The sequence below is a fragment of the Colwellia sp. MT41 genome (assembly GCF_001444365.1).
Lineage (GTDB): Bacteria > Pseudomonadota > Gammaproteobacteria > Enterobacterales > Alteromonadaceae > Colwellia > Colwellia marinimaniae.
In genome coordinates, this window is record NZ_CP013145.1 from 2,941,242 (window position 1) to 3,863,987 (window position 922,746).

Sequence of the window (922,746 nt, forward strand, 5' to 3'; positions counted from 1 at the left end):
AAAATTCAACCAGCTAAGCGCATTGCGATTTACTTAACCAATGATGGTGAGTTGGGGACGTCAATTTTTATTGACTGGTGTTGGCAACAACAAAAAGAGCTTTACCTACCGGTTATACACCCTTTTAACCCTGGGCATTTACTTTTTTTACGTTACCAACAAGATACCGAGCTAGTTACCAATGCCTTTGGCATTTTAGAGCCTAGATTAGATGTCACTAAGGTTTGCCCGTTAGCCGAGCTTGATATCATATGTACACCGCTAGTGGCTTTTGATGATACTGGCGCCAGGTTAGGTATGGGTGGTGGTTTTTATGACCGAAGTTTAGCCCACTGGCAACAAACTAAACTATACCCACTTGGGCTTGCCCATGATTGTCAGCGAGTAGCAAATATCCCGGTAGAGAGTTGGGATATTCCCTTACCCGAAATAATCACGCCAAGTAAAAGCTATTGTTTTGTTTAGCTATCCAAGCATCATCAATTAGCTAACAAATAAAGCCTAGCGTTAACAAGAAACGTTAAATGACGGGCCATTTCAATTCAGTAAAAAGCTGTTGCCATTGCTGATCAAACGGCGCTGATATGGTTAATCTTTTATCGCTAACCGGATGATTGAACGTTAATGACTGTGCGTGCAGCATTAAGCGTTTAAAGCCGAAGTGTGCAATAAAAAACGGATTCTGCTTGTTATCGCCATAGTTGATATCACCTATAATAGGATGGCGTAAATGCGCTAGATGACGACGAATTTGATGACGCCTACCAGTAACTGGCTGTACTTCAACTAGAGAATAACGCACGCTATCGAATTTCCCAACCTTGATTGGCAAGCTCACTTGCTGCTTTACTTGATAGTAGCTTTGTGCCGATTGTGCGGGCTTATCACGACTCACATTTTTATCGCCTAATTTATCCAGTTTTTCTTTCAATGGGTGATCAATGAAACCAGTTGGCACCGCCAAGTGACCACGTACTAGCGCATAATAGGTTTTCACCATGCCACTGGCTTCGATGTTATCTTGCGGAGCGAATTTCGGCGCAAGCTCGGCATCAAGTTCAGAATCAAGTTTAGGCCTATGCTCAGCTTGGCTACTTTTATTGGCAAAAGCTTGATTGAGCAGAGTGGCTACCTCTTTCGTTAAGGCAAACAACAGCACGCCTGACGTTGGTCTATCTAAACGATGGACAGGATAGACATATTGCCCGATTTGATCCCGTACTAATTGCAAAGCAAAATAGATTTCATCTTTATCCATAAAGCTACGATGGACAAATAAACCTGCAGGTTTATCAACTGCCACCATAAACTCATCTTGATATAAAATAGTAAGCACTGGTTTGACTAATGGCACCGTTTTTTCTTCAGCTAAATCCATAGCTGAGCCCGTAGCTAAGGTCTTAGCTAAAATACGCCCGTCAATATCACTCACAGTAATCACCTTGCCCGGTCAATGCTTGGTCTATTTTATTGATAACAGCAAGTAAAGCTTGCGCCGATAACTGTTTAAAAGATTCTTCTGCCATTGGCCTTAACGCTATTTTACTCGGTAGCGCTTGTTGTTGATTTATCAGCTGAGTTATTCGAGGAATAAAAACAAACTGTAACCATTGCTCAAAAGCTAAGCTATCACAGCAAAAAGGTGCACTACTCGCCAGCTCGGCCGCACTGGGTTGCTGTGTTTGCCAAAGTTTAAGTAATTTAAGTTCAGTGGTTAGCGCTGCCAGCAACGCTCTGGTGTGTTCAAGGTGTTTTTTCATCATCAGGGATCAATTATTTAAGGCCGATTAATGCCGGCCGATAGTTTTACTATGTTAATAGCGTCATTATCCTTATAATAAGGTGCTATAACAAGCAGCAATATTTTGAATTTATGACTGACACAGTACCAGCAGCTAACATAACTACCCTATCAGAATTACTTAAACTTTCTGGCTCACAATATCGCCTTTATGATATTGGTCGACTAGTCACTAAATTATCCAAAGAACACTTTGAAAAGATGGAGTTAAACCAATTACCCTATCCTAGCCCCGTTCAGGGTCATGCTTGCCTGGCGATTGCTTTTTGGCAAAAAAAATCGTCTCAACCGTATTTATGGCTATTGAAGTTACCTCTTGATGAGCGTGGCTTATTAAACCAAGGGGCAATAAATCACTTTATCGCTATTGTTGTTGAAGCCCTAGGTGCTGATTTAACTCAAAAAACCTCTAAGAAGCAAGAAGAAATACTCAAGTCTAATCCATACCTTTATACTCCGCCTCAATATAAATTAGCCAGTATAAACAGTAAAATCAAAGTTGATTTACAGCAACAGCCCAGTGAATTTTTTGCACCGTTTAAGCACTACCTTAGCCAAGAAAATTTACCAGATAACTGGCAGCACATTGGTGTACAAGGCATTACCGACTTTATTGCCAGAATAAAGCAAGATAACCACAGCGAACTGCTAGTCAAAGCATTGCCTCATTTACCCTCTGAAGTACTGTCCCCGGTTTGCAGTGCCTTAGAAAATGAACAATACCCACTGGTTTTAATAGATGCCCTGGTCGCCTTAGTGGAAAAGGCCTTAATAAAGCCAGCAGAGACAGCAAAAGCGGCACCTTTATTACGAGCACTGGCAGCCAATAGTCACCACATCCATGTGAAAGCAGTTGTCGCCAAGATTTTGACTGCTCAGCCAGTAAATAGTGAATTATTAATTACCCTATCAAGCCGTTGCTGGCCAGCTTTAGCGGATGAGAAAACGCTAATGTGTTATTTTGAACACCTAGTTAATCTTAATGATCTAGCCCTGTTTTCCAGTACTTTTAAAGATTTAGTGGCGATTCCGACCATGAAAGCCATTGTTTTTCATTGCCTTCGCAGTGAACATCGCTCTGAGGCACTCGCACAAGCCATTGGACAATTATTTAACCAAGCTTAGGTATTATCGTTTATGGAAAACATTTATTATTTGCTATTCTTCTGTTTATTTTGCTGGTACTTCGTCTATTTAAGACAAGTGTCGGAGGCTGCTCAACGTTATGTAAATAATTACTGCAAAGAAACGGGTCTGCAGTTTATTTCCTTGGCGAGACGCTCAAGTCGACCCAAGTTTACCAAGCAGCATGGCCTCTGTATTTATAGCACTTTTGATTTTGACTTTAGTGGTGATGGCGAGTCAAATAACCACGGTTATCTAACGCTTTATGGTTTAAAGCTAGAGCAAATAAAATTACCCGCTTACCGAGTAAATTAGTACTGACCTTTATTAATAAACACATTACACTGGCTTTTTTGTCAGACTAGCCGTTAAGTTACTGTTCGCTTAAATAATAAGTTAATACCTAACCTAGCGCTAATTTAATCTATCTGTTGGAGATTTTTGTGCCATTTTTACAAGCCGTTTTTTGTTTAAAAGGATTTGACGACCGTAGTCGATTTTTTACCAGCTCAATATTGTCTCTGTTGGGTTTTATCTTTTTTTCAGCCATTTTTTCCAGCTTTTTACTGGTAAGTTTTACACTTTTATTAATCTTAACCGCTGTGCTCACCTGTAGCACCAAACGACGATTACACGATGCCACGCTTAACAAGAATTGGCAATTAGTGCCCGGCGGTTTACTTTTACTTACGGGTGTACTGAGCTTAATAATTGAAAATAGTAGCAGCTACTATTTATTAATTTTACCGGCCTTGAGCTGCGCACTGCTGCTCACTTACCCCAGTACAAATAAAAAAGTTAAGCATGATTATATCTTGGGCTATTACGGCCCAGTAGATCTAACTAGCTACCAACAAGGGCCCGTTGGCATAACAACGCTTCATCAGCGTATTGAACCAACCTTAGCTGCTGACTCCGTCAGTGAGCAGGTTTATCTTAGTGACACGGTCGCGGCGGAGCAAAGCAATACACCAAATTACCAGCCTAATGATGAAACGAGCAGTAAACAAGCGGATCTTGGGGAGCTTATTCGGCTAAAAATGCTCAGTAACCGTAAATTACAACTTGGGGTAATTGCCAGCGTAGCACTGATTTTTATCGCGGTATTTGTTAGTAGTGTTTTAAACTCAATCAACCAGCAACATTTAACTAGCCGTAATACTGCCTTGAATGAAGCCAAAGAAATCACTAAAAACACCTCTGATAATATTATTATCACTAAAAAACATTTATTGGCAATGCCGGATAATTTCAATTTATACTTATCCGAGTACCAAGGCATTATTATTCACTGGCAAGCCGATCAAGTCCCCGATGGTGAACTCTGGTCACTACTATCTGCACAAGGTGATAAAAGCTGTCAGAGCATTAAGTTTAATAAAGGTGCACCTTTACGTCCTTTAACGGTTTTAGTTGAAAACGGTAGTGAATACTTTGCTAGCTTCTCCCCGCTCGATAGTCGGGAATTAGTACAAGCTCTGGCTTTTCGCGGTAAGTTTTCATTATGTGGTTATAGTTTCTCCCTTAAAGGTAGCCAAGCTACCCTGGGTAAACACCTGCAGTACGCGCCTTTCCTAGATAAAGATGCATAGTTTGACCTGAGCAAGCGTAAACGATTAGCTTATCACTAATCCGATCATTAACTTTGTCACGGTTGGTTTTAAGGGACTTGCTACATTAGGCATCAAGGCATCAAGGCATCAAGGCAATAAATAATAGCCGCTATATTTTTTAGTTATTTGTACCAGTCGGTTATTATTTGTTTTATTTTTACCATATCCAAATGTGTTTGACAGGCTTTACTTACCCGTTCAATAGCTTGCTCTTCCAGTTCCGCTACACTCGGCGCTTTGCTGACCTCATAACCAAGCCACAGCATAAAGAGCTGTAGTGCCGCAGGTTGATCAAATAGACCGTGTAAATAACAACCAGCGACTTGCCCATCGTCACTTAATAAGCCTTGATCCTCACCTTGCATATCAAGTAAATAGTGACACGGTTTTGCGCCATCATTAATCAAGGTGCTTTCACCGGCATGAATTTCATAGCCACTAATTTCAACCCTTTGCTGAGCAAGTTGTAATATCGCGGAAACATTAAGCAAGGTTTTTTCCCGCTTTAATACTGTCTTCATGGCAAAATAGCCTAGTCCTTTACTACTCCCCGCTTGCCCTTCTAATCCTTCTGGGTCAACAATCAATTCACCCAACATTTGATAACCACCACAAATACCTATCACTTTACCGCCATAACGCAAATGTTTGGCGACATCATCATGCCAACCACGTTGACGTAAAAAAGTGAGATCACTACGGACATTTTTACTACCAGGTAAAATAATCAACTCGCACGGAGGAATCGCGATTTTTTCAGGACTGTTATCACCTGCAACGCCTTTAGCAAACAGGAACTGGCAATCTATATCTTTATGATGGCGTAAGGCATCAAAATCAGTATGATTACTCATGTGAGGATAAACTAATACTACAATGCGCACTTTGGCTGTAGACGATTCTCCTGTTTCTGACGTTTGCTGGGTCACTAAGGCATCTTCTGAAGAAATATCTAAACCATGCAAAAAAGGTAACACCCCTAACACAGGTTTATTGGTTTTTTTCTCTAACCAGGTCAAGCCAGACTCAAGTAACTTAATATCACCTCGAAAGCGATTAATGACAAAACCAACCACTCGGTCTTGCTCTGATTGTGACAATAACATCAAGGTACCGACCAATTGGGCAAAAACACCACCTTTATCAATATCAGCAATGATCAAAACGGGGCAATCGACTGCTTCAGCAAAACCCATATTAGCAATATCACCCTCGCGTAAGTTTATTTCTGCTGGACTGCCCGCACCTTCAACCACGACTAAGTCATATTTTTCTATTAAACACTGATGTGAACTAAGCACAGCGTGCATAGCCGTTTTTTTATAATCTTGGTACTCACTCGCTTCCATATTCGACGAACCACCATGAGTAAGCACCTTACCGTGCACAATAACTTGCACACCGGTGTCACTATTAGGTTTTAATAAAATAGGGTTAAAGTCGACCTCTAAAGGTAAACGCGCAGCTTTGGCTTGCAGTGCTTGGGCTCGACCAATTTCGCCACCACAAGGGGTAACAGCACTATTAAGCGACATATTCTGCGGTTTAAAAGGTGCTACCTTTATGTGTAAATCAGCAAACAAACGACAAAGGCCGGCCACCAAGGTAGTTTTCCCCGCGTCAGAAGTAGTCCCTTGGACCATCAAGGTTTTACCTTGAGCTGATTTAGCGAACGTAAAGGGAGTATCGCTAGTATGAGTGTTACCTTGCTTAGCTGGCATATTAAAAGTCCTCAAGCAGCGGCATGGCAATAGTCGTCACTTGTTGATGTAGTAGTTGCTCTGCTTGTGGATATAAGTGCTGAGCTTGGTTTTTATCTTGATAAGGCTGGCTTATACAAATCCGCGAGAGACTGCCATGGCCTATCTGTAATTTTTGGTACCAGCTTGCTTGTTGCCAATCTAGCTGTAATATATGCGCCAGTATCATGCGAATAACGCCGCCATGGACGATAACTAACACACGTCTCACTGCTGGCGTTTTTTTTGCTAATGGCCCTTGCGGCTTAGCATGAAAATTTTCGGCTTGCTCAGTGGCAATAGCCACTTGTTGCGTTAACACGTTTTGCCAAGCCTTCATCACTCTAGAGTGAAAGTCAGCTAAGGCCTCAGCCTGAGGTAATATTACCTCAGCCGGAGCCTGAAAAAACGCTTCAAGTTGTGACCAATGCGCTTTAGCTTTTACCTGCTTAAAATATTGCTCTTGGTTACTTATGTTATGATCTTGCCCGCCACAAGAAAGGACTTCATCCCCAGGTACTTTTTCCAAGCCTACTTCTTTAACCGCTATTGAGTTCACCGGCACTTCGCTCAAGAGGACAGAGTCGAGGGGCTTAGCGTCAAAAGGTATATCATCAAAAGGTACACCATCAAAGCAGCCAAAATTCATCTCTTGTAAACCTACTGATATCGCTAACGGTAATTGGCATAGCTGTGAAAATTCTGTAGCTAAAAGCTGGCAGCGCCTTAAAGGCGAACAAATAATACTCTGGTAGGCATGGGCGGTTTTTTGTTGGCCAACTAAATATTTAAGTAAACGGCTATTATCACTAGCAACAGGAGCGACATCAGTACAGCCATATAAAGCTGGCTGGCCTACAACTTTAACATGCCTTATTAAGTCAATTACCAGCAAAACTAGCAATCATCTTCATGGCGGTCCTTTTAACAACTAGTATTTTAATAGTCATCTTGGCACTCATGACTGTTTTTTATATTTAGCGGAATACCGGCGGTTACCAAGGTAACTTTATCGGCAAGGCCAGCAACCTTTTGGTTTAACCAACCACAATAATCAACATATAATCGCGTCGATTCACCCATAGGCACAACACCTAAGCCAATTTCATTACTGACAATAATAAGTTCTGTCTTTACTGAGCTTAAAGACGCCATTAACTTATCTATCTCAGTTTGTAAATGCTTACTCTGCTGGACATTACTTGCCTCATGTACCGCATAAAGTTGGTTGTTCAACCACAACGTTAAGCAATCCAATAAATAGACATTGTTGTTATCAAGATCAGTCAACATTTGCGCTAGCGCTAATGGGCATTCCATTAATTGCCAGCTATCACCTCTATCACTTTGGTGTTGCTTTATTCTCTTGCCCATTTCAACATCAATGGCGGTTGCCGTAGCAATATAAACCGCGGATTTATTTAGCTTGCTTGCCAACGTTTGCACTTGTTGCTCGGCATATTTCGACTTGCCCGAGCGAGCACCGCCTAACACAAAATGAATCACCCCATAACTCCCGTTAAAGTATCGTTATGGAGAAAGGCAACTAGGGTTAAATATATAAGCAACTCAGCAATTTGCTGTGCGGCACCTAAACAATCGCCGGTAAAACCACCTATTTTAGCCATAAGCCACTGTTTGAAAAACCAACGAAAAAACAATAACACCAATAACAAAGAAAAAACCACTTCACTGGCATAAAAAATTAGCGGGGCTAGACCTATCAAGAGCAGCAGAGTTAATTCTGCCCATGACTGTGCTTGCGCTAAGGGTTTACTCTTACTTTGCTCATCATTACTGACATAGGGCAGGCTAGAAATCAGACTGCCCGCAACCGCTCTAGACAAGCTTGCCGCTAAAACAATCGCTAAAAGTAAGTGGTTACTATCCTGTTGAGCTAGCTCTACTAACAAAGTGAATTTAAATAGCAAAGCCATCACTAAAGTGACAGCACCATAGGTACCAATACGACTATCTTTCATTATACTTAATCGTTTTTCTCTGGCGAATGCGCCACCTATGCCATCAGCCATATCGGCTAAACCGTCCTCATGAAAAGCGCCGGTTAATAGCAAACTTATCACCATAATTAACAAAATAGCGACATTGACCGGTAAAAAGTGACTCAAACCGACATACGTTAAGCCGAGCAACAAACCTGTGACTAACCCCACTAAAGAGAAGTATCGGTTAGCTTTATTCAGTAAGGCCTCTGAATAAATCATGGTTTTAGGCACAGGTAAACGAGTAAAAAAGCTTAGCGCCAAGTAAAATAAATTCAGTTGAGCTTTTACGTTCTCGAGCAGATTTTCTATTAGCTGGCCTTTTATCGGCTTAATCACACGGTCACACCCGCACTTTCGAAGCTGGCCATATGATTATAAAAGCTTGCTGCAGCTTTAATCAGAGGATAAGCAAGTGCGGCACCTGTGCCCTCCCCCAAACGCAAACCTAGATTTAATAAGGCTTGACCACCTTGCTTAGTTAACGTTTGTGCCGCCAGTAGTTCACTCAGTAATAGCTGATGGGCTTTTTCTTCGGAAACATGGGCAAAGATAAGGTAATTTGCTACATTTTTATCTAAGCGCAGAGCAACAAGTGCGGCCACGCTAACAATGAAGCCATCAATGACAACGGGGATGGTGTTAGCGGCGGCTGTTAATATCGCCGCCACCATTTGCACAATTTCAAAACCGCCGAGTTGTGATAGTAACTCAGTGATTTCAGCTTGATTTAACGTTTCAGCGGCACTGTCTGCTAGGTTTACTCGTTGTAAAGCATGTTCAATCAAGGTGGTTTTTTTAGCTAATTGTTCATCAGTGATACCGGTACCGCGACCAACACACTGCTCGACACTAAAACAAGTGAGCGCTGACATTAAGGCCGCAGCAGAGCTAGTATTAGCAATGCCCATTTCACCGAGTAATAACAACTCGACACCTTGTGCTACTTGCGCATTAACAAGCTTTTCTGCCTGTTCAAAGCCTTGTTCTACCTGAGTAATAGACATAGCTGGGCCGACTGAAAAATTATTTGTTCCTGCGCCAAGACGTTGCTCAATAAGTTTAACGCCTGCGCTGTTATCGTCAACTTGCGCTATGTCATTAGGGTTAATGGCTTGTAATATGCCGCAATCAATCACCCTAAGCGCAAGCTCATTACTTTGACAAAAACAATTTATTGCTGCCCCTCCCTGTAAAAAATTGAGTAGCATTTGTTGTGTCACTTCACTGGGGGCAATACTTAATTTTTCTTCATTGATGCCGTGATCGCCCGCAAAGACTAACATGGTCGGCATTTTAATGCTGATGTGGCCATTACCTTTATCAGCTGAGCTACAGCTATCAAAATCGGCATGGTTTTTTCGTCTTTGCTCACTAATTAAAGCGAGTTGCACAGCCAAGGGTTCAAGTGCACCTAAGGCACCTAGCGGTTTCGTTTTTTCGTCAATTTTAGTTTGTATAACGGCTAATGTTGCTTTACTTAACGGTGAGATTGGCATCATGAGGTTTAGTCTAAGGGGGGTAAAAAAGAAATACAATGACCTTATTTTAAGCTATTTAACTTATTAAAAACATAACTCTTTTCACTATGATAGCAGGATTAATTTACAGCAATGTTTTAAATTATTATTGCTTGCTCCGCTAAAGTCTTCACTAGGAAAAAGTGCTAAAACTCTGTACCATCCTTTAGTAAGAAATATTCACCTTAAAATTCCACCTCAGGCTGATATGATTTTATGAAAACAATTACAAAATGTACCCTTATCCTTGCCAGCATATTGTTGACCAGTTGCGTTAATCAAAATACCAAGATTGCCGCTAATATCATGCCCACTACCAATCCATGTAGTAAACTCGAACAACTTAAAAATGCCTATTATAATGACTTTAAGCAAATTAAAGAGATTAAAGTGGCCGGCAGAGTCAGTAATATATGGAAAGCTAAATATCAGCTTTTTGGTGAAAACTGCCAAGTATTTTCCTGGGGGGGCAAGCAACATACCTACTCTTGTCGCTTAGTGGCGCCTGATGAAGAAACCGCTCAAAACTATTACCGCAGTGCCAAAAGAATCACCCAGGAATGTTTAGGTGATGAGTGGCAAATAGAAGAAAGTAACAGACGGCACGATGATGGTATGAAAGCAAGTTTTACCAATCATGGCGCGAAACAGAGTGAACAGGTAACTTTTTCAACACACTTAGTGCCAACACCGGGTTTATTTTCCACAACTTGGACGCTGTACTATTATGTAGGAAATAGTACCGAGCCAAGCAAGAAAAAAGATTAAGTTAGGTATATACCCGTAACCATTCAAGATGCATGTTTCAGAGTGCTTGAGCAATTTCAATTCAAGGCGCTGTGATGAAATAATGGTTGTTCAGGAGAATATGCTCCTGCATTCTCTAATAAGCTACATCCATGTCGCGTCATTATGAGTTACAGCAACGATGAAGTGATGTTGCTCAAACGCTTCTTCGATGGGTTTAAAATGACTTTATACCGCGTTAAATAATTAAACCATAGAATGACTATGCTTCCATTATTTCCCTTGCCTAAAGCCCTTTTAATTCCCACTGAAATCGAGCACTTTGAATGGTAACGGGTATATATTTAAAGTTTATACAAGTTAACCGGGTTATTTCATTTATTAAAAAAGCTGATATTTACTTTTGCAACTAAGTAAATATCAGCTTTCAGTTTATAATCGGTAATGCAATAGCGATTACTCCCTATCTGACTAGTTATCTGTCGGCTCAAAACCATCAAGCGTTACGCCAGATAAACCACCGGTGCCACCTTGCTCATTATTACGTAATTTGATCATTAACCGTAAATCATTCGGTGAATCAGCATGATGTATGGCATCCGCATACGTAATCATCCCCTGTTGATAATGGCTAAATAGCGCCTGATCGAACGTTTTCATACCCAACTCATTGGACTTTTCCATAACTTCTTTAATACTACCAATGTCACCTTTTTTGATAAGTTCACTTACATAAGGAGAGTTCAGTAAGACCTCAATGACGGCAACTCGGCTATGACCATCTTTAGTCGGTACTAGTTGTTGCGCAATAATAGCACGCAGGTTTAAGGCCAAATCAAATAATAGTTTACCGTGTTGATCCGCAGGTACTAGATGCATAATCCGATCAATGGCTTGGTTGGCGTTGTTAGCATGTAAGGTAGCGATACATAAGTGCCCGGTCTCAGCAAAACTAAGCGCATGCTCCATCACCTCTTGGTTACGAATTTCACCAATTAAGATAACATCGGGCGCCTGTCGTAATGAACTTTGCAGTGCGGCATCAAATGACACGGTATCTAAGCCAACTTCGCGTTGAGTGATCATACTTTTACCATGTTCGTGGACAAATTCCACCGGATCTTCAATGGTTAAAATATGGCCACAAGAGTTACGGTTACGATAACCGATAAGTGATGCCATCGAGGTTGATTTACCCGTACCCGTACCACCAACAAATAACACTAAGCCACGTTTAGACATAATGACGTCTTTCAATATCGGCGGTAGACCTAAGTCATCAACATCGGGGATTACGGTAACTATTCGACGAATAACCATACCAGCCATATCCCGCTGCCAAAAAGCTGAGACCCGAAAACGACCAATATCATCAATTTCTATGGCAAAGTTACATTCTTTTTCGGTATGAAATTGCTGCTGCTGCTTTTCATTCATGGCAGCATGAACGAGTTCTAAAGACTCTTCAGCAGTTAAAACCACATCATCTATCGGTTGTAATTCACCATTTATTTTTGCACTCACTGGCATTTTGGCGGTAACAAACATATCAGAAGCGTCTTGTTTTACCATTCTTTCTAAAAATTGATGCAGTTTCATTTAATAACCTCTATTTCTTTTACTCACATACACTCATATACCCGTTACCATTAAGATACCGGTTGCACGTGCACTTTGATTGGTAACGGGTATAACAACCTTATAAACCAATGAATTGATTTTTATCAACCGCTTTTTCCATGGCGGCTTGTTTAGTAATGATGCCGCGATTGACTAGGCCTTGTAGACATTGATCCATGGTTTGCATACCGTGTTGCATACCCGTTTGGATAGCAGAATACATTTGCGCTATTTTATCCTCGCGAATAAGGTTACGAATAGCGGGTACACCAATCATAATTTCATGGGCGGCAACACGACCACCACCCACCTTTTTAATCAAGGTTTGTGAAATAACCGCACGCAGTGACTCAGACAGCATAGAGCGCACCATAGCTTTTTCTTCTCCGGGAAAAACATCAATAATACGGTCAATGGTTTTCGGTGCTGAAGTGGTATGCAGTGTACCAAAGACCAGATGACCCGTTTCTGCTGCTGTCATGGCTAAACGAATAGTTTCTAAATCACGCATTTCACCAACAAGAATTACATCGGGGTCTTCACGTAAGGCTGAGCGCAATGCCGCTGAAAAGCTTAAAGTATCACGATGTACTTCCCTTTGGTTTATTAGGCATTTTTTATTCTCATGAACAAATTCAATAGGATCTTCTATGGTGAGAATATGATCATGTTTAGTACTGTTGATATAATCAACCATGGCCGCTAAGGTGGTTGACTTACCTGAGCCGGTAGGTCCAGTAACCAACACTAAGCCGCGTGGGGTATCGGAAATTTCACGAAATATTTCCGGACAACCTAAGTCATCAAGGGAGAGGATTTTACTAGGAATGGTACGAAAAACAGCGGCTGGACCGCGATGTTGATGGAAGGCATTAACCCTAAAACGCGCTAAACTGGGCACCTCAAAAGAGAAATCGACTTCTAACTTTTCTTCATATTCTTTACGCTGACGATCATTCATAATGTCATACACTAAGGCATTGACATCTTTAGCATCAAAAGCTGGGATATTGAGTTTACGTATATCGCCATCCACTCGAATACTCGGCGGTGTCCCCGTTGATAAATGTAAATCTGATGCATTATGCTGTACGCTAAATGCAAGTAGTTCGGTAATATCCATAAAAGCCTCTATTGATAGGGTGATACAAAATAATATTTTTATCTTTTATCGGTAATAATTTAATAGGTTATACTAACCAGAAAATACGTTAAGTTAAAACAGTTCACATTAAGTTCACATGATAAACATAAAAGATAATCTTGATAAAATTAAAGCGCAAATCCAGCAAGCTTGCCAGCAAAGTGGTCGATTAATTCCTTATACTGAACAAGTAAAGCAGTCACTGCCAGTATCACTACTGGCAGTCAGTAAAACTAAGCCTGCGGCACTTATTGAACAGGCATATTTAGCAGGACAACATGATTTTGGTGAAAATTACCTACAAGAAGCCGTAGAAAAAATAACGCAGCTAGCACATCTACCTGAGTTAAATTGGCACTTTATTGGTCCTATTCAAGCCAATAAAACCAAACAAATTGCCCGTTATTTTTCTTGGGTCCATAGTGTCGATAGAGAAAAAATTGCCCGGCGCCTAAATCAACATATTCAAGATGATAATTGTCACAATACTCCGCTAAACATTTGTTTACAAGTGAATATTAGCAATGAAGAGTCTAAGTCAGGCGTTGCTATTGATGACATTTTATCCCTCGCTGACATTGTTAACAACTGTGATAAACTCACCTTACGTGGCTTAATGGCCGTGCCTGAAAAAAACGCCGGTAACGATTGCTATGAAAAAATGCAGCAACTATTTATACAATTACAAAAACACTACCCCAGTGTCGATACCCTGTCTTTAGGCATGTCTAATGATTTGCCCCAAGCGGTGGCCCACGGTTCAACCATGGTGAGAATTGGTAGCGCCATTTTTGGTGCACGGACATATAAAAATTAACCTTAGGATTATCTTTATGAACAAAATTGCCTTTATCGGTGCCGGTAACATGGCGCGCGCGATTATTATTGGCTTAGTCAACTCAGGTGTTGCACCACAAAACATCATGGTGGCTAATCCATCAGCAAGCAAGAGACTAAATCTGGCGCAAGAGTTCGGCGTTTTACAAATGGAGGATAATAACAAGGCCAGTGAGTTTGCCGAAGTAGTAGTGCTTTGTGTTAAACCACACCTTATCACTGAGGTTTGTCGGCAAATAAGTCAGGCTATCAGTATTTCAGGAAAGCTTTTTATCTCGGTAGCCGCGGGGACAACGGTTGCACAGATCCAAGTAGCCTTATCAAAAAACAGCAAGGATAACCTGCCCCCTGTGGTTCGCGTTATGCCAAATACCCCGTGCCAATTGGGCTTAGGTATGAGTGGTTTATTTGCCTCAAATGAAGTTAGCGTTGAACATAAGGCGATTGCCGAGCAGCTTATGACGGCAGTGGGTAAAATCATTTGGCTGGCCACAGAGGATAAGATTAATGATATTATCGCCGTTGCTGGCTCTGCTCCAGCCTATTTTTTCTTGTTTATGGAAGCCATGGAGAAACAAGCGCAACATTTAGGCTTTTCAAGTCAAGAGAGCCGCATGTTAGTACAACAAACCGCTCTTGGCGCCGCACAAATGGTCGCCCATAGTGACGAGGCTATCAGTACCTTGCGTGCTAATGTCACCTCAAAAGGTGGGACAACACATGCGGCAATAGAGCAATTTAAACAGGATGGTATGGAAGAAATGGTAAAAAATGCCATGGCTGCTGCCATTGCCCGTGCTGAAGAAATGGCTAAATAGTTCATTTCAATGACCACAACTTTAATTAGAAAACTTATAATTACTTAGAGGAAAACCAATGGAAGCAATTATTTATTTGCTGAGATTCGCCTTCGACGCCTTGTTAATGATTTTGATCATGCGTGTCTGGCTGCAATGGGTTAAAGCAGACTTTTATAACCCCTTAAGCCAATTTATTGTCAAAGTAAGTAACCCATTAGTGGTACCACTGCGCCGAATTATTCCCGGGTTAGGTGGTTTTGACCTAGCAACTATATTGGTGGCATATATTGTCGCAACATTGAAATTTGTCACCCTTGCGGCTTTATCCGGTGAAAGTTTAGGTGTGTTAGCCTTTTACATTGGCTTATTAGTGTTATTAAAACAAGCAGGATTTTTGCTGTTTATTTTAATGATCATCATGGCTATCATGAGTTGGGTAGTCAAAGGTTATAATGCCACGTCAATGGTTCTTAGCCAATTAACGGACCCTTTTTTACGACCACTTCGCAAAATAATTCCTAATTTGGGTGGTTTAGATTTATCTATGTTGGTCGCATTTTTGGCGATGAATGTCATCAATATATTATTGGCCAATTCACTGCCTTATTGGGGCGCGCTATAAAACAGTTAAACTCATCTTTATCAACTTAATTTACTTCGGAACTGTGCTATACCCGCTCTACTTCAAGATGCATGTTCAGGAGCACAGAGCAATTTCACTTTTAGGCGCACCAATGAAGTCATGGCATTCCCTTACAAATTGGTGCAACAAAGAAGGGATGTTGCTCGGTGTTCCCCTTCGGGTGGGTTTTAACAGGCTTTATGCCGCGTTATTCATGATAATAAGGGAACAACAACCATTATTTAAAATGAATGCCTTACCTAAAGTCTGTTAAATTCCCACTGAATCTTGCACCTTGAAGTTGAACGGGTATATAATTAAGTACAAGTAACAGCACAGTTTCGAGTCCCCTACACTTTTTTGGAGATCCACATGAAAACTTCAATCATAAAACTACTTATCGCACTTAGCCTTAGCTTGTTTGTGATGACCAGTGTTAGCGCTGAAAACATGAAAAAACTAGGCTCAATGAATGTACATTACATGGCTATTGGGTCAACATTTTTCACCCCTGAAATAGCTAAAGCCTATGGTATTACGCGCAGCAGATACAATGGTTTAATCAATATATCGGTATTAGACAATAGTAAAAAAGGCACGCCTGCTAAAGCCGTTAGTATTACCGGTAAAGCTAAAAATAACCTTGGGCAATTTAAAGATCTAGATTTTGTCGAGGTCAAAGAAGGTAATGCTATTTATTACCTAGCCCAAGTTCGCTATCGCAATGAAGAAACCCTTCATTTTGATATTATGATTAATGATGGCAAAGAAAAGCAGCAGTTGAAATTTTCACAAAAATTCTATGTTGATTAAACGAAAACACCCTAACAGGTTATTAAAAAAGAGCTTTATATAGCTCTTTTTTTTACGCTTAATTTTAGCGAAATATAGCAAGTCTATTACTGTTTAAGGTAGAATAGCGCTCATAAAATATCATTAATAAAACGAGTAAACAGGTAACCATCATGTCCAAAATTGTATTAGCCACAGGAAATCTGGGCAAAGTTAAAGAGTTAGCCCACTTATTGACTGAGCAAGGCATTGATATAGTACCGCAAAGTGAATTTGATGTTGCTGAAGTGGCCGAAACAGGCACGACTTTTGTCGAAAATGCCATCATTAAAGCCCGTCATGCGGCAAAAATCACCGGCTTACCTGCGATTGCTGATGATTCTGGTTTGGAAGTTGATGCCTTAAATGGCGCGCCTGGGGTTTATTCAGCTCGCTACGCTGCAGATATCACCCAAGGGCAAGTTACTGATGATGATAATACCAATAAATTACTGGCGGCTTTAGCCAATACTCCTGACGAGCAAAGAACAGCTCGCTTTCATTGTGTTTTGGTTTATATGAAACATGAAAATGATCCAACACCACTTATTTGTCATGGTGTCTGGCAAGGCACTATTACTAGAAGCAAGCAAGGTGAACAAGGCTTTGGTTATGATCCTGTCTTTTGGCAAAGTGACTTGCAAATGACTTCCGCGCAATTACCACGAGCAGTAAAAAACACGCGCAGTCATCGTGGTCAAGCATTAGCAAAGTTGGTTACACAACTGGCTAAGGCGAGAGCATAAAGTGAGCATGAGTACCGTTATAATGTTAGAAAATCAACCCTTGTCACTCTACATTCATATTCCATGGTGTGTGGAAAAGTGCCCTTATTGTGACTTTAATTCCCATGCGGTTAAAAGTAGCATTCCCGAGCAGGATTATGTCGAGGCCTTAATTGCCGATTTAGATGCCGACATTAAGCGGTTTGACCTAACCGAGCGCTCTTTACACTCTATATTTATTGGTGGCGGTACACCAAGTTTATTTTCAGCCGCATCGATTAAAAGCTTGCTAACACAGGTTCTTAGTCGCTTTGACCATAAAGCCGAGATAGAAATCACCCTAGAAGCCAACCCTGGTACTGTTGAGGCCGATAAATTTATTGGCTTTTTTAACGCTGGTGTATCTCGACTTTCTATTGGTGTACAAAGCTTTGCTTCAGATAAGTTAATAAAACTCGGCCGTATCCATGATAGCGATCAAGCCAAAACAGCAGCAAAACTTGCCACAGATAGCGGCGTCAGCAGTTTTAATTTAGATCTAATGCATGGTTTACCTGACCAGTCTTTAGCCAATGCTTTAGACGATTTAAAAATTGCCATTAGCCTGAATCCTCATCATATTTCTTGGTATCAATTAACTATTGAACCTAATACTATTTTCCACTCTAAGCCACCGAAATTACCCGTGGATGATGTTTTGTGGGAAATCCAAGATATGGGCGTAGAACTGCTCAAAGAAGCGGGTTATCACCAGTATGAGATTTCAGCTTACGCTAAAACAGGTTACCAATGTCAGCATAATATAAATTACTGGCAATACGGCGACTACCTTGGCATTGGTTGTGGCGCTCATGGCAAAATTTCCGATAGCCGAACACAAAAAATAATGCGTACGGTCAAAGTAAAGCACCCTAAAGGCTACTTAGATCACAATCGTGATTTCTTAGATCAATTATCAGAAGTAGAAGACAGTGACCGCCCGTTTGAGTTTATGATGAATCAGTTAAGGCTTTTCCGTACTTTTAGTGTTGCGCATTTTCAAACAAGCACAGGCCTGGCCATCAGTTCGGTACTACCGCAACTAAAAGAAGCTCAACAAAAAAAACTTATGGCTTATGAAGTCATAGACAATGAAGAATATTGGCGAGTCACTAACCATGGACAAAGATATTTAAATGATTTGTTGGAGATTTTCTTATGACGCTAGCACCATCATCAAGCGCTCAGTTAAATCAAGCTGAGCAGCAACGCCAGCTTGATTTAACCTTTATGCAAAGGGCCTTTGAGCTAGCACAGCAAGCGGAGCAACACGATGAAATACCAGTTGGTGCCGTGGTAGTGTATCAAGGCAAGATTATAGCAGAAGGCTTTAATCAATCTATTATGCTTAACGATCCGTCTAGCCATGCAGAAATGAATGCCATTAGACAAGCGGGGACGTTTCTCAATAATTATCGACTGCTAGACTGTACTTTATATGTAACCCTTGAGCCCTGCCCTATGTGTGCCGGTTTATTAGTACATAGCCGAATAAAGCGCTTAGTCTATGCTTGCAGTGACCTTAAGACAGGAGCCGCAGGTAGTGCTTTTAACCTAGTCAATAACCCGCAACTAAATCACCAGTTGGAATTAAGCACAGAGATAATGCAAGAGCAGTGTAGCCAATTGCTATCTGCTTTTTTTAAACGACGCAGAAAAGAAAAAAAACAAGCCAAACAAGCTACTGATAAAGCCTCTCTTTAACGATAAATATAGTCGATAAGCTGTCAGATAGAATGAGCCGAAAATTGAGCACAAAAATTGATGGCGAATATTGATGGCGAATATTGAACCCTGTGCTAACTTATAAGTATTCCTCTTAACGCTGTACTTAGCTCATGGATAGGCTCCTATGTCGGCTTATTTTACTAATAATTCAAATGTCCCCCCTGGTCAACAATTAACGGATCCTAACGCTAGCCCGATATTTTTTGATCGTAATAAAAAAGCATTTTTAGTGCTAGTGCTGGTGTTGTGTTTGTTACCTAGCTTACTCAATGTACTTGGCATCGATTTCTCTTCAAATATCACGGCACTCAATTTCAAGCAAACTATCGAAGCTAATCATTTGTTTTATGCCCTTGCCGGAGCACTTCACCACACGTTATTAGAATGGTCCGCTGTAGTTTTAGCTTTACTTACTTTTATTTTGGCACTGGTGCATTATCGAATTCATCGGGATGTTGCCATCCCGATAATGGGTATGGCTATTTTTTGTGCTGGCTCAGTCGATGCTTTTCATACCTTGGCAGCCACCCGTATTATTTCAGCACAAGCAGAAAACACCGATTTCATTCCTTTTACTTGGGCTTTATCACGGATATTTAATGCTTGTATCATGATAACCGGCACCTTGATATCTTTTATGCTTTACGCCAGAGAGCACCAAGCTGACAAGGCTATCGAACATAGCAGTGAATATGCAAAAAATAAGCGTAAATCAGATTATCGGACCATATTCATTATTGGCCTTTGTTTTATTACACTGGCTTATGTCTTGGTTCATGTTGCCGCTAATAGTACAAGCTTACCGCAAACCATGTTTAAACAGGCTCTGATCACTCGCCCTTATGATGTCTTACCTTTAGGTCTATTTATCTTTGCCGGTAGCTTATTTATCAACCTATATCGGCAATTTCCCACCATAGCCAAATATGGTTTATTGCTCAGTGTCATCCCCGAAGTGACCACACAAATTCATATGGCCTTTGGTTCAACGGCATTGTTTGATAACCACTTTAATATTGCCCATGGTTTGAAAATACTGGCTTACGGTTGTGCATTTTTAGGCTTACTCTTTGATCTAAAAACTAGCTCAATAAGTCAATTGAGCACGGGCACAGGAGAAAAATTTCCGCCAATAAGTCCACTGACAAATAAAAATGATGATGCTCTCTTGCAAAGTGAACTATTAGACGTTGGCCACGCTCGGCATTCTATTAGCATGCAAATACCTATTGCCGCTTTTGTTTTGGTATTAAGTGTTGCTACTTTGGTGAGCTTTTTATTTTATTTTGAAACTGAACGCTTGTTAATTCAACAAACAAGCAATGAAGTGGCGATTGAAAGTAAACTTGTTGAACCTATGATCAAACAACTTTACCGCCAAGCCAATACTGACATCTTATTTTTGAGTCGTATGCCAGGTGTACTAGGGATGCTTAACTCTTTTAACGACATTGATGAGCACAACTATCGATTATGGAAAAGCCGAATGGAGCAAACATTCAGTGAGTTTCTTATTAATAAAGAATTTTATTATCAGATCCGCTATATAGGCATAGCCAATAACGGCCAAGAATTAGTTAACGTGCGCAATGATAGCCAGAGTATCGTTATACCCAGCTCTCGTCTACAACAAAAGTCTGCTCGTCCCTATTTTAAAGCCACTATAGATAAAGATCCCGGCCAAGTATATTTCTCAAAAATAGAACTTGCTAAAAATTACGGTGAAGTTGAAAAACCTCATAATCCGGTTTTACGAGTAGCGACACCAATATACCATCCAACCACAGGTGATATCTTTGGCCTTATCGTTATTAATATAAATTTCGGTAACTTTATCGCCCAACTTAAAAACAGAGAATTGAGTCAATTATCTTTTTATTTAACCAATGAAGAGGGGGATTTTGTTTCCCACCCAGATAATAGTAAAACCTTTGGCTTCAATCTAGGACATCGATATTTAATACAAGATGAATTTCCTCAGTTAAAATCGGTTATTAGTGAACAATTAACAGAATATAACATAGCGGCAGTCACTATTGATGAGCACAACTATCTTGGTCATTACCAACAAGTCAATTTAAATCGCTTTGATAACATTCATCAACTTAACTTATTGCTATTAAAAGACAGCACTGATATGGAGCAAACGCTGGCGGCCTTTAGAATGCGGAGCTTATTACTTGGTAGTGCCTTGGCCTTAGTCGCATTAGCCATAGCAACCATTGCGGCTAGGCGTATTGCCACGCCATTGCAGCAAATAACAGACAGCATAGAAAATTATGATAAATATAATACCTTAAGCGCCCTACCCACCAAGAGTAATACCGAAATTGGCGTACTGGCTCGCAGCTTTAGCAACCTATTTACCCAAATGCAATTTGCCCTGCGAGAGCAAGAGCACTCGGCACTACTGGCAAAACAAAGCTCTGAACAAATACAAGCCATTTTCTCAAGTGCCGCAGAGGGTTTCATCACCATCAATGAGCAAGGCAGTATTATTGCTTTTAACCAAGCAGCGCAAGAAATGTTTGGCTATAGCGAGGCTGAGGCGCTTGAGCAAAATGTTCGTACTTTAATGCCAATGCAGCAAAGTACCAAACACGATGGCTACCTTAATCAATATAAAGCCACGGGCATAGCCCATATAATGGGTATAGGCAGAAAGTTACGTGCCCAGAAAAAGTCAGGGGAAATATTTCCCATTCACTTATCAATATCTAAAGTCACCAGTGAACAAGGCATAGTTTTTACCGGTATTATCAGAGACATTTCAAAAGAAGAACTACTCGAATTAGAACAAGAACAACATCAACACGCTTTAATGGCAGTAAACGAAAGGATAAGCCTAGCAACTGACGCGGCTGGCATAGGCATTTGGCAATACGATATAGCAAATGACAAGCTTTCTTGGGATAAATGGATGCATAAAATATATGCAACAGTGCCACAAGAATTTTCAGGGAATTTAGCGCATTGGCAAAAGTCGGTTCATCCTGAAGATATTACCTCTGCTAATCAAGCGGTATTAGAAGCCATTGCCCAGAAGACTAAATTAGATGATGAGTTTAGGATAATTACCCCAAGCGGTACGATAAAACACATTAAAGCAATGGCTTTAATCAAACTCGATAGTCAGGGCGAAGCGGTACAAATGATAGGTGTTAACTTTGATATTACCGAACGTAAGGTTGTTGAGCAAGAACACATTGCCGCCAAAGAATTAGCAGAAGATACGGCTCGTCATAAAGCCGAATTTCTTGCCAGTATGAGCCATGAAATTCGTACCCCGATGAATGGCATTATCGGCATGCTTGGTTTACTACAGAGAAATGAATTAAGCGAAGAACAGAGGCATAGAGTAGATCTGGCTAATTCAAGTGCAGAATCGCTACTGACTTTGATTAACGATATTCTTGACTTTTCTAAAGTAGAGGCAGGTAAGCTTGATTTAGAAGTGATAGATTTTGACTTAAGAAATCTTTTTGGTGAGTTTAGTGAGTCACTGGCGTTAAAAAGCCAAGAAAAAAATATTGAGATCATTCTAGATAATAGAGGCATTCAACAAAGTCATGTGAAAGGTGATCCTGGCCGCCTTAGACAAATACTTAACAACCTAACAGACAATGCTATTAAATTTACCAACCAAGGTGAAATAGTCATTACGGCAAAATTAACCGAAGCACAAGCAATGAATAGTGGCGAAGAAAATCAACTAACCTTGCATTGTAGTATTAGTGATACCGGCATAGGAATTCCATCCGATCAGATAGCTAAATTATTCCAATCCTTTACTCAAGTTGATGCCTCAACCACGAGGAAATACGGTGGTACTGGCTTAGGGCTCGCCATTTGTAAACAGCTATGTCAATTAATGCAAGGGGATATAAAGGTATCCAGCACGGTAGGACAGGGCTCTAACTTTTCATTTACGGTAAGTTTAGCTAAAAGTAAACAAGCTAGGATTGTGCTACCTGATGTTGATATAAATAATGTACCTATGTTAATCGTTGATGATAATGCAACGAACCGATTGGTACTAAAGGCTCAGTTAGAGCATTGGGGAGCAATAGTTTATGAAGCTGATGGTGGTTTATCCGCGTTGGCTTTACTTGAAAACAATGCCATTAACCAAGAACAAAGCAATATAAAAATGGCTTTCTTGGATATGTATATGCCACAGATGGATGGGGCAACATTGGCTAAAAAGGTAAAAGAGCTGCCAAATTTAGCTGAGCTAAAGCTGGTGATGATGACATCGATGGCAAGCCGTGGTGATGCAAGCTATTTTAGAGGGCTTGGCTTTTCTGCTTACTTCCCAAAACCAGCCATTACTGAGGATTTATTTAAAACCTTAAGTTTGTGTTTATCACAGAGCACAACATCATCAGCACAATTACCTCTTATTACTCATCACTATTTAAATGAACTAGGCTCTGCTGAGGACGTTAATAACAATAATGACTTAAGCCAGTGTCGATTATTATTGGTCGAAGACAATCGCATAAACCAAGAAGTAGCACGTCATATTTTAGCTGAATTTGGCATAGTGCCGGACATTGCGGTTAATGGCTTAGAGGCATTAACGTTACTAAACGCAACCAAAGGTCAATCAACAAAGGGACAAACAACTCCAGATGAAGCGCCATACGATATTATTTTAATGGACTGCCAAATGCCTGAAATGGATGGTTATCAAGCTACCGCAGCCATTCGTCAAGGAGAGGCAGGAGAAAAAAATAAGGCTATAACAATTATTGCTATGACCGCCAATGCCATGAAAGGAGATAGGGAAAAGTGCCTTGCCGCAGGTATGACTGATTATCTAAGCAAACCTATTGAGCCAGTAAAGCTGAAAGAAAAACTTAGACAGTACCTTAATTTAGTAATTAAAACTGAAACGATTAGCCCTGCAATCCCAGGTAAACTTGCGCAAGAGCTAGTAACTAAAACCGCCGATAAAACAGCGGCTACCAATAGTGATATTCATTTTGCTGAAGAACAAGACCAAGAACAACTGATGGTATGGCACAGAGGTAACTTTAGTAAACGCTTAAATAACAATGAAGAATTTCAATACAAGCTCATAGCGCTGTTTATTGAAGAAACGCCAAAACAATTTAACGCCTTAGCACAAAGTATTCACCAGCAAGATAACAAACTACAACATGAAATTAGTCATAAAATTCAAGGAATGTCGGCAAATTTAAGTGCTGAATCTTTACTCAAACACACCAAGAATTTCAATCAATATGTAAAAACGTCTAGCCCGGATAATACTCAAATAGATGAACTATTCCAAGCGATGCAATTAGCTTATCAAGCACTTGAACAAGAACTAAAACGAGTATTAAATGAGAAACTCATTGAGAGCTGAGACTAAGAAGAAAAATAATGCCTTTAGCTAACTAACGCCGGTTAGTTTGTGTAATTTTAGCGTTATTAAATCTGCTTAAATTTGATATGCCAAGCACATTAAGGTATTAATAGGGGCGTAACGACAGCAAACAATAATACTAAAAAATAGCTAAAGGTTATCACTACACATGATTAAACGTATTCTGCCCATTTATCATACGGGTTGGTTTTATCTGCTTCTATTATTCTGGGGTGTTAGTTTTTGGTATGTATCCATTGGCGGTCTAAACCAGGTAAACCAATTAAATATCAATGCCCTCGTTCAGCTAACATCTACACCAACATTACCCAAAAATAAGCCAACGTCTGAGGCAACTGAAATTTTAACCTTGTATTCCTCCTTCGACGAACACGAGATAGACTCAATATCGACAATATTGTCATCGCACCCTCAAAGTCAAATCACCTTACTGGGGACACCCTCAAGAAAATTTATGACAAGGCTGGAAAGCTATTTAACTACCAGTCCGAGAAAAAATAAAATTGTCATCGCTGCCGACAATAGTTGGTCAAAACAAAAACTAAATACGCCATCATCAACACTCTATACCAGCACGTTGGCTTGGTTTCGTTACTCTGCCCATAACCTAAAACAAACCAGCTCAGAACACTTTATTTACAGTCCATTTTTAATCAATAAACGACAAAGCTTCCCGATATTATGGCAACAGCAAGAGGAAGTCTACTTAAGTTTAGTGGGTGAAATTCTACGGCAATTAAGTGTAAATACCGAGCTTAGCCTGAATCAAAGTTGGCAGCTTAGTTTAACTAACACAGACAACGAGCAAGTGACTAAAAAATTGTTCTTAGGATTTTTTGGGGAGATTTTTACCTCAGGGGCAGCTTACTCTATTCAGCAAACAGCTCAAGATAAACAAGGAAATAAGGGCATAGCCGCTCAGGAACTTACTAGCGTTAAGACATTTGTTGCTCAGGGAATCAGTAAAGCGGTTAGTGCTGTGCCTACACCGCTATATAAAGTTATAATCATCACTGACCATAAGCAATTCCAGCACAAAATGGTGCTGGGGGTACTTAAAGAATTACTGCAACAGGATTATTTATCTCAAAAGTTAAGCACTATTTTATTGTGCTGGGCTTTGTTCGTAATCGCTTTAAGTTTAGCTTGGTTCATACGTTGTATGCCCATGAAGCAACAACTACTAAGTATAGTGAGCTACTGCTTAGTGTTATTTATCATACAATTTTTCATGTTCAAGCAACATCAGTGGCTTGAGGTGTTGCCCGTGGTATTTTTTCTGGCGGGCTCATGGCTATTACTTTTCGCTTATCAAAAAGAGTGCCAGTTGTTTTTATCGGCCCTAAAGGGACAAACAGCGCAGTTAAATAGTACCGCACGTGCCACAGCAATAGTCGACAAAGGGCAATCATTGAGCAATCAACAAGCAAAAATAGCAACAACGGGAAACATGCAAGTGCCTTTGTCAGTGGACACTACCCCTATGCTCGAAGAAGAATTGCAACAAACCTTAGTGATACTTGATAAGCCAAGAAAAACTAGCACTAAACATCACTTAACGGTTGCGAGTTTCGGCCGCTATCAAGTGGAAGGTATATTAGGCAAAGGTGCCATGGGCATTGTTTACCAAGGTGTTGACCCTAAAATAAACCGTCACGTGGCCATTAAAACCCTGCAATTAAGTGATGATATCGACTCAGCTGGGTTTATTGAAGCTAAGGAAAGATTTTTTAGGGAAGCGCAAACGGCTGGTGGCCTAAGTCATGCAAATATAGTCACTATTTATGACGTTGGTGAAGAACAAAACCTCGGCTATATCGCCATGGATTTACTTACCGGCGCGCCATTATCACTTTTTACTCAGCCAGGGCAAACACTACCAACGCCATTGGTTTATCAGCTATTAATACAAATAGCCGATGCCTTAGACTATGCCCATAAGCAAAACGTGGTTCATAGAGATATCAAGCCAGCCAACATTATTTATGATGATGACTTGCTCAAAGTTACGGTAACAGACTTTGGCATAGCCTACGTCAGTGATAACAGTAAAACCCGTACGGGTATCATTATGGGCAGCCCTTATTACATGTCACCCGAGCAAATACTCGGCTTAAAAGTAGATGGACGTAGTGATATTTTTAGTTTAGGGGTAACATTTTACCAACTACTTTGTGGCTATTTACCTTTTGAGGGAGAGTCCATCGCTACCGTTGCCTATCAAATTACCAAAGCAAAAGCCATTGCTGTTAATCAACGAAATACTGCTCTACCGACAAGTGCTCTACGTATATGTAGTAAAGCCATGCATAAAGATATAACTAAGCGTTATCAAACAATGGCTGAATTTAAGTTAGCCTTGGCAAATGCGCTGAAAAGAGACTTTAAGATCAGCGCTAACTAATAAAGTAACCTATGAACTGCGCCACTAAATAGCCACTTTTCATCATAAGATAAAGGAAGTAACCGTTAACTCCTATGAATTATCACATTAAGTCCCTATGTCATCAGGGCGCGATACGAGACAATAATGAAGATGCGATAAGTTATGGCATCAATGAAGAGTTAGGCATTATTTGGATGCTAGTCGCAGACGGCATGGGTGGCCATAATGCTGGCGAAGTTGCTAGCGCTATGTTAGTTGACCATATCAAGAAAGCCTGGGATAAAATTTCCGTTAGTCCATACCCCCATTGGGATAGCTGGATTACCAAGCAGCTTAATGGCGCAAACATGGCTATTTTACAGCAAGCAAAAAACCAGCAAACACAACAAGGCATGGGCACTACTGGCGTATTGATGGTAATAGACCAGTATAACTGCCATATTGGCTGGGTTGGCGACTCGCGCGCTTACTCTTTTAAAAGTGAGCAATTACAACAAGAGACTGTCGACCACACCATGGTGCAAGAATTAGTCAATAAAGGCGTAATAAGCGCGGCAACAGCAAAAAAATCCAATACAAAAAATATGCTTTCACAAGCGATTGGTGTGCGAGAAAAAATAACCATTGATACAGTAACCATAGTAATAAGTAATGGCGATACCATAATGTTATCAACCGACGGCTTACATGATTATTTAACTGAACAAGAAATCAGTCACTATTTATCTCAATTTTCTGTTAATAAAAATGTCTGTCATGACATGATAAAGCAAGCAATAGCCAAAAACAGTCGAGATAACCTGACGGTAGGTTTAATCAATTTACCCCATAAACCAGCATAGTTATAACTAAAGAATAATAACAAAATTAGGAGTTTATATGGCTTATTTAGCCTTAAGTGTTGAAGATGTAATTATTAATAAATGGCAGTTAGTCGAGGGGGTTTTACTCATAGGTCGAGCAAGTAGTAATGACATTCAAATTAATGACGCCGCTGTTAGTTCAACACATGCACGATTAATTACCGAGCCAGACCCCTATATTGATGGCCAACTGATTACTTATATTGAAGATCTTGCCAGTACTAATGGTACCGAATTAAATGGTAACAAGATCTCTCGTGAAAAATTAAATCATGATGACATGGTCACCATAGGTTTCAACCAATTTCAGTTAATTGATAAACAATCAAATACCCTCGATGAAACCGCCATTATTATTAGCTAGTACAAAAATCAGACAGTTATCACATACGCTTAGGATTAAAACCACGCCAATTGATTGATAAGCAATAAAACTCATGTAATGAAACTCGATGAAACCGCCATTATTATTAGCTAGTACAAAAATCAGACAGTTATCACATACGCTTAGGATTAAAACCACGCCAATTGATTGATAAGCAATAAAACTCATGTAATGAAACTCGATAAAACCGCCATTATTATTAGCTAGTACAAAGATCAGACAGTTATCACATACGCTTAGAATTTAAACCACGCCAATTGATTGATAAGCAATAAAACTCATGTAATGAAACTCGATAAAACCGCCATTATTATTAGCTAGTACAAAGATCAGACAGTTATCACATACGCTTAGGATTAAAACCATGCCAATTGATTGATAAGCAATAAAACTCATGTAATGAAACTCGATGAAACCGCCATTATTATTAGCTAGTACAAAGATCAAACAGTTATCACATACGCTTAGGATTAAAACCACGCCAATTGATTGATAAGCAATAAAACTCATGTAATGAAACTCGATAAAACCGCCATTATTATTAGCTAGTACAAAGATCAGACAGTTATCACATACGCTTAGAATTTAAACCATGCCAATTGATTGATAAGCAATAAAACTCATGTAATGAAACTCGATAAAACCGCCATTATTATTAGCTAGTACAAAGATCAGACAGTTATCACATACGCTAGGATTAAAACCACGCCAATTGATTGATAAGCAATAAAACTCATGTAATGAAACTCGATGAAACCGCCATTATTATTGGCGAGTTAAGGGAGATCACTTGCTAAGCAAATTTTTGCCTTGCGATTCAATGAATTCATTCATTACTAGGTTAAAATAAGACTGTCGGCGCGAGGTCATATTATCATGCTGGCGACTTAGCTGTTTTCTTCGTTGATTACTTTTAAATGGTCTTTTCACTTTATCATTCTCAATAAGAGCAGCGTTACAATTGTCTCTACTATAGCCTACTAAAATGTCACTTTTATGACAGTATAATCACAAGGATGTCATGTCTTTAGCAAGCGAATACTTGCCACTTTTACATAAATGATGGCGACAAGAAAGCTCTTTTTTATTAAGGCATGCGGCAATAAGGCATTTGCATCCAGGTGACGAGTAGAGCTAAGAAGAAAGTGATTAGTTCACCGCTCTCTGCTGTTGAAGATGATTATAGTGCAGGCTTTAGCTAAGGTAGCGAAGTTGCAGCAGTGACTTTTATTGTAGCGTCTCTTTTTCGGCTTCTTTAACCTTAGTGGCTAACGGTATTGGCAAAGCTTCACCGTCAGCAAGCGGGTTTTCTCCTGATAAGTATTCTTCTTGCTGTTGCTCTAAAGCTAAAGCTTGCTCCTTAGCTTTATTATCTAACCAGCTTAAGGTGTCATAATAGCGACGAATATTGTCAACGTAATGCACTGGCTCTTCACCACGCGCATAACCATGTTTAGTATTTTTGTAATATTTTTTCTGCTGTAATAATGGTAAACGAGTTTTCACCTCTACCCAGCGATCTGGATCGCCACCTTGGCGCTGGGTAATAATTCTAGCATCGTTTAAATGACCAAAACCAATATTATAAGAAGCAAGTGCAAACCAAATACGATCTGGACTCGGTATTCTATCAGGCATCATAGCTATCATACGCTTAAAGTATTTTGCCCCACCCCGAATACTTTGTTCGGTATCTAAACGACTTTTTATACCCATTTGTTTCGCGGTTGCTAACGTCAACATCATCATGCCGCGAACCCCAGTATATGAACGTGCGGTTGGATTCCAGTGTGATTCTTGGTAACTAATGGCCGCCAATAAACGCCAATCAAGCTCTTGCGCATACTTCTCAAATAGCCGTTGATATTTAGGTAACGTACTTGCTACCGCTTTAATAAAGGTTCGAGTTTCAACATAGTTAAACTGTTCAATATGGCCATAATACTTGTCATCTAGCGCCAGTAAAGTACCGTCGTGATGCACCTTACCAAAAAACTCAACCAAGCTTGCTAAAATATCATCATGACTATTCTCACTGACCATCCAAGCTAAAGGCTCTGGTTGTTTAATACTAAAGCCAATACTTATCTCAGGGTAATAACTGCGGTTAATGGCTAAATTATTACTGTCAATAACGGTATAATCTATTTCACCACTGAGTACTTTCGCCAGTAACTCTTCGCTATCAAAATCTATGGTCTCTTGCCAAGTGAGCTCACTGTGTGTTTTTTTTAACTTTTCCAAGTTTTCCACATAGCTTGACCCAGTCGTAACCATCAACTTACCCGTTAAGTCGGCCACTTCTCTCGGTCTTACATTACCTTGCTTGAACACTAACTTCTGGCTGATGGTTTCATAACTTGGCGCAAATCGAAAACGTTGCCGGCGTTTTTCAGTTATCGATAGACTTGCAGCCAACAAATCAACTTCACCGGTATTTAACTTAATAAAAAGCTCATCCAAGCTATAACTTGGAATGATGCGCAATTCAACATTAAGCGATTGTGCATACTTTTTTGCTAATTCATATTCAAAACCGGCAAAACCATTGGCCGTGGTGTAATAGTTTGTCGGACCAAAAAAAGTGCCGACATTAATATAACCTCGGTTCAAAATACGCGATAAACTGGCACTGTCATTTTTTTTATCACAGGCACTTAAGAAGCTAGTGGCAAAAATAACCAAGAGTAAAGAGGCAAACTTAGTTACTAACTTACTCTCTAACCGAGTAATGAGCTTAGCTTTTATTGAAACAGTTAAATATTTAGTCATAAGCTCAATTGTGTCGTGTATTGTGCTATTAGCCAAGTACTTTTTACTTGACACTAGTGTTAAGTTTTTACTTGACTTTTTCCATTAACAAAAGCGTTAATTTCAACTATAATACGCGCGAAATTTTCGGTTTGCTTTCACTGTATAAATTTAACAAGTGAAAGCCGATCAAAGCCCTACATAAAACTTGGTGACTTACCTTATGACGATGCCTAAGACGACGTTAATTAAAAACCTTCGTGGCGCTCCAGCACTTTCTGAGTTCAGAGTTAAAAAACTGTTAGCTCAATGTGAACAGTTACAACTGCCTGTAAATGATATTTATGCTGAATTTGCCCATTTCGCCCAACTTAATCAAGAATTAAGTGCCAGTGAAGAGAATGTTTTACAGCAATTACTTAACTACGGCCCAAAAATTGAGGAACATCAACCAACAGGCTTATTTTTATTAGTGACACCTCGTCCAGGCACTATTTCTCCTTGGTCATCAAAATCTACCGACATAGCTCACAACTGTGGCTTGAATAAAGTTGTTCGCTTAGAACGCGGCATTGCTTATTACGTCTCATTAAAAAATGATGTGCCATTAAGTACAGAGCAAGAAGTGCAATTAAACGCTTTACTGCACGACCGCATGATGGAAAGTGTTTTTAATGATTTCGCCGAGGCAAGCACGTTATTTTCGAGCAGTGAACCGGGTGAATTAACCGTCATTGATATTGAAAACGGCGGTAAAAATGCATTAGTTCAAGCGAATATAGAGTTAGGCTTGGCCTTAGCCCCTGATGAAGTGAATTACTTATTTGAAAATTTCACTAAGTTAGGCCGTAACCCACACGACATTGAGCTTTATATGTTTGCTCAAGCAAACTCTGAGCATTGTCGTCATAAAATTTTTAACGCTGACTGGACCATAGACGGCGTTAAACAAGAAAAATCCTTATTTAAAATGATCCGTAATACCCATGAGATCAACCCTGATTATGTACTGAGTGCTTATAAAGATAATGCCGCGGTAATGGTCGGTAATAAAGGCGGTCGTTTCTTCCCTAACCCTGAAACAAATATTTATGCTTACCACCATGAAGATATTCAGATATTAATGAAAGTTGAAACGCATAACCACCCTACGGCAATTTCACCCTACCCTGGTGCTGCTACAGGCTCAGGCGGTGAAATTCGCGATGAGGGCGCAACGGGTATTGGCTCAAAGCCAAAAGCGGGTTTAGTGGGTTTCTCGGTATCTAACTTGCGTATTCCTGACTTTGTACAACCGTGGGAAACTGATTTTGGCAAGCCAAGTCGCATTGTTACTGCTTTCGACATCATGATGGAAGGCCCATTAGGTGGCGCGGCATTTAATAATGAATTTGGTCGCCCAGCTATTTTAGGATATTTTCGTACTTATGAAGAAGAAGTTAACTCCTTTAATGGTTTAGAAGTACGTGGTTACCACAAGCCAATTATGCTTGCCGGTGGTTTAGGTAATATTCGTGATGAACATGTACAAAAACGTGAAATAATTGTTGGCGCTAACTTAATCGCTTTAGGTGGCCCAGCAATGAACATTGGTTTAGGCGGTGGTGCTGCTTCATCAATGGCTTCAGGTCAGTCAGCTGAGAGTTTAGACTTTGCTTCAGTACAAAGAGAAAATCCAGAAATGGAACGTCGCTGCCAAGAAGTTATCGATAAGTGTTGGCAATTAGGTGAAGAAAATCCTATCGCCTTTATTCATGATGTTGGTGCTGGTGGCTTATCAAATGCTTTCCCTGAGCTTGTCTCTGATGGCGGTCGTGGTGGTGTTTTTGAACTTCGTAACGTACCAAACGATGAACGTAGCATGGCACCGCACGAAATCTGGTGTAACGAATCTCAAGAACGTTATGTTATTGCCGTATCAGACAAGAACTTAGCGGTTTTTGAACAAATATGTCAACGTGAACGTGCGCCATATGCTGTGGTTGGTCGCGCCACTGAAGCATTGCAATTAACCGTTACTGATGCACATTTTAGCGATAACGAAAAACTTAATACCCCGATTGATTTACCGCTTGAGCTATTATTAGGTAAAACACCTAAAATATTTAAAGACGTAAAAACGGCAACCGCTGCTGGTGATTCATTAGAGTTAAGCAATGTCACCTTAACGGATGCTGCGAACCGTATTTTAAGTTTACCAACGGTTGCTGAAAAAACCTTCCTCATAACCATTGGCGATCGCAGCGTAACCGGCATGGTTAACCGCGATCAAATGGTTGGACCTTGGCAAGTACCGGTAGCCGATTGTGGTGTTACCGCTTCTGCCCTTGATTCATACCATGGTGAAGCCATGGCTCTTGGTGAGCGTACACCTGTTGCCTTATTAAACTTTGGCGCTTCTGCTCGTTTAGCCGTCGCTGAGTCTTTAACCAACATTGCTGGTACTGATATTGGCGATTTAAACCGTATCAAACTTTCTGCTAACTGGATGTCACCTGCGGGTCACCCTGGTGAAGATGCCGGTCTATATGAAGCAGTTAAAGCCATTGGTGAAGAACTTTGTCCAGCCCTTGGTTTAACCATTCCGGTCGGTAAAGACTCAATGTCGATGCGTACCCAGTGGACTGAAGAAAAAACAGATGAAAAGGGTCAAACTTCTCATGTAGAAAAATCTGTCACTTCACCTATGTCATTAATCATCACCGCTTTTGGTGTAGTTGAAGATATTCGTAAAACAGTAACGCCTGAACTTCGCAGCGACAAAGGTGAGACACGTTTAGTCGCTATCGACTTATCTAAAGGTAAAAAACGCCTTGGTGGTTCATGTTTAGCGCAAGTTTACAAACAGCTAGGTAATGAAACCCCTGATGTTGATAGCCCAGCAGTATTAAAAGGTTTCTTTAATGCCATGCAAGCCCTGGTACGTGCTGAACTGCTAGTTGCTTACCATGATATTTCCGATGGTGGTTTATTCACTACTGTTACTGAAATGGCGTTTGCTGGTCATACTGGTGTTGATATTGATATCAGTAAGTTATCAAACGGCGCAAGTGATGATTTAGCGACCTTGTTTAATGAAGAACTTGGCGCAGTTATGCAAATACGGATAAGTGATGTTGAAGCTATTGACGTAATTTTAGCTGAACATGGCATTCTCGATTATTGTACTGACATTGGTCATTTGAACAACGAAGATACTATTCGCTTTAGCCGTGATGGGGAAGTCGTCCTAGAAAACTCTCGTACTTATTACCGCACTGTTTGGGCACAAACGACTTATAGAATGCAGTCACTGCGTGATAACCCTGAATGTGCACAACAAGAGCATGATGTTAAATTTGATACTGAAGATCCAGGTTTAAACACTGAGCTTACTTTTGATATCAACGAAGACATAGTTGCTGATTTAATTATCAAAGATGCACAAAGCAGTACTGATGGTATAGCCAATCCACGTATTGCAATTTTACGTGAGCAAGGTGTTAACTCTCATGTAGAAATGGCGGCGGCTTTTGATAGAGCTGGTTTTGTTGCCGTTGATGTACATATGTCGGATATCTTATCAGGTCGTACTGATTTAGCGGATTTTAACGGCTTAGTTGCTTGTGGTGGTTTCTCTTACGGTGATGTTTTAGGCGCTGGTGAAGGTTGGGCAAAATCAATCTTATTTAACGCAGATGCACGCACTATGTTTAAAACATTCTTTGAACGTAAAGATACTTTCACCTTAGGTGTGTGTAACGGCTGTCAAATGTTGTCAAACTTAAAAGACATCATCCCAGGCTCTGAGCACTGGCCTCACTTTGTACAAAACAAATCAGAGCGTTTTGAAGCACGCTTCTCATTAGTTGAAATTCAAGAGAGTCCGTCAGTATTATTTAAAGGCATGGCAGGTTCACGTATGCCAATCGCTGTGTCGCACGGTGAAGGTTATGCTGAATTTAGCTCTGATACTGCTATTGATGCTGCCAACAACTCAGGCACAGTATCAATGCGTTTCGTTAATAACTACGGTGACGTTACTGAAACATACCCTGCCAACCCGAACGGCTCAGTTGATGGTATCACAGCGTTAACGACTACTGATGGTCGTGTCACCATCATGATGCCACATCCTGAACGGGTATTTAGAACAGTAGCTAACTCATGGCATCCAGATAGCTGGGGTGAAGATTCACCTTGGGTGCGCATGTTCCGTAACGCTCGTGCCTTTATTGGCTAACCTTTTTGCTATTAAAGCTAATTTAATTGTCAAAAGTACTCACTGACATGCGTCAGCTCCGTGCTTTTTCCGCTAACTTAGCTTAACTAGCTTCAAGGACTCTGATTAATTTTAAGCAGACTTAAATGCAAGAAACTAAAAACCGACAATTCCCCATAAAGGATTTGTCGGTTTTTTAATGCCTGCTATCCTAAGCGCCAAAGTTACTGACCTTTGTCAGCTCCGTGCTTTCTTCGTGAACTTGACTCAATCAGCTTCAAGGTACTCTAATTAAATTTGAACAACACTTAATTAGAGAAACTAAAAACCGACAATCCCCTAAAAGGAATAGTCAGTTTTTTATTGCATAATTCAATAACTTAAACGAGAATAGCACCAATTAAAGTAACCACTCAATAATAAACACTCGCTTTTTTGAGCGATTGTATCTGTGCGGAAATGGAATTATGCATTACTTAGTTAAATTATATTTGTTAACGGCTTTATTCGCTTTTTCTACTATATCTCAAGCAAGCCAAGATGAGGCTACTTTCTCTATTGGTGCGTTCAATGAACCTGAAGGAGATCGTGCTGGTGCCGAAATATCGGTATCTGCAAAAGGAGATATGTTTGGCGGCAGACTAAGTGGCACTTTGTATTTTGGTGGTAATAACGTTAAAACAGCTGAAACAACGAGTTACTTTTCTGCTGATGGTCATTTTTACCCGAAAGGTAATACAACTACAACCGAGTATGAAAGTAATGAGCTTTACCTTGGTTTTTCAGGGTTTGCCTTTGTACATTTAGATCAATTAATAAATCCATATCTCGGTGTAGGTTTTTTTATTGGAAAAACACAACACTGTAGCAGTCACGAAGAGGAATTTGAGAGCTGTACAGATGATCCAGTACTTGCTGTTTATCCTGAATTTGGCATTGAATTTAACATTCAAAGTATCCAAATAACACCTTATATTCGACGTTATTTTGACACCAGTGACTCACACAAGTCTGGCAATGTTTACGGCATTAACCTGGGCATAAGATTTTAGACTTTACTTAATGTTATCCCTCTAGCAGACAAATCAACATTTGCTGCACATACATTGATTGAAGTTAATTTTTATCAGGTAATTGCCATCAATAAACTAGACAAAATCTAATGAGATATCGGTGCAGCCTTTTACACAGCGTACGCCTGTTGGTCCAGCTTGCTCAGGGGTATGGAGTTTTAACGGTTGTTTACAGACTTTACATAATACGGTTTTACCTAACATCACCTGTTTAAGCAGTTTCTTTTGTTCAAAAAAGGATGATTGGCTTGCTTTTTGTAAGGCGGAAAATTGTTTTATATCTATGTTCATATACGTCCTAAACTCGCTTTATTTGTAGAGAATAATACCATTTTATAGCGAGTAATAGCCCAGTTAGTCAAAATTACCACAAAATAAACGCTATCAAACTGTCCCTTTAACGGCGTGGCACTTGAGAAAAACAGCGGCTGATAGTGGCTGATTTTTACTTTTCTTGGCAAGCCGTTAAAGAAAATTTTTGCTTGTTTGCTAGTAATAACCGACCGAAGTTGAGCACAACTCTTGACCAGAAAATAGTACTGAGCAGTCGATTTACCCTCACTTATTAGCTCATCAGGCTTTTATTGCATCTGCCAAACGTTATTGCCGCTTTACTCTTCTGGACAACATGTTAGCTCACGACTCAACTTCATAGTCATTTTCTGCAATATTTGCCGATTATTATTATCAATGCGCTATTTTAGCTTTGCACCGACCATAAACCTAGTAAAATAACGGCAAAGCCCTAACGACTTCTTGCCAATATGCCTATAGATAATAGCTGTTCAGAAAATCAGGACGACACCACCACTAGAAACCAACATAAGTTTGAGTGGCATATCAAAGTCGATGGGCACGTTAATGGCACTGCCATTTCAATATTAGAAAGTTATCGTGATGGCCAAAGTAATTCACCACAAACGTCGTTATCAACAGCAGCGTTAAAGCAGGCCATTAGTAAAGGCGCCTTATGGTTAACGCCGGCAAAAAATAAAAAACAAACACAAAGATTACGCCGAGTAAAAAAACAATTACTCCCTGATGATGAACTGCATTTTTATTACAATAGTACAGTGCTGTCAACACCGGTTCCACCAGCAATACTCATTGAAGATTTAGTTGATTACAGCGTCTGGTATAAACCCTACGGTATGTTATCGCAGGGTTCTAAATGGAGTGATCATTGCACCATTGCCCGCTTTGCTCAGCAAAACTTGCCTAACGAGCGCCCAGCTTTTATTGTCCATCGATTAGATAGAGCGGCGACTGGCTTGATATTAATAGCACACAGTAAAAAAGCGGCACGGGCGCTGTCAGCAATGTTTGAGCAACACCAGTTAGAGAAAAATTATCATATTATTGTTCATGGTGATCACAGTAAAAGACCACAACCAGAAGTTATTACCGCTGACATTGATGGCAAGAGTGCCCGCAGTACCTTTACTTGCTTGGCCTATGATAGCTATGCCGATCGCTCATTAATAAAAGTCAAAATAGACAGTGGTAGAAAGCATCAAATCAGACTACATGCGGCAAGTATTGGCCTGCCTGTGGTCGGTGATAGATTACATGGCATAGCCGATGAAAGTGAGCCATGTGATTTACAGCTATGTGCGGTTAGCTTACGCTTCTCTTGCCCGCTCACCCCTAAGATAACATCAGTAAGTGCTGGAACAGCCACAAAAAAAGAGCGATATTTTGAGTTGCCAGAAACATTAAAGCCTCAGTTATCACCGAGGCTTTAATGTTATATCGCTATCAATTAGCCAGATAAAGTAGCTAGGCTAATTGGTTATAGCGAAAATACTCTAGCTAAAATAATATTGCTAGCATAGTGCCGCTAAATACAATAATTAAAGTCAGCATCTTCAAGTAGAGATAAGCTATTACCAACCAACTCTTTACTGGCAATCGCAGTTAAAATCTTTAAACCTTGCTGACGTTGTTCTAGTGTCAGTGCTTGATAAGGTAAACGAATGTTTTTAGGCACCGCATCTGTCATCATTAACGCAGTATTAATGGCAATAGGGTTAGGCTCACAAAATAGCCAGGCCATTAAATCGGCTACTTGTTCATTAAGTTGTGTGGTTTGTGTTAAATTTTCTTTATCCATTAACTGGCGCATAATGCCGGGGATAATATTTGAAGTAACTGAAATCACGCCATGTGAGCCATATTCATGACGGCCAGCATAACTTTCATCATCATTACCGGACCAACAAGCAATACCTTGTTTTTCATAATAGGCAATGCGTTCGTTACCGGCACATTCTTTCACACCAATAAAGTTTTTATGCGAGGCTAAAGGCTCAATGAATTCTGGGGTTAAGTCTTGTCCCGTTCTACCTGGAACGTTATAAATAAAAGCAGGACCTATATCGAGTACTATTTTTAAGTGCTCAATTACCCCTTTAAGCGAAGTACGACCATAGTATGGGTTTATCTGTAGTGCGGCATCCATACCTATAGCAAAACCATATTCGGTGGCTTTTATTGCTTCACGGGTATTATTACTACCGGTATTACCCACAATAATTAATTTATCGCCAAAATTATGCACACAATGAGCAATTAGCATTAAGTGCTCTTCCCAGCTAAGTAAGTGCCCTTCCCCGGTAGTACCACCGACCACAATACCATCAACACCGGCCGCGATTTGCTGCTGTATTAAGAAATCGTAACTTTTTAAACAAACTTCCCCTTTTTCAGTGTAGGGCGTTTTTATTGCGGTAATTAAACTTGCTGCTTTTAATCGCTTCATTAACTATCTCTAATTTTTTATTTGATTCTAATTAAGGTAAATCAGTAAATTCTTACCATTAGTCTAACAATGACCGGTGTTATCAACAACCCGTGTCATGATATATTCTTCATTGGTTAATCTATGTTGATAATGAAATTTTTTATGATCCAAGGATAACACCTTATACACTTGATAATTATCATCATTATTTAAATCTGCGGCATAGATTTTATCATTAATCAGTTCGTTTTTTGTTACGGTAAAGTGAATATCAGCCACTAAGCCCCAATCACCAAGCTCGGTAACTTGCTCAATAATTACGCCATTAACATCCAGCGTAATAAAGGTAAATTCAAAACTGCCATCACTACTAAGCTCAGCATACTCAACGGTTTCATGGCCTTGCTCATCAATATCACTTCGATACCAGCGACCAAAGAGTAACGCTCTTGCATAGGTTTTTTTACTCACTAGGTATTGCCCTTAAATTTTGCTATGTGGAATTATAATTTTAAATTATTAGTTATACCAATCCGTATAAGAAAGTGATCGCTTAGCTAGATTTTAAAGACTTAGCAGCAAGCTATTGATGAAGATAATGGTTATTCAGCAGAATAGCTCCGGCATTCTCTAATAAGCTAGCTCCATGTCGCTTCCTTGTCAAAATCAATAACGCTGTTTATAAGCGGTTAACACTGCCTTTCGGGATCGTATGCTCACCATGATAACGGTACAATTTTTTTTAATATAGACAAACTATTATTTTTAGTTGTTAAAGCAAAAGCGCTGTCAATACTGCCAGGCAAAGTATCAGTGCTAATATTGGCCACTACTTTAATGATACGTCATTACCAACGGTTGATTGTCACTGTGCCATTAGGGTTATGTAAGCTAAATACTTTGCCTTGTTACCGAGAAGGACGAGGGTAATTTCAGCCCTGATTTTTACTGACCATGACAACTAGGCTGACAAGACAAATTAAGCACGGTGAAAAGCACTAAGCTCTTTAGCCAGTTTTAAATTACATCACTCATTGCTTATGCCCTATATTTTATATTTTTTAACTTCATAAAAAAATTATGATGTAACTTTAGAGAAAAAGGTTTAAATTTATCGACAAATAAATACCTTAAGGATAGATGAACCATGTCAGCCCCGAATGTACAGTTATTATTAACCGGTAATGAGTTGATGACCGGAGATATTGTTGACAGTAACTCCGCCATGATGGCACAAATACTAAAAGAACTTGGACTTAAAGTTAACCGTAAGGTAACCGTTGCTGATGATTTGGCACTACTGGTCAGTGAAATCACCTACATGGCAAGCACTAGTGACCTATTAATAATTAATGGCGGTTTAGGGCCAACGGTGGATGATTTAACGGCGCAAGCTTTAGCGCTTGCTCTAGGGGTAGAGTTAAGTCAACACCCACAAGCGCTGAGTCATTTAACCCACTGGTGCCTGCAACGCGGGACAGAATTAAATGCCCCTAACCTCAAACAAGCCATATTACCTAAAGGCTGCCAAATAATAGCCAACAGCCGTGGCAGTGCCGTTGGTTTTTACGTGCGTTATAAAGATTGTGACATTTACTGTACCCCCGGAGTTCCCCATGAGCTAAAAGCCATGTTAATAGAGCAAATAGTGCCGCTTATCGCTAAAAAAATACCGAGTGATTTAATCACTGAGGTCACTCGTTTGCAGGTTTTTGGTCTAGGTGAGTCAAGTTTGCAAAAAGCAATTGATGAGCAACTGCCCAATTGGCCGACAGAAATAGAACTGGGCTTTCGTGCGGGTATGCCCTTACTTGAAATAAAGCTAACTACAAATACCAAGCAAGGTTTGGCATTAAAATCACTCTGGCAAAAGAAATTAGTCAAGGTGCTTGGCGACCATTTAATCGCTGAGGTGCAAGGCAAGCCAAAATCACTGGCGGAACACCTGCTGAATCAATTACAACAGCACAATATAAAAGTCACCACGGCCGAGTCATGTACTGGCGGTCTCATTGCCAGTACATTAACCGAGATCAGTGGCTCATCGAGCAGCTTTGAGGCCGGCTTTGTCACGTATAGCAACGAAATGAAAACAGCTATGTTAGATGTTCCCGCAAGTGTTTTAGCGCAAGAAGGTGCGGTAAGTGAGGCTGTGGTGATCGCCATGGCGCAAGGTGCATTATTAAAATCTAAGGCGGATATTGCCATCGCGGTATCCGGAATTGCCGGACCCAATGGCGGCAGTAAAGATAAACCTGTGGGTACCGTTTGGTTTGCTTGGGGTCGCCTGGGAGATATCAAAACTCAATGTTTACAATTACCTTATAAAAGACGTCAATTTCAACAATTTGTCGCGGCAATAGGGCTAGACTTACTCCGTAGATACCAACAAAATTTAACGACTATACCAAACTATATTGCCGAAAGAGCTTTTCCTCCTCAGTAAAGGGCAATAATGATAGACAAAACCCTAACAAGATATAAACTAGAATCAATATAACCCAGCGGATAAGTCATCGCTTAATCATTGCTTAGTGTATTAAAAATTTATATATTAAGACAAAGTATAAAAAGAAATAACACATGAATATCAGGAGCCTATTGTGATAGAGAAAAATTTTATAACCAGTGGCCGAAATACCATTATTCACAAGATAAAGAAGTTCGACTTACTTATTATGAATGGTGAGAAGTTGGTTGTCATTGTTAGCCATCGTGGCATTGGTATTTATAAGGGTGAAGTACCTGCGAAACGATCTATTGCTAAAAAAGCGTATCAAGACATTATTAATATTGCATCTACCGAAATTTTTGGTGAAGAGAAAACACTCTTATTCATCCAAGCGCTTGATGGTGTAGAGTATAAAATTGACTATTCTAAAGAAGGTACCACTAGCTTTATTAAAATTCATCAAAGCCATTATATATAGGTTAAGTATATCTCAAGCCAGCTTGCGAGCAGAGAAAACATAATAATTATAAAATAACAACAGCATCTATCCGTTATTTGGCTCAGCAGTACTTAACGGTTAGAGGAGCCCAGTAATGACCAAAGCCAGTTTAATTTGCAATGATAAAAATAATATCGATTTAGTGTTAGAGCCGATTAAAGGGGGAGACACTATTTCCACCTTAACTATCAATGAGCTAATAGAGGCATCAGAGTATAAAAAGCTTCGCATCAACAATGGTAATGTCAAAAATGCTGTTGCTGAGTTACATGATGTGCTCAAACCATTGCAAGATAAAAATACTGGTAGAACCATACGCTATCAAGTGCTTGAGCGCGTTGACGCGAAAATCAATATAACCATAGAAGCGGATGAAATGGGTGCTAGTGCAGAAATCACCAGCGCTCAAGGCGGTAAACACCTAACGGCAAAAGCCATATTAACTGCGGCACAAGCCGCTGGGGTAAAAAAAGGTTTTAGTAAAGAGCATTTAATCCAACTGGCACAACTTGCCGCCAAAGAAGCGCCTAACAATCAAGTTGAGTTGCAAATTGCCACAGGAAAAATAGCAATTAATGGTAAAGATGCCATTATAAAACCCTTGGTTGAAAGTGCACAAACACGCATTCTCAAACCTAAAAAACGCGAAGATGGTAGCGTAGACATGCGAGACCTTGGCGATATTATCTGTGTAAATGTTGGTGATCCTCTGGCCAAAAAAGTCCCCTTAACCAAGGGTGTGCAAGGTTACACGGTAACGGACACGCCTTTAGCCGCAGAGCCAGGTAATGATATCGAACTCGTTGCTGGGCAAGGTACCAATATAAGTTCACAAAATACTAACATTTTAGTTTCAGAGAAAGTTGGTCTGCCTAAACTCATTAACAACGGCATGGAAGTTGATGAGGTATATAAGATTAAAAATGTCACCGTGTCTACCGGTAATATTAATTTTACTGGTAGTGTTATTATTGATGGCGATGTTACCGAAGGCATGAAAGTTACCGCTTCTGGCGATATTACCGTGGGTGGTTTTGTTGAGTCGGCAACCCTAGAAGCCGGTGGCGATATTACCATTACTGGTGGTATTATTGGCCGAAAACATGATACTGACAAAACCCAGATTAGCAATATGACTATGAGTGTAAATATTCATGCTAAAGGCAGTGTTTATGCCAAGTATGGTCAATATGCACAAATCACTTGTGCTCAAGACGTACGTATTGAAAACCAGTTACTACACAGTATTTTAGATATTAATGGTCGCTTATGGGTAGGTAAAGATGGTAAAGCTGATGGTAAACTCATCGGTGGCTATACCAAAGTAGGCTCTTCAGTTAATGCCGGCATGATTGGTGCTACTGCGGGTAGTAATACCGTAGTTAATTTTGAACATAAAATCCTAAAATTTAAAAATGATATTCGTCAAATAGATGAGTTACTCAAAATAGAGTCGGATAAAACCAATGAATTAAAAGCGGCGATAAATAAATTAAAGAAACTACCTAAAGATAAAGCAAAACCCGAGTTAATAGCCAAAATAGTGCCAACCTACCAATATCATGCCAATAAAACGGGTGAAATACTCAATGAAAAAAGCAGCCTTGAAGACAACCTACAAGAGTACATGGCGAGTGTTTATCTTGAAGCCACAGAAAAGCTTTATCATGGCGTTGAGCTAATTGTCGGTGATTTTAATGAGAAAACACGCCGAGAATATGGTCCAAGTAAAATGATTTATCATGAGAGAAAGATACTTATTGACCCTATAGTGAATACCTAACAGTGATGGTAAACACCTCAACGCTAAAATATTGTACTCTGCTCTTTTTCACCTTACCCTTAAGCCAGCAAGCCTATGCTCAGCAATGCTCCATTCATCTTAATTATGGGGTTATTATTGCCCCTAAACATATCCGCATCGTCGATCAAGGTATTACCCAAGTACAAATTAACAATAGCGAGCAACTTTTTATTAAAGGTAGGGAAATTTCCTTATCTATAGAGCAGCAACAACTGTTAAGAAGCTTCAGTAGCGGGATCCGCCAACAAGTCCCAGAAATAATCGCTATGGCGATTGAAGGAGTAGATATTGCGTTAAAAGCAATCAATAAAATGATTGCTGGCTTAACGGGGGAAAACAGCGCTGCACAACAAAAAGTACAAGCCAAATTTGATGAGATAAAATGGCGGATACGTGCACGTTTTAATCAAAGTGCCAATAACTATTATATAGCGCCACAAGACTTAAATGATTTTGATGAAATGTTAACCGGTGAATTTGAACAAGAGATAGAAGCGATGATTTCAATCTCTATCGGTTCAATATTAGCCGCTGTTGGTCAGTCGGTATTAGTTGACCGTAATAGCAGCGAATACGGTAGCGAAACACGAATAACCACCTTTGATAAGCGATTAACAAGCCTTAGCGCAGGCTTGGATCTCGGTGTGACTATACGTGCTCAAGCACTTGATAAAAAAGTGGCTATTTTTTGTCAAAAACTGAGTCAATTAGATGAAATTGAAACTCAGCTTCACCAGGCCATACCCGCATTAAAAGCATATAACCTTATCGAAATATCTACTAAGCTAAACTCTTGATAGTGGGCGGCTTATATTTACGTAAAATCAACGAGTTATATTCAAGAGAAATCCAACAAGTAAGTAAAATTATTATATTGCCCGCCCCTCAAAAAAGAAGAAAAAAGCCCAAGACACTCCTTAGAGTATATTGGGCCTTGCAACACTAAAATAACCTAATAGCTGTATATAATAGCAATTTAACTCTGTTGCTGAGTCGCAACAAACTTAATAGCTATGGTATTACATATTCGGGTAGTTTGGCCCACCAGTGCCTTCCGGCGTTACCCAAGTAATATTCTGACTGGGGTCTTTAATATCACACGTTTTACAGTGAATACAATTTTGCGCATTAATAATAAACTTATCACCTTGCTCAGTTTTTTCAACTTCATAGACTCCGGCAGGACAATATAGCTGTGCGGGTTCATTATATTTCAATAAATTAACACTAATAGGAATGTCAGCATCTTTGAGTTTTAAATGACAAGGCTGTTCTTCTTCATGATTGGTATTAGATAAAAATACCGAAGACAGTTTATCAAAACTTAATTTATTATCTGGTTTTGCATACTTAATCACTGGAACATCAGCCGCAAGCTTCAGTTGGGCATGATCTAGGCTATCATCTTTAAAATTAAACGGTAATTTACCGGAGAAAAAATTCTGATCTAAAGTGTTATAAGCGCCACCTAATAAAGTACCAAACTTGTGCATCGCCGGACCAAAATTACGGGTACTGTATAGTTCTTCATATAACCAAGAGTCTTTATAGAGTTGGCTGAAGTGCGTTAAATCCTGCTTACCTTCTTCGGCAATACCTTCATCATTAATCAATACTTGGGCAATGGCTTCAGCCGCTAACATGCCTGATTTCATTGCGGTATGATTACCTTTAATTTTAGCAAAATTAATGGTACCGGCGTCACAGCCCACCAATAACCCACCCGGCATGGTCATTTTAGGTAATGAATTAAAACCACCTTTCGCCATAGCTCGGGCACCATAGGAAACTCGTTTACCACCTTCAAGGTATTGACTAATTTTAGGGTGATGTTTATAACGCTGAAACTCATCAAAAGGGCTTAGATGTGGGTTGCTGTAATTTAAATCAACAATTAAACCAACAAACACCTGATTATTTTCTGCATGATAAAGGTAACCACCACCGGTAGTTCCTTTATCTAACGGCCAACCAGCAGTGTGTACCACTAGACCTTCTTGATGTTTTTCTGGCGCTATGTCCCAAATTTCTTTAAAACCTAAGCCGTAATGTTGCGGCGAGCTTTTTTCATCAAGATTAAATTTTTCAATTAACTCTTTACCTAGGTGACCACGACAACCCTCAGCAAAAACCGTGTACTTAGCACGTAACTCCATACCTGGCATAAAGGAGTCTTTTTCTTTGCCCTCGGCATCTAACCCCATATCACCGGTGATAACACCACCAACACTACCGTCATCATTATATATGATACTTTGCGCAGGGAAACCGGGGAAAATTTCAACACCTAATTGCTCTGCTTGCTCAGCTAACCAGCGACAAACATTACCCATGCTAACAATATAGTTGCCGTCATTATGCATAGTTTTGGGTACGGAAAAGTTAGGTAATTTGATACCTGATTTTTCACTCGTTAATAGGTAAATATCATCAGCAGTTACTTTGGTAGTTAATGGTGCATTTCTTTGTTGCCAATCAGGAAATAATTCATTTAAAGATCTGGGTTCAAAAACAGCGCCGGAAAGAATATGCGCGCCCACTTCTGAGCCTTTTTCAACTACACAAACCATTAACTCTTGCTGCTTATCTTGTGCTATTTGCATTAAGCGACAAGCAGTTGATAAACCGGCAGGGCCAGCACCAACAATGACTACGTCAAATTCCATCGATTCGCGTTCCATAAGATCTCCCAGTATTATTATATTTAGACTGTTAAGTTTTCAGTAAAATTCAAACATGTGTTTGATATTCAAACAGGTGTTTGATAGTATCTTATAACAGATGCCCAAGCAAGGCACTGTTACAAGCACTTATCTAGATTGTATCTTAGTTTAAAAGTTTTCACCAAGATTACGTTGACGTTGACGTAAACCAGGGGTATCTTTTAACTATTATTGTAAATTAACAAACCTTTTCAGAGGCTGCGATGAAAGTATTAGTTCCGATAAAACGTGTTATTGACTATAACGTCAAAGTTCGAGTAAAACCCGATCATTCCAATGTAGATCTTGCCAATACAAAAATGGCGATCAACCCTTTTTGTGAAATTGCCATTGAAGAAGCGGTACGTTTAAAAGAAGCGGGTATCGCAACAGAGGTAATTGCAATTTCTATCGGTGATAAGTCTTGCCAAGAACAATTGCGTACTGCATTAGCCTTAGGTGCCGATCGCGCTATTCAAATTGAAACAGATGAAAACCTAGATGCATTGAACATTGCTAAATTATTGCAAAAAGTGGTTGAAGAAGAGCAACCGCAACTTGTTATTTTAGGTAAACAGTCCATTGATAGTGACAATAATCAAACTGGCCAGATGCTAGCGGCACTTACAGGCATGCCACAAGGTACCTTCGCCTCAGAAGTGAAGTTTATTGACGATAAAGTCAATGTTACCCGTGAAGTTGATGGCGGTTTACAAACTGTTGCGCTTAGCTTGCCCGCTATTGTAACCACAGATTTACGCTTAAACGAACCTCGCTACGCTACATTACCTAATATTATGAAAGCTAAGCGTAAGCCATTAGTAGTAAGACCAGCGGCAGATTTTGGCATTGATTTAAGCCCACGTACTAAATTATTAAAAGTTACGCCGCCAGCAGAGCGCAAAGCTGGTGTTATGGTAAAAAGTATTGATGAATTAATTGATAAATTAAGAAATGAAGCCAAGGTGATCTCATGAGTATTTTAGTAATTGTTGAACACGACAACAGCTCGTTAAAAGCTGAGACCCTAAAAACAGTAGGCGCAGCGCAAAAAATTGGTGGTGATATAACACTACTGGTGGCAGGTTTTAATTGTCAAGATGTTGTTGATGCGGCAGCAAAAGTCAATGGTGTCAACAAAGTAATAGTCTGTGACAATGCCGTTTATGAGCATCACCTTGCTGAAAATCTTAGTTTATTAGTCACTGAATTAGCCAGCGATTATGAACACATTCTGGCAACAGCGCTTACTACCGGCAAAAACTTTATGCCTAGAGTTGCCGCGTTATTAGATGTTGCGCAAATTTCTGATATTATTGACGTTGAAAGTAGTGATACTTTTATTCGCCCTATTTATGCCGGCAACGCTATTGCCACAGTACAAAGTTTAGATAACAAAAAGGTTATCACTGTACGTACTACTGGCTTTGATGCGGTAGCAACCGATGGCAATGCTGAAGTGGTTAAATTAGATACGGTTACTGATGCCGGTATTTCAAGCCATGTAAGTGACGAACTCACTGTCTCTGAGCGACCTGATCTAGGTGCGGCAAGAGTGGTAATTTCTGGTGGTCGCGGCATGCAAAATGGCGATAACTTTAAATTACTTGACGGTATTGCCGACAAACTTGGCGCAGCAATTGGCGCATCACGCGCAGCTGTTGATGCTGGCTTTGTGCCAAACGACATGCAAGTAGGTCAAACAGGTAAAATTGTTGCTCCTGACTTATACATTGCCGTCGGTATCAGTGGTGCTATCCAGCATTTAGCTGGTATGAAAGACTCAAAAGTCATTGTCGCTATCAATAAAGATCCCGAAGCGCCAATCTTCCAAGTTGCAGATTACGGTATTGTTGCTGACTTATTTGATGCTTTACCTGAGTTAGAAAGCAAGCTTTAAAATATTCAGGCAATAATATACCCGTTACCATTCAAGATGCATGTTTCAAAGTGCTTGAGCAATTTCAATTCAAGGCGCTGTGATGAAATAATGGTTGTTCAGGAGAATGTGCTCAGGATAATTGCTCCTGTATTATCCGTATAAGGTACTTCCTGTACCGTCTGCATTCTCTAATAAGCACCATCCATGTAGCGTCATTATGAGTGACGGGTATCTATCACTAACAAGCGGTTTTCAGCTTGTTAGTGATATAATAAAACCACAGTGACTATGAACGTTGCTGTGGTTTTATTTTATCTAAAATTTGATTAACCAGTTTAGCTAAGAGTATTGAGTGATATATGAAAAATAGTTTGTCTAGTTTAAGTGATTTAGCCGCTGCTTTTGGTAAAGCCCCCATTGAGCCTAATAAATCGACACCAGCCAGTGATGACTCACTAGTCTATTCAACTGACACCGGCCGCATTAACAAAAAAAAAGAAAAAACTGTTACGCCAAGTGATGGTTTTGCACGTGTTAGACGCGAAACCAAAGGCCGAAAAGGCAAAGGGGTTGTGGTCATCAGCGGCCTAGGTCTAGACAACAAGGCACTAAAAGAATTAGCAAAAAAACTTAAAAAGACCTGCGGCAGTGGTGGCTCAGTCGTTGGAGAAACCATTGAGGTTCAAGGCGATAAGCGCGAGGTAATACAGCAGGTGCTAGAAAAGGCGGGTTTTAACGTTAAGTTTACCGGCGGTTAATGCTCCACGCTAGCTAGGCTTTATTATTACCGAGTTAAATTTCATAAGCTTTTCTGCCTGCTAAGGCATGAGCTAGAGTATTACCATCAACATATTCTAATTCCCCGCCCACAGGAACGCCGTGGGCAATTCTAGAAATATTAACTTGATATTGCTGGGCAAGCTCAGCAATATAGTGCGCGGTTGCCTCCCCTTCGACCGTAGGGTTAGTTGCTAAGATAACCTCACTAAACTGACCACTAGCAAATTGCTTAATTAATATATCAAAACCTAAGTCATCTGGCCCTATGCCATCAATAGGGGATAAATGCCCCATCAAGACAAAATATTTACCAAAAAACTCACCGGTTTGCTCTATAGCAATAACATCACCCGGTGTCTCAACAATACAAAGCTTAGTCGCTAACTGTCGTTTAGGGTTTTGACAAATTTCACAGAGTGGTTCTTCGGTAAAGTTACGACACTGTTGGCAATGGCCAATATCGGTCATCGCCTTTGCTAAGGTTTTGGCGAGTTTACTACCGCCACGTCGGTTACGTTCAAGTAACTGAAATGCCATGCGTTGTGCTGACTTAGCGCCAACCCCAGGTAAACATTTTAGTGAATCAATTAACTCTTGCACAAGTGGACTAAATTTCATAGGTAACTGCTTTTATTTTAAATTTTAATGACTGGCTGATAAACAAAATAGCCTTATGAAAAAAAGTAATAGTCAATGTCGGCTCTTTTTCAAAACATAAGGCTAATTTTAATAAAACTAATGGCTAAATAGTAGTGGCTTACCGAAAATAATTGCACATAGTTTAATTACCGGCTGCAGAAGAGAGTCGCTGCTGTCTTAGAGCAGAGGGTAATTCAGTAAACATCATTTTAAAGTGTCGATAAAGTAACTGTGATCAGAAAAACCTGACTGATAGGCAACTTGGGCAATGGGTAGTTTCGTTTCCACCAATAACCGCCTAATAAAGAAATACTCATTGATAATAACAAATGACCAAAACAAGTAAACGCCGATTTTGTTGCATTACAATCCGATTTTATATTAACCGTTCCCCCTTGATATCGATATACTAAATTTAATCGACAACTCACCAACTAACGGTTTAAACTTCTAGTTAGTTAAAAACTCTTGAGTCACAAGATGAATAAAGTCCACCCAGGAAAAATTAGATTAGGTATGGTTGGCGGCACCAAGTGAATTGTTGTTGAGCAAGAGGAATATCCTAATGGTTTGAGTTCTCTTACTGCAGTAGTTTTATCTAAAAAAGGCTTAGAGCAGTATATTAAGCAACTTTAGTAAAAGAATAATTTCCTTTGATAAGTGGTTAGCGTTTGCTTTGTTAAGTGAGTTTGTATAGATTAATTATTGAAATATATAATAATAATGACAGAAGACGGACGTAGTATGAGTACTGTTCTTTTTAACACCCTTGATTTAGCATTGCTTTTTACCATCTATCAATGTATTTTATTTGCCTTTTTTTTAGTACTGATCAAAAAAGGTAAAAAACAAAGTAACGTATTGTTAGCGTTATTTTTATTGTCCTATGCGGCAATACCACTAGATACCCTAATTAATTTTGGCGAAGGATTTCGTCAATTTGCCATTAGTTTTTCAGCGAATGTTTTTTATGTTTTTGGCTTAGCTTATTGGTTAGAAGCCGTATTGTTACTCTTCTATGTCCGCTCACTTATATACAAAAATTTCAGCTTTAAAAAAACCGACTTACTCTATCTATTGCCATTTTTTCTTTACCTTATTTATGAAAGCAATGCCTGGTATATGCTTGATAGCGATACAAAAATAGCCATTCTTAATGGCTACCATATTGAAGCAGAGCCTTTTTATACTCGCTTCATCAATTTATTTAGAGAATGTTTTCGAACTTTTTGTGGCATATTATGTTTGCTCGAATTACGTAATTATCAGAAAAAAATCAAGGATAACTTTGCTGATATCGAAGGTGTCGATCTTACTTGGCTTAAAGTGCTAACTATTGGTTTTCTCATCATTAAAGTACAAGCGGTATTTATTACCTTGGGCTACATGACCTCGATTGACCTGCACTTTAGCATTAACTACCCTGTACTTGGCCAGCTATCTAATTTTATGGTTATGTTTTTAATTAGCTTTTTAATATTTTTTAGTTTAGGGGTATCAAACCTTTTTCATGGTATGGACAACTCAACCTCCCTGCCTTTAGAAAAAGAATCGATAGACCCTGAGCAAATAAATGCCTTAACGCTTTACATGAATGAACATAAACCTTATTTGAATCACTTGTTAACGTTAGACAACCTTGCTACACAAACTTTTATGCCCTCAAGGCAGTTATCGCAGGTAATTAATCGACATTTTAAAAAGAACTTCTTTGAGTTCATTAATGGCTACCGTATTGATGAAGCTCAAATGCTACTGACAAGAAAAGAAAATGAAAAAATCACCATGCTAGCCGTAATGGCTCAAGCCGGCTTTAACAGTAAAGCTACTTTTAACACCTTTTTTAAGAAGATTGTTGGTATGACACCAACGCAATATAGAAAAGAACAGCAAAAAACATAAATGAAAACACTACTCTTTAATAGTCACGATATCGTCTTATTAGTAGCTTGCTATATCTGTTTTTTATTTGCAGCGATGACCTTATTAGGTCGCAGTAAAGCAGATTCAACACCTCGTTTCTTAGGCTTTTTTTTATTATCACAAGCAGGGATTTCCGCCTATGTACTGGCCTTGTATGGCGAAGATTTTCATCTTTGGTCGGTAGCTCATATGCCTTGGGTATTTTCAACCTTAGAGTTGGCTCTTTGGTTAGAAGGGCCACTTTTATTATTGTATACACGTTCGGCGCTATACCAACAGCTCAGTTTTAAAAAGGTTGACCTGGTTTTATTACTGCCCTTATTAATCTATCTAGTGACGCTAGTCCTTGTTAAAGTTCAATTTACCACAGCTCAGGGCGTCGATTTTCTACTTTTTCTGAGAGCTGAGCATATTCAGTATTATGAACACTTGCGCAATGTCGTTCGGGCTGGTTTTGGCGTTTGGGCTTTATTTACCATACGGCACTACCAAAATCAGCTCTCAACAGCTTATTCTAATACAGAGTCAGTCAATTATACTTGGCTTAAACTGTTAGTAGTCGGTTTTATTGTCTTAAGATTGTGGTCTGAAAGTTACCTGATCATTTATACCTTAGTTACGGCAATTTTTGACGCATCAACGGTTACTTTAATCAATTTCAATTTAATGGGAATTATAGAGAATTATGGACAGTTATTACTGGTATCTACTTTACTGTTCTTTGCTTTATCAGACCCTCGCAATATTCTCCGGGTAAGCAAAGAAACGCTAGATGGTATTACTAATAAAGACATTACTAAAACAGACAAGCCTAATACTTACTCACCTGAGCAAGTTACCCGTGTCGGTAATCATATGGAAAAACAGCGCCCTTACTTAAACAATCAGCTTAAAATTGACGATTTAGCACGGCAAGTATCACTGTCACCCAAATTACTCTCCAATTTAATCAATCGAGAATTTAAAGTTAATTTTTTTGAATACGTTAACCGTTATCGTTTAAAAGAAGTAAGTGCTTACCTCACCGACCCCAATATGGCTAATCAATCCATTATTGACCTTGCCTTTCTTGCTGGCTATAACAGCAAAAGCAGTTTTAATCGATTATTTAAATTAGATACCGGCAAAACTCCTTCACAGTTTCGCAAGGAAAAATTACCCGCAACCCCCTAGACAAGGGCTATTTTTGCTAAGAAAACCCCCTCAGCAAGATTCATTACCGGCAAGGACTTGCTCTATTTTCAGAAATAAATAGTCTGCTGTAGTCGTAGTATTTGTATATCCATAACAATAATGCTTGAACACTTCAAAAAAAAATTTTCAAAAAAAATAAATACAAATTACCGTAAAACCAACAACCTACAATATTAAAACAACAAAAACCCTTTTATAAAATGGTTCAACTTAAGAAAACACCTAACTTGGTACGCTGATAGGCTTGTTTTTAGCGATAGTCCATTCGAGCAAAGCGTCAAATTATTTATTACAGACCAGCAAATAAAAATAAATATAACAACATAAGTATTAACAAGCGGTGGAGAACACCATGAATATAGATATTATGCAACAATATATTGCTAAAAAATCACAAACGACCACGATGAGAGAAACTTTACTTACCTTACTGGCCGGCAGTGTCGCTATTAGCATGCTGGTATACCAACAGTGAACCCGGCAGTGATGTTTCTTGGAGTTTAGTCAAAAGTTGTCAGTAATAAGTTGTCACTAATACTCAGGTAACAAGTATGTTTTTACCATGGGAGTTACCTAATAAGAGTAACTCCCATGGTTACAATTAGTAACTAAATCTATATTTTTCATAACATTAAAAAGTACATCATTCGTTAACATAAAGTTGAACGTACGTTTATTGTATTTTTCATAAGTTGAGACGACTTCTTAATAAAAATATTTTACCTTATTTGTGTTGATGAATCCTTTCGGTTTTTCTCTTATACCAGTTCCATAAATTAGGTGAACTATTTTATACGTAGAAAAAATCGCCAAATACAAGGCATTTACTTTAATAACTAGTTGTTCTAATTATTAAATAAATAACGAAGTAGTTGGTGGTTTTAGCAAGTAGAAATGATCACATAGTTAGTGGGATTGGTGTTATATCGTAATGTTCCCATCACCAACGCAGGTTTAAACAACAAGCAGGTTTTTTTGCTTTGCGCTAAGTTTTTTTGACACTCACGCCCCTGCTCTTAAGCATATTGTTATTGAATTAATACAACAAAAAATAATAATCAAATTTAAAACATTTACAGGTAAGTACAATCATGGCGAATATACTATCTAATTTTACTCTTTTTAAAGCCGGTGCGAAATCAATACATATTGCCACCTTACTTTGCAGCGCATTAATATTGACCTCATGTGGTGGTTCATCATCAACAGAGGCCGAAACAGAGCCCACTGACTCTAATCTCCCGCCGGCAGAGTTACCAATAGCGGAGCCGCTATTAATAGAAGCTGAAGATTATGTGCGTTTTTTAGATACGACTCAGGGTAACGAAGGTAATGCTTTTCGCAATGACAATGTCGATATTGAAGAGTTGAGCAGTGGTGAAGGTTTTATTGTTAGTTATACCGAGACAGGTGAATGGCTAGAATATGATTTCACCTTAACGGCTGGTAGTTATATATTGTCGATAAAAGTTGCTTCAGCGCTTGGTGGTGGGGCTTACTCTTTATTTCTTGATGATGAGCTAGTAGCGACCGATAGTGTCGCTGAAACTGGGGGTTGGCAAGTTTTTGAAAACCATGATGTTGCCCTACTTACTGTTACAGAAGGTGCTCATATTTTACGCCTTGAAATCATTTCAGGGCCTTTCAATATAGATAGTATTCACTTTAAAGTGGATGATGGTAGCTTTGTACCTCCCGTAGTTGTACCCGAAGAGGCGCCATTGCAGCTGCCTGATGTTAAGGTGGTGATAGACCCCAACCCAATCAGTCCACTAACGGCAGTGAGTGAAATGGGCATTGGCATTAATTTGGGCAATACTTTAGACGCACCAACAGAAGGCTCTTGGGCACCGGCAGCAGAAGAGCAATTCATTATTGATTTTAAAGAGGCGGGATTCAAACATGTGAGGATCCCAGTTACTTGGCATGAACGTACCGATAGCTCAGCGCCATATCAAGTAGATGCTGCTGAAATGGATAGAGTGGAAACCATAGTTGATTGGGCGCTACAGCAAGAGCTTTATGTTATTTTAAATGCCCATCATGATAACTGGCTCAAAGATAACTATGCTAGTCAGAGTAATCGCAATCGTTTTGACTCGATTTGGTTGCAAATCGTTGAGCGATTCAAATATAAATCAGCAAAATTACTGTTTGAAATTCTCAATGAACCTGTTGGCTTAACCATTGATAATGTCGATGAAATAAATGTACGAGTGCTCGATATTATTCGCCGAGCGAATCCGACCCGTTTAGTGGTGTTTTCTGGCAATGGTTTTACCCCAATTGATGCTTTGTTAGCCGCGGCAATACCCGATAAAAATGATGATTATTTAATTGCTAATTTCCATGCTTACGACCCCTGGCCGTTTGCTGGTCAGTGTCTTAGGGATTGGGGTACAGATGCAGATATCGCTGCATTAGGTGATATCTATCAAAAAGCCCATAACTGGTCAGTCGAACATGATATCCCAGTAACCGTCAATGAATTTGGTGTTGCCCACTTTGACTTTACTGCCCCTGAGAATATCTGTAATGAAGATGACCGTTTAAAATATATTGCAGCGCATGTGAATTTCGCCACAGCGCATGGTATAGCGGCAACTTTTTGGGATGATGCCGGTTCGTTTAGCACTTATGACCGTGCTGAGTATAGCTGGGGGCCAGAAAAAGATATTCTTGTCGCGCCGAACTTACCCTAAAATTTTAGACTAACTGCACAGTTAATAACCCAGTAACTCAGCATATTGATAAAGAAAAAATAAATTATCTCATTGCAGTTAGGCACTTTCTCAAAAAATGAAAGCTCAGCCATATTTAAACAAGTACTGAAATATATGCTACTTGCTCAGACAAAAATGTAACTAAAACGACCTTTATTTAAAAACAATCCTTAGAAATTGGGAATATGAATTTTATGAGTTTTAAACGTACTTTTACCACAGCTATCAGCCCGCTAATTTATCTAACGCTAGCTTGCACCCTGTTTAGTGCAGCGCTTAGTGCCCTACCGGCACCAACTGAACTAGGTCAGTTCTATGTGAAGAAGCAGTATTCAGGACAAGCAATACCAAGTTTTTCCCAAAACAAACATAGGCTACCTAAACCTATCTTCGACGCTAAACCTGAGTATATCGACTTTTACTATCGTGCTTGGCAAATAGGCTTTGAGCACTTTAAAAAACCGCAGGCAAGCAGCCCTTTTGTTTCAAACTTTATTGATGAAGCTTTTAACGACAATATATTTTTATGGGACATGAGTTTTTCAACCATGTGGGGCAATTACGCTCACCACATTTTCCCTAGCATTGACGGCTTAGACAATTTTTATCGTCTGCAAATGAGCGATGGTGAAATAGTACGAGAAGTCGGCGAAAAAGATGGTCATTTAGGTGTTATTGGCTGGTCTGAGCCTGGCACCGCCGGGAATTTAAACCACCCTATTCTACCTTGGGCTGAGCTAGAGTCATATAAAATCACCAACAACAAAAAACGACTCGCCGAGGTTTACCTGCCATTAGTAAAGTATCGTGAAAGTTTTAGCAAAATTTATCACCCAGCTTCTGGTTTATACCTTACCGATAAAGCGGCCATGGATGACTCGCCACGCAATAAAGAAATGTTAGCGGGTATCGATGTCGCCGCCGAAATGGTTATTTTTGATCGTTGGTTGGCGGAAATGGCCACTGAGCTAGGCAAGGATAGTGAAGCCAAACACTATCTTGCTCGCGCTGATGATTATGCAACGTTTATTAATGACAAACTTTGGCATGAAGAAAGCGGTTTCTATTATGATTGGGGCAAAGATAACAAATTGATGACCATGCGCACTATTGCCGCATTTTGGACCCTGTTAGCTAAAATCCCTAATGATAAGCAATTGGCTCGGTTAATCGAACACCTTAATGATCCTAAGTCATTTAATACCAAGCATAGAGTGCCGACCCACCCCGCTGATGAAGTAGGCTTTAATGGCGACTATTGGGCCGGTGCTGTTTGGGTGCCAACAAATACCATGGTGATACAAGGGCTGGAAGTAAATAATGAGTTCGCATTAGCACGAGAAATAGCGATGAATCACCTTGATAGCACCACCCAGGTTTTTGTTGAAACGAATACTGCGTGGGAAAACTATACCCCACTTGAAATTAAGCAAGGCCGTAAAGCAAAAGCTGATTTTATCGGTTGGTCAGGTTTAGCCCCGATTAATTATTTGATTAAACATGCCATTGGACTGCGCATCAATGCACCAAAGAATGAAATTACTTGGCGTATTAATGAGCTTGGTCGCCATGGCATACAAGGTTTGCGCTTTAATGGGCAAGGAGAAGCCATGAATTCAGTTGATTTAATAGCAAAAAAACGAAAAGAGTTAAGCGATGATATTCATATCAACATCCAATGTCGACAAGCCTTTACCCTGAATATTATTAGCCCGTTTGCTCAGCAAAGTTATCAAATAAATTGCCAAAACAAAACAGAAATAGTCTTTATAAATAATAAGTAAATTTATTTTGTTATATTTTATAAGTAGTTAGTTGATGAATAATTTAATAGACAAACAAATGAAAGCGCTTACAATAAAAAGTGAACTAACAAATACATGTTGAGGTAGTATTATGCACAAACATAGAATAAGTTTCGCCGATATTAACATTATTAGCGCTAGCATTGCCGAAGTTATTGTCGATGAATGCATTGAAGTATCTTTAGAAATGGTTGAAGAACATGATAACTTTATGGCCTCTATTTTTAAGGGAAGTTATGGTGTTTTACTCAATAAAATTAATACCTACTCTTATAGCCCAGAAGCACAATACATCATGGGGTCTGCCGAAAATATAGTGGCTATTGCGGCGGTGAATTATAATGAGCAAGGCCAGCAATCTAGCAAAGCGATTACCGATAAACGCGTCATTGATCAATTAAATGTCCGCACTTTTTCAGGTTTGGATTTAGGCTGGCAGCAGGCAATAACCTGGCTAGATCAAGAATTAAAAAGCAATATCACCCCAGCCTATTCGCCATAGCAGAATAAGAGTAAGTTATGCCGATAAGTAGCGGGGCAGATAATAGTTATTTATTGGCTGCCCTATATTCAAGGTAATCTTTTGAATAATGTTATTTTTAAGTTCAAATTTTAGGGGGAGTTACTGAACTGAGTCATTTAGGTATCGCAAGCTAGCAATAATGCTTAGATGATCTGAAGGATAAGCAGCTATTTTTTTTGCCCTACCGGTAAGACCTTGGACAAAAAGGCAATCAATACCGGCACTTTTAACTAAGGTCAGCTTAGCTTTTGACTGCACTAATATTACTTCTCTACTATCGCATTGACTATTAAAGTCACCCAATAATATTTTCGGGTATTGAGCAATTTTATTTAGCTGGGCCGCTGTTTCTTTAGCATTGGCTATGCGAGTCGCAATACTTTCATGGTCCCAATGAACATTAACGATAAAATAACGCTTATCCGCTTTTGCTATCACCGCATACTCACCTGTTCTGGTGGCATTAGGGCCATCGGTTAAATCAAAACGGCCAGACTCGATAAAGCGATTACCCTGACAAAGATTAATAAAAATTTGAAATTGACGCTGCCAACACTCTCCAAGTGATGTCTTCAGAGTCATAGCACGCTGATAGTTAGTCGGCAGTTTATTATTAATATCGTTTTCTTTAAGCTGCCAATCGTCGACACCTTCTTGGATAGCAAGAACATCAACCTGATTAGCCGTAATTAACTGCGCGTAATCATCACTATGTGCTGGCATGGTTTTCCAACCATAAATGTTAAGTGACATCACAGTGATAGTCTCAGGTACTGTGGCGGCAGGCACTTCAGTGTTCAAACTAGATGCAGCGACAAGGCTAAGTAAGATTATTTTTACTTTCAAAGAAACTACCACCCTATTGAATGTCAGCTTAGTGCTTAAGCTCATAAGATAAGAACCACTGATAAAGATCGTCGCCGGAATAAACTCGAGTCCAAGCATCATGACCTTTATCTTCATGCACAGTAAAACGCACGTTGTTATGGCCAAGTTTTTCTAAGGTATCGAGTCCCGCATAAAAATACTGAATATTCACCGCACTATCTCTACCGCCGGCAAATTGCCAAACCGGTAACTTATGCTTTGCTATTGGCGCCATTAAACTCGGATGGCCCCAACCAACTACCGGGGCGATAGCAGCGAACCTTTCAGGGTATTTACTGGCCAGATACCAGGTGCCAAAGCCGCCATAACTAAGTCCTGATAAATAGGTTTTATCTACATTGACTCGGTACTTTGCTTGTACGCTATCAAGCATGGCAATTAAATCAGTCTCAAGTTTTTCCCAGCCTTGTGGCAATAACGGCGCAACCTCACCCATATCAGTTAGTGAAGATGTTCTTTGCATAGCAGTTTGGGTTTGAAAAGCCGCGCTGCGCTTAGGTACACCATTAGCTAATCTTTTTGGAATGTTTTCTTTAGAGCGGTTATCAATATAGGTAATGCCTTTTTTATCAAAACCAAACATAGGCAGCTGCGGTGAAATTATAATAAAAGGCAAATCTTTTTTCTGTACCCAAGCCTCATATAAAGGCCCTTGCATCAAGACAAAATCGAGTTCATCTTGGCCATTGCCGCGCTCACCATTACCATGTAAAAACAGCATTACCGGCCATTTTTTCTCTGGTTTGGAGTGATAACCTCGGGGTAAATAAACAAAATATTCGCGCTGACTGTTATCAACACTAGATTGGTAGTCTTCTCGCAGTAACTCGGCTGTTGAGATGAGCGCTGTTTCAGCCTGTGTGGCTAGGCTTTTACCGGTATTATTCGAACAGGAAAATACCAATAAAGTAGCGGCGATTAAGGAAAGTTTTATTTTTTTCATGACACTCTGACTTTAAAAATAATACATATTAGGTGATGTTAAATGTTATAGGTTAAGCGTTAAACTAAGTTAGCCTTTCTTTTCGGGAATCAGCCAAACATTATTAACAACATCAACTTTACCCTGCATTTGTTCAACCACCACTTGATCAATCACCTTTATCGCTCGTTGAGCCATCATGCTAAAGGTATCTTCGCCAACTTGGTTGGGGGTGTGATCTGGAAAGTTTCTTCGCGTACGGTGAATCCAATAACTTTCTGACAAGTTATCTTGACCAAACGCTTGCTCGACACCTTTTTTACCAAGCATAAAACCTAATAAACCGCCCCAAGTCGCGGTCGGGTTATCTGAATCCCAGCCAGCCAATGTGCCTATTTGAATAGTTCGAACAATGTCACCTTGTCCGTAGAACAAACTCACTAAACTGGCGGCAAAGTTAATACCCGCTTCAAAAGGGTCATGATAAATATAACCATCGGCATTGTTAACCTGATAACGCTGATAAACTTCATCACGAGTTTTTTCCCAGTCATTTTTATCTGTATTTTGCTGATATGAGCTTTTAATAAAATCATACATTTTAGCTGGATATGAATCTTTAGGAAGAACTTTACTTGCTTGCCCAGCCAACCACCAAGTTTGCTCTTGCATGGTTAAACTTTTATCCACAGACGAAGCTAGAGAATGCATAGTGATATAAAATTGGGCGATCCACTGAGCATCATATTTTGCTGATACCCTAATGGGTAAATGTGATAATTTTAACGCAATATCGGCTCTTACTGGCGCTAACAAACCAAATATTTCCGTGGTCAGCTGAGCATCAATCATCATGTACTTAGCATTATTTTCCGGCTCACTGGTTGCTGGCGGCAACATGCCTTGCGCCATTAGTATTCGCGCTTGTTCATTAGCTTGCCAGAGGAAGTTCTCTTTTACCGCTTTAGAGTCGGTAAATTTTTTAAACAGTGGTGCATCCTCTTCAGAGTAGGTGTGTACTAACCAACCAGTTCGGACTTGCTCAGTGGTTAACAAACTTGTTTGATGAAACTCATGTAAATACTGATACATGTATTCAATATCGGTATCATCATCTGCGCCCCAAGGTTGGCCCTTTTCAACAAAGAAAAAGTCAATGGTATCACTATGAGGTACCCCTTCCCCCCAGATGGCAGGTAAATCCTTGCTACCCCAATCTTCATCGGTATAAAAAGGCATGGTGGCTGGTGTGCCTACTTTATCCATTTCCGTCACTAATCCGGTCCAATTAGCGATACTTTGCCCTAACCAAAAACCATGTAACTTATCTTGATAAGCGGCTCGTGAAATAGCGATGTAGTCGATATTTTTAAGCAGAGCTGAATCATTGACACTATCTGTCGGGACGTTTTCTGTACACGCAGATAAACAAATCATCACGACGAAGTATAAAAATAGCTTTGCTAATTTCATCGACTATCTCCAGTTAACATAAATAGATGTTTAAATTTTTTCGGGCTAAGCATCGAATAAATTTAAAATATGGAACAATATTGAACAATATATATGAGGTGGTAAACGTAAAGATACTCAGCACTGTATTTCAAAATAATGCCTTGTACATGAGTATCTTTCAACATCGACGAAGCGCTAACAACTGTTAGCTAGATGTCATGTGATACCAATTCCCTTAAATTTATTCCCACCTCAGAGCTATGTCAGAGAAGTTATAATAAATAAAATTTGTGCAGGTATAGTCACTCTATATCTAACAAATTGGTGAAATTATTATTTTTCTGACCAGCTCCCAAGGGCGAGTTTAAAAGGCTTACATTCGTCGTTATTGATTTTGACAAGGGAATAACCATTATCTGCAATCAATGCCTTGCACCTAAGCCTTTTAACTCTCGCTGATTGAGAAATAACTTAATGGACTTGGTATTACTGTTGGTAATTAAAGCTTGCCTTAAGTTTGATTTGATCAAGGGAAGTGCCAAGTAAGACTTCAAAATCACCCGCCTCAGCCAACCAATCATTAGTGTTTATATCCCAAAAAGATAAATCACGTTTATTCAGCGATATACTGATTTGTTTACTTTCACCTGGCGCTAAGAATACCTTGGTAAAACCTTTCAATTCTTTTGCTGGTCTATCAACACTGGATTCAACGTCATGTAGATATAATTGCACCACCTCGGCGCCAGCGACCTTGCCGGTATTTTTAAGCATTGCTGTCACGGTAATACCTTCATCCGCAGTAATACTTGCTGCCGATAAGGCAATATCCGTTAAGGCAAATTTGGTATATGAAAGGCCATGACCAAAAACGAAGGTAGGTTTTATTTTTTGTTGTTCAAACCAACGATAGCCAATAAACACACCTTCGGTGTATAGACTTTCTTTGGCGTTATAATCGTTTAAGGCAATGGGCGCGGTATCTTCAAGGCGAGCCGGCAGGGTAATTGGCATTTTACCACTGGGGTTAACAGCTCCGGTTAGAATATCGGCAAAAGCATGACCTGCTTCCATCCCGCCATACCAACCCCACACAATCGCGTTAGCTTGCTCTGCCCAAGGCATTTCAACGGCTGAGCCAGCAACAAGGAAGACCACGGTTTTTTCATTGGCGGCAATCAAGTTACTAATAATTTCATCTTGTGAGTTAGGTAGTTTCATATCAGGTCTATCGATTGACTCCCGGTCATCTCCATGGCTCAAACCGCCAAAATAGATAACGACATCGGCTTGTTTAGCGGCAGCAATATACTCAGCTTCACTGGCAAATAATTCGCCCGGCGCATTCCAACCTAAAGTGAAGTGTTCACTGCCATCATATTCAATTTCAAAGCTATAAGATTTACCCGCGATTAACTCAATAGCATGAGTTAAGGCAATAACCTTACTGGTATTCATTGCATTTGATAATTCAGCGCTACTCAGTTGATAATCAATAACTGTTTCATCGTTTATTTTTAATTTAAAATTACCCAAGGTTTCCACGTTCAATTGATGTAAACCAGTCATTAAAGGTTTAATTTTTGCAGCCATAGTGATGTACTGAGTATTGGTAATATTGCTAGCGTTAGCTGGCGCTATGGCTTTAAACTTTGAATCAACTATCCAAGATTGTTCGGTTAAGTTTAACCGTGCTTTTTCAGCAAAATATGAGATATTCCATGCTGGTGTACCGGTCCAATGACGACTCTCAACATAATCACTGGCAATAGCCGCTAAGTCACTGCTGCGCGCTCTCATCACAGTAATATTTACCTGTTCGCCAAAGTGTGCTTTTAAGCCTGCTAACGGAGTGACTTCATATAAAGATTTTACTTCTGATGAGCCGCCACCCGTGCCATGTTTTTTATCGGCATTCGGGCCAAGTACCAGTATGTTTTTCAGTTCTTTTATCTCTAAGGGTAATACCGCTTTAGCGCCAATAAGGTCATTTTTCAATAACACCACACCTTCGGTGGCAATTTTACGGGCGGCAGCTTGATGTGCTTTAGTATTTCTAGCACCCGGTAAGCGATTTTCATCGTACATACCTATGGTATGTTGCACTCTTAAAATGCGCCTAGCTTTTTCATCGGCAACAGCTTCGGGGATTTTTCCCGCTTGGATCATCTCTAGAAAAGGTTTTGCCAAAAAGTAATCTTGGTAATCGGCAACGTCGGTGCCCATTTCTAAATCTAAGCCATTAACAGCGGCATCATAGGTATTAATATCAACATGCCAATCGGTCAGTAAAACGCCTTGATAACCCCACTCACCTTTTAATATATCCATGATCAAGTGTTTGCTTTGATTAGCATTAGTACCATAGTATTGGTTATATGAGCCCATCATGCCAAGCACTCCTGCTTCTTTAACCGCCGCTTCAAAGGCGGGTAAATATACTTCTCTTAAGGTGCGTTCATCCGGTTTGGCATTAACACCGGTGCGGTTTAGCTCTTGGGTGTTTAAGGCATAATGTTTAACCGTTGCGGCAACATCATTGGCTTGAATGGCTTTGATTTGCGGTACCACTAACGTGGCCGCTAAAATAGGATCTTCACCCATGTATTCAAAGTTTCTGCCGTATAAAGGTAAGCGCGCTAAGTTAACCCCAGGGCCTAAAATAAAATCTTTTTTCCTATGGCGGGCTTCAGCACCTAACACTTGCCCATGTAGGCGAGCCATCTCAACATCCCAACTAGCCGCAACTGAGGTAAGGTGAGGTAAATAAGTGGCATAATCATCGGTCCAACCCGCCGATGCCCAAGTATGGCGTTCTATTTGATGACGGACACCGTGAGGACCATCAGATAACCACATTTCAGGAATGCCGACACGCTCAATGGCATTGATATGAAATTTACCACTAGCATGGGCCAAAGAAACTTTTTCTGGCAAGGTCATTTTTGCCAATAAAGTTTCAACATCTTGCTCAACTGTCGCTAGGCGATCTTCCGCATGTGCCACATCTTGCTTAACTACTGTGTTGCCAGCTTTATTAGCGCCTTTATTGCCGATAGTGACTTCATTGCCATCTACACAGCCACTAAGCGCTGTGCTTAGCGTAAGTAGCGCAGAAACAAGCATGGTGCTTTTTAGTCTACCTTTGATAAATAGTGCTTTCATTAACTAACCTTTTTCAACGTCTTTATTTAGGATGAACAATAAATGTAAGCGCTTACATTTATTGTTCTAACATAATATCTACCGATATATTTAGCAAGTAAATATTGCTCTTAATAATAATTTTTACTCAGCTAACTACTTAGCTATGCCTTGCAGTACTTAGCAATATAGTCTTTTTGCATTGGCATTGTCGCTACTGATTTTTGAATGACTGAATGTATATGTTTTAACCTGCGTTCTATCTCATCTTCAGGTAGTGCATCAACTAACGGATGATAACCACTAGGCCTTAGCCCTTGGCCATGCATAACAGCTAACCAAGATGTCTCATTAAAGAGTTCATTGTCTTGACGATAAATACGACCATTAGCTTGGTATAAAGCCATCTTAGCTTGTAATCGTTCTGAAACTTGCAACTTCTGACAATCACGCCAAAACTCTGAATCATCACGGTCGGTGGCTTTATAATGTAAAACGATAAAATCACGGATATATTCAAGCTCAGTTTTCGACTGTGCATTAAAGGTATCAATATCTATTTGGTTAAAACCTTGATGAGGAAATAAAGCCATTAACTTGGCAATCGACGATTGAATAAGGTGTAAACCAGTAGATTCTAGTGGCTCAACAAAGCCCGCGGAAAGGCCAATAGCAATACAGTTTTTATGCCAAGCTTTTTTACGTACCCCCGTTGTCCAGCGCAAGAAATTTGGCTCGCCGATGGGTTCACCTTCCATTTGCGCGGTTAATATTTTAACGGCTGCTTCGTCACTAACAAACTTACTTGGATAGACATAACCGTTACCTACCCTGTGTTGCAGAGGAATTCGCCAAATCCAGCCAGCTTTTTGTGCCTTGGCTTGAGTAAATGGATACAAGACCTCCGTTTCTTTAGCCAAACAGGGTATAGCCACGGCTCGATTACAGGGCAAGACATCACTCCAGTCATCAAAGCCGGTTTTCAGTGCGCCTTCAATTAACAAGGCTTTGAAACCACTACAATCAATAAATAAATCTGCTGTTACCCGCTCACCATCCTCCAACAGTAAGCTGTCAATAAAGCCATCACTGTCTCGAAGTGAAACATCGACGACCTTAGCTTCAGTGCGATTTACGCCACGCTCAATAGCATAATCACGCAAATAATCTGCATATAAGGTGGCATCAAAATGAAAAGCGTAATTAATTTTAGATAACGGAGAATTACCCATATTTTGCGGACGGATAAATTTTCCTTGTCGTGCCGCGACTGCCGCTAATGAATATTCTTCAAGGTCAGGGCTTTTACCTTGTTGATGCATTTTTAACCAATAATGATGGAACTGAATGGCATCCATATTAGTGCCATGCTCGCCAAAGGGATGCATATAAGCACCGCCATTTTTGGTCCAATCAATAAATTCGATACCTAACTTAAAAGTAGCACTAGTTTTTTTAACAAAATCATTTTCGTCTATGCCGAGAATTTTATTAAACAGTGATATTTGCGGAATGGTGGCTTCACCCACGGAAACACTACCTATTTGATCAGATTCAATTAAGCGTATAGCACAGTAATTTTTACCTAATATTTTAGCTAAGGTTGCTGCGGTCATCCAACCAGCGGTGCCACCACCAACAATAACTATGTTGTTAATTTTATTTTGCTGCTTTGCTTGTTCTTGCTGCATAGCTGCCTCCCAGAAAAAATAGAGCGATGAGCCGACCCTACTACTTCGTAGAAAAGTAGCGCCGGCGAAGGGATGATAAGTGTCGATGTTAACAATCCCCCAAATAAGCGTGGCGATTCAATACGGTCATATACATTGAAGCGCCATTTTACACTTTCTAAGCAAGGTGCTAGAAAGTAGCTTTTACCACTAGGCTATAACGACGGTCATTGGTAAACCAAGAACGGGTCACCTTGTCACCTTGCTGATTTACTTGCATCTCAGTTTCAGTAATATTGTTGTTCAAATTAGTACCTTGCATACCAATTTTCCAATTATCACTTACATCCCAAAAGATTGAAGCATCTAGCTGGCCATTAGCTGTATTATAAATAGGCAGCTTGGTGATAACATCACGGGTAGTTAACAAGTAATCTGAACGCCAGTTGTAAGCAATACGTGCTGAGATACCAAACTTCTCATACAACAAGGCTGCATTAGCATTTTGCTCTGAAAGTCCTTGCAGTGGTAAATCAGTAAAGGCGATATCACCCGCCTCATCTGAATCACTACTTGAGTTATTCAAACCTGAATTAGGTGAACCATCCTCATTGATGTGGGTATAGTTTAATTGCACACCTAGACCTGAGAAGGCACCGGGTAGCGCATCAAAAAATTGTTGGTAAGACACTTCAAAACCCGCGATAGTACCTTTACCACCATTGGTTGCGCCGGCCACTTCTACTTCTTGAGTGACACCATTGTTAGTGTAATCATTATAGGTAAAGCCGTTAACAAAGTAGTTGCTTATATCTTTATAAAACAAGGTAGAGGTTAATGAACCAGCTTCTGCAAAATACCATTCCAATGACAAATCATAGTTGTAAGATTCCATTGGTTTTAATAAAGGGTTACCTGAGCTTGCGGTATAACGTTCATACTCTGCATAAATTGGCACAGGCTCATCTCCTTCCGGCACGTTAGGATCAAAGGTTACCCTCTGATCTGCTCCGCCAATGCTGACATAATTTCGAAGATTTCCTAATGAAGGCAAGGCGATGGCTTCAGAGAAAGCAAAACGCACCAATAACTCATCAGTAAGGTTTAATTTAAAGTTAACACTCGGCAGTACTTTAGTATATTGACCTATCGATTGGGTCACTATAGAAGCATTATTACCAAAAGCGGCCTGTTCAGCATTTAAGACGTTAGCTATATCTTTGTCATTCTTTGGCACATCATCGGGATAACTAATGAAACCGTCGGTGGTATTATCCAGTCTCACGTATCTTAAACCGATATTAGCACTGTAATCCATGCCTGAAAAATCGCCTTCAAAATTTAGCTTGGCATAAAAAGCAGTACTTTCTTCTTGGGTGACATTAATTTCGTTACCGACAAAGTGTCCCGTTGCATCGTCGCGGTCGGCTAAAGGATTCCAACCCCAAGCAACGGCTTTAGCACCAGCTAAGGCGTCATTTAATCCTGAGTAGTTTTGTACCATGGACAGCGAGGGGAATAAGAAAGTATTACCACCTTCGGTATTTAATACACCGCCACGAGCGAAGTTATCAAAACTTACTTCATCATAAGGCACATCAGTATCTGCATACCAAATATTGTGATCAGCCCACGCTTCAGACAATACCCCCCAGTTATACGTTGATTGTCTGGTAGTTTGTTGACGATTTGAGTAACGAGCACCTAGTTCAATCGACTTAACAATGCTGTTATCAAAGGTATATTCAATATCCAAACGAGTGGCAAATTCTTCGCCTTCATTATCCGAAATATGGTCCATAGCGCTACGCCAAAAGTTAGTGCTTGGATCAGTAAATGGTGTACCTGGCGTATGATCGGCTTGTCCATCGTAAGCAGGATGTAGCAGGCTAATCTTTGGTAAGCCGCTGCCACGCAAGTCCATGCCAACTACGGCACGAGTTGCGCCCATGACAGAAACATCTTCAATGGCCATGGTTGCGTAAATATATTGCACATCAAAGTTAATGGCCAGTGAATCGTTTGGCGTGAACTTAGCATTAAAGCTGTAATCATTTACAATTGATTCTTCATTACGTACCCGGGTTACCATAGTATGTTGCATACCGTAGCGTTGTGGTGAACCATCGCCACGCCAGCCAGCTTCAGAGGTAATGATACCGTTTTCAAAAGTACCATTATCATCAAAATCAAAGCTAGTACCATCAACAGGTTTCAGGTTTACTTTCGAATCACCATCGTCCATTTCTATCGCGTTTTCATTCCATGCTAGAGTAGCTTGCGAACGAATGAATTCACCGGTTAATACGATAGTTTTAGCGGTGTTTTCCCATTGCAATGACGTGGCAAAACCATCTCGTTCTTTATCATCTTGTTTCTTACTTAAGCGAGCTGATTGAGGAACGTACTTACTGTTATCCCACTCTTGCTGTTCATATTTACCTGCTTGTACGCCGTTTGACTCGACTTTTATTTCTGAATGAGAGAAGTTAGCCAAAAAGCCAAAACGCCCTACATCTGTGGCCCATATATCACTATAAAGGACAGAAAAAGTTGGCGCGGTCTCTTCACGTAAATCGGTATAAGTGACATCAGCGGAGAAAGAAAATACCCGACCATCAGCATCAAACGCCTTACGGGTATTAAGGTTTACCGTACCCGCTATACCGCCTTCAATCATGTCAGCGGTTTGGTTTTTAAATACTTCCACCGAGCCCATTAATTCAGGTGATATATCTTGAAAACCTAAACCTCGACCCGAATCAGCAGAAAAAGCATCTCTGCCATTAAATTCACTGCGTACATGTGTTAAACCACGCACAACAACACCACCGCCTTCAACACCAAAGTGATCGGGATCATCTGCGGCGGCAAAGCGTTCAATAGCAACCCCCGGCATACGAGAAATAGCTTCTAATACACTTCTGTCTGGCATAGAGCCCATATCAGCAGCAGAAATAGCATCCATTACCGTATCCGCATTCATTTTCATGTTTTGTGCTGAAATTAAATTACCGCGTTGGCCTTTAACCTCGATGACTTCAATGGCTTCTTCTTTGGCTTTTTTATTTGTTTCGTCTGCGGCATTAGCTGAAACCGAACTTAGTCCAATAATTGCCAAGGCGATTAAAGAATACTTAAAGGCATTATGCTTAGTTACATTTTCCTGTTGTTTTTGCTGATAGAGTGTTTTTTTCATTTAAATTTCCCCTGATATGGTTCATACCAAATGCTCAAATTGTTATTGTTTTCAAGTATGAATCTTATTATTAGTGATTGGCTTTTTAGCCAGTTGGCACAGTAGCAATCACCATCAGGGCATTCGTCTTATCTTAGAAAAAATCTCTACATTGAACGTTCAACTTTATGTATTCAGATATTTATACTTGTAAATACATCTACTTGATTGTTATTTAACAACTTTAATTCTTGCTTGTTTTTTACCCAGCTCACTAAAACAAGCATATTTAACTGAATTGTATCGACTAGGCTAGTTAATCAAGGTCAATTTCTGGAAAACATCGGCGTTGATATAGCCTAAATTCTTATTACCATTTACCGCTTGAATATCAACCGAGCCAATAAAATGTTCGCGCTCTTTACTGCCATCGTTATCACAATAGGCCAACATAAAGCCGAGCTCTTTCCCCAGGGATAATTTTACTGGCTGCGGCTTTTTCTTTTGCGTGTTTGTTTGCATCGGCATTTGCATTTGCATAGTAAAACTATCGTCATAAACTCGCACGGCTAGCTCCCAGATAACTTTATGTGGTGATTTTTCGCTGCGACGCCATTTACTGGTTATATGATCGTTTAACAAGACAAAATTATCCGAGCCGTCGGCATTTTTTTCGCCGATATCCACCACCTGATTATCAAGAGCAATATGATAAGCAAAAGCATTAAAATTAAACTGGTGATTACCACCTGAGCCATCTTCATCAATAAAGACTTCTAAACAATCATCATGCCAATAGAGATGGCGAGGATCGGCATGTTGATCAAATAAAATATCATCAGTAATTTCTACCAATAAATATAATTGCTCTTCATCCCACATTATTTTAAAGCGGCCACTAAAATCTGCAGCACTCGGTTGTGTACCAAAAATGAGTTTATCTATTGGCTGCCATTTAGCTAACTGCCAACTGACTTCATCGGCAATACCATCAATATTCATTTTTCCTACTGCTTTTACCGCTTCCAGCGCAGATACATGAATAGAGCAAAGCATTAATAAAGTGCTGATAAATTTAATATAATTACGCATTGTTAATTTTCCTGGTAATGAGCTGAGCAAGTTTATTTATTTCATCGGCCACTAATAAAAATGGTCGGTCACTATTGACTGAGCTAATATCTTGCTCTCTGAGCAAGGGTGACTCCATGGCGGCAAATTGGCTAGCAAGTAATGCCGGTGAAAAAAAGTGATTTTCTCGTTGAGAAATCCGCTTGGCAATGACAGCCTGATCGCCGATAAGATAGAAAAAATGACAATAAAAAGGCAGTGTTCTAAATAAGTCCCTGTGGGCCGATTTCAAGCCGGAATAGGCCAAAGCCACGGATTTACCCTGCTGATGAAGACAATTTAACTTTGCTATGATAGTCGTGAGCCAAGGTATCCTCATCTCATCGGTTAATGGTTTATTGTCTGCCATATGCTTTTTAGCTTGTTCGCTATGAAAGTCATCGGCATCGATAAAAGTGAGGGCAAGTTCCTCAGCCATTTTCTTAGCTAGGGTAGATTTTCCGGAGCCACTCACCCCCATCACAATAAATAACCGTAACCGTGATGGCTGCGTTAGCTTAATCATGTGACTGCCCCCCGTTGGCATGACTAGCTGCACGGGTGCCCTCAGCTGTCATTGCTACCTTAACTTGTAATTGATAATGCTGTCCCGCCTGCAAGTTTGTCAGGATATTACCGGTTATTTTTTGTTCATTGAGTAAAATTGTCACTGCGGTTACCTCACTGCTTTGCTCGATAGTGAAATTGAGTATTGCCCGCCTAAATAATCGCTGACCAGATAAATGTTTTAGCGTTGTCGGCAGTTTTGGCATTATCTGTAAACCTCGAGCGCAGCCTTTTAAGCCGCACAGCTCTTCGACTAAACAACGATATAACCACGAGGTTGTGCCGGTATTAAATAAATGACTCGAGCGGCCCGCTTGTTTGGGCAGCTGATGATAAGCACCACGATAATAGTTAGGTACATAGATAGGTAATTGCCCAGTTCTTTGGGCATTTTCAAGTGATGGCAACATTTTACTGAGCAAGTCAAAAGCTAAGTTATTTTGTCCTGCTTGATAAAGCGCATAAATATAAAATATTGCCGCGTGATTATAAACAGAGCCATTTTCCGACACCCCAGGATGTTTTTGCGTGATACGGCCAATATCTTCCACCATAGCGGTATAACTTGGCGCCAGCATCATCACCCCTTGTGGCGTGGTCAATTGTTTAGTGATGGCCGCTATCATGTCAACTTGCTGATCTTGGTTTGCCGCACCACTGAGCATGGCCCAACTTTGTGGGTTAAGGAATATCTTGCCCTCTTTGTCCTCATTTGTACCAAAAACACGACCATCATCGGTAATACCGCGGGCAAACCATTGTCCATGCCATAAGTGTTTATTTACCGCACTATTGATGGCTTGGGCAGCAAAACGATATTCATCATACTTTTGTTGGCTAATGCTAATGTCATATTCGACACAAAGATCACACCAGGTTGTTAGTGCATAGGCTGTAGCTAAAGATAGCCAGGCAGAAACGCCCTTACCTTGATAACCGACCATATTCATTGGATCGCACCAATCACCTTGCTCAATAAAGCTCAAGCCGCGATGATCGGTAGCATTTATAAGGTAATCCAAGGCTAATTCTATATGGCTGGCAAACGATTGCTCTTCGGTTGAATCGGCAAAAGCGATCATTTCACTGAGTAAACTGACATCAGCGCTTTCATTTAAGTAGACCGATAAACAGATAGGCAACCACACACCATGATCTGCATGAGGTACTTGATTAATATATTTAAGCTGTGCGTCTTGATGCAGCAAAACCCCCTCTGGCATAGCTCCGCTAATGGCTTGTTGAGAAACAGCTAAAATATAAGCTTTACGTGTCTGCTGGGCATGAATAAAAGCCATGCCCATATTATCTTGAATATAGTTTCGAGTTTGTGGGTCGGTGCTCAAACGATTAACATCGCCGTGGTAAAACATTTGTCTTGGTAACCAATGATTGAAAAAATCATCAAAGCCTTTATTTCCGGTACCATTATCACTGTTAATGGTTAAACACGCTTTGCTTTGTGCTATGTAGTCTCGATAGGACTTTTCCGTTTGACTTCGTTGTTGATGACCCAAATATTTTTCTTTAATTATCGCGATTTCAGCTTCATCTTTGGCTGGACCAAACAGAAATTGATAGCTTTTACCTTCACTGGCTAATAACTGTTGCTTAAATTGCATGACCGCAACAGGGGTTTCGTAACGTGCTTCAACATTCTCTAACAACTCAGCCTGCAGGGCACTTGGTTGATGCAAACCGCCTTCGCCTTCAAAGACCTTTTGATTAGCATGCCAAGCCGTCGGGCGAGTATCACTAAGAAAGAAGGTTTTGTCTTTAAAGTGCTTGTTTTTAAAATAATCGGTCACTTTTTGATAGGGCGTTACCGAATCAGCGACAATAGCATTTAAGGTCTCGTTATAGCTTGCTGACTGATTCATCCACGACATATAACCAATAGTGAAATACGGATAGATGCTAATATTTTTCGTCTTTTCCGTTAGGTTTAGTACCGAAAAAAACCAACACTCCACTAAGTCATCTTTAGTCAAATTAACCTTGATGCTGATCTGCAAACCAAAGTGTTCAATTGACCAAGTAATGTCACTATGGCCGAGTTCAAAAGAAAATTTATCGAGTTCCACCCGCATGGGTTCATAGGGCAGTGAAATGATTTCACCACTGTCTTCATCTTTGAGGTAGAAAAATCGTCCGGGATGATGAGTAAAATAGCTATGTTCCGGTTGAATAAAGCTTTTAGCTTCCATATTTGGCGCGTAAGAATACTTAGCTGGCTCGGGCTGCATAAACTGTGAATTAACATAACCACGACAATTGACTTGCATCACCATGGAACTGTTCCATAAAAAACCGCTCGCATTAGGTAATTTCGTCGGACTGGTTAGCTTTATTTTATTATCACCAGCAACCGCGTTATCTATAGAGATCAAAGGCAACTTAGGTCTAGGTAACTTAGGCATTAACGGCTCCTGTTTTATCCTCAGCAGTATTAGGATTTTCTTGCTTTACTAATTCTTGCTGCGCTAACGCTTCCCGTGCTATTTTTTCCTGTATAAGTAATTCACCTTGCAACTTTTTCAGCTGTTGATCATCTAAGGGGTAAAAATAAATTACCGGCACAGCAATGGCGGCAAAAATAGCCGGCAGCAAGCTCATCAGTAAGACTATGCCTTCTTGTGACGAGCCGGTTTGCACCTGATTGGCAATATAACCTAATGAAGACAGCGTCCAACCAATCATAGCGCCCGCAAGGGCACCACCAAGTTTTTGTGCAAAGGCAGCAGCGGAAAATATCATCGCCGTGGCCCGACGCCCAGTACGCCATTGCGAGAAATCCGCGGTATCGGCATACATGGAAAAAACTAACGGTGATTTTGGCCCCAGTGCTAAACCAATCATAATTTGTAAAATAAACATCAAGGTAATGTTATCACTCGGCACAAAATAGAAAATAACTGACAGTAGCGCGACAATAGTCATCAGTATCATGAGCAAGCGACGTTTATCAATAAACTTGGTTAATAGTGGCGTCGACGCTGCGCCAATGGCTAAAGCAATCATGTAAGCCATAGCAAAGCTGCCAATTAAATCGGGACGTTCAACATAATATTTAAAATAGAAAGTGCCGCTACTGCCTCTTAATGAGATAGTCATCATGATGATAAGTGCTAAGACAAAAAGAATCTTCCAAGGGGAATTCTGCGTCAAATCTTTTAAATCTTGTAATACCGGTGTTTTTTGCTGTGCGGGTGGCGATATACGCTCAGTGGTTGATAAAAAAGTAATAACAAAAAGTACCCCAGCAACTAAACCATAAGTAAGCATAGTAAGCTGCCAACCAAGTGCTTCATCACCCTGCCCTAAGTAATTTACCAACTCAGGTGTCATATAAGCGACCAAACTACCACCAGAAAAAGCGCCAATAAAACGGAAGCTGGTTAAAGTGGTTCTTTGCTGACTATCACCGGTAACTACACCCAGTAAGGCGCCATAAGGTACATTTATAAAGGTGTATGCCAACATCATAAAGATGTAAGTGCCATAAGCCCAAATTAATTTATTACTATCACTGGTATCAGGCACGGTAAAAGTAAGTACCCCTGCGGCAATCATGGGGATAATACCCCAGAGTAAATAGGGCCTGAATTTACCAAAGCGGGTATTTGTTCTATCCGCGATGGCACCCATTAGCGGATCAGAGCAGGCATCAATAAGCCGAGTCACCAACATCATAGTGCCGACAGCAGCGGCTGATAAGCCAAAAACATCGGTATAAAAAATAAAAAGGAAGACATCAAAGACCCGCCAATAAAAGTTTGAAGCGACATCGCCACAGGCGTAACCCACCTTTTCACCTAAGTTAAGCTGATGCTGTTTTATATTTTTTATCATTATGAGGCTCGCTGTTATTACCAAAAGTTACCTTTGTGCATCAAAGCCACAAAACCCTAGTTACAATTTTTTGTCATCTCACGCCAGCAAATGTAAGCGCTTACAAATATACTGGCATTTGTATTATTTTCAAGCTGTAATTTATATAATAAAAACAACAAACAATCTAATAAGCTGTTTAATATAGTATTTACCTTAAAAATTATAATTAAGCGCTGTATATAAACTGTGCTTTTAGTGTATAAACTTTAATTTAAATTGAAATACTTATTGACCTCTTTTTATTATTAACTTACCTTTATGTAAGCGCTTACATTGTTACTTTATTTTGCAACTTGTCAAAACGATCTGATGTGTTATATTTTTTTGTACAATCTTGTAAGCGCTTACACTAAAATGATAATTATAAAATGGTCCACTAAGACTGAGGATGTAACATGATTCAGAAAACATTCACCAGAACAAGAATTGCAACAAGCTTGTCATTGATACTTGGGGCAACTGCGTTGCCGGCAATATCAGCAGAAGAAGTATCAGCAAATGCTGCCGCACATAGCGACGTCGAAGTTATCGAAGTAACGGGCATGCGTTCAAGTATCAAAGAATCTACGCGTTTGAAGCGTGATGCTATCGGTGTGGTTGATGCCATCTCTGCTGAAGATATTGGTAAGTTTCCTGATACTAACTTAGCTGAATCGCTACAGCGTATTACCGGTGTTTCAATTGACCGTTCAAATGGTGAAGGTAGCCGAGTAACAGTTCGTGGCTTTGGTCCTCAGTACAACATGGTCACCTTAAATGGTCGCCTTATGGCTTCATCTACTTTACCTGACGGTGGTGGCGCTTCGGATAACAGAGCTTTTGATTTCCAAAATCTTGCTTCTGATGCGGTTAAATCGGTAGAAATATACAAAACAGCCAATGCTGCTGCTGCAAGTGGTGGTATTGGTGCAACCATTAACATTACTACGGCTAAACCACTTGATAACCCAGGTTTTATTGCTAGCATAGGTGGTAAAGCCATGATGGACACCTCAGTAAGAGATGGTGTTCGTGATTACAGTGACCAAGTAACACCTGAACTCTCTGGTTTATTAAGCTGGACTGATGAAGATGAAATGTTTGGTGCTTCTTTCACCGGTAGCTTTTCTCAACGTGATAGTAGTTCTACCCAGGCCGTTGTTGCTCAATGGCGTAACGGTGTATATGACGGAACAGTTCCTGATATGGTGCCAGATTCTTCCCCTGGCGCTCCTACGCAATTAAATAATGCCCCGGGTATTGGTGAAAATTATGCACTTCCTTCGGATCTTGGTTACCGTTTATGGGACAGACAACGTGAACGTACTAACGCACAACTAACCTTGCAATATCGCCCTATAGAGTCTATTACCGCGACTTTTGATTATACCTACTCTAAATTAGAACAAGAGCAACAAGGTACTGAATTATCAATTTGGATGTCTGATTATAAAAGTGATATCACTTTTACTGATGGTTTAAACCCTTCACCTTTAGTTTACCGTGAAGATAAAAGAGAACAAGCACCTCGTGATATTGCCGTAAAGCAAAAGTATCGTAATTCAATCACCGAAGATGCAGCTATTGGCTTGAACTTAGTGTGGGAAGTTAATGATGATTTAACCTTAGCGTTTGATTATAACGATTCCTCTTCTGAGTCATCGCCGATGTCAAGCTATGGTAATGATGTCACTGTCGGTATTGGTTCTAACATTTTAGCACAACAAGGTGCTACTTATGGCGCCTCAGGTTTCCCGGCAATCCACGTTGGTTTTAACGATTGTGACCCTCGCATTGGTTTAAACTGTAATAATGTATTTGACGTCAGCGATGTTGGTACCTCTATTTACCAAAAATCACATGCTTACAATACCAATGATATTACTCAAATTCGTATCGACGGTACTTGGGAATTTGAAGACGGTCAAATAGATTTTGGTATTGAATCAAGAGAAATGGATAACCACTCAGTGCAATCAAGTACTAACCAATCTATGGGTGATTGGGGGGTAAATAATCCTGGTGAAATTCCTGAATCGATGTTAGATGCTATCGATTTTAACGACTCTTTAGACGACTATAAAACCACGGGTTGGACGCAAGCTTTCCGTGGCGACGCTATTGCATTAGCTAATTGGGCAGCGCCTATTTATGGCTTAGATTTAGCACGTGACACCGCCCTTGCAACTGACCGTCGCATTCAAGAAGATGTTACCGCGGCTTACGTAAAAGTCTCTTACGCCGGTTACATCTCTGATCTGCCTTATAACATCTCTGTAGGTGTTCGTTATGAAGATACTAAATCTACTTCAACGGCTAATATTGCTGCACCAACCGCGGTACGCTGGGTAAGTAATAATGACTTTACCGTAGATCAAGGTGCTTTTGTCGATGCTCAACTGCGTAGTGAGTCAAACTCTTATAGTCACTTTTTACCTAATATCGATTTTGATATTGACTTAACAGAGAACCTCAAAGCCCGTGTTTCATTCGGTCAAACAATTGCTCGTCCTACCTATGGTCAATTAAGTAATGCGGTAAGTATTAACGGCGGCCCTGGTGCACCAACAGTGCTTAATGAACTAAATGGCTCGGCAACTCAAGGTAGAGCATCACTGGTACCTTTAGAATCAACTAACATTGATATTTCAATAGAATGGTATTTTGACGATACCAGTTATGTCTCTGCGGGTTACTTCAGAAAAGACGTTGATAAATTTATCGGTAATGCACCAATTGTCGGTGATTATTATGGTTTAAGAGATCCAAGTGCCGGCCCAAGAGCTTTACAAGCGATTGAGGATTTAAATGCCGCTGGTATTAACGTTAACGAAACAACCTTGTTCTCACAAGTTGCGGCGACTCAGTTAGGTGAAACAATTTATGCTGACGGTCATACCGATAACTACTATGAAAAAGAAGTCGATGTTTTTGCTAACAGCGACGATCCATTAATGAGCTTTTTATCACAATCACCAACGAACAACAAAAGTGCAGTAATTGATGGTATGGAATTCGCGGTGCAGCATTTCTTTGGCGATAGTGGCTTTGGTTTTCAAGCAAACTATACCATTGTTAATGGTGATATCGGTTTTGATTTAGCCTCTACAGCTACCCAGTTTGCTTTACTTGGTTTAAGTGACACGGCTAACTTAGTATTGTTATATGAAATGGATAATTTCTCAGCACGTATTGCTTATAACTGGCGTGACGAATTCTTAAACAATGCGGCAATTTATTCAAATGAGCCGGAGTTTACTGAAGAGTACTCACAACTTGATTTCAGTATTGGCTATCAAGTGACTGAGCAGTTTTCAATGTCATTTGCAGGTATTAACATTACTGGTGAAGACCCGCGTAAACATGGTCGTACAGCCAACCAGTTAACTTTTGCTGAAGAATGGCATGCACGTTATGAGTTAGGTCTTCGTTACACTTTCTAAGTTATACGAATATAAGCTCTTAGCTAATAATTAAGAGTCACCTAATAAGTAAATATAAATAAGCCGCTGAGCCTTAGAATTCAGCGGTTTATTATTTTTACCTTTAATAAAAACACTCGGCACTTGTTAGAGCAGATAATAAATAATACATAGATAAAACATAAATAATTTTTTATAAAGCGATCTTTTTCTACAGGCCATTTTATAAAGTATTAAAGTTAAGTACAGTAAATCATTACCTTAAATTGTTAAAAACATGAATATCTAGCAGTAAAAAAATGTTAAGCAAGCAAGTTAAACAAGCATTCATCTATAGGACTTTTTCATGGCTAATCACGACATTCTCGATAATAAAAATCACAAAGACATTAAAGTTATTACTCATTTTAACGACAAATTTTCAGCAAAGATTAACAGTGCTTTAATATTCCCTAACGAATTTAAAGCAGCACAGCGTGACTACCCTATTCTATTTATTAAAAACCCTGAAACAGGTCAGTTTCAAAGTGTAGTATTACTGGGCTTAGTCGCTGGAGAGAACCTCTATATTAATAACGGTTGGCAAGCCAGCTATATCCCGGCGATGATTAATAAAGGCCCATTTATTATTGGTTTTGAAGAAAAAGAAGAAAATGGCGAAAAGGTTAAGCAGCCGATAGTTGCCATTGATATGGACAATCCAAGAGTGAACAAAGAAAGTGGCGAGGCACTATTTTTAGACGATGGTCAGGCTAGCCCTTATCTTGTGCAAGTAAACCAATCGTTAAAAACACTGCATGATGGTTCACAGCTAAGCCAACAAATGTTTGCAGCATTTTTAAAAAATGATTTAATTGAAGCTGTTGCTTTAAATATTGAGTTAAACAATGGTGAAAAAATTTCTCTGCAAGGCAATTATACCCTTAATGAAGAAAAGCTAGCTAAGCTCAGTGGTGACGCTTTGAATGAGCTGCACAGCTCGGGTTTATTAAGACTAGCCTATTTTATTACCGCTTCTTTGGGTAATATTCAACGATTAGTAGACTTAAAAAACAAGCAATAGTTTACCCGCTAACATCAGCAAAAAATTTTGAGGCTTAAATGAATAATCATAAAATTACTAAAATAGTTATTGCTGGTGGCGGAACTGCCGGTTGGATGGCAGCAGCTTCCTTGTCAAAGTTGTTAGGTAAATCCTTTGATATCACCTTAGTGGAGTCAGATGAAATTGGCACTGTCGGTGTTGGTGAAGCAGCAATTCCAACACTAACCGCATTTCATCGTTTACTGGGCATCAATGAACAAGCCTTTATGAAAGCAACCCATGCCACGTTCAAATTAGGTATAAGCTTTGAAAACTGGAAAAAGGGTGATGATGAATACATGCACGGTTTTGGCCGTGTCGGCAAAGAATGTTGGGCGGGCGAATTTCAGCACTTTTGGTTACACGGCAAGCAAAACAACATTGACTTCGGTTTTGAACATTATTCCCCAGAAATTCAAGCCGCTAAAGCTGAGAAATTCGCCCTTGCAAAAGGCGGTTTAAATTACTCCTATCATTTAGATGCCAGCCTTTATGCAAAATTTTTACGTACCTTTGCCGAGGCACATGGTGTTAAACGCATAGAAGGTAAAATTATCGACGTCGCCAAAGATAGCAAAACGGGTGACATTAAATCGCTGCAACTTGCCAACGGCAATGTTATTGAAGGTCAGTTATTTATTGATTGTACTGGCTTTGTTGGCTTACTTATCGAAAAAGCATTACATACAGGTTATGAAGATTGGTCACACTGGTTACCCTGTGACAGTGCTGTAGCCGTACAAACGAAATCAGTATCAGCCCCGTTACCTTATACCCGTTCTATCGCCCGTGAAAGTGGCTGGCAATGGCGTATTCCATTACAGCATAGAGTGGGTAATGGCTTAGTGTTTTGCAGTAAATATTTGGCTGATGATGATGCCAAAACCTTGTTGATGAATAACATTGAAGGTGAGCCGATTAAGCAACCAAGAGTGATTAAGTTTAAGACGGGTCGCCGCAGAAAAGGCTGGAATAAAAACTGTGTTGCCTTAGGTTTATCGAGTGGTTTCTTAGAGCCGTTGGAATCAACCAGTATTCATTTGATCATGTCAGGTATATTACGATTAATCCGACTATTTCCTTTCGAGGGTATAAGCCCGTCCGCTGTTAACGAATATAACCAACAACTGACCACTGAACTTGAGCATATCAGAGACTTTATTATTTTACATTACCATGCTACTGAGCGAGCTGACACACCGTTTTGGCAGTACTGTAAAAATATGGAAATACCTGACTCGCTTAAACAAAGACTAGCTTTATTCAAAGAAACTGGACGTATATTCACCGCTGAAGGCGAATTATTCCGTGTTGATTCATGGGCACAAGTCATGTTGGGACAAGGTGTCTATCCTGAGCAGTACCATCAAATTGCCGCTATTATGAAACCACATGAACTCGATAAATTCTTAAGCGATATAAGACAGACAATTGATAAAGCGGTCGCAAACCTTCCTTCCCATCAAAGCTTTTTAGAGCAGTATTGCCGTTCAAGCCGCTAATCTAATCGGCTCAATTAACGTGCTAGTAAGTAACGAATAAGTTTTAGTCTGACATTGCTCATCTGCACATAAAAACAATATCGTGCACGTACTTATCCCAGTAACTACGTGCATAAAAACAACTAAATCTTCTGCAGACCATACTGTTTAATTTTATCAATTAATTCTCTATTACTGGGTAACGCCGATAGGTACTTTTTAGTAAGCTGAACATTTTCACTAAAAAATTGATGCGCCATTTCTTCATTGACAAACTTGCGTGACACTTCATTTTCTTGGGTTTCAAAGCCCATACCATAGAGCACATATTGCCAACTTGACGAAGGAAAAACCTCTTCAACATGGTGAAAGTCTTGTGGTCCTGGCGGTTGATGTTTCCATAAGGTTAATAACTCTTGTAGACTTTCAGGGATGGTTTCAGCATTACAATTATCTCGCCAATAAGCAGAGTCGGTTCTTTTGGTTAAAATATAGTGCAGCTTCAAAAACTCTATAATACGCTGCCAACGATAGAGGAATTGTTTATTATAACGTTTGGCGACTATGTCCATGGTTTCGCGTGTGGCGGGCATTTCGCGACTTATTTTAGCCGCAGCTAGCTCAACTAAGACTAAAGCTGAAGCTTCAAGTGGCTCTAAAAATCCAGAGGCCATACCGATAGCGACACAGTTTTTATGCCAAAATTTTTCTCTATGTCCGGGATTAAAGCTTATTTTTCTTACCTTAAGTTTATCTGTTTCAGCTTTGCCAATGGAAGATTCAATATAAGCGCGTAACTCACTTTCAGCATCTTTATCATTAGTATGCTCGCTTGAATAAACATAACCTACCCCTCGTCTTGAAGGTAAACCTATATCCCAAATCCAGCCTGAGCTTTGCGCTGTTGATATAGTATGGGAAGCAATAGCACTATTTTCGTCAGGATAAGGCACTTGTACGGCCAAGGCGGTATCATTAAATAAGATGTGCTTTTTGCTAATAAACGGCACATTAAAATGCTTGCCTAATAATATTGAAGAAAAACCTGAGCAATCAATAAATAAATCGCCTGCGATATCACCGTGCTCTTTTGTTGCAACTGAGGCAATATCACCATTGTCAGCTGAGTTTATTGCAGTTACATGGTCGACAACATGCTTAACGCCTAGTTTTTCAATACAGTGTTTTTGCAAGAGCTGAGCTAATTTAACCGCATTAAGATGATAAGCATAATTAGCTATACCAGCATATTCAGGTGTTGAAATGAGTTTAGGAGCACGGCCTTGTTCACAGAGATGTCCTTGATAACTGACGGCATCAGCAAATGAAATTTCGCCTCGATGTTTCTGCCAGGGAAATACCAGGTCTGTTTTGGTATAACCCTGCGGTAATACTAACGGGTGATAATAATAGTCGTCTTCAGCGCCGGTAACCCACTTGGAAAATTTAGCTCCTTGTTTAAATGAGGCTTCACATTCTCTAAATAATTCAGTTTCAGATATGCCGATTTTATCTAAGGTTTCTCGCATGGTTGGCCAAGTTCCCTCTCCCACACCAACAGTATTCACCTCAGGCGACTCTATTAAAGTCACTTGCAAACCCGATGCAGACTTTGAATTATGCTCTGCGGCAATGACACCTGCGGTTAACCAACCGGCAGTGCCTCCACCTACGATAACAATATTTTTAATGACTTTACTCATAGCTCCCCCGATTAAGATACTGGTCAGTTGTGGCTACTCTAGGTCGCCTGTTTTGCACTATCCGATATTATTTTCACAACTAAAAATGTAATGTGAACACACCTTACGTTTTAACCACGCAGGAGCAAATACCTTAGCCATTGCAGCCCCATTATTTAATGGTCGACAACGTAAATTATAACGCCAATGTAAGCGCTTTCATTTAAAACTAATTATTTTAATTAAGCAAGGCATTTATCGATTAAGGATTGCGTAGTTAGCAGAGAAAATTAGTAGCTTACTTGCTTTACTTATATTGATAGCTTGTCTAAAACATGAGCCTGAAATGAGCCTCAGCAATTTTCATGATTGTTTAACATTTTTATCATTTGCCAATTTCGCTGAAGGTGACAAATATCAGTGGCCAAATAATGCCTTTGCTTCGTTGCCAAACACCTGATGCCGTATAGGGGAATTTCAAGTTAGAGCAGATAAATTTTGCAGCCGGTATTAATTTAAAAATTTCTTAGAAACTTTTATTTAGTTTATTGATAAACAAGATTTTTAGCTGCTTTCTACTAAAGTTAGGCTTACTAACTCCCCCCTTTAGGTTTAGCCATGGCTGCACCCTCATTTTTTGATAACAATGACTTTATGCCGCACGGTATGTGTTATTTATGGCAAGCCGATATTCTATGGACTTCGGTTATTTCGGATGTATTAACCGGTCTGGCTTACTTTTCCATTACCGCCGCGGTTATCATTTTTGTTAAGAAGCGACAAGACTTACCTTACCCCTGGTTCTTTTTATTAGCTGGCTCAGTTATTTTTCTTGCCTGTGGTACATCCCATCTGATCAGTGCCATGGTTATATGGGAGCCAATCTATGGTATTTCAGCCATCGTTAAGGCAATAACGGCAGTAACTTCGGTGGCTACCGGTATTGTTATATGGTTTATTTTACCTTTTTTTATTCGCTTGCCGAGCCCATCAATGTTAGAGAAAAAGAACCAAGCATTGCAAGACTCGCTGAACAAGTTAAACCTTGCGCAATTATCATTGATTGAATCTAAGAAAATGGCTTCATTAGGAGGGTTAGTTGCTGGCGTCGCCCATGAAATTAATACCCCTTTAGGTATATCAATAACCGCTGTATCACACTTAATAGACACCACAGATGAACTTGCCAATCACTTTATACTGAAACAGATATCCAGTAAAGAATTTAGCCGTTACATAGAACAAACAAAGCTTAGTACTAATTTAATTAAAATTAATTTACAGCGTTCAGCTGATTTGATTAATAATTTCAAGTTAGTTGCGGTTGATCAGTCCGACAAAAACCTTCGTTTATTTCAAGTGAAAAAATATACAAATAAAATACTGAGTAGTCTTCACCCAGTATTAAAAAAGAAACACTGCACCTTGACCTTAAAATGTGCTGACGATATAACGCTTTGGGGAGACCCTGGAGTTTTAACCCAAATCATTACCAATTTGGTGATGAACTCGGTAATTCATGCCTTTGAAAATACCAACAAAAGGAATATTACTATCGAAATCACCGCAACAGAGCCGTTTCTGCTATTAACTTATACTGACTCGGGCTGTGGCATAAATGAGCAAGTTAAACAGAAAATATTTGAACCATTTTTTACCACTAGGCGTGCTAAAGGCAGTAGTGGCTTAGGCATGCATATTGTTTTCAACCTGGTAACTCAGTCATTAAAAGGAACTATTGATTGTGTTAGCCACTTAAGCCAAGGTACTCAGTTTATTTTGAAGTTTCCTTTTGATACCAGAGACAGTTCGACCTGAGCAAGGTAAAGCCTTAGCAACAAGGAAAGAAAATCGCGATACTGCCAACGACTATAACAAGGGTAAACTAACCTCTATTATTGCTGACAGCACAGCTCAATGTGACTTTTAACCGCAGGAATATTGATGACGATTAAGTATTACTGAACAAGCCAGATTGGCGTAAGGTGGCTGTTGATTAATTTATTCGCTCATCAAGCGGTCTTAACTGTCTATCAGTTTGATGAGCGAATATGAAAGCGATTTGACTAATAAAAAATCAGCTGAACAGCAAAAAAGCATATTCAGCTGACTTACTTCCTACGGCGACTTAATGATTACTGACAAGAAATATTAGCTTGCTCTAGGTTATTAGGTCTAATATAGACATCAGTAAAATCAATGCTAAATTGCGCTATTGTATGCAATGAAAATGGACTAAAAATATTACTCATATCAGCGCCATTTTTTTCAAAACATTGTAAATCAATATTGAGGGTGTGCCATTGGTTAAGCTTTAACGATGACAATTCCTTGCTTATATTGACCTGGCCCTGGCATTGCTCACCACAACTCATAGATAAATAAACCTGCGGCATTACTAAATTTAGCTGCTCAGTCAAACGCACGGTTAACTCTAGGGTCGAATTAGCCTTACTATAGGGTGTTAGATCAGTGGCAGAGCTACTGGTAAAAGCAATCAAGCCCTTTTCAGAGCCATTAAATAGCACTCTTCTGGCATCTTCTTGCACATTTCTATCAATAGTGTGTAAATAAAGCGCTTTATTTTCAATAATGCTGCTGGTCATAGCATTAGTAGCATGACTATCAGAAATCATCATTTTCCATGGCGATTTCACCGAGCTTTCAAAAAGGGTAATACTTGGTAAGCTTGTCGTAGTTTTGTCAGTACTAACGTCTAAATCATCGGCTAATACATTCGGTTCACCATAACTCAAACCAAAACCATAAGGCAATAATGGCTGATAATTGTCATCAAAACGATTTACCCTAGTTTGATTAGCTGTTGCTGGCCAAGAATAAGACAGTTTACCGGTAAAATCATGGTTAATGTCACCGTTGGCTTTGCTGAACAGCACATCGGCTACAGCAACACCTTCTGAGCCGGGTAACCATATCGCGACAAATGCATCAGAGGCATTAAGCTCAGCATTAACCCACAGAGGACGACCACTAATAAATAAAGACACAACTTTTATACCATCGGCTTTAAGACGTTTTAACAAAGCAAGGTCTTGTTTAACTCCTTGTTGATATTCTAAATTTTCTATATCACCTACGCCTTCGGCATAAGGTTCTTCGCCAAAAACAACAATTGCGACATCAGGCTTAGTGTTATAGTGACCATCAACATTGAGTTCAACACTACCGCCTTGAGTATTAACCTGCTGCTTAATGCCCTGATAAATAGAGCTGCCACCGGGGAAGTCATCATTAAAGTTATTAGTACCTTGCCAAGTAATAGTCCAACCACCTGATTGCTTACCAATATTATCGGCACCATCACCGGCAACCAGAATCCGTTGATTGGCTGACAAGGGTAATAAATTATCCTTGTTTTTCAATAGCACTAACGACTCTCTTACCGCTTGCCGGGCAACTTCTCTGTGCTCAATAGCGCCAATTAAATGTATTTTCCCTGATAAAGCTCTATTTACTGGGCTTGGTTTATCAAAGAGCCCTGCTCTAAATTTAACCCGTAAAATTCGACTGACCGCATCATCAATACGAGTTTGTGCAATTTCACCACTTTTAACTTGCTTGATAGTATTTTCATAAAGTGGCCGCCAAGCATCCGTTGGCACCATAAAAATATCTAGGCCGGCATTTACCGCTTGTGGACAGCTTTCGTTTGAACAACCTTTAACTTGCCCATGACCATTCCAGTCACCAACAACAAAACCATCAAAGCCCATTTTCCCTTTCAATACATCCGTTATTAGGTATTTATTGCCATGAATCTTGCTACCGTGCCAGCTATTGAAAGATGCCATAACTGATTGAGCGCCAGCCGATAAACCGCCAACGTAACCTTGACCATGAATATCGAGTAACGCCTGCTCTGCTGAAAGGTTGTTGCCTTGATCGTCGCCGCCATCGGTACCACCGTCACCGATAAAGTGTTTTATGGTACTAATAACACGATTGTCACCAAGGAAGTCTTTGTCCGCAGCACCCTGCAAACCTTTTACTATGGCAGCAGAGTATGCTCTAACAATCTCTGGATCTTCAGAGTAACCTTCATAGGTTCTGCCCCAACGATCATCGCGCACGACGGCAACCGTAGGTGCAAAAACCCAATCAATACCCGTGACCCTCACTTCTATTGCGGTGATTGCAGCGATTTTTTCAATCAAATCAGGGTTATTAGCTGCCCCTAAGCCGATGTTATGAGGAAACAAGGTAGCACCAATAACATTATTATGTCCGTGCACCGCATCTGTGCCCCACATTGTTGGGATGCTATTACCGTCTAAACTATCATCGATTGATGCTTGGTACATGGCTTCAGCTAAATTGACCCAATCACTTGGTGTAGCATGTTTATCATTATTAGGAAAAGCACCACCACCATTTAAATATGAACCAAAGCCATATTTACGCATATCTTCAACCGTGATATCTCGTATTTCTGGTTGGATCATTTGCGCAATTTTTTGCTCAAGTGTCATTGTCGCGAGTAAGGATGCTACTTTTCTTTCAATATCAGCATTCGTTTTAACGGCTATATCAAGTTTTGGCCAAATACTAATATTGGCTGACGTTTTTGCTAGCGATGAAGACGCAGCGCTTTGCTCAGGCTTTATCTCCGCTACTGATTCTTGCTTATTGCCATTACAGCCAACAAGTAGTGAAGAAATAGCCAAGCATAGTATGCTGGTTTTAAGCTTATTACTATTTAACGCTTGGCTTCTTAACCTTTTACTTTTTAGCTTATTATCAATAAATTTTTCATTTGTCATAGTGTTACTTCTTATTCATATTAATTGCTAGAACGTGGTGATAAGCCACTCTTATTTGGCAATGTCTTTTACTTTACTGCCGGATAGACCGTAATAGGCGATAAAGAAATAGCAAAATATAGGTAAGAGAAACGCCGGTTGTACACCAACACTGTCAGCAAGTAGCCCTTGAGCAAGAGGAATAATGGCTCCGCCAACAATCGCTAAGCATAAAATACCTGAAGCTTGACTGGTATGTTTACCTAAGCCTTGGATGGCTAAACTGAAAATTGTTGGGAATATAATTGAATTACATAAACCAACCAGTAAAATTGCCACCATGGCAAGTGTACCCGATGAGAAAACAGCCACTAAAATCAGTATAACGGCCAGTGTTGCGTTAAAGCATAACGCTTTGCCTGCAGCTATTTTTTGCATAACGGCTGCACCGATAAAACGCCCCACCATGGCACCGCCCCAATAATAGGCGATATATTTTGCCGCTTGCGATTCTTCTAGACCAGCAATATTAGGGTCAGCAAAGAAGCTGACTAAAAAGCTACCAATGGATACTTCAGCACCAACATAAACGAAGATGCCAACAGCGCCGAGTACCAAATGACGATATTGCCACGCACTACCACTCTCTTCATCTTGGCTTTTTTCTTCTTCCTCAACGGGTGACACGTTAGGTAGCTTTATCCAAGCAAAAATTGCGGCCAGCAGTAACAACATAGCGGCAAGAAAAACATAAGGCATTTGTACTGCTTCTGCAGACCCTTGTGCAGATAGTGCATCCGCTGCTTCATTTAAAATCAACAAGGCGCCAAAAAATGGCGCTATGGTAGTACCTAAGGCATTAAAAGCTTGAGTCATGGTTAAACGAGATGAAGCCGTTTTAGCCTCACCCAGCATGCTTACATAAGGATTAGCTGATACTTGCAACAAGGTAATGCCACTGGCAAGTATAAATAGTGCCATTAAGAAAACAGGGTAGCTGTGCATAGAGGCTGCGGGGTAAAAACATAAGCAACCAATGGCAGCAATAATTAGCCCTAAAACAATGCCCTTCTGGTAGCCAAGCTTTTTAACTATTGCGCCGGCGGGCAGTGAAACAAGAAAATAAGCACCAAAGAAACAAAACTGAACTAACATGGCCTGACTATAAGATAAATCAAAAACACCTTTTAAATGCGGAATTAAAATATCATTTAAACAGGTAATAAATCCCCACATAAAAAATAATGACGTTAATGACGTTAGTGCAAAAGAAAAGTTATTGTTTTGCGGCACATCACTCACCTGATTGAAAGTACCTGAATTTGAATGCATTGACATATTTCCCTCATTTTAATTTATTTTGTTTTATTACTTAATTTATTATCAAACAACTAGGCGCAAATAAAATCATAAACTTATTACTTTCAATGACATATCGGCGTTAAAATTGAAATATCATGAAAGTGGTTGACCTAAGTCTTATAAAGCTCTAATCTAAATGTAAGCGCTTACATGGACATTAAAGAACATCTAGTTACTTTTTTCAACCTTTTTTATAACCGCTGACATAAAAATAAATTTAGATAATCGCCAAACTAATTTGGCTTAAATAAATAGGTATATAGTTAATGACTGTCAAACTTACTTTACCCGCTCAATCTGAAATGCTTTCAAAAGATTTCATTTATGGTGTCGCAACGGCTTCGTTTCAAATAGAAGGCGGAGCAAATAATCGTCTACCCTGTATTTGGGACACATTTTGTGATACCCCCGGTAAAGTCGTTGATGGCTCAAATGGCGATATTGCCTGTGATCATTACAACCTTTGGCAACAAGATGTGGAATTAATTGCCTCTTTAGGCGTTGATGCCTATCGTTTATCTATTTCTTGGCCGCGGGTAATCAACGAATCTGGTGAACTAAACCCAGCCGGGGTCGATTATTACCTTAATATTTTAGATAGCTTAAAATCTAAAAATATTAAAGCCTTTGTCACACTTTATCATTGGGATCTACCTCAATACCTTGAAGATGAAGGTGGCTGGTTAAATAGAGCAACCGCTTATAAATTTAGAGATTATGCCGATAAAATTAGTCTAGCATTTGGCGATAGGGTTTATTCGTATGCTACGCTGAACGAACCTTTTTGTAGTGCCTTTTTAGGTTATGAAGCTGGCGTCCATGCACCCGGCATTGTTGGTAAAGAATTTGGTAAGAAAGCCGCTCATCATCTTTTACTTGCCCATGGTTTAGCTATGCAAGTACTGGTAAAAAACAGCCCAAACAGCCAAAATGGTATAGTGTTAAACTTTACCCCTGGTTACCCTGAATCGACATCGCTAGCCGATGTAAAAGCAACAGCCTTTGCTGATGATTATTTTAACCAGTGGTATATCAAGCCAATATTTGACGGTGAGTATCCTGAAATTATGGCGCAACTACCCACGGCTCATCAACCTGAAATACATGAGGGTGATATGGCAATCATAGCCCACCCTACTGACTTTTTAGGGGTCAATTTCTATACTCGTGCGATTTACCGTGCCGATGCAGATGAACACTTCTTGCAAATAGATCCTCCAGAGCCTCATACCGATATAGGTTGGGAGATTTATCCACAAGCTTTTACTGAGTTATTGGTTTCACTCAATGACAAGTACTCATTGCCGCCCATCTACATCACGGAAAACGGTGCAGCAATGGCTGATAGACTGGTCGACGGTGTGGTAAATGATATAGACAGGATTGATTATTATCAAAGTCACCTTAATGCAGTGCATGACGCTATTGAGCAAGGTGTACAAGTAAGTGGCTATTTTGCCTGGAGTTTAATGGACAATTTTGAATGGGCGGAAGGTTATTTAAAACGCTTCGGCATTGTTTATGTCGATTACGACACACAAGTAAGAACCATTAAAGCCAGCGGACTTGCCTATAAAGCCCTAATAAGTAATAGATAAAAAATAGATAATCCGTTTTTTTGCCTGAATGATGTGAAGCTAAATGATAGGAAAACAAATGACTAAAATCCCCTTTTATGAAAAAGTAGGCTACGCCACGGGCGATGCTGCTGCTAATTTAGTTTGGCGCGGCGCTTTAGCTTACTTAGCCGTGTTTTATACTGACACTTTTGGTTTAACCGCAGCCGCCGCCGCCATGCTGTTTTTAGTGGTGCGTTTGTCTGATGGTGTTACCGATATAATTATGGGCATGATTGCCGATCGCACTAATACCCGCTGGGGTAAGTTTCGCCCGTGGATTTTATGGTCGACACCCTTTTTAGCCTTATTTATGGTGTTATGTTTCACCACCCCTGATTTATCTGATAGCAATAAACTCATCTACGCTTATATTACCTATATAGGTTTAACGCTTGCCTACACGGTAAATAACGTGCCCTATTCCGCTTTAATGGGCGTAATGACGGCAAGTGACACCGAACGCACTAGTTTATCTGGCTTTCGTTTTGCTGGCGCTTTTGCTGGTGGTTTACTGGTGATGGGCTTTTTACCTGACTTGGTGGCCTACTTTGGCGACGGCAACGATGCCTTAGGTTATCAATATAGTATGTATTTGTTTGCTGGTATTTTAATTGCCCTTATGGTGATAACGTTTGCCACCACCAAAGAACGGGTAACAACAGTCGTTGATCAATCAAGCAACTTAAAAGCCGAGCTATTTGATTTAAGTAAAAACTTACCTTTTATCATTTTACCGTTATTAGCTATGAGCTTATTTTTCTATTACCGCAATATATATAGCGGTATATTCTTTGTCATCATCATGACTTCTATATGGCTATTGATTAGGCGTTTAATCAACAATACACCGAAAGATATGAGTGGTAGTCAACGTGATATGGTTGACCTACTGACCAATAAACCTTGGTTGATACTATTAGGCATGGGCTTTTTAACCATGATGTATAACGGCATTAAATACGGTACCATTGCCTATTATTTCAAATACCAAGTAGGCGATGACCTCATGGTTGGTAAGTACTTCATCGCACTATTACTGGTGTCGATATTAGGCGCCTTATGTACTAATTTTTTAGCTAAAATGTTAGGAAAACGCAAGTTGTTTATTGTCTCACTTATGATTAGTGGGGTCTTAACCGCCGCTTTCTATTGGGTACCTCAGGGGAATATCACTGCTATTTTCATCTTAGGTTGTAGTGCTGAATTTTTTGCCGCCATAATGCCAACCTTATTTTTTACCATGTTGGGTGATTCTGCAGATTATTCTGAATGGAAAAATGGTCGCCGAGCTACTGGCTTGATCTATTCTGCTGGCACCTTTGTCCAAAAAACCGGTGGCGGTTTTGCTGGCGCTCTGGTCTTGGTGGTGCTGGCTAGCTATGGCTATGATGGTATGGACAAAGCGACTATCGAAGCATCCTTGCCTGGCATGCAATTACTGATGAGTTGGATACCCGCTGCTTTTGCTTTTGCTGGTGCTGCTTTGATGGTTTTTTACCCCTTAACCTGTAAGCAAAATCAGCAAATTGGTGATGAACTAAGGCAACGTAGAGCCGATTTAGTCGCCACTTAGTAATTTTCAACAGCGCCACTAAAACATAAAGTTCGCTGTTTAAAACGACAACAAAAGAAAACAAAGTTTTGTAGCCATGATTAGTGTTAGAGAAAAATAGCTTATGGTTTAGGTGATACCGCCAGTAATATTATTTTCCAAACGGTAATGATGTTTTTATTACTGTTTTATACTGATGTCATGGGTTTATCACCTGCTGCAGTTGGCACCATGTTTTTATTGGTCCGACTTATCGATGCGGTAACTGACCCACTGATGGGTAATATTGCCGATAATACTAAAACTAGGTGGGGCAAGTTTTACGATTCACCCTAGCCATTTATTACGTGAAGTGTTTTCTTGGTCGTGAAGACTTAATTACTTCCTTTTTAACCTTAGGGGCTATTGCCAGTATGATAGGTTGCGCCGTTGCTCAACCGCTGGCAAAACGAGTCTGTAAAATTAAAGCCTATATTGCCTTACAAATAATATCAGCAACCAGATGTTGAACAAACCGAAGCGACTAAACAGGGTATACTATTATCCTTTACCGTTTTACTGGCGTTAGGCTCATTTGCTGTTGCTTGGGTAATGCGAAAATACACCTTAACAGAACAGCAAGTAGTTAAAATACAAGCACAATTAAAGACTGCTACTAGTTAACATATTGGCAAACATGTTAGAATTAAACCGTTAAAATTCAAAGTATTTACCACTAAAATTGCCAACTTAGGAATATCATGGCCACTATATACGAAGTTTCAAAACTTGCTGGCGTTTCTTTAGCAACGGTTTCTCGTGTGATAAATAAAAACCCACGAGTCAGCGATAAAACACGTCAGAAAGTTTTGGACGCAATGGCTGAACTCGGTTATCGCCCTAATTCTATTGCCCAGTCACTCGCATCAAATATAAGCAATAGTGTCGGCATCTTAGTTTCAGAGTTACATGGCCCCTTCTTTGGTCAAATGATGGCTGGCATAGAATCTGAATTAAGAGCCGCCGGCAAACACGTTATTATTACTACGGGACACAGTGAGGAAGATAAAGAAAAAGACGGTATTGAGTTTTTGATTAGCCGAAATTGTGATGCCATTATCTTACACGTTGAGGCGGTCAGTGATGCTTACCTAATTGATTTATGCAAAGGAAAAATGCCTGTTTATTTTATGAGTCGATTAGTTGAAGGTTTAAATGACCACTGTATTAGCTTAGATAATGAATTAGGTGGCTACCTTGCCACCCAGTCAGTAATAGCGCAAGGACACTCAACTATTGCCTATATCGCTGGACCGCAATTTAAAGCCGATGCAAAAGACAGATTAGCGGGTCATAAACGAGCATTAGCAGAAAGTAATATCCCTTTTAGTGACACGCTATATTTTGAAGGCGACTTTAAAGAGACCGGTGGCAGTGACGGTTTAAAGCATTTTCTTGATAGTAAACAGGAGTTTAGTGCATTGATTTGTGCCAATGATGAGATGGCTTCAGGGGCAATTACTTATGCCAGAGAGCGAGGGTTTTCCTTACCTAAAGATCTATCGATAATAGGCTTTGATAATATCATTTTTGCACGACATACCTACCCGAAACTGACTACCATAGATAATCCAGTAAACTTAATGGGCACCATGGCAGCAAAGTTAGTGTTAAAAAATATTTATAAACAAAAGAATATGTCAATTACCCACTCTTTTGAACCAACACTTATTACTAGAGATTCCCTTATTTGCAAAAGCTAGTGCAGTTACTAGCGACACTGAAAAAATAAACACCTTTGAACGAGAAGCAAGACAAAAGATGATGAATTCACAAGATAGGCAAGTAATAAATCTAGTTGCTGATATTGGCGGTACAAATATCAGGTTAGCAATTACTGATCAGAATAATAATCTCAACGAAATTGAAACATATCAGTGTCAGCAGTTTCCCCACTTAAGTACGGTAATTTATCAATACTTGACCGAAAAAAAACTACTTAACACTCGTGTAAATGCTTGTTTAGCCATAGCCTGCCCAGTTGATAGCGATGCTATCGCCATGACCAACTTGCCCTGGCAGTTTTCACAAAAACAGCTAAAAACAGAGCTTAAGTTAAATAGCTTAACGCTAATAAATGATTACACCGCAATCGCTATGGCCATTCCTTTATTGAATGATAAGCAAAAGATAAAAATTGGCGGCGGAGAAGCAGTGAAGAACCAACCAATAGCTGTCTGTGGTCCGGGAACAGGGCTGGGGGTTGCTAATTTAGTGAACATTAATAATCACTGGCACTGTTTAGGTGGCGAAGGAGGTCATATCGACTTTGCCCCTGTCGATGAACTTGATGTTAAAATATTTGCACAATTAAAAACGACAAAAAATCGCATTTCTTATGAACAGCTACTCTCTGGTTACGGCTTAGAGCAAATATATCACGCATTAACGGTTATTATGGCTGATGACAAAGCCCCTGCAGCGACTAAACTAACGGCTAAAGATATTAGTGCACAAGCATTAAATGGCAACTGCCCGATAAGCACACAGGCTTTATCACAGTTTTGTAAAATTTTAGGCAGCTTTGCCGGTAACCTAGCCTTAACCACAGGCTCGATTGGTGGCGTATATATTGCGGGTGGTATAGTGCCGAGGTTTGTCGATTATTTAAAAAATAGTGAGTTTAGAGCAAGGTTTGAAACTAAAGGTCGTATGTCGTATTTAAACAAACAAACGCCGACTTACATCATCACCGAAAGCCAACCAGGTTTACTCGGTGCTGCCGCTTATCTTAACCAGGTTTGCCCATAATTTACCGAAAATAGCAGGCAAAAAAAAGCTCAAGAATCTCTTGAGCTTTTATTATTCAAAATACACCTGCTTTAAAAACGCCAGTTTGAAAATAATCTGGCTTCGAAAGCAGCCTAAAACGGCATTTTCATACCTGGTGGTAATTGCATCCCGCCAGTAAGTGCGCCCATCTTATCTTTATTTTGCTCTTCAACACGACGTACCGCATCATTTACCGCTGCAGCAAGTAAGTCTTCAATCATGTCTTTATCATCGTCCATTAAACTGTCATCAAGCTCAACACGACGAACACTGTGACTACCGGTCATAGTTACTTTAACCATGCCAGCACCTGCTTCACCAACAACTTCCATTTTTGCCAGCTCTTCTTGCGCTTTAGCCATTTTGGCCTGCATTTGTTGGGCTTGTTTCATTAAGTTGCCCATTCCGCCTTTCATCATGATATTTTCTCCGATATTACTAGGTTGACTATTTTTACATTGATTGTCTTATTTTACCTGAAAGACAGCAAGTTTTGAATGTAAATGAAGTGATTAAATACTCTGGGGTAAAGTCTATTTCAGCGCAGAGTTTGAGTTAACGTGGCGCAATGCTCTCTTCATTCAAGCTAGCCTGAAAAGTATCTTGCAAGGCAATCACCACAGCATCTTCTTTTAATAGAGCTTTAACATAATCAAGTCGTTTGTCGTTAATTTGCACTTGAATTTGATAAGGGTCGGCCACCGTCTCTTCAACGATATTTAGTGTTACGGTAACTTGACGAGATAAAAACTGACAAATATAGCTTTGCAATTGTTGCTGAGCAACATCGGTTTTTAAATGCCTGGTTGCCTGATTTAATAGTAAGATCAAGTTATCATCAGTAGAGTCTTCACTGATGGTAGCATGTATCGCTAATTGCCGAATACGGGCGGTGAGCTGCATAGAGTCAATCATATGCGCCCATTTATCGACTTGGTTTGCTTTAGTTATGGTCGCAGGATTAATGTTATCTTGATGAAACGGAGCTTCCGGCTCTGGCACTATAACAGCACTTGCCGTTGCTGCCACTTGTGACTCAACAGGTGCTGCTATAGCGCTACCTTTACTACTATCTAGGTTACTAGATTGACGCAGAGCTGCGTCACTTGGCTTTTTTGCATGCTTCTCCAGCTCTTTCTTGCGACTGCGTAACATATTTCGTGTTGCCAGCACTGAGGCTACTGGGCTATCAATACTAAGCTGGCCGTCTTGTTGATTAACAAGAGGAGTTGGCTTTTGTTGCTCGTTACTCTTGACTATTGATGTTGTTGGCTCAGCAATAGCGGCTATTTCATCTGGAATAACAGCTGCTTCGCTTGGAATACTAGCAGCTTGCTCTGGAATACCGACTGCTTCGCTTGGCATACCAGCAGCTTGATCTGGAATACCTACTGCTTCGCTTGGCATACCAGCAGCTTGCTCTGGAATACCTACTGCTTCGCTTGGCATACCAGCAGCTTGGTGTGACATTGCCCTGTCGCTATTGCTAAAATCGTCGGCTTGTTGCTCAATGGCGAGCATTTGTTCATTCAATTCATTTTGTTGAATGTTATCCTGAGTAATAAAAGGCTCAATAACTTCCGGGTTAACCATAGGCTCGGATTGAGTATCGACCACTGCAGTTTCCGTGGTAGTGGCAACTACTGGCTTTTGGTCTAAAGCAGCAGTACTTGGCGGTATTTGAGCGGTTTTTGCTAATGCAACATCATTAAAGTTAACCTCGTTGGGGCTAGCTTCATTGGCATAGACATTAGTAGCGACAATTGCTTCACTGCTAAGCGGTGGTTTTTGCATTGGTTTAAAAGCAATTAAACGCAATAAGGTCATATCAAAAGCAGCTTGCTCATCAAAAGCATAGGGTAAATCTTTGCGACCATTGAGGCTTATTTGGTAATACAGTTGCACATCTTCAGCAGACATAGCTTGACTAAACTTTTTCAATAAAGTTAATAAGTCAGCGGGTAAATCGAAATGCTGATCAACTATTTGCAGCAATGCTATTTGATGAAATAGTTGAATTAATTCGGCAAATAAGCGGCTATAGCTTGGCGCATAAGAAGCAATTTCTTGTGATAACGCCATTAACGCTTGGCTGTCTTGTTTTAGTAAAGCGACGACCAGCTGATAAACCCAGTTTTGATCGATACCACCGAGCATCTGTTGAATATTAGCTAAGCTAATATTTCCTTGCCCTTGAGCAATAGCTTGGTCCGTTAAACTCAATGAATCGCGCATGCTGCCACGAGCGGCTTTAGCGAGTAAAGTTAGGCAGCCTTGCTCATAAGTTACTTGCTCTTTAGATAAGATCTCAGCCAGTTTTTCTTCAATTTGTTTAACGGTTAAGGCTTTTAAATGAAACTGCAAACAACGTGATAACACGGTAACAGGCAGTTTTTGTGGATCAGTAGTTGCTAAAATAAATTTAACATGCTCCGGCGGCTCTTCTAAGGTTTTTAACAAGGCATTAAAACTATGACGTGATAGCATATGTACTTCATCTATCAAGTAAACCTTAAAGCGTCCTCGGCTTGGAGCATATTGCACATTATCAAGAATTTCTCGAGTATCATCTACTTTAGTTTTAGACGCGGCATCAATTTCTAACAGGTCAACAAAGCGACCTTGATCTATATCGATACAGGCATCACATTCGCCACAAGGCTTAGCTGTAATGCCAATTTCACAATTAAGACTTTTAGCAAAAATTCGGGCAATTGTGGTTTTACCGACACCTCGAGTGCCGGTAAAAAGATAGGCATGATGCAAGCGCTGTTGAGATAAAGCATTGGCAAGCACATTGACCACATGCTCTTGCCCTATCAATTCTTGAAAGTTTTTAGGTCGCCATTTTCTCGCTAAAACTTGATAACTCATATTAAATTACTTTTTGATGCGGTGACAAATTATTCACCTTGATACTGAATAAGCGAATAAGGGGTAATGTTAAGCTCTGCAAGGCGTTTTTCGCCACCTAAATCGGGTAAAGAAATGACAAAGCCTGCGTCTTGTACTTTCGCACCTAAGCGTCGGATCAATTTAGTTGTTGCCTCTATGGTACCACCTGTGGCTAATAAATCATCAATGATCAGCACCTTGTCTGCAGAATTTAATGCATCTTGGTGAATCTCTAAGACATCTTCACCATACTCTAATTTATAAGCCTGTGCATAGGTATCACGAGGTAATTTTCCCGGTTTTCTTACGGGTATAAAGCCTATTTCTAAAGCTAAGGCTAAAGGTGCACCAAAGAGGAATCCTCGAGCTTCAGTACCAACCACCTTGGTAAAGCCTTTATTTTTATAGGCCTCAGCTAAGAGTGAAATTGTTAATGAAAAAGCTTGTGCATCTTCTAATATACTGGTGACATCGCGAAACATGATGCCTTTAACGGGGTAATCTGGCACAGTATGTATCGCATTAAGCAACTGCTGCTGTTGGGATTTATTCATGATAGCAAAGCAGAAAGCCTTAGATTGGCTCTCTGTAATAGTAATAAATAGATAAGCAAATCATAAAGCAATTCTGCTAATTTTTACAGTGATAAAACGCTAGCTTAAGCAATATTATGAATTAACTTGCAAGGCTTCGCATTCAAAGCTCGAATCAGTGAGTTCAGATAACACCGCAAGGAATTTATCCTTATTAATTGGCTTATCAATAGTTTTATCAAAGAGTGAGTATTCTGGCAAGTTTTTAAGACTATCAATACCCTGAGTAGTCATAAAAATAATTTTTGTCTCAGCAAACTCAGGGATTTTCTTTAGATTTTTTGTGAGCTGTAAACCATTCATCAACGGCATTAAATGGTCGATAACAAAAAGTTGGTAGTTACCTTGTTGCGCTTTCCCTAGTGCATCTAAGCCATTAACAGCTTTATCAACAATATGCCCCTGTGAAATGAGCAAGTCTATTAGCATATCTTGAACCGCTTTTTTATCATCAACAACTAATATATTCATATACAATTTTTAGACAGTAAGAGCTAATTTGGCGCGGATCTTACCCTATAATTATTGCAGTATATAGGGTTATCTTAGATAAATTATGATACAACATGTATTCAAATGTAACGTCAACTTAGCACTAATGTATAATTTCTTGCCAAGTTGTTATTTACTTGGCCAGTTTTAGACGCTGGCGTTTAGGGCTAGTTGTACTATTAGGGTTAACATAGACACTACTTGCATTTGGTCTAGCTCCTTCTACCCATGGCGATGAGGGTGGTGTTTTGTTTTGTTTTTTCTTAGCATAATTGCCTTTATCATTTCTTGCTTTGGTTTGACTATCAGTAGGGCTAGCAATTTTTTTACTTCTTTCAACATGATATTTTTTATCAATAGCCTGTAACAGGTTTCGTAAAACTTGATCTTTACATTCTCGATAATGTTTATGATCCACTTTACGGGAAAATGCACTTAACTCAGGCTTGCTAAGGCGAAAGTCTACTTCACTGAGTAGAGAAATTATTTGCTCGGCTTGTAAATTAAGTGCAATTTTAAGTTTTGTTAAAATAATATTATTAGATAGACGCTTTTCGGGTATGGCCTGAGCACCTGGCTTTTTACCACGTTTTTCATTGATAAAACCATTTAAAAACACCGCTAACTTGGTATCAAATAGAGCAACAAAGTCGCTATCATCGTCTTTTTTCAGCCATTGACTTACTTGTTCACGATTAACTTCCTCACCGGCAGAGGCAAAGATCGCTACCATTTGTTTATCATTAAAGTTAAAGGTATAACGCAAGCGGCGCAAAATATCATTATTGTTCACGGTGAAATCCAGTACATAAGCATAAGAAGGCTATTATACACACTAAGGCTAATAGCAAACTATATGTTAGTGAAATACTTCTCGGCTAAAGTGTAGTTGTTTACCAGACGTCATTAATGTTTTAAAGTCTTGCTGATTAACACAAAGTAGCGTTTCATGATCCCCAGCTTCTAGGTAAACTTTTGCTAGTTGAGTTAACTCTTGTTCACAAACCATACTCAGATGATAAGCGTCAGCTGCAGGCGGCACTGCACCCTGATTACAATCAGCGAAAACTTGATAGACTTCGTGCTCCTTCATTAATTGATAACTACCATGTAAATTTTCATTCAGTACTGACAGATTAATTTTATCAGCCGCGGGTAATATCGCCATTAATTTTTTGTCTTCGTGGTTTTTTAACAACACAGCCTTGGCTATTTGTTTTAATGATATGTTTGCCGTGATGGCAGTGCCTATAGAGCTATTACTGTGAAAGTGGTCAACTTCTTGGTAGGGAATACTTTTTTTATTCAAGTAACGGGTAAGTCTGGTTGAAATATTCATATAAACCTCGATACATTAAGTGCACTTATTACAGTATAGCCATATATGCACCAACTTACTTACTAAGAATATTATGGTGAACCGGCGGGCCTAACAACGACAAAAAACGGCTACTAACCCGTTTTATTGCTTAACTGAACATAAGTTAGTGTTTAACCACCACACTTTTTATTTTTGTCTTTCATTTTCCCTTCACCACATTTACCTTCACCGCACTTGCCTTTTTTAGCCGCGTTCATTTTACCTTCGCCGCATTTACCCTTGCTATGGTCTTTCATTTTACCTTCTCCGCATTTACCCTTACTGTGGTCTTTCATTTTACCTTCGCCACATTTAGCCTTGCTGTGGTCTTTCATTTTACCTTCGCCACATTTACCCTTGCTATGGCCTTTCATCTTACCTTCACCACATTTACCCTCAGCGTGATCTGCAGCAATGGTTACTAATTCATTTGCGGCAAAAGGGTTTGTCTCTGCTTTTGCTACATTACTAGCAAAAAGGCTAAAGGTAAGTAAGCCAAGTACCGCTGCTAGTGATGATGTCTTAACTATATTCATAATTTTTTTCCTTTAATTTAGACTTGTATTTAGGTGTTCTCATATTATTGAGATTTATTTATATGACTTTTTACATAGACCTGTGTGGCTAATTAAATATTTCAATTTTTTATTGTTATTATCTCAAAAATCAATCATAAAAAAACCAGCCGTATCAATAAAAGATATGCTGGTTTTTAGTCGCACTATGTAACTTAACGCTAAGCGTTTAAATTAAATGCTAACCTTTTTTCTCTTAGCTGTTTCAACAATAAAGTTTTTCCAACCCTTGGCATTTCTACGTGCACCTGGGTGTTTCATCGCTTTTAGAATAGCTGCATATGCTTGCTTGTACTTCTCAAGATAAAAATACGATTGAGCAATATTGTTATGAATTTGGCCTTGATTAGAAACACCTAATTCAAGAGCTTTATTCAAAGCAACAATAGCTTTAGCAAACTGCTCATCTTGTTTTAACAACATACCTTGTTTACGATAATGTTTAGCCTTATTGGTCATTTTGGCTAATTCACCATAATAACTTGCTGCTTTATCGATATGTTGTGCAGAATGCCAGGCATTAGCTAAAGTAGCGATATTATTATCGTCACGTTTAACTTGACCCAAAGCAATATGTTTTTCTAACAACAGAGCAGCCTTATAAGGCGCTTCAGATTGTGAGTATAAACTTGCTAGTGTCTTTATCTGAGCTTCTTTATTCAAGTGACCAAGTTTATAAGCTAAGTCTAGTGTTTGTACAGCTTTATCATAATCCTCGATGAGTAAATAAAACATTGGTAATTGTGTCCACCACTGTTTATTTTCCGGAAAAAGTTGTATTACTGTCTCTAAAACCTTAACAGCTTCATTATACTTTTTACGCTCATAATAAGACGTAATTTTTAAGATATACGGGTTTTGATTAGGCTTATCAGCAAAAATAGCTATGGCTTTATCAGCTGGTTCAATCACTTTATCTAATTGCTTTAATGAGTAATAGGCATTAGCAATTTTGATATAGGTTTGACCATCTTCTTCTCCAGTGAAGTCCATCCAAGCATAATAACTCTTCAACGCACCTTTATAGTCTTTGGTTTGCATTTGCATGTCACCCAATAACGTTAAAGACAAGCTATGATCTAATGCATTAAGCAGATCAGGTTCTATAGCTAATTTAAGATAGTCAATGGTTTTTTGCTCATTATCACCTAACGTAGCGTACATAACCGCAATCATACGGGCTACATAAGCTTTGTCATAAGATTTTGAAGCACTTATATCTAATAAAATAACTAGAGCATCTTTGATATTATCTTCACTATAAGCTTCAAAAGCTTTTTGTACTTTCTTACCAACACGTGGGCCAACAAGATGTGACTTGCGCTTCTTTTTCTCTGTTTTTTCCGCACCAGCAGCTTCTGCATAATTTACAAAGGGAGCTTGCGCAACAAGTAGTGAAGCAACAATAACAAGAGAAGTCGATAATTTTTTAAGTTTTAAGTTTTTAAACACTAATTTATTAAACATAACTATTATCCTCCCATTTTGAAGTCAAGTTGAACCGTTAAGCCTGGACGACGTTGAGGTTTACCATCAACAATCTTTGGCTTGTACTTCCATTTTCTCAGTGCACGTTTGGCTTCTTTATCAAAGACACGTTTAGGTTTAGATTCTAATATCTTCACATCTTCAACACCACCTATTGCGTTGATAGTAAAGGAAAGAATAACGTAACCTTCTTTGCCATCTCGAGCAGCTTGAATCGGGTACTTTGGTTCAATACGTACTATTGGTGTAGCATCACCATCACGCCCCATTCCAGCTCCAGGAGCAGACAAGCCCGTTGACGCACTTGGCATCTGTACACTCGGCATATTGAAGTTTAAACCATCAGTATTATTGTTGGTTTCAGGCTCCGGAGTTTGCTGCTTCGGTGGCGTTTTAGGCGGCGGTGGCGGCGGTGGCGGTACACGACGACGCTGTTGTGCGGCCGACTTTGGCGGCGTAGTATTTACTTCTACGATAATAGTCTCTAGCTGGTCGTCCTTGGTTCTATCTCCTGTAGAAACAAGGAATGCCATAAAAGAAAATAAGGTAAAAGTAACCGCTGCACCTAGTAGTATCGATCCTAAAAAGCGAACCATATTACTACCCCTTCGTAGCCGCGATAGAAATTCGGTCTATGCCAGCGTCTTTAATTGCATCCATTACAGTAACAACAACACCATGTTTGGCATTTTTGTCAGCTTGAATGATAACAACATCGGTCGGTTGCTCAGCAAGTAATTTTTCAATTCTTGCGCCAACACGTTCAATGTCCACTCGACCTTTATCTAACCAAATTTCACCATTTTCTTTGATTGCAATAAAGATGTTGGCATTTTTTTGCTTGGTTTGATTCGCCGCTTTAGGTTTATTTACTTCAATACCAGCTTCTTTAACAAAAGATGTGGTTACAATAAAGAAGATCAGCATGATAAATACGATGTCTAACATCGGTGTCATATCAATCATTGCTTCTTCGTCCTCACGGATTTTTCTACGTGACATGATTAGTTCTCTCTAGTGATGAGGTAAACTGTCAACCAGTTTAGCCTTTGCTAGTTTAAGTTTAGCGTCTAGTCTTGTACTAAAAAACACACCTGATAACGCTGCTACCATACCCGCCATTGTCGGAATAGTTGCTTGCGATATACCAGCGGCCATTAGTCTCGGATTACCTGTACCTTGCTCTGCCATGACTTCAAATACGCCAATCATACCGGTTACTGTTCCCAGTAAGCCAATAAGAGGACACATAGCCACTAAGGTTTTAATGGTAATCATATTTTTTTCGAGTAATTCTGCTGCTTCGGAGATCCAAGTTTCTCTAATTCGATGTGCATACCAAGACGTAGTGTCTGTACGAGCTTCCCAATTAGAGATAATACTTTCTCTAAGTTTTGGGTACTCTGATGTTAAGAACCAAAAGCGCTCAATCATCAGTATCCACATTAATAAGAGTGCGAAGGCAACAGCGTAAAGTACGTTACCGCCAGTCGCAATAAAACCCCTGACAGATTCCCAAAGCTCTATCAGGAATAACATTATTTAGACCCCTTCTCAGCAATCGCTGCAATTAACCCGGCGCTTTGCTCGTCTAGTTTTTGTAATACTGACTTACTCTTACCGGCAACAACTGAGTGGATTAAGATAAGTGGTAATGCACAAATCAAACCTAATGCTGTAGTAACAAGCGCCAGAGAGATATCACCCGCCATAATTTTCGGATCACCAGTACCAAATAAGGTAATGGTTTGGAAAGTCATGATCATACCGATTACTGTACCTAATAGACCCATAAGCGGGGCAATAGCAGCAAACATTTTGATCAAGTTAACACCACGGTCAACTTTTGGCGTTTCCCGAAGGATGGCTTCATCAAGTTTTAATTCTAATGTTTCAGCATCTACATTTTGATTATCATAGAAAACTTTAAGCAAACGACCTAAAGGGTTGTTTTCATTAGGTTTATCAAGATTTTTCTCTTGTGTTTTAATGCGAGAAGTCATACCACCTAAAACGATTAAACGCTCAGCAGCAATAAGAAGACCGACAATAAATAATACTGTGATAGCGTAACCAACTTCTTTACCTTCATGGAAGAATTCTTGAACAGTTTTCTTACGTGTTTCTAAAGCTAAGATAGCACCTCGTGAAGGATCAACATATACAGGGGCATAACCAGAAGTAATAGTGAAGAAATCAGCTGCTGTTTCGGCAATGAAACTTGCTGGTTGCTTAGGTAAAGGTTGAACTTGACCAACTTCATCGTTATAAGTTAAAAAACCTGTTTCAGAAATTAAGTTAAAGGCACCAATACGGATGATTGTTTCCGTAGATTTAGTACCATCAAGTTTAGTTACTTCCACACTGAAACGAGAAACCTTACCAGATTCAGTCATTTCGGTTTGTAAAGCAAACCATAATTCTTCTAAATCGCTTAAACTTGGGATTTCTTTAGAGTTAGCGATACGGCTAAGTGCAGCACCACGATTAGGAAATTCAGCACTAACAATAGAAGTACTGATTTGACCATAAGCATTGGCAGCCGCAGCACGACTTACACCAAACATTTCACCTAAAGTGCCAGTTGCATTGTCTAATTCAACTTCTTTTTGGCCTAAGGTTATTTCATTTGCCGCATAGGATTTCATTAAACGTTTGTTACGCGCTTCCTGACTCGCCAACTCATTTTTTGCTTTATTTAATAAGGCTTGCTTATCACTACGAGCAGATAAAAATTCAGCTTCACGTTTTTTATCAAGTTTTGCTTCAGATACACGATCAGCTTTTACTTGCTTTAACAAGTCATCTAACGAGTTAGCTTGTGTAGTTGTGACCATGCCTACCGTCATAATCGCTGCAAGGGATAAGAAATTTATAACTTTTTTCATTATTTTGCTCCTGCTGCAAATACTGGTAATTTAGTTAGATCCATTGGCAATTGTTTTTTCGCCATACGAATTGCATCAGTAATAGGTTTTAAATATTCATCACCTAACTCTTCCCATGCGCGACTTTTATTATTCCATAACCAAGATTGTTTAGCATCAAGAGACTGTGCAACAAGAGCAATACGACCCATATGGACAAAATCAGTAGTTAAAGTACGACTACCTAAATCAAGTTCGCCTTGATACGCAGCAAAAATAGTACCGTAACCGGATTCAATTTCATAAGCTTCAAGGACTAGACGAAACTGCTCAGAAACTGTTACATTTGAATCTTCCATTACGTCACGTAAATTAGCAACACGCTCTTTACGAAGTACAAGATTCATCGGTACATCTAATTCAATGAATTTTTCAAGCGAGTCAATCATCTTGTACATTAATGGTACAACACCTTGCTTGATTTTATCGATACTATCAATTTGTCTTTGCAAAGAAACAAGAGTGTTTTTTTGATCGTCAACCATACGTTGTACATGGTCGTTATAACCACCTAATACGTCAGCAGAATCAACAGTATTACGGTATTCCCCAAGAAGCTCTTGCGTTTGCTCGTAAATATTATTGACTTTAGCTTGTGACTTTGCAGATTGCTTGAAGATTTTCGCTTCAGCATATTGAAGGTCTGTTAGTGCATCAGCAGCAGCGATGTTGCTACCAGCTAGTGCTAGTGCGCCAACCATCGCTGTGGCGATGAGGCTTTTCTTACTTACTTTGGACATAGTTCCCAACCATTGCTATTTTAATCTTAATAACAAAATATTTGTTATCACGAATATAAAAGTCTGTCGTTTTTAAAATGTAACTTTTTATGAATACAACCAAGCAATAATCCCAAATGACAGCAAGGCTGTCAAGCTGAGACTTTAAAACTCGCGGTATTATATTTTAGTGTTAACCACTTGATTAACACTAAACTGTATCGTTTTGCTAACAAAATTACTCAGCTTAGCTTAATAAGCTGAGGGACAAAAATTTTGCAGATGTATGTTTTACTAACATCTTCGTAGTAAGTCAAATTTATTAACGTAATTTAGGGAGAAAACCTGGCGGTGATCCCGGGTGGGATCGCGCATTTCAGATAAATAACACGGCATAATAAATATATTGTAACTACTCAGCCTAAATAAAAGTTATTTATTGATCTTGAAGGATCTAGTTGCTTGATCCTTTTAAGGCTTTATCATAGCTCAATGATTGATAATGTGCTCCAAGCAAAGAATATCAAAGACGCCCAATTGTTGATTAATCAACAAATGGGAAGTTGTCCGTGTTCAGGCTAAAACAATTGAGTCACTCACTCAAAAAGTGACCTCATTTACCCAGCAAGTTGACTCACTGACCGCTGAAGTTAAAAGCATCAAAAGGCAGCTAGCAAAAAACAGTAAAAACAGTAGTAAGCCACGATCAAGTGATGGTTACTCAAAACCTGCCCCTAAAAACCTACGTAAAAAATCAGCTAAAACGTCTGGAGGACAACAAAGTCAAAAAGGACATACGTTGAGAATGGTCACTGAGCCTGATTTTATTGAACACTATGATGTCGAGATTTGTACACACTGTTGCGCTGATTGATCACATACCGAAACGCTTGAGGTAGAGCGCCGCCAAGCCTTTGATTTACCCACCATAGAACTACAAGTGACGGAGCACCAAGCACAAATCAAACAATGATCAGCATGTGGGTCGCAGAAATAAAGCGTACTTCCCCGATAACATTAAAAAAGGGGTACAATACGGCACTAACGTTCAAGCTATCCTGACGTACTTTAATCAATACCAACTATTGCCATATCAACGAACTCAAGAAATGTTCCAAGATTTTTTTAATATCAAGCTGAGCCAAGGCACGATAAAAAATGTACTGTGTCGCGGTGCTAATGGCTTAAACAAATTTACCGAACAACTCAAAGAAAGCTTATTGGCTAGCCCGTTAACCACTTTGATGAAACAGGCTTACGCGTTGATAAAAATCTCCATTGGTTGCATGTTGCCTCTAATGAGGAATTAACGTATTACTTTATCCATGAAAATCGTGGGAAAGATGCGATGGATGACATGGGTATTCTCACTCATTATCTTGGATATGCTGTACACGATCACTGTAAAAGTTACTACCACTATCATTGTGAGCATGTCTTATGTAATGCCCATCATTTACGTGAATTAACGTTTGTAAAAGAGCAATACAAACAAACAAACGTGGGCAAAAAAATGAAAAAGTGCTTGTTAGGTAACCTGAAAACTGGATAAGGATTGAACTAACTGCCCACCTTGCGATCAGAACTTTCGACCAAAAACGATTTGAAAGCAACAAAGGTGGGCAGATGAATAACTTAATAGATATATTTTTTGATGTCGATGATTTTTGTCATAAATTTATCCCTATATGGGAGGCCAATTTAATCGCTAACGGGACAAAAAACGAAGACGCAAATCAAAGATGACCTTGAGTTAATGTATGACTATCGTTATGGCTTTTAATCAATCAACCATAGATATTTCAATAACTTATATATTAGTTTAGTTCAGAAGTATTGGCAACATGATTTCTCAAACCTGTTAAGTTACACGCGTTTTTCACACAAAATGTCGTCCTTAATTGTACCTATGTGTGCTTACTTTCAAATGGTAAAAGGAAAGCCCACAGGCATTGTATTTGTCGACTCTACAAGCCTAAAAGTTTGCCACAATATCCGTATTCCATGCAATAAGGTCTTTGATGGTGTTGCCAAACGCGGGAAGAGAACAATGGGCTGGTTTTACGGTTTCAAGCATGAGGGATCCCCTCGAATACTTTATTTATCCAAGTTCATGATATTAATTGTGAGTGTAGATATTTGTGAGCTTCATGGCATCTGTGAAATGTTATTTTTGGCAAAGTAATTTGATCACACTTTGCCATGAAGGTCGATCCCCCTAGCAATATATTTTTAATTAAATTTAGAGGGGATTCGTCAGGTTTCAAGCTACATTTATTGATTAACCATGTAGGGGAAATTATTTCTCTGAACATAACACCAGGTAATACAAACGATAGAACGCCTATTCCAGAGTTATGTAAAAACCTCTACGGGAAGCTTTATGCGGACAAAGGATATATCGGTAAAAAGCTTAATGAGAAGTTAGCGGCACATGATGTTGATTTAGTCACTACTGTTCGTAAAAATATGAAAGCTAAGGCAATGTCTGTATTTGATAGGGCAATGTTATCAAAGAGATACATTATTGAAACGATAAATGATCAACTTAAAAACATTTCACAAATAGAATATAGTCGACATCGTAGTGAGGCAGGTTTTATGTTGAATGTCATTTCAGGCATAGTGGCTTATTGCTTTTTAAAAAAAGCCACGTATTAAGTTATCACCGAGTGAATTTGGATTAATGTCGATCTAAAAAAGAGTCTTCTTAAGCAGATCTCAGGTTAGGTATTAAAAATGCTGTTGATGAAGCTATTTGTGGCGGATAAAAAAGCCTAACCCCACAACAAATATTGGGATTTGAGCATTATTATGATGGAATTTTATTTGAAGCCAAACAAGAAATTCCTATTTTAACTAAGCCAGAGCAGAAAAAGCGTGGGTGAGTCAAAAAACATAAAAGTCACAACTTGCTTAATCGATTAATTGAATATAAAAGTCAAATGCTCGTATTTATGGCTAATTTTATGCTGTCATTTGATAATAACTTGGCAGAGCGAGACATAAGAATGGCCAAATTAAAGCAAAAAACATCAGGCTGTTACTGATCGGAAGGTGGTGGTGATACTTTTAGCTCAATAAGAAGTTATTTGTCTACGGTGAAAAAGCAAGGCATCAATATACTCGATGCACTGATTGATCTATTTAACGGTAAGCCATTTATCCAGCCTTGAATTAAAACAAGCTATCAACCGATAGCCCTGAGTAGTTACAATAGGGCAAGCATTATACTGGGGGAGGTTTGGTGCACTCAATACGCGAGCATAGTTAAGTCAACAGATAAAAGTATATCGATTTAAGAAATTAAAAACAAAGGGTACTTTCTACCCTTTGTTTTTAATAATTATATTTTAACTATTATTTACTTTAAATGTTTTGCTAAAAATTTTTCCATCTTGGTGTAAAGCTCTATTTTATTTTCTTCTTTACTAAATCCATGACCTTCATTTTCTTTCATGATCCATTCATCATCGCTTAAGGTAATACCACGTTCTTCAAGTGCATCTCTTAAATCTGTTGCATGCTGCTTAACAACACGTGGGTCTTTGGCACCTTGAATAATCATTAAAGGTGCTTTGATTTTATCAACATGAGCCAATGGCGACATACGTTTCATCAAGATTTCATCATCAGGATCTCCTATTTGGATTTTTAACAATTCTTTACCCTGTTCCCAATGTTTAGGCATAGAGCTAAATAACAAAGCAACATCGGTAACACCCACATAATTTATGCCACACTTATATAAATCAGGTGTAAAAGTTAAACCTGCCATTGCGGCATAACCACCATAACTTGCCCCATAAATGCATATTTTATCAGGATTAGCAACACCTTCTTTAATTAAGTAATTAATAGCATCAGTGAGATCATTTTGCATTTCTGCGCCCCACTTTCCGCCATATCCAGCCTGTTCAAACGCTCTACCATAACCACCGGAGCCACGAAAGTTAACCTGTACAGTGGCATAGCCTCGACTTGCAAAGAATTGATTTTCTGGGTTAAACCCCCATACATCTCTTACACCAAATGGTCCTCCATGAGGATTAATAATAATGGGAAGATTTTTTCCATTCGAGTCTTTTGGAATTGTGATATAGCCATTAATAACTAAACCATCACGACTTGTAAACTTAATAGGTGTCATTTCTGACATGTCATCAACATTTAACCAACTCATTCTTGATAATAGGTGTCGAACTTTACCTGCCTTTCTATCATACAGATAATAGTTCCCAGGATCTTGATCATCATATACGAATAGCACGTTCATATTTTCATCTTTCGATTGACTAGAGATACTAACGCGTTTACCTGGAAAAGCTGACTTTAAGCTATTCATCATAGATTCAGTTTTTTTATCAAAATAAAATGTTTCAGGATAATCCTTTATATAACTGACACCTAAAAGTTTCTGCTGATGACGAGAGATTATTAAATTACTAACATCGACATCAGCATCAGCAAAGATCAACTCACCCAATTTGTTATTTTTAGGATCATACTTGTAAATTGCGGCTTTATCTCTGCCAATATTTGAAGTTACATACATAGTTTTGTTATTAAAATCATAAATTAGCGGAACAATTCCTTCATCTAATGGACTAAATTGTCTTGTTACTGTGAATTTTTCTGCATCTTGATCCTTGTAAAGTAGCTGTCCTTTTAGACCATTTAATGTGCTAGCACCACGTACTTTACCATCATTATCTAAAATCCAGTATTGTACATCCCCTGGGTTTTTAGCTATTAACTTCATCTTCGGGTTTTTCTTACGCTTTTTATTCCAACGACTATGAATATTTAACTTGTATAAATCTGGTGCTTTAATTCTCCTACCATTATATTGAACTATTATATGATCAGGATCATTGGGTAGAGTGTGTACCACAGTGGCAGTTCGAATACCTGAAGCTCCAGACTTTGATCCTACTAATAAATCTACCCTCGGCTTTTTCTTAGATATATTAACTTTATATAAACTAAATGCTTCAGAGCCATCACTTTGGATTGTGAAAATAATATCGTCATTGTTTGCCCAAAAAAAACCAGCAATGTCCTGCTCTTTCAAACCGGTTACAACTCGAATATTTTTTAAACCATCAGTTTCCATTACGGCTATGTTTTTTCGTTTGCCGACGGGTGAAATTACCGCTAATTTACTTCCGTCAGGTGAAAGCTGTAGTGAAGTGAATTTGGGGTTTTTAAAAAAATCTTCAACTTTTAACTCTGATGCACTTCCCCAAGCAACATCGGTGAAAGTTACAAACAAGATCAAAGTGACCAATTTTTTCCATACTTTCATTTATTTTCTCCTACTAAAACAATAATCCACACACTTGTTAATAGACAGCTAACCATTACATCAGTGATGTTTGGGCTTAACAGTCATTATGAACAAGATTATATAGGCATAAAAAAACCTGTTAAACAAATTTAACAGGTTTTTAACATGATAACTAGATAACTAGATAACTAGATAACTGAATATTAGAAAGATTGCTCAATTCTAAAGTAAACAGTACGACCAGTTAGGTCATATAAAGACCAACTTGCATCACGGTAGTCACGGAATCCATCGTAAAAAGAAGGTGCTTCTTCGTCTGTTAAGTTATTGATACCAAGAGTTAAACGCGTTCTAGTTGGTGCTGTATAAGCAAACTGGATGTTGTGTTTAATATAAGTAGGGATATCAGCTAAGTAATCTACGCCCCACTCTTCGTTACCTGAATCTTGAGCAGCAATATAGAAAGTAGTCCAAGTAGCAGTAAAGTCTTCATAAGAATAACCAATAGTTAAGTCACTTTTTAAATCTGGGAAATCTTGTAAACCAGCTGAATCAAATGGCTTTGAGTCTGCTTCTGCTTTCTCTTCAAATGACATTACATATGATGCATTCCAAGTAGCTGCGAAGTCACCAAATGAAGTTTCATGCATATAACGAAGTGCAAAATCTAAACCGTCTGTAGACAATGAAGACTTGTTGATATAAGTCGTTTTCATGTCTTCAATTTTGCCAACGTTGGTAGGACCACGGTTAATATTAGAAGAGTATTGGCCTAAACCGCCATTTTCTTGCTCGATACGCAAAATTTCAGTGTTAGAAACACTATCAATCTTATTATTGTAATTAATTGCGTAATAAGTAACTTCTACAGATAAGTTATCAAGTACATCCCAAACACCACCAATAGTAAAAGAATCACCTGTTTCTTCGGTTAAGTTTTCATTACCACCAAACCAAGTTGCAACTTGCTCACCTGCATTACTACAGTAACCTGATTCATCTTGACCTGGGTTAGCATCACACCAAGCTGTATCACGAACAGTAGGGAAACTTAAAGCATCTGATTGGAACATTTCACCCATATTAGGTGCTCTGAATGATTGTCCCCATGATGAACGTAATAATAAGTCTTCCATTGGTCTCCAAGTCAAACCGATTTTTGGAACAACCTTATCAAAAGTTGACTTTGAAATTCCACGACCAACGTCACCTTCTTGTTCATATTTCTCGTAACGACCCGCTAGGCTTATGTCAAAATTCATTGGCAAAGCCATTTGAAGTTCTATGTACGCAGCAGTACGGTTACGAGTTGCGTTAACATCATCGCCACCAGAGCCACCAGAAACAAAACCGTTTGCAGATTCAGGATCACTCTTTTGAGAAAAATCTATTTTTTCGTACTCAACACCAACAACACCAGCTAGTATATAATCACCTTCATCGATGAATGTCGTAGCAATTAAACCATCAACTTGCTGACTTGCATAACGGCCTTGGTAAGTTCCTGTATGGTTAGCTTGCTGGTACATATCTTTCATGTCAGCATCCCAAGCATCAAAACTTTTGCCAGCATTATTGAATATATCGTAGTTACCAGAATCAAGCTGTGCTTGAAAAGCAACATCGTTAACTAAGTTCTGACCAAAACTGTTAGTAATTGACAGGCTGTTTTGATAATTCACTTCCCAATCAATACCTAAACCAATATCAGCAGCACCTTCAAAACCAAATACTACGTCAGAAGTAACAACTTCAGTTTTAGTATCGCGAGCGCCGATAGGTGCAGCACGCGTATACAGACGTACTTCTGTGCCCGCAGCACCTGTAGGGTACATTGGGTTATCAGCTTGCATGTAGATAGGACCAGTAGATACCGGAGTAGCTGCATAACGCGAATCCGTTTCGTTGATACTTGCCATTGCACGACCAACAAAATTGATATCATCTGTCAATTCATAATTGAACTGAGTGAAGATTGAATTTTTTTCCTTATCAGGGTAGAACTTTGTTACCGCGCCGTAATTATATTTACAACGACCGTTATTCGCGCCATCGGTGAAATCCATAACATTAGGAGCATCAGCACAAAGTGCAGAGTTCGAATAGTAATCGCCTGTACCGTCCACTTTATAGTTGACTACAGGGCTGTATGTACTGTAACCACTGTATACATCTTTGTCATATACTGGCCATAAATCACGATCCCAAACTGCATCAGCTTCAGAATGTTCATAGGTAAAAATGATATTACCTTTATCAGAAGTAAAACCTGTTGTTAGAGTAAATGATTGACTTTCGCCACCGTCAATTTTAGGAGATGAAAATTCATATTTAGCATGAACACCGTCGAAATCTTTCTTAGTGATGATGTTGATTACCCCGGCAACAGCCGCAGAACCATATACGGCAGAAGCACCGTCACGTAAAATCTCAATACGCTCAACAATTGACATTGGAATAAGAGAAGTATCAGCTGAAGAGCCTGATGAAGAACTGGTACCTGGCATACGACGGCCGTCTAATAATACTAAAGTGGCATCAGAACCTAAACCTCGTAAGTTAATACCTGAAGATGCTGCAGCACCTGCACCATAACCTGAAACACCTGTCCAAGAACCAAATGCGTTAGCTGACAAGTTATTTAAAACGTCAGCAACTGTAGGGGAGCCTGAAAGGCTAATATCAGCAGCAGTAATTATAGTTACTGGTGAGCTATTCTCAAGGTCAACTTGCTTGATACGTGAACCGGTTACTTCAATTTTCTCTATTTCCTCTGCGCCTTCATCAGCTGCTGCGGCGAAAGTTGGAGCTGAAATTGCTGCGGCAGCGCCGGCACCAAACATCATCGCTAAACGGATGGCTTTAGCTACTTTACTGTTATTATACATGTTTACTCCCTGGATCACCTAGGTGATTGGTTGTTTATTTGTTTGTTTTTATTTTAAAAAGACTCAAGGCTATGCTGCCTCGTTTATCTTTTATCAAGTCGTATGACCTGATCTGTCGGTTAAGATAGTAAACGGGAATTACCGGAACCGTCAACACCAATTGCAACCAAATGGTAATATTTTTAACAAATCGATACAAGTGGACACATTTTGACTAACTTATACTACTGCGGTAAGCAATGGCCAATAAATCACTAACCACTTGTTTTTAATCATTAAAAAACGTACAGCTCAGTATATTTAAGCCAATTAATTAATTTTAAAAAATAATATAATAAAACAACCAATCAATATTTACACTTTAATAACAAGACGATATTTCCCTTTACTAACAGTACCTTAGAAATTAACTTTCTAGTAACTTACTTTAGTTATTTAATTTAACCTTCCAATAAACATAAATACAAAACCAGAATTATCAACAACTTAAAAGAATAAAAACTCATACCGTACATTTATAATTACAAAAATGGTTTTTTAACATATGAAAGATTCAAAGCTAATGCTACATTTACCTATTTACTTAAGCGCTAGATACTATTTTAGCTTTACTATAATCTAGGCTATAATTGCGCCCCACATACGCTCCACATGACTTAACAGCTCGTTATATGAATAAAAATAGACATGAAATTGCTATTCAGCGCCTAACAACTCTACTTGAGCATTTATCTGTACAGGCAAAGCAAACTGACCTATTAAACACTAAACATAAATCCCATTACCTTATTGAAAATAACAATCTATTTTCTCAACACCTATTTAGTACCGAGAGTGATAAATTTTCGCCCTACACTAAAGAAGTAACAAAACGCTTAAATGAATTCTCTCGGCTGTACCGTTCAAGCACCAACAATGTCAATAAAGCAGAAATTGCTTTATCATCGTTACTAAAAATTGAACAACAGATTGCTGCTTTAATGAAAGCGATAGAGGCTAACCAAGTAATGCATCAAGCGGCCCAAGTTAGCGTCGACGCGAGAAAAAAAGTCCGGATAAAAGCCACTAAAGCTAGCCAATATGATAACTATAATAAAATGGCAAAAGAAGTTTTACTCTCAAGTCATCAACTGCATCAGCAACTTAGTGAACATCATGAATTCGAAAGAAGGTTAATGGCGATGGTTACTGAACGGGAGCAGCAACGTATTCAAAGTAAAGCCAGTAATAGCAACAAGCTTTCACAGGAAGTACTTGCTTTACACCAACGTTTAGGACGATGTCGGAAGGCTATTTCAGCCATTGAACGTAATATTGAACTTGCCCAAAAGAAAAACCTTAGATAACAATAAGCGCTCAGCCTGATATATTCGCATTTTGTTTTAACTAAGGTTACTCTTTGTCTAAGCTCTATTGAACCGTACTATTTTCTTCACAACATAAAAGGGGTTTTATGAAGATTTCAGAGGACATTCATAACTATTATGAAAAATTAGTTTTGCAACATTTTTTCAAAGCAAAATTTGATGATAAATATGATGAAGATTTTATTGCAGACTTAACCTGTGTAGTATTAAACCAGTTGCCTACTCGTTATATCCGTCATGAGGTTGATATGGCTTTTTATTTACCACCATCAGAGCGTTTCGATATGGAAAATAAAGTCAAAGAAGCTATCGCTAAGGCACTTGCTTTTATGCATGTGAGTAGAAAAGAATAATAATATAAAGAGGTTGGGTGGCGACCCAACCAGCCACACCTCGGCACATGAGTCGTCTGCTGCGGTTGCTTCCTTCCGGACCTGGCCGAGTTCACAGAGTATCATTGCGAGGGGACCGAAAGGGTCACCATAGATGCTTTAAAACAAATAACGTCTTAAGGCGGCGCAAATTATCGCTAAAGCTAAGTAAATTTGCAAGCATTAGTTGCTAAAAACCGACTGTTTGCTTATTTTTCCACCTCAGCAACAAAATTAGCGACTCTTAAAACCTTATTTAGCCAGTTTTTCATTCACTTCTAATAATACCGATTTAATAATTAATAAATTTTCTTTACCTATACGTAGCAACAGTTTGTCACTATCATCAAGCGCTTCCAGTTGTGGATCGTGATACTTATACATAACACTGGTACGTGTTACATTCATTGTTGATTTAGGTAACTCCATATCTAGCACTCGATTTATTGCGTCTTGCAGGGTATAAGTAAAATCGTCTTCATAGCCAAGTTCACTATAGGCTTCATTAATTAACGGCTTAAGGTCAACATACCATTGCACTAAGGTTGTGCTATCAATTGAACGTAATAGGTCGACATAGATGTCAAAGCGCTTACTAGTAGCACTGTCCCACTGCCAAACGTTCTTCTCGCCATCTATATTACTTGATTGCTCATCAACAGCGAATTTTACTTTAGGCGGAATAAAGGGACTATATTCATAAGCCAGTAGTCCCTGAGCAAAATTATCGGTAAAAACCACAAAACGGCGAATTATATCTTCAGTAATTAACAGTGATAATAACTCATTGCGCCAAGTTAATTCTGGTAACCTTCCTTGAAGCCAAGCATCACTTTCATCTAATGGCGGTAATGGCAGCGCGATAACCTGTTCGATATCAGGCGCTTTAACAGTTACTACTAGCTCTTCGATAACATCTGCTACCACATCAGGTGATAATTCAATACTGTCATTAATTACTTCCTCGCTGTGCTTTGTCGCAGAGATCTTTTCACCCTGCGCTATTGTTAACAATTCACTTGAGTCCACAGGGCGTTGTTCACTTGTCCCTGTTGAAAATTGCCATAAAGCGACAGCGACTAAAACAATAGTCACGATAAATATAATCAATGGGCCGGTATTTTTTTTACTTTCGCCCCGCTCATTTAACTGTTTTGCTGCTACGTTTTCCATGGCTATCCAAATTATTTTGAGTTAATGCTAAGTAAACATTATTGCAACGCTTTTTGCCTTGTTATGCAACCACCCTATGCAGTTATTTTACTTTTTATCTGTGTTTTTTTGTTATAAAGTGTCAATCACTTAACAATAGCCCATTGTTCTATGCAGGGGTATTTTTCACAGTTAAACTTACTTACTGGGCATCGGCCTGGTTTTCCGGTAGCGCTTTGATAAAGGCAGGCAGCTTATTACAGTTTTCAACCACTTGCTTAATTAATGGATAAGCGCTCATATCAACTTTAAATCGATAGGCATTATACACTTGCGCGACTAAACAAATATCAGCAACACTGATAGTGTCAGCAAAGCAATACTGCCCTGCACTAATAGTTAATTGCTTTTCTATGGCTTTAAACCCTATGCTCATCCAATGTTCAAGCCATAGCTGTTTCGCCTCTGCACTAATGTTTAGTGAGTTAGCTAAGTATTGTTGTACTCGTAAGTTATTAAGGGGATGCACCTCACAGGCTATATCTAAAGCTAAGGCCTGAACTTTTGCTTTAGCTTTGGCGTCGCTTGGGTATAAAGCATGTTTTGGCTTACTTTGATCCAGATAATCAATAATGGCTAACGATTGGTTTAACGAGAAATCGCCATCAACTAAGGTTGGCACTAAATGGTTAGGGTTGAGTTCACTATACTCGCGGCCATGTTGTTCACCGCCATTTTTAACTAGATGTATAGAGATGGATTCAAAGGGTATATCTTTTAAATGTAGAGCAATTCGTACACGGTACGCGGCCGTAGAACGCCAGTAGCCATAAAGTTTCATCGTATTCCTTATATTGAGTTATTAGTCTTAAAAAAAATGCTAATTACCTGACTGAGTTAACGTCTCTAGTTAGCTCAAGTACTGATAATTAGCATTTACTTATACTTAGTCAAAGCGGTTTGTCGCTTAAATTAACTACTGTGCTTTATATTCAACGACTTTTTGGTCAATGGCACCAAAAATACTGCTACCTTCATTATCAAACATCTCAATGCGTACGGTATCACCAAAACTCATAAAGGGTGTCACAGCTTTGCCATCGGCAATAATCTCTAACATACGAATTTCAGCTAAACAGCTTGATCCTGCTGAACGGTCGTAGTTTGAAATAGTACCAGAGCCTATAACACAACCGGCTGATAATGGCCGTGTTTTGGCTGCATGAGCAACAATGGTTGGAAAATCAAAGGTCATGTCTACACCACAGTTTGGCTGACCAAATAGCTCTTTGTTTAAATGGGTTGTTAACGGTAGGTGTAATTTTTTACCATCCCATGCATCACCTAATTCATCAGGTGTTACCGCAACCGGAGAAAAAGAACTTGACGGTTTAGCTTGGAAAAAGCCAAAACCTTTCGCTAATTCACCAGGAATTAAATTACGTAAAGAGACATCATTAACCAACATAAGTAACTTAATATGCTTGGCTGCTTGCTCTGGTGTTGCGCCCATAGGAACATCATCAGTGATCACAGCGACTTCCGATTCAAAATCAATACCAAACTCTTCACTGGCAACGGCAATATCATCACGTGGACCAATAAAAGCATCTGAGCCACCTTGATACATTAATGGATCGGTCCAAAATGTTTCCGGCATTTCAGCATTACGCGCTTTACGCACTAACTCAACATGGTTTACGTAGGCACTAGCATCAGCCCACTGATATGCACGAGGCAATGGTGATTCACATTGAGCTTGTTCAAAAACTAAGGTATCAGTGATTTCATTGTTATTTAGCGATTGGTAAATCTCAGCTAATTTTGGTGAAATTTCACTCCAGTTATCAATAGCAGCTTGTAAAGTTGTGGCAATATCACTGACCACGACAGCTTTATCAAGTGCGCGACTAACAACAACGAGTTGACCGTCGCGTGTATTATTTTTAAGTGTTGCTAATTTCATTGTTAAACCTTTTAATTATATTAAATTATAACTGTAATATTTATCGATACATTTAAAGTATAAAAGTATGGTACGAATTTTTCACCTGACAACCAAGCTATAGCGCCAGCTTATTCACTAACCGTACGGCATAATTTCTTTACGGTTATTATTACACTGCTATGACACTTATTTTACGCCAAGTAAGTGTCTCGACACGGGGTTATATTTTAACTGTTTTTTTATTAATATCGTATTCGCGTAATTTATTAGCGATTGCGGTATGGCTAAGACCAAGTTTCTTAGCAAGTTGTCTGGTGCTTGGGTAAGCTGGGTATAGCTTACGTAACAGATCGGCTTCAAACTTTTTCACTGCCGCATCTAATGTACCCTCAAACTCTTGCTCTAAATAGCCATGTTCACGGGTATAAGCCGGTAATGCTAAGTGACTTATTTCGATTTCATCGCCCTCAAGCAGTGAAGCGGCACGAGTAAGTACGTTTTCTAATTGACGGATATTACCGGGCCATGGGTAATGTTCAATAAAGTCACGACAATCATCGCTAACTTTAAGATGGCTGCGACCAATTTGATGAGCAGCTTTACCGATAAAAAACTCTACCAAGGGTAAAATATCGCTACGGCGCTCTCTAAGGGCTGGTAATGTTAAACCAAAAACATTGAGTCGATAATAAAGATCTTCTCTAAAGTCCCCGATTGAAACAAGGTTTAATAAATCTTTATTGGTCGAGCTAATGATACGCACATTGACAGTAACTTCTTGCTCTGAATCGACACGCCTAAAACTACCGTTTTGTATTACCCGTAATAGCTTACTCTGTAGTTTAGCTGACATTTCACCAATTTCATCAAGAAAAACAGTACCGCCATCAGCCATTTCAAAAATGCCACGTTTACTTGATTCTTGACCTTTCTCACCCACACCAAATAATTCAGACTCAGCAACATCATCAGGTAAAGCGGCACAATTTAAGGTCAGAAAAGCATGCTCAGCACGTTTACTGGCACCATGACAAGCCCGAGCAAGTAACTCTTTACCGGTACCGGTTTCACCCATAATTAAAATAGAGGCGTCGAGTGACGACATGCGCTTAGCTTCACGAATAACTTTTCGCATAGCACTTGACGTTGCCTGAATACCTGAAAAAGTATTTTCTTTAGGCTGTTTAAAGGCATTCATTTGTTGGCCAAGGCGCGCTTCAGATTTTAAAATTAACACGGCCCCGGCCAGTACACGGCTGTCATTTTCACCCGCAACATGAATTGGCATGATGTCAGCAACATAATCATCGCCTAGAAATTTTAACCGTCTAGTTTGCGCAAGTACCTCCTTAGCATCTAACCAGCGATTAAAATTAAAACCTTTCAACCACAAGCTAATATGTTGACCAACAAGGGAATCTTCATCTTCACCGATAATGCTTGAGACTATGGTGTTAACAATACGAACATTGCCTTTTCTATCGATTGAAATAAAGGGGTCAGGGAAGGTTTTAATTAAGGTGGCAAGTTCATTTCTTTCACGCTCAGATGGCATGTAAGGTGCTGTTTTTACATCACCTACGCCCTCAATCAAGCGTAATTGTGGCATAAAAGTTTGTAAGTCGGAAAAATCTAAATCAGGAATATTAATAAAAATACGCCCAGGCTGCATCAATTCAATACCACGTACATTAATGCCGTGTTCAACAAAGATACCTAATACTTTTTGTCCCATGCCAACACGGTCATGACAAGTAATTTCCAAACGCATTTCACAAGCCCTTAATCTAGAATTTAACAAAAGGGCTATTGTAAACTAATTTTTACGTTAATAAAGCACAACATTTACCAAGTTGTATTTTGATAAATGTCAGTACTTAAATTTGCTCTATATTTCACTTAAATAATAATTTAAACGAGTTACTTAAGTGCGTTACTTAAGTGAGTTATTAACCCAATTCATCGGTTTTAGCTGCGCAGATAAAATCATTTTTATGCAGCCCACCAATAGAGTGTGTCCACCATGTAACAGTAACCTTACCCCATTCAAGTAAAATAGATGGATGATGGAACTCACTTTCTGCCAACTCTGACACTTTATTGGCAAAGGCCCAGGCCAACTTATAGTTTTTAAATTTATATTCACGCTCAAGCATCATGACATTATCACGTACTTGTGGCACCCAATCTGGAATTAAGGCAATCAGCTCTTTCAGCTCTTCATCACTTACTTTCGGTGCATCGACGTGACAAGCTTCACAGGCTTGACTCGCTAATATATCACTGGATTGTGCAGTCATTATGTATCCTTAGTTATTTTTATATTTATTTGCTAAATTATTTTCGCTTAATTATTTTCGCTTAATTTAACCTTGCGGCATCATTAACTGGCTTGTTTTGTCGGAAATTTAGCCTCGTGCAGACCTAACATTTGCGCTTTAGCAACCAATTCCATAATGTCATCAACTTCTAGCTTTCGAATATCATCTAAGTCAGATACTTTAGTTAGCAGGTAGTATATGGGTTGCATAATATCGATGCGATAAGGCGTTCTTAAAACATCTAACACATCAAAAGGTTTACGTTCCACCTCAGCACTATGCATAGCGTATTCCGTTTCCCCTGGTGAGGACAATACACCACCACCGTATATACGTAGGCCATTTGGCGTATCGAGCAAACCAAATTCAATAGTAAACCAGTATAGGCGAGCTAAAAACACCCGTTGCTCTTTGCTGGCATTTAAGCCCATCTTGCCAAACGCTTCGGTGTAGTTGGCAAAAGAAGCGTTAGTTAACAGAGGACAATGACCAAATATTTCATGAAAAATATCTGGTTCTTGTAAATAGTCCATTTCTTCACGGCTACGAATAAAGGTAGCAACGGGGAATTTCTTTTCAGAAAGTAATTTAAAAAACTCGCCGAAACCGATTAAGGCCGGTACCGGGTAACATTGCCACCCTGTCGTTGCTTTTAAGACCTTGCTTACTTCATCAAGTTGCGGGATACGATCGGTTGGCAAGTTTAATTTTACTAAACCCTCATGATATTCATCACAAGCTTTATCTTTAATGCATGCTAATTGACGAGCAAACAACTCCTGCCAAATGGAATTTTCTTCTGCTGACCATTGTATAAAGCCCTGTTCATCAGGAACTTTAGAAATATACTTTGTGCCTTTTGCCATAGTGGTAACCTTTCTTCTTAAGCGACTTTTGTTATAATTTTTAAATGTAATAATTTTTATTGTTACTGCATTCATCTTAAGACATCAGGGTAGATAAAATAAAGCAACACAAAACGGTCAAAAAAACAACAAACGCACTTGCTGTACACGAAAGGTTACAGCAGTAATTACAACCAGGGGGTTCACTGGCTATTACGGCTTACTAGGACTTACTAACGCTTTAATTTGCTGGGTTATTTTTTTACGAACATGGCTTAATTTAAGTTTTTCTTCAAAAGGAATTGGCCGACAAAGCTCCATCGTTTTAGCACCTAGCCTAGCGGTTAACATACCAGCACCTAGCCCTTGGGCGAATCGAGCCGATAGTTTACCCATTAACTCGGCGCCCAGCATGTCACTACCAAGGTCTGCCACTAATTCACTAACACCAGCATAAGCCATATTAACAAACACTTGTTTTATTAACTTTATTCGACTCCAGTAGCCCAGCTTCAAGCCATACAGTCCTGCTATTTTATTTATCATGCGTAAATTGCGCGATAACATAATTAACATATCTATAAGCGCTACCGGGCTTAAGGCAATTAAAACCACTGCTTCACTAGAGAATTTTGCTACTTCATTTAACGCTTTTTCATCAACTTTCGCTAATACCACCCGCGAGTAGAGCTGAACTAACTCACTAGAACTATGGTCTGCCGCCAAAGCATCATGCCAAACCTGCTGTTCTTCGGCACAATCAAACACCAAATCACAAGGTAGGTTTTCGCTAATGTTGTGACAAAAGTCTTTACCACGTTGATTCGACGATTCAGTATGCTGATCAGCATCTATTAATAACAGTTCCTTAGCTTGCTGTTGCATTTCCTGACGTTTTTTGAACTGCTTAAGGCCAATAAATTCATGCCACAACACCTTAGCAGCCGCCAAGGTCAATGAGACTAACAACAAGGCATAAAGGCTAGTAGTTATCGGTGAGTTTTCAAAGCCTGCAATAAAGAAATCAACCGCTTCAATGGCAAGTAAGGTGATAAATAAAGCAGATATTATCCGCCATAGCCATGAATATTGACCAGCTGGCACGTTAGTAACACCTTGGTGTAGCTGTTCGCCATCAAGCTCTGCTGGTGTTAATTCACCTAGGCGATCTTCATCCGGGCTTAGCGGTAAATAGTCATCATTAGTAAACAGAAGCTGTTCGGTTACCTTAGCACGAGTGTCTTTACCTTGATTATCACTGTGTTCAGCTAAAGTGTCACTCTCGCTAAAAAGTATTTGCTGAGCTAATTTTTCTTTGTTTATGTTGTCTTTATTAGTCATATCATTTTATCGGCAAGTAAGAACTGTAATACTTGATCCATGCGAATGTGTGGTAAACATTGATGTTTAGTGAGATCTGATAAGGGAGCAAAGGCGATAAAATTAAAAGTGTTCGATCGCCAATAATTTTCTTGCGGCAGCTGATTGGGTACCGCCCCTGGAAACACCGTTATTTTTTGGCCAAACACTTCAGTTGCCCCTTTGCCCTCACGCTGAGCTAAACGTTGACCTTGAATAACAGGAATATCTGCCCCTTTATATTTACTGACCCCTGAAGTTGTCGCTTTAACAGCAGCAATGGCTAAGGTTTTAATTTGTACGGCTTCGTAGCTTATATGGTGTTTGTTTTGGTGAATCAATTGGTTTAACAATGCCACCATAGGTGCGTGTTGTTCTGGGGTAACATGGTCGGCTTTAGTCGCGCAAAACAATAGTTTGTCAATTTTAGGGGAAAACAATCGAGAAAATAGCCCTGACTTACCATAACTATAACTTTGTAGGATCATCGACATGGCAAGTTCTAAATCGGCAAAACTTTCTCTCCCTTTATTCAAGGGCGTTAAACAATCCGCCAATACTATTTGTCGATCAAAACGCAGAAAATGTTCACGATAGAATTTCCGGACTACTTGTTCTTTATACTCAAGATAGCGTGAACGTAACATACCAACAAAGCTATCATCCGGCGCATTTTGATAAGCATTGCCATCAATGCTTGCTAATGCGGGGAAGGGGAAAAACTCTAAAATTGGCGCCCCTGCTAACTCACCTGGTAATATAAATCGTCCAGGCTGTATTACAGATAAACCTAGGTCATAACGAAAAGTATATAAAAGCGCGGTATACTCTTGCGCTAGCTCCCCTAAGAGTTCCTCACTAGCACTAGCTAATGGGTCAATTAGTGCCAATTTAGCCAAAAAACTCTTACTGAGCTCAGCCCGTGGCGCACGGGTCATTAAATCATACGTTTGCTGTGACCACTGTTGATACGTTTGTTTGAGCATGGGTAAGTCAAGCAGCCACTCACCGGGGTAATCGGTAATATCTAAGGTTAATGTGGCCATATCTGTGGCGTATTTAAGTATTGAACTTTTCGGCTGATAACGAATAGACAAACGTAATTCACTAATACCATGTGTTGGCTCTGGCCAGTTGGGTTGCTCTGCTGTTAACGCAGAAATTGCTGCATCATAATCAAAGCGCGGCACATGAAAGTGTTTTTGCGGTACACGTTTAGCGGCGATAAAAGTGCCATTGTGCACGGGATCAAAAAAACTAAGTTTTGTACCATTACCTTCATTGATTAGTTGATTTACCAAGGAAGTAATAAATGCTGTTTTACCGCTACGGCTTAACCCGGTAACCGCTAAAGTAACATGTTGATCGAATGTGCGACTCAGTAATTCATTAGCCTTACCTTTTAGATTGTTTTTTAACTTATCTAGACCACGTTTTTTGATGAACAATTTACTTATTAATGCCATAACGAATTGATAACTTATCTATTAATATCTTATTTAAGAAGTCATTTGATAATAAGGTCTTTTAAATAAAATCACACCTTATTGATTATTTTTCACCAGAAAAGTTAAGCTATCACGGTTAATACGGGCACAACATTACTGGACTAATAGAAAAGCTGCCAACTGACAGCATTCCTCCTGTGCTTAGAGCTTATTTATCTCCCTTGAAACAGTAAACTCCGCTGAGGTAACATATTGTTCCATCAATTGTACTTTCTTTTCCAAAGCGCGAAACTTACGGCGAATATCATATAGTGCTTGCTTGGGCGGCTCCCCCGCTTGCCAAATCCTCGCTTTTACTTTTATTGATTCATTGCTAAAATCAGCCTCGTGCCGCCCTTGCTGATGCCTTTTACCATAGCGGCTTTCACTTGGCTCATGGCTTCCTCTTACGATTTTCCCTGGGGCTTTATCCAAAATAAACCAACCAGCAATATAAATTAAGATAAGAAATGGCAAGCCAAAAAGCACACCAGATACCACTAATATTCTTACCAACCAAGTTTCCCAACCGAAATAATCTGCTAGGCCAGCACAAACCCCTGCTATTTTTCCCCGCTCGGCGTTACGATATAACTCTCCTCTTTTTCGACTCATAATTTGGTTCTCCAGTTGGGGGTCTCCGCGTCTAAAATCGCTTCGAGTGTTTGTATCCTATCAGCCATGGTATCGGCAACTTCTGACAATTCTGATAATTGAATATACTCTTCTTGGCTTAGACCTTGGCTTACTTGCTTTTTACTGCGGTAATGCAACACCAACCATATTGGCGCAACAATAATCATAAATATAATGACAGGTGCCATGATAATCTCTTCCACAATACGTCTCCTTTATCCTATGCTAGCGATAGCTTTATTTAGGCTTTATTCATATTTTAGTTATTATTTTTTATTGTTTTTCATCTTAGCTTTTAACTGAGCTAATTCATCATCAACCTTTTCATCGGTCTCAAGCTCGGCAATCTCATCTGCTAATGATTTACCGCCTAAATCATATGATTCAACTTCGGCTTCGATATCATCAATTTTACGTTCATAATCATCAAAACGGTTTAAGGCATCATGTACCCGAGTGCTGTGGATATTTTCTTTTACTTTTAAACGAGAATTTGCTGACTTTTCACGAATAACAATGGCTTTTTGCCGCGTCTTGGCATCCGTTAGCTTATCTTGTAATTGGCTAATTTCATCTTGCAACTTACAAATATGCTCATCAAGGTGGCTTAACTCAGCTAATAAAGCTTGTGCGCTTTCACTGCTTTTTTTCTTTGCCATTAAGGCAGCACGAGCCAAGTCTTCACGATCTTTACTTAACGCCAGTACGGCTTTTCCTTGCCATTGTTCCGCGTCTTTTTCAAGGCGGGTTACTTGCCGAGTTAATGCTTTTTTCTCTGCTAATATTTTTGCCGAGCTAGAGCGCACTTCTACTAAGGTATCTTCCATTTCTTGAATGATCAAGCGGACCATTTTGGCTGGATCTTCGGCCTTATCTAATAAATTATTTATATTAGAGTTAATAATATCTGTGAATCTTGAAAAAATACCCATAACATCTTCCTCAACTTGTGGCTAAATCATGCCAAACTTTATTTACATTTGCGTGAACTAAGTATTTACTTAGAGCTAAATAACTATTTTAATATATTCATTTTTTAAGCCAACTTTAATAATAATAATAACACACTGTTTTTAATCACATTATTATTTATTTAAAAAAGACTTTCAACCGACTAAGTAATAAAATACACTATTTGTTAGTGAAATAAACCAACATTTGAGTCTACTATGGCGCGTTTTAACCAACAAGATAATCTTCTTGGCCAATCAAATAATTTTTTAGAAGTACTAGAGCAAATATCTCAAATTGCTCCTTTGAGTAAACCCGTACTGATAATTGGTGAACGAGGCACAGGTAAAGAGCTGGTTGCGGCTCGTTTGCACTATCTATCTAAACGCTGGCAACAAAATTATATAAAACTTAATTGTGCGGCTTTAAATGAGAATTTACTTGAAACAGAATTGTTTGGTTATGATAGTGGTGCTTTTACCGGTGCAAATAAGCGTCATGAAGGACGATTTGAACGTGCGGATAAAGGCACACTATTCTTAGATGAAATTGCTAATACCTCTGGCCTCATTCAAGAAAAGCTATTACGTGTTGTTGAATACGGTGAATTTGAGCGTGTTGGTGGCTCAAGAACCATTACTACCGATGTACGTTTAGTGGCGGCAACCAATGAAGATTTACCTACGTTAGCTGCATCGGGACAATTTAGAGCAGATTTACTAGATAGATTAGCGTTTGATGTTATCACGCTACCACCGTTAAGAGAGCGCTTAGACGATATCATGATGCTGGCAGAGCACTTCGCCATCAACATGGCCCGTGAACTTGAATTTGAATTATTTAGCGGTTTTACCGAAAAAGCTAAACGTAGCCTGCTTGAATATCCTTGGCCTGGTAATATTCGTGAGTTAAAAAATGTGGTTGAGCGTAGCGTTTATCGTGGTAATAATCCACATTTGCCCGTCCATGAATTAATCATAGACCCTTTCGACTCTCCTTATAGACCAAAGCATAGCAATCAAACCAATGACAGAATTAAAGCTCGTAGCGGTAGCATTAACACGGTAACTGAGAGTATGACCCGCGAGGATATTGAACTAACCGCAACGACTAAGCCATCGAGTGCTAAGCTGCCCACTAAGACAGTGACGCAAGAGTTTCCCCAGTCCTTAAAATCATTATCACAAGATTATGAAATTGAGTTAATACAATCGGCGTTAGCCCATTGTCAATTTAATCAAAAGAAAACCGCGGAAGCACTGGAATTAACGTATCATCAATTAAGAGGTTACCTAAAAAAATATAACTTGCTTGATGGCAGTATTAACGATGAGCTTTAAGCCAACACTCCCTTTACTTATTACTGCTTTTGTTAGTCTGCTCGCTGGATGTAACGAGGGTAATAAATTATCGTTAAGTGAGCGCAGTATTATCTATTGCTCTGAGGGCTCGCCAGAAACGTTTAACCCTCAGCTTAGTACCTCAGGAACAACCACTGACGCCACCTCTAAACAGCTTTATAACAGCCTTATTGTTTATGAAGGGAACAATAACACCTTGGGCCCTTCCCTGGCTAAGTCCTGGCATGTTACTCGTGACGGTAAAAAAATCACCTTCTATTTACGTCAAGATGTACACTTTCATCAAACGAGCTACTTTACCCCGACAAGATTTCTTAATGCCGATGATGTTTTATTTAGCTTTAATCGAATTGTAGATAAAAACCATGCTTATCATCAAGTATCTGGTGGCCAGTACCCTTTTTTCCAAAGTGCTAAATTTGCCGAGTTAATTGAAAAAATCGAGAAAATTAACGATTACACCATTCGCTTTATTTTAAAACGTAATGACAGCTCCTTTTTAGCTAATTTAGCCACCGATTATGCGGTAATATTATCGGCTGAGTACGGTGAAAAACTACTCAATAAAGGTACACCGCATAAAATAGATATACTGCCCATTGGTACCGGACCGTTTAAATTCAAAGATTATCGGGTTGGTTCATTAATTCGATTTTACCGTCATGATTCATATTGGCAAGGACCAGCAAAAATCGAGCAACTTGTTTTTGATATCACCCTGAGTAAAACCAGTCGCTTAACTAAACTGTTAGCGAAAGAATGTGATGTCAGTAGTTACCCTATAGCCCATGCAAAAATTGCAGAAAGAACTGACTTGATATTGGAGTCGATTACCTCGTTAAATGTAGGTTACTTTGGTTTTAATACTAAAAAAGAGCCATTTAATAATAAATTAGTGCGCCAAGCTATCAGCTTAGCTATTAACAAGCAGGCGATCATTAATACCGTTTACCACTCTCAAGCAGCCCGAGCTAAATCAATACTACCTGAAACATCATGGGCTTATGACAGTGAAACCCCTGAATTGGGTTATGATCCGGTACGGGCAAAGTCTTTATTAGCCATAGCAGGTTATGCACAAGGTTTTACTATGGACCTATGGGCAATGCCAGTGCAAAGAGCTTATAATCCAAATGCCTTAACCATGGCCAAGCTTATCCAAGCTGATTTAAAGAAAATTGGCGTAAAGGTGAAAATTGTCAGTTATGAATGGAGCACCTTCTTGCGTCGCTTATCCTTAGGTGAGCACCAAAGCTTTTTATTAGGCTGGAATGCCGATACGCCAGAACCCGATAATTTTTTCACGCCAATGCTAAGTTGCTCGGCCAGCGAAACGGGTAATAATCGGACCTTTTGGTGTAATAAAGAATTTGACCAACTACTGCAAGAAGCCCTTAAAACAACCAACATGAAGCAAAGAAAGCGTTACTATGCTCAGGCTATGGCAATAATTAATGAAGAAATGCCTTTATTACCCATTGCTCACTCAAAGCGCTATCAAGCTCGTGGTGCCGATGTGGTAGGTGATATATTGTCAAACTTTGGTGGTATCAGTTTTTATCAAGCGGCTAAAATAAATACCAATAACAAAACTGATGACATGGTTAACAAGGTGAGTAACTAAGATGCTTATTTTTACCTTACGACGCATCAGCTTATTTATTTTTACTATGCTGGTGCTAACTTTATTATCATTTAGCTTAAGTTTTTTATTTCCGGGTGATACCGTTATTAATCATTCCGGTCAAATTAATGCTACGGCAAGCGAATTAGCACAACTTAATCAAGCTTACCAAATGGATAAGAGCATTGTTAATCAATATGGTGCTTATTTAACTCATATCCTTAATGGTGATCTTGGTCAATCTATGGCCAGCCAATCGCCCATTAGCAACGAGATTATAGAATTACTGCCGGCAACCATAGAGCTCAGCTTAGTGGCTTTACTTATTGCTATGACAGTCGGTATTCCTTTAGGTTTTATTGCCGCGATCAAACACAATAAAACCAGTGACCATGTGATATTATCTTTAGCTATGCTTGGTTATTCCATTCCTGTTTTTTGGTTAGGTTTACTGGCTATACTTGTTTTTTCCATCGGCCTGGGCTGGTTGCCTTCGGCAGGAAAAATCAGCTTACTGTTTGAAATAGAGTTTATTACCGGCATCCAGTTTATTGATATTTTATTAAGTGATAGCCCCTATAAATGGCAAGCTTTTAGTAATGCCAGTGCCCATATCATTCTCCCCGCATGTGTCATAGCCCTAGCACCCGCGACTATTTTTATTCGTTTGTCGCGTGCCGCGATGATCGAAGTGTTAGCCACCAGTTATATCAGAGCGGCTCGTGCTAAAGGATTAAGCTTTCAACAAATAATCTTTCGCCACGCCATACGTAATGCACTGATCAAAATAATACGACATGTGGGTTTGCAATTTGCCAATTTAGTCACTATCGCTATGGTAACTGAGGTTATTTTTAGTTGGCCTGGCATTGGTCGATGGCTAATAGAAAGTATATATCAGCGAGATTACACCGCAATTCAAGGCGGTTTATTAGTGCTGTCATGCTTTATATTTATTATCCATATTTTAACAGACTTTATCTATGCGGCGCTCAATCCATTAGCCCGAGGTAATAAACATGGCTCGTGAAAAAATATACCTTGAAGAAGTTTTTCCTTCGCCCTTTATGCAGTTGTGGGGGATTTTTCGTAAAACTCCCGTCGCTATGGTTGGCTTCTGTTGTTTTATTTTCCTAATTTTATTAGCTATTTTTGCACCAATTATCTCACCCTACTCGCCAGTGGACGGCAATTTAGATATGATTTTATTACCACCTGCTTGGCATGTAGATGGTAATGTAAGTTATTTGTTAGGTACCGATGAGCTTGGCAGAGATATGTTATCTCGGCTCATGTATGGCACTTCACTTACCTTTGGTTTAAGTTTTATTGTGGTGATTTTTTCTTTAGTTATCGGCGTGGTCATTGGTTCACTCTCAGCGTTAACTAAAGGCATTAAGTCCAGTTTTTTAAATCACTTTCTCGATGTAATACTCTCTATCCCATCGCTATTACTCGCCATTATTATTGTCGCTATTTTAGGTCCGGGTATCAGTAACACTGTCTGGGCAATTGCTATAGTCTTTATCCCACAATTTATCCACATAACCCGCTATGCTGTAAAAGAAGAATTTAGAAAAGATTATGTCCTAGCATCGCGCCTTGATGGTGCTAGTAATTTCCGTATTTTGTACTACTCAGTATTCCCAAATATTGTTGAGCGCTTAATGAGCCAAGCGACACTGGCTCAATCAGCGGCAATATTAGATATCGCCACACTAGGCTTTTTAGGGCTAGGGGCACAAATTCCCTTGCCCGAATGGGGCGCTATTTTAGCCAATGGCCTTGAGCGCTTTTATATAGCGCCATGGACGGTTTACTTACCTGGTCTAGCGATATTATTCGCCGTAGTTGCCACTAACTTAGTGGGTGAAGGCATTCGCCACGCCCTCAAGTTGCGTAAGGAAAACTAATGTTATTGCCACAAATAGCAAACAAAGTAAAAGTAAAAAAACATATGATTTTACTTTTTTTAACCTTCATCACTCAGCCTAAAGCTGCGCATAAGTAGAGCTTATGAATTTACTCGACATTAGAAATTTATCCATTGAGTTAGATACCCCCAATGGCCGTATATTGGCAGTAGATAGAGTAAGTTTATCCATAAAAGAAGGCGAAATACGCGGTTTAGTCGGTGAGTCAGGCTCAGGAAAATCACTATTAGCGCAAGCCATTATCGGGGTTTTAGAAGATAAGTGGCATGTCCATGCCGACCGTTTCCATTGGCGTGGCATCGACTTATTACGGCTATCAATAGATGAACGTAGAACATTATTATGTCGTGATATCGCCATGATATTTCAAGAGCCCATGAGCTGCTTAGACCCCACCACTTTGATCGGGGCACAATTAAGTGAAGCAATTGATACTTCACAATTATCTGGTTATTTTTGGCAACGTAATAAACAACGCAAAAAAGAGGTGATAAAATTACTTCATAAAGTGGGTATTAAGAACCATAGTCAATGTATTAGTAGTTACCCTCATCAGCTCACCGAGGCAATTTGTCAACGCGTTATGATAGCAATCGCCTTGGCAGGCCGACCAATGTTATTGATTGCCGATGAGCCAACAGCGGCTATGGAAAGTACCAATCAAGGGCAAATATTTCGATTATTAGCAAACCTAAATCAATTAAAAAACATGTCTATTTTATTGATCAGCCATGATTTAGAAAACATTACCCACTGGACTAACACCATCACGGTAATGTATAGCGGTCAGTTTGTTGAAGCGGGTACCACAGAACAAATATTTAATAAACCTATGCACCCTTATACCCGTGCTCTAGTTGATAGTAGTACCAAAGCAAATCTGCAATTACCCGCTAAGTCGCGATTAATGACCTTACCCGGTAGTATTCCAATTTTACAACATTTACCTATAGGTTGTCGGCTAGGCCCTCGATGCCCAAGAGCTCAGCAAACCTGTGTTTCAGCGCCAAAAGTGAGTAATTTCCATGGTCACAAAGTAAGTTGTCACTTCCCGATACTCCGTGAAACAGTAAAAAAAGAGCCGCTAAAAGACAAACCAGTAAAAGGGACAAACTAAGATGAGTGTTTTATTAGAGGTAAAGGAAATATCGAAATCGTATAAACTAAAAGGCTACTGGTATCATAAACGTGAGTTTAATGCCTTAGCACCGGTATCGTTTACCATTAAAGCAAAAAAGACCCTAGCAATTGTTGGAGAAAACGGCTCGGGTAAGTCGACCTTAGCGAAGATATTGGTAGGGGCGGAAACACCAACTAGGGGTAAAATATACCTCAATGGCCAGTTACTACAAAGCCAAAGTTTTAAACAACGGTGCCAACAAATCAGGATGATATTTCAGGACTCTGGCACCACTTTAAACCCCAGTTTAACTATCCAACAACTACTCGACGAGCCCTTGACATTAAATACCGATTTAGAGGAAAAACAGCGGCGTCAGCTTATTCGAATGACCTTACAAAAAGTTGGCCTACTTGGCGATCATATGAACTTTTATCCTCATATGTTTTCAGGCGGGCAAAAACAGCGAATATCCCTCGCTCGAGCAATTATATTACAGCCACAAGTTATCATTCTAGATGAAGCCTTAGCGGCGTTAGACCCATCACTGCGCTCGCAAATGATTAACTTATTACTCGATTTACAGGAACAGATGGGCTTAGCCTATATTTTAATTTCTCACAATTTGGGTATTGTTCGGCATTTCAGTGATGATGTATTGGTAATGTCTCATGGCGAGGTAGTTGAGTCAGGAAAAACCCTTGAGGTAATGCGTAATCCCCAGCATAAAGTAACGCAAAAACTGATGATGAGCCAAAATTTCAAACTAAAGTAAACATAGACAATTCGCTTAACTTAGTCACCCCATTAACTACGCCACTTCAATTCGCCAATAGATTAAACAGATTAATTTCACTTACTAAATAAAGCATAATAAAAAGCCAATAGCAGAATACTGCTATTGGCTTTTTAGTCAGCGTTTGTCACCTTCGGTAACTAACGGTGTTAACTGTTAATAAACTGACATCTGCTCGCTAAGTTGTTTACGAGTAATGGTAGCATCCACTTTTAACGAGTTAACAAAGCTTTGATAAGCAGACTGTGCTAACTGAGACGTTTGTTGTTGTGCTAAATTCGGATTGGCCGCAGATTCACTGACATCAACACCAGTAACTTCAATTATGGCTAGATCACCATTACTTAAGGCTACCGTTGATGCTGAAACAACACCATTGACTGGGTGCGGTAAGACAAACGCAGCACGACTGATACTTTGATCAATTACCGGGCTATAACGAGCAACTTTATCTTTACTAACAAAGCTAGTATTAAGTGCGGTTAATCGAGTAGAAATATCAGTACCCGCCTTAAAGTCGGCCAATAAAGCATCAACGGTTTGTTGAGCTTGCTCAGTTGCTTTTTGATTAACTAAAATATCTTTAATTTGCGCGGCAACTTCCGTTAAAGGCTTAATATTCGCAGCTTGGTAGGTATTGAGGCGTAATACCAAGACAAGATCATCGTTAACTTCAATAAGGTCAGAGTTCATATTGTCCTGTAAAACCATCTCTGAAAAAGCGGCTTCAATAACTTTTGCTTGATCAAAAGGAACACTATTACCACGACTTAATAACCAAGGAGATGTTTGTATGGCAACATTTACCTCGGCAGCAGCATCTTCTAGGCTATCAGGAAACTCAAAACTAATGCGCGCCATTTCTTGCTGTAAAGTAAAGAATGTATCTTGTGCTTGCTCGTTGCTTAACTTAAGTCTTAATTCAGCTTGTACCTCAGAAAAGTCTTGCACGGCTTCGGCTTTATAGTCAGTTAACAGCAATATATGATAACCAAAACTAGTAGTAACCAGTGGACTCATATCACCAACATTAACTAATGCTAATGCAGCTTGGTCGAAAGTTTCTTCCATCACACCGGGATCTAACCATTCTAAATCACCACCGTTTTCACCACTATAGCTATCATGAGAAACTTCTTTCGCTAGCTCGGCAAAATCTTCACCTTGCTCAAGACGACTTAATACCGCTTGAGCTTGAGTTTTAGCAGCATCATCGTCAACATTGCCATCGGTGAATTCAATCAGAATATGAGAAATACGGCGCTGCTCTACTTCAGTAAAGCTAGCTAAATTCTCTTGGTAATACTTAGTTAACGCTTCATCAGTAACCTTAATGTCTTTTGCAATATCAGCCACATTTAGGCTGATATAGTCAACTTTAACCTGTTCTTTATTTTCAAAGCGAGCTTGATTGGCTAGATAGTAATTATTTACTTCTTCATCCGTTAATTGGATTGTCGCTTTAAACTGTTGTGCAGAAATGGTAGCAAAGCGGATATCACGCGTTTGGTTTTGTAACGCCAATTGCAATTTTTCTTGGTAAGGTAAATTAAACTCTGTGTTAACTAATGCTTGGCTTAATTGACGACGAGTCATTTCAACTCTTAAATAATCACGAAAATTAGAGGATTGAAAGAAACCAGCTTGGTTAATGATAGCTAGATAACGATTATTATCAAACACGCCGTCAATTTGAAATTCAGGCATATTTCGAATAGTTTCTTTTAAACGCAAATCAGAAACACGAATAGCCAAGGCTTCGCTGTTTTGATCTATAAGCTTTTCGTTAATGAGGCTATCTAAAACGCCTTGACGAAAATTAGCCATATAATTTTCATCATTTGATAAGGTATCAAACATGCCACCAAATTGTTGTTCCATGCGACTACGCTGTGCTTGATAAGCTTTATTAAATGCTTGCAAGCTAATGGGTTCACCATTCACGGTAGCAACTGAGGTATCAACTGAACTGCTGTAACTGCCAACACCTGCCACAGCGAAGGTTAGGATAATCAAACCAAGAATAATTTTGGCAGTCAATCCCTGCGATTTTTCACGAATATCTTCTAACATTTTTGTCTCTTTTTTTATGCTTAAAAAAACTAGGCTTAGGTATATTTATAACAAATAGATTAATTGATATAAATTAAAGTTGCTCGCGATTTTAGCAGATGAATAACATATCTTGAAGCACAAAATCAACTAAATGCACATTAATTATGATATTTTTATTTTCATGCAAGGTATAAAGTAAAAAACCACCTGAAAGGTGGTTTATGATACGCGGTATAACTTAGTCTAAATAGGTGACTAGTTACATGCGTCTTTTAATGCTTTACCCGCTTTGAAAGATGGGATTTTTGCAGCAGCGATTTGGATAGTAGCACCCGTTTGAGGGTTGCGACCAGTACGTGCAGCACGGTCACGTACAGAGAAAGTACCAAAACCAACAAGAGCAACTTGCTCGCCGTCTTTTAACTCATCAGTTACAGCGCCAATAAATGAATCTAATGCACGACCCGCAGCAGCTTTTGATATGTCTGCACCAGCAGCAATTTTCTCGATTAGTTGAGATTTATTCACAGTGTATACCCCTTCAATTGTTATTATACAACGCTATGCTTTTTATTAATGCAGTCCATTGAAATATGATTTCAATGGACTCCTTGAAGCGTTGAGTGTAGAAAATATTTTGCTTTCTAGTTCCCGTCAATTCATCTATATAACATAGAGAATAAGGGGTCTAGCGATATAAGCGTAGATAACTTACCATAGTTTGAGCGTTTGCAAAGCGAAAATTGCTATTTTTGGCAATTATTTTAACTTTTCCAGCCTTTTTCGATATAAAGCATCAAAAAAGACCAAGCTTTGAACAAATTACTTTTCAACCTTCCATTGTTCTACTGGGTGTTCAAGCGCTATGGCAAGTACCTCATCTATCCATTTCACTGGGTGAATAGACAATTCGGCTTTAACATTTTCCGGAATTTCTTCTAAATCACGTACGTTTTCATGGGGTATAATGACCGTTTTTATACCACCACGATGAGCTGCAAGTAACTTCTCTTTTAAACCACCAATGGCAAGAACTTCACCACGAAGGGTGATTTCACCGGTCATGGCTACGTCTGCTCTTACTGGATTTCCGGTAAGGCTTGACACTAATGCCGTACACATACCGACACCGGCACTTGGACCATCTTTTGGTGTTGCCCCTTCAGGAACATGAACATGGATATCACGTTTTTCGTGAAAATCTTCATTGATACGCAATTTTTTAGTACGACTTCGCACCACTGTCATAGCGGCTTGAATAGACTCCTGCATAACCTTGCCCAAGGAACCGGTATAAGTCAACTTACCCTTACCGGGTACTGAGGCAGTTTCTATGGTCAGTAGCTCGCCACCAACTTGAGTCCAAGCTAAGCCGGTTACTAGGCCAACACGGTTCTTATCATCGGCTTTACCGTAGTCAAAGCGTTGCACACCTAAAAACTTATTAAGATTTTCTTGATTGATGGTGACTTTAGTTAACTTTTTATCAAGTAAAATTGCTTTGACCACTTTACGACATAATTTAGATATTTCACGCTCTAAATTACGTACCCCTGCTTCACGGGTGTAATAGCGGATAATGCCAATAATAGCACTGTCATCAATGTCGATTTCGTTAGCTTTCAAGCCATTTCGCTCAATTTGCTTATTGAGTAAATGATTTTTAGCAATATTGAGTTTTTCATCTTCGGTATAGCCGGACAAGCGAATAACTTCCATACGGTCTAACAATGCTGCAGGAATATTCATACTATTTGATGTCGCAACAAACATGACCTCAGATAAATCATAATCAACTTCTAAATAGTGATCATTAAACGTGGTGTTTTGTTCTGGGTCTAACACTTCAAGTAAAGCAGAGGCAGGATCTCCACGCATATCAGAAGACATTTTATCGATTTCATCCAATAAGAAAAGCGGATTTTTAACGCCTACTTTTGATATTTTCTGGATTAACTTACCTGGCAGCGAGCCAATATAAGTACGGCGATGACCACGAATTTCAGCTTCATCACGAATGCCACCTAATGCCATGCGCACATATTTTCGGCCAGTGGCTTTAGCAATGGATTGACCTAGCGATGTTTTACCAACACCAGGAGGTCCAACTAAGCATAGAATAGGTCCTTTTAACTGGTTTACACGTTGTTGTACGGCTAAGTACTCTAAAATATGCTCTTTAACCTTATCTAAACCAAAATGGTCTTTATCAAGTACTTCTTGGGCAACAGTAAGATTACGCTTTAATTTACTGCGTTTTTTCCAAGGTACATTGATCATACAGTCAATATAACTCCTTACCACCGTTGCTTCTGCCGACATAGGCGACATCATTTTCAGCTTTTGCAGCTCAGCTAAGGTTTTCTCTTTCGCTTCACTCGGCATTTTCGCCTCTTCTATACCCTTAGCCATTTGTTCAAGCTCATCAGGAGTATCTTCGCCCTCATTTAACTCTTTTTGAATGGCTTTCATTTGCTCATTCAAGTAATAATCACGCTGACTTTTTTCCATTTGCTTTTTAACACGGGTACGAATTTTCTTTTCAATTTGCAGTAAGTCGATCTCTCCTTCCATCAATGCCATCAAATGCTCTAATCGAACATTAACATCAATAATTTCTAAAATCTTTTGCTTATCAGCCAGCTTAAGAGGCATATGAGCGGCCATAGTATCGGCAAGTTGTTCAGGGTCATCTATACCTGATACCGAAGTGAGTACTTCCGGCGGGATTTTTTTATTAAGCTTTACATAACCTTCAAATTGAGAAATTGCTGAGCGGATCAAGACTTCAATATCATCACCAAGATCTGTATTTGGCTTAATATATTCAATTTCTGCGCTAAAATACTCATCTGTTTCAATAAATTTCTTTATTGTTGCGCGCTGGGAACCTTCTACCAGAACTTTTACCGTACCGTCGGGCAACTTTAACATTTGTAAAATGGTCGCTACTGTCCCTGTGGTGTATACATCTTCTGCTTTAGGGTCATCTATGGCGGCATCTTTTTGGGCAACAAGAAATACTTGTTTATCCTGTTCCATGGCTAAATCTAAACAACGGATGGATTTTTCACGACCGACAAAAAGGGGGATAACCATTTGCGGGTAAACAACAACATCTCTTAAGGCTAAAACGGGGATCTCAACGACACCAGATAATTCTTTACTCATTGGTTACTCTTCTTGGGAATTGTTTTAATTAATATAAAAATAAAGCTATAGAAACTATATGGGGCTAGGCTGTTAACTTTCAACAAAAGATAAAAAATAAAGAGCCAAACATACTATTTTTAAGCGATGAGATCAAAAAATCCTCAACAAGTAAGTAATTATAAAAGGTAATAATTATATACTCGTTGAGGATAATATATTTTCTGTATAACGGTATATACCCGTTACCATTCAAAGTGCTCGATTTCAGTGGGAATTAAAATGGTTTTAGGCAAGGGAAATAATTGAAGCATAGTCATTCTATGGTTTCATTATTTAACGCGGTATAAAGCCAGTTAAAACCCATCGAAGAAGCGTTTGAGCAACATCACTTCATCGTTGCTGTAACTCATAATGGAACAACCATTATTTCATCACACCGCCTTGAATTGAAATTGCTCAAGCACTCTGAAACATGCATCTTGAATGGTAACGGGTATAACAGTGCTAAAAATTATTTAGCCGCTACTTTCTCTTTCTTATTGCCATAAATAACAATAGGCTGACTTTCACCATTGATGCACTTTTCATCAACCACAATTTTACTGACATTATCCATTGATGGTAATTCATACATGGTATCGAGTAAAACTGCTTCAACAATTGAACGTAAACCACGAGCACCTGTCTTCCGCTTCATTGCCTTACGCGCCACAGCATGCAGAGCATCTTCCCTGAACTCTAACTCAACATCCTCCATCTCAAATAAAGCACAAAACTGCTTAGTTAGGGCATTTTTAGGCTCTTTAAGAATTTGAATAAGTGCGTCTTCATCCAGTTCACGTAATGTAGCTACCACAGGTAGACGGCCAATAAACTCAGGAATTAAACCGTATTTAACTAAATCTTCCGGCTCAACTTCAGCTAAGCGATCCGTTAAAGATTTTTGCTGATCTTTACCACGAACATCTGCGCCAAAGCCAATACCTGTACCAGTATGACAACGTTGTTCAATAACTTTATCTAAACCAGAAAAGGCACCACCACAAATAAAGAGGATCTTGGAGGTATCCACTTGTAAAAACTCTTGCTGCGGGTGTTTACGCCCACCTTGCGGTGGTACCGAGGCAATAGTTCCTTCAATAAGTTTTAATAAGGCTTGCTGTACACCTTCACCTGAAACATCACGGGTTATAGACGGGTTATCTGATTTACGTGAAATCTTATCAATTTCATCAATGTAAACAATACCACGCTGTGCTTTTTCCACATCGTAATCACACTTTTGCAATAACTTTTGGATAATATTTTCAACATCTTCACCAACATAACCGGCTTCGGTTAATGTGGTTGCATCTGCGATAGTAAATGGCACATCCAGTAATCGAGCCAAGGTTTGTGCTAATAACGTTTTACCACTACCCGTTGGTCCAATAAGTAAAATGTTACTTTTACCCAGTTCAACACCATTATGATTATCACCTTTACGCAGACGTTTATAGTGATTATAAACGGCTACCGCTAATACTTTTTTCGCGTGGTCTTGACCAATAACATAGTCATCAAGCTTTTCACGGATTTCGATAGGAGAAGGTAACGCCTCCTTACTTTCTTTTGGCGAAATTTCAGAAATTTCTTCGCGAATAATGTCATTACACAGTTCTACACATTCATCACAAACAAAGACTGATGGACCAGCAATTAATTTACGTACTTCATGTTGGCTTTTGCCACAAAATGAACAGTAAAGTAATTTACCACTATCACCACCACTTTTAATATCGGTCATGCCCTACCTCTAAACTTATAATACCAATAAATCCATTTATTTCTCGTTCTACACTGCTAAGTATACACCGAAATCTTATTTATCGTCACGTTGTTCTAATATAGAGTCTACTAATCCATATTCAACCGCATCTTCTGCACTTAAAAAATTATCTCTGTCTGTATCTTTAGAAACTTGTTCTAACGTCTGGCCAGTATGTTCAGCCATTAATCGGTTAAGTTTATCTTTTATGTATAAAATTTCTTTAGCATGAATTTCAATATCTGATGCTTGTCCTTGGAAACCACCTAAAGGTTGATGAATCATCACCCGGGCGTTTGGCAAACAGTATCGTTTGCCTTTCTCACCACCGGATAATAGAAAAGCGCCCATACTTGCCGCTTGACCAATACAGACAGTGCTGACATTCGACTTGATAAATTTCATCGTGTCATAAATTGCCAGACCTGCAGTGACTGAACCACCGGGTGAATTTATATAAAGAAAAATATCTTTATCTGGGCTTTCAGACTCCAAGTATAATAACTGCGCAATAATCAGGTTAGCCATATGATCTTCAACTGGGCCACAAAGGAAGATTACCCGCTCTTTTAGCAGCCTTGAGTATATATCATATGAACGTTCACCTTTAGGGGTTTGCTCAACAACCATAGGCACTAATGTGCTTTCGATACCTGTAGTACTGCTTTGTGATGAAACCTGAAATGAACTTTGTGATGTAATTTGAGAATTAAACAAGAGTATACCTTCCCTTAATGAATATAATGGCCCGTATGTTGCCATACAAGCCATTAAATTTAAGCGATTGCTGAGTCTATTGTCAATGCAAAACTGCGATAAACTTCAGCTTTAGTTAATATTATTTAGCTTCTGGGTTCATTATCTCTTTGAAGCTTGATTTTTTATCAGCAACGTCAGCTTTTTCAACTAAAAGCTCAACGGCTTGCTCTTCTAAAGCAACGTTTTGCATCTGCTGCATCAGTTCTTTATTTTTAGCATAGTACTCAACAACTTCTTTAGGGTCTTCGTAAGCTGAAGCCGCAGAAGTAATTAGTTCATTTACTTTAGTTTCATCAACTTTAAGTTCATTAACCTTAATTACTTCACCTAAAAGCAAACCGATTTTAACACGACGTTCTGCTTGTTCTGTGAACATTTCTGTTGGAAGTTGTGGCAGATTTTTAGGGTCCATTTTTCCTTGGAAACGTTGCATCGCTTGTTGACGTAAAACATCAACTTCTTGAGTAACAAGTGCTGCTGGTAAATCAACGTCATGTCCAGCTAATAAACCATCAAGAACTTGTGTTTTAACTTTAGCTTTAACTGCTTGTGTTAATTCACGTGTCATGTTTTTTCTTACTTCAACACGTAAAGCTTCAACACCACCTTCTTCAATACCGAATAGTTTTGCAAATACTTCATCGATTTCTGGCAGTTCTGGCGTTTCAATTTTATGAACAACAATATCAAACTCTGCATCTTTACCTTTAAGCTTTTCTGCATGATAATCTTCAGGGAAAGTTACCTTGATAGTTTTTTCGTCACCGGTTTTCATGCCCGTAACTTCTTTTTCAAAACCAGGGATCATACGACCAGCACCAAGTTCTAATTCAAAACCTTCAGCTTTACCACCGTCAAAGTCTTCACCGTCGACACGACCAGAAAAATCAAGTGTTAACTTATCGCCTTCTTTACTCTCACCTTTGTGCTCTTTCCATGTTTGGTGTTGCTTTTGCAGCGTAACAAACATTTCATCTAAATCAGCATCAGTCACTTCCACTTGTGGACGCTCAATAGCGATTTTATCTAAATCTTTTAATTCAACTTCAGGATACACTTCAAAAGTTGCTTCAAACTCTAATGCTTTGCCATCTTCATTGCTTTTAGCAACAAATGAAGGACGACCCGCTGGATTGATTTTTTCTGCAACAATAGCATCGACAAAATTACGCTGCATGATTTCACCAGCAACTTCTTGACGTACTGATTTACCGAAGCGTTTTTGAATAACTGACGCTGGCACTTTACCTGGACGGAAACCGTTAATACGCTGTGTTTTACTCATTTGACGAAGACGATTTTTAACTTCTACATCTACTTTTTCGGCCGGAACAGAAATAGTCAGACGACGTTCCAAACCTTGGGTAGTTTCAACTGAAACTTGCATTTAAATACCTCAAAAACTTAGCGTATAACGCTTTTTTACGCACCAATTAATAGTCAACATCTTTGGTATTCATTACCAAATTTGTGACAAAATGATGCCCTGTTACAAAAATATGACGCCAAATTATAGCTAGAGCAAAAAAAAGTTGCAAGGTGTAAGTTTTAACCATTGAATATTTCTCCCCCATTCAACGCTATTCGCTAACAATTTGACAAATCATCACCTCCCGCTAAGCATGATTTTTTCAGCTAAAAACAAGCTATATAGCTGTTATACTTCAAGATGCATGTTCCGCAGCACAGTGCAAAGTCACTTTTAGGCGCAGCAATGAAGTCATGACATTCCCTTACATAATTGCAGCAACAACGAAGTGATATTGCTCTACATTCGCCTTTGGTGGGCTTTAACAGGCTTTATACCGCGTTATTCAGGGTAATAAGTGCTGCATGGCTGCAGCTTAATAGCGAATGCAGACGGTACAGGAAGCACCTTATTAGATAATGCAGGAGCAATTATCCTGAGCGTATTATCCTGAACAACCATTATTTTCCAAGAAGGCCTTAACTAACGTTTTTAATTGCCACTCAATCTTACCCCTTGACGTTGTACGGCTATATACTTTGATAGATAAACTAAATACCACGCGGGGCTCATATTGAAAACTTTAGACCATAAAAATTTATTTAGATTCAACACTAATACCAATTCCAATAAGTTTCTTCACATTCAGCGAGGTTTAAAAGGTTTAGAGGCAAGGCATTGATTGAAGAGAATGGTTATTCCCTTCTCAACATCAATAACGCTGCTTGTAAGCCTTTTAAATTCGCCCTTCGGGAGCTTTCCCGCGACTCGATAACTGCACATAGTTTATTTCATATAGAATAACTATATGCAAAAAAATTCTGTTTGTTCTCAAATCACTGGCAAGCTCTGAGTGGGAACTAACTTAATGGATTTGGTATAAGCTAACACGGAAAGTAAATTAGCATGAGAAATGTAGAGCAACGCCGCCTTGGCGTATTTTAACCAGCACAAGCGAGTAATAATTGCATGAAATTGCTATATAAATAACCCGAGTAGAGGTTAGGTAGGCGGAGTTTATCTCAATACTTGTATCTCTAGCCGTCAGGTTACTGATATCTACGTTAAATTAACCTGCAATAGGCTCGCTATTGTCACGAAAATTCGCCTTGACTAAAATAACCACAAGTAAAAGCAATTAGAAAAACTTAAGTATTATAATTCAAGATCTTAACTAGCTATTAAACAGAGTACAGCTTAAGTATTAAATGAAGTGTGGTGTAGCAGTTCAGTTTGTGAGAGAAAGTGGTCGGTGATGCAAGATTCGAACTTGCGACCCCTTGGACCCAAACCAAGTGCGCTACCAAGCTGCGCTAATCACCGATATATGCAGTCAATATTCCAATAGCAGAGTAATTAAGATTTTAACTCTAGCCCTGATGAAATATTATCATGAGTATTAAATAGAGACTGTATTTACATTGCAGAAAGAGAAAGTGGTCGGTGATGCAAGATTCGAACTTGCGACCCCTTGGACCCAAACCAAGTGCGCTACCAAGCTGCGCTAATCACCGACATATTCTCTCAATATTTTATTAGTAGACACTAATAAAGTAAAGATGGGGTGGCTAAAGGGACTTGAACCCTCGACAACCGGAATCACAATCCGGGGCTCTACCAACTGAGCTATAGCCACCATAACAATTTTCATACTTATACTTTATAGTATAAGTATGGTGCGCCCTGCAGGATTCGAACCTGCGACCCACGCCTTAGAAGGGCGTTGCTCTATCCAGCTGAGCTAAGGGCGCAATTCCCTACATAGGCATATCACTTCAACTAAAAGTTAAAAGTGGTCGGTGATGCAAGATTCGAACTTGCGACCCCTTGGACCCAAACCAAGTGCGCTACCAAGCTGCGCTAATCACCGATTTATGCTGTTTCAACAAGCAGTAAACTGTCTCGTTTCAACGGGTGCGGATATTACCGAGTTGCTTACGTTCAGTCAAACCTTTTTTATAAAAAAATAGCCGTTCGCTCACTTTTGATACAAGTCGCTGAATTGTTCAGCTAGACAGCTTACGTTTGCGCTTTATTTAAACAGCGAAAGTCTTGGCATTATTTTACCGCTATCGAACGACACCTTTAGCCTAATAGCCATGATAGATAAAAATACCTGTTTCAGCATATCCGAGCGATTCATGTTCAAGGCGCCTGTTTTTATTCAGGGTTGTCCATTAAAAAGAGAGGCAACGATGAACATGGTTTGCTCAGATATCCCCACCGGGCTGCTTTACAAACGCTTTAAGCTACGTTATTGATTTAGATAATAACAATAACTATTCTCTTCAATCAAGGCCTTACCTAAAGGCGTTTCTAATTCCAGCTGAATCCTGCATATTGAAGTAACATCGGTATATTATATAAAGTAAACCTACAATAGAGGTGTACTTTATGGCAAAATAACCTCGTTTTATCACTTAAATCTAGGGTCAACACCAGAGTTATGACAGCATCATTAATCGATGGCAAAGCAATTGCCAAACAACTTAGAGATTCAGTTAAAGAGAAAGTTACCCAGCGCATTAACAACGGTCAAAGAGTGCCTGGTTTAGCCGTTATATTAGTAGGTTGTGATCCCGCTTCACAAGTCTATGTCGGCAGTAAGCGCAAAGCGTGTGATGAAGTAGGCTTTATTTCCCGCTCTTATGACTTACCAAACACTACCTCTGAGCAAGAGCTCATAGCCTTGGTAACTGAATTAAATAATGATGATGCTATCGATGGTATTTTGGTACAACTGCCTTTACCTAAAGGTTTAAATGCCGACTTAATTATCGAGCATATTAATCCACGTAAAGATGTTGACGGTTTTCATCCCTCTAATGTCGGTAAGTTAGTATTAAGACAACCCGGTCTAAGACCCTGCACACCAAAAGGCATCATCAAGCTCATTGAATCAACGGGGGTCGAAACTAAAGGTTTAGACGCACTTGTTATTGGCGCTTCAAACATTGTCGGTCGACCTATGGGTTTAGAACTGTTATTAGCCAAGTGCACGGTAACAACAACGCATCGTTTTACTAGAGATTTAGAAGGTAAAGTGCGTAATGCAGACCTTATTGTCGTCGCCGTTGGCAAACCTGGTTTTATTCCGGGTGAATGGATTAAAGAAGGCGCAATAGTGATAGATGTTGGTATTAACCGTTTAGCTAACGGTAAGTTGGTTGGTGATGTAGACTTTGATACGGCTAAAGATAGAGCCTCATTTATCACCCCTGTACCCGGTGGTGTCGGTCCGATGACAGTGGCGAGCTTAATTGAAAACACCCTAATAGCTTGTGAGCAAGCAAGTCATTAACAACACGCGCTAAAACCCACTAATAAAACGTACTTATTTACGCTTTAACTTACGCGTAAAAATCAACAAAGGGTGAATACTTTATAGTATTCACCCTTTTTTATTGTTTAATGTTTAATGTTTCGTGCTTAGTACTTTATTTAACCACGCTAAAGTACTTTAAGCTTTACGCCATGTGGTTTTACCGGCGCTATCTTCTAAGACAACATTCATGGCATTGAGTTTGTCGCGTGCATCATCAGCAAGGGGCCAATCTTTATCAGTGCGTGCTTGATTACGTTGCATAATAAGCGCTTCAATTATCGCCACTTCATCATTATCGTTATCACCTTGCAAGAAAGCAGCAGGATCAAGCTGTAATAAGCCAACAATATCACCAAGAGCAACTAATGTTGACGCCAACTCGCTGGCTAAAGCATCATTATTGGCCGCTTTAGCCACATTTAATTCTTTTGATAGTTCAAAAAATACCGCTAATGCTTGTGGCGTATTAAAATCATCATCCATGACTTGGCAAAATTTCTTCACAAACGTTGCCTCTCTATCCAAGACAAAATCTTTATCAATATTTACATCACGTAGTGAAGTGTAAATTCGCTCTACCGAAGCCCTAGCTTGCTTTAGGTTATCAATCGAATAGTTTAACTGACTACGATAATGACCGGTTGTTAAGAAAAAGCGTACTGTTTCGGCATCATATTGTGTTAACACGTCGCGTATGGTGAAAAAATTCCCTAATGATTTAGACATTTTCTCTTGATCGACTTGCACCATACCTGTGTGCATCCAGTAATTGACATAAGCCGTGTCTAGGGCGCAACAGCTTTGTGCAATTTCATTTTCATGATGAGGAAAGGTTAAGTCAGAGCCACCGCCATGAATATCAAAGTGATGACCTAGCTCTTTGGCACTCATGGCTGAACATTCTATATGCCAACCAGGACGTCCATCGCCCCAAGGAGATGACCAACTTGGCTCGCCCGGTTTAGCCGATTTCCAGAGGACAAAATCAAGTGGATTATGTTTGTTTTTATCCACTTCGACACGGGAGCCAGCTTGTAATTGTTCCAGATCTTGCCCACTCAGTTTACCGTAGTCCGCATAACTAGCCACCGCAAACAAGACATCGCCCTGCCCAGTAACTTTAAAATTATCACCAGCAACATAAGCATGTTTTTTAGCCACTAAGGTTTCAATCATAGTAATGATTTCATCCATATGTGTGGTTACTCTCGGCTCCAAATCAGGTCGAAGCATATTAAGTGCATCAAAATCTTGATGCATTGCCGCAATGGTACGCTCAGTTAAGGCCTCAGTTGTTTCATTATTATCTTTGGCACGATTAATTATCTTGTCTTCAACATCCGTAATGTTACGGACATAATTCACTTCATAACCGGAAAAACGTAGATAACGAGCAATATTATCAAAGCTAATATAGGTGCGACCATGGCCTATATGGCATAAGTCATAAACTGTGCAACCACAAACATATAAGCCGACTTTACCTGCATTGATTGGTGTAAAGATTTCTTTTTTACGACTTAAAGTGTTGTATATCTGCAACATAAGGTTTTATGACTCCGACTGAGTAGTTTTATTTGATTAGGCGGTAGATTGTACCTGAACAAATCTAAAGGATCATCAAGACTAATGCACTTTATAGTAAGTTAGCGTACAATTGTGGCAATTAATTTATTAAAACTTAACAAGAGATAATTATGATCATACTAAAAACCAACCTTGGCGATATTAAAATTGAATTAGACTTCGATAACGCACCTATTTCCGCAAAAAACTTTCAGCAATATGTTGAAGAAGGTCACTATGATGGCACAATATTTCATCGGGTAATTAAAGGTTTTATGGCACAAGGCGGTGGTTTCATTCCTGGTTTAGAAGAAAAAGAATCTCGCGCCAATATTAAAAATGAAGCAAACAACGGTGTCAGCAATAAACGCGGTACTTTAGCAATGGCGCGTACTCAAGAGCCACATTCTGCTTCATCACAATTCTTTATCAATTTATCAGATAATAACTTCCTTGATTTCACTGCTGAAAACACCCAAGGCTGGGGATACTGTGTTTTTGCTGAAGTTGTTGAAGGTATGGACATAGTTGATAAGATGACGTTAGTAGAAACGGGTAATGTACAAGGCCACGGCGATGTGCCAAAAGATGACATATTAATCGAATCGGCCATTGTTGAGTAGCCTTAGCATTAAAATGACCGAAACTAATAAACCAGCAATAAGTTATTTTATTGCTGATTTACATTTAAGTGAAAACAGGCCGGATATAACCGCCTGTTTTTTACGTTTTTTAAAAAATGATGCTATTAATGCTGAAAAGCTTTATATCCTAGGCGACTTGTTTGAAGCTTGGGTTGGCGATGATGATGATAGCCCTTACCTTAAAACTATCGCTGCTGCGCTCACTACGCTCAGCCAATGTGGTACCAAGGTTTATTATATTCACGGTAATAGGGATTTTCTTATCGGTAAGCGTTACGCTAAACAAGCAAGCATGCAGCTGCTACCTGAAATCGATACTATCGATCTTTATGGTCAACCTGTGGTCATCATGCATGGTGATACCTTATGCACACGTGACATTGATTACCAAAAATTTCGTAAAAAATCCCGTTCTTGGTGGTGGCAAACCATTGTTAAAAGTCTGCCATTATTTATTCGAAAAAATATGGCGGCTAATTATAGAAAAAAAAGCGCTGCCGCTACGGCGGTGAAATCACAAGAGATAATGGATGTCACCGGTAGCGAGGTGATTGCCTGCCTAGAACATTACCAAAGCCAGTTATTAATTCATGGTCATACACATAGACCTGCAGTACATGAAATTATCGCCAATGGCGAAAGCGCGCAACGTATTGTCTTAGGTGATTGGTACGAACAGGGGGCTTGGCTAAAAGTAACACCTAACTCTATTGAATTACTCAATCAAGCATTAACGTGGTAAATACTAGCCCCTGCCCATATCGCATCGTTTAAATTATTATCACGACAATAACGGACAATACACCTTAACTTATTATTCTATCGATTAGCATTAAAGCGGTAACAATTGCTTAAACCGGCATGCCAGAATGAAACTTAAAGTCTTCATCAGGCGATAAAATAAGCTCAGCTTCAACGTTGGCAAAGTATGCTACTCGCTCACTAATATCCTGCCCTGCTACTTGTTTAGCCAATGTTAAATAATCTTGGTAGTGACGGGCTTCTGAGCGTAACAGCGAAACATAAAACTTATTTAAGTCATCATCTAAATGTGGCGCTAACTTAGCGAAACGCTCACACGAACGTGCTTCAATAAAGGCACCAATAATTAATTTATCAACCAAGGCATCGGGCTCAAAAGTTTTTACATGTTTGAGCATACCTTTGGCATATCGACCAGCAGTGATACCATCAAAAGGAATATCTCGCTTAACCATAATCTCTAGGACTTGGTAAAAGTGGTGCAATTCCTCTTTAATTAACAGCAGCATTTTATCAATAAGATCTTGGCTATACGGCGAATCATTTTTAGGCAGGATAGCTTTAGAGAGGTTGTTTTTATTAGCAAGAGACGCTAAGTCACCCTTTTTTCTATATAAAAAGTCTTCATAGGGTTCAAACCATGCTAATAACACCTTGTGACTGGCTTTATCAATGGCATATTTTCGAAGAAGAAACATCGCAGTTTGTCCGGCTTTAAGCTCACAAGCTAGATGGTCGCGTAAAATTATCGGTAAATTTTCGGCTTTCTTCGCTTCATCTACCCATTTTTCAGGTGTTTCGCATGATAAAAAGCTTAATATGGGTATTAATAGTTGTTCTACTTCGGTCATCTGTTTATCTCTGCTCTATATAACTAGGGAGTTCGTTTGAATAAATTTGATTTATTACGCTATTTTAAAAGCCTATTTCTTGAGATACTAGCAAAATCTGTTTTTACCTTACATAGAGCAACTTTATGCCTTCTATTATAAAAAAAACGCTTAGCAAAAAAAATGCCACTGAAAAACTGGTGAAAAAGCATGATAAATTGGTGCATAGTGAAAACATGAAAGTGAACTCTCATGTGCAGCGAGAGTGTGATGATTGGATAATCAATACTCTGATGTTAGATACTATTGATGTGCCGTTCAAATACAAACGAAAAAAGCGTTACAAAAATTTGCAGGGACAAAGAGTCAATTTAACTTATTACCCTGAAAGTGAGAACATTGCTGGCTTCAATATTGAGGTCATGTCGGTTGTGCGTATCAAAATTAGTTAGTAATCAACTGGCAGTCTTTTTCTTTATCGCATAAAAGTATTAAAAGCTCTTTTGATAGAGTTTTATTGTTTATTTTTCCACCAACACTTGACGAATCATCTTATATATTTCATAAATAAAGAAGTAATAATAAGAGTACTGATGGCTTAATTATTTATTGTTGTTTTTTAGACTAAAAAGTACTTTCCGAATATTTACGTGCGAGAGGAATGATTATGATACTAAACCACATATGGGGATTATACACTCACCCTAAAAAAGAATGGCATGTTATCGAAAAACGCCACGAAAGTTTAAATTATAGTTTAATGCATATTTTAACCATAGCGCTAATCCCAGCAATATGTTGTTATTATGCTACGGCTTACATTGGCTGGACCATAGGTGTAGGTGACCCTATTAAAATAAGCGTAGAAAGTGCTAAAATTATGGCGGTGAGCATGTATTTCGCTTTGATTTCTGGCGTGTTCGCCTTAGCTTATTTGATTCAGTGGATGGCTAAAACTTTTGACTCTAAACCTGATTATGTGCAGGCACTTGAACTTGCTGCCTATACCTCGACCCCCTTATTTATGGTAGGTATTACCGCTTTATTCCCGGTACTGTGGTTTGTCACCCTAGCAGGCATTGCCGCCGTAGTTTATTCAATCTATTTGTTATATGCAGGTGTACCTATTATGATGAATATCCCCGAAGAAAAAGGCTTTATCTATTCAAGCTCTGTAGTAACGTGTGGCTTGGTGTTGTTAGTCGCCTTAATGGGACTTACCGCAACGATGTGGACTATGGGATTTGGGCCAGAATTTGTGCCTTAACTAACCTAGATAATTTTCAACTAGAGACTATTAAACTAGAAACATGAATCTAGACAAACTGTAAATAAAAAAGCCTTATCTCTACTATAGAAATAAGGCTTCTTTTTTAGCAATTTTGATTGCAGAGTTTAAATTTTACCCGGTTAGCAGTAATATAAACTACTCCGCCCCTTCATTATGCATATCAATTATTGAATCAGCGTTTTTATCTGAGGTTTCTTTGCTGCTATTATTACGTAACGCATCTAGCTTCTCTAAGTAAGCTTGGTCAATATCATTGGTCACATAATTACCATCAAAGACTGAAGTGTCAAACGATTTAATTTCTGGGTTGCCTGAGCCTACCGCGCTAATTAAATCTTCAAGAGATTGATAAATTAGTTTATCGGCACCAATTAAATTACAAATATCATCTAATTCACGACCATGAGCAATTAATTCATTAGCACTTGGCATATCGATACCATAGACATTTGGGAACCTAACTTCAGGCGCAGCAGAAGCGAAGTAGACCTTATTTGCACCTGCAGCTCGCGCCATAGCAATAATTTGTTCCGAGGTAGTTCCTCGTACAATAGAATCGTCTACCAGTAAAACATTTTTGCCTTTAAACTCTGTGGTAATAGCGTTAAGTTTTTGACGAACAGATTTTTTGCGTTGCTCTTGACCTGGCATAATAAAGGTACGGCCAATATAACGGTTTTTAACAAAACCTTGACGGTAAGGTAAGCCAAGATGATGAGCTATTTGTAGGGCTATATCGCAAGAAGTTTCAGGAATAGGAATAACAACATCTATATCAAGATCCTGCCATTCTTCAGAAATTTTCTGGCCTAGCTTAGTGCCCATCTCTACACGAGAGGCATAAACAGACATTTTATCCATGGTGGAATCAGGACGGGCAAAATAAACAAATTCAAAAATACAGGGACTATAAACCGGGTTTTCTGCGCATTGCTGGCTATGAATTTGACCATTTTCAGAAAAGAATATAACTTCACCAGGGGCTATATCACGGACAAAATCAAAAGAACAGGCATCAAGAGCAACGGATTCAGAAGCGACCATATACTCAACCCCTCCTTGAGTTTCTCGCTTGCCAAAAACTAAAGGGCGGATACCGTTAGGGTCACGAAAGGCAATCATACCGTAGCCAACAATCAAGGCGACAGTTGCATAAGCGCCACGAACACGTTTATGAAGATTAGTTACTGCCGTAAAGATATCATCTGGGGTAAGGACAATATTATCACCTTGCTGTAATTCGTGCGCTAAGATGTTTAGTAAAACCTCAGAGTCTGAAGTAGTATTAACGTGTCGACGGGCTTCCTTAAATAACCATGTTCTTAATTCATCAGCATTCGTTAAGTTACCATTATGTGCTAATGATAAGCCAAACGGTGAGTTTGTATAAAAAGGTTGTGCTTCTGAAGAGCTAGAAGTACCAGCGGTAGGATAGCGAACATGGCCAATGCCAATATCACCTTGTAAACGGAGCATATGGCGGGTATGAAAAACATCTTTCACCAAGCCATTTCCTTTACGCAATCTGAAGGTATTATTATGAATGGTTACAATACCTGCAGCATCTTGACCACGATGCTGAAGTACAGTTAATGCGTCATATATAAACTGACCAACAGGGGTTTTACCGACTATACCAACAATACCACACATAAAATTCTCTCCACAAAAAAATATTTACAATACTTATTTAGCTAAAGCACTATGCTCAGGATAGTGTGAACCATCGTATAAATATTGAATTATAGGATATTGAAATAATATCTTATAAATGACAGTATACGGAGTTACTCCGCATGAACTTAGCCGTTACTAACAACAACTAACTTAAAAAACTTGATGACTGTTTAAGGTACTCAAAAAACCATTCAACCACCAAAGTAAACTCTGGGATTAAATCGGAGCTTTGCCACCACTGTGTTTTTGCCGCACCGGTAAAAGCATCGACAAAAAACAACATGGCACTGATAATGAGTACCCCACGAAGGGCGCCAAAAACCAGGCCTAATATACGGTCTGTGCCAGAAAGGCCTGTTTTGCTAACCAATTGCCCAATAAGATAATTCACCAGAGCGCCAAGCACTAAGGTAGTAATGAAAAGAATGGCAACGGCTGCGGCATTACGCAAGAATTGATCAGAGATATTGGTTAACAGATTAGCAAGGTTGGCATAGAAAGTACTGGCAACGAAAAATGCACTGATCCAAATCACTAAAGATACCGCTTCTTTGACAAAGCCTCGTACCAAACTAACCAGTGTTGATATACCTATAACGGCCAAAATGGCGTAATCTATCCAAACCATAACTTGAGTGTCTCGTTGAGTTTCTCTAAATTAGAGGCGCGCATTCTACCAGAACTAGCTAAATAATGCCTAACATTTTATAAAATCCAGCTAGTTAATCGGTTCAAAATACGCCACTTTCCCTTGGATACCCGTCAATTTCTTCAGCGCCGGTAGCTTTTTAACCATGGCTGACTTTATTAACTCTGGCCCGATAATGACTTTAGTTAATATGCCCTGCTTGGTTTTGATTGGTTTAGTAAAAGCAATATAACCAGTAGACTTTAACTTTGTTAATAACTGGGCCACATTACTTTTATCTTTAAAACTACCTAAATGAATCACCCAAGCTTCTTGAGGAACCGCTTTTTCAGGTAAGGTTTTACTTAGCTGCTTTGGTGTTTTTACTGGCGCTTTAGCGAGCGATTTAGTAACGGCCACTTTATCTTTTACCTTTTCCGCAGTTTTCGGCGACTGCCCAAGGGTATAATCAGTTATAACCTCATCGATAGCTTGCTCATTAGAAATTGATATAGCTTTTTGTCGTACCAAGTTCTCTGCAGGAAAGGGTTTATTGGTTAGTTTCCCAGAAAAAACTTCCGCTTGAGGGATAGCTTCAAAGTCAGCTTGGTGTGACTGTTTCTCGCCATCAAGTACATCAGGTAGGAAAATAATAACCACGGCGGCAACAATAATAGTACCGACAAGGCGATTTTGAAACGGTGTAGACAAGAGACACTCCTAATTAATACCACTTAAGTGATTCGGAAAACTTACCGATCAAAATGAATACCGCCACATTAATACGGTAAAACTAACACGGCCAAACTAACACGGCCAAACTAACAAATAGTCAGTTGGGCTCTGATTTGAGCAACAGTAAAGAATGAGCCAAATACAAGAATTAAGTCAGACGAGCTCGCCTGCTTGTTCGCCATTTTAAATGCCTCATCGACATTGTCAAAACAATTAGTGGCATTAGTGAACATCGCCAAGTTATTTTGCATAGTTTCTTTGCTGGCAGCCCTTGGTACACTTAACGCTCCAGCATACCAATAATCAACAACATCTTTTAGTGATTGCAAACAGCCACTGATGTCTTTATCACCGAGCATAGCAACGACAGCATAAATATTTTCATAGTTAGCTTGTTCTTTTAACTGCTTAAGGTAATCCGCTAAGTATCGAGTTGCTTGGGGATTATGGCCAACGTCGAGAATTACATCGCAATGATTTTTTTGTGGTATTAATTCTGTTCGCCCGGCGACTTTAGTTATCGAAATAATTTGGTTCACAAAGTCAGCGCTAAGAGGTATTTCAAGTTTTTCTAACACCATTAACGCGGTCGCCACGTTATCTCGTGGGATAAAGGGTGTTTTTAGCGCGGTTAACAACGTTTGCTTTGATTGCCATTGCCAAGAAGCTTTTTCACCGGTAACAACAAAATCTTGCTCACGTAAAAATAACCTTTCACCATCAATAGCGTGTAACGCATGAGCATGAGCTAGTACCGATTTAGGTACATTGCTATCACCAATGACTATGTCTTGCTCTTGTCGCATAATGCCGGCTTTTTCAAAGCCAATACTTTCTCGGTCATTACCTAGGAAAGCTTGATGGTCAAGATCTATGGTGGTGATCACCGCAATATCGGCATCAATGATATTCGTTGCATCCAAACGGCCACCTAGGCCAACTTCAAGTATGATATAGCTCGGCTTAACACCCATTAACACCAACAGTGCAGCTAATGTTGTATATTCATAGTAACTGAGGGATATTTCGCCACGAGCAGCTTCAATTTGTTCAAAAGCAGCCATTAATGGCTTATCTTCAATATCTTGCTTATTAATCCGCAGGCGCTCATTAAAGCGCTGCAGATGCGGAGATGAATAAACGGCAACGCTTTGCTTTACACCTGCTATTTTGGCGTTAAGTAAGGCATTCTCCATAAAAGCACAGGTGGTGCCTTTACCATTTGTGCCGGCAACCGTAATAACCTTGGCAAAACTTAAGTCAATCGCTAAACGCTGGGCAACTTTGCCAACTCGAGCTAAACCAAGATCTATCTCAGTGCTATGTAGATTTTCTAAATAATAAAGCCACTGATCGAGATGAGTGAAATCTTGATAGTGGCTTGAATTTGATTTTAACATTTATGTCATCAATAAATAATTTAAGTGAAATAAGCAATAACGACTATTGGCTTATTCTGCTTTCGAAACTACGCTATCTTGGCCCATAAACTTAGCTAACATTCTCGCTATTGTTGTTTTCATTTCACGACGATCAACAATCATATCAATAGCGCCTCTTTCTAATAAAAACTCACTGCGCTGGAATCCTTCAGGTAACTTCTCTCTAACGGTTTGCTCAATAACACGTGGGCCAGCGAAACCTATTAGCGCTTTAGGCTCAGCCAGGTTGATGTCACCTAACATAGCCAAACTTGCCGATACTCCGCCCATAGTTGGGTCAGTTAATACTGACACGTAAGGCAGACCTTGCTCACTCATTTTAGCTAAAGCGGCACTGGTTTTTGCCATTTGCATTAAAGATATTAGCGCTTCTTGCATGCGGGCACCGCCACTGGCTGAGAAACAGATAAAGGGTACATTATGCTCTAAACAGTATTCAACACCCTTAACAAAACGAGCACCAACTACAGAAGCCATTGACCCGCCTAAAAAGGCAAATTCAAAAGCGGCAACAACAACTGGCATACCATATAGTTCACCACTCATGACCACCATAGCATCTTTCTCACCGGTGTTTTTTCGAGCGGCAGTTAAACGATCTTTATATCGCTTAGTGTCTTTAAACTTTAAGATATCTTGTGCTTCAAACTCCGCACCTAATTCAATGCGATTGTTCTGGTCAAGAAAGCTATCAATACGTTTACGCGCATTGATTCGCATATGGTGATCACATTTAGGACATACTGATATTTGACGCTCTAATTCAGCTTTATAAAGCACGGCATTACATGAAGAACACTTACTCCATACACCCTCAGGAATATTACTTTTTTGTGTCGTTTTTGCTTTCGGGAGAATTTTTTCTATCCAGCTCATAATTTTATTTTTGCCTGTTGCAACGAAATATCTGTCGGTTTATTGATGGAAATAACCCACCAAACTCTGGTTTGAATTTATACTAATTTTAACCACATATTAGAGCATACTATACCCTATAGAATATAGAAAAAACTGGTCTGTTCAGTGAAAACCATGATTTTACCACCTTTTTTTTCTTATAAAAATAGTGGCCCTAAACGACTTTTAGGCAAGTTAAAACTTTCGGGGTAATCAACATCAACAAAATATAACCCTTCCGGTGGGGCCGTAACGCCAGCAACACAGCGATTTTTAGCCAATAGTACCTCTTTTATCCAAAAGGTTGTTTCTTGTGATTGACCCACACGCATTAAACTACCAACAATATTTCTTACCATATGATGCAAAAAAGCATTCGCCTTGATATCAATAACAAGGTAATCACCCTGTCGAGTCACCCGACAATGTTTTATCGTACGAACCGCAGAGTGAGATTGGCAATGTACGGTTCGAAAAGAGGTAAAATCATGTTGCCCAAGAAGATGATCAGCGCCTTGCTGCATAAGTTTTTCATCTAAGGCGTAGTGACAATGGCTGATGCCGTGGCTTAATATAGCTGAACGTAGCGGTTTATTATAGATGATATAACGGTAATTTCTCGCGGTGGCACTAAAACGCGCATGAAATTCGTTATCAACTTGCTTCACCCATGAAATAGCGATATCAGCAGGTAAGTGAGTATTAACGCCCAAAGTCCAAGCGATATCTTTACGTTGTTTAGAGGTATCAAAATGGATTACTTGATTAGTGGCATTAACGCCGGTATCAGTACGCCCTGCACAAACAACCTCTATAGCTTCATCGGCAATTTTTGATAAGGCTTTCTCTACTTTTTCTTGTACAGTGATAGCGTTAATTTGCCGTTGCCAGCCACAATAATTTTTACCATCATACTCAATACCTAACGCATAACGCATGCAAACCTACCTTGTTTAGTGAGGCGATTATTTTCGCTGCGCATTATCCTTTATTTTATCCCGTTATACTATTTTATATTAGCGCCTTACAATGTATCTAATAGTGTTTGTGCTGCCACTTGCTGAGTTTTGTTACCTTTTTTAATGACTTCCTGCAAGATTACTTCAGCGTTTTCTTCATCACTCATCTCTATATACATTTTTGCCAAATCTAACTTACTTGACATTGAGCCATCTTTATCAACATCAATACCACTATTATTGTCGGAAAATCGACCTAAAACACCTTCAATATTAGTCTTTTCGTAAGGCTCAGAGGCATCTGTATTGGCTAAACTTTCAGAGAGCAGTTCATCAACAGAGACGTAGTCCTCTGTTGCCTCAGCTTCTTTGATGCTTTCAATGCTTTTGCCAAGACTGTCATCAATTAAATCATCATCAATATCATTAAGGGTTAGTTCAACCACATCAACCGCTGTTGAGGCAGTGGCAGACTCTTCTTCAATATTTGCTAACAATTCATCAAAATCAACATTATCTAACTCGGTAATTATGTCTAAATCAGCCGTTTGTTCTGGGTGTGCTTCTTCGTCTGCATCAGTAGTCTCGGCCAATAAGTCAGCTAAGACCTCTTCGTCAGAAAAGTCAGGAGCAAGATCAATAGCATTTAAAGGACTTATTTCTGTTGGTTGCCCTGATTGCTCAGCCGTTTTATCTAGCCCCTCTTCGACTAACAATTGACTTAATGCCGACTCAGTGAATGATTCATCACTTTGTCCATTAGCTGTTTCATTGCTCATATAGTCCGTTAAGCTATCGCCAATATCTTCTTGAGTGCCTTGTTGCTCATTTTGCCCAACTTCATTTTCGCTTTGTGTATCAGCAATAAGGGCATCAATATCTAACTCATCATCTACGGCAGCACTTTCACTACTCGCTACTGTTTCATCAGTTAATTCAGCGTCATTTTTCTTGGCCAGAATATCGCTAAAATCTGCGGTAAGAAATGGCGTGACATATTCAGCGGTAAATTCAGCAATTTTAGCTTCATTTTCTGCGATTTCCTTTTGGATTTGTAACTCTTCAGCACTCAAGCCACTATCGTTTTCCTTAGTGCCCTGTTCGTCCATTGCCATAGCCGATGTTTCGTCTGGCACTGCTGTTTTTGCCGATATTGAGGGCGTTGGCGCATGATCGGACATTGAGGCAATCAAAGCATCAATGTCATCTGGGTCGGTAAGTTCAGCTGACTGGTCAGCGACGTCTTCACTTACCGAATCATCAACAGCATCACTTCCCTGAGCAGAAACCGAGGCAAGTAGCGCATCGATATCATCTGGATCAGTGACATCTACGGCTACTTTTTCTTCGGTTATTTTTTCTGCTGCTTTTTCAATAGGGGCTTCTTTAGCGGCTGCTTCGACCGGCTGATCAGCAACTGAGTTACTTGCCGCATCACTTCCCTGGGCAGAAACCGAGGCAAGTAGCGCATCGATATCATCTGGATCAGTGACATCTACGGCTACTTTTTCTTCGGTTATTTTTTCTGCTGCTTTTTCAATAGGAGCTTCTTTAGCGGCTGCTTCGACCGTCTGATCAGCAACTGACTCACTTGCCGCATCACTTCCCTGAGCAGCAACAGAGGCAAGTAGCGCATCGATATCATCTGGATCAGTGACATCTGCTGCTACTTTTTCTTCGGTTATTTTTTCTGCTGCTTTTTCAATAGGGGCTTCTTTAGCGGCTGCTTCGACCGGCTTATCAGCAACTGACTCACTTGCCGCATCACTTCCCTGAGCAGCAACAGAGGCAAGTAGCGCATCGATATCATCTGGATCAGTGACATCTGCTGCTACTTTTTCTTCGGTTATTTTTTCTGCTGCTTTTTCAATAGGAGCTTCTTTAGCGGCTGCTGCGACCGGCTTATCAGCAACTGAGTCACTTGCCGCATCACTTCCCTGAGCAGAAACAGAGGCAAGTAGCGCATCGATATCATCTGGATCAGTGACATCTGCGGCTACTTTTTCTTCGGTTATTTTTTCTGCTGTTTTTTCAATAGGGGCTTCTTTAGCGGCTGCTTCGACCCGCTTATCAGCAACTGAGTCACTTGCCGCATCACTTCCCTGAGCAGAAACAGAGGCAAGTAGCGCATCGATATCATCTGGATCAGTGACATCCGCTGCTACTTTTTCTTCGGTTATTTTTTCTGCTGTTTTTTCAATAGGGGCTTCTTTAGCGGCTGCTTCGACCGGCTGTTCAGCAACTGAGTCACTTGCCGCATCACTTCCCTGAGCAGAAACAGAGGCAAGTAGCGCATCGATATCATCTGGATCAGTGACATCCGCTGCTACTTTTTCTTCGGTTATTTTTTCTGCTGTTTTTTCAATAGGGGCTTCTTTGGCGGCTGCTGTGACTTGTTGTTTCGCTGGCTCTTCATCATCAAGTTTGTCAATACCACCCAGCAAATCATCTAAGTCATCTTGGTTTAATTCACCACCAGCAAGCTCTTCTGCTTGGTCATTTTTTTCTTCAACTTCCTGTTCATTTACTTCATCGAGTGCAGCTTCGGCTTTTTCTTTGGCAGGCTCTTCAACAGCTGGTACCTCATCGTCTAAACCACCAAGCAAATCATCTAAGTCATCTTGGTTTAATTCACCACCAGCAAGCTCATCGGCTTCTTCATTGGTTTTATCATCGGCTGAAGGCTTTTCCGAGGCCGGCGATTCATCATCTAATCCTGCTAACAAGGAGTCTAAATCATCTTGAGCCAACGTCCCGCCCTCAAGAATATCATCGTCGCTACCATCATCGAGTAGTATATCTTCAAGATCGTCGAGATCATCTAAACTATCGTCTTCATCTAAATGAATGGCATCACTATCGTTGTCAATTAAATCAATGGATAGTTCATCATCCAATGACAAGTCATCACTCAAATCAAGCTCATCATCCAAGTTCAACTCATCGTCTAATGACAATTCATTATCAAGTGATAGTTCCTCTTCAACGACAGTTTCTTTTTTAGCTTTAGGGCTAGGTGTTTTCTTTTTGCTATCTAACTCACTGAAAAAAGCTTCATCCGATGCTTGTTGCCTACGCTTAAACAAAAAGCCTAATAAGGCGAGAATTAAAAGAGCAGGCATGGTACCCATGACAATTTTAAACCATAAACTTGAGGTTATATCTTGCTCTGCCAGCGCGGCCTGTTGCTGTTCTAATAATAACTGCTGTTCTCTAGCTTCCGCCTTTGCTAGTAAGGCTTGCTGCAATTTGATCATGTCGTCCATTTGCAACTTAATTTCTTTACCTTTAGCTACCTCATTTTGCATGACGTCAAGCGTGTCATTAAAAGAGTTGAGTCGCAGACGTAAAGCTTCATTTTCTCTTAAAATTGCTTGCAGGCCATCAATAGAATCTGAGATATCATTTTGAATGTTCTCTAAACGTTTTTGTTGCTGACCATCAATTTTTTGTAATTGCTCTTTAATTTCAGTTTTTACCGTCTCTAAATCTTTTTTATTAATGGTCGGCTCTTGCGCTACTATTTTGTTAGTCGCTTTAGGTTGAATTTTTAGCCAAGCTTTACTATCACGCGCTGACTTCTTTTTGGCACTCTCGGTATTAATTGCCATCATGTTATTAAACGATGGGATTTTTAAATATTGCCCCTCAATTAAATGGTTGATATTACTATCAACAAACGCTTGTGGGTTTTTTTGGTATAGCGCCTGCATTACTTGGTAAACACTCAAGCGAGTATCAGGCTTAATTCTAGTGGCAATATTCCACAAAGTATCTTTAGAGGTGATGGGACCATATCGGTCATAAGGAAAAACATCACTACTTTTAGGTCCACGCATGCGAATGCCGCGCTCTTCTTCTGCACTAATAACGGGGAAATGAGCCGTAAGTATGCCAATAATAATCGCCTGCCATAGGCACAGGCGTAATAATTTTTGCATCAGGATTCCTAATTAAGCTAATTTAACTATTTTATCTTATGGGCACTATTATATTTTGCGCCAAAAAAACACCGCATTACTTCACCTTTTACCTAGTAAAGCTTATCTAACAGATAAAATGCAATCTTTATTCCAAAAAAGCATTAACTAACAAGATAATAGCAAATTCACTCAATAAGTCTTCTGTTTTTGTAACTGTCCGGTAAACAAAGTTCCAAAAAATATGGCTTGGTTAATACTTAGTTACAGGCTTTAACGATGACAGCATTGCCCTGAGCAATACTTTTATCTAAAGGGATTAGCTGGCTTAAGCGAAAAAACTCGTCGTTCATTAATGGCTATAATGAACGACGAGTTTTATTGATTGAGTGTACTTAACTTTTGTTAACTTAATTTATCGTAGTTATACCCGTCACCATTCAAAGTGCTCGATTTCAGTGGGAATTAAAAGGGCTTTAAGCAAGGGAAATCATTGAAGCATAGTCATTCTATGGTTTCATTATTTAACGCGGTATAAAGTCATTTTAAACCCATCGAAGAAGCGTTTGAGCAACATCACTTCATCGTTGCTGTAACTCATAATGACGCGACATGGATGTAGCTTATTAGAGAATGCAGGAGCATATTCTCCTGAACAACCATTATTTCATCACAGCGCCTTGCATTGAAATTGCTCAAGCACTCTGAAACATGCATCTTGAATGGTAACGGGTATAACAACCTTAAGTCACTAGCTTAAATAATCTTTTACCAATAACTCAGCAATTTGTACACTATTCGTTGCCGCCCCTTTGCGGACATTATCGGCAACAACCCACATATTTATGCCGCAATTGTGGCTGATATCTTCACGAATACGACCAACATAAGTTCCATCTTTACCACTAGCATCACTAATTTGGGTTGGAAAATCTTCATCATTACGACAAAGAACGACACCGGGAGCTTTCTCTAACAAGTCTTTAACTTCTTCTGCGGAAATAGGAGAATTAGTTTCAATGTGCAGGGCTTCGCCATGACCAAAAAATACCGGAACACGCACTGCGGTAGGATTAACTAAAACGTTTTCATCACCGAGTATTTTCTTAGTTTCCCAAACCATCTTCATTTCTTCTTTGGTGTAACCATTTTCTAAGAAGACATCAATTTGTGGAATAACATTAAAAGCGATTTGGCGAGAAAAGTTTTTACTTTTCACTGGCTTGCCACTTAATAAATCAGCGGTTTGTTTCGCTAATTCATCCATAGACTCTTTACCACCACCAGATACCGATTGATAGGTACAAACATTTATCCGGCTAATACCAACGGCATCATAAATAGGCTTTAACGCCACCATCATTTGAATGGTTGAACAATTAGGATTAGCAATGATATTGCGATTACGGTAATCCACTAAGGCTTCTGGATTAACTTCAGGCACAATAAGAGGAATATCTGCATCGTAACGGAACTCAGAGGTATTATCGATAACAATACAACCGGCTTCACCCGCTATAGGCGCAAATTTAGCAGAAGTAGCGCCGCCCGCTGAGAAGAAGCCAATTTGTGCTAGGCTCCAATCAAAATGTTCAGCGTCAAGCACTTCAATACTTTCACCTTTGAACTCAATGATCTCACCCGCAGAGCGAGCACTTGCTAATGGGTAGAGTTTATTAATGGGGAAATCTCTTTCTTCCAAGATTTCCATAATTGTTTTGCCAACTAATCCTGTTGCGCCAAGTATACATACATCAAATTTCTGTGCCATGATTCTCTCTCTAGTTGGACGTTTTACTAAAACCTAAGCGATGTGGCACATCACTATCGGTATTGGGTGACAAGGTTACAGTAACCGCGGAAAACTCCCTGCGAACGGGGTAGTTTTTCCGTAAACTATCGAAACCTTGAGTGAATAATTGTTGACGAAATATTGCATCGTCTCGCCTGACATCGTAAACCATTTTAACTAACTGGTTTAGTAGTATTTGGCTAAAATCTTCATTTATTTCAATTGCTGGAATACTTGCTGGCGGTAAAAAATTGGCTAATTGATATTTTGGCTCAATTTTAAGCTGTTGACATAATGCCTGATAGAGCATTTCGCTGCCACGAGCTTTTCCTTCTAAGCTATAACCAGCAATGTGTGCCGTGGCTATTTCAGTATAAGGAATTAAGGCCTCAAGGACGTCTGGCTCTCCTTGCCATACATCGAGCACAATTTTCAGCCCATGACCAGCCTGTTTAAGCGCTAGTAAGGCATGGTTATCAATCACATCCCCACGACAAGCACTAATTAATATTTGCTCATCGCGCAACTGAGCAAGATTTTCTTCATTTAATAATTGAAATGTTGGGTGTGCGCCACCAACAATTTTAGGCACATGTAAAGAGATGACATCACAAGCTAATACTTCCGCAAGTGATACATATTTTCTTTTATCTGTACGGTCAATACGCTTACCTTGCCCTTGCTGTTGACGCTGATTTTCTGCCTGTTTTTCTGCTAGCAAGGGGTCACATATTTTATGTTCAATACCCAAGGCCAGTAGCTTCTCACTTAAACGGCTGCCGGTATTGCCGCCACCAACGATACCAACGGTTAATGACGATAAATCAAGTAGATAACGTTCAGCTAACACCACTAAGGCACTTAATACATATTCAGCCACCGAAATAGCATTACAGCCTGGCGCTGAATGGAAGGGTATGTTGCGTTTTGCTAGATAATGCTGATCAATATGATCTGTGCCTATGGTGGCGCTACCAACAAAAGAGAGTTTATCGTTAAGGTGAAGTAACTGCTCATTAACTTGGGTAATCGAACGCACGAGTAGGACATCAGCATCGGCAACTTGCTCTGCAGTTAATGTTCGTCCAGAAAAAGGGATTAATTCCCCCAGCTCGTCGCCATTATGACCCCTATTAAGGTGACAGAGTTCACTAAAAAACTCTTGGGCAAAGGGCATATTTTCATCAAAAAATATTTTCATGGCTTGAACTAACTGGCTAATGGCATTAATGTGCACAATTATACGCTAATTTAGCTATTAAGCGCTAGGTAAGCCAAGAATATTCATCTAGATAAAGCTAGATTAAGCTATTGTACAAATAAAAAACCACATCAAGCAGGCGCTTAACATGGTTTATTTTAAATTACGTAGCAAGTGAGCAGCTTTACTACTGCAATATAAAGCTATTTATATTTTTTCATCACCAAGGTGGCATTAGTTCCACCGAAACCGAAGCTGTTAGACATAATGAGATTTAGTTCAACATCTCGCTTTTCAGTCACTATATCTAAGCCATGAGCTTTTTCATCTAAATTATCAATATTGATTGATGGTGCGACAAAGCTATGCTCCATCATTAAAATTGAGTAAATAGCTTCGTGAACACCAGCAGCACCAAGAGCATGACCTGTCATTGCTTTAGTTGCACTAATTGCCGGTGAATCATCACCAAATAATTCTTGAATAGCGCCTAATTCTTTAACATCGCCAACAGGCGTTGAAGTGCCATGAGTATTTAAGTAATCAATTTTACCTTCCACACCTTGCATTGCTTGTTTCATACAACGCACTGCGCCTTCACCACTAGGTGCGACCATGTCATAGCCATCAGAAGTTGCACCATAACCAACAAGTTCAGCATAAATATGTGCGCCACGGGCAAGAGCATGTTCAAGTTCTTCAACAACAACCATACCGCCGCCACCAGAAATAACAAAACCGTCACGGTCAGCATCATAGGTACGAGATGCTAATTCAGGTGTGTCATTACGACCTGCTGATAATGCGCCCATTCCATCAAACATCATCGCTAGTGACCAATGAACTTCTTCACCACCACCTGCAAAAACAATATCTTGTTTGCCTAATTGGATTAATTCCATCGCGTTACCAATACAGTGAGCACTGGTTGCACAAGCAGAGCTAATTGAGTAGTTAACACCTTTAATTTTAAAGGGAGTGGCTAAACAAGCTGAAACAGTACTGCCCATAGTTTTAGGCACGGCATAAGGACCAACGCGACGAATACCACGGGTACGCAGGGTATCTGTTGAGGCAACAATATTCTCTGATGATGCACCACCTGAACCGGCAACAATACCCGTACGTACATTGGAGATTTGTTCTTCGGTTAATTTGGCATCTTTAATCGCTTGTTCCATAGCTATATAAGCATAACCTGCCGCATCACCCATAAAACGTACCGCTTTACGGTCGATATGTTCTTTAATCACCAGATCAGGTTTTCCCCAAACATTACTTTTCAAGCCTTGCTCAGCAAAACTATCCGAGTAAGTGATACCTGACTTACCAGCTTTTAATGAGGCCAATACTTCATCAGCATTATTACCAATACTTGAGACAATACCTAAGCCTGTTATTACGACACGTTTCATTTAACTAACCATCTATAATTATAAAATTTTGCGCTATTATACTCGTAATAGCCGTCGAACTGGTATTACTAGTTGCTCATGGCAACATAAACCAGCGTACACTTGTACACTATAATATAATATCCATTCTAATATATCTATGACATTTTAACTATCTGTTATTACTTTCTGATTAGAATCAATATGTCAGGTAAAATAGATAAGGTACTCTAAGCTAAATATGTACTACTTTTATCACTTAAGCAAAAGAATTTTTCATGAAAAAACCAGATAAAACATATAAAAGCAGTAAATTATCCTATCAAGAAGATGCTACTCCCTATTGCCAGCGTTTTGATGCCTTTTATTTTGATAGTGAGTCAGCTTATCGGCAATGTGATTCGATTTTCATTCAAAAAAATCAAATAAAACGTCGTTTACAAACGGCTAAGCAAACTTTTACTGTAGCTGAAATAGGCTTTGCTACTGGCTTAAATTTTTTATTAACCTTACAGGCGTACCAAAAAGCGCAACTACATTCATCGAGCCCACTTGCTCCTTTGCATTTTATTAGTGTTGAGCAGTATCCACGCTCAAAAGAGCAATTTATCCAGGCTTTAGCTAAATTTCCGCAACTAGAGGAACTAGCGTTAGCACTCACTAATAGTTACCCGGATTGTGCTGTTGAACAATTCCAGCAAGATTTTCAGGCAAGTTTTTTAAATGGCCAAGTGCGTTTAACCCTGATATTTGATGAGGCAGCCGAAGCTTTATCTTCACTAAAATGTGGCCAACAAGGCTTAGTCGATGCTTGGTATTTAGCTGAATTTTCTGCAAAAACAAATCCTGACCTGTACAGCAAAGCCCTAGTCAGCCAAATTGGCCGACTGGCAAAAGAGCAAGCAACACTTACCACTATGCCCCTAGCGGACTTTTCACCAAAACAGTTGCACGAAATCGGCTTTCGCTTTGAAAATCAAGCTGGTGCAGGTGAAAATAGAGCCATGTTTTACGCTGTCAGGCAAAGTAACCCCTTAACAAATAAAGGTTATCAATTAAGACCACGTATTACCAAGCCTCAACATGTCAGTATTATCGGCGGCGGCATCGCTTCAGCCTGTGCGGCTTATGCACTAACTAAACAAGGCATAAGAGTTACCTTGTATTGTAAAGATAGCGCTCTGGCCCAAGGCGCCTCTAGTAATGCTATTGCCGCTTTATACCCTTTACTGCACCAACAAGCCGATGATATCAGTTCTTTTTATCAGCAAGCCTTCTGGCGTGCTAAAGCGCTATACCATGAAATTACTGAGCAAGGTTTTTCCTTCCCCCATCAGTGGTGTGGTTTATTGGAAGTCTCTTATAAAGAAGCCTTAACTAAAAGACAACAAGCATTTGAACAGCTAAATACTTGGCCTAAAAAGCTTATCCATGGCGTCAATGCCAAGCAGGCCAGCAAGCTTGCCAATATAGACCTACCTTATGGCGGTCTGTTTATGCCAAGTGCTGGTTGGCTGTCACCGCAGCACTTAGTTAAACAAATTTTTAATGCAGCGAAAGCAAGTAACCTTTTAGATATAGTGACCGATACCCATATCACCAAAATACGACAAGTTGCTAGCACTACTGCAGATGTGAGCACTAAAGGGGAAAGTAACAGCTCATGGTGCTTATCGAGTAAGCAAGGGGAATTTAACGCCAGTGTTTTGGTAATATGCGGAGGCGCTGATGCCATTGAAATTGAACAACTACAGGCGCTACCGCTGACCGCTACTCGTGGTCAAGTCACGAATATGGCAAGTAATAGTAAGATAAAGAAACTATCGACCGTTATTTGTCATAAAGGTTATTTAACGCCCGAAAATAACGGTATCCACTGCATAGGCGCAACGTTTCAGAAAAATGATACCAATATCAACACCAATAAAGCTGACGATAGTTATAATCTAACGATGTTAGCTAAGTGTTTACCCGAGTTATCCGCGACCATTAATTGGCAAGAGCAAGATATTGCATCAAGTAAGGCAAGGTTACGCTGTATGTCGCAAGACCACCTGCCCCTCGTTGGCGCAGTACCCAATATCAGCGAACATATAAAAGCTTACCCTCATTTAGCCAAGGATAAGAATTGGAAATATAGCCAACCTGCACCCTGTATAGATAACCTTTATGTATTACTTGGTTTAGGTGCCCGCGGTTTATGCTCAGCGCCTTTAGCGGCCGATATTTTAACAGCAGAGTTATGTAATACCCCCTACCCTATGGATAACAGCAAGTTATTTAACTTAAGCCCGAACCGCTTTATCATCAGGGACATTATTAAAAGAAAAGTCTAGCCGTAAAGTTCGTGTAAACTGTAGGTAATCTCCATCGAATTTTTTGCTCACTATGTTCAAAAACATCAAAATAACAACCAGTATTAACAAGGCATTACAACAGTTGGTACTCGTAATTATGCTGGGATTATTTTGCCATTATTCTTTGGCAAGTGAAAACAGCATTACTGAAAGTAGCATTGCAGCTAACATTGGCGAAAGTAACACTGAAAAAAACACTGCCAATAAAATACGGGTTTTATTTGTTAACCCATCCATTGAAAACGACCCTTTTTGGCATAAAATAGAGCTGATAACCAAACAAGCCGCTACTGAGCTAAATATCGACTTAGCAATTATTTATGGTTATGGCACGCGTTTTTTTCAACTAGAAGAATTAACAAAGTACTTTGAGCAGAACCCCGCCCCAGATTACATTGTCTTATTAAACTATCCTGGCCATGGAAAATTAACGATGGATTTTCTCCTGCAACAACAAGTGAAAGTGATAACCTTAGAGCAAACCATAGCTAAAGAAGAAAAGAGCCTTATTGGTACTCCTGGCAGTAAATATAAAAATTGGCTTGGTGAAATATATTTCAATAATAGCAATGCTGGTTACATGCTAGCGAAAGAATTGATAAATATGGTGAAAGCAGACAATAAAAAACCTATTGTAGCCGGAATTAGTGGTCACTATGGTTCAGAATCCACCTTGAGAAATAGCGGATTGCAAGCCGCTGTTAATGAAAGTGGTGCTCAATTAACGCAAATTGTTCACGCTGGCTGGTCTGCTGAAGACGCTTATAAAAAAACACATAAATTGTTACAGCGCTACCCTAACATCAACATCATTTGGTGTGCCTCTGATCATATGGCCTTAGCTGTTGTTGACGCTATTGAAGACCTTGGTAAGGTAGTAGGGAGTGATATTTTAGTAGGTGGCTTTGATTGGACGCCAAAAGCAATAGCAAGTATAAATAATAATAAGTTGACGGCAAGTGTTGGTGGCCATTTCATGATGGGAGCGATGGCAATAATGGCTATTTATAATGAAGAGCAAGGCATAAGTCATAACATTTTTGTCAATGAACACTACAATAGCTTTGAACTCGCTCTTATTAGCCAAAGAAATATTAATCAATACATTCACTTATTACAAAGCGAAACACTGCCCCAAGTGAGTTTTAAAGGGCTAGCACAACTTTATAGCACTAGAGCGGGTAAATCATCGATCAACTTGTTAGAAATGCTAAAAAAAACATCTCTAAAAAGAGTAACATCAATCACTAACCCCTCATTCTAAATATAAAAAGTACCTAAAGCTTGGACTAAAGTGGAAACCGCTGTTGAACCTTCAGCCAAAAATTAGTCACTATAGCGTGATCTTGTGGCGATAGCTCAGTTTTAGCTTGAGTAATTTTTTCATTTACCTCTTCAATCAGAGCGCTCGAAATAGCTTGGCTCTCATCGCCAAATTTGGTCGCGACTAAAGAAAGCAGTCCGCGCAAGTAACCGCCCGCAAATAAGGTATCACTATCAGTATCATCTAGATCGAATAAACCATCTAAATACTGATAAAAATCAGCAACACTAGTTAGCAGGTTACTTGCAATGTTTGAATTATTTGAATTGTTTGACATGTAAATCACTTTAAAAATGTTAAGTTATGAGTTTGGATTACTAAGTATATTTTACTGAGGACTAGCAAGTGGATACAGCACTTGATCTTTATAGCCTGTGGTTATCTGCATAAAACCCGATAGCTGTTGATCTAGTTCGCTATCGCCGGTATCGCTAATCAATGGTCTATTAGCCAAGGCCGCTAGTTTAGTTTTGGTGGCGATAATAATAATATTATCACGGCCCCCAGGCTGCGCTAAAATAAAACGAATAATACGAGGGCTTAATTGCTGGTTACCGCGACCAAATATATGCCCCTGGCCGCCAATTAAGGTAATGACCAGCTTGCTGATACCTTGAAAATTAGTGATAGCTTGATAGAGTTCAGTTTCAGTGACATCGGCGGCAGTAAGTGACTGCTCACTGACAATATCGACACCAAGTAAGGTGTTATCAAGACTCAACTCACTCATTAAGAAAGCAGTCGTTGAGCCAGAGCCGATGATAAATTGTCGGTTTTCATAATCAGCCATTTCTTCGATAACAGTGGCGGCAATATCTTGCAGCACAAATTCATCACTTTCTTTACCGCCGGATTTAACCGCTTGGACATAACGAAGTTCACAGGGAATTTTCATCTCACTATAGCGCTTGGCTTTGACTATACCTTGTCTAAATAAATTTTCGTCTATATCCATAACATCACCTGTCGTTAAGGTAACTAATTCTTTGGTGACCATTAATTCAATAACGCGACCGGCAGCTTTAGGGGTAATGGCATAAACACCCGAATGAATTTTGCAACCTGCCGGAATGCCTAACACCGGCACTTGCTGATAATCATCATCGTTGGTGACCACATTGGCTATATCTCGGGCGGTGCCATCACCACCAGCAAATAAAATAATATCTACGCCATGGGCGAGTAAAGCTTGTGCGGCTAACTGACTATCATCGCTTTGTGTGTGTTTATGTTTTGCTTGATAAAGTACTTCTACGTTAAAACCTAGCTCACGGGCACAGTGTTCCCCCATTTGCTCATTAGCGGTGTAGATGACAATTTCATCTTGATAAGGTAATAATATTTCCAGAGCCAATTTTGCTCTGGCATTCGCTTGCGGTTTTGCGCCAAGTGCTAACGCATGCATCGCCATACCATCACTGCCCTTAAGGGCAACACTACCACCTATACCAGCAATGGGATTAATGATAAAGCCAAGTTTAAATGTTGTCATTTTTTCTCTGTTCAATGCTACAGCGCAAAGTGCGCTCGAGTTAATGGTAATGGCGTTTGATAAAAATCAGCCAGCGCTGCGATATATAATTGTGCATCGAGGGGGAACCCTGAGCTTAAATACCTTGCCACTTGCTGATAAACAGCCAGTTTAAAGGCAATACGGTCAGTATTGCCCGTGCCAGATAAGTTATCTACCGAGACATCAAATTTTTTCCCAACGGCAACACAAAACGCCCACTCTATTGCCTGTGGTTTTATTTCTACTTGTTCAAATTTAAGCTGCTGCGCTTGATCACGCCCATCAGGGATATACCAATAACCAAAATCTTCTAATAAACGCCTTTTTTCCCCCGCATGGCACCAATGAGCAATCTCATGAAAAGCGCTAGCATAATAGCCGTGGGCAAAGATTATCTGATGGTAAGCACAGTTTTCATCAGCAGGTGCATACAAAGGTTCATCAGCACCTTTGATTAAGCGAGTATTATATTGATGAAAAAAAACTTGCTCGAATAGAGCGATGAGATCTTGGTAATTGTGCTGCAGCATGACGACGTTTATTTACTGAAATTATTACCGGCTATTGTAACGAAAAATGACGATGATACCATCGCCATTTTTAATTATTTACGCAAGTGAACACCGCTATTTATAATTTTTTCACCGCGCTCTTAATAACAAAGTAACCGATAATACCGGAAATAAGTGAGCCGATGACAATACCTAATCTATCTTGGAAAATTGGCGAGTTAGCGCTTTGCTCGAAGGCCAATGAACCGATGAATAAGCTCATGGTAAAACCAACACCACAGAGTAGCGAGACACCGTACAATAATTTCCAGTTAACATTGGTTGGTAATTTGGCAAAACCTAATTTAATGGCAATAAAACAAAAACCAAAGACACCAACTTGCTTACCAACCACTAAACCTAAAATAATACCCAGTGGTACCGGTGAAGTAATTTGCTCTAGGCCAACACCTGCAAAACTGATACCCGCATTGGCAAAAGCAAAAATAGGCAAGACCACAAAAGCAATGGTGGTATGTAAGTTTTCCTCTAACGATTTAAGGGGTGACGGTTCATCACCCTTACCTTTCATCGGAATAAAAAAGGCTAACGCAACACCGGCTAAAGTTGCATGCACGCCCGATTTTAACACGGCGATCCACAAAATCACGCCAATAAAGATATAAGGCGAGGTACTGGTAATGTTATAACGATTCAGGGTAAATAAAATCGTTAACATCGCGGCTGCTATCACTAAAGACAACATAGATAATTGCTCAGTATAAAACAGGGCAATGATCACAATCGCACCTAAATCATCAAAAATAGCCAACGAGGTTAAAAACACTTTTAACTGTAACGGTACTTTGGAGCCAATAATCGCTAAAATACCTAGGGCAAAAGCTATATCCGTAGCGGTTGGAATAGCCCAACCATTTATCGCATTCGGGTTATCATAGTTCAATGCCACATAACATAATGCGGGTATTGCCATACCACCTAACGCGCCAACGGCAGGTAAAGTAATTTGTCCTGGCTGTGATAAATCCCCTTCTAAGAATTCACGTTTTAATTCCAAGCCGATAAGAAAGAAAAACAACGCCATTAAACCATCATTAATCCACAGTAATAAAGGTTTAGCAATTTCAAGTTTTCCTACGGAAACAACAACGGGTACATCAAGTAATAAAGCATACCAATGAGCCCATGGAGAGTTGGCTAAGATCATGGCAAAAACTGCAGCGAACATTAATATAATGCCGCTGGCAGATTCTTTTTTCAGAAATGTATCAATGGTAGAAATTGGCATAGTTGTCCTTTTTTTGCTTATGCTATTGAGGAGGAAAAGATATCCATAGTATTATGTCATAATATGTCACAATGGCAGGTACTGGCAAACATTATCATTGTGAAAGTTTGTAACAATTTTATCACGTTATAACAGCAGAATATCGGCTTAAATATAAAAATAATTCGGATACTTTCACTTTTAACGTCAAAAATTCAAATTACTACTATATTACACTAGTCTCACTACCACCATTAAGTGTAATATTTAACTAAAGTAGCGCTATTAAATTTACAGGTGACTAATGAAAAAGCTTGATAGCATCGATTTACAAGTATTAACCATACTTTATGATGATGCAGATATTACCAATAAAGAACTTGCAGCCCAAATAGGTATTGCGCCCTCAACGTGTTTAGAGCGAGTAAAGCGCTTAAAACAAAGTGGCGTTATAAAGGGGGCATTTATCGATGTTAACTTAAAAACTATTGGCGGTAATATAGAGGCCATTGCCGCTATTCGTTTGCAACCCTATTCAGAAGAAATTGTTAATAGCCTACGCGATGATTTATTAATGTACCCTGAAATATTAAATTTATACCATATGGGTGGTAGCTATGACTACTACATTCATATGTCGGTAAAAGATAGTGAGCATTTACGTCAATTTGTTTTCAAAAATATTACTTCTCGCGAAGAAGTAACAACGGTAGAAACATCACTGGTTTTTGAGCATAGCCGCAGTGGCATATTACCGAATTTTGACGAGTAACAATTGCCTATTATACCATTTTCATTAAGTTTGTGATCTTGTTGTGTGTAGGGAAAATAAATCAGGGCAAGGCGCTCGATTGACCAATAGCGGGTTATTGGGATTGAGAGCAACGCCGCCTTGGAGTATTTTAACCAGCACAAGTGGGCAATAATTTAACATGCCTATGTAGTTTACTCAGGAACTCTTTGTAAACGTCATCTTCGAAGTCTCTGATCGAAGATCCATTGCTCTTTATGCACTGGATCCCCGATTAAAACACCACGGGGATGACGATCCTGAGCCAAGTGCATAGGCAATAATTTAATGACATTGGTATTAAATGTAAATAAAAGTTAAGCCATAAAAAATCCCGCGCTATTATTTAATAACGCGGGATTTATATTATCAATGAGCGAATAGGTTAGTTTTTGAGGTCATCAAAAAAGCGTTTCACACCATCAAAAAATCCAGTTTCTTTTGGGCTATGTTTTTTACTACTATTCGCCATTTTCTCTTCTAATTGACGTAATAGATCCACTTGATCGCCGGATAAGTTAACGGGTGTTTCAAGTACCACTTTACACATTAAATCACCGGTAGAAGTGCTACGTACCGACTTAACACCTTTACCACGTAAGCGGAACATTTTACCTGTTTGTGTTTCTTTAGGTATCTTCAGCTTAACCTTACCACCTAATGTTGGTACTTCAATATCACCACCTAAGGCTGCGGTAACAAAACTAATCGGGACTTCACAATATAAGTGATTTTCATCACGAACAAATATTTCGTGATCACGGACATTAACTTGCACATATAAGTCGCCCGCAGGTGCACCATGTTCACCGGCTTCGCCTTCACCAGATAAACGAATTCTATCACCGGTATCAACACCCGGTGGAATTTTAACGGATAAAGTTTTAGTTTTCTCAACACGACCTTGACCGCGACATGAGGTACATTTTTCGCTAATAACTTTGCCCTTACCACTACAGGTAGGACACGTTTGCTGTACGGCAAATAAGCCCTGACGCATCTGTACTTGGCCGTGACCATGACAAGTGCTACAAGTTCTAGCAGAAGTGCCCCTTTTAGCACCAGAGCCATCACACGGCTCACAACTGACAAAGGTAGGTACTTTAATTTCTAAGCTTTTACCCTTAACCGCCGCTTCAAGGGTTAAATCTACATTATAACGTAAGTCTGAGCCACGTTGTTGGCGCTGACGTCCACGACCGCCGCCACCAAAAATATCACCAAAAACATCACCAAAATCTTGGGCAAAACCACCGCCGCCGCCACCACCACCGCGACCACCTTGCTCAAAAGCCGCATGGCCATATTGATCATAAGCAGCACGTTTTTGATCATCATTGAGGATCTCATAGGCCTCTTTAACTTCTTTAAAGGTTTCTTCTTTAACCTTATCACCTTGAGTCCTGTCTGGGTGATACTTCATGGCTAATTTTTTATAGGCTTTTTTGACTTCTTTCTCAGTGGCGCTTTGGCTAACCCCTAAGGTTTCATAATAATCACGTTTTGACATAAATCTGTTTCTTTACTTCAAGTTGATTGAGGCTAATTTTCTTCATTTTTCGGAATTTATCGATAAAAAAATCAAGAAAATCAGCACCAAATAAAAATTACTTTTTTCTCTACTAACACACAAAAAGCGCCGAAAAATATCGACGCTTTCATAAGACGTTATAAAGCAAAGTTAAATAAGCTTTAAGCTAGTTAGTTTCAGTACAAGGCGGAAGCACGGAGCTTGGTTTACCAAGTGAGTACTGACAACGTCGTAATGGAGCTAACTAGCGACAAGCTTTTTAACTGACTTACTTGTCGTCCTTAACCTCTTCAAATTCAGCGTCTACAACGTCGTCTGCAGGTGCAGCAGCATCCGTTGCTTGCTCAGCACCTTCAGGAGCAGCTTGTGCTTGTTGCTTAGCTTGAGTAATTTCCATTAATTTAGCTGATGCTTCCATTAACGCTTGAGTTTTGCTATCAATCGCTTCTTTGTCATCACCTTTAACCACGTCTTCAAGCTCAGTCAATGCTGTTTCAATTTTCTCTTTGTCTTCACTTGGTAACTCATCACCTGCTTCTTCAATTTGCTTGCGTGTAGAGTGAATCATGCCATCAGCTTGGTTACGTACTTGTACTAATTCTTCAAATTTAGCATCAACATCCGCGTTAGCTTCAGCATCACGCACCATTTGATCTACTTCTTCATCCGATAAACCAGAAGAGGCTTTAATAACAATTTTTTGCTCTTTACCCGTATTTTTATCTTTTGCCGTTACATGCAAAATACCATCGGCATCAATATCGAAAGTTACTTCGATTTGCGGTTGACCACGTGGTGCAGCTGGAATACCTTCAAGGTTAAATTGACCTAAAGACTTGTTCGCTGAGGCTTGCTTACGCTCACCTTGACACACATGTACCGTTACCGCTGATTGATTATCATCAGCCGTTGAGAACGTTTGTGATTGCTTAGTAGGAATAGTAGTGTTTTTATCAATAACATTGGACATTACTCCACCGGCGGTTTCAATACCTAATGATAATGGCGTAACATCTAAAAGTAATACATCGGTAACTTCACCAGAAAGAACACCCGCTTGAATCGCAGCACCACACGCTACTGCTTCATCTGGGTTAACGTCTTTACGTGGCTCTTTACCAAAGAAATCTGTAACCGCTTTTTGCACCATAGGCATGCGTGATTGACCACCCACTAAGATAACATCATCGATGTCATCTACGGTTAAGTCGGCATCTTTAAGAGCTATTCTTAATGGCTCTAAGGTTGCTTTTACCATGTCTTCAACTAACGACTCTAATTTAGCGCGCGTTACTTTGATGTTCATGTGCTTAGGACCTGAGGCATCAGCAGTGATGTAAGGTAAGTTAACATCCGTTTGTTGTGCTGAAGAAAGCTCACATTTCGCTTTTTCTGCCGCTTCTTTCAAACGTTGCATCGCTAATGGATCAGACGTTAAGTCCATGCCTTGATCTTTCTTGAATTCAGCAACAAGATAGTTGATTAAACGGTTATCGAAATCTTCACCACCTAAGTGAGTATCACCATTGGTCGCTAATACTTCAAAGGTGTGCTCGCCGTCCATTTCATCAATTTCAATAATTGAAATATCGAAAGTACCGCCACCTAAGTCGTATACGGCAATAACCTTATCGCCTTCTTGTTTGTCCATGCCATAAGCAAGAGCAGCGGCTGTCGGCTCGTTGATAATACGTTTAACATCAAGACCGGCGATACGACCCGCATCTTTAGTTGCTTGACGTTGTGAATCATTAAAATAAGCAGGAACGGTAATAACCGCTTCAGTGACTGTTTCACCAAGAAAATCTTCTGCCGTTTTTTTCATTTTCTTTAATACTTCAGCAGATACTTGTGGTGGCGCAATTTTGTTGCCTTTTACTTCAACCCAAGCATCACCGTTGTCAGCTTTAACAATGCCAAATGGCATGATTTTAATATCACGTTGAGTTTCTTCGTCTTCAAAACGACGACCAATTAAACGCTTGATAGCATATAAAGTATTTTCAGGGTTAGTCACTGATTGACGTTTAGCAGGTTGACCTACTAAAATTTCACCTTCAGCTGTATAACCAATGATTGAAGGGGTGGTACGATCGCCTTCAGAATTTTCAATAACACGTACACTGTCGCCGTCTAAAACTGCAACACATGAGTTAGTTGTTCCTAGGTCAATACCGATTATTTTGCCCATCTTGGGAGCTCCTATTCATTAGTCTTTATCTAAAAAAGATAAAGTAATATTAATTAAATTGTTTGTTGAATAGTAAGTGGGGTCAGCAAAATGTTTTTCAACTATTCCTAATAAATAAAACAATAAATATTATTTTTTCTTTATATAACAACATAAAAAAACCAGACATTTGTCTGGCTTTTTTAACTACAATCTACCTTATTCGACTAACGCAGTAGCATTCAACTTCAAGCTGTATGGCTCAATTAAAAGGTAAATGCACGGAGCTGACGTTAGTCAGTGAGTACACTTGCTATATAAATTGAGTTTTACAGCAACAAGAAGAACCCGCTACTAAGCAGTAGTGTCTACGCTAGGTGCTGCTTTAGAGACCATCACCATAGCAGGACGGATTAAACGACCATTTAACTCATAGCCCTTTTGCATTACGGCAATAACTGTGTTTGGTGCTACATCCGGCGCTTCTTGCATAGACATAGCTTGATGAAGTTCCGGGTTAAAAGGTTGGTCTTGTGGATCAACGGCAATAACGCCAAATTTTTCTAGTGACGAAATTAAACCTTGCAGGGTTAATTCAACACCTTCGATAATATCTTTGTTACTTTCATCTTCTCTATCGATACTTTGTAAAGCACGTTCTAAATTATCAACGCTTGCTAACATCTCACCAGCAAATTTTTCTAAGGCGAATTTACGCGCTTTCTCAACATCTTGAGCAGCACGGCGGCGAATATTATCCACTTCTGCTTTCGCACGAATAACCGAATCTTTTTGATCAGCAACGGTAGATTCTGCTGTAGCGACCGCCAACTCTAGCTCGTTAATTTTCTCTTGCTCTTCACTGAGCACTTCATGAGCATGTTCATGTTGCTCTTCTACCTGCTCTTCGGCTTCTTTTACAATGTCATCTGCTAATTGCTCAGCGCTAATATCTTGCTCAGGGCTGCTTACTTGCTCATCGTTAGTTGGTGTTGACTTTGTTGTCATGGAAAAACCTCAATTTTATAACTATTGGTGACATTATGGGGGCTGTAAAAAAGGATTCAAGCGTGATTTAAGACATTTTATAAAAAAGTGAACTTTACAAGTGGATAAAATCCAGCGAAACTGCTCCTATACCTAGCAAACTAAGTAAATTATCGTTATGGCTCAACTCTATACAACTATTGGCCTTATTGGCAAACCAAATCATGATGGCGCAAGTGCCACAATAAAAACTTTGCATGACTATTTATTAGCGAATAACTATCAAGTGCTTGTTGAGCATTCGGTGGCACAATCACTCGATATAAAAAACATGACAACGGGTAAACTGACTGACATTGGCGAGCAAGCTGATCTGGCAATTGTTATCGGTGGTGATGGTTATATGCTTGGCGCAGCACGGGTACTGGCTTGTTATGACATTGGTGTTATTGGCGTGAACCGCGGTAATTTAGGCTTTCTAACCGATCTTTCACCGAATGAACTTATCGAACCTTTAGCACAAATATTAGCGGGTAAGTCTCGCAGTGAACAACGCTTTATCATTGAAGCTGAAGTGTATCGCCATGGAAAACTGAAAAGCTCTAATAGTGCCGTTAATGAAGCGGTACTTCATGCCGGGAAAGTTGCTAGCATGATCGAATTTGAAGTCTATATTGATGACGTTTTTATGTTTAGTCAGCGCTCTGACGGCCTCATTGTTTCAACACCTACCGGCTCAACCGCTTATTCTATGTCTGCTGGTGGACCGATTTTAACGCCTAATTTAAATGCACTGTCACTGGTGCCTATGTTTCCTCATACCCTAACAAGTCGCCCTATTGTTGTCGATGGTAATAGTGAAATCAAATTGATACTTGCCAATGATAACCATGAAAATTTACAAGTAAGTTGCGATGGCCATGTCATTTTATCGGTAATGCCCGGCGATGAAGTTATTATTAAAAAGAGTGAATGCAGTATTCGTTTAATTCACCCCCTTGATCACAACTATTTTAACGTTTTACGAAATAAATTAAGCTGGGGTAATAAGCTATATTAATCAGCATCATGCACTGGTAGAAAAGAATAACCTTATCAAAAAACAAGCAAACAGTTACAAATAAGCTTGAATAAAAACCAATAACTGTATAAATTAACAGGTACTGGTTTTTTATTCATGCTTATTAAGGTTAACTATGCTGCTGCAACTTAACATTCAAAATTTTGCCATTGTCCGTTCATTAGAAATTGATTGGCAAGCGGGTATGACGACAATTACCGGTGAAACGGGTGCGGGTAAATCAATTGCCATTGGTGCGCTGGGTTTATGTCTAGGCGACAGAGCAACAACAAATATTGTTAGGCCAAATTGCAAAAAAGCTGATTTAGCGGCAACGTTTGATATAAAGAAAAATAAAATGGCAAAAGCCTGGTTAAAAGTGCATGAGCTGGTGTCAGAACATGACAGTGAGTGCATACTTCGTCGTGTTATATCGGCTGAAGGGCGGTCAAGGTCTTATATTAATGGTAGCCAAGTACCGTTAGTTCAGTTAAAAGAGATTGGGCAACTATTAATTAATATCCATGGTCAACACGATCATCAACTCATTGTTAAAGCTAGCCAACAGTGCCGCTTACTCGATAATTATGCTAATCATCCAACACTACTTAGTGAAGTAAAACATTATTCACAGCAATGGCATAAACTCAATAAAGAATTAGAATCACTGCAACAAAGTAAACAGCAGCGGGAAGCTGAGCAGCAACTCATTCAATATCAAGTGACTGAACTCGATGAGTTCTCTTTACAGCCCGATGAGTTTACAACCTTAGAGCAAGACTATAAAAGACACAGTAATGCCCAAGACTTACTTGATACAACCCTAAGCTCATTACAACTGCTCTCTGAAAATGATAATTTTAATATTTTGGACGCGTTAAGAGAATGCAGTGAAAACATCAACTCAATAGCGCGGGTTGATAAGCAATTAAACGATGTCGCCACGATACTAAGCAATACCCTCATTCAATTAGATGAAGCAAATAACGATTTAACACACTATTACCAACAATTAGAATTAGATCCGCAAAGTTACGCCATCATCGAGGAACGATACTCCACGGCTTTGCAATTAGCCAAGAAACATCAACTTTCACCAGAAAATTTAGTTACTTTTCATAGCGAATTAAAACAACAACTGGCATCAATATCTGGTGATGAGACGCGAATTAATACTATTATTGAAGAGTTAGAACAGACTAAGCAGCATTATTATGACAGCGCAGAGGTATTATCAAGTTCAAGAATAAAATCAGCTAAAAGTCTCAGTAAGCGCATCAGCAAAAGCATGCAAGAATTGAATATGCCCCATGGACAATTCTATATTGCTATCGAAAGCAATAAGCAAGCTGGCAGTGGTAAAGAAGTCATCAATAGCAATGGCGCTGATATTATCAGTTTTAAAGTCAGTATTAACCCAGGTCAAGTACTTGAGGCTATGCACAAAGTTGCTTCAGGGGGAGAATTGTCACGTATCAGCCTAGCCATGCAGGTGATTTTAGCCGATAAAGTTATTACCCCAACACTCATATTTGATGAAGTAGATGTTGGTATTAGCGGGCCGACCGCCGCTATGGTCGGTAAAAAACTACAACAACTCTCTAAAAACACCCAAGTAATTTGTGTTACCCACTTGCCACAGGTTGCCTGTAAAGGCCACCAACAACTTTTTGTTAGTAAAATAACCGATGGTGAGTTGACAGAAACTCGGGTAAGTGAACTAAGTAAAGAAAATCGGGTCAAAGAAATTGCCCGTTTGTTAGCGGGTGATAAAATATCTCAGCACAGTTTAGCAAATGCGCAAGAGCTATTAGCAGGCTAATAGCTCTTGCATACTATCGACATAGCAACCATTGAACCCTACTAACAACTATTTTCTAGTAACCAGCAAGAAATCTAGCTAGTGTTTTTTTAACGGATGTAATAAATAGCTTTGCATCCATGCTGGGCTTGGGTATTATCCCTGCTCACACTTTTAGCCTGTTTTTTTTGAGCTACTTAAAGGTAAATAAATTTTATGTATTTTCGTGTTGCCATTATTATCACAGCCCTCACGTTATCTTCCTGCTCTAGTTGGGTATATCGCTATGATGTTCCACAAGGAAATTACCTTGAACAAAAGAGTATTGATAAATTACAAGTCGATATGACTAAGGAACAAGTTAGATTTATTCTAGGTAGCCCAGTTGTCGTTGACGCGTTCGATAATGATACCTGGAGCTATATCTACAAGTTAAAGTCGGGCCGTGGTAAAAAATTCGATGTCAGAAAACAGTTTATCATTAAATTTTCCGACGACAAGTTAGTTTCTGCCTCTGGAGATTTTAAACTTTCTGATAAGTTTAATACCCCGTTCAATGCTCCTGCTGAAGAAGAATCAGACACTAATAACAAGTTCAGTGCTAAACAAGGTGACGTTGTCACTGAGGGTAAGCAAGATGAAGATAAGCTGGGTGAAAACAAAGCAGCAATTAAAAATTAATAGCACTTTAGTTAACTGGCTTTAACTTGATGGTTGAACCCATTTTCTTAATTTTTTCTTTATTTAGCTTATTTAGCAATGAATAAAGCTTATAAAAAAACGGCCTTTATGCCGTTTTTTATTGCCTTAAGCTATGCCTGAACATAGCCAGAAATTGAGTCACTAGGTCTTTGCCTTAACTCGTAGTGGGTTAACCCGACCACCGGTTGTTTTATCTGCTCGACCTTCTCGCTTGGCTTTTTCTGCCCGACGTTTCCTTACGTCTTTAGGGTCAGCAAGAAGGGGACGATACACTTCAATTCTATCGAGATCATTGATAAAATCTGCTAGTTTTACCGCCCTATTCCACACCCCTACTTTATTAACCTTTAAATCTATTTCAGGGAATAAATCAATTATTCCTGACTCGATAATGGCTTGTTCTACTGTAGTTCCCTTGGCAAGTACTAAAGTTAATATTTTTTGCTTGTGCGGAACACCATAAACAACTTCAATGCTGACTTTATCCACGACTATTGCGTCATTAATATGTTTTAACGCCGTACTATCAACGGTCATAATTAACCATTAACTCCGTATATTTCTTTGGCTCGTTGCGTAAACACTTGTACCAAGCTGTTACTAAAATGGCTAAAAACTTTACCAAAGGCTAATGAAACGAGTTTATTTGAAAACTCATATTCTAACTCTAAGCTTATTTTGCAAGCGTCATCAGACAAGGGCGTTAGTAACCAATAGCCTTCAAGACTTTTAAAGGGTCCATCAACCAGAGATAGCTTTATTTTTTCATTAGAGATCATAGTATTTTTAGTAGTGAACCATTTACTTAAACCGCCCTTGGAGACAAGTAAGGCTGCAGTTACCGTGTTATCATCTTGAGAAATAATTTTACTGTCATTACAATCCGGTAAAAAAGTAGGGTAAGCGACAATATCATTTATTAACTGATACATTTGTTCAACACTGTGCATAACTAACGCACTACGACTTATGGTTGGCATTCTCTCTTCACCTTTTTCACCTATTGCTCACAAAATAATGGCACCATCATAACAAAACACAGCTAAAACCGCATTAATCTAGTCATTTTTCTAAAAAACACTAATTTGCCATGTAAAAAAGCCTTTATGTCGGTATAATCACCGCGCTTGCTGCTTGTTATGGCAACGAAAAATGGAACAAAAAATGGCTAAAAAGAAATCTAAAAATAAATCCAATAGCAATACCATCGCTTTGAATAAAAAGGCTAGGCACAACTATAGCCTAACCGATAAGTTTGAAGCGGGTATGAGTTTGCAAGGTTGGGAAGTTAAAAGCATAAGAAGTGGTAAAGTTAACATTTCTGATTGTTACGTCCATATAAAAAATCGAGAAGCCTATTTACTAGGTGCAGAAATAATGCCCCTTAATGCGGCCTCTAGTCATGTTGTATGTGATCCGAACCGCGATAGAAAATTATTACTTAATCAACGAGAACTAGATAAACTTATTGGTGCTGTTGAACGTGACGGTTATTCTTTGATTGCCACCGCCATGTATTGGAAGCAATGTTGGGTAAAACTAGAGTTCTATTTAGGTAAAGGTAAGAAAGATCACGATAAACGTGCTGATATTAAAGACCGAGAGTGGGCTGTTGATAAAGGTCGTTTAATGAAAAACAAAAACTTGGATCGTTAACTTGTTCGACAAGTGGTTAAAAAATACCACGTTGTCTATTTAAGTTAAGCGCTGTATACTGTGTTTATAGGCATTTCGAGCCTAGACTTAGAAAAGAAATAGAAAACTGTAAACCTTTGGGGCGGATCTAGGATTCGACAAGATTCACGAAACCCAAGGTGCATGTCCAGGGGCGGTTGGCCTGGTAAAAAGCCGTAAAACTATAATTGCTAACGACGAAACGTTCGCACTAGCCGCTTAGGCTAGCCATCACCTCGAAATCTCACCTATTGGTTAGAGGATTGATGGTCACCCCAAATAGGTTAGCGAGGGAAGTTTGCTTGAGACTGAACCGCGAAATAGTATCGAGCTCACCATGACGAAGCCTGTCGCTTGGCGTCCAATTGGTTAAATAAATGAGCGACTAAACATGTAGTACCGAGGATGTAGGCTTTTTGGACGGGGGTTCGATTCCCCCCCGCTCCACCAAATAAAGACCTTTTTAATCCATTAGTTATACCTAGTAACTTTTAGATTTGGCCATAGACAAGTCATTGTTTATGATAAGAAAAACCGCTTAATTGCGGTTTTTTTATGTCTGTCATTTATTCTACGCTACATCAGTATCTTTTTGGCTCTGTTGTAGAACACTGTTGTCACCCATAGGCAGCGATTAATATTTCCTGTTTATTAAGCTTTGCATTACTTTCCCTAAACCAAGCAAGGTAATTCGATAAATACTTTGTGGCTACTCCTTTCATTTTCCCGTTAACCCAACCCTTAAAGTGGGCTATTGCACCGTTCACGGTCTGGATATGGTAAACCTTATCTATGACTCTCTCCTTACCATTTATTAGTCGCTTATGGTCACAATTTTTTTGCTTGGCTATCGTCACATATGACCATGAGCCATCACTGCATAATACCGAGTTCTCAGTAATGTTAGGAGCTAAATTAGCGGCTATTTCTGCCGTTGTATCAGCCGATAATATCGGATTAATCATATGGTTACTGCGATCAATAGATAAAAGTACTGTGACCTGTCCTTCTCTAGTTCTTTTATCAATATTACCACCCCGTTTTCTGGGTTTAGTTTGCTTTGTTAATGTGTTCGAGCCTTTTTCTGAGTAGGCAAGGAAAAACTCATCAACTTCAATAATGCCAGATAATTTATCGTGATTTTTTCCTGATTGAGCACTCAAAAAACGGTGACGCCATAGAAAGGCTGTTCTAAGGTTAATATGACAAATATTAGCGGCTTCTCTTAAGGTTAATTTCAGCACCATACAACGTGCATATTCTTCCCATAAATAACTTTTACGTAGTTTCGCCAGTGGTGTACTCGTCTTATTATTAAAGGTTTTTAAGCAACCTTTACAACGATACCTTTGTATTGAACCAGACTTCCCCCATTTTTTTAAATGGATAGAATGGCAGTGTGGGCATTGAGATAGCGCATCGAAAAGTGGCTGAATTAACTCATCCGTACTAATTTCAGTGTCTAATGCTTGAATTGACTGGTGAACTACCTCTCTTTGCGCCGGTGTCATAGAGAAAAGTGCTTTCGTGATTAGATTAAGCTTACTTACAAATGATTTAGTCTTCATTGCTAGTACCTTCAATCAGTTAAGTCTTATTTATAAGTATAGACAACAATTAGCTACAACAGAGCCATCTTTTTATGAGTACCCATTTAGTACCTCCTAATTATGACAATAGCAAAGGAGTTGCGAAAAATGAAAAAAATACTTATTCTATTTTTATTCTCATACCAAGTTTCATCTCAAGAAAACAAATTAAATGAAGCATATTATGTAAATTCACATTGCACTGGAAAAATTGAATTTGTCTTACCGGTTAACACCAGACACCCACTCAAAATAATTAATACATAAGTTCAATAAATCATCGCTTCTTATTTACATTGGGCCGAATTTCACTTTGATTTTTATGGTGTCGAAGAGGGTATGCAAACAAATGCACAAAAACAGAGTTTTCATCCAATTTAAGGCACGACTAGCCTTAAGTGAGTAATTGATCCCGATGAGTTATATGGATTATTAAGCAAGCAACTTTTGGCAAATTGACACCGTAGCGCGTTTCTTTAAGGGTTAACACCAGACACCCACTCAAAATAATTAATACATAAGATCAATAAATCATCGTTTCTGATTTACATTGGGCCGAATTTTACTTTGATTATTATGATGACGAATAGAATATTAATAACAATGCACAAAAACAGAGAATTCATCAAATTAAAGGCACAACTAGCCTTAAGTGAGTAATTTATCCCGATGAGTTATATGGATTATTAAGCAAGTAACTTTTGGCAAATTGACATCGTTGCTCGTTTTTTTAAGTGCTGATGTTCACAAAAATCCGTGAGCGCTTGCGCTCTACCCACTGCGCCATGAAAACATTGTCTAAACTGGGTGGTTAATACTAACCAGTTTTCGTGACTTATGCCTAAGCGGGTTAATATTTCAGGTTGGGCTTTGTCTATATAACCGCGTTTATCGGCTCGAATACAACGGCCAGTTAAATCAACCAATTGTATATAGTCACTTAATTCAAACGGTAAACCTGTTGGCATGTTCTTTCTTGGGTTACCGATAAAGGGCAGTAGTTGTTGGGCTTGTTGCCCTTTAATCGCCGCTTTTATCCGTCGTTGAATACTGGTGTAGTTTGATGTTTCGGGGGTTTTAGCACTCTTAGCTCTAATTGGGTTTAAATCAACATAAGCCATGCAGGCTATTAACGCTGCTTCATCAAGCAAGGCTTGAGATTTAAAACGTCCTTCCCAAAACCTGCCGGTACACCCATCTTCAAAATTGGCTTGTTTAGCGATAGTTTCATTTAAAATACGCATAAACCAACTGATATCCATCAAGCGCTGACGATAAACCTTGGCAGTTTCGTTTACAACCTGTTGTAGCGTGTCAATAAGTGGCTCACCGCGTAAATATTGCTGGGTTAGCAATGTCCCTTTAAATAACTGATGCCAACGGCTAATCACTTCATGCATTGACCATGACTTCGCTTGTTGCTCATCAATAAATAATACCAAATGGGTATGATTACTCATGACCGCATAAGCACAGACATCAATCGCAAACACCTCACTTAATACCTGTAGTTTATCGGCGACCCAACCACGTCTATGCTCATAACTTTGCCCGGTGTGCTTATCTTCACCACACAGATATGCCCGCCGAACACAACGAGATACACAATGATAATAAGGCGTGTCAACTAAGCTTATTTGTTGTTTTCTTGCCGTGGCCATAATAACTCTCAATGGAGATTTATTGATTATTATTTAAGCATAGTAGAGTCACTCATTATTTCCATTTGAGTGGGTGTCTGCCATATTTTGTTTCCATTTGAGTGGGTGTCTGCTATATTTTATCTGCTATATTTTGAGTGGGTGTCTGCTATATTTTCACTTGAACGTGTCGCAATGGCGACGACAAATTATTTAACGTTACCTCTGCCCCAATTATTACAGAGGAAAAGCGACAACCCAATCAGAGCTCTCATCACCTTGTTTATCAAATTTATATTTAACCGAAGAAAAACCACAGACTTTTACAAGACCATTAAAGTCAAACGGTTGTTTTGCTCCTGCTTTTGATTCCATGAATGCAGCATCGCTTGGTATAATAATTTTCTCATGTTCGGCTGAGATTACAAATGCGGCTTCAGCCAATATGAGATCATTATTATGACGTTTGATAACCTCAGCATTCCCTAAACTGTTTCCATCTAAATCTCTAAACTCAAACTCTTCTGGATGATTAATTTCAATAACCTCACCGTCATTAATTTGATAGGTAATTAACATGTTTACCATTGTTTATTCTCCCAATTTAATTTATTTGTTGGTGACTTAGAGGCTTTGCTCGACCATAACCTAGTAAGCCAATCTGATGACATATTACGTTAAAATAACAAACTATTATTGATATGAACACACCTAAAGTCAGATACTGCTGTTAATAAAGAGTTAGTCATCAAAGTCCGAGAAGCTGATGTTAGAATAACTATTAACAGTGAGTGTCCTAGTTAATTTCAGACTTAGGCATAATAACCACTAAACTTAACCAAGGTAAATTAAGCTTAGTTTATTGATTTAAATAGACAACAGTTATTATGGCTGGCCTAATAAGTTACTTTTTATTAGCCAGTTCATTAAAATCCTACTTCGATGAGTTCTGCATTAAAGGCGGCTACATCGCAATCTTCACTAACACTACAGTGTTTAGTATAAAATTCTATTGCCAAATCATAGCCTTTTAATGCTGCTATTTTTGACCACTCTAATGCTTGGTCTATTTTATTGCTGTCAAGATACAAACGAGCTAAATTAAGTTGGCCTTGAACATAACCTTTATTGGCCGATTCCAAGAAAAATCTCTCGGCGTCTTCTAAATTTGCTTGAATATCAGTACGTAACATAAAAGATAAACCGATTCTATTTTCACGATAACCTTCTACCTTCCTATTAACACCGAGGTTTGGTGTCAGTACTATGGTGCCAAACAACTTTGAGTTTTTCGGACGTAGCACCAACAATACCGTCTCGTTTTGATAAAGGTTAATAAGTTTCTCGCGGGTAAATACATGATGCTTTTTATTGAAATACTTGTCATTTAAGACCTTGGCACCTCGAATGTCACTTGCTAAAGAGGACTCGTTTTCAAAAAGAAAGCGTGAAAACACCAAAGAAACTGTGTTAGGAGTAAGGCTGACCACCTTGCCCAAGACATACTTTTTATTGGGTATTATTTTATCGTTAATACTCGTTTGATTAATATAATAAAAATCATTAATTTTAGGGCTTTCAATATATTCTTTACTGAGAAAACTGGCCTGATATTTATCATACTGCCAATAAGACAACGCCAGTAAAACCATAATAATGCCAGAATACATGGGGATCAAGGCATATGATTTGAATAGTTTTTTCCTAAGTGTTTTATAAGCAGACGATGAAAGTGAGTCGACATCAAAAGAGCTATCACACTGGTTACAGACGATATTGATGGATTTTTTAACTGGGAAAAAGGGTATACTTTCTATATAAAAATACGCATAAGTCAGTTTTCCAATAACTTTATGCTGCTTAGAACTACAAGACTGGCATGTTAAGTGATCAATAGTGATCTTTTTAAATTCAATTTGTTTATATTCCATTGGAGTAACCTTGTAATTTACCAACTAATAGTATTGATTAGCTAGGTTTTATCTATATAAATTGATTGTATCATCAGAGACAGAGCCAGATGTAAAAAACCACGCACGAAGTGGTGAATTGAACCTTTGTTAGAACAGCCTAATTATAAAATTAAAGTGCAGGTATTATTAGCAAAGATTGAAGCCGTTAAACACAAATTTTAACACCAGACATATATGGATGCTATATCCTCTTCCTGCTATAATCTGGTGTCTGCTATATCCTCTTTCTGCTATATTCTCTATTACGTAAGTAAAATCTAATACTGAGCTATGAAATAATTGAGGGGATTTGCTAGAAGCTATTTCCTATTCAAGAAGATCACACTCATATAGATGCCACAGCTCAAACAATGATAACTGCATTTAAACCTAATTAAGGTTTAATTTTTAGAACGGAATAAAGATGACAACTGAAAAACCGAAAAACAAGCCATTCGTGGAAATAATATTTAATGTAGCCTTACCTTCTTGGGTTCTAATGAAGTTTTCCAGTCCTGAGTATTTCGGTGTAGTAGCAGGATTAATCATAGCCTTAGCATTCCCTCTTGGGTATGCCGTTTATGATTACCTTCGAACTAAAAAAATGAACCTAATATCTATATTTGGTTTTTTAAGTACCCTATTAACCGGTGGGATTGCGTTGTTTGAGTTAAGTGTCCATTGGCTCGCAATAAAAGAAGCCTCTATACCGGCGTTAATCGCGGTGTTTGTCCTGTTCTCTGGTGTGTATGGTAAACCTTTAATCGCAAAATTATTATTGAATAAATCGATGTTTAAGGTCGAACTGATATATGAAAAACTTCATGAATTAGGGCAGACCGAGGCATTTAAAGCTAAAATAGGCTTTGCTAATAAGTTATTGGCATTAACGTTTATCTTTTCAGCCGTAATGAATTATCTATTAGCAACCTGGCTTGTAACGAGTCCAGCAGGTACCGTCTCTTTTAATGAAGAACTTGGTCATATGACCTTAATGAGTTATCCAATCATTGCAATACCATCAATGATAATGCTTGGTGGCCTTATGTTTTATGTTACAAAGGTAATAAATAATTTAACTGGTTATAAATTTACTGATTTATTGGTAGAACAATAAATCAGTGGCAGTAAAAAATCACAAGGTAAATGTAAAACCCAAAATACTGCCTTTTTTATTGCGGAAATATCTGCCAAAACAAGTAATAGCAGCTAATGTTGGGGGGAATGGACTCTGTTCAACTCAAAAGCTGCTTTTCATTCAACAGCAGACCCATTGGAAAATCATGATAAAAGAGCATTAGATATATCATTGCAAGTGCCAGATGCCTTTAATTATAAAACCTATTATGTTGTACTGACTAAACATGCGCTACTCCGTTTAATAATACGCGGTCAGGCGTCCATCGTTAACCCGCATGAATTATACAATTACCTTGAAAAATAACGAAAGAGCTTATTTTTACCTCATTATTTTTAGCAAGTAATACAGCAGGAACAGGTAAGGCTGAAGATGTGAATAGGCTGCGAACAAGGTAATTTTTCAATATGATTCTGCTATAAAATATTTCCCTGAGTGCTTGCTTCAAGATCATAGTTTCCTCACGTATTGTGAATGAAAATCGACAACTAGAGCACTACCAAAAAGCTAAGCTATCAGTTAATATTCGCTCCCCAGATTAATTACCCCCAGTTGACTAAGGAAAACAATTAGAAAAATGCTGTATTTATTTGTTATTTTTGTTGGAGCGTTTTTATTATTTCAACTTCAACCATTAATTGCCAAATTGATTTTACCTTTGTTTGGCGGTGGGGCGGCAATATGGACTGCCTGCTTGTTGTTTTTTCAAGGCTTTTTATTATTAGGCTATTTATATTCACATTATCTGACCAAACTGAATAAGTTAAAGACCCAAGTGATAGTACACGTAACTTTATTGATGATGAGTTTGCTGTTTTTACCACTGGCATTGAATTTCAATTTTAAGCAATATTTATCAACAATAATGGGTGACTCGCCATTATTTGAAATTGTTTTTATTTTAATACTTTCAATAGGCTTGCCCTATTTTTTATTATCATCAACCGGGCCCTTAGTGCAAAGGTGGTTGACCTATAAAGATAGTGCCAAGCTACCTTATAAGCTTTATTCCTTATCCAATACAGCCTCTTTATTAGCGTTGTTGAGTTACCCTTTTATTTTTGAGCCACAATTTACCCTGAGCAATCAAATACTCATTTGGTCAATTGGTTATACCATTTTTGTTTTAGGGTTTGTCAGTTTAGCGTTAGTCATGTTTAAACAAACACACTTAGCGACAAATATGTTAGCCGCTAATATTAAAACCGACGTTAAAAAATGTAGTAAAACGGTGATTGCCTTATGGTTGATGTTATCCGCCACTGGGGTGGTGTTATTAGTATCAACGACTAATGCCATGACACAAAATATCCCGCCAATGCCTTTTTTATGGATATTACCTCTGTGTATTTATTTGCTTACTTTTATTATTAGCTTTCATAGTCCTCGTTGGTATGTACGCTGGTATTGGTTTGTTTTATTTGTAATTAGCTCTTTTACTGCTATTTTTATGTTTTTTATTGGCTCTCAATTCGACATTATTTCTCAAGTCGTTATTTATTGCGTGATATTATTTTCTGCTTGCATGCTTTGTCACGGGGAGTTAGCAAGACTTAAACCATCGATAGAGCACTTAACCTTATTTTATTTAAACATGTCTTTAGGTGGTTTTTTAGGTAGTGCTTTTGTTGCTTTTGTCGCTCAAAATTTATTCACTCAGTTTTTAGAGTTTCCTTTGGCTATTTTAGCGGTTTATTTGTTGTTTTATTTTTGCTGCCAAGTTAACAATCACCTTGAGGAACATACTTCTGCCCAAGACGTTAATCGCCATAAAGTTCTCTTTCGTGACCAATTATTAGCCCGGGTAAGCCTAGTATCAGCGTTGCTTTTATTTGTATTTTTTAGCTACCTTAATAATTTGTTTGCCGAAAGTAATATCGATAGTAGTCGGAATTTTTATGGTATTTTAAGTGTGAAAGATGTAAAAATTAATAATATTCTAGAGCGTAGGTTAATTGATGGCAGTACCTCTCATGGCACTCAATATTTAGTTACTAACCTTAATAATAAGGAGGTTAGTTATGATGTTACGCCAAGAAGCTATTACCGTAAAAATACTGGCGTGGCTATTGCGTTAGAACAAATAAGGGCAACCTTGCCATTAAAGGTCGGTATTATTGGTCTTGGTGCGGGAACTCTGGCCGCTTATGGTCAATCTGGTGATGAATATAGGTTTTATGAATTAAATCCTGATGTACTGTTAATGGCAAATAAACATTTTAGCTATTTGTCGAAATCAAAAGCTAAGGTTGAAATAATACTAGGCGATGGTAGGGTTTCATTGGCGAATGAAGAAAATAACAATTTTGATGTTTTAGTGGTTGATGCTTTTTCTGGTGATTCAATACCGACCCATTTACTGACGGTAGAAGCCTTAGTTATTTATTTTCAGCAATTAAAATTTGACGGTGTTTTAGCTATTCATATATCCAATAGTCATTTAGATTTAACTCGGCTGACTATTGGACTTGCCGACGCATTTAATAAACAAGCGTTATACTTTAAAACAACAAGAGATAAAAATAATAATGAGGCTGAGTGGGTATTATTAACGAATAATGCTGCATTCATCAATAATGCTATTGTCAGGCATTACGCTAGTAACTGGCCTCACAGTACCAAAAAGCCATTAGTTTGGACGGATGATTATAGTAATTTATTGTCGGTGCTAAAATAATTACCTCAGCACATTAACATAAGGTAATTATGAAAAAAAACAAATAAAAAGCAGCTATTACTTAGCTGCTTTTTATTGCGCGTAACCCTGCTGGTTAACTTTTTAATGTTTGCCTCTTAGGGGCAAACTTTAACACCAACAATCTCACTAGCAGTAACACCAGAATCAAGGCAAAAGATTGTGATAACCAATTGGGCAACACTTCATGGTGTTCCCCTAACATAGGTGCCACTTCAATGTCGAAATGCTCCACTAACATATCGGTTAAAAAACCAAAAGCAATAGCAACACCAATAACGCCAGTTAAATAAGAGGCTACCGCCCGCTTACCCAGCTCACTTGCTACCACGCCAAGGGTAGCGATATTTGTCGCGGGCCCTGCGAGCATAAAGACCAACACTGCTCCAGGTGAAACACCCGACAATAATAAACCGGCGGCAATAGGTGTTGATGCGGTAGCACAGACATACATAGGGATAGAAATTAAAATCACTACAATCATGGCTAATAGACCGCTACCCCATTGGCTAAAAAAGCTTAGCGGTATATAAGTTTGCACCAGAGCGGCGAATGCCAAACCAATTATTAACCATTTTGCCGTGTCATTTAACAGCTTAGTACAACTAAAGGCTAGGGCTTGCTTTAACTTGTTAAAAACAGACCATTGAGCAGAATCATGCTCGTCCCCTTTGGTACTGCAACAAGTGTCTGCCGATGCTTTGCTTACCTCTTGTTGAGGCTCTTGTTGAAGCGCAAGCTGCGACTCTGGTGGTAATGCTGCATCTGTTGCTAACTTAGCCTCAGATGCACAGCATGAGGTTTTAGTTGCCGCTGTTGGTTTAGCGCAGCAACTTGTTTGCTCACTAGTCTCAGCTACTATAACGTCAGGCTTTGCTTCTTTATCCGCACAACAAGAGCTATCATTATTTTCAGCTTTAGTTTCTGTTTTATTATTATTTTTATTATTAGTTTTAGTTTCATGCTGAACTAACTCATCTTTGCTATCACGACCAACCAGAACCCCTGCGACAATTGCACTTGTTATCGCAGCAATAGGCCTGATAATGGCCATAAATGGGCCAAGTAACACATAAGATACCGAGATCGAGTCTATGCCTGTTTCTGGAGTAGAAACGAGAAATGCCGTGGTGGCACTTTTAGAAGCGCCCGCTCGCCTCAGTGCTAAAGCAGCGGGAATAACGCCACATGAACACAGTGGCATAGGTGCGCCAATCAGCGCGGCTTTTATCGTGGTAAGCAGACCATCACTGCCTAGGTGTTTAATGAGGAAATCCTTTGGTAGATAAACATTAATTAAGCCCGCGATCAATAAACCTAACATTAACCAAGGGGCCGAAAGTACAAACAACTGCCAAAAATTACTTACTAATAATTGCATCGACATTCTCCAGTGCAGATAAAATTGAACAGTGGGTTGCTTCTTCTTCGCCACCACAACAAGCCGCAACTAATAATTCCAGTGAGCCTTTAAAACATGCCAGCTCGGCTATTTTATTATTTACTTGGCTAAGTTTTTGCTCGGTAAATGATTTGACTTCAGCACAACTATGACTGGCTTTATCAATTTTAATAGAGAGTAAGCCACTGATTTCTTTTAAACTAAAACCAACAGCTTTAGCTCGGATGATAAACTGCATAATCCTCAGTGCTCCCTCATTATATAAACGGTAACCATTATCGGCACGACTGGTCGCGGCTAACAATTTATGTTTTTCATAATACCTTAAGGTATCTGTCGATACCGATAATTTTTGCGCCAGTTCACCTATCCTATACATAATCTATCCCGTATTTAATTCTGTAAAAGTCCAGCCTTAATGAATATCTTACATCATAAAGCTTGGAGTTAACTCCAATGTCAAACAACTATTTAACTATTTTATCCTTTTATCATTTTTTAGCCGTTAAAATTTCCCCCCGCCTTTACCGGAAAAACTGCCTGCACTTTTTCAGCTAGTGACTTTTTAACCACATAAACCCAGAAAGTAACCACTTGCGTAATACTCTGCCACCAAGATCAGCGGTAAAGTAATTTAATCGTTTGTGCTCTGCCCTGCGCAAAAAACAAAGGCTATTTTTATGCTTATTTTATAAGGCACACGTTAGTTCCTGTACTTTTGTCACATTTTTAATGTTGCTAGCGGTACACTATTTTCCATAGTCAGGTTATAATTAACGCTTATTATTTTTTCAACAAAGGTTTCCTCGGCAATGGAAAAACATTTTATTACCGCACAAGAATTATTAGAAGATTCGTTTCGTGTAGCCGCCAAAGTATTTGAAGATGGCTTTCGTCCACAATTTATCGTCGGCATATGGCGTGGTGGTGCACCTATTGGTATCGCTGTGCAAGAATATTTCGACTTTAAAGGTGTGGAAACTGATCATATTGCCGTTCGTACTTCGTCTTATTATGGGATCAATAAACAAAATAAAGAAATTAAAGTGCACGGCCTGCATTACATTATAGAAAATGCCAACGCCAGCGATGATTTACTCATTGTTGATGATGTCTTTGATTCCGGTCGAAGCATAGATGCACTTATCAAGCAGCTGCAGAAAAATATGCGCAATAATATGCCACAAGATGTTCGTGTTGCTTGTCCTTGGTATAAACCGCAAAATTCAAAAGTAGATTTTGCTCCTGATTACTTTGTTCATACCTCTGATGAATGGTTAGTGTTCCCCCATGAATTATCTGGTTTAACCCCTGATGAAATCATCGCGGGTAAAAAAGATCTCGTCAATATTCACGATTTATTAATCTAGCGTTTGTTTAGTTAAGCGTTAAATCGCTATGAAAAGCATGTCATCAAGACATGCTTTTTTTTTGCCTTAGCTATATTAAAGCCAGTTTTAATCGCTTAGCTTGATAAAGCTCATGGTTTTAGCCAGCGAGGATATATGCTGTTCTTTTTAAAAGCTCCCCCCGGCAATACTCCATTACTAGGTTACATTTATCAGCTAATAAAAATTAAATAACAAGTTAATAATTATTTGATAGTAACTTAAATAAACCTTTAATTTTCATGTCAATGTCTTTATTACTTGCTAGGAATAACCCGTACAAAATAGAGCAAATTAATCATTGATCTATATCAATATAAGTTTAAACTTTCAGAAATTACTGAAACTTCAGAACGAACTTATGATACTGGCGTCAAAAATAGAATCTTTTGTTATGCATTGTGGCGAAATGGGCAGCCGATGGGGCTTTAATCGCACTGTCGGTCAAATGTATGGCTTATTAATTATTTATCAAGAGCCGTTAAGTGCTATACAAATCTCTGAGGCACTTAATATCTCTCGTGGCAATGTCAGCATGGGTATTAAGGAGCTGCAATCCTGGCGTTTAGTACAGGTTCAACATAAACCTAAAGACAGAAAAGAGTATTACTCACCTGCAGGCTCTATTTGGGAAATGGCAATTCGGGTCTTTGAAGAGCGCCGTAAACGCGAAATAGACCCAACCCTGTCACTATTGCGCGATAACTTATTAACTGAGCCGACTAATCAACAAGAAGAGTATGCACAAAAGCAGATGCATGAAATTCATGACTTACTCGAAACCGTCACCCATTGGGCCAGTGAACTGCAACGCCTGAGCCCAGAGCAGCTTAATACGCTAATGAAACTAGGCGCTGGGGTAAGTAAAATTATCAACCTTAAAGATAAATTAATTAACAACGGTAAAGTGTGATCTTAACCGTTTTTTATGTGTTTTTTAACTTTCTATAATAAATTACTAACGTTATCAATTTACCCTGCAGCTTATTACCTGCAGGGTAAATGATAAACTAACGGAGTCCATCGTGCTTGAAACGTTAATGCTGTCACGCATTCAGTTTGCCGCCAATATAAGTTTTCATATTCTTTTTCCAGCAATCACCATAGCGTTAAGTTGGTTTTTATTTTTTTTCAAATTACGCTTTGATCAAACCGGCGATCCTGTTTGGATGCGCGCCTATCGATTTTGGGTAAAAATATTTGCTCTCACCTTTGCCATTGGTGTAGTTACTGGCATTACCATGTCATTTCAGTTTGGTACTAACTGGCCCAAGTTTATGGAAACCGTTGGTAATATTGCCGGCCCCTTATTGGGCTACGAAGTATTAACCGCATTTTTTCTCGAAGCGGGTTTTCTCGGTGTTATGTTATTTGGCATAAAAAGAGTTTCCGCTAGAGTACATACTTTATCTACCTTCATTGTTGCCATAGGTACTACCCTGTCCGCCTTTTGGATTATAGCCCTTAACTCTTGGATGCATACCCCCCAAGGCCATGAAATGCGTGATGGTGTTGCTTTTCCAGTAGATTGGTTTGCCATTATTTTTAACCCGTCATTTCCCTATCGTTTAACCCATATGCTTATTGCCTCAGGCTTAACCGCCGCCTTTTTAATCGCGGGTATCAGTGCTTATCGATTACTTAAGGGTGATGATAAAAAAGCCCCAAAACTGACACTAAAAATAGCCTTAACTGTGGCAATGTTTTTAACACCACTACAAATATTTATGGGTGATCTGCATGGTTTAAATACCCTTGAGCATCAGCCACAAAAAATTGCCGCTATGGAAGGAATTTGGCAGACCCAAAAAGGCGCGCCGCTAATACTGTTCGCTATACCTGATGAAGAGCAAAAAAAGAACCACTTTGAAATAGCCATACCAAAACTGGCCAGTTTAATTTTAACTCATGATCTTGAAGGTGAAATAAAGGGTTTAAACGAATTTGAAGGTAATCACCCACCCGTAGCACCCGTATTTTTTGCTTTTCGTATTATGATTAGCATTGGCATGTTAATGCTAATCATCTCTTGGTTTAGCCGAATACAGCTCATGCGTAATAATGTTTTGCCGCGATGGCTGTTAAAAGTATTGGTTGCCATGAGTTTCTCTGGCTGGGTAGCAACATTAGCTGGCTGGTATGTTACTGAAATAGGACGACAACCTTGGTTAGTTACCGGAATTTTAACGGTTAAAGATGCCGCAACTACTATAGCACCTGGCAATGTCGCTTTATCTCTCGTCTTGTATCTCACTTTATATGTGGTGTTAATGACCGCGTATTTACACACACTATTTACCATGGCAAATCGTGCAGTTGAAATTGAAGAAATCACTGATGATGAGAAAGTTAAACCTGTGGTTCACACAGCAATAGCTCACTCAACAAACCAGTCACCGAATACCAAGGAGAATGATAATGTTTGAAGCTAATTCACTGGCAGTCATATTTGTTTCGCTAATGGGCTTGTCGATATTGTTGTACGCCATATTAGATGGCTTTGATTTAGGTGTTGGTATATTGCTACCACTTTCACAAAAAGATGATAGCGATACCATGATCGCCTCTATTGGCCCTTTTTGGGATGCCAATGAAACCTGGCTGGTCTTGGCTATTGGCTTGTTGTTAATTGCTTTTCCATCAGCCCATAGCCACATTTTTAAAGAGCTCTATTTACCCACGGCGGTATTATTAATTAGCTTGATACTACGCGGTGTCGCTTTTGATTTCAGAGCCAAAGCAGCATTTAGCCATAAACCAACCTGGGACAAGGTCTTTAAAGTAGGTTCATTACTCGCAGCCTTGAGCCAAGGTTATATGCTGGGCATGTATGTTATGAGCTTTGAAGACTCTCTAGCAGCTTATGCCTTTAGCTTACTCAGTGCATTAGGTGTTGCAGCTGCCTATGCCTATATTGGTGCATGTTGGCTGATCATGAAAACAGAAGGCGCCTTACAAGTACAAGCGGTAGCTTGGGCTAAAAAGACCGGGGTTATTTGCTTTATCGGCGTAGTGGCTGTTTCAGCGATAAACCCCTTAATTAACCCTGATGTTTTTGCTAAATGGTTTGCTTGGCCGACCACCTTATATATATTGCCTTTACCGGTATTGTGTTTTGCCTTATTTGTTTACAGCTTATTACAGTTGAAAACATTACCTGCTGAAATGGATAAAGGCTGTTGGCGACCTTTTGTTGCTGCTGTTGTTATATTTGCTTTATGCTTTTTTGGTTTTGCCTTTAGCTTCTTCCCCTATATAGTGCCGGGTAAATTAACCATTTGGGAAACCGCAGCAGCGCCTGAATCGTTAAGCTTTTTATTATGGGGAGTGATCATAGTAGTACCCGTGATCTTCAGCTATACCGTCTTCTCATACTGGGTGTTCTGGGGCAAAGTACGAGAGTTGAGATACTATTAACAACGATGTTCTTTAATGACTTATCTAATGAGGTAGGTAGCTAATTAAGTAGCTAGTGAGATGACGAATAGTTAGCTACTTGGCTGCTTAATTAACTCTCAAATTGGTAAAAAAAAGCCCATTTAGTCATACTAAATGGGCTTTAATTTAGACTGTTTTGTCTAACAACTTGGCTTAGTTTATCGCCAGTAACTCAATATCAAAAATTAATAATGCTCCAGGGCCTATTTTTCCTGCCGGTTTGTTACCGTAGCCTAAACTTGACGGAATATAAAAACGCGTTTTCTCGCCGACAACCATCAACTGCACACCTTCAGTCCAGCCTTTAATTACTTGATTTAAACCAAAACTAATTGACTGGCCTCGATCGACTGAACTATCAAAGACACTGCCATCAAGTAAAGTTCCATGGTAATGCACTTTAACTTTCGACGATGCACTTGGGTGCTCTGTACCACTACCTTGAGTTAGCACTTTATATTGTAAACCAGAAGCGGTTGTAATTACCCCAGCCTCACTTTTATTAGCCGCTAAAAACTCACTGCCTAATTTTATATTAATTTCGGCCGCTGCTTTATTGCTACTTTGTCGCATAATGAAGAAGACAAATAGTCCAATAACAATAGCGAGTAATATAAATTTACCCATTCAATAACACCCTTAAAGATTTGCTTACTTGAAAAAAGGCATATTACTTAATTCCTTACTAACTTGCCAGCGCAAAGCTATTAAGCCTTCATCAATAGCTTATTTTTCCTGTTATTGATTAAGACCGAGCCTTGATTAAAATAAATACATGAATGCCAACTATTTCACTTTAAATTAACACTGAATTTTAGGGATATCTCGCCAGCAGGTAGTGTATTGTGGGCTCAAAAAATTCCGTTTCATCTGCCAGTTATCACTTTGCCCTTGCGCCGCAACTTTTAAGGTACCTTGACCATAACGCTTATTTATTTTATCAAGGCATGCCATCAAAGCTGGGTTTGTTTGCGCGGGTAAAAATAAATCCGCTTGTTGAAAAGCACGACTTTGTAATTCAATCGCACCGACACCGCAGCGATAAAAACGCACACCGGGCACAAATATATCACTCAGCGCACTCGTTATTGCGGTAGCTATGTCGCAATTATTATCTGTTGCTTGGCTAAAGCGGTAGCTAATGGCCTGCTTATAATAGTTTTCATCATGAGGTGAGCTCGAAGCAAAGATTATCAGCTTCTTAACTAAGCTACCTTGTTGTCGCAATTTTTTAGCCACAATAGCGCCATGACTGGTTAAGGCGGCTTGCAATGCATGAATATCCATAATGCGTTGACCAAAACTTCTCGTTGAAAAGATCTCTTGCTTAGCTGGCTTAACCTCATCCCAAGATAAGCAGGTAATGCCATTGAGTTCATGCACGGTTCGCTCAATCATAACGCTAAACTCTTTACGCATAGCTTTAGGGTTTTGCTGCGCTAACTGGTAGGCATTATTAATGCCCCGGGCTGTTAATTTTTTTGCAATGCGTCGGCCCACGCCCCATACCTCATTAACAGCCATGCGGGTGAGCACGGCCTTAGCACTACTTGGGCTATCAATAACCGCGACGCCGTTAAAGCCGGTTAATTTTTTTGCAGCATGATTAGCCGCTTTAGCTAAGGTAGTAGTAGAGCCAAAACCAACACCAACAGGTAAGCGTGTTTCCTTCCATATAGCGCGCCTTATCTCATGGCCATAGGCATGCCAATCACTAATAATATTTTGATAATTATTAAAAACTAAAAATGATTCATCAATAGAATAAATATGTTGCTTATCGCAATAACGAGCAATAACCGCCATCATTTTATCACTCAAATCAGCATAGAGTTCGTAATTTGAAGAGCGAACCACCACATCATGCTTGTCTAATAACCACTTCACTTGAAAGTAAGGCTTAAACTTTGGAATACCTAACCTTCTCGCAATAGGGCAAACCGCACAAATACAGCCATCGTTATTGGTTAGTACCACCACAGGTCTATTACGAATACTGGGATCAAAGACTTTCTCAGCACTGGCGTAAAATGAGACCGCATCAACTAGTGCAAACATGCAAGTAAATCGGGAACTGGATGGTGCAGACGAATAGACTGAGTAACGACGCCTTCTAGCTGGAAGGTGTCTTCGGGTTTAATATTTACCGGAGCAAATTGCTGAGAAGCAGACAATAACCGTGCTTGTGGCTTATCCAAAATTTTACAGACAAAACAACCATTATAGTTTGCCACAATGACATCACCATTTTTGGCGGTAAGCGACCTATCAACAATAAGTATATCACCATCAAAAATACCTATGCCTTGCATAGAATGACCTATGGCTTGACCAATAAAAGTCGCATTGGGATGGCGAATAATAAGTTGATCTAAGCTTAGACCTAACTCTTTATATTCGGCAGCGGGCGATTCAAAGCCAGAAATACCAGCTTCAATATAGATGGGAATAACTTTCATAACAGACAACTTTTCATAGTATCAAAACAAGTACTGTATATTTAAACAGTATATTATCTTATCACCATTTTAGAAAGTCTTGTTATGAATTAAATCCTCACTCACTAATTTATGCCAGATAAAAAGCCATAAGTAGCGAATATTCATTACGCTATTTATGGCGGCAAACATTCACAGTAACTTAACTAAGTCTAGCTAGATAAAGCTAAACTTAGTTGCCTTAAAATTTAGCCAACGAAACTAGAACTGATACAGCTCTGCTTTGGCTAATAGCTTTTTAGCGGTCAGCTTACTGTTGGCACAAGCGTTAATGTCTTTTTTATTAAAGACTAATATTTGATCTTTGTAGCCACGACCCTGCTAACTGCAGTTTTAATTTATCGAGTGCGCTATATAATTGTGACTTGGCGGTATTGGTTGAGATGCCAAGTTGCTGACTAATATCTTCGAAAGTACACTGCTGGAAAAACTTTAACTCCACTACCAGTTTTTGCTTGACCGGTAAATGCTGTATCGCTTGTAATAGCGTGCTACTTTGCTGTTGTAAAAATAAGTCTTTTTCTAGGCATAACGATTGTTCATCTTCTTGCTCTGGCACATCATCAAGTGATTGCATCGGCCGTTTACGTCGATAAAACTCAAGACAACGATAATGAGCAATCTTAAACAGCCAACTCTTAAAGGGACATTCACCTCGAAACTTGGATAAATTTCGAAATAATGCCATAAAGATATCTTGCATTAAATCCATGGTATCAGCCGGATTATTCACCATACGTAAAGCGTAGTTTTAGAGAGGTTTCTCATAACGTTTTACCAGTGTTAGCCAAGCTTATTTTTTTCCTTTTAGCGCTGCGCTATGAGCGTTTCATCGCTTTTTTCAAACACAAAGGCTCCTATTATTAGTCTATTACTTAAAAAAAATCACTTAAAAAATTTGTTACGCTATCGCTACATAAGCGTCATTATTACTGGTATGCAACTATAAAGTAGCGCGGGTAAGCAAAATAGTTTGGAAAAAGTTTATTTATTTTAGCGGTAATTAATCTTTAGCTATTACGTTTACAGTAATTGTTTTGATTAAGTGGGCAGGCAGAACAAACGTCCCCTAAATACAGGGCTACAACTACGCACATAAAAAAAGCCCTTAACCGTTATCCACAGTGGAGGGCTTTGAATAAACAGATAAATTTAAGCCTGTTAGCGCTAATAAGTATTGCCAAAGAAAGCTAAAACGTCATCACCACACGGCCAGTAATCTCACCATTAATCATATCGTCAAAAATCTCATTGATATCTTCTAGTTTTTTCTCAATGGTAATGGCTTTAACTTTACCTCTCGCGGCAAAGTCTAAACACTCAACTAAATCTTTCCGGGTACCAACAATAGAGCCGATAACACTCACGCCATTTAATACCGTATCAAAAATAGGCAGCGGCATATCTTCTGCTAGTAGGCCGACTAACACACATTTACCCCCTCGGCGAATGACTTTATAGCTCTGCTCAAAGGCACTTTTGCTAACGGCGGTACAGATACTGGCGTGCACACCACCGGTTTCCTCAAGTACACGCGCAACAACATCATCACTTTTAAAGTCTAAACAAAGGCTGGCCCCCAGTTCTTTAGCAAGTTTCAATTTATCAGTGCCGGTATCAACGGCAATAACATTTAAGCCCATGGCAACGGCATACTGAACCGCTAAATGCCCTAAACCACCGATACCAAAAATAGCGACCCACTCACCCGGTTTTGCGGTGGATACTTTCAGTGCTTTATAGGTAGTAACGCCGGCACAAAACAAGGGGCTGCTGCAACATAATCAATACCATCAGGAATTTTTACCACATAATCACCATGGGCTTTGCAATATTCGGCATAACTACCATCAACCGAATAACCGCAGTTTTGCTGTGATAAACATAAATTTTCATTACCGGTTAAACAGTAGTCACAATAGCCACAAGCACTATAAAGCCAGGGGATGCCAACACGGTCACCAAGTTTGAAATGTTTAACTTGCTCACCAATTTCAACAATCTCACCAACGCCTTCATGACCCGGAATAAGTGGCATTTTAGGTTTAACCGGCCAGTCACCCCGGCAGGCGTGCAAGTCGGTATGACAGACACCACAAGCATGAATTTTAACCAAAACCTCTTGACTAGCAATGCTTGGTTTATCTCGCTGTTGAATTTCAAGACGACCTTTAAATTGATGAATAACGGCTGCTTTCATAATAAAACTCCTTCACATTATTGTTACTGCAATAGTTGTTGCTGAAATAGAGAACGCCGAAATGATTATCGACGAATGACAAACAGCTCATTGTATAACTAGGGCGTGAGAAAGAGACGATACAGATCAAGCAATAAGCATAAAAATCATACTAACGACTAGGTGACTATCTTCGAATAAGAAGAAGCTAAGCTAAAGTACATAAAAATTTAATAAAAACATTAACAAAGCATAAGAAATATGGTTAAAATAGCGACCTTAATGCTATGTCTCCATAGTTTAACTGGATAAAACTGCGGCCTCCTAAGCTGCTGCTCTGGGTTCGAGTCCCGGTGGAGACGCCATTAGCACTATTTAAGACGTTCAACACCATTCAAAAACCTACCAAATCCCATTAAAAACAAGGCTCTTAGCTATCAATAGCGATTAATAAGAGTTTGTAACACTCAAGTTTTATAGTAACATCTGAAGTAACATCGCTTACCCCTTACTTTCTGAGTGTTACTATGGCTAAAAAAGTTACCCCACTTACCAACACACAAGTAAAACAAGCTAAGCCTAAAGAGAAGGAATATAACTTATCTGATGGTGATGGCTTAATGTTGCGTATAAAGCCCACTGGCTCTAAGTTGTGGCTATTTAACTACTATCGCCCTTTCATCAAAAAAAGAGCCAATATTAGCTTTGGTACTTACCCTGAAACAACACTGGCAGAGGCTAGAGAAAAACGAGCTGAAGCTAGAAAGTTATTAGCCAGTGATATTGATCCCAAAGAACATAGAGACGCTAAAGAAATAACACAAAAAAAAATACTGTCTCACACTTTTGAAAGCGTAGCGGCTAACTGGTATGAATTAAAAGCTAAGAAAGTGACACCCGACACAGGCGGTAGGATATGGAATTCAATAGAAAATCACTTATTACATGATTTAGGTAAATATCCTATTTCTAGGATAACCGCACCACAAGTAATAGAAGTGCTAAAACCTATTGCCATCAAAGGCAGCTTGGAGCTTGTTAGAAGATTATGCCAACGCATGAATGAGATTATGAATCATGCGGTAAATGTTGGCCTTATTCACGCTAACCCATTAATAGGAATAAAGGCGGCATTTGATACGCCAACCGGTAAACACATGCCTACCTTGAAGCCTGAAGAACTACCCGAGTTAATGAAAGCATTAAGTTACGCCAGCATAAAAATAGTAACGCGCTGTTTAATTGAATGGCAGTTACATACCATGACAAGACCTAGTGAAGCAGCAACAGCCAAATGGTCAGAGATAGATTTAGATAATAAAATATGGATTATTCCTGCTGAAAAGATGAAGATGAAACGAGAGCATGTTATTCCCCTTACTGATCAAACGTTGTTTTTATTAGAAAGGCTAAAACCAATAAGTGGCCATAGAGAATACATATTCCCAGCAAATAACGACCCTAAAAAACATACTAACACCGAAACAGCAAACATGGCGTTAAAGCGTATGGGCTTTAAAAACAGGCTCGTTTCTCATGGTTTAAGAGCGTTAGCCAGTACCACATTAAACGAACAAGGCTTCGATGCTGACGTTATTGAATCCGCACTGGCACACGTTGATAAAAACGAAGTGAGGCGTGCTTATAACCGCGCTGAATATTTAGAGCGCAGACGTAAGTTAATGTATTGGTGGTCTGAGCATATTGAACAGGCTCAAACAGGTAAAGTTAATAAATCACAAAATTTAAAGGTTGTAGGGATACATGAGTAAATTATTTAAATTAAAAAAATAGCTTTCTTTAAAGGATGCTTCAATCCGGCTTTCTAATTCATTTGGTGAAGAGGTTTTAATTAATGACATTCTACAGTTAGCCCTTAATGATGAAATCGAGTTATGCTGGTTGTTAAATCACCAACTAGTTTGCGAAGCAAAATACTATTTAATGTTAATGCTAAGTAAGTCTGATTCAATAGAGTTTCAAAAGACAAATAAAACGCCCGAAGAATATGCTCACATTCCAAATGAAATTTCAGATGATATTGTTTTTAAAATCATGCCGGACATAGGTTTGTTATCTCTCAAGGAAACCAAATTAACGAATGGTATTACAACTATAGGCAAGCCATTTATAACAGACGGTGCTTATAGAATAGATTTAAATACAGGCGCAATGAAGGGGCATATTTCAGACTGGCTTACAGGTAAAGATTCAGAATTTGTTGCTATGGATGGAATGATATTAAGAGATAATGATAATAAGCTTTACCAACCAGTAGATTTATTACCTTTATCTAAGGAAGAACGAGAGGAGACTGGTAAATATTCAATATATGACGGTTTCTCTTACCCAACAGACAATACCCCTAACATATCTGAATTGGTTGTACTAAGAGAAGATATAGAAAAGTTTGAGTATAGCTGTATTGAGAATGATATTGAAAAGTCACAAGTCCCAATAGATTTAGACGACCGAATACTTAAGACTAAAACGATGTCATTATTATTTGAGAGCATCCAAAAAGCTGTTAGTAATTACCCTATTTGGAAAGATAAATTCGATAGAGAGACAATACAAATGAGTGATATTGATACATGGCTTCATGCTTCAATTACCTCTACAAAACGAGATGCTGAAATAGTTAAAAAAATATTAATTGAAATTTTCAATATAAAAAAAACAGTAGGGTAATATGCTAGAGGCTGAGTATATATAACAGAATGAAAGTTGAGAATAGCCAACTAATGAACTTTAAACTGGTAGGGATACATGAGTAAATTATACAAATTGAAAAAATGGCTGACCTTACAAGAAGCTATAAATCATATTTCAATAGCTTTAGATGAGCCGGTTACAGAAGCAGATATTTATAGGTTTGCTTTAGATAAACATTTAACTTTATCTGTAAACTTTGTAAATGGAACTTGTGCGTATTTAGGTCAAAGAGACACTTCAGATAAAGGGCTTGGGGCTTATTTAGATAAATTTTCTCCGGAAGAAATCAATCTACTAAATGATTTTTGGCTACCTTCACTGGATCATACCCAAGTTAGGTCTATTCGAGGTGTTTGGGATTTAACTTTACTTGGCTCTGAAGCAATCGATCTTGAATTCAATTACCAAAAACTCACATCAGGCGTAGAGGTTAGATCATGGACGCGTAAAGTGCCACTTTACAGGCACAACACCACCACACCCCGTTGATATCATATCAATGTCACCTGAGCAGATAGCTCTTTATATAAAGACAAAAGCCGCTAAGAAGTAATTCAAAGCAGCTTTCGATAAATTCGCTAGTGGCTGTAGTTTTGCCGACCTCACCACTAGCTTATTCATAAGAGAGTATCCCACAATGACACATTTAAAAAAATGCTCATTGCTAGAAACTTTATTTTCTAGGGGTGATCACATTGATATTATCAAAGGTAACTTAGTTATAACGCCAGCAAGTAAACAGCCAGTACCTAAAAAATGGCTTGCTGAAAACTCAACTCGTTTGTTGATAGAAATAGCCGCTTTGCTTGATGTTAATGTTTATATCTACGATAACTATTCAACGGGATATTATGGCAAACATAAAAGCCCAGGAATGACACTACAGTTAATTAATATATCAACAGGTGAGGATTGCTACTTAACCTTTAATGTTGACCTAAAAAGAAGCCGTACAACTAACAATGGGATAAAAGGTAGTTGCTTACCTAAAGGACAATTCCGTATTAGCAAAAAATATAAATTCTACCAATTTTGGCTTTCAACGGGTTTGAGTTTACCCCCAAGATTATCTAGCTTTCATGATTACATGGGGAACTTAAAGCAGTGTTTTTTCATACCTACTTTTGCTCATGGCGCTAAAGTAGAAGATAAAATCATACCTTTGCTTAACCTTTTCCATGGTGAGGTATGGGCTAGGTTTTCACAGCTTAATCCAAACAACAACCGAACAAGTGACATACAACAGCCAGACAAAACACATCAACAAACTACCGATGAATGGCTAAGTGAGTGGGAGCAAGCATGAAAAATGGAATTACCATTCCCACTTGTAAATGGAAAATAATATTCGAAGTATTCTTGGAAATCATATTTAAAATAATGAGGGTTTATATTTAATACCTATTATTTAATTTGCTTGGTGAGTTTTTATTGGGCGATAAATACCAACCTGAAACTGTTTACAGTTTATTGTTACTGCCAACGTTGTACGTTTTAAAAGGCGCACATATTATAATTTCACCCTATTTTGTCGTTGTTAAAATATCCGACAATGAGGTTCAATCTAGAACAGGAATTTTTACCTATAGACTAGATAAGCTTCAGCTTAAAACAGTAGAGAATATTGAAATAGTAAGTACCTTGTTAGGTAAGGAATTTAACTACAGCACAATATATTTATATGCTCATGGTTCATGGTTTGAATTGCTTTATGTAGTTCACCTTGAAGAGATAAAAGCGCAAATAGAAAGTAATTTAGAAAACGTAAGAGGTAAGTGAATTTTCCACATATATTAGCTTGCTATAAATGGCGGTAACTTTCTTCAGGCAATAAAAAAGCACCAATCAATGGTGCTTAATGTTTTACTCATTACTTGAATGTTAGAGTATGAAACAGACTAGATTACTGTTTTTTGAATCTACGTGCTGCTAAACCCATAATACCTAAGGCGAAGATGGCAAGGGTTGTTGGTTCAGGTACTGAGTTAGTACTTAACACACCAGCTTGAGATGAAATAGATACCCTGTAATTACCCACGCTAATTTCATTAGTATTGCTTTCATTAATTCCATCTCTAGCACCAGCTTCATTTAGGTGATAATCACCAATTGCAAAAACATATGTTCCAACATTAAGATTGACAGACATAAAACTATCGTAGTCTTCAGTTGAACCATCGTTTCCAAGTTCACCGTCATCATTTGAGTCAACTAGCGAACCATTAATATCGTTAGAAAATAAATAAATATAACTATCTAAATGATCGTTATTTGTTCCATTATCAAAAAAATCATCATAGTCCCCTTCGTAAGCTAATACATCAAAAGTGAACAGGCCGCTACTTGTAACATTTAATATCCAATGGTCTACTTCTGCGCCTGAGTCGATACGTCCATCAAGAGTAATCAAACCTGCATTAGCAAAACCACTAACAGATAAAACTAATCCAGCAACAGCCGCTTTTATCATTTTTATATTCATCGTATTTTCCTTTGTAATACATTCCTTGAAATAGAAAGGCATTTTAGTTAATGCTTTTCAGCTTAAAGCAAAAATCATACCACTTATAATAAATTACTATTTTTCATCACTTTACCGGTAAATTAACAATGGTAAATTAAAAAGTGTAAAGTTAGTAGACACTTATCCAATCATAAGTTGTTATCTACCTTGGCTTAACAAACATCATCACTATCGCGTTCACGGCCTATCAAGTATAGCCCCGCGCATTAACAACAACCTATCAATGACATTGAATATTTATAAAGGCAGTTAAACCAGCAGTAATACTGTATAGGAAAAGCATAAACATAGAACAGCTCGCCCCATAAGAACCTAAGAAAAGTAGTACGTTAACCCTGTTTTTCGCACAAGATAAACATGATACAATGTAAACATATCCTTACAATAAAGACTTTAATATGACAGCAACTAACAAAACACCTACCAGTAAATACATGGCTGGCGATATCAGGCATTTAATCAACAAAGCCATTCAAGATGAATTAACCAACTTACCAAACACATTAGCTGAAATTAAAGACCCGGTTCAAAGGTTAAACTTCTTAACTAACCTGAACTCTGGATAAGCAGCACTTGCTCAATATTCCCCTTTATCCGATTCTCAGCGTTAACACGTCGATAAATAACCCGTTATTCATAAACGTGTTGCCTTGATAATCGAATAAATTGAAACATTGATAGTGTATATTACTACTTAATCTTGTATATTTTGTTCTTAACAACCGTAAGTCGTTGTTTTTACTTATACATCAAGCACTCATTATCCAGAGTTCAGGTTAACTAAACTTATGCCTTTTGTTTGTGCTCCAATTAAACAAGTTGGTGTTATGACAGCACGTAGGGAAATAGGCGAAGACAATATATCTTAACTTTAGTTTTCAGGGTAAATGACAATGCCTAAAGGTCATCATTACGGCAGAACACAAACAAGGGCTTACACTGGTGAGTATCACCGCATACATGCCAATATATTCAAGTCTTTACTCACTACACCATTAGGTAGTTACTCAATCGACTCTGAATACCTGAGTGCTAATCACCGTAAGCTAGTCTTAAAAGAAAATAAAAATGGTGTTCGTTATGTAACATTCACAATAAACGATAAGCCCCATAAAATAGGCTATGTCTGAGTAAATTGTTGCAAAGGTACCATACTTAATTTATGTGTGAATAACTTCCAAGGTGACACTCATGAATGAACAACAATTTACTCATTTTTTACAGCAGCTTACATTGTTATCGCCGAGTCAGCGACAACGACTTCATCAGAGACTAGGACAGACTGAATTATCGGCAGAAGAAGTTTTATCAGTTCAGGCAACGTTGCAACGATGTCCTCACTGTCAGTCAACGTTATTAAAACCATGGGGTTCAAGCCATGGACTGCCCCGTTATCGGTGTGCAACCTGTCAAAAAACATGTAATCCATTAACTAAAACGCCACTGGCTAGATTACGCCAACGCGATAAGTGGCTAACCTATGCTCAAACATTAATTGATGGGTTGAGTATTAGAAAAGCAGCCAAATTATGCGGTGTTGATAAGAACACAGCATTTCTTTGGCGTCACCGGTTTCTAGAAATCGCTAACACGCATCAAGCGTTGCATGAAGAAGGGATTGTTGAAGCTGATGAAACCTTTTTTCTTGAGTCGTTTAAAGGTCAACGCAACTTACCGCGGCCACCAAGAAAGCGTGGAGGAGTGGGTAAAACAAGAGGAACCAGCGATGATCAAATTCCTGTGCTAGTCGTCAGGGATAGACATAAATCTACCGCGACAGTGATCTTAGCAAAAGTTGATGCCCAGCATGTGGCTGCGGTTTTAACCCCTCTTGTTGATAAAGATGCGGTACTTTGCACTGATGGTGCAGCAGTATATTCCGCATTTTGTAAAACTAAAGGGATCAAACATGAGGTGATCCTTACTAAAGGCCCGAGAACGCGAGGCGCATTTCATATTCAAAACGTCAATGCATTTGATAGCAGGCTTAAAGGGTGGATGAAACGGTTTCACGGTGTTGCAACCAAGTATTTGGGGAATTACTTAGGATGGAGAAGAATGCTAGAACGTTATTCTCATATAAGCCCAGAGATTTGCTTATTTGAAGCTGTTGGACGAATGCCACAATAGCTACTTCAGACATAGCCATAAAATAGCCTTAAAGCTCGATAATCGAAGCGCCAGCAACAAACTATACATAACTTGCCCATACTGCCAAAAACAACGCCAGCACCTTTACGCTATCAAACATGCCTATGCTTGCCGCCAATGTATCGGCTTACATTACGCTAGCCAAAGTGAAAGACCACAAGACAGACTAATTAGGCGTATTAGAAAACTAAGAAAAGAGTTGTGGGGCTTTGATTGGCCTGACGTAAATAACATGTTTGAAAACATTCATTACTGGCCTAAACCAAAAGGGATGCGCTGGAAAACCTTTTACATGAAGCGAGATAAAATAACCGAGTTAGAAAAGAAATACTGGCCGTTTGTAGATTCTCAAATAGAAAAGTTAAGTTATTTACTTTAAAAGGTCACTCGCTGAAAAACTAATGAGTGACTTTTTACCTTGGTTACACCAGAGGTAACACTACGCAAAACAAGAAACAACAAAACTCTTATTTAACAAATAGATAATATCAATCAACGGTTTCCGGTGGAGACGCCATTACTAGTAATCCCCCCCCCCATGAACACTTTATTTTTCTCTAAAATGCACCTTCAAAATCATTGAGTTCTGAAAATGAAAAAGCCCCAGCACTGTACTTAAACCAGTGGTGGAGCTTCAATTTTCCATAGCAAGTAAATAACCAGCGACTTAGCTACTCATCTGCTTGCGTTATTTCTACATCCATGTCATCTGCGACTGAGTTACCACTCAGCATTGCACTAACAGCCATGATTAATACTGCAAATATCACGGTTGTTAATTTAAACCCTCGCGAGGATGAATTATTCATTGTTTTACCTATATCACTGCCTGCTTGATTTATTATTAATTTGTACTATTTATGAGCAGGTGCAAAGACATTAAACGATTACTTTTTTATTTTCAAGCGTTTTCTTTAGTTAAATAAACAATTAAAAAAAACAACTTAATCAATTATATCAAATGTTAAGCCTTGCTGAGCTTCTTGTTGCTCAATAGATGAGATAATCACTCTAATTGAAGCGCTTAACACGCCAGCACCCGAGCTTAACGTCGCTAATTTGGTATCACCTCGTAATAAATGGCTATATTTAATGGCCATAGCCATTGCCGTACTGTTAACTGATAGCTCGTCATAGTTTTGTTGAGTGAGATCTTGCTCGTTTGCCTTGCTCACTGCCTCATTTTGAGAAGATATAATAAAAAACAAACTAGCGTCTGCACGTTTGTGTTTATGCAGCTTAATAGATAAACGTAAGGCGTCAGCCCCTAGTAGCTTATGAGCACTTTCAATCAGTGCCTGTAATAATTTTTGAATGTAGAGTTCATCGCTATTGATATAATGCGGCACGCTGTCATCAATAAGGAAAGAAATTGGCTTACCTTCATAAGTATTACTTGCTTTAAATACCGCTTCAGTGCGCTGTAAAAAGCCATGAAAATCAAAACAGTCTTCTTTGGCAATGATCTTACCTGACTCGATATCAGATAAATCCATCATGGTATCTAACAAGAGAGCAATATTGCTGCCTGCATGGCTTATACCTGTCACCTGTTTGTTATTTATGCCTTTTTTCTTTAATTGCTCAACAAATACCTTCATGGCTAGCAATGGCAAACGTAACTCTTTATTTAAATTCTGTAAAAAATTACTTTTAGCTAAGCTTTTTTGCTCGGAACTTTCTTTCGCTAAAATAAGCGCTCTGGTTTTAATATCGACTTGCTGACCTAGTTCACTTGAGTAGGCAGCCATCATCAATACCAACATTTGAAATAGTAAAGCGCCAAGCGTACCACCAATAAGCACAGCCCATGCTTGCCAAGTCTTCACTTGACTAAACCAAGGTTGCTTTTCGGCGATATTAATTTGCCAGAGTCGAGAAAAGACCTCCATGTTAATGGTTTCCATATATCTATTCGCGCTAGGTAACGCCTGACCAAAGAGAGTAAAGGGCTGGTGACTTGAGACATCTTGAATAAAAAAGCTAACGTCTTGGTCTTGTTGTTTCGCTAGCTGCTGAAAAAAGCGATCAAATTGTACGACTGCCACAACAAAGCCTATTAACTTATCTGCTTTGATTATCGACAGCTTATTTTGCCCTGATGGCTTAGTCGCGTAGTTATCCTCTGGTGGTAAAAAAACAGCCTTACTAAACAACATGCCTGGCTTAGCCATGTCGTCTTGTACCAAGGACATTGGTGCGCTGGCAATCACCTGTTTACTATCAACAACCTGCTGCATAGACAATACCTGCTGGGGGGTGCTATAAACATCTAGGCCAAAAGCAGCCTGATTACCGTATTGTGGGTATATATAATACAAAGGAGCATATTGGCTACGAGGTTTAGCAAGTACAACTTTGCCATTGGCAAGACGCTCTCTAATGTGAAAGTCTTGCTGCAAGGTTACTGAACTTTGTTGCTCAAACCATTGTCGATGGCTAAAAGGTACAATTGGTGCCCACTCTAACGCCCTAATACTAGAACCTTGCTTAAAAATACTTTCACTAAACACAGTAAACTCAGTTAATGAAACATAATCACTGGCTTTAAAAAATGCCGAAAGGCTATTGATTTGGTTTACTACGCCAGCAACTTCTGCTTCTATCAAGCGCTCGATTGCCACTTTTGATTGCTTAAATAGCGCTTGTCGATAACTTTGTTGTTCATACTGAGAGGTTTTAAACAATATCAAAATAGCCAAAGCACCTAAAACAGAAGTAAAACCGACAAAAATTCGTTTAGTTAACTTGAGCTGTTCTGCATTTTTAGCCAGTAATAATAAAGGTATAAAAAATACCGCCACCAACATGCTAGCGGACCAGGTATTAATAAAGGTATAGAAAAAGGTGCCTTGTATAACTTGGTTATCTAGCATGGCAATAACTAAAACCGAGCTAGCTGAGACTATGCTGGCAATAGGGCCAATACGAAGCAGAAAAAAGAATAAGTGCTTTCTGGATAGTAACCATTTTTTATAATGAATAAAGCGAAAAACAAGCTGTTTAGTCCAGAAAGCCTGCAAAACAATAGCAAGTACGGCAATACTCATCACCGCTAAATTGGCATCAAAGTAAAAAAAATACTTCAGACTAAAAGCCAATATTGGTGTTACCAATAAGATGGCAACAATGGGCGTGAGACCCCAGATAATCAGTAAGCCACTGACAACTGCCGCGGCAGGACCAACAAAGTTTACCAGGGATTGTGGATTGATAAGCCATATCGCACCAAAACAACTAGCAAGGTACAAAAGGGCCGAAATAAAAAATCGCGGTAAGTGAAGTTGCATCATAGAGTATTATTCAAGAGTGGCAGAGTAATTCCGTTAATATTTTGTAAATAATGACACAAGTTTTACCCGATACTAGCATTATATTATCGCAATAATTTATCGCGAGACAAAATAATAGTTAAAATTCCATAATTTAATTTGCGCTACGTGCTTTGGTGAGCGAAAATACGCAGAATTTTTATTCTTTCAAGACTATAAGATCTGGAGCTATTATGTCATCACGTCAAGAGCTAGCAAATGCTATCCGTGTATTAAGTATGGATGCCGTACAAAAAGCAAAATCAGGGCACCCTGGAGCCCCAATGGGCATGGCAGATATTGCCGAAGTATTATGGCGTGACTTTTTAAAGCACAATCCTGCCGATCCTAACTGGGTTGACCGTGATCGCTTTATTTTATCAAATGGCCATGGCTCTATGCTTATTTATTCTTTATTACATTTATCGGGTTACGATTTATCTATTGATGATTTAAAAAACTTCCGTCAATTGCACTCAAAAACCCCTGGTCACCCAGAATACGGTTATACCCCTGGTGTTGAAACAACCACAGGTCCATTAGGTGCAGGTATTGCCAATGCTGTGGGTATGGCTATTGCTGAAAAAACCTTAGCCGCGCAATTTAACCGCGAAGATCACGCCATTGTTGACCATTTCACCTATTGCTTCTTGGGCGATGGTTGTTTAATGGAAGGTCTATCACATGAGTCATGTTCACTTGCCGGCACCTTAGGTTTAGGTAAGTTAATCGTTTTTTGGGATGACAACGGTATTTCAATTGATGGTAAAGTTGAAGGTTGGTTTACCGACGATACTCCAGCCCGGTTTGAGTCTTACGGTTGGCATGTTGTTTCTGTTGATGGTCACGACCCGCAAGCAATTGCACACGCCATTGAAGCAGCGAAACTAGTCACTGATAAACCAAGTATGATTTGTTGTAAAACAATCATTGGTTTTGGCTCGCCAAATAAATCAGGTACTCATGAGTGTCATGGTGCGCCTTTAGGTGATGACGAAATTGTTGCAACACGTGAATTCTTAAATTGGCCACACCCAGCTTTTGAAATTCCAACAGACATTTACGCTCAGTGGGATAGCAAAGAAAAAGGTCAACTCAGTCAAGTGAGCTGGAATGAAAAATTTGCTGCATATAAAGTAGCACACCCGGCACTGGCCAGCGAATATGAGCGTCGTGTTATTAAAGGTGAATTACCGAGCGATTTTGAAGAAAAAGCCAATGCTTTTATTCAACAATGTCATGAAAGCGGTGAAAACATTGCAACCCGTAAAGCGTCACAAAATGCCATTGAAGCCTTTGCGAGTATATTACCTGAAATGTTAGGTGGCTCAGCTGATTTAGCCGGCTCTAACTTAACCTTATGGTCTGGTTCTAAAGGTATCAAGACTGACCCTGCTGGTAACTATATTTACTACGGCGTGCGTGAATTTGGCATGAGTAGTATTATGAATGGTATCTCTCTGCACGGCGGTTTTATCAATTACGGTGCTACTTTCATGATGTTTATGGAATACGCGCGTAATGCCATACGTATGTCGGCATTGATGGGTATTCAAAATATCTTTGTTTATACCCATGATTCTATTGGTCAAGGTGAAGATGGTCCAACACATCAACCTATTGAACAATTAACTAACTTAAGAACCACGCCAAACTTAACAACATGGCGCCCATGTGATGCCACTGAAGCTGCTGTTGCTTGGAAAGCTGCGGTGCAAAGCCAAAAAGCACCAACGGCATTGATATTTTCACGCCAAGGTCTACCGGCTATGAGTCGTACTCAAGAGCAAGTAAGTGCCATTGAAAAAGGTGCTTATATACTGGTTGATTGTGCTGGTACACCTGATGTTATATTAATGTCTACCGGCTCTGAAGTTTCGCTGGCCGTAGATGCCGCAAAAGTATTAACCGAGCAAGGTAAACTTGTACGTGTCGTTTCTATGCCATCCACGAATGTTTTTGATAAGCAAAGCTCTGACTATAAAGAAGCTATCTTACCTATTAGCGTAACCAAACGTGTTGCCATTGAAGCGGCACATGTTGATTTTTGGGCTAAATATGTCGGTCTAAATGGCGCAGTTGTTGGCATGACCACCTTTGGTGAGTCAGCTCCAGGTAAGGTATTACTTGAGCACTTTGGCTTCACGGTCGACAATGTTGTTAAGACAGTAAACCAGTTATAACTCAGTAGATAACGCTTACCACAAACGCTCTATCGCACTTGTGGTAAGCTCTGGTACAATTACCGCTTAGATTATCAATTTGCTTATCGCTTAAAATCATCACTTAGAATTATCACTTAGAAATGCAGTAAAATTATGACAATAAGAATTGCCATTAATGGCTTTGGCCGTATCGGTCGCAGCGTAGTTAGAGCGCTATATGAAAATGGCAAAACAGAGTTATTTACCCTAGTGTCAATTAATGAATTAGCTCCTTCTTCTGGCATAGCCCACCTGTTGAAATACGATAGTACCCATGGTCGCTTTCCTTTCAAGGTCAGCCAAAACGATGATCAATTGATTATCGATGGCGATGAAGTAATCTTAACTCATATCGATAGCTTGAATAGTCTACCTTGGCAACAACAAGATATTGATATTGTTTTTGATTGTACCGGTAAATATGGCAGCCAAGCCGACGGTTTAAGTCATATTAACCGCGGCGCGAAGAAAGTATTATTCTCTCACCCAGGTAGCGCAGACGTTGATGCAACCATTATCTATGGTATTAATCATAAAACCTTAAGTTCAGATGATCGTATTGTCTCCAATGGCTCTTGTACTACTAACTGCATAGTGCCAGTGATTAAGGTGATTGATGAAGCTTTTGGCGTAGAAAGTGGCACCATCACCACCATTCATTCATCAATGCATGATCAGCAAGTCATTGATGCTTACCATAAAGATTTACGTCGTTCGCGTGCGGCCAGTCAATCCATTATTCCCGTAGATACTAAATTGGCTGCGGGTATTGAGCGAATATTACCAAAATTTAAGGGCCGCTTTGAAGCCATCGCCGTACGGGTCCCTACACTCAATGTTACCGCCATGGACTTAAGTATCACGGTCAATGCCGATGTCAGCATTGACGACATCAACCAAGCAATAGTGTCAGCTAGCCAGGAGCAAGATTTATCTGGCATTTTAACCTATACCGAAGAGCCTTTGGTGTCGATCGATTTTAACCATGACCCACACTCTTGTATCGTTGATGGTAACCAAACGCGGGTTAGCCACAAACGTCTAGTTAAAATGCTTATCTGGTGTGACAACGAATGGGGCTTTGCTAATCGCATGTTAGATACTGCCATGGCAATGCACCTAGCGCGAAATTAACAAAAAAGAAAAGCACCTTGTAAAATAACTATTTATCAAGGCATTGCACATAATTTACCGACAATAAAAATAGGAGACAACAATGACTATTATCAAAATGGCTGAGCTAACACTAACGAACAAGCGCGTGTTGATTCGTGAAGATTTAAATGTACCTATTGCCGATGGAAAAATCACTTCGGATGCCCGTTTACGTGCGGCCTTACCTACCTTAAAACTTGCTTTAGAAGCTGGCGCAAAAGTAATGGTTATGTCTCACTTAGGTCGCCCTACAGAAGGCGAGCCTGAAGAGAAATTTTCACTTAAGCCTATAACTGAATACCTAAGTGCTGCATTAAACTACCCGGTTCGACTAGTCACCGACTATTTAGACGGTGTTGAGGTGGCAACGGGTGAATTGGTTGTTTTTGAAAATGTCCGTTTTAATATTGGCGAAAAGAAAAATGACGATGCTCTAGCAAAAAAATTAGCTGCCTTATGTGACATTTTTGTCATGGATGCTTTTGGTACAGCTCATCGAGCACAAGCAAGTACCCATGGCATAGCAAAATTTGCTGAAACAGCCTGTGCTGGTCCATTACTTTCTGGTGAACTAGAAGCATTAGGTAAAGCGTTAGACAACCCAGCTAGACCATTTATTGCAATTGTTGGTGGCTCTAAAGTGTCCACTAAATTGACTGTACTTGACTCTTTAGCGGGCATTGTTGATCAGCTTATCGTCGGTGGTGGCATCGCCAATACCTTTATTGCAGCAGAAGGGCACAATGTCGGCAAATCATTATTTGAAGCCGATTTAGTAGAAGAAGCGACTCGTTTAACTAAACAAGCGAAAGCCAATAAGGGTGATATTCCAATTCCAACGGATGTGGTTGTCGCCACTGAATTTTCAGCATCAGCGTCAGCAACATTAAAAAATGTTAAGGATGTCAATGCTGACGAAATGATTTTTGACATTGGCCCAGATTCGATAAAAGCATTAACTGATATCATAGCTAAAGCTGGCACCATTGTTTGGAACGGACCTGTTGGCGTATTTGAATTTGATCAGTTTTCTCAAGGCACCAAGATGATTGCACAAGCCATTGCCGATAGTTCAGCCTTCTCCATTGCAGGGGGTGGTGATACCTTAGCGGCAGTAGATAAATATGGTATAGCCGATAAAATATCTTATATTTCTACCGGTGGTGGTGCTTTCTTAGAGTTCTTAGAAGGTAAAAAACTTCCCGCCGTTGAAATTTTAGAGCAGCGCGCAAAATCACAACATGGCTAGTGCTTAATTTTCAAGCCATAATTTAACGATTGTTTAGAGTAAAAATAACGAGTAGCTTATATTCTCTAAGCTGCTCGTTTTTTATGCGCAGATACGAGCAAGCCGCTAAATAAAAAGTAAAAAAAACATAAATAGAAAGCAAAACGAAATCAAATCAAAATTAAAACGAAATAAGAACGAAACAAAACGAAACTTAGTGTTACACTAGTGTAGTAAACTTACTATCCAAAACTTAAAAATGGTCTACAACAACCTATAGCACAAACTAATCTGGTAATATTCGCACAAAATACAGATTTTATAACTATTCCCGCTTTAAAGACAACTTTAATAAATTTATTCTGTAAGATAAGCGGGCTCTTTGCTATAATTATGTTGTCGAAATAAAAACATCCAACCTTAGCAACAAAACTTATCTAGGAGTAAGTAAATGGCTTTAATTTCAATGCGCCAAATGCTCGATCATGCGGCAGAATTTGAATACGGTATTCCAGCATTTAATGTCAATAATTTAGAGCAAGTACGCGCCATCATGCTTGCCGCTAGTGATACTGATAGCCCTGTCATCATGCAAGCATCTGCAGGTGCCAGAAAATACGCCGGCGCACCTTTCTTACGCCATTTAATTCTAGCCGCTATTGAAGAGTTCCCAAATATCCCAGTCGTTATGCATCAAGATCACGGTACTTCTCCTACTATTTGTCAACGCTCTATCCAACTAGGTTTTTCATCGGTAATGATGGACGGCTCATTAATGGAAGACGGTAAAACACCAAGCAGTTATGAATACAATGTTGCAGTAACTCAACGTGCAGTTGAAATGGCACACGCTTGTGGTGTTTCTGTTGAAGGTGAATTAGGTTGCTTAGGTTCTCTTGAAACAGGTATGGCTGGTGAAGAAGACGGTGTTGGCGCAGAAGGTATTTTAACAAGAGAGCAAATGTTAACAGACCCTGAAGAAGCTGCTGATTTTGTCAATAAAACCCAAGTAGATGCACTGGCCATTGCCTGTGGTACTTCTCACGGCGCTTATAAGTTTTCTCGTCCACCAACAGACGATATCTTAGCCATTGATCTTATTAAAGCGATTCACAAACGTATCCCAGATACTCACTTGGTTATGCACGGCTCTTCATCGGTACCACAAGAGTGGTTAGCTGTTATTAATGAGTTTGGCGGAAAAATCCCTGAGACTTATGGTGTACCTGTTGAGCAAATTCAACAAGGCATTAAACATGGTGTACGTAAAATCAATATAGATACGGATTTACGCCTTGCATCTACCGGTGCTATTCGTCGCTTTTTAGCGCAGAACCCAAGTGAATTTGATCCGCGTAAATTTTTACAAGTATCAACCAATGCCATGTATGACATTTGTAAAGCACGTTATGAAGCATTTAACACTGCTGGTCATGCCAGTAAAATCAAACCTATAAGCCTTGATAGCATGTTTGACCGTTATCAAAGCGGTGAGTTAAAGGCTATCATTAAGTAACACTACTGATACAAACTAATTAGATAAAAAGGGCTTCGGTCCTTTTTTTATGCTCGAAAATAATAGGCGACTTAGGTATAATCTCCGGTAATTATCAGCGGTTCGCCCTAAAAAGTAGTATTAATTAACATGTTTTCTCGCTTTATCCTTCTCCCCCTATTGGTTATTTATTGCATTTTTCCTATTATTGCTTATGCCCAAGAGCAAACAGCAGAGACTAGCTCTGCAGATGCCTCAGACATACTCTTTAGTTTAGAAAAGGCCGATGAGTCACACCAGCCCTCATCTGGCACCTTGTTTACCGCTTCAGCGCAACTTGGTTTCCTCTATTTAACCGGTAATACTCGCAGTGCCGATATTAAAACCGGTTTAGATCTACGCTTTGAAAGAGGCCTTTGGCGCAGCTCTTTTGTTTTTGATTTATTGGTCAAGAAAACCGAAAAAGAATCACAAATTGACAACAATGATATTCGTAAAAACTTTGAAACCACAGATCAAAAATGGAGTATTGCTTCACAAACTAACTATACCATTGATTCAATAAATCAAAACTACATCTACGGCAGTGTCTTTTATGAAGAAAACCGTTTTTCTGGTTTTGACTCGCAAGCTTCCGTGTCTACTGGTTGGGGTCGCCGCTGGTTTGAAAGTAAATATAGCAGTTTTGATGCCGATATTGGCCCAGGTTTTAAGAGGGATGTTACCCATGTGGCTACTGAAGACGTGTCTAATGGCATGAGAAGTCACACACAAGACACCTTCATTTTGCAGGTGCAAGCGCTTTATAGAAAAAAAATAAATGAACACATTGAGTTTAAACAATCCTTCACCATTAAACATGCCATCGAAGTGGGACAAAACAGCATTTACAAAGCAGAAAGCTCAATCACCAGTAAGTTGATTGACTCTTTACAACTTAAAGTCAATTTTGTCATCGATTACAATTCAAAGGTAGATGATGATAAAGCTAATTTAAATACTGAAACATCAGTGGTACTTATTTATAGCTTTTAACGTGAGTGAATAGCGTGAATGGTTTAACCATTTATTATTAGCATTCACGCGATAAAAGTCTGACTCTAACTATAAAGCTCAAAGGAGCTTAATCAGCAATAAGCTCCTTTTTACTTTTCCCTTTCTAAACTTAATTTAATTCATTTTAATAAAACACAAGTTTACTTTGCTAATCCCCTTATGATTGCCCTAAAATAGCCGTAATTAAAGCTCCCTTCAAATAAAAAGGTCTCACCATGGCTCAGCCGTTACCCGATAAATTCATCATGTCGATGAACCGCGTTTCAAAAATAGTTGCACCGAAACGCACTATTTTAAAAGACATTTCTTTATCATTTTTCCCTGGCGTTAAAATAGGTGTTTTGGGTTTAAATGGCTCAGGTAAATCTACTCTGCTACGCATTATGGCGGGTGTTGATAAAGAATTTGAAGGTGAAGCTACCGCATTAGCTGGCACTAAAATTGGTTACTTACCGCAAGAACCAATCCTTGACGAAACAAAGACGGTTAGAGAGATCGTTGAAGAAGGCGTTGCTACCGTTAAAAATGCTTTAGCACGTTTAGACCAAGTCTATAACGAGTACGCTGAAGAAGGCGCAGATTTTGATAAGCTAGCAAAAGAGCAAGGCGAATTAGAAGATATCATCAATACACAAGATGGCCATAATATTGATAACGTACTTGAGCGTGCCGCGGATGCCTTACGTTTACCACCTTGGGAGCAAAAAATTGCCGAGCTAAGTGGTGGTGAACTCCGTCGTGTCGCCCTGTGTCGTTTATTACTAGAAAAACCAGACATGTTATTACTGGATGAACCAACCAACCATTTAGATGCTGAATCTGTAGCTTGGTTAGAGCGTTTCTTGCATGACTACCCGGGGACTGTGGTAGCCATTACCCATGATAGGTACTTCTTAGATAATGTTGCCGGTTGGATTTTAGAGCTGGATCGTGGCCACGGTATTCCGTATGAAGGTAACTACACTGCCTGGTTAGAGCAAAAAAATGCTCGCCTTGAACGAGAAAGTAAAAGTGAAAGTGCTTTACAAAAAACCATCAAGCAAGAGCTTGAATGGGTACGTTCAAATCCAAAAGCACGTCAATCAAAAAGCAAAGCCCGTATGGCTCGTTTTGAAGAACTTAATTCTCGAGAGCATCAAAAGCGTAGTGAAACTAACGAGCTTTACATTCCACCTGGGCCACGCCTTGGTGATAAAGTAATAGATGTTATCAACTTAACCAAGTCTTTTGGCGATAGAGTGCTCATTGATAACTTAAGTTTTAGCGTACCTAAAGGAGCTATCGTTGGTATTATTGGGCCAAACGGCGCGGGTAAATCAACCTTATTTAAAATGATGACTGGCGCTGAACAGCCCGACTCAGGTGAAATAATCTTGGGTGATACGGTAAAACTGGCCAGTGTTGATCAGTTCCGTGATGATATGGACAACAGCAAAACCGTTTACCAAGAAATATCTCAAGGCCATGAAATTTTAAAAATTGGTAATTATGAAATTCCGAGTCGTGCTTATGTCAGCCGTTTTAACTTTAAAGGCAATGATCAACAAAAAATTATTGGTCAATTATCCGGTGGTGAACGTAACCGTGTTCATTTAGCCAAGCTGGTACAAGCTGGTGGTAATGTATTACTACTAGATGAACCGACCAATGATCTAGATATTGAAACCTTACGAGCATTGGAAGAAGCGTTATTAGAATTCCCTGGTTGTGCCCTGGTTATTTCCCATGATCGCTGGTTCCTTGACAGAATTGCTACCCATATTTTAGATTACCGTGACGAAGGAAAAATCAACTTCTACGAAGGTAACTTCACTGATTACGAAGCTTGGTTGAAGAAAACTTTAGGTCCGGCAGCAACAGAGCCTCACAGAATCAAGTATAAAAAAATAGGTTAGTCACTAACTAAAGTAGCCCTTAGTAATACCCGGGTAACTTTGCGCTAATGCGCTAAAATAGCCAATTAAAGCCAGTTAAATTTTTGATTTTAACTGGCTTTTTACTGCCCAGTAACTTTTTACTTTTTAATAAAAGCGGGCTATGCTAAAGATACACCACACTAAAATGTAATGGTCAAAAATGGAAAACAGACGAAAATTTACCCGAATTTTATTTTCAATTAAAGCTGAATTAGCCATTGAAGGTAGTATTTATCCAGTATCTATCCATGATATCTCACTTAATGGCGCCTTAGTTACCGCCATAGACAGTAAAAAATCATTGAAAGGTAAACTTGGCACCTTACATTTCTTACTGTCAGACAATGAGTCAGAAGTAACAATGAATATTGCGGTTGTTCACGTAGAAAAAAATGAGACTGGCTTGCAATGTAATGCTATTGATATAGACAGCGTCACCCATTTACGCCGCTTGGTTGAGCTCAATCTAGGTGACAGTGAACAACTCAATAAAGAGTTAAGTCAGTTATCACGTTAAAAGTTAAGTTAAGATTTTCAGCTATTCCCCCTACCTTTTAGGAGTTTTAATGAATCATCTAGTTATTTCTTGTATTGGCCCAGATCAAATCGGCCTAGTAGACACCTTATCTAAAATTATTGCCAAACATCAAGGTAATTGGCAAGTCAGTAGCTTGCATCATTTATCCGGTTTTTTTGCCGGCGTTATTGAAGTAGCCGTAGTAAGTGAAAATACTGACCAGCTCATCAGTGAATTAAAAGCCATTAATGGCTTAAGCTGCCAAATTGAAATAGCTGAGCCTAATTTACCTAAGGTGACTAGTAACCTAGTCCTTGAGATCACCGCCAATGACCGAGCGGGTATAGTGCAAGAAGTTTCATCCGTCATTCATCATCAAAATGGTAACTTAATCAAATTGGTAAGTTCGCAAGAGAGCGCAGCCTATAGTGGCCAAAGTATTTTCAAAGCGAAAGTGAAAATTGCCATCGATGAAAACTCTATTGATGAACTTATCAGTGCCTTAGAGCAAATAGCGGATGACTTGATGGTAGATATTTCACGCTAATGTTCATTGGCAAAAATCACCAGTAAAACGGCGCACTATATCCCCATTACCAATCAAGATGCATGTTTCAGAGTGCACTTTGAATGATAACGGATATAAACCAGTACTTTAATTTTAACGCTAAAGTATACAAATAAAAAAACGACTGCTAGCTGCAGTCGTTTTTTAGGCTTTAGTCGTGCCATTGACAAACTCTGGCCTTGCTTTTTACCTTAAGACAAGGAGGCTAAGAACTCCGCCGCTTTATTAATATCTCGGCTACGCTTCATATCAGGCAAACTTTTTAAGAAAGTTTCACCATAAGGTTTATTGACTAACCTATCATCACAAATCACTAAAACACCACGGTCACTAACATCTCGAATAAGTCGCCCTACTCCTTGCTTTAACGCTATTACCGCCTGTGGAAGTTGAATTTGGCTAAAAGGCTCGCCGCCTTGTCGCCTGACATCTTCACAGCGTGCCTGTAACAGCGGATCGTCCGGTGAAGCAAAAGGTAATTTATCAATGATGACACAAGTAAGCTTATCACCACGAACATCAATGCCTTCCCAAAAACTGGCGGTTGCTAGTAATATCGCTTTATCTTGTTCAACAAATTGCTCAAGTAACTTGCGCTTGGCCATCTGCCCTTGCACTAATAAGGGATTATCAATACTGTCAGCTAGAATTTCAGCGACCTGATGCATTACCCGATAACTAGTAAAGAGCATAAAGCAAGCACCACCACTCGCTGCAATCAGCGGCTCCGCTAATTTTGCTAACGCCAAAGCACGATTTTTATCATTTGCCTGGGGCAAATAACGTGGCACAACCAGTTGAGATTGCGCTTGATAATCAAACGGACTATCAAGTAAGAGCTTTTTTGCCCCTTGTAAACCTAAATGCTGGGCAAAGTGATCAAAATTATTATCTACCGCCAAGGTTGCCGAAGTAAAAATCCAACCGGCACCAGACTCTTTCACCACAGCACTAAATTTATCACTCACCGTCAGTGGTGTTTGATGTAAGACCACACTGCGCGGTGTAGTTTCATACCAAAAACTCATGCCATAAGCTTCAACATTGGCCATCACTTCATATTGGGCTAATAAGTTTACCGCCCGGTCAAAACAATTATCGATGGCTTCATTTCTGGAGACACAAAGCTTTATCACTTGGTATAAAAAATCTAAATCGATTTTTAAGTTAGCAAATTTTTGCTGAAATTGAACTTGTTTATGCTTTTCTCGCCAATTTCCCCGTTCGGGATCGTAATTAAATAACAGTCGGAATTCTTGACAACTTTTCTGTAATTTTTCCGCTGCTAGCCCTAATTGCTTAACATCGGTTAAACTACTACGGTGTACTTGTAATACGTCGGTGCACAAATCAACAAGCTGTTTAGTTGAGAATGCCTCACCAAAATATTCACTGGCAATATCGCCAATTTGATGAGCTTCATCAAAAATCATCACCTGTGCCTTAGGAATAAGCTCACCAAAACCGGTATCTTTTAAAGCCATATCTGCAAAAAACAAATGATGATTGACCACAATGATATCGGCATCACTGGCTTTTTGACGGGCTTTAACTAGGTAACAAGCGTCATAGTCTGGACAGTCTCTGGCCAAACAATTATCTAAGGTACTGGTAACAAACGGAAAGATACTGGAGTCTTCACTAACATTAACCAATTCGCCAATATCACCACTTTGTGTACCATTAGCCCAGGTTTTAATTTTCACCAGATCCTGTAACATTTGTGCATCAAGTTGACCGCGACTATCTTGGTACTGTGCTAAACGATAAATGCATAAATAGTTGGCACGTCCCTTTAATAAAGCGACTTGTGCATTACTGCCTAGCACCTTTTTTATTAAAGGAATATCTTTATGGAATAGTTGCTCTTGCAGGTTTTTAGTCCCGGTTGAGACCACGATTTTTTTAGGGTTTTTCGGATTTAACGCTAAAAAGGCGGGGATCAAATAAGCAAAGGTTTTGCCTGTGCCTGTACCAGCTTCCACAATGAGCGATGATTGCTGGTCAATGGCTTCAGCAACATCAAGGGCCATATCTATTTGTGCTTGGCGAGGAGAGAAGCCTTTAATGGCTTTAGCTAAAGCGCCGTCTTTAGCAAAGGCTTGGCTAACTTGGGATGCTATCATTTAAAAAAAAGGCACGAAGAAAAATTTATGCCTGAGAGTATACTTAACTACCGCTTAGGCATAAAGGTCTAAGTGTTTACCGTTACTCTTACCGGTAGTTTTTTTTGCATCTACATCGTTCTCATCCAACACTACACTTGCGTCATTATTTGTCTCAGAACTATTCTCACTTTCCTCTTTATCATCAGCTTCTTGCTGTGAACTATGGTATTTGTCTTCTTCACTAGTAAAATAATACTCATGATTTTCAAGATGATTAGCATCATCGCTTAGCTTACTGTTAGCAGCCTCTTTCAACAGTGCTTTTACCTTTAAGCTTGCCGGCTTAATAGGTATCTGGACTACACGTGTTAGTTGAGTCGTAAAAATATCCATCTTTAGTTCCTACACTGCTTCATGCTTGCGAATTTGTTAACCATTAATGCTATTATCGACCAAAAACACTTTAGCTTTAGCTTTTCACTTAGGGACTAATACTATTACAAAGACTCGACTAATAAATTTAACCGTTTTTCATATAACAAAAAGTAATAAAAAACTTCTATTTATTACTTGCAGCTATCTTAATTAAGCAGTAATGTAAAGTTCATCAAAACAAATTACTTACTCAATACTGTTCAATTAATTATACAACAGCACAGTAAATTACTGACTACTAACAGAGAATTTAACCATGATTATTAACCTGAATAGCCGACATCACCATCATCATAGCAATTAGCCCATTCAGCGTTAGTAACAAAAACACTGCAGGGCAAAGGCCTTTCAGTGGAATTAAGTAAACAGTTATACAAGCAATAGCACCAGCTTTTATAACAATAAAATGTCCTTACTAAACCCCCGAAAGAGTCTTTTCTCTCTCGGGGGTTTTTCGCATTTTAGCGCATTAGAAATTGTATATACATGACGAATTTAAAGATTAAGACACCATAGGAATTACCAATATGAGCACATCAGAGCCACGTTTACGCATTGCCATGCAAAAGTCAGGACGCCTGAGTGAAGACACACAACAATTATTAAAGCGCTGCGGATTGAAACTTAACCTTAGCGACCGTCGTTTACTCGCCCACGTTAGCAATATGCCGATAGATGTTATGCGCGTACGTAGTAGTGATATTCCAGGGCTAGTTATGGATGGCGTATGTGACTTGGGCATTGTCGGTGATAACACCCTAGAAGAAGCGGCACTAGAGCGTGAATTAATGGAGCAGAAGTTTGCTTATATAAAAACCACAGCACTTAATTTTGGCGGCTGCCGTTTATCACTAGCCATGCCGGAAGAGTTTGATTATCAAGGTATTAAAAGCTTAGATGGTTTACGCTTTGCCACTACTTACCCACAACTGCTTAACCGATTTGCCCGTAATAATGGCATTAATGTAGATTTTTGTTTACTCAAAGGCTCGGTAGAAGTGGCGCCACGTGTTGGTTTATCCGATGGTATTTGTGATCTGGTTTCCACTGGTGCGACACTTGAAGCTAACGGTTTAAAAGAAGTTGCCGTGATTTTCAAATCAACCGCATCACTGATCCAAAACCCTGCAGTCTTAGCGCCAGCCAAGCAAAAAATTCTTGATACCTTATTGCCACGCATTCAAGGGGTAATGAAAGCCAAAGAAAGCAAGTACATCATGCTGCATGCGCCTAAAGATAAGATCAATGAAGTGAGTGCTTTAATGCCAGGTAGTGAGACGCCGACTATTTTACCGCTAGCTGGTCGTGATGATTTAGTAGCCGTACATGTTGTTGCTACTGAGACGTTTTTCTGGGAAACCATGGAAAGCCTAAAGGCATTAGGTTGTAACTCAATACTAGTTATGCCGATTGAAAAGATGATGGGCTAAATTAACCTTACCTCATTGCTAGTAGATGCAAGCTCAGCATCGGCAGTACTCACTGACTAACGTCAGCTCAGTGCTCCCTCTTTGCACTTGCACCAACTAGCTTCGAGCTAAAGTAAATTATTTTTTTTACTTATTAAAGAAACACATCCTCGAAGTATTAGGAACAAGTAATTATGATTAATCAACTAATCAAGTGGCAAGAGCTGTCAGAGCAGCAAAAAATAGGTGCGCTAGCACGACCAGCAATAGTGGATAGTGCCTTATTATCCACCCAAGTTGCTAACATCTTGGCGCAAGTTAAAAATCAAGGTGATAAGGCACTATTTGCCTTAACAAAACAATTTGATGGTATCGCGCTTAGCACCTTATCAGTGGGTGCAGAACAAATTGCGCAAGCCAAGTTAGCCCTATCTGCTAAACGTTTAAAAGCAATTAACACCGCTTATCAGCAAATCAGAGCCTTTCATAGCGCACAACAGCCAACAGATATAACGGTTGAAACGATCCCAGGCGTTAAGTGCACCTTAAAAACTGAAGCCATTGAAAGTGTTGGTTTATATATTCCTGCTGGCTCGGCGCCATTGCCCTCAACAGTATTGATGTTAGGCATACCGGCACAACTTACCGGTTGTCAACGTACGGTCTTGGTTTGTCCACCTGATAAAAATGGCCAACTGGCTAATGAAATATTAGTGGCGGCTGATCTTTGTGGTATCAGTGAAATATACACAGTAGGTGGTGCACAAGCGATTGCCGCCTTAGCTTACGGCACACAAACCATAGCCGCGGTAAATAAAGTTTTTGGCCCAGGAAATCGCTATGTTACCGAAGCTAAAACTCAGTTATCACAGCAAGTTCCCGGTTTTACTATTGATATGCCCGCCGGCCCTTCTGAAGTATTAGTTATTGCCGATGAGCAAGCAAACCCGGCATTTATTGCCGCAGATTTATTATCGCAAGCCGAGCACGGTATTGATAGCCAAGTAATACTACTCAGTGATAGCGAGTCATTAATAGCACAGGTATCTGCACAACTAGAAAAGCAAGTTACCGTATTGTCTCGACGTGACATTGCTGAGCAAGCGTTAACCCAGTCTAGGTTAATTTTAACCAAGGACTTAGCGCAAGCGGTGCAAGTGTCGAATCAATACGCGCCAGAACACTTAATTATTCAAACTGAAGATGCACCAAGCTTACTTAACAGTTTGCGTAATGCCGGTTCAATTTTTGTCGGCGCTTATACCCCTGAATCGGCGGGTGATTACGCCAGCGGCACTAACCACGTATTGCCAACGTATGGTTATTCAAAGGTTATCTCAAGTTTATCACTGGCTGACTTTTCTCGTCGCTATACCGTGCAAGAGATAACTAAATCAGGTTTGGCGAGTTTAGCTGAGTGTATTATTGAATTAACCGATGCCGAAGGGCTAGATGCCCATCAGCGCGCGGTGACCATTCGCTTAGAGGAAGGAGTTTAAGCATGGCTAAGTTAAGCATGAGTAAACACGCTTTAACGACCGCTGAGCAATTAGCACGCGAAGAATTAATTGCTATGGTGCCTTATCAATCGGCACGACGTCTATTTTCTAACGCTGATGCTCAAGAAGATAAAGTATGGCTAAACGCAAATGAAGCACCAGGCAAAGGTCAATATCAGTTATCCGCGATAAATATCAATCGCTACCCGGATTTTCAGCCCGATTGTTTAATTTCAGCCTATAGCGAATATTCAGGCTTAGCAAAAGATAAAATCCTAGCAACACGAGGTGCCGATGAAGGCATAGAGCTTATCATTCGCAGTTTTTGTAAAGCATACCAAGACACCATTTTAATATGTCCACCCACTTACGGCATGTACGCTATTAGTGCTGAGAATCACGGTGCTGCGGTTATTAAAGTAGCGCTAAACTCTGCTGATTTAACGCTAGATTTAGACGGTTTGCAGCAACAAGTGGGTAAAGTGAAAGTGGTATTTTTATGTTCACCGGGTAATCCAACGGGTAATTTACTACCAAAAGCACAAATACTAGCCGCTATTGCGTTGTTTAAAGGCAGTGCTATGGTGGTGATTGATGAAGCTTATATCGAGTTTTCACCTGAGTATTCATGCACCCAATTATTGCATGATTTTGATAATGTCATTGTGCTTAGAACCTTATCAAAAGCGTTTGCGCTTGCTGGTCTTCGTTGTGGTTTTACCTTAGCAAATAATGACGTAATTACCTTACTAAGTAAGATTATTGCCCCCTACCCTATTGCGGCACCTGTAGCTGAAATCGCTAGCCAAGTCTTAACGAACGATTTAGCCATAATGCAAACTAGGGTAAAGCAAACCAAAGTATTACGTGAACAGTTAAGTAACTGGCTTACTGAGCAAAACTGGTGTTGCCATGTCTTTACCAGCGATGCAAATTTTGTCCTGTTTCGTTGTACTAGCGCAGAGGATAAAGCCCGAGTATTTAATTTGTTACTTGAAAACAACATATTGATTCGCGATCAGTCTAAACAGCAGCAGCTTGAAAACTGTCTTCGCATTAGCATTGGCAGTGAGGACGAACTAGCACAGCTAAAGCAATTATTAACCGCCTTATAAGTAAAAATTAGTACTGTAACAAGGCTAATAAACGAACATAATGAAGAGTATTTTATGAGTAAGAACCAAGAAAAAATATTATTTATCGACCGTGACGGCACCTTGGTTGAAGAGCCTGCCATCGATAAACAACTTGATAGCTTAGAAAAACTAGTGTTTGAGCCGAATGTCATTGCTGAATTACTAAAACTGCAAGCCAAAGGCTTTAAGCTAGTGATGGTTTCCAACCAAGATGGCTTAGGCACCAGTAGTTTTCCACAAGCTGATTTTGATTTGCCTCATAATAAAATGATGGCGCTATTTAGTTCTCAAGGGGTGAATTTTCAAGACGTATTACTTTGCCCACACTTTGAGGAAGACAATTGTAGTTGTCGTAAACCAAAACTAGGCTTAGTGAGCGATTACTTACAGCAAGGCAGAGTTGATTTTACTAATTCTTATGTTATTGGTGATAGAGCAACCGATATGGGCCTTGCTGCGAATATGGGCATTGTCGGCATCAAATATGATCGAAAAACTTTCAATTGGTCACAAGTGAGCGAACAGGTTTTAGCCAAATTCTCACAAGCTCGTATAGCGAGTATTACCCGGACCACCAAAGAAACCGATATCAAGGTCACCGTTAATTTAGATAAAAAAGGCGACAATAATATAGCAACGGGCTTAGGCTTTTTCGATCACATGCTAGATCAAATAGCCACTCATGGCGGTTTTAGTTTGCAATGTAGCGTCAGTGGTGATTATCACATTGATGAGCACCACAGTGTTGAAGATACCGCCCTTGCACTTGGCCAGGCCTTAAGACAAGCTCTGGGCGACAAACGTGGCATTGGTCGTTTTGGTTTTGTCTTACCTATGGATGAATGTCGCGCCGAGTGTGCCATCGACCTTTCTGGTCGTCCATGGCTTGAATTTGATGCCGATTTCACCGCAGATAATGTCGGAAGCATGTCAACACAGATGGTTGGCCATTTTTTCCGCTCATTAGCAGATTCAATGTTAATAACTTTACATTTATCAACCAGTAAAGGGAATTGCCACCACCAGGTTGAGAGTCTATTTAAGGTATTTGGCCGAGCGTTAGGTCAAGCCATTAAAGTAGACGGTGATGAGATGCCTAGCTCAAAAGGTATTTTATAATGACTAAGGAAGTATCTGCAGGAATGAATGTCATTGTTGATACTGGCTGCGCAAATCTAGCCTCAGTTAAGTTTGCCGTTGAGCGTTTAGGTTATCAAGTGACCATCACTGATAATATTGAGCTCATCCAACAAGCGGATAAAGTAATACTCCCTGGGGTTGGTAGTGCTAAGCATGCCATGGCTAATATCAACGCTAAAAACTTAGTGAGTGTCTTACAAAAACTGACTCAGCCAGTACTTGGTTTTTGTTTAGGTATGCAGTTAATGACAGAGTCATCAACCGAAGGTAATAAGTCCTCAACTGAGGGGAAAAGTGATGGCCTAGTGCCTTGCTTAAACTTAATTCCCACTAAGGTAGAGCCATTAAAAGCACAAGGGAATAGGTTGCCACATATGGGCTGGAATACCCTCAGCCAAATATCAGACCACCCCGTGCTCAAAGGTATTTCCGAGGGTGATTACTTTTATTTTGTCCACAGTTTTGCCGCCCCTATAAGTGAGTACACCATTGCCAGCTGTGAATATGGTAGTACGTTTTCAGCAGCTATTGCCAAAGACAACTTTATTGGTTGTCAATTTCACCCTGAGCGTTCCAGTGCTTTGGGCAGTAAGATCATTCAAAACTTTTTAGAACTAGGGCCACAGGAGCTTGTGAACTTATGATGATTCCCGCAATTGATTTGATTAATGGCCAAGTGGTGCGTTTGTATCAAGGCGACTATAACCAACAAACCCACTATGAATATACGGTGCAAGAGCGTCAACAGGCTTATGCTAAATCCGGCGCTACTGTCATGCACTTTGTCGATTTAGATGGCGCAAAAGACAGCACAAAACGTCAATTAGCAACATTAAAGACCGTAGTCAATCACCCCTCAATGATCATACAAGTAGGTGGTGGCGTACGTTGTGAAGATGATGTAAAACAGCTATTAGCACTAGGCGCAGATCGCGTTGTTATTGGCAGCTTAGCCATCAAACAACCAGAACTAGTTACTCAATGGCTTAAAACCTACGGCTGTGAAAAAATTGTCCTAGCACTTGATATAAAAATTGATGCCCAAGGTAATAAAACCCTGCCCACTCATGGCTGGATTGAAGATAGCGGGGTAAACTTAGAAGATTTACTTGCCCAATATCAAGATGCCGGTATTAAGCACGTATTATGTACTGACATTAGTAAAGACGGCACTTTAACGGGGACTAATGTTGATTTATATAGCGAAGTTTGTGCTAAGTATCCAGATATTCACTGGCAAGCGTCGGGCGGTATTGGCAGCTTAGACGATATTAAAGCGTTAATTCCAACCGGTGTTAGCGCTGTTATTTTAGGTCGTTCATTGCTTGAGGGTAAGTTTACCCTTGAAGAGGCGATTGCCTGTTGGCCTCCAGCTGAAGCTGTAGCTGTAGCGGAGAAAACCCCATGTTAGCCAGAAGAATTATTCCATGCCTCGACGTTAAGGACGGAAAAGTGGTAAAAGGTATACAGTTTAGAAACCACGAAATTATCGGCGATATAGTGCCGTTAGCACAAAAATATGCCAAAGCAGGTGCTGATGAACTCGTTTTTTATGATATCACTGCCAGCTCTGATGGTCGCGTGGTAGATAAAAGCTGGGTAAGTCGTATTGCTGAGGTCATTGATATTCCTTTTTGTGTTGCTGGTGGGATAAAAAGTGCAGCCGATGCTAAAGAAATCTTGATGATGGGCGCTGACAAAATATCCATTAATTCCCCAGCATTGCAAGACCCTGAGCTAATTACTCGCTTAGCCGATATTTTTGGTCAGCAATGTATTGTTGTTGGCGTTGATAGCTTTTATAACAAAGAGGCTAATGCTGGCAAAGGGGAATATCAGGTTTACCAGTTTACTGGTGATGAAAAGCGTACTAAGCAAACCGGCTGGACCACGTTTGACTGGATTGAAAAAGTAGTTAGCCTAGGTGCCGGCGAAATCGTCCTCAATTGCATGAACCAAGATGGTGTACGTCAAGGTTATGATATTGTGCAATTAAAACAAGCAAGAGCGGTATGTAATGTGCCTTTAATCGCCTCAGGTGGTGCGGGTACCATGGCGCACTTTAGTGATGTCTACCAACAAGCCGATGTTGACGGCGCTCTGGCTGCTTCTGTTTTTCATAAGGGTGTTATTGCCATTAAAGAGTTAAAAAATTATTTAAAAACACAACGTATTGAGGTAAGACCATGTTAGTAAACAAAGACAATATTAATGACTTAGCATGGCAGAAAATGAATAACCTCATTCCTGCCATTATTCAGCATGCGGCAACGGGAGCCATACTAATGCAAGGTTATATGAACCAAGCATCCTTAGCTGCCACATTAGCCACAGGTAAAGCAACCTTCTATAGTCGTTCAAAACAAGCTTTGTGGGTTAAGGGCGAAACCTCAGGTAACTTTTTAAACGTTCAGCAAGTCTTAACTGATTGCGATAATGACAGTTTACTTATTGCTTGTTTGCCTATGGGGCCAAGTTGTCACTTAGGCACTGAGTCATGTTTTCCGGAGCAAAAATTAACCCAGCAAAACTTTCTCAGTGAACTTGAACAAGTGATTGCAAGCCGAAAAAATGATAAGCCAGAAGACAGTTATACCGCACACTTATTTTCTCGCGGCACCATCAAAATTGCGCAGAAAGTCGGTGAAGAAGGCGTTGAAGTTGCACTGGCTGCAGTAGCAGAAACGAAAGAAGACTTACTAGGTGAATGTGCAGACTTATTTTACCACACCCTAGTACTCCTAGCCGACCAAGATATCGACCTCAATGAGGTTATGGCGGTATTACAACAGCGTCATAACAAATAACTTCACCTGCCATTATTGAAGGTATTCATGCTATTTTGCTACATGCTTGCCTCCTTGTTATGTTAATAAGACAAGGATGCAAGTAGTTAACTTCAGCGAACTAGTTTATAAAAAGATGGCGTTCTTTTATGGTAATACTCTTTAATGAAATAGGCACTAGGTTATTCACTAAAGCACTACTTATCGCTACTCTCATAAGTCTCAGCTGAAATGTTCTCGGCCAGCAGCATAGTGTATTTATATTCGTGATGATGTCTACCTTGATTACCAGCACTTTGTTGCTGATAGAGATATCAGCTTAATAGATAATTTCTCAGGTAAAAACATCCGCCGTGACGTGGTTAACATGATTATTGCCCAGCAGACACTCAAACTTGGTGGTTTTAATCACAGTTTCAGTTACGCCCCAGGTAAAGTTAACTTTCGTAATACTTAAATGTTAGAAAATGGTCAGCTGCTTATAAGTTTTGATTCTTATTGGCAACAAGATGCGCTAGCTATTGCCAGTAAAGTTTATATCTCTGACGAAGTCATAAGAAATGGCGAGTACATCGCTGGTATCTATACTAGTCCCCAAAATACTAAGACCTTAGCGGTTAAGGTGTTAAGTGACCTTGGCGGTATCAACACCTAAATGGCGCACTGACTGGCAGACACTGCAGCAGCTTCACCTTAAAAAGCTTATTCAATAAGACTCTTGGTTATCCATGGCACGCATGGTAGATATTCAATGGATAGACTTTATTTTGATGCCCTTTAATTCAAGCCCAGAGCAAAGCTTTATTATGGCTAAAATTCACCTAGTACCCGTTAAAAACATTGGCCTGGTACTTAAAGACTCCCGCCATTTTGTCATCAGTAAGGCTCATTCTGAGGGGCAGGAAGCCTTTAAAGCGATGAATAAAGGCTTAAATACTTCGCCAGCGTGGCGCTATTGTTAAAGCCTATCAATAAGCTGGATTTTTTGTTGATAGCAATAAAATAAAAACTATTAATCTTTGAGTTATTATAGATTTTATTAGCTACATTTTATCCCTACATGTAGTAATATGCTGAGCAATAAAATGAGTAGACTAATTATTGACCTTATTTATTATAATAAGCTGCTAATTTGTCTAAAAGACCATAAGTAATACCTGCTAAGGAACAGCTATGTTTAAACGTAGAGCAATAAAGAAATACGGCAACCAACTGTTACCAAGACTACAAAAACGTTATGGTGAGCAGACTTTTTATAATGCTAGCCAAGTTCGAGCAACCGTATACCAATGCAACTTCAATCCTAGCTACCTACCACTGGGCTACTTACTCTTTCTTGAGCCTTGTGCACTAAATAAAATAGTCACTACTGAGTTCCCAGAATTGTGCATAAGAAAATATAAACAAGAAATTAAAGATTACCTGAATGATCGTAAGTATTATGGTTACTTAAAGCAGTTAACTATTTAACGGTTCATACTCAATATGACCATAAAAACCACCTGGCAAAGTAAAGCATTCTCCGAACTATCACTTAATCAATTATATGATGTACTGAAATTGCGCATTGATGTTTTTGTCGTTGAACAAACGTGTTATTACCCAGATCTAGACAGCGAAAAAAACCTGCTTGACCGACACCCTCAAACCCTACATCTTTTAGGTTATCAAGCAGAGCAACTGGTCGCTTACCTGCGAATTTTACCTAAAGGTCAAAGCTATACCAGCCATATCAGTATAGGTAGAGTAGTCATTGCCAATAAAGCTAGAGGTGGAGGCTTGGGCCATGAATTAATGAAAGAAGCATTATCACTTTGCCAGCAATATCACCCTAACGAAGAGATTAAAATCTCTGCTCAACAACATTTAAAGTCATACTACCAAAGACATGGTTTCGCTCAGGTATCGGCTATGTATTTAGAAGATGGCATACCACACATTGCTATGCTCAGAGAAAGTTAGCAATAAATTATATACCCTAGAAATAAAAAAACTCGCCAAGGCGAGTTTTTTAACTTAAATAGCTAGACAATTACTGGTTACTAAGAAAGTTGCTTTAATAATAATGCGTTAACTTCCTCAACAGCTTGTGTGCCATCAATAGTTAGGTAGGTACAATTACCCGCTTTAGCTTCCGCTTGATAAAAATCAACTAATGGCTTAGTTTGATCATGATAAATCGATAAGCGCTTACGTACAGTCGCTTCTTCATCATCAGGACGAATAGATAAATCATCACCGGTAACATCATCTTTGCCGGCAACTTTTGGCGGATTGAAAACAAGGTGATAAACACGTCCTGAGCCGGAATGAACACGACGACCAGCCATACGCTCAACAATCACTTCATCAGGCACATCAAATTCAAGTACATGGTCCACAGATATGCCACTTTCTTTCATAGCATCCGCTTGTGGAATAGTACGAGGGAAACCGTCAAGTAAAAATCCTGCTTTACAATCATCTTGAGCTACTCGCTCTTTGACTAAGCCGATGATCAAATCATCTGAAACTAATTGTCCTGCATCCATAACGACTTTAGCTTTATTGCCTAGTTCAGTGCCGGCTTTAATTGCAGTACGAAGCATATCGCCCGTTGAAATTTGTGGAATACCAAATTTAGCCATTAAAAATTGTGCTTGTGTGCCTTTACCAGCGCCTGGAGCACCTAATAAAACAATGCGCATATTATGTAACCTTAAATTGATGGTTGAAGTGTTAAAGTAAATATTACCTTTATTCAATACTATAAATTCTCATTGATCGAGCAAAGGTAATATTTCTTAGCTTTTCCATAAAGCCGGCAGACACTATACAAGCTAGCCTATTTGCAAACAAGTAGTGATAGCTCAGATTGATCAAAAAAGGAGGTGTTTCATGCATGAAACCCTCCTTTTTAAGACTAAAGTATTATCTAATAATTTAACTTAGCATTAAATAATTACTTAGTTAGGCTTAACATTAATTTATTCAAGCGAGAAACGAAGCTAGCAGGATCTTTTAAGCTACCACGTTCAGCTAACATAGCTTGGTCAAACAACACTTCAACCCACTGGCCGAATTTATCATCATCTTGTTCATCGGCAATATGTTTAATAAGATCATGCTCACCATTGATTTCAAAGATAGGTAATGTATCTGGCACGTCTTGACCAACCGAAGCCATTAACTTAGCCATTTGGCTAGTCATGTCATTATCATCAGCGACGATACAAGCAGGAGAGTCGGTAAGACGTTGAGAAAGTTTAACATCTTTAACTTTTCCTTCTAAGCAAACTTTAATGCGCTTAACGACAGAGTCATACTCTTTCTCAAGCTTCTCTTGTGCTTCTTTAGTTTCATCGTCATCCATGTCACCCAGATCTAAACCACCATGAGTAACAGACTGTAATTGCTTAGAATCAAACGCTGTTAAATGGCTTACTAACCATTCATCTATGCGATCAGACATTAACAATACTTCAATGCCTTTTTTACGGAATACTTCTAAATGCGGGCTACTTTTAGCCGCTTCGAAGCTATCGGCAACAACATAATAAATCTTATCTTGGCCTTCTTTCATACGTTCAATGTAAGTAGCAAGTGATACATTTTGCGCTGCTACATCTTCCTTGGTGGAAGCAAAGCGTAATAATCCAGCGACTTGTTCTTTATTGCTGTGGTCTTCAGAAGGACCTTCTTTTAATACCTGACCAAACTCATCCCAAAAGCCTTGATATTTATCCGCATCTTTTTTAGCTAACTTCTCCAGCATTTTTAATACGCGCTTAGTACAACCCTTACGAATAGCTTGAGTAATCTTGTTATCTTGTAATATTTCACGAGAAACGTTTAATGGTAAATCATTTGAATCTAATGAGCCTTTAACGAAACGTAAGTACGTTGGCATAAACTGCTCAGCATCATCCATAATATATACACGCTGAACAAACAGTTTAAGACCATGTTGTTTTTCACGGTTATACATATCAAATGGTGCTTTGCTAGGTATATAGAGTAGAGACGTGTATTCAGTCTTACCTTCAACTTTATTATGTTCCCATAAAAGTGGGTCACTAAAATCATGAGAGACGTGTTTATAAAACTCTTTATATTCTTCGTCGGTAATATCTGCCTTTTCGCGTGTCCATAAAGCAGTTGCTTTATTAACAGCTTCCCATAGTGCAGGTACGGCATCTATAGCATCAATAGCTAGCGTAGTTACCTTGCCTTCATCATCTTTCACTTCAGCAACGGCTTCAACCGCTGGTATTTCAGTGGTTAACATTTCTACTGATACTGAGATATGATCAGAGTATTTAGTAACAATTGACTTTAAGCGCCAATCATCGGCAAATTCTGACTCACCTTCTTTTAAGTGAAGAATGATATCGGTACCACGATTAGTTTTTTCAATCTTAGCGGTAGTAAACTCACCTTCACCGGCACTTATCCATTCGACACCTTCAGAGGCATCATCACCCGCTTTACGAGTACGAACAATTACTTTATCTGCAACAATAAAAGATGAGTAAAAACCAACACCAAATTGACCAATAAGTTGTGAGTCAGAGGCTTGATCACCTGATAATGTTGAGAAAAATTCAGCAGTGCCTGATTTTGCAATCGTACCTAGATGTTCGATTACTTCATCATGGTTCATACCAATACCATTATCAGAAATAGTGATGGTGTTATTTTCTTTATCACAGCTAACACGTACGCGTAAATCACCATCATTTTCATATAAAGCATTATCAGATAATGCTTTAAAACGCAGCTTATCCGCAGCATCGGCAGCATTTGACACTAACTCACGTAGGAATATCTCTTTATTAGAATAAAGTGAGTGGATCATTAAGTGAAGTATCTTGGCGTTATCTGACGCAAATTCATGTTTTACTGGCTTATTTTCTACTGTCATTTTATCGACCTTTTGTTAAATACCTATTTGGACGCCTACTTGGACGCCAAACCATTGCATGTACTAGGTACAGAGCGGGTTTGTTTAGTTGATACATATCTGAGGGCAACAACATTAAAATCAAGTAAATAAGTTAAAAATTTTTCTCTTAACGAACGCTGACAAACTATAACTGCATATTTTGTATATAAGGCAAGTAAGATGCCTACGTAGCTTGGGGATGATTAGAATTTAACGTTGAACAATCAGAAAGAAATTCAACGGCTATAAATAGAGTGCCGGAGTAGGTTTCCCTACTCCGGAAAAGTATACTCGTGCGATACGATTGACAGATCAGATCTAAACACCAAGTATGTTGTTATTAAGGAACCACCAAGGGAGTAAGTTACAATTAATAACAGCATAACAATACCTTATGATGTGTATAAAACATACAGCCAATTACTACTATAGTATTACCATTGGGCATAGATAAATCACTTCAATACATTGATATAATAATTCACAAATGCTACATAAATATTCACTTTAACTTTAAAGTAAATATCTATAACATACTTGCAAGTGATTGATGCCGGAGTAGAAACCCTACTCCGGGCTTATATACCTGTGAAGAACGATTGACAGATCAGCTCAAACCACAAAGTATGTTGCTACTAATTTGTAATGCAGGGAGTAATTTACAAAATAGTAACAACTTCATCTTACTGGGTATATTGTATAAAATATACCGTTAGTTTGTAATATAATATGACTAAAGTAAAAATAGGGATTACGCAATATTAAGCTGAATAATTATATTTTTAGCTACATTTTTTACTTTCAGTTTTAAATATTGACCGGGTACTGACTAGAAAATTTAATATCAACATAACGACACTTTACCCCAGAAATAACTTGGCAATGTCCTACATTATTCCAAGCATCCGGCCTTACACCCTTAGGGTAAGACTGAGTGCAGACAAAAATTCTCCAGACATTTTTACCACATAAAGAGCAGTCCACCCGCTTACTACCTCCAGCGCAACTGCGCTGACATACATGGATATAATAATGTTGCCGCGTTGCCATGGATGGCAAGGAGCAGGCTCAACTTCTGCAGCGCCGCGGCACTTCCGTAAGAGAATAGTGAATGGGATCAGGTGGGTCCAAAATATGTAGGCGGGAATTTATTCGCGCTTATTAGTAATTGTTTCAAATCTCCGACAGCAAAAAACCCGACTCTTTCGAATCGGGCTTTTCTTAATAGAAATCGAGAATGTCCTACTGACGTGAATGGATTCACAGGAGTGACCTCACATAAAATAAGAACACCCACACACTTACTAGCTTCGACACAACTACTTGACGTACATGGATGCCACTTATTAGGATAATGCAGGAGCATATTATCCTGAGCAATTATCCTGATGCAAAGGAGTGACCTCACATAAAGAGAAATACACCCACACGCTTACTACCTTCGGCGTAACTGCGCTCATTTCTGCAACGCTGCGGCACTTTCCGTTAGAGAAGACTCAATGGGATCAGGTGGGGCCAAAATATGTAGGCGGGAATTTATTCGCGCTTATTAGTAATTGTTTCAAATCCCAGACAGTAAAAAGCCCGACTCTTATGAATCGGGCTTTCTTAATAGAAATCGAGAATGTCCTACTCTCACATAAAGAGAAATACACCCACACGCTTACTACCTTCGGCGCTATTACCTTGCGCGATTGAAATCCCGCCTACACAGCTCTCATATTGTAGGCGGGAATTTATTCGCGCTTATTAGTAATTGTTTCAAATCTCAGACAGCAAAAAGCCCGACTCTTATGAATCGGGCTTTTATTAATAGAAATCGAGAATGTCCTACTGACGTAATGGATTCACTAATGTCACAAGTGCATGGATGCACAGGAGTGACCTCACATAAAGAGAAATACACCCACACGCTTACTACCTTCGGCGCAACTGCGTGACGTACATGGATGGGATCAGGTGGGGCCAAAATATGTAGGCGGGAATTTATTCGCGCTTATTAGTAATTGTTTCAAATCCCAGACAGAAAAAGCCCGCAACAATGTTGCGGGTTTTTATTAATAGAAATCGAGAATGTCCTACTCTCACATAAAGAGAAGACACCCACACGCTTACTATCTTCGGCGCTATTACCTTGCGCGATTGAAATCCCGCCTACACAGCTCTCATATTGTAGGCGGGAATTTATTCGCGCTTATTAGTGATTGTTTCAAATCCCAGACAGTAAAAAGCCCGACTCTTTCGAATCGGGCTTCTCAGTGCCTAAGCACAAATAGAAGTTTAGCAATGTCCTACTCTCACATGGGAACTCCCACACTACCATCGGCGCAACTGCGTTTCACTTCTGAGTTCGGAATGGGATCAGGTGGGGCCACAGCGCTATGGTCGCTAAACAAAAAAGGGTCAATCTAGAAATTTGATATAAAAAGTTTACAAAAGCAATTCAAGTAACACGAGTACGTGTTTATATATTTATGTCAGTCTCACACACACTTTATAGTCAAAAACTACTTGGGTGTTGTATGGTTAAGCCTCACGGGCAATTAGTATCAGTTAGCTCAAGACCTCGCAGTCCTTACACACCTGACCTATCAACGTTGTAGTCTCCAACGACCCTTTAGGGGACTTAAAGTCCCAGTGAGAACTCATCTCAAAGCCTGCTTCCCGCTTAGATGCTTTCAGCGGTTATCAGTTCCGAACGTAGCTACCGGGCAATGCCATTGGCATGACAACCCGAACACCAGTGGTTCGTCCACTCCGGTCCTCTCGTACTAGGAGCAGCCCTCTTCAATTCTCAAACGCCCACGGCAGATAGGGACCGAACTGTCTCACGACGTTCTAAACCCAGCTCGCGTACCACTTTAAATGGCGAACAGCCATACCCTTGGGACCGACTTCAGCCCCAGGATGTGATGAGCCGACATCGAGGTGCCAAACACCGCCGTCGATATGAACTCTTGGGCGGTATCAGCCTGTTATCCCCGGAGTACCTTTTATCCGTTGAGCGATGGCCCTTCCATACAGAACCACCGGATCACTATGACCTACTTTCGTACCTGCTCGACGTGTCTGTCTCGCAGTTAAGCTGGCTTATGCCATTGCACTAACCGTACGATGTCCGACCGTACTTAGCCAACCTTCGTGCTCCTCCGTTACTCTTTGGGAGGAGACCGCCCCAGTCAAACTACCCACCAGACAGTGTCCCCAAGCCGGATTACGGCCCTAGGTTAGAACATCACGCATACAAGGGTGGTATTTCAAGGTTGGCTCCACCACATCTAGCGACATGGTTTCATAGCCTCCCACCTATCCTACACATGTAGGAGCAATGTTCACTGTCAAGCTATAGTAAAGGTTCACGGGGTCTTTCCGTCTAGCCGCGGGTATACGGCATCTTAACCGCAAATTCAATTTCACTGAGTCTCGGGTGGAGACAGTGTGGCCATGATTACGCCATTCGTGCAGGTCGGAACTTACCCGACAAGGAATTTCGCTACCTTAGGACCGTTATAGTTACGGCCGCCGTTTACCGGGGCTTCGATCATCAGCTTCGACCTAAGTCTAACCGAATCAATTAACCTTCCGGCACCGGGCAGGCGTCACACCGTATACGTCATCTTTCGATTTTGCACAGTGCTGTGTTTTTAATAAACAGTTCCAGCCACCTGGTTACTTCGACTGGTTTAGGCTCCGGAAGCAAGTTCCTTCACCCTATACCAGCGTACCTTCTCCCGAAGTTACGGTACTATTTTGCCTAGTTCCTTCACCCGAGTTCTCTCAAGCGCCTTAGTATTCTCTACCCAACCACCTGTGTCGGTTTGGGGTACGGTTCCACTATATCTGAAGCTTAGAAGCTTTTCCTGGAAGTGTGGCATCAATGACTTCATCACCGTAGTGACTCGTCTCAGCTCTCAGTTTTCCTAATAAAAGGAGGAGACCGGATTTACCTAATCTCCCAACCTTCAGCCTTTCACACGGACTACCAACGCCGTGCTCACCTAGCCTACTCCGTCCCTCCTTCGCAATATAATGAAGTACAGAAATATTAATCTGTTTCCCATCGACTACGCGTTTCCGCCTCGCCTTAGGGGCCGACTTACCCTGCCCTGATTAACATGGGACAGGAAACCTTGGTCTTTCGGCGGGGGAGTTTTTCACTCCCCTTATCGTTACTCATGTCAGCATTCGCACTTCTGATACCTCCAGCAGACTTCTCAATCTACCTTCAACGGCTTACAGAACGCTCCCCTACCACTTGCAATAAATTGCAAATCCGCAGCTTCGGTGACTAGTTTAGCCCCGTTACATCTTCCGCGCAGACCGACTCGACTAGTGAGCTATTACGCTTTCTTTAAAGGATGGCTGCTTCTAAGCCAACCTCCTAGCTGTCTATGCCTTTCCACATCGTTTCCCACTTAACTAGTACTTTGGGACCTTAGCTGGCGGTCTGGGTTGTTTCCCTCTTCACAATGGACGTTAGCACCCACAGTGTGTCTCCCGGATAGTACTCATTGGTATTCGGAGTTTGCAAAGGGTTGGTAAGTCGGGATGACCCCCTAGCCTTAACAGTGCTCTACCCCCAATGGTATTCGTCCGAGGCTCTACCTAAATAGATTTCGGGGAGAACCAGCTATCTCCCGGCTTGATTAGCCTTTCACTCCGACCCACAAGTCATCACCGCATTTTTCAACATACGTGTGTTCGGTCCTCCAGTTGATGTTACTCAACCTTCAACCTGCCCATGGGTAGATCGCCGGGTTTCGGGTCTATACCCTGCAACTAAACGCGCAGTTAACACTCGCTTTCGCTACGGCTCCCCTAATCGGTTAACCTTGCTACAGAATATAAGTCGCTGACCCATTATACAAAAGGTACGCAGTCACCAAACTAAATTTGGCTCCCACTGCTTGTACGTATGCGGTTTCAGGTTCTATTTCACTCCCCTCACAGGGGTTCTTTTCGCCTTTCCCTCACGGTACTGGTTCACTATCGGTCAGTTAGTAGTATTTAGCCTTGGAGGATGGTCCCCCCATATTCAGACAAAGTTTCACGTGCTCCGTCCTACTCGATTTCACTTAAAGGTTGCTTTTGTGTACGGGACTATCACCCTGTATCGTTCTACTTTCCAGTAGATTCCACTAGCGCCCAATAAGCTTAAGGGCTGATTCGCGTTCGCTCGCCGCTACTAACGAAATCTCGGTTGATTTCTTTTCCTCGGGGTACTTAGATGTTTCAGTTCTCCCGGTTTGCCTCGTTAACCTATGTATTCAGTTAACGATACCTAGCTTATGCTAAGTGGGTTTCCCCATTCGGACATCTCAGGCTATTACGGTTGTTATCACCTTACCTGAGCTTTTCGCAGATTAACACGTCCTTCATCGCCTCTAACTGCCAAGGCATCCACCACATACGCTTAGTCACTTAACCATACAACCCCAAGTATTCTTGTCTTTTACTGCTTATGCGTCGTTGCATTTCATTGCTTGCTCAGTCATGTAGTAAACTACACTCCTTTACTCGCGCTTCGTGCGCCTTGCCTAAACACTAAAATCCGTCGAATCAATTTTATTGCTAAAACCAATCCATACTGGACTGTTCGGAGACTAATCCGAACTAATTGTAAAGTCTGACATTTTCACGTACTCAATATACTTACCTCGAAAGGTTCATATAAGATGAGTTACTTGATAAGACAATCAATGTCGAGTAGACATCAATCGAATGTTGATACAACCTCTTGGGAGAGATTGCATCGCTTTTGTTGGTATTTATATCATTGCAACGTTCAGCGCGACACCGTTCGTTACGACATAAATACCGATATTTATATCAGCTTTCCAGATTGTTAAAGAACTTCAATTTAAGGCACATTCGCTTAAAAAGTGGTTTAAAAAAACCAAATTTAAAATAGCTTATAAAGCGTAGTTTAAATTTGGCTTCTATTCTCTTTTTATTGAAGAAGAAAATATCCATTTACTTTTAATCAAGGCAGTTGGTAGCGACGTGTAGTTTACTACACGAGCTGCGAACTAACGCTGAGTAAAATTAAATGGTGGAGCTAAGCAGGATCGAACTGCTGACCCCCTGCGTGCAAGGCAGGTGCTCTCCCAGCTGAGCTATAGCCCCATTTATGCGAATTCCTTTACTTAACTTCATCGTTGCATTCGCATCTCAGTGAATCATGTAGTTATCTACATTCATTCCTTCAATGTTCAAGCGCCTTGAAGTAAAGAAAATTAACTCCGCCTAAAACATAAAAGCTTTAGTGGGTTGGTTCTTCTTCATATTTGTTATCATGTAATTTGTGTGAACACTCGTAAAGCCGAAGCTTTCATTAAGCAATTTTACTTCAAGATAAGGAGGTGATCCAACCCCAGGTTCCCCTAGGGTTACCTTGTTACGACTTCACCCCAGTCATGAAACACAAAGTGGTGACCGTCCTCCCGAAGGTTAAACTAGCCACTTCTTTTGCATCCCACTCCCATGGTGTGACGGGCGGTGTGTACAAGGCCCGGGAACGTATTCACCGTGGCGTTCTGATCCACGATTACTAGCGATTCCGACTTCACGGAGTCGAGTTGCAGACTCCGATCCGGACTACGACAGGCTTTGTGGGATTCGCTCCACCTCGCGGTATTGCAGCCCTCTGTACCTGCCATTGTAGCACGTGTGTAGCCCATCCCGTAAGGGCCATGATGACTTGACGTCGTCCCCACCTTCCTCCGGTTTATCACCGGCAGTCTCCTTAGAGTTCCCGCCATAACGCGCTGGCAAATAAGGATAGGGGTTGCGCTCGTTGCGGGACTTAACCCAACATTTCACAACACGAGCTGACGACAGCCATGCAGCACCTGTCACTCAGTTCCCGAAGGCACGCCTGTATCTCTACTGGCTTCTGAGGATGTCAAGGGATGGTAAGGTTCTTCGCGTTGCATCGAATTAAACCACATGCTCCACCGCTTGTGCGGGCCCCCGTCAATTCATTTGAGTTTTAACCTTGCGGCCGTACTCCCCAGGCGGTCAACTTAGTGCGTTAGCTGCGCCACTCACGGATCAAGTCCACGAACGGCTAGTTGACATCGTTTACGGCGTGGACTACCAGGGTATCTAATCCTGTTCGCTCCCCACGCTTTCGTTCCTCAGCGTCAGTATCTGTCCAGGTGGCCGCCTTCGCCACTGATGTTCCTTCCAATCTCTACGCATTTCACCGCTACACTGGAAATTCCACCACCCTCTACAGTACTCTAGTTACCCAGTTCAAAATGCAGTTCCAAGGTTGAGCCCTGGGCTTTCACATCTTGCTTAAATAACCGCCTACGAACGCTTTACGCCCAGTAATTCCGATTAACGCTTGCACCCCTCGTATTACCGCGGCTGCTGGCACGAAGTTAGCCGGTGCTTCTTCTGTTGCTAACGTCACAGTGATGATTTATTAAATCACCACCTTTCCTCACAACTGAAAGTGCTTTACAACCCGAAGGCCTTCTTCACACACGCGGCATGGCTGCATCAGGCTTTCGCCCATTGTGCAATATTCCCCACTGCTGCCTCCCGTAGGAGTCTGGGCCGTGTCTCAGTCCCAGTGTGGCTGATCATCCTCTCAAACCAGCTAGAGATCGTCGCCTTGGTAAGCCTTTACCTTACCAACTAGCTAATCTCACTTGGGCTAATCAAGAAGCGAGAGGTCCGAAGATCCCCCCCTTTGGTACTTTTCACTACAAAAAGCACGTTATGCGGTATTAGCAGTCGTTTCCAACTGTTGTCCCCCACTCCAAGGCATATTCCCAAGCATTACTCACCCGTCCGCCACTCGTCATCAAACTAGCAAGCTAGTTCATGTTACCGTTCGACTTGCATGTGTTAAGCCTGCCGCCAGCGTTCAATCTGAGCCATGATCAAACTCTTCAATTAAAAATCGTTTGTGTAACCTCATCGCAAGCGATGTGTTACTGCTCAATGAATTCTGTCGTTTCTTTTAAAAGTAATGCGCGAACAAGTTCCCGCCTACAAGTAAAAGAAGCATTACATAGTCGCTACCTATCTCGCTAGAAATAAGTAACTTATATTTATTTGCATGAACATCATTCATTAAGCGTTTTTGTTCTCCCCGAAAGGAAAACTATGTAAAACAACATTAATGTGAGTGTCCACACAAATTGCATGATAACTAATTGTTAAAGAAATAAGCAGTAATCGCATTCGTTACTCGCTTTAACTCCTTGCTAACGTTGCCGTTTGCCCGAAGCAGGATGCGCATTGTACGCCTCCGAGTTTTGATGTCAACGTTTTTTTTATAAAAAGTAAAGTATTTTAAAACACTTTAAAACGTTAGCTTAAGTTAGCTGATTTACCTTAAAAGGAAGTAGATAACTTATCAAAACAGTTCGTTGATGATTCATTTTCCCTGAACCCCTTGGAACTGGATGCGGATTCTATAGAGTTTTGAGTGTAGCACAAGCGTTAATTTTACTTTTTTGTTTGTTCGATTACAAATGATACATAAAGTACAAAACATCAACAGCTACAGGTCAGTGTCAGCTTTCTTTACATGTCACCGCATAACTACCCACAAAGAACAAAAGCATACAAAAACCAATATAAACAAAGACATAAGCCAATAATATACAATATACAGGAAGATATACTGACTATTATTGCACTTTAAGCAAATATTTATGTAAACATATTTTACATTGTTTACATTGTAGCAACTGCTTTGATCCTATACATCACTCTTAAAGTACCAAAACAACACCACTTATTAACATTTGTGTAACAAAGGCACTATTATTGCTTATATATTTTACTCGCTACTTTTCATTGTGCTTTTGCCAATGAAGATAAAGAAAGTGTAATAAATATACACAGCGAAGATATAACAATAAACCGGAGATAAATATGTATTTTAAGAAATCCATAATAGGGAGTCTGATTACATTAGCACTCACTGCTGGCGCATCCAATGCAGTAGTAGCTAATGAAATTACTGGCGATATCAGTAAGTTCAAATCAGTAGGTAGTGAAATTAATAGCAAACATAAAACTACAGGCTATATTATTCAATTAAGGGGTAAGACTGGTATTGCTCAAGCACAAGATATTGGTGAGCTGTTACCCACCAATCAATTAGTTGCAAATACAGGTAATCGCTACAACGCTTATACCCCTGCAATGAAAGCTTATACACAAGCAATGGAAAACAAACAAAAGCAAGTAGCAAGTTCAATTGATTCACTGGAAATTTTGCATTCTTTTAAACATACTTATAATGGTTTCACCGCCAAACTTAATGCTAAGCAAAAAGCGCAATTAGAATCTCACCCTGATGTTATTGGTATATGGGAAGATAAGTTACATGTGGTAAACACAGCAAACACTCCTGAATTCCTTGGTTTAACAGGGCCTGGTGGACAACACGCCCTGAATATAAAAGGTGAAGGTGTCATTATCGGGGTTATCGATACGGGTGTATGGCCGGAAAACCCTAGTTTTGCCGATGATGGCTCATATTCAGATCCAGCCGACCTTGGTTGGCAGGGTACTTGTGATACCGGCACTGATTTAGAATTTAGCTGTAATAATAAATTAATTGGTGCTCGTTATTTTGGTGCTAGCTTTAGCAGCCAATACGATATTCAGTATAGCTTAGGGGAATTTGATTCTCCTCGTGATGCTGACGGTCATGGTAGCCATACGGCTAGTACTGCTGGTGGTAATGAAGGTGTAGCGGCTATACTTTCAGGAGCTCCAGCAGGTACAGTTTCAGGCATGGCACCTCGTGCTCGTATTGCGGTATATAAGGTTTGTTGGAATAGCGACTATGTTAGTCCTGAAGGCAATAAAGAACGTGGTTGTTTCGGTGGCGATACTATGGCAGCAATCGATGCTGCGGTAACTGATGGTGTTGATGTAATCAACTACTCGATTGGTGGTAGCAGAACTGACTTAACAGTGCCTGCGTCTGCAGCCATGTTAAATGCTGCCGCTGCCGGTGTCTTCGTTGCTGTTTCTGCAGGTAATAGTGGTCCTGATAAAGAAACTGTTGGTACTCCTGCTCCTTGGGTTACCAGTGTCGCAGCATCTACTTATAATGGTACTTCTACTATTATAGGTAAAGCGCTTGATGTTACTTCTGGTTCTTTAGCCGGAACTTCACTGATGTCAGTTCCTGCAGCCTTTGCTCCGGCAACAGTTGGTCTTGCCGGTGAACTTGCTTTAGCTGAACCGGTTGAAGCCTGTAATGATGCACCTTTAACTAATGCAGATGAATTAGTTGGTAAAATAGCACTTATTGCTCGTGGTTCATGTGCTTTTACTGAGAAGTTCATCAATGCGCAAAATGCGGGTGCGATTGGTGCACTTGTTTATACTTATGACGGCACCTCACCATTTTCTATGGGTGGTGAAGATCCCGCAGTAACTATTACGGGTTCAATGATATCTTTTGCTGATGGCCAAGCATTAACAGCAAGTGTTCTTGCTGAAAGCACGGCAGTAATTTTTACTGATACCGCGGCTTCAGGTGAAGTGGTTGAAGTGGGTAATACCATAGCGTCGTTCTCGTCACGTGGTCCAAACTTAAACACTTACGATATTATCAAACCTGATATTACTGCTCCTGGTGTTAAAATCTTAGCAGCAACTACGTCTGCACCAATGTCTGGTACACAAGGTGAGACATTTATGTACCTGCAAGGTACATCTATGTCTAGCCCGCATATTGCCGGTTTAGCGGCGTTATTTAAAGAGTCGAATAGCTCTTGGACGCCAGCACAAATTAAATCAGCAATGATGACAACTGCTCGTCAAGACTTAACGAAAGAAGATGGTACTACACCAGCAGACCCATATGATTTTGGCTCTGGTCATGTAGCACCTGTTTCAGCTTTAGATCCAGGTTTATTGTTTGATATTAACCTAGCTGATTACCTCGCTTTCCTTTGTGGTCAAGACAAAGAAAGCTTTGTTGCAGGTTACGATACTAGTTGTGCTGACCTAACAACCAAAGGTTTTAGTACTGATGCAAGTCAATTAAACTTACCATCAATCGCTATTGCCGAGTTACTTGAAGCTGAAACTATTTTCAGAACAGTATCAAATGCAACGCTTGCAGCATCTTCTTATTCTGCAACAATTGAAGCGCCTGCAGGTTTTGACGTAAGTATTCAAACGTTTGATGCCAATGGTGATGAAACGCCAACAACGAGTTTAGATGTTGATGCCGACGGTAAAGCGAGTTTTGCCTTAACGTTCAGTAAAACAGAAACCACAGAAGTTAATGCTTGGAAATTTGGTGCTATTACTTGGACAGACAGTGCTGGTCACTCAGTACGTTTACCACTAGCAATTAAAGCGGTACCTACCGTTAAAATTGAAGTGCCTGAACTTATCTCTGGTGATCTTAGACGTGGTCGTTTCCGCTTCCCAGTTAAGATGCTTTACTCTGGTAGAACAAGTATTAAACATGCCGGTTTAGTTGCACCATTTGGTACGGCTGGTACTGTTGAAGCAGACCCAGCTAAAGAATTTGAGTTTTTAGGTGCTGGTACTAACTACCATATGTTCCATATCCCTGTTGGTACTCAAGTAGCTCGCTTTAGCTTATCGGATGCTTTAGTAACAGAAGCAGATAGCGATCTTGATCTATACGTTTACCGTTGTGATAAATGGTCATGTACTCAAGTTGCTAACTCATTAAACGCTGGTTCAAATGAAAATGTTATTTTAACTAACCCTGAGCCACGTGCAGATGTGAGTGTTGGTGATGTTTATCTAACTATGATTCATGGTTATTCAACCGGTGCAGCCTCAGCAACTGATTATACTATGGTTGGTTGGATTGCAGATCAAGCTGAGAGTACTACTCGTGTTATCTCTAGCCGTAGAGCCATTACAGGTCGTTTTAATTACACTACTATTATGACCAGAGGTTTACCAACGGGTACAACTTATATGGGTGCGGTAACTTACTTCAATGCTGATGGAGAAGCTGAAGGTACTACTGTCCTTGAATTAAATAACTAGTCTTAGTTACTCATTGTTCAATGCTAACGCTATTTATGCGTTAGCTAAATAATATTAGCAAAGCCCATTTAAATCATTTAAGTGGGCTTTTTATTTGCCTCGCTATTAAAGACTTCTGTAATTAATCTACTCTTAACCTGCTTTTGGTAAGCTCTCAATGTTTACTTTTAAAATAGCCTTACTTTAAAACAGTCTAACCTTGGCTAGGAAATTTCAAACTAAAGCTATACACCTCTTCGACTAATGCCACAGCTCAAATTAAATTACAACATCACACTGCAGCTTTACCGATGTAGAACGCGTGTTAACCATCTCCTTAGCCACAAACGGGCAATGGACCTCATTGACATTTAGCCAGTAGTCATAAGTATTCAAAGTGGTTAGTTAAACTCCGTAGCTTTAGAATTGATAAGAGTTATTCATCGTGTAGCCCTAATTAGACAGACTTAAACATGCTTGCAAGGGTAAGTTTTATAAGGAGGTTAACTAAGGCAAACTCGGGATAAGAAAAAAATAGCGATTGTCGTCATTCTGGAAGTCATTTAAGCCGGAATCTATAGTTTAAGTGACTAGATTCCCGACAAGTTTAGCTGCTAAGTCTCAGGGATTAGTGCATGCAATTATAAGGTTGAAAAACCAGTGGCGATGAAATAAGGAGTATGGGAGTAACTTGATACTTTTAACTTGCTTGTACTTTCTCAAGCTAAGTTACAGGCATAAAAAAGGCCTTACCTTAGTAAAGCCTTTTTTAATTAAATACCGAGTAATGATAATTGCTCTATATTTAAAACACCACTAAGGGTAAATTAGCTCTTTTTACGACGTGATGCTAAACCAGCAATAGCAGTTAAGAAAAGTATTAAAGTAGCAGGAGTAGGAACAACGGAAACATCACCTAAAGTTACATCAGTAGTATATACTAAAACGCTATTTGGACCATCAAAAACATCGATATAATCCATAGATGGGACATTCCAAATAGAACCAGCCCATGAAAATGCATTATATATATCTTTTAAATCAAAATCAAGAGTTAGGAGCCCTGCAGCTAAATCATCATTGTTAAAGTGTGCTTCAAATGAAGGGTTATCTAAATCATATGCAGTTAAATCTAATAAATCAATATTAAAAAGGTTGAAAGAAACAAAACTATTTACATAAGAGTCACCGATATCAAACTCTGTTGCGTTGTCGACATTAATGGTTATATTACCGATCACTTTCCCTGCATCAAGGATATCTTGGCTGATCAAAGTTGCATTTGCTGCACCAACAAAGCTAAAAGCTAACGATACAGAGAATAAAGCGCGTAAAACTAATTTATTTAACATGTTACTTCCTATTTATATTATGACTATTATATTTTTTATAGTGTTAATAGCGGTGTTACTTAAGAAGTATTAAGCGACTAGTATAAGTAACTACCGACATTGCACTGTATAAAGCAATAATCACGCCTAAATAATATTCACCTTAAATTACAATAATTTAGCCAAACAATAACACTTAGTTAACTAGCCCTTAACAATTAAGTATTAGAGTGTAAAAAAAACCGACACTCGAGTCAGTAAGCTGAAAAAAGTAACTAATTGTCATTATATAAAGAATTTGCTAGCTTAGGGTGACAAAAACAAAGCTATACTTATTAAGTCTGTTTCCACTCAGAAACCTACTTGAATTGGTATTACAACTTACTTAGCGCGATATAATGGCTATGCTATCCGTTGTACTATTACCTATAAGTTACAGAATAAGGTTCAACTATGAGTATTAAAAAAATATCTTTCACAGGCATTTTCTTAGCGGTAACACTAATTAGCTCATCGCTTATCAACAGTGCTTACGCAAAAAATATCGCTATCTATCGTTGGATTGATAAAAATAATATTGTCCATTTTAGTCAAAACCTGCCGCAAGGATACGATTATACTGAGCTAAGCACTATATCGTCATTTAGAGCCTTATCAAAAGATGAAAGACAAGCACTTGCTGAAAAAGATAAACGGGCACAAGTCATTGCACAGCAAGAAACTCTTCAAGACGATATTACCGCCAAAAACAAAGCAACTTTTACCAAGAACTGCAAAGCTGCTCGACTTAATATTAAGATGTTAACTTCGTTAGATGATGTTCATGTTAGTGAAGAAAAAAGCGATGGTAGCATAGGCAGTCGCCCATTAACGGCAGCTGAAAAGGCAGAAAAACTGACCTTAAGTAAAAAACATGAAGGCCTTTACTGTAGTAAAGATATATAGCATCCCTACTTAGTCCTACTTATCTAAACGGTAGGACTAAGCATTAGCAACAAGCGATAATCATTCACTTAATTATCCACAAGCTGACAAAAGGCTATTGGTAGGTGAAGTTCAATTTATTCTCAACAACACTCACTAATATGGTAGTGCCTTTGGCAAATTCACTACTGAGAATTTTTTGAGCTAATGGGTTTTCAACCATTTGTCGAATAGCACGTTTTAAAGGTCTTGCGCCAAAAACAGCATCAAAACCTGCGGTAGAAATGAGCGATATTGCCTCATCAGTTATTTCTAAATTGAGCTCTTGTGCCGCTAATCTTTGTGCCAAAGCTTGAATTTGTATTTTAGCAATTTGTTTAATTTGCTCAGCGACCAGCGGATGAAAAACCACCGACTCATCGATACGGTTAATAAACTCAGGTTTAAAGTATTGTCCTAAAATATTCATTACTTGTGCTTTCATTTGCTGATATTGACTCTCACCAGCAAACTCTTGAATGACATCAGAGCCAATATTTGAGGTCATAATAATAACAGTATTTTTGAAATCAACAGTGCGACCTTGACCATCCGTTAATCTGCCATCATCAAGAACTTGTAATAGAATATTAAACACATCTGGATGAGCTTTTTCTATTTCATCAAGTAAAATGACAGAATAGGGCTTTCTGCGTACCGCTTCGGTTAAATAACCGCCCTCTTCGTAACCAACGTAGCCTGGTGGTGCTCCAACTAAGCGTGCTACTGAGTGTTTTTCCATAAACTCAGACATATCAACACGAATTAAAGCATCTGGAGAGTCGAATAAAAACTCGGCAAGTGCTTTGGTTAACTCAGTTTTACCAACCCCCGTTGGTCCTAAAAATAAAAAAGAACCTATTGGCTGACTAGGGTCACTCAAACCAGCCCGAGATCGTCTAATAGCATTAGCCACTGACGTGACGGCTTCATCCTGCCCAATAACACTTTGGTGCAAGCTATCTTCCATATGTAATAACTTATCTCGCTCTTGCTCTAACATTTTAGCAACAGGAATACCGGTAGCACGACTGAGTACATCAGCAATTTCAACTTCGGTAACTTTATTGGCTAACAAGGTCATTTCTTGCATTTCAGCTTGGCTAGCTAAATCTAATTGCTTTTCAAGCTCGGGCAATTTGCCGTATTGCAATTCAGACATACGATTTAAATCGCCGGTTCTTCTTGCCGCCTCAAGTTCAATACGTGCTTGCTCAAGTTCTTCTTTGATTGTGTGGGCACCATAAAGTGCTGCTTTTTCCGTGGTCCACACTTCATCTAATTCATCATACTTTAGCTGTTTGTCGGTAATTTGTTGCGAGATGATAGCCAAGCGCTTAATGGAAGCCTCATCTTCATCTTTTGCTAATGCCCTTTGCTCAAGCTTTAACTGAATTAATCGTCGTTCAAGCCTATCGAGATCTTCTGGCTTAGAGTCCATTTGTAAACGAATGCTCGATGCCGCTTCATCAATAAGATCGATGGCTTTATCCGGTAATTGTCTATCACTAATATAACGATGGGATAACGTTGCTGCCGCCACAATGGCAGGATCGGTAATATTGACTGAATGGTGTAACTCATAACGCTCTTTTAGACCGCGCAATATAGCAATAGTATCTTCAACACTTGGCTCTTCGACTAAGATTTTTTGAAAACGTCGCTCAAGCGCAGCATCTTTTTCTATATATTTACGGTACTCATCAAGCGTAGTAGCGCCAACACAATGCAAGTCACCTCGAGCTAACGCCGGTTTTAACATATTACCCGCATCCATGGCGCCATCGGCTTTTCCGGCACCGACCATGGTATGTAATTCATCGATAAAGAGAATGACTTGACCTTCTTCTTTTGCCAATTCATTCAGCACTGCTTTTAAACGCTCTTCAAATTCACCTCGATATTTTGCACCGGCAACCAGTGCTCCCATATCCAGTGATAATACCCGCTTATTTTTCAAACCTTCGGGAACTTCATGGTTAACAATACGTTGGGCTAAACCTTCAACAATAGCCGTTTTACCGACACCGGGTAGCCCTATGAGTACTGGGTTGTTTTTAGTCCGACGCTGTAAAACTTGCAATGTACGACGAATTTCATCATCACGACCGATAACGGGATCAAGCTTACCCTGCTCAGCGAGCTCGGTTAAATCAATGGTATATTTATTTAAGGCTTGGCGAACACCTTCAGCATTTTGTTCCTCAACCTTTTGACCACCACGAATATGTTCAATCGCCGACTTTATTCGTTGTTGATTGGCCCCTAATTCGATTAGAATTTTTCCTAAGGGGCCTTTATCTTCGATAGCAGACAATATAAACATTTCTGAAGAAATATATTTATCAGACATTTTTTGTGCATGTTTATCACATAGATTTAAAATTCGGCCTGAGGCCGCTGATAATTTCACGTCTCCGCCGCTACCTTCCACTTGCGCTAATGAAGCTAAGCCAGATTCAATTTTCTGACGCAAAGAGCGCACATCAATACCAGCACTTTTTAACAAGGCAATAACAGAGTTACCGTTTTGATTAAGTAAGGCTAACATCAAATGAATGGGTTCAATGAACTGGTGATCTTTGCCTAAGGCAAGTGATTGTGCATCAGCAATGGATTCTTGAAATGATTGGGTAAAACGATCTAAACGCATTTTTATCTCCTAATAGCAAGTGGATTCATTAAGCCTATTAGTATGACTTATTCCCCTAACGTATAGTTATGTTATAAGGCTAAAAGATTATTTTTCAATGGAATTTCAATATTAGATTGATATAAAACAATAAGCTGTCGGTTAATTGACTAAAATATTTTCCGCAAAAGTCAACCTAGATCAATTATATTCTGCAATTTAACGCCGACAAATTAGCGCCGACAAATAAGACTCGCCATACGACCCGTTATTTGCTCCTTGCGATAGGAATAATACTTATCTGTTGCTTGGTAGGTACATTCAGCTAAACATGAAATAGCAGTAACGCCCAAAGATTGTAACTGTAGTCGGGCAATTTTCTGTAAATCAGCAAAGTATTTACCACCAGCTTGCTTTATAAAAGCATCATTAAAAATCATATCTTGCTGAGTAAACACCTCTTTAACCTCACTACCCACTTCAAAAGCATCTTTACCAATACATGGACCAAGCCAAGCGACCAGTTCAGCTGGCTTACTGTGCATTTTATCTAGGGTTTTTTCAATAATATTCGCGGCTAATGGACGCCAACCACCGTGAATAGCAGCAATTTCACTGCCATCTTTATTGCTTAGTAGTATAGGCAGACAATCGGCAGTCATTATTGCCAAAGCAACATTTTTATGACGAGTGATACTAGCATCGGCCGTTATCACTTGCTCATCTACGGCAGTAATTTCTACTACTTTATTGCCATGAACTTGCTCAAGCCACTGAATTTTAACTTCTTCGATTAATTGCTTACTTGGCGTAACTTGTTTATTAATCAGTTGCTGGTTAATAAATTGCTTTAACACATTACGATGAGAAGTAACTTGCTTTACATTATCGCCGACATGAAAAGCTAAATTAAAGCCATCAAAAGGGGTGGCGGTTGAAACTTGCCCGTTTTTCTTTAGTGGCAATGCCTGTTGCAGAGGAATTCGGGTTGTTTGTAGAGCGAGAACTTTATCGCTTACTTGCGATGAAGTGGCAGATGAGGACTTATGTTTAATTCTAGAGGTAGGTAAAGCAGGCCAATTTACCAGCTCAAATGTAGAGTTGGTAAATTGAAATGGCTCATGTTCATCATGAGCCATTTTACTAGGACAAGTATTCGTCTTTGGCATTAAGCTTATTATCTTCTTGTAGAAGCTCAATTAGCTCAACAAAATCTTCTGGTAAATCAGCATGCCAAGTCATTTCCTCTCCGGTTATCGGATGAAATAAAGATAACATAGCCGCGTGCAATGCTTGGCGTTTAAAACTACGCAATTTCGTTAACAGCTCTGGTGTGGCATTTTTTGGTGGACGAGGACGACCACCATAAACAGGGTCACCCACTAGCGGATGAGTAATATGAGACATATGAACACGAATTTGATGCGTTCTTCCTGTTTCTAAGCGTAAACGTAAACGGGTATGTAAACGGTATTTCTCCAAAACACGGTAATGTGTTACTGAAGGACGACCAACAAATGACACTGCCATTTGTGTACGCTTAGTAGAATGACGACCAATTGGCGCATCAACCACACCACCTGCGGTCATAACACCACAGGCAATCGCTTCATACTCACGAGTAATTTCACGTAATTGCATCGCTTCAACTAAGTTGGTTTGCGCGGGAATAGTTTTAGCGATAACCATTAGACCGGTAGTATCTTTATCAAGACGATGCACGATACCAGCTCTTGGCACTACATCGATTTGTGGGTAGTGATGTAATAAAGCATTAAGCAAAGTCCCATTAGGATTACCGGCACCAGGATGAACAACTAAACCTACTGGTTTATTTATCACTAAAATATATTCATCTTCATAGACAATATTTAATGGAATATTTTGAGGTTCAAAACGTAATTCAGCTTGAACTTTAGCATTAATTTCAACAACTTCACCACCATACATTTTCTCACGCGGACGGGTAAGTACTTCGCTATTTACCTGCACTTGTCCGGCTAAAATCCACTCTTTTATCCGTGAACGTGAATAATCAGGAAACATTTTCGCTAATGTTTGGTCAAAGCGTTTACCTAGACATGACTCAGGCACGGTATCTTTATGTTGAATGATTTCTGACATTAAATTCTCTTTAAACTGGTTTAAACCTAGCGAATTAATCAAATTACCATTTGCACTGTGCAAGGTAAGGTTGCTAGGGTAGAATGCATATTCTTAAATATAGAAACATTTTACCCGTTTACGCGGTGGTTTGATATTTATTTTAATTAAAACAAAGTAGCGATAATAAATTTCATGGCAAAATTGACAGTAAAAATTATTTTAACCGTTTTAGCTTTGGCCCTAACTGGCTGTTCTTCCTCTGGTGCTGACATTGAGAAAGTCCCGGATAAGTCGGCACAATCATTATTTGTTGATGCTAGATCAGCACTCGATAATGGTTTATATCAAAAGGCCATTCAAATACTTGGCGCCATTGATTCTCGCTTTCCTTTTGGTCCTATTTCTCACCAAGTACAGCTTGATTTAATTTATGCTTACTATAAAAGTGGTGATGCAGCCCAAGGTATAGCTTTAACCGATAGGTTTTTAAGATTAAACCCAAATAACTCAAATATTGATTATGTGTATTATATGCGTGCACTGATCAATATTTCTACCGAAGAAAACTTATTTCAAGACTTAGCTGGTATTGACCGTACCGATCGCGATCCAGAGGCTTCACGTAGCGCTTTTAAGGATTTTAAGAGTATAGTCACTGATTTTCCGGACAGCAAATATGCTGCCGATGCACGTAAGCGCATGATTTCGATAAAGTCTCGCCTAGCACAATACGAATTGGCCGTCGCAAAATATTACATTAAACGCGAAGCTTATGCTTCAGCGGCAAATCGTGGTCGTTATATTCTTGAATACTTTGCGCCCAGCCCTGAAATAGAGCAAGCCCTTGAGATAATGATTGAGAGTTACGATAAGTTAGCGCTAACTGATTTAAAGAAAAATGCTCTGCAAGTACTGGCGGCAAATTACCCAAACAATCCATTGGTGAGATAATTAGTGATATAAACTAATTTATAAAGCTGTTCGTTAAACGGCTCATTAAGCTAGAAAACAAATAAAAACGCTGGATTACCAAGGTAATTCAGCGTTTTTTTTATTAAGTAATTTAAGTCGTTATTTCAACAGTGTCAGGATCCTTTACAGTTTACTCAAACTAACAAATCACCCTTTATTCTATACCGCATTAATTAAAGCTTATAATAACGTATGTTTACTTTTAACACGTAGCACCAACAAAGCAACAGCTAACAACATCAACATAGTTGATTTTGGTTCTGGCATTTCAGTAGTAGTGAAACCTGCAGGATCTCGTGCCCATACTGAAATATGTGAGATACCTTGAGACTCCCCCTTCTTATTTTGAAAGACATTGCTCATGTCGAAGGTACCACCTAAGTTATAAGGCACCTCTAAATTGAGTGGACCACTTTTAAAATTAAAGTCATAAACAACAAATTCATTAGTTGACTTAAAAACCAAGGCTAAATGATCAAATACCCCCTCACCAAATAACTCCTCTAACAGGTTAACAATATCCCAGTCAGGCATTATTGACCAAGTCCCTTCAGTACAGCTAGTATCATCGTCTCCTAAACCAAAGCCTTCGCCAATAATAATATTTTCAATGTCATCGTAACAGGTAAAGTCAATTGTTATTAGCTTTTCAATATCAATACCAGTCAAGTCCAAATACCCTTCATCACCCTCATTTTCAATAAGGTTATTAACGATGCCAACACCGGTATCAGAATATTGAAAACCATCTCCTTCATCTTTGCCTAGGAAAACCCAACCAGGGTCTGTTTTGTTGGTATTACCATCAGTATCATCTAAGTCTTGTAAATCTGTTTCAGGGTTAATAAATAGAATATTGTTATAACCTTCATCTCCGTTTTCAGCTAGTGGCGTTTCCGGAGTTTCTGAGTCATAAAAGGGGTCAAATAAGGTGTTATACGGCGTTAACAATGGGTCAGCAGGACTATTGCCATTATTATTACTATGCCAAACCTCACCATTGAGTAAACCGTCTTGATATTCGCCAATATTGTGCTCTTTAGGTAATGGCTGGTCATTGCCTAGTAAAAGTATGCAATCGGTAGCACTGATGCCATTGCCAGCGCCAACATCAAAAAGGGCGTCAGGGGCATCACCATCAGGGTCATATGCCAGTTGTACAAAATCTAGTTTTACATCATCGAAGCTACACATGGCTGTCGCCATAGCCGACGAGCTAGTAGCTATGGCTATAACTAAGCAGATGAATTGAATAATGTATTTCATAACGTTTCCTCATGTTATTGAATAACCATTAAACAGCTTTGGTATTATTCATATAAAAAATTCGTCATAGAAAAAGCTGCATAAATCGCACCAGAGTACAATTAAGTATATTTATTAATCAGTTGTTAACGTGCTTGATTTTGCTTGTGACAAAAGTGTAAAATAAGCCGACACTTTTAACGGATTTATCTGCAATTTTGCTTCTGATGTTAGGCAAAAAAACAGAGAATAATGGCCATCTCGGCTAACATATTTAGGCCCTGACTATGTATGACTTGATGTAATATAGTCTTTAAGAATCGCCCGTATTCTTAATTTATTTCGCGTAGCGGTGGCGACAACACCCAGAGAGAAAGAGGACTACCGCGTTACGCCTAAGTTAAGCTCTCTGGACTCTCCACGCTGTCAATAACAAAAATGTAGGGAACATTTTTGAATAGCTTTAGCTAGTCTGCGCAGCAGGTGAGTATCATGGATGATACGAGTAAACCTAGTCTTTCATTCAATCAAGTACTTCGAGGAGCCGCGTTAATGAACATCCCTGTCCAACGCCGCTTTTTCACCATCCCTGATGAAAACACCTGCGCACTTTCAATCATGTCAGGGTTTTACCACGCAGGTTCGGCGATTTTGGCTTGTTTAGTGCTCAATTGCCATATTGGCAAGTATTGGCAGTCATAAAATATTGGTAATGTGATGCCATGCTGAAGTGATAAAAGCGAGTATCACAAGCATGACGGTATATGGATATACTTTATTAGACAGTGCACACGTCACATGGATGTGACTTATGAGATAATGCAGGAGCTATTATCCTGAGCACACTGTCCTGATGCTTATGTTAAGCCCCATGGATGCTGAGGGATCCCCATTTCTTTATCTGAATTGTGCATCCGCGCATGCCTTTAACCCTCCTAGTGCTAGAGCAATGTCAGCAACATTAAACTGATATTGTTCTCGTCTGATTAACTCCTTTCCCAATCGAAAATAAGATAGTACTCGTCTAGATTTAACCGTGTTAGCTTGGAAGTCTTTATAGTAGCCTTTTATGTAAGCCATTTTTCCTACCAATATCAATGAAAATTGGGTAAGCATTGCTATCATGAGTAAAATATTTACTCGTTCTAAACTTGAACTTCGGCAAAAATTTAGTGCTAGGCCGTAACGTTCATTTTTTGTATCTCTAAAGCCTTCTTCTATCTGCATTCGTTGATTGTATAAGTTGACAATCCGCTCTGCAGGCCACTCTAATTCAGGCATGTTGCTCACTAACAACCAAGGCTCTCTACCGCCTTTAGCATACTCTAAGCTTACGCTTCTTCTACTTTTTTTACCGTCTAATGTTTTCGTACTCCTTCCTTTGGAGGCTTTTTTATAAAGGACGGCTGTGCAAGTGTGCTTTTGCGTCTTTCCCAACAAACATGTCCCTAAGTGCTTTTTTTCATTGACTTTTACTTGTGAAAATAATTCATAAACACTCTGCCATTGCTCTTCAACTTGAAGACTCACTCTACCTCGTAAACGGCCAAGCCAAAACCATCCTTGTGCTTCTACTTCTTTAAACCACGGAACCCTATAACCAGCATCGGTTGAAATTATTGGGGTTATATTTTTAGGAAGAACTAACGCTAATTTATTCAAAAAATCTTTATGAGCGGTAACCGTGCCAAGTTGTTTTTCTGGATAAACTTCTTCATAAAGAGTAAATGCTCTGCCCCCTATAGGGATCACCGCGCGCAATATTTGTTTATCTAGCCTATTTACAGGTGACCAATCAATAATAATCAAAGGATATTTGATATTCTTGAGGCTGACTTTAGCAATCGCAGCATAAACACCTATCCGCTCTTGGTGTAAATTTTCATTGCCTAATAGCCGACAGACACGTTTAATGGAGTTTTTAACTTTTGCTTTAGTATTGATGATACCTCTGCCTAAACCTGTAAGGGTAAGCGTTTCATCCATTGCAAGTGAGTCAGTACAATCTAAAACAGCTTTGATCCTCCGTTTATCATTAATAGCATTAAAAGAAGACATTTTGAAAAAGGTGTGTAACATAGTGGATGTATTCATGAATATTGACGTCAATTGGGTTTTAGAGAATTTAATAATCGCCGATATTCATGGGTACACCTAACCTTATTTAACTATTTTTATGCTTTTTTTAATGAGTCTCCCGGCCCAAGGGTTTCGCTTAGGCGAAATTTTCTGCGAAAAGAGAGGGTATCTTTAGTTAGTTTATCTCATCTTTTTTCACCGTCAGCGCTGGGGAATTAAACCCAACTAAGATTAAAAAGTTATGGGGATTCGTCAGCCATGGATGGGTTTATGCGTCTCGCTTGTTTACTCAGTAATGCTGAACTAAAGGTAGTTGTGAAGCGAGACTAGATAGCTTCGCGGTTCTCTTCACCGGTACGGATGCGGATAACACGTTCAACATCGGTAATAAAAATTTTACCATCGCCAATTTTTCCCGTTTGCGCCGTTGCTAAAATGGCATTAACACAACGATCAACATCTTCTTTGGCAACAACAATTTCTAATTTCACTTTCGGTAAAAAATCAACCATGTATTCCGCGCCACGATACAGCTCAGTATGACCTTTTTGGCGACCGAAACCTTTAACCTCAGAAACAGTCATACCAGTAACACCAATTTCGCCAAGGGCCTCTCTTACATCATCCATTTTAAATGGCTTAATAATCGCTTCTATTTTTTTCATCTGTGTTGCTCGTCAGTTAAAGTTGTATTTATTTAAACAATTAAGATATTACAGCGTGTTTATTGCTATTTAGCAATATCCAATTGGCTTTTAATTTTGTTAAACTAGTGAAAACTACATATTTTATACTCAAGCCTTGCTAGGAAGTCTTATGGATCAGCAAAACATTATTGCAGAAATGAAAGTTATCCCTGAAATTGATGTTCAATTTGAAATAAACCGCCGTGTGGCCTTTATCAAAAAACAATTAACACAATCAGGGCTAAGCAATTTAGTGTTAGGCATAAGCGGTGGCGTTGACTCTTCTACTTGTGGCCGTTTAGCGCAACTGGCTATTAATGAATTAAATGAGCAACAAGCTGAACATAGTAATAACAAAAGCTATCAATTTATCGCGGTACGTTTACCTTATGGAGTACAAGCCGATGAAGATGATGCCCAACAAGCGATACACTTTATTCAACCAAGCCATTGCTTAACCACTAATGTACAAGTGGGTGTAGAGGGTATTCATCATGAAGTTTTACAGGCAATGAGTAAGGCTGAAATTTTAATAGCTAATGATGCTCATATAGATTTTTCTAAAGGCAATGTAAAAGCCAGAGCACGCATGGCAGCACAATATCATATTGCCGGTATTGTTGGTGGCTTGGTACTAGGTACTGATCATAGTGCAGAAAATATCACCGGATTTTTCACTAAATGGGGTGATGGTGCTTGCGATTTAGCGCCACTTTTTGGTTTGTCAAAAAGACAAGTCAGAGCACTTGCTAGAGCACTGGGTGCACCAAGTATATTAGTTGATAAAGTACCTACCGCTGATTTAGAAGAACTAGAGCCAGGTAAAACCGATGAAGATGCCCTAGGGATAACTTATGAGCAATTGGATAACTTCTTAGAAGGAAAACAAGTAAGCACTGCAGTTAGTGAACATATCATCACTATGTATAATAAAACACAACATAAAAGACAAGCAATACCAACCATTTACGGTTAATTATTTGTTGAAATACTTTTAGGCTTAGCTAAATCCATTTTTATTATCTATAACTGAATAACACAAGGCAGTTAATAAAAATGGACTTTTTATGCTTGATACTCAGCCGTATGATCAAAACAGCAAATCGACTAGCAATCCGCTAACTCGTTATCCAGCTAAGTTATGTCGAGGAATGACATTAATCGAATTAATGCTCAGTATAGGTATTACTTCGATAATCACTACCCTCGCCTTACCTAACTTTAACGACTTTATTGTCCAACTCAGAGTGGATAATGAAATTTCACGGCTATCACGCTTGTTACTCACCGCGCGTAATCACGCCATTAGCAGTGACACTAATGTTATAATCTGCCCAATAGCAAGCAATGGCGCATGTTCAAGCAACTGGCACGAAGAACTGAGCGTATTTATTGATAGTAATGGCAATCAACAATTTGATCGTGCCAACAATGAACTCTTGATTGCCATTAAGGGCCCAATAAAGTCTGGGGATGTACTAACCTATGCAAAAAACAGAACTAAAATAACCTATCAGCCAACTGGGCATTTATTTGGTTTAAGTAATGGCACACTGCGTTATTGCCCGAAAGGTTATCAAGATAAATCTAGAGCGATAGTGGTCGCGCGATCTGGCAGGTTTTACGCCACCACAGATAACAACCATGATGGTAAAGATGAAACCCGCAGTAATCAGCTCATTAAGTGTGATTAACGGTCAACAGACAAAGTTGATTTTTGTTCGCTTGTGGGACGTTAAATACCTTAGCTAAGTTTTCAATCGTGAAAACTAATGGCTTATTTACTGATAAGCTAAATTGTGAAAAGTCATAATATTCTAGCTGTTTGTTATTTAGCCTCTAAGTAAAATCATGGTAAAAACAGAGATTTCACCCAATTAAAGGCATAACTAGCCTTAAGTGAGTAATTTATTTAGAAGGGGCATATTGATTAATGGTTAAGCCAGCAACTTTTGGCAAATTGACACCGTTGCTCGTTTTTTCAAATGTTGGTGTTCACAAAAATCCGTAAGTACTTGCGCTCTGCCTACTGCTCCATGAAAACATTGTCTAAATTGGGTGGTTAATACTAACCAGTTTTGGGTACTAATGCCTAAGCGGCTTAATATTTCAGGTTGGGCTTTGTCTATATAACCGCGTTTATCGGCTCGAATACATCGGCCGGTTAAATCAAGCAATTGGATATAGTCACTTAATTCAAACGGTAAACCTGTAGGCATGTTCTTTCTTGGGTTACCGATAAAGGGCAGTAATTGTTGGGCTTGCTTTCCTTTAACCGCTGCTTGTATCCGTCGTTGAATACTGGTGTAGTTCGATGTTTCTGGGGTTTTAGCACTCTTAGCTCTAATGGGATTTAAATCGACATAAGCCATACAGGCTATTAACGCGGCGTCATCAAGCAAGGCTTGAGATTTAAAACGTCCTTCCCAAAACCTGCCGGTACAGCCATCTTCTCGATTGGCTTGTTTAGCAATGGTTTCATTTAAAATACGCATAAACCAACTGATATCCATCAATCGCTGACGATAAACCTTGGCAGTTTGTTCGACAACCTGTTGTAAGGTGTCAATGAGTGGCTCACCCCGTAAATATTGTTGCGTTAGCAAGGTTCCTTTAAATAGCTGATGCCAACGGCTAATCACTTCATGCATTGACCATGACTTCGCTTGCTGCTCATCAATAAACAACACTAAATGGGTGTGATTACTCATGACCACATAAGCACAGACATCAATAGCAAAAACGTCACTTAACTCCTGTAATTTATCGGCGACCCAAGCACGTCTATGCTCATAACTTTGTCCGGTAAATTTATCTTCACCACATAGATATGCTCGGCGAACACAACGAGAAACACAATGATAATAAGGTGTATCAACTAAGCTTATTTGCTGTTTTCTTGCGGTCGCCATAATAACTCTCAAAGATATTCATTGATGGTTATTTGAGCATAGCTGATGCCACTCATTATTTCCATTTGAGTGGGTGTCTGCTATATTTTATAATGCCAGCAAGTTTATCTTCCGTATCCCAGTCACCGTCACCATCGGTATCATAACGGGTATGCTTGCGTAGTGGCGTGCAGCTGGTGGGTAGGAACAAATCATAACCAGTCTCGTCTTCAAACTCTCCTCCATCCTCATAGAATCCCTCCTGAGCACCATCGGTGATAGCATAGATGGTTACGTCACAGCCAACTAGAGGTGTAATTACAGATATGACAATCAGCTCATCTTGATGGGCAGGTATGCGACCTTCATTTAGTTTAACGGCGCTGTCTGGACGGGATATATATATCACATGCAAGAAGAACATTCTCTCCGATAAGAGCGTTTGCTACGCCGTCACAGGTTCCATCTCCATCAACACAGTCGATCCCTGTCGCAGCCTCTTCGGCGCCCGGTGAGAGATTAAAGGTAGAAGTCAGTTGCTCTAGGATCTGAGCTCCCATTGGGACATTGGAAGGAATATCTAAAAAGTATTCATAACACTGCGGTTCATCTGAGCCCACCAGAATAGTTCCGTCTCCCGTTGCGACAACAGTGTCTGTTAAGCACGCAACTGGCGAGTCTCCAAACGCTGTAATGGCCAAATTTTTGTTTTTCCCTTTGCCTGCAGGAGGAGCGGCAAAAACAGAATTTGCAATCAAGCTAATGACAACTGCAAATATAGAAAACATAGTGAATTTTTTCATGTTAAATTCTCCAGTTTAGAGTTAAATATCATTGAACAGGCCCTTACGGATTCTCAATATACTTGTTACTAGTTAGGATTAAGTCTCACTTTTATCACCGTTAAACCTGTTATTTCAAACTCGCTGCTAATTTCTTTGGTTAAATAGCTTTCTATGTTAATTAAATACAAATATGAATAGATTCACAATACCAAGCAATGCAAACCAAAAGAATACAGCAGATAAACTTTATGCATAACTCGTGCAATAATAATATTCACAATATTTTTCATCTTGTTAACTCAGCAAGGAAAAAGTCAAAGCGGAAGTAAGGTTAAAAGTGTAAAATTATTCGACAGTTTAATTTTAATTTTAAACTTAATCCTATATTTCAGATGAGCACCTTATTTACAACCTGATTACTATTCTCTCTAGCTAGAGCGTAGCGAAGCAAGCGAAATACTGTTTTCTGGGTACCTTGCTGAGCAAAATTTTTACCCGTGAGTCTAGGGATTAAATGTAAAACAATAAGTCAGCTTACTTAAGCAAAGCACCCTGTAAAAAAAACTGACACTATCAAATGATTACTGCCGTTTACGCCCAAGGCAAGTTTTAATATTACTGAGTCAGCCTAAAATATTTTGATGATAAAAATAAAGCTTAAAGATAAAAAGCCCTAGCAACTTCGTCGACTAGGGTTTTATAGGATATTGCTTAGCTATTGATTAGCTATTAATTCGTCGCTAATTATAAGGGTACTATTTTGTATTAGCCTTCTGCTTAAGCTGTTCAATTTCATTAGCGATAGCTTGCGGTGAACTGGTATTACGACATAACCAGTAATAAGCACCCGGCACAATAAACAAGGTAAAGACACTCGCTAATGATACACCGGCAAAAATAACCACACCAATAACCATTCTACTTTCCGCGCCTGGTCCTACCGCTAACACTAAAGGAATAGCACTAGTAACTGTGGTGAACGTGGTCATCACTATCGGACGAAGTCTTTGCTTAGAGGCATTAATTAAGGCATCTTCAAAAGCAATACCCTTGTCACGTAACTGGTTAGCAAATTCGACAATTAAAATACCATTTTTTGCCGCTAAACCAATGAGCATAACAATACCTATTTGGCTATAGATGTTTAAACTCATGCCCATCAATTCCAGTCCGGCCAGCGCACCTACCAGCGCTAACGGTACGGTAAGTAAAATAACAAACGGATGAATAAAACTTTCAAACTGCGCGGCTAATACCAAGTAAGTAATTAACAATGCCAACAAGAACACAAACAAGATAGAGTTGCCCGATTCTTTTAGCAATAACGACTCACCTTTATAATCAATTTGCACATGTTCAGGCAGCTTGTTTTTGGTAACAGCCACTAAAAAGTCTAAGGCATCACCTAAGGCATAACCATCGGCTAAATTCGCCGTGATGGTAATACTACGTAAGCGGTTATAGCGATTTAGCCGTGACGAGGTGGCATTTTCACCAATAGTTAATAAGTTTGCTAATGGTATTAACTTACCCGTAGTGCGAGAGCGAACATAAAGGTTATCGATATCCGTTGGGCTTTGAAATTGCTTTTTATCACCTTCAACAATGACGTCATATTCTTCGCCTCTATCAACAAAAGTAGTAACGCGACGCTGACCTAACATGGTTTCTAGGGTTTCGGCGATATCACCAACTGGCACACCTAAATCATAAGCTCGTTCACGGTCGATTTGCACGAGTAACTGAGGGTATGTTTCTTTATAGTCACTATTTATATTGGACAAGTTAGGGTTCTTTTGCGCTTCGGTGATCAAAATATCACGCCACAGAGCCAGCTCAGCAAAGGTATTACCTTGTAGCACAAAAGACACCGGGGTATTACCGCCACCGCCGCCACCTATACCACGACGCATAATGGCAAAGGCGCGGACATCGGTAACACTTTGCACATCGCGGTTTATTTTATTAATAAAACTAAAGGTATCAATACTACGTTTATCCCAATCAGGTAAGCCGACAATGGCAATGCCGCCAGTGCCACCAAAACCGGGCACACGCACTAGTACCCGGTCTAACTCGCCTTTTGCTTGATAGCCTAAAAGTTTCTCTTCAATTTTATGCATATTTTTTACATTACTTTCATAACTGGCGCCTTCAGCGCTTTGCATAATTAAGAAGAAATTACCGCGGTCCTCTTTGGGCGTGTATTCCGACGGTAATTTATTAAACAATAAAAATACCGCGGCTAACGACAAGCCTAGTACCAGCACAATAAGCATAGGTTGATGAATACTATTTTTCAGGGCTCTGCCATAAGCCGCTTCAAAGCGGGAAAAAGCACGATCAAGCTTTTGACCAAAAGAGGAACTGCGCTCTCGGTGTTTTAACAATTTTGAACACATCATGGGGGTCAGTGACAAAGCTGTTATGCTTGAAAAAACCACGGCAGCAGCAATGGCAATGGCAAATTCAGTAAAGAGTCGTCCCATATTGCCCGATAAAAATATTAAAGGCACAAACACTGAAACCAATACTAAGGTGGTGGCAACAACAGCAAAAGCGACTTCCCTGCCCCCTTCATAGGCAGCTATTAAAGGTGTTTGACCGTTTTCGATACGGCGGTAAATATTTTCTAATACCACAATGGCATCGTCCACTACTAGACCGATAGCCAAGACTAAAGCCAACAGTGTTAATAGGTTAATGGAAAAACCAAACAAAGATAACGCCATCATGGAGCCAATAAGGGCGACCGGTACAGTAACCGCAGGAATTAAGGTGGCGCGCACATTACCTAAGAATAAAAAGATGACCAATACCACCATTAGCATGGCAATAATTAAGGTGCTATAGACCTCATCAATTGAGCCTTGAATAAAGACTGAGCTATCATAACTATTGGTTATGGTTGTGCCCACTGGCAAAGAGTTACGAATAGTGATCATTTCTTTTCTAGCAGATTTAACTACGTCCAAGGTATTGGCTTTTGATTGCTTAATAACGCCCAGACCGACCATGTTTTTACCATTGCCACGGAACATGTTTTCGTCATCTTGTGCACCAATGAAAACCTCGGCAACATCACCTAAACGCACCATAGCATTACTGGCTGAATTGCCTTCGGGGTGACTAATGACCATATTGGCAAAATCTTGCACGGTTAAGTAACTACGCTCTACTCGAATAGAGAAATCTCGGTCTATTGACTCGATACGCCCCGCCGGTAATTCCACATTTTCATTGCGTAAGGTATTTTCTATATCTTGCACGGTAATATTACGCGCGGCCATGGAGACACGATTAAGGCGTATTTTCATGGCATAAGTACGACCACCACCCACTTGTACTCGAGCAACACCATCAACTACAGCAAAACGATCAACAATATAGCGATTAGCATAATCGGTTAGCTCTAACGTACTCATGGTTTCACTTTGTAAAACAAACCAAACAATGACATTTTCATCGTCATTGGCTTTAGATACTTCCGGTGGTTCAGCTTGCTCGGGTAAGTTATTTAGCGCCCGAGAAATACGATCACGGACATCATTGGTGGCGGCATCAATATCACGGTCTAAGTTAAATTCAATGGTTATACTGGAGCGACCAACACGACTACTGGAACTTATACTTTTCACCCCTTCAATGCCACTTATTCTGTCTTCAAGTAGCTGAGTGATTTTAGTTTCAACAATGGCCGCAGAAGCCCCCGGATAATTGGTACTAATGTTAACAATTGGCGGGTCAATATCGGGGTATTCTCTTAATGGCAGCATTAAAAAAGCAACAATACCAAAGGTGATAATAAGTAAGTTTATTACCGTGGCAAAAACCGGTCGTTTTACCGACAAATCAGATAAAAACACTAGTTTTTGCTCCCATTCTCAACCGGAGACTTTACTTTAGCTGCTGTTTCTTCAGCGTCTTGCGCTATGATACTCAACGCAGAGCCATCACGTAGTTTAAGTGCCCCTTCAACGACGACTTGTTCGCCGGCAACTAAGCCGGAGAGAACCTCCACCATACCGGGATGACGACGACCTATTTTTATTGCTTTACGCACGGCTTTATTGTCCTTTTCGACAAAGACATAATGTTTATCTTCAATAGGAATAATACTGCTTTCTGGTAATTGTAAAATATTTTCGACTTGCAATAACACGCTAATATTAAGTAACATACCAGGGCGCAGTTTTAACGCTTTATTGTTGATGGTGGCGCGAACCTTGATGCTACGAGTACTGACATCAATGCGACTATCAATGGCAGAAATTTTGCCAATAAACTTTTTATCATGGTAAGCACTATTAACCGCGCTGATTTGTTGACCGACATGGATATGGGTTAACAAGCGCTCGGGTAAATAAAAGTCGACTTTTATAATACTCAAGTCATCCAAGCTAGTGATCACACTACCGGCATCAATATAAGCGCCTTTACTCACCTCACGAAAGCCAAGAACACCGGTAAATGGCGCACGAATAGTTAAGTCATTGAACTTAGCCTCAGCACTTACTAGCTGCGCTTCAATCGCCTTAGTTTTTGCTTCTTGTTGCTCCACTAAAGACTCAGAGGTAGCTCGACTGAGCAGTAACTCAGCTAAACGCTGTAAATGCGCCTTTGATTCAGACAAGTTGGCTTTTAACTCATTAACCTTTGCTAACTCTTCTAGATTATTCAGCTTAACTAACACAGCACCCTTGTTAACTTTTTGACCATCGTCAAAATAGACTTCATCAACAATATCTGAATATTTACTGGTGATCATCACCTGCTCATTTGCTCGCGCTGTACCTACCGCTTCAACACTTTCAATAAACTCGGCCAGTACCACGGATACCATTTTCACCGCAACGACACGTTTAAATGAACTTTTTTCTTGCTGGGCTTCAGGCCATTGTACATAAATAATTAAGGCCACTAAAATGGCAATTATACTGAATAAAGGTAAACGGCGGCTAATAGCCGAAGTGTTTGTTGCCGTGGTAGACACAGACTTATTTGACATAAAAAGGATCTCTAATTGCATAGTAATAGTGTGGCGAAAATCGTGCGTCTAACGTATATTGGACGGATAATTACACATAAACACTATAACCTATAGGCTAGTGAATAGCATTTACCTAGCCGGTAACTTAGCTTAAAATGTTAACCACTTAACGCAAATTAACACCAAAGAGAAAAACACTTGAATAAATTAGCCCTACTAGCCTTTGCCATACTATTATTTTTAAGCACCATGTTATGGTATCTCGCCAATGGCTCTTTAAATGAATACCTAAAAAGCCAAGTTCTTTTACAAAGTCATTACTATAGCGGCCAAAAGGCTCAGTTACTCAGTGCAGACTTTTCAAATAATACTGGCATTACTCACTTTACCGACTTATCAATTGCCAATATAGAGGGTTTAACTCAGCCTCAACTAATTAAAGTCGATAACATCAGTGTGCATTTAGCAGAGCTTGCTACTAGCCAATTTGACGCACCCAGCATAGCGAAAAAAACCACTACCTTAGTGCATGTTAAGCAACTGCGTTTTAATAAGTTGCACGCTTGGTCCGAGGTGACACAAACTGGTCAAACTAATCTCGAAGTCTTGTATAAAAAAATCGAGATTCAATTAGCGACTGATTACCCCGCTTTATACCCACAACTAAGCGCTGAGCTATACGCAAAAATGTACCCTGAGCGTAGCGAGAAATTGGCCTTAGAAAATATTGATAGCCGCCCCAAAACACCCGAAATTGAAACCAACCAAGCAATAATCGCCTCCAAGAAAGCTAAACAGAAAAAGCGCCTCTTAGGTAAGGCACAAACCCGCGTTAGCGTCAGTTCAGTACTTATTAAAGAATTAACCCTGACCATGATTAAAGGTAATAAAGTGCTTACCAAACGCTTTGATAATATCGAGTTAGGCCGCCTTGGTGATGAAAATGGCTTAGATAGCAATCAGTTGGGCGGAGAATTACTTAGACGTTTACTCGGTGAGTTAATCCGTATAGAAAAAGACAACCCGATGGCAAGCTTGGCTAATGAGCTTGAGCAGCAGGAATAAATACAACGGATACATTAGGGGCTGTTGCTCTTTCGAGATGATTTTTACCACAGTTCCCTTGATATTTAGAGTAAATATAGTATGGGTGTAGCTACCTCAACTGGCATAACCTCGAATCATATAGCTTGCTATATATATGCCAGCAAACGCTGCACCTTATTTAAACCACTGAAAAGTCTTTAATTGCCGCTAATTTTTTCGGTTGTATGATTCTATTTTTAACGGCTAGCTGAAACCTGCTAGCTGGACGGAGAAAATAGCACGGTGTTAACTTGACTTAAAAAAGCGGGGTATAAGAGTAGTACCTTTAGATAACAGCAATTCCCCTGGAAAATATGGCTCGCTAAACTGATAAGGATCATTGCCACAGTTAGCCCCTTGATTACTATGATCAGCACAAACGTTGGCTAAACGGTCTTTAGCTACCACTTCCCCCTTGCCTGTCACATTTACGTTATAAATCCTTCATCCTTCCTTCATTTTTAATTTACCTAATTGTCATTTTTAATTTACCAAACTGTCATTTTTAGTCACTAGCATAGCGATGATGTTAATGCCGCTGCGTTAGCAAAAATTATTACCCGAATAAATAACCTTAACTATTAACCTTTATTTTTCACTTAATACCTAACCAAAGGAAGCACTATGAAGTCAATGTGGGTTTCACTTTCAGCTTTGTCATCACTTTTACTCGCTAGCGTCGCTGACGCTGGCGTTTTGCCCAATGTGCAAAAAGAAAGTCAGTGGTTTGTTGATGGCCAACAAAGCGTTATTACTAAAACCAAGCTAACGACACGTAATAAAGCAAAGAATGTCATTTTATTTGTCGGCGACGGTATGGGATTATCAACCTTAACCGCGGCACGAATTTTAGCCGGACAAAATGAAGGGAAACTGGGTGAGGAAGGATATTTAAGTTTTGAAAGATTCCCTTATTCTGCCCAAGTTAAAACCTACAATGTAGACGCACAAACCCCAGACTCTGCAGGAACTATGACCGCAATGATGTCAGGGGTCAAAACCGATGTCGGTGTTATTGGTGTTGATGAAGATATTGTTCGTGGTGATTGCGCAACCGTTGCCGGTAATGAATTAGTCACCTTATTGGAAGCCGCTGAAATTAAAGGTTTGTCGACAGGAATTATTTCCACGGCCCGCATAACTCATGCAACCCCAGCGGCAGCTTATGCAAAGTCTGCCGAGCGCAACTGGGAAGATATATCAGATATGCCTGAAGCCGCTATAACGGCTGGCTGTACAGATATTGCTACCCAGCTCATTGATTTTGAAAAAAATTTAGAGCAGCGTTTTCCTGGCGTTGATGTTAATGGTATTGAAGTTGTTTTTGGTGGTGGACGTCGACACTTCCTTCCCAAAGATGCAAGCTACAACAGCGCAGATGCTAGCAGTGCTATTGAAGGCGACCGTAGTGATGGTGTTGACTTAACAGCAAAATGGCAAGAGCAATATCCAAGTGGTAAATATGTTATTGATCAAGCTGGCTTTGATGCCATTGATGCCAGTAGCACGACGCGCGTATTGGGACTATTTAATGAATCTCATATGCACTATGAAGCGGATCGTAAAAATGATATTGCTGGTGAGCCTTCCCTCACTGAAATGACCCGTAAAGCTATTGATATTTTGGATAACAATGACCAAGGTTTTTTTCTAGTGGTTGAATCTGGACGCATTGACCACGCTCATCATGCGGGCTCCGCATACAATGCACTAACCGATACCATAGAGTTCTCTAATGCGGTACAAGCAGCTATCGATAATACCAACTCCGAAGAGACTTTAATTTTAGTTACTGCTGATCATAGTCATGTATTTACCATTGCTGGTTACCCCAAACGTGGCAATCCCATTTTAGGTAAGGTTGTTAATGTCGGTGAAACAGAGCCTGCACTTGCCAGTGACGGCATGCCATACACCACAGTCGGTTATACCAACGGTAAAGGCTTTCGCAATTTAGTGAATGAGACCAATGCCGACCTTACTTATAACGACGATGCGGTTGCTGGTCGCCAAGACCTAACAATGATTGATACAACATCAACAGGTTTCCATCAAGAAGCGGCTATACCACTGGGCTCTGAAACTCATGCCGGCGAAGATATTAGCTTACATGCTATCGGTCCTGGCGCTCATTTAGCACAAGGTGTTATTGAGCAAAGTGTTATTTTTCATATCATCAACCAGTCTCTTGGCTTAATTGCTCACTAACTTGCTAATCGAAAGGAATTAACAATGAAAACATTAAATTTAATATCATTAGCCGTGTTAGCCACATTAGCGGGTTGCGAAGGCAGCGACGGCAATGACGGCACTAACGGTGATAAGGGTGTAAACAGTTTGATTAAGCAAACTTTAGTCAGTGTTGGCCATAAGCAGTGCCTGAATGGTGGTGTGCAAATTGATTCAGGCTTAGATGACAATGGCTCTGGTACTTTAGACGCTAGCGAGATTGAGGCAACTGAGTTTGTTTGTCAGGCAACAATTACCCAAATGCAAGGCTCGGCATTGGCCGCGACCACTAATAACCTTTGGTATGAGCAAGGGCAGAGTGTTTTAGCACAGGCGAAATTGAATACTAAATCCTTGGTTAATACCCGGGGAAAAGCCAAAAATATCATATTATTTGTCGGTGATGGTATGGGCATATCAACCGTTACCGCCGCGCGTATTTTAGCTGGCCAACAATTAGGTAAATTGGGCGAAGAACATCAGTTAAGTTTTGACAAATTCCCCTACTCTGGTTTTGCTAAAACCTATAATGTAGATGCACAAACACCCGATTCTGCCGGCACAATGACAGCAATGATGTCAGGGGTGAAAACTGATGTCGGCGTCATTGGTGTTACTGAAGCCATTAGTCGCGGCGATTGCTCGACACTCTTTGGTAATGAGTTAGTGACCGCCTTAGAGCTGGCAGAAATAGCGGGGAAATCAACCGGCATTATCTCTACCGCACGTATTACGCATGCGACACCAGCCGCAACCTATGCTAAATCTGCGGAAAGAAATTGGGAAGATATTTCCGATATGCCCGCAGCAGCCATTGCCGCAGGTTGTCAGGATATAGCCTCACAACTGATCAACTTTGAAAGCAATATTGAAAACCGCTTTCCAGGGGCTAATGTTGATGGTCTTGAAGTGGTATTAGGGGGTGGCAGACGCCATTTTTTGCCCAATGATGCAGCATTTAATAGCGCCGATGCGAGCAGTGCTGTTGAAGGTGATAGAACCGATGGTCGAGACTTAACGGCAGAATGGCAAGTGCAATATCCCTCGGGCAGTTATGTTATTGACCAAGCGGGCTTTGATGCGGTTGATGCCAATACCACATCACACTTATTTGGTTTATTTAATGAATCACATATGCACTATGAAGCAGATCGTAAAAATGATATTTTAGGTGAACCGTCTTTACGTGAGATGACCAGTAAAGCTATTGATATTCTTGATAATAATGAAGCTGGTTTTTTCTTAATGGTTGAAGCTGGCAGAATAGATCATGGCCATCATGCGGGCAGTGCTTATGCGGCATTAACCGATACTATTGCCTTTGCCGATGCCATACAAGCGGCGGTTGAGGCAACCAACCCTGCAGAGACCTTAATTATTGTAACGGCCGATCACAGCCATGTTTTCACTATGGCGGGCTATCCAAAACGTGGTAATCCAATTTTAGGCAAGGTAATTAGTGTTGGTAAAACCGAGCCTAGCCTAGCAAGTGATGGCCTGCCTTACACCACATTAGGTTACACCAACGGTAAAGGTTTTAGAGATTTAGGCGCTGAAACTAATGCCGATACAGGTTATAACGGTGATGCAGTGACTGGCCGTCAAGATCTTACCCTAGTTGATACTAATACTAGCGGTTTTCACCAAGAAACTCTGGTACCGCGAGGCTCTGAGACACATGCAGGTGAAGATGTCGGTATTTATGCCATGGGCCCTGGCGCACATTTAATTACCGGTACCAATGAGCAAAGTATTATTTTCCACGTAATGGATTATGCCGCTGACCTGGTAAAAAAAGCTGAAATGGCCATGGATTAACGAGGATTTATCAACGTTATCTTTACTATCAACGCTAAAAAGATAAGGAGTCTGCCCTGTTTAGCACAAAACATGCAGCTTCTTTATCTTTATTTTACTCACTGCCTTATTAGCATCAAATGAACTTATTATGAAAACTACCGTATTATTACTGTCAACAATATTCCTGTTAACGCTATCGTTCAGCAGTAGCGCCAGTGAATGTAACATTTCGCCCAACTTACTCAGTGCTTATTATGATGTTAGCCAGCAGGGACGAAGAAACACACCAATGCAGGCAGCAGCACAGAAAAAAACCTTTGAATTACACCGCCAGAAAAATCAAGTGCTACAACGAGATATTAGCCAAGGCATTAATGATATTTGGTCGTTAAATGCTAATCGCTTGTCGTTAAGCCGAGCCTTTGAACAATATCAACATGCCATAGAGTATCAGGCCAATGAATTGCGCTATCAGCCACAGTGGCGAAATATTTTTCAATTAGTAGTAACGCCTAAACTCAAGGAGATGCAACTGGTCGAACAAAAAAAGTCGGGCTGTCAATTAGAGCAACACTATGTACTTAAAAGTAAACACACTGAATATCAATTAGTGTGGTTACCTAAACTGCAATTGATCAAGTTCTTCCAAGCCAAGAGCAGCACATTGACTCACCAATGGAAATTAACGAATTACCACGCTGACTCGGCACAAATCACCGCACTATTTAAGCAGTATTCTAGTTATCAAAGTACCGATTATGCTGATGTTGGTGATAACCAATCAATACCTTTTCTAGCCGCTATGATTAATCAGGGTTTTTCCGCCTCACAAGATACTCAAAATAGGCACAAACATCAGCACACTCATTAAGCTAAAGACATTAAGACAGCATATAAGCTTGTTTAATAATTTCCTGTCTCATTAGCTAATGCGCAGGAGGTTATTATAAATCTGCCTTTTAGCTTGCCAAGTTATATAGAACATTCATCACTATAGTCAGCCCCTGTTCAACTTCCCTTTCATCCATGGCGGCAAAACCCAAACGGATAAAACGGAACTCTTTAGTAGATAAATCATTATCAGGTAAGTTTTCGCGAGACAAGTCTTTGGCTCTGTAAAATTCGATTTCCGTTTGCAGGTAGACCTGCTTAGCCATCAGCTCCTCTTTTAAGCCAACAATAGACTTACCGGTATCAAGCCAAATGCCATATCCCCTTTCACTTTAACGACAACACCATAGTGAGCGTGAAAGAAAGTAAGAGTGAAAGCGAGAATGAGAGCTTGCTAGGTCAGCAGTTAATGGCCCATGTCAGTAATCAACTCCCGTTAGCACAACAACTTAGATCGACTGAGGGGATTAAAAATGCAATCAATATCAGCCTAATATTTCACGGTGAAGATGATTATATTTCCCCTCATGATGTCAGTGTTGAGCATAGTGCAAGGCGAAATAAGCCACTTTTGGCTGAGCTAATACGCTCGCTTTGACCGACAACTTATTTAGTAAACCTCCTAATACCTAATTGGCGACAACTTACATTTTCTGATATCTTATTTACCAATGATTAACATTTTACCCAAGTGTTAATCTTACTTATCAATAATAGATAGTTATACCAGCAATAATAATACAAAAAGGACGTTACCATGAAAAAGACATTAGTCTCTTTAACCGTGCTCATAGGGTTAATGGGCTGCAATAATAGCAATAACTTAAATACATCAATTGATGAGAATAGCGGGCCCGTGCTTATTTCAGGGCTAAATATTACTGCCATAGATACCACAGTAAAACCTGGCGATGACTTTAACCTTTATGCGAATGGCAATTGGATAAAGCAAACCAAAATCCCAGCTGACAAATCATCTTATGGCGTAGGTACCATAGTGCACGAACAATCTCAAAGTGACGTTAGAGCGATTATCGAAGCGGCTTCTAGTGGTGACTTTGTCCAAGGCTCCAATGAGCAAAAAGTGGGTGATTTATATCAATCTTATATTGACTGGGATACCCGTAATAAAATTGGTTTAGCACCTATTCATCATGAGTTTAGCCAAATAGATAACATTAGCAATTACGATGAATTAGCGATACATTTTGCCGTGGCGAATAAACTCGGTTATGCCATTCCATTTAATCTTGCTCAATATGTCGATTTTAAAAATCCAAACTCTTATATGAGATATACCTGGCAATCAGGTTTGGGTTTACCTGACAGAGAGTATTATTTATTAGATGACGATGCCTCAAAAGAGCTCAGAGCAAGTTACCTTACTCACATAGAAAAAATGCTAAGCCTGGCCGGATTAGCCAATCCAAAAGCAGCCGCTAAAGATATCTTTGCCTTAGAAACCAAATTGGCTAGTCAGCAGATGAAAAAAGAGCAAACCCGCGATATGGTTGCTCTTTATAATAAGATACCGACCAAAGAGTTAAGCAAAATCATGCCTGATTTCAACTGGAGTGGTTTCTTAGCACAAGCTGGCATTAGCGATATCGATGGTGTTGTTATTACGCAAATGGACTACATGAAAGCGCTGAATAACATCATCAAAGAGACACCAATATATACCTGGCATGTCTACTTAAAGTGGGGCGTTATTAATAGCACTGCAAGTCGACTGACCCAAGAGATAGACCAACAAAACTTTGAATTTTATGGCAAGACCTTACGTGGGGTAAAAACACAACTGCCGATGTGGCGCCGCGGTGTTAGTGTGGTAAATCAAAATATAGGTGAAGTGGTTGGCAAAGTTTATGTTAAAAAGCACTTCCCACCGCAAGCTAAAGCACGTATGGAAGAATTAGTGAATAATCTAATCAAAGCGTATAAAGTTAGCATTGAAAACCTTGATTGGATGACAGCTGAAACCAAAAAGCAGGCGTTAGATAAGTTAGCTAAGTTTACCACTAAAATTGGTTACCCGGAGATCTGGAAAGATTACTCAGCCTTAACCATCAAAAAAGATGATTTATTTGGTAACTTAAAACGCTCTGCTTTAGTAGTTTACCAACAGGGTTTAGATAAACAAAATGGCCCGGTACAAAAACATGAGTGGGCTATGACACCACAAACGGTTAATGCTTATTACAACCCTCCGTTAAACGAAATAGTGTTTCCTGCGGCAATATTACAACCACCATTTTTCAACTTAAATGCCGAAGATGCTGTTAATTATGGGGCTATCGGCGCCGTTATTGGTCATGAAATTGGTCATGGTTTTGATGATGCTGGCAGTGCTTTTGACGGTGATGGTGTTTTACGTAACTGGTGGACAGATGCCGATAAAGCGGAGTTTAAAAGCAGAACTAACAAGTTAGTGGCCCAATACGATGAGTTTGAACCACTTAAAGGTGTTCATGTTAATGGTACTTTTACCTTGGGTGAAAACATTGGCGACCTTGGCGGCTTAAGTATTTCACTGCTGGCATATAAAATGTCCTTAGCAGATAAACCTTCGCCAGTTATTGATGGCTTTACCGGCGAACAACGTGTTTTCTTGGGCTACGCACAAAGCTGGAGTAAAAAGTATCGAGAAAAAGCATTAAAACATCAAATCAGTACCGATCCACATTCACCTGCCATGTACCGAGTAAATGGTGTGGTCCGTAATATCCCTGAATTTTATCAGCTGTTTGCGGTAAAAGAAGGCGATAAGCTTTACTTAGCACCAGAGCAACGCGTAAAAATTTGGTAGTTATATTTTAATCGAAGCGCGAGTTAAGCTAAGCGCTAATTAAAGTAAGTACTTGTTAAACTAAGTACTAGTTAAAAGAAAAAAGCGCTGAGTTACCTTAAGTAACTCAGCGCTTTTCTTTCTTACCTTAGCCAAGCTAATATTATGTTAAATAAATTTAAGTAGACTTTTTCTGCGGCAACGACCATGGCCAATAGTACCGGTACATTCTTAAAGGCATTTAAAACTAGCTTAAATACACTTTAGAAATAATAACCAACGTTAATATTAAACCTCGTTTGCCACACTTTACTATCTCCTGCCATGGTGCCGCCAATAAAGGGTTGATTTTTGGCTCTGACTAGGTCGACATAGGTATAAAGTCCGCCCGCTGAGATAGCGACCCCTAATACGTTCATAATAGTGTCATTGTCAAAATCAGCCGATTTATCAGTCATTAAGTTATAGTTGTTATAAAAATTTAATGAGCTAATCGGACCAAATTCGACCGGCTTTAAGTAGGCTATATTAACGCTATAAAGCTTTGCTTCACTGGGAATAGAATCATAAAAACTATAAGCACCAACGGCTAACAATGGCGAGTAGCTATCAAAGTTATATTCATAGTCGGTATATTGCAGTTTGATATTCCAACGATTAAATTGCGCGTCAGTGTGTAAGGCAAAGGCCGTTCGGTCACCTATCGATGAAGTGGCATCTCGTATGTCTCCTGATAACCAAGAAAAACCCAATTCAACATTAGCTAACTGATAGGCATAACGTAAACTTAAGGTATTGTGCTCAGCAGCTGCTAGGCTAGGTTGCTGATAAATGCCCTCGTCACTTGCACGTACACCAACTATATCGTAAGAATACCTATCGGTTCGATTGTCTACATAACCATCTATACCGCCCATTTCATCGGTAAAGAAAAAGGCCAGCCGTAAATCATGTGTAGCCGTTTTTCTAATAAATTTGATACCGGCATCATAGTCATCTTCTAAACCAACGTAGTAATTACTACTAAAGAAATAATTGTGAGAGTTATAATTTAAGTTGCCAAATGGCACCCGTGTTATACCTATTTGTCCTTGCCATTCGTTATCAAAATCATAACCAAGCCAAGCATGATGAATAACATTCATGTATTGAAACCAGCGATATTGCGCAGATAATATCACCCCGCCAATTGCACCATTTAAATCAAGGCGAAATAGATCAAAGTCTAGATCGCCTCCTCGGTTGGTATTGGCATCGTTGTAATCTTCATATACATATTGAAAACGAACGGCGCCACCCAAAATAATGCCAGCATCGTCTTCTGCAACTACTTTGTTACCCGCAGTTTTTTTTTCTGCAGTAATGTTAGCCGCTGCATTTACTGCCTTTTTTAGTTGCTGTATTTCTATTTCAAGTTGCTTTACTTTGTTGCTCAGCTCTTCTTTTTCAGTAGAAAAACATACCTGAGAAAAGCATAAGGGCAATAAAAAAATTGTTAGATTTTTCATAATATCTACCTAATTAGCTTGCTAATAATATGATTTACCGCTAAAAAACTTATAGCTTTTATGGTTAGTGATGTAATTGATTAATTGCTTTCAACTGGCCACTTCTCGCCATTACTATCTGGAATATAATAAGAAATTGGACGCAATTTTTTTAACTTAGTAAAACCTTGGTTAAACTTGTCTCTGAAGTACTCGGCATTGGGGTGCTCTTTAGAACAGAGTAAAAAGTTTAACTGTGACTTTAAGGGCTTAGGATGGGTGGTAACCTGCTTTATTGCGGCTTCACTATAAAGTTGCCGCAATTGATACCAACCGGTTTTGACACTGGGGAATATATCAATTCTGCCGGCCATTAACATTTGCCAGTTTTGCTTATCTCTGGCAACCCAGTGAACACTTAATGCTTGTTGATCTGCCAACCGATGAAACTCCTCACTGTAGGTGTAGCTCAATGTTGCCCCAATGATATATCGAGATAAGTCAGTTAACTTTTGCCATTCAACTGGGGTCTTTTTCAAATGGAAAAACAACCACTCTTCTGCAAAAAGTGGTTCACTAAAAATGAATGATTTCAATCGGTCTGGCGTTTTTGCGTAATACATAATGCAAGCTTCATGGCCTAGCCTTATCATACGTAAACCACGTGCCCAGGGAACAAATAAAAACTCTGTTTTAATGCCTTCTAAAGCAAAAGCATCGGCAACGAGTCTAGATACATAACCTTTATCTTCATCAACCTCGTTGATAGCTGGTGGATAACTGCCAGTAACAATAACGATGGAGGTTAAATCATCTTTTTCCGCCGCAACACCTGCAGCAGCCAAGCATAAGAAAGCACAGTAAAAAAACAGCTTAAAACAATTCATCATAAATAAATTTACTCTGTTCTTATGGCTACGAGGAAACTTTCAATAGTTAAATTGAATGAGCCCAAACGCTTAACATTTTTAGGATTGCATTAATTTTTATAGCTTATAAAAGAAATTAAGCAATGTTTCCCTGAAGTGGCAGAGGTATTCGCTAGGTTATTAGCAAGCAAACCCAGCGTTTGCTGATAACTATAATATCGGTATTAATAACTCCGCTTGCTAGCTTAATGCTTTTTCAATTCATTGGCTTTTAATAACATGGATTTACTTTCTTCGAGAAAGTCACCGGCATAATCACCAAACCAATCAGAGACGTGATTGAACATATCAACAAAGGCATCTTTATCATCAAGACTGACATCTTCAAGTAACTCTAAGAATCGATAAGCAAAACGTTTCATCATGGCAACATTGTCTTTGTTAGCAAAGATAATATCAGCATATAGGCTCGGGTCTTGGGCAAATAACCGGCCAACCATGATCAGCTCTAATCGATAAATAGGCGAGCTCATTGCCAGCAACTTTTCAATATCCACATCTTCTGCCATTAAATGATAACCGTAAGCAATGGTAGAAAAATGTCGCATCACTTGTACCATAGACATGGCTTGATCATGTTCATGGGCTTCAACCGGGTAAATTTTCGCACCCCACACTTCAAATTGCTCGAGTAACCACTGATATTTTTCAGGGTAGCGGCCTTGACAACTAATAATGGTTTGTTTAATTAAACCTGTAACATCAGGACCAAACATCGGATGTAAACCTACCACAGGACCTGAGTGTGCCTTTTTCATTTCAACTATAGGTGACTCTTTAATACTGGTTAAGTCGGCCAGGATACAATCTTTTGGCAAGTTATTAAGGTGATGAATAACCATGGTGGTTAGACGAATAGGCACAGCGACAATGACCACGCTGGCATCAGCTAAAATAGCCGCACTGTTGGGCCAATCGTTTTGCTCAATAATCTCAACTTGGTAATCAGAGCGCTGAAACAGGTCAACAAAAATAGCACCTAACTGTCCTTTACCGCCAACCACAACAATCTTTTTACACTCAGGGTTTACACAGCGATAACCACTGGCATCTTGGCTGACATAAGAGTCACGCATTAAACGACGTAACACATCTTCAATTAAGTCAGGAGATAGCCCAGCTTCACTGGCTTGTAAACGTCTTTTAGCAAATAAACTCGCTTCACGTACTGGGTCATAAATAGGTTTACCAACACTACTTTTTAATTGCCCTACTTTACTGGTAACGCTAAGTCGCCTTTGTAATAGCTCAACTAAATCACTATCAATTTCATCAATTTCATCACGTAAGCTGGTTAACTTTTTATCAAAGTCGGGATCTGAATTCGTCATTGCTCTCTCTTCTATAAAACATTTTCTCTAAAGCATCTTATCTAAAGCCATAGTATTAAAGTATTTTTCTTTAATACTATGGCTCAAAATTAAAATAGAAAACGCGACTAATGTCGCGTTTAATACCTTAGCTACATACCTTAGTTAAAGAACCGGTAGGCAAAAAACCGTTAGGCAATGCGCGCGGTTAAACAAGCCGATAGACGTGCATCGATATCGGCTAATAATTGCTCGGTTTCAGCAAAGTTAATGCAGGCATCGGTAACCGAGACACCGTAAGCTAAATCTTCTTTGGCTAAATCGCTGCTTTGCTTACCAGCATTAATATTACTTTCTAACATTATACCAATAATCGATTTATTACCCGTACAAATTTGCTCAACCACATCTAGGGCAACTAATGGCTGACGGGTGTAATCTTTATTCGAATTACCATGGCTACAATCAACAATGATACCGGCATCAATACCTTGTTTAGCTAATACTTGCTCACACTCGGCAATGCTTTTTGCATCATAGTTAGGCGCTGCACCACCCCGTAAAATAATATGACCATCCGGGTTACCTCGGGTTTGAATCAAGGCAACTTGTCCTTGACGGTTTATGCCCATAAAGTGATGGGGCGAAGCGGCTGATTGCAATGCATTTACTGCCACATCTAAACTACCATTAGTGCCATTTTTAAAACCAATTGGCATGGATAAACCACTGGCCATTTCTCTGTGAGTCTGTGACTCGGTAGTACGAGCACCAATCGCTGACCAGCTAAACACTTCAGCCAAGTATTGTGGGCTAATAGGGTCAAGCGCTTCGGTTGCCAAGGGTAAACCAAGCTCTGTTAAGTAAAGAATCAATTCACGGGCTTTGCGCAGGCCATTTTCAACATCAAACGAGCCATCCATATGTGGGTCGTTAATTAGACCTTTCCAACCCACTGTGGTACGTGGCTTTTCAAAATAAACACGCATAACCACAAATAAAGAACCTTGGTGTTTATTCTGCAGCGCTTTTAGCTGACGAGCATAATCTTTAGCGGCTTCAACATCATGAACAGAGCATGGACCTGAAATCACCAATAAACGAGGATCACGCTTGTGAATGATAGCTGAAATAGTTTTACGCGATTGTTGTACAAAGTCACGACCGGCTTCAGAAAGTGGTAATTCCGCACGTAAAGCTTCGGGCGTAATTAATACATGCTCAGCATTAACATGAATGTCATTTGAGCTTGTTGGTACTGCTGATAATTTGCTGGCTGTGGTCATTATTTTTCCTTGATTTATTTATTTTCCACCACAAGGTGGAGCATTGAAGTGTGTACGCTAGCTAAATAAACAGATTAAACATGTGAAATTCAAGGCAGAAGAATAGCGGTACAGCTCAACCAAAAACAAAAACAAGAAATCGTAAAGATTTAATTACGCGATTTGTATTGATATAATTACACTCTTTTTGACTTATGTATAGTGTTAAATAGTAATAAGTGAGAATAACTTGGCTCAGGAATAAATGGCCTTAGAGTAAATTAAATTAGGGCAATAAATTAACTGATAGACACGATAATATTCATAGTGAGGCAGTAGCTAGTGAACAGTTCAAAGAGGAAATTGAAGGCTGAACTGGCAGCATTAACAGCAAGACGAATGCAGCCAAAACAAATAGGAAGAGGAAGAGGAAGAGGAAGAGCAAAATAAAGCTCTACCTCATTTATAATAACTAACCTCCCCCTCGTGATGCTAGAGCAAGGTTAGTTAGCTGCTTATTTTATTTAATCTCAGATCTTTCACTGATCAACACGGGTTCACCGTCAATGACCAATTCAAAAGTAACATCTACCGCATTAGGCTTGCTTTTAACACCTGATTTTAGGGTGAACTTATGGCTAAACTGCTGAATTTCGTAGGGTGCTATGGTAATTTCTTCTTCATAATATGAGTTTTCAAAAATATCTGAAGGGTACGCTTGTACCATTATTTTACCTTTAGTTTCTCCTGCATGTGGCCCTCTAAATTCACTGGTAATAAACACTTCATTGCCAATGACTTTTGCCTCTTCAACAATTGCCATGGATGACCAAGGATATACCCGTGCACCTTGAGTTACCGTTAGCACAATTAACTGCCCCTGCCACTCCACGCTTGCCTTAGCCGTTATCGCCTTTTTGCTGGTGCGAGTCGCTAACGTGGTAGTTAAGTCTTGCCTGGTTTTATCGCCACTTGCTAGCAATAGCTCTTTAGTAAAGCTGTTATTGCCTTGTTGGTTTAGCACTATGTTCACCTTAGCGACTGAAGCGCCTTGGTTACGCAATACTGCAGAAACAACTTGCTCACCATTGGCCTTTTCTTGACGCCACTCTAAGCGCAGGTGCAAACCAGAAAGCTCTTTTAACGCATGATTAATCTTGTCTTTGGTGGCGCCTGAATTAACAATGGCCGCAACTAAGCTAGTACTAGCAGCATTCAATTTAGCTAAAGAAGCTAATTGAATTTTACGGTCTTTTGGTGTGGCAACAAGCATATATTCATACATGACTGATAACTCATTGGGAACCTTGTCACCTAAGCGCCACATCGCTCTAAATAAACGACTGATAGCACGATCCGCAGGGTTTGCCCACGGGTTAACTTCGAGATTAGTGGTTAAATCTCTAGGCACTGGGTTGAGGTCTCTGCCATCATCGAAAAAGGCCGTCAGTCTATGTTCGGCATTTTCAGCCAGTATTGCCATATGCCTATCAAGTAACTTAGCGCGCACCTCATTTGATATGGAAAAATTCACCTTATATTCGCTAGCTTTCGATTTAAGTAAAATAGATAAATGGTCAGCATTAATGGTAACCGAAAGCCCTAATTTAGGTTGCAATTGTGCCTCTAAATTAGCAACCATCTGCGGTGGTATAGAGTATCGAATATCGTCTCCGCCCAATGAGCTCGCATTGACCACAATAGTATTACCTTTAACGATTTTTATTTGCAGCAATTCATCTTCATCAGGCTTATAGGATTTTTGCTTAAATGTGCCTACTTTTTTATCCGCTGTTAATCTCTGCTGATTTTCATCACTGATCTTTAAACCTAAACCAATGCCGACATGGCCACGATGCAAATGATCAGCCTGATAATCTATCGCTAACGCAACGGTAGGATTATCAATGCCGCGTTCAGGTTTAATGATTAATGACGACATTTCGGCTAAAGGCTGGTCAAATTTAAATGATTTATAGACAGGTTTTTCACCCGGTTTTAAGCGAACATCCATACGAGGAGAGCCATGTTCGTAGCTATTATTTAATACCCGTACCCATAACTTATTACCATCTTGTTCCCAAGGCCCAGCAGCGGTATTAAATGTTTTATCAATGCTGGCAACATATTCGACAAACTGGTCTTCTACCTTGTCCCAATCGCCAAAAATATCCATCATCAACTGATGAGATAACGCTTTACCACTACCATAATCCGATTGACGCATTGCCGCCATTTCATCGCGATACGCTTTAAATTTATGTGATCGGTCTGGATGGTCTAACATAAAATGCACAATGAGAAAGTTTATACCACGATACAAACTCGGGTTATTAGTCATGTCCTCAATACTTGGACTATTTAAGGCTTCATATTGTTTTAAACCAAGACGGACATAGTCCATGGGTGATGCTCGATCAAACACCATCACTTTTAACTGTTTTTTCTCTGGATCATAATAATGATGTGCTAAGGCATCAGCAGTGCCTTCGGTAAACCAAGTGGGTAACCAACCTGGATAGTCCATTAACGACATTTGAAAAACATGACCTTGCTCATGTACGACAATATATCGTTGATGTTGCTCACGCGCACTAGGAAAACTATAACCAACTAGGTTATAAAACATCGCTTCGCCACCCGCACTAATGCCTCGGGTAAAATTATCGTCAGTTACAAATATTTTAGTTTCTTTTTTACTTGAACCATAAACGGCTGCCATGCGTTTATTTTCCATATCTGGCGGTGTCATGCCGAAAAGTTCGATGTAATGTGGAAAAGAACTTTCCAGTAATTCCATATACAAGAGTACTTGAGCTTCTGGCCTGTTACTTTTTAGGGCAAAATGTTTACTGACGTACCAGTCAAAACCTGGGGTATTATTTACCCGACCTGAGCTATAGGTATAAGGAATGTTTTTACCAACCTTAACTACCTCTATGCTATTTAACGTTGATACTCGACCACTTGCCGTAACGTCCACACTCATATCTGATGGATGTGGGATCACACTTGCCACTGGTATTAAAGAGCCTTGTGCTGTTGTTAACTCTGTAGAAGTTGCTGGTAACTTAGTCACGTGTTTATCAATAGTGGCATTACAGCCGGATAAAATGGCACTGGTAATAACCAATGATAGTAACGTTGGCTTTAAGTTCATGCTTAACCTTATAAATGGGAAATTATAATTATTGAGATGACAAACACTATATATGTATATTGTATACACGCAAGAGAAATAGCTAAGGAGTGGTAACAAAAAAAATCACCGTAGTGATAAGCGTAATAAATAATGAATAAGCAATGGCTTCCCAACTTACACAATCCAGGAATGACTCACATCAGGTTTTGTGGCCTTCTTATTAAGCCACCCATAATAACTTATGCTTATTCACCTCAATAAACTAAGCTTAATTTACCTTATTAAGTTTGGTGATTGTTATGCCTAAGCCTCGTTCACAACAAATCAGTTTATTAGATACTCCGTATTATCATATTTGTAGTCGCACGGTACGAAAGGCCTTTTTGTGTGGCGTCGATAAAGAAACAGGTATTAGTTTTGAACATAGGCGTACATGGATTGAAAAGCGGATATTTCAATTGTCTACAGTGTTTGCTATCGATATATGTGCTCATGCTGTGATGCATAACCACTTACATCTCGTTTTACATGTTGATGTAGAGCAAGTAAAAAAATGGTCAATGGCGGAGGTACTTGAACGTTGGCATCAGTTATTTAAGGGTACATTGCTTACTCAAAAATATACCAATAAACAGGCCCTTGATAAGTTTCAACTGGCTATGGTTGAAAGCACTGCTGATATTTACAAACAGCGTTTAATGAGTATTAGCTGGTTTATGCGTTCATTGAACGAGCCAATAGCCCGGCAAGCCAACCGAGAAGACCAATGCACTGGACATTTTTGGGAGGGACGCTTTAAATCTCAAGCTCTGCTTGATGAAGGTGCCCTATTGTCTTGCATGGCTTATGTTGATTTAAACCCAGTGCGCGCTGGTATCGCGCCTACACCAGAGCAGTCTGCTTTCACCAGTATTCAATTACGTATAAAAGCAGCGATAAAAGGTCAACAACCTTCGTCGTTATTATCTTTTACTGGCAATGAACAGCAAGAAAAGCCAACCGGCATTCGCTTCAACTTAAAAGACTACTTATCTCTCGTTGATGAAACAGGCCGTATCATTCGCGCTGATAAACGTGGTGCAATTAACCATAAAACGGCAAACATTCTTGTAAGATTACACATCAATGAAGAAAGTTGGCTAAAACTCACCACGAATTTTGAAAGTATCTTCACAGGCGCCGTCGGCACAGCTGAGCACTTATGTGAATTCAGTGAACATGTTGGCCTGCAACGCACTCATGGTATAGCCAATGCTAAGGCCTGCTTGAGTAGCGCTTAACGCCCTTCATCAATCAGCCATGAATTTTATGTTACCTGAACGTGGCAGGTTTACCTTAGCTAAAATTCAATAACTTAAAAAATATCAGTAATACACGACTAACGACAAGCCATTTACTTTATAAATGGGTCTTTTATCAAACCAAAAATACCATGATTAGCCTGACATTATTACTTGTAGTTATTATGGGTGGCAGAGTCAAAAAACTTGAATAGCGCTTAACGCCCTTCATCAATCAGCCATGAATTTTATGTTACCTGAACGTGGCAGGTTTACCTTAGCTAAAATTCAATGATTTGAAAAATATCAATAATACACGACTAACGACAAGCCATTTACTTTATAAATGGGTCTTTTATCAAACCAAAAATACCATGCTTAGCCTGACATTATTACTTGTAGTTATTATGGGTGGCAGAGTTAAAAAATTACGACAAGCCATTCGCTTTCTAAATGATCCTTTTATCAAACCAAAAATACCATGCTTAGCCTGACATTATTACTTGTAGTTATTATGGGTGGCAGAGTTAAAAAAAACGCCTTGCGGCGCTTTTTACTTATTTACTAGGTATTAGCCATTAGCCATTAGCCATTAGCCACCGTGAATAATACGCTTAGCGATTAAGTTTTCAACAACACTTGGATCTGCCAAGGTTGAAGTATCTCCTAAGCTATCCACATCGTTTTCAGCAATCTTACGCAAGATACGACGCATAATTTTACCTGAACGAGTTTTAGGTAAACCCGGTGCCCATTGCACATAATCAGGCTTAGCAAAACGGCCTAATTCTTTAGCAACAAATTCACGTAGCTCTACCTTTAATTCGTCAGACTCAGTCGCATTACCCATTAAAGTCACGTAACAATATACGCCCTGGCCTTTAATTTCATGTGGGTAACCAACAACCGCAGCTTCAGCAACTGCAGGATGAAGTACTAGCGCACTTTCAATTTCAGCAGTACCTAGTCTATGACCTGATACGTTTAAGACATCATCAACACGGCCGGTGATCCAATAAAAACCATCTTCATCACGTTTCGCGCCATCACCAGTAAAGTAGTTACCTGGATATTGGCTTAAATAGGTTTGATAAAAACGCTTATGATCGCCGTAAACGGTACGTAATTGTCCCGGCCAACTTGCCGTCATCACTAATAAACCTGCGTTTTCACCTTCTAGGGTATTGCCCTCTTTATCAAATAACGCTGGCTGTACGCCAAAGAATGGCTTACCCGCACAACCTGGTTTCATATCAACAGCACCTGGCAATGAAGTGAGCATGATGCCGCCAGTTTCGGTTTGCCACCACGTATCCACAACGGGGCAGTTGCTCTTACCAACAATTTCATAATACCAATGCCATGCTTCAGGGTTAATTGGCTCGCCAACTGTACCTAATAAACGTAATGACGATAAATCAGCTTGATTAACTAAGTCATCACCAACACTCATTAGTGCGCGAATAGCGGTTGGCGCGGTGTAAAATATATTCACTTTATGTTTTTCACATACTTGCCAGAAACGACCCGCATCAGGATAGGTTGGCACACCTTCAAAGACTAAGGTAGTTGCACCATTAGCTAACGGGCCATAGAAGATATATGAGTGACCCGTGATCCAACCTGCATCGGCGGTACACCAATAAATTTCGCCTTCTTGGTAATCGAAAACATATTTATGGGTCATGGCTGCATAAAGAATGTAACCACCACAAGTATGTACTACACCTTTTGGTGTACCGGTTGAACCTGAGGTATAAAGAATAAATAATGGATCTTCCGCATCCATAATTTCTGGTTCACATATGGCTGGCAATTTCGCCACGGCTTCTGCGTAGTTAATATCAATTTTTTCATTCCAAGCAATGTCGCCGCCAGTACGGGCAACAACAATCACTGAGTGTACGTTAGGGCAATCTTTAACCGCGGCATCAACATTGGCTTTCAATGGAATGCGCTTGCCACCACGAAGGCTTTCATCGGCAGTGATAATAACTTTACAATCGGCATCAAGGACACGGGCTTTAATGGATTCGGTAGAGAAACCACCAAAAACAACGGAATGAATGGCGCCAATACGCGCACAGGCTAACATGGCATAACCCACTTCAGGGATCATCGGCATGTAAATACAAACACGGTCACCTTTTTTAACGCCGCGCTCTTTTAATAAGTTAGCTAAACGGCAGACATGGTCGTGTAATTCTTGATAAGTAATTTTTGCATCATCATTAGGATCATCACCTTCAAAAATGATGGCGGTATCATTGGCTTTAGTCGCTAAATGGCGATCGATACAGTTGTAGCTGACGTTTAGTTTAGCGCCCGAGAACCAGCTAATTTCAGAATTTTTTAAATCGACTTTACTTACGCTGTCCCATGGTTGATACCAATCAATAAACTCTTTCGCTTGCTCAGCCCAAAATTCATCAGGCTGCTCAATTGATTTTTTGTACATGGCATCATATTTAGCGGCGTCAATATGCGTATGCGCTTTAGCTTTATCAGATACTGGATAACGTAATTTTAATTCTTTCATTCTCTCTTCCTTCGGACTTAACTTGAGGTGATTAACTTGAAATGTTTTATTAATTTTTTTCTTATAATTTTCTTATATTAGTGCTTTATATTTTTTATTTATAGCAAGGTTCAATATTCTTTGGCTATTATTTATAACTTTATTTGAAGCTAATTAGTTGCAGCTAGTTTTAACGTATTATTTTCTCTATTTCCAGTAATTAAATTTTCAGGCATTCTACCGCTGAAGATAATTGGATAACTAACATGCTAGAATTTTTAATTCACTCTGCCTATACGGCTTTAGTCTTAATTTACGTTTTTACTCTATATTTTTTATTGTTTTCTCTGAGTAAAGGTAAAAAAATTAGCTAGCCAATCACCATAACATTGAAAATAAGCAATGACAACGCTGTCATTGCTATACAGTAGAACAGAAAAAAATAGCACCCGCCTATAAGTCAGGTGATTTTTACGATTAATCTTCAGGCTAGTTTACAGATTAGCAAATACTTTTAGTTAGTGAACCATACTGCAGAGAAATTTTAGACATAAAAAAACCGAGCACATGGCTCGGTTTTATCAATGAATATTATACGACTAACTATTCGTCATCAAGATCAATATCAGCTTCGTCTCTCGGGGTGAAGGTTCTAATACCTTCTTTTGCTATGATCTCAATATAAAATGACGTTAAACCGTCAACTTGAGTTTGATCAATGCGTTTATTAATGTCTGACAATTGCACTGGCTCTGCTTCTTCTTTGGTATTACCAAATTGGCAATCAAAGTCCCAATAATCAGCGCCGGCTGGTAAGGTTTTATTGCGTTCTCTTTTGAGGTATTTTTTAACCTCGTTCTTTACCGCATCAACACGTCTTTCAAGCTTTACTTTCGGGTGGGTTAATTCAAATGTTTTTTTCATGGTTGGCCTTAAGTCTATGGCTACAATTACCCGCGTTTATAACACGAGCATAGGTGTAAATAAATCAATGCCAGTATTTTACGTTACTTTCACCCAAGTAGCGAGATAGTGATGGCAACACAAGTAAAAAACCTGCTGTTGTTGCCACTATGGCTATTTTACCGTGATCACTTTAAACGGATAACTTTATAGCGATAACATTGCCTGGGTAGCGGCAATAAGATGATGCTTAGTATTAGGTTCAACTGAAGCATGGCCTGAAGCCTCACTAATAACCAAGGTTGATTTAGGTAACTTTTGGTGCAATAACCAGGCATTATCAACAGGACAAACAATATCATACCTACCATGGACTATAGCCGTTGGAATATCTTGTATTTTATCGCAGTTCGCTAAGATTTGATTGTCACTCAAGAAGCAATCATTCACCATGTAATGCGCCTCATGCCGAGCGAGTGTCCAAGCATGTTTATCACCGGTTGCTGCATCAACAAAGGCTTGATCTGGTTTTAAAGTACAACAACGAATTTCCCATATACTCCAAGCAGTGGCAATTTTTTGCGCCAGTACTTTATCTTCGCCCACTAACATTTTGTATGCCGCTTTAACATTCGCTTGCGCTTTACCTTGCGGTAAAACAGCTAAATACTCCTGCCAATAATCAGGGAAGATACGCGTGGCACCGCCCCCTGAGAAGGTCCAATTAGTATCGACATCGCGAGCTAAGAAAACACCACGTAGCACTAAGCTTTTAACACTGACCGGATGAGCTTGTGCATAAACTAAGGATAAAGTTGAGCCCCAAGAACCGCCAAATACATGCCATTGTTTAATTTGTAAGTGCTGACGAATTTTTTCTATATCAGCCACTAAAAAATCAGTTTCATTATTATCCAAACAGCCGTGAGGTAATGAACGACCACAACCACGTTGGTCAAATAAAATTATATGATACTGCTCAGGATCGAAAAAACGTCTGTCATTGGTTGAACAGCCGCCACCGGGTCCGCCATGAATAAAGAGCACTGGCTGACCTTGTGGATTACCACATTGCTCAACATAAATTTGATGTTGACCATCGACATCAAGTAAGAAGTCATTAAATGGCGATATTTCTGGGTAAAATTGATTCATTCATTTATTCTCTTCAAAGAGTGTTTTTTTCTAGGCTGACCTTGCTAGGTGCTCGATTTATGTTGTATTAACTTAAATCCAAGGCATATTTTTTTAATAATTCAATAGGCACTATTTCCAGTGCTTTGATATGCGTTTTTCGTAAATATACCCGTGGTGCTCTATCATTTTGATGGGCTTCTAACCAACGTGCTGCACACAGACACCAAGTATCGCCAGCTTTAATACCTTTAAAGTCAGCTTCTGGTACTGGCGTTGATAAGTCATTACCTTTAAAGCGTGAAAACTCAAGAAATGACTGACTTGCTTCGATACAAACCGTATGAGAGCCGACATCTTGTGCACAGGTATTGCATTTATTATCGCGAAAAAAACCGGTTACCGGATCACCACTACAGTCTTCTAGCGCTTCACCAAAAATATTAATTGATTCATCCATTTCTATAACTTGTTCCATAACCTGACCTTGCTTTAATTTAAGATGCTGACGTTACCGCATTAGCGCGCAAGTTAATACTGTTACTACCTATAAAAAGCAGTCAAATCGTTCTTAGATCTCATGAATAGGTGTAAATGACCGAGTTATGGCTTAAGTGGCAAATAAAAAGCGCCTTAAGCGCTTTTATATTGTTAATCACAAAGTAGCTAGACATTAAACCTAATTAAGCATGGCTAGTTGTACCTGATGATTTTTCTGCTCTCGCTCAACATACTTGCTCAGGTTGTTTTAACTGGTAAGACGACGCGCGTTGTAAAGTAAGCCAATTTTCTTTCGGTAATTTATTCTTCGCCTCAACTAAATTTATCGCCTGAGCAATATGTTTTCAGCTATTAACAAAATCGTTGTCTTGGTAAAACACTTGCGCAAGTAACATTTCTTGAGTACCGGTTAATTCTTTTGGAGCCTTTAGCGGTTGAGAGCGTGCGTCACGCCACTTGTTTAAGTAGACCAGTGCCACTTTATAGTTTTGTTGCTGCATGCTCAATTGCGCTAAAGAATTATAAAATATACGATTAAGCCTTAGTAACTTTGATATAGTTTTCATCGATGGCTTGAAATAATGGTACTAGTTGTTCTGCAGGTGCTTGAAACCAAAAGTCGCGATACTGGGGTAATATAATTACCGGCATGCGTTGGTGATAGTCAGCACACTTGGCATTAGGTGCCGTTGTCAGTGTCAGCAATTGTCTCTTTGCTTCGGGACTATTCCCTTGTTTGTCACCTTGGCTGTTACTTTGATTTTCACTATTATTGAGGTACCAAATACCCGCCATTAAAAATGGCTCTTCATTAACATGGCTAAAAAGATACTTTTGCTTCTTACCTCCTTCAGTGCGCCACTCATACCAACCAGAGCAAGGGATTAAACATCGATGTGTTTTAATCGCGACTTTAAAGGTATTTTTAGTTAGCACAGTTTCACTTTGCGCATTAATAAGTAATCGCTTTGACCAACTTGGCTGCATGCCCCAATTGGCATCAAGTTGCTGATAACTTATCTGTTCATTTGAGTCGTGATTTTCCCCTTTGTTGGCATCATTACTAATGAGCGTTGCTACGTTTTGGCCTGGGCTGAGATTATTGTTTGCTGGCACACTAAATTTACAGCCGAAGAAATCGCTAATAATTTTACTGTGTTTACTCTCAATCTTCATTCTGCCACACATAGTACAGTCAGCCTTTTTTGATATGGGATCTGGCATTTTGCCGGCCAACTGCGGTTTACGTGCAAAAATAACACTTTTATTTTCAAGTAGCTCAGCGGATTTATGGATGTCAGCGACTTGGTAGTAAAGGGCTCCCCCGATTTTATGGACAAAAACTATTGGCTAAAGGGTATAACAACGAAGCATAAATGTCTTATTTTTAATCAAACCAGCTTGGCTTGAATAATATTTAACTGCCATTGATTAACCTTTTGTTTTTTAGCTAGTTGCATTGCTTTTTGATAATACTGTTGAGCTGCTGCTTTATCTTTTAATTGCTGATAAAGATCGGCGATTGCCATTAAGTAATCAATATTATTGACGAACTCCGCCTCATTGGCTTTTAACAAAGCAAGCGCGCTTTCAGGTGAGTCATAATAGCTAACAAAAGAGGCTTGTTTGGTTATCAATACCTGTTTCGATGCGGGAGAACTTTTAATCGTGTCAGCAATAAACTGAGGTAGGGCATCGGCATTTTTCTGTCTATAGTGCTGACGGATCAATAGATGAACCACTGCTGCTGGAATTGGCTGCTGCATCGCAAATAGTTTTTGAATATCTTGGTAATGTTTAACCGTTTGCTCTGGCTCATTTTTCTCTAAAATGCTTTCTGGAATATACCAAGCTTTGAATATGGCTTTTAAACTATCACGTAGTGCAATTAAACCAACCGAGATATGATTTTCATCCGGGTAATGCTTGAAACTCCACTGCAAATTATTTAACGGCTTCGAGTCTAGTTGATTAATAAAGGCATATTGCCCCATTTCCATCTCATCTGCTAGCGATAAATATAAGGCTATATTTTGATGCTCAGTTTTTCCTAATTTCTCTTTTGCTTTGTCAACGATGGCACTATCCGATACCCAGACTCCTGGACTAATAGCGACATAGTTATTAAATGAATCTGGCGCTTCGAGTAAGGTGTTGAGCACAAATAAACCTCCGATTGAATGACCAACTAGGGTTGAATGCTTAGCCGTGCGGTAATTTTTATTGATATAAGGTTGTACTTCGTCGTTTAAAAAAGCCAAAAACTCTTTTGCTGCACCCTTATTATTTTTTACCGGCGAAGTAGAGTTATTGGGGGTCATATACTGTCGGTATTTTTCAGTACCTTGATCAGCCAAGCCGACCAGAATAACTTTAGGAATAAGCTGACCCTTATTCGCCAAAAGATCCAACATGCCGGAAACACCATGAAAGTTATAGTCACCATCGAGCAAGTAGATAACTGGATAAGTATTTTTTAAATCACTACGATAATTTTCCGGTAGTAATATTTGTAATTCACGCTGTTCGCCTAACACGATAGAGTTTATTGTTACTCGCTCTCCCCTATCAAAAATACTAGCAAAGCTTATCACTGGCAGACAAAGCATCAAGGTGAACAGTGTTTTTATAAAAAAATTCATTATCTAGTACCTGTTTTTTTTGTTTTTGTTTTTGTTTTTGTTTTTGTTTTTAGAAGGGTAAGTAAATCCGATGAGGATTATATTAACAAGTCCATCATATAGTACAAACTAAAGAGCACAAACTAAAAGCATTTGCATTTAAACCGCGCAGTATATTCGTGGTGTTACCAGAATTATTGGTACTGTTATCAATACTATTGTCATTTACTGTCGGCGTAACATTAATGTCGCCACCACAACCAGCCAACGCTAATCCACCAGCAACTATACTTACATGAAATATTTTTTTAATTGTATTTGCATTTTATCTCTTCTCGTAGAATTGTTGTAGACCAAGTAGCACCTTACTGATGAGTCTATATATGAATAAGCCAGCAGTATTAATGACCACCTTTTATCATGGAGCTGGTGTTCGATGTGTTCAACACCGACGTTGGCATCAACGCCTTGCTGGACGAGACGGAAAAACATGTGCCCTTCAATTAGCAATAGAACTTAATCACTTTTTTTTTGAAAAATAACGAAACGATGACTAAGAATCAATGAGCAACAAACGCCTAGCGAGAGGATTAAAAAATAGCGTGAGATAAAAGTAATAATAAGCTATACATAAGGCATGATTTATTCATCGGTACTGAAAATTTTAAATGAACTTAGGTGAAATGAGAGATAACTTGCAAGGAAACCCGACGACTCTTCGCTTTAAAATAGGTGAATTCATTATTCGCTTTTCCCTGCAAATATCGGTATTACTCATGGTTACCGGCATAGTCAGCGCCTATTTGTTTATAGCAAGCACAACAAAATCATTGACCAACCATACCTCGCAATTAAATGCACAGCGTTACTTAGAAGCTTTATCCGCCTTTCGCACCCTTTATACTAATGAGGTGGTGAACATCGCAATAAAACAAAATATTACCATCAGCCACGACTACAAGAACATTAAAAATGCCATTCCTTTGCCGGCGACATTAAGCATGGCCTTAGGCAAAGAAATAGGTAAGTTCCAGTCTGGCGCTCAAACTTTTTTATATAGTCGCTACCCTTTTCCTTGGCGAGAGCAAGAAAATAAAACCATATTTAACCAAGACTTCTCGCAACAAGCTTGGGATAGTTTAACCAAAAATCCAGAGCAAGCTTTCTTTAGATTTGAGGAGGTCGATGGCCAGATGTCAATACGTTATGCCATTGCCGATGTTATGCGCGAAGGTTGTATTGATTGCCATAACAATCATGCTCAAACACCGAAAAATGACTGGCAGATAGGTGATGTTCGTGGCGTAATGGAAGTAATTTTACCCCTTGATAAAGCCCAATTTACCGCACAATCGTCACTGCAAGCCACCTTTATCGTTTTGTTTGCCATGATGGCTCTTATTACCTTGGTGCTGTTCATCTTTTTTAGTCGTATTAAAAAAGATGCAAAAAAACTGGCCGACTCAAATATAGAAATGATGAACAAGCAAGAGCAAGTCAATTTTGCCAATGAGGAAATGAGCTTAGCTATTGAGCAGTTAGAGCATAAGGCAAAAGAGTTAGTTAGCAGTAATCAAGTTAAAGCAGATTTTATGGCGACTATGAGTCATGAAATTCGCACCCCGCTCAATGGTGTTATTGGTATGCTGAGTTTATTAAAGCAAAGTGAACTGACCCATGAACAAAATCATCATGCTCACCTTGCCACGGTTAGTGCCAGTTCATTGTTAAATATAATTAACGACATTCTTGATTTTTCAAAAATTGAAGCAGATAAGTTAGTTATTGAGTCGGTAGAAATACCTTTAGCTGAGCTAGTTACCAACCTTAGTGCAACTATGGCACATATAGCTCATCAGAAAGGTTTAGAGCTTATCGTTGACGTCTCGCAATTAAAACATGTGGTAACCAGAGGCGATCCACATAGGATCAGACAAATTCTGAGCAATCTAATTAATAATGCCATTAAATTTACCGCTCAAGGTGAAGTGGTTATTAGTACTAATATAGCCATGATTGATGAAAAAAATCTACAGTTTAGCTGCTCAGTGAGCGATACCGGCATAGGTATAGCGCAGCATAAATTAGATTCTATGTTTGAACGTTTCACTCAAGAAGATAGTTCAACGACGCGCCAATACGGTGGCACAGGTTTGGGCTTAGCCATAGTTAAAAAATTATGCCAACTAATGAAGGGCGACATCACAGTAACGAGTACACCAGGCCAAGGCAGTACTTTTAGTTTTACTTTGTTATTAGAGGCTTGCGACTATATTAAAGCCGAATTGCCACAAGTAGACTTATCAGCTTATCGAATATTAATTGTTGATGATAATAAAACCAATAGAGAAGTATTAGATGGCCAACTAAAATTATGGGGAGCTAAGGTGAGTCAAGCAGACAGTGCTAAAGCTGCGCTATCATGTTTGGCTGCAGACTTAAGCAATGATGGCCATAAAAGTTTTGACATTGCCATTTTAGATATGCAGATGCCTGACATGAATGGCGCGCAACTAGGTCAACAAATAAGAGCCGATAAACAGTTAGCACAGTTAAAACTTATAATGCTTACTTCCCTAGCGAGACCCGGAGATGGACAATATTTTGCTAATATAGGCTTTAATTTCAGTCTGCCTAAACCTGTTATCACGGCAGATTTAGCAAAAGCGCTAGTACAGGTGTTAAATGACGATAAAGCCACAAGTCAGCAACTGACTCTACCAATAAAAAATATCAGTAAGCCGATAACGATGAAACCTTTGCCTAAATCTACGCGTATATTATTAGTAGAAGATAACGCCATCAACCAAGTTGTTGCCAAGACTCTATTAACAAATTTAGGCGCTCAAGTTGAGATAGCCAATAATGGTGAAAAGGCGCTATTGTGCTTAGAAAAAGGCTATTTTGATGTAGTACTCATGGATTGTCAGATGCCGGTAATGGACGGTTATACCGCCACTAAAACTATCAGAAAATCCCAACATGATTATAAAGATATATATATTATTGCTATGACGGCAAACGCCATGAGTGGCGACCGAGAAAAGTGCCTTGCTGCCGGTATGAATGACTACTTAACTAAGCCAGTCGATATTATTGCCCTAGAAAAAAGTCTACTAAAAGCACTAAATATGCCCTTAGCGCAGCTTGAAGCAGTCATACCCAGAAGAACAGAGCAAAATATTACCAACAAAAATAAGGCAATAAAAGCAGTGGATGAAAGTATAAGCAATAATGTTTGGGGTAAAGCCGGGTTCTATAAAAGGGTCGGGGAAAATCAGCCTTTAGCTGAGCGTATAGTGGCTATGTATTGTCAAGATATGCCTGATGAAATAGATAAGTTAAGCCAAGCGATTAGCGCAAGAGAGATAAAATCAATTGCAGCTATCGCTCATAAAATAAAAGGCTCTAGTGCTAATCTTGAAGCGACAAAGCTGGCCCAATGCGCCCTTGAGATTGAGCTAGATGTTAAGGAAAATAACTGTGGTGATATTGACGTACTCTCGATTAAACTAAAGGACAATTTTACTGAACTATTAACAGAGCTTGAAGAGTTTATTGCCGTTAACGTGCCAAATTAATCATAGCTTAACGGCCATCACTTAGTGCTTGAAATTCCAATAAACCGTGATAACAAAAACAGCGACATAGTACTTTGACACCGTGACAGCCATTATCTACAATACGCCTCCTTACCTCATGCACAATAATTCATTGATAAAGAAGCAAACAATGTCTAATCAAGCCCTACCTAATAACAAAACTAATAACGAAACCAATATAACGCAAGTCATCGCTTATTTTAAAACCTTACAAGATAGGATTTGTCAGGAGATAGCAGCCGCAGATGGCTCTGGCACCTTTATTGAAGATAACTGGCAGCGCAAAGAAGGCGGCGGTGGTAGAACCCGCGTAATGACCAATGGCACAGTGATTGAGCAAGGCGGGGTAAATTTCTCAGTAGTCTCCGGAGATAAATTACCTCCCTCGGCTACCGCGCATCGCCCTGAACTTGCCGGCAGAACGTGGCAAGCTTGTGGCGTATCATTAGTTATCCACCCTAAAAATCCTCATATGCCGACAGCGCACGCCAATGTGCGCTTTTTTGTCGCCGAAAAAGAAGGTGAAACGCCTGTTTGGTGGTTTGGTGGCGGCTTTGATTTAACCCCTTTTTATCCAAAAGATGAAGACGTGCAACATTGGCATCAAACCGCGTTCGATTTATGCCAACCTTTTGGTGATAATGTTTATAACGATCATAAAAAATGGTGTGATGAATACTTTTATTTAAAACATAGAGATGAAACCCGTGGTGTTGGCGGACTATTTTTTGATGATTTAAATCACTGGGATTTTGACACTTGTTTTGATTATGTCAAAGCCGTTGGTCAAGGTTTTATTGATGCCTATGTACCCATTATGCTACGTCGTAAAGATGATGTTTATGGTGAGCAAGAGCGTCAATTTCAACTGTATCGCCGTGGCCGCTATGTCGAGTTTAATTTGGTCTTTGATAGAGGCACTTTATTTGGCTTGCAGTCCGGCGGAAGAACAGAATCAATTTTGATGTCGATGCCACCTCTTGCCCGCTGGGAATATAATTATCAGCCCGAAGCAGCAAGCGCAGAAGCTAAACTGGCGGATTATTTGAGCCCTAAAGATTGGCTTAACGTATTAAAAAAATAGCTTGAAATAAAACGCAGCTAGTATCATTCAGTCGTATTTACGCGGCCAAGTAACGAAAGTCTTATTTAATAGGGCTAGCAATAATTTAACATGCCTATGTTGTGTACTCAGGAACTCTTTGTAAACGTCATCTTCGAAGTCTCTGATCGAAGATCCATTGCTCTTTATTCACTGGATCCCCGATTAATACACCACGGGGATGACGATCCTGAGCCAAGTGCATAGGCAGGTAATTTAATGAAATGGGTATAATACTAAAGATGGAAAGTCTTATTTGATAATGGCTAGTGTTAACACCTTAAGCCACTATTAAATAAGGCTCTCGTCTTAAATTTTTAGCGTTTCGCTGATACGAACCTTTACCTTTTTTCGCTTTAACTACCTGCATTTTATAAAGCTTCGAGGTGACTAACGCCGCCAAAAAATTATCTTTGATTTGCCCTCTGCCCAACTCAGTTTCACACTTACTAGCTTTCGCTAATGATTTTCTCTGCTTACTCATGATTTATCCTTTTAAGGTTAGTTAATTATTACGCTAGGTAATGACACTAACATAATGACTACTTATTATACCGCGTTAACTCTCAAGCCATAGAAAAATCGATAACTGGCATAACTTACGTGTTTAAACGGATTTCTCTGGTAAATAAAAAGCCATGAATAACGCTATTTTTCAAGGTAGCTCAAGGGTAAACTAACTTCAATTAAGCGTAAATTTAACACAAGGACATTAACGTAATAATGATCATTCAACAGCACAGCCATGATATAGAGACCCCAACAGGCACTATGCGTACTTATGTTTACCGCCCGCAAGCGCAGGGTAAGTTCCCCACTATTATTTTTTACTCTGAAATATTCCAACAAACAGCGCCGATAGCAAGAACCGCGGCACTAATGGCTGGACACGGCTTTGTTGTGCTGGTACCCGAGGTGTTTCATGAATTAAACCCTATTGGTACTGTGTTAGGCTACGACGATGCCGGTAAAGATAAAGGCAATCAAGACAAGTGGGCTAAACCTTTAGAACACCATGATAGCGATACCCAAGCCTTAGTGAGTTTTATTCAACAGCAAGAGTATTGCACCGGCAAGATTGGCACCATGGGCGTTTGTATTGGTGGCCACCTAGCCTATCGCGCCGCATTAAATGACAATATATTAGCCGCGGCTTGTTTGTATGCTACTGATATCCATTCAGGCGATTTACCCAGTGATGAGGGTAATGACACATTAACGCGTACTAAAGACATTAAAGCCGAGCTATTAATGATTTGGGGTAAGCAAGACCCGCATATTCCTGCTGAAGCCCGTATGAAAATACACCAGAACTTAATAGCTTCGGGTAATGTTTTTGCATGGCATGAATTTAATGCTTCCCATGCATTTATGCGCGATGAAGGTGAACGTTACGACCCACAACTAGCACTGCGTGTTTATGGCATGGCGGTAGAGCTGTTTCATCGGACACTGCTAGCTTAACCAGACTTATGCTTCACTGAGCGCTGGCTTAGTAAAATTAAAAATGGGCGGATTACCCTTCAACTGAAGGTTCAGGGTTCAATGGGAGTTAGTAAGGCTAAAAAACAAAAAAGCCTGAATAACGAATTATTCAGGCTTTTTTTCAAACTTTCTTTACAGAAAAATGTATAAAAAATATTTCTATTTCTTAGTCAATTTCTCTTTAATACGTGCTTTACGGCCAGATAGCTCGCGCAAGTAGTAAAGTTTAGCTTGACGTACATCACCGCGGCGTTTGACTTCAATAGAGTCAACAATTGGGCTATGTGTCTGGAATACACGCTCTACACCAATACCGTGCGAAATTTTACGCACAGTAAAAGCAGAATGTAAGCCGCGGTTCTTAACAGCAATAATTACACCTTCAAATGCTTGAAGACGTGATTTCTCACCTTCAGTAACTTTTACTTGAACTACAACAGTATCGCCCGGAGCGAATGTTGGTAGATCAGTTTTCAATTGCTCTTGTTCGAGCATGTCTAAAATTTTACTCATAATACCTTCTTCCTAGTGTGCACAGTCTAAGTGGATTGCTTCGCTTGTTTTTTAATTAAAGCGAGTGCTTTTTCCTGCTCAGCTGTCAGAGCTAGGTTGGTTAATAATTCGGGTCTTCTAGTCCACGTTCTTAGCAAAGATTGCTCTTGTCGCCATAAGCGTATATGTTCATGATTACCACTCAGTAACACTTTAGGTACTGACATAACGTCTCCATCAGGAGTTGTCATTACCTCAGGCCGAGTATAATGAGGACAATCTAATAAACCATTAGAGAAGGAATCCTGCTCTGCTGAGTCTTTATGTCCCAAAACACCTGGCACTAACCGTGCTACAGCATCAATTACAGTCATAGCGGCGAGTTCTCCACCACTTAAAATGTAATCACCGACCGACCATTCCTCATCAATATCTGAGGCGATTAATCGCTCGTCTATGCCTTCATATCGGCCAGCAATAAATACTAGTCGGCTATGTTGTGCTAATTCACGTACGCCTTGTTGATCAAGCTTTCGTCCTTGCGGAGACAAATAGATGACTTTGACATTACTATCATCATCACCAGACTCAAGCGCATCTTTACGCGCAGCTTCTCTTGCCGCATGTATAGCATCGCGTAATGGTTGCACCATCATTAACATGCCCGGACCACCGCCATAAGGACGATCATCAACGGTACGATGTTTATCATGGGTAAAGTCTCTTGGATTCCATTGCTGAAAGTCAATAAGCCCATTACGAATCGCTCGACCTGTTACTCCGTACTCAGTAATAGCATTAAACATTTCGGGAAAAAGGCTTATCACCCCAATCCACATTTTGTTATTCTCTTTAGCAGAGCTAGTGCTAGTCACAAGTTAAAAACCTGGATCCCAGTCAACACAAATTTGTTTATTTTCAAGGCTAACAGACTCGATAACTTGTTCAAAAAGATAAGGGATTAACCGCTCTTTTTTACTAAAACCATCATTTAAGTTAGCTTTCACAACCAGTACATCATTAGCGCCAGTTTCCATTATGTCTGAAACTACACCCAGGTCGTAACCTTTGTTAGTCACTACAGACATACCTATTAAATCGCGCCAGTAAAAATCATCTTGCGATAATTCTGGCAACGCTGCTGAACTGGTTTGTATCTCTGAACCGACTAATGCTTGCGCAATATCTCGATCATCAATACCCGCCACTTTCACAATTAGGCCTTTGTTATGCTTGCGCCAATCAGTAATTTCTACTGTTTGTATCTTATTCCCTAATTTTAATGACCAAGGAAAATAGTCAAGTATGGCATCGGTTTCACCAGTGAATGAATGAATTTTCAACCAGCCTTTGATGCCATAAACAGCGCCTATTTTACCTAAGGTGATTTGTTTTTCTTCTTTACTCACAAAATTCCCCTACTACCTACTAAGCAATTAAGCCGCAGCTTTTGCGTCTTTAATTAACTTAGCCACACGATCAGATAAAGTAGCACCTTGACCTACCCAATGGGTAATACGGTCTAGATCTAAGCGTAATTTTTCAGCTTGACCTTGTGCTGTTGGGTTGAAGAAACCAACTCTCTCGATGAAACGACCATCGCGAGAATTACGGCTATCTGCAACAACAACCTGATAGAATGGACGCTTTTTAGCGCCGCCACGAGCTAAACGAATGGTAACCATATCGTCCTCTATATATGTTAAGTGTTAAAACGGATTTTCCAGACACTTCCCGTCGACAAGCGACAGAAAAGCTCGCGTATTTTACGCTTTTAGTGGATTTTTACAAGTTTTATTTATCTAAGGCATTAAGAGTGGCTTACATATATTTGAACATATGACGTAAAAGGGATGCTACCTTAGTTCAACACTTAGTCTAACTCTTGGGGAGTTTGCAGCCAAGGAGGGGATTTTAACAGCAGTGCAAATGCCTTGGCATCAACGGGGCGACTATAATGATAGCCCTGCATAGAGTCCACGCAACTAACCGCCAAAAACTCACGCTGCTCGGCAGTTTCAACCCCCTCTGCGGTTATATGTAATTTTAATTGCCGAGCTAAAGCAATAATGGCTCGAGTAGCCATAACATCTGCGGCACTTTTAGGAATGTTTTTTATAAAAATACCGTCTATTTTTAATTTATTAAGTTTGAACTTAGCTAGATATTTTATTGATGAATAACCGGTACCAAAATCATCAAGGGCGATAGAAACACCTAAAGTACTCAATTGCCTCAGTTGCACTATAGACTGCTTAGCATCTTTCATTAGTGTATTTTCAGTAAACTCTAATTCTAAATATTGAGGCTCTAAATGACTAGCCGCTAACGAATCAGCAACTGTGCTAGAAAGATCCGTTATGCTTAATTGCATAACAGACATATTAACGGCTATCACTAACCCCGGGTAGCCTTGTTGCTGCCAAGATTTGTTTTGTAAACAAGCTTGGTTAAGTACCCAATCACCAATTTTTGTAATAATGCCAATTTCCTCAGCGATAGGAATAAATACATCGGGGGCCAAATCACCGAGTAAGTCATTATGCCAGCGCAATAATGCTTCAACAGCAATGATTTCATTTGAGGCAGTTGATACTATGGGTTGGTAGTGTAAAGTGAATTCTTCCTTGTCCATGGCATCAAGTAATTGTTCAGCAATTTTTTTCTTGGTATTGACTTGTTCTTGCAGCTCCTTAGAGAAAAAAGCCAAGCTATTACGGCCCTGTTCCTTAGCAAAACACATCGCAGTATCGGCATGTTTAATTAATTCTTTACTATGCTCGCCATCATTTGGATAGACAGCAATACCAATATTACTGGTTATATACATTTCTTGCATAGCTATCCGGTAGCACTTAGCCAGTTTGACAATTAACTTAGCTGCAAAAGCGTTTATATCCTCGGTGGGCGACATTGATTCAAGTATAATAAGGAACTCCACCCCGGTAATTCTCGCTAAAGTGTCACCTGAACGTAACTCGCTTGATAAACGCTTAGCGGCCTGTTGCAGTAACTTATCGCCCCCCTCATGACCTTGTTTATCATTAACAGCCTTAAAGTCTTGAATGCCAATAAATAACACCGCTATTGGCGTGCTATTTCTTTCGGCACGGGATAAAGCATGTTGCAAGCGATCGTGGCAAAGTGCTTGGTTAGGTAGGTTAGTTAAGCTATCAAAAAAGGCCAGGCGTTTAATTTCTTCTTCGGCAATAAATTTTTGCTGCATTATTTTTCGCAAATATAAGCTATAGCGAGTCAATAATATTAATAAGCCAAGCACGGTAACACTGGCTAGGGTAATGATTTCATCTAATCGCCAATGTTGTTGCTGACTAGATAATTGTCTGACAAATTCAGGCACATCTAGCAAGCGCGTTAGCCAAAGTGACCCTGCGGTAATAAGGATAATAAACACGCTTTCAAAGGCAAAAGCAAAACGTTTAAAAAAGCCGACATTTTCAGACTTGCCCGTTGGTAGACGAGTTATATTTTTACGAGCATTGTTTTTAGCCATATAGTCGAGTACCTCAATTAAAGTCCATAACTAAAGCCTAGAGTTTAATTGCAGAGTTTATCTGCATAGTTTAATAACCTAAGTAAACAATGAGCTTGCTGCCGCCCGAGCACGTTAATTAGCTAAGCGTTTAACGCGATAAACACTGCTAAATTATGTGACTGGTAAACAAGTATAGCTAGCCTAGAAGAAAATAGTTAACAAGCAGTTAAACATCACCTGCTTCATTATCGCTTAGGTAAGAGGCTTTGAGCCGCCTTTTTGAAAGGTTCAAAATAGATTTGCAGCAAACTGTTGTGCCCTTTGTGATTAACACTAATGCCATAAGTAATTTTGCCCACTTGTGAGGCTTTAATGTGGCAAGAAAAAAGTCTGTCCCAAACAGCTAGGGCGGCGCCAAAGTTTCTATCAAAGTGCTTGGGGTTATCACTGTGATGTATTTGGTGTTGAGCTGGGCTTATCAAGTAGTTTTCCACTTTATCGCCCCAGCTTAACCAAATATGGCTATGGCGTAAATTTGAGCCAAATAAATTAAACAAAAAAACCAATGCGTTAGCCCCTAAAATATCGTACATCTTTAATGTCGGACCAAAAAAGTAATAACAGAGTCCGACCACAAAACCTTGTGTTAGTGTCATTCTAAAGGCGTACAGTAAGCTTTCAATGGGATGGCTGCGATAAATGGTAAAGGGTGTTAGTACTAAAGCTGAGTGATGTACCTTATGAAACTCCCATAACAAGGGAAATTTATGCAAAATATAATGTAATAAAAAACGGGTAAAATCATCAAACAAAAACAGTAATACCGTGAATATAGTTATAATTGCAGCGCTAGATAAAGCAATCGGCTCAATATAGCCAAAGACAGCCTCTATGGCAGATGAAACACCAATAGCGATGGGCGCCATGGTGATAACAACCAGTGGAAAAAGTGCCGATTTTATCAGCTTGTTAACCACTAAGAGTACATAATCCTGTCGTGCCGATTTATGCGTATAAATGGATTTTGGAAAAACAAAGCGTAAGAATGGCAGCAGGGAAAAACGAGAGAATTTAAGCCAATATACTGGGATAGCTAATGCTACAGCAGAAAGTAAATAAACAATATAAATACGTTTATTGGCATCAAAAAAATATTGGCTGAGCTCTGCGATATTAACCGATAAAAAATCTAACAAAACCAGCTAACCTTATTTTAAATGACGGGTGAATCTTAAAGCTAACATAAATCAAAGCAGCAAAGCCCACCTTGATTTAACCCATAAGACCTAAAGCATAGATAAAATACCACACGCTTATAGCGCGTGGCGTATTTTATGCCGATAACTTATAGCGGTAAATTATACCGATAAAACATGCCGCATACCTTTAGAAGTTATACTGATAACCAACAAACAGCATTTGTGGTTTACTCGGCCTAGCACCATAAGGTCTGCGGCTGACAATTTCTTGGCTATCAAAAATATTATCCGCTTTAATATAAACCTTACCGTATTGACCAAGATAATAACTGGCAGATAAATCAACCACCACATAAGCTTCTGTTGTTGCCCCTTCTAAATATATTTTTTCAACAGGATCTCCTTCTGGTGTTGTTGCCTTACCAGACACCTCCTGCATTTCACCGACATAACGAGCAATAAAATTGATATCCCACTGCTCCGCCGTTAAGCCTAAATTAAGGGTTAACTGATGCTCGGCAAGGTAAGGTAGACCATCGCCCTCGGTAATTGAACCCCACATACTGAAACCGGAAACAAAAGTGTTTTTAAATTCTGAATCCGTGTAGGTGTAAACAATTGACATGGGTACATCTAACCCTTCGCTGAGCTTAGCAGTATAACTGGTCGAAAATTCCAAACCGTAAACATCCACTTCACCGCCGTTAAACTCTTTGTCTAAACTATCACCACAAGATGATGCGGTAGAAAATGAGCAACTCTCTTTTAAATTACTCATATCATTATAGAAGAATACCGCTTCACCTTGCAGGTCGCCTTTATAGAAACGGCCACCGATTTCGTAGTTAACGCTATTTTCAATTTCAGTTTCTGGACCTTCTTTCGGACTGGTAGGAATAAAACCTTCATGGACACCAAAGAGAAAGCCTAGGTTTTCATTTACCGTATAAAAAAGACTTAAACTAGGTAACCAGATATGAGAGCTTTTCTTTTGCCAGTCATCTTCCTTACCAACAATACGATTTTGATAAGTAGAATCGATAAACTCACCACGCAAACCCAGCGTTATAGCAAGGGCATCATATTTGATGGTGTCTTTAAAAAAGACGGCTATTGCATCGGTTTTTTCACGGTTGATGGTTGAATCCTTTTGATCTTCACCATCACTATTTAAGTGACCTGCAAGCATAACAAAACTATCTGTCGTGTGGTTACGCTCAATTTGATCTTGATGAAAACGGGCACCAACATTAAATTTATGATTTAAGCCAAACAGCACTTGTTCAAAATAAAGCTCGGTTTGAATGCCTTGTGAAAAATATTCACGAGCATTATCACCTAAAATTATTTTCTCATGTTCTTCAATACTATCAACTTGGCCCGTTAATATTTGATAAAAACCTGTATTGGCATCATCTTCAGGGTTAGCTAAGATATCTTGCAAATCACGATATTGATTATCAAACTTTTTAAAGCCATTTATTTTAAACCATGAACGCTTAAAGTTATTGCGGTAAACATGGGTGGTGATATCAAAGCTATCCGTTTGCATAAAGTGGGTAAACTGTACTTGCTCATGCTGCCAGTCCATATTATCCAGCTCACTAGCAACATAGCGACGATTTGGGTTGGCATAAAAATCATCGTCGGTTAACCCTAGGTAAGTTTCATTAGATTTTTCGTCGGCATAAGAAAGCTTTAAACCAAAGGTATGGTCAACACTGCCTGTAGTTAAGTCATAACGAAACTTAATCATGATATCGTTTTTATCAAAGCCAGTATTATCATCGCCCTTGCCATAAAGCGTAGAGCCGCCACCATCAAGCTCTTTAAAACCATCGGCTTGCATATTAACCGCTTCAATTAACACGCCTAGATCGCCAAAGGTATCGCCGTAATAGCCATGCACCTTAGTATAACCATCGCTGCCGGCAGCGACATCTATCATACCTTCACTTTCATCGGGTACTGCGCGAGTAGTCATATTCAACGCGCCGGCGACTGTATTGGGGCCATATTTTATTGCCGCAGGACCTTTGAATACTTCTAAGGAAGTCATTTTAGACATCATAGGGAAATAATAAGCCGCTGGTGCCGAATAAGGCGCTGGACCAATTAAAATACTATCTTCCATTACGGTAATCTTTTTACTACGCTCAGGGGTCGAACCACGAAAGCCAATATTAGGTCTTAAACCGTAGCCATCTTCTTCACGAATATTAACGCCTGGGACGTTATATAAAATCCGATTAATATCATCAAACTTGAATTTCTCTAATTCTGCTTCAGCAATTAAAGTGGCTGAGCCACCTTCGGTTCTTAATTTATTACCATGGCCAATAATTTGAATACGTTCAACAAAGTCAATTTTCTTATTCACTTCCTTGGCAATTTCCTCAATATTACCAGTAATACTCGCGCTTGTTTGGGCATTATCTGCAGAATTGTTAGCATTAATGTCATCAGCGGCTATTGCCTTGGATACCGGTACTAAACAAGTAGATAAAGCAATGGAGAGCGCAAGTGCGGTGGTAGAAAAAGCAAAGTTGTTAATAGTGTTATTAAGCATTAATCATTATCTCCAGCGGCGGTTTGAGGTAACTCTAAAGCTAAACTGGTAATAAAATCACTTTTTAACTTATCGGTAATGTTTTTTACCTCACCATGGGTGACTAATACTTTATCAGCATCATTGGCTAACGTTGTTGCTAGTGATTCTTGATAATTATTAGTGTCTGCAATAGCAAGTGCGACAAAATCATTAATCATATCCGCAGTAGCTTTATCGCCAACGTCAATTAAATAATGGCTAAAACCTAAGGCATCGACTTCATCAGCAGTTAAGCTACCCTGCATAAACATTTTTAAAGCGCGTAAGTTATTAGTGATATTGATTATCGAGTGATTTGCGTATTTTGCTTCAACGGATTCAGGGCAAGCTTGGGCACCACATTCATTAGCAAATAAGCCAAGTGGCTGAGCAAGCTTACTGTCTTTAGTCGACTTATCTAGATAAAATATGGCATCACTTAATTCATTTACCGCATCATGCTGGGTAGCAAAATCACTACCTAGGGTACCAGCTGACTTAAGCTTAGCGGCATAACCACCATGACCATCACTGCCTAACCAAGCAGTTAATAGCTCATTAGCATTATGTTCAATATCACTGGCCACTTCACTGGCATATTCACAGCGTGCGACTTTACGGTATTGTTCGGTTTGGTTATTCCATTGGCTTGGCACTGTTGAACCAGTACAGCTATGAGTGAGGTTGTCATTAAATAGTAAATACTCTAAGGCGACCATGCTTTTACGTGAAGCGGTACGGGTAGCAATATCATAAGGCTGGCCATTTACAGTGCCGGCTTTAAAATAAGTAACATCAAGGTCAACGCCACAAGTATTTTGTGTTGGCCATGAATAGATATTATTACGTAATGCGCCATCACCAATAAGTAGAGGAGACAATTGCATCATATCCGCTTGTTGCCAGCTATCCATGGCATTACGCCAGCTGTCTTTCGCCAATACTTTGGCTTCACTCACTAATGAGTCACTACCATTATTGTCAGCAAGAGCTTCTTCTTGTTGGCAATAAACGTTAATCGCTTGTTGCTGGGCAGCTGCTAGCGTTGAGAATTCTTGGTAAGTTGGCGTGATTACCTTATCGACAATACTGGCAATTAACTTACCTTGATCAAAGCTACTATCATTACTCTGGTTGTTATCATCAGTTCCATTAGCGGGATCTCCTCCAGTGCCAGTATTACTACCATTACTGCTGTCATCTCCCCCCGCGCCAGTATTACTGTCGCTATCTTCATTAACGGTTCTACTACTAAAACCATCACCACTAGAGTTGCTATTGCCTTCGCCACAAGCGCTAACTAGAAACACAGAGGCCAGTGCCACAAAAATAAGCTTCTTATTGAATGAAAGAGCTAAAGAAAGTGCTTGGGAATACTTCATGATTATCTTACCTTTACTCTACTTATACATGGGCAAGAATTGCCCCTTGCACCATAATGCAAGTTACTAAGTATTTAAACGCAACAAAGCTCGAACAACATCCCTGTTCAAGCTTTATTTAAATTTTAAGGTGTTAGCCCTTGGTTTTAATACCTTAGGCTAACAATAAACGTCTACCAGTTCGCGACATTTTCAGCATCAAAACTTAATGCTGTTTGCAAGATATCACGCGCCTTAATAAGGTCTGCTCGATATGCTGTAACATCAGCGGCACCAACTAATACTGGCGCATCTTTAAAGTACACATGCATTGCTTTGAACTGTGCATCAGTAATTGGTGAATACGGGTTAAACTGTAAACCTAAAGCAAACCCTTTAAGTTCAGAGAAGTGCTTAGCCGTTGTAGCAAAGTCGAACTCAGTTGTACCTACTTTAGCTAAATCAGCATGTAAGTCATTAATATAATGGACAACTGTTGCAGCAATTGCTCGTTCCCATGCATCAACGGCAGAGTCACGGTAGCCTAAAAGCTCTGTCATTTGAGCTTCAGTTAACGCCGTACCGGCATTGTCATTAATTAGCTTACGGCCACTTAAGAAAGCATCCATCGCTTGCTTAGTGTAATCAGTTGCAGCAGCATTATCTTTTGAACCACGGTCACGTTTAGCGGCATTTATTGAGTTGCCAAAATTTTTCTCTGACATTAAATCAATCTTACCATCAGCATTTGTGTCGTGTTGACCATTCCAGTCACTACGACCATCTTCATCAGAAGACACCTTGCCAGCGATTTCATTGTCGTTATAAGCTAAATAATCACGTGCTGCGCCAAAGTAACCAAATCCTTCATCAAATTGATGCTCTAATGAGGTGTAATTTTTATCACCATCCTTATCACCAGTTATGTTATCTGCCTTTAAACCTTTATTTTCATTTAAATAATCATCTGTCCCTTGCGCATAAGTCACAGACATTAATAAGAATTTTTGAATTAATTGGTTTAAATCAGTACCGTCATAATTTACGTAAACAGCAATTTTGGTGTCAGTACCTGGAGCATAACGCTCACCACCTAGGTTTTCCATGGCATTATCAGCAAGCTGCTCAAAGAAACTCTCGATTAAGCCTGTTGGCGTAATTGTGCCTTTTGTGCCCCAACCAGCAAAGTCACCATCATTCCAATCTTTTGACTGTCCCCAGTTATCATTACCAGCAACCTTACCTTTTAAGGTTTTATGACCTGAAGAGATATCACTAAAGGTTTTTTGCTTGGCATCAATAAAGGTTATTGGAAAAACACCATCGATCCAATCTTCACTCTTACCGTCAAAATAAGTATTTAATTTAGCAATAACTGCTTCTTTAGACGGTAAATCTCCGTTATCTAAATCAGCTTGTAAACCACCTTTACCAATGTAATGCTTAAGTTCAGCAATTAATGCATGACGCGCAACTTGACCGCCGTATGAAACACTAGATTTTTTATACTTATCGTCTTCGTTACCTAAGTTGCTAGCAAAGTCGTAGTAGTTAGGGACATGTTCAAACAAGTCTCTTACGTTAATTGTTACTTCCTGTGTATATTCATTGCTATCTTTATCAGTTACTGTGATATTGAATGTGACTTTTTGTTCTTTTTCATAATCTAGAACGTACCCATCAGCAAGCTTTAATTTGTCACCCTTGATAACAAAATTTTCATTATCAGTGACATATGAAAATGACTCTTCAATATCTAAGTCAATGGTTTTTAGAGTAGCAATATCCGCACCTACTTCATTCTCATCGACAACAATTCCTACTTCACCATCGTGTAAAACAAAAGATGCCTCTAGCTTAATTTCAGTAGGTGCCAGGTTGATTATTTCTTCAATATCGTCACTTGAACAAGCGCTTAGTGCTGAAGTTGCTACCATAACGGCTATAGCGAGTGCTTTTCTTTGAAATTTCATTACTACTCCAATTGTGCTCAATACGACCTTAACTTGTTATCTCAAAGTATTTCGCGATGAGAGACATACCATTAAAGTGTCGAGCTATTTTGTATTTTTTAATTGCCCGCATAATACACAAGTCTAAACACAAATGCGAATAAATCTCATAAAGATGTGAATTAATGTTACTTTTATTGATTTATAGCAACGAAGGCTAAAGATGAACAACTATAGCAAGGGAATTAAATAGAATAACGTGCCTATGCACATGGTTCAGGCTCGTCATCCCCGTGGTGTCAATAGTAGATCCTGCCTCTAAAAGCAATGGATCTTCGATCAGAGACTTCGAAGATGACGTTTACAACGACGTGCTGAGCTAACTGCATAACCCTAAAAAATAAAAAAGGCCGCAAATGCGACCTTTAATAGAATAATTAACTATGTAAAAAATGTGTATTAACGGCCGAACATACCACCCATACCGCCGCCGCCCATGCCACCTGGTGGCATCATACCTTGCCTTATGTTGTACAAGTGCATCATTTTTATTTTAAAAAATGTGTATTAACGGCCGAACATACCACCCATACCGCCGCCGCCCATGCCACCTGGTGGCATCATACCTTGCCTTATGTTGTACAAGTGCATCATTTTTATTTTAAAAAATGTGTATTAACGGCCGAACATACCACCCATACCGCCGCCGCCCATGCCACCTGGTGGCATCATGCCCTGCATGCTGCGCATCATTTTTTTCATGCCGCCTTTGCCTGACATTTTTTTCATCATTTTTTGCATTTGAGTAAATTGCTTAAGTAATTTATTCACATCTTGAATTTGAGTGCCCGATCCAGCCGCAATACGACGTTTACGTGAGCCTTTAATAACATCAGGACGTTCACGCTCGCCCGGTGTCATAGAGTTTATAATGGCTTCCATGCGCACGGTTACCTTGTCATCCATTTGATCTTTTATTTTAGCCGACATATTGCCCATGCCTGGAAGTTTATCCATCATGCCCATCATGCCGCCCATATTTTTCATTTGCACGAGCTGGTCACGGAAGTCTTCTAAGTTAAAACCCTTACCGCTTTTGACTTTTTTGGCTAATTTCTCGGCTTGTTTTATATCAACCTTGTGCTCTATTTCTTCAACCAGCGAGAGCACATCACCCATACCCAAGATACGCGAGGCAATACGATCAGGATGGAAAGGCTCTAACGCTTCAATTTTTTCACCGACGCCCATAAATTTAATAGGTTTACCGGTAATATGACGAATAGAAAGCGCTGCACCACCACGGGCATCACCATCGGTTTTGGTTAAGATAATACCTGTTAACGGTAAAGCTTCATTGAAGGCTTTGGCGGTATTCGCCGCATCTTGACCTGTCATGGCATCAACAGTGAAGAGGGTTTCTATCGGATTAATGGCGGCATGAAGCTGCTGAATCTCGGCCATCATGTCTTTATCTATATGTAAACGACCCGCGGTATCGACAATAAGTACATCGAAAAAGTTTTTCTTCGCATGATCAACAGCAGCAGTAGCTATATCAATAGGTTTTTGTTTGTCATCACTAGGGAAAAAAGCAACATCAATTTCTTTGGCTAAGGTTTCAAGTTGCTTTATGGCTGCTGGGCGATAGACATCGACACTGACCACCAGTACTTTTTTCTTTTCTCGTTCGGTTAAAAATTTTGCCAACTTAGCAACGGAGGTTGTTTTACCTGCGCCTTGCAGACCCGCCATTAATATTACGGCTGGTGGCGCCGCTTTTAAGTCAAGCCCTTCATTGACTTCACCCATGGCTGCTTCAAGTTCTTTTTGTACAATTTTGACAAAAACTTGGCCTGGGGAAAGGCTTTTAGAAACATCGGTACCAACCGCTTGCTCTTTTACTTTAGCAATAAAATCACGAATGACGGGCAAAGCGACATCAGCTTCGAGTAATGCCATACGAACTTCGCGTAAGGTATCTTTAATATTGTCTTCGGTTAAACGGCCACGGCCACTAATGTTTTTAAGTGTTTTACTTAAGCGATCGGAAAGATTGTCAAACATGAAATACTCTAACAGCAAAATATGGGTGAGGTTAATGCTGCTATTATACCCAAATATCGCTAAGATGCGACAGCAGATAGTCCTGCATGTCATTTAGTATGGATAAAAATGAAATATATATGACTTGACTGAACTCACTGATTATCTTTTATCCATTAAGGCACTGATAAAATACCCCTTGGTTTTCTTTAATTTAAGTCAATACTTTACACGAATCACATGGCGCAGAAGATTTAATCTGATAGAATCAATTTTTTAATGGATATGTTCAGCCGTTTTAGGGGTTAGTTAGTGGATTTTTTGGTTATAGGTTCAAGTTTAGCTTTTTTGCTTTATATACTTGCGACGTTAGCAATCGTCACACGATTATTTCACCCTAAAGGACCGAATCTCACCTTAGTATTAAGTTTAGCTACCGCTGCTATAGCAATTCATGCTTTTAATGATGGCTTATTATTTTTCTCCCAAGACAGTATCAACTTTAATTTACCCAATGTAATTTCCTTAGTCAGCTTAATTATCACTGTGGTGGTTACCTTGGTAGCGCTGCGCTTTAAAGTCAATTTATTGCTACCTGTGGTCTATGGCTTTACCGGTTTATGGCAGTTAGTCATACTCTTTCTTCCGCCTATTGAATCCATTCCTTTGGTGGTAGAAAAATTCGTTTTATTAAGCCATATCAGTTTTGCCTTAATTGCTTATTGTATACTCATTATTGCTACTTTATATGCGTTCCAAGTAACCTATATTAACTTAAAACTAAAAAGAAAAAACTTAACCGCTGTGGCTCATTTACCACCACTTATGCAAGTAGAGAAGCAACTATTTAGCATTTTGACCCTGGGCACAGTAATTCTATTTGTAAGTCAAGTTATTGGTTTTGTTTTTCTCGATGACTTTCTGGCGAAAAAAAATGCTCATAAAACAGTACTATCATTACTAGCCTTTGCTACATACAGCCTTATTCTATGGGGACACTTTCAAAAAGGTTGGCGTGGTCACCGAGTATTAGTGTTAATGATCAGTGCTAGTGGTTTACTGACCTTAGCTTACTTTGGCAGTCGCTTAGTAAAAGAATTCATTTTATAAATAACGACTATTTATCCCTACCCTTGTCGCCATGACATTGCTGGTATAAGCTAGCCGTATTCACTAATCATTTTATTTTTAACTTTTACTTTTATATAGAGGAAATTCCCTTTTTGGACAGTATATCCACCCAGATGCTCTTTAGCATTCTTGGCGTCTTAATATTCTTATCGGCCTATTTTTCAGGTTCAGAAACCGGCATGATGTCATTAAACAGATATCGATTGCGTCACCTGGAAAAACAAAAACATAAAGGCGCTATGCGAGTCAGTAAATTACTTGCTCGCCCAGACCGCCTTATTGGATTAATTCTTATTGGTAATAACCTGGTTAACATTGCCGCTTCTGCTATTGCCACCATAATAGGCTTACGCTTATTTGGTGATATGGGCATTTTGATTGCAACTATAGTGTTAACCTTTGTGATCCTCATTTTTGCCGAGGTTACCCCTAAAACACTCGCCGCACTGTACCCAGAAAAAGTGGCCTTTCCTAGTTCGATAATTTTAAGCTTATTACTGAAATTACTTTTCCCACTGGTGGTAGTAGTAAACTGGATAACCAATGGTATATTGATGCTTTTAGGCATAAATTCTGACCAAAGAGAGCAACATAGCCTCAGTAGTGAAGAATTAAAAACCGTAGTAAACGAATCTGGCGCTTTATTACATAAACGCGATCAAGATATGTTGGTCAGTATTTTAGACTTAGAAAAAGTTGTCGTGGAAGATATCATGATCCCACGCAGTGATTTGGTCGGGATAGATGTTAACGCTGATTGGAAAAAAATACAAAAGCAACTTACTCAAGGAAACCATACTCGAGTATTACTTTATCGCGATAACATAGATGATGTGGTCGGTTATATACATGCCCGAGATGCGTTAAAGCTTTTATCAAAAAATCAATTTACTAAGGCGACATTACTTAGAGCGGTACGTGAATTATATTTTATTCCCGAAGGCACACCATTAAATATTCAATTATTAAAGTTTCAACGTGCTAAAGAGCGTTTGGGTTTAGTGGTTGATGAATATGGCGACATCCAAGGTTTAGTCACTTTAGAAGATATTCTTGAAGAAATTGTCGGTGACTTTACTACGACCATGACACCAACAACCAGTGAAGAAATTAACTTGCAGCCTGATGGCAGTTATTTAGTCGATGGTAGCGCGAGTATCCGAGATATTAATAAAGAGATGTCATGGAAATTGCCCACAGATGGTCCTAAAACCCTTAATGGCTTGATTCTCGAATACTTAGAAGAGATTCCACAGAGTAATATTAGTTTACGCATCTCTGGCTACCCTGTAGAGATCATTGATGTTGCAGACAATAAGATAAAAACCGTACGGGTAATGCCTGAACATTATATTGATGAAAACCCTGAAGATTAATAATTAAACAGAAAAAAGTTAATCACAAAGTTATCCACAGAATAGGGTTTTCGAATAACCTTATTCAACGCTCCACAATTTCTGTGGATAACAATAGCCAACCCTATCAGCAGCAGCATTTAGTTATTTCAATAAAAATTTAACAAAAAAGCAGTCTTTTTTTTCTGTTTATTTTATGAAAACACTGGCTATTGCTGTAGCTATTATCACAGCTAGGCTTGCTGGTTTTATAATGTAAAAAACAAATGGACAAGCTTTATCCCAGGGTAACTATTATCATTTACACAAAATGACTGGTTAAAGACTATCATACTGACTTTCATGTAATGGCTGGATTAATCAAAGAATAATCGCCACAACCAACCATGATCTAGGTCTTTTTCACAACTCTTTAATTGACTACTGTAACGTCTAGCTCGGTTATCCACTTTACGTGCGACTTTCACTAACCAAGGTTTTTTCTTATAACTTTTATGCTTAAAGCCCCCCCAACCCTCGTGGTAATTTAAGTACTGGCTATATGCGTCCCACTTAGAAACCCGATTCACCTTTTGGGTTTTAAAAATAAACCAGCCCATAAAATCAATCGCGTCATCAAAATCATCTCGATCTGCTCCTGAGTTACCTGTCTCACGCATATAGTCTTTCCAAGTCATCGTTTTAGCTTGCGAATACCCATAGGCAGTACTTACCCTACCCCAGGGGATAAAACCTAACAAATAGTCTCTTGGTGGCAAAGCATCGTGACGAAATGAGCTTTCTTGATACATCATACTCATAGGTACATGGATAGGTACGCCCCAACGTTCACGGGTATCTTTAGCAGCAAAATACCAATCGCGATGTTCACGAAATATTTCACATATATTCTCAGGGTTTTTCGGTGGTGGGGTGGCACAACTTGCGAGCAATAAAACACTTGCGGCGATAACTAAGGTCGTTTTACATGAAGGCATATACAAATAACAATTATGAAAATATACTGTTCATAATGCCAGAATCACTAAAGCAATGGCAGTTATTGCGAGTAAATTTATTAGCTTAAAATTAATTTATGAAATAATGTTAAATAAAGATAAATAATTTGAACTAAACATTAATACCACACTCTTACTTAACAGTTATGTTATTCCCTTAGTGTTTCATGTTTTATACGCCCTCTACTTTTAGTTGGGCGTTTTTTTTTGATTAAAATTAAGAGACAGAATAACAACTATGTTATGCCAGCTTTTATTAGTGAGCTTCCATCTTTAAAGTTTTATCAGCGAACTATTTAGCCAGTACTGAGGCATAGTTTTATCTATTAGAACTATAAAGAGAGGCATCTGCTAAGGGATGAATATTGATGCCATAGAGTATAATTTGATAATAAAGGCATTAACGGATAATTTATTTTGAAATAAATGAACTTATCAACTTTTATCACGTCTTACTAATTGAAACATTCTTCCCTGGATTGCTTTCATTTGATTTAAGTATTGTTTACTTAGATAACCAGCGCGTCGCCTTGACGCGCTTTTTTTATCTCTCAATTACTATTCTACTTTACCTAGCAATTATGCACCTAACCTCTTGCCCGTGGCTTTTAGGCGAAATAGTCAGCTAAAAAATCATCGAAATTTAGTACATCTGCGGCCTCTATATCCGCTTGCGCTTGATGAGATGCAGGTACACTTGCGTCAAAAAATTCCTGACTATAAAATTGGTAATCCCGTTCTTTTGCCTGCTGTCGATATTTACTAGCTTTATCTAAAGCATACTGAGACAAAGACTGCTCTTGAATAGCCGTTAATATCTGTGCCGAAGGCGTTAAATTGGCATCATTAATTTTAGCTTGCTCACGAACAATAGCGGCACTGTAATTACTGGTTTGGTAAGCTTTATCTAACAGCTCGGCCACAAGTTTCAGCTGCTCAAATATCTCATTACCCCAAGAAGTAACCGATTTTAGGACAACGTCTCCCTGCTTATTGGTATCAGACAATAATAACTCAGGGTCTCTACCGCGTAATACCACGTCATTCATATTCGACTCATGAATTTTTTGTGCCGAACAATCAAACTCTTTATTATCGACAAAAGCACAAAAAGTAAGGAATATATCTAAAAAATACACTTGCTCAAGGCTAATACCAGTATCTGAAAGAGGATTAACATCAAGTGCTCGTACTTCTATATACTCGACACCACGTTCACCTAACGCAACGGATGGTTTCTCTCCAGATTTAGCGACACGTTTGGGACGAATAGGCGCATAGAGCTCATTTTCAATTTGTAGTACATTGTCGTTCAACTGCTGATATTGACCATTAACCTTAACACCAATGCCAGCAAAGTCTTTCGACTTTAATTTAATCGCTTGTTGCACACCCGCAACATAATCCGCCAAATTGTTATAACAAATTTTCAAGGTCGATTGCTCAGCGCTGGTATAACCTAAATCACTCATGCGTAAGGAGGTCGCGTACTCAAGATAAAGCGTACCAAAAGCTGTCTTTTTAAAAGGTAAATTATGCTCTTTACCTTGTAAAAAAGAGCCACATATTGCCGGCGAGCTACCGTATAAATAGGGGATCAACCAGCAAAAGCGTTTGTAATTTCTTAAGATGGAAAAATAGCGATCGGAAATAAAATCATCTAGTGGTAAGGGCGTACCTGCTGCTGACTCTATTTTTGCAGTCTGATGTAGCTTATGTTGCACCTGCCAGAAGTCTTGTGAAAATGAGAAATTAAAATGAATTCCTGAGATGACTTGCATCATAGAGCCATAGCGATTTTTCAGACCTTGACGATAAACAGTCTTCATTTTACCAATGTTAGAGCTACCATACTGAGCTAGTGGTATTTTTTCAGCATCGTTAACAAAGCATGGCATGCTCATTGGCCACAGCAGTTCACCGTCAATATTATCAAAGGTGTACTTTTGAATATCTTGTAGTTGAGCTATCGCTTGCTCGGGGGAGTGACTTACTGGGGTAATAAATTCAAGTAACGTCTCTGAATAGTCTGTGGTTATCTGTCCATGAGTTAGCGCTGAACCAAGTTGGTGATAATGACCATGCTCTGATAACTTTCCTTCGGGCAATATTCGCAATGCCTCTCGCTCTATACCGCGACCAATACCTGCAACAGCAGCCAAATTTTCACTTTGGCTAAAAGCGCCAATATAATCAGTTAATGAGAGTGTCAAAATAATTCCTATCTATACCAGTCAGCCACGTAGGTTAACCGTTAGCTTAATTTAGCATTTAGCGAGTAAGAGGTATAAAAAAAAACCCCTTATTAATACGATATAAATAAGGGGTCTTTGAATGATTTTCAATACCTATGTTATATATATTCCGCTTTATTTTTTATGCGGACTGATATTATTTGGCCAATTCCAGTTCAACCACTTCAATATTAAGTGCTTCTAATTGCGCCCTAACTACTTGACCGTCGCCAACGACAATCCATTGCATAGGTTTTGCCAATTCTTTTGCTGCAATAGCATTTAATTGCTTAAGGGTGATGTTATTGATAATTTCACCTTGTTGCTCACCATAATTAACCGGTAAGTTAAATTGTAACAATTGTCTTAAGAAGCCGCTTTTTTGACTCGGTGTTTCAAAGCTTAAGGCTTCGTTTTGTGAAATAGCTTGACGCATAAAGGTAACTTCATCTGCCGTTAAACCATGTTGTTGGTAGTTTTTAAGTTCCTGTTCAATTTCAATCATAGCATCATAAGTATGCTCTTTTTTAACACTAGCACCAGCACTGAAGCTGCCAAGCGTTTTACCGGCTGAGAAGTAACTTGAGGCGCCATAGGTATAACCTTTATCTTCACGTAAATTTAAATTGATACGGCTATTAAAAGCGCTACCTAAGGGGTAATTCATTAACGTTGCTTTAAAGTATTCACCGGTTGCATCATAAGTCATCGCTCTACGTGAGAGCTTGATCACAGATTGGCTGGCATCTGGTAAATCAACAAAATATAATTTGTTTGGTGTCACTGCGGGGAATTGATAATCACCAACTATGGTGTAATCTTTACCCTGCCAAGCTTGCAACGTAGTCAATTTCGCTAACAAGTCAGCTTTATCAATATCACCCACAACCACTAGGCTCGCCTTAGCCGGAGAAAAATATGTTTGATAGAAGCCTTTAATATCTTCAAGAGATATCGCTGATACTGTCGTTATGGTACCGCTGTCAGCTAAGCCAAAACGATTATCTTTGCCGTAAGTGACTTGCTTTAATGCTCTACTGGCTAGAGTACGCGCATCTTTATTACCTTGTCGTAAGCCTTGTATTAACTGATTTTTAACTCTATCAAAATCAGCTTGCGCAAAAGCAGGTTTAAACATCATTTCATTCATTAACGCTAGAGTCGCATCAAGATTTTTCACCAAGCTATTAACTTTAATATAGGTATTACGTCCGCTTGCACCAATAGAAATATCACTACCAAGTTTTGCCAGTTCATTCGATAGCTCTTCTTTGCTGCGTACCGTTGTGCCCTCATTCATCAAACTAGCTGTTAAGCTGGCTAAGCCGGCTTTGTCGACTGAATCAAGTAAGACACCGCCATCAAGGCTTAATAACAAACTAACGGTGGGTGTTTCACTGTTTTTAGTGGCTATGATTTCAATGCCATTAGCAAACGTTTCCCGCCATAAAGTGGGGACGGTAATTTGTGGATTAGGGCCAGATGTTGGCATAACACTACGATCAAAGTCACTGGTGTTTTTCATCAGTGCTGTATCAAGTTGAGCCAGCGTTGGTGGTTTACTGACATCAGGCAGAGTAAAGTTGTTTGTTTTCGCGATTAGCTTTTCTTGCCCATGTGGCACTATCGACAATATCGCGGCACCTTTACCCTGGATATACTTTTTAAAGACTCGCATGACATCGGCTTTGCTTACATTATTATAACGATCGACTTGCTGCGCGGTGTAATTAGCATCACCTAACATAGTTTGATAATGCGCTAAGTTAGAGACTTTACCAGAAACACTTTGCAAGCCATAAATAGTACCGGTTTCAATACCCACTTTGGTTTTTAATAAATCATCGGCATTAACACCACGTTGTTCAAACTCAAGCAGAGTATCATTAATCACTTGCTCAATTTTTGCCAATGATAAACCTTGTTGTGGATTTGGTAGAGCAAAAAAGCTCATTTGACAAGCTAGTTCACGACATGGGTGGCTTGCCCCTGCTTGCACAGCAATGCCAGATTTTACTAAGTTTTTATAAAGTAGTGACGTTGGCCCGTTGCCTAATATATTGGCTAAGACATCCAAGGCTGGTTCATCTTCATGCATACCATAAACGGTGGGAAAACTAATATAAAGTAATGGTAAAGAGACATTATCGGTAAAAGAGTAATAACGATTTTCACTCAGTGTTACTGATGTTTTTGCAATATTTTCTACTGCGGGGCCGGCATTTAGTCCGCCAAAATATTTATTCACCCAAGCAAGGGTTTGTGCTTCATCGATATCACCACCGATAGTCAGTACCGCATTATTAGGTCCGTACCAACGAGAGAAAAACTCTTTTAAATCGCTTACTGTGCCACGGTCAAGATCAGACATATAACCAATGACCGGCCATGAATAAGGATGTTCGCGTGGGAAAATCATTTGATTTATGGTTTCATTTAATCGGCCATAGGGACGATTATCAACATTTTGGCCACGCTCATTTTTTACCGTCGCACGTTGTATCTCAAATTTTTCTGGCGTGATGGCTTCAAGTAAAAAACCCATACGGTCAGACTCAAGCCATAACATTTTTTCTAATTGGTTTTTCGGTACGGTTTCAAAATAGTTGGTACGATCCGAGTTAGTTGTACCATTTAGGTCGCCACCACTTTGTGTAACCACTTTAAAATGCTGCTCATCGGCAACATTTTGTGAACCTTGAAACATCATATGCTCAAAGAAATGAGCAAAACCTGACTTACCTAGTTGCTCACGTGCTGAGCCGACATGGTAGGTGACATCAACATGCACTAAAGGATCTGAATTATCTTGGTGTAAAATTACCGTTAAACCATTGGCTAACTTATATTTTTTAAAAGGAATATTAATAACATCTTGCTGAGCAATTACCGTTTCAACCAAACTAACACCCGCGGGTAAAGTGGTCGTTTCTTGGCTACTACAAGCAAATAATAATGCTGTGCTAGCGGCTATTGCCGTGACTTTAAATGTAGATTTAAATTTATCTAGTATTTGGGCAGAAAAGTGGTTTTGAAAAGATTGTCGCAAAATAACATCCTGTAAAAAGAGTAAAATCTAAGAGTTTGAATTATCATAGCAAACATAATCACCAAGGGGCTATTTAAATGTATCAAACTATTGCAGAACATCATGATTTTATTGTTGTTGATAAAGACCCTGGCAGCAACTTTCATGATGAAGGCGAACTTGGCTCAGGGCTTTTTTCTCGGGTAAAGAGCCAGTTAAAAAAGCAAAATAAAAATGCAGATCTCTATCCCGTACATCGACTCGATAAAATGACTTCAGGGCTGGTTATCTTTGCAAAAAACCTAGCCTGTGCACAAACCTTTGGTCGGCTTTTTAATGACCACGATATTGAAAAATATTACCTAGCCATTAGCGACAAAAAACCCAGTAAAAAACAGGGCTTAATTAAAGGTGATATGGCAAAAAGCCGGCGCGGTATGTTCAAGCTATTACGCACCATGAAAAACCCTGCCATTACCCAATTTTTCTCTTATAGTATGGTCAACCAACAAAGGTTATACCTGCTTAAGCCTCATTCAGGTAAAACCCACCAATTACGTGTCGCCCTTGCTAGTATAGGTGCGCCCATTGTTGGCGATCCGCTTTATTACAGCGCATCATCAGCAGACCGTGGCTATTTACATGCCTATGCGCTCAAGTTTAGCTATTTAGGCGAAGACTTCGAGTTTACTTCGCTACCGACAAAAGGCGAGTTTTACCTAAGCCCAGCAGTTAATGAGCAATTAGCGGCAATAAAAAAACCCTGGCAGTTAAACTGGCCAAGGCTTTAGCGCGAACAAGTTCCCGCCTACAGGTTATCAATAAATCGTAGGCGGCTTATCTTGAATATAAACTAATCGCGCAATTTTCTATAACGAATGCCAAAAAACTAGACCAATCGCGGTCGGACAAACGAACTCATCGTAAGTAACAAAAGCACCAAGGCTATTTACATGCCTATGCGCTCAAGTTTAGCTATTTAGGCGAAGACTTCGAGTTTATTAGCATGCCCAGCAGTGGTGAGTACTTCTTAACAGAACACGTTAATGAGCAATTAGCGGCAATAAAAAAACCTTGGCAGTTAAACTGGCCAAGGCTTTAGCGCGAACAAGTTCCCGCCTACAGGTTATCAATAAATCGTAGGCGGCTTATCTTGAATATAAACTAATCGCGCAATTTTCTATAAAGAGTGCCAAAAAACTAGACCAATCGCTGTCGGACAGACAAACTTGGTATACCAAGGCCAGATTTTCCAGAAGAAACTGTGCTCGACATCTTCATTACCTTGCTTGATTTCCGCTAAAATTTCATTTCTATACCAAATCCAACCAACAAAAATACAACATAACATGGCAATAATAGGTTGACCGTATACCGTAGAAACATTGATCACCAAACCAAATAACAAGTCAAAATTTACCACGATTATTGCGCTTAACAGTAAAATACTGATACCTATTACTGTAGTGGCTTTTTTACGTTCAATATTATGACGTTCAACCACAAAAGATACTGGCCCCTCTAACATAGAAATTGATGACGTTAATGCCGCTATAGACATTAAAACAAAAAAGGCAAAAGCGACAAATACACCAATATCACCCATACCAGTAAATAAGCTAGGTAATACATCAAAGACTAAGTTAGGACCCGATATTAAACTGCCATCCTCGGCAAAAATTGCCACCCCTTGCGCCTGTGCAACATACATAGCAGGGATAATTAATAAGCCTGCTAAAAAGGCAATAGAGACATCAATTAAAGTGACTTGGGCAGCAAGTGTCACTAAGTTCTCTTTTTTAGCAATATAAGAGCCGTAAATAATCATCACGCTAGTACCCAGTGACAAAGAGAAAAATGCTTGCCCTAAGGCACTAATTAAAAGATCAGGTTCCAACACTCGAGAAAAATCTGGATTTAAGTAGGCATTAAAGCCCTCGCGAGCACCATCTAAGGTAAAGACATAGATGATCAATAAAATAAGCAAACCGATTAACATTGGCATCAAACGTTTTGACCACTTTTCAATACCCTGCTCAACACCACGGCGAATTATCCCTATGGTTAACATCATAAATAATGCGCTGAATATTAAGTCTCGAGGCACTGATTGTACCGTTAACCAACTTGCGGCTTGCTGAAAACCAAGTAATTGGCTGATGGGTTCAATTGCATAGGCCATCATCCAGCCAGCTAAAATACCATAAAAACTTAAAATAAGTGCCGCGCAAATAATGCCACCAAATCCGATAACAAAGGCAAAACGTTTTTGCCATAAATTACGTGACATTTTTTGCATACTGGTTACCGCATTAGCTTGACCATAACGACCAATTAACAACTCAGCCATAAAGGCAGGGTAAGCTAAACAAAATGCTAACACTAAGTACACTAAAACAAAGGCAGCACCACCATTGCTTGCTGTTTGCGTGGGAAAGCCCCAAATATTACCTAAGCCAACAGCAGAGCCTGCCGCGGCCATAATAAAACCGAAACGCGAACTAAAGCCGCCTCTTGAAACACCCATTCTTTTCCCCGAAATATTTTGCGAAATTATTTTTTATAATAATTGATGAAGGTCTTTGCCTTATGATGAGAGCACTAATTTACGCAATAACGCACAAGAAAAATAGAGGTGAAGGCATTTATTATTTATTTAATAAACACCGAAATGTTAAATAGACTGTAAACATTGTGATACTGATAAATTAAAAACAATAACGCGGGTATAGCCGCGATGAAAATTATCTAATGAACAACTTAAACCGCTACATTTTTCATCCCGCTCGCCTAAGATTACGGGAACGATAAAAATAAACCAGCAAGAGTTGCCTCCTTACTGGTTTATAATTAATATTCAATCAATTGTAAATTACAAGCGGAAAATATTATCTGCACTATCTCTATCCACTAGGCGAATAAAAGGATCTACACCGGCAAATTTAGGCTTACCTTTGACTCGCACTGTTATTTTGTTGGTACCTGTTTTGATCTGATGTTTAGCAAGATATAAAACAAAATTTTGTGCCGTTAAATCATCAGGATCAGCGCTAAATAAACCAATATCAATTTTATCACTAAAATCAACTTCGGTTTCTTTGCCTTGACCATCGGCGCGCATCAGTGCTGCTTCAATGGTTAAGGTGACATCAAAAGTATCTTCAATATCAGTAACAGCAACCACTTGCACATCGGTAGTTTTTAAATCATATAAACTAATATGCTCAAACAAGTCGCTAATAAAGCGCTTTTCTTGTGCATCAGTATCTTGATTAAGGTAAGCCATTAAATCTAAGGTGGTTGGATACGGCGTACTTTGATACTTAAATTCATTAAGGAAGTTATGTAAGGCGTTATTTAAACGCTGCTCACCTAATCTGTCTTTAAGTGCCATCATGACGATAGAGCCCTTGTTATAATGAATATATTGCTGCCCCTCACTACGGTATAAAGGCATTTCTGCTAACGTTTCACTACTGCGCCCGCTAAGGTATTTATCTAACTCGTATTTTAAAAATTTACGCAGGTTATTCTGGCCGTATTTTTTCTCCATCACCATTAACGCGCTATATTGCGACAAGGTTTCAGAGATAATCGCACTGCCTTGTACATTAGCTGCGCCCACTTGATGTCCCCACCACTGATGGGCAACTTCATGTGCGGTAACATAATAAGCCATATCAATATTGTTCGGATCGCGTAAGTCTTTAATAAAGCCCATTTTTTCAGAAAAAGGCACGGTATTAGCAAAACTTTGCGCAAAACTGCGATAACCTGGGTATTCGATTATACGCATTTGTTTGTGTTGATAAGGACCAAAATTTTCACTAAAATAATCAATCGAATCACGTACTGATTCCATCATGCGATCAACGTTCATAGCGTGATTTTTATGATAATAAACCTCAATATCTATGCCTTTATACTGCTCTTTTTTCGACTTTAATTTTGCTGACATAAAAGAGTAATAGTTCACCATAGGCGCGTCCATTTTATAATGAAAGGTACGGCGACCATCTTGCAGCGTTTCGCTTTGCAAGTAACCTGGCGCGATAGCAAATTGATCGGCTACCGTTGAAATGGTCGCTTCAAAGTCAATAAAACCTATGCCACTACCAAGGTTACTTTCATTATAAAACCGTTTATCTTCGAGTTTATTGGCGCGCTGTAATGGCGCTAAATCATGCTGACGACGCTTATGGCGATCGCTTAACTGCCAGCCCTGTTGATAGCCAAAGTTTGGAAATAAAGCTAAGTTGTCAATAAAAGTACCATTGTGCACTAAAGCAAAATCGCCATTGCTTTCACTAAATCCTTGATGGACACGGGTAACCGTTAACTTGCCCTTACGTACTTCACCTGGCAATAGCGGCTCAGTAAAAGTAAACCATGCTGTATCAAACTCTTCATCTAATTCACCTAAAATCCCACCTTCAATCTCCACCGACCATTGTTTACTATGGTCAGGTTTTGCTACTAAAAATTTAGTGATGGGCTGATCGCTAGTATTGGTTAAACTTAATTCGGCTACCGCTTCAATACGGCGTTTACTTGGATAAATATCCACTTTCGCATGTACTTTAGTGATGGTTGGAATAGTCGCATTAAGTTCGCCCACGTACTTATGCTCATATGCGGCACGGTTATCATCGATATCATCGGCAATAACAAAGTCATTAAGGACACGGGTATTGTAGTGAATAACACTGCCTGCACCGATAAAAATAATTAAGCCTAGCGTAATAATGGCTTTGCCTGAAGTTGATAAGTGATAAGAAATATTTTTAACACGAGTTTTTAATGATTGCGCCGGCCCTCTATGCCATAAAGCATAAGTTAAACAGGCGAAGACTAACGTTAAACCGCTCCAATAAAACATATACCAATGATGACTAGTTAAAAAGTGCCCATAACCATTAATGTCCGAATACAAAACTTGTGGTGCCGCGCCAAATTGAAACATGTTATGGCTAAAACCTAAACTGCTTAGTGTCATTGAACTGATAATAAATAGTACAAACAGCAACATGCCAATATATTTATTTGAGCTAATCACTTGTAAGAAAAAGGCCAAAACGGCGGTGAAAACAAAAGGCACTAAATTGATGTAACCTAAGCGCAAAATATATTGCGATAACTCAATGTGTTGATGACCTTGCAATACTTGATTAAGTACAGTAACCACAATACCACAGAGATAAAGTAAGGCTAAGACCAAACTAATAGCTATAATTTTCGATAACCAAAAAGTGATATTATGAACCGGCATTGAATCAACAATGTCGCCCATACCTGAATCACGTTCACGCCAAACAATTTCAGCACTGTAATAAGCCAGTACTATCATCATTAGTAAACTTGTCGAGCCAGCGATAAACTCAACCATAGTTTGCGTTAATGGCCAGTTAGGCGTGCCATAGCTGCCTAGAGAACTCATAAGTATTGAGATAAGCATAACCATAGTAATTAAGGCAAGTACGACAAAAGCTGCACTGAATACAACTTGTTTTATTTCAAATATAATACGTAAACGCAAATGCGCGGCGGTTTGAATACCCACACTTTTAGTGGCAATATTATTGTTTAATAATTGAGGGATTTTTTCATTTTGCATTAACGTTTGCTGTGCTGCTTTTTTCTGTGCCTTTTTACTGATTTTTTTTACTTTAGCGCTAGATAAACCTACCTTAGACCTAAAACCACCAAAGACTGCTAGTATAAATACCGAAATAGTCAACCACAGTAAGCGGTTTTCTAATAAGGTGCCGCTTAACTCAATGGCACTATTATTCTTATCAAACATGGTCCAATAACGTGTCATTTCAGCAAAAGAGTTTAATGCAAAAGGATCAAGCAATGCGGCTATGGTGCGGTATTCTGGTGCATCTAAAAGCTGCCCTGAGACAGAATATAGAACAAATAGGCCTACGGCAGAGAGATAAACCGCCATCATAGAACGAAATTTAATAGCTACAGCATAGAAGAAACACGACAATACCAAAAGTGTTGGTAAAGATAGATAAAAATACGCGCTAAAATAGTAACTTAAATTTGTATCACCTAAACGCTCAGGCTCAACCCAACCAACTAAACCGCCCAATAAAGTGCCGATTAAAATACCTAAAGGCACAAAAGCAAAAACAGTTGCAACGACGGCAAAAGAGCCTAAAAAACGCCCTAGTTGATAGCTAAGCGGGTTTATCGGTTTAGAATAAAGCAACTCTGACATCTTGCTGCTGTCATTACGGGTTGCGGTATTGGCAACAAAATTTACCACTAAGAACATGGCAAACAAGCCCATGATCAACAAGGTTTGCGCAATAGCAAAAGGGCCGTTATATAAAACATTGCCAGCGCCACCCAGCTGAATATTTTCACTAATGGTAGCAAAAAAGGTCAGAAAGAAAAAAATCAAACTAGTAACATAAAAAGAGGGCTGTCGAGTAAAGTAGCGCCATTCAAAGGCAAACATTTGCATTAACATAATAAGTTCCTTGTCATTATTTTGCTTGAATTAAGCAACTTTTTTCTGTGCTGCAGCAGGCTGAGTTGAAGTGGATTGAGTAGCTGCACGATGTTCATTTAATGTAGAAAAATAAACGTCTTCTAAATTAACCGGCGCAGCCTCAAAACCGAACGGGGCATTTTCTGCTATTACATGTACAACCGTTTGCCCAGCAAATAAACGCTTAGAAATAACATTGTATTCTTTTTCTATAGCGGCAAGATCGGCTTGCGTAATCGCTTTACGCCAGATTTGACCATTGAGTTTATTGGTTAATTCGATGGGATTACCTTGTAAAACAATTTTCCCTGACGCTAAAACCGCCATATTAGGGCAAAGTTCGGTAACATCCTCAACAATATGTGTTGATAATATAATGGCCTTTTCTTCACCTAAGGCGACTAATAAGTTATGAAAACGATTACGCTCTTCTGGATCTAAACCTGCGGTCGGCTCATCTACAATGAGTAAGTCAGGATCGCCAAGCAATGCTTGGGCAATACCAAAACGCTGGCGCATACCACCAGAGAAGCCACTTACGGCATTTTTTCTATGCTGATATAGGTTCGTTTGTGCCAATAGACCTTCTACCACTTCTTTACGCTCTGCTTTGTTTTTCAAACCTTTTAAAATAGCCAGGTGGTCAAGTAATTCATAAGCACTAATACGAGGATAAACACCAAAATCTTGTGGCAAGTAACCCAAACGTTGGCGTAAGGCTTGCGGGTCTTTTAAAACATCAATACCATCAAAGGTAATACTGCCACTATCAGCATCTTGTAAGGTAGCAATGGTACGCATTAATGACGATTTACCGGCACCATTAGGGCCTAATAAACCAAACATGCCTTTCGGGATTTCCAGCGTAATATTATCCATCGCTTTAACTCCATTATCGTAAGTCTTGGATAAATTTTTTATTGTTAACATTATTATTCCTTGCGTTATTATTAGTGAAGCGTTATTTAGCGCTATTTTACTTAAAAAAACATTCATCCTTGCTCAAAAATGATAAACGGTCAAAAAAGGGGACAAACGGTAAATAACAGAGTAGCTTATTATCGAACGGGCTATTTTTATCAAATAAACGGTTAAATTTAACCGAAAGCTGTAATGTTCGGTAATAAAAAGCCAATAAACATTACCCTATCAACTTGTTAACTTAATGTAAAATTCAATTGATATTGCACTCTTTATCTTGGTACAAAATTTTACTCTAATAGCTTATTAACAGCTAAAAAAAAACCTGCTGTTTTAGCATTTACAATGCAAAAACAGCAGGTTTTAAGTTTTACGTTAACTGAATTTTATCTTTTAACAGATAAACTCATCGTTATTACTCTGCTTCAGGGCGCATATGTGGGAATAAAATCACGTCTTTAATGGTTGGTGAATCAGTGAACAACATCACTAAACGATCAATACCAATGCCTTCACCGGCCGTTGGTGGTAAACCGTATTCTAAGGCGATGATGTAATCCGCATCATAATGCATAGCTTCATCATCGCCGGCATCTTTTTCTGCTACTTGTTTCTTAAAGCGCTCTGCTTGATCTTCAGCATCATTAAGTTCTGAGAACCCATTGGCTATTTCACGACCACCAACAAAGAATTCAAATCGGTCGGTAATAAATGAGTTGTTATCATTACGACGAGCAAGAGGTGAAACTTCCCACGGGTATTCGGTAATGAACGTTGGTTGATCCAATAAGTGCTCTGCTACTTCTTCAAAGATTTCACAGATATACTTGCCTGGTCCCCATAACTTAGCAGCCTCACCTTCTTTAACACCCACAGCTTTTGCCATGGCTTTAATCGCGGCAAAGTTATTTTCCGGGTCACGTAATGCGGCTTCATCAAGGTGCTCAGCTGCGCGATGCTCTTTACCGTATTTTAAAATGGCGTCGACCATAGATAAACGCACAAATGGCTGGCCAAAATCGTAAAATTTCTCTTCGATGACTTCACCATCAGAATTTTTAACGGTATTACGAATCATCGTTGTACCCAGTACATCTTGGGCAACAGTACGTAACATTTCTTCGGTTAAATTCATCAAATCATTGAAATCAGCATACGCTTGATAAAATTCAATCATAGTAAATTCAGGATTATGACGGGTTGAAATACCTTCATTACGGAAACTACGGTTGATTTCAAATACACGTTCAAAACCACCGACCACTAAACGCTTTAAGTTAAGCTCAGGGGCAATACGTAAATACATATCAAGATCAAAGGTATTGTGATGGGTCATAAAAGGTTTAGCGGTTGCGCCACCAGGTATGATTTGTAGCATCGGCGTTTCTACTTCCATAAAATCACGTTCAACTAAAAACTGTCGAATGCCTGAAATAATTTTTGAACGCATTTTAAAGGTATTACGGGTCTCTTCATTGATAATCAAATCAATATAACGCTGACGATATTTAGTTTCTTGATCTGACAAACCATGAAATTTTTCAGGTAATGGACGCAGTGATTTAGTCAACAAGGAGTATTCATTCATATTCACGTAAAGATCGCCTTTACCTGATTTATGTAAAATTCCTCTAATACCAATAATGTCACCAATATCTAACGAGCCCCATTTAGCTCTTATTTCTTTCTGTACGGTTTTTTCCGCATAACCTTGAATACGACCTGACACGTCTTGAATGACTAAAAATGGTCCGCGTTTTGCCATAATACGACCGGCAATAGCATAAGTAAGCTGTAGTTCTTCAAGTTCTTCTTTGGTTTTTTCACCATGTTCAGCTTGAATATCAGCCGCTAAATGTTCACGATTGAAATCGTTAGGAAAACCATTCGCGGAACAATTAGAGCGAATTTTTTCAAGCTTTACCCGACGCTCAGCAATCAGTTTATTTTCATCTTGTGCTACGGGTGTACTTTTAGCTTTATCTGTCATGTTAGTTTCTCAAAGTTATCTTTAATTTTTTCAATTTAATTAATTATTTGTGGTTAGCTTTTATTGTTAGCTTAATACTACAAACCAGACTTTAAACTGGCTGCTAAAAACTTGTCTATATCACCGTCTAGCACGGCTTGTTTGGTTCATTCTGCTTCTGTTTTCAATATCCGGGAAAAGCGTTGCTACAAACCAGACTTTAAGCTGGCTGCTAAAAACTTATCAATATCACCGTCTAGCACGGCTTGTTTGGTTCATTCTGCTTCTGTTTTCAATATCCGGGAAAACCGTTGCTACAAACCAGACTTTAAGCTGGCTTCTAAAAACTTGTCTATATCACCGTCTAGCACGGCTTGAGTATTTCTATTCTCAACACCAGTGCGTAAATCTTTAATGCGGCTATCGTCTAAAACATAAGAGCGAATTTGACTGCCCCAGCCGATATCAGACTTACCATCTTCAAGCACTTGCTTATCGGCATTTTGTTTTTGTATTTCAATTTCATACAGCTTGGCTTTTAATAGCTTCATCGCTGTGGCACGGTTTTTGTGTTGCGAACGATCACTTTGACATTGTACTACTGCACCGGATGGAATGTGCGTTATGCGAATCGCTGAGTCAGTTTTATTAACATGTTGACCACCTGCGCCCGAAGCACGATAAGTATCAACACGTATATCAGCAGGATTAATCTCAATTTCAATGCTGTCGTCAATTTCAGGGTAAATAAATGCTGAGGCAAATGAGGTATGACGACGACCAGAGGAATCAAACGGTGATTTTCGTACCAGTCGATGTACACCTGTTTCAGTGCGCAGCCAACCATAAGCATATTCACCGGTGTACTTAATAGTACAACCTTTAATGCCGGCAACATCACCGTCAGTAACTTCTACGACTTCTGTTTTATAGCCGTGTGCATCACCCCAACGTAGATACATGCGCATCAGCATTTCGGCCCAATCTTGCGCTTCAGTGCCACCCGAGCCAGATTGAATATCTAAATAACAATTATTTATGTCTTGCTCACCCGAAAACATCCGGCGAAATTCTAATTTAGCCAAAATGGCATCTAAAGCATCGGCTTCAGTAATAGCTTCATCAAACGTTTCTTGATCTTTTTCTTCCACCGCTAATTCAACTAAGTCGGCAATATCTTCACAACCAGTTTCAAGTTCTACTATGGTATTAACGACTTCTTCTAAGGCGCTACGTTCTTTACCAAGGGCTTGAGCCCGCTCAGGATCATGCCAAATTTCTGGTTGCTCTAACTCGCGAGAAACTTCAACAAGACGTTCAGCTTTAACATCGTAGTCAAAGGTACCCCCGAAGCGAATTAGCGCGGGCACGGATTTCTTTTAATTTAGTTAATATTGGGTTTGTTTCGAACATAAACCTTCAAGCAATAATTTAATTAGTAGTCTTTGACGGCATTGAACAGCAAAAGACAAATAGTCGCGCATTGTAACGCAAATAAGGGGGTAAATATACGGCTAACAAGTACGCTATGTTACTTTTATCGTTACTATTTATAGCTATTTTGTATAACAACTTTGCTAATCACCCGTCAGAATTACTTAGTAATATAAGATTATTGAGGCTTTGCTTTGTTTAAGACTAAAAATATCGCCGATGCTAATCCCGCCGAAGCAAAGACCATACACATCACCATAATTTGATAGCGCGCGGCGATAAAAGGCGAGACGCCAGCAAGGATTTGTCCGGTCATCATGCCAGGTAAAGAAACAATACCGACGGCAAATAAGGCATTAACATTAGGGATCATCGACGCTTTAAAGGCAATATTACGTGATTTTTGATAAGGCTCACCACGGTTAAGTTCAGCATAAAAACGCTCGCCACATAAACTGACGCTATTCATGCCATTGGCAAACACCATGCCAGCCAGCGGCACTAAGGTTTTCGCTTGATGCCAAGGTTCTAAATGCAACACGCCTTGGGTAATAACGAATAAAACAATAAAGCTACTGATAAAAATGGCCAAAAATGCACTGCTAAACAGGGACTTTTGCGGTGACTCTATATTATTTAAGGCTATGTAAGTTGAAAATAGCACCATCACTAGCAGTAAGGAGCCAATAATCCAAGCATTGTCACTGGCAAATAGGTAACTTAAGGCATAACCCACTAACAATAACTGCACTAACATACGTACTAGTGCATGCAAGGTCCGCTTTTGTGGCAATGACCAGCGAGCTAAAATAAGCAGTACCAGTACCACGGGAATAAAAGCGATGGCAAGTTTAGTGAGTGGAATAGTGACCAGTGCTTGCTCCATAGTTATCTCCTCAGTTATGTCCTTAGTAAATCCTTCTTATCTATAAATTAATGGCTCTGTTGTAGTTTGGTGTTGTTGAGTAAACGAGCGAGACGCATAAACCCTTCCATGGGGCTCAACACAAGCATCCATGCTTGTGATGCTCGCTCTTATCACATCAGCAACATCTTCCTTTAAATCAGTGTGTTACATTATAGACAACAGTGTTCTACAACAGAGCCAAATTAATATTAAACGACCCTAATATCTTCAATCATCAACTGCACGGTACGTTTACCTCTGAATTCATTCACATCCAGACGGTAAGCAAGGTGAACTTGTTTCGCTTGGGCATTTGGCCAAGCTTTAACATCAACATTAAAAGCTATGCCATCAAAGACTTGTTTACCTTGAGCCGTGTCTTTTTGTACCACAATTTTCAAATGTTTTTCCCCCACAATTCGCTGCTGCACTATGGTGAAGGTATCATCAAATAAAGGCTCAGGAAAATTTTGTCCCCAAGGACCGGCTTCTCGTAATTGCTCGGCAAATTCAAGGGTAAGCAGATCAGCACTTAATTCACCATCGGAAAGAATGATGCTCGCTAAGTCTTCAGGTTTTAGCCATTTTTCAGCCAATTCATTAAATTGTTGCTTGAATTGAGTAAAGTCTTTTTGCTTAATCGATAAACCAGCCGCCATGGCATGACCACCAAACTTAAGAATTAAGCCCGGATTTTGGCTATCAATATGCTCGAGTAAATCACGTATATGTAAGCCAGGAATTGATCGCGCCGAGCCTTTAATTTCAGCATTGTCACCCTGCTCGCTATCATCACTGGCATTAGCAAAAATAATACACGGACGGTGACATTTTTCTTTTAGTCGCCCGGCGACAATACCAATAACCCCTTGGTGCCAATCTTTTTGATATAAGGCAATAGCAAAAGGTAGCGGCTTATCTTCACTTTCTTGATTGAGACCGCCAGCTAAGTCAACTGAGTTCATCACTCGCTCTGCTTCAACTTGCATGCCCTGTTCTATTTCTCGACGGGTTTTATTTAAGTCATCAAGCTCTGCCGCCATTACGCGAGCAGTCGATAAGTCAGTAGCCAGTAAGCAATTGATACCATAAGACATATCATCTAACCGTCCTGCGGCATTTATTCTTGGAGCTATGGCAAAGCCAAAGTCACTGGCAACTAGCCTTTGCTGGTTCTTATTGGCTATTTCTATCAATGCTTGAATGCCAGGCCGTGTTTGACCCGCACGAATACGTTTTAAACCTTGGTCAACTAAAATACGATTATTAGCATCAAGAGACACCACATCGGCCACGGTCCCTAAAGCAACCAGATCCAATAACTGAGCAATGTTAGGCTCAGCAATTCCTTGCTCAGAAAAATAGTTACGTTCGCGACAATACTTTCTTAACCCTAACATGAGGTAAAAGGCGACACCAACACCGGCAAGGGCTTTACTGGGGAAATTACAACCAACTTGATTCGGATTCACAATGGCATCGGCAATGGGTAACGTATGCCCAGGTAAATGATGGTCAGTAACAATCACTTGCATGCCAAGATCTTTAGCGCGTTTAACACCGGCAATACAGCTAATGCCGTTATCGACGGTAATTATCATTTGTGCTTGTTGCTGCGCAGCAATATCAACAATTTCAGGGGTTAAGCCATAACCATATTCGAAACGGTTTGGCACAATAAAGTCATGATGGTTACTACCAAACAGACTAAGCGCAATCATCATTAAGGCGGTACTGGTAGCGCCATCGGCATCAAAGTCACCAACAATAACAATAGCTGTTTTACTTAATAGTGCTTGATGTAATAATTGACAGGCCTTGTCCATGCCCATCAGCGCGGTGTCATCCGTCATACCTTGTAAACGAGCAACATTAAGTTCAAGTTCTTGTGCAGATTTCATGCCTCGGCTGGCATAAATTTGTTTTATGATTTCCGGTAAAGTATCTGGCAAATGAGCAGTTGCGACCTGTGCTCGGCGAATGATTTTTTTACTCATGCTATTCGGTCTCGGTTATTCTCATGATGGTTTCAATACAAGAAACGCTTATGACATATTTTCAACATAAAAAAAGTACTTACTGATAATCAACAAGTACTTTTAAAAGGACAATTTACTGGCACATTGAAAAATGAATTAGGTATTTTTCAATAACTCTTCTAATTGTGCTGGCGGTTGGTAACCTGGAATCATCATACCATTTGATAAGATAATTGCCGGTGTACCGTTAACACCGATTTGGCGCCCAAAATTAAACTGCGCTTCAATCGGCGCTTCACAAATTCTATAGGCAATACCACTACCTGATTTGGCTTTGGTTAACGCTTTAGCGGTATCGTCACTACACCATACTGAGCGTAAATCTTTAAAGCCTTGACTCAAATTTCCCGTTCGGTCTTTAATACCTGCACGTGGATACGCTAAGTAACGAAATGTTATGCCACGAGCATTGTAATCCGCCATTTGTGCATGCATTTTACGGCAATAGCCACAAGTGATATCGGTAAACACAGTCACCACATATTTTTCATTTTCTGCTTTATAAACAATCATGTCGTCTTTAAATTTTTCGATACCTTCAAGACGAATTTTCGCCAAACTCTCTTCGGCTAAGTCTTTCACTTCATTGCCTAAGCTATATATTTTACCTTGAATGAAATAATCACCGTTATAGCTCGCATAATACAAGCCTTGATTAGTAACAAGCATAGCGATGCCGGGTACCGGTGTTTTTTCAACTTTAACAACGGTTAAGCCTAAAGAGCGGTTAATTTTTGCCTTTAAAGCTTCAACATCAAGCACACTTGGGTCAGTTGCCGGCTTGGCTAATGTTTCCGGTACATTCGCTTGTGCTGCAGCATAGGCGCTGGGGACAAATAAAGCTAAAGTAAACGTAGCCAATACGGCGCTAAAAAAGAACATTTTATACATAATTATTCCTAAAAAATTCCTAACAAAATTCTAAAAAGCTTTAAATAACTTCTATAAAGTAATGGCAATAAAGCTATAAAAACAAGCCTAACATACCTGCTCATTGGAATAGACCTAATTTTAAGCAAGGAAATTACAGCCATAGGACTTTATTTGCAACTTAAAATAGCGAGTATAGTGAATTAACTGGTAAACAAAGATAAATGTTTTTGCTAAAATCCCAGTGAAATGGCTCTATGTTCCTGAACATCTATCTTGAAATAGAGCGGATATATAATAAAATTTGGAAATAGAAAAATGAAAATTGGTTTGTTTTATGGCTCAACCACTTGTTATACCGAGATAATCGCCGAAAAAATTCAGGCCTTAATTGGTGCCGATCTGGTTGATATCGTTAATATCAAAGATCAGTCTTTAGCGCTGTGCTTGGATTATGACTTTATTATTTTTGGTATCTCCACTTGGGATTACGGTGAGATACAAGAAGACTGGGAATCTATTTGGAGTGATATTAATCAATTAGACCTTTCCGATAAGATTATTGCTTTATATGGTATGGGTGATCAAATTGGTTACAGCGAATGGTTTCAAGATGCTCTGGGTATGTTACACGAACAAGTACTGGTACAAGGGGCAAAAACAATCGGTTATTGGCCAATTCAAGGCTATGAATTTACCGCATCAAAAGCATTAACAGCTGATGGCGAGCTATTTGTTGGTCTGTCGTTAGATGAAGATAGCCAATACAATTTAACCGATGACCGTTTAGATACTTGGTGTGAGCAAGTATTACTTGAGTACAGCAGCTTACTTTAGCAATCCGCATTTACTCCATAATAGTTTCCTCGGCAATTTATTTAGCCCTTGCGATAATTAGTTACAGCAAGGCCTAAAAACACTATAATTGTCGCCATATTATCATTATACCAATCTCACACATTAATGAGTCATTTCTACGGGTTAAAATAACCAAGGACTTCGTTATTTATTTAATAATTAGCACAACTAGTTATTTAAATGAATGCTTGGTATTTGGCAATTTTCCCGACAAAAAAAGATCACTTATTTAATGAAATTGGTATTATTAACTCTTAGTGAATTATCCCCTATGTTTGAGCAATTCGATCTAGACTCAGAATTATTAGCCAGTATCAAAAAACTTGGTTATACCAAGCCTACCTCAATTCAAGATCTAGTGATCCCTGAGGCGATGGCCGGCAAAGATATACTAGCATCAGCCCCGACCGGTACGGGTAAAACCGCCGCCTTTTTACTGCCTATTGCTCAACATTTATTAGACTACCCGCGTACTCAACCGGGCTTTCCTCGGGTATTAATATTAACCCCGACACGAGAGTTAGCGATTCAAATTGGTGAAGACTGTAAGCAAATTACCGAGCTAACTAAAATAAAAACGGGTGTGATAACGGGTGGCGTTAACTACGGCAGTCATACAGATATCCTAACAACGACAACAGATATCTTAGTGGCAACGCCAGGTCGATTATTAGAATATATTGAAAACGAGCAGTTTGATGCCCGTGACATTGAAATTCTTGTTTTAGATGAAGCCGATCGCATGCTCGATACTGGTTTTAGTGAGGCCATCAACCGCATTGTTGCTGAAGCTCGCTGGCGTAAACAAACCATGCTATTTTCAGCAACCTTAGAAGGTGCTGGTGTACTAGGTTTTGCCAAAGAAGTACTAGACGATCCTATATTTTTAGAGTCAAACCCATCACGTAAAGAGAAAGCCATCATTCACCAATGGCTACACCTAGCTGATGACTCACACCATAAACTCAATATGTTAGTCAATATTCTTAAGCAAGAAGGTGTTGAGCGTACCGTCGTTTTTGCTAATAAACGGGAAACTGTACAATACCTTTCCGGTAAACTTTATGCGGAAGAGTTACCTTGTGTTTGGCTAGAAGGTAAAATGCCACAAGATAAACGTAACAAAGCTATTTCACGTTTTAAAAGTGGCGAAATTAAAGTATTAGTGGCAACCGATGTTGCCGCCCGCGGTTTAGATATAGACAACATAACGCATGTCATTAATTTTGATATGCCACGCAAGGTTGATATTTATATTCACCGTATTGGCCGCACAGCTCGTGCCGGTAACAAAGGAACTGCTATTTCCTTAGTTGAAGCACACGATATGGCTGTTATTGGTAAAATAGAGCGTTATACCAAAGAACGTCTACCACGTCGTGTTATTCAAGATTTACGTCCACAGCACAAAGAATCGCGTGTGGTCAATAAAAAGGTAAAACTTAAACTCACTAACTCGCAGAAAAAAGCCAAAGCTAAGAAACAAGTGAAGAAAAACGCTAAGCAAGCAAAAAAAGCCGCGAAGTAAGCAATATCAGTGTTGTCAGCGAGCGGTGGCGTTTATCTTGGTTGCCGTTTTACTGTCGCAATGCGTCGCTACTGGTAAAAAATCTAAGTTCATAGTTCATAAAAAAGACCGTAATGCTTTAAGCAATACGGTCTTTTTTTATCTAAATATCAAAGAGAATTAACTAACCAAATAAATCGCCAAGTTTATTTTTCAACTTATCCTTTAACTTATCTTTGGCTTTATTCTTAAGTTTATCTTCCAGCTTTTTCTGTTGCTGTTTAACAATATCTGAATTCTTTAAGTCAGCCAGCGCTTTATCGGTATCGGTTAATAAGGCTTCAAGATCAAGCAGCTCTGCTGTTTGGCTATCACCTAATTTCAAGGCATTAGCTAATTTCTCGTTTAAGCCCTTATTCACTTTATCCTTAAAGTCAGTAAGTCTGTCAGCAACCTGTTGCTTAAATGCCCCGGTTAAGGCGTTACTTAAAGATGAAGTAATAGTAAATTTTGGCCTATTAAGCTCGCCATTAACCGCAACATCAATAGTTAAGCTATCTAATGACTTCATGGTAGCCAGTAATAACTGGGTAATTTTTGAGTTAGCCTGGCCTTGAAAACTTGCCTGTTTAAGAGACAAATGGTTAGCCGCTGAGATGTCATTATTGCTTAAGCTAAAAGTACCCTTACCACTAAGCTGTGCTTTATCAAGGGATAAGGTTAATGTCTTGCTTTTTGTTAACTGAGTATTGGATAACCAGCGATCATTAACAAACCATGCTCCGCCAGCATTGAAAGCACCCGATTGACTTAACTTAAAGTGACTCGTTAGACTAAGTTCACCATTTGCTGTTGAGCTAATGTTTATCAGGCTATTTTTACCTCTAAGCCAATGCTGATGTGTTAGCTCACTGCCACTAACGATGACTTCACCCTGCGCCAGTTGAATTGAGAACAGTGCTTTTTTGATCAAGACCGATGGTAGCGGGGACTCTTCTTTAAAGAAGATAAATCGCCCGCTAGTATGAGTTTTTACCTCATTAGCAGTTGCTGCAGTTTGACTATTATCCAGAAATGGTGAGATTTTTTCATAGGCCCATTGTGCCTTTTGCACATAGTCACGGGCTTGCTCACCAAAGAGAATATGAGCAAAGTCTTCGGCATCAATACTTTCAAGTTGATAGGTTTTTTCAATTTGCTGCCAATCTTTGCCCGGAGCAGTTTTTAACTGATTAACGTGCTTAGCTAATAAGTCCTTACTGGCTAATACTTGTTGCTTAGCTTTTTTAACAAGTGCTTGATCGGCTTTAAACTCAGCTTTAATTTGTTCGAATGCAGTTTTTATTTTTTCTATATCGGCTAACGAATTAACGTTCATCTTACCTAAAGCTTTGACTTTATCTTGGTAAGACTTCAGTTTTGCTTTATTAGGCAATTGTGCCTTTAATGCTTTTATTTTAGCCTGTTCAGTTTTATAACTCTGTTGTAATTGTTTGCTAGCTTTAACCGTAAATAAGTTACTGTCATTAAGTAAGCTTTTAACATCCGGTAGCTTGATATCAACTTCAGGTAGTATAGCTTTCGCTTGCTCAGCTAAGCTGGCGTGTGCACCCTCATCACTTGCTTGCTCATCAGCGTACACTCTACCCGGCTGAGCACGAACGCTTGAAAAAGCAAGCTGACTGACTTCAAGTTCATCAATGATAATTTTACCAAATAAATATTGCCAAACGTCAATACCAGCAGTCGCCCGTTCAAAACTAAATAAATTCTGTGTTGGTGCTGCTTTATCGGTAACTTGCAAGCCTAAAACGCTTATCTGCAGAGGCGAATAAGCCAGCTTTACCTCGGCAATATTTACTTCTGCGCCAAAAGCACTTTCAGCCGAACTAACAAGGGCTTTTTTTACTAAGCTTTCCGCAAAAAAATAGCCGAAAACAACCACTAAAGCACTTAAAACAAGAAAGGCAACCATGCCTTGCCAACGAATAAATCGTGCCATTATAAAGCTCCTTTAGTTAAGCTAGAGTCACTAGAAAAACTGCTGTATAAACGATAAAACTTAGATGCTTTTAAGGCTTGCACAATTCTAAATTTCTCAAAAAACGTCATGATATGCAGACGATATTTCTCTATTAAGACTTTGCTAATAAAATATACCGGAACACATAATACTAGCCCTAAAACAAAGGCACCCAGGATATAAGTATGGTGCCAATGGGCGAGTTTAAATAAGCTTAGTTGGTAAATCGAGGTGAAAAAGTCAGTCAACGCTGGCTGGGTAAGTAATGACTCACCCACTAGGACGATGACAGGAGAGAGTAGATAACTCATGCCAGAGAAAATACCGACCGCAAGCATGAAGCTGCCTAAATGTACTCGAATGAGTAAAACAAAAAATATTATCACTATATTATGCAAGGTTAAGATGGGTGATAAACCAACCACAAAACCCAAGGCTATGGCTAACGCTATTTGCCTGATGGAACTATCACTGTTTAAGGCATGAAAAAGCTTGGCGAGTAAAGTTAACATGTCACCTCCTGTTAAAATGTTTAAATGTTTAAATGTTTAAATGTTTAAATATGATGAAAGCCAAAGCCAAAATTAACTTGGCTACTAAAGCTCTTTACGAGTAAAAACCCATTCGTTACCTTGCGATAAACTGTCACTATATTGATAGCCAGCCAAATCAAATTCCTTAATTTGCTCAACCGACGTTAATTTATTTTGAATAATGTAACGTGCCATAAGACCGCGAGCCTTTTTGGCATAAAAACTGATTATTTTGTATTGACCATTTTTCCAGTCTTTAAATGCGGGGGTGATAATAGTGGCATTTAACGACTTCGTCTTGACCGATTTAAAATATTCTGTTGAGGCAAGGTTAATAAGTACCTCATCACCTTGCTCAGCCAAGGCTTTATTAAGCTCGCCGGTAATAATGTCCCCCCAGAATTGATATAAGTTAGCACCGCGACTATTGGCAAGTTTACAACCCATTTCCAAGCGGTAAGCTTGCATTAAATCAAGGGGTTTTAACAAGCCGTATAAACCCGATAAGATTCTGAAATGCTGCTGAGCGAAATCGAAATCTTCCTCACTAAACGACCCAGCATCAAGCCCTGAATAAACATCACCATTAAAAGTTAAAATGGCTTGCCTAGCATTCTCGGTGGTAAAGGGAGTTGACCACTGACCAAAGCGTGCTGCATTTAAACCAGCAAGTTTATCACTCAGCTTCATTAAACTGGCGATGTCACTGGGAGCAAGTTTGAGGCAGTCGTTGATCAATAACTGGCTCTGCTCAAGTAAGCTAGGTTGACTGAATTTTTCTGTCGCTAGCGGGGATTCAAAGTCTAATTTTTTTGCAGGTGAAACAACAAGTAACATTATTTTTCAGCCGAATTATAGTGATTACATAATAAGGCATAATATATCATAAGCGTTAAGCAAGTTAACAGCGTTTAATCTATAGCAAGGCAAGCGCCAGTAATGCTGTTTGGCGTAAGTTAAAAACAAAAACACCTTAATCTGGTAAAAATAGCGCAATAAAGGGTGCTTTTTTATTTTTATGTTGTAATATTTCACCAGCTACATTCATTATCGAATTTAGAAAGGCTCAGCAATCCAATTTTTCCCGTTAGAATTAAGGTAACGCCATGACAAACTCTTCTTCACAGCTTGCACAATTAAAACAAATGACCACAGTTGTGGCTGATACAGGTGATATTGAAGCGATAGCAAAGTTTCAACCGCAAGATGCCACCACAAACCCTTCGCTTTTATTAAAAGCAGCGTCTTTAGCTAATTACCAAGGCCTAGTAAAAGATGCCGTTGCTTGGGCTAAAACACAATCAGCCAGTGCTGAGCAACAAGTTATTGATGCTGCTGACAAGCTTTCGGTGCTAATTGGTCTAGAAATACTCAAAATTGTTCCTGGCCGTATCTCGACCGAAGTAGATGCGAGATTATCTTTTGATACTGCTGCATCAATTACCAAAGCATATAAGCTAATTGCCATGTACAACGAAGCCGGCATTAGTAACGATAGGATTTTAATTAAACTTGCTTCTACCTGGGAAGGTATTAAAGCAGCAGAGCAACTTGAGCAAGAAGGTATTAATTGTAACCTGACTTTACTGTTTAGCTTTGCCCAAGCACGTGCCTGCGCTGAAGCGGGCGTTTATTTAATATCTCCCTTTGTCGGTCGTATTCTCGACTGGTACAAAAAAGATACCGGTCGAACTGACTATGCCAGTAATGAAGATCCTGGTGTTGTTTCAGTTACCAATATTTATAACTATTATCAACAGCATGGTTTTAATACTGTGGTAATGGGTGCTAGTTTTCGAAATACCGGCGAAATTCTTGAACTCGCCGGTTGTGACCGGTTAACCATTAGCCCGGCATTAATGGCTGAACTAGCGAATAATACTGATACTGTTGTACAAAAATTAATAACTTGCCAAGCAACTGCTGAGCAAGAAGCGGCTTTAAGCCAAGGTCAATTTCGCTGGCAGATGAATGAAGACCCTATGGCAACAGAAAAGCTTGCTGAAGGCATTCGTAATTTTGCCATTGATCAAGTGAAGCTTGAACAACAATTAGCCGCTATGCTCTAAATCAAGGATAAAATATTTCATTATTTGTACTGGTTACGCTTATTTTAAGCGCATATTTTATAGAAACATGCGCTTTTTCATATTCATGGCTAACAAACTATGCTAAAAAAGATAGTAATTCTTTTAAGTTACTTGCCAGCCAGCAAGTGTTAATTTAATAGAATGGGTCTAGGCATTTATTTTTCGATGTGATGGTAAAAATAAGGGGCACTTTATGGATAAGATAAACCAAGTTTCCAGGTCAACAACACAAGTAAGTAAAAAGCGCGTAGCATCAACAACTAAAAAAACATGGCGTGAAATTGAATCGATTCGTGATAAGTTTCAGCTAGAAAAAGATCTACGCATGTATGAAGACTCATTAGAGTATATGTTAGAAGAGCTCTAAACGGTAAATAAGCTAAGTTCCACCGACAATAGTCATAAGTCCCAGCATGCTGGGCTTTTTATAACGGTACAGTTTATCGCTTTAAAGTAACTAAGCAGTTGACAAAATTTAAACAGCCGTTTAAATTTTACCCCTAACCTCTCTCTACAAATAAATTCAATGCAAAAAAACGTCATCAATTTTTCCCATGCTAATGGGTTTCCAGCCGGCAGCTATCAAACATTATTTGCTTACCTACCTGACAACATGCAGGTTATCGCCTTAGATAAATATGGTCATAACAAGCAAAAGCCGGTTAATAATAACTGGCAAGCTCAAGTAGAAGAGTTAATAATTTTTGTCGAAGCTAACCAAGTTGATGGCAATAAAGTCATTTGCCTCGGTCATTCATTTGGCGGCGTGATATCTTTTATTGCTTGCTGTCAAAGACCTGATTTATTCAAAGGACTTATCATGCTAGATCCTCCCGCACTCAGTGGCGCTGGTGCTCTAGCGGCAAGGTTGGTAAAGAAAACCAAGTGGATAGATAAGTTTAGCCCTGCCGGACGTGCTAAAAACCGTCGTGCTCAGTGGCCATTGGGCTCTGATATAGGCGCGCTATTTTCTGGAAGAAAGCTATTTAAGAACTTTGATAGCCGGTGTTTAACCGATTATATAGCTCATGGTATATGTGAGCGCAATAATCAGTTGGAGCTGACATTTGACGCGCAAGTAGAAGCCAATATATTTCGAAATATCCCTTCAAATTTATCACGCTACAAAAATAAGTTAACCATACCTGCCACCTTAGTTTATGGCACTACTACCGATGTTTTTCCTCATCATATCTTTAGTCGCTTTGTTAAACTTAACAAACATATCAAGCTACAGACTACCCCTGGTGGTCACATGTTTCCATTAGAGCGCCCAGAGCAAACAGCTAAGTTAATTACAGAGATAATAAACAGTTTTCCTGAAGATTAACTATACATATACCCGTTACCATTCAAGATGCATATTTCAGAGTGCTTTGAATGGTAACGGGATAGCTAACACTGCCGACATAAAAAAGCACGCTTGCCTTTACAGGAACAACCGTGCTTTCTTTTGTCTACTAATGCTAATTATTAACTAATTTGCATTAAATAATATTTAAAATTAAAGCTAATTAGCTTTAAAGCAAGGCGCTTGCGCGGAGTTGACGTTAGTCAACGAGCACATGCAACGCAGCTCTCAAACTAAGTAGCAAAAAGTTTAATTATTATTGGCCTTTAATTTCAGAACGACCATTATAAATAGCCTTATCACCTAAGAACTCTTCAATACGTAATAATTGGTTGTACTTAGCGACACGGTCTGAACGACATAAAGAACCGGTTTTGATTTGTCCAGCTGCGGTACCTACCGCTAAATCGGCAATAGTTGTATCTTCAGTTTCACCTGAACGATGTGAAATTATCGCAGTGTAACCCGCGTCTTTTGCCATTTTAATCGCCGCTAAGGTTTCGGTTAAGGTACCAATTTGGTTAAATTTAATTAAAATAGAGTTAGCAACACCAGTATCGATACCACGTTTGAAGATTTTAGTATTGGTTACAAATAAATCATCACCGACAATTTGTATTTTATCGCCAAGTAAATCCGTCTGGTATTTAAAACCATCCCAATCTGACTCGTCTAAACCATCTTCAATAGAAATAATTGGGTATTCTTGACAAAGTTCGCCTAAGAAATCAGAGAACTCGTTTGAAGTGAATTGCTTGCCTTCACCTTTAAGGTCATAGATACCTTTATCTTTATCGTAAAATTCAGTAGCCGCACAATCCATCGCTAAAGTAACATCTTTACCTAAAATATAACCTGCAGCAGCTACCGCTTCTTTAATGACCACTAAAGCATCAGCATTTGAGGCTAAATCAGGAGCAAAACCACCCTCATCACCAACAGCCGTATTCAAGCCTTTGGCAGATAATACTTTTTTCAGTGCATGAAATATTTCAGCGCCCATACGTAATGCTTCACTGAAGTTTTCAGCGCCGACCGGCTGAATCATAAACTCTTGAATATCAACATTATTATCAGCATGTTCACCACCATTAATGATGTTCATCATAGGTACTGGCAAGCTATAAACACCGGGAGTGCCATTTAAGTCAGCAATATGTTCGAATAATTGTACACCTTTATCCATTGCCGCAGCTTTGGCTACCGCAAGAGATACCGCAAGAATGGCATTGGCGCCAAATTTTTCTTTATTTTCAGTGCCATCTAAATCAATCATGATTTTATCAATGTTGGCTTGCGCCAATGCACTTTGACCAAGTAAAGCCGGAGTGATGTCATTTTTAATGGCGGCAACAGCCTTTAATACGCCTTTACCTAAATAACGAGACATGTCACCGTCACGTAACTCTAATGCTTCACGTGAGCCAGTAGAAGCGCCAGACGGTGCAGCCGCACGACCCCAAGCACCCGATTCAAGATATACATCGGCTTCCACGGTTGGGTTACCACGAGAATCCATGATTTCACGTGCTAAAATTTTGCTAATTTTTGACATTATCATTCCTGTTAAATATATGACGCTCAAGTAATACTTTGAACGGTAAAGTTAATACTTTGAACGGTAAAGTTAATTTTAATATTGCTAAACTTAAAGCAAAAACCGCAGTGCTAGCTACGGTTTTAATAAAGTTGTTATACGTTTGTTTTTTGTTTTTGCAATTCAAAGGTCATTGCAATAAAACTTTCAAACAGTGGGTGTCCATCACGTGGAGTTGAATTAAACTCTGGATGGAACTGCCCAGCAATAAACCAAGGGTGATCAGGTATTTCAATCACCTCAACTAATGTTTTATCCGCAGATAATCCCGAAAACACTAAACCTGCTTGGTTTAATTGTTCACGGTAGTTATTATTTACCTCATAACGATGACGGTGTCTCTCTTTAATTGTTTCACTACCATATACGTCATACACCTTGGTACCTTTCATCAAGTGACACAATTGAGCGCCTAAACGCATGGTACCGCCCAAATCAGAGTTTTCAGAGCGATATTCAATTTTGCCTTCTTTATCTAACCATTCACTGATCAAACCAATAACGGGGAAAGGTGTTTCTGGATTAAATTCAGTACTATTAGCATCCGTTAAACCGGCAACATTGCGGGCATATTCAATTAAGGCGACTTGCATACCTAAACAAATACCTAGATAAGGTACTTTATTTTCACGGGCATATTGCGCCGCTAAAATTTTACCTTCAATACCACGCTCACCAAAACCACCGGGGACCAATATAGCATCGAGATTTTGTAAAATTTCAGTGCCTTTAACTTCAAGGTCTTGTGAGTCAATATATTTAATATTAACTTTGACTTGGTTCTTTAATCCCGCATGTTTTAAGGCTTCGTTAACCGATTTATAAGCATCGGGTAATTCAATATATTTACCTACCATACCAATAGTGACTTCACCAACCGGATTAGCTTCTTGATAAAGCACTCGTTCCCACTCACTTAAATCAGCTTCAGGGACATCAAGACCAAAACGTTTAACCACTAATTCATCAGTACCTTGAGCTTTTAATAACGCCGGGACTTTATAAATACTGTCAACATCACGCAGTGAAATTACTGATTTTTCTTCAACATTGGTGAACAAAGCTATTTTTGCTCGGGCATTGGCGGGAATAACCCGTTCTGAGCGGCAAACTAAAATATCAGGAAAAATACCAATACCACGCAATTCTTTGACTGAATGTTGGGTAGGTTTGGTTTTAATCTCACCGGCAGCCGCTAAATATGGCACTAAGGTTAAGTGCATAAACATTGCACGTTCACGGCCCACTTCTGTGGCTAACTGACGAATAGCTTCTAAAAATGGTTGTGATTCAATATCACCCACCGTACCACCAATTTCGACCATGGCAATATCGTAACCTTCGGCACCTTCAATTATCCGACGTTTAATGTCATTGGTAATATGAGGAATAACTTGAATAGTGGCACCTAAAAACTCACCTTTACGTTCGCGAGCTAAAATATCTTGATAAATACGACCCGTAGTGAAGTTATTAAGTTTGGTCATTTTGGTGCGAATAAAGCGCTCATAATGGCCCAAATCCAGATCGGTTTCTGCGCCGTCTTCGGTAACAAAAACCTCACCATGCTGTATTGGACTCATGGTACCAGGATCAACGTTAATGTACGGATCAAGTTTTAACATGGTAACTTTTAAACCACGCGCTTCAAGAATTGCTGCTAATGAGGCTGCGGCAATGCCTTTACCAAGAGACGATACTACACCGCCAGTTACAAAAATATATCTAGTTGTCATGTTTACACCGATGTCAGAAAAAACAGAATTTTGCGCTTAAATGGTTATTATTTATAAACTTAATTTCAATATCACATTTAAAAAATGCTCTATACACCTAGTGCTAATAAGAGATTAACTAAAGAATTAGCGTAAATGTAAAATTGTTGAAATAGGAGTTTTACCAAACAAGCAGGACGGGAAAGTATTATACTGAAAAGCTAAACGAACAACAATAACAACAAGCCATCACAGCAATAAAATTGTCTATTTTTTATTGTTTTCTAGCGGTAATTACGCTTGAACTGTAAAAATTCAGTCGATAAAAAAGTATTTTAACCGCGCCAGCTGATTCTAGGTTAGTTGCTCTAAGTCTGAACAGTTAGCACTATTTAAGTCAACTGCCTTGCTCTGATTCTTTTTTATTACTAGTTGCGTATAATGGTACTACTTTCCTAAATTAAACCGTGATTGATGTTAAAATGACTATAGAAAAATTAAACAACACCTTATCCGCCATTGACGAAGTTAATCGCCAAGACCCCAATACAATACTATTTAATGGTACTAGCCAAGTAAAAGAATTAATTTATGGTCAACAAATGACGGACTGCTTAAAACAATATTGGCCTGAAGCAAATGAGTTATTGCAAATTGCGGTTCGGGCACAGCATATTAAGCGCTGGCAATTAAAGCGCACTGAATTTGCCGACGGCAAAGCAGGATATTATCAATGGCGAATTGCTCAAGGTAAGTTTCATGCACAATTAACGGCAAGCATTATGATTACTCAGGGCTACCAAGCAGAGCAAGCTGAGCAATGTGCTGCTATTATTCGTAAAGATAATTTGAAGACAAATAGTGATAGTCAAACGTTAGAAGATGTCGCCTGCTTAGTTTTTCTTATGCACTACTTTGATGCGTTTGCAACCAAGTATACCGAGCAAGATAATGAAGCAAAGATTGTTCATATAGTGCAATTAACCTGGAAGAAAATGTCAGAGCAAGCCCATGATATTGCTTTAAGTTTAACACTACCCGATCATTTAGCGATCATAGTAAATAAGGCACTTGCTTAACCTTTTTCCCGCGATTAACAACGAAAGTAATAATGCAGACTGCTCTAATATCTTAGAGCAGAGAGTCGGCACACTTCTCTGCTATGCTTTATGCCTAAGCTGAACTGAGATAAGCACCAACTACTCAGAGTTCAGCTTACCTATTTACTTAGAGGTAAGCGCACTAAAAAAATAAACGGCCCAATAACCAATGCCACAACCAGTCCGGTTAATAGCGCGCTTTGTAACATTAAGGCCGACCAGCACACAGATAAAATAATACTTAATAAGGCAATACGTTTCGCTTTTCTAGGAATACTGCGATATTTTTGCCAATCATGAATTAATGGCCCAAAGGTTTTATTTGCCAGTAATTTTTTTTGCATTCGAGGTGAAGATTTGGCAAAACAGGCCGCCGCCATGATCAGAAAAACAGTTGTTGGTAGCACAGGTAATACCGCACCTAATATAGCTAAACCAACACAAAATACTCCGGTGACTTTCAACAAGATAATCTTGGCTTTACTCTGCACTGATGGTGAAACAGGACAGGAACTGACATTGAATTTTGCGTCTTTACTTATTTCTCGCTCAGTAATAATCACTCTTTCCATGTATGAATACTCCCTATTTCAGGTATTAGTTGCCGGTGTTAGTATTAACTTTCACCTTGTTGTTAGTATCACGACTTTGACGAATTAGCACATCATCCGCTTGGCCATGGTTTTCTTGCATAGCACTAGATTTGGCTAACCTATCATAAAGCAACACGTTAACCGAGGCCGCTAGGTTCATACAACCAATAGTAGGAACATAGACAACTTCATCAGCACAATCGATGACTTGTTGCTTTATTGTGCCATCCTCAGGACCAAATATGTATACTGCCTGGGGTGGATGAATAAAGTGTGGCAAGGGTGTAGCGCCTTCCACTAAGTCAACACATATGATTTTAGTCGTCGATGAGATATTTTCCAGTAAGTCTTTAATATTTATAAAATCCTCAACACCTAATAGAGGAATTTTCCCCTGAGCATTTTTAGTATCAGTTTTTAAAGCACCTTTATTATATTTAGCTGCTTGCTCATATCGTCTGCCGGTATAAAGCACTTGATCAACTTGATAACAACCAGCAGCACGCATTACCGCGCCAACATTGGTTGGGCTTTTTGGGTTAGTTAAAGCAATGGTAACGTGAGGTGGGCTTTGTTCTTTGTTTTTGTTCATACGTTTGCTCATAAAATTATTATAGCGTTTTATAGCCGTTACCTATCATGATGCCTTTCTTTCCTGGTTTTTTACTTGTTGCCAATAATTTTCTAATTCAGCTAAGTCATGTTCAGTAAAACTTTTACCCGATTGATGTACTTGTGCCTCCACGCCATGAAAGCGTTTAGTAAACTTTTTATTCGCATGGCGAAGTAGTGTTTCGGGATCTTCTTTGGCATGACGACATAAATTTACTACTGCAAACATTAAGTCTCCTAACTCTTCGGCGAGCGCTTTCTTATTCAGTGACTTGGCCTCTAACTCGTCTTTAACTTCTTGTACTTCTTCTTCAATTTTAGCAAACACATCGTTGATGTTATGCCAATCAAAGCCGACATGTGCGCAACGTTTTTGAATCTTTGCTGCCTGAGATAAAGCCGGTAAGTTTTTCGGGATATCAGCTAAAAGGCTCAAGTTTTGCTTATCCGTTGTATTCGCCATTTCCCGCTGACTTTTTTGCTGCCTTTCGAGTATTTTTTCATTTTCCCAATTGGCTTTTATTTCAGCATCGCTGTGAAAATTCGCCTGAGCAAACACATGGGGGTGGCGGCGAATAAGTTTTTCACAAATGGCGGCTATAACACTATCAAAGTCAAAATACTGCTGTTCTTGACCTAACTGACTATAAAAAATCACCTGAAAGAGTAAGTCGCCTAGCTCCTTTTCCAACTCAACAAAGTCACCTTGTTCAATAGCATCAACTACCTCATAAGCCTCTTCTAGGGTATGACTGGTTATTGAAGCAAAATCCTGCTTAAGATCCCACGGACACCCTGTAATAGGATCGCGCAGTTGCGACATGATCCAACGTAACTTTTCTATTGAGGCTTGTTCTTTTAACATTTTATTCCGCTTGTTATTTTCGCTTTATTTACATTATGCATCACACAGGCTTGAGCCATATTAGTGCACTATAATTACAGCCGTCTCACCTGGCTTACATCATCTAATTGCCGTAATTTATCGAGAACACGCAGCAATAACTCACTATTTTCCACTTCCAATTTTAGCTTCATACTCATGGTCTGCTTGGCTTTATCGGTATGACTTTCCATGCCTATAATGCTTACTTTTTCATTGGCAATAATGGTGGAAATATCACGTAATAAACCTTGTCTATCACTACCAATAATTTGTGCCGTGGCTTGATAACTTTGTTTATGTGCATTGCCCCACTGCACTTCAACTAACCGCTCAGCTTGCAAACTAAGAGCATTGGCAAGTTGCTCACAATCTTGTCGATGTACTGAAATACCTCGGCCTTGCGTGATAAAGCCCAAGATGGTGTCACCTGGTACGGGCTGACAGCACTTCGCCATATGAGTGAGTAGGTTACCGACGCCAGAAACGGTTATGCCATTATCATCTTGCGCTAATGTTTTACTGGTTGGACTTTGTTTTACTAAACTTTGTGGGTCTATTTCAGCTTGAGGTTTTAATTTACTATCAAGCTGAGTAAAGTGATTAATAACTTGCTGTAATCTGGCGTTACCTGTAGCTAGTGCAACATAAAGATCATCTATAGTTTTCATATTAAAGCGTTTTGCTGCCGCTAATAAGTCTATAGTGGCTAAATCATATTTAGCTATTTCACTGTCAAATAACTCTTTGCCCTGAGCAATATACTTATCCCTATCAAGCAATTTAAAAAAGTGCTGAACTTTAGCGCGCGCGCGCGAAGAGTAGATATAATTTAAATTAGGGTTAAGCCAGTCTCTACTCGGATTTGGCTGTTTACTGGTTAATATCTCTACCTGATCACCCGTTTGTAACTGATGGGTAAAAGGCACTATTTTACCAAATACTTTAGCGCCAATACAACAATGACCAACATTGGAATGGATGTAATAAGCAAAATCTAATGGCGTTGCCCCCATAGGTAAATCGATAACGTCACCACTTGGGGTGAAAACATAAATCCGGTCTTCAAACACCTGACTGCGTAACTCATCAAGTAATTCACCACTTTCGCTAACATCATCTTGCCACTGCAAAATCTTTCGTAACCAACCAATTTTATCATCAAAACTATTATTTTTACCGCTGGCCGTGCCTTCTTTATAACGCCAATGCGCCGCAACACCAAGTTCGGCGTCATCATCCATTTGCTTGGTTCTGATTTGTACTTCTACCGACTTACCTGTTGGCCCTAACACCACAGTATGTATTGATTGATAGCCATTGGCTTTTGGGGTAGCCACATAATCTGAAAATTCTTTGGCTAGGTGTGGCCATTGGGTATGGACAATACCCAAGGCAGAATAACAATCTTGTACTTTTTCGACCACCACACGCACAGCTCGCACATCAAAGAGCTGTTCAAAACCTAATGATTTTTGCTGCATTTTTTTCCAAATGCTGTAGATGTGTTTAGGACGGCCAAAAACGTCCCCTTTAATAGCTAAGGCATTAAGTTCACTCTTTAACTGACCAACAAAACTAGCCATATATTGCTCTCGCTCTAGTCGAGTTTCATCTAAAAGCTTAGCAATTTTTTTATAGACCTGCGGGTGCAGGTAACGAAATGAAATATCTTCAAGTTCCCACTTTAATTGGCCTATGCCTAAGCGGTTGGCTAGTGGCGCGTAGATATTAGCACTCTCTTTTGCCGCTAACACACGCGTTTCTTCATCACTATTTTTCTTTGCCCGTAAGTCGCATAGCCGTTCCGCTAATTTGATCACCACAGCACGCACATCATCCACCATAGCCAACAACATACGGCGAATATTATCTATATTCTGTGGGGTAGAGCCAAGGGCTTTATGACTTTGTTGGCGCAGCGCTTTAATGGCCGCCATCTGTTCGACACCTTGGCAAAGCATTAATATGTCTTTAGATAAGTGCTCTTTGACATAATCTATGGAAATAATATTATGCTCTAATAAGGGGGAGATAAAAGCCGCTACTAACGAGTCAGCATCTAGGTTCAAACCACTTAATATTTCCACCATTTCCATGCTTTTATGTTGCAAGTCGAACTTTACCGCACTGTCATGCTGATAAAAGTTACAGATTTGCAACCATAAAACAGACAAAGCCTTGGCCTTTACCTCGGTTAACGCTAAGTTGGTTAGCCATTGTTCAAAACTTTGCTCTGCTATTTGATGAGATTTACGCACGGAAACCATAGCTATTCCTTTGTCTTTGAAAGTTAACTTAATGTTAGCTAATACATATTTTGATGATCTTAAATGCTAAATACTATGAGTAAACAAGACCATAGTCTCAACATGCTTTGTTTGAGCAAACATGTCTATCAGTGATATTTTTTCAAGCTTGTAGCCATGAGCAATAAGAATTGCGCTATCTCTTGCTAAGGTTGCCGGATCACAGCTGACATATAAGACGCTAGGTATTTGTAGTTTAGCAATTTGACTTACTGCTTGCTCTGCTCCTGCTCTTGCTGGATCAAGCAGCACCTTATCAAACACTTGTCCATTAGCCCACGATGCTAATAACCAATGACTGTTCAAATCTGCCTGATAAAACTGACAATTATCAAGACCATTGACTTGAGCATTATGACTGGCTTTATCAACCATCACTTGTACACCCTCAACACCAACAAGCAGTTTTGCGTATTTTGCCAGCGCTAGGCTAAAATTTCCGAGACCACAAAATAAGTCCAGCACCTTATCACTAGGTAAAATATTTAACCAAGCTAAGGCTTGACTGATCATGGCATTATTAACCTGATGGTTAATTTGAATAAAATCACTACTGGCAAAATAAATTTTATTTTTATCGGCTAATGTATATGAAAATACCGCAGAGCTATTCTCTTTGCTACCCGCCAACCGCACTTGCTGGTTACCATCATCAATAATGACATGCCAACCATATTGCTGCGCATACGATTGCCAAAGCTCGATATCCGTAGCATTCATTGGCTTTAGTTGTCGAATAACCAGCACTACTTGCTTATCTTTTTGTCTTAGCTCGGGTAAGTGTTTTTCAAGTATATCCGCTTGAATGACTTCTATATGACCTATGGCAGATTTTACGGTAAGTTGTGCCAATAACTTTTTTAGCAAGGGAAAAATGTCATTAAGTGGCTCAACTAAGACCGGGCATGACTTGATTGCGGCTAATTGATTGGTGGATTTTTGTCTAAAGCCGATAGTTGCGTGGGATTTTTTATCAAATTGAACACCTATACGGGCTTTACGCCGATAATGCCAAGGGCTACTTTTTATCGGCGCTTGCCAAGGTAAGTCTTTGCCGTCAACTTTTACCACGTTATCTTGGCTGCTAAAAAAGCGAGAAAAAAGCTCGCTGACTTTATCTTGTTTGAACCGCAGTTGCTCTGTTATATCAAGCATTTGCAGATCACAGCCACCACACACACCAAAGTGCTGACACTGAGGCTCGACCCTATGCTCGCTTTGCTTGCCAATAGCAATGAGTTTAGCGCGAGCATATTTGCTTTTTTGTTCGATAATTTTCACATCGACCACTTCATTGGGTAAAGCTCCAGCTATAAATACCGGTTTATTTTGCCAACGGGCAACACCGACACCATTTATATCGAGCTTTTCAATACTAACGGTCAAGCGCTGATTGCACGTTTGTGGTTTAACTGTTGCTTTAAAAAAATTTGCCATTTTCACCCTAGAACTAACGCTTACTTTATTACCAATATATCTATTTCAGCAGGAGCTTAGCCATCTATACTATTAATTTATAGCCGCTTATGAGATTATTTATGTTAACTTGGATAATCGATTAGATAGTTAATTATTTCAACGAGTATTTTACCCTAAATTGACAAAAAAAGTTCAACTAAAAATGCATAAAATAAGCCTGAAAGACTGGGTTATCATACTCACTATTCTCCCGACAACGTTAATCAGTTTTGGTTTAGCTAGTTATTTTTCTTATAGCCGCTCAGTAGAACTTAATGACATCCTTGAACAACGTGCTAAAAGCATCATTGAACCGATAGCTATTGCCAGTAAAGGCCCTTTACTTAATAAAAACAGAGATAAGCTTCGCCAACTAATAGGGTTTACGCACCGAAGTCAATCAAACATAGTCAACAGCATTGTTATTTTTACCGCAGATAATCAAGTTTTTGTCGCTAGTGCCTATCGTGGCGATACCCATTTAATGAGATTAAATGCCGGGGAAAAGCTGCCAAGTCACACCAGTATGCAAAACATTGACGACTATATTATCTTTAGAACGCCTATCATTGATGAAAACTATAACCCTCTAGTAAATAAAAACTTCCCCCCTAACCCCACACACAATAGCGCAAGACCTTCCCCCGTTGGTTACATTGCTATGCAAATTGATAAGAGTCAGCTCAATTTCCAACAGCAAAGCCAATTTATAGTAGCGTTTGCACTTGCTTTACTTGGCTCTTTACTCAGCGCAATATTTGCCCTGAGACTCATTAAAAAAGTAACTAAGCCAATAAACTCTATGGTGCAAGCAATTGAGCGTATTAGAGAAGGGAAATTAGATAGCAGAGTAAGTGGTCAACTCATTGGCGAACTTAACTTTTTAAAAAATGGTATTAATGCCATGGCGCAGTCTCTTGATAACTACCAAAACGAGATGAACGCCAGTATAGATCAAGCCACCATAGATCTACGGGAAAGTTTAGAGCAATTTGAAATACAAAACGTAGAACTCAGCATTGCTAAACGTAAGGCTCAAGATGCTAATAGGGTAAAATCTGAATTTTTAGCCAACATGAGTCATGAGTTACGTACACCACTAAATGGAGTTATTGGCTTTACTCGGCAAGTGCTAAAAACCCCCTTGACTGAAAATCAGCGGGATTATTTACAAACCATTGATCGCTCAGCAAACAATTTATTAACCATTATTAATGATATTCTCGATTTCTCTAAGCTCGATGCCGGGAAAATGGTTATTGAAAACATTCCTTTTTCGTTACGAGAGTCTCTTGAGGAAACACTCACCTTACTAGCCCCATCAGCTCATAAGAAAAATATTGAGCTATCAATAAATATTCCCCAAGAAATACCCGATTCACTGGTCGGTGATACGATGCGGATTAAACAAATTATCACTAACTTAATTAGTAATGCGATAAAATTCACCCCACAAGGCTCAGTTAATGTCGATATAGTCTATGAAGAAGAGAACCAAAAGAATATCAAATTAAAAATTATCGTCAATGACACTGGCATTGGTATGACTAGCAAGCAACAAAGAACAATTTTTGATGCCTTTACCCAAGCTGATCAGAGCATTACTCGTTTATACGGCGGCACAGGTTTAGGCCTAGTGATTTGTCAACGACTCGCACAAGAGATGCTTGGCGATATAGGTTTTACCAGTGAAAAAAATCAAGGATCCAGTTTTTGGTTTACTTTTCAATGTGAAGTAAATGCTATGCCATTAATACTAGAGTTGGACAATAAGCATTTAGCAAATAAGACCCTGCTCTACTATGAAGAAAACGATCACAGCAGAGAAGCGACTAAGAATATATTAAAGCACTGGCAGATGAACGTTACTAGTGTGACTAACAAACATCAATTATCTCAAGTGATTTCTCACAGTAAAGAAACACAACGAGGCTTTGACTATGCACTTATCGGCCATAACCAGGCAGCTACAGCCTTAAGTGACTTGAAGAAAACCATTACAGAATTACAACCCATCACCAGTAATATACATCTGGCATTAAATAATCACTCGCCTAGTTTACCGGAGGCGCTCATTGCCTGTGGTGCTATTAGCTGTATGAGCAAACCGCTAACATCAAGTAGTTTGAGTAAAGGATTACAGCCGATGATAAAAGCTGAATCACAAAAACTTACCCTTGCTGCACCTATAGGAAAAATATTACCCATTAAGGTCTTGGCGGTTGATGATAATGAAGCCAACCTGAAACTAATTAAAGCCTTATTATTAGAGCAAGTTGCTGAAGTGGTGGTTACCGACAATGGCATGTCAGCCATCGAGCTTTGTAAATCAGAAACTTTTGCGCTTATTTTTATGGATATACAAATGCCGATATTAGACGGTATTAGCGCACTTAAAGAGATTAAAATCTTACCTGGCCACAGTAACACACCAATTATTGCCGTTACTGCTCATGCGTTAAGTGGTGAAAGGGAGAAAATGCAGCAACAAGGCTTCAATGCCTATATGACTAAACCAATAGATGAAGCAATGTTGCGTCATATAATCTATGAGTATTGTGACTTCAACCACTTAGTAAGCTCAGCTGCCCCCCTTATCACCAGTAGCAGATTGGCCGAGGTTGAAAATTTTTCAAAAGTCATTGATTGGCCTTTGGCGTTAAAGCGCAGTGCTAATAAAGCTGACTTAGCTAAAGAAATGTTTTTAGGGTTAATCGAGAGCTTACCGCAAATTCAACAAGATATTCATCAAGCTATTGCTGCACAAGATATCGCTCTACTTAAGCGTTTAGTCCATAAACTCAACGGCGCTTGTTGTTATACTGGTGCACCAAGTTTAGCAAAAATCACCGCGCATTTAGAAACACAGTTGAAAATGGGCATAGGCTTAGAAGAACTTGAACCTGAGTTTTTAGAGTTTTTTGATCATATAGAACAAGTTTTACTTGCTGTGCCTGAAGCACTAAAACAAATGAGTGTTAACAGCCATTAACTTTTTTAGCTCATTAAAAAACAACAATATTTGTTGCTTTTTTAGGGGGTGACTTGATTGTTACTACTTAGCTCTTATTGCTTAGCCTCTTGCTAGCGAGGTTATTGCTAACTGGATAATCGGCAATGGCTAACGGATCACTAGCGGATAGCGATTTTTGGTGAGGTATCTATATCTCCATCTTCTGAAATAACCGCAACGCCACCATTGCACTGCATTACCGCTAAGCTATGACCCTCATCATTACGAACAAAGGTAATTTCATAGCCAAATTTTCCTAAACTACTCGCAGAGAATTTTTGCGCTAAGGATAATTTATTCCACCAAACTGACTGCTCTGGAGCTTCCTTTCTACGCTCAAGCATTGGTTTCATCTGTGTTTGCATCACTTATCCTCACTTATTTTCATGTTGAATCCCTTCCCGCACTCTATCCATTAAAGTGTAGCTTATAATTTCAACAAACAAAATAAATGACAAAAATATACCTCACTGCAACCCTTGCAAATAAGTAACTAACCTAACGAATCGGTGCCCTAGCCTCCAGCATAAGTTGCTTCATATCACGTACCGCTTTATCTAAGCCATCGATAACTGCACGAGCAATAATGGCATGGCCAATATTTAGTTCAATAATTTCTTTAATGGCAGCAATAGGCTTAACATTAAAATAATTCAAGCCATGACCCGCATTTACTTTTAAGCCTAAGCTATGTGCATACTTAATACCTGCCGTTAAACGTTCAAGTTCTATCTGCTGCTCATCTGGTGAGGTGAGATCAGCATAGTGCCCCGTATGAATCTCTATATAAGGAGCTTTACTAGCAACAGCAGCATCAATTTGTGCTTTATCGGCATCGATAAATAAGCTGACCATTATGCCAGCTGCAGATAACTGTGCCGTTGCCTTAGTAACTTTATCTAATTGCCCAACAACATCTAAGCCGCCTTCGGTGGTAAGCTCTGCACGCTTTTCTGGTACTAAGCAACAAAATGCTGGCTGAACTTCACAGGCAATAGCAATCATTTCATCAGTAACAGCCATTTCGAAGTTCATCCGGGTATCTAAGGTCTGCTTTAAGACATGAATATCTCTGTCTTGAATATGGCGCCTATCTTCACGTAAATGGACAGTAATACCATCTGCTCCCGCATGTTCTGCCACACTAGCGGCATAAACAGGATCAGGATAACTAGTACCGCGAGCCTGTCTTAATGTGGCGATATGGTCAACGTTTACACCTAATAATAATTCAGTCATTTTATTCTCTTTTTGTTTTTTTTGATATTTTCTGACGATATAAATAGCTAAAATTTATTTTTTGTTAGCAAAAAGTTTTCGGCTATTTAATGGTTTATTGCCAAGTAACTGGTTAATAACCTGCCGCATTAACAACTTAAAGGTATAGCTAACCTCTGCTGGTACACTGGTATTACATAATGCGTCGCGCTGAGCAATTGCTTGTAAATGGATTTTATCAAAGCATTGAGCACTTTGTTTAGGCATAGCTCCATAGACAGGGACAAAACCTTGCTCGTCGATATAATGAAAGTGACTAACATCGTGCTCAAATACAGGGCTAAAGTCAAATGATAGCCCTAACTCTTCCAGCAGCGCCAGTTCAAATAAGCGTAATGGTGGTGCGATGGCTTCTTCTTGAGATAGGGCGGTCAAAGTAGCTTGATATTGACAGAATAGCTGCGGACAAGCTATGTGCTCTGTTAACAGACGAATCAACAATTCGTTAAGATAAAAAGAACTAAACAGGCTATGTTTTATCAGCGAAAATGATTTGGCAATGGCATCAATTTGGGTGATTAGCTTAACGTTACCTTGACCTTTCAATGTCAATCTTAGCGGTAAAAAAGGCTGAATTAAGCCTTTTTTTATCGAACGCTTAGATTGGCCAACGTAGACCAATGCCGTCACTTTACCATCTTGCTCAGTTAATAAATCAACTAACAGCTGATTTTCACGATATGGTCGACTATGTAAAACAAATGCTTTTTGTTCAATCATCTACCACATTCCAATTAACCCGTGTAATCATCACCATAACCTAAGCTGCGTAATGCTCGTTCATCATCTGCCCATCCAGATTTTACTTTCACCCAAGTCTCAAGATATACCTTACTATCAAATAAACTTTCCATATCACGTCTAGCTTCCTGACCTATGGTTTTCAAGCGTTCACCTTTATTACCAATGACCATACGTTTTTGGGTCTCACGTTCAACTAAGATCAACGCGTTTATATGGATAATTCCTTTCTGATCCACCTTAAATTGCTCTATCTCTACCGTAATAGAATATGGCAATTCATCACCGGTAAAACGGATAAGTTTTTCACGAATGATTTCAGAAGCCATAAAACGGCTAGATCGATCGGTGATGTGATCTGCTGGGAACCAAAAATCACTTTTACCTAACGAGGTTAAACATAATTGGCGAATGGTATCAACACCCTGTCCCTTACTTGCAGAGATAGGCACAATATCCCTAAATTCGTGCATCGCTCCTAGCTTCTTCAGATGAGGTAATAAATCATCTTTGTCCGCGATGTTATCAATTTTATTAACAACCAATATACAAGGAGAACCACTTTGTTTGACTTTAGTTAGTACCAGTTCATCGTCTTGAGTCCAATGCGTTCCTTCAACTAGGAATACTATTAATTCAACTTCTGCAATGGTACTACTAGCTGCACGGTTCATTAACCTATTGATGGCACGTTTTTCTTCGGTATGTAAACCTGGGGTATCTACTAATATTGCTTGCCTATTTTCTTCAGTCAATATGCCTAAAATACGATGACGAGTCGTTTGTGGTTTTTTAGAAGTAATACTGATTTTTTGCCCTAACATGGCATTTAATAATGTTGATTTACCAACATTGGGGCGACCGACAATAGCAATTAAGCCTGCGTAGGTAGCTGAGGTATCGTTGTGCATAATTTATTTTTCTCGTGCTTATTTTTTTACTGGGTTACTTTTAGTATGTCGGATATTTGCTAATTTGGCTTGTTTTAATGTGCTATTTTTTACCTCGTTAGCTTGTTCAATCAATGCAAGTATTTGCTGAGCAGCGGCTTGCTCTGCTTTTCTACGGCTAGTTCCTTTGGCGACAACCTCTTCGCTGATCACTGACGTTTGACAACGAACGGTAAACTCTTGGTTATGGGACTGTCCTGTAGTATCAATTACATCATAACTGGGTAATGGAATTTTTCTACCTTGTAGAAATTCTTGCAAGCGCGTTTTAGGATCTTTTTGTTCATTACCAGGTTTAATTACCGCCAAGCGACTATCAAACCAACTTAATATAAGTGTTTTACAGCGATCGATAGTAGAATCAAGGTAAACAGCACCAATGATGGCTTCTATGGCATCCTCTAAAATAGACTCACGACGATGTCCGCCACTTTTCAACTCTCCTGGACCGAGTATTAGGTATTCGCCCAAATTAAATTCTCGAGCCACTTCAGCTAAAGTGACGCCCCTTACTAAACTAGAGCGCATCCGAGTTAAGTCACCCTCGTCCTGCTTGGGGAATTTATCAAAAAGTGCCTCTGCAATAACAAAGCCTAAGATAGAGTCCCCAAGGAACTCCAGTCTTTCATTATGAGGTCCTTTGGCGCTACGGTGAGTAAGTGCTTGCACCAACAATGTCGATTCATTAAATTCATAACCAAGCTTTTTGGCTAATCGAGCAAGATTACGAGGATTAATTTTCACGATATAACTCTATATGCCAGGTAAAAAAAATAGCCATGTTAAATGATAGCGCCTATGCGTTCAAAACGAATACCGGTAGGCAACCATTGCGGTAAAAAGCTGTCTTCGCTGCGATCAAAATCAAAACTCATCCAAATAGCAACAGCCTCACCGACAAGGTTTTCTTCAGGGACAAAGCCCCAAAAACGTCCATCTAAGGAATTATCACGGTTATCACCCATGACAAAGTAATGCTTCGCCGGCACTAAAAACTCATCCGCTGCGGTCCCTGGCTGCTGGAAGTAATGGCTAACTCGGGCTAAGGTCTGACTGTCATTTAATACCTGGTGACTTTTATTCAACATTTTCGCGGTAAATTCATTCATGCCAAACTCAGCATCTGGCCCGTCATATTTACCAATAAAAGTTTGCTCTATTTGTTCAAATTCAGGGCACTTGGCATCAGTTTCTTGACAGGCGCGCTTAATATAAAGTAATTTATTTCGGAAAATAATACGATCACCTGGTAAACCAATCACTCGCTTAATATAGTCAACCCTAGGGTCTTGTGGATATTTAAACACCACAACGTCACCATGTTCAGGAAGACCGTTTTCAATAAACTTATGTCTTAACACCGGATCTTTCAAGCCATAATTGAATTTATTCACTAGAATAAAATCACCATCAAGTAAGGTTGGCATCATTGAGCCAGAGGGTATTTGAAATGGTTCGTATATAAAAGAGCGTAAAATTAAAACAAAGGCTATTACCGGAAAAATTTGTATCGCTGTATCAACTAAGGGTGATGGCTCTGTTAAGGTAGCTAATGCCTGAGGAGTTAACTCAGCAGCGGATATTTCTTTTGCTGAAACCTCAGCGGCAGCAGCTTTGAGCTTACGCTGTGGCGCTAAGTAAAACTTATCAGCAAACCAAACGACTCCTGTTAACCCAGTAATTATCACTAAAATAATCGAAAAATAAACGGCCATACTATTCCTATTTTAAAATGCTATTATGCAAAAATTAGCGGCAACAATGCTCTACTATCACTAATTTTAATTGTGGCGTAACGGCTTGAACTAACTATCGAGCTTAAGCACGGCTAAAAACGCTTCTTGTGGTACTTCAACATTACCCACTTGCTTCATGCGTTTTTTACCATCCTTTTGCTTTTGCAAAAGCTTTTTCTTACGACTAATATCACCACCGTAACATTTAGCCGTAACATTTTTACGTAACTGTTTAACAGTTGTTCTCGCAATAACGTTATTGCCAATAGCCGCTTGAATAGCAATATCAAACTGCTGACGATGAATCAACTCTTTGAGTTTATCTACTAATAAACGTCCACGTGCGGCTGAATGAGTTCTATGGGTGATCATAGCTAAAGCATCTACTCTGTCACCATTGATCATCACATCCACTCGCACCATATCGGCAGTCTGAAATCTAATAAAATGATAATCTAGTGATGCATAACCACGACTGGTAGATTTGAGTTTGTCAAAAAAGTCCATCACCACTTCAGCCATCGGTAATTCATAAGTAACTGCCACTTGATTACCATGATAAATAATATCTTTTTGTACACCACGTTTTTGAATACAAAGCTTAATCACATTGCCTAGATACTCTTGTGGTACTAATATATTTGCTTGAACAATAGGCTCTCGAATTTCATCAATATTATTAACTGCAGGTAAGTCGGAAGGGTTATCAATAGATAACAAGTCACCATTAGTACAGACAATTTCATAATTTACCGTTGGCGCTGTGGTAATTAAATCAAGATCATATTCACGAGCAAGACGCTCTTGAACGATTTCCATGTGCAACATGCCAAGAAAACCGATACGAAAACCAAAACCTAAGGCGGATGAGTTTTCTGGTTCAAAAAATAAAGAGGCATCGTTAAGGCTTAATTTATTCAGTGCATCTCTAAAGTTTTCATAATCTTCTGAGCTTATTGGAAATATGCCTGCGTAAACTTGTGGCTGAGCTTTAGCAAAACCTTTTAATGGCTTAGACGCTTCTTTTTTACTGATAGTGATAGTATCGCCCACTGGCGCACCGTGAATTTCTTTGATGCCGGCAATAATAAAGCCAACTTCACCTGTTCTTAAAATGCCCGTTTCTTTTTGTTTAGGGGTGAAAATTCCGATTTTATCGATTTGGTGAACTTGCCCAGTAGACATCACCAACATTTTATCGCCTTTTTTAACTTCACCATTCATTATCCGAACCAGTGAAACAACACCTTGGTAATTATCAAACCATGAGTCTACAATCAAAGCTTGTAATGGTGCATCTCTATCACCTTTTGGTGGTGGGATATTTTTAACGATAGTTTCTAATACATCTACAATGCCCAAACCTGTTTTAGCCGAGCAAGTTACGGCATCCGTAGCATCAATACCTATGATATGTTCTATTTCTTCAGCAACACGTTCTGGTTCGGCTTGCGGTAAATCAATTTTATTTAAAATTGGAATAACTTCTAAATCCATTTCAATGGCGGTATAGCAGTTAGCAACGGTTTGTGCTTCCACACCTTGCCCTGCGTCTACCACCAATAAAGCGCCTTCACATGAAGCCAAAGAACGTGAGACTTCATAGGAGAAATCGACATGGCCAGGGGTATCAATAAAGTTTAGTTGGTAAGTTTCACCATCTTTTGCTTTATAGTCTAAGGTAACACTTTGTGCTTTAATGGTAATACCACGCTCTTTTTCTATATCCATAGAATCAAGCACTTGCGCTTCCATTTCTCGGTCTTCTAAACCACCGCAATGTTGTATTAGACGGTCAGCAAGAGTTGATTTACCGTGATCAATGTGGGCAATAATTGAGAAATTTCGAATGTTTTTCATAAAAGGCAGTCAAATAAAAAGCGTTAAAATAATATAATGGCGTGATTTTAACGAATTAACTGCCTTGGGGCTATCTTTTGTTCAGATATCTTTTGTTTCAAGCCGTAACAGACTAAGACTTTATTTACCTTGGCTTGGCGAAGGAACAACTTCAATGATCTTAGGCTGTAAGTTTTCACTATTTTTGCCTTGTTTTTGCTTAAACTTAGCCAGCCTATAACCCAAGTAGCCTCCTATTAAACCCAAACCTAGTGCAATTAACTCATGGGCTAATATTTGCTGGTTAACCAGCCATTGTCCGACGGCGGAAAACGTAATCAAGCCAAATAAAGGTAGTAAATAGACTTGACCGGCGCTCGATAATACATGTTTTTCCGGCAAAGTTAATACGACACTATCACCCAGCTTTAGGGTTTGACCAATAACATTACGATCATAGGGTAACGTTAGGGTAAGCTTGGCTTGTGGCAGTGCTTTAGCGATTTGGCCACTGCCACAGCTATCAACTTGTGCACAACCACTGCATGCTGATTTTATTTGACTGGTAACGGTAACTTGCCCAGCTTCAATAGCAACGACATTGGCGAGCTCTTTAATCATCTTTCTGCTCCCTTTATCCCACGTTGAGTATTATTGCTTACCTTCATTTTTGTTACAGCAACAATAGATTCGGCAATTTTTTTGGCGGTAGCTAGAGGAATAGCTCCAACCACGCCAACCTCAATGCCTTGAATTATCTGATTAAAGATTATTGTTGCGCCATCACTTGCATATTCAGGCGCTCTAAACTTTTCATGACTAAGGCTAACATAGACAGATATTTCAACTAAGCCATCTGAAAACAACATAAACTCAACGGCTTTATCATCACCCTGATGATAGTTATTTAGCTGATGTTGGTTAGATTTTATCACAGAAAAACCTTGCGGTAACCAATCAACTTGCCAAGACAGACTTTTGTTTTGTTGTTGATTATTTAACTTAATAACACCTGGCAATTCAGATGATTGCAATTGCACTAAGTTTTCCGATAACTGCTCACTAACTTCAAGGTGGGTAAATTGAATTTGCTCTAGTAACAGCCCTTGACGGGTAAATATCGCCATTTTTAACAGCAGACCGGTCTGCTGATCAAGCCAAAGCCAATAACTATAACGGTACTTATCTTTTGCGACAATACGTACCAGCTGCGCAACTCGGCCCAACACTCGACTGCGGCCGACAGAAATAAAACGATAGCTATCTTCAATCGCACTAATATCACCGCGAAAAATTGTCGGGATAGGGCTGTTAACATCATTAGAAATAATTGAATAAGGTTCTTGTTCGGGTTCGATATAGCTAACAATAGCCCCTTGGCGCAATATATCACGGCGAGGGCCATTAAGGCGGGAAAAAATCTCTAACTCTTGACTATCTTCGGCAATGCCATGCAACCAATGATAGGGCTCGGCATGATTATTTTTAACGACAACAAAAGAGGTAGTAAAATTTAGCTGACGTAATGATTTTGATAGTTGCTCTAACCAAAGCTTGGCTGACTCTGTATCAGCTATAGCTGATACATTAACGCTTAACAGCAATAACAAAAGTGCCGAAAATTTCATAGGTTCTCAAAGAGGTTGGCTGAAAGTTTAATTATCAACTAATTCAACCAATCAAGCTATTTTATATTGCTGCCTAATTTCACTTGTTGGTTATGATCTTTTAACAGCGCGTGTAACCGACGCTGTTGTGCCGCTCTTTCGCCAGCTAACTGCTCATTCAGTACTTTTTTGTTTTGCTGGCTTGACTCACCTTGAGGTGATTGCATGGTAAAGCTTACTGGGTTGGCATAACCAGTTAAAGGCATGGTTTGCACCACCTGGCTTGGTGTTACTGGAATTGAGTTTTCTGCAACATTATTTTGCACACCAACAATCATTAAAGCGGCTGCCGAAGCTGCAATAGCAACCTGCCCCATGGGTTTAACAAAACTGGATATTTTGGCTTTAAAACGCATGCTGGCATCGATAACAGTGTTGGTATTTTGCACCGTTTCACTTACTGGTAAAAGCACATTGTCGGCAGACGAAGAGTCATCACTTTTCGCATCTTGCTGTACAAAAGCTTGTGTAGATGAGTTAGGTGATAATATCGTCGCCTCGAGAGCAATAGCAGCTGAAATTGTTTTGCTTAAGTCGAGTTGCAGTGATTGAGGTACCTCATCACGTAATACATCACCGATTAAGTGATAGGTTTGCCAAGTACTTGATAAGTGTTCATCCTTGAGCATATTATCAACTAAGTTTGCACTGACACTATCGTCTGTTGATGGCGAGTAGTTATCCACTAATGAAGATATTGACTCTGATTTAAATTCACTCATACCTTTACCTTAAAAACACTTAGTTAAATTTTTCGTTCACAAATGACTTAGTTACTTTTTTGTAACAAGGGTCTAATTTTCTTGTCTATGGCATCACGTGCTCTAAATATACGTGAACGCACGGTGCCTACTGGACACTCCATTATCGTCGCAATTTCTTCATAGCTTAAACCTTCAATTTCGCGAAAATTAATCGCTAACCTTAAATCTTCAGGTAATGACGCCATGGTACTAAAGATAATGGTCTTAATTTCCGCGGTAAGTAAGATCTTTTCAGGAGAGGCATTCTCTCGTAAAGCACCACCAGCATCATAAAGCTCCGCATCATCGATTTCTACATCGTTACTTGGCGGTTTACGAGCAAGCGCCACACTGTGGTTTTTTGCACAATTAACCGCAATACGATATAGCCAAGTATAAAAAGCACTTTCACCTCTAAAATTCGGTAATGCTCTATAGGCTTTAATAAAAGCCTCTTGTACTATATCGGGTACATCGCTATGATTTTTAACATAGCGACTCACTAAATTGGCAACTTTGTGCTGATATTTAGTTACCAACAGGTTAAACGCATTTTTATCGCCACGCTGAACCCGCTCAACTAATTGTTGATCTATATTTAGTTCGCTCTTTTGAGCCATATCCTTTAACACTGACAATTGATTTGTACTCATATTTTCCATTGGCTCGTAACAAACGCATAAAATAAGACTTATGTTTTTATAAAAAGTTCTTTTTATTTTTGATCTTTTTTAACAATGTGCATTATTGGTTTATCGAGCAATGATATTATTAATGCCAGAAGGTATTTAAACGCTATTATCTGGCGGCTTATATCTATGTATTATAGAATACCTCAAATTTCTTAACTTATATATTCGCTTTAACAGCAGAATTTAACCAATACCGCATGACCCAACAAAATAATTGTGATGTTTTAATCATCGGCAGTGGCGCCGCAGGTTTAACTTTAGCGCTACATCTAGCTAAAAATGCCGATGTGGTAATTTTAAGTAAAGGGCCCTTAAATGAAGGCTCTACTTTTTATGCTCAAGGTGGTATTGCCGCGGTATTTGATGAAAATGATAGTGTTACTGCTCATATTGAAGATACTTTAATTGCCGGTGCCGGTCTATGTGACGAAGAAATCGTCCGCTTTACCATTGAAAATGCTAAATCTTGTCTAGAGTGGCTAATAAGCCAAGGTGTCGCCTTTGATAAAGAGCCAGGAAATAATGGCGCAGACCGCTATCATTTAACCCGCGAAGGTGGTCATAGCCATCGCAGGATTTTACATGCGGCTGATGCTACTGGGCAAGCAATTCAACTTACTTTAGCCGAGCAAGTTAAGCAACATTCTCGTATACGTATATTTGAACGTTTTAATGCCATAGACCTTATTTGTCAGCCTAGCTCCACGGGTAATCAAGCAAAACAATGTATTGGTGCTTATATATGGAATAGAAATACTGAAAAAGTAGAAAGTATTTATGCACAAAAAACTATTTTGGCTACTGGTGGCGCCAGTAAAGTTTACCAATACACCTCGAATCCTGATGTAGCCAGTGGTGATGGTATTGCGATGGCATGGCGTGCTGGCTGTCGCGTTGCCAATATGGAGTTTAATCAATTTCATCCAACCTGTTTATTTCATCCTTCAGCGGGTACTTTTTTATTAACAGAAGCACTGCGCGGCGAAGGCGCCAAGCTAAGACGCCCTGATGGCAGTCGTTTTATGCCCGACTTTGACGAGCGTGCCGAATTAGCACCGCGTGATATTGTCGCTCGGGCTATTGATTATGAAATGAAACGTTTAGGTGCTGATTGTATGTACCTTGATATTAGTCACAAATCCAGTGAATTTATCAAACAGCACTTCCCTACTATTTATGAAAAAACCATGTCTTTGGGCATTGATATCACTAAACAACCTATTCCTATCGTACCTGCCGCGCATTATACCTGTGGCGGAGTGATGGTGAATAAACAAGGTAAAACTGATATTAGCCAACTTTATGCCATTGGTGAAATGTCATATACCGGCCTGCACGGTGCCAATCGTTTAGCCAGTAATTCACTGCTCGAATGCCTGGTCTTTGCCCGCGCTGCAGCTGTCGAGATTAGTGCAACGTTAAGACAAGATAATCGCTATTTAACCCTACCGCCATGGGATGAAAGCCGCGTAACCGACTCGGATGAAGAAGTTGTTATTCAACATAATTGGCACGAATTAAGATTATTTATGTGGGATTATGTCGGCATTGTCCGGACAACAAAACGCCTTGAACGAGCATTGCATCGAGTAGAGTTATTACAACAAGAAATTGAAGATTATTACCAGAACTTTAAAGTAAGTAATAATTTACTGGAATTAAGAAACTTAGTGCAAGTAGCTGAGCTCATCATAAAGTGTGCCATGGAGCGAAAAGAAAGTAGAGGCTTGCATTACACCTTAGATTACCCCGATATGTTACCTACCGCTCAACCAACAATCCTTTCACCCGTTAATCTAAGCTAATAATATGCGTCTTTAGGTGACGTCACCGAGTTGCTTTATTACCCGAGCAAGACGAGAAAAGTCTTGCTTAGAAAAGCTATCCCTATATATAAATAACTGTTTAGGGATGTTATTGGCGGCATTACTGCGTGGCGTGAGTATCGGCTCACTTGGTACCATAACTAACCAACAGCCGATAAAGCTTACTCTACTTGCTGCTAATAGTTGATAACTTGTCGGACTGCCAGCTAGATAAAAGCCGCCAGTTGCCGTTAAGGTAAAAGAACGGCTTATGGCGCTAGCATTGTTAATGGATAAAAACACACTAAGACCTATTAGACTTACTAGGGCCAAGCATTGAGCTAAAAGATAATAAAAGCTAGTACTAACAAGGATAGTTAAGCATATTAACACGACTACAAAGCTATATAATGCTAGCTTATAGCGAGAGTTTCGAACATTAATATTATAGTTTGACGCGTTTGAGTATAAATTGCACCATAGCGTTGAGTTCTGTGTCTTCACAATGTTCATGCCCCATAAACCATGCAAATAATTCTGGGTCTTGGCAAGTGAGTAAACGTTCAAAGGTGAACTGCTCTTTTATTGATAAGTCATCATAGGCTTCATCAACAAAAGGAATAAACAATACATCTAATTCTAACATTCCGCGACGACATGCCCACTTTAGCTTAGCCTTATTAACTTTTAACACACTAGTAGAGTTTTCATCATGTGTCACTGTATTGCTTGAAACGTCATTACCAGACATAAATACCCTTAATTGATTATCACACGGGCATTGTAGCAATAACTCACCGAGCACAGCTATTAAAAACACTAATTTTAACTAATATAAATCCAAGATCTAGTTGTTTTTAGCAATTTCGTCCCTATTCTATAGTTAACCTTTAATCGTCCAGCAAAGCTAGTCCCACGCTTTTTCATAGAGTTCATTATGACAATAACAACCAATACACAATTACCTGCTTTAACTCAGTTGCCAAGTACCTATCTTATTGAGCTTAACAATTTTGGCGCCATTTCTTTATCTGGTGAAGAGCAAAGTAAATATTTGCAAGGACAAGTAACCTGTGATGTTAATAACAGCACAGAGCAAAGCTTACTTGTCGGTGCTCACTGTGATGCTAAGGGAAAAGTTTTTTCTGTTTTCAGATTAATTAACCGCTCAGCTGCTCACTTATTATTACAACCTAAAACCAGTATTGACAGCTCACTTAACGCGTTGAAAAAATTTGCTGTTTTCGCTAAGGTCACTATTGAAGAAGTTAAAGACTTAACGTTTATCGCCTTAGTGGGTGAACAAGCCAGTGTTTTATTACAGCGTGAATTCTCTCAAGTACCTGATACTTTAAACCCAGTGGTACAAATTAACTCAACCAGCTTAGTTTATATCTCAGGTGAACAGCCTCGCTATATCATCATAGATGATCCAGCCGCTATTACCTCACTAGTTACATCCTTGGCACTACCGATGTTTTCACAAAAGGTATGGGATTTATTAGAAATAACCCAAGGGTTTCCTATATTAACCGCCAGCACTAGCGGCCATTACGTGCCCCAGATGCTTAACTTACAAGCCATTAATGGTATTAGTTTCACCAAAGGCTGTTACTTAGGGCAAGAAACGGTCGCTAGAATGCAATATTTAGGTAAAAACAAACGCGCACTATTTTCTCTGCATAGCCAACTTGAGCAGGACCTACAAGAGGATGACGTAATACAAAAGCAATTAGGCGAGAACTGGCGAAAAGCCGGCGATATTCTAGCCTATTATCAAGCCGATGATGGCAACTGTTACCTACAAGCGATTTTAGCTAATGATGCTGACCAACCTACCATGCGTATCGCTGCACAAGTTGCCAGCGTAGTAACAAAGCAAGCATTACCATATACCCTCGATACTTCAAAATAAGAGTTTCAGAAATCCTGAGTGATTCATGATTAAGGCGCATCTTTTTATTCAGGGTTACTCCCTTAAAAATAGATGCAACGATGAGCATGAACCTCTCAGGAATTCCCGCAGGGCTGGTTTAGATACGCATTATGCTACGTTCTTGATTTCGACAATGGAATAACCATTATCGTCAATCAACGCCTTGCCTAAAGACGTATCTAATTCCAGCTGAACCCTTCACTTTGAGGCAACAAGGGTATACACCCTTGCCCCTGTATAAGCACAATACTTGAATGATTAGGATAAAAAATGAAAATTGCAAAACATAATGTTGTTGTTATGCATTATGCCGTATCTGACGGCGAAGGTACTTTAATCGATAGTTCATACGATGATAAGCCGATGGCTATTATTCAAGGTACTGGCTATTTAATTGCTGGCTTAGATGATGCCCTTATTGATCACCAAGCGGGTGATCAATTCGAAGTGGCGCTATCTTGTCAACAAGCTTACGGTGAACGTAATGATAATTATGTGCAAAAGATACCTAGAGCAGATCTAGCTGGTGTTGAAGATCTCAGCCTAGGCACACAATTACGTGCTGCAACAGACGATGGTGAACAAACGGTTATTGTTATTGATGTACAAGATGATGAAATTACCGTTGATGGCAACCACCCGCTGGCAGGCTTAGACTTAAGCTTTGATGTTGAAATTATTGAAGTACGTGCAGCGACTGCTGACGAACTTGAACATGGCCATGTTCATGGTGAAGGGGGTTGTGGTCACAACCACTAGTCCATTTTATACTGGCATAAAAAAAGGTAACCTTAGCTCTAAGGTTACCTTTTTTTTGATTTATCTTTAGCCGTTACTTAGCCAATAAAGATAATTATTCAGCGACATCAGCCACTTTTTCTACTGCTTCTGCTTTGTCTACGGCTTTGTCTACTGCTTTATCTTCTTCTGCCGTTTTGTTTAAAAGCATATCACGTAACTTAGTATCTACATCCTTGGCCATATCAGGATGTTCTTCTAAGTATTTAGCGGCATTCGCTTTACCTTGGCCAATACGTTCGCCATTACAGCTATACCAAGCACCGGCTTTTTCAACAAAACCATGTTTAACGCCCAACTCAATTAATTCACCTAAACTATTGATGCCTTTACCATAAATAATTTGAAATTCAGCTTGTTTAAATGGTGGTGCTATTTTATTTTTAACTACTTTTACGCGTGTTTCATTACCAATGATTTCATCACCATTTTTAACCGCGCCGATACGACGAATATCTAAACGAATAGAAGCATAAAACTTTAACGCATTACCACCAGTAGTTGTTTCTGGCGAGCCAAACATTACGCCGATTTTCATGCGAATTTGGTTAATGAAAATTAACATGGTGTTTGATGTTTTAAGATTACCGGTTAATTTACGCATCGCTTGACTCATCATTCGAGCTTGAAGTCCCATATGAGAATCACCCATATCACCTTCAATTTCAGCTTTAGGTGTTAACGCGGCCACAGAATCAACGACAATCACATCAATAGCACCAGAGCGAGCTAGCATATCAACAATCTCTAAAGCTTGTTCACCGGTATCGGGCTGAGAAATAAGTAATTGATCAATATCTACCCCTAACTTTTTGGCATAGATAGGATCAAGTGCATGTTCAGCATCTATAAAAGCACAGGTTCGCCCCTCTCGTTGGGCTGAGGCAATAACCTCAAGAGTTAACGTAGTTTTACCACTTGACTCTGGACCATAAATTTCAACCACCCGACCTAACGGTAAACCACCAGCGCCTAAGGCAATATCCAAACCTAAAGAACCGGTAGAAATAGTTTCTATGTCCATAGTGGTATTATCACCAAGCTTCATAATTGACCCTTTACCGAATTGTCTCTCGATTTGGCTTAAGGCAGCAGATAATGCTTTTTCTTTATCGTCTTTCATAGTTGCTCCGCGATTATATCGCTATTTCATCTTCATGGTTTCAATTTAATAACGCAAGTATACTGTATGGTCGTACAGTATCAAGCTTTTAAATTTTTATTTTTTTACTGGAAATAAATTAAAGCATAGATACTTTTAAGCTCCTGATATAATTATACTTTTAAATAGAATGTAACTTTTTATTTTTTTATTTAAAAAAGTTACTATTTAATTATCTATGGTTATTTATCTACTATTTAAATTTTTATTTTTCCTGGCAATATTATCAAGTTTAGCCATCAGGGCATAAAGTAACCTGAACTCTGCGTTAAAATGTCGATAAATAGCCCGCTATTAATAAACGCCTTGCCTTGATAATCGAATACATTGAGCCATTGATTGGCTATATAGTGATTTCAATTGCTGGTTAAATTTATCATCGAATGTAACCCGTCGATTTTACTTAAATATCAACCAGATATTATCCTGAGTTCAGGTTAAGGTTAAGGTTAAGGTTAAGGTTAAGGAATGACGCTATCAACTTATTCAACATCAATCGTAGATGAGTATTAAACAATATTTTTTACTGGCTCAAAGGCACGTTTTGAGGGTGAGTTAGATGGTGATATTGCCAAAAAACGCTGCCTTAGCAGTTACCTTGGTGAGAGGGAAGCAGTCTGTTTATCCCTACAACGGATTCTATATTTTTCATTATTGATCATGCCTGTGCACTTGGCTCAGGATCGTCATCCCCGTGGTGTTTTAATCGGGGATCCAGTGTATAAAGAGCAATGGATCTTCGATCAGAGACTTCGAAGATGACGTATACAAAAAGTTCCTGAGTAAACTACATAGGCATGTTATTGATTAAGCCATCTCATGCGCCATCGTCAATATTTAGAGTTTACTTTTGGCTGGCCTCATACCAAGGTTCAGGTTTATGAATATGATAGCCCTGGCCATAATCGATACCAATGTCGGTTAGTATTTTTTCAATGGCTGCATTTTCAACAAACTCAGCAATCGTTTTTTTATTCATCGCCTCGGCAGTGCGCTTAATATTTTCGACAAAAACACGGTTTATCGGGTTAGTGTCCATATCCCGAACAAAAGCACCATCAATCTTTATGATGTCTACGGGTAGTTTTTGTAAATAGCTAAAAGAGGATAAACCACTACCAAAGTCATCTAATGAAAATTGGCAGCCAAAAGCTTTCATTTTATCAATAAAATGCAGGGCTGACTTTAAATGAGTGATGGCCGAGGTTTCTGTTATTTCAAAGCAAATACGTTTTGCTGGTATTTGATATTGTTCAAATAGGCTGATTACCTGATCATATATATCGCGATCAGCTATGCTAACACCTGATATATTGATGCTATAACTGGCCTTATCATCAGGGGATAAAGCTAACATTTTAAAGGTATTTTCAATAACCCATTGATCAACTCGTCTAATTAAACCATATTTCTCCGCTGCTGGAATAAAATGAATAGGCGGAACCAGCATTCCTTGGGCATTTTTCATTCGTATCAGCACCTCATAATGACAGCTACCTTGTCGGCCAAGAGGTTTTATTTTTTGACGATATAACAGTAAACGATCATCTTTAAGTGCCTCAGCAACATCATGCACGGCTTCCATCTCTTTAGCGTGCAAAACCAGTTGTTCATCATCACTTTGATAGACTTGTACTCTATTACCACCTTTTTCTTTTGCCAAATTAACCGCTCGCCCTAAAGATGAGTACACTTGTTGCGCATCAAAAATGGACTGGTCTAAAATGATGACACCAATACTGGCGGTAATATTAGTATCTTGTTGATACTCAACAATACGAATTTTTTGTATTAATAAGCGAACTTTATGGGCAAAGTCTTTTGCCTCACTAAATAATAGCTCAGGTAAAAGTATGCCAAATTCATCATTACCTAAGCGGCTAATAATAGCATCATCAGGAAGAAATTCTTTTAAGCTTATCGATATTTGATGGAGAAATTTATCACCAACGGCATAACTGATACTATTATTAATGACTTGAAATTTATCCAAGTCAATATGTATGACTACACCTACTTGCTTACTTGCTATAGTGTTGGCATTAATAGAGTTATGGGTAAGTATGTGATTGGCCTCAATATGCTCAGATAACTGTCGGTCGAAATTCACTCTATTGGCTAAGCCAGTTAATTGGTCATAATTATCCACGTAAGCTAATGCTTGCTCTACTTGCAATTGCTTGCGTAAACTGTGTTTTTGCTGGCGGAAAAAACCATAAATAAATAAGGTTAACAGCAGCCAGATAAGTAGTGCTTTAATCAAGTTCTGGCGATATAAATTACTGCTATATTGTGGTGATAAACGTATGGCTAATTGCCAGCGAGTATTTGGAATGGCTTTGACAAAGTTAAAAGATTTCAACTCACCGCCGATAATTAATTCACTGGTGTTACTATGCTCCGTTTCAGTGGTTAATTCTACTTCGCCAAGCGAGTCGGCACGCATTAAAAAAAGTTGCTGGTGTGGTAGTTGATATTTCTTTAGTAAATTAATTAAAACATCAGGGTTAAAGGCAACAAAGAAAAAAGCACCTTTACCTGACTTAGTCGCCAGGGGCTGTAATAGGTCAAAATGAATACTGCTTTTGCTACGGTGTAAGAATAATTTATTTTGCACACCATTTTGAACTGTTTCAGCAATTTCTTCTTCACAGTCAGCTAAAAAATTTCCCGTTATATGCTTTAAAGTACCCTTGCCATCTTGATCAATCAAAGCAAATAAACGGGTGTTATCGATCTCACTGCTCAGCGCTGTTAATACTTCCATATACGCTTGCTGAGAAGCTTGCTCACCTTGCTGTTGTAATTGCTCGATAGCATTGAGTTGTTTTTGCTGAAAGAGATCAATTTCTAAACGCAGTTGGGCGAAATACTCTTGATAATCTGACAGGATACGATCAGTTACTGAGTCCATCAATGACTCTTGATAGCTTTGATGGATATTACTGGCTGAGAAACTCTGTGAGACCAATAATATTAAGATCAAAAAGCTCGTTAAGATAACGACTCGTGTCGACGTTCTTAATGCTTTACTCTCTTGTTGTGTATAGGATTGTTTCAATCAGTTCTCAAAATAACACCTAATATCTATTAGGGACTATTGCCCTTTCAGGGTTAAATTTCATTCAATGCTAAGCGACTTTAATCGCGATGCGGGTTTTGTCGCCTAGTTATGCTATGTAACTGTGGAGCAACAACGAAAAAATTCATCTAGCCACACCAGCTCATATGCACGACCTTGTTTACCTATCAAACGAACTACGGTAAAAGTAAGCTCGAAAAGATTAACAGACACTAATATAAACAGTCACATTATTTTAGGCAAGCACTATAAATCGCCAAAAAATTAGTGTGCTAGTTTTTCACGGCCAATTTTAACAATTTGCTCGGATATTTTTTTATTAACACCTTTTACCAGTACCCAACTATGCCAGTATAATGTTTCTACTAATTTTTTATCTGGGCATAAACTGATTAATTGACCAGAATTTAACTCTTGTTCTATTTGTAATTTGGGTAACAAGCAATAAGCAACATCTTGCTTGACTAGCGCAACAAACGCCTCTGAAGAGCACACGCTATGGCAATAATATTCACTAGCCGCTAAATTAAAGTGTTTCGCAATATAGCGAACATGCATATCATCTTTATGATCATAACTTATCGCTGGCGCCATTGTTAACGACCTTTGATTCACCCCATCCGGAAAGTATTTTTGCGCAAAACCTTTACTAGCCACCAAGCAATACTCCATCTTCCCTAGTTTAAAAGAGCGATAACCTTTTAACGGTTGTTCAATAACACTTACGGCGCCAATGGCTTGCCCGCTGCGTAATTTGTCTAAGGTTCGCTCTTCATGTTCAATAATTAAATTCAATTCCACTAAGTGATTCTTAAGTATTGGCGTAATAGCATCAATAAACCAAGTAGCAATACTGTCAGCATTAATAGCCAAAGAGACTTTCATCGGTTTTATCGGTTTGTCCGGATACAGTATTGGCACAAGTTCATGCTCAAGTTGCTTAACTTTCTTAAAGTGGCTTAGAATTTGTTCGCCGGCAAGCGTAGCGACAATGGGTTGGTTTCGAATAAGTACCGGTTGCCCTATATGTTCTTCTAGCGCTTTTATTCGTTGAGAAATTGCCGATTGGGAGATAAACAGTTTTTGTGCCGCTAATGCAAAGCTTTGCTGCTCAATAACCTCAGCTAATGCCGCAAGATGTTTATAATCAAAGTTTGCCATATCCCCTAGCCCCTATATAAGTTTTACTAATGATAGTTAATAATTATTAATTATATTAAAACTTTTACTTAGTGCACACTAGCGCTTATCAAATTTTATGACTATTTTTATCGAGGACATCATGAGCTTATTAATTTTAGCCAAAGGTTTTACCCTAACATTGAGTATGATAATGCCCATAGGCACACAAAACTCTATGTTGATTAACCAAGGTATTAATCAAAACCATCACAAAATGACCGCCGCTCTTTTTGTGCTTTATGATGCCTTACTCATCAGCATAGGTGTACTTGGCGGCAGTATTTTACTGTCACAGAACGCCACCTTATTTAATATGCTCACTTGGGGTGGCATCATATTTCTCAGTGTTTATGGTTTACTGTCAATGAAGTCGGCATTTTCGCAAAGTAAAAGTACGCCTGATACTGTGTTAAAAAAGAAGTCCGCAAAAATTGTTTTCTTAACAACCTTAGCGGTTACTTTTTTAAACCCACATGCCTACATTGATACCGTTATGGTGATTGGCAGTGTTGGTGGCCAATACTCAGATGATGCCAAAGTATATTTCCTCATTGGCTGCGTATTGGGCTCATTAACTTGGTTTAGTTGTTTAGCACTTGGCGCGGCAAAACTTTCCAAACAATTAAGCATACCCAAAGTAAAAATGACCATAGATATAATTATTGCCTTAGTTATGTGGCTGGTTGCTTGGTCTTTGTTTAATACCTGGATGGCTAGATAAGTAATTCTACCGCCAATAAATAGCAAAAAGTTAAGCAATGCTAATAGCGCTTATGGCATAATCTAGGGAATTACCAATCGGTGTAAACCTCCCTAGTATTAAGCTAGTCATAACATAAGAGTTTTAGCATTTCATGACCACTGCCATAAAAGATCTTTCATCCCACACCCCTATGATGCGCCAGTACTTAACCATTAAGGCTGAGTTTCCAAATATTTTGATCTTTTATCGCATGGGCGACTTCTATGAGTTGTTTTTTGATGATGCCAAAAAAGCCTCTGAATTATTGGATATATCCCTTACTGCTCGAGGTAAAACTGGCGGTAACGCTATTCCAATGGCCGGTGTACCTTATCATGCGGTTGAAAATTATTTAGCCAAGCTGGTCAAGTTGGGCGAGTCAGTCGCTATTTGTGAACAAATAGGCGATCCAGCGACCAGCAAAGGTCCGGTTGAGCGTAAAGTGGTACGGGTTATAACTCCTGGAACACTCAGTGATGAAGCACTGCTAACGGATAGGCAAGATAATCTGATTGTCGCCATCGTCGACAATCAATCCCCGCAAGCAAAGCTAAAAAACAACCCAGCACCCGCTTTTGGTCTGGCTTATTTAGATATGGCCAGTGGCCGCTTTGTCTTGACTGAGCCACAAACCAGTGAACAACTGCTAGCTGAACTGCAAAGGTTATCTCCTGCAGAATTACTCTACAGCGAATCGCTACAAGATTTTAGTTTAATCGAGCAAAGAAAAGGTTTACGTCGTCGCCCCGAATGGGAGTTTGATCTCGATACCGCCATCAGTTTGTTAAATAAACAGTTCGATACTAAAGAATTAACCGGCTTTGGTGTTGATGATAAGCCATTAGGCCTAGCCGCAGCGGGTTGTTTATTTCAATATGTTCAAGATACTCAACGCACTGCCCTACCCCATATTCGTGCCATTATCTGTGAATCGGCCAATAATGGTGTGGTGCTTGATGCCGCCACCAGACGAAATTTAGAGCTAACGCAAAACTTGCAAGGTGGACTTGATAACACCCTTGCCGCCATTTTAGATAAATCCTGCACGCCAATGGGTTCGCGTTTACTGAAACGTTGGTTACACTTTCCATTACGCGACTTAACCGTGCTTAATAATCGCCAAGATACGGTAAGTGATATCATAGCATTAGATCTAATCACACCAATTCAGCCAATATTAAAAGGCTTGGGCGACATTGAACGTATTGTCTCGAGAATAGCCTTACGCTCGGCACGACCACGAGATTTTGCCCGTTTACGACATGCGCTACAACAATTGCCTGAGCTGCAAAGAGAGTTAACCTTAGCTAAACCAAGTTACTTACACACCCTAGCACAGCAAAGCCAACCAATGCCGCAGTTACAAGGGTTACTTGAACATGCCATTATCGAAAACCCACCAGTACTTATCCGTGATGGCGGTGTTATCGCGCCTGGTTATAATAGCGAACTCGATGTATTACGAGATTTAAGTGATGGCGCCACCGAGTTTTTAAAGCAGCTGGAACAACGCGAAAAAGAGCGTACTGGCATTCACTCACTAAAAGTGGGCTATAACAAGGTCCATGGCTTTTTTATTGAAATGAGCCGCACCGCTGCAGCTAATGTCCCTGATAATTATATCCGTCGCCAGACATTAAAAAATAATGAACGTTTTATTACCGAAGAATTAAAAGAGCATGAACATAAGGTGCTGAGCGCGCGAAGCAAATTCTTAGCCTTAGAAAAATCACTCTATCAAGAATTATTCGATAAAGTCATGCCAGATATAGCGGAATTACAACAATTAAGCCAAGCCATTGCCGAGCTTGATGTGTTAACCACCTTCGCAGAGCGCGCATTAGCGTTAAACTATGTCAAGCCCAGCTTGGTGGCCGAGGCAGGTATTAGTATTGATGCCGGTCGCCATGTTGTCGTTGAGCAAATGACCAATAATGCCTTTATCGCTAACCCGATTTTGTTAACTGAGCAACGTAAAATGCTGATCATCACCGGACCAAACATGGGTGGTAAATCAACTTATATGCGGCAAACAGCCCTAATTGTTTTACTTGCCCATATCGGTTGTTATGTCCCCGCGGACAGTGCCACCATTGGCATAGTAGATAGAATATTTACTCGCATTGGTGCCTCAGATGATTTAGCCAGTGGCCGTTCAACCTTTATGGTTGAAATGACTGAAACCGCCAATATCTTGCATAACGCTACCGATAGAAGTTTAGTATTACTTGATGAGATAGGTCGTGGCACCAGCACCTACGATGGCTTATCACTAGCATGGGCGTGTGCAGAAATGCTGGCACTTAAAACCAAAGCTTTTACCCTGTTTGCCACCCATTATTTCGAATTAACTCTGTTAGCAGAGCAGATTGATACCCTTGCTAATGTCCACCTAGATGCTATGGAACATGACGATAGCATTATATTCATGCATGCAGTACAAGAAGGGGCAGCAAGTAAAAGTTTTGGCTTACAAGTAGCACAACTAGCGGGTGTGCCAAAAACGGTAATTAAGCGGGCAAAACAACGGTTAGCCGAATTAGAGCAACAGCAAACATCGAATCAGTTAACCGCTTCGCCCATTCAAAGTGATGCTTTTGAACAACTCAGTTTAGCGCCAGATGAGCACCCAGTGCTAACCACTCTCGCAGAGACTGATGTGAATGATTTAAGCCCGAGACAAGCGTTAGATTTACTCTTCTCTTTAAAGGAACAGCTTTAAAAAAAGCAGCTCTAGGTATTAACTAAAGCAGCAGTTGAGTTACACATACGGCTGCTTTTTTTTGACTGAGGTTTAGTGACTGAATGTTAAAGAGGCGCGGGCTCCGTGCCAAACTTTATATAGAATTTATAAAGTTTAAGCTTTAGCAACGAAAAAAGCCTCAGCATTACTATTTATAATTAGTAGTGCTGAGGCTTTATCTTTATATGGTGCCCCGACCCGGATTTGAACCAGGGACACGAGGATTTTCAATCCTCTGCTCTACCAACTGAGCTATCGGGGCATTCTTTACAGAGTGGAACTCTCTAAAGAGCGCGTATAATATAGTTAAACATTATCAGTGGCAACCGTTTTATAATAATAATTAACTTAAAATTTAATTTAGTACTTTATTCATACTTTACCGCTAATTAAGTGTGTAATTATTACCCTAAAACGCAACTAAGACCCAACTAAGACCCAACGAATACTAACTAGACACCGACATTAATTAAGCTATGCCTTATTGTTGGTAAATTGCCGGTGTTATTTCTTTGAGGATAAACATACCATCCCAATAAGTAGACCATTCACTTGCTGGGAGTGTCTGTTGATAATCATTGACAAAAACTTCTATGTCACTCCCTTGTAGTGATAAGCCTTTATTTTCAATATAATTAATCGCTGAGGATGTCTCTTGCTTAAATAGTTGTTCTATTGAGTTTTGCTTTAACGTAGTGAGCTCTTTATTTTTCAAATCGATATAACTTAAATATTGCCCTTGCTCACCGCTAAAATGTACCATGTAATAAGCATCACCAAAGGCTTCACTAACCACTTTTCCAGCATTTACTTGCTTATTTCCCTCTTTAGTTAAATGCCAAGTATGTGCCCACACTATGATTTTCTTATCTGGGTATTGCTCTGCCCACCATTTAATATTTTCACCCATTTGCTCACTACGGTTATCCGCAAGTTGCCATTGTCTTTTAGCTTGAGCGACCAGCCCTTTGGTTATACGGTACCAAAAACCATTACCGTGCCGGTCAAAATTACTTGCTAGGGTATCGAGTTGACTAAAAAACAACGTTTCTTGTACTAAGGGTAAGCGGACATTGGAGCCATCCAGAATTTGTTGGATGTGCTGGCAAAACACTTGCCAATTAGGACTATTTACCCAAGTGTTATCAATTTTTTCTTGTGCTTTCGTTAAATCGCTAACAAGGCCCGCCAAAGATAGTCCACCGGTATGCTGGCTGTCAAAGCCGACCATGGTCAATGGATTGTCAGTATTTAGCTGTTCGTTAACATAATCAAATAAAGGCGTAACTTCCTTGCTATTAGCATACATATAAAAAATATTACCTGGCGCTAATTTTTTTATTGATTTGCCAGCATTTGCTTGTTGCATGATTTCCCGTACATCATACATGCCACTTTCTAAAATAAACAAATCAAAACCATGATGTTGATGTAAATATTTTATCAAATCTATTTTCAGAGCAAAGACACTGCCCGCGCCATGTGTTTGTTCTCCTAAAGCGAGGATCCGTACCTTGGCAATTTTTTTTGCAAAGGCGGCTAAATCTTGCTTTTCAAGCTGCCCAGAGCTATCGACATTAATGGCGAGGTGATTTGCTACGAGTTGCTGACTAAGGTTTTTGTCAGTCATGAGAGCTAAGCTATTTTGCTTATGGCTGCACGCCGTTAACAATAATAAAAGAATTGATAAAACAAAATTTGAACACATGGATCCATCCTTGAATAAAGTAGTATTAAATTAAAAATCGAACTGATGTTAACACATTGAATTTATGAAGGTTATTCAAAAAATATAGAAGTATAACTAAAATATTATAACTCAAACTCACTAAAGTCTAAGTCAGTATTTTGTACCGGCTGTATTTCTTGGGGAGGGTCAAGCAAGGAGGGTTGTAAATCAGCGGCAACGATAGGCTCAATAACTGGTTCAGTTTCTTTGACCTTTTGCTGATTTAATTTACGTTTTTTACGTTGTAGGCAACGTTTGATTACTTTTTGTTTCTCATCGTTAGTGAAGTTGCCCCATTCTTGTCGTTCATTACGCGAGCGCATACAACCTCGACAGTGGCCTTTTTCATCAGACTCACAAATACTGACACAGGGGCTAGGAACTTCAAAGAACTCTAATTGCACTTAACCCTCACTCGAAAAACAAATAAAAAAAATGCGCGGTAAGTTAAGTATAACTTATCAGCGCATTTTTTATAACAGCTAGTGGCTGTTGCCCCCTAAGGAGACAATTTAACGACTAAGCCAACTTATCACTAACGATATGATAATCAGGGTCTTCAATTACGTTAAGCTCAACTAACTTACCGGCTTTATCTAGCAATTGCTTACACTCTTGGTTTAAGTGTTTTAAATGCATGGTTTTGTTACGCGACAAATATCGCTCAGCTAAAGTATCAATGGCTTCTATGGCCGAGTGATCAACAACCCGGGCATTTTTAAAGTCAACAATAACATCGTCACTGTCTTTCTCTGGACTAAATTGCTCAAGGAAGTTAGCAATTGAACCAAAAAATATTGGCCCGTTAACTTCATATACCGTTGAGCCGTTTTCATCGACACTTCGGGTAACCGTTATATGTTTGGCATGTTCCCAAGCAAAAACGAGTGCGGAGACAATAACACCTACTATAACGGCTATCGCTAGATCTGAATAAACGGTGACCGCTGAAACCAAGATGAGCACAAAAGCATCGGCTTTAGGCACCTTGCCTAAAATACGCAAACTTGACCATTCAAAGGTACCGATAACAACAATGAACATGACCCCAACAAGTACCGCTAAGGGTATTTGCTCAATTAAACCCGAGGCAAATAAGATAAAACCTAGCAACGCTAACGCAGCGGTAATACCCGATGCTCGACCACGACCACCAGAATTCACGTTGATCATCGACTGTCCTATCATGGCACAGCCCCCCATACCACCGAAGAAGCCAGTCACAGTATTCGCGGCGCCCTGAGCAATACATTCTTTATTACTACGGCCACGTGTGCCCGTCAATTCATCAATTAAGGTCAGTGTTAATAAAGATTCAATTAAACCAATTGCCGCAAGGACGATAGCAAACGGGAAAATTATTTTTAACGTTTCAAGAGAAAAAGGTACTTGTGGAATTGAGAATGTTGGTAAACCACCCGCAATAGAGGCAACATCACCGACCAGCTTAGTATCAAGTCCAAGTCCAAACACTAAGAAAGAAACCCCGACAATAGCCACCAAGGTAGAAGGTACGGCTTTCGTTAATTTAGGAAAGAAATGAATAACCGCCATGGTTAAAAGAATTAATCCAAGCATGGTATACAGTGGCGCACCCTGCATCCATTCAAGCTCACCAGCAGCATTGGTGACTTTAAATTGGCTAAGTTGTGCTAAAAAGATAACAATGGCTAAACCATTAACAAAACCAAGCATTACCGGATGCGGCACCAGACGGATAAACTTACCCATCTTAAATACCCCGGCCAATATTTGTAAAATACCGGTGAGTACTACCGTGGCAAATAAATAGTCAATACCATAAGTGGCAACTAAACTCACCATAACCACAGCCATAGCACCCGTTGCACCAGAGATCATTCCCGGGCGACCACCAAACACGGCGGTAATCAAACCGACTATAAAGGCCGCGTATAAACCAACTAACGGGCCAACACCGGCAACAAAGGCAAAAGCTATCGCTTCAGGCACTAGTGCTAGAGCGACGGTTAGTCCCGATAACACATCATTTTTCAGGTTGGACACTTTACTGGCGTGTAATTCAAACATTTTTATCTCATTGGGTTTAACGCAAGACCTAACACCGAGATGAAAAATATTGCGCATTCGAATTGGCGAGCCGATTTCATTTACACTTAATCAACACTAAGCATAGACAAAAACAAGCAAGTTTTCTGTGATTTTAAGGGGCGGGAATACTATAAATATAGAGGGTAAAAGTCAATATTTGCTTACTTTTACCACAAAAATAAGCAAACAAACTGCGTCTCTGAGCTAAATTAGCTGCCTGCTGCTTCGCGTTGCTCTAAAAATGCTACAATTTCATCTTTAGAACTTAAAATATGGTGTTTTAATACCGCAACAGCTTTATCTATATCACCTGTTTTACAATAGGAGAGTAACTGGTTGTGCTCAGGTCCCGCTTTTGAAATACCACCTGCCCACAATAAATGCATACGTATGTACCTATCTGCATTTTTATTTAAAATATTGACTAAATCTTGTGTTTGTGGAAGTTTAGCTGCTGAATATAAACAGTTGTGATAACGTGAATTAAGCTCACTCCAGGTATTAGCAGCATTTTCTTTACCAAGTGCTCTATCTAATTCCGCTAAAATATCACCCGCTTCCGTTAATTTCTCACGGGTTAATAACGGTAATGATGCCGCTAATAAATGCCCTTCAAGCATAGATCGTAATTCAAAAAGTTCATCAGCATGTTTAGCATTAAGCATTGTTACTGTTGCACCTTTATGCGGTTCAAAGATAACTAGGCCTTCACCTTCAAGTTGCAGTAGCGCCTCCCTGACAGGAATACGGCTGACATTTAAGTCGGTCGCCAACGCTGCTTGACGCAGTGACTCACCCGCCTTTAATTCACCGCTAAGAATTTTCTCTCGAAGAGTTTCAACCACTAGCTGCGTTCTTGTTTTATATACTATATTCATAAAATGCTTCCGAACAATATTAGCGACCATTATAAAGAGTCATTAATAGAACACCATTAAAAAATGTACTTTAGCGTTTAAATTAGCTAAAAAACGCCAGTGAGCTTATCTGTCGTTTTAATTTTAGTTTTTTTTAAATCAAAAACGCTAGCTATTATTTAGCCATAACAAGCTAATAACTATTGAATAAAGATTAATCAACGAGCCAGTGTATTTCTTTCACTTGGCCATTACGTAAATATTTAAAAGTCACTCTATCGCCTTTTTCAAAGCTAGCAAGGTGCTTCTTAATTTTCACCACTGAGGCCAAATCAGTTATAGCACGACCGGCCACTTCCAGTAGTATATCACCACCAAGTAAAATAGGGTTACGACCCATAACTACACTCATGTTACCGCCTTTAAAACCGAGTTTATCTGCTAAAGTACCAGGAATAACATGTTGAATTAACATACCATGCCCAGCGGCGTTATTAAGAACGTAAGACTGTTTTTTATTCAGTAACAGCGGAATAAAACCAGAGAATGTACCTGGATCGCTATCAATTATATGACGTATAGTATCAACAGAGATAACAAAGCCGAGGCCATTACTGCCACCACTTTTTGACAAGATATGGCTAACAATGCCAATTATTTCACCATTGAGGTTAAACATTGGTCCACCCGAGTTACCTTGGTTAATTGAGGCATCGGTTTGCAATAAGCGTGGTACTAAGGTGCTACCCGGTATGGCACTACCATCACGAATACCACTTAAATAACCAACAGATAAACTATGACTAACACCAAAAGGCGCGCCAATAACAATAACTTGCTCACCAATTTGATAATCGTTAGCTTTAGCTAATTTCAATGGCTTTGCTGTACTAGGTACCTTGCCGGCTTGAATCATGGCTAAATCAATTAATGGCTCTACCCAAACAACATGGCCAGTAGTTTTGGTACCGTCAGCAAATATCACTTCAATTGAAGTGGCTTTATCAACAACATGCGCAGCAGTTAAAATTCGACCTTCGCGACTAACTAAAGCACCTGAACCCAAAGAATTAGCAGTTTGTGCTTTATAGGCCACCTGACCAATTTTGGGGTCAGCTAATGACTGCACATGTAACTCAACTACTGAAGGGTTGACCTTCTTATATAATTTTTGGATTGAATTTTCTTTTACTTGATAGGCTTGGCTTGGTGTTACACAACCACTTAAGAATAAAACACAAAGAAATATAAAAACTCTGCTCATTGAAAAAAACCCGTCTGTTATTAAATTAATAACAGTGTAACTAAGTGCAACCTCTTTATCATTCTTTTTATCTAGTTGACTAGGTAAATAGCTAAGCGGAGATGCTATGATAGCCATCATTATTTAAACAGGAAAAACACATGGAAATTATCGCCATACTGGCGTTACTGTCTTTGGTTTGGTTAATGTGGCAATTAGTTAAAGCCAAAAGGTTTACTCGCTTTAAGCAACATATTGATAGCGAGTTAAAAGCTAAAGTTATTGCTAATATTATTGCAGAGTTAGCAATAACCCGCACTGAGCAGCAACCTAACAATGATTGCCATCAAGCAGCAACATTACTTTATTGGACTCAATATAAAAGCCGCATATTGCATGCTGCTTTAGCACGTGAAATCATTGACCAACAATGGTTAATCGACAGCGGAAATTTACGTAACGCTCAACACTTATTTTTCATTGAGCGCCAATACTTACCATCTCCTAGTCAAAACGAAGACCAAGCAAGCTAAATGGACAAAGGTTTAACTGATAAAACTTAAGCCTTTTTAGCAAATTGTAAATCCCAAACACCATGCCCTAGTCGTTGACCACGGTTTTCAAATTTAGTTAACGGGCGAGATTCAGGACGTGGTACATAATCATTTGATGCAGACACATTGTTATAACCTTGAGCACTTTGCATATCTGCTAACATACATTCTGCATAATTTTCCCAATCGGTCGCCATATGAAAGACACCACCGACTTTTAATTTTTGTCGGATAGTTTCAACAAACTCAGCAGAAACAATGCGGCGTTTATGGTGCTTTTTCTTATGCCATGGATCAGGAAAAAATAATTGCACCGTTGTTAAAGTTCCGTCTGGAATACAGTCCGCTAAAATATCAATAGCATCATGGTCAAAAATTTTTAAATTACTAACCCCAGCGGCAATGGCCGATGAAATACAAGCGCCGACACCTGGCTTATGTACTTCAATGCCAATAAAGTTTGTTTCTGGTGCTGCTTGAGCCATTTCAACTAAAGACTTCCCCATACCAAAACCAATCTCTAAAACCACAGGGTTAGCATTAGCAAATACTACTTGGCTATCAATAAGACCATCACTATGGTTGAGACCCATATCTTGCCAATGATCGTCAATCGAACGTTGTTGATTTTTTGTTAAGCGACCTTCGCGTTTAACAAAACTACGAACTTTACGAATGTACTTACCTTCTTGCTCGGCCTGCTCTATGGTTTTATGTGTTTTTTCGTTTTTTTCAGTCATAAGTTTTCTTTATCAAAAAAGACTCTGTTGGTCATAAGTGTTGCTAAGCGAACAACAAGACGCTATGAAGCCATCCATGGCCGCTCTACACCAACATCAGGACAATATGCTCCATGCATTGTCTAATAAGCTACATCCTGTAGCGTCATGTTGGTGAAGCTTGTTTTTTCACATCAGCAAAACTTAGTTTTTATCAATTACTTAGGCTACTAATAACATTTAACGTGATGTAGCTATATAAAGTTAGTTCGTTATTCTAAATAAATGGCTTTTAGACAAAGCCGTCAAGATATTCAGTGCCTGCGCTTATGGGACATAAGTAATGGTAATGAATAACGCCGACAATGCTGTATAAAAATCATTTATAACGAATAAGACTATTCAGCCCACCAAACATCGTATAGCTCGCTAACTGCTACTGATGTAGCGCCGTTATCAGTTAGCCATTTTTCAACCGCAGTACGGTTTTCATCCGTACAAGAGCCTAGTGCTTGTGTACAAATCAGGCCATGCCATAAAGTATCACCTTCACCGCCAAAACCTAAACCATTTGGTTGGATAGCCTCGGCAAAAAACTTATCGATAAAGGCATCAAGCTCATCACCGTTTATGCCTTCTTTTAATTGCCAAGCAACATCAAAGCCAAATTCTTGAAACTCATCAACACGCATTTTTTTACGGATACGTCGACTACGATTTTTTGCGGTAACTTTCATAATAAAGCCTTATTTTTGCCTAGCGCTATGCCAATTTTTTAACAGAGCGAATTTTAAAGGCGATATTATATACCCAAGTCCATCAAGATGCGAATTTGCCTATTTGAGCTCAGCACATTATTTAGTTACACTGCGCGCTATGAATTATCCTATAGCAATATCAGCCGAATCAGCTGAAAAATTTGGCCAGCAAGTTGTCAGTTGGTATCACCAACAAGGTCGAAAGCATTTCCCTTGGCAACAAGATAAAACCCCATATCGGGTGTGGATTTCTGAGATAATGTTACAACAAACCCAAGTTACGACAGTTATCCCATACTACCAACGTTTTATGGCAAGTTTTCCGACCATTACTGACTTAGCCAATGCCGATGATGATGTAGTGCTACATCATTGGACCGGCTTAGGCTATTACGCCAGAGCGCGTAATTTACATAAAGCCGCAAAAATTATCGTCAATGATTTTTCCGGACATTTTCCCATAGAAATTGAGCAAGTTATTGCCTTGCCGGGCATTGGTCGTTCAACCGCTGGCGCCATTTTAAGCTTATCCCTAAAGCAACATCATCCTATTTTAGACGGTAATGTTAAACGAGTACTTGCCCGTAGCTATTTAGTTGAGGGCTATAACGGTTTAAGTAAATTCGATAAAGCCTTGTGGTTATTAAGCGAGCAATTAACCCCTAGCATCGAAACCGACAGCTTCAACCAAGCAATGATGGATCTAGGTGCAACGGTATGTACACGCAGTAAACCCAGTTGTGAGCTTTGCCCTGTTGAACAAAGCTGTTTGGCCAAGGCTGGTGAGCAGCAAATGAATTTTCCTCAGAAAAAACCTAAGAAAAAAATTCCTGAGAAAAGAACCATCATGGTCATTCCTAGAATACAAAATGAACGCTGTGATAAGGTGTTAATGGAAAAGCGCCCACCTGTGGGTATTTGGGGCGGCTTATGGTGTTTTCATGAAGTTGATGAGTTAAATGAAATTGATGATTTAATGGCGAGTTTGTCACTTAAAGCGCTTTCATCACAAACCCTAACAGAGTTTAGGCATACTTTTAGTCACTTTCATTTAGATATTACCCCTGTGGTCGTGGACTGCCAGCAACTTGATGCAGTAGAAATAAACGAACCTAATCAGCAAAAGTGGTATGATTTACACCAAGAATTAAGTGTCGGCTTAGCGGCTGCTACACAAAAACTACTAACCCTACTTAGTAATTAAGAGTTAGCAATTAGCTATCAGCTAAATTAACTATCTACTTACCTAATATTTACCTAATAAAGAGAAGAGAAGCCATTATGAGTCGTACAGTATTTTGTCAAAGCCTAAAAAAAGAAGGCGAAGGTCTAGGTTTTCAACTTTACCCCGGTGAAATAGGTAAACGTATTTTCGATAACATTTCTAAAGAAGCTTGGAAAATATGGCAAAAGAAGCAAACCATGATCATTAATGAGAAAAAAATGAATATGATGAATGCTGACGATCGTGCTTTTTTAGAATCAGCTATGGTTGCCTACCTATTTGAAGGTAAAGAACCAGAAATTGAAGGTTATGTACCACCGAGTAAATAAACATAGTTAACTATTGCGCTGCCTATTTTATAACTCGTTAACGCTTACAAAAACTACATAAAAAACAGATGTGCTGTAAAAAACAGCAAACGAACGCTTTTTATAAAAAACTTAGTAAAAAACAGTTGACGGGGTAAAGGAAAAACAGTTTAATACGCCCCGTCTTAACGAGGCAGTGAATGAAAGCCAAGTTAAACATGTTAAGCCCCGATAGCTCAGTTGGTAGAGCAGAGGATTGAAAATCCTCGTGTCCCTGGTTCAAATCCGGGTCGGGGCACCATTTTACAGAAGTACTGCTCATCTATTATTTAATTATAATATTAAGTAATACTTCGGTGCCAGAGTATTCAAGCTAATTTTTAATAGGCTTAAATACTGCACACAGTTTTGTGTGCCGACTTAGCTCAGTTGGTAGAGCAACTGACTTGTAATCAGTAGGTCGCCAGTTCGATTCCGGCAGTCGGCACCATTTATTCTCTTTGAGAATGTAATAAGCCTCAGCATTTATGTTGAGGCTTTTTTATTGCCTGTAATTTATTCGGCTTGAAGTGACAACTAGCCTACTGATTGAATCAGTACATCATATAAGCCCAGCAGTTCCACTCCGGCAGTCGGCACCATTTATTCTCTTTGAGAATGTAATAAGCCTCAGCATTTATGTTGAGGCTTTTTTTCGTCTGGAGTTTATCTAGTTGTACTACTGATTGAATCAGTAACTCATATAACCCCAGCAGTTCGACTTTGGCAGTCGGCACCATTTATTCTCTTTGAGAATGTAATAAGCCTCAGCATTTATGTTGAGGCTTTTTTATTGCCTGTAATTTAACAACTAGCCTACTGATTGAATCAGTACATCATATAAGCCCAGCAGTTCCACTCCGGCAGTCGGCACCATTTATTCCGCAAGGAAGAAACGAAACCTTAACAGCAATGTTAAGGTTTTTTTTCGTCTGGGGTTTATCTAGTTGTACTACTGATTGAATCAGTACATCATATAAACCCAGCAGTTCGACTTTGGCAGTCGGCACCATTTATTCTCTTTGAGAATGTAATAAGCCTCAGCACTTATGTTTAGACATTAGTATTGAGGCTTTTTTATTGCTCTGTTCCATAATACTGTTGTCTACATTGTAACTCTATGATTTTATGGTGAGTATTGCTGAAGTGATAAAGCGAGCTTCACAAGCATGGATGCTTGTGTAGAGCCCCAAGGATGGGTTTACGTGTCTCGCTTGTTTACTCAGCAACACTAAACTACAACAGAGCCTTTTTATTGCCCATAATTTACTTAACTTGAAGTAAGCAACTAGTTCACTGATTGAATTAGTACTTTCTATCAGCCCAGCAGTTCTACTCCCGCAATCGCCACCATTCACTCTCTCATAAGCTAGCGGAAAGCATCACAATTTATGATATTTCAATATTGTCCTTCTGAATAATATAGCTAATATTTTCACTTTGTGGCAACTATGTGGTCGAGTCCTTGATGTTTTGAGACTTTGCTATACTTAGCTTTATAAGAATAAACCATGAGGTCACTCAATAGATTGACCTGATATAAGGAGCATTAACATACAAATTTATTAAGTGAGGTTTATTATGTTGAGACATTATTTTGTTTCCAATGATCTTGATGAGTTGGAAGAAGTTGAACATGAATTAGAGCAACAAGGTTTTAGCGAGCCACAAATTCATGTATTAAGTGAAAATGATACTGAGGTTGAAAATCATCATCTGCATGAAGTTGCTGCGGTGTTAAAACAAGACGTAGTGCATTCAACCGAATTAGGTGCGCTAATTGGCGTAATAGCTGCCGGTGCCATTATCCTGCTTACCTATCTGTTAAACTGGCATCTATCGGCAGCTGGTTGGGTACCCTTTATATTTCTAGCCATCATTATCTTAGGTTTTTGTACTTGGGAAGGTGGTTTTATCGGTATTCAGCAACCTAATGTAAACTTTAAACGTTTTCAAGAAATGCTGCATAACGGTAAACATATCTTGTTTGTTGATGTTGAACCTCGCCAAGAACTTGCCTTAGCTAACGTCATGAAAACACATCCCAACGTTGGTGCTTCAGGCTTTGGCGAGTCTACCCCTAATTGGGTTATTCGAGCACAAGATAACTTCAAACGCTTTATGAAAGTTATGCCCTAACGGTCACGTTATCGCACTTACTTAAAATAAAAACCTTATACAATTATGCTATAAGGTTTTTATGCTGGTCGGTATTTTAAAAGTTCTTATCAAGCTAGTACTAAATATTAGCAAAACGCCTAAGCTAACCTGTTTTATTTTTACGCTATGCCTAAGCTCAGTTTACTTAGTCTCGCGTTATCATTTTATCTTAACAATATGACCAAGCTTATTATTTCTAACTGTTATAGGTAAAATATATAGTGAGGAGCTAGAGAAATCATTCAGCTGTTGTCGCTAACTTGTGCAAGGTTAAGTTGTGCTACTTTTCGCTACTTTATCAAAATTAGTCTATGTTAATAATTGAGCAGATCGATAATTAACTATGATTACTGTGTATATGAGTGCAACAGTTTTTACAAAAAGAATGTTAGCTTAGTTTGGTTTTACCCTAAAGCGCGACAATAAATTTAATTATTATTTCTCTTCACTCATTCACCTCAGCATTTTATCAATTAAGTTATTGCTATCGAGTACTGCAACTTATATTAGGGTGCGTTATGACGATAGCCATTGTTATTATTTTATTAGTTATAGCAACATTAATTTTTCATTTTGTCAGCCCTTGGTGGTTCACTCCTTTGGCATCAAACTGGCAGGCTATTGATGACACCATTAATATTTCTCTTTGGGTTGTTGGTACTGTCTTTGTCGCAGTAAATCTATTCCTCGCCTTTGTTATTATTAAATATCGTCATAATAAAGATAGGCGCGCCGACTACGAGCCAGAAAATAGCAAACTAGAAGCTTGGCTGACTGTTGTTACGACTATTGGTGTTGCCGCAATGTTAGCTCCTGGGCTGGTTGTCTGGGGGGAATTTATTACTGTGCCTGAAAATAGCGAAATCGTTGAAGCTGTTGGTCAACAATGGCATTGGAGTTATCGACTACCGGGCAAGGATGGCAAGTTAGGAAAAACGGCAATCAAGTTAATCACTGAAGACAACCCGTTTGGACTTGATGTAAATGATATTAATGGCTCTGATGATTTACTGGTAAACAGCAATGAATTGCATCTGCTTATTGATCAACCGGTCAAAGTTTTATTACGCTCAAAAGATGTTTTACACAATTTTGCCGTGCCGCAATTTCGAGTAAAAATGGATTTAGTCCCTGGTGCCATTACTAATGTCTGGTTTACCCCGACCAAACTAGGACGCTACGAACTACTGTGTGAAGAGCTCTGTGGTATTGCGCATTTTACCATGCGGGGTTTTATTAAAGTCGACTCAGCCAGTGATTATCAAACCTGGTTGGCCAGCTTACCTACCTTTACTCAGACATTAGCTCGTGACAGCGCAAATATAGCGCTAGGTAAACAACTTTATGCTGGTTGTGCTGCGTGTCACGGCATCAATGGTCAAGGCAATCAAGCCATGGGGGCGCCTAAAGTGGCGGGTTTAAGCCGTTGGTATCTGCAGAGGCAATTACATTATTTCAAAGAAAAAATTAGAGGTCAAAATAGTGCCGACCTATATGGCCAACAAATGGCCGCCATGTCGGTTTTATTAGCCGATGATAAAGCGATTACCGACGTTAGCGCTTACCTTAGTGCCTTAATTCCTACAAAAAAAAGTCCTTTTGAAAAAACATCTAGTGAAAATACGCTAGTGACTGGCGGCGATGCCATTAAAGGCAAGTCGCTTTATAAAAACTGCGCCTATTGCCATGGTGAACATGCTCAAGGACATTATGCCATGAACGCGCCCAAATTAGCGGGTCAACACGCTTGGTATTTGAAACGACAAATCAACGCTTATCAACAGGGCATTAGGGGGACACACCCAGCTGACCTCTATGGTAATCAAATGGTGTTGATGTCCAAAATATTACATGACCAACAAGCGGTTAATGATGTAGTGAGTTATATCAATTCACTACCTAACGTGAAATGAACTTACTGCGGAAAGACTTTAGGAGCATGATGTGACAAAAATGGAAAATGTAGCGATTGCGGATCAAGTGGATGAATCCAGTCATCCTACCACGTTCATGAGCAAGTACATTTGGAGTCAAGACCATAAAGTTATCGCCGTGCAATATTCGATCACGGCAATAGCGGTAGGTCTGGTGGCATTAGTATTGTCCGGCATGATGCGCTTGCAACTTGGTTTTCCTAATGAATTTTCATTTATTGATCCCTCGTCTTATCTGCAGTTTGTCACTATGCATGGCATGATCATGGTGATTTACTTATTAACCGCATTGTTGTTAGGCGGTTTTGGTAACTATTTGATCCCACTTATGATCGGGGCAAGAGATATGGTCTTCCCCTTCTTGAATATGCTCAGTTACTGGATCTATCTGCTGTCCGTGTTGGTATTACTCGCCAGTTTTTTTGTTAGTGGCGGTCCCACGGGTGCTGGTTGGACCTTGTATCCTCCGCAAGCCATTTTAAGTGGTACGCCAGGTTCAGGTGCTGGTATTTTGTTAATGCTTATCTCACTGGCAATTTTTATTGTCGCTTTTACCATGGGTGGACTAAATTATGTCACCACCATCTTACAGGCGAGAACCAAGGGCATGACCTTAATGCGCATGCCTTTAACACTTTGGGGTATTTTTGTTGCGACAATTTTGGGACTGTTAGCTTTTCCAGCCTTATTAGTTAGTGCCATCATGATGATTTTTGACAAGGTAGTTGGCACCAGCTTTTTTATGCCCGCCATTTTATCGTTAGGGCAAACATTAGAGCATAGCGGCGGCAGCCCAATATTGTTTCAACACTTATTTTGGTTTTTTGGCCACCCAGAAGTATACATAGTGGCTTTACCTGCTTTTGGTATGGTATCTGACGTAATATCCGTACACGCTCGAAAAAATATTTTTGGTTACCGCATGATGGTTTGGGCCATTATTGCCATTGGTGGTTTGAGTTTTGTTGTTTGGGCGCACCATATGTATGTTAGCGGCATGAACCCGTATTTTGGCTTTTTCTTTGCCACCACCACACTTATTATTGCTATTCCAACCGCTTTAAAAGTTTATAACTGGCTATTAACTTTATGGCGCGGAAATATCCACCTGACCGTGCCGATGTTATTTGCCATAGGTTTTATTTTCACCTTCACTCATGGTGGTTTAACTGGACTGATGTTAGGTAATGTCATCATAGATTTACCTTTGTCAGACACCTTTTTTGTTGTGGCTCATTTTCATATGGTCATGGGGGTTTCACCCATAATGGTATTGTTTGCTGCCATTTATCATTGGTTCCCACTCTTAACTGGACGATTTTTAAATAATAAGCTGGGCAAGTTTCACTTTTGGGGCACATTTTTAGGTACTTATGCTATCTACCTACCCATGCATTATTTAGGGTTTTTAGGCGTACCTCGACGTTATTATGCCATGGGCGAGACAGACTTTATTCCTGAGTCCGCCCAGACGCTTAATGCGGGTATTACCGTGTCAGCCATTATCGTTGGTTTAGTGCAAGTGGTTTTTATTTTTAATCTCATCTGGAGTACCTTTAAAGGCAAAAAATCAGGGCGGAACCCTTGGCAAGCAACATCACTGGAATGGCAAACGGCGCAATTTCCTCCTGGGCATGGTAATTGGGGTAAGAAATTACCTCAGGTTTATCGTTGGGCATACGATTATAGTGTGCCTAAAGTTAAAGATGACTTTATTCCACAAAATGTCGCCCCTAGAGACGTTGAATATCTAACTGATGATAAAAATAATAACCAGAGGGATAAATAATGCAAATGCTTAAATCATTGCGAGTTAAACCTTGGTTACCAGTCGAGTTTGAACAACAAACTAGCCAAGCCACTGGTTTACTTAATAAAGAAAAAGCCGCCAGTACTGCCTTACACTTTTTATTGGCGGTGATCACGGTGATATTTTTCTTATTTACCGTCACTTTTTTGCAACGTACACAATCTTTTGATTTTCAGGCACTATCGGGAGAGCCATGGTTGCCGTTTACCAATGCAGACATTTTATGGCAAAACAGTGCTTATCTACTATTGGCAAGTATTAGTATTATGTTAGCGAAAAAATTTGCTGAACGGCAGAGCCTCTCTGCCATCATGATTTCATTAGCAGCAACAACATTGTTTACTTTACTTTTTATCAGTGGCCAAATTCAAGTGTGGCTACAACTGAATCAGTCTGGCTTTTATATCACTACCAATCCCGCTAACAGCTATTATTTTTTACTTACTGGTGTACATGCCTTACATATCATTGGCGGCATATTGGTATTCATGCGTTGTATTTTACTCTTTGCTGTTAACCGCTCTTACCAACAGCTAGTTTCCCGTCTCAAGTTGTGTGCGCGGTATTGGCACTATTTATTTTTTATTTGGTTATTTTTATTTTTTTTATTAACCAGTGATGCTGATACCTTTAAAACTATTGCTTCAATTTGCGGTTTCTAGGGAGAATTTATGCCTAACGATGACCATAAAAAAGACCATGAAACAAACAAGACCTCGTCCTGGCAAAGTGTCGCCAATGATTGGAACGCTGATAAGCAGTCTTTTGATATGCCCTGGGGCAAGTTGATGATGTGGATATTCTTATTAAGCGATACCTTTATCTTTAGTATTTTTCTTACCAGCTATATGAGTGTACGTATGACGGTAACCGCTGTTTGGCCAAACCCAAGTGAAGTTTTTGCGTTAACTATTGCTGGCCATCACATTCCCTTGGTCTTAATCGCCATTATGACCTTCATTTTAATCACTAGTAGCGGCACTATGGCCATGGCGGTTAATTATGCCTATCAAGGAAATAAGCAGAAAACCGTCTATTTAATGCTAGCAACCGCATTATTAGGTGCAAGTTTTATTGGCATGCAAGCCTTTGAATGGACCAAATTAATAGTAGAAGAAGGCATACGCCCTTGGGAAAATCCCATGGGTGCCAATCAATTTGGCGCGGCATTTTTTATGATCACCGGTTTCCATGGCTTACATGTCAGTGCTGGTGTTATTTATCTTACCGTGATTGCCAAACGAGTATATCAAGGGAAGTACGACCAGAAAGGTTATCACATTGTTGAAATTACTGGATTATATTGGCATTTTGTTGATTTAGTTTGGGTATTCATTTTTGCATTTTTCTATTTATGGTGAGGCTAAGCTGATGAAAGAAAACACCAAAATAAAAACAGTTACTTCACAGCCTAAACAGCACCCTATCAGTATGTATCTGAAAGTATGGCTATTACTTTTTGTCCTAAGTGCCTGTTCATATATGGTTGATTACTTTCAATTTCAAGGCGTACTCAGATGGACTCTTATTTTAGTTTTCATGCTATTAAAGGCTGGCTTAATTATCATGGTATTTATGCACTTAGCATGGGAGCGTACGGCAGTTAAATTATTATTATTTTTACCACCCATTGCTATTTTAATTTTTATTGCCCTGATGTCGAGTGAAGCTGATTATGTTTTTATCGGCCGAATTATTTCGTTTTTTAATCCTTGATGTTAGCGCATTGCTGATAAGGAGCACAAATGAATAACAATGCTACCCCCGAGTTGCCAGTGTCTCAATTAGCTAGTTGGCGAGATTATATCGCCTTATGTAAGCCGAAAGTGGTGTTGATGATATTAATCACCGCTATGGTTGGTATGTATTTGGCTAGTGCTCAGAACTTTGACCTTAAGTTGATAGTAATCGCAACTATCGCCATAGGTTTTGCCGCGAGTGCCGCTGCAGTAATTAATCATGTCGTCGATGTTAACATTGATGCAAAAATGCAAAGAACTCAATGGCGACCTCTAGTTAAGCAACGCATTAGCAATAAACAGGCGCTGTTTTTTGCCGCTAGCTTGGTCTCTAGCTCAATGTTTTTATTGTTAAATTATATCAATCTGTTAACTGCATTACTTACCTTAATTGGTTTTATAGGCTATGCCTTGATATATACTTGTTTTTTAAAGCATAAAACACCTCAAAACATTGTTTACGGTGGCTTTGCTGGTGCTATCCCACCTTTGTTAGGCTGGACAAGTATCACCAATAGCATTGCACTGGAACCATTATTATTGACCTTGATTATATTTTTGTGGACGCCCGCTCATTTTTGGCCTTTAGCAATAGACCGGCTTGAGGATTATCGACGCGCTAATGTCCCGATGTTGCCGGTAATTAAAGGGGTTAACCATACCAAGACTTGTATTGTTATTTATACCTTAGCAACCATTATTGCCAGTTTATTACCGTACTTTTTTCACTACTCTGGTGAGCTTTATTTATCCTTAGCTGTGCCCCTTGGCCTATGGTTTAGCTATTATGCCATTCAATTAAAAGTGGCCGTAGATAATCAATTAGCCTTAAAAACATTTTATGTTTCAATTTATTATTTAATTGCGCTTTTTATTGCTTTATTACTCGATCGTCTTGTAGTTTACTGGTGATAAAAAAACATGAAGACCAAGTCTAGGAATAAGTCAAATTGGCAACAAGCCTTAATATTACTGCCTATTTTAGTTGTCATGGTATTCACCATATTTGTTTATCGTTTAACCACTAATACACATTATCAGACCAATATTGACCTGCCTAAGATACAAGGGATTATCCTAAATGATGCACAACTATTAACAAACGTTCAATTAACTAACCATCTGGGCCAGGCTATTAATCAGGACTATTTCAAAGGAAAGTGGCACTTTATTACTTATGGTTATACTCAGTGCCCTGATATTTGCCCAACAACTTTATTCACCTTAACCCAGCTTGCTGACTTACTCAGCGCAAGCCATGATAAGCCAGAAACTCAATTTATTTTTTATACCATTGACCCAGATAGAGACTCCCAAGCAATACTTAGTCAATATATTCATTATTTTTCAGATAAGTTTATTGCCGTTCGTGCCAAAACATCAGCAGATGACCAAAACTTTCAACAAAGCTTAGGTATTAAGGTTGAGATCACTCGCCCAAGGGCAATTTCAGCCTCTCAAAGCGGGCCGTTATATCAGGTTAGCCATGGGCTAAGCATATTATTAATAAACCCAGAGGCTGAATTACAGGCAGTGTTTATGCCTGAAATTACCGAGCTTGGTTTTAATAGTTTTACCCCTGAACGTCTTTATCGCGATTATTTAACCGTTATTAACTATTATCAACAACTCAGCTTACTCTGAGGTATTAGAATGGGTGTTTTTTTGCTTATATGGCAACTTAAACATAACTTTGTTATCACAGCCTTATTAAACTTGAATAACCTAGAAGAAAAGCGATAATACCCGCTATGAAAATTAAGCCTTTGGCCTATTTTAGTGCGGAGACAAAATGCTACTAGCCAGACTATACAAAAAAATCAGCCCTTTTCAACGGGTTATCATTGCCTTAATACTCGGTATATCAACGGGAATTTTTGTTGGCGAGCCAGCCGAACACTTGGAAGTCATTGGCGATGTTTATATTCGCTTATTGCAAATGACTGTTTTACCTTATGTACTGGTTTCGATCATTGGCGGTCTTGGTCGCTTAGACAGCACTATGGCTAGCCGAATTGGTTTACGCGCGGTGAAAGTAATAATCATCCTGTGGCTGTCTGTTATGGCTACCTTATTATTACTGCCCTTAGCTTATCCGAACTGGCAAACCGCAGGGTTTTTCAGTACCAGTATGATAGCTGAGCCCGAAGTTTTTAATTTTGTTAAACTTTATATTCCTAGCAATATTTTCGCTTCGTTATCAGAAACTATTGTACCTGCCGTCGTATTATTCTCATTATTAATGGGCGTCGCACTTATTCAAGTTAAAAATAAGGAAACACTACTCACCTTAACCACCAATATTGGTGACAGCTTAATGAAAGTAGCTTCTTATATCGCTAAGTTAGCGCCCTTAGGAATTTTTGCTATTTCAGCCTCTGCCGCGGGTACGCTTGAGGTTGAAGAACTTGGCCGCTTGCAAGTGTTTTTATGGGTATATATTACCGCTGCGGCCTTACTGGCTTTCGTCTTGTTACCACTGATAATTCATTGGGCAACGCCATTTTCCTACCGTGAAATATTATCAACGGCAGGTGAAGCCGTGATAACAGCATTAGCGACCGGTACGGTATTAGTCGTCTTGCCGATGATAATTGAGCGCAGTAAAGAGCTGTTAGCTAAACATGGTATGGATTGCGAAGAAACATACTCAACTGTTGATGTACTAGTACCTACCGCCTACAGTTTCCCCAGTACCGGGACATTATTGGGCCTAGGTTTTATCTTATTTTCAGCTTGGTATGTCGGTTCACCCTTAGGTTTTGATGACTATATTTCTTTTGTTATTATGGGCGCCTTAACCGCTTTTGGTAGCATGGCGGTCGCTATTCCCTTTTTACTCGACTTTTTTGACTTACCCGCCGATCAATTCCAACTGTATTTATTAGGCAGTGTAGTGACTGCTCGTTTTGCTACAGGCTTAGCGGCACTGCATGGTTTTGTCGTTACCCTATTGGTCGCTTCCGCAGTATTGAAAAAACTTAAATGGCATAGAATGATGCAAGCCATAGGTGTGCATTTAGCGGTAACCTTTGGCGTGATGATTGCTGCTGGCTTTATTTTGAAATCATTGATCCCCTATCAATATGAAGGTGTACAAACGTTTGAAGCAATGAAGTCGATGAATAGCAGTGCTAAAATAGAACAATATAAAGAACTTACGCCTTTGGGATATTTTGAGCAACAGCAGCCGCGCCTTGAAATAATTATGGCCCGTAAAAGTATTCGTATTGGTTATTACCATGCCAGCTTGCCTTATGCGTTTAGAAATAAAGATAACCAGATGGTCGGCTTTGATGTCGAGCTACTCAATCAATTTGCTAAAGATCTTGAGGTCAATCTGGCCTTAATTCTTATTAAAGATAAAGCTGATGAAGCCAAGCTATTGGCCGATGGTAGTGTTGATATCACTATTGGTGGTCATGCAATAACACCAAAACGTGCCTTAACAGTGACCTTTACCGATTCTTATACTTTTCGCACGGCCGGCTTATTAGTGAGTGACGCTAGGCGTGATGAGTTTTCCGATCTTTACAATATTCAAGCAATGACGAATCTAAACCTAGGTGTCGGCAGCAGTAAGTATTACCAAGATATGGTTAAAGAATATATACCCAACGCCAAGTTAACCGTGGTTAATAACGTTAGACAATTTCTAAAAGGTCGCTATAAAGAGGTTGATGCCTTAATTTACTCGACCGAGGCAGGATCTGCTTGGGCAATGTTATACCCTAATTTTTCCGCCGTTATACCAAAAGGCTTACGCCTTAGAGCTCCGGTTGCCTTTGTACTGCCGCAAGGTCAGTTAGATTATTTACAGTATATGAATACCTGGCTGAAACTGAAAAAAGAAAATGGTTTTCAGCAGCAAGTTTATAATTATTGGATTTTAGGTCAAAATCCTAAAGCGAAAAAGCCGCGCTGGTCGGTGATGAGAGATGTACTCGGTTGGCTTTAGCTACTCGCGTAAGATAACTAACAAGCAATACAAAAGCACCTTTACTGATATTATCAGTAAAGGTGCTTTTTAGTTTTAGATCTGGGCTAGCTGAGCTAAAGCATTAGCTCTATTTTTTATGATGGTTGTTGATATACCAATGATATTGTTGGGTATAGCTGAGTATGCAATATCATTATAAACACGCGGTAATGAAAGCTAATTTTTATGATAGTTGTTGATATACCACTGATATTGTTGGACATACCTGAGCAACAATATCATTATAAACACGCGGTAATGAAAGTTAATTTTTATGATAGTTGTTGATATACCACTGAGTATGTTGGGTATACCTGAGCAACAATATCATTATAAACACGCGGTAATGAAAGCTAATTTTTATGATAGTTGTTGATATACCACTGATATTGTTGGACATACCTGAGCAACAATATCATTATAAACACGCGATAATGAAAGTTAATTTTTATGATAGTTGTTGATATACCACTTAGTATGTTGGGCATACATGAGTAACAATATCATTATAAACACGCGGTAATGAAAGTTAATTTTTATGATAGTTGTTGATATACCACTGAGTATGTTGAGCAACCGTATCATTATAAACACGCTGTAATGAAGGTAAAATCAGCTCATCCGCTTGGCCGGTTAATTCATCCATAAAAACTTTTTTCGCTTCAGTCGCCAGCACTAAGACATTATCATAGCGACTATGACAAAAGCCTGCTAAATGGCCTTTACCATAAAAGATATCATTTTCTGCGGCAGACATTTCAATACCATCCACCTGCATGTTTTGTAGTGCCTCGAGCCAACTATCAATAATTGCTCGCCATTGCTCGCCCTTAACAGAACTTGTGCCGACGTTTATTACCGGTAAGTCTTTTCTCTCATGGCGTTTATAGTTATAAGAGTGATTATCATAAATAAGACATTGGCCAAAATCTGCCACTAAGGCCTCTACTAATGCGGCGACAATACGGTAAAACTGAGCATGTTTAGCCTTACTTGTGCTAATCATCTGTTCACTGAGTGGCGTTTTCCATATTTCTTTGCCCCAAGCCGTTTCATAAACACACTCATCAGTATTGCGATTTAAATCATATTCATAGCGCGAGTCATGAGCAATTAAGGTAATGGCTTGCTCGGCAATAAAACTCGCAGTATAGGGATCTTCTTCGTAATAACGTTCTGCTTTTGCCAACAAACAGTTATCGTCTAATTCTGCGCGTAAATTGCCGCCATCATGAATAGCTGCAGACATAACAGGTAGGTATTGCTCAATTTTCAGGGTAAATGCGCCGCCGGCAATCGTCGCGGTAAAGCATTGACGTTGCGTGATTTTATTAATGATTTCTTGTTCTGTTAATTGTACGGATAATTGCTCAGTCACAATCGTACTCCCTAAGCTAGATAAAAAATACGGTTATAGCATAGCTTATATCACAGGTAAACAGTACTTCAGAGGCTGATAACAATATGCAATGAATACTTATATCAGCGAGTTGATTTTATTTTTTTATGCTTCTGCTTTGCCAAAAACATCTGACAAAATCGAGTAACGAATGATATTACCGTTCAATTAGAGTCACTTGATACCATCAGCTTGGCTATAATGTTCGGCTAAGGCAGAAACACCAAAACATTGCTCTGTTAAGCTGCCCTGTTCATCAAGTAGTTGATAATTTATCCTGTACAAAGCATAAGGTCGGTAGTCAAGCAACTGTTGATATCGTTGCGCAACACTACAATGAATAATAGCCAAGTTACTCGAAGCAACTTCATTTACATTGACTCTGACACTACGTATCGCATGGGTGAACGCATGACTATAAGTAAACAATTGCCGATGTATTTTGCCAGATACCAGAGGCTTTATCACAATATCATCAAAAGTGATTTCATCACTCGACCCGGGGATTTTTAGTGCTGAATAATCTAGTTGCTCAACAGACAAAACCGTCAATTGCTTAGCAATATTATCTAACATAAACTGTAAACAAATATCGGCTAAACCATCAAACCAGTAGCCGCCACCAATATCGCTGTGACTACCAGCAAACCAGACCTCTTTAACCCGTTCATCTTGATTAAATAAAGTGGGTTGCAGCCATAAGCGCCGCTCATCAAGGGCGAGAATGTGCAGGGCATTGGCAATATGTGGTGCTAAAATATCATTTTCAAAAACAATACCACTGGCTGGAAAGGTATTAGGATCTAAATCCAGTGAGCCTCGGATAGCAGCAACGGTGTCAAAAACACCGATAAACTTAACTGGCATGGCTAAATGTGCGGCAAACATTCTAGCAATAGCTGCGCCACGACTAAAACCAAAAATATAAACCTCATCACCTGAGCTATAGTGCTGACTTAAATCAGCATGAGCCTCGCTGAGAATATCATCCATTTCCCCATAAACTGGGGCAACGACGGCATTAATGGCTCGAATTAACCAGTTACCTCTATTACCAATACCACTGTAATAAAAGCTATGCTGTGCCGGTGTCAATGCATTGCAGCCATTGGCGGGTGTTAGCTTGCCACCCAAAAAGATATGTAATTTTAGAATATTACTGATACTTGCATCATCATCAATATCACCGACATCTTCCGGGTTATTACAAGTACCATCAAAACAAAAAATAAGCTTTTTCATCATTTTATCCTGCGGCAATTCCTTGGCTATTTACTTGGCGGTATCATTGATAAGCCAGCTGGCACGGGATCATTGATGACGTGAACACAATCAGGAATTACAACGCTTAATCCATTAAATCCCGATATTGACAGCTTTAATCACGCCAAAACGTGCAATAGCTTGGTAAGTATAATGCGAGCAAGCTGGCGTGAAATTACCACTAAGGGCAAAATGCTTAATAGAGCCAGCCGTCGCTCGCCTCTTGCTTTAAAGTCGCGGCTAACCTTTTTTAACGGTAAACCACTTGAGCCAAGTAATAAAGTGCCGCAGCCGCCTTCAGTAATATAGAGACCCTTATATTCATCATATTTATTCATAGTAACTGTTAGAGTTATTATCATGAAAACCAATAACTAAGGTATAAAAGCAACTCCATAATAGCAAGTATTTATTTTACCTAATCACTCCTAGTGGTAATGGCTAAAATTCCCTTGAGCTAAGCGCAACTTTTACTAATTTATCAGCAAGAACACTAGTCAAGCAGCCATTGAGGCTGATAGAATCTAACGCATTATATTTTTTGAACATAAAAGAAGACATTGAGATGGGCAGAGCTTACCAAAACCGTAAATTATCTATGGCCAAAACCGCTGGGGCCAAAACTAAAGTTTACTCTAAGTACGGTAAAGCAATTTACGTTTGTGCTAAAAATGGTGGTATTGATCCCGATGGTAACCTTGCTTTACGTGCCTTAATCGACCGCGCCAAGAAAGATCAAGTTCCAACTCATGTTATTGATAATGCCATTAAAAAGGCTTCTGGTGCTGGTGGTGAAGATTTCGTTGAAGCACGTTATGAAGGCTTTGGCCCAGGCAACTGCATGGTTATTATTGACTGCTTAACCGATAACGGTAACCGTACCATTAAAGATATTCGTCAATGTTTTAGTAAAAGCAATGCAAAAATTGGTTCCTCTGGTACTGTTTCTCATATGTTTGATCATCAAGCTGTGTTTGCCTTTAAAGGTGAAGATGATGAAATTGTCTTAGAAAACCTAATGATGGCTGATATTGATATTACTGATGTTGAATTAGACGATGGCATTATTACCGTTTACGCACCTCATACTGAATTTTTCAAAATCAAAACTGAATTTGCTAACTCTATGCCACAATTTGAGTTAGAAGTTGAAGAAATCACTTGGGTACCGCAAAACTATATTGATGTTGAAGGTGAAGAAGACCTAGCAAATTTTGAAAAATTCATTGCTCTGTTAGATGACTGTGATGATGTTCAGCATGTTTATCATAATGCTGAACTTAAAGATTAATATCTCAGCATAGCGCTTAGTTAACTAAGCGATAAATTTTTATAAAAAAGCCAGTACCTTAAGTACTGGCTTTTTTTATAACTAAATATCACGGGTAGTCATTATTGATGGTACAGCGGCAGTACTTTACCACTTAAACTGCCGCGCCATTTTTTACCGTTTTCGATAAATAATATCTCACCATAGTTACCACGTTTGATACTTGAATCTATGGCTATTACGCGACCTTGATAGCGTGTCTCTATTTGTTTTTGTGAGGTGTGGCCGACAATGAGATGTTCGACATCAAAATGCTTAAGTAACAAGTCAATTTCAGCACTGGTCGCACCCTTATCGCTTTTTTTAGAACCTTCTGGGTAATCATTCGCAAAGTAACCACGATACCAAATAATCCCATTAGTTTTATGCAAAAACTTTGCCCAGCCTGCTCGGGGTTTATCAAGCTCAGCTTTAATCAGACTATCTTTAAACACTGTATTTATTTCTACTAGAGTACGTTTTTCTGTGGCTAAACTTGGATGAAAGCCACCATGAGCAAATAGCATATTATTTACTTTAACAAGTACAGGTTTACTACGCAGCCAATTGCCGATAATACTATTTGGACTAAATAGCTGTTCAAAGGGTTTATTTAGCTTGTTCGCGCTTTCAATATACTTAGGGTGTAAATAACGTAAATCACCATTTAAGATCATCACTTCGTGGTTACCTAAGGTCAGATGGATATCACCGCCGGCTTTTTGAGCTTGCTGCTCTAGGTCATATAAAAACCACAATATTTCAGTAACTTTGTCACCACGGTCAAAGATATCACCGGTAATAACAAAATGGCCTTTGCCAAAGGCCCAGTTTTTGTTTTCATCAATAATGTTGTTATTGGTTAATAGCTCAATCATTAAGTCATATTTACCGTGAAAGTCACTTAGAGCGGCAACGGGATAATCGCCTGAGAATTCAAGTATTTTATTTTCAACACTACTAAGAGCATGAACAGCAGCGGACATATTACAAGCTGAGATCGTGGTCGGAAAACTTACCGCTGTAGTGGTTTGTGTTAGCACTTCGCCTTGGCAAAGCCAGTAAGACTCTAGCTGTTGTTGCTCATTAACAAAAACATAAGGACCATCATTTACTGGTGCTAATACCGGCACTAACTGTGGTAAAAATGCGTCAGCTTCTGCTTTCTCATCAGATACATTCGTTGACAGAGGCAAAGCAAAAGCTGAGGCACTGCTTGCTAGCAATATAATTGAGGTCAGCGCGACTGAGCGCACGGTTATGAAAAAGTAAGAAAACATGGAAACTCCGGAAAAGTAAGGGTAACAATATGAACAATAAATACGCGACAGAAAACTATTTTATTAAGAAAAGAAAACCACTTCCATGTGAGGATTTAAAAATGGCGCTTAGCGTACTAACCGCCATAATAATTTACCTTACAAATTATGCTTACAAGTTAAGCTTAGAAACTAACTTGTGCACCTAGGTAAACAAAACGACCGGTACCGGCATCGTATTCACTACCAAAGTTACCGCGACCACCGTAGTAGAACTCACCTTTATTATCAAAGATATTATTCACACCACCAAACACTCGTACTGAAGAATCATCACTCATTTCAATCTTATAAGACACTGATAAGTTATGTTTAAAGTAAGAACTAAGCTCTTGGAAAGCTAATGATTGTGGATTTTTCACACAGTCGACATCGCCAGCAGCACAAAGCTCTGTATTATTATCCATATCGGCTTGCCAACTTTCCTGTGTACTTAAACTACGAAGCGCTGAACTCTTATAAGTGGTGCTCCAGCGAACACGTAGATCATCTAAATACCAAGCAATAGAAGCGGCAGCTTTATCTTCAAATGTGCCATAACTTGCGTAACCGACGTAATCTTCTTTAATTACACCGTCATTACCCGTGACTGTTTTAGAGTGTTCTAACATATGAGTCCAATCCATTTTGAACTTCACACGACCAAAGCTGTTCATGTCATAAGCATAAGCAACGGCGATATCAACACCACGTGTACCTAACTCATCAATGTTATAACTGCGTTGTAAAACTTCTTCTAACTGGCCTTCTGCATCACGCTTAATAACATCACAGAATTCATTATCATCACCCAATTTGATGCTTGAATCATAACACTGAGATAGAATTTGCTCGTTACCAAACTCATCAATCGCATCAGTAATAGCAATATCATAGTAATCTATCGCAATACTAAAACCGTCAAAGAAAGTAGGCTCATACGTTGCGCCTAAAGTCATTGTGGTACCCGTTTCTTCAAATAACTCAGGATTACCCGCATTTGGCGAATAACTACTGCCTTCATCTTCAAATATACCTTCAGCAGCTATTGTCGCGGCAATACCTGGCTCTAAACGACAGTTAGCATGCCCTGGATCTGTTGATGTTGCAGTAACATCGGCACAGATATCATTAAAGCTATCAAAATCACCTGCTGCTGGTTCATATAACTCATTTACACTGGGTGCACGTTGTGAGATTGCGTAGTTAGCACGTAAATTAACACCGGCACCTACTGTCCATAAGAAGCCTAATTTATAACTAGAGACTACACCAACATTTTTAATATCATAATCAGATAGTCGAATAGATGCTTCTACGGATAAGTATTCAGCACCCGGCATATCACGCAATAAAGGAATTGACGCTTCAGCAAATACTTCGGCAACGTTTATTTCGCCTTTAAACGCAGGGATTAGGTTCCAGGTAATACCACCGTAAGTTAGCGCATCATCAGTAACCGCTTCTTGTGTATCTTTACGGTATTCAAAACCAAATACTGTCGCTACTGGGCCGGCCGGCATTTCAAATAAATCCCCAGTGACATAGCCCATAATAGTGGTGAGTTGGTTATAAACATTAAGTGTTGGGTTAACACGAATATAATCTGCCATTTCTGGAGTAATAGAGCCTTCACCAAATAAATCTAAAGCAACACAACCGTCAGCACGTGCCTCGGCATCATTACACTGAATAGTTTTTCCGTCAGCAGCGTAGCCTGCATCTAAAGCATTTTTTGCTTTAAAAACATCAATTTCATTATTACGATATTGACGTTGGTGAAATTTACCGTAACTGGCCGAGATATCCCAATCCCAAGCACCATCAAACATAGTGCCTTGCAAACCAGCCCAAGCACGTACAGTTTCACGTTCGTTATCAGTAGAGACTGGACCTACTTCAGTAAAGCGACGATCCCAATAAATACGATCTTTATATTGGCCCGCTGTTTCACGAATATTATCAGGTACATAAGGGTTATCAATTGGGATATAACCCAATTTAACTACCCCTGGTTCACCTGTTACTCTATCAGTATAAGTAGCTGATTCAGTATCGCCTGAATCTTCAGGTGATTTATCATTGACCGTGTAGTTACCACTCCACTGGACTTGTGAATAAAACATCACATCATCAGTAATATCAAAATCTACTTTTATTGCTGCTGAAAAACGTTCACTCGGTACTTTAAGCTGCACAAATTCACGAGTGTTAATGCCATCTCTTTCTTCATTCCAATCAGTATTCTGACCTTTTTCATTATACCAATAAGTGGTGTCGTATTTACTTGATTCTAAGAAAACACCACCTGGGGTACCATCACTGCGGTTACGCCAGTCACTCATCGGTGTTTCATAAAGTGATTGAAAGCCATTCTCAGTACGAATTTCATTGCGCATGGTGTCAGAATTATAACGAAATGATGCTTCTTGCGCTGCACGCTGACGATCGCCATATTTAAGTCCATAGTCTTTATCATAATTAGCACTAAAAAATACATAACCGCGGTCATCGGCAAATAAATCACCGAAACTTGCATCAATGGTAAATTCTTTAGCGCCGCCATCTGTACTTTCACCGCCACGGACTTTAAAATCAAATCCTTCTTTATCGGTTTGGGTAATAATGTTTACCACACCGGATACCGCATCTGCACCATAAGTCGCACCGGCACCACCGGTAATAACCTCAACTCTTTTTACCATACCCGATGGGATGGTACTCATGCTGACATAATTACCACTTTTTGAGTTTGATACCACGCGTCGACCATCAATTAAGGTCAAAGTACGGTTAGCACCTAAGTTACGTAATTCAACGGTAGTAATACCAGTATTTGATACACTTGATTGGCTGGTAGCATTACTGGTGCCATAAGAAAGCGACGGCATATTTTCAACTAAAATTTGCGCCATTTCGCCAAGGCCAGTATCACCGATGGCTTCTCTCCCCATGATGACTAGTGGCGTGGCAACGGTAAAGCTATCACGGCGAAGAAGAAATAATTAAGACCATTCGCAAAGCTGGCTATCAATTAATGCCAGAGCCGCAATGGCAAAATAGCCCATCAAATATAAGTAAAGTATCTAACCCTGAGCCGCTAGAAAGTTCAATAAATTACTCCGTTGATAGCTCTATTAAAAATTCAGTATATCAAGAGCAAGATAAAGCAAATAATCAACCAACAGCGAATACCACTGCACTTACCGCTAACAAGAGTAAAGCGATAAACATTAACAGTACTCATGTACTGGTAACTTTAATCCTCAGCTTGTTAGTGCTGCTTTATATTCAGCAATTACCCAATGACAACGATATTAAAATTACCGCTATCACTAAACACCCCGGTAGTGAACTTTTTCCTTCGCCCTCTCCCGATGGTCGTTTTTTAGTCTATAGCCAAGTATCGGCTAATCAACCAACCAACTTGTTTATGAAAGACACTCATCAAGTTGAGTTACCACCAAAGCAATTAACCTTTGATAATGCCATAGAAAGACATAGCGTTTGGAGTAACGACGGCCAATATTTGTATTTTTCTCGTAAAGATAAGGCCAACAACAGCTGCCATTACATCCAATTAAAAGTCGCTAGCCAACAAGAAACACAACTAGCCACTTGTCCCATGCAAGGGGTTTATTATTACCTTGATATATCCCCTGATGACCAAACTCTTGCTGTTTATAACAAGGGCGGCTTAGCAAAGAGAACAGGCATATACTTTATTGATTTGTCATCAAAAAACTTTGCCATGACGCGATTTTCTTGTGATAGTGATTATAGTTATAAAGATAGAGATATGTCATTCTCCCCCGATGGTAAATACCTGGCGGTTGCTCGGCGAATCAACCGCTTAAGTGAAAACATTTACCTTATTAATCTAGCAACGAAGGAGACAGAACAACTTACTTATGATGAAGAAGATATTGTCGGTATGTCTTGGTTTGGCGATAGCCAAAAATTAGTCTTTGCTGCCCAACGAGCAGATAATCGCTTTGGTTTTGTTATCGATATTGATAATCGAGTAAAACAGGCATTGAACTTAACAGGCTTTAGCTACCCGAGCATTGCTAAACAATCACAACAATTGTATTACCAAGAACGAATAGAAACCTCTTCCCTGGTAAGCTTACAGCTAAATGATGCTATAGCGAGTAGCCCTTTCCCGGTATTAAAATCAGATTTCACCTATGAATCACCTGATTACAACCCAATAATTGATTTAATAGTATTTTCTTCCAATGAGTCTGGCTTTGATGAACTTTGGTCAGCTAAACCCGATGGTAGCGCCCGTAAACAGTTAACCAATTTAAAACAAACATTACGTTACCCTAAATGGTCACATGATGGTCAAAATGTCGCCTTTTTAGCGCCGTTATCTGAAGATAGAGGCGATGGTATATATATTTACTCAGTAAAGAATGAGCGCGTTACATTACTCAGCAGCCCCTTTTTCCAGCATAATCGACCAAATTGGTCTATGGATGATAAGCAAATTATTTCGGCCATCTATGGTGATAAACATACCGATCTTTATAGCATTAATATCGCAGACTCCAGTACCCAGCGCCTCACTTTTGATGGTGCACGCTACGGCGTAATGATAACAGCCGATACCTTACTTTATACCAAACTTAGAAAAGGCTTATGGCAAAAGAACATCAATGATAGGCAAGCAGGTGACAGGGTTATTGAGGGAGATTTATTTAATACTTTATACGCATGGACTTATGAGCAAGGCCATGTCTACTATCAGAAAACCTTTGATGATCACTATCAATTAATCTCCTACGATCTCAAAAATAAAGTTCAAACGCCGCTAGTTAGATTACCGCTTAACTCCATATATAAAAATGATAGTCTGACCTATATTGCAACAGAAGATCGCTTGCTCTACACCAGCAGCAGTTTTCCTCAAGCCAATATCAACATGGTTACCAGCAAGCAATTATTTTAAAAAATAATCATATAAAAAGGCCAACAAACGTTAAACATTTGTTGGCCTTATTTTTTCTTATAACCTCTGCACAAAGTTGTTAACTCAAAACAGCTTTATTCACTTATTGGTGGCGTTTCATCAACACTGTCGTCGCTGACATTATTTACCGTAGCAGATTCAATTTCTATTTCTGAAACACGTTGTAAACCACGAGGCAGTTTATTACCACGGCGACCACGTTCTCCCATATAGTGTTCGATATCCGTAGCTTTCAGGGTAAGTTTACGCTTACCTGCATGTAAGGTAATGGCAGCCCCTTGTGGAATAATAGCAAGTATACTGACAAACTCTTCTCTCGTTTTTGCTCGGGCAGAAGGAATATTAATAATTTTATTGCCCTTACCTTTACTGAGTTCCGGTAAGTTTTTTACTGGAAAAACCAGCATACGCCCTTCACTAGTAATGGTTAGACAGTAGTCAGTGTCAAAATTGTTAATTAATTGCGGCGCCATCACCTTGGCAGCTTCCGGTAAACTGATTAACGCCTTACCATTTTTATTTCGACTGACCATATCAGCAAAGCTACTGACAAAGCCATAACCGGCATCACTGACTAATAGGTACTTAGCCTCGTCATCTGACATTAGGCTATGGACAAAGCTCCGCCCTGTGGTCAAATTAAAGCGGCCGGTAAGTGGTTCGCCTTGCGAGCGAGCCGTGGGTAAGGTATGAGCATCAGTCGTGAATGCCCTGCCATCGGAGCCGATAAAGACCACAGGGCGATTACTCCGCCCTTTTGAAGAGCATAAATAACCATCACCCGCCTTATAACTTAAGCTGGTTGGGTCTACATCATGACCTTTAGCACAACGTGCCCAACCTTTATCGGATAAGACAATAGTGACAGCTTCACTTGGTACTAAATCTTTTTCAGTCAGTGCTTTTGATTCAGTTCGTTCAACTATTCTAGAGCGGCGATCGTCACCATATTCTTTAGCGGCAGCAAGAATTTCATTTTTCATAAGTGTATTCATACGCACTTTTGAACTAAGGATTTTTTCTAAGTAGTCTTGATCAAGGTGTAAGGCATCTTGCTCGGTGCGAATTTTTACTTCTTCAAGCTTAGCAAGTTGGCGCAGTTTAATTTCTAAAATAGAGTGCGCTTGTGTATCTGATAAAGAGAAGCGCGACATTAACTCGGCTTTAGGATCGTCATAACCACGAATGATCGCTATCACTTCATCAATATTTAAGTAGGCAACCAGTAAACCATCAAGAATATGTAAACGTGCCAAGACCTTATCTAAACGATATTGCAAACGACGACGTACGGTTTCACGACGAAATTCAAGCCATTCAGATAAAATGACCAGTAAGTTTTTAACTGCTGGACGGTTATCTAAACCTATCATGTTGATATTAACACGAAAGCTTTTTTCTAAATCGGTACTGGCAAATAAATGCTGCATTAACTGTTCAATATCAACCCGATTTGAACGTGGAATTATCACTAGACGTACCGGATTTTCGTGATCAGACTCATCACGAAGATCGGCCACCATAGGCAGCTTTTTCGCCGTCATTTGGCCAGCAATTTGCTCTAATATTTTACCGCCAGAGGCTTGATGTGGCAGTGCTGTGACCACAATATCGCCTTGTTCAACATTATAAACGGCGCGCATTTTAATACTACCACGCCCGGTTTGGTAAATTTTTTCAATATCAGCTTTAGGGGTAATTATCTCAGCGTCTGTCGGGTAATCTGGCCCTTTAACAAACTCGAGCAAGTCACTTACTTCAGCTTTAGGATTCTCAATTAAATGCACACAGGCATTGGCCACTTCCCGGACATTGTGCGGCGGTATATCCGTTGCCATACCAACAGCAATACCGGTAATGCCGTTCAGGAGAATATGTGGCAAACGCGCTGGTAGGGTAATGGGCTCTTTCAGGGTGCCATCAAAGTTTGGCTGCCAATCCACTGTCCCTAGGCCTAATTCAGCCAGTAATATTTCACTAAATTTTGATAAGCGCGATTCGGTATAACGCATGGCGGCAAAAGATTTAGGGTCATCGGGTGCACCCCAGTTACCTTGGCCATCTACTAAGGGATAGCGATATGAGAAAGGTTGTGCCATTAAAACCATGGCTTCATAACAGGCGCTATCACCATGTGGGTGGAACTTACCTAGTACATCGCCTACGGTCCGTGCTGATTTTTTATATTTAGCTGTCGCAGATAAACCAAGCTCTGACATTGCATAAATTATGCGTCTTTGTACGGGCTTTAAGCCATCACCAATATGTGGCAAGGCACGATCCATAATAACGTACATGGAGTAGTTTAAATAAGCTTCTTCAGTAAATTGTCTTAAGGGAACTTGTTCTATTCCATCAAGGCTATATTCGAGCGTATCTGACATGAAAGGATTTCCTGATCGTACAAATTTAGTTATTTTTATTTGTTAACGTTATAGCTTATCTGATTATGAGCTTATAAAAAATAGATAAAGTCACAAAAGCGTTAATTATACCAAGTCTATTAAGTAATTTCACACTCAGCGAGAATTAAAAGGCGTAGAGGCAAGGCATTGATTGAAGAGAATGGTTATTCCCTTATCTAAATCAATAACACAGTATATACGCCTTTTAAGCTCGCCCTTTGGGAACTCATTAGCAAACTGATAACATCACACAAGGAATGAAACATATAATAACTATCTTTAAATAATTTTGTTTGTTCTAAGCTCGCTAATGTAGTTCTGAGTTAGGTAATTATTTAACAGAATTGCTATTACCCCTTCTTTCTTGTGCTTGGGCAATATTCTGATAACAAACGACACTATTTCGACCAAGTTCTTTCGCTTGATACATGGCCAAATCGGCACAATGTAATACTTGCTCAAAGGTCAATTTATTAGACGCCATGGTGGCCACACCGATACTGACCGTCACCCTACTCTGGAGGATTAACAATGAGAAGTCATGCTGTGCTATTTTTTCATTAATGCGCATAGCAATCGCTTTCGCTTTATTGCTATCGGCAAAAGGTAATATAGCAACAAATTCTTCACCGCCTAGGCGATAAAATACATCCCGAGAACGCATGGTTTCTTTTACCAGTTGGGCAATTACCCTAAGTATTTCATCGCCAACTTGCTCACCAAAGTCATCATTAATTTTTTTGAAATGATCTAAGTCCAACAATAGTATCGATAACTCCTCTGGCTGCTCAATAAAGCTAGCCACCATATGTTCTCCATGTTCAAACAAAGCACTGCGATTTGCTAAGCCAGTTAAGGCATCGGTTCTGGTTAATCGAATGAGTTTATTGCGTATTTTCAACTGTCTAAAAAAAAGTAGCACAAAAACGATAGCGGTACTGATAATTAGCGTGAAATTATACTGTTGCGTGGCTTTTTGCTCTTGTACTTCAGCAACTCGGCGAATTTTTAGTTTATTTTGACTAGCCAATAAGCTGTTGCTGGCCTTTTTATCATGCACTGTAAACGATTGCTCTAAAGACGCTATCATAGCTAGGCGCTTAGCTTTACGATAACTATAATATTTTTTTAAATACGATTTTTTCTCAAGATAGGCGAGATCAAATTGACCTTGTTGTGCGTAGTGAACGGCTAGAATTAAATGTAATTGCAAAAAATTGGGCTGATGTAATTGCTGCGCTGAAATTTGTGCCGATAACTTAAGGGCTTGCTCTAAAAGTACAATAATTTCGCGGCTCTGTTTTTTATGGCTACTGTGTTCAACACCATTAGCTATGGAATTTTCTTTAAATAATGCTTGCGTGACTAATAATAAGTACTGCTCTGCCGCATTCAGTGGCGTGGTAGCTAAGGTAAGCTGTTCTAGTGCTCTGGCAATTTTCTGCTCATCAATACTTGCTTGCTTAAGTTGCGTAAGTATGGCGAGTAAATCTTCGTTGATAGGCAACAGACTTACTGCCGGCAGAGGTAATAACGCCTTTTCATTCGCTGGTTCCTCGGTTATGGCCGAGGCAATAATGGGCTCTTTTGCTAAACTAACCGATGCTAACATCAGCTGCATGAGCATAATAATTAACAGAATTTTACTGATATTCATTAGCCACAAACCTTATTTCTTCCTGACGCTTTGGCTTGATAAAGTTGTTCATCGGCCCTTTTTATCAAGCTAATTAAATCTTTATCATCGGCTAAAGTAGCGACACCAATACTAACGCTGACTTTTTCCAGCTTGTTAAACGGCCAAGAATGTTGACTGACAGCTGAGCGAATTCGCTCACTTATTTCTAAGGCCGATTTCAACCTGGTCTTCGGTAAACAGACCATAAACACCTCACTACCAAAGCGCCCAAACAAATCACTTTTTCGCATCATATTCGTGCCAATATAGGCTACTTTCGCCAAGACTTTATCGCCTGTGCTATGACCTAAGCAATCATTAATGTCTTTGAAATGATCGATATCTATCAGTAAAATTGTTAAATTGTCCTGCTTTACTTGAGTAAACTTAAAGGCCTGTTGCGCTTGCTTCATTAAACTGCGTCTATTAGCGACTCCCGTAAGGGTGTCAACATTGGCAGCAATTTTAAGTTTATGCTGACTTTGCAGCAGTTTAACCAGTACCCAAGCAAAGGCTAAAGCAACTAGGGCACTGATGATGAGGTAAAAGCGCTGCTCTTCATTGGCTAACGTAGCGGCTCGTAAATTTTCATTATAAAGGTCTTTTTTATGGTGTAATATTTTATTTCGTTTATCCGCCTGTTCGCCTTCAAGCTTTAAACGTACTTGGGCAATAGAGCGATTATCTTCATTTTCATACAATTTATCGGTTAAAATGATCACTTGTGATAGGGTTTGAAAAGCGTATTGAAATTGCGCTAACTTGTAATAAATACCGGCTTTCAACTCCATTAAGTAGACATAATTTTCTTTTTTAATCAAAGATAAATCCTGATTATTGGCTAATGTTTTTTCTACTTGGCTCAGGCTAACAAGCGCGTCATCAAAACGGTCCAACTTGTATAACATGTAGGCTTGATCATAATAAAATTGTAATTGATAATCGAGCTTCTCCGTTGCTTGCAAATACTGCTTTGCCATCAGTAAATATCGATAAGCGGCCTCAGGGTTGCTGTCTACTTTCTGTTGATACGCCCAGGCCATGCCAGAATAAACGCTATACATGCTATCACTCGGGCTGTCTTTATTTGACTCAGCAATGATGGTGTTAAAAACCGTGATTGCTTGTTGGTAGTCGTTGTTCCGAATATGATTAATAGCAATATTATACAAGCTAGTATGGGCGGATAATATCATCCCGGCTTTTTTAAAATGTAAATACGACTGCTGATAATAAACCATTGACTGCTCATCTTGCAGTAAATACGAATACACAATACCAAGTTCACTGTTTACCGTCCCTTTAAGCTCTTCATCATCGGTTTGTCCAGCAATATTATAGGCGTCATTAAGCAAGACTAAAGAGCGTTTAAAATCATCGGTGAGATAAGCAATCGCCCCTAAATTAATAAGGCCTAAAGCGACTTGCACTTTGTTATGTAAAGATTCAGCAACTTCTAAGCCTTTTTTATATTCTTTCCTCGCTTGAGCAATATAACCTAAACTTTCAAAAGCAAAGCCTTTTAAATACAACAGTTCACTGATCAATATGCTAGGACTCGACAGCCTTTTCGCTATGGTTAGCCCCTGATTGGCCGTTTTTTTGGCGCTACTATATTTGTTTTGTTCTATTTGTATCTCAGCAAGCAGCTTAAAATATATTAAATTTTGCTCTATAGTGAGCGCTGTCAGCACCTTTTCATAAACCGTTAGTTGTTTAAGAGAGCGCACTAAGTCGGTTTTTTTCAGCTGTTCAACTTGCTCGATGACTTGATTAAACTGCTTAATATTCACTGTTTCTTGGCCAGTGCTGGCCATAGGCAATAACAGGCAGGCAATACTGATAACAATTGATATTGCCTGAGCAGATTTTTTAGCAAAATACAACAAACTGTAGTTCCTTAAGGCAGCAAAACGATTAGAGCGGTTAAGGCAGTATAAAACGATTTAGCCTTAGAGTTAAACCGTAATTTTTAACTATTTATGCTACTTTTCGAACAAAACAACTGGCCAATAAAATAAATACAAAAGCAAAAAACATACAGGCTGACAGGCCAAATTGCTGATAAATAACACCAGAGAGAACTGTACCTAACAGTCTGCCCATGGCATTAGCCATATAATAGAAGCCAACATCCATGGAGACACCTTCATCTCTGGCAAGAGCGACAATAAGATAGCTATGCAGTGATGAGTTCATAGCAAAAACAGCAGAAAATATAAATAGACCTACGATTAACACGGCATTACTTTGCGGAAAAAGGTAAATAGCAACAGATAAAAGCAAGGTAACCAGTGCCAGTAATACTGACCAAAAACCTGCTTGTTGACAGCGATTCTGTGCTGCCTTGGCGGTTAAAATATCGAGCAGCTTTGGCGCATTAGCTTGAATGATGCCATAAAAAATAATCCAACAGGCAAGCAAAGTGCCTACATTTTGGTGTTGCCATTGTAATTGACTGGCCAAATAAACAGGTAGGGCAATGACAAACCAGACATCACGACCGGCAAACAGGCATAATCGTGCTGCAGATAAATAATTTAAGGGGGCATTTTTTGAAAATAACTGGCTAAATTTTGCTTTATAACGCGTTTTACCGATATTGCCACGCAGCATAGGATAAGTGCTTAAGGCAACAAGGGCTAAGGCACTAGCCATCAATAGCAAGGCGTTTTGAAAGCCAAAAAGAGTAAGCAATAATCCGCCGAGAAAAAAACCGACACCTTTTAAGGTGTTTTTTGACCCCGTCAGTAAAGCCACCCATTGAAAGAGTTTACTTTGTCCTTGCGCACTATCCAAGTTGGCTACCAGTAATTTAATACTCGACTTAGCACTCATTTTGTTAAGATCTTTAGCAATGCCCGACAACGCTTGAGCAAACATGACATAGGTAATACTTAAATACTCACTTGGCACTGTTAACAGTGCTAAAGCGAGTATCTGTATCAGCAGACCAATGAACATGGTTTTATTTAACCCTATGCGTGCACCAAGCCAGCCACCAATAAGGTTAGTGATAACACCAAAAACTTCATAAAGTATAAATACGCTAGCTAAGGCTAATGGGCTATAACCTAACTGATAGAAATACAACAACACCAACATGCGCAACGCGCCATCGGTTAAGGTGAAAGCCCAATAATTAGCCGTGATAACTAGGTATTGTTTTACCGGGTTAGGCAAGGAGTTCAATGACTGCAAACTATGATTCGTTAATATCAGTTAAACTGAGGGCAATAATTTTCATTAGCTCGGCACTGCGATTAGCATAGCCCCATTCATTGTCATACCATAAATACATCTTCAGCTGAGTACCATTTATCACCATGGTTGATAAAGCATCAACGACACAGGATCTAGTATCGGTTTTATAGTCCACCGACACTAATGGCCTTTCCTCATAACCTAAAATACCGTTAAGCTCTCCTGCAGCAGCATCCGCCATTAACTGATTTACTTCCTCAACAGTCACATCGCGCTGCATTTCAAAAACACAATCCGTTAATGAGGCATTTGCCAGTGGCACTCGCACCGCATGACCATTTAACTTGCCTTTTAGCTCAGGGAAAATATCAGTGATGGCTTTTGCCGAGCCAGTTGTGGTAGGAATAAGCGACTGGCCACAGGCTCTTGCACGGCGTAAATCTTTGTGAGGGGCATCTAAAATAGTTTGGGTATTGGTAACATTATGAATGGTAGTCATGCTGCCATGTTTAATACCAATGTTATCTTGCAATACTTTAATTACTGGCGCTAAACAATTGGTGGTACATGAGGCGGCAGTAACAATACTATGCTGCTCACCTTGATAAAGTTGCTGATTAACGCCCATAACAATATTTACTATATCCTTATCTAAAATATTACCTGAGCTATCTTGCGCTATCTTCATTGGCGCAGTAACCAATACTTTTTTTACTCCTTGAAGAAAGTAGGCTTGTAACTTAGCTTTATCGCGCATCACACCTGAAGCTTCAATAACAATATCACACCCTGACCAGTCGGTTTCAGCGAGACCCTCATTTTGGCTAACGTGCAGGGTTTTTCCTTCAATGTACATTAGCTTAGCGGTTGCTGTCGCTTCATATTGCCAACGGCCATGAATAGAGTCAAAATTAAGCAAATGAGCCAGTGTTGGTGCATCACCAGCTGGATCGTTAATTTGGATAAATTCTATTTCTGGCCAATGCCATGCGGCGCGTAAAATTAATCTGCCCATACGGCCAAAGCCGTTGATACCTACTTTTATTGTCATTTGTTTTTCCTATTATTCACTAAACTAGCTGATTTAATTACAACACTGTTGCACACGGTCCGGTCGTTCGCCCATCACGGCTAAATTTTGCAGACATTCATCGATCACCGGCAAGTTTTCCTCAAAACAATTTTGAATCACTGCTTGCTTCCATTGCGAAAGAGACTTGGCCAGAGAATAATAGACCCAACGACCTGACTTTCGTTCGCTGAGTAACTGCTGTTGCTTTAATAAGGCTATATGGCGAGATATTTTTGGCTGGGATAATTGCAACGCATGAGTTAGCTCACAAACACACAATTCGCTTTCATACCTCAACAATAATATGATCTTCAAGCGTGTATCATCGGCCATTGCTTTAAAAAATAATAAGCAGTCACTTTCTGTAACTCGTTTTGTAGTAGTGATCATTATTTCTGTCTCGTTAACTCGAACTTACTCTGGGCAGTTCATTGCCCTAGATAATACATATGTTTTTTCATATGTATAGCAACTTAATTTAAATACTTAATTATGTGCGCTCATTTTAGCGTGCTTGCTCTATAACAATGTCCATACTAAAGTCATAAAAAAGCCCTCATAAAAGAGGGCTTTTTATTGCGACATTGCTGCTAGAGACTCTGGGATGCCAACCTTATAAGCCACTCAGGCTAAGGTAGGTTAACTGTTAACCTGAAAAGACTAGGCCCTTAACTGGCAGCAACAAGGCTTGTATTCGTAATATCATGGCATGAACAACCCCGACCGCATCAACCATGTGAAAATAGACTGACTCGATTGTGCTCAGTGTGCCACTGTTAATTAATTCATCATGATAGCTATAAACATTAGCAATACATTTTGTGCCCGGGATAACCCCATCGAGTCCACCTTCATATAAAGGCACAAGTTTTACCGTCAGTGTGCCAGGTCTTGCTCTTTCTTGTATATCCAATAAGGTCTCAACGGCTCTGATTTGCCCGGTAGCAATAACACTCTGCACGCTTGCTACCTTCATCGGGATAATGATGAAAGGCTTAGACAGGCAGGTGATTTCTGCAAAAGTACCCACCTTAATGACATTCGCCGATAATTGATTAAAGCCCGCTTGTACCGCTTCTTTTCCGGAAGCTGCACCAGAAGTTGGTACTAAGATCCCCGCAGCGCGAATCATAGGATTAACAAAGTCGCCCGGTTGCAAAGCAAATTGTTGCAATTCGCCATCAATATGGGCATAAACTGTGCGTTTAGCCTTATCAACAATGAACGAATCTAACTCTTTCAGAGCACTGGCTCTTTTAGCCGGTAAGACGATATCAATGACCGCTTGTGCTGATGCTTGATTAGCTTTCGCAGCAGATAACCCCGCTTTATTGATGGCTACGGTATCAGCCATTTTCTGCACTTCACTGGCACTGATAATATTTATCCCTTTGAGCGATAACTTCTTCTTGCGATCATATTCATTTTTTGCCCGCATATAAGAACTATTAGCTTGTTCGACATTACTCATAGCTATAACCAATTGAGCATTGGCGGTAGAAAACTCTGCTTCCACTTGTTTTACTTTTGCATCCGCTTTGTCAATAGCGGCTACTTGCGATTCATCATACATGCTAAACAGCGCAGTTCCCGCTTTCACTTTTTGATGATTCTCAACAAAAACATACTGCACTCGGCCACCTCTCTCTGGCATTATCGAGACGGTGCGAAACATGGGCGTAGCATTAGAAGTAGAGGGGTGGTAATAAAAGATTAACGTAACCAGTGATATAGTTAAAATAACACAGGCAGATATGCCCCAGCGCAGCTCATACCACATGGTAAAAAAGGTTATTTCTTTGCCCCAGGTCTTGCCTTGGCGATATTTTCTAAATAAATAATCCGGTAAAATGGTGATAAGTGAACATAAAAAAACTTCAAACATGTTAGTTATTCTCCTTATTAATCACTTGCTGTCCGGGTACTTGCTCTACTGAGTTTTTCTGCTCTGGTGCTTGTTGCTCAGGGGCTTGTGGTGCTGTGCCATCTTTAGCTTTAGCAATTATCTCTAACGACTTGGCCATAGATTTCAGTGGCGCTAAAAAATCAGGTACCTCCACCACTGCTAATACTAGGGCTGCCACCCAAAAGATATTGTTATGGGTGAATAAAGCTAAAATAGTTAATACAGTGATAAGCTGTATTTGACTATGATTTTTTCCGTGGGCAAGATGTTCAGGCACGGCGTGTAACTTGAAATATAAAACACCCGCAAGCAAGACGCCTACCACGAGGATAATAGTCATGACGATCATTAAAGGATCACTATTGGCTCCCGCCAAATATCCGGGCATAGACTCAGTACTCATTTGATTTCCCTCTCGTTTCTTTTGTTAAGTTTGTTTGTTTGTTTGTTTGTTAAGTAATAAAGCTAAGTTTTAAAGCTAAGTTTTAAACAATCGCCATATCACCTTTACTTTGTAACCATGCTTTACGGTCACCGGCGCGCTTTTTCGATAACAACATGTCCATCAATTCCATGGTCTTACTGTGATCATCTACCGTAAGTTGTACTAAACGACGCGTATTAGGATCCATAGTGGTTTCACGTAACTGCAAGGGGTTCATTTCACCCAAGCCTTTAAAGCGTTGTACGTTAACTTTACCGCGTTTTTTCTCGGATTCAAGTCTATCGAGAATACCTTCTTTTTCTGCTTCATCTAAGGCGTAAAAGACTTCTTTACCAATATCAATACGATATAAAGGTGGCATGGCAACATAGATATGACCTTGTTGTACTAGTGGGTAAAAATGTTGAGTAAATAAGGCACACAATAATGTGGCAATATGCAGTCCATCCGAATCGGCATCCGCTAAGATACAAATTTTACCATAACGTAGCTCTGATAAGTCATCACTGTCAGGATCAATCCCTAAAGCTATTGAGATATTATGTACTTCTTCCGATGCTAATATTTGCGCTGAGTCTACTTCCCAGGTGTTTAATATTTTACCTCGCAACGGCATAATGGCTTGAAATTCACGATCGCGTGCTTGTTTAGCACTACCGCCAGCAGAGTCACCTTCCACTAAAAACAGCTCAGTTCTGGCTAGGTCTTGACTACTGCAATCGGTTAATTTACCGGGTAAAGCAGGACCCGAGGTGATTTTTTTTCTGACTACTTTTTTACTGGCTCGCATGCGTTTTTGCGCGTTACTGATACAAAATTCTGCCAGTGTTTCCGCTTTATCGGTGTGCTCATTAAGCCACAAACTAAAAGCATCTTTTACCACACCAGAAACAAAGGCGGCACATTTACGGGACGATAATCGTTCTTTAGTCTGTCCGGCAAATTGTGGATCTTGTATCTTAATAGATAAGATATAACTACATTTATCCCAAATATCATCTGGGGTTAATTTTACCCCACGCGGTAAAATATTACGAAATTCACAAAATTCACGCATCGAGTCAAGCAGCCCTTGGCGCAGGCCATTAACATGGGTACCGCCAACAATAGTTGGAATTAAGTTAACATAACTTTCCCCGACCCCTTCGCCACCTTCTGTTAACCAAGTAACCGCCCAATCGGCCGTTTCATGCTGAGAGGTAAAACTGCCAATAAAAGGCTGTTCAGGTAAGGAAACATAGTCTTTTATTGCATCTTGTAGATAATCGGTAAGACCGTATTCATAACACCATTGGTATTTTTTATCTTCAATTTTGTCATGAAACTTAATGGTTAAGCCTGGGCATAATACCGCTTTAGCTTTAAGTAAATGGGTCAGGTGACGAACCGAAAATTTAGCAGTATCAAAATAGCTAGCATCGGGCCAAAATTTAACACTGGTGCCGGTATTACGTTTTCCTACCGTGCCAGTTTCGTGCAGCTCTTCAACTTTATCGCCATTTTCAAAGGCCATTTCATAGACTTTACCGTCTCGTCTAATACTGACATCAACCCGAGTTGACAAGGCATTAACTACGGAAATACCTACACCATGTAACCCCCCTGAAAACTGATAGCTTTTATTAGAAAATTTACCACCCGCGTGCAGTTTACAAAAGATAAGTTCAACCCCGGAGACACCTTCTTCCGGATGAATATCGATGGGCATACCGCGACCATCATCAATTATTTCAAGTGACTGATCCTGGTATAAAATAACACTAATATTTTCTGCATGCCCCGCAAGTGCTTCGTCCACTGAGTTATCAATAACCTCTTGACCTAAATGATTGGGTCGTGTGGTATCGGTATACATGCCCGGACGGCGGCGAACTGGTTCTAGGCCACTGAGTACTTCAATGGAATCGGAATTGTATTGGTCAGTCATGTGAAACTCAATTTAATCGCGGTTAAAAGGTCTGGTGTTGCGAGTATTTGCATTAGCGACGGCAGCTAGTGCAATGCTCATTTTATTAGTGGTTAATCAAGTTGAAAGAAGTCAGTTATGGTGGCTAAGCATTTATCAAAATTGATAAAACTATGATCACCCCCCCTTTGAACTATTAATCGGCAATGTTGATATTTTTCCACAGCTTGTTGGTAATTTAACACTTCATCCCCCGTTTGTACCATAACTAGGTAATTATTTTTTTGCTGACCAGCAATTGTTGGCGCACTTTGCTTTAATGCTTTTAGCTGCAGCATATGCTCTGCGGTCACCTGGTACACTTCTTGGGTATAGGGGTTAACTTGTTCACCGATATAGTCATGCAGTAATTCATCGGGTGTTATCGCCGGATTCACTAACACTGCTAAATAATGATATTTTTCTGCCAGATAACTGGCAAAGTAGCCACCTAGCGATGAGCCGATTAAATACCATTGGCTGTGATAATTGTGCTGTTCAATAAGTTGCTCTAATTGAGTAATAGCCTTAGCGGGTGTGGACGCTAATTGTGGACAGAAAAAACCGACCTCTGGATAGTTTTTGGCTAAGTAATGACGGGTTTGTTCGGCTTTTAGCGATAAAGGCGAAGAATTAAAGCCATGAATATAGAGGATGTTTTTTTGCATTATTACGTTTTCATGATTAAGCATTTTTAATTATTAAATAGCTGTCCTGCCTAGAAAAGTTACCATAACGCTGACATTTACTAAAGCCTACTTTATAAATCACTGTTTTATAAGTTAATAACATCACTATCAAGCTGGCCATTGCGGTATAAATAAAAAATCCGATAACCCGGGCCTTTAGCCAAAGCGGCAACACCATCGACGCTAGGATCAAATTGTATTGATGTTGCTGGGCAAGTATACAGAGTTACCGGCGCTTTAGCCGGTGTCGATTTTTCGGGGGCAAGATGGACTGTTTTAACTGCTTGTTTACCTTGCTTAGTGAGTTGCATAGCACTATGAACATGTCCACAGGCAATCGCTTTAATATTGTCAAAGTCATCAATGGCTTGCCAAAAAGCGCTTTTATTTTGCAAACCATATTTATCAATAAAGTAACCCACGTCTATAGGATGATGATGCATCATAACGAGCTGATGTTTATCTGCTTTGATAGCCTTTTGTAATTTCACTAAAGCTTGCTCAGCGACATAACCTGCAGGTGTTGCACTTTTGCTATCAAGAAGTTGAATTTGCCAATGCGGGTGGTCAATTGTAGTGTCAGAGGTAAACGGCGCGGCAGAAAAATATTGAGCTAGTAGTTCAGGCTCGTCGTGATTACCCGCCAGATAATATATAGGTACCGCAATACCACACTCATGAACGAGATCAACAAAATTTTGGTAGGACTGTTCGCTGTGATCTTGCGTCAAATCACCGGTAAAAATGACATAGTCTATTTGTCGGTTATGACAGATACTCAATAATACTTTTCTTAGGTTGGCCAGAACATTATGGCCATGGTGCAGGCCATTGACTGATGAAAACAAATGACTATCACTTATTTGCGCCAAAACGATGGGTTTATTTTCGGGTGAATCAGTTTCAGTCAAGTTCATAAGTTAACATGCCCTAATTTAAGAATGCAACTCAACATTCACTTGCCCTAAACGCAAACATAAATGTAACCACTCATTTAAAAACTGATTAGTTTGCTGCTTTTCATCTTGCTGGTGCATTTGACTATTGGGGTAATCGTAACGCGGTTTTACTTGCCTAATGTCTTGCGTGGCAAGTACTTCCGCCATACGAGCATCATGGTACAAACGAATAGTCATACGTGGATGCAGTGCACTGGCAACAACACTGGCAATATTTTTAAGCGAATGATGTAAGCTTTCCTGCTCAAAATCAATGACTGAAGTATAAGGAGTGACCTCTGTTATTGTTACCTTATAGGAGAGCAAGTCACTGATAAAAAAATGACGCACTTCACCAAGCGCTGACTTATCCGCTAATACTTTCAGTAATAACATGTAATTGTTGGCACATAAGCTCATCAAGCTAACTAAGTTAGGTTGGTAATTTTTTCTAATCCCGTTAACCAAGGCTCGGTTAGGAAAAAAACTCATAGCTGCCTCTTACTGATGCTTTTATTACGAGCAGGTTTAGTACCACTAACTTTTAGGAGAAAGTGATTGATAGTTCATTGCCAGCCATTGTAACCCGATAATTGTAGCGGCGTTAGTGATTTTACCCTGGGCTAATAAGTCTAGCGCCTTAGTGCGACTGACAAGGTGTAACAATATATCTTCATTTTCTGCGTCTAAGCCATAAACTTGGCCATCATTAACTTTATTACTGTCAAAATGTGCCAAATAGAGATGAATACGTTCACTCATACCGCCAGGGCTAGAAAGGTATTGCATGATCGGTTGTAAGTTATCGGCACTAAGGCTGATATTAGCTTCCTCTTTAGCTTCTCGTATGGCGACTTCGATTGGACTTTCGTTTTCATCAAACATACCAGCAATAAACTCTAATAACCACGGGCTATCTTCTCCCCTGATGGCGCCAGCACGAAATTGCTCTATTAACAGCAGCTTATCTTGCTTGACATCATAAGGCATAACAACGACAGCATCACCACGCTCAAAAACTTCCCGGGTAAATTTCTGACTTTGCTGCCCTGAAAAAAGTTTATGCTGCAGGGTATATTCATTCATTTTAAAAAAGCCCTGATACTTGGTTTCAACAGAGTGCACCAACACCTGCTCATTATCGAATTGCAGCATAGCTAAGGGCTTATCTTTATTAATTGTCATTCAATATCTCGTTCAAAAAATAATTTGTTACACTAGTAAACAGTTATTTTATTTGGTTAATTTAAAAATCCATGTAGGATACCCTACCAACGAATACCCATAAATGAATAATAAGAGTAATACACCCAAGGAATTCCTTACTCATGAAAAGAACACTAAGCACCCTAATTATTGCGATAACCGCTGCTTTTAGCAGTACACATTCCCAAGCCGATGATTTACTTACCGTTTATCAGCAAGCTCTATTAAACGATCCTGTGGTACTTAAAGCACAAGCTCAGTTTATGATAGTAAAAGAAGATATTGAGCAAGCCCGAGCAATATTACTACCACAAATTAACGCCACTGGTGGAATTTCCATTAGCGAGCGTGAATCACAACAGTCTCAACTAGGGGACTCTAATGTGGTTGTCTATGATGCTACCTCCAATACTGATGTAACCAACTTTGGTGCTAACTTAAATATGCAACTTTATCATCATGATAGCTGGTTGCGTTTAGATAACGCTAAAAAAACAGCCCATCAAAGTGATTTAACCTATCAAGTTGCCAAACAAACTTTAATCATTCGCGTAGCTAAAGCTTACTTCGACTTGTTAAGTACCAAGGATGACCTTGTATTTTCCACGGCAGAAAAAGATGCTATTGCTCGCCAGCTAGAACAAACCAAGCAACGTTTTTCAGTTGGTTTAACGGCAATAACTGATGTTTATGAAGCCCAAGCGCAATTTGATAATGCCGTTACCGAAGAAATTCGCGCAGAAAATGCCATTTTCCAAGCAGAAGAAGAGTTACGGGTAATTACCAATACTTACCCCAGAAATATCAGTGTCTTAAATACTGAGCGTTTTAGCACTAGCACACCTATACCTAATAGTGCTGATGAATGGCAAGTAACCGCCGAAGCTAAAAACCTTGACTTAATTACCGCTAGAGTCGGTATTGATATTGCGCGAGACAGTATTAATATTGCTCGTGCAGGTCATTATCCAACCTTAAGTCTAAACGGTAATTGGGGCAGTGGTAAAAGTCAAACCAGTGTTGAGGCTCTGGGTTTCAATCAAGACTTTGATGAAACCCCTTATTTCGATAATTACTCGGTAGGTATTACCTTAAATGTGCCTATTTACTCGGGTGGCGCCATTCAAAGCTCAGTGCGTCAAGCACAAAGTCGCTTTATCCTGGCTAGCCAAGATTTATCATTAACCCACCGCAAGATTGTCCGTACCACACGTAATGCTTACAATACCGTTATTGCTGCTATTTCTGCGATAAAAGCGTATGAGCAATCGGTATTAAGTGCCCAAAAAGCACTGGAAGCGACTGAAGCAGGCTTTGAGGTCGGTACTCGTACCATAGTTGATGTCTTAGATAGTACCCGTAATTTATATAACGCTAAACGTAACTTATCATCGACTCGTTATGCCTATATTCAAAACGTTTTATTACTGAAACGTGCGGCTGGTACCATTACCGATGAAGATTTAACGGCTATTAACTCCGGTTTAATGGCAGTTAATTAGTTTTATGGTACTTATAACTAAACACTAGTTTATGCAGCCATTAAAAAAGCCCTAAGCAATACCTTTGCTTAGGGCTTTTTTGTCTTTATTACCTTGCTAATGCCGAGTTAAGGTTACACCAGTGCTTTAAGGAATCTAGTCAGCTCTTTCGCTTCTCGTTCAACAGAGTAATGTTGTTCAACACGTTGACGACCAGAGCGGCCCATTTGAGCAAGCTTAGTTTCATCACTCAGTAGCAAGGCCATTTTATCGGTCACTGCCACCAAATCATTTACCGGTACCACATAACCATCAATCCCTTGACGTATGACTTCTGGCCATGCGCCAGCTTCACTGGCAAGTACCGCTGCACCACTACTCATGGCTTCAAGAATAGTTAAACCAAAACCTTCACTTTCGCTCAGGGCAACCACAAGTGATAAGCTGCTAAATATTTTGGGAATATCAGCGAAGTCCTGCTCGCCAACAAATACTATCCGTTCAGACAAGCCAGCTTTAGCAATGCTATCACGTAGCTCTTGGGCATATGTTTCATGTTTAGCGGCAATACCACCAACAATAACCGCAGTATAATCAGGATGGTCTTTTAATATTGCAATGCAGCTTTGCACAAAAAGGTGGACGCCTTTTTGTTTTCTCACGCGTCCAAGAATCGCAATACCGCGCTTACCTTTTGTTTGGTTGGGCGCTAATAAGTTAAGTGTTTGCCAAGCTTGTTGTTTATCCTTGCTCGCCACATAAGCACTGGTATTTACACCATGATAAATGACGGCACTGGGCGGTTTTTCTAAATAGCTGGCTGAGGCTTTACACATGGCAATAACCGCATCCATACGTCTTGTTAACCAGCAGGTAAAGCTAGCGCGTTTTCGCTGAGCAGCTGAGCTGAAAACCAACTTTATTTTGGCTCTAAAAAGGTATTTTAACACCACACCTTGAATCATTTCATCAACACGACGGGCATGAAAAATACGAAATTTACCATTGGCTAAAGGACGTTGACACATTTTGACTACTTGCCAAAAACTAATGGCTAAACTGGTATCAGTTAAGTTATTTCTTCCCATGATACGTAATGGCATCATATCCTTTTGGTAAGCGACCACTTGCAACATAGTTGAAGTAATGCCGGAAAAATTCCGTTTTGAATTGCCAATAATAAGCTCAATTTCGCTATTGCTTACCTCTTGGTTAACCACTGTTGTCATCAAAAACTCTCTAAATACCCATGATTAGTCTAATGACGCTATTCTACGGTATAAGCCCGCTTAAGTACCGCTAAGTACTAAATAACTTCATTGCCCAAGACAAACTAACTTGCGTATAATCAAACATAGTTAAAATAAAGATCAAAAGAGAAATACATTGAGCAAAAATAACATGTTGCAACCTAACTTTAAGTTATCTTTTTTATTACCCAAATACTGGTTAACTTGGCTAGCTGTTTTTATCCTTTACAGCATCTCTTGGCTGCCGTTCAAATTACAACTCGCCATGGGGCGGGTTGTAGGTCGATTATTTTTTAACATTGCCTCAAAAAGAAAACATGTTGCCCTGACTAATTTACGACTATGTTTTCCGGAAAAAGACGAACAAGAACTGCAGCGTATTTTAAAAAAGAACTTTGAAAATACTGGTATCGCCTTATTTGAAACGGGTATGGGCTGGTGGTGGCCAAATTGGCGCATAGCAAGAAAAGTAAAAGTTATTGGTGCCCACCATATAACCTCGGCACAAGCACAAGGTAATGGTGTACTGGTCTTAGGCATGCATAACTTAAGCTTAGAAATGTGTGCTCGAGGTGCAGGAATTGACAATCCTTTAGTGGTATTTTATCGCCCCCATAACAACCCGTTAATGGAATTTTTTCAGCACCGAGGTAGGGCACGGTCTAATAAATACATGTTAGGCAAGCGCGATGTTAGAGGCTTACTACGCGCACTGAATAATAAAGAGGCTTGTGCCTACCTACCCGATCAAGACTACGGCCGTAATAAAAGCCTGTTTGTGCCATTTTTTGCGGTAAAAGAAACGGCAACCACAACCGGTACCCTTATGTTTGCCCGTAAGAGAAACACTAAAACCATGATGATGATTCCGCGGAGAAATGCCGATGATAGTGGCTACACCGTTGAGATTTCACCGCTAGAAAACTTTCCAACCAAAAATGACCAACAAGACTTAATCACCATAAACCAAGCGCTAGAAAAAGCGATTATGGTTCAGCCCGAACAGTATATGTGGCTACATAGACGATTTAAGACCAGACCTAACCCAGAAGATGCCTCATTATATAACTAACTGTTTATTAATATTATTAATAAGCTAACGCCCCTTCTGCTATGAATGCCTTAAGGGGAAATATAGAGGACAGTTGTATAAACATTAAACTTTGCGTAAAGTAAGCTAACTTCACTATAATTAAAGTAATGAATACAAAGGTATTGATTAACCGATGAACTTTTGGCTGCGAAACATTATCTTAGGACTTTTCCTGACCGTACTGGCTTGGGGCTTTTTTGCCAACCAAGACTTTTTGCTGTCCATTGATGCCTCCTTAGGCAAGGTTGATGAAAGCACAATAACTGCCAAAGAAGCGACTGTCGCCGCTGTGCCACAAGAGCCTGAAAGTAGCCCGACAAAGTACCAGCAAGGTCGGACTTCAACCAATGCCGCAGCGCTTGGCTTATCTAAGTTTTATGCCAATTTATACGGCGATATGGATGGCAAAGGCCCTAAAATCCGCAATAATATAGTTTACCTGCCCGAGCCAAAAGGTGACTTAACTAAATTATTGCAAGCTAGAGAAATGGTGGTACTGCCTTATAAAAAGAATTGGCAGGGTAGTATCGAATCTCGTCCCTTTAGACGCGGTGAAACCTTAAATCGAAAACTTGCCGAATATTCTGACAAAGATGGTATCGATTTAATTTGGTGGTTAAACCGAGATTATGTGGTAAAAGACCCGTTTAGAATTGAAAAGAACATCTTAACAACTACCTTTCAGGTAGCTAAAGCCATTGAGGGTCACTTTGAAGCAGGCCTTTCTATTTTCTTTTGTCATCGCCAACGCGCTATTGTCGTTATTGAAAGTGCTCCCCAACCCTTTTTGGATGAGGAGTGTATTTTACTTGCCAGTGAAAAGCCTTATTAATCCTTGTTATTCATTAATCAATTAAGCGTTTTTGCCAAATATCTACCATAGCACCTTGCCCAACTAGGTTTTCCCGAGGAACTAATGGCTCGGCATTTTGCATCGTTGCTTGATGCCCCAACGCCCTTAATTTTTGATACATATTACTCAGCTGCTGTTGTTCGGTTTTTGCCAACAAGCCTAATGTTAATAATATTTTAAATATGCCTAAATTATCACTAACAAGCATCAACTCACGGTATTGTTTAGCGTAGGCAAGCACAAAAAATTGGGCTATAAATTCAATATCGACCAGGCCGCCCCTGCCCTGCTTAATATCAAACTGTACATCGGTCGATTTATCCAGATGGCTGCGCATTTTTTCCCGCATGTTAGTAATATCGTTTTTTAGCTCAGTAAATGCTCTTGGCTTTGATAAAACATCTTGTCGAATAGCGATAAATTGTTGCTGAAGATCATCATTACCAAAAATCATTCGCGCTCTTACTAGGGCTTGATGTTCCCAAGTCCAAGCATCTTCATCTTGATATTGGGCAAAGGTCGTTAGATGTACCACCAGCACCCCTGAATTACCCGACGGCCTTAAGCGCATATCCAACTCATATAATATGCCGCTATTCATACGGGTATTAAAAAGATGCATGATGCGTTGTGCTAATTTCATATAAAATTGGCTTGCTGGTACCGATTTACTGCCGTCTGCCCTGCCACTGGTGACTTCATCAGGGTTACTATGATGAACAAAAACTAAATCCAGGTCTGAGCTATAGCCGAGCTCTACGCCACCGGTTTTGCCATAAGCAATAACGCCAAAGCCTTTGCCCTTAGCACCATCTAAGCAGGTGGTCGGTTCACCAAAACGTTCACTGATCTGTTGCCAAGCAAGGTTTATCACCTCGGCTATAATGGCCTCGGCTAAAGCGGTTAAATGTTCGCTAATTTGAGCCACAGGTAATACATCAGCAATTTCAGCCGCAGCAATACGTAATTGTTGTGATTGCTTAAATTGACGTAAAGACTCCATTTGCGCTTCAAGGTCTTCCTCTGGGATACGTAGCATGCGTTCACGCAACTCTACTGCATAAGCACCAAGCTGTGGCGGGTTATGCAGTAACTCGGGATCAATAAGCTCATCCAGTAATATCGGGTATTTAGCAATATAATCTGTCACCCAACTACTTGCTTGGCATAAGTGAATCAGTTGCTTTAGAGCGCCGTCATTTTCAAAAAGTAATTCCAAATAAGCAGTACGTGTCACTATTTTACTAAAAACTTGCAATACTCGCGCTAATACCTGCTCGGCCTCGTTTTTCTTTTGCAGTCGACATAAAAGTAACGGGATTAACTTATCTAAAACCTGTCGGCCACGAGTACCTAAACTGCGCTTACCGATATCCTCGCGAAAATGGTGTAATACTTGCCAAATTTTATCACTTTGCCACTCAAGACCTTCTTGTTCCAACCAAGCAATAGACTCTTCATCACTCCAGCGGCTATGCCAAAGTGTCACCCAATGTTCATCGGGCGCTTGATGATTAGGACTATCAAAGCCAATCAGTTGCTCAAATTCTTGATGAACACCCTCCATATGCTTAGCTAAAATTCTTAAGAAATCAGCCCAATTAGCAAGGCGAAGTACGGCTAATAACCGCTGTTGATCTAGTTCATTATCCGGTAAAGTTTGTGTTTGTTTATCGGCTATTGCTTGAATAATATTTTCTACTCGCCGTAAAAAACGATAAGCCTGTTCGAGTACTTGTTTACTGCTAGCATTTATTTCCCCTGACTGCACCAGTTTCGGTAGCACAGTGAGCAAACTGCGTTGCTGTAATTCCTTTACTCTTCCGCCACGAATTAGTTGAAAAACTTGCACGATAAATTCAATTTCGCGAATGCCGCCCGCCCCTAATTTAATATTATTGATTAGCTGCTTGCGACGAACTTCTTGGGCAATCATCATTTTCATGCGGCGCAAACTGTCTATAACACTAAAATCAATATAGCGACGATAGACAAAGGGCCTGAGCATGCTTGATAATTGTTGATGATATTTAGACTGACCAATAAGTCGGGCCTTTAACATGGCGTAACGCTCCCAATCACGCCCTTGCTCTTGGTAGTAATCTTCCATGGCGTTAAACGTCAATACCAGCGGGCCACTATCGCCAAAAGGGCGTAAGCGCATGTCCACGCGGTAGACAAAACCATCACAAGTGACCTGATGTAATGAAGCAATTAGCTTTTGCGCTAAGCGAGTGAAAAATTGCTGGTTATCGATACTGCGACGACAACCCTGGGTGACACCACATTCAGGGTAAGTAAAAATAAGGTCGATATCAGAGGAGAAATTTAGCTCTTTGCCACCAAGTTTACCCATACCATAAACCAGTAAAATCTGCTGTTCGCCCTGCTCATTAGTAGGTTTGCCCCACTTTTTCTGACAAAAATCACTGAGCCAAGCTAAGCTCGCTAAGATAAGTTCGTCGGCTAGCGATGACAGTCTCGCTAACGAGGTATCTAAACTAATATTAAAAACCAAGTCATCAATGGCTATCTTGACCATTTGCTGTAAACGAAAGCGTCTCAGTATTCGGTGTAGTTGCACCTCATCAATACAGTCGGCTAATTGTTCAAGCAAAAGTTTTTTATAGTCCGGTAATATTTCTTTACTGGCTGATTTAAACAACTCAATAACAAGCTCAGGGGCTTGTAAAGCACTGGCAAGAATATAGTCACTTAAGGTTATCGCTTGTTTAAAAACGCTAAGTTGCTCTGTGCTTAACTCGTCACATACATTACTGTGTTGTTCAACAAAGTGTTGCCAACTTGTTGTTTGTTGTTGCATTAACAGAGCAGAAAAGGATAAGGTCACAAGAATTCCTATATAAGCAGCGTTGCCTATAGACATAATATGTCGTTAATGGTATTAATTGACACTTGCCTATGACTTGTCGCTAAAATTAATTAACTATTTCGATAACATAGCATTTTTGAGGAGATGATGGCAGAAATGCACTTACTAAAAACACCTTTTTTATTGCTCTTGATCATAATTACCAGCCTTAGCCTTTTTGGTTGTGGCGACCCTGTGAAAGCGCAAATTGAACAACAACTACCTATCACCGAACAAAGAGTATCTCAATTAGGTGATGCCTTAAGTAATGGTCACATTCGTAATGCCAACTTAATCAACCAATATGCTAATAAAGTCATGATTAATAAAGCCAGTTTAGCGCCATTAATTAACGAGTTTCGCAAAGATGCTTCTATCGACGGCCCTATGTATAAGGCACTTTTAGATAGAGTGAATACAGCCAAGACGCAACCACAAATGTTTGATTCTTCGCAAGCGCTTTATAATGAATTGCTTAATATTTACCAAGCAGCAGATCCTGTGCTTTTCTCTGACGCCCTCAGTGATCCGCTCAATGTTTTGGCCGATATGTCAGATGGCCAGTTACCTCGCATTAATTCGCTATCAAAAGCACAAAGCCAACGCGCCAATAATGCCCAAGATTTTGGCACTGGCGAGCAATTAATTGGTAACCCTAGTTATGGCAACTGGCAAACCGGCAGTAATGGTATGTCCTTTTGGGCTTGGTATGGCATGTATTCAATGGTCGGCAATATATTTGGCGGCCGCACTTATTATAACGATTGGGGTAGAAATCGTAATTATAGTTATTACAATGACTATGGTAGAACACGCTACAGCTCACCTGGGCAATTAAAAAAACAAACGGCACTCGATACTCGCACGAAGAAATCCTTTAGTCGTCGCGGACAAAAATTCACCAGCCCTTACAGTAAGAACCGCGTTGGCTCTTCTAGTTTATCAAGCCAGAGTAAAACCGCACAAAACAGTGCCAACCGCTTTCGCACTAATGCTGTTAAGAAAAGTAGTTATGCCAGCAAGTCGAAAAGTAAAAACTCAAGTTTTAGAAATTCAAGAACCAACACCTCACGCGGCTTTAGACGCGGGAAATAGTGAATAAGTCATGAATCAAAAAAGAATAGGAACAGCAAAATTATGAACACATTCATCGAGCTCGTTGGTGTTAGCTTTAATAATATTAGCCCAGATTTATTTATTTATTTAGCCATCGACGTTTCCATTGCCATCTTGTTATTAGGCGCTATGCGCTTCCTTTTAGGGGTTAGCGCGAAGGTTAATAGTACCGAAGAATTAGCCAAAGAAGACAATTTCGCCTTTGGTGTCAGTGTTGCGGGTAGTGTATTAGCCCTTGGTATTGTCCTTACTGGAGCTATTACCGGGGAAGCGGCAAGTAGCTATGCTATGGAAGCCATCGGCATGTTGGCATACGGCGGCTATGGCTTAATACTGATAAAAGTGGGCCGTATTATCCATGATAAAGTGGCGTTACAACATATAGATAAAAATGCCTTAATTCTTGAAAAAAACCTCAGTATCGGCATTATTGACGCCGCTGGCGCCATCGCTACCGCCATCATTATTCGCTCGGTCTTACTCTGGGTTGATGGCTTAGACCTAAGTACTTTTATTGCCATTACCAGCGGCTTTATTGTCGCACAAACCATGTTAGTTATGGTCACCCGACTTAGGGAGAAGCAATACGCGAAAAACAACCAAGAAGATTGTTTACAAGAAGCCTTAAGTAATGGTCAGGTTGCCCTAGCAATTCGTTATAGTGGCCAAGTGATCAGCACAGCATTAGCGGTAACCGCGGCCAGTCATTTTCTTATCTATAGCCCAGAAACCTTAGTAGTTAATTTACTTGGTTGGTTAGTATTTGGCGTAGTAATGACCCTACTGGTGGCACTACTTACCGCTATAGCTAAACATATTGTCCTTTGGGGCATTGATTTAGTTGAAGAAGTTGATCAACAACATAATATCGGTGTTGCCAGCATTGAGATGGCGACCAGTATTGCTATAGCGTTAATTTTAACAGCATTAATGGCATAACGAACAAAAAAATACCGCCAGCTTTACTACGCAGAGTTGGCGGTAACAATTAACACTACGCACATCACACGTTAATTAATTCCTTCCTTAAGAATAACTAATACTAACCACTATGTCACAAAGCTCTTTACCTCAAAACCCTTTACCTCAAGACTCTTTACCTCAAGGAAAGTCCCACCTACTCGACGATACCCTACTTATTTTAACCATGGCGGTGTTAGCTGGTTGTGGCCTAATTTATGAATATTTACTTTCTCATTACGCTGGTCGAGTGTTAGGCGTGATGGAAAGCACTATCTATACCATGATCGGCTTAATGATCGTTTCTATGGGGCTTGGTGCATTTGCGGCACGTAAAGTCCGCTGTGCTTTTAATGGCTTTGTCTGGCTTGAACTCATTATTGCCTTACTAGGTAGTTGCGCTATTTTAGTCATTGGCGGCTTAATTGCTATTACGCAAATATTTCCAGAGCTTATTGCCGACATGTTATCTCTGCCACCCGATATGAAACCTCAAGGTGGCATTTTTAAACAATTGAGTTGGCTTGCCTTTAATAGTCCTTATTTCTTCGGCATGCTGCTGGGCTTCTTTATTGGTATGGAGATCCCCCTAATTGCCCGTATTCGTGAGCAGATCCATCAGCAACATCTGGCCAATAACTTAGGCACAATTTATGGCGCAGATTACGTTGGGGCCGGTATTGGCGCAGCTATCTGGGTGATCTTTTTACTGAGTATTGATATCAGTAAGGCCGCAGCAATAACCGCTAGCCTAAACCTTATTGCCGGTGGTTTTTTTATTCTGCGCTATTGGCGGCGATTACATTGGCGTAAAACCTTTGTGGCTTTACATTGCCTATTGGCTTTGGTGATTATTTTAATGTTCAACTATGGTAATCAATGGCTCAATCAAATGAATAGTTTGCTCTACCTGGATAAGGTGGTGCATACCGATAAAACTCGCTTCCAACAGTTAACCTTTACTGAGCGCCATATGGGGCTTGAGCAAGATAATATTATCAATTTTTACCTAAATGGCCGCTTACAGTTTTCTTCAATTGATGAACATATCTATCATGATTATCTCGTTGCGCCAGTGATGGCGGCATCCGCACGAAACGAAAATATTCTCATCATAGGTGGCGGTGACGGTTTAGCCTTAAGAGATGTGTTAAAATACCAACCAAAATCAGTGACCTTAATCGATTTAGACAGTGAGCTAATTGATATTTTCCAACAGCCAGAGCAGCATGTAAATCCACGTTTAGCTCGGCAAATATTGCAGTTAAACCAAAAAAGTTTACAAGATAAACGTGTCACTATTTATCGCGCTGATGCTTTTATTGCTATCAATAAATTAATAAAAGACCGACAGGTCTTTGATGCCATCATTGTTGATTTACCCGACCCAAGCCACCCAGACCTAAATAAACTCTATTCGGTTAATTTCTACGCTCGGCTTAATTTATTGCTGGCTGGCGATGGTTTAATCGCTATCCAATCAACCAGCCCCTATCATGCTAAAGACTCGTTCATTGCTATTGGTAAGACAGTGGCTGCGGCTAAGTTTGTCCATGTTCAGCAATATCATGACAATGTGCCCAGCTTTGGTGAGTGGGGTTGGACCATAGCCGCAAAAAATGGTGCTAGCCCATTAACCCGATTAAACAAACTAAAGCAGCTACCAATTAACCATCAATGGTTAAATTTAGCTATATTAAAAGCGGCTTTTATTTTCCCTAATAATTTCTACCAAAACAAAGCAGATATTGGCATTAATATATTGGGTAGCCATACCATTTATCAGTTACATCAAAAGGCTTGGCAAGATCAACAAGGCTTAAATTAACCTTTAAAGCCAGATGATGACTAACGAATAATACCAAACAGTAACAATTACTTTATAAAATACCTTGACATAATATGTCAAGATGTTAAATTTAACCCAGACGACATAATATGTCATCTGGCTTTTTCACTAAAGAAGGAAGGATAGGAAATACATGAATATTCATACTATAGCCGATCACTTAAACAGCTTGGCAGATAATTCAGATACCGGCATGAGCTTTGATTGCCAACCCATATCTGGCGAAGTTGACGTTCTGCAAATTAGTATCTTAGGCCGAGAAGAATTACCTATTTTTGTTTCGGTAACCGAAGATCAAATTATTTGCATTTGTTACTTATGGGGCCTTGATGAAGTTAAACCTGAATCTGTTAATGCTATGCATGAGAGCATGTTAGAAATGAATATCCCTATGCCCTTGACATCATTTTCAAAAATTGGTGATAAATATGTAGTTTTTGGTGCTTTATCTATCAAGTCAAATTTTATTGATGTTGAACATGAGTTAGCGGTATTAAGTAATAATGCCGTAGAAGTTATTGATGATATGAGTGAATACTTGCTTTAGTTAAAAATAAAACAAATCACCTTTAATCATTCCCCCCTAGTTAGGAGTTAATAATGAGTATATTTAAAAAAATTATGACCGCAATTCGCGGCGGTGCATCAGAAGCCGGTGAAGCAATTATCGATGCCAATGCTACCCGTATATTTGAACAAGAAATACGTGATGCCGAAAATCACCTCACCAAAGCAAAACGTGATCTAACCGGTGTTATGGCGGAACAAATGTCAGCAAAACGTGAAGTTGACCGCTTAGGCCGTGAAGTGACTGAACATGAAGGTTATGTAGCACAAGCGCTTGAAAAAGGTGATGAAACATTAGCCCTAGCGGTGGCAGAAAAAATCGCTAACTTAGAAACTACTTTAGCTGATCAACAACAAGCCCACGATAGCTTTAGTGGTAGTGCTGATCGCTTGAAAGACTTAGTTAAGAAAAGTGAACGCCAAGTTGCTGAACATAAACGCCAACTTTCTATGGTTAAAACCACTGAAAGTGTACAAAGAGCGACCGCAGCCATTACCGATAACTTTTCATCAAGCAATTCCAAGTTATTAAGTGCTAAAGATTCTCTAGAGCGCATTAAAGCGAAGCAACAAAAATTCGATGATAGAATGAAGGCTGCTGAACTACTAGAATCTGAAGACTCGGATAGTTCGTTACAAGCACAATTAAAAGCTGCTGGCATTGGTGCACAAGATAAAAGTGCTAATTCAGTATTAGAGCGTTTGAAAGCTAAGAAAAAATAATGTTAAGCGTTAGCTGACGGTAATGAGTTAACCGTGCGCTTAACGCTTTTACATAATAAACAATAGCCAATGGGCACTATTATTTATCGCTACTTAAAGCTTTAGGTGGGTGTCCATTCTACGTTAGGTCTGCAGATGAGTTTTTTAAAAAAAATATTTAACAAATCAAAAAATGAGCCAAGAAAACTAACAGAAGTTAATCAGTTACTTGTTGGCGATATTATTGCTTTAACGGACAGCTTTGCTTTACCCGAATCATTACGTGGGCAAGAGTTGCAAGTGAAAGCCGTTAATAGCTATGAGTTTGAAGACAAGGTACAAACCGAATGGGCTTTGATTGGTACTAACGATCTAGAGATATTTTTATCACTGGCAGTTGATGATATTACTGAGCTTAAATTATCGTTAAAGATTCATCATGATGATGTCGAAACTCTATTTGATTTAGAGCGTTTTGCGGAAATTTTTGATGAACCAGGCCAAGCTTTTTTAGATAGAAAAGCCGATAACGAGCTCACCACAATGTGGAGTAGTGAACAATATCAACAAAGTGTTTTTGCCAAGGTGGGCTATTTTCATCGTAAGGATCATCGCAGTGAAGACTTGTCAGCCTATGAAGGCAAAGACAGTGGTGAGCAATTCGAATTGTATAGCCTCTATAATGAAGATCAAAGCAAAGGTGTTGATGTGGAAGTCTGGCAAGATGGTGATACCGAAGTGTGCTTAACTTTATTTAGACCGCTCAGTGATATAGTGGATATGTACCCGGCAAGTTAAGCGGAAAATCAATCTAAACGTTAAGCGGAAAGTACCATGGCGAGAAAAATACCCGATAAATGGCAGTCATCAGTTAAAGCGATAAAAGCGGTGCAAGTCGCTTTTGATATGGAAGAAAAAATTCAACTATCTATCCGTAAGGAAGCGCTTGATGCAGGTTTAAGTCCGTCTGAACAAATTCGTGATATCTTGGGTTTACCGATAAATAAAAGACCTAAGCGCCCACGTCTCACGGTAAGTCTATCCCCAAGTGACTATCAAATTCTCGCAGAAAAATATCAACTAAGCGCTGAAGACCAGCTGGGAATTAAGAAGAAACTGATGGATGATTTAGTCAGTCATATTAATTCCAACTATTCAGGCGAAAATGAATAGTAAGTTCAAGCTCTAATAGTAACATTCACTCTAAAGATGTAACTGCTTTGTTAGAGCTTTCTTTTGTGCCATACTGCAACGAACAGTAAAAATAATAACTTCACTTGGGATATCATTATGTTAAAAAAAATCACTGCTATTTCTTTAGCCTTAACACTAACGGCTTGTGCAAACACTGAGGCACTTGATGCCAACATTAGCTCACTAACCAGTAAAGTTGCTGCCTTATCAGCCCAAGTTGCCGACTTAGAGGTACAACAGCAATCAATGGCAAGCGATGCTAAAGCCGCTAAATCTGCTGCTGAGCAAGCAGCAAGTGATGCTAAAGCCGCTAACGAACGAATTGATAATGTTGTTGCTTCATATAAGAAGTAATAACAAACATTAGCTTAATAAATAATAAAAAAGCACCTTAACGTTACTGTAACTAACGTTAAGGTGCTTTTTATTGGCACTATTTTACCGTTATTTAGCTAGTTCAACCACTAAACCATGGGGTTTTTCGATGATGGGGAGTAATTGCTGCCAGTACTCACGTGTACTGCCAACAAATCGATGCATTGCCTTGGTTAAAATGACATTATTTTTTGTTACGTCGAGGTCGGTTAACGGTTGATGTATTTCTATTAATTGCTTTTCACCATTTTCATAAGACATTTTTACTGGTTGGTTAATCACCCTCACTTTAGTATTCAATGGTACGTTATCAAAAAGCCATTTAATATCATCATCATACATTCTAATACAACCTGAGCTTGCCCGCATACCTATGCCAAATCGCTGGTTGGAACCATGAATTAGGTATTCGCTGGTGCCTAAGCGTAAGGCATATTTACCAAAAGGGTTATTAGGCCCGGCGGGGACTTCTTTAGCTAAATATTTACCATGTTCGGCAAAGTGACGTTCCTGCATTGCTTGTGTAGGTCGCCAGATAGGATCTTTTCTCTTTTCGCCAATAACAGTACTCGTTAATGGTGTTGATAAGCCCTGCCTACCTATGCCCACGGGAAATACATGTACTTTATTTTCTTGCGGTGAAAAATAATACAAGCGTAATTCCGGTAAATTGATCACGATACCTTGACGAGTAATAAAGGGTAATAACATTTCACTAGGAATAACGAGCTGCGCACCAATTTTAAGTAAAAATGGGTCGTGCTGCGGATTAGCCGCCAGTAAGGCTAAAAAGCCGACATTATATTGCTCGGCCAGTTGCTGGAAATAATCACCTTTGACCACAGTGTGCATGGTGTTTTTACCAATAAGGCGCTTGTTGACACTGCCCAGATCATAAACGGTTGCCATTAACGGCTGAGTAAATAGCAGTAAAATAGTAAGGCTTAGGGAAATATAAGGTGATTTTTTATTTTTTACCATCATGTCTATGGCCAATATGGTTGCATTGTTAAGGCTTTAGCGCGAGATTGATCTAGTGCAGTAATTAAATTTTCACTCTTGTTTGTTAACCAAGCCAGTAATTTTATCTCTGGCTTAGGCAACTGGACTAATTGTTGCTGTAATAACTGCAAAGATTGTAATTCGCTAATACCCTGCTTAATATCAAGCCAAGGCATACTGAATCTTTTAACCATATTACTCTGTGGCTCAGCGAATAAGCAACTAAACCAACTTGTGGTTAATAGTGAACGAATCAACAAGCTGTGCGCGGTTAAATATAACTCGGTAGATGAAAGCTGTTGTGGTTTTTGTAATTTAGCTAGCTCATCAGTTAGCAACTTAGTGCTATTGCTTAAGTGTTTAGCGGCAAACTCAAATAATGACACTGACTGTTGAGTTTTAACCATCTTAGCCGCCTTACTTTCAAGTAATAAAGACAATAAGTCTAATTGCAAATTATTAAAGCGTTCGCTATGCAATAGCGCCAATACTTGCGCCTCATCTGGGTAACGCTGTTGAGCCAATTGTAATTTAGTTATCAATTCTTGGTTTACCGACGCGGCCTTTTGAGATGAACTTTGCTTGTTAGTTAAGGCTTGAATATAACGGGCATTATCGACCCAGTGAATGGTGCGAATAAAATAACTTAGTTCACTGCGGAGTGCTTGCGGAGCAAGCGATAAATGCTCACCCGGCAATTTTTCATCTGCTGATTTCTGCTCGGTAAAGAGCTCATTAAAAAGCCAAAACCCTTGTCTAAGTAGAGCAAGTAATTCACTTATTTTACCCAATTTAGTCAGTGATGGCGCATCAACATAGCTATCCACACCGAGTTGTAACTGAGTGAGAGCATACTCTATGCCTTGATTAAAGGCACTATCTAGGCTGCTATCTTGTGAAAAATCGATCATCGTCAGTGCGATTGGCTCAACAATAGTGTCATCCATAACAGCGTTATTTTCAAGATTAGGGCCAGCGGAAATACTCTCATGATATAAGGCATAACCACGAGCTGCTTTGGTTAACTGCCCGGGTCGTAGCGCTAATTGACTAAATAACAGCTTAGTTAAGACAAATAGTGCCTGAGTATCGCCACTCACCAACTCTAACTCGATTTCATAAATACGTGGTTTATTAGCATGACCCTGACAAGCAATCTCACCACAATCAAGGGCAATTTCCACGATGGCATGCTCTAAAGTAACCAACCAAGTATAACGGGTAAAGTGAGTTGAAAAAAGTTCCATAACCTCTTGCTGTAATTGCTTAATATCTGAGTCTGGCCGCCAAAGTGTCGCGGGAAATAAGGCAAGAATAGGTTTACCATCCTCAATATCAACATTGTATTCAGGCCTTTGATGTAGACCGGCAATGACAGAGCCTGATGTTTTGATGGTTTGTTCAAAACGTTGTTCTTTACCCTGACATTTAGTGCCTCGGGTACGTAAGGCTATTTTTTGTTGGCGTAGTGTCAAACTCGGGGTGTCGAAATAGTGATTGCTTAACTGCATATCTTGCTGGACAAAGACTAGGTTATGCTCAGCGAGTAATTGGCATATAGTGGCTTTTATCTGCTTTACTGGTGCCAGCTCGTTATTTTCGAGCAAGGAGTATTTTAATTCTATTTCGGTAACCATTATCATCCAATTAAGTATTTAGCTATAACTTAACCAGCATACCGTTAGTGCATCAATATGCCAATAGCGAGTTTGCCTTAATGATTATAAAGCCATAGAAGATAGCAACTATCCTACCAGGAGTTCATCGTTATTTTATCGTCTGGTGATTAAACTTACTTATTAACTTGCCAATACAAAAATCAAAGCTGCTTAAGGTTTGAGCTGATATTTGCGCATAATGAAATCATTCTTAGCTTGCCATCAAAGCGGCAAACACATAATATCTTGTCTTACTTGATTTAATTACTACATTGGTTTCTCTATGAATAACGTTATTAACGTCATAGCAGTTATTGCTATCACTTTATCTAGCTCACTTTTTTCATCTGCTCAGGCGGCAGAAAACAATTACAAGCTGGGCTATATCTCTGATGAATTATTCATATATATGCATGCAGGCCCTGGCACAAATTATAGAATTTTAGGCACTATTATCGCCGGTGCCAAAATAGAAATTACCGGTGCTGAAGATAATGGTTATAGTGAAATTATAGATAATAAGAATCGCGCTACCTGGGTGGAAAGTAAATATATAACTACACAAGCAGGACTTCGCTTTGTGGTAACTGAGCTCAAGGAAAAAATAGCTACTAGCAGTGACTTCACCAGCCAACTTGATGGTGCAGTAAATGAACTAAAAAACAAAGTAAACCTATTAACTAATGATAAGAAAAAACTTTCCGCAGAGCTTAAGCAGTTAACACAGACATTGACAAAAACACGCACAAAGATTAAAGATCAAGATATTAATATTAAAAAGCAATGGTTCTTCAATGGCGCATTGGTATTAGGCATAGGTTTGATTTTAGGTTTGATTTTACCAAAACTATTCACTCGCCGCCGTGGCGCTATGGATAATTGGTCATAACAGTTTTTTATTAATACTTAGAGCTGACTACCTTAGTGATTAATTCGCTAAGGTAGTCGCTGTTAATCAACAATTGCTATTTACTCTGCTAGGCTTAAATATTGTCGAGCAATTTGACTTGCACTAACCTTAGTCAAAATGTCAGCAGCGCTTAAATCAAGCTCACTATTTAATACCTTATTGATTGCTGCTGCTAGTGCTTTAGGATCTCGCCTAGGCACTAAATAATCACTTAACTGCCCGGTTAATATTTCATCTGGTCCATGTTGGCAGGCTGTACTGACCACTTTGGTATCTACGGCAAGTGCTTCTAATAGCACCGTTGGCAACCCCTCATAATCCGAGCTAAGTACCAAGGCTTGGGCATGTTTTATCCAGTTATAAGCATTCGCTTGAAAGCCAGGTAAAATAATACGCTCAGCTACGCCATACTTCACCGCCAGCTTAAGCGCCTTCTCGGGCTTATTACATAATAAAACTAATTTAACGTCTTTACTAACGAGAGCAAAGGCGGCAAATAAAATGTCATGACGCTTTTGTTTAGCTAAGCGGCCAACATGAATAATGTAGGGTTCCTTGGGTATAGCGCTATCGGCGATTAATGCTTTTTGCTGAATATCTTTAATATCAAACGGGTTATAAATAGTCGTTATAGTTTTAGGGTAAATGACTAGCCCTTGAGATATTTCCTGCTCTATGCCCTTGGACACCGTAATTAAATGCTGGTCAGAAAGATTTTTTTTAGATTTAAGTAAGTACCAATAAGCGAAAGGACCTAATTTTTTTTGTCGCTGCAGTTCTTCCTCAACACTATTATGAATAATATAATAGACTGAGCAAATACAGCTGTTGACGAGTAAGTTATTACTACGTTCTAAATTAGATAACACTAGATCAAAAGGCTTACCTTGTTGCTGTTCACGGCCACTAAACCAGGCTTCGAGTTTGATTATACTGGCTTTTATCTGCCAAAATCTGTCTACTTTTGAGGCTTTATGGTCAAACAAATAACAAACATTAATGCCATTAGGGATGGTATAATCGCAGCGATTACTTAATGATAAAATGGTGACGCTATGGCCTTGGCTAACCATTTCGGTGGCTAAACTAATCATCACCCGTTCTGCGCCACCGCCCGTTAGTCCATCTATTACTATGGCAATATTTTTCATTTAATTATCATCCTGAACATTCATTTTGTAACACTTCTTGCTGAGTCTTTTGCTAATTACTGCTGTGCTGAACATCACTTGCATTATCAAGCGTAAATAACGCCGCGATATCATCGACAATTATATCTAACGCCTTTACTGGCGCAAGTTGTGCCATATTACCGAGCAGGGTTTGACGCTGTTTTTTTTCAATGAGTCGCTGTGCTTGTTGCACTAAGCTAGCTGGGGTTGCTTCAGCCACAAGTACTAATTGTTTATGCTGACATAACTTTAACCGCGCTGGCTGATCCGGCGATATCGGTGCCGCGACACAGGCTTTATGCAAGGCAATACATTGCAACAAGGTATCACCGGCACTGATAACACAAGCTTGCGCGTTTACTATCAAGGAGATAAAGTCCTTATTATTAATACTTTTCAGACAAATGATATCGTCATCTTCTGGCAGCTCTTTAGGATAGTTATCACCGAAAATAACCAGGCATTTAATTTCACTTTGCCGAGAAAAAGCCAGCGCTGCTTGATAATAGATATCTGCAGCAAGTTCCCCTGCCACTAGGTGCCCGCCAGAGCCGGCATTAAAAATAAAATATTGCTCTTTAACAAAACCATATCGTGCCAGTAACTGGTTTTGATAATCGACACTGCTCACTTCAAAAACCGGGCCTATGTTCTTAGGGGCAGGTTTATTAAACAAAGATAGCTTAGTGCGTTGCCAATAACTTATCGGTTTTATACAAAAGTCAGGTTGTGCGACCCAGTGAATATCGGTATTGAATAAACGGTTTAATTTCAAACCACGACTGCGTTTTTTATCATGCTGGGAGATAAAGGCGACTTTTGCGCCAACCGCTTGTGCTTGTTTAAATTGCTTAGCTCGTCCCGAGGCATCAAATAGCACTAAATCAGGCTTAATATTAGTAATAATAGTATTAACTCTTGTTACATCTTTGGTAGGAGATCCCTGACAAGCATGAACGATATAAGGACAATCGTTAAAATAGGCAACTTGCTCATTTAAAATAAAATGGATATTAATATTAGGCCAGCGCAACTGCAGTGCCTTAGCAATAATCATTGAGCGCATGTATTCACCTATACCCGAAGGTGAAGAGACAGGAATAAATAATACGCAGTTAGGCTTCATGAAAACATCAGACATAGAGTGAATAGGTGGAATAAAAACAAACATAATACCTGAAAAGTGTGCCTACTCTAATAGCAATTGCGACTTTTTTGTTACTTGCTTTAAACAGTGGATGAGTTCACTGGTCAACACTGCTACAATCGGCAAAATTTTTACTATCGCTGTCTTTTGATATTCTGGTGGTAGTTTTCTATTGTTTTTTATTATTCATTATTATTGTTAGTGTACTGCACTCTTTAGGACGTTTTCATGTTGTTAAAGCCTAGCTTAGCCTTTATTTCCTTATTTTTCTTAAATGCGAGCTTTGCCGCACCTTGGGTAGAGCCAGATGATCTCGCTTTAAGAAATGATATTCAACTACTTGCTGATATCGGCTTGATTACCGCACCGGTAACGACCTATCCGCTGATGTGGAATGCCATTAAAGATGACATTCTGTCGGCTAATACCGCCTTACTGACTGATGAAGAAATTCAAGCCCTTGCTCATGTACGCTATAACTATAAATATGCTTCAGGTAAACAAAACATCACCAAGAAAACTATTTACTTAGCCAGCAGTCAAAATCGCTTTACCAGTTATGGTAACGATCATTTTGACCAAGGTAATATCGAGCTTTCCAATGAATTTTTTGTCGGCAACCTAGCCGGTAAAATACAAGTTAATTACCGCCTTGGCTTAGATGATAATCCAGAGCTAAATCAAGGCAGTGATGCCAATCTTGACGGTAGTTACCTTGCCTATAAGTTAGGTAACTGGGTACTCAGTGCAGGGGCGATAGAGCGCTGGTGGGGCCCTGGCATTGATACTAATTTGATTATGACGACAAATTCAAGAGCACTGCCCGCAATGGCTATCACCCGCGATAACTCTGACGCGTTCAAAACCCCTTGGCTCAGCTGGATTGGCCCCTGGACACTTACCGCACAAATGGCGCAATTAGAAGCAAGCCGCTACGTTGCTGATACCATGATGTGGAGCACGCGCGCGACCATTCGTCCACTGCGCGGTTTAGAAATGGGTGTCTCTTGGTCATTGCAGTGGGCCGGTGAAGGTCAACCTAGTTCAATCGGCGATTTTTTGAAAGCAATCACTGGTGGTCAAGAATGTGCTAACGGCAAGCCGACTTGTGATCCAAGTATGCTTTCACAATTAGGTAATCATCTAGCTGGCTATGACATTCGCTGGTCGGATACCGTATTTGATTTACCTTACGCGCTATATTTACAAACCATAGGTGAAGATGGCTCACCTAATTTTGGCTTAATCACCGATAAAGCCGATATGTACGGTATTGAGACTCGCTTTACCCTATTTAATCAGCGCATCATGGCCAACTTAGAATATACCGATACGCAGGTGGCTTGTAACCGTTCAGGTCCAAGCCCTGAGCTTAATTGCTTTTATGAACATAATACTTATAAATCAGGCTATCGATATTATCATCGCACTATCGGCTCAACTTATGATAATGATGCGCAAACTCTTGTTGCTACTTTTCTAATCCAAACAAAAGCAGGCAATAGCTGGCAATTGAAATTTAGAAAAGCGCAACTAAATACTGACAATAGTGACTGGTATCCTGATGATATAAACATGGGTAACACCGTATCTCAAGTTGCTGAAGACGTATTACAATTTGATGGTCAATATAAATTTATCGCCCTCGATTCACGTTTTACCCTTGGAGTAATAGTAAGCAATTCTAAATTTGCTAATAATGAAGACAGTCTTAGCAGTGAAAGCAGTTATGAAGATGGCACCGAATTTGATGCCTATATAAAATGGGAATACCGATTTTAATCCCTGACAGTAACTTATTACAGACTATCTGATTAGCTGGCTGGCTAGCTGGCTAGCTGGCTAGCAATGGTAACTTAATATATCTTGGCTAAGTAAATAATAGTTAACGGCTAATTTAAAAAATAAAAATGATGATATACTCCATCAATCGATACGTATGAATAACTAAGAAGCCAATAAGCTAATGAAGACCACAACTACTTATGCACCTCGCTGGTATAACACTTATGCCATTCACTTATTCCGCTTAGTTATCACTAGAATTTTACCTGTTTCTTGGTTTAGGACGGCAATTCCTGCAGCTAAAGATCGTAAAGCTGTTGATGGTTTTTTCACGTTAGAGATTGTTAGTCATTGCTGGGGCTATTCAAATATGCTCACTTACCAGCTGAGCTCTTTTGTCAATTACCCACCAACTAAGTGCGCTTTAACGGTTACCGTCTTTTACGCTGTCGAGGATACTAAAAGCCAAGCAGTCTTAGATTTCTTCAATAAGCAAACAGTTAAGAATGTCACTTGGAATTTCCAAGTGCTATCAAAAGGAAAATTGTTTCGACGCGGCATTGGCCGAAATATGGCAGCACGAACCACTAGTGCCGACTGGCTATGGTTTACTGATTGCGACATTATTTTTCATGAAAACTGTTTAGATTCCTTAGCTGAGCAACTACAAGGAAAGCAAGAAAGCTTGTACTACCCTCAGCAAGAACGAACCACAGAAATGTTAGCACAAGACGATCCTATGTTGCGCCAAGATAGCGAACCGCAACTAGTAGATATCGATGCTGATGGTTTTAGTTTACATTCTCGCGATAAAGCCAAAGGCGCGTTTCAAATTGTCCATGGTGATGTTGCTCGCGCTATTGGTTATTGCGAAAAGTTAAAAATGTTTCAAACCGAAGATGACCGTTGGCGTAAAACCTATGAAGATACCGCTTTTAAGTGGTTAATTTCCAGTGAAGGCATCCCACTAGATATCGATGGCGTCTTTCAAATCCGTCACATCCAAAAAGGTCGTTATGCCAAAGACTCTAATATTTCGAGAGTTCGCAGTAAGATTAGACGTTTGCAAGAGTAGGGTTGACGATAATGAAAGTATTAACTGTATTTGGAACTCGACCTGAAGCGATAAAAATGGCACCACTTGTTCATGCACTTGCTGATGACCCACGCTTTGAGTCTAAAGTTTGTGTTACTGCTCAGCACAGAGAAATGTTAGATCAAGTACTCGAACTATTCAAAATAACGCCAGATTTTGATTTAGACCTAATGAAGGCAGGACAAACCTTAAATGATGTTACTGCGGGTATTTTATTAAATCTAAAACCGGTTTTAACCGAATTCAAACCGGATATTGTGCTAGTACATGGTGATACAGCAACTACTTTTGCGGCCACTTTATCCGCTTACTATGAACAAATAGCTGTAGGGCATGTCGAAGCAGGTTTACGTACTCAGAATATCTATTCGCCGTGGCCAGAAGAAGGAAATCGTAAGTTAACAAGCGCTTTAGCAAAATTCCACTTTGCCCCAACTGAAACATCTAAAGAAAATTTACTAATAGAAAACCATGCTGAAGAAAGTATCATTGTTACCGGCAATACTGTTATTGATGCCCTATTAATGGTTCAAGAGCAAATAACACAAGATAGTAAATTAAAAGCAAGTTTAGCGGCTAAATTCACCATGCTTGATAAATCTAAAAAACTTATATTAGTAACAGGACATCGACGTGAAAGTTTTGGCCGTGGTTTTGAAAATATTTGCCAAGCCTTAGCCTTAACGGCAAAGCGATACCCTGAAGCACAAATACTTTATCCTATGCATTTAAATCCAAATGTTAGAGAGCCAGTAAAGCGCTTATTACGAGGTATAGATAATATATTCTTAATCGAACCACAAGAATATTTACCTTTCATTTACTTAATGACCCAAGCTTATATTATCTTAACTGACTCTGGTGGTATTCAAGAAGAAGCGCCTTCCTTAGGCAAGCCAGTACTCGTGATGAGAAATACCACTGAGCGTCCTGAGGCTGTAGCAGCAGGCACAGTTAAATTAGTCGGTACTGATGTTAAGACCATTACTGACAACATAGCTGAGTTAATGGATAACGAACAAACATACAAAAGTATGAGCATTGCCCATAATCCCTACGGGGATGGTAAAGCTTGTCAGAAAATTTTAGATGCCTTGTACAAATAACAAATGTATAAATCATAAACAAATAAAGGCCTAGTTCAGCAGCTAAGTCGAGACTTTTATTGGGTACCTTCTATGTCTTTTAAACAAAAAAAATCCATAAACCAAAAAATAAAATGGTGGTTTAACACCCGTATTGTCGGTTTTTGGCGCATAAAATTTTTAGGAAAAATAAAGAAAAAATTATCGCCAGCGCCAGATACGGTAAAGTTTAATCATGATGCGAGCCCAATGCCTGCCCCAAGCAATGAAGGCATTACGGTAATACTTACCGCCTACAAACGTTCTGAATATTTAGAACAACAAATTGCAGCCCTGCGCGCCCAAACCGTCCCACCTACAGAGATCTGGGTATGGTCAAACCGCAGTGATGATGAATTACGTGATATGTCTAAACTTGCCGATCGTGTTGTCGCTTCAAATAGTAACTTTCTTTTTTGGGGCCGTTTCGCCTTAGCAAATTTAGTTCGTACTAAATATGTTGCTTTTTTTGATGATGATATTTTGCCGCAACCTCGTTGGTTTGAAAACTGTCTGCAAACAATCGCCTCGGGTCATGATGCAATATTAGGTGGCTCTGGCGTTTTATTGCCCATAGAAGGTGGTTACTCAAGTAAACATAAAGCCGGCTGGAACGGTAATCATTACAATAGCCCAGTGCAAGTTGATTTAGTAGGTCATGCTTGGTTTATGAATAAAGCCCATGTGCAATATATGTGGCGAGAAGAGCCGGTATCCTGGGATAACGGTGAAGATATTCACTTAAGTTATATGGCGCTTAAATACGGTGGCATTAAAACTATAGTTCCGCCACACCCTGAAAACGATCAGTCCCTGTGGAGTTGTCGTCCTGATTTTGGTAAGATTGTCGGTCGTCTAAACGTAGCAACATACAAAACTAAAGACCATAAAAACACCCGTAGTGAAATTGTTGATAGTCATACTAAAGATGGTTGGCAGGTTGTTAAGAAGCATAGTGACTATTCGCTACCTAAATAGAAAAACTTCACCGAAGAATTACAGATATTTAATCGTAAACTGCAAAATAATGAGAATTTTTCCCTAGTACGTTTTGGTGATGGAGAAATGGAAGTAATCAACGGTAAAGCTATTGATTTATCTGAAAAATGTAACGGTGAGCACAAGTACAACCCAAACAACAAAAAAGATGAGTTTTACCGGGAAATATTAGAGCAATCATTATTGCATAAAAGCGATTCATACTTTGTTGGTTTACCTTGTCGCTGCTGCGTCGGCGACTCTCACTGTGATAATTTACGTTCACAAGCAAAACAAAGTGACAGCCAACTTACCTGGGCCAACCTCTTCGTTAATGCAAATTACCCTGAATTCTTAGCAAGCACGGTAACTATTTTAAAAGGCAAGACAATCAACATGATTTGCCATGAAAAAGCTGACTTAGCGGGGCTACCTTTTGCAGTTAACGATAGTTTTAGAGTTGGAGCAAACGCATGGAGCCAAAATTACGATGTCATGCTCACTGCAATGACAGCCTACATTGAAAAAAATAACACTGAAAACCAGGTGTTTATATTTTGTGCTGGTGTGCTTAGTAATATGCTCATATTCCAGTTAAACAAAGCTTATCCAAATAATACCTACCTGGATGTTGGCTCAGTGTTTGATGACATGATGGGATTAGGTCAAACAAGAAAGTACCTAAAATGTAGCAAAAAACGCTTGAAGCAAGTATGTGTTTGGTAAAAGATATAACTAACCAAGCAGTATATGAAGCATTAGTAGTGCGTAAGGTGCAACTTAATACCCTTTATTGATTAAACCGACTGCTTTTTACTAAGTTCAATACTTTTTAGGGCTAAATAAAATGTAGTGGAGCCAAAATAAAAAGCTCAGTACGTACTCATCGCCAGCGGCACCTTGCGATTAGTAATGACAACCTTTCATATTTAACTATCATATTACATTTTAGCCATTGACACTGCTAAGCCAAGTGCGCTATTAATAGTGCATTGAATATTTACCTCTTAAAAAGAATATTTATTAGATTTTTGTGAATTTTACACAAACGCTAATAACGAAACTAAAATGACTAAATTGATTACGCACATTAAAACTAACCTCTTGCTCGCACTCATCATGCGCGGCTAGGTTTTGTTGCTTCTTCAACAGTTTAAATATTAAGAACTAAGTAGAAATTAATTAAAACCCGCGCTAACAATCGCGGGTTTTTTTATGTCCGCAGTTAATAGTGAAAATTTTACCGTAGACATCAGATTTTAAAGGACAAAAAACATGAGCAGCCCACAAGTTAACAATGACCAAGTCATTATTTTTGACACCACTTTACGTGATGGTGAGCAAGCATTAAATGCTAGCTTATCGGTACATGAGAAATTACAAATTGCCTTAGCTATCGAACGTTTAGGTGTCGATATTATGGAAGTGGGCTTTCCCGTTTCATCCCCTGGTGATTTTGAATCGGTGCAGCAAATTGCCCGTGTGATAAAAAATGCTCGCGTTTGTGGTTTAGCGCGCGCCGTTGAAGCCGATATTGATGCCTGTGCTGAAGCATTAAAAGTTGCCGATCAATTTCGTATCCATACCTTTATTTCCACCTCTGATGTCCATGTAAAACAAAAGTTGCGCAAAGAGTTCGCTGATGTTGAAGCCATGGCGGTACATGCGATTAAACATGCCAGAAAGTATACCGATGATGTCGAGTTTTCTTGTGAAGATGCTGGTCGTACACCTATTGATAATTTATGCCGCATGGTAGAAAGTGCCATCAAGGCAGGTGCGACCACAATAAATATTCCCGATACCGTTGGTTATACCCTACCTTTTGAATTCCAAGGCATTATCACTGACTTATTTAATCGGGTACCCAATATTGATCAAGCGATAATTTCTGTACATTGCCATAACGATCTAGGTTTAGCCGTTGCTAACTCAATGGCAGCGGTGCAAGCCGGTGCTAGACAAATCGAATGTACCATTAATGGTATTGGCGAGCGTGCCGGTAACTGCTCTTTAGAAGAAGTGGCGATGATCATGAAAACTCGCCAAGCTTTACTAGGTGTACACACCAATATTAATCATCAAGAAATTGCCCGCGTATCTAAATTAGTCAGTACAGTATGTAATATGCCGGTGCAATTAAATAAAGCTATTGTTGGCGGTAATGCTTTTAGCCATTCCTCAGGTATTCATCAAGATGGCATGTTAAAAGCCAGTAATACCTACGAGATCATGACACCAGAAAGTGTCGGCATTGCTAAAACTAAATTGAACCTTACCTCTCGCAGCGGTCGTCATGTCATTAAACACCGCATGGCAAGCTTAGGTTACCAAGAGTCTGATTATGATATTGAGGAACTTTACCGTGACTTTATCACGCTAGCGGATAAAAAAGGCCAAGTATTTGACGATGACTTAGAAGCCTTAGTCTTTAAGTTGCAGCAAAAAGATTTACAAGACTTTTACCACTTAGATACCATTAATGTGCAATGTGGTGACGGAGAATTTGCTACTGCCAGCATTAAACTTACCTCTGGCAGCAAGGAAGAAGGCGATGGCGGTAACAGCAAAGTACACTCAGCAACAGGTAATGGACCAGTTGATGCGCTTTATCAAGCCATTAAACAAAGTGTTGATATCGAATTTGAAGTCAGCGATTACAAAATATCAAACAAGGGCTCAGGTGAAGACGGCTTAGGCCAAGCCGATTTAGTCATTATTTGGCAAGGTAGAAATTTCCATGGCTACGGTTTAGAAACTGATGTTATTCAAGCCTCGGGACAAGCATTGATTCATGCACTAAACAGTATCCACCGAGCGATGACCATTGCCGAGTTAAAATCGGCAAAATAAACATTAAATAAGCGCGATTAAAATCCCGCCTACCGGTGAACACCTATGTAGGCGGGAATTTATTCGCGCTAAAACAAAATTACAATTTAAAAGGTTATAAACATGTCCAACATAGCAATTTTAGCCGGTGATGGTATCGGCCCAGAAGTCATGATTGAAGCTAAAAAAGTACTAGCGGCTGTGGCAAGTAAGTTTGATTTTGAAATCCAAACTAAAGATTATGATATTGGTGGTGCCGCCATAGATAATCACGGTAATGCTCTACCAGACTCAACCATGGCAGGTTGTGAAGCGAGCGATGCTATATTATTCGGCAGTGTTGGCGGCCCTAAATGGGCAAACTTGCCACCAACTGAGCAACCTGAACGTTGTGCTTTATTAGGTTTACGTGGTCATTTCGATTTATTTTGTAATATGCGCCCAGCAACCTTACAGCCGTCACTATCATCGCTTTCAACATTACGCGCTGATATATCTTCGCAAGGTTTTGACATATTAGTTATTCGTGAACTAACCGGCGATATTTACTTTGCCGAGCCAAAAGGTCGTCGAGGCGAAGGTGAAGAAGAAACCGGTTTTGATTCTATGTTTTATTCACGCCGTGAAGTAAAACGCATTGCTCACCTTGCTTTTCAAGCAGCACAAAAGCGCAACAATAAAGTAACGTCCGTTGATAAAGCCAACGTATTAGCGACCAGTCAATTATGGCGCCAAGTGGTTGAAGAGGTTGCCGTAGATTATCCAGAAGTAGAGCTAGAGCACCTTTACGTTGATAACGCGGCCATGCAACTGGTACGTGATCCTAAGCAATTTGATGTCTTGCTCTGCCCTAATCTATTTGGTGATATTTTATCGGATATTTGCGCCATGATCACCGGCTCTATGGGTTTGTTACCCTCAGCCAGCTTAAATAGCGACGGTTTTGGTATGTATGAACCTGCAGGCGGCAGTGCTCCTGATATTGCCGGTCTAGGCGTAGCAAACCCAATTGCCCAAATTCTCTCTGCGGCTTTAATGCTGCGTTATAGCTTAAATCAAGAGGCAGCAGCAAAAGCGATTGAAGAGGCAGTATCGAGTGCCCTAGATAATGGCATATTAACCGCTGACTTATTATCTAGCGCTGACAAAGCCAAGGCAAAATCCACCCGTGAAGTGGGTGATTATATCTGCCAACAAATTATTTCCCAGAAAAAAGAGAGCGCATAAAATGACCACAACTAATCCACAAACCATGTATGAAAAATTATGGCAAAACCATTTAGTTGAAGACGCTAAAGGGCAAACACCCTTATTATATGTTGACCGTCATTTAATTCATGAGGTGACCTCACCACAAGCTTTTGCCAGTTTACGCTTTCATAATCGCCCGGTACGTCATCCTGAACGTACCATTGCCACTATGGATCATAATATTTCAACACGCTCCATTAAAATTGATGCGGCTGGTGAAGGCGCAGCCAACCAATTACGCGCGTTAGCAATAAACTGTAAAGATTTTGGTATCGAGCTGTTTGATATGGGTCACAAAAATCAGGGTATCGCCCACGTTATTGGGCCTGAGTTAGGGTTGACCTTACCAGGTACTATTATCGTTTGTGGTGATTCACATACCGCTACCCATGGAGCTTTTGGTGCCCTTGCTTTTGGTATTGGTACCTCAGAAGTAGAGCATGTTTTTGCTACGCAGACCTTACGTCAAAACAAAGCCAAAACCATGAAAATTGAAGTCAAAGGCCAGGTAGGCTCAGGCATTAGCGCTAAAGATATTATCTTAGCGATTATCGGAAAAACCGGTAGTGCTGGCGCAACAGGTTATGTGGTTGAATACTGTGGTGAAGCTATCGAAGCGCTAAGTATGGAAGAGCGTATGACGGTTTGTAATATGAGCATCGAATTTGGCGCTAAAGCCGGTTTAATTGCTCCGGATCAAACCACTTTTGATTATGTAGAAGGTAAAGAATACGCGCCAAAAGGTGAGGTATTTAGCCAAGCGGTTGCCGATTGGAAAAAGTTAAAGTCAGATGATGATGCAATATTTGATGCGGTATTAACCCTTGCCGCCAAAGACATTAAAGCGCAAGTGACTTGGGGTACCAATCCAGGGCAAGTGATCAGTGTTGACGGCACTGTGCCTTCGCCGGACGATTTCAGCGATCCAACTGAAAAAGAGTCTTGCATCAAGGCGCTTAAGTATATGGACTTAACCCCTGGCACCAAGATGACTGATATTCAAGTAAATAAAGTCTTTATCGGCTCTTGTACTAACTCACGTATTGAAGATTTACGCGCCGCCGCCGGTGTTGTTCAGCAATATCAAGGTCAACAAGTGATAGAGGGCGTTGACGCCATTATAGTTCCTGGCTCTTACCGCGTGAAAGAACAAGCAGAAAGTGAAGGTTTAGACAAAATATTCACTGATGCCGGCTTTGAATGGCGCTTACCGGGTTGTTCTATGTGTTTAGGCATGAATGATGATGTGTTAGAGGAAGGAGATCGTTGTGCTTCAACCAGTAACCGAAACTTTGAAGGCCGTCAAGGGCGTGGTAGCAGGACTCATTTAGTTAGTCCTGAAATGGCCGCTGCGGCAGCAATCACCGGCCACTTTGTTGATCTAAATAGCTAGTAGTTCTGAGTAATAGTTAATAGTTAATAGTTAATAGTTAATAGTTAATAGTCATCTTCGAAGTATCTGATCGAAGATCCAGTTGTTTACGATAATAACTATGGATTCCCGATTAAAATAACACGGGAATGACACTCAATATTTGGCGGTTTGCTATCGATAGTAAGCTCTGCCTCAAAGAGGAACAGAAAATGGAAAAGTTTAATACACACACTGGCTTGGTTGTGCCATTAGATATCGCCAATGTCGATACCGATCAAATCATCCCTAAGCAATTTTTACAAAAAACTGAACGTATAGGTTTTGGTGTACACTTATTTCACGATAGTCGCTACCTTGATCATGCTGGTACCCAGGTAAATCCTGACTTTATCCTTAACAAGGCTGAATATAAAGGCAGCAGTATTTTATTAGCCCGTAAAAACTTTGGCTGTGGTTCAAGTCGAGAACATGCACCTTGGGCGCTACAGGAATTTGGTTTTAAAGTAATTATCGCGCCAAGCTTTGCTGATATTTTTTACGGCAACTGTATCAACGTTGGCCTTTTACCGATTATATTAAAAGAAGCAGAAATTGAGCAGCTATTTAAACTGTCTGCTGATACTCAGCTAACCTTAAAAGTAGACTTGCCAAATAATGTTATTACTTGCGGTGAACTTTCGTTTACGTTCAGCTTAAATGAATTTCAACAATACAGTTTAGAAAATGGTGTCGACAGTGTCGGTTGGACTCTAGATAAACTGGATACCATCAAAGCCTTTGAAGCTAAAATGCCTGCGTGGCAATAAACTTTCTTTGTCTTACCATTTAAAACAATAAATAAAAAGCCCTGATAAGTGATAACTCATCAGGGCTTTTTCTCTGTCCGGCTAAATTACAGATAGACTTTTATACCATTTTCATTAAGTTTGTGATCTTGTTGTGCTCAGGAAAAACATTTCAGGACAAGGCGTTCGATTGAGCAATAGCTGGCTATTGGGATTGAGAGCAACGTAGTCTTGGGGTGTCTTAACCAGCACAAGTGGGCAATAACTTACTGAAATTGGTATTATATACCGCTAACAAGCTACCAGTTGGTTAACGCCGGTAAGCTAAATGTTTCACCTTGGAAAGAGAGAATCACTTGCTGTGGTAGTATTTTTTCAACCACTACGTTATCGCCAATATAGTCGCCTTCATAACGATCTTGACCATTCACCTTTACCCAGCCATTACCATCTGAGACATATATATGTTGTTCAAACGTCATGCTCGGTAAGGAATTTTTCAGGCTTTTGGGCATTTGAGCAAGCGATCTAACCGCAGACCTTGAGTTATCATTGTTGTCAGCTAACTCAAACGCATTACGCTTAGCTAATGAGCCCCTTACTGACTTATTATTAGCTAAAGGTTCCGCTTTGATTTCATCATTGGTTTCATCAAGTGCCGCCTGAAAACGTGCTAATAAATCACTAGAAACACCGGCAACTTCCCTCACTTGATAGTCTTGATATTTATTATTTACTGAGGTTTTCTCCCCGCTAACTACGAGGATTTTGTCAGTGTTGTCCTTGTCGGTAATTACCTCAGTAATTGGCTGTTCAATAGCCGCTACTTTCACGGTTTTACTTTTATCCGCAACCTTATTAGATTTCTTAGCCGTAATAACGTCGGTATTGCTTGCTGGATTGTTGGCTGAATTTTTCAGGCTAGCATAGGGCAGATCTGCGGAAGTATGTGCTACTTGTTTAGTGGTAGGCATTACCACTTGCTTTTTACTATGTTCAGCAACTACATCTGCTCGCTCAGTGCTATTTAGCTGCACTGGGCTGCTAGTTACTCGCTCCTGCGCTGTACTTACCATGACTTGGTGCAAAGGTTGCTGTGTTTGGCCCCACCAAAATCCTGCTAAAGCAAAAAAGGCAGCGACACTTACTGCCGTGGAAAACAGCAAAACCCCGTTATAATTTTTTTGTCCTGGCATAGCACTTAGGTCGTCACCCAACGCCTGCTCTGCTGCGGCAACGACAGTTTTTTTATTAACGACACTATCATTTTGGTTATAGGCCAACATCAAGGCACTATGACAGAGTAAATTAATTAACCTAGGCACACCTTGTGATAATTGATGAATTTTATTTAAGGCGCCTTTATCAAACAAAGCTCTGGCGCAATCAGCAACCGTTAATCTGTGCACAATGTACTGGTCAAGCTCTGGCTTTGTTAGCGGCATTAAATGATAGCGAGCGGTAATACGTTGCGCTAATTGACGTAAGTCTCGACGTTGTAATAATTGCTGTAATTCAGGCTGTCCGATTAAAATGACCTGTAATAATTTTTTGGTATTGGTTTCTAAATTGGTGAGCAAGCGCAATTGCTCTAGTACTTGCGGTTGTAAATGTTGGGCTTCATCAATAATCAATAAAGTATTGATATCATTTTGATGATTTTTAAGCAGCTTTTCAGCAATTTTATCGGTTAAGCTTTTTAAACTGGCATCGGTTTTTCGATAACGAATTTTAAATTCATCGCATATAGTCGCCAGTAATTCTTGACAGGATAAGGTTGGATTAAGAATAAAAGCAGCTTGGGTGTTTTGTGGTAATTGCTCCATTAAACAACGACTAATGGTGGTTTTTCCAGTACCCACTTCTCCCGTCAATAAAGCAAAACCACCGACTTCTCCTAAGCCGTAAGTTAAGTGTGCCAAGGCCTCCCTGTGCCTATCACTCATAAATAAATATTTAGGATCAGGGGAAATAGAAAAAGGTAATTCACTTAATGAGAAAAAATTGCGGTACATGGCCAACGCTGAAATAAAAAATAAAGTACAAAATTAACTGCTTGTTTGACGGATGTCAAAGAGTTAACACATTTAGAGTAAATGCTTAACATTTAATTGCAAATGGTAACGATTATCATTACTATACGATCAATTAGTTACTTACTCATAATACTTAGAAGGAAAATATGGTGTTAAAAACATCCATAACTCTATTAGCACTAGCTATAGCAGGCCAAGCACATGGTCAAGTTAACCAGATGAACCAACAGAGTCAAATTCAACCTAAAGCAAGTGCACAAGATATTGAGCGAATTATCGTTACCGGTAGCCGTATCGCAGAAAACATAGATGAAGTTCCTGCTTCGATAACCATAATCACCCAAAAACAAATAGCGCAGCAGTTAATGGTTTCTTCTGAAATTCAAAGCTTATTAGCTAACTTAGTGCCTGGCATGTCACCAAGTACGGGTACTTCCAGTAATTCAGGACAAACCCTGCGAGGCCGAGCTCCCTTAGTGATGATTGACGGCGTACCACAATCAACACCATTGCGTAATGGCGCATTAGGTATCAGAACACTCGATGCCAGTGTTATAGAGCGTATTGAAGTGATTAAAGGCGCTACCTCTATTTATGGTAATGGCGCTGCCGGCGGCATTATTAATTACATCACTAAAAAAGCCAATAGTGATAAAAAGCTTAGTGGCCATGCGAGTATTTCAACTCGCTTTAGTGCGGTAGAACTTGAAGATTCTGTTGGCCAGCGCTATGAAGCGGGTATCAATGGTGAAGTAAATAACTTCAATTATGTCTTTAATGCCAGTTATGAAGAAAATGGTTTACAACGCGATGCTGACGGCGATATTTTAGGTTTAAAATACGGCCTTTCTGATGCAGTAATGCAAAATTACTTTGCTAAGCTGGGTTATCACTTTGACGATGAAAAGTCATTGCAGTTCACTTATAACTACTACCAATCAAAGCAAGGCGTAAATTTAATCGACCAGGTTGGCAATATAAATACCGGTGAAAAAACCCAAGCCATTGCAGTACCTGTTGGCAAGTCGGTATTAGGTGAGCCGCAGGGTCCCACCAACCATAACCTCATGCTTAAATATGTCGATGATGAAATATTTGCGCAAACAGGATTGATGGTCGACCTCTACCGCCAAGAAGTAGAAAATATTTTCTTTTATTCACCAACATTAGCTAACCCTGATGCTGGTTACTCTGGCGGTCAATCATTAATAAGATCGGAAAAAAAGGGCTTAAGGCTAACCTTCAATACTCGAGTTGATTTCAGTTTAGCTAATGGTGACTCAGTTGAGACCACATTCATTTATGGTATCGATGCCCTTAATGATGTTACCTCTCAACCCATGGTAGATGGCAGGGTTTGGGTGCCTGAAATGGATATGGAAAGTCTCGCCGGATTTTTACAAACCAAGCTAATTTATAATGATGACCTTGTTATTAAATTTGGGGTCAGACAAGAAGATATTGATTTAACCGTTAATGATTATAGTACCTTGAAGTTATGTAAAAAAATTGACCAATGCTCTGTCCCCGTTAATGTCATTGGTGATACCTTAAATTATACCGCCACCACTTATAATATTGGCGTAAAATATAATGCCCTAGCACTGTTTAGCCCGTTTATCAGCTACTCTCAAGGGGCTGATATTTCGGATACTGGTCGCTTGTTACGTACCGCAACAGTCACCGATATTGCACTTATTCATACCCAATCCTCTATTATCGATAATTATGAACTTGGTTTTAGCTCCGACTTCGAACAAGTTCATTTTGAGTTTGCCACTTATTTCAGTACTTCTGAGTTTGGTACTACCAATAAGTTTAATGAAGTTACCGGTGTTTATATGCCAGTACGTGCGCCACAAGAGATCTATGGTTATGAAGCATTAATTAACTATGAAATCAATGAAGCCTGGGTGGTTAATGCCACCTACAGCTGGGTTGAAGGTAAAAATACTGCAGACGATGTTTATTTAGGGGCAAAACAAATTAGTCCGCCTAAGGCGACGGTAAATCTAAACTGGCAGCCAAGTCATACTATCAGCCTAGCGCTCAATTACTTGTATGTTGGCAATCGTAAGCGCTTTGAACCGGTTGACGGTGAATATGTTGGCGATCAAGGTCCTATTGATAGCTATCAAATAGTGAACGTAAGCGGTAACTATAACTTTGCTAGCGATTGGTCGGCTTTTATCGGCATAGAAAACTTATTTAATCAAGATTACTACCCGACAAAATCACAGGGTTATACCTACGGTGGTTACAACATTAAAGGTCTAGGAGCCACGGTTAATATTGGTGTTAATTATCAATTTTAATACCAAGTTCTCACCATGATTAAGCCATAGTAAGTAGCTCAATAACTATCATGCAAAACCTTCATTAGTGCTTTGCATGATAAAAAATCAAATAAGTAGCTCGGCCAATCTCTGCAGTTATTGCCCCCTTATGATACACTTGCATCAATGTCCTCTTCATTTTGGTGTCCCTTGTCAAGCAACAACTCTGAAAGTAAAAACCAGCCACTTAACACCTATTTAGTCGGCGGTGCGGTGCGCGATAAACTGCTTAATCGTCCGGTCAAAGACAAAGATTATTTAGTGGTTGGCAGTAGTGTTGAGCAAATGCTAAAGCTAGGTTATCAACAAGTAGGTAAAGACTTCCCGGTTTTTTTACATCCACAAACAAAAGCAGAATATGCCCTCGCCCGAACAGAGCGTAAACAAGGCCAAGGTTATACTGGTTTTAGTTGCTATTTCGCTGCAGATGTCACTATTGAGCAGGACTTACAAAGGCGCGATCTGACAGTCAATGCCATGGCAATGACTGATAACGGTGACATTATTGATCCCTATAATGGCCAAAGAGATCTTAACGACCGTATATTGCGCCATGTTAGTGACGCTTTTATTGAAGACCCTTTACGTGTGCTACGTGTGGCACGTTTTGCCGCCCGATATCACAAATACGGTTTTACCATAGCCGATGAAACCCTTACCCTGATGCAAGAAATCAGTGCCAGTGGTGAATTAAAAACCTTAACCCCTGAACGTGTTTGGCAAGAAATGCAGTTAAGCTTGGCCGATGGTGGTACTAATACTGACATTAATTCCGGTAACCCTGAAGTATTCTTTCAAGTACTTAAGCAATGCCATGCCCTAGAAGAGTTATGGCCTGAATTGGCCGCTTTATGGGGCATTCCCAACCCTGCCCTTTGGCACCCTGAAATTTGTAGTGGTTTGCATACTATGATGGTTTTGCAGCAAGCAGTGTTACTCACCGAAACGTTGACTGATAAGCAAAGTGGTTCTTTGCAAATTGCCTCTCTACATGACAAGAAAACCGCAATACGTTTTGCCGCCTTATGTCACGATTTAGGTAAAGGGCTAACGCCAGATAACTTATGGCCTAGCCATAAAGGCCATGAAAAATCAGGCTTGCCCTTAGTAGAGAAAATTTGTCTGCAACTAAAAGTGCCAACACACTACAAACAATTGGCCTTGAAAGTATGTGAATATCACTTACATTGTCATAAAGCCTTTGAGCTTAAAGCCAGCACCTTATTAAAAATGTTTAATCACTTAGATATTTGGCGTAAACCGGAAGAATTTGATTGCTTTTTAATGGCTTGTAAGGCTGACTTTCTCGGTCGTTTAGGCTTTGAAGAACGTCCTTATCCGCAAGAGCAATACTTACAAGCGGCAGTGAAAGCGGCTAGGCAAGTAAGCGCAAAAACCTTTGTCGAACAAGGCTTACAAGGCTTAGCGATAAAAGAGGCGATGGCAAAAGCCAGACTAAACGCTATTGTGGCAGTTAAAGCTGACTGTGCACATTTAAGCCCAACACCACATTAACAAGCTCCCCTCAGTAAAAATCACTACTATCAAGACCACTTAAATACAATTGTACAAAATATCAGCAACAATTTGTTGCAAGACATTTACAAACCACTACAACTACCTTAACCGCCTTTAACTATCATCTTTACCTCAAGTCCGTATCAGCTTTTGGTACAACTTAGTAAAAAATAAAGGTGGTTAACATGACAATGCAAATAGCTTCTTCTGGTAACTTAACACCAACTTACCATATTCAACCTGTTTCACCTGTCAGACATCAAGGCGAGCCTCGTGCAGATTTAAGTGATATTTTGACACCTGAGCAAAAGAATACTGTGCAACAAGGTGTCGATGACAAAATAGCGGAGCAAGTTGCCCAGGTAAAATCAAACGTTCAAACGGCTAAAGATATTGATTTGATGCAGTCCCATTACCAGCAACAGCAAAAACTGTTTGATATCTACTTACAAACCAGTACCGAGAGTAATATTGCCAGTGACTCTACTCAAGCTAATCAAAGTAGTAGTGCGGTATCAGTATTAAGCAATAGCTATGCTGATTTATATCAATTACATCAAAATGTCAAAGAGGGTGTTGGTGACTTTATTGAACATAAATCAATGCAAACATTGCCAGCACGCTCTGTTAGCAATGCAACCGAAACGGCGGTAGTAAGTGCCAGTAATCAGCCATTAGCACTGAAACAAGTCGATGCTTACCAGAGTTTAATGATGCCAAGTACTGCGTCTTATTTGCACCTAACTGCCTAGGAAGTTAATAGCTAAGCTTGAGCCAGTCCTTAAGTATTAGCCGCTTAGATTTAGACTGATACTTAGACTTAAAACACCAGGTTTAATGCTTGAGTGCTTTTAGCAAGTTTAATTCCAGCAATAAACATTGTGGTAGCCAAAGCCATAGGGTTAGCGCGACCACATAAGCAAGATTCACTTCACAAAACAGTCCCAGCAAACTTGCCACATAGATTACGGCTCGATTACCGTATAACAGGTAATGCCGTTGCTTTGCAATTGTCATAATGTTCACCATTAATATGATGCGCAAACTTAGTTAAAACAGCCAGTGTTCGAAATTATTTCTTATAAGCTTTTATCGGCCAAGGCTGATAAAAGGTAAGCCCTAATTAACCTTCGATACGCTTTTTTGTACTTATTCGTTTTTAATTCGATCTATAGCTTTATATAACTCTTTCTGGTTTTCTATAGCTCTTTATAAAAATGATGCATTTTTCAAGCCAAAATCACGTCAAAAATTGAGCGAGAAGATCATTAGCTTTGTTTTAATTCGGGAGTATCGATAGTTCTAAAGGTGAGGTTTATTCGCGGCTCAGATACTTTTTTTGTTGGCGGTAATCGGTGTAACCAGTGTTGCTGGGTAGTGCCTTTCATGACGAGCAGGCTACCGGGTTTAAGTTGCAGAGAAATAACTTGTTTCGAGAGTTTGTGTTTAAAGGCAAACTTTCGTTCTGCGCCAAAGCTCAAGGAAGCAATGGCGCCATTTTTTTTCAGGTCTTGCTCACCATCACTGTGCCAGGCCATGCCTTCTTCACCCGAATGGTAGAGATTTAAAAGGCAAGAGTTATAGCTTTCATTGCTATGCTGCTCAACTAACCTTTTCAGCGTTAATAGCTCCTGAGTAAAAGCGATAGAATGCTTGGTCACGCCGGAGTATGTGTAGGCAAAAGGTTTACCGTCAACCGTATCCGCGCACCAAGCAACTTTCCTTTTCGTTTCAATCAGCTTACCAAACACTAACGCTTGATCGCAGCGCCAAGCAATGGTGTTAAGTAACCGCTCAAAGTAGAAGTCGCTATCACTTAGCGGCATAATTTCGCCGTAATAATTTACCACACCATCGGTAGGTAAAATATTAAGCGGCTCATCGAGTAAGGCAGAAAATAAATCCATGATTAAATAAAGTAGTCTTAGCGCAGATTAATAGCTTAGGTTGAAAACTTATCTATTACCCCAAGGGTTAGTCGGGCCTGAATTGGCCGAACGTTCACGGGTTTTCGTCGCTATTTTAATGCGTAACTCTTCTGCAGATTCAAGACTTAGCTCTTTCGGTGGTCTTTGCTCTAATCCTGAGGGCACAATACGATCACGTGGTGGTAATTCAAAGTTAGCATCATCCGCTTTAGGTAAGCTGTTATATTGATACATATAAAAAGCTTCAACCTTTTCTTGCGCCCATGAGGTTTTCTTTAAAAATTTTAGGCTCGACTCAATACTGGCATTTTGCTTAAAACAATTTAGGTTCATATAAGCCGCTAAAATTTCAAAACCGTAATGGCTAACTAATTCAGTTAACACGGTTTCAAGACTAGTACCATGTAGTGGGTTGTTTTTGTAAATATCTTTATTGGTCATTATTCTTCCTAAACTGCCTAGGATGGCAACTATGCTTTGACTTAACGGGTATGAATGAACTAATTATACCAGTTAAGCTAAAGCAAGTGGCAAAATAAAAAAGCCACAGCTTATTTTATCAAGCAAAACCAGGGTCTTAATTTTCACACTTAACTGGCGAATTTTTTGTCACTGAAGCGAGTAACTTAATGCTTAGTGAATGCTAATTAAGCTGACTACTTAGTGAAACTCACGTCAGCATCGAGGTTATCAAGTGCTAATTTATAAGCGCATGCAACATAGTGATAACGCGAATTAAAGGTGTCGTCATCAATGGTAAAGCCAAAGCTATAGACTTTTCCTGCTGCAATTCTGCCACCGCCCGCTTTAATCAAGGCGTTAAAATCTATAAAGCTTGGCCGCACGATTACCGTTATTGATGTTAATAGAATAACTATGCTCTTCACCCTAGGCCTTGCTTTAAGGCTTTTAATACTCGCTGCGTGGGAAGTAAATCCTTAGTTAATCTGGCTTTATAATACGAAAGCTTTATCATGGGCTAATAAACAATCGCTATAGGCTAACCGTATATGTTATCAACTTTTTTCAAAGTAAAACCTGTGGTTGATGAATCAAGCAAAGAATGGATTTTTGATACTTTCTCTTGGTGTATGCAGCAACTTGATAGTGAATTTTTCAACGATAATAGTGAGCTGATCTTACCTAATAATACTTTTTACCCTGGTAGTTCAACTAGTGTCGAAGAAATGGCCGCAGCGATCTTTGCTAATACCACCAAATACGCTGGCATGACTGCATGGCCACTAAAGCTGGTAGCAGCAGAAACCTTCAGCCAAAAGCCCATGCCGCAGTTGTTTTTTCAATCATCACTACGTGGTGAAAGCGCGATTGTTACCGCTAAAAAAGCCGCTGATGCAAGCTCTCATATCAGTTACAAAGTAGAAGGTGAGCAAGTGCTGTCAGACTTAGACTTAGACACAGGTATAGACATAGATATTGCTTTTCACTCAAGTCAGCTTAACCAACCGCAAGATTTAATTGCCTATTTAGTACAAATACAAGCAGGTATTCTAGTTAATCAACATGGCATGCTCCCTCCAGGGGGAAAAGAAGTATTGCCGCAAACCATCGATTTAGTCGCCTGTTTTATGGGCTTTGGTGTTATTTTTGCTAATACTGCTTACCAATTTAAAGGCGGTTGTGGCACGTGTAATAACCGCAACCTTAACCGACAAGCAGCCCTGCCGGAACTAGAAACGGTTTATGCGTTGGCATTATTTTGTGTCATCAAAGGCATTGAGATTAAACAGGTAAAAAAAGAACTAAAGTCCCATCTCTATAAGCCATTTCGCCAAGCACACAAAGAAATCACCCTATATTTACAACAAACAACTAACCCTGAACATGCCTTGCTAACAGCAAATTTTAGCAAGTAATTAGTCGGTTAATAAGTTAAAGGTTTGAGAAAATGGCCAATATATTTAGTAATATTCCAGCAGAATTAGCCAATGAAATATTTGAAGATATCCTCATTACCGACAAGCTAAGGATTGAACGTATAGTATCAAAGGGGCAAACCTCGCCAGATACCGGCTGGTATGATCAAAGTGAAAATGAATGGCTTATTGTTTTATCAGGTTACGGTGTCATTGAATATATAAATGGTGATCAGGTTACCCTTAAACAAGGGGATTACCTAAATATCAAAGCCCATGAGCAGCATCGAGTGATAGCAACATCATCGGATGAAGCGACAGTTTGGTTAGCTGTTTTCTATTAAGTTGGCTGCGTTTCCCTTCGCTAGACCATGTTAGTAAACTATTATCAGCCCCTTGTAGGGGGGTCTTGATATGACTATGAGGCAAGGCGGGTCTGATGAATTACGATAAGTTTAATACGTTTTGTGGCTCTTTAGCCGCAACTAGCTAGGTAATGCAATGGGGCAACTCACATGTCTGAAAAGTCGGTGGTAAAGTTGTTGCCATTGGTGGTTGGAGCCAAAATAAGCAGGCTATTTTTACGGCTAAGGACTAGCTTTAGCGCGGTTTTCGTCAAAACGGCGCAACCGTCCACTAAACCTCCACAACGCCCCCGCCGATGTAACTAAGCCAGCTTAGCTAATACTCATTACCTAATAGCAATGGCATCATTAGCGTTTCCACAAGACATTAATTAACGCGCCGAACATAATGAAAGTACCGCCCATGATAGTGGTGGCCACCGGTACTTCACTAAAATACGCCCAACCGATAAAGACTGAAAACAGTACCTGCACGTAGGCATAAGCGGTTGCCTTGTTAGCATCGGCGCAGTGTAGTGCTTTTGTTAAGCCCACCTGCCCTACTTGGGTGAATATGCCGATTAAAATCAGTAAACCCGTTGCTGCTAAACTCGGCACAACAAAATCGTCACCTAACATAACAATTGAGATAGGCAAGGCTATCAGCGGGAAATAAAAAATAATGACCGAGCTGTCATCTGTTTTGGTCAGCTTTTTAATTATAATATATGCCACCGCACTGCCAAAAGCACCAAGTACCCCCGCGCCAATACTTAGCCATGGATATTGAAATCCGCTGTCTATTTGCAAATTTGGCTGAATCATAATAACTAAGCCAATCAAGCTCATAACGATGCAGGCTATGGTTGAGCGCTGGATGATTTCTTTCAAAAAAAACAATGCCAGCATAGCGGTAAACACTGGATGCAAATATTGTAATACCGTCGCTTCTGCCAAGGGCAAAGTTGTTACCGCATAATAAACAAACATTAGCGCAAACGTTCCCACAGTACCGCGGGCAATCAGCAGGGTTTTATTATTCCCCCACAGGGAGATCTTTTTACGCTTAATATCAGCGTAACTAATCATGCCTGAAACGATGGCGCGTGCGGCAACAATTTCTAACACAGGAATACCTAAGCCACTGACTTCTTTTACACAGGCGGCCATTAAGGCGAAACCAAAAGCTGAGATCAACATATACCAAACACTCATTGGTACTGAATTTTTAATGGTGGTAAACATTTACTAGGGTACTCGAAAAGGTAAGAGGCAGAGTTATACCAAACGGATAATTCGGTGAACGGGCGCTATTCTACCCCATGAAGGCTAATAAAAAAGGCTTAAGGTTAATTAACCTTAAGCCTTTAATTTTATCTAATATACCAGTTAGCTCAAGTATTCACTCACTCGCTTAATATTTGCCTATAGCTAGTAGCTAGTAGCTAATGCTGTATTCAAGGGCGATGCGACGGCCGTAACCTTTGAATTGGTTCCTATATGTTTGCCAAACCACTTCTTTGTTCATTTGTGAGACCAGTGGTTGGTAATCTTCATTAAGTAAGTTATCAATACCCAAGGTAATGCGGCCAAGGTCGGTGCTAAAAGTAGCAATGAGATCAACCAGGGTGTAACCATCATAAGGTGACTCGTAGTAGCTATAACCCTATGGCCCTTCTGCAGCATTCTTTTCACGGTCGCCAACATAATTGGCTTGTAAACGTAAGGCGGCAATTTCATTAAATTGATAATTGGCATAAAGTGACACTTTTACTGGCGTTATTTTAGTATCATTTAACCAGTACTCTTCACCTGTACTGCCATTGGTCCGCTTACCTTCAGACTGTGACAAAGCGCCACCTAATTTAAAGCCTTTAGTAACAAAGTAATCTGCGGTTACTTCATAGCCCCAAATTTCTTCATCGGCAACAATCACTGCGGCAACACGTTTATCGGTTTCAGCGGCAACATTGTAGTCGTAGCCATAGCTGTCTGAGATATCGGAGTAGAAGATGGCAAAACTTGCTTGCAGATTATGATCGCCAAAACGCAAACCAGTCTCAAAGTAATTAGTTTGTGTCGCCGGAATTTCATTAGCAAATTCGGCCACTGTATCTACCGGCATATCACGTAACATACGCATATCGCCATGTGAATAACCTTGTGAGAAACTGGCAAAAATATCGCTACTATCGGTAACACTATAAACCGCGCCTAAGTTAACTAATGGTTTATGATATTTTAAGGTGTCGCCCTGTTTTGCCGTAATGACACCTTTTTTATAGCGCTGATAATCTGGTACTTCAATTTCAAAATTTTCGTACCGCAGACCTGCTTGCAAGGTTAAATCATCACCTAATTGCTGCCAATATTGGGCAAATGGACTTAACTTGGTTTCAGTTAAATCACATACTGAGCAAATATATTGCGACTCAAGTATCGGCTCCCCAGCATCTCTTTGACCAACAATGACCTCACGTATACGACCTTGTTCTGTGTTGTCGGTACCATATTCAAAACCATAAACTAAGCGTTGTTCATCGGTAATGTGCCATTGTAATGCGGCTTTAAAACCAGCTCGCTCTGAAACAATTTCTGAGCCTGATTCATAGCCAACATTGACATCACTTTTATAAGCTGAAAGGCTCAGTTGCTGACCAAAAAAATCATCATGCTCATAGGTTACTTGAAAACTGGTTAATTTAGTTGATGGATTTGGACCTTGATACGGGCTAGTTTCATCAATTTCCACCATGCCATTATCTTCATTAACACTGCGCTTATATTGCAGATTATTAACGATTTTATAATGATGGGCAAGAAAGGCGACACGCGAGTTGCTCATTTCTTTATCGAGTTTAAATAAAATATCGTACTCGTCTGCATCACCCATGCCGCCTTGGCTATTAGGAGCACCGGGTAAACGATTACCATCAGCATCATATAAATTACCACGATCTTTACCTGCTAGGTTTAGCATAAAGCCAATATCTGACTCACTGGTACCCGAGACGGTTTGTGAGAAACTGTAGCCAGTATCAGATAATTCACTGGCAAACGCTTCAGCGCCAATGGTAGTTTGCATTTCAACATTGGCAGTCGATTTTTTAGTAATAATATTGATGATAGCGCCAGCTTCACCGTTACCATACATAGCACTAGCACCTTTAATGACTTCAATGCTTTGGATAGCATCAACTGAAATTGATTGTAAATCACGGCCACCAGCACGTAAAGTTGTTGAAATTAACACGCCGTCAATCATGACAATAGCTTTGCCACCACGGAAGTTTTGTCCAAAGGTCGACATAGTTTCAGTACTTGGCGAAAAGCCCGGCACTAAATTTGAAATGATTTCACTTAAATTTCGGGCAACGGTTTTTTGTAAGGCTAAATCTTCTTGAGAAACGATAAAAACAGAGTTTGCCGTATCTGATAATTTTTGCTCAAAGGGAGAAGCGGTAACAACTATTCTTTCAATATTATCAGACGCAGCTGCTGATTGGGCAAAGACAGGGCTGACAGCTATTGCTGCCGATAAAGCTGTTGTTACAGCAAGGTTTACAATGGATAAGTTCATGTTAAAAAGACTAAATAGAAATGGGAATTGTTATTATTACTATTTACTACATTAATGCAACCCTAGGACACCGCTTGGTTACATCTTTTAACAATATAGTTAGAACTTATTGATCTATTCATATTTTTCTCTGTTTGAACAGCATAGTTTTTCTTTAGGTTTTCCTCTTCACGCCGCCATTAGCACGCCTTGCCTTTTTATTAGCGGCTATTTAAGCGTTATAAAAATGTAAATTTTGTAAAAAACACGGGGAATATAAGATATACAATATATCTAATATTGTTTATGATGATTTTCGCTACAATATACGATTACTTTATAACCTTTAGGCTTTTTTAAAAATTTTGTAGCAAGTTAATAAATAAAAAACAACAAAGCTTTGATAAACAGTGCTTTTATAGTGAATTTGTAACTTAGGGATAAGATAAGTAACTGGCTATCAGATAAAAATATAATAATAACCAAGGATAGAAAATGACTCTCATCAACAATAAAATAATGAGTCTGTCTATGTTAATGATGTTATGTGCATCACTAACTGCTGTAGCGGGAAAGCAAACGTCTGATAATGGCTTTGCTAAAGAATTAAAAATACCAACAAGTAAACAGTCGACGTCTGCAAAACAAAAAACACTTGTTAAGGGCAAGACCCTAGCAAAAAGTTTACGGAAAAGTCGCAATGTTCATCCGTCGAGTGTTAGTGCGGCAAACCAAGTTTGTGCCATTGATGATAACGGCCAAGACTGGCATAAATTACAAAAAAAATTAAACAAAGAGCTTAAACAATTTACCTTGTCATCGAGCAAGGCCATTAAATCGCTATCGAGTCGATCTTTAGCAAGCAGTCTTTTGGCTAGAACCAGCAGCTTAGCTGCAGCGGTAGCCGACAATGGTGTAGCGGGACGTTATTATATTCCGGTAGTTTTTCATGTTTACGGTGCAGATTTTACCTGTGATGATGCGGCACAAAGCTGCTTAACAGATGCAAAAATTATTGATGCCCTACAACGTCTTAATGAAGATTTTCTCGGTACCAATACTCAAGACGGTCCCATTGCCCCACAGTTTCAAGCCATTCGTGACAACTTAAATATTGAGTTTGTTTTAGCGAAGAAATCTCCAACGGGTGCTGACACCACAGGTATTGTACGTTACGGCCGTGAGCAAGCAGGTTATGGTAATGGCAGCGGTGCAGATACTGCCATTGCTGGGGATGCTTGGGATAACTTTAAGTACATGAACGTTTATATTATGAACGACTTGTATGATGATGGTTCAAGCAATAACTCAGGCGTTGCTTGGTATCCTGATATAGCGATGAGCCAAGCCAACACTTCTCGTGTGGTTTATAACGGTTGGTATGTTGGTGATAATACTGATGAAAATTTCCGTTCGGTATTAACCCATGAGTTTGGCCATTGGTTGAATCTACCACATACCTTTGCCGGTAATAGCTGTTCATTAGCAAACGAAACCTTTTGTGCTTTAACCGGCGATAGAAGCTGTGATACTCCGCAAATGTCGTTATCAACTGACATGTATGAAAACTCACCAAACTGTCTTGGTCAGCCGACCAACACCGAAAACTTCATGCACTATACCAGCAACTATGCCATGTTTACTCAAGGGCAAGTAGCGCGTATGACCGCTGCTTTACATGGCGATGCACGGGCAACACTTTGGTCAAATGACAACCTTATTGCTACCGGTTTAACAGCTTACACCAGCAATGCCGATCATCCGTGGGATGGTATTTCAGGTACTGATAATGGTCCAGTTGGTGAGCTTATCGCTAGCTTTGATAACTTATCAGCAGAAAAAGATGCCATCGATACTTTTGTCATTGATGCACCTGTTGGCACACAAGCTTTGGCATTTTACTTATCGGGTTATGAGCAAGACCCTGATATGTACGTATCGGCAGGTCAAGAATCGAGACTCTTAGCCGACGGCAGCTGGCAAGCGGATTACATATCATTTTTATCTGCAGCAACGCCAGAGTTTATTGGTGTTTTAGGTCCTAAGGCTAATGAAACTTATTATGCCACTGTGCATGCCTTTAGCGAATATGAGCAAGCTAACTTGCAAGTATTAGCGGTTGAAGATCCTTTATTAGCCGCAGGTAATAAACGTTACCACGTTATTAAGCAAGCTGGCATATGGTCTGCTGCGGGTGTAGCGCCGAAAAAATATCAATTTACTATCCCTGATAGCGCGGAAAAAGTGGTTATCGTTTTTGCTGGTGCTTATGGCGGCGATCCTGATATGTATATCAGTCGCAATAAACCGGTAGATATGAATACTGCCGATTGTAAGCCCTTTAGCGCCGCTAAATTAGCCGAGTACTGTGAGTTTGCTCAAGGCGGTACCTTTAATATCTTAATCGACCCCTTTGCTGAATATTGGGATGGCGAATTACATGTTTATTATGAAACAAGTGATGATAGCAATCAGCCACCTTTTGCCAATACTAACCCTAACTACCAAGCAATGCTTGACCATGAAGTGCACTTTAACGGTGACTCTTCAACAGATGTAGATGGCAGTATTGTTAGCTACCTTTGGGACTTTGGTAATGGCGATAACAGCACAGAAACAAACCCTGTTTATGTTTATAACCAACTAGGTCAGTACCATGCCAGCTTAACGGTGACTGATGATATGGGTGTGAGTAGCACGACTAATACGGTTGTTGATATCACTTTATATAACCCTAATGATGCGGTGTTATGTGATGGTTGTAGCCGTGTTTATTTAACCGAAGAAATTGGTTTATCTGCGGCTAAAGGTAGTGAGCCACGCAGTTATAAATTCAGCGTACCAACGGCAGCATCTTTGGTAGTGATTGAAATTGTTGCTGGCTCAAGTGGCGATCCAGATTTACATGTCAGTCACAACAAAGCGGTATCCATTGAGTCCTTTACTTGTCGCCCTTGGGAAGGTCCAGGTGCATTAGAAAGCTGTCAATTTAACCAAGGCGGTATTTTTAATGTCATGATTGACCCTTTTGATGCTTACAGTGACGTTACTTTCAAAGCGTATTACGACATTAGAGATGATGCCGACCATTCAATGCCTAACGAGTTGCCCATTGCGCAAGCAGGTGCAAGTTATACCGGCTTTACCGGTAATGCCTTAACGTTGAGTAGTGCTGGTTCAATGGATGAAGATGGTTACATTGTTAGTTACTTGTGGAACTTAGGTGACGGTAATACTAGTGACTTAGAAAATCCTCAGCATAACTACGCACAAGCGGGTCAATATAACATTAGCTTAACGGTTACCGATAACGATGGCGCTACTGCTACCGCTACTGCGACAGTAATCATCAATCCAGCGGGTGATATGGATGGCGATGGCGATGTTGATAGAGATGATATGCGTGCTTTATCATTAGCAATTCGTCGTGGTGAGCAATTAGACCTAGCTTTCGATATTAATGGTGATGGTGTGGTTAACTCACGTGACGTGCGCGCGATGAGAAGTATTTGTTCTTATAACCGCTGTAGCACCATAGCTCCGCCGCCAGAGCCACCTACAGCAATGGCTTCGAGCAATGATAACGTTGAACAATTTGCAAGTATTGCCTTTAGCAGTGCTGGTTCAAATGATAATTACGGACGCATTGTTAGCTATGCCTGGAATTTTGGTGACGGCGCTACCAGTAGCCAAGCAAATCCAAGCCATGCTTACCAGCAAGTTGGTAGCTACAGCGTAGTACTAACGGTTACTGATAATGATGGTATGACAGCAACTGACACTATTGCCCTTAATGTTAATTACGGCGCATTGTTAGATAGCTGTACAAATCAGCCGGCCTTTACTGATGGCACATTAGCAGCGGGCAGTGTTACCTGTTTAGGTGCTGACAGCCGTCAAAGCTTCTCAGTTCCTGAAATTAACAATCATAAAAGTATCGCCATTACTGTCGCCCATGGCGGAGGTGATATATCACTGTATTACCGTAATAGCGGTTGGGTAAACCTTAATAACTCCAGTTTTGATGCCTCTTCTACTGAAGCCAATAACCAAGCTTGTATCTACCTTGAGTTAACGCCAGAAATGGATTACTGGAGCTACATTGAGCTTACTGGTGCCAGTTCAGGCGCTACTATAGTGATTGATTTTGATACTCAGGGCTGTCGCCCAGTTCAGTAATTACAAAATAAAATCATAAAATAAAAATACCTCTAAAAAATACAAAGCAGCCAGTCGCGAGTCTGGCTTATTTTAAAATAATGAATAAAATTTATTAATAACACTTCATAAAAATAACTAAAATAATAAAAGGAAAGACCATGAAAAAATTTATTGCAATGCTTACTTTACTTATCGGCTTTAATGCAAATGCTGGTTTACTAACTATAGATATTTCTGCTGATGAGGTTTCAGTAGGCGAATCAGTATTGGTGACTATTAGTGCCAGTAATTTTGACGAGACAGATATGTTCTGGTTTGACTTCAATTTTGACAATTCTGTTGTCTCTTATGATGCAAGCTCATTGAGTAGTGGCTTGACTTTAGCCGATGATAATATCAATTTTAATGGCTTAGAAGTATCTGCCGAAGATTTTGGTTTAGCATTTAACTTTTTTACCGATGATTTTTCAATAAGGGCAGCAGGTGACTTTGTCCTAGCAAGCTTTAATTTAATTGCGGGTTCTGAAGGCTTCACTGACTTCTCAATAGCTAACTTCTTTAACCCGTCAGCATTTGATGATTATACTATAGCTTTTTCTGGTGCAAGTTCAGTTAATGTGAGTTCTGCTGTTGCGGTATCTGAGCCCAGTGCTGTATTTATGATGATGTTAGCTGGTTTTGCTTTAGTTAGCAGCCGTCGTAAAGCTAAGTAAATAATCACGTAAACCTCTAAGTTAATAAAAAAACAATAAATGGATGCATTGAGTTAACTGAGTAAGTTGTCTAGACAACTTACTCAGTACGGCGATGTTTACCTATCAAAATAATTATAAATTCAACAAACTTGCAACGGTCTCACAATGAAAATATTACCTAAAAAGTCGCTACTTGCTAGCGCACTATTACTGTCGATGAATATCGCTAATGTCCAAGCTGCTGACATGTGTGGAGAAAAAACACTACCTCGTCAAGGCGAAGTTCCTGCTAACGAAATGCATTGTATTACCGATTATGGCCATTACTTATATGTCACTGTGCCTTACGATAATAGCGAGGTAACCATTACTACTTCGGGTGGTACTTTTACTGGCTCTGATGCTGATATAACCCTTTACCCGGGTACTTGGTGGGGAGACGGCGATGTTGAAGCGAGTAGTAGCAACCCTGATACCAACGATGAAAGTATTTCATTTGTCTCCCATGCTGGTAAACGTTACTTCCACATTGGCGGCAACATTCAACAAACCAGTTTAATTGTTAACATTAGCGGTGGTGATATTCCAGAGCCACCTGAGCCTATGGGTGATTATATTATTTATCCTACCAGTACATTTGTTAACGTACCTGCGGCACTTATTAGCTCTAAAGCACAATATGGCGCTAGCATTGCTGAAATTTTAGCCTCAGATTATAATGGTTTTAAAACCATTGCCGGCGCTGTGAACGACCCAATAACAGATGTATCTCAAGCCCTTCATTATCTAAGCGAAGCAGATGATTTAACCGATCCGGATTTAAACCAGTTATTATACTTTTTAGCCACTTATAAATATTATGCTGAGCAGATGACGGACTCAGAAGCTGAAGATTTAAGTACGGCATTATTAGCGGTTACTCAAATGAGCAATTTTGTCAGCCCTGCGGGCAGCGTGATACAAGAAGGTTATGCTTATGCATTAACAAACTTACAGCGCTACTCGGGCGCGGTACATTTTAAAGATCATTTACCGCATTTATTAGGTCTTATTCAATATTACTCTGAGCAAAGCAAGCCATTCTCACTAAGTAATGCCGGCGATACCACCATGGCATTAATGGGTACTATTGCTTCTGCCGCCTATTATGGTGATGCCCCAGTTAAAGCCGCCTATAACGACAATATGTTAGAGGTATTATCGGTGATGCGCTCATTTGTATTTTTAGGTGAAACATCCCTTGATATGCGCTGGTCTACTGAAGATGACAGAAAATGGATACTGCCGCATTCGTTTAATGCTATGGGTAAAATTTCAACTATTGCTACCGATGAAGCGAAAGCCCGTTTTGATAGCACTATTTTAGAGGCGCACGGTAAAGTAATCGCTGATATCTCAGTAGAAACCGCCAGTATTATTGTTACTAAAAACTACTTAGAGAATGCCGGACGTAGTTGTGAAGCGGGTGATGCCTTATTTGGTAGCTGTATTGTGCCGCCTAAAGTAGCAGATATTTTAACGGTTAACCATGCTTGTACTGACAACATTACTATACGCGCACAAGGCTCAATCAGCCAAGCAACACTGGCTCAGTCATGTGCAGATATGGCACGACAAGAAAGTGAATTTCATGCTTTCTTTAATACTGCCGGCACGCCTGTTGCTGGCGATTTGAATGAACACATTGAAGTGATTGCCTTTGCTAGTCCGGACGATTATGAAAAATATGCTGGCGAATTTTTTGGTATCAGTACTGATAATGGCGGTATGTATTTAGAAGGCACACCAACAGCGCAAGGTAACCAAGCACGCTTTATTGCCATGCAATGCCCTGACTCTTGGGTAGGTGGTTCATGCCAATATGAAGATCAAATTTATAACTTAAGACATGAATTTACCCACTACCTTGACGGTCGTTATATAAAATCAGGCTCATACGGTTCATTTGACTATAACGTCGCTTGGTCTGAAGGCTTGGCTGAATATATGGCCATGGGTAAAGAACATCCCCGTACCTTAAATACCCTAAAAGGTGAAACCATTCCCCCTTTATATAACATCCTATTTATGAGTTATGAGTACGATAACTTATATCAATGGGGTTATTTTGCCATGCGTTATTTAGGTGAGCAGCATAAAGATGATTTAAACCTTTTAGTTACCGCCTTACAATCAGGCAATAACAATGCTTATGTCGCTACACTTAAAGAGGTAGTACTGCGCACAGCTTCAGGCTTTGCAGCATTTGTACTAGCAAACTCTGAAACAGTGGCGCCAATCGCTGCACAAATGCCGGCAGCTGATACCATTGGCAGCTGTGACTTAGTCCAGCAATATCCGCGTTATTATGATGCCAGTAAAACTAACTTTACCTTTACTAATACTACCGATACGCCAGTTTCACTATTCTGGGTAAATAGTACTACCGGTAAAACTAACTTTGGCAAAAACTATAAAACCTTAAACCAGGGTGATACTTACACCTCAGCCAGTTGGACGGTAGGCGATCGCATGATGTTAAGCGATAACAACATGAATTGTTTGGGTGTTGCGGTAATGGCAGCAGATGACAATACTTTCACTATCGATGAAGACTTGGTTAAAGATGTCGTTGTTGAGACCATTCCTGAATTAAACCAAATGGGCAGTTGTGAATTAGCACAAGCTCATTTGATCATGAACGAATCACATCAATTTACCATTACCAATACCTCTGATACGCCAGTACGCTTATTCAGAATTGATAATACTAGCGGTAAAATCATCACCACCAGTGGTGCCAATGACTTTACTCATGGTTACGGTATATTAGCACCAGGGGCAAGTTACAGTAACGATGTTTGGTATGGTGATCGCCGCTTAATGGTTACCGATACCAGCTTAAATTGTTTAAGTGTTGGCGTATTAAATAATGCCGTTAGTAGCTTTACGGTTGATGAAGCAACTGTGGCTAAAGCTGCTGCACCAGAGGTTATCCCCGTAGCAAATACCATTGGTAGCTGTGAGCTAAAAGCACCGCATTTAGTCGGACCTTTTGAAAGTGACTTCTCCTTTGTTAATAACAGCGATCACACGGTGCGGGTTTATCGTGTTGATAATGTTACTGGTGAACTAAGTGAAGGTTTTGGTTTTACCACACTAGCCAAAGGTGATACTTACGACAGTGCCTCAACTTGGAAGTGGTTTGGTAACCGCCGTGCCGCCATTACTGATGAAAATGGACATTGTGCTGGTGTTGCTGTGATGACAGAAGAAGATACTAGTAACGATTATGAAATTACTAATGCACTCTTTGAACCCGAGGTACCCGATGTTGTCATTGGCGATATGGATGGTGATGGCGATGTCGATAGAATTGACATCAGAGCATTTTCTTTAGCACTTCGCCGTGGTGAAGCACTGCCTATCTCATTTGATTTAAATGCAGATGGTGTTATTAATTCACGCGATGTGAGATTAATGAGAGGCATATGTACCTACAATCGCTGTAGCGCAAACCCAACACCGGAGTAAGAGGCAAGATGGTAGCAATGTTAGCTAGTTAGACCTTAATAAACATTGCTACTGTTTTACTATTAAGTATTTATTGTTAAACATTTACCTTTAAATATTTAACGGTCAATTACAGCTATAAAAAAGTGGCTATTTTATACCAATCGGACTAATTTATTGATCATTTAGCGAGAATTAAAAGGCTTAGAGGCAAGGCATTGATTGATGAGAATGGTTACTCCCTTGTCAAAATCAATAACGCCGCTTATAAGCCTTTTAAACTCGCCCTTGAGGAGCTCATTAGCAAACTAATAACATCAAAAAATCAATAAAATATAGAATAACTATGTTTAATCCATTTTTTTCGTTCTTAACTCGCTAATGCAGCTCTAAATTGGTCAATTCATTAATCCGTTTGGTATTAGCCACTTTTTTCATTATCTACTTACAGTTAATTTATTTCTCGATATTTAGTTCTCGATATTTATTTGGATAAATTTAATCAGCTAAACTCGCCAACTTATCACGTATAGCTTGATACCTTTGTTGCTGACAAAGTCCAAACCCTGATAATTGTCTGACTTTATTGCGGCCAAATAATGGCACTGTCATGCCAGCAAAAAAGCGGCAGTAACTTTCCAGTGATAAAGGTTGGTTGATTTTACCGCTGAGACGCTCTGCTAATTCAGTCATGCCATGCTTTAATGTCTCATCACTCGGCCATGGCGTATTTTCTTGAGAGCGCGCAAGCACGGCAACTTTTCCGCGACAAACACTACAATGTCCACATTGTGGCACTGTGCCTGAGCCACCAGAGCCATTAGCACCATTAGCATCTAGGCGGTTACTGCCAAAAAAATCATCATCAAAATAACGTGCTAGATTTACCGTTAAGCAAGTATCAAGTTGAAAAAAACGTACTAAGGCGGCGATGCGTTTTATTTCTTTTTCTTCATTGTCTTTAAAGTAGTCACTTAAGGTTTGGCACAAGCTAGGATCGGCTAACTCATTAAGGTTAATTTTAAAGACCTCGGTCATACCTTTAGTTTCCAGTACTATCAACTGTTGCTCTTGCAAGTATTCTAGGGCAGCAATAACACGATTACGCTCAATACTTTTATCTTTTAACAAGCTATCAAAATTTAAACTACCCCAGACTTTTTTAAACTCGGTGGCGTTAAAAATACGTTGCAGAAAATCTTTACGTTGCTCATTAAAACTATTAAGTATTTCATCTTTCGGCTTTAACAGCTTAATTTTAAAATCGGCAAAATAAGCATAAAGTGGTTCAATCACGCCAGCTAGCTCTAACTGAACCAGTAAGGTTTTTAACGGTAATTGTTTAATATTAACGGCATTAGACAGTTGCAATATTTGCAGCTCCCACTTGCTGTCATAAGCACTGGTTATTACTTCATCTTTGATACTGTTAAGCAGCATTTCAATACCGTTAAATTCCGGGGTATCGCCATAAACAAAATTTTCCACCGTATTCAAACCATCCAGATTTGCCAAGGTAAAACATTGTGCTGGTTGTCCATCTCGTCCTGCTCGACCGATTTCTTGACTGTAGTTTTCAATAGATTTAGGTAAGTCATAATGAATAACGAAGCGGATATCACTTTTATCTATGCCCATACCAAAGGCAATGGTGGCGACAATCACTTGAATTTTACCCGCCATAAAATCTTGCTGAATCTGACTGCGAGTATCACTATCAAAACCGGCATGATAGGCACAGGCATTAATGCCTTGTTGCGTTAAATATTGCGCAACTTTTTCAGCACTCTGTTGCAAGGTTACATAGACAATACCTGGGCCTTGTTGCTGAGTACTTTGTTGAGAGATAATTTGCGCTAATAGGCCATTTTTTTCTACCTCAAGCACTGGCACAACACTTAAATCAAGATTTGCGCGATAAAAACCCGTCTGCACAATATGTTCGTCTCGTATAGCAAACTTAGCGGCCATGTCCATTTTTACTTTACGGGTAGCCGTGGCAGTAAGTAATAACACCAAGGGAATTTTTAACGCTTGGCAGTAGCTAGGTAACTTTAAATAGTCAGGTCTAAAGTTATGGCCCCACTCTGAAATACAATGTGCTTCATCAACCACCAACATAGATACAGGTACAGATTCAATAAATTGCCTAAATCTTTCGTTTTTAAAACGCTCAACCGACACCATCAAAACTTTGATATTACCGTCACGCACCCCTGCCATCACGGTTTGAGCTTCATTACCCTTTAGGGTCGAATCAATGCTTGCCGCCTTAATACCTTTGCTCGCCAAAAAGGCCAGTTGATCTTTCATCAAGGCTAATAATGGGGATACCACTAAGGTTAAATGTGGCAAATGCAACGCCGTTAATTGATAACACAAGGACTTACCTGAGCCAGTTGGAAAAATAGCTAAAGAAGATTGACCATTTAACAATTGCGTAATGGTCTGCTCCTGTCCTGGGCGAAAGCCATCAAAGCCAAAGATTTTTTTGAGTGATGGCGCTAATTCGCTAATTTGTCTGACTTGCTGAGTCATTGGTGGAGCTTGCTGGCCGAATGTAGGGTTGGTCATGGGTATTATCACATTAAAGGTAGTCACTTATTCATCTGTTCATCATACCTTGCATCAACTAAAAATACTTAGTTCAGCCCATTTAAAATCATCAAACCAGTCTTTATGTCGATTCAAAGGCAAATAATGTCAGTTCAAAGAAAGTAGACCGACATGCCCCTGCTAACGCGCTAAATTAATCCCATCAAGACAAAAGTGCTGCAACGATATAGCACAGCATAATAAATAAAATATAAGGGATTAATGAATGAAAAAATCATCACTGACCATGACCAGTCTATTGGCTGGCCTTAACTGTATTAGTAGCCTAAGTGTTCAAGCCATTGATCTACGTATAGACAATGTTCGCTTATACCAAGCGGAGCAAAGCGCTTTTAGCCAGCCAAGTACTTTGTATATTGAAGATGGCAAGATTATTGAAATAACCACCAGCCAAGCTAACAGCAAAAACGCAGATAATATTGTTGATGCACATAATAACTTCGCCCTACCTGGCTTAATTGATTTACATGTTCACCTTGGTGCATCTGGTAGCAACTACGGTAAAGAGTTTCAATACTTACCAGTAGCATCACATTTTAATTCAAACTTATATTTTGGTATCACCAGTATTGTCGACTTATTTTCCTTTGATAGTACCCTTAACGAGGCCAGCCAATTAATCGCTAAACAGACCTCGCCAAACTTATTTTACGCCGGGGTATTATTTACCAATCCTGGTGGTCATGGCACACAGTTTGGTGGTAGTGCCTTAGAAGTCACTAATTTTTCGGCTATTGATGATTTATGGCAACAACATATGGCGCGCAAGCCTCATCTAACTAAAGCGGTTATTGAAACCTTTGGGGGTCATGGCGCTTCGTTAACTGATAAGCAACTAACCGAAATTGGCCGACGTTCAAAAGCGGCTGGACTGCCTTACTTTGTCCATGTATCTAGCTTAGTCGATGGCAAAAGAGCAATTAAAGCGGGTGCAACTGCCTTAGCCCATGGTATTAATACCGAAGCAATTGATGAGGAGTTTATCGCCTTAATGGTTAAACACAAGGTAGCTTACATACCAACACTCGCTGTAACTCAAAATCACAGTGCCGAATATAAACATCAGCAAGTTAGCAGTAACAAAACTTTGTTAGCGACAGTGCCAGATAAACTGCAACATTGTTTATTTGATAAAGTAGCAAAACCATCAAAATGGCAAGATATCGTTTGGCAAAAGCGGCAAGTTTCTTTTCAAAATATTCGAATACTTGCCCAAGCCGGTATTATCATTGGTACAGGCTCTGATGCAGGCAACCCTTATACTTTACATGGCAGCGGTCTGCATAATGAACTACAAGCACTGAGTCAATCTGGCTTAACGAATGCACAAGTAATAAATGCAGCGACCATAGATGCGGCAAAAATAATTAATGCAGCAGAGCTAGGCCAATTAAAAGTAGGATTTCAAGCAAGTTTTATTTTACTAGCACAAAACCCGCTTAACGACATTAGCCAGTTAAGTAATATCCAAGCAGTGTATAAATCAGGGATAAAAATTGATAGAAAAGATCTGATTGCCAAAAATAAAAAGCTAATACCACAAGGAGCCGCATGCAATGTCGAAACCGTCATCGCCAACAAAGCGAAAAAAACTATTGATGACTTTAGTGGCGAAATTCAGTGGCAGGCGATAAGCGATACCATGATGGGAGGTCAATCAACCGCCAAACTAGCGCAGCAAGATAATATGCTGTCTATAGATACTCAATTAGGTAAACCAGGTGGTTTTGGCGCCTGGGCTGGTATGCAAGTTATGTTTGATACGCCCATTGACGCTTCGAAATTCAAGGGAGTAAAAATAACTTACCAAGGTTCCAAAGTACCGTTTGGACTTTCTGTTTATCATAGCGAAGTTCAAGACTGGGACCACTTTTCTGCCACACTACAGCCAAGTGATACTTGGACAACGGTAGAAATTCCGTTTAATCAATTGCAGCAATTTGGCTTTGGCAGCCAGAAAGATTGGTCGGCAAAAAGCTTAGCGGGTTTGAGTTTAGTGTGGCGTACTACGCCAGGGCAGCAATTACCTAGTAACAAAAACACCTTACAAATAAGTAATATAAGTTATTTTTAATTTGTTAAGCTGACGCTGATTTTTATAAAAACAGCTAAAATATTCAGCTACATTTTATTAGCTGAATTAAGATAACAACTCAATATTTCACCAAAAAAGTAGAGAAGAATATGTTGCGTCAGCCCTTTTTTAAATACAGTTTTTTTGCTCTGCTTATTGTTGATCTCACTTTTACTGCTGGTCTTATTATATCTGGCATGTCAGATATTTCATTAAGCACTCTTCTCGCAACAACTATCTGGTTTATTAGCTTTTATTGGTTACCTGTTTGGGCGGCGGCTTATATCATTTTTAATATTAGAGCTAGAGGCATTGAAAATGCTTTTATTGAGTGGATAATTACCGTAATAATGCTGAGCCTAGGTTTACTCATTACAGAGAAATTATTACAGCTAAGCTTCAATGATTCATTTTCGTTGGGGAATTTTTTACTCCTTGGTGGACTAACGTGGGGTACACCCATTTATTTTATTGCGCGATTTATTGAAAGTAGAGGCAAAATATCACAGGAAAAACAGGCAAGGAAACAAGCACAATTGCAAACCTTAAGGTACCAATTAAATCCGCATTTTATGTTCAATAGCTTAAATACAATTTCAGCTTATATTCATTCTAACCCTGATTTAGCCGATGAAGTATTGCATGAATTGGCTGATATTCTTCGCTATTCCTTAGATACAGGCGAAGATAATAGTGTCTCTCTACAACAAGAAATTGCCATTATAGATAAGTATTTGAATATCGAAAAAGCGCGCTTTGGCGACCGACTTATCGTTAACTTTGATATTCCAGCAGAGCTGTTAAATATCCAAGTTCCGCCACTTATTTTACAACCTATTGTTGAAAACGCCATAAAGCACAATGCTCAGCAAATCGAACTGGCAATCACCATTAAAGTAGAAAAAGTCATTAACCGTAAAGATGAAATATTAAGAATATCGATCAGTGATAACGGCTCTGGTTTTAGTGAAGCCGTGTTAACCAAAGGTTATGGTAAGGGCATTGGCATGAAAAACTTGCAACTGCGCATGCAGCAGTTACCACAAGGTAAAGTCATTTTAACTAACGGTACAACCCCTAATCGCAAAGGAGCGACTGTATTGGTGGAGATGGCACTATGAATAAATTAACGGGTAAGGAAATGCCAAATAAAATGCGCGTTATTTTTGCTGACGATGAAAAACCTGCCAGAGATAAACTCGCCCATCAGTTAAGTCTTATTGCAGATATCGACGTGGTCGGTTTTGCCACCACAGGCAAGGAAGCTGTGGCGCTAATTAATACCCAAAAACCTGATTTAGTGTTACTGGATATTCAAATGCCTGAAATTAGCGGCATGGAGTTATTAAGTTTACTTGATTATAAACCACTGATCATTTTTACCACTGCTTATGATCAATTTGCCATCCAAGCCTTTGAACAGTCATCTACTGATTACCTGTTAAAGCCCTTCCCTCTGGGACGGTTAAAAGCGGCTATAGATAAAGCAAAAAAACAGTTTTTGGCTGGCTTACCGATAGATAAAAGCCAACAAGAACAAAACTATATACTCAATAATAACGCACCGATTAAACGCTTAATCAGTAAAAATGGTGAGCGCATGACCATATTATCACCAAGTGACTTACTCTTTATCAAATCATCTCAAGGTAATTGCTTAGCTTGGGATGGTAAAGAGCATCATTACTTATCAGAAAAGCTCGACTGCTTAGAGCAATCATTAGCGTCAGCAGAGTTCGTACGTATTCATCGAAGTTACCTAATTAATATCGATAAAATTAAAGAGATTCAACGTTGGTTTAATGGCAAGTTGATGGTGATCATGGATGATGACAATAAAACAGAACTCAGCACCAGTCGCGCTGGTGCTGATAAGTTAAAGCAGTTATTAGGATTGTAACGTAAAAAGCTACTAAAGCTTCTGCCTTAACAAAGCTTAGGTACCACAGAAGGTATGGTAATTTTCATCACCATCACTGGGTGCATCTTGATAATTGTGAGTATTATCTAATTGTGTATAAGGTTGCTGTACTACGGCTAGAAACTTATTTAAATCTGAGAGCTCAGAATTTTCTTGATATGCAGCTTGGCTGGTCGCTAAAATAGCTTCAACATGATGGTTTCTTGGAATAACTAGTGGGTTAGTTTTTGCCATCAACGCCTTAGCCCCGTTTACGTCGGCGGCGATTCTTACATACCAACGTTTTAGCCATTGCTGCCACTTGTCTTGTTCCGCTTCATCATCGACACTTTCCTGAGCAAGGAGGTTATCTACTTCTGCTTGGTTTAAGTTATCGCGCAAGGTGACAAAAGACTGGCTGTAATCTAATTTCTTCTCGGCCATGATGCCGAGCAAATCATTGATCAATTCATGATCGGTGTCTTCCAGCTCAGCGATGCCTAACTTGTTAGCCATCATGATAAAATATCCTTGCTTAAAGTCATCGGTAAACTGCTGCAACAAGGGCGCTAACTTAGCTGAGGCAATGTCCTCATCTTCATCAATCAGCGGTAACAAACAATCGGCAAGACGCGCCATATTCCACTGCATTATTTTACTTTGGTTACCAAAAGCATAACGCGCATTTCTATCAATAGAACTAAACACAGTATCACTATGATAATGATTCATCATCGCACATGGGCCGTAATCAATGGTTTCCCCTGAAATGGCGGTATTATCGGTATTCATCACGCCATGAATAAAACCAACCCGTAACCATGACACAACCAAGGTAACTTGTTTGGCGATTACCGCCGCAAAGAAATCAACTACTTGCTCGCCAGATAGTGCATCACCGTCAACGCCTTTAAGCTGGGGAAAGTGGCGTTCAATGGCATAACTGGTCAATTTCTTTAAGGACTCAATATCATTACGAGCAGAAAAATATTGAAAAGTACCAACACGAATATGACTAGTGGCAATACGAGTAACCACGGCGCCAGGTAATGCTTGCTCTCGATAAACCGCTTCACCGGTTGCGACTACGGCTAAACAGCGTGTAGTGGGCACACCTAAGGCGAACATCGCCTCACTCATTATATATTCACGTAGTGCTGGTCCTAGCGCGCAACGGCCATCACCTTGTCGAGAAAAGAAACTGGTACCTGAGCCTTTTAATTGTACATCCCAATACTGACCTTGCTTATCACTAAGATCACCTAATAAGTGTGCACGACCATCACCGAGTTGCGGATTAAAATGACCAAACTGGTGACCTGAATAGGCTTGCGCTATCGGTTTACTGCCGTCAATTAATTTACTACCCGAGAAGTATTGTGCCAGTAACTCGCTATCTTGCTGGGCAGAATAGTCTATTTGTAGTTCTTGTGCTAAAGGTTCATTCCACAGTAATAATACTGGCCTAGCTACGGCTGATGGCTGGGTTTTCTGGTAAAAACTACTACCTAATTTATGGTAGTGATTGGAAAGTTTCAAAGCACTCACTCCGCTAATAAAATTCTTGTTCGATACGCTGACAATAGCGCATTAAGTTAGGGTAACTACGGGCTTTACGATTAAAATCATGCTCACAGTTTACTGAGATAAACTGACATAATATAGCGTAAGCGGTCGCATCAAAAGAGCTTAGTTGCGTACCATAAAAATGTCTCTGTTGTCGTTGGGTGTTGCTCGCCAAGTAAAATAAACAAAACATTAAAGCTATTGTCAGTCATAGTTAATATTTCGTCTTATCAATTTAATAAGATAGCTAAACTAGCATGTTTGTTTGGCACGAACAATTAACAGCCCGTAACCTTATATTTCAGCAGCAACCACTGAAATTTCTACTAGTAAGGCTGCTCTAGCCATTTTAGCAGCAACACAAGCGCGTGCTGGTGCATGCCCTTCTGGCAGCCAAGCATCCCAGACAGCGTTCATATCAGCAAAGTAACTCATGTCTTTAACATAGATGGTCGCTGATAAGATGTGCTCTCGGTCACTACCTGCTTGTATTAACAAAGCATCAACCTTATCCAGCATGGTTTGTGTTTGTTCGGTAATGTCTTTACTGGCATCGGCCGCCACTTGGCCACACAAATAAATAGTACCGTTATGTTTAACAACCCTACTCATTCTTTGTTTTGTTTCTAGTCTTTCAATCATGATTAGTTTTCCAAAGTTTTTATTAATAGGCTAATTTCAAGTATTGTGGGGTAAACAAGTAAGACGCGGTAAACCCATCCATGGGCGCTCTACATAATCATCCCTGATTATGAAGCTTACTTTTATCACCTCAACAAAACTTAAAATTTTCTCATACCTGATGTAGCAGCAGTTTACTAAAATAAATCAAAAAGAAAACCCCAGTGTCTTTCAACAATGGGGTTTTACATAAATAGATATATTGCAGGTAAAATAGCGCTATTTGCAGATAGTTCGCCTTAATTCAAGGCGGTTGCACGGAGCTGACGCATGTCAGTGAGTACAACCAACGCTGAAGTTAGGTGAACTAGCAAAAAAGAGTGCTAATTTTTACTCCCATTCGATGGTGGCAGGTGGTTTCCCTGATATATCGTAAACTACGCGAGATATGCCATCAACTTCGTTGATAATACGATTTGAAACCAAACCGAGGAAATCATAGGGTAAATGTGACCAACGAGCGGTCATAAAATCGATAGTTTCTACACAACGTAAACTTACTACCCAATCATATTTACGTTGATCGCCCATGACGCCAACTGAACGTACTGGTAAGAACACGGTAAATGCTTGGCTTACTTTTTTGTATAAGTCGTGCTTGTGTAATTCTTCAATGAAGATAGCATCGGCGCGACGTAATATGTCACAATATTCTTTTTTCACTGCACCTAAAATACGCACACCTAAACCAGGTCCAGGGAACGGGTGACGGTAAAGCATGTCATACGGCAAACCTAGCTCTAAACCTATTTTACGTACCTCATCTTTAAATAATTCACGTAATGGTTCAACTAAACCCATTTCCATATGCTCAGGTAAACCACCGACGTTATGATGAGACTTAATGACATGGGCTTTACCGGTAGCAGAAGCCGCTGATTCAATAACATCTGGGTAAATAGTGCCTTGTGCTAACCATTTGGCGTTGTTAAGCTTTTTAGATTCTTCTTCAAAAACTTCAACAAAAACATTACCAATGATCTTACGTTTTTTCTCTGGATCACTTTCACCGGCTAAACGATCTAAGAACCTGTCTTCAGCCTTAACATGCACAATTTTCAAGCCGAAATGATCACCAAACATATCCATGACTTGCTGACCTTCGTCTAAACGAAGTAAACCATTATCAACAAATACACACGTTAGCTTATCGCCAATAGCACGTTGTAATAACATCGCCACAACCGATGAATCAACACCACCTGAAAGGCCTAAGATAACTTCGTCATCACCCACTTGCGCTTTCATTTTAGCAATAGCATCATCAATGATTGACGCTGAAGTCCATAATTTTTCACACTGACAAATATCAACAACAAAATTTTCTAAAATACGTAAACCTTGTTTAGTATGAGTAACTTCTGGATGGAATTGCACACCGTAGAATTTTTTATTCTCATTGGCCATTGCGCCATAAGCACAACTTGCCGTTTTTGCAACCGTAACAAAACCGTCTGGAAGACTTGAGACCTTATCGCCGTGGCTCATCCAAACATCGAGTAAGGCATTACCGTTATCACCCACGCTATCTTCAACTTTGTTGAATAACGCAGACTGAGTAACGAGCTCAACCGCAGCATAACCAAATTCTTTATGGTCAGAGCTTTCAACACCACCACCAAGTTGCTCGGCCATGGTTTGCATGCCGTAACAAATACCTAAAACTGGCACACCCGCATTAAATACATATTCAGGTGCACGTGGTGAATTAGCTTCCGTTACCGACTCTGGGCCACCAGCAAGGATAATGCCAGTTGGGTTAAAGCCTTTAATTTGCTCTTCGGTTACATCCCAAGCCCAAAGCTCACAAAAAACGCCAATTTCACGGACGCGACGGGCAATAAGCTGAGTGTATTGAGAACCAAAATCTAATATTAGTATGCGGTGATCATGAATGTCTTTACTCATGTTGTTTTCCTACTGTTAACGCTCGTTCATTTAGAGCGGTGTATATTAAGTAAAAAGGCTGAGCTTTCTCTTGTGAGATTCGAGCTCAGCCTATTTGAATTTGTTATCTTCTTAATTGTAATTAAGAGACCAAGAATAGTTTAGTTCAAAGCTAGTTAGCACTAGAGCAAAGAAGAAGCACGGAGCTGACGCTAGTCAGTGAGTACTTCTGCTGCGGCTATTGTGATTAACTAGCACAGAAATAAGCTATTCGACTAACCTGTACGGTAATTAGGAGCTTCTTTGGTGATTGTTACATCATGTACGTGTGACTCACCCATACCTGCAGAGGTAATTTTCATAAACTCAGGTTTGGTACGCATGGTTTCAATATCTTTGCAGCCAGTTAAGCCCATGGATGAACGTAAACCACCCATTTGCTGATGAATTATAGCTGCCACTGGACCTTTATAAGCCACTCGACCTTCAATACCTTCTGGCACTAATTTATCAGCTTCACCATCAGATTTTTGGAAATATCTATCGCTTGAGCCATCTTTTTGCGCCATTGCGCCTAAAGAGCCCATTCCGCGATATGATTTATAGTAACGACCTTGATAAAGTTCAACTTCACCAGGAGCTTCTTCCGAGCCTGCAAACAGGCTGCCGACCATGACACAATGTGCACCAGCAACTAAGGCTTTAGCAATATCACCGGAAAAACGAATACCACCGTCAGCAATCACTGGAATTCCGGTACCTTTCAAGCCTTCAACAGCATTTGAAATGGCCGTTAACTGTGGTACACCAACCCCCGTAACAATACGCGTGGTACAAATTGATCCTGGGCCAATACCTACTTTAACAGCATCAACACCGGCATCAGCCATAGCTTTTGCACCCGATGCGGTGGCAACATTACCGGCAATAATTTGCAAATCAGGATATTTATTACGTGTTTCTTTAACTCTATCTAATACACCTTGAGAGTGACCGTGTGACGTATCAATTAATAACACATCTACACCGGCAGCAACTAAGGCATCAATACGTTCATCGGTACCGGCACCAACACCAACAGCAGCACCAACACGTAAACGACCAAATTCATCTTTACAAGCGTCTGGCTTATCTTCGGCTTTTTGGTAATCTTTTGCGGTAATAAGACCCACTAACTTAAAAGCATCATCAACCACTAAGATTTTCTCAATACGGTTACTGTGCATTAAACCTAGAATCTGTTCGCGTGCTGCGCCTTCTTTTACTGTCACTAACTTTTCTTTTACTGTCATTAGTGACGATACCGGTTTGCTTAAATCCGTTTCAAAACGTAAATCACGGCTGGTGATGATACCAACTAAGTTGTTGTCATCATCAACAACCGGGAAACCGGAGAAACCTAAGTCATCGACTTTGTGCATGACTTGTTCAATAGTAAAGTTGCTATTTACTGTTACTGGCTCTGAGACTATGCCACTTTCATACTTCTTCACTTGAGAAACATTTTGCGCTTGTTCGGCAATGGTCATGTTTTTATGAATAAAACCTAAACCACCTTCTTGCGCTAACGTGATCGCTAAACGCGCTTCTGTCACTGTGTCCATAGACGCAGAAATCATCGGTATGTTTAAATTAATTTTACGGGTTAATTTAGTTTTTAAATCAGCCGTGTGTGGGAGTACTTTTGAATGGGCAGGTATAAGTAACACATCATCAAAAGTTAAAGCTTCTTGGGCAATTCTTAGCATCGCAACATCTCTCTAAAAAGGTTGGTTAGGGAGTGAATATTGCGGCAGAATTTTAACCGTTTTCTTGTTTTAGGTAAACCTATTTTTTTAAACTTTTATCAACTCACCATAAAACATCGAAAAAAAAGTACCGGAATATATCTTTTAGAAGAATATAATTTGAATTATTAGCCTCTTAGCTAATAATTGACAGATGTGTCAACTTATCTAACATAACTAGCAAAAATATAATATTTATTTGAAAGTATAACTACTTGGCTAAATATGGCTGCTACCTTTGAAATGATGAGTTCGATATTATTTTATTAGACTTGATATACTAGCTAGCTATCCGCCTAAAACACTACTATTACCTCTGCATTATGAGCCAACAGCATATTTTACAAATCAGCGAATTAACTAAAAAAGTACGCTTTATACTGGAAAGTGAACTAAATACGGTGTGGTTAACCGGTGAAGTATCTAACTTTATCGCCGCCAGCTCAGGTCATTGGTATTTATCATTGAAAGACGCCAAGTCACAAGTAAAATGTGCCATGTTTAAGGGCAGTAATAGACGAGTTCGATTAAGTAATGGTGCCACACCTAAGAATGGCCAACAAGTTTTAGTGCGCGCTAAAGTATCTTTATATGAGCCGCGCGGAGACTTCCAGTTAATTATCGAACATATGGAAGATGCCGGTACTGGTATCTTGCGTCAGCAGTTTGAACAATTAAAAAACAAACTGAACGCCCAAGGTTTATTTGACTTAAGCCATAAAAAAGAAATACCTGCACATATCAATTGTGTTGGCATTATCACCTCGCCAACTGGCGCAGCGGTGAAAGATATTTTAACGGTACTCAAACGTCGTAATCCCAATATCAAAGCGATTATCTACCCAGCATTAGTGCAAGGAGAATATGCGCAAGGCGACATTTGTCATGCCATTGAGACGGCCAATAGCCGCCAAGAATGTGATGTCCTCATTGTTGGTCGAGGTGGTGGCTCTTTAGAAGATTTATGGCCCTTTAATGAAGAAAGTGTCGTGCGGGCCATTTATAAAAGTGCTCTGCCGGTAATTAGCGCCGTCGGCCATGAAATTGATACCACGCTAAGTGACTATGTTGCTGATTTACGAGCCGCCACCCCCTCTGCTGCCGCTGAGTTAGTATCAAGCGATAGTAATGAGTTGCTTAACCATGTAGTTATGCTTAAACAGCGGTTAATTAAAGCCCTACAAGGGACACTAGCGCATTTAGGCAATGAAAAAAGTTATTTACAGCACAGGTTATCGCAAGTACACCCCGAGCAACAGTTACAATTACAGCAACAAAAAGCCGATGAATTAGCGTTACGTTTAAAGCAAGTGATGAAGCGTAATATGGTCCAGCTACAAGGTAAACCGGCGCAACTTAGCCAACGATTATTACAGCAATCTCCAGCAAAGGTAATTCTATTACAGCAACAACAAGTCCGCCTAAATAAGCAGAGAATTAGCCAAGCTATGCAAAACACTTTACAGCATAAAAGTGAACGCTTTGTGCATTTGCTTGAGCAATTACAACTTGTTAGCCCGCTAGCGACGATAGCACGAGGCTACAGCGTCACGCGCAATAAAAACAATGCCGTTATTACTAAGGTTGCTCAGGTGAGTAAGGGTGACGAAATAAGCGTGCAGTTAAGCGATGGTCATATTAATGCTAGGGTAATCTAAGCTTTGTAAGTTAACCTGAACTTTGGATAAGTTAAGGACAGGTTAAATTAGTTATCCTGTGCTAGCCCTTGATAAAGTAATTCAATGACTTGTTGTTTACTCACTTGGTTGAATTTAACACCAAAAGATACACCATCAATTTGTTGTTTAATATTGCAAATAGTGGCGTTGAGTTTAAGGTTACTTTCCCCTTCGCCCATTACCACGACAATCTCGATTATTTTATCTTCGGCCAACAGCAACTTTTCGCCATTAATAATATCTAGCTGACCACCATCAACTGATATGTTGGTCATGGTCGTTTGCCAGTAAACACCATCTATTTTTACTTTCGCGTGAATATGAGTATCGATACGCACAGAGGAACGTAATTGTTGTAAGGTGACCTTATTAGGGATGTCTAACACCATAATACGTGAGGGAATTTGCAAAGTTTGTCTAATAATACTAATAAAAGCAACCGCAGCACCATCGCGACCTTCAATAAGACCACGCACGGTGATCACTGTACCTTGACAAATATATTGAGAAAATGCGCCTAGCTTGCTTGCATCAGGAAATTCAATGAGTACATATTTTTTAGGCGAGTAACCAATATAAAAAGTATGGAACTTTCTTTTTTGACCAGCAGGGGTTGCTATATCAATAGTGATAGCTGCACCCGCTTTTAAAAAAGCTAAGTGACGAGCAGAGGGTTTAGTTGCATCGGTTACAATTACTTTTCCAGCCATATTTTCAATAAAATTAAGTGTGAAGTGTAGCTATTACCTTAATTAAATCAGACAAAAATTGCAACAGACACTTTTGTGTCCGTTGCAATGATAACGGTTAGCAAAGTTTAATCTTTTTTATAACCTTGTGTTAATCGAGCAATTTTCTTCTGCTGGGTATAGGTTAACTTTTTCTTACCGGCAAAGGGATTCAAGGTATCTTTAAACTGAACTCTAATCGGGGTGCCCATCATTTTTAACGACTTACGATAGTAATTCATTAAATAACGTTTATAAGACATGGGTAATTTCTTCGCCAAGTTACCATGAATGATAATGATAGGTGGGTTATAACCACCCGCATGGGCATATTTAAGTTTAATTCGACGGCCTTGGTGCATTGGGGGTTGGTGATCAAAAGTCGCCATATCGAGTATTTTAGTAACCATAGCGGTAGAGATACGCTTAGTTGCTGAAACAAACGCTTCTTCCACTGACTCATATAAGTGACCAACACCTGTGCCATGCAATGCTGAGATAAAGTGTATACGGGCAAAATCAATAAAGCCTAAACGTCGGTCTAACTCAGTTTTAATACGATTTTTTTGATGCTCTGCCAAACCATCCCATTTATTAACGACTAAAACTAATGAGCGCCCTGCTTCGAGAATAAAACCTAATAAGCTTAAATCTTGATCGCTAATGCCATCTTGAGCATCAATGAGAAGTAAACAAACATTAGCGTCTTCAATGGCACGTAAGGTTTTAATGACAGAATATTTTTCTACTACATCGGTAACGTTTTTACGACGTCGAATACCGGCTGTATCAATTAAGGTGTACTCTCGACCGTTATGTTCCATGGGAATATAAACGCTGTCACGAGTAGTGCCGGGCATATCAAAAACAACAACACGCTCTTCACCCAAAATACGGTTAATAAGGGTTGATTTACCCACATTAGGGCGACCAATAATAGCTAGTTTTATTTTGTCATTTTCTTTTGGCTCATCTTCAAGCTTTTTAGCCAGTTGTTCTGCAGTTAGCTCTACCTCTTCTTCTACAGCAAACCCATCATCCTCTTCACCTTCCACTTTAGGCTGAACTGGGTTCGCTAGGGCTTCAATATGAGGTGTTAGTGCCAGTGTTAATAGTTGCGTAACTCCACGACCGTGTGCTGCAGCAATTTGGTAAACATGTTCACCTAAACCTAAAGCGTAAAATTCGGCTACGGCTGAATCACCATCAATGCCATCGATTTTATTGGCCACTAAGAATACTTTTTTATCTTGCTTACGCAGGTATTCGGCAATACCGTGATCTGCAGCGGTTAAGCCTTCTCGAGCATCGACCAAAAAGAGTACCGCATCGGCTTCTTCAATTGCCACCAATGACTGCTCGGCCATAAGAACATCAATGCCTTTTTCATCACCATTGATACCACCGGTATCAATAACAATAAATGGATGTTCTTCTACTACAGCTTTGCCATATTGGCGATCGCGAGTAAGACCTGGGTAATCAGCGACAAGTGCATCACGACTACGGGTTAAACGGTTAAATAACGTTGATTTTCCGACATTAGGACGGCCAACAAGAGCAACTACAGGAAGCATGAGCACCTCAAAAATTCACCATACAAGCGAGTAATGCATGGTTTGCAAACAAATAAAAACTAAATACCACTAATAATAAGTAACTGTCTTAGCTTACTTAGCTTAAAATGATATGACTAAAAATGATACTGCTAAAAACAAGTAACGGCTCCTGATGCACTTAGCATAGGAGCCGTTAGTATACCAAATCAAATAGTTTTATTCTCACTGAGTGAAAACAAAACTAATTTAATTGGTATTCATTTTAGCGGCTAGGTTCGAAAATAAAGCCGCTAAAAAAGTGCGACTTATTGCGCCACACTGACAATTATTGGTGTAATGATAGCTTGTAAGTCTCCATCACGAGATTGGCTATACAAGATATCATCAACCACTGTTGGTGTTGAATGTATACCACTGCCATCAACTTTATGGCGAGAAACAATTTCACCGGTTTCTTGATCAAGCCAATGTAAGTAACCTTCAAAATCACCAACAACAATGTATTTATCCACCACAGCTGGCCCCGTAACACTACGGTTTGTTAACTCCACATTACTCCAGCGTTCAATGCCATTAATACGGTTAAGGGCATAAACGTGACCACTAGTATTAGTAATAAAAATGTCATTACGATAAACAGCAATTTGTCTATATGATGAATATTGGCGTTTCCATAAAATGCGCCCTGATTTTAATTCAATAGCAACAAGGTTGCCACGAGCAGAGATAACATAAATTTTGTCACCAAAAACCACCGGCGCTGAGTCAACATCAATAACTCGCTGTAATTCAGTGGAACCGGTCGCTTCACCAACTTCTGTAGTCCAGCCTGCTTGGCCTTTCTCAAGTATGTAAACGGAAAGTTCACCCTTGCCTGAGCCAATCAAGACACCACCAGAGGCGATTACCGGCGTGCTAATACCGCGCAGTGTAAGTGCGGGAACATCTTGCTCAACTTTCCACAGCTCTTCCCCCGTATTGGCGTTAAAAGCTTTAATTAAGCCTGAAGCTGAGTTCACCACTAAGATACCTGAATCTAAGGCTGGCGGAGTGAGCACTTCACCCCGTATTTTTGCTTGCCAAACCAAGGCACCCGTTTCTGCATCTAAGGCGAAAACTTCACCGTTTTCAGTACCCAAAAATATTTTGTTAAGCCCAGCTGTCGGACCACCAGCAACTAAAGCCGAAACTCGGCTATCCCAGAAACTGCGTTCGTTATTAATGTCACTTAAGTCAACTTGCCAAACTTTTTTACCACTGTCTTTATCAAAGGCAATAACGTCACCCATACGACTTGCGCTATAGACTTTGTTATAAGCAACAATAGGTTTTATCCGAGAAAAATAATCATCAACACCATCACCAACGCTACGTTCCCATAATACTTCCACATCAAAAGCATTATCTAATGCTGAGAGTTCTGCCACCTTGGTACTAGGGTCTTCATCATCATTTGAAGAACAAGCAAATAAACTTGCCGACAACAAGACAATGGCCAGTGCTTTTTTAACACTCAGGCCCTTAAAAAATTTACTATCAAAATAACGCATAGTCTGCCTTTTAACTAAAATAAATGATTGTGCAAATAACGGGATAAGTTACTTACCTTCAGACTCAGTAGCTACCAATTCTGCAACGACTAGTTTAGTCGTTGGTAAAGTAGTTACTTGGGCTAAATCATCTAATTTAATTTGTAAATTGGGGCTGGTCGCTATACCGTTAGCCGCAAGTGCCGCTTGATAGGCATTACGAGCAAGGTCTTTTTTACCTTGTTGTAAATACGCATCACCTTTGATTTCTTCAATAGCTGCGGTAAATGATACCGGTAAGTTGTTATTTAAAGTAGTAAAGGCTTGCGAATATTGCTCAAGTTGCACTTGAACTCGTGCTAAGCGTAAACTGGCAATTGCTTTAATACCATCCGTTGGCGCTGACTCTATCGCAATGGTTAGTTGTTTTTCAACTTGAGTCCAATCTTTATGTGAAGCTGACTCTTTTGCTAGCGCCAATGCCGTTAAAGATACATAGCTATTGTTACCATGTTCACTGATAAATTTTTCACCATTCGCAGTAAAAGCTGCAAAGTCTTTACCGCTTTGCTCCATAAGCGTTTGATAACTATCAGATACGGCTAGCTCTTGCTCAAGTTTATCATCTAGATAAAAGTTAAAACCGACAAAACCAGCAAAACCTAAGGCAATACCAGCCACAATAGTATTACCATTTTTTTGCCAGTAACCTTTAATGGCTTCGACTTGTTGTTCTTCCGTTTGATAAATTTCCACTACTTCACCCTGGCTTAACGCCCTTAAATTAATTCAGTTAACAAGCTCGAAATTTGGTTAAATTCCACGCTTTGCTGTTCTTTTTGACCGCGCAGGTATTTCACCATAATTTTCTGTTGAGCAATTTCATCATCACCCAATATTAACGCGATTTGTGCGCCGGACTTATCGGCACGTTTTAATTGTTTTTTCATATTGCCACCACCACAGTGACACTGCAATCTAATATCAGGTACTTGATCACGCCATTGTTCCGCTAATTTGTTTGCTATCACTTGCGCGTCATCACCTAAGATCACCACATAAGCATCAACTTGCGGGCGAGTATTGGTGACTTTATCTAACTCTGTGAGCATTAAAATTATGCGTTCAATACCTAAGGCAAAACCAAAAGCTGGCGTTGCTTTACCACCAAGTTGTTCAACTAAACCATCATAGCGGCCACCCGCACAAATAGTACCTTGGGCGCCTAAAGTTGTAGTAACCCATTCAAATACGGTGCGATTATAATAATCCAAACCACGTACTAGACGCTCATTTAATACATAATTAATACCAGCTGCATCTAAACGAGCACAAAGGCTAGTAAAATGCGCTTGCGTTTCTTCACCAAAATGATCGGATAGCTTAGGCGCATTAGCAAGTGCTTGTTGAACTTGTGGGTTTTTACTGTCTAATACTCTTAACGGATTGGTGTGCATACGACGTTTAGAGTCTTCATCAAGTAAATGCTCATGTTCAACTAAATAAGCAATCAATGCCACACGGTAATTTGCTCGTTCATCGTTTGAACCTAACGAGTTCAACTCTAGTGTGACAAACTCATTGATGCCAAGTTCCTTCCATATACGTGCGGTCAGTATAATAATTTCAGCATCTATATCAGCAGTCGCTATACCAAAGGCTTCCAGGCCAAATTGATGAAATTGGCGATAGCGACCTTTTTGTGGTCTTTCATGGCGAAACATTGGCCCCATATACCAAAGGCGTTGCTCTTGGTTATACAATAAGCCATGTTGAACACCCGCACGAACACAACTCGCCGTGCCTTCTGGGCGTAGCGTTAAGCTATCACCGTTAAGATCATCAAAGGTGTACATTTCTTTTTCAACTATATCGGTGACTTCACCAATACCACGTTTAAATAATGCAGTTGACTCCACAATTGGCATGCGAATTTCAGCAAAACCATAATTACTGGCAACGCGGCGCAGTACCGCTTCAACCATTTGCCAAATAGGAGTTTCACTTGGGAGGCAATCATTCATGCCACGAATTGCTTGTAGAGCCTTTTGTTTAGCCACTGAGGGGTCTCTCTTTCTTTTAATTTTATAATCCTAAAGACTGACCATTTAAGGCGAAATCTTTAGCATTAGGTTAAATTAATAATGGATAGGTTAAGTGCTGTGTTAAATTGCGCAGCGCGCAGTATACCTAATAACAGAGCGCTAATAAACTAATGCGAATAAAGGCTAAATAATCTAGTGTTTAGCCTTTAGCTTCGCGTAAAATCACGGGTTATTATCGGCAGTTAATCGACTGACTTAAAGTCAATTTTATTCTTTTCATCTTCGCGTTCATTTATCGCGTGTGCTTTGGCACGGATACGCTGCTCCAGTTGATCAACAAGGTTATTATTATCAAAGCGCTCTTTTTGACGTATGCCATCTAAATAAAAGCCACTTTTTTTACTACTGCCAGTTAAGCCTAAGTCTGACACCATAGCTTCCCCCGGACCATTAACAATACAGCCAATGATAGAGACATCCATCGGCGTCATAATATCTTCAATACGCTGCTCTAAAGCATTGACCGTTGCCACCACATCAAACTCTTGCCGAGAACAACTTGGGCAAGCAATCAAGTTAATACCACGACTGCGTAATTTCAACGACTTTAAAATATCAAAGCCCACTTTAATTTCTTCAATCGGATCGGCGGCAAGAGAGATACGTATAGTATCACCAATGCCTTGTGCCAATAATATGCCCAAACCAACGGACGATTTTACCGAACCAGAACGTAAGCCACCAGCTTCTGTGATGCCCAAGTGTAATGGGTTATCAATTTGTTTAGCCAGTAACTTATAAGACTCAACTGCAAGGAAGACATCAGACGCTTTAACACTGACTTTAAATTCATGAAAATTTAATTTATCGAGAATATCGACATGACGCATAGCCGATTCTAACAAAGCTTCAGCTGTTGGTTCAGTATACTTTTCTTGAATATCTTTCTCTAAGGAGCCGCCATTAACGCCAATGCGAATGGGGATATTGTTATCTCGAGCACACTCAACCACACTGCGTACTCTATCAATCCGACCAATATTACCTGGATTGATACGTAAACAGTCAGCGCCGTACTCAGCAACTTTTAGCGCGATACGGTAATCAAAGTGAATATCAGCGACTAAAGGCACATTCACTTGCTTTTTAATGGCACGAAACGCTTCAGCAGCATCCATTGTTGGTACACTTACCCGTACTATATCGGCACCAACCGCTTCCAGCGCATTTATTTGCGCCACGGTCGCGTCAACATCTGTGGTCAAGGTATTGGTCATTGATTGCACAGTAATAGGGGCACCGCCGCCAACCGGTACATTACCGACCATAATTTGGCGAGAGACACGACGTATAATTGGAGATTCTTTAAACATAATTTTTCTTTATATAAAGGGTAGTAACTAAACTCAAAAGTAAGTATTAATAACTATTCAACAGTAGCTATTCAGCGATGATGGGTAAATTAAATTTAGCAATATTTCCAACAGCAAACGCAGACATGTCTACGGGCTGGCCATTAAAGACAATACTGGTTAACTCAGGTTTACCGACGGTAATACGCAGTGGCGCCTTACCTTCAATAGTCATCACATAACCTGACTTTTTAACACCCCAAGCAATTCGCTCACCGGTAGCATCAAAAATATTTACCCAGCAATCACCAATAAAAGTAAACACTGCAGTACTTATCTCTGGCTCCTGGGATGGTGACACCTCACTTGTTGCTATTACTGCAGATGAAAGCTGAGTATCTTTAACAATAACAGGCTCACTCTCAGGGTGCGACACTAGTTCAGTTTTGTTGTTCTTGGCCATGGCTTGAACTTGGCTATTAACTAAAGTGGGTCGTTCACTTAAAGGGTTAAGCACAATCGCTGCACTTTCTCGCTCTTCGCTCGTATTTTCCAGGTTAACGGCTAAAGACTTTGCGCTAACATTGACAGCACCAGCCGCTTGCTGGTCACTATCTTGCTGCCACCATAAAACGGTCAAACCGACTAATACAGCCACGATAAGATAGCTTAACCACATAACACGACTATGCTCAGCTTGCTTCGTGGTTTCATTAGAAAAGCTCAACATTTCACTACGTTGAATATTAGCAGCATCAAGTGCATCATACCTGGCCAAGACATCATCTACGTCAACGGCGACTAATTTAGCATAATTAACCAGGTAACCTCGAGTGAAAGTAACCGGTATTAAAGGGTCAAAAATATCGTGTTCCATATCGTTAACCAGAGCTACCTTAAAGTTCAGCTTACTGGTGATATATTCTTGTGAGAGTGATAACGCTTTTCGAGCGTCGCGCAACATAGCTCCCGGGCTCACCATTTCCATGTCTTCACTTAGCTCGGTGATTTTGTCGCGAATTTGATCGGTGACTGGTTCGGTAATATCACCTTGTTGTTCTTTATCTGGTTTTCCAGTAGGGGTTACATCATTAATCATTAATATTTTTCACTGTTAGAGGGTCAACCACATAGAGCTTATCACCTGCATGGATTTTATTTTTTTCAGAGATATTATTCCACTTTCGTAATGCTTTTAGCTTAACGTTATATTTCATCGATATATTGTAAAGATTTTCACCTGAAATGACTGTGTGCAAAACATCTTTAGCATCGACTGAGATCATCGGAGCCACGACATACCTTGCTTCTTTAGTTATTGCTAGTTCAGGCGTTATCAATGCTGGCGTTATAACCTCGGCGGCAAGTTGTTGAGGTAACGCTTCCGGTAAAGGCACATCACGTGTAGCCGCTATAGGCTGAGTTGAAGTCGGTTCAATGGTATTAAATAGCGATTGTTCGACTACTACGCTGGTAGCTACTACAGGGGCAGTTACTGTGCTGGTAGTTACTACAGGGGCAGCTGCTGCTATAGCTGTCATTTCCTCAGGGTTGGCTACGCTAGTTTGACTGACCGGCGTGCTAGCCGCTGCTACCGTTGCCACTACTGTAGCAGAAAGCAAAGCACTTCCTGAGCCAAGTGTGGCTGGCATCATAGTCAATGCGGATGTACCAGCAGTCGTAGCAGTCATTAACCTTGTAGGTACTTGCGCCACCTCTACTAGGGCCTTACTATTTTTAGTTAAACTAGCTGTTTTAACACTGGTGGTATATGGCGAGTCGCCTACTTTTCTAGGCGAAAGTTTTACTACACGTTTATTGCTAGCGGGGAATAACTGAGGATATTTTCCTTTCTGGCTAACTTGATACCTTCTCGCTAAATCATCCGCTTCAATAAAGTTTAAGTTATTGAGTAGATATTGCTTACTCTCCCACGATTGCGGATACATTTTCACTAGCATATTCGCGTAATTACTTGCGGTACGCCGCTGACCTAACTGCCTATATAATTTATAAGCGAGTGCAAGTGAGTCAGCCGTAAATCGCTGGGTATGACGTTCAAATTTTTGTAAAAATCGCTTAGCTTCTTGGTAATTTGCCATGGCATATTGCAACCGTACCATTTGTAACAAGCTTTTTGTTCTATTTGGGCTATGGAATATAGCTTTATGAAAATACATTTCAGCTTTTTCAAAGTCATTAATTTGTAAATAACAGGAGGCAAGATTTTCATAACTTTGTGATACCAATATGTAACTTGGCACAGCAATCGCTTTTAAAAACTGAACTTCAGCAGCATCAACTTTACCTTGTCGACATAAAAACACCCCATAGTTATTTAGAGTGTCCGCACTGTCGGCTTGGATAGCTAAAGCTTGTTCGAAGGACGCAATGGCGAGCTTACTTTCACCTACTGTTTCATAGTAGTGAGCGAAGGCAGTATGTACTTGTACTAAGTCTGGAGAGAATCTTTTCGCTTTGTCTAAATTGAACTTAGCTTGAGACATGTTGCCCATTCTTAGGTAACCTAAGCCTAAAGAAACACGAGTTGCCGCCATTTCATCTCGATTAGCTTTGTTTCTTACGATGGGCTGATTATTTTCAAAACTTTGGGTAACACAACCACTTAACAGCGACATTGAAACCACAGTCAAAATTGTCGGGAGAATATATTTAGCCATAGCTTTATCCATAATATGCAAGGTGTTGACCGCCTCTTATTGTCATAGCAAACTCACTAACTTAGTGATCATTTTCAAATAGCTTAAATAGCCAATAACATCGTTGTTTTCAATGCCAGCAGTCAGCTATTACTCAAGCAAGCGCCTGGCTCTTGAACATTTTTCTTCATTGCAGCTGGTAAAGTTGCAACTGTAAGCTTACATTAATGAAGTTGGTACTATTTTTCACTAAAAACAATACCCTAATGCTTAAACTACTTTGATAGAGATAGTGTCAGCTTTAGCCTGATCTTTCAATGAACTTATTTCAGCATTTTTTGCGCTGTTTTTAGCGCTAAGAAAAGCGCTACGCTTAGTCCTATCTAATACATCACCGGCAAGCTGACCACAAGCGGCATCAATATCACCACCACGTGTACGTCTAGTAATTACCGTTAAGCCATAACTTTGCAATACTTTATCAAAACGGTCGATTCGAGAGTTACTTGAGCGCTTATAAGGTGAACCTGGGTATGGGTTAAAAGGAATCAAGTTAATTTTACTCGGCAAGCCTTTTAAAACATGAGCCAGTTCGTGTGCTTGTTCAGTACTGTCATTAACATGATCAAGCATGACATATTCAATAGTTGCTTGTTTGTTTGCTTTTGAGCCATCAATATATCGTCCGGCTGCGGCAAGAAAATCTTCCAAGGGATATTTCTTATTGATTGGCACTAATTCATCACGTAACTTATTATTTGGCGCATGAATTGAGATAGCTAAAGCACAATCAATTTTTTCTTTAAGCATGTCTAACGCAGGAACAACACCGGAAGTACTGACCGTCACTCGACGCTTAGACAAACCATAACCTAAATCGTTCAACATGGTATCCAGTGCCGGGATTAAATTTTTCATATTTAATAGCGGCTCTCCCATTCCCATCATAACAATGTTGGTAATAGGACGAGTACCGGTAATGCGGGTTGCACCAATATCATTGGCAACACGCCATACTTGGCCAATAATTTCAGCCACAGTTAAATTGCGATTGAAGCCTTGCTGGGCGGTAGCACAGAAGGTGCACTCTAATGCACAACCAACTTGAGAGGAGACACACAAGGTGGCACGACCATTTTCAGGGATCCATACGGTTTCAATTTCTTGGCCGCCTTCAAGTCTTAATGAATATTTAATAGTACCGTCAACCGACACTTGTTTTTCAGAAATTTCCGGCGCCGTTATTACACAATTACGCTGTAGTTTTTCCCGTAACTTCTTATTAATGTTAGTCATTAATTCAAAGTCACTGTAACCAAAGTGATAAATCCACTTCATCATTTGATCGGCCCTAAAGGGTTTTTCGCCAATAGACTCAAAGTATTCACGCATACTTTTATGATCAAAATTAAGTAGGTTTATTTTACCGCTTACATCACTCATACAAAAAACTCTCAATAACTAACATCAAACTACTGCTAACAGCAGTCTAAAAAACAAGGCGCGTATTGTACGCTTTTTAAGCAACAATCGCAATTTTACTGGCTTATTTTACTGCGAATTATTATCCGCTTAAAATAACAAAAGGATTTTACTAATTGCTCAGTAAAATCCTTTGTATTCACTGCAATTAATGTTGCATTAACAGCTCGCTAATTTGTTCAAGATTAAGGCGCTAGCACTACGTGTGCACTGGCGAGCAAAAGATTGTACAAAGTAATAACTGTTAAGCAATATTAACGAGTGCGAGCACAAATTTCGTCGTCTGAGAAGAAATAAGCGATTTCACGTGCCGCTGATGCTACCGCGTCAGAGCCATGAGCAGCATTTTCGTCGATGCTATCAGCAAGGTCAGCACGGATAGTACCCGCAAGTGCTTCAGCAGGGTTAGTAGCACCCATGATTTCACGGTTTTTAAGAACAGCGTTTTCGCCTTCTAACACTTGCACCATCACAGGACCTGAAGTCATAAATTCAACTAAAGCACCAAAGAAAGGACGTTCACTATGTTCAGCATAGAAACCTTCGGCTTTTTCTTTGCTTAAGTGAATCATTTTAGCTGCAACGATTTTTAAACCAGCAGTTTCAAAACGGTTGTAGATTTGACCGATGAAGTTTTTAGCAACTGCGTCTGGTTTTACGATAGAAAAAGTACGTTCGATAGCCATGATAAGCCCTCTTAATTTAATGTAGTTAAGTTGAAAATTTAAATGTCTCTTTAGCCATTGGTAAAACGGCTAAAATTTTGCGCGCATTATAGACGAAAAAACAGTAAAAAACTAATGATATCGTCTCAGCAACATCATTAGTTTATTTAGAGCTCGCAATGGCAATTAGCTAGAGACCTTACGCACTGGTCCGACGATATTGGCGGTAAGCAGGCTGCCAGAAGTTACGCTCTATTTTAGCGCGCAATTCATCATCACTCATTGCCAGCGCTAGGTTTTCTTTAAAAGCAACTTTAGCAATAGCAAAAGCGATGTCTTTGCTTAATTGGGCAATGGCTGTTAGCGGTGGTAATAGCTCATCAGACTCTTTATTAGCCAGTGGAGAAGCCGCGGCTAATTTTTCGCTAGCAACTTTTAACATATCATCAGTTATGCGAGTAATACCTACTGAAACAACCGCTAAACCAATACCAGGGAAGATGTAACCATTATTACACTGGGCAATAGGGTACGTTTTACCTTGATATTCAACTGGCTCAAATGGGCTACCTGTAGCAATAATCACTTGCCCTTTTGTCCAATTAATCACCTGGCTAGGGGTAGCTTCTACTTGACGAGAAGGGTTACTTAACGGCAAAATAATAGGCATGTCACAATGTGACTTCATCGCAGTAATAACCTCTTCGGTAAATAAACCTGCTTGCCCAGAAACACCAATCAATATATTAGGTTTTGCACCATGCATGACTTCAACAAGTGAAGCGAAATCCCCTTGTACATTCCAGGCGGAAATAGCCTCTTTACCTTGTACTAGTTTTTGTTGGAAGTCTCTAAGCTCTGCCATACCTTCGGTTAGCAAACCAAACCTGTCCACCATAAATACTTGGCTACGCGCTTGTTCCGCAGAAACACCTTCGCTTATCATCTGACTGATAATTTGTTCGGCAATACCACAACCCGCAGAACCGGCACCAACAAAAGCAACACGTTGCTCTGATAATTTTTCGCCTTTACTGCGACAGGCAGCAAGTAAAGTGCCAACAGTAACCGCAGCGGTTCCTTGGATATCATCATTGAAACAACAAATTCTATCTCTATAGCGCTGTAATAAAGGCATGGCATTGCCTTGAGCAAAATCTTCAAATTGCAACAGCACCTGTGGCCAGCGACGCTTAACTGCACTGATAAATAACTCTAAAAACTCATCATAGGAATCTTGATCGATACGTTTATGTCGAGAGCCCATATACATAGGATCGTCTAATAATTTCTGATTATTAGTACCGACATCAAGCATCACAGGCAAAGTATAGGCTGGGCTAATACCACCACAAGCGGTATAAAGTGATAACTTACCAATTGGAATGCCCATGCCACCAATGCCTTGGTCGCCTAAACCTAAGATACGTTCGCCATCGGTAACTACAATGACTTTAACTTTATTTTTAGTGGCATTTCGTAAAATATCATCAATATTAAATCTATCTTCGTAAGAAATAAATAAGCCACGCGAGCTACGATAGATATCCGAAAACTGCTCACAAGCATCTCCTACCGTCGGGGTATAAATGATAGGCATCATTTCGGTTAAATTACTTTGTACTAACTTAAAAAATAGGGTTTCATTATTATCATGAATAGCACGTAAATAAATATGCTTATTAATGTCACTATTAAAGCAACTGTATTGACGATACGCCCGCTCAACTTGTTCATCAATAGTTTCATACCGTGGTGGCAATAAGCCAGTTAAGTTGAAATTACCGCGTTCTTCTTTGCTAAAGGCACTGCCTTTATTAAGTAGAGGTGTTTCTAATAATGAAGGTCCAGCATAATGAATATAAAGTGGGCGTTTGGATTGGGGCATTTGACTTACTGCTTATATGTTTGATGAATAATGGAAATCAGCCAAAAGTATAGATGATATTACCCCTGCTGAAAAGCAAGAGCATGCTTGAATTTGTTAAAAATGAGCGCTATTTGACGGAATCGATTGGTAATAGATTTGAAAAAGATATTTCGATGCCACTATGTGAAAAATCAGTTACTTTTTTGTGGTGAAAAGTACCGGCTTTACCTTGGCATGCTATCACTGCAGGGCATTATTATTTTGGGCTAACAATCAGTGCAGCTTAATCTATTAGCATTAACCAAGCATTAATCAATCTCTGCCATCCAAGCCAGTTGAATAGCTTCAAGTACCCGTTCGCCGCAATGTTCCGGATCATCTTCAAAACGATCTAATGCCAGCACCCATAGTCTTAATTCAGTAAAGTGTAACTTAAGGGGATCAACATCAACATGTTGCTCCATTAGATCAAGAGCGATCTCTTGAGAATCACTCCATAGTAGTCCATTTGCCATGATATTACCCCCATACTTAGCTGCATGATTTTAATGACTTAGCTAGCCACTAAAATAACAATTGAAAGAAAAATAAATCTATAATTAACATTAGTATAAGCCAGATGAATAGCAACCTAGCCTTTCGACAAAAAGGGCAATCGGTATGCCACCACTTTTTAAAACTCTTCATGATTAATCTACTCGTAAAACACCGCGCTATTATATATCAACAAAATGATATCAACAGAACTTTTAAAAGATAATACCGAGAGCCCTCGGCAAAAGTATTTCTAAAGAAGTTGTACTTATTCAATGTTAACTTGGTCATAACAAGAAATAAAATGCTAACATTACATGAATATTTAGTTTTATATTCTCTATAAGCACCCAGGTGACCAAATGGATTCTTTCGACAAGCATATCCTTAGTATTTTACAAAAAGACTGCACCCTTTCAACCAGTGATATCGCCGAGCGAGTAGGTCTATCAACGACCCCCTGTTGGCGCCGAATTCAAGCGATGGAAAAATCTGGCATTATTAAAGGCCGCGTTGCTTTAGCCGACCCTGAAAAATTAAATGTTGGCCTGTCTATTTTTGTTATGATAAAAACCAATCAACATAACCCTGCTTGGTTAGCAAAATTTGCCCAAGTTGCGCAAGATTTCCCCGAAATTGTCGAGTGCTACCGTATGAGTGGCGAGGTTGATTACTTGCTGCGTGTAGTTGTGCCAGATATGAAAGCTTACGATCGCTTTTATAAGGAATTGATTACCAAGGTAGACTTTTCTGATATTAGCTCGAGTTTCGCGATGGAAGAGATTAAATATACCACTGCCCTGCCAGTAGATTATATTTAGGCACACTTTCTTAGTAAATTCTCAATGAAAAAGCCACCGTTACAGCAAAGTATCGGTGGCTGTTAGCTGGTGCTGTCGGACTAGTTACTTAATTAAAATTGTGCGGAAAAGCTCAAGTAATAACCATCAAAATCATTTTCATCTTTATTATTAGCCACTGAATTATAGCCCAATTGCACTGAATAGTTGTTGCTAATAAAATAACTAGCACCTAGGCTATAAAAATCATTATCGCTATAAGTCACTGACACTGAGGTGCTATCATTATAATAATAACTAGCATTGACACTCCAGTAATCATCAACGAATACAACATCTCTATTATCAAGGGTATAGCCGCCGCCAAGCACTATATAACTTTGCTCTGCGATGCCAAAAAAGTATTTAGATGACAGCTGATGAACATCAAAGTCTTCATCAACATTATAACTAAAACCAATATAATCCATACCAGAAAGTTGCCAGTTATAGCTACTACTATAGCTAAAGTAGTCATCGCCATCACCGCCATCATTATAATGAGCGCTTATGACTAAGTCGTCTGAAATTAAGTAGCCGATCTCAGCCGCGTAATAACTACTACTATTATCATAAGAGATTTCGTTACCATCACTAAAATAGGAATCTGTCCACTTACCTTCTGACTTGTAGTAGCTATAGTTTACGCCAAAAATAAAATTATTAATTATCCATTGACCGCCAATAGCAATACTATTATCGCTTGAATCCGAGTTAGAATCTCTAGATTTATATGCTGAAGAAACTTCCGTGTTGCTATTGGCAACTAAAACATAAAGATTACTAATAGTATTGATATAAGCAAACTCATTTAACGGACCGAGTGTCTGCCTTTCATCGAAGTAATATTTGCTATATAACGCAACAGCATCAGTGTCACTTTTACTATAAAGATCATACGCTGGCATATTAGATGTATAACGACTATGTGAGTAACTTACTGTCGAAAAAGACTGATAACTTTCGGCAAGTACCGTATTTGAGAGCAGCAAAGCCACTAGAGCTGATAATTTTGAGACTTTCATAAAAATTAATATCCTTATTATATTGTCCATTAAAAAGTGAAATAAATATGTCACTATAATAGTAACTCGTCTACTAATAGATTAATAAACTTACACTTTTTAGACAAAACCTCACAGATAATATACGATTACTAAGACGAATTAACGCAGTATTTACCCTGAAATGGCTTTATTAAACGATAAAATACCACTAACAACTTTACTGCCTTGCTAGGTATACTAAGGAGATACCACGAAGCATAAAAATCGTCTCCTCTTACAGGTTTATTATGAGCACCATTAAGTTTTCCAGCACTGAAACAGAGCAACTAGTGAGTAAAATACAAGACTACTTTACCAAAGAACTCGACCAAGATTTGGGTCAGTTTGATGCCGAATTTTTATTAGATTTTTTCTCTAAAGAAGTCGGTGCTTATTTTTATAATCGCGGCTTGTTTGATGCACAAACGGTTATTGCCACTAAGCTAGAATATGTTAGTGAAATGATGCACGAAGGCATCAGTGAGATAGAAAAGCCTATCCGTTAAATAGCTATGCTTATCGCTAAAATAAAGCCGCTGTTAAGTCATTAACTGCGGCTTCTCTTAGATTAGTTAAAACCTATTAGTTTATTTTAATTTCGATAAAGTCAATTTTCCCCAGCGACTAAGCGCCCTTAACTATTAAGGATTAGTTGTTATTTTTTTCCTTCTCGGGTTTTTCAACCACTGCCTCAACAACCTCAACCTTTACCGCTGGAGTTTCAACCTCGAGCTTAGTTGCAATCGCTTTTACTGGCTCAGCTGTCTGACTTACCGGCACTGTTTGAACTGCGGCTTGTGCTTGCAATGCTAAGGCTTTTTTCTCAGCCTCTTTTTTTGCTTGTGCTTGCAATGCTAAAGCAGCTTGCTGCGCTTCCAGCTTAACTTTTGCCGCTAAGGCTAACGCCTCTTGCTGAGCTTTTGCTTTTAAAGCAAGTACTTTTTGCTCTGCTTCTTTGGTAGCTTGTACCTGCACTGCCAGCTCTTTTTCAACAGCATGTTTACTTTCAATTTGTAAGACCGCTTCTTTATAAGCTTGTAAACGAACCAAGTCGATATCTTTACGTTGTAATTGCTTATTTAGCGCTGAATTTTCAATAACAAGGGCATCATATTTGGCATCTAAATTAACCAATTGGCTTTTAAACTCTGCTCTAAGGCTTTCCGTTGCTGCCGATGATTGGTTACTATCACTTTGCAGTGCTAACACAGCAGCTTTAGCAGTAGTTAACTTGCTCTTTATAGTACCCGCTTGCAATGCTATGGCTGCAACTTGTTTGTTCATGGCTAAATCACGTACATCAGCGATTGCTAATGATTCACCTACCGTGTGTATCAGCGCTTCTTTAGCCAGTAAATATTGCTCATAATATTTACTTTTTGTTTTCTTTAAGGCATTGACTTCTTTCGCTATATGGTAAAGATGGGCAAGTTCAAACTCAGCTAGTTTTACCGCAACTTTTATCTCAGCGCTGGCTCGAGGAGTAGCGGTAATGATGGCATTCGCATGACTGCGCGCCGCTAATAATTGTTTATGGCTAATTGGTACATATTTGGCCAGACGCTTTTTCTTGATATAAGCAATATCGCTATCAAGTTGACCTAAATAATTGTAACGCACAGTGCGAACTTCTAGTGCCTGCATATCGATAAGTAATTTAGTTTGTTTTTCTTGCGCTGTACTAACCTGGCCTTCATCAATGTATTCAACCAAATCATCTACTCTAGCGCTAATTTTTCTATAATCTTTAACAAACACTTTTGGCGCACCAATCTCTGATAAAAACGCCTGTTGCTTAAAAGTTTCGGCTAAGGTGCTTTCCGCGGTATCTTTAATGCTATATGAAAATTTAAGCTTTTGATGTGCCAAGGCAATATAGTTAATTATTTCTTGCTTGGCTTGCAGGTATTGTTCGGTATCACTTTGAAAAACATTAAAAGAAGAAGCGCCGTTTTTACCTATATCCATATACACTTCAGTGGCATTATCAAATTCAGCCACCGCTTTTTTAAAGGTGCTCGGAGCAAAATAAGCAAGTTGTTCTTTTCTGCCTTGACTAATATCTTGCTTTAACTTATCAAGGGAAATTTTAGCCTCGACAAAATATTGAGTTTGCTGATTCACCTCAGCATTTTTAGTCATCAAATCTTTACTGGTTGATTGACAAGCCGTCAACAGTGATAGTCCTACACAGGCAAGACATAGAGTTAAGGTTTTCATTTAAGGTCCTTTAAAGGTGATTCCGCACAAATATTTACATTTATTTACAAATTATAGCGCGAATATATTTAAGGCATCAAAAAATAATTAACTCTTATAGGTAAAACCACTCTTAAAAAGTAATTTTAGTTACAAAAGCCTATAAAAACAACGAATAATAATTATAAAAAAACTCGCCGAAGCGAGTTTTTTTACCCTGAAAATTAAGCGCTATTTACCCTTATTTAACATACTTAGCTTTAGTTTTTAGTTTTCACTGGAAAACCACGATCACGCATTAACGCCTCAACTCTCGCATTACGCCCTCTAAAGGCGCGGTACGCTTCGCTTGGGTCAACCGCGTTACGAACACTAAATAAATGCTCAACGAGTTTAGCGGCAACTTCTTTATCGTAAAAACCACCTGGCGCTTGGGCAAAGGCCTCAGCCGCATCAGAGGTTAATACTTCTGCCCACATGTAACCATAATAGCTAGCCGCATAACCTTCGCTGCTAAAGATATGACCAAACTGAGGACTACGATGACGCATCACAATTTGCTTCGGCATATTAAGGGCAGCTAACGTTTCACGCTCAAACTTATCGACATCAATACCGGTTGGGTCTACCGTATGGAATTTCATATCCACTAGAGCTGAAGCTAGATATTCCGTGGTTTTAAAGCCTTGATTAAAGGTAGCTGCTTGTTTAATTTTAGCCACTAACGATTTTGGCATTGGCTTGCCGGTTTTATAATGCACAAGGTAATTATCAATGACTTCATCGGTAGATAACCAACGCTCTAATAGCTGTGATTGAAATTCAGTGTAATCACGTACGCCTGAGTTCAACGTTGGGTACTCAACTTTAGAGGCTAAAAAGTGCAATGCATGGCCAAATTCATGGAAGTAAGTTTCCGCATCAGACCAAGAAATCAAGGTAGGCTGTCCAGCGATGCCTTTAGAGAAATTGGAGTTGTTAGCAGACAAGACATTTTTCTTACCGTCAAAGGTGGTATGCGACCGATAAGTAGTTGCCCATGCACCTGAGCGCTTACCTTTGCGCGCAAACGGGTCTAAATACCATAAGCCAATATGCTCACCTGAGGTTTTATCTTTAACTTCCCAAACACGCACATCTTGATGAAATACCGGCACAGAGCCATCGGTTACTTCGGTAAAGTTAAAGTTAAATAAACGCCCTGCCACATAAAACATAGCTTCACGCAGGTTATTAAGTTGTAAATACTGTTTTACTTCATCAGAGTCTAAGTTGTATTTATCTTGACGCACTTTCTCAGCATAAAAACGATAATCCCATGCTTGGATTTGCTCGATACCATCTTGTCTCTTGCCTATGGCAAGCATATCAGCAACTTCTTCCTCGACACGGGCAATCGCTGCCGGCCAAACTGATTCCATCAAGGCGATGGCATTTTCAGGTGATTTAGCCATACGGTCTTCTAAGCGCCATGACGCATAATTTTTATAACCTAATAAACCAACACGTTCATGACGTAACTGTAAAATTTCAGCCATAATGGCATTGTTATCATACTGGTCGCCATTATCACCACGACTATAGTAGCTGTGCCATACATTTTTGCGTAACTCACGCTCTGTTGAGTAAGTTAAAAAGGGATCCATTGATGAGCGAGTATTGGTTATGGCGTATTGACCTTGATGATCACGCTCATTCGCTGCTGCTGCTGCCACGTTGATAATTGATTCAGGTAAACCACCTAATTGTGACTTGTCTAAATACAGTACATAGCCTTCTTCATCCGCTAAAATATTATTACCGAACTTGGTTTGCAGCTGGGCTAAACGCAAATTGATGTCTGCATAACGTTTTTTATCTGCCACATTTAAGGTCGCACCATTACGGGCAAAGCTATTATACATTAATAACACTAAACGCTGATTTGCCGGGCTCATCGCCTTAGTTGCATCACTGTTATACACCGCAGAAATACGTTTAAACAACTTTTTATTTTGATTTATTTTTGAATAAAACATCGACAGTTTTGGCGCTATCTCATCTTGTAGTGCTCTAAATTCTGGGCTAGATTTGTTGGCACGCCAAATACCGTAATAGCTGAATAGTCGGCTTAACTCTGCGCCCGTTTTTTCCATAGCCACTATGGTATTTTCAAAAGTAGGCGCTGAGGTGTTATTGGCAATGAGTTCTACTTCCAGCAATTTATCAGCCATGGCTTTATCCATCGCTGGCACTAGCCCAGTTAAGGTCACTTGCTCAAAGGCGGGTACGCCCTGAAAAGGTCCTTGCCACTTAGCAAGTAGGAGATCTTGTGACTCTTGTACGGTTTGCACACTAGTCGCGTTATTTAATGTCTTAGCTGCGGGCAGAACATCAGTAGTATTAGTTGCTGTTGAGCAACCCATCAAAATACTAGAAACTAAAAATGCCTTGATAAATAGGGGGTTCATTGAATATTCTCTTTTATAGTAATTAGCTCTAGTTTACCAAGCATCAAGTAGCGGGGATATATCAGTGATTACCGTCTATCGCAGTATCTCTACAATTAAACTTATTTTTATGCAAAAGACATAAAAAAGGCCGACTACTAATGTAGCCGGCCTGAAGGGGAGTGGAGTATAACAAGTATATTAAGTCCTTTCTCTGTCCTTAAGAATGACAACGAAACAAATTGATATGGGTTGGGAGCTCCCCTAAAACTGTGCTGAACTCGTTATTTACTCGCCGTAGTTTTAGCGACAAAGTCGACTAGCTCTTGCTCTGTAATTGCTTTATCAGCGTTACTATCGATTTGCTGAAAAGATTTCACTAACCATGCATTGTTACCGGCCATAACCTCTTGCTGACTTAATTTGCCATCTTTATCATTATCTAATGAAGTAAAGGTAAACTTATTAGCTGACTCTTTCACCTCTGCAATCACTAGTGCCTTGGCTGAGGGGGCTGCCTGTACCGCAGAGTTATCATCTGTACTATGAGCTAGTGCATCATCAGCATTGACAAAAAACGACGCCATACTTACAGCAACTACAAATGCGGTTACGTGCGTTAAACTGATACTATTCATGGTAATCCTCTGTTTAAAATTAAAGCGTTAATTAACGCGGATTAAATTCATTATCGTTTGAGCATAAGCACACAGTGTGCCATGATTGTCATAACATTGATTTAAAAGGATTTTACAAGATGAGATCTAGATGTTACCTGCTAAAGCTAGGTAAAACTGTCGCCATATAGCAACAGAATAAAAAATTAATGGCCAACTATCACTAATTACAATGCACATAGTATGATTAACCAAGCATTTACAAGGGTTTACACAATGAAATTTAGCTATACATAACTGTCTCAAAATAAAGACACCCTTGTTTTTGCTTAATTTTTCAGACAAAGTAGCTACAGTTCGATTCACTGCAGTAGAGTTCAGGCTAAAATTTCATGGCAAACCTTAACAACCTCAGAAAAAGTAAAGCGAGACTAAATAAGCTGCTGCTGTCGTTTTATCTTTTTAGTCAGTCATTACTTAATAATGTTTCCATCAATAAGCTAACCTTGCTTGGCTTTACCTTTGTTGCTATGCCTCTAGTGATGGCTTTACTTTTTAGTGCAAATAAGGTCAGTCAACTAGCCAAGCAAAGTACCAGTGCTATATATCATGTTGCACAATTAACCCAACTCAATAGTCGCCTTGATGACACCATTGCTAAAGTTGAGCGTTATGCCAGTCAATATATAGTGCTTAAAGATGATGAATTACATACCGTCTTTCAACGCCAGCAAAAATCATTAGCCGCCATCATTCAAGAAGCAATGTTAATGCAGCAAGATATCGCATTAAAGGAGCTATTAAATGCCTTAAAAATTGAGAATGAGAGGATATATACCTTGATAAATAGCGCTGGCGCAATTTCACTATCGTTAAATCAAATTCAATTAGAATTCAAGCGGTTACACCTCATTAATAAAGAACTAGAACAACGCAGCAACGTTGTCATTAATCAGCAAGTATTAGATATACACCGCACCACAGAAAAAATTAACAATAATATTCTTGCGCGCTTATATATTATTCCTCTGACACTATTGATAGCAGGTGTGTTCATTATCCTCATTACCACACCATTAAAACGGCTCACTGATAAAATAAAACGACTAGAGCAAGGTGATTTTGAACAAGAAATTAGCTTGCATGGTCCTGCCGAAATAAGAGCAATAGCCGATGCTTTAGAGAACATGCGGCAACGTCTACATTCCTTAGAATTACAAAAATCGAGTTTTATTCGCCATATATCCCATGAATTAAAAACTCCACTCGCGGCGATCCGAGAAGGCAGCGAACTTATCTATGATAATAGCGTTGGCCCACTCAATGAGGAACAACAAGAAATTTGCGCTATTATTCGCGCCAGTGTTAATCGTTTACAACGTTTAATTGAAGATTTACTCGATTTTAATATCGTCCTAGATTCAACCAGCTTACATGGCTTAGAAAAAATAAACCTAGCGCAGCTAATAAGCGACGTTTGCCACGTAAGAAAGCTCGACATTAAGTCAAAATGTTTAACCTTAAAGTGTACTAACAAGCCCAGTTTTATTTACAGTAATAGTAAACAACTGAGTGTAATTTTAGATAATATTTTGTCGAATGCGATAAAGTATTCACCGATAAACGGTAATATCACCATAACGTATAGCAGTAGCAAGGAGTGCTTAACCATTAATATTATTGACCAAGGCCCAGGGATAGAGTTATCACTTACCGACAAAGTATTTGATGCCTTTTATCAAGGCCAAGCACCAGAAAACAGCCAAATAAAAGGCAGTGGCTTAGGCCTTACCATAGTTAAAGAGCTATTACTGCGCCTAAATGGCAGTATAAAAATCACCTCGGCAGAAAATCTAAACACCGCCACTCAAAGTGGTGCCTGTGTCACCATCACCTTGCCTAATACACAAGTAGATAATGAATGATGAACAGCAACAACCTTAAGGTACAAATACTTAGCACTTTCATCACCTCGAAAGCGGTAAAATATAGCACTGGCTCGCCTCGCTGGATTAGACCATATCTATCGATGGGGCTAATTATCCTCTTAGCCAGCTTAGCCAGCGCTTGCCAAATGCCCCCGCCAGCCACTAAGACTAATGATGGCGTCAATTATAGCCAGTATTATTTATGGTTAAAAACCTTAAACAAGCAAGAGGTTTTGACAGAAGAGCAAAAGCAGCACGTTTTAATAAATCAGCCGTTAAAGGGTGTCAACTTTAGCCAAGGTAAGCTTATTTTAATTTATAGTTTAGCCAATACGCCACTGCATCAACCCTATAAAGCCAAACGACTACTTAATGAACATTTATTAGCCAGCAATAATATGAGTAAAGAAAATGTAGCCTTTACCATGTTACTTAGAGATCAACTAAATACTCAGTTATATTTATTGGAAAAACAGGCCCGCTCTAGTAAAAAGTTTTCTCAGCAGAGCGATGAACATCACGCAGAGATTAAGCAATTAAATAACCAACTAAACCATGTTAACCAACAACTAATGCTACTCAAACAAATAGAGCAAAATATTAATGAACGTGGCTAAGACCAATCGGCTTAACTGAGAGCTCACTTAACGAGAATTAATCCGTTTGCTATGCCCCCTAAGAGAGAAATTTATGAGCATAAACACTCAAACAGTTACCCAGTACTCTGCCAAAATTCTTATCGTAGACGATGATCCTAGTCTATTACGTTTACTCAGTATTCGCCTATCCGCTGCCGGCTATAACGTTGAGTCTGCCGCCAATGCCAAAATAGCGTTAGGGACATTGCAACATTTCATTCCACAAGTGGTCATTAGCGATTTGCGTATGGATGGCATGGATGGCATGGCTTTATTCGAGCAAATTAGAGTACAACACCCGAATATGCCGGTAGTGATAATGACTGCCCATGGCACAATTCCGGATGCAATTAACGCCACGAAACAAGGGGTATTTAGTTTTTTAACTAAGCCTTTTGAAAGCCAAGAATTACTAGAAACCGTTGAGAAAGCCATACGTTTACAACCATCAAGTGGTGAAAAAACCTGTGAAACAGAGCGTTGGCGCAATAATATTATTAGTCGTAGCACTGTGATGACCTCGCTATTACAACAAGCTAAACAAGTAGCCACTAGTGATTTCAGTGTGCTTATCCATAGCCAAAGTGGTACCGGCAAGGAGCTACTAGCCAAAGCAATTCATCAAGCCAGTAACAGAAAAGACCAAGTTTTCACCGCGATAAACTGTGCGGCGATTCCTGAGCAACTGCTAGAGTCTGAATTATTTGGCCACGTTAAAGGCGCCTTTACTGGCGCCGTTCGCAATCATCAAGGCTTATTTCAAGCAACCCATGGCGGTACTTTATTTTTGGATGAAATTGGCGATATGCCATTAAGCTTTCAGGTAAAGCTACTGCGAGTGTTACAAGAAAGAGAAGTAAGGCCAGTCGGAAGTACTCAAGCGATAAAAGTCGATGTGCGTATCATTTCGGCCACCCATGTTAATTTAGTCAAAGCGATTAAAGACAAAACCTTTAGAGAAGATTTATATTACCGACTCAATGTTGTTGAGTTGGAATTACCTCCCCTAGTACAGCGACGGGAAGATATTCCCTTATTAGTACAATACTTCTTAAACCAAGCCGTTGCTCGTTCCAATATGCCGATAAAAAGCATCAGCCAAGAAGCCATGGAATTGCTAATTAGTGCCCCTTGGCCAGGTAACATCAGACAACTGCAAAATGTGGTTGAGCAAAGTGTCGCCTTATCAAGTGAAAACGTTATTAGTGCCGGTCTAGTAAAGAATGCCTTGCGTGATGATGCCACTCAATTTCCGTCTTTTCAGCAAGCACGTGATCATTTTGAGCGAGATTATTTAGCAAAATTATTAAAGATTACCGCAGGTAATGTTTCACAAGCGGCGCGAATTGCTCAACGTAATCGTACCGAGTTTTATAAATTGCTAAATCGTCATCACATAGTTGCTGGCTCATACCGTGTAGATTAAGCAAGGTGACTAAACAATTGGCTAGCAAATACATAAGCGGGGCGCAGTTTAATCAGTAAGTGACACTAGGCCAGTGTCACTTAAAGCAATTCAAGTAAGTTTCTTCCTACGCTGCGAGACCTAGAAGGCTAAGAGGCAGGCATTGATGGCAGAGAATAGTTAATGAGGATAATTTTCTCAGGATAATTTTCTCAGGATAATTTTCTCAGGATAATTACTCTGGATAATTTGCTCCTGCATTATCTAATAAGGTACTTCCTGTACCGTCTGCATTATCTAACAAGGTACTCCTGTACCGTCTGCATTATCGAATAAGCTACATCCGGGCTGCGTTATTGTCAAAATCAATAACGCCGCAGGTAAGCCTTTTAAACTCGCCTATTTTCATACTAAGGTCGACATATTAACTATCAAGCAAGTAGCCGCTCTTGTAACCAAGCTGAAATATCTGTCAGCTGCTCGGGTAATACCGAATGCTCCATGGGGTAAGTTTGCCAAGTCACCTTATATTGGGCTGCGTTTAGCAATGCATTTGCCATTTTACCAGCACTCAAAGGGACAACATTATCTCGCTCGCCATGATTTTGCAAAATAGGGGTCGCTAAATTGGCGGGATGACATTGCTCGGGAAGTTTATCCGCGGTCGGTAAATAACAAGATAATGCCAAGATACCGGCTAAGCTTTGCTCAAAACGTAAACCGGTAAATAAACTCAATACACCACCTTGGCTAAAACCAGCTAAGACAATATTTTTCGAGGCTATGCCCAAATCAATTTGTTCTTGGATTAAGGCCTGTACTCGTTTTTCCGACTCAAGTACACCGGCCATATCAGCGCGATTATGTAAATCCATACTTTTAATATCATACCAAGAGCGCATAACAGAGCCTTGGTTAATCGTTACTGGCTGCTCTGGTGCATGGGGAAAAATAAAGCGAATACCGTGATTTTCTGGCAAAGCTAATACCGGCACAATAGGAGCAAAACCTGCTCCAGAGTCGCCCAGACCATGTAGCCAGATGACACAGGAGGTTGCTGGAGATTTCGGTTCGATGGTAATTCGTTCAAGTGGCATTGTTGGCATAAAATTCAATGTTTTGTTCATTAATAAAAAGATGTCATATCATAGCAACCGTTAGTCCTTGTGGCAAAAAAGCAGCATGAAATTACACTATTTTTACCATAATCTGCCGACATTACTTTGAAAGTAATTAAAAAATGTCCAGCTTTTACTGGCAATATTACGACTCTGATAAAGAACACTTAAACGCTGGGCGATATGCTCATGGCTCAATGATAAGCGTTGTCAGCTCTGCCCTTGACCATTATTCTTTAGCAAGTCACTATTGAAGGCATTATTTCTTAGTACGTCATTTTTAAAATCATCATTGCTAAGTACATAATCAGGTGCTTTGCACAGCCCTAAACCTTGCTTAGCCACTACCGCTAACAGTGAGTTGCTCTGCTGCAGATGCTATCAGCGGTGAACAATATAATTTGTGCAGCAGCTTAAGCTCTCAACACTCACTAGCTTAAGTTGAAAATTTTAGAGTCAGCCTTAAATTTATCCATCCTCCCTGTATTTATTTAGCCCCCTGAAAATTAACGTAAGTAATGCACTTTTCATTGATCTATTCCGGGCATCCGCTTTTACTATTCATTACCATCATTCATTACCCTACTGTCGTAATCATCTTAGCTGTATATAAGGCACACATCCGATGCAAATCACCGACTTAAAAACCGAACAAAAAATACCGCCACTATTACGCTTAGGCTTTCGACCATTTTTTCTGAGCGGTGCTCTCTTTAGCGTTTTTGCCGTTACTCTTTGGTTATTAATGTATCAGGGTACCATCAGCCTATCCCCATTAGGTGGCGGCTATTGGTGGCATATTCATGAAATGATTTTTGGCTTCGGCGGTGCCATCATTGCCGGATTTTTATTAACAGCAGTGCAAAACTGGACCGGCGCACGAGGCGCTCAAGGAAACACCCTATTAGCCCTATGGCTACTTTGGTTAGCTGGACGTATCTTGCTCATAGTACCTGAGTTACTGGGCGAAAACTTGAGCAGCTTAATTGACCTAGCCTTTCTGCCCACCGTTGCTTTTGTCTTGGCAAAACCTATTATTGCCATCAAACAGTACCGTAATTTGTTTTTCGTACCGCTATTAGCATTATTCACCTTGGCTAACACAGAGATGCACTTAGCACTATATTATCCAACCAGCTTCAACATTGCTTTTGCTGGTTATGCTGGGGTAATGTTAGTGACATTTTTAATGTCGGTAATGGCGGGTCGTGTTGCGCCTATGTTCACCGCAAACGGTACAAAAACACCCAAAGTAACACCACTACCTTGGTTAGATAAAGCGGCCAATGGTAGTTTAGCGATTGCCATGTTCAGTTTGCTATTACAGCCCGTCATTGGTTTTTCGGGACGATTTTTTGGTGTTTTACTCATTATTGCCGGCATCTTGCAAACCATACGTTGGTTAAGATGGCGACCTTGGCTCACCTTAAACGTGCCCCTGTTATGGTCTCTACATACCGCGATGAAATTCATCTGTTTTGGTTTACTGCTCTTAGGCTTGAGTTATTTACTGCCTGAGGTACCAAGCAAGCATATTTGGCATTTACTTACTATTGGCGGCATGGGTGGTTTGATTTTAGCGATGATTGCCCGAGTTTCTTTAGGTCATACTGGCCGCCCGCTAACGCCACCAAAATCGATGTCCATTGCTTTTATTTTAATTAGTTTAGCGGCCTTGGTGCGTACTTTTGGCCCTTGGGGACTACCCGAGAAAACGTTACTCTTTATTGATATCAGTGGCGGTTTATGGATTGGCGCCTTTGCTATTTTTATTGTCGGCTATGCGCCGATGTTAATAAGCGCAAGAAAAGATGGTCGCCCAGGGTAATGTTCGTTGTCTGCAGTTAACATGCTAGCTTTTAGTGTGCTAAAACCTAGCAAAATCTAACGAAAACTAACGAAAACTAACCAAACTTAAGTTAAGCCTAACTAAAGCTTCACTAAATAAGCCAGCTAGTATTAAATGTACTCGCTGGCTTATTGTATTTACAGTCAGCTAGACAAGATAACTAACCCCCTAAACCTTTGAGTACAATCATGCGCGCGGTATTTTTAGATAAACAAACCTTTAGTTCAACCCTTGATTTTTCTATCATTGAGCAACAATTAACTGAATTAAGCTGTTATGCCACAACCTCAGCGACTGAGGTCATCAGCCGTTGCCATGATGCTGAGATTATTATTACTAATAAAGTACCCTTAAACGCAGAAATCTTAGCAGACTTACCGAAATTACGGCTAATTTGTATCAGTGCAACGGGTTATAACAATGTTGATATTAATGCCGCCAAGCGTTTAAATATAGCCGTGAGCAATGTCAGTGGTTACGCAGGGCAATCCGTTGCACAATATGTTTTTGCTCAGTTACTCGAGTGTTATCAGCAAACCAACCATCATAATAACAATACTAGACAAGGTTTATGGTCAACAAGCGATGCTTTTTGCTATCACGGCAATGGTTTTAGTGAATTGGCCGGTAAAACACTCGGTATTATTGGTTACGGAAATTTAGGTAAAGCCGTTGCCGCGATTGCGCAAGCATTTAATATGCAAGTGCTTATTAGTGAGCGACCCAAGACAACAACCGTTCGAGCAGGTCGAGTTGCTTTTGCGCAGGTAATAGAGCAAGCGGACATTATTAGTTTACATTGCCCACAAACTGCTGAAACAGAAAACCTTATTGATGCTAGCGTTTTATCACGGATGAAAAACACCGCAGTACTAGTCAATACGGCCCGCGGCGCATTGGTTGATGAGGTAGCGTTACTAAACGCCTTAAAAAATAAAGAGATAGCCTATGCTATTTTAGATGTTTTAAGGCAAGAACCTCCGCCAGTAGCGCACCCCTTGCTTAAGAGTAAGTTAGCAAACTTGAAAATCACCGCTCATATTGCCTGGGCAAGTATTGAAGCTCAGCAGCGTCTGATTAATTTATTAGCGAATAATATTATCGCCTTTAAACAAGGTCAGCGTTTAAACCGTTTAGACTAAGTTAACTCACTGAACGCTGATATTTTAACTGAAATTTGTGTTGCAACCTTCGTGCACTGACATAAATACCTAGCTGCAACTTGCTCGCAACTTTGCTATCTTAGGTCTGGTATAAGCAATTAAGTGCCTTAAGAAATTCCATGACTAATCAAAAAAATACTATTCGCTATGTGCCGTTAACCTCAGCATATTTTTCACAAGTTATCACCCTGGCGAATCAAGTGCACGGTAAGGGTTATTTGGATAATGACAAACTAAGTCAATGGACTAATAAAGGCATAGTTAACACAATTAACTGTAGTTTTGTTGCCTTGCTCGATAATAAGCTTATTGGCTTTCGTAGTACCTATTCAGCCAATCAGTGGCCAATAGATCATTGGTGTAGCCCAACGTTATGGCAAGTAGACCCGCAAAAGTGTTGTTACTTTAAATGCAATACCGTCGATGAAAAACACCGCGGCTTAGGCATTGGCAAACAACTACTGCAACTTGCCATTGAAGCCGCAAAACAGCAAGGCGCGCTCGCGGGTATAAGTCATTTATGGCAACAAAGCCCTAATAATAGTGCCGTAGCCTATTTCACTAAATGCGGTGGAAAACTGATAAAGTCTCACCCTGATAGATGGCATGAAGAAAGTAAACAAGGCTATCAGTGCATTTTATGTGGTCATGATTGTCATTGTGAAGCCGCTGAGATGATCATTCACTTTGACAATAAAGGCTCACTTAGTGATTAGCTTTTATTGATGCAGTTAAATAGTATTTTCATCATCATTAAGCTGCTCTTTTAAATGCTTAAAAATATCTTCATTAAATAGCGCTAAACCTTTTCGAGTTAGAATAAAGGATGAGGCGCTACCGACATCATGGGCAATAACATCCTCATGACGTAAAAAAGCTAGCGTGCCAATATGAGCTGAGCGTTTATCGACATCACTCTCGATATCGGGAAAAATATCATTAAAGCCAATTTCTGTCGGTGTAGGAAAGTGTTGCGCTAATACGTTCAGTATAACGACAGCTGACTCATCAAATTGGATAAAACTTACATTCATTATTATTCCTGCTGGTGCGATTAAATAACGGCTACCTAAAATATAGCAGACTCACTTCAATTAGAAAGTTGTTAGCGCTCCGCGATAACTTAAGCAATGATTAATAATATTGTTAGCCGTCATTCGTTGTCATCAGGTGAAGTATTCATCGGTAGCTGCCAATTAATCGCGCTAACCTTGCGATGAGTTAACCATACATTTGTTTTGGAGAAATGCTGACAACCATAAAAACCTCGATAGGCCGACAGTGGTGAAGGGTGTGGACCCGCTAACACTAAATGCTTTTCCTGGTTGATGTTTTTTCCTTTTTTGTGGGCATGTGCGCCCCAAAGAATAAAAACACAGCCCTTATTATGGTTATTTAATTCCTCAATAACTTGCTGCGTAAAGGTTTCCCAGCCTAGCTTTGCATGTGAATGAGCATTAGCCTGCTGTACGGTTAACACGGTATTCAGTAATAACACTCCTTGCTTAGCCCAATGCGTTAAACAACCATGTGTGGGCGTAGTAAAACCCTTGATATCCGTCGACAATTCTTTATAGATGTTAACCAGTGATGGTGGCACTTTAATCCCTACGGGTACGGAAAAGGCTAAACCATGGGCTTGACCTTTGCCGTGATAAGGATCCTGACCAAGAATAAGCACTTTAACATCCGCTAAATCAACGTACTTAAAGGCGTTAAAAACATGCTTTTCTGCTGGGTAAATGGCAATTTCAGCGGTTCTTTGTTTGGCTATTTCTGTCACTAAGTTTTGAAAGTACTCTTGCTTCGCTTCACGGTTAACTAACTGCTGCCATTGGGGTTTGATCATGATTTTTCCTAGAAAGTTAACCTTCACTTTAACAGCTAAAGTTTTACAATTGCTACCTTAAAAGTAAAAAAGCCATCACCGAGGCGATAGCTTTTATATTTTACCTTAGTATTATACCTTAAGTAATGAGACTAAAAATTTGCAAGTAAGTTGCTAAGCGACTGTACAGCTTGACTTACTTAACAGGTAGCTGCGTAAATCACTAAAATTCGCCGACAGATCTTCCGATAAAATAGGCTCGCCGACACAAGCAGCCAACTCTTTTGGTAAACTTATAGGTTGTCCAAGAATACTTTCAACAATTTCTTTAAATTTCGCCGGATGAGCTGTGCCTAAAAACACGCCAAACTCCCCATCCTCTGCATTGTATTGTAGAGCTTTATAGGCGATAGCTGCATGGGGCTCAGTAATATAACCCAGTTTACTTAACTGAATGACCGCAGACTGGGTTTGCTCTTCATCGATAGATACTGAGCTAACACAGCCCTGTTCAACAATACCGCTTTTCAGCATATGTTCAACACGTGGCCAGTTATTCGGGTTACTGACATCCATCGCATTTGAAATGGTAGCCACCGTTTTATTCACCGTCCATTGCCCTGTTTTAAGGTAACGAGGCACAGTATCATTAACATTGGTTGCGGCAATAAAGCGCTTTATCGGCAAGCCCATAGCCTTGGCAAATAAGCCAGCTGTTAGGTTACCAAAGTTGCCACTTGGAATAGAGAAGACGATATTGCTTAAATCACTTTTTACTCGTGATAATTGCGCTACTGCTTCAAAGTAATAACACACTTGCGCTATCAGTCGACTAATATTAATGGAGTTGGCGGAGTTTAAACCAATGATATTAGCCAATTCTGTATCATCAAATGATTGCTTAACTAACCTCTGACAATCATCAAAATCACCATCAATCGCTAATGTTTCAATATTACCGCCTAGGGTAGTAAACATCTTCTCTTGCAGTAAACTGATTTTCCCCTTGGGGTACATAATAACCACACGAATGTTATCAATCCCGTGAAAAGCATGAGCAACGGCCGCACCAGTATCACCTGAGGTCGCCGTTAAAATGGTTAAAGGCTTAATTTTACCACTTGCTTTTACATCTTTGGCAACAAATACTTGTAAGCATTTCGCCATAAAGCGCGCGCCAAAGTCTTTAAACGCTAATGTCGGACCATGGAATAACTCTAAAACTGCCCGTTCAGGGCTAATAGGCTGTAATAAAGCCGGGAAATTAAAAGCATCCGTAATGATGTCAGTTAATTCATTCTTGCTTAAGTCATCGCCAACAAAAGGTTGTAGAATTTTAACACTACGCTCAACTAAAGGTAGTGCCAGCAGTTCTTCAATATTATCAAATTTAGGTATAGCAGTTGGGAAAAATAAGCCCTGATTTTTACCTAATCCTTGTTTTACCGCTTGTGCGAAACTTACCTGTTCGTCATTTTCTTTTAAATTATAATATTTCACTGTCATTCCTAATAATCTGTTTACTAAATTGTTTAGCTTTACTATTTAGATATGATTAATGCCAATCGTTTTTTAATACCTAAGCTAAAGCTCAGTTGCACCAACATTATCTACTTTACATACGTGGACAAAGCCTAGTGCGGTTTGTAAATAATTATCTTGTAACCATAGAGCAAATTTCTGCGCTTGTTGTTCGCTATCACAAACACAAAATAGTGTTGGCCCTGAGCCTGAAATGCCAACAGCTAAGGCGCCTTGTGCGGTCAAATAGTCGCGAGATACTTGATACCTTGGTAACAAATCTGTGCGATAAGGCTCAGCAACGACATCGGTTAGTACCGCAAAAGCTTGGCTCTTATCTTGACGATGACAGGCATCGACAAAGGTTGCTAAATTTTGACCAAAACTGATCAAGTCACTACGACTATATTCAGTAGGTAAAACATCCCTGGCCGCTTTAGTTGATACGGCAATGCCTGGATAGGCCATAACATAGAAGCAATCATCAAAGCTTGGTAAAAGGCGCGAAATGACGTTTTCATCGGGAACCATTAATTGCAAGCCACCTAAATAACAAGGTGCAACATTGTCGTAATGTATGCTGCCACTAATTTTAGCTTCCATTTGCCCAGTCATTTTTAATAAAACATTTTTAGCAAAGCTAAAACCCTGATATTTTGCATAAAAAGTATTTAATGCTACCAGTGCAGCAACAACAGAACAGGCACTTGAGCCTAAACCACTGCCAACTGGCATTTTTTTATCTAAGGTTAGCGCAACAAAAACAGGGCTTTGCTCAGCCTTGAGTAATTGCTCATTAAAAATTAATAAACATGACCAAACAATATTATCTTCTTTCTTACTAGGCAGCTTAGCGGCAAATTCACCCTTAACCGTTAAGCTGTTGGCTGCTGTTGTCGCCGATACGGTAACCACATCGCCTAATAAGGTGCCATCTATTGGTTTTACTGCGAGCCCTAATACATCAAAACCGACACTAAGATTACCTATAGAGGCAGGTGCAAATACCGAAATACTGGTGTTATGAATAGACATTAGTGTTGTTGTTCCCAAGTTAAAGTTCTTAATAAATCACCAAAAATACCGGCGGCAGTTACTGCTGCGCCTGCGCCGTAACCACGTAAAACAAACGGTAACGGTTGGTAATATCGACTATGTATAGCTAAAGCATTTTCCCCGTCTTTAATGCCATATAAGGGGTGTTCAATACCAACGGCTTCGATTGATACTTGGCATTTTCCAGCCACTATATTGCCGATGTAACGTAGTACTTTACCTGACGTTTTAGCACTGGCTACACGCTCGGCAAAGCCACTATCCAGTTTGCTTAAGTTAGCCATAAACTCACTGACATTACCACTATCATCAAAATCACTAGGTAATACTGATTCTATTGTGATATCAGATAACTCTAAGGGCATACCTGCTTCACGGGCTATAATTAATAGTTTACGTGCGACATCCAGTCCACTTAAATCATCACGCGGATCTGGCTCGGTAAAACCATTTTCCTTGGCAATAGCGGTAGCCTCTGATAACGACATGCCCTCTTCAAGCTTACCAAATATATAAGATAATGAACCTGATAATACCCCTTCAAAACGTTGTAGTTCATCACCTGCTTTGATTAAATTCTGCAAGGTATCAATAACAGGTAAGCCAGCACCTACCGTGGTTTCATATAAGAAACGGCGGTTCGTTCTCTGCGCAGTAGTGCGCAGCTTTTGGTAATACTCCCATGAATCAGTATTAGCCTTTTTATTGGGGGTAACCACATGAAAGCCTGCCGATAAATAATCTACATAACTCATGGCTAATGCTTCATTAGACGTTGAATCAACAAAGACCGGATTTATCAAATGATTATCACGAACAAACGTTTTCAGGTTCTCAACATTAACGGCTAGTGGTGGCCCTGCTTGGGCAACTGCTGCTTGCCAATTATTTAAATCAATACCGTCTTGGTCAAATACCATGCCTTTAGAATTGGCAATACCATAGACTTTCAAGACGATATTTTGCTTTTTCAAACTCGCTTGTTGACGAGATATTTGCGCGATAAGCTCACTACCAACAACACCACAGCCGACGAGAAAGACATCAATGGTGCGCTGGTGAGAAAAGAAATTCTGATGACTTACCTTCATGGCATCCATGCATTTTCGCTGTTCCACCACAACAGAAATACTACGCTCGGAAGAGTCTTGCGCTATAGCAATCACATTGACTCGCGCTTGTGCTAATGAGCTAAAGAATTTAGCGGCAACGCCGCGTTGGTGATGCATACCATCGCCCACAAGTGAGACGATAGATAGTTCACCTTTTAACGATAACGGTTCAAGTAAACCATTTAAAAGCTCTAATTCAAATTCATCTTCTAAGCTATGTTTGGCAAGTTCGGCATCTCTAGAATAAATACAAAAGCTAATACTATATTCACTAGAGGACTGACTTATCATAACCAGAGAGATATTTTCTCTACTCATGGTAGCAAAGACACGACTCGCCATGCCGACCATACCTTTCATGCCAGGGCCAGAGACATTGACCATGGTTAAGTTATCAAGGTTAGAAATTGCTTTTACCCGTTTTTGTGGATTATTTTTATTAGAAATTAACGTCCCTGGTGCACTTGGATTACTGGTGTTCTTAATTAAACAAGGAATATGGTATTGCGCGATAGGGCCTATTGTTTTTGGATGTAACACACTGGCACCAAAATAAGACAGCTCCATGGCTTCTTGATAAGACAAATTATCCAGTAATTTAGCTTCTTTTATATAGCGAGGATCGGCGTTATAGATACCATCGACATCGGTCCAAATCTCACAACACTCAGCTTGAGCACAAACGGCTAACACAGCAGCCGAATAATCAGAGCCATTACGCCCTAATGTCGTTATTTGTGGTAGGCCATTATTAATGTCAGCATAGACGCCAATAAAGCCAGGCATTAAAGCCACTTGATTCAATTCATGGTATTCACTGGCAAATTTTTCTTTCGATAAGACTAAATCTGCCACGGCATTCAGTGATGAATTATTGGTAAATAGAAATTTTTCAGGTGCTAATAGCGAAACTTGTAAACCATAAGCTTGTAGGACGGCATCAAGAATTGCTACGCTTAACCGCTCCCCCGTACTAATAATACGAGCACGGATATGATCAGGACAATAGTTTAGTAAGGTCGCCCCTCGCATATAGCGTTCCAATTGCTTTTCATAATTAGTTAATGCTTGCTGACAATGTTGGTTATTAAAATTAGTAATACTTGCGGATAAGTCATCAATAATGGTGGTTATTGCGCGTTTAAAGTGACCTAAGTCAGTTACCATTTTTGCTTCATCGCTAATATTTTCAGCCATGGCAACTAAGTGATTGGTAACACCTTGTGGTGCAGAGACTACTATCGCAAGTTTGGACGATTGACTTTGCTCTTTAATAATATCGGCAACTTGGCGAAAGCGCTCAGCCGAAGCTAATGATGAGCCACCAAATTTAAGTACACGCATGTTTTGTCCTTTGTAAAGAAATAATGAAGTAGCTAGCTCTGTTGTCAGCTTGGCTATAAACAGTCAATTGACATTAGAGTTAAAGCTCTTCATCGTAAGCATAAAAAAAGCCCGTAACCTTTTCAGGTCACGGGCTTCGATAAAATTTAACTTTTTTACACGTTAGCCAGCGACCGCCACCCTAATGAGGGTGGTGGTGGTAATAATAATAAGCATAATAGTAATGTGGCTGTTGTTTATTTTCATAACCTTAAAGTGCCTTAAGTTATGATCTCTGTCAATCTTTAATAACAAAAAATATTAAATAAAAAATTATAAATTATGCATAAAGGTTATATTTTATGCATAAAAATTTATTTTTAGCTTAAATTTTGCATAAAACATCTAGCTGCGGCCTAAATTAAGCTTAAGCCAAAGGAAAACTAGTGACGAAAGCGGCACTACATACTTTATTTCGCCCCTGACCTTTCGCTTGATATAAAGCTAAGTCGGCTTGCGTGATCAACTCTTCATAACGAGAGTCATCGTCACTTAGCTCGGCAACGCCCAAGCTCACCGTTACCTTGATAGCCACACCATTATAATTTAAAGATGCGGTGGCGATACTAGTACAAATACGTTGGCCAAGCTCCATCGCGCCAGCTAAATGTGTTTCTGGTAAAATAATAGCGAACTCTTCACCACCATAACGACCAAAGGTGTCTTCAACCCTTAATAAAGAGCTGACTAAGGCACTGATTTCGGTTAATACCATATCGCCACATTGATGACCATAATTATCATTGAGTAATTTGAAGTGATCTAAATCAAGCATAATCAGCGATAATTTTTTATTATGTCGGCGTGATTTTGCATACTCTTGAGCCAGTGATTCTTGCCAATGTCTACGATTATATATTTGAGTTAAACCATCAATACGGCTCATTTGAGCCAGCTCTTCTAGGGTCTTTTGTAACTGACCTTGATAATGGCAAACATCGGTTACATCCTCGATCAAGATACAGATATGCTTTTGTGCACAATCGGTTTCTATCGGTAGAAAAGTACAATTTTGTGCCATAAACTCACTATCTGTGGTGATTGGGCGAGTATGAGGCAATTCGAATAAGTGATGTCTTTGTTGCCAAGAACAAAAACTGGGGCTATTTAATTGTAAAACTGAGGTCAGCTTTCGGGTTAACCAGCGCTCAGGCAGTTCGGGGAAAATAGTAAATATCGATTGACCTATTATATTTGCAGTAGCTTTATCGGTATGTACTTGCAGAAAACGATTCCACATCACAATATTAAATTCATCATCAATCACCAAAACCCCGGTATTTAACTGGTTGGCAATTTGGCTATTGATTTGTTTAAGCATTGGCTCAGTTAACATAGGTTCCCCTGTGCTCTTTAGGTGAGTTAATGCATTAGGGTTTAACATCAGAAGTCTGCCAAGATCCGGTCAAGCACCTTTTTGATATTTAATATTGCCGTTTCAGGGATCAATAAGATCATATTGCAATTAAAAGAATAATCAGTGACTTGATAATTTATATTTATTTTTAACGCTACGTCCCAATTAAAGGTCATTTGCTGTAAATGGTCTAATAAACTATTTTGCACCATTGGCAATAATTTAGGGGCATTATAAGACATTTGGTTATCTATTTGCCGAGCAAATACATTCAAAAATGTCGTTGTTAAAATAGAACTAATATCAATTAATTGTTCATCTTGTGATAACTCATCAGGCTCATAACCGAGTAAATCAGCAATTCGACCTGAATCTTCTTCTTGATAAGCAAGCAGAGCCTCACCACGTATACCTTCATAGCCAAAGAAACCTTGACTCACTATGGCCATGGTATTTTGCTGCTGACTCAGAGTTTGTATTAAATCTTTTGCATCAACGCTTTCAATGCTGGGCACTTTCAAATAAACAAAGGTGTCCAGATAGCGAGCAAGTTGGTCACTTGCTTGACCCATAGCAATATTAATAAGCTCTTGCAGACAGTCTTGCTGATCTTCAGTTAGGTGAAATTCACTCATAAAAGACCATGCTGTTGCAAATGATTGAGTAAAACATCTGCTTTGACTGGCTTGCGCATAAACTCCTTTGCCCCCAAGGCTTTCACCTTAGCTTGCATTTCGGGTTGGATATCAGCAGATATGACAAAAACACTGCAGTTTAGCTTTAATTTTTGAATACCTTGCAAGACACCAATGCCATCAATACCCGGCATAGTGAGATCAAGAAAGAGTACTTCAACACTGTTATCACGCAAAATACTTAAGGCTTCAGCGCCATTGCTTGCCGTTTGAACTGAATTTTTCCATTGCTCGGGTAAGCTTCTAAGCACTTGCTTTCTAGCCATATTAGAATCATCACAAATTAGTACAGACGGACTCATACAGGAAAGGACCTTAATTATATTATATTATTTATTTTGTTAGCGATAATTTACCCTAAAAATAAGCAATTGTTAATAAACAATTGCTTTTATTTAGGCTACCGAGTCAATAAGGGTAAAATTAGCAGGATAACGTAAGGGTATAAATACCCATGTTACTGCAAAATACAGGATTCAGCTGGAATTTGAAACGACTTTAGGCAGGCATTGATTAAAGAGAATAGTTATTCTATTGTCGAAGTCAATAACGCTGCATAAAGCGTTTATAAACCAGCTCTACGGGGATGACTGAACAAATAATGCTTATTCATTGCCTAGTTCATTAAGAACCCTGCATGGATAATGCAGCTTAATAGAGAATGCAGGAGCATATTCTCCTGAACGACCCTTAATAAAAGAGGCGCCTTGATCATGGATCGCTCTGCTATCCTGAAACAAGCATTTTAAGCTAGCATGAGCAGCTAATGAAATTAAGCGCTATCAAGCGCTGCTGGAATATGTAGACATCTTAGCGTCAGTTTTAGACTAACCGCCAATAAGAAATGATGCACAAGCAAGAGAAAACATTGCTGAGCTGCTATAAACTGTAATAATTTTAATACTATGTTTAATACTAGGTAAATTAATTTTCATCACAAGGCCTTTTCAAATTTAAATAAAAAGTGTAAAGATAGTTAGTGAACAAATTATAATTTATGGCGGTGCAAAAGAGTGTAGTTAAAGGCTGGTTATTTGTCTAAGTTTGTCACAAAGATCACAGATCTTTAGCTATTTTGTCTTATTTACGCAGGGTTTTGCCAGTATAGTTGTGATTGATGATGGCTAAGCCATTGCCTGGGTTGTTGATAATTAGGACAGTGTTGCTCAACCAATTGCCAAAAGCCTTTAGAGTGATCAAGAAATGTTAAGTGGCATAATTCATGGACAATAACATAATCAATGACAAATACCGGTGCCATCATTAACAAGTAATTAAAGCTAACTTCTCCTCGATTATTACAACTGCCCCACCGAGCACGATATTGGCGAATATTAACTTTTGTTGGAATTAAAGCCGTTTGCTCACTTATAACGTCAAGACGCTGAATGATAAGGTTTTCAGCTTGTTGCTTAAAATAACCTTCCAGTTGTTTTTTTACCTGGGTAGTTATTGCTCGAGTCCCCGTTAGTTTAGCGTTGACTCTATGGCTAATAACAACATTAAGTTGTCTGGGCGCTAACGGCTGCCCGCTTAATAAATCCGCGTCAGTTGCTAAGTTATCACTAAAAAAGACCTGCGCCTTTTTTGCTTGATATATATTAAGGCTTACTGGCTCACCTAAAAAAAGCAAACTTGAGCCTTGGCTAAAGTCACAAAAATTTACTAGCTTTTGCTGCTCAATTAACTTTACTTGTAACCAAGCGGACTTTTCTTGGATAAAAGTATCAATAAAAGCTAATTTAACATAATAAGGCGCACGTACAGTCACCCGACCATACTTAACTTGTAAGCTAAGTGTCTTTCTACGCTTACTACGGATAAGTTGATATTCAAGCATAGAAGACTAACCACAACACCTTATCATTGATTAACTGACATCATTTTACTCGGTTGTGCTTGCTTTAGTTTTACTTTTTTTAGCTTTAACGGTATTTTTTTTATCTGCATTGGCATCAATCACCTCAGCAATGGGCGTAGTCGCTACTTTTTCACTGGCGTTGCTAACGGCTTTAGTCGGTTTTTTAGCCAATAAGGCGACAAGTACCTCATCTCTATGTTGCGCAAAATAAATGCTTAATTCTTCATTGACACTATCACTTAACTCTACCGGTGATTGAGAGAACATTTGGCTTAAGTTATCAGCCATGTCCAACATTTTGTCATATTCATCTGCTGATTTTTTATCCATAAATGTTTTCGCCTCTACCCCGTTTCTAATCACTACAAACCGACTTTCAACTGCCATTAGTTTTCCCCATTCCTAAATTTGAGCTCAATAAAGGCTCGCTACATCGTTACTAAATTAATGCCAAGTACATTAAATTAACGTCTATCCAGATTATTTTATTTAACCACAATAACACAGTAGCAATAACAACTGTATATAAAAACAGTCGATAGTCTTTTTAACAAGACAATAGTCGCTAGCCTGGGTCAATTACCGTGAGTTTAATCACACCTACAGCAAGTTTCGTATGTCAAAAAATCACAAAATGTAAAGATTAATGTCAGTACTATACAAGGAATATTGTTGAATAAACAAGCAATCAATCACTTAGCAAATTTCCATCATTAAACCCTTGGTTTTTGCTTACATTATCTGGGCGAATGGTTACAACTTTTAGCTAAAAACAGTCCACTATTATGTTGTGCCTTGCATTGCTAGGCATATAAAACACTAACGAATTATAAAAACACTTTGGAGAATTATTATGACTACGATTAAAAAAACCCTAGTAGCTCTTGCTGCCGCTTTACCCCTGTTAGCTATCAGTTTGCCTAGCCAAGCGGCAATGTCACCTTATATGGAAAAAGCCCTTATTGATGTTTGTAAAGCAGCGAAAAGTAACAGCATTATCAAACTAAAAGGCACCACAAAAGGATATCGCTTACAAACTAAAACCGTCGCATTAAAATTAATGTGTAATGGTCAAGACGTGATAAGTTTTGCTGAAAGTTATGGCGCTGATAAAACAGCAGCTAGACTGCAAAGAAGTATTGGTAATGTCAGTATTACCGATGTTGCTGCATTATCAAAAGTTAAAGTAACCTTTTAAGGTGACGGCTAAATAAGAACGCTCAACAGGATATTCTTGAGCGTTCATATTTACTGTTAATATCCTACCTAGTCACCAAATACCTTCTCAAACCAAGAGCGCGTATCTACTTTTTCTTGTAAACATTGCTTGGACGTTATGATTCCTGCTCGAACAGCAGGATAAACCACGGTATTGGCGCAGTCATCGGTAACAGCATTACCCGTTTGTTGTTCAAATAACGTGACGACTATACCTGCCGGTTTTTCTAAAATTCTATTGACTACGCCTTGTTTTTTCATAAAATCTGCGAATAACGTTAGCGCACCGCTACTTCCTGTTAATCCTGTTGGTGCGTTATTATCTTTTCCTAACCAGGTAGTGACTAAGAGGCGGTTATCATAGCCAACAAACCAACTATCTCGTAAGGCGTTACTGGTACCCGTTTTCCCCGCGACCTTGTTATTATTCAAACGCCAAGTCAGTGACTTAGCAGTGCCTATTTGAGTAACTTGTGTTAAGGCATAATCCAGTAAATAAGCGGTATTACTCGATAAACGCTGCTCACTTAATTGCTGCTGTTGCCATAAAACTTCATTGTTGGCAGACAGGATTTTGGTGATGGTATGGCTCTTTTGAGCATAACCTTTAGCCGCAATCGTTAAATATAATTGGTTAACGTCCAATGGTGACATATTAATTGCGCCTAATAAGACCGATGGGCGCATTTGCAGTTTATGTTGAAAACCTAAGGTTTTAATAGCATCCGCAACGTTATCTAAACCCAAGCTCATACCAAGATTAATCGTTGGTATATTCAGGGAGTATACCAAGCCCTCAATTAATGAAACTTGCCCTCGATATTTGCCATCATAATTTTTTGGCTGCCACTTGTTACCTGAGCCACTTTTTAAGGTTATCGCCTTATCATCAAGAATAGTGGCAAAATTATATTGATGGAAACGCTCTAATGCCGCGGCATAAATCGCCGGTTTAATTAAAGAGCCGATATGTCGCTTCGCGTTAAGTGCACGATTAAAACCCGCATAGCCACTTTCCCTACCGCCAACCAATGCTCTAATTTCGCCACTAGCAATATCAGTGACGACCATTGCCACCTCTAAACCGCTTTGTTTATATTGTCGTTCTAAGCGTGGTAATTGCTGGGCAACACTTTGTTCTAATAACTGCTGACTGCGATGTGAGAAGCCGGTAAAAACTTTAATGCCTGATTTTTGGGTAAAACTTGAAAGGTGCTGGTTTAGCTCAGCATTAACAAGTTGTAAATACGCGGGATAATTTTTTTTAGCTAAACGCCTATTAGGCCTAATAGACAAAGAAGACTCCGCCGCTTGTTCAAAATCAACCAGTGATAATAAATGCTGTTCAAACATTAACCTTAACACCAGATCACGGCGTTCTATCGCACGTTCAGGATGACGCCAAGGATCGTAGTAACTTGGCCCTTTAACTTGCGCTACCAATAAGGCCATTTGAGCATTGGTTAATTCATTAATGGCTTTGCCAAAATAGAACTTTGCGGCCAAACCAAAACCATAAACACCATTGGCATAATTTTGCCCTAAATAGACTTCATTAATGTAGGCTTCTAATAATTGGTCTTTGCTGTACCTAAATTCTAAAATTAACGCCATCAGTGCTTCTTTAATTTTTCGAGAAATTGTGCGTTCTCGATTAAGAAACATATTTTTCGCCAACTGCTGGGTTAAGGTACTACCACCTTGTACGGTACGCCCGGCTCGAATATTGTTAATAAGAGCACGAATAATACCTAGCGGTGAAACCCCATGATGGTGATAAAAACCTCGGTCTTCAATTAATAATAAGGTATCGATTAGCTGACTGGGCACCTCTTCAAGGGCAACTAGGACACGATCTTCCTTATTGTCAGGTACTAAACGCGCCAATAACTGAGGCTCAAGTGTTAACTCTGCCACGGCTTGTTGATCGACACTTAAGGCCACCACAATATCACTGACAACTTCCACCATTAATTGCTGCCCATGATTTACGCTATCAACAAAATCAAATGGACGCTGAAAAATTTCCAACTGATTGGTAGATAAGGAAAACTGCCCAACTCTAGTGACATAATTGACTTTGTTATAGCCATTAATAATGAGTGACTCGGCTAGCTCGGCAAGGTTGGCGCGTTCCCCCAGTTGTAATTTTTGTAGTTGGCCATAAACTTGCACTGGCACATGCCAGCGCTGCCCTTCGAAGGTTTTTCTTATCTTTGCATCAAGATAAATTGAAAAAATCCCTAGGGTAAAAATGAGGGCAATCATTAATTTACCTAAGGTGATGCTTACTCGCGCTAATATTGAGCTTTTTTTCCCAGATGAGGTACTACGTTTTTTGACTTTATTTTTTGACATTATTTTCGATATGCTTAGTTATTTAACCTAGTGATGTAATCGGGTTATTCTTTTATATGGCGTTTAGTTTTATTAGTGGCCTTAGCATTGGCAGGATCGTCCGGCCAATAATGCCTAGGATAACGGCTTTTCATATCTTTTTGCACTGCTTGATAACTGCCAGACCAAAATTTAACTAAATCTTGTGTTACTTGAATAGGGCGTTGCGCAGGAGAAAGCAATTCTAATAACAGCGGAATACCTTGTTTTTGTTCATTTACCCCCACTAAAACACCTATATTCGGCGTTTGTGTTAAGCCATAGAGCTCCTGCATAGGCAGTGAAACTTTTGGCGAACGCTCCAAATCATAGCTAATGGGACAGTGACGCCCAGTGGGGCCAATATAAACAGGTGGCGCCGCTTGTGTTAATATTTTTTGCCCTTGATAGTTAAGTAAAGATAATAACATTGCTGATAAGTCTAGCTTAGCTAGTTGTGCTTTCGTTTTTATATCACCAACAAAAGGAGCAAACCAAATTGCTAGCTCAGCTAATAAGTTATGGTCATCGATAGGGGCTAAATTATATTCTGGAAAGTACTTATTTAACCATTGCCAACGTGATCTTAGTGCTAAATCTTTACCCTGCCAAGGTAAAAAACCCAGGCCTTTTTTTCTGATTAGATCACACCACATGTCACTAATGCTTTCCGACGTTACTGCTTGTTTTAAAGGCAGATCGGATAACACAATGGCGCCTAATAATATTTGCTGTCGCGTTATTATCCTACCGCTCTTACCATCAAATTTGGCTATATTTTGCTGTTTAATTTGCTTGGAAAAAACCTCAGTAATCTCTACCAAGCTAATATGGCTAGCTAAACGTACATTGAGCTGACTATCACGCTGCATGGCTTGAGCAATCACAATAAAGTCTTCATTTGCTAACGCGTCTTGCTCATGAACTGAAACCCCTTTACCGTTAACACAGATATAGTCGCCATGGTTACCACGAGCCTTGGCCACTCTTTCTGGGTAAGCATAAGCAAGCAGTAGACCTGCTTTTGCTAAATCTAATGAGTGTATGCTAAAGCGTAATTGCACCTGTTGAGCAAGTCGATGGGCTTGTTGTAAAATCCGTGTTAATAATGGATTTTTATTACTGCCGCCTTTAATCAGTAATTGCAATCGATGGCTTAAATCACAATCGTATTGCGCCTGCGGCCCTAATACATCACGTTCTTCAAGTAATGCCGCGATTAAACAAGCTAAGTGTGTTGCTTGCTGGCCGTGATTTTTTGCCATTAATATCATGTGTGCAAAACGTGGATGACAAGGTAACTTTGATACTTTATCGCCATGTTTGGTCAGTAGATTTTTGCCATCGACAATAGCTAAACTTTGTAATTCTTGCCAAGCTTGCTGCTCCTTAGTGCTACTGGGCAGCTCCAGTAAGGGTAATGCTTTTAAAGCAGCAACGCCCCAACGTGCCGCTTCAATAAGCGTCGGTAATAGGTCTGCTTGTTGAATATCATTGACACTATGTTGCGGCCTACGCTCAAAATCATCTTTACCATATAAGCGGATACACTGCCCTGGCATTAAGCGCCCGGCACGCCCTGCTCTTTGCACCGCTGAAGCTTTTGCTATTTGCTTTTGCATCAGCTTATTCATCAAACTACTACTATCGTAAATAGCGACTTTTTCAAGGCCACAATCAATAACCAGATCAATGCCATCAATGGTCAGGGACGTTTCCGCGATATTGGTTGCTAAAACAATTTTCCGCTGGCCATTTTCGCACGGTGCTATGGCTTGTTGTTGCTCCTTTAAACTCTGCTCACCAAATAAAGGACAAACCTTTACCCCTTCGGCTTGTTCAGCACTTAAACGCTCAACTAAAAAACGAATATCGGCGATGCCAGGTAAAAAAACCAATATTGAACCAACATGGTTGAACATTTTATCTTTAATAACCGCCAAGGCATGCTCACGCCAGCGCAAATGACTCTTAGGTGCTTGATAACTTACTTCAACAGGAAAGCTTCGCCCTTCGCTGCTAAGTAGGTGTGCATCAGGTAACGCTTTACTTAAATACTCAATGTCTAGCGTCGCCGACATAAGCAGTATTTTTAAATCCTCTCGTAACTCTGTTTGTACTTCACGGGTGAGGGCAAAAGCTAAATCGCCTTGCAAACTTCGCTCATGAAATTCATCAAAAATGACTAATGCTGTTCCTGACAGCTCAGCATCATTTTGAATGATTTGGGTTAATATTCCTTCAGTGATCACTTCAAGGCGAGTATTTTTAGATGTTTTACTATCATTACGTAATCGATAACCAACGGTTTCACCTACTTTTTCATCTAATTTCTTTGCTAAAAAAATGGCTATGTTTTTAACGGCTAAACGTCTGGGTTGCAGTAAATAAATTTTTTTATTTGCCAAGCTTGGCAAAGTTAATAACCATAAAGGTAAACACGTTGACTTACCAGCTCCTGGTGGCGCCGATAATATCAGCGTATTTTGCTGCTCAAGAGTTTGGCAAAATTGTTGTTTAATTTCTTCTATGGGTAAAGCAGTAGATACGGCCATCGGTAAAATAAAATGATTAAGAAAATGGTCATCATCATAGCAATTATTACTTGCTGGGCATAATCCCATCGAACTAAGTCAATAAGCACATTTATGTGCTGGTTAGAGCTTGTGCCCCCAAAGTGAGGAAGAAAAAAATTAGCACAAGTGGCAATACCCGCAAAACAATTGCCCTTAGATGAGAGTAATATTTTGAGCAACACCTTGGCTGGAAATAAAAAATCACCTCAACTGAACACAGAGCCTTTATCTGCCGACTTTATTTAAGTTTTTTAAATGAGTAAACAATACCGGCCAAAGGGTTCTGCTAACAAGCTTTTACTCTTATATTGAGTCGTTTTCTTAGCTAACCGCCCCTTGCTGCAATTTACATACTTTTATCTAAAATAAAACAAGGTCAAAAAACCTCAATAATTTTTCATTAAAACTTGCAAATAAAATTATATATGCTTACTTGGCAAGGTATTTAAAGGCTGTTATTACTAAACCTCCGCCTTTAATTAATTAGAGATCATCAGAGAGGAATAACATGGAATATTCAGCACATGGACGTTATGTTATTGAACAGCAAGATAATATTATGTTGGTAGATGCACAAGGTCCCTTTAATGAAGTGACCGCGGCACAATATCACCAAGATATAAAACTGCTCACCGAAAAAATGACTGGTGAGCCCTGGGGTTCATTAATAACTTTTCGTGGTAACAGTATTTTTACTCCTGAGGCTGAGCAGCAATTATGGGAAACCACACAATATCGACAAAAAAAAGGCATGATTGCTATTGCGGTTGTCATATTAAATAGCACCTATGCCGACATGCAACAAATGCAATTACAACGTATCTACCACGACTGCCAAATAGAGTTTCATGTCTTTAGCGAGAGCGAAAGTGCCGCAACTTGGCTTAATGATTTTATTGAACAAGCTAAGGTATTAAAAAACCAACAACAAAAAAGAACGCGAGTGAATTAAAAATACTCTGCCAACAATAAACTACGTTATGATGAGCGAAACAACCAGTTAGCTCATTTTAATATGTTACTTCAATTACAACCAGCCAAATTAATTAAGCGTTATAAACGATTTTTAGCCGATATTGAATTTACCAATGGTGAACAAACAACTATACATTGTGCCAATACCGGTGCGATGAAAGGTTGTGCTGAGCCTGGTGATACCGTCTGGTATAGCACGTCAGCCAACGCTAAACGTAAATATCCTTTTAGCTGGGAGATTACGGTAAGCAAAGATGAGCATTTTATTTGTGTAAACACCTTACGCGCCAATCAGTTGGTAGAGGAGGCTCTGCACAAAGACTTGATTACTGAGCTAAGCGGCTTTAATTTATTACAGCGAGAAGTTAAATACGGTAATGAAAACAGTCGTATAGATTTCTTAGCCCGCTATAATGATGCCCCAGATACCTACATTGAAGTGAAATCAGTCACCTTATTAGAAAGTGGCCATGGCTACTTTCCCGATGCAGTTACCACCCGTGGTCAAAAACACTTACGTGAATTAATGGATATGGTGGCGCAGGGGCATAGGGCTGTTTTATTATTTGCTGTTTTACATACTGGCATCAATGACATTGCTGCGGCCGATCATGTTGACCCCACTTATGCGAAATTACTCAAAGAAGCCCAGCAAGCTGGTGTTGAAATAATAGCCTATAAAGCAGAGTTTTCCCTCAAAAAAGGAGAGCTAAATATTAGTTTAGATGAAAAAGTTCCTTTTATTACACGATAATGATTGACTCATGCTAGTAAAACTTGCTAAAAAAGCTTGCTCAAAATATTTAAATAACAGAATAATAATTATCATTGCCATTAACTAGTTGATAAAACTAGGTAAATAAATTTATTTTAGCTAATTTGTTGATTTTTATCATAAGCGACACAATATAGTCCTGATTCATCGGGTCATATATAACATATTGGCACTTACAACAAAGGCGTTCTACCATATAAAACGTGGTATATTAATAAATCGCCTTGGTCTATGTAGCATTGGGAGAATAAGCATGCCAACAAAGAAACACAAGCCATTAGGTATTCTTGCATTAGCGGGCGTTGCTCCATATCAAGAAAAATCTGGCGAAGAGTATATGGATAAGTCTCAACAAAAGCATTTTAAGAAAATTTTAGATGCTTGGCGCGTACAATTACGTGAAGAAGTTGATCGTACCTTAACGCATATGCAAGACGAAGCAGCAAACTTCCCAGATCCTGTGGATAGAGCGGCGCAAGAAGAAGAGTTCAGTCTTGAATTACGTACACGAGACCGTGAGCGTAAACTTATCAAGAAAATTGAGAAAACCTTACAGTTCATTGAAGATAATGATTTTGGTTTTTGTGATTCTTGTGGTATTGAGATTGGCATTCGTCGTTTAGAAGCCCGTCCTACTGCCGATCTTTGTATTGAATGTAAAACATTAGCTGAAATTAAAGAACGCCAAATGGCTGGCTAATTTTTAGTTAACATTCGTTCATAGGCAAAACTTGCTTAACTTGCATAATAAGCGACCACAGGAGCCGAATAAAGCTCATCAATACCGTGGTCGCTTTGCTCCATCCCCTTCTGGTTTACTTCATTTTGGTTCCCTTATCGCTGCTCTAGCGAGTTTTCTTGATGCAAAGTCAACTATTAATGATCGTGGCGAGCAAGGTAAATGGCTAATACGCATTGAAGATATTGATCCTCCTCGTGAACAACAAGGTGCCAGCTCAGCAATATTAACAACCCTTGAGGCTTTTGGCCTGCATTGGGATGAAACTGAGCTTTACCAGAGCACACAGAGTCAATATTATCGTGAGATATTATCTAACCTAGCACAACAACAATTAAGCTATTATTGTCAATGTACCCGGGCGCAAATCAAGGCCATTGGTGGTATATACCAAAGGCATTGCCGTACCGCCAATCATCAAGCTCTAGGCAGCGCTTTAAGACTTGTTAACCAACACGGTTTGCATCGGTTTAATGATATATTTCAAGGTAATGTTGTTGGTGATAACGCCCTAGCCGGTGAAGATTTTATTATTCACCGTAAAGACGGTTTATTTGCCTATCAGCTTGCTGTGGTCGCCGATGATATAGCCCAAAAAATAACTCATGTGGTCAGAGGCTGCGATTTACTCGAACCCACGGCCAGGCAACTAACGCTTTATAAAACCTTAAACGATAGTTTTTTGCCCTGCACCACGCCACAATACGGCCATATCCCTTTAGCAATAACCCGTGAGGGTTTTAAGCTGAGCAAGCAAAATAAAGCAACGGCAATTGATAATGCCAAGCCACAACCTGCACTTATTGCCGCACTAGCATTTTTAGGACAAGCACCTGAACTTGGCTTGACTGGTGCTAGTGTTGAAGAAATAATTAAATGGGCCATTATCAACTGGCAACGAAGCCGTGTACCCAATAAAATTGAGATAAACATTGAGTAGCCTGAACGCAGAGAATTTTACCCCTACATTAATTCTAAACATAAAGTAATAAGGAAATATTATGTCGAACAAGACAGCAAAGACTATTGTCATTACCGGCGCTAATCGCGGTATCGGATATGCCATGGCTAAAATTTGCCAACAGCGTGGCGATAACGTTTATGCACTGTGCCGACAAAGCTCAGCGCAATTAGATGCGCTTGGCGTTAATGTGGTAGAGCAAGTTGATATTGCCACACAAGCTGGCATCGATAAAGCCGTGTCAGCACTTAGCGGCATTACTATCGATTTATTGATTAACAACGCCGGTATCTTGCGTAACGAACAACTGAGCGAGTTAAATCAACAGACCATTATAGAGCAATTTAAGGTCAACGCTCTAGCACCACTATGCTTGAGCCACGCGTTACTGGGCAACTTATCTTCAGGCAGCAAAATTGCTTTAATCACCTCTAGAATGGGCTCCATCGCTGATAATACTTCCGGTGGCCGATATGGTTATCGCATGTCAAAAGCGGCACTCAATATTGCCGCCGTATCATTAGCAAGAGACCTTAGTGAAGAAAATATCGCGGTTGGCATCTATCACCCAGGTTATGTGCAAACTGAGATGGTCAATAGCGATGGTATATTAAACAATGGCGACATCAGCGCTGATGTCGCAGCACAACGCTTAATCGCCTTAATGGATAACTTAACCATGAAAGATTCTGGGGTATTTAAGCACTCTAATGGTGAAACATTACCCTGGTAGGCTTCGTTTAGAGAAGGAAAAACGTGCAGTCATTGTCGCCTTTCCTTCTCTGCCACTTTTTCGCTGCTTTTTCATGCTATTTACTCTCTCTGTTATTCTCTTTTGCCCTGCACTGTTATATCATTGCGCCACTATTTTATGTCTGTCTTAAAGGCCCGTGACTATCAAAAGCGTTATAAATTTATGTAAAAGAGTTTTCTCCAGAAAAGTGAGTAAAGCTATCGAAAAAACGTTTCCTAAAAAGAACGCAAAAAAAAGTGCCAGTAACAAAAAAAATGTTGTCACTGCATCCTTTGATAATCCATTGGTTTTCTCTCGAGACCAGCACCCCGTTTCACGTAAATTACTTAGTCAAAGTGCACTGAAAGTATTATATCGCTTAAATAACAGTGGTTTTGATGCTTATCTTGTTGGTGGTGGTGTTCGTGACATCTTATTAGGTTTAAAGCCGAAAGATTTTGATATAGCCACTAACGCAACCCCGGATGAAATTAAAGAATTGTTTAGGAATTGTCGCTTAATTGGACGACGTTTTCGTTTAGCTCATATTGTCTTTGGTCGCGAAATCATTGAAGTAGCAACCTTTAGAGGCCATCATGACACGGCTTCTGAACAAGAAAAAAATTGTACCAAAACCTCTAAACGCAGTGAAGATGGTATGTTACTACGTGACAATATCTACGGCAGCATAGAAGAAGATGCCGAGCGTAGAGATTTCACTATTAATGCGCTTTATTACTCCACGAAAGATTTCAAAGTCTATGACTTTGCCAATGGCGTACAAGATGTCAATGATAAAATTATCCGCTTAATTGGCGATCCTGAAACACGTTACCGTGAAGATCCTGTCCGTATGTTGCGAGCGATCCGCTTCGCCACCAAGCTTGATATGACCATGTGTGATGCAACTAAAGCGCCGATTAGAGAGCTGTCTTCATTAATGGCCAATATTCCAGCGGCCCGTTTGTTTGAAGAATTCTTAAAAATGTTTATGTCAGGTAAAGCGGTCGCTAACTTTGAGCAGCTGCGTAGTTATAACTTGTTTGGTTATTTCTTCCCGGCCGTTGAGCAAGCACTTAATCAGGAATCAGAAGAACAAGCTTTGTTACTCGCCTTTATTCGATTGGCGATGGAGAATACCGACAACCGTATCAATAACGAGCAAAGAGTAACGCCAGCATTTTTATTCGCTGCCATGCTTTGGTACCCATTACAAAAGCATATTCAGCAAATTAAAGTCACCACACAACTTCCCCCGCAAGATATTTTCTTTGCCGCCTTGAGTGAAATAATGCCAGAGCAGCAACGCAGTATTGCCATCCCTAAACGTTTTCAAGCGGTCATTAAAGATATTTGGATCTTGCAAGAAAAATTAAGTCGCCGCGAAGGTAAACGAGCCTTTAAAACATTTGAACACCCTAAATTTAGAGCTGGTTACGATTTCTTATTATTACGCGCACAAATCGAAGCGACCGCTGAGCTTGTTGAGTTAGCACAGTGGTGGACAGACTTTCAAGAAGTGTCAAATGATGCCCGCATTCAAATGATCAAAGGCGTAAAACCGCCACAAGGCACTAAGCGTAAAAGCCCAAGAAAACGTCGTAAGCCCAGTACAAAACCGACTGAATGATATTGACCCGCTAATGCAAAAAAAAATAATTGCTTATATTGGTTTAGGCAGCAACTTATCAAATCCAAGGTTACAGGTAAGTAATGCCGCTAACGAAATAGCTGATATGCCCAATACTAAGGTCATGGCATTATCGTCGCTGTATTTGAGTAAACCTATGGGTCCTCAGGATCAAGATGACTATATCAACGCGGTAATTTCTTTAGAAACCTGTTTATCTGCACTTGAATTGTTAGATGCCTTACAAGCAATAGAAAATGCGGCTGGTCGGGTACGAAAAGATAATCGCTGGGGCGCACGAATTCTCGATTGTGATATATTATTATATGGTAATGAAGCCATAGAAAGTCCCCGTTTAACCGTGCCTCACTACGGTATGAAGGTGCGTGAATTTGTTTTATGGCCACTCGCAGAGATTGCGCCTAATTTAAATTTCCCCGATGGCCGTTCAATTAGCTCACTTGCCAATGAAATCAGCAGCAATGGCATAGTAAAGTTATAATATTGCCATAATAAGTATTTAAATAATAAATATTGAAATCTTAAATATTAGCAATACAATCCTTAGCGCTATAATAATTAGCACTAACAGCTTATAGCACACTGATACATAAGCTCATTAACCTATTCGGAAACATCATGGCTAAAATAACCACCGCAAGCTTGCTTAACATGAAGCAACAAGGCGAAAAAATATCGACAATCACCGCCTATGATGCCAGCTTTGCCAAACTATTTGATCAAGCTGGCATACATGCCATACTCATTGGTGATTCTCTCGGTATGGTCTTACAAGGGGAAGACAGCACACTACCGGTCTCCATTGAAGATATGGCCTATCATACCCGTTGTGTAAAACGTGGCGTTGAAGAAACTCTGATTATTGCCGATATGCCTTTTATGAGCTATGCCACACAAGAACAAGCGCTTAACAATGCGGCATTGTTAATGCAAGCAGGTGCTAGCATGGTTAAAATGGAAGGTGGTGCTTGGCTTAATGACACCATTGCAGCACTGGTCGAGCGTGGAATTCCGGTCTGTGCTCATTTAGGTTTAACACCACAATCCGTTAATATCTTTGGTGGCTTTAAAGTACAGGGCCGAGATGAGGATAAAGCGCAAAAAATGATCGCCGATGCCAAGTCACTCCAAGCAGCAGGCGCGCAATTGCTGGTACTAGAATGTATTCCAGCAAGTTTAGGCGCAGCCATCACTAAAGTACTTACCATACCAACGATTGGCATAGGCGCAGGTAAACACACTGATGGCCAGATTTTAGTGATGCACGATGCCTTAGGTATTGCCTGTAATTATATGCCTAAATTTTCGCGCAACTTTTTAAAAGACACCGGGGACATTAAAAAGGCCATTGAACTTTATATTAGCGAAGTGAGTCAGGGTAATTTCCCGGCTGATGAGCATATTTTTAAATAATCCCTGCGAGTACCGTGATAGCCAATGCTTGAATACGTTATCAATAAAATACTAACAATAAATAATGCTAAGATAAATTTATGAAAACAGTCAGTAAAATAAGTGAATTACGTGCGCAAGTTAAAACATGGCGTCAGCAAGGTTTAACCATTGCCTTTGTACCTACTATGGGTAACTTACATGCGGGTCATATTTCGTTAGTGGCAGAAGCGCATAAACACGCCGATAAAATTGTTGCCAGCATTTTTGTTAACCCAATGCAGTTCGGCATCAATGAAGATATTGATAGTTATCCACGGACTATGCATGATGATCAGCAAAAATTAACGGCGGCGGGTACCGATTTATTATTTACGCCCACACCCGACATTATTTACCCCAAAGGCATTACTAAACAAAGCTTTGTCGAAGTGCCTAATGTTTCTGAGGGATATTGTGGCGAAAGCCGCCCTGGCCATTTTCGCGGTGTTGCCACCGTAGTTTGTAAACTATTTAACCTAGTTCAGCCCGATGTGGCTTGTTTTGGTTTAAAAGATTACCAGCAAGTACAAGTGATTCAAACCATGGTTGAAGATTTGTCGATGCCAATTACCATAATACCTGTGGCTACCAGCAGAGAAGAAAGTGGCTTAGCCCTGAGTTCTCGTAATGGTTATTTAAGCATCGAAGAAAAAGCAATTGCCCCGGCCCTACAGAAAAATTTACAATGGCTCGCCGAGCAAATTACCGCAGGTTTTGCTCAGCAAGAAAGTATCGATTTTATCGGCTTGGCCAAACAAGCAGCTAAGGCAATAAACCATGCTGGTTTGCATACTGATTACTTGCATATTTGCCACGCACAAACATTACAACCAGCCAGTGAAGATGACACTCAACTAGTTATCTTAGCGGCCGCACATTGTGGCAAAGCACGTTTAATTGATAACATACAGATAAACCTTAACGTAACTTAACTCTGCTCTGCTTAATATATGTTGCTCTAGCCGCAGTCATTTCACTGGTTAAAATCACTGCGTCCTTAGAGATAAAGCGGTACGGGTTTAGTTTTTCTATTTAGCCGTACCACTAAGCCAAATAACAGTAAGCACATCATAGCACCGGCACTACTTTTCGGCTCTTGTACAGTGTCAACAGCCCCTGATTGAGGTATTGCTGCAATAACAGCGTCAGATGCTATTACATCTGCTGCAGCGCTAGTCTCTGTTGTCGCATCTGCGGTAATGATCGGCACAGGGCTAGTAACTGGCTCCGAGGTGTTAGTAGCATCTATGGTAGTAACTGGCTCAACGGTTGTCACTGCCTCGGCATTAGTTTGCGTACTTGACCTAGTAGTACTGACAAAATAAAATTTTTGCTCAGCCAAGGTGAGCACAGTTGTCACTTGCTCTTGGTAGCCACTAGCACTGTTATGACGTAAACATAAGGTATCGCCATGCTTTACTGTTAGTCGTTGGCTTGCATAAACGTCGGTTTGGCAATCAACAGAATATTCACCATTTTCTATACTCAAGTTGATCTCCGTATTAATACCTGAAATCACAAAACGTTGGGAATATACCAACACGTCTAATTCAACAGCAGACTGATCAGCAAAGCTAATGTCATCAACTAGACGGTCAAGCTCCACATCTTTAGACACTTGAGATGTGGTAACGCTGACATTATCTAATGAAATATCACCTTTACTACCACCTATAACCTGCCCTGAAAATCGTAACTGAAAAGGTGAAGCTGTGTATTGCGCAAGTGAAATAGTGGCTAATGACCAACTTGTACCACTGGTGTGTTGTTGACCTGACTTGTGCCAAATATTCTGCCAACTGCCGCCATTATCCTGGCTAACCTGTACCTTTAATGACCCCGTATCAGCGCCATACATAGAATAATAAAATGTCATTTCAGCAGTTGAAGATGCTGCAAAAGTGAAACATGGACTAATAAGGTTGATACTATCATTGGCTGAAACCAATTCATGAGAGGCGTCAATATGTAAAAAAGTATGGCCTTCTTGAGGAGCGCTAGCACCCGTAGCTGAAGTACTGGTGTAATTATAATACTTCCAGTTGAAGTCATCGAGATAGCTATCTTGTCGCCAACTATTACTCACCGGTGTTTCGTTATAATTAAAACCTTCCAGTAAATTATTCCCAGTTTGGATACTTAGCTCACTGCAAGTCGGGTTTGCTGCCATATCAAAGCTATTAAGCAGATGGAATTTATCACTGAGTAACACTCTTTTCATCCGTTTAATTTGCCCTTCACTAAAACGGTTACGACAGGTATTTTGTCCCTTACCCATGATATTAAAGCCATCCGGATGATAGGCATTACCCGCCTCGTCGACAGCACTGGCTGAGTATAGACAATCATTATAATAACCTCGTTCGCCTGGATCTACCGCAGTATCAATCACTTTATCGCCATACTGCCAGCCATCAACGCCTTCAAGTAATGTTATTGGACCGTCATCAATACTTTGATAAGTGTGCAGCAGCCCCAAATTATGAGCAAATTCATGGGAGATGGTCGACGTCGCTAAATCTTCGGGTTCAACTTCAATCAAGTCAGTCGCTTCGTAATTCCAATAAGCATGACCATTTTTACCATCAAGATCTGCCACGACAACATTTAAAGCGCCATATCGGATAAAAGGTCGAACTTGCTCTTCATTATCAGTATCCCATTTACCCGCATGTATACCGGTTACATCATCATTGGTTAAATAGATTTTATCGAGTAAGAAAAAACTGATATCTAATGAGGCATAATCATGGTTGAGTTGCTCAATACCACTTGCTAATTGAGCATCTGTGGCACTAGCGCCTTGACCGTTTTTATTCTCTGCAGAAATAAGATAATAAACGCCAATTTCATTAGCATTGGCTGGTATAAATATCATGGCACAGGGTAAAAACATTAGCCGCGAAAAAAATACTTTTATAACGAGGTAAATACTGCGGATAAATATCATGGCTTTGAAACTGTTAATAAAACATGGCTACACCATACTCAATCAAAAAGTCATTTTGAAGAGTACTTATGCCGGTTTTATGTCGATTTTTGCTCTATTCATCGCTAATGAGATAAAAAGATCTAGCGAGGTAGGGTGATTGACCTTAAAGCGATTTAGTTACCGTTAAAATAGTTGCCTAAACTAAGCTTTACTGCAAGTTATGCTGAGCTTTTCTTTTATCAGCATAACTTCTGTGTATGTTAACTAAAGCAATAATAAGTAAAGTTGAGATAACAAAAGGAGCAGTTAATGCCGGTATGCTTAGCCATTCAAACGCCCTAGTAAATACCACCGCAAGTAAAATAGCCAACATGATAAGCCATGGCTTATTTTCATAGCGACCGACCAGCGCGATAGCTACTAAGCAACTATTAAAGCCATAAAGTCCCATCATGACTTTCTCATGGGGAAAATTAAAGCCTGTGGCTAACAGCAGACCCACTGTTGAGCCAATAAATGCCCAAAGTGCTGCTGTTCGACAGTGAATAAATATGGCACAGAGAAAAAACACACCGGTGAGCCAATAGTCTTGCAACATCACCTGACTAATACCGCGCATACTTGCTTGAAAATAGTCGACCAGCGTAGCGCTATTCAGACCAGAAAAACTATACCCAGCTAAGTCACTGCTAAGTACAGTGCTAGATACAGTGCTAGGTACAGTGCTCAATTTAGCATAATCAATAAATAACAATAACCCCCACGTTGACAGAATAAATGGCGTAGTAAAAGCAGGAACACTTGTCAGCCTAACCAGCATAAAATGCGTTAACGCCGTAGAGAAAGCACCGCCAAAAATAACAATAAGCAGCGAGGTCAAACTAACAGGTAAAAAGTAAAAAACAGCAACACCAACCAGTACCGCATTAAAACCATACAAACCGTTTTCCATCGTGGTTAAATCAAAGCGGCATAATTTAGCGACCGCTAAGCCTGATATTGTTGCCAGAATGCTGCCAAGCAGCATAGTAGGCGAACTTAAACCAATACCGAGCAAGAATAACAAACCAGTGATAGCGTTACCTTGCAACATAACTTGGCCAAAGCTACGTAGAAAACTTTTATAAAATTGTTTAAAAGGGAGTGTCATGAAAATTATTTTGTGTAATACGTTACTTAAAATTACATGGCTATGTAGTTAGCTCAGGACGTCGTTGTAAACGTCATCTTCGAAGTCTCTGATCGAAGATCCATTGCTTTTAGAAGCTGGATCCCCGATTAAGACACCACGGGGATGACGATCCTGAACCATGTACATAGGCATGTAAAATTAAGTAACGCATAGAAGAATTATCTAAAGAGTAAAGCCGGAGCATCTACATATACCGCTTATTTATTAGCCACTAAATGAAATTAGTGGCTAATACGGTTTAACTACTTAGTACTAATATACTTTAACGTAGCTATCACTTGTTCAACACTGCTTGCCCAAGCTTGAGCCGAAGCATCAACCTCTTTGAGCGGATGAATAATATCTTCACTGTGTAAGGTGATATAAGGCTTATTGAGTGCTGCACAATAACCGGCATCAAAGGCAGCATTCCACTGCTTATACTTATCACCAAAACGAATAACAGCAATATCACAACGCTCAATCAGTGTTTTCGTTTTCATGGCATTCACTTTAGCTGATTTATGATCTCGCCAAAACTGCTTTTCTTCAGCGCCAAGGTGATCACCGGCACCGTCACTGGTTTCATGATGGGTAACCGCAGAAGTAAAACTGATATCTAAATCACTCTCTTGGCAAGCTTGAATAATTTTGTCGCGCCAATCGGTATGAATTTCACCTGAAAGATAAACTTCTAATTTCATAACAATGCTCTCTATTTCATTTTACCATTTTATATAGACAACAATGGTACACCAATAATCAGCAGCTCAATAAATAAATTAAATGAAATCCAGTTTCACTAGGTAAAAATTAACAAGGAATAAGCATTTTAACTTTAGCTGACACATCAGCTCAATCTACGCTCAGTTACTGAACTCCACTTGAGCAGTGACTAACACGGACGACATGAAAAACCCGCGCTGGTATATTGATTTAAAGCGTTGCCAATTTTTTATTTTATTTACTTGTACTGCTGTTGCTCATATCGCTCCGATCTCCTAATGTTGCTTTGATAAAGGGGCATTGAACGTGATGAATGACCTCTAGATGGCGATTTTACTTCTTCCTCATTATCAAAAAAAGCGACTTGGTTTAATAATATTTGTGCTTGTTCTTCCATTGATTTACTCGATGTGGCGGCTTCTTCAACCAACGCAGCATTTTTCTGTGTCATATCATCCATTTGACTTATCGCAGCACTAACCTCACCAATACCTGCGGCTTGCTCTTTACATGCACCATCGATATCAATGACCATTTTACTAACTTCTTCGATTGAACTGACTAAATCTGTAAAAATTTGACCTGTTTCATCGACTAACTTAGTACCTTGTCCCACCGCTTCAACACTATCATTAATTAAGCCTTTTATTTCTTTGGCAGCTCCTGCTGATCGTTGTGCTAAATTTCGGACTTCAGCGGCGACCACTGCAAAACCTCGACCTTGTTCACCAGCTCGTGCCGCTTCAACCGCGGCATTTAAGGCTAGCAAATTGGTCTGAAAAGCAATCACATCTATAACACTGATAATATCCGCTATTTTTTTACTTGATTTATTAATATCACTCATAGCTGTGACGGCATTTTTTACTACCTCGCCACCGGCACTGGCTTTTTTCATTACCGAAGATGATAAATTGCTCGCTTGACTCGCATTTTCAGCATTTTGCTCCACGGTACTAGTTAATTCTTCCATTGCAGCAGCTGTTTCTTCTAGGCTAGATGCCTGAGATTCAGTGCGATGACTTAATTCATTATTGCCTTCAGCAATTTCTCTTGAAGTATCAAAAACATTCGTCGAAGCAGAACGAATTTCATCAACCATGTTTTTTAAATTTTTAATTGATGTATTCATTGCGTTGGCTAATTCGAGAAATTCACCATCGTATCCATTACTCATTTCCCGAGTAAGATCACCCTCAGCGAGCGCTTGAGAGACATTAATTGCATCATTAATCGGTTCAACCACTGCATCCATCAGATTGTTAATACTGTTTCCTAACGAAGCTACAAATCCTTGCGCTCCTTCGGTATTAATTCTATCTGTCAATTGTCCTCTTACCGCACCTTGAACTAATACATCTATCTGATTCAAAGCCATGACTTGTGCCGTGACATCAGTGGCATACTTGACCACTTTATAAGGTTTACCATTTAAGTCTAAGATGGGATTGTAAGAAGCTTGTATCCACACTTCCTTACCGCCTTTACCTAAGCGTTTATATTCCTTCGCTTCATATTCACCGCGATTCAGCTTTTCCCAAAACTCACGGTATTCATCACTGGCTTTAAAGGCTGGCTCAACAAACATGCTGTGATGTTTTCCTTGCACTTCGGCCAAGGTGTAACCTAAGGTGTTAAGAAAATTGTCATTGGCGCTAATAATGGTGCCATCCATATTAAACTCGATAACCGCTTGTGCTTTACTGATAGCATCAATTTGACCGGAGGTATTGGCACTTTCTAATTTTTGTGCCGTGACATCAGTGGCATACTTGACCACTTTATAAGGTTTGCCATTTAAGTCTAAGATTGGGTTGTAAGAAGCTTGTATCCACACTTCCTTACCGCCTTTACCTAAGCGTTTATATTCCTTCGCTTCATATTCACCGCGATTCAGCTTTTCCCAAAACTCACGGTATTCATCACTGGCTTTAAAGGCCGGCTCAACAAACATGCTGTGATGTTTGCCTTGCACTTCGGCTAAGGTGTAACCTAAGGTGTTAAGAAAATTGTCATTGGCGCTAATAATGGTGCCATCCATATTAAACTCGATAACCGCTTGTGCTTTACTGATAGCATCAATTTGACCGGAGGTATTGGCACTTTCTAATTTTTGTGCCGTGACATCAGTGGCATACTTGACCACTTTATAAGGTTTACCATTTAAGTCTAAGATTGGATTGTAAGAAGCTTGTATCCACACTTCCTTACCGCCTTTACCTAAGCGTTTATATTCCTTCGCTTCATATTCACCGCGATTCAGTTTTTCCCAAAACTCACGGTATTCATCACTGGCTTTAAAGGCCGGCTCAACAAACATGCTGTGATGTTTGCCTTGCACTTCGGCCAAGGTGTAACCTAAGGTGTTAAGAAAATTGTCATTGGCGCTAATAATGGTGCCATCCATATTAAATTCGATAACCGCTTGTGCTTTACTAATAGCGTTTATCTGGCTCTTAAATTCATCATTTATTTTTGTTAATCGTTCAATTTCAAGCAGTAAGTTATCGTTTTCTAGTCGGTTATCTTTAACAACGCTTGCACTCGATTTAGCTTTAGTCTCTGAGCTCACCATAATAAGATCCTGTTCAGCATTAACGGTTCATAAATAAAAACATTAGCTATTTATAGAAAATAATTCTATAAATAGCTAATTAACTCTAGAATAACTGACTATTATTGAGATGAAATAATATATATACCATGATGAAACTAGGTCATTAAAAGCTTATTAGTGCCAAAATTCAAACCTGTTGGGATATTCTGTTTATGATCACCTCTACCACCAAGAACTAAACCGCTCGCGCGGTAATGGTGTTTGTCAAACTAGTTGTCGCGATCACTATGTTATGCACTCTCAACTTTGACGATTTCTCATTCATGATTTAGGTTGATCTGGTTTACCATTTAAGAGTTCTGAGCAAGACCTTTCAATTAAGGGTAGTTATCCGCATTGTCCAAACTGTGGTGGTATCGCTAGACCTAATATATTAATGTTTAACGATAATTGGTGGGTTAGCGCCCGAACAAGAATGCAAAATAGTAACTTTCACTCCTGGCTTGATGAACATTGTGGAATGAAAATAACAGCGATTGAATTAGGGGCAGGCACAGCAATTCCCTCGGTGCGTATTGCTTGCTCGAACAATGCCAAAAATTTAATTCGTATCAACCCTGCTCACTGCAATATTGAAAAAGGGCAAATACCATTAAAGATGTCAGCTTTATCTGCACTGACTGAGATAGATAAGATATTATCTTAATATTAACCTTTTAGCTTATTCGAGTTAATCTCAGGAATATTAACCAATTTATTAAGGAGTTACTTTGTTAGAAACTAAACAGGAATCAGGTTTTAAATTTGTAAAGGTGGGTGAGTTTTCTCTTTCTGATGCGCCGTGCAAATTAAAGAACTATACGTTAACAGTAAAGCTCAACTTATATATTCAAGATTTTTAAAAAGCGGACGAGACTGCCTACTTCATCACCTGTGACGATAAAATAGTATATGTTGGCGAATATACCTATAACTTAAAAGACAGATGGTTAACCAGAGGACATGCTAACCATCATATGCATGACAATATTGAAAGTTCCTTAAAAGCTGACAAACAACTATTCCTTTGGTTATGTGTATCACCTTATTGCGATGTCGCTGGAAATGGGAAGCTTAATATTAGTAAATCATTAGAGCATCAGATTATGTCTAACCATAACAGCCCTGATGACTTATGGAATAAAAGGAATAAAGGCACTACAGCAAAGGAATGGCGAGTAAAGCACTGTATAAATATTACAGACATTTTAAAAGAACATGATGGCATGTGCTAAAACATAACATTAAAGGTTATCATCACTTAGATTGATTAGTAAATATAAGCTATGTAGTCATAAGGACAAAACGTGAATTTAAAGTTAAATGTTAGGCATTTAGAGCTGCTAGAGTTACTCCCCATTTACCCTAAATTTTTAACTGTGAATCAACTAGTCGTAAAGTTAGCGAATCAGCATGCATATAAAGATCATGATGAACAAAATATTAAACGCAACTTACAGCGTGATTTAAAACAACTAGAGCAATACGGCATTACTGAATCAGGCGATAGCCCTGAAGGGTTAAAGTGGTCATTAGTTAAAGGCTCAATGTATTTAACAGCTCAACTTTCGCCAGCAGATGCATTATGCTTTGCCATTATCGAGCAGTTCATTCAGCCAATGATGCCCAATGTGTTATCCCCATATTTAACTCGCATCTTTAAAAAATCCACTCAAATATTAGCGAACCTTAATTATCACAGCAAATTAAAAACTTGGTTAGACAAGGTTTATATTGAAAACAAAGGCCAGCCATTAATACCCGCTGAAATTGATAACATGGTGCGTTGCTGTGTTTATGACGCTTTATTAGCGGAAAATATATTAGAAATAGAGTACAAGAACAAAAGTGGTGAACTAAGTAATGCCAGTGTTCAGCCTTTAGGGCTAGTCGTTCGGGCACATATTCAATATTTGATTGTGCAGTATTGTGGTTATGACGATGTCAGAATGCTCGCCATGAATCGCATAATATCTTGTGAAAACAGCCACAAAACCTTCGACTACCCTGATGATTTCAACCTAAAAGAATACGTACTAAAAGGTACTACTGGCTTAGCTTATAGTGATAGCCCTATTGAATTTGAAGGGATATTCACCGGCTTTGCTGCCGAAATAATAATGGAAACACCCATAGCTAAAAACCAACAAACAAGCACTTATCGAACAGATGCGGAGGATAAGTTACTAGTAAAAGCTAGCCTTACTATGAACTATGATTTTGAAACATGGTTATTGGGTTTGGCAAATCATGTTGAGGTATTGAAGCCCGTAAGTTTGCGTAACTTGATGCGAGATAAACTGAGAGCTGCAGTGCAATTATACGATGACAGTTGATACAGAGCACTTTAAGGTTATTTCATTTCAAGCAATAATTTGATGCGTTGTCCCATTTCCTGTAATAAATAGTTGCTATTCAATCCATACCTCCCACTAAAGAACGGGATAATTACTAAGAGTGTACCCCCATCTAGCTTTACCCAGTAAAACACCCTATTAGTTTTGTTTGCTTCAGACTTGGGGGTAAGGTTACCCGAACATAACCTACCGACCTTTTCATTGCCTGCAAAAAACATTAAAAAGTCACGTAGGTAGTTCACGCCTGTACCAATAATTAACTTGGGATTGTGCTTTTTTCTTAATTCACTAAAAAAAGGAAAGCGATTAAAGAAGCACCATGTATTAAAAAGGTATTTATTTTCAAAACCTGTTAGCTTAGAAATGTTATTTTTATGCCACAATTCATGATCTGTAGAATCAAAGGCAATAGGATATAAATTAAGTTTAAACAACTCATTCCCCTCTAAAAGACTAACTTCTTTATAATTCTCTACATCCCCACCTTGAATACTTGTAAAAAGTTTAGCAAAACTCCTACCATACGTGTAACCAAGACTATCTTTCCAATCAAACTCAGTTAAAGAAAGCTCAACCTTTCCATTTTCGAGCTCTTCGGGAAGCGTTTTCTCATAGTAATCACCATAACTTGCTCCCCCCCATTCAATTCCGCACAACCAAATATCAGCACCTAAATTTCCGCCATCACAACCTGAAAAGGAACATGCCCATTCTTGAAGATTCTTATTCATTTTATTCCTTTTAATAATGTGCAATGCATTTGTATTGACCCTGGCGCTTAACCAATTCTAGAGTTTAACTTAGGTAACGTTTCTCTATTCTTTCTATAAAATAATGTTTGGATATAAACTTCGCCGAACGATGCGAGTATTTCATCTTAATATTCCTAAATATATTTTATCTTGCATAATAATCACTTATATAACAATGCAATCACAGCTTCGTCTTGAGCATGCTCTGCTATAACGGGAGCAAATAACAATAACGCATTGCTTTCCTCAAGCATATTACATATGGATGTTGAAGTTGCAGAAAAAACATCAAGTGCATGATCAGTACTTAAAAAGATTGTGACAATAATGACTTTCGCCTTTAACCAGCTATCACTATTTACTTCAGCCTTGAATAAAGTCTCTTGGGTATATAGCTTAGTTTGATAAAAGCCTTTGTTAGCAAACGCCAAACAATAATCAGTAAAATCAACACCAATTAATTCTTGTTGAGTTACCGGTTCAACAATAGCTTTTATGGTTAATATTAGATTTATTGATAAAAGCTCAAGCCCCTTAGCAAGGTAATACTGGATAAAAGGCGTTGTTGCTATCATGCCATTTGCAAGCAAGTCACCATCTAACTGCATAACGACCGCTGCTTTATTAATACTATCTAGTAATTCCAGACTAATTCCTTGCTCACTAGCTTGAAGTGCAAACTTAATCGGATAAAGAGAATAAACTAATATTGGCACTGCCAACTTTTCAGCAACCATCACCATAAATTCAACTTGTTTTGCTTCAAAATGGCTATTTAGGTTAGCAACAATAATAACTAAGTCGGCACTCTTTATCTTATGAGTAAATTCGTTGCCTCCTAAATCGTCTAGCCGCCAATCTACACCGTCAATTTCTTCAGTAATATTATTGCAAAATGATTTACTCTCTCTGCCTGCCGCAAAACCATAAAAATTTGCCAAACACATCTTGTATTCCCCTCATAATCAATGTTGAAAAGTATCTCAAAGTAAAGCGACAAACTTTGTCGCTCGCTCAAGTTATAGTCCTAGCTATTAATAAATAGCATGACTAAGAGCTGACGCTCATGGGCATAAGGGGAGCTTTCGATGATTAATGATGCCAGAAAAGTCTTTAGGGACTGGCTTAACTCACCTCGCTATAAAAGAAAGTTAAGGTTTCAGTTATGCTCAATAGGTGACACCAATTGCTCAAGCAATCGTGATGAATATACCCTTCTTGGTTTAAACTCACGACTGAAATGGTCTGTACATGGTGACTATGTAGACATGTGGGTTGATTTATCAGGGGTTATCGCCCCAAATGACAAGCTTATTGAATGGGATGTATCAGTGTTTGAGGGGTATAAAGTAACACCTGACAACTTTTATATTCTAGATAACCCTAACCCGAAAAATAAGGTAACAAAACACCCCTCTTTTGCGGAGCTGTTAATCGATTGCTTCACCGCCGCTATAGCTGTAATTGAAGAGTATATCCAAGAAGATGCCTATATTTACGTGTTTGCATGTAATGACGGAGGATCAATGGGTGGTATCATGCCAATGGCGAGGTTTCAATGCTTTTTAAATAGACGTTTAGCTAGGCAGTTTATCAGGCGCCCTGTACGGTCATTTATCCACATATTTACTTTACCCCTTTGATTAGCTCCAAAATCAACTTGTATAAGTACTGTTAAACAAAAATCAGGTAAGTTATGAAAGTTTATTTAGATGATGAAAGATCAACACCTATTGGTTGGCACAGAGGCTACCGCATCCAAAGCTAGTTAGAGACTACAAAACAATGACATTGCTGTGCCAATAGCCGACTAAGCCAAAATAATAGGAGGGTAAACTTAAACGATAATCTTCTTACTATTTGTTAAAACTTTAATTTTCAAAAAAAAGGGCTGCTATGTTAGCAACCCTTTAGTCTACTTAATGTTCTTATAATATTGGTTCAGGAAACAAGGTAGGATCAACCGCATTGGCGTCCCATAGCGCACCAACACCTTGAGGTGTCCAAATGTCATCAACACCATTAGGGAAGTTTTTAGTGCTTCTCGGGTTATTGATACCATCGACAGTGTAGTTATAACCATTTAAGTTAAATACCGTTGCTGCAACACCATCACCCAATTGATCAACAGGACTGCCATAACCGTCATAGAAGGTGCTGCCGCTTGAATCGGCAATAAAACTATTATCAAAAAACATAGGGAAATTACCATTCGTTGAATCAAACTGGATGTCAGAGTTAATCACTTGGCTGTTATCAGAGCCACTCCACAGCTTATCAATAATGGAATCAGTAATTGTGCCGTTACCTTGCTGGTACGTCATATTACTAACATAGCTATTATTAATTGAGCCTTGGTTATAAACAGCAGCATTTGTATTCAAATTAATGATACTGAATTTAATCATCCCTTGGCTTTGATTATTAAAATATCCGCCGGAAATATAACTATGAGCTATTACGCCATTATTATACCAATTTGAATTAGAGGTGATAAAGCTGTCAGTAATAGTGCCGTTATTATATCCATATGTATTCAAGCTTAAATCACTGCGAGCAACAATTGAATTGCCATCAATATTCCAGCTTAATGCTAACTTAACATTAGCAAAGTTCACTTGAGTATTGCTTAGATTGAAAGAACCATTACCAGCACCAGAGCTGCGAATGGTCACAATATTGTCGGCAGTGCCGGCAATAACACTATCGTTAAAAGTTACACGGGTATCTTTGTTGATCATAATTGAGGTACCAGCACTAACGATTACATTAGTTAACTGTACAGGCTGAACAGACATACCGTCACTATATTCATAACCGACCAAATAAACCACACCATCACTGCTGGCATTACTGTTATCAATAGTCTTGCCACTGATATTACCCATTAGCGGGAAGTTATTTTTATCAAGTGGGTCATAGTTATAACGCACTTCATCGCCATCGTTAACACCATCGCCATCGCTGTCAGCTAAAAATGGATCTGTGCCGTAGCCTACTTCGTCGGTATCTAATAAACCATCGTTGTCGTCATCTAAGTCATCAGCATCGGTTAAACCATCCATGTCGTTATCGGTAGCTGTACTTGGGTATGAGGTATCATCTAATGGATTAAAGATTGCGCCATAAACAGGGTCCGACTCCCAGTCTTCCTGTAAATCACTATAACCATCGTTGTCGTTATCATAATCAAGATAATCGGGAATGCCGTCTAAATCCCAGTCAGCCAGATATAAAGAGCTACTGGTGATAATAGGGTAAAGGTGGGTATTATTAGCTTGATCAGGACTGTAACCTGTTTGCTGGGCAATAGCGGTTAAATCGGTACTACCCCAGTAATTATGTGAAATATCAAGTAAATTAGCACTTACCGTTGAGTCAGTATCAAGCAAGCTATAGTGCATGGTTAAACGGGTGTAATCACCTGTTAAGGTAATATGGCTGTTGGTTAATTCACTGTCCGTTAAGCGTAATGAAGAAGAGCCGGTAATTTTACTATTGGCGAAGGTAGTATTAGTAATAGTACTGGCACGTTCAGCTGTCGCATTATTAAAGGTACTGTTTCCAATTGAACCATTGCTGAAATAAAACTTTGCGCCATTAAAGGTGGAGTTAGTGGCACTATCAATTCGAGCTATGTAATTTGAGGTGGTAGAGGGTTCACCGCTATAACGATCTAGCTTATTGAAAGTGACATTATTGATAGCGTTTATTCGTAGACCGTTATGCCCGTAATACCCATAGCCATAACCATATTCATTGATTATAGAGTTTTGACTTGAAGTAATATAGAAATTTGCAGTTGAACCGAAATAACCATTAACAACCGAATTTAAAAGTGAGAGTGGCACTAAATTATTTTCTCTATTACCTGAATCAGAATAGTCTTTATAAACCTGCAAATAATTCAGCTCGGTATAATTAAATTCACTGGCTGCATTGTTAGCAGTATCATAAATAATGGCTGACTGATTGCCATTTTCACCATCACTGTAATTATACACTGGGTCAGTAGATATTTTCACTAAAGCATCAGCACTACCATAAGCCATGATATTACCTTGCACCATAATATGACGTTTAGCACCATTGAACTCTATTTCAGTACCGGGCATTAAGCTTAGCGTTGCAGACGATTTGATCAGCATGTTACCGGTAATAATGTAGGGTGAGCGTGATGCTAACCAAATTTCATTGACCGCTATTACACCACCATTCAGTTCGGTAGCGCCAGCATTATCAATGGATGCCGTTGCTATGACAGAGTTACTTTGATCGCTTTCAGCGCCATCAACATCTACCCAAGTAACACGATAGCTATAAGCCTGTTCGTTATACACGCTAGTATCAACATAATAAGGTGTGGCAGCCGTTATTTCTGCTAGTTCAGTAAAGCTGTTTGAATCATCAGAGCGGTAAATACGGTAGGCAGTTGCATGGTCTTGTTTAGACCAAACTAAACCAACCTCACCATTACCCGCTGAAATATTTAAACCAGTCACCGCTGCTTCAGCTAATAAGCCTGCACTGGTAAATTCGGTCACCAAAGTCACACCATCGTCAGTAGTCACCGTAAAGTAAATGGTTTGCCCTTCTACTGCAGCTAACTCAATAATGTGCTCAAGTTGTTCACTAGCTGAGATAGTCATTGATTGATCTAAGTTATCAACAGCAGTGCCATAATTTATTGTTGCGGTAACAAGCTCATCGGTATTAAAGCTAATCACTAGGTTGCCATTATTTGATTGTACTAAAAGATCACTAATGGTTGGTGAAGTCGCAATAGTCATGCTGGACGCACTAGTAATAGTGTCTGTATTTGATGCTCTATCAACAAAATTAGCAGTCGCTGTAGCTGTGATATCTTCAGCAGAAGCAATAAAGTAATCAACTTCATAAACACCATCATCAGCTACTGTATCGCCATGAGAGCCATCATCATAAAGCGCTAAATTAGTGAATAACCCAGGTATGGTAACTGTTGCTAAACCACTGGTTTCGTTAGCCGTTAAGGCTATATGAAGTGTATCGCCCATGGTGGTAACGGTTGAGAGCGTTAAGCTGGTTAACGATACTTGGGTATCCAGTATAATAGTACTAGTTGCAGCCGTTAATGCATTGCTGTCAATGTCAGTAAAATCAACTTGAATCAGTTTTTCACCATCGCCAGTACTTAAGGTGATTGATTTTGTTGTACTAAATATTTCAGATGGAAAAGCGACTGAATTTTCAGTAACAACCATATTCGTTGCGTTAGCATTCGTTATAGCAAGCGATACGGCGGTTGAATTTGTATAAGCTGCGCCATCGTTAATATAAACAAAGCTGTTACGAACATGTGTTACAGGTAAGGTATATTTCATTGTACCTGCACTTAACGATAATGTATGAGAAACCGTTTCCCAACTACCATTAGGGTAAGTAACCGCAAAGCTATAATCACCAAGTGCTAGTGTATCAAAAGTAAATACACCCGCGGCACTTGGGTTAATAACAGTGCTTTGTCCATTTTTATTAGCTGTGATGGTGGCAAGGGTATAGTCGGTCGCTTCATCAATGGCTAACACTCCTGTTACGGTTGCTGTTGCTTGTGCCATATCTAGAATACCAATGTCGGTATCTTGCATAGCTGCTACCGTATAAGAGCGGTCTTTAGTTATGGTTTGAATATGTGATTTAGTAAAGCTAATACCGTTAGCATAATCACGCGCTGGTAAACGAATTGACCAGTTACCTTCAGCATCGGTTACGGTTGCTAATGAGGTATTGAGTATTTCAACAGTTACGCCCGAGTGATTGCTAAAGCCGCCTAATTGAACTTGACCTGAGATGGTGCCAATATTAATTGAAGGGTCGCTATCAGGGAAAGTATTGGCGTTATTCATATCCCACCAAGCACCGACATTTTTAGGTGACCAAATGCCATTGGCTTCTAGGTAAGGTTTGAATACTACATCCGGGAAGTTAGGGGCTGAACGAGGGTTGTTGATACCATCAACGGTCCACGTTTGTGTAGACATGCCAGCACCATCATTTATTTCAACTGCAAAAACAGTTTCGGCGACACCGTCACCAATTTGGTCAAGTGGCGCACCATAACCGCTGTAGAACTGACCTCCATAACCAAGCGATAAATATACGCCATCAAAAAACACATTCATTGTTTGTGGATTATTTAGGCGGACATCTGAATTTAAAATGGTTGAAGCGTCATTATAAGCAGATAAATAATCAATTACAGAGCCATTGATTTGAGAGTTATTTTGAGTATTTACGCTATTAATATAACTATGATTAATATCTTTATAATTATTGAAACCACTGGAATTGATATAACTATTAGTAATAGTCCCTTGGTTCTCAAGGTAGTTTCCTGAAATAAAACTGGCTTCAATAGAACCGGTATTATTCCAATAATCCGCTTTAATATAACTTTCCGTAATTTGTCCGCTATTATTGAAACCCCAGTTTTTATTAATACTTAAATCACTATGTTCAATTACCGAACCGTTGTAAACATTTAAATTGATGGCAACCTTAATGTTTGCAAACTTAACTTTTGTATTGCTAAAATTAATACTGCCATTACCTGCACCTGTGGAGCGAATAGTAATAACATTGGCATCGTCACCGGCAAGCAGACTGTTAGTGAAAGTAACAGAGGTATCGCTATCAATCATCAATGAAGTACCAGCACTGACAGTAACATCGGTTAAGTTCACCGCTTCAATTGTTACCCCATTATCCATCATGTCATTAAATACTTCTCTACCGGCAATATAAACCACCCCTTCACTGTTTACATTTGAGTTATCAATGGTTTTACCACTGATATTACCCATTAATGGGAAGTTGTTTTTATCTAGTGGATTATATTTATAGCTAACTTCGTTACCGTCGTTAATACCGTCACCGTCACTATCGGCTAAAAACTTATCGGTTAATCGGATTAACTCATCACTGTCAGCTAAACCGTCATTATCATCATCTAGATCTTCACTATCCGCTAGCCCATCCATATCATTATCCTTTGCTGTTGATGGATGAGAATTTGCGTCTAGAGGGCTGTAAATACTGCCGTATAACGGATCTGAAGACCAATCTTCTTGCAGATCACTATAACCATCGTTGTCATTATCATAATCAAGATAATCTGGGATAGTATCGTTATCCCAATCAGCAATATATAAGTCACTTGAAGTGATAATAGGATAAAGGTGGGTATTTTGGCTTTGATCTGGGCTATAACCTGTTTGCGCCGTTATCGCTGCAAGATCAGTACTGCCCCAATAGTTATGAGATATATCGAGGAATTTTGCACTGACCGTAGAGCTGCTATCTAAAATGTTGTAGCGCATTGTTAGGCGGGTATTGTCCCCCGGCAAACTGATTTGTGTATTGATCAGTGTATTGCCGCTTGCACGTAGCGAAGAGTAACCATTACCGACAATAGTACTATTGGTTATTGTACTATTGCTTAACGAGCTAGCATTGCTGATAGTTGCATTGATAAATTCGCTATTATCAATTGAGCCATTGTCAGCATAAAGAGCAATATAATCCAAAGTTGAATCCACAACATTGGTTATACGGACACCATTTTGTACATTATTAATGATGTCACCTTCAGCACCAAAGGCTGAACTAGTAAAGATCACATTTTTAACTGTGTTTATTCGAACTGCATATGAACTACTACCTGAGCCATAACCCAATAAGTGCACACTTGAATCACTTACACTTTTAATATAGAAATTTGCATAATTGTAGTTTGAAAAAATATTTACAACGCTATTTTGTAATGAAATAGGCACCAAGTAATGTGGTCGTTCATAAGCATTGGCATAATCATAATACGTTTTAATATAATTTAACTCAGTATAATTAAATGTACTTTCAACATTATTGCCTTGCTCATAAATTAAAGCGCCTGAATAATTTGAATTGCCAGAATCAAAAGCGGATAGCTTAACAAGGTTATCTGCTTGGCCTAATGCAGACATGGTGCCAGATAAGTAGATACTTAAATCTGCTTGGGTAAAGGCAAGCTCAGTTCCAGGCAATAATAGTAATTGAATGTCTTTTTTCACTTTCACATTGGCGCTGATATTATAAGGTGAGCGTGATTTCAACCACACGGTATTAGCATCAATTAAACCGCCAGCAATTTCTGTTGGCCCTGCTAATGTTACTTTGGGTGTTACCGTTACAGCATCACTGTTCTCGCTTTCGTTACCGTCTGTATCTATCGCAGTAACCCGATAACTATAATTAATATCGTTGCTTGCCAGCGCATCAACATAATAACGTTCTGAGATCACGGTTTCTGCGTTAACTAAGGTGAAAACATTACCACCGTCATCTGAACGATAAACCCGATAACTCGCCGCATTTTGTGCTTTATGCCAAATTAAGCCTACTTCATTACTACCTGGGTATGCGGCTAATCCTGTTACGGCAGGAGGTGCTAGCTTTCCTTGACCTGTTAACTCGTTGGTATTATTAGCACTATCGGCCACTGCAATACGAAAATAGGTCATGCTGTTAGCAGACAAACCGTTAAGAGTGATGCTATGGCTATTATGCAGCGTAGTACTAACGTCTAAATTATTAGATAAACTAGCTAAATCATTACCATAAGCAATGTTTGCCGTTGCCGGTTCATCGGTAGAAAAACGCAGAGTCATTTCGCCCATGGCAATATTAGAGCTAATGACTAAGTTTTTAATACTAGGCGCAGTATTTAAAACAACATTACTGTTAGAGTTTACCGTAGCGGTATTACCAGATATATCTGTAACAGTTGCTACCGCAGCTAGGTTTAAATCTATTGGCGTATCGATGTAAAAATCTCGTTCATAAATGCCGTCGTTAGGCGTAATATCGCCACCAAAACCATTATCAAGTAGCGGTAAGTTTTGTACTAAACCGGGTATGGTTACTGTAACCGTTGCGCCCAGCTCTTGCGCTAAACTCAACTCAAGATGAAGTAAATCACCTTGGGTAGTGGCGCCACTTTGCTGAAAGTAAGTAATATTTAAAAAAGTATCGAGTTGAATGGTATCGGTAACAGATGCTAGTTCGACATTATTAATATCTTTAAATTGAACAGTAACTGTTTTAAGACCATTACCCACTGAAAGTGTATGATCATATAAACTTTCAAAGGCTATCCATCCACTATCACTTAAGCCGTCAGTAATGCGCATTTCAACCGCATCAGTATTACCCAATGAAAGAGATACTAGCTGATTATTAGTATATGCATCGCCATCGTTAATAATAATAAAGCTTTGGCGTAAATTAACATCACCAAGCGGATAACTGTCATGTTCATTTGACAGCACAAGGTTAAAGTTATTAGTTTCCCAACCACTATCAGTACAATAAATACTAAACTGGTATTCACCTAATGGCAGTGCTTGATTCACCTCGCCATGTACACTAACAGACAAATTTCCAGAAAAACCGTCTGCTAAACCACTAACGCCTTGTACAAATACGATTAACTCTCCTGAACAAGTATTCGCTGCGCCAACATTCAATGTGATATTGGCGTTGTTTTGTAATAATTTAACGGGAGCTACAGTAAATTGGCCATTTTCAGTAACGGTTATGGTTTGTGAATTAACTTGCTCAGTGTAAAAATCCTTTTGGTAACGAATGCCACCACTGTAATTACCTAGCGCCATGCCCATCGACCATTTGCCTGTACTATCGGTAAATGCGGTGTATTCGGTACCAATGATACTTACTTGAATTCCTGAATGGTCAACCCGATTATCAATGGATGCTTGCCCGTTTACTACTCCCAACATAGGCTGCATATTAATGGTGTAACCTAATTCATTACTGTCTTCTGAAATTACTACACTGATCGCTTGTGATTTATAACCACTACGAGAAAACAGTAATTGATAATTTCCTGGTTGAATGGCCGAAAATGCAAATGAACCATCGACATTACTTTGTTCAGATAAACCCGTGCCAGATAATGAGATAGTGACCGCACTGTGGTCGCTTTTATCACTGCCTAAACTAACGGTACCGTTAAAGTTATAAGGCGTTAATTGAATGTTATTGTTAAGAGCGGTTGTTTGATCTTGGCTAAGAAGTACTTCAACTTGTTGCGTTCCATAACCTTGATTATTGGCAATCAAAGTATAAGTACCAATAGGATGGTTGATAAAAATAAAGTTACCACTGACATCTGAAACGGTGGTTTGACCTGACTCATGTAATATTAAGGTAACATTGCTAAGTGGTTGGTCATTATGGTCAACAACGGTACCTGATAAAGAGCCATTTAAACTCGCTAACTCAATAATTTCTAAGTTATTTACCGTACCTGAAGTAACTTTAACGCTTGCTGAAACCGATTGATGATTTGCTTCGGTAAAGTTTAACTGGTAAGTGCCAGCAGCTAATCCATTGATGATAAAAGAGCCATCCCGAGAGCTAATCGCTTCTTTATCCGTTCCCTCAATCGCTATGATAATACCAGAGTGTTCTAATTGTGCTAATTTATCAGCATATTTAATATAACCCGTTATGCTCCCTGTATTCGCTTTACGTTCGGCTAATTCAAAAGTTTCAACGATTGTTGTTTGATTACGCAAGATAGTAATGTCATTACTTTTGGCACTGTCAAAAAGGTTTGATACCACAATAAAGCGATATCCTTCCGCTACAGGTAACGCAGGGAAGGTGAAAGTACCACTGCTGTTGGTAAAAGTAGAATAAACACTATTATCTGATGCTCTTGCGTAAACAAGAATATTAGACAAATCAAGAGCAGATGGCGAAGAAACTTGACCTGATGCACTACCTTTTTTATTATTTAATTCTATCGTTTGCAAGTCTGTCGCTTCATTTGAAGTTACAACAAAAGCAATATGTTTACTTACGTAATCACTATGGTTAATTGATAGGTGATAAGTACCTGCAGGTAAATCAGTAAACTCCTGTAGCCCTTCAACTGTGGTGAGTTTATCAGTTGCTAATTCAACTAAAGTTATTTTTGCTGCTTCTAATGCATAGCCTGTTAATAAGCTAGCAACTTTGAGTCTTACGCTACCAGTAGGAAGTATTTCATTCGCAGATATATCAAGGGTGATAGTTTCGCCTTGCTGTACAGCTATATTTTCAAGCTTAACTCCCGTTCCACTTTGTCTATCATTGAGGATGAGAGAATAATCCGTACCAGCAGGAACCTGAATCTCATAATTGCCATCTGCATCAACTATTATCTCAATTGGTGAGCTTAACATTGCCAGTTCACTTGCATCACTATTGGTTGCGTTAACTGCAATAGAAGAAGGTGCTAAAACAAGGGTTACATTACTCTCTGTAACTTTACTGGTTGTTATACTATTTGTACCAGACTTAGTTAAAACTGCTCTTGAGGCTCTAAAGCTTTTAATTGATTTTGAGAGACTTGATAAGGCGATATTGCCTTTTATGGTTGCTAATTCAACTGTTGGTTCTTCACTAGGTGGAGCATTTGGTGCAAAGGGATAACAAACGGTTGCAGACTGTGAAACTTCCTCAAGATCAAGGACTCCATTATTATTAGCATCTAAACCAACATTAATGTGTATGCCACCATAGAGACAAATTTGGCCTGCAGGCTCATCAACAATTTTAAGAAGGCTATTTGTGCCGTTAGTTCCGTCTGAACCGTTAGTGCCATCTGAACCGTTAGTTCCGTCTGAACCGTTAGTGCCATCTGAACCGTTAGTGCCACCTGAACCGTTAGTGCCATCTGAACCGTTAGTGCCATGACAAACAATGTTTGTATTGTCTACTTCTGAGTTATCTAAAAAGCCATTACCGTTTTCATCTATTCCTGTCTTGATTTCAACACCGCCATTAAGACAGCCAACAACAGACTCTAAAATTTGGTAACTCATTGCTACTGAATATTTTTTTGAGTTTTCTATTGGGGTTTCTATTGGGGCTTGTTCTGGAGCCGGTTTTTCCGTTTCAGTGTCTCCACCACAAGCAGATAGTAAAAAAAAGAATAAAGAAACAAATATAGGCTTGATAAATCCGTTCATTGATAACGCTCATCCGTTGAAATTATCGGGAGCATAACATAAAAGTAAAGTAAAACTTTGATTTGTATTAATAAAAACACATTAACGATGGTACTGGCTAAACTACAAATCCGTGGTCAATTTTACTTGACCACTTCATCAACAGTCATTGAATACTTTAAGTCCCCCTAAACTTACGCTAAAAAAGCCTAATTAAATTAGTCAATTTCGAGTCTATTTACAGACTAAAGTACAGTTATTTTTGACATTTAAGACGCTAAGTTGGTCGCCAAATTAACTATGCCACATCACACCAAATGAGGGCTTCACTTATGTATCAAATCTGGAAAACTTAGAGAGGGTGCTTAAATCGATGACAGTAGTTAAACTCAAAAACGCAAAGAGAAAAACTAGAGCTTAATCATCCTATTTAAAATTGGATTATTACTTTAATTGAAGGTTTATTTAGTTTAGTTTAGTTAATAAGAGTGAATTGAAAATCACGGTGGTTTTATGAGCTTTAGAAATTAGACTTAGTTATGAAATGTAGCACATACGTAGCACCAAATGACTTGATGAGTAACTACTAACTAGTAGAGGCCAGTGAAAATGGTGGGCCTTCCCAGACTTGAACTGGGGACCTGCCGATTATGAGTCGGATGCTCTAACCAACTGAGCTAAAGGCCCATTTTCATATATTTGGCCAAATGTATTCTAATGCGTTTGTTAGTGCCATAAAGTGAATGGGCTAACAAAGCGGGTGCAGTATAAGCATTTTTTAATTTGTTGTCACCTAATGAACTTTAAAAAGTGACGTTTTTTTGCTGACCGCTTATTTATTAAACTAAATAGCCTGCTTTTTCGCTAAAAACGATAGGTTAGCCCGGCACTCACTTCACTTTGGAACCAGATATCACTCGATATATAAATGGCGCAGGTATCTTGTTTACAAAAAATTGCGCTATTCGAGTTAAAAAAGGTGCCATAAATACGACTGTCTAGTCGTAAGCTAATATGCTCACTTAGCTCAAATTTTGTTGCTAAACCAATATTGATAGAAAAACGTGTTTCATTACCAAGCTGCTCATCTTTTGGTACAAAGTGAGTTAAGCCAAAACCACCGGCAATATAAAAAGGCATAAAACCGTCAGAGATAGGGACATTACCCCCTATATGAGCATAGGTAATACTAAGATCACTATTACTGGCAGAAAAGCCATCTGATTGGGAGAAGCTGGTATTATAATGACTTATTAAGAACTCACCTTGACGCTCACGATCAAAAGACCAAGCCGTTAAAAGGCCGTAGCTGGTCTCTTCGCTTAATTTGATGCGATGATGTTCCGGCTCTTTACTGCTATCAAAATTTCCACCAAAGCGATAACCAATCAAGGGAGTTATTTCAAAATTTAACGCTTGTTTTGCCATAGAAGGCATAGAGGTTAGGGCAAGTACACCAGCAATAGCGATAACAACACGCATAGAGATTTCCTTATATTAGAAAGTAAAAAGAGTAAGCTAGTATTACTAACTTACTCTTTTTTATGTCTATTTAAAACAGAATTTAAAACACTATTTCAAATTTTTATTACTTACTCACCATCAAGGAAGCTTTTCAGCTGCTCTGAGCGAGAAGGATGACGTAACTTACGTAACGCTTTTGCTTCAATTTGACGAATACGTTCACGAGTAACGTCAAATTGCTTACCAACTTCTTCCAAAGTGTGGTCGGTATTCATATCGATACCAAAACGCATTCTAAGTACTTTAGCTTCACGAGCCGTTAAGCCAGCAAGCACTTCATGAGTAGCACCTCTAAGGTTTTCAGACGTCGCTGAGTCAACTGGAAGTTCACCGCTGGCATCTTCAATAAAGTCACCTAAGTGTGAGTCTTCATCATCACCAATCGGTGTTTCCATTGAAATTGGCTCTTTAGCTATTTTCAATACTTTACGAATTTTATCCTCTGGCATCACCATACGCTCAGCTAACTCTTCTGGCGTCGGTTCACGGCCCATTTCTTGTAGCATTTGACGAGAAACACGGTTAAGTTTGTTAATCGTTTCAATCATATGCACAGGAATACGAATGGTACGTGCTTGATCAGCAATAGAACGGGTTATGGCTTGACGAATCCACCACGTTGCATACGTTGAGAACTTATAACCACGACGGTATTCAAACTTATCAACCGCTTTCATCAAGCCAATATTACCTTCTTGAATTAAATCAAGGAACTGTAAGCCACGGTTGGTGTATTTTTTAGCAATTGAGATAACTAGACGTAAGTTTGCCTCAACCATTTCTTTCTTAGCACGACGTGCTTTTGCTTCACCAATTGACATACGACGGTTAATGTCTTTAATGCCATGAATATTAAGATGCGTTTCTTCTTGAATTTGGTTTAGTTTGTAGATACAACGTTCTACATCACGCTCAACTTCACTAAGCTTGGCTGAGTAGGGTTTACCGGCTGCTTGCTCTGCTGTAAACCATTCTTTTGAGACTTCATTACCTGGGAACTTTTTGATAAAGGTGGTCTTGGGCATACCTGCACCAACAACACAATGTTTCATGATCAAGCGTTCTTGCACACGTAACCTGTCCATCATGCTACGCATGTTTTTAACTAATTTATCAAATAATTTAGGGATCAAACGGAATTCTTTAAAGACTTCAGCTACTGCATCGATAGCTTCTTGAGCATCTTTATGGCCACGACCAAGTTTTTCAATAACTTTATTGGCATGTTCATAAGCTTCGCGTAAAGCAGTAAACTTCTCACGTGCTAATTCAGGGCAAGGACCCGTATCTTCTTCTTCCGCATCTGGGTCTAAAAAGCCCGTGATAATATCCGTTAAGCGCAGCTCTTCCGCTTCAAAGTTATCCCACATGTCTAATAAGAAGTTTATCGCTGGTGGATATTCTGAAACACTACGCTGAACTTCTCTTATACCTTCTTCTATACGCTTGGCAATAACGATTTCGCCTTTACGGGTAAGAAGCTCAACGGTACCCATTTCACGCATATACATACGTACTGGGTCAGTTGTACGACCAATTTCGCTTTCAACGGTAGCCAATGCTTGCGCTGCCGCTTCGGCTGCATCTTCATCGGTATTACCTCCACTCATCATCAAGGTATCTTGATCGGGTGCATTTTCAAATACTTGAATGCCCATATCATTAATCATACTAACGATTTCTTCAACTTGATCAGTATCAATAATGTCTTGTGGAAGATGATCGTTAACTTGCGCAAACGTTAAATAACCTTGTTCTTTACCTTTGGTTATTAACTCTTTAAGTCTAGATTTAGGGGCTTGTTCCATTGACGAGTGTCCACCTGTATTATATAAATATGGGATGTAAAATATGCGCTAAAAACATTAGTAAAAGCTAATAAATGGCGCAATAAAGCGGAGAATTATAACGAATTCCCCAAACATTTACCAGCCTAATTGTTTGTGGAAATTTCAAGGCTAAATAATTCCGCTAATCTTACTCACGGCATGCTAAGTATAGCCAAAACCAGCCGTTAAGCATTGAGTATTGCTTGTAACTCTTGTTTTTCCGCACTAGTCATTTGTCCGGCTCGTGCTTTTTGTAATAACACTTCTGCACGTTGTTCAACAAAGTTATTGAGTAGTTTTTCAATACTATCAAGAAAAACATCGGTTGCGGCTTCAGCTGCCACATGGTGCTGCCAACACATCAACTTTGCTAATTGTTTGCCTTGCTCGGTATCACGAAAATATTCCAGCAATTGCGCTGATTTAATATCAGGGTTTTGCTGGCATACACCTAATACCTGTATTAACAAAGGTATTCCTGGTGTAGTTAATGGCTGCAATACATTTTTATCACCTAAGCTATTGGCTATATGGGGATGTTCTAATAATAAAGCAAGTGCTAACCTGACGGGAGTGACTTTTGTACTGACTTTAACAGCAGGTTTTACCAAGCCACCTTTTATATGTTTAGTGAACTTTGCCAGAAACTGCTCACTACCCGTACCAAAATTGTTCGCTATTTCATTAATCATGGCATCTTTTAAAATGCTATCCGGAAGCTTGGCTAAAAAAGGCTGAAAAGATTCAACTAAAGCCGCTCTTCCTTCAAGAGAGCTCATATCGACTTGTTGCATTAATTGTTCAAATAAAAATTTTGATAATGGCATGGCATTATCAAGAATTTTTTCAAAAGCTTGTTGCCCTTGTGCCCGAATCAATGAGTCTGGGTCTTCACCATCGGGGAGAAAAACAAATTTCAACGAAAAACCATCACGAATAAGTGGCAAGGCATTGTCCATGGCGCGCCATGCAGCATCTCGCCCAGCTCTATCGCCATCGTAGCAACAAACCACATTAGGCACAGTGCGAAATAGCGTTTGTAACTGCTCAAAGGTAGTTGCAGTTCCTAATGAGGCCACAGCATAATCAACGCCATGTTGGGCTAAAGCGACAACGTCCATATAACCTTCAACGACAACTAAGCGTTTAAGTTTTTTATTGGCTTGTTTCGCTTCATGTAAGCCATAAAGTTCTTGGCCTTTATGGTAGATACGCGTTTCAGGAGAGTTTAAGTATTTGGGTTTGGCATCACCTAACACTCGGCCGCCAAAGCCGATAACTCGGCCACGCTTATCGCTAATAGGAAACATGATACGACCACGAAAACGATCATAGGGTCGCTTTTTATCGCCCGCAACAGCCATACCTAAATCAATCAATTGCTGGTTGGCTTGGCCATTGCGTGAGAAGGAATTCATCATACCGTCCCAAGCATCACTTATGTAGCCTATACCAAAACGCTTAACAATTTCACCACTTAAACCACGGCCTTTTAAATACTTAATAGCCGTATCTTTATCGGTAGATACTTTTAATTGTTGCTGAAAAAATCGACTTATTTGCGCCATCAACTCATAATCATCTTGCTTTTGCTGATAAATTTGTTGCTGTCGGCGCTGCTCTGCTGGGCTGGCGGTATTTTCCTCGCGGATAACTTCCATACCGCAATGTGAAGCAAGTTCTTCTACCGCATCAACAAAATCGAGACGTTCGAATTCCATTAAAAAGGAAATGGCATTGCCGTGTTCGCCGCAGCCAAAACAATGATAAAACTGCTTATCTTGGCTAACGGTAAAAGAAGGTGATTTTTCATTATGAAAGGGGCAGCACGCTTGGTGATTTTTCCCTGCTTTTTTTAACGGTACTCGACTATCTATCAGCGCAACAATATCTGCTCGGCTAAGTAAATCATCAATAAATTGTCGGGAAATGCGTCCAGCCATAATATTTAAAAATCATCGTCAAAAGAAAAGGTATTACACAAGTATTCTACACAATACTAGTGAAAAAGTAGCAGAAATAATTAAGTTCACGCTAAAAAAAACTGATAAAAAAACCGTAATAGCCAGAGCCATTACGGTTTAATTTAATGTATTAAATAGGGTGTTAACTATGATGCATTGAGTGCTGCTCTGACTTGACCGCTAACCGCGCCCATGTCTGCTTTACCTTGCATTAATGGTTTTAACACCGCCATCACTTTCCCCATGTCAGCCATAGAAGCCGCACCAGATTCAGTAATTGCTTTATTTATTAATTCATTAATTTCTTCTGCACTAAGCGGCTCTGGCATGAAAAATTCTATCGCAGTTACTTCTGCGGCTTCTTTTTCAGCCAAATCATCACGACCACCTTCGCTAAACATTTTAATTGACTCTTTACGCTGCTTAACCATTTTGGTTAATATGGCAATAATATTGTCATCAGTTGCTTCGGTTTTGTGATCAATCTCTGCTAGTTTTATTGCAGAAAGCGCCATGCGAATAACACCAAGACGTAACTTGTCTTTGGCTCGCATAGCAATTTTCATTTCATCTTTGAGTTGTATTAGAAGTGACATCTAAATCAAGCTCACTCTTTCTAAAGGGAAAGACTACTAAGGATTCTGCTAAGAATCTTAGTACATGCGAACGCGACGAGCGCTTTCACGAGAAACTTTTTTCGCAGCACGTTTAACAGCAGCTGCTTTTTTACGTTTACGTTCCCAAGTCGGTTTTTCGTAAGATTCGCGACGACGAACTTCAGAAAGGATACCTGCTTTTTCACATGAACGTTTAAAACGACGTAATGCAACGTCAAATGGTTCGTTTTCTCTAACTTTAATTACTGGCATGTACTTTTTACCTTAGTATAAATCTATATAAATCGGTGACTGATTTCGGTCTGACATTGTATTAACCCACAATATGCACCTCATCTGCACCCGCTCTATCAAAAATGGGTGCCATATTCTACTGCTAAGCACCTAGCAATGTAAAGATTAATTTAATAACAATGTAGTAAATCCACTGGTGACTTACTGACAAACACGGTAAAATTACTGCGCTTGTATTTACTGTGCTTAAAGTGAGTAAATGTGGGGTAATATTTCTATTTTTTGAGACTATATATATTATGCGTATTTTAGGTATTGAAACTTCTTGTGATGAAACTGGCATTGCCATTTATGATGATGGTCAGGGTGATCGTCCACAAGGTATACTCGCTCATCGCTTATATAGTCAAATAGCCGTTCATGCCGATTACGGTGGTGTGGTACCAGAGCTGGCATCAAGAGATCATGTCCGTAAAACTATTCCATTAATTAAGCAAGTCTTAGCAGATGCCAACCTTACCCCTCAAGATTTAGATGGCGTTGCTTATACTGCTGGCCCAGGTTTAGTCGGTGCACTTTTAGTAGGTTGCTCTATTGGTCGAAGTTTAGCTTATGGCTGGGATTTACCTGCGGTACCAGTACATCATATGGAAGGTCACTTATTAGCGCCTATGCTTGAAGATGATGTACCTGAATTCCCTTTTGTCGCTTTATTAGTATCTGGTGGCCATACCATGCTAGTACGTGTCGATGCTATAGGTGAATATAAATTACTCGGTGAATCAGTAGATGATGCTGCTGGTGAAGCTTTTGATAAAACCGCTAAGTTGCTCGGTTTAGATTACCCAGGCGGCCCTGCCCTTGCCAAGATGGCTGAAAGCGGTCTAGCCGGACGTTTTAAATTACCTCGTCCTATGACAGATAGACCCGGTTTGGACTTTAGTTTTAGTGGTTTAAAAACAGCCGCGGCTGTTTTAATACGTAAAGAATGCCTTAATATCGAGCCAGCTTTATCACCAAGCCAATTAAAGCAAACCCACGCAGATATTGCTCATGCCTTTCAACAAGCTGTGATAGATACCTTAGCGATAAAATGTAAACGTGCCTTACAACAAGAGCAATTAAAGCGATTAGTCATTGCAGGTGGTGTTAGTGCAAATACTGCTTTACGTGAAAAACTGGCGATAACGACCAAGAAGCTTGGTGGCAGTGTTTTCTATCCTCGCCCGGAATATTGTACCGATAACGGCGCCATGATTGCTTACGCGGGTTTACAGCGGTTAAAAGCGGGTACAGATACCGACTTAACGTTTAAAGCTCACCCTAGATGGCCTTTGGATTCATTACCACCGCTAAAATAGTAGCTGAGTTAGAACTTGGCTATGATTTTTTATAAGAACTTTGGCGTTTCAAAGTAGGCACAGATACCGAGCTAACAAGCAAAGCGTTTAAAGCCAACCCTAGACTGGCCTTTGGATTCATTACCACCGCTAAAATAGTAGCTGAGTTAGAACTTGCTCTCTCTCGGTAACACTCCTGATGTTATCGGGGGCTTTATTATATTTTATGAGTAATTTTACTCTCTGTACCTTTAAGTAAACGTTTAATATTTTCGCGATGCCGAAAGAGTATCAGAGCGCAGAGCATTAATGTTGGATAAACATATAAAGGCTTTAAAAAATAGACATAAAGTGGCGCAATAGCAACGGTAACAATAGCCGCCAGACTAGAATACTTACTTAATTTCACCACTAACACCCAAGTAATAATGAGCATCGCTCCCAAAGTAAAACCGATAGGCAGTAAGGTACCCAAGGCGGTAGCGACAGCTTTCCCACCTTTAAAATTGAAAAATATCGGATACATATGCCCTAAACAAGCGGCAACACTAATCACACCTAAATATAGCGGTTCTATTTTTAAAAAATACGCGCCCCATACTGGGATAGTGCCTTTGAGTATATCTAAAAATAATACCGTGGCGGCAGTAAGCTTATTGCTCATGCGTAAGACATTGGTTGCGCCCGGGTTTTTTGAGCCCGTTGTTCTTGGATCTGGCAAGCCTAAAAATTTACACACTAATATGGCACTGGAAATAGAGCCTATTAAATACGCGGCAATGATCATAGTAAGCGTGAGTAGTAACATTAAAATGATAAAATCCATTATTGGCACAAAAGATAGAATTATTATTCTATCTTCATCTCTGCTAGTTTTTCTAGCACTTCGCAGGTAAAATCGTCCTTTATTTTGTAACAATTGCATAATTACTGCAATAGTTCTTCTAACAACATATTAGGTAAGTCATGGATAAGGTGTTCATTAAAGGTTTAAGTATTCAAACCACTATTGGTTTTTTCCAGTGGGAAAAAGAAATAAAGCAAACCTTGGTCATTGATCTTGCCATGGGTTGGAATACGGCGAATGCGGCAGTCAATGATGAGCTGGCTAAAACTTTAGATTATGCCGATATTTCAGTCGCTATAGAGCGCTTTGCTAATGACAACCCGGTAGACTTAATTGAAACACTGGCTGAGCGCTTAGCGAGCTACTTAATGACCCAATACCATATTCCCTGGTTAAAACTCAGTATTGGCAAACCAGGGGCGGTACATAATGCACAAACCGTTGGTGTGGAAATCGAACGTGGTCAACAAATCACCGAGACTGTAATTTAATGGCTCAAATCTACATCTCACTAGGTAGTAATGTCGAACGTGAACATAATGTTAAACAAGGCTTAATCTCGTTAGCTAAAGCATTTGAACTGCCTTTTGCCCAGTTAACTTTATCTTCGTTATTTGAATGTGAGGCGATAGGTTTTAATGGCCCCGCTTTTTATAACATGGTAATCGCTATCAAATGCCGACAGAGTGTCGAACAAGTGGCGAGTATGTTACGCGAAATAGAGTTTTCTCATGGTCGCGACCATAAGGCCAAGAAATTTAGCCCACGTACCTTAGACCTAGATTTATTATTATATGATAATTTAGTTATTGAGCAACCGGTACAGATCCCTCGTGATGAAATAACTAAGAATGCTTTTGTCTTATGGCCTCTGAGTCAGGTTGCCCCTGAGTTGGCACACCCCGTTTTACCACAAAACTATCGCGATTTATGGCAAGGTTATAATAAAAGCAGCCAACAACTCAGTATAGTGGCTAACTGCTGGTAGACTAGCTGACATTATGACTCCCAAAGTAAAGGACAACTAACGACACATGAGTACTTTAGAAATAATCATCCTGGCCTTATTACAAGGTTTAACCGAATTTTTACCTATTTCCAGTTCCGCTCATCTCATCTTACCCTCACAAATTTTTGGCTGGCAAGATCAGGGGCTAGCCTTTGATGTTGCCGTGCATGTTGGCACTTTATTAGCAGTAATCATGTATTTTCGTAAAGAAGTGGGTGCTATGGCTGTCGCTTGGTTAGGCACTGTCGGCGTTGGCCCAGAAAAAGGCAAGCAAAGCTTTGATGGCAAACTTGCCTGGTGGATTTTATTTGCCACCATTCCCGCCGGTTTATTTGGTTTATTAGGTAAGGACTTTATCGAAGAACATTTACGTTCTGCCTTAGTCATTGCCGCGACAACATTACTGTTTGGCTTTCTTTTAGGCTTTGCTGATATAAAAGCGGGTAAACGTGCAACACATAAGCCGATGGAAAAATTGGGTTTTAAAGGTGCTATGTTAATTGGCTTAGCACAAGCAATTGCCTTAATTCCAGGCACCTCGCGCTCAGGCATTACCATGACCATTGGTTTAATGCTGGGCTTAAGCCGTGCTAGCTCTGCTCGTTTTTCGTTTTTACTGTCTATTCCTGCCATCACCATGGCCGGTAGTTATTTAACGTTAAAATTGGTGTTATCCGCTGAGGGTGTTGATTGGTTTGCCATGGGTTTAGGCAGCTTAATAGCTTTTGTCAGTGCTTATGCTTGTATTCATTACTTTCTAATATTGTTAGAAAAACTGGGTATGATGCCGTTTGTTATCTACCGATTAATATTAGGTGTTGGCTTATTTTGGTATATTTTAGCTTAGCTTTTTCTTTACGTTTGCTTGCTATGAACCTAGGTTCAATAAGTAAATCTATAACAAGCGTCCCCCCATTTCATGTTAAAATGTTCACCAGTTAAACTTCACTAGTGAACACTTTACCGTTCAGAAAATCATTACACTCGAGAAATAAATATGATTGCCATTACCCTAGATAATTTTCAAGAAGTCGTTGTTGAACAGTCAAAAAACAAATTAGTCCTAGTTACCTTTTGGGCTGAACAAGTCCCTGAAAGTATTGAATTACGAGATAAATTAGCCGCCAAGTTATCCGACTTAAGTGACCATATAACGTTGGCGACAGTGGATTGTCAAAAACAAGAGAAAATTGCTGAGCAGTTTGGCATTAAGGGCTTACCTACCGCTATTTTACTAAAAGATGGCCAACCCCTTGATGGTATTTCAGGACCACAAGATGACGCTAGCATCGCGACATTTTTAGAGAAATACTTACCTAAGCCAGAAGATATATTGTTAGGGCAAGCGAAAAATGCTCTTGATGAAGAGCAGTTAATCGAGGCTCAAACGGCCATCAAGCAAGCCTATCAAATTGATAATAGTCGTGCCGATATTAAATTAGTCTTAATTGATGTTAACTTGCAAACCGGCAATACAACTGAAGCAAAGGCGTTATTAGATAGCATAATGATGGTTGATCAAGATAGTGACTATCAAGCATTGCTGGCTAAAGTAGAATTAGCACAGCAGGCAGAAAACTCTCCTGAAATTCAGTCCTTAGAAGCACAATTAGCAACAACACCTGATGATATCAACCTCAGTCAGCAACTTGCTACTCAATACAGCCAAGTTAATCGTCAAGAAGAAGCACTAACGATATTATTTCGTTTGGTACAAGCGGGTGATGAAAGCACTAAAGACAAAAGTAAGGAACTGTTTTTAGATGTGTTAAAAGCGTTACCTGATGGCGACTCTCTTTCAGCTAAGTTTCGTCGCAAGCTTTACACGCTAATGTACTAATAATCTAGTGCACTAATACCTAGGCCTAGTGTATTAGCCTTGATTGATAATATTCAACGGTGTTTAGTCCATAAGATAGCGCGAACAAGCATTTAGGCTACTGTCTCGACCTATATAGCCAATAAAAAGCCCGACTCACTTTAACCGTGAGCCGGGCTTTTTTACTATTCAGCTAACTAACCTGAACTAATCTGAACTGATTTTTAGGGTATATGCTCACTAGCTAGGTAGTCATGTGATTGCATTTCTTGTAAACGGCTTAAGCAACGTTTAAATTGAAAGGCGAGGCGACCTCCGCTATACAAATCTTCTAAAGGCAATTCAGCCGACATAATTAACTTCACATTACGTTCATAAAACTCATCAACCAAGGCAATAAAACGGCGCGTGGTATCATCACTGTCTGGCCCCATTGCTTTGACATTGGCCATTAATACCGTGTGATATACTTGACTGATTTCCATGTAATCACCCTGGCTACGAGCACTTTCACACAGTACGGCGAAGTCAAAATAGACCACACCATCACTCACTAAAACAGTCTCTAATTGACGATTATGAATCTCAATAGATTGACCTGCCTTACCCTCATCACTCGATAGTTGCTTAAAGTAATGTATTAAGTTCTCTTCCGCTTGAGCATCAAGAGGATAATGATATATTTCCGCCTGCTCTAAGGTTCTTAAGCGATAATCGATACCACTATCAACATTAACGACTAGGGTATGCTCGTTGATGAGTTTTATTGCTGGTAAAAATCGTTCTCTTTGTAAACCATTAGGATACAGTTCATCGGGAATAATATTTGAGGTCGCGACTAGGATGACATTATGAGCAAATAACTCTTCAAATAATGTCCCCAAAATCATGGCATCGGTAATATCTGAGACAAAAAACTCATCAAAACAGATGATCTGTGTTTCATCGGCAAACTTTTTAGCAATGATTTTCAGCGGGTCTGCTTGACCTGATAAACTTTTCAGCTCTTGGTGAACTCTGTGCATAAAGCGATGAAAGTGCACACGAATTTTATTATCAAAAGGTAAGCTATCATAAAAAGTATCAACCAAATAGGTTTTGCCTCGACCAACACCGCCCCATAAGTACAAACCTTTAATGGGTTTGTGTTCTTGTTTTTTATATATTTTTTTCCAACGGTTTAGTACTTTTTTAAAGCCGGAAACCGCTAGGGGCTTATTTTGTAAATCGTCATATAAACGTTGCAGATGAATAACAGCATTTTCCTGTGCTGCATCAAAAAGAAAATCATCTCTGGTTAAATCTTGTTTATACTTATCTATAGGAGAGAGCTTTATCATTGAGAGCCTACGTTATTTAAAATCAATTTTTAAGGTGTTCTGAGGTACTTGAAAAAGAGCAATTTGCTAAGATATATAACTAAGCATTAGCTAAGCAAATTGTTTTGATGCTAGTATAATCTATCTCGGTATCATATTTATACCCAACGAATCAATTTCTCTTTACAATGTAAGGTACACCCTATGGATGTAGTAATAGCTCTAGTCATTTTTATCATCGGCGGCATTGGTGGTTTTTTCGCAACTCGTCTTCTTTCCAATACTAGCCAAGAGCAACGTAAATTAGCGGAGCAAGTTAATAAAAGTGAAGCGGCTTTGGAACAATACAAACTTGATGTTGCCGAGCATTTATCAAGCTCAGCCAAGTTACTCGACCAAATGAATAATACTTGCCAAACAGCGATGAAACAAATGCAAGAAAGTACCCATCTGCTACAAAAAGCAACCTCTATTGAAGTCGACAGCATGCCATTTTTTTCAGCCGAGACTCAGCAACAACTTGCGCAAACAGCAACGTTACGTCATCAAAAACGAAGCAGTGATACCGCAGAGGCCATCACAGAAGCACCTCTTGATTATTCGGATAATCCAAGTGGCCTATTTAACGATCAGAAACAAAAAGTTACAACTGCAGAGTAATTTGATACACAATTGTCTGAACTAAAGCCTTTTAGTTCAGTCTATTTTGGCGTATTTATAAAAGTTAACAGCACACTGGTTAGCTTTTTTATTGGTATAACAAAATATCTCGGAGAACTCTTAAATATGAAAAAGTCATCTAAACTGTCTAAATTATCACTTGTCATCAGTGCTGCATTATTCTCATCAACCCTAGCACTCACTAGCGCGCCGGTTTTAGCAAATTGGCCCGTGCAAGTCGATGGTCAAGTTATGCCTAGTTTGGCCCCCATGCTTGAACATATCACGCCAGCCGTAGTCAGTATCTCTGTGATAGGCACTCATAAAGTCCCGCAGCAAAATGTCCCAGATGCTTTTAAATTTTTCTTTGGTAATAAGAGGCAAAGTCAGCCCCAACCACAGCCTTTTCGTGGCCTGGGTTCAGGTGTCATTATCGATAGCGAAAAAGGTTATATAGTTACCAATTATCATGTGATAGAAAACGCTGATGAAATAATGGTCACCTTAAAAGATGGTCGTCAATTAGAAGCAATAAAAATAGGGAGCGATGCAAAAAGTGATATCGCCTTATTACAAATTAAGTCGGACAATTTAATTGAAATTAAGTTGGCGGACTCTGATGAGCTGCGCGTTGGCGATTTCGCTATCGCTATTGGTAGTCCCTTTGGCTTAGGACAGACAGTAACGTCCGGCATTGTTAGTGCCCTTGGTCGCAGCAACTTAAATATTGAACATTATGAAGACTTTATTCAAACCGATGCGGCCATAAATAGTGGTAATTCCGGCGGCGCTTTAGTTAATTTACGCGGTGAATTAATTGGCATTAATACCGCTATAATAGGCCCTGGTGGTGGTAATGTCGGTATTGGTTTTGCTATCCCAAGTAATATGATGCATAACCTTATCAAACAAATTATAGAGTTTGGTGAAGTCCATAGAGGCATTCTTGGTGTATCAGGGCGCAGTGTTAATAGCGAAATAGCCAAAGCTATGGAGCTAAATATCAGCCAAGGCGGCTTTATTGAACAAGTAATGCCAGACTCAGCTGCTGATGAAGCAGGTATTAAAGCTGGTGATGTTATCGTTGGCATGAACGGTAAAAGCATTAAAAGCTTCCTTGAATTACGCGCTAAAATAGGCTCAATTGGCGCCAATACCACGGTTAATTTAACGATAATAAGAGATGGTGACAAAAAAGTATTTACCGTAAAATTAAAACAAGATCAAAGTGCAGATATTAGTCCGGCAAGTATTCACCGTATGTTAGCGGGTGCTCAACTAGAAAATAGCACTAAAAAGCAGGCGATAATCATAGAGCAAGTTGCGCAAGGCTCTCCGGCTCAAATGGCCGGATTAAAAGCGGGTGATATTATCACTGGTGTTAATCGTAAACGTATCAAGGATATTGCGCAATTACGTGATTACCTTAAGGATAAAACCGGTGTCTTAGCACTCAATATTGTTCGTGATAATCATGCCCAGTATATAATGATCCGCTAATAGCCAAATTTACATCTTAAGCTGATCATATTGACCCTGCTATTCAATAGCAGGGTCAATATGATCAGCTTTTTTTATGTTACACTGAAAATCTTGGCACAACATAAAATAAGATAGCCTTTGAAACTCTTCTCTTCAATAAAATATATATTCACAGCAATCAGTTACGGCGTATTATTAGCCGTGGTGCTCTTACTACTGATGCCTGGCTTAGTTCCTGGTTTAAATGGCACTAGTTTGGTAACCAGCCTTTTTAAAGGTAGTCAAGCGCAGCAGGCGCCACTGTCCTTTGCTAAGGCGGTTAGCATCGCCAGCCCCGCTGTGGTAAACATTTACTCTGAACAAATTGAAGTGAATCCGCAATACGGCCGTAAAGCGCGTAAAAGTACCCGCTTAGGCTCAGGGGTGATTATGGACAGCCATGGCTATATTTTGACTAACTTACATGTTATTCGCCAAGCAGATCTTATTCAGGTACTACTACAAAGTGGTCAGATCTATCCGGCAGAGCTGATAGGTTTTGATCATTATACTGATTTAGCCGTGTTGAAAGTAAATGCTAGTGATCTGCCGGTCATTCCACAAAAAGAACAACAAACATCATTAGTGGGCGATATAGTTCTAGCCATAGGTAACCCGCTCAATTTAGGCCAAACCGTAACCCAAGGCATCATTAGTGCGACGGGACGAAATGGCTTGAGCAATACCAGCTATTTAGAGTTTTTACAAATGGATGCCGCCATCAATGAAGGCAACTCAGGCGGAGCACTCATCAATAGCAATGGTATTTTAGTGGGCATCAATTCAAGAAAATTCACCCAGTCTAATCCTCAACTAACGATTCAAGGAATTTTCTTCGCTGTGCCTTATCAACTCGCCTATAAGGTAATGCGTCAGATCATTGAAAATGGCAAAGTTGTCCGTGGCTGGTTAGGTATTTCCACTAACAACTACCATAGAGAGTTAAAAGGCTTTGTTGTTGATGAAGTAATGGCAAATAGCCCAGCAGAAATTGCCGGTATACAAGTAAACGATGTGGTTTATCAAATTGATAACGAGTCGATTGATAGCGTCACTGACGCCTTAGATATCATTGCTGAAACACCGCCAAATACCGAGTTAACCTTTAAGGTTTATCGACAAGGTAATGCCATAACCATCAAAGTTAAAATTATTGAGCTATCAAATTAATACGGATGCTAGTTAATTTATCAGCTAAAAAAAGGCAGACGGTATAATTTACCGTCTGCCTTTTTTGTTAGCTTGGTGCAATGAGCGTTATTATCTAGCAATCATTCACTAGAAATAAAAACTCACCGCAGCGATGCTGCTACTAGCAATAATACTTATGAGTCTAATTCAAGTAAGTATTTAACTAGGTTTTGGTAATCTTGCTCAAAATTATTTCTATCTAATTTAGTTGCGTCAATTTTATACTTACCATTAACAATAATGGTTGGCACACCCGTTAACGCTCGTTTAGCACTCATGTTGTCTTGGTGTTTTTTCATTGATTTAGCTTGTGAATTAACACTAAAGCTTTTCATCAGTTTATCGAATTTATCACCATCTGCGCCATTTAGCACAAAGATATTACGGATATCTTTTTCAGAAGTAATCACAGATTTTTGCACATGAATATAATTAAAGACAGCACCAATTAATTTGTCGGCATCACCTAGTTGCTCAGCGACAACAGTTGCTTTAGTGATCATTTGTTGAATTTTAGGGCTAGCAACACGAAGAAAATCGACATGATTACGTTTAAACGAAGCGCCCTCAGGTAAGCTTTTTTTAATGCCATGCATCAGCGGCTCAGACTTAAAACAGTGACCACAATATACTGAGAAATATTCTCGCACTTCTTTTTTCTTAGTGACCGTTTCATTCACTTTAGTATATTGCACCCCTTCAGTGTATTGTGCAGCTGCAGCACCTACAGATAAGACCAATAGCGGCATTAACAAAAGAGATTTTAGTAATTTGTTCATTATTTTTTCCTAAAGTAAAATGGCCCTATTTATCATAACTAGAGCTAAAAATTATTCAAACTTAACGGCGCTTGTTGTAAGGCAGACATTTGCTCTTTCAACATGAGTATTTGCTGTTCCCAATATTTTTCAGTATTAAACCAAGGAAAATTTAGGGGAAAAGCCGGATCCTGCCAGCGTTTACACAACCATGCCATATAATTAACCAGTCGCATAGTTCTTAATGATTCTATCAAGAGCAACTGCTCACTTTCAAAGGTAAAAAACTCCTCATAACCCATCAATAAAGTATCAAGCTGTAATAACTGCTGTTGTCTGTCTCCTGATAACATCATCCATAGATCTTGAATGGCTGGACCGGTTCGACAATCATCGAAGTCAACAAAGTGAGGTCCTTCATCACGCCATAATATATTACCGGCATGACAATCACCATGTAAGCGAATTTGCTTAGTATGTTGTGCGGGCAAATACTGCTCGGTGGCAACCGCAATGACATGATCTAAAATGGTAAAAAATGCTGTTGATAAACTTTTTGGCACATAGTTCGAGGCTATGATACCTTCACGTGCTTGTAACAGTAGCTCATCAGTATTAAAATTTGGTCTATGTTGAAAGTCATTTTGCGATGAGACCGCATGAATACGAGCAATAAATCGTCCCATCCACTCTAACTGGTTAAGATTGTCAACCTCAAAAATACGCCCTCCCCGACAAGGAAACACGGCAAAATGATAACCTTTATATTCAAACAAGCTTTCGCCATTGACTTTCAGTGGCGCAACTATCGGTAATTCTTGTTTAGCAAGTTCAAAGGAAAAGTCATGCTCTTCGTGAATCTGCTTAAGCTGCCATCGCTGAGGACGGTAGAACTTAGTCACATATTTAACTAAGTTATCATCATGAAATTGATAGACACGATTTTCATAACTATTGAGCGCCAGTAAACCGCTATCAACACTAAATCCTGCACTTTCTAAACCATCAATAATTAAGTCTGGTGACAAAGCACTAAAATCAAAGGAGGCCATTAATGTTTATTAAAAAATCGGCTTTCTTGCTCGATTTTCGCCTCACCTATCGGTGCAACTTGTTCTACGGTAAAAGTAATAGTAGTCATATAATGTTCCAATTCATAAGGGTCAACAGAAATACTTATCGGCAAGGTATAGACAGTAGCGGCCTTAACGGTCACTTCTTGTTTACCATGCCATTGGGTATTAGCAATACCCTGCATTGAAAGTTTATAGGTATTATCTGTTTGCGACATATTGAGAATTTTTAAGGTAAAGACATTTTCAATATCGCCATTAAAGTTCTCTTTTGCCAGTTCAGTACGGTCGCGAATAATTTCTAAAGATAACGGCACACGATTCACTATTTCAAGAACTAACAACGTGCTCATAATAACGAGTAACACCGCATAACCGATAAGTTTAGAGCGTACTACATTTACTTTTTTTCCTTGCAATTCATGCTCTGTGGTATAACGAATAAGGCCAGGCTCATAATCCATTTTATCCATAACCCCATCACAAGCATCCGCACAGGCACCACAGTTAATACATTCATATTGTAAGCCATTGCGAATATCTATGCCGGTAGGGCAAACCTCAACACATAGGTTACAATCAATGCAATCGCCCAGTCCCATGGCTTTATGGTCTTGTTTTCGACCACGAGCACCTCTACTTTCGCCGCGTTTACTATCATAAGCAACCGTTACGGTATCTTTATCAAACATGGCTGATTGAAAACGCGCATAAGGACACATATGTAAACATACGGTTTCTCGCATCCAACCCGCGTTACCATAGGTAGCCAAAGTAAAAAAAACCAAAATACCAGCCATCATCACACTAGTATTTAGGGTGAAAACATCAATAAACAAGTCCTGCATCGGCGAAAAATAACCCGCAAAAGTCATCGCGGTATAAAGCGAGAATAATAACCAAGCACTGTGTTTTAATGTTTTTCGTATGACTTTCTTACGATTTAATTTTTGCTGATCTAATTTTCGTCGCTGATTGGCAGTACCTTCAATTTTCTCTTCAAACCAAATAAAGATGAACGTCCATACGGTTTGTGGGCACATATAACCACACCAGACTCGACCAAGAAAGGTAGTAACAAAGAACAGTAAAAAAGCCCCCAGTATGCAAATCCACGCCAACAAGGTTAAATCTTGTGGCCATAAAGTAAGGCTCCACAAGGTAAAACGTTGCTCACTGATATCAAACAAGACCGCTTGATGACCATTAAACTGCAACCAAGGCAGCATTAGAAAAAACGCAAAATAGACTAGGTTCATTCGTTGCCTGAGTTTTTGAAAAAAACCAGACACTTTACGGACATATATTTGGTCACCTGGCTTATAACGCTCTTTACCGGTGTTTTTACTGCCATGAATTTTTACATTTTTAATAGGAATATACTGTTCAACTACCGCCTTATTTGTTTTAGGCGTAGATGATGATGGGTCGTTTGCTCTCACGATGAATCCTTGGTAAGCGAGTAAAATACTACTAATGGGCTACTTGCTAGCCTTAAAAGAAGTTTAATTTTATTAACAAATGCACATAATAGCTAATAATTTATTAACTTAGCGAGTCAATTAATATAAAATCAGCTCTTCTAATTTATTATATGACATATTATGAAGCATTTATTGATCTTAATCGTAGCTGTGGCACTCTATTTACATTTCTACCCAAATAAAGAAGTGACACAATTTTATAACGAGCAGAAACAAGTGTTACTTGATGGTTTTGCTAAGTTCAGTGATACCAAAGTAAGGTTAAAAGCAGATAAAATTTATCTAGATTTAGTACCTGAACTGGCAGCCTTTTCAGAAGCAGAAGTGGCACGCTTAAAAGAAATCACCTCATCAAGAGAAAATGTTAAAACATTTTATTTCACCATTTGTAAAACCGAAAAAAGAGATGTTGATTTTCATATCAACAATGAAAAGAAAGTCTGCTCAACCATAAGTCGCTATGCCAATATGCTTTAACCGCTCGGGTTAAAGCACCTGCCAATAGCACTATTAACTAGCAGATAACCTCACTAATAATTTGGCAAAGTTTTCACTGGCTTGCTCCTGCTCAACATGCTGTTGAGCTCTGATCTGCCACAAACCATTTACCATTACATCAAAGACTGGATTTTGCTGACTGGCAAAAATCATACTATCTAATAAATGTTGGTTGGCATTAGCAAATAACTTAGTTTTATCACTATCTAGTACCAATAAATCAGCTTGTTTGCCAATGGCTAAACAGCCGGTATTACTATTGGTACTTTGCGCGCCACCTATGGCCGCTCGCTGCCATAAATTTTGCCCTACAGATGCTTGTTCATCTGTTGCTAAAATAGCGCGTTGCTGCTTTATCAAGCGCTGTACATATTCAAGCCAGCGTAATTCTTCAATAGGGTTCACTGAAATATGACTATCAGAGCCAATGGCAATAGTGCCCTGCTGTGCTAAAAACTCTGCGGTCGGAAAAATACCATCACCTAAATTAGCTTCCGTGGTTGGACAAATTCCGGCAATGGCTTGTTTAGCAATAATGCCTTTTATTTCTGCCTCATCAATATGAGTGGCATGAATTAAACACCAATATTTATCAAGTTCAATATTATCAAGTAACCATTGCACCGGTCTTTTGCCATAATGGTTCAAGCAATCGTCAACTTCTTTTTGTTGCTCCGCTATATGAATATGAATAGGGGCTTGCTTATCTAAACTACGAACATGCGCTACCGCACTGAGTAGTGAGGTTTTATTAACGGCACGTAAAGAATGTGGCGCGATACCAACATTGGTATTTTCATATTGTTCACTTAAGGCAAAGCAGTCACTGACTAATTGATTAAACTGCTCCGTTGAGTTGATAAAGCGCTTTTGACCATCACTCGGCGCTTGTTCACCAAAACCACTGTGTTGATATAGGACTGGTAATAAGGTTAAACCTATACCTGACTCTTTTGCCGCCTCAAAAATGGCTTGCGCCATAGTTGCAAGGTTTGCTGGCTTTTCTTCAGAAGTAATAGCTGCAGAAGTTTTACCCTCATAGGTACTGCCATCAATATCATGATGTAAATAATGAAACTCTGCGACTCGGGTATAACCCATTTTGAGCATTTCAATATAGAGTTGTTTAGCAATATTTTTAGCATCAAGGACGGTTAGCTCGGCTAAAAATTGGTACATGATCTTTCGCCAAGTCCAAAAACTATCTTGCCCTTCACTGCCTTGCTCACTAAAACCGGCAAAAGCCCGTTGAAAAGCGTGCGAATGACAATTTACCATGCCAGGAATAACTGCACCTTGGGCGATTTCAGCGCCGGCAATCATGCCAGCGTCAATGGCCGTAATGATACCTTGTTCAATAGTAATGGTTTGCTTACTGGCCCAACCATCTTTTAATAAAATATTTTCTGCGTATAGTTTCATATTGCTCTACTAAACTTCTCTACTAATGAGGTGCTTAAATTATTGACTTAAACCCTTTACAAAAAAAGACCAGCCCATGGCTAAACCAGCTAGCATTAACGTGCATATTCTTTACTTTTGCTGAGTAAAATCAACCAAGCATTGCACAAATACTTGTAACTTTTCTTTTACCTTAGCGGCTTTTTTTTCATTGTAACGATCACTTGGTTCATCCATATAGGTATGCTGTGATAACTCTAACTGCACCGCATGAATATTTTCTCTTGGCTTGCCATAACCTCGGGTGATATAGCCACCTTTAAAGCGACCATTTACCACACTCGTATAAGGAGATAAATCAAGTTGTGCTATTTTATTGATCAGTTCGCTGCCGCAGCTTGCACCATCAGCATTACCAAAATTAAAGTCTGGTAATTGCCCATCAAAAAAACGTGGCACGTGTGACAAAATTGAGTGGGCATCCAATAACACCACTTTAGCAAACTGTGCTTTCATCTGGGTTAGGGTAGCGTTTAATGCTTGATGATAGGGTTGCCAGTAAAGCTCAATTCTGCGCTGAATTTCTGCCTCATTGGGCTCTTGCCCAGTTTTATATAATGGTGATAAATCAAAAGCTGTCGTGGGACAAAGTTCGGTGCTATTTGCTCCAGGGTATAAATTTATGCCATCTATATTGCGGTTCAAATCGATAACATAGCGACTGTATCTAGGTTTAATAATCGCAATACCAAGACCTTGGGCAAAGTCATAAAGTTTATCCATATACCAGTCAGTATCAGCAACCTGATGGCCAGTGTTTGTCATGGTGCTGGCTATACTGTCAGGGATTAATTGCCCGTTATGCGGCATGCTAATGAGCAGACCCATATTGCCCGTGACCAAGTCATAACTTCTATTCATACTATCCCTCAAAATTGGCTGCTATTCAAATTGTATATACAACTTAAGCGCTACTAATTTATCATGCGTTAGTGACTCTGAGCAAGGATAGATGGAATTTTTTATCTTAACCAAGGTTAAGCTGAGTTTTTAATTCGTTTCTTAACAACTTAGTTAAATAGGTTTTACCTATTGTAATGATAGATTTAATGCGTTTTACTTAACTAAGTTGAGCTAGCATAATAGCTTCATCTTAACGAGTTAAGCGACTCTGCAAAAAAAATACCATTAACCCCCGAAAGGATTTTCATTATGTTTAACGATATTACCGGTCAAAAAGTCCCTGCAGTTACTTTTCCAATCATAGCTGATGACACCTGGAGTACACGTAATTACCAGGATATTTTTGCTAACAAAACAGTGGTGGTTTTTTCATTACCCGGTGCATTTACCCCAACCTGCTCATCATCTCACTTACCTCGCTATAACGAATTAGCACCGAAGTTTTTTGCCAATGGTGTTGATGAGATTATTTGTATCTCAGTAAACGATACCTTTGTCATGAATGCGTGGGCAAAAGACCAAGATGCCGACAACATTAGTTTTATTCCCGATGGAAATGGTGAGTTTACCCAAGGCATGGGCTTGTTAGTTGATAAAGCAGAGATTGGTTTTGGTAAACGAAGCTGGCGTTACGCCATGTTAGTTAAAAATGGCATCGTTGAAAAAATGTTTATTGAGCCAGATTTACCCGGCGACCCCTTTGAAGTTTCCGATGCCGATACCATGCTTAATTTCATCAACCCTGCAGCAGTGCAAAGCACAGAAGTGGCTATATTCACCAAACACGGTTGTTCACATTGTGCAAAAACCAAAGCATTATTAGCCGAGCAAGGTTTACAATATGAAGAGCTAGTATTAGGTGAAGATGTCAGCATTACCGCCATGCGCGCCATTACCCAAGCGGATACCACACCACAGATATTTATTGATGGAAAACATATTGGTGGTAATGATGAGTTAACTAAATACTTTAGCTAGTCGCCCTTTGCTTGCTTTAAGCCTAAAGCCTGAAAGCAAGCAATACCCCAATAAAAACACAGTAATGATATACTGTCGTTATTGTGTTTTTGTTTACAACTACTGCTGCACCTTAGCGCTAGCACGAATGTTACTTATTGGAATTAATAATGGATAACCAGCCTTATAACCCGCTTCATGGTATTAATTTAAAGACCATAGTCACTGAATTAGAAGGCCATTTTGGCTTTGAGACCTTAGGTAAAACCATTAAAATAAAATGTTTTACTGACAATCCCAGCATTCAATCAAGCTTGAAATTTTTACGAAAAACTCCCTGGGCGAGAGAGAAGGTTGAGCAGCTTTACCTTAACAATAAAAATAAAATCCACACTTAAGCATAAATAATCATCTAATTAGCAGCTTACTAATTCTATAACATATAGCCAGACAAGCTATTAAAGCACTGGTAATGTGCAGAAAAATGTCTAATGATGGCAGTAATACTCATTAGAAATAAGTGCCTTATGTCTTCCGCCAGCCATTATATTTTAACTTGGCAATGCCCTGATAATAGTGGCGTACTCGCCAAAGTATCACAAAGCCTCTTTTCACACGGGGCTTTTATTACCGAAACATCACAGTACAGTGACCCTTATAGTGAAACCTTCTTTTCACGTATTGCTTTTGATGATCGTAATTTAACGGTTTCTAGCCGTGAATTTGTTACCGCCTTGGATGAATTAGCAAAGCCGCTCGCCATGCAATATCAATTACGTAAACGTGATGATGTGCCCAATATTTTGATTGCCGTGTCTAAGGATGATCACTGTTTAGTGTCATTATTGACTAAGTGGAAATCCGGCGTATTACCCATCAATATCGTTGGCGTCATCTCGAATCATCAAAACTGTCAGGCGCTAAGTGAATGGCATAATATTCCATTTTTTTACTTACCGGTAACCGCAGAAACAAAGCGGCAGCAAGAAGCACAAATTACTGCTTTGATGACAGAGCTGAAAGTGGACTTATTAGTATTAGCACGCTATATGCAGATACTCTCTGATGACTTTTGTCAGCAATTATCAGGCCGAGCAATTAATATCCATCACTCTTTTTTACCAAGCTTTAAAGGGGCTCGCCCTTATCATCAAGCACATGCTCGTGGTGTTAAAGTCATTGGCGCTACCGCTCATTATGTTACTGCTCACCTTGACGAAGGTCCTATTATCGCTCAGGAAGTAAAGCCCATTAATCACACTTTCACCATAGAGCAGATGGTGCATATGGGACATGACTTAGAAGCCACGGCTTTAAGCCATGCGGTAAGGCTGCATGCCGAACAGCGAGTCTGTCTAAATGGTGATAAAACGGTAATTCTTGCGTAACTTTAGCTGAGCAAATACCTAGCGAATACCTAGCGAATTAATTCGACTGTAAGTAATTATTTACAGTCGTCAACTCCCCCTGACGCATAGCAAGGCACTAAATGGCGCTAAAATTCGCCTAATTGTCCACTTTATGATTAAAATTACTCTATAACCTATTTTAATAAAAGTCCTCATTATGATTAATGTTGAAAAAATTCATCACGTTGCCTATCGCTGCAAAGATGCCAAAGAAACGACTGACTGGTACAAAGATAAGTTAAACATGGACTTAGTGCTTGCTATTGCTGAAAATGAAGTGCCTTCTACCAAGGCACCAGATCCTTACATGCACATTTTTCTTGATGCGGGTAATGAGAATGTTTTAGCCTTTTTTGAACTGCCTAATTCGCCAGCCATGGACAGAGATCAAAATACTCCTACTTGGGTGCAACATATTGCCCTAAGAGTTGCTAGTTATGATGCCTTGGTATCAGCGAAAGAAGAGCTTGAAAGTAAAGGTGTTGACGTTTTAGGCCCGGTAAATCACGGCGTATTTAAGTCTATTTATTTTTTCGATCCAAACGGCCATCGTTTAGAACTTGCGACCAATACCGGTACTGCCGAACAGTTTAAAGAACTGAATAGAGTGGCTTATGAGATGATTGAAGAATGGTCAGTGACTAAACGTGCGCCACGTCATGCAGCTTGGTTGCACCAGCTAGATTAAACTGCTGTGGGAAAAATGAACTAGCTTTCAGCACGGGACTCTCTTTTTAACACCTAGACCTAGCACTAAAAAAGCCCCCAGTTTTCACTAGCGGGCTTTTTATTTTGCCATTAGCTTTTAGCTAACTCAAGCTAAGCCTGATACTCTTTACGCAATTGCTTAGCGGCATTGACCATATTTTCTAAGGCCAGCTTAGTTTCTGTCCAGCCACGTGTTTTTAACCCACAATCTGGGTTTACCCATAAAATAAATTCATTATGTTCGAAATAAAATATTTATAAACACTGGCAACCCTTGCCAATACTGCAAATATCCGTAAAGCGGCGGAGGTTTTATTTAGTAGTCAATCGGCTTTATCACATCAAATAAAAGACTTAGAGCAAAGATTAAACACGCCATTATTTATTCGTAACACTTCGCCGGTGGAATTTACCAAGGCGGGTAAACTGCTCCTGAACCTTGGCGAAGAGATATTACCTAAGATTAAACAAGTAAATGCCGTATTAAAGGCTCCGTCACTATTTCATTGTATGCGCTTAGGCGAGACCGGCATTCATAAAAAGCTCTATGCCCGTTATAATAAAAATAGTAAACAGTTAGACAATTGAATTAAATTATTGGAGTAAGCTATGTGGCAGCAAACTGAATTATTATTAAAAGCAAGAAAGCGTGGTTTTCACTTAATCACCGAGGAGGTACTAAGCCAGCTGCCTAAGCTAAATAAAGTGCACTGTGGCATTCTGCACCTTTTTATAAAACACAGCTCGGCTTCCATTACCCTGAATGAAAATGCTGACCCAACGGTACGCAGCGACATGGAAGCGCACTTTAATCATTTTGTCCCAGAAAGAGCACCGTATTATCAACATACTTATGAAGGTGATGATGATATGCCTGCCCATATAAAAGCTAGCCTGCTAGGTAATAGTTTGAGTTTACCCATTAGCGGCGGGCAATTAAATATAGGTATTTGGCAGGGAATATATTTAGGTGAGCATAGAAACCATGCCAGTAGCCGCACGATTGTGGCGACCATCAATGGCGAATAGCACTTAAATAGCAAACAAAGTTAGATGCTTTTAAACTTAAGGCGTCATTCCCGAAGTTACTGAACGGGAATCCAATGTTTAGAAATCGAAGCTATTCGCAAACTGGATCCCCGACTAAAACACCACGGGGATGACGTTAGTCAATGAGTACTTTTTACGCATAAATTGAGTAATACAACGACAATATGAATACTATTAAACTATTAAACCATTAAATTAAAGGCTTTAAAGCTTTAAGGCGTCATTCCCGAAGTTACTGATCGGGAATCCAATGTTTAGAAATCGAAGCTATTAGCAAACTGGCTCCCCCGACTAAAACACCACGGGGATGACGTTAGTCAATGAGTGCTTTTTACGCATAAATTGAGTAATACAACGACAATATCAATACTATTAAACAATTCATTTAAAGACTTTAAAGCTTTAAGGCGTCATTCCCGAAGTTACTGATCGGGAATCCAATGTTTAGAAATCGAAGCTATTAGCAAACTGGATCCCCGACTAAAACACCACGGGGATGACGTTAGTCAATGAGTGCTTTTTACGCACAAATTGAGTAATACAACGACAATATGAATACTATTAAACTATTCATTTAATCTTCTTGTAATACATGTGGTCCGGCATAAGTGTCAAAGCGCGAGTACTTACCTTGGAAGGTTAGTGCGATACGACCAATAGGTCCATTACGTTGTTTACCAATAATGATTTCTGCCATGCCTTTAAATTCACTATCGTCGTTATAAACCTCATCACGGTAAATAAACATGATTAAATCGGCATCTTGCTCAATTGAACCCGACTCACGTAAATCAGAGTTAATAGGACGTTTATCAGAGCGTTGCTCCAAGCCACGGTTTAACTGAGAGAGCGCGACAACAGGTACTTTTAATTCTTTCGCTAAGGCTTTCAGTGAACGAGATATTTCAGCAATTTCTAACGTTCGGTTATCAGAAAACTGCGGTGCGCGCATCAGTTGTAAATAATCAATCATGATCATAGAGATACCGCCATGATCGCGGTGAATCCTACGTGCTCTGGCTCGTAATTCTGTCGGCGTTAACGCAGACGCATCATCAATGAACATTTTACCTTTTTCCATCAACAAGCCCATGGTTGATGATAACCGCGCCCAATCTTCATCTTCTAGTTGACCGGTACGGATTTTAGTTTGGTCGATACGACCTAATGAGGCTAACATACGCATCATTAACTGCTCCGCGGGCATCTCCAAACTAAACACTAATGCGGGGTATTCTTGTGTCATCGCAGCATGCTCGACCAAGTTCATGGCAAAGGTGGTTTTACCCATGGATGGACGCGCGGCAATAATAATAAGATCAGATTTTTGTAAACCAGCAGTCATTTTATCTAAGTCTGGATAGCCACTGGGGACGCCGGTAACACCACCTGATGGTGTTGAACAAAGCTTTTCAATACGGTCAACGGTTTTTTCTAAGACCGAATTTAGGCTTTCTGGTCCTTGAGATTTAATGGCACGTTTTTCTGCAATAGCGAAAACTTTGGTTTCAGCAAAATCGAGCAAGTCTGCGCTGCTACGCCCTTGGGGATCATAACCCGCTTCGGCAATTTCATTGGCAACACTGATCATTTCACGGGTTACCGCTCGTTCGCGAACAATGTCGGCATAAGCGGTAATGTTCGCGGCACTTGGGGTGTTTTTCATCATCTCGGCGAGATAAACAAAACCGCCGGCGTCCTCAAGTTTTTGATCGTTTTCTAAAGCTTCCGACAGGGTAATTAAATCAACTGGTTCACTTAACTCAATTAAGCTAGCGATAGTTTCAAAGATAAGGCGATGAGAGCGACTATAAAAATCATCGGCAACCACTTTTTCCGCCACACGGTCCCAGGTTTCATTATCAAGTAACAAACCACCAAGCACCGACTGTTCAGCCTCTAACGAGTGCGGAGGTACTTTTAACTCATCAATTTGTTTATCTCTAATCAATTGCTGTTCTTTCGCAAATTTACGTGGCTTTTTGTCGGCCATTACCTTAACCCTACTCTGCTACATTACTATACTCGCGCTGGTTTTAACGCTAGCTTTAACTAGCTTAAAACAGCAATAACGAGTATCTAAAAAGGAGTGTTAATGTAGCAGAAATTGCCTTATGGGAATATAAAATATTTCCCTAAAAGGGCTTAAAGAGTAAATAGGTTATTTACTACTAACCTCGATATTACCGCTAACGGTTGACACTCTAACTAAGGCACTACCGTTTAGGGTTTGAAAATTTAACTTAGCACCCGGACCATATTCTGCATGTTCGGTTTTTTCCTTGGTAATATTATTGTCTATGTCACCGCCAACACTCGATTTTAGGGAAAAATCAGCATCAACCCCTTTTTGGAAGGTGAAAGTTAAGTCGCCACTGACCGTAGATGCTTTTAGCAGGGCTTTTTCAACTAAAGTGAGTGTTGCTTGTATATCGCCACTGACCGTTCTGATACGCAACTCAATAACTTCAGCTAAATTAAGCTCACTATTGCCGGAAACATTATTAAAAAAGACTTCTTTGGCTTGGCTATTAATAACAACTTCACCACTAACCGATCTAATTTCTAAACGCCCCGTAGAGTTATTATCTTGAATATCACCACTGACCGCAGCTAACGACACCTTGCCAGCTAAGTTATGACTATTGATATTGCCACTAATACTATTTAGCTCAACACTTTGTGTTAGGTTTTTCGCCAAAATATCACCACTTACCGTATTAACTTCTACACCACCATGTAAGTTAGATACATGTATCTCGCTAGAAATACTTGAAGATTTCATGCGAATATTTTTAGGCATAAAGACGATGATTTTTGAACCATCCGCGCGCCAATTATCCATTCTTGGATATTCAACCTCGATAATAACTTGTGCGCCTTTTTGTTCAAAAATAAGTTTTTCTGCATCGTCGTCTAAAGTGCCGGAAACCGATATTTTATCTTTATCCCAGCCGATAACAGTAATAAAACCACCGTGATTACTGATAGCTACGTTAGTAACCGTTTCACTGGGTAAGCTTTGCGCTATCTCGGTGGCGGCGAGTAATTGGCTACTGAATAGCAGACAAGTCGCCATTGTGATGATATTGGCGCATTGCTGTACTTTTCTGCTTAATCTGTTCATAGAAACCTCTGCTGTTGGGTATTTTACTGTGTTTAGCTCACTCGGCTTTAAATTAACCTTGCTCGTTATTAAAGAGCCTTTAGCTAAATCACTTGATATTGGTGATATAATTGTTGTAATAACTTCAATTCTTGTTGTTGGGTAAAGTCTAATAAATTCAATAAGTCGTTATTATTTTCATCCACTAACAGTGCTTTTCTTATAGATGCTCTAGCCTCTGCTAATTGCGTTAACTCCTGTTGCATCGCCGCTGGCAATCTATCAACCATGGGTTGGCCGTAACTGGCGAGTAATATCTGCTTTTGTTGTATAAAGTTTTGCTGCATAAAATTGACTAACTGTGCTGATGCCGGGCTAGCTTGTTTGGGTGTTTTCACCAGTGTCGGCACGGTCTTTTCATTTGTCTCGGGTGAAAAAGTAAACCACGACATCAGCATAACCATGGCCATAGATGCCGCCCAAGCACTTGGTATAAAAATATTGCTGTGTTTATCAGCTGGTTTTTGTTGTCTTTTAGCGTTAATGGCACGTTCAATACCCGGCCATAAATCTCTGTCGGGGGTCATTTCAGCAGGTAACTTTGCCACCTGCTCGGCAAGTGCTTTATCTGCAAGCACCTTGTCTTGAGGTAAATGGCCTTGGGACGTATGATTATTCATGATTCATCTCCTGTTCACCCGATGACAACTCAAGCTCTTTTAATGATGCTTGTAATAAATTTCTTGCTCTGTGGTATTGCGACTTACTTGAACCAACCGCCATGTTCAACATGTTGGCAATTTCCTCATGGCGATAACCTTCAACGGCAAATAAAACAAACACTAAACGTGCTCGTTCAGGTAATCGAGCAATGTGCTGGTCTAACAACATTAAGGTTGAGTCATCCGTTAAACTGACACTTGGCTCGACAAAATTTGTCCCTTGCTCTTCAATACTAAACACCCGCTGCAGCCAGTTTTTGTGTTTCCGTAAATGTCCCAGTACTACATTGGTCGCAACACTATGCAGCCAGGTACTAAACTTACTTTCGCCGCGAAAGTTATTAATTTTTTGCCAGAGCACCACAAAGACTTCCTGACAAACATCCTCGGCGCTGTCTTTATCTGCCAACATGCGCCAGCACAAGGCATAAATTGGCTTATGATGTTTTTCATAAAGATGGTAGAAAGCACTTTGACTGCCTTCTTTTGCTTGTGCTATCCACACTTGCTCACCGTCATCCGCCGTCTTATTGCCACGAAATATCGCCGGTCCATCGATGACTTGTTTATGTTGTATTATTTCGCTATCCAAATGCTAAAGCCTCACTCTGCTGCAAAGTTACTCTCTAAGAATAACTATCTCATATAGTTATTCAGTATAACTAGCTAAAATCACTCGCTAAAGTGATGTCCAATATTAACTAAGATACCGAAGGTGATAAAAAGGTTTAAATGATATTTAATAAATTAACTTTTATAAGGTTAATTTATTAAGCTGAAAAATAGTGGTACATAGGTAGCTAGTCAAATCACTGTTGGTAACATCTTGTTACGCTTTGCTTATTCTGCTTAGTTACTTTCGCTATAATCATGTGTAAATTAGCATAAGTATTTCAGAACTATAACAACAGCCGCCCCTTAAGGAAATTCCAATGAAATTAACCCGTCTCGCCATAGCACTTACCCTCGCTTTAGGTAGTAGCCAAATAGCATTAGCCGATGATGCTGAAAAAGATAAAGCGAAGAAAGAAGAGCAAACTATTGCACAAATGATTGAAAATAAAACAGCAACCTTAGGCTTGTTTGATTTTTATCAAGATAAAGAGACAGGTGAAACATTAATGTTGCTTGATGAAAGTCAATTAGACACACCTTTTTTACATTTTGCCCAAACCGTTGATGGGCTTGCTGATGCTGGACATTTCCGCGGTGGCTATCGTGGTGAAAAAATCATTGAATTTAGACGTTACTTTGACCGTATCGACATAGTCACAAAAACCTATCGCTATCAGTTTGATGAAAATAATCCCATCAGCCGTGCTAAAGATGCCAATATTAGTGAAGCAGTACTCGCCAGTATAAAAATTGAAAAAGTAGAAAATGGCAAAATTGTCTTAAAAGTCGATAAACTTTTCTTAAGTGAAGCACTGCATAAAGTTTCGCCATGGGCGCGAGTTGATGATAAAGATGCTAAAAAACGTTTTAAATTAGGTAAGTTAAACAGTAAAAAATCACGCATCCTATCCAAACGAGCTTACGATAATAATGTTGATATTGTTGTCGATTATGTTTTCAATAATCCTAACCCTAGTGTTTATGGCTCTAAAGCGGTTTCAGATCCACGTTCGGTCTCAATTAAACTACAACACTCTTTTATAGAACTTCCTAAAAATGAATTTACCCCGCGTTATCAAGATGCTCGTATTGGTTACTTTGGTCAACAATATGATCAAATGACCTCAAGTAGTTGGGCGCCTTATAAAGATGTCATTAACCGCTGGAATTTAGTCAAAAAAGATCCAAGTGCAGCATTATCTGAGCCTGTAGAGCCAATAGTGTGGTGGATTGAAAATACCACCCCTATTGAGTGGCGTAACACCATTAGCGAAGCGGTATTAGCGTGGAATTCATCTTTTGAAAAAGCTGGCTTTAAAAATGCCCTACAAGTTAAAATTCAGCCCGATGATGCCACCTGGCAAGCTGGCGACCTAAATTACAATGTCCTACGCTGGACCTCTTCACCACAACCACGCTTTGGTGGCTACGGGCCATCTTTAGCCAACCCCTTAACCGGTCAGCTGCTCGGCGCTGATATCATGCTTGAATTTGTTTTTATGAAAAACCGTTGGATATATAACAGCTTATATAGTCAAGGCGCGGTGAGTGTTGGCTTTAGTGACATAGAGCAATTGCATCAAGGACCGGGGTCAATCGGTGCACTCAACTGTAGTGCTGGTTATGAATTGCAACAAGGCTTGTTACTTAGCCAAGCCATGTCAAAGGGTAGCGACATAGAAAATAAAGCCGTGCTAAAAGAAGGCTTACGTCATTTGGTACTACATGAAGTAGGCCATACCCTAGGATTAAACCACAATATGAAAGCATCCATTTTGTGGGATGAAAAAGAAATTCACGATAAATCACTGACCCAGGGTGCGCTAACTGGCTCAGTAATGGATTATGCCCCCATTAATGTTGCCCCTAGAGGCACGACCCAAGGTGATTACTTTCAAACAGAGCCGGGTTTATATGATGATTGGGCCATTGAATATGGTTATTCCATTGCTCTTGAGGACTCAACAGAAGAAGCCGAGCGCTTAGCAACAATATTAGCGCGCTCGAATGAAAAGGGTTTAGCTTTTGGTAATGATGCCGATGATATGCGCGCCCCAGGTCGTCATATAGATCCACGTATTATGACCAGTGATTTATCATCTAACCCTGTTGCTTACGCCAGCGATCGTATGGCTTTAATCCAAAGTTTACTTAGCGAGCTAAAAGATAAAACACTTATTGACGGTCAGTCACATCAGCAGTTATTAATTTCAGTCAATTCACTTTTTGGTCAATATCGACGCCAAGCCGAGGTTATTTCACGCCAAATTGGCGGCGTTTATATTGAGCGTAACGTAGTTGATCATAGCAAAACACAAAGTCTACCTTATACGCCAGTACCAAAAGAAAAACAGCAAGCCGCTATGCAAGCGCTTACTAGCTATGTCTTTGCCGGTGATACCTTAGCAAGCATGCAACCTCTTTATAATTACATGCAACACCAACGCCGTGGTTTTAATCATTTTAATAAAAATGAAGATCCGAAAGCGCACGATATGATCTTAAATATGCAAAAGTCGGTATTAAACCAATTACTGCATAAAAAGGTGTTAAAACGTATTTCGGATACTAGCTTGTACGGCAATGATTATTCATTAACAGCAGTACTGTCAGATTTAACTGCGGCTATTTTTGTGGCGAGTAAAAAAGCTAGCTCTATTAGTCGTAACATTCAAGTAGAGTATGTCGAGCGCTTAATTGCGATTGCAGGTGTTGCTAAATCATCCGCTTACGACAACCTAGCAAAAGCTGCCGCACTAGGCCAGCTTAGCGAAATTTTGGATAATAGCTCGTCAATGAGCTTTGGTAAGAGTGTAGAAGCAAAGGCTCAAGATGCTTATATCAGCTTGATGATAAACAAAGCACTAAAAGTTTAATGACTTAGCACAACTAAGCATAGCAAAACAAAAGCCCGACAAGCACGGTAAATAAAAAGTTTGTTGGGCTTTTTATCTCTAGTTTGTCTGGCTATTAATTTATAGGCCAGAGTTTAGCGATAAGAGCTGTCCTCAACTTGCAGACACAAAAAAAGCGCCAGAGGCGCTTTTTACGTTTATTGCAAATACGCAGAATTTACTTCTTGCTAAGTGCACCAAAACGTTTGTTGAATTTATCAACACGACCACCGCTCTCAGCAGATTTTTGCTTACCGGTGTAGAATGGATGACAAGCAGAACATACGTCAAGGTGAATATCTTGACTTAAAGTAGAACGCGTTGTTATCACATTACCACAAGAACAATTTGCAGTGAACTCAGTGTACTTAGGATGAATACCGTCTTTCATGGGGACCTCTATCTCTTTATGAGAATTTGGGCGCATCGCCACTCAGCCATTTCCTCTTGTCTATTTTTATCATAGACGAAATGCTAAGCACCATACGTAGTTAAGAATTAATGGGGGCGAATTGTAAAGGATAGTTTCAGTAACTTCAACATAAAAGAGCGTAATGCGGCTAAAAAAAGACTTATTGGCATTATTTAGTAACAAAACAATAATGTTACTTGGCAGGCTCCATTACAGCGGGCAAAATAGCCTCAACAATTACTCACCACATCAACTCATTAAAAGTGTCAGAACATTATATTCAAGTTGCTATTCCTGTGCCTATGCGGCAGTTATTTACTTATCAAGTACCAGAGGCACTAAGCTCTCCCGCGATTAAAGTCGGTGAACGGGTTGTGGTACCTTTTGGTCATCGCAAGGTTATTGGCATTGTTATTGATGAACAAGCACAATGTAATTTCGACGTCAGTCGAGTTAAAAATATTGCCGGGCGCCTCAATGATAACTTTAATTTAAGTACGCCATTAGTTAACTTTTTACAATTATGCGCTCATTACTATCACCATCCCATTGGCGATGTTTTTCAACAAGCCCTACCTATACTGCTGCGAAAAATAGACAACATTACCTTAAGTCCACCCATGGTGTGGCTAGCTGAATCACGAGATGAAAAGGCTAATGACATACTGGCTAAATTAGCCAACAAAGCCGCTAAACAGTATGCCTTATATCAAATAATACAGAGTCACCATGGTATTAGCTGGGTTGAACTTCGCATGTTAGGCTATAACAAAGCCCAGTTAAATGCCCTACAGAGCAAGGGTTTAATCATTGAGCAAGAACAAATTGCTAGCCAATATTCTTGGCATAAGGATACCCTAAATAAAGCTGACAAGTTACGACTTTCCAGTGAACAAGCCATCATTGTCAGTGCTATTAATAACGCCTTAACAGAGTTTTCTTGTCACTTGATTGATGGGGTTACCGGCAGTGGCAAAACCGAAGTATATTTACAAGCCATGGAAACTGTACTTGCTAATAACAAACAAGTATTAGTGATAGTCCCTGAGATTGGTTTAACACCACAAACGCTAAGTCGCTTTGAACAACGCTTTAACGTGCCTATTGCTCTACACCATTCAGGGCTAAACGATAAAGAACGTTTAGCCACTTGGTTAAGTGCTCAGCAAGGCAGTGCCGCCATTGTTATTGGCACGCGCTCGGCAATTTTTACCCCCCTGCACCGTCTAGGCTTGATCATTATCGATGAAGAACATGACTCGTCATTAAAACAGCAAGACAGTTTTCGCTATCATGGTAGAGATATGGCCATCCTTCGTGCCAGACAGCTAGATATTCCTATTGTATTGGGTAGTGCTACGCCAAGTTTTGAATCGCTACAAAATGCCTTGTCAGGAAAATATCGCTACCACCAATTGCTCAATCGAGCCGGTAAAAGTAATAAGGCTAAAATAGCGCTTATTGATATGAATCATCAGCAAGTTGAATATGGTTTATCAGGCACACTTAAATATGAAATAAAACAAACCTTAGCGCGCGGTGAGCAAGTACTATTATTTTTGAACCGACGTGGCTATGCGCCTGCTATCAACTGTCAAGAATGTCATTGGCTAGCTGAGTGTCAGCGATGTGATAAACCCTACACTTTACACCAAAAACAGCAGCTACTTATTTGCCACCATTGTGGTAGTCAAAAGCGTATACCTCCTCAGTGCCCTAGTTGTGGTAGTGTGCGCATCGCGCCATTAGGTCAAGGTACCGAGCAATTAGAATCGCGCTTAGGGGAGTTATTTCCTGATGCCTCTATCGTGCGTATTGACCGTGATAGCACCCGAAAAAAAGGTGAACTAGCCAAATTACTGCAAGAAGTCATCGATAAAAAACATCAACTGCTGGTTGGCACACAAATGCTGGCCAAGGGCCATCACTTCCCCGATGTGACTCTAGTGGCGGTACTCGATGTTGATGGTGCTTTATTTAGTTTTGATTTTCGTGCCAGCGAGCAAATGGCGCAACTACTTATACAAGTAGCAGGACGAGCTGGCCGCGCCAGTAAACCTGGAAAAGTATTGGTGCAAAGTAATTATGTTAATCATCCCTTATTGCAAGATTTGGTGCATAATGGTTATCATCACTTTGCCCACCAAGCACTCACCGAAAGAAAACAAGCACTACTGCCGCCTTTTACTTTCCAAGCATTATTACGTGCCGATGCCAATTACCCTTCGTACCCAGAAAAGTTTTTACGTGCGCTTACCCAACAGCTATTAGCGGGTTGTGAGTTTGCTGGCCCAGTTCCGGCGGCAATGGAGAAAAAAGCCGGTAAATTTCGTTACCACTTAATCATTCAAGCTAAATCTCGAAAAGATTTGCACCGTGCAATTTTGCAACTCCTTAGCCAGATACCTAACAATGAATGGCAAGGCAAGGTACGCTGGAGTTTAGATATCGATCCAATCGATTTAAATTGGTAACGGCCATAGAGCAATTTTCATAAGTAAAGTACTCACTTACTCTATGGAATGGTATTAATCATGTTTTTTACTGTCAGCTCGGTTACACTAGCTAAAATTTTCCTCTAGTAACCCTCCCCTTTTCATGGCTAATCAAGATTATGTTTCCCGCACGCCTGCAAAAAATAAAAAAAAACCCCGTAACGGTAAAAGAGCAGCAAAAAACGCCAACGTACTAACACTAAAAACTAAACTAGCCAGCTTAATATTAGTGATATTAATTGGCGCGTTTTCTTATGGTTTATGGTCGTTAAAGACAGATCCTAGCACTAAAACACCCTTAGTAGAGTCCGTTAAAACAGTGCCAGCTCAAAAGGCAATAAACAAACGTACAGCGTTACCTGAGCTACCTAAAGAAAAGTGGACTTATGTTAAAAATTTAGCAAGCAAAGAAATTGAAGTTGGTGAATATAAGGTGGTCGAAAAAGGCCCTTATAAAATGCAGTGCGGTTCATTTAGAACACAAAAGCAAGCTGAAACATTAAAAGCAAGAATTGCCTTTACTGGACTCGAAGCACAAGTCAAAAGTGTTACTGGAAAGAGTGGCCTCTGGCATAAAGTTTTCTTAGGTCCCTACCCCCGTAAACGCCTTGCAGAAAAAGATAAACATAAGCTTAAACGCAACAATATAAATTATTGTCAAATATGGTTGTGGCGATAATTAATATCTTGTCTACTCCTTGAAAAAACCACAAAGAGCCCAATTACATTAGCATCAATGAATTGAGTTAAAATGAGGTTAATGTGACTACTATTATTTCAGTAAGACGTAATGGCAAAGTGGCTATTGGTGGCGATGGTCAAGTATCACTTGGCAATACCATAATGAAAGGCAATGCCCTAAAAGTTCGCCGTTTGTATAATAATAAGGTGTTGGCAGGTTTTGCCGGTGGCACCGCCGATGCATTTACTCTATTTGAGCGTTTTGAAAGTAAATTAGAGCAACATCAAGGTCATTTAACCAAAGCGGCAGTAGAGCTTGCTAAAGACTGGCGCAGTGATAGAGCATTAAGAAAGCTAGAAGCTTTACTTGCCGTTGCTGATGAAACCGCCTCATTAATAATTACCGGTAATGGCGATGTTATTCAGCCCGAAAATGACCTTATCGCCATTGGTAGTGGTGGTAACTTTGCCCAGGCTGCCGCCATAGCACTGTTAGAAAATACCGACTTAAGTGCCAAAGAGATAGTAGAGAAATCATTAACTATTGCTGGCAATATCTGTGTTTTTACCAACCAAGAACACACCATAGACGAACTCTAGCCTTCGCTCTTGCAAAAGAGCAACCTGATTAATATGCTGCCAGAGTATGAGTCAAACACTCCTCTGGCCGTAAAGAGGAATAAAAATGTCAGATATGACCCCACGCGAAATTGTCCATGAATTAGATAGCCACATTGTTGGTCAAAGTGATGCCAAACGTGCTGTTGCCATCGCGCTGCGAAACCGCTGGCGTAGAATGCAACTTGATAAAGATTTACGTAACGAAGTTACCCCTAAAAACATTCTCATGATAGGCCCTACCGGTGTTGGCAAAACTGAAATTGCTCGCCGTTTAGCAAAGCTTGCTAATGCACCGTTTATCAAGGTAGAAGCGACTAAGTTCACCGAAGTAGGATATGTTGGTAAAGAAGTAGAATCTATTATTCGTGACCTTGCCGATATGGCCATAAAGATGGTTAAAGAAAGTGAGATGGAACGTGTTAAACATATCGCTGAAGAAGCCGCTGAAGAACGTATTTTAGATGTACTTTTACCGCCAGCTCGTGACGGTTTTGGTAATGATGAAACCAGCGAAAACACCAATACTCGGCAAATATTCCGTAAAAAACTGCGTGAAGGTAAACTAGATGATAAAGAAATTGAACTAGATTTAGCCTCACCGCAAGTGGGTGTTGAAATCATGGCTCCTCCTGGTATGGAAGACATGACCTCACAATTACAAAGCATGTTCCAAAACATGTCGAGTGATAAAACCAGCAAACGTAAACTTAAAATTAAAGATGCCTTTAAAGCTTTACAAGAAGAAGAAGCCGCTAAAATCGTTAATCAAGATGACATCAAGCAAAAGGCTATTGATGCGGTAGAACAAAATGGTATTGTCTTTATCGATGAAATCGACAAAATCTGTAAACGCGCCGAGAACTCAGGCGGCGGAGATGTTTCTCGTGAGGGTGTGCAACGAGACTTGTTACCCTTAATTGAAGGTTGTACGGTAAGCACTAAGCATGGCATGATCAAAACTGATCATATCTTATTTATCGCCTCGGGTGCCTTTCAAATGTGCAAACCTTCAGACTTGATCCCTGAGTTACAAGGTCGTTTGCCTATTCGTGTTGAGTTAAAAGCGTTAACGGCTGACGATTTCGTGCGTATTTTAACCGAACCTTTTGCTTCGTTAACCGAACAGTATATTGCTTTACTCGGTACTGAAGGCGTGGAAGTAACCTTTACCGATGATGGTATTAAGGCTATTGCTGATGCTGCATGGCAAGTAAATGAGAGCACTGAAAACATTGGAGCACGTCGTTTACATACCATGATGGAACGTTTGGTTGAAGATTTATCCTTTAATGCTGACCAACGTAGTGGTGAGACTATTAGCATAGACCAAGCTTATGTTAATAACATATTAAGCGATGTCATTAAAAACGAAGATTTAAGTCGCTTTATTCTTTAATTACCAGACTATTATTAAATTAATGAAGATAACTCAAAGGTTAGATACTGTACTGTTATGAATATTACCCATTTTATTATAGATAATAACCAGCACAATCTAGCTATTGAGTTTGCTGCTAGCCAGACGATAGAGAGTGCGCTACTAAGTTTTGAATATTTGCGTATTAGCTCACCAGCAAGCTCAGCTAAAAAACTAAAAACTGGGCCGGCTGCGATTACTAGTCATAAAAAGGCGGTGCGCTTAGTTAAAATTGAGAGTGTCGCAAAACATGGTTATCGCTTGATTTTCGATGATGGCCATAACGCTATCTATAGTGAGCAATATATACAAATATTAGCCAGTGAATATAAAGTTCGTTGGCAGCATTATTTAACTGAGCTAAAAGCCAGTGGTCACTCCCGTGAAGCCATGATTGATATTAAACAGTTATAAAATAACTAATTAAGTTTATTCAATAAGGGTTTACTCTTTTAAGCCCAATAAAAAATGCCCTGACGCCACAAATCAGGGCATTTTCATTTAACTCTTTTAGATGATTAAACTAGACAGTAAATCGGCTGACTTCTTTAGTTAGCACTTGCGCCTGCTGTGATAACTCTTCACTCATATGCTCATTTTGCTTAGCTGACTCTCCAGATTTTTCGGTAACATCTCTGATCATCACTACGTGTTGGTTAACTTCTGAGGCAACGGTACTTTGCTCTTGAATAGCCGTAGCAATAGCACTGTTCATATCCATAATCAAAGCGACATCTTGGGTTATTTCATCTAACATAGCACCAGCAGAGCTTGCTTGCTCGGCACTCTCTTCGCCTTGGTTTCGACACTCAGCCATTAACAAAACAATCTCTTGAGTACGTTTTTGTAATAAACTAATAATGGTTTCAATTTCTTGAGTCGAGTCTTGTGTTCTACTCGCTAGCGTTCTTACTTCATCAGCGACCACGGCAAAACCTCGACCCTGCTCTCCGGCTCTTGCCGCTTCAATCGCTGCGTTTAACGCAAGCAAGTTAGTTTGTTCGGCAATGCCACGAATAACGCCTAAGACCGAGGCAATTGTGATACTTTCTTTTTCTAACTCTTTGACCACATTTTCTGAGTCTAAAAGTTTTGCAGAAAGCTGACCGATTTTATCTATGGTCTGCTCTACTCCTGCCTTACCTTTTTCAGCATTCTTATTGGTTAGCTCAGCTTTATGAGCGGCTTCTCGAGTGTTAGTTGCAATTTCATCTATGGTAGCCACCATTTCGGTGACGGCGGTTGCCACAAGATCAGTTTGCTGCATTTGGGTTTCCACCCCTTCATTAGCATTATAGATATTTTCAGCCAGGCTGCCCGTGGCAGAATTAAGGGTATTTACTGAGTGATTAACTTCCACAATAAGTGAACGGAAGTTGGTTAACATATGGTTAAATACTTCGGCCATATCCGATAATTCATCGCCACCACTAACGTCAACTTTAGTGGTTAAATCATTACTTTGAGCAATTTTATTCATGGTCTGCTGTAAGTTATTAATGCGATCTAAAATACTTTTTCCTATTAGCCAGGCACTGACTAAAGCGACCACAAGTACAACAGTAAACAGGCTATATGCCAAGGTCTTAACAAAAGCAACATCTTCTTTTACCGCCGCATCACTAGCCAAAAACAGTTTGGACAGCTCACTATCAACTTGGTGAACTATATTACGCATATCATTCATCACGCCCATGTTTTCGTGATAGCCGAGCTCTTTTTGGACGGTCACTAAATTTAAGAAAACCATTTGGTATACTTTAATTAACTTACTAACGTCTTGCCTTTTAGCTGATGAAAAATTACTACTTTGCACACTTGCTAGTAGCTTGCTAACGTTACGTTGCAGTTTATCGACATATTTGTCATCGAGTCTTAACATAAAGTCTTTTTCATTACGTCTTAGCTGTAACATTTCACTGCGCAAACGATAGTTATTTGTGCCAATGAGGCTTTCAACATTATGAACCGCGGTGCGAAGTTCACCATATAAGCCAGATTTGGCATCCAAACCAATTTTCTTTTGCAAAGTAACAATCTTATTAAATTGACTCTGATACTCAATTAAAATATTGCCGGTACTGGTTAATTCCGGCATAGACAAGCCCACTTGCGCAAAGTCATTGCTCAAGGTCGTTATTTGCTGTTGCACAGCCATCATTTTATTATCGAATTTTTGCGAATATTTCAACTTTTTACGGGCAGAAAAATCTTTTTCATCACGCCTTAGCTCTAAAATAGCCACTTTAATATTGCCAATATCCTTAGCTATAGTTATATCGTGTTGTAACGATGAGCTTGCGTAGTTCAATAACACTAACATTAGGCTCATTGCGAGTACTAATATTGTGGTATTGGCGATTAGTTTATGTTTTATAAGCATAGCTTTTAACCTTAAAAATGAACTTAGATAGAAAAAAAACAAAAGGTGTACTTATCCAGAAGCCATTTTCAGCTTATCTGCGACCCCAAATTCACCTTGCCATGATAATAATAATACAAAACACAGGGTGTAAAAAGGAGGTGTTACTTAGGTTATTTCTTTGTTTAGTATAGACTGTATCGGTAAGTATCCGATTTTTTTTAATTTATTTTCACTTAAATTCACACTTTATAATTAATGGCTAATTTTCCTACAACTTAGTGGTTTTCCTGAGATAAGTTAATGAGAGATAATATAGCGTTCATGGGGTTATAAAGAAGCTTGTCCTAGCGTTTTTTTCTTTTAAGGTAAAGTACCAGTTCATCTTCAGGCAAGGGCTTGCTAATAAAGTAGCCTTGCACCGCATCACAACCTAAATGGCGTAATAGGTTAAGTTGCTCGACAGTTTCAACACCCTCAGCTAAGACACGTTTACCTAAACCGTGTGAAAGGTCTATCATAGACTTAACTATGGTTAGATCTGAGTCATTAATAGCCACCTCGTGAATAAAGCTACGATCAATTTTTATTTTATCAATAGGTAACTCTCGTAAGTAAGCGAGAGATGAATAGCCAGTACCAAAGTCATCAATTGACACCTTAATGCCCATGCTTTGTAATTTAACAATGCTGTCCATTGCTCGGGCAATATCAGTCATAACCACGTTTTCAGTGATTTCTAATTCTAGATAGCGAGAAGGTATACTATATTTATGCAATAGATTTTGAATATTCGTGACCAGTTGCTCATTTTGAAATTCAATAGCCGTTATATTTACCGCGATAGCAATACGACGTTGGTATAAATTGAACCAGCGCTCACTCGCTTGGCAAGCCTTGTCTAAAATATAATTATCAAATTCATTATGCATATTCAAAGCTTCAATTTCACTCAAGAATTCACTCGGAGCAAGCAGGCCTTTCTCAGGGTGCTGCCAACGAACTAATGCTTCAACACCTTCGAGTTTATTTGTTAATAAGTTTAATTGCGGCTGGTAATATAAAATAAACTCATCATGCTCTAATGCTGCTCTTAACTGCTTTTCCATGATCAACAAATGTCGTCCCTGTGCTTGCATTCCTTCTTTAAAGGCGACAGTGGCAATATTGTTAGTTTCTGCATGATGCAAGGCAAGGTTAGCTTTTTGTAAAAGTTCCTCTGCTTTATCAGCATCGTCCGGGTAAAAGCAGTAACCAATACTCGCTTGGATTGATATTTCTTGCTGTTCATAACGAAAGGTTCGTTCAATAAGTTCGTGGATATGGCTTACCGCTCTATCTACATGGGAAGCCTGCTCAAATTCAATAACAAACATAAAAGAATCACCACTTAAGCGTCCTACCGCCTGAGGCATAAAAACACTGTGATTAAGTCTGCTGGCAATTTCCCCGAGAATATAATCACCTATTTTTAAGCCGTAGGTATCGTTAACAAATTTAAATTGTTTTATATCGATTAAGAAAACCGACAGTTTTAACTGATTTTTGTTGGTTTTATTTGCTTGGCTTAGCTCATGTATTTTATCGGATAACTTAGCCATCACTTGTTCGCGATTGAGTGCTCCGGTTAACGAGTCATGTTTACCTAAGTATTGCGCTCTATTAATGGCATTTATAGCGGCAAACCTCTCTGCACCTTGCATCCAAATAAGTAAAATAAAACCAAGAATACTGTGGGCAGCGACATCGAAATATAATAAAAACAACTCTAACTGACGAAACCAAGACTCAGTTAAAGCCACAATAGAAATGAAAGAATGGATTAAATAACGAAGACCAATAACCGCAGCAAAGTACATTAATACTTTGCTAGAAAAGTAACTCGTTTTATCAAATAAAAGGTAACTTGCTAAAGCGAGAAAGCTACAACCAAAAATAAAACTAGGCAGGCTAATCGTTAAATAAAAATGATTGAACGCCTGGCTGGGGTCAAAAGAAAACCACAGTGTGGTGGTTAAACTGACAACTATAATTAAACTCATTCCAGCTATTGGTATCTTATTAGGGATTGCTTTATGCGTTTTAGCATTAAACACACCCAGCACCAGGAAAAATAAAAACGAATACTGACAAGTTTGCAGAATGAATTCTGCGATAAAGTGCCAGTTGTTACTGGCCAAATCCACACTGGTATACGGGAGAAAAGCTTTAATAAAATAGCTAAGACTTAACATGGCTATACTGACTAACCAATACATGACATATTTACGCAAGAAAGTGCGATAGTAAACAACAAAGACAAATAACAACACCGAAAAAACTACGGCTTGCGTCGCGAATAAAAAAGTCCGTGGCGTAATATAATCTATCATAAAAAATGTTTAATCATAACTATCAAGAGATCCACTTAAAGCCAGTCGTTGTCGACAAATGAATTGAGGTTTTAGTAGCCAAAGGTAGTGCTATTAAAAAGGCTTTTACCTTTGAATTCAAGTAATACCCGCTAAATATATAATAGGTTTTATTTTATTCATAACAATATATACTGACCTTGAATATTATCTTCAAATAAAAAGAGAGCTAGCATGCAATATAACACCTCTGAATTATGTGACTTTTATGCCGATTTAATTGATGTTGTTGATCCTATTTTTTGTAACTATGGTGGTGTCAGCTCATTTGCTGGCCAAGTTGTCACGGTAAAGTGTTTTGAAAATTTAGGTTTGATAGCTGAGTTAGTGAAGCTTAATGGCAAAGGAAAGGTGCTAGTTATTGATGGTGGTGGTTCAACCCGTCGTGCGCTTATTGATATTAATATTGCCCAGTGTGCTGCTAGCAACGGCTGGGAAGGTATTATTTGCAATGGTAGTGTTCGCGATGTCGATGCTTTAGAAGATATAGATATGGGTATTCAGGCACTCGTGGCAATTCCTGTAGGGGCAAGTGATCAAAGTATTGGCGAAACTGATATTGCCATCAACTTTGCTGGCGTGACTATACTACCTGATGACCATATTTATGCCGATAATACTGGCATTATACTGTCACCTGAAGCGCTAGATATTGAATGACCTCAAGGCTGATGCTAAGGCATCAGCCTTAATTATATAAGCCAATGAGCTTAATAAATTGACGGTTTAGCTTCAGGAGGAATTGACTCTGGGTGCTGTAAATACCACTTTTCTAACCAAAGTTCTATTTCCTCAGGTACTACACCTGAATGAATAATATCTCCCTGAATTAACTCTCCGCCCATAGCTATATAAGCTTGTGAGGCATCATGTCGGTCAATGTTAGTACCAACAAGTGGGATTTTCATGCTGCGTGTTAAGGTAACAAGTGCATTGGTAATGGCCTTATCTACTCGATTACTACTGTCATTGGTTAATTGCTGACAATCTACCTTTAATTGATGTATGGCCATTTTACGGACATATCGTAATGATTCATAACTGCCAGAAAAGTTAGCAATAGAAATTTTTATCTCTAATGATTTAAGTTGATCTATTATATTTTTTACCCGCTGACTTGCATTAAGCATGACTTGTTCATTCAGCTCAATCATTAAATATTTACCCGCTATGCCATGCTGTTGTAGCTTTTGTTCAATAAAGTCAACTAAATCGACTTCAAACAAGTTTTCACTCGCTAAACTGACGGAAATACGCTGATAGACACCAATACGGTGTAAAGTTTCAAGCGTGGTGAAAGCTTGCTCAAACATATACTTCGTTAAACGATACAGTTCGCCACTTTGCTCAGCGAGGGTTGAAAATTCAGACAATTCAAGTGGTTTATGATCATTGTTCTCATACCAATGCACGTTTAATTGAAAGCCAACAATATGGTAATTATTTATATTAACTTGCGGCTTTAAATAGCAAAACAACTTTTCATCTTCTATATCTTGACGAAGTGATTCCATCCGCGCCAGCTGACTTTGTGTATATAAAATACTACTATTATCAAAATAACTAATCACTTGCTGAGATTGTAGTCCGTTAAGTAATGCGTCTCCAGCATGGGCAATTACCTCTTCAACACTATTACCATGCTCTCCCGAAATGGCGATACCAAAGGCCAGTTCAAAGTTTAAAGAAAAACTTTTAAAGCTCAAAGCATCCGGAACTGCATCACCAAGCTGTTGACACAACTCATCCAACATACTTTTATCATCGAAGCGATTGTCAGTTAAATTATATACCACTAAAAACTGTAAGCTTTGCAAGCGAGCAATACGGACTGACTCAAGGTTATGAGCAAAGCTCAATAATTTTTTATTGTTAACTATTTTTTGTCGTAAACAATAAGCAAGCTGAAGTAATAAAATATCTGAATTGTGATAGCCTAATAAACTATTTACTTGTTCAAAATTAATAGGTTTGAATACCACAGCAGCATAACGTTGCCCGGTACTTGCTTTGATTGCAGATGCAAAGATTTTTAATGCTTGTTGGGCGGTAGGTAAGTTAGTTACCGGATCATGGGTATAACTAAAGAGTTCTTCGACACTGATGGTTTCATTGCCAGTATGGCTAGTTTCTGCGCTAAAGAGCTTTTGGGTAAGCAACCAAACTAAAGTAATGGCGATAATAATAGCAACAATATAGCCAGTCATTGCCATTAATCCCATAGGTAATTGCTCTCGATAAAGCTGGGAAAATAGTGCTGACAGAGCGACTACGACGATAACAACAATAAATAAAAAAAAGTACTTGGCGTTAAAATGACTCATATTTAACCACAGCCCATCCTGGGAAATTTTACTAATACAAAAAAACAGCCTAATAAAAAAAGAGGCTATTGTACAGAAATTCTAATTACTTAAGCGCTATGCTTAAGAGATACAAACACTTTTTTTATTTTTTGATGATACATTATTACTATCATCAATAGTTAGTAAGGCTTCAACTAAAAAAAGAAAACCGTTTAAATTTTCACTAGACCAATAACGCTGTAGCTGTTTATCATCAGTGACGATTAATGCGACAAATTTCTTATAAGCCGCACTATTATGGTTTTCAAAGCACTTTTTGCTTACCGCTTTAAGGCGGCCTTTTCCTTTCAGACATTCCCTAAAAATAATACTGTAATTATTGATTAATGGGCTAATCAACTCAAGGTGTGTAATGAGCTGTTCATATTCACTTGCTGTTGCCTGCACTTTTAAACTTGCCAATCTAGCTTTAGCAAATTCTTGACCTCGGGTAGCAACGAGTATCATAGAGTCAACTAAGGCTTTATTTTCTTTGCGGGTAGCTATACTGTCGCGTTTTTGGCTTATTAACTGTCGCTGTAGCTTCTCAGCGCGAAGGAAAAAAAAGATACTAATCACTACAAAGGCAGCGGTTATAATTAAAACAAAAAACATTAAGACACCTTAGACTGATTAACTGGCTTGATGTTAACAGATTCAGCTATATGTGCCAAAAATAGATAGGGATCAATATCTTTATAGTCCGGCGTCTTTAATGAATATTTCATTGTGATGCTAAAACGACCTAAATTAGCAAAGGCTCGACTATTTAAGGCTTGTACCAGTTTATCCAGTTTCATATGCGCCTCCGCACTACTTACGTGTTCAAACATCAATAAATACTCCCCTTGATTAAGTAAGCCAGCGTAATCAAACTCAGTTAATTGTTCATTGATTAAGCTGGCTATATCTTTAGTTACTTCCTTAATGCTTTTATTATTGAAATGAAAAGTCAACTCTTGCCAGTTTTCTACCACTAGATAGCCGACACTCAAGGGGTATTGAAATTTACGGGCTTTTTTAAAAGCCAATTGATAATCAAATTTAGTTTGCATCGGCCCAGTCATGATATAACTCGGTTTTTCAATTTCTTCATAGGCTAAATTTATTCGTTGTGTTTTTAACCTCAAGAAAAAGCCAAGTAAGGTAATCAACAATAAACAAACCAGGGCAGATAAACTAATAATAATGGTGCGTTGCTTTTGGTATTTACCAACAAAACTACTCGATAGCTCACTGTTTTGTGCTAATTTAACTGCCAAATTTCTTGACTCATGCAAAGGCTCAACGATTGCCTGTGGGTCGGTGATTAAATATGATAACCCATGAGCTAAAGTGGCAGATTTTTTCATATCTTTCAGTTTCGTTAATAGTACCTTGCTATGTTTTTCCCGCCAGAGGTAAGCGCTTTGATAATTATTATCGGCAAGGTACATTTCGGCAACCATACGATAAAAGCCAGCGTACTCTAAGGAAATATCTTCACCGTCCAGTAATTGTAATACCTCAACTAGCAGTGCATAACCGGCACTATTTTGTGCTATTGCTAACCTTGCGCTGGCTAAAGCGACCATACTTTCAATTTGTTCATCAAGCATGTCATTGTGCTTAAATATAGCAATAGTTGGCTCTAGTGATTCAATGGCTTCATCAAACTGCTGTTGAGAAATTAAAACAATACCTAAACCTTTACTGGCATAAGCAGCACTAATTGGCGCAGTCTTATTTTCAGCATAGCTTTTAGACTGCCAAAAAGCATTATAAGCATCATCAAAGCGCTGTAAGTAGAAATAGGCATAGCCTAAATATAAATAGGTTTGATCCAGATTGTCCAACAGCCCCATTTCAAACCTTAATTTCAAAATCTTTAACTGCATAGTCAATGATGTTTGATAATCACCCAAGTAGTGATAGGCCAAGGACAAAATAGTTAATAACTCAATATGTTCAGTCAATTCACTTTTGTTAATTCCTCGTTCAACTTGTTGTAAATCAGCTAAAGCAGCTTGATGTTCTCCCAGCATAGCAAACGCGACGCTACGATAACTAAGCAAGAGTAATTGATGTTTTATATTACGGCTATATTCACTATTATTTACTGCCGTTTGAATCAGAATGAGTAGCTGTTGATACTTTTCTCTGGCAACATAAACTTCCGCAAGTTTTAACAAAAGCGCCAACTTTATTTTTTTATCCCGACTATTGACCGATAAGCCACTTTGAGCAAAGTCATGTACTTGGTTGATATTTGCTTGATTGCTAGCCACATTAGCCGCGAGTAAAAACACCTTGGCTAGGATATCATTGGAGTAATTTTTGCGGTTATCAAGAATTTTTTCTGATAGCTTTTTTACCGTATCAGCATTAAGACTTTCACTATTGACTTTTAGCAATTTCAGCACTTGATTACTCAAAATGATTTGCTCAGAAGAAGGCTGAGCATAAGCATTAACTGCAAATAATGAAAAAAACATTACTCGTTTAAACGTTAATATTATCAAAGAAAATAACTGCCGATTAGTCATATTCATACCGTTAGTGATTGAAAAGCAAAACATTGAAAGTTATCCAATAGTATTTATTACTACTTTTAACCTATAAAGCTAAGCAAAAGTAGCCTTTTCTGTTTACATTTATAAAACTCCCCCTATAATGAGGTTGAGCTTTATAGCTTGATAAGGGCAAATCTAATGAAAGTTAGAGACGCAAAGTTACCGGTCTAAAGGGAAACCTATGATAGCGGGACTACCAAGTTTAGATATAGTGGGGGCTTATCTTAATTCGATATTCCACTATCTGTTTCTTCCGTTTTCTTTGCGTGCTCCCTCTCCCTTAATTCTTAAGGTTAGTTAAACTCCTCATTAACTGTACAAGTTACTTTTAAATTACTGATTGATTATCAATTAAGTAACTGATCGTACCGCTTTATTACCCCAGTAATCACCTCACTAATGGCAGTGTTTAAGCCGAATGTTACCTAAGGTAAATCTGGCTATGCCCTGAGATAAATAAGCTTATTTATTTTGTTCAGTTTGCTCATGGATATACTGCATAACGACTTTATCCATCATAGATAATGGCATAGAACCATGCTTGAGCAATTGATCATGAAAGTCTCTTAAATCAAAATCTTTGCCTAATGCTTGCTCTGCTGTTTTACGCAAACGTTTAATAGTTAATTCGCCTATTTTGTATGACAATGCTTGTCCTGGCCAAGAGATATAGCGATCTATTTCTGTGGTAACATTGTGCAATGACAAAGCAGTATTACTCGCTAAAAAATCAATGGCTTGTGCTCTACTCCAGCCTTGAGTATGTATACCGGTATCAACGACTAAGCGGCACGCTCGCCACATTTCATAAGTTAATCGACCAAAGTTATGATAGGGGTCTTCATACATGCCAGCCTCAATGCCAAGATATTCCGAGTACAAGCCCCAACCTTCGCCAAAGGCTGAAATGTAAGTGCGATTGCGAAACTTTGCCACATTAACCATTTCTTTAGCTAAAGATATTTGCAGGTGATGACCTGGCACAGCTTCATGGAGTGTTAGTGCGGTTAAAACATAAAGTGGTCGACGGTCAAGTCGATAAGTATTAACCCAGTAGTTACCTGGCTGATCATCTCGAGATGAGCCCTCATATCGACCCGTAGTATACTTGGGGGCAATATTAGCAGGCACAGCCATAACACCATAAGGCGTTCTTGGTAGTGTTTTAAAGAGCGCAGGTAATTTAGCATCCATTTTTTTAGCTATAAAAGCAGCCTCTTTTAATAACTCAATTGCCGTGGTGGCATAAAACTGAGGGTCGGTACGTAAAAATTGCACAAATTCGGCAAAATCCCCATCAAAGTTAACTTGTTCAATAACAGCGTCCATTTCAGCACGTATACGCTTTACTTCCGCAAGACCTTGTTGATGTACTTGCACTGCTGTCAGAGGCAAGGTGGTATAATGCCTCAACCTATTTTGATAATAGGCTTCGCCATTCGGTAAAGAGCTGGCGGCGATATTATCTCGGGCATTGGGTTGGTATTCATTCACCATAAAGTCATAATAAGCTCTATATGCAGGCATAACTTTAGTGCTCAAAATATGCTTAGCTTGTCGCTGTAAATCCTTTTGCTGGCTTGGCTTAATAAAGGTAGACATGTTATTAAAAGGTTTATAGTAATCACTCTCTGTGACATCTTCTTTAATATAAGCGGAGATAGATTGCTCAAAGCCGATAAGAACAATTTTAGGCTGGCTAATTCCGTGTTTCAGTCCGGTTTTCATCCAGTGAGTTTGCTGTGAAAAATAGCGTGGTAATGCCGCTAAACGTGCTAAATAATCTTGGTAATCGGCCAAGGTTTTAAAATCAACTTTCGTGGAAATATTGGCTATCCAAACATGAAAACCTGACTCGGCCATGAGTGGCATGTAATGTTCTTTGTTAGTGTAACTATCTAACTGGTTTTTTAGGCTATAAGTGAGTACTGATAAATCAATCTGATTATCTTGATTTAACTTTTCTTCATCTAGGGTAATTAACTGCTGATATATAGCCAAGCGCTGTTGATATTGCCCTAATAAAGTCTCTGCTGATAGGTTAGGTAATTTAGCATTATTACCACCTACCTCAGGCTGATTAAAAGGACTTGCTTGTAGATAAAACTCTTCATATATTTGAATAATATGAGCTAATTTTTGCTCTTCACTATTGTTATTCTTAGCTATATTCGTGGCATTGCTGGTATTAATTTGGCAAATACTCAGTGCAAAAAGCACTAGATAACTGATTATATTTTTCATTGGGCTTACTCAAAAATAAAGGTGGCACGATAATAACGCTATATAATTTTTGTGCCTTAGTTTTTTGTCTGTTAAAACTATAGTTTGAAGAAGAGTTCTCTATAAACTTTTAACTCAGCAATAGACTCTTTTATATCATCGAGCGCTAAATGTGCGCCGGTTTTAACCACAGATTCTAGTACTTCAGGCTTCCAACGCCGAGCCAGCTCTTTTATGGTACTAACATCTAGATTACGATAATGAAAATGCTCTTCGAAGTCAGGCATATACTTATTTATAAAGCGCCTATCTTGTCCGATACTATTACCACACATAGGAGACTTACCTTGCGGTACCCATTCTTGCACAAAAGCCACACTTTGTTCGGTGGCGTGCGCCAAACTTACCTCGCTATCACGGCACCTTTGCGTAAGCCCTGATTGACCATGATGTTCAATACACCATAGGTTCATATTATCTAGCACTTCATCACTTTGATTGATGGCAAATATTGGCCCTTGCGCTAAGATATTTAAATGACTATCGGTGATAATAATAGCAATTTCTAAAATAACATCATCGTCAGGATCTAGTCCCGTCATTTCCAAATCAAGCCAAATTAAGTTACTGTCATTACCCGCCATAAATTTCCCTTAAAAAAATGCACAAGCATTCATATATTATTGTTAGTATAATACGCCAGAACTAAGTTGGATCAAATTAAATAGTATGAATAATTCACATGGCTAAAGTAAAAAAACTGACTAAAGGTCAGCAAAGACGCATTAAAGCAAATCATGATAAAAAACTGCAAGGCGGTAAAGATAAAGTGCAGTGGGATGATGGCGACCTCGGCGCTCCTGAGCAAGGGGTGATCATTAGTCGCTTTGGTCAGCACGCCGATGTCGAAAATAATAGCGGTGAAATTTTCCGCTGTAATTTACGCCGTTCGATAGCTTCCCTAGTTTGTGGTGATAAGGTGCAATGGCGTCTTGGTAAACAAACCCAGCATAGTATTACTGGCATTATCGAAGCCGTGCATGAGCGTGATACCGTGTTAAGTCGCCCCGATGTTTATGATGGGATAAAACCTATCGCGGCTAATATTAGCCAAATTCTGATTGTCTCTTCGGTATTACCCGCTTTTAACAGCGATATTATTGATCGCTATTTAGTCGCGGCTGAACAGACCGGTATTACCCCTGTTATCGTGCTCAACAAAACGGACTTACTAGACAGTATTTCCACCGACGAACAAGCGGCAATCAAAAAGCAATTACAAATCTATCAAGATATTGGCTATCAAGTACTTTATGCCAGTTGCATATCTCTTGACGGTATTGAGAAACTAAAGCTACAACTTGCTGAACATACCAGTATTTTCGTCGGTCAGTCAGGTGTCGGTAAATCAACCTTGGTCAATGCCTTAATGCCTGAATTAGGGCTGTTGACAAAAGAAGTCTCAGAAAACTCAGGTTTAGGGCAACACACCACCACAGTGGCACGCTTATATCACTTTATTGAGGGCGGTGATTTAATTGACTCCCCAGGTATTCGTGAATTTGGTTTATGGCATTTAACCCCTGAACAAGTTTGCCATGGTTTTATCGAGTTTTCAGATTATATTGGCCTATGTAAATTTCGAGATTGTAAACATCAAACCGATCTCGGCTGCGCCTTAATAGCCGCGGGTAAAAATGAAAAAATAAGCCCTGATCGCCTAGCGAGTTTTCAGCGCATATTAGCCAGCCTCAATGATAATACATTAACCTCACGTTTTAATAATTAAGGAAACCGAGTGTCTTCAAAAAACAATCTTAGCGATAAAATTAAAATTGCCTGGCAATACATTATGCCTAAACACGCTATTTCACGTTTAGTAGGTAAGTTTGCGGCGGCAAAAATGGGTTGGTTAACTACTAAGCTTATTAGTCTATTTATTAAGGCTTACGGTATCAATATGAATGAGGCGAAATTAAAAAACGCCAGTGATTTTGACACCTTTAATAACTTTTTCACCCGTGAATTAGCCGACGGGGCTCGCCCTATTGATGATGATAACAATTCCATATGCTACCCCGTAGATGGGGCCATTAGTCAACAAGGTGATATTGTTGACGGTCAGCTTATCCAAGCAAAAGGTTTCAATTACAGTTTAACCTCTTTACTTGGTGGTGATGCCGCAACAGCAGCACCTTTTCAAGGCGGTAAATTTTCGTGTATTTATCTTGCGCCAAAAGATTACCATCGCATTCATATGCCCATGGCCGGTACTTTGCGGGAAATGATTTATGTGCCAGGGGAACTATTTTCTGTCAATCCACTAACGGCTCAAAATGTGCCCGATCTTTTTGCCCGCAATGAACGTGTTGTCGCTATTTTTGATACCGAATATGGCGAACTGGCTATGGTATTAGTTGGCGCAACAATTGTTGCTAGCATTGAAACAACCTGGGCAGGTGTTATTACCCCACCCGCAGGCAAAGACATCTTCAGATGGCAATACCCTAAAGAGGGCAGCAAGGCTATTACTTTTGAAAAAGGTGATGAAATGGGCCGCTTTAAGCTAGGTTCAACGGTCGTTAGCACCTTCGCCCCGAATATGTTGAGTGAATTTGCCGCCAATGCGGGCCCAGGTACGGTCACTCGTCTTGGCGAGGTTTATGCCTCACTAGATAAATCAGCAAAATAGACCTTTTACTCAGTACGAATATCAATCAACAAAACGGTTGCTCATTTAGTGTACTCGATATAAGCTTAGATGAAATACGATTAAATTCGTAACTTGGCTAAGTATTATAAAAATACTTAGCCTAATAAAAACGATCAAAAAGGAAGTGTACATGGCGCATGATAATTCTCCGGTGAAACCCACAGAGGCAGAGTTAACCTTACTCAATGTTCTTTGGAAAATGGGGCCCGCTACGGTACGACAGGTGCATGATGTTGTTAGTGCAACGCAAAAAACAGGCTACACCACCGTATTGAAAATACTGCAAATTATGCATGAAAAAACATTAGTCATTCGTGATGAAAGTAATCGCGCACACGTTTATGCCGCGGCTAATAGCCAAACACACACACAAACATCACTTATTAGAGACCTAATAAGTAAAGCTTTTGGTGGCTCTACCTCGAAACTAGTAATGCGCGCTATTGATGACTCAACCAGTACGCAAGAAATCAATGATATTCGTCAGCTGTTAAACTCATTAGAAAAACAGTAAGACTCTACTTTAATTATGCTTGAACAATTATTTAATAGCCCTTTTTTATATAGCTTATCGTTAACCTTAGTGCACTTTTTGTGGCAAGGTTTATTGGTGGCATTTATACTAAAGTCCGCATTATTTATTATTGATAAAAGTAAGCCAATATTACGCTATGCCTTAGCAATATTAGCCATGTTAACAAATGCCTGCCTCGCTATACTTACCTTTGTCATGGTCTATCCTGACACCAATTCAGGCATTAACAGTAACCTCAGCCCTATTGCGTTAACGAGTTTAGTCCATGAGTTAACCCAGAAGAATGCATTGTTAAATTACCATGAATTACTACCCTCAATATTAGCTTACTCCTTGCCTTATCTGTCATTACTTTGGCTGGCGATAATTACTGCACTTGCCTGTAAGCTCTTAATTGAGGTTCGAAATGTAAATAATTTACCTATGTATGGCAGCGTTTCCCCCTCTGCTGCTTTACTAGCGCGCTTTGATGAATTAGCTCAGCAAATAAAGTTAACAAAAACCCCTAAGCTACTTATCTCATTAAAAGCCGAAGTACCCATGGCAATAGGTTGGTTAAAACCCGTAGTATTACTACCCGCTAGTATGGTCACTGGCTTAAGTTCGGCTCAACTTGAAATGCTAATTTTGCATGAACTAGCTCATATTCGTCGCCATGATTATTTAGTTAATTTTCTGCAGACACTTATCGAGTTATTGTTTTTTTTCCACCCTAGTGTGCATTGGATAGGCAAACAAATACGCAATGAACGTGAATATTGTAGTGACGATATTGCGGTGCAACATTGCGGTGATGCCATTGCCTATGCGCACACCTTAACTGATACCGCCTCGTTATGTGCTAAAGCGAATTTTCATACCATTCCAACGATGGCAATGGCCGCAACAGGTGGTGATTTAAAAGCACGAGTACTTCGTATTGTTGATCACCATTGTGCACCGAGCAATAATGCTAGCAAATGGCTCGCTGCTATTAGTCTCCTACTGGCATTAACCTTACTGAGCATAAATCAATTACTCACCATGCCATACGCCCAGCAGCTAAATAATCATTTCCCTTGGCAAAAAAACAATGCCTTTAGTCCGTATGTTTTTCAAAAAAATGTTAGCGCAGTTGAGCTCAATAAAACCCTATTCAAGCAAGAAAACACTAAAATAACCAAGGACTCAATTGCGCAGCAACTGTTAAATAGTCAGGTGAATACGACTAATAGTTCACCGGTTGATCCTGCTGATAGTCAAAGTGACGTTAGTCTAGTAAGACCTAATGATATAGCATTAACGACTGCAATGATTGAACCCTCGTTTCAGCAACAAGAGCAAGTTATTGCTGAGCCTGCAATAAAAATGACCGCGGTTTCTGCGCCTGTGCCTAGCCAAGTAGCTAACAGAGATAAAGTACAAATAACTAAAGTCACTTTAACGGATAAGCAAAAAAAACCACTAGAAAAATCGTTTAATAGTCGGATAAATACCGCTCAACATAAAGTAACTAATCCGGCAGAGGATGGCTTAAACGCTAAATTAACGGCTGAAAAGGCCATACTCAGTGTTAGTGTGGTAGAACAGAGTCTAATAAAGACTAGCGCCACCATGGTTGCTCCAACGCAATCAAGCTCAATAACAAAAGTGACTAAATCAACAGCAGCTATCAACTTAGCGGCGGTATCAGCTACGCTTGATTATCCTGAGCAAGGTAATAGGCATTTCCCCGTACAATTCAATAATAAATTTCACAGTAACAACAGCCCTTATGCTCAGTTTTCATATCGCCAAGAGCTCAACGAATTAGCCGTACAGGATGAGCTATATACCGCATCACATGCTCTGGCTTCAACAACTGCTCTAATAAAGAAGACCAGTAAAGAAACCATAGCAACACCTAGGTCACATGTAGCAAAGCTATTGAATTCAATCAGCCCTATTTATCCAACCTTGGCTAAACGCCGTGGCATAGAGATGGAAGTAAAAGTAAATTTCACTATTGATCTTAATGGTAAAGTAAAAGATATTCACTTTAGCCAGCAGAGTAAACTAATCTATTTCAAATCGGCTATCCGCTCAGCACTGCGAAAGTGGCGTTTTAGTCCAGCAACCAAAAACAACCGAAATGTTAACAGTAAAATGAGTAAAATATTCTCTTTTAGCTTGCATGCATAACATGACTTTATGTTGAATACTTAATGCTCAAGGTAAGGCGTAACCCAGCCCTCTAAAAATAATCGACGCTCACATAGACTTACCTCAATAGCCACTTATTTCACCTTACTTATTAGGGTTCCACTTGAGCCAAATATCCCAGTTTAACCAAGAAAAAAACATTAAGGGTATGCTGCCAGATAAAATAACCTCTTTCTGGCAACAAGGCTTATTTCATTCATTTTCTGGTGTGAATAAAGTAAATATTCATTATGCGCAATTTATTCAGCAACAAGAGCAACTGCCAACTATCGTTATAGTATCAGGGCGTGGTGAAAGTTATTTAAAATACCAAGAACTAACGTTTGATTTATACCAGCAAGGCTATAATATTTTTATCCTCGATCACCGCGGTCAAGGTTTATCTGGACGTTTACTGGCCAATTTACATAAAGGTTATGTGGCTAAATTTCAACACTACGTTGATGATTTACACTACTTCATTGAAAATATCGTGACACACCACTGTCCCGCTAAACCTTACCTGTTAGCTCACTCAATGGGTGCTGCCATTGCCACCCGCTTTATGCAAGACTCACCCAAGGCCATTGCAGCTGCAGTAATTTCATCACCTATGTTAGGCTTCTATTCAGGTTTATTACCGACATCTATTGCATACACACTTATAGCCGCCAAGCTAACACTCAATAACTTAATCAGTAAAACACCTTGGTATTTTTTTGGACAAAAAAACTATTCTGCCGTTACTTTTAGCGAGAATAAGTTGACTCACTCAACAAAGCGTTATCAAATTTTTATCGACTTATACAAAAAAAACAACGTCATTCAACTTGGTGGGGTTACTACACATTGGTTAGCGCAGAGCATTGCCGCGCAAAAAAATATTTTCGCTAACATGGCTCAACTTAAAACACCGATATTGTTACTGCAAGCAGGGCGTGATAGCGTTGTTTGCCAACAAGCACAAAATGACTTTTGTCAGCAGTTACATAAGTTACAACCACAGTCTTGCCCTAAGGGAGTACCAAGTAGGATTGATGGTGCATTGCACGAATTATTCTTTGAAATAGATGACTATAGAAACAGTGCCTTAAGCCAGACTATAAATTGGTTTAAGCAACATAAAACTGCTGCAGCAATTAGCTAACAGAGCCTTTTGACTGCTCACTTTGCACTACCGAGCTAGGATCGTGATGAATAAAGACTTCGCAAGGGGCGAACAGGCGACAAATTTCATCTTCAATTTCATCGCCTATGCTATGCGCTTCAAATAATGATAAATCATCACTTAATTCTAAATGAAACTGCACAAAGCGCTTCACGCCCGACTGCCTTGTTCGTAACTCATGAATACCCATGGCTTGGCCGTTACTTAAAACAATAGCTCTTATTTGCGCCAGTTCCTCATCACATAACTCACTATCCATTAACTGGGAAACACTTTGTACCATAATTTGACCCGCGCCAAAAACAAGATAAAGAGCGACCAATATGGTGAACACACCATCAGCGTGTAGCCATATACCTTGACTCAAGATGATTGCGGCTAGAACCCCTAAATTTAGCAATAAATCCGATTGATAATGTAAGGCATCACCACTGATAATAATGGAGCCAGTACGCTTTATCACGTAACGCTGAAAAGTGACTAAACAAAGTGTTAAGGCAATAGCGATAATAGTCACCCAAATAGCCACTTCACTTTGCACTATAACTTGTGGGTTAAGAACCCGGTAGACGCCACTAAAAATAAGGATAATGGCAGAGCCAAGCACAAAAGATGCTTGTACTAACCCCGCTAAACTTTCCGCTTTACCATGACCAAAGCTGTGCTCTTTATCTGCTGGTGCAAGGGCAAAACGCAGAATAACAATACTCATTAGCGAAGCGAATAAATCTAAAATCGAATCAGTGGTAGAAGCGAGCATGGCGCTAGAATCAGTAACCAGCCAAGCATAGAGTTTAATCACCACTAAGATCAGTGCTATTGAAGTAGAAGATATAGCGGCCCGCCGTACCCATAATGCATATTCTTCCGTTGATATTGAACTTATCGCCATAGCCAATCCTTAAAGAAAATTAAGAGCTAAAAGTCATTTGTGCTTATAGCCGCTACCAATCAAGCGGTAAGTTTCACCGTGTATTTTAACGGGTAACAAGTATATAATAACAAAAATTTTATCCGATGATGATTGTTATGCTAGATGTTGTACTTTTTCAACCACAAATTCCGCCCAATACCGGTAATATTATTCGTTTATGTGCAAACTCAGGCTTTCGTTTGCATTTAATTGAACCCTTAGGTTTTGATTTAGAGGATAAAAAATTACGTCGTGCCGGTTTAGACTATCATGAATTTGCCGCAATACAACGCCATGCAAATTTCAAAGCTTTTATGGACAAAGAGCAGCCCAAGCGAGTATTAGCCATAACAACTAAGACCAACAATTTTTATGGCGATGTTAAGTTTCAAACAGGGGATTATTTATTGTTTGGCTCAGAGACGGCGGGATTACCCGAAGAAGTTCGTGTACAAATCCCAGATAAAAATAAAATTAGAATTCCGATGTTAAAAGAAAGTCGCAGTATGAATTTATCAAACGCCGCAGCGGTAATTGTTTACGATGCTTGGCGTCAATTAGGTTTTCCAAACGCGGTATAATAAGCCGGGTATAAAGTAAGGGTAAATCGGCTTTCAAGCCGATTTACCCTGCTATTTCTAGGTGATGAAGTTATTCAAATTTCTTATCACGAGAAAGTAAATCAGCCGCAGCTAACTTGGTATCTTTGCCACAATAAAGTACTTGATATACTTGTTCAACAATAGGCATTTCCACGCCATGTCGTTTGGCTAGCATATACACTTCTCTTGTATTACGGTAGCCTTCAACTACTTGACCAATATCAGTAATAGCTTGCTCAACTTCACTGCCCTTACCTAACGCTAAACCAAATCGGCGATTACGAGATTGATTATCTGTACAGGTAAGAACCAAATCACCTAAGCCTGCCATGCCCATAAAGGTGGCCGGCTCAGCATTTAACGCTAAACCTAAGCGGGTCATTTCAGCTAAACCTCGGGTAATTAATGCCGTACGGGCATTGGCACCAAAACCAATACCATCAGATATGCCGGCGGCAATAGCGATAACGTTTTTAACGGCACCACCAAGTTGTACACCAATAAAATCTTTATTCGAATAAACCCGAAATAATTTTTCACAATGCAGTAAGTCTGATAACTCAGCAACAAAATCATCATCTTCAGATGACAAGGAAATAGCAGTAGGAAAACCTGAAGCCATTTCTCTAGCAAACGTAGGACCGGATAGCACCGCTAAAGAGACTTTACTGCCAAGTATCTTAATGGCGACATTCTGCAATAAATCCCCAGTTTCAGGATCTAAACCTTTAGTAGCCCAAGCAATTTTTGCATTGCTGGTTAACATTGGCTTAATTTGCTTAAGCATATCGGCAAAAGCATGGCTTGGTACCACAACCAATATATTATCACTCGCTTGCACTGCCTTTGTTAAATCAGCTTCTAGTACTAAAGCATCAGGAAAAGCACAGTCCTCAAGATATTTAATATTTTGTCTATCTTGCGCCATGGTAGCGACTTGATTAGCATCACGCCCCCATAACAGGGTTTTATGACCATTTCTGGCTAAACAAATTGCTAGGGCTGTGCCATAAGATCCGGCACCGAGTACAGTAATTTTTGCAGCTAAAGACATATTCAACCCTATTTATAAGCTAATGTTATTTGCACTTAAGTACTAATGACTAGTGTGTTTCGCTGCTTTGAGGCATGTTCTCTTTTGCTGCACGTTGCTGTACATAAGAAGCATATAAACCTTCAAAGTTAACGGGTGTTAAATTAAATTGTGGGAAAGAACCGCGGTTTACTAAGCTTGCTACCGTCTCACGTGCATATGGGAACAATGTTGTTGGGCAAAAAGCGCCAATAGTATGGGCTAATTGAGCTTCAGGTAAGTTACCAATAGTAAAGATACCAGCTTGTTGTACTTCCGCTAAAAAGGCTGTTTGACCTTCAACGGTGGCGGTTACTGTTACAGATAACACCACTTCATAAGTATCATCAGCTAACTTAGTCGAGCGGGTATCAAGGTCTAACTTGATCTCTGGTTTCCAATCTAACTGAAATATGGCCGGAGAATTTGGTGTTTCAAAAGAGACATCTTTAGTATAAATACGTTGAATGGAGAATTCTGGAGATGGTTGTGTTGCTTCACTGTTCGCTACTTGGTTTTCTTCAGCCATGAGTGGCTCCTTTATTGTAATTGTTGTCAGTAAACTTAACTGATTGAGTCTTATTATTATGCGTTTAGAACCAATCGGACTAATTTATTGCTCATTGAGCGAGCATTAATTAATCCGTTTGGCATAATAACGCATCTAGCTGATTATTCATTTCTAAGGCGACTAATTGATCACAGCCGCCAACATGTTCATCATTAATAAATATTTGTGGTACGGTATAACCGCCATTGCTACGTTCAATCATGGCGGTACGCATAGTCATATCACCATCGATCTTAATTTCATTGTAAGCTACCGATTTACCTTTGAGTAAGGCCAATGCATGAGTACAATAAGGGCAGTATGCTTTGGTATAAATATCAACTTTTGCCATTTTAATTTCTCTGTCATTAATTAATGATATGGATTAGTCATGTGGACAAGCGAACTAATTATTTTGCTACCGGTAAACCGGCACCCGTCCAACTATTCATACCACCTTTTAGTACACTAACACGGCTGAAACCAGCCTTAAATAAATCGTTAGCTATTTGCATAGCACTCATACCGGCCGCACATACTACAATGATGGGTTTGTCTTTATATTTTTCAAGACTAGTCAGACCATTCTTGCTGATTTTTTCACTAGGCAAGTTGATGGCATCAAGGATATGTCCCGCTTTAAACTCTTTGTCCTTGCGGATATCAAGGGCAACGCCTGCCTCTCTATTCATTAAAAAAGTTAAATCTTGTGTACTAATTTGTTTAATTGGCGACATTTTCATTTTAATTGTCATGAAGATAATCATTACCACTAAGGCAACCCAAACCGCGCTCAGCATGCCATTATCGACTGCAAAAGTAATTAATTGTTCCATAAATAAAGACCATTTTTTATCAAATTTCGAATCGGCATATTATACGCAAATCACTTAGAATTGCGAGCATATACCGCGAGGTAAAACTTAGTAACCCATGTTGGAACATTTCTATGTTAAATCCTTAGTGAATAACACCATACTAGGGTGTACAATACTTGCCGATAAAATACGGTAAACATTAACTATAACGGGGAAAATAATGGCGCATAAAAAATCAATGGTACTAATGATTCTAGATGGTTGGGGATACAGAGAAGAGACTAGTTCAAACGCTATACACCATGCAAAAACCCCCGTATTAGATGACTTAAAAGCCAATTACCCTAATATGCTTATCGATACTTCAGGCATGGCTGTGGGCCTACCCGATGGACAAATGGGCAACTCGGAAGTTGGCCATGTAAATCTAGGTGCTGGCCGTGTAGTGTATCAAGACTTTACTCGTATCACTAAAGCCATCAACGATGGTGACTTTAAGGATAACCCGACGTTATGCCAAGCGGTTGATAAGGCCGTATCTGGGGATAACGCCGTACATATTTTTGGTTTACTCTCTCCTGGTGGTGTCCATAGCCATGAAGATCATATCTTCGCCATGATGGAACTTGCCAAAAACCGTGGCGCAAAAAAAGTCTATTTACATGCCTTTCTTGATGGCAGAGATACTCCGCCTCGTAGTGCACAAGCATCCTTAGCAAAAGCCCAACAAAAATTTACTGAATTATTTACCGACACAGGAAGCGAAGGACAAATAGCCTCTGTTATTGGTCGTTACTATGCCATGGATAGAGATCAACGCTGGGATCGTGTTGAAGCAGCTTATAACTTGATGGTTAGTGGTAGCGGATTACACCAATATAATAACGCCTTAGATGCCCTAACTGCGGCTTATGCACGCAATGAAAATGATGAGTTTGTTGGCGCCAGCGCGATAACTAAGCCATCGGGGGAAACTATCAAAGTAAATGATGGTGATACGTTGATTTTTATGAATTTTAGAGCCGACCGCGCCCGTCAATTTAGCCGATGTTTTACCGAAAGGAACTTCGAGGGTTTTCAACGGAAATGCACGCCAGCCATCGGTAGTTTTGTGATGTTAACCCAGTATTCAGTCGACATTGACGCACCATCAGCTTTTGCGCCAGCGACGTTAACTAACGTCATGGGTGAATGGTTAGCCAAACATGATAAAACACAACTACGTATTTCTGAAACGGAAAAGTTTGCCCACGTCACTTTCTTCTTTAGCGGTGGTAAAGAGGATAATTTTGCCGGAGAAGAGCGCATATTAATACCCTCACCCGATGTGGCGACTTACGATTTACAACCAGAAATGAATTCAACAATACTCACTGATAAGCTAGTCGGCGCTATTGAAAGTGGTCAATATGACTTTATCGTCGTCAACTACCCTAATGGTGACATGGTTGGCCATACGGGTAACTTTGCTGCGACAGTAAAGGCTTGTGAAGCCGTAGATACTTGTGTTGGTCGTGTAGTTAAAGCATTACAAGAACATGGTGGCGAATGTTTTATTACCGCCGATCACGGTAATGCTGAGCAAATGGAAGATCCCATATCAGGCCAAGCACATACTGCCCATACCTGTGAGCCGGTACCACTAATCTATGTTGGCCGTAAGGCTACTCCCGCAGCGTCGGGTACTTTAAGTGATATATCACCAAGTATATTGCACTTAATGGGCATGGCACAGCCGGAAGAAATGACCGGTTCAATATTAATGCCACTAACGAAGTGATATTCAAGCAGCCATGATAGCTTAAAAAAATGTGATTGCCGACACCAGAGCAATGGCTAGTCAAGATGCATCTTGAGCTAACATGGCTATAAGTGATATATTGGTTTTTAACTTTTTGTCACTATCGATTGCGAGCTTGTTTATCGACACTTATTTATCCAGTAAACACTTTCAGCAGCTAGGCACAGCAAGCTTATTCATAGTAAGTTTGCTGTTTGCTTTTCCCGCGCACGCTGAGCAAAATAAGCGTAATGAAAGCACACAACAACAAAACCGTGCCAAACTTAGTGATGTTCAGCAAGCCATTGCTACACAAGAATCAAATATTTTTGATACCAATAAACAACGCAGTAACCTAGAGCGACAACTAAAAACTGATGACTTAGCCATAGCTAAAGTAGCCAAAGCCATCAATGATATTGAGGTTAAACTCAGTAACACACAAGTAAAAATAGCCACACTAGCCAGAGAAAAACAACAGTTAACCATAGCAAAGAAAAAGCAAGAGCGCTTATTGGCACAACAGCTTAGAGCCGCATATACCACAGGCCAGCACGATTACCTTAAATTACTACTTAACCAAAATCAAAGTGATAAAATTCAACGTACCATCAGTTATTATCAATATTTAAATCAGGCAAGAACCAAAGAAATAGATAAATTTCAAGCAACCATAACGAAACTACTGCAAGTAAACACTGAGCATCAAGAGCAAGTTACGTATTTACAGCAGCTTAAAGCTGAGCAATTACAGCAAGGCACGCAATTACGAACCAGTAAAAAGCAACGCAGTAAAACCTTATCAAAATTAAGCCGCAAGTTACTTTCCAGCCAGCAGCAATTGAATAAACTTAAAGCCGAAGAAAACAACTTAAACCAAGCATTACATAAACTAGCCGCCATTATTCAGGCAGAAATTGATTTAACCGGTTTAAGCAAATTAAAACAAAAGCTGTCCTGGCCGGTTAAGGGACGTATGCTGCATCGCTTTGGCAGTCGTAAACAGGGTTACTTAAAGTGGAAGGGGGTATTAATCAGTGCGCCAATCAGCCGCCAAGTACAAACGATTCATAATGGCACAGTGTTATTTTCTGACTGGCTTAAAGGTTATGGTTTATTAACCGTTATCGATCATGGCAATGGCTATATGAGCCTTTACGCTCATAATCAAACCTTACTCAAAGCCGTTGGCGATCGTGTCGAAACAGGCGAGCCTATAGCGTTAGTTGGCCAAAGTGGCGGCCAAGACCAATCAGGGCTTTATTTTGAAATTCGCCACCGAGGCAAAGCCCTTAATCCAAAGCTATGGTGCAAATAAAGTGTGATATTTATTTATCCCTTTAGCTAAAATATTATATTTTTTAGCTAAATTACTACTAGGCTTTTTACTAATTAAATAATTATAAGGACCCCTTATCCGGTGCAAAATACTCTGTTGAAAAAAATGTCCTTTATAGCTAATTTTCCCCTACTCGTTATGATGCTAATAAGTTATCAGAGCCAAGCTCAAACGAATCGAGTTGCCATCATCATTGATGATATGGGCTATCGTTACACAGATAAACACGCATTAACCTTACCCGGCGCAATTACTTATGCCTTTTTACCCCATACCACCTACGGAAAAAAACTGGCCATACAAGCGAATAATGCCAATCATGATGTGCTAATCCATATTCCAATGGAGTCTAAGAATAGTGAGAAATTAGGCCCTGGCGCGTTAACTAGCGCTATGGATGAAGATGCATTTAAAAGAAGTTTGACTAAATCCTTCGCTGAAATCCCTTTTGCAATTGGCATTAATAATCATATGGGCAGCTACCTCACGCAACTTTATCAACCAATGGCGTGGACCATGGCTTTTTTAAAACAGCATGAATTACTTTTTTTAGACAGTAAAACCAGCCCTCATTCACAGGCGAAACAAGCAGCGATAGACTACGGCGTACCGGTAAAATCAAGGCAGATTTTTTTAGATAATGAATTAACTGATGAATATATTAGTCAACAATTTAAGCAACTAATAGCGATTGCCCAAAAGCATCAAATCGCTATTGCTATCGCTCACCCACACCCTGAAACTGTGGCGATATTAACTAAGCTGATCCCAACGTTAGCCTTACATGGTATAAAGTTAGTACCGCTATCACATTTATATCAAAGTGAAAGTAGCAATAAAGTCACCGCGGTTAGTGAGTAACATCTGCAACAAGCGTTTGACTAAATTGAAATGTTATTCTCTCGCAGTACTTGATGTAAATACTTTACCGGTATTGCGTAAGTGATACCGCTAGGATTACTAATAACCGCTTCTTTAGTGCTCTGCACAAACACTTTATTGATTATGCCAACCACTGCCCCTGTTTTCATATCATACATAGCACTACCACTATTTCCCGGATAAGCAGTAGCATCAAGCTGATAAACTAAGTAGGGGTTGCGCATACGTTTAAGCATTTTCAAATTGATTTGTTGCGCGGATACCGCTGGTACAACGATTGGCGTAAGACTAGCTACGATACCTCGGTGAGTAACCGGGTATAAACCCAACACACCGCCAATAGGAAAACCGGTAAAAGCAATAAAACTACCATCGGCGATGAAATCACTATTAGCCAAGGTCATCGCAGGTAAAGCCGGTCCCGATATTTTTAAAATAGCTAAATCATATAAGCTGGAAGTCGCCACGATTTCAGCTTCTCTGACTTTAGCATTTTTACCTGAACCAATAAAAACCGCCATTTTTTGTAATAGACTGTCGTTTAATAAGGTTGGTAATACATGATTATTGGTGACTATGTAACGGCCATTACCAATGACAAAGCCAGTGCCCCGTAAAATATTTTGCGGGCGGCTAGTAGGTGTATGCACACCAATACCAACAACTGACGGCTTGATTTTTGCGACAACATCAACAAAGTCGGCATGAGCGTATGGCATAAGTATGCACAGACAAAAACTAACAAGCTGCATGGTTGGTCTCATAATTTTTCCTATATAATTTATGTGATATTAGTTACCGAAATAAAGTCTACCTTAAAGCCTCCCTGATATAAAATGCATTACTTTACCCTTGCTAAACAATATTTTTCGCAAAATCGCTAACTTTGTTCATAATTAAGGCTAAAGTTTACTGTTAAAAATGTCAGTAGCCTTGATATCCTTTGCGGTTAAGGGGGTTAAATGAAAAAATCTATAGTGCCAATTTTTGCTGGTGGCGGTACCCGACTACCAGCCCACTTAGGCGTATTAAAAGCATTGCAATTACTCGATATTGACTTTGAAGATCTTGTCGGTGTCTCTGGCGGCAGCATCATTGCCAGTTTCTATGCCGCCGGTTTAGCCTTAAATGACATAAAAAGAATTGCCTTACAAACAAATTATAACCAATTTCGAGAGTTCTCCTTAATCAAACTTATTCGCCATGGTGGCTTAAGCTCTGGCGATGCTTTTGAACGCTGGGTGGATAATCATTTACAAGGAAAAACGTTCGCTCAATTAGAGAAAACCCTTCATATAGTTGCTACCGATGTCACTAACGGCAAACCCGTCATCTTTGATGCTGAATTAACCCCTGATATGAAGGTATCACAAGCGGTAAGATTTTCCATGTCTATCCCACTGGTTTTTAGCTTTAAAACCTACGGAAAATGTATTATGGTTGACGGCAGTATTTTATCTGAAGATGCCTTACATAGAGACTGGGATCATAAAGGTACACCGGTACTTTGTTTTCGTTTACGCGGTGAACATGAATATGATCAACTAAGTGTTAATGGCTTATTTCCTATCTTTAACTATGTCACGCTACTTATTCGTACTTTTATGACCACTATTTCCCGTGAGTATATTAACGAGAGTTTTTGGCACAACACCATAGTGATAAACATAGGTGAATACTCAGCGGTTGATTTTAAAATGACGACCAAACAAAAGCATCAGCTATATAAAATTGGTTTTAAAACCGCAATGGAAGTTATTCCATTAAAAATGAATATGGAAACTCATGATATAATTCATTAAATTCTAAGAATTCCCTTTAACTGCTACTTGCCTCTGTTATGCTTTTACGGTCATAATAGTGTGACTCAGATTACCCCCGACATTTTATTTTCAGGATGATAAATGACCAGCTTGATTCACCAGCTCATTAGTTTTAGTGCCCAGCGCTATCCCCATGCGATTGCGCTGCAAATAAATACTAACCAGCTTAGTTATGCTCAACTTGATAAAGAAGTGAAGGCAGTCGCACAAGGTTTTTTGTCCCTTGGCGTTAATCAAGGTGATCGAATAGGTATTTACTTAGCAAAAAATCAACAGAATGTGCAAAGTATGTTTGCCTGCTCATTACTCGGTGCCGTGTTTGTGCCCATTAACCCTGTGTTAAAAGCCCAACAAGTTCACTATATTGCCAATGATTGCCAAATAAAATTGCTTATCACCAATAAGGCTAGGCTAAAGGCATTAACACCCATTCTGGAAAAATTCACTGAGTTAGTGACCATCATAATCATTGATGCCGAAGAGCAAGCATTAGCGCTACAGTCTTTGCCAGAGCAATTCATTATTATCAATTGGCAAGCATTAATAGTTCAAGAGGAAAAGGCAATAACAGCGCGAAAATGCTCTATTTCCCCTAATGATCTAGCCGCCATTTTATATACCTCTGGTAGCACAGGGCAGCCGAAAGGTATTATGCTTAGTCACGAAAATATTATGCTTGGCGCAAAATCAGTTAGTCAGTATTTACAACTAACCACTGACGATAAAATTTTATCGGTATTACCCTTAAGTTTTGACTATGGCCTAAACCAGTTAACCAGCTGCTTCCTCGTGGGCGCCACATGCATATTACTCGATTACTTAATGGCGAGTGATGTAGTGAAAGCCATTGAAAAATATAAAATTACTGGCTTAGCCGCAGTGCCGCCACTGTGGATGCAACTGAGCAAGGCAGCATGGCCAAAAGGCGCTGCACAATCAATGCGTTATTTTACCAACTCAGGCGGTGTACTACCCTCAGCAACGTTAGTTACCTTACGAAAAAACATGCCCAACGCTAAGCCCTATCTTATGTATGGCTTAACGGAAGCCTTTCGCTCTAGTTTTTTATCGCCCCTGGAAATAGACCACAAGCCCAACTCAATAGGCAAAGCAATTCCTCATGCGGAAATTCTAGTTTTACGAGAAGATGGTAGTACCTGTGATAACGATGAAGTAGGTGAATTGGTTCATATCGGCCCGTTGGTAACGTTAGGTTATTGGCAAAATGAGGCCGCTACTGCTGAGCGATTTAAAGAAACGCCTAAACAAGCAATAAATGCGCAAGGCACACCACGAGCAGTATTCTCTGGTGATTATGTAAGCCGTGATGTTGACGGATTTCTCTATTTTGTTGCCAGAATAGACACCATGATTAAAACGTCTGGCTATCGGGTTAGTCCAACTGAAATAGAGTCGGTACTATTACAACTACCACTGGTAGATGAAGCCGCGATAATCACTAGCCCTTCGGTAGAGCTTGGTCAAGCTATCATCGCACTGATTGTCAGTTCAAATGACAACCAAGCATTATCAACAAAAAAAATCCTCAAACATTGCCAATTAAATTTACCTAACTACATGATACCAAAAAAGATATTTTTTTTATCGGCATTACCTCGCAATGCTAATGGTAAAGTAGACACCAAGCTATTGCAGATGAATTATAACAACAAAAACGTACTCACTTAATTAGATAATAACTGGCAGCAACATGAAACAATCACAGAGCTATTTAACGACATCACTCAAGGACATCCCACCGACAAGTAGTGAACTCTCTATTGGTAATATCCCTTTAAGTCAAATAGAAAAACTGGTGTCAACGACACCGTTTTATGCTTATGACCGACAACTCATTATCAATAGGGTTAAGCAATTAAAAAACACCTTACCAAAAGAAATTTCTCTGCATTACGCCATAAAAGCCAACCCATACCCTAGTTTAGTGCAATTGATGGCGGAACAAGTGTCAGGTTTTGATGTCGCCTCAAAAAAAGAAATGCTCTTGGCAATTCAAACAGGAATGCCGGTAAATAAAATCAGTTTCGCTGGCCCAGGTAAAACTATCGATGATATTGAAGCCGCCATTATCGCCGGAGTAACGCTACACGTTGAGTCAGTAGGTGAAATAGCTAAAGTAGAATTAGCGGCCAAGCAATTAAAGCGCAAAGCAAATATTGCCCTGAGAGTAAATCCTGCCTTTGAGCTTAAAGCCTCGGGCATGAAAATGTCTGGCGGAGCAAAACCTTTTGGTATAGATGAAGAGCAAATTGCTCAAGTGCTTAAGGACCTGCCGTTAAAGCAAGTTAATTTACGCGGTTTTCATATTTATACTGGCTCACAAAACCTTAATGCCGAGGCTATCATGGCAGCGCAACAACAAACATTTGCCTTAGCACAACAATTAGTTGAGTTAACACGCAAAATAACCACTATAAAAATAGATTACCTGAATATTGGTGGTGGCTTTGGTGTGCCCTACTTTGCTAATGAGCAGCCATTAGCCGTGTCAGCAATTGCCGATAATTTACAGGCACTTTTGCAGCAATATAAAACCTTGACTGACGGGGTCGAGCTGATCTTAGAGCTAGGGCGGTATTTAGTCGCCGAAGCGGGTATTTATGTCTGTAAAGTGGTTGATATTAAGGTTTCCCGTGGCACAAAGTATTTAGTGTGTGATGGCGGTTTACATCATCACCTCGCTAACTCAGGCAATTTTGGCCAAGTCATTCGCAAGAATTACCCGCTAGCAATAGGCAACAAACTCAATAGCAAGGAACTAGAGCAAGTTAACATTGTCGGGCCCTTATGCACGCCGCTTGATATTTTAGCGGACAAAATTATGCTACCTAAAGCCAGCCTAGGTGATTATGTCGTAGTCTTTCAATCTGGCGCTTATGGCGCTTCAGCAAGCCCTAAGGACTTTCTAAGTCAACCGCAATTAAGCGAAATATTACTTTAAAGCGCAATTTGACATTAATTATAGCTAAATTGAGTTAACGACTATACTGGTATTAGCCTAGTTATTTACAATTTCATCATGGAATAATAATGAACTGGAATCAACGATTATTAAGCACTCCTATTATTGCTAATATCACTAAAAAAATCATCTCCGCTAAGGCAAGTAGAGAAGCGCATAGTATTGCAGAACATTTCACCCAATTTTTACAACCTCATGTTGCCGTAGACCAAGCATTAAAAGAAGAAGCATTTAAAATACGTCATAATGTTTACTGCGAAGAACTCGCTTTTGAAGAGGTGAGAGAAAATGGCCAAGAGACTGATGAGTTTGACGAGCAATCTATTTTCTCTTTAATTAAGCATAAACCTTCGGAAACATTTACCAGTTGTGTGCGCTTAGTCACCTCAAATGGTCCCGAGCAATTACTGCCCATAGAAAAGTATTGCCTAGACTCTATCACTAACGAAGCGCTTAGCCCTAAGCGCTTTAACCGTGCTGAAATAGCTGAAATTTCACGATTAGCCGTTAAAGCTGATTTTCGTCGCCGTAAAGCCGATCACTACAAGGGCTCGGGCACCGGGGTAATTAGTGAGATTAGCTATTCGGAAACAGAATTACGTTGCTTCCCCTTTATTGCCATCGGATTATATATGGCGGCAGCAACCATGGGCATGAATACGGGAATTCGTCATGTCTATGTGATGATGGAACCGAGACTCGCGCGCAGCATGAAGTTTATTGGCATATCCTTTCAGCAACTTGGCCCTACTGTTGACTACCATGGCTTACGCGCGCCCTATTACATCAGCCCTGAAATATTTATGAAAGACCTTTCACCTGGCTTTAAAAGTCTTTATAAAACGATTGAAAAAGACATCTGCTTGCAACTGAAGCAAATGAATCTAACTTAAATTCAGCTAATATACATTAACAGCACTCAACAGCGGCTTACCGCTAAGTACCTGCCATGTCACCACAGCTTGCTTCCCTCATTGAAAATGTCCTAGCAACAAAGTCACGTTTTTCATCTGCCCCTCAGCAACTTGCTCGATTTATGCGTGGTACAGAAGGGCTCGATAACTTTGACAACAAACAACGACAGCTGATGGCCGTGATTACACTGACTGACGTTAGCGAAATTAAACTAATACTTGATTTAGCCAACCAATGTGCCAAGGATGAAAAACTCGCTTTTTCGTTGTACCCCATCAGTACCGGTAATAATTGGGGTTATGGTACTAGCCAACCGACCGGGCTAGCTAACAATATTATTCTTTTAGATTTAGGTCGCTTAACAAAGATAACTCATTTTGATAGCGAGTTAGGCCTAGTTACCATAGAGCCAGGAGTCACTCAACAACAATTAAGTGATTTTTTACATCAGCATAATCATGATTATATGGTGCCCGTCACGGGTGCAGGCCCGAGTTGCTCCCTATTAGCTAATGCTTTAGAGCGGGGCTACGGTATAACGCCTTATACCGACCATTTCAGTGCGGTTACTAGTATTCAAGGCTACTGGGCTAACGGTAGACCCTATCAATCTGCCGTTTATGAGTTAGATGCCAGTGAGGAAAAACTGGTAGATAAAACCTTTAAGTGGGGACTCGGTCCTTATTTAGAGGGACTATTTACTCAGTCAAACCTTGGTATTGTCAGCCAAATGACCCTTCGCTTAGCGAAGATAAAACCAGATTTCACGTCCTTTTTTATTCAAATGGCCGATGATAGCCTACTTGAAGCCGCCGTACCTTTGATCAGAGAGGTGTTGCAAGATTATGAAGGTATTGTTGGTTCAATTAACCTTATGGATCAGCGGCGCTTATTGTCAATGTTTGCCAAGAACCCTAATGGTAATGATGCTCATCAAGTCATGCTCAGTAACGATATTAATAAACTAGCGAGCGAGCTAAGAGCCCCTAGTTGGACTATTGTCGGTAGTATTTACGGCAGTAGCAGAGTTGTTAAGGTGGTAAAAAAAGAAATAGACGACATTTTCAAACAACTACCATGTAAGCGTATTTACTCAAATAGCCTAAGCATTATCCTAGCAAATAAAACTATCGATATTTTGCCCGCATGGTTAATCAATAAAGTACCGATGTTAACTACGATCGCTGAGCAGCTTGATTCTTTTAATAAAGGTAAAGACATAATGCTAGGCAAGCCCAATAAAGTTGCCTTAAAACTAGCCTATTGGCGCCATAAAGACGCTGATGGTTTTGATAAAGATAAGCTATCACCTGGTCAAGATGGTTGTGGTTTACTTTGGTATGCGCCATTAATTCCCATGAAAGCAAATAAAATGCGGGAGTTTGTTGAGTTTATTAGAGCAATATGTCCAAAATTTAATATTGAACCTTTTATTACGTTTACCAACTTAAAACACGACTGCGTTGACAGTACCATCCCTATAGTCTTTGATTTAAGCAATCCTAAAGCCGTTAACGATGCCCATAATTGCTTAAAAATGTTGGTAGAACAAGGCCTGAAAAAAGGCTTTGTACCTTACCGGCTTAATATTGATCAGCAACAATGGCTACTCAATAAGGACAGTGATTTTTGGCAAACGGTTAATCAGCTAAAAAGCAGCTTAGATCCAAATAATATTTTGAGCCAAGGACGATACAACCCAAACTAATACCCGATAAACGGCTATTTATCGGGCTTTATCTATATACCCGTTATAGGGCAAACGGGTTTAAATTAGGCAAAAAAAATAAATCTTCATAAAAGAGGATGAAATGACTAGTTATTCACTTCTGTAGAATATTTCTTCCAGAAGACGCCGTACATATGTCCCTATAGGCTTGGCTTTGCCATTCTTGGCAAAGACACTTCTTCCAGAGATACCCTACATCCGTTAATTTGCTGTTATTTGTTTACTAAACTTTCAAATAGTGAATGATTTAAACCCGTTACCCGTTACCCGTTACCATTAAATGGTTAAAGTAACTAAAAACTAGTAAAGCATGGCGGCACTAGGGTTTAATATCATTAATAAACTTAAGCGCTCTAAAGCACAATAATCAACGGCATTTTCTAATATCTTTTTATCGATGCAAAGTAGCTCTAATTGCTCTTTTGTTAACAAGTCACTGTAATCTATACTTTGCTCTTTAAACAGCTGGTTTTTGCTCATCACCCGTTTAGCAACATATAACAGCTGTGTTTCGGTACTGTATTGACTTAAGTCGTCAACATCTTGGTCACGAATGGGAGCAAAAATGCTATAAGGTAATTGCCATTCTTTTAGTAGCGCGGCTGAGCACTCCCCGTAAGTAAAACCAAGCACCTTATGTTGCTTAATCCAAGGCAATAAATTGATATCCTGACTTTCGCAAGCACTATGCTTATCAGCGGTCATTTGATGAACCAGCAACTCACCTAAATTATGTAGCAAGCCTAAAATAAATAAGCGCTCTGCATGGGCAATGCCCAAGCTAGTACCTAAAAACTTCATCAGCAAAGCACAATCGATACTTTTTATCCAAAAGTCCTCAAGGTAATCTTGATTGGCATCAATATTCTTAAAAGCTTCTGTGGTAAAAAAAACAATGACTAGGTTATAAACTTCGGTGATCCCTAACACTAACACGGCTTTAGAAATGGTATCTATTTTACCTGGGTAACTAAAAAATGGACTATTCGCTAGTTTTAAGACGGTACCTGCAAGCGCGGGATCAAGCAGAATAACTTCTGAAATATCATCTATGGTTGAAGCTTCATCATCAATTAACTCCCTGATCCTAATAAAAGAATCAGAAAAAACAAAAATTTCACTCGCTTGCTGTACATAATCATCTGCGGTCATCTTTTTCCCTTAAATACTGCAGTCTAAAATTCCGATATCTTAAGTTGCTTAGCCAATAATACCTTCGCTCTTTGGCTAATTACAGCTAGATGTAACTATATGATATATCAATTCTCAAATTCAAGTTACTAATAGTCAATACTTATTTGATATGAGCTAAATTTCCGCATATTTATTACGCCCTTATCAAAAATCAAATATTGACCTTTAATACCCATAAGTACTCCGCTAACCGTGGCAGTTTTATCAAAATTAAAAGAGCTTATTTTTGTTAAATACTCACGCACAGGGAAATGAATATCTTGCACACTCTCATTTAACTCTACAACCGCATCACTGCCAAATTGCAGCCTAAGTTCAGATAAGCGAAAACTAATCTCAGGAATTAACTCCTCTGCTTTTGCTTTTAGATCAAGCGGCTCTGGCTGCCCTTTTAACATGGCGCGCCAATTAGTTTTATCACTAATAAATTCAGCTAGCGCGGTCTCGACCAGACCTGACTGCAAGCGGGTACTCACTTTAAATATCGGTAAGGCTTGGCAAGCACCTTGGTCTATCCAGCGAGTGGGCAGCTGAGTGTGTCGGGTTATACCTACTTTTAAGCCCGAGCTATTCGCTAAATAAACATAATGATCAACCATACAGTGACTTTCACCCCACTCAGGCTCGCGACATGTGCCTAAGTGAAAGTGGCAAGTTTCTGGTTTCATAATACACAAATCACACTGGGCAAGTTTACTCATACATGGGTAACAATAGCCCTGCGAATAACTCTTTTTGGTGCGCTTACCACAATGTTTACAAGCTATATTACCAGTAAAATGTAAACTGATGGTTTTACCTATTAAGGGATTTAAGGCAATACTTTGTTTAGTTCCATCTCGGCTAAGACTAGCTAAAGGCAGTTGATACTGTACTAAATTATTACTATCAAGTTGCGCGGTAAGTTTTTCTATCGCGCCGACTTCACTCATTGGCATAATGGCTCTCTATTTTTTATCTTGTATTAGGGTTTTTTATTTTTTTTCATCAAGGACGTTTGATTTTTTTGCTGTGCGACCGCAAAGACTTACCTGCTTTTAGCCAGGAAAATTTAACCGGGTTTATCTGACACTAAAATTGCACTTTTTTTCGTGTTTGTTTAACGACTTTTCGATTTGCTTTGCTAGCTAAGCGCCTCTTCACCGAACCTTTGGTGGGTTTGGTCGCTCGTCGACGTTTTTGAATGACCATCATGGCAAGAATAAAGTCTTTTAAACGCGCTAGGGCATCCTCTTTATTCATTTCTTGGGTACGAAATTTTTGTGCTTTAATGATAACAACACCCTCTTTGGTTACGCGACTATCTTTAGAAGTAAGTAAACGCTCCTTATAGATTGTTGGTAACGAAGAACGCTTAATGTCAAAACGTAGGTGAATAGCGGTGGCGACTTTATTAACACGCTGACCACCATTACCCGTCGCACGTATTGCACTCAGCTCTATTTCCCAATCCGCTAGACTGACATTGTTTGATATTTCAAGCACTTTTATTTACCATGATTACTTTTACTTTATTTACCGCTAATTATTGCTTTATATGACAGAAGATAACAAAACGACAACTTGGTGGGTTTATTTCCTCCGCTGTAACGATAATAGCTTATATGCTGGCGTTACCACTGATATTCAGCGCCGAATTGCTGAACATAATAACAGTAAACTGGGCGCAAAATATACCCGAGCAAGACGACCCGTGAGCTTGGCTTACCTTGAAGCAGCTGACAATAAAAGCTCTGCTTGCAAAAAAGAGTATCAAATTCGCCATCTCACTAAAGCCAAGAAAGAACAGCTTGTCAGTATTTTCAACCACAAGTAACAGGTCTGCTCAGTTAGAGATATGTACCTTTTTTTCGATTTAAGGTAAAACTACTGTAGACTGCTGGGATCGAATACGTTTTACTCAAAATGAAGTTGTAATGATGTCTATTAAAGAAATGTTTATTGAAAATTATTGCCCTCTTAGCGCTGATAAAATCAGCTTCACCCGCCAACAAGCCAGTGACTTTGCTAAGCAGGTAGCCGATGACTTTAACCCTTTACACAATATAGACGCTAGACGTTTCTGTGTGCCTGGTGATTTACTGTTTTCAATCATTATCGCCAAATCTGGGCTGCATCAAAAAATGACTTTCAATTTTTCCGGCATGGTTAACGACAAAGTTCAGCTGATTTTTCCACAGAAGATTGAAAATAGCTTCGATATTAAAGATGAAAAAGATAAAACCTACTTAACGGTTAGTGCCAGCGGTAATAAAACAATGAACCCTGTCATAATCAATGCACTAACAAAAGCATATGTAGACTTTTCTGGCCGCACTTTCCCTGATATTTTAGTTAAGTTAATGGCTGAAAATAAAGTCATGATCAACCCTGCTCGTCCTATGGTAATGTATCAATCAATGTCTATTGACTTACATACCTTAGAGGCTGAATCAGTCACTTTACAACTGGCTAAAACCAGTTTATCTATAGATGGTAAACGCGGTAATGCTTGGCTTGAATTTGATTTATTATCAAACGGTGCTGTTATTGGACACGGTAAGAAACACATGTTATTAAGTGGCTTGCGTGCTTATGAACAAGAAGCTATCGATGCTATGGTTAAGCAATACCATGCAAGTAAAACAAACTACCAAGCTTAAACGGGTCAGTTAATTACCGGTTGTACTTTTGTTCAAATACACCTTGTTGTTGTTGTTTATCTTCACTGCAATAAGCAAAAACATTGAGATTTTTGGGACGCTGGCACTTAATGGGTTGCTGATAAAACTGCAACCAAGCCCATTTCTTATCTCCTTGATATTTTGCTTTGATTACAATCGCACTGCCTTGATTAAACCTTGCCACTTTATTTACTAACTGGGACGTTTTTATATTCATTTGGCTGTAATGAATGCTGTTCTTCGCCAGTTTCTTTTTCTTTGACTGCTTTTTTGACTTTTTATTTATTTTGCCATATTTCACCTTAAATGACGCCAAAGAGCTATGTTCACACTGCCACCATTTATCTCTCGCTTTATCCTCTTTAACACGTAAAGTTTCACCTCTCTTTAAAGAGTAGCCTTTACGCTGCATGGTTTGAATATGATGGAGCTTTGCCAATAAAGGTTTACATCTTTTTTTAGCTGCTGTAGACGCGCTAAATGTTAAAAGCAACACCGCGATAAAGGTATAAATAACAGTAGGGTACGTAATTATTTTCATCCTAGCATCCTTGCTAACCTAGTTAACGACAGCACATAAAGCTCAGCCACTTGGTATTAATCATTAAGGTATTCATTTTTAAAATATAGACTAGACTTTACTTTTTACCAAGGTCACGATACACGGAGGTTAGTGATGCAGACATATAGTTTACTGATTTTCTTTACACTCTTTTTAATAAGCTGCTATCCCTTAAAAGCACAACAAAGTCCGCTAGCTGAGCAACAACAGCATAAGCCAACTAAACCTAACTTACAGCATGGTGTAAGTTACCAAGAAGTAGCAGATATAAGTCAGTATTTTGTTTCTGAAAAACTTGATGGTGTACGCGGTTACTGGGATGGTAAACAACTAATCACCCGCCAAGGTAATTTAATAAATAGCCCGCATTGGTTCAGCCAGTATTGGCCGACCTACCCTATTGATGGTGAGTTATGGATAGCACGAGGTCAATTTCAGCCATTACTTTCCTGTGTTAGCAAACGACAAGCAGAAGAAAACAAAACGATTAGCTGTTGGCGAAACGTCCGCTTTATGATGTTTGATCTGCCAGCATACCAAGGAGACTTTGCTAAACGAGTTAAAAAAATGCGGGCTTTATTAATACAAGTGCCATCGCCCTATTTAGCTATGATCAGCCAAGTGCGCGTTAACAGCATAAATACCCTTGAGGATAAATTGCATGACGTGGTCACCGCTCAAGGTGAAGGGCTTATGCTACACCTTGCCAGTGCCCACTATCGAGTAGGCCGAAACCCAGCGTTAATGAAACTGAAAAAACATCAAGATGCCGAGGCTATCGTCATTGCTCATACTAAGGGTAAAGGTAAGTATCAAGGACAGCTTGGTGCCATTGAAGTTAAAACAGTCAATGGCATTATTTTTAAGATAGGCTCGGGCTTTAGTGATTACCAACGTGCCCATCCACCAGGAATTGGCACTACCATCACCTTTAAGTACAACGGTTTAACACAAGCGGGTATCCCAAGATTTGCCCGTTTTTGGCGGATAAAGGCCATTGCCCACAAAGATAACCCTAAAGCCAGTGACATTGTTAGCTTGGTTGATAAGTAAAAATCAGCACTTTAAGACCTTTACCCTGATGTGCTTCTTTAAAAACTTCGGGGTTATCGAGGCGCTGCTCAAATTGACAATCTGGGCATTCACGCGCCACTTCTGCTTTTAAAAAGTTTTCATCTAAATCGGGGGAGTTTAAACATAACATCAAGCTAGCTCCAGCATTGAGCCATTGTGGAATACGGCGGATTATTTTAGCGTAATCACGCTCGATATTAACACTACCTTTTTGAAATGAAGGAGGATCGCACACTAAAATATCGTAGGGACCATATTTTTTAATGCGACTATTTGATTTGAATATATCAACGCCTTCAAAAATTATTTTTTTACCTTGTTTTTTCGCCAAATGATTAAGCTGGTGGTTTTCCCTCCCCCTACTTAATGACGCTTTACTTAAATCTATATTAACGGTTTTGCTGGCGCCACCAGCGATGGCACTGACCGAGAAGGCACACGTATAAGCAAAGAGATTAAGGACATTTTTTCCCTGGGCATGCTGCCTTAACCACGTTCGGCCGTTACTCATATCCAAAAACAAGCCAGTATTTTGTGCCTTGCCAAATTCGATATGATAATTAAGCCCCTGCTCGCTGACAATCGTATTACTTACTGGCTCCCCTAATAACAACTCTGTCGGGGCGAACTTTTCATAGCGGTGCTGTACTTGCACCGAGCGACATTCTTTAATCAATGATTTTAAGGCACTCGCTTGTTCCGCCAGCCACTTGCTATCTACCGCTTGATATAAGGTGATAAGCACAACGGGAGATAACCAGTCAACATTAACGTGGTTTAAGTTAGCAAAGGCATGGCCTCGACCATGAAATAGTCTTTGCGCGTCGGTAAAGTCAGTGGCGGTAATATGTTCTATCATGGTTAAGTTATCGATTAATTAATAATAAAAAACGCCCAATAGTAACATTTACTAATGGGCGTTGAAATCGGTTAGAGCGTTTAACTAGAAACCAAATAAGCTGACCGCGAAAAATTTTGTCGCTACGGTATTAATGAAAATAAGTAAGACCACGGCAGGGATAAAAGTACCCAGTGAGAAGTTAATATATTTTTCCACCCATGAGCCCTTATAGTTTTCATTACCAATACTTAACTCTGCAGATAATTGCTTCTTCTTCCAGCGATAACTAACAAACACACACAATAAAAAGCCATTTAACGGTAAAATAGTATCGTAGAAAACATCATAAATAACATCAAAAAATGACTTAGTGCTGCCAGCATAGGAAGTGAACTCAGTAAAAAATGGCACCATACCGAAGGATGCTGTGGCAAATAAAGTTAATACTCCAGCAGTAACGGTTAAATAACCTAAGGCTTTTTTACGGGTTTGTTTTTTCTCAGTAACCAAGTAGGACACAGGTACTTCGATAATAGAGACTAAGGAGGTGATAGCAGCAAAAAAGACTAATAAGAAGAAGAATGCCGCCACTGCACTGGCACCAACATAACCAATTGATGTTTGCAGCGCTAAAAATATTTTCGGTAAAAAAGTAAATATTAAGGAGACTGAACTGTCACTCAACTCACTGGGATCGATATCAGGGTTAAATGAAAATACCGCCGGTAGAATCATTAAGCCGGCAATAAATGCCACGGCAGTATCAGTAATCGCAACCAACTTGGCAGAATTTGGAATATTAGTTTCTTTATTTATATAAGAGCCGTAGGTCAGTAAAATCCCCATACCTAAAGACAAGGAGAAAAAGGCCTGGGATAGGGCGCCATTAACCACGCTCGGCGTTATCTTGCTCAGATCTGGCACCAAGAAGAAGGCCACTCCGGCCATGGCATTATCAAGGGTTAAGACAAAGATAACCATGATGATAAGCATCACCAGTAACGTCGGCATTAAAATTTTAGCGGCTTTTTCAATACCATCTTTTACCCCTGCAGCAAGTATAAAGCTGACAATCCCTGCTACTGCTACCAAAGCAATATACAAGTAAGGGCTATTAATAAACACACCAAAACCAGCATCACTTGCTAGGAAATCTAAATGTCCCATTAAAGTTAACACTATGTAACCAAATATCCAGACCGTAATCACCATATAAAAAACAGCAATCATAAAGGGAGTTAACACCCCTAAAAAACCAGCAGCACCCCAAAATTTACTACCATGGCTTAAGGTTTTAAATGCGCCGACAGGTTCTTTTGCCGTGTTACGACCAACGGCCATTTCAGCAATCATTACCGGTAAACAAATAAAAAATACAAAAAGCGCATACAGAAGCAAAAAAGCTCCGCCACCATTTTTCGCGGCATTAACCGGAAAACCGACTAAATTACCAATACCCACCGCAGAGCCTGCGGCCGCTAATATAAATCCCATTCGTGAGCTAAAGTGCTCTCTAGAAGCCGACATACTTACCCTTTTTTATAATTATTATGATAACGTGATTAAACTGCACTCTCGATGCTAACAAGCTTTAGTAACTTTGTCTTGTTTTTAGCTAAGCTTTGCTTTTACCAAGAAAATACCAAAGTGGCACTGTGTATATTCTTGATTACACACTCAAATAGAGCAGGTCACTTGTTAGCTTTTTGAACTGTTCTCAGGTAAAACACAGATAACTAATTTTTAGGTCAGACATTTAATGAAAAATTCGCTCATCATTATCACCTTGTTATCTTTTTGTTGCTATTGCCCAACGAGTAATGCGCAAAAGAAGATATACTGGTTCAGCGACGATGCCAAGGACTATATTCAGTCAATTAAAAACTCGAATGTGCCAAGTTCTATGGTAATAGATACCACCCGCTTATTACTGGCTTCCTTACCTCAATACCAATTTAACCTTGAGTTTGCCCAAAGCCCAAGTATTGCGCGCTTATTAAAAAAACTGCCCAACAGTTGCGCACCTAACCGGATTAAAACACCTGAGCGACTAAAAGATAATATTTATAGTTCACCGCTTAATATTGCACTGAATTTACGCCTATATTATAAAAAGAGGGACGCATCTAGCATTTTACCCACAAACGCCCTTGATAATAATAAGCGCTTAAAATCATTAGCGGCGTTATTTACCGGTAAATCTACCTATACCTTAGGCATTGATGCAGGCCGCTCTTTGGGGATGTTCTTAGATAAACAAATCGCTACTTTACCGCCACATAACCTAGTGATTAGGAGTGGTGGTGAAGCGACAACTTCCCTAGTTAAAATGCTATTAAAAGAGCGAATAGACTACATCGTTGATTATCCGGTAAGTGTCAATAAAGCGTTAAAACATTCTTCAACCGCCTGGCCACTAGCCTCAGTAGCAATCGCGGGTTCTCCTGGTTATATTGTTGGTTATGTCGCTTGTCATAAAGGCCCTTTAGGCCAGCAAGTTATCAACGATATTAATCAATCACTACAAAAGCTTTATCTTAGTTATCCGTTTTATCAGGCACACACGCGTTATTTGGCCAGTAAAGATTTAGTCAACTTTAATCAAGCTTATCAAGCCGTGTTTCAAGTGCAAATACCACTAAAAAATGACCATTGAAAAGTAAAGGCTAAAAATCAACGCTGATTATTTATTAGTCAAAAACGCAGAGAATCATTAGCTCAGTGCCATAAATACTCACTGAGCCTAGATGAATTATCTAGAAAAAAGTTTTGGATTCATAATAGATAAAATACTGGTCGCTTCTTTTTCAGCATACTCAGCTGCTTGCGCTAGATCTTCAGTAGATAAACCCAGTGACCGACATAAAGATTCATCAATCACATCATCATAAGAAAACTCATCACTGTGGCTATCAATTAACGCCAGCCGGGAAGCTAAATTCAAAATTTTGACATCTTGATTAATTTCAATACTTGAGGCAGCATGAAAGTGGCGAATAGGTAAAATAATTTTTTCAGGGAGTTGCCAAATTTTTAGTAAATCTGCTGACACATCGGTATAGGTAAAACCTAAGGCCAGCTCTTGCAACTGCCAAGGCAGCTGATCTTTATTATATTTCTCACAACGCTGAGCCAGTTCAGGATTTAGTTTAGCAACCAATAACTCGCCAAAATTTTGTAATAAGCCGGCAATAAATAAGCGCTCAATATCACGCTTTCCTGAACTAATAGCAAGGTTTTTAGAAGCCAGACCACAATAAACACTCATCCGCCAAAAGCGTTTTAAGTCAATGGCTTGATTGGCAAAGTGCTTAAAAGCTGAAGCGGCAACATCGACCAACATCATATTATAAATAGCTTGTGTGCCAATGATGGTAATCGCGCGCGAGATAGTACTAATTTCACCTGGAAAACTATAAATAGCACTGTTGGCTATTTGTAATAGTCGCGAAGTCATGGAGGGGTCAATACCAATAATATCGGCAAAGTCAGCAATTTGCGCGCTGTCATCGGCCATTAAGGCTTTTACTTTAAAGCAGGCATCTGGCAGAGCAAACGAGCCATTAGCTTGTAATGCATAATCATGTGCGTTCATAGTAGCTCCTTGAGATACGTTATTTAAAAAGTCTAGACCTTAAATATATAGCAAAGCTACTTGCGCTTAACAATATTAATTTCATCTTAAAATCAGGTAATTACCCTAAATCAAGCTAGTCTAACGGTACGCCACTGTCATGCTTAATATGCTCTGTCACCATGTAAGTACTCGTTTGCGCTATGGCTGGTAAGTCGGCAATTTTTTCTAATACCAGGCGGTAACCTTCCATATCAGCAAAACGAATTTTCAACAGGTAGTCATAACCACCGGCAATCAAATGACATTCAACCACTTCTTTAATGGTTACCACGGCATTTTTAAATAGTTTGAAGGTATCTGAGGTAGTACGGTTTAGGGTAACTTGCACAAAAGCTGTCATACCATAATTGAGTTTACTCGCACATAACAAGGCGCCATAACGCTCAATATAACCTTCGTTTTCTAAGCGTCTGACACGATCTAAACAAGGACTGGCACTCAAGTTAACCTTTTTAGCTAACTCAACATTTGAAATTCTGCCATCGGCTTGTAGCGTAGATAAAATGACCTTATCGATACGGTCTAGGGGCTTTATTTTGTTAATAGTCATATCAGCATGATTTAATAGGGGCTATTGTTAATATTGCCATATTATACCAGTTTCATTAACTTTGTGATCTTGTTGTGCACCGGAAAAATAAATTAAAGCAAGGCGCTCTTTTGAGCAATAGTTGGCTATTGCTCAATCGAGAGCAACACCGCCTTGGAGTATGTTAACCCGCACAAGTGGGCAATAATTTAATGAAATTGGTATTAATATTAGTAAAAAGCATAACCTCAGCAAAAAAAAGCACAAGTACAAAAAAAACGCGAACGTTTACTGGCCAGTAAACGTTCGCGTTTTATGTTAATTAACAACTAAGTTGTTATGGCAATTAATACCAACCTCACTAAATATGTGATCATTTCTACTTGTTAAAATCACCAACTACGTTGTTATTTATTTAATAATTAGCACAACTAGTTATAAAAATAAATGCCTTGTATTTGGTCTTTTTTCCTACGTATAAAACAGCTCACCTAATTAATGAAACTGGTATAACTAGTCCTCTTCAACCAGAGTCATTAGTGAAGTATTACCTCCAGAAGCTGTGGTATCTATGCTGATGGTTTTTTCCGTCAATAAACGCTGAATTAAATTATCAAAATACTCAGAGCTTATTACCGGTAAAATAGCGCCAACACGTTGTGCTAATTTTTCACTGACATAGTGTTTACTTTCACAATGACTATCAACGACCACACCCGATAAAGCTGGATGGCTAAGCAGTGTTTCTAAGTGACATAATTTAGCGACTTGGAAAACATCTTTACCAGCGCCGGTCGTAATAAATTTGTCTCTAAAGGCCAATGCTTCTTGGTAGAACAAGTCAGAAACAACAGTAACTACCGTATTGCCCGTAGCAAGCGCTGTCACTATAGATAGCACCCAGAAGTGGAAACTAACTTTTTCATCGGCATAACAAATAATATTACCGCGGTTTTCTAAGTAAAGTATATTTGATTCACCTGTTGGTCCAGGTAGTTCTTGCGGATTTTTCAAGCGTTTTTCAATACTAATTAGCTGTGAGCGTGCGGCTGCTAAGGTACGGTTTAAATCATCGGCTAAATCATCAACAATTTCTACGTGAGCAATCTTTGCAAGTAACTGACGTACACATGAAATTCGGGTAATTAGCTCAGTTGAGCGCCACTCTTTCTCTACCCAGTTAGCTTTGTCCATTATGCGTGTTGCTTCATGCTTTTCAGCGGCACTGCCCGTTAAAGTGGCAATTTTCTCTGCCGGAAAGTTAAAGGCGTGAGTATCTGGCGTGGCTTTTTCTTTGACTAAACGAGTTAGGTAGTTTGGACCACCGGCTTTAGGGCCAGTGCCAGAAAGGCCACGACCACCAAAAGGTTGTACACCAACAATAGCACCAATCATATTACGGTTAATATATATATTACCAGCACGCGATAATTTGGCTAACTCAATGGCTCTATTCTCTATACGGGTATGAATACCCATAGTGAGACCAAAACCAGTGCCATTAATTTTATCAATAACACTTTCAATTTCATTGCCTTTAAAGCGAACAATATGCACACACGGACCAAAAACTTCTTGCTTTAATACGCTAATATCATCAATTTCATATAAGCGTGGTGCAAAGAAGAAGTGACCATCTTCAGCCACTACTTCATCAGAAAACTCACATTGGTATAATAATTTACCGTGTGACTTCATATAATCGGCATGAGCATTTAGGGCATCAAGTGCTTTTTGATCGATCACTGGGCCAATATCCGTACTTAATTTTGCTGGGTTACCAACATGTAATTCCGCTAAGGCACCTTGTAACATGCTAATAACTTGCTCAGCAATATCTTCTTGTAAAAACAGTACCCGCAGCGCAGAACAACGTTGGCCAGCACTTTGGAAGCCTGATGAGATCACATCGTCGACCACTTGCTCAGGTAACGCGGTGGAGTCAACTATCATACAGTTTTGGCCACCAGTCTCGGCAATTAATGGCACTTGCTCACCACCACGTTCAGCCAAGGTTTGCGAAATTAGTGTCCCTGTTTCGGTAGAGCCAGTAAACATAACCGCTTGGATACGGCTATCAGGAATAATGGTATTACCTACCGCACTACCGCGAGCAATTACCACTTGCACTACGTTTTCAGGTAAGCCTACCGACTTCATCAGTTCAATGGTGCGCAGTGCAATTAAACCGGTTTGTTCCGCGGGTTTTGCCAAAACAGTATTACCCGTGGCAATAGCGGCGGCAACTTGCCCTAAGAAAATAGCCAGTGGGAAGTTCCATGGGCTAATACATAACACCACACCCCGTGGTGTTAGTCTTTCATCGTCATTTAATTCAATAGCGCGGGCGGCGTAGTAGCGACAAAAATCAACGGCTTCACGTACTTCATCAATACCATCTTGGGCGACTTTACCTGCTTCTTTGATACACAAAGCAATGAGCTCATCCATATGGCGTTCTATAATATCAGCAACCCGACCAAGTAACTCGGCACGTTCAGCTACTGGCGTTGTTGACCAAGTGTTAAAAGCCGTTTCAGCCTTATCAATCATCGCCAACATATCATCTTTGCTGGCATGTTGATGAAAACCTATAATTTCACTACGATTAGCTGGATTCCTTACCGCTTTAGCTCCTTCAGGTACCTCACTTTCAGTAAGTAAATGCTCAACAAACCAAGTATCTAAGGCCGCTTTTAATGGCATTATTTCATTAATATCGGTTAAATCTAAACCTTTTGAATTATTACGGCCTTGCTCACCTTCACCTTGGTAAAGATCCATTGGCAGTGTTATTTGATTATTGTATTTAACTTTTAAGCGCAGGGTTTTCTCTACTGGATCTTCTAATAAGTTTTCCACCGGTTGCGAATTATCAACAATGGCATTAACAAATGACGAGTTAGCACCATTTTCCAATAAGCGGCGCACCAAATAGGCCAGTAAGTCTTCATGATGCCCTACTGGGGCATAAATTCGACATTGAATGCCTTCCTCTCTAACAATTTGATCATACAAAGAATCACCCATGCCATGTAGACATTGGAATTCAAAGCCCTCTTTATCATCACCGGCTAGCTCAACAATGGTTGCCGCAGTATAGGCATTATGGGTAGCAAATTGTGGATAGATAGTATCGCGGTATTCTAGTAATTTGTTGGCACAAGCATGATAAGAAACATCGGTCGAAGATTTACGAGTGAAAACAGGAAAATGACTTAAGCCATCTTTTTGGGCATTTTTAATCTCAGTATCCCAATAAGCCCCTTTAACTAAACGCACCATCATTTTTCGTTTCGTGCGCAAGGTTAATTCACGCAACCAATCGACCACAAAAATGGCACGTTTTTGGTAGGCTTGTAGCGCTATACCAAAGCCTTGCCAATCACCTAAGTCACTATCACTAAACACAGCTTCAATAATATCTAAGGAGATTTCTAAACGCTCGGATTCTTCAGCGTCAACCGTTAAACCAATATTGTATTGCTTAGCTTGTAAACATAGCGCCTTTAACTTAGGAACTATTTCTGCCATTACCCGTGCTTTATGAGAAAACTCATAACGTGGGTGAATGGCAGATAATTTAATTGAAATACCTGGCACTTTACGTGGATCGTTCTTACCTGAAGCAAGAGCTACCTCACCAATGGCAGTGATGGCATCTTGATAGGCTTTAAGGTACCTATCAGCATCGGCCATAGTGCGCGCTCCCTCACCCAGCATATCGTATGAATAGACATAACCTTGCTGTTCTTTGATAGCTGCGCGTACAGTAGCGGCTTTAATGGTTTCACCCATGACAAACTGCTTACCCATAATTTTCATGGCATAGTTCATAGAGGTACGAATAACAGGCTCACCCAGACGACCAATGATCTTCTTCAATAAACCAAATTGGTCTTTTTTACGTTTATCAGCATAATCGACCATAGAGCCAGTAATTAATAAGCCCCATGATGATGCATTAACAAAAATAGAGTCACTGGCGCCTAAGTGAGAGCTCCATTGACCTTGAGAAATTTTATCGCGAATAAGTTCATCTTGAGTATGTTTATCGGGTACACGTAATAACGCTTCCGCCAAACACATCAATACCACACCTTCTTCTGATGAAAGTGAATACTCATTAAGCAACGCATCAATTGCGCCATTACCTTCTTGGTCTTGACGAATTTGTAACACCATTTTACGGGCACGTTCCCAAGCACGACTACGAGCGCTAACATTGACTTCGGCAGCAGGTAAAATATGGTCAACGGCAACATTTTCATCTATACGATAAAATTCACGGATTTTTTGTCTAATCGGGCAATCGGTAATTAATGAACCAGTATAAAGCATGGTTATTTCCTCAAAGGCGAGCAGGTTAAATCCTGCTTTAGTTATAGTCGAATTGCTATTAATAAAAATATTATTAGTAAATGACAATATTAATTTTATAAGTGCATTTTAGGAGAGCAGCCACAGAATGTGCTGGTTATTTTGCGGGTTTTCTGAAGTTTTATAGGGAATAATATCAAGTTGACAGCAGAATATACTGAAAAACTCTAGTTAGCTGACTTGCAGCAGTAGTGACTTGCCTGTTAGTTACTCATTTTTTCAATAATATAATCCGTGGCGTCGTCCGGTGACATAGGTTTAGCAAAATAATAGCCTTGTCCGTATATGCAGCCTTTTTGCTGTAATAACTCAGCATCGGCCAAGGTTTCAATGCCCTCACCTATGGTTGCCATTTGTAAGTTGTTCGCTAAATCTACTATGGTGCGAATAATAGCACTATTATTATCATGCTCATGGACATTGCTAATAAAGGAGCGATCAATTTTCAAGACATCAATGGGGAAACGGTGTAAATAACCTAAACTTGAATAGCCGGTACCAAAATCGTCTAATAATATTTTAACCCCCATATCCTTTAGGGCTTGCATATTGGTCAGTACGATCTCAGCATTTTCCAACAAGGCGCGCTCGGTTAACTCAACCCGCAGGTTGTGGGGAGCTAACCCGGTGTCTTTTAATACCTTGGCAATATCTTGCGGTAAGCTGGTTCTAAAAAATTGTTTAGCAAACAAGTTACAGCTGACATAAAGATCATGACAGCCTAACTTATCTTGCCAAAGCTTCAGTTGCTGGCAAGCTTTTTCAATAATTTGCAGATCAATTTCTTGGATTAAGTCCGTTTCTTCAGCCTGTGGGATAAAATCATTAGGATAAACAAAACCACGTTTGGTACTTTGCCAGCGAGCTAACGCCTCAAAACCTTTAAGCTCTCGGTTATCGAGTTGCAGTATTGGTTGAAAATGAGGAATAAACTCCTGCCAAGCAATCGCTTCGCGAATATCCGCCTCAAGGCTTAAGGCGTTTTGCACTTTTTGATGCATACTGTCATCAAAAACTTCATAACGCCCTCTGCCATTATCCTTGGCATGATACATAGCCGTATCAGCATCCCTTAGCATGGTATTAGCATCATCATAACGTTTATTGCTAAACGAAATACCAATACTGGTACCGGTGTAAACTAACTGATTATCGAGAGTAAAAGGCTGTTGAAGAAATTTGGTGATGCGCTGTGCTACGTCAAAGGCTTCTTCATTTGAGCGTAAGTCTTCAATTAAAATTACAAATTCATCACCACCTATGCGAGCCACGGTATCTTTGTCACGGACAATAGCGAGTAACTCTCGGGCAATGATTTTTAATAACAGATCGCCAGCATGATGTCCTAAACTATCATTAACCACTTTAAAGCGATCTAAGTCTAAAAATAGCACAGCAAAAGAAAAATCATCTTTGCGCTTAGCGCAAGCAATAGCGTGATTGAGTAAGTCAAGAAACACGGTTCTGTTAGGCAGACCGGTTAAACTATCATGGGCAGCAGTATGCTGTAATAATTTCTCCGCCTGTTTACGCTGAGTAATCTCATCTTCGAGTGCCAATGTGCGTAATTTAACTTGCTGTTCAAGTAATTCATGGCTGCGCCGCTCAAAATCAGCTAACTCTCGGCGTTTAATGGCGACCGAGACATGGTTAGAAACGAAATTAAGTAACTCCGCATCTTGCTGGTTGTATGTGGTTTTATAGTGATAGCTTTGTAACACCATAACACCGAGTAATTGGCCTGAATAAATTAATGGCACACCAAGCCAAGAGTGAATATCGTCTTGCGGTTTAGCCGTTTCACCGGCAAGGTGCAAACTCATCATTTCCGAATAGGTCAGTAACACGGTTTCTCTACGGCGCAACACTAATTCGGAATAACCGTTAGAGAGTTTTCTCGGTTTAAAATCTTTGATTAAATTACTGGCATGTTCATCTTGATAATAAGAAAAATGCAGCGTTTGGCTATCATGTTCGTATTTGGCAATAAAGAAGTTCTTAGCATTAATCAACTGGCCAATAATATTGTGCACCTTACTATAAAAGGTACCTATATCTAGTTCGATATCCGTGGTTAACTCGGATATTCGATATAATGACTCTTGTAATAATTCTGATTTTTCCCGCTCACGAATTTGCGCCATTAATTCTTTAGTGCGAGCATTAACGGCATTTTGTAAGCGTTGTTGATCTTGCAAACGCACCATAGCACCAACAACATGTTGGGCAGCAAAAGTAAGTAGATTTAAATCAGAGTCGTTATAGCGAGTTTTTTCATCATAACTTTGTATGGTGATAGTGCCTATGACTAAGCCATTGTGCAGTAATGGTACCCCTAACCAGTCAGTACCTCGAGAGCCAAACTGTTTAATTTTATAGTTATCGAAGAGCTTTTGTTCTAACTCAGGCGTTAGCAGTAACGGCTGTTTTGACTCAATAACTAAATTAGTAAATGAGCCCTCATAATCTTGATAATCGATAAGCCCTGAGGGTTTTTCATCTTTTTCATCGATAAAATATACAAATTCTAAGGTATCAAACGTTTGATCGTATAAGACAATAAAAAAGTTTTTCGCGGTCATTAACGAGGCAATGGTGTTATGTACTTGTGGATAAAAGCTATCTAGATCAAGACACTCTTGCGACAAGTGATTCAGTTTAAATAATGCGGTATAACGCGCTTGTAAGTCGGCATTTTTTTTCTCTAAAAAATCAACATCCTCAGTCAGTTTAACAATACGTGCCTCTTTAGCACATATTAACTGTTCTGCGGCTTTACTTGTTTTCGCCTGTTGATTTGCTACTTTCAAAATTACCATACCGTTTTATTATTTCGCTCTCTTATTTCGTAAGCATTTGATAAAGTTCAAATGCTATCATAGCGGAGTGTGCTTACTGCTGCGCTTCTATTTTAGCTGATTTATTAACTGCTTTTATCTTATGTTTGTTACCGCATATAGCTGCTTGTCGTTCATCACGATAATAACGAATTTCAATACAGTCTTGTTGATAGCGACGCTCTAACTCTGTGCGAATAAGGATATCACCTCTGGCGTTAACAATTTTCTTATGTAATGCCTGACACTGTTGAATTTGTTCAGATGCTAAGGTGACATCTTCACAAGCATTATCAACACTCGAACAACTTGCCAATAAGACAATAACCGGTACCGCCAATAACAATAATTTATTCATTTAACAATTCCATTCACTTTAAAACAATTTTTTACGTTATGACATTATACCCAAGCAAGATAAAAATGCGAGTGCCTATATTGTTATAATTAATATCAAACACTTAGGGTAAAAAACCTTCTTTATTGATGTTTTTTTATCCACTTATCTTAACTACTTCCTCACTATTTAAAGCTCTACTATCGCCAATATTGAGTGACTTGTCTAAACTTAATTGACCAATGGATTGGCGATGTAAGGCAACAACTTGATTTTGAAAACGACCAAACATACGCTTAATTTGATGATAACGCCCTTCCGTTAAGATCACTTCCGCTGCAAAGGGAGAAATAATGCGCAGTGCTGCTGGCTGTGTGGTTATTTTTTCATATGAAAAATACATACCTTGGGCAAAAGCACTGATATACTCTGCTGTTAATGGGTTAGCAAGGCGGACTTGATAGCATTTAGCCACTTTATGTGCCGGTGAAGTTAATCGTTCCGACCAGCGGCTATCATTGGTTAACAGTACCAATCCTGAGGTATTTAAATCAAGTCGCCCTACTATATGCAAACTATCCCTAGTTGCTTGCTCAAATTGTCCAACCAGTAAATCAATGACCGTTTTATGTTTTTCATCTTTGGTGGCACAGACAACACCAACAGGTTTATTAAGCATAATGTAATGCGCTTTATTGGCCTGCAGTATGTTGTCATCCAAAACTATAGTTGAAAACTGATCAACAATTTGCGCTATATCGGTAGCGACCACGCCATCAACATAAACCCGTTTTTGCGCCAAAATCAAGCGTACGGCTTTACGATTTACTTGGTAAGATTTACTAATAAAACGATCTAGGCGTGTGGTGCTAATAGCCATATTTTTTACTTACCTCAAGGTATTATATCTTAGCCAGAGACCGCTGAACGGCAATTAAATTCAGTACTTTATGTATTTTCACCTGAATAAAGCCCATTAATAATTTTGGCTGCGTCGCCAACAAGTCAAGCTCTGAGTTAGTGATTGCGATATAACAAAGCAATTGCTGCTCGCCTTCATTAAAGCAACTAAACACATCATCAGAAAAATGGCTAACACTCACCTCACTTGCCGATAACCTCTTTAGCCCTTTTTGGCATTCTTTAAAGCTTAGCGGTGTTTCTAGTAACAGTTGTATTGCTAACACCTGTCTTTCATCACCATACCAATTAGCCGTTAAGGTGTGAAAATTAAACTGCGCTTCAAGCTTATTACTAATTGATTTTAATTGAGTAAATTTGTCGAGTAAGTCGCTATTTACGTTAATGGTCAGCGGTAGCGCTTCCGTCATATTAATTCTCATCCTCTTTTAAGCAATAAAATTGCTAGTAGTAAGTATAGCCAAGATACAATTTCACTAGCGCTTTACTCTAGCTCATATCATAACCGCGTTACCGACAAATTTCAGCTTGTTCACTCAATATCATTACCGTGCCTGCCGACCATTATTAACAGGAAAACACTGGCGGTAAAACCTAGTGCCATCATGGAGGGTTCAGCAGAAAAAATCTTACAGCCGTGCCCTCTAACAATTACGATGACATCGGCTGTGCTATTGCCTTTGTTATCGCATTGATTATGGCATTGCTTATTGCACAATTTAGCGATTTTAATAACACGGTATTAACTTACCCCATAGATGAAAAGGAGAACATTACACCGTATTACAACCCTAAACTTATATAGCGCTAAATTGATTGCTGTTACACCTATCAATATAGCTGAGGCTAAATTCACTTTCGAACACCCTGCCGTTAAAAGCGAACATATTGAGCATTAAAAAAACACAATAAAGGCTAAGCGATTGATTTTATGTATACTTTAAAGTTGGCACAGATATTTCATTACTTATTTCATCAGTTAAGAATAACAGTGAAACTTTATGAAAATTGCCCTAACTAAAAAGCAACCGTGGAAGAAATGGATCGCCACTGCCAGCTTTACCTTATTAATGGCATACGGTGGTTATAGCGTCAGTGGCAAAGCAACTAAGTCAGTGCCGTTAAGTCAGCTAAGCTTTCAAACGGTAGTACAAGGCGATTTAGATATTTATGCTAATGCCTATGGCGAATTCGCTTCCGCAAAAGAGCGTTTATTAACCGCGCCAGCATTAGGTAAGGTTGCTGAAATTTTAGTGCGCCCTGGTACTAAGGTCAGCCCTAACACTATTATTTTACAGTTATCCAACCCTAGATTGGTGCAAGAAGTTAATGCCGCTAAGGGTCAGTTTGCTCAGCAATTAGCGCAAAGAGAAGCGTTTAAATATGAACAACAAAGTGAACGCTTAAATTTTCAAGGTCGCATCGCCGATATTGAAGCCGAAATTGAAAAAGCGCAGCTGGAGTTATCGGTAAATAAAAACCTGCTGGATCTAGGCATTGCATCAAAAATAGAATTACAACGCGCTAAATTAGCGGTAAAGCAAGAAAGTAGCCGGCTCGACTTTGAAAAGAGAAAATATAAACAATTTATCGAAATGCAAGGCCACCAGCTAATCCAGCGTGACATCACCATTACCCAACAACAAGCACAAGTTAACTTACTTGAGCAACAACTTGATGATATGAAAGTAAAAGCTGGCATTAGTGGCTCACTACAATCCTTAGACGTTGAGTTGGGCCAAAGTGTGCAATTAGGTCAGTCGCTGGCAAAGGTGGGTAGTGATGAAGAGTTAATTGTGCGTTTGCGTTTACCACAAAACCAAGCCGATCAAATAGATATCAATGCACTGGTATTGATTGATACGCAAAAAGGCATAATCAAAGCCCATATCACCCGTATCGAAAGTGTGGTTAGTAATGGCTCGGTGTTAGCTGAGGCGGTAATTGATCAAGCATTAACCTCTAATGCCCGCCCAGCACTATCCATTTCAGCACAAGTATTTGTTAGGCATCAACTAGCTATTAACTACATAGAACAAATACCTGGCTTTCGTCCTCGTAGTAAGCAGAGAGTTTTTGTCCGCGATACTAACAACACCTTGATACAAAGAGATGTCACCTTTGGCGAGCTTTCAGGAAATAAATTAGTGATCACTGCCGGACTTCAACCTGGCGAGCAGATAGTCAGTAGTGACACTCAGCAATACAGCAAGTACCAACAGGTGAGCATCACCGAATAACGGTACAATTAACAATAAAAAATAACCACTAGAAGCAACGAACGACCCGTTACCAACCAATAATAAAGCTGACGGCTATCTCCGTAGCAATAACGATAATATTTAAGGAAAACTCCATGAAAAATATAGTAACCATGACAAACATTCACAAACGTTACGATAGCCAGCAAATAGAAACCCATGCCTTACAAGGCATTAGTTTAGAAATCAACCAAGGTGAGTTTGTCGCAATTACCGGCCCTTCTGGCTGCGGCAAGTCTACCTTACTTGCAATTATGGGCTTAATGGATTCAGCCAGTGAGGGTGATTATCAGCTCGCTAATATTGCTACTGCCGGTTTAAAAGTAGACCAACGTACACAAATTCGTAATGAACATATAGGTTATGTATTTCAGTCGTTCAATTTAATCGATAGCTTAACCGTATTTGAAAACGTGGCGCTGCCGTTAGAGCACAGAGGCGGTAAAAAAGCAGAAATAAAACAGCGGGTAGAAGAAGTACTGAGCCAAGTTGATATGTTACATCGTCAACACTATCGCCCGAACCAACTCTCTGGTGGTCAGCAACAACGTATTGCCATAGCTCGTGCTCTTGTCGGTAAACCCGACCTGATCTTAGTGGATGAGCCAACGGGTAACTTAGACAGTAAAAATGGTGATCTGGTGATGTCCTTGTTAGCGCAACTTAACAAAGACGGCTCCACCATAGTCATGGTAACGCATGATAGTCGTTATTCACGTTGTGCCAGTCGCCAAATCCAATTACTCGATGGGCAAATAGTTGCAGAAATCAACACTAATGTAAGCGCTGATTTAAGCACCATTGCTAAAAATGAAAAGTCATTACAGGGGGTTGCATGAGTTTATTGAAAAAAGCCTTATATCAAGGCATAACACGGGTATTTTCATTACCGCGCTTAAGTGTACCGTTAATTTTAACCCTGGGTTTAACCTTAGGCGCAGTATTAAGTGTTATCTCAATTGCCTCGACCCTGTTGTATCAACCGTTGCAAGGGGTAAAAAATGAGGCTTCGCTGCAAACCTTTGATTATCGCTTTAATATGTCAGATACCTTGAGTGTTTCCTATTGGAACATGAATCGCTTGGTCGATTTCAGTGAGCACTTTGCTGATGTCGGTGAATGGGCGGGTATTGCCCCATCTGAGCAAGATGTTATCGTCAATAACACTACCTTTGCCACCACCCGCTATGACGCTTCAAGTAACATTATTTCAGTGTTAGGTAGCCAATTATTACTGGGTGATGATGTCACCATAGAGTCACCAGAAAAATACGTGTGGATATCAGCAAGTCTTTGGCAAAATGCCTTTGCTGGCATTAAGTCTGTTATTGGCAAACAAATTACCATGACCAATAAAAACTATATTATTGCCGGTGTCATTGAAGATGTGATGGCCATAAAAAGTAACCAAGTAATTTTAGCGCAACAAGTCTGGTTTATCGCCAACCTAACTAAGATAAAAGCGCAAAAGGATAATGTCGGTAATATTAGCAATGAACTTGATAACCTGATACTAAAATCGGCTAATGGCCAAGCACAGCTACCATCACAAGCAGAAGTTGATGCTTGGTTAGAAGACTATGTAACCCGCAATGTTGATGGTGAGCAAGTACAAATGTTTATGGACTTTATTAGCAACACCAATAAAGTCGCTAAGGCCAGTAGCTATCGCAGCAATATGTTAGGAGAAACTGAAGGGCTACTTATTGCCTTATTTGCCGCGGTTATTGGCTTATTGTTAATGGCAACACTTAACTTACTTAATTTATTTATCGCTCATTATCAAGGCCGAACCAAAGAGTTTGCCATTCAAATTAGCTTAGGGGCAAGCTTAACTAAAATCAGATTAATGGTCTTACTGGAAAATCTGCCTAGTTTTGTGCTAGCGGCAATAACGGGTTTATTGGTTACCGGTTGGGCGATAAGAAGTTTACCGTTAATAGCCGGTGATAGCCTACCTATGATGGATGCCATTGCTATTGATAGCACCACGGTATTAGCCGCTATGGCCATCATCTTAGCGCTAAGTGTATTATTTAGCGCGCTGGCCTTGGTTGATATTGATAAACAAGCGCTAAGCAATAACTTAAATAGTAGTGGTAAAGGTATTCAGGCGCAGAGCAATCAATGGTTAAGCCGGGTATTAATGGTGCTGCAACTTTCGATCGCCTCAATATTACTGACCGCATCAGTGATGATCGCCATGCAAAGCTATCAAGCCGTTTACCAAGATCTTGGTTATGAACTTGGCAATAGTTATGAGATTGCCATGACGGTTAGCGATGAAGAATACGTAACTCAATTAAATAGCTTTGATGATTACGGCAAGAGCGAAACTAAACAGTTGCTTGATGACTTATCTCGTTTAATCGAACAACAAGTTCCTAATAGCCAAGTTATTGCACCTAACTATGGCCCTTTGTCTAGTTCTTTACGTATAAATGCCTTTCTCGATGAAGCCTCAGGTCAGCGGGTTATTCACCAAATAAAAACCTTAGGGGCGAAGTATTTCTCTACTTTTAGTATCCCTATGTTAGCAGGTGCTAATGTCAGCCAAGCACAAATTGATAATGATGAAGATAGAATTGTTATCGATGAATATATGGCAAAACTATTGTTTTCAGAATTAACTTACCAAGAAGTTATCGGCAAAACCATTCAAATGAGCGCTGATAATTCCACCCCGCCATCCATTGTTACTGGCATTGTTGCTAACACCCTAAGTCAAACGGGTATTGCGGATCCGATAGGTTTACCGGCAATTTATTCTCATCGAGTGAGACCTGGTACTACCATTCAATTTACCGTGATGCTGCCAGAAGGAGCAACGGTTACTGCCGCTATGTTAGCCAGTGAAGTAAAACGCCAATTCCCGCGCTTAACTAACGTCACAGTGGAATCATTAGCCGATGTTTTACAGAGACAAACACTCAACCAACGTCTTAGCTTATGGATAGTCTTAGCCATGACCGCTTTAACACTTTTCCTTGCTGCTATTGGTGTTGCTGGCTTAACCCAGATGACCACTAACCACAGAAAATATGAGCTGGCCGTGCGTATGGCAACAGGCGCTAAACAAGCGACCTTGGTTAAGTTTATTCTTAAAGATGCCCTTGCTATGTTAGTGATAGGTTTAGGTTTAGGTTTTATTATCTCGGTCTTTGGTTATGCCAAAATATCGCAAAACCTAGCAATGTTACCTGACTTTAACTGGCTAGCGATGGCGACCTTGGATGCGGCCTTAGTGATTATCGTTATATTATCGGTAATTATGCCAGCATGGCGAGTGATAAGTAGCGATCCTATGCAAGCCTTACGTGAAGAATAACTGCTGCAGCTATGATAGCTCGGCAATAACAGTCCGATAAATATAGCTTTTTTTGCTCTAACACTAGCCATTCAACTAAAGTAATTGGCATACTAAGAGTAATTAGATTAATAAAGGAAACGATTAAACTCGTTTCCTTTTCTTTTACTTTGATAAAGCGTAATCGCTTAACTTTTATGGAAACTCCTATGCAAAATGCCACCATTTTAATTGCTGATGATGATGATGATATTCGTTTAGCGTTAAACTTATTACTTAGCGCTGAGGGTTACCAGATTATTGAAGCCGCCAATGCCAAAGAAATCATCATCCAAAGCAATCGACAACGACCTGATTTAGTACTACTTGATATGAATTTCTCTCGTGATACTACCAGTGGTCAAGAAGGCTTAGCCATTTTAGCCCAACTGCAACCGTTAAATATCCCGGTGATTTTAATGACCGCCTGGGGCTCAGTTGAGCTGGCCGTACAAGGCCTACAAAAGGGTGCCAGTGACTTTATTGAAAAGCCGTGGAATAAGCTAAAACTGTTAAACAGTATCCAGCAGCAATTAAGTTTTTCCCGAGTTAAGGAGCAAAACCAAGGCTACCGACAACTACTCGCCCCTGAGAGTACACAAAACTGGATCTGCCAATCAGCGAGTATGCAAGCCATTGAAGCCTTAGTGGCGCAGATTGCACCAACCGATGCCAACATTTTGATCTTAGGTGAAAATGGTACGGGTAAATCATTACTAGCTGAGCGTATTCATCAGCTATCTTTGCGTAAACAGGCACCACTTATTACGGTAAATATGGCCGCCATTCCTGATAATTTATTTGAGAGTGAACTCTTTGGTCATCAAAAGGGCGCCTTTACCGATGCCAAACAAAATCGTATTGGTCGCTTTCAGCTGGCCGATAAAGGCACGCTATTTTTTGATGAAATTGGTTCCTTACCACTGGTACTGCAACCGAAGTTATTACGAGTGTTAGAGAGCGGCCAATATGAAATTTTAGGCTCAAGCCAGACGCAAGTGGCTGATGTGCGTTTAATTAGCGCCACCAATGCTGACCTTAACCAACTGGTCAGTAAAAAAGCTTTTCGCCAAGACTTATTATATCGCTTAAATACCTTGGTGATTACCATTCCGCCACTGCGTGAACGCCTTGAAGATATTGCTGCCTTGGCAAGTAATTTTATCACGAGCTTCAGTGATAAATATGCTAAAGCGACGCTAACGCTCAGTGCTGGTGCGCTTAATAAATTAAAACAGCATAATTGGCCAGGTAATATCCGCGAACTCAGCCATGTTATGGAACGTGCGGTATTGCTTAGCACCGCAGATGAAATTACCGCGCAACAACTGTTATTAGAACATACCGATAACATCAGCGATGAGGTGGTATTGCAACCACTTGAACAAGCAGAAAAACAACTGATTGAAAAAGCCATGACTGTCACTGGCGGTCAGGTAATAGAGGCGGCAAAATTATTAGATATTTCTCGCAATGCGCTCTACCGTCGCTTAGAAAAATTTGCCATTCATCATGCTGAATAACCTTAAAACTGCTAGTCCTAAAACGCCAGCTAAACCATTCGCTTTAACACTAAGTCATGAGCAATGGCTTAGTTTTGCTTTAACAGCGACCTTAATGCTTATCTTCGCTTTAGTGACGGCATTAACCAATAGCCTAGGCTGGAGCATATTAGCGAGCGCTACTTTACTGTTCTTCCTCGCTTATCCTCTTATTTGGCTGGCTTGGCGGTGTTATCATTTTTGGTGCCAAGCCATTATGCAACTAACGACCTATACCCAAGTGATCCGTGAGGGCGAAACAAACTTACGTTTTAAAGCACAACACCCTGACAATTTATTGGCTGAATTACAGCAAGAAATATCTAAGCTCGCTATAGATAAGTTAAAAAAAGCGCAACAAAACCAAACAATCGACCATTTATTGAGTCATATCCTCGACTCTTGGCCTATTCCGGTGTGTTTATTTGATGAGAATAATCAATTGACCTATCGTAATATTGCCATGAAGGATAAAATTCAGCAGCCCATGCTTATTGGCACCAGCGCGGCAGATTTAGGTTTTGTTATGGACAATGACAATTTATCGCACAGCCAATTCAATCAGCAGTGGCAATGTCAGAGTATCAGCTATCTATATCAGCAAAAAAAATGTCATATCTTTTCTGCCTTAGATATTTCCCAGCCATTACATCAACAACAAAGTATCACCCAACAAAATCTTATTCGGGTATTAGCCCATGAACTACGCAATTCGTTAACCCCCATGGCATCGATGGCCGACACCTTATTATGTAACGACAGTTTTAACGAAGCACAAGTCCGCATGGTTCTGGGTCGAATCAAGACACGAAGTGAGCGCTTACTTAGCTTTATTGAGCAGTATAGTCAGTTAAGTCAGCTACGCTGACGAACAGCAAATGGCGCAAATATTGATAAATATCTTCAAGAATGCCCAAGAAGCTGGTGATAAAGAGCACTGTGACATCAGTGTCAGCCTTTACTACCGACAAGACAGCTGGCAAGGTAATCAACAAGGCAGGCAGATTATTGAAATTATCGATAATGGCCCAGGTTTTGCTAATTTAGATAATGCCTTAACACCGTTCTACACCACTAAAAGTCATGGCTCGGGTATAGGGCTATCGCTATGCGCGGAAATAACCCGTAATCATGGCGGTGAATTCACTTTAGAAAATACAGTCGAGGGTGGCGCAAAAATAATGATGTCATGGCCGGTCGGCAATAAAATCAATCATTAATACACCATGCCGTTAATGATACTCCCGGTGATTTCATCTTAATAAAGCATAAAAAACGGGCCAAATGGCCCGTTTTTTCTTGAGTAACTTGCTTTTATCAATAGTTACTCATTTTAGCTTTTTATGCTATTTCACCTCAACTTGCACAGCTACATCACTACCAGTACTTTCTACTGCGATATAGAACCAACCAGTAGGTGGGTTGTTAATCGTAATGCTTTGTTCAGTAGTACCGGCAATAGTAGATTTATGCGTGTGGCTAGCAGCGGTTGGCCAGCTGGTGCCAGTATAAAGCTCTACTGCACCATTACCATGGGCGGTATTCACTGCAATACTGGTAACGCTATCATCCAAATAGATGTAGTAACTATTGTGGCCATTACCTGTACAAACCGCGGCACCTGTCTCTAAAGCACCATAAGTAAATGGCGCTAAGGTAGTACAAGCGTTAGTAATGGTAGCCGTTACCGGCGGCTCTACTGGTGGGGTAACTTCGCCAGTTAGGCTAACTTTAAAAGTTACATCCGCATAGTTATTAGTACTATCTAAAGTAATGTAGCGCCAGCCTCTGTTTGCCATAACTTGTAGTGATTGCGTTGTACCTACGCCAGCAGAAGAAGCTTGTGCATTAGTAGATGTAGCCCAATTATCGGCGTTAAAATAAATACCAATATCACCGTTACCACCCGCAGTGCTTAGGAATAACTGGGTATTATCCGCTTCAACCCATAGATAGAATGAACCACGACCGCCAGCAACACATTCGTTATTTTCCAACGTTAATTTACCGCTAGTGATTGTTGCTGCACCACAATCAGGTACGGCAACACCGCCGCCATTGCTCGGATCATTTGGATACGGGTCAGAGTTATCACCCATGCCATCGCCATCAGAGTCTAACCATTCAGTAGCATCATTGGGGAATACATCACGGTTGTTACCGTAACCATCACCATCACTATCTAACCATTCAGTCGCATCGTTAGGGAAGACATCAGCATTGTCACCAACGCCATCGCCATCAGTATCTAACCATTCAGTTGCATCGTTAGGGAAGACATCAGCATTGTCACCAACGCCATCGCCATCAGAGTCTAACCATTCAGTTGCATCGTTAGGGAAAGCATCACTGTTGTTACCATGACCATCACCGTCAGTATCTAACCATTCAGTTGCATCGTTAGGGAAAGCATCAACACTATCTAAATAACCGTCGCCGTCAGTATCAACATCACCATTTGGCGTTGGATCGCTGTTATCACCAATACCATCGCCATCAGTATCTAACCATTCAGTTGCATCAAAAGGAAAGACATCGGCGTTATCACCAACACCATCACCATCGCTATCCTTGGTTTCCGTTGGGTCAAATGGGAAAGCATCTAAACTATCAATAACACCATCACCATCTGAATCAAGGGGTTGCGTACCGCCACCACCTAGTGCATTGGTTATAACATAATCATTGCTGGTGTTTTCTTCAGTCATAACAGCAACACCTAAACACTGATTATTTTCATCAGTAATGGCCGCACGACGGTTACCAAACCACTTCCATGAAGTCAGACTGTCATAGCTTTCCCCTGTAGCTAGAGTAGTAAAGCCAAAACCAATATTTAAGGCACCGGTTTCATTATCAACGCGGTGAATACGCACTGGCTGGTCACTGTTATTGATAAAGGAGAAGTCTGCTTCAAAAGGACCAGTTAAATGCTTCTGCATTAGTGCACAGCCGCCAATGGTATTCGCTGCAGGAATAACTTCTGCGGCAGCAGCATTAGCAACCATTGCTTGGTCTACGGTAAAGCTAGCAATGGCGTTATCTAATACACCAACACTTAAACAGTTTAAGCTATTGTCGGTAACCATTATACGACGGTCACCATACCAAACGGCATTGTTATAACTCGCACCTGGAGCTAAAACGCCATAGCCATGAATAAAGCCAGTACCACCACTGGTAGTGATGATAGAGCCTTTGGTATTGTCGATTCTAAATAAACGTACTGGTGTGTCCGAAGTGTTAGTGATAGTAAATTCGTGTGACTGAGCCATAATCAAATGCGGTTGCGCTAAAGCACAACTACCCATTTGATTTAATCCAGGAATTACCTCAGGGATAACATGTTTAACTAACTCGGCTTCAATGGTGAAGCTGTTATCAACTTCAGCCATTACTGCCACACCTAAGCAATTCATATTGCTATCGCTTAACATCATGCGGTCGCCCACTTTCCAAGAGCTTGAGTTATAACTATCACCTTGGTGAAGGGTTTTATAGTTCTTGGCAAAGTTAGCCGTACCCTTAGTGCTATCAATCCAAAATAACGATACCGGAGTATCCGTGGTATTGGTAAAGCTAAAGTTAGTGGTGGCAGCATCAATATGGCGAGCGTATTGTTGTACCAAGTCACAGCTGCCAATAACATCTTGTGCCGGTAATTGCGCAGCAATTGGCGCAACAGTTGCGGAGTTGGCCAGCATATAAGCTTCAAAACCGCCTTCAGTACGTTGAGCGACACCTTTAAGCGCTGCAATATAGGCAGTATTATCACCCGCTTGTAGCGCAGCCGTAAGGGTTTCTACTTCACCTTTATGCTGTTCAGACAAATAACGCATGGCGAAATAGCCCCATGGGTATAAGTTGTCATATTCATAACTCATAAATAATAAGTTATAAAGCGGCGGAATAGTCTCATCGGTTAAAGTCTTTAACGTTCGAGCGTGATCTTTACCCATAGCCATATATTCAGCCATGCCTTCCGACCATGAAACGTTATAATCAAATGAACCATACGTGCCCGCTTTTATGTATCGGCCATCTAGGTAATGAGTAAACTCATGTCTTAAGTTATAGATTTGGTCGATATACTGACAAGAGCCACCAACCCAATCATCAGGGCATTGCATGGCAATAAAGCGTGCTTGGTTACCTTGGGCACTTGGTGTGCCCTCTAAATACATCCCGCCATTATCGGTAGCAATACCAAAAAATTCTGGTGCATATTTTTCATAATCTGCTGGGCTAGCAAAGGCAACAACTTCAATATGTTTATTTAAATCGCCGGTAACTGGGGTGCCGGCGGTATTGAAAAAAGCGTGGAATTCAGTTTCTTGTAAGGCCATATCAGCACAAGATTGAGCAAGTGTTGCTTGGCTAATAGATGCTTGTGCGCGAATAGTGATGTTAGCAGTACAATCGTAACTAACTGTTAAAATATCAGACTCTTTTGGTGGTATAACACAGCTACCAAATAACGGATCACCGGCTGAACAAGTACGGCCAGCATTTTCTAAATATTTTTTAGTGATAATGGTTTCAGTGGTTTCTACCGAGATGGTTTGAATCACTTTGGCTCGCGCTTCTAAAATAGTACTATCAAAACGAGCTTTGGCTTCTTCATTCGCAATTGATGATAATTTACCCATGGTGATAAATGAGTGCGGCATGATCCACTTTCTATCGGCTTCCGTTGCCCAACGCATATCAAGCGAGGTTTCACCTAAAAAGATAAATGAACGCATTACCGATAACACATCAAGCATCTTGCTATTGATAGCAGATTTTATTGAGGCATCACCATAATAAGCAGCATCACCTAGCGCGCCCATTAAGGCCATAGTAGTATCGCCACCATTACTGATGCCAAAGGGATTACTTTGCTCAGCATAAAATTGAATAATGGCTAATAAATGCGGTAACTGATCTTTAAAATAAGCGGAACTAGCATCATTTCTAAAATTTGATAAGGCTGCGGCATAACCTTCTTGGATGACACTGCCTGCTGGAGTAATGAAGTTGCTCATTTGACTAACCGCTAAAAGCGCTGTGCTTAGCGCTGATGCTTCGGTATCGGTCAATGCCGCAGCATTATATTTATAAGAGGCTAAGAAATATAATAATTGGTTTAGATCAGGGTCGGTTAAATCATCGGCTTTGGCTAAGAAATGTATAGCCTGAGACACCTCATCAATAGGGTCATTAGCTGCACCAGCAATGCCAGCAAAGTCACTATAACTTGCCACTAAAATTGCCGCTATAACAGCACCGTATTGCGCTTTAGACGAAATTGAGGCTGGCGGTACATCAACAAAGACATTGCTATTGTAAATGATATAGTCAGCCAGAGGTGGTGGCACATCACCGCCCGTGATAGTAACGGTTAAACTGGTTTGCTCAATATTACCGTCAATCTTAAAATAACGTTCGCCAGCACGGGAAATAAATGACAGGCTTTCTTCATTAGTACCCGCAGTAACACTACTCGCTTCGACATTGCCACTCCAGTCATTGCCATCGTAGAGTGTAATATCGGCATCATTGCCGATAAATGTTCCGCCTGAAGTAGTAATAGTGACGTTACTATTTTCATAGGGCACAGTCACATATAAATAATGGCCATAATCGGTAATACAGTGAGTTTGGTTAGCAGGAACTTCGCCTTGACGGTCTAAAGTTTTAGCGCCGCACATTGTTGCTGCTTGGACGCTTGCCATGTTTAACGATAAAAATATCGCGCTAGCTAGTAATGTTTTCTTAGCAGTTAGTTTCATTGTTCTTAAGCCTATTCTTAATATAGCGATAGGTATTTCGTCCGTGTAGCAAAGTAAGCATGTTGTATTTATTATTGCTCTCAATGCATCTAACGCGTACATCCCTCTCGTATTGAAATGTATTTAAAAATGGCTCTGTTGTAGTTTAGTGTTGTTGAGTAAACAAGCGATACGCGTAAACCCATCCATGGGGCTCGGCACAAACATCCTTGTTTGTGAAGCTCGCTTTTATCACTTCAGCAACACTTCCTATTAAGTCATATAGTTGCCATGTGGACAACAGTATGATGGAACAGAGCCTTAAAAATACACCTCAAAACACTTTATACGATATTTTGTATACAATATTCAAGTGTAATATTAATAAGAATTTCTTCGTACTTTATTAATGAGACTTTTATCGTTTGTTATTAAGATGTTACGAGATGTAAATAAATTCACAAAAAATGTATTAAAATTACTCATATTTGCGAATTAAATAGAAATAAGTGACTAGGTTTTAAGGGGGGATTAAAATGTTATCAACAACAATAACCGATATCCTTATCGGTTTATTGAACTCAATTAGCCTTTAGACTCTTGAGTTGGCAGTGGCTTTTTCGGCTCTCCGGGCGGTATTAATGAATTGTTTTCTGGGTGTCGGCGCTGGTTTTCATGTCCGTGTGGTTTTGCTTGCTGAGCACTACGGTGATCTGCGGGCTGTTGATGTTTATTTACCACAACTCTGGCGCTAATTTCGCTGCTAGCTGAAGAGTCAAGCGAGTGAATAGCGTCACTATTTCCCTTGGTATTTTGCCCACTGTTATTCACAGTATGCGATGGCATAGCGGTTAACAAAGCGCTATCGACCAGCCCTTCATTGTTACTGCTACCTACCAGTGTACTGCTTAAGGCACTTGTGTCCTCTTTACCTTGCTGAGCTTGGTTAGCTGGTTGTATTTGGTTATAAATAAGCCCAGCAGTTATTCCAACAAAAAGTATGCCAAAGATCACTTTATTTTTATTCATGCTTTTATTCATTTTGACTCTCCCATTAAATCAATAACTGTATATTGAATACAATAAGCTAGCACGAAATTTGATTTTGATTCAAGCACAATTAAGTTAATCCATCTGTACCTGGGGTTAAATATCCTTAGCTACAGCTAAAGAATTGAATAATACTAATAAATATCAAGACAATATCATTATAGATAAGCTAGAAAGAACACCCTAACTTAGCCACAAGACACTTATTAACTGCACTATGCCAACCCGCAAGCAAAATTTTACCCTGAGCTTGCTCCATGTTGCCAGTAAAGTAGTCTATTTCACCATATAAGCTTGCTGGTATAGTTTCAGCGTGCCAAATACCTTGCCCCATTGCCGCTAAGATAGTCGCACCTAACACGGTAGATTCTATATTGGCTGGTCGCTCAATGGTAACGCCCAATAAGTCCGCTTGAAATTGCATGATAAAATTATTGGCACAGGCACCGCCATCAACTTTTAATTTTTTTATTGTTATCGAGCTTTCTTGTTGCATCAATTGCATTAAATCATAACTTTGAAAAGCAATGGCTTCCAAGGTAGCCCTAACTATATGCGCTTTAGTGCAGCCCTGCGTTAGTCCAGTTATTGAGCCTGTCGCCTGCATATCCCAATGAGGTGCGCCTAAGCCGCTAAATGCCGGCACAAAATAGACGCCATTATTATCACTAACACTTAAGGCTAACGTTTCAGTTTCACTGGCATGGTCGATAAGTTGTAATTGATCTCTAAGCCACTGCACCGCAGCACCGGCGATAAAAACAGCGCCTTCCAGTGCATAAGCAGGCTGACCATTTTTATCACAAGCAATAGTGGTCAATAGACCTTTATTAGATAAGTAAGCTTGGTCACCGGTATACATCAACATAAAACAACCGGTGCCATAGGTATTTTTGATCATTCCCGCTTGGGTACACTGTTGGGCAAATAAGGCCGACTGTTGATCGCCAGCAACACCGGTAATAGGAATTTCTGCGCCAAGAAAGCCATCAGCGGCACTATGGCAGAATAAGCCTGCTGAGCTTTTAATACTTGGCAATATTGACTTGGGAATATCAAAAAATTCCAGCAGCTCATCATCCCATTGTTGCTGGTGAATATTATAAAGCATGGTACGCGAAGCATTACTATGGTCGGTGCAATGCGCCTGACCATTGCTTAATTTCCACATCAGCCAAGAGTCTATGGTGCCAAAGGCAAGTTCGCCCTTTTCTGCCAATGCTTTTAATTCGGGTTTTTCATTAAATAACCATTGCAGCTTAGTTGCACAAAAATAGGCATCAAGCATCAGGCCGGTTTTCTGATGAAGCCAGTCTGCTTTACCTAAGGCTTTTATTTTTTGACAAATAGTAGCCGAACGCCGGCATTGCCAAACAATGGCATTGTATACTGGCTTACCCGTCTTTTTATGCCAGACAACTGTAGTTTCCCTTTGATTAGTAATGCCAATGCAAGTGATATCAGCAGAGGTTAACTTAGCTGATTTTAAAGCCTGTAAAATGCTGTCTTGAGTGACTTGCCAAATTTCCATGGCATCATGCTCAACCCAAGTTGGCTTAGGGTAGAATTGTTGAAATTCATTGTATGCCGCGCCAACTTCCTGACCTTGGGCCGTGGTAATTCTGATGGTTGTGCCCGTAGTACCTTGATCTATGGCTAGAATCATTATTAATGCCTTAGCTGCGCTTTAGTATTTAGCTAGTTACTAAGCAGTAAAAGCGACTAGCCAGGTTAATAGGTGGTTATCATATTTGCCACATCAAACGCCTTATGACTTAGTCATAAGCTATCAATATTGTTAGCTTGATTGTAGTTTAATGCTATAAAAACAAAATACTATTTTTAAACTAGCAACTGTTTTCCCTGAAGTCTTGCGGATTAACGCCCACAAAAAAACCTACATTACGACCACATAAGTCAGCTCAACCTTGATAAATAGCAGCTTGTATTTATTGGATATAAAACTTTAACCCTAAAGATTTCAACCAAAAAAACCTCTAATAATATGGCCTAATTAACTATTAGGCGACAGTTGTGACAACGTAACAGCACAAAAAACACCAGACGAATTATTCATAACCAATTGATTAATACCCTTTAATGAATCACAAAAAAAAATCATTATCTATAAAATAGTTATATATCAACATATAACTCCTTCATTTTAAAACCTCAGCTAAACTTAAAATAACTTATTTGAAACTGAACATATATATCAATGTTTGGGTATTTTTCATTGAACATTATTCATGATTCTATCGTAGTTCCTGTGGGAGAAATGAAGCTATGATGATAAGGAATTGATTATGGTATACCAAGAAAAAAGACAGTGTTTAGCTCGTAAGCGTCACAGGGTGTCAAAGCTGACTCTTTTTCTATGTGCCAGCATTCTTAGCACGCCCTGTATGGCGGATATGCTAGCAGCAGAAAAATGGATTAACAATGAGTTTAAGGAAAGTACCCTAACTAAAGAGCAACAAATGAAAGAAATGCAGTGGTTTATCAATGCGGCCAGACCCTTTAAAGGCATGACCATACGTGTTGTGTCTGAACGCATCGATACACATGTCTATGAAGCAAAAGTATTAGCGAAAGCTTTTCAGGAAATTACCGGAATAAAACTGGTTCATGAGATCACAGGTGAAGATGATGTAGTCAAAAAAATTGCTACTCAAATCGAATTGGATTACAGCATTTATGACGCTTACATTAACGATAGTGACTTTATTGGCACCCATTATCGTTCGGGTAAAGTGGTTTCATTGACTGATTTTATGGCGGGTGAAGGCAAGGATGTAACACTGCCAAGTTTAGACCTTGATGATTTTATCGGTCTTAGTTTTACCACTGGCCCCGATGGTAAGCTTTATCAATTACCAGACCAACAGTTTGCTAACCTGTACTGGTATCGTGCCGATTGGTTTGATCGTGCTGACTTTAAAGCAAGCTTTAAAAAACTTTATGGTTATGAATTGGGTGTGCCCCAAAACTGGAGCGCCTATGAAGATATAGCTGAGTTTTTTACCATTCATGTTAAAACCATTAATGGTAAAAAAATATACGGGCATATGGATTATGGCAAAAAGGACCCTTCTTTAGGCTGGCGATTTTCTGATGCGTGGTTATCCATGGCAGGCGCAGGCGACAAGGGTATTCCTAATGGTCTTCCCGTAGATGAATGGGGTATTCGAGTCGAAGATTGCCATCCTGTAGGCGCTAGTGTAAGTCGTGGCGGAGCATTAAATGGCCCCGCGGCCGTGTATGCCATTACCAAATTTATAGAATGGTTGAATAAATTTGCACCGCCAGAAGCTAAGAGCATGAATTTCAGCCAAGCTGGCGCAGTACCTGGTCAAGGGACTATTGCTCAGCAAATATTTTGGTATACCGCATTCACTGCGGCTTTGACAGATCCCAAGCTCCCGGTCATGAATAGTGATGGTGTACCAAAATGGCGCATGGCACCGTCTCCTAGAGGGCCTTATTGGGAAAAAGGCATGAAATTAGGATATCAGGATACAGGCTCCTGGACCTTTATGACGTCAACACCTCTCAAAAATAGAAAAGCAGCGTGGTTATATGCACAATTTGTAACATCCAAAACAGTTTCACTACAAAAAATGTTAATCGGTCTTACGCCTATCCGAAATTCAGATATTATGTCCGATAAAATGACCAAGGTGGCTTATAAATATGGTGGTTTGATTGAATTCTATCGTAGTAAAGCCAGAGTCGCATGGACCCCTACCGGAAGTAATGTGCCTGACTATCCTGGATTATCCGATTTATGGTGGAAGAATATATCGCTTGCTGTAGATGGCCAACTCAGCCCTCAAGAGGCGATGAATAAAATGGCTGCTGAAATGGATGAGCGTTTAATGGCGCTCGAACAAAAAGGCCAAGAACGTTGTGCTCCTAGGATGAATCCCCAAAAAGATGAATCTTATTGGTTGAATCAACCTGGAGCGCCCAAAGCAAAGTTGGCAAATGAAAAACCACAAGGAGTAACGCTGCCATACGAATCTGCGCTTGAAGCTTGGAATTAGGGTGTGCAATTATGAAAATTCGTGTTACGTATTTAACTGTGTTTATGCTGAACATATTAGTGTCATCCGTCTATGCAACCACATTTACTTTATTAACAGAGGAATTACCGCCTTATAGTATTAGAGGCAATGGTAGCGAAACCGGTGCCAGTATTGATATTGTCTCTCAACTCTTTGAGCGGGCAGGCTTTGATTATGAAATAATAATTGTGCCATGGAAACGTGCTATGCGAATGTCTTTGAGTGATGAAAACACATGTATTTTCCCGATGCAACGGAATCAGGAACGAGAGGCGACCTATCACTGGATAAGCCCTATTCTAATTACTCAAACTGGCTTTTATACGCGGAAGGATTCGCCTCATAAACTGGTAACAATTGATGATGCTAAGGGGCTAATAATTGGTACTTATAACGGCAGTGCTGTGGCTGAATATCTAACTAGCTGGGGTTATGACGTGAGAATAACACCAAGAGATGCACCGAATATTCATAAACTGATGAAGAACAGAATAGATGTATGGGCAGCCGATACCTTATCTGCTAAATATTTAGCAGATAAGCATAAAATTACCAACATGAAAGAACAATTAGTTTACTTTTCAACGTTGCGTGCGCTTGCCTGCAATACCAAAGTAGCTGAAATTAAAGTGAATAAGTTACGCCAAGAGCTGAAACTAATGTATACCGACGGCACCATCGAAGCAATTATCTCAAAGTACAAATAATACAAATATGATAGTTACTAATGCTGTTGATAAACTGAGCGACTAACGCTAGAGTGCTCTGTTTCATTATTAATCCTTGGCAGATAACAGCCAACTGACAGCAAGCACCATACCAGAGCCCAGTTCAATGAATGAATACAAATTTAAAAGAGCTTGTCGATAAGTTGCTGGTTTTTAAGGTGATTTTTATAATTTATTCGCCTTCTCTACGCTAAGCCGATAGTAAGCCTTACCATCGAAGCCATAAATGTCTGCTTAACGAATTGAGTCAGCTTGAATTGAGTCAGCTTGAATTAAAAATTTAACACACTGTTTTAACTTAATATACTTAACCTACAGACTTATGGAAACATCAATTAAAATCACTCATGCTAACCATCGTGGTTGGCTGTCTGGCTAGAGACAAAGTTTAGTGGCCATTAATTTTATTACCCATCTCATCAAATATTCTTCCTGGGTCCGCTAATTCATCATCCCAGCGTAATGGAGGGACTTTACCAAACGATGGTTCATGTACACCAAAGGTACAAATAGGTCCATAGGGGTACTCATTGGTTATATAATAACCATAAACACCGTTAACATCAGTAGCACCATTGCATTCATCTAAATTGCCAGTATTGCCATTATCATAAACCCAGTCGTCAATATACCGGCCTAGCGGTATACCAAAAGGTTCACTAGTAAAGCTAAAGTCAAAATCTTGTGCGCGATTTAGTACATCCCAAGGTGTTGGTGGCGTACCGTGTTCTTTAAATGGCGGGGTATTGGTATAAGGTTGACGGGATTGACCAAAACCATTTTCATCCGGATTCAAGGGCCAATTTTTAAGCTTGTAGCCTGATTTAGCTTTAACTAAGTCTCCCTCTGTATTTATAAACCACTTGCCATAAATAGGAAATCCGTCTTTGGCAAAACCAATTAACGGTGAACCATTTAGGCCAGGTGCTATTGTTGCTTCGTCATTGGATTGTAAAGGGTGTGTCATTGCATGGTAATGATATGTGCCCTCAAAACCATGACCAAAATATTCATCAAAAATAGCGGCCATTTTTTCCGCCGAAGGCTCTTGCAGAGTATAAGCGGGTATTTCAAACCAAACAGAACCGTCACCGCAACCTGTTGAGTTACCCGCAGCATTAACACGTGCATGATCCGGGTTGTAGCAAAAACCTGAATCCATCGCGATGCCAATACCGTTTAATAAAATACCGTCGTAGTCCATAAAGTTAGTAGGATTACGATCGGTATCATCGGCCACTAAAGGGTTAGAAAATTGAGGATTAACGGGAAGGTAAGTTATTTGCATATCATCATGGTCTATTTCAGTTACCCATACGTTGTCTTCATTAGGTGCACCAACATCCCAACCTAAATCATGATTTGGGATCATATTATGCTGCATTCGACAATGCGTGGCTAATTCAGCATCATTAGTTTCAATAACAACTGCATAATTCCAACTGCCTGGCTGATCTGGATTACTTGGGTTTTGAATATAACCACCGCTAACGATAACTAAATCAATGATGACAATGCTTTCTTTGTTTGACCCTGGAAAATAGGGTGCACCAACGGCTAAGTTTGACCTATCAGTGATCCCTCTTGCACCATAATCGCCATTATTATCATCAGTCACATAGGCACGACAATCTGGATTACGATTGGTTAATACCGCATTCAACATGCCATTAGGTGTTTCATTCAAGTCAGGGTTAGTAATATACCCTGACGTAGGATCGGCTACAGGAGTAGGATCCGGTACCGGAGTAGGAATGGGCTCTGGCGTTGGTTCTAAGGTACTTTCCGTATCGCTATCACTGCCACCACAGGCGAGTAAACTAAACGATAATAGTAATAAGACAATAGTTTTATAGCCACGTTTAACTGGATTAATTATCAAAGTTTTAGACATGAAAAACCCTTAAATGACTCATCTTTTTATTTATAAATTGCGAAGGGTGCATATATAGCTCTGCTCTATCGAGGTAATATTACTGTAGAGCACTCGCGTGTTGTTTTAAATAGATAGCCTAGTAAAGTTATGTAAAGATCAAGTCTCTCGCCAAAATCGTTTAACGCTAGTTAGAAAATCGATAACACAATTTTTATAATCTCAGCTTTGCGAACAACTTATCATTATTTTTTCAAATATCTTTATCTGTTTACCTATTGATAATGTACTTAACTTTGCAAAATGTTAGCTAATAAATTTAGTCCGTCACATAGCTTTATTTCTCTGCTTCCCATACTTTTAGGCACCTTCATCCTCAGATAAAAGGTCTATTTCCTAAAAGGAAAGTATTTAAAACCAGGACAGTTTGCCTTGTTTCAGTGCTCAACTTCTACTTTCAAAAGTTAAAAATAATGTTGCTGTACCAAAAGGTGTACCAGGTTTTAATTTTTAATTAGTCTTTTAAAATTTCGTAAATAATAAGTGAGTTGCAGCCTAACAGAAGTAAAATAAGCCTAAATGTATTTCTTAGTGAAATTTACACTAGATTTATTTAATTGATATTAGAAGAGTTTGAAGTCGATTTTAGGAATGGTGTACCAAAAGGTGTACCATTTAATGAATGTGATTTGATTTGATTTGATTTGATTTGATTTGATTTTAAAGGGTTTTATAATACCGCCTGACCTTTACACTTAAAATAAGTATAAATAGATCAGGCGGTTACTAAATTAGTTGAGTTGACCACATAAGCCGGGTTTTGTAGCTCAGTTACTAAAAGTAAATGAGATGACAATCATTCGTCTAGGCTATAAATCGCTCTATAGCTCAAGCAACCTACCCGGTTTCCACGCGAGCCACGCTTATATCATTGTAACTTGCGTAACAATAATCATGAAACCCTATTTGGTCTTGCTCCAGGTGGAGTTTACCCTGCTGCCAACTGTTACCAGTGGCCCGGTGCGCTCTTACCGCACCCTTTCAGCCTTACCTGTGCCTCTTTACCTTATAAATAAAGTAATTAGGTCATCGGCGGTCTTCTCTCTGTTGCACTTGTCGTCGGCTCACGCCGCCCAGGCGTTACCTGGCACCCTGCTCATTGGAGCCCGGACTTTCCTCCCGCTAGAAATACTTACGTAAACTAGCCAGCGATTGTCTGGTCAACTCGCGCGCATTTTACCTTATTTAGGCAAAAAGTCTATGAACTTTGTTTAATCAATATTATTGACTAATTTATTTAAGGCTAAGACTTAATACTCAGGGCAATATCATATAAAGCATTTTTCTTTACGCCATAAATTTCAGCGGTAATTGCACAGGCTTTTTTAGGTTTCATTTCTGCCAATAATAGTTTCAGCGTATCAATGGCTTTTGCTGGTATAGCATCAGCATCAATTTTGTTGCCTTCAATGATTAAAACCATTTCACCTTTCAGCTGATTTGCATCTTCTTGTAACCAAACTAATAGATTTTCAGCCGTATCAGAGTGAATGGTCTCAAAAGTTTTCGTTAACTCACGAGAAATAACCACATGACGTTGACCACCTAATACTTTTACAATATCGGCAAGCGTATCAATTGCTCGACGTGGCGCATCATAGAACACCATGGTACGTGGTTCTTCTAATAAATTCGCTAATTTTACTTGTCTGGCCGCTGATTTAGACGGTAAAAAACCTTCGAAGGTAAATCTATCCGTGGGTAGACCTGCCACAGACAGCGCTGAGATTACCGCACAAGGCCCTGGAATTGGCGAGACTTTCAGACCAAGGCTACGACAATGGCGAACAATATGAAAACCAGGATCACTGATTAATGGCGTACCGGCATCTGATACAAGCGCAATAGTTTTGCCTTCTTGTAACATGCTCGCCACTTGGTCTTGGCGTTGACGTTCATTGTGATCATGTAATGACATGGTTTTATTTTTAATGGCAAAGGCAGCCAATAGTTTTCCCGTATGACGAGTATCTTCACAAGCAATAACATCAACTTGCGTTAATATATCAATAGCTCTTTGGCTGATATCACCTAGGTTGCCAATAGGGGTTGCAACAATATAGAGGGTAGCTGGGGTTAGGGTTGTTTCACTCATGTCACTTATTCACTCGATTTGGCGGTTATATTAGCTTATACCCAAGTCATATCAAGATGCAGGGTTCAGCTGGAATTAGCAACGTCTTTAGGCAAGGCATTGATTGAAGAGAATGGTTATTCCCTGGTCGAAATCAATAACGATGGATAAAGCGGTTCTAAACCAGCCAATTAGTGGGCGGCTGAAAATCACGTTCATCATTGCATATGTTCATTAAGGACGCTGCATGGATGCAGCTTAATATAGAGTGCAGGAGCATATTCTCCTACAACCATTAATGAAATATACGCTTTGATCATGAATCGCTCAAGCGCCTGAAACGAGCATTTTGAAGTCACTTGGGTATATATTAGTTGAGACTAACTTCGTTGGCGTTTATTATAACCTTATACTGATAGTAATATGCACGGATTTATTTATTGTGGTAAAAACAGCGTCCTTACTTGTAAGAATAAAGCCAATAGGATTAGATTATTTTTCAATGTGCTTGCGAGCATTTAAAACTCGAATTTTACCGGTTTTATTACTGACCTTATTAACAAGCTGTAGCACTCAGCAAACATCTAAACCAACAACAGCTAGTCAAACGACTACTGAGCTTGAAGAAATCACCATAGACTCTGCGGCATTATCGGCTGAACAACACTTAGCCCTGGCTAAAACGTTAGCAAGTGATGCAGCGGTCATGGAGTTGATCACAGCAACAAAATTATTTTTTCAACAAAAGAATTATGCTAAAGCCCTATGGCTTGCCGATAAAACCCTGCCGCTAATCGATGCACAAATAGCTAACCCTATTCAAGCTAGGGTACAATTGCTGTTAATTAAAATCAGTAGTTTACAACACCTTGGCTATTATTCAGCAAGCCATCTACAACTTGAACAACTCGAACAATACACCCTTGATAATGATATAAGCCTTAGCGCAACATACTACCGATTATTAAGTAGCGCCCTGCAAGCAAAGCAGCAAGCTATTGCCGCGTTAAATGCGCAATTATACGCTTTTTCTTTAACCCAGCCCTCGGCACAAAGTAAGCAACAAATCGAAGATATTTGGCATAACTTAATACGCTTATCTCAATGGCAACTTAGTTTACTTGCTTTGGATAAAGCCCCTGAGAGTAAAGGCTGGTTGCGCTTAACCGTTTTGGCTAATAAATATGGCGGTAAACAAGGACAAATGCAATATCACCTAGCTATGTGGCAAAAAAAATTCAAACGCCACCCGGCTAACGTCATAGCAATACAGCTTGCTGAGCAAAGTATTATAGAAAAAAACATTGAAAACATTGCAGTAATACTACCCCTAACGGGAAAACAACATGCTGCTGGCTTAGCTATCCAACAAGGTATACTGGCCAGTTTTGCTAATGATGACACTAAAAAGCTACACTTTTTAGACTCTAATATGGTTAATTGGTATGGTTTAAGCAATGAACTTGCCACCTTAAAAATTGACTATGTTATTGGTCCATTACTTAAAAAAAATGTAGACCAGTATATTAGCCACACCAGTGCCCAAGCACAGTCAAAAAGTGATTATATGCTTAATGCTAACTCGGGCTTATTTAACATTAATCATCAAGATAACAATAACCAAGACGTTTTTCATACGGCCACTAGTGTGCTCGACCAGCCATTTGATTATATCAGCGCCATTAATAGTGACTCGGCTATAGAAAGTTACCTGCAGGGTGGCTCTAACAGCAAAGCTATTTCAACCTTGTTACTAAATATCCCGGCAAAGGCCTCACTCACTGAGCACCATACTGTACTTTCTATGCGCCCAGAGGATGAAGCCAAGCAAGCGGCCGCAACATTGAGCCGTCAAAACTATCAGCACCCTATCGTATTAAGCCAAAAAAATGTTGTCAGTAAACGCATTGCTCAAGCCTTTGTTAAACAATGGCAACGCATTACCGGTAACACCATAGCAGTGGTTTATTACAATACTGGCGCGCAAATGCAAGCGAATATTAAAGCCAGTTTATCGGTAGACAAGAGTAAAACCCGCATTAATAAACTTAAAAGCCAGCTTAATCAAAGCATAAAAGCGCAAACAAGAAATCGCCGTGATATTGATATGATTTATCTGGTTGGCACTCCAGAGCAAACACGATTAGTGAAGCCTTACATTGAAGTTAACATTAGCCCCTTTGCTAAAATAATTCCGGTTTTTGCTAGCTCTCGTAGCCATAGCACCCGCAGCGATTACAGTAGTAATAGTGATTTACAAGGGTTAACCTTTACCGAGATCCCCTGGTTACTCACCAGTGCGCAAAATACCGAGTTAGCGACACTTAGTCAGCAGTTATGGCCCAAGCGCAGTGATGGCTTATCACGCCTTTTCGCTATGGGCTATGATAGCTATCAACTTATCAGTAAAATCCCATTAATGCAGCAAGCACCGTATCTTCAACATTGGGGCCAAACAGGGACGTTAAAACTTAATAAAAATAATATTTTAACGCGCAGTTTACTCTGGGGCAGCTATAAAAATAACAAGGTAGTATCTATTGCTATGGAATAAGCGCGCTACCCGTCAAAATGACACGGGTACGGATAAGGGTAAGATTAGCGAGCAGTTTGCTCAACAATTTTTAGTCAAGCAAGGTTTAAGCCTTATTGATAAAAACTACCACTGCCGTCAAGGAGAAGTTGATTTGATCATGCTTGATGGCGATACTTATGTGTTTATTGAAGTAAAGTATCGTAAAAGTAAGGCGTTTGGCGGAGCTCTGGCTGCTATTTCTTCGAGTAAGCAGCAGAAAGTTAAACATTGCGTAACATTTTATCTGCATCAAGCCGGTTTAAATGAATATAATACGCCCTGTCGTATTGATGTCGTGGCGCTCGAAGGTGATATAAATAATCCACAGGTCACTTGGCTAAAAAATGCCTTTTAACCTTTTTAAATTTAATACAATAAATAAAATTAACGAAATATAGTTCCGGAGTCAGTTTTTCATGCTAGAACAAATAAAGAACAATTTTACCGAAAGCATACAAACACAAATTTCTGCTAGCGAACTATTAGCGCCAGCTATCGAGCAGGCGGGTATGATGATGGTGCAATGTTTATTAGGTGGCAATAAAATTATTTCTTGTGGCAATGGCGGCTCAGCCGGTCATGCCCAACATTTTTGTGCGCAATTACTAAACAAATATGAAACTGAGCGCCCTAGCCTGCCAGCAATTTCCCTTAACAGTGATATCTCTACCATTACTTCTATTGCTAATGATTACCAATATGATGAAGTTTTTTCAAAACAAATAAGAGCCCTTGGTCATAATGGCGATGTGTTATTAGCTATTTCTACCAGCGGTAACTCTCGTAACGTGGTGAAAGCCATTGAAAGTGCAGTATCTCGTGATATACCGATAATTGCCCTAACGGGTTGTGATGGTGGTGATATTGCCGGTTTATTGGGTGACGGCGATGTAGAAATACGTGTACCTTCGGCAAGAACATCCAGAATTCAGGAGGTACACTTAATTGTTATACACAGTTTATGCGAAATTATTGATAATACCTTGTTTCCTCAGAGTGATAGCTAGATGTTTACTCTACTAAGCCACACCTCAGTATTGGCTAAAGCAAGAGTTGCCCGCATGGCTGGTTTGTTAATGCTCATATCTGCTTTACAAGGTTGCGCAGTTGCCACTGTGATCGCAGTAACCGCAGGTGCAACTATGGTCGCCGATAGGCGTAGCTTTAGCAAACAAATAGACGATCAACGCATTGAGTTTAATGCCCATAATGAATTAAATAAGCAAAAAGCATTGGCTAAAAACACTAACTTACATGTTATTAGTATCAATGGCACTGTTTTAATCGTCGGACAAGCGCCTAACAGCTACCTTAGAGATCTTGCTATTAAAACCATACAAGACGTGCCTAATATCGTTACCATACACAACCAGATACGTATTAGCTCTACTACCGCCATAACCACGCAAAGCAATGATATTTGGCTAACCTCTAAAGTAAAATCAGCCCTACTTGCCAGTAGTGAAGTCAATGCCAAGGATGTTAAGGTGGTAACCGAAAATTCTGAAGTATTCCTGCTAGGCTTAGTAACGAGAGAAGAAGCAAATATTGTCGTTGAGATCACTCGTAATATTAACGGTGTCAGTCGGGTAATTAAGGCCTTTGAATATATCTAACGAGCAACGGATAACATTATTTTAAAACAAAAAAACCAGTAAATATCGACGATAGCTACTGGTTTTAGTATGTATATAAATAAAGCTTATTTAATGATTTTCAGGCTAGCTTTACTTTTACCCTTTGGCCTGTTCGACTTATCTATCTTACTACCTGTTGAAGCAACACTCTTCAAATTAGACTTTGGTTTTTCAGGTACTTGTTCAACTACCACTTCTTCACCCTCTGCAGGATGTTCGATAGGCAATGAAGTTCCCGCTCCGTTTTCTTTAGCATATATTGCACCTATAGCACCGTAAGGTACGGTAATGTGCTCTAATATGCCGCCAAAACGGGCACTAAACTCAATACTTTTATCACCCAATGAAATGGTACCAACCGCTGAACTGGCAATATTTAACACTATTTGCCCATCAGCTACATAACTCATGGGTACTAATACGCCATATACATTGACGTCTACCATGATGTACGGTGTTAACTCATTATCTGAAATCCACTCATAGAAAGCCTTAATTAAATAAGGCTTATTAGAGCTCATTGAGCTAGGTGTTGCGTCATCCATTAGGTTGGGTGACCAAAGCGTAATTCACGCTCAGCTTCTGTCAATGAAGCTTGAAATGATTCACGTTCAAATACACGTAACATATACGTTTTAAGTTCTTTTGAACCTTCGCCAGATAATTCAATACCAAATACCGGTAAGCGCCATAATAATGGTGCTAAATAACAATCAACCAAGCTGTATTCTTCACTCATAAAGTATGGCGCTTCATTTAAAATTGGCGCGATACTTAACAAGCTTTCTTTTAATTCTTGACGAGCTTTAGCTGCTTCTGTGGTGGTGCCTGACATGATGATTTTAGCAAGGCTATACCAATCCTGCTCAATACGATGCATCATTAAACGGCTACGACCACGTGAAACAGGATACACTGGCATTAATGGTGGGTGAGGAAAACGCTCATCTAAATACTCAACAATGATTTTAGCTTCATATAGCGCTAATTCACGGTCAATTAAAGTTGGCACAGTACCGTATGGATTTAAGTCCAATAAGTCTTCTGGCAAATTAGCTAAATCAACTAAGTTGATGTCAACACCAACACCTTTTTCTGCTAAAACAATGCGCGTCTGATGACTGTACATATCATCGGCATGAGAGAACAACGTCATCACAGAGCGTTTATTTGCTGCTACGGCCATAGAGCCTCCTAAATTCATTTACTTTAAAAACTAACAAAGGGGAATTCGATATTTAACTATCAAATCCCCCTACAAATTTACAGTACTAGTACCTAGTGTACGTCTTTCCAATACTCTCTCTTAAGGAAATAAGTAAGAATAAAGAAGAAGAATAAGAAAGCTAATACCCAATAACCAATCGCTTTACGCTCAAGTTTGTTAGGTTCACCAACATATTCTAAAAAGTTAGTTAAATCACGAATAACCACATCATATTCTTCAGCAGTTAACCTGCCACCCATTGCTGGAGATAGCTGACCATGTTCGTCAATGGTGCTAACACCTTGCAAGTTTTGCAATACGTGTGGCATACCAACATCTTTAAAAACGGTGTTATTTACGCCAAACGGACGTGCTTCATCAATATAGAATGAACGTAAATAAGTATAGATCCAATCTGGGCTACGTAAACGTGCTTCCAAGGTTAAATCTGGTGGCGCACTACCAAACCATTTTTCCGCTTCTTTTTTCGGCATGTTATTTAGAATATGGCCACCCACTTTATCACCTGAGTACATATAATTAGCAATACCATCCGCTTCTTCAATACCTAAATCGGTAAAGGTTCGGCTATAACGTTGGTACTGTAACTGATGACAACCTAGACAATTGTCTATATAGGTTTTAAAGCCTTTTTTCAAAGACTCTTTATCAGATAAATCGTTATTCGCTTTATCTAAATGAATACTTGGCCCTGAGGCAACAGCTGAGAACGGCACAAGTACCGCTACACTACAAAGCATGCCGAAAGTAGCGGCGATAATTAATTTTTTCATTAGTCTGCAATCCTCTCAGGTACTGGCTTAGTGTTTTCATTTTTGCTGTATAACCATAAAGCAACGAAGAAACCAAAGTAACCAAAACTAGCAATAGCACCAATCAAGTTAGCGATAGGTGTCGCCGGCATAGTACCTAAAACACCAAGCACCACAAAACAAATAGCAAATTGAATTAAGTTGAATAAGTGCAGTTTTGAACGATAACGCACAGACTTAACCGTACCGCGATCAAACCAAGGTAATAAGAACAACACGATAATAGCGGAGAACATACCAATAGCACCTAACATTGCATTAGGAATAACACGTAAGATGGTATAGAAGGGACCAAAGTACCATACAGGTGCAATATGCTCAGGAGTTTTCAAACCGTTTGCTGGGGTGAAGTTTGGTGCTTCCATAAAGTAACCACCACCCTCTGGGGCAAAGAACATTACCCAACAAAATAGGAATAAGAAGCCAACAACATACATAATATCTTTAACAGTGTAATAAGGATGGAAAGGTACAGCATCAACAATATCGTATTTATCGCTATATTGCTTATGGAAGGTAAATTTACTCAACTCTTCCGGTTTCACACTGCCTTTAGGTTTCTTAATATCGATACCTTCGGGGTTGTTAGAACCCACTTCATGTAAGGCAAGGATATGCAAGAACACTAAAAGAACCAATACCAATGGCATGGCAATTACGTGTAAAGCAAAGAAACGGTTAAGGGTTGCGCCTGAAATAACATAATCACCACGGATCCACAGTGTTAAATCATCACCAATAATAGGAACTAAGCCAAAGATAGAGATAATAACTTGTGCACCCCAGTACGACATATTACCCCAAGGTAATAAGTAGCCCATGAAAGCTTCAGCCATCAACACTAAGAAGATCAACATACCGAAGATCCACAGTAGTTCACGCGGTTTTTGATACGAACCATACATTAGGCCGCGCATCATGTGCAGATAAACCACAATGAAAAACGCTGACGCACCGGTAGAATGCATATAACGTAGTAACCAACCAAAGTCGACATCACGCATGATATATTCAATGGAGGCAAAAGCACCCTCGCCAGATGGCTCGTAGTTCATCGTTAACCAAATACCGGTAAGAAATTGGTTCACTAGTACTAACATGGCTAATGAGCCAAAAATGTACCAAAAGTTAAAGTTTTTTGGTGCTGGATATTGTGCTATATGCTTATTCCATGCATCGGTTACGGGTAAACGTTTATCTATCCAGCCCATAAAATCGGTAAATACTTTCATCAACATTATGCGTCTCCTTGGCCTACACCAATTAATAAGATGTCGTCACTAATAAATGAATGCTCAGGAACCACTAAGTTTAATGGTGCCGGAACGCCTTGAAAAACACGACCAGCCATATCAAATTTACTACCATGACAAGGACAGTAGAAACCGTTTGGTACACCTTCTACAAATTCAGCGAAATCACCACCGTGATGAGTTGGCGCACAACCTAAATGAGTACAAACACCTAAAGCAACGAGAAACTCAGGTTTAATTGAGCGATAAGCGTTAGTTGCATACGCAGGTTGCTGAGCTTTTTCAGAATTAGGATCACGTAACTGGTCATCATGTTTAGCTAAATCATTCACGGTCTTTTCCGTTCTACGTACAACATAAACGGGTTTACCTCGCCATTCGGCGCGGATTAATTGACCAGGCTGTATTTTACCTACATTCACTTCAACTGGAGCACCCGCCGCTTTCGCGCGAGCACTTGGATTCCAGGAAGCAATAAAAGGCACAGCAGCTCCAACCACACCAACACCACCAACAACAGCAGTAGCCGCTGTTAGGAAGCGTCTGCGGCCGTTATTCACAGGCTCATTGCTCATTCATACTCTCCAACTAAGACTCTAACAAAACAAATATTTTTATACCAAACTAAGCGTTATATTGATTATACGCCATATGCGCGGCAGCTGTTTTTGTTAGCTCAAATTCATACCAAGCGGTATATCGACAAAAATTTTCCTGATCATAAAGAAATAGTGTGTTTTTTACAAGGTAAAAAGGAGCTTAGGTACTGTAAAAGCAGAAATAATTTGAAATACTTTGAAATAGAATAAATTAAGCATATTTAGGCTAGGGCAATTGTAATTTATGGCGGAAATACATAAATGGTGTAGGCATAAAAAAACCGACACAAGGTCGGTTTTTTGAAGCCAGATATACATTTTGCATATGTGGCTCCTATTTTCTAAATGTTCTGCATTTAGGCAAGGCATTGAATTAAGAGTCCCTGCATATTTTAGCTAAGTTGTAGATTAACTAAATGACTGGGACGAATAATGATAACAACGCAGCATAAATACTGAGCATAACGAAAATTAACGTTTTGAGAATTGTGGCTTCTTACGTGCTTTATGAAGACCAACTTTCTTACGTTCAACTTTACGCGCATCACGGGTAACAAAACCAGCTTGACGTAAAGCGCCACGCAATGTTTCATCAAACACCATTAATGCACGAGTAATGCCGTGACGAATTGCGCCAGCTTGACCAGAACTACCACCACCAGTTACAGTAATGTTAAAGTCAAACTTTTCTACCATTTCAACTAACACTAATGGTTGACGAACAACCATTACAGCCGTTTCACGAGGAAAGTATTCCGCGATATCACGTTTATTAATTGTGATAGTGCCGTTACCAGCTTTCATGAACACACGAGCAGTTGAGCTCTTGCGACGACCAGTACCGTAATATTGATTATCAGCCATTGCTTAAAGCTCCCAAAGTTGTGGTTGTTGTGCAGTATGTGCATGCTCAGGGCCGGCATATACTTTTAATTTGCGGAACATTTCACGACCTAAAGGACCTTTAGGTAACATGCCTTTAACAGCAAATTCAAGAACGCGTGTCGGTGCTTTTTCAATTAGCTTTTCAAAGCTAATTTGCTTAAGACCACCAGGGAACTCAGTATGCGAGTAGTAAATTTTACCTTTCGCTTTGTTACCTGTTACACGTACTTTTTCAGCATTGATAACAACGATATAATCGCCAGTATCTACGTGAGGAGTATATTCTACTTTATGCTTACCGCGTAAACGGCTAGCAATTTCGGTAGCGATACGACCTAAAGTTTTATCTTCGGCGTCCACTAAGAACCATTCGCGTTTTACGCTTGCTGGTTTAGCTACAAAAGTTTTCATTAAAAACCCAATCTTATAAATGTTACTTAAATAACAATAAAAGCAATAAGCTTATATTGTCCGTTAAATGGACTACGCCATTGCCCCTTCGAGCATCGAGCCCAGCGCCATTGTTTATAAGGTACTATTTACATAAAAGTAAATGAAACCACACAACAATAGGCATTTGTAACGCAGGGAGCGCGGATTATACAGAAGAAAATAGTAAAGGTCACCTATATTAGCCATTGTTTTTTAAAATAATCGCTACTGTTATTAACCGGTATAGCTAGTTGCGCTATTAATGACTTTCAATAAATGATAAATAGTCATCAAAACGACGTAAGTGTATAAAAGGCTGGATAAGTTACTTCTTGCCTTGTAATGGTCTGTAATGGTCTGAATATTTTTATTATTATATATTTTAAGGTGCCAACGGACATTTAGCTCATTATTTGTCATAGCAGAGGGTAGTACCTTGATATTTATTACTGCTATTACCTATATAAGGTTGACCATCATTTTAAGACAAACAGATTTTAAATTGATTACCACTTTGATCAGTTTACTTTAAGCTGATTCGCCCTTGGCATAATTTTCGTTAATAGGTTACTAGCTCTGAGTAAAAGTTAACCTTTAGTTAATAATGGGTTACAAAATAATCGATTAATGGTTAACCAGTAATAAAAATAAAAAAAGTCGCTACAAAGTTTTACATTTAAGAAGTTTTGTCGCAGTATGAAGTTAGCCCCCGTAAAAATAAATGGAAATATAATTATGAAAAACTTACAACAAATGAAAAAAAGCGCACAAAAGGGTTTTACCCTGATTGAATTAATGATCGTTGTCGCGATCATCGGTATTTTAGCGGCAGTAGCACTACCTGCTTATCAAGATTACATTGCAAAAGCTGCATTTTCTGAAACCATAGCGGCAACCTCAGGCGTAAAAACTGCGGTTAATGTGTACGCACAAATTGAAGGAAAAGTAGAAGATGCTAAACTTGATGCAACGGTAGCAAAATTACTTGCCGGTGCCGATAAAGGCGCTACGGTTGCATCAGTTATCATGGACGATGATGGTAAAATAACAGCTACCTCAGAGGATGTAAAAGGTATGGGAAGCATTACTTATATTATCACGCCAGAAATGAGTGTTGGCGCAGTAATCTGGGTACAAAGCGGTACTTGTCAAGGCAAAGGTTGGTGTAAGTAATTTTTTGGCTGCAGGTTGGAGTCAACTGAAACGCTGTAGCAAGATAATAGAGGGTTAAATGCCTTCGGTCTATTTAAAAGCTCCTTCGGGAGCTTTTTTTTATAATAAAAAACAATGCTATGATAAAACCAATGCCAATCACCTTCTCGCCGCCCAAATATAAAGGCTTAATTAAAGCAACCCTTGTTGCGTTATTATTATTGACTATCACGCTATTATATTACCCAGGCATCAATGGCGCTTTTTATTACGATGATGTCGGTCCATTAAGCCCACTGGCGACTATAACTAACCTCGAATCAGCCCTAGTTTATATCTCTAGCGAAAGCTCTGGGCCGCTAGGTCGCCCTATAGCGATGCTAAGTTTTTTGGTCAATAGTAATGATTGGCCAAGTGCCACCTCTACAGGCAATATCAGTGCTTTTTTTAGCTTTAATGTCTTTTTACATCTTGCCAATGGTTTATTAGTATTCTTATTAACCTATTTTATCGCAAAACTCTACCAAGGCGAAAAAAAAGCCAATTATTGGTTAGCAATAACAGTCAGCGCATTTTGGCTGGTATTGCCCATCCAGGTTTCAACATCGCTTATCGCGATTCAGCGTATGGCAGGTTTATCAGCTTTTTTTGTTTTCTCGGGTTTACTGCTTTATAGCTATGGTTTGTATAAACAGTCTGTTGAAAGCTCCAACAATATTCATAATAACCATGGCCTGCCATTACAATTTATAGGCTTAATTGCTTTTACCCTGCTAGCGATGTTTTCCAAAGAAAATGGTGCTTTATTGCCTATATTTGTTTTGGTGCTTGAAATAACACTATTAGCTAACGTACCAACAATACAGTATCGTCGAAAATTGCGTATCTCAGCTTGTACAGCTGGCTTAATGACATTGTTATTATATTTGGCCTACCTAACCTTTAATACACGTAATGAATTACCTCATAGAGATTTCACCTTAATTGAACGCCTACTTACCCAACCACAAATACTAGTAGAATACCTTCACTTGGCTTTTATACCCGATATAACAGCATTTAGCCCTTTTCATGACAATTATCAACAGGTGAGCAATTTATTGTCATCAAACAAAGCGATACTTTCTATATTATTGCTTTTAGGCTTGCTGAGTAGTGCGCTATATTATCGGCTAAAGCAGCCATTATTTGCTTTTGCCGTGTTATGGTTTTTCGCTGCTCACTTATTAGAATCTACCGTAATCAGTCTTGAGCTCTACTTTGAGCATAGAAACTATGTGGCTTTATTTGGCCCTTGTCTGGCGCTAATTTTCACCTTTACTAAAGTAAAAAAACGTTACCAAAACTTAGCGGTTATTTCTTTCAGTCTATATTGGTTGTTATTGTGCGCTTGTTTATTATTAACCACGCAATTATGGGGGCAACCGCATCTTGCAGCACAAATATGGCAAGCTAAACAAGTCGGCTCCGCAAGGGCAACTGCTTATTTAAGTAATATATATTTACAAGCAGGAAAAATAGAGTCCGCTCAACAGTTATTAGCAAAACATATTAGCGAATGTGATAGTTGTACTAGTAGCCAAGCTATATCCTTATTTTTCTCTTGTTACTCGGGAGAAAAACAAGCTACAGAGGAAGCTTACCACGCATTATTGTATTTATCACAAACGACTAAAAATGCCAGAGGGGTTGCGGCCAGCTTAACTCAAGTACACAAATTAATTACCAATGATAGTTGCCAATACCTTAGCTTGACTGAATTAAAGACGCTAAATACCGCCTTTTTACAATTACCAAAATCATCTTTTAATAAAAAATTACCTTTTTTACAAAACTTATATGCCTTTGCTTTAAATGAACAAAATCGTAACGAAGCCATTCGTCTACTTTACTTAGCTTGGCATGAGCAAGCCGACGATATAATAGCCAATGAATTAGTGTCTATGTTAATTGCAAGCCAACAAACAATAGCGGCACAATATTTTATTAAAGAGCAAGTTTGCCAAAGAACTTCCTTAAACCCGATAATAGCTAAAGTTAAGAAAGAACACTGTGAATATCTTTCTCAAAGTGTAAAATCAACAATAGAGAAAAACAACAGAATCAGCGCTGAAAAGCCAGCAACTAATTTTATAGAAATTAATGATGATAACTAAAATTTCCGTAGTAATCCCCGCAAAAAATGAACAAGAATCAATAGCATCAGTAATTGCTAACTTAAAGAAGTTATCTTTTTCTGAGGATATTTGTCTAGCTGAAATTATTATTATTAATGATGGCTCTAGTGACAATACTGCACAAGTTGCTACTAATGCTGGAGCCATAGTAATAAATCACCCCTATAGCAAAGGCAACGGTGCCGCGATAAAAACAGGTGCACGCCAAGCCGAAGGCGACATTATTGTATTTATGGATGCTGATGGTCAACACGACCCTAAGGATATCCCTCGATTACTCGATAAACTAGCACAAGGCTATGATATGGTCGTGGGTGCAAGACAAAAAGGATCGCAAGCCAGTTTAGGTCGAAGTATTGCCAATAAATTTTATAATAAGTTCGCTAGCTACATGACAGGTCATAAAATTGAAGATTTAACCTCGGGTTTTAGAGCCGTAAACGCAGATAAATTCCGTCAATTTTTATCTTTATTACCCAATGGTTTTTCCTATCCCACTACATCTACCATGGCTTTTTTTCGGACCGGTTATTCGGTTGCTTATGAACCAATCCATGCAGCACAACGGTTAGATGAAAGTAATAGTCATATTCACTTGGTTAAAGATGGCATACGATTTTTATTAATTATCTTTAAAGTGGGCACACTTTACTCACCATTAAAGCTATTTTTACCTATTGCCGCATCGGTGTTTTTAACTGGCCTAAGTTATTATGGTTATACTTATTTTACCGCTGGTCGCTTTACCAATATGAGTGCGCTGATGTTTACTACCTCGCTGATTATTTTTATGGTTGGCTTGGTCTCAGAACAAATCACTACATTGATGTATAAAGACAGTGAGTAACTTAAGCAATAAAAAAAACTTACTGGTTTTAGCTTCTACTTACCCTAGATGGCTAGGTGATCACGAACCTGGTTTTGTACATGAATTAGCTAAACGCTTAACTGACACATTTAATGTTATTATTATTTGTCCCCATGCAGACGGCGCGGAAGAACATGAAACTCTAGAGGGTGTATCTGTGTTTCGTTACCATTATGCTCCCAAAGGTTTTGAGAGTTTAGTTAATGATGGTGGCATTGTTAGCAATTTAAAAAAGTCTCCCTGGAAGTTATTACTGCTACCATTATTTTTTGTTGCTCAACTCCTATTAATACGAAAAGTGATTAAACAAAAGTCTATCGATGTTGTACATGCTCATTGGTTAATTCCCCAAGGCTTAGCCTTAGCATTATTAAGTAAAGTAATAAAGCTCCCCCCTTTTTTAGTAACTTCACATGGCGCTGATTTATTCGCTTTAAAAGGCAGATTATTTAAACAATTAAAATCATTTGTTGCTCGACGAGCCACTCACTTAAGTGTAGTTTCCTCAGTAATGAAAACAGAATTAATGAAGTTGGGTGTTAAAAAAGACAAGATAAGTGTTATGCCCATGGGCGTAAACATGCAGAGTTTCAGTATTAATACAGATATTCTTCGATCAAAAAATGAGATTCTATTTGTTGGTCGCTTAGTAGAAAAGAAAGGTTTGTGTTATCTAATCAGTGCCATGCCTGAAATAATAAAGCAACAGCCAAGTGCATATTTAACCATTATTGGCTTTGGCCCTGAAGAAAAGGATCTAAAAGAGCAGGTAAAAACATTAAACCTAGAAAATAAAATCATTTTCAAAGGTGCCATAACACAAAGAAAATTAGCCCAATATTATCAATGCGCGGCTCTATTTGTCGCACCATTTATTGAGGCTAAATCTGGCGATCAAGAGGGCTTAGGATTAGTGTTAGTGGAAGCGCTTGCCTGTGGTTGTCCGGTGGTTGTTTCTGACATTCCCGCTTGTAGCGATGTAATAGCTGGTATGTGCAATGTAATGGTATTTCCTAGTACCAATACACCTTTATTAGCTAAAGTTGTTAGCGAAAGTCTTACTGAAGATAAAATACTATCAGAAGAAAATTTAATAAAATTAAGAGATAAATTCAGTTGGCAAGAAGTTACTCGTCATTACAGCAATAAACTCGAATCAATAATTAATCATGATCCAAATTAACAAGCAAACACCACTGGGCATATGGTTTCCCTGCGTGAAAGCAGGAACTGGCTCAGATATGTTCACAATACGCCTTGCTGAAGCACTAGAAAAGCATGGGGTACGCACAAAGATAACTTGGTTACCTCATCATGCTGAATACCTCCCTTGGCTAGTTAAAAAAACAAAGCCGCCATCTTGGGCAACACATGTTCACATTAATTCATGGCTCCATAAAAGGTTTATCCCGTCAGAGTTACCTATTATTGTTACTTCGCACCTGTGTGTACACGATCCCAAGCTAACAAGTTACAAGAGTTTAGCTCAACGGATTTATCATTTTATCTGGGTGAAATACTGTGAACAATACGCTTTTAAAGCTGCGACTAAGATCACTGCGGTAAGTAGTTATACCGCCAAACAAAATGAAAGTATTTTTGATATAAAAGCAATCAGTGCTATTCATAATTGGATTGATAGTTCAGTGTTTACGGCTGCAATCAATAAACCTACAAACAAAAAATTTAAATTACTCTATGTTGGTAATTTAAGCTTCAGAAAAGGCTCTGATTTATTACCAAAAATAATGAAAAAATTAGGTGGTAATTATGAACTGTATTACACCGGAAACTCTGATAAATTTTATGGTAAAAAAAACATACCAGATAACATGCATTCATTAGGCATAATCAATCATCAAGATGAATTAATAAAATCATATCAAAACAGTGACGCGTTATTATTTCCAACCCGATTAGAAGGACTAAGCTTAGCCGCGATAGAAGCACAAGCGTGTGGTCTCCCTATAATTACGACTAACGGCTCTTCTATGCCAGAAATTGTTGAAGAAGGGCTAACAGGCTATCTATGTGAGCAAGATAATGTTGATGAGTTTGTAGCTTCTATAAAAAAACTTCAAAAAGAGCCTGAGGTGAGTTTTAACATGAGATTAAATGCAAGCATAAACGCAAAAGAGCGTTTCTCTGAATCCACTCAGATAAAAGCATATATTGAGTTATATAATCAAATTTAAATTAATGTAACTCGCATTATGATAAATGAACCCTATGAACGATAAAAATAAAGTTAGTGTTTATATACCAACACATAATCGTCAAAATTTAGTCAAAAATGCGGTTATGTCGGTATTAAATCAAAGCTATAAAAACATTGAAATTATTATAGTGAACGATGGGTCTTCAGATAATACCCAAGCAGTGCTGGAGCAGCTTGCAACAAGCTACTCTAATATAAAAATATTAAGAAACGATACACCTAAAGGAGCGCCATATTCCCGTAACCTAGCAATTAAAAGCTGTTCTGGCTACTTTGTTACTGGTTTAGACGATGATGATTTATTCTATCCTGATAGAATCTTAGACTTTATTCGTGAATTTACTGATGAATTCAGTTTTTTATCAAGTTCATATACTGAATTTAATGGCAAAGATAAAACAGTAAATTTTAATCGAGCTACCTGTATTAGTTTTGACGACATTAAAGTTAGAAATTATATTGGCAATCAAATTTTCACCTTAAAATCTAGAATGATAGCACTAAATGGCTATGATCTTTCATTCCATGCATGGCAAGACTATGAACTTTGGTTTAGGTTAATTAAACAATATGGTCCGGCTAAAATTATCAACAATGCCTCCTATGAAGTTAATACCGCAAATGATAGGGAAAGAATTACATCATCAAGTAATGCCTATTTAGGCTATAAACAGTTCGTTAATAAACACAAAGATGCGCTATCAACGAAAGAAAAAACTTATCAACGAATTAATGATTTATATAACAGAAAGGTTAAAGTATCTATTTTAGAGACTTTAAAATTTTGCATTAATAAGACTGCGGCATCAAGAATAATAAAGCTATATTTATTAAGCCATTTCCCAAAAACGATGTCACGTATAATTCAGTTAATAACAAATTATAAATAAACTAACAGACTTCATGTTACCCCTGTGTCAGGATAGTTGTCGCCTCAATTAATTGAATAAATAAACAGGGCGCGGTAAGTTAAATCCAGTGGTTTATTAAAGGTGCTGGAAATAAACTTGTCTCGCAGGTAACACAGTAAATCGACTAGAAGGGCAAAGATAACGCCTGAGAAAGAGTCTGATAAAAAGCGGATTAAAGAACTCGAACAATAGCCTGATAGAAAAGAAAAAGCCTTAGCTGACAGCCCTGAGTTTAAAAGTTCGTTTGGTGATTATAATCGCGCAACAGTTGAAAATCAGTTTTCATTAGAACTAATGACACAAAAATATATCAATCAGTATGAATCATTAATCGAGAGTTCTAAATAAGAGGAGTGTGGAAAATAGTATGCCATACCAAATTTCTATCATTATCCCTGTTTACAATGATTACCAACGGCTAGATTTATGCCTTAAATCACTTATTAACCAGCAAGGTAATATATCGGCTGAAATTATCATTGTAGATAATGGCTCGACTAAGATTGATAGCCTAATCGTAGAAGAATATCAGCAATATGACTTTATTAACTTCATTGAAGAATTAAAGCCTGGTTCATATGCAGCAAGAAACACCGGGTTAAACATAGCGCAAGGGAATATCATCGCCTTTACTGACAGTGATTGCATTCCCGCTAAAGATTGGCTAATTCAAGCTTATACCGCATTACAAAACACTAACGTGGATCTGATCGCAGGAAACATTAAGATGTTTTACGAAACTAATTTATCACCTACCTGGCTAGAAATCTTTGAATTAGTGTTAGCTTTCCCTCAAAAAGAAAATGCCCAGCTAGGCCGTTCGGTTACTGCCAATGTGATCATGAACAAATATGTTATTGACGATATCGGCCTCTTTCAAGATCAATCATTTTCCGGGGCTGATTATGAATTTACCTCAAGAGCGGTAAAGCATGGCTTTACCTTAAACTATGGCGAAACTTGTATTGTGTTTCACCCCGCCAGACGTGAGTTATCTCAAATGAGACAAAAGATTCGCAGAGTCGTTGGAGGGTATTATAAATTACGAGGTATAGATCCTGTAATGGCCAAAAAACTTCATTGGAAAACTATGTTAGTTGATGCTATGCCACCAATTCATGCTTATAAAATGACAATGGAAAGAAAAACAGAATTAACCCTTAGCAACACTCAAATATTGAAAGTTTTATTAGTAGCACTACATAATAAGTGGTACCGGTTATTTTTAAAAATAAAACTTAAATTAGGAATACTAAGCTTTATTGAACGCTAACTTTGGGTAAAAAACCAATAGGATCAACCATGAAAGTTATTCATCATACCGTGAGGTATTTACCTCCGTCTCAAACCTTTATTGCTGATTTAATTAACCAATTAGAGCCGCTAGTCGCTGAACAACACATTTTCGCTCACGAAGTACTTGCCAACCAAAAAACAATTATTGATGATATTTCCCATAGAAGCTCAAATTTTTTAATAAAGAAAAGTTTAAATTTTATCAATCAAAAACGTGGTTTTTGCCATAATACCAATTACAGTTATGCAAAAAAGTTATTACTTCAATACCAACCAGATATCATCCATTGCCATTTTGGAACCGCCGCGTATTTCAATTATTATTTACAAAAATATGCTCACACAAATATCCCAATGGTGATTTCATTACATGGCTTTGATGTGTTTTTTTGTGATTCGCTATTTAATCAATATAAAGAAACAATTAAACTCATCGCAAATAAAAATGTAATTTTTACATGTCCAAGTATTTTTTTAAAACAAAAGGTTATTAAATCCCTATCAATTCCTAATGAAAAAATCATTGTGGTCCCCAACGGCTTCAATTCGAAGTTATTTAAATATACCCCTCCTAAAAAAATTATTGATCAACGAGCTTTTAAAATTGCACACGTGGGTAGATTTATTGACGTCAAAGAACAAAAGTATTTATTAGAGGCAATACATTTATTAAAAAAGCAAGGTATGACCCAGATAACCTTAGATTTAATTGGCGATGGTGAGCTGCAGCAAGAATGCATTATGCTTGCAAAAACACTAGGTATTGAGAAACAAGTCACTTTCCATGGCGCAATTGCCCATAAAACGGTGGCAAGCATCATCCAAGATAGCGATATTTATGCCCACCCTTCCTTTACTTTACCTACAGGACAAGCTGAAAGCTTTGGTATTGCTATTTTAGAAGCAATAGCAACGGGGAAACCTGTTATTATTACCGACTCTGGAGGTATGTCTGAAATACTCCATCAAAAAAATGAGCGTTTTGTCAAAATAGTAAAACAAAAGTCCGCTCAAGCTATTGCAGATTCTATTCAAGTTTTCATTTCAAGTTGGTCTTCAATAAATTGGCAAGAATTTCAACGCTACAGAGATAAAATAATTAACAAGAACAATATTAATCAAACGGCTTTACTCATAACTCAATTATACAAATCGTTATTGGACGGTTCAGTTTGAAAATTTTTATCATTAAATTACTTCGTCTTCCTTTAATATGGAAGTATGAACCACTGTTGACAATTACCTATATTATTCAAGACAGTTGTCGTCTAAATCGTTAAGCAGCTACCTTAATTTGCTCTGACTATCGCTTTTGTAGGAAGTATAATTGTGGTAAATATAATCAAACACACGTAAGAAAAAAGAAGTACTTTCATTATTGGATAGTAAAAATAACTTCTACGATAAACATCTTTATGCCAGTTCTTTTAAGCGAATCAGGCTGTTTTTTAACTGCTTGTTCTTTGTTATATAAAAGAGGCCCATACTGCATAATGAAATTGTCAATGTAATTAAATGTATGTGATATTGTAAGGGATAAAACATATTTCCTGCATATAGAACTACAGATTGAATTAACATTAAAGGAAGTAAGAATATAACCACGGGCTTAATGAGTTGCATAAAGCTTATTTTAATAATTCTATCTAGTACTAAAATTTTTATCGCGGGCAATAGACATAATTTAAATGCAAAAAGAGTAATTGCCAGTTCCAACAAACCAAATTGAGCAGACAAAAACATAATAATGGCACTTAAAGGGAGTAAGCATAAATTCCAATAATAACCGAATTTTGTTTTTCCTACTGCTTGGGTCAAAGGGCCTGTTAAATTTCCAAATCCAACACGCACACACCAAAACAAAGCTAAAGCAGATAACACCCAATGATATTCCGCTATGTTTGAGCCAAACAAAATTGCAGCGACCAATTCAGAGGCTACAACCATGGGAGCATAAAATAAGGCCAAAGCAAACCATTGTATTGTATATATATCCACAAATAATGAAGATAATATTTTAATGTTTTTTTGTTCTTGGCTAAATGCGGGGAACGCTATTTTATTAACAATAGGCTGTAATGCTTGGGCGGGCCGACTCGCTAATTGTTTGATGATGTGGTAAATCCCTAATTCATTCAAGGGTAAGGTAAGCGATAGTATTAATACGTCGAGTTGTCGACGCACTATATTTAAAGCTTGCCCCCCTATATCGTATGTACCAAAAGATACCGCCTCTTTAATAATATTCGTTTCAAATTTTAGTGAAAAATTCACTTCACGGCTAAAAACAAAAATAAAACCGAGTAAACGAAATAATTGATAACTCACCATCGCCGAAACTAAGCAATAAAGACCTAACTCAATGGTAAGTAAAGCAATAATAAAGGCTGAGAATCTTGCGACAATTTCCACTTTAGCCACAGTTGCATGCAAAAATCGCTTTAATGCTACCGCTTGATACTGTGCTGCCATGGCTGAAATAGGTAATATAACAGCGATTATTTGCAATGGGACGGTAATGGCATCTATACCCCATAAAAAAGCTAATACTGGTGCCAACAAAAAGAAAATAATAAACGTCAAAAAACCTGAAGCTAAAGCTAATAAAAAAATACTATTATGCTGAGGCTGGGTTAATTCTTTTTTGTAGATAACGAAATTTGAAACGCCTCCCAGAGCAAATACGGTAAATATTTCAATAAAAAGATTAATAATGGCAATTTGACCAAAAACATCTGCACTAATATACCGAGTTAATATTGATAGTTGCAGTAGTAATAAGCCAATATTGATAACTGTTGAAGCAGTTGTCCACACCGTAGAACGTAATATTTTACTCATAGGCATAAAGATAGGAGAGGGATAAAGAGGATTAAATATTAACATTTAATCCATAAGGTATGTTTTCTTTTCACATCCAAGATACGCTGAGATATTTATACTAGTAGGCAATTGAGGCTATTATAGAGGAGAATGACCTGTCAAAACGCCAAAATTGGGCTACTGCGATATCGCATTTTGGTTTAGGCTATGCCAAAGTTGGACATAGCCCCTATTACAACTGAAAAAGTTACTAATGCAACAAATCCAGTAGAAAGCTCAGTACAAAAAAAGCGTAAGCAATACTAAAGATAAAGTTTAAATAAATAGTAGAATCCCCAGTAAATCACTAGTTTCCATGCTGATTTTAGCTACAACGCCTAACATTACTTTACTCATTTTTCATCAAGTATTTATTTAATCGTTTTTTAATTTCTGGTATTTGTTGCTTAACAAAACTATCCGTTAAGTGCTGACTATCTCTAAACACGACCACTCCATTTTCGCTTATAGCATTGCAAACGCCATCAGGACAAACTAAATCATTTAAATCGATTACATTAACATTTTCAAATAAACTAGCTGCTCGGTGGAGATAATTACTCACTAAGTCAACATGTTTTAGACGATTTGCCACCTTACAGCCGTCAAGATTAACGCGCCCATCCGGTGAAAGGTTTCTAGTTACACAACTTGGTCCATCAAAACCTAAGCTTGGTGTACCAGGAATAACAAAAACATTTCTTGATACTTGAGAAAGTGATTTAAATATTTTTTCACTACCTGTAATCCATTGCTCTGCTGTAAAATACTTATTAGCCCCACTACCCATAATAATAATGTCTGGCTTGATTATCTTTAATCGTGTGATTACTTTAGCTCGCCAATCACTACAGACCTGATAGATTTTCTTAATACGTTGGTAAAAATAATCTTCATCGACTATCGGGCAAGAGGATTTTGTATAGACAATAATACGCCATTCGGGGGTGGGAAATAATTCAGGGAGAACAGAGAACCATTGTGCACCAATACTATCTCCCAATAAAACCACCGTTTTAGCTGCAGATTCATCGCCAAACACACATGGCTGAACTTCTGAGTTAGCGTACCACGCATCACAAGGCATACGATAAATAATAGGTAAATCAGCTCTCCATTGCTGGCTTAAAGCTTTATTCATATTATGCTTAGGAAAGCTTAAAGCTTTATTGATATTATGCTCAGGAAGGCTGCTAAGTTTATTATTAAAAACAAAAGAAGTAGCAAGCATAACTAAAATACTAAGTAATATTATACGTGCGGCCTTTACACCCGACCACCTACCACGCCAAAAAGGCAATTCAATTAATCTATAACTCAATATAGCCATTAATATTGATAATAAAATCATAAACATTATTGGAAATAATTGATCTTTAAAGCCCAAAGAAAATCCAATAGCAAAAATGGGCCAATGCCAAAGATATAAAGAATAAGACCTATCACCAAGCCAAACCAATACGGGGTGAGATAGCAGGTTGCTTTTATGCTGTAATCTATGACCTGACACTATAACTAATGCGGCCCCTGCTGTTGGAATTAGCGCCCAAACCCCAGGGTAAACATTATCAGCAGTTAACAGTAATGCACTAATAACAATGAAGCATAACCCAAGTGCGAGCAATGCATAATTAACCACAATATTTATATGACCATTTCGTTTTTTAATCGCTGTGAACTTAAGGTAGATAATGCCACCTAAGGCAAACTGCCAGATGCGGGTTGGCATTAAATAAAAAGCGAGCTTTGGTGCCTGCATACTCCAGTAAAGAGAAAGTGCTAGGCTAGTAAAAAAAAGTAAACTTATGCCAATAAAAATCGTTTGTGCTGTAGCTTGCTCGTCAGTAACATTTTTCTGGCTAAATTTAAAAATAATCAACAGTAATAACGGCCATAAAAAGTAAAACTGTTCTTCTACTCCTAATGTCCAAGTATGGATAAATAAATCATGTTTTGCTAATTCATTAAAATAGTCAACTTGGCTAAAGGCAAAATAAATATTGCTTAACCATAAAGCCGCATAGGATGATGACGCTAGTTGAGACTTAACTTCCCAAACAGAAAGAACTGACAGTCCAACTGCAAACGAACCCACTAGCATTACTGCTAAGGCAGGCAATAGACGTTTAAATCGTCGGGCATAAAAACGCATAAAATCTATACTGCCTGTGCTATTAATTTCTTTCACTAAAAGACTAGTGATTAAAAAACCTGACAATACAAAAAAAACATCAACACCAACAAAGCCGCCGGGCATAAAACTAAAGCCAGCATGACCTAATACGACTAAGGCAATTGATATCGCTCTTAACCCTTGAAGGTCGGGTCGAAAATCTAATTTGTTTTTTTTATTAGAAGCAAACATTTATACAATCTTTTTATCGTCAAAACCGCATAATAAATTACTATGCTACTCGAATACAGCTTTTTCCATTTGTGCTCCAAGCTTTATTAACACAGCCGAACTTGTGAATAAGTAACTGAAACTAAAGTTATTATTGCTCCGTAGCATTATCATTATTAATAGTAACTATAGCTAGCTTAACTAGTAATTATTTTGCCCTTTTCTTTCTAATTGAGTTAGACTTAAATCGTCGTTTCTCAATGTGTTAATTCAAAAGGTTCTCCCTACGTTATGAAAGGAAGTCATCAACAAGCCAGTGTTTTATCGGCACTATCCAAGCAGAACCTTATTCCTCTAGAGTCAATTGAAGACATTACCGCTGATTTTGTCGGTAAAAGTAAGCCATTTATTCGTTTTTTAATAGAAAATAAAAACCTTGATGGTAAAAGTATCGCCAAAGTACTGTCTAAAAGCTTTGGCTATCCACAAATTCAACTGTCAAATTTTGATACCACTTTAGTACCTGACGGTGTGCGCAATGAAAAATTAATTACCAAGCACAACGCCCTACCACTATATCTGCGGGGTAAAGTGCTCTTTGTTGCTATGTCAGATCCCACGAATCTAGATGCGTTAGAAGAAATTCAGTTTAATACTGGCTACAACACTGAGTTAGTTTTATGTGAAGATACTAGCTTACAAGCCTGTATTGAAAAAGTATTAGAAGATGAAAGTGATGCCCTAGATATCAGTGATATTGATTCCGAAGAGTTAGCGGGTATAGATGTAGCAGAAGCCAAGAAAGAAGAAGACAAAACAAATAGTGAAGATGACGCACCTATTGTGGTTTTTATTAACAAGATTTTACTCGATGCCATTAAAAAAGGCGCTTCTGATTTACATTTTGAACCCTATGAAAAAACATTCCGCATTCGCTTTCGTATTGATGGCATATTATCTGAGATAGCTAAACCTCCTGTAGCTCTAGCGTCAAGAATGGCTGCGCGCCTAAAAGTCATGTCTAAATTAGATATCGCTGAGCGACGGGTGCCGCAAGATGGCCGGATAAAATTAGCATTATCAAAGAAAAAATCTATCGATTTTCGTGTCAGCACCTTACCCACTATGTGGGGTGAAAAAATTGTAATGCGTATCCTAGACTCATCAAGTGCCATGCTGGGTATCGATATGCTTGGTTATGATCCTGAACAGAAAAAAATATACATGGACGCATTAGAGCAGCCACAAGGCATGATATTAGTTACCGGGCCAACAGGCTCAGGTAAGACGGTATCCTTGTATACCGGGTTAAATATTCTCAATACTGAAGAACGTAATATCTCTACTGCTGAAGATCCGGTCGAAATTAACCTTGAAGGTATTAACCAGGTACAAATTAATAATCGTGCCGGTCTAACCTTCCCCATCGCCCTGCGCTCTTTTTTACGACAAGATCCAGATGTTATTATGGTGGGTGAAATACGAGACCTTGAAACCGCTGAGATTTCCATCAAAGCCGCACAAACTGGTCATTTAGTGTTATCGACTCTTCATACTAACTCAGCGGCAGAAACGCTAACCCGTTTATTAAATATGGGTGTGCCTGCTTATAATGTTGCCAGCTCTGTTTCAATAATAATAGCCCAGCGATTAGCACGGAGATTATGCCCTCAGTGTAAGGAAGAGGAGCCTCTTTCGGAGATGCTATTAGCCGAAGAAGGATTTCCTGCTGATAAACTTAGCGAGATAAAATTATTTAAAGCGGTAGGTTGCAGCCACTGTACTGGCGGTTATAAAGGCCGCGTAGGAATTTATGAAGTGATAAAGATTAGTCCAATCATAGCGACTATTATTATGGAGGGCGGCAACTCTCTCGATATCGCTAAGCAATGTCAAAAAGAAGGCTACAACAACCTACGTCAATCAGGGTTAATTAAAGCCATGAATGGTATGACCAGCTTAGAAGAAATTAACCGCGTGACTAGCTCTTAAAGTAAATTTCGGTTAACTTAATTAGACTTAACAAGATAACTTACTAAATAAATATCACTTTACTACCCTCATAAAAAGAATAACAAGTAGAGTAACTCATGGATCAAGGTTAACTATGGCTATTACATCAAATAAAAAATCGACTAGAACTCAAAAAAAAGTAAAAAAACAAGAAGTTTTTATTTGGCATGGCGTCAACCGTAAAGGTAAAAAAATAAAAGGTGAATTAACGGCCAATAATGTCATTGAACTAAAGGCACAGTTACGTAAACAAGGCATAACCCCAAGTCGGGTCAAGAAAAAGCCCAAGCCTTTATTCGGCATGGGGGGTGATAAAGCAATAACCCCGATGGATATTGCCCTTATTACCCGCCAAATAGCAACCATGTTAGGCGCTGGTGTGCCTCTAGTACAAACCATTCAAATGATTGGCAAGGGACACGACAATGGTAATATGCGTACCTTGCTAGCGGATATTGAGGTGAAATTATCTTCCGGCATACCATTATCGGACTGTTTACGTGCTCATCCGCTTTTTTTCGACGATCTTTATTGTGACCTTGTTGCCTCTGGTGAACAATCTGGGTCTTTAGAAACTATCTATGGTCGTATAGCAACCTATAAAGAAAAAGCCGAAGCATTAAAAAGTAAAATTAAAAAAGCCATGACTTATCCTATTGCCGTGTTAGTAATAGCGGCAATTGTAACGTCAATTTTACTTATTTTTGTTGTGCCGGTATTTCAGGAGATATTTGCGGGTTTTGGTGCTGAATTACCCGGATTTACGCTATTTGTCATAGGTATTTCCGAGTTTATGCAGGCCTATTGGTATTTTGGCTTGGCCGGTCTGTACCTGGCATTGTTCTTATTTAAACGCGCCCATAGAAATAGCCAAACACTGCGTGATAGTGTCGATAAAAACATTCTAAAACTACCGGTGATTGGTGATTTATTAAAAAAAGCCGCTGTTGCCCGCTATGCTCGTACCCTATCAACCACGTTTGCCGCCGGTGTGCCTCTGGTTGATGCGCTCGAATCCGCTGCGGGAGCTTCCGGTAATGCGGTATTTCGTGATGCGATTCTTGAGGTGCGGGCGGAAGTTACTTCCGGCATGCAAATGAACCTAGCTATGCGTAACTGTAATATATTCCCCGATATGGTTATCCAAATGGTTGCTATTGGTGAAGAGTCAGGTGCCGTTGACGACATGTTATCGAAAGTAGCCACTGTATACGAGCAGCAAGTAGATGATGCCGTCGATGGTTTAACTGCTCTATTAGAGCCAATGATCATGGCAGTACTCGGTGTCGTTATTGGTGGTTTAATCATAGCCATGTACTTACCAATATTTGAAATTGGCAAGATTATTTAAATTCAGTATCAGTATCAGTATCAGAGGAGTCGTAGCCATACGGCTCCATTGCTGCTAGCCTCTCTACTTTTTCACCGGCTTTAGCTAAAACTTCTTAAATTTATACGTAGGTAGCCCTTTGTTAGATAATATTCCCTCCTTCTTTGATCATTTATTAATATCAATGCAGCAATCTGCCACTTTGTTTTATTTCACTGTTGGATTATTTTCCCTCGCTATCGGCAGCTTTTTAAATGTGGTAATTTACCGCACGCCAAAGATGATGGAATATACTTGGTATCATGACTGCCGAGAGTTTTTAGCCGATGAAGTAAAAAATATTAAAGCTAAAAACCTTACCGCGATGACCTTATCCAAACCTAATTCTAGCTGTCCAAGTTGCGGCCATAATATCCGCTTTTATGAAAATATTCCTGTGCTAAGCTGGCTTATGCTCAAGGGAAAATGTAGTCAATGTGCCAATACAATTTCTGCACGCTATCCCCTAGTTGAAATATCAACAATGCTGTTAAGCCTTATTGTTGCTCAGCATTTTGGCGTTACCAGTGAAACCTTTTTTGCTTTGATACTTACCTGGGGCCTAATAACATTAACCATGATAGATTTTGATCATATGTTATTGCCTGATCAAATTACCCTACCACTATTATGGCTAGGTTTATTGATAAATATTAATGGTACATTTGCCCCGCTAACCGATGCAGTTATTGGCGCCGCTGTTGGTTATATGAGCTTATTTTCTGTCTTTTGGATTTTTAAGTTATTTACCGGCAAAGAGGGCATGGGCTTTGGCGACTTTAAGTTATTTGCCGTTTTTGGTGCTTGGCTAGGTTGGCAATTATTGCCACTGCTTATTTTGATGGCGTCCGTGGTCGGTGCTATTGTTGGCATTAGCTTAATATTATTCAAAAACCATCAAAGGCAGCAAGGTATTCCTTTTGGTCCTTATTTAGCCATAGCGGGTTGGCTCACTTTGTTATGGGGTGACGGTATTTGGTCGTGGTACTTACAGCTACTACACTAACTTATAAGTTTATTTAACATGTCAGAGCTCATTATTGGCCTTACCGGTGGTATTGGCAGTGGTAAATCCACTATTACTCATTATTTTCAAGAATTAGGCATTGAGATCATTGATGCAGATATCATTGCCAGAGAAGTAGTTGCCATTAACAGCCCCGCATTAACAGCTATTGCTGAACATTTTGGTGACAACTACCTACAAGTAGATGGCCAACTCAACCGCAGCTTATTGCGCAGTAGAATCTTTGCCCATGAGTCAGATAAACTTTGGTTGAATAAGCTATTGCACCCTTTAATACGAAGTGGCCTTATCAGTAAAACTGCCGCCGCAAAGAGCCCTTATTGTATTTTAGTTGCGCCCTTGTTAATTGAAAATAATTTATTACCCCTTGTCAACCGTGTATTAGTAGTTGATGTCAGTGAAGCGACTCAAGTAACACGAACCATACTTAGAGATAACAATTCCGTAGCTGAAGTTAAGGCGATTTTAGCCAGTCAGACCAATCGTGCTAAAAGACTTGCCGTAGCTGATGATGTCATTAAGAACGACAACGTTAGCCTTACAGAGATCAAAAAAATAGTGTTATCGCTTGATAAAAAATATTTAGCCTTGACAACAATACTTTAAAAATCAACAATGAAATAATCCTTTTTTTATTTAAATCTCAGCTTAACTGATTACAAAACTATGTATGTCTACCGTCTTATATGAACACCCGCTCAATGAGCGCATTCGAAATTACCTAAAACTTGAGCAACTCTTTGCTCAGGCCTATTCATGTATCAATCATACACTGGCTATGGTTAACAACCATCAATCATTCTTCAATGCCTTATTTTCGATTGTTGATACTTTAGAGCGAAATGACGTCCGTGGTGATTTAATTAAAGACTTAGAAAAACTAGAGCAAAATTTAGTAATATGGTCAAAAGATCCAGAGGTAGATAGCAGCGCACTCGACAAGAATTTAGCAGAAACCGTTAAATTAGTCGCTAAACTCAGGAGCCCTAACCCAACCTGGATGCAATTAAAAGAAGATAAATTACTAACATCTTTAAAGCAGCGCTTTGCCATACAAGGTGGCAGTTTTAGTTTTGATTTACCGCAATTACATTTTTGGCTGCACCAAGATGAAAAAACAATAAAGCTAGAAGCTCAACAATGGCTTAGCTTATTAAGTGATATCTCATCTACTATTGCAATAGTGCTTAAATTTATTCGTCTGCGCGCTGAATTTGAAACTATCGAAGTTGATAGTGGCTTTTATCAAGATAATGGTGAGGGACTGGTATTATTAAGGATCAAGTTAGCCCTAGATGCCAAATATTATCCGACAATTAGTGGTAACAAATTCCGTTATTCCATTCGTTTTATGCTGCCCTGCCAACACACTGGCCGTAGATACGCCAATCAAGCAACAAACTTTCAATTAGCGCGCTGTTAACCGATCATTTTTGCTAGGGCTGATAGCTTTTATAGCCATTACTCTTAATAGCATCTGCTAAGCTTTAGTGTATAATTAACATTACTTATAGTTTTTAAAATGATATAAAACCATGACCTTAAAAGTCCCCTGCCCTCAGTGCCAAAAAACCGTTATCTGGCAAGCAAGTAGTGAGTTTAGACCCTTCTGTAGTGAGCGATGTAAGCTGCTTGATTTAGGTGAGTGGGCAGATGAAAGCAATAAAATTAGCGAGCCTATTCAGGTTGACTCAGCCATCTCTCAAGAAATGCTTGATGCCATAGAAGACGACATTTTACTTAATAATAATTTTTTTGTAGAACCAGAGTAAGTCAAATTGACTAGTGGCTTTGCGCTAAAAGCTCGCTAATAATGGCTTTGTTCGCTGCGGGAAACTCAAGTAACTGTAATGCTGGTAGTGAAAACCAGCCCTGACCTTGTCCTTCTTGTGCACTTGGCTCACCGATAAAATTATCGACAATAAAAACATCCAAGCAAACACTTTTATCTGCTGCTCCGCCTTTACCTCGGTAGGTATGCTCAACCTTAATCAATAGTTGACAAGATAACACATCAATGGCCACTTCCTCTTTAAGCTCTCTAGCGAGGGTTTGTGCGATAGTTTCACCATTTTCCACCTTACCACCTGGAAACTCCCACTTCCCGCCTTGATGAGCCTGTTCTAAGCGTTTAGTTAAGAAATACAGTGTTCCCTTTTCCTTACAGCTTTTGGTAATAACACCTACGGCGACATGTACAACTTTATTCATTACTTCACTTCTCTTTATGACCGGATAGAGATAATAAAAATGCCAGTCATTTGACTGGCATTACTTAATATCTAGGCTATTTAATTAAGCTAATTTGCCATGACATTGCTTATATTTCTTACCTGAGCCACATGGACATGGCTCATTACGACCTACGCGAGGTACTTGCTCTGGTTGACCTGGGCTTGATGCCGCTTGATGTTGAAAGTTCATGGCTATTTCTTCTGACTTTCTATGTTGCTCTTCAACCGCTTCAACATCTGACTCAGCGCGAATTTGTACTTTAGACAAGATGCCGACAACGTCATACTTCAAGTTATCGAGCATTTCAGTAAACAACTGAAATGATTCACGTTTAAACTCTTGCTTAGGATTTTTTTGCGCGTGGGCACGTAAACCAATGCCTTGGCGAAGGTGATCCATAGCGGATAAATGTTCCTTCCAATGAGAATCTAAGCTCTGTAACATCACTGCTTTTTCAAACTGACGTAAAACATCTGCACCAACAGCAGCTTCTTTATCTTTATAACCTTGCTCAAAGGCAGTAATAATTTTTTCGCGTAATGTTTCTTCATGAAGATTGTCATCTTCTTTAAGCCATTTTGCGATGGTTAACTCTGTGGCAAACTCACCTTTCAATTGCTCTTCAAGCGCCTGAATATTCCACATTTCGTCTAATGATTGTGGTGGGATATGCTGTTCAATAACACCAATAATGACATCCTTGCGAATGGCATTAACCATGTCACCAATCTCTTCATTATCCAGTAACTCGTTACGTTGCTCATAGATGACACCACGTTGATCATTGGCAACATCATCATATTCCAGTAACTGTTTACGCATATCAAAGTTACGACCTTCAACTTTACGCTGAGCATTTTCAATACTACGGGTCACCCAAGGGTGTTCAATTGCTTCACCGTGCTCCATGCCTAATTTACGCATCATATTAGAAATACGTTCTGAGGCAAATATCCGCATCAATGAATCTTCCATTGATAGGTAAAAACGTGTCGAGCCTTGATCACCTTGTCGTCCTGAACGACCACGAAGTTGATTATCAATTCGTCTTGATTCATGACGTTCAGTGGCTACTATATGTAAACCACCGAGTTCAAGTACTCTGTCATGGTCAATTTGCCACTGCGCTTTAACTTTGGCAAGGTCATCTTCACTCGGGTTAGTTAATTTAGCGATTATGGCATCTAAATTACCACCTAAAACGATATCGGTACCACGACCGGCCATATTGGTAGCAATAGTAACCGCGCCCTCTTTACCTGCATCGGCGACGATTTCAGCTTCTTGCTGATGGAATTTAGCATTAAGTACCTTATGCTTAATTTTTTCTTTCTTCAAGAAATCAGAAAGGAACTCTGAGGTCTCAATAGCAATAGTACCAACAAGTACTGGTTGGCCTCGTTTCACACAATCTTTAATATCAGCTAAAATCGCTTCAAACTTTTCATCTTTTGTTAAGTAAATCAAATCAGTCATATCATTACGAATCATCGGCTGATTAGTAGGGATAATAACGGTCTCTAGTCCATAAATATGATTGAACTCAAACGCTTCAGTATCGGCAGTACCTGTCATACCTGACAGTTTTTGGTAAATTCTGAAGTAGTTTTGAAAGGTAATAGAAGCAAGTGTCTGGTTTTCATTTTGAATATTAACACCTTCTTTTGCTTCAACCGCTTGATGAAGACCTTCAGACCAACGACGACCATCCATCGTACGGCCAGTGTGCTCATCAACAATAACTATTTCGCCATCTTTTAAGATATAATCGACATCTTTTTGAAACAGCATATGGGCACGAAGCGCCGCCATAACATGGTGTAATAAGGTGATATTAGCGGCTGAAAATAAAGTATCTCCGGCAGTTAACAGCTCTTTTTCCACCATGATCTCTTCGATATGAATTTGACCACGTTCGGTTAAATAAACTTGTTTAGCTTTTTCATCAATGGTGTAATCACCCGTACTTTCTTCACCTTCTTTATCTTCTTCTTCTTGTTGCACTAATGTGGGCACAACCGTATTGATAATTTTATACAGTGCTGAGCTATCTTCTGCCTGACCAGAAATAATAAGTGGCGTTCTGGCTTCATCAATTAGGATTGAATCGACTTCATCAATAATGGCAAAATGTAGTGGTTTTTGTGAGCGCTCTAGCGGCGAAAACACCATATTGTCACGTAAATAGTCAAAACCAAATTCGTTATTGGTACCGTAAGTGATATCTGATTGATATGCAGCTTGTTTATCCTCAGTTGTCATACCGGCGACATTACAACCGACGGTTAAACCAAGAAATTCAAATAAGGGACGACACCAATCTGCATCACGGGTAGCCAAGTAATCATTGACGGTAATGACATGCACACCTTTGTCGGTTAGCGCGTTAAGATATGATGGTAAGGTTGCCGTTAACGTTTTACCTTCACCGGTACGCATTTCAGCAATTTTTCCGTCATTAAGCACCATGCCACCAATCATTTGCACATCGAAATGGCGCATACCAAAGACTCGTTTACTGGCTTCACGAACGACAGCAAAAGCTTCTGGCAATAATTGCTCTATCGATTCACCTTGAGCACAGCGTTCTTTAAATTCAGTGGTTTTTGCTTTTAATTCTTCATCACTTAATACTTCTAAAACAGGTTCAAGCGCATTTATTTTATCGACTTCTTTGCTCATTTGTTTTAGTAATCTATCATTTCGACTACCAAATATTTTTGTTAACAAATTTCCAAACATCTTATTTAAACCATTTATTGAGAATTATCAGTGACTATACCTATTACCTTGGTACCGGGTATATCTGCCACCTTTAGTGAATTTATTATGATAACCGTTTAACGTTTTATCCGGCTACTTCCCTTTGCGATAAACAAATTCAATTGGATTAATTTGTTTATTATTTCGTAAAACCTCATAGTGAACATGCGGGCCAGTAGAGCGGCCTGAACTACCCATACGTGCAATTTTTTGCCCTTTATTAACGACATCACCGACATTTACTAGTATATCTTTGTTATGACCATAACGAGTAGCTAAGCCCTCACCATGATTGATTTCAATCAATTGTCCATAGCCATATCGATTGCTTGCCCAAGTAACAACCCCCGATGCCGTGGCAATAATGGCAGTATTTTCTTTACCCGCAAAATCGACACCTTTATGCATGGTTGGTTTACCGTTAAAGGGATCTTTACGCACGCCATAATACGAGGATAACCAACCTTTAATAATTGGCCGTCCTGACAAATATGCATTATTTTGTATATGGTGACCAAAGGTTAAAGATTCAAGCATTTGTAATTGTTTTTCTTCGTAATTTATCTTACTTGTAAAACCTTCTATATCAATAAAGAGCTGTTCAAGGGTTTTATTATTTACCGGATAAGCCCCTGAAAATGGTCCGCCACTGACGGGTAGTTGGCTGAAGTTAAATTCATTGGCTGGAATATTGGCATCTTCTGCCAAGCGATCACCCAGGGCATTTAAACGTAACACCTGACTTTGTAATTCAGCAAGTTTCATGGTTAAGGCGGTAATTTGTTGTGCTGTTATCAGTGTTGGTACAGAATTAACTTGTGCTACTACAGGGTATTGCTCGCCCTTGGGTTGCCATTTATTACTGGCAATGAGGTGAACAATTAACCCTGAAATTAAGGCAAACGCGCACAATGCTGACAACCAATGCAATTTAGTAAGTCGCATTGAAAATCTGACGTTTTTTCCTCGGTATAGTAGTGTTAAACTCATAGGACTCTATTTGATTAATTTATTCAGTATGCTTAGACACTGAATTTTGGTAGTTACAATGGCTAGAAAATCTAAAAAACCTATTAATATGTCAGCGCTATTGCAAACAACGACTGGCACTTTGGCACATATTCAAACAAAAACCAACTCTTTGACCATCTTGGCGGACATTGTACGGCAAATTTGCCCTGATTTACCAGTAGATGCTTGGCATATTGCCAATTGCCGCCAAGATACCCTTATCATTGAAGTGAAGTCACCTGTGTGGGGGCAAAGGTTACAGTTTGAACGTAATAACATATGTAACGCCTTGAAGACTAGCACTGAGGGGAATTTTCACCAGATAGAGATTAAAGTGAATCCGCAAGGCTTTCGTCAGCAACGCCATGAAGTCACAGAGAAAATACGGGCAGAACTTAAGCAATCTGCGCCAGTGACAACGGAGCAAGCAAATAGCGTAGTGAATGAAAAAACGGCTAAGCAATTTTTAGCTATTGCCAAAAACGCCCCTAAAGGCTTGAAAGAAAAACTGGAAAAATTAGCACGGGTCGCGGGAAAAAGATAAGCGCCGCTGAAGAATTAAACGCAAGAAACACTGTGCTAAGTGCTCACCTTATAAGAAATTAGCAAGACAGCTAAAAGGCCGTGGCGTTAATTTCCTGATATTCTATTGGCGAAGCTTTATCATCTTCATAGGTTACCCACTCCCAAGAGTCAGTTTCTTTAAAAACCTTTCTTAGTAGCTTGTTATTTAAACCATGGCCAGATTTAAAGGCATTTAATTCCCCTAAAATACTGGCACTGCCCATATAAAGATCGCCAATAGCATCGAGTATTTTATGTTTAACAAATTCATCATCATAACGTAATTCATTTTTATTTAGCATACGGTAATCATCTAGCACTATCGCGTTTTCTAAGCTACCGCCCAGGGCTAAATTATGAGAACGTAAGAACTCAATATCTTTCATAAAACCAAAGGTTCTAGCGCGACTAATTTCTTTTATATATGAACAACTAGAAAAATCCATACTCATGGTTTGACAGGTTTTTTTAATAACAGGATGGTCAAATTCAATAGTAAAATTGACTCTAAAACCCTCATAAGGCAATAACTCTGCCCACTTGTCACCTTCTTCAACACGAATTGGTTTTTTAATACGCAAAAAACGTTTGGGTGCATTCAAGGTCTCAATGCCAACAGACTGAATTAAATAAACAAAAGGTAAGGCACTGCCATCCATAATAGGAATTTCAGCAGAATCAACATCAATAATTAAGTTATCAATGCCTAAGCCGGCAAGTGCTGATAGTAAGTGTTCTACCGTTGAAACCTTAACTTGCTGCTCGTTAACTAAACAAGTACATAACGTTGTTTCACCGACAGCCTCTGGTGTAGCTTTGATCTCAACCACAGGGTCAAGATCAATACGACGGAAAACAATACCGGTGTTTGCTGGTGCAGGACGGAGAGTAACCTGCACTTTTTCACCTTTATGTAAACCAACACCTACGGTTGAAACACTTGTTTTTAATGTACGTTGCTTAATCATATCAGCTTCGCTTACCTTGGTTTTTATTTGCGCAAAAAATGCAATTACTTCATGGATGCTTTACCGAGCGATTAAGCTAGATAACACTAACCACTACCAGCACTTTAGCCATAGTTAAAATGAATTAACCGCCACCACCGCCCATATTAAATTTAGCAGTGAAAGCAACTAAGCCAATTTACCGGCGCATAATATACCAAAAATAAGCGCTAAAATCAAAAGTAACTAAGACAGCAGGACTTGGTTACTTGCTAATGACTAGATACCTAGTAAATAATTAGTCCGCTTGCTTGCGCAAAAAGGCCGGTATATCTAAATAAGTATCTAAATCAGTGGCAACCACTTTTTGGGCGTTACTATCTGTCATGGTTACGGTCTCAACTGCGGCACTTGGCTGTGCTGCAGCTGGGCTATAATCAGCACCAACAACTTTAGGTTCTACCATTGGCGTAGGGTTTACTAAGGTAATATCTGGTTTATTTTCAGCGCCAATACCGGTCGCCACCACAGTCACACGAAGTTCATCGGTCATATCCATGTCAATTACTGCACCAACCACAACGGTAGCATTTTCAGAAGCAAAAGCTTTGACTGCATTACCTACGGTCTCAAACTCATCGATGCTAATGTCCATACCGGCAGTAATATTCACTAAAATACCGCGAGCACCGGCTAAATCAACATCTTCAAGTAATGGACTTGAAATAGCTGCATCAGCCGCTTCTTGAGCTCTATCAGGGCCGGACGCTGTACCAGAACCCATCATGGCCGTGCCCATTTCAGACATTACCGTGCGTACATCGGCAAAATCCACGTTAATTAAACCGGGACGGGTAATTAACTCAGCAATACCTTGCACCGCGCCAAGTAAAACATCATTAGCCGCTTTAAAGGCATCTAATAAACTTGTTCCTGGACCAAGTACTTTCAGCAGTTTTTCATTTGGGATAGTAATAAGTGAGTCAACGTTTTTAGATAAAAACTCAATGCCTTGCTCGGCATAGTTCATGCGTTTTTTACCTTCAAACGGGAAGGGTTTAGTGACTACCGCAACGGTCAGAATACCCATTTCTTTCGCTATTTCAGCAACCACAGGTGCAGCACCTGTACCTGTACCGCCGCCCATACCAGCGGCGATAAAGATCATATCAGCACCTTGTAGGACTTGCTTGATAGCTTCTCTATCTTCTTCAGCGGCACAACGGCCAACTTCCGGGTTTGCGCCCGCGCCTAGGCCTTTAGTTACATTGGCACCAATCTGTAAGGTTACATCAGCAGAAGAGTTACGTAACGCTTGCGCGTCGGTATTTGCCGTAATAAACTCAACACCTTCAATCGTTTGTGAAACCATGTGTTCAACAGCATTACCACCACCGCCACCAACACCGATAACTTTAATTATCGCTTCTTCGTTATGGTCTTCCATTAATTCAAACATTATATCTCTCCGTTTTACTTACAATAACTTTAAATACCAAATAAACTGTTGCCAACTGTTACTTTTAACAACAATTCGAGATAGCTGTTATTTCCATTTAACAGCTTACAACAAAATTCTTTTAAACTAGCTTTTAGAATTCGCCTTTAAACCAGGCATGAATTCTTGACCAAAAATCACCCACACTTTCGCGTTTTTTACTTAAGCTATCTACTTCATTGGCGGCTTGCATACCATAATGCAAAAGACCAACAACCGTGGCATAGCTAGGGTCATTAACATATTCTTTTAGCCCTTGTACTGATAAAGGACAGGCAATACGAACGGGCATTTGAAAAATTTCTTCGGCAAACTCCAGTACACCTTCCATTTTTGCTGTGCCACCGGTTAAGACATAGCCGGCAGCAATTTGGTCGGCTAAACCTGATTCTCTAATTTCTTCTTGAATTAGCTCAAATAACTCTTGATACCTTGGCTCCACAACTTCGGATAAGGTATGCCGTGACATTGAACGCGCAGGACGACCACCAACACTTGGCACCTCAATACTTTCTTCCATGCTAACTAATTGCTTAAAAGCACAGGCATACTGCACTTTAATATCTTCCGCATGACTTAATGGCGTTCTAAATATTTTAGAAATATCACTGGTGACTTGATTACCTGCCACAGGTATTACTGCCGTATGTCGTAAGGTACCGCCGGTAAAAACTGAAATATCCATAGTGCCAGCGCCCATATCCACGACACACACACCTAACTCTTTCTCATCATCGGTTAACACCGCATAACTTGAAGCTAGCGCGGAAAAAATCAATTGGTCCGCGGTTAAATCGCAACGTTCCACACATTTAACTAAATTTTTCGCCATATCATTGGCACAAGTAATGATATGCACTTTGGCTTCCATGCGCACACCAGACATACCAATAGGGCTTTTAATGCCGTCTTGACAATCAATACTGTATTCTTGTGGTAGCACGTGTAACATGCGGCGCTCTGCTGAAATAGGAACTGAACGCGCAGTGTGAATAACATTGTCTACATCTTCTTGAATGACTTCATTGTCATTAATTGGCACCATGCCATTTTCATTTTGGCAACTGATATGTTTGCCCGAAATGCCTAAATAAATAGAGCTTATTTGACAGTCAGCCATCAACTCAGCTTCATTAATGGCGCGTTGGATTGCTTGAATAACAAGATTCAAGTCATTTACTCCGCCTTTATCCATACCACGAGCAGGCTGATTACCGACACCAATAATACTTAACTGGTTGTCTGGTGTGATCTCCCCGACGGCGACAGATATTTTGGAGGTGCCTATATCAAGGCCAACCACTAATTTTCTTTCTGCTGCTTTAGACATTTAACTTAAACTCTTAACTGATGGCGCTGATTGCGCTGATTATTATCATTATTTTTTAGCAATTTATTTTGGCTAATTTTATCCAGTTTTTTCCAACCAACAGCCAATCCAGTATCATACCGTAAATCGATGTAATCAACCGCCTGATTTTGCTGTTTTTCCGCAATTATTTTTGCTTTTAGTTGCGCTTTGATTAATGGGTAAACATCCATGAAACGTTGAATACGTTCAACCCGCTCTTCTCGACCTAAATTTAAGGTCACGCCATCATCCAAGGTTAACTGCCAAGAGAAGCGTTCACTCAACACTAACTCATCAATTGTTAGTGATATAAAAGCAAGTAGCTCATTGAAATCTCTGTAATTTTTAAGTGCTAACAATTCACTTCCCTCTGGGCCAAAAAAGCTAGGCAGGTAATGTTTAACCCGACCTATATCCGCCTGAAAAACCTGACCAAGTTGATTGATTAAAAAATTGCCATTCCATACTGCCACTGGGTTTTGATCAACCACATAAATCTTTACTTCATTTGGCCACTGCTTTCTTACTGCTACCGAGTAAACCCAAGGTAAGGTAAGCACATAACGTTGCACTTCGTTGACGTCAACTTGGAAAAAATTGCCCATATTCACCGGTGCAATAGCATTAATAATATCGCTACGTTGGCTATAGGGCATTTCCCCTGATATGACGATAGCGGTCACCGGCGAACTTTCTTGACCAACAAAATGCTTAACAAGCCACCAACTGATGGCTATCAAGCTAACTAACACTGCAATAAAAAACAACAAACCCAAGCCAAAAGACAGGGTATGCGCCTCGCCTTGCCGAGCGGTTTTTTCTATAATGTTCTGCCGTTTATTAGTCACAATAGCCGCCTTACTCCTTGACACTCAGCCGTAATATTTGTGTCACCAGCTCACTAAAATTCAAGCCAAATACCTTGGCGGCTTTGGGCACTAGTGATGTTTCCGTCATTCCTGGCACCGTATTCACTTCTAATATCTGCCATTCGCCCTTATTATTACGCATGATATCAACCCGTCCCCAGCCACGCGCGCCTGTGGCATTAAAGGCTTTAACAGACAAGGCTTTTAATTCATTTTCATCACGTTCACTTAAATCACATGGACAATGATATTGTGTACTTGTCGACTGATATTTTGCTTCATAATCATAAAATTCACGTGGTGTTTCCATATGAATCACCGGCAAGGCCTGATCACCTAAAATAGCAACGGTATATTCAGGGCCATCAATCCAGGCTTCAAGCAATACCTGCTGGTCAAAACCAAAAGCCTCAATCAAGGCATTATGCAGTTGCTCAACAGTTTGTGCCTGTGCCATGCCAATACTTGAGCCCTCATTGGCGGGTTTTACCATGACTCTACCCCCTAAATCAGCAAGAATATTTGCTAATGATAATTGGGCAAAGTCGGCTTTATTAACAACAGCAAAGGCTGCCGTTGGTAAGCCACAGGCTTTAAAAATCTGTTTACTACGTACCTTATCCATAGAAAGTGAAGAGCCTAAAACATTTGAGCCAGTATAGGGAATGCCCAAATACTCCAGCGCACCTTGCACACAACCATCTTCACCACCCCGACCATGCAGGGCAATAAAAACACGCTTTACTTTTTTACTCAATAAGTCAGTCAAGGGCACAAATTTGGTATCGATTAACACCACATCAAAACCTGCTTGCTCAAGACCTTTGGCAATGGCTTGCCCTGAATTAAGTGAAACTTCTCGCTCCGCTGAATTACCACCATAAAGCACAGCAATTTTTTCTTGCTTTAGCTGTGCCAATGAATCGGCTATTGAAGATTGCCAAGCACTAACCATTACTGAGCACCTTTAGCAGCTGAGTTAACATGCAACAAACTATGCTCGGCTAAATTCTTAGCAACAGCGCCGATACTGCCGGCGCCTTGGGTGATCACCATATCGTTATCTTGTAATTGCGTAACTAACAGCTCGGCTAATTTATCGACATCACTGACATAAATAGGCTCCACTTGACCGCGCTGTCTAATAGACCTTGCTAAACTTTTACTGTCTGCCGACGCAATTGGCTTTTCTCCCGCCGCATAAACATCGAGTAAAAACAGGCAGTCGACCTCTGAAAGGACTTCGACAAAGTCTTCATATAAATCGCGCGTACGAGAATATCTATGGGGTTGAAAAATCATCACTAAACGTCTACCTGGCCAACCTTGGCGTATAGCCAATATAGTGGCTTTTACTTCACTCGGATGATGGCCATAATCATCAACAAACAACATATTGCCTGCCTCTGTAGTAAAACTAGGCAGCTGCTCAAAACGTCGACCAATGCCGGCAAATTCAGCCAATGCTTGGCATATATCTTCATCACTTACACCTTCGTCTTTGGCCACGGCGACACTAGCCAAAGCATTTAGAACATTATGTTGACCCGGTAAGTTTACGCTCATAGCTAGCGGTGCTTGCCCTGCTACTTCTACGGTAAAATGACTAACGGCACCCTCTTGTTGGTAATTTACCGCTCTAACATCGGCATCTGCAGAAAAACCATAGGTGATCACTTGACGGCTAATTCGTGGTAATAATTCACGTACTACCGGATTATCTATACAAACAACCGCTAGACCATAAAATGGCAAGTTATGTAAAAACTCTATGTAAGTGTCTTTGAGCTTTTCAAAATCCCCGCCGTAAGTTTCCATATGGTCGGCATCGATATTAGTGATGACGGAAACCATAGGTTGTAAGTGTAAAAATGACGCATCACTTTCATCTGCTTCAGCAATCAAATAACGGCTACTACCTAAGCGGGCATTGGTACCGGCACTGTTGAGTAAACCACCGATAACAAACGTCGGGTCTAATTTACCTTGGGCAAAAATACTGGCAATTAAACTGGTTGTCGTTGTTTTACCATGGGTACCAGCAATCGCAATACCATGACGAAAGCGCATTAACTCAGCTAACATTTCTGCTCGTCTAACCACAGGAATACGTAATTTTTTTGCGGCGATAATTTCTGGGTTATCACTACTTATCGCGGTAGAAACGACAATAACACTCGCTTGGTTAATGTTATCGGCTTGATGACCGATAAAAATTTTTGCACCTAGGCTGGTGAGGCGTTGCACCACTTGATTCTCACCAATGTCAGAACCCGATATTTGATAACCTTCATTAAGCAAAACTTCGGCAATCCCGCCCATACCGGCGCCACCTATACCGACAAAATGGATACGTTTAACTCGACGCATTTCAGGCACGCGAGCTGAGTACAAGTTGCTACCTTTACTTGAATTAGTTGTTACGTGAGTACTTTTACTTGCACCAGTACTTGAGTTAGTTTGCTTTATCATATTTTCTCTTCGTTATTGCTGAGTGCTGCGCCATTTGTTTGGCTAAGCTGTTGGCACAATTTTGCTACTTTTATACTTGCGTCACTGTTTGCTGCGGAAAATGCAGCTTTAGCCATGGTTATCAAGGTTTCAGGTTGCTCAAATAGCTCGCTAATTAACGCGGTGATACTGCCTTCATTCAACTCTATTTGTGGCAGCAATTTTGCTGCCTCGCGTTTAACCAGATAAAGGGCATTTTTTGTTTGGTGATCATCGACCGCGTGCGGTAGCGGTATAAAAATAGCGGGTGTTGCCGCCATGGCTAATTCTGACACGGTTAATGCGCCCGCACGACAAATAACAATATCAGCCCACTGATAGGCTGTTGCCATATCCTTGATAAATTCAGTAACTTCTACCTTATCCGCTGCTAGACCTAGCTTTGCATAAGACACCATGACTTTTTCTTGTTTATTGGCACCCGTTTGGTGCCAAATTGAGAAGTTTTCATCCCCTCGCGCTAAACGAGCAAAACTGCTGGGCATCACTTCATTTAACACTTGCGCGCCAAGACTGCCACCAACCACTAATATATTTTTACTCGCTTTTTTCTGCTTAGTTTCATTAGCTGCTTGTTGCTTAGCTAACGCTGCTTGCTGGCCAATGGCAACACGCAAAGGATTACCAACCACCTCAGCAGCAACCCCAGGGGCAAAAGCATGAGGAAAAGCGCAGCATACTTTATTGGCAATGCGCGCTAATAATCGATTACTTAAGCCCGCGGCCGCATTTTGTTCATGGACAATTAAGGGTATTTTACTTAACCATGCTGCTAAGCCACCAGGGGCACTCGCATAACCGCCCATTCCTAGCACCACATCGGGTTTAACTGCTTTAAGCACTCGTCGAACTTGGCACAGTGATTGCAGTAACTTAAAGGGTATGACTAACATTGCTAACAAGCCTTTACCTCGTAAGCCACTAATGTTAATGAAAGAAATATCATAACCATGTTCAGGAACGATATTAGCTTCCATTCGGTCAGCGGTGCCCAACCAATGAATATGCCAACCTTGCGCCTGAAGTTCATCCGCGACAGCAAGACCTGGGAATATATGACCGCCTGTGCCACCCGCCATCACCAGTAAAGTTTTTGTTTTACCCTTGTCTTCTTGGCCATTATTAATCACCATTAGCTAACACCACTTTTTTTTCGTTGGGCTTAGTAACTTTCTTAGCACTTCTTTTTGAGCTGGTTGCTTGCATACTTTGCAAGCGAATTTCGTGGTCGATACGTATTAAAATCACTAACGCTAGGGTCATCACTATCATCGAGCTACCACCATAACTAATCAGTGGCATGGTTAAGCCCTTAGTGGGTACAATACCAGCACTTGCACCAATATTTACCGCGGCCTGAAAGCACATCCAAATACCTATCGAGTACGCTAAAAAACCTTCAAAATACTTTTCTTTTGCCAGTGCACAACGCCCTAGAATAAGCGCTTTGTAAACCAAGGTCATACTCAGCAGCAGTACCACACTGATACCAACAAAGCCAAATTCTTCGGCTAAAACCGCCATAACAAAGTCAGTATGTGCTTCTGGCAAATACTCTAATTTTTGAATGCTATTACCTAAACCCTGTCCTAAAACCTCACCTCGACCGTAAGCCATTAATGATTGTGTTAACTGGTAACCACTACCAAACGGGTCTTGCCATGGGTCTAAAAAGCTGGTTACTCGTCGCCATCGGTAGGGTTCAAAGTAAGCAAGCATACCTAACAATGTGGCGCCAACCGTAGCCATAGCGATAAATTGCCATAACTTAGCACCCGCTAAAAACAACAGACCGAAAGTGGTGACGAACATGACAATAACTGTGCCTAAATCCGGTTGTAATAATAATAAGGCGGCCATAACAGCAAAAACAATTAACGGCTTAATAAAGCCTTTTAAGTTTTCCATTACTTGCTCACGGCGACGTACTAGATAGGCGGACAAATAACAAAAGAAGAATAGTTTCGCTGGCTCTGCTGCTTGTACCGTAATAGGACCTAGTACGATCCATCGGGTAGAGCCGTTTACTGTCCGACCAATAAGCAATACTGTCACTAACAGTACAATGGCAAAACCTAATAAGTAACTGCTGTTTTTATGCCACCAAGACATAGGAATTTGTAAAGCTACCCCAGCCATGGCAAGACTTAAACCAATATAAATACCGTGACGTATAACAAAATGAAATGGATTATTAAATAGACGTTCCGCTACCGGTATTGAGGAAGAGGCCACCATGACTAGGCCAACCATATACATGATCAGTCCCAAGACAATAAAGCTGCGATCAAACGTGCGGCTACCATATTCATCTGCATCGGTCATCCGGCGGTTAATCCATGCAGGTAATGACGGCACTGGTACTTTCGACATGGCCTTGCTTATTGTCTGAGTGGTTGCTAATGACATTGTTTTTGCTAAGGTCATGGTTTTTTCTAACGACATGAGACCTCCTGCGCATGTACTGCCGCAATAAATTGCTCACCTCGGTCCAGGTAATTTTTGAACATATCTATACTGGCACAAGCGGGTGAAAGTAGTACCATATCACCTGGTTTCGCTAGTTTTTTAGCTTGTTGTACCGCAGCCAACAGGGTCTCAACAACAATGGCATCACTGACTAAGTCCGCAATTTTATCGCCATCTTTGCCTAAAGTGATCAACTGACTGACTTCAGCCTTGAAGATAGTTTTAAGGGTGGAGAAATCAGCGCCTTTGCCGTCACCGCCAGCAATAAGTATTAATTTATTGTTATCAGCCAGCGTCGGCGCCAGGCCAGTGATCGCGGCTAGGGTAGCCCCTACATTGGTGGCTTTCGAATCATTAATCCATTGAATACCATCGTCACTGACAACACGTTGACAACGATGAGCTAAGCCGATAAATCCCGACAGTTGTTTAACCATGGCAGATAAAGACCAACCAGCGCTATAACCAAGCGCCAAAGCCGCCATATAATTTAAGGCATTATGCCTACCGGCTAGGGGTAATAGCTGGCTCGAAATTAATGCTTGCTCACCAAACATCAACATCTGCTGGTGATCAATTACAGCCAGACCAAACTGGCCTTGCTCTGGCTTACTTAAACCAAATGAAATGATTTTTTGTCCGGCCACTAAAGTGTTAGTCGCTTGATCGTCCCTATTAACCACGGCAATTTTAGCTTGTCGGTATATACCTTGTTTAATGGCCTGATAATTAGCTAAGGTTTTATGGCGATCTAAATGATCGTCCGTCAAATTTAGCACACTAGCGGCAATGGCTTGCATGCTAGTGAGTGTTTCTAGTTGAAAGCTGGACAGTTCGACAATGACAATATCTGGCTGATTAGTAGACCAGCTGTCGCTGGCTTGCTCAGGTTGCAGTAAATCGAGTATTGGTTCACCTATGTTACCCGCCAATGCCGCATTAATGCTAAGGCTTTGCGCTAGGTAAGCCAGCAGTGACACTACGGTAGACTTGCCATTAGAGCCCGTTACAGCCAATATTTTCATGGGGGTAGTGCGGCTATTATTGACTAGACAAAATAATTCAATATCACCCATAACGTGGCAATGTGATGAAATAAGTGCCGTAATACCCTCGCCAGCTAAATCAATACCAGGGCTAGTGATAATGATATCGGCATGGGCAATTAGGCTTTGCTGCCATTGTCCGAAAATAAATTTAGCCTGGGGAAAATCCTGCTGGTATTGAGCTTGTTGCTCAGCATTAGCAAAAGGCATAATGCGTGAATCATTAACAGCAAATGACAAACCTTGCCCATGCAAAAAGCGTAGGCATGACAAACCCGTCATTCCAGCACCAAGCACAACAATATTTTTATCTTTAAACGCTGTTAACCAAGTCATAATTTATGTTGATTTACCTTATTATACTTATCGCTATTTATTTAATGCTATTTGCTTAATCTAGTGTTATCGCAACTTAAGTGTCGCTAAACCTATCAGTACTAATACCAATGAAATAATCCAAAAACGTACAATGACTCGCGGCTCAGGCCAGCCTTTTAATTCATAGTGGTGATGAATGGGCGCCATACGGAAAATACGTTGACCACGCAATTTATATGAACCAACTTGTAAAATAACCGAGATGGTCTCCATAACAAAAACACCACCCATAATAAATAACACCAACTCTTGGCGCACCAGCACGGCAATAACACCAAGTCCAGCACCTAAAGCAAGTGAGCCAACATCGCCCATAAAGAGTTGCGCTGGGTAGGTGTTAAACCACAAAAAGCCTAATCCCGCGCCAACAATAGCGGTACAAACCACCACCAGCTCACTAGTTAAAGCAATATGGGGAAGATTAAGGTAGCTGGCAAAGTTAACATTACCCGTGACATAGGCAAACAAAGCAAAAGCGCCGGCAACCATAATAGTTGGCACTATGGCTAAACCATCAAGACCATCAGTTAAATTAACGGCATTTGAAGTACCAACAATAACAAAATAGGTCATTACCACATAAAAAATACCTAGCTGAGGTAATAGCTCTTTCATAAAGGGTATTAACAATGCAGTTTCATTTGGGCCCTGAGCAATATAATATAAAAACAGTGCTGTGCTTAAACCGATAACGCTTTGCCAAAAATATTTCCAGCGAGCAATCAGGCCATTAGCATCTTTACGAATGACTTTTCGGTAATCATCAACAAAACCAATGGCGCCAAAACTCACCACGACAAATAGCACCACCCAGACATAAATATTGCTTAAATCGGCCCACAGTAAAACACTGATCACAATGGAGGCGAGTATTAATAAACCGCCCATCGTTGGTGTACCAGATTTAGATAAATGACTTGCTGGGCCATCCTCTCTTATCGTTTGACCAATTTGCATCTTTTGCAAATAACGAATAAGTTTTGGGCCAAAATATAAGGATATAAACAGCGAGGTTAGCGTGCTGATAATGGCGCGAAAGGTTAAATAAGAAAAAACATTAAACCCGGAATAATATGGAGTCAAAAACTCACCTAACCACAATAACATTAAGCTTTACCTTCTTTACATTGATTTTTACTAGCATTCATATTTTCACTAGCGTTATTTTCTTTACTAACATTCATTGCTTGATTAGGACTTTCTTGACTATTCATTTGTTCAAACCAGTGAGTGATTTCTGTTACTACATGCTCCATATGAGCACTACGGGAGCCTTTAACTAAAATGGCAATATCTTGCTGACCAGCCGATAATTGCTGATTTAGCATGGTAAGCAAATGAGCCATCAACTCAGCTCTCTGGCTAAAATGTTGACTTTGTTCACTTTGATCATTGTCCTTGGCAAAGGCATCACTTGCACTTTGACTTAGCACACCTAAGGACAATAAAGTATTTAACTGTAAACTTTTAGCAAACTCGCCCAGCTCTTGGTGATAACTACGCGCGTCAGTACCCAGCTCAGCCATATCACCTAAGATAAGTATTTTTTTACCTGGGTAACTTGATAATAACTGAGCGGCAGCTTTAGCCGACTCTAGATTAGCGTTATAGCTATCATCAATGAGTTTGATGTGACAAGCGGTTTTTTTATCATGCAATTGATATAAATTTAGTCGCCCTTTAACTGGCTGCATTTTCGCTAAACCTAAACAGATATCGTCAAGGCTGGCGCCAAATTCTAAGGCAATACAAGCCGCAGCAACCGCATTACAAACATTATGTTTACCCGGTACGGTTAAGTGAATGTCACAACTGCCCTGCGTTGTTTTTAACGTAAAAGTAGCGTAGCCATTTTCATCTAAGTTGACATTTTCGCTATAACAATGGGCCTTACCTTCAGGTGAAGAATTAATACATGAAAAAGTACGTACTGCTTTACCTTCTAAGCGCCATTGCCATTTATCGCTGTATTGGCTGTCTTGGTTATATAAGGCAACGCCATGTTCACCAAGACCTGAGAATATTTCACCTTTAGCACGAGCAACACCACATAAGTCGCCAAAACCTTCTAAGTGCGCGGCAGCAATATTATTAATCACGGCAACATCAGGTTGGGTTAACGCTGTGGTATAGGCAATTTCACCGAGATGATTAGCACCCATTTCAATAACCGCAAAATCGTGGCTGCTATCCAAACGCAGTAAAGTTAACGGCACGCCAATATCGTTATTAAAGTTACCTTGAGTTGCCAGCACTTTTCCTAGACGCGACAATATAGCGGCGACCATTTCTTTGACCGTGGTTTTACCACTACTACCCGTGATAGCAACAGTTTTAGGCGCAAGCTCTTTTTTAACATAAGCGGCAATTTTACCTAAAGCAATCCGGGTATCACTAACCACCAATTGTGCGGTATCAATCACCTCGCTCAAGTGATGATCGACAATAAGTAACTGACAACCTTGTTCGATCACTTGTTGTGCAAAGCGATGACCATCAAAATTAGGGCCTTTAAGGGCAAGAAAAGCGGAGATCTTGGTTGAGTTTTTATCGATTGCGCGGCTATCGGTCACTAAATCATCAATAACCAAATCATCGATACTGAGTGAGGTATTATTTGCTGCTACAATGAGTTGGCCAGCAGTAATCTCTGCTAACGTTGGCAATGAAATAACAATCATATCTTTGCCTTATTAGGCAATGTGGCCAAGCTAGCGTGCTGTTGATAAAAATTTGCTACCACTAAACGCTCGTTATAGGCTAATTTTTCCGTGCCTATGATGACGCCATGTTCATCATATTTGGCGACAATGACATAATCTTCATGACCTTTACCTGCCAATAAGACCATATCGCCAGCTTGGGCTGTTTTCAGTGTAGTCAATACGGCTTGCTCTCTTGCTAAAATAATGGTTATTGTATCGGCATCCGGATGGGTAAAACCGGCGATAATATCGTTGGCTATCAACTGAGCATCTTCACTGCGCGGGTTATCATTAGTAACAACAACACAGTCGGCATATTTTTCTGCGGCTTGTGCCATCAAGGGTCTCTTACCTTTATCTCTATCGCCGCCACAGCCAAACACCACATAAAGTTTTCCTGAGCAATGTTGACGACAGGCTTGTAGTGCTTTTTCTAACGCATCGGGTGTATGGGCATAATCGACCACGGCGGTCGCTAAGTTATTAGCACTCGTGACTTCCATTCGACCAGCAATAGCACTGACCTGTCTAACTAAATCAGGGAGTTCGCTTAATGGCGTACCTTGAATAAGTAAGACGCAGATTGCCGCCAGTAGATTATCAATATTAAAATCGCCCAATAATGGACTGCTAATAACAACACGGCCTAAATGACTTGTGAGGGTAAAAGAGACGCCATGACTATGATGTTTAATATGCTTAGCGGTGACAAAATGCTGATTACATTCTATGTTATCAGCACGACCATAAAGCCAAAGCACTTGTTGCTCTGGCCAATTTTTCAGCCAGTTCTTTGCTTGTTCATCATCAAAATTCACCACGGCAACTTGACGATTATCACCGGTAAAAATCTGTTTTTTAGCTGCACCATAACTAGCCATAGAGTCATGATAATCAAGATGGTCACGACTCAAGTTGGTAAACACAGCAATATCAAACAAATCGGCTTGTACACGTTGTTGTGATAAAGCATGGGAAGAGACTTCCATGGCGACATGACTAAACTTGCCATGGACAGAGTGCTCATCAATAAAACGGTTGAATAATTGATGTAATTGACAAGCGCCAGGGGTAGTATTTTCTATCGGTGCTAGTTTATCAATACTACCCGCACCATTAGTACCAATAACAGCGCAAGGTTTATTGGCGTGAGTAAACAGCTGAGCTAATAACTGACTGGTGGTCGTTTTACCGTTGGTGCCGGTAATGCCCACTATGGTCATATGCTTTTGTGGCGCTTGATAATAATGTTTAGTTAAGGTAAATAAATGCTGGTTAAGTTGATAAAAATTAACGATAACGACACCGTTGCCGTTTGAGGCAATAACGAGTTCACCGTGTTCAGCTGCACTGTCACACTCACGAATAACTAACTTAACGCCTTGCTTAAGCGCTTGCTCAATATATTGGCGACCATCTTGCTGGTGGCCAATAATGGCGCAGAAAATATCACCGGTAACAAGCAATCGACTATCGTTATGCAGGTCGCCGACAAAACCATCTAAAGCAAGAGTATTTGTTAGAGTAATGCCAAATTGCGCTAAAGATGCGATGATATTTTGTGTGGCAGGTTTAGGCATGATGCTCTCCTGCCGTTATTGCTTTCTCAGCGCCTGTGGTCTCAGTTGACTGATTAACCGCATGTATATTTTGCGCATCAGGGGCAATATTTAACACCCGTAGCGCACCTTTCATTACCCGAGAGAATACTGGCGCGGCTATATCGCCGCCATGATATAAATCACCACCCGGTTCATTAATGACCACCACCACCACTATTTCAGGGTTTGATATTGGCGCCATACCGGCAAAAAAAGCAACATATTCGTTACCATAACCACCTGCAACCGCTTTGATTGAGGTACCGGTTTTGCCACCAACACGATAGCCATCCACTTTTGCTTTTGGTACATGTGCATCAACCACAGCTTCGAGCATATGGGTAATAGCAATACTGTTCTCTTCGGAAAAAATTCTTTCTTGGTCTTCAGGCGCTATATTTTGCTCATCAATTTTAATAATCGACAATTTACGTTTAATGCCGCCATTGGCAAGGGCCATATAAAACCGTGTTAATTGTGCTGGGGTAATGGCTAAACCCGCGCCCCAAGAAAGTGTTGCTAACTCGAACTTAGACCAACGGCTTCTATCATGCATCATACCGGCACTCTCACCCACTAAGTTAGTACCGGTATCTTCGGCAAAACCAGCATCGAAAAACTTAGTTAACAAATAATCTTTGGGTACTGATAGTGCCAACTTAGTTGTGCCTACATTGGAGGAATATACCAAAATATCTTCAATAGAAAGTTTACCTCGGTTAACGGGATCACTAACTCGCCTGCCACCTAAACGTATCCATCCTGGACTGGTATTAATAATAGTATTAACATTTACCGAGCCAAACTCCAATGCGGCCAATATGGTTAACGGTTTCATCGTTGAACCTGGCTCATAGACATCGGTAATCGCCCGATTCCTAAACCGGTGAATAGCGGTATTACGCCGGTTATTTGGATTATATGATGGGCTATTGGCCATCGCCAATATTTCGCCGGTATGAACATTAGCGACCACGATAGAGCCCGAGGCCGCTTTAAACGCTTGTACCGCACCTTTTAATTCTTTATAAGCTATGGTTTGAATACGTTGGTCAATACTTAAGGTAATATTTTTCGCTTGTTTTGCTTCTAACACAGAAATAATTTCAATTTTTCGGCCTTTAGCATCTTTTCTAAAACGCTTGGCGCCACCGGTACCGGTAAGTAAGTCATCATACATACGTTCTATGCCTTCAATGCCTTTATCATCAACATCAGTAAAGCCAATGAGATGAGCGCTAATTTCCCCTGTTGGATAAAAGCGCTTCGACTCTTTACGTAAATGAATACCCGGAATTTTTAATTCTTTGATGTAATTTGCCACGGCGGGGGAAATTTTTCGTGCTAAATAAATAAAACGTTTGCGAGGCCTTTTTAGCACACGATCGGTAAGTTTATTGATATCTTGATCAAGCACATCAGCTAAGGCTTGCCAATGTTTAGTCATGGCTAAGGCATTATTATCCATGATTACTTTAGGATCTGCCCAGACTGTTTCCACGGGTACACTAATTGCCAACTCGGTACCATTTCGATCAACAATCAAACCGCGTTGTACCGTGTTAGCGGTAACACGTAATGAACGCAAGTCACCTTGCTTTTTTAGCATATCCGGTTCAATTATTTGAATATAGGCTGTGCGAGCCATCAAACTAAGATAAATCAGCGCAACAACAGCCAGCACTAAATAGTAACGCCAAGCAGCGGTATTTAATGGCTTATTGTTTTTGGCTGATTTTTTATTCACACCGTTCTCATTTATATTATTGTTTTACTACTGTCTGGCAAAGGCATATTGACTTTGAACAAGTTGTTTCTCATAAGTTCTCGCTATTAGCCTTGCCCTACTGCAAGCTAACAATCACTTCCGAGTCCCTATCGGGGCGTTTCATACCTAATAATTTTTTAGCTTTACTCTCTATCGCGCTGTGTTCTGCTAAACTACTTTGCTCTATTAATAAATTACGCCACTCAATATCCAATTCATATTTGAGTGTTAACAACACTTCAAGGTCACTGGTAGTTTGTCGATTGATATGACTGTAATAAATCACCGCAAATGCTGACATCACCACAAATATCAACAAAATATAAGTAACGCTAAAGCGGACAATATCTTGCCAAATATCAAAGACTAAGGCACGAGCTGCCATAACTAATCAATATTTCTAGCTAAACGCTCAGCAACACGCAATACCGAACTTCTCGAACGTACATTTTGCTCAACTTCCGCTTTACTGGGCTTTAATTTCCGCCCAATTAACAAGAATTTTTTACTCTTATTTAATTCAACTTCACTGATAGGCAGGCCTCGCGGCACTTTTCTACCTTGAGAGTGTTTTCTCATAAACTGTTTCACTAAACGGTCTTCTAGTGAATGAAAGCTAATAACAACAAGGCGCCCGCCTTCTGCTAACACATCAAGTGACGCGGCTAGGGCTTTTTCTATTTGCTCTAGTTCACTATTGATATACATGCGAATGGCCTGAAAGCTACGCGTTGCTGGGTGCTTCTTGATTTCTCGTTGTGGTGCTGTGGTTTTGATCAACTTGGCTAATTGGCTAGTTCGGGTTAACGGTGTCTCTTCTCGGCTATCAACAATCGCATTGGCAATTCGCCAAGCATGTTTTTCTTCACCAAAGGTTCTTAACACCCACGTAATATCCTCAACATCGGCAACCGCTAGCCATTCTGCTGCGGTTTGACCCTTGCTGGTATCCATACGCATATCAAGGGGACCATCTCTCATAAAGCTAAAACCCCGTTCAGCTTCATCTAACTGAGGGGAAGAAACACCTAGATCAAGTAAAATGCCATCAACCTTGCCCATTAAATTATGCTTTTCCGCAATTTCAGCTAAGGCGGCAAAACCTTGATGCTCAATTAAAAAACGTGAATCATCTTTGAATTTGTCAGCGGCAGCAATGGCCGAAGGGTCACGATCAATAGCAATTAAGCGACCATGACTAGATAACTTAGAAAGAATTAAGGATGAGTGACCGCCGCGACCAAAAGTACAGTCGATAAAGCAACCATCACCGGTAATAGCTAAGCCTTCAATGGCTTCATTGAGCAATACTGAGATATGAGTGGTGTCTAATTCCATGTTATTATTTTTATAACCCTTGTTAACGCATTTATTTTTATAAAGTAATTTCAATAAAGACTAAAGTGATAAGTCGAGCAAACGTTCAGTCAATTCAATTTCACCTGTTTGTATTTTACTAATACCCTGTTGCATTAGTGTTTGCCATGCGCTGTCATGCCAAATTTCAAATTTATTCAATTGGCCGACAAGCATGATATTTTTATCTAAATTGGCATGTTGTCTTAATGGCCCATTGATAAGTAAACGACCATTTTTATCCATTTCACAATCACTGGCATTACCCAAAATTATTTGTTTGAATAACCGTTCTTGTCGGTTGGTGCTAGACAAGCTAGCCAAAGATAATTCTATTTCTTCCCACTCAGCTAAGGGATAAAGTAATAAACAAGCTTGCTGAATATCAACAGTACAGACCATTTTCCCTTGGCAATCAGCAAATAGCTCATCACGATACTTGGTCGGTATCGTGATCCTATTTTTGCTATCAAGCGTAATTGCGCTGCTGCCTCTAAACATATCTGTTGTTGCTTCGCCGTTTTCGGTTAATTAATAAACAAGTGAGTAAGGGTGAGACTTCAAGTTCCACATTTCCCCACTTTTTTCCACAATGATACAGTTTAGTGAAAAAAGTAAGGAGCTGTCAAGTAAGGAAAATGAAAAATACTGACAAGATACTGGCTATAACATCAGTAAAATTAAGGCTTACGGGGAAGTGAATGAATTTGTGTACTTTTGTGCTATACGATGTAAAAAAAACAGTAAAAAAAGCAGTAAAAAACATTTTTTTATCACTTTATGGTGAAATATCACCAGTAATTGTCAGAAAAGTGCTCGCTGAGGGTTTGTTTTTCCCAGAAAAGAATATTATCAATATAGCTATAAACGCAATAAAGCAGTAATTGCCAAAAAATCATCAGCAAAAAACTATCATATTATCAACCATGATAGTTTTTTGCTTTAGCAAGGATTGCCATTGTGCATGCACAATGGCACTGCACATAAAGATAAAAATTGCTTGTTGACTAACTTTGCTTATGCCGAGTTGCAGTGAGTTACTTTATTAGGCTAAAAAAGCTCATCATCGATAGCAAATAAAGTATGACAACCTGACTTGATGGTCGCCAGTAACGATAATCGGCGCGGTAATAAACGGGCAAAATAATATCGTGCGGTATGCAACTTACTCTGATAAAAATTAACGCCGTACTCACTTTGCTCATCATTAGCATTTTCCAACTGAGCAAGGTGTTGTAATGATACTTGCGCCATCTTAGCCCAAATAAAGGCCATGGCAGTATAGCCAAAGACATGTAAGTAATCATTGGCTGCGGCGCCAATTTCATTTAAATCATCAGCAGATTTAGTTAATAGTAATGCCGATATATCTTGTAAATCAGCCAAGGCACTTGCTAAGGGGTCAACAAACTCAGTCATGGCTTGGTTACCTTGCTGAGACTCAATGTAGTCACTGACTTCTTTACTAAACACGTTAATCAAGTCGCCTTTACTGCCAATGACTTTACGCATCAACAAATCCATGGCCTGAATACCATTGGTGCCTTCATAAATTTGTGCAATACGGGCATCACGCACTAATTTCTCTTGTCCCCACTCACGAATATAACCATGCCCTCCCAACACTTGTTGGCCGGCAACCGCAGATTCAAAACCTAAGTCAGTGAAAAAAGCTTTTGCCAAAGGTGTCATTAAGCTCGATAACTGTTCACCTTTTTTCTGCAGCTCTCCGCTGGCAAACGTTGCGTAATCAAGTTGCATGGCAATATAGCAACTTAATGCCCGCGAGCCTTCATTAAAGGCTTTCATAGAGAGCAACATACGGCGCACATCACCATGAACCATGATAGAGTCCGGCTGAGCTGATTTCTTTGACGATTTAGTTAGTGATTTACCTTGGCGTCTGTCTTTAGCATATTCAAGGGCATTTTGATAAGAGCGCTCACCCGCTGACAGGCCTTGTATACCAACACCGATACGTTCAAAGTTCATCATGGTAAACATACAAGCCAAGCCTTTATTTAACTCACCAATCAAGAACCCTTGCGCACCATCAAAATTCATTACACAAGTAGATGAGGCATGAATACCCATTTTTTCTTCAATAGAGCCACAACTAACCTTATTTCGCTCGGCTAAACATTCATTGTCATCGACATTGAATTTTGGTACCAGAAAGAGTGATATACCTTTAGGACCATCGGGTGCGTCAGGTAATTTAGCCAAAACTAGGTGAATGATATTTTCGGTGAGATCATGCTCACCACCGGTAATAAATATTTTACTACCGCTAATGTGATAACTACCGTCTGCTTGTGGCAACGCTTTGGTTTGGATAATGCCCAGATCTGAGCCCGCATGTGCTTCAGTTAAACACATTGACGCCGACCATTGGCCACTATAGAGTTTAGTTAGATAACGTTGCTTTAATGCTTCACTACCGTGTTTGGCTAATGACAAAGCAGCGCCAGCGGTAAGTATTGGGTATAAGGCAAACGATATATCCGTACTACAGAGCATCTCCTCCATAAAAGCACTGACAATTTTTGGCATACCCATGCCGCCATAATTAATATCACCGCCAAGGGCGCACCAACCACCTTTGGCGAAAGTATCAAAAGCCTCTTTATAGCCAGGTGCCGTTTTAACTTGGCCACCGACACCATCTTCATTAAGGGTAAAACTAACACCTATTTCATCACCTTGACGGGCAATAGGATCTATTTCTTGTTCAGCAATCTTTGCACATTCTTGTAATATTGCTATCGCCGTTTCTTTATCAACTTGGTCTTTGAGCTGGGATGATTGTTGCCACATTTTATCGGCATTAAACACTTGATATAACAAAAAATTCATATCAGTTAATGGCGCTTTATATTCAGCCATGTAAACCTCCTCTTTAGAAAATAGATTACCGTGTGGCAAACACACGATTAAAACACTCGTTTGAATACAATATAAATCATAGCAATGTAAAGCGCTACTTTATTTTAAAAACTACCAAGATTATGCTGTTATTTTCTTGGCAGAACCTTATCAGCCGCTTACTATTACCTTTAAAACTAAGTTAAGCTGTTATTTAGGGTTTATACTCAGCTAATCCTTAGCCAAATTGCTCAGCCTGAGTTAATTTAAAGTTTAGGCGATAAACAAATGAATGCCGATATTAACAAACGACAGTATTAACAAACGACAGTGTTAACAAACGACAGTGTTAACAACCGTAATAACATTTATGTTATCAGCAGTACTATCACCAGAGTAAAGAGTAAAAATAACGTGACTTTTAATTTATCCTACGCATTTTTTAACAAGTATCAGCGCCTACTAATCATTGCTGCTTTGCTGCCCTTACTTATGGTTAAGGGCCAAGCTCAGCAACTGAGCTTTAATAAAACTCAGGTAGAGCAAGGTTATCGTTTTCATTACCAATGGCTTGACCACAGTAAAATCAAACAAGAAATCAGTTTTACCTTAACATCAGCAGGGTTATTTGAGCGCTTTAGAAACTTTAAAAACTATCAAAATAGTTATGCGCAAAAAACAATTCTTCGCCGTATTAAGAAACATATGCAGAAAAACCCTATTGCAGGGGTGCAAATACATTATCGGCAACAGCAGAATAATTTTATTATTGAAGCCAGAGGCTTAGATAAAAATAACGTAAGCAAAGCCTATCAAGAATTAGCGCGAGTAGAGGCTAAAATAACCCGAGAGTACTTAAAGGAAACGTATTACCAAGCCTTTAGCAATCATGAACAACTCAGTGGCATTAAGGTAGACCATGTCAGTATGGCTAATGATTCGGTCGCAGATTTAAAGGCTTTAAAGCCGATAATTTTAGAGCAGGTCTCTATTGAAAATATTCGTAAAGCAACTAACTATGTCTTGGGTTTTGTGCAAAGTATTCCTTACGATACCTTAGAATCTAGACTCACCTCTTCAGGTGCAGGTTTTAACCCGCCATTACAGTTACTGTGGCAGAATCAAGGGGATTGTGACAGTAAGATGACGCTAACCGCAGCCTTACTTAGAGCGTTGATGCCTAGAATTGAAATGGTATTAATCTATATTGATGGTCATGCCTTTATTGGTATCAATATTCCCGCAAAAGCAGGGGAAGTCACTATTGAATATGAGCAGATAACTTACCTGTTAGCAGAGCCGACCGGTCCGGCATTATTACCTTTGGGGCAACTAGCGCCAGAGTCAGAGCTGGCAATTAATCAAGGACACTATATAGCCGAAAATTATCATGAAGTGATAGCTAAACAACCAGCAGTGCCCGTAAGTGAACAAGACAAATAAAGGGCCGGTCCGGTTAATTAAATATTGCTATTAGTCAATATCGGCCACATGAGCAAGAAAATTTAAACTAGGGGCAAAAAAGGCGCTACCCGTTTCAGCTTGGGTATATTTAAGTAAATGATCGACATTACCATGGCCATCGCCATGAATCATACTATGAAGCATAAGTTCAAAAGGCTTGGGTGACTGACAATAGGAAACAAAAAACAGCCCTTTACGCTTCATGTCACCATAAGGCATACTTTGCCTAACAATTTCAATACTATTGCCTTGTTCATCTTTAAGGCTAGTACGTTTGGTGTGGGCTGTTAGCGCCTTATCAGCACTATCATATTCAACGTTGTCGAGCTTAGTTCGACCATAAACATCTTCTTGCTCATGCTCAGCAAGCGAGTCCCACAGTGTTAAGTTATGCTGATAACGCTGGGTATGTAAATAGCTACCACCAGCAAAACGACTATCATCTTGCTCTTTCACCAGAGCCACTTCACGGCGGTGTAATCCTTGTGGGTTCTCAGTACCATCAACAAAACCGGTTAAGTCTCTGCCATCTAAAAATCTAAACGCTTGTACTTGCTCTATTAGCTCAACACTATCACCCAATAGCTGACAGACCTTAGTACTGACAATATGATTAACATCAGCGCGATCACTACGGATCTCTACGTAAAGATCATAACTATTGGTTGGTGCAACTCGATCACCACTATGCATTAAGGGAAAGGCGGTTAATAAAGCGGGACGTGCACGGGGATAAAATTCATCCCAATAAGCTTCACCTATGGCGATAACACCAATAAGATTTGCCTCAGAAAACTGCTCGGCATAATTTTCAAATAACTTAGGTAAACGTGAGATTGCCGCACGAATAAAGGCATTTTTATTATCTAGAACATTAAATAATAAATAATTTCCATGCAAGTTTGGTTCAGCGCAAATACCAAATTGTTCTCTAGCCATGTTCCGTTCCTGTTAACGTCTTTTATATTGCAAGCTTATAATGCCAGTATTGTACACAATAAAGTTTCTCTTACCATGCTGTCGATGGGAAAAGCTTAGTTCACCTTCCATAAACCTTTGTCATCAATACACATTAGTTCTTTGAGGGTTTCTTTTTCACTGGCAAAGTAATTATTAAAAGTGACCTTAACACATTGCCGTTTATTACGAATCGTCATTTTTCCTTTCATAATGGTACCGCGGTTACCGCTCTTCACATTTTGCCAAACCGACTTACTTTGCTTGCTATCATTAAGTAAAACAACAACTTTTTCTTGCATCAGGGCAACGTCTTGGGCGGTTAAATACTTAGCTGAGCGAGAGTTCACATCAACAATACCCGCGAGACCGGCAATCACCTCAAAAGGCAAAGTAATAACACCCTTGAAAAAACCTGACACTAAACCACTACTGGCTTCCTTGCCGATAGTTTTAGCGTCAACAATAGTATTTTCAATGCGGGACAAGTACTGGGGAATATAGTCTCTGGAGAGCTCAACTTCTGCCAGGTAGCGAGTGGAATGAGGTCGCCAACGGGCTACTTCCGCAGTGGTATTATTGGTGGTGTTAACAACATCATCAACACGTTTAAGTATGGCGGGCATAGAGGCTTGTAATTTTGCTACTTGTTGCTCGATACTCGCCAGTTGGCTTAGCAATGCTGGTAACTGTCTGGAATAATACTCACTTTCCACTATCACTTGCTGCACCACAGGCAGTGAGGCTGCCACTTGCGATAAAATTTCAGGGGTTTGCTGCGCGACCAACTCTCTGACTTTAGCCACTTCTACTCGAACTAAAGCAACTTCAGTGACTATGTCATCAATTTTTGGGCTGAGCAAATCAACTGTGTGCGTGGTTTTTTCAATGACACTGACAATAGCGGGTAGCTGTACAGTAAACTTGTATAGCGACCAGGCGAAAAAGGCAATGGCTACAGCCAACAAGGCTTGCGAATAAGAAAATTTCTTCGTCATAATAATATTACTGCTGCTCAATCAAATAAATTTCATCAACTAGACAATGGGTCAAGTCACTAATTAACAACTGATCTGGTTTATCTGCCACTAATTCTCTCTTAATTATAAGCTCTAATTCTTGTGCTGCTTGGTTAAGCTCAGCAAAGCCAAACATTTGTGCCGCGCCAGCTAAACGATGAGCAAGATAAGCCAGTTTTTCTATCTCATCATTATCACTATAACGTTGCAACTCACGCTTATCGTTATTAAGATTGCATTTAAATTCAACGATTAAATCACTCAAGTCAACCTGAGAGAGACTTTGTTCGGCTTTATTAATCACTTCACTGGCCGTTAAACCCTGCCCTGGTGACTCACCTTGCGAGTCAGTGGTGAAATACTTAGCTAGGGTAGCAATAAAATTCTTTCTTTCAATGGGCTTCTTTAAGTGCCCAGTAAAACCGACTGCCAAGTATTGGCTCACTTCATGGCTCATAGCATTCGCCGTTAAGGCATAGATAGGCTGATGGCAACCTAAAGCACGCAGCGTTTTATAAGCCTCAACACCGTCCATTTCAGGCATTTGAATATCTAAAAGTATCAACTTGGGCTGATGCTCAAGGCAAAGTTGTACCGCTTCTTTACCATTGCTGGCGACAATAACGTCTAAACCTAAACTGGTCAATAATCGGGTAATCAAGCGACGGTTATCATCATGGTCTTCAGCCAAAAGTATTTTACCGCTAAAACTCAGGTCAGCAATTTCCACTGGCGGTACATCATCAATGGCATTACTCGTGTCATTAACATGTTGACAAGGTAGGGTCAGGCAAAACTGGCTGCCCTTACCTAAAGTACTGGTCACCGCAATATTGCCAGCCATTAATTTTGCTAGCTGATTTGATAAAGAAAGTCCAAGTCCAGAGCCGCCAAAGCGTCGGCTAATACTATTATCGGCTTGAGTAAATATTTCAAAAATTTGAGCTAAATGATCCTTACTCAAGCCTATGCCGGTATCTGAAACAGTAAAAGTCAATTGCTCATGTTGCCATGTGATCGTGAGTATTACCTGACCTTTTTGGGTAAATTTAATCGCATTAGCACATAAATTTAGCAATATTTGCTTTAAGCGTAAACTATCGACTTGAATAATAAAGGGTAAAGATAATTGATGTTCAATGGTGAATTTCAAGTTCTTTTGCTGAGCTTGATCGGTAAAAGTATCGGCTAAATCTTGAATTAATTCAGCTATATTCAGTGGTTGTATTTCTAATTCAAACTTATTGGCTTCAATCCGACTCAAATCCAAAATATCATTGATTAACTCTAATAAATGTAAACTATTGCCATGGATAACTGCTATATCTTCTTGGATCTTATCTTTATCAGTATCAGTATCTCCATAAATAATGGCTTCAGCATGGCCAACAATAGCGGTAAGTGGTGTACGTATTTCATGACTCATATTAGCAAGAAATTGACTTTTAACTTGGTTAGCTTGGGCTAATTCATCGGTTAAATCTTCAAGTTCACGAGTCCGCTGTTTAACACGAAATTCTAATTCTTGCGTTAAGCGTTTTTCCAGATAGCGTCGATAGATAAAAAACACCACCACTAGAATGAGCACTAAGACTAAAATGATAATATTACGTTGCTGCTTTATTTTAGCGGATTGTAAATTCTGCAATTTTCTCCGCTGCTCCAAATCAACAATCTTTTGATTCAGCTGCACTGACTCAAATTCCGCCAACTTATCATTAAGTAAACTATTAGATGCTTGCAGATACCTATTTTGATATTTTTTTTGTTGGACAAGGGCCTGAGAAAACTTTTGTTGGCTGGCATTAATTAAGGCAGAGATGGCTAAATTTTCAGTTAGTAGTACTTGGTAATCTATTTTTTTACCAACCGCAATGGAACGCTCAATATATTGCGCAGCCAGCCTTACCTCGCCAGAATAAAAGGCAGCTTTAGCTAGGCTTTGCAAACTACCGGCATAGGCTTTTTGGTGACCTACTGCTTTGCTAACAGCTAATGCCTGCTTGCCATAAAACATCGCTTGCTCAATATCAAAAGTATCGTTATAGATTTCTGACATATTATGTAGTTGTGAAGCAATATCATGTTTATAGCCGTGCTGCTGAAAGTATTCTAATGCGGCTAAAATATTTTCTTTGCCAAGCTCAAACTGGCCAGAATCTTTATAGGCAACACCTAAACCGGCTCTCGCCGTGGCAACACCATGGCCATCTTTAAATTGCTGACGCTTCTTTATGATAACTTTTAGCATATCTATGGCACTGTCAAAACGTTTTAAGCTGATATGTAAAACAGCAATATTATACCTAACATCAACTTTATCAGTTTCATTGCCATAACGGGCATATAAGGGTCCAGCCAGTTGATAATTGACCAAGGCTAAATTGGGCTGCCCTAATGAGGTATAAACGAGGGCAATATTATTTAACAAATTTGCCCGTTCAATGGCATAGGTATTAACGTCACTGCCTTGATTATCATCATAATAAGCTAATGATGTTTGATAAGCCTTTAATGCGGGTTTTAACTCCCCCTTATAATACAATAGTATGCCAAGCATTTTATTTGCTTGTGCTGCTAAGCTGGGTAATTTTTCCTGAATGGCAATTTCTTTTGCCTGCTGTACCACGACAATACCTTGATTATATTGATGCAGGGTAAAAAAAACTTTACCTTGTTGCTGTAATATAGCGACTTTGTCGGCCGCATTAATAGCAGGAGATTTAATCAATTGCGATAGCTCCAGCAAAGCTTGGTTTTTATCGACTTGCAAGTTGATTTCTTGAAGGTTTTTTTGTAACTGGCTATGCTGTGCCCAAACTGTATTAAGACTGCCTAAATTTGCTAAGGTGAAGATAAAAAAGAGCAGTATTATTTGTTTTAGTCGTTCCATCATGGGGCTATTTAGCGCTCATTTTTTGCTATTATCGGCTGCCGAATTCTATAAGCAGTATTAAAGAGCAGTATTTATAGCATTAATCGCCATTAAAAAACATCCTATCGATAAACCGCCTGTAATACTGACAATGTCGCCGCCTAGAAAAAAGCCATAATTAAAATTAATCATCTTGATAGCGGGCAATATTTACCCCCATAATATTTATTCTTCACCAGTATGGCCTTTCACTTTACCCGGCAACTGACATGTTGACTTAGATAAGCAATTACCGACAACAACGCCATTAACACCCTAATTAATATGACTTTTTTAATTTAAGGGCAGTTCAATAATAAAAAACCACCGACTAAGCGGTGGTTCTCATAAAATGGCTCTTGTCTACTGAGCTAACTGAGCTAACTTACACTTTAGTGGTATCCGCAGCATCCGTACCAAACAACATTTTTTTAATGGCATTTATAAAACGTCTTACCAGCATACGCATATCTTCAATGATCATATAAAGGCTCGGAATAAACACTAAGGTCACTATGGTGGCAAATAGCACACCAAAGGATAATGATACCGCCATGGGGATCACTATTTGCGCCTGAGCACTGGTTTCGAAGAAAATAATGGGTACCAGGCCAATAAAAGTAGTGACTGACGTTAACATGATGGCACGAAAACGCTTGGTGCCCGCATGTATTACCGCATCTTTTAAGGTCTCGCCACGCTGTCTTGCTTTGTTAACAAAATCCACCATCACCAGCGAATCATTGACCACCACGCCCGATGCAGCCGCAATACCAAACATGGATAATACGCTTAAATCCAAGCCTAACATCATATGGCCGAATACCGCTCCAATTATGCCAAAAGGAATCACAGTCATGATCATGATTGCTTGTGAGTAAGATTTTAATGGGATAGCTAACAGTGAAAATATAATCATAAACGAAATCATCATGTCACGGAGCTGCTCCGCTGCACCATCCATTTCTTCCTGAATACGTCCAGACACTTCACTTTTCACTAAAGGATATTTTCTCAGTAACTCAGGAATAAAATTATCACGAACATCTTGAGTCACTTCAAAGGGCTCAACCTGTTCAGCATCCACTGATGCCCAGACATTGATGGTGCGGTTACCATTTTCTCGACGAATGCGAGTAACACCATCAGTAAGAATAATTTCAGCCAACTCAGACAAAGGCAATTCTGCACCATTAGGGGCTTGGATCATGACATCATCAACATGGCCAACACTGCTGCGTTGCTCAAGCGGATAACGTACCATGACCTTAACTTCTTCACTATCACGCAAAATACGCTGCGCTTCTAAGCCATAGAAACTATAGCTAACTTGCGAGGCAATATCTTCCAGTGTTAAACCTAAACTATAAGCTAGAGGTTTTAAGGTGAACTGTACTTCCTTAGCACTGGTTTGGCGTGAATCATTAACATCACCGATACCTTTAAGTGAATTAAGTTTCAGCTTGAGCTCTTGCGCCGCCGCCAGTAACTGAGCATCGTCTTTGCTTTCCAGTCTAAAGGCAATATCACCATCATCTCGACCACCGCCAAACAAATTATCACTAATGGTTAGCGATTTAACACCTGGGTAGTTAGGAATTGCCTTACGCCATAAATCGGCCAGCTCAAAAGTGTTGATAGCTCTATCCTTTGGAATAACAAGCTTGACCATCACTTGACCGTTTGTTCTGCTACGTAAATCAACTTGCATATCGGAGATCATTGAACTGCCATATTTAGCTTCAATATCTTTATCAATTTTATGAATAATACTTTCAATGCTGAGTAGAGTCTTTAAGGTTGCTTTTTCTGAGGCATCAATATTCATTTCCACACTGATGCGAGGAAAATCATGAGGTATCTTAGGTTGGCCAACATAGCGTACTAAACCGCCACCAAATAAACCGGCACTTATCAGCATCAAGCTAATAAAAAACATCAGCACCGCATATCGATATTCAATAAACTTGATTAAGGCTGGACGATATACATTTTCGATAAAGTTTTTTAACTTAGTATCAATCCAAGCACGAAGCCTATCTAGCGGGTTTCTCGGATTAAACTTTTTCGCCTTCATTTTAACCAAATGCGCCGGTAAAATAAGTTTTGATTCGATTAGTGAGAATATTAGACATAAAACCACCACGGCACCAATGGCCTTACCAAAGGCAGCGGACGGACCTTCACCAAAGAGAAAGGGCAGAAACACGGCAATAGTGGTTAGTACACCAAAAGTGGCTGGCATAGCGACACGTTGCACACCACGAATAACATTGTCTGTGGTATGCCCGTATTTTTCAATTTCTTCATGGGCACTTTCTCCCATAACGATGGCATCATCAACCACTATGCCAAGTACTAAGATAAAGGCAAATAAACTAATAACATTGATGCTGACACCGATAAATTCCATCGGCATAAATAATAACGTGCCTAAGAAACATACTGGCAAACCCATCATTACCCAGAAGGCTAGCCGTACCCGTAAAAATAGCGCCAACATCAAAAAGACTAAGACCGCACCACTTTTCATGTTGTCGAGCATCATGTCCAAACGGCCATTGAGGTAATAAGTCATATCAACCCAAGTTTCTAGCTTAACTCCTGGAGGTAAAATCGACGATTTTTCATCAACATAGCGATTCATAATATCGGCGACCTTAGTAATACTTTGATTATCTGCAGCGCCGATAAAAATAGTGATTGAATTTTCACCATTAAATTTAGAATATTGTAAACCTTCTTGGAAGCCATCATTGATGGTGGCAACCTCACCTAGCAAGACTTTAGTGCCATCTGCCAAAGTAATAACGGGAATTTGTTCAAACTCATAGCCACGATAGGCTTGGTTTTCCACCCGCAAGTTGATATAACCATTAGCAGCGCGAATCTGTCCAGCAGACATATTGCGAGAAAAACTACGTACCGCGTTAGCGATATCCCTAAAACTTAAGCCGTATTCTCTTAATTTATCTTTACTGACTTCAATGGATATTTCATAGTCTAAGCCACTGTATAACTCAGAAATACTGATGCCGGGCAGTTGCTGTATTTCATTATGAATTTTACGGCCAAGCTCTTTTAACTCACCATTAGTTAAATCACCATAAAGTGAAATATACATCACTTCCTGACGGAATTTCTCTCGCTCAACCTTGATTCGCTCCATACCGTCCGGAAAACTTGGAATAGCATCAATGGCTGATTTTACCTCTTCCAAGACAATCTGGGCATCATAATCAAGCTCAACTTCAAACCAGCCGTTAGAATAATTTCGGCTAGAATAAGTTATCACTCGCTTAAGTCCTTGCACTGATTTAAGCGCTTCTTCGATCTTAATGGTAATACCTTCCTCAACCTCTTGAGGTGCGGCTCCAGGATAAGGTGCATTATATGAAATCCAGTTATACTCTAACTGGGGAAACATTTGTTTATTAATGGTCAGTGCCGTTAAGCTGCCACCAATCAAGATAAAAAACATAAGTAAGTTGGCAGCGATACTATTACGAGCAAACCAAGCAATAATACCTTTATGAGTATCGATATTATCAAGAGGTCTATTCAAATTTTCGCTATCAATATCTTGTTTATCTTCAGGGGTATTCTCTACAGAAGAAGTCATTTTTATTCTCCTGAGTCTTTTTTGTTATTACTGGCCATTTGTGTTTCGCTTGAATTTTCTTCACTTGTTGGCAATTCTTTTTCGGCATCCTCAACCACTAAGGCTAATTTCATGCCATCAACTGGGTAATCAAGTGCAGAAACAATTAATTGGTCACCGTCAGCTAAACCATTGGCGACCACAACATGGCTACCTTGTTGGCGAACAATATCAATAACAACATAATGCAACTTTGATTCACTATCTAAAAGAGCCACCTTGCCATTGACCACTAAATAACGAGGAATTAGGGTTGCCTGACTAATATCATAACCCTTAATTTTAGCGTTAACGTAACTACCAAAACGTAGCGGTACACCCGTAGTATTGCCCGAATTTAATAAGTAAGGATCATTAATTTCAGCCACTAAATAACTCATACGACTTTGACTATCAATGATACCTTCACTGCGTGATATATGTGCTTGCCATTGTGTGCTTTGTCCCGCATAAGTACCAATTAAATTAACGGGTGCATTAACACCTTGCTGAGTAACTGCAGTTTTAGTTAAAAAAGCTAACTGATTATCTGCCACGGGCAAACGAATTTCAGCAACTGCGGTACCCAATACATGACCAATTTTACTACCAACACCAACAAAAGAACCTAAACCAACATTACGACTGTCTATCAAGGCATCGTACGGCGAGCGTATTTCAGTACGTTCTAAATTCCGTTTTGCACGTAATACTGACGCTTGCGCCGATTTTACTCGTGCTAACTCTTGAGCTAATTGTGGTTTGCGTAAACTTAACTCTGTCGGCGAACTATTTTCAATTTGTTTCCATTCTCGCTCTGCTACTTTGCCTTGCGCCATTTCTTTTTCTAAGGCTGCGCGTGCTGAAGCCATAGACGCCTGGGCATCAAGTAACGCCGCTTGATAATCACTGGGGTCAATACGTGCTAATAACTGACCTTTCTTGACAAAACCGCCACGAACAAAAACCGCACTCAACTCAACAATTTCACCGTTGACTTGCGCAATTAATTCGGTTTCATATTTAGGTTTTACCATACCGTAAGAGTTTACTTCTAGGGTCATTGGTGCCACGGATATTTTTTCAACGGCGACAATAGGAGTATTATCAACTTGCTCTTTTTCCTCCGGGGGCTTTTTCATACTAGAAAAACCCACCATGGCGGCAATGCCGGTAGCTAAAATGACAATAGGTATAATAATTTGTTTTTTAGTGGCCACTTTTAATCCCTTTTTCTCTAAAAGTTTGATGTTTTTTATTTGCTCTAGTGCTTTGTTGCTGGCAAAGTTATTTTTATTTTATCTCGCTAGAATAACCAATTATTCATTACAAGTATGAACAAAGATGTAACTCGGTATTACAAGATTCACGCCAAGTGATAAACCTGCCAAGTCAAAATGGTAATAAAAACTTTAAACCCTTATTTTTCATATGGATAAACGATATTTTCTGTTATCACTATATAAGCTATTAATTAATATAAAATAAAACTCTTTAGCTTTTACTATATTTCACCATTTTTTAGTTATTCATTGATTGAACTTGCCAAACTCACCACTTCTGTGTAAACCATAAGCAATTTTGAAATCATTGGGTATAGCCCATTGAATGCGTTACAATATGACAAATTCTCTCCACGGCACTGCCCATGACCAACTCACACATAACCACTCAAGCAACCATAGGTAAATTCAATCAACTTAACATTGTTGCCTTGGCAGACAATGGCGCATACCTTGATGCCGGAGAGTTAGGCGAAATTTTATTACCTAAGCGCTATGTACCTGAAGTATGTCAAGTAGGTGAAAGTCTTAAGGTTTTCATTTACCGCGATTCTGCAGATCGATTGATTGCTACCACGGACACACCTTTAGCACAGGTAGGTGAATTTGTTTCTTTGAAAGTTATTCAAGTCAATAAAATGGGCGCCTTTTTAGATTGGGGCTTACCTAAGGATTTATTGGTGCCTTACAACCAGCAACACACCGCAATGGAAGTGGGTAAATATTACTTAGTCAGAGTTTTTCTTGACCAACTCACTGACCGTCTTGCTGCCTCAAGTAAACTAGATAAGTTTATCGATATATGGCCGGCTGAGTACCAACAAGGTGACAAAGTAAACCTCATTATTGGTGGTAAAACGGATTTGGGTTTCAAAGCCATTGTTAACGATCTACATTGGGGCTTACTTTACGATAATGAAATTTTTCAGCATCTTAGAGTTGGCAAAAAAATTACCGGTTATATTAAACAAGTTCGTGAAGATGGCCGTTTAGATCTTATTCTAACCCGTGGTAGTAAAAATAAGGTTAATGATTTTTCTGACAAATTATTAGCACACATTGCTGATCGTGGCGGTGTGAGCTCATTACATGATAAAAGTTCTCCCGAATTGATCCAAAGCACCTTAGGGGTGAGTAAAAAAACATTTAAAGCGACGGTCGGCAATTTACTGAAAAAAGGGAAAATCGCCCTAGTCAAAGGTGGCATAAAGTTATTGTAATACCAAGTCGGCCCATTAAAGCACTGACGATAAAATACCCAAAGAGTACCCATGGTGAATAAAATGTTGTTACTGTTAGCTATTACGGCTAGCAGTATTTTTCCAGGCAAAGCATTTGCTATTGATGTCACTTATATAAGTCAGACCCGCGTTATAACCCCCTATTGGTCTAATGTTTATGCTGTCGTGCAAGCTGCAGCGAGAGACTTGAACATTAATTTAACCATTATTGAAGGACAAGGACATCGCATTTATCAGGCAGAAGTTATTGCAACCTTGGTCGGCGCAACTAAAAAGCCAGATTTATTAATATTTCATGCCTATAAACAAAATGCTGCTCAGTATTTCAACCTACTTGAGCAAGCAAAAATTCCTTTTGTTACCTATTCAAATTTTACTGACCCAAAAGTTTTACCCGCCGATAGGCAGCTAGGTCATCCGCAAGGAAAATATAAATATTGGCTGTCAGAGCACTATGTAGCAAATTTTCAAGGTGCAGCTTTACTGGTTAAGAGCCTAATTAACCAAGCTAAAATAAGTCAACCACAAAGGCAAAAGCCACTGAGAGTACTGGCCTTAAGTGGTGATTTAATCATGCAATCCCTTGAGCGCAGCGCTGGTATTGCCGCTCAAATCAAACTAGAAGATAATGTCATTTTAGTACAAGATATTGTGGTAAATTGGTCTAGAGAAGAGGCTAAAAACAAATTTAAAGCACTATTTTCCCGACATAATGGCATTGATCTCGTGTGGGCAAGCTCAGATGTAATGGCCTTAGGCGCCTTAACAGGTGCCATTGAGTTAGGCTTGCGGCCAAACAAAGATATTTTTATTGGTGGCTTTGATTGGGATGTAAAAGCAATAGCCAAAATAAAACAACACCAGCTTAGTGCTTCTGCGGGGGGACAGTTTTATAATATTGCTTGGTTACTGGTGCAAGTTTATGATCACTTTAATAATCAAGCACCATTTACCAGCCAGAATAAACAAATGGCTGCTCAATACACAGTTATTGAGCAAAGTAACCTAGCCCAGTTTGAGCAACTGACCACTATGGAAATTTTAACTTCGGTTAATTTTTACTGTTTTACTAAAACCTATACCCGCCTGACTAGTTATGATTTTTCTATGAGTAACCTGCTAAAACAATCGTCGGGTCCTGACAAGCAACACTGTCAATAATTCACTCACTTACCCATGCTCGGCTTTATACCAGGTAATACGATAGTGCTACAGCTAGTAACCCAAGCTCTATTTAATGGTCATAAAAAAGGGCTACAACATGGTTATAGCCCTTTGCTAAAGGTGATTAAGCTGCGTTAAGACACCATAAAGATTATATCAAAGGTGTTAAAAGCTGCCACGAATGCCAATACTGAAATTACGACCAGGTAATGGCGCAATCTCTTTTATAAAAGACGAGTGCACCCGGGCATGTTCATTGGTTAGATTCTGCCCTTTCAAATACAGGGTTAAATCATCACCAACGCCAGCAATATAATAATTAACATGTGCATCAACCATAGTATAGCTATCTGTTGTGGTTTCTAACTCAGCAATATCTGTTTGTTCAAAGTAGTGGCTAACACTCAGTTCACTCGCAAATTTATCCGCTTGATAATTCACAATAACACCAAGCCTCATCGGAGGAATACGCGGTAGATTACCCTTTTCGTCATTATCGATAAGCCTAGCTCGAATATAGTCAGCAATTAAGCTGGTTTTAACCGCCGATGACACTTGATAAACAAATTCAGCTTCAGCGCCATACATATGCACATCAGCTTGCTGATAAACTAAGATAGGTAAGCCTGATTCATCTTCATCTGCTTCTGCAACAGTATGGACGTGCTCTTCGACAAAAAATAGGCCAGTATTTTTCTGGTAATAATAATCATCAATACGATTATAAAATGCGCTAATAACATAACCAAAATCACCGTTAAATTTCCGTAAGGTCAAATCCAGATTAAGCGATGTTTCGACCCTGGGTACTTGCTCAGCTAACTCGACCTGAATTTCATCACCGTCTTGATGCACAGCAAACATTGCGCCTACCTCAAAAGTGTTTGTGCCTATATGTGGACCAAATGAAAATAACTCGCCGGACGAGGCGCCACGTTGTGACAGTGCCAGTGAAAACCCTAAGTTATAACCTGATTGGTAATCCCAGACTAAACCTGCTGAAGCACTAATCGGGGTAAATGATTGCCGTTCAAATGATACTAATGTTTGATGTTGCTCATTATGTGTTGGCTCTGTAGGCAATACATGGCTATCTGCAAAGCCGATCAAGCTATCATCAGCATCGATAGTGACTTGCTCTATTCTAGCGCCCAATTGCAATAATACCGGACCAAAATGTTTCTCTTCTAACCAAGCCGCGGCGAACATTGCCGATTTAGCGGGTGGCGAAAAAGCCTCTTCGCCGAGAGCTTTAAAGTCTGATGCTTTATAATGAATAGTCCAGGCTCCTTGCCAACCAGAAAAATCGCGATGAAAAAGATCAATACGCGCTTCCGTACTTTTATTGCTAAAAGTTGTGCCAACTAAGCCTGACTCAATTTCTTGGTGTTGATAATCACTGTAGGAGAATTTTGTGCCGACCTGGCTAATAAAGGCTTGTTCAAAATTAAACTCGCCCAGCACTTGCCATCTATCTTGCTGCATTTTTGCATAAACACCGCTATCTTGGCTAGCACTCAGGGTTAACGGCTGACTATGTTCATCAGCATGTTCCCCTTCATGGCTATGGCCAGGAATTCCGTAGTCTCTACTCATAAAGCCATAAGAAAAACCGATAAAGCCATCGTCAAGTAAATAACTAGTACCGAAGGTGGCCCCACTGCTGGTAGAGGCACTATTTTCGAGACGGATTTTTCCATGCTCTTCATACTCGGCAGCATTGTCCTGGTGTTCTTCATGGGAGTCAGCCTCACCAGCAAGTTTATAATCTTTAGAGTCACGCCAAAAACCATCCAAGTGAAAAGCGATATTATCTCGACCCGTTTGGATATTAATTGAGCCCTGCCGTTCATTGGAAACATCGTTATATTGTAACAAATAGTCAATTTGATCGTCAGTACTCCTTGGTACACGTTCATCCACCACATTAACCACACCACCAATTGCACCACTGCCGTAAAATAGCGTTGCTGGACCACGTAATACTTCTATTTGTGTTGCTGTACTTGTTTCTGTTGCTACTACGTGATCAGGACCAATACGTGAAGCATCACCAACGTCTAAGCCATTTTGGGTAATAAGTACTCTAGGACCATCCAAGCCTCTAATAATGGGGGTACTGGCAACGGGACCATAATAACTCGAATGAACACCCACTTCATTTTTTAGCGTTTCCCCTAAGGTTGCCGCTTGTTTCATTTTTAATTCATCGGCACTGAGCACATTAATAGGCAATGCCGACTCAATTAAAGAGCTATGTAACGGCATTGCATGTACATCAATAATTTCCATCACCGAAGCAGACAAAACCACCTTTAGGTCAGTGACATCTTGCTCTTTAATAATAATTTGTTGCTTACTATGCCCATAATTTTTAGCACTAATATGAACTTCAAAAACGCCTTGTTTAACGTCGGTAAAGATAAACGCCCCCTGAGCATTGGAACGTACTTGCTGTGTACCATTAGCTAGTTCCACTCTGGCATTATAAATAGCTTGGCCTTGTTTATTAAGCACTACCCCTGATAGGCTCTGCGCTAAGCTGGTTTGACTAAAACATAACATTGTTGCGAGTGTTGACAGCACTCCGGTATTAACAATTTTTTTCAGAGGGAATTTAACTTGACTATTGATACTCTTTTGATTGGCAAAAAAAGACATAAACTGGTTTCCGATAATTTTTTAGGTGATGCATACCGCGCTGAGAATTTAGTTTCACAGACAGCTAGCTGGGTGAGGGCTTAGTTACTGGCACTAAGCCCCACACAATAAAATACACGAGAAGAAAATTACAGCGAGCTTGGCGGTGCTCTTAACGGCGGGTTAATATAAGCAGGTGCGGCAAGCACGACACTGATAATTCGAACGTTGTTTAGTCTAGCTACGCTAGTTGCTACTGGGTATAGCCTGATAGAGCTGGGCGGAGAATCTAGACCTTGCTGACATAAATGACAGTCATGTGAGGCAACATTTGCAAAGGCATCAAAGTCAACTTGAGTAAAATGTTCACTATGAGAAAAAAAAGTCGCACAAAAGAGCAAGAGCGTTATAACGCCCTGGCGAATTTTTCGCTTATTTATTTTAAGTTGATATTTAGCTAAGGTAAAGTCCATAAGTGTTATAGTATAACATTAATAAGATGAACTCAATGCTTGCTTATTTTATCATAGAGAGCTTTCCCCCTTGCGACAAAAAAAGCTATAAAAAAGCGATAGAAACATCAGGCTAAACAGCACCGCTGCGCTATACTTTGGCAAGTTAACCCTATATTTCTCTTGGGTAAAGTAGTTATGTTATCTTATTAGCACAAGGATTTATTTATGGCCCCTTTGACTTACTCCCCGTTAAATATTGTCTGCCTGCACACATTTAAACCAACATTATTGTTAATTTCGATCATGGCTATGGCACTACCTAGCTATGGAGAGAGCTTTACCGCTAAACGTACCGGGCAAGGCTTTACCGGCTTAACCCAGGACTTTACCTCATCATTGAGTAACCCTGCGTTACTGACCAAATTTGATAACTATGATGATATTTTCTTTTCTTTAAATATAGGTATTATGGCCTCGGATAAATATGATGTTGTTGATACCACGAAAGAAATCAGTGATAACCTTGATAATTTAGCCAATGATATTAATGGCATTCAATTGCAAAACTTTCAATCGACACACCAAGTAAAAAGTTACTATGATGACCTAAATCAGCAAGTAGATGATATTATTGCTGACTTTAAAAAAATTGATAATAAAGTAGTAAAGGTACGTAATGGTTTGAACTTCCAAATGATTATTCCTAACCAGTATTTAAGTTTTGGTTTATTTACCAATCAATACGGACGTATTGCTGGCACACTAGACTACAGCGAAGACGATGAAAAAACCTTAAATGACGCGATTTTATCCGCTAACTTAAACTTAAATGATCTGGCGTCAGCAACAACTACCCTTGGCTATTCAATTGCCGAAGCGGGTGTTATGGTTGCTTATCCTGCTATTAAACACGCCAATTATGACTTCAGTATTGGCGCAAAATTAAAATATCAACGCATTGATCTTTATTATAATAGCGGGAAAATCAATGAATTTGACGATGATGACTTTGAGATCAGCAATGACGAGAATATTACCGATAAAAGTGGTAGCAATGTTGACTTAGGTTTATACCTAACCTGGGGAGCAGAGCGTCAATGGCACGCGGCTCTGGTCAGTAATAACTTGCTAAAAAAAACCGTATATCATGTTGAACAAAATATTACTTTTACTTTAAAAAACAGCACTGTCTTTGGTTTAAGTTATCAAAATAGTTGGCTAAGCCTAGCAACAGAGATAGACTTAACCGACCGAGCGCAGTTTGCTGCTTTAGCGGCATCAAAATATGCTGGCGTTGGTGCTGAGTTTCGTTTCTATGAACATATTCAATTTCGCTTAGGTTATCGTACTGATTTAAATGAAATTGATGACGATATTTACACGGCTGGTATTGGCATTTCACCTTGGGCGGTATTTGCTATTGATATTGCCGCTTTCACTGGCGATAACGATACTATTGGTGCGGCCTTGCAACTCAGTTTAAAAATATAGCCAGTGATATAAATAACATAAAGAGCGGCTTTAATAATCTCGCTGCTAGATATATTGTCCCAGTGAGTTAGCGCGTACATGCTGTTTTGCTCGCTGCTAGATATCCCTATCTCCGCGAGCTACCGTACATCCTGTACATAATTAAAGTTCGAAGTAATTACAAAGTACCTTATACAACTCAGTGCCCTGATTAACGCTAGCAGAAGCAAAATGTAAAATAGGGATAACCTCTTGCTCAAGCGACACATAATGCAAGGCATCACCATCACCATAATTATCCATACGCAGAATTCGTACTAAAGGCTCGCCGGCAGCTAAGGGCTTGCCAAACTCAGCAAGGTAATCGACCATACCGCCCATGGGAGAATATAAGGCTTTATAATCTTTCAAGTAACCTGCGTATCGAGTCATTTTTTGTGGCTGATATTGCTTATTATCGATAACACCCTGATATTGTAAATAAGATAAAATACTTAAGGCATCTTGCTTGGCGACATCTAAATCTATTTGCTCTTGCGAACCCAATTCGACGGTGAAACTTTCCTTGTTAAAAACCCCTTGGCCCATGGTAAATTTTCGACCCAAGTTTTCATAGGCCTGCTGTAAACTCCACCAAGGACAAAAGGTCGCCTCATCCATAGCGCCATCAAAATCATTGGGAATGAGTATGGTATGCTCAATATCAAAATATTTAGCGCTCGCTTGTGCATACTCAGGGCAATATAAATGTTTACTGGAAATTGGACCTGTGTGTAAGTCCAAAACTATATCAGCTTGGTGCGCTAGGCGCTGTAATTGATAAGCAATACATTGACCTGTCGTTAGCCCCCAGGTGCTGTGTTTTAACTTATTTTCAACTTCACTAAGCAATAGTTGCTGAAATTTATCTTTTATTTCCTCTTCACTGGCATCTAAGTACTGTTGGACAAAAGGCTCAATAACACTTTCATCAAAATGGTACATCCTATTCCAGTTTACTCCGGTAATAGGATCAAAGCGCCCTAAGGTATACTCACCATTTTTGTGATTACAAGCAATGGGGTTGGCATAAGGAACTAAGGTAATATTACCTTGCAAATTACAGTGCTGTAGTAGTTCCAATAATTGGAAAATAACCGCATTGCCTTGCACTTCCGCACCATGCATATTTGCCTGTATATAAACACTGGCAGCAGCATTATTTTTACCTTTAAAGGCATAAACAGGTACAGTTAGTTTAGTGCCACTGGCCATTTCGCCAACGGACATAACTTCTTTGCTAAATTTATTCATCTTCTTCCCTTAACTATTCCTTAACTATTCCTTAACTATGCCAAATAAGATGAAGCTGGCTGAGCCGCTCTAACTTGAGTAAGAATGCCATCTTGATAAACATACTCAGCCGCTAATTCATGACATAAAAAAAATGGCATACTTTCAGTAAAGCCATAAGCACCACAATAACCAAACACTAATTTATCGCCTACATCGATATCAGCAGGTAAATGTAAATGCCCAAGTTTATCCATGCTAGTACATAAAGGACCATGTAGGTCAAAAGCCTGCATAGTAGTATTTTCAGCAGAGAAACCTGCGCGTAATATTTGTACCGGAAAGGTTTGTTCGGTGATTGCTGGGCGTAGTAAATGATTTATACCTGCGGCTAACACCAGCTGCTCTTGCTCATAATTCATTTTTCTATCCACTACCGGTACGACATAATAACCACACTCGGCCACGGCAAAGCGCCCTAACTCCAGCCACAACTCTTTAACACCTGACTTTGCTTTGATAACGGCTAAGTCAGCAATAATTCGCGGCCAAGACAACGTTTGCCCTACCCCTAAATAATCAATGCCTAAACCACCACCTAAATCGAGTATATCGAGTGTCATACCTATGCTGTTAGCTAAGTCCGTCAACGGGCTTATCATTTGCGACCATAATGAAAACATTTTTTCATTACTGAGCATATTGCCCCATTGAAAAATATGTAAGCCACAAATTGCCAACGCAGGATAGCTATCGACATGAATATTTTTCCACTCAGACACGGATAGACCAAACGGCGTTAAGCTATTACCACCGAGTGGGTTTTTCTCGCCTTCATGCCATTGCAGCTGTACTCTAAGTAGCACTTTTGGCTTATCAGTCTCACCTGATGATAATTCTTGTTCAAGCACTACTTCATTAAGCCAAGTAAGTTGGTTCAAACTTTCTACCACAAAGGTTCTCACCCCTTGTTTTATAAACGCCGCTAGCTGTTTTTTAGATTTTGCCGGCCCGGTATTTAGCACTCGGCTTGGATCTACACCTTGGGCGAGTACCTGCGTTAATTCACCGGCGCTGGCGACATCAAAGTCAAAACCAGCACAGTCTAGGGTTTGAATTATTTTTGATAGCGGATTTGCTTTAACAGCAAACCATAATTTAATAACATCTTGCTGCTGCAAAGCGGCTAAATGCGCTTTAAGTGCATCAAGTTGATAAACAAAATAGCCTTGTTCGTCTTCAGGAGAAACATGTTCAAGCAAGGAATTTTCAATACTGGTATCGAACCAAGTGGCTTTAGTCATTATATTTTTCTTTAATCTTAAAACTCAATCGAGTTAGTAAATTAGTTAATCTAGTGAATAGATTAATCAATCAGCTTTAAGCTGCATGGTTCAAGCTAAAGAAAAAAGCACAGAATTGATGACTATCAATGAGTACTTTTGACGCATAGATTGCACCATACAGCGACTAGATGATTAATTAACGCAGAATTGATTCTAACTCTAATGATGCATCGCTTTTTTCATCACGATACTTAACAATAAGTGCACAGGCCATGCTTAAACCTAGCTCTTGTGCCCACTCACCTTTGACAGGTCGGGTACCAGGAACAACCACAGCACGCTCTGGTATTTCAGCGCCTTTTTCTCGCATAACTTGGTTTACACAATCATAAACAGGTACAGATTTAGAAAGAGATACACCAGGTGCTAACACCGCACCTTTTTTAACCACTATACCTTCAACGACAACGACACCGGCACTCAAAAAGGCATCATCTTCAATAATGACTGGACTAGCCCCAATAGGCTCTAAGACCCCACCAATTTGCACGGCAGCTGAGATGTGAACATTTTTCCCCACCTGCGCACATGAACCAATTAAAGCATGGCTATCTACCATAGTACCGGTATCAACATAGGCACCAACATTGATGTATGCTGGTGGCATGATGATTACACCTTCAGCAACATAGGCTCCAGCACGTACTGATGAGCCACCAGGCACCAAACGAACGCCATCTTCTGGTGTAAACTGGCGAGCGGGTAAGTTATGTTTGTCAACAAATCCTTGATAATTACCATTTAAAGCAACATTTTCACCGGCTTTAAATGCGGCTAAAATGCCTTGTTTTACTTCAACATTGACATGCCAATTACCGGCTTCATCTTGGTTTGCCGCTCGTAAACTACCTGATTCCAACTGTGCTAAAACATCTTGCCAGTTCATTTTTCACTCCGCTTATCTGATAAAAATCTATAGAAAATAATGTGTACCTAGTGTTATTACGGACATGGTTAAACATGCTTGATTAATAAAGCTAAATACATTGTGCGGAGTACTGGGCAATTACAAAGAAGAGCATAACATCAGCGGGGCTGGCATTTTGGCTAAGATGCAAAGGCCAGAAGCTCCCCACTTAAACAACCAACATGGTTATGGTTCAAAGTGACAGTTGTTGGGATTCAGCCCACTACTTTATAAGGTATAAAATAAACAACCGATAAACAGCCAATCAAATAGCCATCTATCTCGGCGTTAATCCCCCTCATTACCCTCTACAAAGTTTGATCTCTGTTTTTGACTGTATTAAAAAACCATACAAACAAAACAACGGTAATTACCTGGTTAACGCTCCTCTTCTGGCCCTATTAAAATTTAGTGCTAAGTTAATTAACCACTAAATAGGAATTAGGGACATTGACTATTTAAGCATTTTTTTTACTTGGGTACAATTAACTTAGCGCAAATAGCCCTATTCCCTTATACTAATTTCCCGTAGAATATAACCTTTATTCTTTCTCTATTTATTGCCCTATGTCTTTGTCGAATCCTAGCCAAGTTTTATTACGTAATAGTGAATTACTGCTGGCTAAAGCACCCTTGTTGATTAATTTACCTGAAGATGGTTTCATTGATGCGTATATTGAACTACATCAGCCAAACAGTATTAATTGTTTTAATACTAATTTCATCGATTATCAGGCAATCACCAAAAAACATGGCCACACTGCTAAAAACAAGGTACAGGCTACTTTCGCTAGCACTTATCAAACAAAAATGTGCCATGATCTCGTCATAATTGCGTTCCCTAAAAGTAAGGTGGAATTAGCTTTCACCCTAGCGACGATTGCTCATTGCATAAATGACACCACAAAAATATTACTGGTAGGCGAGAAAAAAGGTGGCATTCAATCTGCACCTAAATTAACCAAAGAGCTACTGACTTGTTGTCAGAAAGTCGATGCTGCTCGCCACTGCCTGCTTTTTGTGGGCTTATTTCAGCCAGAAAAATTATCTGCGGTTTTCAAGGAGCAAGATTGGTTTAAAAAATACCATATTACTGTCGATGGTATTGAACTAACAATAGCGTCACTACCTGGCGTTTTCAGCCAACAAAAACTTGATGTAGGCACGGCTTTATTATTGAGTAACTTACCGGAAAAAATGGCGGGAAAAGTACTTGATTTTGGTTGTGGCGCAGGTGTTATTAGCTGCTTTATTGGCAAAAAATTTATCGATACAAAGTTGTCTCTACTTGATGTCAGTGCTTTAGCATTAACGTCAGCACAAGAGAGCTTAGCTTTAAATGGTTTATCGGCACAGGTATTCCCTTCAAATGGCCTAGCTGATGTTAGCGAACAATATAAACACGTTGTTTCCAACCCGCCTTTTCATCAAGGTGTCAAAACACACTATCAAGCCAGCGAAGACTTTTTAGCGGGGATAAATAAACAACTTTATAAGCAAGGCTGCATTACCATAGTAGCCAATAGCTTTTTACGCTATCAAGCGATCATGCAAACATATATTGGCCATACTCGTGTTATAGCAAAAGACAAAGGGTTTACTATTTACCAAGCTCAGCTATCATCAAAGTAATATAGGTATAATTTATTGGATACCATGCCAAAGTCAAATCAAACCATGTCACTACATACTCGCTTAGTACAGAGTATTATGGCGTTAAGCACCATTATATTGCTTGGCGCTTCGATAAGCATAATTTATATGGTTGATAAAAAAGGTGATGCAGCCATTGCCAGTGAAACGCGTGCGTGGGCAAATATATTGGCTAAAAACAGTATTCCATTCCTAGAAAGTGACCATGACATTAGCCAAGTTAAACTAAAAGAAGAACTTAAACAATTAATCACTAGCCCCATGATTAACCATATTCATGTCTATCGATTAAATGATGATGGCAGTATTGAGTATTTCACTAGCTATAATAAAAACCATAGTTTTCCCGCAATTAGTAACAAGATTGCGCAAATTTCACAATTAACTGATATTAAATATCAAAATGACCATCTAGAGCTCATCGTTAAAATTACTCAAGGGCAACAGACTTTAGGCTATTTATTTATCCAATCGAGTCTACTGGAACAACATAAATTTATTAGAAAATTAACTTATTTCACCCTAGCTTTCTTATTTTTATCCTTGCTGCTTGCCTTTGCCCTTTCCCAATGGCTTTTTAAAACAACGAGCCAACCTATGGTGAAGTTAATCGATGATATAGGGAAAATATCTAAAAGTAGAAATTATCAGACACAATTAGCGCGACAGCCTTATAAGGAGCTTGATATTTTAACCAAAAGTATTAACTTATTACTGCTTCGCACCGACAAACACATTAGTAACTTTGTCGAAGATCACCAACATACCCAGTCACAAAAACAAGCACTGGAAGACCGACTCAGTGCCAGAACAGACGCGTTAAAAGAGTCAAATCAGGAACTATTGTCAACATTAGAGAAACTGCACGAATTCCAAGATCAATTAGTCGAAACAGAAAAAATGGCATCCCTTGGTGATATGGTTGCGGGTATTGCTCATGAAGTAAACACGCCAATAGGTTTAGGTGTTACGGCTTCAAGCTTATTGGCAGACAAATTAACTGAAATCAAGACTGCCTTTGAAAATAAAACACTAAAATCTAGCCAATTAAAAAAGTTCTTAAACGATGGTGATGAAAACATCGCTATTATTTTTAGAAATTTAGAGCGGGCAGCGAAGTTAATATCAAGTTTCAAAAAGGTTGCCGTAGATCAATCTAGTGCTGAGAGTCGAACCTTTAATGTTCGTGGCTTAGTGGACGAAGTATTGTTAACACTATCAGCGAAACTTCAATCGGCCAAGGTTGCGGTATCAGTTACTTGCCCTGACAAGTTATACATTAATAGTAAGCCTGGCCCCATTAACCAAATATTAATCAACCTAATTCTTAATTCAATTTATCATGCTTTTGATGGACTTGAACATGGTACGATTACCATCAACATTATGAATTTAAGCGACCAATTACATATTAATTACAGTGACGATGGCATTGGTATTGATGAATCAATCAAAAATAAAATTTTCGACCCCTTTACTACTACCAAGCGAGGCAGGGGTGGCAGCGGACTAGGTATGCATTTAGTCTTTAATTTGGTAACTCAGGCTTTAGGTGGTCATATTGTTCTTGATGAAGAACAAGAGCAGGGCGTGAGTTTTGACATCACCTTCCCAGTGGAGTTAGCAGCAAGCTAATGAAATAATAACCATTAAAAATTGTTTTTTCATTTTCACTTGACTAAAATAGTTAAATAAATGTAAATAGTTAAATATATGTAAACGTATACATAAGTACCACTTATTAAAATAATAATCACCATAGCCATTTAAAATATTAGGTAAATTCCACTATGCAAACTTATCAAATCTTAGTAGTCGAAGATGAAGATGTCACTCGCTTTAACTTGCGCAATTTATTTGAAGCCGAAGGATACATTGTTTTCGAAGCTGTTGATGGTGATAGCATGGCTGAGCAGCTCAAATTAAATACCATCAACCTTGTCATTATGGATATTAATTTACCCGGAAAAAATGGTTTGTTATTAGCACGAGAATTAACTGCCAATAAAGACTTGGGCTTGATTTTCCTAACGGGTCGAGATAGCGATATTGATAAAATACTGGGCTTAGAAATTGGTGCTGATGATTATTTAACTAAACCCTTTAATCCACGTGAATTGACCATTAGAGCTCGAAATATTTTAAGTCGTATTAGTCAATCAAGAAGTGAAACGGTACAAAGCGTAGTTAGTTTTAATCAGTGGACTTTGGATGGTAACTCTAGGCAGATGACTAGCCCAGCAGGTGAAGTTATTGCTATTCCTCGTGGTGAATATAGAGCATTAAGCTTACTGATAAAAAATGCTGGTAAAATAATTACCCGCCAAGAGCTTATTAAAGAAATGACCGGGAGAGATTTACGCGCTAATGACCGTACGGTTGATGTCACCATAAGACGATTACGTAAGCACTTTGAATTGAATCCAGCAACACCTGAGCTTATTAACACCATTCATGGTGAAGGTTATCGTTTTGTCGGGACGCTAGATTAATACCCATTTCACTCAGCTATTTAAGCAGCCCATGATTTCAATAGTAGCAAAGTAGGGCTGCTGAGCAAGTACCGCTTAGGCAAGTTCAGCTTAACTAATGACTTGCCAACCAATCTTTAAAAGCAAGCATTGCCTGTCCATTTGCCAATTTTAATTCTGTTAATAAAACAGCTTTTTGTTGCTGGCTCGCAGCAGTTTTTTCTAATAGCTTTAATTGTCCATGTAGCTTGCACATACCAACACTTGCTGCCGCGCCTTTCATTTTGTGGCAATGCTCTTGCCAATCAGCAAGTGAGTCATTCACTTGCGCACGTTCAATATCATGCAGATAAATTTCTACCTGTTGGCTATATAAAGAAAACATTTGTTCCACAATAGCTTTACCCAAACTGTCTAAATAACCTTGCAATAACTCTAGGTCTAAGTAATGACTTGCTTGTTCAGTTTCCACAGACACACCTTTTGAGGTAAATACTAACGAGTAGCTCTATATTAACGCAGTAATAAAACGTAGACAAACTTATTGAAAATTAGAGAAATAAATAAGGTTACTGTATGTTTTTTAGCTATAGAGCAACAACAATAATGATTACCATTAAAAAATAAGCTAGAATATGCGCCCTTAGATCTACTCTTCGTATTGATTGCAAAAAGTCTCGAAGTGTAGTTAATAACTATCGTTTTAACGTGGAGTCGAAATGACGACATCAATGCCAGATATCGCCAACCATACAACAGCTCAAACCGAAGGTACGCTTGACTGGGTCGGCATGAGTAACATTGAAATGCCTATTATGGTCGCCTCAAAAGGCGAAAGCGATCGTATGGTCTCAGCTCATATAGATGCCTTTGTTAATTTAAAAGACGCTCAAGCTAAAGGCATACACATGTCTCGCCTTTACTTACTTATCGATGAGTTATCTACCAGTAATGTGCTTAACTATCAAAGTTTAGTCAGCTTACTTGATGGCTTTATTAGTAGTCACCAAGAGTTAAGTGATGAAGCTAAAGTAGAATTTAGCTTTGAGTATCACTTACGCAGAAAATCATTGATTAGCGGCAAAGAAGGCTGGAAGGCCTACCCAGTAACACTAACTGGTTACCTAAATAAAGGTAAGATCACTATCGAGTTAACCGTTAATGTACCTTATTCCTCAACGTGCCCCTGCTCTGCGGCTCTTGCTAGACAACTAATACAACAAGCCTTTCAGGATAAGTTTGCTCAACAAGATGAATTAGCTTTAACCGACATCCATGATTGGCTTGGCACCACTGAAGGGATAATGGCCACACCTCACTCACAGCGTTCAATTGCTGAAGTAAAGGTAAAGCTTAATTCAACTGTCAATGACTTTCCTATTACTGAGTTAGTTGACCTTATTGAATACTCACTAAAAACACCGGTACAAGCCGCGGTAAAACGCGAAGATGAACAAGAGTTTGCTCGTCTTAATGGCCAAAACCTGATGTTTTGTGAAGACGCCGCCCGTCGTTTACAACACAGCATGAATCAAGCGAATCATTTTGATGACTTCTGGCTACGCATCAATCACCTAGAGTCACTGCATGCACATGATGCTGTCAGTATCACCACTAAGGGTATTGAGGGCGGTTATCAGCCTTAGGCTATAAGCAAACTTTTAACATACAAAAAGCCAATAGTGGTATCACTATTGGCTTTTTTTTTGTCTGTTTTCCTTAACGCTAATAAGAAAATAGCCATAAACTGCATAAATACTGAATATACGCCCACTGTATAAAGTCCATCAAAATGTAATTTTATTTCATGAATTTTCACTATATGAAACAAAAAATACCTATTGAATACAATAACCTCTTATTTAACAACTAGATAATTATATTTAATTTTATTATCCAATTACAAAATAGCACAGAAATGTAAATGAATTACGAGTAAAAGCTCTATTTTAATTGACCTTTAACAAATAACTGGGTACTGTTGAACGTTCCACTTACTTAAAATAAGAGTATTTATGCATTTTTTCCATGCCTTTATTCTTCTTTTATCTGCCCTGTGAGTAAGTTGGCTTATTATTAGGAGAAAAATATGCAGCTTTATGATCATAGCATCCAAAAAGACAACTGTGGTTTTGGTTTAATTGCCCATCAATATGGTGAAACCAGTCACAAACTAATTAAGACCGCTATTTCCGCTTTAGATCGTATGCAACATCGTGGCGGTATCGCCAGTGATGGTAAAACAGGTGATGGCTGTGGCTTATTATTACAAAAACCGGACAGTTTTTTTCGTGCCGTAGCCGCAGACAATAACTGGAAGCTTGGTAAAAAATATGCTGTCGGCATGATTTTCCTAAGTACTGATCCAATTGAAGCTGCACTGTGTAAAAAAGTTTTAGAAGAAGAGCTAGCTAATGAAAGTTTAACCTTAATTGGCTGGCGTACGGTTCCTGTCGATAGCTCGGTGCTAGGAGAAATAGCCCAAGGCAATCGACCCAATATTGAACAAGTATTTATCAATGCGCCGCCAGGATGGCGTAATCGTGACTTAGAACGCCGCTTATATATGGCCCGTCGTCGCGCAGAAAAACGCATTACTGATAAAACATTTTATGTGGCTAGCTTATCTTGCTTAGTTACTATTTATAAAGGTCTAATGATGCCAAAAGATTTGGCAAATTTTTACTTAGATCTAGCTGATATTCGCATGCAAAGCGCTATTTGTATTTTCCATCAGCGTTTTTCTACCAATACGTCTCCACAATGGCATCTAGCGCAGCCGTTCCGCTATTTAGCACATAATGGTGAGATAAATACCATTAATGGTAATCGCCAATGGGCACGCGCTCGTACGTACCGCTTTAAGTCACCCTTATTACCTGATTTACAAGATGCGGCTCCTTTTGTTGGCCAGACAGGTTCAGATTCATCGTCCTTAGATAACATGCTTGAGCTATTTTTAGCCGGTGGTATGGACTTATATCGTGCTATGCGTTTATTAATGCCGCCAGCATGGCAAAACAGCCCACTAATGGACGATGACTTACGGGCATTCTATGAATTCAACTCCATGCACATGGAGCCGTGGGACGGCCCAGCTGGCGTAGTAATGACCAATGGTCGCCATGTGGCTTGTAACCTGGATAGAAATGGCCTACGCCCAGCCCGTTATGTTATTACCCGTAATGGCTTTATTACCTTAGCCTCAGAAGTAGGTATCTGGGATTATAGTGAAGATGAAGTGGTAGAAAAAGGCCGAGTAGGGCCAGGTGAGATGCTTGCCATTGATACCTACACCGGCAAAATATACACCAGCACCGATATTGATAACGATTTAAAAGGGCGTCATCCTTATCGTGAATGGTTAGATAAAAACATTCGCCGTTTAGTACCCTTTGATAAACTTGAAGCCAATTTAATTGGCAGCTGCGTTTTTACTGATAAAGAAATGAGTCAGTACCATAAAATGTTTAACTACAGTTATGAAGAGATCCAACAGGTTATTCGTACCTTGGCAGAAAATGGTCAAGAAGCGACTGGCTCTATGGGTGATGATACCCCCATGGCGGTATTATCTAGTCAAACTCGCACCTTGTATGACTACTTCCGTCAACAATTTGCGCAAGTGACTAACCCGCCAATCGATCCCCTACGCGAGCGCTATGTGATGTCACTTGGCACCTGCATTGGTCGTGAGCATAATGTTTTTAACGAAACCTCAGGCCATGCTGATCGGATAATATTTTCCACCCCTGTGCTTATGTATACCGGTTTAAAACAGCTAAGGGAATTAGATCCAGAACATTATCGCTCTGATACCTTATCATTGCATTATGAGCGCGTAGAAGGTTTACAAGCCGCTATTATTCGTCTTTGTGATCACGCAGTTGATTTAGTACGTAATAAAAATACTGTTATTTTAGTATTTTCCGATAGAAACATTCAGCCTGATTTATTAGTGATCCCCGCTGCCATGATCGTTGGTGCGGTACAAAAACGTTTAGTCGATGAGCAATTACGTTGTGACTCCAACATTATTGTTGAAACGGGTTCAGTACGTGACTCTCATCAATATGCGGTCTTATTAGGGTTAGGCGCAACGGCTATTTACCCCTATTTAGCCTTTGAAACTATCGAGCAGTTAGTCGCAAAAGGCCAAATAAAAATGACGGCCCGTGATGCTATTGTTAATTACCGTGAAGGCATTAACAAAGGTCTATTAAAAATTCTATCTAAAATGGGCATTTCCACCATTGCCAGTTATCGCTGTGCCGGTTTATTTGAAATTATCGGCCTTAACGATGACATTAAAGCACTATGTTTTAGTGACTTACCCAGTCGTATTAAAGGCGCTGACTTTAGCGATATCGAACAAGACAGTATTAAGTTAGCGCGTAATGCATTTTTAGCTCATAAAAAGATGTCTCATGGTGGTTTATTAAAATACGTGCATGATGGCGAGTATCACTCGTACAATCCTGACGTAGTTAACCATTTACAACGCGCAGTAAATAGTGGCAAATATAGCGACTACCGCAAGTTTGCTGATGAAGTAGATAAACGCCCTATTGCAACCTTGCGCGACTTATTAAAGCTTAAAGATGATTGTACCCCTATACCACTTGATCAGGTTGAGCCAGAAAGCGAAATGTTTAAACGCTTCGATAGTGCCGCTATGTCAATTGGCGCATTGAGCCCTGAAGCACATGAAGCTCTCGCCATCGCTATGAATCGATTAGGTGGCAGTTCCAATTCAGGCGAAGGCGGTGAAGATGAACGCCGTTTTGGTACGGTGAAAAACTCACGCATTAAACAGATTGCTTCCGGTCGTTTTGGTGTTACCCCACATTACCTTGTCAATGCAGACGTATTACAAATCAAAATAGCGCAAGGAGCAAAACCCGGTGAAGGTGGGCAATTACCTGGTGATAAAGTCTCACCACTCATTGCCAAATTACGTTTCTCAGTACCTGGAGTGACCTTAATTTCACCACCACCACATCACGATATTTATTCCATTGAAGATTTAGCTCAGTTAATTTTCGATTTGAAACAAGTCAATCCCAAAGCGGTTATTTCAGTGAAGTTAGTCTCTGGTCCAGGTGTTGGTACAATCGCCGCAGGGGTTGCTAAAGCATACGCTGATTTTATTACCATATCAGGTTATGACGGTGGCACAGCCGCTAGCCCATTAACGTCAGTAAAATATGCGGGGTGTCCTTGGGAGCTAGGTTTAGCGGAAGCGCAACAAGCACTAGTAACTAACGGCTTGCGCCATAAAGTACGCTTGCAAGTTGATGGCGGTTTAAAAACAGGTACCGATGTCGTTAAAGCGGCCATTTTAGGCGCAGAGAGCTTTGGTTTTGGTACCGCGCCTATGGTGGCTTTAGGTTGTAAATTTCTGCGAATTTGTCACTTAAATAACTGTGCTACCGGTGTTGCTACTCAAGATAAAGTATTGCGTGACAAATTCTTTAAAGGTATGCCTGAGCAAGTAATGAATTATTTTAAATTTATTGCCCGTGATGTGCGTGAAATTTTAGCCCGCTTAGGGGTTAAAAGCCTAACGGCTATTATCGGTCGTGTTGATTTATTATCACAAATTGATGGTGTCACAGCTAAACAACAAAAATTAGATTTATCACCGATTATCGCCCCTGTGGTTGCCGGTGATAATACTGCGCTTTATAAAACGCATGAGAATAAGGCCTTTGATGAAGGTAAGTTGAATAAGAAAATTCTAGCGGCGGCAGCTGATGCAGTAGCCCACAGTAAGGGCGGCGAGTATAGATTTAACATTCAAAATATCGATCGCTCAGTTGGCGCAATGCTGTCAGGGGAAATTGCTCGTCGACATGGCGATCAAGGCATGGCTGCAGCACCAATCACCTTGCATTTAACCGGTACCGCAGGACAAAGTTTTGGTGTCTGGAATGCCGGCGGTTTGCACATGATCTTAACCGGTGATGCCAACGATTATGTCGGTAAAGGCATGGCCGGTGGTAAATTAACCATCAAGGCACCTGCAGGGGTTGATTATATAAGCCATCAAACACCGATTATGGGTAATACCTGTTTATACGGTGCCACTGGCGGTAAATTATTTGCCGCAGGACGTGCAGGAGAACGTTTTGCCGTGCGCAACTCTGGTTGTCATGCGGTAATTGAAGGCACGGGTGACCATGCTTGTGAATACATGACCGGCGGTATAGTAACCATTATCGGTGATGTCGGTGTTAATTTTGGCGCGGGCATGACTGGTGGTTTCGCTTATGTACTAGACGAAAGCGGTGATTTAGATATTCGCCTCAATAAAGAATCCATTGAAATGTTGGCGATGGACAACTTAGCTATTCATCAAGAACATTTACGCGGCATTATTGATAAACACTTTAATGAAACAGGCAGTTTACGCGCGCAAGAAATCCTGCAAAACTTTGATAAATTTTCGCCCTTATTTAAATTAATTAAACCCAGTGCTACCGATGTTAAAACCCTATTAGGTCATCGTAGTCGTTCAACAGCCGAACTTCGTGTTCTGATAAATTAGGAAGTAGTTATGAGTAAGAATGTTTATCAATTTATGGACGTTGAACGTATTGAACCAGCCAAAGTGGCAATCGAGAAACGTAAAATAGAGTTTGTCGAAATATATCAACCGCTTGGACAAGATCAAAGTGCTGGTCAAGCCGATCGTTGTCTGGATTGTGGTAACCCATATTGTGAATGGAAATGCCCCGTACATAACTATATTCCACAATGGTTAGAATTAGTCACCGAAGGCCGCATATTTGAAGCTGCAGATTTATGTCATGAAACCAATAGCTTACCTGAAATGTGTGGTCGAATTTGCCCACAAGACAAGTTATGCGAAGGCTCATGCACCCTAGATGCTGATTTTGGCGCAGTGACCATAGGTAATATTGAATCATTCATCACCGATACCGCCTTTGCCCAAGGCTGGAAACCCGACCTATCAGGGGTAACTAAAATAGGAAAAAAGGTTGCTATTATTGGCGCTGGTCCAGCCGGTTTATCCTGTGCCGATGTTTTAACGCGTAACGGTATTGATGCAGTAGTATTCGATCGCAATCCACAAATCGGTGGTTTATTAACCTTTGGCATTCCATCCTTTAAATTAGAAAAAGATATTATTCAAACTCGCCGAGAAATATTTGAAGGCATGGGCATCGACTTTCGCTTAAATGTCGAAATTGGTGTCGACATTAGCTTTGCCGAACTCAGCGAAGAATACGATGCGGTTTTCTTAGGATTAGGTACTTATACCGATATGACCGGTGGTTTTGCCAACGAAAAGGCCCCAGGTGTATACAGCGCCTTAGATTTCCTTATTGGTAATACCCAAAAAACAATGGGCATTACCGATTCAAACAATGCAGACGATAAGAAAAATCTAAAACCTTATGTCAATTTTACCGATCAAAAAGTGATTGTTTTAGGTGGTGGTGATACTGCCATGGATTGTGTCCGTACTTCGATTCGTCAAGGAGCTACACAAGTCACTTGTGCTTATCGTCGTGACGAAAGCAATATGCCAGGCTCACCACGCGAAGTAAAAAATGCTAAAGAGGAAGGTGTTATTTTTGAATTTAATATTCAGCCGTTAGATATAGCAGTAGATGAGCAAGGTAAAACTATCGGTGTTAAATTTGTTAAAACACAACTAGGTGCAGCCGACGCTAATGGCAGACGTAACCCTGAGCCGATTACAGGGAGTGAGTTTATTATGGCCGCCGATGCGGTGGTTATTGCCTTTGGTTTCTTACCAAGCCCACCTCAGTGGATGATAGATGCAGGAGTGGAATTAGACTCTCGTGGCCGCGTTGTTGCAGTCGCTAGCTCTGACTTTGCTTTGCAAACCACTAAGAGCAATATATTTGCTGGTGGTGATATGGTCTTAGGCTCTGATTTAGTGGTTACTGCGGTGGATCAAGGCCGAAAAGCGGCTATAGGAATTTTGGATTTTGTTAGCCAGTAACTAAAATAATTTTATCTATAAAAAAAGCTGTTCCCTGATAAGGTACAGCTTTTTTTATACTTTGCTTTTATGAGTGATTAATCCGCTTGCTATTATTTACTGCATCGTTCGTATACAGAAAAATCTAAATCGTAAATATTTTTTTCATCAGCAGGACGTTTTTCACTTGATACCTTCTTCCAGCTGCCATCCTCATAATCAGGGAATTCAACATCGCCCTGAATATCTGTATCTATATGGGTTATATACAGCCTTTGTGCCGCAGGTAGGCAATGTTTATAGATAGCGCCGCCACCAATAACCATTATTTCGTCAACGCCCTCACCACCATTTGAGCCATCAACTAAGGCCATTGCTTCTGCCACTGAGGTTACGGTATCGACAGCTTCAGCGCCCTTTCCTTGTGGCTGGTAACTTTCATCACGAGAAATCACTATATTCCGACGCCCGGGTAAAGCCCTCCCTATTGATTCAAAGGTTTTTCGCCCCATAATAATAGGTTTACCTAAGGTAACTTTTTTAAAGTAGGCTAAATCGGCCGGCAAGTGCCAAGGCATAGTATTATTTTTACCAATAATATTGTTATCAGCCGTGGCAACTATCATGGATAAAATGGTCATATAAAACTCTCAACATTCTTTTCTGTATTATCGCTAGAAGAAAGGTAAAAAAAAGCACTGTTTTAACTAAAAAAAGCAGTGCTTATAATATTAATTATTATGATTAAACTTATTGGCGATATTCTACTTCAACATCATAGTCGTCTTCATTCCAATCATCGTCATCTAAGTCATCATCTGAACTATGAGCAGCGATAGTTTCTTCATGATAAGTATCCCATTTAAACTCAACAGTTTTACCATCAATGACTTCTTCCTTTTCAGGAGGTAACGCTTCGATAAATCTCATCACTTTTTGTGATAACTCTTTAGTACCCATGCGATTAGATGCCGAGATGCTGTGCACCTCACCTTGCCAGTCAAGGCCAGCTAAAACAGCATCAGTAATTTCTTTTGCCTCTTCTTCCAGTACTAAATCAAGCTTATTAAAGACAATCCAGCGCGGCTTGCCCGCAAGTTTTGCATTATGCTGCTCTAACTCGCTGATAATGACTTTAGCGTTTTCTAATGGGTTTGAGCCATCAACAGGCATAATATCAATGACGTGTAGTAATATACGACAACGCTCAAGATGTTTGAGGAACTGTGTGCCTAAACCAGCACCATCAGCCGCTCCTTCGATAATCCCTGGGATATCGGCAATAACAAAGCTGCGCTGGGTATCTAAACGTACTACACCTAAATTAGGCACTAAGGTAGTAAATGGATAATCAGCTACTTTCGGTGTCGCTGCTGAAACACTACGAATGAGTGTAGATTTACCAGCATTAGGTAAACCAAGCAAGCCAACATCAGCCAGCAATAGTAACTCTAATTTTAAGTTACGGATTTCACCTGGTGTGCCATCTGATTTTTGACGAGGCGCTCGGTTGGTACTACTTTTAAAGCGAGTATTACCTAAACCATGCCAACCGCCTTTAGCAACCAGCAGTTTTTGCCCTTTATGGGTCAAATCACCAATTTGCTCACCGGTATCTTCATCGATCACACGAGTACCAATGGGTACTTTTAGCACTAAGTCGTCAGAGCCTTTACCGGTACAATCACGGCTTTGACCATTTTGACCACGTTTAGCACGATGGAAACGCTCAAAACGATAATCAATTAACGTATTGAGGCTTTCGCAAGCCTCTAAATATACGTCACCACCATCACCACCATCACCACCATCAGGACCGCCAAATTCAATGTATTTTTCTCTACGGAAACTGCTACAGCCGTTGCCGCCATCACCCGCTTCAACTCTGATCTCAACTTCATCAACAAATTTCATGGTATCTCAATAACCCTAATGTGGTAATGCTTGTTTATTAGCAAGCAGACTAATTAATCCGTTTGCTATATCTACCGCTAGTATAAACTATTTTTGACCGACTAAAAATGAATCTCTATAGAGCCAAAAAAAAACTAAAAAAAAACCTCGCGATGAAGCGAGGTTTTTAGGAATCCAAGTTCTAATTAATCAGCGATAATGCTAACGAACTTGCGACTCTTTGGACCTTTCACTTCAAATTGAACTTTACCGTCAGATAAAGCAAATAAAGTATGATCTTTACCGATACCCATGTTACTACCAGCGTGGAAACGAGTACCACGTTGACGAACAATAATGTTACCAGCTAAAACAGATTCACCACCAAAGCGTTTAACACCTAGGCGTTTTGCTTCCGAATCGCGACCATTTCGTGTACTACCTGCAGCTTTCTTATGTGCCATGTCAAAATGCTCCTAATTAGCCGTTAATACCAGTAATTTTCACTTCAGTGAACCATTGACGATGGCCCGCTTGTTTACGTGAATGCTTACGACGTTTGAATTTAACTATGGTAATTTTATCAGCACGACCTTGGTTAACAACCTCAGCCACTACTTTACCACCAGCAACGTAAGGCGCGCCTACATTGATGTTATCGCCATCAGCGATCATTAAAACGTTTTCAAATTCTACTGTTGCGCCTACTTCAAGCTCAAGCTTTTCTAGACGAACTGTTTGTCCTTCGGTTACACGATGCTGTTTACCACCGCTTTGGAATACCGCGTACATAGCTACTCCGTACTGCGCCATCATATTTGTGACGCTAATTTTTAAAATATAGGGCGCGAATTCTACGCGAATAATATAACGAGAGCAAGTATAAATGTGATCATTCATTAACTTTATTAGCCTTTTCTGCTTTTTAATTGCTTTGACCCTAAGAATTAGAACAAAGCCACTAGAAAGCTACTTTTGCCTAAAATTTAGTGTAAACTTTGCCATCTTAACCAATTTAATATTTTTGATTAATATCTAATCAAAAAACACATCAAAACAGCTAAAGACAAGCAGCATGGGCAATAAAGTAAATATTAAAACAATACAAAAATTAATACAAAACGACATGACAGCAGTAAATGACCTTATCTATGAGCAATTACATTCTGATGTCGCCTTAATCAATCAACTCGGTATCTATATTGTTAACAGTGGCGGCAAACGTATGCGCCCTATGTTAACCGTACTTGCTGCCAGAGCGTTAGCATACCAAGGCGAACAGCACTGGAATATTGCCGCAATTATTGAATTTATTCATACCGCGACTTTATTACATGATGATGTTGTTGATGAATCAAATATGCGTCGCGGCAGAGAAACTGCCAATGCTTTGTTTGGTAACAGTGCTAGTGTGCTGGTCGGTGACTTTCTCTATACTCGTTCTTTCCAAATGATGACGAAATTGGGTGATATGCGCATTATGGATATCCTATCTGAGGCCACCAATATAGTTGCCGAAGGTGAAGTATTGCAGTTAATGAACTGCAATGATGCCAGCACCACAGAAGCAAGCTATATGAAAGTCATTTATTGTAAAACGGCTAAATTATTTGAAGCGTCCACCCGCCTTGCTGCTGTAGTAGCTAAGCAAGATGACAAAATAGAGCAAGCCATGGCTGATTATGGCAAGTTCCTCGGCACCGCATTCCAGTTAGTTGATGACATTATGGATTACACCGCCGATGCTAAAGAAATGGGTAAAAATGTCGGTGATGACCTTGCCGAAGGTAAACCCACCCTGCCATTAATATATGCCTTGGCGCATGGCAATCCTGCACAAAAAGCACTCATTAAAGAAGCCATTGAACTAGGCAACGGCATGGATAGCTTAGACTTAATACTAGCAGCGATGGAAGATACCGGTGCTTTACGTTATACCCAGCGAAAAGCTGAAATTGAAGCCGATAAAGCCATTAAGGCACTAGATGTCATTGCTGACAGTGAACACAAGCAGGCCCTTATTGCCTTAGCGCATATCGCCGCTAATCGCAGTCATTAACCTCCCCCTGTAAGCACATAAATATATCACAGTAATACTTACTGTGATTACTTACTATGAATTACTTACTGTGATTAGCTGGTGAAATTCAGCCATAAAAAAAACGCTATTAGCAATGGATAAAAACCAATCGATAACAGCGCTTTTTATATGAGAGCAAGTCAATGAATAAACTTACTCTGCGTTTTATGGCTGATTAGCTAGCCATAAAATCAACACCTTCTTTGATGTCTTGCTTTAATGTCGCTAACATATCATCTTTTGCTTTTTGCTCAAAAGCACTTAACTCGCCGTAAGATAACACTTCACTCACACCGTTTACGCCAAGACGTACTTGTTGTGCAAAAAACAATGCATCATCACCCTTACCTTCAACATAGGCGTAATCAACAACATCTTCACCTTGTAAGCCTTTAACTAAAGACAGACAAAAACGTGCTGCTGCAGCGCCCATAGAAAGTGTCGCACTACCGCCACCAGCTTTTGCTTCAACAACTTCAGTACCTGCATTTTGGATGCGAGACGTTAGCGTGACAACTTCTTCATCAGTAAAAGTAACACCTTCAACTTGAGAAAGTAATGGTAGAATAGTAGTACCAGAGTGACCGCCGATAACCGCTACTTTAACCGTAGCAACGTCTAGGCCTTTAAGTTCAGCAACAAAAGCTTCAGAGCGAATAACATCTAATGTAGTCACACCGAAAAGACGAGCAGCATCATAAGTACCTGCCTTTTTGAATACTTCAGCAACAATAGGCACAGTGCCGTTAACTGGGTTAGTAATAACACCTACTAACGCTTTTGGACAGTTTGCGGCAATGCCTTCAGCCAATACTTTAATAATACCAGCATTAACGGCAAATAAATCAGCACGATCCATACCCGGCTTACGTGGCATACCTGCTGGGATCAAAACAATATCAGCACCTGTTAATGCGCCACTAAGGTCGTCACGACCAAAACCAGCAACTTTAACGTCAGTTGGGATGTGTGATAAATCTACGGCAACACCCGGAACAACAGGGGCAACATCATATAAAGACAACTCAGAACCAGCTGGTAATTGAGTTTTTAATAATAATGATAATGCTTGACCAATACCGCCTGCGGCGCCTAAAACAGCTACTTTCATGTGTTTTCTCCGAAATTATGTGGGGTTTATTTATTGTACAATAAATTATTAAAATATTATTTGAGTAAATACGTAATTTTTGCAGAGCAAAAGATATAGTAAAAGCAAGTAAAAAACAATTGATATAATTTTATACTCGAATATTAACGTCGAGTATGATGATACGATAACGTATACTAGCGTTTATCACACTGATTACAAACGCCACTTTAGTCTATTACAGGGTTAATTAAGCATGATGAGCGCTTTACAAAAACAAGAAGCACTAGTACAAGCATTTAAGGATTTATTAAAACAAGAACAATTTGGCTCTCAAGGCGAAATCGTCGAGGCATTAAAAGCCAATGGCTTTGAAAACATCAGTCAATCAAAAATCTCTCGTATGCTCAGTAAATATGGTGCAGTACGAACCCGTAATGCTCGTCAAGAAATGGTCTATTGTTTGCCTGCTGAGTTAGGCGTACCTACCGCACAAAGCCCGCTCAAACAATTAGTATTAGAAATAGAGCACAACGAAGTAATGATCATTGTGCAAACTAGCCCTGGTGCAGCCCAATTAATCGCTAGACTACTTGATAGTTTAAGTAAAAGTGATGGTGTACTTGGCACTATTGCTGGCGATGATACTATTTTCATTGCGCCTACTGATGTCAGTAAAATCAATGATACCATCAAAAAATTAGAGCAACTTTTCTCTAAAAACTTAAGCTAAACTTAGGCAACTGGGTTAACTTGCTACCTCTCTGAGAACTTTTTTGATGCAAGTAAGCAAAGCTTGTCCGGTAACGGGTTTAGGCATATGCAAGTTCATGCCTGCCGCTAAACTCTGTTGTTTATCTTCTTCTCTAGCATGAGCTGTCATAGCTACAATAGGTAAATTTTGATATTTACTTTGCGCTCGAATAAGTTTAGCTGCGGTGAGACCATCCATTATAGGCATTTGTATATCCATCAATACCACATCAAAATGCTGCTCTGCTAGGGTATCTATAGCTCGTTGACCGTTATCTGCAATAGTGACTTTAGCATGCATATTCAACAGCAACTCTTTAGCGACTAGCTGGTTAACTAAGTTATCTTCTACTAATAAAACGGATACCCCCTGCAAGCTTTGTTCATCTTTTAGCATTGACGGTTTTTGCGCAGTAACCCTTGCGGTTTGCTTGTTTGAATGTTGTTGGTAAACCAGGCTAGTATCACTTTTGGCTTGCTCAGCGAAAGACTCTGCTTGAGCAATTAAAGCCTGTGATATTTGATCAAGGGAATAACGAAATAGTGGTTTATCGACTAATAAATAAGCTGTAGATAGTTTATCTAAGTGACTACAAGTTTCATTGCTCAATTGCGTTAATGCCGGCTGACATAGACCAAGTAATCGAAACGCTGCTAGCGACGAAATAGACTCTGGACGGTTTTGTTGAGCAATAAAATCCACTTCAGAAATAAGTAAGACACTGTTGTCTACAACATCTAACTGAAGTAAGTCGTCAACAGAGCTCACTTCATATAATAGCCAGCTCATCTGAGCAATACTTTCCACCAAACTTGTTGATAGTTTTTGATTTATCGCATAAATGCTAATGCCAGCTATTAGCGGCTGAGATAATTCTGCGGCTAGGGAAAATGACACCTCTGTCACCTTATGATTGGACTTAAATAATGGCTCAGAGTTGACTTTATTTAGGCATGCAAGCGGAGCTCGCTGCAAGGGTAAAACAAAGCTTAGTTCACAGCCTTGCCCTAATTGGCTAGTAAGGCTAATTTCCCCGCCAAGCAGGTTAATTATTTGCTGGCAGATAGATAAACCTAAGCCTGAGCCACCATACTTGCGTGTCATTGACTCATCAGCTTGACTAAAGGCTTTAAATAAATGACTTTGATTATCGCTGGCAATACCGATACCCGTATCGATGACACGAAAGCGCACCTGAGCCACGCTATCAGTTGTCGACAGGAGATCAACAATTAACTTAATTTCGCCTTGCTCGGTAAATTTAATGGCATTATTAAATAAATTAGCGAGCACTTGTACTAAACGCATTTCATCACTGATGACATTACTCGGCACTTGTGCACTCATATCAACCAATACTTCGACCCGTTTATGGTCAACATTACTCAGATTAAGTTTTAAGGCTTTATCAATAATAACCGGCAAATTGACTACATCTTGGCTGACGACCATTTTACCGGCTTCAATCTTAGATAAGTCTAACAATTCATCAACTAGATGTAATAAGGTTGCTGAAGCACCCTGAGCATTAACTAGATAATGCTGTTGGCGAGTATCTAAAGAGGTGTGCGCCAATAAATCCATCATACCTTGCATGGCATTTATTGGCGTTCTGACTTCATGACTCATATTGGCAAGAAACTGTATTTTTACCTTATTAGCATACTCAGCTTGGTCTTTCGCTTTTTCCAGCGCTGATTGTGTTGCTTGCTGTAAGGTCACATCATGAAAGATACTGATAGTGCCTAGAATATTACCTTGTTCATCGGTAAATTGATTGCAAAAGCCTTGGTAAATATAATCGCCAGCCTTAATGAGTGCTTGTTGCGGATAAATATCGTTACACCTGGCGTTTAAACGATTAACTTCTTGCGCTAAAGCTGTCGGCATAAAAGTCGAGGATTTAATGCCTAACATTTGCTCAACTGAGTGATTTGCCAAGCGCTCAAAGGCTTTATTACAGCCCATTAATAAACCGTCAGGGTCATTAAAGACAATCAATTCGGGAATGGCATTCATCACAGAGCGTAATAACGCATAATCACGTTGATGCTGTGCACTTGTCTCTTGTAACGCTTTGGTTTTTTCTATAACACGACTATCTAATACATCGTTTTGTTCCGTAAGCTGCAAAAGTAGGCTTCTATTTTGTACAAAAATATCTTCAACCACTTGAAACCAATGTAACCAATCCGCTGCTGGGGTGATTTTACCTGGGTCACCTTCGGCGCAATATTGAATATGGCTAATAAACTCAGTAGTGGGCTTGATAAACGTGCGCTTTGTCATGGTATTAACTAACATAAGAAATGCTAACAAACCGATAAAAAGCATGGCAAAAACAAAAACAAAATCACTGTATTGAGGGGCGGCAAAGCTATCATAATTTTGATATTTAAGTAAAGTCCAACCGTTAACACTAAGCACTTGTTTTTCTATAAACCAATCGCCAAAACGCTCGGCATCTCCTAGTTTACTTAAGCGTTCAGCGTTCAATCCTTGCAATGATTTTGGCAGTAAATCTTGCCAAGAGACACGATAACTTAAAGACTCTTTCCCCCAGCGTTTAGCGAGTAAAATATCATTATTTTGATTGTATAGAATAAACCCTTGGTCTGTTGATTCTAACTCGGTCAACCCCGCATGCAAGCGTGATAAATTGACATCAATAACGACTGCACCTAACAACTTATCATGATGAAAAACGCCAGTACCCAATGAAGCATTCATACCGCCACCTGCGGCATCAAGATAAGGAGGAGACCAAAGTACACGATTATTACTTGATGTGAGAGTTTGTATCGCTTGATTATGTGAGCTATTTAAGGTTTTATGGTTAAACTGCCAAACTTCTCGATCAACCCAAGGGTAGATATTGACAAAGCCACTAAAGGAAACATAATAAAACCACGTTGCTTCCGCTATGATATTTTGTGCCGCTATAAATGCCGGAGTTAAGGCGTTAGCCATGGCGATTTCTTGTTTTTTAGCCTCACTAAACTCAGCCACTTGCCCTATTCCGGTAATATTACTACTTAAGCGTTTACCTTGTTTAATAACATCATGTAGAGGTTTATTTAAATAAAACATCTGCCCTTGTTGTAACAAAGCAGGCATGGGAATATTTAATTCATTGGGGTGTTTTAGAATATATTCGGCAAATTCGTGTATACCTACCACAGCTTGAACACTTTGTTCTAGCATATTATTTAGCTGTTGAGCTTCTTGTTTGAGCTCAAGTAGACTTTGCTGCTTATGTTGGGCTAATTGATTGAAGTAACGTAAAGAGGCAGCAGAAAAGGCCACGAGAATAATGACAATAAAGGCAACGACAACGGTGGTGTTATAACGCCTAAAAACTGTATTTATGCCCTTTTGGTAATACACTGAAACGCCTTAATTTTTTGTTTAAATCATGAGTTAACTTGCTAAGTTAAAGCAGTCACCTATTTTAAACAAGCGTTAAACAAGGAAAAGTAGTTTATTTACTCAACTGGGTACCAAGGTTACATCCGTTATAAATTTTCCTCGGCAAAAGAAGCCAGTCGACTACGCACCACACCATTTAAATTAATGGTGGCGCTGCCCTCAAAGTTTTTAAAACGTTCGACAATATAGGTTAACCCTGAGGTTACTGCGGTTAAATAGTTACTATCAATTTGTGCCAAATTCCCTGAACACACTATTTTAGTGCCTTCACCACAGCGGGTGATAATAGTTTTTAGCTGAGCCGCGGTTAAGTTCTGACACTCATCGAGTAGCACGAGCGAGTTTTGAATACTACGGCCGCGCATGAAATTCACCGACTTAAACTGAATATTGGCTTTATCCATAATGTAATTCATGCTGCCATGCATACTTTCATCTTGCTTATGTAAGACCTCCAGAGAATCAGTTATCGCGGCGAGCCATGGCGCCATTTTTTCTTCTTCTGTGCCTGGTAAAAAACCAATGGATTCAGCTATTTCAGGGGTGCTGCGGGTAACAATAATTTTGTCATACAAGCCTCTTTCTATCACTTGCTCTAGGGCAGTTGCTAAGGCAAGTAAGGTTTTACCACAGCCTGCTGGTCCAGTAAGAATAACTAAATCAATATTAGGGTCGAGTAAAGCGTCCATCGCCATACCTTGATAAATATTTTTAGGATGGATACCCCAAGCATTTTTAGCCAACAACCGCTCTCGACCAAGATCTAATATAGCAAGGCGATCGTCATCCCAGCCAATCACTTTGCCAGCAAAGCTGTCACCATCATCTAATAAATACTCATTAATATAAGCTAAGGGCACGCTATCGCGCGCCACATAATGGGTGGTATTCCGCCCTTCTGTCTCAGTATCTACCGATTGAATATTTTGCCAAAAATCCCCGTCAAAGTGATGATAGCCTTTGGTGAGGAATTGGATATCATCAATGAGTTGATCAGTTCGATAATCTTCAACATGCGCCAGCCCTGCGCCCTTAGCTTTCAAACGCATATTAATATCTTTAGTCACTAACACAATTTTTTTATCTGGCGTTTTCTTTTGAATATGCAAAGCAGCATTGATGATGCGATTATCATTTTCATTAAAAGATAGCATATTCGCTGTTTGCTTTAAGGCATAATCATTAATAATGGCGAGACAGCCACTGGGATGCTGCTCATCATTTTGTGGTAGTTTTACCCCAGCGAGCACTTGCTCTGGCGTAGCATCGCGCAAAGTATCTTCAAGCGCTCGAATAGCGACCCTAGCATCACGACTGACATCTTTGCGCCTATCTTTAATGGAGTCGAGTTCTTCCAGCACGGTCATGGGTACAACCACATCATGTTCTTTAAAGGATAAAAAAGCGAAAGGTTCGTGCAAAAGGATATTGGTATCTAGAATGTAGATAATTTTTTGGTCGGCGGTATCTTCGGCTGAAGACGGATGGGCTAATTTCTCACTTAATATATTCTCATTATTCATATTCTCTTTAGTCATGGGCAATCTCCGTGAGTCACTGACAAAACAAATATAAAAGAGCAATACAGCACTTAAAGTATAGCTGATTCACAGTGATCTCTTAATTATCTTGAGGCAAGTGAAATTTTTTAATGATTCCGTCTATGATAAAGAGTATTATAGCGCCCTTTTTTTACCCCAATTTTTTAAGGCTTAGTCTCGCTTTTAAGTAAATATAAGCTAAGTACTAAGCAATCGTCGGAGAAATAAGTTTATGCCATTTCAGGTAGGTCAGCGTTGGATCAGTGACAGTGAATCAGATCAAGGATTGGGTACAGTAACCGGGGTTGAACACCGCTTTGTTAATATAATTTATACTGCAACGGGGGAGTCTCGCCAATATGCAAAAGAGAATGCCCCGTTAACGCGTGTTATCTTTAATAAAGGAGATCTTGTTCCCAGCCATGAAGGCTGGTTATTAAAAGTAGAATCACAAAGTGAAGCCCATGGCATTTTGACTTATCAAGGCATACGTCAAGATACCAAAGAGCAAGTAAGCTTGAAGGAAGTGATGATAGATCACTTTATTAAATTCAATAAACCTCACGACCGCTTACTTAATAACCAAGTAGACCGTTTAGATTGGTTTCGCTTACGTAAAGACTGCTTACAACATCAATATCAACAACAACAATCTGACTTAACCGGCCTAACCGGCGGTCGTGTTAGCTTGATACCACATCAACTCTACATTGCCGATGAAGTAGGTAATCGTTTTGCTCCGCGAGTGTTACTCGCCGATGAAGTGGGCTTGGGTAAAACCATTGAAGCTGGTTTAATTATTCATCAGCAATTAGTCACTGGTCGTGCTAAAAGAATTCTCATCATAGTACCAGAGTCTTTAATGCATCAATGGTTAGTAGAAATGCAGCGCCGTTTTAACCTTAATTTTAGTATTTTTGATAATGAACGCTGTGTTGAAACTAGCCAAGATAATTATATTGATGGCAAAAAGGCTAACCCTTTTAGTACCGAGCAACTAGTACTGGTTAATCTAGGTTTTATTACTAATAACCCAGAATGGTATGAGGCACTGCTCAGTGAGGACTGGGACTTAATGGTCGTTGATGAAGCGCACCACTTAAACTGGCAACAAGATAAGCCAAGCATTGAATACCAATGTATAGAGCAACTCGCCCAAGTTATCCCTGGCGTTTTATTGTTAACTGCCACTCCTGATCAATTAGGTCATGAGAGTCACTTTGCCCGTTTACGCTTACTTGATGCCGACCGATTTTATGATTATCAAAAATTTATTGAAGAAGAGTCGCATTATAGCGAAGTTGCTGATGCCGCTAATGCGCTAGTCGACGGTGAAAAACTTACCGTCGAGCAAGAAACAACACTGACTGATTTATTAAAAGAATGCGATATCAGTACCCAGCTAAGCGAGTTAAATCAAGCCGAACCGATAATATCAGCAAAAGTACGCCAAAACTTATTAAAACAGTTACTCGATCGACATGGTACTGGTCGTATTTTATTTAGAAACTCTCGCAATACCATTAAAGGTTTTCCCGCTCGAAAAGTCGTGCCCGTGGCACTGGAAATGCCGGAGCAATATCACCACAACATCAATGAATTAATGACGAGTGACTGCCCGGAAGCATTAGCTAAATCAAAACAGGCTAAATATATTTTCACCCCGGAAATGCTCCATGGTTTAACTCAACAAAGTGGCAATTGGACTGATTTCGATCCTAGAGTTAATTATTTAATTGAACTATTACAGTCACTTAAAAAAGAAAAAGTATTAGTCATCTGTGCTCACGCGCAAACAGCCATTGATTTAGAAGCCGTACTTCGTATTAAAGAAGGTATTCGCAGCGCGGTTTTCCACGAAGGTTTATCGATATTTGATCGTGATAAAGCGGCCGCTTATTTTGCTCAAGACGAAGATAGTGCGCAACTATTGCTTTGCTCTGAAATTGGTAGTGAAGGGCGTAACTTCCAATTCGCCCATCATCTAGTACTTTTTGATTTACCCCGTAATCCTGACCTATTAGAGCAGCGTATAGGTCGCTTAGACCGTATTGGCCAAACTGAGGTAATTCGCATTCATGTGCCTTACTTTGCCGATTCTGCCCAACAATTGTTATTTGATTGGTACCATCAAGGCATGCAAGCATTTGAGCACACCTGCATTACCGGCCGAGTGATTTTTGAAGCCTTTGGCGAGCCGTTATTTATGTTAGCTCTAAGCTGCCAGCAACAATCAACTGAGGCCGAATCACTGATTAGTGATACTTGGCAAAAGCACTTAACCATTAAAGCAGAGCTAGAGGCTGGCCGAGACAAGTTATTAGAGCTGAACTCTTCGGGTCAAGGGCGAGCTCATGAACTGGTGGAAAAAATTCAACAAGCTGATGTTGATATCGCCTTACCGCAGTTTATGTTTCAAGTATTCGATGTTTTTGGTGTGCAGCAAGATGATAAAGCGGATAATGCCATTGCCTTAAATCAAAGCGAGCACATGCTCAATAATAACTTCCCCTGTTTACCGGAAGACGGTACCACCATAACATTTGATAGAGATACCGCCTTAGTTAATGAAAACTACCAATTATTAACTTGGGATCACCCTATGGTGCGTGGGGTTATGGACTTAGTTTTGAGTGATGATATTGGTAATGCCAGTATTGGCTTACTTAAAAATGAAGCCTTAGCTGTAGGGACATTTTTCCTAGAGTGCATATTTACCGTGGAAGCAACCGCACCAGCTCATTTACAGCTAGGTCGTTATTTACCTACTACACCTATTCGTATTCTAGTAGATAAGAATGGTAATGATTTAGCCGATAAGGTCAGTGAGCAAGTACTTGATAAGCAATTATTACCGGTTAAAAAACAAATGGCATTACAGCTTATCAAAGCACTTAAATCGCAAATAAGTCCTTTGGTAGCGAAAGCAGAAGCGCATGGCGCTAAACATATTGTTGCGATTCAAGAAAAATCTTTAGCGGCGATGAAAAACAAACTTTCCTTAGAGCTACAAAGGTTGACGGCGTTAAAAGCAATTAACCCAAGTGTACGCCAAGAAGAGATTGATTTTATTAGTCAACAACAAGAGGAATTAAGCCACTATATTGATAAAGCACAATTGACCTTTGAAGCCATTCGCATGATAGTGGTTACACATTAATAATTGTATTAGATTAATGGCGCAGGGCTAAGTTGTTTAGGACATAACCCTGCCCTGACTTAATGAGAAAATAATGAGCGCAAACCCAGATTTTATCTATTTACCACCTATGTCACCTTACCTTGATATTATTTACCAAGATGATGATATTGTTGTCCTCAATAAAGCCAGTGGCATTTTAAGTGTGCCTGGGCGTTTGCCTGAACACCAAGATTGTTTACAAAATCGTGTACAAAGAGTATTTCCTACTGCAACTATCGTGCATCGGCTGGATATGGCAACCTCTGGCATCATGATTATGGCATTAAACAAGCCGGCACACGTTGCCATCAGCCGTCAATTTGAGCAAAGAAAAACAAAAAAAAGTTACCTTGCTCGAGTTTTTGGTTTGGTAGAGCAAGCTGAAGGCAGTGTTGATTTACCCTTGAGCTGTGATTGGCCCAATAGGCCCAAACAAAAAGTTGACTTTGAAAACGGTAAAAAATCATTAACGCATTATCGGGTGCTTAGCCAGAGTAAATCAGCCGATGAACACGCAAGCACCTTGCTTGAATTGACCCCCATTACCGGCCGATCACATCAACTTAGGGTGCATATGTTAGCCTTAGGTCATGTTATTTTAGGCGATAGACTTTATGCTGCTGAACCAGCATTAACCATGAGCAGCAGATTACAGCTCCATGCTTTAAAGTTAAGTTTGTTTCATCCAAGCACTGAGCAAGCCATTACTTTTAACGCGCCGTGCCCATTTATTTAAGACTATTTATTATTTGGTCGATATAAGGTGCAAGTACAATCCCCCCGGTAGAGGAACAACTGTGCAAAAGACAAGTATAGATAACATAAGTCCAAATAAAATCAGCCGCAAACTACGGGGCTTGTTTATCGGCGCTCTTACTTTTATCTGCTCAACAAACACTATTTTTGCCGAAGAAAAAAAGGCTGATGTTGCACAAGAAAAAACATCAAAGACCGCTACTAATGCCAACAGTGCCAACAGTGCCAACACGATAGAAAAACCTATCGCGCTAACAACGCAACATAAAGCAGACCTTAAACATTATTTGTCAGTTGAGCAGGTAAAGCCACTATTAGCTGGGCCAAACGATTATTTAACGCTAGTAAAAAGGTATACCAGTGCCAATAGTAAAGGCGTTGCGATTTTATTACCTGAATGGCAGCAAGGGGCCACCAACCCCAAAGCCATTAATTACTTACGTAATGCCCTGCCCGCTGAGGGTTGGAGCACTATTGCCATACAACCGAATAATAAACCAGAGAATTACCCCTCATCAGCGATAACATTGAGTGAGCAAAAAAAAGAAAACAAATTAATCCTTAAAAATTATAAAAATAAACTTGGGGCTATGCTTAATGCGGTGATGAATACGGCCAAAGAATACCCAGGCATAGTGCTGGTGATTGCCCAGGGAAATAATGCGGCTTTATTAGTAGATTTATATAGTGAAGCAGGCAACCAATTACCGAATGCACTGATATTACTAAGTAGTTATAGAAAAAGTAATCCAGGCCTTACCAACAGCGTCAATGAAAAATTTGCCCGTCAATTAGCGTTTACTGAACTGCCGGTACTTGATCTGTACCTTAAACACGATAACCCACTGGTATTGGCAAAAGCAGCACAAAGAAAATCTTTTGCCAAACAAGAGATGAAAGTGTATTACCGTCAGCGCCAGCTAAATAACTACATTACCGGTTATTACCCAGAAAAGGAGTTATTGATTCAAATTAATGGCTGGCTAAAAGCTATTGGCTGGTAAAGTTAATTATTTCAATAAGGTTAACACTATTCAGCAAAAAATCATCCTAGCTGGGATAACAGCAATGAAACACGCAATTAAACACGCAATTAAAATGATTTTACCTATATCAAGTTTATAGCTAGGCTATTTACTCTGCTTAACAATGACATCATAGGCAGCTTGAATGTCTTGGGTTTTTTGTTTAGCACTCTCCATCATTTCTGGTGGTAGACCTTTGGCGATTAATTTATCGGGATGATGCTGAGACATTAATTTTTTATAAGCCTTTTTGATCACTGGCATGGCGGCATTTTTATCAATACCCAATACTTTATATGCATTGGCTAATTGTTGACCACTGACTGGAGCAGCGCCAGTGCCTTGCTGACGATAGCTTCGACCTGACTGCTGCTGAAAGTTTGCACCTGCAACAATCATTTCCAGTAAATTATCAAGCTCTCGGCCTGAGTAACCTAAAAATTTAGCTATGGTATGTAAAACAGCACGCTCGGCACTATCTAACTCACCGTCACTAAAAGCCACTTGAATTTGAATCTCTAAAAACATCAACAATAAATCATGTCGATTACCCATCAAACGTTTAAATTTTACCAGACGGTCCTGAAGCGGAAAGCCAGCGGATTTACCTTCACGAAAGGCATCTTGAGCTTGCTGACGTAATTCATTACTTAGCCCCAGTTTATCCATATAAGCTCGAGCAAAAGCAATTTCATGGCTAGTCACCTGCCCTTTAGCTTTGGCTACATGCCCCATAACGGAAAAAGTAGTGTAAAAGAAAGCTGCTTGCCTAGAAACGTCATCTTCTTTACCGCCAGATAAACCATTAAAATTAAAACCACGGCCGCGATCAAAAATATGACCAAGCCAGAGACCAATTAAAGCGCCAAACAGTGCTTTACTCAGCATAAAGCCAAACAAAAAACCTAAAACTTTACCCCAAATATGCATATTCTTGCGCATTCCTTAAAAATAATGGCTAGTTTGCCGTTGAACTATGGCAGAAGAATTTAGTCCAACTAAAAAAATTGCTATATCATAAAGCAATTAGCCGTTAAAATACTTGAATTCATCATTAGAAAATCAATTTATAAACATTTTCACCATTTATCGGACCATAGATGCTTTTTCCCCGGACATTAAATTTTACCTTAGTTGTGCTGTTAGCATGTTTGCCAAAATTCGCGCAAGCTGACGCCGATATAAAAAACCCAGCGCCTGAAACTCAAATAATGCTCTGCACAGTAGCTGAATTTGATGATATTGCCACTGACATACCTGAGATTCTGGATGACAAAATCCGTATCTCATCATTACATGCTAGTATTAAACAAGATCAAATAGCTCAATTCACTGGCTCGGTTATTTTGGTCGATAAAAGCCAAAGAATACTTGCCGACCAACTGGCCTTTAATCGTTTGAAAATGCAAATAGAAGCCATTGGCAATATCCATTACCAGGGTAAACAAATTAACATCTTTGCTGACACCCTTAGTGCCAGTAAAATAGATAATGCCACTACCATGACTTCCGCTTCATATCAACTCCATGGCAACCCTGGACATGGCACAGCAGCAAGTTTATCCATAGACGGTGATGGGGTACTAAGTTTAATCGACTCTACCTTCACCACCTGCTTGCAAGAAGTGCCTGACTGGCAAATAAAAGCCGCTGAAATTAATTTATCTGCTAGTGGCGATTTTGGTGAAGCTTATCATGCACAATTTAGGATTTTAGATGTACCAATATTTTATGTGCCCTATTTTTCTTTTCCGATTTCGAAAAAACGTTTGACCGGTTTTCTCTACCCGCAAATAGAAACAACCACCAATACTGGCTTAGAAGTTACCGTGCCGTTTTACCTCAATATTACCGAAAATTTTGATGCCACCATTACGCCACGCTATATGTCTAAACGTGGTCTGCAATTACAAACTGAATTCCGTTATATGATGGCTATGCAATCGGGTCAAATTGATCTTGAATATTTAGATAATGACCAAGCGATAAAGTCTAATAACGACCCACGTTATTTAGCTCGCTTTCAACATGTCGGTACTTTTTCTGAAAATTTCCGTGCTTATGTCGATTATACCACCATCAGTGATGATAATTATTTAGTCGATATTGGCAGTAAGCAATATAACTCAAATGATGCTTACCTCTATCAAACAGGTGAGTTGGCTTACTTTGGTAAGCAATGGCAAGCGAAGTTACAGTTGCAAGATTTTGAAGTATTAGGTGAGCATCAACCAAGTTATAAAACATTACCGCACTTCGAGTTATCAGCCCAACAACCGTTAAACTTTGTCTCGGGTCAATTTGAGCTTTATTCTGAAATAACCAATTTCCAGTCATCAGAAAAAGATCAAGTCGAAGCAAAGCGTTACCATATTGAGGCTGGTTTTATCTTACCAATAGTTAGACCTGCTTGGTTTTTAAATTCCGAAGTTAAATTAATGCACACCTATTACCAGCAAGATAATATTGCTCAAGGTAGTAATTTGGATGAGACTGTCACAAGAACCTTACCTAAGTTACGTATCCACGGTGGTATTAATTTCGATAGAGAGCTAGTTGCTTTTGGGCAAAACTATCGCCATACCCTAGAACCGCAATTACAATACCTGTACGTGCCAGAAAAAGATCAATCTAACATAGGTTTATATGATACCACTCTCTTACAAGATGATTTCCACGGCATATTTCGTGATACCAGTTATAGTGGTTTAGATAGAATCGCAGCAGCGAACCAATATACCTGGGGGATTACCAGCCGATTACTTGATGATGAAAACTTGGAAATAGTGCGAGTTAGTATTGGTCGTATTCAATATTTTGGTGATAACAATACGGGTCTTGCCAATGACCCCCTGTTAACTGATAATGACACCATTAACGATAAGCAATCATCGGTAGCTGCTGACTTGTTTTACCGGATAAATCATCAATGGCAAGTAAGTGGCGATATTCAATATAATACCTTAGAGGACTTTACCAACAAAGGGCAAGTTAAGGTAGATTACCAACTGGATAAATATAACCTGGTACAATTGAACCATCGCTATACTCGTAATGTCTCAGGAGATAGCTTAGAACAAGTGTCGTTATTAACTAGCTTCGCTATTAACAAAAACTGGGCATTTGTTGGCCGTTTAACGCAAGATTTACAACAAAATCGAAGTTTAGAATCATACGCAGGTTTTCAGTATGAAAGCTGTTGTTGGGCCGTACGAATAGCCTATCATCGCCACATTAACTCTAACTTAGACCCAGCTAGCTTTGCTGCAGATGGTCGAGAAGAGTTTGATACTGGCATTAGCATCAAGTTCATCATTAAAGGTTTAGATGGCAAGCAATCAGCGATTGGCACGCAAGAGATGTTTAATAAGAGCATATTTGGTTATAAACGTCCTTATTACTTACAAAATTAGTTTGCAAAATTAACATGAAATATTAGCGCCATTCGAAAATTTAAAATATAAAATATAAAACAAGACCTAAATAATGAAAAATACAATTAAAACAATACTGTTAGTCTCTAGCCTTATCATAAGCGCTATAACACCCGCTCACGCCAATGAAGAGTTACTCGATAGAGTAGCCGCCATTGTTAATGGCGGTGTTGTACTTGAATCAGAAGTGAATGATTTACTTGCCAATATAAAGCGACAAGCTAAAAGCAATAACCAAAGCTTACCTTCTGATAGAGCTTTACGTATCCAAGTGATGGATAAGTTAATTACTGACAGCCTGCTTACTCAAATGGCCCAGCGTATGGGTATCCAGATTAGTGATGCTCAGCTTGATCAAACCATAAGCAATATGGCTAAAGACGATAATATGACCTTAGCTGAATTTCGCCAAAAGGTGATTAGTGACGGCAGTAGCTATGAGAAATACCGAGAGAATGTCCGTACCGAGTTAATTTCTGGTGAAGTAACCCGTAATAGTGTCAGACGCAGAATTTTTATCCCTACACAGGAAATAGCGAATTTAATTACTGTGATGAAGGAGCAAACTACTAATAATATAGAATACCATCTAGGCCATATTTTAATTGAATTCCCGGCTAATGCTAATCAAGAGGAATTAGCCGCGGCAAAAAATCGCGCTAATAAGGTGGTGGAATTACTCAATGATGGCTCAGACTTTGCCAAAATAGCTATTACCTCGTCAGGTGATGCTAATGCCTTAAAAGGTGGTGATTTGGGTTGGAAAAATATTAATGAAATACCGACACTATTTTCAGAGTTAATTAACGAAAAACCTAAGGATACTGTGGTCGGCCCCATCCGTACTGGGTTAGGTTATAGCATAGTTAAAGTTTTAGATATTCGTGGCCTAAAAGTTGTTGAGATTGAAGAAGTAAGAGCTCGACACATATTAATTAAACCCTCAATTATTTTAAGTGATGACAAAGCAAAAGCATTACTACAAGGCTTCTTAAAGCAAATAAATGCCGGTGAAGCCACTTTTGCCGAGTTAGCTAAAGAACATTCCCAAGGGCCGACGTCAGTACGTGGCGGTGATCTAGGTTGGGCAGACCCAACCAGCTACGATCCTGCCTTTAAAAACGCTTTAGCCACAATGAAAGCAGGTGATCTACATAAACCTTTTCGCTCCTCTTTTGGCTGGCATATAATTCAGTTAAATGAACGTCGCATGATTGATGCCACTTCACAAATGAATGAAACCCGTGCTTATCAAATTCTCTTTAACCGTAAATATGGTATGGAGAGTGCTCGCTGGTTGAAAGAAACTAGAGATGAAGCCTACATTGAAATTTTCGAACAGGATAATAAGTAATGACTCTTCGCATTGCAATCACCCCAGGCGAGCCGGCAGGTATTGGTCCAGATATAGTTATTAGTATTGCCCAGCAAGATTGGCCGGTAGAAATGGTGGTACTTGCTTCAAAAGATTTGCTGTTAGAGCGTGCAAAAGCACTCTCTTTGCCATTGACCATAATCGATTATCAACAGCATGTGCCCGCAAGCCCACAAAAAGCAGGCAGTCTAACCGTGCTTGATATTAAGCTTGTACAGCCTAGCATCGCCGGTACATTAAACATTGCCAACGGTACTTATGTGATAGAAACGTTGCGAATTGCCAGTGAAAAGAACATCTCTGGCGAGTTTGATGCCATAGTTACGGGTCCAGTACACAAGGGTCTGATAAACAAAGCCGGTATTGCCTTTAGTGGCCATACTGAATATTTTGCCAACCAAGCTAATTGTACCGACGTAGTTATGATGCTGGCGACAGAGGGCTTAAGGGTAGCTCTAGTCACCACACATATACCATTAGCCTACGTTGCGAAAGCAATCACTACTGAACGTCTACAAAAAGTAACCCGTATCTTACATCACGATTTACAAGAAAAATTCGGCATCAAATCGCCAAAAATTTATGCCTGTGGTCTCAATCCTCATGCCGGAGAAGATGGTCATTTGGGACGTGAAGAAATAGACGTAATGATACCAGCATTTGCCGAGCTGCGCGCCGAAGGTATTGATATCATTGGTCCTTTACCTGCTGATACTATATTTCAAGAGAAATACCTGGCTAAAGCGGATGCTATTTTAGCCATGTACCATGATCAAGGGCTGCCGGTACTAAAATATAAGGGCTTTGGCGCTTCGGTAAATATTACCTTGGGTCTACCTTTTATTCGCACATCTGTCGACCATGGCACAGCACTAGATCTTGCTGGCAAAGGCACCGCAGATTCGGGCAGCTTTATTGAAGCAATGCGCAATGCTATCAACTTAGCTAATAACACATAGTTTAACGAAGAAAGAGTTATGAACGACAAAAAACATTTAGGTCACCAAGCAAAGAAACGCTTTGGACAAAACTTCCTCCACAATGAAGCTGTGATCAGTGACATTGTCGATGCCATTAATCCCGAACCTGGTGAAAACCTGGTAGAAATAGGCCCAGGATTAGGTGCATTAACCGAACCAGTAGTCGAACGTGCAGGTAAAATATCAGTAGTTGAATTAGATAGAGATCTAGCACATAGACTACGCCATCATCCTTTTATCGCGGATGACTTAACCATCTATGAAACAGATGCACTCAAGTTTGATTTTGCTCAACTAGCCACTAAAGAAAAGCCGTTGCGTATTTTTGGTAATTTACCTTATAACATTTCCACGCCGCTTATTTTTCATCTACTTACTTTTAAAGATCAAGTGCAGGATATGCACTTTATGTTACAAAAAGAAGTCGTTGAACGTATGGCCGCAGGACCTCATTGTAAAGCTTATGGTCGCTTATCAATTATGACTCAATACCAATGCCAAGTGTTTCCTGTGATGGAGATTGGCCCTGAGGCATTTAGACCAGCACCTAAAGTAGACTCTGCCATAGTGCGGTTAATCCCTCACGCACATATTGCCAATCCAGTTAAAGATATCAAAGCATTGAATACCATTTGTTTAGCTGCCTTTAATCAACGCAGAAAAACTATACGAAATAGTTTTAAGAAGTTAATTAGCGTAGCGCAGTTAGCTGAGTTAAATATTGATGCCAATTTACGCCCAGAAAACTTAAGCCTTGATGAATATATCAAGCTGGCCAACTTTATTGTTGATCACCCACCTGAGGTCGAGCCAGTAAAAGAAAAGCGCCATATGGCAAGAAATAAATTGGCTCAACGTGCTAATAACAATGGCAATGAGGACTCAGCCTCAGAAGTAGAGTAGCTTATGGCAATTTATCTGGTAGGCGATATACAAGGTTGTTTTAACGAATTAACCGCCCTACTAGTGCAAGTCAATTTTGATGACAACAAAGATATCCTCTATCTTGCGGGCGACCTAGTCGCTCGCGGTCCTGATTCCCTTGCTACCTTACGCTTGGTCAAATCTCTTGGTGAAAGTGCCAAAGTTGTCTTAGGCAATCACGATTTACATTTATTAGCAGTTCATGCTGGCATTAAAAAAGCAAAAAAATCAGACAACTTATCGGTTCTATTGGCTGCGGATGATGTTGATGAGTTAATGACTTGGTTAGCAGCACAACCATTATTACAAAAAATACCTAATATACATTCTCAAACAAAACAGCAAAGTAAAACGACCTATGCCTATATGAGCCATGCAGGGATCTCGCCGCAATGGCAACTAGCAGATGCCATAGAGCAAGCACAGTTCGTCCATACTAAGCTTGCCAGTAAAGAGCGCAATACTTGGTTAGCACATATGTATGGCGAAAAACCTAATAATTGGCAGCAAGCAAAAAGTGACATTGATAAGTTTCGTTATAGCATTAATGCCTTTACCCGCATGCGCTATTGCTTTAGTGACGGCTCACTTGAATTTAGCCAGAAAGAATCTCCTGAACATCATAATATGTCCAATAATATAGTGCCCTGGTATGAGTTATCACAAACTATCAATAATACTGCTTGGGTTTTTGGTCACTGGGCTTCATTAATGGGTCGCTGTTCACACGCTAATATTTATCCATTAGATACGGGGTGTGTTTGGGGGAATCAATTGACCATGCTTCGCTGGCATGATAAAAAACACTTCAGACAAGCAGCAATACTGAGCAGATAAAAACAAAGAATCCATAGCGGATATTTTTTCACTCAGTATAATATTAACCGACGATAGAAATTAAATTAAATATTTCCTATTCCGCGCCGATACAAGCTAAGCTTGATAAATATCAAAACAAATTAACGTATTAACTAGGCAAGTAGCCTACCAATTGGGTGGATTCTATGAATTTAACTGTAGCTGTAAAAATTATTGGTGGCTTCGCCATTATTTCAATTTTACTGATAGTAATTAGTGTCATATCGTTATCTAATTTAAATACCATCAGCGAGTCAACTCAACGACAAAATACTCTGGCAATTCCAACCCTCAAAGCCAGTAATAAACTAGCCCTTGATTTGAGCCAAATGAATAATTTATCGCTAAAAGGCTACTATCAATCGGATCTCACCTTATTAGCCGAAGAGTTGCGCCATTTCAAGAATACTAACAGCCAATTCAGCCAACAAATATCAGATTTGAAACAAATAGTTGCTAGTGAGCAAGACTTATTGGCCAACTTAAATCAAGTTGACCAACTTTATGCTAATTTTTACAATGCCGGCCTTGGCTTATTTAGTAACCATAAAACGAGTATCGTCCAAGAGCAGTTATTAATTGAAAAAATAGATATCTTAGAAGAAAAAGCTGATGATACCGTTATGCTGCTGTTAGATTTAGCAGATCATGAATTGGCGGATACCAAACTTCAACGGACCATAAGCTTGAGTGAACACTTAGAAAATCAATTTAACTCCATTGTCTCTTCTGCTTTCGAATATCGTGATATCTTAGATCCTGGCACTGCCCAACTTATCGAGAGTGAACTGACTCGTAGCATCAGTGCCGCAAAAAAATCAGTTGATGATATTATCACTGAATTAAATATCCATGGTATTAATGACGTATCACAAGAAATAGCCTCAGCCTTTCGTGCCATGCAAAGCCTGTTATCTCATGACAACGGTATCCTTGCTCATAAAACCAGGCAACTTGAAGCCAATAAACGTGCCGCGACAATGTTAGTACAAGAAGAGAAAATTGCTAAGAAAGTTAACAAAATATTAGAGAAACAAATTGAATTAGCCAATAGAGCGACTATTCAAGCTAGTCAATTGGTAGAGAATTCAGTCAGTAGTGGTAGTACACAAACCACAATTATCATGATTATTTCAATTATTGTGGCACTAATTATTGCTAGAGCTACCCTTATTGGTATTACTCGGCCACTAGCACGTGTTAATGAAATGCTTAATACTGTCGCTTCTGGTGACCTATCGATGAAGCTCGATGAAAGTGGCAATGATGAATTTTCTCAGCTATCAAGAAACTGCAATTTATTAATTGATAGCTTACGTAACCTGATTGAAGGTATTGTCAATCGTTCAGCGCAACTTGCTGCAGCGGCCGAGCAAACCTCAGCTGTTACCGCGCAAAGTACCACTGCAATTGAAGAGCAGCGCAATCAAGTAGAACAAGCAGCCTCTGCCACCACTGAAATGAGCAGTACCGCGCAAAGCGTACTGGCAAGTGCTACTGAAGCCTTAAAACAAATAAAGCATGCCGATGACGAAGCTGAGCGTGTTAAAGTTATTTCAGCGAGAAACCGCCAGACCATTGAGCAACTAGCCACCGAAGTTGAATCCGCATCTCAGGTTATCAATCAATTACAACAAGATAGCGCTTCAATCGGCGGAATATTAGATGTAATTCGTGGTATTGCCGAACAAACTAATTTATTGGCATTGAATGCGGCTATTGAAGCCGCACGGGCAGGTGAGCAAGGTAGAGGTTTTGCCGTTGTTGCTGATGAAGTACGGACGTTAGCCAGTAGGACGCAGAAATCAACCGCCGAAATTCAGACCATGATAGAAGCCCTGCAATCGGGTGCGGGTAAAGCAGTAACCGTAATGGATGCTGGCAAAGCGAAAGCCATTGATTGTGTGAGCCAAAGTGAAGAAGCCGACAAAGCACTTGAAATCATAACTCATGCAGTACATGAGGCCTTTGATCGTAGTTCACAAATAGCAACAGCTGCCGAAGAGCAAAGTGTGGTCGCCCATGAAATTAGTGAAAACCTGGAGTCTATTGTAACTATTGCCGAGCAAACCACTGCTGGCTCGCAACAAACAGCAGCATCAAGTAGTGAAGTTGCTCGTTTAGCAGAAGAACTACAACAATCAGTGCAAGAGTTTAAATTATAATGATAATTTTAAGTTGCAAGTAGAAGTTATACTTTAACTTGCAGCTTAAATCATACTTATGGTTGACATGTGGCGCGGTAACTATATAATGCCCCCAGCTTGAAGTTAGTTTATTTTTTTGTACACCATTTCGATGTTATCTCATGCTTACTTAGATAAGATATCTGTAACACGTCCTGATTTATAAGTAATAGCAACTCTTTTCAGCAAACCCGCTGCCTACTTTTTCTTAACGCAATAATGGCAGCACAATTACTCTTAAATATATATAGGATACAGATATGTCTACTACTACTGGTACAGTAAAATGGTTCAACGAAGCTAAAGGTTTTGGTTTTATCGAGCAAGAAAATGGTCCAGACGTTTTTGCTCACTTCAACGCTATCGTTGGTGACGGTTTCAAAACTCTTGCTGAAGGTCAAAAAGTTGAATTCACAGTAACTGAAGGTCAAAAAGGCCCTCAAGCTGAAAACATCGTTGCACTTTAATTTGTAATGTTTATGTTAGTTAACCATTAACTAACATAAAGATGTTAAAAAAGGGACATACCTGTAAAGGATGTCCTTTTTTGTTGCCTGTAATATACTTACTTCTATGCAAGCTGCTTTTGATACAACTTAATCTGCTACAACTTAATCTGCTCAAGCAGCATAAGACACCTTTATTGTACGTTCAACCAGCATTTACTACGTTATCCCCTTTTAAACGCATATGGGCTAGCAGACGCCAAAGATAGTTGCTAAATATTTATACCAATTCCACTAAGCTCTTGCCCGCTTGTGGGGGTAAAATAGCCCAAGACTATGTTGCTCTCAATCCCACATAAGCCAGCTATTGGTCAATCGAGCGCCTGCCCTGCAATATTTTCCCTAAGCACAACAAGATCACAAACTTAATGAAAATGGTATTACTGATAACTTTGCTTTATCTCGTTAAATAGACACAAAAAAGGCCAGTACTTAATAAGCACTCGCCTTATATTTTAATGAAGCGGATGAGCCGCTTACATAGCTTATGATGGCTTAGTCCGCTTTAATACGGGTAATATCTGCACCTAAACCTTGTAACTTACCTTCGATACAAAGGTAGCCACGGTCGATATGATAAATACGGTCAACCTGGGTTGGTGATTTAGCCACTAACCCAGCAATGACCAGGCTGGCTGAGGCCCGTAAATCCGTCGCCATCACTTGTGCGCCATTTAGGCTACTAACGCCCTTAACTATGGCGGTATTACCTTCTAAGGTGATATCAGCGCCCATACGTTGTAATTCTGGTACATGCATAAAACGATTTTCAAAAATAGTTTCAATAACTGTTGCCGTGCCTTCAGCCAAGACATTCATGGTCATAAACTGTGCTTGCATATCGGTCGGGAAGGCAGGGTATGGAGCAGTTGTGATATTTACTGCTTTGGCAGGAGCCGTCATCTCTAGCTCAATCCAATCTTTTCCGGTAGTGATTTTAGCACCCGCTTCTTGTAATTTACTTAATACTGCTTCCAAAGTAGTGGGGTCAGTATTTAAACACCTAATATGGCCTTGAGTAACAGCAGCAGCCACTAAGAAGGTCCCTGTTTCTATGCGATCAGGCATAACTGTGTACTCTGACCCCCTCAGTTCACTGACACCTTCAATGGTTAAGGTCTCAGTACCAGCGCCGGTAATTTTAGCGCCCATACTGGTCAAGCAACTAGCAAGATCAACAATTTCTGGCTCACGCGCCGCATTTTCAATAACGGTAATACCTTCGGCTAACGCCGCTGCCATCATTAAGTTTTCTGTACCGGTAACACTGACTGTGTCCATAAAAATAGTGGCACCCGTTAAACGGCCTTCTTTTTTAGCCACAATATAACCGTCTTCAACGCTAATATCAGCACCCATCAGTTTTAACCCTTGAATATGCAGGTTTACTGGTCTTGCGCCAATGGCACAACCACCGGGCAAAGAAACTTCGGCATGGCCCATACGAGCAAGTAAGGGACCAAGCACTAATATAGAGGCACGCATTGTTTTAACTAAATCATAAGGCGCACGACAAGTATCAATAGTGCTGGCATCAATCATTAAGGTGTCTTCACCAAGCCACTCACTTTTAGCACCTAACTGACCTAATAACTTAACCGTGGTTAAAATATCATTAAGCTGAGGTACATTACTAAACACGATTGGTGTTTTAGATAACAATGCCGACATTAAGATAGGAAGAGCAGCGTTTTTTGCCCCAGAGATCACGACATCGCCGCGTAGTGGTTTACCACCAATAACTTTAAATGCGTCCAAAATAACTACTACTTACTTAAAATGATGAAAAAATATCGAGTCAGTATACACAAAAATGCCTAGCATTAAAAAGCTAGGCATTAAAAATACGATTTAGTAACAACTTAACTTAACTATTGAATAATTTATCACGTTGCCATTGCGCTTTATTAAAGGTTTTCACGGTTATCGCGTGTATTGTGCCATCTTTTATAATATCAGCTAAAGGCTTAAGCACCGCTTGTTGACGTTTAACACGGCTTAAGTCATCAAACATATCACTCACCGCATTAATACGACATTGTGAACCATCAAACTTCACATGCACTTCATCAAGCTCTAGTACCTCATTAATCAATTTACTTACTAATTCTTCAATTTCACCAACTTCCAAGGGAGTCTCCTTTGTTCGTTATTATTAGGGTTACTAATCACATGCTATCGGCAATAAACCGTTCACGCCACTTAAGCTAATCAGTTTAGTTAATTTCTCAGGAATATTACTAAAACTTAATTGGCAAGTGTAACGATAAGCCTGCTCTAAAAGATAAAACAACCAAGCAAGGCCAGCAGTATCAGCTTTACTTACTTGGCTTAAATCAACGTTCACCGGACCATGGGCAAACCAATTAACATATTCACTTTTTTTGATTTCTGCAACACTATGGCGAGTTAACTCACCAGAGATAGTAAGAGTACCATGATTTAGAACTATATTCGCTTTACTCACTATTTACCCTTGTTGTGCTTTTTACCGTGGTGCCGCCTTTGGCTGCACGATTTTTAAAGACAATGTCTTTAGTGCTTTTTCTTTTTAATAACTCAGTCACATAAGGTAGGCCCTTTTGCCTGATCAGACCACTTAACTCTACTTGCTTTGAGTCCAGTAAACTTATTCCTTCTGCCACCATATCAAAGGCTTGCCACTGCTTAGTTTTTTTATTAAGTCTTACTTTGAAAGCGACATTAATATTAGCTCTACCAGACATGATAATGCGTGTATTCACCGCAACTATTCTTTTACCCGCAAAGGATTTTTCTGGAAAAAATTCTACCGGCTGATTATCATATAAAGTAAATACTTGTGCATAAGAGCTAACTAAATATTCACGAAAAACAGGAACAAATGCACGACGTTCCGCATCAGTCGTTTTCTTTAAGTGTTTACCAATGACTTTGAAAGCGGCATATTGATGGTTGATATAAGGCATAAGTTCTTCTCGAACAATATCCTTAAGCAAGTTAGGGTTTGCTCTAATGGCTTGCTGCTCGCTAGCAAAACGCTTAAAGGTCTGTTCGGCAGCACCTCGTATCAGTTTGTAAGGATTACTCTGGTCAATCAGACGTCGTGCAGGCTCTGTCGACAACTTAGTTGCCTGAGCAGGTAGTTTAGTTGCCGCTACTTCACTATTAGCCATCACATTCTGGCTGAGTATAAAACTGATGAGTAGACTAAAAAAAACCTTACCCTTATTATTAAAAAATTTACTTAAACTCACTTACTTACTCCTCACCACTTCCTTGGCTAAATAAAAACTGTCCTATTAATTCTTCTAACACCAAGGCAGGCCTTGTGTCTTCAATATAATCACCTGGTTGTAAAGTATCAACCGAGTCATCAACAAAGCCTGGTTGCAGACCCAGATATTGTTCGCCTAATAAACCGGCCGTTAAGATTGCCACAGAAGTAGCCTCGGATAACTGATTGTACTGAATTTTAATATCAAGGGTCACTACTGGGGTATAGTCTTCGTCATCTAACGAAATATTGCTAACACGGCCAATAACAACACCACCAATTTTAATGGGCGAACGCACTTTTAAGCCACCTATATTATCGAACTTAGCGAAGAGCTGATAACTTTCACCACCAGCACCAAAGCCCGAATTAGCGACCTTCACCGATAACATTAATAAGGCAGCCAGACCTAATGCAACAAATAAACCTACCAATAATTCTACTTTCTTAGACACCATGTCTTTCACCAACGCCTTGTAATAAAAAATTCAATAAAAACATCTAACGGAGTAATTCTTTTAGCTCACTACTTTACGAACATTAGCGCCGTTAAAATAAAATCTAGACACAAAATCAATAATGACGATTGTACCACAGTAGAGGTTGTTGCCCGACTGATGCCCTCAGACGTGGGCTCACAATCATAGCCTTTGTATACCGCTATCCACATCACTACAAAAGCAAAAACAATACTTTTTATAACGCTATTAAGGATATCTTTTTCAAAATCGACTTGTTCTTGCATCACTGACCAAAAAGTTCCGCTATCAACACCCAACCAATTAACACCAACAACATGAGCACCGAGTATGCCTACCATAGAGAAAATTGCCGTTAATAAAGGTAAACTGATAAAACCTGCCCAAAAGCGTGGTGCAATAATTCGCCTTAATGGATCAATGGCCATCATCTCTAAACTTGATAATTGCTCAGTGGCTTTCATTAAACCTATTTCAGCTGTTAATGCTGAGCCGGCACGGCCAGCAAATAATAAACCGGCAACCACAGGACCAAGCTCTCGTAATAACGACAAGGCCACCATAGGGCCTAAGCTAGCTTCTGCGCCATAGCCCACTAGAATAGTATAACCTTGTAAAGCTAATACCATACCAATAAAGGTGCCAGACACTATAATTATCAATAAAGACAAGACACCAACACTATAAAGTTGCTGGATAAGTAAGGGAGTACCTTTACGCACATTAGGCACATGCACTATCGCAGAGACCAACAAGATTACCGCTCGACCTAAACCACTTATCATACTAAGGGTTTGTTTACCTAAATAATGTAACTGCTGCACTATTTTTCGCCTCGAATAAGCTTCATTTACTCACTCTTCTAATAAGTTCATCACGATAAGCAGGTGCTTCATAATGAAAGGGTACTGCGCCATCAGCGTCACCTTGTATAAACTGCTGTACCAAAGGCGAGCTATCTTGACGTATCTGCTCAGGTGTACCATGGCCAATGACTTTCTTTTCAGCAACAATATAAATATAATCAGCAATACTCATCACTTCAGGTACGTCATGTGAAACAACCACTGAAGTTAATCCTAACGCGTCGCTTAATGAACGTATTAACCGCACAATAACCCCCATAGAAATAGGATCTTGGCCAGCAAAAGGCTCATCATACAAGATAAGTTCTGGATCCAAAGCAATTGCGCGTGCTAATGCCACTCGACGAGCCATGCCGCCAGAAAGTTCGCTGGGCTGTAAGTGCCTTGCGCCACGTAAACCAACCGCTTCAAGTTTCATTAAGACGATTTTTTCAATGATATTTTCAGATAATTTGGTGTGTTCACGAATGGGAAAAGCGATATTGTCAAAAACACTCATGTCGGTAAATAAGGCGCCACTTTGAAAGAGCATGCTCATTTGTTTACGTACTTCATATAAATCTGCACGAGATAACAAGGGAATATTTTTTCCAGCAAAGAGTATATTACCACTTTCTGGTTTTAATTGTCCGCCAATTAAACGCAACAAGGTGGTTTTACCTATGCCACTTGGACCCATGATTGCGGTAACTTTTCCCTTGGGAATTGACAGGCTGATATTGTCAAAAATAACTCGCTCACCTCGTTTAAAAGTAAGGTTTTCAATTTCCACCAAGTTTGCTTCAAATGCAGAGTTTATCATTGTTCAACGTCACTGTTTATGTATTGCCTAATTCTACATGGACAAGGCCCGCCATAGAATTGATTTAATAGCCGATGATTTTACCTGAGCAAGAACAATTGTTCATTAACAATTAACCAATAACAGGGTAATAAATGTAAAAGAATTAGGTTAATTTGTAATAAAGTGTTCGTTTTTGCTTAAAAGTAAGACAAAAGAATATTATTTTCCTTTTAGTCGCATTATTTACTTCTTTTTTGCGCTACAACCAGCGACAATTTACCCCCTACCTTGGAGTCATTAATGCTAGAACACATTTTTATATTACTCATTGCCCTTGTGGCATTAGTTTGGAGCGCCGATAAATTCGTTTTTGGTGCATCATCATTAGCGAGAAATTTAGGCATTTCACCAATGATAATTGGTTTAACCATCGTCGCTATGGGCTCTTCAGCACCTGAGATGATGGTAGCTACAACGGCGTCATTACAAGGTAATATCAACACCGCCATTGGTAACGCCATAGGCTCAAATATTACCAACATTGCTTTGGTTCTTGGTATTACCGCCTTGTTAAAACCTTTAACCGTTTCATCACAAACAATAAAACGTGAAATTCCACTTGTTTTAGCCATCACAGCATTAGGATATTGGTTACTCATTGATAACCACTTTAGTTTTTATGAAGGCATTATTTTAATAACTGGTTTTGCTATTTACATCATTGCCCTACTGGTAATTACCCTAAAGAAAACCCAAGGTAAACCCAGTGATGATCCGTTAATTATTGAAGCTGAACATGATGTTGCTCCGGCAGTAAGTATGAAATTAACTTTACTTTGGCTAGGAGTTGGTATCATTGTATTACCATTAAGTGCGAGCTTTTTGGTTGATTCTTCGGTATTTATTGCTAAAGCTTACGGTATTAGTGACTTAGTTATTGGCTTAACCATTATTGCTATAGGTACTAGCCTACCTGAGCTCGCGGCGTGTATTATGAGTATTATCAAAAAGGAAGACGATTTAGCCTTAGGCAATATCATTGGCTCAAACATCTTTAATATTTTAGCGGTATTACCCATAGCGGCTCTTATTGCTCCAGGCGATATTGATAGTTTAGCCGCCAGTAGGGACGCCCCCTATATGTTAGGTGTTACTTTATTGCTATTTTTCTTATGTTTCAGTCGCCGTATGGGTGCATTTAGAATTACTCGTGCAAAAGGCGTATTATTACTGTTAAGCTTTATTGCTTATCAAGTGTTACTTTTTGGCCAATTATCATCATAAGAGCTGATATAAATTAATCATTATGAAAAATTTCAAACAGTTAGCAAAAAACGTAATTGAGATTGAGCAGCAAGCCATTGCTGAATTAGTGCAATATATTGATGATAGCTTTGAACTTGCCTGCCAACTCATGTTCCATTGTAAAGGTCGAGTGATCGTTATTGGTATGGGCAAGTCAGGTCATATTGGCGGTAAAATAGCCGCGACCCTCGCCAGTACCGGTACACCCTCATTTTTTGTCCACCCTGGCGAAGCCAGTCATGGCGATTTAGGTATGATCACCAGCAATGATGTCGTCTTGGCCATCTCCTATTCAGGCGAAACCAGTGAAGTGCTCGCCATCATCCCGGTTATTAAACGCATTGGCGCGAAATTAATTTCAATGACAGGTAATACTGATTCGACCCTAGCTAAATTAGGCGATACCCATATTTGTATTAAGGTCTCCGCTGAAGCTTGTCCCCTTGGTTTAGCCCCAACATCAAGCACTACAGCAACCTTAGTGATGGGCGACGCGTTAGCTGTCGCTTTACTTAATGCTAGGGACTTTACCGCAGAGGATTTTGCCTTATCACATCCTGGTGGTAGTTTAGGTAAGCGCTTATTATTACGCTTAAATGATATTATGCACCAAGACGAACGTGTGCCAGTGGTTACTGAACATGCTCTTATCAAAGATGCCTTGGTGGAAATGTCATTAAAGGGTTTAGGCATGACTGCGATAGTGAATGATGAGCAAAAATTAGTTGGCTTATTTACTGATGGCGATCTTCGCCGGGTATTAGATAATAGAATAGATATACACAGTGATAGTATCAGCACGGTAATGACGCTCAACCCGCAGGTTGCGCAAAGTGACATGCTCGCTGCGCAGGCCTTAAAAATAATGGAAGATAAAAAAATTAACGGACTAATTATTGTCGATAACAACAATATCCCCGTTGGTGCCATGAATATGCATGATCTATTACGTGCTGGAGTACTTTAATGAATACCTTATACGGAGAGGTGCAAAGCAACATTCTAGCTAAAGCTGAAAAAATAAAGTTACTCGTTTGTGATGTTGACGGCGTATTTTCTGACGGTAGAATATATCTGGGTAACGATGGTGAAGAGCTAAAAGCATTTCACACAAAAGATGGCTTTGGCATAAAAGCCTTAGGTGCTAGTGGTGTTGCTGTTGCTATTATTACTGGCAGAAACTCTACTATCGTGGCCAATCGTATGAAAGCTTTACAGGTAGCCCATATTATTCAAGGTCAAGAAGATAAATTACCGGCATTAATTGACTTAGCTCAGCAATTAAATATTGACCTTACAGAGGTAGCCTACATAGGTGATGATGTCCCTGATTTATCTTGTATTAAAACTGTTGGCTTAGGAATTAGTGTATTCGATGCTCATCCGCTAGTATTACGGGGCGCTGATTACACTACTTTTACTCGCGGCGGTTTTGGCGCTGTGCGGGAAATATGTGACTTAATTATGCAAAGTCAAGGTAACTTGGACCACGCTACAGGCGCTAGTGTATGAGCCGATTAAATAGCCTAGCGCTATTTGTTTTACTGCTTAGCGCACTAATCTATGGCATTATTGAATGGCGCACGGCATCAATAGAGCAAGATACTTTAATCGTTGATGAACAGCGCCCTGACTTTATCGCCGAGAAACTACAAAGTAAAATTTATAGTAAATCGGGACAATTGTCTCACACCATTGAAGCAGAACGAATGGAACATTATGCAGATTTGGAGGTGAGTTACTTTGAAGCGCCACTTTATACTTTATATCCACAAAAACAAGGTAAACCGTGGAAAATTAGTGCCCAAGAAGCAACACTGTACAAAGATAATCGTGTTGAATTGAAAAGGCAGGTGCTTATTCAAGCAACTGAAATTGATAGCTTAATAAAAGAGATTCACTGCAAAGAAATCGTATTAGATTTAAAAACCAACATTATTAGTTCAGAGCAAGCCGTTATTGTGGTCGGCAGGGATTTCACCATGTACGGCTCAGGATTAATTATCGATTTGAACACTAAACAAATGACCCTAACCCAGCATGAACGCACAATTTATAAGAAACATGATGATAGCTAATTTATACCAAAGTACCTTGAAAGTACTAGCCCTAACTTGCAGCCTATTCTTATTTACTAATGCCCACGCGGCTAAAAAAGATTTAGAGCAAGAAATTACCATTAAATCACAACGACAATCTGCCGACCTTAAAAACAAAATTGCCAGTTATTTAGATAATGTCAGTATTAGACAAGGCTCTATTTCCATTACCGCAGATATAGTTAAGGTATTTAGTCGTATTGATAAAAAAACCGGTGAAAAAAATGATACCTATTTAGCCAAAGGAAATCCTGCCACCTTTGAGCAGCGACTAGAAGACGGTAGCTTAATTAGCTTACAAGCCGATGAAATAACCTATACCCCTAACGCTCATATGATCAAGATTTCAGGTAATGCGCTGGTCAAGCAAGCGGGTAGTGAGGTCAGTGGTGATATAATCACTTATAATACCTTAAGCGAAAAACTAGAAGCACAGGGCTCTGATAACCAGTCTGTTACCACCATACTGCAACCAACAATATTAAAGAAACAAAAAGAAACTCACGAAAAGTCTAAAGCGGAACAATCCGCTGATAACGTAATTGAGCAAGAAGCAGATAAAAAAGGTAATGGCAGTGGCTACTAATATCGATAGTAAACCCTCGGTAAACACGTTAATTGCCGAGGGTTTATCTAAGTCCTATAAAAATAGACAGGTTGTTAAAAATGTCAGTTTACAAGTTAATGCTGGGCAAATAGTTGGCTTATTAGGACCCAATGGCGCTGGCAAAACCACCTCCTTTTATATGATTGTTGGCTTAGTCCCCAATGATGGTGGCACTATCAAACTCAATGGCCAAGACTTAACACTTATTCCTATGCATGAAAGAGCCCGCATGGGCATAGGTTATTTACCGCAAGAAGCATCAATTTTTAGAAAACTCACCGTTAGTGATAATATCATGGCTATCTTACAAATACGTAAAGAGCTTACTGAAACACAACGCGCGGAAAAACTTGAACACCTGTTAGAAGAGTTTCATATTTGTCATATCAAAGATAATACCGGCATGAGCTTGTCAGGTGGTGAAAGACGACGCGTTGAAATTGCCCGAGCATTAGCGGCTGAGCCACAATTTATTTTATTAGATGAACCCTTTGCTGGTGTTGACCCTATTTCGGTTGGCGACATTAAAAAAATAATATTACAATTAAAAGAGCGCGGCATAGGTATATTAATCACCGACCATAATGTTAGAGAAACTTTAGACGTTTGTGAGCATGCCTATATCGTTAGCCACGGTGAAATAATTGCCCAAGGCAATGCCGAGCAAATTCTTGCTAATCAAAAAGTGAGAGATGTATACCTTGGCGAACAATTCACGCTATAGTAAGGCTATACTAAAGCGAAAATGACTAGCTTTAAGCAGAACAATTTAAGAGCAAAGTAGTGATAGATTAGCAAACTATAACTACTAAGAATAATAAATAGGAAATCATATAACCTAGATGCGACCTACACTACAGCTCCGTATTGGACAACAATTAACCATGACTCCGCAGTTGCAACAAGCAATCAAGCTGTTGCAACTGTCAACGTTAGAATTACAACAAGAAATTCAAGAAGTATTAGAGAGCAATCCATTACTTGAGCTTGATGAAAAAGTTGAAAATGAAAATACTAGCGATGAAAACAATCTTGAAGAAGCATTTACAACCAGTGTCTCTGAAACTAACACTGAGCTGACAACAAGTGACGGGAGTGAAGAGCAACCAGCAAGTATTGACGAAATCAGTACCACTGAGGCCATGGAAAAAAAGGAAATACCCGAAGAACTAAATATCGATACCACCTGGGAAGAAAGTTACAGTGCTGGCGTTTCAAATACCGGCGCAGTTAGTAGCCCTGCCGATGATTATACCTATCAAGGGGAAACCACGGACTCCATTCAAGATCATCTATTGTGGCAAATGGAATTAACGCCTTTCACTGATACCGATAAAACCATCGCTATTGCCATTATTGAAGCAGTTGATGATGCCGGTTATTTAACCGTATCACCAGAAGAAATTCTAGAAAGTGTCGGTACAGAAGGGCTAGAGCAGGATGAAGTTGAAGCGGTCTTAAAACGTATTAATATGTTTGACCCTATTGGCGTCGCTGCTCGCTCAATTGCTGATTGTTTACTTATTCAGTTGAATCAATTTAGTGCTGATACCCCTTATCTGAAAGAAAGTAAACTCATTATCAATGAACATATTGATTTACTTGGTAACCGAGATTACCGTCAGTTAATGCGTAAAACCAAATTAAAAGAAGATCAACTGCGTGAAGTTATGCGTTTAATTCAAAGCTTAAATCCTCGTCCAGGTGATGCGGTAATTAAAGGTAATAACCAATACGTTATTCCTGATGTTACCGTTGAAAAGAAAAATGGTCGCTGGGTGGTTGAGTTAAATTCGGACACGGCACCAAAACTCTCTATTAATAAGCAATATGCGGCCATGTCTAAAACAATGAAATCATCAACTAATGATGGTCAATTTATTAGATCAAACTTGCAAGAAGCCAAATGGTTTATTAAGAGCTTAGAATCTCGTAATGACACCTTACTCAAGGTGTCCAATTGCATAGTTCAGCGTCAGCAAGGATTTTTAGAGCATGGTGCTGAAGCCATGCTTCCTATGGTGCTCAATGATATTGCTGAAGCTGTTGATATGCACGAATCCACCATATCTCGAGTGACCACGCAAAAATACATGCACACACCAAGAGGGATTTTTGAGTTAAAATACTTCTTCTCCAGCCATGTTAGTACCGAAAATGGTGGTGAATGTTCATCGACCGCAATTCGTTCTTTAATTAAAAAACTTATCTTAGCGGAAACACCTGCTAAACCGTTAAGTGACAGCAAAATGGCTGATATACTGGCCGAGCAGGGAATAAAAGTGGCGCGACGGACTATTGCTAAATACCGAGAATCATTAGCGATACCACCATCAAACCAACGTAAGAGTTTACTTTAAAACACTACCATAAAAGGATCATGCTTATGCAAATTAATCTTTCTGGCCATCATGTAGAAGTAACAAGTTCATTACGAAAATATGTTGATAGCAAGTTCTCAAAACTAGAACGACATTTTGATCATATCAATAATATTCATGTCGTACTTACCGTAGAAAAGCTTAACCAAAAAGCAGAAGCCAATATCCATATTAATGGCGGTGAAGTGTTTGCCTCAGCAGTTAACGGCGACATGTATGCTTCTATTGATACTCTAGTTGATAAACTTGATCGACAAATCCTTAAGTATAAAGGTAAGATAGCTCAGCACTAAGCTTAGCTAAATCATGAATACGCTTTAAAGTAATTAAAGCCGATAAATCTGGCGCCCTAAGCTAAATGAATTAGCACAGTTGGGCGCCTAAAATAATTAACACCATTATGCAATTATCAGAAATATTAACAACAAGCTGTACCACTTGTGATGTAGAAATCACCAGTAAAAAACGTATTTTAGAAAAAATTTGTCAACTCGCTGCCAAGCAAATCGGTGATATAGAACAAGATGATCTGCTAGAAAGTTTACTTAATAGAGAAAAAATGGGTAGTACCGGCATAGGAAACGGCATTGCCATACCCCATGGTCGATTACCTAATGCCAATAAAGCTGTCGCAGTGTTAATAACAACAGAACAAGCTATTGATTTTGATGCCATAGATAATAGGAATGTAGATGTTTTTATTGCCTTATTTGTGCCGGAAAATAGCTGTAAAGAACACTTAATTACCCTACAAAGTATCGCTAAATTATTTAGTAATAAAAAGATGATTAAGCGAGTTCGCAAATGCCATGATAATCAAGCACTCTATAACCTAATTCAACAAGCTAGTAATACCCTAGATGCCATATAGTAAAGTACACGGATATAAGATATAAGAATGAAACTAATCATAGTTAGTGGCCGCTCTGGCTCGGGTAAATCAGTTGCCCTACGCGTATTAGAAGATCTTGGTTATTATTGTGTCGATAACATTCCAATTAACCTCTTACCGGCATTAATCCATACGGTTATCAATGACTATGAAAACGTTGCCGTCAGTTTAGATGTACGAAATTTACCAAAAGATCCCGAAGATATTCCTGAAATCATTGCCTACTTACCTAGAGCAGTAGACGTTAATACCTTATTTCTTGATGCCGATGATAAAGACTTAATCAGGCGTTTTAGTGAAACACGTCGTTTGCACCCCCTTATAAAGGAGAATATGACCCTTGAGCAAGCGATTACCCGAGAAAAGTCATTATTAGAGCCGATATCAACGAATGCTGACTTATACATAAATACTAGCCAACTTACCCCTCATCAACTTGCTGATTTAGTCAGGGAAAGGATTTTAGGCAAAAAGACCGGTTCCATGGTACTGGTCTTTAAATCGTTTGGTTTTAAACACGGTATTCCAATCGATGCCGATTATGTTTTTGACGCGAGGTTTTTACCTAATCCTTTTTGGGAGAAATCACTGAAGGGCAAAACAGGGGTTGATGCAGAGGTCAAAGATTTTCTTGCCAGCCAAGCGATAGTCACTAAGTTTATTTGGCAAATTAACAGTTTTATGATGACATGGTTACCACACTTAGAACGCAACAATCGTAGTTATGTCACTATAGCTATTGGTTGTACCGGTGGCAAACATAGATCAGTTTATATCGCAGAAATGTTAGCCAAGAATTTCCGTAAAGAGCGCGAAGATATTCAAACGCACCATAGAGATATTCATATAAAATCAACTTAATAAGTGAGCAGAATAATGGGTGCTATAGTATTGCCAAAAAAATCCCAACAAGTGACCATTTGTAATAAGTTGGGTTTGCACGCTCGTGCAGCCACTAAACTTGCACAATTAAGCCAAAAGTTTTCCGCACAAATCACCCTAGAATTAGCGGGAAAAAAAGCCGATGCAGGGAGTATTATGGCGCTGATGCTATTAGCTGGTGGCCAAGGAAAAACAGTTAATATCACCGCACAAGGCGAAGATGCACAACTAGCGTTAACTGAAATATGCCAACTTATTTCTGATAAATTTGATGAAGCTGAATAAAAAAATCGACTAAAAAAGTATCTATCTCAAGATTAAAAAGCTGATAAAAACACTAAGTTACGATAAACTTACGCTGTTTTTAGCTGTTTCCCAAAGAAAGCTGTTTTCTTTTATCCTTAAGTAATCCTCAGTTTCGCTACTTTCACAGCGACACATTCTTACAGGGTTTTCAGTGTACTAAATAGCAAAGAGGCAGAGTAGGCTATGCCAGAAGTATCAGAACAAGAATTTAACCAACAAAGGTTACAACAAGTTAACGAAGCGCTTAGCAGTGGTATGTTCGTCTATGTACGAAAACTGCTGCAACATATGCCGGCCTTCGATCTAGCCCTTATTTTAGAGTCTTCCACAGCAAAAAATCGACCGGTACTTTGGCAACTTATTGATCCTGATTTTCATGGTGAAGTGCTCGAAGAACTTAATGAGGAAGTCCGTAAAGGCATTCTTACCAGCATGCCGCCTGAAAAGCTTGCAGCGGTTGCCGAAGGCATGGACATTGATGATTTAGCTGAAGTTTTACGTACATTACCTGACAATATTTTTAACGAAGTCCTCGAGTCGATGGACTCACAAGACCGTAGCCGGGTCGAAACCGCATTATCTTATGAAGAAGATACTGCCGGTGGCATAATGAATACCGATACTATCACCTTGCGTCCCGATGTAAGTGTTAAGGTAGTATTACGCTACTTGCGTCTCAAAGGTAACCTGCCAGATGCCACTGACTCCTTCTATGTCGTTGACCGTAACAATCGTTTTATTGGTGTGGTATCTCTTGCTGCCATAGTAACAGCCAAGGCAGAAGCTATCGTCTCTTGTTTGATTAATGCTGAAGTAGAAGCGGTGCAAGCAAATATGGATGAGCAAGATGTTGCCCAGCTGTTTGAACGTCACGATTGGTTTTCTGCTCCCGTAATTGATGAGCAAGGTCACTTACTCGGTCGGATAACCATAGATGACGTAATTGATATCATCCGTGAGAATGCCGAACACTCTATGATGAGTATGGCGGGTTTAGACGATGAAGCAGATACATTTGCCCCGGTAATTAAAAGTACTAAGCAGCGCACATTATGGCTGGGGGTAAACCTGATCACCGCATTGATGGCTGTTGCCGTGACCAGTATGTTTGAAGATGTCTTTCAACAATTGGCTATTTTAGCCGTATTGAACTCTTTGGTGCCCAGTATGGGTGGTGTTGCTGGTAATCAAACCTTAACCCTGGTTATCCGTGGTATGGCATTAGGTCATGTCGGTGACAGTAATGCCCGGGCACTACTGAGTAAAGAAGTAGCGATTGGCTTTTTAAATGGCATTATTTGGGCGACATTAATTGCCACGGTCGTAGCGATATGGAAACAAGATTTAATGCTTGGTGGTGTCATTGCTTTCGCCATGTTGATGAATATGACCGCCGCTGGACTTGCTGGTGTCAGTATTCCATTGATATTAAAACGCATGAAGATTGACCCTGCGCTGGCTGGTGGCGTTATTCTTACCACAGTGACCGATGTCCTGGGTATTTTTGCTTTCCTAGGCACCGCAACGCTGTTTCTTACATAAAAAGTTTTACCTAGTAATAGTGACTTAGCTAAATATTAATCAAAAAAAGCGTCACCTAATCAAATAGATAACGCTTTGTTATTATTGGTGAAGTAATAAGTTTACTTACTAATGTCCGGCGACTTGCATCTCATCAATCAAAATTGAACCGGTGTGGATACTACCGCGTAAATCAACATCAGAGCCAACAGCAACAATACCTTTAAACATCTGCGCTAAATTCCCGGCAATAGTAATTTCACTCACTGGGTAAGCAATTTCACCATTTTCAACCCAAAATCCAGCCGCACCACGAGAGTAATCACCATTGATAATATTAACGCCTTGACCCATTAGTTCGGTCACCAGTAAACCTGTTCCTAGGGTTTTTAACATAGCATCAAAACTACCATCATGACCTTTGGCGTCAACCAGCCAATTATGAATACCGCCAGCATGGCCTGTGGTAGTTAGCCCAAGCTTACGGGCGGAATAGCTAGTCAATAAATAAGTTTGTAAGGCACCCTGACTAATAATTTCTCGATCTTGGGTTAATACGCCTTCACTATCAAAAGCACTACTGGCTAACGCCCTAGCAATGTGAGGTCTTTCACTGATATTTAAAAACTTAGGAAAAACATCGTTACCAATGGCATCAAGTAAAAAAGAGGATTTACGATATAAGTTGCCACCACTGATAGCGGCAATAAAGTGTCCCCAAATAGTATTGGCAATATCCGCTCTAAATAATACCGGAACTTTACTGGTCGCTATTGTTTGTGGGTTTAGACGAGATAGCACCTCTTGTGACGCTTGCAAACCAATATTTTTGGCACTTTCTAGTAAAGCAAAATCACGATTAACCGTGTACGCATAATCCCGCTCCATATCGTCACCGTCACTAGCAATCATCACACAGCTTAAACTATGGCGAGTACTTGGGTAGCCCACCAACTGGCCATGACTATTACCATAAACTTTAAAACCCGAAAAACTATCAAAGCTGGCACCGTCTGAATTACTAATACGAGCATCTACTGCTAAGGCGCTTTCCTCACACTCTTTGGCCAGATCAATCGCCTCTTCGGTACTTATTTCATGTGGATGATATAAATCCAAGTCCAGTGGCTGCATTGCCAACAGTGCTTTATCTGCTAAACCCGAACAATCATCAACCGAGGTGTACTTGGCAATATTTACTGCCGCAGTAACCGTTTTAGTCAATGCTTGCTCTGACAAGTCTGCCGTTGAAGCACTGCCTTTACGTCCTTGTCGATAAACAGTAATGCCTAAAGCGCCATCATTAGTAAATTCAACATTTTCCACTTCACCCATACGGGTACTTACACTTAAACCTTGTTGGCGACTCATCGCTACTTCAGCACCATCGGCGCCAAGAGATTTAGCGAGTTCAAGTACAGTGGCAACACGTGCTTTAACTTCGCTAAGTTGTTGTCTGATTGGATCATGGGATTTAGAGGCTGGGGTCATATTGGTTTCTACTTTCTCTTTTCTTTTTAAGGATTAACAAGGCTAAAACAGCAACTTAGCCTATTAAGTACTGGGCACTATCGAGATTAAATTTCCTAATTTCTTAGCGTGACTGGGCTAGACAGCACTCGCCGCGAATAAACCCCTTTATCTCGAACAAGGTTTGACCGCGAAAGATCAACAGCCCCGATAAATTTAATGATATAATAAGGCTAATTATTATTTATTTTACCATGGTATTAGACATTATTATGCCCCAGTCAGCCAACGATATCGACGATTCATCAGAAGAAATAGAAGAAGAATTTAAAAGTAAAACCGAAATTAAGCGTGAAATGCATAAATTACAAGATTTCGGCCAAAGCTTAGTGGATATGTCTAAGCATCAGCGTAGTCGTTTGCCTTTAACCGAAGAGCTAAAATATGCTATGGTTTTAGCTGACAAGATCGCCAATAAACATGAAGCTTTACGCCGTCACATTCGTCATATTGGTAAAATATTATTTGAAACCGACCTAGAGCCAATTCACCATGCTATCGAAGTGATGGCCAATAAACATCAACAAGAAACAGCAAAATTTAATCGCTTAGAAAGTATTAGAGATGAATTAATTGCCCAAGGTAATGATGCTGTTGAAGCTTTAATTAGTGAATTCCCACAAATTGAACGTCAAAAAATCAAGCAGTTAGTACGTAACGCAGTAAAAGAGAAAAAAGCCGAGAAACAAGGTAAGCATTATAAAAGCTTATTCATTTACCTAAAAGCGAACGCCTAATAAAAATCCTGAAACGCTCAGCGCGAGTCACTATGCAGCAAGCACTCATTGAAAAATCAGTGCTTGCTGCATAGAAAGGGCTAACTACTGGGTACCACCAATTGTTATTTCATCAATTTTCAAGGTCGGTTGACCGACACCAACCGGTATACTTTGGCCATCTTTACCACAAATACCAACACCGGCATCAAGTTTTAAGTCGTTACCAACCATACTGATCCGTTTCATTGCATCGGGACCATTGCCTATTAAAGTAACACCTTTTACCGGTGAGGTTATTTCACCATCTTCAATTAAATAAGCTTCTGAGGTGGTAAAAACGAACTTACCCGACGTGATATCAACCTGACCTCCGGCAAAGTTTGGTGCAAAAATACCTTTTTTCACCGACTTAATAATATCTTCCGGGCTAGACTCCCCTGCTAACATATAAGTATTTGTCATGCGTGGCATAGGTAAATGGGCATAAGATTCACGTCGACCATTACCTGTTGGCTGCACGCCCATTAAGGCTGCATTATGCTTATCTTGCATGTAACCTTTTAAGATACCCTTTTCAATTAAGACGTTATATTGCCCAGGTGTACCTTCATCATCTATAGTGATAGAGCCACGGCGGTTAACTAAGGTACCATCATCAACAATGGTACAAAGTTCAGAGGTCACTTTTTGACCAATTTTACCTGAAAAGGCTGACGAGCCTTTACGGTTAAAATCGCCCTCTAAACCATGGCCAACCGCTTCATGTAATAATACGCCAGGCCAGCCGGCACCCAATACCACAGGGTAAGTGCCTGCAGGGGCTTCAATGGCCACTAAGTTGACTAACGCTTGTCTAACTGACTCTTCAGCATACGCAAGGTAACGTGCTTTGTTATCACCCGGCTCAACTTCAAAGAAGTAACTATAATCAGTACGTGCGCCACCACCGGCACTCGCTCGCTCACGCTTGCCATTGTCTTCGACTAAGACTGAACAATTTAATCGCACTAACGGCCGAATATCCGTAGCGTAAGTACCATCACTAGCACTGATTAAAATAGTTTCATAGACAGCTGATAAGCTGGCAATTACCTGCTTAACCCTGCTATCCACTTGCCGCGCATGTGCCTCAACTTGATGTAATAAATCAATTTTTTGCTCTTGGGTTAAACTGCCAAGTGGCTCAACTGATTGATAAACCTTGATAGGTGTAGTGCGGTTAAACGCTTTCACGGTTGCCCCTTTGCCACTATCCGCAATACCTTTGGCCGCATCTGCCGCCTGCTGTAATGCTTCGGGGGAGATTTCATCAGAATAAGCAAAGCCTGTTTTCTCGCCTGAAATGGCTCTTACGCCAACACCACGTTCAATGTTATACGAGCCTTCTTTAATAATTCCATCTTCTAACACCCAGGATTCATGCTGACTCGCTTGAAAATATAAATCAGCGTAATCAACTTTTCGTCCCATCATACTTTTCAAGGTTTTGATTAATACTTCATCATCAATATGACTATCACTTAATAAGGATTTTTCAACACTATTCATTAGGTATGGGCTCTTCGGCTATGTTCTTTAATTATAATCGCTGCAATTAATTATTCAGCGGCGAGTTCAACGGCATATTTTGACGTATGCCTGTTACTGATTTTTTTTGGTATTCAACGGTAATAAAACCTTCACCTGTGGCTAGGCTCTGTTCAATTTCGCCCCACGGGTTAATAATCATTGAATGCCCCCAAGTTTCGCGGCCATTTTCATGAACCCCTTCTTGTCCGGCAGCAATAATATAGACTTGATTTTCTATCGCCCTTGCTTGCAATAATATTTGCCAGTGTGCTTTGCCGGTTACTTTAGTAAAGGCACTGGGTACGGTAATGATCTCGGCACCCGCTTGCGTCAGCCGCTGAAATAAGTTGGGAAAACGTAAATCGAAACACACTGATAGGCCAATGTTAGCAAATACTGTGTTTACTACAATTAGCTCTTTGCCCGCTTGGGTATAGTGAGACTCACAATAACTCTTGGTATTATCGCTGACATTGACATCAAATAAATGCATTTTATCGTATTGCCCTAGCAAATCACCACTGGGGCTAAACACACAGCTACTATTAGTAAATTTAGTGGCTGAAGTCGTTAAAATAGGCACAGTACCGGCAACTAAATACACCTTAAACTGCTGGGCCAGTCGGCCTAGGGCTAAACGAAGCTCATTCGCTGCTGCCGATGTTTTTGCCAAAGTTAATTGTTCACTATCTTTACCACCAAAGTATAAACAACATTCAGGTAATACCACTAAATGCTGAATAGGCTCTTTTATAACATCTTCTGGCTTAGCTATGCTACCACTGCCGTTGTAAACCGCTGTCGGGGTTGCCGTAATTTTGGCGAGCAACTCAGCTATTTTAGCAAGGTTGGTGGCAACATTAGCCGTTGAGGATAATTGTATTGCGCTCAGTTTAATCATCAATTACCTCGGACTTTTTTGACGACGTCACAGGGAGAGTCTTATCAACTGCTGACTCTTCTTGTTGTACCTCTTCCGTTGGTACTGTGCCCTCGATATTAATATTCTTACTTTTTCGATCTACTTCCTCAAAAATTGGATTGTCAATGTTACCGGTTAATTTATAGTTCAACTGATAAACCACCTGTGATTTGATCACTTGATCTATGGCAACACCAGCAAGAAAAGTCACTGGATTCAACGATGTCACTATCCAAGCAAGTACAGGTAAACTTGAAGTTAAATTGGGTTTATATGACATATCATAAGCCAGCTCACCTGTGACTAAATTGGTCTGCCCAGTCATAAACAAATCACCGGCTGTGCCTTTCATTTCGGTATTATCGGTAGTTAACAAGCCCTGTTTTATTTGATAGTCACCTTTGATATTACTGTAAAACATACCATCGCTAAATATATCACGAAAATCAAGGGTCAACTTACGTACCAATGACTGTAAACTGAGCACCGACAGAGCGCGCGCCTTATCATCAATATCCGCTAAATAGCCATCATCTAACCTAGCATTAAAATCACCATTTAAGTGACTAACATCAAAATTATGTAAACCGCCAGGCCAGTTCAAGTTTAAAGTAACTTCGGCACCACTGTCTTTAATGATCGAATCATAGCCCATTGCTTGTAATTCGCTTTCTATATCGTCCACCGATAACTGACCCGTTAACGAGGTGGTTGATTGTTGTTCATTATGAAGCCAACTACCGTCAAGGGTTAATTGGGTTTTCCCGCGCTTGGCGGTAAAGTTAGCAAACTCTATGGTTTGATGATCAATACGCTTAATATTTACATCAACTTCCCCTAGTGTCAGTAAACCTATCGTGCAGCTATCACAATGAAATTTTATCGGCGGGATATTAGCAAAAATAATATCGTTTTCAGCTTTATCTAGCGGTTGCCTTGCCGGTGATAACTCTGTCTCTACTGCTGATTTTTCAGCTTGTCTCAGTTTTAAAAATTCGGCATTGATATCTAAACCTTGGCCTAACCAATCAGGATAAATTTTTATCTGGCTACGGATTTCTTCGGCATTCAGTTGTAATAGCCACCATTGCGGTTTATCCAACAAGTTAAAAGACACATTATTAAGTTGCTGACCTAGTATTTGTAACTGAGCAATGGTGCCTCTAATTCTTTTGGGTTTGGCTAAAAACGGCGTTGACTTTGTTGGCGTAGAATTTGAGCTTATGCTGCTACTGGGTTGATTAATACTATCGAGAATATCGCTGATCAGTGGTTGCCATAAGGAAAAATCTGCTTGCTGCAACTGAGTAGTTATATGAAAGCCGTCACTAGCTAATGCCATAGTGCCTTGCCCTAGCATTAAATTAGCACGACTAAAAGCAGTAGTATCGTGATCTAATAAGCCAGAGAAGTGCATTTTATCGCCATAGTTCATCACTATTTTTGATTGTTCCAATTGGCCATTAATTTGTACCGATAAATGGTTTTCTTGTTTATCACTACGTTCATAAGGAGGGGGTAGCAATAACTGAGTATTGTTTAAAGCAGAGTCAAAATTAGCCTGATATGAAAAACCACCTTGATGGTGCTGATGTAGGGATAGTTCGCCTTGCCACGACAGTTCACCTTGGGTATATCGTCGTAATGGTGCTGGTACAAAGGACAACCATTGCTCTTCTCGCCATAAGGCAGAAAGTTTAATATCAGTATGGTAGTAATCCGCTTTATCCATGCCAGTGATATCAAGAGCAATAGGTAAGCCTTGCCAAACCAGCTGTAAATTTTTAGTGCTAATTTTATCATTACTAAAGCTTAATTGCCCTTGAACCTCACTGAAATTCATCTGCGGTGTTTGCAAGCTAGCTTTATTATTATTAAAGTTGATAGTACCACTGGCCAAGGCTTGCTCATTATTATTAAGCGGTAGGTTTAAATGAAATTCACCACTCACCTCACCGGTAATTTGTAGTTGTGCCAAGACACTACCAACGCTATCTTTAAGTGGGCTTTGATTGAGCAAGTCACCGATATAACGCGGCTCTGTTGGTTTAATCTCAGCATCTACCGTCAAAATTTGACCATGGGCTAAATCAGCAATTCCTGCCCGCACCCCAGTAACATCTAAACCTGTTAATTTCCCCCCTCGACCGGTAATTAACATAGTGTTATTAGTGAAGTTTAAATTAGCAAAAAAGTCAGTAATGGCTGGCCAACCTTCAACAAACTTAAACTCAGCTTTACTTAACTCAGCATCAACGACAAAAATGCCACTACCATCGGAAAAAGGAAAGCGACTAATAGGGCCATTTATCAAAATTTGGGCATTTTCAACACGACCAGAGACAACAGCAGCATTGAGGTAACTCACTAAGTTATCACTCATAATAGCTAAGGGTAAGTAACGGCCCACTAAGCCGGCATTAGCATTTGAAATACTCGCCAATAGCGCTAAATTTACTTCACCATCAAGCGGTACCTCAACTTTAACTTGTGCTGATAAGTTAATTTCTTTAGAAAGAAACTCAAATTTTTCAACGGTCAATGCCCAACCTTCATCATCAAATTTAGCATTGAGCTGCCCTGATAAACGTTGATAGGGAAAAGCTTGCACAAACATCTGGTCGAAGTCTAACCTGCCCTGTTCGGCGTTAAAATTCACCGATAAATAATTGTCTACATAGCTCAGTTGCCCGGAAACATTCTCTAACCCTGGAATACCTTGGCTATAGTTATTATTAAACTTTGAAAAGTTAGTCACCACCTGCAGTTCGTTGTTATAGTTACGAATATAGAGGTCTTCGATTTTTCCGTTTAAGCTCATCTCAGCAAGTATTTTATGTGTTGCTTGTTTTGCCACAATTAACGGCGTTAATTGCGCTAACATAGCAATATCTATTTCGGAAAGATGTATTGAAAAATCATCGCCTTGCTTAATTAACATAGCGGTAAATTGTTGTGTTGCTTGTTGGTTAAATTGCAGAGATAACGGCGTACTATAAAGCTTAAAGTCTTGCGCTTTTTTACCTTTAACCAGTAATATTTGCCCCTGCTCTAACGTGAGCTTTTGTTCTTGCTGGTCAAACAACCAATTAATGCTGCTATCTGAGATATCTATTTGTAAACGATTAACTTCACTGTTATTGACTTCTAGCCAGGCGGAAAAATTAATATCAGTTTTGGTTTTATCATTTTCAATGACTAAAATGCTATCTAACCAGGGAGTTATATCGAGATGGTTGGCTTGTAAATATACTTGTCCAGATAAAGTACTGCCCGGCTCCCCGTGTAAATCTACTTTCAACTGCAAATTATTAGAACTCAAGCCGTTTAGTACCACACTCCCTTGAGCTTGATGACGCTCACCCGTATTTAACCAATCTAATTGATTTAACCCTATGCTACGGGTGATAGTTTTATTTCGCACTATCAGTTGGCTATCACGAATAGAAAAGCGTTTTATACGATGAAGAAAAATATTACTGATAACGTCAATATCATTCGCGTCATTGTCTATTTCGGTAATTGCAAGGGCATTTTCATCTTCTGGTGATAGCCACAAGCGCTGTGAGATATCAACTTGAGCGCCAAAAATAACCAGATTTTTAGAAATAAGCCTTTGTTCACTTATGCTGCGCCAAAAATCAATTTGTAATTCCAATTGTTTAATAAAGATCGAAGCCCTTTCGGTGTCAAGCACTTGCACATCACTAATGACCAGAATCGGCCCAGAGCGTTGCCAAGTCATGCTTAAGTCACCAATGGAAATATTCGTTTGTGAGATGTCGTTTAAATAATTTTGCAGGGGTAATTTATAATGGTGAACATAGGGTAAAAATAAACGAAAGGCACTGATTAATACCGCCAGCAGCACCAATAAAATGGCAATAGATTTATAAAGGCGGTTTAGCCAACAGTTAGCAGTGCTTGCAATACTCATTAAAACTTAGCGAGTCCTATATTTATTATGCTAAAAATACCCGAATGGCTATTACATCATAACAACGTCAAATTGTTCCTGATTATACATGGGTTCGGCCAGTACTTTAATCGACTTACCAATAAAAACTTCAACTTCAGCTAAATTATGGTATTCATCATTAACCAGAAACTCACTGACGGCACTAGCAGCATAGACAGTAAACTTATCTGCTTCATGAGCACGATTTACTCGAACTATCTCTCTAAGTACTTCAAAACAAACAGTTTCTACCGTTTTTAAATGCCCACGACCGCTACAAAGTGGGCACTCGCCACACAACACATGCTCTAAACTTTCACGTGTTCGTTGTCGTGTCATTTCTACTAAACCAAGCGCTGAGAAGCCATGAAGGCTGTATTTTACCTTATCCTTGCTCATCGCCGTATCTAGGCTGTGCAATACTCGTCGTTTATGATCTTCATTGTGCATATCGATAAAATCGACAATGATAATACCACCAAGGTTTCTGAGTCTCAGCTGTCGAGCAATAACCTGAGTTGCCTCGATATTGGTACTAAAGATGGTATCGGCAAGGTTTCTATGGCCAACAAAGGCGCCGGTATTAATGTCTATAGTAGTCATGGCTTCGGTTTGATCTATGATCAAATAGCCACCAGACTTCAGCTCTATTTTCCGGTGCAGTGCCCGCTGAATTTCTCGCTCGACCGAGAACAAATCAAAAATAGGAAGCTCGCCTGGGTAATATTCTAATAACGGTGTCAATTCAGGGACAAATTCTTGGGTAAAAGCGTCCAGATCTTGATAGGTAAGCTTAGAATCAACCCGGATACGCTCTATATCAATGCCAACAAAGTCTCGCAGTACTCGAAAAGACAATGATAAGTCTTGATATAAGGGTAACTTGGTTTGTTTTCGTTGTTTACGGGTTAATACTTTTTGCCATACTCTACGTAAGAACTCGGCATCATGCTGTAGCTCAAGCTCACCAGCACCTTCACCCGCAGTTCTGACAATAAACCCTTGATGCTCATCACAATAGGGACTGACAATGTCTTTTAAACGCTCGCGCTCATCGGCCCCTTCAATGCGTAGCGATACACCGGCATGTTGAGAGTGAGGCATTAACACTAGATAACGTGAGGCTATGGTGATATCTGTCGTTAAACGTGCACCTTTAGAGCCAAGGGGATCTTTAACAACTTGCACCATAATTTGTTGCCCTTCATGCACTAAAGAGCGAATGTCTACTGCTTGATCATTTTCTTCTTTTAAAATCAGTTTGCTTTTAATATCAGAAGCGTGCAAAAAAGCCGCTTTCTCTAAGTTAATATCAATAAAAGCGGCTTGCATACCGGGTAAAACACGAATCACCTTGCCTAAATACACATTGCCAACAATGCCTCGCTTGCCTTGTCGCTCAATATGCACTTCTTGCAATGAACCATTTTCCACCAAAGCAACACGTGTTTCGCTAGGAGTAACATTAATTAATAACTCGGCACTCATATATAGCCCTTACTTCAATAAATTATTTTGCATTGATGGCACCAATAAAACCGGCCTTAGCCAGTAATTGGGCTGTTTCATATAACGGTAAACCCACCACAGCTGAATAGCTGCCGTTGATAGATTTAACAAATTGTCCCGCAATTCCCTGAATGCCATAACTGCCCGCTTTATCTTGCGGTTCACCTGTTAACCAGTAAGCGTGAATTTCTGCCTTGCTCAGAGCTTTAAAAGTCACTTGTGTACTGATCACTTGCCCCTGGACACTCGTTTGGCTAGCCAAGGCAATTGCCGTTAATACCTGGTGCTGATTATTGGATAATAACGATAAGGTCTTAAGACAATCGGCTTCGTTAACGGGCTTACCTAATATTTGGCCATTTAATACCACACAGGTATCTGAGCCTAAAACATGACTGTTGGCTTGTTCAGCTTTAGGTAATAACCTCAATACATGTTGTGCTTTTAACTTCGCTAAACGTAAAACATAGTCATGAGCGGTTTCAGTGGCATCTACTGTCTCATCAATATCACTTACCCGTACAGTAAATTGATAGCCTAATTGTGTTAACAACTCTCTGCGCCGTGGAGATTGCGAGGCTAAAATAAGCTGTTGACCGCTAGCTATGGTGTTAATGATACTGTCTGTCATAAAATTATTTACTGCTATAGCAAGACCTTGAGCCATTGTTTAATTATTTAATGCGAAAGTGACGACGAACACGGCGTAACAATAAAAACACCCATGGCCACAAGACAATTGTCGTTATCACTGGATATAAATAATTGGGCAGGAAGACCACATCACTTAAAAAACGTTGTAACCAAAAAACCACCAAATGATATTGTGCCGAAAGTACACCAATTATTAAGGCTTGTTGCCATACTGAAAAATTTCTAATTTTTTGAAAATTAACCACGACAATATAAACTGATAAGGCCATAGCACAGGCATGCACACCCAGCACAGAGCCGAGCAAAACATCAAGAATAAAACCCATCACCCAAGCAGTAATGATATTTACTTTATTGGGTAAAGCTAAACACCAGTAGACCAAAACAATTAGTACCCAATCGGGGCGAAACGCATCAACACTAAGCGGCATTGGCGTAATACTGGCCATCAAGGCAATAAGTAAGGTCAACAAAATAATAAAGCCATTATTGCTAAACATTAAGACTTACCTGCGCTTGCTTGCTTACTATTTGCCGAGTTAGCCTCATTAACTGACTGCTCTTTAGACGGCTCTTTTGAAAGTAATAACATATAGCGTAACCTATCAATTTGCGCGACCGGCTTACTATAAATAGTGGCAAATTCCCGTGACTCATCGGCGCGTACAAGAACTACTCGGGCAACCGGATACCCTTCTGGGTACTTGCCACCTAAACCTGAGGTAACTAATAAATCACCTACTTTGACATCGGCACTGTGCGGCACAAAATTATGGATAAGTCGATCAATTTGGCCACTACCTGAAGCAATAAGCCTTAAGCCATTTCGTTGAATACGCACAGGAATAGCATGAGATATATCAGTGATCAAAATCACTCTTGAGCTACTGGCACCCACATGTAATATTTGCCCAACAATACCCTTTTCATCAAGTACCGCCTGACCTTCGTAAACACCATCATTGGTGCCACGGTTAATAACCACCTGATGAGAATAGGGATCACTATATACCGAGATGATTTCGGCAAACATTTTATTTATTTCACCGCGAACAGGAGAGGAAAGTAATGAGCGTAATCTTTCATTTTCTTGTCGAACCATACTAAGCTGCATCGCTTGTTCGTGATAAAATAGTTCATTTTCACGAAAAATTTTATTTTCTTTCATCAATTGTTGGCGAATGACGATATTCTCTGCCGCCCAATTCATCATTTGTTTCGGCGCATTAGCCATATATTGCAAGGGACTCACTAACGACTGCAAATAACCACGTGCGGTTTCAAAACTTGCCATTTTATGGTCGAAAAAAATCAAGGCCGCCGAGCAGCACAGTACCAAAATAAGTCGGTGTGCTGGTGATGTGCCTTGATTAAAGATTGGGTTCATAAAAAGTTACAGGCTAGAAGTGTAGGGCTTAAACGCTATACAGAGATTATCATTCAACAATAGAGCACCATAACTATCAAAAGAATTATATGTATTTTCTATCAATAGTTTATTCACAGGCATTTAGCTTAAGTACAAGGCAATAGCACGGAGTTGACGCTAGTCAATGAGTACTATTAACGCTGTAATTACGCTAAATGACACAGAAGAAAAATTGATTTTATTCGTATGAGAAAAGGTCGCCACCATGCATATCAATCATCTCAAGGGCTTTACCACCACCTCTGGCAACACAGGTTAATGGGTCATCCGCCACAACGACCGGAATGCCGGTTTCTTCCATTAATAAACGGTCCATGCCTTTTAATAAAGCACCGCCACCAGTTAAGACCATACCACGCTCGGCAATATCCGAAGCTAACTCTGGCGGAGCTTGCTCTAATGCCACCATAATAGCACTAACAATACCACTTAAGGGCTCTTGTACTGCCTCTAAAATTTCATTGCTATTTAAGGTAAAGCTACGTGGTACACCTTCAGCAAGGTTACGGCCACGTACTTCTATTTCAGTAAGTTCTTCACTTGGGTAAGCAGAACCAATTTCATGCTTGATGCGCTCAGCCGTTGCTTCACCAATTAGGCTACCAAAGTTACGGCGAACATAGTTAATAATGGCTTCATCAAATTTATCACCACCAATACGGACAGATGATGAATAAACCACGCCATTAAGGGATATAATACCCACTTCGGTAGTACCACCACCGATATCGACCACCATAGAGCCCGTTGCTTCTGAAACAGGCAGGCCCGCACCAATAGCTGCGGCCATTGCCTCATCAATTAAGTAAACCTCACGAGCACCAGCGCCCATGGCTGATTCTCGAATGGCACGGCGTTCAACTTGGGTAGAGCCACAAGGAACACAAATTAATACTCTAGGGCTAGGGCGTAAAAAATTATTGCTATGCACTTGTTTAATAAAGTGTTGTAACATTTTTTCGGTAACGAAGAAGTTAGCAATTACACCATCTTTCATCGGGCGAATCGCTTCAATATTGCCAGGGGTTCTACCTAACATAGCTTTAGCGGCAGCACCTACGGCAGCAACACTTTTAGTGCCACCGGCACGGTCTTGACGAATAGCAACTACAGAAGGCTCATTTAACACTATACCTTGGTCTTTTACATAAATAAGTGTATTTGCGGTACCTAAATCGATGGAAAGATCGTTAGAAAACATGCCGCGTATTTTTTTAAACATAAGCTCAAAATGTCCTGTAAAGTGCGAATTAAGTAGACGCTGTTAATAGACGAATAACAGATCAGATAATCATACCTTAGTATTAAGCTAATGTGTTGCTTTTTTGAAATAAAGCACTAAAGAAGTATAAAAAAATGAGACCTTAGTCTCATTTTTAATACCACAGATAAAACTAGTTTATTTTGTCTATCTCACGCTGATAAATAATACGGTCATTACCGCGGAAAATACCAAAGGTAAGAGTCGTGGTTGGGTTATTGGTAAAGTTATCATCATTATTCCAATCATATTGCAGCCAAGTTGGCACTTGATACTCAAATGATAAACTTCCTTGACGACCATCGCCTGGCGCTGAAAACAATAACGACTGATATAAACCACTGACAAAACTTCTAGCTTCTACACTCGGAGTGGTGTGACTTGGCAATAAATTATCAGGACCGCCAATATCGGCTAAGCGATAATGCCAAAGTTCCATGCCTCCATCACCAATATTACCAGTATTCTCTATGTCGCCGATTTCAGGAATAAGACAGTTTTCTTGCTCATTATCGATAAAAGTTGTGCCATTAAAGTGTTGAGTGCGCATAGTTACCGGTAAAATTGAGGTTTCAGGGCCATAACTGTTTGCAAGTAACCAACGGCCAAAACGTATTTCAACTCCGGAAGTAATGACTTTCTCTGTAGCAATAATATTTGTATCACTGCCACTATAGAGTCTTACCTCGTCTGTATCTTCCACCCCTGTAACAAGGAAGGGGATATTGGCCGGGAAAGCTTGCAGCTTTGAATGCTTATTATGTTCATAAATAAAATGATCTTGCTCATTAAATGTGTATGAGACAACGCCATTAGTACCACTTGCCATTGGCGCATCACCAGCACTCATATTTGCACTCAAGTGTACTTTTTCATCGTTTCCATCTGGATAAAGACGAGACATGGCATCATCTGCTATTGGCGCAGGAATTGTGATCCCTGACGCTGTTAGCTTCATAAAGCCCGGTTTTGTATAATTCTGGGTGATATCACCATCAAGATTAAATGCAGTTATATTTATGATTGGAGATGAAAAATCATCATATGAAATTGCACCAACAGTACTGCCACTTCTATCCCGAGTTTGTCCTGCATATACCCAACTATTCATCTGACAAGTATCATAATGAATGGCATTTAAAGTACCGTGATCATTAACCGTTTGAGTAAAGTAAGCTGGAGTAAAGCGGCCAACATAAGGAGCAAAACCGTCAATATTAATATCTGCGGCTAAATAATTTTCTTTTAAAGCCGCTAAAGAAATAATACCTACTTCATCATAAGTACCAGTATCAACGTTAATCCCCAAGCTAAAGTCTGCTCCAGTTAAAGTTAATTCTCCCAATACACCGGTTGAGGGCGCTACCAATCCATGAGTCAAACTAGTTAAGGTCACATCAGTAAAGTTTGCCGTAGTGGGGTTTGTGGTTAAATCCTCACCTTGATCGGCTAAACCGTTATTATTGGCATCATCACCTGCCTGCCAAGCAATTGCTCGAGTACTAATTCTTATCTCACCGCCTGCGACGGTAAAAACATCTGCAGAGCTTCCGTTACCATCAGTTGCTGCAGGATTAATTTTATAATCGATATCATTTGTGGGTAAGTTTTTATCAACAAAAATATCAAAGGCAAATGGCCGCACATATATTGAGTTAGAGCTACCCGTTATGAATTCACCTGATGGATTACCATCATCATCAGGTAATTCAAAACGGGCATGTAATTGCATTGCGCCAGCATCAGCATAAGTAAAAACAAATTCGGCACTATGTTGGCTAACACCGCCAAAGTCTAAAGCCACGTCCGTAAAAGGTAAGCTATTAAAAGCTGTACTCACTGGGGCAGTGCCAATATCAGTTCCTGATATGTTTACTACTTTGGTGCCCGTATTAGGGGTTTGATAACTGGCTGCCATATCTATAACCGAGCCTGTTATCAATAAAGGAGCACAAGCGCCAGAGTTATCCGTTTTCACCGCTTCAACTTTTAAAACATCGGCATTGTAGCCAATAGTTGATGGTTTACCTGAAAGCTGTAGCGGTAGTAGGGTACTACCTGAGGCAACAGAGACAAACCTAAAGCCTGCATCAGTAAAAACCACTTCACAAGTTGCCGGGGCACCATAGGTGCATTCATACGCTTGATCTAGACTTAAAGTTACATCTTCTTGTTTGGTATGAATATAACTAACATCAATTTCGCCCCCAACAAATGTAACGTTTTTATTTAACACCACGTTATTACTGCTATCGGTCACTGATAGCACTACATTTGCTTCATCAAGGTAAGGACTACAAGCAGCATCCGCACAGGCTTTAATGGTAATGATATCTTGCTCACAAGTCAGACCTTGCCCGTTTTGGGTGCTAACTTCGAAGTGATCTATATAACTATCACACAGGTGAACTTCTTGATAGATAGCATCAATTTCGGTAGCAGATAATGCACCACTATATAATTTAACTTCATCAATTCCGCCTTGGAAATATCGACCTGAAAAGTACTGATCTTGCCCTATTTGCAGTGGATCAGTATTCGAGAACAAATTAGTCGATTGATTATCCTGCCCTTTATTAACACCATTAACATAGATAACTTGCTCGCCATCTTTATAAGTAATAGCTATGTGGTACCAGTTATTAGCAGTAATATTTGCGCCTGAGCTGTTAAAAGAACGTGCGGCGCCAGTCGCATCATTCCACCACCAGTAAATTTCACCATCCGGCGTAACATGAAATTCATAGTTTGTATCTTTAGATAAAATCGTCATCAAGCCTGATGACGGTAACTTAGTAGGATATATCCAAGTTGAAATGGTGAATTCGTTAGTGAAGCTTAAGCTATCATCGTGTGCTATTTGTACAAAATCATTAACACCATCAAAGTATCCATAGCCACAAGTACCTGGGTTGCCGACCCTTGCAGGGTTAACCCTATCGGTACTCAAGCCACCAACCGCCGTGCCGTGTAATGTACCAAGTTGACTTACAACTTCACCACTGCTGCCATTCCAGCTAAGTTCATCCATCTGATAGTAAGCAACAAGTTCAGCCGCACAGCCATTATCATCATTCATATCCGTTTGAATTTCGCTCAACGTAAGCACTTTATTATAAATTCTTACTTCATCATAATTACCACGTGAAGAATACGGTGAAGCTATATTTGAATTTCCTGTTTGGGTATAATTAGAAGCATTATCACCAAAGACTATTTGCTTGAGTTCCCCCATAGCACCATTGGTATTTCTACTTTGCTGAATTTGTAGTGTTCCATCAACATAAATGGCAAAATCATTGGCAAGATAATCCCAGGTTACCGTCAAATAATACCAAGTATCAGCGACTCTGTTAGTTATTGATGGCTCAACTAAAATAAAATCTCTATCAACCGAGTCTTCAAAGGCAAATTTTAATCGGCCATCTTGCTGAATTTCAAAGACAAAGTATTTATCAGTTACATTACTTCCTGAGCTAGCATCAAACAATACCCGTTCTTGCCCTTGGTCCCAATCAATTCTACTGTTAAACCAAAAGCTTATTGTGCCTTTTAGCCCTATATGGTCATTAACATCTAAACTAGAACGAAAAGAATCCGTTATGCCGTTATAATCGTTCCAGCTTTCACTTTCAAAACCACGACAATACTTACCGTTTACAGTCGATAAACCACCAAAAATATTCTCAGCATGATTATCTAAGCCGCTGGTATCATCTATTTGGGTGGAAATATTAGTTTGTTCAAATCTATGTAATGCCAGCAGAGTTCCTGTGGGTACAACAGGCTCACAAAAACCATGAGGGTCAAAGTCATCTAACATTGATGAATCAAAGGTATAACGGCCACCTTCTTTTACATCAAAGCTACCTGATGCTGAAACCGCACCGTTAAAGGTAATACCTTTTTCTAGGACCACATCACCATTAACGTAAATAAAGCCATAAACTACTGCATTTTCTTCTATCTTTAAATTGCCATCAACTACTATCAGTAATTCAGACGGGTTACCTGTACCTAAGAAAGGCACATTTAAACCTACGCCTTTTTTGAAAACAGCATTACCAGATATGTAAATAGCGCTAGTGCCGCCTGAGGTTATTAAACGATAGTTTTCGTTATCAGGAGCCGCGTTATAAAAGTTATATTCGGCATCAGTAAATGTCCAGCTATCAGATAAATCAGGAAAACTACCAAGGTTTGAGTCAAGGTTTATCGAGCCAACCGAGGTAAAGTCTTCAAAAGCACAGTTTACCCAATTACCATTAACATAACATAAAGGCCTATTTGAGCCAGTGACAATAGAGCCACTGCCCGCGAATGGTTGGCCTCCTGGAAATACAACATCACAACTTAGTGGTGTATCTTCATTTGGAGCTCCGCCAGTATTTCCTCCTGAGTTGCCATTACCCGAATTACCCCAATATCCAGTGCCATCAGGCATACGACGGTAATCGTGAGAGTTTGACTCTGTTGCATCCCAATCATATGTAAGGCATATAGTATCATTCAAACTTTGCTGTGCCATATAGCCAACACTTAAATAATCGATTGTTTCGCCAAGAGCATCTGTTAGAAGAACATCAAAACCTTTATTCGTTGGAATAAAGCTTGTTGCTACAACAATATACGGGAGGGTTGTTGATACACTTAAAGGTAGTTCACTAGTACATTCATTTTTATTTCCCTTTTCCTTACATATTTTCACTTTCCAAGTAGTGTAGGTACCTTCAGAAATAGAACTATCTAGCAACTTTATTTCAATAAACCCTACACTGCCCGCTTCATTTAAGGTTGCTAGCCCCATATATTGAGAACAAATAGCAAAAACTTGTGTGCTTAATAACAGTAAAGAAAAGCAGAGTATTTTAATGTAATTATCCATCTACAAACTCCTCGCTTCAACTTGAATGGTGCGACTGCTTTTAACGATAACCTTGCTATTAGCATCCATAACACCACTGCCACATTCGCCGGTGCTGGTTAAGCGGTAATATTTTGTGCCATCGAGTCCTGTGTGGTAATTTTCACAACTTGTTGTGGCTTCACAGTCATAAAGACCCGGGATATCTTCACCGAAAGCAGTTTGTAAATCATATGGTTTATCGGTAAATGCTGTATCACAAGTGTCAGATGAAGTTACATTGAAAGGGAATAATAACTGTAACTCAGCTTGCATAGCCGAATTAGCCGCCATATAAGCGCGAGTTCCTAATATCTCTTGAGAAACTGTTTCACTACTGGTGGAGATCATGCGCATTAAAACACTGCCCAATAAGGTCAATATAATGATGACAAACAAGGCTAGTATTAGCGAGCTACCTTGCTGTTTAGAACTATAAGCTAAGTAAGTGCACGCTTTTATTTCAGGCAAATGCTGATAGCGAATAGACATATTGGCGTTAGGGTTACAATTCATATGAAAAAGTTACTACAAAGATAACGTTAAGCACTTATTTTTGCAATATAAAGCATAAAAAAAGCCCCGTAAAACGGGGCTTTGATTGAAGCTATAGCATTTATAAAAATAGAAAAAAAGATTAAGCTGATTTTTTACTCATCTTGATTTGCAAAGCAATGAGAGCAATTGCAAAAAGGGTAATAGTAAACGGCTCAGGAATGGGTTTTGGTGCTGGAGCTTGGGGCAGAGAATTACGTACGTAGAAAGTATCATGGGTAGCATAATCATAATAATTAAATACTGCATCCGCAATAACATTTTCATGATAGTCAAAAGCAATGTTACCAATCTCAAAATCAGACAAACTATAACCTGTGTCTACATTAGAATTAAAGAAACGAATCGCATTTTTATAATCACCTGTCTCATTATTTTGAAAGTTTAATAATGTTATATTTGCTTTAAAAAAATCACTCTCAGATGTATTAGCTAGACGCCAGCCAGTGATAGCTGTTGGTGCATAGAATTCATTTAAAAGTACGCCGTCTTGATAATAATATTGTACATTAAAATTTGACACCCAAGCCCAATCTAAATCGATACCATTATGATCAACAGTAATGTAATCATTATCTGTTAACATTAAAGTTGCATTTGCTAAAGCACTTACTGATAAACATACCGCTAAGGTTAATACTTTTAATAACTTCAAAATAAGTCTCTTTAATTAAATTTTATTACAGGTGTTATCATCTGGATGAGTGTAAGCAATAAACGTTCCAAAAAAACAATCTATTGATAACAATACAATTATTAACAAGGCGTTATTCCAAACCCTTAACTATGTAAAAAAATCAGACACTAATTTACACGCTAGCTATTGAATAAGTGCCCAATGACTTAGGGAACATTATTGATATGTACTTCATGAGAAAATACATATTTCTCGTCCTCTTTAGTAAACTGCAGATTTATTTGCACTACCGCATTTCGTTTCAAAGTCGCTGGCTGATAATTAAAGACGAGGTGACCATCAACCAAATAACCGGCCATATAGTAGCGTTGCTTAAATGGAATCACCTGATCTCCATCATTAATGTCATCGTTAAAGCGTACCATCGTTACAGTATTAGCTGGGGGAACAGGCATGGTGCAATAGCTAATGGCCTCTTTTGTTATGTACAATCGTTGAGTAGGAGAATCTTCATCAAAAGTAATCTCTGTAATATTAAGAATATTAATTTTCCATGGCGTTACGCTGGTATCAATGTTATCAATTCGAAATATTTTGCCATCTTTAGAGGTATAATCATCATAAATATCATCTTTATTTAGCGGATACACAGTAACTTTATCGGTACAACCCGTAGCACTATCACATTGATAGGGATTACCATCAGCGCCATTAAAGGGGATTACCGACAGTGTTTTACTGGCAAGTTCAGGTAGAACTGGAATATCAGTATAAATAGTACTGGCAACAATGGGAGTAAATTCAATACACTGCACTCGGTCTCCATACCAAGATTGAATACGTATACTATTGGGCACTGCATTACGTAATTCTCGGCTTAACCTTTCGATAACAAATCGAGCGTTACCTATTAACTCATCACGGTTTGTGGCATTCAAATAGGTTTGTGTCGATAAGCTGATAAAGCCACTAATACCCGTAGCCATAATGCCTAAGATAATAATAACTAATACCAGCTCAATCAGAGTAAAGCCTCGGCTAGCTTTTCTACTAATGATGCTAAATTTATTTTTAAAATACATCATCAAAAGTTAGCCTTATGACTGGTAAATTCAATGGCTGTACCTAAAGGTGTGGTCACAGTTACCGTGATGCGTTTTACTAAAGTGTTTGCCAAACCTAAATCAGCACCTGCATATCTGACACTGACAGCAATAAAAAACTCGTTATAACCACCATCAAGTTCACCATCAATAGAGTTTATTTTTTCAGAAAAACCATCAAAGTCATCAACATCATTATACTGACTTCGGCTATCCTCATCTGCATCAACTCGACCTCCAAGACCATCCTCAGGACCTAAAATTGCAGTGCATGCTGGCGCATCAGTCTCACCGCAGCGTACTAGGCCACCAGCCATGTCAGAATTGTGATCAAAAGCACGACTAATAATGTCACTCATCAAACTCTGGCCAAGTTTCGACGCTTTGATTTGCAACACATTATCAGCACTTTTTTCTTCTGCTGGTGCGATTAAGGTGCTGACTATACTTAACGATATCGTTAACACGACAATGCCAACAATAAGTTCAATTAAAGTAAAACCTTGCGGAGCCCTTAACTTATTTTTGCAGTGAAGATTACTTTGATATTTATGGGAGGTCAAAAACATGAATATAACCCTCCTCTTCTATGGTAATGATTAAAGACTTCTCGCCGGGCCTGATAACATTAATTTTACAGCCGCCATCACAAGATTCAGTAGGTCGCCCCATCCAATCAAAACCGACTGTTTGTGGGTTATCTTGACCATCAATATTGAAAGTAATTTGATAACGGCTATCAACTGTATGACCGGTAGCGTCGGCTTGCCAACCAGGTAAGAATACTGGATCCGTTTGCGTACAATCAATGCGATTGGGAATGCCATAGCGACTTTCTACGTCATCAAAAACTATTTGATGACAATAGCCATCAGCGGTATTCGTTTGCTGCATGGCGCGCTGTTGAGTTAAACGCAAGGCCGAGATAAGTTGTGCTCTATGGGTATGGGCTTCATAGCTAGAAGTACCATCAAATTTTGGCGCAACTGATACCGCTAAAATCGAAATAAGGATTATTACGACAATTAATTCGATTAAAGTAAAACCTTTACTATTTACCATGTTTCTCTATTGCCTCTAGCGCTTTATCCACAGAAAGTATCAACATAACTAGCATCATAAATATCAACACAAAAAACAATCAAGTTACCAATAATAATATAGTTATTATCTTACAACACTTTAGCTATAGATTGTATACTCAGCCATCGCATTTGCCACGCCGAGCTTATTTTGTCGCTATTACCCTACTATAAATTTTTCCTCGTGCTTTATTTCATTGTCGGCATGCATGTTATTTTAGATACCCCAGGCGGTGTTGGTTTATATTATTCCTATAATGTAATTGCTTGGCTAATTACCGTAATCCTTATCTCATTAGGCCTGTGGCAAATCACTTTAAATAAGAAAATCTACTATAGCAAGATGCTATTATGGCTTAGCTTAGGCGTGGCTTGTTTGATCGTTCCGGTATTTTACCAGTTCGAATTTACCGATCATGCCATCCCACGCATTCTCGCTTTAGTTGGCGGATTACTTTTTCTGTTTTCACTTTATCAATTTCAGCTGTCAAAGCTCGTAGCCCTGCAATTACTTGCACTAATTCTACTGGCAGTAATTATTGAAGCTTGTTTTGGCCTTGTGCAGTTTTTTCTGTTCGAACAAGGATTCTGGGGTGGTTATATTGTTGGTAGTAGCCGACCACACGGGGTTTTCATTCAACCTAACGTTATGGCAAGTTTTATGGCTACCGGTTTAGTCATTGCCTTGTTTCTATCAGTTAAAAACAAGATATTTCAAAGTAAACGACTATTCACTAGTCTAATACTCGTTAGCCTATTTGTTACTAGCTTTTTACTAATATTACTGCAATCTCGTACCGGTTTTGTCGGAGCAATCGCGGTGCTTGCACTCACTGCGCCTTATATATATCAAAAGAACAAAAAGCAGTTAGTCACTAACTTTGCTGTTATCGCTATTGCCGCACTAAGCGCAACAATATGTCTTGAAAACTCTGCTATTCCTATCCGAGGTGAACAGACTTATGAAAATGTCGGCGTTCGTGATGTAATATTTATTGTTAGTGCTGATATGATCAAAACAAAGCCATTGATTGGTTACGGCTATGGTGGTTTTGAACGTAGCTTTATTGATCACTTCAACAAATACGTAATAGAGAATCCTGAGATAGGCAATACTATTACTAATTTATCTCACCCACACAATGAAGTGCTTTTTTGGGTAGTTGAAGGCGGCTTAATTGCCTTAATTGCCTTTGTATTTTTTACCATTGGTTATATTTTTACATGGCGTAAAATTCAACTACATAAAAGCTTAGCTGTATTAGCTTTAATATTTCCTTTACTGTTACATATACAGTTAGAATTTCCTTTTTATAGCAGTATTAGTCATTGGTTGGTGTTTTTAATTATGTTGTGGCTGGTAGATCGCTTTGCGCTTGCTGACGATGAAAGCTATCGAAGTATATCTTGCCCTAAAACGTTCCTAATACGTTTTTTTGCACTTTTGATTCCCAGTATTTTTATCCCGTTTTTACTAACCACATTACATACCGCTCACATATTGGTAGAACATAAAAAGAACCCTCACAGCACACAAGCATTCGAAAGGCTAAAAGATATTATTAACCCTATTGCTTGGCAAAGTCACTTAGGTGCTATTGTATTTGAGCATATTTTAATTGAGGGTTTACATGAAAAGAATGCTAACAAACTTAAACGCTACTTGTATTGGGCACTAAAACGTATCAAGCACACCCCTAGAGAAGGCCTATATTTAAATAGCTTATTAGTATTAAAAATATTAGACCAAACTGAAGCGTATCAATTATTACTCACTGAGGCTAAGCGTACCTACCCACAAAAAACAAATTGGCACACGAGTATAATACCAAGAGATAAAATTGATAAGTGATTTACTTTTCAGACTCAAGCTAGCAAGCAATTATTGCCTGGTAAACTTTGGTGTATATTCTTTATCAAAGATTCGTGATGTGATGGCAAAACAATATAATCATCAATAAGCAGCTATATTAATTTTCAATCCACATGCCACCACCCCATTGCTCAACTTGACATCAGCTCATTGCTGCAATATAAAATCAAGCAAATAACAAGTACAAAAAAGCCGAGGCTAACTCGGCTTTGATTTTATAAATACGACTTAATAGCTCAAAGAGATATTAACAATCAGTAGTAATACTCGCAATAACTGGCTTATTAAACTCATCAGCCGCATCATCATATGAAGCTACACAACCAGCAGCAGAAGTTGCTTTAGAATGTGAATAGGTTGTACCACTACCCGATGTGATATAAGTGAAGTCACCATCGATATCCATTAATGAATTTATAGATGCGGCATCAGGGTAACCATGTACAAGAGTAATAGTTTTACCCGCAATACTTATATCACCCGTAGTTTTACCAGCAACCAGTGCTTTGGCATGCGCCATATCAGCAGCTGAGTTTAGTGAGCCTTTTACCGCTTCTATGGTAGAGGCTTTAGCATCGCCAGTTAAATCAATAAATTTTGGCACGGCTGTTACCGCTAAAATACCTAGAATAACAATGACAACTACCAATTCAATTAAGGTAAAACCCTGTTGATGTGCTTTTACATTCATACTACTTTTCATGCTTTTTCCTCAATTTACGAACAAAATTAATTTAATTTAATTTAATTTAAAAAAGGTTTATCAAATCTATACCGCAGTGGATACATACGGCAATATTTTTTTTAGCCTTTACGGTTTATTATTAATATATATGATTACCGAGCTATTGGCTGGTTGATAACTAAAGCTATTGCCAACACCGGTTAACGGTGATGGTGCAAGGTAAGCGCCATTACTATCGCGTGTTAACGTCTCTTTCAAATGGTAATGACATAGAGTCGAAGCGCCACTCCCAGAGACATTGGCTAAATACCTAAAACCACCGTCATCATTTATCTCGGTAACACTACTGGCCAATAAAGGTGGCTGTTGTAATAAGCTATTCCATACTGCAATACAGTCAACTACTGCCATGGTTTTACCGTTTATACCATTACCACTATCAGTACCAACAATATAACCTGGGCTAATCGTTGGTGATGTGCTGTTGTCTTCACTGGTTAAGTAAACTATGGTGCCATCATAATTAACCAAATTGACACCGTCAGTATCTTTTGGACGAGCCTCAGCTTCCCATTGCGAACGGGCTAATGACACGCCTGTAGCAAAACCACCGGCCATAGCTTCAATATTGGCCTGCTTAGCTTGTTCAGTTAAGTCGATAAATTTAGGGATAGCGGTTGCTGCCAAAAAACCTAAAATTACGACAACAATAACTAATTCAATTAAGGTAAAGCCCGCCTGCTTAGATTTGCGAACGCCAATCTGATCATGACTATTTTGGACAATGCCTTGGTGGGAAATGCTTTTTATCATTGAGATAACCTTTTATATCAACTAATGCTTTGAGTTTTACTCGATAAGCTTTAGCTGCAAATTTATATCTTCAGCTGCCTATAAACATAATATTAACATTATGATCAGCGGCAAACCACTTTTCAATGTCGAATATAAGTAATTAGTTGGAGTACTCAATAAATTACTCTATAAACATTTTAATGCGCATTAATTATTCCGTAGAATAATTAATGTACCTGCTTAACTTTCCCTGTATCACTACGATAATCAAAAGATTGCCCATTAGCAATACTATATCGACATAAGCGACCGTTTTTAATCGTTTTATTATGAATTTCAATCGCTACCACTGGTGATTTAACCACTTGTAGTGGCATGGCTAATGTTTGCTGCCAAATTTTATGGCAAGCCAAGCTGGTATGGTCACTATCAACCCAACCCGATTTATTCACCTGAACATATTGTTTTTCTGTACTGTTTAAACGATTTAACACCACAATATCAGGCTGTTTATCCATTAACCATTGCCCATGGATAACATTGATTTTACTGGTGAAATTTTGCGCTAAGCCAACAAAAGCAATATTAGTTATTTTCTCTTGCTGGCTAAAAAAAAGATCTAATAATAACTTCATCAATACAGCAATAATGACAATAACAATCACAAACTCAATGGTTGAGCCTTGCTTTTTTTCAGCATGGTTAGGTGTTTTTTCCATAAGCTTACTGCTAACCTTGCATAGCCGAAGCCATATCCCACATTGGCGTAAAAATACCCAGCGCTAACACTAAGACCATTGCCGCAACTACCACTAATAATAACGGCTCAATTCGTGCGGTTAAGGTGGCTAAATCATAGTCAACTTCTCGCTCGTAATAATCGCCAACTTCGGCCAATAATTCGTCAACCCGACCCGTTTCTTCACCAACTGCCAACATTTGTAATACTAAGGGGGTAAATAAATTACTGGCCACAGCCGAGCGTAATAAGCTTTCACCACTTTCAATGCTCTGACGCATGGAGGCAATTTTATCCTGCATATAGCTATTATCTACCGCGTCAGCAACCAAGGTTAAGGCTGTAGTCATGGGTACGCCCGCTTTTAGCACAATGGCAAAACTATGGGAAAAACGCGCTAATATCGAGCGTTCTATAATACTGCCAATAATTGGGATTTTGATCTTACGCCTATCCCACTGATAGCGTCCTTGCTTAGTTTTTAGTGACTGCTTGATCATCCCAATAGTCAAAATGGCGGCAAGGAACATATAAAACCAATAGTTTATAAATAAGTTAGAGCTAGCAATAATGAATTGTGTCGCCAGTGGCAAGTCGGCTCCTAATCGAGAAAACATATTGGCAAAAGTTGGAATAACAAAAATATTTAAAATTACCACAGCTGCCGCTAGCGCCATCAGCACCATACTCGGATAACGTAAAGCAGCTTTAATGCGTTTACGCGTATCTAACTCTCGTTCAAGGTAGGTGGTTAACTTTAAGAAAGAGCCATCTAATTGACCGGTATTTTCACCAACATGCACCAAAGAAACAAAGAGGTGGTCAAAAATTTTTGGATGATGATTAAGTGCTGAAGAAAAGCTATAACCACCTTCAAGCTGTTTACCTATATCGGTGAGTGCTTTTTTAAGCGTTATTGAATTTGCCGATTCAACCATGCCATTAATTGCCCGTAAAATAGGCACACCAGAGCGCATTAAGGCATACATTTGCCGACAAAACACAATCAATTCTTCTAAGGAAACCCGACCATTATTGAGTAATTCAAATATATCGGTACTACCAGCACTCTTACTACCTTGCACAGAAGCAACAATAGAGATAGGCGTTATACCTTTTTTGAATAATTTATCAGCCGCCGCCGCTAAATTGACAGCATCAATACTGTCTTTTACTTGGCTACCGTTGGCATTTCGCCCTGTATAATTAAATGACGCCATTAATATCTCTATGTTCTAATATAGGTTATTGCCTAATTAATCATTGTAGTGATTAATTAATATCAATTGTTTCTACCAAACGTAACACTTCTTCTACGGTAGTGATGCCATCCACAGCATAGGCAAAAGCTGCTTGCGCTAGCGGAGTAAAACCAGGACTTTCTTTGGCTAACTTACCAAAAGCTTCACTATCATTGCGTTTTAACGCCGCCATCATGCCTTCATTCATTTCAAGTAATTCAAAAACACCGATTCGACCTTTATAACCGGTATAGTGACATGACTGACAACCTTTACCGTGCATAAACTGGCTAGTTTTAGCCTGTTCACCGGCTAAATTTGTTAGCCATAATATTTCTTGTGCATCTGCTTGGTATTCAGTTGCACAAGAGTCACATACTCTGCGAACCAAACGTTGCGCGACAACCGCCCTTAAGGCACTACCGACTAAAAATCCTGCCGCGCCCATATCGATTAAACGCAGCGCACTGGTTATGGCATCATTGGTATGCAAGGTTGATAAAACTAAATGACCCGTTATCGCGCCACGCAAGCCTATTTCAACGGTTTCCTGATCACGCATTTCGCCCACCATCATAATATCGGGATCTTGGCGTAGGGCTGATCGTAAGATTCTTGAAAAGGTTAAATCAATTTTAGTATTCACTTGTACTTGATTTATTCTCGGTAAACGGTACTCAACCGGGTCTTCAACCGTGATAATTTTTTTGCTCGCATCATTGAGCTCACTTAACGCCGCATATAAGGTCGTTGTTTTACCACTACCCGTTGGCCCAGTCACTAGCACCATACCGTGTGGTCTATGGATTTGTTGGCGGACACGTTTGACCATCTCTGCTGGCATACCCGTTTGATCCAGTGATAATAAACCGGCAGATTGATCTAATAAGCGCATGACCACCGACTCGCCGTACTGCACCGGCATGGTAGACATACGTACATCAATGTTATGGCCACTAATCTCTAAATTAAAACGACCATCTTGGGGTAAGCGCTTTTCTGAGATATCAAGGCCGGCCATCAACTTAAGTCGTAATACCATAGCCGATGCAATTTTATTTTCTTTTAGTATTTTTTCTTGTAAGACACCATCAATTCGCTGACGAATGCGCAATTGATGCTCTTCTGGCTCGATATGAATATCGGATGCACGCATTTGTACGGCATCTTCAAACACTGATTGCAGTAATTTTCCTACCGTAGCATCACCGCCTTCATCAAGGAAAGTAGTAGCGAGATCAAAGCTGGAAGATTCTTCATATTCTTCTTCTAGCTGGCTGGCAAAAGATTCAATTTCAGCGGTACGACGATATAAGCTGTCAAAGGCATCAAAAATCTGTGACTCCAACACTACCGCAAGTTCAATCCGCTTGGGGGATAACATGCGCTCTAATTGATCTAAGCCACTTAAATCTGCGGGGTCACTCATACCGAGTAATACTGAAGCGCCTCTATCTTCAATTATCAACGCCCTTAAGCGTCTAGCATGAACTTCAGGCAGTAAGCTGGCAACATTAGCAGATATCTTATGCTGTGATATATCTAAAAATGGCACATCAAGTTGCTGCGCTAAAAATTGTAATAGTTGTCTTTCAGAAAGGTAGCTAAGCTCAATTAAGGTATCACCGAGCTTTCGACCCGTTTGTTTTTGACTCGATAACGCTTGCATTAATTGCTCATTGGATATGATACGTTCATGAACCAATAGATCACCTAAGCGCATCTTTAATTTTGGAGCTGCCATAATTTGTCCTACTGTCCTATTGCCTGTATGCTTTACTTAACAAATTTTCTGTTGAAATAGATAAATCACTTTTTATTAACGCGTCTTTAACCGCTCGCGTCAATGGGCTATTCTTATCCTACAGTATCGGTGCAGCAAGTTGCCCGCAGCCTATATAAGCTTGCTTGCTACTGTGCTATTACCTGAATACGTTGTTTAACAAAATTCTCCGATGATATGGATAAATCATGGTTTTTTAATGCTGCTTTATAAGCTTTACTTGCTAAACTAAATTGACTGTTTTTATCGTACAATACCGCTAGACCCAGTTGCCAACGCCCTTTATTAGGGTACATTGTTATCAGCATTTTATAAGCTGCAATACCCGCTTCATGTTGCTGAGCATGCTGCGCGGTATTGGCCAACATAATTTGATACTGTTCATCTTTTAAGTCCGCTAACGGCTTTAAGGTGTTTAATGCGGCTATTGCCTGGCCCTGCTTTAAATAAATACGTGCTTGTATCTCACGTAAACTGCTGTCTTTACCATTAAGAGCAATACCTTGTGACAGTAAATTAATTGCCTCTTGATAGGCCTGTCGACCAAACCATAACGCCGCTAATTTTTTACGTGCTTGGCTATCACTCGGCTTGATAATAAGCACATCTTCAAGCAAGTTCTCCGCTTTCGCTATATGCTTTTCCGCTAGTGCTTTTTCAGCCAGGGCAAATTTTTGTTGCGCCAGTTCATCCGCCGACAATTGCCTACGTGACACCGACATGGTATTTGCCTGGGGTTTTGATTTAGCCTGTAAGCTAGATTTCACCTTAGCGGCACTCGCGTGTTCTAGCTCTGCTGGTGTATGTGGATGACTATGTGTATTTTTTTCGACATTAGCGTCGCTACTAACAATAATTGCTGCTCTCTTTACTGGTGTAACTTGGCTGGCACCATTATCAACAATGGCATTAGTTCTAGCGTGAGTGCCTTGCAAGGTTTGCTGCTTTACCTCCCTAGCGGGTACGGTATTTGCCGTCACTGGTTTAGCTGGCGTTATTTTTTCTGCCAGCACTTTTAACACGTTGTTTTCTATAGCTGCTACTTTTACAGGAAGTATGTTCGCAGGTGTAGTTGTTGCCGAAGATACGGTCGGCGAAGAGAGCGTTGCCACCGCTATAACTTGCGCCGCGTTTACTTTATTAGACCATTGCTCAGCTTTTAGGGCTTTATTTTCACCGACCAGTTGCCAAATATAAAAACTGGCCCAGCCAATAATTAGCACGCATAATGTGGTTAGCACAACAATTTTTATCGGTGACTGGACCTGTGTATGCTGAATAGGCGGTGCAGTAAGTGCCCCTGAGTCAGGACTTCGTTGCTGCAAATCGTTTAACATCTGATTAATAACACTCATGATTTAACCACCAAGGTATAATAAGCCACTATCAAGGCTGCAGATAAAGCCAAACAGGAAAAAGCCAACACGTTTTTCTTTGATTTCACGTCGATACTTTCAGTATCTTTTACTGCGGCTTGAAGTAATTTCACCGTCATTTTGTAGTGTCCTTGACCATAAGCAAGCATTAACATTTTATGGCATAACACATTAACCAAGCGTGGTATGCCTTGACTCACGCGGGAAATTTTTTTGCAAATTGCCACGGGAAAGAGTTCTGCGCCTTTATAACCCGCAACCACTAATCTGTGTTGAATATATTGCTGTACTTCATTAGCATTCATCGGCCTTAATTTATAAGAAAAGGTAATGCGTTGCCTTAATTGTCTAAATTCGGTTTTGGCTAAACGCTGATCAAGCTCAGGTTGCGCGAATAAAACCACCTGTAATAATTTACGTGTCTCTGTCTCTAAATTGGTAAATAGTCTCAGTGCTTCTAAGCTATCTTCCGGTAGCGCTTGTGCTTCATCAAGTATCAGCACAACCGAATGCCCTTGGCTATGTAACTCTAATAAGCGCGTTTGAATACGCTGAGTCAGTAATTGCAGTGACATACGTTGTGCTTGTTTAACGCCAAGTTCAACGGCAACCGCTCGCCTTAATTCATCCGGATTCAAATAGGGATTAGGAATATACGCCGTGATGAAATGCTCAGGTATTTCATTGAGTAGCTTTCGGCATAACAATGTTTTGCCGGTACCAACTTCGCCCACCACCTTTATAAAGCCTTCTCCGGTCTTCAGCGCGGTAAAAATCACCGCTAGGGCTTCATTATGTGGCGCCAATGGTAAATAAAAATTTGTATTAGGAGTGAGAGTAAAAGGTAACTCTCCTAAGCCAAAATGATATAAATACATAGCAATTCTACTAATTAAGTCAAGTTAAACAAATAAGCACTTAGGCTTAATTATTTAACTTGGTAGCATCTTTTTGTGCTAGTTGGCAAACATCATGGCTTCTGGCATATTCCGCATCGGCACATTGTGTTTGGCATACTGGTGTTAACTCACCTTCAGCCGATAACTCACATGTTTCAAGCTCTTCTGGAAACCATTTTGTTAGCAAGTTCCGAGCAACTTGTAGTTGATTTTTCCAAGTATCTTGGCCCACTACCGTAGCTGTCAACATGATAACTAATTCACGTTTTTGCATTTTTTGCGATTTACTTTTAAATAGCTCACCGAAGAAAGGTATATCACCTAAGAAAGGCGTTTTTGACTCGATATCAACTTTATAGGTTTCAATTAAACCACCAATAATCACCACTTCACCCGATTGAGCGCGAATAATAGTATCTGACTCTCGAACTCTACTTCGCGCCAAGGGCAGGATTAGTACTTCACTACCAATTTGAATGACTTTATTTTGCTCTTCAGTAATAGTTACCGAAGAATGCACATGTAATATAACGCTACCATTTTCACTAATTTGTGGTGTTACATCGAGGGCTATGCCCGAGAAAAAGGGTGTTAACTCAACTTCGGGTGTTGTGGTAGTTGAGGTACCCGTGGTGATAGTGCTGGAAACTTCAGTGACGAAATATTCATCTTCACCCACTTTAATCACTGCTTTTTGGTTGTTGGTCACCGTGATCCGTGGACTTGAAAGAACTTGCACATTACCTTGTGTTTGTAAAAGCTCGATCACACCGGAAAAATCACTGCCATTGGTGTGCTTACTAAAGGCCAGACGACTAACACCACCAATAGTATTAGAGATAACATTACCAATAATATTACCCGTGGTTGAATAGATCAGTTCAGCACTGCCGACTTGATCGAGTATTTTCCCCCACTTGATCCCCTGTTGGTACTCATCATTAAGGGTTACTTCCATTATTTTCGCTTCAATGATCACTTGGCGATGTAAGTGGCTTTCAGTCGCTTTGATAAATTTCTTCACCGCTTTGATTTCTTTTGGAAAAGCACGGACAGTCACTAGGCCGGCTTGTGGAGAAATAATGACTGAGCGACCATTGCCGGTACCGACAAAAGCAGTGAGGGATTCTTTTATTTCAGCCCAAAAATCAGATTCATTTTCAGTATAGACATTGACACCACTACTTTGATTATTAGAGCTGCTATTGCGGTTATTACTACTACTATTATTGCTGTTATTATTACTGTTATTGCCGCTGTTAGGATCATTTTCAGAAACACCACCGGAATTGATGGTGGTACTAGAGGAACCAAAACGTTTAAGAAATAAATAATTTAAGGCCATGGTTTCGGTGCGTATTCCTGGCGGAAATACCTTGACTATGTTGCCCGTACGAATGATTTCATAGCCATAGACATCCTCAACTACGGTTAATGCCTCAGTTAAGGTGACATTATTCAAACTGAGTGAAATTTGGCCAACCACATCTGGATGAATAACGATGTTATAGCGCGAGCCTCTCACTATCGCTTGAAAGAAATCTTTGGCATCAACTTCAGTGGCCGTAATCTCCAAACGTTTTTCCGCCAACATCCCTTGCTTAGCTTGGTTTATATCATTAAACATTAGCTCTTGCTGGACAGAATTTGGCACTAGCGTTAATGGCTTAGGAGCATTAAAGGCTTTAGCTTGTTTGATAGCTATATCAAGATCTTCTTTTAATTCGATGGGATCTCTAGGCACGGTTTGACAGCCCACTAGCACAAAGCATAACGCTGACAAGGCAATTTTTATTTTTGTTGTTGTTTTTTTCATAGGGGGGCTTGTAGTTATCATTAGTTAATTACCGTATTTTCTATGACTTTACTTTTAAAACCGGTTTTTTTAAAAATATTAATTTTTAATCGCTTAGTTTTACTGCGCAATATCACACTGTGACTATTAATTGCCGTGATACGATACTCGCCAACATAGTCAAACATGCTATAGATTTTGCCATTGATTACGGCGGTATGAATACCATCACCATGAATAATCGAACTTAATAAAAAGCCACCATCACGTTTTAACTGATGATTAGTACCCGAGCCACTTACGCCAAATGGACGAGTAGGATCAATATCAGCAGCTAGGCTAATCGGAGCAGTCATTACCATGACCATTAAGCCGCTGGTTAATATTAAATGCTTAGACACCAATAAACTCCTTATTTAAGCCCAAACTATAAATGGTTATCTCTACTTCACTGCGTGGGTACTCTTTTACTTCAAATTGAAAGTCTTGCCAAAAAAACTTCCACGATAGTTGTTCTAATTTTCGTAAATAATTGCGCAACTGAAAATATTCACCTGACAACTTAATTTTCATCGCATGTTTATATAAATTTAAACCCAGTTGTTCCGCTGTTGGTGACTGTCTGCCAGCAGTAGCGTTTTGTTGTTGGCTCGATAAATCTAATAAAGGTTGCGCACCAATCAATTCAAAAGACAGCAAGGATACCCCTGGCTCTAACTTAAGCAATTTGAACAGGGCGGCACGCATTTCACTTGGGCTAATTAAATCAGTCGTTAAATGCACTAAGCGGTTATCAATTTTGGCCAGTTTACCTTCAAGTCTGCTGATTTGTTTAGCAATATCTTTATCAGGATCTTGTTTTAGTGCGGTTTGGTATTCTTTGATAGTAAAGTTAAGACTTTGATTACCTGACTTCATCACTCGGCTTTGCTTATCAAAGGTAATAATTCTAGCGTTTTTATCATCAATAAATAAGTATGAGATAATAAAGAATATCGCCACAAGGCCAGTTAACAGTAATAGAAACTGTTCTCGACTGGTTAGCTGCAGAAATTTTTCACTCATATTTTGCCATTGTTGCTGCATTAGCTTTTACCCTTCTTCGCCATTGAGCTGACCACAAACTCGGTAATATTTTGCTCATTCTGTGTCAGTTTAAAATGGACAAACGCCTTGCCAGATAATAAACGCGATTGTTTAAAGCCAGCCAACCAGGCAGGCACAGCTTGAGGGTTTCGGGCTAGACCAGTAAAACTCATATCGGTAGCATTAATGCTAATAGTTTGTAAGCGAATATCTTTATGGTGCATGGCTGACAGATCATTCATTGCCATAACAAAGCCACCGGCAAAAGTCTCATTTGAGTCAGTGAGTTTGGCTAACAGTGCCCCTTTATGCTGCATCACTAATTTTATTGTGCTGAGATTTTGTGTTAAAGCGGCTGAGACTTGCCTATTTTGTACTTCTTTAGCCAAGCTATTGGCAAGCTGCGTTTGTTGTTGCTGCTCTTTTAATAAATCATCATATATTGCCGCCGACTGACTATAGTTTATTTCAGTAACAACGGCCCAAATAACCATCATTAATAATAAGCCTAGCCAAGCACCCGCCATTCTGGATAATGACAACAAGGGTTGCTCTGGAAACAGCTCAGCTTGTAATAAATTAATACTATGTTTAGCTGTCATGACGCACTCCCGCTAAAACGTCGGTTTCGGCTATGGTTTCGCTAGTGTCCGTAATGTTTTCTAGGCTAGCGCCTATTGCCGCGGCAAAAGCTCGATACTGATGATATGGCTGGGGTAATTCAAGTAAACTCACCGGTACAGCAGAATTTTCTGCTAGCTTTTCAACAAAGACAGCCTCCAACTCGATGGGTAATAACACTTTAATTTCCTTGATAGGCGCTTGTTTTAGCTGACGCTCAAAATAATCTGTCGAGCGTTGAATCTCTAAGCTGATATCATCAATAAGTGAAAAAGATAATTCATCCACTGCTTTACTGCCAATTTGAGCAAAGCCCCGTAGACGGCGTTGAAAAAAGATTTGTTTTTGTTTAACTATTAATAAAACAATTTCTTCATTGGGCTGCTGGCACACTAATAACACCGCTTCATTTTGTGACGCTAATAAATTGGCAAAAGCAAATTCTTGGGTAGTAATAGCAGTGACCTTTACCTTACCTTGCTCAGTTGCTGCCAGTAATTTTTTCAGTTCATCTAACGGAGCACAGACAACATTAATTTTTTCTTTGCCACCGGCAAGCAGTGGTGCATCATAATAATCTAACACCATGTTATCCGGTGAAATACTGACTAAATCTTTAATTTGCCATTTTAATGCACTGTGTATTTCGCTAGCAGACAAGCTAGGTTTATCCACTTGTACTACTTGTGATTGTGCTTCGTTAAGCACTAAGGTGGCACTGCCCTCAAGTTCGTAATTTTTATGTAGTGTTTGAATGGCTTGTGAAAAGTTAGCTGAACTGGCCTTTTCATGGTGAAAAAGTACTTTAGCCGTTTTATTATTGTTGTCAGCGTTATCAGCATGTTGTTGAGGAATTGAGCACAAGGAGACACCCTGCTGCTGAAAAGCAATACCCAGACGCTGACTTGAAATTTTCTTTGAAAAGAACTGTTTAATTTTCGTTAAAATTGACATTTATCGGCAATATCGCATATAGCTAAAATCATTTTTAATGTTACCCTTTGTTACACCTTTAGAGCAAGCTTTACTGCTATCTTTTAGCTAAGTATATTAGTAATTTAGCTACGAATAGTACCGTGCTTTAGCGCTAATTTTCTATTTAAAACATTTTGTTAGTCACAGAACTAGTCCAAACAAAACCTCATAAAATAACGATATCGTTTATAATAACCGCGAAACCTGTTGTTAATTAATATTTCATTAGATATCCATGCCTAAGTCTTTGTCAATACTACAAAATATACATCATCCACTCTTCGATAAATACAAAGTTACTGTCCAGGTCAAGCGAGATGATTTATTACATCACATCATATCGGGTAATAAATGGCGAAAATTAAAATACAATCTTAGACAAATAAAAGAGGGCGTTTACCAAGGCGCGCTAACGTTTGGCGGTAGTTACTCAAACCATATCCATGCTTTTGCCTATGCCTGTAAGTTACAGAAAATCCCGTGTATTGGTGTTATACGTGGGGAAGCGCGTTATGCAAGTAACTTTACCTTAGCTTGGGCCAAACACTGGGGCATGCAATGTCATTTTGTTGATAGAAAAACTTACCGTCGCCGTTTTGACACAGAGTTCTTAACTGAGTTGAGTGAGCTATACCCAAATTATTTTTTTATCCCTGAAGGTGGTAGTAACACCCTAGCAATACCTGGCGTAGCGGAGATAGTAACTGAATTAAACCAACAAACAAATTTCGATACTTTACTCACTCCCGTTGGCAGTGGCGGCACTTTAGCTGGCCTTATATCAGGGGACACTGTTGCCAATAGTAAACAACATAGAATTTTAGGCATTGCGGTATTAAAACAAGCGGCATACCTAGTGGATGAAATTAAGTGCTTACTTAGCCCACAAGGTAAGCGACATAATAACTGGCAGTTATTAACCAACTTCCACCGTGGCGGTTATGGCAAATTTAGCCCTGATGATGTCAAGCGGATATTAGCATTCAACCAGCAAACCGGCGTGATCTTTGAGCCGGTCTATTCCGGCAAGATGGTATTAGCCTTGCTCGATTTATTAGCGCAAGGCTACTTTAGTGTCAATGAGCGCATAGTGTTACTACACACAGGTGGGCTACAAGGTCTTGGCGGCATGATTGAACAAGGCAAACTCAAGGCTGAGGATTGGCCGATTCTTACTAAAGTTGATGAGTAATTAGTTGGTAGTCAGCTTGCTTCATTAGCGCAAGGCTAGCTTAGACTGAAGCGAAATGAGCCCATCGTGTTACTAAACTTTATTAAATACCGGTGGGCTACAAGGTCTTGGCGGCATGATTGAACAAGGTAGACTCAAGGCCGAGGATTGGCCGATTCTTACTAAAGTTGATGAGTAACTAGTAGGTAGCTTAGACTGAAGAAAAATGAGCGCATCGTGTTACTAAACTTTATTAAATACCGGTGGACTACAAGGTCTTGGCGGCATGATTGAACAAGGTAGACTCAAGGCCGAGGATTGGCCGATTCTTACTAAAGTTGATGAGTAACTAGTAGGTAGCTTAGACTGAAGAAAAATGAGCGCATCGTGTTACTAAACTTTATTAAATACCGGTGGACTACAAGGTCTTGGCGGCATGATTGAACAAGGCAAACTCAAGGCTGAGGATTGGCCGATTCTTACTAAAGTTGATGAGTAATTAGTTGGTAGTTAGCTTCATTAGCGCAAGGCTAGCTTAGACTGAAGACAAATGAGCGCATCGTGTTACTAAACTTTATTAAATACCGGTGGACTACAAGGCCTTGGCGGCATGATTGAACAAGGTAGACTCAAGGCCGAGGATTGGCCGATTCTAACTAAAGTTGATGAGGAATTAGTAGGTAGCTTAGACTGAAGAAAAATGAGCGCATCGTGTTACTAAACTTTATTAAATACCGGTGGACTACAAGGTCTTGGCGGCATGATTGAACAAGGTAGACTCAAGGCCGAGGATTGGCCGATTCTTACTAAAGTTGATGAGTAACTAGTAGGTAGTCAGCTTGCTTCATTAGCGCAAGGCTAGCTTAGACTAAAGTGAAATGAGCGCATCGTGTTACTAACACTTTATTAAATACCGGTGGACTACAATGCCTTGGCGGCATGATTGAACAAGGTAGACTCAAGACCGAGGATTGCCCGACCTTGCCACAAATATGCGATGCAGAGCTAAAACCTTAACGGATAACGCCCTTGCTGATCAGGACGCCCGAGAAAAACTAACGCCGACTTTAACTGAGCAGGGAACTTAGCGCCAGGCTCTAAATATCCCTGACCAGATGCTTTTTTCTGGGCTAAAGATAAACGCGCAGTAAAGCTCAAACCTAGATTATTTTTAGCTGATATCTGTGCTATTAAATCACCTTGTTCACAATGCATATCCGCAGAAAGTTTACCTAACTTGATATTGTTATCTAAAGCGACCACCCCTGAACGTAACCAACTAACTTGCCCTTGTGCGTGCTGACAAGTTAAATTGCCCTCAATATTTAAGTTTAACTCAGCAAATTTTAGTTCGACATTGCCTTGTGCGATGACAGGGATTGGTAAAGGTAATTGTTTAGCAATCTCATTGGCCGATATAAAAAGCTCTACATCCTTGAATATCAATGTTTTGCTGGAAACTGTTAAGGTGAACTTACCCTCAGCCCCAGCAAGCATAGTATCACCAAAAACAACCTTTAATTTTGGTGATAAACTCAACAATGACCAAAAGCTAAGCTGAGTTTTAACCTGCTGAATTTGTGTATTACTGACCATAACCCCAGCAATTTCACCTTGCCAAATTGAGCCAGAGACAGTACCAATTTTAATATGTTTGGGTAGTTCGATAGTATTGATTATTAATGCTAGCGGCATGGTGGCCACTAGAAAGACTACGTAACTGCTCAAAAAAATTGCCGTAAAAGCAAACCACTTCTTCATCTGATTTCTCTATCTTCTATTATGCGGTTATTCGGTAACTGCTGACTATGAACTAAGTAACATTAACTAGGCTATTTTAATCATCAGTCATTATCACTTACTAATGACTTGCCCAAAAGCTAGTTATGTTAGTGTTGATCGGTTAGATCATATCCGAGTAAGATGTAATCGACGTACTTTCACTTCGCCGTCACTATCACCATGGGTTAAATCAATCGCTTTAACTTGCAAACCTTCATTATTTACTAAGTGCTCTAACCAAAACAGTAGTTGGGTAAAGGGGGTACTGTCTATCCATACTTGTAAGTCATCACCCTGAGGTTGCATACGGGTAATGGTTAATTTGTAGGTCTTGGCACTACGGTTTGCCACACTCGCTATGCTACCACTCAATTTTGCTGTGCCACCTGAGCGTTTAGCCTGTTGGTACAAAGCAGTATTTTCTTCTACCCAAGATAATAATTGTTGCTGTCTGACTAACTTACTACGCGCTTCAGTTAAGCTATTATTTAAAGGTTGCCAAATGGCGCTATAAAAAATAAAAACGATAAAAACAAGGGCCATTGCTGCGACAAGACTCTGCTCTCGACTGTTTAGTTGTTGCCACCATGCTTTCATTATGATGTTTCCTTATTGTTTTTATTACTACGCTTTTTGGCGGCAGATTTACGATTTCTTTTGCCTTTATTACTGCTTTTAGTCGATATACTAAAGGAGCCGGTAACTAGATCACCTTGGTTATTTTGTGAACCTTGCTTAACGGTTAAGTTAGCGGCAGCTAACGCAACACTGAACTGCTCGAAGGCTTGATAATCTTTAGCTGTTGCTTGAATACGTAACTCTTGGCGCTTACCATCAAACTTTAACGTCTCAGGTTTTAGCGCCGGTACTTTGGCAAAAGCGGGTTGTAACTTAGCCAACATAGCCAAAAACCCTTGCCTATCACTAACACCACCCAACAAGGCTAATTCTCGATTCAATTGCGATTTTATCGTGGCAACCCGTACTCTTTTGGTGTTCGGAAAAGCCTTTTTATAATGGGCAATAATACGTTGCTGAACATTATCGCGCTCAGCATTGAACTGCCACAACTGTGCACCCTTGTAGGATAAGTTCAACGAAAGCGCAAATAAGGCAACACCTGCGACCCATAACCACTGTCGTCCGGCATTACTGCGCGACTCTTTAACTTTGTACTGCCCTTGCAGTAAATTAAAACGACTTAATTTACTGTGATAATTTTTTGCCATCAGTGCCAGCGGTAATTCTTCAGGCATAGCGGTTAGCGCTAACTGTTCACTATTAGCCAAGGGCGAAAAAGCGTGAATGGCAATCCTTGCTTGCTGATCATCGCCCTCTTTATCTTCAGCTGCTTGCTCATTAGCAAACGCCTGACATTGCCATTGCCAAGCACTGGCATCTAACACAAAACCCTGCCAAAGGCCTTGGCGCACAATCACTTGCTGCTGGCTACCATCGCCCAAGGTAATGGCGCTCCACCCGTCGGCCATCATAGGCATAGCCAAGACATCGGGTAAAATAAACTTGGTGCTAAGATCGGCATCAGTTAACCATGTCAGCCATTGCTGCATTTGACTATGGGCAACAATAGCGGTGAAACAATTATTCCCCTGGTCATCACTGGCTAAATCGGCATAAGCAAAAAATAGCTGTTCAACCTCTTCGGCTAAATTATCTTCTAACATATAGGGTACGGCTAAACGGATTGCACGGGCAGATTTTGCCGGTACGTTTACCGATTTCAACAGCACATCGCAGCCTGGTACCAACACCTTAACCAATCGATGTTCTGCTTTACTGGTTAGCTCACTTAGCTGCTGAGCACCCTTTAGTTCGCCACTGGCAATAATTTCCTGGTTATTACTGCTTGTTTCGGCAACAACTAACCAATGAATGGTATCGTGTGCTTGACTTCCCAGACGGATAAATAATGTTTCTGTCACTAGTTACGTCCTATAGTACGACTAATTACTTGAATTTGTTTAGATTCATTAACTTTCATTATTGAGCTCATGGCAAAATAGCTATTGTTAAAACGGGCACTGGCTTTTAATTTAAAATATTGACTATCAACGACAAACTGCGCTTTTTGCCACTTTGCCAGATTAATTTTACTTAACTCTGGCAGTTGATAGAAATCATCTAAATTATCATAACCTGAGCTGTCCCGTGCGTTGAGTATTTCTTGTGCATCATCTAGACTCGAATCAAGTAAAGCTTGTAATAACTCAGGTTTTTCTGCATCTAGGGTGTTAATATTTATTAGATGTTGACTATTTTGTGGCAGCACACACACATAAGGTGTTAACGCTAAGATAATGGCTGGGCTAAAGTGCTCAATTAATCTTAATTCATTGACGCTGGCTAAATAACTATTGGCGGCAAGATAAGGAAACTCACGAGCAGCATAATCGTTATCCTCGGCACCACCCGCTCCTGTTATCAAATCATTGTCATCAAGCCAATCGGTTAAGGCATTAACCATGGCTTCAGCTTCAAAGTTGCCCACTCCGTCAATATTTAAGTTGACGAGAAGCCCTGCTAGTACTGTTGCTGCCGGTAACTGTTTGTCACTGGCTGATTTACTTGCTCGGCTACCCGCAGTTTTTGATGAGCCCGAAGAGTTGCCTGAAGCACTATTAGCAGACTCATCCTTTGTTTTTGCTTGCGGGTGTAATGCGTTAAGGTTTAAACAGCTTTGTAAATCGGTTATTTCACCACTAATTTCACCAAAATCAACCGGATAAGTAGTCGTCTCTGTTGCCCAAATTTGTTCCAGATGGGTAACCTTAGGCTCATCTTTAAAGGCTTTTATTAACACTCGCTTGGTAAATGCCTCAGCGCCCAAAGCATACCAGTAGGCTTGTTGATTATAACTAATATTAGTGCTGCGCTGCATTTGTGTATGCAATCGGGTGGTCATTTGCGCGGCAATAATTGAGCATAAAGCCACAATTAGCATCACGGTAATAAGAGCCACACCTCGTTGACTTGCTCTCGCCAAACTGAATACTGACGGTTTATTAGCCATAAACTAGCTCTTACTCTTTTCTTCTGTAGCGAGGTCGCCGGCAACTAAAAACTGGCGACGGATGAAACCATAATCCTCAGTTTCAATTTCAATAGCAATCGCTTGTGGCAATTTTTGCCCAGACCATTTTTCCTGCCATTTACTGCCATCATAAAATTCAAACGCTAAACTTGTCACTAAGGTTATTAGCGGTCTAACTCTTGGCTCTTGGCCGACCACAGCGTCAACAAAGTTATAATGTAAACGCTGCAAGGTGCCATCCTCGAGTCGATAAGCAACACTTTGCATATCACTACGCGGTAATAATAACCCTGGATTAGTCCAACCATTACGGACAAAGGCGATAGCTTGATCATCCGCTAAAAAGCTATCGTCTGCTGTTTGTAAAAAATTATTCGTTGGCGCTTCACCATTAACTCGCATACTGCGCTTTGCTATTTGGGTAAAATCTCGTTCAATCAACAAAAAGGCACGCTGTAATTCATTTTGTCTTTCCGTGCGAATCTTTGAATTTTCATCACCACGTAACACGGTATCAAAAATGGTAAAACTGGCTAAACTGACCACGGAAAATATCGAAATGGCGATCAGTACTTCAAGCAGGGTAAAACCTTGCTGTTTAGCGCTAAAAAAAACTTTATCCATAGTAGTACCTACTTTCATCAGGGTTTCTCCTGAGCGAGGTAGGTCATCAAGCTAGCCGTAACTAACTCATCATCTTCATTTAAACGTACTTCCATAACAATAGCGCGTAATTCTTTATTGGTGGTATTAATCACTTTTTGCTGCCAATGCCAGGTTCGACCCGCCATCTCGACTTTGCCTTTACGGTTATTTCTTGGCGGCCACGTTTTATCTAAACTCACTGCAACTAGCTGATTTGAAGCGACCCATTGAGCAAACATTTGCTCTTCTAAATGACTAATATGACGATAGTTATTATCGGCAACACCGAGCAGTGCTACACCAGAAATAGCAAAAACAGCCATGGCCAACATTACTTCAAGTAAGGTAAAACCGCCTTGTTTGACTTTTCTAATGAGAGTGATTTTATTGCTCATCGAGCACTGGCCCTTCAATGGTTAATGGCACACTATATATACCGGTAACACGATAAGCTAAATCTTCAGCGCCTACAATATAGGCTAACTCTTCATTTAAGCGAAAAGTAACGCTGAATGGGCTAATATCACCACCAGAGAGAATATACACTTGTGGAATTATTTTTTCCTCTTGTTCTTCTTTAGAGAGCAAGGTGAAATCGTCTTCATCTTTTTCTCTAAAAGTATCGGCGTCAAACAGCAAGGGTTCGTCGATGGGCAGATCATCAAGCTCTAAGCTCAACTCTATACCTTCCGGCAAGGTGACATTGGCTAGCCAGTCTTGCTCAGGGATCTCAGTCCATCGAGTGCCGTCATAACCAAGAAACTGATAACTATCTTTTTTAACGACCAAACCTAATTCAATGTTATTGAGCATGCCGTAATCTGCCGCCACTGCAAAAATAGCGGCAAAACGCGCACTTTCATGTTTTAACTTATCTGCCGGATTATTGCCAGAAAAGTTAAATTGCACCAAGCTGGCCATAAGACCAATCAACACAATAACGACCATCACCTCAATTAAGGTAAAGCCACGGTGTTTCTCTGCTGAGTATGATGAATTTGAATGTTTAAATTTCATAATAAAATAGTAGGCTTGGCCGTGTCTTCCTTCATCGTGCTGTTAAAGTGAATTTCTGGCTAAAAGGCGCTTAATCAAGGCGCGAAATATGACGTTTAGTTTACTAAACGAGTATTTTTGCAACGATGAGTAAGCGTTTATTAGACGAAATTACTGAAAGTCGCCTAGGTTCCAGTTGCCGATGTCATCTTCTGTACCGGCTTCACCGTCTGGCCCCACTGAAAACACATCCATTCGACCCTGTTCACCTGGATTCAATAACACATAGTCATTACCCCAAGGATCTTTTGGTAAACGTTTAATATAGCCACCTTCAGGAAAACGACGTGGCTCTGGCTCAATATCGGTTTGCTCAACCAAGGCTTCCAAACCTTGCTCTGTGGTTGGATAATCATAGTTATCCAACTTATATAAACTCAATGACGTTTCTAAAGCAGTAACATCTGATATGGCTTTTTGCAAATTAGCTTTATCTTGGCTACCCATTAAACTAGGTACCACCACACTGGCCATAATACCTATAATTACAATAACCACCATCACTTCTAATAAGCTAAAACCTTGTGCTTTTTTCATATTCATATTGCTTTCCTAACGTCTGATAAATTAATTACATTGCCCTTAATAAGCTCATAGGCCAATTAATGCCCTAGCCACCCACTAGGCTATTCAGTTGTAAAATTGGTTCTAAAATTGCCATAACAATAAAGAGCACCACCCCTGCCATACCCACCATAAGTGCCGGTTCAAATGCTTTTAAAGAGATGCTGACCAAAGCATCGAACTCTCTATCTTGGTTATCCGCAGCACGACCTAACATATGTTCTAACTTGCCACTTTTTTCGCCACTAGCGATCATATGCAGCATCATAGGGGGGAACAATTTAGTTTGCTCCAATGCCACACGCAAACTTGAACCTTCACGCACTTTATCGGTGGCGGCTGTCACTTGCTTTTTAATATATAAATTATCGAGCACTTGTCCAGAAATACGCATACTTTCCAGTAAAGGCACGGCACTGGCCGTTAAAATACTTAAAGTTCTGGCAAAACGAGCGGTATTTATACCTCTAACTACCTTGCCAACGGCTGGTACCCGTAATAAATTCCGGTGAAACGCCATTTCAAAATTTGGTTTTTTCAACAGCTGTGAAAACAGCAACATCAGGGCCGCAAACAAGATCAGCAATACTAAGCCATAGTCACGCAGAAAATCACTACTGGCAATTAAAAACTGGGTAGTACCGGGTAAACTCTCACCCATGTGTTCAAACTGACCGACAATTTTTGGCACCACGGCGGTTAATAAAATAGCGATAACACCGACAGCAACAACGGTCATAATAATAGGATAAACCAGTGCTTGGATTAGTTGCGAGCGCATCTGTTGGCGCTTTTCGGTATAATCAGCCAAACGGTTAAGTACTTTATCAAGATGGCCAGATTTTTCACCCGCGGCAACCATAGCCCGATACAGACGATTAAATACCTTGGGATATTCTGCCATACTTTCGGATAAACCATAACCTTCGGTCACTTTGGTACGAACGCCCATGATCATACTTTTAATACGGTTCTTTTCACATTGCTCACCCACAGCCATTAAAGCTTCTTCTAACGGCAAACCAGACTCTACCAATGTCGCTAGTTGACGAGTAATAAGTGCTAACTCTGCCGCCGAGACTTTACCGCCGGTACTTTGACCGAAACTAGCCGCGAAACCTTTTTTCTCATTTCCCGCTTTGCTCTTGGCTAATGTCGCGGTGACGGCGATAGGCATTAGGCCTTGCTCACGTAACAAACCACGCACTTGTCTTGGTGTATCACCTTCGATAACGCCTTTTTTAGTTTTACCGCGACTATCTACCGCTTGGTATTCAAATGCTGCCATTACTTATAAAGCTTACTTATATTAGTTATATTGGTTATATGAATGCTATTCACGCTGTTAATTCACTATTGTGTCTTTATTGATTACTTAGAGCACTGTTACGCTTTAATCTTCACGAGTGACACGTAAAACTTCTTCTAAGGTGGTTATCCCTAACATCACTTTATCAAAGCCATCTCGACGGATACTGGCATTGGCTTGACGCGCATATTTCTCAATGGCTTGCTCACCATGACCATTGTGAATGATTTCTCGTATTTTATCATCAACCGGTAATAGTTCATGAATACCCGTTCGGCCACGATAACCTTTAAAACTACACTCCTTACAGCCAACAGCGCGATATATTACCGCTGTATTATCGTCAGCTAAGGCTAATAAATGTCGCTCTTCTTCATCAGGTAAGTGACTTTCTTTACAATGTCGGCACAGCGTTCGTACTAGGCGTTGTGCCAAAACGCCCAATAAACTTGAAGACAGTAAAAATGGCTCTACACCCATATCTTCCATACGGGTGATAGCACCCGCCGCAGTATTAGTATGTAAGGTAGATAAAACTAAGTGACCGGTTAAACTGGCTTGCACGGCAATTTGTGCGGTTTCTAAGTCGCGAATTTCACCGACCATGACCACGTCAGGATCTTGACGTAATATAGCACGTAGTCCCCGAGCAAAGGTCATATCCACCTTAGTATTTACTTGCATTTGTCCAATGCCTTCAATGGAGTATTCAATCGGATCTTCGCAGGTTAAAATATTACGTTCTTTGGCATCAATCTGCATGAGACCTGCATAAAGTGTGGTACTTTTACCTGAGCCGGTAGGACCCGTAACTAATATGATGCCATGAGGTTTTTCAATAAGGGTTGAGAAAGTAGCTCGATTTTGGTCGGTCATACCCAAGTCTTTCAGATCCAGACGAGCAGCATTTTTATCGAGTAATCTTAACACCACTCGTTCGCCATGACCTGTTGGCATAGTTGATACCCGCACATCAACAGCCCGACCACCTATGCGCAGAGATATTCGACCATCTTGTGGAATTCGTTTTTCAGCAATATCGAGTTTGGCCATAACCTTAATACGTGAAACCAACAAGGAAGCTAGTTTGCGATTAGGTTTTAGCACTTCGCGTAAAATACCATCGACGCGAAAGCGAATTTGTAAGCTATTTTCAAAGGTTTCAATATGAATATCGGAAGCGCTTTCTTTGATGGCTTCACTGAGCATGGCATTGATTAGCTTAATAATTGGCGCATCATCTTCATTTTCAAGCAAATCTTCACTTTCAACAATCTCATCCGCCAGTGAATACAAGTCCACTTCATTGCCAATATCTTCCATCATTTGCTGCGCTTCGGAGGAATCTCTTTGGTAGGCTTCGGTTAGCAGCAATTCAAACGCTGGCAGCAGTAAATAGTCGAAATTAAATGGCGCTTTCAGTATGCGGCGAATTTCTAAAATAATATCAAAATTAACATCCGCTAAGCAGTGTAAAATATATCCGCCGGTGTCTGCATCGGTAGAAATTAACACACTATGGCGTTTAGCAAAGGCAAACGGCAATAACCAAGAACTATTAGCTGATGTTGGCTCCGCCTTATCAATGACGGTTTCTGCTACGTCACCAGCCATTAGTGCTTATCTTCTGTTACTGTCGGCGGCTTAGGTAATTCAATATTTTTTTCTTGAAGTTTTTCCTGATAGTCCTCAAATGATGGCGGTAACGTTAACTTATCCTGCCACTGCGGCAAAATCGGCATATTGTCATTACTCATTAATGACAGACCCTCTTCGTGTTTACGAATTTGCTCGGCGCGAATAAAGTTATATTTATTTTCACTGATTTCATTCATAAAACCCGCATCACGAATAATGGTCGCGCGTAAAAATACCATTAAATTACGTTTACGGGTGGTATTGGTGGTTGATTTAAATAAATGACCTATAAAGGGGATATCACCTAGAATTGGTACCTTTTGCACACTTTCTTGTACATCTTCATCAATCAAGCCCCCTAAAACAATAGTCGCGCCACTATCGGTCATAATCGTGGTTTTTATTTCTCTTTTGTTAATTGAGATATCGACCCCAGTAGAGCCACTAACCGAAGATACTTCTTGTTCAATAACCAGTTGTATGGCATTACCTTCATTAACCTGCGGTGTCACGCGCAGTTTGATACCCACTTCTAGACGCTCAACCGTTTGAAATGGATTCGCATTATTACTACCCGTGGCAGAGCCGGTGATAATAGGTATTTCTTGACCAACAATAAAGTAAGCCTCCTCATTGTCTAAGGTGAGAATACTGGGTGTTGCCAATATATTTGAATTGGTATTACTGCTGATTGCTTGTATTATCGCGCCCCAATCATTTTTGGCAATACCAAACATCATACCGCTGACATTGCCAAGTACTTGCCCAAGTATGCTGTAATCACCTTTGATGTCAGGGTTTGTCGTAGTCACTGGGTTACCATTTGAATCTATCGTTGTTACCGTATTACCTTTCTCTCCTTCAGCTGCTATAGCACCGGCGGCAATGGATGAAATACTGGCTGGACCATTGGTGAATTGGGTAAAACCACCCGCTTCGTTATACCACTGTACCCCTAAACTCACACCATCAGTTTCATAGACTTCAACAATAATAGCCTCAATTAAGACTTGCGCACGACGGATATCTAATTGGCGAATAACTGCCTCTAAGGAACGCAACATATCAGGCTGTGCGGTTATTACTAAACTATTAGTAGCTTCATGGGATTCAATACTAACAGTACGTTTAGTACTGCTACGCGATTTACTTGTGGTGCTTTTGCTGTCTGAAGAAATTGAATCACTTACCCCTTTCAATACCTTAACTAAATCTTCGGCTTTAGAGTATTTCAGGTAATAAACCCGGGTATTACCATTATTTTCTAATTCGCTATCTAAGCGTTTAACCAAACGGATTACCCGCTCGCGTGCTTTTACTTCACCACTAACAATAACGCTATTTGATCTATCATCGGCAACAATCCTAGGAATGAGGAAACTTGGCTGCCCGGATTTACCACCTTTAGGTTTATTCATGGCTTCGATGATACGCACCATCTCACCTGCTGAAGCATATTTTAACTTGATAATTTCCACCGCTTGGTCGCCAGCTCTATCAACACGCTCAATAATTTTAACCAGTCGGTTAACCGTTGATGCCGTGCCTGTTAACATGATGACATTAGCCGGGTCGTAATTAACTACGTTACCACCACCAGCTTGGTCAGATAATTGTCGTAACAAGGGCACTAATTCACGGACGGTAACATTTTTAACTTCAACAACACGGGTGACCATTTCATCACCCAAGATATTACTGTCGCTGCCAATAACCGGGATAGCGGCAGTTTTAGCATCTTTATTACGGATGATTTTAACAATATTATTATCCTTAGCGACAGCTGCATAACCGTAGACTTCAAGGACATTTAAAAAGAACTGATAATATTGCTCTTCGGATAATAAATCATAACTACGGACATTAATTTTGCCACGTACGTTAGGATCGATAATCATGGTTTTCTTCAAATTCTTACCGACTATATTAACGAACTCGGTAATTTCAGTGCCTTTAAAATTAGGAGAGTATTGTGCGGCACTGGCTTGAGCAACGTAGCATAAAAAATTAAATGCCATCGCTGTCGTTAAAATTAATAAAAACTTTTTCATCATTATTAGTGTCTCTGCTTTCTTCACTTTAATAGAAAATCTTTATAGACAATCTTGCGAGAAGGTCTTTATAGATAATTTTATCGCTTTATTGTTACGTTAATTAATTCGTGCAGCTATTTAATCTAAGCTAATCAATATTTCAGTCAAACTGCCTTGGCGATTCACCAGCAGTGAAATATCACGTGCTTGCCTCATTTCAGCCATGGCTTGCATGGCCTGTATTGGCGCAATTAAATCATAACCATTCATTTCAATGGCAACATCACCCGCTTTTAGACCGACAAGTTTGAAAAATTCAGGTTTTTTCCCGGGCCTAAGGGTATAGCCAATTATCTTACCGTTTTTACGCTTGGGTGAAATACGTAAATAGTCACCTATTTTTGCTGGGTCTTGAGAAAATTCAGCACGTAAGGTTTTCGCGGTCGCGGTTAATTTTTTATTGTTTCGTTGATCAATCACCTCTGAACGAGAAGATAGAGGCGCTATTTTTCTTGGATTTCTTTTTTCGGCCGGTTTATTAGCTACTTTTTGTGCCGGTTGCCTATAATCAAAGCCATCGAGCATAAGAGTTTCTAGTCGTCCTGATAACTTAATTAGCACTCTGTCCCTTAATACTTGTTCAAGATTAGCACGGGTGCCCAAGATAATATCACCAATGCCGTAGGTTTCTTGCTTGCCTTGATATTCAATAATTGCTGCGGCTATTGATTTATCGTCACTAGCCACTGTACCCACTAAAATTAAATTTAATTTAGTTTCTGGCACGTTAGCCATTTCAATTTCGTCCTCGACCACGTCGTTGTCATTATATAAGCCGAAGAGATTTAGTGACTGTATTTTAGCAACATCAACGGCTTTATTGGCCTGACTGGCATTTAGGCTTTGAGTATTAGAGGTAAGTGACGTGTTTTGATTTGACTGTGCTTGCGGTACTATTGACCAAGTGATTTTTGCGCCCAGATAAGCAATGTAGGTCAATAGCAGCATCATAACTAATTGCGCAACACGTCGATGACCGAGTTGAGAGAATAGGGATGAAAGATCTGTCATGTTAGTGGGAAGTGCCATATCTACTTATTGTTATTGTTATTTATGAAAGAATCCTGCCACACATAGCAAAGACTAAATGTTATATTTTTGTTAGCTTTCTGTTAGATAAGCACGGATGATACTTGACCACAAGCTAAGCAACAAGCCATAGCCTGAGTTTTTAAGGGATTTTAGTAAATAAAATGGTAACAAAAAAGGCTATGACTAGAGAATCTACCGCTGGTATGTTAATTTTCAGACATATTTCCAGGTAAAAATTTCCACGGTGTAGGTTTATTATGTCAACAAGCAAAAACCCTCAAACTAGCTCAACTCGATTAGATAAATGGCTCTGGGCAGCAAGGTTCTATCGAACCCGAGCCATTGCCAAACAAATGATTGATGGTGGCAAAGTTTTTTACAACGGCCAACGCACTAAGTCAGGTAAAGCGGTATCAATCGGTGATATAATAAAAATCAGACAAGGATTTGAAGAAAAAATAATTACCGTAGTGGCCTTAGCTGAAAAACGAAGCAACGCGACTTTTGCTCAAACCTTATACCAAGAAAGTAAGCAAAGTATTGATAGCCGGGAAAAAAATGCCCTGGCGCGTCAACAAGGCATTTTATTAAGTCCCGCTAGCGATACTAAACCAGATAAAAAACAACGTAGAAAGCTACGTGAATTTAAAGAAAGGATCTAACCTCCATGAGCCAATTCAATGTATTAAATCGCTACTTATTTACCGATGCCCATGCCCGTGGTGAGCTTGTTCAGTTAAATAGCAGTTTTAAAAGTATTCTTAACAATCATGACTATCCTGCGGGTGTTACTAAATTGTTGGGTGAACTACTCAGCGCTACCTGCCTATTAACTGCAACGTTGAAATTTGAAGGTGATATTACCGTACAATTGCAAGGTGATGGTCCTGTCGGCTATATGTCGGTTAGTGGTAACAATAAACAGCAGATGCGCGGCATTGTTAAACTAACGACAACAACCTCAGCAAATACTTTGCAAGAATTAATTGGTAAAGGCACCATGATTATTACCATACGCCCTGATGCAGGTAAAGCTTATCAAGGTGTCGTTGCCTTAGATAAAGACAATCTAGCCGATTGCTTAGCCCATTACTTTGACGTTTCAGAACAAATTCCTACTAAAATATGGCTATTTAGTGATAGTGAACAGCAATTAACTGCTGGTGCTTTGGTGCAATTATTACCCGATAGCGATAATAGTATTGAAAATAAAGAAAAACAGCTCATTGACTTTGAACACTTATGCCAGCTGACCAATACCATTAAAAGCGAAGAAATATATTCACTCGAAGCCGAAGCTTTGCTCTATCGTTTATACCACCAAGAGCAAGTTAATCTTTTCGAGCCACAAGCGGTTAGTTACTTATGTGGTTGCTCTGCTGATAAATGTTTGGCGGCAATAGCACAAATAGAGCCGAGTGAAATAAAAGCTATCTTAGCCGAGCAAGGTAAAATTTCCATGACTTGTGATTATTGCATCACCACTTATGATTTTGATGAACTAAGCTTAAAAAGTTTCATTTCGAAAGTTAACCCTTAAAAAAACGGCTTTTTTTCAATAAAATCTAACCATAATAGCCGGCCTTAATTATCATTTATTCCACATTGTGATAATTAAGTGCTAGCGTCAATATCGTCATACTCCTTTGTTTACCTAGCTTAAGAGCTATTTCGGTTAAATAATAACACCCTTCAAACTAACCATTCATATCATTTATAGTGAAAACGTTCACATTAAACTATTTTTTACTTTCGTTTTGATCGCTATTATCCTAAAATAGCCGGAATGAAGCCAGCGTGAAAACTTTCACGGTACACTTCATCACCTACTTACTTAAATATAAATTTGTCATACTTAGGAGTGAATTTGCTATGACCGCCCCGAAAAACTCAATTGACTTGTCACAATACGGCATCAACGATGTTAATGAAGTTGTCTATAACCCATCGTATGAGTTACTTTTTAGTGAAGAAACTAAAGCTGGCCTTGAAGGCTTTGATAAAGGCGTAGTGACTGAACTTGGTGCAGTTAATGTAGACACGGGTATATTTACCGGTCGTTCTCCTAAAGATAAATATATTGTTCGTGATGACGTAACACGCGATACAATATGGTGGTCTGATCAAGGTAAAAATGATAACAAACCTATGACTCCCGAAACTTGGGCTCACTTAAAAAATTTAGTGACCACACAATTAAGCGGCGAACGTTTATTTGTGGTTGATACCTATTGTGGTGCTGATGAAGCAACACGGTTAAAAGTACGTTTCATTACACAAGTAGCATGGCAAGCACATTTTGTTAAGAACATGTTCATTCGTCCTACTGACGCTGAATTAGAAAATTATGAACCTGACTTTGTCGTCATGAACGGTGCTAAAACCGTTAACGATAAATGGCAAGAACAAGGTTTGAACTCTGAAAACTTTGTTGCTTTTAACTTAACTGAAAAAGTTCAATTGATCGGTGGTACCTGGTACGGCGGCGAAATGAAAAAAGGTATGTTCTCAATGATGAACTACTACCTGCCGCTGCAAGGCGTTGCATCTATGCACTGTAGTGCCAACGTTGGTAAAGATGGCGACACCGCTATTTTCTTCGGTTTATCAGGTACGGGTAAAACTACTTTATCAACGGATCCTAAACGTCAACTTATCGGTGATGATGAACATGGTTGGGATGATAACGGTATATTTAACTTTGAAGGCGGATGTTATGCAAAAACCATCAACCTTAGTAAAGAAAATGAACCAGACATCTATAATGCCATCCGTCGTGATGCCTTATTAGAAAACGTTACGGTTGATGCCAATGGTAAAATTGATTTTGACGATAACTCAAAAACTGAGAATACTCGTGTTTCTTACCCAATTCACCACATCGACAATATCGTCAAACCCGTTTCTCGTGCCGGCCATGCTAAGAAAGTTATTTTCTTAACCGCTGATGCTTTTGGTGTTTTACCACCAGTGGCTAAATTAACGCCAGAGCAAACTGAATACTACTTCCTTTCAGGTTTTACCGCGAAATTAGCGGGTACTGAACGTGGTATCACCGAGCCAACACCTACTTTCTCCAGCTGTTTTGGTGCTGCTTTCTTAAGCCTACACCCAACTCAGTATGCTGAAGTATTACACAAGCGTATGTCAGCTGCAGGCGCTGAAGCTTACCTAGTGAATACCGGCTGGAATGGTACTGGCAAACGTATTTCTATCAAAGCGACTCGTGCCATCATTGATGCCATCTTAGATGGTTCTATCGATAATGCTGAAACAACGATTATTCCAATGTTTAATCTTGAAATCCCGATAAAACTGGCCGGTGTTGAAGGTGACATTCTTGATCCTCGTAATACTTATGAAGATGCAAGTATTTGGCATGATAAAGCAGCGGCCTTAGCACAACGTTTTGTCAATAACTTTGAGAAGTTCACTGATACTGACAACGGTAAAGCATTAGTTGCTGCTGGTCCGCAACTGCAAAATGAAGAGTTAAAAGCCGTTAGCTAAACAGCTAAAATATAACCAATAAAAAAGCCACCAGTATTCACTTACTGGTGGCTTTTTTTTTGCTCAATTGAGCCAGTGTCGCTCTCACCCGTCATTAGAATTTCAGCGGCAAAGACACTTTTGCTTGTAAGCCACCGGATGATTTGTTGGAGAGTTCAACTTTGCCACCATGGGTATCAACAATACGTTTAATAATAGCTAAGCCTAAACCGCTGCCTTCAGTACCACGAGCGGTATCACCCTGGGTAAAAGGTTGAAATAAGCGCTCAATATCGGCATCAGGAATACCGGCACCGTTATCACTGACAATAAAGAAGGCATAGTCATTCTCTACGCCAGTAAATACATCAATTTCACCTGAGGTATAACGTAGGGCATTTTGTACTAAATTGGCAAGGGCGCGTCTAACAGCCACATGCCGTAAAGGAATTTTAGGACATTCACCGGGGTGAAAGGTTATCACCCTATCACTTGGCCTTTCAACGTTGAGCACTTCATCAACCAAGACATTTAAATCGCCAAGCTCGGCCTTATCTTTAGAGTCGTGACGCAGGTAATCAATAAACTGATCGATAATATTATTCATATCCTCGATATCGATTTCTATGCCTTCTTTAAGAAAACCGTCTTGATCTTGCATCATTTCACTCGCCAGTCGAATACGTGTTAATGGCGTACGCAAATCATGGGAAATACCGGCCATTAATAAATTCCGATCATCTTCGAGCTGCTTAATGCCCTTAGACATATGATTAAAGGCTTGTGTTACCGCCATAATCTCAGAAGTACCTCGCTCCACCAACGGCTCAGGAAAATCTCCTCGGCCAACATCTTCTGCGGCTATTTCTAACGATTTCAACGGTCGGTTAAGCTGTCTAACAAAAACCCAGCCGCCCATAACACTGAGTAAACCAATAACCACCATAAAGAAGATTAACGGATTAAAGTTACCTTTTTCCATACCGCTGAGGGGAATTTTCACCCAAAGATGAGGGGCTTGTGGGGCCCGAATCCAAAATAAATATTCATTACCATCAGAAATGCGCACTTCTGCCTCACCGCCAAGCAATAACGACATTTGCTCAGATCGATAAGGAAAATAGGCAGCACTGGCAAGACCATGCTTGATGGCATCTTCTTCTCGATAAACACCAATGCCTGTTTCGTTGTGAAATGCTTGGGCCATTTTAGGGCTTAACTTGGCATCATCAATATCAATGAAAACCACCCGCACCTGTTTAGCCAACAATTGATTGATTTGCTGCTGATGGGGGTCAAAAACATAAATAGCAAAGGAAATGTAAGAAACGATTTGATTGATAAAAAGTAAAAAACCTATCAATAAAACCGTTTGCCCAAATGCACTACGAGGCAATATTTTCATACGAATAAACTAAGTAGAGCTACCGTCAGGGACAAAAACATAACCTAAACCCCAAACTGTTTGCAGATATCTAGGTTTAGCTGGGTCAACTTCAAGCATACGGCGCAATCTTGATACTTGTACATCAATGCTGCGCTCTAGCGCCGAGTAGTCTCTACCACGGGCAAGATTCATTAGTTTATCACGTGACAATGGCTCTCTAGGATGGGTGACCAGTGCTTTTAATACCGCAAATTCACCACTGGTTAATGGCATACTAACATTATCTTTTTTCATTTCTCGGGTCGCCAAATTTAACTCATAGCCACCAAAAGTAACAATATTTTCTTCTAATGAAGGAGCACCAGGTGCTTCTTGCTTGCGACGACGTAATACTGCTTTTATTCGAGCCAGTAACTCTCTTGGGTTAAAGGGTTTGGGCATGTAATCATCCGCACCTAGCTCTAAGCCAATAATTCTATCTACCTCGTCTCCTTTTGCGGTTAACATAACAATGGGAATATTATTTGAGTTTTGACGTAAACGGCGACAAATGGATAGACCATCTTCACCTGGTAACATCAAATCGAGCACTAATAAATGGAAATTCTCACGTTCGAGTAATCGATCCATTTGTTCAGAGTTGGCGGCACTACGTACAGTAAACCCTTGCTCAACTAAATAACGCTCTAACAATGAGCGTAAACGCATATCATCATCAACTACTAAAATTTTAGGTGTCTCTTGAGGCATATTTTTTTCACCTTACACGGCTTGTGGTTCATTATATTTATAGAGTTAACGCTACTATAAGTGATATTACTTGCAATAAGAAATTCGCAAAAGTAAAACTCCTTAAGTATTTGTTACAATTTATGTAATTCTTCAGGCCGGGGGCTATTTCAGATAGTGAATACTTTGCTGGGTAACGCATTGAGTAAAGCTTTTTTGACGTTCCTCACGGGAAAGCGCAGACACAGATTTTTTTACTAAAAGCATTTTTTGCTCGCGCTCTACTTTTGACAAATGGGCCAATTGCTGATGAAAACAACCAAACAGACCAAAATTTAAGGCCACATCCGATTTCATCGAGTCCTCAGCTAAGCAAGCAGCTAGTTTTTCTGCCAAAATGTTTTTATCCATCTCGGTGATTAAATAATTAAGCTTATAATCGACCTTGTCACTTGCTCGCACTTGGTTACAACTAAAGAACATATCAGCAACGGCAACAATGGGCATCAATTGTTGATGTTGTTTACTAAAGCGCTTTGTTAGCCATTCATTATGTGCTTTATCACTCACATCAGCATTAGCGGAGGTGAGTGCCGCAGTAGTGTTGGTCGAAACAAGCCACCAAGCGTGGCTGGGCAAGGCGTAACAAGTACAAAAAATTATTAATAATTTCAACTCTATTTTCATATAATTAGACTCTATAAATTTTATTCCATAAGATTTAATAACAATAAGGGGGACTGTCTATTACCGTTTAAACTCAGTATATACCGAAACCACTTTCAGGTGCAGGGTTGAGCTGGCATTAGCAACGCCTACAGACCGGCATTACTTGCACAGCATGGGTTTTTTAATGTCTATGCTCAAGAGTAAAAACTGAGGGGGGGGGAATTGCGTCTGCATTATCTGTTAAGGCACTTGTTATATCATCGGCATGCTTTACTAAGCTAGTAAAATTTACGTCCTTGTCGAACTCAATAAGCTAGTATAAAGTACTGCTATAATCGCCCTAGTGGGCCTCTGAAAGACGCAGTTTTAAATAGCTTGGCTATAGAACTTATGTATAAATCATATAGGAAAGAGTATGCCCTATTCCCTGAAAACCTGTGCAAAAACAGTATTAATAAGCTTTTTACTAATACTTAGTGCTCTGCCTAGCAATGCTAATGCCAATGAACCAATGGAAGAATTTGAGCAGGCCATGGCAAAATACCAAGGCAAGATAGTCTATTTGGATTTTTGGGCTTCTTGGTGTGTGCCTTGCCGTAAGTCATTTCCCTGGATGAATGCCATGCAAAGCAAGTATCAAGAGCAAGGTTTTGTCGTGCTAAGTATTAACCTTGATGCACAAGCAGCACTAGCTGAGCAATTTTTACAACAAACGCCAGCAAATTTTGCCGTCATTTTTGATGCTAAGGGTATCTTAGCTAAAAAATTCCAACTAAAAGGCATGCCCAGCAGTTACTTATTTGACCGCCAAGGCAAACTCATTAGCGCACACAGCGGTTTTAATGGTAAAAAACAGCAAAAATATCAGCAAGAAATTGAAAAGGCTTTAACACAATAAGGTTACTTGGTTACTGTCATAGTACGGCCCACACGCTTTTTATCTAAGGTACGGGCGCGGACCTGTACTGGGCCCGTTACTTTTACTGGCTGTTTATAAGTTTGCCACAACTTGTTCTGCTCACGATATTCAATAGCTAAACCTTTAAGCGCGATATTGGCCGATAACACCCCAGCAGTAATTTTTGCACCCACAGTCGGCAGACGATAAAACACGCCAGCAAGATCTAATTTAGCTAATTCTTTGCCACCAATGGTTAGCGAGAAAGCTAACCATTGCTTATCGCGACTATGGCGAAGTTGCTCAGTAAAAATATTGCTGTCTTTACTGTATTGCCTACCTTCAGCATGATAAGGCACTTGCCAACTGGCTTGATGCCAAGCACGCTCCGCCAGCGCCAATAACCTAGGGTAGATCATGTATTCAGCCTGTTGATCGCTACGAACAATTTCGCTCCACAATTGTCCTTGAATACCACTGATGGTAAAGTTTTCTGGTAGCGGTCGATGACTTATTTCGCCCAAGTTATCCACTTGCGGTTTATCGTTAGCAATATAATTTTTAGCTAAGGTATCCAAGCGAAATTCAGCATGAATGGGTAAATTATCTGGCATAAAATTAAACAATGTGCGAGTGGTAACGCGCCTTGATGCCCAGTTATAACCGCGCTCTTTTGGGTCGATTTGATAAGGAAAGTCAAAATAAAGTACATCCGGTGTTGCTAACACAATATGCCAATTACGATGGGCTTGCTCACTGACTTGTTTATGTGCGCCCCAAGGTAGTGCATCCCAAATATAAGAATAAACATCAGCGGGCATCTTAGTGACATCGGTTTCTTTTAAGCCATCATTCCAACCACCCACAGCAATACCTTTACTAGCCACCATATGTGACACACGCTCGATGAAATACGCACCTAAATTTTTGCCATCAGCAAAGTCATTACTTTTATCGGCGATTAAAGCCTGACAAACTGGTGATTCCAGCCAAGCGCCAGCGGTTTCATCGGCGCCAATATGATAAAGCGCTAGTGGGTGTTCCGCTTGTTGATGCAAAGCTTTTAAGTCTTCTAACACCCTCTCAACAAAAGTGTACGTCGACTCCATGCAAATATTTAAGGTGTTATCGTTATAGTTTTGAATTGAGCTATATTGAGTTTTATCATCAAAGTCTGTTAGCAGATAACGTTTAGCGGCAACTTCATTGTCTTGACTCATATAATAATGATAACGTGCTTCCATTGCTTTGATAGCTGCTCTTGAGTGCCCAGGCATATCTAATGAAGGAATAACTTGGATATGATGCTTGCTCGCCATACGTAATATTTCTTGGTAATCGGCAACACTATAATAACCATCGCTGTCGCTGGCACCACCGCCTAATTGTGGCTGCAGACATTGCTGGTCTGCTAAGTCTAAGCAGCGCTTAGCACCAACTTGCGTTAGTTCAGGTAAACTGGGTAGCTCTAAGCGCCAGCCTTCATCTTCAGCCAAATGTAGATGGAGTTTATTCAGCTTATATGCCGCCATTTGCTTTATAAGAGCAAAGATAAATTCTTTACTATGGAAATTTCTCGCCACATCAACATGTTGACCACGATAACTATAATGAGGCTGATCCTCTATCTTCATTAACGGCACTTGAGTCGACCCAAGAGTGACTAAGCTGGCTAAACTTTGTAAACCATAAAATGCCCCAGAGCTATCTTGCGCCTTAATGATGATAGCGCTGTCATTGATGATTAATTGATAATGGCCAGCACGCCAAGTAGAATTTTTCTGGTCATTTAATTCAATAAGGACAGCAACACCCGTTTTACTTTCGGCTATACCCAATAGTGCTAAGCGCTCAAAGGCGGCAACTAATGCTGAGTATTTAATGCCGCCACTCAGTTTAACCTGCAAACCTGAGCTAAGATTTAAGCGCGCTATTTTGTCGGTAATCTCGACAAATTGCGGTGTTGGGATTATGGCAAAGTCTAAGTGACTGTCGTCAATAGGTAACTGTGGCTCATTATTATAAAGCCATGCTGTCGATGCGTATTGGTTGCTGTCATCGGGTGCTGATTTTATTTGTTTAACTGTATCCGTAAAGGCTACCACCCAAGGTTGAATTTCTAAGCCTGTTTCTGCATCGATTTTTGTTGTCGTGCTAGCGATAATTGCGGGTGTTAAACCCGCCATAGCCAACCAATAGTTAGGCATTAACTCTGACTCGGTAATCAGGGTACTTTTAACCCATAACTTTACCTTGCGACTGAGGCCAGCTTTAAAGCCAGTAAAGCTCTTTTTAGGGGTGATTTGATGGATGTCACCATTGATATGCTGCAAATTAAAGTCTGCACTGCTGCTAGCGTATGCTGGATATACCTGGGAAAAGTTAACTTGCCAAGCTTGCGCATTACTAAAATAAACTTGCTCGGTGTGCACTAGGTTAAAATGAATTTCAGCGCTATAACAGTGCTTAACTTCTTCGCCGTTAAGCTCTGGGCAATCCGTTTCGACATTACTGAGAAATTGATACTTAACCACTAGCTTATTAGCGAGTTGCTCAAGTTGCTGTTGATCGCTTAATCGCGAGACTGAACTAACAGTTTGTTTTGCTGGCTGGTCAGTTTCACCACCACAGCCAGCTAATATTAAGCTAACAAAAAGCAGTGAAATTTTTAGAGCATAGTGAATCATATAGACTTTTCTCATAAATAAGGCATGGCATCAATATAAACCAGCCTGATGCAAGCGACAAATTCCGATGCTGTAATCACCCATAAGACGGTAATTACAGCCATAATAGCGGAGGCTAAGCCAACAGGATAATAGCCAATTGCTCTTTAAATGCTTAGCCAATAAAAAAGCCTATCTCAATAAACTGAGATAGGCTTTTTAGCGCACATTAGCATGATTGCGGAATTAGCTATTAAGTACTCGGCGTTTGATGGATATGCACATCACGTTGTGGAAATGGAATGCTGATACCCGCTTTATCAAACTCAAGCTTCACTTTTTCCATCATATCATAGTAAACACCCCAGTAATCTTCTACTTTTGTCCATGGGCGAACAAATAAATTTACTGAGCTTTCACCGTGTTCACCCACCCAAATATCAATGGCTGGATCTTTTAATACACGTTCATCTGCTTCTAACAAGGAACGTAATAACGCTTTCGCTTTGCCAATATCATCGTTATAACCAATGCCAAAAACCATATCAACACGGCGCGTACCATTAATATTAACATTGGTGACACAGCCATTAGATAGCAAACCATTAGGTATGATAATACGCTGATTATCAAAGGTTTTTAATATAGTATTGAAAATTTGAATTTCTTCTACCGTACCAACATAACCTTGCGCTTTAATGGTATCACCATTTTTAAATGGACGAAATAATAAAATTAACACGCCACCAGCAAAGTTAGCCAAGCTACCTTGTAGCGCTAAACCGATAGCTAAACCTGCGGCACCTAACACGGCAATAAGCGAAGCGGTTTGAATACCAATCATGGAAGCAAAAATGATAATTTGAATGGCTTTTAATAAGGTATTTAAAATACTTAATAAAAAGCGATGTAAGGTGATTTCAACTTCGTTCTTCGATAAACCTAATTCAACGAGATTAAGTAACCTTTTGATAATGAAGTTACCTACTAGGTAAACAACAATCGCTAATAAAAACTGGACACCAAACTGTAAGCCCATATCTCCGAGCATTTGCATGTAATGTTCGATTTTTTCTATATTGATTTCCATGAAAATGATATCCTAAACCTTGTGAATTAACAGTTAATTACAATATTAACCTTTAATTCACAATAGTAAGCTTTCTACAAAATGGTGTAAATTATATTTCGCTTTATTTTCAGCCGGCAAGGGCAGAGTTAAACACACCTTAAATATTGATTATCAACAAGGAACGTCCTCAATTATGGCAAGCTTGCTATCTTTTTTTACTCACAAATTTTTCAAAATATTGTTAGCTTTATATCTAGGTTTGTTTTTGCTTATTTGGCTAATTTCTTCACCTTTAGCTAAATATTTAATCTCCCCCATTTTAGCAGAGCAGCAATTACACTTATCTGATGATGCTAGCATACGTTTTAATCCATTCTTAATGCGCCTAACACTAAGCGACATCAATTTAATCAGTAGTAAAGATACTCAGCCAGAGACGGTTTTTTCACTAGCAAAACTCAAACTTCAAATTGAGCTATGGCAGTTAGCCTTTGATAAAATAGTGTTGAGTGAGTTTTCACTTACTAAAGGCTCATTAAAAATTACTCAGCATGATGGCCATCTAGTTATTGCCGGCATAGAAATCCCCCATTCAACAGCAGCTGGACTTAATACTGAGCAGAGTAGCGAACCAACGAACGACCAAGCAATTACAGAAGCAACAGCTGAGACAGCGACAAATTTTTCTTATCAACTAGTACTGCCTCATTTTCTATTGAGCCAGTTTCAGATTGAAATAGAAATAAGCAACCAAGAACAAAAAAGCACAAACCACCATATAGAAATTGAAGAACTATCATTAAGCCTAGTCAAAGCAACACAAACGCAGCAAGAAGGTAACTTAGCGTTAACGGCATTAATTGATAAAAGCTCTTTAGCTCTTTCAGCCAATGCCCAGTTAACATCAGGTAAAGGTGATATACATAGTCAGCTTAGTTTAACAAACTACCCGATTGAAAAATTAGCGCGTTATGTTGAGCAACTGACCGAACTTAAAGGCTCGTTATCTTTTAATAGTCAGCACACTATTACTCTGGCCGAACAAGGCACAAGTATTCGCGTGAAAAAGGCCAATTTAAATGTACAAAACCTAATAGTAGGCCTTGAGCAACAGCACTTAACCCTCAATAACTTAGCATTACATTTCAACGAGTTTGCTGTTGATTTACAAGACAACTTAATTACTCACTTAGCTGGAACAAGCAGCCTAATATTAACCGAGGCAGTCCTGAGCCAAAATGAGAGTAAAGCGACCATTATCGCGTTTAAACAGCTTAGCCTAGCTGATATCAATTTTGTCTTAGATGATGAACCCAGTATTGATATTACCGATATAATACTGGATGAATTTTTATTCTCTAAAAAAGCCAACTTAACCGACGCCGTCGCTCGACAAGCCATGGCTAAAATTAACCAGCGTTCCGCCGAAGATGGACTTGATATTGCGGCGGAAGAAATTGTTAAATTGCCGCCGGTAATGCAGTTAAAACAATTAACGCTAAATAACCTGCATATCCATGAAAAAAGTATAACCATCAACAGCATTATCTTTGACACCTTAACTGGCGATATTATTGTGAAAGAAAACAAAGAAATTGCCAATTTAATTGCTTTGGCTAATAAATCAGCCGAACAAAAAACTGCTGAGCCAGCGACTACAGAAAACGTCATAGTGTTAGCAGAACACACTGCCCCTAAAACAGAAAAAATAGCGCATGATGGCTTTACTTTTAGCTTCAAAGAGTTGCATTTTATCAATGAGAGTGCTTTGAACTTTACCGATTTCAGTGTTGAGCCCATCTATCAACGTACTTTATTTATCGACACCTTTGATATTGGCGCCTTGAGCAACGCTAAAGAAAAACAAGCAAAACCAACCCCCTATACCCTGGTTGGCCGAAGTAATAAATATGCCAATTTTAACTTATCAGGCTACTTGCAACCTTTTGCCACTGTGCCTAGCTACTATATAAAAGGCGATTTTAAAGAGTTTTCATTACCGGCAATCTCTTCTTATCTGAAAGAGTCTACTGGTCTTGAAGTTAAAACTGGACGACTTAATACCGCCTTAGACATAACATTAATAGGTGATGAACTTGCTGGTAACGTAGTGGTTTTATTAGAGGGCTTAGAAACAGGTTTTGTGGACAGTGAAGAAGCTGGCAGCTTAATTGACCAAGGCGCATTGCCCTTAAATATGGCCATGGGTATGTTAAAAGATAGTGATGGTAATGTTGAGCTTGATGTACCGATAAGTGGCTCTACTGCAGACCCTAAATTTGGCTTAAGCAGTATTGTTACCTTAATCACCAAAAAAGCCATTATTTCTGCGACCCAAGATTACCTGCTGACCACTTTTGTTCCTTATGCCAATATAGTCTCTATCGCAATAACGGCCGGTGAATTTGCCTTAAAACTACGCTTTGATGACTTAGACTATCAAGTAAAACAAGTGGCACCAGGTAAACAGCAAGCCGCCTACTTAAAAGACTTTATCGCTTTGATGCAAGATAAAACAGATACCCGAGTAACGATTTGCGCCATAAGTACACCTGCGGATATTGGTCTTAAGGCCGGGGTTAGCGTTAGCGACAAAGCCGCGATCAAACGTTTAATCAACCTAGGTGAACAGCGCGAACATGCCTTAAAAGACTACTTAATTGACCACGGTAACATCGAATCATCACGCATATTATTGTGTAAACCACAAATAGATAGCGATAAGGGGGCAATGCCACGTATTACCATCTCGGTATAACCTACTAATTCTTAACGGATAATTGAGAGACACTTTTGAAAAAAATGACTCGCCAAGATAATTTTATTTATCTCACGTTTGCTTTAATATTATTATTACTGGGCACGTCATTAGCTCAACAGTTTTTTGACGATGCAGTGCCGCGTTTGGTGCAATCGACCATCATAGTGACTCTGTTAGTGGCTGTCTGGGGCGTAGACTCTAAAGATTTTGTCTTACGTAAAACCTTTATTTTCCCCTTGGCTATTTTGGTATTCTCGTTTTTTGGCGCCTGGCTCGATGATGCTGGCTTTGATCAATTGTATTTACTGTTACTACTGAGTTTCTTTGTTTCGAGCGCCTTGCGCACAGCAAAACAAGTGTTATTTACTGGTGATATTGATGGTAATAAGATTTTAGGTGCCATTTGTTTATATTTATTAATGGGCCTAATTTGGGCGGTACTATACACCCTAGTACAACTAAGCTTTCCCGGCTCTTTTACTAATATCAGCAGTGATAGTGCCTGGTTTACCTTGTTTCCTGATTTTATCTACTTCTCGTTTGTCACCATTACCACCTTAGGTTTTGGCGATATTGCGCCTCTGTTACCTATTTCTCGATTTTTAGTCTATTTCGAAGCCATCGTTGGCCAATTTTATTTGGCTATTTTAGTGGCAAGTCTAGTCGGCTCACATATGAGTAACTTTGGTAAGAACGATAACTCAGCTAAGCAGGCGAATCTCAGCAATACACGACAAAAAAACACCCGCTAAATAATAATTAATTAAAGGCAGGGACAGGCAAATATTAACTACTGCTCAGGCATTTAATCGCTGGGTTATTGACCTTGCCATCTTGCTAAGTACCATTGGTGCTATGTTATTATTCTGCTGTTATCGGTTTATTTTTTGACGCAGTAGTTTTAGCAATAACCGCTAGTTTTTCAAGGTCACGGGCAGCTTACCTTGCGCTTTCCCTTCGTTAAAAATCACCTGCAAACTAGCATTAAAACCAGGGCTTATCGCCTGTTGATGATTATCTTGATAGATCCTATCATCAAAATTCAACAAGACGACATCCGCTAAGTTACTATATTCATTTATCAAGAAAGGTGATCCCTTAGCAATAAGTATTACCGGAGTATTTAGCTTATTAGCCACCGTAAGTTGCTGCTTCAATAAGCTCCCATAGCTTAACTTTTGCTGTTGTTGCGCTGCGCTACCGTAACTAGGTGTTAAGTCATCCATCCCGCCTAAATCAACCAAACTTGCGGTTTTGATATCCACAGTAGCAATAACAATATCGGCATTATTTATTAAAAGCTCAGTCTCAACAGTAGCCTTGGTCGTGTCAGCAACAAAGTGACTTATTTTTATAGTGGCCAACTCTATTGAGCATAGTTTTGTCGCTAAGGCATTAGTTGCCGCATACGTTAGCGCGACTAATTCTTGCTGATTGGCCACGACAAAATGTAAGCGTTTAATGGCTGAGACATTAAGCGGTAGCAGCTGGTTATTTTTCAATAGGGTCACGGCGGCATCAGCCAGAGCTTGCTCGGTATTAATATGCTGATCATTGGCAATAATAGCTTTAGCTGTTAGTACTTGCTGCGCTAGTGAGTCATTACTTATTGTTATATATTGTTTTTTATAATCATTAAGCCTAGCTATTGATTGCTCAAATTCAGCCAACTGATAATCACCCTGCTCAATACGCTGGTTTAATTCCTTGGCGACGGCTTTAATAAAGACATTAAAGGCAGCAACATCCTCTGGGGTTCGAACCTTAAACGGCATAACAGCAAGATCGGCGCCAGCGATAAAGGTTTCTACCACGGCTTCAACCTCGCTAAAAAAGTGGCTAATGCCGGCCATATCTAGAGCATCGGTAGCAATAATGCCCTCAAAAGCCATTTCACCCCTTAACAAGTGAGTTAAAATTTTACGGGACATGGTTGCTGGCCGAATGAGTTTTTCGCCACTTCTACTGACAAAAAAACTGTCATCCAGTGCCGGATATTGAATATGAGCCGTCATGATCATCGCTGGCTTAGCGTGTTTAATGGCCCAAACAAAAGGGGCCAGATCAATTTTATCTATGCTAGCTCTATCATGGTCAACGCGAGGTAAACCTAAGTGACTATCAACATGGGTATCGCCATGGCCGGGGAAGTGTTTTAACGTGGCCATCACACCTTGCGCTTGTATAGCGTTAACTGCGCTAGCGCCCAACTCAGCCACTTGCTGTGGTGACTCACCAAAAGAGCGAGTATTAATCACTGGGTTATCAACATTGGTATTTACATCAACCACGGGCGCATAGTTATTATTAATACCTAAGGCTTTTAGCTCTTTGGCGATAACACTATTTACTTGCGTAGCAAAGTGAACTCCGTGCTGGGGATAGCTAGCGCCAATGGCCATATTACCCGCAAAGCCGGTCATTTTAGCAAAACGGGCAACACGACCGCCCTCTTGATCAATAGAGATAATTAATGGCTGGCCTTGATCTGATTTTACTGCCGCTTGTTGGATGTCATAAGTTAACTTAACCACTTGTGCTATCTCTTGCACATTTTCAGAAAATAACACAATACCACCAACATTGGTGGTGCTAATCAATTGTGCCAGGGCTTGGGGAAGTTCGGTAACGGCTTGTCGACAATGTTTTGCTGTCGGCACACTAGGTTTGCCATTTATATCTGGGCAAAAGTAGCGTATATCTAGGGACATTTTTTCGGCTATTTGTCGCTCAAACTTGCTAAAAACTAATGTTGTAGATAACAAAGTGCTGCTGGACTTATTATTAGGAGTCATATTTTTTATTGTCGCCTGGCTTTGACCAGCGCTTAGCGCAATTAAAGCTATTATAAACGTACTTACCACGAAATAAGTGGCTGTTTTCTGCGGTAGCTTATTGGCGCGTTTAGCCATCAACATAATACCTATTCGCTAAAGGCAAGCACATATTTTACCAGTTTATTAATACCCACTGCCGCTTCACTAATCGAATCAGCTAACATATACGCGGGTGTCGTCACCACTTTATTCGCTTCGTCAACCACGACATTTTCAACAGCACATTCAATATGAGTTAAACCCTTAGCACTGATTAACGCTGCCGTCGCATTATCTTTGCCAATAGTACCTTTTACGCCTTTAGGGTACACCAGGGGTAATAAAGCAGGCGCTATACACATATAACCGGCCGGTTTTGCTACCTTGGCAAAGGCTTTAGCCGCGATAAGCACTTGTTCATTAACACTATAATTATCATTATCTAAAGCAAAACTGCTTAAGTTTTTAGCGGCGCCAAAGCCGCCAACAAAAATGATAGCATCGAAATCTTGCTCACGTAATTCAATTAAATCATCAACATCGCCACGATTAATGCGCGCAGCTTCAACCAAGACATTACGGCTTTCATCTTTGCTCACTTCACCGTTAAGGTGATTAATAACATGATGCTGCGCTATATTTGGTGCAAAACAACTATAGCTTGCGCCCTGCTGTTCTATCGCCAATAAGGTTAATACTGCTTCATGAATTTCACTGCCGTCGTATACACCACAACCGCTTAAGATAACTGCTATATTTTTCATTATTTATCCTTTGTATTTAACTGTATTGACTAACGCTTTGTCTCTGTTGTAATTTGGTGTTGCTGAGTAAACAAGCGAGACGCATAAACCCATCCATGGGGCTTCACACAAGCATCCTTGCTTGTGAAACTCGCTTTTATCACTTCAGCAATACTTTCTTTTAAATCAGACGATTACCGTATAGAAGATAGTATTATAGAGCAGAGTTAATTTTTGTTGATTTACTTTTATTGTTAAACCATACAATTAACTGACAGCATAACACTACCAATACCGCGAATAACATTAACAAGGCAAACGGCTTAGCGCTGCCATCATAGAAAAACGCCAGAATAGGACCAGCTAAAGCGCCAATGCCCCAACGAAGGGTACCTATTACTGCGGTAACCGTACCCGAGTGTTCGGGAAATTTGGTAAGAATTAAAGCATCACTATTTACCGCGATCAAGGAGATACTGCCCATTAACGGAAAAATCGCCACCACGGTATACACTAAGGGTAATTGTAATACATTCACCAATGCTAAAGCTGTGGCAGCAAAGACTGCAAGGCTTAAACCACAACGCAACATAGTTCGAGAGCCTTTGTGCACGACAAAGCGGGTATTGGTAAAATGTGCAATCATTAAGGCGAAAATATTTAACGCGAATAACAAACTAAAGCTGTACTCAGAGACAGCAAAAACCTTTAAATACACATAAGGGATAGCGGTAATGTAAGCAAAGAAAGCCAGTGATATCATCATTGAAGTAATAATATCTAACCTTGCCTCAACATTGCCTAAAACAATTTTATAACGGTGAATAAAGCTCAATTGCACTTTTACTTTAATGGTTTTTTTTTCAGCTCCTACACTAGCAATACTGCCGGCATCAGGTAAATACTTCATCACTAACAACAAGACGATAAAGCTATAAGCCGCTAGTACATAAAAAATCAGCTGCCAGCTATGAGTTAGCAATAACACACTGCCAATACCGGGCGCTACCATAGGTGCTAACATCATGATCATACTGACATAAGAAAGCCCTTTAGCAGTGTCTTTACCGTAATATTCACGCACAGCACCCGGTACTACCACAGTTGCCGCGCTACTAATAAAGGCCTGCATAAACCTGACCGTTAAAAATTGCTCAATATTACTGACCATAGGCAGTAATAAACTGCAAATAACAAAACCGCCAATGCCGAGTATGACTAATTTTCGGCGCGAATATTTATCCGCCATAGGGCCAAATAAAATCAAGCCCAAGGCATAACCAAGTAAATAAACACTCAAGCTATTTTGTATCATGCTCATTGGCGTATTTAAGTGCTCAGCCAAGGCTGGCATTGCCGGCAGGTACATATCAACAGCAAGCGGAGAAATCGCTAAAACAGCCGCCAATAGCGGCAATAATAACTTTAAAGAGACTTTAAGTTGTGTTGTCATAACCCTTACACCAACTTGGCTGTTTTGCTGTGCGGTTGTTTTTGCTGCGTTGCAAGTAATATTTTTTGCTGACTAGTGAATTCAAACACCAATGCACCTAATGTTTTAATCGCCGTTTCAACCTCCTCGCCCCATTGCACGCCAAAGCTGACTCGCATGTAGTTTTGATATTTTCCTGAGGGAGAAAATATTGCTCCTGGGGCAAAACTTACCCCTTGGTCTAAAGCCTGTTGAAAAAACTCACCGGTATTGACATGTGATTGACAACGCAGCCACAGCACACTGCCCCCTTGGGGTTTTGAAATACACACCTCTTTAGGAAAGTGTTCCGCAATTGACGCCCGCATGCGTTCACAGTTATACGCTAGGTTTTTTCTCAAGACACAAAGATGGCGATCATAATCGCCGCTGAGCAAGTATTCATTTAAGGTCAACTGCTGCAACATTGAGGTAGAACAAGATTGTGCCCGCTTAATGCGCTTAGCTTGTTCCTCAAACTTACCTGGCAACAACCAACCAATGCGATAACCTGGTGCGGCTGTTTTTGAAAATGACGAACAGGTCATCACTAGACCCTTTTCAGAGTAAAGCTGAGCCGGTTTCGGCTTTTTGTCGGTAAAATATATCTCGCTATAAACATCATCTTCAATCAAGGGGATATTATGCTGCTCTAATAGCATCACCATAGCTTGACGTTGCTCATCTGACTTCATTGAACCAAGCGGATTATTTATTGCCGTAGAAAATAAACAGGCGGCTATCTTATGTTGGCCAATGGCCTGTGATAACTCATCAAAACCAACACCGTCTTCGGTACAGGTATAGACTTCTAAGGCTTTCATGCCCAAGGTTTCAATCAATTCGATAATGCCAAAAAAACACGGCGATTCGATGGCAATAATATCACCGCGTTGGGCGACACATTGCAGCGCAATAGATAATGCTTCTTGGGCACCATTAGTGATAACAATATCATCTGGATGTATATCAACACCTTGATCTTGATACCTGAATGCCAACTGCATACGTAACTTGGCATCACCGGTAACTGGGCCATAACTCACTGCTTTTTCTGATACTTTACTTAACACCGAGCGCATTAATCTGGCAAGGGTCTTGTCGGGTGGGTGTGCCTGAATAGGATTAGAGATGCCCAAGGCCACTGTATTAGGTAAATGCACAGCGGCATGAACTTGCTCGATCATGCTACGCCCTTTTACTTCTGCTGGCTTGCATTGTGACCATTTGGCTGGCCTGGGTTTTAATGTTCTTGCTTGTGCCGCTTGTAGATAATAACCCGACTGTGGCCTGGCACTTACCCGCCCTTGTCGCTCTAATTCAATATATGCTTGTTTCACTGTTGGAACACTGATTTCGAACTGGCGGCTTAATTTTCGTAGACTAGGCAATTTATCACCGGGTTGCAACGCACCAATTTTTTGCTGGTGCTTGATAAAATCAATCACTTGCTGATACAAATATGCCGAAGAACTTTTATCTAATAACTTCATCTATTTTCTCATAGTATACGCCTTGATTATAAGCATAAACTGTATAGGTTACATTTTCAGTTTTCTGTACATGTCATTAAATCAAATTATCATTACAATGTCACTTTTATCCAGTTATATCCCAGTTATAAGGTGTAAAAGTTAATGAGCAATAGTATTTTATATATAATTACGGTAATTATTTGGGGCTCAACTTGGATCGCTATTAATTATCAATTAGGTGAGGTAGCCGCTGAAGTATCTATTGTTTATCGCTTTGGTTTAGCCGCGTTAGTCATGTTTGCTTATTGTCGTTTTAAAAAATTACCACTGTCATTTTCGGCCAAACAGCATCTGCAACTATTAGCCTTTGGTTTGACCTTATTTGGTTGTAACTATTATTTGCTTTATAACGCGCAAACATATATTAATTCGGCCTTAACAAGTATTGCGTTTTCGACCCTGATGATAGTCAATATACTTAATGCTCGCCTTTGGTTTAAAACCCGTATTCCTAGCCAAGTTTATCTTGGGGCTGCCCTCGGTTTAGTCGGCATTATCACGCTATTTTGGCCACAAATAAGCAATGTCGAGTTTGCTGACAATACCTTATTGGGCCTAGGCTTGTGTTTCATTGGTGTTCTATTTGCTTCTACCGGCAACATGATTTCAATTAAAAATCAGCATAATAATATGCCGGTATTACCTGCCACTGCTTGGGGTATGTTATATGGCTGTTTATTTATGTTAGTGGTAGCACTTGTTCAAGGTCAAGAGTTTAACTTCTCTTATACCCTGCCCTATATTAGTTCATTATTATATTTATCAATATTTGGTTCAGTTATCGCTTTTGGTTGTTACTTAACGTTACTGGCGCGTATTGGCGCTCATAAAGCCTCTTATACGACGATTATGTTTCCTGCCGTTGCCGTGGTTATTTCAAGCGTGGTCGAAGGTTTTACTTGGGATAATTATACTTTTATTGGCTTAGGCTTAATGTTAGCGGGTAATTTGGTGGTACTAGCCAACCCGGGAATATTAAAACGTTTCAGTTTTAGCCGTTTAAAAACCAGAGAAGTGTAGCAAAACACTTAAATTAATCCCGATAGGCATGTTAAAGCAAAGGACAAACTTGCTATAATATATCGCTGCTACCAATCAAGATGCATGTTGAAAAGTGCTCTTTCAACGGTACCAGCATATAAGTCGCTTCAAATAATTAGATGAAACATGAGACGACTTTGTCTTAGATATTAGTCGGTAAAATTTGCCTTGTTCTCGGGTAAATTGATACCGCCAAACTAATTCAAACTTAGCCAATCAACTTTAAAAGTAATTTAGGTAACCTAATGCAACGACTAGCCCCAGCTTTACGTCAAGACAATGTACCTCTTGATTTAATTTCATTAATAAAAACTATTTTAGCTGCCACGAAAGAGATTTCGTTTCGTGTTAGCCAAGGCCACTTAGGTGATGTCATGGGCTCAACCTTGGATGAAAACATTCAAGGTGAAGTGCAGAAAAAATTAGATGTGATTGCTAATGATTTATTTAAAGATATCTTACTTGAATCTGGTTTTGTTAAAGCCATTTCATCAGAAGAAGAAGACCATTCAGTTGCTGGTGATGAAAACGGTAAATATATTGTTTCTTTTGATCCCCTTGATGGTAGCTCGAACATCGATATCAATTCATTAATTGGTACTATTTTCTCCATTCATGAAGCACCTACAGATATTGCTGCTGGTGATGATGATATGTTCAAACAAGCAGGTAATAGCCAAATTTGTGCTGGTTATGTGCTTTATGGCCCATCAACTATGTTAGTGATGACCACAGGTAGTGGTACACATTTTTATGTCTTGGATAGAACACATGGTGGTTACTTATTAGTAGAGCGTAATGTGCAAGTACCTACCGATACGCAAGAGTTTGCCATTAACATGTCAAACCAACGTTTTTGGCAAGCACCAATGCAAAACTACATTAGTGATTTACTCGCTGGTGATACCGGTCCACGTGGCAAAAACTTCAATATGCGCTGGATAGCAGCCATGGTGGGTGATATTCATCGAGTATTATGTCGCGGTGGTATTTTCACTTACCCAGCTGATAGCAGAAAAGCAGAGCAACCATACAAGCTACGTTTAATGTATGAAGCCAATCCGATGGCATTTTTACTTGAACAAGCTGGCGGTTTAGCCATGACTAGTCAAGGCCGTATTATGGATATTGAACCCGATAGCATACATCAACGTGTTGAAGTTATTATGGGCTCTAAAAACGAAGTAGAGAAATGTTTAAGCTACTATAAATAACCTCAACTCGGCTTAAGGTAAGGAAGAGCCATGCAGCCGAGTTCGCGTTAATTAAAACTGCTCAGTAAAATACTGACTGAGAAAATAGAGCCAATAAAAAGGCTTATTGTTACCAACAATAAGCCTTTTTTGTCTCTACACCTTTGTCTTGTACTGGCTCAATAACCCTTAGTAAGCTTGCTTTTTATAAAGATTCCCAGTCCTTAGTGACGCCACCATTAAACTAAACGTTGGCGTACCATTTCAAACAAACAAATACCTGTTGCCACTGATACATTTAAACTTGAAACACTCCCCGCCATAGGCAACTTAACTAATTGATCACAATTTTCACGAGTCAATCGGCGCATACCTTTACCTTCAGCGCCCATAACCAGTGCCATAGGACCAGAAAGTTTGACATCATATAAGCAGGTATCAGTTTCCCCGGCAGTGCCAACAATCCATACACCTTGCTGTTGCAGGTATTTCATCGTTCTTGATAAGTTAGTGACTTGCACTAAAGGCACACTCTCTACCGCTCCGACGGCAACTTTACGCACGGTTGGGGTTATTTGTGCGGCATTGTCTTTTGGTACTATGATGGCTTGTACGCCAGCAGCATCAGCATTACGTAAACAAGCACCTAGGTTATGCGGGTCGGTTACACCATCTAAGATAAGCAGAAATGGCGGAACACCTTTTTTCTTTGCGGCTTGTAAAATGTCATCTAGATCATTTTCGGTGTAGGCTTTGCCGGGTCTAACACGAGCAACTACGCCTTGGTGCTGTTCACCTTCACTTTTTTCATCCAGTACTTTACGACTGACCAATTGAGTACCAATTCCGTATTTACGAGTTAAGTTTATGATGGGCATCATGCGATCATCTTCACGACCTTTTAATAGCCAAATTTCAATAAAACGCTCTGGTGCTACGTTTATTAAGGCATTAACTGCATGAATACCAAAAACTAACTCTTCACTTTTTGCCATGATCTTTCTCTGTCTTTAAATTAATAACCGAAGTTTAATAACCGAAGTAATAGGGTTTATTTCACTATGTTGTGGTATTGCTCTTGGTACTCTTGCGGGCATTTTTCCCTGGGCGTTTTTTACGGGCACTGCGCTTTTTTACTTTACTCTTCTCTTTCGGCTTATCTTTAGTCGAGCCTTTAGACTTGCCTTTAGTTTTACTTTTTTTGGCTTTACTGGCGCGATCACCCGAGCTAGTTGCTGACTTGGCCTCAGTTGAGTTTGAAGTTGAGCGCCTAGCTCCCTTGTTTTTAGAGTTGCCTTTAGACTTACCTTTACCTCTAGATTGCCCTTGATTTTCACGGTCAGAATCAACACCTTCAAGTCGTAAGTCTATTTTCTTTTCATCCAGATTAACTGCGGCAACTTGCACGCGAATTTCATCGCCAACACGGTATTTATTACCACTATTTTCACCCGTTAAACACATACGGACATCATCATAATGATAAAAATCACGACCAAGGGAGGTGATATGGACTAAACCTTCAATATGTAAATCTTGTAAGCGAACAAACATGCCGAAGTTAGTCACCGTGGAAATAACGCCGTTAAAAGTATCACCAACATGGTCTTGCATAAACTCACACTTGAGCCAATCAGCAACATCGCGAGTGGCTTCATCGGCGCGTCGCTCGGTCATAGAGCAATGTTCGCCCAGCTCAATCACTTCTGCTAAGGAGTATTGATAAAAGCCTTGATTGCCATCACTTTTGGCTGATTTTTCAAGAATGGCTTTAATGACTCGATGCACCACTAAATCAGGGTAGCGACGAATAGGTGAAGTGAAATGACTGTATGAAGGCAGTGCTAAACCAAAATGTCCTTCGTTATCACTTTGATAAACCGCTTGGCGCATTGAGCGTAATAACATGGTTTGAATAAGCTCTTGATCCGGACGACCTGCCACTTTCGCAAGGATATCACCGTAATCTCTTGGCTCCGGCTCTTCTTTGACCGGCATTGACAAGCCCAGCTCATTTAAGTAAGTAATAAAGTTACGGTACTTATCTTCATTGGGCTTTTCGTGAACGCGGAATAAACCAGGGATTTCATGTTTTTCAATAAATTTTGCTGTCGCTACGTTGGCCAAGATCATACATTCTTCAATGATTTTATGAGCATCATTGCGAATAAGTGCTTCAACACTTTGAATTTTTTTATCTTCATTAAAGATAAAAATAGACTCTTGGGTTTCAAAAGCGATGGCACCACGCTGAAGACGGGCATCGGTTAGCGCGTGATACATTTGCTCAAGGTTTTTCAAATCAGGTACTAAGCCTTGATATTCCTGACAAAGGTCTGCATCGCCGTCAAGAATAGCGGCGACTTGAGTGTAAGTAAAACGAGCATGAGAACGCATTACTGCCGGGTAAAACTTACTGCCTGAAAGCTTACCAGTCGCACTTACCGTCATCTCACAGACCATACATAAACGGTCGACATCCGGTTTTAGTGAACATAAGCCATTAGAGAGTTTCTCCGGTAACATAGGGATAACTTGGCTGGGGAAGTAAACCGAATTACCCCGGGATATTGCCTCCTCGTCTAGGTCTGTGCCATCTTTTACATAATAACTAACATCGGCAATAGCAACCCATAAGCGCCAACCACCGGATTTTTTCGGCTGACAATAGACTGCATCATCAAAATCACGGGCATCTTCACCATCGATAGTGACTAAGGGTAAGTCTCGTAAATCTTTGCGTGGCAGTTTAGCTGACTCTTCGACCTCATCTGCAATACCCGCAACTTCGGCTTGTACCGTATGAGAAAATTGGTGTGGTAGATCATGAGCACGTAAGGCGATTTCGATTTCCATGCCTGGTGCAAGGTGATCCCCTAACACTTCAATAACTTTACCAATAGCATGGGAACGTCTAGTTGGTCTTTGTACTAATTCCACCACCACCATTTGACCGTGACGAGCACCCATTTTTGCTTGTGGGTCAATTAACACTTCTTGTTTAATTTTACTGTCTTCAGGGACAACTGAACAGACATGATGGTCGATATATAAGCGTCCAACTATGGGCGCTTTTCTGGGTTCGATAACTTCAAGAATTTTAACTTCTTTACGGCCTTTTCTATCGGTACGGTCAACTAAAATAGCTTGGACAATATCACCATGAAAAACACGCTGCATTTCATAGGAGGAAATATAAAAGTCTTTGCCCTTTTTATCTGTGATTGATGAATCATCCGGAGAAAAGAAACCAAAACCGTCCCTATGGCCAATAACTTTGCCGGTTAACAGGCTATTTTTTTCCGGCAAGGCGTATTGTTTAAATTTATTAAAAATTAACTGACCACTATTTTCCATAGCGCGTAAACGACGTTTCAAACCAATAAGTTGGTATTCTTCATCATACTTTAGTGTTTTAAGCAGGCTATTGAAACTAGGTGGTGGCGAGCATTTTTCGATGATTGATAGCAATAATTCGCGTGAGGCAACTGGCTTATCGTATTTTTTAGCTTCGCGTTTAGCGTGTGGATCGTTATAGGTCACTATAAAGGGTCAGTATTTAAGGATAACTGCTTGCCAGTATACCATAAAGTTTAAATAAGCAGCTTAATACCAATCAGTATAAGAAAGTGAGCACTTCTTTATGCTGAATGGTATAGCACTAATGCTTAATTGGTATAGCTGGTTCTTTTCGCTTGTGCGACCACTTTATCCGGCATTTTACTGGCAAGTACAGCCAATAACTCACTGATTTTTTTATGGGTTGCTTTATCATCGGTTAAAGAATGATGTAATTGAGAATACAATGCCGGGTAGTCTAACGGGCTACCAAAGTCTTGTTGGTATAAACCCGCTAAACGCATTTGTGCGGCCAAGTTATTTAAACTTGCCGCAGTTTTTAAATAAACAATGGCACGTTCAATATCAACCTGCATAAATTTACCAATATGGTAATAGCGACCTAATTGTTCTAAGCCTTCCGCTAAGCCCTGATCAGCTGCGAGATGCATATAGTGTAAACCTAAGGGAATGTCTTTTTCGACACAGACACCATAGGCTAACATATCACCCCATAAAAATTGATATGAGGGCATTTTAGCTTTATTAGCGCGAGCTTCAATATCTTGCACTAACTGACATTCATCTAACACTACTTGACTTAAATGTTTGTTATCTTTTATTAAATCAAGCAATATATTATCCGTATAAATCTGCACTGCTTGCATATTTTTAGACACGGCCATAGCTGATGGCATAATGAATAGAGCATTGACTAAAAAGATAAACACCAAAAATAACAGACGCATAATAATCCTAACTAGGCTAAACCGGCTTACCACCCTATATCGGCCAGCAAGCGCTAAGTATGAAATTTATTGCACTAAGCTGGTATTGTAAAGCAACTTTAACGCCAAGTTCATCTTTTAAACGGCTAATAAATTGAATAAGTGCTCAAGTATGGCTAGTATTATTGAGCACAGAATAACAAAGACCCGCTAGCATCATAAATTTCCCCAATGACTTATGTTGAAATACTCCTTCTAAATAACGGCGCCTAAATATGCTAATTGAAAAAGAACTTGCTGAGTTAACTGTTGGCCATTATGTGGTGAAAATTATCCACCAAGCGGATAATTTCTCTTTAACTGCCGCCGGACATATAAAAAGCACAGCGGTCATTAACCACCTTAAAAGTAAAAATGTTTATTGTGTATTAATTGACGATAGTAAAACAATCGCAGCTAGCAGCGAAAAAACAGAGTCGGCTCCTACCAAGCCTTCATCCCTAAACAGAGAACAGCTTAAACAGGCAAAAGAAATTTTTAACCAATCTAAATCCATTCAAAAGAAATTATTTCATGATGCATTGAGTGGTAGCAGCCTTGATTTATTACCGGTAATTGAAATTACTAATAAGTCTATCGATGCAATATTCAACTGCCCTGACGCCCTTGCTTGTATGTTAAATATTCGAGAGAAAGATGAGTATTTATTAGAGCACTCTGTCGCAGTTTCTGTCTACATTACCATTTTTGCACGTTATTTAGCTTTAGATAGAGATATTATTGAGCAATTATCGGTTGGTGCATTTCTCCATGATATTGGCAAAATTAAAATACCCGATGAGATCCTCAATAAACCGGGTAAATTAACCGATGATGAATTTACCATCATGAAAACTCATGCCAACCACTCCATAGAGATCATCAAGCAGACTCCAGGTATTAGCGCACTTAGCCTTGAAGTGGCGGCACTGCATCATGAGAAAATAAATGGTAGCGGTTACCCGTTTCAAGTTTCGGGTGATGACATTAGCCAATATGGCCGTATGATTGCCATTTGTGATATTTTTGATGCTTTAACGGCGACACGTGTTTATAAAGAAGGATTTACCCATGGTAAATCCTTTGCCATTTTACGAGAATTAGCCAAAAAAAATCAGTTAGATACGAATTTGGTTGATCAATTTATCAAGTGCATTGGCGTATTTCCAATCGGCTCTTTAGTGCAATTGAAATCAAATAAATTAGCCTTAGTGAAAGTTCGTAATGATAAAGATCCGACCAACCCACAGGTGCACTCTTTTTACAGCGTCAAACACCATCATTTTCTCAATAAGCAAGAAATTGACCTATCAATGAACGATGATTTCATTGTTAGGGGAGTCCGAGCGGAAGAGTTCGATCTGGATATGAAGCAAATCATCGAAATGTTACTGATGGAAGGCTAGGCCTTTCATTAAGTTGGTGAGCTTGTTGTGCTTATAAAAAACAATTCAGGACAAGAATCTCAATTGGCCAATAACTGACTATTGGCATTGAGAGCAATATCGTCTTGGGGGATCTTAACCCGCACAAGTGAGTAAGCAATGAGTGAAATTTATATAGATTAACATAGCAAAAGGTAATAAATGCTGGAGTGAATGTTTTTCTAGTGAAAAAAAACGGCCTTTGCCATTCGCTTAGGTGAGCAGAAATGATCATACCGACACTATCTAGGCATGGTGTCGGTATTAAACAGCTACAAAGTTTAGTTAGTCACTAAACTAACTAAACTAGATAGAAAATGATGAACCACAACCACAAGTAGTCGTTGCATTGGGATTGTTTACCACAAAGCGACTGCCCTCTAAACTTTCAAGATAGTCAACTTCGCCATCAACAAGGTATTGTAAACTCATAGGGTCTACCACCATAACAACACCTTGTTTTTCAATAGTCATATCACCTTCATTCACTTTTTCATCAAAGGTGAAACCATATTGAAAACCTGAACAACCACCACCGGTAACATATACACGTAGTTTAAGAGCAGGATTATCTTCTTCTGTGATTAACGAAAGGACTTTAGTTGCCGCTGCATCGGTAAATTTAATGGGTAATTCAGGGTTTGACATGGTGCTCTACTTAGTACAATAAAGTACGAAAAAAATACGCTATAAAGCGATGGATTGAAACAAAGTTAATTATCTTAAACCTGACTAATTTAATCAAGTATTATTCGCGAATAACCGTCAAAGGTTATTTAACCTGAACTCTGAATAATGGCTGATTTATATTTAAGTAAAATCAACAAGTTATATCCCCTGAAAAAATCGACCAGTAACTAAAATAACTATATAGCCAATCAATGGCTCAAATTATCCCATTATCAAGGCAAAACATTTATCAATAGCGGGCTATTTATCGACGTTTTAGCGCAGAGAATCGAATAAAGAGGATTGAGCAAGTGGCGCTTATGCAGAGTTTAGGTTATTTACTTACCAACCAGGGCAAAGATTTATCTTTTTTAGCATATTTTTGCCAACGAGATTTGCTTAATATTGCCGAGACCAAGACGTTTTCCGGAATAAAATTAACCGGTAAGGTAAATTTGCCACTAATAATCTGAAAATATTGAAAGCTGAATTTTACATCTTGTTTATTCAGCTGAGAAACTTCAGCCAGCTTAAGTTTTATTGCTTTTTCACCGTCGTAGCCTTCAAAAACCAAGTCAATATAGCCTTTACTATAGCGCCGCTTTAATTGCTGTTGCACTAAGGTCACCTGAAAGTGGTATTGATTGGGGATTTTACTGGCGGTTATTTTTACCTCCTCGACTAACAGACCTGCCGCCTGCTTTTCGGGTGCCATTATTTTTTCGTAAAAGGCCAACTGTTTTTTTACTTCAAACTGTTGCTTAGAGGCGATTTTAAGTGAATTTTGTACTTGTTCATTGGCAAGTTGCTCAACAGCTAACTCAACTTCTAATGAGTGAATTCTCGCTATACTCTGTTCTTGCTGGTGATAAAGCTGTTCTAATCTAAGCTTTTGCTGTTCAAGGCTGGTCACTTGAAAATAATGGTAATAATTTCCCAAACGGTAGCCGATAAAAAGGCAAAGAATGATCACTGTGCCTAAAAACAAAGCCGATTTAAAGCTGCCTAAACGCTCAACGACGACGCTAAGATTTATTTTTGCTAACCATTTCATTTGTAAAGTATTATAATCCTGTAATGATAATATCAATCGCAGCAATACGAAAACATCTAGCTTTGCCAGAAATCTCTTGGCAAATTTGTTTGCTGGCCATAATTGGTGGCTGCGCTTCCGCTTTTTTAGTGGTGTTATTTACCCTCACTATCGAAGAGATCCAGCAGCTTTATCTAATAAAACGCGATAACTATAGCAGTTTAGATGAATTAAGTCGTTTTGATTTACCCATAATAGGCGCCATTATTATCCTGTTTTTTGGTTGGCTTACCGGTTATAAATATTTACGCACTGGCATCCCCTTTGTTCTGCATCGTTTAAAAGTGGCTCATGGTGTCATTCCCTTTAAAAACACCCTTAACCAATTTTGGGGTAGTGCGGTAGCATTAGCTTCTGGTTTTTCTGTTGGCCGTGAAGGACCCGCCGTACACCTTGGTGCGGCATGTAGTAGCTATATGGCTAATGCGTTAAAATTACCTTATAACAGTGTTCGTACCTTATGCGCTTGCGGTATAGCCGCGGGTATAGCGGCTACATTTAATACCCCGATAGCTGCAGTGATTTTTGTGATGGAAGTGATTATGCGTGAATACAAGGTCCATATTTTTGTGCCTGTCATGCTTGCTGCTATTGTCGGCTCCTTGATTACCCGCAGTGTCTTTGGCACCAGTCATGATTTTGAATACTTTCATCCTATAGCGCTTGACCAATACCATTATTTTTCTTTAGTACTGCTAGCCATAGTCTTAGGCATATTGGCGGCAGCATTTAATAAGTACCTTGTTTTAATCATCAAAAAAAGTGTTAAATACCACATAGTGCCACGCTTATTGCTTGCCGCTTTTATTACCGGTATTTTAGGCTATTTAGTCCCTGGCGCTATGGGCACAGGTACCAGTGCCATTGATATTTCCTTAACGAGCAACTTGTCACTAGGTTTGTTGTTTAGCTTACTTATCGCTAAATTATTAATGACCATGTTTGCCCTTGGCTTAGGTATACCTGGTGGTATTATTGGACCAACACTCGGCATAGGAGCTATAGCTGGTGCCTGCGCTGGTGCGTTAGTAATACAAGTTTTACCCGGCGAGTACCTTGGCAGTGATTTCATCCTTATGGGCATGGCAGGTTTTATGGCTGCCAGCTTAAATGCGCCACTTGCCGCCTTACTTACTGTGGTTGAGCTATCCAGTCAACTTGAGTTGGTTGTTCCCGCCATGATTGTTATTACTATCGCGAGTATAGTATCTAGACAACTTTGTAAAAATGAGTCTATTTTTACCATGCAATTAGATGCACAAAACTTATCCTATCGCAAACCGCCCATTGAAGAATCATTGCAAAATATTGGTGTCTTGGCGGTAATGAAAGATAATTTATTGATTTTAGAGCAGGCAAGTACTCGCACTATTATCGGAGAGCTACTCAGTAGTCATCAATCTCAACTCATTATTAACCAAGAATCGACGCAAGCCACAGAGATAAATAGCTATTATTGGGCGCAATTCGATGCAGAAATCGCTGATGATGACGGTGAGGACATTGAACATAATCTTGCTAAAAAGTTGATATTGCATAAGCTTATCCCATTAAATCATCAAGTAACCTTGGCCGAAGCTTATTTAGCTTTAGTAGAGCAACGCTCAGGGGCGGTATATATTTATGGGAAAGATATTAACGACTGTATTGGCTTGGTCACCTTTGAACAACTTAGAATTTATTTGGTAGAAGGAAAACTCCATTAATGGACACGTTTTTAATCAATAATATCCTCTGGCTTAAAGCCTTCCACGTTTTTTTTATGGTCGCTTGGTTTGCCGGTATCTTTTATTTACCACGCTTATTTGTCAATCATGCAGAAACTAAGTCAACTGACGTTGCTCAGCAACTAAAAGGCATGGAAAAACGCTTATTGTATTTTATTACCCCTTTTGCCATTTTTACCCTAGTGATGGGCTTAGCAATAATCTACGCTTACGGACATGACTGGTTTTTTGCCGCTAAATGGCTACATATCAAATTAAGCTTAGTAATATTACTCTTTGTTTATCATGGCTATTGTTTTAAATTAGTGAAAACCTTTGCCCAAGATAAAAATACCCGAACAGCACGCTTCTATCGAATTTTTAATGAGCTGCCCGTGCTTATATTATTGGCAGTAATTATTTTAGCTTATGTTAAACCTGGCTGATTTTCCCAGTCGAACCGTTCAATAAGCTAAGACTCATAAATCAGTAGGAAACTAGGAGCACAGTGCAATATTTTTCAGGTATTGCAGTTATAATCAAGATAGGATAGCCTACCCACATGTAAACAGGATGTTACTAGCACTTTAACTTTCTTAGCTTAGGGAACATTTAATGAAATATTTTTTATGCGCTTGTTTAGCGTTCACTGCATTGCTAGTAACAGCAAATGCCAGCAATCAATCGACCGTACCAATAGCCAAGCCCAAGATTGTTGGTGGTGAGCTTGCTAACCAAGGTGACTGGCCTTGGATGGCAGCCTTAGTCTCTACCCATCATGAAGTAATAACCTCTTTACAGGTTGCTGGTACTGGCTACGATAGTTCGCCTTTTTCCAATAGCCCTTCAGGTCAAGTAAGTGCAGTTGTAATCGATTGTGGTCTTGGCGACAGTCAATGTAGTGCGGCGAGCAATAAAATATGCTTAATTGCCCGTGGTGACGTCGACTTTTCAGTAAAAGTGGATAATTGCCAAGCTGGCGGAGGCATAGGGGTAATTATCTTTAACAATACTAACGGTGCTATTAATGGCACCTTAGGCGATAATTTTGCCGGTAGTATTCCTGTTATAGCTATTAGCCAAGACGATGGTGCTACGCTACTGAACCTACTTGGTAGTATTGCCAGCCTTAATGTTACTGCGCAACAAAAAATAGTACAAAGTTCTAGCTGTGGCGCTAGTTTTATTGGTGAGAAATGGCTACTTACCGCGGCGCACTGTGTTGAAGATGCCAATATTAACCTGCTACAAGTCAATGTCGGTGAATACGACTTAAGCAATGGTGCTGAAAATGCCAAAGCTATTAAGCGTATTTATATCCATCCAGAATATAATAAAGGTAGCGCTTTTAATAATGATATTGCTCTAATAGAGCTTATTGAAGCTATTGATAATCCAGCGGTAACGCTAGTTGATTTAGATTCCAGTAGGCAGCTAGCCTTAGACAACGCCGCAGTAACGGTTATCGGTTGGGGGAACCAAACGGCTTATGGGCCAAACGATGAACTACCCGCTAATGACCAGCCTGATAAATTACGTCAAGTTGAACTCAACTTGCTCAGTAATGAGCAATGTAAAGATAAACTAGCGCAAGCTTATACTGACTTGGAAGGTATTAACTATTTACCTGATCAAGTAGGTATTACCGATAGCATGATATGTGCAAATTATTCAGGCAGTATGGAAAAAGGTTCATGCCAAGGTGATAGTGGCGGACCATTATTAGTTAACACCAATCAAGGCTGGCAACAAATTGGTATCGTCAGCTACGGTGTTGGCTGTGCCGTTGCCGAATTTCCAGGTGTTTACGCCCGTGTTGGTCAATTTACTGACTGGATTAACAATATCAGCAAAGGCATCGCCATTGAACCAACTTATGACTTTGCCATTACTCCACAACACACAGCACAAACAACCCAGCTAACCGTCAGCAATAATAGTGAGTTAACCGCTAATTTAACTTTCACCCTAGTAATTGACAAAATTGGCAGTACTGGCTTTAGTCTAACGCCTAATAGCTGTAATACTTTAGCAGCAAAACAAAAGTGCACCATTACCCTTGCCTTTGATGCTAAAACCCTTGGTCAGCATAAAATGCGGATTATCATTAATAGTAATGATGACAATATTCCCACCAGTCAAAGCTTTATCAGTGCTCAGGCAATTGCCGCTAATAATGTTATTAATACTCAGTTATCTAGTGGTTCAACTGAACTACTGTGGTTTAGTGGCGGCGATAAACCTTGGTTACTTGATAATAGCGAAGCAGCAATTAGCAGTGGTGAGATTAGCGATAATCAACAAAGCTCAGTAATGCTAACTTTTACTGGCGCTGGCAGTTTGTCATTTTATTGGTCGGTATCATCGGAAGAAAATACCGAGGATCCTTCATCACCTTATGATGCCTTGTACTTAATTATTGATGGTGAAAAAGTTGACTTTATTTCTGGAGAAGTCCCTTATGCCAAGGTAACTATCCCTAATTTAGCTGAGGGAAAACATCAAATAACCTGGCTCTATTTGAAAGATGGCGCGACGAGTAAGGGTGAAGATAAAGCATATTTAAAAGAGGTCGTTTTTACCCCAGAGACAGCGCCAGCTGATACATCGGCAACTTCTCCTCCGCCAGTACAAACAGCAAGTAAATCAAGTGGTGGTAGCGTAACTTATCTCTTGCTGCTACTTACCTTGTTACCCTTTAAGCGTCGACGAAGTTAATCTTTAACTGTCGAGTATAAAAAGGCAGATTTATCTGCCTTTTTTAATGCCATCTTGCCCTAACAGAGCGTTAAAAATCTTGTTTATCATTCGCAAATTGGTGGTTTTATGCTATATTCTTGGCAAATTTTTTCCCTTTAAATGTAAGTAATCAAGATGATGAAATTTCAAGGTAAGCATATTCTATCGGTATCACAATTTGACCGTGAAGCTATCGCAAAAATTTTGCAAATTTCTGCGCAAATGACACCTTATGCGTCACGAAAAAAACGTTGTCATGTACTCGAAGGTGCCATATTAAGTAACTTGTTTTTTGAACCCAGCACTCGTACTCGGGTAAGTTTTGGTACCGCGTTTAATTTACTGGGCGGTTCTGTCCGTGAAACTGTTGGTCAAGAGAATACTTCATTAAGTAAAGGTGAATCATTATTTGATACCGCGCAAGTGATCAGCGGCTACTCAGATGTCATAGCCATGCGTCATCCACAAATGCACTCAGTAGATCAATTTGCGCTAGGTAGTACTGTCCCAGTTATTAATGGTGGTGATGGTGCCAATGAACACCCAACTCAGGCTTTACTGGATCTATTTACTATTCAGTCTGAAATGATGCACTTTAATAAAGGCTTAGATGATTTAAATATTGTCTTGATGGGTGACTTGAAACATGGCCGCACAGTACATTCGTTATCTAAATTACTCAGCCTCTATGACAATGTCAAAATTACTATGGTAGCACCCAAGGCCTTACAAATGCCTGATAGTATCATCTCAACGTTAAGTGATGCGGGTCATGAAGTGGTGTTAACCGAAACCATGGAAGGTAATTTATATTGTGACGTAATTTATCAAACCAGAATCCAGCAAGAACGCTTTGCCAGTAAAGATGAAGCTGAGTTATATCGTGGCCATTTCAGTTTGAATAAAAGTGTCTACCAGAAATATTGTCAAGAAAATACCGTTATCATGCATCCATTACCACGGGATTCACGTCCAGAAGCCAATGAACTTGATACCGACCTAAATGATTTAGATAACCTAGCCATTTTTAGGCAAGCGCAAAATGGTGTGTTAGTGCGTATGGCGTTATTCGCCCTCACTTTAGGTGTTGAAGATCAAATTACGAATTATGAAAAACCGGTAAACTGGTATACCAATAAAAACCTTTAAGTGCCACGCACATCGATTAAACTTTTAGAAGAAGCAATTATGAATAAATCAGAACAGTTATTTGAACAAGCGCAAAAGGTAATCCCCGGTGGTGTTAACTCGCCAGTACGTGCCTTTAATGGTGTTGGCGGTAGCCCTTGCTTTATAAAACGTGCTCAAGGCGCTTATATTTATGATGCCGATGATAAAGCTTATATCGACTATGTTGGTTCTTGGGGGCCAATGATCTTAGGTCATAACCATCCTGCCATTCTTGAGGCCGTTATTACTACCGCAAAAAATGGCTTAAGTTTTGGCGCACCCACCGAACTTGAAATTACCATGGCGGAAAAGGTCCGTGAGTTAGTACCATCAATGGAATCTTTGCGTATGGTTAGCTCTGGCACTGAAGCCACCATGAGCGCTATCCGTTTAGCCCGTGGTTATACCGGTCGCGATAAAATCCTAAAATTTGAAGGCTGTTACCATGGTCACGCTGACTCATTGTTAGTAAAAGCAGGCTCAGGTGCTTTGACCATGGGTGTACCTAATTCACCAGGGATTCCGAAAGATTTTGCTAAACATACCCTAACGGTTAGCTATAACAATATCGAGCAAGTAAAAGAAATTTTCGCTAAGTACGCTAATGAAATTGCTTGTATTATTGTCGAGCCTGTTGCCGGCAACATGAATTGTATTCCGCCAGTGGCTGGATTTCTTCAAGGTTTACGTGAGGTTTGTGATCAATACGCTAGCGTATTAATTTTTGATGAAGTAATGACTGGCTTTCGTGTCGCACTAGGTGGTGCTCAAGCGCTTTATAATATCAAACCCGATCTAACCACTTTAGGTAAAATTATCGGTGGCGGTATGCCAGTCGGCGCTTTTGGTGGCAAGCGAGAAATTATGGATTATATCGCGCCAGTTGGTCCGGTATATCAAGCGGGTACTTTATCAGGTAACCCAATTGCTATGGCTGCTGGTTTAGCGGCACTAACTGAATTAGCTCAAGGTGATAAACATCAGCAATTAAGTGCTGCTACGGAAAAGCTAGCCATGGGCTTTAAAGCCGCGGCTGAGCGTAACGGCATTAACTTAAGTGTCAATTATGTTGGCGCTATGTTTGGCTTCTTCTTTACCGACGACAAAAACCCTATCACTAGCTTCGAACAAGCCACTCAATGTGATGGTGAGATGTTCAAACGTTTCTTCCACTTGATGCTAGCTGAAGGGGTGTACTTAGCGCCATCGGCTTTTGAAACCGGCTTCTTATCAACGGCGCACAGTGATGACATTATTGAAAAAACACTCGTTGCTGTGGATAAATGTTTCGCTCAACTATAAGTTCACAGTCTTTGCTGTGATATAAAAAAGCGGCTTAAATGAATTTAAGCCGCTTTTTTTTATTTAATTTTTAAACTTTTCTTAGTTAACCTGAAATTTAGCACTGTCTCTTGACAGCGTTGTCATCAAATGACCAATAAATCAAGTTCAGTTTGCAGCCAATCATAGCCTTGCTGCCAGCCAAGCTCTAATGCTGAAAACGTCTTTAGGTTCCAATCGTCTATCGCTCTCAGCGCCATCACATCGTTTATTATTTTTTTGTCTGCCTCTTTATATACAATCACAGCAATAGCGATTAAATTTTCATGTGAGGCCATGGTCATCTTTGCTTCAAAAGTATAATTATAACTATGTACTTTATTGATCAGCAAGGCAAAGTGATCACTCAGGTGCTGGCTAAGAAAAGCGTCGAATTCGTCAAGCATCTCCATTGAGACTTCGATACCCTCAGTTATAATGATCTCAGCAATACCATCACTTAATACATTGACTGTTGCAAAGCTTAGTTGATGCTTCATGGTTACCTGCTCCACCTACTCTGTTTATTTTTTGTACTCATAGCAAAGCTAGCACCTTTGCCAACAATTGCTTTATTTACTGTACAGCGTGCTAAATAGTCACTATAAAAACTGATCAAATAATTGCACTTGTACCATTTCACCCGCTTGTACCTTACCTTGTGCACTTGGCAAAATAATATAGCAGTTAGCCTTAGCTAAGCTAGATAAGATACCAGAGCCTTGGGCGCCAGTTGAACTGACCACATTTTCACCTTGTGAGTTCACAGATAAAATACCGCGTTGAAAATCCATGCGCCCAGGAGATTTACGTAAGTCACTGCTGCACTTCACCCTTAAATGGGTACGTTTTAACGGTTGGGCATTTTGCATCTTAGTTAAAGCCGGCAAAGCTAATTGATGAAAGGTCACTAAAGCGGACACTGGATTGCCCGGCAGACCAAAAAAGATACTATTAGCTAATTTACCAAAAGCAAAGGGTTTACCTGGTTTCATCGCTATTTTCCAAAAGCCAATCTCACCAAGTTCATCTAAAACTGTTTTAGTGTAATCGGCTTCGCCAACCGAAACACCGCCAGTAGAAATGACCGCATCGGCCTGTTTATCTGCACTGATAAAGGCGGATTTTATTGCCTGAAAGTCATCTTCAATGATACCAAAATCAATAACATCAACATCCAGTTTTTGTAACATGGCGGCTAAAACAAAACTGTTAGACTCATAAATATCACCAACTTGCAGTGCTTGTCCTGGTCGTTTCAATTCATCACCCGTGGCAATTAACGCCACCTTTAATTTGCGATAAACCTTAACTTCAGCTACTCCCAATGACGCAAGGACTCCAATATCAACCGCGGTCAATTTATGACCAGACTGCAATACTTGTTGACCGAGTTTAATATCTTCACCGGCCTGACGGACATGAGAGCCAAAAATTTTATCTACTAAAAAAGTAATTATTTCTCCATCAGCGCTAACGTTTTCTTGCATTTCTACCGAATCACAACACGTTGGCATTTTAGCCCCGGTCATAATACGAATACATTCGCCGGGCTGGCAAATACCTTGAAAAGGTGCGCCTGCCATAGAGCGACCAACAAGTCTTAGGGTTTTATTAGCCGCTAAACTATTTATCGCAAAAGCATAACCATCCATAGCGGAGTTATCATGAGGCGGCACATTTAATGGGCTAGTAATTTCTTGCGCTAAAACATAGTTCAGCGCTTGCTCAATGGACAAGGTTAGTGTTTCGGTGACAGGTGACACTTGCGCTAGCATATTAGCTAAGGCTTGTTCAAAAGGTAAAAGCCCTGGAGCGGAACAACAATCAGACATAAAAACTCACTTAGATACATTACAATTACTTGGTACCATAAATTTCACTCTAAACTAGGCCAATTTGCAAGCCCCCTTCAGAAAATACCACTCAATAAATTAATCCATTTGCTATTTGTTTAGTATCGCTTAACTAGCCTCATAAATAATAGAGCTATAAGCGCAATTTTATTGATTAAGATCAATAAATAGATCAACAAAAAAAATTACCATATCGCCACCAGAGTAATATATCCGCGTTCCCCTGAACTTGCATCTTGAAGTAAAGCGGGTATATACTAAATTTGAACAGAACTTTATTTATAACACCGAGCTATCACAGCTAACATTATTGTATTTTCTGGCTAAATTAAGTCAGCTTATTGAAGGTATTCATGTTGTGATAAGCCGTAACTAAGGCCATGTATTTAATGGGTTTTAGTTACCAGGGTTAACAAGGAAACGCGTTAGCCTCCCTACATTTGGAAAGGTGACATGTTAACAGACAACTTTGGCCGTAGGTTCTATTATCTACGCCTATCAATTACTGACGTGTGCAATTTTAGCTGCACTTACTGCTTGCCTGACGGTTATCAGTGTGATCAACCACGTGATTTTTTATCACTAGATGAAATCAAACGTCTAACTAAAGCTTTCGCTGAGCTCGGCACAGAAAAGATTCGCATTACCGGCGGTGAGCCGGCACTGCGTAAAGACTTACCTAAAATCATTCAAATTTGTAAAGAAACACCAGGCATCAAGAGAGTGGCCATTACCAGTAATGGTTTTAAACTGCCTGAACACTTACCTCAATGGTTAGATGCTGGCATTGATGCCATCAATATCAGTATAGATAGCTTAGATCCTCGTCAATTTCATGCCATAACTGGCCACGATAAACTCAAGACCATTCTCAAGGGTATTGATCTGGGTTTAGCTGATGGCAGAGCATCAATTAAGGTTAATACGGTATTAATGCGTGAGTACAGCGGCAAAGATATTCAAAGCTATCTTGACTGGATAAAAGATACCCCTATTACCTTACGTTTTATTGAGTTAATGCAAACCGGTGATAATAAAGAATTTTTTGATGCCCAACATGTGCAAGGTTCACGTATCAAGCAAAATTTAATTCTCGATGGCTGGCTACCGGTTATTCAAAACAAATCAGCCGGCCCCGCCCAAGAGTTTTATCATCCGGATTATCAAGGTAAAGTCGGTTTGATCATGCCCTACGCCAAAGATTTCTGTAATAGCTGTAATCGTTTACGAATTAGCTCAAGCGGTAAATTGCATTTGTGTCTATTTGGTGATGAAGGTTTGTCACTACGTGAACAATTACAAAGTGATGATATCGCCCCATTACAAGCAAAAATAGTTTCACTACTCGGTGATAAAAAAGCCACCCATTTTTTACATGAAAAGCTAACAGGTGCAACTAAGCACCTCGCCATGCTTGGGGGTTAGTGATGAATTTTCAAACTATCGACTGTTTAGGTGTAGTGCTCGCAGGCGGTTTATCTTCTCGCATGGGGCAAGATAAAGCCCAACTAACTCGCCAGTTCAGTCAAGCTAATAGCTCAAACAAGCAGGCAGATAAGTCCGCGATGAAATCGCTAAGTACTATGCTCGATTTTTCCAAGCAGTTACTTAGCGATGCCGGTATAAAAAATATTGTCGTCAGTGGCGATAACCATCAAATTCCTGATCGAGTATCACAGGCTGGCCCTGTTGGCGGAATTTATAGTGTCTTAGCTCATTACCCAGAACATTTACAACCCAAGGCATTATTAATATTGCCGGTTGATTTACCCTTTATGACCGCAGCGGCTTTGGCTACCTTGCGTCTAAAAGGCGAGCTTAGTAATAAAGCAACCTTCTTCACTGATAGCCAACAACAAATACACCACATTCCGTTATATTTACCCAATAATGCTTTTTTGAATATGTTCTTAATGCAAGCATTCCAACGGGAAAAGATACTGGCTAACGGCAACAAAAGCGACAAGAAAAATACTAAAAATGGTCCTTCAGTGCGAGCCATGTTGGCACAAGTACCTCATCAAGCTATTAGTAGCCCCAATAGCAAAGTACTATTTAATAGCAACACGCCGGAACAGTGGGAACAAGCAAAAAAACAGTTTTAGAGCGAACGTATTGCTTAGCAAGACACTCACTGTCAGAGAATCAATGGCAACAAGCACAGCAACAATTTTAGAATAACGTATTGATTAGCAATACCCAACACGGTCCATAAAACAACATGCCTATGTACATGGTTCAGGATCGTCATCCCCGTGGTGTCTTAATCGGGGATCCAGCGTCTAAAAGCAATGGATCTTCGATCAGAGACTTCGAAGATGACGTTTACAACGACGTCCTGAGCTAACTACATAGCCATGTAAAACAATGGCAATAAGCGCAGCAACAATTTTAATCTACAGATTTAGTCAAGGATAAACCTATGTCAGCACATGGCGGCAATACTTTCATTCCCTTAAACATCGCCGTTTTAACGGTATCAGATACACGTACGACAGAGAACGATACGTCTGGACAAGCGCTGGTTGAGCGTTTAACACAAGCGGGCCACAAGCTAGCCGATAAAGCCATCGTCATTGATGATATTTATCAACTGCGTGCACAAGTTTCGAAATGGATTGCCGATGACAGCATTCACGCCATTATATCTACTGGCGGTACCGGCTTTACCGACCGTGATAATACTCCTGAAGCATTAACGCCATTATTTGACAAAGCGATAGAAGGCTTTGGTGAGATTTTTCGCCATGTATCATTAATGGAAATTGGTACCTCAACCATTCAATCCCGTGCTTTTGGTGGCATCGCCAACAAAACGGTAATCTTGTGTGTACCTGGCTCAACTAACGCTTGTAAAACGGCTTGGGATAAAGTGATTAAAGAGCAATTAGATGCCAGTCATCGCCCGTGTAATTTTGTCCCTCACCTCAATATCACGACAGAGCAATGCGAGAGTCGCGGCTAATGACAACTAATACAACGAATACGCCAGCACAAAAACCAGAGCTGAGTCACCTGAACCAGCAGGGTGAAGCGAACATGGTCGATGTCACGGAAAAAGCCATGACCTCTCGCACCGCAACCGCGCAAGGTTTTATTAAAATGAACCGAGCGACCTTTGAATTAATCACCACAGGAAAACATAAAAAGGGTGATGTGTTTGCTGTTGCTCGTATTGCTGGTATTCAAGCCGCAAAAAAGTGCAGCGATTTAATTCCTTTATGTCACCCGTTAATGTTAACTAAGGTGCAAGTAGACTTCACCCTTGATAGTGAAAACAGTCAAATACAAGTGAATAGTTTATGTCGTTTAACCGGACAAACTGGCGTTGAAATGGAAGCGTTAACCGCTGTCTCTATTGCTTGTTTAACCTTATTTGATATGTGTAAAGCCGCCGATCCTGCCATGGAAATTCATGGTATAAAAGTCTTAACAAAAGAAGGTGGCAAGTCGGGTCATTGGCAAACACAAAAGTAAGTGTCCGTGTTTCCATTGGAAATTCACTGCACTGTACACTAACAAGTCTTAACAAAAGAAGGTGGCAAGTCGGGTCATTGGCAAACACAAAAGTAAGTGTCCGTGTTTCCATTGGAAATTCACTGCACTGTACACTAACAAGTCTTAACAAAAGAAGGCGGCAAGTCGGGTCATTGGCAAACACCAAAGTAAGTGTCCGTGTTTCCATTGGAAATTCACTGCACTGTACACTAACAAGTCTTAACAAAAGAAGGTGGCAAGTCTGGTCATTGGCAAAGCCCTTCAGCTTAACCTAGCCGAACTAAATTTGAGGCTCTGTTCCATCATACTGTTGTCCACATGGCAACTATATGACTTAATAGGAAGTGTTGCTGAAGTGATAAAAGCGAGCTTCACAAACAAGACGGTATATGGATATACCTTACTAGACAGTGCAGGAGCACACTGTCCTGATGTTTGTGCCGAGCCCCATGGATGGGATTATGTTCAGGACGAACGGTATATCGCGGTGACAGACGTTACATGGATGTAACTTATTAGAGATTGCAGGAGCACACTGTCCTGATGTTTGTGCCGAGCCCCATGGATGGGTTTACGCGTATCGCTTGTTTACTCAACAACACTAAACTACAACAGAGCCACACTTTAAGAGAAAATATTATGATTAAAATTGTTTTTTTTGCCGCGTTAAGAGAGCAGTTAGCTTGTGCTGAACTGTCTTTAAATGCTGAAGATGTGAAAACTGTCGGTGACGTGAAACAGCGCTTAAGTGATAAAAATTCACAATGGCAACAAACATTTAGTAAGGCCTCACTGTTATCAGCGGTGAATCATGACATGGTTGATGACAGTCATTTAGTAAAGTCTGGTGATGAAGTTGCCTTTTTTCCTCCTGTGACCGGCGGATAAGTGATGACCAGCCAAGACCCTTTGAAAGAAATATCCATCCAAGCTGAGGATTTTAGCTTGGCGGATGAAGTGGCTTTACTTGAGCAAGACAACCTAACCGATGGTGCTGTCGTTACTTTCACTGGCAGAGTTAGAAATAACAATAATGGTAATAGCGTCACTAGCTTAACGCTAGAGCATTATCCAGGTATGACAGAAAAATCTTTAGCTAAAATTATCAAACAAGCTAAAGAGCAATGGCATATAGGTAGAGTCAAAGTGATTCATCGCATTGGCGAGCTCTTCATTGGTGAACAAATTGTCTTTGTTGGCGTGACCAGCAAACATCGACAAGATGCTTATGCAGCTAATGAATTCATCATGGATTATTTAAAAGTTAAAGCACCGTTTTGGAAGAAAGAAAAAATAACCCATGCCGGGAAAACCTCCGAAAATTGGTTAGCTGCGAAAAGCAGCGATACTGATAAAGCCGACCTTTGGAGCTAGCGTGTTACGTTTTCTTTTAGTCACCGCCTTTACCATTAGTTTACTGTGGGTAACCAGTAGCCAAGCCCAACAAAATAACACTGATAACAGCGATAGTGATGATAACAACACACCGCTACGTATTGCCGTTGCCGCTAATTTCACCCCGGTATTAAAAGTATTACTTAAAGAGTTCAGCAAACAAACTGGTATCAACAGCCAAATAATCAGTGGTGCCAGTGGCGCGATGTTTTTACAAATTAAACACGGCGCGCCCTTTGACATTTTTCTCAGTGCCGACAGTCGCCGGCCAAAAGAACTTGAGCAAGACGGTTTTGCCCGCAAAAATAGTCGTAAAACCTACGCCATAGGTCAGCTAGCATTCTATACCACTACTATGCCTTCACTTGAGCAATTATCTATTGACCTAGAAAAAAACCCACCACAACGCTTTGCTATTGCCAACCCTGATATTGCCCCCTACGGTAAAGCGGCCAAAGAAGCATTGCAACACTTAGGTTTATGGTCAACTTTGCAATATAGACTAATAACAGGCATTAATATCGGGCAAACCTTTGCGCAATTACGCAGTAAAGCCGTTACCCGTGGTATTGTTGCCAATAGCCAGCTAGTGCTAAACAACTTATCTGGCGTACTTATCCCCACGAGTTATCATCAGCCGATTGAGCAACAGTTAGTTATAATTCGCGCCAGTAAGCGACAAGCCGCAGCGAAAAGTTTAAGTGATTTTTTACTCTCCGCCAAGAGCCAGGCAACCATAGTCAGTTATGGCTATGCACCAACATCAAAAGCTAAGGGTTAAATGATAAATTCTGACTTACAAGCACTGATAACCACCTTAGAAATGGCGGCATTAACCACGATAATTTTATTGATTATCGGTACCCCTCTTGCTTGGTATCTGGCCAAAATGACCAGTCGATTTAAGGTTATCATCGAGGCTGTAGTGGCTTTACCATTAGTATTACCGCCAACAGTAGTAGGCTTTTATTTATTGATTGCCTTTTCCCCGGAATACTTACCCGGACAAATGTGGCAGCAAGCGACGGGGCAACAATTAGCCTTTAGTTTTTCAGCCATCGTTATTGGCTCGGTTTTGTACTCACTGCCTTTTGTGGTGCAACCTCTGCAAAAAGCCTTTGAACAATTAGGTGACTCGCTCTTAGAAGCTGGGGCGCTACTTGGCGCCGGCCCTATTGACCGATTTTTTACTATTGTATTGCCGTTAACAAAAGCCAGCTTTATCACCGCGGCCAGCCTAGGTTTTGCCCATACTGTCGGTGAATTTGGTATTATCTTGATGATTGGCGGTAATATACCTGGAGAAACACGGGTACTTTCTATTGCGCTGTTTGATCATGTCGAAGCCTTTGATTATGCCCGAGCGCACCTACTATCCATCAGCTTATTAATAAGTTCTATGGTGTTATTAGCCGCTATCTATTGGTTAAATTTACCCAAAAGAAACAAACCTAAAGATTTAACGGTTAACACTAAGCGAAAAGAGCAAAGCGCCAATGAATGATTCTCCTATAAAGAATGCAGCTTTGAATAGTCTTACTAACCATAAAACGCCTCAGCTCAATATAAATATTAACATTAGTTATCAACAATTCGAATTAAGCATTAAGCAGTCAATACCATTAAATGGTATTACCGGTGTTTTTGGCCACTCGGCCTCAGGCAAGTCGACCTTACTGCGTGCCATTGCTGGTCTAGAAACAACACTGACTGGTGAGATAACCTTAGTCGATACTTCTTTAGTCAACAGCGAACAAGGTATATACCTCAAACCCGAGCAGCGCCAAGTTGGCTTAGTGTTTCAAAATAGTCGTTTGTTTAGCCATTTAACGGTACTGGGCAACCTAGAGTATGCGGTCAAACGTTGTAAAAATAGTCGGCTGTCATTAGCTGAGGTAATTAAACTTACTGAGTTAAGTGCCTTACTTGATCAGGAGGTAAATCAGCTCTCCGGTGGTCAACAACAAAGAGTAGCCTTAGCTAGAGCTATTCTAGCCGAACCCAAGTTATTATTACTTGATGAGCCGTTAAGTGCCCTGGACCGACACAGTAAAACCCAACTGCTAAAAATGATACTTAACATTCAAAAGCAGCTGAGTTTACCTATGTTATACGTCAGCCACTCTTTAGATGAATTACAGCAAGTTTGTGACACCTTATTAGTACTAGCACAAGGTAAGGTGGTTAGTTTTGGTAATATTCATCACGTTATTCATCAGCTCAATAATAACCATGAATGTGACCTTATCCAGCAACAAACCAGTTTATCACTGCCGATAAAAACCTTTAATAATGGCAATGGCTTAACCGCTTTAGCGTTAAATGCCCAACAAGATATTTTTCTTAGCTGTGATCAAGCATTTGAGCAGCAAACTCAGTTGCGCTGCTTTATTTTGGCCAGTGATATTAGTATTACCCTAACGGAGCCAAATAATAGCTCTATCGTTAATCACCTATTAGGTACGATAAAACAAATTAATGCTCAGCAAAATAATGTCTTGCTGACGGTTATTTGTGGTTCACAAGACTTTTTTGTCACTATCAGTGCCTTCTCTCAACAAAAGTTATCGCTAACCCTCAGACAACAGGTATATTTGCAGTTTAAAGCCAGTGCTGTGCGTACTTTTATCCATTAACCCTGATAAGAAATAAACTAGGAATACACGTGTTAAGTAATCAAGAGCAAGTTAAATACTCCCGGCAAATTATGTTGGCTAAGATTGGCACCTCAGGACAAATGGCATTGCGCAACGCAAAAGTGCTTATTTTAGGTGTAGGCGGTTTAGGTAATCCAGCCAGTTTATATTTAGCGGCCGCAGGTGTCGGCACCCTTTATCTCGCCGATGGCGATTGCATAGAGCTCAGTAACTTACCCAGACAAATTCTCTTTAGCGAAAGTAATATTGCTGAAAATAAAGCTGATGTCGCCGCGGAAAAATTACAACAACAATTTCCTGATGTAACGATTGAAGCTATTGATGAAATGCTTGATGAAGAGTTATGTGATTATTATCTGCCACAAGTCGATTTAGTGCTCGATTGCTCAGACAATATTGCCACACGCTACTTGATCAACCAAGCCTGTGTCCAGCATAAAGTACCACTTATAGTGGGCGCTGCTACTGGCTTTGATGGCCAACAACTCACTATAGACCCGCGTGATGACAGCAGTGCTTGTTACCATTGCCTTTTTCCTGCCAGTGAAAAATCGCCCGCCAATAATTGTCAAACGGTTGGTATCATAGGTCCAGTATTAGCCATGATTGCCGGTATGCAATGTTTACAAGCTATTAAGCTGTTAACGGGAAATAAAGTGCAGATTAACCAACTTAACTTGCTTGATGGTTTAGCCAATCAATGGCAGCAATTTACCATGAAAAAACAAGCAAATTGCACCGTTTGTGGTTCAAATTAAGGATTAATTACCTATTAATAACTGCCTAAACTAAATTGACACTCGGCACTGCTAATGATTAGCTCAGTGCCCTTTTTACTTTTAATTTCTTTAGCAATATCAACCCACTGGTAATAAACATTACGATGAACTTTCGCTTTTAGGTTGCGTCGTACAGTTACATACAAATTACCATTTTCACTGATGATTAGTGGATGCTGTTCATCTAGAGTAAATTCGTCGTCTAAGTTGGTGCTAACTTGCATGACCGTTTTTTCTTCATCCAGCCAGCGCCATTGGGTGAGCACAAAAGGCACATCATCAACTTGAATTTTCACTTTCTCTACTGGCGTCACTAAAAAGTACTCCGCAGTAGCTTTGCTTACACCGTTATTTACCTCTGTGTTTACCTCCTTAATGAGCACGGAAGCAAATAGCTTAACCAGTGCTAAGCGCTTAAAAATAGTACCGTGGTAATACCAATCACCATTGGCTTTTATCTGGATATCAATTTCACCACAATAAGGTGGATTCCATGACTCGACTGGTGGTAATGATTTTTTACTGCCAGCTAGTTGAGCTGAAATTTTATCTAATGACATAATGGCGGCATATCCTTACAAAAAGCGCTGCAATAGCTAAAATGGGTTAGCTTAACCATATTACGCGATAAGTACATTTGATTATAATTAATATCATGCTAACTTATTGCCCGATACATTTTTTTAACATTTGAGCCAGTGCCAACAGTATTGGCTTACAATAACCCCCAGTCTATTACGTTACTTACCGCTCAGGAAGAATTTAATCGCATTGGTATAACAAGGAATATAGATGAAAATAGCCCTCACTAAGACTAAGCTAAGCTTAATAGTCTCCTCTGCTCTGCTTATCGCAGCGTGCAGTAATCAAAATAATGAAAACAGTTATGAGGCTAATAAAGCCATGGCAAATATAAAGGCCCCTGTCGCTAAAAAAGTACCTCATGAAATGGTTATTCATAATCATACTCGTGTCGATAATTATTACTGGATGCGTGATGACAGTCGAACTAACCCAGAGATCTTAGCGCATTTAGCCGCAGAGAATGATTACACTAAGGCACAGTTAAAACATACCGAGGCGATGCAAGAACAGATCTTTCAAGAGATCAAAGATCGCATTGAAAAAGACGATAACTCAGTGCCAAGAAAATCAGGTGACTTCTATTATTCAACCCAAATGCAAGGTGAAAATGAATATCCTATCTATGTTAGAGCTACCGATTTTAACGGCAGTAACTTGGAAGTACTATTAAATGTTAATGAATTAGCAAAAGCACATGATTACTACCAAGTTACTGGCTTAAGAGTGAGTCCAAATGGCAAGTTACTAGCCTACGGTGAAGATACCTTAAGTCGTCGAGTCTATACGGTTCAGTTTAAAGACATTGCCGGTAACACCCTGCTTACCGATAAACTTACCGGCACCAGTGGTGGCATTGTTTGGGGTAATGACAATAAAACCGTTTATTACATCAAAAAAGATCCACAAACCTTATTAGGTTACCAAGTATTTCGTCACACATTAGGCACATCACAAGCCGATGACGAGATGGTCTACGAAGAAAAAAACAAAGCTTATTATACCGGCATCAGTAAATCTAAAGATGACAGCAGCATATTTATTTGGCATTCCAGTACAGAAGCAAGTGGCGTCTCGGTAATTGATGCCAATAACGCTAAAGCTATGCCGAAAAAGTTCATTGAGCGTGAAGAAGGTCATGAATACTCTATCTCTAAATTAAATGATTGGTATTACATTAATACTAACTGGCAAGCAACCAACTTTCGTTTAATGAAAGTGGATAAAAACCATCTTGGTGATAAAAGCCAATGGCAAGATGTTATACCTGCCAATGATGCCGTTAAGCTCGAACGTTTTGAATTATTTACCGATCATCTTGTTTATCAACAACGTGAAAATGGTATTAGTCGTATAACGATTCAGCAACTTTCCACTGGTAAAGAGCAACAACTAAGCTTTCATGACACTGCTTACACCTTACATATGTATGGCAATGATGAAATAGATAATAAAGCATTACGCCTTTACTACACTAGCTTTACCACACCAGGCGTAGATTATGATATTGATTTAACCACGTTAACTAAAACAACGTTAAAACAGGATAACGTACTCGGTGACTTTGATAGCAATAACTACGCCTCTGAGCGTATTTTTGTTAAAGCGCGTGATGGTAAAAAAATACCGGTATCCTTAGTTTATCGTAAAGATACCTTCAAAAAAGATGGTACTAACCCATTATATCAATATGCCTATGGTTCGTACGGTAACACCATAGACCCTTACTTTTCAGTAAGTCGTTTAAGCTTGCTTGACCGTGGTTTTGTCTATGCCATTGCTCATATTCGTGGTTCAGAAATGCTTGGCCGACCTTGGTATGAAGACGGTAAAAAACTCACTAAAATGAATACCTTTACTGACTTTATTGATGTCACTAAAGCGTTAACAGCACAAGGTTACGGCGATAAAGATAAGGTATTCGCTGCCGGTGGTAGTGCTGGTGGTTTACTAATGGGCGCAGTCATTAATATGGCACCTGAGCTTTATCAAGGTATTGCTGCAGCAGTGCCCTTTGTTGATGTAGTGACCACTATGCTTGATGAAAGCATTCCACTAACAACCAATGAGTTTAAAGAATGGGGCAACCCAAAAGAAAAAGTTTATTATGATTATATGTTGTCATACTCCCCTTATGATCAAGTGAAAACCCAAGACTATCCTAACATCCTAGTCACCACAGGATTACATGACTCTCAAGTACAGTATTTTGAGCCAATGAAATGGGTTGCTAAGTTGCGTGAATATAAAACAGATGACAACCTATTAGTCTTTAAAATTGATATGGAAGCAGGACACGGCGGCGCCTCAGGGCGATTCAAACGTATTCATAATACGGCCTTACAATATAGCTTCTTTATTGACTTACTTAATAAGAGTTAATCAATAGTAAGAAAAGCTATTTAGCTTAGCCAAAATAAGCATCCTCATCTAGGCACAACAAGGTGAGGATGTTTTACCCATCAGCAACGCCCTAATATTACTAACATCAAGTCAAATACTCCCTATATTGAACTCACTAAAGCTGAGTTACTCTTGGCAACTCACTAAATTAATTCCAATTAACACCTTTAATATCAAGTATTTATACAAGGAATGTCAACTGTATTTTCTTTAGTACAAGTCTTCTGTAAACTTATGTAAAACCTGTATCTCCGCGCATTGACTTTGATTACACTAGCGATAATAGTTATTTTTTAACATGAGTTATTCGCTTTATGACGAGTCGATTTCGACCACTACTGCCACTACTGGCAAGCTTGTTTTTATTCTCGTGTAGTAATACTTCCCAAGTAGATGAAAAGCTAAAAAACCTAGCCTTGCCGGACAACTGGCAGCAAAGTACACAAACCCTTAACATTGAGCATAACTGGTTATCGCAACTTGATAATCCACAAGTTCAGCAATTGGTGACAAAAGCGTTAGCCGCAAACCACCAGCTTGCTATGCAAGCTTATGCACTAGAAATAGCCGAGCAACAACTGATTGTTTCCGGCAGTCAGCTTTGGCCTGAACTGGACTTGGCTTTTAGCAGCGGTCGCTATAAAGATAATCAAAGCGCTAGCTATACCAATAGCAATTCAGTTAATTTGAATTTAACTTATGAGCTTGATATTTGGGGCAAGTTATCTGCCGCTGAGCAAGTCAGCAATTATAACTACCTGGCGCAAAAAGCCACGTTTGAGCAGTACAAACAACAGTTAGTAGTGAACGTAGTAACCACATGGTTTCAGGTAATTGAAGCAGATAAGTTGCTCACACTATATCGCCGCCGAGTAGCAAATTCTCAGCAAAATTTAGCCATTATTGAAGCGGGCTATAACTCAGGATTAACGGCGGCTCTTGATGTTTATTTAACCCGCAATGATTTAAATAACGAGTTAACTCGGGTATCTGAACAAGCCACGACAAAAACCAAACTCATTAGACAACTTGAGCGTCTTATTGGTGAGTACCCAAAAGGCGAACTAATAGTAAACGCTAACTTACCCTTGTTGACCAATGACATTCCTGTTGGCTTACCGTCAGCATTAATCAGCCGCAAGCCGGCATTAAAAGCCAGCTGGTATCAACTGCTATCACAAGATGCCAGTTTAGCTTACGCTCATAAACAACG

Annotated in this window: 739 protein-coding genes, 11 tRNA genes, 3 rRNA genes, 3 other RNA genes, 8 pseudogenes and 3 riboswitches (2 of these 767 running past the window's edge); of the genes and pseudogenes, 339 read left to right on the plus strand and 425 right to left on the minus strand. The window is 39.6% G+C overall.

Features of this window, described 5'->3' with window-relative positions; translation table 11 throughout:
* Positions 1–465 carry the 3' portion of a 5-formyltetrahydrofolate cyclo-ligase gene (locus CMT41_RS12595; protein ID WP_058027456.1) on the plus strand. The gene continues 114 nt to the left of window position 1, outside the view, so the window shows 465 of its 579 coding nt (coding positions 115–579); its start codon lies beyond the left edge, outside the window; it ends in the stop codon at positions 463–465.
* Between the two features lie 55 nt (positions 466–520).
* On the opposite strand, the gene CMT41_RS12600 is transcribed toward CMT41_RS12595, so the two are convergent.
* The gene (locus CMT41_RS12600; RefSeq protein WP_198149803.1) at positions 521–1,378 is read right to left on the minus strand and encodes a tRNA pseudouridine(65) synthase TruC; all 858 of its coding nucleotides are present in this window, start codon (positions 1,376–1,378) and stop codon (positions 521–523) included.
* 46 nt (positions 1,379–1,424) lie between these two features.
* A complete protein-coding gene (locus tag CMT41_RS12605; RefSeq protein ID WP_232299956.1) occupies positions 1,425–1,763 on the minus strand; it encodes a YqcC family protein in 339 nt (112 codons plus the stop codon).
* 110 nt (positions 1,764–1,873) lie between these two features.
* On the opposite strand from CMT41_RS12605, the gene CMT41_RS12610 reads away from it, so the two are divergent.
* The 3 genes from CMT41_RS12610 (at position 1,874) to CMT41_RS12620 (ending at position 4,518) form a co-directional block, all read left to right on the plus strand.
* Positions 1,874–2,926 (plus strand): DUF3549 family protein, encoded by a 1,053-nt coding sequence (locus CMT41_RS12610; RefSeq protein WP_058027458.1) that lies wholly within the window; start codon positions 1,874–1,876, stop codon positions 2,924–2,926.
* A gap of 12 nt (positions 2,927–2,938) precedes the next feature.
* A complete protein-coding gene (locus CMT41_RS12615) occupies positions 2,939–3,241 on the plus strand; it encodes a DUF3301 domain-containing protein (RefSeq protein ID WP_058027459.1) in 303 nt (100 codons plus the stop codon).
* Positions 3,242–3,369: 128 nt separating this feature from the next.
* A complete protein-coding gene (locus CMT41_RS12620; RefSeq protein WP_058027460.1) occupies positions 3,370–4,518 on the plus strand; it encodes a hypothetical protein in 1,149 nt (382 codons plus the stop codon).
* Between the two features lie 143 nt (positions 4,519–4,661).
* On the opposite strand, the gene CMT41_RS12625 is transcribed toward CMT41_RS12620, so the two are convergent.
* From CMT41_RS12625 to cobT, 5 genes are read right to left on the minus strand one after another with little or no spacing between them, the layout of a single operon-like run.
* Positions 4,662–6,260 carry a cobyric acid synthase gene (locus tag CMT41_RS12625; protein ID WP_058027461.1) on the minus strand — a complete coding sequence of 533 codons (1,599 nt, stop codon included), beginning with the start codon at positions 6,258–6,260 and terminating at the stop codon, positions 4,662–4,664.
* Between the two features lies 1 nt (position 6,261).
* On the minus strand, positions 6,262–7,182 hold the full coding sequence (locus CMT41_RS12630; RefSeq protein WP_232299957.1) for a histidine phosphatase family protein: 921 nt from the start codon (positions 7,180–7,182) through the stop codon (positions 6,262–6,264).
* A gap of 35 nt (positions 7,183–7,217) precedes the next feature.
* On the minus strand, positions 7,218–7,784 hold the full coding sequence (gene cobU, locus CMT41_RS12635; protein WP_058027463.1) for a bifunctional adenosylcobinamide kinase/adenosylcobinamide-phosphate guanylyltransferase: 567 nt from the start codon (positions 7,782–7,784) through the stop codon (positions 7,218–7,220).
* Positions 7,781–8,620, minus strand: coding sequence for an adenosylcobinamide-GDP ribazoletransferase (locus tag CMT41_RS12640; protein ID WP_232299958.1), 840 nt, complete (start codon positions 8,618–8,620; stop codon positions 7,781–7,783). Before CMT41_RS12640 ends, cobU begins: the two co-directional genes overlap by 4 nt.
* On the minus strand, positions 8,617–9,783 hold the full coding sequence (cobT, locus tag CMT41_RS12645; RefSeq protein ID WP_058027464.1) for a nicotinate-nucleotide--dimethylbenzimidazole phosphoribosyltransferase: 1,167 nt from the start codon (positions 9,781–9,783) through the stop codon (positions 8,617–8,619). Before cobT ends, CMT41_RS12640 begins: the two co-directional genes overlap by 4 nt.
* Positions 9,784–10,017: 234 nt before the next feature.
* On the opposite strand from cobT, the gene CMT41_RS12650 reads away from it, so the two are divergent.
* Positions 10,018–10,569 (plus strand): hypothetical protein, encoded by a 552-nt coding sequence (locus CMT41_RS12650; RefSeq protein WP_057181633.1) that lies wholly within the window; start codon positions 10,018–10,020, stop codon positions 10,567–10,569.
* Positions 10,570–11,019: 450 nt separating this feature from the next.
* Here the strand turns inward: CMT41_RS12650 and CMT41_RS12655 are convergent, their stop codons facing one another.
* Together CMT41_RS12655 and CMT41_RS12660 are read right to left on the minus strand one after the other, a co-directional pair.
* Entirely contained in the window at positions 11,020–12,147 is a 1,128-nt protein-coding gene (locus tag CMT41_RS12655) for a PilT/PilU family type 4a pilus ATPase (RefSeq protein ID WP_057181634.1), read from the minus strand.
* Between the two features lie 100 nt (positions 12,148–12,247).
* Complete coding sequence (locus CMT41_RS12660) at positions 12,248–13,291, minus strand: type IV pilus twitching motility protein PilT (RefSeq protein ID WP_057181635.1); 1,044 nt, start codon at positions 13,289–13,291, stop codon at positions 12,248–12,250.
* A gap of 118 nt (positions 13,292–13,409) precedes the next feature.
* On the opposite strand from CMT41_RS12660, the gene CMT41_RS12665 reads away from it, so the two are divergent.
* The 11 genes from CMT41_RS12665 (at position 13,410) to CMT41_RS12715 (ending at position 27,902) form a co-directional block, all read left to right on the plus strand.
* Positions 13,410–14,129: a YggS family pyridoxal phosphate-dependent enzyme gene (locus CMT41_RS12665; RefSeq protein ID WP_057181636.1), complete on the plus strand. Its 720-nt coding sequence runs from the start codon at positions 13,410–13,412 to the stop codon at positions 14,127–14,129.
* A gap of 16 nt (positions 14,130–14,145) precedes the next feature.
* A complete protein-coding gene (proC, locus tag CMT41_RS12670) occupies positions 14,146–14,967 on the plus strand; it encodes a pyrroline-5-carboxylate reductase (protein WP_058027465.1) in 822 nt (273 codons plus the stop codon).
* Positions 14,968–15,025: 58 nt separating this feature from the next.
* A complete protein-coding gene (locus CMT41_RS12675) occupies positions 15,026–15,571 on the plus strand; it encodes a YggT family protein (RefSeq protein ID WP_057181638.1) in 546 nt (181 codons plus the stop codon).
* Between the two features lie 372 nt (positions 15,572–15,943).
* A complete protein-coding gene (locus tag CMT41_RS12680; RefSeq protein WP_057181639.1) occupies positions 15,944–16,384 on the plus strand; it encodes a DUF4426 domain-containing protein in 441 nt (146 codons plus the stop codon).
* 152 nt (positions 16,385–16,536) lie between these two features.
* Positions 16,537–17,148: an RdgB/HAM1 family non-canonical purine NTP pyrophosphatase gene (gene rdgB, locus CMT41_RS12685; RefSeq protein WP_058027466.1), complete on the plus strand. Its 612-nt coding sequence runs from the start codon at positions 16,537–16,539 to the stop codon at positions 17,146–17,148.
* A 7-nt stretch (positions 17,149–17,155) separates the two neighbouring features.
* Positions 17,156–18,328: a radical SAM family heme chaperone HemW gene (gene hemW / locus CMT41_RS12690; protein ID WP_232299959.1), complete on the plus strand. Its 1,173-nt coding sequence runs from the start codon at positions 17,156–17,158 to the stop codon at positions 18,326–18,328.
* Positions 18,325–18,870 (plus strand): tRNA adenosine(34) deaminase TadA, encoded by a 546-nt coding sequence (tadA, locus tag CMT41_RS12695; protein WP_058027467.1) that lies wholly within the window; start codon positions 18,325–18,327, stop codon positions 18,868–18,870. Before hemW ends, tadA begins: the two co-directional genes overlap by 4 nt.
* Before the next feature lie 148 nt (positions 18,871–19,018).
* Positions 19,019–24,268, plus strand: a complete 5,250-nt coding sequence (locus CMT41_RS12700) for a response regulator (protein WP_058027468.1) — start codon at positions 19,019–19,021, stop codon at positions 24,266–24,268.
* 169 nt (positions 24,269–24,437) lie between these two features.
* Positions 24,438–26,693, plus strand: a complete 2,256-nt coding sequence (locus tag CMT41_RS12705) for a serine/threonine-protein kinase (RefSeq protein WP_083494285.1) — start codon at positions 24,438–24,440, stop codon at positions 26,691–26,693.
* Positions 26,694–26,767: 74 nt separating this feature from the next.
* Positions 26,768–27,517, plus strand: a complete 750-nt coding sequence (locus CMT41_RS12710) for a PP2C family protein-serine/threonine phosphatase (RefSeq protein WP_057181645.1) — start codon at positions 26,768–26,770, stop codon at positions 27,515–27,517.
* A 37-nt stretch (positions 27,518–27,554) separates the two neighbouring features.
* Positions 27,555–27,902 (plus strand): FHA domain-containing protein, encoded by a 348-nt coding sequence (locus CMT41_RS12715; protein ID WP_057181646.1) that lies wholly within the window; start codon positions 27,555–27,557, stop codon positions 27,900–27,902.
* Between the two features lie 264 nt (positions 27,903–28,166).
* On the opposite strand, the gene CMT41_RS12720 is transcribed toward CMT41_RS12715, so the two are convergent.
* On the minus strand, positions 28,167–28,433 hold the full coding sequence (locus CMT41_RS12720) for a hypothetical protein (protein WP_058027470.1): 267 nt from the start codon (positions 28,431–28,433) through the stop codon (positions 28,167–28,169).
* Between the two features lie 717 nt (positions 28,434–29,150).
* Entirely contained in the window at positions 29,151–30,695 is a 1,545-nt protein-coding gene (mltF, locus tag CMT41_RS12725) for a membrane-bound lytic murein transglycosylase MltF (RefSeq protein ID WP_232299960.1), read from the minus strand.
* Positions 30,696–30,903: 208 nt separating this feature from the next.
* On the opposite strand from mltF, the gene purL reads away from it, so the two are divergent.
* Complete coding sequence (purL, locus tag CMT41_RS12730; protein WP_058028228.1) at positions 30,904–34,896, plus strand: phosphoribosylformylglycinamidine synthase; 3,993 nt, start codon at positions 30,904–30,906, stop codon at positions 34,894–34,896.
* A 446-nt stretch (positions 34,897–35,342) separates the two neighbouring features.
* The gene (locus CMT41_RS12735) at positions 35,343–35,927 is read left to right on the plus strand and encodes a hypothetical protein (protein ID WP_058027471.1); all 585 of its coding nucleotides are present in this window, start codon (positions 35,343–35,345) and stop codon (positions 35,925–35,927) included.
* Between the two features lie 96 nt (positions 35,928–36,023).
* Here the strand turns inward: CMT41_RS12735 and CMT41_RS12740 are convergent, their stop codons facing one another.
* Positions 36,024–36,239: a hypothetical protein gene (locus tag CMT41_RS12740; RefSeq protein ID WP_058027472.1), complete on the minus strand. Its 216-nt coding sequence runs from the start codon at positions 36,237–36,239 to the stop codon at positions 36,024–36,026.
* Between the two features lie 473 nt (positions 36,240–36,712).
* Here CMT41_RS12740 and CMT41_RS12745 point away from each other — a divergent pair, with 473 nt between their 5' ends.
* Positions 36,713–37,693, plus strand: coding sequence for an RluA family pseudouridine synthase (locus CMT41_RS12745; RefSeq protein WP_058027473.1), 981 nt, complete (start codon positions 36,713–36,715; stop codon positions 37,691–37,693).
* Between the two features lie 95 nt (positions 37,694–37,788).
* Here CMT41_RS12745 and dapA read toward each other — a convergent pair whose 3' ends face one another.
* Positions 37,789–38,709 (minus strand): 4-hydroxy-tetrahydrodipicolinate synthase, encoded by a 921-nt coding sequence (gene dapA, locus CMT41_RS12750; protein ID WP_057181650.1) that lies wholly within the window; start codon positions 38,707–38,709, stop codon positions 37,789–37,791.
* Positions 38,710–38,772: 63 nt separating this feature from the next.
* Positions 38,773–39,162, minus strand: a complete 390-nt coding sequence (locus tag CMT41_RS12755; RefSeq protein ID WP_057181651.1) for a hypothetical protein — start codon at positions 39,160–39,162, stop codon at positions 38,773–38,775.
* A 676-nt stretch (positions 39,163–39,838) separates the two neighbouring features.
* Between CMT41_RS12755 and CMT41_RS12760 the strand changes: the two genes are divergently transcribed.
* From CMT41_RS12760 to CMT41_RS12775, 4 genes are all read left to right on the plus strand, one after another.
* A complete protein-coding gene (locus CMT41_RS12760) occupies positions 39,839–41,137 on the plus strand; it encodes a CinA family nicotinamide mononucleotide deamidase-related protein (RefSeq protein ID WP_058027474.1) in 1,299 nt (432 codons plus the stop codon).
* A 157-nt stretch (positions 41,138–41,294) separates the two neighbouring features.
* Entirely contained in the window at positions 41,295–41,621 is a 327-nt protein-coding gene (locus CMT41_RS12765) for a hypothetical protein (protein WP_057181653.1), read from the plus strand.
* Between the two features lie 115 nt (positions 41,622–41,736).
* Positions 41,737–43,425 carry a DUF342 domain-containing protein gene (locus CMT41_RS12770; protein ID WP_057181654.1) on the plus strand — a complete coding sequence of 563 codons (1,689 nt, stop codon included), beginning with the start codon at positions 41,737–41,739 and terminating at the stop codon, positions 43,423–43,425.
* Positions 43,426–43,430: 5 nt separating this feature from the next.
* A complete protein-coding gene (locus CMT41_RS12775) occupies positions 43,431–44,243 on the plus strand; it encodes a DUF2884 family protein (protein ID WP_058028229.1) in 813 nt (270 codons plus the stop codon).
* A 222-nt stretch (positions 44,244–44,465) separates the two neighbouring features.
* Here the strand turns inward: CMT41_RS12775 and CMT41_RS12780 are convergent, their stop codons facing one another.
* On the minus strand, positions 44,466–46,127 hold the full coding sequence (locus CMT41_RS12780; RefSeq protein WP_058027475.1) for an electron transfer flavoprotein-ubiquinone oxidoreductase: 1,662 nt from the start codon (positions 46,125–46,127) through the stop codon (positions 44,466–44,468).
* 245 nt (positions 46,128–46,372) lie between these two features.
* On the opposite strand from CMT41_RS12780, the gene CMT41_RS12785 reads away from it, so the two are divergent.
* The 3 genes from CMT41_RS12785 to CMT41_RS12795 all read left to right on the plus strand — a co-directional run bounded on the left by CMT41_RS12785 (position 46,373) and on the right by CMT41_RS12795 (position 48,788).
* Positions 46,373–47,125, plus strand: a complete 753-nt coding sequence (locus CMT41_RS12785) for an electron transfer flavoprotein subunit beta/FixA family protein (protein ID WP_057181656.1) — start codon at positions 46,373–46,375, stop codon at positions 47,123–47,125.
* Entirely contained in the window at positions 47,122–48,048 is a 927-nt protein-coding gene (locus CMT41_RS12790) for an electron transfer flavoprotein subunit alpha/FixB family protein (protein ID WP_058027476.1), read from the plus strand. Before CMT41_RS12785 ends, CMT41_RS12790 begins: the two co-directional genes overlap by 4 nt.
* A 341-nt stretch (positions 48,049–48,389) precedes the next feature.
* Complete coding sequence (locus CMT41_RS12795) at positions 48,390–48,788, plus strand: stress response translation initiation inhibitor YciH (protein ID WP_438819275.1); 399 nt, start codon at positions 48,390–48,392, stop codon at positions 48,786–48,788.
* 34 nt (positions 48,789–48,822) lie between these two features.
* Here the strand turns inward: CMT41_RS12795 and recR are convergent, their stop codons facing one another.
* Positions 48,823–49,428, minus strand: a complete 606-nt coding sequence (gene recR, locus CMT41_RS12800; protein WP_057181658.1) for a recombination mediator RecR — start codon at positions 49,426–49,428, stop codon at positions 48,823–48,825.
* Positions 49,429–50,193: 765 nt separating this feature from the next.
* On the opposite strand from recR, the gene CMT41_RS12805 reads away from it, so the two are divergent.
* The 7 genes from CMT41_RS12805 (at position 50,194) to CMT41_RS12825 (ending at position 57,596) form a co-directional block, all read left to right on the plus strand.
* Positions 50,194–51,351, plus strand: a complete 1,158-nt coding sequence (locus CMT41_RS12805; RefSeq protein WP_058027477.1) for a helix-turn-helix domain-containing protein — start codon at positions 50,194–50,196, stop codon at positions 51,349–51,351.
* Positions 51,352–52,545: a helix-turn-helix domain-containing protein gene (locus tag CMT41_RS12810; RefSeq protein WP_058027478.1), complete on the plus strand. Its 1,194-nt coding sequence runs from the start codon at positions 51,352–51,354 to the stop codon at positions 52,543–52,545.
* A 373-nt stretch (positions 52,546–52,918) separates the two neighbouring features.
* Complete coding sequence (locus tag CMT41_RS19740) at positions 52,919–53,041, plus strand: hypothetical protein (RefSeq protein WP_257721027.1); 123 nt, start codon at positions 52,919–52,921, stop codon at positions 53,039–53,041.
* On the plus strand, positions 53,007–53,087 hold the full coding sequence (locus CMT41_RS19915) for a cellulose-binding domain-containing protein (protein WP_143760090.1): 81 nt from the start codon (positions 53,007–53,009) through the stop codon (positions 53,085–53,087). Before CMT41_RS19740 ends, CMT41_RS19915 begins: the two co-directional genes overlap by 35 nt.
* Before the next feature lie 570 nt (positions 53,088–53,657).
* Entirely contained in the window at positions 53,658–55,268 is a 1,611-nt protein-coding gene (locus CMT41_RS12815) for a cellulase family glycosylhydrolase (RefSeq protein ID WP_082606548.1), read from the plus strand.
* 215 nt (positions 55,269–55,483) lie between these two features.
* Positions 55,484–57,073, plus strand: coding sequence for an MGH1-like glycoside hydrolase domain-containing protein (locus CMT41_RS12820; RefSeq protein ID WP_198149746.1), 1,590 nt, complete (start codon positions 55,484–55,486; stop codon positions 57,071–57,073).
* A gap of 112 nt (positions 57,074–57,185) precedes the next feature.
* Positions 57,186–57,596 (plus strand): hypothetical protein, encoded by a 411-nt coding sequence (locus tag CMT41_RS12825; protein WP_058027480.1) that lies wholly within the window; start codon positions 57,186–57,188, stop codon positions 57,594–57,596.
* Positions 57,597–57,716: 120 nt separating this feature from the next.
* Here CMT41_RS12825 and CMT41_RS12830 read toward each other — a convergent pair whose 3' ends face one another.
* The 10 genes from CMT41_RS12830 to CMT41_RS12875 form a co-directional block, all read right to left on the minus strand.
* Complete coding sequence (locus tag CMT41_RS12830; RefSeq protein WP_198149747.1) at positions 57,717–58,463, minus strand: endonuclease/exonuclease/phosphatase family protein; 747 nt, start codon at positions 58,461–58,463, stop codon at positions 57,717–57,719.
* Positions 58,464–58,491: 28 nt separating this feature from the next.
* Positions 58,492–59,448, minus strand: a complete 957-nt coding sequence (locus tag CMT41_RS12835) for an alpha/beta hydrolase-fold protein (protein WP_058027482.1) — start codon at positions 59,446–59,448, stop codon at positions 58,492–58,494.
* A gap of 69 nt (positions 59,449–59,517) precedes the next feature.
* Positions 59,518–60,900, minus strand: coding sequence for an ADP-ribosylglycohydrolase family protein (locus CMT41_RS12840; RefSeq protein ID WP_083494287.1), 1,383 nt, complete (start codon positions 60,898–60,900; stop codon positions 59,518–59,520).
* A 468-nt stretch (positions 60,901–61,368) separates the two neighbouring features.
* Positions 61,369–64,047 (minus strand): glycoside hydrolase family 3 C-terminal domain-containing protein, encoded by a 2,679-nt coding sequence (locus tag CMT41_RS12845; protein WP_232299961.1) that lies wholly within the window; start codon positions 64,045–64,047, stop codon positions 61,369–61,371.
* 143 nt (positions 64,048–64,190) lie between these two features.
* Positions 64,191–65,717 (minus strand): tryptophan halogenase family protein, encoded by a 1,527-nt coding sequence (locus tag CMT41_RS12850; protein WP_058027483.1) that lies wholly within the window; start codon positions 65,715–65,717, stop codon positions 64,191–64,193.
* 169 nt (positions 65,718–65,886) lie between these two features.
* The gene (locus CMT41_RS12855) at positions 65,887–68,895 is read right to left on the minus strand and encodes a TonB-dependent receptor (RefSeq protein ID WP_083494288.1); all 3,009 of its coding nucleotides are present in this window, start codon (positions 68,893–68,895) and stop codon (positions 65,887–65,889) included.
* Between the two features lie 291 nt (positions 68,896–69,186).
* A complete protein-coding gene (locus CMT41_RS12860; protein WP_058027484.1) occupies positions 69,187–69,966 on the minus strand; it encodes a sugar-binding protein in 780 nt (259 codons plus the stop codon).
* A complete protein-coding gene (locus CMT41_RS12865) occupies positions 69,959–70,510 on the minus strand; it encodes a gluconokinase (RefSeq protein WP_057181669.1) in 552 nt (183 codons plus the stop codon). The genes CMT41_RS12860 and CMT41_RS12865 overlap by 8 nt, the downstream gene beginning before the upstream one ends.
* Complete coding sequence (locus CMT41_RS12870; protein WP_083494289.1) at positions 70,503–72,971, minus strand: GH36-type glycosyl hydrolase domain-containing protein; 2,469 nt, start codon at positions 72,969–72,971, stop codon at positions 70,503–70,505. The genes CMT41_RS12865 and CMT41_RS12870 overlap by 8 nt, the downstream gene beginning before the upstream one ends.
* Complete coding sequence (locus CMT41_RS12875; protein ID WP_058027485.1) at positions 72,964–74,403, minus strand: MFS transporter; 1,440 nt, start codon at positions 74,401–74,403, stop codon at positions 72,964–72,966. Before CMT41_RS12875 ends, CMT41_RS12870 begins: the two co-directional genes overlap by 8 nt.
* Before the next feature lie 437 nt (positions 74,404–74,840).
* Here CMT41_RS12875 and CMT41_RS12880 point away from each other — a divergent pair, with 437 nt between their 5' ends.
* The 3 genes from CMT41_RS12880 (at position 74,841) to CMT41_RS12890 (ending at position 80,432) form a co-directional block, all read left to right on the plus strand.
* Entirely contained in the window at positions 74,841–77,867 is a 3,027-nt protein-coding gene (locus CMT41_RS12880) for a TonB-dependent receptor (RefSeq protein WP_058027486.1), read from the plus strand.
* Between the two features lie 325 nt (positions 77,868–78,192).
* A complete protein-coding gene (locus tag CMT41_RS12885) occupies positions 78,193–78,909 on the plus strand; it encodes a SapC family protein (RefSeq protein ID WP_058027487.1) in 717 nt (238 codons plus the stop codon).
* A gap of 38 nt (positions 78,910–78,947) precedes the next feature.
* The gene (locus CMT41_RS12890; protein ID WP_058027488.1) at positions 78,948–80,432 is read left to right on the plus strand and encodes a tryptophan halogenase family protein; all 1,485 of its coding nucleotides are present in this window, start codon (positions 78,948–78,950) and stop codon (positions 80,430–80,432) included.
* Positions 80,433–80,554: 122 nt separating this feature from the next.
* Here the strand turns inward: CMT41_RS12890 and CMT41_RS12895 are convergent, their stop codons facing one another.
* Complete coding sequence (locus tag CMT41_RS12895) at positions 80,555–82,114, minus strand: tryptophan halogenase family protein (protein ID WP_058027489.1); 1,560 nt, start codon at positions 82,112–82,114, stop codon at positions 80,555–80,557.
* A gap of 597 nt (positions 82,115–82,711) precedes the next feature.
* Between CMT41_RS12895 and CMT41_RS12900 the strand changes: the two genes are divergently transcribed.
* Positions 82,712–83,911 (plus strand): sensor histidine kinase, encoded by a 1,200-nt coding sequence (locus tag CMT41_RS12900; RefSeq protein WP_058027490.1) that lies wholly within the window; start codon positions 82,712–82,714, stop codon positions 83,909–83,911.
* Positions 83,886–84,023, plus strand: a complete 138-nt coding sequence (locus CMT41_RS19210) for a hypothetical protein (RefSeq protein ID WP_157466377.1) — start codon at positions 83,886–83,888, stop codon at positions 84,021–84,023. Before CMT41_RS12900 ends, CMT41_RS19210 begins: the two co-directional genes overlap by 26 nt.
* Positions 84,024–84,228: 205 nt before the next feature.
* Here the strand turns inward: CMT41_RS19210 and CMT41_RS12905 are convergent, their stop codons facing one another.
* A complete protein-coding gene (locus CMT41_RS12905; protein ID WP_083494290.1) occupies positions 84,229–86,874 on the minus strand; it encodes a glycoside hydrolase family 3 protein in 2,646 nt (881 codons plus the stop codon).
* Between the two features lie 51 nt (positions 86,875–86,925).
* Positions 86,926–88,191, minus strand: coding sequence for a sugar MFS transporter (locus tag CMT41_RS12910; protein WP_088568906.1), 1,266 nt, complete (start codon positions 88,189–88,191; stop codon positions 86,926–86,928).
* A gap of 290 nt (positions 88,192–88,481) precedes the next feature.
* Between CMT41_RS12910 and CMT41_RS12915 the strand changes: the two genes are divergently transcribed.
* From CMT41_RS12915 to CMT41_RS12930, 6 genes and pseudogenes are all read left to right on the plus strand, one after another.
* Complete coding sequence (locus tag CMT41_RS12915) at positions 88,482–89,813, plus strand: GH1 family beta-glucosidase (RefSeq protein WP_058027491.1); 1,332 nt, start codon at positions 88,482–88,484, stop codon at positions 89,811–89,813.
* 58 nt (positions 89,814–89,871) lie between these two features.
* A complete protein-coding gene (locus tag CMT41_RS12920; protein WP_058027492.1) occupies positions 89,872–91,407 on the plus strand; it encodes an MFS transporter in 1,536 nt (511 codons plus the stop codon).
* A gap of 96 nt (positions 91,408–91,503) precedes the next feature.
* A pseudogene (locus CMT41_RS19920) lies at positions 91,504–91,707 on the plus strand (MFS transporter); the annotation flags it as partial.
* Between the two features lie 26 nt (positions 91,708–91,733).
* Entirely contained in the window at positions 91,734–91,895 is a 162-nt protein-coding gene (locus tag CMT41_RS19925) for a hypothetical protein (RefSeq protein WP_442855044.1), read from the plus strand.
* Between the two features lie 231 nt (positions 91,896–92,126).
* Positions 92,127–93,128: a LacI family DNA-binding transcriptional regulator gene (locus tag CMT41_RS12925; RefSeq protein ID WP_058027493.1), complete on the plus strand. Its 1,002-nt coding sequence runs from the start codon at positions 92,127–92,129 to the stop codon at positions 93,126–93,128.
* A 58-nt stretch (positions 93,129–93,186) separates the two neighbouring features.
* Complete coding sequence (locus CMT41_RS12930) at positions 93,187–94,176, plus strand: glucokinase (RefSeq protein WP_058028235.1); 990 nt, start codon at positions 93,187–93,189, stop codon at positions 94,174–94,176.
* 113 nt (positions 94,177–94,289) lie between these two features.
* Here CMT41_RS12930 and CMT41_RS12935 read toward each other — a convergent pair whose 3' ends face one another.
* The 13 genes from CMT41_RS12935 to CMT41_RS12995 all read right to left on the minus strand — a co-directional run bounded on the left by CMT41_RS12935 (position 94,290) and on the right by CMT41_RS12995 (position 105,267).
* Positions 94,290–94,619 carry a YbaB/EbfC family nucleoid-associated protein gene (locus CMT41_RS12935; RefSeq protein WP_088568907.1) on the minus strand — a complete coding sequence of 110 codons (330 nt, stop codon included), beginning with the start codon at positions 94,617–94,619 and terminating at the stop codon, positions 94,290–94,292.
* A gap of 133 nt (positions 94,620–94,752) precedes the next feature.
* Complete coding sequence (gene dnaX / locus CMT41_RS12940; RefSeq protein WP_058027494.1) at positions 94,753–97,071, minus strand: DNA polymerase III subunit gamma/tau; 2,319 nt, start codon at positions 97,069–97,071, stop codon at positions 94,753–94,755.
* A gap of 29 nt (positions 97,072–97,100) precedes the next feature.
* Positions 97,101–97,646 (minus strand): adenine phosphoribosyltransferase, encoded by a 546-nt coding sequence (gene apt, locus CMT41_RS12945; protein WP_058027495.1) that lies wholly within the window; start codon positions 97,644–97,646, stop codon positions 97,101–97,103.
* A gap of 114 nt (positions 97,647–97,760) precedes the next feature.
* Complete coding sequence (locus CMT41_RS12950) at positions 97,761–98,156, minus strand: response regulator (protein ID WP_058027496.1); 396 nt, start codon at positions 98,154–98,156, stop codon at positions 97,761–97,763.
* A gap of 154 nt (positions 98,157–98,310) precedes the next feature.
* A complete protein-coding gene (locus CMT41_RS12955) occupies positions 98,311–98,970 on the minus strand; it encodes a DUF1456 family protein (RefSeq protein WP_058027497.1) in 660 nt (219 codons plus the stop codon).
* A gap of 66 nt (positions 98,971–99,036) precedes the next feature.
* The gene (locus CMT41_RS12960) at positions 99,037–99,516 is read right to left on the minus strand and encodes an aminoacyl-tRNA deacylase (RefSeq protein ID WP_057181686.1); all 480 of its coding nucleotides are present in this window, start codon (positions 99,514–99,516) and stop codon (positions 99,037–99,039) included.
* Positions 99,517–99,668: 152 nt separating this feature from the next.
* On the minus strand, positions 99,669–100,073 hold the full coding sequence (locus CMT41_RS12965; RefSeq protein ID WP_058027498.1) for an HvfA family oxazolone/thioamide-modified RiPP metallophore: 405 nt from the start codon (positions 100,071–100,073) through the stop codon (positions 99,669–99,671).
* A gap of 213 nt (positions 100,074–100,286) precedes the next feature.
* Positions 100,287–101,579, minus strand: coding sequence for a tetratricopeptide repeat protein (locus tag CMT41_RS12970; protein WP_058027499.1), 1,293 nt, complete (start codon positions 101,577–101,579; stop codon positions 100,287–100,289).
* 5 nt (positions 101,580–101,584) lie between these two features.
* The gene (locus CMT41_RS12975) at positions 101,585–102,196 is read right to left on the minus strand and encodes an energy transducer TonB (RefSeq protein WP_058027500.1); all 612 of its coding nucleotides are present in this window, start codon (positions 102,194–102,196) and stop codon (positions 101,585–101,587) included.
* A gap of 4 nt (positions 102,197–102,200) precedes the next feature.
* Positions 102,201–102,602, minus strand: coding sequence for an ExbD/TolR family protein (locus CMT41_RS12980; RefSeq protein ID WP_057181690.1), 402 nt, complete (start codon positions 102,600–102,602; stop codon positions 102,201–102,203).
* A gap of 12 nt (positions 102,603–102,614) precedes the next feature.
* Entirely contained in the window at positions 102,615–103,139 is a 525-nt protein-coding gene (locus CMT41_RS12985; protein ID WP_057181691.1) for a MotA/TolQ/ExbB proton channel family protein, read from the minus strand.
* Positions 103,139–104,488, minus strand: a complete 1,350-nt coding sequence (locus tag CMT41_RS12990) for a MotA/TolQ/ExbB proton channel family protein (protein ID WP_058027501.1) — start codon at positions 104,486–104,488, stop codon at positions 103,139–103,141. Before CMT41_RS12990 ends, CMT41_RS12985 begins: the two co-directional genes overlap by 1 nt.
* Entirely contained in the window at positions 104,488–105,267 is a 780-nt protein-coding gene (locus CMT41_RS12995) for a DUF3450 domain-containing protein (protein WP_058027502.1), read from the minus strand. Before CMT41_RS12995 ends, CMT41_RS12990 begins: the two co-directional genes overlap by 1 nt.
* Positions 105,268–105,832: 565 nt before the next feature.
* On the opposite strand from CMT41_RS12995, the gene CMT41_RS13000 reads away from it, so the two are divergent.
* The 5 genes and pseudogenes from CMT41_RS13000 to CMT41_RS19935 all read left to right on the plus strand — a co-directional run.
* Positions 105,833–106,120 carry a DUF6444 domain-containing protein gene (locus CMT41_RS13000; protein ID WP_442855084.1) on the plus strand — a complete coding sequence of 96 codons (288 nt, stop codon included), beginning with the start codon at positions 105,833–105,835 and terminating at the stop codon, positions 106,118–106,120.
* Between the two features lie 106 nt (positions 106,121–106,226).
* Positions 106,227–106,798 (plus strand): annotated as a pseudogene (locus CMT41_RS19930) (IS66 family transposase).
* Positions 106,799–106,872: 74 nt separating this feature from the next.
* A pseudogene (locus CMT41_RS19600) lies at positions 106,873–107,308 on the plus strand (transposase); the annotation flags it as partial.
* A 197-nt stretch (positions 107,309–107,505) separates the two neighbouring features.
* Positions 107,506–107,944 (plus strand): annotated as a pseudogene (locus CMT41_RS13015) (IS982 family transposase); the annotation flags it as partial.
* A 205-nt stretch (positions 107,945–108,149) separates the two neighbouring features.
* Positions 108,150–108,296, plus strand: a pseudogene (locus CMT41_RS19935) (IS66 family transposase); the annotation flags it as partial.
* Positions 108,297–108,610: 314 nt separating this feature from the next.
* Here the strand turns inward: CMT41_RS19935 and CMT41_RS13020 are convergent.
* Positions 108,611–110,554, minus strand: a complete 1,944-nt coding sequence (locus CMT41_RS13020; protein ID WP_058027506.1) for a S9 family peptidase — start codon at positions 110,552–110,554, stop codon at positions 108,611–108,613.
* 185 nt (positions 110,555–110,739) lie between these two features.
* Positions 110,740–113,424 (minus strand): TonB-dependent receptor, encoded by a 2,685-nt coding sequence (locus CMT41_RS13025; protein ID WP_058027507.1) that lies wholly within the window; start codon positions 113,422–113,424, stop codon positions 110,740–110,742.
* A gap of 671 nt (positions 113,425–114,095) precedes the next feature.
* On the opposite strand from CMT41_RS13025, the gene priC reads away from it, so the two are divergent.
* Together priC and CMT41_RS13035 are read left to right on the plus strand one after the other, a co-directional pair.
* Positions 114,096–114,770, plus strand: coding sequence for a primosomal replication protein PriC (priC, locus tag CMT41_RS13030; RefSeq protein ID WP_058027508.1), 675 nt, complete (start codon positions 114,096–114,098; stop codon positions 114,768–114,770).
* 107 nt (positions 114,771–114,877) lie between these two features.
* On the plus strand, positions 114,878–115,144 hold the full coding sequence (locus tag CMT41_RS13035) for a late competence development ComFB family protein (protein ID WP_058027509.1): 267 nt from the start codon (positions 114,878–114,880) through the stop codon (positions 115,142–115,144).
* Between the two features lie 24 nt (positions 115,145–115,168).
* Here CMT41_RS13035 and ffs read toward each other — a convergent pair.
* The 12 genes from ffs to pspA form a co-directional block, all read right to left on the minus strand.
* Positions 115,169–115,265, minus strand: an RNA gene (ffs, locus tag CMT41_RS18770) — signal recognition particle sRNA small type.
* A gap of 149 nt (positions 115,266–115,414) precedes the next feature.
* Positions 115,415–116,335, minus strand: coding sequence for a DUF3014 domain-containing protein (locus CMT41_RS13040; RefSeq protein WP_058027510.1), 921 nt, complete (start codon positions 116,333–116,335; stop codon positions 115,415–115,417).
* A 181-nt stretch (positions 116,336–116,516) separates the two neighbouring features.
* Positions 116,517–117,155 (minus strand): maleylacetoacetate isomerase, encoded by a 639-nt coding sequence (gene maiA, locus CMT41_RS13045; protein ID WP_057181736.1) that lies wholly within the window; start codon positions 117,153–117,155, stop codon positions 116,517–116,519.
* Between the two features lie 135 nt (positions 117,156–117,290).
* Entirely contained in the window at positions 117,291–118,280 is a 990-nt protein-coding gene (locus CMT41_RS13050; RefSeq protein ID WP_057181737.1) for a fumarylacetoacetate hydrolase family protein, read from the minus strand.
* A 202-nt stretch (positions 118,281–118,482) separates the two neighbouring features.
* Complete coding sequence (tyrR, locus tag CMT41_RS13055; protein WP_058027511.1) at positions 118,483–120,033, minus strand: transcriptional regulator TyrR; 1,551 nt, start codon at positions 120,031–120,033, stop codon at positions 118,483–118,485.
* A 178-nt stretch (positions 120,034–120,211) separates the two neighbouring features.
* Positions 120,212–120,562, minus strand: a complete 351-nt coding sequence (locus CMT41_RS13060; RefSeq protein ID WP_057181739.1) for a 4a-hydroxytetrahydrobiopterin dehydratase — start codon at positions 120,560–120,562, stop codon at positions 120,212–120,214.
* An 83-nt stretch (positions 120,563–120,645) separates the two neighbouring features.
* Entirely contained in the window at positions 120,646–121,524 is an 879-nt protein-coding gene (phhA, locus tag CMT41_RS13065) for a phenylalanine 4-monooxygenase (protein WP_083494294.1), read from the minus strand.
* A 117-nt stretch (positions 121,525–121,641) separates the two neighbouring features.
* Positions 121,642–122,769, minus strand: coding sequence for a YcjF family protein (locus CMT41_RS13070; protein ID WP_058027513.1), 1,128 nt, complete (start codon positions 122,767–122,769; stop codon positions 121,642–121,644).
* A complete protein-coding gene (locus CMT41_RS13075) occupies positions 122,766–124,253 on the minus strand; it encodes a YcjX family protein (protein ID WP_058027514.1) in 1,488 nt (495 codons plus the stop codon). The genes CMT41_RS13070 and CMT41_RS13075 overlap by 4 nt, the downstream gene beginning before the upstream one ends.
* A gap of 183 nt (positions 124,254–124,436) precedes the next feature.
* A complete protein-coding gene (gene pspC, locus CMT41_RS13080) occupies positions 124,437–124,889 on the minus strand; it encodes an envelope stress response membrane protein PspC (RefSeq protein WP_057181743.1) in 453 nt (150 codons plus the stop codon).
* A complete protein-coding gene (gene pspB, locus CMT41_RS13085; protein WP_291618787.1) occupies positions 124,886–125,098 on the minus strand; it encodes an envelope stress response membrane protein PspB in 213 nt (70 codons plus the stop codon). The genes pspC and pspB overlap by 4 nt, the downstream gene beginning before the upstream one ends.
* Before the next feature lie 78 nt (positions 125,099–125,176).
* On the minus strand, positions 125,177–125,842 hold the full coding sequence (gene pspA / locus CMT41_RS13090) for a phage shock protein PspA (RefSeq protein WP_058027515.1): 666 nt from the start codon (positions 125,840–125,842) through the stop codon (positions 125,177–125,179).
* Between the two features lie 237 nt (positions 125,843–126,079).
* On the opposite strand from pspA, the gene pspF reads away from it, so the two are divergent.
* The 6 genes from pspF to CMT41_RS13120 all read left to right on the plus strand — a co-directional run bounded on the left by pspF (position 126,080) and on the right by CMT41_RS13120 (position 132,675).
* A complete protein-coding gene (gene pspF, locus CMT41_RS13095; RefSeq protein ID WP_058027516.1) occupies positions 126,080–127,201 on the plus strand; it encodes a phage shock protein operon transcriptional activator in 1,122 nt (373 codons plus the stop codon).
* Positions 127,176–128,846, plus strand: a complete 1,671-nt coding sequence (locus CMT41_RS13100; protein ID WP_232299962.1) for an ABC transporter substrate-binding protein — start codon at positions 127,176–127,178, stop codon at positions 128,844–128,846. The genes pspF and CMT41_RS13100 overlap by 26 nt, the downstream gene beginning before the upstream one ends.
* A gap of 1 nt (position 128,847) precedes the next feature.
* Positions 128,848–129,876, plus strand: coding sequence for an ABC transporter permease (locus tag CMT41_RS13105; RefSeq protein ID WP_058027517.1), 1,029 nt, complete (start codon positions 128,848–128,850; stop codon positions 129,874–129,876).
* Positions 129,866–130,759, plus strand: a complete 894-nt coding sequence (locus tag CMT41_RS13110; protein WP_057181749.1) for an ABC transporter permease subunit — start codon at positions 129,866–129,868, stop codon at positions 130,757–130,759. Before CMT41_RS13105 ends, CMT41_RS13110 begins: the two co-directional genes overlap by 11 nt.
* A 103-nt stretch (positions 130,760–130,862) precedes the next feature.
* The gene (locus tag CMT41_RS13115) at positions 130,863–131,897 is read left to right on the plus strand and encodes a peptide ABC transporter ATP-binding protein (RefSeq protein WP_058027518.1); all 1,035 of its coding nucleotides are present in this window, start codon (positions 130,863–130,865) and stop codon (positions 131,895–131,897) included.
* Position 131,898: 1 nt separating this feature from the next.
* On the plus strand, positions 131,899–132,675 hold the full coding sequence (locus CMT41_RS13120) for a peptide ABC transporter ATP-binding protein (RefSeq protein WP_057181751.1): 777 nt from the start codon (positions 131,899–131,901) through the stop codon (positions 132,673–132,675).
* A 177-nt stretch (positions 132,676–132,852) separates the two neighbouring features.
* Here the strand turns inward: CMT41_RS13120 and CMT41_RS13125 are convergent, their stop codons facing one another.
* The 11 genes from CMT41_RS13125 to CMT41_RS13175 all read right to left on the minus strand — a co-directional run bounded on the left by CMT41_RS13125 (position 132,853) and on the right by CMT41_RS13175 (position 143,808).
* A complete protein-coding gene (locus tag CMT41_RS13125) occupies positions 132,853–134,769 on the minus strand; it encodes a SurA N-terminal domain-containing protein (RefSeq protein WP_058027519.1) in 1,917 nt (638 codons plus the stop codon).
* A gap of 237 nt (positions 134,770–135,006) precedes the next feature.
* Positions 135,007–135,279, minus strand: a complete 273-nt coding sequence (gene hupB / locus CMT41_RS13130) for a nucleoid-associated protein HU-beta (RefSeq protein ID WP_011044534.1) — start codon at positions 135,277–135,279, stop codon at positions 135,007–135,009.
* 294 nt (positions 135,280–135,573) lie between these two features.
* Complete coding sequence (gene lon / locus CMT41_RS13135; protein WP_057181753.1) at positions 135,574–137,922, minus strand: endopeptidase La; 2,349 nt, start codon at positions 137,920–137,922, stop codon at positions 135,574–135,576.
* A 493-nt stretch (positions 137,923–138,415) separates the two neighbouring features.
* A complete protein-coding gene (clpX, locus tag CMT41_RS13140; protein WP_057181754.1) occupies positions 138,416–139,690 on the minus strand; it encodes an ATP-dependent protease ATP-binding subunit ClpX in 1,275 nt (424 codons plus the stop codon).
* A 75-nt stretch (positions 139,691–139,765) separates the two neighbouring features.
* On the minus strand, positions 139,766–140,362 hold the full coding sequence (clpP, locus tag CMT41_RS13145; protein WP_257721048.1) for an ATP-dependent Clp endopeptidase proteolytic subunit ClpP: 597 nt from the start codon (positions 140,360–140,362) through the stop codon (positions 139,766–139,768).
* Between the two features lie 187 nt (positions 140,363–140,549).
* Complete coding sequence (gene tig / locus CMT41_RS13150) at positions 140,550–141,857, minus strand: trigger factor (protein WP_058027520.1); 1,308 nt, start codon at positions 141,855–141,857, stop codon at positions 140,550–140,552.
* 1,327 nt (positions 141,858–143,184) lie between these two features.
* A tRNA-Pro gene (locus tag CMT41_RS13155) sits at positions 143,185–143,261 on the minus strand.
* Positions 143,262–143,375: 114 nt separating this feature from the next.
* Positions 143,376–143,452 (minus strand) — tRNA-Pro (locus CMT41_RS13160).
* Positions 143,453–143,498: 46 nt separating this feature from the next.
* Positions 143,499–143,574, minus strand: a tRNA-His gene (locus CMT41_RS13165).
* A gap of 38 nt (positions 143,575–143,612) precedes the next feature.
* Positions 143,613–143,689 (minus strand) — tRNA-Arg (locus CMT41_RS13170).
* 42 nt (positions 143,690–143,731) lie between these two features.
* Positions 143,732–143,808 (minus strand) — tRNA-Pro (locus CMT41_RS13175).
* A gap of 576 nt (positions 143,809–144,384) precedes the next feature.
* Between CMT41_RS13175 and folD the strand changes: the two genes are divergently transcribed.
* Positions 144,385–145,239 carry a bifunctional methylenetetrahydrofolate dehydrogenase/methenyltetrahydrofolate cyclohydrolase FolD gene (gene folD, locus CMT41_RS13180; RefSeq protein WP_057181756.1) on the plus strand — a complete coding sequence of 285 codons (855 nt, stop codon included), beginning with the start codon at positions 144,385–144,387 and terminating at the stop codon, positions 145,237–145,239.
* Between the two features lie 159 nt (positions 145,240–145,398).
* Here folD and cysS read toward each other — a convergent pair whose 3' ends face one another.
* The gene (gene cysS / locus CMT41_RS13185) at positions 145,399–146,808 is read right to left on the minus strand and encodes a cysteine--tRNA ligase (protein WP_058027521.1); all 1,410 of its coding nucleotides are present in this window, start codon (positions 146,806–146,808) and stop codon (positions 145,399–145,401) included.
* Between the two features lie 152 nt (positions 146,809–146,960).
* Between cysS and CMT41_RS13190 the strand changes: the two genes are divergently transcribed.
* Positions 146,961–147,452 carry a peptidylprolyl isomerase gene (locus tag CMT41_RS13190; protein WP_057832150.1) on the plus strand — a complete coding sequence of 164 codons (492 nt, stop codon included), beginning with the start codon at positions 146,961–146,963 and terminating at the stop codon, positions 147,450–147,452.
* A gap of 13 nt (positions 147,453–147,465) precedes the next feature.
* Positions 147,466–148,215 carry a UDP-2,3-diacylglucosamine diphosphatase gene (locus CMT41_RS13195; protein ID WP_058027522.1) on the plus strand — a complete coding sequence of 250 codons (750 nt, stop codon included), beginning with the start codon at positions 147,466–147,468 and terminating at the stop codon, positions 148,213–148,215.
* Positions 148,216–148,324: 109 nt separating this feature from the next.
* Here CMT41_RS13195 and miaE read toward each other — a convergent pair whose 3' ends face one another.
* Positions 148,325–149,086 carry a tRNA isopentenyl-2-thiomethyl-A-37 hydroxylase MiaE gene (gene miaE, locus CMT41_RS13200; protein WP_058027523.1) on the minus strand — a complete coding sequence of 254 codons (762 nt, stop codon included), beginning with the start codon at positions 149,084–149,086 and terminating at the stop codon, positions 148,325–148,327.
* A gap of 125 nt (positions 149,087–149,211) precedes the next feature.
* On the opposite strand from miaE, the gene CMT41_RS13205 reads away from it, so the two are divergent.
* Entirely contained in the window at positions 149,212–149,517 is a 306-nt protein-coding gene (locus CMT41_RS13205) for a hypothetical protein (protein ID WP_058027524.1), read from the plus strand.
* Positions 149,518–149,732: 215 nt separating this feature from the next.
* Complete coding sequence (locus CMT41_RS13210; protein ID WP_058027525.1) at positions 149,733–150,332, plus strand: Yip1 family protein; 600 nt, start codon at positions 149,733–149,735, stop codon at positions 150,330–150,332.
* A gap of 159 nt (positions 150,333–150,491) precedes the next feature.
* Here CMT41_RS13210 and purF read toward each other — a convergent pair whose 3' ends face one another.
* From purF to fabB, 10 genes are all read right to left on the minus strand, one after another.
* Positions 150,492–152,009: an amidophosphoribosyltransferase gene (gene purF / locus CMT41_RS13215; protein ID WP_057181763.1), complete on the minus strand. Its 1,518-nt coding sequence runs from the start codon at positions 152,007–152,009 to the stop codon at positions 150,492–150,494.
* Positions 152,010–152,178: 169 nt separating this feature from the next.
* Positions 152,179–152,661 (minus strand): CvpA family protein, encoded by a 483-nt coding sequence (locus CMT41_RS13220; RefSeq protein WP_057181764.1) that lies wholly within the window; start codon positions 152,659–152,661, stop codon positions 152,179–152,181.
* Positions 152,662–152,751: 90 nt separating this feature from the next.
* Positions 152,752–153,372 (minus strand): SPOR domain-containing protein, encoded by a 621-nt coding sequence (locus CMT41_RS13225; protein ID WP_057181765.1) that lies wholly within the window; start codon positions 153,370–153,372, stop codon positions 152,752–152,754.
* A 110-nt stretch (positions 153,373–153,482) separates the two neighbouring features.
* Entirely contained in the window at positions 153,483–154,796 is a 1,314-nt protein-coding gene (gene folC / locus CMT41_RS13230; protein ID WP_058027526.1) for a bifunctional tetrahydrofolate synthase/dihydrofolate synthase, read from the minus strand.
* A gap of 51 nt (positions 154,797–154,847) precedes the next feature.
* Entirely contained in the window at positions 154,848–155,714 is an 867-nt protein-coding gene (gene accD / locus CMT41_RS13235; RefSeq protein ID WP_057181767.1) for an acetyl-CoA carboxylase, carboxyltransferase subunit beta, read from the minus strand.
* A 179-nt stretch (positions 155,715–155,893) separates the two neighbouring features.
* Entirely contained in the window at positions 155,894–156,673 is a 780-nt protein-coding gene (gene truA, locus CMT41_RS13240) for a tRNA pseudouridine(38-40) synthase TruA (protein ID WP_057181768.1), read from the minus strand.
* Between the two features lie 86 nt (positions 156,674–156,759).
* The gene (locus CMT41_RS13245) at positions 156,760–160,635 is read right to left on the minus strand and encodes a FimV/HubP family polar landmark protein (RefSeq protein ID WP_058027527.1); all 3,876 of its coding nucleotides are present in this window, start codon (positions 160,633–160,635) and stop codon (positions 156,760–156,762) included.
* A gap of 730 nt (positions 160,636–161,365) precedes the next feature.
* Positions 161,366–162,385, minus strand: coding sequence for an aspartate-semialdehyde dehydrogenase (locus tag CMT41_RS13250; protein WP_057181770.1), 1,020 nt, complete (start codon positions 162,383–162,385; stop codon positions 161,366–161,368).
* Between the two features lie 10 nt (positions 162,386–162,395).
* Positions 162,396–163,607: a 4-phosphoerythronate dehydrogenase gene (locus CMT41_RS13255; protein WP_057181830.1), complete on the minus strand. Its 1,212-nt coding sequence runs from the start codon at positions 163,605–163,607 to the stop codon at positions 162,396–162,398.
* 203 nt (positions 163,608–163,810) lie between these two features.
* Positions 163,811–165,022 (minus strand): beta-ketoacyl-ACP synthase I, encoded by a 1,212-nt coding sequence (gene fabB, locus CMT41_RS13260; RefSeq protein WP_057181771.1) that lies wholly within the window; start codon positions 165,020–165,022, stop codon positions 163,811–163,813.
* Between the two features lie 257 nt (positions 165,023–165,279).
* On the opposite strand from fabB, the gene mnmC reads away from it, so the two are divergent.
* Both mnmC and CMT41_RS13270 read left to right on the plus strand, forming a co-directional pair.
* On the plus strand, positions 165,280–167,337 hold the full coding sequence (gene mnmC, locus CMT41_RS13265) for an FAD-dependent 5-carboxymethylaminomethyl-2-thiouridine(34) oxidoreductase MnmC (RefSeq protein WP_058027528.1): 2,058 nt from the start codon (positions 165,280–165,282) through the stop codon (positions 167,335–167,337).
* 118 nt (positions 167,338–167,455) lie between these two features.
* Positions 167,456–168,622 carry an ABC transporter substrate-binding protein gene (locus CMT41_RS13270; protein ID WP_198149749.1) on the plus strand — a complete coding sequence of 389 codons (1,167 nt, stop codon included), beginning with the start codon at positions 167,456–167,458 and terminating at the stop codon, positions 168,620–168,622.
* A gap of 25 nt (positions 168,623–168,647) precedes the next feature.
* Here the strand turns inward: CMT41_RS13270 and CMT41_RS13275 are convergent, their stop codons facing one another.
* The 4 genes from CMT41_RS13275 to nhaA form a co-directional block, all read right to left on the minus strand.
* Positions 168,648–168,959, minus strand: coding sequence for a YfcL family protein (locus CMT41_RS13275; RefSeq protein WP_058027530.1), 312 nt, complete (start codon positions 168,957–168,959; stop codon positions 168,648–168,650).
* A 51-nt stretch (positions 168,960–169,010) separates the two neighbouring features.
* Positions 169,011–170,174, minus strand: a complete 1,164-nt coding sequence (locus tag CMT41_RS13280) for an ATP-NAD kinase family protein (RefSeq protein ID WP_058027531.1) — start codon at positions 170,172–170,174, stop codon at positions 169,011–169,013.
* A 17-nt stretch (positions 170,175–170,191) separates the two neighbouring features.
* Entirely contained in the window at positions 170,192–170,725 is a 534-nt protein-coding gene (locus CMT41_RS13285; RefSeq protein WP_058027532.1) for an elongation factor P hydroxylase, read from the minus strand.
* A gap of 100 nt (positions 170,726–170,825) precedes the next feature.
* Complete coding sequence (gene nhaA / locus CMT41_RS13290; protein WP_057181776.1) at positions 170,826–171,995, minus strand: Na+/H+ antiporter NhaA; 1,170 nt, start codon at positions 171,993–171,995, stop codon at positions 170,826–170,828.
* Between the two features lie 283 nt (positions 171,996–172,278).
* Between nhaA and CMT41_RS13295 the strand changes: the two genes are divergently transcribed.
* Positions 172,279–172,746 carry an Lrp/AsnC family transcriptional regulator gene (locus CMT41_RS13295; protein ID WP_057181777.1) on the plus strand — a complete coding sequence of 156 codons (468 nt, stop codon included), beginning with the start codon at positions 172,279–172,281 and terminating at the stop codon, positions 172,744–172,746.
* A 403-nt stretch (positions 172,747–173,149) separates the two neighbouring features.
* Here CMT41_RS13295 and dnaJ read toward each other — a convergent pair whose 3' ends face one another.
* From dnaJ to grpE, 3 genes are all read right to left on the minus strand, one after another.
* A complete protein-coding gene (dnaJ, locus tag CMT41_RS13300; protein ID WP_057181778.1) occupies positions 173,150–174,274 on the minus strand; it encodes a molecular chaperone DnaJ in 1,125 nt (374 codons plus the stop codon).
* 289 nt (positions 174,275–174,563) lie between these two features.
* Positions 174,564–176,486, minus strand: a complete 1,923-nt coding sequence (dnaK, locus tag CMT41_RS13305) for a molecular chaperone DnaK (protein WP_058027533.1) — start codon at positions 176,484–176,486, stop codon at positions 174,564–174,566.
* Positions 176,487–176,819: 333 nt separating this feature from the next.
* Entirely contained in the window at positions 176,820–177,473 is a 654-nt protein-coding gene (gene grpE / locus CMT41_RS13310) for a nucleotide exchange factor GrpE (protein ID WP_058027534.1), read from the minus strand.
* Positions 177,474–177,630: 157 nt separating this feature from the next.
* Here grpE and nadK point away from each other — a divergent pair, with 157 nt between their 5' ends.
* From nadK to CMT41_RS13325, 3 genes are all read left to right on the plus strand, one after another.
* Positions 177,631–178,512 carry an NAD(+) kinase gene (gene nadK / locus CMT41_RS13315; RefSeq protein ID WP_057181781.1) on the plus strand — a complete coding sequence of 294 codons (882 nt, stop codon included), beginning with the start codon at positions 177,631–177,633 and terminating at the stop codon, positions 178,510–178,512.
* 136 nt (positions 178,513–178,648) lie between these two features.
* The gene (gene recN / locus CMT41_RS13320; protein WP_058027535.1) at positions 178,649–180,334 is read left to right on the plus strand and encodes a DNA repair protein RecN; all 1,686 of its coding nucleotides are present in this window, start codon (positions 178,649–178,651) and stop codon (positions 180,332–180,334) included.
* 195 nt (positions 180,335–180,529) lie between these two features.
* Complete coding sequence (locus CMT41_RS13325) at positions 180,530–180,994, plus strand: outer membrane protein assembly factor BamE (RefSeq protein ID WP_058027536.1); 465 nt, start codon at positions 180,530–180,532, stop codon at positions 180,992–180,994.
* Between the two features lie 162 nt (positions 180,995–181,156).
* On the opposite strand, the gene CMT41_RS13330 is transcribed toward CMT41_RS13325, so the two are convergent.
* Both CMT41_RS13330 and CMT41_RS13335 read right to left on the minus strand, forming a co-directional pair.
* Positions 181,157–181,552: an RnfH family protein gene (locus CMT41_RS13330; protein WP_058027537.1), complete on the minus strand. Its 396-nt coding sequence runs from the start codon at positions 181,550–181,552 to the stop codon at positions 181,157–181,159.
* Positions 181,553–181,554: 2 nt separating this feature from the next.
* Positions 181,555–181,995: a type II toxin-antitoxin system RatA family toxin gene (locus CMT41_RS13335; protein ID WP_057181785.1), complete on the minus strand. Its 441-nt coding sequence runs from the start codon at positions 181,993–181,995 to the stop codon at positions 181,555–181,557.
* A gap of 184 nt (positions 181,996–182,179) precedes the next feature.
* Between CMT41_RS13335 and smpB the strand changes: the two genes are divergently transcribed.
* Positions 182,180–182,671, plus strand: a complete 492-nt coding sequence (smpB, locus tag CMT41_RS13340; protein ID WP_057181831.1) for an SsrA-binding protein SmpB — start codon at positions 182,180–182,182, stop codon at positions 182,669–182,671.
* Positions 182,672–182,789: 118 nt separating this feature from the next.
* Positions 182,790–183,139: a transfer-messenger RNA gene (gene ssrA, locus CMT41_RS18775) on the plus strand.
* Positions 183,140–183,306: 167 nt separating this feature from the next.
* On the opposite strand, the gene CMT41_RS13345 is transcribed toward ssrA, so the two are convergent.
* The 4 genes from CMT41_RS13345 to CMT41_RS13360 all read right to left on the minus strand — a co-directional run bounded on the left by CMT41_RS13345 (position 183,307) and on the right by CMT41_RS13360 (position 187,849).
* Positions 183,307–184,257 carry an IS1595 family transposase gene (locus tag CMT41_RS13345; protein WP_057183692.1) on the minus strand — a complete coding sequence of 317 codons (951 nt, stop codon included), beginning with the start codon at positions 184,255–184,257 and terminating at the stop codon, positions 183,307–183,309.
* A gap of 707 nt (positions 184,258–184,964) precedes the next feature.
* Positions 184,965–185,939 carry a transposase gene (locus CMT41_RS13350; protein ID WP_058027538.1) on the minus strand — a complete coding sequence of 325 codons (975 nt, stop codon included), beginning with the start codon at positions 185,937–185,939 and terminating at the stop codon, positions 184,965–184,967.
* 216 nt (positions 185,940–186,155) lie between these two features.
* Positions 186,156–186,506 (minus strand): hypothetical protein, encoded by a 351-nt coding sequence (locus CMT41_RS13355; protein ID WP_058027539.1) that lies wholly within the window; start codon positions 186,504–186,506, stop codon positions 186,156–186,158.
* Between the two features lie 338 nt (positions 186,507–186,844).
* Positions 186,845–187,849, minus strand: a complete 1,005-nt coding sequence (locus tag CMT41_RS13360; RefSeq protein WP_057181788.1) for a sel1 repeat family protein — start codon at positions 187,847–187,849, stop codon at positions 186,845–186,847.
* A 445-nt stretch (positions 187,850–188,294) separates the two neighbouring features.
* On the opposite strand from CMT41_RS13360, the gene CMT41_RS13365 reads away from it, so the two are divergent.
* Positions 188,295–188,987: a VC0807 family protein gene (locus CMT41_RS13365; RefSeq protein WP_057181789.1), complete on the plus strand. Its 693-nt coding sequence runs from the start codon at positions 188,295–188,297 to the stop codon at positions 188,985–188,987.
* A 598-nt stretch (positions 188,988–189,585) separates the two neighbouring features.
* The gene (locus CMT41_RS13370) at positions 189,586–191,685 is read left to right on the plus strand and encodes a spermidine synthase (RefSeq protein ID WP_058027540.1); all 2,100 of its coding nucleotides are present in this window, start codon (positions 189,586–189,588) and stop codon (positions 191,683–191,685) included.
* A 94-nt stretch (positions 191,686–191,779) separates the two neighbouring features.
* Here the strand turns inward: CMT41_RS13370 and CMT41_RS13375 are convergent, their stop codons facing one another.
* Positions 191,780–193,084, minus strand: a complete 1,305-nt coding sequence (locus tag CMT41_RS13375; protein ID WP_058027541.1) for an SO_0444 family Cu/Zn efflux transporter — start codon at positions 193,082–193,084, stop codon at positions 191,780–191,782.
* Positions 193,065–193,484, minus strand: a complete 420-nt coding sequence (gene zntR / locus CMT41_RS13380) for a Zn(2+)-responsive transcriptional regulator (protein ID WP_057181792.1) — start codon at positions 193,482–193,484, stop codon at positions 193,065–193,067. Before zntR ends, CMT41_RS13375 begins: the two co-directional genes overlap by 20 nt.
* Positions 193,485–193,917: 433 nt before the next feature.
* On the opposite strand from zntR, the gene CMT41_RS13385 reads away from it, so the two are divergent.
* The 4 genes from CMT41_RS13385 to cydB all read left to right on the plus strand — a co-directional run bounded on the left by CMT41_RS13385 (position 193,918) and on the right by cydB (position 197,910).
* Positions 193,918–194,475 (plus strand): phosphoribosyltransferase, encoded by a 558-nt coding sequence (locus tag CMT41_RS13385; protein ID WP_057181793.1) that lies wholly within the window; start codon positions 193,918–193,920, stop codon positions 194,473–194,475.
* A 379-nt stretch (positions 194,476–194,854) separates the two neighbouring features.
* Entirely contained in the window at positions 194,855–195,406 is a 552-nt protein-coding gene (locus CMT41_RS13390) for a GbsR/MarR family transcriptional regulator (RefSeq protein WP_057181794.1), read from the plus strand.
* Positions 195,407–195,518: 112 nt separating this feature from the next.
* On the plus strand, positions 195,519–196,919 hold the full coding sequence (locus CMT41_RS13395; RefSeq protein WP_057181795.1) for a cytochrome ubiquinol oxidase subunit I: 1,401 nt from the start codon (positions 195,519–195,521) through the stop codon (positions 196,917–196,919).
* Positions 196,912–197,910 (plus strand): cytochrome d ubiquinol oxidase subunit II, encoded by a 999-nt coding sequence (cydB, locus tag CMT41_RS13400; RefSeq protein ID WP_057181796.1) that lies wholly within the window; start codon positions 196,912–196,914, stop codon positions 197,908–197,910. The genes CMT41_RS13395 and cydB overlap by 8 nt, the downstream gene beginning before the upstream one ends.
* Positions 197,911–198,084: 174 nt before the next feature.
* Here the strand turns inward: cydB and CMT41_RS13405 are convergent, their stop codons facing one another.
* The 5 genes and pseudogenes from CMT41_RS13405 to adhP all read right to left on the minus strand — a co-directional run bounded on the left by CMT41_RS13405 (position 198,085) and on the right by adhP (position 202,629).
* Positions 198,085–198,504 (minus strand): FKBP-type peptidyl-prolyl cis-trans isomerase, encoded by a 420-nt coding sequence (locus CMT41_RS13405; RefSeq protein ID WP_442855085.1) that lies wholly within the window; start codon positions 198,502–198,504, stop codon positions 198,085–198,087.
* Positions 198,505–198,732: 228 nt separating this feature from the next.
* Positions 198,733–199,989 (minus strand): Y-family DNA polymerase, encoded by a 1,257-nt coding sequence (locus tag CMT41_RS13410; protein ID WP_058027543.1) that lies wholly within the window; start codon positions 199,987–199,989, stop codon positions 198,733–198,735.
* Positions 199,977–200,390, minus strand: a complete 414-nt coding sequence (locus tag CMT41_RS13415) for a LexA family protein (RefSeq protein WP_057181799.1) — start codon at positions 200,388–200,390, stop codon at positions 199,977–199,979. Before CMT41_RS13415 ends, CMT41_RS13410 begins: the two co-directional genes overlap by 13 nt.
* A gap of 322 nt (positions 200,391–200,712) precedes the next feature.
* Positions 200,713–201,278: pseudogene (locus CMT41_RS13420) on the minus strand (RNA polymerase sigma factor).
* Between the two features lie 341 nt (positions 201,279–201,619).
* Positions 201,620–202,629, minus strand: a pseudogene (adhP, locus tag CMT41_RS13425) (alcohol dehydrogenase AdhP).
* Between the two features lie 268 nt (positions 202,630–202,897).
* On the opposite strand from adhP, the gene CMT41_RS13430 reads away from it, so the two are divergent.
* The 6 genes from CMT41_RS13430 to CMT41_RS13455 all read left to right on the plus strand — a co-directional run bounded on the left by CMT41_RS13430 (position 202,898) and on the right by CMT41_RS13455 (position 207,102).
* Positions 202,898–202,973, plus strand: a tRNA-Arg gene (locus CMT41_RS13430).
* A 162-nt stretch (positions 202,974–203,135) separates the two neighbouring features.
* Positions 203,136–204,380 carry an integrase domain-containing protein gene (locus CMT41_RS13435; RefSeq protein ID WP_058027544.1) on the plus strand — a complete coding sequence of 415 codons (1,245 nt, stop codon included), beginning with the start codon at positions 203,136–203,138 and terminating at the stop codon, positions 204,378–204,380.
* Positions 204,381–204,552: 172 nt separating this feature from the next.
* The gene (locus CMT41_RS13440) at positions 204,553–205,299 is read left to right on the plus strand and encodes a hypothetical protein (RefSeq protein WP_058027545.1); all 747 of its coding nucleotides are present in this window, start codon (positions 204,553–204,555) and stop codon (positions 205,297–205,299) included.
* 78 nt (positions 205,300–205,377) lie between these two features.
* Positions 205,378–205,812, plus strand: a complete 435-nt coding sequence (locus CMT41_RS13445) for a hypothetical protein (RefSeq protein ID WP_058027546.1) — start codon at positions 205,378–205,380, stop codon at positions 205,810–205,812.
* A 148-nt stretch (positions 205,813–205,960) separates the two neighbouring features.
* Positions 205,961–206,629 (plus strand): hypothetical protein, encoded by a 669-nt coding sequence (locus CMT41_RS13450; RefSeq protein WP_058027547.1) that lies wholly within the window; start codon positions 205,961–205,963, stop codon positions 206,627–206,629.
* Positions 206,630–206,754: 125 nt separating this feature from the next.
* Positions 206,755–207,102 (plus strand): PH domain-containing protein, encoded by a 348-nt coding sequence (locus CMT41_RS13455; protein WP_198149750.1) that lies wholly within the window; start codon positions 206,755–206,757, stop codon positions 207,100–207,102.
* A 124-nt stretch (positions 207,103–207,226) separates the two neighbouring features.
* On the opposite strand, the gene CMT41_RS19395 is transcribed toward CMT41_RS13455, so the two are convergent.
* Positions 207,227–207,805, minus strand: a complete 579-nt coding sequence (locus tag CMT41_RS19395) for a DVUA0089 family protein (protein WP_058027549.1) — start codon at positions 207,803–207,805, stop codon at positions 207,227–207,229.
* A 440-nt stretch (positions 207,806–208,245) separates the two neighbouring features.
* Between CMT41_RS19395 and CMT41_RS19220 the strand changes: the two genes are divergently transcribed.
* The 3 genes from CMT41_RS19220 (at position 208,246) to CMT41_RS13470 (ending at position 209,977) form a co-directional block, all read left to right on the plus strand.
* A complete protein-coding gene (locus tag CMT41_RS19220) occupies positions 208,246–208,413 on the plus strand; it encodes a hypothetical protein (RefSeq protein WP_157447810.1) in 168 nt (55 codons plus the stop codon).
* A gap of 327 nt (positions 208,414–208,740) precedes the next feature.
* Entirely contained in the window at positions 208,741–208,977 is a 237-nt protein-coding gene (locus CMT41_RS13465; RefSeq protein WP_157466378.1) for a hypothetical protein, read from the plus strand.
* Positions 208,978–209,038: 61 nt separating this feature from the next.
* Entirely contained in the window at positions 209,039–209,977 is a 939-nt protein-coding gene (locus CMT41_RS13470; protein WP_058027551.1) for an IS1595-like element ISCosp3 family transposase, read from the plus strand.
* Between the two features lie 692 nt (positions 209,978–210,669).
* On the opposite strand, the gene CMT41_RS19225 is transcribed toward CMT41_RS13470, so the two are convergent.
* Positions 210,670–210,807: a hypothetical protein gene (locus CMT41_RS19225; RefSeq protein WP_157447811.1), complete on the minus strand. Its 138-nt coding sequence runs from the start codon at positions 210,805–210,807 to the stop codon at positions 210,670–210,672.
* A 135-nt stretch (positions 210,808–210,942) separates the two neighbouring features.
* Positions 210,943–213,291: a CHASE domain-containing protein gene (locus CMT41_RS13480; RefSeq protein ID WP_057181806.1), complete on the minus strand. Its 2,349-nt coding sequence runs from the start codon at positions 213,289–213,291 to the stop codon at positions 210,943–210,945.
* A gap of 212 nt (positions 213,292–213,503) precedes the next feature.
* On the opposite strand from CMT41_RS13480, the gene tkt reads away from it, so the two are divergent.
* The 8 genes from tkt (at position 213,504) to CMT41_RS13520 (ending at position 223,427) form a co-directional block, all read left to right on the plus strand.
* A complete protein-coding gene (gene tkt / locus CMT41_RS13485; RefSeq protein WP_057181807.1) occupies positions 213,504–215,492 on the plus strand; it encodes a transketolase in 1,989 nt (662 codons plus the stop codon).
* 135 nt (positions 215,493–215,627) lie between these two features.
* Positions 215,628–216,647: an erythrose-4-phosphate dehydrogenase gene (gene epd, locus CMT41_RS13490; RefSeq protein WP_057181808.1), complete on the plus strand. Its 1,020-nt coding sequence runs from the start codon at positions 215,628–215,630 to the stop codon at positions 216,645–216,647.
* Positions 216,648–216,729: 82 nt separating this feature from the next.
* Positions 216,730–217,917: a phosphoglycerate kinase gene (locus CMT41_RS13495; RefSeq protein ID WP_057181809.1), complete on the plus strand. Its 1,188-nt coding sequence runs from the start codon at positions 216,730–216,732 to the stop codon at positions 217,915–217,917.
* A 430-nt stretch (positions 217,918–218,347) separates the two neighbouring features.
* Positions 218,348–219,412: a class II fructose-bisphosphate aldolase gene (gene fba, locus CMT41_RS13500; RefSeq protein WP_057181810.1), complete on the plus strand. Its 1,065-nt coding sequence runs from the start codon at positions 218,348–218,350 to the stop codon at positions 219,410–219,412.
* Positions 219,413–219,541: 129 nt separating this feature from the next.
* Positions 219,542–220,426 (plus strand): DUF481 domain-containing protein, encoded by an 885-nt coding sequence (locus tag CMT41_RS13505; protein WP_058027552.1) that lies wholly within the window; start codon positions 219,542–219,544, stop codon positions 220,424–220,426.
* Between the two features lie 236 nt (positions 220,427–220,662).
* Positions 220,663–222,342 carry an energy-dependent translational throttle protein EttA gene (gene ettA, locus CMT41_RS13510; protein ID WP_058027553.1) on the plus strand — a complete coding sequence of 560 codons (1,680 nt, stop codon included), beginning with the start codon at positions 220,663–220,665 and terminating at the stop codon, positions 222,340–222,342.
* 181 nt (positions 222,343–222,523) lie between these two features.
* Positions 222,524–222,880, plus strand: coding sequence for a PilZ domain-containing protein (locus tag CMT41_RS13515; RefSeq protein WP_058027554.1), 357 nt, complete (start codon positions 222,524–222,526; stop codon positions 222,878–222,880).
* Positions 222,881–222,929: 49 nt separating this feature from the next.
* Positions 222,930–223,427, plus strand: a complete 498-nt coding sequence (locus CMT41_RS13520; RefSeq protein ID WP_058027555.1) for a glycine cleavage system protein R — start codon at positions 222,930–222,932, stop codon at positions 223,425–223,427.
* Between the two features lie 212 nt (positions 223,428–223,639).
* On the opposite strand, the gene CMT41_RS13525 is transcribed toward CMT41_RS13520, so the two are convergent.
* Both CMT41_RS13525 and CMT41_RS13530 read right to left on the minus strand, forming a co-directional pair.
* Positions 223,640–225,574, minus strand: coding sequence for an ATP-dependent DNA helicase (locus CMT41_RS13525; RefSeq protein ID WP_058027556.1), 1,935 nt, complete (start codon positions 225,572–225,574; stop codon positions 223,640–223,642).
* A 54-nt stretch (positions 225,575–225,628) separates the two neighbouring features.
* Positions 225,629–225,949, minus strand: coding sequence for a hypothetical protein (locus tag CMT41_RS13530; RefSeq protein ID WP_058027557.1), 321 nt, complete (start codon positions 225,947–225,949; stop codon positions 225,629–225,631).
* 569 nt (positions 225,950–226,518) lie between these two features.
* Between CMT41_RS13530 and hisG the strand changes: the two genes are divergently transcribed.
* From hisG to CMT41_RS13585, 12 genes are all read left to right on the plus strand, one after another.
* On the plus strand, positions 226,519–227,421 hold the full coding sequence (gene hisG / locus CMT41_RS13535) for an ATP phosphoribosyltransferase (protein WP_058027558.1): 903 nt from the start codon (positions 226,519–226,521) through the stop codon (positions 227,419–227,421).
* Between the two features lie 173 nt (positions 227,422–227,594).
* On the plus strand, positions 227,595–228,899 hold the full coding sequence (gene hisD, locus CMT41_RS13540) for a histidinol dehydrogenase (protein ID WP_058027559.1): 1,305 nt from the start codon (positions 227,595–227,597) through the stop codon (positions 228,897–228,899).
* 2 nt (positions 228,900–228,901) lie between these two features.
* On the plus strand, positions 228,902–230,014 hold the full coding sequence (hisC, locus tag CMT41_RS13545; protein WP_058027560.1) for a histidinol-phosphate transaminase: 1,113 nt from the start codon (positions 228,902–228,904) through the stop codon (positions 230,012–230,014).
* Positions 230,015–230,068: 54 nt separating this feature from the next.
* Positions 230,069–231,154: a bifunctional histidinol-phosphatase/imidazoleglycerol-phosphate dehydratase HisB gene (gene hisB / locus CMT41_RS13550; RefSeq protein ID WP_057181820.1), complete on the plus strand. Its 1,086-nt coding sequence runs from the start codon at positions 230,069–230,071 to the stop codon at positions 231,152–231,154.
* Positions 231,154–231,819, plus strand: a complete 666-nt coding sequence (hisH, locus tag CMT41_RS13555) for an imidazole glycerol phosphate synthase subunit HisH (protein ID WP_058027561.1) — start codon at positions 231,154–231,156, stop codon at positions 231,817–231,819. Before hisB ends, hisH begins: the two co-directional genes overlap by 1 nt.
* Positions 231,816–232,586, plus strand: coding sequence for a 1-(5-phosphoribosyl)-5-[(5-phosphoribosylamino)methylideneamino]imidazole-4-carboxamide isomerase (gene hisA, locus CMT41_RS13560; RefSeq protein ID WP_058027562.1), 771 nt, complete (start codon positions 231,816–231,818; stop codon positions 232,584–232,586). Before hisH ends, hisA begins: the two co-directional genes overlap by 4 nt.
* Positions 232,580–233,368, plus strand: a complete 789-nt coding sequence (hisF, locus tag CMT41_RS13565; protein ID WP_058027563.1) for an imidazole glycerol phosphate synthase subunit HisF — start codon at positions 232,580–232,582, stop codon at positions 233,366–233,368. Before hisA ends, hisF begins: the two co-directional genes overlap by 7 nt.
* Positions 233,362–233,982: a bifunctional phosphoribosyl-AMP cyclohydrolase/phosphoribosyl-ATP diphosphatase HisIE gene (gene hisIE, locus CMT41_RS13570; protein ID WP_057181824.1), complete on the plus strand. Its 621-nt coding sequence runs from the start codon at positions 233,362–233,364 to the stop codon at positions 233,980–233,982. Before hisF ends, hisIE begins: the two co-directional genes overlap by 7 nt.
* 436 nt (positions 233,983–234,418) lie before the next feature.
* Positions 234,419–234,616, plus strand: a complete 198-nt coding sequence (locus CMT41_RS19230) for a hypothetical protein (RefSeq protein WP_088568943.1) — start codon at positions 234,419–234,421, stop codon at positions 234,614–234,616.
* 73 nt (positions 234,617–234,689) lie between these two features.
* The gene (locus CMT41_RS19235) at positions 234,690–234,923 is read left to right on the plus strand and encodes a hypothetical protein (protein ID WP_088568942.1); all 234 of its coding nucleotides are present in this window, start codon (positions 234,690–234,692) and stop codon (positions 234,921–234,923) included.
* Between the two features lie 211 nt (positions 234,924–235,134).
* Complete coding sequence (locus CMT41_RS13580; protein ID WP_057181825.1) at positions 235,135–235,431, plus strand: DUF6559 family protein; 297 nt, start codon at positions 235,135–235,137, stop codon at positions 235,429–235,431.
* Between the two features lie 15 nt (positions 235,432–235,446).
* Positions 235,447–235,923: a GNAT family N-acetyltransferase gene (locus tag CMT41_RS13585; RefSeq protein WP_057181826.1), complete on the plus strand. Its 477-nt coding sequence runs from the start codon at positions 235,447–235,449 to the stop codon at positions 235,921–235,923.
* An 80-nt stretch (positions 235,924–236,003) separates the two neighbouring features.
* Here CMT41_RS13585 and adk read toward each other — a convergent pair whose 3' ends face one another.
* From adk to CMT41_RS13620, 6 genes are all read right to left on the minus strand, one after another.
* Positions 236,004–236,648 carry an adenylate kinase gene (gene adk, locus CMT41_RS13590; RefSeq protein WP_057181827.1) on the minus strand — a complete coding sequence of 215 codons (645 nt, stop codon included), beginning with the start codon at positions 236,646–236,648 and terminating at the stop codon, positions 236,004–236,006.
* A gap of 254 nt (positions 236,649–236,902) precedes the next feature.
* Positions 236,903–238,864, minus strand: coding sequence for a molecular chaperone HtpG (htpG, locus tag CMT41_RS13595; protein ID WP_057181828.1), 1,962 nt, complete (start codon positions 238,862–238,864; stop codon positions 236,903–236,905).
* A 2,299-nt stretch (positions 238,865–241,163) separates the two neighbouring features.
* A 5S ribosomal RNA gene (rrf, locus tag CMT41_RS13605) occupies positions 241,164–241,278 on the minus strand.
* Positions 241,279–241,407: 129 nt separating this feature from the next.
* A 23S ribosomal RNA gene (locus CMT41_RS13610) occupies positions 241,408–244,312 on the minus strand.
* Positions 244,313–244,935: 623 nt separating this feature from the next.
* Positions 244,936–245,011 (minus strand) — tRNA-Ala (locus tag CMT41_RS13615).
* Positions 245,012–245,240: 229 nt separating this feature from the next.
* Positions 245,241–246,796, minus strand: a 16S ribosomal RNA gene (locus tag CMT41_RS13620).
* The 16S, 23S and 5S rRNA genes sit together here with 1 tRNA gene alongside, the layout of an rRNA operon.
* 987 nt (positions 246,797–247,783) lie before the next feature.
* On the opposite strand from CMT41_RS13620, the gene CMT41_RS13625 reads away from it, so the two are divergent.
* Positions 247,784–250,909, plus strand: a complete 3,126-nt coding sequence (locus CMT41_RS13625; protein WP_058027565.1) for a S8 family serine peptidase — start codon at positions 247,784–247,786, stop codon at positions 250,907–250,909.
* A gap of 806 nt (positions 250,910–251,715) precedes the next feature.
* Here CMT41_RS13625 and CMT41_RS13630 read toward each other — a convergent pair.
* Positions 251,716–252,240 (minus strand): PEP-CTERM sorting domain-containing protein, encoded by a 525-nt coding sequence (locus CMT41_RS13630; protein ID WP_058027566.1) that lies wholly within the window; start codon positions 252,238–252,240, stop codon positions 251,716–251,718.
* Positions 252,241–252,672: 432 nt separating this feature from the next.
* Between CMT41_RS13630 and CMT41_RS13635 the strand changes: the two genes are divergently transcribed.
* The gene (locus CMT41_RS13635; RefSeq protein ID WP_058027567.1) at positions 252,673–253,164 is read left to right on the plus strand and encodes a hypothetical protein; all 492 of its coding nucleotides are present in this window, start codon (positions 252,673–252,675) and stop codon (positions 253,162–253,164) included.
* A gap of 94 nt (positions 253,165–253,258) precedes the next feature.
* On the opposite strand, the gene clpB is transcribed toward CMT41_RS13635, so the two are convergent.
* From clpB to rluD, 3 genes are all read right to left on the minus strand, one after another.
* Positions 253,259–255,835: an ATP-dependent chaperone ClpB gene (clpB, locus tag CMT41_RS13640; RefSeq protein ID WP_058027568.1), complete on the minus strand. Its 2,577-nt coding sequence runs from the start codon at positions 255,833–255,835 to the stop codon at positions 253,259–253,261.
* Positions 255,836–256,047: 212 nt separating this feature from the next.
* Positions 256,048–256,983 (minus strand): peptidoglycan editing factor PgeF, encoded by a 936-nt coding sequence (pgeF, locus tag CMT41_RS13645; RefSeq protein ID WP_058027569.1) that lies wholly within the window; start codon positions 256,981–256,983, stop codon positions 256,048–256,050.
* On the minus strand, positions 256,958–257,938 hold the full coding sequence (rluD, locus tag CMT41_RS13650) for a 23S rRNA pseudouridine(1911/1915/1917) synthase RluD (protein ID WP_057181839.1): 981 nt from the start codon (positions 257,936–257,938) through the stop codon (positions 256,958–256,960). The genes pgeF and rluD overlap by 26 nt, the downstream gene beginning before the upstream one ends.
* Positions 257,939–258,112: 174 nt before the next feature.
* Here rluD and CMT41_RS13655 point away from each other — a divergent pair, with 174 nt between their 5' ends.
* Positions 258,113–258,871: an outer membrane protein assembly factor BamD gene (locus CMT41_RS13655; RefSeq protein WP_058027570.1), complete on the plus strand. Its 759-nt coding sequence runs from the start codon at positions 258,113–258,115 to the stop codon at positions 258,869–258,871.
* Between the two features lie 201 nt (positions 258,872–259,072).
* Here CMT41_RS13655 and CMT41_RS13660 read toward each other — a convergent pair whose 3' ends face one another.
* The gene (locus tag CMT41_RS13660; RefSeq protein WP_058027571.1) at positions 259,073–260,158 is read right to left on the minus strand and encodes a hypothetical protein; all 1,086 of its coding nucleotides are present in this window, start codon (positions 260,156–260,158) and stop codon (positions 259,073–259,075) included.
* A gap of 471 nt (positions 260,159–260,629) precedes the next feature.
* Between CMT41_RS13660 and CMT41_RS13665 the strand changes: the two genes are divergently transcribed.
* Positions 260,630–260,839 (plus strand): hypothetical protein, encoded by a 210-nt coding sequence (locus CMT41_RS13665; RefSeq protein WP_058027572.1) that lies wholly within the window; start codon positions 260,630–260,632, stop codon positions 260,837–260,839.
* A 195-nt stretch (positions 260,840–261,034) separates the two neighbouring features.
* On the opposite strand, the gene CMT41_RS13670 is transcribed toward CMT41_RS13665, so the two are convergent.
* Both CMT41_RS13670 and glnB read right to left on the minus strand, forming a co-directional pair.
* The gene (locus CMT41_RS13670; protein WP_083494194.1) at positions 261,035–262,231 is read right to left on the minus strand and encodes an IS4 family transposase; all 1,197 of its coding nucleotides are present in this window, start codon (positions 262,229–262,231) and stop codon (positions 261,035–261,037) included.
* 311 nt (positions 262,232–262,542) lie between these two features.
* Positions 262,543–262,881, minus strand: a complete 339-nt coding sequence (gene glnB, locus CMT41_RS13675; RefSeq protein WP_057181841.1) for a nitrogen regulatory protein P-II — start codon at positions 262,879–262,881, stop codon at positions 262,543–262,545.
* 151 nt (positions 262,882–263,032) lie between these two features.
* Here glnB and nadE point away from each other — a divergent pair, with 151 nt between their 5' ends.
* Together nadE and CMT41_RS13685 are read left to right on the plus strand one after the other, a co-directional pair.
* The gene (gene nadE, locus CMT41_RS13680; RefSeq protein WP_058027573.1) at positions 263,033–263,878 is read left to right on the plus strand and encodes an ammonia-dependent NAD(+) synthetase; all 846 of its coding nucleotides are present in this window, start codon (positions 263,033–263,035) and stop codon (positions 263,876–263,878) included.
* Between the two features lie 91 nt (positions 263,879–263,969).
* Positions 263,970–264,596, plus strand: a complete 627-nt coding sequence (locus CMT41_RS13685) for a GspH/FimT family pseudopilin (protein WP_058027574.1) — start codon at positions 263,970–263,972, stop codon at positions 264,594–264,596.
* A 243-nt stretch (positions 264,597–264,839) separates the two neighbouring features.
* Here the strand turns inward: CMT41_RS13685 and CMT41_RS13690 are convergent, their stop codons facing one another.
* From CMT41_RS13690 to CMT41_RS13710, 4 genes are all read right to left on the minus strand, one after another.
* A complete protein-coding gene (locus CMT41_RS13690) occupies positions 264,840–265,814 on the minus strand; it encodes a transposase (protein WP_058027575.1) in 975 nt (324 codons plus the stop codon).
* Between the two features lie 353 nt (positions 265,815–266,167).
* Complete coding sequence (locus tag CMT41_RS13700) at positions 266,168–266,596, minus strand: hypothetical protein (RefSeq protein ID WP_058027577.1); 429 nt, start codon at positions 266,594–266,596, stop codon at positions 266,168–266,170.
* 737 nt (positions 266,597–267,333) lie between these two features.
* Positions 267,334–270,444: an efflux RND transporter permease subunit gene (locus tag CMT41_RS13705; protein ID WP_058027578.1), complete on the minus strand. Its 3,111-nt coding sequence runs from the start codon at positions 270,442–270,444 to the stop codon at positions 267,334–267,336.
* Positions 270,444–271,586, minus strand: a complete 1,143-nt coding sequence (locus tag CMT41_RS13710; protein ID WP_058027579.1) for an efflux RND transporter periplasmic adaptor subunit — start codon at positions 271,584–271,586, stop codon at positions 270,444–270,446. Before CMT41_RS13710 ends, CMT41_RS13705 begins: the two co-directional genes overlap by 1 nt.
* A gap of 180 nt (positions 271,587–271,766) precedes the next feature.
* Here CMT41_RS13710 and CMT41_RS13715 point away from each other — a divergent pair, with 180 nt between their 5' ends.
* From CMT41_RS13715 to CMT41_RS13730, 4 genes are all read left to right on the plus strand, one after another.
* Positions 271,767–272,633 carry a hypothetical protein gene (locus CMT41_RS13715; RefSeq protein WP_058027580.1) on the plus strand — a complete coding sequence of 289 codons (867 nt, stop codon included), beginning with the start codon at positions 271,767–271,769 and terminating at the stop codon, positions 272,631–272,633.
* Between the two features lie 645 nt (positions 272,634–273,278).
* The gene (locus CMT41_RS13720) at positions 273,279–274,862 is read left to right on the plus strand and encodes an alkaline phosphatase (RefSeq protein WP_058027581.1); all 1,584 of its coding nucleotides are present in this window, start codon (positions 273,279–273,281) and stop codon (positions 274,860–274,862) included.
* 24 nt (positions 274,863–274,886) lie between these two features.
* A complete protein-coding gene (locus CMT41_RS13725; protein WP_058027582.1) occupies positions 274,887–276,701 on the plus strand; it encodes an alkaline phosphatase in 1,815 nt (604 codons plus the stop codon).
* A 130-nt stretch (positions 276,702–276,831) separates the two neighbouring features.
* Positions 276,832–277,554, plus strand: a complete 723-nt coding sequence (locus CMT41_RS13730) for a hypothetical protein (RefSeq protein WP_157466379.1) — start codon at positions 276,832–276,834, stop codon at positions 277,552–277,554.
* 88 nt (positions 277,555–277,642) lie between these two features.
* Here the strand turns inward: CMT41_RS13730 and CMT41_RS13735 are convergent, their stop codons facing one another.
* Positions 277,643–277,840 (minus strand): hypothetical protein, encoded by a 198-nt coding sequence (locus CMT41_RS13735; RefSeq protein WP_058027584.1) that lies wholly within the window; start codon positions 277,838–277,840, stop codon positions 277,643–277,645.
* 89 nt (positions 277,841–277,929) lie between these two features.
* On the opposite strand from CMT41_RS13735, the gene CMT41_RS13740 reads away from it, so the two are divergent.
* Positions 277,930–278,172: a hypothetical protein gene (locus tag CMT41_RS13740; RefSeq protein ID WP_058027585.1), complete on the plus strand. Its 243-nt coding sequence runs from the start codon at positions 277,930–277,932 to the stop codon at positions 278,170–278,172.
* A 159-nt stretch (positions 278,173–278,331) separates the two neighbouring features.
* A complete protein-coding gene (locus tag CMT41_RS13745) occupies positions 278,332–280,383 on the plus strand; it encodes a M13 family metallopeptidase (protein ID WP_058027586.1) in 2,052 nt (683 codons plus the stop codon).
* 242 nt (positions 280,384–280,625) lie between these two features.
* Here the strand turns inward: CMT41_RS13745 and CMT41_RS13750 are convergent, their stop codons facing one another.
* The 5 genes from CMT41_RS13750 to CMT41_RS13770 all read right to left on the minus strand — a co-directional run bounded on the left by CMT41_RS13750 (position 280,626) and on the right by CMT41_RS13770 (position 288,513).
* Complete coding sequence (locus CMT41_RS13750) at positions 280,626–281,870, minus strand: hypothetical protein (RefSeq protein ID WP_058027587.1); 1,245 nt, start codon at positions 281,868–281,870, stop codon at positions 280,626–280,628.
* An 80-nt stretch (positions 281,871–281,950) separates the two neighbouring features.
* Positions 281,951–282,739, minus strand: a complete 789-nt coding sequence (locus CMT41_RS13755) for a substrate-binding periplasmic protein (protein ID WP_083494296.1) — start codon at positions 282,737–282,739, stop codon at positions 281,951–281,953.
* Positions 282,740–282,963: 224 nt separating this feature from the next.
* On the minus strand, positions 282,964–284,109 hold the full coding sequence (tyrA, locus tag CMT41_RS13760) for a bifunctional chorismate mutase/prephenate dehydrogenase (RefSeq protein ID WP_058027589.1): 1,146 nt from the start codon (positions 284,107–284,109) through the stop codon (positions 282,964–282,966).
* Between the two features lie 170 nt (positions 284,110–284,279).
* Positions 284,280–285,374, minus strand: coding sequence for a 3-deoxy-7-phosphoheptulonate synthase (locus CMT41_RS13765; RefSeq protein ID WP_058027590.1), 1,095 nt, complete (start codon positions 285,372–285,374; stop codon positions 284,280–284,282).
* A 499-nt stretch (positions 285,375–285,873) separates the two neighbouring features.
* Positions 285,874–288,513 (minus strand): hypothetical protein, encoded by a 2,640-nt coding sequence (locus CMT41_RS13770; protein ID WP_058027591.1) that lies wholly within the window; start codon positions 288,511–288,513, stop codon positions 285,874–285,876.
* A 281-nt stretch (positions 288,514–288,794) separates the two neighbouring features.
* Here CMT41_RS13770 and CMT41_RS13775 point away from each other — a divergent pair, with 281 nt between their 5' ends.
* Positions 288,795–289,775 carry a hypothetical protein gene (locus CMT41_RS13775; protein ID WP_058027592.1) on the plus strand — a complete coding sequence of 327 codons (981 nt, stop codon included), beginning with the start codon at positions 288,795–288,797 and terminating at the stop codon, positions 289,773–289,775.
* A 592-nt stretch (positions 289,776–290,367) separates the two neighbouring features.
* Here CMT41_RS13775 and acs read toward each other — a convergent pair.
* From acs to CMT41_RS13815, 7 genes are all read right to left on the minus strand, one after another.
* Positions 290,368–292,314, minus strand: a complete 1,947-nt coding sequence (acs, locus tag CMT41_RS13785; protein ID WP_058027594.1) for an acetate--CoA ligase — start codon at positions 292,312–292,314, stop codon at positions 290,368–290,370.
* A 582-nt stretch (positions 292,315–292,896) separates the two neighbouring features.
* Positions 292,897–293,217, minus strand: coding sequence for a DUF6172 family protein (locus CMT41_RS13790; protein ID WP_057181864.1), 321 nt, complete (start codon positions 293,215–293,217; stop codon positions 292,897–292,899).
* A 186-nt stretch (positions 293,218–293,403) separates the two neighbouring features.
* The gene (pip, locus tag CMT41_RS13795; protein ID WP_058027595.1) at positions 293,404–294,351 is read right to left on the minus strand and encodes a prolyl aminopeptidase; all 948 of its coding nucleotides are present in this window, start codon (positions 294,349–294,351) and stop codon (positions 293,404–293,406) included.
* A gap of 67 nt (positions 294,352–294,418) precedes the next feature.
* The gene (locus tag CMT41_RS13800) at positions 294,419–294,808 is read right to left on the minus strand and encodes a DUF2237 domain-containing protein (protein ID WP_232299963.1); all 390 of its coding nucleotides are present in this window, start codon (positions 294,806–294,808) and stop codon (positions 294,419–294,421) included.
* Positions 294,809–295,175: 367 nt separating this feature from the next.
* On the minus strand, positions 295,176–295,331 hold the full coding sequence (locus CMT41_RS13805) for a hypothetical protein (protein ID WP_157466381.1): 156 nt from the start codon (positions 295,329–295,331) through the stop codon (positions 295,176–295,178).
* A gap of 34 nt (positions 295,332–295,365) precedes the next feature.
* Positions 295,366–296,055, minus strand: a complete 690-nt coding sequence (locus CMT41_RS13810; RefSeq protein WP_232299964.1) for an SOS response-associated peptidase — start codon at positions 296,053–296,055, stop codon at positions 295,366–295,368.
* Positions 296,056–296,222: 167 nt separating this feature from the next.
* On the minus strand, positions 296,223–297,473 hold the full coding sequence (locus CMT41_RS13815; protein ID WP_057181868.1) for an alpha/beta hydrolase: 1,251 nt from the start codon (positions 297,471–297,473) through the stop codon (positions 296,223–296,225).
* 362 nt (positions 297,474–297,835) lie between these two features.
* Between CMT41_RS13815 and CMT41_RS19240 the strand changes: the two genes are divergently transcribed.
* The 3 genes from CMT41_RS19240 (at position 297,836) to hemF (ending at position 302,138) form a co-directional block, all read left to right on the plus strand.
* Entirely contained in the window at positions 297,836–297,994 is a 159-nt protein-coding gene (locus tag CMT41_RS19240; RefSeq protein ID WP_157466382.1) for a hypothetical protein, read from the plus strand.
* 126 nt (positions 297,995–298,120) lie between these two features.
* Positions 298,121–301,033, plus strand: a complete 2,913-nt coding sequence (locus CMT41_RS13820; protein ID WP_058027598.1) for a response regulator — start codon at positions 298,121–298,123, stop codon at positions 301,031–301,033.
* Between the two features lie 151 nt (positions 301,034–301,184).
* Positions 301,185–302,138, plus strand: coding sequence for an oxygen-dependent coproporphyrinogen oxidase (gene hemF / locus CMT41_RS13825; protein ID WP_058027599.1), 954 nt, complete (start codon positions 301,185–301,187; stop codon positions 302,136–302,138).
* A gap of 298 nt (positions 302,139–302,436) precedes the next feature.
* Here the strand turns inward: hemF and CMT41_RS13830 are convergent, their stop codons facing one another.
* Positions 302,437–302,640: an alternative ribosome-rescue factor A gene (locus CMT41_RS13830; RefSeq protein ID WP_058027600.1), complete on the minus strand. Its 204-nt coding sequence runs from the start codon at positions 302,638–302,640 to the stop codon at positions 302,437–302,439.
* Between the two features lie 239 nt (positions 302,641–302,879).
* On the opposite strand from CMT41_RS13830, the gene CMT41_RS13835 reads away from it, so the two are divergent.
* Positions 302,880–303,620, plus strand: coding sequence for a dienelactone hydrolase family protein (locus CMT41_RS13835; RefSeq protein WP_058027601.1), 741 nt, complete (start codon positions 302,880–302,882; stop codon positions 303,618–303,620).
* A gap of 180 nt (positions 303,621–303,800) precedes the next feature.
* Here the strand turns inward: CMT41_RS13835 and rplS are convergent, their stop codons facing one another.
* The 10 genes from rplS to ffh all read right to left on the minus strand — a co-directional run bounded on the left by rplS (position 303,801) and on the right by ffh (position 316,798).
* Positions 303,801–304,154 (minus strand): 50S ribosomal protein L19, encoded by a 354-nt coding sequence (rplS, locus tag CMT41_RS13840; RefSeq protein WP_058027602.1) that lies wholly within the window; start codon positions 304,152–304,154, stop codon positions 303,801–303,803.
* Between the two features lie 26 nt (positions 304,155–304,180).
* A complete protein-coding gene (gene trmD, locus CMT41_RS13845; protein ID WP_058027603.1) occupies positions 304,181–304,972 on the minus strand; it encodes a tRNA (guanosine(37)-N1)-methyltransferase TrmD in 792 nt (263 codons plus the stop codon).
* 39 nt (positions 304,973–305,011) lie between these two features.
* On the minus strand, positions 305,012–305,542 hold the full coding sequence (gene rimM / locus CMT41_RS13850; protein ID WP_058027604.1) for a ribosome maturation factor RimM: 531 nt from the start codon (positions 305,540–305,542) through the stop codon (positions 305,012–305,014).
* Between the two features lie 27 nt (positions 305,543–305,569).
* Positions 305,570–305,818 (minus strand): 30S ribosomal protein S16, encoded by a 249-nt coding sequence (gene rpsP / locus CMT41_RS13855; RefSeq protein WP_057181877.1) that lies wholly within the window; start codon positions 305,816–305,818, stop codon positions 305,570–305,572.
* Between the two features lie 188 nt (positions 305,819–306,006).
* Complete coding sequence (locus CMT41_RS13860; RefSeq protein ID WP_058027605.1) at positions 306,007–307,647, minus strand: putative bifunctional diguanylate cyclase/phosphodiesterase; 1,641 nt, start codon at positions 307,645–307,647, stop codon at positions 306,007–306,009.
* 227 nt (positions 307,648–307,874) lie between these two features.
* Positions 307,875–308,825 carry a sterol desaturase family protein gene (locus tag CMT41_RS13865; RefSeq protein ID WP_083494297.1) on the minus strand — a complete coding sequence of 317 codons (951 nt, stop codon included), beginning with the start codon at positions 308,823–308,825 and terminating at the stop codon, positions 307,875–307,877.
* Between the two features lie 190 nt (positions 308,826–309,015).
* Complete coding sequence (locus CMT41_RS13870; protein WP_058027607.1) at positions 309,016–311,397, minus strand: TonB-dependent receptor family protein; 2,382 nt, start codon at positions 311,395–311,397, stop codon at positions 309,016–309,018.
* Entirely contained in the window at positions 311,397–312,800 is a 1,404-nt protein-coding gene (locus CMT41_RS13875; RefSeq protein ID WP_058027608.1) for an imelysin family protein, read from the minus strand. Before CMT41_RS13875 ends, CMT41_RS13870 begins: the two co-directional genes overlap by 1 nt.
* A gap of 173 nt (positions 312,801–312,973) precedes the next feature.
* Positions 312,974–314,752: a DUF4856 domain-containing protein gene (locus tag CMT41_RS13880; protein WP_058027609.1), complete on the minus strand. Its 1,779-nt coding sequence runs from the start codon at positions 314,750–314,752 to the stop codon at positions 312,974–312,976.
* Between the two features lie 654 nt (positions 314,753–315,406).
* The gene (gene ffh / locus CMT41_RS13885; RefSeq protein ID WP_058027610.1) at positions 315,407–316,798 is read right to left on the minus strand and encodes a signal recognition particle protein; all 1,392 of its coding nucleotides are present in this window, start codon (positions 316,796–316,798) and stop codon (positions 315,407–315,409) included.
* A gap of 291 nt (positions 316,799–317,089) precedes the next feature.
* On the opposite strand from ffh, the gene CMT41_RS13890 reads away from it, so the two are divergent.
* Positions 317,090–317,887, plus strand: coding sequence for a cytochrome C assembly family protein (locus CMT41_RS13890; RefSeq protein ID WP_057181884.1), 798 nt, complete (start codon positions 317,090–317,092; stop codon positions 317,885–317,887).
* Positions 317,888–318,000: 113 nt separating this feature from the next.
* A complete protein-coding gene (locus CMT41_RS13895) occupies positions 318,001–319,284 on the plus strand; it encodes an HlyC/CorC family transporter (RefSeq protein ID WP_057181885.1) in 1,284 nt (427 codons plus the stop codon).
* A gap of 335 nt (positions 319,285–319,619) precedes the next feature.
* On the opposite strand, the gene CMT41_RS13900 is transcribed toward CMT41_RS13895, so the two are convergent.
* From CMT41_RS13900 to CMT41_RS13910, 3 genes are all read right to left on the minus strand, one after another.
* Positions 319,620–320,240, minus strand: a complete 621-nt coding sequence (locus CMT41_RS13900) for a transglycosylase SLT domain-containing protein (RefSeq protein ID WP_057181886.1) — start codon at positions 320,238–320,240, stop codon at positions 319,620–319,622.
* A 629-nt stretch (positions 320,241–320,869) separates the two neighbouring features.
* Complete coding sequence (gshA, locus tag CMT41_RS13905; RefSeq protein ID WP_083494298.1) at positions 320,870–322,474, minus strand: glutamate--cysteine ligase; 1,605 nt, start codon at positions 322,472–322,474, stop codon at positions 320,870–320,872.
* Positions 322,475–322,652: 178 nt separating this feature from the next.
* The gene (locus CMT41_RS13910; RefSeq protein ID WP_058028238.1) at positions 322,653–325,508 is read right to left on the minus strand and encodes a M16 family metallopeptidase; all 2,856 of its coding nucleotides are present in this window, start codon (positions 325,506–325,508) and stop codon (positions 322,653–322,655) included.
* Between the two features lie 113 nt (positions 325,509–325,621).
* On the opposite strand from CMT41_RS13910, the gene CMT41_RS13915 reads away from it, so the two are divergent.
* Positions 325,622–326,314 (plus strand): TIGR01621 family pseudouridine synthase, encoded by a 693-nt coding sequence (locus CMT41_RS13915; RefSeq protein WP_058027612.1) that lies wholly within the window; start codon positions 325,622–325,624, stop codon positions 326,312–326,314.
* 389 nt (positions 326,315–326,703) lie between these two features.
* On the opposite strand, the gene CMT41_RS13920 is transcribed toward CMT41_RS13915, so the two are convergent.
* The 8 genes from CMT41_RS13920 to dsbC form a co-directional block, all read right to left on the minus strand.
* Positions 326,704–328,050: a sodium-dependent transporter gene (locus CMT41_RS13920; RefSeq protein WP_058027613.1), complete on the minus strand. Its 1,347-nt coding sequence runs from the start codon at positions 328,048–328,050 to the stop codon at positions 326,704–326,706.
* Between the two features lie 345 nt (positions 328,051–328,395).
* The gene (locus CMT41_RS13925) at positions 328,396–332,007 is read right to left on the minus strand and encodes an ABC transporter permease/M1 family aminopeptidase (RefSeq protein WP_058027614.1); all 3,612 of its coding nucleotides are present in this window, start codon (positions 332,005–332,007) and stop codon (positions 328,396–328,398) included.
* Between the two features lie 30 nt (positions 332,008–332,037).
* Complete coding sequence (locus tag CMT41_RS13930; RefSeq protein ID WP_058027615.1) at positions 332,038–332,958, minus strand: ABC transporter ATP-binding protein; 921 nt, start codon at positions 332,956–332,958, stop codon at positions 332,038–332,040.
* 406 nt (positions 332,959–333,364) lie between these two features.
* Entirely contained in the window at positions 333,365–334,939 is a 1,575-nt protein-coding gene (gene lysS / locus CMT41_RS13935; RefSeq protein ID WP_057181893.1) for a lysine--tRNA ligase, read from the minus strand.
* Positions 334,940–335,232: 293 nt separating this feature from the next.
* Positions 335,233–336,331 (minus strand): peptide chain release factor 2 gene (prfB, locus tag CMT41_RS13940; protein WP_143760094.1). Its coding sequence is split into 2 segments (ribosomal slippage): positions 335,233–336,255 and positions 336,257–336,331, totalling 1,098 coding nucleotides; the frame shifts between segments, so codons are not numbered across the junction.
* A 199-nt stretch (positions 336,332–336,530) separates the two neighbouring features.
* Positions 336,531–337,238 carry an ABC transporter permease gene (locus CMT41_RS13945; RefSeq protein ID WP_058027616.1) on the minus strand — a complete coding sequence of 236 codons (708 nt, stop codon included), beginning with the start codon at positions 337,236–337,238 and terminating at the stop codon, positions 336,531–336,533.
* A 230-nt stretch (positions 337,239–337,468) separates the two neighbouring features.
* On the minus strand, positions 337,469–339,256 hold the full coding sequence (gene recJ / locus CMT41_RS13950) for a single-stranded-DNA-specific exonuclease RecJ (protein WP_058027617.1): 1,788 nt from the start codon (positions 339,254–339,256) through the stop codon (positions 337,469–337,471).
* Positions 339,257–339,394: 138 nt separating this feature from the next.
* Positions 339,395–340,189 carry a bifunctional protein-disulfide isomerase/oxidoreductase DsbC gene (gene dsbC / locus CMT41_RS13955; RefSeq protein ID WP_058027618.1) on the minus strand — a complete coding sequence of 265 codons (795 nt, stop codon included), beginning with the start codon at positions 340,187–340,189 and terminating at the stop codon, positions 339,395–339,397.
* 297 nt (positions 340,190–340,486) lie between these two features.
* Between dsbC and fldB the strand changes: the two genes are divergently transcribed.
* Together fldB and srmB are read left to right on the plus strand one after the other, a co-directional pair.
* Complete coding sequence (fldB, locus tag CMT41_RS13960) at positions 340,487–341,005, plus strand: flavodoxin FldB (RefSeq protein ID WP_057181897.1); 519 nt, start codon at positions 340,487–340,489, stop codon at positions 341,003–341,005.
* Between the two features lie 292 nt (positions 341,006–341,297).
* Positions 341,298–342,554 carry an ATP-dependent RNA helicase SrmB gene (srmB, locus tag CMT41_RS13965; RefSeq protein ID WP_058028240.1) on the plus strand — a complete coding sequence of 419 codons (1,257 nt, stop codon included), beginning with the start codon at positions 341,298–341,300 and terminating at the stop codon, positions 342,552–342,554.
* A gap of 163 nt (positions 342,555–342,717) precedes the next feature.
* Here the strand turns inward: srmB and CMT41_RS13970 are convergent, their stop codons facing one another.
* The 3 genes from CMT41_RS13970 to yaaA form a co-directional block, all read right to left on the minus strand.
* Positions 342,718–344,535, minus strand: coding sequence for a TIGR03545 family protein (locus tag CMT41_RS13970; protein ID WP_058027619.1), 1,818 nt, complete (start codon positions 344,533–344,535; stop codon positions 342,718–342,720).
* Entirely contained in the window at positions 344,535–345,068 is a 534-nt protein-coding gene (locus CMT41_RS13975; RefSeq protein ID WP_058027620.1) for a DUF2062 domain-containing protein, read from the minus strand. Before CMT41_RS13975 ends, CMT41_RS13970 begins: the two co-directional genes overlap by 1 nt.
* 84 nt (positions 345,069–345,152) lie before the next feature.
* Positions 345,153–345,926, minus strand: a complete 774-nt coding sequence (gene yaaA, locus CMT41_RS13980) for a peroxide stress protein YaaA (RefSeq protein ID WP_057181900.1) — start codon at positions 345,924–345,926, stop codon at positions 345,153–345,155.
* Between the two features lie 269 nt (positions 345,927–346,195).
* Between yaaA and tal the strand changes: the two genes are divergently transcribed.
* The 3 genes from tal (at position 346,196) to CMT41_RS13990 (ending at position 348,509) form a co-directional block, all read left to right on the plus strand.
* A complete protein-coding gene (gene tal, locus CMT41_RS13985; RefSeq protein ID WP_058027621.1) occupies positions 346,196–347,158 on the plus strand; it encodes a transaldolase in 963 nt (320 codons plus the stop codon).
* 214 nt (positions 347,159–347,372) lie between these two features.
* Positions 347,373–347,546, plus strand: coding sequence for a DUF3545 family protein (locus CMT41_RS19245; RefSeq protein WP_157466383.1), 174 nt, complete (start codon positions 347,373–347,375; stop codon positions 347,544–347,546).
* A gap of 159 nt (positions 347,547–347,705) precedes the next feature.
* On the plus strand, positions 347,706–348,509 hold the full coding sequence (locus tag CMT41_RS13990) for an alpha/beta fold hydrolase (protein ID WP_058027622.1): 804 nt from the start codon (positions 347,706–347,708) through the stop codon (positions 348,507–348,509).
* 277 nt (positions 348,510–348,786) lie between these two features.
* Here CMT41_RS13990 and eno read toward each other — a convergent pair whose 3' ends face one another.
* Complete coding sequence (eno, locus tag CMT41_RS13995; protein ID WP_057181903.1) at positions 348,787–350,085, minus strand: phosphopyruvate hydratase; 1,299 nt, start codon at positions 350,083–350,085, stop codon at positions 348,787–348,789.
* Between the two features lie 137 nt (positions 350,086–350,222).
* The gene (locus CMT41_RS14005; RefSeq protein ID WP_057181905.1) at positions 350,223–351,863 is read right to left on the minus strand and encodes a CTP synthase; all 1,641 of its coding nucleotides are present in this window, start codon (positions 351,861–351,863) and stop codon (positions 350,223–350,225) included.
* Between the two features lie 461 nt (positions 351,864–352,324).
* Between CMT41_RS14005 and CMT41_RS14010 the strand changes: the two genes are divergently transcribed.
* Positions 352,325–352,921 (plus strand): DUF4202 domain-containing protein, encoded by a 597-nt coding sequence (locus tag CMT41_RS14010; RefSeq protein ID WP_057182110.1) that lies wholly within the window; start codon positions 352,325–352,327, stop codon positions 352,919–352,921.
* 140 nt (positions 352,922–353,061) lie between these two features.
* On the opposite strand, the gene CMT41_RS14015 is transcribed toward CMT41_RS14010, so the two are convergent.
* The 5 genes from CMT41_RS14015 to rlmD all read right to left on the minus strand — a co-directional run bounded on the left by CMT41_RS14015 (position 353,062) and on the right by rlmD (position 358,776).
* On the minus strand, positions 353,062–353,514 hold the full coding sequence (locus tag CMT41_RS14015) for a YbaN family protein (protein ID WP_082606568.1): 453 nt from the start codon (positions 353,512–353,514) through the stop codon (positions 353,062–353,064).
* Positions 353,515–353,539: 25 nt separating this feature from the next.
* Entirely contained in the window at positions 353,540–354,127 is a 588-nt protein-coding gene (locus CMT41_RS14020; protein ID WP_057182114.1) for an RNA methyltransferase, read from the minus strand.
* Between the two features lie 45 nt (positions 354,128–354,172).
* Entirely contained in the window at positions 354,173–355,012 is an 840-nt protein-coding gene (gene mazG, locus CMT41_RS14025; RefSeq protein ID WP_058027623.1) for a nucleoside triphosphate pyrophosphohydrolase, read from the minus strand.
* A gap of 74 nt (positions 355,013–355,086) precedes the next feature.
* Positions 355,087–357,300 (minus strand): GTP diphosphokinase, encoded by a 2,214-nt coding sequence (relA, locus tag CMT41_RS14030; RefSeq protein WP_058027624.1) that lies wholly within the window; start codon positions 357,298–357,300, stop codon positions 355,087–355,089.
* 66 nt (positions 357,301–357,366) lie between these two features.
* Complete coding sequence (gene rlmD, locus CMT41_RS14035; RefSeq protein ID WP_057181909.1) at positions 357,367–358,776, minus strand: 23S rRNA (uracil(1939)-C(5))-methyltransferase RlmD; 1,410 nt, start codon at positions 358,774–358,776, stop codon at positions 357,367–357,369.
* Positions 358,777–358,960: 184 nt separating this feature from the next.
* Here rlmD and barA point away from each other — a divergent pair, with 184 nt between their 5' ends.
* The gene (gene barA, locus CMT41_RS14040) at positions 358,961–361,789 is read left to right on the plus strand and encodes a two-component sensor histidine kinase BarA (RefSeq protein ID WP_058027625.1); all 2,829 of its coding nucleotides are present in this window, start codon (positions 358,961–358,963) and stop codon (positions 361,787–361,789) included.
* Positions 361,790–361,929: 140 nt separating this feature from the next.
* On the opposite strand, the gene CMT41_RS14045 is transcribed toward barA, so the two are convergent.
* The 11 genes from CMT41_RS14045 to rpoE form a co-directional block, all read right to left on the minus strand.
* Positions 361,930–362,175 carry a hypothetical protein gene (locus CMT41_RS14045; protein ID WP_057181913.1) on the minus strand — a complete coding sequence of 82 codons (246 nt, stop codon included), beginning with the start codon at positions 362,173–362,175 and terminating at the stop codon, positions 361,930–361,932.
* 133 nt (positions 362,176–362,308) lie between these two features.
* A complete protein-coding gene (pdxJ, locus tag CMT41_RS14050) occupies positions 362,309–363,049 on the minus strand; it encodes a pyridoxine 5'-phosphate synthase (protein ID WP_058027626.1) in 741 nt (246 codons plus the stop codon).
* A gap of 54 nt (positions 363,050–363,103) precedes the next feature.
* The gene (recO, locus tag CMT41_RS14055) at positions 363,104–363,808 is read right to left on the minus strand and encodes a DNA repair protein RecO (protein ID WP_058027627.1); all 705 of its coding nucleotides are present in this window, start codon (positions 363,806–363,808) and stop codon (positions 363,104–363,106) included.
* Positions 363,809–363,822: 14 nt separating this feature from the next.
* Entirely contained in the window at positions 363,823–364,740 is a 918-nt protein-coding gene (gene era / locus CMT41_RS14060) for a GTPase Era (RefSeq protein ID WP_058027628.1), read from the minus strand.
* A gap of 18 nt (positions 364,741–364,758) precedes the next feature.
* A complete protein-coding gene (rnc, locus tag CMT41_RS14065) occupies positions 364,759–365,523 on the minus strand; it encodes a ribonuclease III (protein WP_057181921.1) in 765 nt (254 codons plus the stop codon).
* 38 nt (positions 365,524–365,561) lie between these two features.
* Positions 365,562–366,494, minus strand: coding sequence for a signal peptidase I (gene lepB / locus CMT41_RS14070; protein ID WP_058027629.1), 933 nt, complete (start codon positions 366,492–366,494; stop codon positions 365,562–365,564).
* 90 nt (positions 366,495–366,584) lie between these two features.
* Positions 366,585–368,375 (minus strand): translation elongation factor 4, encoded by a 1,791-nt coding sequence (gene lepA / locus CMT41_RS14075; protein ID WP_057181924.1) that lies wholly within the window; start codon positions 368,373–368,375, stop codon positions 366,585–366,587.
* A 120-nt stretch (positions 368,376–368,495) separates the two neighbouring features.
* Positions 368,496–368,975: a SoxR reducing system RseC family protein gene (locus CMT41_RS14080; RefSeq protein WP_057181926.1), complete on the minus strand. Its 480-nt coding sequence runs from the start codon at positions 368,973–368,975 to the stop codon at positions 368,496–368,498.
* Positions 368,972–369,982 carry a MucB/RseB C-terminal domain-containing protein gene (locus CMT41_RS14085; protein WP_058027630.1) on the minus strand — a complete coding sequence of 337 codons (1,011 nt, stop codon included), beginning with the start codon at positions 369,980–369,982 and terminating at the stop codon, positions 368,972–368,974. The genes CMT41_RS14080 and CMT41_RS14085 overlap by 4 nt, the downstream gene beginning before the upstream one ends.
* Before the next feature lie 56 nt (positions 369,983–370,038).
* Entirely contained in the window at positions 370,039–370,743 is a 705-nt protein-coding gene (locus CMT41_RS14090) for a sigma-E factor negative regulatory protein (RefSeq protein ID WP_058027631.1), read from the minus strand.
* Positions 370,744–370,790: 47 nt separating this feature from the next.
* Positions 370,791–371,417 carry an RNA polymerase sigma factor RpoE gene (gene rpoE, locus CMT41_RS14095; RefSeq protein WP_197410288.1) on the minus strand — a complete coding sequence of 209 codons (627 nt, stop codon included), beginning with the start codon at positions 371,415–371,417 and terminating at the stop codon, positions 370,791–370,793.
* A gap of 236 nt (positions 371,418–371,653) precedes the next feature.
* On the opposite strand from rpoE, the gene nadB reads away from it, so the two are divergent.
* Entirely contained in the window at positions 371,654–373,261 is a 1,608-nt protein-coding gene (gene nadB / locus CMT41_RS14100) for an L-aspartate oxidase (protein ID WP_057181932.1), read from the plus strand.
* A gap of 12 nt (positions 373,262–373,273) precedes the next feature.
* On the opposite strand, the gene CMT41_RS14105 is transcribed toward nadB, so the two are convergent.
* Both CMT41_RS14105 and CMT41_RS14110 read right to left on the minus strand, forming a co-directional pair.
* Positions 373,274–373,564 (minus strand): hypothetical protein, encoded by a 291-nt coding sequence (locus CMT41_RS14105; RefSeq protein ID WP_057181934.1) that lies wholly within the window; start codon positions 373,562–373,564, stop codon positions 373,274–373,276.
* A gap of 142 nt (positions 373,565–373,706) precedes the next feature.
* Positions 373,707–374,012 carry an FAD assembly factor SdhE gene (locus CMT41_RS14110; RefSeq protein WP_197410289.1) on the minus strand — a complete coding sequence of 102 codons (306 nt, stop codon included), beginning with the start codon at positions 374,010–374,012 and terminating at the stop codon, positions 373,707–373,709.
* Between the two features lie 186 nt (positions 374,013–374,198).
* Between CMT41_RS14110 and ygfZ the strand changes: the two genes are divergently transcribed.
* Entirely contained in the window at positions 374,199–375,176 is a 978-nt protein-coding gene (ygfZ, locus tag CMT41_RS14115) for a tRNA-modifying protein YgfZ (protein WP_057181936.1), read from the plus strand.
* A 291-nt stretch (positions 375,177–375,467) separates the two neighbouring features.
* Complete coding sequence (locus tag CMT41_RS14120; protein ID WP_057181938.1) at positions 375,468–375,956, plus strand: FKBP-type peptidyl-prolyl cis-trans isomerase; 489 nt, start codon at positions 375,468–375,470, stop codon at positions 375,954–375,956.
* A 94-nt stretch (positions 375,957–376,050) separates the two neighbouring features.
* Here the strand turns inward: CMT41_RS14120 and recA are convergent, their stop codons facing one another.
* The 3 genes from recA to CMT41_RS14135 all read right to left on the minus strand — a co-directional run bounded on the left by recA (position 376,051) and on the right by CMT41_RS14135 (position 381,400).
* Positions 376,051–377,118 (minus strand): recombinase RecA, encoded by a 1,068-nt coding sequence (gene recA / locus CMT41_RS14125; RefSeq protein WP_058027632.1) that lies wholly within the window; start codon positions 377,116–377,118, stop codon positions 376,051–376,053.
* A gap of 883 nt (positions 377,119–378,001) precedes the next feature.
* Positions 378,002–380,218, minus strand: a complete 2,217-nt coding sequence (locus CMT41_RS14130) for a putative bifunctional diguanylate cyclase/phosphodiesterase (protein WP_157466384.1) — start codon at positions 380,216–380,218, stop codon at positions 378,002–378,004.
* A 285-nt stretch (positions 380,219–380,503) separates the two neighbouring features.
* Positions 380,504–381,400 carry an ArgP/LysG family DNA-binding transcriptional regulator gene (locus CMT41_RS14135; protein WP_057181944.1) on the minus strand — a complete coding sequence of 299 codons (897 nt, stop codon included), beginning with the start codon at positions 381,398–381,400 and terminating at the stop codon, positions 380,504–380,506.
* Between the two features lie 121 nt (positions 381,401–381,521).
* Between CMT41_RS14135 and CMT41_RS14140 the strand changes: the two genes are divergently transcribed.
* Both CMT41_RS14140 and mutS read left to right on the plus strand, forming a co-directional pair.
* Positions 381,522–382,142 carry a LysE/ArgO family amino acid transporter gene (locus CMT41_RS14140; protein ID WP_057181946.1) on the plus strand — a complete coding sequence of 207 codons (621 nt, stop codon included), beginning with the start codon at positions 381,522–381,524 and terminating at the stop codon, positions 382,140–382,142.
* Positions 382,143–382,275: 133 nt separating this feature from the next.
* Positions 382,276–384,885: a DNA mismatch repair protein MutS gene (mutS, locus tag CMT41_RS14145; RefSeq protein WP_058027634.1), complete on the plus strand. Its 2,610-nt coding sequence runs from the start codon at positions 382,276–382,278 to the stop codon at positions 384,883–384,885.
* A gap of 207 nt (positions 384,886–385,092) precedes the next feature.
* On the opposite strand, the gene CMT41_RS14150 is transcribed toward mutS, so the two are convergent.
* From CMT41_RS14150 to CMT41_RS14175, 6 genes are all read right to left on the minus strand, one after another.
* A tRNA-Phe gene (locus CMT41_RS14150) sits at positions 385,093–385,168 on the minus strand.
* Positions 385,169–385,387: 219 nt separating this feature from the next.
* A complete protein-coding gene (locus CMT41_RS14155; RefSeq protein ID WP_198149752.1) occupies positions 385,388–386,536 on the minus strand; it encodes an erythromycin esterase family protein in 1,149 nt (382 codons plus the stop codon).
* 182 nt (positions 386,537–386,718) lie between these two features.
* A complete protein-coding gene (locus CMT41_RS14160; RefSeq protein WP_058027636.1) occupies positions 386,719–387,039 on the minus strand; it encodes a DUF1289 domain-containing protein in 321 nt (106 codons plus the stop codon).
* 115 nt (positions 387,040–387,154) lie between these two features.
* A complete protein-coding gene (locus CMT41_RS14165) occupies positions 387,155–388,684 on the minus strand; it encodes a SulP family inorganic anion transporter (RefSeq protein WP_058027637.1) in 1,530 nt (509 codons plus the stop codon).
* Between the two features lie 230 nt (positions 388,685–388,914).
* Positions 388,915–389,583 (minus strand): GntR family transcriptional regulator, encoded by a 669-nt coding sequence (locus CMT41_RS14170; protein ID WP_057181956.1) that lies wholly within the window; start codon positions 389,581–389,583, stop codon positions 388,915–388,917.
* 193 nt (positions 389,584–389,776) lie between these two features.
* Positions 389,777–390,826 carry a S1C family serine protease gene (locus tag CMT41_RS14175; RefSeq protein WP_058028241.1) on the minus strand — a complete coding sequence of 350 codons (1,050 nt, stop codon included), beginning with the start codon at positions 390,824–390,826 and terminating at the stop codon, positions 389,777–389,779.
* Positions 390,827–390,966: 140 nt separating this feature from the next.
* Between CMT41_RS14175 and CMT41_RS14180 the strand changes: the two genes are divergently transcribed.
* On the plus strand, positions 390,967–391,338 hold the full coding sequence (locus CMT41_RS14180) for a hypothetical protein (RefSeq protein WP_057181958.1): 372 nt from the start codon (positions 390,967–390,969) through the stop codon (positions 391,336–391,338).
* Positions 391,339–391,364: 26 nt separating this feature from the next.
* On the opposite strand, the gene trmB is transcribed toward CMT41_RS14180, so the two are convergent.
* Together trmB and CMT41_RS14190 are read right to left on the minus strand one after the other, a co-directional pair.
* Complete coding sequence (gene trmB / locus CMT41_RS14185; protein WP_057181959.1) at positions 391,365–392,099, minus strand: tRNA (guanosine(46)-N7)-methyltransferase TrmB; 735 nt, start codon at positions 392,097–392,099, stop codon at positions 391,365–391,367.
* 377 nt (positions 392,100–392,476) lie between these two features.
* Positions 392,477–392,815, minus strand: coding sequence for a YggL family protein (locus CMT41_RS14190; RefSeq protein WP_057181961.1), 339 nt, complete (start codon positions 392,813–392,815; stop codon positions 392,477–392,479).
* A gap of 139 nt (positions 392,816–392,954) precedes the next feature.
* On the opposite strand from CMT41_RS14190, the gene mutY reads away from it, so the two are divergent.
* The 13 genes from mutY to CMT41_RS14260 all read left to right on the plus strand — a co-directional run bounded on the left by mutY (position 392,955) and on the right by CMT41_RS14260 (position 406,009).
* Positions 392,955–394,040 (plus strand): A/G-specific adenine glycosylase, encoded by a 1,086-nt coding sequence (gene mutY, locus CMT41_RS14195; RefSeq protein ID WP_057181963.1) that lies wholly within the window; start codon positions 392,955–392,957, stop codon positions 394,038–394,040.
* Positions 394,041–394,117: 77 nt separating this feature from the next.
* The gene (locus CMT41_RS14200; protein ID WP_057181965.1) at positions 394,118–394,390 is read left to right on the plus strand and encodes an oxidative damage protection protein; all 273 of its coding nucleotides are present in this window, start codon (positions 394,118–394,120) and stop codon (positions 394,388–394,390) included.
* A 204-nt stretch (positions 394,391–394,594) separates the two neighbouring features.
* Positions 394,595–394,670: transfer RNA gene (locus CMT41_RS14205), tRNA-Phe, on the plus strand.
* A 113-nt stretch (positions 394,671–394,783) separates the two neighbouring features.
* Positions 394,784–394,859 (plus strand) — tRNA-Thr (locus CMT41_RS14210).
* 1,130 nt (positions 394,860–395,989) lie between these two features.
* On the plus strand, positions 395,990–396,547 hold the full coding sequence (locus tag CMT41_RS14220) for a hypothetical protein (RefSeq protein ID WP_057181967.1): 558 nt from the start codon (positions 395,990–395,992) through the stop codon (positions 396,545–396,547).
* A gap of 539 nt (positions 396,548–397,086) precedes the next feature.
* Positions 397,087–398,481: a c-type cytochrome gene (locus tag CMT41_RS14225; protein WP_058027639.1), complete on the plus strand. Its 1,395-nt coding sequence runs from the start codon at positions 397,087–397,089 to the stop codon at positions 398,479–398,481.
* Positions 398,482–398,521: 40 nt separating this feature from the next.
* Positions 398,522–400,291: a cytochrome c oxidase subunit I gene (locus CMT41_RS14230; RefSeq protein WP_058027640.1), complete on the plus strand. Its 1,770-nt coding sequence runs from the start codon at positions 398,522–398,524 to the stop codon at positions 400,289–400,291.
* A complete protein-coding gene (locus tag CMT41_RS14235) occupies positions 400,291–400,974 on the plus strand; it encodes a cytochrome c oxidase subunit 3 (RefSeq protein ID WP_058027641.1) in 684 nt (227 codons plus the stop codon). The genes CMT41_RS14230 and CMT41_RS14235 overlap by 1 nt, the downstream gene beginning before the upstream one ends.
* Before the next feature lie 9 nt (positions 400,975–400,983).
* The gene (locus CMT41_RS14240) at positions 400,984–401,673 is read left to right on the plus strand and encodes a heme-copper oxidase subunit III family protein (RefSeq protein WP_058027642.1); all 690 of its coding nucleotides are present in this window, start codon (positions 400,984–400,986) and stop codon (positions 401,671–401,673) included.
* A 10-nt stretch (positions 401,674–401,683) separates the two neighbouring features.
* Positions 401,684–402,028 (plus strand): cytochrome C oxidase subunit IV family protein, encoded by a 345-nt coding sequence (locus CMT41_RS14245; RefSeq protein ID WP_057182123.1) that lies wholly within the window; start codon positions 401,684–401,686, stop codon positions 402,026–402,028.
* Between the two features lie 29 nt (positions 402,029–402,057).
* The gene (locus tag CMT41_RS14250) at positions 402,058–402,963 is read left to right on the plus strand and encodes a heme o synthase (RefSeq protein ID WP_058027643.1); all 906 of its coding nucleotides are present in this window, start codon (positions 402,058–402,060) and stop codon (positions 402,961–402,963) included.
* Positions 402,964–402,972: 9 nt separating this feature from the next.
* A complete protein-coding gene (locus tag CMT41_RS14255) occupies positions 402,973–403,695 on the plus strand; it encodes an SCO family protein (RefSeq protein ID WP_057181979.1) in 723 nt (240 codons plus the stop codon).
* Between the two features lie 148 nt (positions 403,696–403,843).
* The gene (locus tag CMT41_RS14260) at positions 403,844–406,009 is read left to right on the plus strand and encodes a cation:dicarboxylate symporter family transporter (RefSeq protein ID WP_058027644.1); all 2,166 of its coding nucleotides are present in this window, start codon (positions 403,844–403,846) and stop codon (positions 406,007–406,009) included.
* A gap of 550 nt (positions 406,010–406,559) precedes the next feature.
* Here CMT41_RS14260 and CMT41_RS14265 read toward each other — a convergent pair.
* The 3 genes from CMT41_RS14265 to yidD all read right to left on the minus strand — a co-directional run bounded on the left by CMT41_RS14265 (position 406,560) and on the right by yidD (position 408,893).
* Positions 406,560–407,408: an N-formylglutamate amidohydrolase gene (locus CMT41_RS14265; RefSeq protein ID WP_057181983.1), complete on the minus strand. Its 849-nt coding sequence runs from the start codon at positions 407,406–407,408 to the stop codon at positions 406,560–406,562.
* Between the two features lie 195 nt (positions 407,409–407,603).
* On the minus strand, positions 407,604–408,674 hold the full coding sequence (locus CMT41_RS19745; protein ID WP_083494301.1) for a phospholipase effector Tle1 domain-containing protein: 1,071 nt from the start codon (positions 408,672–408,674) through the stop codon (positions 407,604–407,606).
* Between the two features lie 111 nt (positions 408,675–408,785).
* Positions 408,786–408,893, minus strand: coding sequence for a membrane protein insertion efficiency factor YidD (gene yidD, locus CMT41_RS18780; protein WP_082606573.1), 108 nt, complete (start codon positions 408,891–408,893; stop codon positions 408,786–408,788).
* A 364-nt stretch (positions 408,894–409,257) separates the two neighbouring features.
* On the opposite strand from yidD, the gene CMT41_RS14275 reads away from it, so the two are divergent.
* Complete coding sequence (locus tag CMT41_RS14275) at positions 409,258–409,983, plus strand: YebC/PmpR family DNA-binding transcriptional regulator (RefSeq protein WP_057181987.1); 726 nt, start codon at positions 409,258–409,260, stop codon at positions 409,981–409,983.
* 101 nt (positions 409,984–410,084) lie between these two features.
* On the opposite strand, the gene CMT41_RS14280 is transcribed toward CMT41_RS14275, so the two are convergent.
* The gene (locus tag CMT41_RS14280) at positions 410,085–411,281 is read right to left on the minus strand and encodes a metallophosphoesterase (RefSeq protein WP_058027646.1); all 1,197 of its coding nucleotides are present in this window, start codon (positions 411,279–411,281) and stop codon (positions 410,085–410,087) included.
* A 164-nt stretch (positions 411,282–411,445) separates the two neighbouring features.
* A complete protein-coding gene (locus tag CMT41_RS14285) occupies positions 411,446–414,256 on the minus strand; it encodes a TonB-dependent receptor domain-containing protein (RefSeq protein WP_335338160.1) in 2,811 nt (936 codons plus the stop codon).
* A gap of 80 nt (positions 414,257–414,336) precedes the next feature.
* Here CMT41_RS14285 and CMT41_RS14290 point away from each other — a divergent pair, with 80 nt between their 5' ends.
* Positions 414,337–416,256, plus strand: a complete 1,920-nt coding sequence (locus tag CMT41_RS14290; protein WP_058027648.1) for a PD40 domain-containing protein — start codon at positions 414,337–414,339, stop codon at positions 416,254–416,256.
* A gap of 95 nt (positions 416,257–416,351) precedes the next feature.
* On the opposite strand, the gene parC is transcribed toward CMT41_RS14290, so the two are convergent.
* The 13 genes from parC to CMT41_RS14355 all read right to left on the minus strand — a co-directional run bounded on the left by parC (position 416,352) and on the right by CMT41_RS14355 (position 431,744).
* Positions 416,352–418,661, minus strand: a complete 2,310-nt coding sequence (parC, locus tag CMT41_RS14295) for a DNA topoisomerase IV subunit A (protein WP_058027649.1) — start codon at positions 418,659–418,661, stop codon at positions 416,352–416,354.
* A gap of 352 nt (positions 418,662–419,013) precedes the next feature.
* Positions 419,014–420,339 carry a sensor domain-containing diguanylate cyclase gene (locus CMT41_RS14300; protein ID WP_058027650.1) on the minus strand — a complete coding sequence of 442 codons (1,326 nt, stop codon included), beginning with the start codon at positions 420,337–420,339 and terminating at the stop codon, positions 419,014–419,016.
* Complete coding sequence (locus CMT41_RS14305; protein ID WP_058027651.1) at positions 420,339–422,249, minus strand: tetratricopeptide repeat-containing diguanylate cyclase; 1,911 nt, start codon at positions 422,247–422,249, stop codon at positions 420,339–420,341. The genes CMT41_RS14300 and CMT41_RS14305 overlap by 1 nt, the downstream gene beginning before the upstream one ends.
* Positions 422,250–422,340: 91 nt before the next feature.
* On the minus strand, positions 422,341–423,561 hold the full coding sequence (arsJ, locus tag CMT41_RS14310; RefSeq protein ID WP_058027652.1) for an organoarsenical effux MFS transporter ArsJ: 1,221 nt from the start codon (positions 423,559–423,561) through the stop codon (positions 422,341–422,343).
* A gap of 1 nt (position 423,562) precedes the next feature.
* On the minus strand, positions 423,563–424,615 hold the full coding sequence (locus CMT41_RS14315; RefSeq protein ID WP_058027653.1) for an ArsJ-associated glyceraldehyde-3-phosphate dehydrogenase: 1,053 nt from the start codon (positions 424,613–424,615) through the stop codon (positions 423,563–423,565).
* A gap of 33 nt (positions 424,616–424,648) precedes the next feature.
* Complete coding sequence (locus CMT41_RS14320; RefSeq protein WP_057182127.1) at positions 424,649–425,026, minus strand: ArsR/SmtB family transcription factor; 378 nt, start codon at positions 425,024–425,026, stop codon at positions 424,649–424,651.
* Between the two features lie 256 nt (positions 425,027–425,282).
* Positions 425,283–426,521, minus strand: coding sequence for an HlyD family secretion protein (locus CMT41_RS14325; RefSeq protein ID WP_058027654.1), 1,239 nt, complete (start codon positions 426,519–426,521; stop codon positions 425,283–425,285).
* 1 nt (position 426,522) lies between these two features.
* Positions 426,523–426,945: a hypothetical protein gene (locus CMT41_RS14330; RefSeq protein WP_057182008.1), complete on the minus strand. Its 423-nt coding sequence runs from the start codon at positions 426,943–426,945 to the stop codon at positions 426,523–426,525.
* Between the two features lie 82 nt (positions 426,946–427,027).
* Positions 427,028–428,914, minus strand: coding sequence for a DNA topoisomerase IV subunit B (gene parE, locus CMT41_RS14335; protein WP_058027655.1), 1,887 nt, complete (start codon positions 428,912–428,914; stop codon positions 427,028–427,030).
* Between the two features lie 92 nt (positions 428,915–429,006).
* Positions 429,007–429,600 (minus strand): YqiA/YcfP family alpha/beta fold hydrolase, encoded by a 594-nt coding sequence (locus tag CMT41_RS14340; RefSeq protein ID WP_058028242.1) that lies wholly within the window; start codon positions 429,598–429,600, stop codon positions 429,007–429,009.
* Positions 429,601–429,707: 107 nt separating this feature from the next.
* Positions 429,708–430,538, minus strand: a complete 831-nt coding sequence (locus tag CMT41_RS14345) for a metallophosphoesterase (RefSeq protein ID WP_058027656.1) — start codon at positions 430,536–430,538, stop codon at positions 429,708–429,710.
* 18 nt (positions 430,539–430,556) lie between these two features.
* Positions 430,557–431,051: a DUF1249 domain-containing protein gene (locus CMT41_RS14350; protein WP_057182015.1), complete on the minus strand. Its 495-nt coding sequence runs from the start codon at positions 431,049–431,051 to the stop codon at positions 430,557–430,559.
* Positions 431,052–431,096: 45 nt separating this feature from the next.
* Positions 431,097–431,744 (minus strand): NUDIX domain-containing protein, encoded by a 648-nt coding sequence (locus CMT41_RS14355; RefSeq protein WP_082606570.1) that lies wholly within the window; start codon positions 431,742–431,744, stop codon positions 431,097–431,099.
* A gap of 143 nt (positions 431,745–431,887) precedes the next feature.
* Here CMT41_RS14355 and tolC point away from each other — a divergent pair, with 143 nt between their 5' ends.
* Positions 431,888–433,267 carry an outer membrane channel protein TolC gene (tolC, locus tag CMT41_RS14360; RefSeq protein WP_058027657.1) on the plus strand — a complete coding sequence of 460 codons (1,380 nt, stop codon included), beginning with the start codon at positions 431,888–431,890 and terminating at the stop codon, positions 433,265–433,267.
* 113 nt (positions 433,268–433,380) lie between these two features.
* Here the strand turns inward: tolC and CMT41_RS14365 are convergent, their stop codons facing one another.
* Positions 433,381–434,475, minus strand: coding sequence for a glycosyltransferase family 4 protein (locus tag CMT41_RS14365; protein ID WP_057182018.1), 1,095 nt, complete (start codon positions 434,473–434,475; stop codon positions 433,381–433,383).
* Positions 434,476–434,647: 172 nt separating this feature from the next.
* Between CMT41_RS14365 and lpxL the strand changes: the two genes are divergently transcribed.
* Together lpxL and CMT41_RS14375 are read left to right on the plus strand one after the other, a co-directional pair.
* A complete protein-coding gene (gene lpxL / locus CMT41_RS14370; RefSeq protein ID WP_058027658.1) occupies positions 434,648–435,568 on the plus strand; it encodes an LpxL/LpxP family Kdo(2)-lipid IV(A) lauroyl/palmitoleoyl acyltransferase in 921 nt (306 codons plus the stop codon).
* 154 nt (positions 435,569–435,722) lie between these two features.
* Entirely contained in the window at positions 435,723–436,421 is a 699-nt protein-coding gene (locus CMT41_RS14375) for a TcpQ domain-containing protein (RefSeq protein WP_058027659.1), read from the plus strand.
* A gap of 13 nt (positions 436,422–436,434) precedes the next feature.
* On the opposite strand, the gene glnE is transcribed toward CMT41_RS14375, so the two are convergent.
* Positions 436,435–439,293 carry a bifunctional [glutamate--ammonia ligase]-adenylyl-L-tyrosine phosphorylase/[glutamate--ammonia-ligase] adenylyltransferase gene (gene glnE, locus CMT41_RS14380; RefSeq protein ID WP_058027660.1) on the minus strand — a complete coding sequence of 953 codons (2,859 nt, stop codon included), beginning with the start codon at positions 439,291–439,293 and terminating at the stop codon, positions 436,435–436,437.
* 138 nt (positions 439,294–439,431) lie between these two features.
* On the opposite strand from glnE, the gene CMT41_RS14385 reads away from it, so the two are divergent.
* From CMT41_RS14385 to CMT41_RS14420, 8 genes are all read left to right on the plus strand, one after another.
* Positions 439,432–440,409 (plus strand): hypothetical protein, encoded by a 978-nt coding sequence (locus tag CMT41_RS14385; protein WP_058028243.1) that lies wholly within the window; start codon positions 439,432–439,434, stop codon positions 440,407–440,409.
* Positions 440,410–440,451: 42 nt separating this feature from the next.
* The gene (locus CMT41_RS14390; RefSeq protein ID WP_057182030.1) at positions 440,452–441,369 is read left to right on the plus strand and encodes a DUF350 domain-containing protein; all 918 of its coding nucleotides are present in this window, start codon (positions 440,452–440,454) and stop codon (positions 441,367–441,369) included.
* 112 nt (positions 441,370–441,481) lie between these two features.
* A complete protein-coding gene (locus CMT41_RS14395) occupies positions 441,482–443,218 on the plus strand; it encodes a polyamine aminopropyltransferase (RefSeq protein ID WP_057182034.1) in 1,737 nt (578 codons plus the stop codon).
* A gap of 154 nt (positions 443,219–443,372) precedes the next feature.
* Positions 443,373–443,786 (plus strand): YjfI family protein, encoded by a 414-nt coding sequence (locus CMT41_RS14400; RefSeq protein ID WP_057182036.1) that lies wholly within the window; start codon positions 443,373–443,375, stop codon positions 443,784–443,786.
* A gap of 53 nt (positions 443,787–443,839) precedes the next feature.
* Positions 443,840–444,529: a PspA/IM30 family protein gene (locus CMT41_RS14405; RefSeq protein WP_057182038.1), complete on the plus strand. Its 690-nt coding sequence runs from the start codon at positions 443,840–443,842 to the stop codon at positions 444,527–444,529.
* 135 nt (positions 444,530–444,664) lie between these two features.
* Positions 444,665–445,306 carry a hypothetical protein gene (locus tag CMT41_RS14410; RefSeq protein WP_058027661.1) on the plus strand — a complete coding sequence of 214 codons (642 nt, stop codon included), beginning with the start codon at positions 444,665–444,667 and terminating at the stop codon, positions 445,304–445,306.
* 36 nt (positions 445,307–445,342) lie between these two features.
* Entirely contained in the window at positions 445,343–445,681 is a 339-nt protein-coding gene (locus tag CMT41_RS14415) for a hypothetical protein (protein WP_057182044.1), read from the plus strand.
* A gap of 117 nt (positions 445,682–445,798) precedes the next feature.
* Positions 445,799–446,056, plus strand: a complete 258-nt coding sequence (locus CMT41_RS14420; protein WP_057182046.1) for an Lpp/OprI family alanine-zipper lipoprotein — start codon at positions 445,799–445,801, stop codon at positions 446,054–446,056.
* A gap of 90 nt (positions 446,057–446,146) precedes the next feature.
* Here the strand turns inward: CMT41_RS14420 and CMT41_RS14425 are convergent, their stop codons facing one another.
* Together CMT41_RS14425 and CMT41_RS14430 are read right to left on the minus strand one after the other, a co-directional pair.
* A complete protein-coding gene (locus CMT41_RS14425; RefSeq protein WP_057182048.1) occupies positions 446,147–447,061 on the minus strand; it encodes a L,D-transpeptidase family protein in 915 nt (304 codons plus the stop codon).
* Between the two features lie 2 nt (positions 447,062–447,063).
* A complete protein-coding gene (locus tag CMT41_RS14430; RefSeq protein ID WP_058028244.1) occupies positions 447,064–448,716 on the minus strand; it encodes a CYTH domain-containing protein in 1,653 nt (550 codons plus the stop codon).
* Between the two features lie 304 nt (positions 448,717–449,020).
* On the opposite strand from CMT41_RS14430, the gene CMT41_RS14435 reads away from it, so the two are divergent.
* Positions 449,021–449,626, plus strand: coding sequence for a TIGR04211 family SH3 domain-containing protein (locus CMT41_RS14435; protein WP_058027662.1), 606 nt, complete (start codon positions 449,021–449,023; stop codon positions 449,624–449,626).
* Positions 449,627–449,706: 80 nt separating this feature from the next.
* Here the strand turns inward: CMT41_RS14435 and CMT41_RS14440 are convergent, their stop codons facing one another.
* Together CMT41_RS14440 and CMT41_RS14445 are read right to left on the minus strand one after the other, a co-directional pair.
* Complete coding sequence (locus CMT41_RS14440) at positions 449,707–450,798, minus strand: glycosyltransferase (protein ID WP_058027663.1); 1,092 nt, start codon at positions 450,796–450,798, stop codon at positions 449,707–449,709.
* Between the two features lie 52 nt (positions 450,799–450,850).
* The gene (locus CMT41_RS14445; protein WP_157466385.1) at positions 450,851–451,990 is read right to left on the minus strand and encodes a glycosyltransferase family 1 protein; all 1,140 of its coding nucleotides are present in this window, start codon (positions 451,988–451,990) and stop codon (positions 450,851–450,853) included.
* Between the two features lie 204 nt (positions 451,991–452,194).
* Between CMT41_RS14445 and CMT41_RS14450 the strand changes: the two genes are divergently transcribed.
* From CMT41_RS14450 to leuD, 9 genes are all read left to right on the plus strand, one after another.
* Positions 452,195–453,748, plus strand: coding sequence for a capsule assembly Wzi family protein (locus tag CMT41_RS14450; protein ID WP_058027665.1), 1,554 nt, complete (start codon positions 452,195–452,197; stop codon positions 453,746–453,748).
* A 184-nt stretch (positions 453,749–453,932) separates the two neighbouring features.
* On the plus strand, positions 453,933–454,826 hold the full coding sequence (locus tag CMT41_RS14455; protein WP_057182063.1) for a glycosyltransferase family 2 protein: 894 nt from the start codon (positions 453,933–453,935) through the stop codon (positions 454,824–454,826).
* Positions 454,827–454,837: 11 nt separating this feature from the next.
* Positions 454,838–455,953 (plus strand): non-hydrolyzing UDP-N-acetylglucosamine 2-epimerase, encoded by a 1,116-nt coding sequence (gene wecB, locus CMT41_RS14460; protein WP_057182065.1) that lies wholly within the window; start codon positions 454,838–454,840, stop codon positions 455,951–455,953.
* 72 nt (positions 455,954–456,025) lie between these two features.
* Entirely contained in the window at positions 456,026–456,949 is a 924-nt protein-coding gene (locus CMT41_RS14465; RefSeq protein ID WP_057182067.1) for a glycosyltransferase family A protein, read from the plus strand.
* Between the two features lie 87 nt (positions 456,950–457,036).
* Positions 457,037–457,675 (plus strand): hypothetical protein, encoded by a 639-nt coding sequence (locus tag CMT41_RS14470; RefSeq protein WP_057182069.1) that lies wholly within the window; start codon positions 457,037–457,039, stop codon positions 457,673–457,675.
* Positions 457,676–458,224: 549 nt separating this feature from the next.
* Positions 458,225–459,802 carry a 2-isopropylmalate synthase gene (gene leuA / locus CMT41_RS14475; RefSeq protein ID WP_058027666.1) on the plus strand — a complete coding sequence of 526 codons (1,578 nt, stop codon included), beginning with the start codon at positions 458,225–458,227 and terminating at the stop codon, positions 459,800–459,802.
* 102 nt (positions 459,803–459,904) lie between these two features.
* Positions 459,905–461,008: a 3-isopropylmalate dehydrogenase gene (gene leuB, locus CMT41_RS14480; RefSeq protein ID WP_058027667.1), complete on the plus strand. Its 1,104-nt coding sequence runs from the start codon at positions 459,905–459,907 to the stop codon at positions 461,006–461,008.
* A gap of 1 nt (position 461,009) precedes the next feature.
* The gene (leuC, locus tag CMT41_RS14485) at positions 461,010–462,425 is read left to right on the plus strand and encodes a 3-isopropylmalate dehydratase large subunit (RefSeq protein WP_057182073.1); all 1,416 of its coding nucleotides are present in this window, start codon (positions 461,010–461,012) and stop codon (positions 462,423–462,425) included.
* Positions 462,426–462,616: 191 nt separating this feature from the next.
* Positions 462,617–463,213, plus strand: a complete 597-nt coding sequence (gene leuD / locus CMT41_RS14490) for a 3-isopropylmalate dehydratase small subunit (RefSeq protein ID WP_057182075.1) — start codon at positions 462,617–462,619, stop codon at positions 463,211–463,213.
* A gap of 278 nt (positions 463,214–463,491) precedes the next feature.
* Here leuD and CMT41_RS14495 read toward each other — a convergent pair whose 3' ends face one another.
* A complete protein-coding gene (locus CMT41_RS14495) occupies positions 463,492–465,207 on the minus strand; it encodes an AAA family ATPase (protein WP_058027668.1) in 1,716 nt (571 codons plus the stop codon).
* A 170-nt stretch (positions 465,208–465,377) separates the two neighbouring features.
* Between CMT41_RS14495 and CMT41_RS14500 the strand changes: the two genes are divergently transcribed.
* The 3 genes from CMT41_RS14500 to CMT41_RS14510 all read left to right on the plus strand — a co-directional run bounded on the left by CMT41_RS14500 (position 465,378) and on the right by CMT41_RS14510 (position 469,834).
* Positions 465,378–467,543: a TonB-dependent receptor gene (locus tag CMT41_RS14500; protein WP_058028245.1), complete on the plus strand. Its 2,166-nt coding sequence runs from the start codon at positions 465,378–465,380 to the stop codon at positions 467,541–467,543.
* 171 nt (positions 467,544–467,714) lie between these two features.
* A complete protein-coding gene (locus CMT41_RS14505; RefSeq protein WP_083494304.1) occupies positions 467,715–469,079 on the plus strand; it encodes a multifunctional CCA addition/repair protein in 1,365 nt (454 codons plus the stop codon).
* A gap of 188 nt (positions 469,080–469,267) precedes the next feature.
* A complete protein-coding gene (locus CMT41_RS14510) occupies positions 469,268–469,834 on the plus strand; it encodes a hypothetical protein (protein WP_058027670.1) in 567 nt (188 codons plus the stop codon).
* Between the two features lie 82 nt (positions 469,835–469,916).
* On the opposite strand, the gene CMT41_RS18790 is transcribed toward CMT41_RS14510, so the two are convergent.
* The 4 genes from CMT41_RS18790 to CMT41_RS14525 form a co-directional block, all read right to left on the minus strand.
* Positions 469,917–470,099, minus strand: coding sequence for a hypothetical protein (locus tag CMT41_RS18790; RefSeq protein ID WP_231733074.1), 183 nt, complete (start codon positions 470,097–470,099; stop codon positions 469,917–469,919).
* 251 nt (positions 470,100–470,350) lie between these two features.
* A complete protein-coding gene (locus tag CMT41_RS14515) occupies positions 470,351–470,989 on the minus strand; it encodes an alpha-ketoglutarate-dependent dioxygenase AlkB family protein (protein ID WP_058027671.1) in 639 nt (212 codons plus the stop codon).
* Between the two features lie 48 nt (positions 470,990–471,037).
* Positions 471,038–471,451 carry a VF530 family DNA-binding protein gene (locus tag CMT41_RS14520; RefSeq protein WP_057182090.1) on the minus strand — a complete coding sequence of 138 codons (414 nt, stop codon included), beginning with the start codon at positions 471,449–471,451 and terminating at the stop codon, positions 471,038–471,040.
* Between the two features lie 215 nt (positions 471,452–471,666).
* Positions 471,667–471,897, minus strand: coding sequence for a hypothetical protein (locus CMT41_RS14525; protein ID WP_157466386.1), 231 nt, complete (start codon positions 471,895–471,897; stop codon positions 471,667–471,669).
* A 123-nt stretch (positions 471,898–472,020) separates the two neighbouring features.
* Between CMT41_RS14525 and CMT41_RS14530 the strand changes: the two genes are divergently transcribed.
* Together CMT41_RS14530 and CMT41_RS14535 are read left to right on the plus strand one after the other, a co-directional pair.
* Positions 472,021–472,887, plus strand: coding sequence for a hypothetical protein (locus CMT41_RS14530; RefSeq protein ID WP_058027673.1), 867 nt, complete (start codon positions 472,021–472,023; stop codon positions 472,885–472,887).
* A 32-nt stretch (positions 472,888–472,919) separates the two neighbouring features.
* A complete protein-coding gene (locus CMT41_RS14535; protein WP_058027674.1) occupies positions 472,920–473,231 on the plus strand; it encodes a cupin domain-containing protein in 312 nt (103 codons plus the stop codon).
* A 369-nt stretch (positions 473,232–473,600) separates the two neighbouring features.
* Here CMT41_RS14535 and CMT41_RS14540 read toward each other — a convergent pair whose 3' ends face one another.
* Both CMT41_RS14540 and CMT41_RS14545 read right to left on the minus strand, forming a co-directional pair.
* Positions 473,601–474,476, minus strand: coding sequence for a DMT family transporter (locus CMT41_RS14540; protein WP_057182146.1), 876 nt, complete (start codon positions 474,474–474,476; stop codon positions 473,601–473,603).
* A gap of 421 nt (positions 474,477–474,897) precedes the next feature.
* A complete protein-coding gene (locus CMT41_RS14545) occupies positions 474,898–476,811 on the minus strand; it encodes a TonB-dependent receptor (RefSeq protein ID WP_058027675.1) in 1,914 nt (637 codons plus the stop codon).
* A 474-nt stretch (positions 476,812–477,285) separates the two neighbouring features.
* Here CMT41_RS14545 and CMT41_RS14550 point away from each other — a divergent pair, with 474 nt between their 5' ends.
* The 3 genes from CMT41_RS14550 to CMT41_RS14560 all read left to right on the plus strand — a co-directional run bounded on the left by CMT41_RS14550 (position 477,286) and on the right by CMT41_RS14560 (position 485,159).
* Positions 477,286–480,969, plus strand: coding sequence for a PKD domain-containing protein (locus tag CMT41_RS14550; protein ID WP_058027676.1), 3,684 nt, complete (start codon positions 477,286–477,288; stop codon positions 480,967–480,969).
* A 140-nt stretch (positions 480,970–481,109) separates the two neighbouring features.
* On the plus strand, positions 481,110–481,664 hold the full coding sequence (locus CMT41_RS14555) for a PEP-CTERM sorting domain-containing protein (protein WP_057182154.1): 555 nt from the start codon (positions 481,110–481,112) through the stop codon (positions 481,662–481,664).
* A 147-nt stretch (positions 481,665–481,811) separates the two neighbouring features.
* A complete protein-coding gene (locus tag CMT41_RS14560) occupies positions 481,812–485,159 on the plus strand; it encodes a collagenase (protein ID WP_058027677.1) in 3,348 nt (1,115 codons plus the stop codon).
* A gap of 477 nt (positions 485,160–485,636) precedes the next feature.
* Here CMT41_RS14560 and CMT41_RS14565 read toward each other — a convergent pair whose 3' ends face one another.
* The gene (locus tag CMT41_RS14565; RefSeq protein ID WP_057182671.1) at positions 485,637–487,676 is read right to left on the minus strand and encodes a RecQ family ATP-dependent DNA helicase; all 2,040 of its coding nucleotides are present in this window, start codon (positions 487,674–487,676) and stop codon (positions 485,637–485,639) included.
* A 283-nt stretch (positions 487,677–487,959) separates the two neighbouring features.
* Between CMT41_RS14565 and CMT41_RS14570 the strand changes: the two genes are divergently transcribed.
* The 3 genes from CMT41_RS14570 to CMT41_RS14580 all read left to right on the plus strand — a co-directional run bounded on the left by CMT41_RS14570 (position 487,960) and on the right by CMT41_RS14580 (position 491,728).
* Positions 487,960–489,828, plus strand: coding sequence for a CIA30 family protein (locus tag CMT41_RS14570; RefSeq protein ID WP_058027678.1), 1,869 nt, complete (start codon positions 487,960–487,962; stop codon positions 489,826–489,828).
* Positions 489,829–489,938: 110 nt separating this feature from the next.
* Complete coding sequence (locus CMT41_RS14575; RefSeq protein WP_057182164.1) at positions 489,939–490,949, plus strand: sensor histidine kinase; 1,011 nt, start codon at positions 489,939–489,941, stop codon at positions 490,947–490,949.
* Positions 490,946–491,728, plus strand: coding sequence for a LytR/AlgR family response regulator transcription factor (locus tag CMT41_RS14580; RefSeq protein ID WP_058027679.1), 783 nt, complete (start codon positions 490,946–490,948; stop codon positions 491,726–491,728). Before CMT41_RS14575 ends, CMT41_RS14580 begins: the two co-directional genes overlap by 4 nt.
* Positions 491,729–491,764: 36 nt before the next feature.
* Here CMT41_RS14580 and CMT41_RS14585 read toward each other — a convergent pair whose 3' ends face one another.
* The 5 genes from CMT41_RS14585 to guaB all read right to left on the minus strand — a co-directional run bounded on the left by CMT41_RS14585 (position 491,765) and on the right by guaB (position 497,610).
* Positions 491,765–493,276 carry a protein adenylyltransferase SelO gene (locus tag CMT41_RS14585; protein ID WP_442855045.1) on the minus strand — a complete coding sequence of 504 codons (1,512 nt, stop codon included), beginning with the start codon at positions 493,274–493,276 and terminating at the stop codon, positions 491,765–491,767.
* 4 nt (positions 493,277–493,280) lie between these two features.
* Positions 493,281–493,487, minus strand: coding sequence for a glutathione S-transferase C-terminal domain-containing protein (locus CMT41_RS14590; RefSeq protein WP_058027680.1), 207 nt, complete (start codon positions 493,485–493,487; stop codon positions 493,281–493,283).
* 101 nt (positions 493,488–493,588) lie between these two features.
* A complete protein-coding gene (locus CMT41_RS14595) occupies positions 493,589–493,939 on the minus strand; it encodes a RidA family protein (RefSeq protein WP_335338161.1) in 351 nt (116 codons plus the stop codon).
* 366 nt (positions 493,940–494,305) lie between these two features.
* The gene (guaA, locus tag CMT41_RS14600) at positions 494,306–495,883 is read right to left on the minus strand and encodes a glutamine-hydrolyzing GMP synthase (protein WP_057832503.1); all 1,578 of its coding nucleotides are present in this window, start codon (positions 495,881–495,883) and stop codon (positions 494,306–494,308) included.
* A gap of 254 nt (positions 495,884–496,137) precedes the next feature.
* Complete coding sequence (guaB, locus tag CMT41_RS14605) at positions 496,138–497,610, minus strand: IMP dehydrogenase (RefSeq protein WP_058027682.1); 1,473 nt, start codon at positions 497,608–497,610, stop codon at positions 496,138–496,140.
* A gap of 362 nt (positions 497,611–497,972) precedes the next feature.
* On the opposite strand from guaB, the gene xseA reads away from it, so the two are divergent.
* Positions 497,973–499,307: an exodeoxyribonuclease VII large subunit gene (xseA, locus tag CMT41_RS14610; protein WP_058027683.1), complete on the plus strand. Its 1,335-nt coding sequence runs from the start codon at positions 497,973–497,975 to the stop codon at positions 499,305–499,307.
* 47 nt (positions 499,308–499,354) lie between these two features.
* Here the strand turns inward: xseA and CMT41_RS14615 are convergent, their stop codons facing one another.
* The 12 genes from CMT41_RS14615 to iscX all read right to left on the minus strand — a co-directional run bounded on the left by CMT41_RS14615 (position 499,355) and on the right by iscX (position 513,733).
* Positions 499,355–500,038, minus strand: a complete 684-nt coding sequence (locus CMT41_RS14615) for a PilZ domain-containing protein (protein ID WP_058027684.1) — start codon at positions 500,036–500,038, stop codon at positions 499,355–499,357.
* A 107-nt stretch (positions 500,039–500,145) separates the two neighbouring features.
* Positions 500,146–501,633 (minus strand): ribosome biogenesis GTPase Der, encoded by a 1,488-nt coding sequence (gene der, locus CMT41_RS14620; protein ID WP_058027685.1) that lies wholly within the window; start codon positions 501,631–501,633, stop codon positions 500,146–500,148.
* Between the two features lie 287 nt (positions 501,634–501,920).
* Positions 501,921–503,165 carry an outer membrane protein assembly factor BamB gene (gene bamB, locus CMT41_RS14625; RefSeq protein WP_058027686.1) on the minus strand — a complete coding sequence of 415 codons (1,245 nt, stop codon included), beginning with the start codon at positions 503,163–503,165 and terminating at the stop codon, positions 501,921–501,923.
* 48 nt (positions 503,166–503,213) lie between these two features.
* Positions 503,214–503,900, minus strand: coding sequence for a YfgM family protein (locus tag CMT41_RS14630; protein ID WP_057182192.1), 687 nt, complete (start codon positions 503,898–503,900; stop codon positions 503,214–503,216).
* A 23-nt stretch (positions 503,901–503,923) separates the two neighbouring features.
* Complete coding sequence (gene hisS, locus CMT41_RS14635) at positions 503,924–505,204, minus strand: histidine--tRNA ligase (protein ID WP_058027687.1); 1,281 nt, start codon at positions 505,202–505,204, stop codon at positions 503,924–503,926.
* A gap of 227 nt (positions 505,205–505,431) precedes the next feature.
* Entirely contained in the window at positions 505,432–506,562 is a 1,131-nt protein-coding gene (gene ispG, locus CMT41_RS14640; RefSeq protein ID WP_057182197.1) for a flavodoxin-dependent (E)-4-hydroxy-3-methylbut-2-enyl-diphosphate synthase, read from the minus strand.
* 67 nt (positions 506,563–506,629) lie between these two features.
* Complete coding sequence (locus tag CMT41_RS14645) at positions 506,630–507,640, minus strand: RodZ domain-containing protein (RefSeq protein ID WP_058027688.1); 1,011 nt, start codon at positions 507,638–507,640, stop codon at positions 506,630–506,632.
* On the minus strand, positions 507,633–509,222 hold the full coding sequence (gene pilW, locus CMT41_RS14650) for a type IV pilus biogenesis/stability protein PilW (protein ID WP_083494364.1): 1,590 nt from the start codon (positions 509,220–509,222) through the stop codon (positions 507,633–507,635). Before pilW ends, CMT41_RS14645 begins: the two co-directional genes overlap by 8 nt.
* Before the next feature lie 249 nt (positions 509,223–509,471).
* Positions 509,472–510,644, minus strand: a complete 1,173-nt coding sequence (locus tag CMT41_RS14655) for a bifunctional tRNA (adenosine(37)-C2)-methyltransferase TrmG/ribosomal RNA large subunit methyltransferase RlmN (protein ID WP_057182205.1) — start codon at positions 510,642–510,644, stop codon at positions 509,472–509,474.
* 293 nt (positions 510,645–510,937) lie between these two features.
* Positions 510,938–511,369: a nucleoside-diphosphate kinase gene (ndk, locus tag CMT41_RS14660; protein WP_057182207.1), complete on the minus strand. Its 432-nt coding sequence runs from the start codon at positions 511,367–511,369 to the stop codon at positions 510,938–510,940.
* A gap of 178 nt (positions 511,370–511,547) precedes the next feature.
* The gene (locus tag CMT41_RS14665; protein ID WP_057182209.1) at positions 511,548–513,236 is read right to left on the minus strand and encodes an NAD-dependent malic enzyme; all 1,689 of its coding nucleotides are present in this window, start codon (positions 513,234–513,236) and stop codon (positions 511,548–511,550) included.
* A 290-nt stretch (positions 513,237–513,526) separates the two neighbouring features.
* Entirely contained in the window at positions 513,527–513,733 is a 207-nt protein-coding gene (gene iscX / locus CMT41_RS14670) for a Fe-S cluster assembly protein IscX (protein ID WP_057182210.1), read from the minus strand.
* 381 nt (positions 513,734–514,114) lie between these two features.
* Here iscX and CMT41_RS14675 point away from each other — a divergent pair, with 381 nt between their 5' ends.
* On the plus strand, positions 514,115–514,573 hold the full coding sequence (locus CMT41_RS14675; RefSeq protein ID WP_057182212.1) for an Lrp/AsnC family transcriptional regulator: 459 nt from the start codon (positions 514,115–514,117) through the stop codon (positions 514,571–514,573).
* Between the two features lie 92 nt (positions 514,574–514,665).
* Here the strand turns inward: CMT41_RS14675 and CMT41_RS14680 are convergent, their stop codons facing one another.
* Positions 514,666–515,616 (minus strand): putative porin, encoded by a 951-nt coding sequence (locus tag CMT41_RS14680; RefSeq protein ID WP_058027690.1) that lies wholly within the window; start codon positions 515,614–515,616, stop codon positions 514,666–514,668.
* A gap of 269 nt (positions 515,617–515,885) precedes the next feature.
* Between CMT41_RS14680 and CMT41_RS14685 the strand changes: the two genes are divergently transcribed.
* The gene (locus CMT41_RS14685) at positions 515,886–516,143 is read left to right on the plus strand and encodes a DUF2164 domain-containing protein (RefSeq protein WP_058027691.1); all 258 of its coding nucleotides are present in this window, start codon (positions 515,886–515,888) and stop codon (positions 516,141–516,143) included.
* 142 nt (positions 516,144–516,285) lie between these two features.
* Here the strand turns inward: CMT41_RS14685 and CMT41_RS14690 are convergent, their stop codons facing one another.
* From CMT41_RS14690 to CMT41_RS14700, 3 genes are all read right to left on the minus strand, one after another.
* The gene (locus CMT41_RS14690; protein ID WP_058027692.1) at positions 516,286–517,857 is read right to left on the minus strand and encodes a hypothetical protein; all 1,572 of its coding nucleotides are present in this window, start codon (positions 517,855–517,857) and stop codon (positions 516,286–516,288) included.
* 239 nt (positions 517,858–518,096) lie between these two features.
* Entirely contained in the window at positions 518,097–520,286 is a 2,190-nt protein-coding gene (locus tag CMT41_RS14695) for a M3 family metallopeptidase (RefSeq protein ID WP_058027693.1), read from the minus strand.
* A gap of 263 nt (positions 520,287–520,549) precedes the next feature.
* Positions 520,550–520,903 carry a hypothetical protein gene (locus CMT41_RS14700; protein ID WP_058027694.1) on the minus strand — a complete coding sequence of 118 codons (354 nt, stop codon included), beginning with the start codon at positions 520,901–520,903 and terminating at the stop codon, positions 520,550–520,552.
* A 371-nt stretch (positions 520,904–521,274) separates the two neighbouring features.
* Here CMT41_RS14700 and CMT41_RS14705 point away from each other — a divergent pair, with 371 nt between their 5' ends.
* The 3 genes from CMT41_RS14705 to CMT41_RS14715 all read left to right on the plus strand — a co-directional run bounded on the left by CMT41_RS14705 (position 521,275) and on the right by CMT41_RS14715 (position 524,874).
* Positions 521,275–522,807: a sensor histidine kinase gene (locus CMT41_RS14705; protein WP_058027695.1), complete on the plus strand. Its 1,533-nt coding sequence runs from the start codon at positions 521,275–521,277 to the stop codon at positions 522,805–522,807.
* Positions 522,804–523,427 carry a hypothetical protein gene (locus tag CMT41_RS14710; protein WP_058027696.1) on the plus strand — a complete coding sequence of 208 codons (624 nt, stop codon included), beginning with the start codon at positions 522,804–522,806 and terminating at the stop codon, positions 523,425–523,427. Before CMT41_RS14705 ends, CMT41_RS14710 begins: the two co-directional genes overlap by 4 nt.
* A gap of 73 nt (positions 523,428–523,500) precedes the next feature.
* On the plus strand, positions 523,501–524,874 hold the full coding sequence (locus CMT41_RS14715) for a sigma 54-interacting transcriptional regulator (RefSeq protein WP_058027697.1): 1,374 nt from the start codon (positions 523,501–523,503) through the stop codon (positions 524,872–524,874).
* 410 nt (positions 524,875–525,284) lie between these two features.
* Here the strand turns inward: CMT41_RS14715 and CMT41_RS14720 are convergent, their stop codons facing one another.
* Complete coding sequence (locus CMT41_RS14720; protein ID WP_058028247.1) at positions 525,285–525,959, minus strand: alpha/beta hydrolase; 675 nt, start codon at positions 525,957–525,959, stop codon at positions 525,285–525,287.
* A gap of 637 nt (positions 525,960–526,596) precedes the next feature.
* Between CMT41_RS14720 and CMT41_RS14725 the strand changes: the two genes are divergently transcribed.
* From CMT41_RS14725 to CMT41_RS14735, 3 genes are all read left to right on the plus strand, one after another.
* Positions 526,597–527,799, plus strand: a complete 1,203-nt coding sequence (locus CMT41_RS14725; RefSeq protein ID WP_058027698.1) for an NnrS family protein — start codon at positions 526,597–526,599, stop codon at positions 527,797–527,799.
* A 209-nt stretch (positions 527,800–528,008) separates the two neighbouring features.
* The gene (locus CMT41_RS14730; protein WP_058027699.1) at positions 528,009–528,962 is read left to right on the plus strand and encodes a D-2-hydroxyacid dehydrogenase; all 954 of its coding nucleotides are present in this window, start codon (positions 528,009–528,011) and stop codon (positions 528,960–528,962) included.
* Positions 528,963–529,102: 140 nt separating this feature from the next.
* Complete coding sequence (locus CMT41_RS14735; RefSeq protein ID WP_083494306.1) at positions 529,103–529,699, plus strand: GNAT family N-acetyltransferase; 597 nt, start codon at positions 529,103–529,105, stop codon at positions 529,697–529,699.
* Between the two features lie 15 nt (positions 529,700–529,714).
* On the opposite strand, the gene CMT41_RS14740 is transcribed toward CMT41_RS14735, so the two are convergent.
* The 10 genes from CMT41_RS14740 to CMT41_RS14785 form a co-directional block, all read right to left on the minus strand.
* Positions 529,715–530,017 (minus strand): hypothetical protein, encoded by a 303-nt coding sequence (locus CMT41_RS14740; RefSeq protein WP_057182237.1) that lies wholly within the window; start codon positions 530,015–530,017, stop codon positions 529,715–529,717.
* Positions 530,018–530,136: 119 nt separating this feature from the next.
* Positions 530,137–530,832, minus strand: a complete 696-nt coding sequence (ung, locus tag CMT41_RS14745) for a uracil-DNA glycosylase (protein WP_058027700.1) — start codon at positions 530,830–530,832, stop codon at positions 530,137–530,139.
* 153 nt (positions 530,833–530,985) lie between these two features.
* Positions 530,986–532,311, minus strand: a complete 1,326-nt coding sequence (thrC, locus tag CMT41_RS14750) for a threonine synthase (RefSeq protein WP_058027701.1) — start codon at positions 532,309–532,311, stop codon at positions 530,986–530,988.
* An 84-nt stretch (positions 532,312–532,395) separates the two neighbouring features.
* Complete coding sequence (gene thrB / locus CMT41_RS14755) at positions 532,396–533,367, minus strand: homoserine kinase (RefSeq protein WP_058027702.1); 972 nt, start codon at positions 533,365–533,367, stop codon at positions 532,396–532,398.
* Positions 533,367–535,844: a bifunctional aspartate kinase/homoserine dehydrogenase I gene (gene thrA, locus CMT41_RS14760; RefSeq protein WP_057182245.1), complete on the minus strand. Its 2,478-nt coding sequence runs from the start codon at positions 535,842–535,844 to the stop codon at positions 533,367–533,369. Before thrA ends, thrB begins: the two co-directional genes overlap by 1 nt.
* A gap of 406 nt (positions 535,845–536,250) precedes the next feature.
* Positions 536,251–537,219 (minus strand): GGDEF domain-containing protein, encoded by a 969-nt coding sequence (locus CMT41_RS14765; protein WP_231733077.1) that lies wholly within the window; start codon positions 537,217–537,219, stop codon positions 536,251–536,253.
* A gap of 47 nt (positions 537,220–537,266) precedes the next feature.
* A complete protein-coding gene (locus CMT41_RS14770; RefSeq protein ID WP_057182249.1) occupies positions 537,267–537,875 on the minus strand; it encodes a hypothetical protein in 609 nt (202 codons plus the stop codon).
* Positions 537,872–538,237 (minus strand): response regulator, encoded by a 366-nt coding sequence (locus CMT41_RS14775; protein WP_058027704.1) that lies wholly within the window; start codon positions 538,235–538,237, stop codon positions 537,872–537,874. The genes CMT41_RS14770 and CMT41_RS14775 overlap by 4 nt, the downstream gene beginning before the upstream one ends.
* Before the next feature lie 782 nt (positions 538,238–539,019).
* Complete coding sequence (locus CMT41_RS14780; protein ID WP_058027705.1) at positions 539,020–539,775, minus strand: M48 family metallopeptidase; 756 nt, start codon at positions 539,773–539,775, stop codon at positions 539,020–539,022.
* Positions 539,776–539,820: 45 nt separating this feature from the next.
* Positions 539,821–540,183, minus strand: a complete 363-nt coding sequence (locus CMT41_RS14785; RefSeq protein ID WP_058027706.1) for a YebG family protein — start codon at positions 540,181–540,183, stop codon at positions 539,821–539,823.
* A 466-nt stretch (positions 540,184–540,649) separates the two neighbouring features.
* On the opposite strand from CMT41_RS14785, the gene CMT41_RS14790 reads away from it, so the two are divergent.
* Positions 540,650–540,994 (plus strand): DUF3718 domain-containing protein, encoded by a 345-nt coding sequence (locus CMT41_RS14790; protein ID WP_057182256.1) that lies wholly within the window; start codon positions 540,650–540,652, stop codon positions 540,992–540,994.
* 68 nt (positions 540,995–541,062) lie between these two features.
* Here CMT41_RS14790 and mrcB read toward each other — a convergent pair whose 3' ends face one another.
* Positions 541,063–543,372 carry a penicillin-binding protein 1B gene (gene mrcB / locus CMT41_RS14795; RefSeq protein WP_058027707.1) on the minus strand — a complete coding sequence of 770 codons (2,310 nt, stop codon included), beginning with the start codon at positions 543,370–543,372 and terminating at the stop codon, positions 541,063–541,065.
* Between the two features lie 44 nt (positions 543,373–543,416).
* A complete protein-coding gene (hrpB, locus tag CMT41_RS14800) occupies positions 543,417–546,014 on the minus strand; it encodes an ATP-dependent helicase HrpB (RefSeq protein WP_232299965.1) in 2,598 nt (865 codons plus the stop codon).
* 460 nt (positions 546,015–546,474) lie between these two features.
* Between hrpB and CMT41_RS14805 the strand changes: the two genes are divergently transcribed.
* The 9 genes from CMT41_RS14805 to panC all read left to right on the plus strand — a co-directional run bounded on the left by CMT41_RS14805 (position 546,475) and on the right by panC (position 554,166).
* Positions 546,475–546,918, plus strand: a complete 444-nt coding sequence (locus tag CMT41_RS14805; RefSeq protein WP_057182260.1) for a hypothetical protein — start codon at positions 546,475–546,477, stop codon at positions 546,916–546,918.
* A gap of 63 nt (positions 546,919–546,981) precedes the next feature.
* The gene (gene sfsA / locus CMT41_RS14810) at positions 546,982–547,695 is read left to right on the plus strand and encodes a DNA/RNA nuclease SfsA (protein WP_058027708.1); all 714 of its coding nucleotides are present in this window, start codon (positions 546,982–546,984) and stop codon (positions 547,693–547,695) included.
* Positions 547,696–547,969: 274 nt separating this feature from the next.
* Entirely contained in the window at positions 547,970–548,416 is a 447-nt protein-coding gene (gene dksA / locus CMT41_RS14815) for an RNA polymerase-binding protein DksA (protein WP_058027709.1), read from the plus strand.
* A gap of 31 nt (positions 548,417–548,447) precedes the next feature.
* Complete coding sequence (gene gluQRS / locus CMT41_RS14820) at positions 548,448–549,395, plus strand: tRNA glutamyl-Q(34) synthetase GluQRS (protein WP_058027710.1); 948 nt, start codon at positions 548,448–548,450, stop codon at positions 549,393–549,395.
* A 61-nt stretch (positions 549,396–549,456) separates the two neighbouring features.
* Positions 549,457–550,149 carry an SDR family oxidoreductase gene (locus CMT41_RS14825; protein WP_057182268.1) on the plus strand — a complete coding sequence of 231 codons (693 nt, stop codon included), beginning with the start codon at positions 549,457–549,459 and terminating at the stop codon, positions 550,147–550,149.
* A gap of 208 nt (positions 550,150–550,357) precedes the next feature.
* Positions 550,358–551,779 (plus strand): polynucleotide adenylyltransferase PcnB, encoded by a 1,422-nt coding sequence (gene pcnB / locus CMT41_RS14830; RefSeq protein ID WP_082606578.1) that lies wholly within the window; start codon positions 550,358–550,360, stop codon positions 551,777–551,779.
* Positions 551,780–551,792: 13 nt separating this feature from the next.
* Positions 551,793–552,281, plus strand: a complete 489-nt coding sequence (gene folK / locus CMT41_RS14835) for a 2-amino-4-hydroxy-6-hydroxymethyldihydropteridine diphosphokinase (protein ID WP_058027711.1) — start codon at positions 551,793–551,795, stop codon at positions 552,279–552,281.
* A gap of 137 nt (positions 552,282–552,418) precedes the next feature.
* Positions 552,419–553,213: a 3-methyl-2-oxobutanoate hydroxymethyltransferase gene (gene panB / locus CMT41_RS14840; protein WP_058027712.1), complete on the plus strand. Its 795-nt coding sequence runs from the start codon at positions 552,419–552,421 to the stop codon at positions 553,211–553,213.
* 80 nt (positions 553,214–553,293) lie between these two features.
* Positions 553,294–554,166, plus strand: a complete 873-nt coding sequence (panC, locus tag CMT41_RS14845; protein ID WP_057182273.1) for a pantoate--beta-alanine ligase — start codon at positions 553,294–553,296, stop codon at positions 554,164–554,166.
* A 65-nt stretch (positions 554,167–554,231) separates the two neighbouring features.
* Here panC and CMT41_RS14850 read toward each other — a convergent pair whose 3' ends face one another.
* From CMT41_RS14850 to CMT41_RS14865, 4 genes are all read right to left on the minus strand, one after another.
* Positions 554,232–556,130 carry a M43 family zinc metalloprotease gene (locus CMT41_RS14850; RefSeq protein WP_232299966.1) on the minus strand — a complete coding sequence of 633 codons (1,899 nt, stop codon included), beginning with the start codon at positions 556,128–556,130 and terminating at the stop codon, positions 554,232–554,234.
* A 244-nt stretch (positions 556,131–556,374) separates the two neighbouring features.
* Positions 556,375–557,316, minus strand: coding sequence for an urea transporter (locus tag CMT41_RS14855; protein WP_057182277.1), 942 nt, complete (start codon positions 557,314–557,316; stop codon positions 556,375–556,377).
* A gap of 284 nt (positions 557,317–557,600) precedes the next feature.
* Positions 557,601–558,041: a YtoQ family protein gene (locus CMT41_RS14860; RefSeq protein ID WP_057182279.1), complete on the minus strand. Its 441-nt coding sequence runs from the start codon at positions 558,039–558,041 to the stop codon at positions 557,601–557,603.
* Positions 558,042–558,301: 260 nt separating this feature from the next.
* Positions 558,302–560,638, minus strand: coding sequence for a methyl-accepting chemotaxis protein (locus tag CMT41_RS14865; RefSeq protein ID WP_058027714.1), 2,337 nt, complete (start codon positions 560,636–560,638; stop codon positions 558,302–558,304).
* A gap of 457 nt (positions 560,639–561,095) precedes the next feature.
* Between CMT41_RS14865 and CMT41_RS14870 the strand changes: the two genes are divergently transcribed.
* From CMT41_RS14870 to CMT41_RS14880, 3 genes are all read left to right on the plus strand, one after another.
* The gene (locus CMT41_RS14870; protein ID WP_057182283.1) at positions 561,096–561,326 is read left to right on the plus strand and encodes a hypothetical protein; all 231 of its coding nucleotides are present in this window, start codon (positions 561,096–561,098) and stop codon (positions 561,324–561,326) included.
* 439 nt (positions 561,327–561,765) lie between these two features.
* Positions 561,766–561,894, plus strand: a complete 129-nt coding sequence (locus tag CMT41_RS19755; RefSeq protein WP_257721028.1) for a hypothetical protein — start codon at positions 561,766–561,768, stop codon at positions 561,892–561,894.
* Between the two features lie 72 nt (positions 561,895–561,966).
* Positions 561,967–562,995 (plus strand): helix-turn-helix transcriptional regulator, encoded by a 1,029-nt coding sequence (locus CMT41_RS14880; protein ID WP_058027716.1) that lies wholly within the window; start codon positions 561,967–561,969, stop codon positions 562,993–562,995.
* 17 nt (positions 562,996–563,012) lie between these two features.
* Here CMT41_RS14880 and CMT41_RS14885 read toward each other — a convergent pair whose 3' ends face one another.
* On the minus strand, positions 563,013–563,747 hold the full coding sequence (locus CMT41_RS14885) for a hypothetical protein (protein ID WP_058027717.1): 735 nt from the start codon (positions 563,745–563,747) through the stop codon (positions 563,013–563,015).
* Positions 563,748–563,929: 182 nt separating this feature from the next.
* Positions 563,930–564,715, minus strand: coding sequence for a hypothetical protein (locus CMT41_RS14890; RefSeq protein ID WP_058027718.1), 786 nt, complete (start codon positions 564,713–564,715; stop codon positions 563,930–563,932).
* A gap of 141 nt (positions 564,716–564,856) precedes the next feature.
* On the opposite strand from CMT41_RS14890, the gene CMT41_RS14895 reads away from it, so the two are divergent.
* Positions 564,857–565,411 carry a hypothetical protein gene (locus CMT41_RS14895; protein WP_057182292.1) on the plus strand — a complete coding sequence of 185 codons (555 nt, stop codon included), beginning with the start codon at positions 564,857–564,859 and terminating at the stop codon, positions 565,409–565,411.
* Between the two features lie 285 nt (positions 565,412–565,696).
* Here the strand turns inward: CMT41_RS14895 and CMT41_RS14900 are convergent, their stop codons facing one another.
* The 7 genes from CMT41_RS14900 to rpsU form a co-directional block, all read right to left on the minus strand.
* Positions 565,697–575,827 (minus strand): carboxypeptidase regulatory-like domain-containing protein, encoded by a 10,131-nt coding sequence (locus CMT41_RS14900; protein WP_058027719.1) that lies wholly within the window; start codon positions 575,825–575,827, stop codon positions 565,697–565,699.
* Positions 575,828–576,416: 589 nt separating this feature from the next.
* Positions 576,417–576,493 (minus strand) — tRNA-Ile (locus CMT41_RS14905).
* A gap of 177 nt (positions 576,494–576,670) precedes the next feature.
* Positions 576,671–577,288 (minus strand): outer membrane protein, encoded by a 618-nt coding sequence (locus CMT41_RS14910; protein WP_057182307.1) that lies wholly within the window; start codon positions 577,286–577,288, stop codon positions 576,671–576,673.
* 110 nt (positions 577,289–577,398) lie between these two features.
* Complete coding sequence (gene rpoD, locus CMT41_RS14915) at positions 577,399–579,138, minus strand: RNA polymerase sigma factor RpoD (protein WP_058027720.1); 1,740 nt, start codon at positions 579,136–579,138, stop codon at positions 577,399–577,401.
* A 206-nt stretch (positions 579,139–579,344) separates the two neighbouring features.
* Positions 579,345–581,102: a DNA primase gene (dnaG, locus tag CMT41_RS14920; protein WP_057182310.1), complete on the minus strand. Its 1,758-nt coding sequence runs from the start codon at positions 581,100–581,102 to the stop codon at positions 579,345–579,347.
* A gap of 167 nt (positions 581,103–581,269) precedes the next feature.
* Complete coding sequence (locus CMT41_RS14925; RefSeq protein ID WP_057182312.1) at positions 581,270–581,719, minus strand: GatB/YqeY domain-containing protein; 450 nt, start codon at positions 581,717–581,719, stop codon at positions 581,270–581,272.
* 57 nt (positions 581,720–581,776) lie between these two features.
* On the minus strand, positions 581,777–581,992 hold the full coding sequence (gene rpsU / locus CMT41_RS14930; protein WP_057182314.1) for a 30S ribosomal protein S21: 216 nt from the start codon (positions 581,990–581,992) through the stop codon (positions 581,777–581,779).
* A 281-nt stretch (positions 581,993–582,273) separates the two neighbouring features.
* On the opposite strand from rpsU, the gene tsaD reads away from it, so the two are divergent.
* Positions 582,274–583,335: a tRNA (adenosine(37)-N6)-threonylcarbamoyltransferase complex transferase subunit TsaD gene (gene tsaD, locus CMT41_RS14935; RefSeq protein ID WP_057182316.1), complete on the plus strand. Its 1,062-nt coding sequence runs from the start codon at positions 582,274–582,276 to the stop codon at positions 583,333–583,335.
* A gap of 196 nt (positions 583,336–583,531) precedes the next feature.
* Here the strand turns inward: tsaD and plsY are convergent, their stop codons facing one another.
* On the minus strand, positions 583,532–584,122 hold the full coding sequence (plsY, locus tag CMT41_RS14940; RefSeq protein ID WP_057182680.1) for a glycerol-3-phosphate 1-O-acyltransferase PlsY: 591 nt from the start codon (positions 584,120–584,122) through the stop codon (positions 583,532–583,534).
* A gap of 158 nt (positions 584,123–584,280) precedes the next feature.
* On the opposite strand from plsY, the gene folB reads away from it, so the two are divergent.
* The 4 genes from folB (at position 584,281) to CMT41_RS14960 (ending at position 587,010) form a co-directional block, all read left to right on the plus strand.
* Positions 584,281–584,652, plus strand: a complete 372-nt coding sequence (folB, locus tag CMT41_RS14945) for a dihydroneopterin aldolase (RefSeq protein ID WP_057182319.1) — start codon at positions 584,281–584,283, stop codon at positions 584,650–584,652.
* Positions 584,652–585,149: a 2-amino-4-hydroxy-6-hydroxymethyldihydropteridine diphosphokinase gene (gene folK, locus CMT41_RS14950; RefSeq protein ID WP_058027721.1), complete on the plus strand. Its 498-nt coding sequence runs from the start codon at positions 584,652–584,654 to the stop codon at positions 585,147–585,149. The genes folB and folK (CMT41_RS14950) overlap by 1 nt, the downstream gene beginning before the upstream one ends.
* A gap of 46 nt (positions 585,150–585,195) precedes the next feature.
* Entirely contained in the window at positions 585,196–586,017 is an 822-nt protein-coding gene (locus CMT41_RS14955; protein ID WP_058027722.1) for an undecaprenyl-diphosphate phosphatase, read from the plus strand.
* Between the two features lie 150 nt (positions 586,018–586,167).
* Positions 586,168–587,010, plus strand: coding sequence for a tetratricopeptide repeat protein (locus CMT41_RS14960; RefSeq protein ID WP_057182323.1), 843 nt, complete (start codon positions 586,168–586,170; stop codon positions 587,008–587,010).
* Between the two features lie 203 nt (positions 587,011–587,213).
* Here the strand turns inward: CMT41_RS14960 and zapE are convergent, their stop codons facing one another.
* Entirely contained in the window at positions 587,214–588,329 is a 1,116-nt protein-coding gene (gene zapE / locus CMT41_RS14965) for a cell division protein ZapE (RefSeq protein ID WP_057182325.1), read from the minus strand.
* 183 nt (positions 588,330–588,512) lie between these two features.
* Here zapE and CMT41_RS14970 point away from each other — a divergent pair, with 183 nt between their 5' ends.
* The 3 genes from CMT41_RS14970 to CMT41_RS14980 all read left to right on the plus strand — a co-directional run bounded on the left by CMT41_RS14970 (position 588,513) and on the right by CMT41_RS14980 (position 591,659).
* On the plus strand, positions 588,513–588,968 hold the full coding sequence (locus CMT41_RS14970; protein ID WP_058027723.1) for a YhcB family protein: 456 nt from the start codon (positions 588,513–588,515) through the stop codon (positions 588,966–588,968).
* Between the two features lie 126 nt (positions 588,969–589,094).
* Complete coding sequence (locus tag CMT41_RS14975) at positions 589,095–590,468, plus strand: Do family serine endopeptidase (protein ID WP_057182329.1); 1,374 nt, start codon at positions 589,095–589,097, stop codon at positions 590,466–590,468.
* A 120-nt stretch (positions 590,469–590,588) separates the two neighbouring features.
* Positions 590,589–591,659 (plus strand): trypsin-like peptidase domain-containing protein, encoded by a 1,071-nt coding sequence (locus tag CMT41_RS14980; protein ID WP_057182331.1) that lies wholly within the window; start codon positions 590,589–590,591, stop codon positions 591,657–591,659.
* A 155-nt stretch (positions 591,660–591,814) separates the two neighbouring features.
* On the opposite strand, the gene CMT41_RS14985 is transcribed toward CMT41_RS14980, so the two are convergent.
* The 3 genes from CMT41_RS14985 to ccoG are packed head-to-tail and all read right to left on the minus strand — an operon-like array spanning position 591,815 to position 594,953.
* Complete coding sequence (locus CMT41_RS14985; RefSeq protein ID WP_058027724.1) at positions 591,815–592,459, minus strand: thiol:disulfide interchange protein DsbA/DsbL; 645 nt, start codon at positions 592,457–592,459, stop codon at positions 591,815–591,817.
* 44 nt (positions 592,460–592,503) lie between these two features.
* Positions 592,504–593,490 carry a serine/threonine protein kinase gene (locus tag CMT41_RS14990; RefSeq protein ID WP_057182335.1) on the minus strand — a complete coding sequence of 329 codons (987 nt, stop codon included), beginning with the start codon at positions 593,488–593,490 and terminating at the stop codon, positions 592,504–592,506.
* Positions 593,490–594,953 (minus strand): cytochrome c oxidase accessory protein CcoG, encoded by a 1,464-nt coding sequence (gene ccoG, locus CMT41_RS14995; protein WP_058027725.1) that lies wholly within the window; start codon positions 594,951–594,953, stop codon positions 593,490–593,492. The genes CMT41_RS14990 and ccoG overlap by 1 nt, the downstream gene beginning before the upstream one ends.
* Positions 594,954–595,115: 162 nt before the next feature.
* On the opposite strand from ccoG, the gene CMT41_RS15000 reads away from it, so the two are divergent.
* On the plus strand, positions 595,116–595,472 hold the full coding sequence (locus CMT41_RS15000; RefSeq protein ID WP_057182337.1) for a hypothetical protein: 357 nt from the start codon (positions 595,116–595,118) through the stop codon (positions 595,470–595,472).
* Positions 595,473–595,505: 33 nt separating this feature from the next.
* On the opposite strand, the gene CMT41_RS15005 is transcribed toward CMT41_RS15000, so the two are convergent.
* Positions 595,506–596,915 carry a formimidoylglutamate deiminase gene (locus CMT41_RS15005; RefSeq protein ID WP_058027726.1) on the minus strand — a complete coding sequence of 470 codons (1,410 nt, stop codon included), beginning with the start codon at positions 596,913–596,915 and terminating at the stop codon, positions 595,506–595,508.
* A 111-nt stretch (positions 596,916–597,026) separates the two neighbouring features.
* Entirely contained in the window at positions 597,027–597,815 is a 789-nt protein-coding gene (hutG, locus tag CMT41_RS15010) for an N-formylglutamate deformylase (protein ID WP_057182341.1), read from the minus strand.
* 291 nt (positions 597,816–598,106) lie between these two features.
* Between hutG and CMT41_RS15015 the strand changes: the two genes are divergently transcribed.
* From CMT41_RS15015 to CMT41_RS15030, 4 genes are all read left to right on the plus strand, one after another.
* Positions 598,107–598,835: a glutathione peroxidase gene (locus CMT41_RS15015; RefSeq protein ID WP_057182342.1), complete on the plus strand. Its 729-nt coding sequence runs from the start codon at positions 598,107–598,109 to the stop codon at positions 598,833–598,835.
* A gap of 149 nt (positions 598,836–598,984) precedes the next feature.
* Positions 598,985–599,212, plus strand: coding sequence for a VF530 family DNA-binding protein (locus CMT41_RS15020; protein ID WP_057182344.1), 228 nt, complete (start codon positions 598,985–598,987; stop codon positions 599,210–599,212).
* A 129-nt stretch (positions 599,213–599,341) separates the two neighbouring features.
* A complete protein-coding gene (purU, locus tag CMT41_RS15025; RefSeq protein ID WP_058027727.1) occupies positions 599,342–600,202 on the plus strand; it encodes a formyltetrahydrofolate deformylase in 861 nt (286 codons plus the stop codon).
* 178 nt (positions 600,203–600,380) lie between these two features.
* Positions 600,381–600,911, plus strand: a complete 531-nt coding sequence (locus CMT41_RS15030; protein WP_057182348.1) for a VOC family protein — start codon at positions 600,381–600,383, stop codon at positions 600,909–600,911.
* A 131-nt stretch (positions 600,912–601,042) separates the two neighbouring features.
* On the opposite strand, the pseudogene CMT41_RS19940 reads toward CMT41_RS15030, so the two are convergent.
* Positions 601,043–601,156, minus strand: a pseudogene (locus tag CMT41_RS19940) (hypothetical protein); the annotation flags it as partial.
* Between the two features lie 39 nt (positions 601,157–601,195).
* Here CMT41_RS19940 and CMT41_RS18805 point away from each other — a divergent pair.
* Entirely contained in the window at positions 601,196–601,519 is a 324-nt protein-coding gene (locus CMT41_RS18805) for a LysR family transcriptional regulator (protein WP_257721050.1), read from the plus strand.
* Between the two features lie 21 nt (positions 601,520–601,540).
* Complete coding sequence (locus CMT41_RS15040) at positions 601,541–601,960, plus strand: secondary thiamine-phosphate synthase enzyme YjbQ (protein WP_057182352.1); 420 nt, start codon at positions 601,541–601,543, stop codon at positions 601,958–601,960.
* Between the two features lie 595 nt (positions 601,961–602,555).
* Here CMT41_RS15040 and dnaB read toward each other — a convergent pair.
* From dnaB to CMT41_RS15060, 4 genes are all read right to left on the minus strand, one after another.
* Entirely contained in the window at positions 602,556–603,974 is a 1,419-nt protein-coding gene (dnaB, locus tag CMT41_RS15045; RefSeq protein WP_057182354.1) for a replicative DNA helicase, read from the minus strand.
* Positions 603,975–604,142: 168 nt separating this feature from the next.
* Positions 604,143–605,108, minus strand: coding sequence for a DUF4097 family beta strand repeat-containing protein (locus tag CMT41_RS15050; protein WP_057182356.1), 966 nt, complete (start codon positions 605,106–605,108; stop codon positions 604,143–604,145).
* 83 nt (positions 605,109–605,191) lie between these two features.
* Positions 605,192–605,767 carry a hypothetical protein gene (locus CMT41_RS15055; RefSeq protein ID WP_058027729.1) on the minus strand — a complete coding sequence of 192 codons (576 nt, stop codon included), beginning with the start codon at positions 605,765–605,767 and terminating at the stop codon, positions 605,192–605,194.
* The gene (locus CMT41_RS15060; RefSeq protein WP_057182684.1) at positions 605,760–606,353 is read right to left on the minus strand and encodes an RNA polymerase sigma factor; all 594 of its coding nucleotides are present in this window, start codon (positions 606,351–606,353) and stop codon (positions 605,760–605,762) included. The genes CMT41_RS15055 and CMT41_RS15060 overlap by 8 nt, the downstream gene beginning before the upstream one ends.
* Positions 606,354–606,741: 388 nt before the next feature.
* Between CMT41_RS15060 and CMT41_RS15065 the strand changes: the two genes are divergently transcribed.
* Positions 606,742–609,300 carry a zinc-dependent metalloprotease gene (locus tag CMT41_RS15065; protein ID WP_058027730.1) on the plus strand — a complete coding sequence of 853 codons (2,559 nt, stop codon included), beginning with the start codon at positions 606,742–606,744 and terminating at the stop codon, positions 609,298–609,300.
* 196 nt (positions 609,301–609,496) lie between these two features.
* Here the strand turns inward: CMT41_RS15065 and rpmE are convergent, their stop codons facing one another.
* A complete protein-coding gene (gene rpmE, locus CMT41_RS15070) occupies positions 609,497–609,709 on the minus strand; it encodes a 50S ribosomal protein L31 (RefSeq protein ID WP_057182685.1) in 213 nt (70 codons plus the stop codon).
* A gap of 218 nt (positions 609,710–609,927) precedes the next feature.
* Here rpmE and priA point away from each other — a divergent pair, with 218 nt between their 5' ends.
* The 5 genes from priA to CMT41_RS15095 all read left to right on the plus strand — a co-directional run bounded on the left by priA (position 609,928) and on the right by CMT41_RS15095 (position 615,358).
* Positions 609,928–612,204, plus strand: a complete 2,277-nt coding sequence (gene priA, locus CMT41_RS15075) for a primosomal protein N' (protein ID WP_232299967.1) — start codon at positions 609,928–609,930, stop codon at positions 612,202–612,204.
* A gap of 124 nt (positions 612,205–612,328) precedes the next feature.
* Positions 612,329–612,904 (plus strand): SPOR domain-containing protein, encoded by a 576-nt coding sequence (locus tag CMT41_RS15080; RefSeq protein WP_058027731.1) that lies wholly within the window; start codon positions 612,329–612,331, stop codon positions 612,902–612,904.
* A gap of 83 nt (positions 612,905–612,987) precedes the next feature.
* Positions 612,988–613,506: an ATP-dependent protease subunit HslV gene (gene hslV, locus CMT41_RS15085; RefSeq protein ID WP_057182363.1), complete on the plus strand. Its 519-nt coding sequence runs from the start codon at positions 612,988–612,990 to the stop codon at positions 613,504–613,506.
* Between the two features lie 85 nt (positions 613,507–613,591).
* Entirely contained in the window at positions 613,592–614,923 is a 1,332-nt protein-coding gene (gene hslU, locus CMT41_RS15090) for an HslU--HslV peptidase ATPase subunit (RefSeq protein ID WP_057182365.1), read from the plus strand.
* Between the two features lie 57 nt (positions 614,924–614,980).
* Positions 614,981–615,358, plus strand: a complete 378-nt coding sequence (locus tag CMT41_RS15095) for a gamma-butyrobetaine hydroxylase-like domain-containing protein (RefSeq protein ID WP_057182366.1) — start codon at positions 614,981–614,983, stop codon at positions 615,356–615,358.
* A gap of 109 nt (positions 615,359–615,467) precedes the next feature.
* Here the strand turns inward: CMT41_RS15095 and CMT41_RS15100 are convergent, their stop codons facing one another.
* Positions 615,468–617,327 carry a methyl-accepting chemotaxis protein gene (locus CMT41_RS15100; protein WP_058027732.1) on the minus strand — a complete coding sequence of 620 codons (1,860 nt, stop codon included), beginning with the start codon at positions 617,325–617,327 and terminating at the stop codon, positions 615,468–615,470.
* A gap of 326 nt (positions 617,328–617,653) precedes the next feature.
* Positions 617,654–619,678 (minus strand): putative bifunctional diguanylate cyclase/phosphodiesterase, encoded by a 2,025-nt coding sequence (locus tag CMT41_RS15105; RefSeq protein WP_058027733.1) that lies wholly within the window; start codon positions 619,676–619,678, stop codon positions 617,654–617,656.
* A 213-nt stretch (positions 619,679–619,891) separates the two neighbouring features.
* Here CMT41_RS15105 and rraA point away from each other — a divergent pair, with 213 nt between their 5' ends.
* Positions 619,892–620,377 (plus strand): ribonuclease E activity regulator RraA, encoded by a 486-nt coding sequence (rraA, locus tag CMT41_RS15110; protein WP_057182372.1) that lies wholly within the window; start codon positions 619,892–619,894, stop codon positions 620,375–620,377.
* A 50-nt stretch (positions 620,378–620,427) separates the two neighbouring features.
* Here rraA and CMT41_RS15115 read toward each other — a convergent pair whose 3' ends face one another.
* From CMT41_RS15115 to orn, 5 genes are all read right to left on the minus strand, one after another.
* The gene (locus CMT41_RS15115) at positions 620,428–622,041 is read right to left on the minus strand and encodes a GGDEF domain-containing phosphodiesterase (RefSeq protein ID WP_058027734.1); all 1,614 of its coding nucleotides are present in this window, start codon (positions 622,039–622,041) and stop codon (positions 620,428–620,430) included.
* Between the two features lie 102 nt (positions 622,042–622,143).
* Entirely contained in the window at positions 622,144–622,677 is a 534-nt protein-coding gene (locus tag CMT41_RS15120) for a hypothetical protein (protein WP_057182375.1), read from the minus strand.
* Positions 622,677–624,587 (minus strand): tetratricopeptide repeat protein, encoded by a 1,911-nt coding sequence (locus tag CMT41_RS15125; RefSeq protein WP_232299968.1) that lies wholly within the window; start codon positions 624,585–624,587, stop codon positions 622,677–622,679. The genes CMT41_RS15120 and CMT41_RS15125 overlap by 1 nt, the downstream gene beginning before the upstream one ends.
* A 145-nt stretch (positions 624,588–624,732) precedes the next feature.
* Positions 624,733–624,815, plus strand: a riboswitch (cyclic di-GMP riboswitch).
* Between the two features lie 261 nt (positions 624,816–625,076).
* A complete protein-coding gene (locus CMT41_RS15130; RefSeq protein ID WP_058027736.1) occupies positions 625,077–626,858 on the minus strand; it encodes a DUF885 domain-containing protein in 1,782 nt (593 codons plus the stop codon).
* Between the two features lie 77 nt (positions 626,859–626,935).
* Entirely contained in the window at positions 626,936–627,481 is a 546-nt protein-coding gene (orn, locus tag CMT41_RS15135) for an oligoribonuclease (RefSeq protein WP_057182381.1), read from the minus strand.
* A 98-nt stretch (positions 627,482–627,579) separates the two neighbouring features.
* On the opposite strand from orn, the gene rsgA reads away from it, so the two are divergent.
* From rsgA to CMT41_RS15160, 5 genes are all read left to right on the plus strand, one after another.
* Positions 627,580–628,626 (plus strand): small ribosomal subunit biogenesis GTPase RsgA, encoded by a 1,047-nt coding sequence (rsgA, locus tag CMT41_RS15140; protein ID WP_058027737.1) that lies wholly within the window; start codon positions 627,580–627,582, stop codon positions 628,624–628,626.
* Between the two features lie 63 nt (positions 628,627–628,689).
* On the plus strand, positions 628,690–629,529 hold the full coding sequence (gene asd / locus CMT41_RS15145) for an archaetidylserine decarboxylase (RefSeq protein WP_057182689.1): 840 nt from the start codon (positions 628,690–628,692) through the stop codon (positions 629,527–629,529).
* Between the two features lie 151 nt (positions 629,530–629,680).
* On the plus strand, positions 629,681–630,064 hold the full coding sequence (locus CMT41_RS15150; protein ID WP_057182385.1) for a BlaI/MecI/CopY family transcriptional regulator: 384 nt from the start codon (positions 629,681–629,683) through the stop codon (positions 630,062–630,064).
* Positions 630,065–630,079: 15 nt separating this feature from the next.
* Complete coding sequence (locus tag CMT41_RS15155; RefSeq protein WP_058027738.1) at positions 630,080–632,245, plus strand: M56 family metallopeptidase; 2,166 nt, start codon at positions 630,080–630,082, stop codon at positions 632,243–632,245.
* 124 nt (positions 632,246–632,369) lie between these two features.
* Entirely contained in the window at positions 632,370–633,392 is a 1,023-nt protein-coding gene (locus CMT41_RS15160; RefSeq protein WP_057182389.1) for an alpha/beta fold hydrolase, read from the plus strand.
* On the opposite strand, the gene CMT41_RS15165 is transcribed toward CMT41_RS15160, so the two are convergent.
* The gene (locus tag CMT41_RS15165; RefSeq protein ID WP_083494307.1) at positions 633,385–634,305 is read right to left on the minus strand and encodes a cation diffusion facilitator family transporter; all 921 of its coding nucleotides are present in this window, start codon (positions 634,303–634,305) and stop codon (positions 633,385–633,387) included. The genes CMT41_RS15160 and CMT41_RS15165 overlap by 8 nt on opposite strands.
* A 137-nt stretch (positions 634,306–634,442) precedes the next feature.
* On the opposite strand from CMT41_RS15165, the gene trmL reads away from it, so the two are divergent.
* A complete protein-coding gene (gene trmL, locus CMT41_RS15170) occupies positions 634,443–634,907 on the plus strand; it encodes a tRNA (uridine(34)/cytosine(34)/5-carboxymethylaminomethyluridine(34)-2'-O)-methyltransferase TrmL (RefSeq protein WP_058028252.1) in 465 nt (154 codons plus the stop codon).
* Positions 634,908–634,977: 70 nt separating this feature from the next.
* On the opposite strand, the gene gpsA is transcribed toward trmL, so the two are convergent.
* From gpsA to CMT41_RS15190, 4 genes are all read right to left on the minus strand, one after another.
* Complete coding sequence (gene gpsA, locus CMT41_RS15175; RefSeq protein ID WP_198149754.1) at positions 634,978–635,982, minus strand: NAD(P)H-dependent glycerol-3-phosphate dehydrogenase; 1,005 nt, start codon at positions 635,980–635,982, stop codon at positions 634,978–634,980.
* Between the two features lie 49 nt (positions 635,983–636,031).
* On the minus strand, positions 636,032–636,529 hold the full coding sequence (gene secB, locus CMT41_RS15180; protein ID WP_057182393.1) for a protein-export chaperone SecB: 498 nt from the start codon (positions 636,527–636,529) through the stop codon (positions 636,032–636,034).
* Between the two features lie 109 nt (positions 636,530–636,638).
* The gene (gene grxC / locus CMT41_RS15185; RefSeq protein WP_057182395.1) at positions 636,639–636,902 is read right to left on the minus strand and encodes a glutaredoxin 3; all 264 of its coding nucleotides are present in this window, start codon (positions 636,900–636,902) and stop codon (positions 636,639–636,641) included.
* 58 nt (positions 636,903–636,960) lie between these two features.
* Complete coding sequence (locus CMT41_RS15190) at positions 636,961–637,386, minus strand: rhodanese-like domain-containing protein (RefSeq protein WP_057182397.1); 426 nt, start codon at positions 637,384–637,386, stop codon at positions 636,961–636,963.
* Positions 637,387–637,585: 199 nt separating this feature from the next.
* Between CMT41_RS15190 and gpmI the strand changes: the two genes are divergently transcribed.
* The 3 genes from gpmI (at position 637,586) to CMT41_RS15205 (ending at position 641,348) form a co-directional block, all read left to right on the plus strand.
* A complete protein-coding gene (gene gpmI, locus CMT41_RS15195; protein ID WP_058027740.1) occupies positions 637,586–639,148 on the plus strand; it encodes a 2,3-bisphosphoglycerate-independent phosphoglycerate mutase in 1,563 nt (520 codons plus the stop codon).
* 82 nt (positions 639,149–639,230) lie between these two features.
* Positions 639,231–640,466, plus strand: coding sequence for a murein hydrolase activator EnvC family protein (locus CMT41_RS15200; RefSeq protein ID WP_058027741.1), 1,236 nt, complete (start codon positions 639,231–639,233; stop codon positions 640,464–640,466).
* Between the two features lie 102 nt (positions 640,467–640,568).
* On the plus strand, positions 640,569–641,348 hold the full coding sequence (locus CMT41_RS15205) for a divergent polysaccharide deacetylase family protein (RefSeq protein WP_058027742.1): 780 nt from the start codon (positions 640,569–640,571) through the stop codon (positions 641,346–641,348).
* A 20-nt stretch (positions 641,349–641,368) separates the two neighbouring features.
* On the opposite strand, the gene CMT41_RS15210 is transcribed toward CMT41_RS15205, so the two are convergent.
* Positions 641,369–642,133 (minus strand): S1 family peptidase, encoded by a 765-nt coding sequence (locus CMT41_RS15210; protein ID WP_057182404.1) that lies wholly within the window; start codon positions 642,131–642,133, stop codon positions 641,369–641,371.
* A gap of 198 nt (positions 642,134–642,331) precedes the next feature.
* Here CMT41_RS15210 and CMT41_RS15215 point away from each other — a divergent pair, with 198 nt between their 5' ends.
* The 5 genes from CMT41_RS15215 to CMT41_RS15235 all read left to right on the plus strand — a co-directional run bounded on the left by CMT41_RS15215 (position 642,332) and on the right by CMT41_RS15235 (position 648,798).
* On the plus strand, positions 642,332–643,171 hold the full coding sequence (locus CMT41_RS15215; protein WP_057182406.1) for a patatin-like phospholipase family protein: 840 nt from the start codon (positions 642,332–642,334) through the stop codon (positions 643,169–643,171).
* A 102-nt stretch (positions 643,172–643,273) separates the two neighbouring features.
* Entirely contained in the window at positions 643,274–644,881 is a 1,608-nt protein-coding gene (locus CMT41_RS15220; protein WP_058027743.1) for an acyl-CoA ligase (AMP-forming), exosortase A system-associated, read from the plus strand.
* Positions 644,882–644,903: 22 nt separating this feature from the next.
* On the plus strand, positions 644,904–646,154 hold the full coding sequence (locus CMT41_RS15225; protein ID WP_058027744.1) for a pyridoxal-dependent decarboxylase, exosortase A system-associated: 1,251 nt from the start codon (positions 644,904–644,906) through the stop codon (positions 646,152–646,154).
* Between the two features lie 89 nt (positions 646,155–646,243).
* Positions 646,244–647,068, plus strand: coding sequence for a PEP-CTERM/exosortase system-associated acyltransferase (locus CMT41_RS15230; RefSeq protein WP_058027745.1), 825 nt, complete (start codon positions 646,244–646,246; stop codon positions 647,066–647,068).
* 56 nt (positions 647,069–647,124) lie between these two features.
* The gene (locus tag CMT41_RS15235) at positions 647,125–648,798 is read left to right on the plus strand and encodes an FAD-binding protein (protein ID WP_058027746.1); all 1,674 of its coding nucleotides are present in this window, start codon (positions 647,125–647,127) and stop codon (positions 648,796–648,798) included.
* A 321-nt stretch (positions 648,799–649,119) separates the two neighbouring features.
* Here the strand turns inward: CMT41_RS15235 and CMT41_RS15240 are convergent, their stop codons facing one another.
* The 3 genes from CMT41_RS15240 to arfB all read right to left on the minus strand — a co-directional run bounded on the left by CMT41_RS15240 (position 649,120) and on the right by arfB (position 651,498).
* The gene (locus CMT41_RS15240) at positions 649,120–649,971 is read right to left on the minus strand and encodes an HDOD domain-containing protein (protein ID WP_058027747.1); all 852 of its coding nucleotides are present in this window, start codon (positions 649,969–649,971) and stop codon (positions 649,120–649,122) included.
* Positions 649,972–650,099: 128 nt separating this feature from the next.
* Entirely contained in the window at positions 650,100–650,951 is an 852-nt protein-coding gene (locus CMT41_RS15245) for a DUF2797 domain-containing protein (protein WP_057182418.1), read from the minus strand.
* A 133-nt stretch (positions 650,952–651,084) separates the two neighbouring features.
* The gene (gene arfB / locus CMT41_RS15250) at positions 651,085–651,498 is read right to left on the minus strand and encodes an alternative ribosome rescue aminoacyl-tRNA hydrolase ArfB (protein ID WP_058027748.1); all 414 of its coding nucleotides are present in this window, start codon (positions 651,496–651,498) and stop codon (positions 651,085–651,087) included.
* Between the two features lie 52 nt (positions 651,499–651,550).
* On the opposite strand from arfB, the gene CMT41_RS15255 reads away from it, so the two are divergent.
* Both CMT41_RS15255 and CMT41_RS15260 read left to right on the plus strand, forming a co-directional pair.
* The gene (locus CMT41_RS15255) at positions 651,551–651,829 is read left to right on the plus strand and encodes a GIY-YIG nuclease family protein (RefSeq protein WP_057182422.1); all 279 of its coding nucleotides are present in this window, start codon (positions 651,551–651,553) and stop codon (positions 651,827–651,829) included.
* Positions 651,830–651,929: 100 nt separating this feature from the next.
* Positions 651,930–652,655: a DUF3581 family protein gene (locus CMT41_RS15260; RefSeq protein WP_438819270.1), complete on the plus strand. Its 726-nt coding sequence runs from the start codon at positions 651,930–651,932 to the stop codon at positions 652,653–652,655.
* Positions 652,656–652,668: 13 nt separating this feature from the next.
* Here the strand turns inward: CMT41_RS15260 and CMT41_RS15265 are convergent, their stop codons facing one another.
* Entirely contained in the window at positions 652,669–653,217 is a 549-nt protein-coding gene (locus tag CMT41_RS15265; RefSeq protein ID WP_058027749.1) for a hypothetical protein, read from the minus strand.
* A 135-nt stretch (positions 653,218–653,352) separates the two neighbouring features.
* Between CMT41_RS15265 and CMT41_RS15270 the strand changes: the two genes are divergently transcribed.
* The gene (locus CMT41_RS15270; protein ID WP_057182426.1) at positions 653,353–654,291 is read left to right on the plus strand and encodes a DNA ligase; all 939 of its coding nucleotides are present in this window, start codon (positions 653,353–653,355) and stop codon (positions 654,289–654,291) included.
* Here CMT41_RS15270 and CMT41_RS15275 read toward each other — a convergent pair.
* Positions 654,272–655,171, minus strand: coding sequence for a class I SAM-dependent methyltransferase (locus CMT41_RS15275; RefSeq protein ID WP_057182428.1), 900 nt, complete (start codon positions 655,169–655,171; stop codon positions 654,272–654,274). The two genes, CMT41_RS15270 and CMT41_RS15275, sit on opposite strands and share 20 nt — an antisense overlap.
* An 84-nt stretch (positions 655,172–655,255) precedes the next feature.
* Entirely contained in the window at positions 655,256–656,680 is a 1,425-nt protein-coding gene (locus tag CMT41_RS15280; protein ID WP_057182429.1) for a sodium-dependent transporter, read from the minus strand.
* Between the two features lie 232 nt (positions 656,681–656,912).
* Between CMT41_RS15280 and CMT41_RS15285 the strand changes: the two genes are divergently transcribed.
* Positions 656,913–657,809, plus strand: a complete 897-nt coding sequence (locus CMT41_RS15285) for a hypothetical protein (protein WP_057182431.1) — start codon at positions 656,913–656,915, stop codon at positions 657,807–657,809.
* A 96-nt stretch (positions 657,810–657,905) separates the two neighbouring features.
* Here CMT41_RS15285 and CMT41_RS15290 read toward each other — a convergent pair whose 3' ends face one another.
* The 7 genes from CMT41_RS15290 to CMT41_RS15320 form a co-directional block, all read right to left on the minus strand.
* Positions 657,906–658,748, minus strand: coding sequence for an HDOD domain-containing protein (locus CMT41_RS15290; protein WP_057182433.1), 843 nt, complete (start codon positions 658,746–658,748; stop codon positions 657,906–657,908).
* A 115-nt stretch (positions 658,749–658,863) separates the two neighbouring features.
* A complete protein-coding gene (locus tag CMT41_RS15295; protein ID WP_057182435.1) occupies positions 658,864–659,340 on the minus strand; it encodes a winged helix-turn-helix transcriptional regulator in 477 nt (158 codons plus the stop codon).
* 492 nt (positions 659,341–659,832) lie between these two features.
* Positions 659,833–663,660, minus strand: a complete 3,828-nt coding sequence (putA, locus tag CMT41_RS15300; RefSeq protein WP_057182438.1) for a bifunctional proline dehydrogenase/L-glutamate gamma-semialdehyde dehydrogenase PutA — start codon at positions 663,658–663,660, stop codon at positions 659,833–659,835.
* A gap of 242 nt (positions 663,661–663,902) precedes the next feature.
* Positions 663,903–666,509 (minus strand): sensor domain-containing phosphodiesterase, encoded by a 2,607-nt coding sequence (locus CMT41_RS15305; protein ID WP_057182696.1) that lies wholly within the window; start codon positions 666,507–666,509, stop codon positions 663,903–663,905.
* 82 nt (positions 666,510–666,591) lie between these two features.
* Positions 666,592–666,894 (minus strand): hypothetical protein, encoded by a 303-nt coding sequence (locus tag CMT41_RS15310; protein ID WP_057182440.1) that lies wholly within the window; start codon positions 666,892–666,894, stop codon positions 666,592–666,594.
* Positions 666,895–667,030: 136 nt separating this feature from the next.
* Entirely contained in the window at positions 667,031–667,753 is a 723-nt protein-coding gene (locus CMT41_RS15315) for a pseudouridine synthase (RefSeq protein WP_058027751.1), read from the minus strand.
* 22 nt (positions 667,754–667,775) lie between these two features.
* Positions 667,776–668,204, minus strand: a complete 429-nt coding sequence (locus CMT41_RS15320) for a hypothetical protein (protein ID WP_057182443.1) — start codon at positions 668,202–668,204, stop codon at positions 667,776–667,778.
* Positions 668,205–668,795: 591 nt separating this feature from the next.
* On the opposite strand from CMT41_RS15320, the gene CMT41_RS15325 reads away from it, so the two are divergent.
* The 6 genes from CMT41_RS15325 (at position 668,796) to CMT41_RS19620 (ending at position 676,162) form a co-directional block, all read left to right on the plus strand.
* Entirely contained in the window at positions 668,796–670,034 is a 1,239-nt protein-coding gene (locus CMT41_RS15325; RefSeq protein ID WP_058027752.1) for an efflux RND transporter periplasmic adaptor subunit, read from the plus strand.
* A 116-nt stretch (positions 670,035–670,150) separates the two neighbouring features.
* Positions 670,151–670,894 carry an ABC transporter ATP-binding protein gene (locus tag CMT41_RS15330; RefSeq protein ID WP_057182447.1) on the plus strand — a complete coding sequence of 248 codons (744 nt, stop codon included), beginning with the start codon at positions 670,151–670,153 and terminating at the stop codon, positions 670,892–670,894.
* Positions 670,891–673,383, plus strand: a complete 2,493-nt coding sequence (locus tag CMT41_RS15335; protein WP_058027753.1) for an FtsX-like permease family protein — start codon at positions 670,891–670,893, stop codon at positions 673,381–673,383. Before CMT41_RS15330 ends, CMT41_RS15335 begins: the two co-directional genes overlap by 4 nt.
* A 188-nt stretch (positions 673,384–673,571) precedes the next feature.
* Positions 673,572–674,924: a sigma-54-dependent transcriptional regulator gene (locus tag CMT41_RS15340; protein ID WP_057182451.1), complete on the plus strand. Its 1,353-nt coding sequence runs from the start codon at positions 673,572–673,574 to the stop codon at positions 674,922–674,924.
* Complete coding sequence (locus CMT41_RS15345) at positions 674,914–675,810, plus strand: histidine kinase dimerization/phospho-acceptor domain-containing protein (RefSeq protein ID WP_058027754.1); 897 nt, start codon at positions 674,914–674,916, stop codon at positions 675,808–675,810. Before CMT41_RS15340 ends, CMT41_RS15345 begins: the two co-directional genes overlap by 11 nt.
* A 10-nt stretch (positions 675,811–675,820) precedes the next feature.
* A complete protein-coding gene (locus CMT41_RS19620; RefSeq protein WP_058027755.1) occupies positions 675,821–676,162 on the plus strand; it encodes an ATP-binding protein in 342 nt (113 codons plus the stop codon).
* Between the two features lie 126 nt (positions 676,163–676,288).
* Here the strand turns inward: CMT41_RS19620 and CMT41_RS15355 are convergent, their stop codons facing one another.
* The 3 genes from CMT41_RS15355 to glpK form a co-directional block, all read right to left on the minus strand.
* Positions 676,289–680,716, minus strand: coding sequence for a collagenase (locus CMT41_RS15355; protein WP_083494308.1), 4,428 nt, complete (start codon positions 680,714–680,716; stop codon positions 676,289–676,291).
* A gap of 564 nt (positions 680,717–681,280) precedes the next feature.
* Positions 681,281–681,736, minus strand: coding sequence for a hypothetical protein (locus CMT41_RS15360; RefSeq protein ID WP_058027756.1), 456 nt, complete (start codon positions 681,734–681,736; stop codon positions 681,281–681,283).
* A gap of 178 nt (positions 681,737–681,914) precedes the next feature.
* Positions 681,915–683,411 (minus strand): glycerol kinase GlpK, encoded by a 1,497-nt coding sequence (glpK, locus tag CMT41_RS15365; RefSeq protein WP_058027757.1) that lies wholly within the window; start codon positions 683,409–683,411, stop codon positions 681,915–681,917.
* 739 nt (positions 683,412–684,150) lie between these two features.
* Between glpK and CMT41_RS15370 the strand changes: the two genes are divergently transcribed.
* Together CMT41_RS15370 and CMT41_RS15375 are read left to right on the plus strand one after the other, a co-directional pair.
* Entirely contained in the window at positions 684,151–685,791 is a 1,641-nt protein-coding gene (locus CMT41_RS15370; RefSeq protein ID WP_232299969.1) for an ABC transporter substrate-binding protein, read from the plus strand.
* A gap of 11 nt (positions 685,792–685,802) precedes the next feature.
* On the plus strand, positions 685,803–686,519 hold the full coding sequence (locus tag CMT41_RS15375) for a substrate-binding periplasmic protein (RefSeq protein ID WP_058027759.1): 717 nt from the start codon (positions 685,803–685,805) through the stop codon (positions 686,517–686,519).
* Between the two features lie 409 nt (positions 686,520–686,928).
* Here the strand turns inward: CMT41_RS15375 and CMT41_RS15380 are convergent, their stop codons facing one another.
* The 3 genes from CMT41_RS15380 to rsmI form a co-directional block, all read right to left on the minus strand.
* The gene (locus tag CMT41_RS15380) at positions 686,929–688,434 is read right to left on the minus strand and encodes a YHYH protein (protein WP_058027760.1); all 1,506 of its coding nucleotides are present in this window, start codon (positions 688,432–688,434) and stop codon (positions 686,929–686,931) included.
* 771 nt (positions 688,435–689,205) lie between these two features.
* An RNA gene (gene rnpB, locus CMT41_RS18385) (RNase P RNA component class A) lies at positions 689,206–689,641 on the minus strand.
* A gap of 75 nt (positions 689,642–689,716) precedes the next feature.
* Positions 689,717–690,568 carry a 16S rRNA (cytidine(1402)-2'-O)-methyltransferase gene (gene rsmI / locus CMT41_RS15385; RefSeq protein ID WP_198149756.1) on the minus strand — a complete coding sequence of 284 codons (852 nt, stop codon included), beginning with the start codon at positions 690,566–690,568 and terminating at the stop codon, positions 689,717–689,719.
* A 487-nt stretch (positions 690,569–691,055) separates the two neighbouring features.
* On the opposite strand from rsmI, the gene CMT41_RS15390 reads away from it, so the two are divergent.
* From CMT41_RS15390 to CMT41_RS15405, 4 genes are all read left to right on the plus strand, one after another.
* Positions 691,056–693,101 (plus strand): penicillin-binding protein activator, encoded by a 2,046-nt coding sequence (locus tag CMT41_RS15390; RefSeq protein WP_232299970.1) that lies wholly within the window; start codon positions 691,056–691,058, stop codon positions 693,099–693,101.
* Positions 693,088–693,477, plus strand: coding sequence for a YraN family protein (locus tag CMT41_RS15395; protein ID WP_058027762.1), 390 nt, complete (start codon positions 693,088–693,090; stop codon positions 693,475–693,477). Before CMT41_RS15390 ends, CMT41_RS15395 begins: the two co-directional genes overlap by 14 nt.
* 61 nt (positions 693,478–693,538) lie before the next feature.
* Entirely contained in the window at positions 693,539–694,129 is a 591-nt protein-coding gene (locus tag CMT41_RS15400; protein ID WP_057182461.1) for a phosphoheptose isomerase, read from the plus strand.
* On the plus strand, positions 694,130–694,738 hold the full coding sequence (locus tag CMT41_RS15405) for a BON domain-containing protein (protein ID WP_058027763.1): 609 nt from the start codon (positions 694,130–694,132) through the stop codon (positions 694,736–694,738).
* A gap of 86 nt (positions 694,739–694,824) precedes the next feature.
* Here the strand turns inward: CMT41_RS15405 and CMT41_RS15410 are convergent, their stop codons facing one another.
* The 7 genes from CMT41_RS15410 to rplM all read right to left on the minus strand — a co-directional run bounded on the left by CMT41_RS15410 (position 694,825) and on the right by rplM (position 699,947).
* The gene (locus tag CMT41_RS15410) at positions 694,825–695,304 is read right to left on the minus strand and encodes a ClpXP protease specificity-enhancing factor (protein WP_058027764.1); all 480 of its coding nucleotides are present in this window, start codon (positions 695,302–695,304) and stop codon (positions 694,825–694,827) included.
* Positions 695,304–695,945, minus strand: coding sequence for a stringent starvation protein SspA (sspA, locus tag CMT41_RS15415; RefSeq protein ID WP_057182464.1), 642 nt, complete (start codon positions 695,943–695,945; stop codon positions 695,304–695,306). The genes CMT41_RS15410 and sspA overlap by 1 nt, the downstream gene beginning before the upstream one ends.
* Before the next feature lie 92 nt (positions 695,946–696,037).
* Positions 696,038–696,760: a cytochrome c1 gene (locus tag CMT41_RS15420; protein ID WP_058027765.1), complete on the minus strand. Its 723-nt coding sequence runs from the start codon at positions 696,758–696,760 to the stop codon at positions 696,038–696,040.
* Complete coding sequence (locus CMT41_RS15425) at positions 696,760–698,037, minus strand: cytochrome b (RefSeq protein ID WP_197410296.1); 1,278 nt, start codon at positions 698,035–698,037, stop codon at positions 696,760–696,762. Before CMT41_RS15425 ends, CMT41_RS15420 begins: the two co-directional genes overlap by 1 nt.
* Entirely contained in the window at positions 698,037–698,627 is a 591-nt protein-coding gene (gene petA, locus CMT41_RS15430) for a ubiquinol-cytochrome c reductase iron-sulfur subunit (RefSeq protein ID WP_058027766.1), read from the minus strand. Before petA ends, CMT41_RS15425 begins: the two co-directional genes overlap by 1 nt.
* Positions 698,628–699,122: 495 nt before the next feature.
* Positions 699,123–699,515, minus strand: coding sequence for a 30S ribosomal protein S9 (rpsI, locus tag CMT41_RS15435; RefSeq protein ID WP_057182467.1), 393 nt, complete (start codon positions 699,513–699,515; stop codon positions 699,123–699,125).
* 3 nt (positions 699,516–699,518) lie between these two features.
* A complete protein-coding gene (rplM, locus tag CMT41_RS15440; protein WP_057182468.1) occupies positions 699,519–699,947 on the minus strand; it encodes a 50S ribosomal protein L13 in 429 nt (142 codons plus the stop codon).
* Between the two features lie 756 nt (positions 699,948–700,703).
* Here rplM and CMT41_RS19810 point away from each other — a divergent pair.
* From CMT41_RS19810 to CMT41_RS15480, 8 genes are all read left to right on the plus strand, one after another.
* Positions 700,704–701,141, plus strand: a complete 438-nt coding sequence (locus CMT41_RS19810; protein WP_442855046.1) for a pilin — start codon at positions 700,704–700,706, stop codon at positions 701,139–701,141.
* A 119-nt stretch (positions 701,142–701,260) separates the two neighbouring features.
* Positions 701,261–703,276: a hypothetical protein gene (locus tag CMT41_RS15450; protein ID WP_058027767.1), complete on the plus strand. Its 2,016-nt coding sequence runs from the start codon at positions 701,261–701,263 to the stop codon at positions 703,274–703,276.
* Positions 703,263–704,144 (plus strand): glycosyltransferase family 2 protein, encoded by an 882-nt coding sequence (locus tag CMT41_RS15455; protein WP_197410297.1) that lies wholly within the window; start codon positions 703,263–703,265, stop codon positions 704,142–704,144. Before CMT41_RS15450 ends, CMT41_RS15455 begins: the two co-directional genes overlap by 14 nt.
* Positions 704,137–705,348: a glycosyltransferase gene (locus tag CMT41_RS15460; RefSeq protein ID WP_058027768.1), complete on the plus strand. Its 1,212-nt coding sequence runs from the start codon at positions 704,137–704,139 to the stop codon at positions 705,346–705,348. The genes CMT41_RS15455 and CMT41_RS15460 overlap by 8 nt, the downstream gene beginning before the upstream one ends.
* A 34-nt stretch (positions 705,349–705,382) precedes the next feature.
* Positions 705,383–706,360: a glycosyltransferase family 4 protein gene (locus CMT41_RS15465; protein WP_198149757.1), complete on the plus strand. Its 978-nt coding sequence runs from the start codon at positions 705,383–705,385 to the stop codon at positions 706,358–706,360.
* A gap of 34 nt (positions 706,361–706,394) precedes the next feature.
* Entirely contained in the window at positions 706,395–707,273 is an 879-nt protein-coding gene (locus CMT41_RS15470; protein ID WP_159459888.1) for a glycosyltransferase, read from the plus strand.
* A 388-nt stretch (positions 707,274–707,661) separates the two neighbouring features.
* Positions 707,662–708,567 (plus strand): glycosyltransferase, encoded by a 906-nt coding sequence (locus CMT41_RS15475; RefSeq protein WP_058027770.1) that lies wholly within the window; start codon positions 707,662–707,664, stop codon positions 708,565–708,567.
* A 29-nt stretch (positions 708,568–708,596) separates the two neighbouring features.
* A complete protein-coding gene (locus tag CMT41_RS15480) occupies positions 708,597–709,766 on the plus strand; it encodes a glycosyltransferase family 4 protein (RefSeq protein ID WP_058027771.1) in 1,170 nt (389 codons plus the stop codon).
* Between the two features lie 237 nt (positions 709,767–710,003).
* Here CMT41_RS15480 and CMT41_RS15485 read toward each other — a convergent pair whose 3' ends face one another.
* Both CMT41_RS15485 and CMT41_RS15490 read right to left on the minus strand, forming a co-directional pair.
* Positions 710,004–711,476 carry an oligosaccharide flippase family protein gene (locus CMT41_RS15485; RefSeq protein WP_058027772.1) on the minus strand — a complete coding sequence of 491 codons (1,473 nt, stop codon included), beginning with the start codon at positions 711,474–711,476 and terminating at the stop codon, positions 710,004–710,006.
* 325 nt (positions 711,477–711,801) lie between these two features.
* Positions 711,802–713,817 carry an acyltransferase family protein gene (locus CMT41_RS15490; RefSeq protein WP_058027773.1) on the minus strand — a complete coding sequence of 672 codons (2,016 nt, stop codon included), beginning with the start codon at positions 713,815–713,817 and terminating at the stop codon, positions 711,802–711,804.
* Positions 713,818–714,087: 270 nt separating this feature from the next.
* Between CMT41_RS15490 and pilB the strand changes: the two genes are divergently transcribed.
* The 6 genes from pilB (at position 714,088) to yacG (ending at position 719,977) form a co-directional block, all read left to right on the plus strand.
* Positions 714,088–715,788: a type IV-A pilus assembly ATPase PilB gene (gene pilB, locus CMT41_RS15495; protein WP_057182476.1), complete on the plus strand. Its 1,701-nt coding sequence runs from the start codon at positions 714,088–714,090 to the stop codon at positions 715,786–715,788.
* A gap of 115 nt (positions 715,789–715,903) precedes the next feature.
* A complete protein-coding gene (locus CMT41_RS15500; RefSeq protein WP_057182477.1) occupies positions 715,904–717,160 on the plus strand; it encodes a type II secretion system F family protein in 1,257 nt (418 codons plus the stop codon).
* A 163-nt stretch (positions 717,161–717,323) separates the two neighbouring features.
* Positions 717,324–718,184 (plus strand): prepilin peptidase, encoded by an 861-nt coding sequence (locus tag CMT41_RS15505; RefSeq protein WP_057182704.1) that lies wholly within the window; start codon positions 717,324–717,326, stop codon positions 718,182–718,184.
* Positions 718,185–718,202: 18 nt separating this feature from the next.
* A complete protein-coding gene (coaE, locus tag CMT41_RS15510; RefSeq protein WP_058027774.1) occupies positions 718,203–718,811 on the plus strand; it encodes a dephospho-CoA kinase in 609 nt (202 codons plus the stop codon).
* A gap of 64 nt (positions 718,812–718,875) precedes the next feature.
* The gene (gene zapD, locus CMT41_RS15515; protein ID WP_058027775.1) at positions 718,876–719,628 is read left to right on the plus strand and encodes a cell division protein ZapD; all 753 of its coding nucleotides are present in this window, start codon (positions 718,876–718,878) and stop codon (positions 719,626–719,628) included.
* Between the two features lie 112 nt (positions 719,629–719,740).
* Complete coding sequence (gene yacG, locus CMT41_RS15520) at positions 719,741–719,977, plus strand: DNA gyrase inhibitor YacG (protein WP_058027776.1); 237 nt, start codon at positions 719,741–719,743, stop codon at positions 719,975–719,977.
* 10 nt (positions 719,978–719,987) lie between these two features.
* On the opposite strand, the gene mutT is transcribed toward yacG, so the two are convergent.
* The 3 genes from mutT to CMT41_RS15535 all read right to left on the minus strand — a co-directional run bounded on the left by mutT (position 719,988) and on the right by CMT41_RS15535 (position 724,148).
* On the minus strand, positions 719,988–720,416 hold the full coding sequence (gene mutT / locus CMT41_RS15525; protein WP_058027777.1) for an 8-oxo-dGTP diphosphatase MutT: 429 nt from the start codon (positions 720,414–720,416) through the stop codon (positions 719,988–719,990).
* Positions 720,417–720,500: 84 nt separating this feature from the next.
* Positions 720,501–723,182: a preprotein translocase subunit SecA gene (secA, locus tag CMT41_RS15530; protein ID WP_058027778.1), complete on the minus strand. Its 2,682-nt coding sequence runs from the start codon at positions 723,180–723,182 to the stop codon at positions 720,501–720,503.
* A gap of 114 nt (positions 723,183–723,296) precedes the next feature.
* Complete coding sequence (locus CMT41_RS15535) at positions 723,297–724,148, minus strand: M23 family metallopeptidase (RefSeq protein WP_232299971.1); 852 nt, start codon at positions 724,146–724,148, stop codon at positions 723,297–723,299.
* Positions 724,149–724,251: 103 nt separating this feature from the next.
* Here CMT41_RS15535 and CMT41_RS15540 point away from each other — a divergent pair, with 103 nt between their 5' ends.
* Positions 724,252–724,758, plus strand: coding sequence for a DUF721 domain-containing protein (locus tag CMT41_RS15540; RefSeq protein WP_057182484.1), 507 nt, complete (start codon positions 724,252–724,254; stop codon positions 724,756–724,758).
* A gap of 70 nt (positions 724,759–724,828) precedes the next feature.
* Here CMT41_RS15540 and lpxC read toward each other — a convergent pair whose 3' ends face one another.
* The 16 genes from lpxC to mraZ form a co-directional block, all read right to left on the minus strand.
* Complete coding sequence (gene lpxC, locus CMT41_RS15545; protein ID WP_057182486.1) at positions 724,829–725,746, minus strand: UDP-3-O-acyl-N-acetylglucosamine deacetylase; 918 nt, start codon at positions 725,744–725,746, stop codon at positions 724,829–724,831.
* A gap of 277 nt (positions 725,747–726,023) precedes the next feature.
* Positions 726,024–727,184, minus strand: a complete 1,161-nt coding sequence (ftsZ, locus tag CMT41_RS15550; RefSeq protein WP_057182489.1) for a cell division protein FtsZ — start codon at positions 727,182–727,184, stop codon at positions 726,024–726,026.
* 133 nt (positions 727,185–727,317) lie between these two features.
* A complete protein-coding gene (gene ftsA, locus CMT41_RS15555) occupies positions 727,318–728,553 on the minus strand; it encodes a cell division protein FtsA (protein ID WP_057182491.1) in 1,236 nt (411 codons plus the stop codon).
* Positions 728,554–728,558: 5 nt separating this feature from the next.
* Entirely contained in the window at positions 728,559–729,422 is an 864-nt protein-coding gene (locus CMT41_RS15560) for a cell division protein FtsQ/DivIB (protein ID WP_058027780.1), read from the minus strand.
* Positions 729,423–729,432: 10 nt separating this feature from the next.
* Positions 729,433–730,398, minus strand: coding sequence for a D-alanine--D-alanine ligase (locus CMT41_RS15565; RefSeq protein ID WP_157466388.1), 966 nt, complete (start codon positions 730,396–730,398; stop codon positions 729,433–729,435).
* On the minus strand, positions 730,398–731,813 hold the full coding sequence (gene murC, locus CMT41_RS15570; RefSeq protein ID WP_058028256.1) for a UDP-N-acetylmuramate--L-alanine ligase: 1,416 nt from the start codon (positions 731,811–731,813) through the stop codon (positions 730,398–730,400). The genes CMT41_RS15565 and murC overlap by 1 nt, the downstream gene beginning before the upstream one ends.
* Positions 731,814–731,911: 98 nt before the next feature.
* A complete protein-coding gene (murG, locus tag CMT41_RS15575; protein ID WP_058027781.1) occupies positions 731,912–733,087 on the minus strand; it encodes an undecaprenyldiphospho-muramoylpentapeptide beta-N-acetylglucosaminyltransferase in 1,176 nt (391 codons plus the stop codon).
* Positions 733,077–734,399: a cell division protein FtsW gene (gene ftsW / locus CMT41_RS15580; RefSeq protein WP_057182497.1), complete on the minus strand. Its 1,323-nt coding sequence runs from the start codon at positions 734,397–734,399 to the stop codon at positions 733,077–733,079. The genes murG and ftsW overlap by 11 nt, the downstream gene beginning before the upstream one ends.
* Positions 734,390–735,805, minus strand: coding sequence for a UDP-N-acetylmuramoyl-L-alanine--D-glutamate ligase (murD, locus tag CMT41_RS15585; protein ID WP_058027782.1), 1,416 nt, complete (start codon positions 735,803–735,805; stop codon positions 734,390–734,392). Before murD ends, ftsW begins: the two co-directional genes overlap by 10 nt.
* Positions 735,806–735,871: 66 nt before the next feature.
* The gene (gene mraY, locus CMT41_RS15590) at positions 735,872–736,954 is read right to left on the minus strand and encodes a phospho-N-acetylmuramoyl-pentapeptide-transferase (protein WP_057182501.1); all 1,083 of its coding nucleotides are present in this window, start codon (positions 736,952–736,954) and stop codon (positions 735,872–735,874) included.
* Complete coding sequence (locus CMT41_RS15595) at positions 736,954–738,528, minus strand: UDP-N-acetylmuramoyl-tripeptide--D-alanyl-D-alanine ligase (protein ID WP_058027783.1); 1,575 nt, start codon at positions 738,526–738,528, stop codon at positions 736,954–736,956. Before CMT41_RS15595 ends, mraY begins: the two co-directional genes overlap by 1 nt.
* Positions 738,525–740,132, minus strand: coding sequence for a UDP-N-acetylmuramoyl-L-alanyl-D-glutamate--2,6-diaminopimelate ligase (locus tag CMT41_RS15600; RefSeq protein ID WP_058027784.1), 1,608 nt, complete (start codon positions 740,130–740,132; stop codon positions 738,525–738,527). Before CMT41_RS15600 ends, CMT41_RS15595 begins: the two co-directional genes overlap by 4 nt.
* Complete coding sequence (locus CMT41_RS15605; RefSeq protein WP_058027785.1) at positions 740,125–741,900, minus strand: penicillin-binding transpeptidase domain-containing protein; 1,776 nt, start codon at positions 741,898–741,900, stop codon at positions 740,125–740,127. The genes CMT41_RS15600 and CMT41_RS15605 overlap by 8 nt, the downstream gene beginning before the upstream one ends.
* 97 nt (positions 741,901–741,997) lie before the next feature.
* Positions 741,998–742,306 carry a cell division protein FtsL gene (gene ftsL / locus CMT41_RS15610; protein WP_057182508.1) on the minus strand — a complete coding sequence of 103 codons (309 nt, stop codon included), beginning with the start codon at positions 742,304–742,306 and terminating at the stop codon, positions 741,998–742,000.
* A gap of 2 nt (positions 742,307–742,308) precedes the next feature.
* Positions 742,309–743,259, minus strand: a complete 951-nt coding sequence (gene rsmH, locus CMT41_RS15615) for a 16S rRNA (cytosine(1402)-N(4))-methyltransferase RsmH (RefSeq protein WP_057182509.1) — start codon at positions 743,257–743,259, stop codon at positions 742,309–742,311.
* Between the two features lie 60 nt (positions 743,260–743,319).
* Positions 743,320–743,778 carry a division/cell wall cluster transcriptional repressor MraZ gene (mraZ, locus tag CMT41_RS15620; RefSeq protein WP_057182510.1) on the minus strand — a complete coding sequence of 153 codons (459 nt, stop codon included), beginning with the start codon at positions 743,776–743,778 and terminating at the stop codon, positions 743,320–743,322.
* 200 nt (positions 743,779–743,978) lie between these two features.
* Here mraZ and CMT41_RS15625 point away from each other — a divergent pair, with 200 nt between their 5' ends.
* A complete protein-coding gene (locus CMT41_RS15625) occupies positions 743,979–744,161 on the plus strand; it encodes a hypothetical protein (RefSeq protein ID WP_058027786.1) in 183 nt (60 codons plus the stop codon).
* Positions 744,162–744,327: 166 nt separating this feature from the next.
* Here the strand turns inward: CMT41_RS15625 and CMT41_RS15630 are convergent, their stop codons facing one another.
* On the minus strand, positions 744,328–746,163 hold the full coding sequence (locus CMT41_RS15630; RefSeq protein WP_058027787.1) for an acyl-CoA dehydrogenase: 1,836 nt from the start codon (positions 746,161–746,163) through the stop codon (positions 744,328–744,330).
* A 393-nt stretch (positions 746,164–746,556) separates the two neighbouring features.
* On the opposite strand from CMT41_RS15630, the gene CMT41_RS15635 reads away from it, so the two are divergent.
* Complete coding sequence (locus tag CMT41_RS15635; protein ID WP_232299972.1) at positions 746,557–747,585, plus strand: hypothetical protein; 1,029 nt, start codon at positions 746,557–746,559, stop codon at positions 747,583–747,585.
* A 30-nt stretch (positions 747,586–747,615) separates the two neighbouring features.
* Here CMT41_RS15635 and CMT41_RS15640 read toward each other — a convergent pair whose 3' ends face one another.
* From CMT41_RS15640 to CMT41_RS15660, 5 genes are all read right to left on the minus strand, one after another.
* Entirely contained in the window at positions 747,616–748,545 is a 930-nt protein-coding gene (locus CMT41_RS15640; RefSeq protein WP_058027788.1) for a Dyp-type peroxidase, read from the minus strand.
* 95 nt (positions 748,546–748,640) lie between these two features.
* Complete coding sequence (locus CMT41_RS15645) at positions 748,641–749,561, minus strand: hypothetical protein (protein WP_057182517.1); 921 nt, start codon at positions 749,559–749,561, stop codon at positions 748,641–748,643.
* Between the two features lie 7 nt (positions 749,562–749,568).
* On the minus strand, positions 749,569–752,478 hold the full coding sequence (locus tag CMT41_RS15650; RefSeq protein WP_232299973.1) for a tetratricopeptide repeat-containing hybrid sensor histidine kinase/response regulator: 2,910 nt from the start codon (positions 752,476–752,478) through the stop codon (positions 749,569–749,571).
* A gap of 403 nt (positions 752,479–752,881) precedes the next feature.
* A complete protein-coding gene (locus CMT41_RS15655) occupies positions 752,882–756,118 on the minus strand; it encodes an efflux RND transporter permease subunit (RefSeq protein ID WP_232299974.1) in 3,237 nt (1,078 codons plus the stop codon).
* Between the two features lie 2 nt (positions 756,119–756,120).
* The gene (locus CMT41_RS15660) at positions 756,121–757,356 is read right to left on the minus strand and encodes an efflux RND transporter periplasmic adaptor subunit (protein WP_058027790.1); all 1,236 of its coding nucleotides are present in this window, start codon (positions 757,354–757,356) and stop codon (positions 756,121–756,123) included.
* Between the two features lie 428 nt (positions 757,357–757,784).
* On the opposite strand from CMT41_RS15660, the gene CMT41_RS15665 reads away from it, so the two are divergent.
* Positions 757,785–758,639, plus strand: a complete 855-nt coding sequence (locus tag CMT41_RS15665; protein ID WP_058027791.1) for a CvfB family protein — start codon at positions 757,785–757,787, stop codon at positions 758,637–758,639.
* Positions 758,640–758,690: 51 nt separating this feature from the next.
* A complete protein-coding gene (locus tag CMT41_RS15670; RefSeq protein ID WP_058027792.1) occupies positions 758,691–759,821 on the plus strand; it encodes an ABC transporter substrate-binding protein in 1,131 nt (376 codons plus the stop codon).
* A gap of 168 nt (positions 759,822–759,989) precedes the next feature.
* On the opposite strand, the gene CMT41_RS15675 is transcribed toward CMT41_RS15670, so the two are convergent.
* Both CMT41_RS15675 and CMT41_RS15680 read right to left on the minus strand, forming a co-directional pair.
* Positions 759,990–762,485 carry a TonB-dependent receptor gene (locus tag CMT41_RS15675; RefSeq protein ID WP_058027793.1) on the minus strand — a complete coding sequence of 832 codons (2,496 nt, stop codon included), beginning with the start codon at positions 762,483–762,485 and terminating at the stop codon, positions 759,990–759,992.
* A gap of 128 nt (positions 762,486–762,613) precedes the next feature.
* Positions 762,614–762,937: a hypothetical protein gene (locus CMT41_RS15680; protein WP_058027794.1), complete on the minus strand. Its 324-nt coding sequence runs from the start codon at positions 762,935–762,937 to the stop codon at positions 762,614–762,616.
* 207 nt (positions 762,938–763,144) lie between these two features.
* Between CMT41_RS15680 and traF the strand changes: the two genes are divergently transcribed.
* A complete protein-coding gene (gene traF / locus CMT41_RS15685) occupies positions 763,145–764,410 on the plus strand; it encodes a conjugal transfer protein TraF (protein ID WP_058027795.1) in 1,266 nt (421 codons plus the stop codon).
* 141 nt (positions 764,411–764,551) lie between these two features.
* Here the strand turns inward: traF and CMT41_RS15690 are convergent, their stop codons facing one another.
* The 3 genes from CMT41_RS15690 to CMT41_RS15700 all read right to left on the minus strand — a co-directional run bounded on the left by CMT41_RS15690 (position 764,552) and on the right by CMT41_RS15700 (position 767,893).
* On the minus strand, positions 764,552–765,682 hold the full coding sequence (locus CMT41_RS15690; RefSeq protein ID WP_057182532.1) for a succinylglutamate desuccinylase/aspartoacylase family protein: 1,131 nt from the start codon (positions 765,680–765,682) through the stop codon (positions 764,552–764,554).
* Positions 765,683–765,717: 35 nt separating this feature from the next.
* Positions 765,718–766,965, minus strand: coding sequence for a PLP-dependent decarboxylase (locus tag CMT41_RS15695; protein WP_058027796.1), 1,248 nt, complete (start codon positions 766,963–766,965; stop codon positions 765,718–765,720).
* A gap of 178 nt (positions 766,966–767,143) precedes the next feature.
* Entirely contained in the window at positions 767,144–767,893 is a 750-nt protein-coding gene (locus CMT41_RS15700) for a 2,3,4,5-tetrahydropyridine-2,6-dicarboxylate N-succinyltransferase (RefSeq protein WP_058027797.1), read from the minus strand.
* 171 nt (positions 767,894–768,064) lie between these two features.
* A riboswitch (Lysine riboswitch) is annotated at positions 768,065–768,314 on the minus strand.
* 167 nt (positions 768,315–768,481) lie between these two features.
* Here CMT41_RS15700 and CMT41_RS15705 point away from each other — a divergent pair.
* The 3 genes from CMT41_RS15705 to arcA all read left to right on the plus strand — a co-directional run bounded on the left by CMT41_RS15705 (position 768,482) and on the right by arcA (position 772,059).
* Positions 768,482–769,546, plus strand: a complete 1,065-nt coding sequence (locus CMT41_RS15705) for a methyltransferase (RefSeq protein ID WP_232299975.1) — start codon at positions 768,482–768,484, stop codon at positions 769,544–769,546.
* 24 nt (positions 769,547–769,570) lie between these two features.
* Positions 769,571–771,202: a sensor histidine kinase gene (locus CMT41_RS15710; protein ID WP_083494368.1), complete on the plus strand. Its 1,632-nt coding sequence runs from the start codon at positions 769,571–769,573 to the stop codon at positions 771,200–771,202.
* A 155-nt stretch (positions 771,203–771,357) separates the two neighbouring features.
* Positions 771,358–772,059 carry a two-component system response regulator ArcA gene (gene arcA / locus CMT41_RS15715; RefSeq protein WP_058027799.1) on the plus strand — a complete coding sequence of 234 codons (702 nt, stop codon included), beginning with the start codon at positions 771,358–771,360 and terminating at the stop codon, positions 772,057–772,059.
* Between the two features lie 94 nt (positions 772,060–772,153).
* Here the strand turns inward: arcA and CMT41_RS15720 are convergent, their stop codons facing one another.
* Positions 772,154–772,510 carry an Hpt domain-containing protein gene (locus CMT41_RS15720; protein ID WP_231733086.1) on the minus strand — a complete coding sequence of 119 codons (357 nt, stop codon included), beginning with the start codon at positions 772,508–772,510 and terminating at the stop codon, positions 772,154–772,156.
* A 247-nt stretch (positions 772,511–772,757) separates the two neighbouring features.
* On the opposite strand from CMT41_RS15720, the gene folE2 reads away from it, so the two are divergent.
* From folE2 to CMT41_RS15735, 3 genes are all read left to right on the plus strand, one after another.
* Positions 772,758–773,684 (plus strand): GTP cyclohydrolase FolE2, encoded by a 927-nt coding sequence (folE2, locus tag CMT41_RS15725; RefSeq protein ID WP_057182544.1) that lies wholly within the window; start codon positions 772,758–772,760, stop codon positions 773,682–773,684.
* 443 nt (positions 773,685–774,127) lie between these two features.
* Complete coding sequence (gene gltB / locus CMT41_RS15730) at positions 774,128–778,588, plus strand: glutamate synthase large subunit (protein ID WP_058027800.1); 4,461 nt, start codon at positions 774,128–774,130, stop codon at positions 778,586–778,588.
* 9 nt (positions 778,589–778,597) lie between these two features.
* Positions 778,598–780,037, plus strand: coding sequence for an FAD-dependent oxidoreductase (locus CMT41_RS15735; RefSeq protein WP_058027801.1), 1,440 nt, complete (start codon positions 778,598–778,600; stop codon positions 780,035–780,037).
* A gap of 92 nt (positions 780,038–780,129) precedes the next feature.
* Here the strand turns inward: CMT41_RS15735 and folA are convergent, their stop codons facing one another.
* The 4 genes from folA to rplU form a co-directional block, all read right to left on the minus strand.
* Positions 780,130–780,657 (minus strand): type 3 dihydrofolate reductase, encoded by a 528-nt coding sequence (gene folA / locus CMT41_RS15740; protein ID WP_057182549.1) that lies wholly within the window; start codon positions 780,655–780,657, stop codon positions 780,130–780,132.
* Between the two features lie 109 nt (positions 780,658–780,766).
* Positions 780,767–781,930 carry an Obg family GTPase CgtA gene (gene cgtA / locus CMT41_RS15745; protein ID WP_057182551.1) on the minus strand — a complete coding sequence of 388 codons (1,164 nt, stop codon included), beginning with the start codon at positions 781,928–781,930 and terminating at the stop codon, positions 780,767–780,769.
* 185 nt (positions 781,931–782,115) lie between these two features.
* Complete coding sequence (gene rpmA / locus CMT41_RS15750) at positions 782,116–782,373, minus strand: 50S ribosomal protein L27 (protein ID WP_011045240.1); 258 nt, start codon at positions 782,371–782,373, stop codon at positions 782,116–782,118.
* A 16-nt stretch (positions 782,374–782,389) separates the two neighbouring features.
* Positions 782,390–782,701, minus strand: coding sequence for a 50S ribosomal protein L21 (gene rplU, locus CMT41_RS15755; RefSeq protein ID WP_057182715.1), 312 nt, complete (start codon positions 782,699–782,701; stop codon positions 782,390–782,392).
* 283 nt (positions 782,702–782,984) lie between these two features.
* Here rplU and ispB point away from each other — a divergent pair, with 283 nt between their 5' ends.
* Complete coding sequence (gene ispB / locus CMT41_RS15760; RefSeq protein ID WP_057182553.1) at positions 782,985–783,968, plus strand: octaprenyl diphosphate synthase; 984 nt, start codon at positions 782,985–782,987, stop codon at positions 783,966–783,968.
* A 196-nt stretch (positions 783,969–784,164) separates the two neighbouring features.
* Here the strand turns inward: ispB and mdh are convergent, their stop codons facing one another.
* Positions 784,165–785,100 carry a malate dehydrogenase gene (mdh, locus tag CMT41_RS15765; RefSeq protein WP_058027802.1) on the minus strand — a complete coding sequence of 312 codons (936 nt, stop codon included), beginning with the start codon at positions 785,098–785,100 and terminating at the stop codon, positions 784,165–784,167.
* A 238-nt stretch (positions 785,101–785,338) separates the two neighbouring features.
* Here mdh and argR point away from each other — a divergent pair, with 238 nt between their 5' ends.
* A complete protein-coding gene (argR, locus tag CMT41_RS15770) occupies positions 785,339–785,812 on the plus strand; it encodes a transcriptional regulator ArgR (RefSeq protein WP_057182556.1) in 474 nt (157 codons plus the stop codon).
* 15 nt (positions 785,813–785,827) lie between these two features.
* Here the strand turns inward: argR and CMT41_RS15775 are convergent, their stop codons facing one another.
* Together CMT41_RS15775 and CMT41_RS15780 are read right to left on the minus strand one after the other, a co-directional pair.
* Positions 785,828–789,220, minus strand: coding sequence for an ATP-binding protein (locus CMT41_RS15775; RefSeq protein WP_058027803.1), 3,393 nt, complete (start codon positions 789,218–789,220; stop codon positions 785,828–785,830).
* A gap of 128 nt (positions 789,221–789,348) precedes the next feature.
* Positions 789,349–790,800, minus strand: coding sequence for a PhoH family protein (locus CMT41_RS15780; protein WP_232299976.1), 1,452 nt, complete (start codon positions 790,798–790,800; stop codon positions 789,349–789,351).
* Between the two features lie 235 nt (positions 790,801–791,035).
* On the opposite strand from CMT41_RS15780, the gene rapA reads away from it, so the two are divergent.
* The 3 genes from rapA (at position 791,036) to CMT41_RS15795 (ending at position 795,744) form a co-directional block, all read left to right on the plus strand.
* Positions 791,036–793,963, plus strand: coding sequence for an RNA polymerase-associated protein RapA (rapA, locus tag CMT41_RS15785; RefSeq protein WP_057182560.1), 2,928 nt, complete (start codon positions 791,036–791,038; stop codon positions 793,961–793,963).
* Positions 793,964–794,036: 73 nt separating this feature from the next.
* Positions 794,037–794,720 (plus strand): pseudouridine synthase, encoded by a 684-nt coding sequence (locus CMT41_RS15790; RefSeq protein ID WP_057182561.1) that lies wholly within the window; start codon positions 794,037–794,039, stop codon positions 794,718–794,720.
* A 61-nt stretch (positions 794,721–794,781) separates the two neighbouring features.
* On the plus strand, positions 794,782–795,744 hold the full coding sequence (locus tag CMT41_RS15795; protein ID WP_058027804.1) for a DUF3530 family protein: 963 nt from the start codon (positions 794,782–794,784) through the stop codon (positions 795,742–795,744).
* A 126-nt stretch (positions 795,745–795,870) separates the two neighbouring features.
* Here the strand turns inward: CMT41_RS15795 and djlA are convergent, their stop codons facing one another.
* On the minus strand, positions 795,871–796,695 hold the full coding sequence (gene djlA / locus CMT41_RS15800; protein ID WP_057182565.1) for a co-chaperone DjlA: 825 nt from the start codon (positions 796,693–796,695) through the stop codon (positions 795,871–795,873).
* Between the two features lie 170 nt (positions 796,696–796,865).
* On the opposite strand from djlA, the gene CMT41_RS15805 reads away from it, so the two are divergent.
* From CMT41_RS15805 to CMT41_RS15835, 7 genes are all read left to right on the plus strand, one after another.
* Entirely contained in the window at positions 796,866–799,178 is a 2,313-nt protein-coding gene (locus CMT41_RS15805) for an LPS-assembly protein LptD (RefSeq protein WP_057182567.1), read from the plus strand.
* Positions 799,179–799,251: 73 nt separating this feature from the next.
* On the plus strand, positions 799,252–800,553 hold the full coding sequence (gene surA / locus CMT41_RS15810; RefSeq protein ID WP_057182569.1) for a peptidylprolyl isomerase SurA: 1,302 nt from the start codon (positions 799,252–799,254) through the stop codon (positions 800,551–800,553).
* The gene (gene pdxA / locus CMT41_RS15815; RefSeq protein ID WP_057182571.1) at positions 800,553–801,533 is read left to right on the plus strand and encodes a 4-hydroxythreonine-4-phosphate dehydrogenase PdxA; all 981 of its coding nucleotides are present in this window, start codon (positions 800,553–800,555) and stop codon (positions 801,531–801,533) included. The genes surA and pdxA overlap by 1 nt, the downstream gene beginning before the upstream one ends.
* Positions 801,534–801,551: 18 nt before the next feature.
* Positions 801,552–802,457 carry a 16S rRNA (adenine(1518)-N(6)/adenine(1519)-N(6))-dimethyltransferase RsmA gene (rsmA, locus tag CMT41_RS15820; RefSeq protein WP_057182573.1) on the plus strand — a complete coding sequence of 302 codons (906 nt, stop codon included), beginning with the start codon at positions 801,552–801,554 and terminating at the stop codon, positions 802,455–802,457.
* 3 nt (positions 802,458–802,460) lie between these two features.
* Complete coding sequence (locus tag CMT41_RS15825) at positions 802,461–803,315, plus strand: symmetrical bis(5'-nucleosyl)-tetraphosphatase (RefSeq protein ID WP_058027805.1); 855 nt, start codon at positions 802,461–802,463, stop codon at positions 803,313–803,315.
* Positions 803,316–803,482: 167 nt separating this feature from the next.
* Positions 803,483–805,501 (plus strand): methyl-accepting chemotaxis protein, encoded by a 2,019-nt coding sequence (locus CMT41_RS15830; RefSeq protein ID WP_058027806.1) that lies wholly within the window; start codon positions 803,483–803,485, stop codon positions 805,499–805,501.
* A gap of 281 nt (positions 805,502–805,782) precedes the next feature.
* Positions 805,783–805,989 carry a cold-shock protein gene (locus CMT41_RS15835; protein ID WP_057182578.1) on the plus strand — a complete coding sequence of 69 codons (207 nt, stop codon included), beginning with the start codon at positions 805,783–805,785 and terminating at the stop codon, positions 805,987–805,989.
* A gap of 534 nt (positions 805,990–806,523) precedes the next feature.
* Here the strand turns inward: CMT41_RS15835 and murA are convergent.
* The 7 genes from murA to mlaF all read right to left on the minus strand — a co-directional run bounded on the left by murA (position 806,524) and on the right by mlaF (position 811,431).
* Positions 806,524–807,786 carry a UDP-N-acetylglucosamine 1-carboxyvinyltransferase gene (murA, locus tag CMT41_RS15840; protein ID WP_057182580.1) on the minus strand — a complete coding sequence of 421 codons (1,263 nt, stop codon included), beginning with the start codon at positions 807,784–807,786 and terminating at the stop codon, positions 806,524–806,526.
* 109 nt (positions 807,787–807,895) lie between these two features.
* Positions 807,896–808,159: a BolA family protein gene (locus tag CMT41_RS15845; RefSeq protein WP_058027807.1), complete on the minus strand. Its 264-nt coding sequence runs from the start codon at positions 808,157–808,159 to the stop codon at positions 807,896–807,898.
* Between the two features lie 33 nt (positions 808,160–808,192).
* Positions 808,193–808,495: an STAS domain-containing protein gene (locus CMT41_RS15850; RefSeq protein ID WP_057182583.1), complete on the minus strand. Its 303-nt coding sequence runs from the start codon at positions 808,493–808,495 to the stop codon at positions 808,193–808,195.
* Positions 808,488–809,264: an ABC transporter substrate-binding protein gene (locus CMT41_RS15855; protein ID WP_058027808.1), complete on the minus strand. Its 777-nt coding sequence runs from the start codon at positions 809,262–809,264 to the stop codon at positions 808,488–808,490. The genes CMT41_RS15850 and CMT41_RS15855 overlap by 8 nt, the downstream gene beginning before the upstream one ends.
* A 4-nt stretch (positions 809,265–809,268) precedes the next feature.
* Positions 809,269–809,742: an outer membrane lipid asymmetry maintenance protein MlaD gene (gene mlaD, locus CMT41_RS15860; RefSeq protein ID WP_057182587.1), complete on the minus strand. Its 474-nt coding sequence runs from the start codon at positions 809,740–809,742 to the stop codon at positions 809,269–809,271.
* Between the two features lie 68 nt (positions 809,743–809,810).
* Positions 809,811–810,587: a lipid asymmetry maintenance ABC transporter permease subunit MlaE gene (mlaE, locus tag CMT41_RS15865; protein ID WP_082606586.1), complete on the minus strand. Its 777-nt coding sequence runs from the start codon at positions 810,585–810,587 to the stop codon at positions 809,811–809,813.
* 22 nt (positions 810,588–810,609) lie between these two features.
* A complete protein-coding gene (gene mlaF / locus CMT41_RS15870) occupies positions 810,610–811,431 on the minus strand; it encodes a phospholipid ABC transporter ATP-binding protein MlaF (RefSeq protein ID WP_057182591.1) in 822 nt (273 codons plus the stop codon).
* Positions 811,432–811,713: 282 nt separating this feature from the next.
* Between mlaF and CMT41_RS15875 the strand changes: the two genes are divergently transcribed.
* From CMT41_RS15875 to mgtE, 12 genes are all read left to right on the plus strand, one after another.
* The gene (locus CMT41_RS15875) at positions 811,714–812,697 is read left to right on the plus strand and encodes a calcium/sodium antiporter (RefSeq protein ID WP_057182593.1); all 984 of its coding nucleotides are present in this window, start codon (positions 811,714–811,716) and stop codon (positions 812,695–812,697) included.
* 22 nt (positions 812,698–812,719) lie between these two features.
* The gene (locus tag CMT41_RS15880; protein ID WP_057182595.1) at positions 812,720–813,685 is read left to right on the plus strand and encodes a KpsF/GutQ family sugar-phosphate isomerase; all 966 of its coding nucleotides are present in this window, start codon (positions 812,720–812,722) and stop codon (positions 813,683–813,685) included.
* Positions 813,685–814,230 carry a 3-deoxy-manno-octulosonate-8-phosphatase KdsC gene (gene kdsC / locus CMT41_RS15885; RefSeq protein ID WP_057182597.1) on the plus strand — a complete coding sequence of 182 codons (546 nt, stop codon included), beginning with the start codon at positions 813,685–813,687 and terminating at the stop codon, positions 814,228–814,230. Before CMT41_RS15880 ends, kdsC begins: the two co-directional genes overlap by 1 nt.
* Positions 814,227–814,796: an LPS export ABC transporter periplasmic protein LptC gene (gene lptC / locus CMT41_RS15890; RefSeq protein WP_057182598.1), complete on the plus strand. Its 570-nt coding sequence runs from the start codon at positions 814,227–814,229 to the stop codon at positions 814,794–814,796. Before kdsC ends, lptC begins: the two co-directional genes overlap by 4 nt.
* Positions 814,759–815,403, plus strand: a complete 645-nt coding sequence (lptA, locus tag CMT41_RS15895; protein ID WP_232299977.1) for a lipopolysaccharide transport periplasmic protein LptA — start codon at positions 814,759–814,761, stop codon at positions 815,401–815,403. Before lptC ends, lptA begins: the two co-directional genes overlap by 38 nt.
* Positions 815,393–816,148, plus strand: coding sequence for an LPS export ABC transporter ATP-binding protein (gene lptB / locus CMT41_RS15900; protein ID WP_231733088.1), 756 nt, complete (start codon positions 815,393–815,395; stop codon positions 816,146–816,148). Before lptA ends, lptB begins: the two co-directional genes overlap by 11 nt.
* Before the next feature lie 118 nt (positions 816,149–816,266).
* Positions 816,267–817,784, plus strand: coding sequence for an RNA polymerase factor sigma-54 (locus CMT41_RS15905; RefSeq protein ID WP_057182603.1), 1,518 nt, complete (start codon positions 816,267–816,269; stop codon positions 817,782–817,784).
* A gap of 26 nt (positions 817,785–817,810) precedes the next feature.
* Positions 817,811–818,098, plus strand: a complete 288-nt coding sequence (gene hpf, locus CMT41_RS15910) for a ribosome hibernation promoting factor (RefSeq protein ID WP_057182605.1) — start codon at positions 817,811–817,813, stop codon at positions 818,096–818,098.
* Between the two features lie 107 nt (positions 818,099–818,205).
* Positions 818,206–818,676, plus strand: coding sequence for a PTS IIA-like nitrogen regulatory protein PtsN (ptsN, locus tag CMT41_RS15915; RefSeq protein WP_057182607.1), 471 nt, complete (start codon positions 818,206–818,208; stop codon positions 818,674–818,676).
* A 27-nt stretch (positions 818,677–818,703) separates the two neighbouring features.
* Positions 818,704–819,558, plus strand: coding sequence for an RNase adapter RapZ (rapZ, locus tag CMT41_RS15920; protein ID WP_057182609.1), 855 nt, complete (start codon positions 818,704–818,706; stop codon positions 819,556–819,558).
* Positions 819,559–819,588: 30 nt separating this feature from the next.
* Positions 819,589–819,864 (plus strand): HPr family phosphocarrier protein, encoded by a 276-nt coding sequence (locus tag CMT41_RS15925; protein ID WP_057182719.1) that lies wholly within the window; start codon positions 819,589–819,591, stop codon positions 819,862–819,864.
* A gap of 204 nt (positions 819,865–820,068) precedes the next feature.
* The gene (gene mgtE / locus CMT41_RS15930) at positions 820,069–821,427 is read left to right on the plus strand and encodes a magnesium transporter (RefSeq protein ID WP_058027809.1); all 1,359 of its coding nucleotides are present in this window, start codon (positions 820,069–820,071) and stop codon (positions 821,425–821,427) included.
* A gap of 108 nt (positions 821,428–821,535) precedes the next feature.
* Here mgtE and pmbA read toward each other — a convergent pair whose 3' ends face one another.
* Positions 821,536–822,897: a metalloprotease PmbA gene (gene pmbA, locus CMT41_RS15935; RefSeq protein WP_057182613.1), complete on the minus strand. Its 1,362-nt coding sequence runs from the start codon at positions 822,895–822,897 to the stop codon at positions 821,536–821,538.
* Between the two features lie 251 nt (positions 822,898–823,148).
* On the opposite strand from pmbA, the gene yjgA reads away from it, so the two are divergent.
* Positions 823,149–823,673: a ribosome biogenesis factor YjgA gene (gene yjgA / locus CMT41_RS15940; protein ID WP_231733089.1), complete on the plus strand. Its 525-nt coding sequence runs from the start codon at positions 823,149–823,151 to the stop codon at positions 823,671–823,673.
* A gap of 84 nt (positions 823,674–823,757) precedes the next feature.
* On the opposite strand, the gene tldD is transcribed toward yjgA, so the two are convergent.
* From tldD to CMT41_RS16010, 14 genes are all read right to left on the minus strand, one after another.
* Positions 823,758–825,203 carry a metalloprotease TldD gene (gene tldD / locus CMT41_RS15945; protein WP_057182617.1) on the minus strand — a complete coding sequence of 482 codons (1,446 nt, stop codon included), beginning with the start codon at positions 825,201–825,203 and terminating at the stop codon, positions 823,758–823,760.
* Between the two features lie 46 nt (positions 825,204–825,249).
* Positions 825,250–826,125, minus strand: coding sequence for a carbon-nitrogen hydrolase family protein (locus tag CMT41_RS15950; RefSeq protein ID WP_057182619.1), 876 nt, complete (start codon positions 826,123–826,125; stop codon positions 825,250–825,252).
* Entirely contained in the window at positions 826,118–830,083 is a 3,966-nt protein-coding gene (locus tag CMT41_RS15955; protein ID WP_058027810.1) for a YhdP family protein, read from the minus strand. The genes CMT41_RS15950 and CMT41_RS15955 overlap by 8 nt, the downstream gene beginning before the upstream one ends.
* A 51-nt stretch (positions 830,084–830,134) precedes the next feature.
* A complete protein-coding gene (rng, locus tag CMT41_RS15960; RefSeq protein WP_058027811.1) occupies positions 830,135–831,592 on the minus strand; it encodes a ribonuclease G in 1,458 nt (485 codons plus the stop codon).
* A 22-nt stretch (positions 831,593–831,614) separates the two neighbouring features.
* Positions 831,615–832,244: a Maf family protein gene (locus CMT41_RS15965; RefSeq protein ID WP_058028260.1), complete on the minus strand. Its 630-nt coding sequence runs from the start codon at positions 832,242–832,244 to the stop codon at positions 831,615–831,617.
* A gap of 43 nt (positions 832,245–832,287) precedes the next feature.
* Complete coding sequence (mreD, locus tag CMT41_RS15970) at positions 832,288–832,767, minus strand: rod shape-determining protein MreD (RefSeq protein ID WP_057182628.1); 480 nt, start codon at positions 832,765–832,767, stop codon at positions 832,288–832,290.
* The gene (mreC, locus tag CMT41_RS15975) at positions 832,767–833,654 is read right to left on the minus strand and encodes a rod shape-determining protein MreC (RefSeq protein ID WP_058027812.1); all 888 of its coding nucleotides are present in this window, start codon (positions 833,652–833,654) and stop codon (positions 832,767–832,769) included. The genes mreD and mreC overlap by 1 nt, the downstream gene beginning before the upstream one ends.
* Positions 833,655–833,874: 220 nt before the next feature.
* Entirely contained in the window at positions 833,875–834,918 is a 1,044-nt protein-coding gene (locus tag CMT41_RS15980; protein ID WP_057182630.1) for a rod shape-determining protein, read from the minus strand.
* Positions 834,919–835,090: 172 nt separating this feature from the next.
* Positions 835,091–839,842, minus strand: coding sequence for a LamG domain-containing protein (locus CMT41_RS15985; protein ID WP_058027813.1), 4,752 nt, complete (start codon positions 839,840–839,842; stop codon positions 835,091–835,093).
* Positions 839,843–840,376 (minus strand): hypothetical protein, encoded by a 534-nt coding sequence (locus tag CMT41_RS15990; RefSeq protein ID WP_058027814.1) that lies wholly within the window; start codon positions 840,374–840,376, stop codon positions 839,843–839,845. It lies immediately after the preceding gene.
* Between the two features lie 121 nt (positions 840,377–840,497).
* Positions 840,498–841,070 carry a hypothetical protein gene (locus CMT41_RS15995; protein WP_058027815.1) on the minus strand — a complete coding sequence of 191 codons (573 nt, stop codon included), beginning with the start codon at positions 841,068–841,070 and terminating at the stop codon, positions 840,498–840,500.
* Positions 841,071–841,258: 188 nt separating this feature from the next.
* The gene (locus tag CMT41_RS16000; RefSeq protein ID WP_058027816.1) at positions 841,259–842,137 is read right to left on the minus strand and encodes a PilW family protein; all 879 of its coding nucleotides are present in this window, start codon (positions 842,135–842,137) and stop codon (positions 841,259–841,261) included.
* Positions 842,137–842,724: a type IV pilus modification PilV family protein gene (locus CMT41_RS16005; protein ID WP_058027817.1), complete on the minus strand. Its 588-nt coding sequence runs from the start codon at positions 842,722–842,724 to the stop codon at positions 842,137–842,139. The genes CMT41_RS16000 and CMT41_RS16005 overlap by 1 nt, the downstream gene beginning before the upstream one ends.
* The gene (locus CMT41_RS16010) at positions 842,705–843,217 is read right to left on the minus strand and encodes a prepilin-type N-terminal cleavage/methylation domain-containing protein (RefSeq protein WP_058027818.1); all 513 of its coding nucleotides are present in this window, start codon (positions 843,215–843,217) and stop codon (positions 842,705–842,707) included. Before CMT41_RS16010 ends, CMT41_RS16005 begins: the two co-directional genes overlap by 20 nt.
* Before the next feature lie 204 nt (positions 843,218–843,421).
* Between CMT41_RS16010 and CMT41_RS16015 the strand changes: the two genes are divergently transcribed.
* Positions 843,422–845,089 (plus strand): PglL family O-oligosaccharyltransferase, encoded by a 1,668-nt coding sequence (locus tag CMT41_RS16015; protein ID WP_157466389.1) that lies wholly within the window; start codon positions 843,422–843,424, stop codon positions 845,087–845,089.
* Between the two features lie 268 nt (positions 845,090–845,357).
* Here CMT41_RS16015 and CMT41_RS19780 read toward each other — a convergent pair whose 3' ends face one another.
* From CMT41_RS19780 to CMT41_RS16075, 12 genes are all read right to left on the minus strand, one after another.
* Positions 845,358–845,813, minus strand: coding sequence for a type II secretion system protein (locus CMT41_RS19780; RefSeq protein ID WP_058027820.1), 456 nt, complete (start codon positions 845,811–845,813; stop codon positions 845,358–845,360).
* A 108-nt stretch (positions 845,814–845,921) separates the two neighbouring features.
* Positions 845,922–846,608 (minus strand): type II secretion system protein, encoded by a 687-nt coding sequence (locus CMT41_RS16025; protein WP_057182651.1) that lies wholly within the window; start codon positions 846,606–846,608, stop codon positions 845,922–845,924.
* Between the two features lie 209 nt (positions 846,609–846,817).
* Positions 846,818–847,309 carry a hypothetical protein gene (locus tag CMT41_RS16030; RefSeq protein WP_057182652.1) on the minus strand — a complete coding sequence of 164 codons (492 nt, stop codon included), beginning with the start codon at positions 847,307–847,309 and terminating at the stop codon, positions 846,818–846,820.
* Between the two features lie 10 nt (positions 847,310–847,319).
* Positions 847,320–848,549, minus strand: coding sequence for a type II secretion system F family protein (locus tag CMT41_RS16035; RefSeq protein ID WP_057182654.1), 1,230 nt, complete (start codon positions 848,547–848,549; stop codon positions 847,320–847,322).
* A gap of 52 nt (positions 848,550–848,601) precedes the next feature.
* The gene (locus CMT41_RS16040) at positions 848,602–850,314 is read right to left on the minus strand and encodes a GspE/PulE family protein (RefSeq protein WP_057182656.1); all 1,713 of its coding nucleotides are present in this window, start codon (positions 850,312–850,314) and stop codon (positions 848,602–848,604) included.
* 167 nt (positions 850,315–850,481) lie between these two features.
* Positions 850,482–851,708 carry a tetratricopeptide repeat protein gene (locus CMT41_RS16045; RefSeq protein WP_058027821.1) on the minus strand — a complete coding sequence of 409 codons (1,227 nt, stop codon included), beginning with the start codon at positions 851,706–851,708 and terminating at the stop codon, positions 850,482–850,484.
* A complete protein-coding gene (locus CMT41_RS16050) occupies positions 851,705–852,607 on the minus strand; it encodes an ExeA family protein (RefSeq protein WP_058027822.1) in 903 nt (300 codons plus the stop codon). The genes CMT41_RS16045 and CMT41_RS16050 overlap by 4 nt, the downstream gene beginning before the upstream one ends.
* 46 nt (positions 852,608–852,653) lie before the next feature.
* Complete coding sequence (mshL, locus tag CMT41_RS16055) at positions 852,654–854,444, minus strand: pilus (MSHA type) biogenesis protein MshL (protein ID WP_231733090.1); 1,791 nt, start codon at positions 854,442–854,444, stop codon at positions 852,654–852,656.
* Positions 854,445–854,464: 20 nt separating this feature from the next.
* Positions 854,465–854,824, minus strand: coding sequence for a hypothetical protein (locus CMT41_RS16060; protein WP_231733091.1), 360 nt, complete (start codon positions 854,822–854,824; stop codon positions 854,465–854,467).
* The gene (locus CMT41_RS16065) at positions 854,817–855,509 is read right to left on the minus strand and encodes a hypothetical protein (RefSeq protein WP_057182664.1); all 693 of its coding nucleotides are present in this window, start codon (positions 855,507–855,509) and stop codon (positions 854,817–854,819) included. The genes CMT41_RS16060 and CMT41_RS16065 overlap by 8 nt, the downstream gene beginning before the upstream one ends.
* Positions 855,509–856,111 carry a PilN domain-containing protein gene (locus CMT41_RS16070; RefSeq protein ID WP_057182666.1) on the minus strand — a complete coding sequence of 201 codons (603 nt, stop codon included), beginning with the start codon at positions 856,109–856,111 and terminating at the stop codon, positions 855,509–855,511. Before CMT41_RS16070 ends, CMT41_RS16065 begins: the two co-directional genes overlap by 1 nt.
* Positions 856,101–857,084, minus strand: coding sequence for a hypothetical protein (locus tag CMT41_RS16075; RefSeq protein ID WP_058027823.1), 984 nt, complete (start codon positions 857,082–857,084; stop codon positions 856,101–856,103). Before CMT41_RS16075 ends, CMT41_RS16070 begins: the two co-directional genes overlap by 11 nt.
* 256 nt (positions 857,085–857,340) lie before the next feature.
* Between CMT41_RS16075 and CMT41_RS16080 the strand changes: the two genes are divergently transcribed.
* Entirely contained in the window at positions 857,341–858,297 is a 957-nt protein-coding gene (locus CMT41_RS16080; RefSeq protein WP_058027824.1) for a 1-aminocyclopropane-1-carboxylate deaminase/D-cysteine desulfhydrase, read from the plus strand.
* A gap of 984 nt (positions 858,298–859,281) precedes the next feature.
* Here the strand turns inward: CMT41_RS16080 and CMT41_RS16085 are convergent.
* The 12 genes from CMT41_RS16085 to gspC form a co-directional block, all read right to left on the minus strand.
* Positions 859,282–860,037 carry a type II secretion system protein N gene (locus CMT41_RS16085; RefSeq protein WP_057182723.1) on the minus strand — a complete coding sequence of 252 codons (756 nt, stop codon included), beginning with the start codon at positions 860,035–860,037 and terminating at the stop codon, positions 859,282–859,284.
* Between the two features lie 147 nt (positions 860,038–860,184).
* Complete coding sequence (gene gspM, locus CMT41_RS16090) at positions 860,185–860,655, minus strand: type II secretion system protein GspM (protein ID WP_057182725.1); 471 nt, start codon at positions 860,653–860,655, stop codon at positions 860,185–860,187.
* A complete protein-coding gene (gene gspL, locus CMT41_RS16095; protein ID WP_058027825.1) occupies positions 860,655–862,001 on the minus strand; it encodes a type II secretion system protein GspL in 1,347 nt (448 codons plus the stop codon). The genes gspM and gspL overlap by 1 nt, the downstream gene beginning before the upstream one ends.
* Positions 862,001–863,089: a type II secretion system minor pseudopilin GspK gene (gene gspK, locus CMT41_RS16100; protein WP_058027826.1), complete on the minus strand. Its 1,089-nt coding sequence runs from the start codon at positions 863,087–863,089 to the stop codon at positions 862,001–862,003. Before gspK ends, gspL begins: the two co-directional genes overlap by 1 nt.
* A 3-nt stretch (positions 863,090–863,092) precedes the next feature.
* A complete protein-coding gene (gspJ, locus tag CMT41_RS16105) occupies positions 863,093–863,734 on the minus strand; it encodes a type II secretion system minor pseudopilin GspJ (RefSeq protein WP_232299978.1) in 642 nt (213 codons plus the stop codon).
* Positions 863,735–863,751: 17 nt separating this feature from the next.
* Positions 863,752–864,150 carry a type II secretion system minor pseudopilin GspI gene (gene gspI / locus CMT41_RS16110; RefSeq protein WP_057182732.1) on the minus strand — a complete coding sequence of 133 codons (399 nt, stop codon included), beginning with the start codon at positions 864,148–864,150 and terminating at the stop codon, positions 863,752–863,754.
* Entirely contained in the window at positions 864,140–864,772 is a 633-nt protein-coding gene (gene gspH / locus CMT41_RS16115; RefSeq protein WP_057182734.1) for a type II secretion system minor pseudopilin GspH, read from the minus strand. Before gspH ends, gspI begins: the two co-directional genes overlap by 11 nt.
* 150 nt (positions 864,773–864,922) lie before the next feature.
* Complete coding sequence (gene gspG, locus CMT41_RS16120; RefSeq protein ID WP_057182736.1) at positions 864,923–865,354, minus strand: type II secretion system major pseudopilin GspG; 432 nt, start codon at positions 865,352–865,354, stop codon at positions 864,923–864,925.
* 67 nt (positions 865,355–865,421) lie between these two features.
* The gene (gspF, locus tag CMT41_RS16125) at positions 865,422–866,663 is read right to left on the minus strand and encodes a type II secretion system inner membrane protein GspF (protein WP_057182738.1); all 1,242 of its coding nucleotides are present in this window, start codon (positions 866,661–866,663) and stop codon (positions 865,422–865,424) included.
* A 105-nt stretch (positions 866,664–866,768) separates the two neighbouring features.
* The gene (gene gspE, locus CMT41_RS16130; RefSeq protein ID WP_058027828.1) at positions 866,769–868,298 is read right to left on the minus strand and encodes a type II secretion system ATPase GspE; all 1,530 of its coding nucleotides are present in this window, start codon (positions 868,296–868,298) and stop codon (positions 866,769–866,771) included.
* Complete coding sequence (gene gspD / locus CMT41_RS16135; protein WP_058027829.1) at positions 868,298–870,376, minus strand: type II secretion system secretin GspD; 2,079 nt, start codon at positions 870,374–870,376, stop codon at positions 868,298–868,300. The genes gspE and gspD overlap by 1 nt, the downstream gene beginning before the upstream one ends.
* A gap of 117 nt (positions 870,377–870,493) precedes the next feature.
* Positions 870,494–871,426 carry a type II secretion system protein GspC gene (gspC, locus tag CMT41_RS16140; RefSeq protein ID WP_083494369.1) on the minus strand — a complete coding sequence of 311 codons (933 nt, stop codon included), beginning with the start codon at positions 871,424–871,426 and terminating at the stop codon, positions 870,494–870,496.
* Positions 871,427–871,704: 278 nt separating this feature from the next.
* On the opposite strand from gspC, the gene CMT41_RS16145 reads away from it, so the two are divergent.
* The 3 genes from CMT41_RS16145 (at position 871,705) to pckA (ending at position 874,957) form a co-directional block, all read left to right on the plus strand.
* Complete coding sequence (locus tag CMT41_RS16145) at positions 871,705–872,109, plus strand: RNA-binding S4 domain-containing protein (protein ID WP_057182746.1); 405 nt, start codon at positions 871,705–871,707, stop codon at positions 872,107–872,109.
* Between the two features lie 5 nt (positions 872,110–872,114).
* Positions 872,115–872,987, plus strand: coding sequence for an Hsp33 family molecular chaperone HslO (gene hslO, locus CMT41_RS16150; RefSeq protein WP_058027831.1), 873 nt, complete (start codon positions 872,115–872,117; stop codon positions 872,985–872,987).
* 332 nt (positions 872,988–873,319) lie between these two features.
* Complete coding sequence (gene pckA / locus CMT41_RS16155; protein ID WP_057182750.1) at positions 873,320–874,957, plus strand: phosphoenolpyruvate carboxykinase (ATP); 1,638 nt, start codon at positions 873,320–873,322, stop codon at positions 874,955–874,957.
* Between the two features lie 94 nt (positions 874,958–875,051).
* Here pckA and envZ read toward each other — a convergent pair whose 3' ends face one another.
* The 3 genes from envZ to CMT41_RS16170 all read right to left on the minus strand — a co-directional run bounded on the left by envZ (position 875,052) and on the right by CMT41_RS16170 (position 877,739).
* A complete protein-coding gene (gene envZ / locus CMT41_RS16160) occupies positions 875,052–876,341 on the minus strand; it encodes a two-component system sensor histidine kinase EnvZ (protein ID WP_058027832.1) in 1,290 nt (429 codons plus the stop codon).
* A 9-nt stretch (positions 876,342–876,350) separates the two neighbouring features.
* Positions 876,351–877,073, minus strand: a complete 723-nt coding sequence (ompR, locus tag CMT41_RS16165; RefSeq protein WP_057182753.1) for an osmolarity response regulator transcription factor OmpR — start codon at positions 877,071–877,073, stop codon at positions 876,351–876,353.
* Between the two features lie 144 nt (positions 877,074–877,217).
* Entirely contained in the window at positions 877,218–877,739 is a 522-nt protein-coding gene (locus CMT41_RS16170; protein ID WP_058027833.1) for a hypothetical protein, read from the minus strand.
* A 397-nt stretch (positions 877,740–878,136) separates the two neighbouring features.
* Here CMT41_RS16170 and CMT41_RS16175 point away from each other — a divergent pair, with 397 nt between their 5' ends.
* Positions 878,137–878,619, plus strand: a complete 483-nt coding sequence (locus CMT41_RS16175) for a TlpA disulfide reductase family protein (RefSeq protein WP_057182757.1) — start codon at positions 878,137–878,139, stop codon at positions 878,617–878,619.
* 2 nt (positions 878,620–878,621) lie between these two features.
* On the opposite strand, the gene CMT41_RS16180 is transcribed toward CMT41_RS16175, so the two are convergent.
* Together CMT41_RS16180 and CMT41_RS16185 are read right to left on the minus strand one after the other, a co-directional pair.
* Entirely contained in the window at positions 878,622–881,306 is a 2,685-nt protein-coding gene (locus tag CMT41_RS16180) for a family 20 glycosylhydrolase (protein WP_058027834.1), read from the minus strand.
* Positions 881,307–881,538: 232 nt separating this feature from the next.
* Positions 881,539–882,375, minus strand: coding sequence for a mechanosensitive ion channel family protein (locus CMT41_RS16185; RefSeq protein ID WP_058027835.1), 837 nt, complete (start codon positions 882,373–882,375; stop codon positions 881,539–881,541).
* 175 nt (positions 882,376–882,550) lie between these two features.
* Here CMT41_RS16185 and CMT41_RS16190 point away from each other — a divergent pair, with 175 nt between their 5' ends.
* Both CMT41_RS16190 and CMT41_RS16195 read left to right on the plus strand, forming a co-directional pair.
* Entirely contained in the window at positions 882,551–885,115 is a 2,565-nt protein-coding gene (locus CMT41_RS16190; RefSeq protein WP_058027836.1) for a DUF748 domain-containing protein, read from the plus strand.
* Between the two features lie 44 nt (positions 885,116–885,159).
* A complete protein-coding gene (locus CMT41_RS16195) occupies positions 885,160–885,870 on the plus strand; it encodes a potassium channel family protein (protein WP_058027837.1) in 711 nt (236 codons plus the stop codon).
* 162 nt (positions 885,871–886,032) lie between these two features.
* Here the strand turns inward: CMT41_RS16195 and CMT41_RS16200 are convergent, their stop codons facing one another.
* The 4 genes from CMT41_RS16200 to CMT41_RS16215 all read right to left on the minus strand — a co-directional run bounded on the left by CMT41_RS16200 (position 886,033) and on the right by CMT41_RS16215 (position 891,641).
* On the minus strand, positions 886,033–887,913 hold the full coding sequence (locus tag CMT41_RS16200) for a glycoside hydrolase family 3 protein (protein WP_232299979.1): 1,881 nt from the start codon (positions 887,911–887,913) through the stop codon (positions 886,033–886,035).
* 128 nt (positions 887,914–888,041) lie between these two features.
* The gene (gene elbB / locus CMT41_RS16205) at positions 888,042–888,698 is read right to left on the minus strand and encodes an isoprenoid biosynthesis glyoxalase ElbB (protein WP_057182766.1); all 657 of its coding nucleotides are present in this window, start codon (positions 888,696–888,698) and stop codon (positions 888,042–888,044) included.
* Positions 888,699–888,891: 193 nt separating this feature from the next.
* Complete coding sequence (locus CMT41_RS16210) at positions 888,892–890,130, minus strand: multidrug effflux MFS transporter (protein WP_057182768.1); 1,239 nt, start codon at positions 890,128–890,130, stop codon at positions 888,892–888,894.
* 5 nt (positions 890,131–890,135) lie between these two features.
* Positions 890,136–891,641, minus strand: coding sequence for an aminotransferase-like domain-containing protein (locus CMT41_RS16215; RefSeq protein WP_057182770.1), 1,506 nt, complete (start codon positions 891,639–891,641; stop codon positions 890,136–890,138).
* A 144-nt stretch (positions 891,642–891,785) separates the two neighbouring features.
* Here CMT41_RS16215 and CMT41_RS16220 point away from each other — a divergent pair, with 144 nt between their 5' ends.
* Positions 891,786–892,703 carry a DMT family transporter gene (locus CMT41_RS16220; protein WP_057182772.1) on the plus strand — a complete coding sequence of 306 codons (918 nt, stop codon included), beginning with the start codon at positions 891,786–891,788 and terminating at the stop codon, positions 892,701–892,703.
* 266 nt (positions 892,704–892,969) lie between these two features.
* Positions 892,970–893,938: a class 1 fructose-bisphosphatase gene (locus tag CMT41_RS16225; protein ID WP_057182774.1), complete on the plus strand. Its 969-nt coding sequence runs from the start codon at positions 892,970–892,972 to the stop codon at positions 893,936–893,938.
* Positions 893,939–894,156: 218 nt separating this feature from the next.
* Here CMT41_RS16225 and rlmB read toward each other — a convergent pair whose 3' ends face one another.
* The 3 genes from rlmB to CMT41_RS16240 all read right to left on the minus strand — a co-directional run bounded on the left by rlmB (position 894,157) and on the right by CMT41_RS16240 (position 898,224).
* Positions 894,157–894,912 carry a 23S rRNA (guanosine(2251)-2'-O)-methyltransferase RlmB gene (gene rlmB / locus CMT41_RS16230; RefSeq protein ID WP_058027838.1) on the minus strand — a complete coding sequence of 252 codons (756 nt, stop codon included), beginning with the start codon at positions 894,910–894,912 and terminating at the stop codon, positions 894,157–894,159.
* A gap of 64 nt (positions 894,913–894,976) precedes the next feature.
* On the minus strand, positions 894,977–897,460 hold the full coding sequence (rnr, locus tag CMT41_RS16235; RefSeq protein WP_058027839.1) for a ribonuclease R: 2,484 nt from the start codon (positions 897,458–897,460) through the stop codon (positions 894,977–894,979).
* Between the two features lie 125 nt (positions 897,461–897,585).
* Positions 897,586–898,224: a tetratricopeptide repeat protein gene (locus CMT41_RS16240; RefSeq protein WP_057182779.1), complete on the minus strand. Its 639-nt coding sequence runs from the start codon at positions 898,222–898,224 to the stop codon at positions 897,586–897,588.
* Between the two features lie 254 nt (positions 898,225–898,478).
* Between CMT41_RS16240 and CMT41_RS16245 the strand changes: the two genes are divergently transcribed.
* Entirely contained in the window at positions 898,479–899,648 is a 1,170-nt protein-coding gene (locus tag CMT41_RS16245) for an HD-GYP domain-containing protein (RefSeq protein ID WP_058027840.1), read from the plus strand.
* Between the two features lie 324 nt (positions 899,649–899,972).
* Here CMT41_RS16245 and erpA read toward each other — a convergent pair whose 3' ends face one another.
* Entirely contained in the window at positions 899,973–900,314 is a 342-nt protein-coding gene (erpA, locus tag CMT41_RS16250) for an iron-sulfur cluster insertion protein ErpA (RefSeq protein ID WP_057182783.1), read from the minus strand.
* Positions 900,315–900,669: 355 nt separating this feature from the next.
* A complete protein-coding gene (locus CMT41_RS16255) occupies positions 900,670–901,389 on the minus strand; it encodes a DUF6776 family protein (RefSeq protein ID WP_231733096.1) in 720 nt (239 codons plus the stop codon).
* A gap of 23 nt (positions 901,390–901,412) precedes the next feature.
* Between CMT41_RS16255 and CMT41_RS16260 the strand changes: the two genes are divergently transcribed.
* From CMT41_RS16260 to hemL, 5 genes are all read left to right on the plus strand, one after another.
* On the plus strand, positions 901,413–903,134 hold the full coding sequence (locus CMT41_RS16260; RefSeq protein ID WP_057182785.1) for a chloride channel protein: 1,722 nt from the start codon (positions 901,413–901,415) through the stop codon (positions 903,132–903,134).
* Positions 903,134–903,580, plus strand: a complete 447-nt coding sequence (gene hemJ / locus CMT41_RS16265; protein WP_057182787.1) for a protoporphyrinogen oxidase HemJ — start codon at positions 903,134–903,136, stop codon at positions 903,578–903,580. The genes CMT41_RS16260 and hemJ overlap by 1 nt, the downstream gene beginning before the upstream one ends.
* A gap of 169 nt (positions 903,581–903,749) precedes the next feature.
* Complete coding sequence (locus CMT41_RS16270; RefSeq protein ID WP_058027841.1) at positions 903,750–905,852, plus strand: trypsin-like serine protease; 2,103 nt, start codon at positions 903,750–903,752, stop codon at positions 905,850–905,852.
* Positions 905,853–906,008: 156 nt separating this feature from the next.
* Entirely contained in the window at positions 906,009–907,022 is a 1,014-nt protein-coding gene (locus tag CMT41_RS16275) for an aspartate carbamoyltransferase (RefSeq protein WP_198149758.1), read from the plus strand.
* Between the two features lie 39 nt (positions 907,023–907,061).
* Positions 907,062–908,345, plus strand: a complete 1,284-nt coding sequence (gene hemL / locus CMT41_RS16280) for a glutamate-1-semialdehyde 2,1-aminomutase (RefSeq protein ID WP_057182791.1) — start codon at positions 907,062–907,064, stop codon at positions 908,343–908,345.
* A 125-nt stretch (positions 908,346–908,470) separates the two neighbouring features.
* Here the strand turns inward: hemL and CMT41_RS16285 are convergent, their stop codons facing one another.
* Both CMT41_RS16285 and moeA read right to left on the minus strand, forming a co-directional pair.
* The gene (locus CMT41_RS16285) at positions 908,471–908,863 is read right to left on the minus strand and encodes a hypothetical protein (protein WP_057182792.1); all 393 of its coding nucleotides are present in this window, start codon (positions 908,861–908,863) and stop codon (positions 908,471–908,473) included.
* Positions 908,864–908,965: 102 nt separating this feature from the next.
* Positions 908,966–910,198 (minus strand): molybdopterin molybdotransferase MoeA, encoded by a 1,233-nt coding sequence (gene moeA / locus CMT41_RS16290; RefSeq protein WP_057182794.1) that lies wholly within the window; start codon positions 910,196–910,198, stop codon positions 908,966–908,968.
* Positions 910,199–910,492: 294 nt separating this feature from the next.
* A riboswitch (molybdenum cofactor riboswitch) is annotated at positions 910,493–910,686 on the plus strand.
* Between moeA and moaA the strand changes: the two genes are divergently transcribed.
* The 10 genes from moaA (at position 910,673) to CMT41_RS16345 (ending at position 918,527) form a co-directional block, all read left to right on the plus strand.
* A complete protein-coding gene (gene moaA / locus CMT41_RS16295) occupies positions 910,673–911,644 on the plus strand; it encodes a GTP 3',8-cyclase MoaA (RefSeq protein WP_057182795.1) in 972 nt (323 codons plus the stop codon). (Overlaps the previous riboswitch by 14 nt.)
* Before the next feature lie 2 nt (positions 911,645–911,646).
* Entirely contained in the window at positions 911,647–912,324 is a 678-nt protein-coding gene (mobA, locus tag CMT41_RS16300; RefSeq protein WP_058027842.1) for a molybdenum cofactor guanylyltransferase, read from the plus strand.
* 317 nt (positions 912,325–912,641) lie between these two features.
* On the plus strand, positions 912,642–913,184 hold the full coding sequence (gene moaB, locus CMT41_RS16305; protein ID WP_058027843.1) for a molybdenum cofactor biosynthesis protein B: 543 nt from the start codon (positions 912,642–912,644) through the stop codon (positions 913,182–913,184).
* A complete protein-coding gene (gene moaC / locus CMT41_RS16310; RefSeq protein ID WP_058027844.1) occupies positions 913,184–913,696 on the plus strand; it encodes a cyclic pyranopterin monophosphate synthase MoaC in 513 nt (170 codons plus the stop codon). The genes moaB and moaC overlap by 1 nt, the downstream gene beginning before the upstream one ends.
* Before the next feature lie 660 nt (positions 913,697–914,356).
* Entirely contained in the window at positions 914,357–914,605 is a 249-nt protein-coding gene (moaD, locus tag CMT41_RS16320) for a molybdopterin converting factor subunit 1 (RefSeq protein ID WP_057183031.1), read from the plus strand.
* A 3-nt stretch (positions 914,606–914,608) separates the two neighbouring features.
* Positions 914,609–915,091, plus strand: coding sequence for a molybdopterin synthase catalytic subunit MoaE (gene moaE, locus CMT41_RS16325; protein ID WP_058027846.1), 483 nt, complete (start codon positions 914,609–914,611; stop codon positions 915,089–915,091).
* Position 915,092: 1 nt separating this feature from the next.
* Positions 915,093–915,893 (plus strand): molybdate ABC transporter substrate-binding protein, encoded by an 801-nt coding sequence (modA, locus tag CMT41_RS16330; protein WP_058027847.1) that lies wholly within the window; start codon positions 915,093–915,095, stop codon positions 915,891–915,893.
* Positions 915,894–916,616 (plus strand): molybdate ABC transporter permease subunit, encoded by a 723-nt coding sequence (gene modB, locus CMT41_RS16335; RefSeq protein WP_058027848.1) that lies wholly within the window; start codon positions 915,894–915,896, stop codon positions 916,614–916,616. It abuts the gene before it with no gap.
* Positions 916,609–917,748, plus strand: a complete 1,140-nt coding sequence (modC, locus tag CMT41_RS16340; RefSeq protein ID WP_083494312.1) for a molybdenum ABC transporter ATP-binding protein — start codon at positions 916,609–916,611, stop codon at positions 917,746–917,748. Before modB ends, modC begins: the two co-directional genes overlap by 8 nt.
* Before the next feature lie 29 nt (positions 917,749–917,777).
* The gene (locus CMT41_RS16345; protein ID WP_058027849.1) at positions 917,778–918,527 is read left to right on the plus strand and encodes a HesA/MoeB/ThiF family protein; all 750 of its coding nucleotides are present in this window, start codon (positions 917,778–917,780) and stop codon (positions 918,525–918,527) included.
* Between the two features lie 14 nt (positions 918,528–918,541).
* On the opposite strand, the gene CMT41_RS16350 is transcribed toward CMT41_RS16345, so the two are convergent.
* The gene (locus tag CMT41_RS16350; RefSeq protein ID WP_058027850.1) at positions 918,542–919,108 is read right to left on the minus strand and encodes a DUF1285 domain-containing protein; all 567 of its coding nucleotides are present in this window, start codon (positions 919,106–919,108) and stop codon (positions 918,542–918,544) included.
* Between the two features lie 232 nt (positions 919,109–919,340).
* Here CMT41_RS16350 and CMT41_RS16355 point away from each other — a divergent pair, with 232 nt between their 5' ends.
* Together CMT41_RS16355 and CMT41_RS16360 are read left to right on the plus strand one after the other, a co-directional pair.
* Positions 919,341–921,512, plus strand: coding sequence for a S9 family peptidase (locus CMT41_RS16355; protein WP_057182810.1), 2,172 nt, complete (start codon positions 919,341–919,343; stop codon positions 921,510–921,512).
* 335 nt (positions 921,513–921,847) lie between these two features.
* On the plus strand, positions 921,848–922,746 hold the 5' portion of the coding sequence (locus CMT41_RS16360) for a TolC family protein (RefSeq protein ID WP_057182812.1). It continues 496 nt past the right edge of the window; 899 of the gene's 1,395 nt are visible here — the first part of the coding sequence; the start codon lies at positions 921,848–921,850; the stop codon falls past the right edge of the window.

Coding starts and splice junctions, on each gene's coding strand:
- CMT41_RS12600 (WP_198149803.1), bottom strand. CDS start 1,378: ATGGATTTAGCTGAAGAAAAAACGGTGCCATTAGTCAAACCAGTGCTT.
- CMT41_RS12605 (WP_232299956.1), bottom strand. CDS start 1,763: ATGATGAAAAAACACCTTGAACACACCAGAGCGTTGCTGGCAGCGCTA.
- CMT41_RS12610 (WP_058027458.1), top strand. CDS start 1,874: ATGACTGACACAGTACCAGCAGCTAACATAACTACCCTATCAGAATTA.
- CMT41_RS12615 (WP_058027459.1), top strand. CDS start 2,939: ATGGAAAACATTTATTATTTGCTATTCTTCTGTTTATTTTGCTGGTAC.
- CMT41_RS12625 (WP_058027461.1), bottom strand. CDS start 6,260: ATGCCAGCTAAGCAAGGTAACACTCATACTAGCGATACTCCCTTTACG.
- cobT (WP_058027464.1), bottom strand. CDS start 9,783: ATGATGCCAATCTCACCGTTAAGTAAAGCAACATTAGCCGTTATACAA.
- CMT41_RS12650 (WP_057181633.1), top strand. CDS start 10,018: ATGAAAACAATTACAAAATGTACCCTTATCCTTGCCAGCATATTGTTG.
- CMT41_RS12655 (WP_057181634.1), bottom strand. CDS start 12,147: ATGAAACTGCATCAATTTTTAGAAAGAATGGTAAAACAAGACGCTTCT.
- CMT41_RS12660 (WP_057181635.1), bottom strand. CDS start 13,291: ATGGATATTACCGAACTACTTGCATTTAGCGTACAGCATAATGCATCA.
- CMT41_RS12665 (WP_057181636.1), top strand. CDS start 13,410: ATGATAAACATAAAAGATAATCTTGATAAAATTAAAGCGCAAATCCAG.
- proC (WP_058027465.1), top strand. CDS start 14,146: ATGAACAAAATTGCCTTTATCGGTGCCGGTAACATGGCGCGCGCGATT.
- CMT41_RS12675 (WP_057181638.1), top strand. CDS start 15,026: ATGGAAGCAATTATTTATTTGCTGAGATTCGCCTTCGACGCCTTGTTA.
- CMT41_RS12680 (WP_057181639.1), top strand. CDS start 15,944: ATGAAAACTTCAATCATAAAACTACTTATCGCACTTAGCCTTAGCTTG.
- rdgB (WP_058027466.1), top strand. CDS start 16,537: ATGTCCAAAATTGTATTAGCCACAGGAAATCTGGGCAAAGTTAAAGAG.
- hemW (WP_232299959.1), top strand. CDS start 17,156: ATGAGTACCGTTATAATGTTAGAAAATCAACCCTTGTCACTCTACATT.
- tadA (WP_058027467.1), top strand. CDS start 18,325: ATGACGCTAGCACCATCATCAAGCGCTCAGTTAAATCAAGCTGAGCAG.
- CMT41_RS12700 (WP_058027468.1), top strand. CDS start 19,019: ATGTCGGCTTATTTTACTAATAATTCAAATGTCCCCCCTGGTCAACAA.
- CMT41_RS12705 (WP_083494285.1), top strand. CDS start 24,438: ATGATTAAACGTATTCTGCCCATTTATCATACGGGTTGGTTTTATCTG.
- CMT41_RS12710 (WP_057181645.1), top strand. CDS start 26,768: ATGAATTATCACATTAAGTCCCTATGTCATCAGGGCGCGATACGAGAC.
- CMT41_RS12715 (WP_057181646.1), top strand. CDS start 27,555: ATGGCTTATTTAGCCTTAAGTGTTGAAGATGTAATTATTAATAAATGG.
- CMT41_RS12720 (WP_058027470.1), bottom strand. CDS start 28,433: ATGAGTTTTATTGCTTATCAATCAATTGGCGTGGTTTTAATCCTAAGC.
- mltF (WP_232299960.1), bottom strand. CDS start 30,695: ATGACTAAATATTTAACTGTTTCAATAAAAGCTAAGCTCATTACTCGG.
- purL (WP_058028228.1), top strand. CDS start 30,904: ATGCCTAAGACGACGTTAATTAAAAACCTTCGTGGCGCTCCAGCACTT.
- CMT41_RS12735 (WP_058027471.1), top strand. CDS start 35,343: ATGCATTACTTAGTTAAATTATATTTGTTAACGGCTTTATTCGCTTTT.
- CMT41_RS12740 (WP_058027472.1), bottom strand. CDS start 36,239: ATGAACATAGATATAAAACAATTTTCCGCCTTACAAAAAGCAAGCCAA.
- CMT41_RS12745 (WP_058027473.1), top strand. CDS start 36,713: ATGCCTATAGATAATAGCTGTTCAGAAAATCAGGACGACACCACCACT.
- dapA (WP_057181650.1), bottom strand. CDS start 38,709: ATGAAGCGATTAAAAGCAGCAAGTTTAATTACCGCAATAAAAACGCCC.
- CMT41_RS12760 (WP_058027474.1), top strand. CDS start 39,839: ATGTCAGCCCCGAATGTACAGTTATTATTAACCGGTAATGAGTTGATG.
- CMT41_RS12770 (WP_057181654.1), top strand. CDS start 41,737: ATGACCAAAGCCAGTTTAATTTGCAATGATAAAAATAATATCGATTTA.
- CMT41_RS12775 (WP_058028229.1), top strand. CDS start 43,431: ATGGTAAACACCTCAACGCTAAAATATTGTACTCTGCTCTTTTTCACC.
- CMT41_RS12780 (WP_058027475.1), bottom strand. CDS start 46,127: ATGGAACGCGAATCGATGGAATTTGACGTAGTCATTGTTGGTGCTGGC.
- CMT41_RS12785 (WP_057181656.1), top strand. CDS start 46,373: ATGAAAGTATTAGTTCCGATAAAACGTGTTATTGACTATAACGTCAAA.
- CMT41_RS12790 (WP_058027476.1), top strand. CDS start 47,122: ATGAGTATTTTAGTAATTGTTGAACACGACAACAGCTCGTTAAAAGCT.
- CMT41_RS12795 (WP_438819275.1), top strand. CDS start 48,390: ATGAAAAATAGTTTGTCTAGTTTAAGTGATTTAGCCGCTGCTTTTGGT.
- recR (WP_057181658.1), bottom strand. CDS start 49,428: ATGAAATTTAGTCCACTTGTGCAAGAGTTAATTGATTCACTAAAATGT.
- CMT41_RS12805 (WP_058027477.1), top strand. CDS start 50,194: ATGAGTACTGTTCTTTTTAACACCCTTGATTTAGCATTGCTTTTTACC.
- CMT41_RS12810 (WP_058027478.1), top strand. CDS start 51,352: ATGAAAACACTACTCTTTAATAGTCACGATATCGTCTTATTAGTAGCT.
- CMT41_RS19740 (WP_257721027.1), top strand. CDS start 52,919: ATGAATATAGATATTATGCAACAATATATTGCTAAAAAATCACAAACG.
- CMT41_RS12815 (WP_082606548.1), top strand. CDS start 53,658: ATGGCGAATATACTATCTAATTTTACTCTTTTTAAAGCCGGTGCGAAA.
- CMT41_RS12820 (WP_198149746.1), top strand. CDS start 55,484: ATGAGTTTTAAACGTACTTTTACCACAGCTATCAGCCCGCTAATTTAT.
- CMT41_RS12825 (WP_058027480.1), top strand. CDS start 57,186: ATGCACAAACATAGAATAAGTTTCGCCGATATTAACATTATTAGCGCT.
- CMT41_RS12835 (WP_058027482.1), bottom strand. CDS start 59,448: ATGAAAAAAATAAAACTTTCCTTAATCGCCGCTACTTTATTGGTATTT.
- CMT41_RS12840 (WP_083494287.1), bottom strand. CDS start 60,900: ATGAAATTAGCAAAGCTATTTTTATACTTCGTCGTGATGATTTGTTTA.
- CMT41_RS12845 (WP_232299961.1), bottom strand. CDS start 64,047: ATGAAAGCACTATTTATCAAAGGTAGACTAAAAAGCACCATGCTTGTT.
- CMT41_RS12850 (WP_058027483.1), bottom strand. CDS start 65,717: ATGCAGCAAGAACAAGCAAAGCAGCAAAATAAAATTAACAACATAGTT.
- CMT41_RS12855 (WP_083494288.1), bottom strand. CDS start 68,895: ATGAAAAAAACACTCTATCAGCAAAAACAACAGGAAAATGTAACTAAG.
- CMT41_RS12860 (WP_058027484.1), bottom strand. CDS start 69,966: ATGCGTAATTATATTAAATTTATCAGCACTTTATTAATGCTTTGCTCT.
- CMT41_RS12865 (WP_057181669.1), bottom strand. CDS start 70,510: ATGATTAAGCTAACGCAGCCATCACGGTTACGGTTATTTATTGTGATG.
- CMT41_RS12870 (WP_083494289.1), bottom strand. CDS start 72,971: ATGCCTAAGTTACCTAGACCTAAGTTGCCTTTGATCTCTATAGATAAC.
- CMT41_RS12875 (WP_058027485.1), bottom strand. CDS start 74,403: ATGATAAAAAATATAAAACAGCATCAGCTTAACTTAGGTGAAAAGGTG.
- CMT41_RS12880 (WP_058027486.1), top strand. CDS start 74,841: ATGATTCAGAAAACATTCACCAGAACAAGAATTGCAACAAGCTTGTCA.
- CMT41_RS12885 (WP_058027487.1), top strand. CDS start 78,193: ATGGCTAATCACGACATTCTCGATAATAAAAATCACAAAGACATTAAA.
- CMT41_RS12890 (WP_058027488.1), top strand. CDS start 78,948: ATGAATAATCATAAAATTACTAAAATAGTTATTGCTGGTGGCGGAACT.
- CMT41_RS12895 (WP_058027489.1), bottom strand. CDS start 82,114: ATGAGTAAAGTCATTAAAAATATTGTTATCGTAGGTGGAGGCACTGCC.
- CMT41_RS12900 (WP_058027490.1), top strand. CDS start 82,712: ATGGCTGCACCCTCATTTTTTGATAACAATGACTTTATGCCGCACGGT.
- CMT41_RS12905 (WP_083494290.1), bottom strand. CDS start 86,874: ATGACAAATGAAAAATTTATTGATAATAAGCTAAAAAGTAAAAGGTTA.
- CMT41_RS12910 (WP_088568906.1), bottom strand. CDS start 88,191: ATGTCAATGCATTCAAATTCAGGTACTTTCAATCAGGTGAGTGATGTG.
- CMT41_RS12915 (WP_058027491.1), top strand. CDS start 88,482: ATGACTGTCAAACTTACTTTACCCGCTCAATCTGAAATGCTTTCAAAA.
- CMT41_RS12920 (WP_058027492.1), top strand. CDS start 89,872: ATGACTAAAATCCCCTTTTATGAAAAAGTAGGCTACGCCACGGGCGAT.
- CMT41_RS12925 (WP_058027493.1), top strand. CDS start 92,127: ATGGCCACTATATACGAAGTTTCAAAACTTGCTGGCGTTTCTTTAGCA.
- CMT41_RS12930 (WP_058028235.1), top strand. CDS start 93,187: ATGATGAATTCACAAGATAGGCAAGTAATAAATCTAGTTGCTGATATT.
- dnaX (WP_058027494.1), bottom strand. CDS start 97,071: ATGAGTTATCAAGTTTTAGCGAGAAAATGGCGACCTAAAAACTTTCAA.
- apt (WP_058027495.1), bottom strand. CDS start 97,646: ATGAATAAATCCCAACAGCAGCAGTTGCTTAATGCGATACATACTGTG.
- CMT41_RS12950 (WP_058027496.1), bottom strand. CDS start 98,156: ATGAATATATTAGTTGTTGATGATAAAAAAGCGGTTCAAGATATGCTA.
- CMT41_RS12960 (WP_057181686.1), bottom strand. CDS start 99,516: ATGAATATTTCAACCAGACTTACCCGTTACTTGAATAAAAAAAGTATT.
- CMT41_RS12965 (WP_058027498.1), bottom strand. CDS start 100,073: ATGAATATAGTTAAGACATCATCACTAGCAGCGGTACTTGGCTTACTT.
- CMT41_RS12970 (WP_058027499.1), bottom strand. CDS start 101,579: ATGTTTAATAAATTAGTGTTTAAAAACTTAAAACTTAAAAAATTATCG.
- CMT41_RS12975 (WP_058027500.1), bottom strand. CDS start 102,196: ATGGTTCGCTTTTTAGGATCGATACTACTAGGTGCAGCGGTTACTTTT.
- CMT41_RS12980 (WP_057181690.1), bottom strand. CDS start 102,602: ATGTCACGTAGAAAAATCCGTGAGGACGAAGAAGCAATGATTGATATG.
- CMT41_RS12985 (WP_057181691.1), bottom strand. CDS start 103,139: ATGTTATTCCTGATAGAGCTTTGGGAATCTGTCAGGGGTTTTATTGCG.
- CMT41_RS12990 (WP_058027501.1), bottom strand. CDS start 104,488: ATGAAAAAAGTTATAAATTTCTTATCCCTTGCAGCGATTATGACGGTA.
- CMT41_RS12995 (WP_058027502.1), bottom strand. CDS start 105,267: ATGTCCAAAGTAAGTAAGAAAAGCCTCATCGCCACAGCGATGGTTGGC.
- CMT41_RS13020 (WP_058027506.1), bottom strand. CDS start 110,554: ATGAAAGTATGGAAAAAATTGGTCACTTTGATCTTGTTTGTAACTTTC.
- CMT41_RS13025 (WP_058027507.1), bottom strand. CDS start 113,424: ATGTATAATAACAGTAAAGTAGCTAAAGCCATCCGTTTAGCGATGATG.
- priC (WP_058027508.1), top strand. CDS start 114,096: ATGAATAAAAATAGACATGAAATTGCTATTCAGCGCCTAACAACTCTA.
- CMT41_RS13035 (WP_058027509.1), top strand. CDS start 114,878: ATGAAGATTTCAGAGGACATTCATAACTATTATGAAAAATTAGTTTTG.
- CMT41_RS13040 (WP_058027510.1), bottom strand. CDS start 116,335: ATGGAAAACGTAGCAGCAAAACAGTTAAATGAGCGGGGCGAAAGTAAA.
- maiA (WP_057181736.1), bottom strand. CDS start 117,155: ATGAAACTTTATGGCTACTGGCGTTCTACGGCCGCGTACCGTGTACGA.
- CMT41_RS13050 (WP_057181737.1), bottom strand. CDS start 118,280: ATGAAATTAGCAACACTTAAAAATAATACACGCGACGGTCAACTCGTT.
- tyrR (WP_058027511.1), bottom strand. CDS start 120,033: ATGCGTTTGGAAATTACTTGTCATGACCGTGTTGGCATGGGACAAAAA.
- CMT41_RS13060 (WP_057181739.1), bottom strand. CDS start 120,562: ATGACTGCACAATCCAGTGATATATTAGCGAGTCAAGCCTGTGAAGCT.
- phhA (WP_083494294.1), bottom strand. CDS start 121,524: ATGAATGCAGTAACAATAAAAATTATTACATTTAAAAATTATAACAAA.
- CMT41_RS13070 (WP_058027513.1), bottom strand. CDS start 122,769: ATGACTAATAAAGACAACATAAACAAAGAAAAATTAGCTCAGCAAATA.
- CMT41_RS13075 (WP_058027514.1), bottom strand. CDS start 124,253: ATGGCATTAATAAGTAAATTGTTCATCAAAAAACGTGGTCTAGATAAG.
- pspC (WP_057181743.1), bottom strand. CDS start 124,889: ATGAGTCGAAAAAGAGGAGAGTTATATCGTAACGCCGAGCGGGGAAAA.
- pspB (WP_291618787.1), bottom strand. CDS start 125,098: ATGGCACCTGTCATTATATTTATGATTATTGTTGCGCCAATATGGTTG.
- pspA (WP_058027515.1), bottom strand. CDS start 125,842: ATGGGTATTTTTTCAAGATTCACAGATATTATTAACTCTAATATAAAT.
- pspF (WP_058027516.1), top strand. CDS start 126,080: ATGGCGCGTTTTAACCAACAAGATAATCTTCTTGGCCAATCAAATAAT.
- CMT41_RS13100 (WP_232299962.1), top strand. CDS start 127,176: ATGGCAGTATTAACGATGAGCTTTAAGCCAACACTCCCTTTACTTATT.
- CMT41_RS13105 (WP_058027517.1), top strand. CDS start 128,848: ATGCTTATTTTTACCTTACGACGCATCAGCTTATTTATTTTTACTATG.
- CMT41_RS13110 (WP_057181749.1), top strand. CDS start 129,866: ATGGCTCGTGAAAAAATATACCTTGAAGAAGTTTTTCCTTCGCCCTTT.
- CMT41_RS13115 (WP_058027518.1), top strand. CDS start 130,863: ATGAATTTACTCGACATTAGAAATTTATCCATTGAGTTAGATACCCCC.
- CMT41_RS13120 (WP_057181751.1), top strand. CDS start 131,899: ATGAGTGTTTTATTAGAGGTAAAGGAAATATCGAAATCGTATAAACTA.
- CMT41_RS13125 (WP_058027519.1), bottom strand. CDS start 134,769: ATGTTAGAAGATATTCGTGAAAAATCGCAGGGATTGACTGCCAAAATT.
- lon (WP_057181753.1), bottom strand. CDS start 137,922: ATGAGTAAAGAATTATCTGGTGTCGTTGAGATCCCCGTTTTAGCCTTA.
- clpX (WP_057181754.1), bottom strand. CDS start 139,690: ATGACCGATATTAAAAGTGGTGGTGATAGTGGTAAATTACTTTACTGT.
- tig (WP_058027520.1), bottom strand. CDS start 141,857: ATGCAAGTTTCAGTTGAAACTACCCAAGGTTTGGAACGTCGTCTGACT.
- folD (WP_057181756.1), top strand. CDS start 144,385: ATGACAGCATCATTAATCGATGGCAAAGCAATTGCCAAACAACTTAGA.
- cysS (WP_058027521.1), bottom strand. CDS start 146,808: ATGTTGCAGATATACAACACTTTAAGTCGTAAAAAAGAAATCTTTACA.
- CMT41_RS13190 (WP_057832150.1), top strand. CDS start 146,961: ATGATCATACTAAAAACCAACCTTGGCGATATTAAAATTGAATTAGAC.
- CMT41_RS13195 (WP_058027522.1), top strand. CDS start 147,466: ATGACCGAAACTAATAAACCAGCAATAAGTTATTTTATTGCTGATTTA.
- miaE (WP_058027523.1), bottom strand. CDS start 149,086: ATGACCGAAGTAGAACAACTATTAATACCCATATTAAGCTTTTTATCA.
- CMT41_RS13205 (WP_058027524.1), top strand. CDS start 149,212: ATGCCTTCTATTATAAAAAAAACGCTTAGCAAAAAAAATGCCACTGAA.
- CMT41_RS13210 (WP_058027525.1), top strand. CDS start 149,733: ATGATACTAAACCACATATGGGGATTATACACTCACCCTAAAAAAGAA.
- purF (WP_057181763.1), bottom strand. CDS start 152,009: ATGTGTGGTATTGTTGGTATAGTCGGTAAAACCCCTGTTGGTCAGTTT.
- CMT41_RS13220 (WP_057181764.1), bottom strand. CDS start 152,661: ATGGTTTGGATAGATTACGCCATTTTGGCCGTTATAGGTATATCAACA.
- folC (WP_058027526.1), bottom strand. CDS start 154,796: ATGTTAAAATCAAATTCAAGCCACTATCAAGATTTCACTCATCTCGAT.
- accD (WP_057181767.1), bottom strand. CDS start 155,714: ATGAGCTGGATAGAAAAAATTCTCCCGAAAGCAAAAACGACACAAAAA.
- truA (WP_057181768.1), bottom strand. CDS start 156,673: ATGCGTTATGCGTTAGGTATTGAGTATGATGGTAAAAATTATTGTGGC.
- CMT41_RS13245 (WP_058027527.1), bottom strand. CDS start 160,635: ATGCAAAAATTATTACGCCTGTGCCTATGGCAGGCGATTATTATTGGC.
- CMT41_RS13250 (WP_057181770.1), bottom strand. CDS start 162,385: ATGGCACAGAAATTTGATGTATGTATACTTGGCGCAACAGGATTAGTT.
- CMT41_RS13255 (WP_057181830.1), bottom strand. CDS start 163,607: ATGAAAATATTTTTTGATGAAAATATGCCCTTTGCCCAAGAGTTTTTT.
- fabB (WP_057181771.1), bottom strand. CDS start 165,022: ATGAAACGTGTCGTAATAACAGGCTTAGGTATTGTCTCAAGTATTGGT.
- mnmC (WP_058027528.1), top strand. CDS start 165,280: ATGAAAAAACCAGATAAAACATATAAAAGCAGTAAATTATCCTATCAA.
- CMT41_RS13270 (WP_198149749.1), top strand. CDS start 167,456: ATGCTGGGATTATTTTGCCATTATTCTTTGGCAAGTGAAAACAGCATT.
- CMT41_RS13275 (WP_058027530.1), bottom strand. CDS start 168,959: ATGTCAAACAATTCAAATAATTCAAACATTGCAAGTAACCTGCTAACT.
- CMT41_RS13280 (WP_058027531.1), bottom strand. CDS start 170,174: ATGACAACATTTAAACTTGGCTTTATCATTAATCCCATTGCTGGTATA.
- CMT41_RS13285 (WP_058027532.1), bottom strand. CDS start 170,725: ATGCTGCAGCACAATTACCAAGATCTCATCGCTCTATTCGAGCAAGTT.
- nhaA (WP_057181776.1), bottom strand. CDS start 171,995: ATGCCAATTTCTACCATTGATACATTTCTGAAAAAAGAATCTGCCAGC.
- CMT41_RS13295 (WP_057181777.1), top strand. CDS start 172,279: ATGAAAAAGCTTGATAGCATCGATTTACAAGTATTAACCATACTTTAT.
- dnaJ (WP_057181778.1), bottom strand. CDS start 174,274: ATGTCAAAACGTGATTATTATGAAACCTTAGGGGTTAGCCAAAGCGCC.
- dnaK (WP_058027533.1), bottom strand. CDS start 176,486: ATGGGCAAAATAATCGGTATTGACCTAGGAACAACTAACTCATGTGTT.
- grpE (WP_058027534.1), bottom strand. CDS start 177,473: ATGACAACAAAGTCAACACCAACTAACGATGAGCAAGTAAGCAGCCCT.
- nadK (WP_057181781.1), top strand. CDS start 177,631: ATGGCTCAACTCTATACAACTATTGGCCTTATTGGCAAACCAAATCAT.
- recN (WP_058027535.1), top strand. CDS start 178,649: ATGCTGCTGCAACTTAACATTCAAAATTTTGCCATTGTCCGTTCATTA.
- CMT41_RS13325 (WP_058027536.1), top strand. CDS start 180,530: ATGTATTTTCGTGTTGCCATTATTATCACAGCCCTCACGTTATCTTCC.
- CMT41_RS13330 (WP_058027537.1), bottom strand. CDS start 181,552: ATGACCGTTGATAGTACGGCGTTAAAACATATTAATGACGCAATAGTC.
- CMT41_RS13335 (WP_057181785.1), bottom strand. CDS start 181,995: ATGCCAACCATAAGTCGTAGTGCGTTAGTTATGCACAGTGTTGAACAA.
- smpB (WP_057181831.1), top strand. CDS start 182,180: ATGGCTAAAAAGAAATCTAAAAATAAATCCAATAGCAATACCATCGCT.
- CMT41_RS13345 (WP_057183692.1), bottom strand. CDS start 184,257: ATGAAGACTAAATCATTTGTAAGTAAGCTTAATCTAATCACGAAAGCA.
- CMT41_RS13350 (WP_058027538.1), bottom strand. CDS start 185,939: ATGGCCACGGCAAGAAAACAACAAATAAGCTTAGTTGACACGCCTTAT.
- CMT41_RS13355 (WP_058027539.1), bottom strand. CDS start 186,506: ATGGTAAACATGTTAATTACCTATCAAATTAATGACGGTGAGGTTATT.
- CMT41_RS13360 (WP_057181788.1), bottom strand. CDS start 187,849: ATGGAATATAAACAAATTGAATTTAAAAAGATCACTATTGATCACTTA.
- CMT41_RS13365 (WP_057181789.1), top strand. CDS start 188,295: ATGACAACTGAAAAACCGAAAAACAAGCCATTCGTGGAAATAATATTT.
- CMT41_RS13370 (WP_058027540.1), top strand. CDS start 189,586: ATGCTGTATTTATTTGTTATTTTTGTTGGAGCGTTTTTATTATTTCAA.
- CMT41_RS13375 (WP_058027541.1), bottom strand. CDS start 193,084: ATGCAATTATTAGTAAGTAATTTTTGGCAGTTGTTTGTACTTTCGGCC.
- zntR (WP_057181792.1), bottom strand. CDS start 193,484: ATGTATAGGATAGGTGAACTGGCGCAAAAATTATCGGTATCGACAGAT.
- CMT41_RS13385 (WP_057181793.1), top strand. CDS start 193,918: ATGGAAAAACATTTTATTACCGCACAAGAATTATTAGAAGATTCGTTT.
- CMT41_RS13390 (WP_057181794.1), top strand. CDS start 194,855: ATGATACTGGCGTCAAAAATAGAATCTTTTGTTATGCATTGTGGCGAA.
- cydB (WP_057181796.1), top strand. CDS start 196,912: ATGTTTGAAGCTAATTCACTGGCAGTCATATTTGTTTCGCTAATGGGC.
- CMT41_RS13405 (WP_442855085.1), bottom strand. CDS start 198,504: ATGCGACAAAGTAGCAATAAAGCAGCGGCCGAAATTAATATAAAATTA.
- CMT41_RS13410 (WP_058027543.1), bottom strand. CDS start 199,989: ATGTTTGCACTAGTTGATGCGGTCTCATTTTACGCCAGTGCTGAGAAA.
- CMT41_RS13415 (WP_057181799.1), bottom strand. CDS start 200,390: ATGAAAGTTATTCCCATCTATATTGAAGCTGGTATTTCTGGCTTTGAA.
- CMT41_RS13435 (WP_058027544.1), top strand. CDS start 203,136: ATGGCTAAAAAAGTTACCCCACTTACCAACACACAAGTAAAACAAGCT.
- CMT41_RS13440 (WP_058027545.1), top strand. CDS start 204,553: ATGTTAATGCTAAGTAAGTCTGATTCAATAGAGTTTCAAAAGACAAAT.
- CMT41_RS13445 (WP_058027546.1), top strand. CDS start 205,378: ATGAGTAAATTATACAAATTGAAAAAATGGCTGACCTTACAAGAAGCT.
- CMT41_RS13450 (WP_058027547.1), top strand. CDS start 205,961: ATGACACATTTAAAAAAATGCTCATTGCTAGAAACTTTATTTTCTAGG.
- CMT41_RS19395 (WP_058027549.1), bottom strand. CDS start 207,805: ATGAATATAAAAATGATAAAAGCGGCTGTTGCTGGATTAGTTTTATCT.
- CMT41_RS19220 (WP_157447810.1), top strand. CDS start 208,246: ATGACAGCAACTAACAAAACACCTACCAGTAAATACATGGCTGGCGAT.
- CMT41_RS13465 (WP_157466378.1), top strand. CDS start 208,741: ATGCCTAAAGGTCATCATTACGGCAGAACACAAACAAGGGCTTACACT.
- CMT41_RS13470 (WP_058027551.1), top strand. CDS start 209,039: ATGAATGAACAACAATTTACTCATTTTTTACAGCAGCTTACATTGTTA.
- CMT41_RS19225 (WP_157447811.1), bottom strand. CDS start 210,807: ATGAATAATTCATCCTCGCGAGGGTTTAAATTAACAACCGTGATATTT.
- CMT41_RS13480 (WP_057181806.1), bottom strand. CDS start 213,291: ATGATGCAACTTCACTTACCGCGATTTTTTATTTCGGCCCTTTTGTAC.
- tkt (WP_057181807.1), top strand. CDS start 213,504: ATGTCATCACGTCAAGAGCTAGCAAATGCTATCCGTGTATTAAGTATG.
- epd (WP_057181808.1), top strand. CDS start 215,628: ATGACAATAAGAATTGCCATTAATGGCTTTGGCCGTATCGGTCGCAGC.
- CMT41_RS13495 (WP_057181809.1), top strand. CDS start 216,730: ATGACTATTATCAAAATGGCTGAGCTAACACTAACGAACAAGCGCGTG.
- fba (WP_057181810.1), top strand. CDS start 218,348: ATGGCTTTAATTTCAATGCGCCAAATGCTCGATCATGCGGCAGAATTT.
- CMT41_RS13505 (WP_058027552.1), top strand. CDS start 219,542: ATGTTTTCTCGCTTTATCCTTCTCCCCCTATTGGTTATTTATTGCATT.
- ettA (WP_058027553.1), top strand. CDS start 220,663: ATGGCTCAGCCGTTACCCGATAAATTCATCATGTCGATGAACCGCGTT.
- CMT41_RS13515 (WP_058027554.1), top strand. CDS start 222,524: ATGGAAAACAGACGAAAATTTACCCGAATTTTATTTTCAATTAAAGCT.
- CMT41_RS13520 (WP_058027555.1), top strand. CDS start 222,930: ATGAATCATCTAGTTATTTCTTGTATTGGCCCAGATCAAATCGGCCTA.
- CMT41_RS13525 (WP_058027556.1), bottom strand. CDS start 225,574: ATGATAGCATCCCAAGTTAGCCAAGCCTTTGCTAAAGACGGCGCTTTA.
- CMT41_RS13530 (WP_058027557.1), bottom strand. CDS start 225,949: ATGGATATTTTTACGACTCAACTAACACGTGTAGTCCAGATACCTATT.
- hisG (WP_058027558.1), top strand. CDS start 226,519: ATGAGCACATCAGAGCCACGTTTACGCATTGCCATGCAAAAGTCAGGA.
- hisD (WP_058027559.1), top strand. CDS start 227,595: ATGATTAATCAACTAATCAAGTGGCAAGAGCTGTCAGAGCAGCAAAAA.
- hisC (WP_058027560.1), top strand. CDS start 228,902: ATGGCTAAGTTAAGCATGAGTAAACACGCTTTAACGACCGCTGAGCAA.
- hisB (WP_057181820.1), top strand. CDS start 230,069: ATGAGTAAGAACCAAGAAAAAATATTATTTATCGACCGTGACGGCACC.
- hisH (WP_058027561.1), top strand. CDS start 231,154: ATGACTAAGGAAGTATCTGCAGGAATGAATGTCATTGTTGATACTGGC.
- hisA (WP_058027562.1), top strand. CDS start 231,816: ATGATGATTCCCGCAATTGATTTGATTAATGGCCAAGTGGTGCGTTTG.
- hisF (WP_058027563.1), top strand. CDS start 232,580: ATGTTAGCCAGAAGAATTATTCCATGCCTCGACGTTAAGGACGGAAAA.
- hisIE (WP_057181824.1), top strand. CDS start 233,362: ATGTTAGTAAACAAAGACAATATTAATGACTTAGCATGGCAGAAAATG.
- CMT41_RS19230 (WP_088568943.1), top strand. CDS start 234,419: ATGTTAGAAAATGGTCAGCTGCTTATAAGTTTTGATTCTTATTGGCAA.
- CMT41_RS19235 (WP_088568942.1), top strand. CDS start 234,690: ATGGCACGCATGGTAGATATTCAATGGATAGACTTTATTTTGATGCCC.
- CMT41_RS13580 (WP_057181825.1), top strand. CDS start 235,135: ATGTTTAAACGTAGAGCAATAAAGAAATACGGCAACCAACTGTTACCA.
- CMT41_RS13585 (WP_057181826.1), top strand. CDS start 235,447: ATGACCATAAAAACCACCTGGCAAAGTAAAGCATTCTCCGAACTATCA.
- adk (WP_057181827.1), bottom strand. CDS start 236,648: ATGCGCATTGTTTTATTAGGTGCTCCAGGCGCTGGTAAAGGCACACAA.
- htpG (WP_057181828.1), bottom strand. CDS start 238,864: ATGACAGTAGAAAATAAGCCAGTAAAACATGAATTTGCGTCAGATAAC.
- CMT41_RS13625 (WP_058027565.1), top strand. CDS start 247,784: ATGTATTTTAAGAAATCCATAATAGGGAGTCTGATTACATTAGCACTC.
- CMT41_RS13630 (WP_058027566.1), bottom strand. CDS start 252,240: ATGTTAAATAAATTAGTTTTACGCGCTTTATTCTCTGTATCGTTAGCT.
- CMT41_RS13635 (WP_058027567.1), top strand. CDS start 252,673: ATGAGTATTAAAAAAATATCTTTCACAGGCATTTTCTTAGCGGTAACA.
- clpB (WP_058027568.1), bottom strand. CDS start 255,835: ATGCGTTTAGATCGTTTTACCCAATCATTTCAAGAATCCATTGCTGAT.
- pgeF (WP_058027569.1), bottom strand. CDS start 256,983: ATGCCAAAGACGAATACTTGTCCTAGTAAAATGGCTCATGATGAACAT.
- rluD (WP_057181839.1), bottom strand. CDS start 257,938: ATGTCAGAAATCATTCAACATAAAGATACCGTGCCTGAGTCATGTCTA.
- CMT41_RS13655 (WP_058027570.1), top strand. CDS start 258,113: ATGGCAAAATTGACAGTAAAAATTATTTTAACCGTTTTAGCTTTGGCC.
- CMT41_RS13660 (WP_058027571.1), bottom strand. CDS start 260,158: ATGAAATACATTATTCAATTCATCTGCTTAGTTATAGCCATAGCTACT.
- CMT41_RS13665 (WP_058027572.1), top strand. CDS start 260,630: ATGGATGATACGAGTAAACCTAGTCTTTCATTCAATCAAGTACTTCGA.
- CMT41_RS13670 (WP_083494194.1), bottom strand. CDS start 262,231: ATGAATACATCCACTATGTTACACACCTTTTTCAAAATGTCTTCTTTT.
- glnB (WP_057181841.1), bottom strand. CDS start 262,881: ATGAAAAAAATAGAAGCGATTATTAAGCCATTTAAAATGGATGATGTA.
- nadE (WP_058027573.1), top strand. CDS start 263,033: ATGGATCAGCAAAACATTATTGCAGAAATGAAAGTTATCCCTGAAATT.
- CMT41_RS13685 (WP_058027574.1), top strand. CDS start 263,970: ATGCTTGATACTCAGCCGTATGATCAAAACAGCAAATCGACTAGCAAT.
- CMT41_RS13690 (WP_058027575.1), bottom strand. CDS start 265,814: ATGGCGACCGCAAGAAAACAGCAAATAAGCTTAGTTGATACACCTTAT.
- CMT41_RS13700 (WP_058027577.1), bottom strand. CDS start 266,596: ATGAAAAAATTCACTATGTTTTCTATATTTGCAGTTGTCATTAGCTTG.
- CMT41_RS13710 (WP_058027579.1), bottom strand. CDS start 271,586: ATGTCAAATAAGTCTGTGTCTACCACGGCAACAAACACTTCGGCTATT.
- CMT41_RS13720 (WP_058027581.1), top strand. CDS start 273,279: ATGAAGTCAATGTGGGTTTCACTTTCAGCTTTGTCATCACTTTTACTC.
- CMT41_RS13725 (WP_058027582.1), top strand. CDS start 274,887: ATGAAAACATTAAATTTAATATCATTAGCCGTGTTAGCCACATTAGCG.
- CMT41_RS13730 (WP_157466379.1), top strand. CDS start 276,832: ATGAAAACTACCGTATTATTACTGTCAACAATATTCCTGTTAACGCTA.
- CMT41_RS13735 (WP_058027584.1), bottom strand. CDS start 277,840: ATGGCTAAGCAGGTCTACCTGCAAACGGAAATCGAATTTTACAGAGCC.
- CMT41_RS13745 (WP_058027586.1), top strand. CDS start 278,332: ATGAAAAAGACATTAGTCTCTTTAACCGTGCTCATAGGGTTAATGGGC.
- CMT41_RS13750 (WP_058027587.1), bottom strand. CDS start 281,870: ATGAAAAATCTAACAATTTTTTTATTGCCCTTATGCTTTTCTCAGGTA.
- CMT41_RS13755 (WP_083494296.1), bottom strand. CDS start 282,739: ATGATGAATTGTTTTAAGCTGTTTTTTTACTGTGCTTTCTTATGCTTG.
- tyrA (WP_058027589.1), bottom strand. CDS start 284,109: ATGACGAATTCAGATCCCGACTTTGATAAAAAGTTAACCAGCTTACGT.
- CMT41_RS13765 (WP_058027590.1), bottom strand. CDS start 285,374: ATGACCACAGCCAGCAAATTATCAGCAGTACCAACAAGCTCAAATGAC.
- CMT41_RS13770 (WP_058027591.1), bottom strand. CDS start 288,513: ATGAACTTAAAGCCAACGTTACTATCATTGGTTATTACCAGTGCCATT.
- CMT41_RS13775 (WP_058027592.1), top strand. CDS start 288,795: ATGCCTAAGCCTCGTTCACAACAAATCAGTTTATTAGATACTCCGTAT.
- acs (WP_058027594.1), bottom strand. CDS start 292,314: ATGAAAGAATTAAAATTACGTTATCCAGTATCTGATAAAGCTAAAGCG.
- CMT41_RS13790 (WP_057181864.1), bottom strand. CDS start 293,217: ATGAAAAAAACATTTGAATTAACCCACCCGAAAGTAAAGCTTGAAAGA.
- pip (WP_058027595.1), bottom strand. CDS start 294,351: ATGAATCAATTTTACCCAGAAATATCGCCATTTAATGACTTCTTACTT.
- CMT41_RS13800 (WP_232299963.1), bottom strand. CDS start 294,808: ATGGAACAAGTTATAGAAATGGATGAATCAATTAATATTTTTGGTGAA.
- CMT41_RS13805 (WP_157466381.1), bottom strand. CDS start 295,331: ATGCAGCAACAAAACTATAAAGTGGCACTGGTCTACTTAAACAAGTGG.
- CMT41_RS13810 (WP_232299964.1), bottom strand. CDS start 296,055: ATGCCAGATCCCATATCAAAAAAGGCTGACTGTACTATGTGTGGCAGA.
- CMT41_RS13815 (WP_057181868.1), bottom strand. CDS start 297,473: ATGAATTTTTTTATAAAAACACTGTTCACCTTGATGCTTTGTCTGCCA.
- CMT41_RS19240 (WP_157466382.1), top strand. CDS start 297,836: ATGAATAAGCCAGCAGTATTAATGACCACCTTTTATCATGGAGCTGGT.
- CMT41_RS13820 (WP_058027598.1), top strand. CDS start 298,121: ATGAACTTAGGTGAAATGAGAGATAACTTGCAAGGAAACCCGACGACT.
- hemF (WP_058027599.1), top strand. CDS start 301,185: ATGTCTAATCAAGCCCTACCTAATAACAAAACTAATAACGAAACCAAT.
- CMT41_RS13830 (WP_058027600.1), bottom strand. CDS start 302,640: ATGAGTAAGCAGAGAAAATCATTAGCGAAAGCTAGTAAGTGTGAAACT.
- CMT41_RS13835 (WP_058027601.1), top strand. CDS start 302,880: ATGATCATTCAACAGCACAGCCATGATATAGAGACCCCAACAGGCACT.
- rplS (WP_058027602.1), bottom strand. CDS start 304,154: ATGAGTAAAATTTTAGACATGCTCGAACAAGAGCAATTGAAAACTGAT.
- trmD (WP_058027603.1), bottom strand. CDS start 304,972: ATGTGGATTGGGGTGATAAGCCTTTTTCCCGAAATGTTTAATGCTATT.
- rpsP (WP_057181877.1), bottom strand. CDS start 305,818: ATGGTTACCATTCGTTTAGCTCGTGGCGGCGCTAAAAAGCGTCCATTC.
- CMT41_RS13860 (WP_058027605.1), bottom strand. CDS start 307,647: ATGGCTAAAAACAATGCTCGTAAAAATATAACTCGTCTACCAACGGGC.
- CMT41_RS13870 (WP_058027607.1), bottom strand. CDS start 311,397: ATGCTTAATAACACTATTAACAACTTTGCTTTTTCTACCACCGCACTT.
- CMT41_RS13875 (WP_058027608.1), bottom strand. CDS start 312,800: ATGAAGTATTCCCAAGCACTTTCTTTAGCTCTTTCATTCAATAAGAAG.
- CMT41_RS13880 (WP_058027609.1), bottom strand. CDS start 314,752: ATGAAATTTCAAAGAAAAGCACTCGCTATAGCCGTTATGGTAGCAACT.
- ffh (WP_058027610.1), bottom strand. CDS start 316,798: ATGTTTGACAATCTTTCCGATCGCTTAAGTAAAACACTTAAAAACATT.
- CMT41_RS13900 (WP_057181886.1), bottom strand. CDS start 320,240: ATGCCTTCATGTAAAACGACCTTAGTTATCGCCGCAAGTGTTTTATTG.
- CMT41_RS13915 (WP_058027612.1), top strand. CDS start 325,622: ATGTATCAAACTATTGCAGAACATCATGATTTTATTGTTGTTGATAAA.
- CMT41_RS13920 (WP_058027613.1), bottom strand. CDS start 328,050: ATGGGTGTTTCAAGAGGCGGCTTTAGTTCGCGTTTCGGTTTTATTATG.
- CMT41_RS13925 (WP_058027614.1), bottom strand. CDS start 332,007: ATGTTAATGCAAATGTTTGCCTTTGAATGGCGCTACTTTACTCGACAG.
- CMT41_RS13930 (WP_058027615.1), bottom strand. CDS start 332,958: ATGTTAACAATAAAAAATTTATCCAAGACTTACGATAATGGAGTTAAA.
- lysS (WP_057181893.1), bottom strand. CDS start 334,939: ATGACAGATAAAGCTAAAAGTACACCCGTAGCACAAGATGAAAATAAA.
- CMT41_RS13945 (WP_058027616.1), bottom strand. CDS start 337,238: ATGGAGCAAGCACTGGTCACTATTCCACTCACTAAACTTGCCATCGCT.
- recJ (WP_058027617.1), bottom strand. CDS start 339,256: ATGAGTAAAAAAATCATTCGCCGAGCACAGGTCGCAACTGCTCATTTG.
- dsbC (WP_058027618.1), bottom strand. CDS start 340,189: ATGTATAAAATGTTCTTTTTTAGCGCCGTATTGGCTACGTTTACTTTA.
- fldB (WP_057181897.1), top strand. CDS start 340,487: ATGAAAATTGGTTTGTTTTATGGCTCAACCACTTGTTATACCGAGATA.
- srmB (WP_058028240.1), top strand. CDS start 341,298: ATGTTTGAGCAATTCGATCTAGACTCAGAATTATTAGCCAGTATCAAA.
- CMT41_RS13970 (WP_058027619.1), bottom strand. CDS start 344,535: ATGGCACGATTTATTCGTTGGCAAGGCATGGTTGCCTTTCTTGTTTTA.
- CMT41_RS13975 (WP_058027620.1), bottom strand. CDS start 345,068: ATGTTAACTTTACTCGCCAAGCTTTTTCATGCCTTAAACAGTGATAGT.
- yaaA (WP_057181900.1), bottom strand. CDS start 345,926: ATGTTACTTGTTGTTTCACCTGCAAAAAAATTAGACTTTGAATCCCCG.
- tal (WP_058027621.1), top strand. CDS start 346,196: ATGACAAACTCTTCTTCACAGCTTGCACAATTAAAACAAATGACCACA.
- CMT41_RS19245 (WP_157466383.1), top strand. CDS start 347,373: ATGGATAAGATAAACCAAGTTTCCAGGTCAACAACACAAGTAAGTAAA.
- CMT41_RS13990 (WP_058027622.1), top strand. CDS start 347,706: ATGCAAAAAAACGTCATCAATTTTTCCCATGCTAATGGGTTTCCAGCC.
- eno (WP_057181903.1), bottom strand. CDS start 350,085: ATGTCAAAAATTAGCAAAATTTTAGCACGTGAAATCATGGATTCTCGT.
- CMT41_RS14005 (WP_057181905.1), bottom strand. CDS start 351,863: ATGACAACTAGATATATTTTTGTAACTGGCGGTGTAGTATCGTCTCTT.
- CMT41_RS14010 (WP_057182110.1), top strand. CDS start 352,325: ATGACTATAGAAAAATTAAACAACACCTTATCCGCCATTGACGAAGTT.
- CMT41_RS14015 (WP_082606568.1), bottom strand. CDS start 353,514: ATGGAAAGAGTGATTATTACTGAGCGAGAAATAAGTAAAGACGCAAAA.
- CMT41_RS14020 (WP_057182114.1), bottom strand. CDS start 354,127: ATGAACAAAAACAAAGAACAAAGCCCACCTCACGTTACCATTGCTTTA.
- mazG (WP_058027623.1), bottom strand. CDS start 355,012: ATGTTAAAAGAACAAGCCTCAATAGAAAAGTTACGTTGGATCATGTCG.
- relA (WP_058027624.1), bottom strand. CDS start 357,300: ATGGTTTCCGTGCGTAAATCTCATCAAATAGCAGAGCAAAGTTTTGAA.
- rlmD (WP_057181909.1), bottom strand. CDS start 358,776: ATGGCAAATTTTTTTAAAGCAACAGTTAAACCACAAACGTGCAATCAG.
- barA (WP_058027625.1), top strand. CDS start 358,961: ATGCATAAAATAAGCCTGAAAGACTGGGTTATCATACTCACTATTCTC.
- CMT41_RS14045 (WP_057181913.1), bottom strand. CDS start 362,175: ATGCAAACACAGATGAAACCAATGCTTGAGCGTAGAAAGGAAGCTCCA.
- pdxJ (WP_058027626.1), bottom strand. CDS start 363,049: ATGACTGAATTATTATTAGGTGTAAACGTTGACCATATCGCCACATTA.
- recO (WP_058027627.1), bottom strand. CDS start 363,808: ATGATTGAACAAAAAGCATTTGTTTTACATAGTCGACCATATCGTGAA.
- era (WP_058027628.1), bottom strand. CDS start 364,740: ATGCACAACGATACCTCAGCTACCTACGCAGGCTTAATTGCTATTGTC.
- lepB (WP_058027629.1), bottom strand. CDS start 366,494: ATGGCCGTTTATTTTTCGATTATTTTAGTGATAATTACTGGGTTAACA.
- lepA (WP_057181924.1), bottom strand. CDS start 368,375: ATGAAAAACATTCGAAATTTCTCAATTATTGCCCACATTGATCACGGT.
- CMT41_RS14080 (WP_057181926.1), bottom strand. CDS start 368,975: ATGATTAAAGAGCTCGCCAATGTCGTTGCTATTGAAGCTGGGCAAGTT.
- CMT41_RS14085 (WP_058027630.1), bottom strand. CDS start 369,982: ATGAAATTTTCGGCACTTTTGTTATTGCTGTTAAGCGTTAATGTATCA.
- CMT41_RS14090 (WP_058027631.1), bottom strand. CDS start 370,743: ATGAGTGAATTTAAATCAGAGTCAATATCTTCATTAGTGGATAACTAC.
- rpoE (WP_197410288.1), bottom strand. CDS start 371,417: ATGAGTACAAATCAATTGTCAGTGTTAAAGGATATGGCTCAAAAGAGC.
- nadB (WP_057181932.1), top strand. CDS start 371,654: ATGACCCAACAAAATAATTGTGATGTTTTAATCATCGGCAGTGGCGCC.
- CMT41_RS14110 (WP_197410289.1), bottom strand. CDS start 374,012: ATGTCTGGTAATGACGTTTCAAGCAATACAGTGACACATGATGAAAAC.
- ygfZ (WP_057181936.1), top strand. CDS start 374,199: ATGACAATAACAACCAATACACAATTACCTGCTTTAACTCAGTTGCCA.
- CMT41_RS14120 (WP_057181938.1), top strand. CDS start 375,468: ATGAAAATTGCAAAACATAATGTTGTTGTTATGCATTATGCCGTATCT.
- recA (WP_058027632.1), bottom strand. CDS start 377,118: ATGAAAGACGATAAAGAAAAAGCATTATCTGCTGCCTTAAGCCAAATC.
- CMT41_RS14135 (WP_057181944.1), bottom strand. CDS start 381,400: ATGGCAAACTTTGATTATAAACATCTTGCGGCATTAGCTGAGGTTATT.
- CMT41_RS14140 (WP_057181946.1), top strand. CDS start 381,522: ATGAGCTTATTAATTTTAGCCAAAGGTTTTACCCTAACATTGAGTATG.
- mutS (WP_058027634.1), top strand. CDS start 382,276: ATGACCACTGCCATAAAAGATCTTTCATCCCACACCCCTATGATGCGC.
- CMT41_RS14155 (WP_198149752.1), bottom strand. CDS start 386,536: ATGACTGACAAAAACCTTAGTCAGCAACTCGTAGCAAATCACCTCGCC.
- CMT41_RS14165 (WP_058027637.1), bottom strand. CDS start 388,684: ATGTTTGAATTACACGCCAGTAAAGTGTCCAACCTGAAAAATGATGTG.
- CMT41_RS14170 (WP_057181956.1), bottom strand. CDS start 389,583: ATGAATATAGTATATAAAACAAGAACGCAGCTAGTGGTTGAAACTCTT.
- CMT41_RS14175 (WP_058028241.1), bottom strand. CDS start 390,826: ATGAGCAGAGTTTTTATATTTCTTTGTGTTTTATTCTTAAGTGGTTGT.
- CMT41_RS14180 (WP_057181958.1), top strand. CDS start 390,967: ATGGAAATTATCGCCATACTGGCGTTACTGTCTTTGGTTTGGTTAATG.
- trmB (WP_057181959.1), bottom strand. CDS start 392,099: ATGACTGAAAAAAACGAAAAAACACATAAAACCATAGAGCAGGCCGAG.
- CMT41_RS14190 (WP_057181961.1), bottom strand. CDS start 392,815: ATGAAAGTTACCGCAAAAAATCGTAGTCGACGTATCCGTAAAAAAATG.
- mutY (WP_057181963.1), top strand. CDS start 392,955: ATGAATTATCCTATAGCAATATCAGCCGAATCAGCTGAAAAATTTGGC.
- CMT41_RS14200 (WP_057181965.1), top strand. CDS start 394,118: ATGAGTCGTACAGTATTTTGTCAAAGCCTAAAAAAAGAAGGCGAAGGT.
- CMT41_RS14220 (WP_057181967.1), top strand. CDS start 395,990: ATGTTGAGACATTATTTTGTTTCCAATGATCTTGATGAGTTGGAAGAA.
- CMT41_RS14225 (WP_058027639.1), top strand. CDS start 397,087: ATGACGATAGCCATTGTTATTATTTTATTAGTTATAGCAACATTAATT.
- CMT41_RS14230 (WP_058027640.1), top strand. CDS start 398,522: ATGGAAAATGTAGCGATTGCGGATCAAGTGGATGAATCCAGTCATCCT.
- CMT41_RS14235 (WP_058027641.1), top strand. CDS start 400,291: ATGCAAATGCTTAAATCATTGCGAGTTAAACCTTGGTTACCAGTCGAG.
- CMT41_RS14240 (WP_058027642.1), top strand. CDS start 400,984: ATGCCTAACGATGACCATAAAAAAGACCATGAAACAAACAAGACCTCG.
- CMT41_RS14245 (WP_057182123.1), top strand. CDS start 401,684: ATGAAAGAAAACACCAAAATAAAAACAGTTACTTCACAGCCTAAACAG.
- CMT41_RS14250 (WP_058027643.1), top strand. CDS start 402,058: ATGAATAACAATGCTACCCCCGAGTTGCCAGTGTCTCAATTAGCTAGT.
- CMT41_RS14255 (WP_057181979.1), top strand. CDS start 402,973: ATGAAGACCAAGTCTAGGAATAAGTCAAATTGGCAACAAGCCTTAATA.
- CMT41_RS14260 (WP_058027644.1), top strand. CDS start 403,844: ATGCTACTAGCCAGACTATACAAAAAAATCAGCCCTTTTCAACGGGTT.
- CMT41_RS19745 (WP_083494301.1), bottom strand. CDS start 408,674: ATGATGAAAAAGCTTATTTTTTGTTTTGATGGTACTTGTAATAACCCG.
- CMT41_RS14275 (WP_057181987.1), top strand. CDS start 409,258: ATGGGCAGAGCTTACCAAAACCGTAAATTATCTATGGCCAAAACCGCT.
- CMT41_RS14280 (WP_058027646.1), bottom strand. CDS start 411,281: ATGTTTTCTTACTTTTTCATAACCGTGCGCTCAGTCGCGCTGACCTCA.
- CMT41_RS14290 (WP_058027648.1), top strand. CDS start 414,337: ATGCCAGAGCCGCAATGGCAAAATAGCCCATCAAATATAAGTAAAGTA.
- parC (WP_058027649.1), bottom strand. CDS start 418,661: ATGTCAGATACGCTCGAATATAGCCTTGATGGAATAGAACAAGTTCCC.
- CMT41_RS14300 (WP_058027650.1), bottom strand. CDS start 420,339: ATGAATATCAGTAAAATTCTGTTAATTATTATGCTCATGCAGCTGATG.
- CMT41_RS14315 (WP_058027653.1), bottom strand. CDS start 424,615: ATGACAATAAAAGTAGGTATCAACGGCTTTGGCCGTATGGGCAGATTA.
- CMT41_RS14320 (WP_057182127.1), bottom strand. CDS start 425,026: ATGATCACTACTACAAAACGAGTTACAGAAAGTGACTGCTTATTATTT.
- CMT41_RS14325 (WP_058027654.1), bottom strand. CDS start 426,521: ATGTTTGAAGTTTTTTTATGTTCACTTATCACCATTTTACCGGATTAT.
- CMT41_RS14330 (WP_057182008.1), bottom strand. CDS start 426,945: ATGAGTACTGAGTCTATGCCCGGATATTTGGCGGGAGCCAATAGTGAT.
- parE (WP_058027655.1), bottom strand. CDS start 428,914: ATGACTGACCAATACAATTCCGATTCCATTGAAGTACTCAGTGGCCTA.
- CMT41_RS14340 (WP_058028242.1), bottom strand. CDS start 429,600: ATGCAAAAAAACATCCTCTATATTCATGGCTTTAATTCTTCGCCTTTA.
- CMT41_RS14345 (WP_058027656.1), bottom strand. CDS start 430,538: ATGAACTTGACTGAAACTGATTCACCCGAAAATAAACCCATCGTTTTG.
- CMT41_RS14350 (WP_057182015.1), bottom strand. CDS start 431,051: ATGAGTTTTTTTCCTAACCGAGCCTTGGTTAACGGGATTAGAAAAAAT.
- CMT41_RS14355 (WP_082606570.1), bottom strand. CDS start 431,744: ATGACAATTAATAAAGATAAGCCCTTAGCTATGCTGCAATTCGATAAT.
- tolC (WP_058027657.1), top strand. CDS start 431,888: ATGAAAAGAACACTAAGCACCCTAATTATTGCGATAACCGCTGCTTTT.
- CMT41_RS14365 (WP_057182018.1), bottom strand. CDS start 434,475: ATGACAACAGTGGTTAACCAAGAGGTAAGCAATAGCGAAATTGAGCTT.
- lpxL (WP_058027658.1), top strand. CDS start 434,648: ATGTTGCAACCTAACTTTAAGTTATCTTTTTTATTACCCAAATACTGG.
- CMT41_RS14375 (WP_058027659.1), top strand. CDS start 435,723: ATGAACTTTTGGCTGCGAAACATTATCTTAGGACTTTTCCTGACCGTA.
- CMT41_RS14385 (WP_058028243.1), top strand. CDS start 439,432: ATGCACTTACTAAAAACACCTTTTTTATTGCTCTTGATCATAATTACC.
- CMT41_RS14390 (WP_057182030.1), top strand. CDS start 440,452: ATGAACACATTCATCGAGCTCGTTGGTGTTAGCTTTAATAATATTAGC.
- CMT41_RS14395 (WP_057182034.1), top strand. CDS start 441,482: ATGTCACAAAGCTCTTTACCTCAAAACCCTTTACCTCAAGACTCTTTA.
- CMT41_RS14400 (WP_057182036.1), top strand. CDS start 443,373: ATGAATATTCATACTATAGCCGATCACTTAAACAGCTTGGCAGATAAT.
- CMT41_RS14405 (WP_057182038.1), top strand. CDS start 443,840: ATGAGTATATTTAAAAAAATTATGACCGCAATTCGCGGCGGTGCATCA.
- CMT41_RS14410 (WP_058027661.1), top strand. CDS start 444,665: ATGAGTTTTTTAAAAAAAATATTTAACAAATCAAAAAATGAGCCAAGA.
- CMT41_RS14415 (WP_057182044.1), top strand. CDS start 445,343: ATGGCGAGAAAAATACCCGATAAATGGCAGTCATCAGTTAAAGCGATA.
- CMT41_RS14420 (WP_057182046.1), top strand. CDS start 445,799: ATGTTAAAAAAAATCACTGCTATTTCTTTAGCCTTAACACTAACGGCT.
- CMT41_RS14425 (WP_057182048.1), bottom strand. CDS start 447,061: ATGATGGTAAAAAATAAAAAATCACCTTATATTTCCCTAAGCCTTACT.
- CMT41_RS14430 (WP_058028244.1), bottom strand. CDS start 448,716: ATGGTTACCGAAATAGAATTAAAATACTCCTTGCTCGAAAATAACGAG.
- CMT41_RS14435 (WP_058027662.1), top strand. CDS start 449,021: ATGAATAACGTTATTAACGTCATAGCAGTTATTGCTATCACTTTATCT.
- CMT41_RS14440 (WP_058027663.1), bottom strand. CDS start 450,798: ATGAAAAATATTGCCATAGTAATAGATGGACTAACGGGCGGTGGCGCA.
- CMT41_RS14445 (WP_157466385.1), bottom strand. CDS start 451,990: ATGTTTGTTTTTATTCCACCTATTCACTCTATGTCTGATGTTTTCATG.
- CMT41_RS14450 (WP_058027665.1), top strand. CDS start 452,195: ATGTTGTTAAAGCCTAGCTTAGCCTTTATTTCCTTATTTTTCTTAAAT.
- CMT41_RS14455 (WP_057182063.1), top strand. CDS start 453,933: ATGAAGACCACAACTACTTATGCACCTCGCTGGTATAACACTTATGCC.
- wecB (WP_057182065.1), top strand. CDS start 454,838: ATGAAAGTATTAACTGTATTTGGAACTCGACCTGAAGCGATAAAAATG.
- CMT41_RS14465 (WP_057182067.1), top strand. CDS start 456,026: ATGTCTTTTAAACAAAAAAAATCCATAAACCAAAAAATAAAATGGTGG.
- CMT41_RS14470 (WP_057182069.1), top strand. CDS start 457,037: ATGGAAGTAATCAACGGTAAAGCTATTGATTTATCTGAAAAATGTAAC.
- leuA (WP_058027666.1), top strand. CDS start 458,225: ATGAGCAGCCCACAAGTTAACAATGACCAAGTCATTATTTTTGACACC.
- leuB (WP_058027667.1), top strand. CDS start 459,905: ATGTCCAACATAGCAATTTTAGCCGGTGATGGTATCGGCCCAGAAGTC.
- leuC (WP_057182073.1), top strand. CDS start 461,010: ATGACCACAACTAATCCACAAACCATGTATGAAAAATTATGGCAAAAC.
- leuD (WP_057182075.1), top strand. CDS start 462,617: ATGGAAAAGTTTAATACACACACTGGCTTGGTTGTGCCATTAGATATC.
- CMT41_RS14495 (WP_058027668.1), bottom strand. CDS start 465,207: ATGTACCGCAATTTTTTCTCATTAAGTGAATTACCTTTTTCTATTTCC.
- CMT41_RS14510 (WP_058027670.1), top strand. CDS start 469,268: ATGACAATGCAAATAGCTTCTTCTGGTAACTTAACACCAACTTACCAT.
- CMT41_RS18790 (WP_231733074.1), bottom strand. CDS start 470,099: ATGACAATTGCAAAGCAACGGCATTACCTGTTATACGGTAATCGAGCC.
- CMT41_RS14515 (WP_058027671.1), bottom strand. CDS start 470,989: ATGGATTTATTTTCTGCCTTACTCGATGAGCCGCTTAATATTTTACCT.
- CMT41_RS14520 (WP_057182090.1), bottom strand. CDS start 471,451: ATGACCAATAAAGATATTTACAAAAACAACCCACTACATGGTACTAGT.
- CMT41_RS14530 (WP_058027673.1), top strand. CDS start 472,021: ATGTTATCAACTTTTTTCAAAGTAAAACCTGTGGTTGATGAATCAAGC.
- CMT41_RS14535 (WP_058027674.1), top strand. CDS start 472,920: ATGGCCAATATATTTAGTAATATTCCAGCAGAATTAGCCAATGAAATA.
- CMT41_RS14540 (WP_057182146.1), bottom strand. CDS start 474,476: ATGTTTACCACCATTAAAAATTCAGTACCAATGAGTGTTTGGTATATG.
- CMT41_RS14545 (WP_058027675.1), bottom strand. CDS start 476,811: ATGAACTTATCCATTGTAAACCTTGCTGTAACAACAGCTTTATCGGCA.
- CMT41_RS14550 (WP_058027676.1), top strand. CDS start 477,286: ATGACTCTCATCAACAATAAAATAATGAGTCTGTCTATGTTAATGATG.
- CMT41_RS14555 (WP_057182154.1), top strand. CDS start 481,110: ATGAAAAAATTTATTGCAATGCTTACTTTACTTATCGGCTTTAATGCA.
- CMT41_RS14560 (WP_058027677.1), top strand. CDS start 481,812: ATGAAAATATTACCTAAAAAGTCGCTACTTGCTAGCGCACTATTACTG.
- CMT41_RS14565 (WP_057182671.1), bottom strand. CDS start 487,676: ATGACTCAGCAAGTCAGACAAATTAGCGAATTAGCGCCATCACTCAAA.
- CMT41_RS14570 (WP_058027678.1), top strand. CDS start 487,960: ATGAAAAAATCATCACTGACCATGACCAGTCTATTGGCTGGCCTTAAC.
- CMT41_RS14575 (WP_057182164.1), top strand. CDS start 489,939: ATGTTGCGTCAGCCCTTTTTTAAATACAGTTTTTTTGCTCTGCTTATT.
- CMT41_RS14580 (WP_058027679.1), top strand. CDS start 490,946: ATGAATAAATTAACGGGTAAGGAAATGCCAAATAAAATGCGCGTTATT.
- CMT41_RS14590 (WP_058027680.1), bottom strand. CDS start 493,487: ATGTTTTGTTTATTTTACTTGGCGAGCAACACCCAACGACAACAGAGA.
- guaA (WP_057832503.1), bottom strand. CDS start 495,883: ATGAGTAAAGACATTCATGATCACCGCATACTAATATTAGATTTTGGT.
- guaB (WP_058027682.1), bottom strand. CDS start 497,610: ATGCTAAGAATTGCCCAAGAAGCTTTAACTTTTGATGATGTGTTACTT.
- xseA (WP_058027683.1), top strand. CDS start 497,973: ATGAGCCAACAGCATATTTTACAAATCAGCGAATTAACTAAAAAAGTA.
- CMT41_RS14615 (WP_058027684.1), bottom strand. CDS start 500,038: ATGGCTGGAAAAGTAATTGTAACCGATGCAACTAAACCCTCTGCTCGT.
- der (WP_058027685.1), bottom strand. CDS start 501,633: ATGCTTCCTGTAGTTGCTCTTGTTGGCCGTCCTAATGTCGGAAAATCA.
- bamB (WP_058027686.1), bottom strand. CDS start 503,165: ATGCGTTATTTTGATAGTAAATTTTTTAAGGGCCTGAGTGTTAAAAAA.
- ispG (WP_057182197.1), bottom strand. CDS start 506,562: ATGTTTAAAGAATCTCCAATTATACGTCGTGTCTCTCGCCAAATTATG.
- CMT41_RS14645 (WP_058027688.1), bottom strand. CDS start 507,640: ATGATTAATGATGTAACCCCTACTGGAAAACCAGATAAAGAACAACAA.
- pilW (WP_083494364.1), bottom strand. CDS start 509,222: ATGGCTAAATATATTCTCCCGACAATTTTGACTGTGGTTTCAATGTCG.
- CMT41_RS14655 (WP_057182205.1), bottom strand. CDS start 510,644: ATGAGTGATGTAAGCGGTAAAATAAACCTACTTAATTTTGATCATAAA.
- ndk (WP_057182207.1), bottom strand. CDS start 511,369: ATGGCTATCGAACGTACTTTTTCTATCGTAAAACCAGACGCAGTTGCT.
- CMT41_RS14665 (WP_057182209.1), bottom strand. CDS start 513,236: ATGCCCCAATCCAAACGCCCACTTTATATTCATTATGCTGGACCTTCA.
- iscX (WP_057182210.1), bottom strand. CDS start 513,733: ATGGCAAATGGACTACTATGGAGTGATTCTCAAGAGATCGCTCTTGAT.
- CMT41_RS14675 (WP_057182212.1), top strand. CDS start 514,115: ATGGATTCTTTCGACAAGCATATCCTTAGTATTTTACAAAAAGACTGC.
- CMT41_RS14680 (WP_058027690.1), bottom strand. CDS start 515,616: ATGAAAGTCTCAAAATTATCAGCTCTAGTGGCTTTGCTGCTCTCAAAT.
- CMT41_RS14685 (WP_058027691.1), top strand. CDS start 515,886: ATGAGCACCATTAAGTTTTCCAGCACTGAAACAGAGCAACTAGTGAGT.
- CMT41_RS14690 (WP_058027692.1), bottom strand. CDS start 517,857: ATGAAAACCTTAACTCTATGTCTTGCCTGTGTAGGACTATCACTGTTG.
- CMT41_RS14695 (WP_058027693.1), bottom strand. CDS start 520,286: ATGAACCCCCTATTTATCAAGGCATTTTTAGTTTCTAGTATTTTGATG.
- CMT41_RS14700 (WP_058027694.1), bottom strand. CDS start 520,903: ATGAATAGTATCAGTTTAACGCACGTAACCGCATTTGTAGTTGCTGTA.
- CMT41_RS14705 (WP_058027695.1), top strand. CDS start 521,275: ATGGCAAACCTTAACAACCTCAGAAAAAGTAAAGCGAGACTAAATAAG.
- CMT41_RS14710 (WP_058027696.1), top strand. CDS start 522,804: ATGATGAACAGCAACAACCTTAAGGTACAAATACTTAGCACTTTCATC.
- CMT41_RS14715 (WP_058027697.1), top strand. CDS start 523,501: ATGAGCATAAACACTCAAACAGTTACCCAGTACTCTGCCAAAATTCTT.
- CMT41_RS14720 (WP_058028247.1), bottom strand. CDS start 525,959: ATGCCAACAATGCCACTTGAACGAATTACCATCGAACCGAAATCTCCA.
- CMT41_RS14725 (WP_058027698.1), top strand. CDS start 526,597: ATGCAAATCACCGACTTAAAAACCGAACAAAAAATACCGCCACTATTA.
- CMT41_RS14730 (WP_058027699.1), top strand. CDS start 528,009: ATGCGCGCGGTATTTTTAGATAAACAAACCTTTAGTTCAACCCTTGAT.
- CMT41_RS14735 (WP_083494306.1), top strand. CDS start 529,103: ATGACTAATCAAAAAAATACTATTCGCTATGTGCCGTTAACCTCAGCA.
- CMT41_RS14740 (WP_057182237.1), bottom strand. CDS start 530,017: ATGAATGTAAGTTTTATCCAATTTGATGAGTCAGCTGTCGTTATACTG.
- ung (WP_058027700.1), bottom strand. CDS start 530,832: ATGATCAAACCCCAATGGCAGCAGTTAGTTAACCGTGAAGCGAAGCAA.
- thrB (WP_058027702.1), bottom strand. CDS start 533,367: ATGTCTATTCATAACACCAGTATTTCGGTATTTGCACCTGCCTCTATA.
- thrA (WP_057182245.1), bottom strand. CDS start 535,844: ATGCGTGTACTTAAATTTGGTGGCTCATCATTAGCTTCGGCTGAGCGC.
- CMT41_RS14765 (WP_231733077.1), bottom strand. CDS start 537,219: ATGTTAACTGAGCCAATGCTTAAACAAATCAATAGCCAAATTGCCAAC.
- CMT41_RS14770 (WP_057182249.1), bottom strand. CDS start 537,875: ATGAGTGAATTTCACCTAACTGAAGATCAGCAAGACTGTCTGCAAGAG.
- CMT41_RS14775 (WP_058027704.1), bottom strand. CDS start 538,237: ATGAGTCCGTCTGTACTAATTTGTGATGATTCTAATATGGCTAGAAAG.
- CMT41_RS14780 (WP_058027705.1), bottom strand. CDS start 539,775: ATGCTTGAATATCAACTTATCCGTAGTAAGCGTAGAAAGACACTTAGC.
- CMT41_RS14785 (WP_058027706.1), bottom strand. CDS start 540,183: ATGGCAGTTGAAAGTCGGTTTGTAGTGATTAGAAACGGGGTAGAGGCG.
- CMT41_RS14790 (WP_057182256.1), top strand. CDS start 540,650: ATGACTACGATTAAAAAAACCCTAGTAGCTCTTGCTGCCGCTTTACCC.
- mrcB (WP_058027707.1), bottom strand. CDS start 543,372: ATGTCAAAAAATAAAGTCAAAAAACGTAGTACCTCATCTGGGAAAAAA.
- hrpB (WP_232299965.1), bottom strand. CDS start 546,014: ATGGGATTATGCCCAGCAAGTAATAATTGCTATGATGATGACCATTTT.
- CMT41_RS14805 (WP_057182260.1), top strand. CDS start 546,475: ATGGAATATTCAGCACATGGACGTTATGTTATTGAACAGCAAGATAAT.
- sfsA (WP_058027708.1), top strand. CDS start 546,982: ATGTTACTTCAATTACAACCAGCCAAATTAATTAAGCGTTATAAACGA.
- dksA (WP_058027709.1), top strand. CDS start 547,970: ATGCCAACAAAGAAACACAAGCCATTAGGTATTCTTGCATTAGCGGGC.
- CMT41_RS14825 (WP_057182268.1), top strand. CDS start 549,457: ATGTCGAACAAGACAGCAAAGACTATTGTCATTACCGGCGCTAATCGC.
- folK (WP_058027711.1), top strand. CDS start 551,793: ATGCAAAAAAAAATAATTGCTTATATTGGTTTAGGCAGCAACTTATCA.
- panB (WP_058027712.1), top strand. CDS start 552,419: ATGGCTAAAATAACCACCGCAAGCTTGCTTAACATGAAGCAACAAGGC.
- panC (WP_057182273.1), top strand. CDS start 553,294: ATGAAAACAGTCAGTAAAATAAGTGAATTACGTGCGCAAGTTAAAACA.
- CMT41_RS14850 (WP_232299966.1), bottom strand. CDS start 556,130: ATGTTTTTACCCTGTGCCATGATATTTATACCAGCCAATGCTAATGAA.
- CMT41_RS14855 (WP_057182277.1), bottom strand. CDS start 557,316: ATGACACTCCCTTTTAAACAATTTTATAAAAGTTTTCTACGTAGCTTT.
- CMT41_RS14860 (WP_057182279.1), bottom strand. CDS start 558,041: ATGAAATTAGAAGTTTATCTTTCAGGTGAAATTCATACCGATTGGCGC.
- CMT41_RS14865 (WP_058027714.1), bottom strand. CDS start 560,638: ATGGTGAGCTCAGAGACTAAAGCTAAATCGAGTGCAAGCGTTGTTAAA.
- CMT41_RS14870 (WP_057182283.1), top strand. CDS start 561,096: ATGCAAAATAGTAACTTTCACTCCTGGCTTGATGAACATTGTGGAATG.
- CMT41_RS19755 (WP_257721028.1), top strand. CDS start 561,766: ATGTCTAACCATAACAGCCCTGATGACTTATGGAATAAAAGGAATAAA.
- CMT41_RS14885 (WP_058027717.1), bottom strand. CDS start 563,747: ATGAATAAGAATCTTCAAGAATGGGCATGTTCCTTTTCAGGTTGTGAT.
- CMT41_RS14890 (WP_058027718.1), bottom strand. CDS start 564,715: ATGTGTTTGGCAAATTTTTATGGTTTTGCGGCAGGCAGAGAGAGTAAA.
- CMT41_RS14895 (WP_057182292.1), top strand. CDS start 564,857: ATGATTAATGATGCCAGAAAAGTCTTTAGGGACTGGCTTAACTCACCT.
- CMT41_RS14900 (WP_058027719.1), bottom strand. CDS start 575,827: ATGAACGGATTTATCAAGCCTATATTTGTTTCTTTATTCTTTTTTTTA.
- CMT41_RS14910 (WP_057182307.1), bottom strand. CDS start 577,288: ATGCGTGTTGTTATCGCTATTGCTGGTGTACTTGCCCTAACCTCTATG.
- rpoD (WP_058027720.1), bottom strand. CDS start 579,138: ATGGAACAAGCCCCTAAATCTAGACTTAAAGAGTTAATAACCAAAGGT.
- dnaG (WP_057182310.1), bottom strand. CDS start 581,102: ATGGCTGGACGCATTTCCCGACAATTTATTGATGATTTACTTAGCCGA.
- CMT41_RS14925 (WP_057182312.1), bottom strand. CDS start 581,719: ATGTCACTTCTAATACAACTCAAAGATGAAATGAAAATTGCTATGCGA.
- rpsU (WP_057182314.1), bottom strand. CDS start 581,992: ATGCCAGTAATTAAAGTTAGAGAAAACGAACCATTTGACGTTGCATTA.
- tsaD (WP_057182316.1), top strand. CDS start 582,274: ATGCGTATTTTAGGTATTGAAACTTCTTGTGATGAAACTGGCATTGCC.
- plsY (WP_057182680.1), bottom strand. CDS start 584,122: ATGTTACTACTCACGCTTACTATGATCATTGCCGCGTATTTAATAGGC.
- folB (WP_057182319.1), top strand. CDS start 584,281: ATGGATAAGGTGTTCATTAAAGGTTTAAGTATTCAAACCACTATTGGT.
- folK (WP_058027721.1), top strand. CDS start 584,652: ATGGCTCAAATCTACATCTCACTAGGTAGTAATGTCGAACGTGAACAT.
- CMT41_RS14955 (WP_058027722.1), top strand. CDS start 585,196: ATGAGTACTTTAGAAATAATCATCCTGGCCTTATTACAAGGTTTAACC.
- CMT41_RS14960 (WP_057182323.1), top strand. CDS start 586,168: ATGATTGCCATTACCCTAGATAATTTTCAAGAAGTCGTTGTTGAACAG.
- zapE (WP_057182325.1), bottom strand. CDS start 588,329: ATGATAAAGCTCTCTCCTATAGATAAGTATAAACAAGATTTAACCAGA.
- CMT41_RS14970 (WP_058027723.1), top strand. CDS start 588,513: ATGGATGTAGTAATAGCTCTAGTCATTTTTATCATCGGCGGCATTGGT.
- CMT41_RS14975 (WP_057182329.1), top strand. CDS start 589,095: ATGAAAAAGTCATCTAAACTGTCTAAATTATCACTTGTCATCAGTGCT.
- CMT41_RS14985 (WP_058027724.1), bottom strand. CDS start 592,459: ATGAACAAATTACTAAAATCTCTTTTGTTAATGCCGCTATTGGTCTTA.
- CMT41_RS14990 (WP_057182335.1), bottom strand. CDS start 593,490: ATGGCCTCCTTTGATTTTAGTGCTTTGTCACCAGACTTAATTATTGAT.
- CMT41_RS15000 (WP_057182337.1), top strand. CDS start 595,116: ATGAAGCATTTATTGATCTTAATCGTAGCTGTGGCACTCTATTTACAT.
- CMT41_RS15005 (WP_058027726.1), bottom strand. CDS start 596,915: ATGAAACTATACGCAGAAAATATTTTATTAAAAGATGGTTGGGCCAGT.
- hutG (WP_057182341.1), bottom strand. CDS start 597,815: ATGAATAGAAGTTATGACTTGGTCACGGGCAATATGGGTCTGCTCATT.
- CMT41_RS15015 (WP_057182342.1), top strand. CDS start 598,107: ATGTTTAACGATATTACCGGTCAAAAAGTCCCTGCAGTTACTTTTCCA.
- CMT41_RS15020 (WP_057182344.1), top strand. CDS start 598,985: ATGGATAACCAGCCTTATAACCCGCTTCATGGTATTAATTTAAAGACC.
- purU (WP_058027727.1), top strand. CDS start 599,342: ATGTCTTCCGCCAGCCATTATATTTTAACTTGGCAATGCCCTGATAAT.
- CMT41_RS15030 (WP_057182348.1), top strand. CDS start 600,381: ATGATTAATGTTGAAAAAATTCATCACGTTGCCTATCGCTGCAAAGAT.
- CMT41_RS15040 (WP_057182352.1), top strand. CDS start 601,541: ATGTGGCAGCAAACTGAATTATTATTAAAAGCAAGAAAGCGTGGTTTT.
- dnaB (WP_057182354.1), bottom strand. CDS start 603,974: ATGGCCGACAAAAAGCCACGTAAATTTGCGAAAGAACAGCAATTGATT.
- CMT41_RS15050 (WP_057182356.1), bottom strand. CDS start 605,108: ATGAACAGATTAAGCAGAAAAGTACAGCAATGCGCCAATATCATCACA.
- CMT41_RS15055 (WP_058027729.1), bottom strand. CDS start 605,767: ATGAATAATCATACGTCCCAAGGCCATTTACCTCAAGACAAGGTGCTT.
- CMT41_RS15065 (WP_058027730.1), top strand. CDS start 606,742: ATGAAATTAACCCGTCTCGCCATAGCACTTACCCTCGCTTTAGGTAGT.
- rpmE (WP_057182685.1), bottom strand. CDS start 609,709: ATGAAAGACGGTATTCATCCTAAGTACACTGAGTTCACTGCAAATTGT.
- CMT41_RS15080 (WP_058027731.1), top strand. CDS start 612,329: ATGGCTAATCAAGATTATGTTTCCCGCACGCCTGCAAAAAATAAAAAA.
- hslU (WP_057182365.1), top strand. CDS start 613,592: ATGTCAGATATGACCCCACGCGAAATTGTCCATGAATTAGATAGCCAC.
- CMT41_RS15095 (WP_057182366.1), top strand. CDS start 614,981: ATGAATATTACCCATTTTATTATAGATAATAACCAGCACAATCTAGCT.
- CMT41_RS15100 (WP_058027732.1), bottom strand. CDS start 617,327: ATGCTTATAAAACATAAACTAATCGCCAATACCACAATATTAGTACTC.
- CMT41_RS15105 (WP_058027733.1), bottom strand. CDS start 619,678: ATGATAGATTATATTACGCCACGGACTTTTTTATTCGCGACGCAAGCC.
- rraA (WP_057182372.1), top strand. CDS start 619,892: ATGCAATATAACACCTCTGAATTATGTGACTTTTATGCCGATTTAATT.
- CMT41_RS15115 (WP_058027734.1), bottom strand. CDS start 622,041: ATGAGTCATTTTAACGCCAAGTACTTTTTTTTATTTATTGTTGTTATC.
- CMT41_RS15120 (WP_057182375.1), bottom strand. CDS start 622,677: ATGTTTTTTGTTTTAATTATAACCGCTGCCTTTGTAGTGATTAGTATC.
- CMT41_RS15125 (WP_232299968.1), bottom strand. CDS start 624,587: ATGACTAATCGGCAGTTATTTTCTTTGATAATATTAACGTTTAAACGA.
- CMT41_RS15130 (WP_058027736.1), bottom strand. CDS start 626,858: ATGAAAAATATAATCAGTTATCTAGTGCTTTTTGCACTGAGTATTTGC.
- orn (WP_057182381.1), bottom strand. CDS start 627,481: ATGGCGGGTAATGACAGTAACTTAATTTGGCTTGATTTGGAAATGACG.
- rsgA (WP_058027737.1), top strand. CDS start 627,580: ATGGCTAAAGTAAAAAAACTGACTAAAGGTCAGCAAAGACGCATTAAA.
- asd (WP_057182689.1), top strand. CDS start 628,690: ATGCCTAAACACGCTATTTCACGTTTAGTAGGTAAGTTTGCGGCGGCA.
- CMT41_RS15150 (WP_057182385.1), top strand. CDS start 629,681: ATGGCGCATGATAATTCTCCGGTGAAACCCACAGAGGCAGAGTTAACC.
- CMT41_RS15155 (WP_058027738.1), top strand. CDS start 630,080: ATGCTTGAACAATTATTTAATAGCCCTTTTTTATATAGCTTATCGTTA.
- CMT41_RS15165 (WP_083494307.1), bottom strand. CDS start 634,305: ATGGCGATAAGTTCAATATCAACGGAAGAATATGCATTATGGGTACGG.
- trmL (WP_058028252.1), top strand. CDS start 634,443: ATGCTAGATGTTGTACTTTTTCAACCACAAATTCCGCCCAATACCGGT.
- gpsA (WP_198149754.1), bottom strand. CDS start 635,982: ATGTCTTTAGCTGCAAAAATTACTGTACTCGGTGCCGGATCTTATGGC.
- secB (WP_057182393.1), bottom strand. CDS start 636,529: ATGGCTGAAGAAAACCAAGTAGCGAACAGTGAAGCAACACAACCATCT.
- grxC (WP_057182395.1), bottom strand. CDS start 636,902: ATGGCAAAAGTTGATATTTATACCAAAGCATACTGCCCTTATTGTACT.
- CMT41_RS15190 (WP_057182397.1), bottom strand. CDS start 637,386: ATGGAACAATTAATTACTTTTGCAGTCGATAATGGCATGCTGAGCGCG.
- CMT41_RS15200 (WP_058027741.1), top strand. CDS start 639,231: ATGGCTATAAGTGATATATTGGTTTTTAACTTTTTGTCACTATCGATT.
- CMT41_RS15210 (WP_057182404.1), bottom strand. CDS start 642,133: ATGAGACCAACCATGCAGCTTGTTAGTTTTTGTCTGTGCATACTTATG.
- CMT41_RS15215 (WP_057182406.1), top strand. CDS start 642,332: ATGAAAAAATCTATAGTGCCAATTTTTGCTGGTGGCGGTACCCGACTA.
- CMT41_RS15220 (WP_058027743.1), top strand. CDS start 643,274: ATGACCAGCTTGATTCACCAGCTCATTAGTTTTAGTGCCCAGCGCTAT.
- CMT41_RS15225 (WP_058027744.1), top strand. CDS start 644,904: ATGAAACAATCACAGAGCTATTTAACGACATCACTCAAGGACATCCCA.
- CMT41_RS15230 (WP_058027745.1), top strand. CDS start 646,244: ATGAACTGGAATCAACGATTATTAAGCACTCCTATTATTGCTAATATC.
- CMT41_RS15235 (WP_058027746.1), top strand. CDS start 647,125: ATGTCACCACAGCTTGCTTCCCTCATTGAAAATGTCCTAGCAACAAAG.
- CMT41_RS15240 (WP_058027747.1), bottom strand. CDS start 649,971: ATGACCGCAGATGATTATGTACAGCAAGCGAGTGAAATTTTTGTTTTT.
- CMT41_RS15245 (WP_057182418.1), bottom strand. CDS start 650,951: ATGCCAATGAGTGAAGTCGGCGCGATAGAAAAACTTACCGCGCAACTT.
- CMT41_RS15255 (WP_057182422.1), top strand. CDS start 651,551: ATGACAGAAGATAACAAAACGACAACTTGGTGGGTTTATTTCCTCCGC.
- CMT41_RS15260 (WP_438819270.1), top strand. CDS start 651,930: ATGATGTCTATTAAAGAAATGTTTATTGAAAATTATTGCCCTCTTAGC.
- CMT41_RS15265 (WP_058027749.1), bottom strand. CDS start 653,217: ATGAAAATAATTACGTACCCTACTGTTATTTATACCTTTATCGCGGTG.
- CMT41_RS15270 (WP_057182426.1), top strand. CDS start 653,353: ATGCAGACATATAGTTTACTGATTTTCTTTACACTCTTTTTAATAAGC.
- CMT41_RS15275 (WP_057182428.1), bottom strand. CDS start 655,171: ATGATAGAACATATTACCGCCACTGACTTTACCGACGCGCAAAGACTA.
- CMT41_RS15280 (WP_057182429.1), bottom strand. CDS start 656,680: ATGTCGGCTTCTAGAGAGCACTTTAGCTCACGAATGGGATTTATATTA.
- CMT41_RS15285 (WP_057182431.1), top strand. CDS start 656,913: ATGAAAAATTCGCTCATCATTATCACCTTGTTATCTTTTTGTTGCTAT.
- CMT41_RS15290 (WP_057182433.1), bottom strand. CDS start 658,748: ATGAACGCACATGATTATGCATTACAAGCTAATGGCTCGTTTGCTCTG.
- CMT41_RS15295 (WP_057182435.1), bottom strand. CDS start 659,340: ATGACTATTAACAAAATAAAGCCCCTAGACCGTATCGATAAGGTCATT.
- putA (WP_057182438.1), bottom strand. CDS start 663,660: ATGCTTTATACTGGTTCATTAATTACCGATTGCCCGATTAGACAAAAA.
- CMT41_RS15310 (WP_057182440.1), bottom strand. CDS start 666,894: ATGAATAAATTATTGTTATTGGCGGTACCGGTTATTGTCTTATTGGCA.
- CMT41_RS15315 (WP_058027751.1), bottom strand. CDS start 667,753: ATGGCTATTAGCACCACACGCCTAGATCGTTTTATTAGTAAATCTTAC.
- CMT41_RS15320 (WP_057182443.1), bottom strand. CDS start 668,204: ATGACGGAAGCGCTACCGCTGACCATTAACGTAAATAGCGACTTACTC.
- CMT41_RS15325 (WP_058027752.1), top strand. CDS start 668,796: ATGAAAATTGCCCTAACTAAAAAGCAACCGTGGAAGAAATGGATCGCC.
- CMT41_RS15330 (WP_057182447.1), top strand. CDS start 670,151: ATGAAAAATATAGTAACCATGACAAACATTCACAAACGTTACGATAGC.
- CMT41_RS15335 (WP_058027753.1), top strand. CDS start 670,891: ATGAGTTTATTGAAAAAAGCCTTATATCAAGGCATAACACGGGTATTT.
- CMT41_RS15340 (WP_057182451.1), top strand. CDS start 673,572: ATGCAAAATGCCACCATTTTAATTGCTGATGATGATGATGATATTCGT.
- CMT41_RS15345 (WP_058027754.1), top strand. CDS start 674,914: ATGCTGAATAACCTTAAAACTGCTAGTCCTAAAACGCCAGCTAAACCA.
- CMT41_RS19620 (WP_058027755.1), top strand. CDS start 675,821: ATGGCGCAAATATTGATAAATATCTTCAAGAATGCCCAAGAAGCTGGT.
- CMT41_RS15355 (WP_083494308.1), bottom strand. CDS start 680,716: ATGAAACTAACTGCTAAGAAAACATTACTAGCTAGCGCGATATTTTTA.
- CMT41_RS15360 (WP_058027756.1), bottom strand. CDS start 681,736: ATGAATAAAAGCATGAATAAAAATAAAGTGATCTTTGGCATACTTTTT.
- glpK (WP_058027757.1), bottom strand. CDS start 683,411: ATGATTCTAGCCATAGATCAAGGTACTACGGGCACAACCATCAGAATT.
- CMT41_RS15370 (WP_232299969.1), top strand. CDS start 684,151: ATGGCGGATATGCTAGCAGCAGAAAAATGGATTAACAATGAGTTTAAG.
- CMT41_RS15375 (WP_058027759.1), top strand. CDS start 685,803: ATGAAAATTCGTGTTACGTATTTAACTGTGTTTATGCTGAACATATTA.
- CMT41_RS15380 (WP_058027760.1), bottom strand. CDS start 688,434: ATGTCTAAAACTTTGATAATTAATCCAGTTAAACGTGGCTATAAAACT.
- rsmI (WP_198149756.1), bottom strand. CDS start 690,568: ATGAGTGAAACAACCCTAACCCCAGCTACCCTCTATATTGTTGCAACC.
- CMT41_RS15400 (WP_057182461.1), top strand. CDS start 693,539: ATGCTAGAACAAATAAAGAACAATTTTACCGAAAGCATACAAACACAA.
- CMT41_RS15405 (WP_058027763.1), top strand. CDS start 694,130: ATGTTTACTCTACTAAGCCACACCTCAGTATTGGCTAAAGCAAGAGTT.
- CMT41_RS15410 (WP_058027764.1), bottom strand. CDS start 695,304: ATGGATGACGCAACACCTAGCTCAATGAGCTCTAATAAGCCTTATTTA.
- sspA (WP_057182464.1), bottom strand. CDS start 695,945: ATGGCCGTAGCAGCAAATAAACGCTCTGTGATGACGTTGTTCTCTCAT.
- CMT41_RS15420 (WP_058027765.1), bottom strand. CDS start 696,760: ATGAAAAAATTAATTATCGCCGCTACTTTCGGCATGCTTTGTAGTGTA.
- CMT41_RS15425 (WP_197410296.1), bottom strand. CDS start 698,037: ATGTTGATGAAAGTATTTACCGATTTTATGGGCTGGATAGATAAACGT.
- petA (WP_058027766.1), bottom strand. CDS start 698,627: ATGAGCAATGAGCCTGTGAATAACGGCCGCAGACGCTTCCTAACAGCG.
- rpsI (WP_057182467.1), bottom strand. CDS start 699,515: ATGGCTGATAATCAATATTACGGTACTGGTCGTCGCAAGAGCTCAACT.
- rplM (WP_057182468.1), bottom strand. CDS start 699,947: ATGAAAACTTTTGTAGCTAAACCAGCAAGCGTAAAACGCGAATGGTTC.
- CMT41_RS19810 (WP_442855046.1), top strand. CDS start 700,704: ATGAAAAACTTACAACAAATGAAAAAAAGCGCACAAAAGGGTTTTACC.
- CMT41_RS15450 (WP_058027767.1), top strand. CDS start 701,261: ATGATAAAACCAATGCCAATCACCTTCTCGCCGCCCAAATATAAAGGC.
- CMT41_RS15455 (WP_197410297.1), top strand. CDS start 703,263: ATGATGATAACTAAAATTTCCGTAGTAATCCCCGCAAAAAATGAACAA.
- CMT41_RS15470 (WP_159459888.1), top strand. CDS start 706,395: ATGAACGATAAAAATAAAGTTAGTGTTTATATACCAACACATAATCGT.
- CMT41_RS15475 (WP_058027770.1), top strand. CDS start 707,662: ATGCCATACCAAATTTCTATCATTATCCCTGTTTACAATGATTACCAA.
- CMT41_RS15480 (WP_058027771.1), top strand. CDS start 708,597: ATGAAAGTTATTCATCATACCGTGAGGTATTTACCTCCGTCTCAAACC.
- CMT41_RS15485 (WP_058027772.1), bottom strand. CDS start 711,476: ATGTTAATATTTAATCCTCTTTATCCCTCTCCTATCTTTATGCCTATG.
- CMT41_RS15490 (WP_058027773.1), bottom strand. CDS start 713,817: ATGTTTGCTTCTAATAAAAAAAACAAATTAGATTTTCGACCCGACCTT.
- pilB (WP_057182476.1), top strand. CDS start 714,088: ATGAAAGGAAGTCATCAACAAGCCAGTGTTTTATCGGCACTATCCAAG.
- CMT41_RS15500 (WP_057182477.1), top strand. CDS start 715,904: ATGGCTATTACATCAAATAAAAAATCGACTAGAACTCAAAAAAAAGTA.
- CMT41_RS15505 (WP_057182704.1), top strand. CDS start 717,324: ATGCAGCAATCTGCCACTTTGTTTTATTTCACTGTTGGATTATTTTCC.
- coaE (WP_058027774.1), top strand. CDS start 718,203: ATGTCAGAGCTCATTATTGGCCTTACCGGTGGTATTGGCAGTGGTAAA.
- zapD (WP_058027775.1), top strand. CDS start 718,876: ATGTCTACCGTCTTATATGAACACCCGCTCAATGAGCGCATTCGAAAT.
- yacG (WP_058027776.1), top strand. CDS start 719,741: ATGACCTTAAAAGTCCCCTGCCCTCAGTGCCAAAAAACCGTTATCTGG.
- mutT (WP_058027777.1), bottom strand. CDS start 720,416: ATGAATAAAGTTGTACATGTCGCCGTAGGTGTTATTACCAAAAGCTGT.
- secA (WP_058027778.1), bottom strand. CDS start 723,182: ATGTTTGGAAATTTGTTAACAAAAATATTTGGTAGTCGAAATGATAGA.
- CMT41_RS15535 (WP_232299971.1), bottom strand. CDS start 724,148: ATGCGACTTACTAAATTGCATTGGTTGTCAGCATTGTGCGCGTTTGCC.
- CMT41_RS15540 (WP_057182484.1), top strand. CDS start 724,252: ATGGCTAGAAAATCTAAAAAACCTATTAATATGTCAGCGCTATTGCAA.
- lpxC (WP_057182486.1), bottom strand. CDS start 725,746: ATGATTAAGCAACGTACATTAAAAACAAGTGTTTCAACCGTAGGTGTT.
- ftsZ (WP_057182489.1), bottom strand. CDS start 727,184: ATGTTTGAATTAATGGAAGACCATAACGAAGAAGCGATAATTAAAGTT.
- ftsA (WP_057182491.1), bottom strand. CDS start 728,553: ATGTCTAAAGCAGCAGAAAGAAAATTAGTGGTTGGCCTTGATATAGGC.
- CMT41_RS15565 (WP_157466388.1), bottom strand. CDS start 730,398: ATGGTTAGTGCTTGGCAATCTTCAATAGCCGATTCATTGGCACAGCTA.
- murC (WP_058028256.1), bottom strand. CDS start 731,813: ATGCGTCGAGTTAAACGTATCCATTTTGTCGGTATAGGTGGCGCCGGT.
- murG (WP_058027781.1), bottom strand. CDS start 733,087: ATGGTGATTAATAATGGCCAAGAAGACAAGGGTAAAACAAAAACTTTA.
- ftsW (WP_057182497.1), bottom strand. CDS start 734,399: ATGTCGTTAGAAAAAACCATGACCTTAGCAAAAACAATGTCATTAGCA.
- murD (WP_058027782.1), bottom strand. CDS start 735,805: ATGACTTGGTTAACAGCGTTTAAAGATAAAAATATTGTTGTGCTTGGT.
- mraY (WP_057182501.1), bottom strand. CDS start 736,954: ATGTTATTGTGGTTAGGTGAGTTTTTGACTCCATATTATTCCGGGTTT.
- CMT41_RS15595 (WP_058027783.1), bottom strand. CDS start 738,528: ATGATTGTTATTTCATTGCCAACGTTAGCAGAGATTACTGCTGGCCAA.
- CMT41_RS15600 (WP_058027784.1), bottom strand. CDS start 740,132: ATGCCTAAACCTGCCACACAAAATATCATCGCATCTTTAGCGCAATTT.
- ftsL (WP_057182508.1), bottom strand. CDS start 742,306: ATGGCAGCTCGTGCCTTAGTCTTTGATATTTGGCAAGATATTGTCCGC.
- rsmH (WP_057182509.1), bottom strand. CDS start 743,259: ATGGAATTAGACACCACTCATATCTCAGTATTGCTCAATGAAGCCATT.
- mraZ (WP_057182510.1), bottom strand. CDS start 743,778: ATGTTTAGAGGCAGCAGCGCAATTACGCTTGATAGCAAAAATAGGATC.
- CMT41_RS15625 (WP_058027786.1), top strand. CDS start 743,979: ATGAATTTGTGTACTTTTGTGCTATACGATGTAAAAAAAACAGTAAAA.
- CMT41_RS15630 (WP_058027787.1), bottom strand. CDS start 746,163: ATGGCTGAATATAAAGCGCCATTAACTGATATGAATTTTTTGTTATAT.
- CMT41_RS15640 (WP_058027788.1), bottom strand. CDS start 748,545: ATGGCTAGAGAACAATTTGGTATTTGCGCTGAACCAAACTTGCATGGA.
- CMT41_RS15645 (WP_057182517.1), bottom strand. CDS start 749,561: ATGACGAAGAAATTTTCTTATTCGCAAGCCTTGTTGGCTGTAGCCATT.
- CMT41_RS15650 (WP_232299973.1), bottom strand. CDS start 752,478: ATGATGGAACGACTAAAACAAATAATACTGCTCTTTTTTATCTTCACC.
- CMT41_RS15655 (WP_232299974.1), bottom strand. CDS start 756,118: ATGACTTCTTCTGTAGAGAATACCCCTGAAGATAAACAAGATATTGAT.
- CMT41_RS15665 (WP_058027791.1), top strand. CDS start 757,785: ATGACCAACTCACACATAACCACTCAAGCAACCATAGGTAAATTCAAT.
- CMT41_RS15670 (WP_058027792.1), top strand. CDS start 758,691: ATGGTGAATAAAATGTTGTTACTGTTAGCTATTACGGCTAGCAGTATT.
- CMT41_RS15675 (WP_058027793.1), bottom strand. CDS start 762,485: ATGTCTTTTTTTGCCAATCAAAAGAGTATCAATAGTCAAGTTAAATTC.
- CMT41_RS15680 (WP_058027794.1), bottom strand. CDS start 762,937: ATGGACTTTACCTTAGCTAAATATCAACTTAAAATAAATAAGCGAAAA.
- traF (WP_058027795.1), top strand. CDS start 763,145: ATGGCCCCTTTGACTTACTCCCCGTTAAATATTGTCTGCCTGCACACA.
- CMT41_RS15690 (WP_057182532.1), bottom strand. CDS start 765,682: ATGAATAAATTTAGCAAAGAAGTTATGTCCGTTGGCGAAATGGCCAGT.
- CMT41_RS15695 (WP_058027796.1), bottom strand. CDS start 766,965: ATGACTAAAGCCACTTGGTTCGATACCAGTATTGAAAATTCCTTGCTT.
- CMT41_RS15700 (WP_058027797.1), bottom strand. CDS start 767,893: ATGAACTGGCAAGATGTTTTAGCACAGTTGGAATCAGGTAGTTTACGA.
- CMT41_RS15705 (WP_232299975.1), top strand. CDS start 768,482: ATGTCTTTGTCGAATCCTAGCCAAGTTTTATTACGTAATAGTGAATTA.
- CMT41_RS15710 (WP_083494368.1), top strand. CDS start 769,571: ATGCCAAAGTCAAATCAAACCATGTCACTACATACTCGCTTAGTACAG.
- arcA (WP_058027799.1), top strand. CDS start 771,358: ATGCAAACTTATCAAATCTTAGTAGTCGAAGATGAAGATGTCACTCGC.
- folE2 (WP_057182544.1), top strand. CDS start 772,758: ATGACGACATCAATGCCAGATATCGCCAACCATACAACAGCTCAAACC.
- gltB (WP_058027800.1), top strand. CDS start 774,128: ATGCAGCTTTATGATCATAGCATCCAAAAAGACAACTGTGGTTTTGGT.
- CMT41_RS15735 (WP_058027801.1), top strand. CDS start 778,598: ATGAGTAAGAATGTTTATCAATTTATGGACGTTGAACGTATTGAACCA.
- folA (WP_057182549.1), bottom strand. CDS start 780,657: ATGACCATTTTATCCATGATAGTTGCCACGGCTGATAACAATATTATT.
- cgtA (WP_057182551.1), bottom strand. CDS start 781,930: ATGAAATTTGTTGATGAAGTTGAGATCAGAGTTGAAGCGGGTGATGGC.
- rpmA (WP_011045240.1), bottom strand. CDS start 782,373: ATGGCACATAAGAAAGCTGCAGGTAGTACACGAAATGGTCGCGATTCG.
- rplU (WP_057182715.1), bottom strand. CDS start 782,701: ATGTACGCGGTATTCCAAAGCGGTGGTAAACAGCATCGTGTAACCGAA.
- ispB (WP_057182553.1), top strand. CDS start 782,985: ATGGGCAATAAAGTAAATATTAAAACAATACAAAAATTAATACAAAAC.
- mdh (WP_058027802.1), bottom strand. CDS start 785,100: ATGAAAGTAGCTGTTTTAGGCGCCGCAGGCGGTATTGGTCAAGCATTA.
- argR (WP_057182556.1), top strand. CDS start 785,339: ATGAGCGCTTTACAAAAACAAGAAGCACTAGTACAAGCATTTAAGGAT.
- CMT41_RS15780 (WP_232299976.1), bottom strand. CDS start 790,800: ATGACTAAAGAGAATATGAATAATGAGAATATATTAAGTGAGAAATTA.
- rapA (WP_057182560.1), top strand. CDS start 791,036: ATGCCATTTCAGGTAGGTCAGCGTTGGATCAGTGACAGTGAATCAGAT.
- CMT41_RS15790 (WP_057182561.1), top strand. CDS start 794,037: ATGAGCGCAAACCCAGATTTTATCTATTTACCACCTATGTCACCTTAC.
- djlA (WP_057182565.1), bottom strand. CDS start 796,695: ATGCATATTTGGGGTAAAGTTTTAGGTTTTTTGTTTGGCTTTATGCTG.
- CMT41_RS15805 (WP_057182567.1), top strand. CDS start 796,866: ATGCTTTTTCCCCGGACATTAAATTTTACCTTAGTTGTGCTGTTAGCA.
- surA (WP_057182569.1), top strand. CDS start 799,252: ATGAAAAATACAATTAAAACAATACTGTTAGTCTCTAGCCTTATCATA.
- pdxA (WP_057182571.1), top strand. CDS start 800,553: ATGACTCTTCGCATTGCAATCACCCCAGGCGAGCCGGCAGGTATTGGT.
- rsmA (WP_057182573.1), top strand. CDS start 801,552: ATGAACGACAAAAAACATTTAGGTCACCAAGCAAAGAAACGCTTTGGA.
- CMT41_RS15825 (WP_058027805.1), top strand. CDS start 802,461: ATGGCAATTTATCTGGTAGGCGATATACAAGGTTGTTTTAACGAATTA.
- CMT41_RS15830 (WP_058027806.1), top strand. CDS start 803,483: ATGAATTTAACTGTAGCTGTAAAAATTATTGGTGGCTTCGCCATTATT.
- CMT41_RS15835 (WP_057182578.1), top strand. CDS start 805,783: ATGTCTACTACTACTGGTACAGTAAAATGGTTCAACGAAGCTAAAGGT.
- mlaD (WP_057182587.1), bottom strand. CDS start 809,742: ATGGTGTCTAAGAAAGTAGAATTATTGGTAGGTTTATTTGTTGCATTA.
- mlaF (WP_057182591.1), bottom strand. CDS start 811,431: ATGATAAACTCTGCATTTGAAGCAAACTTGGTGGAAATTGAAAACCTT.
- CMT41_RS15875 (WP_057182593.1), top strand. CDS start 811,714: ATGCTAGAACACATTTTTATATTACTCATTGCCCTTGTGGCATTAGTT.
- CMT41_RS15880 (WP_057182595.1), top strand. CDS start 812,720: ATGAAAAATTTCAAACAGTTAGCAAAAAACGTAATTGAGATTGAGCAG.
- kdsC (WP_057182597.1), top strand. CDS start 813,685: ATGAATACCTTATACGGAGAGGTGCAAAGCAACATTCTAGCTAAAGCT.
- lptC (WP_057182598.1), top strand. CDS start 814,227: ATGAGCCGATTAAATAGCCTAGCGCTATTTGTTTTACTGCTTAGCGCA.
- lptA (WP_232299977.1), top strand. CDS start 814,759: ATGAACGCACAATTTATAAGAAACATGATGATAGCTAATTTATACCAA.
- CMT41_RS15905 (WP_057182603.1), top strand. CDS start 816,267: ATGCGACCTACACTACAGCTCCGTATTGGACAACAATTAACCATGACT.
- hpf (WP_057182605.1), top strand. CDS start 817,811: ATGCAAATTAATCTTTCTGGCCATCATGTAGAAGTAACAAGTTCATTA.
- ptsN (WP_057182607.1), top strand. CDS start 818,206: ATGCAATTATCAGAAATATTAACAACAAGCTGTACCACTTGTGATGTA.
- rapZ (WP_057182609.1), top strand. CDS start 818,704: ATGAAACTAATCATAGTTAGTGGCCGCTCTGGCTCGGGTAAATCAGTT.
- mgtE (WP_058027809.1), top strand. CDS start 820,069: ATGCCAGAAGTATCAGAACAAGAATTTAACCAACAAAGGTTACAACAA.
- pmbA (WP_057182613.1), bottom strand. CDS start 822,897: ATGACCCCAGCCTCTAAATCCCATGATCCAATCAGACAACAACTTAGC.
- yjgA (WP_231733089.1), top strand. CDS start 823,149: ATGCCCCAGTCAGCCAACGATATCGACGATTCATCAGAAGAAATAGAA.
- tldD (WP_057182617.1), bottom strand. CDS start 825,203: ATGAATAGTGTTGAAAAATCCTTATTAAGTGATAGTCATATTGATGAT.
- CMT41_RS15950 (WP_057182619.1), bottom strand. CDS start 826,125: ATGATTAAACTGAGCGCAATACAATTATCCTCAACGGCTAATGTTGCC.
- CMT41_RS15955 (WP_058027810.1), bottom strand. CDS start 830,083: ATGAGTATTGCAAGCACTGCTAACTGTTGGCTAAACCGCCTTTATAAA.
- rng (WP_058027811.1), bottom strand. CDS start 831,592: ATGAGTGCCGAGTTATTAATTAATGTTACTCCTAGCGAAACACGTGTT.
- CMT41_RS15965 (WP_058028260.1), bottom strand. CDS start 832,244: ATGACAGACAGTATCATTAACACCATAGCTAGCGGTCAACAGCTTATT.
- mreD (WP_057182628.1), bottom strand. CDS start 832,767: ATGTTTAGCAATAATGGCTTTATTATTTTGTTGACCTTACTTATTGCC.
- mreC (WP_058027812.1), bottom strand. CDS start 833,654: ATGAACCCAATCTTTAATCAAGGCACATCACCAGCACACCGACTTATT.
- CMT41_RS15980 (WP_057182630.1), bottom strand. CDS start 834,918: ATGTTTAAAAAAATACGCGGCATGTTTTCTAACGATCTTTCCATCGAT.
- CMT41_RS15985 (WP_058027813.1), bottom strand. CDS start 839,842: ATGGATAATTACATTAAAATACTCTGCTTTTCTTTACTGTTATTAAGC.
- CMT41_RS15990 (WP_058027814.1), bottom strand. CDS start 840,376: ATGAATTGTAACCCTAACGCCAATATGTCTATTCGCTATCAGCATTTG.
- CMT41_RS16000 (WP_058027816.1), bottom strand. CDS start 842,137: ATGATGTATTTTAAAAATAAATTTAGCATCATTAGTAGAAAAGCTAGC.
- CMT41_RS16005 (WP_058027817.1), bottom strand. CDS start 842,724: ATGTTTTTGACCTCCCATAAATATCAAAGTAATCTTCACTGCAAAAAT.
- CMT41_RS16010 (WP_058027818.1), bottom strand. CDS start 843,217: ATGGTAAATAGTAAAGGTTTTACTTTAATCGAATTAATTGTCGTAATA.
- CMT41_RS19780 (WP_058027820.1), bottom strand. CDS start 845,813: ATGAAAAGTAGTATGAATGTAAAAGCACATCAACAGGGTTTTACCTTA.
- CMT41_RS16025 (WP_057182651.1), bottom strand. CDS start 846,608: ATGATAAAAAGCATTTCCCACCAAGGCATTGTCCAAAATAGTCATGAT.
- CMT41_RS16030 (WP_057182652.1), bottom strand. CDS start 847,309: ATGGAAAAAACACCTAACCATGCTGAAAAAAAGCAAGGCTCAACCATT.
- CMT41_RS16035 (WP_057182654.1), bottom strand. CDS start 848,549: ATGGCGTCATTTAATTATACAGGGCGAAATGCCAACGGTAGCCAAGTA.
- CMT41_RS16040 (WP_057182656.1), bottom strand. CDS start 850,314: ATGGCAGCTCCAAAATTAAAGATGCGCTTAGGTGATCTATTGGTTCAT.
- CMT41_RS16045 (WP_058027821.1), bottom strand. CDS start 851,708: ATGAGTGTTATTAATCAGATGTTAAACGATTTGCAGCAACGAAGTCCT.
- CMT41_RS16050 (WP_058027822.1), bottom strand. CDS start 852,607: ATGTATTTATATCATTTTGGCTTAGGAGAGTTACCTTTTACTCTCACT.
- mshL (WP_231733090.1), bottom strand. CDS start 854,444: ATGAAAAAAACAACAACAAAAATAAAAATTGCCTTGTCAGCGTTATGC.
- CMT41_RS16065 (WP_057182664.1), bottom strand. CDS start 855,509: ATGCAGCAACAATGGCAAAATATGAGTGAAAAATTTCTGCAGCTAACC.
- CMT41_RS16070 (WP_057182666.1), bottom strand. CDS start 856,111: ATGACAGCTAAACATAGTATTAATTTATTACAAGCTGAGCTGTTTCCA.
- CMT41_RS16075 (WP_058027823.1), bottom strand. CDS start 857,084: ATGTCAATTTTAACGAAAATTAAACAGTTCTTTTCAAAGAAAATTTCA.
- CMT41_RS16080 (WP_058027824.1), top strand. CDS start 857,341: ATGCCTAAGTCTTTGTCAATACTACAAAATATACATCATCCACTCTTC.
- CMT41_RS16085 (WP_057182723.1), bottom strand. CDS start 860,037: ATGAAGAAGTGGTTTGCTTTTACGGCAATTTTTTTGAGCAGTTACGTA.
- gspM (WP_057182725.1), bottom strand. CDS start 860,655: ATGAAAGCATGGTGGCAACAACTAAACAGTCGAGAGCAGAGTCTTGTC.
- gspK (WP_058027826.1), bottom strand. CDS start 863,089: ATGGCTAATAAACCGTCAGTATTCAGTTTGGCGAGAGCAAGTCAACGA.
- gspJ (WP_232299978.1), bottom strand. CDS start 863,734: ATGGATAAAGTTTTTTTTAGCGCTAAACAGCAAGGTTTTACCCTGCTT.
- gspI (WP_057182732.1), bottom strand. CDS start 864,150: ATGAGCAATAAAATCACTCTCATTAGAAAAGTCAAACAAGGCGGTTTT.
- gspH (WP_057182734.1), bottom strand. CDS start 864,772: ATGAAATTTAAACATTCAAATTCATCATACTCAGCAGAGAAACACCGT.
- gspG (WP_057182736.1), bottom strand. CDS start 865,354: ATGAATATGAAAAAAGCACAAGGTTTTAGCTTATTAGAAGTGATGGTG.
- gspF (WP_057182738.1), bottom strand. CDS start 866,663: ATGGCAGCATTTGAATACCAAGCGGTAGATAGTCGCGGTAAAACTAAA.
- gspE (WP_058027828.1), bottom strand. CDS start 868,298: ATGGCTGGTGACGTAGCAGAAACCGTCATTGATAAGGCGGAGCCAACA.
- gspD (WP_058027829.1), bottom strand. CDS start 870,376: ATGATGAAAAAGTTTTTATTAATTTTAACGACAGCGATGGCATTTAAT.
- gspC (WP_083494369.1), bottom strand. CDS start 871,426: ATGACAGATCTTTCATCCCTATTCTCTCAACTCGGTCATCGACGTGTT.
- CMT41_RS16145 (WP_057182746.1), top strand. CDS start 871,705: ATGTCAACAAGCAAAAACCCTCAAACTAGCTCAACTCGATTAGATAAA.
- hslO (WP_058027831.1), top strand. CDS start 872,115: ATGAGCCAATTCAATGTATTAAATCGCTACTTATTTACCGATGCCCAT.
- pckA (WP_057182750.1), top strand. CDS start 873,320: ATGACCGCCCCGAAAAACTCAATTGACTTGTCACAATACGGCATCAAC.
- envZ (WP_058027832.1), bottom strand. CDS start 876,341: ATGAAAATATTGCCTCGTAGTGCATTTGGGCAAACGGTTTTATTGATA.
- ompR (WP_057182753.1), bottom strand. CDS start 877,073: ATGCCTCAAGAGACACCTAAAATTTTAGTAGTTGATGATGATATGCGT.
- CMT41_RS16170 (WP_058027833.1), bottom strand. CDS start 877,739: ATGAAAATAGAGTTGAAATTATTAATAATTTTTTGTACTTGTTACGCC.
- CMT41_RS16175 (WP_057182757.1), top strand. CDS start 878,137: ATGCCCTATTCCCTGAAAACCTGTGCAAAAACAGTATTAATAAGCTTT.
- CMT41_RS16180 (WP_058027834.1), bottom strand. CDS start 881,306: ATGATTCACTATGCTCTAAAAATTTCACTGCTTTTTGTTAGCTTAATA.
- CMT41_RS16185 (WP_058027835.1), bottom strand. CDS start 882,375: ATGGAAATCAATATAGAAAAAATCGAACATTACATGCAAATGCTCGGA.
- CMT41_RS16190 (WP_058027836.1), top strand. CDS start 882,551: ATGGCAAGCTTGCTATCTTTTTTTACTCACAAATTTTTCAAAATATTG.
- CMT41_RS16195 (WP_058027837.1), top strand. CDS start 885,160: ATGACTCGCCAAGATAATTTTATTTATCTCACGTTTGCTTTAATATTA.
- CMT41_RS16200 (WP_232299979.1), bottom strand. CDS start 887,913: ATGACTCCTAATAATAAGTCCAGCAGCACTTTGTTATCTACAACATTA.
- elbB (WP_057182766.1), bottom strand. CDS start 888,698: ATGAAAAATATAGCAGTTATCTTAAGCGGTTGTGGTGTATACGACGGC.
- CMT41_RS16210 (WP_057182768.1), bottom strand. CDS start 890,130: ATGACAACACAACTTAAAGTCTCTTTAAAGTTATTATTGCCGCTATTG.
- CMT41_RS16215 (WP_057182770.1), bottom strand. CDS start 891,641: ATGAAGTTATTAGATAAAAGTTCTTCGGCATATTTGTATCAGCAAGTG.
- CMT41_RS16220 (WP_057182772.1), top strand. CDS start 891,786: ATGAGCAATAGTATTTTATATATAATTACGGTAATTATTTGGGGCTCA.
- CMT41_RS16225 (WP_057182774.1), top strand. CDS start 892,970: ATGCAACGACTAGCCCCAGCTTTACGTCAAGACAATGTACCTCTTGAT.
- rlmB (WP_058027838.1), bottom strand. CDS start 894,912: ATGGCAAAAAGTGAAGAGTTAGTTTTTGGTATTCATGCAGTTAATGCC.
- CMT41_RS16240 (WP_057182779.1), bottom strand. CDS start 898,224: ATGCGTCTGTTATTTTTGGTGTTTATCTTTTTAGTCAATGCTCTATTC.
- CMT41_RS16245 (WP_058027840.1), top strand. CDS start 898,479: ATGCTAATTGAAAAAGAACTTGCTGAGTTAACTGTTGGCCATTATGTG.
- erpA (WP_057182783.1), bottom strand. CDS start 900,314: ATGTCAAACCCTGAATTACCCATTAAATTTACCGATGCAGCGGCAACT.
- CMT41_RS16255 (WP_231733096.1), bottom strand. CDS start 901,389: ATGAAATGGTTAGCAAAAATAAATCTTAGCGTCGTCGTTGAGCGTTTA.
- CMT41_RS16260 (WP_057182785.1), top strand. CDS start 901,413: ATGATAATATCAATCGCAGCAATACGAAAACATCTAGCTTTGCCAGAA.
- hemJ (WP_057182787.1), top strand. CDS start 903,134: ATGGACACGTTTTTAATCAATAATATCCTCTGGCTTAAAGCCTTCCAC.
- CMT41_RS16270 (WP_058027841.1), top strand. CDS start 903,750: ATGAAATATTTTTTATGCGCTTGTTTAGCGTTCACTGCATTGCTAGTA.
- CMT41_RS16275 (WP_198149758.1), top strand. CDS start 906,009: ATGATGAAATTTCAAGGTAAGCATATTCTATCGGTATCACAATTTGAC.
- hemL (WP_057182791.1), top strand. CDS start 907,062: ATGAATAAATCAGAACAGTTATTTGAACAAGCGCAAAAGGTAATCCCC.
- CMT41_RS16285 (WP_057182792.1), bottom strand. CDS start 908,863: ATGAAGCATCAACTAAGCTTTGCAACAGTCAATGTATTAAGTGATGGT.
- moeA (WP_057182794.1), bottom strand. CDS start 910,198: ATGTCTGATTGTTGTTCCGCTCCAGGGCTTTTACCTTTTGAACAAGCC.
- moaA (WP_057182795.1), top strand. CDS start 910,673: ATGTTAACAGACAACTTTGGCCGTAGGTTCTATTATCTACGCCTATCA.
- mobA (WP_058027842.1), top strand. CDS start 911,647: ATGAATTTTCAAACTATCGACTGTTTAGGTGTAGTGCTCGCAGGCGGT.
- moaB (WP_058027843.1), top strand. CDS start 912,642: ATGTCAGCACATGGCGGCAATACTTTCATTCCCTTAAACATCGCCGTT.
- moaC (WP_058027844.1), top strand. CDS start 913,184: ATGACAACTAATACAACGAATACGCCAGCACAAAAACCAGAGCTGAGT.
- moaD (WP_057183031.1), top strand. CDS start 914,357: ATGATTAAAATTGTTTTTTTTGCCGCGTTAAGAGAGCAGTTAGCTTGT.
- moaE (WP_058027846.1), top strand. CDS start 914,609: ATGACCAGCCAAGACCCTTTGAAAGAAATATCCATCCAAGCTGAGGAT.
- modB (WP_058027848.1), top strand. CDS start 915,894: ATGATAAATTCTGACTTACAAGCACTGATAACCACCTTAGAAATGGCG.
- modC (WP_083494312.1), top strand. CDS start 916,609: ATGAATGATTCTCCTATAAAGAATGCAGCTTTGAATAGTCTTACTAAC.
- CMT41_RS16350 (WP_058027850.1), bottom strand. CDS start 919,108: ATGTCATTAGATAAAATTTCAGCTCAACTAGCTGGCAGTAAAAAATCA.
- CMT41_RS16355 (WP_057182810.1), top strand. CDS start 919,341: ATGAAAATAGCCCTCACTAAGACTAAGCTAAGCTTAATAGTCTCCTCT.